The sequence below is a fragment of the Methanosphaera sp. ISO3-F5 genome, from assembly GCF_034480035.2.
Lineage (GTDB): Archaea > Methanobacteriota > Methanobacteria > Methanobacteriales > Methanobacteriaceae > Methanosphaera.
Map to the genome: position 1 here is coordinate 1,429,548 of NZ_CP118753.2, position 799,143 is coordinate 2,228,690.

The following is a 799,143-nucleotide window of genomic DNA, read 5'->3' on the forward strand; positions in this document are numbered from 1 at the left end:
GATATTTCCCTATCCTTCTTATCATGATTAATACGTTTAGGCTTAATAACATTTTTTGGAAGCATCATTTCCTCTACTTCCCACCATATAGATTTAAACAATATGACAATATTATATAATTTAATACCACCACTGGTAGAACATATAGATCCACCCACAAATGTTAAGAGTAACAATAGGAAGAAACTAAACTGTGGCCAACTAGTAATGTCCTGTGATACAAAACCTGTAGATGACATTACAGAAATTACCTGAAATACCGAGTGCCTGAATATCTGCACTACATCATGACTATAATAACCCTGAGTATACAATGATAACATGATAAGTAATGTTGCTATTGTAACTATCACTACCATTGCTCTTATTTCTACATCCTTGAACAGGTTTTTTGTGTTACCCTTCAATATTCTGTAATGTATAACAAAGTTCGTACTACCCAGTATCATGAGGAATATTGTAACCAATTGTATTGCAACAGAGTCAAATATATGAGTATCCGCTGAATAAATTGAATATCCCCCAGTTGCGAATGCTGTGAAAGTAAAACATATTGATTCGAAAAGGTTTAATCCCAGTATCAGGTATAAGCATATACCCATGGCCGTGATTAACAAGTATAGTTTAAGGAATATCATTGTGGTATGTCTTACATTTGGTGTCATTTGTTCTGTTCTTCCTTCTGCAAAGAACAATCTTTTCAAGCTGACACTTGATGGAACTATTACCAGTAACAATACAATTATTCCCAGTCCACCAAACCATTGTGTTAATGCTTTCCACATTGCAATTGAGTAGGGGTGTGTTTCTTCGGGTATTAATGAAAATCCTGTTGTGGTAATACCACTCATTGCTTCAAAAAAGGAGTCAAATGGTCCTAATTGTCCCGAAATCAAGTATGGAAGACCTGAGTATATTGCTATTATTCCCCATATTCCCAGTACAAATATCAGTGATCCTTTGAGTGATAGGTTTGTCAAATGTTTTCTTCTGAATAATGTGATTAACATTATTCCTGATATGAATGTTATTATTGCTGAGATAATGAATGCGTTTACCAATTTTTGTGTATCATTGTATATTATTCCACAGATTATTGGTGCTATCATTAGTATTGACATTATTATGCACACGTATCCGGTGTAGTGTCCTATTGTTTTCAGTTCGTTTGGTTTTAATTTATTGAGTTTATACGTATTCATTATAATCCCGTGTATTTTATACATATTTATTTTGTAATTTTAAATATTTAATATTTTAATTAGAAATCATATTATTGGATAGAAAACTAGTGGTAAAATTGTAATAAAAAAAAATTGTGGAAAAAAAAGTTTTTTGAAAATAATTAATATTATTATTTTTCAGAGGAGACTACTGTACATAAATCTCTTAATGTTGATCCTATACTTCCGCCTATGGCTCCAAGTACTAATCCGATTATAACCGTTATTAATAGCACTATCATTATTGATGCAGCTATTGATATATCTGTTGTCCCGAATAGGTTTCCTAGTTTAGGAAGGTAATACATTACTAGCATGATACTGAATATTAATGAGAATATAACACTTGCTGCAGTTCCTCTTAGAGTACCATGATTGTTTTTTTTCTTTTTGGATGGATTGTATAGGAATGCTGTGACGAAAGCTGATAGGACTATGGATAATATTGCTCCTGATATTGGTAATCCTATCAGTCTACTTAGTAATAGTACTAGGCTTCCTATGAATATCCCTAATATCATTGATGTTATGTAATTATAGTTTGAATTAAAAATCATTTTTATCTATTCATAGTTTTATTTTACTTAATATTAATTATTTTCTTAATTTAATATTTCATAGTATTCAAGATTTGTGTTGATTCCATTATTTTTGATAATTATTTTTTCGTAGGGTGTTATTATCATTTTTATGTTTTTTCTTGTATCTTCCACATATATTACGTTGTTTTCTAGTTTTTTTATTATGATGGTATCTTGATCTATTATTTCTTGCAGGTCTCTTTGTATTGTTGTGTTGTTAAGTATTAACAGGTCTACTATGTGTTTGTAGTTTAGTTTTGTAAGACCTGGCTTTGTTGATATTGTATTTTCCAGTATGAAATAATCGTCGAATTTTTTTGTGAGTATTGTTTTGTTTTTAAAAATTGAATTGTTTAGATTTTTTAGGTCGATTGTGTCTATGTATATGTATTCACAATCGTTTATCTCGGAATATTCTTTTGGTATGTTTATTATTTTTTTTACTAGATCTGTTTTTTCGTTGAGTTTAATGTCATTGTTTATTTTTTTCATTTTAGAACCTCCATCAAATATATGTATAAATCACCTTAATTATTCAAATACTATTTAAAGTGATTCAATTAAATAATTTTTAATTTATAATATATAAAAGCTTTTATTCATAAAATTAAAGACAGAAAAATAGTTATAAGTTATTTAAAGCTTTTAAAACATATATTTCATATATTGATGAGGAAAAAAAAATAAAACTAAAAAACCTTATCAATAACACTAGTAATCTTCAAAATATCATTATCAGACTTACCCAAACGCTTCATACTCTTAGCAGCAGCCTCCACAGGAGAATCCTTATTCTCCATCATAAACTGACTAATATAAGTCATAAACATCCTAAACTCCATCTTATTCTTAAAAGTCTGACGAAGAACCTTATCAACATCCTTCTCATCCTCACCAATAGCAACATCATCAGTACTGACACCATCCAACGCAGCATTAATAGTATCCAAATCATGATACTTAAGAAGCTCATCCAAAAATGCAGCATTCATACGCTTCCTATTATCAGTATGCTTACGTAACTTCTTATCAGTCTGCATACGTTCCAAGAAGGAATCATAAAACACTTCAACCTCAGGTTCAGTTTTAAAAAGAACCTGAACAGCCTCCAACAAGTTAGTATCAACATTCAAACCAACAAATTCCTCATCCTCTTCCTCTTCCATACGTTTAACTTCTTCAGGCTTCATAAAATATCTCCTCCTAAATCAAATAATTCCAACAACTTATCCAAAACATTAATAATAATCAATAATACAAAATCTAACAGCAACCCTACTGAAAAAAAATATCAAATAATTATTAATCCTGTTAATAGTTTCCTATTTTTCAAATGACTATAAGTTAATAAATATATTCCTACAACAGCAATAAGTCCTTAATACATATAATAAATATTATGTTTATATTCAAAAATAAAACTTACTACACCAGAAAAAAATATGTAAATAAAAGGAGGTTATCTTAATCTATACGTCCATATAAATCTATAATTTCTTCTAAGCCAACACCATCTTCCAATAATTCCAACATATGTTTTGCAGGGTTTGTATGATTATAAACTCTTTCATATAATGAGTCTAGGAATTTTTCCTCACCATACCCTCTTTTTTCCAGTCCCTCCCTTGAAAGATCCAATACTTGTTCTATTAATGCATACAATTTGTCTTCATCAACAAAACTTGGAAGTTCACGATACAAAAAGAGTTTACGCAATTCCGTAGCATTGTAGCCATGATGGTATATGACTTCATCAGCTTCAAGCAGTGCGACAAGTTTTTCAAGGTTATGTTTTAATCCTAACTGAAATGCTCCTACTGTCATAACATCACGTATTGGCTGTGTGCAGGCACTACGATATTCTATTGTCCCCCTGTATGTTAAATCAAGGAATTTGAATGACCTGAGATACTTGATATCATCCAGTTCTGGTGTGAACTCTACTTCATCATATTTTCCCTTGTCACAGAATTCACCATGTATCCGGTCTTGACTGAAATAGTCCATGATATTTATTGTTGGGAAGTTAATATAGTATCCTTCCCTCATTGTACAGTATATGTTTAATGATTCTATATATCTTATCAGATCATCCAGGTCTTTTAGTTCTGTTTCATACATTCCAATGTTATGTGGATTGATTCCATGAGTACTGTCCTGCCAGAAGTTATCTCTACAGCATAATAAGTTTGTATCCTCTTCGAGTAGTACAGAGTTTGAAAATATTACTGCCTTTAATGGTTCTAGTTTGCTGAATGTGTTTATTGTTTTTATAAGATTCTTTTTTTCAACATCTAATTGTATCTGGGATGCACTTGAGAACATTCCATATTCCGGGTGATCATGGAAGTATTTTGGTAATTTTGAATATTTTGAGTATGAGCATAGATGATGATATAACATTTGGTATCTTTCGCTTGGTATTGGGATGTGTTTATTGTATTTCCTATAGGGGTTTATTCCTATGCCTGTTAGTGTATGGTTGTATTTTTCAAATGTTTCTTTAAAGAATTGGTAGTACGTCTTGAATCTTTCATGTACGTTTATTAGGCTTGTTTCTTTGCCTATTGAAAATTCAAGGTTGTTATATGAGCAGTCATAGGATACTATGTCGCCTGTCTGTTTGTCTATCAGTGAGCAGGCGTGCCCGTTATGGTCAATGACATTAAAATTGAATTGTTGAAATTTTTTAAGAAATTCTGCTGTTACTTTGTGTACTATTGTAAAGTTTACTGCTTTTTTTTCTAAGTTTACTATTGGTATTTCCACTTCTACTCCTACAAAGTCCTTGTAACCTTCTGTTGTTGGTTTTATGAATCTGTCATATAAGCGTTTTTTTATAGTTTTTTCACTGATGGTTGAGTGAGTATTCTTTTGCATAGTTTAAATCACCAAATTTTTCTATTAATTTATTTTTCATTTCTTCTGACATGTGATCTACTATATAATCGAAATGTTCTCCGGTTATTCTGTATTCATGGTTATGTGTTCGGCCTCTTTTGTATATTTCTCCGTTTTTTAATGAGATTACTTTGTTTATTGGAAATTCTTTCCAGTTTTCTTTGCTTAGTGGTCTGGTTGATATGAATATGCTGTCATGTGCTTGTAGGTAGTATAATGATTGTTTATAGTTTGCATGAACATACATGAATTCTCCATTGAATAGCATTAGGTTTAATTTGTTTCCTTCTGATAGGTCTCTGATTATTCCTTCGATGAAGTTAAAGCATTCATCACTGTTTAGTGGTGCATTTTTTGCATCTTGTGCTTCGTTTATTTTGTCTATGATGAATAGTAGTATTCTTTCTGAGTCTGTTTCTCCTAGTTGTTGGGATATGTACCTGTTTAGTGGTTCGTAGTTGAATATTGTTCCGTTATGTATTAGTGTCCATGTTCTGCCTGAGTTATCAATTTTAGAAAAGGGATGACAATTGAATGAATCCATGTAGCCCATTGTTGCTAGTCGTATGTGTGCGAATGCATGTTCTACTATGATTGGTTTTTCTAGTATTTGTTGTAGTTCTTTGCTTTGAGATGCTTTAATTGGTTGTTTTTCTATTATTAACTGGTTTTGTTGCATTATTGCTAATCCCCATCCATGTGGGTGTTGTTCGCAGTGGCTGTAGAATTGGTTTAGGTAGTCGTTTATTCTGATGCATCTTTTTGATGTTATTCCGAATAATTCACACATATTGTCACCTCCGTTGTTATTTTTTGTATAAATTAATAATTTGGTTTTTTTTATGCTTAAAATGAATAAGTATATTTATGTTTGTTTTATTACTTAATTCATGGCACTTGTTTTGTTTTTGTTTGGTTTTATTATTAATTTATATTTTTTTCTATTTTTTGATATTTTATGAAAAATTTTTTTATTAAAAATATAATATAACATTGTTAATATTATATAAATGTATTACCACCATAACATATAAACATATGCACAAAAAAACAACCACCAAAAAAAGAAAACAAGGATTAACTTAAAAAATCCTTAACAAAATTAATAAAATCTTGAATATCCCCATCATCAGGCCTGCCAGCATTCATACCAACAAAACTACCCGGACAATGAAACTCACAATCAGACAAAGAAATACTAGTATTCTCCAAAACATCAGAAATCAGCAAATAATTAGACTCCATAATCCCAGAAGTCGAAAAATTAACAAAACTTCCAACACGAACACCAATATTACTAATAAAAGATATGACACCCGGATCCAGTGAAGAACCATAAACACCAGAACCAAAGAATAACACATCAACATCCTCAGTCAAATCATGAGAAATATCAAGAGCAGGAACATTCAAATAATCCGAAAGAGCATCCGCCAAACGTTTAGTATTACCAGACTTAGAATAATATCTTATAGCATACTTCATTATAATAACTCACGTATTTTCTCTTTAACAATACCTAAATCCTTGGTTGGTTCAAATCTTTCAACAACATTACCCTCACGGTCAACTAAAAACTTAGTGAAATTCCATTTAATATCACTATTATTCATATAATCAGGGTCAATCTTGGAAACAACATCCTCAATAACACCTGCTAACTCATGATCAGAATCAAATCCTTCAAAAGATTTCTCACTCTTCAAGTAAGTGAATAATGGATCTTCATCACTGCCATTGACATTAATCTTCTCAAAGATAGGATACTCAACTAGAAACTTAAGACGACAGGCCTTCTTAATCTCCTCACCAGTACCTGGAGCCTGGTTACCAAACTGGTTACAAGGAAAATCAAGAATAACAAAACCATCATTCTTAAACTCATCATAAATATCTGCTAACTCATTATACTGTGGAGTGAAACCACATTCAGTTGCTGAATTAACAATTAATAAAACATTTCCTTCATAATCTGATAATGAAACATCATTACCTTCTGTATCTTTAACTGTATAATCATAAATTGACATGTTTATTTTATTCTCCTATTGTTTAATTAATAGATTATTATTAATCATATATAAAATGTTATGTACAAATTATATGCAAAATAAGGACTATATCAAAAAATATAATAAAAAATAAAAAAGCATAAGTAATAGAATAAAAATTTCAAAAAAAGGGGTTGTAGATGATTGTGAAAATCAATCACTTATATCATAATCATCCACTATAATAAATTTATATTCAGGGTATTTATCATATAGTTTTTCAAGAACTTCTTCTTTTATTTGTTCACGATTTGCATTAAAATCAACTATCAAATCAAAACTAACAATATTTTTTTCATCATATACATAGAACCCATGCATTTGTAATACTTCAGGGTATTCGCTTAACAAAGACTCAAGATAAGAACGAATCTCAGCAAACTCCTCCACAGAATCATTAGTCGCATAAATACCAACAGTCAAAGCAATACCAAAGTTCTCATAAACCGCCGACCTAATCCTAAAAGTCAAAGCATGAATCTCCTTAGCAGTTAAATAATCATCAATCTCAATATGGACACTACCCACAGTATCCTCAGGACCATAATTATGCAAAGCAAGATCATAAGCCCCATAAACACCATCAAAAGACTCAACTTCCTCCTTAATCTTACGAGACAAGTCCGAATCCACACGAGACCCAATCATACTATTAATAGTTTCCTGCAACATTTCAATACTAGCCTTAATAATAACAAATGAAATGATAACACCAAGAATACCCTCCAAACTAATATGCCACACCAAACTAATAATAGCAGCAACCAAAGTTGATAAAGAAAGAATAGAATCAAAGAAAGCATCACTACCAGATGCAACCAATGCCTGAGAATTAATATCTTCTCCAACACCCTTCACATAACGACCTAAAACAAACTTAACAACAACTGCTACCGCAACAATAACAAGAGAAACCGTAGTATAACTTGTTACATCAGGCACGAAAATCTTAGGAAAAGATTCCTGTAAAGACGTGATACCTGCCCATAAAACTATAACAGCAATAATTACTGATGAAAAATATTCTATCCTACCATAACCATAAGGATGATTCTTATCAGGAGGACGACTAGCAAGCTTAGCCCCAATGATAGTAATAATAGAACTTAATGCATCAGTCAAGTTATTAACCGCATCCAACGTAATAGCAATAGAATTAACCAAAATTCCAATAGTTGCCTTAAATGCTACAAGTACTAGGTTAACAACAATGCCAACAATACTTGTTTGAATAATCTTTTTCTGCCTATCCATAAGTTCACCTAATAACTAATATTTATCCAAAGAAATATAATAATTTTAAACTTGAATCATTCTAATTAATTCATCTAACACTTCCTCCACATCAGCACCGACAGGAATATAACGATTAATAAAATCATTAGGCAAATCATATTCCAATAACTTTTCCGGAGGAACTAACCTGTACGTTTTATGAACATTAACCGCCACTTCCAGGAAATCCTTATTAAAACGTACAAGATTCCACTTAGGTAACTGAAATGTCATCGTCTCAAATGGAAACCTTATTATCCCCGGAGTATTATATCCTATTCCAAACTCCAATAACAAAGTCTTCGAGTCTTTCGCTTTATTGACAAATTCCTGATATGCCTTTTTTTGTAAATGCCAATGCTTGTCTTCAACAAAATAATTATCTACCCTGAGGTTTGTCTCCTGTGGCTGACCACACACTGGACAGTACGGAACTAATTGGCTTGGTATCTTCAATTCTTCATCCGTGCTTTCAACCATCTGCTTTACTATTTCAGTATTATCATATAACTTATCATGACATGCTTTACTACACTGAAAATACCTGTAACTTCCCTGTGTTGCAAATACATTATATGATGGAAATCCTGATTTAATAAACTGGTCATCAACATTAGTTGTAATTACAAAGTATTCCTTGTCTTTAACTAATTCATATATTTTCTTGTATAATGGTAATCCTTCTACAAGTTCCTCATTAACGTATATCTGTTTTGCCCAGTACCCCCACTTTTCTTCTAGTGTTTCAAATGGATAGAATCCACCAGTGTACATGTCTGTCATATCATACTTTTTCATGTATTCACTGAAATATTTTTTAAATCGTTCCCCCGAATATGTTAGTCCAGCAGCTGTTGATAATCCTGCCCCTGCACCTATTAGTATATATTCTGAGTCTTCCAGTAGTTGTTTAATTTCTTCTATACGTTCTGATAGTTTTTTCATATACATTTTTATCATCATCTGAATATACGTTGAATACTATTTTTTCAAAGGAACTATCCTGTTCCATGAATTTGTCAACTGTTTTTATTGCTATTTGGCTTGCCATGTCTTTTGGAAATCGGAATTCCCCCGTGGATATTGAGCAAAATGCCACTGTTTTTATATCGTTTTGTTTTGCCTGATTTAAAACATTAGTGTAACAGTTTGCTAGTTGTTGTTTCTGTTTTTCTGTTACCTTTGATGTTATGATTGGTCCTACTGTGTGTATTACGTGTTGTGCTGGTAGGTTATATGCTTTGGTTGTGAATGCTTCTCCTGTTGGCAGGTTGTAATTGATTGTTTTCATGTGTTTGTCACATTCTAGTCTTAGTCTTACTCCCGCATACGTGTTAATCTGATTGTCTATACAGTTATGGCATGGTACGAAGCATCCTAGTCCCTGTGAGTTTGCTGCATTTACTATTGCCCCTATTTGCAGTGTGGTTATGTCTCCCTGCCATAATGCTATTTTGTTCTTGTTTTCTATATTGCACTCAGAGTGTGTTGTAGATACTGTGTCTATTTCGTTTATGCTTGTTGTTTTTTTTGTTTTTTCCAGTACTTCCTGTAGTAGTTTGTCTTCTTGTTGCAGGTATTCCTGTGTTATGGGCTTTGCTTGTCTGATGTTTGTTAGGCTTCTGTATATTGTGAATTTTTCTTGGAAGTTTTCTGGTTGTTTTCTTATTTTTATGTCTTGATTTTCATCTAAGAGGTATTTGATTAGGTAGTCTATTGTTTGCATTTTAATCATTGGCTTAATTTATAATTATAAAAAAATAGGAATTAGTTTAAGTAACTTTTATTGTTACTTATATTAGGGATAACCAGTTTTGTATTACTTCTTCGTTATCATCCATTAGTTGTCGAACCTTTTTAAAGTAGGTTCCATCGTTTAATGATTCATCTTTTGCTCTTTTTGTTACACAGTCATATTTTTCGTTATCTTCTCGTAGTGGTAGGCTTATCATGTTATAATTGTTTACTTGTTCATCGTCCATGTTCTCTTCGTCATAGTCTTGTTCCACGTCTGTTGCTGCTAATCCTACTACTGCGCATAGGTCAAGATCGTATACTAGTGACATTTTATTGTAACATTTTAGTCCGGTTGTGTCAAAGTCTTCTCTTAATGTTCCTTTCATTACTTCTTCAACAGAAAACATTGGCACAATGAATGGTATTCTTGATACTAAAAATCTATCATTGAAAACTCGTGCTAACTTAAACTTGATTAAGGATTCTACCATGTCTTTTGTAGGATATTCTAGGAATATGCTTGACTCGAAGAGTGTTGATGCTTCATCTATCTCCTCGGTTAGGTAGATTTTATCCCTGTATTCTGGTAGAACATAGAAGTATTGCATGACAAGTGCATCCTTATTTATGCTGGTGTTTTTGAATGTTGTGAAGCCTACTACTTCGTTATCATATACTACGTCTTTGTAGAAGAAGCATGAATCGTTTGGTGCAATATAGTATCCTTCATCTTTTATTGCACGGTACAGGTAGATGTAATTTTCTTTGACAAGTTCTAGAATTGGTAGTGTGAATATTTTTCCGTCTTCATCTGTTCTGTAGTTATAAACATTTCCTAAACCATTTGGTCTTTTTACTTTCTTATTAGGATTAACCATAATAATATGCTCCATTGTATTATTTAATTATTCTAATTATTATTTATCTTTTTTAAGACTAAAAAAAGTTTTTAAAAAATATAATCAATAAATTCTCATTATCTATAAGGAAGGTTTTAATTAAATGTTATCCGATATAATATCCACTACATCATTCTTTATTTCATCAGTAAATCTGTGTTCTCCTTCTTCATAGATATAAACTACTGAATTTTCATATACCTTATCAGCTTTTACTATATATTCTATTGGTACTCTTTTATCTTCTACTCCGTGGAATATGAATACCTTGCCCGTGTATCCTTTTATGTCTTCGAATATGTTGATTTTAAGTGCTGAGTTAATATATTTTTCTCCAAGGTATTCTGGCATAAGGTTTAACACATTCTTTTCTCTTGGGTTGTCACGTTCTTTCATGTCATCAGGTATTACATATGCCGGTGCAAATAGAAATAATCCTCTTATATCATTTCTTGTTGGTGCTACCAGACTACTTACTAGTCCTCCCTGACTATGTCCTCCCAGGTATACATTGTTTTCATCTATTAACGGTTCCTGTTTTATGGAGTTGATAACATGGTTTAAATCTTCCTTTTCTGTGTCTATTGTCATGTCACTGATTTTTCCGTCACTATGACAATCATATCCTCCTCCCCTGTAGTCAAATATGAATGTTGCTATGTTTTTGTTGTATAGTTTTTCTGCGTATGGTATCATATATGTGTAGTTTAATGATAGACCATGAGATAATATTATGATTTTCTGTTTTTCCTTCTTTTCTGGCAGGTATAATTTTCCCCTGATTTTTTGTCCATTTATTTCATATGTTTTATCCAGTATCATGTGCTCCACCTATATCTAGTATATATTTTTCTTTTTACAAGGAATATATTAGTTTTGATATTATATTTAATATTTTTCAACTAACACACCTCAAAAAATACTTAAATTAACACACATTTTAAAGAGTAAATTTAATAAGAGATTATAATAACAATTATTAAAGCATATATAATATTATTAAATGATTATTTAGGGTTCTAGAAATATTTACTTTCAGAAAGCATTTGGAAGTCGTTTTTTGTATCAACACAGTAATGTATGATTAGGCCAGATAATAGTACAATTAATGAAGTGGCTTTATGCATGGATTCAAATGTATATTTGTGTAAATGTTTAAAACCTAATCCTTCTTTGATGAATTTGAAATAATCTTCAATTATGCTACGTTTATACTTTATTACTTTTCTATTTGGTAAATTAGCCATTAATTCGTTCACTAACTTTTTATATTCTCTTTTTAATTTATTTGTATTTCTTTTATTGTAAAAATAGTCTAATGGATAACTGAATATTGAATTCATTTTTTTCATGTTGAGTTTTCCTTTAACTAGAATCAATGGTATTATTTTATAGGTTTTTAATGCTATTTTGTAATTGTAATATGAGTAATAACCTCTATCAAGTAGTATTTTATCTCCAGTACTGATTAATTTTATTCTTTTTAATTCTTTTAGTATTAATGGTACCATTTTTGTATCATGAGGTGAACCACTACTTAATAAAAATAAAACAGGCATTTTAGTATCATAATCAAGTACAAGTGTTATTTTAAAACCAAGATACCATCCCAAAGCAGTTCCCCATGCCCATTTATAGTCTCTATCTTCGATTGATTTCTTGGTGACTTTTTTAGATCCAAAATTAATATCTGTATCAGCAGAAGAACCATCAACGATTAAAGTCCTATTTTTACTTTTATAACCTTTATTAATCTTTTTAAGAATACTATTAATGGCATTTTGAAGATTATCCTTATTACAACTAGATATCTCCTCATATACTTCTTGGGCAGTTAATAACATTTCAAAATTTAAACCTTCTACAAGCTTAAATTTATTAAATAATTCGTTAACTGTAAAAGATACATCATTTTCAAAGAATGATGATAAAAAAATAGTTTTAATTGCTGTTTTGAATCTTTTTATTCTTTTAAATCCATTTCTAGCTAGAATATTGTCAGTTGATCTATAATCGATAACATCAAATATTTTGTTCAACAACATGTAATTAGGGTCTTGTTCATCGTAATTTAATCCATGTATCATTAGTATAGCCAATACTATATATATATTATGGGTTATATATAAATAGTACGATGAATAACCCATAATTTATAAAATAAACTCCAAATAAAATGTACTATTTCTATAGGGTAATTATAAAGTAGTCCCATGATAAAAAGAAAGGAGATATGGGCTCAAAAATAAGTTGATTTTCTAGAACCCTAAAAAAATTAAAAATAATGGGTGGTTACTACCCATTAAAGTTTATCATATTCCTCATCACTTACAGGCTCTAGCCATTCATTTGAAGTGTTTTCTCCGGGAACTTCAATGGCAATATGCGTGAATTCACTGTCTTTAGCAGCTCCATGCCAATGTTTAACTCCCTCAGGTATTTCAACAACACTACCCGGCACTAACTTTTGGGCAGGTTTTCCTTCTTCCTGATACCAACCTTCACCTTTTGTAGCTAATAATATTTGTCCACCACCTTTTTCTGCATGATGTATATGCCAATTGTTTCTGCATCCCGGCTCAAATGTAACATTAGCCACCATTACTCCACTAGTTGCTAGTATGTTAAGATAGCTTTTTCCTACGAAAAATTCACCATAAGGATTTTCTTCACCTTTTCCGAATAATATTTCATCAACCATTTTATTACCCTTCATTATTCTACCCAGTTTTCTATTGTAGACTTATTTTCTTTCACATCTGCTCCATGTATTGCAAGTCCTTTTTCAATTTCTGCTCCTTCACACAGTTTTTTAACATCACTCATTGAAGATCCAAGTCCTGAACCTTCATGTGTGATAACAGTTTTAACCTTCTTACCTGTGAAGTCCAGTTTTTCCAGTTGTGTGAACATAGCCATAGGTAGTGTTCCCCACCAGTTAGGTGATGCAACATATACTATATCATATTCACTGATATCACTTAGTTCCTCTTTTAGTTCTGGTCTTGCATCATCATCCTGTTCCTCTTGTGCTACTTCTGTTGTTTGCATATAATCTGCAGGGTATTCCTTCACTGTTTCTACCTGGAACGTATCCGCTCCTGTAAATTCCTTTATATAATCAACAATTATCTGCGTGTTTCCTACTGGTAGGTCCACTATTTCTCCGTTTACATAGTTTTGTCCAGGTCTTGAATAATATATTACTAAACTTTTTGCCATAAATTTTTTCCTCCTTTTTATTGACATATTTCATTTATTATTGCTAATGCATTGAGTGATCTTGGAAAACCAATAAATGGTAATAAAACTGTAACTGCACCTATTAAAGTGTCTTTATCATTACCAACTGCAAGATTTCCGGCAGTATGTCCTCTTAACTGATTCTCACAACCACCAAGAGATGCAATTATACTGAATGTTATCAGTTCCCTATCCTGGTCATCCAATCCTGTTCTGGTATAGAAGTCACCAAAACAGTATCCTTTAAGGAATTCATTGAAATGTTTTTGGTCTTTTGGCGTGTTTTCATTCATATCTTCTATAATTTTTCCAAAGTAGTTTAATTGTATTTCATATCCTCTTTCTACCCTGTCCTTACGGGTGGTTGTTGACTGTCCAGGTATTGGTACATCTATTCCTTTTTCGTCAAATATTTGGTTTGTTACATCCAGGAAGTCATACATCTTTGAAAATCCAACATATGGTGCTGACTGATATAATCCTTCTTTTATTTCAACTGCTTTTAATCCAATGTTGATTGCTGCTTCTACAGCGATTTCATATTGTTTTGTTGATTGGTTGGTTATGAGTGTTGCTAGTGTTATGAGCATTTGACTTCTTTCAGGTAGTCTTGTGTTCATTTGCACTTCATCAAATAGGAAATTGTTGAATATTTCCATGAATTCAGGGTCTGTTTTGTTTAAATCAGATTCATAATATGGTAATACTTTGTCCCTGTTTTCTTTGGCTTTTTCTGTTAACTGCATTAAATTCATCTCATATATTTTATATTTTTTTTTATTTAAAGATTATATTCATAATAAAATAAATACTTTCCTATGGAAAGATAAAATTATGTTAGAAAAAGTAGGAATAAAATAATAAAAGACCATTAAAAAATAGTTTAAGATTTATGAACTCAATTTACATCATTAAAATAGATAAAAGAAAATGAAACTAAATACTTATCCTCTAAAACACTAGTAATCTTATCATCATATTCATTTCCCATAATAATGAACCATCATCAATAATTACATCCTATAATACTTATTTAGATTTAATTTTAAAACTAATTTACCCTATGAATTTTAGATGAATACAAAAAACAGTCAAACAAAAACACGAAAAACAGTCAAACAAAAACACGAAAAACAGTCAAACAAAAACACGAAAAACAGTCAAACAAAAACACGAAAAACAGTCAAACAAAAACACGAAAAACAGTCAAACAAAAACACGAAAAACAGTCAAATATAAATACGAAAAACAGTCAAATAAAATAAAAAAAAATATAGATGATTACATGAAAAAATATTTAAAACGATTAATTGAACAGGATTTAAAAGATTATTTAGAAATTATAGGAGCTGTTCTACTAGTTGGACCAAAATGGTGTGGTAAAACAACAACTGCAGAACAATATGCTAATAGCATATTAAAATTACAAGATCCTGATAATAGAAAATCCTATTTACAATTAGCTGAAATTAAACCATCCAAATTATTAGAAGGTGAAAAACCAAGATTAATAGACGACTGGCAGTTAGCACCAGTTCTATGGGATGCTGTACGAATTAGTGTAGATAATGCAGATTCTAAAAATTTATACATAATGACCGGATCAACAACAGTAAATGAAAAAGAAATAAAGCATTCAGGAACTGGACGAATACATCGTTTATTAATGTATCCTATGAGTTTATACGAAAGTGGGGATTCAAATGGTAAAATTTCATTACAAAAATTATTTGAAGATGAAAAATTAGATATTAATGGTATAGAATCATTTCTTACTTTAGAAGACTTATTACATGTAGCTTGTCGTGGAGGATGGCCAGAAACGCTAAATATAAACGATAAAAACAAACAGTTAAAAATTGCAACATCATATGTTGACCATATATGTCAAACAGATGTATCGGAAATAGATAATGTAAAGAGAGATCCGGATAAAATTAAATTACTACTGCAATCTTATGCTAGGAATATATCCACCCTTGCAAAAAATACGAATATTCTTAAAGATGTTAATTCAACATATACTACCCTTGATAAAAGCACTTTCTATTCATATATTACTGTACTGAAAAATATATATGTTATAGATGATATAAAGGGATGGTCACCAAATATTCGTTCTAAAAATGCTATACGAAAAGGACCTAAAAGACAATTTATAGACCCTTCAATAGCAACTGCAGTTCTTGATTTAACACCACAAAAATTAATTTATGATTTAAATACCTTCGGATTTATATTTGAAAATCTATGTATACGTGATTTAAAAATTTATTCACAATCATTAGGTGGAAAAATATATTATTACCATGACAACACAGATTTAGAAGTAGATTGTGTAATACAATTAAAAAAATGGAAATTATGGATTAATTGAATTTAAATTAGGCAGTAAAGAAGAAGAAAAAGGAGCTAAAAATCTTTTAAAAATAGATAAATTAATTAAAGAAAAAATAAAAAGCAATGATGATGTAGATATACCTGAACCATCCTTTTTAGCAATTATAACTGGGGGCAAATTCGCTTATACAAGAGATGATGGTATAAAAGTAATTCCAATAGGGTGTTTAAGAAATTAAAAGAAGAAGGAAAAAAAATTTATTCTTCATCTTCTTCTTCGCCAGTGAATTCACCGTATTCTTTTCAAGTATGTATAAAAATTAAATGATAATTATAAATAAATAATTCTTCATAATTTATAACAAATAATATATTATAATAGGGATAGTATGTTTAATAGAATTAATATTGCAAGGAAGTTTGCTGAAAAAATTAAATCAAAGGATATACATCAAATTATTCTTTTTGGATCTGTAGCTCGTGGTGATGATAATGTGGATTCAGATATTGATATATTGATTATATCCCCAGATATAAAGAAAATTCAAGATGAAATAGATGATGAAGTAGTTGAAATTATCTTAGAAACAAACCAATTCATTTCTGCTCATTTAATGACAACAGACCATTTTAATAAAAACAAAAACAATTCCTTTTTAAAAAGTGTTTTTAAGGAGGGTGTTGTGATTGGATGAAATTAGAAGGTTATGTTAATCTATCTAAAGAACATTTGGAGTCTAGTCTTATATTATTAGAAGCAAAAAAATATCGTAGTTCAATATCTAGTTCATATTATGCAATGTTTTCTATAGCCAAGGCTTTACTTATTAAGGAGGGTATTGTAACTTCAAAACATTCTGGAGTCACAAGTTTCTTTGGTAATACTTAGTTAAAGGAAAAGGATTTGATAAAAAAATTTATAAATATTTAACTAGAGCGAAAACTTCTCGAAAACAAGCAGATTATGATTATGATTTTATATTAGATAAAGAAGATGCAAAAGAAATATATGAACATGCACTATTATTTATTAATGAAGCTGAAAAATATTTATAATCACTAATTTTAAAGTATTGCTTTTTCAAAAAATTCTATAAAACATAATATATAATAAATTTAAAACAAAATGGTAATAATATACTAAAAAGAATATTAATAAAGAGAAGATGATTATTCTTCATCTTCTTCTTCACCAGTGAATTCACCATATTCTTTGTCAAGTAAGTATAAAAGTTGTGGTGAATCTACAGACATTCTAACTTTTCTAAGGTCTTCTGCTGCAAGTTCTTCTTCTTCTACTTGTTCTTCTACAAACCATAATAAGAATTGGTTGGTTGAATGATCCTTAATTTTTATGCTTAAATCTACAAGGTCATGGATTAATGAGGTTACTAATTCTTCGTGTGCTTGGATTTCTTCATATACTTCTACAACGTTTTTCCAGTCTCTTTTTGGTTCGTCTATTGCTTGTAATACTACACTTCCACCTTTTCTTAGGATGTAGTCATAGAATTTCATTGCATGTTCTAATTCTTCTTCTGCATGTACTCTTAATGAATTTGCAAAACCTGGTAAATCGTTGTCTTCAAAATAAGTTGCCATTGATAGGTATAAGTATCCTGATTGCATTTCAGCATTTAATTGGTCATTTAATGCTTGTTCCATTTTTTTGTCTAACATAATTATTTATTCTCCTAAAGTTGGATAATATTATTATGTAAGACAAGTATTTAAATATATTTTGCAAAATAAATATGTTAAGAAAATAAGTAGGTGGTGGTGAAAAAGAGTTGATTTAAGCTTTTCTTGTGTATACAAAATCAGCTAATTTCATTAATGCATCTTTTGCATCAGAATCAGGAATAACAACTAGTGATTCCTTAGCTTTTATAACACAGTCATATGCTAGTGCTCTAGCATATTGTATTGCACCATACTTTTCAAGTATACTCATTGCTTCAGGGATGATGCTGTCATCATTTGCTTCAAGTAATTCTATGAGTCTGTCATGATCTTCTTTGTTTGCTTTTTCAAGTGCATATAGTACCATTACTGTTTTTTTGCCTTCTACGAGGTCACTACCTACTGGTTTACCTATTGATTCGTCCCCTGTTAGATCTATGTAATCATCTTGTATCTGGAATGCTAATCCGACATTTCGGCCATATTCCTGTAAAGCGTTAATTTGCATTGATGTTGCTCCACCGATTATTGCTCCTGCTCCTGTTGCACCTGTAATTAATGCTCCTGTTTTTTTGTAGATCATGTTCATGTATTCATCTTGTGTAACTTCGAAGGTGTCCTCGAATGACATGTCTAATGCTTGTCCTTCACAGATTTTTATACATGAGTCTACAAGTACTTTTAGTGCATCGATTGCTCGTTCGTATCCTACATTGTCGTCTGCTGTTTTTATGATTGTTTCGTATGCTTTTGCAAAGAGTGTGTCACCTGCTAGTATTGCTAATGGTTCTCCCCATACTTTATGCACTGCTTTCATTCCTCGTCTTGTATCGTCATTGTCCATGATATCATCGTGTATTAGGCTGAAAGTGTGGATTAATTCTAGTGCTGCTGCAGCTTTTAATGCTTTTTCTGTGTTTCCTCCTACTGCTTGACAGCTTAGAATTGTTAATGCTGGTCTGAATTTTTTTCCTCCAGCTTTTATTAAGTGTGAAGATACATCTCTTAACTCTTCTGGTTCGAGTGTTTTTAATGCGTCATCTATTTCTGTGTCAACTTCTGCTGAGTATGCTTTTAATATTTCCATTACATCCATTTTTAATCACCTATTAAATACTTGTGCTTGTCCATTTCTTAGTATGTGTACATCATTTCCTAGTTTATATCCTTCTTCTTCTGCTAATTCTACGAATGCTGCTAAGTGACTTAAGTCCCCGTGTGATGGGATTAAGTGTTGTGGGTTTAGCATTCTTATAAAGTCTCTTATATCTTCGGGTCCTGCGTGACCTGATACGTGAACATTATTATATATTCTTGCTCCTCTTTCTTTTAGTCTTCTGTTTAGTAAGTCCCTGTTTGCTAGGTTTATTGGGTTAGGGATTGTTGTTGCAGAGAATATTACGTTGTCTCCCGGTTTTATTTCGAAGTTTGTTTTGTTGTTTGCTATTCTTGGTAGTAGTGCGTCTGGTTCTCCTTGGTGTCCTGTTACTATGAGCATGTATTTTGTTCTGTTTTCGTTTGCTCTTGCCAGTGCTTTGTTGATTGATTTTGAGTTTCCGTATATGCTTACATTTCTTGGTAAGTTTAGTATTCCGAGTGATTCTGCTATTGAACAGTATCTTTCCATTGAACGTCCGAGAAGTAGTACTTTTCTTCTGCTTCTTTCTGCTATTTTTGTTATTGCTTGTATTCTTTCTATGTGACTTGAGAATGTTGTTACTATTAGTCCTTTTCTTTCTTCTAATGGTCCTTTAAGCACATCCTTTAAGAGGTCTCTGGCTATTTTTTCGGAGTGTGTTTTGCTTTCTTTTACTTCTTTGATGTTTGTTGTATCCATTATTGCTACTTTCACTCCTTTTTTACCTAGTTCTCTGAATCTTCTGTAGTCCGGTGGTGGGGATACCATTTGGTGGTTGTCAAATTTAAAGTCGTTTGCGTATATTACTACTCCTTCTGGTGTGTGTAATGCTGCTGTGATTGTCTGTGGTATACTGTGTGTTGTTCTTACAAATTCTAGTGTGAGGTTTGGTGATATTTGTATTTTTTCTCCAGGGTTTACTGTTTTTAGTGGATTGTTTACTTTGAATTTTCTTTCGCCTTTGATTGTTTTTTCTATTAGTGCTATTGTGTATGGTGTTGCGATGATTGGTGCTTCATATCTGTGTGCTAGTTTTGCTATTGCTCCTATGTGGTCAAGGTGACCGTGTGTACATACTATTGCTCTTACTTTTCCATCTACTTCTCTCATTAATGTGTCGTCTGGTATTACTCCTCTTTCTATAAGGTCGAGACTGTGCATACGTGATATGTCCGTGTCTTCGTGTATGTGAAGTCTATCTAGATGTATACCCATATCAAATATTACTACGTCATCATTTACTTTTACAGCAGTCATGTTTTTTCCTATTTGTTCATATCCTCCGACTGCTATTACTTCTATTGTCAAATTATATCCTCCTAGCGTATTTTGTTGTATCAATATTTAGTTGTGTTAATATTTCCCTGGTTTTTCCGGTGATTATTAATCTTTTCTGTTTTAATTCTTCTATATTAGATGCTCCAACTAGGAACATTGCTGTTTTCAGTTCTCTTGTGAATTGGTTTATTTTTTCTTCTACCTTTTCAGGATTTGCATATGCATGTTTCAGGAAGGGTAATGCCATTCCAGCACAACTTGCTCCCAGGCTTATTGCTTTTGCTGCTTCTAATCCATTGCGTATTCCACCACTGGATATTACGGGTAGTTGTGTTGCTTCTATTGTTTCGATTGTACTTACTGCTGTTGGTATTCCCCAATCCCAGAATAGGTTTCCTAAGCTTGGATTTTCACTACGGTATGTTTCTACTGCAGCCCAGCTTGTTCCTCCCACTCCTTGAACGTCTATTGCATCTACTCCAATTTCTTCAAGTATTTTTGCATCCCTTCCATCTATTCCTGCACCTGTTTCTTTTGCTATTATTGGAATGTCTGTTGTTTCGCATATGTTTCTTATTGAGTCCACATATCCTTTTGCATCAACATCTCCTTCTGGTTGGATGATTTCCTGTAATGGATTCAGGTGTATTGCCAGTGCATCACAATCCAGCATTTCTATTGCTTTTGGTGCATATTCTACTTGTGGTGCTCCTATGTTTCCGATTATCATGGCTTTTCTTGCATGATCTCGTACTATTGTGAATGTTTCTGTTAGTTCTTCATTTGTTATTCCTGCTCTTTGGCTTCCAACTCCCATTGCAATATTAGTATTTTCTATGGCTATTGCAATGTTTTCATTTATTTGTTTGCTTGCTTCGTGTCCACCAGTTATTGCAGAGATTATTAATGGAGTATCTAATGTTTTTCCTAAGAAATTGATTGATGTGTCTATTTCTTCAAAGTTTACTTCAGGCAGTGTTCTGTGTACTAGTTCTATGTCTTCGAATCCTGTTGTTCGATGGTGTTCTACATCCTCGTTTTTACAGATTTCTAGATGTGCTAGTTTTCTGTCTGATATCACTATCCTAACCTCCCTTATTACATTTTTTATGTGAATAAAATGAATGTTATTTTATTAATGTTCCTTTAACTTTTTGGCCGGATACTGCTTTTTTTAGGTTTCCTTCTTTTTCTGCATTTATTATTAATGATTCTATTCCCTCTTCTGCCAGGCTTAGTAGTTCATTAACTTTTCCTGCCATTCCCCCTGTTACATCGGCTTGGTTTTCATTATTTGTTAAAGTTAGTTTTGTGTCTTTTGTTACTATATCTACTAATTTAGCTTCAGGATTTGTTCTTGGATTGTCTGTGTATATTCCATCCACGTCTGAGGATAATATTACTTTGTTTGCTTTTAATTGTTTTGCAAAGTAGGTTATTATCTGGTCTCCTGAGATTATTGCAAATTTAATATCGTCATTTTTGTCAAGTACTGCATCTCCGTATATTACTGGTACAAATCCTTCTTTTATGTAACGTTCTATTGTTGATGTGTCACATGTGGTTATTCTCTGATTTTCTGTTACTATGAATGATGATGGTTTTATACCTACTGCGGGGATTCCTTTTTCTTGTAATTTCTCTACTACAATATAGTTCAATAATTGTACGGATGCCTGTGTTCTAGCTAATCCTTCAATTTTGTACAGGTTTTCTTGAGCATTTGTTATTTTTTCTCCGATTGCATACTTTTTTGCATGTATGTGTCCATATGATCCTGCTCCATGTACTATTATCATATCATCATTGTAGTATGATACTTCCTCTGCTATTCTGTCTAAATTAATTTCATCTATAGTTGGCTTGTTTGCATCTTTTATTGTTAATGCACTTCCACCTATCTTTAATATCATCATAATAATTTTACCTTATTATTTTTCAATGATTCGTGCAGTTACTCCTTCATCAGATTGTTCGCATTTGAAGGTAGGGTATTTGTTGTTTAGTTGACTGTATATTTCCTCAATATTGTCTGGGCAGTATGCGATTATACATCCTCCTCCACCACTACCTGTGAGTTTTGAACCTTTTGCTCCAAATTTTCGGGCCATATAAACCATGTCAGATAATTCTTGTGTGTTAACTCCTATTGAGTCCAGTAATCCCTGGTTTAAGTTCATGTAGTCCCCGATTAATTCTGAGTTCCCTTCTTCCAGAGCGTTTTTTGCACCTTTTGCAACTTCTTGCATTGCATTAAAAATATTTCCTACAACTTGTGGGTATTTCACATATTTTTGTCTAACAGATTCAACGAGTTTTCCCGTGTTTCCTGTTAATTCACAGTTTGATATTACTAGTGGTAAATCCATGTCGAAGTTTATTCTTTCTAATTCAAATTCTTCGTTTATATAGATTATTCCACCGTATGTGCTCATTGATGTATCTATTGGGCTTGCCGCTCCCTGAATTTTTATTTCAATATTTCTTGCTTCATGGGCTATTGTGTTTTTATCCATTTCCTTTCCTGCAAGGATGGATAGTGCTTTCATACAACTTACTGTTACTGCTGCTGATGATCCTAGTCCTGCTCCCAGATACATTTTTATGTCTACTGTTAGATTAAAGCCTTTTTCAAATTCAAATAAGTTTATTACTTCGTATATGTAATCGGTTATCATTTTGTTTTGGTCGTCTAATTCGTAGATTAGTTTCTTGTTAACCAGTTTTGATTGTGATGAATAATTTATTAGGGGTACGTTTATTTGTACTGTGTTGTCTGTTCGACTTGTTAGTTCTATGTTAACTCCCCTGTTTATTGCTACAGCTATTGCAGGTTTTTTATGTACTACTGAATGTTCACCAAACAGTATTACTTTTCCTGGTGCAAATGCTTCTATTTTCATAAATATTCTCCATTATTATCAAAAAGTAAGGTGTTTTAGTAAATAAAATTAGTTAAACAAAAAATAGTAAAATAATATTATGTTATATCTTATATTATCCAATATTTACTTAGATAAAGAAAAAATGTAGTTGTATCAAATAGATATACTACCATGGTTTATCTAAAATTATTTAATCTAATTCCAATACATTACCTGCTATTTGCAAGTACCCCTTAAAATGATTCCCGCATAGTACAAAAAACCATTTGTACCGTTACACTTAGTAACAAATAATGATTACATTAATCAATTATCTTATAAGAATCTGTTAATAATATATATTGAAATCATATATAATAAAGTTAACCATTTTAGCTAAAAATAATCCATTTTTCAGATTAGAAAAAGAAAGAAAAAAAGGAATTTAAGATAAATTATTTGGTCTCCTGCATTATAATATAAAATGCATTGGTTGCAAAGAATAATAGGAATGCTTCAAGAAAAGCTGAAATAAGCACATCTCTTATCAGAAATTCCAATAACCATACTAAATTAAAGGATAATACCAATATTAAAGACATGACCCCTACGAATTTCAAATATCTTTTATAACCTATTCTATAAATGTACCCGTTTATTACTCGAAAATCTAATGAATTAAATAAATTACCTGACATGTTTAAATTTATTTTTCCAATAAATGAAAATGATAAGAAGAAAACAAAAATTATTATGCTTATCAATACATTTAATTGAATACTACGTGTTAAATCAAGTTGTAATGATACTGGTAATTCAGCAGATAATTCACGTAAAGTAAAAATTGTAGTGTCAATATCCATACGGATTATGTACTCATGAATATGTAATAGATTAGAATAAACACCTGTTGGTACAATGAAAAATGATGAAAATAGTGCCGTTAAAAACATGTAATACAATGTTATGATATATTCTCTTAGTCCTTCGATAAAATTTTCTAAAAAATTATAATAATCAACAGAACTGTTATCTACTACACTGTTTGTTAAACTTATCATTAATCCAAAAATTATTAGGGTAACTACGGAATTTAATATGAACAGTAAAATTGTCCATTGTCCTATATGAACTTTATTAAATACTTCTGTTATTACTTCACATAATAATGCTAAAAGGAATACTAATATAAAATGTTTATATTCTTTGAATGGTAGTAGAAATGATTCTTTTACAATATGCCTTATCCTCATAATACTTAACCTACCTCATTACAAAAGTCTTCAATTAATAATGAGTATATGCTAATATCATTATCAACTTTTTCTATTTCTTCCTTTTTAAACCATTTTGCCGTTAATATCTCATCACCATCCACCTTAATTTCACCTGATTCATAATCTGCCTTGTATGCGCACATTAATGAATTTGGAAAGGGCCATGGTTGACTTCCCATATACTGTATGTTACAGATATTTATTCCTACTTCTTCTTTAACTTCTCTTTGAACTGCTTCTTCTATTGTTTCACCCATCTCAACAAATCCTGCTATCAGTGCATAGTTTACTGTTGTATTATAACTGTGACGTGCCATGAGCAGCTTATCATCTTTATGTATTGCTATGATTACTGCTGGTTGAATAATTCCGTGCACAACTTTTCCACATTCCAGACACTTAAATGCCATGCTGCCCTTTTTAATTGTGTTTTTTGAACCACATCGTCCACAGTACCTGTTATCCCTGTACCAGTCATTTATTAGTACTGCTCTTGTTGCAATTTGATAAATTTCCTTGTCGATTAAATATAAATCTCTTAAATCCATGTAATTTTCTTCATCTGTTACATTTACGACAAAACATTCTTTTCCCCTGTATTTTCCAATGTATAGTTTGAAGTTTACTTTGAAATTGTTTAAAAAAGAATCTTTTTCTAGGGGAATCTGATAATTCTCTGATAAGTATATTTTACGTTCTTGATTAATGATGTAATAATATGCATCATCCTCTGTATTGTATTTCTCATTAAAGTCTATTTCATAATCAGAGTATAAGTATTTATCAATCATGTTAATATATTTAATATTCTTAATTAATCTAACTTTTCTATACAATATTTCGAAGATTATAATGAAGTTATGAAAGGGAATAAAATATTTTATACTTCATAGCATCATAATTAATTTTAGTTTAAAAAAAGCTTGTTTTTTAAAGTATCTTGGATAGAACTATTATATACTCATTATTTCCATATTAGAGTTATATGATATGTTTATATTAACTAATAAGTTATGTTAAACAGAATTTTCAATGATAATTGATAAATCATCTGAAAAATTTACAAAATTTTAATGGAGATAGATTATGTATTCAACACAAGAGAAATATATTATTGCTGCAGGATCTTTAGCTACAGTTATTGTTGCATTCCTCTTAAATGCAGCTCCTGTAGCCTTGCCTTCCATTGCCAAATCATTTGCAATGAATAATGTCTTACAAAACTGGGTTGATACTCTTTACTTATTAACAATTGCAGTGTTTTCTATTCCATGTGGAAAGATTTGCCAGAAGTATGGTTTGAATAAAATATTAAAATATGGAATTATTATTTTCCTCATAGGTACTGTCGGTACTGGTGTTTCATTTAATGCTTATATGTTATTATTGTTTAGAGTAGTTCTCGGTATAGGTTCTGCCGTACTTAATGTTGCTTCAATAGCTTTAATTGTAGAATCAATGCCTAATGATAAGAAAGGACCGGCCGTGGGTATTGCGGTGGCTGCCGTGTATATTGGAATTGCCTTGTCACCTATTCTTGGTGGAAGTTTAATTTTTAATTTTGGTTGGCAGAGCTTGTTCTTTGCTACGATTCCATTTATTTTGTTAAATTATTATCTTATTTACAAAGTTAATGGTGAATGGAAACATGAGGATATGTACAGATTTGATAGTACTGGTACTGTTCTTTATAGTATTGGGATAATTTTATTTGTCTATGGTTTTACTAGAATATTAGAAATTACCGGACAGTTGATTACAGTGACTGGTATTGTTTTACTTGTCGGTTTTGCTTTATGGGAGTTAAGGAGTAATAATCCTGTATTTGATATGAAATTGTTTAAGAATATCCGTTTCACTGCTGCTAATTTAGCTTGTTTATTCAGTTATTTTGCTACATTCATGATTACTTATGTTTATAATTATCATTTACAGTACATTATGGGTATGAGTTCACAGACTGCTGGTATGTTTCTTATCATCACGCCGTTTATTATGATTTTCATGTCGTTACTGTCTGGTTGGCTTATCAAGAAATTCAGGGGTGAAATAATTACTGGTGTCGGTTTAGCTATATTGGCTGTTGCTTTTATGTTGTTATGTACTTTAAATAGTTCCACGCCTCTTGAATTAATTTTGGTTGCTATGTTTTTACATGGTGTTGGTTATGGATTGTTCTCATCACCGAATACTGTTCTTATAACTACTAGTGTTCCTGAGGAGGAGGCTTCTAAGGCTTCGGCTTCATTGTCTGCTATGAGGTTGATTGGTCAGACTGTTAGTTTAGGTATTTTTACTACTGTGTTTGCTATTATTATGGGAAATGTTGTTATTGAACCTCGGTATTATAATTTATTGATGGATAGTTCTCATGTTGTAGCGATTCTTGCTGTGGTTTTTGTTGTTATTGGTAGTATTATATCTTTTTATGGTCTTAAGGGAATTAGTGATTAATTCCATTATTTTTCTATTTTTTTATTCAAATTGTTGTTCTTTTTTAGTTAATATTATATACTAATACATCAATAATCATCTATATAGATTAATATAAATATAAATAAATATCTATTTAACAAAAAAAAGGTGATGAAAATGAGCCAAAGCACAAAAATTAGCTTCTTTGACAAATACCTGACAATATGGGTAATAATCTGTATGATAATAGGTATACTAATAAGCCAATTCCTGCCAATAATACCAGAATTCCTAAACCAATTCGAATATGCTCAAATATCAATACCCATGGCAATACTAATATGGATAATGATCTACCCAATGATGCTGAAAATAGACTTCAAATCAATAAAAAAAGTAAAAGACAACATACGAGGAATACTACTCACATGGTGCGTAAACTGGTTACTACAACCATTCAGCATGTACCTCATATCATTACTATTCTTCACAATACTATACCAGGGAATAATAACACCAGAACTATCCACACAATACCTCATAGGAGCAGTACTACTAGGAACAGCACCATGTACAGCAATGGTATTCGTATGGAGCGAACTAACAAATGGAGACCCAGCATACACACTAGTACAAGTAGCAACCAATGACATCATCATACTATTTGCATATGTGCCAATAGTAACATACCTGCTCGGAATATCTAATATCAGCATACCCTATGATACACTTATACTATCAGTAATACTTTTTGTAGTAATACCATTCATAGCAAGTATAATAACAAGAAACTACTTAACAAATAATAAAGGAAAAGAATACCTCGAAGAACAATTTATACCAAAATTCAAAAACATAACAATAATAGGATTACTATTAACACTCATATTCATATTCTCATTCCAAGGAAACCTAATACTATCCCACCCACAAGACATAATACTCATAGCAATACCATTTACAATACAAATATTCCTAGTATTCACAGTAGGATATCTCTCAGCAAAATTACTGAAAATACCACAAAACATAGCAGCACCCGGATCAATGGTAGGAGCAAGTAACTTCTTCGAACTAGCAGTAGCAATAGCAATAGCATTATACGGACTAGGAAGCCCAGTAGCACTAGCAACAACAGTAGGAGTACTCATAGAAGTACCACTAATGCTAACACTAGTAAAAATTATCAACAATACAAAAGAATGGTATAAGAGATGAAAAATCTCCCAATCATTTATTTTTTCTAACAATACAGGAGTTGTTAAAAATGAAAACAGAAAACATAATTTCAATAAGTAAAGCATTAAGTGATAAAAACAGGGTAGAAATAATTAAACTGTTATCTGAAAATGAATTATGTGCATGTCACCTCCTTGAACATTTTGAAATAACCCAACCAACATTATCTCACCATATGAAACAATTAACAGAATCTGGATTAGTAAACGTAACAAAAAGAGGAACATGGAACCATTACTCAATAAATAAAGAAACAATTGACGAATATACGGATTTCTTACAAAGCACCTGTAAAAAAAATAATCAAAATGGAATGTGTACTTGTGATAGTAAATAATAAGAATATATCTAAAAATTAACGGAGTAGATACGGTGTTTTATTTTTTGTTATTTCCATTGCTATCTCTGTTAGTTGTTCGGGTGTTTCTTTCATATCATTTTCTAACCAGCAAATTAAAAAATTATAAATTCCTCCGATGTGATAATACACATCATATTGTTCAGTTTTATTTTTCAGTAGTAATTTTTGAAAGTATTCATGAATTACCTGTTGTATAAGATATGATTGTTTTTGTTGATGAATTATTTTGAGGAATGATTCATATTTTTGGAATATGTTAAATATTATTGTGAAGTATTGTTTTTTTGTATTTTCCTCTTGATTATCATATGTTTCCAAGTATTCATCCATTATCATGGAAAGTTTGTATTTAATAATATCTTCTTTTGACTCAAAATTTCTATAATATGTTGACCTGTATATTCCTGCTTTTTCAGAAATCTCTTTTACTGTAATTGTTTCAAATTTTTTTTCTTGCATTAACTTTGTTAAACTTACTGTTATTTTTTCTTTAGTTTTCATTAATGTACACCTTTAAATGTATCTGTTGTTTGGTGTTATTTTCATATTTACTAAGTTTATACTTAGTTTATGCTTTATTTACTACCTTATATACTATATTAGTGCTTTTGTTTATTAATACTGATTATTTAGAAGTTTAAAGTTCATAGTATTATTATGTTTGTTTAGGATGTTGTGATTGTATGATTAATGCTTCTGTTATTTCTTCCAATTGATTTGCTGGTATGGATATTATTACTTGGTCTTCTTTCAGTTCTGTTGCCATGTGGGATCCCATGCATCCGAAAGATATTTTAGCTTCATTGGTTTTGTAGGTGTTTACTGTTATATCACCACATAATGATTGTGTTCCCCCAACATCACACTCTATTCGTTCACCATTTGCATATGCATGTGCCCGTATTAAGTCAAATATTTGTCGTGGTTTGGCTATTATTACGATTAAATCTATGTCTTGTGGTGCATTTTCTAGTGGCATGTATGCTATTGCTTCGACTGGTTTATCCATTTTTGGTATTTTTTTGTAGAATTTTTTTCCTATTTCTTGTGTTTTAAGTACATTCATTTTATTAAGTGAGATTCCTTCTTTAAATTCATCTTGAAAATTTATTAATCCTAATGTTGCTATTCCAAAGGGGCATCCTAGTTCTTTTTTTTGTTGCGTAAAATGTGTTTCCTTTTCCTGCTGTTATGATTGCTTGACAATGCATGATATTGTCTTCTATTTTATTAAATGTTTGAGCTTCTTCTTCTTTTTCATATATTTTAATTGCTGTAGGGCTTGTTTCTAAATTTATTTTTTCTTTAATGATTTCTGCATATTTTTTGTAATGATTTGACAATTATATCACTCTTTATTAAATTTCAAAAAAGCTACATATGTAGCATTGTATTAATATTTATGAAAAAGGCAGCATATAAAACTAACAAAAATGCAACATATGTTGCAAAAAAATAATATTTAAAAAAAATAGATTATGGTTTTAATTTACCATAAAAATAGGAAGCAGTAGCACCACCATCAATCAAGAAATCAGAACCAGTAATAAACGCTCCCCCCTCATTTAACATTAACTCAGCAACATTAGCAACCTCATCAGCAGTTCCCGGCCTTTCAGATGGACAGTTAGCAAACATATTCTTATAGAAATCTCCACGAGGACCATTAAATTCATCAATAGCCAAAGGCGTAACAATTATACCAGGACTAATAGAATTAATCCTAGCACCTTTTTCACCCCAACGACAAGCTTCATACATTACCCTTTTAACATTACACCTTTTAGCTAACTGATATGCATGAAGCGTATCATCAATATTTTCAGGCTGAAGAACATCCAAACTTAACAACTCATCCGTTGGAGTTGTTGCCAACTGTTCATCAATTGTTGCACCCAACTGTTTCATCCTATGACCAGACTGAGAAGAAATTATAACACCTGATCCACCCTCTTTTATTACTTTACCTATCTCTTCCAACAGTACCGCTGTACCATACAAATCTACTTTAAGTATAGTTTCAATTGGTGCTTGTGAAGGTGATACTCCAGCTGCATTAATGAAATTACTAATTTGACCATATTCCAGTGCTTTATTAATTAAATCATGTATAGACTGTCTACTAGAAATATCACATTCAGTATATTCCACATCAAAACCAGCATCTGTCATTATCTTAGATATTGATTTGGCATTTTCAATGTTTTTATCACCAATAACTATTTTTTTCCCATATCCTATTCTTCTTGCAATTGCCATTCCAATCTGGCCTGCTCCAGTTAAAATTATTACATCATTCATAAATATCATCTTATAAGTTTAGACTTAATAAATTATATATAATACATCAATTAAAAAATCTTTTATTTCAAAAATTAGAATATGAAACAAGTTTATTGTCTGTGTTTCTAATGAATTGAGAACAAATATAAATATTAATTAATTAAAAATAATAATAGTGATAAAATGAGTAAAGGAGTTAAAATTTTAACGATTCAAGATATTTCTTGTTATGGACAATGCTCAATCACCGTAGCTTTACCAATTATTTCTGCTTTTGGGATAGAAACAGCAGTACTTCCCTCTGCCATATTATCCACACACACGTCTAGTTTTTCAGGTTACACTTTTAGGGATTTGACTGAAGATTTACCTGCTATTCAAAAACACTGGGAAAAAGAAGACATATACTTTGATGCTATATACACAGGATTTATCGGTTCAATCAAACAATTAGACTATATAAAAAATATTATTGAATCAAGACTTAAACCTGGAGGACAAGTATTTATTGATCCGGCAATGGCTGATTATGGTGAATTTTATAACATATTTGACCAAAAGTTTGCAGATAAAATGGGCGAATTTTGTAAACTAGGTGATTTTATTCTACCAAATACTTCAGAAGCATGTTACTTATTACATAAACCTTGGAAACCCGATTTTACAAAGGATGAAATGTTAGACATTGCAAGGGAATTATCCTCATTCACAAAAAGATATGTGATACTTAAAGGAGATAATCATAAGAAAGATAAGATGGGCATGATTATTCTAGACAAAGAGGATGAATCTTTCACTAAATTTGTATACAATGATAAGGTTGAACACATGTCTTTTGGTACGGGGGATGTTTTTGCATCAACTTTTGTTGGTTCTGTTTTGAATGGAAAATCTCCTGAGGCTGCGGCTAAAATTGCTGGTGAATTCACTAAAAAATGTATTGAGAACACCATGGATGATCCAAAGCATGATTATGGGGTAAAATTTGAGGGTGTAATCCCTGAAATGTATGATTTGCTTAAAAAATATTAAATTAGATTTATCCCCCATTTTTATTCTATTTTTAAAGTTTAAATATTTGAGTTATATTTGTCTTGAATATGTAATGATGCATATTTCTTCTATTTTTTCATAATTTTATTTAGATGATTACATTAAGAAATTAAAATAACTTAATAATATGGAAAAAAACTAGATTAATACTAAAATAAAATTAAAATATAATAAAAAAAGTTGAATAATAGTTATCTTATTAGATAACTTAGTTAATGGAATAATCTCCATCTGGTGCACTTATTGCTGGACTTGAAGCACTGGAACTTCCGGAACTACTTGAACCACTAGAACTGCCAGATCCACTAGAACCACTACTTGAACTACCAGAACTACTTGAACCACTTGAACTACCGGAACTACTTGATCCACTAGAAGAACTTGATCCTGAGTGACTTGAAGATGATGAACTACTTGAACCACTACTTGAACTTCTAGATGAACTACTTGATGATGGTGTGGTACTTGGTGTAGAGCTTCCAGTTATACCATTGGATACTTGTTGTAATGTATCTTTAACTGGTGATGTTAATTTATCAAGTAAACTTCCGTTTGTATTGTTTTCAGGAGTAGTATTATTATTTACATCTAATGTAACATTACCTGAATCTGTTAGATTACTAAAGTCTATGTATGATGCAGCTACTGCTACCAGTGTGCCTATTAGGGCAATTGCAACTATTGCAATTACCATTAATTTTACTCGTTCTCGCATTAATTATCACCCTTTATGGTTCTTTATATATTCATTTATTAACCAGGAGGAAATACTTATAGTTGATGATGGAATTTCTATTTCTTCTGGTTTAAACCATTTTGCTTCTAATATTTCATCACCATCTACTTTTATTTCGCCACTATCATAGTCAGCTGTGAATCCTAACATTAATGAATTTGGGAAAGGCCATGGTTGACTTTTCACATATCTGATATTTTTTATTTCTATGCCAACTTCTTCTTTGACTTCTCTTCGTACAGCTTCTTCTATTGATTCTCCTGCTTCGACGAATCCTGCTATTAATGAATAACTATGTGTTTTATGATAACTGTGTTTTGCCATTAGTAGTTTGTCATTGTTGTTTATTGTTACTATGATTGCAGGTGCTATTCTTGGATAATGCATTTGTCCGCATTTTGGACAGATTAACATCATATCTTTTTTGTCTATGATAGTTTTTGTACCACAATGTCCACAGTATTTGTGTGACATGTACCAGTCTCGTACAAGTACTGCTCTTGAGGCCATCTGGTAATCTTCATGGTTAATATCATATATTTCAAATAAATTATGAAAATCTTCTGTTTCTATGTTAGTATTTGCTACTATAACTTCTTTTTGTTTATATTTTCCTATGTATAATTGAAATTCTAATTTTAAATCTTTTATATTATCTTCTTTTACATAGGGTATTGAATTATTTGATAGGTATAATTCTCTTTTATTGTTGAATATAAAATAGTACGCTTCATTTTTGGTACTATAATTTTCTTTGAAGTTAATAGAATAATTTTCATAAAAATATTCTTCTATCATAAGATAATATTTATATTATCTATAATAAATATGTTGTGTTATTATTTTTAGGTGGTGTCAAGATGTGTGGGTATTTTAACATCATTTCAGTAAATCGCATTTCTCTCATCCCATCGCTTTAATTTTAAGTTAAATCTTGATAAAAATCCTTTTATAGTTTTATAACATTTTTTCACATGCTTTGGAGCAAGATCTTCAAATATTCTTTCTATGATATTGCTTGTGCTTTCGATTTTTGCATTTTCAAGGAAATATGTTAAGTTTTTAAAATACGGTGCTAATTTTTCATTAATTATGTATTGAATAACTTCGGGAAAGTAATTTATTTTCTTTTTCAAGTTTTTTACGATTTTTGCTACTTCTGTTTGAGTTTTTACATCATATATTTCATATAATTCTGGTAAAAACTTTTTATATTCTTTTATTTTTTCTTCAGGGAGATTGTTATCTTTAACATATTTTCTGATAATTCTATTGTTATTTTGTTTAAAATGGAATTTACAAAATTGATGTTTAAATCCTAAAGCATTGATGGGAGACATGTATTCGGGTTTTAAGTCTGTTGTAATGGCTTTTCGTTCTTGATTTGATGTGGCTTCTTTGAGAAATTTTAGTACTTCTTCTTCTGTTTCATGTTCAACAACTTTATAAGCTACAATAGTATCATGACACACATCAACTAATGCTAATAAAAACACGTATTTATCACTGATTTCTTTTATTTTTATCCATAAAGCATCAAATGCATAATATCCTGAATATTCTTTAATATTTGGATTAAAATGAATATGATAATCGACTAAGAGGTCTTGAATTTCTTGATGGGATATCTTAATTCCATGAACTTTTTCAAAGAATTCTCTGATTTTTCTGACACTTGTGAAGTCAATTGAGTAATATGTTTCTACAATGTCTAATACTTCATTTGATACTGTAAAATTAGGTTTTACAATAGAAGAAATATCTGCTGAAAAATCGTTTCCACAATGTTTACATTTGTATCGTTTAATTTTACAATCAACAAGACCATAATCCATTAATAATATTCCTCTAGAGTAATATCCTTTTTCATTTATATCTTTAGAATAACATTCAGGACAATAAACATGTTTCTGTTTTAAATGATACGTATCATTAAGTTTAAAGACCGTTAAATTGGAATTTAATTTTTCAATTTTATCTTCTATATATTCTTTTCGGCTACATTGCTTAGGTAGTTCATCAAAATAATCGTCAAGTTTATATTGTTTGTCGTCATAATTATTAATAGGAGAGGTATTTTGGGATTTCATAATATAATATCTCTCCTTTTTACTATATAAACCTAATTATCACTTATTTTTTGAAGCACGCCCACAAGGGGCGATAAAAAACAAATTTATAACATCAAATTTAACTTCATACTTTTGTAACTATATTGTAATATGAAATTCATACCCACAAGTGTTGACACTATCTATTTTTAATTTTTTAAATAAGCTTATAGTATGGTTTTGTTTAATCCAGTTACTACTTCTTATTATCCTGTTTTTATTAAAATGCTATTCTTTAATCATTTAATAGGTATAATTTAATAATTATAAAATATAAATAGGGTATTAAAGGAGGAATGATATTATAGACACTAATGATATTGTTAATGATGCTTTACATTATCCTCTATCGGATTATAAGAAGTTTCTCATGTTAGGTTTACCTAATCTGGTGTTATCAATATTTTTCTTTGTCTTAATTATTCAAGCAGTTGGATTAGATAAAATATCAGATTTACCGGCTAACATGATATTTTCTTCGCCATTATTTAGTACGTTTATATTAACTACATTACTTTTTATAGTTGTGTTGATTGTTTGTACTGTGATTATGATGGGTATTCAGTTATCGGTTATTCGTGAAACCATCATGGGTAAGGATATTTTACCTAATTTAGATCCTGGTAAGAACTTTGTTGATGGTTTAAAAGTAACAGTTTTATCAATAGTTTATATTGCTGTTCCTGTTATTATTTATATGTTGATCGTGTTTGGATTACTATATCTTTTAAAAGATAATGCTTTTATAGGTGTTATTTTAATTACTGCAGTATTATTGATTGTTTCAATTTTACTATCAATAGTATTGGTTGTTGCTTTAGGAAGGTTAGCTGAAACGGATAGTTTACAAAAAACTTTGGAGTTTGGAACTGTTTATGAGATGACTAAGGTTATTGGTTTTGGTAAAATATTTTTAATTATTGTATTTTCCATATTGCTTAATCTTGTTATTTCAATTATTGGGTCAGTTCTTGGTTTAATTCCTATAATTGGTTTTTTTATCTCAACTTATGTGTTGTACAGTTACAATTTCCTGGTAATGTCCAGATGTTATGGTTTGTTATACCGTGATAATTTCGGTGCTAGGAATGATTATCCTAATAATGCCATTGTTCAAAGCAATAGTGATTTGAAAGTTGGGAATAATGATGAAACTTTATCTGATGAAGAATTGGTTAGAGAAAAAATTGATAATGGTAAATTAGATTATCAGCCTGATAATGATAGTAAGGATACTTCAGTTAATGAAATTAAGAAGTGTAGTAATTGTGGTTTTTCTAACCCATATTATGTGAATTATTGTTCAAACTGTGGAAATAAATTATAATTAATCCCCCTCTTTTTACTATTTTTTTAAAAAAATAAATAATACATGTACATTACTTGATTACAATATTAAGTTAAAAACAATATATAACATTTAAATAAAAACGGTACTGGAATAAAATTATAATTAATAAAAAAAGTATTAAAAATATAAAAGGTAAATGTAAGTAAAATATTATCTTACAATTTTGTTACCAACCATTATAGCCTTATTAAGTTGATCCTCTTTAGAAGAAATACTATTCTCCCTAGCATTACCAATCAACAATTCAACATCCTCAACAACAAAACCCATACCACGAATAACATCAACACTAGTTTCAAGATTATGCTTAATATACTCATACATAGGAGGATCCACAGCAGCCTGACTAGCAATCACAGAAAACTTCTTACTACTGACACCATAAAAGTCAACACCATTCATAACAGCATACAACCTATCAATAAAAATCTTAGCAAGACTAGAAACATTACCCATGTAAATAGGAGTACCAAGAATTATACCATAAGCATCCTTAATAGCACTATAAATCTGCTGCAAATCATCATCCTGACAACAAGTACCATTATTACTAGCACAATAATCATCAGCCTGACAAGTCCTGATATTCATAGAATTCAAATCAAACAATTCAGTATCAGCACCCTTCTGAGCAGCCGTACTAAGAGCTTTTTCCAAAGCAATCCTAGAATTACTACCCTCACGGGGACTAGTATTTATACCAATAATCTTCATTAAATCACCATAAAAAAATAATTCTATAATAATATAATATGTAATTTAACGTTAAAAAAAGATTCTCAAAAAAAAATAATATTAAAGGGTGGTTAAAAAATAAGTAAGTGATAAAAAAGCTTTAAACCTTATAAGTTTGCTAAAGCTTCTTTAACTGCTTCAATATCATCAGATACTTCTACAGTTTCATCCACTGGTTCTAAGTGTTTAATGTTACATCTTTTGTTTTTAACTTCGTTTCCAACGATTTCAACAAAGTTTTCATCAATAACATCTACGATAACACATTTTTTCCCAGATTCTCTTCCTGCGATTTTAACACATACTCTTCCTTTTTCTATTGCTGGCATTTATTTCACCTATTTATTTTTATTCAATACATTTAGTTATAATATTTAACGTTGCCTGTTCATCAAAAGTACCAGTATTAATTACAATATCATAAATACCTAAATTATCAATATTTATGTCATGAATTTCCTGATACCTTTTCTTTTCACTAGCAGTACGTTCTTTAATTTCTTTTATAACCGTATCAAGGCTTTTGTCTTCTCTGTAACTAATGCGTTCTGCTCTAATGTTATCCGGAGCCATAAGCCAAATACGATAATCAGCATTAACAAAAAATGCTGAAATTCGACCTTCGACAATTAAATTATCAGCTTCATTAGCTATCTTTGCTTGTCGCTTATCGAGCTCAATATCAATTTCATCATTACCCTCAGCAAACTCGTTGAACTCTAACACAGACATGTTATGTTCTTTAGCTAACTGTCTAAAAACATCACCTGCAGAAATGTAGGGGATATTTAAATACTCCGATAAATGTTTGGCTGCAGTTGACGTTCCAGTACCTGCGAGTCCACCGATAGTAATAATCATAATGATCTTGCCTCTTCTTTTAATAATTGTTTAGTACAGTTTGTACAGTACATTCCACCGTAAGGTCTGTTTGGTCTTCTTTGATTTTTAGATAATTTTCTAATTTCATATGGTCTTCCACGTGGAACTGCATCTAATACTTTTCCACATTTAGCACATACGTGTTTAGAAGGTTTCTTTTTGTTGTAGTGTACAACTCTTCTTCCACCAGGAACTCTTTTTTCTCTTTTCTTGAATGTTCCTGTTCTAAATCTAGGTGCAGACATTGCTTTTCCTCCTATCAATTAATTATAATTATTAAATGTATTTTCCCTTATACCTTAATAATTTATTCTCTAATTTTATGTTTATAACTGATAACTATAAAATTGTTATCATAGAATTACATAGTTTTTAATCCAAGAATTCTTCTGAATACAAAACTCATAGCAAATGATGAGAGAATGTACCAACCGAAGAAGTTAATGGTTAATGGATTAGACTGTGTCCAGAATATATTCCATATTGGCATTAACAGCATATAAAACTGTGATGATGCGATATTAATAACAACATTACTTAAAACATGGTTACTTACCATACCATAATAAATTATCATTATTGGAATAATTGTAATGAATGATGGTTTCATTTGCATAACCATTAAGTCTTTCTGTTTAGGCATTAAATCCATCTGTTTTTTCTGCACTTTAGCTAATGCTTTTGGATCTCCGGATTGTTGAGCAGCCCTCATCTCCTTCTGTAATTCTTTTGTTTCGGCTTGAAGTTCCTCCATCTTATCATAGTCAATTAAGAACTTCTGCAATACTACAATAATAAATGCAATAATTGTTGCAATTAAGAATATTGTAAATATCGGATTTGATGGATTTGGATCCAAGCTTATTAATGGATTTAAAAGAAAATCTAAATAACTCATAATCTAGTCCTCTAAGACAAAATATCCACTATTTCAGATACTGCTTTTTCTAATCCATTATCATTATTTTGAACCATAGCTACTGTTGCACCAGTCTGAACTGCATAACTCATTGCTGTAGCTCTTGACATTCTCTGATGTAAATCTATTTCATCAGTATATTCAATGTCACGTACACGAGTGTCATCGTTCATTCTTCTGTACATAATTTCACTAGGTTTTGCTTCGATTAAAATAAACTGTGTTGGTTTTAGTTCATCTAATACCCATATTGGTAATCCTGGTAAAAAACCTTTTGGGGTTTTAATAGTACAGTGTGTATCGATGATAACATCATCATTTTGTGCTAATAAATGAATTTGTTCAGCAGCTTTTTTTTGCACTTCTTTTTGAATTTCAGGATCTAATTTTCTCATATCGTCACGAGATTCAACTAATCCTTTTTCTTGTGCAATTTCAAACATTATGTTACCATAATTAATATTGACATAGTCAATTTCTTCTAATACTTTGTTAAGTACTGTTGTACTACCAGTTCCAGGTATACCTGCAAGTACTACTATGTTCATTATAATCACTTCAATATTTATTATTTTTATTGTTTATTAAAAAATTATAAAGTAAAAATATTATAATTTTTACCCATAATTATTATTCGTCACCTAAGAATCTTCTTAACATAGGGTTTACATCCATAAGTTGTTCTTTAGCGATTTCTTCATATAATCTGTAAACAACACCTACTGTAAGTAATACCCCTGTACCTCCTCCGAGTGCCCCTGTAAGGTCTGCTGCAAATGCAAGTAAACCTACGAATGCACCACCGAGGACGGTAATTGTTGGGATGTACTTATTCATTATTCTTTGGAATTGAACTTTACTACTTCTGAATCCAGGTACTTGAACACCCATATTAGAAAGTTGTTGAGCAACTTGTTTTGGTCCAATACCACTTATTTCCACCCATAGTAAAGCAAATCCAATGGATAATGCTATAAACACTATTGCATATATAAGAACTTTCAATGGATCCGTGAATAATACAGATACACTTGAAGGTGTACTTAAGTAATATGCAATACCACTAATTGCTTGACCTTGTGATACTTCTCCTAAGATTGGGAATCCTGCTGATTGGAACAAACCTGCAAATAATTGTACATTTAAGAACAATGCACTTACTAATATAACAGGCATGTTACTAGCGTAAACAAATCTTAAAGGATATTTTGATCTAGCTCCTTTAACTCCACCATATGATAATGGAATTTCTACTCTCATACTTTCAGCATATACTACAACAAGGAATACTATAATTGTAGATAATACTGGAATCAATAAACTGAAATTAGGTTGTCCAGTCATTAATGAATATATAAATGCAGGTATTCTTCCTGCAGGAGCTGAAGTTGCTGCAGTCGGTAGGAAATTAAATGTACCAACAATAATTGTTTGAGCTACACCTGCGGCAATGAATAATCCAATACCACTACCGAATCCCCATTTACTTACAACTTCATCCATATAAATTATTAATATACCACCAAGAAGCATTTGTAATATAAGTATTAACGTATAGTCTCCACTGATTGGAGGTAAAGAACCTGTAAGTACAAGTACTGCTGCCTCAAATAAAGTGAAAAGCATAGCTAATAGTTTCTGAGTTCCTTGGAATGCAGCTTTATCTTCGGCTGATGATAAATCCAAATTAATCAATTTACCACCAACTAATAATTGCATTACAATTGATGCAGTAACTATTGGACCAATACCTAAAGTAAGGATAGTACCAAAGCTACCTGCCATTACTGATCTTAACTGAGCGAATTGGTCTACAGCCGTCGGACTTAAACCAAATAATGATACTTCTGCTAATATGAAGTATAATACTAATATTATTCCTGTCCATTTAATTTTCTCTTTAAACCCAAGCCTTTTATCTGGATTAGCAACTTGAGGTAAAAGGGAATAAAATGGTTTTAGAAAATCTAGTGATGACATATTTACTCCCATGGAAAGATATAATTCTTCAAATTATACCCACTAATATAATTGTTTTTATATAATTTCAGCTATTCCGCCTACTTCTTCGATTTTTTCAATAGCACCTTTAGAGAATTTAGGTGATTTGATTGTCAATGAAGTGGATAATGAACCTTTTGCTAAAACTTTGTTGTAACCTAGTTCAGTTACATCTAACACAATTTGTCCATCTTCTTCTACTGCAATTTTATCTGCTAGATATTTTTCAAGATTGTTATCAATATCTAGAAGATTGATAGGTTTAAATTGTTGAATAGTTTTTGTAGGACGTGTGAAACCATATTTACCGAAGTGTTTAGGATCGTTAATAACCATCCAAGTTTTGTGGTGTTTGTTTAAACCTGCGTTTCCACGACCTCCACGGTGTCCTGCACCTCGACGTTTTTTAGTACATCCTCCACCAACAGATCTTGAACCTCGTAGTTTTCTGATTTTTTTAGTTTTTCTTATCATTCATGACACCTACAAATTTAAATCATTTTTTCAAGTAATTCATTAATATTCTCAGATCTGTAACCAAGTGATCCTCCTTCTGTGAAAGGTTGTCTTGTTCCTTCGTAACCTTTTCTTGGAGGGTTTAAACGGAATAATGGTTTTAATCCATTTTCTTTAAGGGTGGTTTCACCATTGAATATTGCTACAGCTAAAGCTTCTACTGAATCATATTCAGTGTTTTCTTTAACATATTCATCTGTTACTCTTCTGTTACCGGAAAGTCTTCCTCTTTCAGAAACTAAAGTTTTAAATGTTTCTTCAGATACTTCTCCCCAGGTAATGTAATCTTTTGCTTTTTGTAACATTCCTTTGTAACTTGGTGTTTCTGGAATTACAACTGCATGACTTATTCTTGTAAGATTAAGCATATCAAGTGTATCTGCGATGTTTTTTCTAATTCCAGTTCTTCCACGAATTCTTATAACTGCATACATAATAAAAACCTCACTTAATCAATTACTCCAAGAGCTTTAAGTTCTTGTTCACTTGATTTTACACTAGATAATGCTTTAAGAGCATCAAATACTGCTCCTGCAAAGTTAATTGTAGTTTGTGTTTGACCACTGGTCATACTCCATACATCAGCAATACCTGCTAATGAAAGGATGGTTTTACCTACATTTCCTATTGCAAGGTTTACTCCTGCTGGTGCTGGTATAAGTGTTACTTTTACACTGCTTCTTTTACCTTCAACTTTGTAAGGTACTGTGTGTCTTCTACCGCAACCGCAACCCCAGTCACCGCATCCTCTTCGTACTTTAATTAGGTTGTATTTTGCATCATCAACAGCTTTTCTGATAGCAGGACCTACTTCTTGGGATTTACCTTGACCTAATCCTACGTATCCATCTTTGTTTCCAACTGCTACGATTACTCTAAAGTTAACTTTTCTACCAGATTTGTGCATTCTTTGAACAAGGTTAACATCCATAACTTCTTCTTCAAGATCTGGTAATAGTGCGTCAACAATTTCTAATTCCATTATAGGAAGACCTTTGTCTAATATTTCATCAATATCAGTTATTTCGCCTTCTTTAACTTTTCTACCAAGTTCTGTTTTTGGTTCCCATGCTTCAACATTGAACTTGTTAGTAGAATTCTTGTTGTTTGATCTATTTGATCTTTTGCTCATTGTGTTGCCTCATCTATTTTATTTTTAACGCTTTCAAAATGATCTGGTATTTCTTCTGGAGATAATCCACATCTTATGTAATTTGCGAATTTTGCGTTTTTCTCATCTTCATCCATGTTTTCTGCATATTGTGCAATATGTTCTCCTCTGATTCTTGAGTCATCAGGTAAGATGGATTCATTGTGAGGTATGTATAATCCTGCATCTAAAGCTCCTTTTAGCACTGCATAAATTTTTGTACCTTTTATTGCTGGTTGTAATCCTATGTCTAAAATTGTTTCATCATAGTCTTCATTAAGTGCTCTTTTACCGAATAAGTATCCGGTTAGGTATGCTGCAGATGTATTTTTACCATTTCCTAACCATCCATAATCTTTTAGTTGTTTGGATGTTGCTGAAACTAATGTTTCATCCCCGTTTTCTCCAATTTTAACTAGTTGTGTTATGGTGTGGTTTGATGTGATTCTTACAACCATTCTGGTTTTGTCGAGGTCAACTAATTTATATCTTTTGTTATAATTAGTTTTTCCTTCTCTTCTTCTTTTGAATTGTACTTTATATGTTGCTCCACGTGCCATAATCTATTCCCCCGTTTCTTTTAGCATTCCGTGGTCTTTTGCATAAGTTTTCATGTATGATTTACTTCTAAATGCTCCACCTTTTGCCATATTGTATAATTTACGGTATGTAGTTCTGTCGATTTCATCGTTAGCACGCATGTCTTTAAGTACAACTCTTAAAGAACGAATAGTACTCATCCATGCTTCTTTCTTAGGAGTTCTTGCTTTTTTAGCCCCTTTGATACTACCATGGCCTCTTCTTCTACCTTTTTTCTTTTGTTCAGCATTCTTTTTTGCTCTGTAACTGCTTATTCCATTAACAGGTTTGGCTTTAATAACACCGTCATTAATCAAAGCTTTGATACTATTTCTAGTGATTGCCCTGGATACTTCTTCGAGGTGATCTGGATCAATCCATACTCTGTTAACTCCTACTTTAAGTATTTTTGCAGCTAATTTTTTCTGTGTGGTAAGATTCATGAAAATCCTCCTTAATATAATAAACTTCATTAAGATTTTTACATAATGTATTCAACCTTGAACCATTACTAAAAACAAATCTTAATTTAATAGTTTTACCCCGTTTTCTTTAGCGTATGCTTCAATTAACTGTCTTTTTCTATTTCCTACTGTAGCAGCTATTCTTGCTGCATCCGTTTCAGGATTTAAAGCTTTGATTTGTTCTACATTTTCGACTAATACATCTTTAAAACCTGAAGGGTGTAATCCTCTAGTAGCTTTTGGACATCTGTATCCAACTCTAGCCATTGCAGGTTTTCTTGCTTGGTATCGTCGTCTTTTACTTAGTTTACCTCTAGGTCTACGGTAACTGTCACCAAGTTTTTTGTATCTCCAATATTCTTGTCTTTTGAAAGTTGGTTTTTTAGTCATAATAACTTCCTCTTTAAAAATCTTATTCTAATTCTTCCTGTCTTTTATCTACTAAGTAAATTCCGTCTTGGAATATACGAGGATCCCGTCTTTTAATTTTGGTAGCTTGTTCAATGTTAGCCATTGTTTGACCAACGTGTTCTTTGTTAACACCAGTGATAGTTACATCGTCACCTTTAACTTGAACTTTTACATCATCACCAATAATTTTTGCTACACGTGGACTTCTTTCCCCTAGGAAGTTGTCAATTGTAACTTTTTTACCTTGAACTTTCACAGTCATTGGAAAGTGAGCATAGACGATTTTCATTTTGTAAGTAAAACCATGTTTTACACCATAAATCATGTTTGAAATATGTGATTTAATAGTTCCTACCATAGCTTTATCTTTTTTGTTTGGGAATGCTACAAATATTGTAACATTTTCATCATCTTTTGTTACGGTAATATTGTTATGGTTGAAGTTTCTCTTAATTTCTCCGCCATTTCCTTTTACAGTAACATCATTGTTTGCTTCTACTGTTACTGTTACATCTTCAGGAATAGGGATTATCTCTGTTATATCTGCTAATTTAACCATTTTTTCACCTAATATACATAAACTAATAATCTTCCACCAATTCCAGCTTCTTTAGCTTCGTGGTGGGTCATTACACCTTGTGGTGTAGTTACGATAAGAATACCGAAGTTCTTTGCTGGTAAGTATCTTTTCTCAAATTCTTCGAATTCATCGTTTTTTACAGCGTGACGAGGTTTGATAACACCACATTTGTTGATGTTACCTGCTAATTCAACATTGAATATTCCAGCTTTACCGTCATCTACTAATTCAAAATTTCCTATATAATTTTCCTTTTGCATTACGCTTAATACATGTCCAATGAGTTTGGATGCAGGTTTGATAGTTGCACTATCATTACCTTGTAACTCGTTGTTTCTGATGTTTGTTAAAGCATCTGCAAGAGGGTCCATAAGAGACATTCTATAAACACTCCTGTTTAGTTATATTTTTTAAATCCGATTTTTGGAGCTATTTCTCTGAAGCATTGACGACAAAGGTTTAAACCATATCTTCTTACTATTGCTGAGTGATCTCCGCATCGACTACATTTTCTTGCTGCTTTCCCGTATTTTCTTGGCACAATAATCACCTTCTATTCTATAGTAACTTGGAATTTTTCTTTCATTAATTCCATTGATTCTTCTTTTGTAACTCTTTGTGCTTTTGGTATTTTTTTAGGTCTGATTCTTCTTTCTTTAATTCTGTGACCAGGTTTTTGGAAAGTTACTGAAACATCCATACCAAAAATTCCAATATCAGGATCATATCTTACACCAGGAATATCAATGTGTTCTCTGATACCGAAGGATACGTTACCTTCTTTATCAAATTGAGAAGCTTTGATTCTGTTTTCTAATCCAGCTAATACCATAGATATGATTTTTTCAGCTTTTTCTCCTCTTAAAGTAACTTTACATGCAATTGGTTGTTTTTTACGAATACCAAATTCAGGGTTTGTTACTTTTGAGTATGTTCTTACAGGTGTTTGATCTACAAGAGTTTCAATTAATTTTTCTGCTCTTGTTAATTTTTCCCCACCTTCACCAACACCAATGTTGATGGTTGCTTTTGCTATGTAAGGTTTTTCCATCACATTCATATTAGTCATCTCCTAATAATGATATGACAGGTTTATCTGTACCTACAACAAATACATATTTTGCTAAGGTTAAGAATGAACCTTCTTCTGTTGCAATTAATACTGTGTTTGATTTTGAAGATTTTGTGATGTTAATTTCTTCGATTTTACCGATTTCACCAGTGTGTTTACCACCAGTAATTAATGCTAATGAACCTACTTCAAATTTTATTGAATCTGAAATATTTTGTTCTGGTACATTTAATAATAATACATCACTTGTTTTGTAATCATCTTCTTCGATGATAACGTTTCTACCATCATGTAAGTTTAATTGAGTTTTTCCACCTTTGATTGTGGTTTTGTTTTCAATGCTTACTAATTTGAATGATGCATCTTTTTCTTCAATTTCGTTTAGTACTAATCTTCCTTTATAGTCAGGTATTAAACGGTAGTATTTGTTTAGTTTAGGAATGGAAATAACATCCATGAAACCTACAGGGAATCTGTGGTCTTTTCTTGCTGTTCCATCTACTAATACATCACCATTGTTTAAGATAATTTTTGCTTCACGTGCATTTTCTGCTACGTTTAAGATATCTCTTAATACCATTACTAAAGGTAATGATTTATCTAAAGCATGTGGCCCTGCACTTGTTTTTGTTGTCCATTTTTCTTCTTTTTTGTGTATAGGCCAGGTTTTTGGTGCTTTAAATCTTTTTAAGTGTTTTCTTGATCCCATATTTGCCATGATTATACCTTCCTATTTAATGCACTGTTTCTTCTTTCATCATCTAAATAAATATCTGTAATTACTAAGTTTGATGGGTGAATTGGTTGGTATAATTTTGTACCGTCTTGTTTTTGGCTTGAAGCACCGTCAACAAGTACACGGTAATTTTTAAGATCTACACCTTCAACTATTCCTTCAGTTCCTTTAAAGTCACCACGTACGATTTCAACTTCATCTCCTTTTCTTACAGGGAATGATCTTCTGTTGAATTCTTTTCTTAAATCATCAGATAAGTGTACGCTCATTGAGTTGTGACGTTTATGTAGTGGAGCTGTATATAACGCTTTACGTTGTTTTCTTGGTTGTTTTGACATACTTTTTCACCCTTATACGATTATACTTGCAGCACTACCTATTGCAGGCCAAAGATCTGCAGCTTCTTTTGCTATTGGTCCTCTGATTTCTGAACCTTTGAGTACACCATCTTCTGTTATGATTACAGCTGCGTTGTCTTCAAATTTAACTCTGAGACCATCTGCACGTCTGTATTCTTTTTTCTGGCGAACTACAACTGCTGTTGTAACTTCTCTTCTCATGTCAGCTGTTCCTTTTTTAACGGAAATTACTACCATGTCACCTACACCTGCAGATGCAAGTCTTCTTCTAACACCTTTAAATCCTTTTACAGAAATTATTTCTACTTCTCTTGCTCCAGTATTGTCTACACATTTAAGTCTAGCACCAATAGGAAGTGATTTGGAGACTTTTGATGTAATTGCTTTCATTTTATCTATTCTCCTTCTTTAACTTCTACTAGCACGAAATGTTTAGTTTTACTAAGTTGTCTGCATTCTGCTATTTTTACAGAATCTCCAACTTTTACATCAATACAATCTGGTTTGTGTGCTTGTATTTTTGAATTTCTTTTTTCGTATCTTTCGTATTTTTTAATAAACTTATAGAAACTTCTTTCTACAGTTATTGTACGATCTGCCTTATCACTTGTAACTGTTCCTTCTATAACTTGACCTCTTACAGAGAGTTCACCGTGAAATGGACAGTTAGGATCGTGACATTCGTTTTCTGGTTCTTTAACATTAATGCCTACCATTGTTTCACCTAATTTTTTTAAATTTCTTTTTTATCCGGTCTTCAGGGCGGGCTAAAATAACTTTCCCATCAATTGAAACTTTATCACCATTTGGTAATGTAAACAATAATGTTACATTCTCTTTTGGGATAATTTTCTCATCTTCCCCCGTATCTATTTTAATAGTATTACGAGTTTCATCAATAATTATTCCATGTATTCCAATTAATCCTTCATGATTACTGTCAATTACTTCAACAGTTAATCCAATAAATTCATGTCGAAATACGTTTTGTGGAGTTATCATAATAAAACTTCACATAAATGAATTTTTATTCCCTGTTCAATATTGTAATAATATTGAATTATCATCTGAATCTTCTAGATTAATCTATTTAATTTCTATAGTATCTGAGGAAAAACCCATACCTGCTAATACTTCTTTAACTTTACGTTTATGGTCTCCTTGTAATTCAATTTGACCTTTTTTAGCAGTTCCACCACAAGCACATTTTGACTTAAGAGTCTTAGTTAATTCACGTATATCTATATCGTGTTCATCGATACCTTCAACAATAGTCATGAGTTTACCAAATCGACGACGTACTGTATATACTTTAACTTTTTGTACTTCACGTGCTATTTCTTCACATACACATAGATCTTCTGGAAGACCGCATATTTCACAGATTTTCATCTCTATTCTTATTCTCCCTGTTGTTTATTTTCATTCATTATAGTAAGAACACGGGCAATAGTTCTTCTAGTTTCTCTAATTTTACCAGGGTTATCTACTCCAGATACTGCACCTTTACCAACTAATGTATCATATTCAGCATGAAGTTCATTAAGTTTAGTTTGAAGGTCAGATGGACTTAGTTCCCTAATTTCTTTACTTCTTAAAATAACCATAAGTGACTCCCCATTATTCTTCTAAAGTTTCAATGTCTTCTTCTTCGGTAATTTCTTCAACTTCAGCTTCTGCTGAAAGTTCTTCTAATATGTCTTCACCAGTAATTTCTTCTTGAATTTCACTTTCTTGAACTGCTTCAGTTGCTACTGGAGCTTCTTCAACAATGTCAGATTCTTCAGGTTCACTGATTTCAACATAGTCTGGTAAAATTACTTCAGGTGGCATGATTCTTACATAAATTCCGAGTACACCAGGTTTTAGAGTTACTGTAGCAAATCCTTCTTTTACGTGTCTGATTGATGGTTCTCCACATTTTTTAATGTATCCATCATTGAATTTTGCACAAGCAGATCTTGAACCTCTGATTTTACCAGAAATTGTAATTTCTACCCCTTGAGCACCTGCATTCATGATTCTTCTAATGTTTGCGTATGCTACTCTTCTGAATTGCATTCCTCTTTGTAACATTGAAGCACATTTATGAGCCATGATTCTTGGGTTTAATTCAGGTACTTTTACTTCTTTAACTTCAACTTGAGGGTTTTCAAGATCGAAATTGTTTTGAAGAGTTTTGGTAATTGATCTTACGGTTTTTCCACCTCTACCAATAACCATACCTGGTTTTTCAGCGTAGACAATAACCATTGTTCCTACAGGTGTTACTTGAATATCCATTCCACCGTATCCTGCTCTTTCGAGTTTAGTTTCAAGATATTCATCTATTCGAGTTCTTTTTAATCCTTCTTTAACGAAATCTTTTTCAATCATTTGTACTTAGGCCTCCCCCAATACGATTTGAATATGTGTTGTAGGTGTATTTGAAGGGCTAGCTCTACCAAATGCTCTTGGAGTCCAACCTCTTATGATAACCCCTCTGTTTGCTGATGCATGAACTAATTTAAGGTTTTCTACATCTAATTCTTCGTTTTCTGCATTTGCTTCAGCATTTTCGAGTACTTTTAAAATTGCTGCTGCTGCTTTAACTGGGTATCTACCAGATGGCCAACCTTTTAAATCACTTCTGTGACCAACTTTTTTGTTGTGTCTTTTGAAAGGTACTACTGTTTTTTTCTCAATAACATCTTCTAAAAATGCTTTAGCATCTTCTAAGTACATGTTACGTATAGTTCTACAAATTTCCACTGAATGTTTTGGAGAAATTTTTAAACTGTGACCTGATGCTTTTGCTATTTTTTCATCTGGTTTAGCTTGATATGAGTAAGTATTTTTCTTTGCCATATATATTTCTCCTATCTATTTAAGTGGTACGAACATTGATGATCTTGTAGCACCCATACCAGGGTCTCCGTGTTGTACTCTGCTACGTGTTTGTGCAAATTCACCGAAGTAGCATCCAATCATTTCTGGTTTGATTGTTACTTCAACAAATTCTTTACCATTATAGATACCAAATGTGTATCCTACCATGTTAGGAAGTACAATTAAGTCACGACAATGTGTTTTGATAACTTCTGGTCTTCCATTATTATTTTCTATATCAACTTTTTCCATCTTAGCAAGAACTTTTTCTTGTCTTGGTAAGAATCCTCTTTTAAGAGATCTTCTTTGTCTTGAAGGTAATAATTCTATTACTTCTTCTAAGGACATTGCTTGAAGTTCTTCAAGAGTATATCCTCTAAATTTAAATACTTTACGAGCCAATTAAGTGCCTCCTTCTATCGTCTTTTACCTGTACGTTTAGCTGCTATGGAACCAACTTTTCTACCTGCAGGTGCATGTCTTGAGATAGTAGTAGGTCTTCCTGGGTGTTGTCTGTTACCTCCACCGTGTGGGTGGTCTACTGCGTTCATTGCAACCCCTCTAACAGTCATCATTTTCTTACCTTTTGCTTTAAGTGCATGATATCTGTTACCAGCTTTAAGGAATGGTTTATCTTTTCTTCCTCCACCTGCAACTACACCAATAGTTGCTCTACTTCTTGGGTTAAATGCTTTTAATTCACCGGATGGTAATTCAATCATTGATTTACCTACATCGTGTGTGATTAAAGATGCATATGTTCCAGAAGATCTGACGAATTTTCCACCGTCTCCAGGGTTTTTCTCAATGTTAAATACTGGAGTACCTTCAGGAATTTCACTTAATGGTAATGTGTTTCCTGGTTCAATTGAAGCAGAAATTCCACATTCAATTTCATCATCTATTGCAATACTTTCTGGTGCTAGAACTAATTTTTCTTCACCATTGTCAAATTTTACTATTGCAACAGGTGCTGAACGTCCTGGATCATGTATAATATCAGTTACTAATCCTTTAAGACTTCCTTCTTTTTCTAGTGCATCATATGAACGGTATGATACTTTTCCTCTGAATCTGTGTGATGAACTACGGTATGTTGGAGTTCCTTTACCTCTTCTTTGAATAATTAATCGATGTCCCATAATCAATCCTCCTAATTATATACTATCTAGAAGACACCTAATCTTACTGCAATATCTTCTGCAGCATCGGATTCTCCTAATTCTATTGTAGCAACTTTTTCTCCTCTAGGAGTAATATGAGTATTTACTGCAACAACTTGTGCATCGTATAACTCTTGGAAAGCATCTTTAATTACTCTTTTATTAGCAGATCTGCGAACCACAAATGTAATTTTGTTTTCATCATATATTTGATTCATAGTTTTTTCTGATAATTGTGGTTTTATTATTACTGAATATGGATCCATAATAACTAACTCCTATTTTGTTGGAATAAATCTCCAAGTTTTTCGATTGCAGATTTTGTGTAAATAGTTAATCTTCCAGCGTGTGTACCAGGTGCAAGTAATTCAGCGTTTACGTTGTTTACTTCAACAACATCTACACCAGCATGGTTTCTTGCTCCTAAACTAATTCCACGGTCACTGCCAACAACTACTAAAGGTCCTTTAGGGGTTCTGTATTTTCTTCCTCTAAGTTTTCCTTTACCAGATTTGATTTTTCTTCCTTTTTTAGCTCTTACAATATCATCCATGATACCTAAATCTTTGAAGATTTCACGAGTTTCTTTGGTTGTTTTGATTGTTTCTAATTCATCATCTACAACAAAAGGAATTTGATCTAATTCAGATATTTGATGTCCTCTTTCAGATACTAAGTCTTTGTTAGCTGTTGCTGCTATTGCAGATCTTATTGCTAATATTCTTTCTTTTCTGTTGATTTTTTCGTGATAAATTGTGTTAACTCGTGGAGGGTGAGCTTTTCTACCACCAATTGCTTGAGGTACGAATGCTGCTTTAGATGATCCACTCATACGAGGTACCATTGCTGCTCCTCTACCTGAACCAAATGATTTAGCTGTTGTTCTTTTACCAGCCATTGGGTTTGCTCCCCATGGTTGAATTCTTGCTGTTTGAATTGAGATTACAGCTCTTTTAATTACATCTGGTCTGTATGCTTCTTCAAATATTTCTGGGAGCTCAATTTCCTCGGTGATGTCGCCTTTTAATGAATAAACGTTTACTTTTGCCATACTAATCACTCTTTAAATTTATACTCCCTGTCTTGAAGTTGTGCTTATGTAAGATATTTCTGGAGCTGATACTTGTTTTGAAGCATTTCTTACTCCTTTTCTTAAAACAACTAATCTTTTGGAAGGTCCTGGTAATGATCCTTTTACAAGTATGTAATTGTTTTTAACTAATCCATATTTTACAAATCCACCATCTGGGTTTATTAAGTCAACCTCAGATTCATCGCCTATTTTTAGGAGTTTTTTGTTATATTCTGTTCTTTTATGGTATCCCATTTGACCTTGCATTGCAACGGTCCACATGGTTCTGTTTGGAGTCCATGGTCCGATAGAACCTACGTGTCTTTCAATACCACTACGTGCTGCTTTACCATATTGGATTCTTACACCGAATCTTTTTACTGGTCCTTGAACACCTTTTCCTTTGGTGGTTGCTATTGCATCAGTGTATTCACCTTCTTCGAATACATCTTTTGGTGTTACTTCTTGTCCTAATACACTTATAGCATATTCAAGTTTATCTTCTACAGATTTTCCACCTACTCCGAATTCAAGAACTTCTGGTTTTTTCTTAGGCACACTGGTAAGTTTTGGTTTTGTGTGAACTAGAACTCTTATTTCATCTATTTCATCGATTCTGTTTCTTAAATCTTCTAGTTTTGATTCAATATCTTCAAATTTAGGAACAGATATTTTTCTTGATAATTCGTCATCTAAATTATCGTTTGCGAGCACATCGGTTAATGTTTTTAATCCGTATGTAGTTTTTGTGTAAGCTCTAATTCCCAACACTACTAAAGGTGGTGCCTCTAATATTGTACAAGGAACTGATAGTTCCATGTTTTCTGTTGGAGAACCTTTCCTAGAGTCCAGAGCCGTCACGTGGGTCATGCCCACCTTGTATCCTGCGAATCCGAGCAGTCCAGTCTCTTCAGTTTCTGGCCAGGTACTTACACGAGGTGTTTCTCTAGCCACTCTTTTACGTGGACTGAATGCAACCGATCCTTTTCTTGGTTGGTGATGTCTAGTCATGTTTTCTTCTCCTTAAGTTTAAAATTATAATTTAATTGTTTTATGGTGTTATTTACAAGTTATTTTTAATAAGTAACAAAATACTAATGGTCTATCAAAATATTTAATATTGATAATGTACTAATTAACGCTTCTTCTGTCCTTACAGTTTCAGTACCCTGACTAGGAACTGTATTAATTTCAAAATCTATTTTGTTTTCACTTATTAAACCATTTATTCCTGAGTATGGACCTCCGAATAAAATGGCTACGTGATTAGCTTGTTGAATCTTTGTTTGAACCTCGTCAAGAATAGAATTAATGTTAGGAGCATATTTTGATGTTCCAATAACCAAATCAGGTCTTTGTTTCATCATGGTTATGCTGTCATAGAGGTTACGGTCACTAGTAATTGTCTTATATCCCCAATAAACACTCTCAGGTTCATCGGGTTCTATTAAAATTTCTTTGCCTAATTTTTCTATACGAAAACTTAGTACTTTGTTGACACTTAGTTTCTCCTTGCATAATGCAAGTCGATCCACACCTATATCAACCATTGTTCCTTTGCGAACTCGTTTTTTCGTGAGCCCTTGTCTGAAATCTCCTACTTCGAGTTCATCCGATAATGGATGATGTGGTGTTCTAAGTGGTGGAAGTATTCCTACATTCTTCAGCTCCGGTGTAATCGGAAACACTTGCTTTCGCAAGTATTGAGGTGTATCCATGTATTCTAGGATAGTTTTCATATAGAGAGCATCATCCCTACTACCTCCGTCTGAATTGTCATTGTAAATAACTATATTATTAGCCCTAAATAGAGCAGCATATCTTCCTATTAAACCAACTTTATATGTTCTTATTTTTGAATCTTTTGATTCGGCCAAATAACTATTCGGTACGAATATTGATAATTTTTCCATAATAGAAAATTTGTTCAAAAACATATTAAAGTTTATAGGAAGTATTTATCAGTTGGAATACTATATTATATATTACTTTATAACTATATATAAAGATTGCTTTTTTTACTTTTATATATCACTAGTAATATAGTATATACTATGATAACTAATAACAATCAAATACTAAAAGAAATGAGCCTACTCTACAACTGGAGCAAAGGCACACTAAAAACATACACAACAGCCCTAAACAACTACACACAATACCAAAACAGTACAATACAAGACCTAATCAATGAAGCAGAACATGACGAAGAAACTATACATAAACAAAGCAAAAGAAACCTAAAACAAAGACTAATACGATACAGACTACACCTACAAGAAGAACGACAATTCAGCCAAAACACTATAAAAATGTATCTTGCAATGATAAGCAAAGTATACAGGTATTGTGATATTGAAGTTCCACGATTGCCCCCTATACGTGTTGTGCAAACTGAAACATTTGAAGACATACCCACACGTGAGGAAATACAAAGAGTAATATTTCATAGCAGAACCAAGAATAAGGCATTAATCACTTTCATTGCCAGCACAGGACTAAGAAGGAGTGATGTTGCTAACCTAACCATAAATGATTACATTACTGCTACAAAGGATTATCACAATAACACGGGCAACCTCTTAGATATTATTAAGGAGTTACAAACACGGAAACTTGTAGTGCCCACATGGATAATCACAGACGAAAAAACAAGAATTAACCATATCACTTTCAGCAGTCATGAAAGTAGCATGTATATTAATCAGTTACTGATGGAACGATTAATGAAAGAAGAATTAACACCTGATAGCCTACTGTTTGGTGTTAAGGCAGACAGTATCAGTAAGAATTTCAGAAACCTAAACACTAAACTTGGACTTGGTTGGAAGGAACATCGCAGACATTTCCACCCACACGCTCTAAGGAAATTCTTTGCAACCACGCTCACAAGTAATGACATGGACTTCTTAAGTACTGAGTTTCTGCTTGGACATAGTTTATCACAGGTTCAAAGCAGTTATTACTTTGCTAATCCTGAAAAGTTACTGAATAAATATATGCGTGTGATGGATAAATTAACTTTTACCATGGAGGTTTCATATGTGGATGTGGATAGCAGGGAGAAACGGGAACTTGAGGAACTTCGACAATTTAAGAAGGAGAGCAATACTCGTATTCTGAAATTAGAAGAAATGTTGAATATGATTTAGTATAATATATAGTATTGTACTGAAAAATATGTTTACGTAAAGTACTACCTTTTAATATGATGTAATCGTATTATAATGGTGGTTGGTATAAAACTATTTTCAAGTATAATCACTACAAAACATTTTATTTTTATTATTTCTTAATTTTTTTTAAATTATCTCATTTTTTTTGGGAGTAGAACAATGGATATAAAACAAAAAATAACAGAAAACAAAAAAATAATCGGAGCATGCTGTGGACTAATCATACTCCTAAGCATAATAGGAGCATTAACCAGCCCCGACTCAAATAATACACAAATCAGCACCAACACTGATACAAACCTATTCAATAACAGTACCACGATAAAAACAAGTGAGTGGGATTACACTCCAGACGGTTTTAAGATGGTGGGAAAAGATATATACGGTTCCTGTAGGGGTACTACTAGTGATGGTGTAACTCATGATTACTTCTTTACTGGTGAGCAGATGGCAGCACTGGGTAATATCAGTGATTATTCGTTTAGTTTTAATAATTTGCATGTTATCGCTGATAATAGTAGTGGTCATTATATTGTTACTCATATCTTTTATCAGAATGGTACTGAGGTAGGTATGGATTGGAGTGAGTTTGACTTTATGGCTTATGCGAAGGTGGCTGGTGCAGGTAATCCTAATTGTGTTTCGGGTTTTGGTTATTCTACTAGTGAGTTGAATCGTGCCGATTAATTTTTTTTTATTTTATTCTTTTTTTTATTATTTTTTTTTGATTTTGTCAAATATTGATAAATGATTGTGTTGAGTTTTATTCTATTTTTTTTCACTTGCAGTTTATGTCGTTTATGCAGGGGGTCATGGTAACTACTGTGGGGGGTCATGACAAGTACTACGGGGGGAACTGGAAACAAATAGGTATCCCCATGACAAGTACTACATTCTCAAATGGTATTACATGAAAACACTTATATACAAAAAGCAAAATAAGAAATAAATGTACCAATGTGTACAAAAAATATACAAAAAAAACATGTTTTTGTAATGAACTAAGAGAACAGGGATAAAAAAAAAGGAGGGGCAAACCCAGAACAAAATATGATTTCCAGGTTCGCCCCTCACTATGATAACTAATCTAAAGTAAAAACACATTCCACATCTTGAATACTAAAAGATATTTCCCTAAACTCTTTTTTCATACAAAACATAATATTTGAAATAATGAATGTAGGTTCCTAGATCAACAACCAAATTCAAATATTTGTAAAAAAAAATAGTTAGAAGATAGAAATATGATATACGTGTTTTTACATGTATTATTTTTGTCTTAGTATATTATTTATACTTATTCTATTTTTTTTATATTTCTGTTGATCTTAGAGTTTCTATTCGTGTAAGTCATTAATAATTGTGGTGGATTAATTTTATGATGAAAATTAAAAAAGGTGCAAAAGCAACACGAGATGGTGTAATATTAACAGATAAAGAATATGAGGAGCTTATAAATTATAGGGATACTGTTTTGGCTTTGAGGAGTTATAAGAAGGATTATAATTTGACTTATCGAAGTTATTTAGGGTAAACATTTATATACTATGAGTGTTATATATTATATTGTGTACTACAAGTGTAGTATACAAGGAGGATAAAAAATGACATTACTGTTAAAAATCAAAACAGCAATAAAAAAAAGGTCAAACAGCAGACCAAAGTCATTAATCCTCTATATCCCTGCACAAGTAAGGGACTTAGTAGAATTTGAACATGGAACACCAATCAACTTGGAAGTATGTTTAGATGATAAAACGAAAAAAAAGTATATTAAAATATATGCAACAGATTAATGACTTAAAAGGATTAAAACTTGTGTTAAACTTGAACTGGCTACCAACTAGAACAAAATAAATTAACACACATAAAAGTAATAATCCAATAGTAACATAGTTACCAGTTACTATTTTTACAACTGATAACTATTATAAATTACTATTTTTATTACTTTTATACATAATCCTTTTAACTCCATTTAATCTATTTTTTAAAAAAAATGGAGGATAAAATGACAATAACCATAACAGTAAGACTAACAGAAGAACAAATACAAAAAATCAACAAAAGCGGATTAACCAAATCAGAATACACGCGAACAGCTATTGATTATTTTAGCGAAAACAAATTAAATGCAAGCATATTATCAAAAATCAACATTGTTGAAGAATGTATAAGTTTACTGGAAGGCTACCGTGATGATCTAAAAAATAATATGATTAGCACTGCTTATCAGAATCTGGATTTGTCTTACGAAATTGATGAACAACCAGAATTGTTTTACAAAAACAAGGAAAATGTAATACAAAATGATGAAAATTTGTCTTACAAAAATGGCAAAAATGTAAAGAAAATTTACAAAAATGGCGAAAATGTAATACAAAATGTATTACAAAATGACGATGAAATGTTTTACAAAAACAGTGAAAATGTAATACAAATGAGACAAGACCCAGCATACCCAGAAATACAAAAATACATGGAAACACTTTCAAAACAAATAAACATACACGGTAATGTATTAGAAGCAATGAAAACCAAGATAAACCATGAAACAACATTAACACCGAAGCAGATTAGCCGGTTTATAGCAAAGTATAAAAATGAAATAAAACAAGTGCCTTATAAATTAGGTGAGCATACACAAAGTCAGCCTGATGGGAAAATATGCAAAGACTAGATTTTACATTTTTGTAATATTTGTAATACGTTTCAAAATCGTTTCTATTATATATATTATAATAATAGTTTATTTTTATTTTTATTATTATTATTATAATGAAATTGATATATACAAAAAATGATACAACACAAAAAAAGGATATGATAATTATGATAACAAACGAAATAAAAAACGAACTAACCACCATAAACAACATGATAAATAAAGAAATAAGCGAAAAAAACGATAGCAAACACGACCTCTACAGAGATGTACTAAGACAAATCAGAAACAAAAACATAGAAACTTACACACTCATACAAGAACTAGAAATGAAAGAGATGATTTAATATGCACCTAGAAATCAAAGACAACCAAACTGGTGAATGGGTGGCAATTCACACAGGAGCAGCACTAACATTAATAGGGACAATGATAACATTCCTAGTAACAGTACAACTATACGTAATTTAAAATGGAGGAGTAATGTATGGATGGAGTAATAACCGAGTACTTAGACAATGATACACAAGCTAAATTAAAAGATGAAATAATACTGGAACTGCAATCATTACCTGAAAACACCAGGGAGGTAATAGCAAGTATTAATGTGCTTAACTTTGCACTAATCAATGCAGAAAAAATGTACAAAATACGGAAACATCAGTATGAAATAGACTTTAACAAATTAGTACTAAGCACAGATTACACAGAACAATACAGGACAATAAAAGAAAGAGAACAACACGCCAAACTGGAACTATCAAAAAACAAACAGGAACTATACAAATTGGAATCAGTTGTGCAAGTGTACAAAGCAGAACTTGAAGGCTATTGTAATATGTTAAAGTTATTGTTGATCTACGAAGGGGAGCATGAATAGTATGAAGTTTGATAATTATTTGTTATATGATGTGTACCATGTCACTAAGAATTTATGTGTTATTCATGGTTATGCTGAAAAAAATGAGATAATAAAGCATGTGCTAATCAAGGGTAAAAGGGATAAGCGAGATTATACGGAGGAGAGTATAAACAAGGTGATTAATCATTTTGAAACAATACGTATGATACAACAAGTACGAAAAAATGTTTATGAGGTGAAATGATGGAAGTTGCAGAGGAAATAATAACAGAATTACAAATACAAAACAAGGAATTAAAACAGCAAATAGACACAATCAATACACAATTAGGTGAATGGGAACACAAATTCAGAACCTACACCAAAGATGAAAGTCTGTTACTATTCAAAATACAACAAGTAAAACAAGTACTGTTGGACACGGAAATAACAAGGAGTGGATTCAACAGTTTTGGCAAATATAATTACTTTGAACTAAAAGATATTACACCCGTTATTGTACCAGCATTACTTGATAAAGGATTAGCTAGTGCTTTCTTCTGTAAGGATAATTGTATGTTCCTGCAAATCGTGGACAGTAAAACTGGTGCATGGATTCAATGGAATACTAAACTAAGAGTGATACACCGTGAGGGATTACCTAAAGGTGATATTACAGTATTAATGAAAGACGAGCAGGCGGTACAAACTTATGCTCGCCGTACTTTGTGGCTTCAAGCGTTGGATATTGTGGAACATGTGCCTGAAGATATAGAAAAACAAGGTAATACCCTGAACAAGAAGATCAACAAACAAAACAAAAACAACAGTGAAGATGTATTCATAGTACCAGAGGACATAGACATGACAAGCAAAAGCATATTTGACACGATACAAAAAGACTTTGAAAAGAACAAAGTAGTATTCAAAAAAGAGTACATACGAAATAAACTAGGCAGTATGAAGAAAAACAAGAAAATTGATGACAACATGTATAGTAAATGTATGAAAATAGTTGAGTAGTATGTTAATACAAAACATGACACGGGAAAAAACATGCAAATGGTGCGGGAGAACATTCAGAGTACCCATGACAAGAGAATATAACGCAACCAAGTACTGTTGCGTTAAATGCTCTTACTTTGCACAACTAGAACAAAAATATGAATGGATACGAGAATACCGTAAAAAGTACGGTACACAATTCAGTATTGGTACTAGTAATTTCAAAGAAAAAAGATTCAAAGACTTTGAAAGAGAAATGAAAGCCATACGAAAAGAAATGAAACGGTTGGGATTATAATATGTATAAGAAGGGTAGAGAATTACATGAAAGAAGGATAACATTCGAGGAGATATACGGAATTAAAGAAAAGGAGGGACGAGTATTCAAAGTATCATATGTTGATAGTAACCATGTACGGACAGAACGAATATTCCAGTATAAGCACAACTTGTTAATGTTTGTGGAAAATCCTAGCTTTAAGCAGATAAAATTATATGTGGGAGATGTAGTATATGAGTAACACACACTATAACAATAGGGTATGGATGATAAGCGAACTAATAAAATTAGTCGCAGTAGAGGACATTGGAGCGATAAGTTTTGTTGCTAACCAGTTACGAAAACATTATAACACAACAGATATTGAAAAAATGAGTAAAGCAGATAATCTGATGATCTATGATTGTTATTGCAAAAAGTGTGGAGGGGATTCTTTATGAATTTCTTACCTTATTTTTTTAAGAAGAACATAATTAATATACCAGTATTAATGAAGATTAAGGAGGACAATAATAGAGATTTATTATTATTGCATGAAGACCTTATTAAAATGGTGGGGCATGATGTTAATGATGAAATAATAAGGGAAGTAGCAGTGAAACGATTACTTGAATGTTACAACACAAGGGAAATAGTGGATATACTCAAATTTTATCAACAGGTGAAATAATATGGCATGCAGTAAATGTAAATCTTGTGAAAACTTAACCCACCACATCTGGAGTGCCAAGAATTATGTCATGGATGTACCTTCCTGTAGGTGGCATGAGGACACTAGCAAAGGATGTAAACTATACAAACCAATGAAAGGTGAAAAAGTATGAAACCTGATAGCAGAGTGGACCAGTACATATTTTATATAACAATGGGATTGGTAGCACTATTCATAGTAATACTATTATTATTAGTTGCAGGATTCTTATTCAATATATTAGCACTAATCAGCATGCAGAACATAGGAGGAATAATATGCTTATACCAATAATTGATGACAACATGGAACATATAGGCAATGTGGAATTTGTGGATAATCTCACAATTCCACATGTACCTGAATATGTGAACATGAACTGCCGTATAGGAATAACAAAACTGGATCACCAGTATGGCAAACATGAGGGGGAGTATGTCATAATGTATTATGACAAAAAATATCCTCGTGCAAGCTATGCTGAGATACTGAAAACAAAAAAAGAAGCCTATCGTGAGTGTTGGATTAGAGGCAAACTAGACCTCGCTTCAGAATTAGGATTAAACTTTATTGAGGGAGATGTAGAAGTAATAGAAACGATGGAGGACAACAACGAATGATAGAAGCAGCACTAACAGACGCAGCAATATACTCGTTCGTATTTACGGTAGGAGTATTTACGGTGGGATTTATAATTTGTAGTTGGAAAACATAGTATTAAGAGGTACCTAGAAGAAACAGAAAAAAAGGAGGATAAACCAGAATGACAGAAAAGAACATGCTAGGAATTCCCCTAAGAGAATCATGCGTAACCTGCATTCACTCATACTCTCTATATGAATATGATAATGGATATTTAATACCAGAGAGCAGGCACTATATCTGCAAAATCACAGATAAAGAATACTACGAACCCGACACACCCACTGATTGTCGATGGTACCACGAAACAGAATATTACAAATGGAAAAAATAATAAAAGATTAAAGGAGATGATATGATGCTATGGAAAGTCGAGGATACTTCAGTATTCTGTCCTAATTGCCACATAAGAATGATTGAACTTCATAGAACAGTATTTCAATGTTATAAATGTGGTGTTAAAATAATGAAAAACGAAGCTGTAGCCGATTATGAACTTGAAAGAGAGGAGGAATGATAAACAATGCCTAACTATGTACATAATATATTAAAAATCAGATCAAAGAAAGACGATGTAGAAGAAATAATACAATTCATACAAAAACACTTTAACAAGGAAGGATTTTTCGATTTTAACACCATTATACCAGAACCAGCCACAGAGGAGGAATGTCCTGACAGGTATAACTTCAATACAGAAGAGGGTTCCGCACATTATAGGAGTCTTGAAATTGAGGAGGGCACAGAATGGTTTAATTGGTATGACTGGCGAATTGAGTACTGGGATACAAAATGGAATGCTGGAGCAGAGAGCATGTGCTATTATGACTTTGATAAAATCAGGAAAAATTATTCATTCGAGTCTCCAGTTCAAGTCATGTTTGAAACTGCATGGTCTGCTCCTATTCCTATATTTAAGAAGTTGATTTCTATGCACCCTGAGTTGGATATTGATGTCTTGTATTATTCTACAGAGAATTGTGAGTTTGGACACATATTTGTTGTATGGGACGATGAGATTACTCATGTACATAGTGATTTTACTAATTTAACAGAAAAAAAATTCACTATAAAAGAGAAAAAGAGGAAATAAGAGGAGATGGCAAGGGATGAATGTATTTCAAACAAATTGTGTAGATGCTCTAGAATATCTCAGAGAAGGTGATACCTTTGGAGAATGGAAGCACAGAGTAACAAATATGACTGATATGACCTATGAAAAACAATTCAATGAAATGGTAATATATCTCCTCACTAGGAGTGTAATTGATTGTGTAAATGGTAAATTCCGTTGGAACCATGAATATGTCTTATCTTACCTCGGTCGTTATAATAGAAGTCCGAACTTTTGCATTGAACACATAAAATTCTTTGACGAATGGGTGAATCCAAGAACCATGGATGAAACAAGCAATGACTAAAGAAGAAAAGAAATGAAGGAGGTTAAACGGGGATGGAGAAAGAATTTAAAAAACATATGGAAGAAATAGCACGGAAACATGAAAGGAGTAAGGTCTATGTAGATTTCATGGACTATTATATCTATCAGAATAGTGAGAGTAAGGAACGAATGTTACCTACTGAGTATACTTCTTCTGAGATGGAATTGTTCCATAATGCTTACACTTGTTTTGTTGAACTGATGACTGCACTCAAGGGTGAGTATGGGTGGTATGATTATATTGGTGAGTACTATGAGGAGTATGTCCTGGCGGGGCATAAGGCTAGTAGTAAGGGGCAGTTTTATACTCCTCGTGGTATCAGTGACCTGCTATCACAAATGGTAGGCACACCAGTAACACTAGCAGAAGCATACGACCCTGCTTGTGGAAGTGCCAGGAACTTACTAGACTACCATAGCAAACACCCAGAGGTAAGATGCACTGGTGAAGACTTGGACGAGAGTGCTTGTAAAATGGCAGTGATCAACTTCCACATACATGGAGTTGATGGTATTGTGAACTGGATTGATGCTCTCACCAGGGAATACATGGGTACTTCCTGGAGGGTAATTGGTGACCGTATTATTATTACGGATATGGATTGGATACGTGCTGTCGATGATGTGATGAATGGTTTAACAGTGTTGTCTTTGTCTGATGATACTCTATGTGAATTGTTGAAGTTGGGTGGTAGTGTCTATAATGGACAAGACAACACAGAGGGCTGTGATAAAACAGACAGTAACATATCATCTGCCAAAAGTGTACCCATAGATGATGCAAAACACAATCAAAGTAATGTATTGGATGATTGGTTGAAATGAACACAACATTACCCAAAGGTATGGTATATGACAAGAGTAACCAGAGATATAACATTTATCGAATGGAACATGGGAAAAGAAAATATTATGGCAGTCACAAATCCTATCACGAAGCCATGAGTATGTATAACAAATTAGAAGCGAATGGTTGGAAAAAACCGATACTTGTCAAACCTAGACATACTGGTAAATGGAAATACATTACCAAAACTAAGGGTGCTTACAGAATACAAAAAGATAGGTTTAATTATGGTACCTTCGCTACATTTGAAGAAGCATACAAGTATAAACAGTACTTGGAAGATCATGATTGGGATAAAAAGTTAGCATACCGTAAAAGAGGCAAATGCAATCCTCACCGTTATATTGTAAAAAATAATGGTTCGTATTCTATTCATAAATCTGTGGATGGTAAGATTGTTGTTTTTGCTACATGCAAGAAATTGGAGGATGCTATTGCTGAGCGTGATTTCTTGGAGAGTATTAATTGGGACTGGAACCTCATAGACCTATACTAGAACAAGAAGGGAGGTGAACACATTTGACAATGGAAGACACAATCACGGACTACAAAGCATACCTAGAAGGCCTCGAATTAAAAAAGCAAACCAAATGGACATATGCAATCAACCTCAGAAAATACATGAAAAAACACAACCTACAAAACAAAGAACAACTACAAACACAACTCACAAAAGAAACACGAACACCACGAGGATTAACACAAGTATACAAATACACAGGAATCAAACGACCATACAGTAAAAATTTAAATAAAACCAAACCATCCACGAAAAAACCAAAACAGGGATACGACCCATACAAGGACACACTAATACAACAATACCAAAAAGAACGCAACATCAAAGACTCCACAATGAACGCATACTACAGTAGCCTAGCAATGTACATACCACTGTGTGGATTCAAAGACTGCAAGGAAATGATAACAGAAGCACTAGACGACGAGAAAAACAGAGTACCAATCAAAGAAGCACGCATCACGGAACACCTAAGACAGTACAAACAATACCTCCACGATGCACCCAACGTAAAATCTAGTCACACACTACACACATACTTCACAAAGATAGAAACATTCTACCGACACTTCCAAGTAACAGTACCCGAACGTCCACCAATGCAAATCAAAAAAGAATACCACCTCAACTACTATGACCTACCCGACAAACAGATGATAGAAGAAGCAATAGAGCAAAGCAACATACAACTTGGAGCAGTCATATACTTCATGACCAGTAGTGGAACTGCGAAAGCAGAAACACTAGGACTCACCATAGGCAAGTTCCTAGAAGGACTAAGAGAATACACCAACAAAACACATCCACGGGATATCATACAGGAACTGAAAGGTCGGAAAGACCTAGTGCCACTCATTGGAATGACACGACAAAAAACCAATGTACCTTATTATACTTGTTGCAGTCCCGAGGCAACATACTATATTCTCAAATACCTTGACCTACAAGAAAGATACAATCCAGATGAACAGTTGTTCGATATGAAGGGCAGTTACTTGATGAAGCAATTTCAGAAACTCAATGACGAGAACAATTGGGGTTTTGTAGGACCATACCGTAGGTTCCGTTCTCATATGCTCAGAAAATACCATGCGAGCAATATTGGATGCAGCTTCGAAGCCATTAACACACTAGAAGGCAGGACTAATGGTGTAATACATGAAACGTATGTGAAGCAAAAACCTGATGAACTGAAAAAGGTGTACATGGAGCATATGCATAATGTGATGATCCACCCAGAACGTTTTGAAGGTCCACATTGTGGTGGTGAGGATATTAAGAGTATAGTAAAGGATGAGATACAACAAGTTACTAATGGTGGTGTGGTTGAAGATACGACCATGACTACAGGGTACACGCCACAAGGTGGTACTGGTATGGGTGGTGGTATGATAGGATTCGAAGTCATCAAAAGCATCGGACGATTAGAACAAAGAATAACAGAACTAGAAAACCGGATAACCAAACTAGGAGGATAAAAGAATGGTAAACTTATCCAAGCTAAGAAAAGAATTACATGACAAAGTAAACCACACCACTGCATTAGACAGGCACGTATTCACATATTCAGAGGTAGGCAGTGGGTATTATGGTCTGGAATGGAGGTATGGAAAACATGGAGTATATGCAAGAAGCCAAGATGATACCCTTATACATCTCTTGAAGGACTGTATCGAAATGTACCTAGAAGAAACAGAAAAAAAGGAGTGAAACAAGAATGAATGATAACAACACCACAATAAAAGAACTAACTCACACCATACAAGAATTCTACACAGAACAAATAAACGAACACAAGACAATCATAAAACCAATACAAATAGACAAAGACACACTAAGCACACTAATATACCTACTACACCAAGCAGACAAACAAGGAGACATCACAGAACAAATAACCACATTCATACAAGAATATGAAGACGAGGAATGATAACATATGACTAAGACACTACTGGACTCACCATTCCACCAACAAACAATACCATTACTCATAAACTTCCTCCAAGACAAGGGAGCAACATACGAAGTAATAGTAGACATACTCACAAATGAAACACCAGCATACCCTGTTGATGTGCAACTATTACTAGCAGGATTAGTAAGGGATGGAATCCTCAATGTTGACAGGGGAGTGTACCGTTTGAATCACAAGGAAGAAAACGAACCATTATTTGAAGAAGCAATACAATACTACAAGGAGGAGGGAACATAATGATTGAAGAAAAAGAAATACCCCCAGAGATTATGAAACGTAAATGCGATATTGAAATACTCAAAACCATTCAAGCACTACTCATAGACAGAGGCTACATGGATACTGCGAAGAAGTTAGGGGGAGTAATTATGTCTTACAATCGTTTGATAGGGAAATATTACCATTTGAAATATGAAGAGGGAAAACAATGATGACAGAAGAAAAACCAAAACGAAGCAAGGAACAATACAAGAAAATACGAGGAATAATTAGGGGAGAACTTGCACATTTCACTTGTTTTGACTGCAAAAGAAACGATGCAGAACATTACCCCTGTGAATGTGCAATGATGTATGATGATATAAAATTCAAACCTACAGATAGGTATGTATCAAAGATTGCAGACAAAATAATAGAAGTTGCTATGGAAGATGAGGAACCATGATGGCAGAATGGGACGGAAAATGCAGTATATGTGGAGTACAAATCATGGGAACTGACAGAGAATTACATTATGACCTAGAAGAACCCGGAAGCCCCGCATACTGCAAGGAATGTTGGGACATGAAAGAAAAACAAAGAATACACAACACATTATTAGAGGGTAAAGAATTACTTTTCATATCCGTGTTGTGTGTTATATTACTGGTGCTTTGGAGGGTACTTCATTGACTACTGACAGGTACACGGTAATCTATGATGAATCTGACTTCATTTTAGACAATGAAACCGGCGAGTATTACTGTATTGAGGAAGCATGTAATCTCTTAAATGACATATATGACAGATTAGAAACTGATAACAGTTTTTTCAAAACAATAGCAGAAGGAATAAACAAACAAGAAAAAATATGAGGAGGACTGAACATATTTGACTACCTTGACGCCTGCCGTATAGATGTATTGAAACAACTAATAGAGAGGGAGGAATATTAATGACAGTGTATTCAGACAAAGCATTGAAGAGAATAATAATAGAAAACATTGACTGTAAACACATATTCAATGTAGCTAGTAAACTCTACACTGGATGGTTACCACGTGATGAGGAGGAGAAACTGGAAGCAGAACTAACAGGGTTATTATTGAATAAACAGTATGAAAGTTGATATTAATGATTACTTTTATTTTTTATTTTTTTTACAAAATAATTACTATTAATTAATTAATAGTAACATTTATATACTACCAAAAACAAAACAATAAATAACAACCAACGAAGGTGAAAAACATGATGACAACCGAAACACTAGAACTAAAAGTAAACATAATAAACCTATTTGAAGAACTAAACAAAATAAACACCACAGAAGCAAAAGAACTGGCAGACTACATAAAATATGAACTAGAAACAGAAGAATGAACTAAACATAAATTACTATTAATTAACTAATAGTATAATATTATTTCATATAAAAAAGGAGGAAAAAAATACAATGATAATAAACCACCACAAAATAAAACAAATCAAAAAAACATACAAAACAGGAACAAAAATAATACTAGACCACATGGAAGACATACAAGCAATACCACAAGGCACAAAAGGAACAGTAATGTACGTGGACGACATAGGACAAATACACGTAAACTGGGAGAATGGAAGCGGACTAGCATTAATACACGGTGTAGACGAATTCCACATAATACAATAAGGGGAGATGACAATTATGAAAATAAGTAATAGACAATTAAGCAAATTAACAAGAATAGAACCAAGCAACCTCATAATACATGAGTTGCAGAATATAATGATACAAGAAGACATAACAATGTACACCATGGCGGAAATACTAGAAAAACGATTAACCAATAAGGAAGTAAGTAGCATAAATCATGGGTACTGGAATGTTAGGGGAGTACTGGATATTATAGAAGTGTATGATCAATCAGGTGTACTGTTAGGATATAATGATTAATGACACCAAAAGTGTCACCAATTTTTATATACTGGTTACTATTAATATAATAATAGTAACCCCTAATAATCTGTAACACAATATAGGGGAAGTGGGAGAAATATGTTCATGGCAAAACAGCATATAAAAATAATAGAAAACAAAGGCAAAATAACACTAGAATATACACACAAAATACAACAAAAAAAGGTAATACGAAAAAACAAGGGCATGACAGAAAACAAATTCAGTCTAGGAACCATGCCACCAGAAATAATAGACTACTTCAACGTAGAAGACCGCAGAATATTCTTCTACGAAAAAAACCACAAAGTATACATTACCAGCAGGAGACCAACCATTGAACACCAGGAAATTAAGGTGCAAAAACAAGGAGCTTACAGTATACCTAGAAGTTTTTTTCCAGATGCTGATAAGTATGATGAAGTATGCCTACGTTTGGATTTGTCAAGGTGTGATGACTATAAGAACGGATTAGGTGTTTTGAGCATAGAGTTGATATAAATGATAAGTGACGAACAAAAAAATTCCATATTTTTACTTGAAAATAATCTGGTTAAAAGGATACTACACGAAATGATGCAGATTAAACCAAAACATCTAGTAAACGGTGCTTACATTATAGATGAGGACCAGTACTACATTTTTTGTTCAAAATTCAACGAGGAATATATAACAGTTCTCGAAAATTATGATATACACAATTATGAAGTTAAACCGGACACTGCTTGGACTGTTATAAAGTTCAAAGTTGATCTGTTGGAATTGTTGTATAATCATTTTTTTGAAATGCACCGTACTTTTGATGGGGTACATGTTTGTGTGTGTGGTGTACATTTTGGATTGTATAATGATAGTACTGTTGATGTGGAAAGGTATTCTGGTAGGTCCATGTTTACGTTTCATAAAAAGATAGATGTGCTTGCTTTTAAAGAAGAGGAACAAGAAACTTTACGGTTTCATCGCACATTAATTATTAAATTATTATCGAGTTGTGATTCATTGAAAAATTGTTTATTTAATATATAGATGTGATATTATGAGATTGTATGTTGATACTGGAGGATATCCTAGACCAGAACACTTTGCAAATGGTTATAGTAAAAGTATGAGTAGGAAAAGTGTAAAGGTAAACGAACAAGATTATGAACACTGGCAAAAAGGGTTAAAGGATTTCATTGTGTGCCGTGTTAATGGTGAGAATGAGTTTTTTATTACTGGTAATTCTAATTGGAATGTTTTATCAAGGTATTTAGCAAAAAGTGAGATTGATTTCTATGTGGTGCCTCCTTGGAGGTTGGATGATGTTTGTCGTTTGTTGTCTTTGTTTGGTGAAGTGGATCTGTGTAGTGGTTGTTTGTATTTTTTTCGTGTGAAATTTTTTGAGCATTTGGTGTGTTTGGATTATAGTTTTGAGTAGTGTTTTGTTGTTTTTGTCTTTTTTTTTATAAAACATATTACTATTAATTAATTAATAGTAACCTTTATATACTACCACTTATAAATATAATATTAACAAGCAAAAAAGGTGAAAAATTATGATAACAACACTAGACACATATTTTGAAAACACAAAAAACAATCAAACAGAAACCGAATACAAATATTACAACCAACCAATAGAGGAAAACAGTAAAAAAACATGGTGCCAAGAAAAAGGATATGCACATATGCCCATCAAAGACATAGCAAAACTAATAAGAAAAGACTTAAAAACAAGATACGGGAAAACAATAAAATTCAGTGTAACCAGCAGAGGATACCCACGAGAAATAAATGTAACAATCAAAAGCATTAGTAAACAATACATTATGACTGAAAACGAATTTAAGACAAAAATGGAAAACAGTTACCGTTATGATGAAAGTATGTATGATGAGTATATGAAACCATACACTGCAAAAAATAATAATGATCTAATTGAATTTAAGGAGTATCATCTGTATGATGAAGTTCGTGATGAAATTAATGGTATTATTGATAAGTATAATTATGATAATAGTGATTTGTACACGGATTATTTTGATGTTAATTATTATACTGGGGCTGGTGTGGATTGTGATTGGAGAGGTGTTTTATTAATAGAATAGGTTACTATTAATTTTTTAATAGTAACATTTATATACTAACACTAACAAATACAATAATAACAAGCAAAAAGAGGTTGTACAAAAATGCAAAAAATCGAAATAAACATAAAAGCAAAAGAAGATGAACTATACTACAACAGACTAGTACTATACAAAGATGGGAAACAAATACACAACTATGGAGTATTTGGAGTAAGCCACACTAATTATTTTTGTATAGTTGCAAGACTTGAAAAATTACTTGAAACTGTTACTGTTAAACAGATATTAGACAAGTGTGTTATGAACTCCTGTACTGTTAGGATGGGAAATTTGGATTTTAAATTATAAGTTACTATTAACTATTTAATAGTAACCTTTATATACTAAGTAAAATATAATAATAAATAACAAACTAAAAGAGGTATCCAAAAATGATGAATAACAAATACACCACACTAAAAGAATTTTATAATGAAAGCGAATGCAGAACAAACTACGAACAGTTCAAAATAGGAAACATAGTATACAAACCAAACACTAATGAAACAGAAATAATAAAAAAAATAAACCAATTTTGTAAAGAATATGAAAACAACCACCCAGATAAAACACAAAAAATATTTGTAAATAGAATAACAAAAGAAATCAAAAAACAAACACCAGAACTCAAAGACTATAAAAATTACATAACATTCAAACTCAACACAGAATATGGATACAACATCAACAACCTACATTACTACATTGAAAATGATGTAATATACAAAGAAGTATTCAAAAACATATAAGTACAAGTATAGTAATACTATATACTATACTTACACTTTTTTTAAAATAGACTGCATAGTATGGAAATTAGATATTAAACATATAATTTTCAAAAAAAAAGATTTAAAATAGACATTATTGTTTAACAGTAACCCCCCATAACAATTTATTATAAAATTTCATTTGGAGGAACATATTATGCAAATAGATCAAACAAAAAAAAAGTATATTAACATCGGATACTTAGTTCAAAAAGTATTCCATCAGAACAAAGAAGCAGATAAAAATCATTATCTGAAACTTCTTGAAAAAAACAATAATAAATATACTAGTAATTTATTTAAAAAATTGTATCCTTGGGTTGTACAAAAATGTGATGAATACCAACTAGGATATGATGACTTACTTGAACAAACATCTATATTATTACTCAGTACTGATGAATTAAATAATGTTGGTGCAGGGTATTATTTTGTACTGGGTATGACTTGTTCTGATGATTTATTTAAAGAAATTAATAAATAACTTTCTTTACTCTTTTTTTTCACTGCTTACCTATATGTCGTACTATTTTTCTGTTAGTTTTAGGTACTTTGTTTTTTCTACAGTATATTATGAGGAGCAACCAAAAAAAAAAATTTTTATAAATATCACTATAATTTTTATAATAATATTTTTTTTAATATACTACCAGAATAAATAATGAATATGAAACCATGAACAAGAAACTAGTCTGCCCAGAATGTAACGGAAACATATTCCACGAGGACACCTACCGTGGCGAAACAAGTTGCAGACAATGCGGACTGGTACTGGTTGCGCCACTTGTTAATGGTTTCGTGTTTCCTGGTTTTCGTGTAGTTCCTCAACAGAAAAAGATCATAATTTCAATTCGCTTGCTTTCTTCTAGGGCTTGGCGTGTTGGGTATGATATTTCTTAGCATTTTGTGAAAAAAAATTCACCTTTGCACTTTTGCTATTCAAGAAAAAAAAGATAAATAAATAATTAAGAGACTTAAAGAATTAGTTATCACTCTTTTATTGATTTTAATGTCAGTTGTTTTAAAAACATATATCTATGATTAATAAAACTTGAGAATTAAAGGAGGAAAAAAGGAGAGTAAGAATAATAATTGTTTACTACATTTATTCACCCTTGTTATGCTCTGTTAAATCTAGTATATTACAAGGCACAGTAACCACGTGGGGGAACTCAGAAAAATATTAATATTAATAATATAAATCTACTTGTTAATTTAAATTAAATATGGCATTTTGTTTTATATACATAATTTTTATTAAGATACCTCCTGGACAATTAGTCCTGGTCTAGTAAATACATAATTTTTAATGTTCTTATTGCATAAACGTGTGTTAGTACGTTACTAATAATAAATGAAGCTTTTATGGGGAAAAATCTTTGCACCAATTGTGGATGTGTGAAGTACCTGTTGAATTTTACGAATGTTCTCCCCTGTTTTGTGTCTTTGATCTTTAGTGACTGCTCAGAGTACAGGTGGTGTAATGTTAGTATCAGTTTTTTTTACTCATGTTTCCTTCTTATTATTTAATTTTAATGGTCTTGATAGGGAACGTATGACAGATAATGCAGGAAAAAGAAATTATTGTATAATATCAGATAATTCTTAATAAATATTTTATTATCGTATATTCCGGTTCGATTCCGGACAAGACCACAAAAACACTTGTAATTATTTTGTATGGTTGTGAAAAAGATTTGTTGAAAAAAAATATGACTATTAATGATAATTTCTCATACCACATGATAGTTGACCTATTATTATGTAATCTTAAAAAATTATTTTATTAGGTGGTGTAATTCCACCCACAACCAATATTTGAATTGTAACTGGTTAGGAAAGGCAACTTAAAAAAAAAGATAATATTATGAAATAAATAATTATGAATAAATTATCATAAATAGTACTCTTGTTTGTAGTTTAATATAAAATTCTAACTTGGTTCGATTCCAAGCCTAACCAATATCACTTTTTTGTTATGGGTTTGAAAGGAAAAGTAGAGTTATGATAATAATGGTTTAACTTCCTGGAATTCTCTCATAAAAAGAAAAGCTTAACTAAATATATTGAATGATTTAACTCCTTTATGTGGTTCGATTCCACACAAACCCAATCAATACTATACTATTTTTTTCCTATGTAATTGTATGTGCTGTTCCCAATGACGTACGAAATGCACTATATTTTATTTGTTGATCTAAAATAATTTTATTTAAAACTCATAGGGGAGGTATGAAAACTCTATGAATCATGAGAATCAATCACTTATTATTCGCATTCTTGGTGTTGCTTTGATTATTGTGTGCCTTGGCAGTTTACTCTTGGCGTTGTATGGTTTGCCTATTGAGGTGTTGACTGCTTTTGTTAGTGTTATTACTGCTATTACGGGTATTTTGGCTACTGCTTTTCAGGGTAGGCGTGAGGCAGACATTGACAAGGATACTGGTGTGTGCACCTGCGAGGATGACGGTTATAGTGATGAAGAAACTACCAATATGGAGGGTGAGGCGTGAAAGAACAAACAAGCCCCCTACCACCAGTAGATGAAATAAAAAATAATGAGGACGTAAGAGTATACCGATTACACCTCATAGAAGAAAACCAGATGAAAATACTGGAAAAAATAGAAGAACTAGAAAAGAAATTCGACACCGATTACAACAAGAAAATAAGTGACCATGAAACACGCCTCAAAATAGTTGAAGCAGTGTGCAACAATTACAACAAACTCAAATGGATTGTAATTGCAGAGACGGTCACAATACTAGGAGCAATATTAATGGGCTTCGTAAAATAAATGATTGTGGGAGGTTAAGAAGCAATATGAGTTATAATAAATTCATTATACACGAAAATGAGGGACAAATACATCTTGTCCCCCATCGGAAGACTAGTTTCACTAATCCATTTAATCATCATAAGTATTTGAATAATCGTGGTGAGCATATACTCAAACTCTTACATGGACGTGATAACTGGAAACAGATAGCCCTATTATCACTTGAAGCAGTGATACTGCCAGAGGGTGTGAATGTATTAGAAGGCTTGGATTACAAGCAACTAGAATTAATGTTCCGTACCATTCATGGCGAGGAACTACGTGTAGCCTTGGATGGTGATTTTGATGAACAAATTGGAGGACTGGTTAATCCTTCCTTGTTCCGTACTGGGTATCCCTTAGCTTTGAATAATAATCATTTGCAGGACTTTGTTAGTTGCGTGTTATATGAATTAACACTTAATGCTGATACTATTGATGCTCTGATAAGTGAGGTTACAATCACACGGAGCATAACAGTAGGAAGTACTACATACTACTTTGACTTATACCGTGTAGACCCCTGCAAACTACGAATACGAGTAACCGACAATACAGGTGAAAGTGTAAACGTAGATAGTTGGAGTTACAGCCCACCACTTAGCAGCATCAAAACAGGCGAAGGAACATTCAATATACAAGCATATACAAAACCCAACGAGGAGGGCATAGAACCAGACGACATAGGAGGCAGTACCCCATTAGAGGTTACTGGTTACAACTTCCAAGGCGATACAATCACACTAACAGTACCTGATGTTTTCCATCATTGTGAGGGAACCAATCTCATACAATTAGTACTCAGTAACACATCCGTTGATGCAAATGTTGAAGACTTATTAATATACAAGTACTTGACATGCACATTGAGAGATGACAAATACCAAACAGTCCTAACTGAAAAAACACGGAGCAATATAGACTATGAAAACAGTAGCTTCGAAGTACTACCAGCCAACCCCGCCCGTGTAATATTATACCAATTATTCACAAAGGATGGTAAATGCTTATACAGACTATGTGATTATAGCTTGGATATGATGCAAAACTGTGTATTCAAACAAAACGGTAACATCATACCACTCAAGGAAATAGCTCGTGGAAACACTGGTTCTTTTGTGATAGTGTTTGAGATGAGTGTCACATTCCTCGACGGTGACACACTAACCGCTGATTTTGATGACGAAGAAGGATACCATCACAGCCTAGAATTCGTGATGGAAGGCAGGCAATGGCATAAAACAGATCCTACTCTCAAGAATCCAGCTTCAATCATAACTAGTGCTCAGATACATACTACATTGTACGACCGTATACCATACAGTCTAAGTTTAGACATGGAGAACATGACCATACAAGATGGATACAAGCAAATACCCGTAACAGTAATATTACATGACAATAATTATGAACCAGACACACACCCCGCTTTAAATGCTTTGGGTGGAATAGCGACAAGTTATGGGATGAGATACCTTGATGGAAAGATACACGGAATTCACATAGCTTTCACTGCCATTGGAGTGTACACTGGTGGGGATAGTATTACTCCCGTGCCATTAGAGGATTGGAGCCTAACTGGTGGAATTCTGAGAGTGAAAGAAGAATATGATGATATACATATCATACTACCATAAAAAGAAAAGAATATTATAGATTAGGGAAGATTGATAAAAAATGATAGAATACGAGATAACACGCACAAGCAAGGACATAACATTATCCCTGCCAAGCGTGGCAATATACAAAAACCAATACAACAAACACGAATATAAAAATAATAAGAATAATCACACCATCAAACAACTAAGAACCGACAAAAACTACCGAACAATCGGATACACATACCTAGACACGATAACCATAAACAAGCCAACACTAAACCAAGTAGAAAACACTGACATAACATTAAACTTCAAAAACGGAGCAGGAGACACAACCAATATCACAGTACCCGAAAATATACAAGACCTAGTCACCACCACCAACACTACACTAAACCCACGCGAATACTACCTACAATACACACAGAACGGTGCAGTGAACACTCACCTAGCAGACTTCATCAACACAGTAATAATCGATTTCATGAATAACAAGGAAAACCTATCCTTATTAGTAGAACAAACCGAGGAAACACCAACCACACCAAGTATACCAGTAATAGACCAATCACTAGCACAGAACACAATAACCACCCAACCAATAGCAGAAGGAAGTGGAGACACACAGATACCATTAGGCACTACAATAATAGACCAAACAAACGCCACATACTACCAAATAGCACAAGACGAAGACCAAAACATCAATGTATACAAAGTAACCAGTAACGGAGAAAAAACATGGATATACACAGTAAATAACCAAACAGAACAAGAAACACTACAACTGTCATGGTCACGTGAAAATGACCCAGAAACAGGAGTCCCAAGTAGCATATTGGGGATAAGTTCTGCGATGGGTTTAACACCAAAACAAGCCGAAGATGATACCAACTTCAAACAAGCACTCATAGACTACATCAACCTAGACAACCTTTACAAGTTAGGTTACACAGGAGGCATCCTTCCAAATAGGGGGGGGGGGATTAATCAATAATTTCCCAACCGTACAATGGAATACTAACCCAACCATAGAATTCCTTGCAGAAAACAGTGCAGACATAACAATACCACAAGGTAACACCACATGGAACACCACCACCAACACAAGCTACACCATCATCAAGACAAGCAACGGATCAATGAACATACTAAGAACCAATCACACCACCGGAGAACAACACTTGATACTACCAACACAATCTACACCACCAACCACATGGAATGGTACACCAAGCATAACAGTCAACATATCAAGGGAAAAAGACGATGAAACTGGAGACCCAGTGATAGTAATCGGAGAATGGCAGTACGGGGAAGGAAACAACATTATCGGAGGGGCAGATGATAACAGTATCGGACAGTTATTATGGGATATATATATATATCCGACATATACGAGTACTCACTGATAATAACAAGAGGATAAGAGGGAATGCCCCACTAACCAAATATAATCACCACCAAACTATTAACAATAAAAAGAGAAAGAGGAGGAAATAAGAGTATGGCAACATTACAGGAAGATAAAACACTACTATTAAATGCGATAAACATACTAGACACCATCACGGAAAACAACACAGGCAAAAACCGTACAGACACAGACTTCAAAGACTACGAAACATGGGCAACAAGAGACATCAAAAGAGAACTAACCAGCATGCTAGGCGAAATAGAAGTAGAAATACAAAGAGAAGCAGACACAGAATAAAGATAATAGTTGTTGAATAGAAACCATTGTGGGTGCAAATCCCACACAACAACATCCAAAACACATGTAACCACCACACATATAACACTAAAGGGAGTAGAAAAATATGGTAGAATTTGAAAAAATAAACATAAACCAAATAAAACCAGCACCATACAACCCAAGAATAATGAAACCCAGCGAATCACTAAAACTAAAAAACAACCTACAAACATTCGGACTAGTAGACCCCATAATAATAGACCTCACCGACAATAACACAGTAATCGGAGGACACCAACGACTCGAAGCACTAAAAGAAATCGATGACAACATGAACCTAAAACTACTAAGACTAGGAGATATTGGTTTAATATTCAGAGAAACAGAATTAAAAATTAAGGATAAGAATGACCAAAAAGCACTAAACCTATCACTAAACAAGATACAAGGAGAATGGGACTGGGAGAAAGTGGATGACATACTACTAGAATTAGAAGAGGACAACTACCAAATAGAACTAACAGGATTCGATGACATTGATTTAACAGAACTTGACATAACATTTGACAACATTGACCCAGAAGAAACAACAGAAAATAAAACCATTCCTGAAAAAACATTTAATGAAGAGTATATTCTGGAAATAAGATTAACATCAGAGGATGAATTACAAAACACTTATGAACAATTAACAAAGGAGGGATACGATTGCCGAATTTTAACATTATAAAAACAAGTACAGTACCTGATGGATTCAGAACAAAATATGTAATAGGAAAATTTGACTTAGATGTTAATGGAGAAATAAAAGAAATATTTAAAGGTAGTATCCCCTTTGAAAACATGGACTGGCAGATTGGTTTAATTGTAGGTGGAAGCGGCACAGGTAAAAGCACCATAGCAAAAGAATTATTCCCAAAACAATACAAAGAGGACAACTGGGGGGGGGGGAAATAAAGACTCACCAATCATTAACGTTTTCAACAAAAAGAAAGATATGCAAACCATACTAAAAACATTAAATAGTGTTGGATTAAACACAGTATGGAGTTATCTCAAACCCTTCAAAGTATTAAGTAATGGAGAAAAAATGAGGGCAGAATTAGCAAAAGTATTACTTGAAGATGAAACAATATCTATATTTGATGAATTTACAAGTGTAGTGGATAGAACAATAGCCAAAACAACATCACTTGCAGTTAGTAAAGCAATCAAAAGATCAGATAAAAAAATAATATTAATATCATGCCATGAGGACATCATAGAATATTTACAACCAGATTGGATATTTAATACAGACACATTCACATTCCAAGAAAATACTGTAAAAAAAAACCAACATTCCAATTACAAATATACTCAATCCCACACAAATATAATCAAGAATTATGGCAAATGTTTAGTAAATATCACTATCTAAACACAAAAATACATAAATCAGCAGATTCCTTCATTATATTTCTTGATGGAAATATATGTGGATTTTTTAGTTTAATTCAAGTTGTTGGAGTTAAAAATAGAAAAAACTTTCATAGAATAGTAATATTACCAGAATATCAAGGGATAGGAATAAGTAAAAAAGTTATGAATTACATTGCAGAATTATATGTTACTATGGGAAAAACTGTTGGAATAGTTACCTCAGCACCCGCAATGATCCATCAACTCAATAACGATGAACAATGGAGATTAACCTTTCAGGGAAGAAACTCTCCTCATAGTTTATCACAATTGAAATCTACTTCATCAAGTAATAGATTTACGTGTTCTTATAAATATATACCAAAATAAAATAATGGGGTTATGTTTGATAAAAAATAGTAATAGGTGAATAATTAAATGAATATTGTATTAAATTTTAACGTGGAAAAACAGGATAATATAATAACAGCACTAAGAAAAACAAATAAACAGTTCAATAAATATATGAACTCACTACAACAACCCATCACAATACAAGGAAGGGGAGTATCACCACATATACTAAAATTATTTAAGGAGTAAGGGAAATGGAGAAATATAACACCAAAGATCAAGAAAAGGAATTAGAACAAGTACCTACCGAGATAGCTTTTTATCTGCAACAACTACAATCCTTAAGAGTTATCAATGCAAAGCTACTTGATGATGGAGATGAGTACATGTCAAGACAACTTCAACAAATCATACAAATATTCAAAGAACTAATCCAAGACTATGAAAAAACCAAATATGGAGAATAAGGTGGGAATACAAATGAACTTGGAAGAATATAACAATAAATTTTACGAAGACACTTATTATGACCTTGATGTTAGACTATTTCTAAAAGCATACAGTAGTGTTCAGATTGTGAAAGGAACAAATATAACAGATCAAGTAACAATAACTGATGATGACTGCAAAAATGATAATGGACTTAATGAATACGAAAAATTATACTTACACATAATAAAAATATTGGACACGTATTGTGAGCATTTTGTGATAAAACCAGTCGTACGAAAACATAATGTAGGATTACCAGTATTCCTGCAACTCAAAAAAGAATACCAAGAAAAAAATAAAGGAATAAATATGATACTGGATAATATCCACCATCCTGACTATATACTTCTTGACTTGATATATAAAGAAGATGGAAGTTACCCTGAAGAACTAATACCCCCATGCAATACACAGTACTTATACAAAGAAATCAATAATTTTTATGAGCAAGAAATATTTGATACAGACAGTAAATATTTTGATGAAACAGGACAAGTATTAAATCAAGTAGAATATGCGAAGAACCATATACAATTACTAAGGGATGATTATGAATAAATTAACTAAACTAATACTGGCAAGCATACTCCTCGGATCAAGTGGAACCTTTTTGGCAGTAAACATATTTATGGGACAAACATTTTTATCTTTAATCTTCTTGGTACTACTAATAACAGACATAATACTAGTAGAAGAATATAATGACAAACTACAAAACAATATAAAATAATTAACCACCAATACAAGGAATAAACTAACCACCAATACAAATATACTATTTTTATAACTTAATACACATAAACTTATCTTTTTCATTCAATTTCATTCAATTTCGAGGGGGGTAAAATGCAAAATGAAACAACATTATACGACAGGTACATGAATAACACCAAAGGCGAAAAAGAAAGCATAAATTCACATAAAACATTCATAAAGTTTTATCTTCCAACAAATCCAAGTCCCACATATAAAGAACTTGCAAGATTAAGTGGATACAAAGAGGGTACATGCCAACAATGGATTTCTATTAACGAATACAAGAAACGAAAGAAAGCCATACAAGAATACGAACAACAACAAAAACAGAAAAAAGAACAAGAAATAAAAGACAACTTCCTATCAGAAATACTAGTAATCGAAGCCAAAAGCCTAAAAAAAGAATCACAATTACAAAATGCTTGGTTAATCAAAGAAGGCCACGAATTAGAAGCAAATAGCACCAGCATGAAAACACCTTATGATTTAGTAGATGTGGAAAGTAACAAATTCAATAAATTAAGACAACTCCGGAAAGACAATGTAAACGATCACAACAAACTATTAGATAATTATGATAAATTCAAAGATTTACACGAATATGATAAAACAATAAACATTAACAAGGACGCAATGGACGAACTAAGTGAAAGAGCAGAGGAAATAAGATTCTATGATAACGCAGAACGAAGCCAAGAAATAAAAGAGGCACTAAAAAATGATGAGTACTAAAAATACATATGACTTATTAAGATACCCCTCTGATACCATTTATGACTGGTTCTTACATATACACTATAACACATATCACATTTTGAAGTGGCAGCTACCAATATATGATATACTAAGGTATGCAGAAGAAGGTAAAGTAAGCCGTATAATGATAAGTGCTCCACCACAGCACGGTAAAACAGAATTACTTGTTAATACATTCATATCATATTATATGGTGAACAATCCTAATGATAAAATAATAGTAACTGCTTATAGTGAAAGCAGAGCCACCAAGTATGGTAGCCGAATAAGAGATATAATAAAAGAATTCGGCAAGGACACACTAAAAAAACCAGTAATGAAACAGGATTACCAACGTAAAACAAACTTCTTATTTGATAGTCCATATGAGGGAGAACTATTGGCAGCTGGTGCTCACGGTGCAATAATGGGTAACCCTGCTAACTTGATACTAATTGATGACCCCATCAAAGAAATAAAAGATGCACGTAGTCCTACATTACAAGAAGACCTTAAAGACTGGTATGATACCAGCATTGATACAAGGATAAGGAAACGGTATCGTAAAAACAAGAAAGCATTACCCCCTATAATAATTGTAGTGGCTCAAAGATTAGATGTAAGAGACTTACAAGGAATACTACTAGAAAAAGAACCTAACATTGACGGCAAAGAAGCGCTACACATACTAGAAAATGGGGGAACAATACCAGATGATACATGGGTATACATGAATTTCCCAGCACTAAGCGAAGGAGAAACAGAAGACATACTAGGCAGACCTAAGGACACGCCACTATGGAGCAAACACAAAAACTATGAAGACTTACTAGCAGACCGTAGAAGGAGGGGCACACAAAGATTTAATATGATAATGCAGGGACACCCCACACTTGAAACTAGTTACAGGTTTAAACATGAATGGTTTTATGATTCACCCGATTACAATGATGAAAACTTAACCTGCCTTGTACCATACAGCGAGTATAACAAACTATTACCAACAGGCCGGTTCTGGGACTTAGCAGCACATAAGAAGAAAAAGAAAACACAAAGAAAATCACAAACCGATTACTACAGTGGTGTACTAGCAAGTAAAGATTATACTACGGATTACTTGTATATTCTGCACCATGAGAGAAGTCGGCGTGATGTTACAGCAGTAAATAAAGTAATACGCACTTGCCTAAAACTTGATGGAATGAACACATTCGCATTCATGGAACTAGAACCAGGGAGTATGCCACTATTATTTGTAGATACATTACAACAACAATTCCCCGGATATAATATTATGAGTTATCATCCAAGGGAGGATAAAATGTATCGTTCTTATGAATTAAAAAGATTAGCTGAAAATCATTGTATTAAGTTTGTGGTACATGAGGGTCAAGACATTAGCTGGGTGCACACTTTTATTAAGGAGCTTGAAGACTTTGATGGTGAAGACAGTAATCCAAATAAGGATAAACATGATGATATAGTTGATAGTGGAGGCAGTGCTGCGAATTATTTTAAAATGAATAAGAATTTGTATGTACCGTACTAAGTGGATATGATTAAATGGAGTATGTGAATGAAATGATTTTAAATGAATATTATAATGGGAGTTGTTGATCTATATGAGTGAAAGTATACCAGAACTGTTGGACGTAAAACCAACAGTAACCTATAAAGAAGATGTGGAACCAGTACCAATAAATGAGGTTGGAGCAGACAGTTTCATAGTAACAAGCGACAATGAGGGAAACCTCTACAGCAGGGAAAAAGGAGTATTTAAAAGCTACTATGATAGCACGGATAGTTTCAGTGAATCAGCACAACGAGGCGAAAACTATCATGGAGTCAAATATAAAACACCAGCATATCCAAGTAGCTTCCTAACATTCCTATCACGGAATAATTGGGTATTCCGGCAGTGTGCAGAACGAGTTGCGAATGACTGTATCAAGAATGGTTTTGATATTGTTAGCCGGAGTGGTCTGGAAGATGATAGTGACATTGAAGCAAAGCAGGAATTACTGGACTGGTTTAACCGTATGCCCGTACCTATCACAGAGGTAATACATGATGTGATTTACACGTATGAGATTAGTGGGCGTGCAGGTGTAGAGATAATACGAGAGGACACACTTGATAGTCCTATGCAGTACTTAAAAAACTTTGACATTGTGAATGCTAAGCTTTGCAGTGATGGGAAACGAGTAGTACAGACAATTAACGGTGAAGACACATTCTTCATACTATACAATACCAACAAGGAAAACGGGCAAACAAGATACCTTAACCGTTACACTGGTGAATGGAGTAATACTAGTTTTGGCAAAGATAACGATGCACATGAGGTCTTATGGTATTATCGTTATGACCTTGGAGCTAACGAGTATGGTGTGCCACTCATTGCACCTGGACTAAGAATAGTTGAGATGGAGCGAGGGCGTGAAAATTATATTATTGATTTCTTTGTGAATTTTGGTATGCCTGCTTGGATTGTTAGTATTACTGGGCAGTTTTATGATGAGGAGAATCGTCGGTATTTGCCGGATGGTAGTTTGAATCCTAATTTTGATGTGACTAAAACAATAAGATACAAGATTGGGCAACAGATACAAGAAATTATTGATGGTGGTCATCATGGTGCTATTGTTATGAGTTTCCCTACTACTAGTGGTCAAGACCCTGTTAAGGTGGATATTGTGCCATTAGCTGTTGATGTGAAGGAAGCTAGTTTCAGAGGACTGCGTGAGGATAATAAGAAAGACTTGTGTGGTATGATGGGTGTTGATGTGCAACTCATAGGTGAAGTGGAAAATGGTGCTATGGGTAATAATGCAATGGACAGTCTATTATTACAGCATAATGATAACAAGATTAAACCTACACAGTCTACTATTACAACACCATTGAGTAAGTTGTTGCTCTTTGAGAACAAGACCACGTTCAAGCATGATATTAGTAATGTTCGGTTTAAACTGCTTGATTTCATAGAACAGAATATTACGGAGAACGTGTCAAGAGATGCGGACCTCGTACTTAAGGGACTTATGAAGCCAAGGGAATTCCAGAACAAATATAGTAAAGCATTGGGTATAACTAGTGATAGTGAAGAACCATTACTTGACGAGTACTGTTTGAATGGTGTGCCACTTGGTGTGGTTGCAGAGAAGGGAGCAATAACAGAACTTAATGTTAATGCATTGAGTAATCAAGTGTTGAAGGAGGGACGAGCCTTTGAACGAAAACAAGAAAATATACTACAAGCTAAAAAGTATGCTAGTAAAGGACGACTTTCTGTTATCAAAGAAGCAATCCTCGGACACAGATAACAACATAAACTTACTGGCAACACAACTGGAAGCATGGTTTGACAACATATACAAGATAATACTACGGCGATTAAAACAAGACCATATCAACTACCTGTACCAGATAGAAGAAATAATACGAGACCACACGGAAGAATACAATGACATACTAGCAAGTAACATACACGATTACTACATCAGTACTAGTGAAACTAAGGAAGCACAGATTAATAACAAGGTTGCAAACAAAACACTAGACAATAGTTTATTATATCATGTGGCCGGTAAAGACAGACAAGGTAACCTAGACCCTTGGATAAATAATGTTGATGAGGATAATGAGATACTAGAACAAATCAAGAAACAACTACGATACAATAACAACATCCAAACCACACTAAACAAGTACCTAAGAAAACAGGGACACCAAATAAACCTGAGAGGCACATTCCAACCTACAACATTCAGCATAACAGAATTACTGGAACATGAGATTGACGAAGCTATAACAGAGTATATGAGTAGTAATATATTTACTGCCAGTGAATCCACATTAACAAGGGTAACACAAGAGATATACGATATAATACGGAAAGAATACGGGGAAGACGGGCAGGGCATACCCCAAGTAACCACTGAGATACAGAAACAGTTCACAGAGTTAAAAAGATTTGAAGCAGAAAGAATAGCACGGACAGAAACATTAAAAGCACAAGGACATGCTGCATGGAAACGTTTAGTAAACAATCCCGATTGTGAATATATACAATGGAAAAGTACTGATGATGAAAAAACAAGGGAAAGCCATGTGGAACTAAACGGTGAAATCACTTATGCTGATGGTAACGGTGTATTCAGTAACGGTTTGCAGTATCCGGGTGATGCGAATGGTGACATTGAAGAATGGATTAACTGTCGGTGTGACCCTGTAGCGTTTATACCGGAGCTTGGTTTTGTACCTCCACCGGGGGCGAGTAACTGGTATGAAGATGAAATGCTGTTTGATACTAGTATTGAGATTCCAGAGGTGCATGTGGAAATGGATGAGTACTTGGCGAGCTGGTGGTAATAGTGTTACGTGAGGATTTGTTTTTGATGATACGATCTTATTTCAGGATGGTTGATTGTGGTTTGTGTGCTAATAGTGGGGTTAATGTTACTCCTTGTAAGTTTTGTGATAATCGTGAGGGTAATATTATGTGGCATATTAGCGATGAGTATGCGATGCAATTAACGGACGAGTTGATTAAGATTGTGCAAAGCAAAGAGGAAACAGTTAATTAAAATGGTGGGACATGATAAGATTATTGTATCACCACCACGTAGTGAAGAAAAAAGGTGTGTTAATATACATCAAGCAATATTATACTTACGAAGGAAGTAATAATAATGGTTAGCGGATACTATGAATACAGATTAAAAGAATTAAATGACTTAATAAGCATATGCAATGGGCATGTAACAGATGATGAACTTGAAGAACTAAAACATGAAAGAGACAGTATACTATATGAGTTAAGACATATTGAAAGCTTACCCAAACAATACAACAAATAATGGAGATGAATAATATATGAAATTAAAAGTAAACACAAAAAACCGCAGATATGATTTCACACAAAAAGAAGTAACCAGTATAGTAGAACGAAAAAGCAAATCACATGGGGATTTGTTGTGGCTTGTTTTGAAGTGTGGTGATGTTGATCTTGCAAGGTTCCGTATGGATGAAGTGGAGTGTATACTCTTTACTGATGTATAATGGTTGAACATTGTACTATCTTTTTATTGTTTTTGTTGAACGCTTTTTTTTAATCCCCTTGGGGATTGTATTTTCATAATGTTAATTGTTTAACAGAAAAGAGGTAATATTAAAAAAACTAATAAAAAAATGGTTGTCACCAGCTAGTGGTACACAATACAATATACTCTCCATCACTGAGTATTAACTTTGTTGTTGTGGTGCAACTCCACAGACAACCCACTTCACCGCCCCCTTTTCTACTCCCTTTTATTTTTATTTATAACCTATTAACTTTTACAATTTTTCATTTTTTCATTAATAAATTACAAACAAGACAAAAGCAAAGGAAACACAACCAATTATCCGAATAGTTTCCTTTATAATAATACCTTTAACCGCCACAACTAATAAATTTAACGGAGCAAACGCTTATGACAATCAGAGTAGGCGGACCCATTCTCGTACCAGACACACCAGACTGTGACTACAAAAATGGTGAAGAAATACTATCAGCAGAGAAAATAGATCAACTCAAACAAACATTCAAAGCATATAACATAGTAGATTATCAACACCAATTCACCAATCAAAAAAACAACTATTTCTTAGAAAACATTGGGGAACCAGTCAGACTGGTCACACTAGACAAAGAATTAACATTCAAAGATGTAACCGGAACCGATATAACAGTACCACCCGGCACACTATGGCTAGATACTGATATTCATGATGAAACAGTATGCAAAGAAGTAGAAAATAAAGAAATAGTCGCATACAGTGTAACAGTAAGTGAGAAAGAGGACGCAGACGAAGTAATAAACATTTACAAGAATGTAAGCTCCAAACAAAGCAGAAAACAGGATTACACCAAGGAAATGGAAAGGATAAACGAGAAAATATCCAGTAAAAGAACACTAATACGGGACATACAAAACCCCGTACTATTAACAGTTAGTGTTGTGAAGTTTCCATGCGTGAACAAAGCCAAATTCTGCCAACAAAGCATAAAAAAAGTAGGAGGAGCAACTAAAATGTCAAACAATGAAAATAACGATAATGCTAATAATAAATTCCTTAACTCCCTCAAAAATGCTGTAAACGAATTCAGAGGTGAAACACAACAAGATAACACACCAACTGAAGATGCAGACATTGAAGCAATGATGGATGAAAAAGTGGAGAAAATGAGGGACGAACTCAAAAAAGACATGCAAACTAACCAAGAGGAAGTTTTAAATGCTATTAAGAGTTTAAGAACTGCTCCACGCCTTAGTGATGAGGACACACTCCTTGTTGATGATGGTACTGGTGATGATGGTGTAACACCTGCAATCAACCAAGACCCAGACGAAGGCACAACAGGTGAAGGTGCAACTGGTGAAGATGAAGACGAAAAACCAGAAAAGGACACCACACCAGAAGACAAAAAAGAAGACAACACCGATGATGAAGGAGACGAACCACCAAAAACCAAAACCAGAAAAGGCAAAGGTGGCAAATCCAAGAAAAACAAGGACGATACCATCATCTATGCACAACCAAGTGCACAACAAAGCAGAAAAAGCGGAAAACTAGAGGAGGATAAAAAAGTGACAATAAAAAGAAACGAAGATGACGTAATATACGACGCAATCAAAAACGGTATGAGTACCAAAGGAATCAACATCGAAGACATAGACCTCACCGGTACAGGATTACACAGCACCTATGAAAATGATGTATTCTTATCATTACTCAACAACAAGTATGCAGCAGAAGTGTACAAAGCCAGTTTCGGTGAAGATGACAGTAACAAAGCAATACTCAGTACTAATGTATTCAGTACCTTTGTAACCAAGCTCATACAAGAAGAACCAATATTCCTAGATTGTGGATACCAGACCGGACACCATGGTAAAGGTTACATATACAACCTTGACAATGGAACCTACGATACAGAAGACGGACACTTGCCAGAGAACTTTTACTTTGACAGTGACCCTGCCGATGATGAATTTGACATTGATGTAAGAGAAATCAAATGTTACACACAAAGAAGACGTGTTACAATAAGTGACAGACAAAGATTATCCAACGTGTATGGTGATGATCTTGTAAACAAAGTATTAGAAATCAGCCGTAAAAAATTATTCAGAGGAGTTTATGCAGCTCGTGTATGGTCTGATACCACACTTGCAAATAGTGTAGACAAACAATATCGTAGACAAGATGGTCTTGTAAAACAGGCAGGAGTACAATTAACTGGTTCTGATGTGAACTTTGATAATCCTGTTGATGTATTCAGTAGCATGTTCTATGCACTTCCAGAAGAAGCTAGAACTCCAAGCGATTACACATTCTATGTACCTACCAACCTATACCTTGGTTATTACAATTACATAACTAATGCTAAAAAGGAAACTAAGTATGAATGGGTATCACAAGAACAAACCTTGTTCTGGAACAATATTCCTATTAAAGTCAGTCCAACGCTTAACAGAGCAGACATGAAAACACTTGTATATGGTGGGGACAGTGCTGCTTTACTTATTAATCCACAGGAAACTCAGCTTATTGTGGGTAGGGAAGCAGGTATTGAACCAAAACGTAATGCTGACACATCATCTGATACGTTCTATGAAACAATTGATACTGCTGTAGTATATAATCAACCAGATTATAATGTTGCACTTAAGATTGGTGCAGATGATTATGAGGGACTTGTTGGCAAATCTGGTGATGACCAACCATAAGACTGGGTGTAATATGATGGTATAAAAAGGATATGGTTTTCCATAATTATACCATCATTTTTTTACCCCATTTAATCCTTTAATAAAAGTAATAGCATTTTTGGGAGGTGAACACCCGTGACACTTACTCCGTACTGCACAGTAGAAGATGTAAAAGATATAAGCAGAGTAACACACAAAAAAATAGGATTAGACAAAGCAACACAACCAGAAAAACTAGACGAAATATTAAGCAAATGGATACTGGAAGCAACAGCATTAATCAATGATTACACTAATAATCCATTGACAAGCGAGGAATACACAGCACAAGAAACCAAGTATTATGTGTACCGCAATGTAGCTAGCCGTATTGTTGCGAATATGTGTGCCTTAGCTGCTGCATACAAAAGCCACAGTGTAGTGAAAATCAATGATTGGACGATTGGAACAATACCATCCGAGATATTTCCATTAAAAATTAAACAAGAACTAGACAATTACAAGAGCGAAAGCACTGGTAACAGCCTAGGATTCGGAATACTAACAGTAAAAGGCAGGGGAATATTCAATGAAAATAGAGATAAGATTGGGTGAAGAATTTAAATTTTTTAACGGGCAACCTGAAAAGGTTACTCGTTCCTTTCTCAATTTATCAGAGGAAGCATTAACCACTGAAGTCAAAGACGAAACACCAGTACAACGCGGAAAATTAAGGAACAGTTGGACTCCAAAACTATACCCTGACCGACTAGTAGTAAGCAATAGCAGAGAATACGCAGTATTCGTAGAAAAAGGAACAGGTATATTCGGACCAAGACGGCACAGAATATTCAGCCGGAACGGTGGACCAATGCGTGCAATCATCGACAAGGAGGAAGTATACTTCACCAACCACAGAGGACAACCCGGTCAACACATGGCTGAAAAAGGATTCATGAATTATCGTAAACGTATACCCAACCTGTTTAGAACAGCTGTTTATACTAATACAAGAAAAAGTGGAGGGAAATAATAGATGAGTGGATATTATGTTGATATGGTAACACCATTACAACTCATACCAGAAACATTTAGTAATTGGATTACAAGTGAAATACGAGAAGGTGGATTGCTTGAAGAAATAGACGCTTACTGCCAGACTTTCAGAACTGAGGGAACAGTACAAAGTCATGAAATATGGGTGCATAAAGAAAACTGGCAGATAAACGATGAAACAAGAACATTCACTATGGGTGATTCATATGTAACAATGGATTATCCCTTCACAGTTGCAATAATAGTTGATATGATAGATGAGGATACAAGCGAACGAAAAGCGATACAATTACAAGCAAAGACCATAATGGCTATCATGAAAAATTATCAGCGAAACATATTTGAAACTGAACGGGACGGTTTTATTAACTACTTTGTGATTGATGAGGGTTATAATGATGGTTACCTTGATGCTATAAATCGTGAAGATGATGTTATCATAAAAGGATTCAGAATAACATTCAACATAGACATTTACTGGCTTGAATGTTATTATCGCCGACAAAAACAATTAGAAGGAGGTACAACCGAAAATGGTTAATTATACAGGAATAGTATATGAAGATGCAAATGACCCATACGGTACAGACCAGTTCAAAAAGAACAAATCACCACAATTTTATTTGCACGATGATGGACACAGTCCTGACTTGAACATACAAGACTTTGATGATGAAGATGTACGTAATGGATTGGATGAATTCCGTAATGGTTACTTTGAACCAGAGGGAGATTTATCGCTTACTGCTCATACCAAGAGTGCACCAACGGTATTTTATGGTGTTTGTGGATTATACAAATTCACAGAAAACACCGGCACTGCAACAAGTGATGGAAGAAAATTAAACACACACGAATTCTGGATTGGAGACAGAATGGAAAGACCATCATTCAACGCAGACTTCACCAGTGGAGACTTCCTACTCAAAAGAATATTCGGAGGAATATTCGACAGTATGGAATGGGATGCAAACCTGCAAAAGACAACAGTAGATTTATCAATGATCTACAAGAATGAAGCAATCAAGAAAATAGCACTTGAAAGTTACCGTAACAACTTTAACATGCTAAAAACATTACCACTTGTAGGTTATGATTACACAGTACAAATAGGAGACCCCGAGGATGGTATGAACAGTAGCAGTAACTGTTTCAACGACTTTAAACTCACAATAGAAAATAATCATCAGACTGGTGATGATGCACGTTGTCTGGGTAGTATTACTTATGGTTTTAAGCCTATTATGGAGAATTGTAATGTTGAAGCAGAAGCAGTTACTAAGTGGAATCGTCGTAATTATGAGTTTATAGCTGGTGCTATGCACAACGAGTATAATCCTAACGAGGATGGTTGGAACACTTACAAACCTTGTAAAGAGTTTACTAAACCTGTTGTTGTGGCTGCTCAGAGTTGTATTGACCCTGATGAATCAATTACCTTTAAGATGCCGAAGTGCCGTGTGACTCTTGAACCTATTGAGGCGGATAGTAATGTACTTGAAGCAACTTTGAAACTTAAACCGTTTAATACGGAGCAGGTTATGATGGCTGATGGTACTACTAAGAAGAAAACTAGTCTCTATATAAGAGTTATTACTAGTTCTCCTCGTGTAGGACCAGATATACTTGAATAACAACTATAAAAGTAGGAAAATTATTTCTTTTTTTTACTTTTTTTTCATAACATCCAATAATAATATTTTTTTTTATACCAAACATATACCGGAGATGATAAAAAATGTCATTTGAAAACATAAAACAATTAACAAAAGGAGAAGCAACAATAAAAATAAAAGACTACACAGAAACAGTCCGATTATTAACCGTAAGTGAAAGAGAACAATATGACAACCTAACCAATGAAGGACTAGGAACAGTACAAACACAGTTCGGAAAAAACAGCACACAAAAAGCAAACATGAACATACAAAAGATGACACAAGCAAGTAAAAGAGCAGAACACTACCTAATAAGAAGATCATTCCTAAAAGATGATGGAACAGAAATAGAAGAAAAAGACATCGACGAATTATACGATTTATACGACCCATTGGTCAGTGAATTAAAACGTGTAAATGGCATAATTGATACTGACGATAAGAAAGTGATAGAAGCATTAACAGGTGAAACTGAAAATGCTATAAAAAAGCAGTAGAATCTCCGGAGGGAATACACCTTGCACACATGGAGTTCATTGGGTATCATGTATTCAGTGAAAACTACTATGACCTCACACCAGACCAAGCATTGTTTATTGATTATGGTGTGATGAAGGTGTATTCTGATATGCTTGGTGGAGATGAAAAAAGTAAAAAGGAAATGGATAAACTTCGTAGGAGAAGCAAGAAGTATAGATAGTACCTCTTGTTTCTCCTATTTTTTTTAGGCATATACATAATAATTGAAGGGGAGGTAAACGAGGATTATGGTTAGTACAGAAACACTACAAGTAATTATTAATGCTAAAGACATGCTAAGTGATAAGATAAGGCAAGTTAATAATACAATCAGACAAACCGGAAGCACGGCAAGTAGTAGCAGTGCCACAGCCACAAGTAGCATAAACCGTATCGGCAGTGCTTACGACAATTTACGAAACAAAGTAAGCAATGTATGGAACACGATACGAAACACTATAAGTGGGAGCAGTGTAGGTCGAAGTATTAGTAGTAGTCAGATTGCACAACCATTTATGAATGCAGCCGAAACCATTCGTAGCAAATGGCAGAACCTTATGCAGCATATCCAGAGTAGCAGAGCCAAGCCCACAGTAGACACGAGTGGTTTTGTATCAGCAGAAGCGAAAGTGGATGAACTAAAACGAAAGGTACAACTTGTAAATCAAAGCAGTGCCAAACCAAGATTTGACTTAACAGAAATGAAAACTGCTGATGGTCAAATTAAGGTCATACTAAGAGACTTACAAAACCTGAAAAACAATTCTGTAGTGAATATGCGAGTTGGTGGAGACGGCAGTGCATTAAACAATCAAGTCTTGATGATGGATAAAATCATCGACCGGAGAAACAAAGTAAATAGCACACCAGTAGAAGTAAAGGTATCTAATGCGGGTCTGATGACATTAAATGGTGAGATGAGTAGAACTGCACAAGTTACAAGCAGTCTTAACTCACGGTTCGGAACACTTGGTACAAAAATTGGAATGGCATTTACTCAGGCATCTGCTAAGATTAGTGCATTCCAAGCTAAACTAAGTGGTGTAGGTACTCGTATGAACGCTCTTGTAGGTGGTCTTAGTGGTGTGCAAAGTGCTATTATGGGAGCATTCGGAGCAGTAGGAGTAACAAGTATCAGTAAGTTCACAATTGGAGCTGCTGTTGCAAGACAAAAACTGAATGCTGTAACAACCAGCATCACCGGAAGTGAAGCTGCTACACAAAGACTGAATAAAGCAATTACCAGTGCAACTAGTGGAGGTATTGTAGGATTCACTAAGGTTGCACAAGCAGTACAACAAATCGGAATCAAATACAACCTAACCAATGCTCAACTGGAAAAAACACCAGCAGTACTAAACAAGATTGGTACACTAGCAAGGGCAATGGGAAAAGATGGAGAAACTGCTGCAACTATGATGAGTAAAGCTTATGATGGACTTAACGGTAACTTCATGCTACTTAAAAGAAACCTTGGTATCACTGAGGAACAGTTACGGGCTAATGGTTGGAGTGGAGCTGCAAGTGATGTGGACGGTTACACAAATGCACTGATGAAAGTACTGGATACAAAACCAGAAATGCAGGAATACCTTAACAGTTTTGAAGGACAACAAGAAAGGTTACAATTAGCAATCGAAGGTGTAGGTCGTAGTATTGGTGAAATAGTATTACCTGTCTTGAATGCTGTTCTTGGTTTCTTCCTTGAAATGCACAAAAATGCACCGTGGCTAACTACCGCTATTGTAGGTTTTGGTATTGCATTATTAGGTGTTATTAGTGTATTAACCATACTTGCCCCTATCCTTATGACAATTGAAACATTAGGACTTTCATTATCTGCGATACTCTGGCCGTTATTGATTGTTGCAGCAGTAATAGCACTTATTGCAGTATTGAAACATCTGTATGATACGAATGAGGGAGTACGAAAAGTCATGGATAGTGTGGCTGCGGCAATCAAGAACAATCTTATAACTGCTTGGGATAGATTGAAAAAGATACTTGCACCACTTGGCAGTACCTTTAATCATTTAATGCAGGTACTCGGTAGACTGGCAAAGGATTTATTAGCAGTGTTTGGTATTACTGGTGACGCAGCTGATAACTTTGACTGGCTCAGTGCAGTTATATGGGTACTGGGCAAAGCCTTGGAAGCAATCATCACACACATAGTAACAATCATAGAAGTAGTGGCAAGTATTCTTGTACCTGTTATATCATTGATTGTGAATATTATCTCGAATCTGGTGAATTTCATTATTAGTTTGGCAGAAGCTTTTAGTTTGCTTATGCAGGGAGATATTGTGGGATTCTTCACTGTAGTAGGACAAGCATTGTTTACGCTTATATGGGATACTATCACAAATATTGGTCAGATGTTCCTAGAAATCTTTAATAACTTGAATGTCGTATTTGGTGGAGTACTCACTATGTTATGGCAATGGTTATGGCAATTCATTATGGGATTGGCAAATGGTGCTATGCAAGCAGTGAACGGATTCATACAATGGATTAGCACACTTCCAGGCAGATTGTGGGCTTGGCTTTGGAATGCTTTCCTAAGAGTAGTAAACTGGGCTAGCCAAATGGTAGCCAAGTTCAAACAAGCAGCACTTGATGCTATAAATGGTTTTATTCATTGGATTAGTACTCTCCCGGGTAAGTTGTGGGATTGGCTCATGCAAGCATTAGCAAAGGCTAAGCAATGGGCAGGCGAGCACATTGAACAATTAAAAGATGCTGCTAAACAATCATTAAGACGATTCATTGAAGAGTTTAAGATTATTGACGCAGTAAAAGACGCCCTCGATGGTGTGAAACGAGCTATTGAGAACAAAGTTGGTTCACTCGTGGCTGCTATGAAGCAGTTAGCGTGGGATATGTGGAATGGTTTCTGGGCTCAATTTGGTCTTGGTAGTAATAGGGCTGATAATGTGATTGGTCAGGCTGCTTATGCTAGTGCTATGGTTCAACGTGGTATTGAGCAGGCTTATTCTGATGTTGGTTTGGAGGGTGCGTCCTTTGATAATACTATCAGGTCTAGTAAGAGTTTGGTTTATGATGTGAATCATAGTAGTAATGGTACTAAGAGTATATTGTCTGACATCAAGGACTTACTAAGTGTGGTTGTTGATCAACAAGAAACCACCAATAACAATAATGGCGAGTTGGAGGCAACACTCACACAAGAAGGAACCATCACAATACAACACGAAATAAACCTCGCCAATGTACCAGAGGGCATTGATGAGGAAAGCCTGATACAATTGATTCGTGACTTGTTGAATAGTCGTGATGTAATCAAGGAACTTGTAAGTAATCGTGAATTCCAGGCGATGGATAAGCGAGTTAAACAGAAGATTTTGGGAGAGTATAGTAGGCACATCTAGCCCCCTATTCTCCCACCCTTTTACCTTTATTTTGGGGGTGAAAAAAGAATATGAAAACAAAAACAATAAGACCGAAAAAGGCAAGGAGTCAAGGGGAAATATTACCTCACATTGACAGATTAACAGAATACAGTCACTTCGAGGACTACCATACTAAAAGAAGCAATGGAACAGATACTAAGTTCAAAGACACCACAGTCAAGACAATAAACCTAAACGGCAACTGGATAGATGTAGGAATTAGCTTAAAAAGTATAACACCAACTCCACCAGAGGAATGGGTTGCATTACATCCTGGAACAATAGTTGTACATTTATACAAACTAGAAAACGGAGAACCAGTCGCAAACCTTGCTAATGAGAAAATAGACATTTATATACGAGGCGAATGTAACACAGTAACAACTAATGCTACTGGTTTTGCTAGTGTATCCTATGAACCAACACATCTCGGAAAGCACGAGTACAGCATAGAATACAACGGTAACAGTAAAAAGGGATACAAACCATGCGACCCGATAACTGGAAGTTTCAGTGTTAGAAAACTCAAAGTAAAAATAACTCATGTATATGATCTCACTCAACAAATTAATTCAAATATTTACATTTTCCCACACGTACAAGATGAGTTTGATAATGATATGGATGGAGTATTGGAATTGTATCGTGAGGGAGTATCTATTGATGTTGCAACACTAGCAAATGGTCAATGTAGTTTCATACAAAACTTTAATTTGCCTAATGTGTATGATTATCTTCTAGAATACAAGGGGAATAGTTTAGTTGATAGTGCTACTAAGGAATTCACAATTACAGTAGTAGGATTAGATGCTGCAATTATAACAAGAACAACGAATTATGAAGTGGTACAAGGTAATACTCTTGAATTTAAGGTAAGAGTTGTGGATGCTAATGAGCATGATATCCTTGTAGATGGAGGAAGTGTACAAATAAGTGAGAATAACATTGTAATTGGAACATATGACCTTGACAGTAACAGAGAAGCCATAATCCAGTATACAAACAACACCTTAGGAAATCATGACCTGAAAATAGATTATATTGAAAAAGCAAACGGTATTTACATGGATACGAGTAAAACAGTACATGTGAATGTCATTGAAAAATATACTCCTCATATTGTTCGTAGAGCAACAACATACACTACCGAGAGTGGCAAAGGTGTAGAATTAAGGGTAAGGGTATTAAATGATGATGATGAAGCTGTAGATAGTGGAACAGTAACTTTCAAAGTAGGTGATGATGTATACGGAAGAGTTGCAGTTGATACAAGCAGTGGAGACAACAAAGGATTAGCAACCTTCACTTTCGTTGAAGATTATATTGCTAGTTACTATGTGGATATTGTGTATAGTGGAAGCAAGTTATACAAGTCAGTTAGCACTCAAGTAGAGGTAACGGTTGGAAAAATAACCACAGAGATTAACATTTCCGACGGTGATATAATTGATTATATTACAGACAGTGGAAGCAAACAGATCAAGGTAACAAATGCAAACAATAACGCAGTAGTCAATGAGGGAAACCTTGTCCTACAACTTAAACAGGAAAAACAGAATGTAACACAGACAATCGGAACATATAATCTTGCAAATACAACTGGAAACCTAACAATAAATAGACAGAACATCAACTTAGATTCATTATTCACTGCAATGAAAAATACAGGTTACCTCTATTACACAGGTTACACACTAATAGCAACATATAAGGGAACAAGCAAATACAAAGCAAGCAGTAAAGAAAAACCGTCAATGAACCTTCATGTCCGCAGAAGTGGAATATATGCTGTACCAGTCATTCAAGATAGTGCAAACTACAATATAAGCAGTGCATATCCAACAGTACCTGACAATTACTATGGTGCTTATACTATCAGAGTAGACCATGACGACACTAACGGTATCCTTTCAACAGTAATAGTAGGAGGAAGGATATATAATGGTGGTATTAATACTCCTGCAACTCTTGGAACAGTCAAAAAAGGTCAAACAATCTACTTTGTAACAGAATACAAAGCATTAAGACTGCATGATTCAGATAAGAATAAAACAGAAACACAAATTGAAAACTATGTATATGAGGACATTGGAGGACTTAATACTGAATTACATTACAAAATAAATGATGGAAACGAAACAGACACTGCAAATGCTTACATAAATGGAACTTCCTCTTTATACGATGGTCCTTTGTATACAAAATTCACAGTACCTAATACTTGTCAAGTAGGAGATACAATACAGTTAATATTCTACATTGGAAAAAATGCAGGATATTACCATTACTTAGAAGGTGAAGGTAGTGATTCATTTGGTTACAGGTACAAAGTTCAATTCGAGGTGGTTGAATAATGGCAACTGTTAAAAAGTATTCACAGAAAATAGAAATAACAGCTGGATACACTTGTGGAGGAGATGACAAACAATACAAGTGCTGGGGAGGACTAGACAACCTCAAAACAGCGAATGGACTTGCAACTTGTCATGGTAGCGACAACCTAATAGCAGGAATAAACGGTACATACAAGCAACCAGCACCATTAACTCTGAATAATTTTGGTTTTGATTTGTCCGACAATTACAGTGTAACCAAAGTGGAATTACATTATAAAACACAGAAGTTCATAAATGGAGGTTATTATCCGGACATTGGAGGAGCCACAATAAAACTTCTTGGTACTAATCAAGCAAACAAAACAGGAAAGGCAGTAAGTCAAAACAAGATAGAAGATATAATAACATGGACGGGAGTAACAGTAGCACAGGTCAATAGTACACAATTCGGTGTACAAATTGCATTTCCTCAGAATGAGAGTACAACTCCAGGTTATATTAACCTTGAAGATGTTTACCTCCTAGTTTATTATGAGGATAACGGTGCAAAAATAACACTTGAATCAAGTTTTAGCAGTAATCCAGTTATAGTAGGAGAACAATTTGAATTAACATGTACAATTCGGAAAACTAGTAATGCAGCATATAATCGTACCACTTACATTGATCTACCATTGGGAGTTAATCCCTCAGCATTAGGGACTGCTGATGGTAGTGTAACAGTGAGCACAGTAAAATTTGAAAACTATACATTCAAAAGATTAACTTGGAAGCATAACATGCCTGAAGGTAGTCAAACTGATTACTTATCCTATGTTTGTAAAGCAGTTACTCCTAGTGATGATTTCCAACCAGAAAAAAACAAAAACCGTCCGAAGCAATGTATTATAACAGATGTAACAACGAAAATAAGCACTACTAACTATTTAACAATCAAGGATATATCAGTATCAGTATCCACAGATTTGTACAAGAATAAGGTATCACTCACAGCAGGGAAAGAATACAAAGCATATGCAACAATCAAAATAGTAGACCCTTCACAGACAAACAAAGCATTATGGATAGGATTAACCAATGGTGCAACCCTTAACAATAACAATCTAAGTTTCACTGGTTATCTTGCAGATGGATACAATACAAGTAATAGCAAATACTGGATACGATTTGAACAGAACAGGGACGAAATGACTATCAAAATACCTTTAAAAGTTGTAGCACCAGAATCCGGAACCTATAAAATGACTTTATTTGTAACCAATACAGGTCAAACAAAACATTTAAGTCCTGATGTAACAGTGGATTTCCTCGCTCGTGGTGCAGACCTCGGACAACTAGCATTCACTCGTATAAGAGTACCTGAAGTCTATACACAGAACATGGGAGATGGAATACCCTATACTTTCGGAAGTCAAGTCAAGTACATTCTCAAAAACAATAAGTACGGAGTAGAAGATCACGGGGACAATCTAAGAATAGGAGTATATAATAATAGTGAAGCAATAGCAGCAGATGAAGATGAATTTGTAAGTGAAATTATCTGGTGCGACAAGATGGCAACCACTAAAAGTGAAGAACGAAGTGTTAAATTCACTTATAATGCAGAATATCCATTGTACTTAGTGTATAGTCATGATTATAGTGAGGATGCTGTTAATCCTTTTGTTACAATGAATTTTAGTGAGCCGTGGCTCGTGGAAACAGGTTATTATCCGACAACACCTATACGAGACCTCCGTATTTATCCAGTAATGGCACTTTGTGGTAACTCTAAGTATTGTTGGGGAGAATTCACACCTAGCATAGAGAAAACCGTTCCAGTTGCTTGCTATGATTGGAACGATGGAGGAATATTAAAACAAGATATAGGTGTACTGGGAATAGAAGTATTGTTTGATTACAATGTATCTGAGGAGGTTACTTGTCTCGTTGAATTATATCTTGGTTGGAGTGTAAGAGGAACCAGAGACATCATAATATCCAAAGGGAGTGGAACAGCACGTGCTGGTGATGCTTATGACTTGTTTGGTTTCAAACCTTCAGATTTTGTTGGAAGAATGAACGCACTACAGGTAAGACTTCAAATATTTAACCAAGATAGCAGTAAACCAAAAATAGAAATCAATAATCTACGAATGAATGTTCGGTATGTTAATCCTATCAAATGTGGTTATGGATTGTCAGTTGATGGTGAAAAAAGCCAATATTACGGGTTTGTTGTGACTGATGTAGAACACAATAGTGGTACAAAAAATGAAAGAACATTGTATCAAGTTCCAGGAACAGACAACACTATCATTAATCGTTTGAATGTGGAAAGTAAGGATATAAGTATTAAGATTGTAGTGCCTGAATGCAATCTCAAGAATACATTTTACTTGATTGACAGAATTGTTGATCTATTCACAAATGAACGAGAATTAAACAGTAACAAACCAATACTTAAAAAATTAGTATTTGACCACATTCCAGACCGAGAATTCAGATTTGTAAGAGTAGATAGTTTTGATGACGAAATCAAAGGAAACAGTTATTATGCAAAAATTAAACTAGAAATACCCGATGGCACAACATATGCAATACAAGAAACAATTACTGGAGCACATGGACAAGCAAGGAGTACAATATTCATCAAACCAGTTATAGTATACAAGGCAGATACAGCAGGAAAACTAGTTATAACTGAGAAAAATCTAGGACAGGAATTTATTGTGAATAATAATAAGATCAAGGAGGATAGTATTATCACTATTGATTCTGAGAATAGGACGGTTATGCTAGGAAATACTAATATAAGCAGTAGTGTTGATTATAATAGTACGTGGTTCCGCTTGAAAGGTGAATATGCTTTTAGCAGTACCACTGGGACTGTTCGTAGTGTATCATTTAATGTAAGGAGGTAACAGTATGAGTATTATACCGAACATTATAATCTTGAATGAAGATGAAAAAATGATACGATGGCTTGACCCTGACCTATGCAAAGTAGAAGAAAAAACAAGCCTGAACACATGTAGAAAAATAACACTCACCTATCCTTACGAAAACAACCTCATAGAAGAAGCTGAAAAACAATGGTACGAACAAGGAAACAAAATATACATTCCTAGTATTAATGGAATTACCAGCTGCCTTTATGTTATCAACACAGAATACGAAATAGACTTCTGGGACAAAAATACTGTTACAGTAGAAGCAGAAGAGGTATTAACGGAACTGAATTATGATGTAATCAGTTTCCCCTCTGCTTCTGTTTTTGATGTGAATAAAAAGAACCTTGATGAATGGTTTGGAGCTTATTATGACATTGGTACAATTGATACATTAAATGCAGGAAATAAGAAAGTATCACCAGAGGGAATAATGACTCGTATGAGTTTACTTCGTATGATAGAGGAGCAAACAGAACGAGTATTCTTCACAGAGTACACTAATACTGGAAATACTGTTAAAAGAACATTAAATCTTAAAGATACAGATAAGGAAGTATTTATAGCTCCTACTGACATATTAGACCTTAATTATAATCTTGACAGCTTAGAATTCACTAAGAGTGAAGAAAACACTTACAATGCAATAGCACCAATATTCAATGTTAATAAAAGCACTGTAAGTGTAGAAGAAATGTCAAATCTTGAAAGTAGTGATGTATCTAGTCTTATTGTATCAAAAGCAGGAAACAATACTAAGGGAAATAATGCAAACACTAAACAAATTAAGGAAATATTAGAAGCCATAGCATCATCAGAAGGAGCAGAAAATACAGGCACAGGTTCAAGTACATCAACTATTCCTACTTTAACCAATCAGAAAACTGGTGATGAATTATTAGAGGAATGGCTTGCTTATGAGGTGCAAACTGGTGAAGAAATCCCTATGATAATTAAGGAAGATAAGGATGGGAACTTGGTTAAAACTGCTACTTGGAATGCACCTTTTACTAAGAGGTCAGGTGATTTGCATATGTACTATGAGGGAGATTCACCCTCCGAATATAACAGAGTACATATATATAATCATGAGAAGGACAACGGTAAATTCAAAGTCTGTACGAGTACCACTAGTGAGACACAGATGGAAAGTGTTTATAATACCTTAGCAACAAAACTCCTTGGAAAATTAGCTCCCAAATTTGAATTAAAAATTGAAGTGAAAGACATACAACAATTACTGGGATTACAGAACCTGCAATACAAGGTACATCAAAAATTAGAAGTAAGAGTACCCAACTTTAACTATTATGTTCCCTGTAGGATAACAGAAACAACTAAGAACCTCCACCTCCCTGGTGAGAATAAGATCAAGATAGAAACAGATGTAACAAGCATATACAAACAATATACTAGCAAGATAACAAGCGAAAATGTAATAATCAGTACAAAAGACCTAATACCAGAAATAGGAGGAGTATTAACTGGTGGAGATGACACAGTATTAACCAACAAGAACATAACTATCAGTATACGATTAGTTAAAGGGTATGATGAACACACTACAGAAGAAAACAAAAATGTACAACAAAGTTACTCCAAATTTGACCCAGAAACTGAAACATACTTATTTAGTAATTCAGAGATTGAAAGACTTGGTAAAGTAATGAGAAACACGAAAATAACTTCAGAAGGTGTTGTCGACAACGATTACAGAGTGAAAGATGTGCAAGGAAAAATATACAAAGTACCTGTGGATTGGGCTATTGCATTATATTATGCACGAAACCAATTATATATCAATAATGAGCAAATGAGTGAAGGTTCACAGGAAGAAAAACTAGGACAAGGATACTATGATTCCACAATAGAATGCCACTGGTTCTCTAATGTTAAAGACGAAATAAGAACTCAGGCAAACTATGAAGCATCCAAGAAATATTATGTTGCATGGTTTGTATATCTTGCAGAGCTTGAAAGAAATTTCTGGAAACAGAAAGAATTAGGTGTTAGGACACGACTTTGTAGTAGTGAAGCTCAGAATGGTCCTACTTGTCTCCCTGCGAGTATGAGTAATGCTACAAGTTATTTCAGAAATTATTATCCAGAATGGTATCTTGCAAAGAAAATGGGAACATCTGAAGGAGGAACTTATCGTGGTGATGCTGAAAGAGTAATGGAAGAATTAGGATTTAAAATAACCAGAGTTGAAGCAACAGAGGACAATGTCAAAAATTACCTTAAAAATAATCAGGTAATTAGTTTAAGTATTAATCCAGCCAATCTTGGTGATGATTACTACCAAAACTATTATAAAAAAACAAACGAGGGCTCACATGCAATTATACTCTCAGATTGGTATACTCACCATACTGTAAATGACGGTGCTTTGATGGTTAGAGTATATGATACGAACCTTCCTATCTATAATCCATTGTATGCTTATGAACCTACGAAAACTCTTATTCCTATGCAGACGGAGTGGATGAAGTGGAGTAGTGTAAAACAAGCAATTAATGCTTTTTATGATTCTACAGGTGGTCGGTGGTTCAATGCTACAGGAGATAGGAAGTCCATGACTATTATTGAAAACACTTCCAAGAATATGGCAAGTGTTACAGAAATTGAAGCAAAAACAGTTACAACCACTTATTTTGATCCGAGCCTTATGGAGTACAAATTCAAGTTTGATATTGTGAGAACTGCAATACAGGAAACAATACAAAGCATATTGGATAATGACCTAAACACAAACATTATGAACATGTATACTACTGTTATTGCAACTGATGGAAAAGAGTATGAAATAAGTATGCACTATCTGCGAGCAATAAGTTATGCTTATATGTACTCCTTTATGGGAACAAAGGATAAGAGTAGTAATAAGACAGTTACAGTATCTGAAAAAAGTAATACTTTGAAGTATTATGAACATTTTAACACGGACCTTGAACGAGTAGGAGTGTATGATTGGTTCAGTCCTTGTAAGGCAGAGAATACTAATTATATGACAGGATATGCAGTTGCTACAATATTATTTAACTTAGGTTTGGCATATAGTCCTAATGACTTCCTAACGAGTGGAGATTCATTAGACAGTATTGCTACGATGATAAAAAACAAAGCAACGAAAAATAATAGTTCATTCCTAAATACTTGGATTGTAAGTAACACGAAGGCAAACATCAAACAGTATCTGGGAAAACAGTACCGAGATAATTATAATTACACACTAATGTTCGCTTATGCTAGAGGCAATTCCTTAAATAATACAAGCACTCATAATTCTAGTTATTATCCTGTCCTCTTATATAGTGTTGATGGTGAAAATATTGAATACATGAACATACTAGGAACAGGAAATAACATAAAAGACAATTACAACACACTAACAAACAATGCAACAAACAATCCATACAGTACAACCACTATAGACAACATGGTAACAATGATAAGTAATGCGAAAAACATTGCACCGTCCGGAAGTAGCAATCAAATACTTGTAGTATCGTATTTCACTAAGAAACAACTGGAGGCAGAATAGTATGACAGTACAATATCCTAACAAGCTCAACAAGAAACGAAAAGTATACTTCACAATGGACAATACAAGTAACAAAAACTCAACAATTAGGAACACTGTAATAACCAAACTACGAAATGCTGGAATAAATGTAGTGTCAAGACCTGAGGGTAAAGAGATAGGACCTAATTGTTACTCAAGAACTTTCAGAGACCTAGAGGAAGATGGAATAAAGGATATAATCTTAATAGGATTAGTGAACGGTGTAGACCCTACCAACCTCCGTGAAGTATCATTCACCAATTATGATTGGCAAGGAACTCGTTTCAGAAACTTAGGAAATGATGTTATTTTTGCAGCATTTTATGATAGTTGTGACTTTACACGACCAGACGGCACATGTTACAATAAAGTGAAAATGCGAAGTCCTACTACTGATGTTCCCACCGGAGGATATTTTTACAACCTGAAAAAGTTTTGTGAAGATAATAAAATTTATGCAGTGAATCAGAGTAGTAACCAACATCGTAACCCAGAACGAGCAGATTATACTGGTGAATTGATTGCACAGAGAATCATTGAATTGTTTGATGATGGCACGGGGAACACGAACACTAATGATAACAATACAGATACAAACATAAAAAACCCAGACCCTGAAAATCCCACAATAACACCAGCCACTAATACTACAACAACCAACACAGATGGAACCACGAAAACAATAACAACAAGGACAATAACACAAACATATACAACTCCTCATTATGAAAAAGTAATCCGAGCAAAAACAGACAGAAACGGTGCATTCCACATACTCCCAGAGTTACCATATAAGGGAGAGTATACAGCTACTATGAAATTTGCAGGAGACAAAGAACACAGTAGCAGTACAAAGACAATACACATCTACAATTACAGTGATAGTAGTCAAGTATTCAAGGAAAGATTAATACAAACAAAGATAACCACGAGTTACAGTGATGGTACAAGCCACACAGACACAAACGGTACAACACCAGACAATAAGCATGTAAAACGAGTAATTACAACCGAAACATATAACAATGGAAAACTAACAAAGACAGAGAAACGAACAGTCTTTGTAGATAATATAATTCGTGAAGCACCAGAAACTAATACAAATACAACAACCACGACAACAACCACTACACCAACAGACCCAACAGTAAATCCTAGTCCAACACCGTTACCAAATACTCCAACACCAGTTACTAATGTAGAAAAAGGACACCCATTCCACAAAGTTATACCTCCAGTGAACGGAGTCCCACAAATAGCTGCAATGCAGATTGGAGACAAAAACTTCGTATTTGTAGATACTAACAGGTCATATAATTTGACTTATGCTCAGTTCAGAGCAGTATATGACAGAGACAGTCAAACAATGCAATTTAATAATTATAAACTAAGTAATTACACAGCATTTGAAAGTGAGGACACAAACACGTGGAATGTATGTGAAAGGCAACAATGGAACAGTGTAGTAGAAAGCATACATTTTTACAAGGTAAATCATAGACGAGGAGAATGGCCTCAATCATATGTAATTGATTTCCAGAACAAACGGACAAAATGCGGAGATACATGGGTAGAATGGAAGAATAGTAGTGGAAAAACTACTATTTGGTTCTGTGCTGACAAACAAAATGGAGAATATGATTGTGGACCTACGAGCTTAAGTGTTTGTACTCAGGTATTAATGCACTATCACCCTGAAGTTGATCTACCAACAAGAAGTCCTGGCCAGCTAAGGGATATGTTCAATGAACGAGGATTCAGTGCTCACAATAAGGGTGGAATGAGTACTGCATTATCAGAGCTAGATGCGGGGAGACCGTGTATATGGCATATTGACTTCCATTATATTGCATTAACTATGAGGAGCAAACACAATCAGCAAATTCTTGTAGCAAACAGTGCAGGGGATAGAACCACTTCTAAATATACTTATTATGGGAAACTAATGACTGGTTGGAATCCATATACTAATTTGAATGGTTCAGCTACTGGTGCTCATACTTTTGTAAAATTAAACTGGAAAATTACTGAAGAATGGAAACAGAAGATCAATACATTCTTTAAAAGTATGGGCGGAGCATGGGAAAGACCATTCGCAGATGAAGGAATAAGAAAAGGAACAGGAAATGGTTAATATGGTTAATTGGATATGGAAGACCACACACGAGGCAGAACAAGAACCCTCACAAAGAACATGGATTAAAGGACAAAAAAGACAACAAGAACAAGAAAAACCAACCGATAAACAAATTAAAGAATACATACAAGAATACCTACATAACACGATACAACTAAGACACCTCATCAAAAATAAGGACATACTGTCTCCCAATGGTCAAAAAAGATACATGAAAGTAAAAGAGAGACAAAAAGAATTAAATAAAATACTAATTGAAAATGGAGTGAAAATATGAAAAAAACAAAAACAAACAACAAGCCAATAGTGGCAGTAGATTACGACGGAGTATTAAATCAATACGAGGGGTGGAAGGGAGAAAATCATCTCCCCCAGCCAATCAAAGGAGTTGAACAGTTTTTACAGAAATTAAGTGAGGAGTATAATGTAGTAATCTTCACTTGCAGAGACAATAAGAAAGTAAGAGAATGGTTAAGAGAATATGAGCTTGATAAGTATGTGTATGCAGTAACTATAACAAAGCCTCAAGCAGTAGCATACATAGATGACCGTTCTATTCGTTATGATGGTAGTTATAGTGAAGTTTTAGACCAATTAAGTGGTTTTCAAACATGGTGGGAGGAAGATTACGATGACATTTGATTGCAGTAAGATTAAATTAAAGAATGGAAGTAGTGGAACAGAAGTAAAAGAATTACAAGAATTATTAAGAGGGTATGGTTGTTATGAAGGTAGTATTGATGGCAAGTTTGATAGTGTTACTAGTAATGCTGTTAAAGAGTATCAGAGAATCCTAGGACTAACTGTTGATGGATGGGTTGGTAGTGAAACCTGTAAGTCACTACACCAGTATCAATCATTATCTCAGGATTTGAAAAAAGGCAGTAACAATGTATATGTGAAGTTAGTACAAAACCGACTAAAACAACTTGGTTATTATACTGGAACAGTTGATGGATTATACGGTACACTCACCTTTAATAGTGTGAAACAATACCAAGCAAAACACAATTTATTACAAGATGGAGTAGTGGGCAAGGTAACATACAAATCATTACTCACTAACCAGAACACTAATAGTGGCACAAATAACAATCGTAGCACAACCAGTAATGGAATATACACCAACACTCACCTATGTGAAAGACGAGGAGGAGATTGTGGAGGCCAAATAACAGGTTATCATTGTGCATGCTTCTCCATACAACAAGGAATCCGAACATTTGGAATAACTGGTTACTCACAAAGAACCATCGGAGGATATGCAGGAACCACAACTGCCGGAACCGGTCACTGGGGAATAGAAACCGCCCTAGCCAAAATAGCAAAAAATGAAGGAATCAAGCTAAAAGTAACATGGAAAAACCTATCAGACCTAGGCAGTACACAAAAAGAACAATACAAGAAAATAGGAGAAATAATAAGCAGTCCTAACAAGTTTGCATTCATTCACCTACTCTACCGTAACCGTTACGGCCACTACGAACACATAAAAACAGTAAACACCAACACTAGTGGATTAATTATCCGAAACAGTCTCGGTGACAAGTGCAATAGTCCCGCCTACTGTGGATATAATGAGAGCCGTACTATGAGCACGGAGACAAGTTACATACGTGGCATATCGCAGAAAAGCGTGTGCATCGTAGAAAAAATATAAAAACCAATTTGGAGGCAATATGTATGAATGAAGAAACACTACAAAAACTAATAACCACCTACCATGACAACAAAGCAGACATCGAACTACTACAACAACACCTACTCACCATCGAAGACCACATCACACAAGAACTAATGGCAGAAAAACTAGAAAAAGCACAACAAATCGTAAACAGACTATACACACAAAAACAAGACCCCATCCTCATAGACGTACAAGTCGAAATCAATGAGTTAAGGTACAAGTATGACATCACAGACCCTAGAGAAATCATTAATTATGACAATGGGAAGGGATTTGTTCAATGATGTTGTTGGTTACAGTTTGTAACTGACTTCTTTTCTTTTTTTTAGATCAACATTTTATTAGATTTTTTTTTACTTTTATGTTGAAACATTAGTATTACTAACACTTGTTATTGTTATGTCAAAACCTTCGTATAAAGTTACTCCCTTGTAATTTTATACTATATATAAACTTATGGTTTATTTAGGTGTTGTCAAAATGTGTGGTGAAGTTACCTTTTCCATCATAAAAATGCATTTCGAGAATCCCATCTTTCAAGCTTCAAATTTAGTCTAGATAAAAATCCACGTAATGTTTTAAATTTATTTTTTAAAGATTTCGGTGCAAGATCACCAAAAATACGTTCAATCCAATTACTAGTACGTTCAATAAAACTATCTTCAAGAAACATAGTTAAATAACGAGAATAAGGACGAATCTTTTTATCAATAATCTCATTAATAACATCCGGAAACTCTTCACGCCTACCAGAGAGATTATCCAATATATCTAAAACTTCAAATCTATTGTTTGATTCATAAATTTGATAAATTTCTTCTAAATATTTTTTATATTCCTTATGAGTCTTTTTTGAGATATTGTTCTCTTTTACATGATTATATAAGTATTTGTTGATGTTTTGTTTGGTGTGGAATTCACAAAATTGGTGTTTGAATCCTAAATCTTGTATTGGTTTTCGATAAGCAATATGTAAGTCAGTTGTAATTGCTTTACGGGGTTGATTAAGAGTAGCATTTCGTAAGAAATTATAAACTTCCGTACTATTTTCTTCTTCAACTATTTTATAATCCACCAATGTTCTATGATGTACATCAAATAATGCAAAGAAATAAACATAATTATCACTAATTTCATCTATTTTAACCCATAAACTATCAAACACATAATATCCAGAATAAGTTTCCAAATTAGACTCATATTTAATAATATAATCGACTATAATGTCCTGTACTTCCTGATAAGATACGCATACATTATGTATTCTTTTCATGATCTCCTGTATTCTACGAACGGGAGTACCACAAATAGCATAATAATTCTGTATTATCTTCATAATACGCTTGGAAACACTGAATTTTCTATCAACTACACTGCTAATATCTGCAGAAAAACCTTTACCACAATTACGACATTCATAACGTTTAATACGAGCATCAACATTACCAAAAACATTTAAAACAAGCTTTTTAGGATAATAACCATCTTCAACAACATGTTTAGAACCACAATGAGGACAATAACTCCTAAATTGAGTAAAAACAACACCATCTTTAGTTTCAAAAACTTTCAAATTATCCGCAATCCGAGATAGCTTAGATTTCACATAATCCTCAGCACAGGAAACTGGAAGATCATCATCAAAATAATTATCCAAATAATCTACAATCAAATCTTTACAATCAACAGATAATAAATTTACACATTCATCATCAGTATTATCTTTTCTAATAACATCAACCAATGGTTCACTAAAAAAACCGTCAAGTTTAAGTTGATGACCAACATAATTAATAATAGGAGAGTTATTTTGTACTTTCATAATATAATATCTCTCCTTTTTACTATAAAAACTTTATTATCGCTTATTTTTTAAAACACGCCCCAAGGGGCGAATAAAACTAGTAAAAATTAACATTTAAAAAGAATTAAAAAAGTATTACTTTTTTGCTAAAAAGTAACTGAAAATTCATCACCACACATTCTGACTACATCTTTATTTAGTATTAAAAAAAGTTATTTATTTCTAAATTTGGTAAAGAAAAATTTATCTGGTAAATATTGAAATTCTGATTTTTTATGAAAAATTTTAAATAGAACTACTTATAGCAATAGTTTAATTTCAATTTTTATTAAAAAAAAATATATCAAAAAGGGGTTTCATATTACTTTTACCTTTTTTGATCTTCCAATATTCTCTGCATATATGTATTTACGCTTGTACTAATTGCAGCTACTTTTTTATTAGGTAAGAATGTAGCATTTAACTCGCTTATTTTTTCTTCATCTTCTTTAACTACTCTTTCTATATCTGCAACCAGTTCTCTTTTATTTTCTTCAATAAAGCTCGTGTGTAGATTTGCATCTTGGAAGTTTTTGTTTTTCATTAATGCTTTATGGAATGGTATTGTTGTTGGAACTCCCACTACAATGAATTCATTTAATGCTCTTTTCATACGTGCTATTGCTTCTGGCCTATTGTTTGCATGAACAATTAATTTTGCTATCATTGAATCATATATTGATGGGATTGTGTATCCTGTGTATACTCCACTATCCATTCTTATACCTATACCCCCAGGTGAACGATAACCTACTAGTCTTCCCGGACTTGGTACAAAATCATTTAATGGATCTTCTGCATTGATACGACATTCAATTGCATGTCCATTTACTTTAACATCATCCTGATTAAATTCTAATTTATCCCCTGCAGCTACTTTTATCTGTTGTTTTACCAGATCTATTCCTGTTATTGCTTCAGTAATTGGGTGTTCTACCTGTATACGTGTATTCATTTCCAAGAAGTAATATTCTCCATTGGAGTACATGAACTCTACTGTTCCTGCACTATTATAATCTACACTTTTTGCGGCCTTAATTGCTGATTCACCCATCCTTTCTCTTAGTTCTTCAGTCATGATTGGTGATGGTGCTTCTTCTATTAGTTTCTGATGTCTTCTCTGGATTGAGCATTCACGGTCACATACATGTATTGTGTTTCCATGATTATCTGCTAGTACCTGGAATTCTATGTGTCTTGGTCTTTCAATATATTTTTCTATATATACTGTTCCATCACCAAATGTGGATTGTGCTAGGTTTTGAGTAGTTTCTATAGCACGAGCTAGTTCATCCTCTTCATATACTACTCTCATTCCTATTCCTCCACCTCCTGCGGATGATTTAATAATTACTGGGTATCCTATTTCTTTTGCTCTTTTTTTAGCAACTTCAACATCTGTGATTCCTTCTTTATCCCCAGGTACTGTTGGTACTCCAACTTTTTCCATTAATTGTTTTGAAGTTATTTTATCTCCCATAGATTCTATTGCATTTTTTCTTGGTCCAATTAATGTTATATTATTTTCATCACATCTTTCTCCAAGTGCTGGATTTTCTGATAGGAATCCGTAACCTGGATGTATTGCATCTGCACCTGTTTCAATTGCTATGTCTATAATTTTATCAATATCAAGGTATGATTGTGCTAGTATTGATGAGTTTAATGGTTTTGCTTCGTCAGCATATTTAGTAAATAAAGCGGTTTCATCAGTATCTGAATAAATTGCCACTGTATCTACATCTAATTCTTTACATGCACGCATAACTCGTATTGCTATTTCTCCACGGTTTGCGATTAATACTTTATCAAACATTGTTTGTTCCCCTTTTTGTTAAATAATTACTAGAATAAATTTACATTAAATTAGTATTTATATATTAATTTATTTGATTGATAATATATAGAGTTATAGTTTATTCAATAATTATTATCATTGAAAGATATGATGAAAAACAATTTTCAGATAAAAAAGTATATTATAAAAAAAGAATGTGAATCATAAATTAAAAATCTATTTTAAGACACTAATACAATATAATATTATACTATACATCAATTCTTGATTCATCATAATAATTAAGATTTGAGAAAAATTGAAAATATTTATAGGGTTTAAGATGATTAGACAACATATACTTAAGAATATTGAAGAAGAATATGCTACAGAATCCGAATTATTAAAAAAACTAGAAATTTCCCAAGAGAAATTACTAAAAAATATAGAAATACTTAAAGAAGCAGGGTATAAAATAGTACACAATGATCAAGGGTATAAACTTGAAGATACCCCAGATATAATAGAACCATTTGAAGTAAGCAGAGGATTAACCTCAAAATACATTGGACATAACATTCATTTCTATGAAGAACTTGAATCAACAAATGACACAGCAAAACAATTTGTTGATAATGATGCTACAGAAGGAACAGTCATAATAGCAGCACACCAGACAGCTGGAAGAACAAGAAAACATGAAGGCTGGGTTTCACCAGAAGGTGGAATTTACATGACAATCATAGTAAGACCAGAAGTAACATTACTCGAAGCATCAAAATTAACTATTGTAACAGGAGTAGCAATAGCTAAAACATTAAAAGATGAATTTAATGTAAATGTTGGAATTAAATGGCCAAATGATTTACTGATAGGCCAGAAAAAAATATGTGGTATATTAACTGAAGCAGTAACCGACTATGATAAAGTTAAAGCAATACTATTAGGTGTTGGTATAGATGTGAATATCGATGAAAAAGATATTCCAAACGAACTAGAACATATTGCAACCACTGTACAAAAAGAAACAAACATAACTCTTCAAAGAGCCGAAATAATGAGAAAATTCTTCAAAATATTTGAAGATTTATATGAAGAATATAAGAAAAACAATTTCAAATATATAATATCAGAATGGAGAAGATTATCAAGTACAACAGGTAATAGAGTGAAAGTATATAAACATGGTAAAGCAATTAAAGCAGATGCAGTTGGAATTACCAACAGTGGAGCATTAATAATCGAAACTGATGATGGAAAACTAGAAAAAATCACATCCGGTGAATGTGATATAATAAATGATGACTAACATAATAAGTCATCACCAAACACTATTTTTTTTAATAATACAATAATTGTTCTACTTTATTCTCCTTAATTACATCAACTGTTTTTTCAAAAGTATCAATAATAGCATCTACCATATCATCCATACTTAACTTATCAGAATCCCTACTTGACCAGTCAATACGTACTGTTTTACTAGCCCCCGGCATACCAACAGAAGGAATCGTTATAATATTATAGTTTTCAAGTAACAGCATAGAATATACAGTAGCAATAATATCAGAAGAAAACTCATTAGAAACTTTTTCATCAACTACCTGTTTAATCTGTTCTTCTTTAAACATGAAACCAGTAGGAGTATCCAATGGCATGAAATCATTATCATTCAATTTACTTATTAATTCATCTTTTTGACTATAAGCTTCCTTAATCCTATCCGGAGAATATTTTTCCAAACCTTTTATCATACCAACAACTAATGGAGCCTGAGCCTCCCAACCATATTGATTAACAGTTAATTTAATTTCATCAATTAATTTAGCACTGCCCGCCATTAATCCCCCACGAGGACCTTCCATAAGCTTATCAGTACTTGTAACACTCAAATCTGCACCTAAATCTATTGCTCTTGGTTGATTATATACTGCTCTTCTTAGTCTTGCACCAGATGCATCATCAACAAATACTAAAATATCTTTTTCTTTTGCTTTATTAATTACAAATTTAAAATCATCAACACTTATAGCTTCATAATCCATTGTTGTACCAGTAATAACTACTAAGGAAGTATTATCAGTTATTATAAAATCATCCTTATCAGTGTACTCAATATAATTTGCACCTACTAGTTTTGCAGTTCTTGGTATGGAAGGATGTCCTGGTTGTTCTGCAAGAAAATGTACTATATCAGTACCTGGCTTTACATACGTAATTATTAATGCGGCTATCCCACTAGTAGTTCTGTTTAATGGCAATACCTTTTCTCCACCAAGATGTTCTATGCCTAATTTCTGGATTTGATCATCAAATACTGCTGGTCCAGCATATGTTTCAAGTAATGAAACATCCTCTGGTGTTATGTCAAATCCACCAGCTAACCCTGTTAAGTCTATTAAACTATCTATTCCTTCAGTTTGAATTTTGTTGTTGATAATTTTCAGTCCTTTTTCTCGTTTTCTAATTTCATCTAAAACTAATTTCATAATAAAAACCTTAAAAAAAAGATGTTAAAAAAAATAAAATTTATATTTATAGGATATGGAAGTTAAAATATTATTCTACATTTACTGTAAATACATCAGCAAATAATTCTATGATTATTTCAAGTTGTTCATCACTAAAGCTAATTATGGTAACTTCACCATCTTCTTTGACAAAGTATTCTGCATTAACTATTGCACCATCTTCATTCATATATAAATAAATACCATCAGTGATTCCAATTTCTGCATCATTTAAATAAATTTCAAATTTTATAAGCATTTCAACAGATTTTACTTCATCAAATCCACTTCCGGGATTTTTTCTATGCTCTTCCAGAGACTTTGTAAGTTCAATCATCCTATTTTCTAATCTTTCCACATTCTTTGTCATATAATCCCCTATCATTACAATAAATTACTATTAATAATATTATCTATTTAAGAGTTAATAAAACTTATTATTATACATCCAACAGTATTCCCAAAATCCAAGATGCGACATATCATACACCTGCATTAGTACAAATCTGTCTCCCTAAAAAAAAATAACTAAATACTTATAAAATAATTTATAAAAATTTATACATATTTATAACTTAGTTTATGATTAAAACATAAAATAATCATAATATAAGATTTTTATTGGGAGGTAGATACTTGACTGATAAAAAATCTAAATTAGCAGCCGGAAGTATTATTACCTTATTAGGTTCAATAATACTCCGATTTGGTGGATTTATTTATCGATTTATATTAAGTAGACTATTATCAACAAGTGGTTATGGTATTGTTGGATTAACATTACCCTTCCAGAACATGTTTATCATAGGAGCATCAGGAGGAATTCCCCCTGCTATTGCAAAGTATGTATCACAGCATAAGGCATTAGATGAAAAGGAAATGGTTCATAGAGTAACAGTTACTGGTATGAAAATGATGATATTCTTTTCATTAATTGCTGCGATATTAATGTTTTTAATATCCGAGCCAATAGCAATAGGTGTTTGGAATAAACCAGAAGCATTATTACCATTAAGACTAGTTTCAGTTATAGTACCGTTTAGTGTGATTGTAGGATCATTTAGAGGAGTTTTCCAAGGATTCTATCAGATGAAAAACATATTTTATAGTAAGTTTATTGAACAGGTATTTACTATAATAATAGCTTCAGCACTGGTAATTATAGGATGGTATGCTGCAGGTGCTGTACTTGGTACTGCATTAGGGTTTTTAGTATCATTATTTGGTTCATATTACTTGTTCAGAAAAGATATTCAAGATGCATACTTGAATGAGAATTTTCCAAAGGTTTCATTTAAGGAAGAACTGGAACTGATGAAACAAATTCTTAAATTCTCTATACCAGTAGTAATTTCGGGTATTGCAGAAATTTTCCTATATGATACGGGAACCTTCTTCATAGGAATGTTCTTACCAACATTTTTCGCAGGTTTCTATACAAATGCAAGTGCTATTGCACGTATACCATTAATACTTGCAAATAGTGTTTCAATGTCAGTTCTTCCTGCAACCAGTGAAGCCGATAGTTTAAAAGATAAAGAATTATTAAAAATGTATATGCATCAGTCTTATAGGTATACCACATTAACATCATTACCTGTATCTGCCTTTATAATGGTTTATGCTGTTCCAATGATGATATTATTATTTGGAAGGGATTATGCTCAGGGTGCTGAAGCTTTATGGATTTTAGTTCTTGGAATGTTTTTCTTTTCAATATATCTTATTAGTTGTAGTATGTGTCAAGGATTAGGCAAGCCAACATTTCCGATGTATGCATTAATAATTGGTGCAATAATAAATGCTGTTTTAAGCTTTTTATTAGTGCCATTATATAATATTTCAGGTGCTGCAATAGCTACTACTGTTGCAACATTTATTTTAATGTTACTAACTATTATTGAATTAGTGAAACTGTCATCAATACATCCACCATATAAAGACCTGTTAAAAATGTTTGTAGCTACGGGATTGATGATTTTTGTTATGTATCTAATTCCACATACAATAATTGGAATGTTTATTGGATTAGTACTTGGAACAATAGTATACATTATTGTCATTCTTTTATTGAAAGCTATTAAAAGTGAAGATGTTGTGTTTATAGAACATTTTGTTAATAAAACCGGTCCACTTAAAAAATATTTAATAAAAATAGTTGAACTTATAAAAATTTATTTAAAATAATTAAATAAATCTCTTTTTTTACCTTTTTTTGAATTATTATTATCATATGATCTTACAGGGATTATTAAAACTCAAAGTCTGTTGTAATTTCAGATATATTCCTACATTTCTCGAGAATTCTTACCAGCCTATCATCCAAATCTGTATGATTGTCATGAAAATCAATTTCGCCAAATTCTGCTCGAATTGAATATGCAAGACATTCTTCATCTATGCTAAAATGTGCTTTTACTTTTTCTTTATTTCCCCGAGCATCCAGTCTGATCCATTTATTTAAATCTTTTAAATACACAGTATTTAATGCATGAATTATATGACCTTCACTTGTATCATCGGCTCTTGTAAGCAGTTGATAACTGATACCTGATGGAATTTGATTTGCTCTTAGAAGTGCTGCTAGAAGACATGATTTTGTCCAGCAGATTCCTGTTTTATTTTTTAGTACATCACTAGCAGTTCTTGAAACTACCTCTGTTTTAATGTCCCATGAATGAGAAATTTCATCTCTAACAAATAAGTAGCATCTTTTAATGTAATCAGTCTCGTCTTCAGATTGATTTATTAATTCTTGATGCTTGTCTTGAATAAGAGGATTGGTATAATCAATACTCTGTGTTTCCATCAAATATTCTTCCATACTATTCTTCCCACACATTAGAATAAAAATATAAAAACTTTTAATGGATTTAACCATATAATTTCATTACTTTTTGATGTGCCTTCATTTCTATTGAATCATCTAATGGTTCTAATGAATCAATTTCATATTTATTTTGTAAAGCTTTTAATATGAGATAATCTGCTAAATGTGGATTTTTTGGTAATATAGGTCCATGAAGGTATGTTCCAATATAATTTTTGTAAACTATTCCTTCTTTCATATCATGATCATTATTACCCTTGCCGACGAGCACATCACCTAATGCATCATATTGGCTGTGAGTTCTGCCACCATGATTTTCAAATCCAACAATTGTTTTGGGTTCAATGTTCAAAGTACTTTTAATGATTATGTTTCCTATTATTCTTTTACCCTTACCTGATTTACTTATGTAATCTAGAATGTTTAATCCTTGGATAGTGTTGCCATGTTTATCTATGTATTCTGAACCTAAGAGTTGATAACCGCCACATACTGCTAATACTACTTTATTTTCTTCAATTAAATCCTTAAATGTTTGTTTATACTTTAGAAAGTCCTGGTATACTAATTGTTGGTTTCTGTCTGAACCGCCACCCATGAAAAATATATCTCCATCAGTTAAGGAGGGTTTATCCTTATTTTCAGAAAAGTTTTCTACATGGACTGTTATTCCTCTTTTCTCGGCTCTTTTTTTAAGACATTTGATATTTCCTGTATCTCCATATAAATTTAATAGTTCAGGATATAAATGAACAATATTTAATTGCATACTATTTGCTCCGTTTAACTTTATCATCAATATAGTCCCTGGTTTCGAAGATAGCTGTGTAAGTTGGCAGCACATATACTATTTCAACATCATCTTCAATTGCTGTATCTACACATTCAGTCCATTTTTGGAATATGTGAATTTTTTCTAATGCCACGTCATCATATTTCTTTTTTAATGCAATCTCTTCTGCCCGGATACCACTACAGTAATAGTTTGTTATTGTTTCATCATTTATGCAGTACGTGTTTGCATCCCATATCCATGAGATGTCTCGTCCATCTGCCATGTTGTCATTTAATATGTGGACTATTGTTTTTTCTCTGTTATCGTTTGATATTATCCTAGTTGCTTGACTTAATCCTATAGGATTTTTTGTAAGTATTATCTTTATTTTCTTATTTTTATATTCGAATTCTTCCATTCGACCTAACTCAAATGAAAATTCTTCAATACTTTTTAAAGTATGATTAGTTTCTATGCCTAGTTGATTCATTAGTGCAAAGACACCACATACATTATATGAATTATATAATCCTATATAAGGGAAGTTTACAGTGCACTGTTGATTATCATGATTTATTGTAATTTTCTGTGATATATCTGATTCGTTTACATCAATTACTGTATAGTCTTTATCATTATTTGAAAAATTACAATGGGTACAATGATAATTTCCTAAATGACCATAAGTATTTTTAGTATATTCTATTTCTTCACCACATAAAGGACATTTATTTATTGTTAAATTTGTTTCCAATATCTTATTTGAAGTAATATCCATACCAAAAGTTATAACTTTATTGTTTATCATTTTAGAAAACTGATAAACATAGGGGTCATCGGCATTAAGAATTAATTTTACATCAGGTAAAAGTTTAATACTTTCAAATACCTCTGAAATAATTCCCTCAATTTCACCATACCTGTCTAGCTGATCTCTAAAAAAATTTGTGATTAAAATATAATCTGGTTTTAAAAATGAGGTTATTCTGTCTAATGATCCTTCATCTACTTCGAAAATTCCATAATCATAGTAATCTCTAGTATTTCGTACATATGTTGTTGCAACACCTTGAATCATATTTGCTCCTTTGAGATTAGATAATACTGTGTAATTTTCCAGTATTTTATTGATTAAGTTGTTGGTTGTGGTTTTTCCATTAGTTCCTGTTACTAATATTATCTTATCACATTTATCATTAATAACTTTTAAAAATGATTTATTAACAAGTAAGGCTACTCTACCAGGAAAAGCTGTTCCACTTTTGTTAAAAATATTTAAAAAGAAGATAGATGATTTTCCAATAATTAAAGCAAAATAATTCAAGATTTTATTTAACATATTTTCCCTACCTTAATACATATATTATGTAAAGAAAACAATATAAATCTTTTTAAAAATAGTAATTAAACTTGTAATAAGCTAATTTTTAATAAAAATATTCAGATTATAATTTAAATAAATTATATAATAATTTGTATAATAAAAATAGAGTTTATCAATTATTATTAAAAAAATAAAAAAATTAGAAATTAAGAATACTATAATTTAATCTTAATATCTAATGCACTAGAACCTTCTTCATAACAGAAGACAGGGTTAATATCTAATTCTTGTATTTCAGGGAAATCAAGAGTTAATCTTGCAACACGTTTAAGTGTGTCTTTAACAGCAACAATATCACATGGAGCATCTCCACGGTAACCTTCAAGTAATTTGCTAACTTTTGTACTGTTAATTTGTTCTTCAATAGCTTCTTCTGTTAAACCAGAACCTAATTTGAAGTTTACATCATTGATGAGGTTAACATATATTCCACCCATTCCAAATCCTATGATTGGACCGAATTGAGCATCACGTAACATACCGACAAGTACTTCCTGTCCTTTTGGCATCATTTTCTGTACTTCTACTCCGTCAGGTACTACATCAGGATGTGCTTCTTTAGCTCTTGCAATGATTTCCTCGAATTTTTCTTCTACTTCTTCTTTAGAGTTGATGTTTACTTGTACTCCACCAATATCGGTTTTGTGTAAGATTTTATCGGATGCTATTTTAAGCACTACAGGGTATTGCATGTCTTCTGCTGCTTGTCCTGCTTCTTCTTTGGTAGTTGCAAGAACTATTGGTGCTGCTGAGATACCATATGCTTTTGCTACTTGGTATGCTTCACTTCCAATTAATGCATCTTTACCTTTTGCTTTAACAGATTCTATGATTTTTTCTGCTTCTTCTTTGTTTATTCCTTCAAGGTTATCTATTGCTGATTCTCTTTGTTTTTGTTTGATTTCAGAGAATTCTGCCATTCCTTTAAGAGCTGTTACTGCTGTTTCTGGGAATACAAATGTTGGAATGTCATGTTCACGTAGTACAAGGTTTTCTTCTACGAATGTAGGTCCTCCCATGTTTACTACCATGATTGGTTTATTGAATTTGTTTTTAGCATCAACTATTGCTTCTCCTACTTCTTTTGGTTTGTAAGATGCTGTTGGACATGCCATGATTATTGCACTGTCTATGTAGTCTTCTGCTAATACAATTTCTAATGTTTTTTCGTATGCTTCTGGTGATGCATCTCCTAATACATCTATAGGGTTGTGAACACTTCCTTCATCAGGGATTACTTCTCTGAGTTTTGCCATTGTTTCATCGGTTAGTTCAGCTAATTCTAATCCTTCTTCTTCTATTTTATCTGCGGTTAGTACTCCTCCACCACCAGCGTTTGTAATTACTGCTATGTTTTTACCTTCTGGTAGTTCTGATTTTGAGAATGCTATTCCCAGGTCGAATAAATCTTGCATGGATCTTGCTCTCATTACTCCACAGTTTTCAAATGCTGCATCGAATGCAAAGTCGTTTCCTGCTAATGCTCCAGTGTGTGATGATACTGCTTTTGCTCCTGCCTGACTTGATCCTGATTTAAGTAGTATTACTGGTTTTTTCTGGGTTACTTTTTTCATTACTTCTAAGAATCTTTCTCCTTCACTGATTCCTTCTAAGTATCCTAGAATTACATCAGTTTTATCATCATCAGCTAATTCTTCTATTACATCTATTTCTGATAAATCTGCTTTATTTCCTAAACTTACTACTTTACTGAATCCTATTCCTTCGGATACACTCCAGTCTATGATTGCTACTGTCATTGCACCACTTTGTGATACAAATGCTATGTTTCCTGCTTCTGGCATGATTTGTGCGAATGATGCGTTAAGTGGTGTGTGTGCATCTAAGCTTCCTAGACAGTTTGGTCCTTGAACGTTCATATCATATTTTTTAGCGATTACGGATAGTTCTTCTTCTAGTTTTACTCCGTCTCCACCAACTTCTTTAAATCCTGCGGTTAAAACTATGACATTTTTTATTCCTTTTTGACCACATTCTTCTAGAGCTGCATTTGTGAATTTTGAAGGTATTGCTACTACTGCTAAGTCACATTCGCCTTCTATGTCTAATACTGTTTTGTATGCTTTTAATCCTAATATGTCTCCATCTGCTTTGATATTAATAGGATATATTTCTCCTTTATAGCCATAGGTTTTTAAGTTATCTGTAACTATGTAACCTAGTTTTCCTTTTTGATTTGATGCGCCTATTACAGCCACTCCTTTAGGATTGAATAATCCAGTGAGATCTCTCATAAAAATTTCTCCATAAAGTATTTTTTCATATCCAATAAAAACAAACTCAAAAAGTATTTTGTTTTCAATATGAAATTCATGATTTATCATGATTAATAATTATCATGTACTATATGGTTATATTTATGTGAGTATAGATATATAAAGCTTTTTTATATATTGATTATTTTAAAAAATAGTTAATTAAAAAATTGTAATAAAAAGAGGGGATTATTAGAAATATTAAAGTATCATACTTAAACTTATTCGATTTTTTTCATAATCTACAGAGATAACTCTTACTTCTATTATATCTCCAACACTCACAATATCCATAGGATGCTTTACAAATTGTGTATCAGATAATTCTGATATATGAACAAGTCCATCCTGATGCACTCCAATATCAACAAAAGCACCAAAGTCTACAACATTTCTTACAACACCCTCCAAAATCATACCCTCTTCTAAATCTTCAATATCAAGTACGTCAGAACGTAGCTGTGGTGCATCCAATTCTTCACGTGGATCTCGTCCAGGTTTTCTTAATTCATTAATAATATCTTTAAGTGTCCATTCACCTACTCCAAGTTCCCCTGATAATTTCTCCAAATCATCCACTTGCAGGTTTACTCCACCATTTTTCACATCAAAAAGATCATAACCATACGTGGTCAGTAAGGATAATGCCGTGTCATATGATTCAGGATGTACACAAGTACTGTCTAATATGTTTTTTGGCTCATAAATTCTCATAAATCCTGCACACTGTTCAAATGTTTTAGCTCCAATCCCCGGCACTTTTAGTAGTTGGTTTCTATCTTTAAATGAGCCATGTTCTTCCCTATATGCTACGATATTGTTTGCAACTTTTTTTGAAACTCCAGCTACATGTTCCATTAGTGCTGCTGATGCTGTGTTAAGGTCAACTCCAACATTATTCACACTTCTTTCCACTATACCATCCAATGATTCTCCTAATTTTTTCGGATTCATATCATGCTGATATTGTCCTACCCCTATTGATTTAGGATCTATTTTAACCAGTTCTGCTAAGGGATCCTGTAATCTTCTTGCAATTGAGATTGCTCCCCTTTCTGTCACATCATATTCAGGGAATTCTTCCCGAGCCAAGTCACTAGCAGAATATACTGATGCTCCTGCTTCGTTAACTATCACATATTTGACTTTTGTATTTTTAATAATGTCTACAATTATTTGTTCTGATTCACGTGAGGCTGTTCCATTTCCTAATGCTATCAGGTCCACATCATATGTTTTTAAGAGATTTTTAACAATTTCTTTTGTTTCAGATACCTTATTTTGTGGTTCTGTTGGATATACTACAGCAGTATCTAATACTTTCCCATACTGGTCTATGACTGCTAGTTTACATCCTGTCCTAAAAGCTGGGTCCCATCCGAGTACTGTTTTTCCAGTGATTGGTGGCTGCATTAATAATTGTTCAAGGTTTTTCTTAAATACTTTTATTGATTTATCTTCTGCTACTTCTGTTAGAATTGAACGTATTTCTCTTTCTATTGCTGGTGCTATTAATCTTTTATATGAATCTTTTATTGCATCTTGTATGAATTCTGTAGTATATTTATTGTATTCCTGTTTATCATAATCTGTTGAGTAGTTGATTAATATTTCATCTTCGAGGAAGTATTTTATATTTTCTAGTGGTGCTTCAACTTTAACATTCAATATTTTTTCTTTTTCTCCCCTGTTTATTGCTAGTATTCTGTGTTGTACTATGTCGGAGATGTTTTCTGAATAATCATAGTACATTTCGTATTCTGATTTTGTGTCTTTTTCCTTGGGTGAGATGGATATTTTCCCTTTTTTGATTGTTATATCACGTATAAACCTTCTAAATGATGCTTTATCAGATATTATTTCTGCAATTATATCGTTTGCTCCCTGTTTTGCTTCATCTATTGTTTGTACTTCTTCATTCAAGTACTTTTCAGCCTCTGAATCTATGGAATGATCCAGTTTTTGATCATAAATAGTGTATGCTAATTTTTCCAATCCTTTTTCTCTTGCCTTACTTGCTCTTGTTGTTTTTTTCTGTTTGTATGGTCGATATAAATCTTCTAATTCAACCATTGTAGTGGCTTCTTCTATCTCTTTTTCTAGTTTTAATGTGAGTTTTCCTTGCTTTTCTATGTTGTTAAGGATTTGTCTTTTTCTTTCCTCTAACTTTTTAAGATACATTAATCTTTCATTAAGACTTCTTAATAGTTCATCATCTAATCCACCAGTAGCTTCTTTCCTATATCGTGCAATAAATGGTATTGAATTATCATCATTAATTAATGTTATTGCAGCATCAGCCTGCCATGGCTTAATATCTAATTCACTTGCTATTATTCGTTCTATATCCATCATATTATCATTTTATAAATTTTTAAGAAAGTTTGTATATAATATTATTTTAAAATTAAAGCATAAAATTATTTTGATAATACTCTATATCATGGAATATAATAAGTATATCATATCACCTAATATACTATTATAATTTAATTAAGGTGGATAAATGGCAAATGATAAACCTTCATTAAAAAGACAAAGAACCTATGAACAAAAATCAAACACGCTTAAACTGCCACAATTCAACATAAATAATATACCCCCAATTCCGACTAATACTGCGTTGCTAATTGTAGCAGTAATAGCCTTGTTAATTACTATGATTCTAACAGTAAACATACAGGATAATAACAACATTACAGAAAACACCACCCCTACTGGAACTGTTACTCCAACAATAGTACTGGGTAATTCATCATATGGTAATGTTATTAAGGAAGGACCATATGGTAATGTTGACTCTAATGTTAAAATAGCATATATTCTTGGTGTTCATCCTAGGGAAAAAGGTGCACATAAGTTACTGGAACAAGCATTTAATGAGAAAAAAAATAATCTTAGTTACTGTTATTACCTTTATAAAATTAATGTCACAGAAGATTCTAAAGATTTTTCACAAAGCAGATCTAATGGTCAACAACTAGCTTATGATTATGCTGTACCTGATATGATTGAAAATAATTTTACATTTGCAGTGGATAGTCATTATAGTAATGGTCATTGGGGAGTTACAAGGTTTATTTTTACTCCAAGAGAGAATAATATTCTTTCCAGTGAGTTAGGTCATGCTATGGCAGAAAATTTTGAATGGTTAACTTATTATACTCCATATGATCCAACAAGTCCTGATTATGTGACTGGACCATTAAATGATGGTGGAGTAGCTGCTGTAATATATGAAGCTTATACTGAGGATGAGAATAGTACCACCTTAGAACATAATCGAGAATTAATTTCTTTTATTGATGGTTGGAATTTCAATAAATAAATATATAATCCTTTTCTCCATCAAATTCTTTTTTTTCTAAAATATAAATCCTCAAAAAAATAATTAATAAAAAAAAATAGGTTTTGTAGAAATAGGATTTATTTTGTTTCATTCTTTACTGAAAAATCTATTTTTCCTATTCCATCATCTGTTATGGTCATTTGATCACAATTAGGATTAAGGCTGCTTAATAATGATTTTCCATCAACACTATCCATAAATTGTGGAAGATATCCTGAAATATATACTGGATAAACATTTGCTGTTATATTTTCTCCATGAACATCAAAGTCAACAAAATATGCAGAATGTGTTGCTGTATTACTTTGATCAAACATGAAATTACCAAGATTATAAAAGATAGGTTTACCATTATATACTTCTATTCCCTGTGTGACATGCGTATGAGCCCCAACTACTGCTGATGCTCCAGCATCTATTGCAAGGTGTGAAATTTTTATCTGGTTTTCATTAGGACTTCTTGAGTATTCATTACCATAATGCATATAAACGATGATTATGTCTGAACCATTAGCTTTTGCTTGTTTTATTTGTTCAACACTTTCTGTATCATCCCATGCAGAATAACCCGGAGAGTTATCTCCTGCAATTGGCATTACTTCCTGAGAATATTCTTGGAAGTTTTCACTATCCATATAATTGAATATTGTAATTTTATGTCCTTCTTTTTCTATTGTGATTGGTTTTGTTGCTTCAGCTTTGTTTTCTCCTGCACCGATATGTGCTATGCCATTGGAGTCAAGGTTTTTTATGGAGTCTCTCATACCGGTTACTCCATAGTCAAATACGTGATTGTTTGCATTAGCTGATATTACCATACCGCTTGTAGCGTTTAGTAATGGTATATATTCTGGACTTGCTTTTAATGGAACATCTGGTTTAACTGCATCTCCACTAGTTGTGAAAGGATTTTCTGTGTTTACTAGTAGTATATCAGTGTCTGATGTTACGTTGCTCACATGCCTGTAAGGACTAGAGTCTAATGATAATACTCCAGGCATATTTCGTCCAAACATCACATCACCTGTTACTGTAATGGACAAGTTTCCCTTTTCTATTTTATTTGTTGGTTCTAGTACTTTTTCTACATCTCCACTAGCTATATTTTGAGCTATATTCAAATAGGGGCTGTCAAGTGCAACTAACAGGATTCCTAGAAGCAGTACTAGAAGTATTATTATAATTATTTTATTTTTATTGTTCAAGTTACCACTTAATTTTAATTATATAATTATATATTATGTTTTTTATTAGAAAAAATAGTTTTGAAAAAGATAAGTGAAAAGATAATTAAATATCTTCTCTGGAAGGTAATATTGTTAATACCAATGGTATTACAACAAAGATTAAAGCAATTATGAGTTGTAATATTATATCTAAGGATGATTGAGTTTTAAACAAGTCTATCATACCTATTATCCACATTACTGATAAGAATATAGGCAGTAAATATTTTATAACAAATACCCATGTTTTTCCAACTTTTACTGTTGAGTATTCATTTAATACAGGCAGTAATTTTTCAACTCCATAACTCCATCCAAATATTAATGATTGTAATATTACAACCAGAATTATTCCAAATTGATTAATAAATCCATCAGCTATGGTCAATATATAATTTCCTGATGCCGTAGTATATACTAATGACATCAATGCACCAAATATACATAGTATAGTTACTGATCTTACACGAGGCAATCTGAACTTTCTTGACACAGCCAGTGTCATTGGTTCCAGGAATGCTAATGCCGATGTTATTCCTGCAAAAAATACACATAGGAAGAATATTGGTGCAATTATATATGCCATGTCACCCATTACATTAAATATTTCCGGGAACACAACAAACAGTAATCCCGTACCACTTGTTGCAATGTCATGAATTGGCAGTCCACTTGTTAATGACATAAATCCAAGTATACTGAAAACTCCGAATGCAGTGAATATTTCAAAGCTTGAATTTGATAAAACTACTACTAAAACGTTATCAACTAATTTAGATTTTTCTGGAAGGTAACTTGCATATGTTACTGCAATTGCCTGTCCCATTGATAATGAGAATATTATTTGTCCAAATGCTGCTAACCAGACATTAATATATAATAGTAGACTCCAATCCGGATTTAATAGTGCTGTTACTCCAGTCCACATTCCAGGTAATGTGAATGCATAGATTACAATAATTGCCATCATTATGAATAGTAATGGAATTAATATATTCACTACTTTTGATATCCCTTTATCTAATGCTTTATGTGATATGTACCATAATAAGACCCATATTAGTATTGTTGCAATTAATGTAGGAATTACGAATGATGTGATTCCTTGAAGATTATTTGAGCCTACCACTATATTGGTCATGAAATATGCGTCAGGGTTTGTTCCCCATCCCTTAAATAAGCTCAGTACCAAGTATATCATATCCCATCCCATTATCACCACATAGTACGTTAATACTAGAAATACTAGAAATGCCGTTATCCAACCTATTACTTCTAGTTGTGGTCTTATCTTTTTTAGTATGTTTGATAATGAGTTCTTGAATGTTGCTCCCAATCCATATTCCAAGATTAAGAAGGGTATTCCCATTATTAGTATTGCTACAACATATGGTATAAAGAATGCTCCTCCACCATTTGAGTATAACACGTAACTAAATCGCCATATATTTCCCAATCCTACTGCTGCCCCTATCATCGCCATTAGGAATGAAAAGGTACTGTTCCATTGATAATTATCTTTTTCGTGTGATGTTTTGGACATGTATCTCCCCCATCAAGTAAAATATGATATGTTATATCTATATTATACATTATACTTTTTTGATATATGAATTTTATAATAATTAACTCCTATTAATTTAAAATATTAATAAAATGATTCAAATTACTCTTCAATAAAAAAACTTTTAATTTAGGAAATTATACTAGCATCTTACCCTTCAAATGAAGATTAATAATTACATTATCCCACATAATACCAGATAACACTCATTATTATAAGGTTTTTTAACAATTTTTTTATAGTTTTTAAAACATAAATTATATTATAATAAATAATTATATTAAAAAAAAAAATATTTTTTTAAAATATCATTTCTATTAATAAATGGAGGATATCAATGGATATTGAAGAAACTATTTATAAATATGCTCTGACAAATGCTGTTGAGCATGGAAATAACTGTCAAACAGGATCAGTTATAGGTATGGTTATGAGTAAACATCCAGATATGAGAAAAGATCCTAAAACAGTTAGCCAACTTGCAGGAAAATTAGTTGCAAAAGTAAATGCAATGAGTCCTGAAGAACAACAAAAAGAACTTGACCAACTTGGTGGAATAGAAGAACATAAAAGAGCACCAGAAAAACCAAAAGGTTTACCTGAATTAGAAAACATAAAAGATGGAAAAGTAAAACTAAGGTTTGCTCCAAACCCATCAGGCCCATTACATATTGGTCATGCACGAGCAGCAATATTAAACCTGCTATATCAGAAAAAATATGATGGAAAACTTGTTCTAAGAATTGAAGATACCGATCCAAAAAGAGTAGAACCTGATGCTTATACTGCAATTCCTGAAGATCTTGCATGGCTTGGTATTGAAGCTGATGAAGCATATATTCAAAGCGACAGACTAGATATTTACTATGAATATGCTGTAAAAGCAATCGAATGTGGTGCAGCATATATGTGTACATGTGATGGTGGAGACTTTAAAAAGCTAAAAGATAATTGTGAACCTTGTCCATGTCGTGACCATAGTGTTGAAGAAAACATGGAATTATGGAACAAATTCCCAGAAATGGATGAAGGAGAAGCTGTTCTCCGTGTGAAAACAGACATAACACATAAGAATCCTGCTATACGTGACTGGGTTGCTATGAGAATTGTTAACCAAGAACATCCAAGAATTGGTAATAAGTATAAAATTTATCCTATGATGAACTTCTCCGTAACAGTAGATGATCATTTACTTGGAATAACACATGTTCTTCGTGGAAAAGATCACCTTGCAAATAGTGAAAAACAAGCATATCTCTATGAACACTTCGGATGGGATATTCCTGAATTTATTCACTATGGCCGGCTTAAAATGGATGATGTCCTCTTAAGTACTTCTAAAGCACGTGAAGGTATAGAAAATGGTACTTATAGCGGATGGGACGATCCAAGATTAGGTACTATCAAGGCAATTGCAAGACGTGGAATTAAAAAAGAAGTTTTATATGAACTTATAGAAGAAATTGGTACCAAACAGGCTGATGCAACAATTAGTTGGAAAAAAATTTACGGTTTAAACCGTAACATCATAGAAGAAGAGACAAATAGGTACTTCTTTATCCCAGAAGCCGTTAAAGTAGATATTGAAAATTTACCTGAAGATAAAAAGGAATTAACTGTTGAACGCGAACTTCATTATAATGAACCAGAAAAAGGTTTCAGAACCCTTAAATTCAATGGTAGTGCATATATCCCTAAAGATGATTATGATCAAGCAGTAAACAATAACAAACCATTAAGATTAATGGATTTAGTTAATATTACTGTAACTGGTGATTCAGCAATGTATGATAGTGACTCATTAGAAGAAGCACAAAGTAAACATGCACGTATTATCCAATGGTCTCCAGTAGATGAATCTATCAGTGCAAAGGTTGTAATGCCAGATAATAGTGTTGTTGAAGGATATATTGAAGCAGACAGTAAAGATGTTCATGTTGATGACATGGTACAACTTGAAAGATTTGGATTTGCAAGAGTAGATAATATAACAAAAGATGGAATTACATTCTATTACACACATAATTAAGGACGTGAAAATATGGCAGTAAATGTAAATGAATATTATGAAAATATACAAAATAATTACTTATTTGTAGAAATAGCAAGACGTGTAGATAAATACCAGGAAGAAAATCCTGATGCTGATCTTATTAAGATGGGTATTGGTGATGTGACAAAACCTTTAGTAAAAAGTGTTATTAAAGCATTCCATAATGCTGTTGATGAAATGGCTGATGCTGATAAATTCAGAGGTTATGGTCCTGAACAGGGTTATGACTTTTTAATTGAAGATGTTATTGAAAATGATTTTAAACCATTAGGTGTTGAACTTAAAAATAGTGAAGTATTTATTAGTGATGGTGCAAAATGTGATACTGGTAATTTCCAGGAATTGTTTTCACAGGACAATATTATCGCTGTAACTGACCCTGTATATCCTGTATATGTAGATAGTAATGTTATGGCAGGACGTAGCGGTAAACCTACTGATGATGGTTTCTATGAAAACATTGTATACTTACCTTGTACTGCTGAAAATGATTTTGTTCCAGAGCTTCCAAAAGAAGATGTGGATATTATATACTTATGTTATCCTAACAATCCTACTGGTACTACTTTAACAAAAGACCAGTTAAAAGTTTGGGTAGATTATGCTCATGAAAAAAATGCTTTAATATTATTTGATGCTGCTTATGAAGCATTTATTTCCACAGACAATGTTCCTCACAGTATTTATGAAATTGAAGGAGCTAAAGAAGTTGCTGTTGAATTCAGAAGTTATTCAAAAACTGCTGGTTTTACCGGTACCCGTTGTGGTTACTGTGTTGTTCCTGAAGAAATATTTATTAAGAATTCCAAGGGCGAAGATGTTCAGTTAAATCCTTTATGGAACAGAAGACAATCCACTAAATTTAATGGTGCTTCTTATCCTGTTCAGAGAGCTGCTCAGGCAATTTATACTGATGAAGGTAAGAAAGAAATTCGTGAAAATCTTGATTATTACTTAGAAAATGCTAAAGTTATTCGTGATAATCTTGAAAAGATTGGATTAAAAGTTTATGGTGGTGTTGACAGTCCATATATCTGGTTTAAAACACCTGATGATATTGATTCCTGGACTTTCTTTGACATTTTACTTGACCAAGCAAATGTTGTAAGTACTCCTGGTGCTGGTTTTGGTCCTAGTGGTGAAGGTTACATACGATTAACTGCTTTTAACACTTATGAAAAAACTGTCGAAGCAATGGAAAGAATTAAAGAATTAAAATTCTAATTTAAAAATTGTTTAATTAAATAACCAAAAATTTATATATAATTTATTTTTAATTATTTTTTTTTATGAGCTAATACTCTTTTTTTTTAGGATATATTCAACTGTAACAGTAATAATTTTAAGTAATATTTAAATACTATTAATTTTAAACATAATATTATTAAGTTATTAAATTAATAATCAATTTTAATTTTTTTAAAATAAAATTATGATTTAATGATAAATTTTATATTAGTAATAATACTGAAAGGTAATAATATTAAATATAAAATAACGAATATATTTCAATTAATTAAATTTAAAAGGAAAAAACAGAAACCCAGTATAATAAATACTATGTTTCAAATTATTAATATCAAGGAGAACTAAATATGAGTGAAATACCAAAAGCACCAGTTACAAGAATAGTTAAAAGTGCAGGTGCAGAAAGAATAAGCAAAGAAGCAGAAGAAAAAATCGTTGAAGCAGTAGAAGCATACACAGCAAAACTCGCAGCAGCAGCTATCGACTTAGCAAAACACGCTGACAGAAAAACTATTCAACCAGAAGATGTAGAATTAGCTTTAAAACACTTCTAAGCTAACTACTCTTTTTTCTTTTTCAACTCCAGAGAATATATTAATATAATTATAAAATAATCCTATTTTTTAGAGAAATACTATTTTTAAAGTTTATAATTCAAAAAAAAGCCCTTTACTATTTATCCGATCAAATATTAAAAAAATGGGTGATTAAAAGTTATTAGAAGCTAAATTATCTTCTAATACCTGAATGATATTACGTGCTACTTGTGGTGTCATAACTACTTGTGCAACACATTCTTGAATCATTTCAACGTTACCAAATTCATCACTTGCTAATTTTTCTTCAAGAAATGCTACTCTTATTTGATCTTGTGAACCAACACATACTGCTCCGGATACTGGTTTACTTGGTTCATCATTGAATTTAATTTTTGGCATTTGTCCATCATTTAAATTATTTACATCATCCATAGTTAATACTTCCTTTATCATAATCTTGGTTTATATATTGTGTTAAAATTATATTTGAATCAAATGTATTTGATGAAAAAATTTTTGTTCCTTTATTGACCATATCCACATAATCTTCTTTAGTAACAGATATTTCTCCTCTTTCTATTTTTTCTATTTCTGAGTCAATATCCATTTCATAATCAAAACTATCCATGAATTTTTCAAATTCATCATCAGTTAATGCTTCACCAATAATTTCCTCTGATTTTTCTAATTCATCATTCATTATTATATCTGCTAACATTATCTGAGTTTTTACGAGCGTTTTTACTATTTTAGATTTTAAATTGACAGTATAAGATAATCCTTCTTTATTTAATATTCCTAATTCCACTATATCTTTTATAAAGGAGTCTAATGTTACACGTGATATATTAGCTCCTACTGCCATTTCTTTTTTAGAGTATGTTCTTTCAGGATTTGTTAACACGTAATTGATTACTTTTACTTGCGGATATTTGCCAAATATTCTTTCATACATAAAAAATTCATTCCTAATTTTTTTTTAACACTTTGTTTTCAAAAAAAATAAAATGTACAATAATTGAACATATTATTATATAAGATAAACATCATATATAAAAGTATATGAAAAGCAATGATGAATTGGAAAAGGATATACTATCAACACTATTCAAACATGGATGCATAGGAAAACATCATACTCCAATAATAAACTTATGTAAAAACTTAAACCAATACTCATGTAAAGAAATTAAACAAGGAATTAAATCTTTACGTAAACAACAATTAATCAACTTATACAAAACATACCATGGAATTGATGTAAGAATTATCCCATCCAACTTAAAAACCGTAAAAAACATAATTGACGAAGAATACTATAATCCAAACCCATATTAATCATTACGCAAATAACCACCACATCATATTAATTATTTTTTTAATTCATAAATTACTTTTAATTCAAAATAATAAAAAAAGTATTGTTTAAAATAAATATTTTAAAATAACAATAATCATACTTATTTAAAAATTAAATATTTAAATTATCATAATTAAGAAACTAATTCTAAAATTCTTATAAGATTAAATAGAAAAAAAATGATTTAACAAGCTCTTAACACTAATAAAAAAAAGGATATTATAAATATAAAGAGAAACTAATAATAATTTGGATAAACAATAATAGCATAACATTTTTCTATAACAGAAATATTTTAAAAGAAAAATTTTTTTTTGAATACAACATTATGAGATTATGCTATTTAAAAAAGTATAAACCAGGAAAAGGGTTTATTTAAGGATTGTAATAAATAAGGTGATAAAATGTTAGAAGAATATTTGCCATTTATAGGTTTAATAATATTTGGTAATATAGAAAACCTAATCTTAGCTTCTCATGGAGTAGTAAAAGGAGCTAACCCAGTTAAATTAGCCATTGCAAGTATATGTTTTGTAATAATGTGGGTAGTTCTAGGAACACTTGGAACTGTAGTATTTATGGAATATGCTTCAGTTATTGAATTAATTGGTGGACTTGCCATTGTAATACTCGGTCTTCAATCAATGGTCGGAGCATTCAAATACAACGATGATGATGGTTACTAGGTGAATTTTATGTCTTTTTTTAGCGAATACAAAGAATATATGGGATTATTAATCTTTGGAAACATAGAAAACTTAGTTTTAGCATCACAAGGTGCTGTAGCTTGTGTAAATCCAGTAATATTAGGTGTTTTAACAATTATTGCTGTAATAGCATGGTTTGTTATAGGTACTCTAGGTACAAAAATAGCTATTAAATATGCTAGAGTTATAGAATTCATTGGCGGATTAGCCATATTTATATTAGGTCTTCAATCCATTTTTGGAGCATTACCTTTAGTTTTACAACAATTCTTATAAAGGGGAAAAGGATTATAATAATTTATTACTATCCTAAAACTTTTTTTTAAATAAAATAATAGATAAAAATTAAGTATTATCTGTTATGGTAACAATGGAACTATCATCAATACTTAACTTTCCTGAGAATCTTAGGTAACTGATTACTTCATTAATCTTGTTTGATGTTTTAGCAGATAATGATTTAAAACCAAATAGTTTTGATACTTCTTTACTTAACTGATTTATTTTTACAGATGAATTTAGTATAAGTACTTGGTTTATTGCTTCTACTATTTCATCATCAGAAATGTAGTCTATATTTGGTTTGTTTCTTTTTCGAACTGTTACATCTTTTTTAAATATATAATAATAATTATTTTTAACGTATATTTCATGTGATGTTTGTAATAATGTATTTATCATTGTATCGATTCTTGTTTTAAATTTTTTTGTTGCTTTTACGTTATATACTGTTTTTAGTCTATTGTATATTTCATTTCTATGTATTGGTGCTTCTGTTTGTATAATGTCTTCTATTATTTTAATTACTTGTGTTTCTGGTATTGAATAGAAGTCTTCTGTTTCTATTTCGTTTTCGTAGTATATGTATTGATTTTCTGTTGTTGCTTCTGTTTTTTCTACTTTTTTTACTTCTATTTTTGATTGTATTTTATCAGTTATACCCTCTTCTTTTTGAGTTTCCTGTTTGTCTTCTTCCAGTATGGCTTCAATTTGTTCCTTATTCTCTTTATTTTCTGTTTTATCTTCTTTTAGTGTTTGATTTGTTGTGTTTTGAATATTTTTTGGTTTTGGTTGTTCGTTTTTGTTGTCTGTTGTGTTGTTATTTTTATTTGAAGAAGGTCTTATTTCGCTAATATCTCGTATTTTTGGAGGACCTTCTACTTCATCCAATACTTCAAATATTTGTGCAAATTCATCTTTGGATTTATTAGGTTTATCTTCTAAGATATTGTTTTCTTGTTGGGATAATTCATTTTCTTGTACTTGATTATTACTTTCAATATTATTTTTAATAGCATCTATATTTGATTCATTTTTTTGTTTAATAACCTTGTTTTCAATATTAGAATTAACCCCCTCAATTTGATCAAGACTTTTAATTGAACTCTCATTCTTTTGTTTAATAGCCTTATTAACTGCCACTAACAATTTTTGTTTAGCACTTTCCCTGTTATGATACCAGTCAGTTGACCAAATCCTATAAAAATTCCATCCTAAACCTTCAAGAATGTTCTGACGTATCCTATCTCTTTCTCTTGCAGAAGAATAATTATTATACTCTGATCCATCACATTCTATTGCCAGAACATACTCATCATCATTGCTCGGATTATATACTGCCAAGTCTATACGATAACCCGCACAACCTACTCTTTTTTCAACATTAAATCCTTTATGTGTTAAGAAGTTATATACTGATTCTTCAAATTCAGAGTCAAATCCTTCTTCATCAACATAATCTGAAGGGAACTTACCATGCTCTGCATAATAAAGATATGTCTTAAGTACTTGAACACCCTTAGGAGTTCTAGGTGACAAATGCATATCAGCCGATTTGAAATTACAGAAAACAACACATTTTTCCTTTGCACGTGTAGTGAGAACATTAAGTCTTCGTTCTCCACCCTCATTGTTTAATGGACCAAAACTAATAGATAAGTTATGTTCATTATCAAATCCATAACCCACGCTTATAAGCATAACATCCCTTTCATCACCCTGAATATTCTCAATATTCTTTACAAAGAAAGATTTATCACCAGTAGTGTTAAAATATGGATCAAGTTCAGGATTTTCCTGTAACCTATGTTCTAACTCTTCCAGTATAGCATTCTTTTGTGCTACACTGAACGTTCCAATACCGAGACTTTTTGTAAAACCATATCTGCCAAAATGTTCTAAGGCATACTGTACCACTTCCTGAGCTTCTCCAATATTTTGTCTTGTTTTTCCTTTATCATAAACATTGTTTGGATTATATTGAAGTTTAAGTCCTAATTCCTTAGAATCTCTCATCGGTGAAGGATATATGAATAAATCATTGTTATAGAATTCAAGGTTTGAAACTGCTATTAATGATTCATGCCTACTACGGTAATGACATTTTAACATACGGTATGGTAATACACTTTTACAGAAATGCAGAATACTTTCAACATCTTGCACATGCATATCCTCAGCTTCCTGTGATTCTACATTAGTTTCAACATCAAAGAATGCTGTTGGTGGTAATTGTTTAGTATCCCCCATAATAATGTAATGTTTTCCTCTTAATAATGCACCTATGGCATCCTCAATTTTTACTTGACTAGCTTCGTCAAATATCACATAATCAAAGTAGGATTCATATGTTTTTGTATCAAGGTACTGTGCAATAGATAATGGACTCATAAGTAAGCATGGTTTTATATCTGTTACAGTATCCGGACATTCATTCAGTACTTGTCGTATAGACTTATGGTTTCGTTTCTTATTCATTTCATGAACAAGTATGCCCAGTTGTGATGTTGGTATTATGCTTCCGGCAATGTTTGGTCTCTTTGCATCCAGTATCTGTTTTACTCTGTATCTGTTAAGATTTATTGTTTCAAGATCCAATTCTTTAAATTGTTTAATGTTTTTCTCATAAATATTGGAGTTAAAGTTTTTCAGCACCTCACTTTTATCAAATACTTCTTTCAATATATTATTAGCAAAGTTATATTCAAATAATGGTACTATTGCCTCTGATTTAACTTTATCCTGCTTTATCAGGTTAATTAATTCTTTAGTGTACTTATCATTAAATTGACTGCAGTACGTATTGAATTGACTCCAATTACTTAGTGAGAGTATGTTTTCGGATATTCCTTGTATTAATTCGTTAAATTCCTGTATTCTTAATGAGTTAATGTTTCTTTTACTTAATTTATCTTTGAAGTGTAGTACTGAATTAAGATATTCATAGTCTTCAATTAATTCATTACTTGCCGTTTCCAAGTTATTTATAGAGAATTGTAATTCTCGTTTTGTATCCTCATCAACATTCAGTACTGTTTGATTATCGTTTTTTGCAAACTTAGAAATATTATCATATTCACTGACTAATTGTGCGAAATCTGTGTTAACATTATCCCATGACTTAAAGTATGATTTAGCAAGGGTGTTGTTTTCATCAATATAATTTTTCAGTTCTTTTTGATTGTTTAATGAATCTATTTTACTTTTTAGTTCATCCAGTGTCTTGAAATATTCTTTATTATATAATTTTGATATTTTATGGTTTATTTCATTGACTTCATCAAATACTCCTACTAATCTTTCAAGTACGTATATGAGTTTTTCTTCACTGATATTCTGGTTTATTGCATATGGTATTACTTTGTTTCTTACACTTCTTACATCATTATCCCATTTTAGTAAATTATCAAAGTCTTTTGTTATTGTTTCATCATTCACGTCTTGCAGGTAGTAACTTTTTAGTTCATTTTTGGATCGTTTATAATCCTTATTCATGAATTTTGTGAATGAATCCTTGTTTGATCTGAATTGATAAAATTTTTGATGAATATCTGGGTCATTTAATGCTTGTTTTACTGGTGACTCGTTTTTGAGTCTGTTTGCTTCTTTTAATTGAGATAATAGTACTTGTACCTCTAAATGGAACATTATGTCATATGATATTTCTAATGAATTTACCTGAATTATTAATTCATCAAATCTTTCCTTTATTGGTCCAATATCTATCTTTGTAATGTCAATAGTGCTGTTACTGTAATTATTCTGGTATTCTTGTACTGCATTTACTATTTCTTTGAGTTTTGTTTCATCTGACTGATAGTCTTGATCAGATAGTAATAGTTTTCCTTGTTGGATGAATTTCTTTATTCCAGAGTAATTTGTTGGCTTTTTTATTCCTGTTATTTGTGAGAATTTTTCAATATCGTCAACGATATTCCTCATGTTCACATCAATTTCGGATGATTTTGAGTTGATATTATCAACTTCATCAGGTGATATGTAATTAATGTTTGTATAGTTCCATGGGTTATTTTTAATAGGGTATATTAAATTGTAAATTTCTGCTATTGCATCTATATTTGATATTATTTCTGTACGTTTTTGTGATGTGAATTCTTTTAGATTTGGTAAGTTGAACTTGTAAACTTTTTGTCCTAACTGTTCTAATTCCTGATATTTATATTCATACATTCCTATTAAATCGTATATTGATAGATTAGTGTTTCCATATTTTGTTCTGATTAATTCTCTGTAATCGTTTAATGTTTGAATGGATTGTTTTAGTTTATCATAATCCTCATATTCTTTGACTTCTATCTTATCTTGTATTAAAGAGTTGTTTAAGTCATCCAGGAATGCTCTTTTACGGGTTTTATTACTATGTAATTCAAGACAATAATCCCCTAATCCTATGGTATCCATCCTCTTTTTTACTACATCAAGTGCTGCCATTTTTTCACTTACAAATAGTATTTTCTTATTGTTTGCAAGTAATTCAGAGATAAGGTTTACGATTGTCTGTGATTTTCCTGTTCCTGGTGGTCCTTCCACTACTAAACTATGTCCTTTCTTTGCATCTTCTATAACAGCTATTTGTGAAGAATCCGCATCTACCACATTATATACTTCTAATGGATTTAGTTCTTCATCAATCTTTTTTATATTAAAAGAGTCAAAGGATTCTACTTCACTTAGCCCGAATAATCTTCCTATTTCACTATTATTTATGTTTTCGGACCAGTTTTCTAATGTTAAGTCTTTGAACATTACAAATTTCTTGAAACTGAATGTGCTGACATACACTTTATCTAATACTGTCCATCCATCCTTAATTTCTATTTGACGTTTAACATCATTAATGTATTCCACTAAATCATTCTGTGATTCAATGTTTTCTCTTTCAGGCAGGTAAACTCCTTGATCTTGTAGTTTATGTTTGAGTGATAGGTTTAGTGATATGTCTTCTCCAGTCCAATGTAATTTAAATGGTGAACCTACAGAGCGTCTTGATAATTCTACAGGTACTAGTATTAATGGTGCTAAATGTGCAGAATTATCCTTTTGTTGAGTCCATTCTACAAATCCTAATGCTAAAAATAGATTATTATATCCTAAATCCTGTACACTTGTCCTGTAATATTGGAATAATGAAAATAATCTTTTCTGTAAATCTTTTTCTGAAAGTGTTGTTTGTAATTGTAACTCCTCTTGTTGATCTGTTTCAACTGGAACATACCATGTTTCGTCCTCTTGTTCTCCTGATGATTTGGGTAAAAAACTAAGTTTGTTTCTATTTGAAACTAATGAATTATATAAATCAGTTAAGTCTATATCAACAATAGGAATTGTTCTAGCAACTTCTTTAAAATTAAGCAGATTATTCCTTAAACCCATATCTAATAGGTTTTGTTGTAAAGTTGAGAATACATCATTAAAGTCTAAGTTAGAACGTTTTTCCATAAAATCCCTGTAAAAATGTGATGTTAAATATCTTTGTTAAATGAGTTAAAATTTTTTTGTTATTAAGAAATTATTCTATTATTTCATATGTTAGTAAAGAATAATAAAATTTTAGTATTGGAAACTGTAAACATTAGAATAGTGTGGATTAATGGTGATAATTATGAAGGAAGTTATTGACAGAATTATTAAATTTAGGGATGACAGAGATTGGAAACAATTTCAGACTTTAGAAAATTTGGCTAAATCAATATCCATTGAATCTGGTGAGCTTTTAGAAAACTTTCAGTGGGATGATGAATATGATGTTGAACATGTAGAGGAAGAATTAGCTGATGTGTTAATATATTCTTATCTTATGGCTATTACAATGAATGTTGATATTAAGGAGATTATGCTTAAAAAAATAGAAAAGAATGAGATTAAATATCCTGTTACTAAATGTAGGGGAAAATCTACTAAGTACACAGAACTTATTTAAATTTTAGTTGTCCGAAGAGTCCTCTTGTAATTTGTCTTGTTGCTTCTCTTACAATAGTGTTTGTTGCTGATTGTACTATTTTATCTATTTCTGATTTGCCTGAATTGCGTGAGGATCCAGTGTTTCTTCTTTTTGTGGTTGTGTTCGGATTGAAGTCAAGGTCATTTATTGTTTGTTGTATAGTGTCTTGTAGTGAGAATCCTTTCTTTTCTTCTTGTTCTGGTTGTTGATTGACTGGTTCGTGTTGTATTTCATGAACTTCTGGTTCCTGAACTACTGGTTCCTGTACAGCTGGTTCCTGTACTACCTGTTCCGGTACTGTTTCTTTTTTCTGGGATAATAATTCATATGCTGATTCTCTATCTATAGCTTGCACATACTTCTCCTTATTACATGAAATATTAATTAGTTCCTGTCTATATGAATCATCTATTGCACCATTATAACTTTGTGGTGGAATTATATCCACTTTTTCAACGATACCCGGAACTCCTTCCTCATCCAGCAAGGAAACTAATGCTTCACCTATACCTAAACTTGATATAACATCCTGCGTATTGAACGCCGGATTTGGTCTGAATGATTCTGCAGCAACTTTAACTGCTTTCTGATCTTTAGGAGTGTATGCTCTTAATGCATGTTGTATCCTGTTACCTAACTGTGAAAGTATTTCATCAGGTATGTCTGCAGGACTTTGAGATATGAAATATAATCCCACTCCTTTTGAACGAATTAATCTTACAATTTGTTCTATTTTCTTCTGGAATACTGGACTCATCCCATCAAATAATAAGTGTGCTTCATCAAAGAAGAATACAAATTTAGGTTTTTCTAGGTCACCTACTTCTGGTAAAGTTTCATATAATTGAGTGAGCATCCATAATAAAAATGTTGAATATAAATCAGGAGCTAATGATAGTTTAACTGCATCCAATACATTTATTATTCCTTTTTGTTCATCATCACATTGAATAAAGTCTTCAAGTTCTAATGATGGTTCTCCAAAGAAGTTATTTCCTCCTTGTTCTTCTAGGGTTAATAATGATCTTATTATTGTATTTGCACTTCTTGTTGATATACTACCATATTGTGATTCATACTTATCCTTATTTTCTGTTACGTGATTTATCATTATTTTTAAATCTTTGATATCAATCAGTAATAATGATTCTTCATCTGCTACTTTGAATACTATGTTTAATACTCCTTCTTGAGCTTCTGTTAGGTTTAGTATTTTGGATAGTAAATTTGGTCCCATTTGTGATATTGTGACTCTTATGGGTATTCCTTTTTCACCGAATAAGTCCCAAAATTCAACAGGGTATGATTTGAAATTGTATCCCTTATTTTTTAAATCATATTTTTCGATTCTTTCAGTGATTTTCTCATTTGCTTCTCCAATTTTTGAAAGTCCGGATATGTCTCCTTTCATGTCTGCTAGAAATACTGGCACACCCATGTCACTAAATGATTCAGCTATTGCCTTTAATGTTATTGTTTTTCCTGTTCCTGTTGCTCCAGCTATTAATCCATGCCTGTTTGCTAGCTTAGGTAATAGTGTCACGTTTTTATTTTCATTACTTCCTATTAGTATTGTATTTTCTGTGTACATACTTTTCCCCTTTATTTTTTGTAGTGTATTATGTTATCTCTTACTAAAATACTTTATTCTACAGATTATATATTGCTTCTTTAAGTCCATTTAATGCTTCTTTAAGCATTTCTCTTGGACATGCAACATTTAATCTGAGGAATTTATCTCCATTGTCTCCAAATTGTTTTCCTGGTGATGTGTAGACACCATATTCTTTGTTTAAATAATTGTTAAATTCTTCTGATTTAATGTTTAATTTTGTGCAGTCTAACCATAATAGGTATGTAGCTTCTGATGGTACTAATTTTATTTGTGGTATGTTTTTTTTAAGATATTCATCCACATATAATTTGTTTTGATAAATATATTCATTTAATTGTTTTAACCAGTCTTCACATTCATTAAATGCTGTTATTGTTGCAACTATGGCGAATAGATTTATATTTGATATGCTTTCTAATGTAAATCGTGTATTTATCATGTCGTATAAATTTTTGTTAGGTATATGAACTATTGAGCTTTGTATTCCTGCTATGTTAAATGTTTTTGTTGGGGCCATACAAGTTATTATATTATCATTGTTTGTTGTGATAGTTTCAAATGGTATGTATTGTTTTCCAGGATTTACTAGATCACAGTGAATTTCATCCGAGATTAGGATTACTTCATGTTTTTTACATAATTTGTCGATTTTTTGTAGTTCATCTGTATTCCATATTTTTCCTATGGGGTTATGTGGATTACATAGTATCATCATTTTTGTTTCTTTTCTTGATAATTTTTCTTCTAAATCTTCGAAGTTTATTGAGTAATTGGTTCCATCATATTCTAGTTGATTTTCTAATACTTTTCGGTTATTGTCCTGAATTACATAGAAGAATACATGATATACTGGTGTTTGTATTAATATGGTATCATTTTCTTCTGTTAATTCCCTGATTATACTTGATATTGATGGCATTACTCCTACTGAAGTGATTATTTCTTCCTGATTCATGGTGAAGTTATGTTTTCTTTTCCACCAGTTTATGTAGGATTCATAGTATTCATCTGGTATTAATGTATATCCGTATATTCCATGATTTACTCGTTGATTTAATGTATTTTGTATTTCTGGTGCTACTTTAAAATCCATGTCTGCTACCCACATGGGTATTTGTGTGTCTATGTAGTCCCATTTTACACTGTTTGTATTTCTTCTATCGGTTATTGTGTCAAAATCATATTTCATATTTTAACCTCTATTATTTGGAGTTGTGTTGATTATTTTTTTGATTTTTTCTCTAGATATTTGTTTAAAAGTTTTTTTGAGTATTCGTCTGTTTCTACTTTTTCTAAGTATTCGTCGAGGTTTTCTTCTGTTAAATGACTCTTGGATATTTTATTATTTTCTTCAGAATCTTTATTTGATTGTTCTATTTCTAGGTCTTTAATTTTGTTAACTAATTTATTTGTTTGGTTCATGTTATATATTATGGAATTATATTATAAAAAAAATTTTGTTAAAAAAGGAGTGATTGTTGGTGGAGATTTTGTTTTTAGGATTTTATCATTGATAGTATCATTTTAAATCTTTCTTTGGCGTGTAATGCGTGTGGTATATTTGCTGGCATTATTATTATTTCGCCTTGTTTTAGTGTGTACTTTTTTGAGTCTATTGTTAGTTCTAGTGTTCCTTCAAGTACTTGTACTAGTGCATCGAATGGTGCTGTGTGTTCTGATAGTCCTTCTTCTTTATCAAATGCAAATATTGTGATTGTTCCTGTTTCTTTTTTGATTATTTCTTTACTTACTACTGCTTTTTCTTGGTATTCTACCAAATTTGCTAGTTCGAATATGTTTGCTGTTTCTAATGACATTTATTTCACCTTTTTTAGTTGTTTGTATATGTAGACAAATATTTAAGTTTTTGTTACTTTGGTGGTTAATATTTTTTCATATTATTAGTTCTAATTCATTTTTGTTTATGTGGGCTATTATTCCTTTTGTTTCTAGTTGTTTTATTTCGTGTGTTATTTTTTCATTATTTATTCCATATTTGTTTTTTAGTTGTGTTATTAACCATTTGTATGGTATTTTTGTATCTGCAAATTTGCTTGTTTTGATTTCTTGGAGTATTGTGGATTTGATGTTATTATTTTGTAATGGTTGTATGTTTTTGGAGTTTGTGGGTAATGATATTGTTTCTTTGTATCCGTTTGAGTAGTTTATTTCCATGTTTGTTATATTGTATTGGTTTTTTAAGAGAAATTGTGTCCAGGTTATTGCATTTACTTCATTGTATTGTTTATGATAGTTGTTGTGGCATTTTTTGCATAATGTTATTCCGTTGTTTAGTTCTGTTGTTAAATAGGGGTATTGGCTTATTCCGAATATGTGATGTGCTTCTAGTTCTTTTTTTGATCCACAGAGTATGCATCGTTTTGAGTCTCTTTTTTTAATGTCAGATGCCCACATTTTGGATATGAAGTATTTGTTGTTTGTCATTTCTTCCTCCATATTATTATATTTTTTATTATTTTTAATTTTATAACATATATTTTATAGGTTATTTCGATATTTATTAAAAATTATATAATAATATATAAAAAATGATATTAATATTTTACTAAAAAAGTAATAAAAATGTGGGTTAATCAGCATCTTCATCCAATGCCTCAATATAAAAACTAACCGGCCTAAAACCATCATTACAAGAAATCATAGCAGACCTACTATCCTTCATCCAACCATCATAAATATTCTCCCCACCATAAGCAAGAGTCATAACAAATGAAGAAATACTTTCCCATGCACTATCACAAAAATCATCAGGCTTTTTCCAACCATTAGCAATAAAAACCATACCCTCCCTCATATCACAGGGATTCTCTAAAGGATTTTCATATTTTTCAATCAAATCATCATAACAAGCTTTTCTAACAACAGTAATCTTAACTTTCTTCATAACCACCACCCAAAAAAAATAGAGAATAATAAAAAAATAATAATAATTAATTAAGCCATTCCCCTATTTCATCATCAGAAACACTTCTAGTTAATCTTTTAGCATCCACCCAATTATTTTCAGGATAAGCAGATTTAAGATCATTAAAAGAACCTGTTTCACCAGTAGAACCTGAAGTTACAAACACATAAATATTTTTATCACAAATATTATTCTCTTCAATAAATGTGTTAATTATAGTCGGAGCCGTATACCACCACACAGGAAATCCAAGAATAATAGTATCATAACCTGTGACGTCAATTTCAGATTCTATTTCCGGCCTAGAAGATTTATCATTCATTTCAATACTTGACCTACTGTTTTTATCATTCCAATTTAAATCAGCACTAGTGTATAACTGTTTAGGAACAATTTCAAAAATATCTGAGTCAACAACATTGTGAATCTTTTCTGCGATGCTTTTTGTTACACCACTAGCAGAGAAATATGCGATTAAATTTTTTGTCATAAATATCACTTCTATTATTATACAATATATTATTTGTAATAATAGTTAAAAAAAGTTATATAAAAAAATAATTCAAAAAAAAGATGTTACAAGAAAAGATATTTCTTGTTTATAAGAAAAAAAGTATTCTATTTAATCATAGAATTTTCCGAGGAATTCTTTCATCCTAGTATTTTCTGATGAAAATACTTCTTCAGGTGTTCCATTTTCTATGATATATCCATCATCCATAAATACTATCGTATCTGCAACATTACGTGCAAAAGTCATTTCGTGTGTAACTATAACCATAGTCATTTTTTCAGCTGCTAAATCCTTAATTACCTTAAGAATTTCACCAGTTAATTCTGGATCTAATGCTGAAGTTGGTTCATCAAAGAATAATATATCAGGATTCATTGCTAAAGCTCTTGCAATAGATACCCTTTGTTGTTGTCCACCAGATAATTCACATGGATAAGCATCTTCCTTATCAGATAAATCCATCTTTTTAAGTAAACTTCTAGCTTCCTCGTATACTTCTTCTTTATTTCTTTTCTGAACTTTTAGTGGAGCGTTAGTAATATTTTTCATTACTGAATGGTGTGGGAACAAGTTAAAGTTTTGAAATACAAGACCAAATGTTCCGTCAAAATTTATTTTTCCACTATCATATGTTTCCAAGTTAGTTACACATCTAAGAAGGGTGGATTTTCCTGAACCTGATGGTCCAATTATACATAAAACCTCACCTTTATTGACATCAAGAGAAATATCTTTTAGAACAACGTTCTCATCAAAACTTTTCTTAAGATTTTTTATTTCTAATAAACTCATGATATCCCTCTCTTAATCATAATAACTTAGTCTTTTTTCGAAACGTTCCATTATAAATGCTACTATTACATTGAATACATAATAGAACACACCTGCTACTAGTAATGCACTGATTGATGCATCTGCTGCAGCAATTTGTTTTGCTACTGTGAACATTTCAGGAATTGCAATTACGAATGATAATGATGTATCTTTAACGAGTGTTATGACCTCATTTGTTATTGAAGGTAATACTATCTTGATTACTTGAGGTAATATAATAATAAAGAATGTTTCTATTCTATTATATCCTAGTACCTGTGCTGCTTCATACTGTCCTTTAGGAATTGATTCAATTCCTCCCCTAAATATTTCTGCAAAGTAAGCTGCATAGTTAATTGAAAAAGCAATGATAACTGCTATCATCCTGTAATCAGGTGATAACGTCATTCCAAAAATATAGTAAGGTCCAAAGAATACTACTATTAACTGTAGCATCAATGGTGTACCTCTCATAATAGAGATGTAAATTTTCATTAACCATTGTAGGGGTTTAAAACTACTCATTCTTCCCCCAGCGATAAGTAATCCTAGAGGAATAGAGAATAATAAGGTAAGTAAGAATATCTCTATTGAAGTAATCATTCCTTCAGATAATTCAGAGATAACTGTACTTAATAACATATTATTATTCGCCTATAAATTTTAAATATTTATTTTGCATCAGATATTAATGATTCAGGAACTCCGTAATCAGCATATTTTTCTGCTATTTTTGCGATGGTTCCATCTTTTTGCATTTCATCTAAAGTAGATTGTACTTTATCTTTTAAATCATTATTACCTAATTTGAATCCAATACCATAATCTTCTGATGTGATATTTTCTCCTAATATTTTGTAAGTGCTTTCACCATGTTGTTTTACTTGGTATTTTGCGGTGTTATAATCCATTGCTACTGCATCACATGCTCCAGAAGCTAAGTCGTTGAATGCTGTGTTATAATCTGCAATTTCTACTAAGCCTTTGAATGTGTCTGCAATTGTTTTATTGTCACCTTTAAGTGCACTTAATGCTGAGGAATCTTTTTGTGTTTCCACTTGTTTATCTTTTAAGTCAGCTAAACTGTTAATTCCAGCATCTGATTTTACAACTATAACTTGTTTGTTGTCTATGTATGGTTTAGACCATGTGTATTTGTCTTTTCTTTCATCAGTTATACTGAATCCATTCCAGATACAGTCAATTGTTCCGGAACTTAGTTCGCTGTCTTTTGCATCCCAGTCAATTGGTTGTGCTTTGAAAGTCCATCCATTTCTTTTACATACTTCTTCTGCTAATTCTAAATCAAATCCTGTGTAGGATCCATTATCTGCTTTAAATCCATAAGGAGGGAATTCTGCATCAAAACCTACGATAAGTGTTTTATCATCATTTGCAGAAGATCCTTCAGCACTTACTACTGCTACTAATGCGAGGATAAGTACTAAAACTCCTATTAATATTCCTATTTTTTTCATTTAAAAAACACCATATATAATTTATAATATGATTAATAGAAAAGAAATCTAATCTATTGATAATAGTTATGTTTCTTTCAATATTTATTTATTAGCATAAATACTCAGTAAAAAATTTTCATTACTTATCTAATTTTTTAAAAATTATTTAAAGTAATATTAATATAATAAAAAATATTATCATAAAAAGAAAAGATAAAAGAATTAAAAAACAAAGTATAACCATAGTTTTATAGAGGAATAAATATATGTCAATAAAATTAGTATCATGGAATGTAAATGGAATACGAGCAGTAAGTAAAAAAGAAGAATTCTGGACATGGTTTGAAAATACTGATGCAGACATCATAAATTTTCAGGAAGTACGTGCAGAAGAAGAGAAAATACCTAAAAAGCTATTAAACACTGAAGGTTTCTCCCATCATTTTAACGAAGCAGAAAAAAAAGGTTATAGTGGTGTTGGAACATATACTAAAATTGAACCCGTCAATATAGAAAAGGGACTGGGAATAGAAGAATTAGATAATGAAGGCAGAGTTCTTAAAATAGAATATCCTGACTTTATCCTATTTAACATATATTTCCCAAATAGTGGTACTGGTGCTAAAAGACTTGACTACAAAGTAGAATTCTGTGACGCATTACTTGATATTGTTTTAGAGTTGAAAAATAGTGGAAAAAATGTTGTGATAACTGGTGATTATAATATAGCACATCACCCAATTGACGTGTATAATCCAGCAAATTGTGAAGGAAAATCAGGTTACTTACCGGAAGAAAGAGCATGGCTTGATAAACTGGAAGAAGCAGGATTTGTTGATACATTCAGAATGTTTGATGAAGGAGAAAACAATTTTACCTGGTGGAGTTACCGTACACGAGCAAGAGATAGAAATGCTGGTTGGAGACTAGATTATTTCTATGTTAACGAAGAAATTAAGGATAATGTTAAAAAGGCAGAAATATTAGACCAAGTATTTGGTTCTGACCACTGCCCTGTAACATTAGAACTAGAATTTTAGAAATAATTAATTAATTGTATCAGAATTCTGATTATATGCTTTTGCCACACATTTCCATTCGCCATCCATTTTCAGAAGTAACAATGCATCAGTAAAATCTATTCTACCTCCCCATCCTTCTTCTAAAACACGGACAACTGCTAATGTTTCTTCAAGTAATAACACATCAATTCTTGCATTGAAGTTATCACCTGCAGATACTGTATCCACATTATTATAGAACTGTTCAATAGAACCATGTTCTAATTCACCATCAAGATATCCGAACAATACAGCTTCGTCGATAAATAATTCTTTAGCATAAGTACTGTCTCCTTCTGCTACACTTTTAACAAATTTCATTGCAGCTTTTTCAACTGCTTCATATTCTTCAATTTTTGATCTCATAACTTTTTACCTCTTACACAGAGTTTATTAGAGAAACTATAATTATATTTTGTAATTCCAGAATTACCAAATATATTTTTAAATGATAGAATATAATAATAGAATATAGGTGTAGTTATGAAGAATGAGGATATTTGTCCAGTAGTTGATACATTAGAATTTTTTAATAGAAAATGGATTTTATGTATACTTATGGACATGTTCAGGGGAAATAAACATTTTTCAGAGTTTCAGGAATCAAATCCGTCCTTAAATAATTTTACTCTTGCTCAAACATTGAAATACAGGGAACAGAATGATTTAATCATTAAAATTCAAGATGAAAATAATAGATTAAATACTGAATATCTATTAACATCAAAGGGTAAAAAAGTGAATAAAATATTATATGAAATGACATTATTTTCACTGGAAGAATTAGAGTGTAGTAAATTAAGTTCTGATAAAAAAGAAGAAATATTAAAAGAGTATAAAGAATCACTCGGCATTAATTAAAGTTTCCAATTTATTTCTTCTATATTGTTTTCTTTTAAGAAATTGTTTGCTAGTTTGAAATGATTACATCCCATAAATCCTCTTCTTGCAGAAAAAGGGCTTGGATGGGATGTGATAAGTACTAAATGATTCGGATTTGAGAGTAATTCTTTTTTTTTCTCTGCTTGTTTTCCCCATAACATGAATACGATGGGTTGTTCTTGTTTATTTATTTCTTTAATAACATTATCTGTGAATTTTTGCCATCCACATTTGCTATGTGAGTTTGCATTTGATTTTTCTACTGTTAACACGGTATTTAATAAGAACACTCCCTGTTTTGCCCATTTTTCTAGACAACCATTATCTGGTATTTCATACCCATATTCGTCCCTAATTTCTTTGAAAATGTTTGATAATGATCTTGGTATTGGTTTTCCTACAGGAGTTGAAAATGATAAACCATGTGCTTGTCCAGGTTCGTGATATGGATCTTGACCTAATATCACTACTTTTATTTTAGATAATGGTGTGAACCTAAATGCGTTGAAAATATCATCATATGGTGGGTAAATTGTTTTTGTTTCATATTCTTTTTCAACAAATGCTTCTATTTTCTGGAAATATAAGTGTTTATATTGTTTTTCTAGAAATTTATCCCAGTCATTATTTAGTTTTTTATTTAACATTTTTCATCACTTTTCTGTTACAATTTTTCCAGTCATATGGTCTATTTCTAATTCTAGTACTAATGCATGGTCAAATGCTGCGTCCATTTCCATCTTAGTATATTCTTTTGATGGGAAATATTTATCTCCCAATATGGTTAATTTTTCATATTTCTCCTTTTCATCTTCGATTATACGTATTTTACCAAAGACTATTACACTCTTGAATATATAGTACCATTCATTTTCTACTTTTTCGCCTTCATTTATTACACTGAATGATACTTTGTCATGTTTTTTTATGGAATCTACTTTATGTCCTTCCATTGCTGAGTGAAATATTATTTTTTTATCATGATATACATAGTTCATTGGTAGTGTGTAGGGATATTCATTTTCTCCACTTACTGCCAGAAAACCTCTTTGTTGATTTTCTAGAATTTGTATGCATTCCTTGTTGGATAGTTCTTGTTTGTTTCTTCTCATCTTTCTGAACATGGTACCAATACCTTTTAGTTTATATTTCTAGTAGTTGATTTATGTCATCTATTATTTTTATTGGATATTCGTCTTCGTATGTTTCTTTGTTTCCTTGTCCCCATGTTACTATTACTGCATCTATATCCACGTTCTTGGCTGTTTGTATGTCTTCTTGTTTGTCTCCTATGTATAGTATTTCTTCTTTGTTGTATGAAACATCATTTAATATTCTGTTTATTACCACTGGTTGTGGTTTAAATCCTCCATCTGGAGTGTATCCTGTTATGTGTGTGAATGGTATTTCCTTAAAAAACTTTTCAACATATTCATTTAATTGTTTTTCTGACCTATTTGAGCATATTGCTACTTCATTACCTTCACTGGTTAATTGTTTTAATACTTTTTTTACTCCGGGATATGGTTTCGTGTATTTCTTTTCATCATTTTCTAGATTTTCGCCATAAGTTACTAATACATCCATATCTTCTGTCATATTTGTCGTGAAATCTGTATAATCTATATCACTTAATGATTCATATTCATATTCGGGTAGATTATGTTGTCTGAGTGCTTTGTTATATGCAATTACTGAATCATAGAATGTGTTTACTAGTGTTCCATCAAAATCAAAGATATAATATTTTTTCATAAGAAAACCTTTACTTTTTTTTATCCAGTTTCTATTTTTTTAATAATTTTTGCAGGTACACCAGCAACTACTGTGTTTTCAGGAACATCTTTTGTTACAACTGCTCCTGCAGCTACTACAGCTCCGTCACCAATTGTAACTCCTTGAAGTATTGTTACATTAGAACCTATCCATACTTTGTTTCCTAACCGTATTGGTTTTGGATGTAAATTTCCTCTATGTTCAGGATTCATTTCATGATTTAATGTAGCAAAAACAGCATTATGTCCTATAAGACAATCATCACCTATGTATATTCCTCCCTGATCCTGCATTTTACATCCAGCATTTATGAATACATTTTCACCAATATGAATATTTTTTCCACAATCAGTATTAAATGGAGGTATTAAACGTAATGTATCATTTACTGGTTGATTTGTTAGTTCTGAGAACATTTCTCTTATTTCTTCGAGTGTATGGTATTCATTGTTTATTTTCATCGTAATTTTAAGTGCTTCCTGTAACATTTCATCAAAAAACACATGATCTTCTGAAGTTGAGTCTATTTCTTTCTGGTTTTTCATATCTTCATAGAATTGTTCTAAATCCATATAATTAATCCCCTATTTTCGTTATTTATATGTTTATTTAACCATATATATAATTATAAGAAAAAAATATATTGGTATGATATAATATGAATTGTGAAGAAGTACGTGTAGATATGAGAGAGATGTCTGGTGAAGAATTACAGCAAGCAATTAAAATGAACGAAATTGTATTTAAGCTAAATAACACAATGCCAGGCAGTGAAGAATATAACAAATTGTTAAAAGAGCTTCTTGGTGATAATATTGGAGAAAATAGTAACATTGTTGCTCCAATATCCGGAGCTGCCTATGACCATATTAAGATAGGCAATAATGTATTTATTAACAGTAATTCATTATTAATGGCCAGAGGTGGAATAACTATTGAAGACAACGTGATGCTTGCAGCTAACGTTCAGGTTATTTCTAACAATCATGATGAATATGACCGGCAGGTACTTACATGTAAACCAGTACTAATTAAGGAAGGTGCTTGGATTGGAGCAGGTGCTACAATATTACCCGGAGTAAGTGTTGGTAAATATGCTATTGTGGGAGCTTGCGCTGTGGTTACTAAGGATGTGCCGGATTATGCTGTTGTAGTGGGCACTCCTGCAAGAGTTGTGAAAACATTAGATAAAGAAAAGTTTGAAAAATAAGTTTAGAAGAATTTATCTAATGTTATAACATTATTATTATTCTTTCTTTTTTTACTATCTTTTATTATGTTATATGCTCTTTTATAGTATTTTCTTTGTATTCTTCCATTTATTCCTGTTAAACTATAATGTTTAAATATGTCATTAAATACTTCAATCACATCATATTTTTGTACTTTTAATAAGTCATTGTCTAGGAATTCGTAAGCATTATTTATTGCATCAATTACTTGTTCATTAGTAAAATGTCCTTGAAAATCATTTAATACATCCCAGGACAATTTTTCTACCGGTTTATAGTATGGAATATAATGTGAATCAATAAAATACATGTTTAGATTTATTATTACGATTTTAACTTCATTTTCCAAGAACTTTGTAAAATCATTAGTGTAAGTGTATGTTTGTGATTGAGCTATTAAAGATTCAACTAATTGATCATGATTTTTGCTTTTTATAGCCATTTCTATGTGTTTTTGGAAAAAATTTATTACATTATCAAAGATATCATCATTTTTACTTTTTTGTATATAATCCTCATATTCTTCATATATGAACTTTTGAAGTATATTGTTAAGTATATCCATGTGCCTGTTTTCTTTAAAATAATTTTGACCCTTCTGTGTTAATTCGAGTATGTCTGATTGGATATTTTCTAATGGTACTTCCTTTTTGATTCTTTGTATTAATTCATACTTTGTTCCTGATATTTTACAGTTATGTTTTTTAAGAATAGCTTTTAGTTCTTTATTTAAGTAATTTGTTGCCTCGTTTTCCCATTTTTTTGGATTCATATTGAATGTTACATATTCTTCGTTTATCATATAATTTTGAAGATCTTTATAATTTAAGTTATGTTCTCTTGCAATGGTATGAAATATTTCATCACCATAATTATGGAACATTAATTTTTTTATTACTTCAAATGTTGCTAATTTAGTTAAATATTCTGCATTATGATAGCCTATCTTCTCTTTTTTACCTGTTAAGGAATGTTTATAAGATTGTTTTTCTTTTAACATATATTCATATACATATTTTTCTTCTGTTATTTCATCTAAGTCAAATAATTTGTATCCACAGGTTGTACAATAGTTTTCAAGGAAAGGCTTGTTTTCAAAGCAGTATGGGCAGTACTCTCCAATAATAGTTTTCTTAGTTATTCCTGTGTTTTTGTTATTTATTAAGTATTCTAGTCTTAGTTGTATGGAGTCTTGGTCTACCTTATTTGTTCTTAGTTCTAATTGGATTTGGTTTTGTATATTTCTTGCTTCTTTTGAGGTTATTATGTTTTCTTCAATGTTTTCTTTTAATATTTGTGATGGTGAATCAACTGTTCCTATTATTTCTTCTATGCTGTTTTGTTTCCTTGGAAGGTTGTGTCTTAGTAGGAATAACCATCGTTGGATTTCCATGTCTTGATCTATAATAGTGGAAACTATGTCATCAAAATAGTTTTCTTCCATGTTTTTTCGTGCAATTTCACATTTATTCTTATCTTCATCACGTATGTTTGTATAATATACTGTGAAATTTGTTTTATTGAAAATTTTGAAGGATAATGTTGCACATATGTTTGGATCATAGAGGTTTGTTTGTTTGAGTTTGTCCTGTTTTTCTTCTGTTTTGTTTGATTGTGCTGTTGATAGTTGTATGTAGAAATTTATTGCACTAACTAGTAGTGTCTCGTTTAATTGTTTTGCATATCCTAATTTTATTAATACATCAACTAATAGTTTGTTTGGTTCATATATGCTTATTCTATGAGCATTTTCATATTCTTGTTTAATTTCTTTTGAGAATAATCTATATCTTCTGTATCCTTCTAGTATATAGATATTTGTTAGTAGTTTATGTGATTTGTTAAGTTCATTGTATGTTACAAAGCCCACTACTTTTTCATTAAAGATTAATTCCTTAAACTGATCGCATTCGTTTAATCTTATTTTAAAACTACTATTATTTATTGACTCATAGATGTATGAATAATCCTTTTTTAGTAGTTCTATGATGTTAATTTTTGTAGTATTTTTTTCTATGGTTTTTCCACCATTTTCTCTGTATTTGAAATCAATATTTGTCATAGGATATAACCAACCTTTTATGTATTTAGTTATGTAAGAAATAGAATTAATAATGTATAGATTAGTAAAAATATGAAAAAAAAAGTTAAATTAACGGTACAATAGAGTACACGGCAATTAATATGATTACTGTTAATATTACTATAGCTCCTAATGGTACTTTCTTCCAGGCCATTCCTGCTGCTACTATTGCACCTATTAGTCCAATATACCATAATTGATTATCTACTGTTAGAACTCCTGGTATAATCAGAGCACTTAGTGCTGTGTATGGTATTAAGCCTAGAAATTTTTCCTGTTTTCGGGTGAAATTTATTCGTCCAACAAATATTGCTGGTATTAGCCGGGGGATAAATGTTACAATAGCACATCCTAGTATTATGAGAGTTACTGTGTCCATTATTATTCACTTACTCCTTCAAATTCGTTTAATATATAATCATCATCTACTATGTACACTCCTATTAATGCACCTAGTAATGTTGCTACGATTAATGACCAGTTTCCTATGATAAATTGTAGAACTATGTTAATTAATGCTGTTACCAATACAAGTAAACCAATTTGCTTATTTTCCTTAATTGAAGGTACTAATATTGCAACAAATAATGCATATAATGATATGTTGAAACTGTTTGCTACTATTACTGGCAGTAAGTCTAGTATAATGACTCCTATTATTGCACCAAGTATCCATGATAGCCATGATGTTAAGGATATTCCTATGTATGTCCATATGGATGAATCTTTCATTAATGAAAAAAGAGCGAATGATTCATCAGTTACTAAGTGGGCAGATAGTGCATTTAATAGTGGTGATGATTTTTCTGCCTTGTTATATACGCAGACGTTCATTACAAAGTATCTTAGGTTAACTACAAAATTAGTAAGTATTATTGCTATTGCACTTGCTCCATTTGCTAGCATGGATGCTGCTATTATTTCGCCTGCACCAGCATATACAAATATTGAGAAGGAGACTGTTTGTAATGGATTGAATCCTGCTTTTATTGCTAGAGCAGCATAGCCTATACCCATTGGTATGTATCCCATTGTTATTGGGATTGCTTTCTTAAATCCATATATAAATTCACTTTTTCTTGATGTTATAGTAATAACTCCTTAATATAAAAATAGATATATGTTTAAAATAGTATAAATATTTTATTTTTAATTTAATTTATTCTATGACATCAAGGTTTGATACTTAATATTTCTTTGTATTCTGTTTCTATTTGTTTTTTTAGTTTATCACTACGTAAATCGTCTTCTAGAACATATAATCCATACATTACCATTTCATATAATACTTTATTGAATTTTTCTCCTTTTGGTGTTAGATGGTATTCTGATTTCTTATTTGAATTTGTATTGGTTATTTTATATATTAGTTCTTCTTTTTCAAGAAAATTTAAGGTATCTGTTAAAACTACATTACTTAATTCTGGTTTATCCTCTTTGAATTCGCTGAAGTGTGTTTTTCCCATGAAGATATCCTTCAATATTCCAAACACCCTTTTCTGCTTAGTAAATTTATTACTCCATTTACTGGACATGCTTTTTCACCAGGTTTTCCTACCAACATATCTATCTCCCTATTAATATATTGTTTTAAATGATATATCAAAAGATAGTTAGTTTAAACTAATAATTTATTCATATTGTCCATACCATAAAAATAATGCTATAAGTGATTACTATGACATATTATATAATAAATGGAAGAAATAATTTTAATACAAAACAATTACTTGAAAAAGGAATAAAAAGCATAAAAGAAGATGCTGAAATTAAAAAAATCAATTTATACCAATTTATAAACTATGATTTATATGAAAATGAAATTTTCACTGAAGAACATAAAAGAAAAGTTAAGGAAGAACAATTCCCTAAAGACCTAGAAAATACATATAATTATGGTGTTACAATAGCCGGTGGTGAAAATAATGCATTATACAGGTCCAGTGTATAGACACCCATTAGAAATTAATACTCCACTCCTAGAAATAACTTATGGCTGTTCATGGAACAAATGTTCATTCTGTAATATGTACAAGTCTGTTAGATTTAATGCATCACCCCTATCCGATATTGAAGAAGATTTACAGGAAATGAGTGAAATATATCCCAAATCTTTAAAAAATATTGTGTTAGTAAATGGCGATCCATTTGTTCTGCCAAGCAATAAATTGTTGGAAATAAGTGATTTAATCAGAGAATATTTTCCGGAGGTTCGTAGATTATCTTGTCAAGCTTCAGTTCGTAACATTAAAAGTAAATCATTAGATGAACTGAAACAGTTATCAGAAGCAAAGTTTAATGATATTTATGTTGGCTTGGAAACTGCTTATTCTGCCGCTCTTAAACAGATGAATAAGAGATACACCCGTGAAGATGAATATGAACAATTAAGAAAGATTGATGAAGCAGGTATCAATTATATTGCTCTTTTAATGTTGGGCGTTGCTGGGCAGGGAAATTCTGAAGCTAGTGTCACTGAAACAGCAAAATTAATTAACACTTATAAGCCGAGAATGGTTTCTGTCATTACTACTGCTATTGCACCTGGTACTCCATTAATGAAAATGGTTGAAGATGGTGAGTTTGTACAGTTAACAGAGAAGGAAATTGTTGAGGAAGAGTTAATGTTGCTTGAAAAATTAGATATGGATGATAACTGTTATTTCTTTGGGTAGTCCTTTGAATAATCTTATTGGTGTTAGTGATCATTTTAAGTATAAAGATAGGATTATTAATAAAATAAAGGATAAACTTGCAGATTTTGAAGAAAACAGACATGATGTTTTATATTCTAAAATGTCCAGGGATTCCGTATAATTATTTTATTTTTGAAAAAGAGTTTAATAAAAGGAAACATGTTGGAAGATTATATTCTTCCAAACTTATTGTTTCACTACTTTTCTGTAGTTTGAGCATCTGATGTTATTATTTTTTCCATGTGGATTGTTCCTCTTTTGTTATGAACATCTTCTGTTATTGTATAATTGTTCTTTAACCAGAAGGGTAACGCGCCACAACTATGTTTTTGAGTGTGTAAGTAGATTTCTGAATATTTTTTTTCTCTGCAGAATGTTTCAATGCTATTTAATAAGTTTGAAGCAATTTTGCATCTTCTATATTTTTCGTCTACAAACATTCTGTATATACTTGCGGTTTTGTCAATTGTATAATTTTTATTTTTTATGTGGTAATCCTTGTCATATCCTCTTATAGCAGAAGTACCAACTAGTTTTTCTTTATCATTATCGACTGCTATATAAAAATTACTTCGTTCAGGGGTTAAGTAATATTGTTCTATGTTCATTACATCATAATGGTATTCGGGAACGTAATCTAATCCATAACAAGTTTTTATCATTGAAAACAAAAAGTCTATTACATTATATTTTTTTATTAGTTCTGGTTGTAATTGCATTACTTGGATATTCATATTACCACATTATTATTGTTTTAATAAGAATAGTATTACTTTAATTATTATTCTTATTAATTATTATTTTGTAAAAAGTAATATATAAACCTAACAAAAGTATTACAAAACCATGTGAAAACAAGAAAAAATTAATAAAAAAAAATATTATAAAGAATCATCAATCAAAGAAAAAATATCAAAAGTCCGCCCAGAATCAACACGATTAAGCGTATGATAACAAGAAGGACAATAAGTAATGACCTTACCATGACTTAAAGCTTTCTTAGAAGCCTCCAACGCCAAACTCTTATCCCCCGTCTTCAAACCAACACCAAAACCACAACAAGAATTAGCACGCTCAACAGGAACATTCCTCACAATAGACCTAACCTGACCACTCCTCTCAAGAGCATGACAAGGATCATGAACAGTAAAACCAGTACCATCCACACCAAAATCATTAAACAAATCCAATGCAAAAATCACTTCAACATCAAAATCAGGATCCCTCGAATAATACTTAGTAAATGACTCATAACAACCCGGACAAATAGTAATTATCTTCTTAACACCATGCCCCTTAAACTTCTCAATATTTTTCTTCACAATAATATTTCCTGATTCTTCATCACCTAAATCAAACATCATCAAACCACAACAAGTCTCATCAGACAAAACAGAAAAATCAACACCCCTCTTCTCCAGACAACTAGACACAGAATCAATTAACTCATTCTCACGAAACCTGCTAGTACAACCCCTATGTAAAACAACTTCATGACATTCCCCATCATCAACTATTTCCACATCAGCTCCATAAGAGTTTCCCTTACTAAAAACATTATTTCTTATCTTTTCTAACCTACTCATAATTAATATATCTTTCAGAAAACATTAATAAACTTTTAATAGAAAATGAAAACTAAAATTTTTTAGTTATGAAAAATATAAAATAATAATAGTGAAAATTATGACAAAACAGAACCTAAAACCAAGAACACTAATGTATCCTGCCCCTACAGTAATAGTATCAGCATATGATGAAAACAACAAAGCAGATGCATGTACACTAGCATTTGCAACCATGTGCAGCCACCACCCACCATGCATAATGATAGCAATAAACACAACAGCTAAAAGAAAAACACTAAAAGACATACTTGAACGAAAAGAATTTGTACTGGGCTTTCCCGACACAAAACAGATACCAGAAACAGACTACCTTGGCATGATATCAGGATATGATGAAGACAAACTAGAAAAAATATCATGGACAACAACAAAAGCAGAACATGTAAATGCACCAGTAATTAACGAACTAAAGGTATCAATAGAATGTAAAGTTGTAAACATCGTAGAAAATGTGGGCAGCCACACACAAATAACAGGTGAAATAGTAAACATCATAGCAGACGAAGAAGTATTAACAAGTGAAGGAAAAATCTCCCTAGAACTATTGGATCCTATAGTTTATGATGATGTACTCTATGATTACTTTGAAGTAGGCGAAAAGAAAAGTGATGCATTCAAGCCAGGATTAAAACTAAGATAAAATGGGATTTCTTATGAAGAAATATATTGAAAAATTAATAAAACTAATCAACTATGAAAGGGAAGCAGAAATTTCCCTGATGATTAATGAAATTAAGAAAATGACTGCCTATGAAAGAGAGCATGTTGGTAGAGCAGTTAATGGATTGAAAGGTAAGAAGTTAGGTAAAGAACTTGGATCCACAATAGTTCAATATGGAAGATCAAAAAGTATTGACACAGAGATTAGTGTGAATGACGTAGTACTTATCAGTTCAGATAATCCGCTTAAAAGCCAGTTAACAGGAACTGTTACAGAGAAAGGATTACGATACATTAAAGTGGCCTTTGATAAAAAAATTCCAAAGTGGGCATTGAAGAAAAAGGTTAGAATGGATTTATATGTGAATGACATTACTTTCAGAAGAATGGAGGATAACCTTAGAAGCTTATCGATTAAAGGACGAAATGCTCTGGAATATCATTTAAATCAGAAAAATCCTAAAAACAGCACATATGAACATTACATTGAATATATTGATGAAACACTTAATGATTCACAGAAAACTGCCGTACAACATGCATTGTCTACTCCCGACTTTTACCTGATTCATGGACCATTCGGTACGGGTAAAACAAGAACACTTGTAGAATTAATCTATCAGGAAGTAAGACAAGACCGTAAAGTATTAGCTACAGCTGAAAGTAATACTGCTGTAGATAACCTTTTAGAACGAGTAGCAAAAAATGATAAGATTATAGTAACACGTCTTGGTCATCCACAGAGGGTATCTCATGAAAACAAGCAATACACGTTAGCTTATAAGGTTGAAAAACATCCGCTTAGTAGTAATATTGAAAGTTATTATAATGTTATTGATGAGTATGTTGAAGAGAGGAAATATTATACTAAGCCCTCCCAGCAGTATCGTAGGGGGATGAGTGATAATCAGATAGTTCAATATGCAAATCGTGGAAAAAGTAGTCGTGGAGTAAATGCGGATATTATTAAGTCCATGGCCCGGTGGATTGATTATAACAATAAAATAAACAAATTTTATGAGAAAATTGATAAACTAGAAACAAAGATAATTTCTGAGATAATTGAGGATAGTGATGTTATTGTCTCCACTAATTCATCTGCAGCACTTGAAAGTATTCATGATACTAAGTTTGATGTTGCTGTGATTGATGAGGCTAGTCAAACTACTATTCCTAGCGTGTTAATTCCTATTGCTAAGGCTCATCGTTTTATTTTAGCTGGGGATCATAAACAGTTGCCTCCAACAATTCTTAGTGATGATGCATATCAGTTACAGGATACATTGTTTGAATCGTTGATTGAGAAATATGCTCATAAATCTTTATTGTTAAATGTTCAGTATCGTATGAATAGTGTGTTGATGAAGTTTCCTAACCAGGAATTTTATGGTAATCAGTTAGTTAGTGATGAATCTAATGAGAATATTACTTTAAGTGATATTATTGTTGATGATGATAATGTTTTAACATTTGTTGATACTTCTCATATGGAGAATAATGAGGAGAAACGATTGAATGATTCGAAATCAAGAATTAATCCGTTAGAAGCTGATATTTGTTTGAATTTGGTTGATGAATATTTAGGGCGAGGCATTGATGAAAAGGATATTGGTATTATTAGTCCTTATGCTGATCAGGTTAAAATTATTTCGGAAAAAACGGGTGTTGAAGTTAAGACTGTTGATGGTTTTCAAGGACGAGAGAAGGAGATAATTATTATTTCTACTGTTAGAAGTAATGATGATGGTGAGCTTGGTTTTTTAAATGATCTTCGTAGATTGAATGTTGCTATTACCCGTGCTAAAAGAAAGCTTATAATTGTTGGAAATAGTGATACTTTAAATAGTAATAAAACTTATTATAAACTAGTTAAGAATGCTATGTACTGAGCATTACTAGTTTCTTTTATTATTTTTTTTGATACTTTATGATATAAACTGTTTTATTGTCTGGGATGTTATTCAATAGGAGAATCTCCAATACAATTATATAACAGTGTTAATAAATTTTATTATATACATAAAAGAGCATCCACATAACCACCCAAACAAGAAAAGGAATATCTTAAATGAAAATAGAAGAAAAAATAGGTAAACTAGAAGAATACCTAAGAAACAAAAAGTCAATACTCGGATTTAGTGCAGGATCAGACAGTACACTACTAGCATACATCCTATCAAAAGTAAGTCCCGAATCAATACTAGTAACAATCAACAATAACATGATGCCAAAAGAATTTATCGAATACACAAAAACACAAGCAAAAAAATTTAACCTAAAACACAAAGTAATAAATATAGACTTCTTAACACATGAAACATTTCAAAACAATACAAAAGAAAGATGCTATGAATGCCGCAACCTAATGTATTGCAATATCCAAAAATTACCAGAATTCAACGATTATGACTACTTCATAGAAGGAACAAACATCACAGACTTACTAGAAGACAGACCAGGAATACTAGTTCTCGACAAATATAATATGATAAGTCCCCTAGTCGAATGTAATATTACAAAAGAAGAAGTGTTCCAAATGATTAAATACTTCAATTTAGAATATTCCTATGATACAACATGCCTAGCAACACGTGTAAAAACTAACCAACAAGTAAACAGAGAAAAACTAACCAAGATATACAAAGCAGAACAATTTGTAAGAAAAAACATAGACCAAGAAAATATAAGAGTAAGAACAGACAAAAATAATGCAACAATAAGTGTAGATGAACCATTAAAAATATTAAATGAAAAATTAATCAAGAAATTACGTGACAAACTACAAGAATTAGGATATTCCAAAGTATTCCTTGACATAACAGGTTATGAAAAAACAGAACTAACATACAAAATAGATGAAACTGGAAAATATTACCATCAATTACCTTACCCTATAGATATAGAAAAAACATATCAAAATCTAAAAAACAAATATGACGCGAATACACTATTAAAAATAGATGATAAAATATCATATGAAGATATAATAATCCAAGAAAATGGTAAAATAACTATAAATCCCACAGAAAAATTTATAGACAAATTCAACAAAATATTAAGTTGTGTTAAAAGAAAATATTATGAAAAATAGGTTATTAAATCTTAAATATTTAAAATTTCTAAAAATAAAGAAGTGATATTATTTTGGATTAAATAATACATTTATTCTTTCTTTATCTTCTACTTCTTTTTGATTTTTAGGCTCTGTAGAAATCCTATGAAAAAACTGTGAAAAGTAATACTTTCATCAAAATAGTTAAATACTTCGTTAAATAAATTATTAAATATACCCTGAGTAATATTTTATTATTTATATTTATTATTTTATTATTCTTGGTGTGTTTTTTTGATAGTTGTTATGTATAAGAGTTTTATTGTTCGTATTTATCCTGATGAGGTTCAGGAGAATTTTTTTACCAATCAGTTTGGGTGTTGTCGTGGAATTTGTGTCCATAATCTATAGGTTGTCGTATTTTTGTTTATTTAGGTCTAATAGGTTGAGTAATTCTTTTTAACTAGTCTTACTGCTATGTTGAAGTTTGCTGAGTATTCTTTGTAATGGTGTTTGTTGTTTTTTCGTTGTTGACGTGTTATTTGTTGGTTTGTGTCGTGTTTTATTACTATTGCTATATGGAATATATTCTAACCGACTTAAAAGTATTACATATATTTTATATAGTAATACAAATAAATATATTAGTAATCAAAAATAAATTAATATTACAAAAGTGATTAAAATGGCAAGACCAATAGAATCCACACCTGAAATTAATACTCAAGAAGATTTAGATAGATTTTTAGAAAATATGGAAAAACCAGCTAGTGATAAAAAAATTAAATTAATAAACGAAGCTAAAGAAATGTATAAAAAATTAGTATTTATTGATGAATTACCTTAACATATTTATATCCAAATACATAGGGATATTCCTTCTATTTTTTATTTTAAGTAAGGTTTCAAATTCAAATTTAGAATAAAAATGAATTACTTTATTATCATTATAAGCATCTATCGATAAAAAACGTATCCATATATCATTTCTAGTTCTTAATATTATAGAAATAGCAGATTTTATAATGAAAGAACCTATTCCTTGATTTTGATATTTTTTATTAACTGCTAGTCGACCAATTTTTACTGCTGGATAAAATCCATGTTTGATTTCTAAGGTTTTAATTTTTATTGCATCTGAAGATAATGAAAAATATCCTACCAATTCTTCTTGGAAAAAGATTAAATAAATTATCGACAAATTATTTTGTATATATTTAAAAGAATCAATGAATAGAAAATTATTAAGATCTTCATCACCACAATCAAAATCAAATTTTTCAAGAGAATCTTCCAGATTTAATTTATGAATTTTTAAATTATTACTATTAAACTTCATAATTATTACTTTATTTTTTAATATATTTAGGTATTACTTTTTTTAAAATAGTTAATAATTAATGTTAATGTAAAAACATTTCATAACTATCATTTTTTTGTTCTTGTTATTAACACTTTTTGTTCACTATTAGTGTATTTTACTATATGATTTACTTCGTTATACGGTAGTATTACGAAGTAAAATTATCCACAAGTCATAATCAAAAAAATAGCCAAAAATAAGTATGTGAAAAATATCAAAAATCAACCACGACATATAGATGAAACATACTCAAAAATGGAAAATAAAGAAAAATGCAAATTTAGAAAAATTTTGACAAAAATAATAAAAAAATTAGTACATACTAAAAAACATAATACAATCCAAATATAATAAAAAAGAGAAAATATACTAAAAAATATAGTAGGTACTAAAATATATAATATATAAAAGATATAATAAAAAATATAGTACATACTAAAAAAAAATATAATATATATTATAATAATAATTAGATTAAATAGGAGAACTATATATGTCTAACTTACCTTGGGGTAACAATCAAAATTTAACAGATGACGAATTCTACAATAGAGACTATGAATTAAATAATTTAAAAAGCTTACTAGAAACGACAAGTCAAGGACATGCACCGGATATATTATTAACCGGCATAAGAGGTGTTGGAAAAACAGTATTTTTACAAAAAATGAAAAGAACACTAGAAAAAGATTATTTAACAATATACTTAGATTTATCTCACTCGGAATGCTTCCAAAAAAATAATATGAGTATAAATGGATTAATGAACTATTTTTTTAAAGAAATCATTAAAGAATGTTATAAACAAAATATAACCACATTGGATAAAAAACTTGAAAAATACTTCAAATCTAACGATATAAAAATCAGAGAATTCATAAAAATAGACAAAATTCAATTACCCGTTTTTTCATTAGAAGAAAATACTGAAAAAACCGTGAATTTTGTTTTCAATTTACCGGAAAAAATATATGAAGAAAATCAAGATAAAATTAAAGGCATAATAATATTCATTGACGAATTTCAAATAATCAAAGAACTAGGAAAATATAAAGAATCATTTTTATGGAAAATGAGAAGTTATATCCAGAATCAAAGAAACGTAGCTTACCTATTTTCAGGATCAACAAGTTTACAAGATAAATTTATATCAGAAATAGCAGGACAAAACGGAGTATTTGGAGGACGAATGATTACCTTACAAATAAATCCATTCGAAAAAGAAACAGTAAAAAATTACCTAAATGAAAAGGTACCGGAGATAATCTTTTCAGAAGAAGGATTTGAAAGATTTTACAAATGTACAAAAGGAATACCATCATATGTTAATATTTTTGCATCATTACTACCAACCAATGAAGAATTAGATGAAAAAGAAATAATTAATCAATTTAATAAAAAAATAACAGCAATAAGTTCACATTTAATTAATATATGGACAAGACTATCCTACAGAGAACAAACAATAATAATATTATTACTAGATGAACCATTAAAACGTATAGACATAGCAAACAAATTAAATATTTCATCAGGTTCACTAAGCAATTACCTAACTAACCTTCAAAATCAAGATATAATACACTTAAATAATAAAAAATACGAAATAAATGAAAAAATATTAAAAAAATGGCTAGAAATTGAATATGAAGAAAAAGGAGTATACCCCTACAGACAAATATAACTTTTCATAGTTATATAGAAATTTCTAAATTATTCTTCTAAACTTTTTTCAATTAGTTCAATTTCTTGTTTAAATCTTTTGTTTTTGTTCCTTTGGCTTCAACCACCATATATTCCTTGTCTTTCTTTTTGAATGTGAATTCTACAGGTTTTCCTTCACTTCCAGGATCATGTTCAAATTCCAAGTCTTCTAATTCATATCCAAGTAATCTTCCTAGAATTATATCCTTGAAGTTTATGTAGTTTTGTTTCTCCTTTTCTAGTGTATTATTGCTTAATCTGTTTATCCAGTCATTTACTGGATTCATGTCAGGTTGATTTATTTTTAATTTGTCAGAATATTTGTTTATGTATTCATTCATTTTCTTCTGATTGAATATGTTATTTACTACCATTAGTACACCTTTCTCTAATAACTTTCTTTGAAGTAATACAAATAAGATATTATTATTCTATCAATATATTCGATTAATTCCTTTAATTTTGTCAAATCCACCATCAAAACTTACTATTTTATTTATTTTTTTGTCTTGCATAGTTTTTAGAATTATAAAATCTGAATAATTTATGGCATTATTGTAATGTTTACTTAAACTAATAGCTTCAAGATAATCTTTTTGTTTTAAATAAATAATATCTGCCGTTTCACGCATTATGTCATATATTTCTTCTAAACTTTTTCTTTTTTCACATCTATGTATTCCGTTTAAAGTTTCAGATAAAACTAAACTATTGATAACTTTATGTTCATTATCAACATAATTTAACAATTCTATAGCATCATCATGTTTACTAGATTTATCAGATATTAAGGATATTAAAAAACAACTATCTAAGAAAATCATTAAATATCACCACGTTGGCTACGTTTTTTTAATTTAACTGGATCAAATTCTTTTTTTGCAGTAGCCAAACCAACTAAATCTCTTAAACTTCTTTGTTTTTTGACATTTAAAATTATATCCTCCCCTTCACTTCTCCAAGATATTTGATCATCTTCTGTTATATTATGTTTTTCTCTAATTTCTTTAGGAATATGTAATTGGAATCCTTTATATATATTTGTTGTAGTCATAATAATCATCTTTATATATAATATGTTACTTTATAAATATAAATTTTTATAATTTTTAAATTCTATATTTAAATAATTAATAAAATAATTTTTATAAAATGAAGAAAATTATATATAAATAATATTTTATGTCTAATTTAGTTTTAGTTCAAATTTTAACTTGTGATTTTTGGTAGAAGATTGTAGTTAAAGTTTAATTTTCAACCTGTGAAAGTTAGATATTGATAAAATTTACAAATCCCAAATATTAATCATTACATATATATGAAATATATTAAAAATTAGATAGTTGTGAATTTTTATTAAGAAAAAAATTTTGACTAATAAGAAATTAATAAAAAAATTAGTACATACTAAAAAACATAATACAATTCAAACATACTAAAAAAAGTAGTATGTACTAAAATATATAATATAGTAATCGACATTAAATTTTATAAAAAATTATTACTAAATTATATATCTAGTAATATTTCTTTGACCCATTTTTTCCAAAAACTTGGTTTATCAACAGACTCATAATATTCAGTTTCAAATTCGTTAATTAGATTTTCTTTGTTATCAATGTATTTTCTAGATATTACAGCTTTGATTTTTCTCCAAACTTGTTCTATGGGATTATATTTTGGAGAATATGGCGGTAAATATATTAAATCTATATTCAATATATCACATAGTTTTGTAAAAACTATTGCATGGTGTACTTTATAGTTATCTAGGATTATAGCCATTGGTTTTTCCATTATTAATTTATGTTGTAAGTTTTTATTGTAAAAATATGATAATAACATAGTTTTTTGGATATTTTCAAGTTTTATTTTACTTTTTGTTTTGATAGAACATTTATTCTTTTTTACATATTCATATAATTTGTTTATTGTATTATTAAGTGGTGAAAGGTTTTTAAGTGTTTTAAGAAGAATTTTGTAATTTGATGGTTTATTTACTGTTGATAATATGTTTTCTAGTTCTAATTCTTTCTTATTAAGAATATTTGTTAGTTTGTTAATTAATTTTTTATTTGTTAAATTTTTGATGACGATTTTTATCATGAATTTCATCATTTCATATGTTTTTGTGTTTTCTAGAAAATCAATGAATGAATTTCCATTGATTGCTTGTATTCCTACTCCAGATATGCCTATTTTTTCTGTAGGTTTGTTTATGATATTAGGTGTTCCTTTTTTGTGGTATGTTTTTTGGCTGTTGTCTTGATTTTGACAGTATGTTTGATCTAAAAAAGCTATTATATATTCGGTAGGTTCTAAATGTTCTACGTTTTTTTTAACAGTTCTTTTGCATCTTTTGGCATTTTATTATAAATTTTATAAGGTTTAGTGTAAGAATAATCTAATTTCTTCATTATTCGTTCTATTTGTCTAATACTATAATCTACTTCAAAATTATCCTTAATGGCTTTATGAACTTCTTTTGCAGTTTTTAATTCTTCATTTAATATAATTTCATCCAATATTTTAAATTGTTCTTCAGATAATTTAGATTTTCCTTTAGAACCTGATTTTCTTTTTAAATTTTCCATTCCACCTTCATTCCATTCTCTAATCCAATTATATACTGTTCCTTGACTAATGTCATGCTTTTTCATTACTTCAGCAACTGTTACATCATGTAAAATATCTAAAATTACATATAATTTGTTTAAAACTCTTACATCATTTTCTAATCTCTTAATTTCTTTTTGAATCTCTGAAATAATTCCTGGATATTCTTTAATAAGTGTTTGTTCTGACATATTATAATATTTGCTTTTAATTAATATTTATAATTTTCAATGTCGATTACTATACATTTAATATTAAAAAATGAAATAAGCAAAAAATACTGAAAATGGAAGACATTAAATATGAAGAAAAAAGGGAGTTTATTCATACAGACAGATTTAATTATTTATATTATACTTTAACTAATACCAAACCATTTGAATTTTTAAAAATAAAAAATATTTGTTCTATTTATGAATAATCAAGATAAAATCTGAATCATGAATAAATTTATTAAAAGCATTAGAAATCAAGAGTCAAACAATCATCCCCATACTAATGAATAGTATAAAATATTTAAAATATAAATTTAATGTAGTATCCATTAGTTAATACGAATAGGTTAATGATTATATGACTTATATTTTAGTATTTAATCTAATCCTTAAACAATATTCATATAATCACTCATAAGAAACTAGAAACAATAAACTAATGAACTACATTTATATTATCTAATTATCTAAATCCTTTTCTTACCAGTGGTACTCCTGTAATGTGTGATGCTTCCATAGTTAATGCAACTAAATCTTCTTTTTCTAGTTTTTGAATATCTGTATTTCCTGCTTGTTGAGTTAACATTTTTGCTTCTTCAGTCATTACTTTAATATAATTTGCAACATATTCTCCACTCCTTACTGGATCTAGACGACGCCTAAATAACCTATTTTGTGTTGCAATTCCTTTTGGACATGTTCCTTTACTACATCCTTGACAAACTTTACATCCCAATGAGATTAATGCTGCTGTTCCAATATATGCTGCATCAGCTCCCAGTGCTATTGCTTTTGCCACATCTGCTCCGGAACGTATTCCTCCAGCAGCTACAAGACTAACTTCTTCTCTTAAGTTAATTTCTCTAAGTGTTTGGTCTGCTTCTAGTATTGCTTGTATTGTAGGAATTCCGGAGTGTTCTGTTACTACTTCTGGTCCTGCACCAGTTCCACCTTGCATTCCATCAACTACTATTATATCTGCTCCTGCTTTTGCTGCAATTTTTACATCTTGTTCTACTCTACCTGAAGTAAATTTTACCATGATTGGTACTTTCCAATCGGTTATGTCACGTAATTGGTTGATTTTTAGTCGTAAATCTTCTGGTCCTACTATGTCCATGTGTCTTGCGGGACTTAGGGCATCTGTTCCTTCAGGAATGTTTCTTATTTTTGCTACTTCTGCGGTAACTTTTTCGGCGAGTAAATGTCCTCCCATTCCTGCTTTTGAACCTTGACCTATTTTGATTTCAATTGTATCTGCATTATTTAAGTAATTTGCTGATACTCCAAATCTTCCTGAAGCGTATTGAGCTATTAATTTATCTGCATAATGTCTTTCTTCAGGGAGCATTCCTCCTTCACCAGTGTTTGTTATGGTTCCTGCTAGTTTTGAACCTCTTGCTAGTGCTATTTTTGCTTCTTTACTTATTGCTCCGAATGACATTGCTCCTATCATTATTGGTGTTGATATTTTTATTGGATTTTCTGCATATCTGTCCCCTAGGATTACTTCTGAGTTACATGGTTCCCTGTATTTGTCTATTGGTGGTCTTGATACTTGTGCGGGTAGTATTGTTAAGTCGTCAAATGATGGTACATGACGTGTTGCTCCACATCCTCTTACTTTGTATGTTCCTTCTCTGGATTTTCGTTTTATTTCTAGCATTGTATAGTTTGACCATATTCCTCTGTTTTCATCTGGTAGTGGTGTTACGTATATTGCATTGTTTGGACACATTTCTTCACAGATTTTACATCCTACACAATTTTCTTGGTGTACTGGTTGTGGTTCATCGTTGATTATTTCATATACTCCATGTGGACAGTTGCTATAACAGCTGTAACAATGTTTACATAATGATTCTTTAGGATTGTCACATAAATACCAACAACATCCTGGTCGATTATTGTTTCTTTTACATATTTCTGATCTTCTATTGACGTCAAATGGCATTTAATTCACATCCCTTTTTAATTGTTTTAGTGGTTTGAATACTGGGCAGACAGAATATTTTGTTCCTGAAGCTTTAACTATTTCATCCACGTCTTTTGTGAGTTTTGCATAAGGTTTCCAGGCTAAGTTTTCTTTTTTATCTACTACTAATGTTTGTGTTACTATATTGTTTGATAGTAAATAGTCTAGTATTGTTGTTACTACTACTCCGTCTTGTCCTTCATTATGTTTTAATGATTTAACTGTTAAGATTTTTTTGTAGTCTCCTATTGTTTTTGTTAAATCGTTTCTTAGGTCTGTTGGTATGAATGTTCTTGGACAGACTGTGAAACACATGTGACAGTCTTCGGGACATTTTTTTCGTTTTTTTCTTGGTTTTGTGTTCTTTATTAGTATTAGATCATCTGGACATACGTATTCACATGCTCCGCATAGTACGCATGCTCCTACGTTTATTACGTTTGCTCTTAGGTCATCAAAGTTTGATTCTAGTATTTCTTCCATGATGCTTTCGTCTGTTTTGTCTCTTAAGTATAGTACTGGTCTTGCTCTTGATTCTCTGGATTCTATGTTTTCATAATTTGTTTTTGTTTTATTTGATGATATTCGTTCTAATAATTTTAGTTGAGATGGTGTTAATTCTTTGGCTTTTAGGTATTTTTGTTTGATTGCATCTTCTATTATTTTTTCTCCTTTTTCTGTTCTTATTATTATTGTTGACCATCCGTTTTCTGAGCCTATTGATCCTACTGATATGTCTGAGGTTTCTGATGTTAATTCTGCACAGATATTGCAGTTTTTTCTTACTACTGTTTTTGCTTTTGATAATGATATTTTTACTTGTTTTCCGTTTTTTAGGTTTAGGAATGCGTATCCTTTTTCTATTCTGAATTTTTCTATTTCTTCCATGGTTAAATCCATTGTTTTTAGTAGTTTTACAAAGTAGGAGTATGAAAAGTTTTCCATGCAGAAAAGTCCTATTTTGAAGTCGATTGGTGTTTGAGTGTAGTGTTGTATTTTTGATGCTGCCATTATTTCACAAGGAGTTCCTACTATTGCTATTTTGTCTTCTGACATGTTTTAATCACTCCGTTAATGGTTTTCCGGATTTGTTTGTTATTTTTTTGAAATTTGTATAATCTATATCTGTTATTTCAAATCCGTATTTGGTTAATAATGTTTTTAGTTCTTTTTGGTCTTCTAATGTTGTTTGTTCCATTTTAGCATTTTTTCCAAGACTTTTAACTTCTCCTAGAACATATATTGTTCCTCTCATGATTGATTCTCCAGCATCATTGGTTACGTCTCCGAGTACTATTAGTTGTCCTCCCATCATTAGTAGTCCTGTCATGAAACCACTGTTTCCTCCTATGATGACTGTTCCTCCTTTCATGATTTCTCCTGTACGTGAACCTGCATCGCCTCTTACTACTACTGTTCCCCCGTATATTCCTTGTCCTGCTCCGTCACCTGCACTTCCATCGATTATTAGTTCGCCCTTGGTCATGTTGTCTCCTGCGAACCATCCTGCATTATTTTTCACATGTATTTTTGGGCCATCTATCATTGTTCCTATGAAATATCCTGCTGAACCATCTATTTCTATTTTTACTTCTTCTGTTACTCCTGCAGCAATATTGTGTCTGGATTGAGGATTTTTGATGATTAGTTTATCATAATTTAATGCGTGTTCTTTTATTGAACGGGTTAAATCTTTTTCTTCCATGTTTTTTGCATCTATAGTATACTCACTCATATTATAACTTCCCATATTTTTTTATATTGTGTATGATCTTGTTTCTCCAGGTGCAATTTGTTCTACATGTTCGGTGTTCACTACATTTTGTAATGACATTTCTTCGGATGCTATTGCGAATATATCATCATTTTCTGCCATTACTCCTGGTCTTAGTCCTAGTTTGTCTTTTGCTATTCCAATTCCGTTTGGTGTTCCTACTAGTATGGAAAATGGACCGTCTAAGTCTTTTACTGCTGCTTCTAATGTTTCTTCTAGTTTGTATCCTTGTGATAGTTTTTCTGCTATGTAGTGTACGATGCATTCTGTGTCGTTTAATGTTTTGAATACGTGTCCTTTTCTTTCTAATGGGTCTCTGATTTTCCAGTAATTTGTTATTTGTCCATTATGTACTACTGTGATATCTGGTGTAATATAGCTTTGATATGGGTGTGCATGGTATCTGTCTATTCCACTTTCTGTTGCGAATCTTGTATGTCCTATTCCGTGTGTTCCTTTTCTTTTTGATACGTTGTATCGTTTGGATATGTCTTTTACTTTTCCTATGTCTTTTATCATTTCAAATGATTGTGAGCCGTTTATTACTTGTATGTCTTCGATTTCGTCTAATGTGGTGATTAATTGTTTTAGCATTGAGTAGTTTTCTAGTTTTATTTCGCATCGGTAGATGTTATCTTTTTCGTCAGATTTTATTATTTCTTCGTTAAAAATTTTGCTTGATTGTGTTAAAGTGGTTTTAACTTGATTTAGTAGTTCATTTTTATTTTTTATTTCTATATTTAGTTGATAATGATTTTTTGGAAGATTTAAACCACCATATATTGCAAATCCTGCTGAGTCTGGTCCTCTATGCTGTAAAGATCCTAACATTGAAGTTAATGATTTTCCCACACTGTGTGTTTTTTTATCTTTATATATTAGTCCTGCAATTCCACACATGTTATTACCTCTTTGTTTATTTTAATAGAATATACTTTTAATTATAGTTTATAACTTCCAAGTACCTTTTTTTGTTAAAAGAAAAGTTATATTATGAACATTTTTTTCATATTTTTATTAAATTGAATATTTTTGTTTTAGTGAAAAAATAGATACATAAATGAAAAATAATAATGATTTGAATTTTGTGATGTTTTGTATAGAATTTTAAAGGGGTGATGAGGAGATTTTAATTTTATTAATTTTAGTATTATGTCAATTACAATACATCACCCCAGATGTTCTAGTTTTGTGTTCTTTTTGATTTTTAATAAAATGTGTTTTTATTTTATTAGTTTTTATGTTATATTGCTTATTTTTTTTGAATGATATGTATTTATTTTTTATTAATTTTTATGTGTCTTATGATTTCGTTTTTTTGATTATGCTTTTATTTTTTGCCTCTTTTATTCTTTTTTTTAAAGTTTGTGTTTGTTTTAATATTTTTCTTATTATAGGAAATAGGAAATATACTTCCGATATAACATATGTCATAAGTTATATATAAAGATATAAGTGACAAGTATAATACCAATTTAAAAAACAATGTTCAAGAAAAATAATTATATATTTAAGTATTTCTCACGTTCATAATCAAACACTTGTATTCTATAATCATCCCATTCTTGACGTTTAATGTTATAAAACTGATTATACACATAGTCCCCTAATGCATTTTTAACTACATTATCTTTTTCTAATGAATGATATGCTTCCCATAAACTTGTTGGTAAAGTTTTAATACCTTTTTCTTCTAGCTCTTCAGGAGTATATGCGAAAGCATTGAATTCTGTTGGTTCTCCAGGATCAATTTTATTATCCATTCCATCTAATCCTGCTTCTAACAATACTGCAAATGCCAAATAAGGGTTACATGATGGATCTGCAGAACGACATTCAATTCTTGTTCCAATACCTCTTGATGCAGGAATTCTTAGTAAAGTAGACCTATTTTTTAGTCCATATGCAATATAACATGGTGCTTCGTATCCAGGTACTAAACGTTTATAAGAGTTTACGGTTGGAGATAGAATACATGATAATGCTGGAGCATGTTTTAACAGTCCACCTATAAAGTATAATGCTTCTTGTGATAATTGACTTTCAGTATCTGGATCATAGAAAATGTTTTTTCCATCTTTAAATAAACTTTGGTTACAATGCATTCCACTACCGTTTACTCCAAAGAATGGTTTAGGCATAAATGTTACATCGTATCCTAAATTATGAACTAATGCTTTAATAGCTTGTTTAAATGTTATTACTGCATCTGCTGTTTTTAATGCATCAGCAAATCTGAAGTCGATTTCGTGTTGTCCTGGTGCTACTTCGTGATGGCTTACTTCTATGTTGAAATCCAGTTTTTCTAATCCCAGCACTATTTCTCTTCTTATATCTGTTCCTTTGTCGAGTGGTTCAACATCAAAGTAATCTGCTTGGTCTGCAGGCATGTAGTTTCCATGTTCATCTTGTTCTATTATGAAAAATTCTGGTTCTGGACCCATATTAAATTGATATCCCTTGTTTTCTGCTTTTTTTAAGGATTTTTTTAGTACTCCTCTTGGATCTCCTTCAAATGGGCTTCCATCAGTATTATAAATGTCACATATAAATCTGCAAGCACCTTTTTCTTCTGGTCTCCATGGTAATGTGGAGAATGTATTGATGTCTGGTTTTAATAATAAATCACTATCGTTTATACCTACAAAACCTGGTACTGAAGATCCGTCGAACAATAATCCCTCTTCGATTATATCTTCTATGTCATCTGGTTTTTTTAATGATACTGCCATACTTTTTGGGATACCATGAATATCTGAAAATTGTAATCTTAAGAATTTATAATCAAATTCATCTATTTGTTTAATTATACTGTCTATTTTTTCATCTTTTGTTGACATTAACTCACCTATTTTGTTTATTATACATATTTTTTTTGAATGATTATGTGATTATTGATAAAAATAATCATATCGGAAATATGCTTCCTACTTCATACTTTGAATATTGTAGTATATAAACTTATAGAAAAAAAGAAAAAAAACAATAATCAAAACAATAAACATTTAACCATACAAAAACACTCAAAACAACACATAACACCCCATAAAACCATATTTAATTTTTTAAAATAAAAAATAATGAAAACATTCTAAAAAAACAGTGCAAAAATTAAAAAAGCAACAAAAATTAAAATAATATATAAAAAAAATAGAAAAAACATAAAAAACACAATAATAATATAAATAAAAATAAAATTATTTTAAGAACATAACTAAAAATGATGTGATAACATTGAATAAAAGCGATATAACAAGAAATCATTATATGTTACATGGACCATTAGCAAAAAAAGGATATGACTGGTGGTGGCATTCCTTAACCGCATATAACAAAGAAACTAAAGAACCAAAAGCATTTTTCATAGAATACTTCGTATGCAACCCCGCCCTCGCAGAAGACAAACCAACATTAGGTCAAGACCCACAAAATAAAAAATCAGGAAAAAAACCATCATATTGCATGATAAAAGTCGGAAGTTGGGGAGAAAATCCAAAACAAATCCATAACTTTTATTCCATGAAAGATTTCCATTGTCCAGATAATAAATTAGACGTTAAAGTCGGAAATTGTACCCTAACTGAAACACATATGGAAGGATCATGCGAAGTAACCGAAAAAGAAGCAATAGACCATCCAGAGTACATGTGTGATGCAGGCAGTATGTCCTGGAACCTAGATATCAACAAACAGATAACATTTAATGTAGGATACGGTGCCAGCAAATTATTCAGAAAACTCAATTCATTCGAAATGTTCTGGCATGCAGAAGGAATTAAAACAGAATACAGTGGAACAATTACATTAGACGGCATCGAATATGAAGTCATACCCGAAAAATCATACGGATATGCAGATAAAAATTGGGGTGGAGACTTTACAAGTCCTTGGCTTTGGATATCATCATGCAATATTACCAGTTTAATTACCGGCAAAAAATTAGAAAACTCAGCTTTTGAAGCCGGTGGTGGAAGACCCAAAGCATTTGGAATTGAAATTCCAAGAAAATTGCTCATTGGATTTTATTACGAAGGAAAAATGTATGAATACAACTTCGCTAGATTCTGGAATCTAGTAAAAATAGATTTCGACTTTGTTGAAGGAGACGACGTTCATACCTGGACCATCCACGCATCAAATAAAGACTCATATATAGACATGGTATTATACTGTAAACGTGATGAAATGATGTTATTTAATTATGAGGCACCAAATGGACTTAAATTACATAACCGTTTATGGAATGGTGGAACAGGATATGGAGAAATAAAATTATATAAAAAAGATGGTACACTCATAGACCATGTTAAAATGGAAAACGCTGGTTGTGAGTATGGAGAATATGACAAATAATCCTAAAAATTAAAGGTTAAAGGTATGAATTATTTTAAATTAATATTAAAGAATCCCTTTAGAAATAAAACCCGTAGCTTTCTAGCTATTGTTGGTATTGCAATAGGTATTGCTACCATAGTTGCCTTAGGCATGATTACAGTTTCTTTAGAGGATTCTACTGAAACAACATTAAAAGATGGCTCAGCAGAGATAACTGCCACAAAGATTGGTAGTTCTATGAGTACATCCTCTGGAAATCTTAATGAAAGTTATATCGAAGAATTATCAAAGATAGAAGGTGTTGAAAAGACTGCTGGAATGCTTGAAAGTAGAGTTATTGATACATCAAACACTAATGAATCAAATCGTTTTGGTAATACATTATATGGAGCCAAAAAGGATGATTTAAGTATTGTTGGTATAAATAATGTTAACGGCAGCATATTTGATGAAAGTAAAGATGAATTAATTGTTGGAAAAAGTCTTGCTGATGAAGAGAATTATACCATCGGTGATACCATAGACGTTTATGGTAATGAGTTTAAGATTACAGGTATATACGAAACCGGATCCATATTTTATGATAGTGCAATGTATACTAATCTTGAAAGATTACAGAACATTACCGACAATGAAGGAGAAATATCCAGTATATCCATAAAGATAAAAAAGGATGCTAATTTAACCACAGTTAATGATAAAATTAAAAGTGAATATAATAACACTTTAAGTACTATTACAACAGAGGAAATGTCACAAACTATTGATGATACTTTAGGTATGATTAATTCAGCAACCACTGCTATTGAGGCATTAGCTATAATTATTGGTGGTCTTGGTGTTATTAATACGATGATGATGACAGTATTTGAAAGAACTCGTGAAATTGGCGTATTAAAATCTGTTGGTTGGACTAAAAAAAGAATATTGGCCATGATTATGGGTGAATCTATTGTTTTAACCATTCTCTCTGGTATTATTGGATCTGTTTTAGGAGTACTGGCAGTTATAATTTTGTTCAAATTTACTGGTGATGATATGACCATCATATTTAATACAGTTGTATTTATCAAGGCTTTCGCTGTTGCGTTAAGTGTTGGAATTATTGGTGGATTATATCCTGCTATTAAAGCTTCACGATTATCACCTACAGAAGCATTACGTTATGAATAGTTTGGAGGAGAATTATAAGTATGTCAAATATTGTTAGTATTAGGGATTTGAAGAAATTCTATGATAATGGTGAAACTAAAGCTTTGAATGGAATAAACCTTGATATACGTGATGGAGAATTTGTATCAATTATTGGACCTTCAGGAAGTGGTAAATCCACCCTCCTTAATATGATTGGAGCTTTAGATATACCAGATAGTGGCAGAATAATTGTAGATGGTATTGACCTCAACAATTCCAAAGAGAATTTATCCAAGTTTCGTTCAGAAAAGATTGGATTTATCTTTCAGTTACATAATTTAATTCCAAATTTAAGTGTTATCGAAAATGTTCAGATTCCATTAATTGGAAAACATCTCCGTGTAAATCGAAAGAAAAAACAAAGAGCTGAGGAATTATTAAAAAGTGTGGGTTTAGAGGATAAAATTCATCAAAATCCTACAAAAATGTCTGGTGGACAAAGACAACGTGTGGCCATTGCAAGAGCTTTAATTAATGAACCGTCCATCATTATTGCTGATGAACCTACCGGAGCTCTGGATACAAAAACTAGTCAGGTTATTATGGATTTGTTGAAAAAATTACATGAGGAACGTAACGTTACACTAATTGTAGTTACCCATGATCCTGCCGTGGCTAATCAAGCTGATAGGATAATTACTGTTCGTGATGGTAAAGTTATTGATGCTCATGAAGCAAATGCATCTGAAAATGAATATGATAATAATGAAATAGAAGACAATACAGTGGACTTTGTTGATTATGTTAACGAGGAAGAAATTGTTGGTACTGATATTCCCAAACATATTCTGATAAAAATGGATAATAAAAAGATGCGTGTGAAAATTAGGGCACTTACAAGTAATCAGATTAGAAGTGCTCGACTTGAAGAAGATAAAGGTAATGGAACTTTTCAGGAAAATATAGTGCATATGGGTGCATATAGTTTGAATGACAATAATTTACCTATGAATATTATTCAAACAAGAATACCTGCAGGTGTTATTGATAAACTATCTGATAGAATTATTAAGTATAGTTTATATGGTCAATAATTATCGGATAATATTTTTTTCATATGATAAAAAAAGGGATTATATGATACCGATAATAAAAAATCATCTCGTAAAATATTATTAAAACACATCACCTCCCATCCAACCTATTTTTATAAAAGACTAATTTTTTAATTGATTAGAAAAAAAATAGTGTTAAATTATATTAAATACATAAATTATACTATAAATTTTATTTAAGGTGAATTTATGAATGAAAAACCTGTCACAGTTACCCAGATAAACAGATACATCAATAATAAGATGAAACTGGATGAACAACTTAGTGACATCAATATTAGAGGTGAAATATCTAATTATAAAACATATCCTAGTGGACATAGCTATTTTACACTTAAGGATAAAAATTCACAAATTAGTGCAGTGATGTTTTATGGTTTCCGACAATACCTTAAATTTGAGCCAAAAGATGGTATGAAAGTAATTATCCGAGGTAATATTGAAGTATATGAAAAAAATGGTCAATACCAGTTACATGCTAAAAAGATAACCGAGGATGGTCTGGGAGAATTACATATCGCATATGAACAGTTAAAGAAGAAATTAGATGATGAAGGATTATTCGATGAGTCACATAAGAAGCAAATTCCAAGATATCCTAAGCGTATTGGAGTAGTTACAGCCCAGACTGGTGCTGCCATACGTGACATTATCACTACCATTAAAAGAAGATATCCCTTATGTGAAGTTTTAGTATTTTCTACATTAGTTCAGGGAGACCTGGCTAAGTTCCAGATTGTTGAACAGATACAGAAGGCTGATGGATATGATTTGGATACTTTAATTGTTGGTCGTGGTGGTGGAAGTATTGAAGATTTATGGCCATTTAATGAGGAAATAGTTGCCAGAGCAATATTTGAATGTGAAACTCCTGTTATTAGTGCTGTTGGTCATGAAATTGATTTTACTATCAGTGATTTTGTTGCTGATTTAAGAGCTGCAACGCCCACTGCTGCTGCAGAACGAGCCGTACCAGATATTAAGGAATTAAAGGATAAAGTTAAACAGTATAATATTAGGGCAAATAATAGCATTAATGAGATGATTTTTTATTACAAGAATAGGTTAGATGATATTTCCAATAAACAGTTATTTAAAAGTCCTACACATATTTATGATATTAAGAGGATGCATTTAGATAATTTATTAGGTCGTTTTGATTATATTTCGAAGAATATTATTAATGAAAATAGGAACAAACTGTTTAAGTTAGAGAATTCCCCTGTTTTAAGAAAACCAGATTCTTTAATTGATAAGAAAAAGGAACGTTTTATAAGAAATCTTGGAAAATTAGAAATTTTGAATCCTCTTTTAACATTGAAAAGAGGGTATTCTATAGCTAAAAAGGAAGATACTGTTGTTTCTAGTGTTAAAGATGTTGATGAAGGTGACGAACTTATAATTAGGTTTGATGATGGAGAAGTTAATACTAAGGTGATTTAAATGAATGATTTAAGTTTTGAAGAAAGTTTAGAAATGTTAGAAGAGATTGTAAACAAATTAGAGAATGGAGACGTGCCTTTAGATGAGGCTATTGATGAATTTAATAATGCAATGCAATTAGTAAAAAATTGTAATGATAAATTATCCTCTGCGGAGGAATCTATTGCAAAAATAGTTAAAGAAAATGGGGATTTAATAGATTTTAATGTTAATGAATAACTTTAAATCTATTCTTTTTTTGTAGAATTTTGTTTTTTAATATTATCGTTCATATAATGTGTTATCAGCGTAATTGCTAGTACTATACTCAGGTATTGTAATATGTTTATGATCAGATTAGTGTTATTTGCCGAGAATCCTATATTTCCTGTCAGATGATTAAAATAATCTAACTGTATGAATGATATTATACCCAGTATTATCATGATTATGAATATTGCTTGTTTTATGTGCTTGTTTTTTATTTTATTATCTGCTCTGTTTATCATTTTGTTAATGTTTAATCCCAGGTGTACTGAGATTATTAATAATGTAATATATGCTAGAATTTTGTGTAAGTAATTGGTTGATATATGATGTATATTTAGTATTGGGATTAGTTGACTGGATAGTAATCCAGTTATTATTGTTGCTAAGAATGTTATTAGTAGGAGAGTGTTCGTTATACTGAGTATGCTGATATTTTGTCTTGTTTGTAAGTATCTCCTATTTTGTATTAGGTGAATTATGATTAAGAATATGAGTGTTATTCCAATAATTTCATGTATTTCTGGTATTAGGTATGTTTTTGAGAATTCTATTAGTGTTAGTGTTAATAGTAGTGTGTTTATGATGATTCTTTTTGTCATTGCATATTTTCTACTCATTTTCTTAGTAACCTTGTTGTTTTAGCCATTCAATTGTTTGTTGTTTTCCTTCATTTGTTCTTGCTGTTTGTCCCTGAACTGCCAATCCGTTTGTGTTAACTTTGGAGGATGACATTTTTTCTGCGATTTTCTTGTATGTTCCTGCATCTTGTGATCCTTCATGTGTGTTGAATAATAATATGTTTTTTCCTTCAAGATTGTTTTGTTCCAGGAATGTGTTTATTATCATTGGCGTATCACCATACCATATTGGATATCCTATGATTATTGTATCGTATTTGTCTATGTTTTCTACTTTGTTTTGTATTTCTGGTCTGGCATTTTCTTGTTGTTCTTTTTTTGCTATGTCTAGGCATTCATCGTATCCTATTGGGTATTTGTTTACTGGTATTATTTCGTAGCTGTCTGCTTTCAGGTATTCTTTTATGTATGATGCTATCATTGCCGTGTTTCCTACTTCTGTGTTTCCTACGTTATAGTTTTCTCCTGTTCTTGAGAAATAAGCTACCAGTATCTTTGTATCTTCTGTGTTTTTCTGGTTTAGTATCTTATTAGCGGTTGTTTCTTCATTTGTAGCTGCATTTAGTGTTGTTATTCCACATCCAAGTATAATGAGTATTATTAATATACTTATTATTTTTTGTTTCATATGATGTTTTCCCTCCTTTTTGTTAAGTTGTAGTATCTATTTTCTAATATTTGTATATTTCAGTTATAATTTTATTATATTATTTTTCAGATATATTTAATCGTTTTAATAACTTAATTATACTATTGTTGAAAGAGTCTTATTAGAAATTATTTTCTAGTAAATAAAAATGTTAAAAAAAAAGTAAATGTTGAATGTGATGTTAGTGGATTTCTATGTCCATTACTCCACTATTTATGGCAGCTATGGTTCCTCCATCGATTAGTAAGTCGATTCCTGTTACAAATCCTGCTTTGTTACTTAATAAGAATTCACTTGCAAATGCTATTTCATCAGATGTTCCTACTCTTTTTGCTCCACATACATCTATCATTCTTTGGTATCCTTCGCCTGAAGTGTTAAATTCATCATAGGCTAATGGTGTTACTATTATACCGGGACTTATTGAATTTATTCTTGCTCCTCGTTCTGCCCATGAAGTTGCAGAAGCATATTGTACTCTTAGTTGGTTTGCTTTTTTAGATACTACGTATGCTATTCCAGAGTTAGTTATTATTTCTTCTTTTAGACAGTTTAAATCTTTTAACTTGTGTGTTTCTGTAGTTCTTAATAGGTTTTCGTCTTCTCTTGTTAGTGGTGATGGCATGTATCCTGTCATTGAGGATATTATTAATCCTGCTCCTCCTTTTGCCATGACTTTTCCGAATTCATCTATTGCATATGATGTTCCTATAAGATCTAGGTTTATTATGTGTTCTGGTGTTGCTTGGGAGGGTGATGCTCCTGCTGTATCTATGAAGTACATTACTTTTCCTAATGATGCTGCTTTTTGTGCTAATTGTTTTATTGATTCTTCTTCTATTGCATTTGTTACTTGTGTTTCTACATCATATCCTGAGTATGTTAGTTCTTTTTGTAGTGTTTCTAGTTTTTCTTCATTGATATCGGCTAGTAATATTTTTTTTCCTGCTGAGATTCTTTTTATTATGGCTAATCCCATGTCTCCTGCACCTAGTAATACTACTACTTCTTTATCTTCATTTAAGTCAAATTTCATTTTTATCTACACCTCATATTTTGATATTGCTTCTACAAATTCTGGACTATCAATGTCTGCTATTGGTATTCCAGTTTCTAATTCTTTTATTTTTTCCATATCTTCTTCTTTTAATTCGAAGTCAAATATATTGATATTTTCTGTCATTCTTTCTTTTTTGGTTGATTTTGGGAATGTTATTATTCCTCTTTGGATTATCCATCTTAATATTATTTGTGCTACTGTTTTTTCATATTTTTGTGCTATTTTTTTGAGTGTTTGATTGTTAAATATGTTGTTTTTTCCTTCTGCTAGTGGTCCCCATGATTCTACTGTTGTTTCATATTTTTGGTAGAATGTTTCTATTTGGTCTTGTTGATAGAATGGGTTGACTTCTATTTGGTTTATCATTGGTTTTATTTGGCTGTGTAGTGATAGGTTTACGTATCTTGATGGTGTGAAGTTACATACTCCTATTGCTTTTACTTTGTTTTCTTTGTATAATTCTTCTAATGCTTTCCATGTTGAGTATATGTCTCCAATGTTTTGATGTATTAGGTATAGGTCTATGTAGTTTGTTTTTAGTTTTTTTAATGATTCTTCGCATGCTTTTTTGGTTTCTTGGTAGCCGTGGCTTGTGTGCCATACTTTTGTTGTGATGAAGAATTCTTCTCTTTTGATTCCGCTTTCTTTTATTGCTTCTCCGAGTTCTGCTTCGTTGAAGTATGCTTGTGCTGTGTCAAAGTGTCTGTATCCTACTTCTATTGCTTGTTTTACTATTTCTTTTGTGTTTTCTGGTGGTATTTGAAATACTCCAAATCCTAGTTGTGGTATTTTTGTACCGTTTGTTAATGTTATGTGTTCCATTTTATCACTTTTGTTTTTGTTATTGATATTTTTGGTTTATATAATATAAATAGTTTCCTTAGGAAATAGTTATATGATGAATTAAAAGATAATAATCAAATATTAAAAATAAATAGTTGAAAAAACATAAAATACAATAATAACAAATAATCCCAACAAGATAAAAGTGAGAAAAAAAATATGTCACAAAGCATAACCGTAAATCCCAAATGGATAATCTGGTCAAGAAAATCATTAAACTACACCCTAAAATCAGCAAGCAAAAAACTAAAAATAACAGAATACACCCTCGCACAATGGGAATCCACAGGAGAACTAACCTACAAAAACATGAACAAACTAGCAAAACTATACGATGTAAGCCCACTACTCTTTCTAAACAACACCCCACCACCAGAAATAGAACAATACATCAAAGACTACCGAACAATGAACGACAAACGAATACTATCAAGCCCAGAAATACTGAAAGAAATAAAACACGCAAAACGAAAAAGAATGCTACTACTAGACATAGCAGACAATTTAAACAAAGACCTAACATTCAAATACTACCAAGAAAAAGCACCAAACAAAACAACAATAATATCCACAATAAAAGAATCATTAGACATAAATGCAGTAAAACTAAATGAATACACAATAGACGATTGGATACGAGAATTTGAATCATTAAACATACTCATATTCAAATTCTACAACATAAAACCAGAAGACATAAACGGATATGCATTTAACAACAAAAAATTACCAATCATAGGAATAAACAATAGAAACTCAAATAAAGAAAAAATATTCTCACTATTCAACGAATACGCACACTTACTCATAGGAAAAGATGGAATAAGCGGAGACTATAACAGAGAAAAAGAAGAAGAACTATGTAACTCAATCGCATCAGAAATACTGCTCCCAGCAAAAGAAATAAAGAAAATAAACATAAGCAATATCAACTCAGTAATCAGAATAATATCCACAAGATATAACGTAGGAATGGAAAACATATTATACCGACTAAACAAACTAAATTACCTAACCGATGAAGAACTAGAAGAACAACTACTAAAAAGAGTATATAACAAAGAAACCGAAAACAAAACTGAAAAAGAACCTGAAGAAAAAGAAGAACCTAAAAAAGATAAACCTAAAAAGAAAAGAAACTATAAACAACAACGCCTGAAAACAATGGCATCAAAAAATTTAAACCAAAACGGACACCTATTCGTAGAACTACTACTAGAAGCATACGATGAAGAACTAATAAACGACTTAGACTTATCAAATGAACTGGGAATTCCACATACTGTAATTCCATATGTTATCAACAAATTAAATGGAGGAAGACGATGAACAATCCAAAATATTTGATTGATACCAATATTTTCCTCAGATTCCAAAGCGGTCAACAATACGATAAAGACTGTTTTCCAACCCAATACCAAAACTTCATCAAACTACTAAAAGAAGGAACAGCAGTATCCATAGATAAAGTTAAAAACGAATTAAACGATGAAATTTTCTGTAAAGATCATGAATACTGCTTTAAAGACAGTATAGATAATGAAATTTCAGACACATACAATACACTACGTAGCAAATACCCTGATTACTTTAATAATTATGCATTAGAAAGTCCAGATGATGCAGATCCATATATTATAACATATGCCTATCATAACAATTTATGCATAGTAACACAAGACGAATACCAGTCAACAGCAACCAGACAATCCAATATCAACAAGTACCACATACCTAACCTATGTGAATCATTAGGTGGAACATGCATAGACAATAAAGATAAAAAAGAAAATATTGAAACATATACCTCCGGATTTGGATGCATATGCTTTACAGAATTAATTAGAATAGAAAAATTAATGGAATAATCCCCCCCCCCCAAATAATTTGATTAATATCAAAAAAAATTATTATCCTTTTTTGCACACCATCATAAACATTACCCCATTATAAAATTTTTTTAAAGAAAAAAAATAAAACAAATATAATTCAAATATATACTTATGAAATTTGGGTTAAGTTGGTGGGGAGAAAACTGGTTAAATGCTCTACAAGGAGTTGACCTAACAAACAGAATCCCCCGAGGAAAATCATATGCAAATACTGGTAAAGTATACGATATTGAAATAAATGATAACATTGTTACAGCAAAAGTAACAGGAAAATCATACAATTACTATGATGTAACAATAAGTTTCAGAACATTTAATGAAAAACAAATAGAAACTATACTAGAAACCGTGAAATCAAATGAGTACATCCTATCCTCATTATTAAATCATAAACTACCAAAACAGTTACATGAAGCACTTTACGAAAAAGGAATACAAGTATTTCCCACATCAATAGAATACATAGACCCTGAATGTGATTGTCCAGATTATGCATACATATGCAAACACATTGCAGGCGTAATTTATATGATATCCCATGAAGTGGATAAGGACCCATTTCAAGTGTTTAAACTTCAGGGATGTGACTTACTTAAATTACTAGAATATAAATCTACTAGTAACAATATAAAAAACATATCCGAATTATTCATTTACGACAATGATAATGAAACAATTGAAAAAGAAATAGATTTTTCAAGAATTAAAGATTTAAAAGAGAACATATTTTTCTTATTAAATGATAACCCATTATTTTTTGAAAAAAACTTTAAAACAGTATTAAACAGTATCTATGTTTCAATGGAACGCTTTGTGAAAAAGTTTGTTGATAAATATGAACGCTACGAAGCAAATGGTTATGAACCATATTATAGATTTTCTGGACATACATTTGTTAATATTGATAAAAATGTAGATGATATCACTGCATTCTTAGATAATATTTTCCTAAAAGAATGGAACTATCCTAATCAGTGGGAAACATTACAAATTAACCTAAATAATAAGTACAACATTGATAAAATTGTTACAGGAAATGATTCGCTGCTCACTGAATACCCCTGTGAAGAATTATTATTCACATTTTTAACGGAACTAAGTAAAACAGAATATAAAAATATGAATAAAAATATTGAAACATTAAATACAATCTACCAATTTAGCTTAGAATTAGTTAAAAAGCATTCAATTATTCCAGAATTATTTGAGAGTAACCAGGATTACCATATTCGCTGGATTCCAGCCGTATTTGATGAAGAAATTAACAAAATAATTAACAGTATTGCGAATAATTGTCCGGAAGACTTACTTACATATGATAATAGTGTATTATCACGAAAAGATCAAATTATAACATTAGTTAGTTTAATAATAAACGGATTATTTCATAAATTTAAGAGATTTGGCCTAACACAGGCAATGAGCAAATTATATGAAAAAAGTGTTGTGAAACTATTTCTTGGAGAACCAAGGACTTTCAGTAAATTTGAAGAATCAGGGTATGAAAATCTTATAAATCAATGGTTATCCAAGTTTGTACTAAGTTCAAGAGACTATGATTTATACCTTGTAATTAATGAGGAAGAAAATGATTCATTTAAAGTGGATGTTGAAGTTAACCTTAATGACAAGGGTATGAAAAATATTCAGGAAGTTATCAGTGAAACAATTGATGATAATATAAAATTACAATTGTTGAGTGATATTTATATCATTAATGAAGTATTTCCAGACGTAAATAACATGCTTAACTTTAAGGAAGTTAATTATGATTTAGATGAGTTTTCAAAATTCTTTATGGATACTTTGCCGTTATTTGAAATTCTAGGAATAAACATTATTCTTCCTAAAAATCTTAACAAAATATTTAAACCTAAATTATCTTTAGAAATAGCTGCAAACAAGAATGAAAAAAGTTATCTGACATTTAATGATATTGTTAAGTTTGATTGGAAGGTTGTTCTTGGCAGCACTAATTGCAGTATAGAAGAATTTAATGAATTAGTTGAAAAATCTAGGGGATTAGTTAAGATAGCTAATGATTATGTTATTCTTGATGAAAACGAGACTAAGACATTAATTAAACATATTGAAAAGCTTCCACAGAAATTAAATAAAAATGAGCTTCTTAAGGCTGTTCTTAGTAAGCAGATTAATTATGCTGAAGTTGAAGTTGATGATAACATAAACAATATGCTTGAAAATCTTAATAATAATATTGACGTGGACATTCCTGAGAATCTTAATGCACAGCTTAGACCTTACCAGGAAGTTGGTTTTTCTTGGCTTGTACAGAATATTAAAACAGGTTTTGGTTCTATTCTAGCAGATGATATGGGTCTTGGAAAGACATTACAAGTTCTTACAACAGTCTTGTATCTTAAGAATAATGGAATGCTGAGTAAGGGTAAAATTTTGATTGTTGCTCCTACCAGTTTGCTTACAAATTGGCAACAGGAGATTAACCGGTTTACTCCAACATTATCCAGTTATATTTATCATGGTTCTTCGAGGAAGTTTCCTGATAAAGAGTATGATATTTATTTAACTTCATATGGTGTGATTAGGCGTGATGTTGAAAAGTTCAATGAACAGAAATGGTTTTTAACTGTTGTTGATGAAGCTCAGAATATTAAAAATCCTAACACCCAACAGACTCTTGCAGTTAAGTCCATTAAATCAAGAAATAAGATTGCTTTAAGTGGAACTCCTGTGGAAAATAGGTTATCAGAGTATTGGAGCATTTTTGATTTCATTAATAAGGGTTATCTTACTTCATTAAAGAAGTTTAGAGAAAATTATATTGTTCCAATAGAAAAAGAACGTAATCAGAATGTTTTGAACAACTTTAAACTTATTACACAACCATTCATCCTCAGACGTTTGAAGAGTGATAAGAACATTATTAATGACTTACCAGATAAGATAACTAATGATATTTACTGTAGTTTAACTAAGAATCAAGCAGCAATATATAAGGAAACACTTGACACATTAATACTTGAATTAGATAAATCCGATGGAATTCAAAGAAAAGGAATTGTTTTGAAATTAATTAACTCCTTAAAACAAATCTGTAATCATCCATCACAGTATACTAAGAGCAATAAGTACAGTATTGAAGAATCCGGAAAGATGGAAGTGTTAATAAATATATTAGAGAATATTATAGAATCTAATGAGAAAGTTTTAATATTCACCCAATATGTTGAAATGGGAAATATTATGAAGAAACTTATTGAAGAAAGATTAAAAGAGGAAGTGTTGTTCTTACATGGATCTCTTTCACGTAATAAACGTGACAAGTTAGTAAACAAATTCCAGAACAATTCTCAGTCAAAAATATTTATCGTATCCTTAAAAGCTGGAGGAACTGGTCTTAACCTTACGGCTGCAAGCAATGTTATACACTACGATTTATGGTGGAATCCTGCAGTAGAAAATCAGGCTACTGATCGTGCTTACCGTATAGGACAAAAAGATAATGTTATGGTTTATCGTTTTATAACAAATGGTACATTTGAAGAAAGAATTAATGAAATGATTAAGGATAAGGAAGAATTAGCAGAACTTACTGTAAGTAGTGGTGAGAAATTCATTACAGAAATGAATGATGATGAATTAAAAGAAATGTTAACCTTGAGAAAAACAGATTAAAACAAGTATAATGAATGGAGGGGGTGATTTATGAAAAACATTATTAAAATTTTTAATAGACAACTATTTAAACTAATATTAATAGTAATTTTTCTAATAATTGAAGTATACTGCGACTTAACATTACCATCATATACTGCAGATATTGTTAACAGGGGTATTCAAAATACTGATTTTAACCTTATTACCAGTATTGGTATGAATATGATGTTAATGGTTGCCTTCTCTGTATTAGCCACTATTGTAGTATCATATGTGTCAAGTATTCTTTCATCATCTTATGCTAGAGATTTAAGAGAAGAACTATTTTCGAAAATTCTTAAGTTTTCAAATCATGAATTAAACAAGTTTTCCAGAGCTTCACTTATCACCAGAAGTACTAATGATGTAAGTCAAATACAACACATCCTTGGGATAATGTTCAGAACATTACTATTTGCTCCTATCCTTGCAATTGGCAGTATGATTAAAGTGTTTGAAATCAAATCCAACCTTTCATGGATTATATTCTTAGCTTTCATATCTGTTGTAATTCTCTTAATTGTTGTTATATGGAATGTTATTCCTTATTTTAAGAGAACACAGGAAATTGTGGATAATATTAACAGAGTATCCCGAGAAATATTAATTGGTATTCCAGTTATAAAAGCTTTTGTTAGACAAAAATATGAGAATCAACGATTTGAAAAAGAGAACAAGGATTATTATAATGTTAACTTGCACGTATATAGGACAATGCTGATTCTTATACCTGCCATGAATTTGATTCTTAACCTTATGATAGTACTTATATTATACTTTGGAACTTTCGATGCACTAAATGGTTTACTACTTACTGGAGATCTAATTGCATTTGTTCAATATTCAACCCAGATGGTAGCCTCTTTTATTATGATAGGCGGATTTCTTATCATGCTACCCCGTGTACTAGTATCTGCAAATCGTATCGAAGATGTTCTTAAAACAGATGAAACAATAATCGATGGAACAATAAAAGATTCCTCGGAACATGAAATCTTAGAATTTAGGAATGTATCATATACTTATCCAGGAGCTGAAAAAGAGACTTTGCATAACATCAACTTTAAACTCTATCCCGGTAAAACTACTGCAATAATTGGTGGAACAGGTAGTGGAAAATCAACCATTATGAATTTGATTCCAAGATTACAGGACGTGTCTTCTGGAGAAATTTTAATTAACAATATTAATATTAATAAATATAACTTACAATCCCTTAGAGAAAAATTATCATTGGCTCCTCAAAAAGCAATATTGTTTAGTGGAACAGTAAAATCCAACCTTCTTATGGGTAAGGAGGATGCTGATGAAAAAGAAATGTATACTGCTATAGAAAATGCACAGGCAAGTGAATTTATAGATAATTTAGATATGAAAGTATCACAGGGAGGATCAAATTTTTCTGGTGGACAAAAACAGAGATTATCCATTGCCCGTGCAATCATAGGAGAACATAAGTTTTACTTGTTTGATGATTGCTTCTCTGCATTGGATGTTTCTACAGAAAAACTATTAAGAGATAAATTGAAGAGCATTACCCGAAATAGTGCAGTTTTAATAGTATCACAACGTATAAGTTCTATTAAAGATGCTGATGAAATAATTGTGTTAAATAAGGGTGAAATTGTTGATAAAGGAAGACATGAAGAACTACGTGAAAGATGTCATTTTTATCAAGAAATTATTTCTTCACAAATAGAGTATAGGTGATGTGAATGAGTGAAGATAAGTCTTTATCTCTTAAACATGAAAATACACGTGTACGTCGTGACAGGCGTATGGTATCAAAACCAAATAATATGAAAAAAGCTATTAGACAAGTATTTTCATTATTGAAAGATTATAAACTTAAAATATTTATAACATTTATATGTGCATTAATTAGCACTTCATTCACAGTAATAGGACCATTACTCATCGGTCGTGCCACAACAGTAATCTTTGATGGTATTAACTTAATGATAAATGGCACAGGTACAATAGATGTAGTTACATTGTCATACCTGCTCTTTATTGCTGCAATCATTTATGTGATTAGTGCAGTATTCACATACCTTCAAAGTTGGTTCTTAACACAGATATCAACTAGTGTTAGTTATAATCTCAGAAAAAAGTAATAGAAAAAGTTAATAATTTATCAATGAAAGATTTTGATAAAAATAAAAGAGGAGACATATTATCAAGAATAACTAATGATGTAGATTCCTTACAGACAGGCATAACTTCAACATTTCTACAGTTTATGACGGCAGTAATTACAATTATTGGTGTGTTCTTGATGATGATAAGCATTAACGTAATGCTTACATTATTAACAATAATACTTGTACCATTATCCTTTATAATTATTAGTTTCATTATGAAACGTTCACAGAGATATTATAAGGATCAACTAGTATACAAGGGAATGATAAATGCCCAAATTGAGGAAACATTCAGTGGACATGACATTATACGAACATTTAATCAAGAAAAAGATTCTGTTAAATTATTCAAAAAGGATAATGAAAAATGGTACAACTATGAATGGAAATCCCAGTTCTATTCTAGTTTAATGGGACCTGTAATAAATTTTATTTCCAACTTATCCTATGTTATAATAGCTGTTCTTGGAGCAATACTAGTATTAGAAAGAAGTATTGCTGTAGGAGACATTCTTGCATTCTTCCAGTATATCCAGAATTTCACACAACCAATACAACAGATTACAAGAGTAATGAATCTTGTGCAAACAGCTTTAGCAGCTACAGAAAGAATATTTGAATTCCTAGAAATAGATATTGAAGAAAATAATTCAATTTCAGAAATAAAAGACATATCTGATGAAATATCATTCGAACATGTAGAATTTGCTTATGATGACACACCAGTGATTAATGATTTGACATTCAAGGCAAAAAAGGGAGAAAAAATTGCATTAGTTGGTCATACAGGTGCTGGAAAAACCACTATCATAAAACTATTAATGAGATTTTATGATGTTGATGGTGGAGAAATAAAAATAGATGGTGTGAATATAGAGTGTTATGATAAAAATAGTTTAAGATCTCTGGTTGGAATGGTATTGCAAGATACTTGGTTGTTTAGTGATACCATTAAAGAAAATATAAGGTATGGAAATTTAGAAGCCAATGATGAAGAGATTAAGCGTGCCGCAAAGATTGCATATGCTGATAATTTCATCACACAATTACCTGAAGGGTACGATACTGTTTTAAATGAAGATACTGATAATATTTCAGCAGGTCAAAAACAGTTATTAACTATTGCAAGAACCATACTGTCTGATAAAAAAATTCTCATACTGGATGAAGCTACTTCCAGTATAGATACTAGGACAGAAAAATTAATCCAAGATGCTATGGACAGGTTAACAGAGAATAAAACAAGTTTTATTATTGCTCATAGACTATCAACTATAAAGAATGCTGATAAGATATTAGTTATTGATGATGGTAGAATAATTGAAGTAGGAACTCATGAAGAATTAATAGAATTACCAGATGGTTATTATAATAAACTGTATAAGCAATTTGAATCAGAAGGAGAAGTAAGTTAAACTTCCAATATTCTCCACCTGTTTTTTTAAAAAAAAAAGATGAGGGTTAAAGGAATGTTAAATGTTAATCTATGACTAATTTTCTTTGTATTTCATTAACATCCGTGTAAGTTCCTTTAGCTAGTATTTGTAATTTATATTTTCCATGAAAACTTTCTGGTACCTTATAGTTTATTGATGCACTTCCATTAATAATTTTACATGATCCAATAGTTTCATTATTTATTTTGAATGTTGCATTACCCCTTTTTATATATCCAATACTGTCATTGATTGTAGCTGAAATTTTAATAGTTTTTCCCCGTGTTGCTTTTATATTTTTTGATTGTATAATGGTTGTATTGTCTTTAACCGTTAAAAAGGTTGTTGTGTTTGCTTTGTATAAGTTTTTTCCACCAGAATAAAATATTGTTATTTTATATTTGCCTGCTTTAAGTGATAATGGTATTTTATAGTTTAATACTGTTGTACCTTTAGTTATCTTTTTGACATATTGCTTGTTTCTTATTATTATTGTGACATTTCCACTAGTAGCTTTGATTTTTGTTTTAACTCCCGTTATATTTATAGATAAACGTGCTGTTTTGTTCTGGTAATTTGTTATATTGTTTACTGTTATTTTTGATGCTTGCTTTTTGATTGTTAAAGTTGTGTTAATTTCTTTTCTTGCATATTTTTTGTTTTCTATGTATATAGTTGTAATGTTGTATGTTTTTGCTTTGAAACTAGAAGGTATTTTGTAGATATGTTTGAATTCTCCATATTTATTTGGAGTAATGTTTGCGTTAATTGTTTTACCATTTAATTTTATTACAATTCTCCCATCAGTTATTGGTTTTTTATTATGTGTAACGTTTCCATTTATAATAATATTTTGTCCAGGATAAGCCGTAATATTTTTTGTTGAAATTTTAACGGATTTTTTCAAAATGTTTAAGGAAATAGTTTTAACAGCTCTAGGATTTACTTCATTTCCCACATATACATATTCTAAATTATAATGTTTAGCAGAGAAATTCTTAGGAATAGTATAAGAATAACTGAATTCGTCACAATTATTTAAATATATGTCCGATTTTATAGTACGTCCATTTATTTTTATAGCAATTCTACCCGTTTTAACAGGATTAATGAAATTATCTACAATTCTTGCTTTGAATACAATTTTTTGACCCGGACGTGCCGAAATTTTATCATCTGCCCATATAATTGTATCCAAGAGTTCATCTCTAAACAAGCTAAGATGATAAACTCTATAATCATATGTTTTATTAGTTATTTTATCATGATATTCAAAATCGTAATGTATATTTTCGGGAAATGAACCTTCCCAATTGAATGCATCATCATGTAACGTGTAATTAAATTTACATATTCCATTTTTTAATGGATAATGACCTATAACAACTGTATCTACAACAAGATTACCAGGCCAAGGTGCTGGAAAATATGTTATGCTAAATTTTATATCCCCTGATTTATTCCATATCTCTTTTTCATTTTTCATTAAGTATACTGTAATTTCTTTCTCCTCATTATAAAAAACATAAAACTGATTTGATTCATTATCTACTGTAAGATATCCTTCATCTTTACCATTTTTATAGTAATTTTTGTAGCTTTTATTAATTACTTTGTTTTTTTCAGAAAAATTTTGTTTATTAACCGGTTTATCAATAATTTTATTATTATAGTATTCATTTTGATTTTCATCAGATATTGTATCTTCATCAATGTTTGATTTATGATCAGTAGAATTTAAAGATTCTGCACTAATAACAGATAAAGATAACAATAAAAATATACTAATAATCATTAAAAATTTATATTTCATTATATCACATTAATTATAATTGTTTGTTTATCCATTTTAATAAATAATTTATTTGAATTATTATTAATTATATAATTTTTATACAACACATGGCTCTGATTGTTTAAAGTAAAATTTCGTGGAGGTAAAAATGCATCTGTATATTTTATAGTTTTAACCTCTTTTATTGTAGTGAAACTTAAACAAACAGTTTTTCTTTTATAATCTAACTTTAGTTATTTTTATATTAATTTCGTTTTTTTCCTTATTATGTCATATGTTGACTGTTTTGTGTTTCTTCTTTTGTTGGATATGAAACACTATGTAATAAGGAGGGTGGTTTTATCGTGTTAGATATTTTGTGTTTAGTAGTATTGTTGCCTCCTAAATTTTTTTTTTAATAAAATTAATTTTAATGTTTTGGTGTTTAATATTTTATATTTATTACAGTTAGGTATTTGTGCTTTTTATTATATATAATTTGGTTTATGTTCTTTATTTTAAATATTATTTATTGTGTAGGTATATTTTTGAATATTAAACATTGTTTAATGTTTTTTTTTGATTGAAAGTTTATGTAAAAATAGTTGATCTTTTAGTATGTTATCTGATATTTTATTAAAGTAATAAATGATGAAATATTTGTTGTAAATTATAATTTTGTTGATTATAAATATAATAAGATGTTGTCATGAGTTATAATTGTTGTGTGTATTGATAGTTATGTGAATGTTTAATTTGTATTACTGGAAATATTTTTTAGTTATGAGGGTCTTATATTTATTTGTAAAATGAATTATTAGGTTGGATTTGTAAATGAATTTAATGGATGTTATTCTTAGTAGAAGAAGTGTTCGTAATTATGTTGATGAGGATATTGATGATGATGTTTTAGATAGGATTTTAGAGGCTGGTTTACTTGCTCCTACTAGTCGTAATAGGAAGCCTTGTGAGTTTATTGTTGTGAAGGATAAAGATGTTTTAAAGCAGTTGTCTGAATCTAAGGCTTCTGGTTCTGGTATGCTTGCTGGTTGTAATGTTGCTATTGTTGTTATTGCTGATAGTGATAAGGCGGATACTTGGATTGAAGATTCTTCTATTGCAATGGCTTATATGGATTTAATGGCTAATTATTATGGTATTGGTTGTTGTTGGTGTCAGTCTCATTTAAGATTTTCTGGTGATGGTGTGAAATCTGAGGATGTTGTTAGAAATATTTTGTCTTTAGAAAATAAGTATCGTATTGTTGGTATTTTATCTTTGGGAGTTAAAGAGTTTGATTTGGAACCTCATACTTTGTCTGAGATTGATAAAAATAAGGTAAAATATATTAAATGAATGGAAAATGTTATTTTCCACTAGTACTATTTTTTTATTCATCTTCGTGTTTTTTTGGTGTGTATGATGTGTCCCATTTTACGAAGCGCCAGTCTCCATCAATTTTTCTTAGTTTGAATTTTGAGTCTAGGTTCCATATGCTTTGTACTCCTAGTAAACATGTTCTTAGGTCTACTATTGTGATTATGGATGCTTTGTTTTCTTTGAGTTTTATTGATGGTATTTGTATTTTGGATTCCCTGTAATGCAGAACATCTTCTGATATGTCTTTTAGGAATTCTGTTTTTGTTTCTTGTCTTCCTGATCCTCTTATTAGTAGGAATGAGTCATCAAATAGTTCATCTAGTTTTTCTATGTCTTTGTTTAGTAGTGCTTTTTGTAGTTGAACTAGTTTGTCTACTACTTCTTTTTCTACTCCTTCAAAATTGTTATCAAACATTAAGCTTACATGTTTTGCCATGTTATTCCCTCCTATGTTAAATTTTTTTATGTTTATTTTGTTTAAAATTAGGAAAAGTTATTATTTAATATAGGAGATTGGTGAAAAAAATAATAAAATAAAAAGAGTTTTAATTCTTGATTTTATTTAATTATATTTGTAAAATCCTTCTCCTGCATTTATTCCTGTTTTTCCTTGATCTATTTTTTCTTTTAATTTGGCTGCTATTTTTCCTGGTGTTGTTGTTGGATCTTTAGCTTCTGGATTCATTATTACTATATTATATGCTGTGGTTAATCCGACCACATCAAGTATTCTGAATGGTCCATTTGGTGCTCCTGTTGCTAGCATCCATGTTTTGTCTATTGTTTCTGGATCTGCTACTTCATTTGCATATAATGCTTCTGCTGCACTTAAGAATGGTACTAACATTGAGTTTAGTATGTATCCTGGTTGTTCTTTCTTAAGTTGTAATGGAACCATGTTTATTGCTTCTGCAAATTTTACTACTTCGTCATAATATTTTTGTTCGGTTTCTGGGTGTCCCATTACCTCTGCAGTATTGTTTTTCCATATTTCGTTTGCGAAGTGTAATGCTAAGTATTTAGCTGGTCTGCCAGTGTATTCTGCGAATGTGCTTGGTAATAGTGTTGATGAGTTTGTTACTAAGATTGTTTTTTCTGGCATGTGTTTTGCTAATTCTTGGTAGAATGGAATTTTTTGTTTTGGGTCTTCTGCTATTGCTTCTATTATTAAATCAGCGTCTTTTGCTGCTTCTTCATAACTTGTTGTTAATTGTATGTTTTTATGGGCTGTTTCTGTCTTTTGTTTTAGTTGTTCTATTTCTTCGTTTGTTAATTTTGTCTTGTCTGTAAATCCTCTGCAGTATGCTTGTGGATTTGTTTTCATTTCTTCCATTGTATTTATATATATTTCTTTTAACCTATTTAATTTTGGTTGTGCTCTTTCTATAGATGCTTCACTTCTTAACCATATTGTTACATCGAATCCGGAAAATGCACTTTGGAATGCTATTTGACTTCCAAGTACTCCTCCACCTGCTACTACTACTTTTTTTATATTCATTTTTGTCATCTGTATCCTTTTTGTTTGTTTTTGGTTTTCATAAGTGTTGTCTTATGGTTTTCTAGTATTATTTTGGTTAGATTAGTATATATAATTTATCATGAATTATCATGATAAATTATAAGTTTTTTAAATCAAAGGTTTAGGTTTTTTATCCAAATCCAACGGATATTCATTTACACTTAACGATTTATTAACATGACGTAACCTGTCATCCAAAAACTTCCTACCACTCTCAGTTACTGCAAAAATAGGCACAGATTCACCATAATAATAAGGTTTCTTGGACTGTGCAACATCAAGAATAGCTTTAGATGCACAACCAGTTATTATATCAGCATCCTCAAATATTGATTCTGCTTCTTGCCTTGTTGTACCTGTAGTATGAGCAACAAATATGTAAACATTTACATCATCAGGTACTTCATATTCCCTTATTTCATGCACAATAACAGACGGAATAACAGTCACAGCAATATTTTTAAAACCTCGTTCTACTGCCATTTTTAATCCTTTAATTTGATTTAACTCTGCAGTTTCAGGGTTTAAAACATTTTCACTACCTAAACCTTCAATTATCTCAGGTATCGGTGTTGTACTTACAAGTCCAGATACTCTTCCACCGACTCCCTGCACAATATCCGGATCAGTCATCAGTACTGTTCCTGCACCATCACATGCTCCAACAACACAATCAATATTTCCTATTTCAACATTACTTCTAAGTATTTCCGATATTCCTACAGATAACATGTCATCCATTTTAAGGATTCTGTCCTTTGTACACATACCAAAGTCATCTATCCTGTATTGTATGTTTTTTCTTATGTCTTCCCGGGTTATTTGTTTAATATTATGATATTTCCCAAATATTGGACAGTAATCTATAACTGGTTCACTTACACTTGTTATTTCACCATTTTCTATAATTACTTCTGCTTTACCTAATGCTTCTATTACATGTTTATCTTTCACCATATCATATCCCCAATACTCTGTGATTATTTAAAAATATTAAAATGATTAAATAAATAAGTTTTCAATAAAAAAGATAAAAATTATAAAAAAATAGTAGTTTAGAACCCTGGTTTAAAACCAAATACTTTTTGAGCTAGCCTAAATGCTATTTTATTAACAAATAATGTTACTATAAAGTATGCTACAACCCATCTTAAAGGCCAGTACAAGAAACATATTTCTAAAGGCATACCACTAGGAACAGCAAATATTATAGGCATAATAATACTCATCATAAAACTTATGAAAAAAGCTATAGGATTCCAAAATAATTGTTTATAATTCACCATTTCACCCCTACATTCTCATAATTATATATATTCAATCAATTATATCAATATTACTATTAATAATCCCATTAATGTAAACCTATTTAAACATTATCCTAAATAACTATTACTAGGAGTTCATCATATGAATACTAAAAAATTAACACTTAATATTTTAGATTTTACAAGAGAATTAAATTTTTTTAAATATTATTACAAGTACCTATTATCATATTGCATAGACAATAAATTACACTATGATGGAAAATTAGCTGTTGAAATTATTAAATTTAATGAAGAAATTGACAGATTACTAGAAAATCCCGATAAAATATTGACTGTTGATGATATTAAATTCATTATACGTATAGCTGAAGGAAGAGTTTTTAAACAATTAAACGAATTATCAATAGAATATAATCGTCAGAACACACATGACATCCTAAAAGTTCCACGATATAAAATGTTCCATGTTCTTGAACATCACGGTTACTAAAAATAATTAAAAAAAAATATTATTACTTAGTAAATACAAAAATAAATATAGGATTATATTAGAGGTTTAATACAATGAGTGAAAATTTATCATTTACACAAGAATTAAGAAAACTAGGATTAATTGCAGATGCTAACAATAACAACACAACAAGTAACAATGCTGATAAAGTTACTGAAAAGACAAGTGCTTCAAAAATTGAAAATAAAACAACTGCACCTCTTAAAGATAATAAAAGTACAGAAGAGAAAGTTGAAAAAAGAAGTTTTGATTTTAACGATTCCATAATGTATATTGGAAAAAAACCTACCATGAATTATGTTTTATCTATTAACACAAGAATGCTTGAAGGTTTAGATAAAGTTACTGTTAAATCAAGAGGAAAAAACATCAGTAAAGCTGTGGATGTAGCAGAAATTGTTACAAACAGATTCATTACAGATGCAAATGATGATGATGTGAAACTTTCTACTGAAGAAATATTCCGTGAAGACGGAACTAGTACCAATGTATCAACCATAGAAATAGTTATACAAAGAAATTAAATGGAAATTTCTTCTAAATCATAGGGAACATACAAATTTCCCTTGAAAATCTTTTTACCTTCAGAAAGATATAATTCTTTCCTATTTTTAATATTTTTATCTTCAGTATGATATAATACCAGATTTTTTATCCCTAATTCTTCTGCTACTCTACATGCATCAGCAACTGTTGAATGATTTTTCTCGTATGCTTTAAACAATTTTTCTTCTGATTTTAGACAAAAAGCTTCATGAATTAACCAGTCACTATTTTTAACATGTTTTTCATTAATTTTATTGTATGGTTCATCGCCACAACAAGTTAAATTCTTGTTTTCTTCATAATTAATCTTAAATCCATACTGTTTTGCTTTATTTGAACATACATCAAAAAATGTTACTTCTTTATTAAATATATTTCTTGATTCGCCATCTTTCACTTCTATTAAAAATAATGATTTATTCAATAATTGAAGGTCTTTTTTTTCCAGGAACTTTTCTATGAAGTCTCTTATTAGGAATATGACTTCATTGTGAGAATAGATATTTAAAGTTCCTTCGTGTTCGTTACGATTAGTATGCTGACAGAACATTCTAACTATCCACAATACCCCTATAAGATGATCCATGTGTTTATGTGTAACTATAATATTTTGTATCTGTTTCCAATTGATTCCTACCTTATCCAATTGATTAAATATGCCACTTCCTCCCCCACCATCTACTAGAATGAGGTTATTATCATCCTTCAGTAAAAAACAGCTATTATAACAATTTAATACTGAAGCATTCCCTGTTCCCAACATTATTAATTCCATTCATTTGTCCTCCCTTAGTAGAGTTTATCTAAGAAATAACTAATATAATTAACAATTAATTTATACCAATAATATCAATATATTTATTAAGAGAAAAAAACTGCTGAGAAAAAAAATATGGAGGAAATATATGGATGAAAATAATTCAACTCAAAGATTAACAAGTGATAAACATAACATAATATATTTCACCAATAATGAAAATGTTAAAGAAGAACAAGAAGGTGTACAAACATCTCCTAAGAAAATAGAAGCAACTCGATATATTGCTCCTGTAATTATCTCAATTCTTATCTATTCAATATGTGCATGGGCTACTAAGGCAGGTTTTGTTGAAATACTTGATTTAGAACTTCCTTTTCTAATCATTCTTACATTGATACTTACTGAATCCGTTATTCAAGGTTTTGCTAAGTATTCATACCCTCTTTATGTTTTAGCAGGGATTATAGTTTATTCTGTTAGTAAGAATTATGCATTATTTATTATAATAGCATTAACTGGTGTTCTAGTATCAAGATGTTTAGAAGAGATTTATTATAACAGGTATGATTATCCAAACATGAATGATGATGACTTTAATATAAAGTCTTTTGTTTCTAGGATAAAATATCATATTCTTCTTTCATTACTGTTATTTGTAATATTTCTGATTTTAGGATACTTTTATCCGGGAGTATTTCAGCCTTTAGTAATGCCTTCTGTTGAAAACTTACATAATGGTGTTCAAGAAGGAACAGTGAAATTGGAAACAATCCCCTTATTTATCAATAATTTCTCTGTTGCAGCGAATATGATTTTAAGCGGATTTTATCTTAGTACATATACAGTGTACCTGTTAGTGTTTAATGCATTGTTTATAGGTTTTTCAGGGGCTATTACAAATATTAAATATTTCTTAGCATTTACTTTACCTCATGGAATAATTGAGTTATTTGCAATAATATTATCTTGTGCAGCTGGTTTAAGAATTACTCATGCACTTCTTGTGTTGTTAAATGGAATTAAATTAAATATGGAGAATAAGTCAGAAATTTTTGCTGATGCTTGTAATAATTTTGTTAAAATGTTTATAGATGTGGCCATACTGATTATATTAATTGTGATTATGTTATTAGTTGCTGCATTTATTGAAGCAAATTTAACTATAACTATTGGAACATTTTTATATAATTTTTAGGAGTTTGATTTTATGGAATTAATAGATATTGGTCTTAATTTGATGCATAAATCTTATGATAAAGATAGGTTAGATGTTTTAAGAGAAGCTAGAAAAGTTGGTGTGACTAAATCAATTATTACTGGAAGTAGTATAAGGTCCAGTATTAGTGCTGTTGAATATGCTAGAGGCAATTCCTGTGTTTATGCTACTTGTGGTGTTCATCCTCATGATGCTAAAACTTGTGATGAAAATACTATTGATACTTTAAGAAAACTTGCTGAAGAGGATTGTGTGGTTGCTATTGGTGAGTGTGGATTAGATTATAATAGAAACTTTTCGCCACAACCTGTTCAGAGAAAATGGTTTGAAAAGCAGATTGAGTTAGCAGAAGAATTAGATATGCCCTTGTTTCTCCATGATCGTGAGTCTTATGATGATTTTGCTAAGATTATGCGTAAACATTCTAAAGTTGCTTCTAGAAGTGTTGTTCACTGTTTTACAGGTACTAAGTATGAAGCTGAGGATTACCTGGACTTGGGTTGTTATATTGGAGTTACGGGATGGATTTGTGATGAACGAAGGAATGATGAATTATTGAAGGCTATTAAGGTTATTCCTCCTGAACGGTTGATGATTGAAACTGATGGTCCATTTTTGTTACCTCGTGATTTATCTCCGAAACCTAAGAAAAATAGGAATGATCCTAAATATTTACCACATATTTTAAAGAGAATTGCTAAAGAGATGAATATGGATTATGAGGAATTAGGAGATATTGTTACTAGTAATACTCGTAAATTCTTTAAAATATGAAAAAAAAGAGTGTGGAATGGATGATTATTCATTTGAAAAACCATATAATGGAATTTCAAATGTTTCTTTAACATCCTTCATTACTTCTGGTATTTTAATGTGTTGTGGACATTCTTTTTCGCATAATCCACAGCTTATACAGTCAGAAGCTATTCCGTTACCTTCTATTTTTGAATAGTTAACGTATGCATTACCTACTGCTGTGAATATATCAACGTTTTCTATTTTTTGGTTATTATACCAGTCAAATAGTTTTGGTATGTTTATGTTTTTAGGACATGCATTTATGCAGTATTTGCATTTTGTGCATGGTACTGTTATTTGACTGTTGATTATTTTTACTACTTTGTCTATTATTTCTTGTTGTTCATCTGTGATTGGTTCGAAGTTTTCGAATATTTCTATGTTTTCTTCCATTTGTTCTAGACTACTTGCTCCACTGAGTACCATGAACACACCTTCTAAGCTTGCATCATATTTGAGTGCCCATGCGACTGGTTTATCATCATTGTATTGTTCCATTAGTTTTTGTGCTTCTTCTGGTAGGTTTGCTAGGAATCCTCCTTTTAGTGGTTCCATTATGACTATTGGAAGTTCATATTTTCTTGCTACTTCGTAACATTTTCTTGCTTCTACTCCTTCATTTTCCCAGTCCAGGTAGTTGATTTGTAGTTGGATAAATTCCATTTCTGGATATTTTTTGAGTAGGTTTTCTATGTATTCTGCATTTGCGTGTGATGATAGTCCTAGATGTTTTATTTTTCCTTCTTTTTTCTTTTGTATTGCAAATTCGAATGAGTTTACTCCGATGAATCCTGCTTCTGAGAATCCGCTTGCGTTGTGTAGTAGGTAGTAGTCGAAATAGTCTACTCCGCATCTTTTTAGTTGTTCCTGGAATATTGGTTCTAATTCTTCTTCTTTGGTTATTGCGAATAGTGGTAGTTTATCTGCTATTACAAATGAATCTCGTGGGTATCTTTCTACTACTGCTTTTCTTAATGCTACTTCACTGTTTCCATCATGGTATGGGTATGCTGTGTCGAAATATGTGTATCCTGCTTCTATAAATTTATCTGCCATTTTATTTACTTGTTCTTGGTCAACATTGCTAAAATCGTTTTTGTCTGTTTGTGGTAGTCTCATCATTCCGAATCCCATTTTTTTCATAATATAACTCCTTATTTTTTTTGTCATGTTTTTTTTTGATAGATTTATTTTTTTTTGTAGTAGTATGATTTGTTTTAATCGTTTCTTGATTAATTTTTATTTGTATTATTTTTTTTTAATTTTTGTTGTTTTTTATATATTTTACATGTTATTTATGCATATACTATTTGTTTTATATGTTTATATTTGTATTTAGTGTAATATTAATTTTTGTTTATCAAAAATTATAAATAGTCATTAATATAGATTATTTATTAGTCATTGTATAATATGACTAGTTATTTTTTATAAAATATATAGGAGTTATAAAGTTAAATAATGAGTTTTAATAAATATTTAAAAATATTAATACTTTTAACATTATTATTAATACTAAATAATGCCATATACGCAACAGACACAGAAAACACAACAACCCCCAAGGAAACAAACACAGAAAAAACAGAAATAAGCAATGTGAACACATATAATAACCTACGAGATACAATAACAAAAATAAAATCATCAAACACTACAAATCATGAAATAAACCTAAAACAAAACACATACAAATTAACAAACATATTCACAAATGACTTATATTCAACAACACCCCATAACATAACAATCAACGGAAACCATTCAATAATCGACGGACAAAACAAATACAGTTTCCTAAGAAACCCATTAAACGCAGTCCTAACTATAAACAATCTCACAATATTAAACACAAAAAGTGAATTCGGACCCGCACTAACAAATTCAGGCATGCTAATACTAGAAAATGTGAAATTCGAAAACAACAGAGGACACACTATAAAACCAACACTAGGTGGAGGAGCAATATATACAGACAGTTCACTTTACATTAAAAACTGTTCTTTCAAGAACAATGGAGAACATATCGATGGAAGCACAATATACATCAATGAAAACCCTGATCAAAATAATGTAATTAATATAATCAATTGCACATTCCAAAACAACACCTCCCTCCAAGGATCTACAATAAAATTATTAGGACAAACAATAACAAACATCCAAAATTCCACCTTCATAAATGAAAATGCAAACGATTCAATCATCAAAAATACACTATCCCAACTAAACATAACAAACTGTTCCTTTATAAACGAAAATTCAAGCAACATAATAAACAACGATAACAAATGCAACATTAACAACATCCTCATATATGACAACAACATAAACAATACAATTCTAACTAACAGGAATATTGTTCTGAATAATTCAAAAATATACAATAACAAAGTTAACACAATACTAAAATATTGCAACAATGCCACTATAGAAAATACCAGTATTTACAGCAATTACATTAATAAAACATTAATCCACAGTAGTTATAATGAAAATAATACTGAAATATTCTTATTCAAATCTAGAAACATGACAATACTAGACAATACTGCAAACAGAACCTGTGGAATAAAAAATGAGTATGAAAATTCCAGAATAATTATAGAAGAATCCCTCTTTAAAAATAATACCTCCTTACTAGATGAGGGAATATTATATGATTTTAATGGAAATGTGCATGTAAAAAATACTAAATTTTTTAACAATACAGCAGAGGACTTATTTAAAGGAAGCACAACTGTTTTCCAGGAAGTGACTGGTAACGAGTATAAAGGAAACTATCTGAAAATATACCTGAATAATTCCTTAGGAACAAATGAAAATAATTTTGTTATCAGTGGCCGTTTAGAAACTGATAAGATATATAATACAAGTGTTAAATCAGGAAAATTATATTTATATCAAAATAATAGCAAATTATGTGAAGAAGAAGTATTAAAACCGGAATTTATCATAGAATACCCGTATAACAAAGAATTAAGGAACATAATATTAAACTATGATGGAGTAACTGACTTTAGAAATAAGACATCACCTATTGATTTATCATACCTTGATGAGAAATACACCCTTGAAATTACCAATATAACAAAATCATTCATATATGGAGACCATATTACCTTTAACATGGAGATTAAGAACACAGGAAATGTCAAGGTTAAGAATATCATATTAAATAATGTATTGCCAAATGAATTAACTTATATTAATTCAACTGATAAATTCGATAAGGAAAATAACACTCTTCATCTGAGTTTGTTAGAGGTTAATGAAAACAGGAGCATTACATTTTATTTACTTCCAAATAGGTATGAAGATTTGAATTTAGAATTCAATATATACAGTAGAAAAGAGAATAAAACTTACACATTCCTTGAAGATATAGTCTTTATTAAACCAGAAATCAAGATTAATACTTTTATTTCACACCCTGGTGATGTGACTAATATCAGTGCCACCATTAATAATTACAACAAAAGCAGCATAGACAATATTCATGTAATATTCAATTATAAGGAAATTAAGAACTTTACATGTAGTTTTAAAGATAATTATTTAATTATTGAAAATTATAAACTAAGTGAATCGTTAACAAAGAAAAAATATATGTTAAAAATAATCTGTGACAACGATAACCTAGAAGAATTCTCTGACACAACATTAGTATCAGTGATTAAATACAACACTCATAGTTTTATGAGTTGTAATATTTCCAATAGCTATATGAATTTAAGTGTAAATGTTGTTGATGAAAATGATAATAATGTTAATGCTGGTTCAGTTGCATTAAAAGTTAATGGTAAAACCGTGAAAATATTGAAAGTAAAGAATGGTATGGTAGTTTTAGAAAATTATAAGTTAAAAAGTAATTATAATAATAAATACGATATTTCATTAACATTTACTGGAAATAATAAGTATAATTTACATTACAACAATATTACTGTGAAAGAATCTAAGAAAACAGTTCATTTTATCATAGACTATACTATTACGGATAAGTTATATTTATCTGTCAAGATGCTTGGGGATAATAATGTTTTACCTGAGAGTGGATTAGTTGCCATTAAGATTAATGATAAGACAATTCTTCCCAAGATGGATGTTAATGAAAGTTATAACATAGTGTATAATATTACTGAAATTCCATGTGTTAACAGTATTAGTGCTTGTTATTATGGAAATGAGAATTTTTTAGAAGCAAGAAAAACTATTACAGTTTAGAATAATATTTTTTTAGAGTATATTTTTCATATACTCTTTAAATTTTTGAAAAGGTATAAATATTGATTAAACAAATATTCAAACAAAGGAGTGTATAATTATGATTATTGTAAATGCAACTTTTGAACCAAAAGAAGGAAAATTAGATGAAATTCTTGAAAAAGCAGAACCTTTAATAAATGCTTCAAAAACTCATGAAGGAAATATTAGTTATAACTTGTATAAAAATGTACAGGATAATTCATTAACTTTTGTTGAACAATGGCAGTCATCTGAAGCTTTACAGAAACATATGAAAACAGAAGAGTTCTTATTGTTTGGTCAGGAAACAAAGGATTTATTTGCTAAAGATTTAGAAATAAAAATTTATACTGCAGAATTACTTACTGATGAATCTGCAGCTAAATAAATTATTAATACATATCATCCAATACCATTTCTCTTTTTATTCTTTTAATTATTTCAGACACTGTTTTTGTATCCATGTTTGGATCTTCAATATATGCTTTTACTTTAACATCTACTCCTGATGTTGTGATGTTTTTTATCATTATAAGATATTTTGGTTCTTTTAATATTGAAGGGGTATCGTCTAGTATTTTTTCTAATTGGGATATTTTTTCGTCAAAATTGTATCGGTTAAGTATTGTTACATTAAAGTATATTGCATAGTATCCATTTCTTGTATGATTGATGAATGGTTTGGTTGTGAATAATACGTTTGGTACTACCATGTATTTTTTCTTGTATAATAATTCTACTGATTTGAATCCTATTTTTTGTACAATTCCTTTATGGCCGTCTATCTCAATCATATCTCCTACGACAAATCTTTTTTCTAGGATTATTATTGCTCCTGAGATTACGTTGCTTAGTGTGTCTTTTGCGGCTAGTGTTACTGCTAGGCTCACTATTCCTACACTTACCAATAATGAATGAATATCAATTCCCAATACATCTAATATTCCAAGTATTATTATTAGAAATGTTAAATATCTTAGTATTTTTGATAATATTTCTAAAGAGCCTTTTGATACTGAATTATATGATTTATATTTTTGTATTGTCTTGTTAATTATTGTGAATATTATTATTGGTATAATGATTGCTAAAGCTACCTTTATAACAAGAAGTATTCCTGAATATAATTCTGGATATTGGTCTAGTATCATATATGTTAGCCTCATAATTGGTTATGATTATTTATCATGTTGAAATTACTAAAATATTTGTATTTAAAAATTAATAAATAATAGTATTAACTGATTTTTAATGAAAATTTTATGGAGAGTTTAAATGGTTTTATCAGAATTATTAGCACCTGCTGGTTCTTATGATATACTTGTTGTAGCAGTTAATGCTGGTGCAGATGCCGTGTATATTGGTGGTGAGAGGTATGGTGCTAGAGCCTTTGCTCATAATTTTACTTCGGAGGATATGGAGAAAGCTGTTAGTTATGCTCATTTAAATGGGGCTAGCGTTCATGTTACTGTTAATACTCTCTTTAATAGTAATGAAGTTCTTGAAGTATTGAAGTATGTTCAGTATTTGTATCGTATTGGTGTTGATGCGGTTATTGTTCAGGATATTGGATTAGTGTATTTGATTAATAAGTTTTTACCTGATATGGAGGTTCATTCATCTACTCAGATGACTTTACGTGATTATAATAGTGTATTATGGGCTTATAATGAGGGGATTAAAAGAGTTATTTTGCCTCGTGAAATGAGTATAGGTGAGATTAAAAGTATTTCTTCTAGGCTTGAAGAGGATAGTATTCCTATGGATTTAGAAGTATTTGGTCATGGTTCATTATGTTACTGTATTTCTGGTGATTGTTATATGTCCTCTTTTATTTCTGGTCGTAGTGCTAATAGAGGTGCTTGTGCTCAGCCATGCAGGTCCATGTATAAGCTTAGGTATCATAATCATAGTATTAGTAATGGTTGTCTTATTTCAACCCATGATCTTGCCACTTATAAGAATGTTAAAGCCATATCTGATGCTGGAATTATTTCATTAAAAATTGAGGGTCGATTGAAATCTGCGGATTATGTTGCTACGGTGGTTAATTCTTATAGGACGATTATTGATCATATTAATGATGATTCTTGTGATGATCTTGTTAAGAAACTTGAGGAAGATTTGAATTTAATTTTTAATCGGTATTATACTAATGGTTATATTTTAGATGATACTCCTGGGGAGGTTATGGGTAGAAAAAGTTCTTTCCATCAGGGTTTGTATTTGGGTAAGATTAAGTCTATTGATGGTGAGGATGTTGTCATAACTTTTGATAGTAAGGATCATCCTGTTCTTCAGAAGGGTGATGGTATTGGTTTTAAGCATAATAATCATATTCGTGGTATTTATTTGGATAAGATTGTTGAACAAACTGATGATTTTATTCATATTCAAACTACTCGTGATATTAGGGTTGGTTCTGAGGTTTATATTAGTTATTCTAAGGAGTTGCATGATAGGCAGAAGCAATTCCAGAAAGAACGTGTAGAGCCACATATTCCATTGTCTATGGATATTACTTCTAATAAGAAGCGTAGTATGATTGTTAATGCTAGTTTTAAGGTTAATGATGATATTATTAGTTTTGGTTATAAGTCTGAGCGTAAGTTTGATGATGCTATTAATAAACCGTTGGATGAGGAGACTATTGTTAATCAGATGGTGAAAAGTGGGAATACTCCTTTTATTGTTGAGAATGTGAAGGTTACTGATTTGCCTGAGAATGTGTTTATGCCTATTGGTAAGATTAATAATATTAGAAGAAATGTTTTAGAGATTGCATCCCAGAAACTCTTAGAGTATTTTATACCTAACCCTAATGAAGCAGGTAGTTTACGTAAAAACATTAAGAAATATATCAAGGATAATAAAAATAAGAACACGCATATTGAAAAAACAGATTATATGAAATTAAATGTATATGTGGATAACCTGGAATTATTAACTATTGCAAATAGAAACCCTATAGACAGCATATACTTTGACCCATCATACATATACAATAACAAAAAAGATTACTTTGAAAACATAGAAAACATTCTACGACAAGCAAGACAAATAGCTGTTGACAAAGAACTAGTATGGGTAATCTCAGCATTCACATCAGACGAAGATCTCGAAAAAATCAAAGAAATCAACAACAATCTTCAAAAAGACAACATAAACATTTCAATAATGGGAGATTCACCCTCATTAACATTATCATTCCCAAATAATAAGGTTTACGGATCACACAACCTAAACATCTGGAACGAATACAGCGTCGCAATGTTAGCAAAAAACAATTTCAAATCAACAACAATATCCAGTGAATTATCCAAGGAAGAAATTCGTGACTTAGTCCGAAAATCACAACCATACGATACAGAACTAGAATTAATAGTTCAAGGAAACCAGGAAATAATGGTATCCAAGGATAACTTTTCAAACCTTAACGAAGGATTTGACTTAGATATAGAACCAGAAGAATATGTTGTACTGGAAGATAAAGAGAACAAGGCAAAATATAAGATATACTTCGATTATAACCAGCAAAGCCACTTCTTCAATAATGACATGTTATGCCTAATTGATGAGGTTGATGAATTAAAACAGATGGGTGTAAAAAGCATAGCTATTGATGGACGTTTTACTAAGGATACATACTTATCAAAGATTATTTCATTATATATTCAACGTTTACGTGAAAATAATCCTGAACGCAAATATTCTGAGAGTGTTAACAACATCTCTTATTCTAAGTTAAATAAAGGTAATTATATCAATGAAAGAGTCCTTGAAGACTTAAACAGCCAACGTAAAAGAAAAAGGAAAAGAAGTTAAAAATGTTTTTTCATTAAAATCATATTCCTTTTTTTATAATTTAATTTTTTATTCAATTTACAAAAATCAAATCCTCTTTTTAAGAAAAATAATGCAGATTCAGCGTATGAATTCACTATTATACAATTGATATGAAATTTGATATTGTATTTTACTGCAAATATTACATCATTAATTATTTCTGTTGCAATACCATTTTTTCTGTATTCTTTACAAACATATAATGAGGATATTATAACGTATTTCTTCTTTATATTTAGTGAAAAAAATCCTATTAAATCTGTATCGTTTAGAATTAGATAGAAATATTCGGAATTTTCTGTTAAATGAGAGTATATTTGATTGTTTTTTATTAAGTCTATTTTTTTATTTTGTATTTCGTTAAATAGTGTATTGTTGTTTTCATATTTTACGTAATAGTAGTCTCTGTCAAAATTCATAATTTGTTTTAAAAGATTTATATTCGATTATTCACTCCTTGAAACTTTTATTAACATATAATTATTTTATTAAACAATATATAAATAATTAACCAAATTATTATAATAAATTAAAAATAAAATAACTATAATAGATATTAAACACATAACTATAAACATTATTAGACAAGTGATTTAGATGACTGAAAACACAGAACCAACAAACAACAATTACTTTGATAATTATGATTTTTTAAATTTCAGCTATAAACAAATACCAAATTTCAAACTATGCAAAAAATTTGGTGGAAAAAACGGAATAGGATTCGAAAGCAACCCCGAAAAAAACGATCAACTTATCGAAGAAATAAACAACGACCCAAATCTTAAAACCCAAAAAATACTAAAAGGAAACCCTTCAAACATCATAATCAACGAAAACACATTACATCACTTTAAATTCACAATATGCAAAGACTACATGGAATACCTACCAGGACAAATCGAATCCAAAGAATCCATACAAAACGCAATAAAACTAAGCAGCGACTTCGTATACATATCACAAGACAACTTTGACTCAGACGTAGTACTACTAAAAAGAGGTTTTAAAACAAACTACTCAGACTGGACAGCCTACACAAACCACATGACAAGCAACATATACTTCAACATATTATTCGAATACTACAAATTAGGCCTAATAGAAGACTACATAATATTCTACACAGAACCAATAAAAAACTCAGATAACAAGTACATACACCCATTAAACAGTTCCCCAGACCAAGACACCTATGATTCAGAAATACATGCATATAAAAAAGAAAACATGAAATTTAACAATATTTTCCACAAATTAAACATAATAATAACAGTGAAAGGATACAAAGACATTGACAAAATCCTAGAAAAAATTGAAGAAGAAAAAAGTATTTTATACGATTCAAGAAAGGGAATATATGAAAAAGATTTAGAAGGATCCATTGAAGATGAACCAGAGCCTAAAAAAGGTTTACTGGGAAAAGTTAATAATTTTCTAAGTTAAAACATATAACCACATCTATCAAAAAAAAGAAAATTTATAGAAAAGTTTTTAACATATCTTAAAGATAAATAATTATAAAGGTCTTATAAAAAAATTATAAGTTTATCAATTTAAAATAAAATTGAAATTATATATAAGGAGACACGATTTTTTATGACATGTACCATTTTAGTTGGTGGACAATGGGGAGACGAAGGTAAAGGTAAATGTATAACCTACTTTTGTACAAAAGACAAACCAGACATCATAGCAAGAGCAGGTGTAGGCCCAAACGCAGGCCACTCCGTCGAATGTGATGGAGAAAAATATGGTTTAAGACTAACCCCATCAGGATTCTTTAACACCGAAGCCAGGTTACTAATAGGAGCAGGAGTGTTAGTAAATCCAGAAGTATTCAAACATGAATTAGAATACTTAAACAAATATACAGTAGAAGGAAGAACCTTCATGGATGCAAACTGTGCAATAATCACAGACAAACACACACAAGCAGATAAAGATTCATCATATTTATCTAAAAAAATCGGAACAACAGGAAGTGGATGTGGACCAGCAAATGCAGATCGTATAAACAGAACAATCGACTATGCAAAAGACATCCCAGAATTAGAAGAATACATAACAGATGTACCATCGGAAGTAAATAAAGCAATAGAAGAAGGTAAAGACGTATTCATAGAAGGATCACAAGGTTTCGGATTATCCTTATACTATGGAACATATCCATTTGTAACTAGTAAAGATACATGCGCCAGTACAGCAGCAGCCGATGTTGGAATAGGTCCAACAAAAGTAGATGAAGTAGTTGTCATATTCAAAGCATATGTAACAAGAGTAGGTGAAGGACCATTCCCAACCGAAATATCACCAGAAGAAGCAGAAAAGATGGGAATTGAAGAATATGGTGTAGTAACCGGCCGTAAAAGAAGAGTTGGATTATTTGACAAAGAATTTGCAAAACGTTCATGTATGATAAATGGTGCTACTCAAATAGCTTTAACATGTATAGACAGATTATACCCTGAATGTGCTAAAGTAAACAAATATGAAGATTTATCCCAAGAAGCTAGAGATTACATCGAAGATATTGAAAAAGATGTTGGTGTTCCAATCACAATCATATCTACAGGTCCAGACCTTGCAGATACAATCGATTTAAGAAATGAAAAATTATAATCAACATTCCCCACCATTAAAAATTTTTTTTATAAAACAAGAAAGAATAATACTATTTTTAAATAATTAATTAGAAAAAGAAAAGTTTTGAAATGCTTATTCAGCATCTCTGTACATATGAGCAAAGCTTGGATGATATAATTTGGATTGTTCTCCACTTTGTTGATCTAATACATCACCAACAACAATCATTGCTGTTTTTGTGAAACCAGCATCATGAACTTTTTGTGCAATATTAGAAAGGTTTCCACGAACAATTTCCTGATCAGGCCATGTAGCTTTTTTAACAACAGCAACAGGAGTTTCTTCATCATACTCCTTAAGTAGCTCTGTTACCACATCATCAATCATATGAATACCAAGGAATATGCACATTGTAGCATTATGTGTTGCCAGTTTAGCTAATGCTTCTTTTGATGGCTTAGGTGTTCTACCTTCAGGTCTTGTTATAATAATTGTTTGTGAAACTTCAGGTAAGGTTAACTGTGATTCAAGTGCTGCTGCAGTACCAAATAAGCTGCTTACACCAGGAATAATAGTATAACCAATATTTAATTCCTTTAATTGATTAATTTGCTCAGCTATTGCACCATATATTGCAGGATCTCCTGTATGTACCCTGGCAATAATCTTGTTTTCATCATGAGCATCCTTGATTACATCTATTATTTCATCAAGATTCATAGATGCACTATCATAAATTTTAGCATCATCTTTTGCAATGTCTAATACTGCAGGGTTAACCAGTGAACCTGCATATATTATTACATCAGAATTTTTAATTGCTTCTGCACCTTTTACTGTAATTAATTCAGGATCTCCTGGTCCTGCACCAATAAATATAACTTTACCCTTAAAATCTTCAAAATTCATTATACGTTCTCCATTGTTATATTTTTACTTATATCTTACTCTTTATTTTATTAATAATATAGTTTTATTTAACAGCATTTTATTTTATTTAAACTAATGTTTAAAACGATTCATATAATCAGTCATTACTCCAGATAAGAATAAAACAATTCCCATTAATATTACAAATATACCTATTGCTGAAAGGTATATGTTTGTTGAAAGTCCTGAAGCATTCACTGTTAAATGTATTAATATTCCAAAGAAGAGGATTATTGCCCCGGCTATACCATAATAAATTAATGGCCGGTTTAATCTCATCAATTCCAGAACCCTAAATAATACAGATAACCCTTGAATTACCGGATTAGCCCTTGTTGTATTCACATCATAACGTACTGTAATTTCAACTTCAAGTATTCTTAAATTATTTTCTGATGCTTCGATTAACATGTCACTTTCTATTCCGAAGCCTTCAGGATCAAAGTTAAAATATTTGAAGCATTTTGATGAAAATGCTCTGAAACCACTCTGAGAATCTGTTAGTTTTACTCCTGAAGCAATATTTGTTGCTGTGTCTAGTACGGTTTGTCCTACTCTACGATATCTTGGAGTGGAAGTATCCTGACCGTTCAGGTACCTGCTCCCATTTACTAAATCTGCTTCATCGTCTTCTATTGGTTTTATTAATAATGGTATTTCTGATGGGTTGTGTTGACCATCCGCATCTATCGTTACTATAATATCATAATCTTTAGCATATGCAAAACCTGTTTTTAAAGCAACACCCTTCCCCTGATTAATTTTATGACGTAACACTGTTGCTCCAGCAATTTCAGACACTTCTGCTGTTCTGTCAGTACTTCCATCATCTATGACAATTACTTCATCAGCATATCTTTCAGATAATAGAATCATACTTGCAATTGCTACCTCTTCATTATATGCAGGCAATAATACTGCTACTTTAGTCAAATTTTACAACCCCAATAAAAAAAAGTATTCATTATAATATATTAGTATTTATATTGTAGGAAATTATTATATCTATGTTTTTTGAAATGATATTTTGAAAAATAATATTTAAAAATAAAGGATTTGTTAAAAAAAAGGTTGTTGAGTAGGATAGTTTATTCTAATCGGTAATACCATTTCATCCAGTCTACTGTTTTTTGTATTCCTTCTTTTGGTTTTACTTTTGGATCATGTTTCAAGTCTTTTATTGATTTTGAGAAGTCTATTGTTTTTATTTTTGTTGTGAATGGTTCTGCTTCTTTGTATGTTACTAGACTGTCATCGCATCCTACTGCATCCAGTACTAGGTCAGAGTATTCTTTGATGTCCATTTCCCAGTCTTGGTTTCCTCCTATGTTGTATGCTTCTCCTGGTTTGAAGTTGTCGACTATGTTTGCGAATGTTGTTGCTGTGTCGCCGACGTAGTCTATGATTCTTTTGTGTCCTTCGTATACTGTGTATGGTTTGTTGTGTAGTGCTAAGTAGATGAATTTTGGTATGAATCCTCTGTATGGTGTGTATCTTTCGCCTGGTCCGTAACAGTTTACTGGTCGTACTCTTACTGTTTCTGTGCCGAACATTTTTGCTGAGTTCATGCACATTAGTTCTCCGTCCCATTTGCTTATTGCGTAGTCGTTCATTTGGTATGTGTCTTTTATTGGATTGTTTTCCATTACGTCTTCGGACATTTTTCCTGTGTAGTCTCCGTATACTTCTGCTGATGAGAAGAATATCATTCTGAATTTGTTTTTTTCTTGTAGGCGTAGCATGTTTTTGGTTCCGATGACATTGGTTTGCCATAGGTTTTCGTAGTATGCTTCTCCGTTCCATCTTCCGTATTCTGCTGCGAGGTGATAGACGTAATCGAAGGGTCCGTTTTCTTCGAATGTTCTTTCTAGTTGTCTGTAGTATCGTACATCTGTTCGTACATAGTTTTCTCTGTCGTTGTTGAGTAAGTCTGCTGCTATTACTTCATGTCCTCTTTTTTGTAGTTCGTTTACAAGATTTGTTCCTATAAATCCTGCTCCACCTGTTACTAATATTTTTTTTGTTTCCATTAATTTTAACCCCAAAAAAAGTAATATATTAAGATATATAATTAATTATATTAATATTTTAATAGGATATTTTTTTATTATTTGGAGGTTTGTTTTATGTTTACTATTGGTGCTCATTTATCTATTAATAAGGGTTTTGAGAATATTGGTTTGGAGGCTTTGAGTATTGGTGCTAATACGTTCCAGTTTTTTCCTCGTAGTCCTCGTGGTGGTAAGGCTAAGGCTTTGGATTTTGATGATATTGAGAAATTTAATTCTTTGGTGAGTGGTTCTGATATTGATGTTGTTTTGGCTCATGCTCCTTATGTGATTAATTTGGCTTCTAAGAGTGAGAAGACTAGGTGTAATGCTTTTGAGATTTTTGAGGATGATTTGGATAGGTTAAGTTATTTGCCTGATAATTTGTATAATTTTCATCCTGGTAGTCATGTTGGTCAGGGTGTTGATGTTGGTATTGAGTTGATTTCTGAGGCTTTGAATAGGTTGATTAGTGAGGATCAGAGTACTGTTGTGTTGCTTGAGACTATGGCTGGTAAGGGTACTGAGATTGGTAGGAGTTTTGAGGAGTTGCGTTCTATTATTGATAAGGTTGAGCTTGATGATAAGGTTGGTGTTTGTTTAGATACTTGTCATGTTTTTGATGCTGGTTATGATATTAAGGATGATTTGGATGGTGTTCTTGATGAGTTTGATTCTGTTGTTGGTCTTGATAGGTTGAGGGCTGTTCATTTGAATGATAGTATGTTTGGTTTGGGTAGTCATAAGGATAGGCATGAAAAGATTGGTTGTGGTTTGTTGGGTTTGGATGCTATTGTTGATATTATTAATCATAGGTGTTTGAGGGATCTTCCTTTTTATTTGGAAACTCCTAATGATGTGGATGGTTATAGGGAGGAGATTAGTTTGTTAAGAGGATTGTATGTTGATTAATCCTCTTATTCTTTTTTTAGTTGTGTTTTGGTTTGTATATTGGTTTTAGTTCGTATATGTGTAAGTAAAACATGATTGGTATCATGATGAATATTGCACTTATTTTTATTATGTTGTTTTTTATTGTGTTTATTATTTTCATGATTATCACCACGTTATTATAATAATTATACCTGTACCCCTATGGGTATAATTGATTATGTCACAATACTATATAAAGGTTCCCACGAAAAAACAAAAAAATGCAAAAAAATAATACAAAAAAAGTAATTAAATTCTTGAATAATAATCAATTATCCTAGACAAATCCTGGATAGCCTCAGAACTATCACCCTTATCAATAGCATCCTTAACACAATGATTCATATGCCCCTCCAAGATAATACTACCAACCCTATTCAATGCAGACTTAGCAGCATTAACCTGCATAAGAACATCCTCACAAGGAACATCCTGCTCAATCATACGATCAATAGCAGCAACCTGACCCTCAATCTTTCTTAAACGTCTATGTAAATTATCAGAATCCATACATTGTTTCATAAATAACACCACACTACTTTTCTATAACTTCATTACCAGAATCCCTACCAACAATAACCTTATCAGCAATACCAGAGAAAATACCATTCTCAAGAACACCAGGAATAGTATTTAATTCTATTTCAAGTTCATAAGGATTTTCAATATTATCAAACTTAGTATCTAAAACAAAATTACCATTATCTGTAATAACAGGACCATCCTTCTGAATACCCATACGAACTTCAGGCTTACCACCCAACTCCATAACAGCATTCTTAACCAATCTTAAAGATTCAGGAATAATCTCAATAGGTACGGGGAATGCACCTAACTTTTCAACAACTTTACTACCATCAACTATGACAACAAATTCATCAGCAGAACTATCCACTAATTTCTCAATGGTATGAGCAGCACCTCCACCCTTAATCAAATCAAGATTAGAATCCACTTCATCAGCACCATCAACAGCAATATCAATATCATGCTCATCAAGAGTAGTGATTTTTATACCAGACTCCCTTGCCAATAATGTAGACTGGAAAGAAGTAGGTATTCCAAGTATTTCCAATCCCTCATTCTTCACACGTTCACCCAAATATCTTATAAAATGATGAGTTGTTGAACCAGTACCTAATCCAACAACCTGACCATCCTTAATTAATTCAGATGCTTCTTTACCAACATTTTCTTTCAATATATTACTATCAACCATTGTATTCACCTAATGACTTAATATGACCTCAGTTAAGCTATTTCCATTTTTACAATTAACTTCAGGACCAATCTCTTCTATTTGACACTTATCATCATTATATAAACCTTCAGGATGACAAATATCATAGTTATCACATTCATCCTCACAATCAGGCTTTCGGAAAATTATTGTAGAACCTTTATAAGCTTTTTTAGATTCGACAACAGCCCTTATTGTAGCTGGTTCTACCTCTATTGTTTGAACTGTACCATCCTTATGTAAAGGACATTTATGGGTTACTCTTTTAACATTAGTAATCATATATTTACGTCCTTCTTCCAGATTAAGACAAGTTCTCTTAAATCTACATGATTCACATTTTTTTGAACCACCATTATACGTGAAAACCAATCCTTTTTTTGCTAAACTTGTACCTATTAATGTAATCATAAAACCTTTCTCCTAATCTATTACTCCCGTTTTTAAAGCAATGTTCAATGCCGCTTCTTTTGTTAATCCCCTATCACCCAGTATGGTATATCTTGATTTACGTATGTTATGTGCCTGTGTTAATGCTTCAATAATGTATTCTTCCTTTATTCCTAATTCTTTAGCGTTTGTAGGTGCATTAACCTGTTTTAAAACAGAACGTATCTTCTTCCAATCGCCACCCTGTAAATACATCATCAGTATAGTGCCTACACCACATTGTTCTCCATGCAATGCAGGTTTTGGAGCTATTTTATCCAAAGCATGACTGAATTTATGTTCTGATCCACTAGCTGGCCTACTGCTTCTAGCAATACTTATAGCCATACCACTACTGATTAATCCTTTCACAACTATCCCTGCACTTTCCGGATGTCTAGGTTGAATATTGTTTGCCTGTTCAATCAGTAACTTTGCGGTCATTAATGATAAAGCAGCTGCTGAGTCACTGAATGGTTCATTTATCAGTTTATATGCTAATTTCCAATCTTCCACTGCTGTAAAGTTTGAAATTATATCTGCAAATCCTGCTGCTGTGAATTTATAAGGAGCATTAGATATTATCTGTGTATCAGCAACTAGTGCAAATGGAGCATTAACTTCTTTTGAAACGTTATCATGCTCATTTTTTATTGATGCACGTGGTGAAACTAGACCGTCATGAGCTGCAGTAGTAGGAATGCTTATTAATGGAATTTGGTTTCTTGTTGATGCTACTTTTGCAACATCATTTACTTTTCCTCCACCTACTGCAATTATTGCGTTTGATTCTTTTGAAATGTTTGTTACTTTTTCTACTGAATCTTCGGTGGCTGTTGTTACAATTACTACTGTGACATTGTATTTTTTATCTTCTAAAATATCTATTACTTGGTTACCTGCAATTTTTTTTGTAGTGTTTCCTGTTACTAGTGTGATATTTTCTCCAGATAACAATGTATCACATACATCACCGATTTCTGTTATTATACCTGGTCCTGTATGTATTTCGCGAGGTAATTGTACGTTTCTGAAATCCATTTTGTTTCCTACCATTATTATTTTGTATTTGTTATAAAAATGATAATGATATTTATATAATTCATCACATATTAATTTATTTTTAAATATTATTGGTAATATTATGTGCTTGATTTCAACATATGTGTTGTTATTCTTTGGTAATTAGGTTATTGATGTTTAATTGATATTAAAAAGAGTAATAAATTATTAATTAATAATAATAAAGAAAAATAAGTTACACTATGAATATTTATTGTTTAAGAGTATTTAAAGTTAACTAATAACGAATTTAGGTACGACTAAAAAAAGTGGCTAAAATAGATAAAATCCACCAAAAATTAACCAAAATCAACTAAATTATAATAAAATTGAAAAAAAATAAAAAATACATTAAAAAACTTAAGTCAAATTAAGAAAAAAATTAAATCATTTAAATAGTGGTACAAATAAAAGTGTGTAATAGAGGAGGAACAAATTTAGTTAAGTTATATGTGTACCCACAACAAAACAATAACATCTACAACAGTAGAATAAAAAATACACTCGTACACAAAACAATAACAATAAATTGATGAAAATCAAAAATTATTGAAAAATTCATAACCATAACAAAAATTTGACCCTCGGTATTATTTAATTTGGAGGCTAATTAAAATGGCAAACATGATTCAAAAATTTTTAGCTGAATTAATAGGATCATTCATATTAGTATTCTTCGGTACAGCATCAGTTGTATTAGTACTACTAGTAAACGGTGGTCTTAGTATAGCAGCAATAACAATGGCTGACTGGATTGCAATTGGATTAGCATTCGGTCTAGCATTAACCGTCGCAATATACGCATTAGGTCCCGTATCTGGTGCACACTTCAACCCAGCAGTAACCATAGGACTATGGGCAGGTAAAAAATTCCCAACATCCGACCTAGTACCTTACCTAGCAGCACAATTCATAGGATCAATTATCGCATCCGCAGCATTAATTGCAATAGCAGGAGTAAAAATCGCATCAACAACAGGTGCACTCGGATCAGTAGGTGACGTAGCAGGAATCGGTATAGTAGGAATTTTCATAGTAGAATTCTTAGGTACCGCACTATTAATGTACTGTATTATGGCAGCAGCCGTAGACGGAAAAGCACAAGATGCAGCATTAAGTATCGGTCTAGTACTAGCAGGTATCGTAGTAGCAATCGGTGGATTCTCCGGTTGTGGTATTAACCCTTCAAGGGTATTTGCACCTATGCTCATGAACACATTAGTAGGAACAGCAGCACCATGGGAACTATTCCCAGCATACCTCATTGCACCAATCATAGGAGCAATATTCGCAGTATACCTATATGACTACTTAAAAGTAGAAGCATAAAATAAATGTAATAATTAAATTATTACTCTTCTTAAACCCCCCTTTTTATGACTAATTTTAAAAACAATACAATTATTCCTAAAAACTAATAAATTATAAAAATCAAAATTAATAAATAACAATAGCTTATTTTAGGGAATAAATATGATAACAGAAAAAAATATAAAAAAATATGCCAGTACCGTATTATTAAACACCGTTGACGAATTATTTGACAACAAACAAGAATTAATCGATAATTTCTATAAGGAATTCATTAAAACCAACAAAAGAAACAAACATCTAAAAAACAACTACAAAGATAACGAAGTAATAGATGAACTAATCCTAGAAGAACTAGAAAAAAGTTTCACACAAAACGACATTGGACGAGTACTACAATCCAATATGGTCCGAGAAAACGACAAAGCCATAGCCGACTTAGCAAACATCCTAGATGAAAAATTACGACCAATAGCATATGACCTAAGACTATTATTCAATGACAATAAAAAATATGATGAATTCAGAAAACTCGTCACAGAAAACCTCGTAGTATCAAACATGAACCTAAATACATCCACCGTAAAAGCCCTAAAAACAATGGGAATGAAAGGAATAGAAGTAGCAAAAATCATCCAACTAATAACAGAAATAGACAATTAAACACTAAAAGAAAAATAATTAAATAAAATATTACTCAAACCCCCATTCTCATTTTACTAACACAAATACATTTTACATACAATTAATCAACAGACAAAACTAATATTAACTCATCAATAGAACATAAGTTAAATTAAACCCACTTATCCTAAAAAAAAATAAATAAATTAGTGTAATCAGTTGTTATCGTGGTTTCGAGTGTTGCACTGTTGTTTGCTGCTGTTATGGTTATTGGTTTTTGTCCTGGTAGTTCAAAGGTAATATTTGCTTGATGGTTCTTGTTTTTGTTTAGTGTGTATGTTACTTTTAGTGTTATTGTTTCTCCGATTTCTGGGTTGTTTTTTGTTTCTAGTTTTAGTTGTCCGGTTATTTTTTGTGCTTCTATTGTGTGTAGTTTTTGTGTATTTTCTATGTTTTCATCTGGTGAGTAGTACCATACTCTTACGTGGTGTGGTCCTATTTCCTGGTTGTTGTAGGTGAATGTTGTTGTATCTTGGTTTATTGTGATGTTTTTGTATAGTGTTCCATCTGAGTATACCTCAATGTATCCCTTGTTTAGTGGTGTGTTGGTTTTTTGGTCGGTTACGGTTATTGTGAATTGTGTGTTTTCTTCATAGATGTAATTTTGGGGTGCGTTTATTGTTATTTTTGTAGGGTGTGTTGTACTTGTTTCTTCACTGACATATGGATTTTCATTTTCGTTTTTGTTGGTGTTGTTTGCTTGTATTGTATTTTCGGTAACTTCTAGTGTTACGTTTCCATAGAATGTGTTGTTGGTTATTGTGCATGGGTTGAATGTTACTCCTATTTTTCCTGGACCAAATGAATTATTTCTAATGGTTAGTCCACCGGTGCTTCCTGCTACTTCATATGCATCGTCCTTGTATTGTGTCATGATAAGGTACTTGTTACTGTTTTCTATGTAATTGTTTTCAACTGTAATATTGTCACCAATTACGCATACACTGTAGCATGTTGCACTTCCTACTTGTAGGTCTCGTCCCATTATCTTGTTACCACGTATGGTGATGTTGTTGTTTCCGTATTTGTCGTTTACATCAACGTTGTATGTGGTTGCGTATACGAGGTTTCCTATGAATCCGCTTCCTACTACTGTGCTGTTTTCTAGCAGACAGTTTTGTGATGCTGCAAATACTACTGTACTTACTCCGTTGTTGTCTGTTGTGTTGAAGTATGAGTTTTTGATTGTGACATTCTGGCTGTTACGGATACTGGTTGATCCACGACCCCAACCATAACCACTAGTACAATAAGAAGTAATATTATCAAATGTTATATCATGTGCTTCGGTTGTTACTATCATTGTATTCTCGAATTGTATGTCTGTGATGTTGGTTCCTGAACCTTCACTGGTAATTATGAATGAATAGTCAGGAAGTTCACTGGTTCCTTCAAGTTTAGGTGTTGAATAGAAACAGAAGAAAGCATCACCTGTAGTGGATAACATATTAACCGGTTTGGTTATGTTAAATGCATATCTTTCATTATCAAACTTACCATGTACATCAATAGTAGCACCATCCGGCACATTTTCATTCAACAATCCATTGGTTATATACATGTCAAAGTTATCAGGTGTAAGTATGATAGGTTCTGCAATTCTTATCTGTTTTGAAGCTGCACATCCAAAGTCATTGTAACATTCATATTCAACACTAACTTCCATAGTTTTTGCTATTGTAGAATCCACAGGTATTGATATTGTTCCATCAGCATCAGTAATATACGTTTGTAAATTCCCATCAATTTGTACTTGAACATATTGACCAGATATACTGTTTCCTTCTACATCTTTAAGTAATACTGTGATATTTTCTTCTTCATTCAATGGTATGTAATCTGGTGAAATAACTAACTGACTACTTACAGGTTCCCGGTTATTGATATAAGTATTTTCATCATCTGTTGTGTCTTTTATCACCTCTTCTATAGTGCCTTCACCTAGGATTGCATTGTATTTGAATGTGTTGTTTATGTTGTCCACTTCTATGACGTATGCGTAGTCTTCGGTTAGTAGGAAGTTGTTTTCTACCAGTACATTTTTGGAGTTGTCTAATTTTAGTGCTTTTCCATTGGTTACAGCGATTGTATTATTTGTTATAATGTTTCCTTCATTCATCCAATAAGTATATATTCCTACTGTAGTTGGTTTAATGTAATCAACACTATACTCTGAACCGTTTGAATTTCCATCTACATAGATTGCGTTGTTGTCCATGGTCGTGTTTATTCCGATTGCTCCTATACCCATAGGATAGTTACCAGTAAGGGTCATGTTGTTTCCTATAATTTGAGTGTTTACTCCACCATACAGTTCAAATGCATATGATTGACGAGCATCAGCTATAACAGTATTGTTAATATACCTGTTGTTTTCCATGGAACTAATACTTGCAACGTATTCTCCTCCACCATAACTGAAGTCCAGTATCAGACATCCATAAGCAACATCAGGATTACCTTGATCAGTCTGTTCAAAACCTGCAGAAACGTTAATCCTATTATCGTAGATGTAATTGTTTTTCATACCATTTCCTTCAATATTCACACCAGCAGAATAGTACACTGACTTGACTGTTATGTTGTTGTTGTATATCCTGTTTTGTGAAGCTCTAACGACAAAACCATAAGTGTACTGTGTACCAGTTACTATAACAGTATTGTTGTAGATGTTAAGATTATTTCCACGGACATATACTCCGTAAAGACTTCTGTGTGTTCCATCACTTAAAATACAGGATTCGGTAATGTTAAAACGGTTATTTCTCAGGGTTGAATAAAATCCGGTAATCCACACACCAATTCCTTTTGGAAGATCGGTGTCCATCCATGCTACCTGGCTGCTTGGAAGGTAGGCATTGATTGTACAGTTTTCAACAACACTGTTTTGTCCACCAATATATAATGGAGAACTGGTTCCTTTGCTGGTGATGTTAGCATTTATTATACAATTTCTAGCAGTAGTGTATTCTCCACTAAGATTTAAAGCAATGGCTGGGGTGTTACCTGAAGCATTAAGGTTGATTGTACAGTTTTCAACAGTAGTATTTGCTCCAACAGTAAGTACATTTACACTAGAGTCACGTTGAGAATCAACATTAATGGTAACATGATTTAAACCAACCATGCTGGGAATATTCACGTAATCTCCGGTATAATCCTTATCATAATTCAGTACACTATCTTCCAACTCCAGTGATTTCAGATTACCTTTACTTAATTGTAGGTTTATATTATTAATTGTTCCAGATATTGTTAGAGTGTCATTTCTGTATTTGTTATTGTAGAAGTTGTTTATTGCTAATTGTTTGGCCTCTGCCGGCAGGTATGTGAAGTTTACCGTGTAATTGTTTCCAGGTACAAAATATGCTTGTTTTAGTGTGACCTTTCCTGCACTGTTTATAGATATATAATCGTTGTAATTGTCTTCTGTTATTGTAGTTACATTATTATTAGCATTACCCTTAACCGTGATATTCTTCTTTTTAATACCTTTTGTGTTTATACATTCTTCTTTTTCCTTATTAATGTCTTTATCATTTTTTTCAATCAATACATTATTATCATAGGAATATGTGTCCTCTATTGTATGTTGAGTATCCTGTCGGGTAATGTTAGTATCATCGGCAGCTGCACATACAGACAATGAGAATAATAGTATTGCAAGAAATATGATGAAATATTTAATTTTATTCATATTACCGTTCCACCTGGTCTTTATACATATTATAACTTACCAACCATAAAAAAAAAATGATAATAAAAAAAAATTCCTTATTAAAAAAAATGGGAAAATAATAACATCTAAAAAAAAAATATGATATAATTACCTATTTTATAATAAAATTTTTTGAATTTAATTTAGTTATCATTAAATCATCATATGGTTAATAAATTAATATTTTAACTAAATTTATTAGAGAAAAATAATTATATCACTCCAAATTTAATTTTTATTGAATATTTGTTTATAAAAAGAGTTGTCATTATTTCTATTTTCTTATAGATTAAAAAAATACTAATTAGATTATATATCTTAGTTTGATATTATACTAATTAATATATCTCTTTTTACAATAAACATATATTTGAAAATTATCATATATACAAATATTGATTTTAAAACAAGCATTTTTAAATAAATTTGAAAAAAATAAAAGAATGTTATAATTTAGAATCAATTAAAAATTTTAATAATGATTTATATGCAGATAAACATGAAAAAAATCATTTTATTCACTGCTTTACTGATTACATTACTATCAGTAGCCAGTGCAGCAGACATCCATGATACAACAGTATCACAGGATGTAACAGCCAGCACAGTATCACATGATACACAACAAACTGATACAAATGTACTCACAAAAAGCAACACACAAAATGATAATATAAAAAAAGTTCAAAACGTAACAAAAGTTAAGAAAGAAACAAAGAACGAAGAAAATACCAGAGGCACAATACATAACATAAACAATACTAACTTTGACGAATATGTAACAGATTCTGGTTTAACCTCACTAGTAAATGGAAATGATACTCTAAACTTTACAAGTAATGTAACACGTACTTTACACAATTATACAATAAACAAACCAATAAATATTACAGGAAATGGATTTACTCTAGATTTAAATACAATATATGGTTATAATCTTCCATCTCTACAGCAAACAAACATTGAATTTAACATTGGCGCAAATAATTCAAATATTACAAATCTAAAATTCCATAACACACAAGTATTCACGACAAGTGCATCAAACATTACATTCGACAACATTAATGTAACAGTAGATCAAGGTGTTGGAATGTATACAGGATATTTTGCATTACGCAATGGGGTAATAAATGTAACAGTTAAAAACAGTTACTTCCATGCAGTAAACAATACAGGATGTAGTGCAATAGCAATTACTATGGGTGAAAATTGTACCATAGACCACAACATTATAATCGGAGAAGGAATAGTTGGAAACCTCATATACTTAAACACATTTAATGTGGGACCTGTTACAAATAATATAACTCAAAACAAAAACAATGTCATAAGCAGTAATACATTAACTGGACCAGAAACAGCTGATTCAAGATGTTTTGCTATTACAGTTGGAGGACCACACAACCATATAATAAACAACACTATTAACTATAATGGAAAAGGAATAACTGGAAACTGGGCAGGAACCTATGATCCAGCAACCAACACAACCAATGACTACTACAACGACACATATCTTGGAAACGGCTACATAAACAACACATTAAACAATGGTGCAGAATTCAGTGGAGCACAAGGTAGTTTAGTGGCAGGAAACAACTTCACAGGAAAAGTAACTATAGCAAAAGAATCAAAAGTAAAAGACAACAGATTCTACAATACAACAACAATAAACCAAAACTCCAACATAACAGACAACCAATTCAACGCTACAGCAACAATAAAAAAATACATAAATGTAAAAAACAGCATATTTAACAGCACTGCAACAATAGGCGAATACTCAAACGTGACAAACAACACATTCAAATCAACAGTAACATTAAACAATAACATAAACTTCAAAAATAACAACGCAGAAAACTCAACAGTATATGTAATTGGTGCAAATTGTGATTTATGTGGAAATAGGATTAATACATTAGTAATTTCTGCATACCCAGCTTATGTTTGTAGAGATAATATTTTTACTAATTATCCAACAGATCCAAATATTTCATGGTACATTCATGGTTCAAGAAATAGTAATTTAAATAAAAACTATCTACGTTCAGTAAAAACCTCAAGTGTAACAGAGGGAATAGAGTATGAAGAAGTTGATATTGATGATGAAGAAACTTTTTTAAAATACTTCCGTTTCCAAGAACAAGGTGAGGCATGGTTACCTCTTGGTACATACATTACTGGAAATACAAGATTTAAATTAGGTTATTTCCCAGAAAAAGGTAAATTATTTTATTTAATGCTTCCAGTTTATGGTCAATATATGGACAGTCACTTTTCAATAGTTGGGAAGAATAATCTTACATTAAATAACGTTGGTCTTTATGTTGTTGGAACACATTGTTCCATATCCAATTTAACTTTAGTTTATAACTTAGAAGATGAAACTGACAATACACAACCAGTTTCTTGCCAAGATTTTGGTATGTCTGGTTGTTATATTGAGTTTGATAATTTAAATATTACATTAAACTGTGAATATGGAACAATTAACACAGTCTTTGGAACAACTAAATCAAATAATTTGGGTAATATAATTATTCAAAATTCAATAATTAATGTTAAATGTCCAGCTAGCTCATTTGCAGTAATAAGTAACAATGCAGAGAATACTAAAATATTAAACAATATAATTAATATTGAAGAAAAGTATAATGTTGGTGATAATCCTTATATTATAGGAATATATGGGGATGTAAATTCTACTTTAAACCACAATTCCAATAATGTAACTTGTATTAATAATATAATTAATATGAATGGTGAATCCACACTCATAGCAATAAAAATAGGGGGTAACACCAATACAATTACAAACAACAACATAACAGTAACCACAACTGGAACAGCAACCGGAGTAGAACTCACAGGAAACGACAACACAGTAACAGACAACTACATAATAGCAAACGACAAAAAAGGAGACGATGCAGTAACTGACAATGGTGAAAACAACATTGTAGAAAACAACAGTCCATACAGTACATCACTTAAAGTAATTGCACCAGCAACTGCAAACATCAATGAAGCAACACCAATAACAATCCTACTCAAAGACAACACAGGCAAACTAATACCTGAACAAGAAGTAAAACTATCAGTAGGAGAAAACCAGACAGAAACAGTAACCACAGACGAAGATGGTATCGCAGTATACAATTTGACATCAACTACCAGTGGAGAATTAAACCTAACAATAACCTATGAGGCACAAGGATTATACACTGGATCCAACACTACAGTAACAATCAATGTTAACGAAGACAAAGATGCAATCATAGAAGAACTTAACAATACAATAAAAGGAAACGAAGAAACTATTGAAGCATTAAATGGAACTGTTAATAACCAAAGCACTTTAATCAAGGAACTAAACAGTACAGTTGATAGTTTAAATGATACTGTTCAAACTCAAAATAATACAATTAATGAACAAAACAGTACTATAAACCGGTTAAATGATACTGTTAATGCTCAGGAAAGTAATATAAAAGATTTAAGTGACAAACTCAACACTACCGCTAAAGACCTTGAAGCTGCTAATAAGAAGGTTGATGATTTAAGTAAAGCTAACACTGACTTAAACAATAAACTTAACAATACAGCTAAAGACCTTGAAGCTGCAAATGATAAGATTGATGATCTTTCAAAAGCTAATAAGGATTTAGCAGGCAATCTTTCAAAAGCAAACAATGACATTAATAACTTAACACAGGCTAATAAAGAATTAAACAATAATCTTGTTGTTGCTAATAAGAAGGTTGATGATTTAAGTAAAGCTAACACTGACTTAAACAATAAACTTAACAATACAGCTAAAGACCTTGAAGCTGCAAATGATAAGATTGATGATCTTTCAAAAGCTAATAAGGATTTAGCAGGCAATCTTTCAAAAGCAAACAATGACATTAATAACTTAACACAGGCTAATAAAGAATTAAACAATAATCTTGTTGTTGCTAATAAGAAGGTTGATGATTTAGCAAAAGCAAATGATGACTTGGCTAAACAATTAAATGATACTAATAAGAAAGTTGACGAAATTGTTAAAAGTGTAGACAACTTAATCACACAATTAAACAACACACAAGATAAAGTTAATAACTTAACCAAAGAAGTAGCAGACAAAGACAAAACCATCAAAGAACTAACAACCAAAAAAGCTACAAAAATAACAGTAGACAAAGTAAACACAACCACTATTGGAAGCAGCGTTGTAATAACAGGTAAATTAACCGACACAACAGGCACAGCTATTAATAACATGCCTGTCAGCATAAAAATTAACTCTGCATCCACCAAAGTAGTTACAAATGCTAATGGTGTATACAAGTACACTACAACAGCACGTAACACTGGTACCAACAATGTAACAGTATCTGCAATAGCAAACGATAAATACACAACAAGCAGTGTAAAAACCACATTCAAAGTAAACAAAGCCAATCCTACCCTCAAACTCAACAGTATCAGTGCTGTTAAATTTAAAGACAAAGTAACAGTCACAGGTTCACTCATGGACAACACTAACAAAGCAATAAGCAGTGCAAGCATCACACTCAAAATCAACACTAAATCAGTCACAGTAAAAACAGCAAAAGACGGATCATTCACCTACACCACCACAGCAGCAAGTATGGGAACCAACAATGTAACCGCAACCTACAATGGTAACACTAAATACAACAAAGCAACCAGTAAAACAACATTCAAAGTAGCAAAACAAAACCTCATACTAACAGTTGACAGAGTTGCAAGTGGTCTTAAATACAAAGATCCATTAGTTGTTGGTGGAAGACTTGTAGATGGTAATAATAAAGCAGTAGGAAACACCATGGTAAGCTTAAAATTCAATGGTAAAACATACAAAGCAAAAACAGATAAAAACGGTTACTACAAAGTAACAACACGTGCAACTACCATGGGTAAAAACACCTTAACCGCAACATATGTTGGTAACACTAAATACAATAAGGCAACTGCTAAAACATCATTCACAGTAGCAAAACAGGACATTATCATTACATTTGATAAAGTAAGTTATGCTAATGGTAAAGTTACGATTAGTGGTACTTTCACAGACCGTAACAGACACGCACTAATGAACAGCCTAGCAAGAATCACACTAAACGGTAAACAGGGAACAGCAAAAACTAATAACAAAGGTACATTCACATACACCACCAAAGCAAAACAGGGAACATACAAAGTAACACTCGCATATCCTGGTAATGACCGTTATAATGCTTACAGTAAAACAAGTACTGTGAAAACAGCTTAAAAACACTTTAATCTTTTGAAGTTATGAAAAAACAGTATATAACTTCAAATTCTATTTTTTTTCATGTTCAGAGTATTGGACAAAACTTTCTGATGACTTAGTTTTATTGATACTTTCTTTTTTGTTCTTTTTTAGTTAAATGGGGCTTTTTTTGTAAAAATGTTTATTCTTGTTTTTAGGTTGATTGGGGTTTGTTTTGGGCTTTTGTTGTGTGGTTTTTTATTTTTTCTGAAAAATGATTAGCAGTGTTAATTTTATTAATGGTTTAATTATTCGTCCAGAATAAACAAACAGTGATTTGTTCTAAAAGGGAGGTTATTTTATGTTTTTTATTCGGGTATTGTTTTGTATTCTTTGATTTTTTTCTTTTTTGAATGTTTGATATTCATTGTTTTCATCTAAATCTATGTGTATTATTTCAAATATTCTGTTTAAGTTGTATGCTATGCTGAATAGGTTTATTATGTTTCTACATTTTGTTTGTTGATGAATGGTGGTTGGTTGATGTTCTATTGTTGTTTGAGTGTTCCGAAGGGTGCTTCTACTGGTTTTCCTCTTCTGATATTCTTCTTTTCATTTTTTTGTTTCTAGTTTGTATTTCATTTGTTGTGAGTATTCTTATTCGTATTCTGTTATTTATCTGTGTACATGGCTGTTTATGAAGCATAATTAGTAATATTCAATAATAACTAATTATAATAAATTATAATCAAAATAATATATAAAGTAATGAAAAATAAGAAAAACAAATGATAAAAATAAAGAAAAAATAATGATAAAAAATAACAAAATAATAATGCCATTTTGAAAAAGAGTATACAACTAAAAAAATACAAAAATTTTGAAAAAATAATCAAAAAAAGTAAAAAATTAGATAAGAACATACTTATCTAATAATATGAAATCTAAGCAATACTGAAGACTTTTTTAGCTCCAGTATACTTATTATAATACTTGTTTCCTGTGAAACTAGCAATCAAAGTATTCTTACCCGTTTTAGCAGTAACTGTTAATGTGTAAGCTCCTTTGGTGTTTGTTTTCGCGGTTTTCTTTTTACCATTGATTGTGAGTGTTACTTTACTGTTTCTTAATGCTTTACCATCCTTGGTTGTTAGTTTTCCAGTGACTGTTACTTTTTTGCTTCCTTTTACCTGTTTAGTATTTGTGGTTATTTTTACTGTTTGTTTGGTTACTGTGAATGTGGTTTTCTTGGTGATTTTATTATAGTTTTTGTTTCCAGGGTATGTTACTGTTATCGTGTTGCTTCCTAGTTTGGTTGTTGTTAGGCTATGGTTGTATATTCCTTTGCTGTTGGTTTTGGCTCTTATGATTTTGCCGTTAATGTTTATGGTTATTACTGTGTTTCTTATTATTTTACTATGTTTATCTGTTAGTTGTCCTTTGACGTATACTTTGGATCCGTAGCCTACCTTGTTTGTCCTGTTTAGTGTGATTTTCAGGTTTTGTTTGGTTACTTTGAATGTGGTTTTCTTGGTGATTTTATTGTAGTTTTTTGTTCCCTGATGTGATATTGTGATATTGTTTGTTCCAACTTTTTGTGTGGTGTGTTTGTATGTGAATATTCCATTTTTGTCTGTTTTTATTGTGGTTGTTTTTCCGTTGATGTTGAGTTTTAGTTTACTGTTTCCTAGTATTTTACCGTTTTTGTCTTTGAATGTTCCCTTGATTATTATCTTTTCACCATAGGCAACTGTTGTTATTTTGTTTATTGTAATTTTAAGGTCCAATTTGCTTACAGTGAATGTTTTCTTAAGTGTTGTACCCTGGTAGTTGGTGTTTCCATTGTATGTTATGGTGATGTTGTTTGTTCCTACTTTGTTTGTCTGGTACTTGTAGGTTATGATTCCGTTTTTGTCTGTTTTTATTGTGGTTGTTTTTCCGTTGATGTTTAGTTTGATATTTTGGTTTGCTAATATTTTACCGTCATTGGTTGTGAGTTTTCCTGTGATTGTTGTGTTACTGGTGTATGTGGATTTTATATTGTTTAATGTGATAGTGGTGTCTTGTTTGTTTACTGTGAAAGTTGTCTGTGTATTGCCATTGTTGTAGTTATTATTGCCAGCAAATGTTACTGTCAGGTTGTTTGTTCCTACTGTGTTTGTTGTGTGTTTATAGGAGAATGCTCCGTTTTTATCTGTTTTTACTGTGACTGTATTTCCGTTAATGTTTAGTTTGATGTTTTGGTTTGCTAGTGTTTTACCGTTTTTGTCTTTTAGTGTTCCTGTGATTGTTACACTTTCAGTGTATTTAGTTGCTGGTATAGTATTGGTTGTGACTAGGGTGTCTTGTTTGTTTATTGTGATGGTTGTGGTTGTGCTGGTTGGGTTGTAGTTGCTGTTTCCATTGTATGTTACTGTTACATTGTTTGTTCCTATGGTGGTTGCTGTTGTTGTGTATGTGTATTCTCCGTTGTTGTTTGTTTTTATGTTGTGTTTGTTGTTGTTTAGTGTTAGTGTGATGTCTGTGTTGCTTATTGCTTTGTTGTTTTCGTCGGCTAGTTTTCCTGTTATTGTGATTGTTTCTTCATATTTAACATTTTTTGTATTGATTGTGATTTTTGTGTCTTTAGTTACTATGAATGTTGTCTGTGTATTGGCACTGTTGTAGTTAGTGTTTCCAACAAATGATATTATAATGTTATTTGTTCCTGTGGTGTCAGCTTGTGTTGTGTATGTGTATGTTCCTATGTTGTTCGTGGTTACTGTTGTTTCTTTATTGTTTATGTTTAGTTTTATGTTGGCGTTTGCTATTGTTTTACCGTTTTTGTCTTTGAGTGTTCCTGTGATTGTTACACTTTCATTGTATTTTCTGGCTGGGATACTGTTTATTGTGACTATGGTGTCTTGTTTGTTTACGTTTATTGTGGTGGTTGTACTGGTTGGGTTATAGTTAGTGTTTCCATTATAAGTTATTGTTGCTGTGTTTTGTCCTACCTTGTTTATGTTGGTTGTGAGTGTGTATTCTCCATTATTGTTTGTTGTTACCTTGTTTTGTACTCCGTTGATTGTGATTGTGATGTCTGCATTGGTTATTGCTTTGTTGTTTTCGTCGGCTAGTTTTCCTGTTATTGTGGTTTTTTCTCCATATTTGGCAGTGCTTGCTGTGCTTGTGATTTTGGTATCAAGTTTTGTCACGGTTATTGTGCTTGTTTTGTCACTATTTTTGAAGTGAACTGTTCCTGTGTATGTTGCAGTTATTGTTTCACTTCCCACATTATTAAATGTTATAATGGTGGTTGCTTTATTGTTATTAACATTTGATGTTGCTATTGTTTTCCCGTTTTTATCTGTGAATGTTATTGTTCCCGTGTTTATTGTTGTGTTGTTTGGTGTTTTAACTGTTGCTGTTATGGTGGTTGCTTGTCCTATTTTGGATTGTGTTGGTGTTATTTCAATACTGGTGGTTGCCTGTTTTACTCCTAGTTTTGTGCTGATTTCTGTTATTTCTATGTTTGGATTATCTGTTATTGCCGTGATTTTTATGTTTTGTTCTCTTCCTCCAAGTATGTTTCGTATGTAATCGGTTGTTATGGTTGTTTCTAGTGTTGCTGTATTGTTTACTGCTGTTAGGGTTATTGGTTTTTGTCCTGGTAGTTCAAATGTTATGTTTGCTTTGTGTGGTAGGTTTTTGTTTAAGGTGTATGTTGCTTTTAATGTTATTGTTTCTCCAATTTCTGGGTTGTTTTTTGCTTCTACTTTTAATTGTCCTTCAATTTTCTTGGATACTATTGTATGTAATTTCTGGCTTTGTTCAAGTGTATTGGTATCCTCTGGGTAGAACCATACTCTTACCCTATGGGTTCCATGAGTAGGGTTAGCATATACGAATGTTGTGCTTTCACTATTTATTGTAATATTTTTATAATGGTAACCATCTGCATATACTTCAAGATATCCTCTTGATATTTTTTGACCAGTCTTCAGGTCTGTAACAGTAACTGTGAAAGTATTGCTTTCATCATAAGTATAACTTGTAGGTGCATTCACCACTACATTTGTAGGATGTATTGTTTTCTCTTCTTCTTCCAGGTATGGATTTTCATTTTCATCTTTAATTGTATTATTTTGTTGGATCGTTTCATTTGTCACGATTAATGTTACATTTCCATAGAAAGTATTGTTTGCTATGGTGCATGGATTAAATGTTAATAATATTCTTCCAGGTGCAAATGAATTATTAACTATGTTTAATGAACCTTCCTTACCTTTAACATCATAACCCGCCTCTCGGTATTGTGTGTTTATAAGGTATCCATTATTGTTTTCAATATAATTATTTTCAACAGTAATATTTGTTCCAGTTAAACATACACTATAACATGTTGCTATACCCTGTTCTAAGTTACGAGCTATTATTTTATTGTTTCTTATGGTAATGTTATTGTTACCATAATCAGTATCTACATCTATATTATAAGTTGTAGCATAAACAAGGTTTCCGACAAATCCACTGCCCACTACTGTGCTGTTTTCAAGCACACAGTTTTGTGATGCAGCAAACACTACACTACTTACTCCATTATTATCTGATGTGTTGAAGTATGAGTTCTTGATTGTTATGTTTTCACTATTTCTTATACTGGTTGATCCTCTACCCCAACCATAACCACTATTACATATTGATGTAATATTATCAAAGGTTACATTATGTGCTTCATTTGTAACTATCATCGTATTTTCAAACTGTATTCCAGTAATGTTACTTCCAGAACCTTCCCCTGTTATTATGAAAGAGTTGTCTGGTAATTCACTTGTTCCTTCTGCTTTTGGTGTTGAGAAGAAACTGAAGAAAGCATCACCAGTACTTGATATTATATTCACTGGCTTGTTTATAGTGAATGAGTATTGTTCACCATCAAATTTGCCTCGGAAGTCTAATGTTTCTCCATTATTAACATCATCATTCAATAAACCATCTGTAATATACTCTGAAAATGTTTCTGGTGTCACTATTTTCACAAGATTGTAAGTTCCATTAACAGTGTCAAGTCCACTACCTAAGTCAGAATACAAATTGTTCTGGTATAATATTGTATTTTTTTTGGATATTTCAATTGCGTAATCATAATTATCAGTAAACACTGTGTTGTCTTCTATTTTAACATTGGATGATTGAACTAGTATTCCTCTACCTTTACCAATATTTATGGTGTTTCCTAATATTTTTATTCCTTTGGAACTATAAGAAGTGTATATTCCTGAATTTATGGATTTAACGTAATCTACGGTAGGGTCCCAGTCACTGCTTTTTCCGATGAGGTTGATCTTATTATTTTTTATGGTTATGTTTTCTCCAATAACTCCTATACCTTCAGGGGAATTAGCTTCCACACATTCTATGGTATTGTTTTCTATTAGTGTGTTAACACCACCAAATTGTTCATATCCATAAAATTGTCTTGCCTGGCCTGTTAAGGTGTTGTTAATTATTTTATTATTTGATGGAGAATTTGCTTTAGCAGTATAATTTGATCCATGGTAAGTATATTCTGTGGCCATTATTGCATAAACAACTTGGGCATTGTTGAAAGGACTAAAATCGTCGCCTGCAACTACGTGTATTCTGTTGTTTTTAATGGTATTGTTATTGGATGCTGATTCTATTCCAACACCGTTAGCATAAGTTTCTGAATATACTTCTATTTCATTATCACTTACAATATTATTATCACCATAAATTCTTAGAGCATATGCATATTCATGGGCATTTAATGTAATATGGTTGTTAATAAATGTGTTGTTGTTTCCATTACTATAAATTCCTAGGGAAGTTTTTAATGAATAAGATTCCATCCAGTTATTTAATGTTAACTCATTGTTTTTGAAGAGTATATTGTCTGATTCTATGTTCACTGGAACATAATTAGGTCGTTTAGTTCCTTCAGGATTATTGTCTTGGTTTGTTTCTACAAAATTTGTGTTAATATTCAGGTTTTCTATAGTTCCTGGTGTTCTTATATCGAGTATGTATCCTTTTGATGAGCTATCGGACCTATTTGCAGTTATGTTTAAGTTTTGTAGTGTGCAATATTTTGTTGGGTTTGTTATTATGATGAAATCGCTTGAATTGTATGTATCATTGTATATTATTTCCAAGTTTTCTATGGTAATATTTTTGAATGTGTTATCTATTCTTATTGCAGTGTTTTTTAGTTGTTTTCCTGCTCCGTTTAGTGTTAGTGTGGTGTTTTCATATTTGTTGTTATTTGTGGTTATGGTGATTACTTCTGCATTTTCTGGTAGGTATTTAATGTTGTAGATGTTATCTTTGTTTTCTTCAATTTTTGTTTCATTAATGCCGTAGTTATTGTTTGTTTTTGTGAAGTATTCGTTGAAGTTTTCTTCTGTTATATCTATGGAGCTACTTGCTGTTTTTATATTATTTTTTGTTTTTATTATTTTCTTTTCGTCTTCATAATTATTGTCATATGTTTGTATTTTTTCATTTTCTGTTATTGTTTGTGTCTCTGTTGTGGGTGTGTTTTCTATTGTTGTTGTGGTTTGTGTAATGTTATCGGTATCGGCTGCTACTGTTGTTGATATTAATGTTATGATTAAGAAAAGAAAAATAATAAAGTATTTCCCTTTTATTTTCATATTTTATTCCTTCGATTTTCTTTATTTTGATGATTAAAAATCATTATTTGACATTTATTGCTTTTTTTGGATATATTGTAATGAATAATTTTTTAATTATATTTTTATAAAATATTCAAATTTTATTTATTCTAATTATGATTTTAATCAATGATTATCTATATATGAATTATCTTTAATAAAATTTTTTTTAAGTATTAAAAATAGGTTTGAAAAATAATCCTTGAACTATTTTTTCATTTAATAAGAATATTGTGATTATTCTATCATATAAAACGATTATGATATATATTTAAAAGAATTATCATTTTTTCAAAAAAAAATATTAAAATTAGGAGGTGGTCATGTATTGTCTTCCCGTTTTAGGGTCTGTGTATACTGTTCCTGTTTTTGTGTATCCTGAACTTGAGTCTTCTATGCTTTCAGGCAGGTCTTTGATTTCTTGTCCTTGTTCTACTTCTACGGTTTGTTGTGCTTGTTGCATGATTGCTTGTTTTTCTTGTGGGCTCATGTCACTGAACATGATGTTTTGTAGTCCTGTAGACATTACTGCAAATATGAGGAATCCTACTGCTAGTACTAGCATGATATCTGTCATGTTGGTTGCTGATGACATTGGGTCTATATCTTCTTCTGTTTCTCTTAGTCTACTCCGTCTTAGGGACATTGTAATCTACCTCTAGGATTGTTTCTGCATAATCATATAATATGTTTATGTCTTGGTGGTACCATTTTCTTCTTATTTTTCCTATTACGTAGCATACTGTACCTGCGGCTAGTCCTGCTGTGGTTGTGTTGAATGCTGTTGTGAGGTTTGCTGTTAGTGTTTGCATGTCTCCTAGTCCTAGTGCTGCTAGTCCTGGTCCCATTGGGATGATTGTTCCTAGTAGTCCGCATCCTGATCCTACTTTTGCTACTATATCTACTTTTGTTAGTGATCCTAGCATTTTGGATTCTTGTGTTTCTAGCATGTTTCTTGCTAGTATTTCTCTTGTTTGTTTGTCATAGTATGTTCTGTCTAGTTTTGCTATTGATGTTAGTACTTCTTTGTCGTATTGGTTTAGTTTGGTGGTGGTTATTATTTGACAGATTTCGTCTGATGTTTTTGATTGTGCTATTTTTTTGATTACTGTTTCTTTTTCTTCTCCCGTGATTTTCTTTCTTCCCGTGTATTCTGCTAATATTCCTCCAATTTCTATTACTGCGAATATTATGAATATTACTAGCAGAATCATTACTGGTAATAGTAAGCTTTGTGCTATGACGTTAAGTATTCCTGAAAGAATATCTCCTCCGGGTATGGTTGTTGCCATTCTTTTTTTCCTCCCTTTAATATTTTAGTAGATAGCTTCTTCTTTTTGCTATTAGTGCTCCGAATAGTATCATTATTAGTAGTACTACTATCATCATTAGTACTTGGCCTGATGATTGTAGTTCGATTGTTGTTCCATCAACTAGTAATGAAATGTTTGGTAGTATCATTAGGCATAGGACAAAGTATATTCCTATGAATATCATGAAATTTCCCAGTACTAATGGGTATGGTTTGTTTATTTTTTTTACTATTGTTGATGATAGTAGGTATGTTATTCCCATCACTATGACTAGGGCTATTGCTGAGAAAGCTCCTAGTGTGACTGTTGACACCCCTGCTACTGGTGCCACTAGTATTACTGATGCTAGTATTGCTCCAAAACAGCATGGGCATGGTGCTACAACTGCCATGCATGTTGCTGATCCCACGTCCTTCTCAGTTACTTGCCAGTCGTAGATTGTTTTAAATCCTGTTATAACAATTATTAGTGCTATGATGGCGAATATTGCTCCACTATATCCGTATACTATTTCGTATACTTGTTGGGTGTATGGTTGACATATGTAGGATAGTATTAGGAGTCCTATTGCATAACCTACTAGGATTAGTCCGACTGTTTTTCTTTTTATTCCGGAAAATCCTAGTGCCAGTCCTATTTTCACACCGAATACAAGTACTGCAGCTAGTATGCCGTATTGTAAGAATTGTTCAAGCATGAAATCACCATTCTTATATATTGTTTGTTAATGATTTGGTTATTTTTTTTATAAAAATTCTTGAAACCATATAAAGATATTTTTATTTATCTTTATTAATTAATATTAGTATGCTTTATTCAATCATAATTCTATTATTTTTTATATAATTTTCATTTTAACCTTATTTTTAGTTTGAATGTTATTTTCATGTTTCTCGTGATTTTATGAAAATGCATACTTATAATAATAAAAAAAGAGATATCAATATTCATATTAATAAAGTATACTTAATAACTATCAATTTATTTTGATTAGTTTATTAATTAAACATTATTAAAAATCGAATGGGGGTGAAAATTTTCTTACATGCTAATAAAAAAGCATTACTAATCATGATAACAATAATACTCATAACAACAATAACCTGTGTATCCGCAGTAGACGAAAACACAACAATACACAAAAACAAGACAATCACAAAAAACATACAACAAACAACAAAAACAGAAAACAATCAAATATACCTAAACCAGGACAACTACCAAGAATACAAAAACTATGAATACCCAGAAAACACCCAAATAATAATCAACGACACAATAAACGATGCAGAATTCAACATATACAATAAAAACATTTCGATCACAGGAAATGAAGGAGCAACACTATCCAACAGTCACATAGAAGTATTTGATGACGGAAATATACGCCTATCAAACATCACATTCACAACAAACGATGAAAGCAAATACACACAAGTACTAATGATAGAAACAGACAACAACATACTAGAAAACCTAAAATTCAATGAATATAGGTCAACAGCAGACAGAAGAGAATACTACAGGTCAATCAACCTATACGGTGACAATAACACAATAATAAACTGTACCTTCGATGTAACACAACCATCAAAACACATAAACTGGGATACATTTTCAGCAGAATGTCCATTCGAAACAATAGCAATACACGGAAACAAAAACAACATAAGCAATAACTCATTGTTCATCCAAGAAGGAGAAGAAAAAGATTATCCCTTCGGAACAATATTCGCAATATCAGTAAGAGGAGACAATAACACAATAGACTCCAACAACATACTAATGCAAGGAACATTATACCTATACGGAGTAAGAATATACCAATCCAACAACACAGTTTCCAACAATAACATAGAAGTAAACTCAATAAGATACGCAAACGGAATAGCAATCGAAAGCCCACAAAGTGGAGTCACAGGAAACAACAAACTAGTCAACAACACAGTACATGTAACCACACAAAACTCAACAATACCTGGAGAACCATCTTCCCCAGGCCTTGTAGATGCTGCATATGCAATAATGATAACCGAATACAAGTATACTGGTGGAGGACTCTACACCGGAGAAAAATCAAACACTATAGATAACATCATAGAAGGAAACACAATCACTGGTGAATCCTCACAAATGTATGCAATAGAACTATTCGGAGGAAAAGGCACAACAATATCATCTAACAACATCCGATCAGTAGGAGTATCAGCTATGGGAATAGCAGGAGGAGGAGCAGGAACCAAAATAATTGGTAACAGAATGGAAGTATATGGTCAAACAAACCAAACATTCTACTCAGCCGACTACTATAAACCACAAACAGGTGGAATAAATCTACAATATGGAACAGGAACAACAATAACAGGTAACGTAATAATAACAGACAATGGACCAGCAATCAGAAGTCTTGGAGAAGGAGATACACTAATAAGCGACAACATCATAGATGTAAACAACAATGAAGTGGCAATAGACATAAATGGTCCAAGAGGATTAACAGCAATTATTGGAAATGCAATAACCAATTTAGCAGACCAAATAATCAATGGTGGAGCCTCCTCTGGAAACTTTGATCCAAACCTTATACCAACAGATCCAGAACCATCAAATCCAGAAACTGACGAAACAAACAAAACTGAAACACCAGAAAATGGCACTGAAACACCTGAAAACAGTACTGTAACACCGGAACAAAATGACACTGAAGTTCCTGAAAACAGTACTGTAACACCGGAACAAAATGACACTGAAGTTCCTGAAAACAGTACTGTAACACCGGAACAAAATGACACTGAAGTTCCTGAAAACAGTACTGTAACACCGGAACAAAATGACACTGAAGTTCCTGAAAACAGTACTGTAACACCGGAACAAAATGACACTGAAGTTCCTGAAAACAGTACTGTAACACCGGAACAAAATGACACTGAAGTTCCTGAAAACAATACTGAAATTCCAGAACCTGAAGAGAATCAGACAGAAGTACTGGTACCTGAAGAGAATCAGACAGTCGTTCCAGAGCCTGAACCACAACAAAATCAGACAGAAGTACCTCAACCAGAAATAGAAGAAAATACTACAGAAATTCCAGTAATAGAAGAAGAACAAAAAAATCCTGAAGAACCAAAAGAAAACAAAACTCAAGAAGAGAACAAAGAAGAACAAAAGGACCAAGAATCAGAAGAGAACAATACAAGCACTGAAGTTGAAAACAATGAGACCACAGATACAAAAACCAACACAACAACAATCCCTGATATTATAATCGAAAATACAACAGTCACACCAACAGAAAACAGTACACAACCAGCACAAGGTGAACTGGTTGAAGACATGGAAGTAATAAATGGTACTCAACAAGTGGTAAATGATACAACAAGTGCTGGTGAAAAACCAGATGACAGCAAAGATAGTGATGATTCTACAGATCCAGTAGAACCACAACAGCCACAGCAACCAGAAAGTCAGGAGTCAGAAAATTCAGAGTCTGAAGACACATCCAATCAGGAAAGTAAACCTAACCAGGAAGAGCAACAATCATCTAGTGCAGGTAAGGATAATGCCGTTGCAACAACTGCAACCATAGACAGTTCCAAGGTTTATGAAATTACTCAGAAGTTACCTGATGATTTGATGCCTGAACATCCTGAAATAATTATTGTATTATTGTTAACATTATGTGCAGCTTTCACATATGGTTATCTTAAAAAGAGATAAAGCTTTAAAATTATGATTTTATATTAATGGGAGGTAAACAATTACTTTTCATTATCAAACCTTTTTTTTACAAAATTTTTTTTTAGTAATTTTTTTTATTTTTGCTGATTATTTTTTTTATCAACGTTTCTTCCTAAATTTTTATTTTTTCTTCAATTTTACTTAAATTTTAATTGTATTAATTATAATAGTATGTAAAAATAAATCTAATATCATAAAATATAATTCCCTTTAATGAATATTGTATACTATAATCAGAATTATATTAAAAACAGGTGAAAAGAGATGAAAACCATAAGTAAATTCTTGTTATTTACACTAGTTTTACTCTTGGTTGGTTTGGGAACAGTTACAGCCGCAAACAACATGTCAGACATGACAAGCAATGTAAAAAATGTTCCTAATGACAGTATTACATCTGATGTGATAAAAGACACATCAAATAATGTAATCAAAGATACCACTACAAAAAGTAGTGAGGAAACAATTAGCCATAATAAAACTATTGAAAAAAATAATGAGCTAAAAAGCAACACAAAAACTGCTCGTACAACAACAGTTACAAGCAGCACATACAACCAATATTTTAACACTAAATCTACAACAAGTTTAATCGCATCAGGAGACACAATAAATCTAAAAGGAACATTTAACAACGTAGATTTCACACTCGATAAATCAATTACACTAACAAGCTCTGATAAAAGTGCAAAACTATACAATTGTACAGTAATTGTTCCAAAAACAGGTAGTGGATCAAAAATAACATACCTAACAATCAACAACAGTGCAGAAGAAACATCAGGTATAATACTCAATGATTCAAGTAATCTAATCATAGAAAACAATATTGTAGAAGTAAGCGGACTAAACTCATACGGACTAGCAGCAAACGTAAATAAAAGTACAATAAGATTCAATTCATTCGAAACGCATAAACTTGATGCAAACACCGAACGAACACACACAGCAGTAGTGCTAAGCTGCTCCTACTACAATACATTCGCAAACAACACAGTAAAAAGTGACGGAGCAAACTGCATATACCTAAGCGCATACCAGGCAGTAGGAATTAAAGGAGGACCATCCTACTACAACAACATAACAGGAAACAAGGTACAAGGAGCAAACACAGGATGGAGTTACACAATACAAATATTCGGAACAAATAACAGAGTAATAGAAAACACAGTCAGTGGAGGATACCGTGGAATATCCACAGAAAGCGCAGACAACACAATAAACAATAATGACGTAAACGCATACAATGTAGGAATATACGCAGCAGACAACTGTAACGTACAAAACAATAATATCCACGTAACAGACCTTGCAACAGGTATTACAGTAGGTGGAGAAAACGTTAAAATAATTGGAAACACAATACAAACAGCTGATGGAAGAGCCATTGAAATACAAGCAAACAATGCCGCAATAACAGATAACACAATAACCTCAACAGAAAATGTGGGAATACACTCAAAAGGAGCATACAGTGGAGTAAACATCATCCATAACACAATCACAACCAAAAGAGAAGGAATCCTCTTCGAAAAACAATCAAACACCAAAAAAGTAAACAACATACTAGTAGACAGAAACACAATAACATCAGAAGCAGAATATGCAATAAACTTCCTCGACGCAGGAGCAAAAACATCAGCAGATGTAAACGTAACAGTTTCAAGCTCAAACGTGCTCACATCAAGCAAAGGAAAAGGATTAACCTACGCATACCTTAAACCATCAAACGCAGGACAAGGCACAAACACCGACACCAACCAGGTAATCACAATAACACCAGAAAACTACTCAACATACTTCACAGATGAAACAAGCAACTCCAACATAAAACAAAACGCAACAATATACTTATCAGGAACATTTAACAACATTAAATTCTCATTTAACAAAAAAGTACACATCAACGGTAAAAGTGCAACAATAAACAATGGACTAATCACACTAACAGGCGAAGCACACGAATCAACAATAACTGATGTAACAATAAACAACAACAATAAGCAAGGAACAGTTCATGCAATAGAATTGTTTGAAGTAAACAATTGTAAAATAACAAACTCCAAAATAACAAACTATGCAACACAGGAAAGTCTGGGAATATTCCTATTCGGAGCAAATGGTAACACCATAACATCTAACACAATAACAACCACTGGTGACTACCTGAACAATGCAATACTAGCATACGCTTCAGATTCTAATACAATCAACAATAACAGGATAACAATCACTCAAAGTAACATACCACGAGGATATGATAACTACGTTATGTTCAACGAAAAAATAGGATCCATACAAGAAGTACTTCACAACCATGGAATAATACTTCTTTACTCATCAAACAACATCATAGACAAAAACACAGTAACAGGAACATCACAATTCAAATCATACACAGCACCATCCAAGGACTGTCAAAACAGCATAGTAGGAATAGACATCTACTTCGAATCAAACAAAAACAAAGTAACAGGCAACACAATAAACATTAACAGTTACTCACCATTCGTTTATGGAATGGGAGTTCTCGGAGCATCATGGGGAAAATCAATAACATCCTCAAACTCAACAGACAACATATTTGAAAACAATGACGTAACACTAAAAGGAGGCTACTTTGCAACAGGATTCATAGCAGGAAGAAACAGTGCAAACACACAAATAAAATCAAACACATTCAAAATAGATGTTACAAAAGACTCCACAAGCAGGGGAGACTACGTCTATGGTATAACACTAGAAAACAGTACAAAATCAACGATTAACTCAAACACAATCACAAGCACAGGATCAGCATTATATAATATAGAACTATTCGATTCAGGAAACAACATAATAACCAATAATAAAATCACAGGAACTGGTACACACCCATGTGCAATAGCAGGATACAGAACATCAAACAACAACATAGAAGGAAACATACTAACACTAAGAAAAGTAAACTATGGAGCAACAAGCTCAGCAAAACACTCTGATGCAATACCATACACAGATGAAGGCATAACCTTAACCTCAACAAGCACTAACAATATAATAACAAAAAACACAATAAACACTAATGCAACATCAACAATAAAACTTGGAAGCGAAACATCAAACAATAAAATCATTGAAAATTCATTACTTGCAAAAGGCACAGCAGGTGACAAAACAGTTAATAATCAGGCATCAAACACAGTATCTAATAACTTCATACACTTTGTTAACGCAACAGTCAACCCATTAAGTGCAAAAATTGGTGACACAATAACCATAACAGCAAATATCAAATCAACTACAACAGACACTAAAAATTTAACCGCAAAATTCCAGTTAGGAACAAACAATATAGGATCATCAAAAATAAGTAATGGTAAAGCAACACTCAAATATCAAATATCAAACCTTTACAGGCCAACAACATATCAGATTAAGGTAACAGTAAGTGGTAACAACTTCCAGAATGCAACAGCTACAGAAAAAGCAACATTCACTAAAGAACCAGAAAAAGTAACGGTTAAAGTTGCAAAAGTACTTAAAACAATAGGATCTAAGGCACAATTAACAGCAAACATAACAACAAGCAATGGTGGAAAAATAAGTGCAGGACAAGCAATATTCTACCTGGACAACAAGAAGTTAAGCACTGTGAACGTGACACTAGGAAAAGCAAGCTACACTTATCCTATTAGCAGTAATAGTAAAAGTGGTGTTCACACAATAAAAGTACAATACCTTGGAACAAATGACTATAAAACAGCACAAGCAACAAACGTATTGGGAATACAAACTAAGACTAGTATCACACTAGCATCCCACACAGCAAAGATAGGACAAGCAGTTAACATTAAAGCAACAATAAAAACAGGAACAAGTAAAGTATCAACAGGTAAAGCACTAATTTATATAGGAAATAAGAAAATAGCAACAGCAACAATTAAAAACGGAGTTATTAACTATAAATATACAGTTCCAACCACTTATAACAAGACAACCTACAACCTTAAAATAGTCTACAATGGAAACAACACTCAGTCACAGGCAACTAAAACATCAAAAATTAAAATGAACGGTATCACACCAGTATTTAATTATTCAACAACAAGCGTAACTGTAGGAAAAACAGCATCATTAGTGCTTAAAGTAAGCAATGGCAAAACAGGCAAAAACTTGTATAATGCACAAAATGGTAGTGTAACAGTAAAACTTAATGGTAAAACACTTAAGGATAAGAATGGTAAAGCAATCACTGGTAATGTTAAAAAGGGTAAGTTAACCCTTAAATTCACTGCACCTGAACAGTTAAGTGGAAAACAGAATATTACATTCACATATAAAGGAAACAATAAATTTGCAGCTCTTACCAAAACATACAAAAATGGATTAAACATTAAGAAAATAACCACTAAATTAACCATTACAAAGATAAAGGCAACAAAGTATGGTAACAAGGTAGTGGTCACTGGAAAAGCTACAGATGCAACTGGTAAAGTACTTAAAAATGTTAATGTTAAAGTAAAAATTAACAAGAAAACTGTTACGGTAAAAACAAATGCTAAAGGAGTGTACAAGTATACTGCAACAACAAATGCTGTTGGAACAAACACTGTCCTGGTCACTTATGCTGGTAACAAGAAGTATGCCGCAAAAAGTGTTAAAACAACGTTCAAGGTTTCTAAGCAAAATGTTAAAATATCAATTAAGAAGATTGCTAATGCTAAGATTAACAAGACTGCAACAATTAGTGGAACATTGAAGGATGCTAACGGCAAAGTGTTAAAGAATACTAATATTAAAATAAAGATAAACACTAAGACAGTTACGGTTAAAACTAACAGTAAAGGAGCATATGCTTATAAGTATAAGGTAACTGTTGCTGGTAAACATAATGTTTCTGTCATGTTTGCAGGTAACAAGTTGTATACTGCTAAAACATTGAAAACATCCTTTAAAGCAGCTTAGTAATTTGTAGAAAATGGTTATTTTTTAATCATTGTCTTTATTTTCTTTTTTTTCATAATATTAATTCCATTTTAAATTACTTTTTATTCAAATTATTATTATAAATCTTTTTTTAAAAATCAATCAAATTTTCATTATCTAAATTAAATTAAGCATAACTATATTATTCTTAAACAACTAAATATTAACCAGTGTATTTGTTCATAAAATATTGAATCAATCACACAAAACATTTAACTAATCAATAAAGGAGTTTCCTATAGTGAATAAAAAAATTATTTCATTATGTATGATACTCTTTATTTTGATAATCTGTACAACTGTAAATGCAAAAGACATAACCAACAGCACGAATACAACAATAACCAGTAACAAAATTGATAATTCAAATATAGAACAAATAGAACCAACAATTAAAACGGACACAAACAAAAACACAAACCTTACCAAGAACACGTTAAATAAGCAAGAACAGTTGACACAGTCAACAACTAACAAAAAGAACATAATTAAGCAAACCAATAAGAAGCTTAATATTAAAACAGACACAATCCAAGAAGTCACAAACCTCAACATCACAGGAATAGTGACAACAGCATATGACAAAGAAAACAACACATATGCTGCAGATGAAGAAGAAGGATACACAGTCCAAGGAGCTAAAATAACATTATATGATAACACTGGAAAAGTACTTAAAACTACTTTATCAGATACAGAAGGAAAATATCAGTTCACAAACCTCACAAACGGAACATACACCGTAGAATTCAAATACGGCACATATGAAGTAACAAAGGAACAGATAAACCTAAGAACAAGATCACTAAAAGCTAACCATATCTTCGTCCCAGACATACTAATCATAGCATTCTCTGGAGACAACAACGGAAATGGACAAGCAGAAAAAATAAAATACCTAAAACAAATGAGTGACAGAGTTCTCTTCCTGGAAAGTTATGAATTAAACAATTCATACGACAAATCCGGACAATGGATGATAAACTTTGCAAACTTCATACTAGTAGACATGTACTCCATAGGAAACGGTTTCGGAATAGATGTAGACCTGGTAGCTGATTCACCAGCATCACATAACAACAAAATAGCATACTGTTTTGGACTATTTGATGACTCCATACTACAAGGTACATTAGGACGATGGGGATGGCTAGGAACAAACCCACACTCCGTACAAAACACTTATGTAGGTTCATACTGGCAGGCACTGTCCGAGACAAACTCCACGACAATAAAAACCAATATGAAAAACTTACTAGAATACATAAGATACCTACTGGGAGAAACAAAAGTAGACCCAACACAAAACGGTAGAGGACCATTACTTCTTTCAAACTCATGGGGTTTATACTATCCTGGATACACAGGCAATGTAAAACTACCAAGCTCAAACCTGATAAAAACATGGATTGAAACAAATCCAGGATACAATGCAGACGGAGCAGGTAGTTTAAACTGGATGATAGAAAATTATTCCCAATGGAATATAGAAAACAATAATCCAGCAAAAATATTAAGAAACTTTGAAGATTGGTACACAGCTAATAAAAAATTAAAAAGTTCTTTTATCATAATATCTACCTACTATGAAGGTGGAGCAGTAGTTGATGCATTAATAAAAGAATATGAAAAACAAGGCAGAGCAGTATTCAGTCTCTACAAAACCACATCCGAAGATCCTGATATGACAGCATTACTTGAAATTGCTGGAAACAAATCAGTTCTAAAACGGGGTGTTTCAGCAGTAAGTTACATGTACTGGTGGACAACAGGTTATGCTCAGAGAGGTGGAAACTACACTATAAATGCTTATAAAAACTTGAACGTATCATTAATCGATGCATTAAAAGATATAAGTAAATTCAGTTACGAAAGTGAATACGGTCCACAAAATGAATGGACAGCCGCAGTAACAATGCCTGAACTTGAAGGAGTTTTCGGTGCAATACCAGTATCCTATGTTAATGACAACAAGGAAACAGTAATAATTCCTGAAGGAGTTGCAAAACATGTGCAGATAACCAATGGATGGGCAAAACTTAGGGATTTAAACAATTCAGATAAGAAAATATCCATCCTCGTGTATGGTTATCCTCCTGGAAAGGCAAACATCGGGGCATCATACCTCGACGTGTTCCAGAGTATACATGATTTACTTGGAAAGTTATATGACGAAGGATACAACATAGGCATGAACAAAAGTGAAATTCCAACAACAGATGAGATAAATGCCATAATATCCGATTTTGGTAACAAGGGATTATGGGCAGAAGGATTACTTGATGAATATGTAATCAAAAACTATGATGAACTAACCAATAACGGACAACTAGTGGCAAAGGCAACATATAACAAGTGGTACAAAGCACTTCCAAAACAATTACAACAAGATTTAACAGATTATTGGGGTGCACAATTAGGTAATGGTTCAATGATTTACCGCGAAAAAGTAGCAGTAAACATTAAAGACCTGAAAAGCTGGTTAAACAATTTAACCGGAAACTATAAAGACCAATTTGAACATTACTGGGATATCAATACAAGAAAGATTGTAATATCCAAGAACTCAAAAACAATGGTCTTAAATAAAACCAATTTCTACTTGTGGCTATATGATTTACCTGCAAACCTCCAGAAAGTATTTAGTAAACATGGCGGTTCAGGATTATTAAACGAAACACCATACAAGAATCAGGGTTACTTCCTCATTCCCGGAAAACGTTTCGGTAACATTTTCCTAAGCGTACAGCCAGTAAGAGGTTGGGAATCACAGATTGATTTCCACAATTCCTACCTGCCACCACCACAACAGTACGTGGCATATTACAAGTATCTTAGTCAGATATTTAAAACAAACGCTATAATACACATGGGAACTCACGGAACATTAGAATGGTTACCTGGAAGAAATCTTGGATTACAATCATCAGATTGGCCGTTCCAATTAATTGATACTCCAATCATATACCCATATATTGTATCAAACCCTGGAGAAGGAATGGTAGCTAAGGAAAGAAGTTTTGCACAAGTTATAACACACATAACACCAATAACTTCAGTTTCCTCATTATATGGAGATTATGCGGAACTTAAGGATGCAATATCCAAGTATGATTCAAACAAGAATACAGGTGTAACAGAAAACCTTGAATACTACAAGGAGTATATTCTAAACATAACACAAAGCTTAGGATATGATGAACCAGACTATGTGACTGTCCAAAAATATGTTGATGATTACCTCATAGCAGTAAACAATAACAATAATAAAAGTATTAACAAAGCTAGATCAGCATTAATACAAAAAGCTACTATACTAAATTTCAACAAACCAGCAGCAGGTAAATTTGATGCATGGCTAAAAAAACTACAAAAATATCTTAGCAGTGAAGAAGCCTTCGAAGAATGGCTGGCAATAATCCATGCAAACCTCGAAGCACTCGAAACTGATAAAATCAATTCAGGTATGCATACACTTGGAAGAATCTGGAACGATTCAGAGATGATAACAGGAGTATCCTCCATCGTATCATCAAGAACAGATGTGCTTAATAATATAATGAACATAATATATCCAGAAATAACACAAAGTTATTATGATAAGATTAAGCAGAGATCCTTCAATTCACAAAAAGAAATTATCCAGGGAGTACTAACTTCAATGGTAACAAACATTGTGGAAGGAGAAAGTGTTAAAAGTGTAGCAGAAAGCTATGGTGTATTCAATGAATCAGCACCATTATATGAGGACCTGCTATTTATTGAGGAAACAATAAATGATATTCTCAATAACCATGAATGGGAATCCATCCTATCAGCCCTAAGTGGAGGATACGTGGAACCAGCATTATCTGCAGACCCATTATACTCGGATGTTCTTCCAACAGGTGGAGCAATGTACACTAGTGATTCAACAAAAATACCTAGTAAAAGTGCATGGCAATCAGCAAAAAATTCAGTCGACCAAGTATTAATAAAATACATGGTAGACCTTGGTGAAGAATCATATCCTGAACTAGTCGGAGAAGTAATCTGGGGTACTGAAATTCTACGTACAGAAGGAATAAGTATAGCACAATTCCTATACCTACTCGGAGTACAGCCAACCTGGGATAAGACAGGTACGGTAACAGGAATAGAAGTAATACCACTAGAAAACTTAACACTAACAATCGATGGAACAGTATATAACAGGCCAAGAATTGACGTATTTGCAACAATGGTATGTAATAATCCTGACTGGATATCATTACTCACTGACTCAGTAAGCCTAGTTAATTCACTAAAGGAATCAGTTAAAGATAATTATGTTAAAAAACATTACAAGGAATCAGGTTCATTAGAAAGATTATTTGGTTTGCCTGGAGCAATACTTGAAGGAACTGGAGTAGCAGACCTGTTAAATAATGCAGGTACAAAGCTCAGCGAGGCAGATGGTATATCAACAGAACTGGCAAGCGTATACGAATCAAGGATAGGTCACTCATGGAATGTGGATGACAGTGGTAACATAGTAGTGAAAGATGATGGAAAATCATTCTCATACCTGCTTGAACACATGGACCTAATAATCCAGGACCTTGACAGTACATGGAGATACCTTGACTCAGACGATTATCTTGACTGGTTTGGTGGACTTTTAAATGCAGCAAACGTACATGGAAACATAGTTAACACTGTTCTATTAGATATTCGTGATAAAAATAATGTAGTTACAAGCACATTAGGTGAAGAAGTAAAAAAAGAGACAAGAACAACAATACTAAACCCTCAATGGTTAAATGATATTACAACTGAAGTTGGTGGATGGAACCAAATGTCAATGAACTTTGAAAACTTGATGAAAACCATGCTAACAACACAGGAGTACAAAGAAAACCAGGCAGGAAAAGCAGTTCTTGACACAAGCACAGGAAACAATGCAGGTATTATTGGAGACGGTTTACTAGGAGAACTAGCAGAATTAGTCACATACAGTGATTACTTCACAATAGACGCTCAATATAAATCATACTCATTCCAATCAATGGCTGGATGGCTACTTACAAGTGACATGGCAGGCTTCTGGAAAACAGAAAATGTAGCACTTAGAAAAGACATGCTGCAGAAGTATGTTGACAATGCAAACCGTTACGGAGTAGCATGTTGTCACCACACATGTGGAAACATTAACTTCCACGAATGGATCATAAAAACAGGTTCATCACTGGGAGTTAAAGGATTATCAGAGTACTCAGAAATATATGCATCAGCAACCAAAAATCCCGATGCAATATATGCAGACCCTTCAAACCCGGATGCAACAATCAGTACTGATGGTTCAGCAAATGGTGTTGTAGATGTAAGTGAAGGTATAAGTGAATACTTGAATGATGGGGCAACCAGTGAAGCAAATGCAATGGCAATGGCCGCAGCAGGAGCAACTGGTCTATCAGACACATCAAACAATAACGGTAATTCAATGACAATGGCAAAAGTAAACAATGGTGGAAAAGGTTCCGGTAACTCTGGAAACAGTCAAGGTTCTAGTGATGTTGGAACAAACACAGGAACAGGTAACGGTACAGATAATGCAGCAGAAGGTGGAGGATCAGGTAATGGTGAAGGTTCAGGTAATGGACAGCCAGTACAGGATGCAACTACTGATGCAAACTCACAGGTAAGCCAGAACGGTACTGACACATCATCTGATGCAGGTGATAACAGTCAATCAGAATCACAAACTGCTACTGAAGTAACAGTTAATGATGTAAGTAGTAATCAAGGTTCAAGTGCTGGTGGAGAATCAGGTGATAGTGCCGGTGCAGCCTCAGTATATGAACTTGTTAAGAAGAGTGTTGGAAAACCACCATCACCTCAATCTGAGATAGCCTTTGGTTACTTGATGTTCATTGTTGTAATACTTGTAATATTCTTTGTCGGATTTACAAAGCCTAATATAAAACGATAAATCTAAAGTATCATACAATTAATTAAATACCCCCCATTTAACTTTTATTTTTTATTCTTTTTTGGTTAAAAACTTATCTTAATACAAAATAAAGGTGAAAACAAATTGAAAAACAATAAAATACTGCTAATTTTATGCTTAATCATATTAATTTTCTCATTAAACGCATTATCTGCAACAACAGAAAACAATACAAACACTAAAAAAGCTGAGAAAATATATGAACATGACAATCATAAACAAGCACAAGAAGATATATATGTTAACATTAACTCACAAAGTTCAACAGAAGATGGAAGCAAAAGCAACCCATACAAAACAATCAACAAAGAAAATTTAGAAAAAATAACACCATATTCAACATTACATGTTGCAAAAGGAAAATACACATTAGGCTCGGTAAATATTACAAAAGACATTACAATAATCGGTGAGAACAGGGAAGATGTAATATTCACATCAAATGGTGAATCAAGCATGTTCACATTACCATTAGGTCGTACTTTAAAACTGAACAATATCACAATAAAAGATCATACCTCCACGGGTAATGCTGCAATAACAAACAATGGAAACCTCATCCTAACAAACATATTATTCCAGAACAATACTGGAACAATGGGCGGTTCCATAAGTAACAACGGAAATTTACAAGTTAATAATACAGTATTCATGGAAAACACTGCATCCTTCGGATCAGCAATATACAATAAGGCCAATCTAACAATAAAAAACTCCACATTCAATGATAATCATATATATAATGTTGGAGGGGCTATTTACAGTACAAATGGTACAATGGAAGTAACAGACTCATACTTTTCAAATAACCGTGCAGTAAGTGGAGCAGCAATATACAATGCATTCGGGTACCTGGAAGTAAACAACACAAAATTCATAGAAAATGATGCAGAACACTTCTTTGGAGGTGCAATATACTCCACTGGTATAACACGGGCATATAATTCCTTATTTGATAATAATCAGGCAAATAAGGATGGAGGTGCAATAACTACCACAAGCAATTTCACCATAATCAACTGCACATTCAATGAAAACTTTGCAAAAGAAAATGGTGGGGCAATAGAAAACGTACCATGGACAGATAAGGAAAACGGTAACCTGACAATAATTAATTCCACGTTCACAGAAAATGCTGCAACACTGGGTGGGGCAATAATAAACTATGGAAAAATAGAACATACTGGAATACCTGCAACAGTTACTGCAAGGGGTTGTGTCTTTGATTCAAACACTGCCGACAAGGGTGGAGTCATATACTCCCAACAGTATGTGAACATACAAAACAGTGTATTCAAGGATAATACTGCAGATGAGTATGATGTTATCTATGTGAATGATTCAGAGTATGTGATATCACTGGATAATAACTGGTGGTCAACAAACAATCCACGTGAATCTGAGATTGGATTCATGCCATCAGTGTGGGTTGTAATGAAATTCACTAACAAAACAAGCTTATATGTTAATAAAACATCTACAGTCAGTGTATCATTAAACACATTAAATGATGGAAGTATGATTAAAACAACATTGCCACCAAGAAAAGTTATATTTAATGCTATAAACTCAACATTTAAAGAAAACAATATGACAATAAAGGGTAGCATAGAAAATGTTGTAGAACAAAAAGATGATAATATAACCGCACAAATAGATAACCAAATACTGACACTACAACCAGTAAATGCACCAAAACCAACAATACTAACAATCAACACAAACAAACAAGCCTATTACAAGGACAATATTAAAGTTACCGGAAAATTCATGGACATTAATAAAAAACCATTAATCAACACTCTACTAAAACTAACAATAAATAACAAAACTAGAAATGTTAAAACAAACAACAAAGGAATATACACTTATAACCTTAAAGCACTAACAACAGGAATCAACAATGTAAGCATAAGTTATCATGGAAACAATAAATACGAAGCAAACAAGACAAGCACACAATTCAAAGTAAATAAGAAGAACATAAAAATAACATTAAACACTATAAAAACAGTAAACTACAAGGACAACATTACAATCAAGGGAAAATTCACAGACACATCCAACCACCCATTACAAAACAGCAACATACAACTAAAAATCAACAACAAAAACGTAATAATAAAAACAAACAACAAAGGAATATTCAATTACACATTCAAAGCCATAAAAACAGGAAAAAACAGTGTAACCGCCACTTATAATGGAAACAAGTATTATATGAAAAACACTACAAGCACAACATTCACAGTAACAAAAAAACAGGTACAAATAATATTAAACTCAATAAAAACAGTGAATTTCAAGGAAAAAACCAGGATCTCCGGAAAATTCATGGACAAAAATAATCATACACTAACTAATACAATTATTAAGCTCAACATATCCGGTAAAATAATAAACGTGAAAACCGATAAAAAAGGAATATTCACCTATAATTATAAAACAAACAAAACCGGCACTAATACTGTAACAGCCGTTTTCAAAGGAAATAATAATTACTCAAAGTTTAGTATAACAAGAAAGTTCAACGTTAAAAAACAGGATCTTAAAATAACAGTTAATAAGATTGTGAAAACTAAACTTGGACAAAATGTTAAAATCAGTGGAAAACTAACCGATAAAAATGCTCATGCATTACAAAACACTTTGATTAAAATTAAAGTTAACAACAAGAATTATCTTGCTAAAACAAACAGGTATGGAATATTTAACTGTAACATCAAAACTAGTAGGGCTGGTTTGAATAATTTAACAGTCAGTCATAACGGTAATATTAATTATAATAAATATGTTTTAGATACGGTTTTCAGAGTATCAGTTTAATATATTCCTTAAACTTCACCACCCCATTTCTCCTATTCATTTTTTTAGTGTTTTTTGATAGAATTCACAAATATTAATATTTTCTCATTAATTATTTGTATGGAAAAAGAGTATTATCCCCTAAATAATAAAGGATTTTTTCTTGTATAAATGGATAAAATTTCTATAAAAAAAGGAAAAATGTTGGACACACAACATTAAACATGTGTCCATCCAATAAAAAAAAATGATATTTTTCAAAAACTATTTCTAAGCACTTACAGTAATACTTTGACCAGCAGCAGCACTATAATTCTTGTTACCAGCATAGCTTACTGAAACTTTCACTGTACCTTTAACAGCTTTAGTGTAAGTGTAAACACCTTTATTGTTGGTTTTTACATTAGTAACTTTACCATTAATAGTAACTTTTGCAAGACTGTTCATTAAAACTTTCTTATTTGAATCAGTTAATTTACCAGTCACGGTAACTTTACCTTTACTTACTTTAACACTGCTTATAGTAGCAATAACGCCCTGTTTTGTAACTTTGAATGTAGTGTTAGCAGAAGCCTTATTATAGTTTTTGTTACCAGCATAGCTTACAGTAACCTTGTTGGTTCCCATAGTGGTTGCTTTAATTTTTAGTGTGTAAACACCTTTATTATTAGTTTTAACTGAGTATGTTTTACTGTTAACTTTTACTTTAACAAAGGTGTTCATAACAACTTTTCCATTAGCATCAGTTAATTTACCTGTAATAGTTACAGTATCTTTATATTTAACAGCACTAATCTTACTAACTGTAAGTTTTAAGCTTCGTTTAACAACTTTGAAAGTAGTTTTTTGTGATACTTTCTTGTAGTTAGCATTACCAGCGTAGCTTACTGTTACGTTGTTTGTTCCAACTTTTGTTGCTTTTGTGGTGTAAGTGAATACTCCACCTTTACCTGTTTTTACATTAACTGTTTTACCGTTAAGGTTAAGTTTTAAGTTAGTGTTAGCAATACCTTTACCATTAGCATCAGCAAAAGTACCTTTAATTGTTACACTATTTTTGTAAGCAACATTTGCTATTTTATTAAGGGTTATTTTTAAGTTTCGTTTAACAACTTTGAATGTTGTTTTATTAGTAACTTTACCATAGTTGTTGTTACCAGCGTAGCTTACTGTTACGTTGTTTGTTCCAACTTTTGTTGCTTTTGTGGTGTAAGTGAATACTCCACCTTTACCTGTTTTAACAGTTACTGTTTTACCGTTAAGGTTAAGTTTTAATTTGGTGTTAGCTAATGATTTACCATTAGTAGCAACGAATGTACCAGAAATTGTTACATTATTACCATATTTAACAGCTGCTATTTTATTAAGTTTAACTTGTGTTATGTATGGTGAGTTGTTTTTAACAACAGTGTCTTTCTCGGTTGTTTTAACTGCATTATCTCCGAAAATCTTTGAACCAATTTTTATAAAGTTGTTTTTCACATTACCTTTGGTTGTTTTGTTAAAGTTTATTTCTGCACCTTTAGTGCTTATAATATTGTTTTGGAATATTGTAACATTATTTGCTGCTCCGAAGTATAATACATTGTTATTTGCTTTACCGTTAAGTGTCATGTTGTTGTTTATAATGTTCACATTTTGTGGTGCATTGCCCATCCAGTCAATATGAGCATTTACTGCTGTTGTGGAATTACCTGTAACTTTAATGTTTGAGTCTGCAATTATGATATTGCTTGATCCTTCCATTAATGCTCCTGTAGCAAGTGGTGCATTAACTGTCATGTTACTGGTTGTTATGGTTATGTCTTTTGAGCTTCCGGTTCCCATTGCTGTACTGTATACACCGTATGCTTCGGTTTTTGCGGTACTGATAATTACACCGGTTATGCTCATACCGTCTGCATCGAATAATTGAACACCGTTACTGTAGTAATCGGAGTCAACTTTTACAGTTACATTAGTAAGTTTGGTTGTTTTTGCTCTTCCTACATTAATACCATAAACGTATACTGGACCTTTTACTGTAACTTCTGTGTTGGTTATAGCGTTGTTATTAATTGTTGTTGTACCGTTTGGTGATTGTATGTCTATTCCATCAGCACTAGGATAGCTTCCGGTTTTCTGTGATCCGTCGAAGTATACTTTTGAATCACTTATTGTGTTCCTATTTGATGCTATGAGTATTGCGGATGTTTGTGGTTGTCCTACAAAGCTTGCATCATATACTACATCTGCACTAGGAGCAGTTACGTTAACAGTTATGTTTGTTAAAGTGTTTCTGTTACCTGTTATTTCAACACCATGTAATGCTTTGTTATCAACTATCTTAATTACAGAATTGGATAACATGTTATTGTCGGTTTCAAATAGTACTGCTGGAGCATTTTTGTTAGTGTTATCGATATTTATTCCACTAGTCATAAGTGTAGCATTGTTCTGGGTGATGAAACTTGCATTGTAAAATGTTGATTTACCTTTTGTTTCGAATTTAACTAATACTCTATCATCAAATATGAAGTCTTTATTTTTAAAGTCACCTTGTGCTACAACTGTGTTTGTAGTGTATGGTTTTGCTATGAATACTGATTCATTATTAAAGAAGTTTGAGTAATTATTATCAGTTAAGAGATATAATCCATTATTCTGTCTAATTTCAGTGTCATTTTCTGTTGATTTAGCACCGTTGTCTCCAATATATTTGTTTCCTATACCGATATCGTTAAATGTAACTTTACCGTTTGTGGTTTTGTTTAAGAAAATTTCTGAACCTGCTGTACTCATAATTTTATTTTGAGTTACTTCAACATTATCACATAATCCAAAGTAGAGTACGTTATTGTTGTCGGTACCTTCGATGTCAAATGTGTTGTCTCGTATATTGATATTTGATGGTTTGTTACCCATCCAGTCAACATGTACATTTACTGCTGTTGCAGTTTTACCTTTGACAGCAAAGTTAGAAGATACTATTGTAATGTCACTTGTTCCTTCCATTAAGGTACCAGTAGCTTTTTCACCGTTAACAGTCATATTAAGTTCTCTAAGAGTAGTTTGTTTTGAAGTTCCAATTCCCATTGCGGTACTGTATACACCGTATGATTCATTTTTAGCAGTGCTGTTAATTACACCTGATATGACTGTATCATATGCATCGAATAATTGAACACCGTTACTGTAGTAATCGGAGTCAGCTTTAACAGTAATATTTTCTAGTGTGGTTCTATTTGCTCTTCCTACATTTACTCCATAAACATACATTGGACCTTTTACTGTAACTTGTGTGTTAGTTATTGTGTTGTTTCGGATTGTAACAGTTCCATTAGGTGATTGTATGTCTATTCCATCAGCACTAGGATAGTATCCTGTTTTTTGTGATCCATCGAATGATACGTTTGAGTTTGCAATTATGTTGTCATTTGATGAGATTTGTATTGCTGATGTTTGTGGGTATCCTACGTAGTTTGCATCGTATACTACATCTGCACTAGGTGCTGTTACTTTAGCATTAATGTTGGATATGGTATTTTTGTTACCTGTTATTTCAATAGCATGTAATGCTTTATTATCGGTTACGGTTATGTTTGAGTTTTGGAGTGTGTTGCCTTCACTTTCAAATAATACTGCTTGAGCATTCTTGTTTGTGTTAACAATTTTTAATCCATCAAACACTATTTTTGCACTGTTTTGTGTTATGATGCTGGTGTTGTATAATGTTCCAGTACCAGTTACTGTTAGTTTAACATTATCAAATATGAAGTCTTTGTTTTTAAAGTCTCCGGCTAATTTGATTTTACTGTCATTTTTTACTGCACTGGTTTTTATCACAGAATCTTTATCAAAATATGTTGAATATGTTGATTCGGTTATATTATATTCTGTTGCTGGTGCAGTTTTAGTAATAGTTTTACTATTACTTGCCTTATTTATAACATTTTTTTCTATACTTTTAGGTTCGGTTGTTGTTTTCTTTATTGTGTCTGTTGTACTGTCATCTGTGATGTCAGCTGCTGAAATACAACCTACTCCTATTAGTAAGATTAATAATGTTGTAAATAGGAAAATTGTTTTCATATTTTTATTCATATTAATCATCTAGATTTTTAATATTGTTAAATAGAAGCAATTTTTTTTTAGTAATTTAATGATTATAAAACATTTTTATATTCATTAATTTAAATTTATAAAACATTTTTATATTCAATAATTTAAATTTATAAAAATTATTTTATTTCCATTAAATAATTTTTTACTTCTACTATATTTTTATTTCATAAGTTATTAATAATTCTTTTGTATATCTGGTAATAATAGAATATTGATTTGGTATTTATATTAATTATTGGCATAACTTATTAATTATTTAAAAAATTTCAATATTTTAAAAATATTTTCTAAAAAAAGTTTAATAATAATGGAGGGGATTTATTCTGTAAATATGTGTTTGATAGAACCGTCTCGTGCAGCTCTTGCTACAGAAACGCTGCTGGCACCATTTTCTATCATTTTTTCATAGTCTTCACGGCTTGTCACTGAATTGTTTCCAATAATGTGTATGCTCGTGTTTGATGCAATCCTGTTGAGAATGTCATAATCAGCTTCTGGAACACCTTCTTTCATTGCATCTACATGGAGGTATTTGACATTGTATGTGTTTATCAGTTCAACAATTTTTAGTATGTCTACTCCTTCAACGTTGGCCCTAATTTTTACTCCAACATCCTTACCAGAGTTACTAGTAACTTCCTCCAATATTTCAGAGAGTAATGTAGTATTCTTTAACAATGCTTGACCAGTTCCTGCACTTAACATTGGCTGTTGTCTACAATGAGCATTTATCTCAAAGATATCTATATCATCATTACCATATAACACTTTGAAGGAATCCTTAGAAGATGCCCTAAGATTAACACTAATCAAACCATCCCAACTAGAATTATAATCCCTGATAACATCAACAAAACCACTAATATCCTCAGTAATATGATGAGGACAAGTAATGAACTCCTTACGATCATTAGTCATATTCTCTAATCCAGCCTTAAAAGTCTCCAAGTCAAGATTAAAACCGCCCAAAGTTATAACATCAACTCCCTCATCAGTAAACCTTTTACAATATTCACCATCATTTATTCCAGCCATAGCAGATAAAACATTCATAAAAACTACACATCCTCATAATATATATTAACACTAATAATCAGTCATGAAAAACTAAAATAGAATCATCAGTAAGATCAGCCCTAATATCCTCAAGACCAAGATCTGCAAGATCAGCAGCACGACCACCAAACTTGGATATGCCAACACCAGCCTTAAGAGTAACTCCAGTCTTCTCATCAACCTTCTTCAAAGCATCCCTCAACTGACTCCTGGTTATACCATTAGATGGGGCCATATAATTATCTCCACCAATAAAGAAACATAAAGCACCCAACTTCTTAAGCTCCTTCATTAACTCAAACAACACCTCATAAACAGTAATAGAAGTATTATAAGCTGTTTCAACATCAGTTAAAGTAGTGGTAATATTATTAATATCAATATGAGCAATTTGAACCTTAGATTCATCATCACTTGCCAATGACTCAATATTAAGCACTTCACATCTCTTATCAGACTGAGCACCACCACCCTTCTGAATCATCTCTGTTGCAACTTTCTGAGCTTCAAGAGGTGTAGGTCTAGCTGCCACACCCATACTCACAGTTATTGGATATCTGTTACGTATTGATTCTTGAATTTTCCGGTGGTCTTCCTCGCCAATTCCATTACTTACAGCAATTAAATTATCAAATCTGTTAAAGAATACGATTCCACCACGTGCTCCAAATTCCCTTTCTAAATCACCATATAATCGGGATTGTAATGTTTGTAAATCAGGTTCATGCCTTGGCCCTGGCGTAACAGTCCATGGCCCGTAATTATCAATTTGTATCAACGTAATCTGTATCATTTAATCACTTGGTTCTAATTATACTCCGAGTATCTTCCTAGCAAGATTAACTTTATCCTGCAATGTTTTCAGAATAATATTTTCAACAGATACTTCTGGTATGAATTCTTTTATACTGCATTTATATTTGTCATCCGTAGTATTTATTATATAATGGTCAAGAAAATCACTATACATTTTTGCAACACCAACAGGTGAAACCTCAACATTCTCAGCCCTCATAAACTTACCAGCAGGACCACTAAATGCTTCACAACCTATAATCGGAGAAACACCAGTAACATAAGTACTTTCTAGCAAATCCTTCACTCCACTCATAGAAATAATAGGATTTATAGAAGTAACAGGATTAGAAGGACCAATAATAACATGATCAGACTCCTCAATAGCACTTAACACTTCACTCGTAGCCTGAACATTATCATACACAACCTTCTCCACACTAGGCTGTGCACCCTCCTTAATAAGAAAATCATGAAAAGACATACTGCCCATATCAGTTTCAATACTAACATTAGATTCCTCATCACTCATAGGCAAAATATTAGCCTTAATGCCCAAATTCCTACATTGAATCTTAACAGCATCAGTTAACGAATAATCCCTCAGAAGCAAAGTTTTCTGAATCTTCAAAGCACGATCCTTATCACCAATACGCAACTCTTCATCAAAACCCAACTCCTTCAAAGTATCATGAGTATGAAATGTATCATCACGCCGACCATACCAACAATCCTCATTAATAAGATCACACATAGTATACAAAACAGTATCCACATCAGCAGACACATAAACCCCGCTAAAATAATCATTTTCCAATGTATTGACAACAACATTCAATTCATCGTCAGGAACAACACTCCTAATACCTTGTAAAAGCTTAGGAGTACCAGTACCACCACTAAAAACAGTAATCATAACAAACACCTACCTGAAAGCATCATGTTCATTATCCCGGACAACTTCACTAATGGAAGCATCATCTAATCCACAACTACTTAAACCAGAATCGTAACCGCGGATAAGAACCAGACAAATGCCATTGTCGGATTGACCCATAAGCAACGAAGCAGCACTGGCAAGCTCATCACCAGTACCTTCAATAGTACTCATAAGCTCCTGACCATACAAATCATGACAGCCCCTGAAATCAGTAACAGGATGTAAACCAGCTACACCAACCGCAACACCAATAGCACCAACACGCCAGGCACGACCCTGAGTATCAGAGATAACTACTTTACAATCAACATCAAACTTATCATCCAAAAACTTCTTAATCATCCTAGCACTCAAATCCGGATTAACAGGCAGAGGAGTAACAAAGCCAACCTCACAATTACTATTATCAATACCACTATTAGCACAAACAAAACCATGAGGAGTCTCAGTAATAATAAGATCCTTCTGACATCTAATAACATCCACACTATTATCTAATATAATCTGGCACTGTCGAGCATCTTTACCACTAATATCAGACATAACCTTGGCCTTATCACTAGCAACAACATCACTAATCCGTACAATATTCCCCTCAGCTTTACTAACCACAGTTTCAGCCAAAACAAGAACATCACCATCAACCAATGAAATACCATTATCTAATAATGAATCATAAATAATCTCGGGAAGATTGTCATCCTCTTTAATAATTGGAAAATTCTCAATACCTATAATTTCAATACTCATAAAATCAAACTCAATAAATTTTACTCTAATAATAACATTTATAATTTAATTTTAAAATAATATTGGAAAAAATAAGAAAAAATAATACACTTATTTTGTAAAAATGTTTTATTGTACATTAGTGGATGGTGGTTAGATGTTTTTTTACATGATTAAATATTTAAAAAATAGTTGTTAATGGGGGTGATGATTGTATGTTTTTTCTATGGATTTTTTACTGTTATTTCCCATTCTGTTTTTCCGAATGCTGCACAACTTGTTACAGGGTTTGTGAATTCTTCGAATGTTCCTTGTCCAAATATGTAATCTGTTGCTTCTTGTGAATTGTTTACAGGGTATTCTACTTTTCTTGGACTGTTGTGTTCGTATGTTGATACATAGTATGCTTCTCCAGGATTTACTTTTATTATTTCTATTCCGTCATCACGTACTATTCCAATAAATCCTTCTCCTTCAAAGTTTATTGCTCCTGCTATTCTTGGTGTGTTGTAGTCATCTTTTTCGTAGTCCATTGCAAGTAAGCTTAGTGCTATTGCGTCTCGTATGTTCATTCCTTCTCTGATTTTTCCGGCTATGATGTCTGTGTGTGATCCGTTGGTTACTACGCATATGTCATCTATTATGTCTATGCAGTTGTAGCTTATGTATGGATTTTTGTATATGTCTCCTTCTGATCCTTCGGTTGGGATTATTGCTACTTTTTCTCCGTTTATTGCGGATTGTCTGTTTGGGAATGATCTGCTGGATACTCTGTATGCTGCATAGCTTCCTTTTTCATTACTTCCTATTGATATTATTCTTCCTAAATACATGTTATTTTTTCTCCTTTATTTTTTTGTTATTATACTACTGGTGCTTTTACGGCTACATCTAGTAGGTCTGGTGGTGCCGTTATGGTTATTGTTCCTGTGGATGAGTCCATTGTTATTTGTCCTTCGTCCATTACTCTTGTGTGTACTGCTATCGAGCCTTGCCTTATCATGGATGATTTGTCCACTCCGTTTACTGTTACTTTTCTTAGTCCGTTTAATGGTAGTAAGTAGTATTCGGAGTCTCCTGTTGAGCTTGTTGGCTTGGCTGATATTTGTTCTGGCGAGTATTCGTCTAGTTGTGTTTCGCCTGGGTGTTGGCTTAGCAGCACTAGTAGAAATATCATTATTGTGAAGATTACATCTAGTAGTGGTACTAGGTTTATGTTCGGTGTTTGGTGTTCTATTTTATCTTTAAATTTTTGTGTATCTATTGACATTTTTTTCCAACACCTTGTTTATTGTTTTAGTTTACTTTCTACTATACGGTTTTGTGTGTCTGATTTTTCTCGTATAATGGTTTTTATTCCTTTTTCTAGCATGTTTGGTTTCAGGTATATTTTTAGGTTTGCTTGTTCGTCTTCTATTTGTTTTACTTGTATGATTCCTGGTGATTCTTGGAGTGCTTCTATGACTTCGTCTATGTCTTTTTCTAGCCATATTTTCATTTCAGCGTTTCTCCAGTTGCTCATTTTCTTTGCTATTTCTATGTTGTCTAGTTGTATTTCTATTTTGCTTTTTATGTATGTGTGTAGTGGGAGTAGTATGATTGCTACTGCTAATCCGAATATGGTTGTTACTATTGCTATGTATATTCCGTTTGCCATTAGTGTGATGTCGCTTCCTGCTCCGAGGTCTCTGAATGTGTACCACATTCCCAGTACTGTTCCGATTAGTCCTATTAGTGGTGCTACTTCTATTATGGTTTGTAGGGTTGATAGGCCTTTCATCATTTTACTCATTTCTACAATGAATACTTGTTCCATGTTGTCTTCTACTTCGGATTTGCTTCGGTATCCTATTTTCAGTGCTTCTGATATTATTCGTGATATTGGTGTTTTGTAGTTTCCTATTGCTCTTAGTGCTTCTAGTGATCCTCCATGTGCCATTGATTCGTTTACTATTATCATTAGTTCTGTGAGGTCTATTTGTGATGCTTTTCTGAGGTATAGTATTTTTTCTATTGATAGGAATATTCCGTAAATTCCGATTATTGTGAGGATGTATACTATTGCTCCTCCACTTTGGAACATTGTTATTATGTCATTTCCTGTAGATAGTATTATTCCTATAATGTCCATTTATTTTTAGCTCCTTATAGTCAATATCCGTTTTTTATTAATAGTTATTATATATTATGATTTTTGTAGTATAATAATTTTTCAGTCTTTTGTTTCTATATTTTTGACGGTGTTCCATGTTTGTCTTACTATTGGGGGGTATTTTCCGTTGAGATTTTTCAGGTATCCTGTTGTTTTTTTGTCGCTTGGGTATCCGGATCCTACTGCTCCGTATTCTTGTCTTATTATTTCCATTTGTTTGTCTCTTTCTACTTTTGCTATTATTGATGCGGCTGCTACGATGTTGTATGTGTCGTCTGCTTTGTGTTCTGTTATTACTTCCATTTTATGGTTTGTGTGTTGTATTCTGTTGTGGAATCTTTCTTCGTTTACGTCGAGGCAGTCTATGCAGCATTTTTCTGGTTTGTATTGTTTTATGATTTCTATCATTGCGTTGGTTTCTATTTTGTTGAGGTTTGTTCCTGTGTTTCGTAGGTGGTCTATTTCTTGTGCGGTGATTATTGTTGTTGTGAATTGTGTTATTTTTTTTATTTTTCTGGAGATTATTGTTCTTTTTTTTGCTGTTAGTCTTTTTGAATCTTTTACTCCGATTCTGTCTAGGAATTTTAGTTTGTTTTCTTTCATGAGTACTCCTCCTATTACTAGTGGTCCTAGTACTGAGCCTCTTCCTGCTTCGTCTATTCCTAGTACTGTTTTTGTTTTTTCTGTGTCTGCCATGTTTTTTGTTCTCTTTCTTTTTTTTGTTGTTGTTATTTTTGTTTTTTGTTGTTTATTATTTTTTCTTGTAATATAAAGATTTATATATTATTTTAAACAATGTTTAATATAATGATGTTACTAATAATTTTATTAAAAAAATAGGACATATATGATAGAAATTATCATTACAAGAATATTGTTAAAAGGTATATTATGTATTAAAAAGATATATAATACATATACTAGAATAATATGGATATGATTAACCTATGCAAACAAATATAATAAAAATGATAGGAGTAGCAGACATAGCCTCCCTCCTCAATGCAACATCAGGAATGCTAGCAATACTAACAGCACACTACCAAAACATAACACTCACAGCAATTCTACTAATACTGGCAGTATTGTTTGATGCAATAGATGGACCATTAGCACGAAAATATCCAAGCTCAACAAAAGAAGTCTTCGGAGAAACAATAGATTCGCTAGCAGATGTAATATCATTCGGAGTCGCACCAGCAGTAATAATATTCGAATTATATAATCAACCACTAATGATAATAGCATCAATACTCATATTATCATGTGGAATACTAAGATTAAGCAGGTACAATACAATAATAACAGAACAAGTCGGACCAACAAAAACATTTATTGGCCTACCAATACCAGTAACATCATTCATGTTGTCCCTATTACTGTTCTCAAACATACAAGAACAACATATAATATTAATCTTAATGATAATCATAGCAATACTGATGGTATCAACACACAAATATCCAAAAATAAAAAACAACAAAATATTCCTTGTATGCGGAGTATTACTGGTACTAACATTAATCTATCCAATAAACAATATGCTATACCACATACCATCATACTTACTGATAATAATGGGAATAATATACATGATAAGCCCAATATTACCAATAAAAAACTAAACTCTTTTTTTTATCATATATTTTTTTCCTATTCCTAAAAAAAAACAATTATGAAAGAAATAAAAGAAAAAATACAAGAACAATATCAGAAAATAATAAACCTCCTGGATCAAGAAGAAAACAAAACAAAACTGTTCCGCAACAGACACCACAGACTAAAAAAACAAGAAAATGAAGAACTGATGACAGGAATAATAGTAGTGGCACTAATAATCATAATAATCTTCTCACTAGCATATTATCTCTTAATATTCGCACCACAACAGGAAGAACTTAACAACCTGAAACAGGAAAAAATAAACACAGTAAACACATTACTCGTAGATGATGAGGGACATAACAAGGAAGCAATAATAGCAGAAATAGAAAGCAAAAACACAATAGAAGAACTAAACAATCTCGATGTAAACCTGATGATACACCCCATACTAAAAAATACCCTACTACAACAAATCAAGGAATACAAGGATAAATATGATAGAATAGAAATAATAACCGATAACACAACTGACATAATGAACACAGAAAATGCAACAAATTACATTAACTCACAGGAAACAACAACATTATCCACAATAAAAATTAAACCTGTAGACTCAGTAATAATACCATTAAACATCAACCGTAAACAGGCAGCTAGTGGATTTTTATCTCAAGGAGACAAAGTAGACATATATAAAACAACAAAAGATGAAGAAATCAAGGAATATGATGAAAACAATACAGAAAACACTACCATTAACACTTCCACAAAAATAGTGGGAGGTTCTACTGTAGTATCCATCCTAAGATCCAAGGATTCCGGTAACATAGAACAAAACATGGAACTTTCCGAAACTCCAAAAAACAGGAACATGTCCCAGTCATCATCATTGGACATTCAGCAAATACTATCCTCCCGTGCTGCCGGGACTTATGATGAAAAGCAGATTAAGCTCTTGTTAAATGAGTATGGTGTCCGACTTTCAAATTATGAGAGAACATCAAATATTGGAGACCTGGATGTTGAATATATTATAATGTTGGAAGTTCCCCGGGATAGTGTTGAAAATTTAATAGATAATATGGACAATATAATATTAACAATTCCGACCTATGATGCACCATCATGGGTAAAACTTTAAGGTGATATTTTTGAATGAAGAAGATTATTTTAAAAATTTAACTGATCGTGAAAGAGCAATCTTTGAGGGCGGTATCAGTATGGGATCATTGTTTCATCAGTTTGTTGGAACGCCTGTAAGTTTGAATACTGTTTCATCTTTGGAGACTGCAATTAGTGAGAGTATATTGTTGCAACCAGCTATTGTTGATGTTGATGTTAAATTGGATTGTAAGTTAATTGAAAAAAATAGTCGAAGTATGGGTTATACTTCTTTGACCGGGGATATGTTGCAAGTAAGATTAACCACTAAAATTAATGAAAAATTAATCGTTACATGTATATCATACGATGAAAATTTGCATTATCCTATGATGTATATTGAAGACTAAAAAACATAACCCCACTAATCTTCAACATCACCCTCTTCTTTTCCCGGCTGCAACTCCTTAATCTCAGCAGGAAGCCTATTAAACAAACGATCAATAAAACCCATATTCTTCACCTGACCAATAGCAAAACTATACTTCTCTAACCTTTTAAGAGTATCATTCAACTCATCCTGAGTCTTATTAAGACGTTCCTGTGCATGTTCACGCTTATTCTTAATCTTAGTATTCTCTTTAACCTGACGATTAGTCTCCTCAACCTGCTCAATATACTTAGACTCTAACTCCTTATTCTCACTAATAAGCTCCCTATTCCTATCCTCAAGACCAGCATTAATCTCACTTAAACTATTAACTTCCTTTTCTAAACTTCTAACAGAATTCTCAAGCAACTTATTATCATTTTCTAATCTGAACACATCCTGTTCATGTTGGTTCAGCAAATCATTACTTTTCTTATTACTAGCTCTTGTTGAAAGAAGATCATCAGACAACTTTTTATTCTCTTCTTCAAGTTTTTCACACAATATTATAAGATTGTTGTTTTCATCATTTAAATTGTTGATTTTTGTTTTTGTTTTTTCAATGTCCAACACATCATTATTAACATAGTTTTCAATAGCTTTTTCCATCTCCTCTGAAGTATGCTTGTAAGTAGTACCATATTCTTCTTCTATTTTTGCCTGAAATTCATCCCACAGTTTCTTATTTAATTTAATGGTTTTTCTAACATATTCCTCACTCATACTTTTCATCCCCTTATTATACTAATATTTGTCATAACTAATATTAATTGTTGATTTTTGTTTTTCAAAGTATGATTTCATAAACTACTAAAATTATTAAAGTATGTTTTCTGTTTTCTAAAATCAAACATCAAAATTTGCTATGAAAAATGCTGACAAATGATGATTTCTAATTGTTGATTTCTGATTTCTATATTCCATAAAATCTCTTAACACAAGCTATAAACATTAATTGCAAAATTATCTAAAAAACACATAACATAATCAAAAAATACAATACTTAACTAACTTTACCCAAAATTCCACAAAACATTAAGAATCATGATAAATATCACAACACTATTAATATTATAACAAACATATAATTAAAATAATGTGAGATAATGGATTTTTCTACAAAAATACAACAAAAAATTCATTCTAAACACATCATTACAAAAATTTACAAGTTTATGTTAATTATATAAGGAAGTAAAAAACCTTCACTTAAAAAGTACAAGGTAATAAAAATGATATACATTAATGAAGAATTATGTAAAGGATGCTTTATATGTGTAGATTGTTGTCCAATGAATGTGTACACTCCATCAAAACAACTAAACCAAAAAGGAGTACACATTCCAATACCGGAAGTGGACAAATGCGTAAAATGCCAACTATGCACACTAATGTGTCCAGACCAAGTAATTTCAGTAGAGGATGATTAAAAATGGCAGACAAAGAACTATTCGTACAAGGAAACGAGGCATGTGCACTAGGAGCACTAAAAGCAGGATGCACATTCTTTGCAGGATACCCAATCACACCATCCACCGAAATTGCAGAAGTAATGTCCAGAAAACTACCAGAAATAGGCGGACACTTCATACAAATGGAAGATGAAATAGCAGCAGTAGGAGCAATAATAGGAGCATCATGGGCAGGTCAAAAAGTAGTCACCGCAACAAGCGGACCAGGAATATCCCTCATGCAAGAAAACATAGGATACGCAGTAATGACCGAAACACCAATAGTCATAATAAACATGCAAAGAGGATCACCATCCACAGGACAACCAACAAGATCCGCACAAGCAGACATGATGCAAACCCGATGGGGATCACACGGAGACTACGAAACAATCACACTAGCACCATCAAGCGTACAAGAATGCTTCGACTACACCATAAAAGCATTCAACCTAGCAGAAAAATACAGATGCCCAGTATTCGTAATGGCAGATGAAATCGTAGGACACATGAGAGAAAAAATCATCATACCAGACAACATAGAAATAACACCAAGACAAATGCCAGAAAAAACAGAAAACTACCTACCATACGACGCACCAGAAAACTCAACAACACCAATGCCATCATTCGGACAAGGATACAACATACACGTAACAGGACTAACACACGACAAAAGAGGATACCCAAGCACAGACGACGAAGAAACACACACCCAACTAGTAACAAGACTATGCAACAAAATACTAAAAAACACAGATAAAATAACACAAATAGAAACAGAATACCTAGACGACGCAGAAACAATAGTACTATCATATGGAATACCATCAAGAAGTGCACTAACAGCCGTAAAACAAGCAAGACAAAAAGGAATAAAAGTAGGCTACATAAAACTAGGAATAGTATGGCCATTCCCAGAACAAAAACTACTAGAACTCACAAAAAACGCAAAAAGAATCATAGTACCAGAACTAAACCTAGGACAAATATACCTAGAAGTAGACAGAGTACTAGGAAAACATGCAAAAGTAGAACTACTCTCCAAAATAGGCGGAGCACTACACACACCAACAGAAATACTAGAAAAAATAATGGAGGAATAAAAGCTTATGTCAAATCATGAACACAAATTTATGAAATACTTAAGAAAAGAAAGATTACCTCACATATTCTGCCCAGGTTGTGGAGACGGAATAGTACTAAACACACTATTCAACGCAATAGAAATGTCAGACATAGACTTCGAAAACATAAGCATGGTATCAGGAATAGGATGTTCCTCAAGAATACCAGGATACGTAAAATGTGACTCACTCCACACAACACACGGAAGAGCACTAGCATTCGCAACAGGACTAAAAACAGCAAACCCAAAACAAGACGTAATAGTAGTAACCGGAGACGGAGACGCAACCAGTATCGGAGGAAACCACCTAATCCACGCAGCAAGAAGAAACATAGACCTGACCGTAATATGCATAAACAATGACATATACGGAATGACCGGAGGACAAATAAGTCCAACCAGCCCACTAGGAAGCTACGCAACAACAGCCCCATACGGATCAACAGACAAACCATTCAACATAGCAGAAATAGCAAAAGCAGCAGGAGCAACATACGTAGCAAAATACACAACAGCCCAACCAATACAAGTATCACAAGCAATCAAAGCAGGACTAGAAAACAAAGGATTCTCATTCATAGAAGTAGTAGCACAATGCCCAACATACTACGGAAGAAAAAACAAAATACGAAGCCCAATAGAAATGCTAAACTGGCTAAAAGAAAACACAATCACCATTGAACAAGCAAAAAACATGACAGAAGAAGAACTAGAAGGAAAAATAATAACCGGAGAATACATAAACAAACCAAGAAAAGAATTCATCGAAGCACTAGAAGAAATCACAAAAAACAACACAGACATAAACCCAGACACAAACATAAACAGAGCATACAGGAGTGAATAAGACAATGAGAACAGATATAAGAATAGCAGGATTCGGAGGACAAGGAGTACTCATGTGCGGAATAGTAATAGCAAAAGCAGCATCACTATTCGACAAAAACTACGCAGTACAAACACAATCCTACGGACCAGAAGCAAGAGGAGGCGCAAGCCGAACAGAAGTAGTAGTCAGCGACGAACAAATAGACTACCCAAAAGTAGAAAACCCACAAATATTCGTAGCAATGAGCCACGAAGCACTAATAAAATACATAGACGACATAAAAACAGGAGCAACACTCCTCATAGACCCAGACCTAGTATACCAAGATGAAATCAAAGACATCATAGAAGAAAAACAACTACAAATATACCACTCCAAAGCAACACAAACAGCAGAACAAACAATAGGAAAAAAAATAGTATCAAACATCGTCATGCTAGGATCATTTGTAGAAGCAACAGGAATAATAACCGAAGAATCAGCAAAACAATCAATCCTAGACAGCGTACCAAAAGGAACAGAAGAACTAAACCTACAAGCATTCGAAGAAGGAAAAAAAATAGTAAAAAAAATAAACTAAAAAAAATAACAAAACAAGGAGTATATAATATGAACATACACGAATACGTAGCAAAATCAATATTTGAAAAATGCAACATAAGAGTACCAAGAAGCTACCTTGCAAACTCACCAGAAGAAGCAAAAGCAAAAGCAGAAATGATAGCCAAACCAGTAGCAGTAAAATCACAAGTACTATCAGGAGGCCGAGGAAAAGCAGGAGGAATACTCTTCGCAGACACACCAAAAGAAGCAGCAGAAAGAACAAAAGAACTATTCAAGAAAACAATCAAAGGAGAAAAAGTCACAAAAGTACTAATCGAAGAAAAAGTAGACGGAAAAATCGACGAATACTTCATATCAATAATCCTAGATAGAAACGCCAAAAAACCACTAATCATGGCAAGTATGTCAGGTGGAATGGACATAGAACAAGTAGCAAAAGAAACACCAGAAAAAATAGTAAAACAATACATAGAACCACTAGAAGAATTCATGCCATACCAAGCAAGAAACATAGCACTAAAAATGGGAGTAGACACAAGCGACGTATCCGCAGTAGGATCATTCATATGGAAACTATACCAAGCATTCAATGACTACGATGCAACAGTAGCAGAAATCAACCCACTCATGAAAACAGAAAACGGATTCATAGCAGCAGACGCAAAAATGGCAGTAGATGATGACGCATTATTCAGACACACAAAAATCAAAGAATTCGATGACTTCAGAGACGAAGAATTCGCATACGTAAAACTAGACGGAAACATAGCAGTAATAGGAAACGGAGCAGGACTAACACTAACCGGTATGGACTTAATAGAATACTATGGAGAAAAACCAGCAACATTCCTAGACGTAGGTGGAGGAGCCAGCGAAGAAAACATTACAAAAGCAATCGAACTAGTACTCAAAAATCCTAACGTAAAAGTAATATTCCTCAACGTACTAGGAGGAATAACAAGAGCAGATGATGTAGCACACGCAGTAGTAAACGTATCCAAAGAAGCAGGACACAAAGTACCTATAGTAATAAGATTAACAGGTACAAACGAAGAAGAAGGACAAAAAATTCTTAAAGAAAACAACATACCATTCGAAACATCAATGGAAAAAGCTGCACAAAAAGCAGTATCCATAATGCAAGAATTATAAACTCTCTCCTCACCCACTAATTTTTATTATTATAATTTTTTTCCACAGTTCATGCAGAATTTATCTTACATTTTCTCAGATTGGAATGTGGATTGTACCATAATTTTTCATATACTCTTTAATGTGAAGAGTACTAATTTGATTTTATTTAAAAAAATATTATAACTATTTTTAACAAAGTATAATTACAAAAATATTCAATTGATTATTATGAAAAATCGTCGTTTAATTGCTCAAAAATTTGCAAATTCAATAAAATCACAATATATAGATAAAATTATATTATACGGCTCTGTTGCACGTGGTGACGATACTGAAAACTCCGATATAGATATTTTAATAATTACAAATAATTATGATAAAATTGAATCAAAAGTATATAATGAAAGTTATACTATAATAATTGATGATAATGAAATAATCTCACCACATTTTATAACTCCTGAACATTTTGAGAAAATTAAAAATTTTTCTTTTATTTCAACTGTACTGAAAGAGGGGATCTTACTTGGATGAAATAGATTACTATTTTAGAAATGCTGAAGAAAATCTTGAATCAAGTATTGCGCTTTACGACTTGGGGAAATGCCGTAATTCACTTTCCTTATCTTATTATGCAATGTTTTTAGTTGCTAAAGGATTGCTTATTTCTGAAGGACATATAACTAAAACTCATAGCGGAGTTAAATCAGATTTTTCGAAGTTTTACGTCAAAGAGGGTATATTTGAACAAAAATGGTATGTTGAACTTTCAAGATCTGAAACGTTACGCAATCAAGCAGATTATGATGTAACCTTTAATTTCAACAAAAAAGTAGCACAAGAGCGTATAATAGCTGCTACAAATTTCATTAAAGTTGTTAAAGATTATATTAGAAATAAATGAATTAGTAAGTATATACCTTACTTATTTTAAATATTATCATAATTTTTTTCCACAGTTCATGCAGAATTTGTCTTCACTATTTACTTGACTGCCACAGTCTTGGCAGATGTTATTTTTTTCATGTAGGTTATAACCGCATTGCATGCAGAAGTTATCATAATTTTCAACTTTACTTCCACAATTTGGACAACACTTTACTTCATTGTTTGTTGCATTAAATGAGGACACATTACTTGATTGTTGCATTTGTGGCATAGAGTTTGGAATATAATTGTCCTTCTTGAATTCACGTTTGACTTTCGGTGTTTTATCAAGCAGTGGCCCAGCATAAAAGTCACTATCTTCACTTAATTCATATAATGATTCTCTCATAACCGCAATACGTTTACTGTCAGAAGGGTGAGTTGAAAAGAAATCAAATTCGTTACGGTTTCCCTCAGAAAATTTCTGCCAAAAGTCCGGGACAATGTTCATATTAAATCCAGCCATATAAGCTAGTTTCAAACCTAACTTGTCTGCTTCAAGTTCATGATCACGACCCCATGGTTTTGTTAAAAAGTAATGAGAACCAAAATCAGCAACATTAACAGCAGCACGAGTCAAATCTCCAGCCCCATGAAAACCCAACATGTCAAGAGCAAAACTCCCCATCCAAGTAGCATTACTAAGACTGTTCTTCGTATTATCTACACTTGCACTAGTCCTTGAATGATCAAGAAGTGCATGTGAAATTTCATGAGACAACACGAATGCAAGTTCATCCTCATATTCCATGAGTGACAATATTCCCGCATAAACCAGTATCTTACCCCCAGGAAAACAACATGCATTAACTGTTCCACTATTAACAAGGTGTACTTCCCAATCATAGTAATCTTCAACATAATCATATCTTCCAATTTTCATAAGATAATCGTTAACAGTATTAATAAGTCTTGAAGATATGTTAAACACCATCTGACCTTGGGGTGTATTGTCTAGTAATTCATACTGGTTCACCTCATTATAATAATAATTATAGCTTTCTGCAAGAAATTCATCATCATCTACTGTATCATAATGCTTCTTACCAGTAAAGGGGTTCACTGCACTTCTATCATCCTTGCTCATAATAATGTCCTCCCCTAAATATTTATCTAATATATAGAATAGTTCTTCTTGTGTACTACTTTTAACAACTTCTTGTTTAAATCTTTTATCACAACATATACTCTTCAAATAATCCATAGTATGTTTCCTCATCTTACGAATTGCAACATGTTCTCCCTTAAGTTTCACAAGCAAACACGTATGGTATTTAATACAATTAATTATTTCATCCAGACTCACTTCTACAGGTTTAAGACCACTTTCAAGGTAATTCACACAATCTCTTATCAGCCATGGATTACCAACACATCCTCTGCCAACCATCACAGCATCACAATCTGTAACATTTAACATTTCCATAGCATCATAACATGAACATACATCACCATTACCAATAACAGGTATGTCAACACATTCCTTAACATCTCGTATAACCGACCAGTCAGAGTGTCCTGAGTATCCCTGACTTCTGGTACGTGGATGAACAGTAATTGCAGAAGCACCTGCTTCTTCAACAAGGCCTGCTACACTAACTGCATTAACACAATTTTCATCCCATCCACTTCTAATCTTCACAGTAACAGGCAAGTCAACACTATTAACTACTCCCTCAACAATATCATATATTTTCTCAGGATTTCTTAATAATCTACTACCAGCCATTCTTTCATTAGTAACCTTAGCCACAGGACAACCCATATTAATGTCAAGGAGGTCCGGTTTAAAATTTTCCTCAACATACTCTGCAGCATAACATAGAATATTCTTATCTGAGCCAAAAATCTGAACAGCTAATGGTCTTTCATAATCTTCAAAATATAACATTTCACAGGTTTTCTTGCTACCATAATATAATGCATTAGAAGAAATCATCTCACCACTGACAAGCCCACAACCCATAGACTTAACAATACTCCTAAAAGCATGATCACAAACACCAGACATAGGAGCTAACACAATCTGATTATCTATTTGAACATTTTTAATCTTCCACTTCATACAGGACACAAATAATTTCATTTTTCTTTAAGAACACTCATTTTAATAATATATATTTTATATATGCAATATAATATATTCTAAAGACATATAGTAATTTTAGTGATTAAAATGGCATCAATAAAAACAATTAGGGTTAAAGAAAGAACACATCAGAGATTAAAAGAAAGAGGAAAAAAAGATGAATCATATGATGATATAATAAACAATATTCTTAATATCACAGAAAGATATGAAGAGTTAAATCTCGAAAAAAATTATGATTAATTGGTGGTTCAGATGGTAACATCAAAACAGGTTTCTTATGATTTTACCAATGTTAATTTGGCTCTGTAGAAAACCTTGCATTGAGAGAAATATGAGTAATAACCCAAATATAGTTTTTTTACAGAGGGAAATATTTTATTTCAATATTCTCCTTTCTTCATCCTAATACAATTCTCACCCATATTGAGTAATCGTATTTTTCATTTGATTCCTGCCTAATTGCCGCCAACGCTAAGCATAGTAAGTGGTACAGGCGATCTCCGGGAAACCCTCGGTTCACATATAAAAATACTTTGTTTATATAATTATATTTTTTTTAATCCTTCTCGTTGTATGTTTTTGGCTGCGTTTATGTCTCTGTCATGTATGTTTCCACATTGTGGACATGTCCATATTCTGTTGTTGAGTTTTAACTTGTCATTGTAGTATTGGCAGTTGTTGCATGTTTTACTGGAGGGGTACCATTGGTCGATGTGTATTAGTGTTCGTCCGTGTTCATATGCTCTTTTTGTTCTATTATTTTTGTGAACATGTGCCATGATTTTTCTTGTATGCTCTTAGATAGTCTGCTGTTTTTTAGCATACCTTTGATGTTTAGTGTTTCCATGCAGATTACTTGGTATTCTTCTGTTAATTGTTGTGCTATCTTATAGAAGTGATAGTCTAGTATGTTATGTATTTTTTCATAGGTTTGTGCTATTTTCTTTTTGATTTTATTATAGTTTTTGCTGCTAAATTCTTTTTTGGATAGTTTTCTTTGTAATCTTCGTATTTTGTTGTTTAGTTGTATGATTTTGTTTTGTTGTGGGAACTGTATTATTTTGCCCGTGTTTATTGTGACAAAACGTGATACTCCCAAATCTATACCACAACTACGATTATTACTCTTAAAAATATGTCTTGTAACATTTTTACATAAAATAGAAATAAAATATTTGCCGGATGCTTTTCTTTTAACTGTTACAGATTGTATTTGGCCAGTTATCTTTTGATGGGTACGATATCTTATCCAACCTACCTTAGGAAGGCGAATAAATTTGTCCTTAATTCTGATATTGTTATTGATATTATTGGTTTTATAAGATTGTACTGGATTATATTTATTTTTATGGCGTGGATACTTGCTGATTTGGTTAAAGAATCTGTTAAATGCATTTTCTAAATTTTTCAATGATTCAATTAAACCTGTGGAATCAACTCGTTTTAACCAAGTTTTAGACTTTTTTAGCTCAGTTAACATAGCTGAACAATCATAAAAAGATAAATACTCCATATTTTCAGTATATGCTTTCTTTTTGGCATCCAGAAAAGTATTAAAAACAAACCGACAACAACCAAACTGATTGGTGAAAAAATTCTCCTGAACCTCATCAGGATAAATACGAACAACAAAACTCTTATACATAACAACTTTCAAAAAAATACACCAAATAATAAAATATTAAATATAGATAATAAATTATTACTTATTGTATAGTTAATAATTATTTGATAATAGTATTTAAATATTTTGATAAAAAGTCAATGCTATTAAGTTGAGGTATTGTTGAACTTTGGTAGGATTATATATTTTTTTTAATGTTTATTTTTTTTTACATAATATTTATAAGTGATGATGTATATATTATTATATATGGTAGGCAAAACTAAAATTGATATTTTTAGGAATATGTCTAAATCTGAGTTAAAAGAAGCAATGCATGAGTATGTTATAGCTCATAGAATATATGAACGATTATATGCTATTAATTTATTAGCAGAAGGTTATTCATATGATATGGTAGCACATAAAATGAATAAATCTTATCAGACTATTCACAGGTGGGCTAAAATTTGTGAATCTGAGGGAATTGATGGTTTGAAACCTAATTATACTGGTGGAAGACCAGAAAAAATAAGTAAATCAGATTTACATAAAGTAGACATTATGATTAAAGAAAATGATGAAATTACTATTCAAGAAGTTCATGATTTTATTTTAAAAGAATTTAATGTCGATTACAGTATGAAGCAAATATGGGAGATTTTAACTCAAAAACTAAATTATAAATGTAAAAATACTAAAGTTATACCCAAAAATAAAGAGTTAATCATTAATACATAGTAATTTATAGGTTTAGATCATTATTCTTATTGTTTTTAATCTAATATTTTTTTTTGCATCACATCATCTATAAAAAACATTATGTAATATTTTGGTGGTTTGATTTATCATGTTTTCAAAAGTAATAGTATCCAACACATTATCCAATTTACGAAATATAGATAAAAAGTATTATGTTAATGAAAATAACTTCATATATTCAAAAAAATTAACTCCCGAAAACACAGCAGGTATTATATTGAATAATAATGGATTAAACATTAATTCACAAGCTAGACATTTCATCAAAAGAATTGAAAAAAATTGGTTTTTTAAAGTTTCAGGTTCTGCTTTTTGCCAAAGAAGACAAAATTTACTCCCTGAATTATTTAAAGAGGAAAATGATAAGTTAATTCATAACGTATACAAACAATTAAAACATTTACATAAATATAATGGAAAATCATTACTTGCAGCAGATACTTCCATCATAACACTAACTAATCATACTATTACTAACGAAAAATATGGAATTAAGTCCAAATTAGATGCTAAAAACACTATTCCACGAGCAAGAATTTCATGTATAACTGATACACTAACTAATATGGTAATAAGTGCCAACATCAATATTAAAGCAACTAGCGAACCCAAACTTGCATCTAGACAAATAAATGAGCTTAAAAACATCATCGATTTAAAAAACAGCATAATTATGGGTGACAGAGGATATGACTCACTAGAAATGATGTTAAACATCATAGAACAAAACTCCTATTTCATAATACGATTAAAAGACTCCACATTCAAAAAAGAACGCGAAAATTTAACAAAACAGGATGAAAACATATGGATTAACATAAATAATACTCGTTTAAAAAATGCTGAAAATAAAGAAATAAAAGAAAAATACCTAAAAGAAGGACGAATTAAACTAAGAATAATCGAAATAAAATTAGAAAAAGAAAATGATGAAGAAGAAAATAAAGAATACCTTATTACAAATTTAACAAAAGAAATGGCACCATATGATGATTTTAAAGAGTTATATCATCAAAGATGGAGTATAGAAACAGAATTTGACCGATTAAAAAACATACACGAAATAGAAAATTTCAGCGGTAGAAAAGAAATATGCATAAAACAAGACTTCTACGCTAAAATATTAACATACAACATGACTATGACACTTAAACAAGACGGAGAAAGATTTATGACAATATTAATCTCAAAAAACAAAAAAAGACGATACCAAATCAACATATCAACTGCACTCAGTTTATTCAAAGACATATTAATAGTATTATTAAGAGAAAAAGAAGAATTTAAACTAAAATTATTAGAATTTTGTATATACGAGATGATAGAAGATTTATCTTCATCCTTAATCGATCCACCAAACACAGAAAGAATAGTAAAAGACATAACCAACAAATTTCCAGGAAATATCAAAAGAGCATAAAAAAAGATAAAAAAATAACTCAACTTAATAGCATTGATAAAAAGTATTACTTTTCACACTTTATTCATATGATTTCTACAGAGCCTAAAAAACATAAAAATAAATTTGATTATATAACTTTAGAATCTTTTTCAAAAGAAAATCTTTTTAATGCTTAATAAAAGAAGAATAATTTTTTCTAGAAGGTTTTCTTCTAGAATTAATAGTTGGAGCTATTATTGGTTGTGTTTGTGTTTCCTACTTTGTTTGTAGGGTTTATAATTGAATTTATGAATGCTATTGCTCTGTCGAATATTGATTGTGCTGCTCCGGAGTTAACGTATCCTGATAGTTGGCTTTGATATTGGCTTGCCTGGTCTTTCACTGATTGTGTTTGTTGTATACTGTTTACTAGTATGTTAATGTCATTGTTTGATATTTGGATGTTGTTGTTGCTTGCTACATTGTTTACTATGTTTGTTATTTTCCCTGCGTCTGTGGTGTTTTCTTTTGCTACTTCTTCTTTTACTGTATCCATCATCTTTGCAATATCGTCTGCGCTTGCGTTACTGTTTTGTGCTACTTCTGATTGTGTGTATATTTCATTGTTTGCTGCATCTTTTACTTTGTCTGGTATTTTTGTTCCTGTACTTTCCTCGTAGGATTGCATGATACCTGCCAGTGCACTTTCTCCTGTTGCACTTACTGGGCTTGTTATTTTAACATGTCCTTTTGTTATTCCGGCGGAGTCTAATGCTGATTTGTACATGCTTGGTGTTACTGTTGTAATTTTTGATGTGTCCACGTCAATGTCTATGTTATTATTACCTGATACGTCTACCATTGCACATGAGAATATCTGGTTTGAGTTGTATGTTCTTTGACTAATGTCTGAGGAAATCTTATTAACATCATTTGCTGTTATAACTGATTCTTTTGCATTGTTAACATTAAAGTAATTGTTCACTATTTGTTTGTATTCAGCATTGTTATATGTTGTTTCACCATATGTTACTACTACGTCACTTGTACCTCCCACGTGGTCGGATGATCCGAAGGGTACAAATATTGCTACTGCAATAATAACTAGGATTATTGCACATATAGATTTTCCACTCATAATAAATGTTCACCTCTACCATATACTAAGCACTTTTAATTATTATACTTTTTGGGTTTTTTGTCACCAAGAAGTAGAACTCGGCTTTTTTCCACTTCATCAATCACATCCAAGCCTGAGTGGATTGCCACCTGCTTTGCAAACTCCTGAATGTCCACAGTTTTTGGCATGTTCTCCCATTGTAGTCTGTTACGTGAATCTCCTACAAACATGTAAGCCTTTATTTCAACATAGTCTATGTCACATTTGCTGATTATCTTTGCATATTCCTCTGGGTTGTTCATGTTCAAATCTTTTACGCTGGTTATACGAAGTACTTTCCTGGTGTCTAATGTGGATAATAATTCAAGGCTTTCATTAAGCTTTTCCCACCCATTTTCTACTTGTGGTAAACATACTCTCTTATATGTTTCCTTGTTTGGAGCATCAAGTGACACGTATAACTGTGTTGGTTCCTCTTCTTCCAGTTTCTTAATAGCTTCAGGGTCTTCACCATTACTCACGAGGAATGTTGTGAAATCCTGTCTTTTAAACTCATGTATAAGCTGGTTAATCTCAGGATATAATAATGGTTCACCTGCAAGGCTCATAGCAGCATTATTGGGCTTAACACATTCTGCTAACTTTTCAGGATTTGCATTATCATTACCGAAGTAGCCGCATAATAAAAGCTTCTGGTTCTCCACACAATCCTCAATGATAGTTTTCGGATCATCATAGTCATCACTATCCCATGAGGTCTTAGTTATATCAGTGTCTCTCCAACAGAACAGGCATTTATGCTGACAGTATGGTATGGCAGGTGACATTTGCAGACAACGATGACTCTTTATGCCATAAAATTGTTCCTTATAACATACTCCGTCATCAACTATGCTCTTTCGCGTCCAGTGACAAATCTTATTACCTGCATGTGCATGTTCGCCAGCAAATCGGTAACCTTTTTTTTCTAAATTTTTACGTTCATTTTCTGTGATTATCATACTATATATTATATATGTGTGACCCGACTAAAAACAATTTTCAAAGAATGTAAAACAAAATTTACTATAATGATATTGAAGATAAATATATATTAATAAAATAATTTAGTAGGTAAAAATTATGAGTCAAACACCAATAATAATACTTAACTATAAAACATACACAGAATCCACAGGAAAAAATGCGGTACAATTATCAAAGTATGTGCAGGAAGCAAGTGAAGAATCAGGAGTAAACATGGCAATCGCACCACAAGCAGTTGACCTTTATCCTATAATGAACGAAGTAACAATACCAGTATACTCACAACACATGGATGCAATAACACCTGGGGGACATACAGGTTCCACACTCCCAGAGGCAATAAAAGAAACAGGAGTAACAGGTACGCTAATAAATCACTCCGAACAAAGATTAACACTAGCCGATGTGGATGCCGTGGTTGAAAAAACAAGAGAATTAAGTCTTACCAGTGTATTATGCACAAATAATGTGAAAACCAGTGCAGCAGCAGCATCATTCAACCCAGACTATATTGCAATCGAACCACCTGAACTTATAGGAACAGGAATACCAGTATCCCAGGCAAACCCTGAAGTGGTAGAAAACACAGTAACTGAAATTCATAAAATCAACAAGGATATTAATGTATTATGTGGTGCAGGAATATCCACAGGCGAAGACATGAAAGCAGCATTAGAGTTGGGAACACAAGGAGTACTGTTAGCATCAGGTATTATTAAGGCTGATGACCAGAAACAAGCATTACTTGACCTTGTAAGTTTAATATAAAAAAAAGTAATATAATATAATTCTATGAGGTAATTATTATGGAATACGATTTTGATACAATGGATGATTTCGACTTTGAAGGAAAAACCGTACTACTTAGAGTAGATATAAACTCCCCTGTAGACCCATTAAGTGGTGAACTCCTCGATGATACACGGATGGTATTGCATTCCAATACAATATCTGAATTATCTAATCGTGGTGCAAAGGTAGTGATACTAGCACACCAGAGCCGTCCAGGAAAATCAGATTTTACAACACTAAAACAACATGCACTATCCCTTTCAAACATTATTGGTAAAGACGTGCAATATGTGGATTCAATCTTTTCTTCAAATGCATTAAATGTTATCAGTAACATGGTAAATGGTGAAATAGTACTATTAGAGAATGTAAGATTCTTCTCAGAAGAAATGCCAAAACTATCAAAAGAAGAACAAGCTAACTCTATACTGGTACAGAAGTTATACCCACTGGCTGACTACTTTGTCAATGATGCTTTTGCAACAGCTCACCGTTCACAGACAAGTATTATAGGATTTTCACAGGTGCTTCCTTCATTGGCTGGTCGAGTTATGGAACTGGAATTAAATTCATTGTTCGGAATTCTTGACAATGCTCAGGAACCAAGAGTATATGTGCTTGGTGGAATTAAGGCTGATGACTCAATAAATGTTATGGCAAATGCACTTAGAACAAACAGTGCTGATTATATTTTAACAACAGGTTTGGTTGCTAACATTTTCCTAGTAGCTAAGGGTGTGGAATTACAGGAATATAATTTAAACTTCATAAAGGAAAGAGGTTATGTTGATTATATTGATATTGCTAAGGAGTTATTAGATGAATTTGAAGATAAGATTATTTTGCCTGTTGATTTAGCAATTCTTGAAAATGATTCTCGTGTAGAGTATCCTGTTGATGAAATTCCTAATTTACCAATTTATGATATAGGATCTAAAACTATTGAAATATATAAGGAAAAAATATTACTTGCAAAAACATTATTTGCTAATGGACCTGCAGGAGTATTTGAAAAAGAAGGATTTAATCTTGGAACTGAGGATTTATTAAATGCTATTGCTCAATCTAATGGTTTTTCAATTATTGGTGGTGGACATTTAGCTGCTGCTGCTAGTAGTATGGATTTGGATGATGATGTAACTCATATTAGTAGTGGTGGTGGGGCAAGTATTAATTTAATTGCTGGAGAGGAATTGCCTGCTGTTAGAGCTTTAATTGACTCTGCTAAAACTAATAATCATTAAATAATTTTTTAAAATTTTTTTAGGAGGTTATTTCCTGTTTCCTTCTTTTTAATATATTTTATTTTTTGAAAATGATAAAACCAAAACCTTTATATATGAAGAAGGAGTTAAATAATAAATGACTTCTAACTGATTAGGTCACAATCAGTTGGGACAAATTAAGGGTGCCTTAGTAGCTCAGTCGGTAGAGCGCATGACTTGTAATCATGCGGTCGGGGGTTCAATTCCCTCCTAAGGCTCTTAACTTTAATTTATGCATTGGGTCCGTAGGGTAGCTTGGTCGATCCTTTGGGCTTTGGGAGCCTGAGACTCCGGTTCAAATCCGGGCGGACCCACTTACCCGTCTTAGCTCAATTTGGCAGAGCATCGGACTGTAGATCCGAATGTTGCTGGTTCAAGTCCGGCAGACGGGATAAACCTTTTTTATAAATGATAACATACATCATACCCTACTGGTATGATAGAAACATTTATATACTTTAAAATATAAAGTATTAAATAGTGCTTTGTACCCAGTTACAAAGATACAATAATTAGATGCCGTGGTAGTGTAGAGGCTATCATGCAGGCCTGTCGAGCCTGCGACTCGGGTTCAAATCCCGGCCACGGCGCTAAAACCTTTTCTAAAATAGGGCTCGTAGCTCAGTCTGGGAGAGCGCCTGGCTTTTAACCAGGCGGTCGCGGGTTCAACTCCCGTCGGGCCCGCTAATTAACTATTTATACAAAAATTACTTAACACAACACATAACAACTAATTTTATATTGGGGCTCGTAGCTCAGTCTGGGAGAGCGCCTGGCTTTTAACCAGGCGGTCGCGGGTTCAACTCCCGTCGGGCCCGCTAATACTATAACAAAAATCCAAACTTATTCTAATAAAAAAATTAATTTAATAAACATCAACAAACATAATAAATATTAATACAATTATCACTTGGAGGATACCTACTTGAAAATTGATATATTAAAACACAACTTAGTACCAGAACACATCATACTAACAGATGAAGAAGCAGAAGAAGTACTACTCGAAAAAAACATAACAGAAGACCAACTACCAAAAATATTACCAAACGATCCAGTAGTAAAAGCCATAGGCGCAAAAGAAGGAGACATCCTAAAAATAATCAGAAACAGTGAAACCGCAGGAACATTCATCTCCTACAGAATAGTTAAACCTTAACAATACTTTTTAAATTTAACTATTTTCTTATAATTATATTTCATAATTAACCTCTTTTTAGATTTTTTACCATAATTTTCAACAAACTTAGATACTACTACCAAATACAAATATTGGTGATACAGTGACACAAACAAAAATTTACACAAGTAAACTATATAATGCTTTTAATGTACCAGAAAAGATTGAATATATTCAAGAAAAGATTCCTTCAAATAATTTAAACAGAATATACTGTAAATCTAGTAAGGATATGTCTGAATTGCCTGATAATAGTGTTAATCTGATGATCACATCTCCTCCGTATAATGTTGGTAAGGAGTATGATGATGATTTAACAATTGATGAGTACAGGAATTTGTTGTTTAATGTTTTCAATGAGACTTATAATAAGTTAGCTACGGGTGGCCGAGCTTGTATTAATATTGCTAATATTGGCCGTAAACCTTATGTTCCTCTTCATTCCATGATTATAGATATAATGTTGGAAATAGGATTTTTCATGAGGGGAGAGATTATTTGGGACAAATCTGCTAGTGCCGGTGGTTCATGTGCTTGGGGCAGTTGGATGTCTGCATCTAATCCAGTGTTAAGGGATGTTCATGAGTACATTTTAGTTTTTTGTAAGGATTCCTTTTCTAAAAAGAAGGTTGAATATAAGAAGGATACTATTAGTCGTGATGATTTTCTTGAATGGACTAAGAGTATTTGGACTTTCCCTGCTGTTTCTGCTAAGAGGGTGGGGCATCCTGCACCTTTTCCTATTGAACTTCCTCATAGGTTGATTAATTTGTATAGTTATGAGGATGATGTTGTTTTGGATCCTTTTTGTGGTAGTGGCACGACTTGTTTGGCTGCTGTTAAGAATAATAGGAATTTTGTGGGTTATGATGTTGTTGAGGATTATGTTGAGTTAGCTAATAAGCGTATTGCTGATTTTATTCTTTGATGAAGTTATCATATTTTTAATCATTTGTTTTCTTTTTTTTATGTTTTAGTATTTAAAAGAATGTGCTTGTATATAAACCTATAGGTTTTTATTAGATAAGGTACATACATATTGTATACGTATTAATTTGTAGAATTAAATTGTATTTTCATGTTTCTTTCATTCATTTATTAATCAGGATATATTGTTGTCTTGGTTGAATGAAATATTTTGTTCTAAAATTAATTATGGTTTAAACAGAATTTTTATTGCTTATTAATGGATTTTATTGTTTTTAAGCTTAAAAATTTCAATAATATTTGATATGATTATAAATTTGTAAAAAATGTCTAATATTGCTGTAAATGATTATCATTTATGTATTCTAGTTAAATAATTTTGTATACGCTTATTTACTTGAATTGATTTGTTATGGCTTGTTAGATTAGTGATGGATTGTTTTACTAATTTAGGATTTTATTGATTATAATATTATATTTTTTTCATTTTTGTGCATTGGACTTAATTATCCTCATTGTGGGGGTTTTTGCTAATTTACTTGTCCTCTTGCTGTAAGATGGAATTCTATTATATTAAAATGTTTTCCTTTTTATATTACATTTCACATACTACTTCTAATAATAAGTCATATAATGATATGATACAGTATTTATCATATTATGGATTAATCTTTACACCATCACTTAAGAGACTAATCCTTGTATGGGGAGTATCAGCTATTTTTTTAACAAATTTTATATTGATTAATCATTTAACATTAAGTAATCCCTTTTTTGGGAGTAATCGTAGTAGACTAAAACTTGGAAGAGAATATATTATTAATCAAATAGTGTGTAAGTATTAATAAGAAATAATTCTCTTAATAGGGAGATGGATATATGACAAAAAACGCATGGTCATTGGTTGATTCATTCTTTGATGAATACGATATAGTTGATCATCATATACGTTCATACAATGATTTCCTAGATAATAAGATTCAGGAAATTGTTGACATAACAGAACCTATAACACTTGATCATGGTGAATACACTATTAAGACAGGAAATGTTGAAATAGTCAAACCATACATCAGAGAAGCAGATGGATCAAAAAGTATCATTGAACCTGCAGAAGCAAGATTAAGAAATCTTAATTATTCTGCTCATATGTATCTTGACATGGCTCTTGTAAAAGGGGATAGTGAAGATTACGAAATGGAAAAAGTTTACATAGGTGAACTACCTGTCATGCTCAAATCAAAGGCATGTCACCTCTGTGGACTAAACGATGAAGAATTAGAAAATGTGGGTGAAGATCCACAGGACCCTGGAGGATACTTCATAGTAAACGGTTCAGAAAGAGCAATAGTAACTATGGAGGAAATTGCTCCAAACAAAATCATACTTGAACAAAGTGAAAAAGACAAAGCTGACCGTAGAGCACGCGCTGTTGTTACTTCAATAAAAAGTGGGTTCCGTGCAAGAATCACATTAGAATACAGAAAACCTCATAAAAAAGGAGTATTCCTAAGAATATCATTCCCATATGTTCCTGGTGAAATACCACTCGTAATTTTATTAAGGGCATTAGGATTTGAAAAAGATGTGGATCTTGTTAACAGTGTATCCGAGGATATTAACACTCAATTCCTCTTAATTGACGATATCCAGACCACTGGTATTAACACACAATATGATGCTGTTAAATACATTGGTAACAGAGTAGCAAAAGGTATGACCGAGGAATACAGGATTAAACGTGCAGAAGACGTTATTGACCGTTACCTCTTACCACACGTAGGAGTAGATCCTGAAGACCGTATCGACAAAGCAGTATACCTTGCAGAAATGACAGAAATGCTCTTACAAGTAATTAATGGAGAACGTGAACCACACGATAAGGACCACTACGCAAATAAAAGATTAAGAGTATCCGGAGACCTTATGGAAGACCTTTTCAGAGTAGCTTTCACAAGCCTTACCCGTGACATGACTTATCAGCTAGAACGTAGCCTTTCACGTGGAAAAGAACCATCCGTTAAACAAGCAGTAAGAAGTGATGTAATCACAGAAAACATTAAACACGCAATAGCTACTGGTAACTGGGTAGGTGGACGAGCAGGGGTCAGTCAATTACTTGACCGTACAAGTTACATGGGAACACTTTCACACCTTAAACGTGTAGTATCCCCATTATCAAGAAGTCAACCTCACTTTGAAGCAAGAGATTTACATCCAACACAGTTTGGAAAAATATGTCCTAACGAAACACCGGAAGGACCAAACTGTGGGCTGGTAAAAAACCTGGCTATAGTAACAAAAATATCTGAAGGATATCCGTTAAAAGATATTGAGAAAGATATTAAAGCATTAGATCATATAACACCATTAGATCATAACTTAGAATAGAAAAATGGGAGACTAATAATGGCAACAGTTAAAATTTATATAAACGGTAAATTAGTCGGAACAACCGAAGAACCAGAAGCATTTGTTGAAGAGGTTAAAGCTAAAAGAAGATCTAATGAGTTAACACATGAATTAAACATTACATTCTATGAAGAAAATAATGAAATATTCATATTCACAGATCCTGGAAGAGCAAGAAGACCTGTAGTAATAGTAGAAGATGGTAAATCAATGCTAACTGATGACATCATCGACAAAGTTACAGAAGGAAAAATGAAATGGTTCGACCTCATCCATGAAGGTATCATAGAATACATTGATGCAGAAGAAGAAGAAAACGCATACATCGCAATGTTCGAAGAAGACCTGACAGAGGAACATACACACCTTGAAATAGACCCTTCAACAATGCTAGGTATATGTGCAGGAATTATTCCATACGCTAACCATAACTCTTCACCAAGAAACACAATGGAAGCAGGTATGACAAAACAGGCACTTGGATTATACGTATCCAACTATAATCTAAGAACTGATACAAGAGCACACCTCTTACACCAGCCACAAATGCCTGTAGTTAAAACCAAAAGTATGGTATCAACAGAATATGATAAAAGACCATCCGGTCAAAACTTTGTAGTGGCAATTCTATCATACCAGGGATGTAACATGGAAGACGCTCTTGTTATGAACAAAGCAGCACTAGAAAGAGGACTGGGTAGATCATCATTCTTCAGGTCATACGAAGCATCAGAAAGAAGATATCCTGGTGGACAAGAAGACCACTTCGAATACCCTGAAAACATGGTACGAGGATACCGTTCAGAAGAAGTGTACAAAAACCTTGACGAAGACGGACTCATAAACCCTGAAGTAACAGTAGAAAGTGGAGATGTACTGATTGGTAAAACTTCACCACCAAGATTCCTGGAAGATGTTGATGAATTCGGTACAGTAGCAGAAAGAAGACGTGAAACCAGTGTAACAGTAAGACACGGTGAACATGGTATAGTTGACAAGGTAATGCTAACAGAAACCATAGAAGGAAGTAAATTAGCAAAAGTCAAAGTACGTGACCACCGACAACCAGAATATGGGGATAAATTTGCATCACGTCACGGACAGAAAGGAGTGCTTGGACTTATAGTACCCCAGGAAAACATGCCTTTCAACGAGGAAGGAATGTGTCCTGACCTAATGATAAACCCACATGCTATCCCATCAAGGATGTCTATCGGACAGATTATTGAGATGCTTGCTGGTAAAGCAGGTTGTATGGAAGGTACACGTGTGGATGGAACACCATTTACTGGAGTACCAGAAGAAGAAATTAAACGTTTACTTAAAGAAAACGGCTTCGAAACTCATGGACGTGAACAATTATACAATGGTATAACTGGTGAAAGATTTAATGCAGAAATCTTTGTAGGAGTAGCATACTACCAGAAACTTCACCATATGACTAGTGACAAAGTATACGCTAGAAGTCGTGGACCAGTACAGGTATTAACACGTCAGCCTACCGAAGGAAGAGCAAGAGAAGGTGGACTTAGATTTGGGGAAATGGAACGTGACTGTCTTATCGCACACGGAGCAGCACTTGCACTTAAAGAAAGATTACTTGATGAATCAGATAAGTACGAAGCTCTCATATGTGGTGACTGTGGAAGACTAGCAGTACGTGATAAGATAAGAGACAGAACTTACTGTGCAATCTGTGGAGAAACAGAATCATTCCCAATCGAGATTTCATACGCATTCAAATTATTACTTGATGAATTGAAATCATTATGTATTTCACCAAACTTAGTACTAGAAGATAAAGCATAATTACTCAAGGGAGGATTAATAGTTGAAAGGTATAATAAAGAAAGTATCTGAAATAGATTTTGGATTAATGTCACCAGAAACTATCAGAAAAATGTCTGTAACAAAAATAGTAACACCAGACACCTATGATGAAGATGGTTATCCAATAGAAGCTGGATTAATGGATCCTAGACTTGGAGTAATTGACCCTGGACTAAAATGCAGAACATGTGGTTCTAAGGGTGGGGACTGTCAAGGTCACTTCGGACACATAAACTTTGCACGTCCAGTAATACATGTAGGTTTTGCTGATACTATTCACAAAATTTTAAGAAGTACCTGCCGTAAATGTGGAAGAGTTTTACTTAATGATACTGAAAAACTCGAATACCATGACAGGCTACAAAACAAGATAGATAATGGTGAAGACATATCATCAATCTTAAAACAAATTCATTTAGCTGCTAAAAAAGAAAAATGTCCATACTGTGAGGAAGAACAGGAAGAAATTAAAATTGATAAACCTATCTCCTTAGTAGAGGGCAACTATAAGCTAACAGCAAGTGAAGTACGTGAAAGGCTTGAAACAATACCTGAAGAAGATTACATTTATATTGGTATTAACCCAGAAGTTGCAAGACCTGAATGGATGGTTTTAACAGTACTGCCTGTACCACCTGTAACGGTAAGACCATCAATCACACTAGAAACTGGTGAAAGATCAGAGGATGATCTTACACATAAACTTGTGGACATCCTACGTATCAACCAGAGACTAAAAGAGAACATGGAAGCAGGTGCACCACAACTCATCGTTGAAGACTTATGGGAATTACTACAATACCATGTAACAACATACTTTGATAACGAGGCTAGTGGAGTTCCACCAGCAAGACACAGGTCTGGTAGGCCACTTAAAACACTTGCACAAAGGCTTAAAGGAAAAGAAGGACGTTTCAGAAGTAACCTTGCAGGTAAACGTGTGAACTTCTCAGCACGTACAGTAATTTCACCAGACCCTACACTCAGTATCAACGAGGTAGGAGTTCCTGAAATGATAGCAAAAGAAGTAACAGTACCAATAGCAGTTACAAAATGGAACATTGACAAGATGAAAGAATACATCATGAACGGTCCTGACGTACACCCTGGTGCAAACTATATTATACGACCTGATGGACGTAAAATAAGAGTATATGATGAAACCAAGGAAACAGTCATAGAAAACCTTGAACCTGGATACATAGTGGAAAGACACATCATCGATGGAGATATTGTGCTGTTTAACCGTCAGCCTTCACTTCACCGTATGTCAATGATGGCACACGAGGTAAGAGTGTTACCATACAAGACATTCAGATTAAACCTATGTGTATGTCCTCCATACAATGCAGACTTTGATGGGGACGAAATGAACATGCACGTATTCCAGACACCTGAAGCACGTGCAGAAGCAAACGACATAATGAAGGTACAGGAACATATTCTTTCACCTCGTTATGGTGGACCAATTATTGGTGCAATACACGACCATATTACTGGAGCATACCTGCTCACACATAAAAGCACAGTATTTGATGAAGACAAGGCTTTCCAAATAATTAAACGTTCAAAAATGGAATTACCTGAAGCAAAAGGTAGACCATGGACTGGAAAAGAAATCTTCAGCTTACTGCTTCCAGACAGACTAAACCTTGTTTATAAGGCAGAAATTTGTCGTAAATGTGAAGAATGTAAACAGAGAGACTGTGAATACGATGCATATGTAGTAATAAGTAATGGTGAATTACTGCAGGGTGTAGTTGATGATAAAGGATACGGTTCCGGTAGTGGAAAAATCTTGGATGCTATTGTAAAACAGTTCAGTCCTAGTGATGCACGTTACTTCCTTGACCATGGAACAAAACTCGCAGTATTTGGTGGTGTAATGCAGAGAGGATTCACTACAGGTACAGCGGATGAGGAAATTCCTAAAGAGGCTGAGGACAGGATTGCAGAATTACTTGAAAGGTCTGATAAGAAAGTGGAACAACTTATTGAAGCATATGAAAATCATGAACTTGAAGCTCTTCCTGGACGTAGCTTACGTGAAACACTTGAGATGAAAATCATGCAAGTGCTCGGGGAAGCAAGGGATAACACTGGGGTTATTGCGGAACGTTACTTCACAACAAGTAACAGTGCAGTAATCATGGCACTTACTGGTGCTCGTGGATCCATGCTTAACCTTACACAGATTGCTACTTGTGTAGGACAGCAGGCTGTTCGTGGTGGACGTATTAATAGGGGTTACATTGACAGGACATTACCACACTTCCATAAGGGGGATGTAGGTAGTAAGGCTAGTGGTTTTGTACACAGCAGTTATAAGAAAGGATTAGATCCACTGGAATTCTTCTTCCACGCTATGGGAGGACGTGAAGGATTAGTGGATACTGCTATTCGTACAGCACAGAGTGGTTACATGCAGAGACGTCTTGTAAATGCTTTACATGACCTTAGTGTACATGAAGACGGAACTGTACGTGACAATAAGGGTACTATCATACAATTCAAGTATGGTGAAGATGGTATTAACCCTGCAAAAAGTGATTATGGTGCAGTAGCAAACCTTGACAGGCTCATCGAAGAGATGAGGCTGGAAAATTCTGAAGCAAGCAAATAGGAGTAATGTTAGTATGGATGTAGAACAAGTTCAAACAATAGTTAATGAAGTTGGTGCAGATTATTTTCCTATTAAACTTGTAGAGGAAATAACTGAAGCTGCTATTCGTAATAATGTGACTGATGAAGAACTTAAACAATTAGTTCTTCGTGTTAAGGAAGCTTATGAACGTGAAGAAGTAGAACCTGGAGAGTCTGTTGGTACTATTGCCGCACAGTCCGTAGGGGAACCTGGTACTCAGATGACCATGCGTACTTTCCACTATGCAGGGGTAGTAGAACTTAACGTAACTCTAGGGTTACCTCGTCTTATTGAGGTTGTGGATGCTCGTAAGAAAATTTCCACTCCTACAATGGACATTTACTTTACTGATGAGTATAAGGATGATGAAGAATTCATTAGGAAAATGGGTAATACGATTGGTAAAATTACCTTGAATGATGTTATTAAGAATTTCAATGTTAACTATATGGATAACATTATTACTGCAGAAATTGATATGGATATTCTTGATGAAAGAAGACTTGAACTTTCTGAAGTTACTGATGAAATTGAAAAAACATTTAAACAGGTAACAATAAATAATAATTTACTGAGTTTTGAAACCACATTTTCTAATGATGAAGAAAAAATTCAACAAGGTATTCGAGAATTAAGATTACTTGCTGATAAAATCAGAGATCTTCAGATTAGTGGTGTTAAAGGTATTGGAAAGGTTGTTATCCGTCATGAACACAATGAATGGGTTATCCATACCGAAGGTTCTAATATCGGATCTATTCTCAAAATCCCTGGTGTAGATATTGTTAAAACTACTACCAATGATATATTTGAGATTGAAAAGGTTCTTGGTATTGAAGCAGCACGTAATGCTATTATTCATGAGTTATACACGACCATGGAGGAACAGGGGCTTAGTGTAGATATTAGACATATTATGTTAGTTGCTGATATGATGACTGCTGATGGTATTGTTAAATCTATTGGTAGACATGGTATTAGTGGTGAAAAATCCAGTGTTCTTGCTCGTGCAGCATTTGAGGAAACTGGTAAACATTTACTTAACGCTAGTATTCGTGGAGAAACTGACCAACTCACTGGTATAATTGAGAATGTTATTGTTGGACAACCAATACCTCATGGTACGGGGTCTGTTGGTATAAATATGAAAAAAATAGATTAGGAGGCACTTAATGGATATAGAAAGAGGGATACGTGTAGCCGTTGACACTGGTAAGGTTATATTAGGATCCAATAAATCAATCCAAGCAATAAAACTTGGTAATGGAGAATTAGTTGTATTAGCAGCAAATGCTCCAAAAACTTTAAAAGAGGATGTTGAAGCTTATGCTAAATTATCCGAATTACCAGTATACACATTTGAAGGTTCTAGTGTAGAACTTGGTTCTATCTGTGGTAAACCTTTCACAGTATCAGTTCTAGTTGTACAAGAACCTGGAGACTCTAACATATTAGAGCTCAAGGAGTAAATTGATAATATGTCCGTCAAGTTTACAATCAATGAGATCAGATATATTGGTTTGTTTGAAACTATAACAAACGCTACAGTCAAGGACTGCATTGTTGATGACGAACATAATAAAGTAACTTTTTTGGTAAAAAAAGGAGATATGGGATTAGCAATAGGAAAACGTGGAAGTACTATTGGTAAGATGCAAAAATCTGTCGATAAGAGTGTTGAAATTATTGAACACTCCGACGATCCCGGCGAATTTATAAAAAATTTATTATCTTCAGCTACTGTTAATTCAATAGAATTTTCTACTGATGCTAATGGTAATAAAATCGCTACCTTGGATGTCGACTCAAAGGATAAACGTAATGCTATCGGTAAGAATGGGCATAATATTCGGCGAGCCAGACAATTTGCTAAAAGACAATTTGAAATTAGTAATATTATCATAAAATAACCATGTTTATGATTAAACATTTAGGAAATTATAGAAGTCATGTTCTATTCCTAAATTCTATAAGAAACTCAGTTAATACTAAAAACTATAATGATAAGTATGTGAATAATTTCACGTGAAATTCATAATATTTAATCGGTACTGCAGGTTACATTATTCATCGTGTAACAATGTACATGTACTGATTTAGAAAACTTAGAATAGATATAAATTAAGTATAAATGGAGGAATAAATTTGCCAGGATTATACGCAGCAAAAAAATTAAAAGATAACAGACAAAACTTCCGATGGAAAGACACACAATACAAACGTAAAACCCTCGGATTAAACGTAAAAGCAGACCCACTAGAAGGATCACCTCAAGCAAGAGGAATCGTAATAGAAAAAGTAGGTATCGAAGCAAAACAGCCTAACTCTGCAATCAGAAAATGTGTAAGAGTTCAATTAATTAAAAACGGAAAACAAATTACTGCATTTGCACCAGGAGACGGCGCAATCGGATTCATCGACGAACACGATGAAGTAATGATTGAAGGAATCGGAGGACCATCAGGTAGGTCCATGGGAGACATTCCTGGAGTAAGATGGAAAGTTACAAAAGTAAACAACGTAGCTTTATCAGAAATGGTAAGTGGAAAAATAGAAAAACCAGTACGATAAGTAATTAGTTAATAAAGGAGATTTAATTAAATGAGCTTCAAATTATTCGACAAATGGGATGTAACAGAAGTTACAGTAGAAGACATGGGACTACAAAACTACGTATGCTTAGACGAAATTGTTGTACCACACACAATGGGAAGACACGTAAAAAGACAATTCGCAAAATCAAAAGTATCAATCGTAGAAAGACTCATGAACAAAATAATGAGAACCGAAAGAAACAGTGGTAAAAAGAACAAAGCATATTCTATAGTAGAAGAAGCTTTAGAAATAATCAACAAAAAAACAAACGAAAACCCTGTACAAGTTTTAGTAAAAGCTGTAGAAAACACAGCACCTAGAGAAGAAACCACACGTATCAAATACGGTGGAATAGGATACCAAATAGCTGTAGACATAGCACCACAAAGAAGAGTAGACCTATCACTCGGATTCCTAACACAAGGTGCAATGCAATCAGCATTCAAAAACACAAAATCCGTAGCACAATGCCTAGCAGACGAACTACTCCTCGCATCAGAAGAAGATTCAAGAAGCTACGCACTACAGAAAAAAGAAGAAAAAGAAAGAGTAGCAAGATCCGCACACTAGATCCACTACTCCCAACCCCACCTTTTTCACAACAAAAATAGATATTGAAAAACAAAATAAAAACAAAATAAAAAAAAAATTATATTAATTAATAATTAGGTGATATATTTGAGTCGACGAGATCAAATGGTAAACAAAATCAAAGAATTAATGTACGAGCCAGACTACATCAGAAACATAGGTATAGTAGCTCACATCGACCACGGAAAAACAACACTATCAGACAACCTACTAGCAGGTGCTGGTATGATATCTGCAGACCTAGCAGGAGACCAAAGACTACTAGACTTCGATGAACAAGAACAAGACAGAGGAATCACCATCGATGCAGCAAACGTATCAATGGTACACACATACGAAGACCAAGAATACCTCATCAACCTCATCGATACCCCAGGACACGTAGACTTCGGAGGAGACGTAACCCGTGCAATGAGAGCAGTAGACGGTGCAGTAGTAGTAGTATGTGCAGTAGAAGGAATCATGCCACAAACAGAAACAGTACTAAGACAAGCATTAAAAGAAAATGTAAAACCAGTACTCTTCATCAACAAAGTAGACAGACTCATCAACGAACTCAAACTCGACGATGCAGAACTACAAAACAGATTCCTCAAAATCATCAACGGAGTAAACAAACTCATCAAAAACATGGCACCAGAACAATTCAAAGACGACTGGAAAGTAGACATCATGGATGGATCCGTAGCATTCGGTTCAGCATACCACAACTGGGGTATCAACGTACCACACATGCAAAAAACAGGAATCACATTCAAAGACATCGTACAATACTGTAACGAAGACAACCAAAAAGAACTAGCACAAAAAATAAAAATCGAAGAAGTTATCCTCGGTATGGTAGTAGAACACTTACCAAGTCCAAAAGTAGCACAAGAATACAGGATCCCTAAAGTATGGTCTGGAGACATCGAAAGTGTAGAAGGACAAGGTATGATAAACACAGACTCAACCAGTCCACTAGCAGTAATGGTAACCGACGTAAGTATCGACAAACACGCAGGAGAAATCGCAACAGGACGTGTATACGGTGGATCAATCGAAAAAGGATCAGAAATATTCTTCGTAGGTTCAATGAGCAAAGCAAGAACCCAACAAGTAGGAGTATATATGGGTCCTGAAAGAATCAACACCGACGCAGTACCAGCAGGAAACATCGTAGCAATTACAGGTGCAAGAGGAGCAGTAGCAGGGGAAACAATCACCGATGCAGGCCACAACATAGCACCATTCGAAAGCCTAGAACACATCTCAGAACCAGTAGTAACAGTAGCAGTAGAAGCTAAAAACACAAAAGACTTACCAAAACTTATCGAAGTACTAAGACAAGTAAGCAAAGAAGACCCAACACTCAGAGTAGAAATCAACGAAGAAACCGGTGAACACTTACTCGCAGGTATGGGTGAATTACACCTAGAAGTTATGATTTACAGAATCAACGATAAAGGAGTAGAAGTAGAAACATCCGAACCAATCGTTGTATACAGAGAAACCATAGCCGGAACCGCAACAAACGTAGAAGGTAAATCACCAAACAAACACAACAGATTCTACATTGACATCGAACCATTAAGCGAAGGATTAATGAACGCAATCAATGAAGGCGAAATCAAAGAAGGAAGAGTAAAAGGTAAAGAAGAAGCAAAAGCATTCCAAGAAGCAGGAATGGACAAAGACGAAGCAAAACGTGTATGGGATGTATACAAAAACTGTATCTTCGTAAACCAAACCCGTGGTATCCAATACTTAGCAGAAATCAAAGAATTACTCCTCGAAGGATTTGAATCAGCACTTGAAAGCGGACCACTCGCAAACGAAAAATCAATGGGAATAAGAATCAACCTCATGGACGCAAAACTCCACGAAGACGCAGTACACAGAGGACCTGCACAGATCTTACCAGCAATCAGAAAAGCTATCTACGGTGCAACAATGCTTGCTCAACCAACACTCATGGAACCAATGCAAAAAGTATTCATAAGTGTACCACAAGACTACATGGGAGCAGCAACACGTGAAATACAAAACAGAAGAGGACAAATTGTTGAAATGGGTCAAGAAGGAGACATGGCAACAGTTGAATCCAAAGTACCTGTAGCAGAAATGTTCGGATTTGCAGGTGACATACGTTCAGCAGCAGAAGGACGTTGTATCTGGTCAACAGAAAACTCAGGATTTGAAAGAATTCCTAGAGAATTACAAAACCAGATCGTAAAAGAAATACGTGAAAGAAAAGGTTTAAGTCCAGAACCATACGGACCAGACCACTACTTAGGATAAGTATACACCCTTCATGTATACTTTTTTTCTTATAATAAACTCCAATTAATTAAACTAGTTCTGTAAATATTTCTATCTCTCTGAAAAATAAGTAATTATATGTTTTTTAGAATAATGTATGATTTTTTCTAAAATATTACATGCCCTTTAGGATTATATCTTTTCAACCATCTGATATCTAATCCTATGTCTAAGTATAAGTAATCGGTTATTCCTAATTTTTGTGAGAAATCAAAATCAGGATCATCTGATAAATCATAATGACAATCTTTGATAGATTCATAATCTATTGGAATTCCATCATAATATCCATCAATGAATCGTTGCCATTCTATTTTTTCTTCTTCAGTCATATCATCAGATTCGAATGTCATATTATCACCAAAGTCCTATTTTTAATAATAATATTAATGTAATAATTACTAGTAAACTTAAACTAATGATTATATTATTTAAGCCTTTATTGATATATTCTTTTTTGTAATTTAATTTTTGTTTATTTTTCATTATTTCCTCAAATTTATAATTATTTTTTTATTTGTTTATTATTATTAATAAACATTGTATATAAAAATTTCAGTTTTATTAGATATATATTTTTCTATATGACTACTTTTTTTATTATGACTTTATTTGATAGTGTCAACACTTGTGGGTATGAATTTCATATTACAATATAGTTACAAAAGTATGAAGTTAAATTTGATGTTATAAATTTGTTTTTTATCGCCCCTTGTGGGCGTGCTTCAAAAAATAAGTGATAATTAGGTTTATATAGTAAAAAGGAGAGATATTATATTATGAAATCCCAAAATACCTCTCCTATTAATAATTATGACGACAAACAATATAAACTTGACGATTATTTTGATGAACTACCTAAGCAATGTAGCCGAAAAGAATATATAGAAGATAAAATTGAAAAATTAAATTCCAATTTAACGGTCTTTAAACTTAATGATACGTATCATTTAAAACAGAAACATGTTTATTGTCCTGAATGTTATTCTAAAGATATAAATGAAAAAGGATATTACTCTAGAGGAATATTATTAATGGATTATGGTCTTGTTGATTGTAAAATTAAACGATACAAATGTAAACATTGTGGAAACGATTTTTCAGCAGATATTTCTTCTATTGTAAGACCTAATTTTACAGTATCAAATGAAGTATTAGACATTGTAGAAACAATTTACTCAATTGACTTCACAAGTGTCAGAAAAATCAGAGAATTCTTTGAAAAAGTTCATGGAATTAAGATATCCCATCAAGAAATTCAAGACATCTTAGTCGATTATCATATTCATTTTAATCCAAATATTAAAGAATATTCAGGATATTATGCATTTGATGCTTTATGGATAAAAATAAAAGAAATCAGTGATAAATACGTGTTTTTATTAGCATTAGTTGATGTGTGTCATGATACTATTGTAGCTTATAAAGTTGTTGAACATGAAACAGAAGAAGAAGTACTAAAATTTCTCAAAGAAGCCACATCAAATCAAGAACGAAAAGCCATTACAACAGACTTAAAACCCGAATACATGTCTCCCATCAATGCTTTAGGATTTAAACATCAATTTTGTAAATTCCATTTTAAACAAAATAACAATAGAATTATCAGAAAATATGTTAAAGATAACAATCTCCCTGAAGAAAAAATAAAAGAATATAAAAAGTTTTTACCAGAATTATATGAAATATATGATGTAAAAACTCAAACAGAAGTAGCAAAAATCGTAAAAAACTTGAAAAAGAAAATAAATTACTTTCCCGAAGTTATTCAATACATAATTAATGAAAAATTAGCACCGTATTTTAAAAACTTAACATATTTCCTTGAAAATGCAAAAATCGAAAGCACAAGCAATATCATAGAAAGAATATTTGAAGATCTTGCTCCAAAGCATGTGAAAAAATGTTATAAAACTATAAAAGGATTTTTATCAAGATTTAACTTAAAATTAAAGCGATGGGATGAGAGAAATGCGATTTACTGAAATGATGTTAAAATACCCACACATCTTGACACCACCCTTTATTTTACACACCTAAAGTATATATATGATAACAAATATATAGTATAATTACTATAATATAGATTATTAAATAGCACTATCTTTTATCAAGAAAAGTAGTGTATGTAATTAAAGATAATAAAGAAGAAATATGTTACTTACAAGGGAATATAACATGTTCCCTGTTATATTTCTTTGTAGTACTACTCGTAGTACAATATATTTCTTTATTACAATGTTAGAGGACGCACTCTAGAATAAATAATTCTAGCAATCGGCTTGCTAACACAGATAAATCACACTATTAATAAAAAAATAGTACTTGATTTATCAATTATATTCAAATACATGTTTTATATATGGAGGAAATATAATGGCAAAAGATAAAACTCACATGAACTTAGCATTTATTGGTCACGTAGACCACGGAAAATCAACATTAGTAGGACACCTTTTATTATTATCAGGTGCAATCGCAGAACAACAATTAGACCAAGGGGAAGACAAATTCAGATTTGTTATGGATAAACTCGGAGAAGAAAGAGAAAGAGGAGTAACCATCGACCTTGCTCACGAAAAATTCGAAACACAAAAATACGAATACACTGTAGTAGACTGCCCAGGTCACCGTGACTTCGTTAAAAACATGATCACAGGAGCATCACAAGCAGACGCAGCAGTTCTCGTAGTTGCAGCAAACGACGGTATCATGCCTCAAACCAAAGAACACATCTTCTTATCAAGAACATTAGGTATAAACCAATTAATTATTGCAATTAACAAAATGGACTTAGTAGACTACTCCGAAGACAAATACAACGAACTCAAAGAAGAAGTAGGAAACTTAATCAAAACAGTTGGATTCAACCCAGCAGATGTACCTTTCATCCCATTAAGTGCATTTGAAGGAGACAACATAACCGAAAAATCATCCAACACATCCTGGTACAAAGGAAACACATTAGTACAAGAATTAGATTCCTTAAAAGAACCAGATAAACCAATCGACTTACCATTAAGATTACCTATTCAAGATGTATACTCCATCACTGGTGTAGGTACAGTACCTGTAGGAAGAGTAGAAACTGGTGTATTAAACGCAGCAGAAACAGTTGCATTCGAACCAGCAGGAGTAACTGGAGAAGTAAAATCTATCGAAATGCACCACGAAGTATTACCTAAAGCAGAACCTGGAGACAACGTTGGATTCAACGTAAGAGGTGTAGGTAAAAACGATATTAAACGTGGAGACGTAGCAGGAACAACCAAAAACCCACCTAGTGTAGCAAAAGAATTCAAAGCACAAATTGTTGTATTACAACACCCTGGTGTAATCACAGTTGGATACACACCTGTATTCCACGCACACACATCACAAGTAGCTTGTACATTCTTATCATTAGATGTAAAATTAGACCCTGCAACTGGTCAACCTAAAGAAGAAAACCCTGACTTCCTCAAAACCGGAGATGCAGCACTCGTTACCATTAAACCAACAAAACCTATGGTAATTGAAAAAATCAAAGAAATTCCTCACATGGGAAGATTCGCTATCCGTGATATGGGTCAAACCGTAGCAGCAGGTATGTGTATAGACATTACCGTCGCAAAATAAGTAAACTAGTATTTACTTATTTACAATTTTTTTTTATTTCGACTCATAATAACTAATTTTAACAATATTTACTATACATGCAATGTCATAAGTCATGTGATATTTGAATATAAAATTGTTATTTGTCGATTATAATAAATTATTTACTAGGGAGAGCATTTAATGAATAAAGCAAGAATAAAATTAACAGGTACAGACCCAGATAAAATTGCTGACGTATGTAACCAGCTTAAAAAAATAGCAGAAAGAACTGGAGTCGACTTATCAGGTCCTATTCCTTTACCAACTAAAAAATTAGTAGTACCTACAAGAAAAAGTCCAGATGGTGAAGGTAAAGCAACATGGGAAAAATGGGAACTTAGAATTCATAAACGTCTTATCGGCATAGAAGCTGATGAAAGAGCTATGAGACAAGTTATGAAAGTAAATGTTCCTGATAATGTAAGTATCGAAATAGAACTTAAAGCTTAAATACAAAAACTATATATGCTATTACTAACTTATATAGTAATAGATTTATAGTATTAATCTTTTTTTTATTATAGGCCGAGATATCAAAGCCAGGTAATGAGCCGGACTTGAGATCCGGTGGGCAGTCGCCCGCATGGGTTCGAATCCCATTCTCGGCGCTAATCATTTTAACTAATTTTAAAACTAATTTATTATTAATTTTTATTATAAAAAATAATCTTCTATATAATTATTGTAAAATAAAATAAGAACTTATTAATTCTTTTCTAAAACAAAATATGGGGGGGGATGATGGGGGAGTTTATTTTACTTTGTATCTGAGAATTCCAGCTATTCCACCGAATGCTCTGTCTAATTGTGTTCCTTCTTCTGTTTCTATACTGATTACTTCAACGTCTGTTTTCACTTCTTCTGCTAAGCCTATTAGTTCTTCTGCTGTCTCTTCTGTTTTGATGATTTTCATTGTTTCACCACATTTAGGACATTTCTTTTCTGGTGCTTTCTGCAGGTGTTTTGTTGTGATTACTTCAAGTGTTTGACATGCTGGGCATTGGTATGTTTGTCTGTTTGTTTTAAGATTTTCTGATATGAGTAGTGTTTCTACTGCTCCCATCTGCAGGTTTTGTCTTACTTCTTGTTCTCCGTATGTTGACAGTCCACTTTCTGATATCAGTCCTGTGAGGAATTTTCTCATAAGCTTTTTCTCTTTCATGATGTCCATTTCTTCAAGTGTATCTGATGATTCATCAAGCACTTCTCTTATACCGAAGTCTCCGGTGTAGGAAGTGTCCACTATGTTGATAACCTTATCTTTTATTTCATAGTGTAGGTAATCTCCTTCCACGAAATCATTTTTTGTATGTCCGGGTCCACCAATAAGCACACCCTTAAGTTCATCCTTGAGTGGCAGGTAAGCTTCATCAACATATCTTCCTATACGCTTAAGGAATTCATGAGCAGCCAATTCAATTACACGATCAAACCTTCTCTGTGACTGACCCCCAGCCTTATGTTTACCAGGCACACCACTAGTCAATGTTTTCAAAATATCAATACGTTTACCACGTACTGTAGCAATTGTTGCTTCTTTACGGTCAAGCACTACAGCACCATACACTTCCTTATACTCAATAATCTGTTTTAAAGGGTCAATAAAGAATTGACTGTCACAATGGTAAATGTATGTCTGCACAGTTTCCGGTGGTTCAAAAACATATGTTTCCATCTTCTCAGTACCAGGTCCGCCTCTTGGAATCATTCCAACGAACATTACAAGCCCTTTTGGCGGAGCGGTCGGGAATAATTTAAGTCTCTGTATGATTACTTCTATAGCGGACTGAACGTTTTTCTTGGTAGTTTTACTTTTAATGTTACTACTTTGTCCTATTTCATCAACCATCTGTTTTCTGACATCACTTATCTGTTTGTCAGGTGGTATGTATACACTTACTAGTTCTGTTCCTCTTCCTTTCTTGTTTTCTAGTTCTTTAAGTGTTTTCTTCACTTCATACATTTCCTTTGATGATACTTCACTCATATTATATGTTCTCCTAGAAATTATTAGTAATAGTTATTATAATGATTATTATTCTTTTATTGGATATTTTAACTTCTTGGGGATTAGATTAATATTTCTATTATGTTATTGTTTGTTAAATGTTCATTTTAATCAGTTATCCAATATTTTTATAATTTAATTTAAAATAGAATATTATTATATTTGTATTTTAATATTTTAGTATTTTTGTGTAATGTTACATAGATGCTCTAAAAAAAATTATGGTAGGACATATTTTTTAGAGTCATAATTTTAATAGAAAGAATGATTATATTATCAAAGAAATAAACTATACACTATAGACAATTAAAATCATATACTAATGGGGACGGATATTAATGGGGATAAATAAGAAATACCTCTTTTTCACAATAGTGTTGATTACTTTTCTTTTAACCATGACAATAGTAACAGCTAACGACTCAACAAACACAACAATACAAGAAGAAGATAATCAGATATCACACACAACAGGAACGGAAAATAATAAAGTACTGAAAACAAACACACAAGAAATATGTAAAGATAGTACTAGTATTACTTCTACAACTAAAACCTCTGACTCTACCAATGAGGATACCCGGATAAAACCAACAATCCGCACAGATAAAATACTATCCACATATGTTGGAGAATATATTACATTCAATGGCACAATACGATCAGAAAAAAGCCTGAACGGTTCAACACTATTCATAACTGACGGAAACGTTCTACTAAACACAACAGTAAACCTGGATAAATATTCATTAAAATACAAAGTACCATCAAAGGGATCACACACATTCAACATATACTATGAAGGAAATGAAGAATTCATGCCAGCATCAACAAGCATAACCTTCAACGCCATTCAAAGAACACCCCTGCTAAGCTATAATGAGGTCAAAACAGAATATGTAGGCACACATATAAATATTGGGGGAAAATTAAGCTACAGAGAATCAATGCTAGAAAATATGAAAATAGAAATTCACTTAAACGATGAAATACATGAAGTAACTACAAACAATAAGGGAATATACTCATATACCTTCATTCCAGAAGAAGAAAAATCATACAATGTAGACATATATTACCATGGAACAAACGTATACAAAGAACTCGAAAAACACGGACACTTCAACATAATCAAAAAAACAACCAACCTAACAATGAATGTAAGGGCAATCAACTATTATGGCAACATAACAAACATAACAGGAAAACTAGTAGCAGCCGGAAAAGTACAACCCGACACAAAAATAAATCTAAAAATAAACAACAAAACAATACCCCTACAAACAGACCAAAATGGAATATACCACTACAAGTACAAAATAACAGATGATTCGGACCATATAATAACAGTTTCATACCAGGGAGACAATGCAAGACTAGCATCCAACACAACAAAAACATTCAAAGTAAATAAACTTAAAACAGTACTATTCATAGAACCCATAAAAAACACAGAATACAACAACACAGCAACTATAAGAGGAGTGCTGATAACAGGAAACAACACAATAGCAAATGCTAAAATAAAAATCACAATAAACAATCAAACAGTAAACTGCACAACAAACAAAAACGGAAGATTCAACCATGAATATAAGATAACAAATATCCAACAAAACAATATAACAGCAGAATACAATGGAAATTACACATACTACTCAACAATCAAAACAACAACCTTCAACACAACAAAAAAACATAGCAAAATCATAATAGACTACATACCAACAAAAACATACAACGACAAGATACAAATTACAGGCAAACTAATATCATCCAACAACCCATTAAGCAATGCAAAAATAAACATCAACATCAATAATGAAAACACTACAACCACAACAGGAAACGATGGAAAATATACCCTAAATTATGAGGTTAAAACAATAGGACAAAACAATATCACAGCATCATATCATGGAGATGAATATATTACAAAATCAGAAAACAAGAGAATATTCAATGTAAACAAAAACCAACTAAAAATCAAACTAAATCCAATAACAAGAGTACATTACTCAATGAATACAAGCATCACAGGAAAAGTAACAGACAAAAAATCAACACCACTAAAACACATAAACCTAAACATAAAAATCAATAAAAAAGAATACACAGTAAAAAGTGATGACAAAGGATTATTTAATCTCAGTATCAAAACTACCCAGTCCGGTAAAAATAATCTATCAATAAGCTACCCTGGCAATAAGAATTACCAGAATTATACATTAAAAACAACATTCACAGCATCAAACATGCCCACACAATTAACATTAAACAAGATAACACCAAAAAAAGTCGGAGAAAAAATTATAATAACAGGAACCTTAAAAAACGCCCACAACCAAACAATCAAAAAACAGCCAATAACACTACAAATCAACAATAAAAAAATAACCATAAAAACAAACAACAAAGGAATATACAAACACACAATAAAAGCAGAAACACTCGGAAAAAACAATATAACAGCATCATTTTCAAAAAAACACTACACTAAAAACATACAACACAGAACATTCACAGTAACCAAAAAAACACTCAAAATCAAACTAAATCCAATAACAAGAGTACATTACTCCATGAATACAAGCATCACAGGAAAAGTCACAGATAACAATAACAAAACAATCAAAAATCTAAAATTCAAAATAACAGTTGATAAAAAACAGTACACAATTAAAACTGATCACAAGGGACTCTTTAATCTCAGCATTAAAACAACAAAGTCAGGTAAGAATAAACTGCTAATAAATTACCAGGGCAATAAATATTACCAGGATTATACATTAAAGACAACATTCACCACATCATCAATGCCTACAAAATTAACATTAAACAAAATAACACCAAAAAAAGCGAAAGAAAAAGTAGTGATTAAGGGAATATTAAAAGATGGAAACAACAAAGCATTAAAGAACAAACAAATAACTTTAGAATTAAACGGAGAAAAAATACCATTAAAAACAAACAAAAAGGGAGAATATAAATACACATTTAATGCAGAAGTCCAAGGAAGAAACAATGTCACAGTGTCCTTCTCACAAAAACATTACAGTAAAAACTCACAACATAGAACTTTCATAGTTCAAAATATAAATTAAACAAACTCCCTTTTTAACTTTCCCTTTTATTGTCAATGATTACTATTAATTTCAAGTGATGCTAACTAAATGTAAATGATTATTGTATGAAATATGATAGTTACTAGAATATCACATGATTTTTAGGATTTAACCTTTTTAATCTTCGCAAATCAATCCCAGTATCAAGATACAAATAGTCAGTTATTCCCAGTTTTTGTGAAAAATCAAAATCGGGATCATCAGAAACATCAATTGTGTATTCATTTATGTCATAGACTTTTATTGGAATTCCATCTAAATCGCCGTTAATGAATGTTTTCCATTCTTTCTCATCTAACATAACATCACCCTTATATAAAAACAAATATAATTATTAAAATAATAATTAACAGTATCATACTTATTAATATACTGTTTAACCCTTTAATTATATATCCTTTTTTATAATTAATTTTCTTCTCATTTTCCATAATATAATTTTGATAATTGAAAAATTTTTCTTTAACATATTCTTCTTCACTGAAATTTCCAAAAAGTAATTCTTTTAACATCACTCCTTGGGTATATATTTTTTCGGATATTTTGGATGATCGTCTAAAATTCAGTATAGCATTAATGTTTAAGAGGATGTTTGCCATAAACAGTACTAAAAGTATCATCATAACATTTTCTTGTTGAATGTATTCTTGGATAATATTTAGTATAGTGTTTGTTAATAATGTTACTTGTAACGAGAATATTCCTAAACTTATGCTTAGGAACGTGTTTGTTCTGTTTTCTAGTTTGTCAAATATTTTCTGTACCTGTGTGTCCTCTTTTTCAAGGTTTTCCAGTGCTATTGTTATTTTATGTTCTGGTATTTTCTTTTCCGTTTTCATGTTTGTTCTAGTTTTTTCACCACTCCAAATAATTTTTACAAATTATAGTTATATTGTATATTATATTTATATATTTCATAAAAATAATCATATAAACTTTCATAAAATATGGTACATTTTATAATAACGTATTATATGAAACCATAAAACCTCACTTACAATACCAAATCTTAAAAATATAATTACTCCCAATTTTAAATATAGTAACATATTATAATTTACTGTAAAAATAATCAAACAATATGGAACAATCTAATCGGAGTAAAAATAGGGAGGAGAAAAATGATAAAAAACAAAAAAATATTCTACACACTAATCATACTAACAGTAGCAATACTGGGATTAACCACAGCAGCAGCCGTAAATACAGAAAACAACACAAACAATCATGATGACACCCTACAACAAAGCACAAACACCCTGGAAATACAAGAAATACAAAACAATAAAGAAATAAACAAAAAACAACAACAAACAACAAAAAAAGCCACCACAAAAACAATAACCAACCAAACATACACAAACTACTTTAAAAACAGCACAACATCATTCATACCACAAAGCCAGTCAATATCCGAAGGAGACACAATTGACCTAAGCGGAAGATTCGAAAATATGGACTTCGTAATAGACAAAAAAAATATTAAATTCACAAGCACCAACAAAAACGCACAACTATACAACTGCACAGTCTACATACAAAACACAGCAACCGACTCAACAATATCAAACCTACAAATATACAACACAAACAAAGAAAATGCTACTGGAATATTTGTTAACTATACAAACAACCTACTCATAGAAAACAACCACGTTATAGTCGATGACTGCTCATATTCATTCGCATTCGCAGGAAGCCTAAACAACAGTATCATAAGATCAAACAACTTCAAAACACTAAGTACAAACACCGAAAGAACACACACATGCTTTGTAATGGGAAAATCACATTATAATCTAATCACAAACAACACAGTATACTCTGATGAGGCCAATGGAATATATATAAGTTCGTATGGTTCAGGAAGATTCATCATGGCAGGTGCTGGTTCAAATAATAACATAACAAGTAATAATGTAAGTGGAGGAGATGGAACATGGGTAAACCTCATACAAACCACAGGAAATAACAACAAAATAGACTCCAACAATGTAACAGGAGGATACGAAGGAATAGTAGTACTCGGAGGAAATGCAATAATAACAAACAATCAAGTAAACGGGCCAAAACAATACGGGATGGACATACAAGACGATGGCTCACTAACAAACACCAACACAATAATCTCAAACAACAATATTACAGTAACAGACAATACTGATGCCATAAGAGTATTTAAAAACACACAAATAAACAACAACAATATAAACTCAGAAAATGGTTATGATATCTACATCGAATCAGGTGAAGACTGTGCAAACTTTAACATAACCTCTAATAACATAACATCCACAAACTCAACAGGAATATATACCAAGGGAATAGCAAACCACATCAGGATAGAAGACAACAAAATAAACACAAAACAGGAAGGAATAAAATTTGCTCAACAAAGCATAACCAAAAGACCAAACAACATACTAGTAAACAATAACAACATCACAACACAAACAGAATATGCAATAAACTTCAACAATGCAGGATCAAGAACAGCATCACAAATAAACATAACAGTAACAGACACAAACATACTAACATCCACAAGAGGAACAGGACTACACACAAGTTACCTTCCACCAACCAATAACCAAACAATACCACAAGTAAGAACACAAATACAAATCAATCCAATAGCAGCCACCCTTGAAAAACCTGTAAACATAACAGCAACAATAACAGCAAGAGATTCATCCACAATAAACAATGGAAACATAACATTCACAGACGACAAAGGACAACAAATAGCAACAGCACCAATCATCAATAACCAATCAACCATAACAACCACATTCACAGACTATAGCATAAAACAAATAACAGCAACATACAACGAAACAGAAAACTACACAACAAGCCAAAACACAACAACAATAAACATAACAACAAACACTGATGACTATAACAAAGACGAATTATTAGAGTTAATACAAAGGTTAGAGGAAGAAAACAACAACCTAAAACAATCACTACTCGACAATCAAACAAAAATCAATCAACTAAACACAGAAAACGAAGAACTAAAACAACAACTACAACAATACAACAACACAATAACCAACCAAACACAAACAATAAAAGCACAAGAAGAAAAAATAGCAGAACTAACAGACAAGATAAACAACATGAACAAAACAGTAAACAATCAAAATCAAAAAATCCAAGAACAAAACATACAAATAAACACATTAAACAATACAATAAATGCATTGACCCAGGAAAATAGTAACCTAAAAAACAATATAACACAACAAGAAAACATAATAAAAACACAAAATGATAAAATAAACAATCTAAACACACAAATAAATGTATTGAACAAAACAATAAACGAACAAGAACAACAAATACAAGAATATAATAATACAATAAAAACACAAAACACACAAATAAACACACTAAATAACCAAATAACAGACATAAACAATGAAATAAACAATCTAAACACACAAATAACACAATTAACCAAAACAATAAACGAACAAGAACAACAAATACAAGAATATAAAAATACAATAAAAACACAAAACACACAAATAAACACACTAAACAATAAAATAACAGATATAAACAAGGAAATAACCAACAAAAACAATGAAATAAACGATCTAAACGGCCAAACAACACAATTAACTAAAACAATAAACGAACAGGAACAACAACTACAAAGAAATAACAACACAATACAAGCACAACAAAACACAATCAACCAACAAAACCAAGAAAATAAACAACTAACCAACACCAACAATAACCTAAACCAAACAATAAAAGAACTAACAACCAACCAAAACGTTAAACTAACACAAGATCAAATATCTAAAACAAAATACTCAAACAATATAAAAATCATAGGAACGCTAAAAGACAATAATAAAAAACCACTAAACAACCAAATAATTAAAATAAAAATAAACAATCAAGAAAAAAAAGTTATAACAAACAAAAATGGAATATACGCCCTCACAACCAAAGCTACAATAATAGGAACAAACAATATTACAATACAATACGAAAAAACAGATAAATACAATTCATCAACCACAAAAACAACATTCCAAATAGAAAAAATGGGATTAAACATAAAATTAGACAACATCAAACAAGTAAAATATGGAGATAATACAACAATCACAGGAAGATTCAGTGACGACAACAATAAAGGACTAATAAACACAGTACTACGAATAAACATCAACGGCCAAACAATAAAAATAAAAACAGGACTAAACGGAACATTCACATACACAACACAGACAAACAAAACAGGAACAAACAACATAACAATATCATACCCTGGAAACAAAAATTATAAACAGGTAACAAGCAAAACAACATTCAAAGTAACAAAACAAGATGTGACAATAAACATCAACGAAATAACACCCGTAAAATATGGAGACAATACAATTATTACAGGAACACTCACAGATAAAAACAACAGAAAAATAAAAAATACACAAGTCACAATAAAAATCAACAACAAAGCATACACAGCTAAAACCGATGTAAACGGCAAATATAAATTAACCATAAAAACAGCAAACGTCGGAAAAAACAATATAACAGTAAGCTTCAATGGAAACACATATTACAACAAAACAACAATTAGGTCTACTTTCACAACAAACAAGCAGAATATAAGAGCAACATTAAACACATTACAAAACAAAAATTACAAGACAACAATAAAAGGAAAACTAAGTGATGTCAACAATAATCCTCTTAAAAACTCCAACATAAAAATCAGCATAAATGGAAAAACAAAAACAATAAAAACAGATAATAAAGGAATATTCACTTATACAGCAAATGTTAAACAGAAACAAATCAAATTTACATTAACTTTTCCTGGTAATGTAAAATACACTAAATACACAAAGACAACACTTCTAAACTTTGCATAAACATTTAAACCATCTATATATCATTATGTAATGGGATATGGAAAATGTATCTTAAAATGAGTAACTTAACAATATACACAGAATTAATCTTTAATAACGAATCATTACGTATAACATTCATTCAATAAAAAACATGCAATCGTGAAAACAATAAAAAAAGCTGAACAATATCCTACAACAAGGTAACAGATAAAACATCATTCCCTATTACAAAACAGGACTTGTAATAACATTGGAAAAAGTTAATGCTCCAATGGTAAAAAATTTCAAGACATAAATTGATCAAACAAACATCCTTTTAATGGTGTAATAGGGATTAATAAAAAAAGGCAAATCATAATACTAAATAATTAAAAGAGCATACAAATTAACCTTTTCATATCCAGTAATGTATGATACAATTTATACAATAAAACAAAACACGATAATGAAGTTCAATAAAAATCATCCTCTCCATTAATGGTTAGAAAATTTTTCAACCATTTATATATACTTTTTTTTTTAACATGATGTAATGTTTTATACGCTCATTTAATCTAAAAACAATCGTAATAACTTTTAAAAATAGATATAATCAAAAATTTTGTAATAAGAGAATTTATCAAAAAAATAATTTATTAATACAAAAAATAAAAAATCATAATTCTTTAATTATAATAATAATATAAAATTTATAAAAAATATATTTATTTGAAAAATAAAAATATATAATATCTTTTCAAATAATAAAAAATAAAAATCAAACAAATTTGAAAAGACAAATAAAACCGTAGAAGGCAATACGAAAATGTTTAAACATAACACAAAAACATTTTTATTACTTACATTAATATTCGTGACATTACTCGGAGTGTCAGCTGCCACAGCAGCCACAATAGACAACAACGCAACTGACACAACAAGCAATGCACAGGAAGCTGTATCACAAGCAGCAGATACTGTTAGTGATAATAGCATCCCAACAACAACCGTGAGTAATAAAGAAATAAACAAAAACACGCAAAATAATGTAAAAACAGAAGGCGAAGGCACATTCGCAGACCTTGCAACAGATATCACTGGTAGTGAGGTTACACTCACAAAAGATTATGTACAAGGCCAAGATGAAACTAATATTACTATAACAGAAGACAAAATAATTGATGGAAATGGACATAGTATCACAGCATCCAATGGTATTTTTATAATTGATACTGGAATCACTTTTACTTTGAAAAATACAATAATATATTCAGAATATAGTCCTTCAACAGGTTATCCTCAGGTTTATTTCTCGGATTTATATAATAAGGGAAATCTTGTATTAGAGAATGTTACATTTTCTTATATTAAGCAGTGGGATGAAAGGACTTATGGATATCCAATTAATATGGCTTCAAACTCTAAACTTGATGTAAAAGATTCTTTATTCACAGGATATTCTACTAATGGTGCTATAATATATGCTTATAATCCTGGAGTTTCAATTAAAGTGGATAATTCACTTTTTACAAATTTCAATACTGCAAATGCTGCTATTTATATGAGAACAAGTAATAGTAATTTAACTCTTACTAATTCTAATTTCACAAATGCTGGAGCAAGTGAAGGAAATGGAATTAATTATGGTGGAGCTTTATACCTGAATAATGTTAATCAAAATGCATTAATAGAAAATTGTTTATTTGAAAATATCACTTCTAATACTCGTGGAGCTGCAATGTATATATCAGGTAACACAACAGTTAAAAGTTCAACATTCAAAAACCTCAAACAAATAAGTGCAAGCTATAATGGGGGAGCTATCTGGTTAAATGCAGCAAATACTCAATTGTACTTAGAAGATAATACTATGGAAAACATTATTTCAAATAGTGCAAATGTTTACGTTAATAATGGTAAAATTAATTCAACATTAAAACTTACTGGAGAAAATGTAACTGTTGATCAGGAATCTTCTGTATCCTTAACATGGAATCTTACTGATGACAATGGTAATAGTATTGACTTTAAATCTTCACCATTTATTGTAAAAATTAATGATGAAACAGTTCCACATACAATGGCAAATGGTTCAATTACAGTATCCTTTGATGCAAGTATGGATCCTGGAGTTTATCCGATATCAATTGAGTATGATGATTCAAGGATACTAAGTGATTTAACAGTTCCGGAAACATCATTAACCATAAAAGATATTGGATTATTAAAATATGCTAATATAACAAAAGCATTAGAAGAAGCAACAAGTGATAGTATAACAGTTGATGGTCCTGTTTTCAGAAGTTCTGCTGAAGATAGTATCGTAATCAGTAAACCAATTACCATAGACTTCAAAGGTAACACAATCAATGCAAAAACGGGTAAAGTATTTGACATTAATAATAGTGCAAAAGTAACAATTAAAAATGCTATAATCACTAATGTAGGCAATCCTAGGGTATCTATTTCTAATAGTGAAGGTAGAATAGCAAATATTACTGGTACTGGTACTGATGTAACATTTGAAAATGTAACATTTGAAAATAATAGAGCACCGAACTATTCTTCATCAGCTTATGGAAGTTTCATATTTGTATTCACTGACAATTCAGTAAATTTAAAAAATTGTACTGTGACTAATTGTTCAGGTTCTTTCATAAACAATGTTAATGCAACAGTAACAATAGATGAATCTACCTTTGATAACAATAATTTATATGAAGGATATAGCGCAAGTTGGAATGCTTTAATAGCAAACGGTGGAAAATTAGATATAAATAATTCTAAATTCACAAACAACAGGGTTAACATAGCAGTAATACGTAGTCAATCAAATACATTACCATCAAGCGCTTATGGTGCTTATATTACTTACAGTAACTCACCATTAACTATAGAAAACACATTATTTGAAAATAATTATGCATCAAGTGGAAGAGGAGCAGCAGTAAACACACATAATGACACAACCATTAAAAATTCAACATTCATATTTAATTCACAAGGATCATCCAATGAGGGTGGAGCAATATTATCTGAAGATGGTAATTTAGAAATAGATAGCTGTATATTTGTAAACAACACTGCAAAATACAGTGAATCATGGAGTGGAACTATAACTGTTGGGGAAGGAACAGCAATAGCAAATGAAAAAGGTAACCTCAACATTAAAAACTCAATAATCATATCAAACGTTACACAAGCCAGTGCTATTTACAACAAAGCAAGTGATGTAGAAGTAATGGCAAATGGTAATTATTGGGGAACAAATAATCCTGAAGGAAGATATGCTTCTAAATCTGGTGCAGATGAAATCACAGTAGATAACTGGGTAATACTTAACATCACTGTCGACCCAGAAGAAAACATAAACTATAATGATGAAATAAACGTAAAAACAACACTCAACCAAGTAACTGATGGAACAACAATAACTACTCTGGAAGGAACACTTCCTGATTATGGAGAAGTAACATTCACAGCAAAAGGTGGAGAAATCACAGAAACAACAGTAGAGATGAAAGATGGACAAGCAACAACAAAAATGAAAGTAACAAACAGTCCATTCACAATAACTGCAACATACCCTAACACAGAAGCAGTATACAATGGCGAAGCAACAATGCCAGAACCATTAGTCATCACATTAAATGATGGAAACTGGACATACTACTTCAACGAAGAAGATGGAACAGTAAAAACAGACATAGTAGTGCCAAACAGTGAACTAAGATTTGAAGGAGAATTCAATAATCGTGACATGGTAATAACAATACCATTAAACTTAACCACAGCAGAAGAACAAGCAATACTAAACAATTGTACAATAACAGTAACAGAAAAAGCATATGGTACACTAATCAAAGACATTAAAATGGAAGCAACAGACTACACAGATGCATTAATCACACTCGAAAACACAGAAAACGTAACTATAGAAAACAATAAACTAACAATAACTAACAATGATGAAAAACAATTAACCCGTGCTATTAACGTAAATCGTGGAGAAAATAATATTATAAGAAACAACACTATTAATGTTGTAGGTCCAGAGGAAGACATTGTATATGCAGGAGACAGTATGAGTGATGTAAGCATTATTTATACCGCTGCAATCAGTGCAAACAACAGTAAAGCAATAATCATCGACTCAAACAGTATAACAACAACTAAAAATGATAAACCGGTAACAACATATGGAACTATCTATGGTGTATATGTAACTGGAGATACAGAAAATCTGGGTAGTGATATTCAAATAATTAACAATGAAATCACAACAACAGGTGATGTTTACGTTTATGGTATAATTATAAACTCTATTGAAGAAGCAATAATTGATAACAATACAATTAAAACAACTGGTGAAACATATGCAAATGGTATTCAATTAGGATCATGTGCTAGTTCAACCGTAAGTAACAATAACATAACAGTAAAAGGTAACGAATTTGCTTATGGTATATTAAACAATGGAGCAATGGACTATGACACTTATGAAATATATCTTGCAGATAGTAATATTATCACTAACAATGTAATAAATGCAGAATCTAAAAATGCTCAAGGTATTCAAATTTTCGTGGGTGAATATAATAAAGTTACATATAACAATATTACAATTAATGCAGATAATGGTGTAGGAATTGGTATGGCCGATGCTTCATATGGTGACATTTCATACAACAATATTGAAGTGACTGCTACAATGGAAACTCCTGCAGGTGTAGGAGATGCAATTAAATTTGATACAACCGGAGTAAAAGTACAACAATCTAGTCAACAATTGCATTCAGCAAACTACAATGAAATAAAATTTAACAACATAACAGTTGAAGCTCCTAATGAAGCAATCCCCGCAGTTAATGTAACAATGAGAAGTACAATTGTTGATAACTACCTAGTTTCACCAATGGGAATGGGTAATTCCGCAGTACTTAACACAGCATATTATGGAACAACAATTGAAGATAATAGACCTATATCCGTATCCATAAATTATGATATACTTAATGATGTTGAAGGTAAAGTAGCTATAGAATTATCAGTTCTTGATGAAAAAGGAAATGAAATAGAATCACTAGAAATATTATTAACTTCAGATGATTTACCAAATACTAAAGTAAAATCAGGTAAAGTATTCAAAGACACTACATTAAAACCAGGCGAATACAACATAACAGCTAAATTTGATGGAAACAAAGCATACCAACCAGCAGAAACAGAAATAATCTTAACAGTAATAGAAGATCCAAACAAAACAATCGAAGAATTAAACGACACAATAAAAGAATTAAACAATAACATCACAGACTTAAACAACAACATTTCTAAAGCAGAAGAAAAAATAGCAGAACTCACACAGAATAACACTGAGTTAGCAGATAATCTTACAGCTGCTAATAATAAGATTGAGGAGCTTACTCAGAATAACACAGCTTTAAATGATAAATTAGATCAAGCTAATCAGAACATAACTGAATTGGCTGGTAATCTTTCAGCTGCTAATGCTAAGATTGATGAACTCACACAGAATAACACTGAGTTAGCAGGTAATCTTTCAGCTGCTAATAATAAGATTGGGGAGCTTACTCAGAATAACACAGCTTTAAATGAGAAGTTAGGTCAAGCTAATCAGAACATAACTGAATTGGCTGGTAATCTTTCAGCTGCTAATGCTAAGATTGATGAACTCACACAGAATAACACTGAGTTAGCAGGTAATCTTTCAGCTGCTAATAATAAGATTGGGGAGCTTACTCAGAATAACACAGCTTTAAATGAGAAGTTAGGTCAAGCTAATCAGAACATAACTGAATTGGCTGGTAATCTTACTGATGCTAATGCTAAGATTGATGAGCTTACTCAGAATAACACTGAGTTAGCAGGTAATCTTTCAGCTGCTAATGATAAAATTAATGAACTTGTCCAAAATAACACACAATTAAATGATAAACTCAACGAAACTAATAACAAACTGGATGAAGCTAACCAAAAAATAGTTGACTTAAACAGTACTAACAAAGAATTAGCAGATAATTTAACCAAAGCACAGGAAGACATTAATGATCTAACACAGGCAAACAATAATTTAACCAAAGAATTAAATGATACTAATGCTAAATTGGACGAAGCAAACAGTAAAGTTGATAATTTAACAGATGCTAATGATAAGTTATCTGATGATGTGGCTGCTGCTAATAAGAAAGTTGATGATTTAAGTAAAGCTAACAGTGACTTAAACAACCAATTAGCTGATACCAATAAGAAACTTGACGATGCAAATGCTAAAGTTGATAATTTAACAGATGCTAATGATAAGTTATCTGATGATGTGGCCGCTGCTAACAAGAAAGCAGATGACCTAGCAAGTGCTAATGATAATCTTACTAAACAATTAAACGAAACCAACAAAAAATTTGACGACCTTGCAAAATCAGTAGACAGCCTAGCAAAACAGTTAAATGACACTCAAAACAAAGTCAACGACTTAACTAAAGAAGTAGAAGATAAGGATAAAATTATCGAAGATTTAACAGCTAAGAAAGATACTAAAGTAACAGTAGGTAAAGTTAACACTACAAGCATTGGAAGCAGTGTTGTAATAACTGGTAAAGTAACTGATGCAAGTGGTGCTGCTCTTAATAACATGCCGGTCAGCATAAAAATTAATGCTGCATCCACTAAGGTAGTTACAAGTGCTAATGGTGTATACAAGTACACTACAACTGCATGGAATATTGGAACTAATAATGTAACAGTATCATCCATTGCTAATGATAAGTACACCAGCAGTAGTGCTAAGACCACATTCAAAGTTAACAAGGCAACTCCAAAAATTAATATTGATGCTGTAAGTTCTGTCAGATTCAAGGACAAAGTAACAGTAACTGGTACTTTCACTGATGCTAATGGTAAAGTATTATCTGGTGTTAAATTAACAGTTAAAGTTAACGGCAAATCTGCTAGTGTAAAAACTGCTAAGGATGGTTCATTCAAGTACACTACTACTGCAACAAGTATGGGTACAAACAATGTAACAGTAACTTATGCTGGTAACACCAAATACAATAAGGTTACCAAAAAGGCAACATTCAAAGTTGTTAAACAGGATCTTGTATTAACAGTTGACAGGGTGGCTGCTTCTGTTAAGTTCAAGGATGATCTTGCAATCAGTGGTAAACTTGTTGATGGTAATGGTAAAGCAGTGATGAACACTCAGGTAACTATTAAGATCAATGATAAAACATACAAGGCAAAAACAGATAAGAACGGTTTATATGTTCTTAAGACAAGAGCTACCATTATGGGTGCTAACAATGTAGTTGCTAGTTATGCTGGTAATGCTAAGTATAATAAGGCAAGTGCTAAAACTTCATTTAATGTTGCAAAACAGGATTTACTCATCACATTTGATGAAGTTAAATATGCAAATGGTAAAGTTACTGTTAAAGGTACTTTTATTGACCGTAATAAACGTCCTCTTATGAACAGTCTTACAAGGGTAACATTGAATGGTAAACAGGGAACAGCTAAGACAAACAATAAAGGTACATTCACTTACACTACTAAGGCAAATAAGGGAGCTTACAAGCTCACATTAGCTTATCCTGGTAATGATCGTTACAATGCTTACAGTAAGACCAGTACTATATCCGTAGCTTAAAACATTTACCTAATCTTCATTATATGAGGGGGAAGTATTCTCTTTTACTTCTCTATCATAATTTCTTTTTTTTAGAATAATTTCTTTAATTATAGTTAATTATAAAAATAATTTATTAGATAAATTAGTATTAATAGAACATGTGAATCTTAGGATTTTCATGTTAAATAAAATTTTTATGGAGAATGCTATTAGTATGAGAATAGTAATTACAATAGGTGGATCTATCTTACTCAGAGAGTATGATAACAAAAAGTTTGAAGCGTATGCTGATATTATCAGACAGATTAATGAAGAACATGAAATTTTCATCGTTGTTGGTGGAGGAAGACCTGCACGTGATTATATAGGCGTTGTAAGGGATATGGGTGAAAGTGAGTCCATTTGTGACGAGATTGGTATTCAGGTTACCCGTATAAATGCACGTTTACTTCAACTGGCACTTAAGGATGTTTCATATCCATCAATTCCTACAAACTTCCAGCAGGCACTTGAGTATTCTGCTACTGGTAAAATTGTTATTATGGGCGGTACAGAACCTGCACATAGTACTGATGCTGTGGGAAGCATCCTGGCAGAATATGTTGGAGCAGACCTTGTGGTTAATGCAACGAGTGTTGACGGATTATATGATAAGGATCCTAACAAGTTTGATGATGCAGTAATGTTCAGTGAGGTAACAGCTGATAAGCTCATGGAGATTGTGTCAGGCAATGATACTAAGGCTGGTACTTATGAATTTATTGATAAAACAGCTATACAGATTATTAAACGGTCCGGAATTAAAACAGTAATAGTTAATGGTAATAATCCGGAAAATGTTAGAACTGCTATTACTGAGCCTATTGGTACATTAATAACAAGTGAATAAGTGGAGGGGGAGAATATGGTAGTTGAAGCTCATAGGCATTGTGCAATTTGTGGAAAACCTATACCAATGTCTGAATCATTCTGTTCTGATCAATGTCAGGAACAATTTCAGCTAAGGCAGCAGCAAGTGGCTAAACAGAGAAAGATTATGTATGCTGTGTTTGCAATAGTTATTATTGTTTGGATTGCTTTCATGTTTTTAAGAAAATAATTAACCACCCATTGTTCTAAATATTTTTTTTTTAAACATATTTTTTTTTGGGGGATACTTCATTAAAAGTATATCTTATATAATTAACAAAGTATATTATTAGAATAAAGTAATCGATTAGAATAATCGGAGGATTATATACAAATGGACAATGCTTTAATAAGAGTAGTTTTAGATATATTGAAACCGCATTCACCTTCATTACCATCATTTGCTATGTATTTAAGTAGCCTTGATGGTGTGGATGGTGTTAATATTACCTTGATGGAAATTGATAAGGACACTGAAAATGTTAAAATTACTATGGAAGGACAAGATCTTAACTATGATAAAATCAGGGAAGCAATAGAACATTATGGTGCAAGTGTACATAGTGTTGATGAGGTTGTTGCCGGCAGAAAACTGGTTGAAGAAGTTACAACACCTCAGGATTAAATTTTTTTCTTTTTAACCGCCTAATTTTTTTATTTATATTATTTATTTTTTTAGTACATGGTAAGTGATTATTCATGAGTAAAAATAAGATAACACCAAATAGTATATTACACTTTAATAAGAAAGCAACAGAGGATGAGGAAGTCATCATGGCTGATGAAATAACATTGGATAATATCTTAGAGAAATCAAGTAGTGATAATGTGTCTGATGCTATGAAGAATTTGTATGGGGAGTATGGCCTGGTCAGGGATGTTAAACCATTGAATGGGACTGATAGGGTGTCAGGTTTTATTCGTACTGTTGACACTAACTCCAATGATTGGGGAACATGTATTAAGGGAATATATGCTTGTCAGCCTGGTGAAATATTATTCATCAAGTGCTCTGATGATGAGTATGCTGTGTGGGGTGAATTGGCTTCTAGTGCTGCATATGCTCATGGTGTGAAGGCAACTGTTATTGTTGGAGCATCCAGGGATACTAGTGAAATAATTGAGCTAGGTTTTCCATTATTTTCTCGTACAACAATGTCACGGGCGGGACTTCCATTAAATAGGGGAGTTATAGGTGAAGATTTGCTTATTAATAATCTTGTTATAAGGACTGGTGACTTCGCTGTTTGTGATTCTGATGGTGTGGTTGTTATTCCTAGGGATAAGATTGATGAAGTCTTAGAGGAAGTTAATAATATTAAAAAATTTGAACAAAAAATTATTAAGGAATTATTTGAGGATAATAAGCGTTTGGATGATATTGTTGGCTTTTAATATTTTTTTATCTTTTTATTCTATTTCTATTTTATTTTTTAAGAATTATTGTTACTTTTTTTATGGAGCTTTTTTCATTGTATTGCAATTTACTATATAAATGTATCCAAAAGTATTTATATTAAGACAAGTAAAGTATTATTATATAATTACAGTTAAGTATAAATAAAAGCAATAAAATCTCTATTAAATTAATAGCTGATTTGAAAATAATAATATTAAAATAATCACCAAAAACCATGAAATACGATGAACTCCAAAAACAAACAAGCTCATTCTAGACAATAATATACTTACAGCAAATACAATAGTGTTTATTTTAATCATATTATCATAAAAAAAAATAATAAAAATAATATAAAATGACAAAAAGTAAACCACAAAAAAATAAAATAGGTACAATAAGTCATATAACAAGCACAAACAAGATAATTGTACCCACAAACAAAACCCCCCGGATAGGATCCACAATAACAAACAACAAAAACCAAGCAATAGGACGAATAAACGACATATTCGGAAGCACCAAAAAACCATACATTTCCATAAAAACAAGCCACAAATACAAAAAAGCCAAACCGGGAGAAGAAGTATATCTATCCACACAAAATAAAAAAAGGAGGAGAAAAAATGGCAGGAATTCTAAGAAGAAAAAAACGATTAGGTAGACCCAGAAAAAGCGTGAAAAACACACGAAACACCAAAACTGAAACAAAAACAAAAACCAAGCCAAAGAAAACAACCACCAAAACAGAAACCAAGCCAAAGAAAACAACCACCAAAACAGAAACAAAAGCCAAAAAAACAGAACCAACCAAAAAAGTGGCAAAATCAAAAAGAGGACCCGGAAGACCTAAAAAAACCAAGAAAACAACCCCAACACAAGACATAGAACAGGACGACAAACACACAACAACAATACTAGAAAAACAAGAACCTCCTAAAAAACGAGGCCCAGGAAGACCAAGAAAAAACAAGAAAAAACAAGAAGACAAAAAAGAAGACAAAAAACCGGAAAGCTCAAACAAACAACCAAACCCATTACTAGAAATAATGGACAACTTCAGAGACGACAAAAAAAGAAACACAGAAGATGACTCCTCAAACGACGACCTAGGAGACTTCATGTCAGGATCCATGGGAAGCACAGATGTAGTAATGCCAGAAGACTCAGACATAGAACTCATGTCAAACTCAGACCTCGACGTAGAAGAAATCATAAAAATCGACACAACAGACTCCGAAGAACTAGAACGAGAACTGGACAACCTCTCAGGAATATCAGAAAAAGAACAAATGAAAGAAGACGTGGCAGAAATGGAAAAACAAGAAACCATCTGCCCAGAATGTGGATCAACAAAACTAATCAACGACCATGAAAGAGGAGAAGTAGTCTGTGGGGCATGTGGACTCGTAATAGATGATAACATAGTGGACATGGGACCAGAATGGAGAGCATTCGACCATGAACAAAGAGACAAACGTACAAGAGTAGGAGCACCAATCACCTACACAATACACGACAAAGGACTCTCCACAATGATTGACTGGAGAAACAAGGACATCTATGGAAGAGACATACCAGCAAGAAACAGGGCACAATGGTACAGGCTAAGAAAATGGCAGAGAAAAATAAGAATCAGTGGAGCAACAGAAAGAAACCTTGCATTTGCATTAAGTGAACTGGACAGAGACTCCTCAAGACTCGGACTGCCAAGATCAGTACGTGAATCAGCATCAGTAGTATACAGGAACGCAGTAGAAAACAAACTCATACGAGGAAGAAGTATTGAGGGAGTAGTGGCAGCATCACTATACGCAGCATGCAGAAGATGTAAAGTACCAAGAACACTCGATGAAATAGCCGATGTATCACGTGTAAGCAAGAAAGAAGTTGGAAGAACATACAGGTTCTTAACCAGAGAATTACATATCAGATTACCTCCAACAAGTCCTATAGATTACGTTCCAAGATTTGCAAGTGAACTAAACCTTTCAGGTGTAGTGCAATCTAAGGCAATAGAAATAATTAACAAGGCAATGGACAATGGACTAACTAGTGGTCGTGGACCTACCGGTGTTGCAGCAGCAGCATTATACATTGCAAGTGTACTCTTGGGTGAAAGAAAAACTCAGCGTGATGTTGCAGACATTGCGGGGGTAACAGAAGTTACAATACGTAACCGTTACAAGGAATTAACCGAACAATTGGATGTTGGAGTAAACCTATAACACTCCATATTCACCATTTTTTATTTTAATCATCTACACCAAATTATTATTAAAACTGGTTTTATAAGAGTAATTCAAAATACTCATAACAATATTCATTAATACTGATAAGACTTAACACTAACATGATAATAATCAGTCATCTAATCAATATGATGAAAGAATTGTTCACTTCATATTCTTGAATGTTATTATTAATATCAAAACAAAAGTTTACAAGCAATACAATCAACCAAAATCAGATAAAATTAATTTTCACAGAATAATTTAAACCAAATTTTAAACCAAAATAATAATAACTATTAGAAACTAATAATAATATGGTAATAACTTTAAAAGTAAACCAATTTTAATACTCTTGTAATACAATAAAATAACACATAAACAAAAAAACAAGTATTACAAGAATATAATCAAAATAATGAGGTAATAATATGCCTATAACATCAAATATTGATAAACTCCACCAAATACAATACTCATGGTATTCCTGGAGAAACAATGCAAGCACAACAACAATGGTACTACTATCATTCGCAGTAGCATGCTTCACAGGACTAATGGCACAAGTATCAATTGCAATACCATGGAGTCCAGTATTAATAACCTTCCAAACATTCGCAGTACTCCTAGCAGGAGTATTCCTCGGAGGTAAATACGGTGGATTCAGTATGATACTCTACACACTGCTCGGTATAATAGGAATGCCATGGTTTACCAACATGAACCACGGACTATCATTCATATTCGCAGCAAGTGGAGGATACATCATAGGATTCATATTTGCAGCAACATTCATAGGATACATGTTCGACCACTATGTCAATGCTAGAAAACCTGTTCAAACAGTAATACTAATGCTAATAGCAAACTTTGTATTCATATACATCCCAGGATTAATAGGATTATACAATGCAATGCTAGCAAAAACAGGTACACCATTAAGCCTAACCCAACTATTACTCATGGGAGTAGTACCATTCATAGTAGGAGACTTAATAAAAATAGCATTAGCATCAGGAATCACAACATCAATCCTACCAAAAGAAGAATAAATAACACATTCTTCTTACTAATTTTATTTTAAAAAAATTTTTTGTTCTAAAAAAAAAGAAGAGAATAATATTACATCATTAATTGAAGTAATAATAGGGTTAAACTAATAAGTATCTATTATAAGTAAACATAGTTTTCCCGTTCAAAATCAGTTAACTTTTTCATAGTAAGATCTACCTTATACGGAGTGAACTTCTTACTGTGAGTAACAGAAATATGTGTTTCGTCTTTATAAGTGTCCATCATAGTGATAATATTACCTTTATCATCTTTTAAATAAAATTTTGCCTTAACAAACTTATGAACTGGCATACCATAATCACTAAATAGTGAAATATCCGAGGTAATTGACTCATCTCCAACAAAATCATTCATGGAATAAGTTTCATATCCTTTATCAATTACACTATCATTTGTATAAGGTATAGTTAAACTAGATTCTGCAACATCATAAACATAAAATGTTTTAGTTTCACTTGAATTATATGATTCGTTATTTCCAAAGTACTTAACCGTAATATTATTCACACCCACAGTATCTGCCTTAAATTTTATATTAAAACTATTTAAATTATCTAAACGGATTTTACGTTTGTCTTTATTATTTACTGTAATTTCTATTGGCATATTATTTATATATTCACTTGAAGGATATACATATCCGTCAACACTAACATTTTTTCCAAGTTCAAAAATACCATTGTGATCTATGATAATCTCAGTATCCATTTTTCCAACATTAAAAGTTTTCAATACACTTGAAGGATAATAATTATCATTTCCATTAAATGAAATGTTTAATGTCATTTCTCCAACGACTTTCGGATAAAGAATATCAGAGAACACACCTTCATCATCTGTATGTAAATAATAATAGTCTTCATGATTAATATCTAATCTGGTGTTCTTTAGAATATTTCCCTTTTCATCAACAAATTTTCCCCATATTTCTGTATACTCCTCTGCTTTTATGTTTGCAGAGGTTTTATTTAAAATAATTCTGGTCTTTAATGGTGTGACATTAATTGTTGTACTTGCCTTTGTAGGTGAATAATATGTGTTTCCATTGTAGCTTACCGTTATATTGTGTTTTCCGGTTTTCTTTGCAGGGATGTTACGTTTGAATAATCCGTTTTTATCTGTTTTTGTCGTGTAATTTTTTCCGTTAATGTTAATTTTGAGGCGCGTGTTAATTAATGCTTTGTTGTATGCGTCCAGATATTTTCCGCTTATGGTCATGTTTTCCTTGTATTTGGTTGCACTGATGGTGTTGAGTTTTATGTGTGTTGGGTTAATTTTAACATTAAATACTGTTTTTGTCTCTGTTTTTGCATATTTCTGGTTTCCCTTGTAGCTTACTGTTATATTATTGTTTCCTATTGTTTTGGCTTTGTATTTGTAGTTGAAGTGTCCGTTTTTGTCTGTTTTTGCATGGTACTTTTTATTGTTTACTTGTATTGTTAGTATCGTGTTTTTTAGTATGTTCTGGTCTTTGTCCTGGTAGTATCCGCTTATATTGGTGTATGTGTTGTAGTATGTGTCTGGTACTTTGTCTAGTTTTATTTGGGTGGCTTTGCTTGTTACTTGGAAGGTGCTCTTGATGCTTGTTCCGGTGTATCTTTTGTTTCCAGGGTAGGATATGATTACCTTGTTTGTTCCGGGAGTGTTTGCCTTGATTGTGTACTTGTATGTTCCTTTGTTGTTGGTTTTTGTTTTGTATGTTTTGTTGTTGACCTTTATTTGTAGGAGTGTGTTTTTTAATTTTCTGCCATTAGCATCTTCATAACTGCCTGTTATGGTCGTGTTTTTCTTGTATTGTGTGTTTTTTATTTTGTTTAGTGTTAGTTTTGTCTTTATTTTTGATGTTGTACCTGTATTATTAACTGTTTTTGTAATGATTTTGTTTTCCTGTTTTTGTATCAGTTTGTTGGAATCATCCTTGCTAACATTTGTTGCACTTGTAATTCCTATCAGTAGTGTTGTTAATAAAACTAGTAGTAACATCATTTTAATTTTCTTGTTAAACATAATATCATCTAGTTTCACATTTTTGTTAATTTATATTTATTGTTTTTAAATGATATTATATTTACTGTATTAGTTAAATAATTTATTTGTTTAAATTATAAGTTTTGGAAAAAAATTAATGTTGGAATATTATTACTTGATTGTAATAAATTGGTTGGGGGGGTGATTTGAACATTCTCTTTATGGGTATGTTCATTGTTTGTAAAAAGAAATTTGCCTAGTTTTTATGTGCTGACTTTTTTCTTTACGATTGTCATAGTAGTGTTAACTCTTACTCCGAGTGTTTCTCTAAGTTCTGGAATTACTAGTGTCAGGGTATGGTTTCCCTTCTTATAAGTGTTTTTAAGTACAAAGAAGAAATCAATTTTACCATCTGTTATATTGAATTTCATTGTCTTATTATTTGAATCCTTAAGAGTTTTTCCATCAATTTTAACACTAAGGTATGATTTGTATGGTATGAGTTTCTTATTATCATCCACAAACTTACCTACAACATGCACTACAGTGTCTTTCACACTTACTAGTGTGTTTGTAACGTTTGTTGGAACTTTATGTATGCTTACTGTTGTATTGTATTCTTCACGGAATACTCCGTAACCATATACTACTGTTACCTTGTATGGTTTTGCAGAATATTTTTCGTCAAGATCAAGGTTGAACACTGCAGTACCTGATACTACATCTATGGTTAGTGTTGAATTGTCAGGGTTGCGTATTGTTTTACCATTTACCTTGAAGAGAACGTGTCCCCCGTCTATTGTAGTATTATCTGCCTTATACAGTACTAGTGCATTTATTGTGAGGTTTGTTCCGAATCTTGTTTCCGGTGCATGGTAGCTTGTTAGGCTTATAACGTTTGCTTCTGTGACTTTTGCTGCTTTACCCTTGTTTGCCATGTACTGGGATGTACCATAGTATCTTGCATAGTATGTGTGGTTTGTTTTCTTCCAGAAGTTGGATATTGTATGGTTTATGGATGCTGTACCATTGGTTACATTAACATAGATTACTTTGCCGTCTTCATCTTTTATTGTTCTGTTGTCGAATAGGAATGATACGAATCCGCTGTTAACTTTCTGGTTGTTTTCATCTGTTACTGTTGTTGTTAGAACAATGTCTTCCTTGTTTACTTTAATGTTTTTTGATTTTATTGTTGTGTTGAGTTTTCCTGTTGTGAAGTTAACGTCATCTATTAGTAACCATTTTTCTAGTGATGGGATTTCGCTTGCAGGATAGAATTTTGTGTTTGTTCTTATGCTGTCCACTAGTTTTCCTGTGCTTTTGTTAACGTATCTTCCGTCATCGTTACATGCGTATATTTTTACGTTGGATTTTGTTGCGTTACGTTTATAGGAGTATGTGATAATGTCTCTTCTTTCAACTCCGTATTCGTCTTTTGCTGCTAGTATTCTTGATGATGTTATTATGTATGCGTTTCCGCTGAGAGTTTGGTATTTTCCTTTTTTGAAGTATGTTGGATCGTTTGGAATTACTAAGCATTGTCCTGGTTTTAGTGTGCCTGTTTCGTTGTATGTTTTATTATAGTATTTTATGTATAATGCGTATGTTCCGTTTGGTGCTTTTATTACAAAGTGTCCTCTTGAGGATATTGATTTTATGTCCATGATGTTGTTGAAGTCTTTTTTTGTTATGCTGTTTTTTTCGATCATCTGTATTGCGTTTTTCTCAATTTCCATGTTGGTTGTGTTGTAATCGTTTCCACCGTTTCCTACTACCCATCCTTTATTGTTTATTAGCACGTGGAAAAAGTATGTTCCTGAACCTTTTTGTTGTTTGATGTATGTGTTGTTGTGTGTAATGTTTAGTGTCACGGAACTTGATGAATCTCTTCTAAATGATACTACACTGTCTACATTATTTCCTTGGATGATTGATGTACAGCAGTCGTCATTGTTGTTTGTGTCTTTTTTGCTTGTCTTTTCTGTTTTGTTTGTTGTTTTTTTGGTGACTGTTTTTTCGGAAATAATGTCTGCTGTGGTTGCAGTACTTTCCTTGGAGATTAGTGTATTACTAGTGGTGTCTTCTGTATGGTTCACATCTGTTGCTGATACAACTGTTATGAATGATAGAATTAATACTAATAATACTATTACAGGACTATATTTTCTCATTATATTCCTCCGTTTATAGTTTTTCATCTAAAATTTTCCTGTATATTATTATATTATTATCAATATTAAAATACTTTAAGAATATATTTTTTCACATATAAAAAAAGAAGAAATGTGGGGGGATTAATAGTGTTTTCAGGTTTATTCTACTTTCAGGTGTGTGATTGTTGTTGCATGGTAGTATCCGCTTGTTTCACCGGCCTGTATTAGCAGGTTGTATGTTCCTTGTCTTACTGTTTCTGGTAATGTGTAGTCATAGTCTATGATTCCATCTGTTACGTTCATGTCCGTGATTGTCTGCTGGTTTATTTTGATGTTGACTTTTGTATTCACTGTTACTGTATTGTTTTCTATGTCCACTATTTTTGCCCTTATTTTCACAGTGCTTTGTGGTGTTGCTGTGATGTTTTCTGTTATTATTTGTTTGTAGTTCTTGTTTACTGTTAGGTTTACGGTATTTGTTTCTCCCACGTATTTTCTTGTGTCTCCTGCTATTATTGTCAGGTTATATTTTCCGGATCCTACTTCTTCTGGTAATGTGTAGTTGAATGATAGTTTTCCATTGGTTATGTTTTGTTCGTGTATTGTTTTGTTGTTTATTTTTACAACGGTTTTTATTGGTCCTGTTGCCAGTTTGTTTTCTGCTAGTATGTTTGCTTTTATGTTTATTGTTTTGTATGCTTGTGTTTGTATGTTGTGTGTTGCTATTTTTAGTTTGCTGCTTTTTATTGTTAGTGTTCCATTCCATGTGCTGTTGTTGTATATCTTGTTTCTTCCGTAGATTATTTTTATGTTGTAGTCTTTGGATGAGTAATCGTTATTGTATGAGTAGACTAGGTGTCCGTTTACTACGTTGATATTGTCTAGTGTTACATCGTTTATTTTTATGCATGCTTTTGATGTTCCCTTGACTGGTGTTCTGGTTAGGGAGTCGTATATTGTTGCGTCGATTATTATTTGTTCTCCGTTCTTGCTTTCTATGTTGTGGCTTGTTATGTATGTGTTTCTTGGGCTTAGTTGTAGTTCTATGTTTTTCTCTGCTCTGTGGTATTGGCTGTTTTCTATTGAGATTATTGTTATGTTGTATTTTTCGTCTGTGTATTTCTTGTTTAATGCTAGTTTGTATTGGAATTCTCCGTTCTGGAACATTCCCTGGTATATTGTTTTGTTGTTTATTTTTAGTATTGCTATTATGTTTTCTCTTAGTATTTCATGGTTTAGGTTTAGTGTTGCGTTTATCTGTATTTTTTCGCCCATTATTGTTCTTATGGTGTTTTGGCTGGTTATGTATGGGTCTTCTTTTATGATGTTTAGTTTTATTGTTCTTTTTGCTTCTTTGTAGTCTTTTGTTGCTTGTGATGTCATGGTGATGTTGTATGTTCCTTCTGGTGTGTTTGATGGTATTGTGTATGTGAATGTTCCGGTTCCGTTTGTTGTCTGTATTGTGTGTTCGTTTCCTAGTATGCTTATGTTGATTTTTGTTTGTATTGGTAGTTTGTTTTGGTTGTAATCTGTTAGGTTGACTGTGATTGTTATTGTGTTTGATGCTTTTGTGTTTATTGTTCCGGGTGTTTGTATGTTTACTGCTTTTTGGTTTCTTTTGTAGTTTATGTTTGTATTGTTTTGTGATGTTCTGTATATTTTGCTTCCTGTGTATACTGCTTTTACTTGGTATGTTTTGTCTTCGTATTGGTCCATGTCCACTATCATGTTTGCCATGTTATTTTCTACGCTTGAGCTACCTATCATGGTATCGTTTATGTAAAATTCTACACTGCCCTCACTAATATTTGCATAGTTTGCACTATAAACATAACTTGTAAGGTTAAGTTTGTTTTCCGTGCTGGTGTACGTGTATAATCTGGTACTTGTATTTGTCTTATTTGGATGTATTGATGTGTTAAGAGATGCATCCTCAAACTTACCGGAACCATGATAACACACTAACAATTCATACTCATTGTCACCAGAATATTCCTCCGGTAAAACAATACAAGTAATGTTACCATTAACAGGAACACTTCCAACAAGTTCCCCATCAACATAATAATCCAATATTCCATCATCCACACTCATATTATAGGAATATTCACGAACATTAACAACAACTCTACCCACATCACTAAGAGACACATTACGAACACTTAACGAATTAGCATACCGGTCCACACTTAACACAGCATAACCAGTAGCACCACTGTAACGGTTAGAACCATAATAAACCACCTTAAGTTCATGTTCACCAAAATCTAAACTGTCAGGTATCACATAAGATTCATTAACTGTCACACTGTTAACCCATCCAGTCTTAATACTCCTCCCATCCAGGAAAAACTCAATCATACCCTCACTGGTATCATCAACATAATTATACACACCAGCTCTCAAATACACGGTATCATTCTTATGAGCACTCACATTATAAGTGTACAGGGTAGTGTTCACCTGGCGCACAGTCAATGTGGTAGCATAACCAGAATCCTCATACACGTCACTACCATAATAGTCAAGATAAACATCATAAACTCCGGCACTATACTCGGATAGGTCAAAGTCTACAACAACACCTCCAGTGACATTGTACTCCTCTATCAAATCACCATCAACATAGACATCAAGAACACCATCATTCACAAGACGATCACTATAAAAAGTGACAGGCTGCGAAATAACAGAGCCCTGAAAACCACTAGGATAAGCCATGTAAATGTTACTTCTGAACTTAGGCACACTCACAAGGTAATTGGTGCGACAACTACGATAATATTCATCACCAACCCATTCAAAGGTTAAAACCTCATTATTGTACTTCTTGTCAATGGTGAAACTAACATCCTCATCCTCAAGCTCCAATGATTTAATCAATTCACTTCCATGATAAACATAAAAGTTACCATAACTGATAATATCCTCATCACCCCTCATATTAAGGGTAACATCAATATCGTTATCATCATTAAAGTTAGTGACAACATTATCCACGTAACTATCCATTGGATTAATCTTTAGCATAGCAGTAGTGGAGGCAGTGTTATGTATTAAACTACCAGTATATCTTGCTTCAACAGTATAAGTCCCAGGAACATAATTTGTTGTATCCACTGGTAGACTTGCAGGAGAATTGGATAAATTTCTTGCACCAACAATTCCCTCATTAATATACCAAGAGATTATACCCTCATCCACAACGGGCGTGGTTATAACATTCATGTCTGCAACTTCACCAAAGTCTGCTTCAACATCCTCCATTGATAACGTCACTTCCTCCGGACTGTTTTTAACATTTCTCTGACTATCTTTCTTCACTGTTTTACTCTCTATATATTCTGGATTATCAATGGCCCTGGCAGTGTTATCAGCATCTATTGTCATGTTGTCCTGTGAATCCATGCATGCGGCACTTGCACTGTTTTGTCCGAGAACCAGGACAATAATTGCCACTGCAAACAATAGGCACATAATCCTGTTTGACTTTAACATTGTCATCGATTCCTCCATTCATTATATTAACAAAATTGTATGAAGTTAGTAGATTACAAGGGGTATCCAATAAATAATTGGGATTGTAATCCAATTTTTCATTAACTTCATAATAACTAGTATGTAAGAGGTATCAATGTTTCCTGAAAATCATAATATTTTTTGCAAGGAAAAAAATAAAGTAAGATAAATCATATAAATAATTATAAGAGAATTCATTAAAAAAACGAATAAAAAAAAATATATATTTGATATTAATGGAATGATATAAGATGGAAATAGTAGAAAAAAAGATACCGGACCAGAAATTAGCTTATGTGCCACACATTGACAGTTTCAGCAAATTACCTGAATTTATTGAAGAAGTTGGGGAATTGATTGCTGATAATAATCTTGAAGCAGTAGGATATCCTTATGGTTCATATGATAATGATTTAGAAGAACATGCAGAAAATGATCAAATATTTGAAGTGGGAATGCCTATAAAATCATTTGACATGGGTGGAAAGCCAGCTGGACGTCTTGGAAAGCTTGGATTAAAGGAATTGGCAAGTCATACTGTGCTGTCTGCTATTCATAGGGGTTCACATAAGAATTTTAACAAGTCTATTCGTGAAATGGTTGAATATGCTGTGGAAAATCATTATGATATTGTGGGTCCTATAACAGAGATTTATATTCCTGCAGATCCTGGAACTCCTGTTGAGGATACTGTTACTGAAATTCATTTGCCTGTTATTTATATGGGTCCAAAAAGAGATTAAACTCCCCACAAAAAATTATTTATTTTACTTTTTTTTAAGTTATTATGGTAATATTTGTTTTTAAAAAAAGTTATGTAGTATAAATAGAACTTATTATTAAATTCTATTAATCATTAGCTATACTTTCCGAATATACTCAGGATTTAAATTGTGTAGATTTATTTTCCCTATTCTTTGGAAAGAATAATTAAAGTATTTAAAATATTTATGAAAAGATTCAAAATATTCTTTTTATTATAAAAAAAATTTTGAAAGATTATACTATATATCTTATTCATCATTTGTAGAGCTTTTCTTAATTAAATTTTAAATACCATATCATTCTCATATAGCTAATTAACTAATCATTATATTTATTTCTCATAATATATAATAATTGGGCTTCAAGTATCTTAAAGAACTTAACTATTTTTGCATATGTATTAAATTTAAATTAATCTTTTAAATCGTATATGATTAAAAAAAATGAAGAATGCCTTATTAATTGTTAAAATCAAGATTAAAAACTGATAATATGTTAAAAATAGAACTGTATATGTAGTTTGGGGGGGTAAAAGGATTAGAGAAAAGGGTTTAACTAATTCTAGTTTCCACCTTTGGTTCTCATAATTTTCATGTTACCCATTGCTTCGATGTATTCGATTTCTCTACCTTCTACGATTTCATCTTTTAAGTCTTCAGGTATTGGTAAATCGATTGTTTCGTAGGTTTCTAAGTCCATGATTTGTACTTCGCTACCCATTAATGCAATTACTTGTCCTGCTCTTTTGTCAATGATAGGTACATCAACTTTAGCGTTCACAGGTTTTACAAGACTTCTTTTTTGGTTATCAAAGATACCTACTGCTTCGATACGTGCTTTTGCTGCACCGTGTTTACCAGGTGATGATGTTGAAATGCTGGTAATTTTTGAAGCTTCTCCGCCTAATACTAAGTATTTTCCTTGTTTTAAAGTTTTAATTTCTACTACTTTAGTTGCCATTAATTTCCCTCAAAATATATTATTATGATTTGTTAATACCCTATAGGTTCACAATAAAAATTATTATATGGAACCTTATTTTATAGTTTGGTATTATTATTAAGTTAAAATCATATCAAAAAAATGCATTGTATAAAACATACAACTAGTTATGATATAAGTTATGTTTAATTTAATTAATATATCTTTGGATTATAATAACATATGTATTAATATAACATGATGTAAATAAATAATATGTGTATATGATATAACGAAGTAGTTATAAAATATGCTTAATTAAATAATAATAAATTAAGAATAAAAAAAAACTCTTACGGCCATAAAATGGAGAAAAAAATATAAATACACTCCAGAAAAAACGGGCATACAAAGAGAATTATTCTTAAAATCATACTAATATATAAACACAAAAAATAAGTATTAAATTATTTTTCATCTCTTCGCATAAAAATAGATACATTATGAAATCTAAGGCGATAAAATGACTCATAAAAATGCAAAATATCATGATGATGAAGAATATTACTATGTTTTCAAGGACGAAATAACAACAACAAAATACTTAATACACTCACAAATAAACGCAAAAGGATTCGTAGAAAAACCTGACGTTGTAGGAGCAATATTCGGACAAACCGAAGGACTACTAAGTGACAGCCTAGACCTAAGAGAACTACAAAAAACAGGAAGAATAGGCAGAATAAAAGTAGACATGACCAACAAATCAGGAAAAACAAAAGGTGAAATAATAATCCCATCAAGCCTAGACAGGATAGAAACAACAATCCTAGCAGCATCACTAGAAACTATCAACAGAGTAGGACCATGTGAAGCAAGTCTAAGAGTAACCTCAATCGAAGACGTTCGAGCAGTAAAAAGACGAACAATAGTAGAAAGAGCAAAAGAACTATACAAAAACATGATGGAAGAATTCACACCAGAAAGCTCCAGAATGATCGACGAAGTAAAAGAATCAATCAAAGTACCAGAAATAATAGAATACGGAGAAGACAAACTACCAGCAGGACCAAACACTCCAACATCAGATGCAATCCTCATAGTAGAAGGAAGATCCGACGTACTAAACCTACTAAAATATGGAATAAAAAACACCATAGCAGTAGAAGGAGTAAACGTACCAAAAACAGTAGCAGACCTAACCAAAGAAAGAACAGTAACAGCATTCCTCGATGGAGACAGAGGAGGAGACCTAATACTTAAAGAACTACTCCAAATAGGAGACATAGACTACGTAACAAGAGCACCAAGAGGTCAAGAAGTAGAATACCTAAACAAAGACCAAGTAATATACGCACTAAAAAACAAAACATCAGTAGAAAAAATAACAAACCACGCAAACTTCAACCACAACCAACACAACTACCATCACAAAAGAAAAACAAACGACAAAACACCAACAAAACAGGAAATAAAAGAAGAAGAAAAATTCTCAGACCTAACAAGACAACTAAAAGACCAACTAGAACTAGAAATAAAACAAGCAGAACAAGACAAACAAACACAACAACAAACAACAACAGCAACACAGAAAAACGAAAAAACCAAAGAAGAAAAACAAGAACCAGAACAACAAGAAAAACCAGTAAAAAAACAAAACAAATACATAACAGCTCTAGACGAAATCAAAGGCACAGGAAAAGGCATACTATACGATGACCAATTCAACAACATAAAAGAAGTCAAAGTAGAAAACCTTTTCAACGAAATAAGAACAAACCAGAACAAAATACAAACAGTAGTATTTGATGGAATAATAAGCCAAAGACTAGTAGACCTATCAAAAGAAAAAAACATCGAATACCTGGTAGCAGTAAAAATGAGTGAAGTTGTAAAAAAACCTGAAACAATAAAAATAATAACAAAATAGTAATATTCTTTTAACCACCCAATTTTTTTTCATTTTTTTCATTAGTAATAGAAACAATAGGAGGATAAAAATATGTCAGAAAATTATTTGGAAGAAATAGAATTTGAAGAACAAATAGAAGATTACATACTAGAAATGGATATTCAAAGCTATTCACAAAACACACTAAAAACATATTCCTCAATACTACACAGTTTCTATGGATTCCTACTTCAACAAAAAACAATAAAAAACGAGGCAGGATTACTAAGAGCATTTAAGAAATACTTACAACATTTAAAAAGAGATAACGAAGTATCACAAAACTATCTCTACCTAGTAACGGTAGTGCTGAAAAAGTTCTTCATGTTCGCAGAAATAGAAATAACAGATGAAATAAAAGCACCAAAAAGAACAAAATCATTACCAAAATCATTAAATGAACAAGAAGTATACGACCTAATACATGCAAAAGATGATAAATACGATCCAGAACGAGATAACCCCCAAAACATATCCAGACTCAGAAACAAACTAATACTAACACTACTATACTCCACGGGACTACGAGTATCCGAACTCATAAAACTAAAAATTAACACAATAGACCCAGAGGAAAGAACAATAAGAGTACGAGGTAAAGGAGAAAAAGACCGAATAGTAATATTTGACGACACAACACTGGAACTAATCAAGGAATACCTGATAAAACGGGGCGTAGAAAACGAATACCTATTCGTAAATCAGAAAAACCATACACTAACACCACGATACATACAATACATGATAAAAGAATATGCACAAGCAGCAGGAATAGAAAGAAAAGTAACACCCCACGTACTAAGACACTCATTCGCAACACACCTACTTAAAAATGGTGTTGACATCAGAGCAATCCAACAATTACTCGGCCACAGCAACCTAAGTACAACACAAATATATACCAGCGTAGACATGCACACACTCAAAGGTGCATACGATAACGCATGGTTAAACAGGGAACATAATGTGCGAAAAAACAAAGAACTCGAAAGCATAGACTAAAAAAAAGAAATAATTATAAACCCAAAAAAAATAAACCTACTATTTTTTTAACATTTTTCATCCAAAAAAGAAGTTGGTGAAGAAAATAGATTACCAAATAATCACGTAATCATAACTTATTAGCAGCCCTAGGATAAGAACTGATTAAACCATAACGGAATAACACATACCCATAAGAACCACCACTAATAACAGCCCTAGCATCACCTTCAAGCTCACCAGAACTTAACCTATTAATATTATTATTGTATGTTTGAAGAATACTAATAACCTTAGATGACTTTGCCTTCTTCACAACATAATTTGTTGAATCCTTAAGCCAACTTCTGCCACTAGAATATGAATACTTATACGTCATAGGCATAATCCAGTCAAGATAAGGACTTAACTTAGCATAATCCTGACCATAATACTTGACAGTACCACTTTTCTCTGCAAACACACAAGCAGAAAATATAATATTCCTATCATAACCCTTAATAATTGAATTCAAACTTTTAACGAAATTCGTAACCCTGCTAGGATTAACAATTCCAGGATTAGTACCACTATACCTGACATAATCAAGATTAATACCACTCACACCAGATATTCTGATAGTGCTCTTAACAAAGTTTTTAACCAAATTCTGTCTGGCAGTACTCATATCAAAGTTACCATTACTGTTCACAAAACAAACAATCCATGCATGAACACGGATATTAGTTCCTTTACACAGATTAATAGTCTGTCTTAACAGCTTAGTATCCTCTGATGAAGCCTGTGTTTGAACGAATACATCAGTAATTCCAGCATTCACCCAACTTTTCACCACACTACTTGAAACAGAATAAACACGCTGTACAAACAGTCCAGTAACCTTACCCGTGGAAGTTTTTGAAGTAACTGTAACACTATTTCTTAGCTGCTGCTTGTTCATTGTAGCGGTAATAGTGGCACTACCAGTTTTAGTAAATTTTGTTGTAAACGTGTTTGCTCCCCTGCTTTTAAGGTTTAATGTTTTACTTATGCCTGCACCATTAATTTTTACAATTATTTTACTTTCATATAATTCAGGGCTAATACTGGTTACCCTTTTACCATTATATGCATTTTTTAATGATACTGTTGTTTTAACTGCATTGTTTACTTTAACAGTATTAGCAGTCTTTAGTGTCATGTAAATCCAGTTATGTAATGCAACATTCTGTGTTCTCTTGGTGGCTGGCCTACTATTTGAACCCCACCAATTATAATCTGCTTGTACACTGCCTTTCTTGTTATATACATCGTTTTGACCATTATTTAGTATGGTGTTAAATTTTAGTGTTGTCTGTCCATTATTGTTATATAATGCTCCACCCCATGTTGCCTTGTTTGCTGATATGTAGTTACTTTTAAGCAATAATTTTCCACCATTATTTCTTATTGCTCCACCTCGTAGGGCATCATTCTTGGTTAGTGAAGAGTTATATACTATGTTGTCCTTAGCACTGGTTTTAAGGAATATTGCATTATTATTGTTATTGTTAAAGGCACAGCTTCTAATGTCCACTTCGCTTTTGTCCTTGATGTACATTGCTCCTCCTGCTTTTGCAATGTTGTTTGTAAACTCTGATTTCATGATGTTTAAACGAATGCTGGTACTGGTTTTACTGTATAGTACTCCTCCATTAGCGGCACTGTTTTTATTGAATTTGCTTGTTTTTATGATTGTTTTTCCCGTATTATATATTACTCCTCCGGATTGTTGTGCAGCATTGTTTTTAACTGAATTGTCTGTTATGGTTAGCTTGTTCGTGTTATATAGTGCTCCTCCATTCTTTGCATTGTTGGCTGTGAATGTGCTCTGTTTTATGTTAATGTTTCCTGTATTGTAGATTGCTCCTCCATTCTTTGCACTGTTTTTTCCGAAGTATGTTTTGCTTATTGTCAGGTTTGATTTCTGGTTGTATATGGCTCCTCCGTTTATTCCCTTATTGGACTTAAAGGAGGATGATCTTATTATTTGATTTCTGTTGTTTTTCTTAATGAATATGGATGTGTTCCTATTATTATCATAGTTACATGAATAAACATTCATATAACCAGTAGTGTAGGTACTGCTACCATATCTGCCGGCATTGTTATTGGTGAATGAGCATTTACTTAATGTTAACTTGTTTGTATTGTAAATTGCACCACCATACATTGCATTGTTGCCATTAAATGTGCTTTTATATGCATTTAAAGTACCCTTATTATAGATTGCTCCACCCATCTGTGTAGCCTTAGAACTTTCTATTTTAAGTGATTCAATACTCAGGCTTCCCTTATTGTAGATTGCTCCACCATTTTTGTCACGGGCATTCTTAATGGTGAATGTTTTTAGTTTAACATTAGCTTTGATGGTGAATGTATGCTTGTTTTTACTGTTAATTACTGTGGTGTTGGTGGCAGCTCCTACAATGTTTAAACTTTTGCCGATATAAATTTCTGATTCATCATATGTTCCACTGGCAAGGTAGATTGTTCCACCAGTCTTAACACTTTTAATTGCATCTTTTATCGTAGCTTTTGGTGAATTTTTTGTTCCACTGTTTGAATCCTTACCCTTGGTACTGACATATACCTTGCTTTTTGTCTGTGTGCTGCTCTTAACAGTTGTGTTTGTCTGTTTTGTTATTGTTTTATCAACATGATTGCTTTCATGTTGTATAGTGTTTTCACTAGTAATACTGTGTGTCTGATTATCTTCAGCACTTACACTTGAAATACAGGTTAAAACTAATATTATGGCAAGTATTGGCAAAATTTTCTTAATCATAATAATGTAATTCCTATTAATTTGACTTAAGAATATAGTTATGTTTGTAATTATTATAATAATCTTTGGTATTATTATATCAAAATAGTGTTATAAAAAGTAGTCATGTCATATAAATGTGGAGGGGATATGTGGGGTGGTGGTGAATATATTATAATTTGTCTGCTGATTTAGGATAGCCACTTATCAATCCCTGACGGAACAGAACATATCCCTCGGATCCTCCCATTAGTCCTGCCTTTATATCCTTCTCAAGTACGTTCACAGGAATCTTATTCAAATTCTCATAATATGTCTGTACCACGGACACTACCTGTGAGTATGGGCTTCGGTCAACAATGTACTGTGTTGCTTCCTTAATCCAGTTCCTGCTTGCTTTATATGAGTACCTGTACGTCATTGGCAACATAACATCAAGGTATGGGCTAAGTGCCGCATAATCCTGTCCATAATATTTGACCGTACCACCTTTTTCAGCAAATAATGAAGCAGATACTATCATGTTTTCATCATGTTTCTTAACTATTGTATGCACACTTTTCACAAAGTTAGTGATGACTTTTGGTTTCACGATTGATGGATTTAATCCACTATAACGAACATAATCTAATGAAACTCCGTCCACTCCGTTAATATTAATTACTTTTCTGATAAAGTTTTTTATCCGGTTTTGTTGGGTTGTGCTAACATCAAATTTTCCATTTTTGTTTCTGAAACATATTACCCATGCATGAACTCTTATATTAGTATTTTTACACAGGGATATTGTTTTTCTTAAGTTTGCAGTTTCATCAGTGGATGCTTTTGCTTGAACATAAACATCAGTAATTCCTGCTTTAACCCACCTTTTAACAAGGGCTGGTGTTACATCATAGTATAGTTGCACGTATACTCCGGATATTCGTTTGTCTTTCACATTTTTGTGGATTGTGGTATTGTGGACTAGTTTTTCATCATCTAGTATTGCTGTTATCACTGCTTTTCCTATTTCAGTAAAGTTGTTTACTAGTTTGCTGTATGTCTGGTTGGTTGTGAATGATTGGTTGTTTATTCCACACCCGTCCATGTGGATGTTTATCTGTACTTCCGGCAGTTTCTTTTCTACATCATATTGTTTCATGTTTTTTCCGTCATATATGTTGTTTAGTGATACTGTTGTTGTAATGTTTTCATTTTCATATCCTGATTCTTTCATTGTTAATGTGAGGTAGATCCAATTCTCTGGTTTTATATTAACTGTTCTCTTCCTGTTTATACTGTTTTTTCCCCACCAGTTATAATCAGCGTTTATGTTACCCTTATTGTATAAGTCCTTATTGTTGTCTGCTAATATGTTGTAGTTTAGGATTATGTTTCCTTTAAAGTTGTGTAGTGTGCTGCCATAGTTTGCACTGTTTTCATGGAATGTGTTCTTTTTGATGCTAGTGTTTGTGTATGCGTTTCTTATGGCTCCGCCGTATGTTGCACTGTTTTTGGTGAATGTGGAGTTGTATATGTTATTTCCTGCCTGGTCTGTTTTAATGTATATTGCGCTTTGGTTGTTTGATTTGAATGTGGAGTATTTTATGTTGAGTATTGTGTGGTTGTATGCGTAGATTGCTCCGCCTGTTTTTGCAGTGTTATGTGTGAAGTGGGAGTATGTGATGTTTATCTTGATGGGGGTTCCTGTTTTGGAGTAGATTGCTCCACCATTTGTGGCACGGTTGTTGTGGAATGTGTTGTTTTTTATGCTTAGTTTTGCGGTGTTGTAGATTGCTCCGCCGCTTAGTGTTGCGTTATTGTTGCTGAACCTGTTGTTGTGTAGGATTGTGGTGTTTTTGTTGGTTATTGTTGCACCATAATGGGCAGTGTTTGATTTGAATTGACTGTTTCTTATGTTTGTGGTTCCTGTGTTGTAGATTGTTCCTCCGCTTGTTTTTGCATTGTTTTTGGTGAATGTTACATTGTTTATTTTTAGGATGGATTGCTTGTTGTATATGGATCCACCATTTGTTGCGTTGTTGTATGTGAATTTGGATGATTTTATGCGTGTTTCATTGTTTGTTATGTATATTGTTGTGTTCTGGTTTTTTGTGAAGTTGCATTCTTCAATGTTCAGGTATCCGTTCGTGTATATGCTGCTTCCGCTTCGGGCATTGTTTTTTGTGAATAAACAGTTTTTTAGCAGTGCCCTGTTGGTATTGTAGATGGCTCCTCCATTTGTTGCATTGTTTTGTCTGAGTGTGGAGTTGATTATGCTTAGTTGTCCTTCATTGTAGATGGCTCCACCGCTCTGTTTTGCGGTGGATGTGGTTATGGTCATGTTTTCTAGTTTTAGTATTCCTTTGTTGTGTATTGCTCCGCCGCTACCATTTGTTTTTGCTTGTTGTATTGTGAATAGTTTTAGGTTTGCTTTTGCTGTTATTTTTATTGCTTGTTTGTCTTGGCTGTTTATGATTGTTGTTTTCGTGTTTTCTCCTATGATGTTAATGTTCTTGTTTATTGTTAGTCCTGATTCATAGTATTTTCCGGGTGTTATATGGATTGTTCCACCAGATTTCACGCTTTTTATTGCATCTTTTATTGTTCGTTTGGGTGAATTTTCTGTTCCATTGTTTGAATCATTACCTTTGGTACTTACATATATCTTGCTTTTTGTCTGTGTGCTGCTTTTAACAGTTGTGTTTGTCTGTTTTGTTATTGTTTTATGAACCTGATTGGTTTCATGTTGTATAGTGTTTTCACTATGAAGGCTATGTGTCTGATTATCTTCAGCACTTACACTTGAAATACAGGTTAAAACTAATATTATGGCAAGTATTGGGAAAATTTTCTTAATCATAATAATGTAATTCCTATTAATTTGACTTAAGAATATAATTATATTTCTAATAGGATATAATTTTTTTGAAAAAAAAGATAATATCTGGTTAATACTTATAAAATGGGGTGGGGAAGGAGGTGGGTGGCTAATGATTATTCCTATTGAACTTTCACGTATCTGTCTGTAGAACAAAGCATTTTATTATTGGAGTAATATGTTGCTTTAATATTATACGTACCTTCATTATTTGGCATGGTATATTTGAATGTATACTCCTTGCCTTCTACACTAACATTTTTAATCATTTTATCATTTAATGTGTACACAATATTTCCTCTCATGTTCTGATTATTAATGTTATAAATATTAGTTTTTAAACAAATCGTAGAATTTTTCGGAATATCATGTGTGATCTTTCCACCATATAACTGTATGAATGATCGTGCAACAGAATCACCCTTCATATCATATCTTTCAAACACTATTTTAATTCCATCTTTTTCCATAGTTTTCCGAGGATTACTTATTCCACCCCACCTGGAATAATTGTCATCCCAAGCCTTTTCCAGCCAATAATAATATTCACCATCAGGATTATATATGTCACCAGCACCATGGAACCATCCAAGCACAATATCATTTCCTCGCTTTCTAACACTTGTAAGAAGATTATCATATCCTCTCAGATATTCTCTGATTACGTTAGCATCCACACCATTACATAATACGAAACAAATACTATTTCTCACATTGTTTTTATACATGTAACGAGCAGTTTCATAAGTTTCTCCAGGACCATTTTTAACAGTTTTAACATTAAATCCATTGCTTCTTAAATTATAGGCAATATTATTCATTATTTTCATATCATTGGGACTATAGTTATATGAGGCTGTTGTTCTATCCATTGCAAAATAAACATCTTTTTTATTGGATGTTATTTTTGAATTGGAAATTAAATCGCCGGCTAATGTAATAAATGTTTCCTGCTTGATTTGTGCTTCAGGTTTATTCACCGTAAATATATCTGCACAGGCTATTATGAACTTATTATTCCGGTAATACTTCATTTTCACGGAATAATTTCCTTCTTTTGGGGGCATATTAATTTTTAATGTAGAAAGATTGTTTTTTACTTCAGATGTTCCAACGTGTTTGTCATTCAAATAGAATTTTACTAATCCCGTATTCACTGTTTTTTTATTATTATTTCGTATTATGGTTCTTAATGTTCCTCGTTTTTCTGTAAATAATGCAGGATTATTCACTATTCTCATAGTGTAATCTGACTTTGGATTAACAGTTAATTTAACATTTTTTGACACGCTATGATAATTTGGTGCACCAAACACTACTTTCAAATCATAAACACCTATATCATGTTTTGAAATCTTGATTTTATTGCTGGATGCATTAACTGTTTGAATTTTTTTATTGTTTAAATATATTTTCAGACTTCCATCATGGATTGTATTATTCAAGTTGTCTGTAACATTAATTTCTAATGTTGCAGTATCTGCATTATTTTTCTGTAAACTTTTCATAAACAAGTGTGCAGTTTCGGTAGCATGAATGTTTAATGTGTTATTGGCTATCGTGTGTGGTGCTTTTACAATAAAGTTTACATTGCCTTCTTTGTTAAATTTGTTTGTTAACTTGCAATAACCGGAATTACTATTATAGTTTTTAATTTTTCCGTCTTTTTTCATTATTATCTTCATATGGTAATCGGGGATGTTTGTACTTCTGGAAATGGGTGTAATTTTTTTTCCATCAAATATATTATAGATTGAAATGGTTGTATTGATGCTGCTATTCATTAAGTATCTGTATTTGTGTTGGATGTGGAGGTATAACCATTTATTTACTTTTGTATTGATGATTCGTGACTGTTTTATATTGTTTTTTCCCCACCAGTTATAATCTGCATTAATGTTGCCCTTATTGTATATGTCTTTGTTGTTGTCGGTTAATATGTTGTAGTTTAGGATTATGTTTCCTTTAAAGTTGTGTAGTGTGCTGCCATAGTTTGCACTGTTTTCATGGAATGTGTTCTTTTTGATGCTAGTGTTTGTGTGTGCGTTTCTTATGGCTCCGCCGTATGTTGCACTGTTTTTGGTGAATGTGGAGTTGTATATGTTATTTCCTGCCTGGTCTGTTTTAATGTATATTGCGCTTTGGTTGTTTGATTTGAATGTGGAGTATTTTATGTTGAGTATTGTGTGGTTGTATGCGTAGATTGCTCCGCCTGTTTTTGCAGTGTTATGTGTGAAGTGGGAGTATGTGATGTTTATCTTGATGGGGTTTCCTGTTTTGGAGTATATTGCTCCACCATTTGTGGCACGGTTGTTGTGGAATGTGTTGTTTTTTATGCTTAGTTTTGCGGTGTTGTAAATAGCTCCACCACTTGTCATTGCATTGTTTTTTGTGAATAAACAGTTTTTTAGCAGTGCTTTGTTGGTATTGTATATGGCTCCTCCATTTGTTGCATTGTTTTGTCTGAGTGTGGAGTTGGTTATGCTTAGTTGTCCTTCGTTGTGTATTGCTCCACCTCTCTGTTTTGCGGTGGATGTGGTTATGGTCATGTTTTCTAGTTTTAGTATTCCTTTGTTGTGTATTGCTCCGCCGCTACCATTTGTTTTTGCTTGTTGTATTGTGAAATGTTTTAGGTTTGCTTTTGCTGTTATTTTTATTGCTTGTTTGTTTTGGCTGTTTATGATTGTTGTTTTCGTGTTTTCTCCTATGATGTTAATGTTCTTGTTTATTGTTAGTCCTGATTCATAGTATTTTCCGGGTGTTATGTGGATTGTTCCGCCTGTTTTCACGCTTTTTATTGCATTTTTTATTGTTCGTTTGGGTGAATTTTCTGTTCCATTGTTTGAATCGTTTCCTTTCTTGCTTACATATACTGTATGGATTTGTTTGTTTTTGGTGTTGGGGGTAAGTGTTGTGTTTTGATGGGTGTTGCTTGTAATCTTCTTTTCGTGTGTGTCTGGTGTATTGTCTTGTGCTGATACGCTGGAGATGCATATTAGTAGTAATGCTATGAAGAGTAGGGGTGAGATTTTTCTTATTATGTTATTGATATTGACACCTCGTATTTATTTTGTTAATTGTCTTAAGGGAATAGTTATGTTTTTTATTATTTTAATATTTTTTTAAAAAGGGAGTGTATATCTGAAATTTTTTATAAAAAAAGTATTAGGGGGGGGGAGATTTAGTTTCTTAGGATGATGTATATCATGTAAATTAGGAATAATGCTATCAGTATCAGTCCGTCTTTGCGGTTGAAATCTTTTTTATCGTATGCTAGTATGTATGTTATGACTGCTACTATGATCATGATTAATGTGTCAATGAACATGATGTTTGTTGTTTTTATTGGTGATATGGTGTTTGTTAGTCCTAGGATGAATAGTATGTTGAATATGCAGCTTCCTATAGCGTTACCTATTGCAATGTCTGTTTTTTTGTTGTAGGCTGCGGTTACGCTGGTTATTAGTTCTGGTAGGCTGGTTCCTATGGATACTATTGTTAGTCCTACTAGTGTTTCGCTCATTCCGATGCTTAGTGCTATTTCTTTTGATGAGTCTACTACTAGGTTTCCTCCGAGTATTATACCGATTATACCTATGACGATATAAACTAGTATGTATCCATTGCTTAAATGAGTAGTTCCCACAGGCATTTTACTACTTTGTTTCATACTCTTATAGATTAGGAAAGCTACGTATGCAATAATCATTGCCATGAATAAAATACCTTCAAGCCTACTGATTTGGCTACCTGTGAAGATAAATATTAACAATAATATGCTGCTGACTAACATGATAGGAAAATCATGAACAAGAGATTCCCTGGTAATATCAATCTTATAAAGCACAGCCGTAATACCAATAACAGCAAGCATATTAAAAATATTACTACCAACAACATTACTTATAGCAATAGCATTACTACCACTAAGAGCAGATGAAACAGAAACGGCAGCTTCAGGAGCACTAGTACCAAAAGCAACAATAGTCAAACCAATAATCATGGAAGGAATCTTAAGCTTAGTTGCAAGATCACTGGCACCATCCACAAACATGTCAGCACCCTTAATCAGAAAGACAAAACCAACCAATAACAGGATAATAGTTAAAATACTCATCTAATCCGTTTCCTCAAGTTTATGAATTTCATCAAGCAATATTGGCAAGAAAGAACCAATATCAGTAACAATACTAATAACCTGTGCACTACCCCTATCAGAAAGCTTAGTGACACTAGCATTACTAATATCTACACAAACACTTTTAATACGTGCAGGAATCAAGTTACCAGTAGCAACACTATGTAAGAGTGTGGCAATCATAATAACCATGTCAACATCCTGAACTTCCTCACGCATACGTTGCTGAGCTTCCTGTGAATCTGTGATAACATCAGGTAATGGGCCGTCATCCCTTATACTACCTGCTAACACATAAGGAGCATCATTTTTAACACATTCATACATGATACCACTAGTAAGAACACCCTGTTCAACAGCATCCCTTATACTTCCAGCCTTATTGATTGTGTTAATTGCACAGAGATGATGTTTATGGCCATGTGCAACAAGTTCACCGGTTTTAGTTTTCACTCCTAAACTGGTACCATATAATGCATTTTCAATATCATGGGTTGCAAGAGCATTACCTGCAAATAACTTGTTAACATATCCTTCCCGTATTAACTCGGCAAGTACTGGTGAACAGCCTGTATGTACAACTGCAGGACCACCAACTACACAAATCTTTCCACCTTTGTCATGTATTTTTTTCATTTCCTTAGCTACTTTATGAATAATGCTGCGTGTTGGTTTCTCGGCTGATGCTTCACTGTTCATGAATTCAAAAGTATTCTTTCCCCTTGACTTTTCTGGTGGTTTAACTCTAACACCCTTATGTCCTACCACTATCATTTCGCCCTTATGGATAGTGTTTAATGGTTTACAGGTAGCGGTTTTTTCTTTTTCATCAACAACTAGTAAACAGTCCATTTCGATATTGTCAATGTTTATCCAACGGTTATCATATCTTATTTCTGTGGTGTAATTAGTTGTTGAATAAAAGTTTTTAGGCACTGTCTTGTCTTTCTCGGATGCTACTAGTTCTACTTCGTCTTCTTCGACTAGTTGAGCACCAAGGTCTGTTACCATGTCTAATATTTTGTCTAATGTTTTTTCTTTTTCTGTTTCTATGCGTATTCTAGCGGTACTTATGTCAGTGTTATGTTTTCCAACATTTAATTCTTCTATTTCATAGTCTCCACCTTGGTCTATGATGGTGTCCATGACTTTTTGTATTGTGAATGAATCAATGATGTGTCCGCTTAGCTTAATTTTTTGAACGTACATTTATTCAACATCCTATATTTGTTTATTATTATTATTTTTTTTTATTGAATTATCATATGTTTATTATATTTATTTGTTATAGTAACTACTTTTTTTCATGAAAATTAGTAAATATAAATCGTGGGTGGTGAGAGAGGAGGAGGGGTATGCTTATATGATACCCATTGCTTTGTTGGTTTTTAATATTGATTTCTCACCATCTTCTTCTAATTCAAGCATTGCTCTTATTGCGTCAACGTTTTCCGGTACAACATCGGATTCCTGGTGAACTGCTTGCATATAGAATAGTTCTCCGTCAACTACATTTACTGATTCTTTCCATACTGGAATTTCATAGAAGTCTCCACGACTTCTTCCAAGGTCTTTAGCATATTCCATGAGTTCTGCTGTGGAACCTAATTTTAGGCCTGCATCTACTGGCAGTACTCTGTGTGCTTTTTCGAATGCGTCGAGCACGTCATCTGTTGTTACAGTGTCTTCGAGTTCTACCATGATGTTGTGTGTGTGCATGAGTGTTGTTGGAACTGCTAATGCCATTGTCATAACATCCATTCCTTTGATGATTGTTTGTACATCAGGTCCGTGGTGTGATGGTACTGTGGTTACTGGTTTGATTGCATTTATTGGTCCTTTTTTTGCATCATTTGGGTCTGCTGCACGTCTTACCATTACTGCTCTTACCTTTTTTACACCTGCTAGGTCGTTTACTGGTTTTAGTGTACGACATAATCCTGTGGTGTTACATGATACTACTCTTACATAGTCTTTTCCGAGGCTTTCTTCGTAGTTTGCTTCTGCGTTGAATGATGTGCCTACTGGGTCATGGTCTTCTCCACCTTCAAATATTGCTTTTAAGCCTATTTTTTTGTAGATGTTTTCCATGTTGTCTATACCTACTCCGCCGGGGGTACAGTCTACAACTAGGTCTAGTTTTTCAAATAGTTCATCAGCGGTTCCGCTTACTTTAATTCCTGCTTCTTCGAATTGTTCTTCTCTTTCTGGAACGCTAATGTATAGGTCGTATCCTTTTTCAACAGCAGTTTTTGCTTCAAAATCAGGAGTTCTTTTTGTTATTCCGACTATTTTCATATCATCTTGTGCGGTAACAGCGTCTGCTACTCTTTTACCAATAGTTCCATATCCGTTAATTCCGATACCTTTCATATTAATACGTCCTATCATAAAATTCTAAGGAAATTATCATGATTCGTTAAAAATCAATCATATAATATATTACTATATAAGGTGGTAATCGTTATTTATAATTAATTGTAATATTTGTGTATGTTGTTTTTTGGGGGGTGGGTTTCTTGTTGTTGTGTGGTTTTGTTTTTTTTTCTTTGTTGTTTTGTATGAATATATTCATATTTGTTCATATGTAAATAAGTGCATTTATTCATTTATATGGTCTAAGCTTAACTGTTTTTTATTATTATTTAATAAAACTTAAATTTATCCATGCGTATACCTGTTAGGGTTATATAAAGTATTTATATTATCTATACTATACTATTAATTAGAAAAAAATACAATAATTTTTCTTAAAAAAATTTGAAGAAATATTAAAAAAAATATTAAAAAAAATATGGGGGGAAAAATAATGCATATACCAGATGGATTAATATCAGACCCAATACAACTGGGAATATACACAATAATATACATAATTCTACTATTACTATGCCTAAACAAATACAGAAAAAACCACACAGAAAAAGACATACCAGTACTAGCACTATTTTCAGCAGCAATACTGATAGTACAACTAATAGAAATACCATTACCAATACCAGCCTGTGTACACATATCACTAATAACCGTAATGGCACTCTATGACCTGGAAGCATCGGCCATAGTATACACAGTAGTAACAATAGCACAAGCATTCCTCGGAGAAGGAGGAATAAGTACAATGGGAATAAACCTACTAAACCTGGCAATAATAGCACCATTCCTAGCATACTACATATACCACTTCCTTAAAAAACACGATCAAAACCTAGCACTATTCGCATCAGGATTTGGAACAATAACACTACTCGGATTAATAGCCAGCATACAATATGCAATAGCAGGAGTATACCCAATAACATTCGGACTAACAGTAATAACACCAATAGAAGCAGTAGTAGGAGTACTTGAAGGTATTGTTACAATAGTAGTGATGAAAGCATTACACCAAATAAAACCAGAACTAACACCAGCACTAAACGAAAAAGAGGAACAGGAAAATGAATAAAAAAGTATCAATACTAATAATTGCATTAATCATACTAGTCACATTAGTTGCTGTTTCACAAGCATTAAACATCTACGAAAAAGGAAACATAACACTAGAAGAACACAACCACGACCATGGTGAACATAACCATGAAGAACACGAACACGAAGAACACGCAAATGAATCAAACAAAACAGAAAACCAAACACATGAAGAACATGAACATGAAAATGAGCATAATCACACACATTAATAACATTTAAAAATATATTTCATTATAAAAATAGCTTCTAAAATAAAAATAGTCAATACCCCAAAAAAATAGCTAAAAAAATAAAAAAAATAATAATTGAGAAGAAAAATATTCTTACTCAATTAATCCTAATTCTTTTGCACAATAATAACCTATAGCCCCACCTATTGCACCTAAAACAATATAAAATGGGAAAACAAATATTATTGAACTTAAAGCGTATGTTACATAAGCAGAACCATACATTATAAAGTATAATCCACAAGATATTATAGCAGTAATCAAACAAGCAACAAACGTTGTTACAAGGCCAACAACTGCAGATTCTACTAAAGAATCATGTTTCATAATACCAACTAAAATACTTGTCATAAAAACATATGGCAATATGTTTGAACTAGCTCCACTAACCAGGTATGTAATAATAATTATAATCACACCTAACGGTAAAGCCTTATCATTAAATATGTTCTTAAACTCCATGAAAGTTTCCTCCTATTTCTTAAGTTCTCCTCTTATATGATAACCTAATGCTCCTCCAACACATCCTATTAACGTGAAAAAGATAACATTTATCAAGGAATACTGTATGAGCGCAATAGCATAAAGTCCACCCTCAGTATAAAATACGAGAATTAACGATATTATAAACGAAATAACAGATCCTATAAGGAATGCTATGAATGTTGAAAGTAACGTTTCATTCATATCAGCATTTTTTATTATTCCCGAGATTATTCCTATAAATAATATTGTTGGTAAAATTATGCTGATATCACCAGAGTATAATGATGTCGGCACAATCATTACAATGGTTAACAGCAGAGAATTTCCCTTAAATATGTTTTTAATATCTATGATTAACACCCCCTATAATAAAAGAAATAGTGTAAGGTAATATTTTACCTAGTCTATTCTAGTGGTGTACCTTCTATTGCTCCAATTTTTGCAGGGAAGTATTCATCTACAATATATTCTAAACCGTACTTGGAGAAAGACTGTTGTTCGGCTTTTTTACCAAGTTTGAGCATTTTCTTAATTTCTGTCTGCCAGAATTCTCCCCTGTACCTTGGGTCTGCAGATAATTCTTTTAAACGTGCTACGTCAATGTCTTTAAGCTTGTCTGTTGGAAGATCATAATTTGTAATGTCGGATGCTGTTACTCCGAGGAATTTTGCATCTGGTGTAGCTAAGTCATGGTTTACGTGTGCTAGTTTTGCACTTCCTGATATGATTACCATACCAATGTGGAATCCCCATGGGTCTCCGTCGTTACAAATGTATACTGGAACGTTTAGTTCGTCACTTGCTCTTCTTATGAATCTTCTTGTTGCACGTGCTGCTTGTCCTTTAAGTCCTACGATGAGTGTGTTGAAACGGTCGTATGCTTTTTCCTGTACCATACGGTGGAACATCCCCATGGTTTCCACTGCAATTATACGTTCTACGTTGGAGTCTACGAATTCCACGTCATCTACTGTTGGTGGTATGGAGTATCCTGATTTTCCCATTCTAAGTGCGTTGAATTCTACATCATCATCTCTTAGTGTGATGTCTCCGTATACTGCTGCTCCGTCTTCTTCTGGTAATAATCCTAGGTTTTCACGTGACACTCCTAGTGTTACTTCTATGTCTTCTGTTATGTTGTTTGATTCCTGCTGGTTGTCGAATCCTACGTCCCATCCTTCTGATACGTAGTACATTTCCCTCATTGTTGCGGTTTTCTGGATGTTAACCAGTTCTTTACAGAAGTTTCCTACGCACATCATTTGTGCCATTTTCTTGATTTGTTTCACGTTTCCTAGTGATCTGGTTCCTTTACGGTCACCTAGTTCGAAGTATCTTTTTTCTTCGTTATAGATGATGTTTCCTGTTCCTCTTGATGGAATTTTTATGCTTGGCACTTCTTCTTCCAGTATTTTTTCCAGTACTTCATCACCCATTCCTCGTAATCTGTTTAGTGCATGTTCTTTGTGTTGCATCATAAATATCAGTTCCCTCCTATTCTTCTTCGTCTATTTGTTCTGTCATGCTCAGTTCTTCTTCTGCAAGTTCTTCCATTTCTGTTTTCATTCTCATTTTCTGTTCTTCTACTTTTATTTGCATTGGTTCTATTTCTGGTTGTTTTAGACGATGTTTCATGTCCATGATTTTTGCTTTGTGTGTTACTTCGTCCATTATTTTCTCGTATTCTGGAACGTCTTTTTCTGCTAGGAGTGCTGATTGTTTGATTACTACTGGCACTAGGTCTTCGAAGATTTTTGCTCTCATTTCTTCGTTTTTTGCTGCTTTTTTGGTTCTTATGTATTTTTCTAGTTTTCTTGCTATTTTCATTGTTGCTTGTCTGATTTCTCTTACTATTTCTTCTTCTGGTGCTACACTTTGTTTTCCTGTTGAGAGGTATGGAACGTTTGTTGAGATTATGTTTACAAATACTGATATTGGTGCGTCATCCAGGTTTCTTACTCCGTATCTTCTCCAGTCTATGCTTTTTAGTGCTTCTGTTATTGCACAGCTTCCCTGGTCGAAGGTTAATGGTACTCTGTTTGCGAATCTCATTATTTCTGCTTTTTTCTGTTGTCCTACTAGTCTTCCTGCTTTTCCTCCGTATGCTATTCCTGCTTCTACGATGAAGGATACTCCTCCTCTGTATGCTTGTGGTTTTCTGGTGATTGCTGTTGAGAATTCTGGTAGTAGTATTTCGTTGATTCCTTTTTCTATTTGTTCGTCTCCTATTGGTTTTAGTCCGCTGGTTGGTGGTGCCATGAATTTCATTTGTTCGAATTGTTGTACGACTTTTTCTGCTTCTTGCCATGTTATGCTTTTTGGTCGTTTGTTCATGTCGATTCCGGTTGCTTCTTCTAGTTCTTTGATTTTTGCTGCTGATACTCTGCTGAGTGAGTCCATTAGGAGGTTTTTGAATCGTTTTTTGTTGGTTGTTTTACATAGGTCTATTATGTCGTCTGCTGTTACTCCTTTTGGGTGTGGGAGTACTGCTTTTGGTAGTGGTGGTATTTGGTCTGTTGCTCTGTCGAATGTGTATTTTCTTCCGGTTGGGTCTTTGAATACTATTTTTGCGTGTGGGTTTCCTATTACTGTTCTTCTTATGTATTCGTATGCTCCTTGTTCACTCATGGAGTATGATACGTCTTTGAATTCTATTTCGATTCCTGATCCTGTTCTGTCTGTTTCGAATTCTTGTCTGTCTAGGATGATTCCGGTGTTCTTTTTTACGTCGAGTTTTACGCTCATTTCGACTCCTTTTAGTTCGTCTCCGTCTTTGTATCTTGATCTGATTTTTACTGGTTGTCCTGTTGTCATTTGTGATAGGAGTACGCATCCGCTACATCCGAGTCCTTGTTGTCCTCTTGATTGTATGTTTCTGAATTTACTTCCTGCGAACATTTGGCAGTATACTTTTGTTATGTAGTCTTCTGGTATTCCTGGTCCGTTGTCTGCGTGTTTTAGTAGGTAGTGGTCTTTTCCTAGTCTTTTTAGTTCTATTGTTATGTCTGGTAGTATTCCTACTTCTTCGCATGCGTCTAGGCTGTTTGTTATTAGTTCGTGGAATACTATGGTTAGGGATCTTATTTTTCCTGAAAATCCTAACATTTGTTTGTTTCTTTTAAAAAATTCTGATGGTGTTAGTTCCTTAAATTCTTCGAATATGTCGTTTGTGTCACGTTCCAAGGATTTCATTCCTCCATTTTTTTAGATGTTTTTTTTTATTACTTCTCATATTTTTTTGTATTAATTTTTTTCTTATTTTTTCAACTTTCTTTTTCAGTTGTTTTCTGCGTGTTTATATGAGTAAATAATGTTAGTTTAGTACTCTTTTATAGGTTTACCTATATGTACTATTTTTTTTCAGTATTTTTTTGTTATTATAATATATGTAAAACATTCAATATAAAATCATGGTATATATCCTACATTATGTAAATATGCTATTTTAGGGGGGGTCTTGGTAAGTATTCAAGGGGGTCATGATAACTACTAAAAAATAATAACAAATAGAGGAAAAATTAATGTTCACATATCCAATCATAAACCCTCCTACAATTATCCTTATCAATAAACTTAAAGAAATTATCAACACGTTCAACAAACTCATCTTCCATCATACAACCATTCCCCAAATACCTTTCAACATTATCCAACAACTCACTTTCACACCTGACAACCCTACCAAAAGCATCACGACTAAAATCAAGATACATCTTTCCATGATGATAATCATCCCTTGGCTGATAATAAATAACAGGCTTTTTAAGATAAGCAAAATCAAAGAATACAGAAGAATAATCAGTAATCATCAAACTAGACTCATTCAACAAATCCTGATAACCTTCATCACAAGAAACAACAATATCCTCATGAACATCAAACAACTCTCTGACACCACCACTACCAGCTAACTCCTCAAGTTTAGGATGAGCCTTAAACACAATCCTATACCCATAACGCCCAGCCAAATCCACAAAACTCTCATCAGATAACAAAGTATTCAAATCATTATAATAATCTGAAGCCAAGAGTAAATCAACATTACCCAGATAATTCCTCCAAGTAGGAACAATCAAAATAATTTTCTTATCCTCATTAGACAAAGCATCAAAACGTGGCAAACCTAAAGTCTGAATAATACTCCTATCATAATTATAACCCTCACTATACAAGGATTCCCTTTCAATATCAGAACTAGTATTAAACAGATACAAGTTCTTATCATATTTCCTAAGCCAATCAGACTGATCAGCATAAATTACTCCATGCTGCAAGAAATACACTTTAGAAGTATTCAAACCCCTATACAATCCCCTCTTATCATCTTCAGAAGAATAAAACGGATTCAAATAACTGTCATAAGGATGAGAAGTAACAATCTTATCAGCAAACAGATAAAATAGTTTATGCTTCAAGGACTTATGAGCTAACACGCCACCCTTCTTTGCCATCATCTTATAATCAGAACAACTCTTAGATATAACAAAATACTTCCTATTACCATCCTTCAAGGACTTAGCATAATCATAAAGATAAGTAGCATTATCTCCAGCAGAATTCACACGATCCATAAACAAAAGAATATCCCTGTCACGTCTTCTGATAAAAGGATACAGACACATATAAATAAAGCGGATAAACAATGCAATAACAAAACCACTTGGTCTATCACTTAAAAGATTACTCCATACACCTGCCTCATATGATAAAAGGCCACCATAGGAATACGAAGAAACCCTAAACCTATTATCACTAAAACTAACAATATACGGTTCACAGACAATATAATCACTAATAAAAGACATGTTAGCATGATCCCTAAAATCAATGAACAAATATTGTGAAACAAGATTATCCTCACTAAAATTACCATTATCACCATCCTTATGATAATTCACCCTCAAAGATACACTGCAATCCCCTATATCCAATGGTACCTCCACGTCAAAACAATACTTGAACTGCCAATCAATACCCAAAAACCTCATATTACTACGGGAAGAATACCTGACAAAATCTGCAGTATAACAAGAAGTACAATCACCCTCTCGCACAGCCTGAACACTAATAAAATCACTGTTAAAATAACTTCCAAACATACCAGAAATCTTAAGCATATCACCATCTATTTCAACAATATCCAACCACAACTTATGCCTGCTAATAGAATCAATCTGCCTATTTCTAATTTTTAACTTAACATCAACATCAACAATCTCAGCATGCAAATCCTTCAACTTAAGATACAAAAAGAAATTCTTTCTGAACAAATCCTTAATATACTCATTATTAACAATAACAGGAACATCAATATGCTTAACAATATTATCCAAGTAATACCAGAATTCCCTTAATTCAATCTCAGATTCTAATAAATCCAAATCCGGCTGTTGAAGAAGCCATTGTAAATCATAAGCAATCATATACTGTAAAAATCTGGGAACCCTACTCTCTTTAAACTTAGCATAATCAATCAATTCCATAAAATAATACTTAAGTTTATCAGTAAAATACTCCTTCTGATCAATAACAATATCAATCGTTGAACTGAAATCCTCACGTTTACGATAATAATAGAACACATCACTAATCACGCCCAACGCCTTCTTTTCAAGAAGAATCTTATTAACCAGAATAGCATCCTCTGAGAAAATAACATTAGTAGGAAACTCAAACGTATAAAACAATTCCCTCTTAAAAAAGGCAGAATTAGAAGCCAACTGTGGATTATTAGGTTCCTTAACCAAATCAATAACACGAGTACTTTCAAACTTAGAATTCAATACATGTGACTTCTCAAACCTGCCAAAAATCATCTGAGGAATAGAAACAACATCAGTTTCATCTTCATGTTCAACAAAAAACTCATAAACACTGCTTAAAACATTTTCATCAAGATAATCATCACTATCCAGAAAATTCAGATAACGTCCCCTGGCATGCTTAATACCATTATTACGTGCAGCAGCCTGACCCATATTCTCCTGAACCAGAACACGAATATTCTCAGGATACTTGCTCTGATAATCCAATGCAATACTCCTGGAAGAATCAGTACTGCCATCATCAACAATAATTAACTCAACATTCTCCTCAAAGCCCAATGACTGATTAATAACAGAATCAATAGCTTCACACAGATAATTCTGAGTATTATACATTGCCATTACTACAGAGAATTTAAAAGGAAAAACCGTTGAATATGGTGAAACAATAAACCGGTTATCATTAAATCGCAGAATATATTTTTCCTTGATGAAAAAATTATTAATCTTAGAAATCCTTGTCCCAGGCTTAAAATCAACTTTCAAATATGAAGACACAATATTATCCTCACAGAAATCTTGATTATCACCATTTTTATGGTAGTTAATTCTTAAGTTAATTTCATACTCTTCCAGGTCAACAAGTGGTACAGTAATACTAAAATTAAAACGGTACTGCCAATTTCTTGATAGGAAACTACGATTGTTCTCTTCATCAAAATCTGCTCGTATAGTCTTAAGTGAATTATCAGTTTTTACCAATGCTTCAATTGATAAATAGGATGTCTTGAAGTAACTGGTAAAATCACCCTCCAATAAGAGGTTATCCTTTTCAATATCAATATTATTTAACCAAAACTTATGCACACTAAGAGTATCAACCTTATAATCATCTATCTTTAGGAGAACATCCTCATCTAATATTTCGGAATGAAAATCATCATATTTAAAGTAGTATATGAAGTTTTTAAGAAAACTATCCCTGATGTTCCTGTTTTTAAGAATTACTTCATCATCAACATAATTCAAAACATTCCTTAATAAACGACAAAACTCTTCTTTATCCTTGTTTTCTTCAAAAATATCTAGAGTGTCCCTGTTTAAAAGTTTCTGCAAATCATATATTACTGTGTATTGTATGAACTTTGGAACTTCTCCCATTTTTTCAAGACAATAATCAAGTAAATCAATAAAATACTCCTTTAAACGTGGAATATAATATTCCATATGGTATGGTGCATTGTCATTTAATGAGTTAAGGGAATGTCTTAAACGAAGGTTATATTTAACATTCTTAACCATTCCATATCTCATCTTTTCTAATAATAACTTATTGATAAACAAGGAATCAGAGGAAGTGATTAAAGATTCCTTAAAAGCTTTTCCTGTTATGCACTCTCTTCTTATAAAACAGGAGGATATGCTTATTTGTGGCATATTCGGTTTTTTAATTAAATTTATTATTCCATCCTTGGTGTACTTATAATTTAATTCATGAGCACAGTTTCTTCTGCCAAAGTAGTATACTGGTATTGATACTAGGTCAAACTTGTCTGGATACTTGTTAAAGTGATCATTTACCTTTTCCAGTGCCTGTTCTGATAAGTAATCATCACTATCTAAAAAGTTAACGTATTCTCCACTTGCATGGGATAATCCATTATTTCTTGCTGATGATACTCCTCCATGTTCCTGTGAGATTACATGTATGTTTTCTGGAAATCTGTTCTTGTATGTCTGTGCAATTTCCAGGCTATTGTCATGGCTTCCATCATCAACTATTATTAGCTGAACATTTTCCTCAAATCCGATACTTTGTATAATAACTGAATCTATTGCCTGTTTTAGGTATGTTTGACTATTATAAACTGCCATTATTATTGAAAATTTAAATGGATATGTATGTTCTTCTGGTTTAATGTTCATCCTGTTACACCTTATTTTATGGGGGGTATGAAAAAAAGTAACTGCTTATTCTCTTTATGATGTTATTTTCTACATAAGATTTAAAGTTATTTATTAACAGATTATGGGGTGAAAGTGTAATATAATGATTTGTTCAGAGGAATATATGTTTTGTATCCTCTCTTTTGTTGAAAAAAAGAATGTGTGGTGGGGTGGTTATAATATTTCAGGAACTTCTTCGCTCTCTTCAGTATCTTCTTCTTCTGATTCTTCATTTTCTTCTTCGTCGAGAGCTGCTTGGTTGTAATCTTCTTCAGCATCAGTGAAATCTTCATCAGTATCCAGGTCTTCTCGTAAGAATTCTCTTTCATCTGGTGCACCATTAACCATTTCATCAAATTCTTTTCTTTTAAGTTTATCATGCATCTTTTCAAGGTAAGCATATACTGTTTTCTGTCTGGAACCGTCAAGAATCATTTCTATGGCTTCTCTTGCCATTTGTATGTTTTCAATTTTTCCGATGAGTGACACGGTTTTACCATAGATGCTGATTTCCACGTCTAGCATGTCGTGCATGATTTGTCTGGTTCGGCCGTTTTTACCTATTATTCTTCCTTTTTGTCTTACTAGTGCTTTCTTGGATTTTCCAACATAGTCTTGTAAGTTAATGATTTCTAGGATAAGATCATCATCTTGTAATCTTAATGCTAATTCTGGGTTAAATCCTCTTCCTATAGCTTTTATCATGTATCTTGCTTTCCATATTGCTAGAGGATCATCTGTTTCTTCTGTTGAACTGATGGAAATGTTTCCTGTTTCACTGTCTATTTTTAATTCAGTTTTTGTTATAATTTCAAGTTGGTGTTTGATTTTACCGTTTTTACCGATAGTTACTCCTACACGGTCTTTTGGTATTTTTAGATATTCTGTGTTTACCATAAATAAAAGCTCCTTAAATGTGGTGTTTATAATTAGTTATATCAAATAAAATAATATGATTGAATTTTTTTTCTGTATTTTAATTACTGTAATCTCACTTTAAAAAGATTATAATGAGATTATTTTTTTGGTGGTGATGATACTTAGCCTAGCATCTTCACATTCTATTATTATATTGGTTAAGATATTATTTAAAATTATTTATATTTTCATAAAACAATAAATTAGTTTTTCTTTTAGGGTATCATCTATCTGTTATACTTGTTTATTCAATTTAATTAAAATCATAGTCTTTAATAAAGTATATTTGTATAATATTAAGATTTTAAAAAAAAGTTTAAAATGGTGTGGAAAATTACAGATCCAATTCCTTCTCAAGCCGGACAAAAATAGACCTTTCCTCTTTCTGTTTTAAAATATCGCCACGAATCTCCTCGGGAGCCTCAATATCAAACATACAATTAGGACATTTAATATTAGCCCCACCACAATCATATCCACAATCACAACAGCCAGCATTCATATGATCAAACTCATGACCACAAATATCACACTTAATCAACATCATAATCAACCTTCACTCTTTTCTCACAATTCTGTTCTTAATATAATCAAATGTTAAATTTAAATTAAACTTCTTACTATCATAAACAATATTCTCAATATCCCTGTCCAACAACTGCATACTAGACGGATGACTAGTAAGTGTAGCCTGGGACACATCAATAACATAAGGATGGCCATGAGAATAAAGAATATTATACCTTGAAAGATCCCCATGAACAAGCTGAGCCTCATTATATGCTACATCCATGAAATCAATAATCTCCTCAAACACTTCACCCGCATTATCAAGCTTAATCTTGCTAAGAGGTGGAGCAGCACTAGCATCATCAGGGGAATGCTCCAAGTACTCCATAACGAGCACGTTTTCATTAGCAGTGTAAGGCTCAGGAACATTCAAGCCCAACTTATATAACCTGCTAAGATTCTTAAACTCCTTCTGAGTCCAAGCAGTAATAATCTGACGAGTATTATTTCCATGACTTTTAAAACGTGGATCCCCCGCTATATACTCCTTAATCTTCTTAAAATCAAGAGTAACTACCCTGTAAATCTTAACAGCAACTTCCTTGTCATCATCATCAATTCCAAGAAAAACGTTAGCCTCTTTACCAGTGCTTATAACACCATTCAAGCTCTTAAGATATCCCTGTTTAGCTAACTTATATAATACCTGCAAAGTCTTGTTATCAAACACTTCACTAGATACCTGCTTATCCTCAACACTCTTAAGCCTTTTTGTTTCCTCTAACTTTCGCATCTGGTTATCTGCATCCTGGTAATGTTTTTCCTTCAAGCAACATCCTCCCTTTAATAATCTTCTCTTATTCTAAGCAATACTCTTGACACAATATACAATACTGGTAATTCAATTAACGGCCCAACAACCAGGGCAATAGCAACCAACTCATGATTAGTGAAAGAACTAATTGCAATAGCCAATGCAAGGGGTGAATTACGGGCAAGAGTAGTTAGTGTAAGGCTTGCATAATCCTCGTAATTAAATTTTAATCTTCTGCTCACAACATAATCCAGTATAAAGTTCACAATAAAAAACAATATAACCGGAATAAACAGTACACCTATCTGGTCAAGATTACTTATTAAACTCTTAGCCTCAGTATTGAACAATCCAAAAATTGCAATACATAAGAAAGGCAACTGTAAACTACTGAAACCTGATGTTATCTTATCTTTAATAGGTTTATCCTTCAATATATATTTTACTATTAATGAAGCAATAAATGGTAATACAATAAATGTTATTAAACTATCAGCCAGATTCACTAACTCCAAACTATTGGAACTGGAGAAAAACAATAACAGATAAACCGGCAACAGTACCAGTTGAAGCACCAAGTTAAGTGGCAATATTGATAAACTAAGTGGCAGGTTTCCCTTACTCATCTTCGTAAATACAAGATACCAATCAGTACACGGAGTTAATATCAGCATCACAAATCCGATGAACAAGTCCAGATTACCATTTAAAAACAGGTTACCAAGAAAATAGCCGAATAATGGTGTCCAGATAAAATTAATGATTAAACTGGTGCTCGTAAATTTAATGTTTCTGAAACTATTCCTGATATCATTCAGTGGAACATCAAGAAATAGTGCAAACAGCATTAATGCTAAAAAAATAGTTATGAGTGATGGACTTATACTTCGAAGAAACTCTATATCATGTAACATCAAACCTAATATGACAGAACCAAAAATAAGTGCTGGCTCTAATTTTTCTATTAAGTCCATCGAAATGCTTTCCTTATTAATACTTATATTTTTAAGAATCCTCTTCTTTCAAGGTAGTTAGCTTCGGTACGTGTGTACCTCCATATGACGTCAGCTTTTTCATCACTTTGGAAGTCCCATGGTTTGACAAGTACCACATCACCTTCACGGATCCATATACGTTTTTTCATTTTTCCAGGTATACGGCATAATCTGATGTTCTTATCATTACATCTTACTTTGAGTTTTCCATGTCCAAGGATTTGTTCAACAATTCCAGGAATTTCTCCTTTTCGTGGACTTCTTACACGAACTGTTTGTTCTCCCTGCTGATTGTTGTTATTGTTCCTGTTTTTATTATTATTCTTATTTGATTTCTTCAAACTACATATCCTCCAAAATACTGTTTCATTTAAAAAGTAAATCCCTTTTAACCCTTTAAGGTTTAAAACCATCCTTATTAAATTGCACGCTTTATTATATTATTATATATATGGTATTGATTATATATTTTTTTCAAAAGAGAGCTAATTTTATCCTACTTTATTAATTTTAATTAATGATTTAATAGGTACATTATTCAAGTCATTTAGTCCCTTCTTATCAACAAGTACTGTGACTGCTACTGGTTGTGCACCATGAGTTTTACATACATTGATTGCATCGGTAATAGTAGTACCACTAGTTATTACATCATCAACAATAACAACTTTCTTGTTTTTAATGGTTGCAAAGTTGTTACTTATTGCTCCCTGTGCGGATTCATTCTTCATGTGTTTAACAGGGTGGAATACGGATAATTCTGCATCAAGTAAGTCTGCCATTATTGTTGCGAATGGTACTCCGCTGACACTTATTCCAACAACAACGTCTATTTCCTGTTCCTCGATTGCAAGGTCTGCTAGTGCGCTTGAAACGTACTGCATTCTTGCTGAACTGGATCCTACTGTTTTCCAGTTTATTGCGAAATCGTCAGGTTTTTGTTTTTGTTTGGTTTTGGTTACATTACTCATCTGCATGATTAACCATTGGGTTGTGTCCTTGGATATGTTTAATTCGTCAGCAATTTCACCTGTTGTTAATCCTTTGTTTCTTAATTCTGTTGCTTTTTCTATTAGTTTGTTGTTCATAGTACTCATCTTCTTTTAATCTAAATATATTAAACTTTTTTCTTTGGATGATTTCATTGCGGCATCAACAATTTTCAGTGCTTCAAAACCATCTTCTCCACTAACTTCTGGTGTGGTGTTATTTTGAACGGCATTAATGAATGAACGTAGTTCTTCTTTTAATGGTTCTTTGTTTTCTACTTTTACTTTTTCTACTTTATCATTTTCTTTGTAAACTGTTACGCTTTGTTCACCATAGTCTACTGATATTATTCCTTCTACTCCTGTTATGTTAAGTTGTCTTTTCTTGTATGGTGTTAGCCAGTTTGTTTCGAGAATTGTCAGTACATCGTTCTCGTATTTTGTCATGATTTCTGCATGATCTTCGAATGCACAGTTTTTAAGGTTGCTGCTCATATTAGCAAATACTGTATGAGCTTTACCATCAAATAAATAGTTAAATATGTCTATGTCGTGTATTGCAAGGTCGATTGCTACTCCAACATCTCTTATTCTTGGTGGGTATGGGCCTAAACGTTTTGCATGTGCAGTTACAACATCTCCTATTTCTCCGGCTTGGATTAATTCTTTAGCCACTCTTACTGCTGGGTTAAATCTTTCAACGTGTCCTGTTGCCAGCAGTACTCCTGCATCATGTGCTGCGTCTATCATTTCCTGGGCTTCATCCAGTTTTGATGCTATTGGCTTTTCTACTAGAACATTTTTTCCGGCTTCAATTGCATTCATGACCACGTCATGGTGGAATACTGTTGGAACACAAATGTTTACTGCTTCAATATCGTCTAATTGGAGGATGTTATCCATGTCTACGTATCCGACGGTGTTGAATTCTTTGGATACTTTGTCAAGTGTTCCTCTGACCATGTCTGATATTGCTAATAAGTTGGCATTTTCTAGTTCGGAGTATATTCTTACGTGGTTGTATCCCATCGCTCCTACTCCGATTACTCCTACATTTGTTTCTTTCATAATGCATCCTCTTTTAATCTGTTTCCGATAGATATTGCTGTGTTGATTGCATCATCTTTCTTTGCAGTTTCATTAATGTCTGCTAGTATTTGTCCTTCAGGACTTAAGAGTTTGCAATGTATTTTAATATCATTTCCTTTTACTTTTGAAACAATTCCGACTGGCCATTGACATCCTACTTCTATTGTTTCTAGTATTGCTTTTTCACATAATGCTTCGATTCTTGTGTCTTCGTGGTTGAGTTTGCTGATTACATCGTTGTATTCAGAATCTTTATGGGTCATTACTGCTAATGCTCCCTGTCCTGCAGGAGGTACGATGTATGTTTCATCAAATATTTCTTTTATATGTTCTTGTAATCCGAGACGGTTTATTCCTGCGATAGCCATTATTGTTGCATCATATTCTCCTTCTTCTACTTTTCTTATTCTGGTGTCAATGTTTCCTCTGATTGGTTTTGTCACTATGTTTTTTTCGTGTAGTTTGCAGAATGCTTCTCTTCTGACGCTGCTTGTTCCTAGTGTTGCACCATCTGGTAGTTCGTCCCATGTGTAGTTGGAGATTAGTACTTCGTTTACGGCTTCTCTTTTTGGGATTGCGGTTATTGTTAGTTGATCGTTTAATTGGCTTGGAAGGTCCTTAAAGCTATGTACTGCAAAATCTATGTCTCCGTCTATTAATGCAGTGTCTAGTTCTTTTGTAAATATTCCTTTTGCATCAATATTATATAATTGTGAATCTTTTATTTTATCTCCTGTTGTTTTTATTATTTTGGTGTCGATATGTTCACCGGTTATTTTTTCCAATGAGTCAACAACAGTTTGTGTTTGGGTTGTAGCTAATTTACTACCTCTTGTACCAACTATCAATTAACTTACCTCCTGTTTTTATTGAATCGTAGCATTTTTAATGATATTATGTTAATTTTAGTTATCTTTTAATACTTTATTTAAATTAAATATTTTTATACTCTCTATTTATATATGTTTAAAATTATTAATATAGTTTCTAGGGTTTTATTCTGGTGGGGTATTTTTTTTTAATTTATTGTTTTTTTGAAGGTAAAATATTTTAACATGTCTTGTTGGATTGTTTATGGGATGTTGTTTAAATAGGATAGTTCCTTGTCATATTTTTTATATTCGCTTCTGTATATTATTTGGATTAGGTTCACATCATAGTCTTTTAATCCTTTTTTTACTGCATCATCTAAGTGGGTGTAATGATTAAATTCCTGTTTTAACTGTTTTTTTAACTGTTCTCCTAGTTCTCCTGTGAAAATTATATTTTTGTCTGTTATGCTTTGAAGGTATTGTGCCAGTTTTTCTTCATTTATCTCTTCACAGGTTATTCCATAGTCTCCACCAATGATTAACAGGTATTCCTTGTTAAATTTTTCTAGATTGTCTATGCATTTTTTTATGGATGTTGTGTTGAGTCCGGGGTTTATGTCTTCTATGATTATTTTATCATCTATTTTTCTGTATGAATTTCTTCCTCGTATTTCATCATCCTTTTCCAGTTTTGAAATAATGATCTCTATATCTATACCAACTATTAATCCAGCACTAACTGCAAATAACAAGTTGTTAATATAAAAATCGCTTAAAGCAAAATGACAAACAGTATACCTTTTATCAAAATAATTAATGACAAAACGTGTTTCATCAATATCATACTCAATGTCACTGGCATATATGTCTGCACAGGTATCCTCATAACCTACAGTAACAGCATCCAAATCATCATAATACATCCTATAACAATCAAGATCACACAAAGTAAACTCTGAACTAAAAACACTCCTTTTAGCAACAGAAGCACTACAGGAATTCCCAGCAATAGGATAATCCTCAACAATATTAGTTAACACACTCAAAAACTGTCCAGGAACAACACCCAAAGACACTTCAAAAATACAAAAATCAATCCCACCAAGAACACCCTCAGCCTCTGCCCTATTAATAGCAGAAATTATACTAGCAGGAGTAATACTCAAATGCTCAACCAAAACCTTACCATTATAAGTTAAAGAATTACTGGTTAAAACAAGAAGATTATAATCATCCAAAACATTCTCCAAGAGACTGGTAACACTAGTCTTTCCCTTAACACCAGTAACCTGAATAATCCTAAAATCACAACAACCCTTCTTCTTCAATAAATAACCAACAAACTCATGATGAGTATAATCAGTCCCTATAACAGGGGGCATATGAACAGGATTAATCTTAACAAAACTATCCTCCTCAGCCTTAATCTCCTCAAGAGAAAGAAACGTAACATTAAAACGTTCACTATAACGTCTTTTCTCAGACAGACTAAGCTTATCATAAACATCATAAAAAAATAAATTATTACTGGTGAACTTACAATACTCCTCCAATAATATAAGTCCCCCATGATTAGCATCACTAATCAAAACATTCTTTTCAGGCATAATACAGCTCCAATGGATTGATTTATCCTACAGTTAACTTCTTATTAACACTCTCATAGAAATTCTTTCTAAAACGAACAAAATATGCGAAATTATCAGACTTTCTAAGACGAATCTCTTCCAAATAACCATACTCCTTATCATTAATCCCATCAAGCACTGCAAGACCCTTCTTATCAGTATCATTAAACTTAACAGTAATATTACTATCAGCAGGCACAATCTTAGGCCTAGTATTTAATTTAAACGGACAAATAGGAATAATCACAGCAGCATCAACACGAGGATCAACAATAGGTCCACCAGCACTCATGGCATAAGCAGTAGAACCACTAGGAGTTGAAATTATAAGCCCATCAGCACGAACATTATCCACAATCTCCTCATCAACAGTAATCTCAAGATCCAACATCTTACCCGGCTGACTAGTCATAATAAGCAACTCATTAAGAACAGTAATCCACTGCTCACTACAATAAACATCCAACTGGACACGTTCCTCAATAAAGAAATTATAACTAAGCAAAGCATCCAAACACTCAAAAACATCCTCCGGTTCAACTTCAGTCAAGAAACCAACAGTACCCATATTAATACTCAGAATAGGAATCTTCTTAGGAGACAAAACATGCTGAGCATTAAGAACAGTACCATCACCACCAATACATAAAACAAAATCAGAAGTCATATCATTAATGGAAGTTCTATACTCTTCATAATCCGGCAACTTATCAGCAATATTAGAATCAACCTCAACATTCACCTTATTCTCCAACAAATAATTAATAATGCTCTTATTCAATTCCAATGCTTCTATCTTATCAGTACGTGAAACAATTCCAATCTTCAAGGCATACCACCTCATAATATCTATAATAATCTTACAATATCTTCCTGTAAACTTTTATTAGGAGTAGCAACAATAGTGGTCTTTGCAAGCAAATCAATCTGACTGGACAACTCATTAGAATCAATATCAGTAATATAACCACCAGCTTCTCTTATAATAAGCTGTGAAGCAGCAATGTCAAGCACACGCACTGCCTGTGTATCCAGGAAAACATCATAAACACCCTCAGCAAGATAACACATTTCAACAGCAATAGCACCCATAATCCTCATCCTACGAACATTAGGGAAAATCTTATTCAAATCACGTTTAGTCCTGTAAATATAAGTACTTACAGTAGCATGCTTAGCCTCAGTAACACTAGAAACACTTATAAGCTTATTGTTTTTAGTAGCATACCTGTTCTTAACAGCTGTGTAAACATCATTAGTAGGGAAATTTTTAACATATGCCACTTCAATATCATCAAGTGTTACATTTTCAAGATCATCATCACCCTCTAACTTCCCAACCGCAATGGAAATACCATAACATGGAAGATTCTTAAGAGCATTAGTAGTACCATCAAGAGGATCCATGATAATAACAGCCTGTGCTGAATCATCACCAATCTTAATAGTACCAATCTCTTCACTAATCAAAATCAGTGAATAACCAGTATCTTCCAACACCTGAATAGCAGCATTCTCAGCATACTCATCAATCTTATGGGTAGGAGTTCCATCAGCACCAATCTTAGTAATACTAGTCAGTGAAGGGTCTTCTCTAGCAATAGCTATAGCCTCTTCAACATTTTCTGAGATATTATTACATAATTCTAACCAATACGTAATTTCGTCATCATTCATATTTTACACGTCTACTTCTATTTATGTTAATAATTTTCTATGTCAAAGTATAAATAAATAAGAATGAAGTGTGTATTTATGTTTAAACAATATTATTTTTAATAAAAAAGTGGGGTTGTATTAGGGGGGGGTTATTGTTGGATGCTGGTCACATCAATATTTAGTGATTCAGCATGTGGGAGGTTAATGTTTAATGCTTCTGTTAACACTTCTTCGATAGTGTTCATTGGCTTGAATGTTAGTTCGTTTTTCACTTCTTCTGGTACGTCATCTAAGTCTTTCATGTTACGTTTTGGTAGTAGTATTTTTTTGATGCCTGAACGGTGTGCTGCAATTACTTTTTCTTTTATTCCTCCGACAGGTAGTACTCGGCCTGTTAGGGATATTTCTCCTGTCATGGCTATTTTTGAATCTACTGGTATTCCTGTTATTAGTGATGCGAGGGTGGTTGTCATTGTTATTCCTGCTGATGGTCCGTCTTTTGGGATTGCTCCTTCTGGTACGTGTATGTGGATGTCGTGTTTGTCGTAGTCTGATTCTTTTAGTATGTTGGAGAATCTTGACCTGATGAGGCTTTGTGCTATTTGTGCTGATTCTTTCATCACGTCTCCTAGTTTTCCTGTTAGTTTTAGTTTTCCTTCTCCTGGTGTGAGTGCTGCTTCAATGTATAGTATGTCTCCTCCGACTGGTGTCCATGCTAGTCCTGTCACTACTCCTGCAGGGTTTTTATCTGGTACTAGTTCGTAGTGTGCTTTTTCGTGTCCTAGGATGTCATATAACATATCTGGTGTTACGGTGTATGGTGTTTCCACTTGGTCTACTATTATTTTTTCTGTTGTGTGTCTTGCTATTGCTTCTATTTGTCGTTTTAGGTTTCTTACTCCTGCTTCTCGTGTGTATTTTTCTATTAGTACTGTTATTGTTTCTGGTGTTATGGTTAGTTGGTCTCTTGTTAGTCCGTGGTCTTCAAGTACTTCGTCGATGAGGTGTTCTTCTGCTATGTGTTCTTTTTCTACTTTGGTGTAGCTGTCTAGTTTGATTATTTCTAGTCTGTCTCTTAGTGGTCCTGGTATGTCTTCTAGTGAGTTTGCTGTTCCTATGAAGAATACGTCTGATAGGTCGTATGGTACTTCCAGGTAGTGGTCACTGAATGAATCGTTTTGTTCTGGGTCTAGTACTTCTAGTAATGCGCTTGTTGGGTTTCCGTTGATGGATGCTGTCATTTTGTCTATTTCGTCTAGTACGAATACTGGGTTTGTTTTTCCTGCTTTTTTCATTCCGTTGATGATTCTTCCGGGTAGTGCTCCCAGGTATGTTCTGCGGTGTCCTCTTATTTCGGATTCGTCTTTTATTCCTCCGAGGCTTGCTCTTATGTATGGTCTGTCTAGTGCTTCTGCTATGCTTCTTCCGAGGCTGGTTTTTCCTGTTCCTGGTGGTCCTACTAGTAGTAGTATTGATCCTTGTTTTTCTTCTTTCATTTTTAGGACTGTGAGGTGTTGTATGATTCTTTCTTTTACTTTTTTGAGTCCGTAATGGTCTTTATCTAGTTGTTCTTTGGCTTTTGTGATGTCTATTTCTACTCCTTTTTCTTTGTGCCATGGTAGGCTTAGTATGGTGTCAAGGTAGTTTCGTATTATGTTTTCTTCGGAGTTGTTTTGTCCTTGTCTTTCTAGTTTATGTAGTTCTTCTAGTGCTACTTTTTCTACTTCTTCGGGTAGTTGTGCTTCTTTTATTTTTTCTCTGTATGTTTTATGTCCTTCTGTTTCGTCGGTTAGGTTTAGTTCTTCTTGTATCATCTTCATTTGTTCTCTGAGTAGTGATTGTTTGTGTGTTTCGCTCATTTTTTTGTTCAGTTTCTTTGCTATGTCCATTTGTAGTAGCATTGCATCTTTTTGTTCTATGAGTAGTTGTACGATTTTTAGTGCTCTTAGTTTTGCTGATTCCATTTCGAGTAGTTCTTGTTTTCTTGATATTGGTACTCTGATGTATGGGAATACTTCTGCTACTTTTTCTTGTGTGTCTAGTTTTCCGATTATTTGTTGGGCGTATATTTCTGAGTTTGGTATCAGGTTGCTTATTGTTAGTACGGCGTCGTTTATGTTTTTGTTTATTTCTATGGATTCTTGTTCTGTTATGTTGCTTTCTTCGGGTATTTTATAGTATACTCCGTGGAATGTTCCGTTTGCTTCTCTTATTTCTGTGACGAATACTTTGTCTTTTACTTTTAGTTCTATCTGGTATTGGTCTGGTTCTTCTTGTAGGTTTTTTAGTTGTAGTATTACTCCTATGTCATAAAATTCTATGCCTTCTGAGTCTGGTTGTGGTATTCCTTTTGGTGTTAGTATGATTCCTTCATGGTTTTCGTTTACTGTTTGTAGCATGTTTTCTGTGTGTGCCTTGTCTAGTTGTATTGTCATGTCTGTGTGTGGTAGGAGTATTGTGTTTGGGATTATGAGTATTGGTAGTTCGTTTTCTGTTGTTGTGGTTTTGTGGGTTGTTGTTTCTTGGATGTCTGTTATTATTTGGTTGTTTTTTCTTAGTGTTTGGGTGAAGGATAGGTTATCTTCATTTTGGGTCAACGTTTCACATCCTATTGTTTTTTATTATTTTTTTTATCTTTTGTGTGGTTAGTTTGTTTGATTTTGTTTTATAAAATCTTTATTTTTCGTTTATGTTTTTCTTAATGTGTGTTATATTATTTGTTGTATAATGATTATATACTTTATCTAAATATTATTACCAAATGTAATTAAAATATTTTCTGCCCTCAACAACACAAAAAACACACTCCATAAAAAATAATAATAAAAAACCTACAAAAATAATAGATAACCATACAAAAAGGAGAAAAAAATAAAATGAAAGTATCACTGACAAAAGGAGCATCAGAAGGACCAACCAAACTCAACGCATTCGACAACGCACTACTCGAAGCAAAAATAGGAAACGTAAACCTAATACCAGTATCAAGCATGCTACCACCAAACACACAACTAGTAGAAATGCCACCACTAGAACCAGGACTAATGACAAACTGCGTACTTTCACACCAATACTCAGAAAACCCAGGAGACGAAATAGCAGCAGTAATCGCATACTGCCAGGCAGAAGAAATGGGCTGCGTAATAGAAACAACAGGAATCAACAAAACAATCAAAGAACTAAAAGAAGAAGCAAAATTCATGGCAGAATACATGATGGAAAAAAGACAACTAACAATAACCGACTACAAAGAAATAATACAAACACACACAGTACAAGAAAAAGCAAGCGTAGTAGCAGCACTAGTATACCACAACCCAAAAAGACACTAAAAAAAATAATAAAAAAATAAGAGACATACTCTTTATTCAAGAATACCTAATTTAATCTCCCTTATTCAACTAATTCCTTAAGAACTTCAATAAATCTCACATTTTTCGGATGAGTTTCAATACTTATACGAATATAATATTCATCCAAATCCTGGAAACTAGTACAATCACGCACAATAATACCATATTCCATTAATTTCTCAGCAAGCTCTGCAGCAGTATAACCACTCTTATGAAGATCAATAAGCAAATAATTTGACTTAGACCTGTAAATATGCAGATTATCTATAGCATTAACACTATCATACAAGAACTCACGCTCAACAATTCCCTTACGAGTAGATTCCCTAATAAACTCTTTATCCTCTAAAGTAGCAATAACAGCCTTCTGTGACGGAACAGTCAAACTAAAAACAGGCTTTATACGGTTCATCTTCTCTAAAAACTCAGGATTACTTAAACCATAACCAATACGTAACCCTGCAAGACCCATAACCTTGGAAAAAGTACGAATAATAAACACATTATCATACTCATCTAAAAGATTCACATTATTAGTTTCACTAAACTCCCAGTAAGCCTCATCAACAACAACCAAAGCATCAGTCGCCTCAATAACTCTGATAATATCTTCTTGAGGAATTAATCCACCTGTAGGGTTATTTGGAGTACAAAGGAAAATAGCCTTAGTTCTGTCACTAATTTTTTCTAACACACTTTCAACATCTAAACAGTTATCCTCAACATTCCACTTTGCATAAACAGGCTTAGCAAACTGCTGCTTAAAAATATACTCATAATAAGTGTAAGTAGGAGGATGTGTGATAAACTCATCACCAGGCTCAATAAGCGTCTTAGCAAGAACATCAAAAATCTCATCAGCACCATCACCACCAACAATAACCTGATCAGCTCTTACACCAGCATACTCAGCAATCTTCTCCTTCAAATACTCATGATTACTCTCAGGATACCTGTTCATTTCACCAATAGAATCACGTATAGCATCATAAACACCAGGTGCAGGACCCCAAGGGTTCTCATTAGAACCAAGCTTTATAATATCCTCCTCGGCAACACCATACTTTTCAGCAATTTCCTTCTTACTCCTACCAGGAACATAGGTTTTAAATTCATCAATCAAAGCTCTAGTCTTAACCATAATAATCTACTCTTCAAAATCAAATGCTAATTTCACATATTCCTCAGCATTATCCATAATTCCTTCTATTTCTTCTTCACTTAATTCTCTAACTGCTTTTGCAGGACTGCCAATAATGAGAGAACCTTCTGGAAATTCCTTGTTCTCAGTAACCAGTGCACCTGCACCAACAAGTGAATTCTTACTGATGTGAGCACCATTCAATACAATAGCACCCATTCCTATAATAACGTTATCATCAATAGTACAACCATGTACAATAGCACCATGTCCAACAGAAACATTTTCGCCAATTTTAACAGGTTTTCCTTCACTAACATGTACAACACAATTGTCCTGAACATTGGACCTTTCTCCAATACTGATAGGAGCTTCATCTCCACGGACTACTGCATTATACCATATGCTCACATGGTCACCCAATGTTACATCTCCAACAATTCGGGCACCATCATAAATTCTTGTTTTATCAGACATTAGTATCACTTTACTTTAATTTATTTTAATTTTATTTATTTTTTTGATTATATTTTAAGGTATTAAAAAGACAATATTTATGTTTTTCCTACAAAACTGAGGGATTACCAATTTTCAAATAAAAAGTATTGTTTTTTACAATACCTATGATAGTTATTGTTTTTTACAATAACTTTTGATTCAATTATTTTTTCCTGAATTTTATAATAATTTCACCGTCATCATTTTCAGTCCATATTACATAATCTTCATCTTTTAAATCGTATTTTTTCAAGTATTTTCTGGGGATTAATGTTTTATCATCGTATATTCTGGTTTCTATCATGGTTATTGTTTTATGTTTGTGTTATGATAATTTTTGTCATTTATGATATTATTTTGTTAATAATTTCCTGTACTTTATTATTATTTAAAAATTATTTGTATATCCGATTACAAATATTATTTTATCAATAATAATAAATAGATTCTATGTGATTATATGAATATACAGCCTACTTATTCTTCATTGGATTATCCGGGGAAAATGTCCCTGGTCCTGTTTACTCCAGGGTGTGATCTCAGGTGTAAGTATTGTCATAATCCTCAGCTACTGAAGAATCAGCAATTAACTCGGTGGGATATTGAGGAGATAGAGGCTGAAGTTGAAAGTAATATGGATTTCATAGATGCAATAGTCTTAAGTGGTGGTGAACCATTACTGCATGTTGAAGATATAAAAAACTTCATAAAACAGGCAAAGGATTCTGACTTGCTCGTGAAACTAGACACTAACGGTTTGCACCCCGACGAGACAAGGGAAATAATAAAAGATTTGGATTATGTTGCAATGGATATTAAAGCTCCACTGGACAAGTATTATAAAATCACAGACGTATACCCAAAGGATACGGAAGAATTAATAAGAAAAACAATTAACATAATCAATGACAATAATGTCTTCCTGGAATGCAGAACAACTTATGTTCCACAATTATTAGAACCATCTGATATACAGGAACTAACAGCGAATTTGGACTGTGACAGGTACACCTTGCAACAATTCCGTAATAGAGTTACATTAGATGCTAATCTATCAAATTATGAGGAACCAAACCCCGAATTTTTAAGGGAAATATTAGAAAAACTTGAAACAAACATACCAGAAATACGTCTAAAATCAAGACAATTTGGTAACCAATTAATAAAGGGATAATTAACATGCCAATCTTACTGTTAAGAAATAAAGATATTGACTTAATCTCTGGAAAGAGAAATATTACTATAAGAAGGTTATGGAAACAACCATTATATGTTGGTGATAGATTATATTGTTACTGGAATATTTTATCGAAGGAGCGGGAAAAACTATTCGAAGCTGAAGTAACACACGTGGACATACTAACATTTGATGAAATAATACATGACCCCGGATTACCTGCAAAACTGGGATATAAGAATTCAAGGGAGTTGGAGAAGGATCTTAGGAAAACATATCCTAACAACACCACACCTAATGATGAGTTCCAGGTATTTGAATTTCGTAAGTTACATGTAACACAGTGGGAAGGCTCTGCAATTAATCAGAAGAATACTATTATTAAGAAGGCTGATGTTCTCTTTGAGATGGGGGAGTATGAACAGTCATCCTTATGTTATCAGGCAGCCCTGGAATATGATCGGGAGGATTCTCACCTGTTAAACAGGATAGGTGATAATCTTACACGTCTTGGCCAATTCGGGGATGCTATAAAGAATTATAGGAAGGCTATAAAGATAGAACCGGATAATGAGTACCTGTATAATAACATGGCAATAGCTTATCTTAACAAGGGAGACCCAGAAAAGGCGCTTAAGATGAGTACTGAAGCTCTTAAAATTAATTCAAGGAATACAACAATACTTTATTGGCGTGGACTTATCTATGAAATGCTTAACGACTTTGAGAAAGCTCTTAAATTCTTTGATTATGTGTTGAAGATTGATGATACTGATCCTGACGTTTGGAATGAACGTGGAACAATCCTTAACATGTTGGGCAAAAGTGAAGAAGCACTTAAATCATATGATAAATCATTAGAATTGTGTTTGGATGATAAAAAGGATTCTAATACTTGGGCAAGTAAGGCAAATACTCTGCTTGGCTTGGAACGTTATGCTGAAGCAATAGAATGTTATGATAATGCATTGAAGATTGATGATTCCAATCCAATAATACTTAATAACAAGGGAGTTGCATATATGGAGTTGGATGATTTTGAAAGTGCCATTGAATGTTTCACGAAGGTGCTTGTAATGTATCCTAACAATCCTGATGCACAGGTGCTCCAGGAAGTATGCCTTGAAAACTTATAAAAATGTGATATGTTATGGATAAGAGAACATTAAATAGTATAATAGTATCGGCGATTATAATTATAGTGATAATTATTCTGGGCTCATTCTTTAAGTAAATATAATTCTAAAAAAAATAGTCTGAAAATATTAAAAATATAGAATGGGGGGGGGAATTATTCTTTTTTCCATCTTTTTAGTTGTGGTATTACCTTGTTTAGCATTATAGTCACTGATTGTTCATCCATGTCAGAGTTTGCCACGGTTAAAGGGATGCAAAATTCTATCATTTCTTCCATAGTGAAATCTTCCTGGAATTCACCATTTTTGTAACAGAATTTACAGTAATCTTCGCTAATGCTTCCATCTTTGTTGGTGCCACGAATGTCATCTGTTAATGGCATAGCACATGATTGACAAAATTTTTCTTCCATCTTTTTTCACCTATTGTTAACTTGTTGCTTGTTATTTAATACTATGTTTTTTAAATATATATTCTTTATATAGTATTATCCCGTGTTCATGTTTTTTCTAATCATTCTTCTATGTTAACTATTTGTGGAATTTTACCAATCTTGGCAAGGTATTCTCCTTTTATGACGATTACTCCATCATAATATTCCTCATATTCTTCTGCCTTTTCCAGTGAGTTTTCCACTATTTCTTCGTCAGTTTCTCCTCGTCCATAATTTGCTATTTGTGTTGCCAGGCTGTCGGATATGCTTGCATATTTGCTGAATACTATCGTGGCATCTGTTTTTCCGAAGCTCTCGGAGGGTCCTACTGTCCCTGAAGAGGTGCATATGCCATATCCTTGTTTATATTTGTCTAGTTTTAATCCTATGTTGTTTGTGAATATGCTTTCTCCTGCGTAGACTCCTAATGTTATTTTCTTGTCTGTTTTTAATGCTATGTCTCCACCATTTTCTATTATTGTGAATTTGGTGCCATGTTTCATTAATTCTTCCAGACATACTTGGCTGATGCTCCCCGCTACTGCGGCCATTGGTCCTGTTTCTGCTATTTGTCCTGCTTGTGTCATTAATTCCAGTATTCTGTGGTTTTTAATTATTTCTGTTGGCTTGTATCCTGTGAATTTGGGGTTTTTGTTTATTGTGTCCTGTATTATTTGTCTTTGTTGCAGTATTATGTTTTCGATATCGTGTTGTGTGTCCGTTTTTAGCATGATGTGTGTTGAGCCAATGCTTATTTCTTTTTGATATATCTTATTTCTCATATGTTCCTCACCCCCTTATATTCCCGTCTAATAGTTCTATTAAATATAATTATATTATTTATAAGTTACAAATATATTTAACATATTTAGATTAGTAGGAGATATTATGTTATGATGCCTAAACCAAACCAGAACACGCATAAAATTAACATTAATCGGGACAATTTTCAGGGAATATCCTCAGAAAAAGTGTTACTTGACACCAAACCAAATTTCTGGTTATACTCTGAAAACTTCATATTAAAAATAGTAGTGTTACTATTATTGGTTTTAATGTTTGCACCTATAATGACACTGGTCTACTCAGTAAACAATCAATTAATTAACACATTTCGCATATCTATAGATAATGCAATGTTTTATGCAGAATTAATTCTCATACTCTTAATTGTCGTAGTTATCATTAAACTGGCCCTGGATGTTCTCGACTGGAACTATACAAACTATATTCTAACGGATGCACGGATAATAATTGAAAGAGGATTTATTCATAAAGAAAAACTAATCATATCCTACAACAAAATACAGGACATCGAAATAAGACAATCCATTCTCGAAAGAATAATAAACGTGGGCGATATCATAATATACGGTGCAAATGAAATGTCTGATACCATTCTTGACGACATACCTGCACCCAAAAAGGTCGAAGAAATAATAGTAACAAACGTGAATAAGAATTCTTTTACTAATCAAAACGTTTACCCAAACAATCAAACATACTACAATGGCCCATACCCAAATCAGCAAGCAAACATTCCCTACAATAACCAGCAAATGAACGGACAATACAATAACCAGCAAATGCCCGGACCATACCCAAACCAACAACAAAATCCACAATACAATAACCAACAACAAAATCAACAAAACAACTACAACAACCAAAACACACAAGAAAACTACCAATACATACAACCAGACCATGACAACAAGGAAAAGCATCATTACCTAAAACATGACGAAGACGACGAAGTAATCATACCAGACAAACAAACAAGAAAACAAATGTATGAAAACAGGGAAAAATATTCAACACAAAAAATAAACAAGGAAGAAGTATTTAGAAAACACGACGAAATGTTCAGAAAACATAAAAAATAGTGGGATTTAAATGACAGATTACGATATAATTGTAGTTGGAGCCGGACCCATAGGTTCAACATACGCCTACAAAATGGCAAAAAAGGGCTACGATGTAGCACTATTTGATATGAAAAACAGGATAGGACAACCATTACAATGTGCAGGCCTAGTATCAACAAACATCTGCGAAACAAAAAACCTACCCAAAGAATACATAGACAACAAAATAAGAGGAGCAAACCTATACTCACCAGACAACACACAAATCACAGTAGAAAAAGACAAAACAGTAGCCTACGTACTAGACAGGGTAATGTATGACAAACACCTCTTCGAAAGAGCCATAAACCAGGGAGTAACACCACACCTCGGAGAAAGAGTAATGGATGCGGACATAGAAAACACAACAATAAAAACACAACAAAGAAAATACACCTCAAGACTAATAGCAGTATCAAATGGGCCAACATCACAAACATCCAAGAAAATGAACCCACACATCAAAGAAGAACAATTCCTAGGACTACAATACACAGTAAAAACAGAAAATCAGGACACGGACTATGTTAACCTAAGCATAAAACAACCATTACTGCCCGGATTTCTATGGGAAATACCAACCTCACCCTACACAAAAAGAGTAGGACTATTCACCGACGGATCATACAACGAAGCAGAACAAATACTAAAAAACAAACTCAAAACAACAGATGAAATAATAGAAAAACACAATGGAATGATACCACGATTCAACCCAAACAAGAAAATAACACAAAACAACACAATACTACTAGGCGACGCAGCAGGACAAGTCAAGCCAACAACAGGTGGAGGACTAATCTCCGGATTCAACTGTGCAGAAATAGCCACTAAAAACACCAACAAAATGCTCGAAGAAGAAAACAACAAATACCTCGAAAATTATGAAAAAGAATACCATAAACGATACAACTCAGAATTCAAAGCACAACAAAACGTACAAAACATAATAAAAGAAATGACAGAGGACGACTTCAATTACATGTTCCAACAACTAAAAAAACACAACGTGGACCAAATAATATCAGAACATGGAGACATGGACAACCAAACACCACTACTAAAAGAATTAGTAAAAAGAGGAGTAATATTTAAATTAGTACCAAAAATAGGAGTAAGGAGGCTTAAAAACATATGGAAATCACTGTAATATTATCCCAAGAAAACGAAACACTACCTCGAGCAGAACTACTAGCCAGACTAGAAACACTAGAAATACCATATGAAATACAAAACGAATACCCAGGAGTAATAGAACTAGACGTAGATGCAGACAAACAAAAAATAACAGAACTAGGAGCACACCTAGGATACACACACGAAATACTAACAACAATAGACAAAACAACACCAGAAAAACTAACTGAAACAATAGAAAACATCCCCTGGGACAAGATAATTAAAGACTCATTCAAAGTTAGAGTAAAACGGATGGGAAACGGAGAAGTAGACAAGGACAAAATAGAACGAAGCATCGGAGGATACATACAAGACAAATGCCAAATGCCCGTATCACTCGACAACGCCGTGCACACAATAAAACTAGTATACACAAACCCAAAAACAAAAACCAACCAATACAAGGAAGAAAAAGTAATAGGATACAATAAAATAATAATAACCGAACTACTAATACAACAAGACAAGAAACACTTCTTCGACAACAAACCACACAAAAGACCATACTTCCACCCAGGATCAATGAGCCCAAAACTAGCATTATGCATGGTAAACCTCGCACACACAAGAAAAGGCGACACAGTACTCGACCCATTCTGTGGAACCGGAGGAATACTCATAGAAGCAGGAGACCTGAACACAACACTAATAGCATCCGACCTCGAACGATGCATGTACGAAGGAACAAAACTAAACCTCGCCCATGAAGGATTCAAAAACTACAAAGTATACTGGGAAGACGTAAGAAAACTAGAAATAGAAGAAACAGTAGATGCGGTGGCAATGGACCCACCATACGGAATATCAACAACGCTAGGTGGAGAAGACACAAAAAAACTTTACACAGAAGCATTAAATGCAATAGAAAAACATCTTAAACAAGACGGATACATCTGCATGGCAAGCCCACACTACATAAACATGCAAGAAGTAGTAGAAAACACTCCCCTAACCATAAAAGAACAACACTCAATAAGGATGCATAAAAGCCTGACAAGAATAATAACCGTACTAACCAAGAAATAGGTGAAAAAGAAATGTTTGAAAAACTAAGAATATTAGACACCACACTACGAGATGGAGAACAAACACCAGGAGTACTAATAACATCCGATGAAAAACTCAAAATAGCACTAAAACTCGACGAACTAGGAGTAGATGTCATAGAAGCAGGATCAGCAATAACATCAAAGGACGAACAAAAAAGCATAAAAACAATCACAGAAAACAACCTAAACGCCGAAATATGCAGCTTCGCAAGACCAGTAAAAATAGACATAGACACGGCAATAGACTGTGACGTAGACAGCATACACCTAGTAATACCATCAAGCGACCTGCACATAGAACAAAAACTAAGAAAAACCAGGGAACAAGTAGAAGAAATGGCCGTGAACGCAACAGAATACGCAAAAAGTCACGGACTAATCGTTGAACTATCAACCGAGGACGCAACAAGAACAAGCACAGACGACCTAAAACAATTATACAACAAATGCATAACAGCAGGAGCAGACAGAATCTGTGCATGCGACACAATAGGACTACTAACACCCGAAAAATCATACGAATTCTACAAGGAACTAGCAACACTAAACATGCCACTAAGCGTACACTGCCACAACGACTTCGGACTAGCAGTAGCAAACACACTAGCAGCACTACGGGCCGGAGCAACACAAGCACACGTAACAATAAACGGACTAGGAGAAAGAGCAGGAAACGCATCCTGTGAAGAACTAATAATGGCAATAGAATCATTATACAACACCAAAACACACATCAACACACAACTATTCTATGAAACATCACAACTAGTAGAAAGAATATCAGGAGTAACACTACAAACAAACAAGGCAATAGTAGGAGCAAACGCATTCGCACACGAATCAGGAATACACGCCGACGGAATACTTAAAAACTCAGACACATACGAACCAATCAAGCCCGAAGTAGTAGGACACCGCAGAAGATTCGTCCTAGGAAAACACGTTGGAAAACACGTGATAAGCGAGAAAATCAAGGAAACAAACACAACAGTAACAGACGAAGAACTAAACAGAATATTCGAAAGAGTCAAAAAACTATCAGACATGGGAAAAACAGTAACCGATGTAGACCTACAGGCAATAACAGATGACATACTAAGCATAAACCCAGAAGACTCACTAGTACTCGAAGAATACACAACAGTATCAGGAAACAAAGTAACGCCAACAGCATCAGTAAAAGTAAACATAAACAACAGGGAAAAAATAGAAGCAGGAGTAGGAGTAGGACCAGTAGATGCAGCAATAGAAGCCATAAGAAAAAGCATAGAAGACACAGCAGACATAACCCTCGAAGAATACCATGTAGATGCAATAACAGGTGGAACAGACGCACTAATTGATGTACTGGTAAAACTTAAACACGAGGACAAAATAATAACCTCCCGGAGCACAGAACCCGACATTATAATGGCAAGTGTAGAAGCATACCTGAAAGGAGTAAACAAGATACTAACAGACAAAAAAAGAAGGTAAACAAAGTGACACAAGACCTACAAAAAAAATTACTACAAGAACATAACATTACAGTACACACCTATGAAAACGTAACAGTAGAAGACATACCATTTCTACTAAAAAAAATAGATAAAATAACAGCAACACAAAAAGATTCAATAATACAGTTACTCCATACTGATAATATATGTGGACAGAAACACTTAAACCAGGCAATAGCACAAGCATTCAAGGCATTCAGTGAACAACAAAACTTTGCCAAGGACAGGGGACTGGAAATATGTGTCAGATTATCAGCACAAAAACAGATAAGTCAAGCACTTAAAATGCTGGGAATACAAAAACAAGGAAACATTACAGTAGTATATATTGACACGACAAGTGAACAAATACAGAAAACAGAAGAACTATTGGGAACAAGAAACGATGAACTTCTAGAACAATACAACTCAGAAAAAATACGAGAAACATATGGTATAAACAGTGATGTGGACATTACATGTAGTATTAATGAGAAAATAGCATTACTTGCTCTTAAAAATTAATTAGTGGTTAATTCCACTATTTCCTTATATTTTTAGAATCTATATGGGTATACTTCATTATTTTCATATTCAATTTTTAACCATCTTTTAAGCAGATCTTCTTTTACGGAATAAACTCCATTATTGTTTGAGATTAATTCTAATTGTATTAGATTTTTAAAGTATTTACTTAATGTTCCTGATTCAACTTCCAGTTTTTCTGCTAATTCTTTTCTTTGTAATGGTTGTTCTAATAATTCAATTATTATGTCTTTTTCCATGTTTGACAGGTTTATCCACGTGTTTATAATGTATTTGATCATTGAAAAAAGGTTGTTGTCGAATGTGTCTATTACAAGATCGAAAAGCCAATACAACAGACTTAAAACCCGAATACATGTCTCCCATCAATGCTTTAGGATTTAAACATCAATTTTGTAAATTCCATTTTAAACAAAATAACAATAAAATTATTAGAAAATATGTTAAAGATAACAATCTACCCGAGGAAAAAAATAAAAGAATATAAAAAGTTTTTACCAGAATTATATGAAATATATGAAGTAGAAACTCAAACAGAAGTAGCAAAAATCGTAGAAAACTTGAAAAATAAAATAAATGACTTTCCCGAAGTTATTCAATACATAATTAATGAAAAATTAGCACCGTATTTTAAAAACTTAACATATTTCCTTGAAAATGCAAAAATCGAAAGCACAAGCAATATCATAGAAAGAATATTTGAAGATCTTGCTCCAAAGCATGTGAAAAAAATGTTATAAAACCATAAAAGGATTTTTTATCAAGTTTTAATTTAAAATTAAAGCGATGGGATGAGAGGAATGCGATTTTACTGAAATGGCGTGAAAATACCCACTCTTGACAACACCCTTGCACCACCACCATAATTTATATAATTTAAATTACATAACTACCTATCGATATAAATTTTCTCAATAAGAGGTAATGCAAATGAAATGGAGTACACTTCAATCTAAAGCTTATGGATTAAATATTAATGATTTTATAAGTGAAAAATTTCTTGATAAACTTAGAAATGAGTTTAAAGATAAAGATGTTGATGTGATTACATTACAAATTACAGTTAGAGACAAAATAAGAGATCCTAAAAATGATGATGCCAAAGTAGAAATTATTTCATTATCTAATAGCACTATTGAAGATACATTACTGCATAACACTATTGTGGATGTTACATCTGATGAAAATTTTGAAAAAATAAAAAAAGTTATTGATAATTTTAAAATTAACTAAAATGAGGATGTTGAAGTTTATGTATTCTAATGAAAATGTTTATATAATAACTAATCATTATCTTTCTAAATCAGGCAATATTTATGATTCATTTATTAATGCTATTAAAGAATTGAAAGAAATAATTTATTCAAATGTTGAAAATATCATTGCACAAGATAATAAACCTTCCTTAGATGAGTTAATTGAAAATATAAAAGATTCATTTGTTAACACAGAAAATATTTTATCCCAACTTAATTTTTTTGAAGAAGAATATTATGATTTCTCATCTATTAAAGACATGGCATTCTATATTTTAGATAATAACTTATTAAATCAAATTTCAATCATTAGAAGTTTATTAAAGTCTTTCTATAATCTTGTTCAATTTAAAAAAGATGCTTCCGATGAAGAATACAAACAAAAATATGAAGAATTTTCTTCTGAATTAATTAATACAGAACAATTATTTTATACTAAAATATATGAACCTACTGAAAACTACAATGAAGAAGTATTGTTAGAAATATCCAATTCATTAATAGAATAATAACAGGAGATATGTTTATGAAATCATTTGTAGACACTAATGTTTCTATTGCATATATGTTCTCTATTGATCCTCTGAATAATAAATCAATGTCAGTTTTTAAAGAATACGAACGTATTTTTTGGTCAAAAATGGTTAAAAATGAATGTAAACAAGTATTTGAAAATAAAAGGAAAATTTTAGTTAAGTTTTATAAAGACTTAGTTAATTATTTAAAACCTGAAAATTTCCATAATTATTCATTCAATGAATTAAAAAAATACGTTTTTAGAAATTATTCTAGAAGTAAAAAACGTGAACAAATTTTAAGTTCTTTAGACAAATTTTGGTATAATTATGTTAATGAAAGATTTCCAACATACACTTCTTTTGTTCAAGCAATAAACAATTGTTTAAAAGACTTGAAACATTTACTTTATTGCAGAAAAGAAGAATGGGAAAAAAATACTTTTTTAACAGAAAAACGAACTGAAAAATATCTTGATTTGAAAAATAAATTAAAGTCTTTGAATGTTCATTCCCCTGATGATGAAATTGTTCTTGATGCTCATGACTTTAATTTAAGGAATAATATTCATTTAGATTTTATTACATTTGATAAAGATTGCTATGAAGGAGTATCTAAAATCAAAGAGTTTCAATTTAACAAAGTAAAAGGAAAAGATGACTATCTATAACTTGCTAATTATTAACTTGCATGAAATCTAAATTTAATATATCATGAGTACACAAAGTACTTCTCTTTTAAAAACATAGCCCATTGTTCTTCTCGTCTGTTAAAAAAATCGTCACCATATATTGATTCGAAATAGTATGCTGTTTGCCGTGACATTTCTACACTATTTTTAAAACGTATCATTTCAGCCTTCTTTTCATAGGATAAATAACTAATGTATTCATAATTCAAACATTTTTCACATATGTCCAATGAATAATTAGATTATTCCTTGATAAAAAGTTCTAATGAAGTTACTCGTGTTTTACCACATTTAGAACAAATATATTGTTCTTTACGAATACATTCTAATTATTAAGTTTAAACACCCGTGACCATTATTATCCATTTTACAACCACATTCTGCACATACAGGTTGTTTATCTTCATATAAACTATTTCAGCATAATAATCTGAGAAAAAGAACTGGAAAAAATCAATGTATTTAATATCTACAAAAGTACATGAAATTAAGATATCCCATCAAGAAATTCAAGACATCTTAGTCGATTATCATATTCATTTTAATCCAAATATTAAAGAATATTCAGGATATTATGCATCTGATGCTTTATGAATAAAAATAAAAGAAATCAGTGACAAATACGTGTTTTGTTAGTCTTAGTGGATGTATCTTATGATACTATTGTAGCTTATAAAGTTGTTGAAGATGAAACAGAAGAAGAAGTACTAAAATTTCTCAAAGAAGCCACATCAAATCAAGAACGAAAAGCCATCAACAGACTTAAAACTCGAATATATGTCTCCCATCAATGCTTTAGGATTTAAACATCAATTTTGTAAATTCCATTTTAAACAAAATAACAATAGAATTATCAGAAAATATGTTAAAGATAACAATCTACCCGAGGAAAAAAATAAAAGAATATAAAAAGTTTTTACCAGAATTATATGAAATATATGATGTAAAAACTCAAACAGAAGTAGTAAAAATCGTAGAAAACTTGAAAAATAAAATAAATGACTTTCCCGAAGTGATTCAATACATAATTAATGAAAAATCAGCACCGTATTTTAAAAACTTAACATATTTCCTTGAAAATGCAAAAAATCGAAAGCACAAGCAATATCATAGAAAGAATATTTGAAGATTTTGCTCCAAAGCATGTGAAAAAAAATGTTATAAAACTATAAAAGGATTTTTTATCAAGATTTAACTTAAAATTAAAGCGATGGGGTGAGAGGAATGCGATTTTACTGAAAATGGTGTTAAAATACCCACACATTCTGGCACTGCTAAACCTGACATATATAATACTGATAATCTACAGAAAAATAAAACAAAGAAAAAAATCAAAGAAGGGAAAAAATGCAGATAACGCCAGAAGAAATGAAAAAAAGCATACAAAAACTATACGATGTCCTTGATAAAGTATCACCCCTGGACTATGATTGTGGCAAGTTATGTGGGGAAGTATGTTGTCTCTACGATGAAGATGACTGTCCCAACAAGGATTTAGTATTGTACCTGCTTCCAGGTGAAGAACTTATGTATGATGACAGTGAATACTTTGAAGTATATTATATAGATCCAAGAGAATTAGATTATCCTCGTTCATGGAAGGATGATGTATTTATAGTAGAATGTAATAATCCACCACACTGTGATAGGAAGCTGCGCCCAATCCAATGCAGAACATTTCCCCTAGTACCACATATAACAGGGGATGGGAAGTTTCATCTTATACTGGATGAAAATGAATTTCCCTATGAATGTCCAATAATACGTGATAATCTGGAATTAAACAGGGACTTCATAGAAACAACATATAAAGTCTGGAAAGTGTTAATATCAAATCCTAATGTTCATTCATTAATATTGTATGATTCAAGAAGAAGGGATAATAAAAGAAAAGGATACAAAATAATTAAATAATGTTTTAGGGGGTGGTTATTCTTTTAATTCATCAATGATAATCTCACACAGGCAGTTAATATCAGATGCTGTGACCGGGTCCATGTTTAAATTTTTCACTTCAATGTTGATACTTGCCTTTTTTATCCGATTATAGTTGGGCCCGGTTGTTATAATATTTCCATCCATATTTAACCGTTTTCTCATATTATATGCCAATGTTTTTGCCCGTTTTTTACTACTTACAGGAATTATAGTATTCAAGCCATTGTATTCTGGGTGTATGACTGGTATTTCATTTTCTAGTAGTGTTTTTTTTACTTGCCTGTTTACTTGTATGCTTTTTTCAAGTATTTCGGGTGCTTTTCTTATTTCATTGGCTATTCCAGCACAGGTAACATTATCTGCTTTCAGGCTTTTAAGCAAATGTTTATTAAACTCTATTTTATCTGTTATGTTGCATATGAATCCCCCGTTTTTTATGTTAACTATTTTGGGGCTTCCAGTGGATGCTACTTGTATGTCTCCGAGTTCACGGTTTTTTTCATCTCCAAGTGTCCCAGAAACATCAATGATAAGCACCACATCATGTACATCACATAACTCCTGTATCTTCTCCAGTGGCTGTTGTGCAGTATAACCTGCAAGGCTTGTAATATACAATGATTTAATGTCATGTTCTTCAAGATAATTGCCTAGTACTTCAATATTTATCAGACCATAATCAGTTTCAAGATATTCTACTTTTTTATCAAATAATTCACAAGACCTGATAAAACCATTCCAACCACCCATATCACAAACAAGAACAGGACCACCCACGGCCTCTGCAACACACAAAAGACAACTATTAGCACTATTCAAGATATGAACATCAGACGAAGCAATCAAATCACCAATCCTCTCCCTAGCAATCATATAATAATCATCACCAGAACACAATGCATCCCTCATAACACCTAATGTATCACAACTAATCTTCTTAAACTCCAACAATCTACCAACTCCCTAGGAAAAATATGCATCAAGAGTAGTTTGTCTCTCCTTCAACACCTCATCAAGCAACTGACTGGCACGCCTAAAATCATCAACACTTAACTTAAGCTTACCCTCAATATAATCAAGTGACTGCCTCATAGTTTCAAACTCACGAGGCTTCTCCTTCATAGCATGACGAATATTCTCACGCACATTAAACACACCCAAAGGAATATAATCCTCATTAGCCTCACGGAACACAATACAACCAGCCTGCAACTTATCAGCCTCTAACTGTTCCAAAATAGCCATCTTAGCAGTATAATAACAACCACCAACACGACTATACTCCTTCTTACCCTTATTATGCTCACAATCAGTGAAAATCATACTACCCTTCCCCTTAACATCAAGAAAAGCCTCCATCCACTCATACTGCCACTGCGTAGGCATCTCCAAAATAGCATAATAATTATTCAAACTCTCAAACTCATAAACCCTGAAAATATCAAGAATATCATAATGACGAACATTACCAAGAAGCCTATCCGCAATAGTACTATCCACAGCAGTAATACTCCACCTGGTAGGAACAAGCTTCCTATTCTTCTTCTCACCCATAGTACCAACACTAAAAGCCTTCTGAATCTGAGAAAAAGGAACATTCTTATCATGCAGTATCTCCACAGCATCAGCAGCCCTAAGATCAGTATCATAATAAGTTTTCTCTAACTGATGATCCCACCTGACATTATCAATATCAAACTTCTTCAACTCAGCACTAGGACCATGAGGAGCATTCTCAGCACTGAACGTCATACCAACAGGCTTCTTATTAAACTCAGCTTCACTGGCAATAGACTTGGAAGCCATAGAAATCTCCTGCAACTTCTCAATATAATTATTCTCCAAATCCTTGATACCAATAGTCTGCTTACCACGCACAAGATTCAAACGGTAACCAATAATATCCTGTTGTGAAGCATTACTAGCAATCCATTCCTCCGGCCTATCCATGATGGCAGAATCATCAAAACTAGGAGCAAGAAGAGGACCAGCAAACACTTTAGGATAATTATAACTTCCAATAAAAACAGAAGGAGGCGTAGTACCATCAACTTCCTTACCAATATCCTTCGTCCGCATATTATACAACTGCTTCGTAATAGTCTTCAAATACTGATACTTACTATCAATCATATAATTCCCACCATTCCATCAATCATTATAATAATAACTCTATTCCTCTACCAATATTATAATTTATCATTTCCAATGAGACTTGGCATAAATTATTTTAAATAGAAAAACGTATTATTCTAAAATAATTAACCTTTTTTTCAAAAGTAATAATCTAATATTATGTCATAGGCTATCTAAATTTAGCAAAGATAAAATTAAAAATAAGATTGATGAAAAAAATATCATATTTCTAATTTAATTTCATCATAATTTAAAATGGGAATTTTACTATTTTTATTTCCATCGATTAATTGGATAAAACCGTTTTCATATAATTTATGAACTTTGGGTTGAATAGTTTTAACATCTTTATGCATTTTATCGGCTAAATCCCTAATGGAAGTTATTTCATTGTATTTAATTGCAGATAGAACTTCGAAATCTAGTTATGATAAATTAATTTTATTAGTTACTAAAGCTTCTCCTTTTTCAATAGTTTCATTAGGATTTTCTAAGAAAAAATTCCAATTTTCTAAATCAATTAACATTTCCATATTACTTGTTTGATTAAATAAACGTTCCAATTCCTTTTTAGAACCATATTTTTGAGTTAAATCTTTAATGACATCAGTACCTTTCAGTCTTTTGATTAATGTAATCATCATTTCAATAATTCCTCCCTTAATAATTCCAATTCAATTTTCTTATATTTTTCAATATGGGATTTAACAATAAATAATGTTTCATACAAAAACTCCGAGACACATTACTACCAATGTTGATGTCTAATGAGATTGATGTTTCTAGTATAAAATTTTGATTAAATATAATATATATAATAATTATATCTATGTTTAACTAATTAATATTAATATACGGGAGTGGTTTTCAATGGTTATGAAAACAATACGAGTATCAGAAGAAATTCATACTAAACTTTCCCATTTGGGTTTAAAATCTGAAACATATAATGATATCATTGGAAGACTAATATCAGCATACGAAGAAGAATATTTGGATGATTTTACAGATGAACAGGCTGCATATTATAATGAAAGAATTAGACAATTTGAAAATGGAAATTATGAAGGAACTGTCGAAGTTGATCTTGAGGATTTAAGAAAAAAATACGAATGATAATATGAGTTATAGAGTTTTTATTAGATAAGACTGTGGAAAAATTTTTTGATAAACATTCTGATGATGTGGAATTAATTGAACGAATAGAGAAAAAAATATTAAAATTATCTGAAAATCCATATTTATGTGCGGAAAAATCTTTTAGAAGTCGAAAATGTCCAAAATGTAAAAAAACTAGAATTGGTGATTATCGTGTTATTTATTATATCTCAGATAATGCAGGATTTGTAGAACTAATTGATATTGGTCTTCGGAAGCATATTTATAAAAAGTGGGATTAATCTCTTTACTATATTATTATTTTAAAATTTTTCTTCTTCGCTATACTATAATATTACGAAAAAATAATCCACAAAAACTCACATACAAAAAAAAATAATAAAATATTTTTCATAAAACATTCATATTCAACCATAAACTCATATTTCAACAAAATAAACAATACTTACACATGAAAACCATTCATATACAAATCATCACACTAATAAGTAAAGGATGAGAAAAAAAACTCCTCAGAAAACATTATCCTATAATGATGAATCACATTCCACATATAAAAACATACTAATTCTTACATAAATCTTATTGATGCTATGTAGTGTTATAATTATCTGTGTCCCTCTCCAATTGACCAAAGATTTTAAGCACCTAAACACCATTTCTATATGATAATCTTGATTTATCAATAATTATTATTTTATCAACAACATATCTATACCACTTGCTATAATATATTAAACATAAGGAGGATAATTAATGATCGAAACAAAATTATATCGTGGTTCACAGACTGTAGTACCAGAAGCTATTAAAAAAGCGTTAAATGTGGATAATGATTGTATAATTCAATGGAAACTCAACAAGGAAAAACAGATTGCTGAAGTTTCATTTAGAAAAAAAAGATCCCTATCTGAAATCATTGCCATAGTTAAAGATGATGGAAAAGATAGTGTTAACATAAAAAAGAAAATATCAGAAGGAAAAAAAAATATAACATGATTTATAATTGATAGTACTTATTATATTGCATTAATGAATGAAAAAGATACCAAAAAGCATAAACGAACAAAAGAATTATTTCCACAAGTGGATAAAGAAGATAAAAATACCTCCCCATTTTCATGTTATCTGAAACAATTACTTATCTTAACTCAAGAATCGATACAAAAAATGTGCATGATTTCTATGAAATCATAATAGACACGGTTCAAATTTATCATCATAATCCATTAGAAGTAGATGAAAAATATGGAAAGCATTACTAAATATAATTGTTCTGCATATTTTCGCTGATTTTTTGCCATATACATTACGAACAAACTAGACATTACTGAAATATAATTCTTTTGACTCCGATTTTAACAATAAATAGTGTTAATGATGATGACAATACAAATAATTACAATTAACTTCATTTAATCCATTTATTGGATACTACTCGGACCATATTAAACATTATAAACAATTATCAAGAAAAAAAATATTTTAAACAATAATAAAATCCCAAGAAATAAAAGACTATAGGGGTCTAGAAAATTAATATTTTTTTACGACCTAAAAACGCTGATTTTTTAGTATTAAACATTTAATTAATCTTGGTTAAAAATAATACATTTGATTTTTACTTGGATTTTTATGAAAGGTTTTTATTATCGAAATATTTAAATAAAACCTTTAATAAACATATTAATAGTGAGTTAAATGTTATTAGGTTTAAATTTCGATAATTCCAACCCATATACTAGTTTGTTAGAAGAAATATTTAATATTATTGATTCTAGAAGAATCCAACAAATAATAGCTTCAAATGGTATAAAACCATTGAATAAGTTTAATTTTACTTTAAAAGTTATTTTTATTAGTCAATTTTTTAATTTAAAGGTTTCATATATCATTGATGAGATAAATAGGAAACCTGAAGTTAGATCTTTTTTTAATGTTAAAACTGTGTTATCAGTTTCTCAGGTTACAGAACTTATTGGACGTTTTTCTGCTCAAACAATAGAAAAAACTATCAATATGATACTCAGATATCTTAATAGAAATAATAGAGTTCAATCACATACTTATTTACTTGATGCAACTCCATTGGATGTTGATTATAATTTTGATAGTAAGAAGATTTCCAAGAAAAATCTTGAAAATAAAGATCCAAAATGGGGTCATGGAACAAGTATTGGCTTCTATATAGGCTTTAAAGGAACTTTTGTACTGGATTACAATACCATGATGCCTGTTTTATTCATAATACATCCAGGTTCACCCCATGACAGTCAAATATTCTCAGAAATACTTGAACAAATGAAAAAACACCACTTATTACATCACAATGATAAAATACTAGCTGATAGAGGATATTATAGTTATGAAAACTATGAAATAGGCTTAAAAAAATACCACATACAACCATTAATCCTCACTAAATCCAATTTCAACATAGAAAAACTAAACAACGCATTAACCTGTCCATTAGAATATTTCAGACAAAACAAAAAAGATAAAGAAAATAAAAGTAAATTCATAAAATTAGCAAACTCATTTTGTAAAAACATAATCAAAAGAAAAAGAATTAAATATGTAAGAAGCCATATCGAAGACTTTTTTAAATTCCTTAAAGAAGGACTAAATTTAAAACATTTCCACAAATATACAACAGAATCTGTTAAAAAAACAACATTACTAACTGTATTATTAGCATCCTTAATAATTAATCAAGGATACACAACAAAAACAGACTTACAAATGCTTTCTGAAGGACGAATAATCTAGACCCCTAAAAGACTATAAAAAGAAAAGAAAATACCCAAAAATTAAATCCCATAAAAAAAAATAGAAAGTGGAAATTGAAGTTATGCTTATTAACTTCAATCATATTACTTATTTAAGCTGTTTTAACAGTACTAGTTTTACTATAAGCATTATAACGAGCATTACCCGGATAAGCAAGAGTTACCTTATAAGTACCTTTACTTGCTTTAGAAGTGTAAGTGAAAGTACCTGTTTTATCTGTTTTTGCTGTACCCTGTTTACCGTTCAATGTTATACGAGCAAGACTGTTCATTAGTGCGTGTCTGTTACGGTCTGTGAAAGTACCACTGATAGTTACTTTACCATTACTGTATTTTACAGTATTGAATGTTATAACTATGTCCTGTTTAGCAACAGTAAATGTTGTCTTAGCAGTTGCCTTATTATAATATTTGTTACCAGCGTATGTTACTGTTAAGTTGTTTTTATCCATAGTTGTTGCACGTGTTGTTACTTTATAGTAACCGTTTTTATCTGTTTTTGCTTTGTATGTTTTACCATTGAATTTTAAGCTTACCTGAGTATTAGCTACTGCTTTACCATTACCATCTACTAGTCTTCCACCAACAACTAATGGATCTTTGAATTTAAGACCGCTTGCAACTCTATCAACAGTTAATATAAGGTTCTGTTTATTAACCTTGAAGGTAGTTTTACCAGTTACTTTATTGTACTTGGTGTTACCATTATAGGTTGCGGTTATATTGTTGGTTCCCATACTTGTTGCACTGGTGGTGTAGGTGAATGATCCATCCTTACCTGTTTTAACAGTAACTGATTTACTGTTAATTTTAAGTGTGATTTGTGCTCCACTTATTGCTTTGTTATTGTTGTCCATGAGTGAACCAGTAACTGTTACTTTATCTTTATATTTAACAGCACTGATACTGTTAAGTTTAAGCACAGGTTTAGCCTTACTTACTTTGAAGGTAGTCTTAGCACTACTAGTAGTGTATTTATCATTAGCAATTGCGGATACTGTTACATTACTGGTGCCAACACTCCATGCACTTGTGGTGTATGTGTATACTCCATTTGCATTAGTTACTGCTTTGGTTGTGCCAGTGTTGATCTTAATACTTACAGGCATATTGTTTAATGCTTTACCATTCTTATCTGTTACTTTACCAGTAACAGTTACTTTACCTGCATAGGTTGTAGTGTTAATTTTACTTACAGTTATTTTGGTTGCTACTTTTGTGGTTAGTTCTTTGATAGTATTGTCACGTGCAGCTACTGTCTTGTTGAGAGTGTCCACGGTTTTTGTTAATGCATCAACTTTTTGTTTTAGGTCTGCTAACTGTTTTTCTAGGTCAGCGTTCTGTTTTGTTAGTGTATCTATTTTCTTGTTTGCATCTGCTAATTGTTTGTTGAGGTTGTTATTAGCGTTTGTTAGGTTGTCTACTTTCTTGTTGGCATCATTTAATTTGTTGTTTAAGTCATTGTTTGATTTGTTGAGGTTGTTGATTTTGTTGTTTGCGTCTGTTAGTTGTTTTTCTAGGTTGTTTATTGTCTGGTTTTGTTCTGTTATTTTTTTGTTTGCGTTTTGTAGGTCTTTTTGTGTTTGTGTGAGTGTTTTGTTAAGGTTGTCTAGTGTTGTTTTTTGGTTATTGATGGTTTGGTTTGCATCTTTTAATTGTTTTTCTAGTGTTTCTGCTTTTTGTGTTGTGTTTTCTAGTTTTTCTGTTGTTTCGGTTAAGTTTTTGTTTAGATCTTCAATGATTTTATCTTTATCTGCTACAACATTTATTGTGGTTTCTGTTTCTGTTGGGTTTAGTGTATCATTACCTGCAAATGTGAATTTAATTGTAGTGTTACCAACTGTTTCAGGTGTGAAATCATATACTATTGCACCATTTACAAGTGTAACTTCTTCTGTTTTATTGTTTATTGTCATGTTGATTGTTGTGTTTCTGATTAGGTTTCCTTCTTCATCGAATAACATTATTGTAATTGGTGTTGTTTTGTTTACTGTGTTTTCTGAAGGACTTGTTACTGTAATGTTACTTGCTATTCTTTTTATGTTGATGATTATTGTGTTTGATGTTTGGTTGTAGTATTTTATGTTTATTTCTTCTTTTCCTTGTGTTTCTTCAAAGTATTTGGCTTCAATATTAAAGTTGTTAGTAGTTTTGTTAATAGTGTTTTGGTTGTTTACGTATACTTCATAGTTTAGTTTGTCTAGTATATTTTCGTCATAGAATGTTGGGTTTACTAATCCTGCTGTGATGTTTAATGGAATCATTACTTTTACTTGTACTTCTTTGTTTTCTAGTTCTGATGAGATTGTTAATTCTTGTATTCCTATTGGTGTGTTGATGTATTTGTTGTCTTGTATGTTTCTTGTAAATTCTTGTGTGAAGTATATTGTTTCTTCTTCTGCTGTATTGTCTTGGAATGTATTGTTGGTAATGTTTACTTCTAAGCCGTTAATGTTATTGGCTGTGAAGTATAGTATGCTTATGTTTCCATTATTTTCTTTGATTGTGTTGTTTTCAATGTTTATTTTAACATTAGGATTGCTTATTACAAAGTTTATTGGTCCTTGTAAGTCTGCTGTATTGTTTTGGAAGATTGTTCCGTCAATGTTAATTACGGATTGGGCTTGTGGTATAATGGTAATAATTCCCCTGTTTGTTATAGGGTCTAGAATTGTTGTTTTGTTAATATTTTCGTTATTGATAAATTGATTGTTTCCGGTTATATTTAAATTTAATCCTTGGAAATAAATTGCTCCACCATATCCATATGCTTTATTAGAATCGAAGATGTTTGTACCGTTTATTGTTAAATTACCTTTATTCATTAGTGCGTATATGGCACCACCTGTTATGTCGTAGGTACCAGGATCTATTTTATTTTGGCTGAAAATATTGCTTCCATTTATTAATACATTTATGTCGACTGAATTTGCTCTTATGCCTAATGCTCCACCATAACATCTACTATTTCCATGAACGCTATTGTTTTCGAAAATATTGCTTCCATTTATGATAATTGTATTCATTATTCCTGATTGGCCAGTAAATGCAATTGCACCTCCAGTTCCACCTGCTCGTCCATTATTATCTATTTTATTATTTTCAAATATGTTGCATCCATTTATTATTAATGTTCCACCGCTTTGAAGATATATTACCCCACCAGCATTTAGAGATGTGTTATTGATGAATTTATTTTCTCCATTTATGATAATTGTACTAGGTTTATAAGAATAAATTACTGCAGTAGTTCCTCGATTATTTATAAATTCATTTTTTCCAATAATGTATAATGTTGCATTTTGATTATTAATAAATCCGTAATTATTTCTATCACCTTGTTCTATATTGTTTTCATATTTTGCTTCTCCATTTAGTGTTAATGTACCATTGTTACATATGGCAGTGTTTTTGCTGTTTTTTATTGAAACATTATTTAAGGTAATATCGTATCCTTGTGCAATAGTAAATAGGTGTGGTACATTTGAAGCATCAAATGTTACAGTACCGGTATATGATGTAATGTTGAAGGTATTTACTGAAGCTTTTGTTGTTAAATCATTTATGTCTATTTGGTTTATTGCATAGTAAATTCCATCACTACCGTGTAATAAGTATATTACTCCATTGTTTGCTACTTTACTTATTGCATCTTCTATTGTTGTTGGATTGTCTATTGTTCCTTCTTGAGCTTCGAATATGTCTGGGCTTACATAAACTTCACGTGAAGTTGTTGTAATTGATACTGTGCTTGTTTTGTTATTGTAGGTTGCTGTTGTGTTGTAAGTTATTTTGAAATCTTTTTGTCCAATGTGTTTTAAGATGTTTGTGTTTAGTGTTGTTATTCCATTTTTTGTAGTGTTTTGTGCGATTATATTATTGTTTTCATCATATAGTGTTACTATTCCTCCATCACTTACTGGATTGTTTTCTTTGTCTGTTACTTGTATGTTGAAACTTGTTGATTCTCCGTTAATTGCATTGATTGGTTCAGTTTTTATTAGAACATTTAGTAGTTCTCCATTTTGAACGTCTAATTCAATTTTATTGGATATTATGTTGGATTCGCTTGTTTTTACGTATATTGTAACTTCATCTGCTACTTTTAATGTGGTTGTGTATTGTGGTGTATTTTTTGTTATTTGAATGTCTTTTTCATCGTTGATATAACCGTATATCTCCATTTTATCTAATAAGTCTGAATCATAGAATGTTGGATTTTTAAGGGTTATTTCTCCTACATTAACTGTTAATGTATCTCCTAGTTTTATTGGACTTGTGTATGGTTCTAAACTTATTGTTGGGATGTTTATTCCAATTGTTGTATTAATGTATGTATTGTTTTTGATAGTTACTAAATCAGGGTTAATTACATATATTGTTTCGGTTGGACTAGTGTTATTAATAAAGGTATTATTTATTACAGTACCATTATTAATTATTCCTATTGCAGCTCCTTTACTTGTTGCACTGCAACCAATGAATGAATTGTTTAATATTGTAATATTTGTTCCCTCAATTAAACCATTACTTGAAGTAGCATTGAAGTGACAGTTTATAAATTGTGAATTGTTTATGAAACCATTATTTGAGTAGATTATACTTAACACACAGTTGATGTTTTCGAAAATATTATTATTATTAATTTTTACATTTCCACCAATTAGTCTACTACTGCGGATGTTCTTGAAAGTATTATTCTCATCAATAACTAATTCTCCATAATTTTGTATATCATATCCATCTACTGAGTTGATGTTTTGTATTGTTGTGTGGTTTAATGTTAATTTACCATTCACTGTTATTATATTTGGAGATGTAGGAGATACTCTATAACTACCTTTACCTCTTGTGAATGTGACTTTTTCTATTAAAATATCATATCCCTGTGCTATATCGAGAATGTATCCTTTGTTTTGTCCATCCAGTATTGCATTTTCACCACTAATTATGAATTTGTTAGCATTTGGTGTGGATGTTTGGTTAATAATTATTTGATTGTCAAGTAAGTATTTTCCAGGTAATAATAGGATTGTTTTATCGTTTTTTATTATGTTTAATGCATTAGTGATTGTTGTTGGTTTATCCATTGTTCCGAAGTCTGCACTGGTTACAGTAGGACTTACAAATATTTTGTCAGAAATAACTAGTAAGTTGTTTTTTGTTTGGTTAATGTATTTATTATTTGTGTCATTGAATGTTGTAGTTAGTGTGTATTCACCTAATGCTTTATTAGGTAAGGTAAATGTTGCTTGTGAATTTTCCACGTTTACTGTTGCAATTAATTCATTGTTTATATAATAGGATACTGTTGCATCTGTTACTGGTAGTCCAAATTCATCTATTAGTGTTGTTGTTATCTCATCATTTCCTAATGCAAGTATGTCATTTGTATTCATTGTAATAGCTCTTGGAGTGTCATATCTTACATCCACTGTTATTTCATTGGAATATTCATTCAGGAATTCAGGTCTTATTTTTGTCGTTACTTCTATAGGTATTTCAGTATTTATTGAGTATTTATTTTCTGTAGTGCTTTTGGTGTTAACATCGTTTTCATATATTAGATAATTAATGTTTTCTAATATGTTTGAATCATAGTATGTTGGATTTGTTAGTGTTATCTGGTTTATTTGTATGTTGCATGTGTCGTTTACGTTGATTTGTTCCGTGTTTTCCCTGTTGATTTTTATTGTATTTGTTTTTATACTACAATTTGTGTATTGGTTATTTTTCAGATTTTTGTTTCCAGTATTGTTTAAGTATAATGTTTCATCACTACTTTGGATATTGATGAAATTATTGTTTATTAAATTTATGTTTCCTGTTCCAGTTATGTAAATTGCACCACCTTTATCGGCAATACTGTTTGTAAAAGTACAATCAATAACTGATAAGTTAGAAGCTGTACTGATAAATCCACCATTTACTCCTTTTCCATTAATGAAATTAATATTGTTAATATTAATATTATATCCTTCGGAAATATTAAATACACAATTTCTGTTTAATCCGTTCATTGTAGGGTTGAAAGTAAATCCGGTAATTGAAAATGTTTTAACATCTGATTTTAAAGTGTCAGGGTTAATATTTATTGTACCATAGGAGTAACTTCCTTGTAGTAATATTATTGTACCGTTTTCTTCTACTTTTGTTAATGCATCAAATATTGTTGTTGGATCATCAAGTGTACCACTTCTAGGGGTTCTTACAGTTGATTTAATATATATCGGTTTTTCAGGTTCTTTGGGTAAGTTATCCCTTACATTGGTAGAACTCCCTGCTGATGCATCACCGAAGGTATCCCTTGCAACAAGATAGTTATTAGTTACAGTACTATTCTCACGTGCGTATACGGTAAAAGAATCGTTTGTAACAATATAATTATTTTCAACAGTTAAATTAGAACCGCTAATACATATATCAAATTCATTACCTCTAATTATTGCATTATTAAACTTCAAAGACGATAAACAATTATGAATTTTATTATTTGAAATGTACATATTATGATTTTTAACCTTTGATTCAATAGACCTCCATGATATTGATTCTGATGTCACAAGATTAGTAATTATAGGTTTAGCATCAAGGAAGGTGTTACCCGTAATATTGAAAGAATAATCTCCATCAGTTAAATCTGTTAGGAGTACTCCTGTAGAATTTATGAATTTACTACCAACAAGAGTTAAATTTCCGCTTTTGATATTAATATCACTTTGATCATTGTTAATAAAAGTACAGTTAAAAACTTGTGTAGATGTATTTACATTATATCGGAGGTAATAATCTGCTTCTCCTGAATTAGCAGCTATTCCAGTTCCATACAAATAAGCACTTTGACCATCATAACCTATACCATTTTGTAATGTACAATTTATAACTGTTAAATTGTTATCATTAAGTATGGTTCCCCATCTTGCATAATTACTATCGAATAATGAATTAAAGATTATTGATGTTCCCTTGTTGTATATGATTCCGTCGTTTCCAGTACTGCTACTTTTACGACATCCTTCAAATACTGAATTGTTTACAAGTAATGTAGAATTTGCATTGTTTCTTACTGCACTTCCAACTCCACCATGGTTTCTATAGAAGTAAATATTATCTATTGTGAGGTTTCCATAATTATCAATATTTGCTATTGGATATTTCCTTATACTATCTCCACCATCTACTCCAGGAGCCCAAGCATTTTGAACTGTAAAATTTGATATTTTGATGTTTCCTTTTCCTGTTGTGATGTTCATGAACCAGTTACCTGAATCATTCACATAAGGTGCCCATATATCACTTGAATCCCAATGAAATTGAGTTATATCAATATCGTATTTTGCTTCACCATCAATAACTGTTTTATTTATACCTGCACCTATAAAGTTAATTTTGTTGTTACCATTAACTGTTAGGTTAGTGTTTTTTAGTCCTTTGTATGTTCCTTCAGCAATGTGTATGTTATATGTGGCATCGCTGCCTGTTTTGTCTATTGCTGTTTGTATTGTTTTGAAAGGACTTTCTTGTGTACCAGTGTTTGTGTCTAGTCCACTCGTGTCTGAAACGTAATAATCTTTTGTTTGCCCTTCTGTTTTAAGACTTTTATTATGATTATTATTTTGTTTTTCTATTTTTTTGGCTTCTGTACTTGTTGCTACTTTTTCTACCGTGTGTGTTGTTTGTTCTAGTGTGTCTGTGTTTGTGTGTGTTGTTGTGTTGTCACTAGCACTTGCAACACTTATTGTTAGAAAGAGTAGTGTTATTAGTACTATGAAGTATTTCATTTTACTCTTCATAATAATTCACTTTTTTTTATTCAATTTTATTTTACATAATATTCAAATTATTTAGATTATTGTTAAATCTGTTTTGAATATGTTTAATTGTTTATTTTTGGTAATTAATAAGTTTGTGGTTGTTATATTGTTTTTAGATTCTTATTTATTGGTTTTGTTTTGTATGGATGGGAGTGTTTCTTTTTTTATTTTAGTGGTTTGTTGTTTTTCTTTAATCATAAGGGGGGGGGGGCGTTTTGGTTGTTTATTTTTATTTTTCAGCGTTTTAAAGTTGTTTTTGATGTGATTTTTTTTAGATGTTGGGGGGGGGGGTAATTTTTTAATAAGGTGATATTGGGGGTTCATAAACAATTGTCAAGAAAAAAATATTTTAAACTTGAGTTAATGTCTCAGAAATAAAAGATTTTTAAAAGAAAAGAAAAACATATATTCAGTCCCATAAAAAAGTAATAATGCTATTTATTCAATAATTATAATAATTTAATTGTAAATGATGATTATTGTAGGATTTTACTATGGGTGTTGTTAATGAATAATCGAATTCAAATTGCACATGATTTTGCAAAGGTAATTAGATCAGAATACATTAAAGAAATTATTCTTTTTGGGTCTGTTGCTCGTGGTGATGATACTGAATATTCAGATATTGATATTTTAATCGTATCTGATTTTAAGGATATCATTGAACCTATAGTTTCGGATGAAGTTTTTAAAATTGTTTTAGATAAAGAAGAATTTGTTTCAGCTCATATTATGTCTGAAAAAAAGTTAGAACAAATTAAAGATTTCACGTTTTTTAAAAATATTAAAAAGGAAGGGATTATTCTTTGATGAATTTGATTCATTGTTAAATTGCTATAATGTTATGGAATTAGTAAGTTGGGTTTTGAATCGGGTAAGTATAGAATTTCAATATCATATTATGCATTTTAGTGTTGGAACAGTATTATTACTTATTGGTATGTGTGGAAATTAATAAATATACTGGTTTGGTGAATAGGCTTGTAGGTTATTGTGTGAATGTTGGGGGATTTTAGTTTTGTTATTTAATAATATTTTTTAAGGGCTAAAATATTAAGAGAATATGTTAGTTATGTATTATTTTGATGATTTTTTTTTTCTTTTGATATTATTTTTTATGTTATGTTTTTCTTCGTTATACAACTGCATAACGAACAACAAAAATAAAAAAAGTTATTAAAAATTTAGATTATTTAAAAAAAGAAATTGAGTAAAATAAATATTTACTCACCTATTTCACACTAAAACTAGACTTAACACTAGTCTTTTTATAATTAGTACTGCCTGCAAAAGTTACTGTGACAGTGTTGGTGCCTTTGGTTGTTTTGTAGTTGTATGTGTATACTCCCTGTTTATTGGTTTTTACACTCACTGTTTTCTTGTTGATCTTGATTTTTACCAGGCTGTTCATGACTGGTGATTTGAGGTTGTCTGTTAGTTTACCTGTTATTTTTATTGTTTTGCCCTTGTTTGTAGTTGAGATTTTATTGACTGTTAGTTTGGTTGCACGTGTTACTGTTTTAAATGTGGTCTTCTTTGTCCCTGCTTTGTAGTACTTGTTTCCTGCATAGGTTACTGTTACGTTATTGGTTCCTACCTTATTGGCTGTAACCTTGAGGCTGTATATTCCTTTGCTGTTAGTTTTTACGGTGTATGTTTTCGTGTTTACTTTAACTTTTACATTACTATTTTTAATTATTGTACCTGTACTATCTGTTAGTTTACCGGTTATTGTCATGTTTTGTTTATAGGTTTTCTGTGCTATCTTGGTTATTGTGGCTTTTGTTGTTCGTTTGGTGACTGTGAATGTTGTTTTTGCAGTGCTTGTATTATATTGTTTGTTGCCTGCAAAGGTTACTGTTATGTTATTTTTTCCCAGTGTATTTGCTGTTAAACTAACTGTGTAAATACCATTGGCATTTGTCTTATTAGAGTATTTTTTTCCGTTGATTATGATTGTTATTTTAGAGTTTATTATTTTATTTCCATCAATGTCAGTTAAATTTCCTTTTATTGTTATTTTATCTTTATATTCCTTGTTTTTTGGAGCATTAATGTTTATTTTTGTGTATGTTATTCCGTCATCAAATATATTATTTGTTATTGTAGCTGTTTCTGAACTTGTGTGTATGGTTGAACTATAACTTGAATATTCCATATTTTTATTATTTTTTATTATTGTTTCTGTATCATTTATTATTGATTTTCCTGTTGTTTTTGCTTTGTTTTGTTTGAACGTGTTGTTTTGTATTTTCATGGTTTTGGCTTGATTATATATGGCTGATCCATTAATGGCTGTATTGTTTGTGAATATGTTTTTATTGATGTTTAAGTTATTTGATCCACAATATTTCCAATAGTCTCCGGGCCATGTTATATGTTCATATCCTCCTTCGTTGAATATTGCTCCACCATTTTCATTTGCATTGTTATTTTGGAATGTATTTTGAATTATGTTGTTGCTGCTTCCATAATTATAGATAGCTCCTCCTTCATATCCAGTATTTTTATTAAAAGTACAGTTTTTAATGGTGATGGAAGAACCATAAGCAGAAATTGCCCCACCACTCGACTTTGCATTATTATTGGTAAAAATGGTGTTTTTTATCGTGGCTTTATCACCACTAAATCCATAATATATTGATCCACCATCAAATTCAGCATAATTGTTATTAAAATATGAGTTAGTAATGCTTAGATTTCCTTTGTCGAAATATATTGCCCCACCACTGCTTGCAGTGTTGTTTTCGAATCTACAGTTATCAATAATTATGGTTGCTCCATATTCATTAAATATTACTCCACCGGAACTGCCACATTTGTTATCTGTGAATACACAATTTTTAATATTTATATTACTATTTTCAGTAGCAGATATCACTTTGTCATTATTATTGGTAAATGATGAATTTATCAGAGTTAATTTTCCATCATAAACATTAATGACTCCTTTGTAACTTGAACATTCAGTAACCTTAATGTCACGTAATGTTACAGTTTTTGTATAAAAATCGAGGAACATATACTTATTATCACCATCAATGGTCTTTCCATTACCATTTATAACAACATTTTTATATTTATAGGATATTCTCATGTCATTTTCTAATTTAATGTTTGACTTTAGATTAATTGTTAAATCTTTATAGTCTGTTTCATCATCTGATAAAGCCGAATATAATTCTTTAAAGTTGTTTGCATCCACACTATTTGCTTGTTTATTATTTTTCTCTTGTTGAGTTATCTTCATTATTTCTTTATTATGATTGGCTTCTTCTTTTATTACACTTTGTTCTACTCTTTGTGTGCTTGTTTGTACTGTTGTTGGTGTATCCTTATTACTTGTTGTAGTGTTGCTTGTTTCTGCTGCGTAGGATACACTTAACAGTAGTAGAATTAGTGTAATCAGTAGGATGATTTTATTTTTCTTCATTTCTGGTCACTTTTTCTCCTATTCCTTTTTTTTGATAGTTTATATTGGGGGGGGGGGGGAATTATTTATATTAGTTAAAGTTTTTGCTTTCATTGAAGCTTTTATAGAAATAGAATTAAAAATAGGGGAGAATGGGGGTGAAGTAAATTATTTCATATTTTTTTTACGTGTTTATTGTTTTAGTATCATTTGTGTGTTTGTCTTTGTTATTGTTGGTTCTTTGTTTAGCATTTTTAGGAAGTTGTTTAGTTGTTCTGGTGTTTTGAATTTTGCCTTTATTATTGTGTTGTGTTTATTTTTTTTGGGGGGGGTGGTTCATGGGGTGTGTCATCGTTTGACACCCCTAATCAAACAGGCATTAAATTATATAAAATAGAACCAGGTTGTCATTTTTTCTTTATATACAAAGTTATATTCAATTAATAATTTCATATCTCTTCTAGCTGTTGATTTTGAAATTTTAAATAAATTTATATTCTTTATAAGTAATTTGGTTGATTTTTTTCATGTTTTTCTAAAAATTCCTTTTGTCTATTGTTTAAATGATTATAATTATTATTGGTTCTTTTTTTGTTTGTTAGTAGTGTTTGGTGTAATTAATCTATTGTTTGGACCATATAATACAACTTTATAGAAATTATTTTCATCACTAAATTCGGGTTCTGGAAAACCGTGTTCTTTCATAGTTTTTCTCATCATGCTTATTCCAGTTCCAACATGCTCCATATATTTAGTCTTACTTGGTATATCAGTAATTCTTGGATTTCTGTGAATAGGGTTTTTTTGTCTTACCTAACTGATCTATTGTTAAAGGATATGGTAATCGTCCCGGACTAATTATTTCAATTCTATCAGTATAAATGTAAAATGTTATGAAACTATTATCAAAATCATAGTCTCTATGTGCTATGGCATTAACAATTGCTTCTCTTATGACTTCATATGGATATTCAGGAACTTCAATACTTTAAAACCATTAATAACTAAACCGTGTTTTGTATTTTCATTAATAAAAAAATAATTTAATTTTAGAATTGATGAAGATGTTAAGTAATTACTAAAAATTAAAAGTGCTTAATTGGGCGTTAAACAACAAGAATTATTAATCGTTATGTTATTGAAGGCATTAAAAGAGATTCAACTCCTAATAAAACGTTTAAAACTTTAGATGAAGTTGAAAAAATATTAAAACATGATAACCCAAAAGGAAATAATTTAAGAAAATTTTCAGGTATTGTACCTGATGGAGAAATGATAGATTCTGTTGAAAAAAAAGAAAATAACACACTTTCCATATAAAACATGAAAAAATATTTTATTAAAGAATATCAACTCTTTAAACTTCATTCCAATTAATTTTATTTTAAGTTTGTGAAATTTATGTTGTTCCTATTTTTCTTGATGTAGAACTCTTTAACATAGCTAATAAATAGGTTTTAAGTGCTTCTATAGGCGATTGTGATGTAATTTTATGTATTTTCAGATTTTGCACGTTTAGGTCCCGTTATGTTCTCTGTTTCGAGATGAATGGTGAATTTGTTTAATGTTGATTTATATGTCTTCCAGTATTAAGCTTAATTATTACATCCCATGGCATTGATTTCTATATTTTGCTTCATTTTTAGTGAGTGGAAAAAAATTCTTTGTGAAAAAATAAGTACTTCATGAATAACATGAAAATAGTTTGTTAAATAACATGAAAATAGTTTGTTAAATAACATGAAAATAGTTTGTTAAATAACATGAAAATAGTTTGAAAAAAACTATAAATATGGTTGGTTAAAAAACATTATAATAGTTGGTTAAAAATGATGAGAAATATCCATTATATATTTTATAAATATTAAAACATGATTAGCAATCAAAAAAAGGAGATTAATTAAATGTCAAAATATTTACCAAGGGTAATAGATGATACTATTGAAGATTATCTTGAAATTATGGGTGCTGTTCTAATAACAGGTCCTAAATGGTGTGGTAAAACAACAACTGCCAAACAACACTCAAAGAGCATGATAAAACTATTGTCAAACAGAAGTGATTATTATGCTCAGCTTATAGAAATTAACCCTGAATATTTATTAAATGGAGAAAAACCAAAATTAATAGACGAATGGCAAATAACACCAACCATATGGGACACAATACGTGATGAAATAGATGAAGCAGACCAGAAAGGATTATTCATATTAACCGGATCAACAGTAGTTGATGAAAGCAATATAAAACATAGCGGTACGGGCAGAATTCACAGATTATTGATGATGCCTATGAGTTTATTTGAAAGCAACGACTCTACAGGAGATATTTCATTACAAAGTCTATTTGAGAATCCTGACTTAAATATTGACTCATACAAATCAAATCTGACATTTAAAGATATTGCATTTCTATGCTGCAGGGGAGGATGGCCAGAAGCGGTAACAATAAAAGATAAAGAAAAACAGATAAAAATATCAGAAGCTTATTATGAAGCCATTTGTGAAACAGATATTTCGGCGATAGATAACATAAAACGTGATTCTGATAGAGCAAGATATATCCTACGAGCATATGCCAGAAATATATCCACACTAGCAAAAAATACTACAATACTCAAAGATGTGATAAAAGAATATGAAGATATTCAAAAAAGTTCATATTATGAATATGTGGATGCCTTCAAAAGATTATTCGTAATCAAAGATATTAAAGGATGGGCACCAAATATCCGATCATCAAATACAATGAGAAAAGGAAGCAAAAGACAATTCATTGACCCTTCTATAGCAACTTCCGCACTTGAAATATCACCAGAAATACTAATGTCTGATTTAAAAACATTCGGATTTATCTTTGAAAACCTGTGCATACGTGATTTAAGCATTTACATTAATAATGTTGGAGGAAAAGTGTATTATTATAATGATTCATATGGTTTAGAAGTAGATTGCATATTAAGATTAAAAAATGGTAAATACGCATTAATCGAATTCAAATTAGGCAGTTTTGAAATAGATAAAGGAGCAGAAAATCTACTTAAAATGAAAAAACTAATTCAAGATAAACGAGAAGAACAAAAAGTAAACTTACCAGATCCAAGCTTTCTGGCAATCATCACAGGTACTGAATTTGCATATACACGCAAGGACGGAGTTAAAGTAATTCCAATAGGATGCCTAAAAAACTAAAAAAACTATACATGTGACTCAAATCAACCCCCTCATCATCCCCCTAATTTTCCAGATAACATTAACATCTTTAAACCCTCCCATAAATTCTTCTTTCTGATTTATGTATATAAAAGAACTAAACAGCATGAACCTTACCATCACAACAACCATTATTAATTGTTAAAAATCCATTATTTGTTTTACCTTTTGTAATGGTCAGATTTTCTAGAGAATAATTTCCAGAATATGTATTAAATAATGAACTATTTTATTTATAGCATTTATTATCACTCCTAGAAACTTAAGCTTTTTTTAATACTTATTTTATTATTTTTTATTTTTATTAGAGATTGCTAATTAAATTTATTTGTATTAATAGTATTGCATTTGGATAATTATATTATAACTCTAAGGTTATTTTTTTCTATTTTTAACTTAAATTGGGGGGGGGGGTGTTTTTGATTTTTTAGTAAAAAATAGGGATATCTGGCTGAAAATGAGGGTGTGTTATTTTAATAGGTTAATTGTTTCTATTGGTTTGGATTTTATTTTTTTTCTTATTCGTTATTGTCCTGCATAACGAACAACAAAAAGTAACTATTTCTCTTATCTAAAAAGGTTGAAGAAATAATTTTAATAAAAAAAAAGAAAAGCATGTGGAAATAGAAATTATGTAATCTCATGTTCCATATTTCCATATAATTTATTATATCGAATTAAATGGGGATTTGTGAATGAAATTTAATAAATTAAGTTTATTTTTATGATACTTATAAATTCATTAACATTAGTCAATTGGTCTTTTTTCTTGCCCTCCACTTTATGGATGCTAGAAGTAAGATTATGCTTTACATATCATGTAACTTACACCGTTACCAGTAATGCAGTTTCAAGGTAGAACCTATAGAAAATGTTTAAAGTACTCGTTTAACTAAGTACAATACTAACACACACTTAAAACAGAGTTTAAATGAGAACGAAATTAAAGACAATTACTTGTTGAATAAGAAAGAGAAATGGTATGTTAATGAATTCGTACAATTCCTTCTACTTTATCAAAATCATCATCAAATGAAACTATTTCAGTTATTCCTCTTTTTTTCATAATTAGTATAGCTAAACAGTCAGCTAAAGCTAATGTACCATCATATTTAAGTACACATTGCATTGCAGTATCTATTTCATTTAATGTTGGAAAATATATTTCAAAATTATCAATCAAAGTATCATATAATAATTTAGCTTCTTTACCTTTTTTTCGACTTCCTATACTTGTTACAGCTTCAGACAACATTAATATTGGCATTATTTTTTCATCGTTATCTACTCTGGATGCTAATTTTACTGCCCTTTTATGATTTTTTTCTTTATTATTCATTAAAGCTATCATATAATTGCTATCAACCAGTATCATTTTTTCATAATTCTCCTTTTGATGCTTTTTCACATGATTCTAGAGCATCTAAATCTTCATCACTTATTATTCCAATTAAATCCATCATTGACTTCTTTTTATGTGGAATTAATTCAATATTCATATTTTCATTAATTTTCCATTCAATTTTATCAACTTCACTAATGTTTAATTCACGACGAATAATACGTGGAATAGTTATTTTATAACCTTTACTTATTTTTGTCATTACCATAAAACACACTTACCTATACTTTAATTACTTATATTATATAATTCCAACTATTTAAAAATTATTATTAAAAAAAAATTATATTAAAATAATAATAACAAAAAATATAAAAGTACTGTTATGATGATAATAACAAGTATATACAAAGAAACAGGTATATGCAAAGATAGTTACAAATACTAAGAAATTATATGACAATTATACACATTAATATTTAGTGAAAAATAGCATTTGAATTAATAAAACAAGTAAAATTTTTTTATATATATATATTGGAAATAAGTTACTGTTGAAAATGTGGTTGAATGTCATTTTTTTTTCTGAGAATTTGTTTTTTAATTCGTATTTGCCTCGGGATGGTTTATTTATCATATTTTTATTAATTAAATTTTTTAGTAATGCTGATGGTTCTGAGTTTAAATGGGCATTTTCTTTGATATAGGAATATGATAAAATGTTTTCTTTGCTTTCAGCCATTAAGCATAATATTTTCCGTTCTTCTGTTGTTGATCTGCTAAATAATGCTTTGAATTCACGTTGAGCTAAAATATTTATGAATGGATTGATGCTTTTTTAAATTCAATCATAGTTACTTCATTATCTTTATTCACTTCCTCAAAAGAATTATAAGCTAAAATTTGCATATAATATGGAATTTAATTGCAGGGGTAACGTTTAAAAGTGGTAATGGTACTGAAAACAGTAATTTTAAAATCAATCATACACTAAACATCAAACAAAATAAACAAATCCTGAATCAACAGCATTGACATTTCTTTTTCTTGATTTTGTACTTTGGTATAGTGTTTATGGATTTTGTATTCGCGTATTTGAGTTTTTTTAAAAAATATAGTAATCGACATTGAAAATTATAAATATTAATTAAAAGCAAATATTATAATATGTCAGAACAAACACTTATTAAAGAATATCCAGGAATTATTTCAGAGATTCAAAAAGAAATTAAGAGATTAGAAAATGATGTAAGAGTTTTAAACAAATTATATGTAATTTTAGATATTTTACATGATGTAACAGTTGCTGAAGTAATGAAAAAGCATGACATTAGTCAAGGAACAGTATATAATTGGATTAGAGAATGGAATGAAGGTGGAATGGAAAATTTAAAAAGAAAATCAGGTTCTAAAGGAAAATCTAAATTATCTGAAGAACAATTTAAAATATTGGATGAAATTATATTAAATGAAGAATTAAAAACTGCAAAAGAAGTTCATAAAGCCATTAAGGATAATTTTGAAGTAGATTATAGTATTAGACAAATAGAACGAATAATGAAGAAATTAGATTATTCTTACACTAAACCTTATAAAATTTATAATAAAATGCCAAAAGATGCAAAAGAACTGTTAAAAAAAACGTAGAACATTTAGAACCTACCGAATATATAATAGCTTTTTTAGATCAAACATACTGTCAAAATCAAGACAACAGCCAAAAAACATACCACAAAAAAGGAACACCTAATATCATAAACAAACCTACAGAAAAAATAGGCATATCTGGAGTAGGAATACAAGCAATCAATGGAAATTCATTCATTGATTTTCTAGAAAACACAAAAACATATGAAATGATGAAATTCATGATAAAAATCGTCATCAAAAATTTAACAAATAAAAAATTAATTAACAAACTAACAAATATTCTTAATAAGAAAGAATTAGAACTAGAAAACATATTATCAACAGTAAATAAACCATCAAATTACAAAATTCTTCTTAAAACACTTAAAAACCTTTCACCACTTAATAATACAATAAACAAATTATATGAATATGTAAAAAAGAATAAATGTTCTATCAAAACAAAAAGTAAAATAAAACTTGAAAATATCCAAAAAACTATGTTATTATCATATTTTTACAATAAAAACTTACAACATAAATTAATAATGGAAAAACCAATGGCTATAATCCTAGATAACTATAAAGTACACCATGCAATAGTTTTTACAAAACTATGTGATATATTGAATATAGATTTAATATATTTACCGCCATATTCTCCAAAATATAATCCCATAGAACAAGTTTGGAGAAAAATCAAAGCTGTAATATCTAGAAAATACATTGATAACAAAGAAAATCTAATTAACGAATTTGAAACTGAATATTATGAGTCTGTTGATAAACCAAGTTTTTGGAAAAAATGGGTCAAAGAAATATTACTAGATATATAATTTAGTAATAATTTTTTATAAAATTTAATGTCGATTACTATAATGAAAGATAATAAATATTTCGAAGCAATAATATAATTATAGATAAATTATATAATAAGGTGATGATATGAGTTCCGTATTAAAAACATTCAACACGCCTATAAGTGGATTATACTCTAATATGGGTTCTTATTCTTTAATAGATGAAATCAACTCAGATAATTATCATAATATTAAAAATGATATTGATAATTTATCAATAAGGATTAAACGAGGTACATTTGTAGCAGATAATCCGAAAGAGTTATATGATGAACTATTAGAGATTAAAATTATGAACGAATATGTGGAGTATATCATTAATGAAAATTATACTCATGAAAATATATTATTTGGATTGGATTTAATAAAGACATTGATACAATTATTTGATGTTTTAATATTAAAATATCTAGAAGATAACATACAACCAAAGAAATATGATGCTATTATTCATAGTATTCACAAAGACTTATCTGAAAAAGAAAAATATTTTAATCATCATATACTATTGGATGATTCTGAACATGAAAATCATGTCCAATCAATAGAAACTTCTTCAGAAAGAGTAGTTTACGAAAATGAAGATGATTTTTTAGAAGAGTTGAAACAATGGTAACAGTAGAAAGAACTAAAGAGTTTAAAAAGTCATTTAAAAAACTTGATAATTCTTATAAGAAAAAAGTCATCAAACTAATAGAAAAATTTTAAAAACGCCTGAAACTGGAAAACCAATGAAAAATGTTAGAAAAGGAACAAGAGAATTATACATATCACCTTTTAGATTGTCATATGAATATATTGAAAAAAACAAATACAATTAAATTTATCGACATATACCACAAAGATAATCAATAAATAAAGATTAACAGATAATCCTAGGTCATCATCCCCCCCCCTTTTTTAGAAATTTTAGATAATATTACTATCCATACTCACATTTTTAGTATGATTGTTACGTATGTATAATATTCTAATGTATAGTCTTTTACCCTAAAGTTTATGTCAAAAACTTGATTAACCAATTTTCATAATAACTAATATTATCCATCTTTTCATGCTATGAATTTTTAGTAAAAGACTATAAATGCTTATTTAATAAATTCTTTGAAGTCCGTTTATTTTATCAAAATCATCATCATAACTTAATATCTTATTTATATTGTTGTCTTGCATTGTTTTTAGTATTAAACAATCAGAATAATTGATGGAACCATTATAATAACTATATGTATCAACTGCATCTTCATAATCTGATTTTTTGAGATATTTAACATCCATTACTTCATTTATTATAGTATATATTTTATTTAAATCAACTCTTTTTTTCATATCTTGAGTGTTGGCATAAATTCGTTTTTGTAATACTTTTTTATGTGGATGAAACTTTTTTTTAGTATGATTGTTAAGTATGTATATGAATATGAAATATATTACTTATCAAGACCCCCCTGATTACTTACCAGCTGCTCTTGGATTAAACTTATATAGCTTTTATTCTATAATTTATATTATCGAAGTCATAGAATTGTTATTTTATGAAATTCTTTTCTTGATTTTCGGTTTTAAAGTTAATGGAGTGAAATAAGCAGTATTAATTATTATGATAGATGAAAATTGTATATATTTAACTCAAAGTACTCTTATTAGAGGTCTTTCTAAGAAACAATTCAATGTTTTAGTGGATATTTCATTGAAATTGAATAAATTAAGAAATAGTGCTATAAAAACTACTAAATTAGATAAATGTGCTGATGATAAACATTTTAAACAGTTGAATTTCAAATCAATAATCACTAAAATCTTTAAATAATTTGGGGAGTAAATTTTGTCTTCTTTGGCAAAAAGCGGAACATGAAACTTTAGAAAATCAATTTTTTTTCAATTCTTTTGATGAAAGGTCTAGCTTGTGAATTAATGTTGATATAGTTGATAATGTTTTCCTTGTATACTCTGTTGATAACTATTTATATTATTAATAGTAAATTATGGAACAGGTGGAATTAATGGAAACTAAAGCAGTTAGAGTAAGTTTAATAAATCATAAAAGATTAGCAGATATTGGCCATAAGAATGATTCATTTAATGATATAATATCCAAACTTTTAGACGATTATGAAGAATATCAAGAAATTAAAGACCTGGTTGAAGCTGATAAAGAATTTGATAAGGGTGAAGGAGTTCATTTTTCTTCTTTAGAAGAACTTGATGCATATTTGGATGATTAATATGGAACTTGAGTTTAAACGTTCTGTTTTAAAACAATTAAAATATTTTAAGAAAAAAAATCCCAAAGCATATGAAATGCTTTATAAAGAATTAGAAGAAATTCTCAATAATCCTTATAATATCTCTTATAAAAAAGTTAAAAAATATCCTAAATATAAGCTAGCAAGAAAAGGAAATTATGGAATATGTTTTAAAGTTCTAGATAATTGTATATATGTAGGTCGTATAGAAGATAGATCAAAAGTATATAATTAACATTTTCATGGTTTTTTTCCTAAATTTGGGGTCCTGTTTTCTGTTTAGTTTATTGTAAATTGTATCTTTTTATATCTCTTTTTTTACGTGCGACGAGCCATTGTCTTTAATTTTGTTCGCACCTTAAATTCTTTCTTTTTTGGTGTGTGTTAGTATAGTATTTATTTGAACGGATACTTTTAACCTTGTTGTATGGGTTATTCTCCCTTGAAACTGCGTTACTGGTAACGGTGGGGTAGGTTGCATGATAGGTAAAGCCTAATCTTATTCCTAGCATCCATGGAATGGAGGGCGAGAGAAAGACCAATAATTTGGCTAATGCTAAATGAACTCTTATAAGCACCGTGAAAGGAACCAACACGGTAGGATGATTAAAGGATGTGTTGAAGGTTGCAGGCAGGTCAGACGAAGTGTAAAAGGACGTCTATTGATTACAACCCGTATGTCTGTCGGTGTATTGAGAGAGCCTAAGTTGTGTCGAGTGTCTAACAGAAGATAAACTCGGTAAGCCCAGTAAAGTCCAATAACTATTATTGGTAGGGGTTTCTGTGAGGAAATTTTAAGACTTTTTTTTGGGTAAGGTATGTTGAGAAAAGCTAATGCCATTGTGTGTCGTTAAGACGGCAGGAATTTAACAAAATTGTAACTGCTTGATGGATATGCTGACTTCAACAGGTGTATAACATGATTATTAAAACGAATTTGTAGTCAGAGGATGTGTGATGATATTATGAGTCAAATTTCAGTTGAAGAAAACTGTACAAACTCTAATGGTTTGTGTCAGTCCACGATAATTAGACAAACTCGACGAAGAATGGTCCAATATTAATTGGAACTATGTTACTCGAAGCATACATGGGACACTTCAACCTTTACTTGTTACTTATTATTAAGTAAGAAATTATATACTTTATTGAATATAATTATTACTATTAAATCTTCAATAATAAAATATGATGAAAGATTTTTACGAGGTGTAGAATGAGGTATATTAATAAAATAAGTCATCTATTCCTATTTATAACAGTATTATTATTGTGTTTAAGCATAGTATCAGCACAAGAAAACAATGATACACACACAATAATAAAAGAAGAACAAACAACAACTTCACAAGTTATAAAAGAAGAGACTAAACCAATAACAAAAACAAAGATACAAGAAAAGAACATAACAAAAACAGACAAAAATAATATAAAAACAGCAAGCAAAAAAGCAACATACTTCGACATAAAAATCACAAACAACATAGCCAACGATGCAAAAATAGAAATAGGAGTAAGAGACGTTGATAATAAACTAATACCAAACAGTAAACTAGAACTAACATTACCAGATAAAACAAAAATAAACACAAAAACACAAAAAAACGGGTGGGGAACCGTAACAATGAAACTAGCATCTGGTAACAAAACAATACACATAGACTACTCCGGAACAGACAAATACTACGCATACGACTATGACCTGAAAATGGAAGTATTCAAAAGAAACTCCAACATGAACATAAACATAGAAAAAACAAACGATACCGGTGACGTTAACATAACAGTAAAACTAACAGACTCCATAACAGGCAACAACATAAAAAATGCAAAACTAACACTAAAAACATCAGATGGAAGAACATTCACAGAAACAACAAACAACAATGCAGTAGCAAAATTTGATTTTAAACTAAACAGTGGAAAAAACTATATGAACCTAACCTATCCTGGAAACACAATATACAGCAACGTCAAAACAAACCTAACAGTAGACATGGGAAAAATCAAAAACAATGTAGACTATGATGTAGAACTAAACAACCTATACGTAGGACAAACATCACTATCAGTAACACTGAAAGATTACGTGACAAGAAAAACACTGCCAAACACGCAGATACAACTCAAAATACATGGAGGAGAAACATACACTGGAAAAACAAACAACAAAGGAGTATTCACAACAAAAGTAGAAGCACCAGTAGGAAAAAACTATATGGACCTAACCTACAATGGAAACAGCAAATACAATAACAGAACAGCAACAATCAACTTCACAGTCACAAAAAGAGTAAGTGACATGAACTTCACACTAACAAGCCCAACCAACCCAAAACTAAGCATAACACTCAAAGACATAGTGCTTAACAAAACAATAAACAATGCACCAGTAACAATCACACTACCCGACGGACAAAAAATAACAAGAAACACAAACACGAAAGGACAAATAACCTACCCAATAACAGTAACGGAAGGCAACAAGAAATACAGGGCAACATACAATGGAAACACCAACCAAACAAGCATAACAAAAACACTAACAGTAAGCAAAGAAGCAGAAAAAATCCCAGTAACATATAATGTAACAGTAACAAACAAGATCTACAGGGACGACATAGTAATATTCAAACTAATTGACACAAAAACAAAAAAAGCAATACCAAACGCACAACTAACAATAAAACTACCATTAAAAACAGTAACAGCTACAACTAACAAACAGGGGGAAATAACAGTAACAAAAAGCCTTAAAGTAGGAACAAACAAGGCAACAATTTCCTATAAGGGAAACAGCAAGTACGCAAACAGGACAACCACAGTAGACATAAAAATAGATAAAAGACCATCCACGATAGACTCATCCATCCATATGGGAACATCACTGGGAATAAGTCTAACACTAAAGGATGCAATAAACAATAAAACAATACCAAACGCAAAACTAGTACTGAAACACCCAAAAACAAATGTAACACTAACAACAGACAAAAACGGAAAAGTAGTGCAGGACATAAAACTACCGGCAGGAAAAGCAGAAATCTCCCTAAGATATGCAGGTAACAGTGTTTACTCAGCATCCAGTGTAAAACCAACAAACATAACAATAACAGACCCTAAAACAGCAACAAAAGTAACAATAAACAGTGTGAAAGGAACACTCGGCGATAAAATAAGAATAACAGTTAACGTTAAAGACATTAACGGAAACAATGTAAACAATGGAAACGTAATACTAAAACTAAACGGTAAAACATTAAAAACAGACAACATATTTGGAAGCAAAAAAGCAGCCAAAAAATTACTAGTAAAAAACGGTAAAGCAACAGTAACACTCACAGCAACAAAAACAATAAGAAACGCTAAAAACCTGACAGCAACATATGGTGGAACAAGCAAATACCATTATAATGTGTCAAAGGCAATAAAACCACAGATACAATTAAGAAAAGCACAGATAACAGTGACAGCAACACCAAAAATACAGCAACAACACAAAGTAATCACATTCAAAGTAAACATCAAAGACGAAGCAAATAAAAAAATAGCAGACAAAAACAGTTACGTTATATTCAAGATTAACGGAAAAACATTAAAAGACTCAAAATCAAAAACAATCAAAGTACAGGTAAAGAACCAGACAGCAACATACAAGTACAGGGTACCGAAAGGAACCAGTGGACTAACCACAGACTTCAAAGTAAAAAATCATGTATTAACAGCAGTATTTTCTAATCCTGTTTATTCAAGTGCAAAAAATACAACAAAATTCCAAGTAAAAAGATCATCAACAAAATTCAACATAACAACACTACAATACACAAATAAAACAAGAACACTCACAATCAAGGGAAACATCAAGGATTACATGAACACTAACGTTGCAGGAAACACCAAGATAAACATAAAAATTGATGGAAAATCAATAACACAGGCAGGCAAAACAGTAAACTACACAATAAAATCAGGAAAAATAAACTTAAACATCAAAGTTCCAAACACATTCAAAACAGTCAATAAAGTAACATTAACCAGTGGAAACCGTCTAGCATACACCAAAGCAACACTAGTTTCTAAAGTAAAACACATCTAAACCCCCCTTTTAAATCATATTTTTTTTTAAATTATGAATTATACTAATTGTTCTTATACTATTCCATATATAATATATAATTATGATACAGGAAGATTTATTCAAAAACAAGGTAGGGATAATTGGTGCCGGAAAGATTGGATTAGCATTAATACTGAAACTTCTCGAAAAAAACTATCCACCGGATAATATAAAATTAACATATAACGGTTCAATATACACATTCAACAATATATATGACAATAACCTGGTAGATATGATATCATCTAATGCTGAAATAGTGAAAACATCAGATATACTCATATTATCAGTACCACCACAATCCTTCAAGGCTATTGGTGACTTTAACCTCTCCGAAGACACACTGGTAATATCATTCATGGCAGGAATAAGTAGTGAAGATATTAGGAAACAAACCGGGTCCAACAATGTGGTGCGAATAATACCAACAGGTCCTGACACGATACATGATTCAAATGCAGTGGCAGGAGTTTATGGAGAAAACAGCACCTCTGATGCATTATTTGACCTGCTTGACATTGACTATGTGAGAGTGGATAATGAGGATGACATGGATTACGTGGCAATAGCAGGATGTCTCCCCGTAGTATACTGCAGGGCAAGCCCAGAATCACCCGAAACAAGGGATGCTATAAACAAAATATCAGAGGAATTTCCATTATTCAGGGAGCTTGCACGTAAATGTGAAAAACTTGTCCCCGAAGATAAGAGTGAAGAATTTATCAGTAAATTCGTAACACCTGGTGGAGTTACACAAGCAATACTTAATGGCTTTAACAGTGGAAAAAGTGTTTATGAATCATTACTTATGGGCCTGGAAAGAAACAGGGATTTATCATATTAACTCTAATTATTCACACCCCTCCCCACAATCATCTTTTTTTATTAATTTCCACAATTATTTGGAAAAATATTATTAGTTTGTTTTGATATAAGTTATTAATGTTATTCATGATTAATAAAAAAATTTATTTAATTATATGTGTCACCATATTATTTGTCCTAGCCGCAGGCACAGTATCTGCAACGGACAATATTACCCAAGACACATATAAAAACGTAAATGTTGATAATAATCAACAAATTGTAGTAAATAATGATAATAAATTAAACAATGAAAGCATAACATCAAAAACAGATTCTGTTGATGTTAATAAAAAGTATGAAAACAGTGTAAAAACAGGAACATCCTCCACGAATCAGAAAGAATTAACATTAAATGTTTCAGTAGTTAACAAGACTGTTGACCTGGTTTCTGATGCAGGGAGTGAATCAGCTATTACAAAAAACATAACAACAGTCGATGGTGTTCCTAATGTTATAAAGTTAGGCATTGATTATGCTTATGCTGATGAAGATGGTACTTATACCATTGAGGGCAGTGAGATTCGTCGTGTGATGCGATTGGACAGCCTTTGTCAGCAGATTTATGGTTATGTGCCAAAGTATACTTTTTTCAGGTCTGTTGGAAGCAATGTTAAGTATGTTATAAGTCGTGAAAAATGGAACGTGATTGCAAGATCACTTAATGGTTACCATGTAAATCAGGGATATGCTGCTGTTAACACGCCTTATTCCGTGACGGTTAACCTTTCCGGTAAGTCACGTTATTATAATGTTTATTATGATGCTCAGGAATGGATTAATGGTCATCAGTATACTTGTGGGCCTACCGCTATGAGTATGATAAGTCAGGCATTGAACTGTTATGCTAGTGAAAGACGTCTGGCAGGTCTTTATGGAACAACTGCTAGTGATGGGACCGATGAATCTAGTATTATACGAAATTCGCCGACGGCACACATGAAATTAACTGACATAACTGACAGTAAAAGTGCAGTGAAAACTGCATTAACTGGTGGAAAAATGGTTTTCTGGCATATTCGTGGCCATTATATGTGTGTGGTTGGTTATAATAAGGTAACTGATAAGTTTTTATGTTTAAATCCTAGTGGTCCTAGTCATAATATTAAAGCTGTTCAATGGGCTACATGGACTCAGATGATGAATACTGATCGTGGATTAAAAGATAAGGGATTCATGTCTGTGATGCCATGCTGGGATTTAACCTCATCTAACAAGACTAATGCCAAATACTATTATTATAATATGGGTGGTAAGTACACAGTACCCGCCAATAATGAGTATTGTAATAATGGTTATGATAATAAGGTTAAAGTTGTTGCCAACACACCATCTAGTGTTCCAAAAACCACTAACAAGACAGTGCTCAGAATCAGTTCTGATGTTACAGGATTAAATACTGGAAAAATAGGATTATACCTTGGTTCTAGTGTTCTTAAAAGTGGTCTTGTGAAGGATGGTGTTGTCTGCGTTAATTATACTTTACCGGCATATGTTACTGGCACTGTTACTTTAACCTCCAAGTATTTTGATTCATCAAATACTTCTTTGGCTAAGGCTAAATTAACTTTTAACAGTGATATAGTTGGAAAAAAATATTCCAATACTACAAAAGTTAAGGGTTTTGAATCAGTACTGGTAGATAATGTTGTTGCTAAAAAGGATGATGTTGTAACATTCACTGCACATGTAACAGATGATAATGGAAAAGCTGTTGACAATGGTAAAGTTGTCTTTAAACTTAATGGCAATACATTAAAACGTAATGGCACACCACTCAAGGTAAATGTTGTGGATGGTGTAGCTAAACTCAAATTCACAATTCCAAATTACAGTGCAAAAACATACAAGTTAACAGCAGTATTCGGTAATGACACAACCCGTATAGAAGATCATGCAACTTTAACAATTCAGAAACTAGCTACAAAAATCAGTGAACTAAAATTTAGTCAAAACGGTGAAACAGGAAGACTAGTAGCAAGAATAGTTGATGAAAATGGGGACATTGTGGAAAGAGACACAAAAATTTCCGTTAAAGTCGATGGAAAAACAATAATCAGACAGGTTAAAGTTAGTAATGGACTATTAAACAAGACTTTTGACTTATCCAGCTATAAAAATGGAAATCACACTATTCAAATTATCGCAGGAGAAAACGGATTATATAAATCCTCACGAATAACTCGAACATTCAATTTTGTTCGCCCAGAAATAGTTCAATCACCTATTCATTTAACTAACATTAGTATAGATAATATTGGAGATAAAGTGTTCGTCATGGCAGAAATTGTTGATGAGAACGACTCTAGTATTGTTGATGATTTTAAGGTGTCTGTAAAAATAGGTGGAAACACACTGGTTAATAAGGCTGTTGCTAGTGATGGTTTTATTATTGAGAAGGTGGATGTTTCAGATTATGATGAAGGTTCTTATAGTTTTGTTCTGATTGTTGGAGAAACTAAGTTTTATAAGTCCGTTCGTTATACTACTACAATTCAAATTTCCTAATTTTACTTTTTTTTTAGTAGTAACTATTTTTGTAAAAAATTTATTTTGTTTTAAAGAATATTTTTTCTTAGCTGTATTGTTACTTTACATGGTATGAATATTAGTCTTCTTTTTCTATTCTTTCTTATAAGGGGCGTATTAAACATCACTTACAAATTACATTGTTAACATTGTGGAGGAAGAATTTAAATTCTTGACAATACACATAGAGAATAAGGGGGTAGATTCAACAGAAGAGCTATTAAGGAACATAATAATTAAAATACTTGAAGAAGCAAAAAATGAATCAATATCCCCTAGATTCAACAATTAATAAAGGATAATATTTCTATTTTTAAGCTATTTGTTTAAATTTAGTTCTTTTATGAAGGTTAGGCGTATTTTTGTGGTGTGTTTTCTAAAAATGATGGAATATTTATGCTAAGTTTCAGTTGTAAATATTTTTTTTGGTAATAAAGTTATTGTTTTAAAAAAAGTTATATGTTATCAAAAAGAAAATATTTTTTTCTCAGTTTATTAGTCTTTAGGTTTTCTATTTTCTTTTTGCATGTTTATATTATGTTTTTTAATAAGGAGTGGTTTTGAGTTATTGACTACTATAGAATATTTTTTTTATAATAGGTGATTTAATTATTCTTTTTTTTTAACTATTTTTATTATTCACGTGTTTAATAGTTTGAGTGATTTGTAGTCATTTATATTTTAACTCGGCTTTTGTTTGACTAATTGTTTTAGGTGTATAGGATATAATTTTTTTTTAGGATAACCTAAATTTCTTAGTCAATTAAATGTTGTACTCCAAAGTATATAAATGTTTTGGTAAACCTAAAAATTCATGTGTTATATCATACACATCATGAATCATCTCATAGTTTTCCTAGCAATATCCTTAACAATTTGAATATCAGTTATACTTCTCCTTTTCTATAATCAGGATTCAATCTCCTTCTTTCTATAAGATATTCTCTGGTTGATCCGAAAAACAGAATAGTATCTGCTAGCAGATGAACGTAAATATTCTTCATGTTCTTTTTGACTTAAGTAGCAACATTAAAATTTCTCATAGTCAAATTTAATCATTGATAATTCGCCCATATTATGAAGTTATCAAAAACATTATATTGTTTTATCAAGGGACGTAATTTATTATGTAGTTTTTCCAAATTATTCAGATCATTTTTTGTATCCTTATTCTTTGGTATAACTGGTGCTAATGTTATTTGTTCATAATTGTCTATTTCGGGATCTGGTGATAATTCTAAAGTCAGTTCATTATCTGGATACACTTCTTTGATTGAGGGCACTATTTCTATTAGGAAATCTATGAATTTTGTATTTCTGTAAATGAAATCTAATAGTTCTTCTGGATTTACTAGTGTGTAATTTTTGTTTAATTGTTTTTCGAAGTTTTCAGTATATTCATTAATTGTTTTGTTTTTATTTCGTTTTCATTGTTTAATATATGTTGGATTATGTTAGCTTTTGTTGTTGTTTGACTTACCATTTTTTATCATTCATTCAATATCCCCTATTATATTTTATATATTATTATAGATTGTTTAGAATTTTATGAATTTATGGTAATTATGTACAACATTATTAATAGTTTCCTAGCAGGTAATATACCAGTTGTTCGGCTGTACGTCCGGATGGGGAACCATGGTTCATAAGCCACTTATTAGCTTCCCTTTCTAACTCTTCATCACTAAGGGTAATCTCAGGGTACCTTCGTGCAATAGTTTTAACAATATTAAAATACTCCTTAATGGTAGGCTTATAATAGCCAATACTCATACCAAAACGGTCAACCAATGACAACTTCTCACGAATGGTATCTGAATGATATAATTCCTCACTGGATGAAGAATTAACTCTCTCGTTCCATGTTTCCTTAATAAGGTGTCTGCGATTACTGGTAGCATATATTAAAACATTATCTGGATTAGTTTCAAGACCACCCTCTATTAAGGCCTTAAGATACTTGTATTCACTCTCGGACTCCTCAAATGACAAATCATCCATGTATATTATGAACTTATAGTTACGATTCTTAATTTCCTTAATAATCTTTGGCAAATACTTGGTTTCATGCTTATAAACTTCTATCATCCTCAAACCCTGCGGATAATACTGGTTTAAAATAGCCTTAATGCTGGTTGACTTACCGGTACCTGCATCACCATACAATAACACATTATTAGCCTTTTTTCCCTTAACAAAACTTTCAGTATTATGAATCAGCTTCTTTTTCTGATGTTCATATCCTACCAGGTCATCAAGCACCACATCATCAAGTGATGTTATAGGTATGAGAAAGTCCTGTTTTTCATCATGAGATAATTGGAATGCCCTGTTTAATCCATATTTGCCGACACCATACTTCTTATAGAAAGTGGTGATAATGTCAAACATTTCATCCACATTTGTCACGCCTTCAATCGCCCTGCTTAATTCCTGGACTTTTAGGCTAACATCCTTGTTATATAACTGTTCCTTTTTAACTACGGCAGTATAGTTGGTTATGATACTGAAACAGTCTATGTCTAACAGGTTTTCTATTTCACTAAAATCGTAGTTGAAGAGTTCCAGGAATATTTCAAGGTCATGCTTAACAAGCTGGTTTACGCTTCCATTGTTCTGTCCAACTTTTTCACTTATTAGTGTGAATGGATTTTCTGTTGTTGCAATCAGGTATGCAAGGTAGTTGTGCCATAGGTTGTTGTTAAAACCGTATTTTGTGGCTAAGTTAAGTAGATGATTAATCTGGGTGTATATGTCATCTATCAGTTCGTCCTTGTTGGGGTTGTCGTTTTCAAATTTATTGAATAATCTTGATATTTCAGTAAATATTGGTTCGTTTATGTTTTTATAAACTATCAGTCTCGATATTAAATTATGCATTTTTTATCACTTTATAATTATTTTTTTTTATTAATTTTTCACAAAAAAAAGAGTAAGTAGTATGATTGGGTGTTTATTCGAATTCTATAGTACTTGGAGGCTTATTGCTCAGTGATAATGATACGTGTGTTATCTCGGGAACGTTTGCAGTAATTTCCTGTGATACTTTATGTAAAAATGGCCATGGAATATCCGGCACATTTGCTGTCATTGCATCGAATGACTGAACCATACGTATAACTACAAGGTATCCGAAGTCACGCTGATCTCCTTTTACTCCGGTTACTTTACTATCTGTTAACACTACAAAGTATTGCCATAAATCCTTATGTAATCCTTCCTCTTCCACGTGCTTGTTAAGGATAGCATTTGCTTCTCTGCATATTTCCAGTTTTTCCTTGGTAATGTCACCCAGTACTCTTACTGCAAGTCCTGGTCCTGGGAATGGTTGTCTGTGGACGATAGAGTCTGGTAATCCTAGTTCTGTTCCTACTTCTCTTACTTCATCCTTATATAATTCGCGTAGTGGCTCGATTATTTCAAGCACTAATCCGTCAGGCAGGGTTAGGTTGTGGTGGGATTTAATGTTTCCTTCACTTTCTATCCAGTCCGGTGCAATAGTTCCCTGTAATAAGTATTTAGCTCCTGACTTTTTAGCTTCTCTTTCAAACACTTCAATAAACTTATGTCCAATAATTTCCCTTTTCTTCTCAGGATCTGTTACTCCGGCGAGTGCTGCTATGAATTCATCCTCAGCGTTCACTAGTTTGAAGTTGATTTTGTCTTTGAACGTGTTTTCCACTTCTTCTGCTTCACCTTTTCTTAGCAGGCCATGGTCTACGAAGATTGCTTCCAGTTGGTGGCCTATTGCCTCGGATGCTAGAGCGGTTGCTACGGAACTGTCTACTCCTCCGGATAATGCAATTATCACTTTTTCGTCTTGTACTTCATTCTTTATGTTTTCTATTGATTCTTCTATAAATTGTTTAGTGTCCATCATCATATTCTTACACTGCCCCTTTTATTTTTTGCATATTTTGTAGAAGTTTTCGAATATTTCTCCACCTCTTGGTGTGTGCTGAACTTCTGGGTGGAATTGTATTCCATATATTTCCTTTTCTTTATGTTTCATTGCTTCGATAGCACATTTATCGGAACTTGCAATTACTTCAAATTCTTCTGGTAGTGTTATTACTTCATCTTTGTGGGATGCCCATACTTTCAGTGAGTCACCTATTCCCTCGAATATACCTACTTCTTTTTCTATGTTTAAATCTATTTGTGCATAGCTTTCTATTTCTGCAGATTTTGTTTCTCCACCAAATACGTTTGCTATTACCTGGTGACCTAAACATATTCCTAGAATTGGCACATTTATATGTTTTATGATATCTTCACAGTTACCTATCCTTTCTATTGAAGGTCCTCCTCCTAGGATGATTCCTTCAGGATTCATTGCCTTTATGTCTTCAAGGCTTGTTTCGTTGGAAACTAGCTTGTTTTCTATTTTAAGGTAGGTTAATGTTCTGGATATCCTATGATTGTATTGTCCAAAATTATTAATAATAACTATGCTCATATTTAATTCCCGTTCATGTAATTTCATAAAATAAGTCTAATGAATAACATATTTATTAACTTGTTATATATTACTATCATCTATATATAATATTATGGAATTGGATAATATTATAATTATTGTATTCTCTTGTGTTATTTCACTTATTTTAACATCAATATTTTTCAGATTCCTGTTGCCACTTATTGTTTTTGTGGTGATAGCATATTTCATATACGAATTATTGATGAACTGGAATAATCATAGAAAATATCAATACTAAAAAATAGGGGTAAATTATATAATGTTTACGGTTAATCTTGAAGAGGACACGCTTTATGAGGTGCTGGTGTCCACAGGTACTGGTGATGACTTTAATATCCGAGCATTTGGTATGCGATTAGTGGATGGTAATATTGTTCTTAAACTCTATCCTAACCATACTCTTTCCAATATCAAAAAGACGGGCACTTTCACTGTGCATTTTACTACTGATGTCTCATTATTTACTGGTGCCGTTTTCGGGTTACTGGATGAGTCTTCCTTGAAACTCGTGGATGTTTCTCTTGTATGTGAAGTTATAAGTATTGACTCATCACATGTCGAAGACAGTTATGGAAAAAATATTACTACAACAATCCATGCAAAACCAGTAGAAATAATAAGAAACAGGGAGTCAATACCAACAATTAACAGGGCTACAAACAAGATAATAGAATTACTTGTAGATTATACAAGATATGACTACATGAATATAGACGCGAAGAAACAATACCTTGAAAAATTGGAACAGACAGAAAAATACATACAAAAAAACGGAAACCAAAAACACAAACAAGCAATAAAAAAGATAAAAAAAGAAACAAAAAGTTAATCCTCATGATTAACAACATCAATAAACCTGTTCTTAGACACATCAAACAAACCAAGATTAGTAATCTTAAGCTCAGGAACAACAGGCAAAGCCATAAAACTCAAAATAGAAAACGGACTCTCCAAAGAACAACCCATACGAGCCACCATCTCATTAAGAGCCTCAGACTTCCTTGCAACCTCAAGAACAGGACGATCACTCATAAGCCCCGCAATAGGCAACGGCAAATCAAGCTCCTCCTGATTACTAATAGCAACAATACCTCCCTCATTATCAATAATCCTATTAGTAGCCTCAGCCATATACTCACTATTAGTACCGACAACAATAATATTATGACTATCATGACTAACACTAGAAGCAATAGCACCATTCTTCAAACCAAAACCACTAATAAAAGCATTACAAACAGTATTGCCACCATAACGTTCAACAACACTAATCTTAAGAACATCCTCAAAGACAGAAGGAATAATCTTACCCCTATCAATAGTTAACTTAGCAGTAGACCTGCCAGTAACAATAGAGTTAGGAATAACATTCATCACATTAACAACAGCACTCTTCTTATCAGGATTACCTGCAACTACATCAAAATCCTCCGGAACCTTATGTTCCAAGTTAATATGAGTATCCAAAGACAAAGGCTTAGCCCGATACAAAATCTTCTGCTTCTTAAATATGGTGTTACCATTAACCACAACACGTTTAACCCTGAAATCATCCAAATTATCAATAAATACAAAATCAGCACTCTTACCCGGAGCAATACAACCACAATTCAAGCCATAATGCATTGCAGGATTAAGAGTAACCTTACGAATAGCATCAAATGGGTCCATACCATAATCCACAGCCTTCCTCAAACGAATATTAAGATGACCCTTAACCAGATCCTCAGGCTTAATATCATCAGTCACAATAAAGTCAGTAGGATTATTAACCAAAGTTTCAAGCATATGAGACTCACTGCCCTCACGAATCATAATCTTCATACCAAGACGCTTCTTCTCAAGAGCCTCAGCACTACTTACACACTCATGCTCAGTACTGATACCATACTTAACATACTTCTGCAAATCAACACCAGACAATAAAGGAGCATGACCATCAATAGGCTTATGATACTTCTTAGCAAGATTAATCTTCTCAATCAAATCATCTTCACCATTAACAACACCATCATAATCCATAACCTCACTCAGAGCAACAAACTCGTCCCGTTTAATCAAAGACTCAACAATACTAGTGTCAATAACAGCACCATTAGTCTCATTACTCGTTGAAGGAACACATGAAGGAACAGTGAAGAAAAACTTCAAAGGAGCATACTTAGCATCATTAACCATGTACTCAATACCCTCCAAACCCATAACATTAGCAATCTCATGAGGATCATTAACAACAGCAGTAGTACCATGACGAAGAGCAACCTCCGCGAAACGTGAAGGAGTCACCATAGAACTTTCAATATGGGTATGACAATCAATAAAACCAGGAACAATAATATCCGGAAAATACTGGTCCACTTCCCTAATAGACTCAATAATACCATTAGTAACCTTAATTTCCCCAGGATAAATCTCATCAGTAAACACATTTAAAATATTACCTTTAATAATCATATCAATATCACCCGAATAATTAAATATTCAAAGATAAAGCAGAAACCGTAAATATCAACACTAATCAAATAATGCACGTCCACATAACAACAAAAAAAATAATCATAAAAAAATAATAATAATATTGCACGTCCCTAATAATACTTGCATCAAAGTCGTCGAGTTTCCACCTACACTAACAGGCATCAAATAATTATAAAAACGAAAAAAAAATTTTTCCATCCAAATAATAAAATATTCCTTATAAATATTTATGTAAAATATCGTATAAATAATAGGCACATTATGAAAACATTATCAACGATAACAAAAAATTCACAAAGGAAACATAACAAAACAAAAATCAATTAATATACTAAAATAATACTTTACGAAAAAACATGAAGAAAATTATAAAATAAAATGGGGGTTAAAAGGTTAAAGTAGAAAAAAAAGTTATACTTTAACTATTTTACTTGTCTCATTACGAGCTCCAAGATATGCCTGACGATCACCAGTCACAATCATAACACTCTTAACCTTAATAGTCTTATCTAACTGAATATTCTTAAGATTTATTTTACCATCAGTGACCTGGAAGTTCTGTGTCTTACCAGTACTAGGGTTAACATAGCTTCTACCATTAATCTTAATGTTCACCTGGTTAGTTCCTATCACATTCTTACCCTTATAATCCTTGATTGTTGCCTGTACACTTAGAACATTCTTACTGTTAACACTTGTCTTTGCTATGTTGATTGTCACAGGACTTCTCTCCACATGGAATACGCCAGTGTCTCTAGTATCTGGGTAGTAAGTGTCACTTACCAGCACTGCTTCAACATCATAATCTCTGATTGTACCATCATTATTAACACCACCCATACCTGCTGGTACAGTGTACTTGTATGTTGCTGTGTTGTTAACAACTTTTACCTGTACGTTTTTGCCTTTGTTGTCTTTTATTGTTTTGCCGTTTACCTTGAATATTACCTTTGTAGCTGTGCTCATTGCGGTCTTGTTCTTGGTGTTTGGTGTTGTATCGGTTAGTTTTGCTGTGAATTTGATTGTATTGTATTGTTTCTGTGTTCTAGGACTGGTTGTTACTGTTATTTTAGCGTTTCGTTTCTTGATTTGTGCGGTTACTGTGCTGCTTTTTGCTTCTTCGTACTTGTATGTTCCACTGTAGGATGCGGTTATGTTTTTAGTGTTACGTAGGTATAGGTCTGCATTAATTGTTGCAGTTACAATACCATTTTCTACTTTGAACTTCATTACAGGGGCATTGCTGTCGAATCTGCCATCATTTCTTAGTGTTTTACCGTTTAGTTTGAACACTAGGTTTCCACCATTCACAGGATTACCTTTAGTATCAAGTACGTGTGCTGTTAGTATAATGTTTTCGCCTATTATTCCATTTACTGGGTCTACTGTTACTGTTACATTGTTTTTGGTGGTTGTTATGCTTACTGTTGTGCTTGCTGGCTTGTAGTTATTGTTTCCAGGGTATGTTACTGTTATTTTCTCTGTTCCTGCTTTGGTTTTTACTGGTATGATTGCTACTCCGTTTTCATCTGTTGTAGCATTGCCTATTTTTTCGCCTTTACTGTTTGTTATTGTGATTGGTGCGTTACTTATTGGTGTGCCTAGTTTGTTGTCTATTGTCACTGTTACTTTGTTGTCATCTACACTTCCATTTTCAGGTATTGCTGTTATTACACTTGTTTTATTCATTTCATCTATGATCTTTGGATAGTCAGGTTCTATTGTAAACGCTTTTGTCTGTGAATCTCCTATTATTTTTTTATCACTAGGGATTGTTGCCGTGATTTTTGCATTTCCTGGTGGTGTTGTTGTATCAGTAATAATTATTTTACCCTCTGAGTTGGTTGTTTTATTGGATTTTGTTCCATCAGGTAATGTTATTTCCACTGTCTGGCCAGGTAATGCTTCACCATTGTCATCTGTTACTGTTACTTCTACTTGAACATTTCCTTCGGTGTCATTAAGTACATCTATGCTTATTTGTGCTTCTGGCTTAATAGTTATCCGGGTGGTTGTACTTGATGGGTTGTACGTATCATTACCAATGTATGTTACATTTAAGGTGTATGTTCCGCTTGGAAGAGTTGATATGCTAACGGTTGTAGTGTCCTTTATCTTCTGTGCTGTTACTATTTCACCTTCTTCATCGTATATGATTAATGTTCCGCTTGTAATCTTTTTACCATCTTTTCCGTTTACTTCCACGTTAAATGTTACTTTTCCATCTATTGTTTCTGGTGTTGTTGCTGTGGTTGTTGTGTTTATCTTGGTTGCATGGAATATTGTGTCGTTTTCGCTGGTGAGGTGTGTTGTGTTTCCAGCAAATAATGCTATCACATAGTTATTTCCGAGATTTGTTGGAACGTAGCTGAAGCTGAATTCTCCGTTTTCATCAGTTTTCACATCATATTCTTCATTGTCTACGAAGATAACCAGGTCTGTGTGAGGCATTATGTTGTCCTGTATGTCTTTTAATGTTCCGTGGATAATTGTTGCCTGTCCTATGAGTGTGTCATTACAGTCTAGTATTATATGTGTTTTTATGTTAACATCAAAGGTTGTCTTATTGCTTAGTAATGGTGATGTTTTTGTTTTGTTTATTTGTACTGTTACATTGTGTGTTCCCAGTGCCTTGGTTGTGTATGTGAATTCATATTCTCCGTTATTGTTTGTTTGTGTGCTGTTAATGTATTCTCCGTCTATGTATAATTCAATGTCTTGATTGTTTAATGTTACTATTTCTCCATTGCTTGTATTAAAGTATGCTCTGCCTTTGATTGTTGTGGTGTTTGACAGTTCAACTGGGCTGGTTGCATTGACAGTTAATATGTAATCATGTGGCATGACGAAGTAGTACGTGTTATTATAGAATGTTTGGGTGTCGTAATATTTGGAACTTTCATTTTGGTCAATTACTACTCGGCATGTAAATGTTTTTTCATCGATAGGGTTTTCAATACGTGTATTGCGTATATTGATGATATCAGATTCACTCCAATCATAGTGAATTACTTCAATGTCTGAGGTAAGATTGTCCTGTTTTCCTTGAGTTTCGTCATTAAGGTATATTGTTGCGTTACCAAAGGTTGGAATGTATCCGTCATCGAATCTTATGTCATCACTCCAAGGATTTGTTGAATTTCTTATTACTATTTGACTGTTTTTAACTATGAAATTGGATGGGTCATTATCATAGAATTCATTGTTTGTCACATCACATCTATATGGGGTATGTCCTTGATAATCGTTTCCGCTTTCTCCGTGTTCAAAGGAGATTACACCATAGTCTATTTTAATATCATATTCTTCACCTACTAGGTTTTCTACTTTATTTGAAATAAACTGGGAATGATTTACTATTAAATGACCAAAGCTGTTCAGTATACCTGGAGCAAGGTTAATTAATATTTTTTCGCCACTCCATTCTTCAACTGATACCTCTTTTACTATAGCTTTATTATTTTCTATTATTGTATTGTCTATTGTTGTTGATTTTACTTGATGGTTAAGTATTATTGTTCTAATATAATCCTCAAGGGATACTTCTGTTGGGCCTATTGGACCATTGTCTGCTATTATGACTGCACCGTAAAGTCCTCCAAGGTTTGAAGTGAAATTACTGTTGTTTATTATCATATTATTCTTCATTTGCCATATTACGGAAGCATAAGTTTCACTAATATTGGCGGTAGAATAATCCAGGTCTGCGGGCAGTCCGTTTCCTTCAAAGTTACTGTTGTTTATTGATAAGGTTGAATTACTGCATATTACAAGGCCCTGTCCGGTGTATTTGTTGTTTACGCTTTTTAAGGTATTGTTATAAAAGTTCACATTATCCAGGGTAACATTTCCATCATAAAGCACTAATGTTGTCGTGTTTGTTCCCTTGTTTGAAGTGAAATTTGTATCTTTTATGGTTAAGTTAGTGTAATCCTTATACTCATAATAAAGATAATAAATGTACCTCTTATCATACACTGTATCGTTAAGTGTTCTGTTAATAAAGGTATATCCCTTATAACTTAACACTCCCTCATTATCTCCAAAGTTATCATGGAAGTTTGAACCTAGTATTTCAGCTTCTCCCAGAGTTTCTATTCTCATAGCACCAGTTGCACTTGTAACACCTAATGTTTCATCGTATCCTCCGTTAGAGTCAAATTCTGTGCCGATCACTTTTAATGTAGTGTTAACAAAACCATAATAGTCTACAGCTGCCGCATCATCACCCCAGTTTTCACGGTAAGTGTTATTGGCTAGGGTCATGTTTCCGTTATTGAAAGTGTTTAATGCACCAGCATAGTACACTGCTTTATTGGATTCAAACAATGTGTTTTCAACTATTAATGATCCCATGTTGCTTGCCATTATTGCCCCGTATGCTCCAGTGTTTGAAGTGAATTCTGAATTATTAATAACTGTATTGTATGATTTTACTATGCTTAATACTGCAGCATCCAATGCATTTGTGTTTCCATTGGAATCAAATTTTGTACCATTGATTAATAGGTTACTGTTTTCATTTTCAGTATCATAGTAGATGATACCTGTGTAGTCTGCATGGTTTTCTTTGAATGTTGAACCAGTTATTGTGGTGTTACCATTTGTTTCTATGTATAATGCTCCTCCGAATGCAATTGTTTCACCTTTATCGTTAACGGCATTCTTTTCAAATGTTGTGTTGTCAATGATTAACTTTGAACCTTCATCGTCATTATAACATATTGCTCCACCATTTATAGCATAGTTTGATGAGAAATACGAGTTATTCACAGTTAAATTAGTGTTATTAACATATATTGCCCCACCATATGATAAACTGCTGTTTAAAGTGTTGCCCGTAAATCGTGTATTGTTAATGTTAACATTTGCGTACTCAGCATATATTGCTCCACCTGTTTCATCGGAGTTAACACTCTCAGCACGGTTTTTCTCGAATGTGGAGTTGTCTATGTTTAATGCTGCTTCATCAACAAGGATAATGTTAATCTCTTCTGGCAAGTGTTCTACTTCGTCTCGGGTAAGTGAGTAATATCCAATTGTTCCACTAGTTTTTGCTGCATTGTTTAAGAATTTGGAATTTGTTATATTGTTAACACCGTATCCTTGCAGTACTAATGCACTATAAGATTTTGCAGAGTTAGATTCAAATACTGTGTTATTTATGTCAACATATCCGAATGATTGGATAGAAACTGCGCCATCTGCTCTTGCTCGGCCACTTTCTTCTTCATCACTCTTGTTTATTTTATTTGACTTGAATGAACAATTATTTATACTGGTATTATTATTAAAATTTATTATGACAAGTGCACTGCTAACCTCAGCAGCATAGTTTGAATTAAACTCTGAATTTTCAATCTTAATATTACCATTTGTTTCAATAGCTACAGCTCCACTTATGGAGATGTTATTATCTTTTTTACCATTAGAAGTAATCATGGTGTTATTCATGTAAAATGAACTTCCCTTAGTTCCAACATACAGGATTGCACTACTTTCATAACCCTTGTTATTATTAAATTCTGAATTAAGTATGGTTACATTTGAGGTATACTCAGGATTTTCATTAAAGAATGCATTATTTGCATCTAATCCGAGTGGGAAAACAGTTAATCCTGTAGCCTGATTGTTTAATAAATGAGTATTATTTAATAATACTGTTCCCTGGTTTAACTGTATCACACCATCATACATAATTATCTGAAGCATATCATTGTCGGTCACTGTTTGTTTTTCAAGACAATTTTGTATTGTAACATTGTTTACAACTAAATTACATGACTGGTTAATGTAAAGGAATGTGTGTAATCCATCACCATCAATTATTCTGCCATTACCATTTATGGTAAGATTTTTTATGTTCTTGTTCACTATTATTCTATTTGTGATAGTGTATTTTTCATCACCGTCTAATGATACTGTGACTGTTTCATCACTTTCTTCATTTGTCAGTGTATTGTATAAATCATCATAGTTGTTAACACTATGTGAAGATTCCTTTGTATTAGTTTGTTTAGTTTTATTAATTCTTTTCACGGGTGTTTCCTGTGCCAATTTTGTTTCCTGTGCCATGTTTTCAGTGAATGTGTCAGTGTTTTCTGTGCTGGTAAAATCTGTGTTAATATTGCTTGTCGTGTTATCTGTTTGTGTGTCTGTAGCATTCACGGCACTTAAACCAATAACAAATAATAAAACTAATACACTGAATATTAATTTCTTATGTGTCAAAAACATCATACTCCTCCTATCATTTTTTTTTCAGAGTAAATTTTTCTATTATCTTTTATTTCTTCAGTAACACATATTTTTTTAGGTTAATGATGAATATATTATCTTACTTAAATTATAAGATAATTCTAATAAAACAATTTACTATGATTAATATTTTAGTATTTCATCTTAATAAATGTAAATATAATATTAATATCACATTATATTATAAATTATTCATATTTTTCTATAAAATAAATAAACGGAACAACAATTGCCTTAAAATTAAAAAAAATTTCATTTCAGTATAAAATAATAAGCATATACCTTATTTCAAATCACAGTTCATCAAAAAAAGGGTTAAAAAGGAGGAGGTTAAGATGTAGTTAAAACACAGGATAAACCTATGCTTTAACAATATTACTTGTTTCGTTACGAGCTCCAAGATATGCCTGACGAGCACCAGTCACGATCATAACACTCTTAACAGTAATATCCTTACCTATCTGGATATTCTTAAGACTTATTTTACCATCAGTGACCTGGAAGTTCTGTGTCTTACCAGTACTAGGGTTAACATAACTTTTACCATTAATCTTAATGTTCACCTGATTGGTTCCTATCACATTCTTACCCTTATAGTCTTTGATAGTTGCCTGTACATTTAGAACATTTTTGTTGTTGATGCTTGTCTTTGCTATGTTGATTGTCACAGGACTTCTCTCTACATTGAATGTAGCAGTGTCTCTAGTGTCAGGATAGTAAGTGTCACTAACCAGTACAGCTTCTACACTGTAGTCACGTACTTTACCATCATTAGTCACACCACCCATACCAGCAGGTACAGTGTACTTGTAAGTTGCAACATTTTTACTGTTAACTTTAACCTGTACATTATTACCTTTAGCATCTTTTAATGTTTTACCATTAATTTTAAACAATACCTTTGTACCGGTATGCATCATGGTAGTGTTCTTAAATCCTGGCGTTTTATCAGTTAATTTTGCTGTTAAAGCAATTACTTGATACTGTTTCTGTGTACCAGGACTTGTAGTAACAGTTATTTGAGCGTTACGTTTCTTGATCTGTGCAGTGACAGTACTGCTTTTTGCCTCATTATACTTGTAACTTCCACTGTAAGATGCTGTTAAGTTTTTAGCATTACGCAGGTAAAGATCAGCATTAATTGTCACAGTTACTAATCCATTTTTAACCGTGAATTTCCATGCACTTGCTGTGCTGTTGAAACTTCCATCACTTCTTAGTGTCTTACCGTTTAGTTTGAACACAAGGTTTCCACCATTCACAGGATTGCCCTTAGTGTCAAGTACGTGTGCGGTTAATGTGATTTTTTCGCCAATAACACCATTTACTGGGTCTACTGTTACTGTCACATTGTTTTTTGCTGTTTTCATTGTTACTGTTGTTTCTGCTGGCGTGTATTTACTATTTCCGAGGTAACTTACTGTGATGTTTTCTGTTCCTGCTTTGGTGGTTACTGGTATTACTGCAATACCTTTGTTATCTGTGGTTGCGTTACCAATTATTTCGCCTTTACTGTTTTTCACTGTTATTGGTGCGTTACTTATTGGTGTTCCCATCTTATTATCTAGGGTTACTGTTACTTTTGAATCATCAACTGTTCCTTCTTCAGGTATTGCTGTTATTACGCTTGTTTTTTCTAGTTCATCTAGTATTTTCTGGTAGTCTGGTTCTATTGTGAATTGTTGTGTTTTGTTGTTTCCGGTTATATCGGCTGTGTCTGGTACTTTTACTGTTATGTTGGTTTTTCCTTCTGGTGTAGTAGTATCAGTTATTTTTATTTTGCCGTCTTTGTCTGTGGTCATGTTGGTTTTTGTACCATTAGGTAATGTTACTTCCACTGTCTGATCTTTTAATGGTTCACCTTTCTCATCAGTTACTGTTACTTCTATTTCAACGTTTCCTACAGTATCATTCAGGACATCAATGTCGATTTGTGCTTCTGCTTTTTTGGTTACGTTGAATGTGGCGTGGTTGAAGCTGTCCTTGTGTGTGTCGTTTCCTTCAAAGAATACTTCCACATAGTTTGCTCCATCATACTTGGTGGTGTAGTTGTATGTGAATTCACCATTAGCATTTGTTGTTAGGTCTACTTCTTCATCGTCAATGAAAACAATTACCTGTGCATTTGGTACGTTGTTACCTTTTTCATCAACTAGTTTACCTTTGATGGTTGTTTGTTTTCCTATGGTGGTGTTTGCTGCTGATACTGTGACTGTTGTGTTGATTTTTTCAACGCTGAATATTGTTGAATTTATTACGTTTGTATGTGCATAGTCTCCATCATAGAATGCTAGGACATAGTTGTCTCCTGTTTTATTTAGTTCGCATTCGTATACATAAACTCCATCAGGGCCAGTGGTTATGTTAACTTCCTTGTTGTCAATGTAGAATGTTATGTTTGCTTCTGGTATTGGGTCTCCATCTTTATCTGTGAGATTGAATGTTATGTTGGTTTTTTCACCAATCTTAGTAGGGCTTGCAGTTATATTAAGTACACTTTCCCTGATTACTACTGTGAAGTTTGTATTATTAGTTAATCTTGGTAGGTATATTGTCTTGTTAAATGTTACCTGTACATCATGTGTGCCGATTACATCACCAGTGTAGTTGAATTCGTATTCACCGTTACTGTCTGTGTTTGTGGTTGCTATGTATGTGCCGTTAATGTAGAGGTCAACTGGTTTGTCAATGAACACTACTTCTTTGCCTTCGTTATCTGTGAAGTTTACTTTACCTTTGATTGTGGTGTTGTCTCCTACTTTTATAGGAGTGGTTGCATTTACGCTTATTGCATAATCATGAGGTATTATGAAGTAGTATGTGTTATTGATGAAGTCCTGTTGGTCGTAGTATTGTGAGCCCGGTGTTTGTGTGATAACTAGTTTGTACACGTAATGATCATCTGTTATGTTTAAGCCATCAACGTATACTTTACGTATTTTAGGGTTTCCTTGTTCATCTGTTATGTTTTCGGATTTTAACTGGTATTGTGTTCCTTCACTGCTTTCATCAACATATACCATTACAGTAGCATTGGTAGGTATATAACCATCAAACATTAACTCAAACCTTTCTTCTCCCTGAGACATTTCATAATATGAGTAATTTAATATTACTTGGCTGTTGTTTACTATGAAGTTAGCAGGAGTATTTTCTATGAAAACACAATTAGTGATATTACACTTATTATCATCATCATTATTAAAGTAGATAACTCCTGTATTCTTCTCTTCTTCCATGAATTCAGGATTAATTAGTGATGTGTCTATTTTATTGTAAAGGAATATTGTGTTGTCAATATTTGCACTACCACTAATAAGTAAAATATATCCTTCAGATTCTATTTTCTCTTCCTCACAAGTTACTAGTATGTTGTCTTTAAATGCAGTGTGGTTTAGGATGAAAGTACCTTTATCGTATGATTGATAAGTACTAGAATACGTTATGATTCCACCTTCAAGTCCATATCCACGGTTGGATGTGAAATTAGTGTAATCAATACTTAACCTATTATTACCATTACCACTGAAATAGATTAATCCACCTTCAACTGCTATTTGTTCACCAATATCCTCCCGGGTTAAGTTGGATGGTAAACCATTACCTCTGAAATTGGTATGATTAAGAGTTAATTGAGCAGCATTGCTATATATTACAATACCTTCACCCCATATTTCATCTTCCATATTAATGTTCAGGAGGTTGTTTGTGAAGTTAGTGTTAGTTATGGATGTATTACTACTACTTATTTGGAGTGTACCTCCTATATTTCCTATGTTATTGTCAAATAATGAATCAGCAATACTTAGATTGGAATATTCTGACCCCTCATAATAGATTGCTCCTCCATCCATTGCACGGTTATTGGTGAATTTGGAGTTTGTAATTATGGTATTACCTTTTGCTGATAGATATGCGGCACCACCACATTCCTCATCTTCTATTTCCCTTATACCATTATTGTCAAAGTTTGAATTTATGATTTCAAGGTTATTATATTCTAGGGAGAGAGCTCCTCCTTCGCTTGCAATATTATTTGCAAATGAAGAATTTACTATTGATATGTTACCAGGAGTCTGTGCTGTTATTGCTCCACCGTCACCAGTACTTTCATAATGTTGTTCGAATCCGTTTGAATCAAATAATGTGTTTTCAATAAGTATTGAACTATCATTATATTCCTGTATGATATGTACTGCTCCTGCCGTCTGTGCGGAGTTGTTGATGAATTTTGAATCTGTTATGCTGATATTACCTATAGTATTTATGTAGGCTGCACCACCATCGTCTGCGGTATAATCAAATTGTTTCTTTCTTCCATTTGAATCAAAAGTTACATTACTAATTGTTAAGGTGGTGTTACTGTTCGGGTTATTATAGTATAATGCTCCACCATACCCATTATAATTTGCATGATTGTTTAGGAATTCTGTGTTGGTTATTGTGGTGTTTCCATTTTCTGCATATAATGCTCCACCTTCTTGTCCTATGTTTGAGTTAAATTCTGAATTATTTATTAATACATTACCTTCGGAACTAATGTATACTGCTCCTCCAGTTATAAATGCGTCTTCATCATTATTTCCATTGTTGGTGAAGGTACAGTTTTCTATTGTGAAATTACTTCCCGTTATTCCAACATAAGCTATTGCTCCACCTGAAAGTAATGCTTCGTTGTCATTAAATTCTGAATTTTGTATGGTAACATTATATACGTGCTCTGTATTATCGTCTATATCTGCAGGGTTGGTGTATGGTTGTATGTTTATTGCGCTACCTATAGTTCCATTGTTGTTGTTCATTTTGGTATTGTTTATTAATACATTTCCATAACGTAAAAATATTGCGCCTGTAATGGAATCATCATCGTGGTCTGTTGTTTTACAGTTTTCTAGGGTTAGGTTGTTTATTGTTAAATTACAAGTATGATTAATGAAAAGAAATCCTGTTGTATTGTTTCCATCTATTGTTTTACCGTTACCATTTATTATGAGGTTTTTTATTGCTTTGCTTACATTTATGGTGTTGGTTATTGTATATTTTTCTTCTCCATCTAGGTTTACTGTTGTGTCTTCATCAGCAGTTGGATTTGTAAGTGTTTCGTATAGTTGTGTGTAACTTGTCACGGTCGTGTTGCTTGCTTCTTTGGTGTTGGTTTGTGTGTTTTTGTTTATTGTTTTATGTGTTTGTGGTGTTTCTATTGTGTTGGCATTGTTGTTTGGTGATGTCTGGTCTGCTGTGGTTATTGTTGTATCATTGTTTGATATGTCTGTTGCACTTATTGCTGTTAGGCTAATGATTAGTGCGAAGATTAGTGTAATGAAGATAAATTTCTTATTTATCACCTATTTTTTCCTCCATATATTTTGTAGTTAGTTCTTATGATTAAATTGTGAAGTATTAATCAATGAGGTATATCTAATATTTTTTTTGTATTTGTTGTAGTTTTTCTCTATTTTTTTCATTGAATAAAAAACATAAGATATTGTCTGATTATTTTAGAAAGTTTATAATTTTTGTATATCTTTTTTAAATAATTTATAAAATAATTTATTTCTCTTTCACTTCAAATCATAACCATAAAATTAACTATTTAATTATAATGGGTTAATGTTTATAAATTTTAACATGATTTTTTCTAGTAAAAATTTATTTTAAATACTTTTCTTTTCGTTAATGCATAAATAATTAAATCATATCTGTGTTAAAAAAATATCCTTGGATTATATTGGATAATTTTAATTTATAATCTGTTATATTATAAAATATTGGAATATATTCATTTTTTATTTATATAAAAGAGTATTTTTGTTATTTTATCAAATAATTAATTATCATGTTTTCATTAATAAAAAAAAGTCTTGTTATCTTATCAAAAGATTGATTGTTTTTTTATAGTTCTTTTATTTCTTTAAACACACTTTTTGAACTATATTTTTTTTTAAATGTTAAACATTTTTTATATTTTCTTATTAATTAATGTGTTCATTTTTAATTCAAGAAATAATGTGTTGTTAAAAATGGGGGTTAAGTGGGTTGTTAAAACATGTAAGTTTATGCTTTAACAATATTGTTTGTTTCGTTACGGGCTCCAAGGTATGCTTGACGAGCACCTGTTACGATCATAACTTTTTTGACTTTAATGTCCTGTTTTACTTGTATGTTTTTGAGGTTTATTTTTCCATTGCTTACTTTGAATGTTTGTGTTTTATTGGTTTTAGGGTTAACATAGGTTTTACCGTTAATTTTAATAGCAACATTATTTGTTCCTATCACATTCTTACCCTTATAGTCTTTGATTGTTGCCTGTACATTTAAAACATTTTTGTTGTTGATGCTTGTTTTAGCTATGTCTATTGTTACTGAGCTTCTTTTGACATTGAATGTTGTGGTATTTCTTGTGTCCGGATAGTAATTGTCACTTACCAGTACTGCTTCAACTGTGTAGTCACGTACTTGGCCATCCTTGGTTACTCCGCCCATACCAGCTGGTACAGTGTACTTATAAGTTGCAGTGTTATCACTACCTACTTTTACCAGTAAGTTTTTGCCATTCTTGTTTTTGATTGTTTTACCGTTTATCTTGAATAATACTTTGGTTCCGGTATGCATCATTGTGGTGTTTTTATAGTTTTTGGTTGTATCGGTTAGTTTTGCTGTGAATTTGATTGTATTGTATTGTTTCTGTGTCTTAGGACTTGTTGTCACTGTTATTTTTGCTTCTCGTTTCTTGATTTGAGCGGTTACAACAGTACTTTTTGCCTCATTGTACTTGTAGCTTCCACTATAGGATGCGGTTAGGTTTTTAGCATTACGTAAGTACATGTCTGCATTAATTGTTATGCTTGCAATACCGTCTTTTACTTGGAACTTCCAGGCACTTGCATTACTGTCAAACCTGCCATCAGTTCTTAGTGTTTTACCGTTTAATTTGAACACTAAGTTTCCACCACTTACAGGATTACCATTCACATCAGTTACGTGTGCAGTTAGTGTAATCTGTTCTCCTATTATTCCATTGACAGGGTCTACTGTTACTTTTGTGTTTACTTTTGTTACTGTTACATTGGTGGTTGTGGTTGATGGATTGTATGTGTCATTGCCTTCATATTTTACTGTGAATGAATGTTTTCCACTTGTCATGTCTGCTATTGTTATACTCTCTGTGTCTTCAATGTTATGTGCAGAAATTACTTTTCCTTTTTCATCGTATACTATGAGTGTTCCGTTAACTATTGTTTTACCGTCTTTTCCGTTTACTTTTACTTCGAATGTAACATTGTCTACTTGTGTATTTGTTACTTTAACAGTGGTTGTTGTGTTTATTTTTGCTACATTGAATGTGGTTGTGTTAAAGCTGTCCTTGTTTATGTTGTTTCCTTCATAGAATACTTCAACATAGTTGTCTCCAACGTGCACGGTCTTATACGTGTATGTGAAGGATCCTGTGCTTGAAGTTTTAAGGTCTGCTTTTTCCTCGTCAATGTATAATATTACCGGTGCATCTTTCACGTTTTTACCTGTCTGGTCAGTTAATGTTCCAGTAATTGTTATTGTTTCGCCAACTGTTGCGTTTTTAGCAGTTACTGTTATTTTTGTGTTAAGTTTTTCAACATTGAATGCTGTTTTATTGAAACTGTCCATGTACACATCGTTTCCTTCATAGATTACTGCTGCATGATTTTCACCAGTAATATTAGTGGTGGTAACTAGTTTGAATTCACCATCAGCACCTGTTTTTATGTTAAATGTGTAATCATCAACATATACTGTGATTGGTGCATTACCTATAACTTTACCAGTTATATCAGTAAGTTTACCAGTTATCGTGGTTTTATCATAAACTGTTGTGTTGGTAGCGGTGATAGTGACTGTTGTATTCATTTTCTTAATATGGAATATTGTTGAATTAATTACATCAGTATAACTGTAATTTCCATCATAGAATGCTAACACATAATTTTCGCCGGTAGCGTTAATTTCACATTCATAGTATCCTATACCATTCTTGTCAGTGGTTATGTTAGCTGGTTTGTCATCTACATAGAATCTGATACTAGCGTTTGCTATTTTTTTACCATCAGTATCAGTAAGATTAAACATTATCCTTGTTTTTTCACCAATTGTATTATTGGTTGCAACAATATTCAATACACTTTCTCTTATAATAACATCAAATGTTGTTGTGTTCGTGAGTTGTGGTAAGTAGTATGTTTTATTGAATGCTACTGTTACATTTTGGGTGCCTAGTGTTGTGGTTGTGTAATTAAATTCGTATTCACCGTTACTGTCTGTGTTTGTGGTTGCTATGTATGTGCCGTTAATGTATAAGTCAACTGGTTTATCTGCAAACACTACGTCTTCACCATTACTTTTAGTGTAATATGCTCTTCCCTTGATTGTTGTATCATCACCAACTTTAACGGGACTGGTAGCATTTACTGTTAGCATGTAATCATGTGGTAATAGGAAGTAGTACGTGTTGCTTATGTAATCTTGTTTGCCATAGTATTGTGATGCATTGTTCTGGGTAATAACTATCTTGTAAAGATAATTATCAGGGTCCACAACTATGCCTTCTATTCTATCATAGTATCTTGTTTCTTCTGTTCTGTTATCTGTTTTGTTTGTTATGTTTAAGAAGGTTTTAATACCATTGCTGCTTTCATCAATGTATACTGTTACATTTGCATAGTCAGGAACATATTCATCATACATTTTTTCTCCATCAAATTCGCTTATATAGATCATTTTATCAGTATCATTAATGAAGAAGTTTTCCGGACTGTTATTATAGAATTCTGTATTGGTTACATTACAAGTGTATTCACTTCCACCAGATATATAAATAACTCCTCTAGACTCCTCTAAATCATAAGGATTTTCGAGTATGGCCTGGTTTGATGAGAATCTTGCATGGTCAATAACTGCATTACCATATATACATATTCCGGGAGCTATAATGCTTTCACCACTATTATAATTAATATTCTTATCAAATATTGTGTTATTAACTTTTAGGACACAATCACTAGGCGCATCATATACTATGACATGACCTTCGCCTCCACCAATGTTTGATGTGAAATTAGAATTGGTGATGGTTAAATTTTCTCCATAATGGTATATTGCTGAACCTTCACAGTATAAGTCTTCCATCCATAACTCTACAGTTTCTGGTAAACCATTTCCAATAAAGTTACTGTTATCTATGCTTAATATTGTTGATGAACTGTATAGTGCTCCACTCATACCCATATAATATATTCCTTCACTAGGTGCTATTTTGTTGTTGATGAAGTTGGAGTTATTTATAGTAACATTTCCCTCGGATAATAAGATACTTCCATCGTCTGATGCATTATTTGAGGTGAAATTAACATTATCTATTATGAATGTACTGTTTTCTTCTAAACTTCCTTCATAATATAATGCTGCTCCTTCGTCACCTGTATGATTAGAAATTTCAGAGTTCATGATACTGGTATTTCCACTGTTTCTTATGCGGATGGCTGCTTCAGTTTCCATCATACTATTATTCGGTAATGAATTAGCATTGAATTTAGTGTTATCAATTATCACATTACCTTCTTCACTTTCTAAGTATAATGCTCCACCGTTACTAGCATAGTTATGGTCAAAGACGGAATTATTTATAGTAACATCATTCATGCTAGGCAAGTATAATGCTCCACCGAACTCTGTATAGTAAGGATAGATACCTAGTCCATTTGCAATAAATGTGGAATTATCAACAACCAGATCATTATTTCCGTCACACTCTAAGTAAAGAGCACCACCACGGGTTGCCTTATTTTTGATGAAATCAGAATTTTTAATCGTGGTACTTGAGTCACCTTCGATAACTATTTTCATAGCTCCTCCTGCTTCACTAGGCTGTGATCTGGGATTACCGTTAGAGTCAAATATTGAATCTGTAATGTTTATCTGTGTATTATTTTCTCCATAATAATTTATTGCTGCTCCTTCTTTTGCTAGGTTTTCTGTGAAGTTTGTGTTAGTTATACTTAATGTTGTGTTTTCATTAGCACTGATAGTTACAGCACCACTTTCACTTGGAGAATAATGAGGTTTATATCCATTTGAAGCAATTAAACAATCATCTATGATGATTTTATTGTTATTTTCTCCTTCATAACTGATTACTGAACCTTCCTGTACTTTATTTAATGTAAAATTACTGTTTAATAATGTAACTGCCGTGTTGTTTCCTGATGTTATTCTTATAGCTCCACCATAAGAGGTTAAACCATAATTTTCTGGATAACCATTACCTGTGAAATTAGAGTCACTTATTTCAAGATTACTATCATTTGCTATTGCAATTAATATTGCAGCACCAATATCTCCAGCATTGTCTATGAAAGTGGATTTACTTATTTTGGTTGTACCATTTTCATTAACAGTATTTATCGCTCCACCACCGGTAGCTCTGTTAGAAATAAATGTAATGTTGGTTAATGTCAAGTCTTTTGTACTGTCTACATTGATGGCTCCACCAATCTCTGCTTCATTGGACATAAACTCAATGTTTTCAAAGTTTATGTCTCCATCATTGGCAAGATATAATGCTCCACCACTCATTGTTCCATTGTTTTTGTAGAATGTTGTGTTAGCTATTGTGGTTTTTCCATTATTCCATAATGCTATTGCTCCACCCATTGAACCTTGATTTGAGTTAAATTCAGAATTGGTTATGCGTATTGTTCCATTAGAGTTTAAACTTAATGCTCCACCAACTAAAAATCCGTACTGGTCTGCTCCATTACCATTGAAGATACAGTTGTCTATCAGCAGATTACTTCCGTTTGTTCCAACATAATGAACTGCACTTCCACCAAATAATGCTGCGTTGTTTCTGAATTCTGAGTTTGTTATGGAAACATTATATACATGTTCTCCCGTGTATATTTCATTTCCTTCATCATCCAGGTCAGGGTATGCTTCAATGTATAGTGCACCTGCTGTAATTCCACCATTATTATACATTCGGGTGTTGTTTATGTTTACGTTTCCGTACCTGGAGACTATTGCTCCTGATGCTTTTTCTTCGAATGTTTCAGTGTTAGGCATACAGCTTTGTATTGTTAGATTGTTGATTGTTAGGTTGCATACGTGTATTATGTTTAGGAATTCGTTTTTGTCTTGTCCGTCTATTGTTTTGCCGTTACCTTCTATTTTTAGGTTTTTGATTGTTTGGCTTACGTTTATTGTTTGTGTTATTGTGTATGTTTCTTCTTCTCCACCCAGGTTTATGGTGGTGTCTTCAGCAGCATTTTTGTCTGTTAGTTTCTGGTATAGTTCTTCATAATTTGTTACTGTTTCTGTTGCTTCTTTGGTGTTTGTTTGTATGTTCTTGTTTATTGTTTTAGGTGTTTGTGGTGTGTCTTGTATGTTGTCATTGTTGTTTGGTGATGTTTGGTCTGCTGTTATTGTCGTTGTTGTATCATTGTTTGATACGTCTGTTGCACTTATCATGCTTAGGCTTGCGATAAGTGCTATGATTAGTGTCATAAGGAATATTTTCTTATGTATCACCAGTTTTTTCCTCCTTTTATTTGTGTTTAGTTAATTTTTCGGTTTATTTTATGTGTATGTTGTTGCTTTTCGTTGTCTTTTAATTTTGTTTTCATTTTTTTGTAATATTTTCAGCTTTTATGGTTATTTTCTAAAAATTCTTTATTTCATTGTTTTTGTCTTTTTTTGTTATTATTTTTGATAAAATTAACCATTATTAGTTGTATTCTTTTAATTATTAAATTTAATGACTATTTTTTGGTATTAGACTGTTGTTTTGGTGGTTTTATTTGTTGTGTTTTGGCTTTTTTTGTCTTTGTTTTTTGTCTTTGTATTATTACACAATCCTATTATATATTCAGATATATCAAAATTAGATTTATTATAAAATAAGGGATATCTTTATAATAGCATATTATTATTATGATGTGTTACTTTTAAAAGTAATAAAAAACACTCATACCACTCAAACAATCCACAATAAAACTAAATAAATTAAAAATCTGATAAAAAAACAAGAATAGCCCTTCATTCCAGAAAAAAATACTTCAATATACAAGTATCCACATATTTTAAACATTTTTCAATTTAAAATTTTCTTAAGAAAAATACATATAACATTAATTATTTAAGCTTTGAAGAAGTAAATATATTATTAAAAAGTTTAAAGGGAAGGAGGATTATATTTGAAAAATAAATTAATGCCCTTAATACTGTTGGGTGTTGTTGTGATATTGTTTTATGTTGGATCAACAATGTTTTATAATACTGGTCTTGGAATAACAGATTTAAACGTTAATAAAAGTGACTCTAATGATACAACATATGACATATCCTATATGTTACGTTCAGTAAGGAGTTTTAACAAAGTATCAATGGAATATAAATTATTTGATGCTAAAAATCAGGTATTTGCTACTGGGTCTAATGAATTAAATGGGATAAAGGATGGTACTTTCCAAATTAACGATACCATTGTTTCAAAGGATTCATCACAAGTTGCTAAACGAATTGAAATAATGTTATATGAAATTGATGAATCTAATACTCGAAAACAGATTTTTGATCAAACATTTGATATAAATTAATACTTCTCCGTGTATTAATTTATAATAATATTTTTTACTATTTTTTACTATTTTTTTCAAGATTTTTCTTCATATTATTTGTTGTTTGTTGTTTGTTGTTTGTTGTTGTTGTTGTTGTTGTAGTAGTAGTAGTAGTAGTAGTAGTAGTAAGTTCCTTATCACAAAATATGTATTAATTATGTATAAAAATAGTATTACGATTTCTGCGGATATATGCCTAACATGAATGGTATTACAGTATCACAAAACAAAAAAATAAAAGGTAACATGGGAATACCATTACTCCCACACTACCTTCGCATAGAGTTACACATGAAATGTACCTTTAAATGTCATATTTAAAATCATGTTTCTTGCGAGTTTTTCTTTGATGTATATGTTCCCGGGTTAAGTAATCTCGTTTATTAAGTAATTCATGATGACTATCCATCCACTCCTTAAGATAAGTGCTATCAATTTTAAGCTTAACTGCAACCCTATGTATAGTATCATAATCAGTACCAATATCTGAATTATGTATTCCCTGCAATGTGGGAAGTACGCTAAGAATCTTTTCTTCAATAACTTCCGGATCAGTTATTTCTGGTGTGGATTCTTCAGAGCTACTGCTTTCTTCAGCTAATCTGGAAAGTTCTTCATCACATTTATCTGACATTTTAGTTAGTTTGTTCATTATCCGCTTACGCTTCAGTTTTTCTGTTTTATTTATCTTTGCAGCTGATCTTTTTTCTTCTTCTTCCACGTTTTTCATAATCTTTTTTAGCATTTCCTTCTTGCTTAGTTCATTTTCTCGTTGGTGTTTTCCATCATAATAGTTTATTGCATCTCTAACAAATTTGCTCTTGTTTTTTGCTTTTTTTACTTTATCATATTCCTTGTTTGAAAGTTTAACTCTTAGGGGTATGTTGTACTTCATTTATCTTTCACCTCTTAAATTATTATACACGTGTTTTACTCTAGTTATTGTATGGGGAATGTCTGTCATGTACCCTGTCCTATTCAATGGAGTGTGTGTTTTTTTTACATGACTCGATTCCCTTTATTATTTTTTTGTGGGGGGACTGTTTTTTAAGATTAAATCCACTACTTATTTTGTTTTTATCCCTCCGTTTTGAAGAAATCTGTTGTATCATAGTAGTATCTTGTTATGTTCTTGTGTTTATAATAGTTGCGCTCAAATTTGGGCACTTGTTTTTTCTTCCAACTTGTTTCTTCTAATCTTATTTTAACGTATCTTGCCTGTTCTATGTTATCATAGTAACCATAGATTGTTCTTTTTTTATTGACTGTTCGTTCTACGCAGTATCTTCCGTTTCGTCTGTGGATGTATTTGTCTCTTTTATGTATTTTCTTGGTAATTTTCATTATGTGCTTAACGTCTTTTTTGTTCCATTTTTTACTGTCAAGGTATCTTTTTATGAGGCATGCCAGGTTGTATGTGGGATAGTTTCCGATGATTAGCTTATTGTTACGTATCTGTTTTTCTAGTTGGTATTTGTTCTTGTTTTCGTCCTTGTAGTATATGTTTTCGCATTCGTGTGTGAATGAGGGCAGTTCTTCATTGCTGTAGTCGTGGATTGTTGTTGGATCTTCACACATTAGTTCTTCGTTTCCGTTATATTTTACTATAAGGTCTCTTTCGTATAATGCATCAACAAGATTCTTATGAGTACTTCTTACAACGCCCTCGTAAACCACATGGTATCGTCCAAGCATCTTATGATATGTGATGTATTTGTAAAATTCTTTATGAGCTATCTTTTCAACTTGTGAAATGTTAAGATCATCCTCATAGAATGGTAATATTTTCTTAATTATACGTGCATATTTACAATTTTTATAAGTTCCGAATGTTCTTCCATTCTTCTTATTAATAACCAAATAACCACATTCAATCTCTTTAACATAATACTGTGGAAAACGTTGATTCAATGGATATCCAGTAGTAGCATTTTTATACCAATTGTTCCTAGCAAGTTTGTCCCTATGCTCGATGGCATCACTTAGTCTGTCAAAGCTTCCATAGACGATAGTTTTATTATAGATACTTTTCTTAATAATGTAACGGTTATTTGTCTTGTAAATATTCCTGTATATCATTTCACACCCTTCTTATAATATCATCTAATGCTTTGAAAGTGTCCTTTTCCTTAATTTTATATGTTTTAACATTTTTTATTTTATCTAGTTGTCTTATCTTCCGGTTAACTTCCTCATTTTCATGGTCTAGGTTGTCAATGATTATGATTCTTATCTTGCCACGGTTTTCTAACTGTTTTATCATATTAGTCATATTTTTTTCAAGTATTGTCTTTGTGTATGTTTGTGTAATCTTCGTATCTTTTGTCTGGTATTGTATGTTGGGATCTAATGTTGTTGTTATGATATGATACTTTTTGCCAAATTTTTGGAATAATTCTATTATTGATTCAATATCATTTTTCTCATTGACTTTCAATGTTTTTCTATTGAAATATTTTTTCTTAATTTTATTCAACGTTAATACCTCCTTTAATCTTTTCTTAACTTATAATTCACTATTTTCAAGAAATATTTTTAATTATTTTCTTGATTGTATAATTATTTATTAAGAGTTACTTATAAAGGATTTTAAGCCCCATACTCCCTCCCCCACTCTCCCACACTCCCCCACACACTCACTCCCTCTCTGTGCCCAAAAACACGAGGTATAACGAAATAAAATCTAACCACCAAAAAAAAATAATACTTACCAACACCCCCCACAGTACTTACCAACACCCCCCTCCCCCCAATATTACTTACCAACCCCCGGTTTCCTTTAAATAACATAAAAAACTAATAAATAAAACAGAAAAAAACACAAAAAAAGAGGTGAAAAAAAGATGAGCATACTCGAAGAAATAATGCAAACAGACAGCTCAGTATTCAAAAACCAAGACATATTCAACATAAACTACCTACCCGAAATAATACACGGCAGAGACCAAGAACTAAAAAGCATACTAATAAACATCAAACCCATACTAACAAACAACAAAGTACTAAACACAATAATCATGGGAAACCCCAGCACAGGAAAAACAACAGTAATAAAACACGCACTACTAGAAATAGAAAACTACACAGACATAAAAACATGCTACATCAACTGCAACATCCAAAACACACTAAGAAAAATATACACCCAAATATTCAAACTACTATTCGAAATACAACCAAGAAGCAACGTAGCAACAGAAATAATACAAGAAAAAATAATGGAAAAACTAGAACAAGAACCACTAATACTAGTATTCGACGACCTAAACACACTATCAGAGCCAGACACAAACAAACTAATCAACGAACTATTCCGAGCAAACGAATACTACCACACAAACATAGCAATAATAATCATAGTAAACAACATACTATTCAAATACTCACTAGAAAAAAGCGCACAAAGCATACTACACTGCAACGAAATAATATTCACAGACTACACAGAAGAACAAATGTACTCCATACTAAAAACAAGATGCGACAAAGGATTCAAACCAGGAGTCATAAACGACCAACAAATAAAAAAAATAACAAAAACAGCAAAAGAACACTCAAGCCTAAGATGGGGACTAAAAGTACTAAACGCACTAGGACTAAAAATAGAAACAGAAAACAGAGACAAAATAACAGACAACGACATAATGAACTTCACACTATGAAAAAAGTAATAAAAAACAAATAAATAAAGAAAATTAATCAAGATATATCCTATTAATTGTATTAACTTTGTCAAAATCTGAATCAAATGAAACAATAGTATTAACAGAATTTTTCTGCATAGTATATAATAATGTACAATCAGAATAATTAATACTTTGATTGTAATAATTAAATAATTCTAAAAATTTAAAATAATCATCTTCTGATAAAAAAATCAATTTTATCCAATTTTAAAATTGAATTAATTATCATATCAGTAGCAATAGTATGATTAGTTCTTTTAATACTGTTAATTGTTTCAACTAAAACAGTATTATTGATGATTTTCTTTTCATTTTTTAAAAAAGTTTTTAATTCAGTAGCTTTAATATGATACTGGTCATTATCAATAATTAAACCTATCAGATAACTACTATCTAAAAATATCATTGCCAGCATCCTCATTTATAACTACTTTTTTTCAAATCAACGGCATTAGTTGGAATATCCGAATGAACGATTCCATCTAATTCATCTAAAACATCATCACCTTCAGGCTTATCATTTTCTAAAAATTTCTCTATTTGATCTAAACTCATAACTTTTTTATTAGGGAAATTATCTTCTTTTAAACCCTTTAAAATATATTTATTAGCAAGATCTAATTGACTAATACCTGTTTGAGCACTTTTTAATTTTAATTGTTGTTTAATATCTTCATTAATCCTTATTGTTGCGGCCATGAAAATCACTAAAATTGCATATATGTATCCTGGTATATAAAAATACCTTTTGTACTAAAAATAGAAAAAGAAAACAGAGACAAAATAACAGACAACGACATAATGAACTTCACATTATGAAAAAAAAGTAATAAAAATTAAAGTAGTTTACGTAACTTCAACAACTTTCTAGGAGATACCTTAATCATAGCCTTAAGCAATGATCTGGTAGAGAGCTTAGTGATGTTAGCACGAGCAATAGCACCCAAATACTCATTCATATCATCATCATCCAAATTATAAATAAAATCACGAACAGTAATAAGTTTCCTGAACTTTTTACCAATATGCTCATCAACATAATCAGCATATTCACGTAAATTATCCACGGAAACATCATTCTCTCTGATAGCACGGGCAGCAACACGTCCTGCTATCATACCACTTTCAAGTCCAGTGTCAATACCTCCACCAGTAATAGGACTCACACAACCTGCAGCATCACCCACAAGCATAAAATTATCCGCAATTAGAGTGTCAAAAACACCACACAATGGATTACCACCAACATTAACCTCAACAATCTGACCATCACAAGTTTCAGGATTATTTTTCACAAAATCATCAAGATACTCCAGTGCAGTTTTATCTCCTTTAACACCAGAAACATCAATACCTACATTAGCAGTATCATAACCCTTAGGGAATATCCAAGCATAACCACCAGGTGCAACACTACCAAAATAAAACTCGATAGTATCGCTCTTTTCCATCTTAAGATTAGTCATCTCATACTGAGCTCCAGACTCCATCTCTGCAAGAGGAACTTTAGTGTTAATTCCCATCCAACTAGACACACGACCTTCCGGACCATCAGCTCCAATAACAATCCGAGCCTTTATCTGGGAATACTCATTATTAAAACTTCTAATATCCACAAGTAAATAATCCCCTTCACGGGTTATCCCAGTAGCTTCCGTTTTAATCATAACCTCAGCACCACTACGAATAGCATCCATTGTAACATGCTTGTCAAACACTTTACGTTCCAATATTATTCCAGTGGCCGGAGTTTCCAAAGTCTCTGAGGTAAACCATGCACTAGTTCCATCAGGTGCAACAAGACGTGCACCATCAATATGTCTTGCAATCCATCGTTCATCAGCAGTAATGCCAACACTTTCAAGAACACCATCCATTATGCCCTCACCGCAACGTTTAGGCGTTCCAATCTCTGACTTCTTATCAATAATTAATGTTCTGGCACCATTACGGCTAGCCTCACGAGCAGCCATACTACCAGCAGGACCAGCACCAATAATTAATACATCAACTTCTTTAACATCACTCATAAAAATTCCCTGTAAAAATCTTTTTTTATATTAATTATAATATATGAACAGATAAGTTTATTATTTTTTACTATTAAACTAATGGATTATTGAAGATAACCTGTTACCAATCAGATATTCTCTTAAGATTTAATGTTTCAAAATACATTTTAAACAATTCATTTTTAACAATGTATTCTTCATCTTTTTTTTTCAAAGAAATTATGTGACGTGTTTAATTCTAGAAAATCATCTAAAACTTTCTCTTCTCTGGTATTTAATATATGTTCAAGTTCTGTTTTATTAAATTTAAAAGAGTTATAATTACTTATTTTAAAAAGTATTGATTTATATTCTTTGTTTTCATCGTATTCTTCATAATTAGAGATCACATAATTTTTTCCAACACTTTCACCAGCATCAATAATTCCTCTGGTTGCTATTTTTTCCGTGATTGTATTGCTGGTATTAATCTTGTTAAATAATGAAAAACCAATTTGTTGCATAAGTAAGGGTAATCCATTAGTATATTTTACCATAAGTTTCAACGCTTTTTTTTCAATGTTGATATTAACTCGTTTAAGCATTTCTTCATAGAAATCAGAAACTTCTTCATCCTTTAATGGTTCTAACTCTTCTCTTTGGAAAATTCTTGAAAAGGATGGATTTAATCTGTGTAATTTTCCAAATTTTTTAGAATAACCCGTTAAAATAAATGCAATGGGTATGTTAATATCATCATTTACTGCAATTGTGTCAACCATACTTTATACCAGTTTGGAAATATTTTATTTTCAGATAAACCATTTATATTATCAATGATTATTAGAAGTCCTGTTTTATTTTCAATATCGTTGAAAAGTTCTTGTATTGTGTGAATAAAATTAGTTTTAATATCTATAAGTAATGGAGAATGATTATTAATCTTTATTTCAGTACCCCACACACCAATTTTTGTCACATTATCTTTAATTAACTCTTTAAATCTTAAGGAAACAGATTCTTTTTTAGCTTTTTTTAATAACTCTGTAATAATATTTTTTAACAGTTCATCCGGTGTCAACACCGTTATTTTATATATGGATTGCTAAAATATTATGTTCTGATTCAAGTATGTCTGAGATATATTTTGTCAAAGAAGTTTTTCCAATACCTCTTTCACTCGTAATAAAAAAATGTTTTTGATTATTTCTGGATAAATGGGATAATTGTGGTATGATATGTTCTAATATATCGTTTCTTCCCTTAAAATATTCTGGATAAACAGGAACACCTACTTGGAATGGGGAATCAAATTCCTTATTCATAAAATACACCTTATGGATATACTTGTTGTATTTTTAAATATTAAATATTTATTTGGAATTCATCCCTAGTCATTTCATATATGTTTGTGATTTCAACATTATCTTACTAAAATGATATATTCTTTGTTTGATAAACTAAGAGTAGTATAGATAGTTATGAAGTTTAATGAAATTAAAATTAATGATATTATAATAGAGTACTATGTGGAGTATCGTAATGTAAAATATATACGTTATGAATTAAGGGATGGAGTTTTAAGGCTCGTACTTCCCAAACGTAGTAAAATTAATGTTGAAGAACAAATTCATAAAAAGGATAAATGGTTGTATAAGAAGATTAAGCAATACCGGAAAAACTTGGAGAAAAACAGGTTATTAACCTCGGATAAGAAGTTAGAAAACAGGTCATTAATTGAATTAAAGTATTTGGTTAATGGCTTTGTTGAGGAGTATGAAAAGAAATTAAATGTTAATGTTAACAGGATACAGTATAGGTCAATGGTACATAAGTGGGGTAGTTGTAGCAGTCTCAGAAACATTACATTATCAAAGGATCTTAGATTTTTGCCGGATGCTCTTGTGAGGTATATTGTTTATCATGAAATGTCACATATTATCGTGATGGCCCATAATGATAAGTTCTATGAACTAATAAAAAAGGAATTTGAAAATTATAAGAAATATGATGAAGAATTAGAACAATACCTTTATCTTATTAACAAGAATAACTGAACCTCCCATTAAATTGAAAATATTTGATTGCTCTTTGCTCGTGTGTTATAGTAAGGCAAAGGTTTGGGGTGGTATATGTATTATGTTCTCATCCTTTTCTATTTTATTTGATTTATTTGATATTATGATGCCATGTTTTGAATTATAATGTTCCATAGCATTTACTACCTGTCGTTTATCCTTTCGGCCATGTCCAACTTCTATTGGTATACTTCCATAAACGTCATGCCAAAGTATAAAGTCAACATTTGATTTTTTTCCACCATCATAATATAATGAAAAATTATAATTGTAATCAGATAATTCATGTAATTTTGATGCAACTAAGTTCTCAAGTAAGACTCCTTCAATTTTATTCTTATCTTTAGTTATGCTGCCAATATAACTTGATAATGCATATTTTATGCTGCTAGTTGCAAAATAGTATTTCCACGCTTTTCTGTTACGATTAGATGATGAACCATATGTTTCTAAATGGAATATTAAATGTGTTTTTTCAAGTAATTCTAGTGTGGTTTTAACATTTCCGCTCGCAGTATTTAATATGTTTGAGAGCTTATTTTGTGAAATATCTGCTGATTCATTTAAGGCTAGTTGACGTAAAATTCTATTTGCATTTGTTCTATTTTCTTCTGAAATATTCTTAATATGGGGCATGTCTGTTTCAACTACTTTTTTGGTCATTTTAACTATTTTGTCCCTAATTTTTATAGTATTTTTTTCTGTGAAGTAGATTGGATATCCTCCATACAATAGGTAATTATTCCATTCAAGGTGGTTAAACTCGTAATTACTCATTATTGTATCCTGATATTCTTTTTCTTTTTCCAGACATTCTTCAATATCTCCTTTTAATAACATGTTCATTAGTGGGGTGGTGTTATGTTTTATATTTAATTTATATTTTAGTTTGAGATGTTGTAGGAAATCTAATGGACGAATATCAGAGGTATGTGATCTTCTTGCTGCATTTGCATTGTATTCTAAATGGAGTGCTGATGAACCTGAGAAAATCATGAAAATATTTGATGAACGGTCATAGATGATTTTTCCGGATAATGCCCAATCTTTGTCATATTGTGATTCATCAATCAATAAAAATATTTTTTTCTCCAAAAGTCTTATGTTTGTATCATGATGATTTTTCAGATATATTTCTGTAATTTCTCGGATGCTGCAGTTTGTTAAATCATTTACATCATCACAGGATAGGTATAATATTTGGTTATATGGAACATTTTTTTCTCGTAGTAAGTAATTGTATGTTTGAAAGAGTAGTGTTGTTTTTCCTACTCCTCTTATGCCTGGTAGGACGATGAAGCGTTCATCTTCTATATTGTCTAGGAAATTGTCGATGTATGTTTTTAATTCGTTGAATTCTGTTCTATGTTTATATTTTAGGTTGTTGTGTGATGTTTTTTCATTTATTTTTAGGGGCAGTTCTATTAGGTTTTCGTTGATATAATTTGAAAGTATTTGGTTTCGGTCTTCCATGTGGATACACACCTATTAATATTTTTGTTTTTACTTAAATTTTTGATTAAAATTAGTATTTTTTTACTTAAAAATTTATGTAAAAATACTGTTTTATTGAATAAATATTTATTTATTTATCCATATAAAATGTGTGGAAGAAATTTTAGTATGTTTTATATTGGAGTGTAAAGTTTAATTTTAGGTGGTTTATAGAATAAGTGTTGTATTTTTGGTGTGGAGTGTTTTTTTCTTAGAAATAGAATTGTTAATAAAAGAAAAATAATTCATTGTTTTGCTCTTAGGATGTTGTTTTGAGCTTGTTTTTAGGGAGTTTTTATTATTTTTCTTTTATATTTTTTTTACAAGTTATATTATGTTTTTTTAATAAGGAGTGGTGAGTTAAGTTTTTTTTTAGACTGTGTCTTTCTTATTAAAAGTTGTTTTTTTTATAATAGGTGATTTAATTTTTTTTAACTATTTTTTTGTATTTGTAGGAGTAATAGTTTTTTTCTTTTAATTTTTGAATGTTTGCATAGTCTTTATTTTTTTTTCTTTAACTCGGTTTTTTTTGACTAAGATTATATGGCTTATAGGTTTAGGATAACCTAAATTTCTTAGTCAATTAAATGTTGTACTCAAAAGTATATAAAGGTTTTGGTATACCTAAAAATTTAATCATTGCAAAAAAAACAACAAAACCCAAAATAAAACAACAACAAAACTAAAAAAAATAAAACAAGAAAAGAAAACTACCTGTTTTCCAAAATATCTTCCTTAAGATCAGAACGTGTGAAAGGAACTTCAAGTCCCATAGCCAATGCCTTATCAACATTCTTAACACGCTGTTTCTTCTTATTAGTACTTAATTTTCTTAACATTTCAAGACCAAACTTACCTTCATTAGTCTCAGTAACTTCTAAAACACCATCATCAACAGCACTATTAATAAGTTCAACACCAACATCCGTTCTTTTTATAACAGTAGACCATCCAGGCTTAGCCCCAACAGAACCACAAGAAAAGTCAGATAACTCTGCAACATAATCCATACAATATTTACAACCACTCTGCTCATAACCATGAGTCTGCTTAATAGGAATTGCAGTTTCATCATCAGCAGTTCTGATGAATAATTTACCCTTGGAAATATCCATCTTAGTAACCTTCTCAGGAACAGTATTAGCCTTATCCTGAATAAAAGCCTTCAATGAATCATAAGGGAAATTCTCCATACAATAAATACCAGTTACAAGTGCAACTTTATCCATAACATTTCTAAGACCCATAGGATAAGCCTGCATCTTACGAAGCCCCATAACCTGGCATGGTGTTCCAACAGTTCCAATTTTTTCAAGACCATAACTACGAGTTGCTTCTTTAATCATTGCAAGATTAGGACACATAGTATACTTTGTACCAGCCGCCTTTAAAATTTCCTTCTTGGTTGTTGCAACGATAGGTTCAGGCTTCCATGCTTCTTCACCTTCTCCTGCAACTATTGTTCCATCAATTATATTCTTTTCAAGAGCATATACGAGTAGTGCGGTTATGATTCCACCATCTTGTGATTTGCTTAATATTTTTTTATCGGTTGCTCTTGCTGTTATTATCTCCTGGTGTGGTCCGAGGACTGAATCTTGTATCATATGCTTTACTCCCCCTTATTCTAATCCCATTTCTTTCTTAATTTGGTCTATTGGCCACCAGCTACGTGTACATTGATAGTAGCATAAACCACATTTTACACATCTGTCACAGTTGAATGATGGTCTTCCATCCTTCATTGTCATTGCCCTTGTAGGACATGCTGCTGCACAGGCTCCACATCCAATACAAATGGACTGGTTTATTATTCTTTTCTGCAGGTCACATCCGCATGCATCCTTGTTTTCTGTGAATTTCATGAATGGTGCAAGGTAGTCCATGTCATTGTTTACTGCTGCTAGTATGACTTTTTTAATCATTTGTGGTGATGGTGGACATCCGGGTATTGCCATGTCTACTTTAACCAGTCTTTGTAATGCTAAAAAGGATGAGTGTTGTGGCTGTGCCCGTTGTCCTCCCTTAGCGTATACTGTGAATCCTCCCGTACATGCACATGATCCTAGTGCTACGAGTAGGTTTGATTTTTCTCTTGCTTCTTTAAGTTCTTTTATTGAATGTTCGTCTTCGAGACATACTGATCCTTCAATTAGGACTATGTCCATTTCTGGCATTTCCCAGCAGTCTACTAGTGTCTGACCGTATACTATGTCTACTGCGTTAAGCAGGTCTGCTAGTTCGTCATAGTTTTCAGTGAATGACATCAGGTCTCCTGTACACCCGGATAGGTGGATGTATCCTATTTTAAGTTTTTTTCCATTACTTTTAGGAGCTTTTGTTGTTTTCTTTTCTTTTTTATCCTCTGTTTTCATTATATTTCTAAGTTTTTCAAACAAGGTCTTCACCCCTTCTTTTTATTTTAAAACATAATATTATTCTTGTAGCATGGAATCTAAGACTTCATGGATGATGTCTATTGTTTGTGGAATTTTTTCTGTTAGTGTATTGCTTAATCCTATTTCCATCTCGTCGGGAACATTTTCTGGTTGTATTGCAATGATTTTTATGTTTATTTTGTCTTTTAGGTCGTGTAGGGGGTATGTTGCTGATAGTCCGTGTACGTCCATGTATCTTTCTTCTTCGTGTACCTGGTCTAGGTTTAGTGTTTTTATTGTTCCTGGTGTGGTGTTTAGTGATGCAATGTCAACTATTATTATGTTTTTCCATTTTTCTTGTGGTAGTGTGAATATGTAGTGTGGTGCGCTTGTTGCTCCGTCAATAACACATGTGTCTCCATTGAATGTTATGTTGTTTTCTTTTATGTGTTTTATTACTTCTGGTCCGAAGCCGTCGTCACCGTATAGTATGTTTCCACATCCGACTATTAGATTCTCATGATTGTAAGACATGTGGTTTTCCCTTCGTTGTTTTATAGTTGAACCATATCTTCTTTTATTACTTCTTTGTTTTCGTCATCTACTACTATCATGTGTGTTGCACAGGATAGGCATGGGTCGTATGCTCTTATTACGTCTGGTGCGTATTTGTAGTGTGTTCCTTCTGTTGCCAGTCCCATGGTTGGTATGTTCCATGTGGTTGGTACTATTGCGTTGTAGTCTGTTATGTATCCTTCTGGGGATATTTTTACTGTGTGTAGGTTTGTTCCTCTTGGTCCTTCTATTACTCCTACTCCTAGGCGGTTTGTTCCTTCTAGGGTGTATTTTGCCATTGTTTGTGCTGATGGGTCTACTTTGTCTATGAGGTCTATTATGCAGTCTGCTGCGTTAAGCATTTCCTGTGCTCTTGCCATGTGTTGTGCTTTGACTCCTTTGTCTTTGAATTTTCTGTATTTGTCTGCTCTTGCTCTTGGTCCTGTTTCTACTGGTGTGTTTTCGTATAGTGGTATTTGTGAGCATGCTGTTTTTCCTATTTTTTTGGCTGTTTTCTTGGTTTCTTCTTGGTATTCTTCGTCTTCTTGTTGTGTGTATTTGTCTGTGTACCATGAGTTTGGCATGATTTCTTCTATGCTTTGTAGGTTTATGTTTTGTCTGGATCCGTATGTGTTGCTTGTTGCTAGTACTGGTTGTGCGTGTACTCCTAGGTTTTCTGGGAATTCTTTTTGTTCTATGTATTCTGCCATTTGTGTTACGTGTTTTTCTAGTAGTCCTTTTAGGCCTGAGATTCTGGTTTTTATCTTGTTTTTTGTGTTTTTGGTTATGTTATGTGCCATTCCGCCGATTCTTATGTCTGATGGGTGGATTCCTTCTCCGCCTATTACGTCTTCTACGTATTGTGCTTGTTTTCGTATTTCTGAGACGTTTTTTACTATTTGGTTGTAGTCTTCTTGTGGTACGAAGTCTGGTGCTACTAGGAAGTGGTGTATTGCGTGGCTGTTTATTATGTGTGCGTTTAGGCATATTTCTCTTAGTATTTTTCCTGTTTTTGGCACATCTATTTTTAATGAGTCGTCTATTGCTTCTACTGATGCTAGTGTGTGTGTTACTGGGCATACTCCGCAGATTCTTTGTACTAGTACTGGTGCTGTTTCTGGTCTTTTGCCTATGACCATTTTTTCTATTCCTCGTACTGGTGTTATACTGTAGTAACGTCCTGTTGTTACTATTCCTTGATCATCTACTTCTAGTGATAAGGTTGCATGTCCCTCTTGTCTTGATGTTGGGGATATGGTAATGGTTTTACTCATATAAATCACCTATTATGTTCTATTACTTTTTGTAATGTTTTTCTTTTTATATTCTATTTTGTTTGTATTTATTAAAGTATGTGTCTTGTTTTTTTCTAAAAATTTGTTTTTCTTGTGATTCCATTTTTCTTTATTCTTTTTTAATGAAATTTTTTTTTTGACGGAATTCTATTTCCCACTATCTTTTATTTTATCATTATACATTATTATATTTTAAGAATATATCGTTTAACGATATATATGATTTTCAGGAAACATTGATACCTCCAACATAAATAAAAAACAGGAATACAAAAAGAAGTATTCCACAACACCAAAAAAAATAAAGGGGAGGAAAAAACATTTGAACATACTCAACAAAAAATACAAAGAAAAAAAACCAGACTCCAAATGGGTGCAAATAAAAGTAAACACATGGAACCCAGAAATCGGAGAAAAAATAGAAGGCAAACTAATACGCATAAGACAAAACAATAACCAAATAATATACACAATAGAAACAGACAAACACAAAAAAATAAAAATATGGGGAAAAACATACCTCGACGAGCTAATGGAAGAAATAGAAATAAACGACTACATAAGAATAACATACAACGGAATACAAAAAACAAAAAACAACAGACAAATGAAAAAATACAAAATAGAAAGGAGAATAGAAAAATGAACAACAATAACACATGGATGCCGGAAGAAGGTGAATCACTCGAAGGAACACTAGTAGAAAAACTAGAAAACATAGGAAAATACAACAGCAACTTATACAAAATAAAAACAAACAACAAAATAGTAGAAGTATGGGGTAAAAAACAATTAGACTCACTAATGAAACTAACAGAAATAGGCGACAAAATAATAATAACATACAAGGGAATGGAACAAGCAAATGATTTTAAAATGAAAAAATACGAACTGGAAATAATAAATGGAAACTAACCACAACGAAATCATAAAACAAATAGAAAACAACAACAATATACTACTATACAAACAGGATCTATACAAGACATACACTAACCTAAAAAAACAGTACCAGTCCATATACATATCAACACCCAAAAAAGGAAAAGTAGCATTCCAACAAATACTAAACAAAACCAGCAACAAAAAAGACACAAAAAACAAGACAATAAGCCAAATCATAGAAGACATAAAACAAAACACAAAACACACAAAAACAATAATATACATAAACAACTTCGAACAACTAACACGAAGAGAACTAGAAAACTACAAAGAACTAATACAACAAGAAAACATACAATTCATCGCAAACATAAACGAAGACAAAGAATTCATAGACAACCAACTACTAGACAACTTCATAATACTAAACAAAGAAGAATACCAGAACAACAGATCACAAAGCATAAACATAAACAACACAATACTCCTACTCTTATCCTTTTTAATACTCCTACTATTCCTACGAATACAACTAAGCCCACTACGATACATAATAAGCGGACTCTGGTTCACACTACTAATGTACAGAACAATATACTACCTCACAAAATGATAAACATGACCAAAATAAACGAAATACTAACATCAATAATACTATACTCAACCATATCATACATACTAACACTACCCAACCTGGAATACGGACTAATAATAACAATACTCGCATCACAACTAAACATACTACTACCAAAAAACTACAAACACACACTAATACACTACATACCACTAAGCATACTGCTAATAATAAACCCACACATAACAATACCCCTAATAACAGGATACACATCATCAATATTCATAGCATTACTATCCAAGAACGGATGCAAACTAATATACCCCATACGAGAAACAACATTCACAGGACCAGAAAACTACCTGGAAAACGATACAAAAAAAGACCATGCAGCAACAATGTTTCTCATAACACTAGTAACAATCACACTACTACTATCATTCAACGGAGAAGAAATAATAAACACAATAAACGAAAACAACAACCTAGAAACAATCATGACAAACAATAATCAAAACAATAACACACACGAAACAGTACACTACATAAACATTAACCCAGCATACACATCAAACAAAAACATAACAACAACAAAAACAGAAAACCAGACAACAACAATAATAACAGATTACGAAAAATAAGTAAAGAAGAATAATACTAAAATATTATTCTTCATCATTCTCTAATTTTTTAATAATTAAATTAGTCTCAGTGGTAACTAAAGAGAAAGAATCAATATCCTGATAAATCACACAACCAGCATTAATAAAAGAACCATTACCAATCTTAACACCAGGATTAACACTAGTATTTATACCAGTCTTAACATTATCCCCAAAGATAGCACCTAACTTCCTAAGACCAGAATCAACACGTTCACCCTTAACAGTAACCTTCACATGACCATCATCAAAACGAAGATTAGCAAGATTAGTACCTGCACCAAGATTACAATCTACACCAATAACAGAATCACCAACATAAGACAAATGACTAACATTAGTACCATCCATAATAATACTATTCTTAATCTCAACAGCATTACCTACACTAACATTATTACACAGACAGGCATTAGGCCTAAGATAAGTGTTAGGACCTACATCACAGTTATCCCCAATAAACACGGGGCCCTGAATATAACATCCACTACGAATAATACTGTTCTTACCAAGGTGAACAGGACCATGGATTGTAACATTCTCCTCAATCTCACCCTGAATATCATCTTCCATTTTTTCAAGGAAATCAGCATTGGACTTAAGTAACTCCCAAGGCCTACCAACATCCATCCAAGGCTCACGGGAAATAAGGCCAAGAATTTCATAACCCTTACCTAATTCAATCTCCAATGAATCAGTAATCTCATACTCTCCACGTTCAGACAACTCAGTTTCATGAATAGCCTCAAAAATCTCGGTACTGAACAAGTAAATACCTGCATTAGCAAGGTTACTTGGTGCATCCTCAACACTAGGCTTTTCAACAATCTCAACAATTTTATCATTCATGGTACTTACAATACCATAACTGGAAGGATCATCCACCTCAATAAGGGTGAGCACGCTCTTAACATCATTACTTGTACGTGTAGCATACTTTTCAATCAAGTTACGGATAAGATCATAACTAACAATAATATCCCCATTAAGCACGATGAAACTCTCATCAATATACTCTTCTGCACTACCAATAGCATGAGCAGTACCAAGCTGCCCATCCTGGATTGCATAGTTGATGTTAACACCAAACTCGCTACCATCACCAAAGTATTCTTCAATCACTTCTCTCTTATATCCTACTACTAATGTAATATCTTTGATACCTGCATCTCTTAAAGATTCAATATTGTATTGTATTAATGGTTTTCCACCAGTAATTAGCATAGTTTTTGGTCGTGTCGTGGTTAAAGGACGCATCCTAGTTCCTTCACCAGCTGTTAATATAACTGCTTTCATTAATAGTCACCTAAAATGTTATCTTAGTAATATCTTTATATGTTAACATATTTAGAGTTTTATCATGGGATTATAATAAGTATAAATAGTATAATAATTATAAAAAGTATTACTGGAGGAAATATTAATGTCAAAAACAATTAAAGTAAGTGATAGTGTTCATTACCAGTTAGGATTAAAAGGAAATAAAAATGATACTTATAATGATATAATTCAACGTTTAATCGATGAATCAAATGAAGAATTCACTGACGAAGAAGCAAAAGAATTTAATCGAAGAGTAAAAAAATTTGAAAACGGGGATTATTCTGATACAAATAAATTAAATATCGAAGACGAATTAAAAAAATTAGGTTAAAATTATGAGTTATTCAATATACGAACACAAAGAAGCTACTAAGTTTCGTAAAAAACATAACAAAGATAAAAAATTATTGGAACGTATATTACATAAATATGATGAAATAAAAGAAAATCCACATGATTATCAATTCAAACAATTACAAAGTTCTAAATGTCCACAATGCAAACGTGCCAGAGTTGGAAATTATAGAATAATCTTTTTCATTTCAGAAAAGGATATAGAAATAGTATCAATAATTTCATGTAGAAACAATTATAAAAAATATTAATCAAACTTTTGGATAAGATAGTAATCCCATTGGGGCTCTGTAGAAATCATATGAAAATGCTGAAGAACAATATTCAACTTATCCATCAATATAATTGCTAATGCACGTTTAACATGGAACCTATTAGAAAGATATAAATTATTGCATGAATCATATGATAATCTTCATCAAACACGTTACAGATTCAACACAATTTTTACAGTTTATACAATTAATTTTTCTTTTCTTAAAAAGTGTTAATACACCAGCCTAAACAAGTACTCAGAGATTTGGTTCAAACATTTAATAATTTTTTCAAAGAAAATGATGATTTTCCTAAATTCAAGGCTAAAAAACATACACTATACTCGTTTAGATTACAAAATAACAATCATAGTATTTGAATACATGGATATAAAATCAAACTACCTCCATACATGGTGGGATAAAATTCAAAACAAGCAAAAAATACAAAAGAAAGATTATCTAATTTCAAAATCAACAATGCTGTAGCAGAATTCAAAAATGAAAAATATTAAGAACTGGTGAGATGTGGGGGGTAGCTTGGTAAATTTAAGTTTATTATAACTTATAACCTACTGATCTTCATCTTCTACAAGATGGAGAGGTTCAAATGAATTATCACTTATGGATTCCCTGATTAATTTTATACATGTTAATCAAGATAACCCTCATTAAGAAAGCATTATGAAAAATTATTAGTTATGAAGAGTACTTGACAAAATTATTTTTGATAGAAAAAAAAGTATTACTCCCATGGAATAATCCTTTTAATCTTATAAAAATAATAATTGTCTTTGCAAAATCAAACTAACAATTATTACAAAAGAATTATGACATAATCATAATTTTTTTAGTAAAATGTTTAAACGGGTTTAATTTTACTTGGAGCGTACTGGACCCACTTATACAGTCGTTCAACATGGAATTTCTGCTTACATTTACGTATAATATTGGCAGCAGCATTTACATCGGCATTGATAAGTTTTCCTTTACTCGTTTTGTATAGTCCTCTTTTTATTCTTGTTCCTTTGAATTCATAAGATTTGTTATTGTTTGGCCGGTATTTAGGTAGTATGTCGTTGTCTAGGAAGCTACTTTTACTGGTATATGATTCTTCTTGAATTATTAGCGTTATGTCGTGTATTTTGCATTTGTTTTCTAGTTTTTCTTTGAATTTTTTGAATGCCATGTGTGCAAATATTTGATTTTGAGGTGGCCTCATATTGCTTTGGTTTTGAAAATCCTTGTTATATCCGAGAACAATTGTACCAATATCCTGTTTTTCACATATACTTAGTATAAACCGAGTGACGTGATTTAAATAATTGTTTTGTATTTGTTTAAACTTGGTGTTTATCTTTATTATTCGTTGTGATTTTTTTAGACCTTGTTTATTTAATATTGATTGATAATGTGCACATTTTTTACTTTTGAAGGCTATTTGATTTTTTAGAAATCTCCCGTCCACAATAAATGGAGTCCCTTCCGTTGTAACCAGAGCTGCAAAATTATTAACACCCAAATCAATACCCATAACATTATCTTTATCCAAACCGAGTGGTTCTTTTTCTATTTGATAAGTAAAGTTTGCCTTAAACATTCTACCATTATCTATTGGTATAATTTCCACCTGAATAATCTTTTTATCACGTATATCCTCCGGAATTTTAATCCTAGGCCTACATTTCACATCATCTAATTCTTTCTTATATTTCCTACTAAGAGGTAATTCAATAAAACCCTCCGCAAGTTTCTTTTTAGAAGAGGTTATAGACTCTTTCGGTATAATAATATTATGTAAACGATTATCATGCTTTTTAGGACCATTAACCTCCCGATCAAATTCATTATCAATTTTTTTATTCAATAATGCAACATACCCATTAAAAGAACCCACATGCTTTTTAATAGCAGCATTTGCCAAATGAGCTTGAATAAAAGAATAAACATCACCATATTTAGATTTAACTTTATTAATAATGGTTTTATAATTTATTTTTTTATAATGTTTTTCATCACTTTTTTTGATTAAATGGGTTGTTTCTACAGTATAATTTCTTAAATCATTAAGTTTAGATGAAATATCCACTAAAACATTAAATTGCTTCTTAGAAAGCCCACGAACCAGAATACTCTTAGTCAAATACAAATTATCATCAACACACATAACAAATAACTAAAAAAAATTCACCCCAATTTCAACTTTTATAAAAAAAAATCATAAAAGAGTAAACAATAACATAAAATATAAAATATACTTATAATTTATAAAATTATTGAATAAACTTATGATTTTATAATAATATTCTATACAAACACATATATAAATGTAATCCAGACATGATAACAAATAAAAGGGGAACTGATAACTAATATAAAACCCATAATCAAATAAATATAATAATAAACAAAAAAAGTCAAAATGATAAAAAGTATTACAAAAACAAATAAAAAGATAATTATGTCAGATACTTATGGAATAAAAATATAATATTATTAAAGGTGATTTTGTTGATATATACAATTGATGAAATAAAATCTAAAACTACACCTCTTGCTAAAGAATATAACTTATTAAATTTACGTCTTTTTGGTTCTTATGCTAAAGGTATTGCTACAAATGATAGTGATATTGACTTAATTATGGATACGGGGGGGATTATGAGGTATATTAAATATTCATCTTTATTACATAAATTAGAAGAAGTTTTTGAGTGTTCTGTAGATTTAATCACGAATGATTTTTCAAATAAGGATTTTCTTAAAAAAATAAAAAAAGATGAGGTTTTACTATATGAACGTTGATGAAAAGCATACATTAGAATTAATTCTTCATTATTGTAATAAAATTGAAAGCCATATTGAATATTTTGGGGATAATAAAGAAACTTATATGACAAATGAGCATTATCAAGTACATATTCAGCATAATTATTGGAACAGAATACAAAATTTATATGAAAAAGAATATGTTGAAAAAGACAATGAATTCATAAAAGAAATGATGAGTATGTAATGGTAATACTGCTTTGAAATTTAATTAACTTATAAAATAACTTACTGGGAGGTAAAATTATAACAGAAAATGCAAAAACAAAGGGAGTAAAAACAATACTCGGAGACCCAAGAATAGCCGTGCGAAAAATGAGCATACCCCTAATAATATCCATGCTACTAGTAAGCATATACAACCTAGCCGACGCAGCATGGGTAGCAGGACTAGGAAGTGATGCACTAGCAGGAGTAGGATTTGTAACACCATTATTCCTCATACTGGTAGGACTAGGAAACGGACTCGGAGGAGGAGCAACAAGCGCACTATCAAAATACATAGGACAGCAAAGAAAAGACAAAGCAGACAATGGTGGACTACACGTAATAATACTAACCACCATAATCTCATTAATAATAACAGTACTGCTATTACTGGCACTAAAACCACTAGTAACCATGATGGGGGCCGGAAACACATTAAACTACGCATTAGACTATGGACAAATAATGTTTGCCGGATCCATACTATTCGTACTGCCAAACGCAATGTACGGAATACTAAGAGCAGAAGGTGACGTGAACAGGACAATGGTAGCAATGGCAATATCCGGTATATTAAACATCATAATAGACCCAATATTCATATACACATTAAACCTGGGAGTAAAAGGAGCAGCACTAGCAACACTACTCTCATCAGCACTAGTAATACTAATAATATCCTACTGGTTCTACATAAAAAAAGACACATACATAAAACCAACAAAAACAAACTTCAAATTCAGCAAGAAAATCAGCTACGACATACTAAAAGTAGGAATACCAGCAAGCCTGGAACTACTACTAACATCAATACTAATAACAGTACTATCAACAATACTCACCATGGTAGCAAGTACCGATGCAGTAGCAGTATACTCAACAGGATGGAGAGTAGTAAGCCTAGGAACAATGCCGATAATCGGAATATCTACAGCACTAGTAAGCATAGTAGGAGCAAACTATGGTGCCAAACAACTAGAAAACATAAAACTGGCCCACAGGTACAGTATGAGACTAGCCTTACTAATAGCAATACTGACCGGGGCAATAATATACATATTCGCGCCACAAATAGTAGTTCTCTTCTCATATAGTGCGGGAAGTGCACACTTGGCAGGAACAATGACTGACTTCCTAAGAAACATGACCTTATACTACCTGTTCATGGCGTTTGGTGCACCATCAACTTTCCTCTTCCAGGGAGTGGGAAAAGGATTAACTGCAATGGTACAGACACTGCTAAGAAATGTAGTATTCAGCATACTCTGTGCATACCTGTTCGCACTGGTACTGGGTATGGGAGAACACGGAGTATGGTATGGAATAGTAGTCGGACAAATAATAGCAAGTATAGTGACCACAATATGGGCAAACACCTATATTAACAGACTAATTAGGTTAAACACCTAATAACTAATTTTTTCTATATAATTTGTATCTAAAAGAATATGTGGGATTTATAATTAAAGACTTAACATTTTTAAAAAATATTTAAAAAAAGAATGTATTATTCTTTGAATGAAATCTCTATCATTGGTTAAAATGACTATGGTTAATTTTTGGAACAAGTAAATTGGTATTTGAATATGGTAAGTATAGAATTGAATATCATTATCGTATTATGCAAAAGTATATGAAATTTATTTCTAGTGTGGGATTTGTTGCACCTCTCAAAAAGATAAAAAAAGTATTATCCAACTACAAAAAAAGATTATGTCAAGTACTCCAATAAAATAAGAAAGGAATAGAAGATGAAGATCATCTTTTCCTGTTGTAAATAAATGCTCCGATTGTAATAATAACGAATGATATGATTATGATTGCTCCGTTTTCTATTACTTTCAAGAGGTAACTGCCTGTTGCTTTTAGGAAGTCTATGATGGCTTGGATAAATGCCAATATTTGGTTGATTAATCCTAAAAGGAAATTTATTATGGCAAACAGCAATCCTAATATTTGCTGTATAAATGCAATGATTGCGGATATAATTCCAGCTAGGAATTTCAATATCAATCCAATTAGGTTTAAAAGCTGTTGTATCCTGTTAAGTATGATTGTAATTAATTTTAAAAGCCCATTAAGTTGTTTCCATACTGATTCAAGCATGATTAATAGTTTTTTAAGTGCATACATCAAGGTAGTTATTTCCTTCATGTAGTTTTCAGCCATCTTTACCATTTCTTCCAATGCATAGATAAACATCATTTCGTATTTTATCATTGTGTGTAGGATAGGTTCCCATGCTTCATAGAGTGAATCGGCAAGTAACAGTAAATAAGCGTATGCTTCCATTAGTAATGTTTCATTGGTCATGTTGGTAGCATTGGTCATATTGGTTATATTGGTTGCATTGGTTATATTGGTTGCATTGGTCATGTTGGTAGCATTGGTTGTATTGGTTACATTAGTGGCATTGGTTATATTGGTTGCATTGGTCATGTTATTGGTCTGAGCTATGTTTCCATCAGCACTGATTGTTCTCAATGATACTTTATATGCAAAATAATCTGATTCATTACCTGATGCTGATTGTAAAACTTCAAAATCAAAAACAGCTTCGGTATGATTGTTTATTTTAACTACTTCGTGGTCACCTATTTTTTTGTTGGAAATTTCGGTACTGATTTTTATAGGGGATGATCCACTTTTAACAATACTTGAGACTACACTCCCAACGGATCCTGCCCTGTTTTGTTTGTAGCATTCGATTATTGCCTGCTTGAGCAGGTTTGAATTGCCGGCCTTTGATGCAGAGGCATGTTTATATTTATCTCCACTTTTTGCAGCAGGTTTTGAATAATCCAGAATAAATCCTATAAAGCCGTCACTAAATCTGATACTATTTCCACTTCCCATGGCTAGAATATAGTTCCCTGATTTGTCCTCTGTTTTATTATCGTCTGTTTTATTATCCTCTGTTGTTTTGTTCTTGACTGTTGTATTCTTTTCTTTTGTCTGTTTTTTATCATGTTTATCTTTATGTGTTGTATTGTTATCATCAGGTGTGGCATTGTCTGCTACGGCAATGCTTATAAAACAAAAAGAAATTAATATAACAAAAATCAAGGTAACTGCTTTTTTGTTCATAATATGCCTCGTTATTACTAATTTATATTATTACCATTATATTAAAATTTAGTGTAATTATCGGTTATATTTAATTCAAACATTAAATATTGTGTTAGATAAGTTAAAATGTTTTAAATTATAATACTTTAAGTTTTAAATACTATTGTTTAAAAACATATATCTATCAAGCAGTCAATTTATGTGATAATTATGAATTTGCGTGAAAATATACTGGATGCCATCAAATATCCTATAAGCGATACTCGAAAATTTTTAATATTCTGTGCTTTAATTATTCTAATGACATTATCAACAGTTATTCCATCATACGGCATAAATAATGAAACTTTATCCATCTTTCTAGCACTAGTCACTTTAATAGTCTTATTCATAGTACTAGGATACCTAATCGAAGTTATTAAATGCAGCACTGAAGGTGAAGATATCCTCCCCGATTTCGACTATGTGAAACACTTCGTCATCGGAGTCAAAGCAATGATTTTAGACTTAATCTACTTTATCATACCACTAATCATAGCCATACTCGTAGCTTCAGCAACAGGACTATTCACTTCATTCACTAAAATCGTAGACAACAGTACTGAGGCAATAATAAATGGTGCAACCAATTTAACCATGATCATGGCAGCAATACCAAAACCACTGATGAACACATTCTATAATGCATTAACCGTAACATTAATTGTTGCAATCATATTATTTATCATATTTTCATTCATATCCTTTACGGCAATGGTCAGATTTGCAAAATCAGGAAGCGGTACCGAAGGTCTAAGATTTATTGAAATAATAAATGACATGAGAAAAATAGGAATTGTAAAAATTCTTGTTACATTAATTGCAATATACCTAATTGCATTAGCCATCATAGCCCTCATCGGACTAGTCGGATTAATCCCATATATCGGCGTTTTCATAGGCATCTATCTTGGCTTACCATTTATGCTCTTATTCGTATTTAGAGCTATCGGTTTATTGTATGCTAACACATAATATTAAGTCAAAAAAAAAGAAGCTGGGAAAAAATGAACCTCTCCTTCTATAAGAGGGAGAGGCTCAAAATCACATATTATTCAAAGAACACCTCCCCTATCTTGCACAATCTATGCATGTTTTTTGAATCAATTCCCAAATAAATACATTAAATTTGGAATAAAAACCATAAAATATTCTTATAAACCAAAGTTCTGCAGGGATCTAATACTTTTTTTCCTTCAAAAATTAATTTAGGTCAGCTATGATAATCCTTAAAAAATAGAGGCTGTAAATTTTTATAGGCTTAAACCATTTTTTCTTTTTTATCAGTCCAATCTATCATTTGATAATATAAATGGCTTAATATTCCATTTCTAGTTTTGTATCGTTTTTTAATTATTTCTGGATCAGTATTTCTATAGTAATTGTCTAGTTTATTGGATGTTTTTTCTATTTGGGGGTCTTTAAGGTATAATAAGTATCGGTCTATGAAATTAATGACGTGTTTTTCCATGAATTGTTGTAATACTTCTGGAATTTCTTCGTACCTATTTATATATTTTTCATATTTTTGTTTTGCTCTATAATAGTTTGTTTCGTGAAATATTTCGGTAAATTCTTTAGCATTAGCATATATTTTGTCTATTTCTTCTTCTGTTAATTTAGTTCTTCTTTTGTATCGTTTTAGTTTGGTGTATATTGTTCTTCTTAGATGTACTATGCATAATTGTTGTTTAATATTTAAATCATCAAGTATATTTCTGTACATTGGATATAAATCTGTTGTTATTGCTATTTTAGGTTTATTTTGAAGGGATTCGTTGATAAACTGTTTAATTACTGAGGGTGATCTGTTTTTGACTATTTTTTCACTTATTGGAATCTCATAAACTGAGTCATAAATAGTTAATCTATAATGTTTTTTTCCGTTTAAACTTAAAAAGTCGGATAAGTCGAGGGGATTGCTCCCCTCTTCTCTCCTAAGAACCGTACGTGTCAGTTTCCCGACATACGGCTCAAGCATATCTGATATTAAGAGAATAAGTTAGGTTTAAAGCGAGTTTATTTGTCGTATAGTACTTCGATTGGTGTTTTATGCCATATTTTCTGTATATATTCTTTGAATTGGTGGTCATATGGTGTGGCTTTGTATTTTATTTGTCTTGAGTAATTTATTTTGAACCAAGACATTTTGATTAGTTGAGTTTTATGGTTTTCTGGATCGGTTAGTATGTATTTGTCTTTATGTTGTCGGAAGATGTCCGGATGGAAATATCTTTGTAGTATCCATTTCCATGGCTTTTTGGGGTGTCGTCGTTTTAGGTATTTGCGTGTTAATTGCCATTGGTAGTATGTTATTTTGTTAAATGTTTCTGATGCTGATGTTTGACGCCAGTAGTGAGCTGTTCCTCTTATTGTATTGTTTGCTTTCTTAATAAGTTCTTCTATGGGTTTGGATTTGTGTAGTTTGAATAGTAGTTTTAGTTTCTTCTTCAAGTTTTGTATTGATTTCTTAGATGGTTTTGTTAGTACTTTGAATCCCTTTTTCTTGTTGTCTCTGTATGCTCTGATATTAAATCCTAGAAAATCAAATCCATCTTTGATATGTGTAATCAGTGTTTTCTCTGGTGATAGTTCAAGTCCTCTCTCTGTTAAATATGGTTTCAGTAGATTTAATGCTTCTTTTGCGTCTTCTCTTGTTTTACATAGTACTATGAAGTCATCCGCGTATCTTATCATCACGTATCGTGATTTATTGACATATGATGTTCTCTTGTTTGTTTTATTGTATACTTTCTTGTATGTTATTCCAAGTGCTTTTTCCATCCCGTCAAGTGCTATATTAGCAAGCAATGGTGAAATTATACCTCCTTGAGGAGTTCCATCATCAGATGGATGAAAAATAGCATCTTCCATATAACCTGCTTTAAGCCATGAATGAATAATAGTTTTAGCAGGAAAATTTCCCAACTGTTTTATTATCCAGTCATGACTCAATGTATCAAAACATGATTTAAAATCACCTTCCAGTATCCAAGGACGCTTTAACCCCCTAGTAAAAGCATGTATTTTAGCTATAGCATGACCAGCATTACGCAAAGGTCTAAATCCATAACTAGTTGATTCAAACACAGCTTCAAAACGAGGTTCAAGTGCCAAATATACAATCATCTGCAGAACCCTATCAGTAATGGTAGGAATACCCAAAGGTCTTCTCTTCCCATTCGACTTCCTGATATAAGTTCTGCGAACTGGTAAAACATCAAAATCATTAATGTTTGTACCAAGGAGTTTATAGTAAAGTGCACGACGCTGAGCCTTAGTAGTGATAATCATATTATCAATACCAGCTGTTCTAGCACCTCTATTGAATTGAGTGACTCTTTTGATAGCATAAAGGATAGCTGAGCTACTTTTCATCAACAAAGATTCCAAATTACGCACCTTACGATAATCCCCTTCTCTTACCGCTTTAAATATTTGTGTTTGTAAATCGAAGATGTGCTCTTCAATCTGAGTCCAGGGAATCGCTTCCCATTCTTCTTCAAGTTGAGACTCATGTAATTCCGCATAAGTAAGAACATCCATATCCTTACCTCTTTCAACATGAACTACATTTTCAGCATTATCATTAATAATTCTTAACACCTCCTCCCTTATCTGATTTACCATACACAAGTAAAATATTCCTATCTTTTTCTCAAAGTTCAATTAATACACCTGTTAAAGTGGGCATATCCCCCCATAGTTATAAAGTTGCTTCTATTTCCTATGTGCCTTTCGACAATAGTAGGGGCATTAGCTTTCTTAACATCCTTTACCCAACAAGGATTATCAGCATCCGCTCACGCAGTAGCCTTCCAAACTTGTAACATATCACTTGACTAGTACAATTTGGACCAATTGCTGGGCTTACCAAGTTTATCTTCTGTCAGATACGAATAAATTCAACTTAGGCTCTTCTTTTACACCAGTAAATCAACTATTGGGTTATGAATGGATGACACGTGAACAAAACCGTGCCTCACCAAGGATTTACAATACTCATAGGGTTACCAGTACTCATTCCTATAATTATACGTTGTGATGCTTAAAGAAGTTCATAAAATTTCTTAGTATTAGCCATTATTGATTCTTTCTCTAGCCCTTAACTTTCTTCCGAGTACTTCGAAAATTAATTAGGCACTTAACTCTCATGCAACCCACACCCCCCGTTACCAGAAAGTGCAGTTTCGAGCGAGAATAACCACCATAACCTAGGTTAACAAGAACAACCAATGATAATCATCGGTCTCTTGTACTGACTGCGAAGCAAAGAAGATAATTTCTTGTCGCACTTGTTCATCATAAAGGTAATAACCACTATATTTTGCTTTTTCATTGATTATTAGTATGTTTTCATCAATTTTTAATCAATTCTTAATTGTAGTATGAGATATATCTATGTTTAAGAATATTTTGAAATAAGCTTTTATTTTTCTTAATGAATTATATCCTTTTTTCATTATTTCAGGTAATTTATCTGTAATTTGTTTAAAAAAGTATTTATCATCATCAAATAATGCTTTATTCTTAATTCCAAACTTTTTTATTACAACTTTTACATTGATATTGCTGTTCTTTAAATTCAACAGATTTTCCAAGAATATTTTGCTTATTCTTAGTTATAGTACCTTTTTTAATTATTTTATGAGAACCACACTTAGGACATTCAGGATTAATGTATTTAAACGTGTTATTTTCATTTAATTCTAGAGAATAATCATTAGATAATGAGATTCTTGATTTAATTTTTTATTTAAAGTTTTTTTAAAAGTAGGTTTTCCATCCATAAAATCGAAAAGTTTAAGTTGAATGAAATGTATACTATTATTAGAGATAGATTCGTTTTTAGTTTGCATATATACTTATCTATCTCTTTTTAAATATATATTTAACGCTAATTTTAATTCAAATTCATGAAATAATAACTAATATTTTAAATATGCTATTTTTAATAATGAATTTATTTTGATTATAAAATTAAAGTTATAAAACTTTAGAAAAAAAATAGTAAACTTGAAAATTTTTTTTGCAAAAAAGCCTATACAATTTTACAACTTCAAAATAAAATAGGGTTTTGGACATTGAATGGTTAATATTTGGAATATACAAATATGATTATATCTAGAATAAATTATAATTAAATGATTATTAGCCATAATGTAAACAGTTTATTAATTATATAATGAGGATATGGGGTGGATGTGATATTATGATGGACTGGTTTGAAAACTTTTCTAAACAATATTTTAAGGAAAAATATGACTATTATTACCTGTATGATCATAATAAGGAGTTACACACCTATAAGAATATACATAGTGTTAAGATTAAGGAGAATGTTCTGAGCGGATATATCAGTCATGGAAAATATGATAGTAACAGGATTAAAATTAAATTCAAAACATTTGATGATGATGAGCTGGAAAAGTTAAATAAGATTATAGATGAAAACCCCATTAACAGGTTTAAGATTATAAACAAGACTTTACCAGACGATTTACTAAGAACAGAAATTAAAATTTTACCGGAATCTCTGGATGAACTTGAAATAGAATGTTCATATGATGATGAAGAAGAGAATTTAATTGATGTTTTATCTATTCTAAAGGAATTCAATAAACGTTTGATGAAAAATAATTTTCTAATATTTAAAATCAGAGGATTAAATTTAACCCGGACAATCACATACCCTGTTAAAACATTGGATGATATTCTGGAATTTAAATTTAAAACAGTAAATGATGATGTAAACTTAATAAACTTGCATGATGCAAACAAGGTATTACTAAAAAACATGGAAAACCCTAATACCAGTTTTGATTTTATATATAATGAATTGTTCGAATTATTAAACGAGGAAATTAATAATATAACAAAAAATAACATGACCACATTATATGTGAATTATGATAATGAAGATATGGTGGAGTTTAAATCAATAGAAGAAAAGGACAAGCATCTCCTTGAAAAGTGGGATGTTAAAAGCGAGGTAAATATAAATATTGATGATGATTACAACATAACCAATACTGATCAGTTCAATAATTCGCAGAAACTATTCACTTTCTTAAATGAAATAAACATTACACGTATAAAGTGTAATGAAAAAATAATCTTTTTAAAGCAGTTACTGGAATTAACATATACATTAGTCAGAAATTATTCGATTATGCCCGAAATTTTTAAAACTGAAAAATCATATAATATACGTTGGATTCCATCATTCTATAGTAGCAATGTCATAAACTATTGTAAAAAATATTATGGTAAATGTCCGGATAATCTGGTTACCCTAAATAATGAACCTCTTTCAAATCAAAATCAGGTCATAATATTAATCAGTTTGTTCATGAATGCTTTAATAACATACACAGTTCAAAAAAATCAAATTAAAGACTATCCATATATCAGTAATGTTGTCTTTAAATTATTCACCGGAGAGAAATTAAACAGGGAAAATGACCGATATCAGATTACTGCTGAAAATATATCAAAACAACTATCAGTATTCTATTTAAATGAACAAACATACTCCTATGAAATGTTCATCGATGAAAATTTCTGTATTGAAATAAAAATAAGAGAAAAAGACACTATTAAAAACATAACAGAGGCTAACCTCGATGAACTCAAAAATATCAGTAAAATATATGATTTATTCAACTATTATAAAATAAAAAACACAATATACGAAAAAATCAGATTAAAAAACAAAGATTTCATAATCTTCCACAACAACATAATAAATTTACTGCCCCTCATCAACGTCAAATTAAACAAACCATTCCAAATTATCGGGAGCAAAATAGACCTGATTTTAGATATCAAGACTAAAACAGATGATTTTCAACTAAAGAATCTTAAAAACTATTACTATTGGAAAATAAGATTGGAAGATACTGAAATCAAGCTAAAACATTTTGATACAATTACAGATGATATGAATGAAATCATAAAAATAGAAGATAAAATTTACCTCGTTGATGGACCATCATTCCGTCATATAAAACAATACACATGGACACTTCTACAAAAAGATGAAAGCAATGAAATACTACAGTACGCAATCCTCGAAGAATATATTGGCTTAAAATTTAAATTAAGTGAAAATTTTAAGAAATTAATTAAAACATCAAATATCTATGAACAACCACAAACATTGAAGGGAAAGTTAAGACCATACCAGAAGATTGGTTATTCATGGCTAATACAGAACATTAAAAGCGGTTTCGGAAGCATCCTCGCAGATGACATGGGATTAGGTAAGACATTACAGGTATTAGCAGCCATCCTATACTTTAAGGAAAACAGCCAATTAGAATCCAACACATCATTAATAATTGTTCCACCAACATTACTATCAAACTGGCAGAGAGAAATAGAGAAATTCACACCAGAATTATCATATTATATATACCATGGAACAAACAGAATTTTTCCCACACAACATTACGATATCATATTAACATCCTATGCAATAATACGCTCTGACTTGGAAATGTTCATAAATGAGTTCTGGTTCATCTGTGTACTGGATGAAGCTCAAAACATCAAAAACCCAAGCACACAACAAACAATCGCAATCAAAGAAGTATACGCATTCAATAAAATAGCATTAACAGGTACACCAGTAGAAAACAGATTAACAGACTACTGGTCAATATTTGACTTCGTTAATAAAGGATACCTGTCCAGCTTAGAAGATTTTAAAACAAAATATGTTACTCCAATTGAAAAATTAGGTGATGAAGAAACATTAAACAATCTTAAAACAATAGCCAAACCCTTTGTTATGAGAAGACTAAAAAGTGATGATGAAATCAGAAACGAACTACCAGAAAAGTTTGTTAACGACATCTACTGCAGCCTCACAAAAAAACAGGTAAACCTATACAATAACCTCTTAAAAGGTAATTTCGAAAAAATAATCGACACAAAAGGTATTGAAAGAAAAGGAAGTATCCTAAAATTAATAACCGCATTAAAGCAAACATGTAATCATCCAGCACAATACCTAAAATATGAAAAGATGAAAATCAACGAATCCGGTAAAATGGAATTATTAGCTAATCTTCTGGAAAATATCCTGGATATGAATGAAAAAGTGCTCATATTCACACAATACGTAGAAATGGGTAAAATAATAAAAGAATTAATATCACGAAAATTCAAGACAGAAGTACTGTTTTTACATGGTACACTCTCACGAAAAGAAAAATCCCGAATCATCGACACTTTCCAGGAAAATCCTGATTACAAAATACTGGTTGCAACTCTTAAAACCGGTGGAACAGGATTAAACTTAACCGCCGCACAAAATGTCATTCATTACGATTTATGGTGGAATCCTGCAGTGGAAAACCAGGCAACAGACCGTGTTCATCGTATAGGACAAGAAAATGATGTGATGGTATACCGTTTCATTACAAAAGGAACACTTGAAGAAAGCATTGATCAAATGGTTAAAAACAAGATAGACCTAGCAAACAAAACAATCAGTACAGATAAAACATTCATCACCGAACTGACAAATGAAGAATTGAAAGAACTGTTAAAATTAAGACTATAAATAACTACAACCTATGTATTAACAATAATATCTGATTAATGAAATTATTCTATAATAATAATTCAATATCAATACTTTACATTATCAATTATTTAGTGAGGTTTAAATTTTATGTCTGATAAAATTAAAGAAAAAGAAAAGAAATTAATTGAAATGACTAACGCATTTTGTGATGCTGAACTAAACTCAGAATATAAAGCATTATGTGAAAAATTAGTGCATAAATTGGGAAGAAAACATGATGTGCCATTTAAACGAGGAAAGCTCGAAAATTGGGCTAGCGGTATAGTGTATGCTATTGGCCAAATAAATTATCTGTTTGATAAGAACTTTGAACCTTATGCTACACCTGATGATATATGCAAATATTTCAAAACCAAAAAATCCACAACATCAAATAAGGCAAGAGATATTCGTCAGATGCTAAACTTAAAAATGGGTGACAAGGAATTTTCAACAAAACACATCTTAGACAGTAATGTAAGAACCAATGATTTTAATGAAAAAACTCTTCGCGGAGCACAAAACAGGATGATGTTACAAATGATTGGTGATACCATGAGGATAATGCATGAAAAAAAATTTAAGTAAAGCTTTGCTTGGATCTTACTTGATGTATAATAGTTTAAATGTGTAAACACATCCGTTAACAGGTTATAAACATCTGGTTATGATAGTACTTTGTCAGCTGTTGGAAGCAGTGATGGTGAATGATTTGGTAGTGGATGTGGAGGAACCTTCTAAATCAAAACATTTCATCATCACATATATTTTTTTCTCGATTTTTTAGGAATTTAATTTTCTGAAATAAAATATTATATGATGTATAATATATATTAAATTATGAAATATTCAAAGTGGTTATTTTGATAGTTAAAAGAGAATTATATTTAAAACGTATACGAAATCTAATTGATTCAGAAGATGTTAAAATAATTACTTGAATTCGTCGTTCTGGAAAAACTTGTATATTAAAAATGATTATAGATGAACTAAAAAATATTGGAGTAAAAGAAGAGAATATAATTTATATTTCCTTTGAATCCAGTGTTTATGATAATATTTATACATATAAAGAACTAAACAAATATATTTTTAATTTAACAAAGAATTTGGACGGAAAAATATATTTATTATTTGATGAAATACAATCCGTTGTAAAATGGGAGAAAAGCATAACTTCTTTTAGAGTAGATCTTAATTCAGATATTTATATTACAGGTTCTAATTCAAAGTTATTATCTGGAGAATTAGCAACATTATTATCCGGAAGATACAAAACAATACAAATATATCCGTTTTCATATAATGAAATATTAGATTATTATTCAGAATTTGGAGAATTATCTCCACAAAGAAAACAGGAATTATTTTGGGAATACGTAAATTATGGTGGATTTCCAGGTTTACTTAAATATGATTCATTTGAAAAAAAAGAATCTTTAAAGGACATATATCATTCTATTATACTAAAAGATATACTAAATCGTAGTAAAATAAAAAATAATAAATTATTGATGAAATTAATGGAATATATGATAACTAACACTGGACAAATATTTTCATCAACAAATGTTATTAATTATATATATAGAAATAGACAATTACTGGGAGAAGAAGAACAAAAGAAGCCAAGTTCAAATACAATAATTAATTATGTGCATCATGCACAAGATGCATTTGTTTTATATGAAACAAAAAATGAAGATTTGGTAGGTAAAGAAATTTTTAAAGAATTAGAAAAATATTATGTGGTGGATCCTGGTTTTTATTATCTTTTTAGGGATGAAACTAGAAGATCAATGGGTAGTTTATTAGAAAGCATAGTTTATATTGAATTATTAAGAAGAAATTATGATGTAACAGTAGGAAGAATATATGATATTGAAGTAGACTTCGTATGTAAAAAATCTAATAAAATATGTTATATTCAAGTATCAGAAAGTATACTGGGATAAAAGACAAGACAAAGAGAGCTACGTTCATTAAAAAAAATCAGGGACAGTTATCCTAAATATATTTTAACCTTAGATTCTATGAAACTACCAACTGAAGACATAATACATAAAAATATAATGGATTTTCTAACAGATGATGAAATATAACTACTTAGGCAATATAGCATTAGTACATTGCAGTCACTTTTTGCAATGTTTTCTTTTCCATTTTGGTGTATGTGTAACAAATTCTGTTTTTATTCGTTATACAAACGTAAAACGAAACAAAAAAAATATAAAAAAAATCAGCAACAATTCCAACACAAAACGATAATCATGACAAGTACTCATATCCTAAAAAAATAGTATTGGAGTTGATGGGGGATTATATTAGTTTTTCAAGGAAGTTTCTTGAAACTTCATTGATTTTTATCTAAGTGTTCTTGTGTTTTTCCTTCAGCTGTGATTCTAACATATTCATTACCGAAAAACCCATATCAATGCTATGATTTTTATAGAATTATTGATGCTTAACTGTTATTAACTAATATGAATTATTATTCTTTTTTATTAATTATCTTTTTCTAATATTCTTTCTAACATTTTCTGTAATTCAGGAATATCTTCTTCCATTGTATCCCATAATTCTATGAAGTTTATACCCATATAATTGTGTGCAAATATATTTCTCATTCTTACAATATCACTCCAAGGAATTTGTGGATGTTTTTCTAAATATTCCTTAGATAATTTATTTACAGATTCTCCTAAATCTATGATAACCATCGAAACAGCTAATTGGTATGCTTTATCTGTTATTAAGTCATGTATATGAATCTCCAAATCTGTCTTTTAAGTAATAAATATTATCACATAATTCAATCATGTATTCATCAGATTTTTTCATACAATAATACTCCTTCTTTTTTAATACGTTTGATGAACTCTTGATTATTTATCCCAGTGGAAATAGCATCAACAGAACATCCAAAAGCTTCTTCTAATTTGTTTATTAATGCAGCATGTTGTAATAATCCACGTAATCCTCCATTATCAAAATAAAAATCAATATCACTTTCTTCAGTTGCTTCACCCCTAGCATATGGTCCAAACAAACTTAAACTATCCACATCAAATGCTTTAGCAATAGGAACAGCTTTTTTTCTAATTTCATCAATGGTATAAATCATAGTATCACTATATAATCATAGGTGTAGAAAAATTATATAATTATTTAGTAATTAACACAATTTTCATAAAAAGTAATTGGGGTTAGTGGGGGATTATATATGTTTTTCAAGGAATTTTGTTGAAACTTCACTTATTTTATCTAAGTGTTCTTGTGTTTTTCCTTCAGCTGTGATTCTAACGTATGGTTCTGTACCTGATGGTCTAACCAATACCCAGCTTCCATCAGTAAATAATACTCTGACTCCATCAATTGTCAATACTTCTTCCACATCACTGAATTCATCAACAAATGATTCTTCAACACTTTTCATAACACTTTCTTTTTTATCATTACTGCATGTTATCTTTTCACGTATTGTTGGATAACTTTCAATGGCATCTAATTGTTCTGATAGTTTTCCATTCTTTTGGATACATCTTACTATTCTTAAACCGGATAGTAATCCGTCTGGGCACATGCAGAAGTCTGGATGAAGCCATGTTCCACTTGGTTCTCCACCGAATGTTGCATTGTTTTCATTGATGGATTCGGCTACGTGAACGTCTCCTACTGGTGTGCGTAATACTTTGCCTCCAAGTTTTTTCATCTCAGTATCTAGACATGCTGATGCATCAACTGTAGTTACTACTGTTCCTCCGAATTCCTTGGCAATGACTGTTAGTAGTTTATCAAAATCGGATATGTAACCGTTTTCGTCGATTGCTATCATGCGGTCGGCGTCACCGTCATGGGCAAGGCCTACATCTGCGCCTAATACTTTTACGGTTTTCATAAGTTCTTGAAGGTTTGCACTGTTTGGTTCTGGGTTACGTCCTGGGAAGAATCCGTCTGGTTGTGCGTTAAGTGTTATTACTTCCATTCCTGCACGTCTTAGTGCTTCTGGTGATAGTTCTGAACCAGCACCACTTGCACAGTCAACAACTACTTTTAATGGTTTTGTTGGGTCAATTCCGGATACTTTTATGATATCATCCACGTATTCGTCCTTAAATGGTGTGATGTCATATTCTTTACCTACTTTGTCCCATCCTACTTTTTCAAAGTCTTGTTCGTAGACGATTCTTTCGATTTCTCTTTCCTGGTTTTGTTTGTATGCTAGTCCGTCTGCATTCCATAATTTTATACCATTATACTTTGATGGGTTGTGTGAAGCTGTGATCATTATACCTGCATCTGCACCTTTTTTTAGTGTGGCATATCCTACTGTTGGTGTTGGTACCATTCCTAGCAGTAATACGTCACATCCGCATTCTTGTAGTCCTGCTGATATGATGTTTTCTAGTATTTTTCCACTGGTCCTGGTGTCACGTCCTAGCACTACTTTTTTGCCACATCCTCCAATGTATTTTGCTAGTGCTCGTGCTACGTCTAATGCTAGTTCTGGTGTCACATCTTTCTGGTATTCTCCACGTATTCCTGATGTTCCAAAGAGTTTTGGTATGTTTGTCATCTATTTTTTTCTCCTATGAAAGTGTAATTGTTTGAATCTTTTAAAAATAATATTTTTTATTAATAGTCTAAAGAAATATGGGGGGGGTTAAGGATTTGTTTAGAGTAATGTTTTATGCTCCAAATTTGCTGGTTACATTCATCAGATCTCTAATCATTTGTAGTACGTCTGATCCTCTGATACGGCATAGTCCTCCTTTTGCTGCTTGTCTTTCTCCGTATTCTGTGATGTCATCTACACGTAATCCGTCGGCTTTCATGAATACTGGTACTGGGTCTCCTGTATGGTCTCCTACTCCTACTGGTGTGGAGTGGTCTGCTGTTACGAATAGTACGATGTCATCAAGTTGGCTTACTTCTTTCATTATCACTGAATCAATTTTTTCTATGAAGTCTCTTTTACCGAATATGTCTCCGTCGTGTCCTGCTTCGTCTGCTCCGTCAACGTTTATGAGCATGAAGTCGTAGGTGTCGTCTTTCATGTATTTTATTATGTAGTCACGTACACTTTCTATGTCTGTGTTTATTCCTCCTGTTGCTCCTGGTATGTCTACTATGTCGAGTCCTGCTATTTTTGCTATTCCTTTGATTAGTCCGGTTTCTGCTACGCATACGCCTTTGAGTCCGTATTTTTCTTCGAATGATGGTACGTTTGGTACTGCTCCTACTCCTCTTGGTAGTACGATGTTTGCTGGGTTTTCACCATTTTTTATTCTTTCCTGGTTTACTGGGTGGTCTTTTAGTAGTTCGTAGGATTGTTTTACGAATTTGTTCACTAGGTCTGCGGTGTATTTTGCTTCTTCTGAGTCGTCTAATGCTTTTACTGTTTTTGGTTTGTTTCCTTCATGTTTTGGGTCTGCGTCACTTATTTGGTCGGATAGTCCTTCGCCTCTTAGTACTAGTACTGCTCTGTGTGCGTCTGATTCTTTGAAGATTACTTCTACGTTGTCGTCTAGTTTCATTGTGTTGATTGTTTCTGCGATTTTGTCTGTTCCTTCCATTATTCTTCCTGCACGTCTGTCGATTACGGTGAGGTCATCTTCTGCTGTTGAGAAGTTACATCTGAATGCTACGTCTCCTGGTTTTACGTCAACGTTTACTCCTGCTGCTTCGAAAGGTCCTCTTCCAGTGTAAACTTCGTATGGGTCGTAGCCTAGTAGTGTGAGGTGTGCGGTGTCACTGCCGGGTCTTACTCCTGGTCTTATTGTATCCATTATTCCGGTTATTCCTTCTTCTACCATTTTGTTCATGTATGGTGTGTTTGCTGCTTCGAGTGGTGTTTTGTTGTCTAGTTCTTTTACTGGACGATCTCCCATTCCGTCTATTACAAATATAATTCCTTTCATTTTATATCATACTCCGATACTTGTTATAATGATACCAACTAATGCTCCGACTACTGTGGCAGATAGGTTAACGTGTTCGTTGTTGAATAGTCCGCTACGTTCTAGTGTGGCTCCTAGCAAACTGTCTGCGAAGCATCCTATTGTTCCTGCAATTAATGCTATTATTATGCTGTTTGTCAGGTTTGGTGACACGTTTATTATGTATGAGCTTATTCCGATTATTGTTGCTCCTATTATTCCTGCCGTAGTTCCGAGTACTGATATTCCTCCGTCAGTACCTGGTTTTACTTGTTCCCTACTTGTTATTAGTATAGGTTTGCTTAGTACTCCTATTTCACTTGCCATAGTATCTGCTGTTGCTGTTGCTATTGCTCCTATGAATCCTGCATAATTTCCGAATAATGCCATTATCACTGGAACTATTCCATTGGATACTACGTTTCGTACTGTTCTTTTTTCGTGTTTAAGTCCGATTCTTTTCTTGTAATCTGATTTAAACTTTGTGAAAACTGAGCCTAAAAGTAGAAATAGTAAAAGTATTGCTAGCCAATTAAATCCTCTGTGTATTACTATAACTATTCCAATTATTGTTACAAATGCTGAGCCTAGTAGGTCTAGGGCTCCGCTTAGGTATACTATGATTCCGAATATTAGACAAATAATGAGGAATATTAATTGTATCATATAATAATTTTTGTGTTTTATTTATATAATAACTTTGGATATATTGTGTGTAAAAATAAAGAAAATTGGATGGAGGTTAAGTATTGTTTATTTTTTTCCTTTTATTAGTTGAAGTTTTTAGTTTAGTACTTTTGTTTTTATTGTTTCAACTTTTTTGAGTGGGTAAATTTTCTTTGCTTCGTGGTATATGTTTGATGCAAATTTACCTGAGATGATTTCTTTTACGAGTTCATCTAAGTTCTTTTCTGCTGCATTTTCAATAATCATTCTGTGCATTGTTTCTCTTATGAGTTTTTGTTGTGATGATTTTGCTCTTTTTACTGTGATTGCTAGCATGTGTACGTTTAGTTTTTGTCCGTCTTTTGTAGTTGCATCAGTTATTGTGTCTATACGGCTGGTTCCTCTTCTGATCATACTACGTGTGTAGTCGGTTGTTACTTTGTGTCCTGTGAATTTTGTGTATGCTCTTTCTCCGCTTACGTGGTCTACTTCGAAGAATAGTTTTACGTATTGTCTGCTGAAGTCGCCGGTTATTTCACGCATTGAGGTTTCTATTTTTCTTCCCACTAGCATTTCTGGTTCTCTTGCTGGGCTTGTTCCTAAGCTTGCTTCTTCAAAGTCTGCTGGTGCTAATATTTCGTACCATGTTTTTTCTCTCCAGGTGTCACGTACTCGTCTTCTTGCTTTTGCCATTATATCATTATCTCCTTATATTTTTTTTTATTGTAATTTTGTTATTAGTTTGATTTATGTTACAGCAATGTTTCATTCCTTTTTTTTTGCTGTTATATTTTTTTTGGGATTTTTTTTGGGTATGTTTGATTAGTTCCCAATTCTAATCACTTTTTTTTATTGAAAATGTTTAAATCTATTAAGTTTGAAAAGAATCCGTCAGGTCGTGTTATGGTAAATAAAACATGGTTTGTCTTTTATAAAAAAATTTAGATACGCATGACTTCTTGTTGTCATATTTTCTTATAATAATCCGTTTATTATTTTTGGATTATAAATTACCATAGACCTAGTCTATATCTTATTTTAATATTATATTTTTTATATAATAAATACTTGCCTATTGTCGGCGAGTAAAAAATTTTTGTTTAAAAGGAGTATACTGAAAGGAATCTTATGTTTGATTTAATCAGATATTGTCCCATATTTCTTCAAAATCATATTTTGAATCCTTTTCATGTGCATGAGTTTCCTTGTCCATGCTTATTATAAAATCATGTAATTTGTCTGAATATTCATTTTCAGTTAAATGTTCTGTGTTAAAGTATTTGTTCTCACTATTTTTCATTATTTCCTCGTATGAGAAGTCTGGGTAGTATAACTGTACGTATAATCTGGAATGTTTGTTTTGTGTTCCTGGTAGTGGTACCAGTTGTGCGTATGGTTCTATGTTTTCAAATATGAGTGTGTTAAGTTCTAGTTTTTCCTGAACTAGTTTTAACAGGTTATAGTATGTTAAACTAGATCTTTTAAGTTTTAAATCCTTTTTTGGATAGTAAAGTAGGCATTCATTGTATCCGTTGAACATTAGGATTCCTTTGATGTTGAAGTGTGTTTTGAAGAAGTTGTATGTTTTTTGTGTTTCTATTATTATTTCTTTGTTAAATCCAAGGTTTATTGATCTTCTTATGAACATGAATTTTTGGATTTCGTTTAATTTTGAGACTTCTTCTTGGATTACGGATGTGTCCTGTCTGAATCGGAATAGTATGTAGTTTTTCTCTGCATATTCCTCGAATTTGTTTATGTTGGTGTTGTCCCATCGTATAATGTTTTCATCTGTAAGGTAATTGTATAGGCTGATGTAGAACTCTGTGTTTTTAAATTCGTTTATTTTTTCTGCTAGTTCTTCTAAGTTTAGTATAGGGTAATTGGTGTATCCGGTTTCATCGTTTCCTATTGTTATTAGTCGGTTGAATGTTTCCCCATATAATTTTTCATATAGTTTGAACCAGTTTTCATCTATTTTCATAATAGATTCTCCTTTCAATATATTTTTTATTGATTTTATTCTAAATTATTTTTAAGAGTGAATGCTTTTTTATTAGTTGTGATTTACTCTTTTAATTATAGATATTAATTGTATAGTCAATTTTGTTAAAATATAATTTAATTTTAATCTAGCAAACTTTAAAATGATGTTTTTCTGATTCAATAAAAATAAAAAATATATGTTTAGTGGGAGGTTAGAATTTAATGTTATCTCGTTTATTCTGGCGACTTATGAATTCATCAAGGACTGCTTCAACAGACCCCTCTTCCTGGATGACCTTAATACCCATCTTTTCAACTTCAGCCTTAGCAACCATGCCCATTTTTTCACAAATAACAATATCGCAATTCTTGATAGCATCAGCTGATTTTTCCCATTCTTCACCATCAGGCCTACGATCTTTTGAAGAGAAGATAACATTATCGTATTCAATATTATGACTTTTTTCATCATACTTATAAATAACAAAATATTCACAAATACCAAAATGTTCCAAACGTTTACCATTACTCTTAACAGCAACTCCAATCTTTTTCATAAACTATCCCCCTTACTAATCTACACATATATTTTGTAAGTACTCCTTATTATTTTTAAGTTACAATATATAGTAGTATGAAAAAAAGAGTTCATATAATATACTGTCATCCAAGTACAAAGTCAACAACCTACCTAATAAAAGAGGAGTATATTAAAGGATTAAAGAGTGCCGATATAGAGTATACAATAACTGACTTATATGCATCTAAATTTAATCCGGACATATCGGAGGAGGAATATCTTCGAGAAAACAACAATATTCCACATAAATTATCAGAGGATGTTCTGTATGAACAGGAATTAATAAACAATTCGGATATTCTTACATTCATATTCCCATTATTCTGGATGGATGCACCTGCAAAACTTGTAGGATATTTCTCCAGGATTTTTACAAAAGGCTTCAAATATGGTGTAAATGAATATGATGAAGGAAGAATGAAACAGGTAAGTCAAACAAATTTTCTGATAACTACGGGCAGCAGTTTTGATGATTTAAAACGGGACGGAAAAATAAGTGCTCTGAAAACAATATTTGTGGATGATAGGCTTGCTGGTAAATCATTAAAAAATAGGATGTACTTCTTCTCAGAGACATCATATGAGAAAGAAAAAAGGTTACATAATAAGCAAAGATACGCAAAAAAAGCTAGAAGTATTGGAAGAAAAACTGTTTAAACATAATCTTCCTTTTTATAATTTGTGGTAGGTTGTGTTTGATTAACTAATTCAATAACTTCATCTACATCAACCAATGTATTAATACAACCATCCTTTAAAAGATAAACTCCCTGAGGATTAAAAGAATTCAGAGAAGTCATTGCAAGATTTAAATCAACAGGACAGGCAACACCAATAACTCCCTTAAAAGGCCTTTTCTTAACAACATTTTTAATAAAAGTTGAACCCGGAACAATATAAACATCAAGACCCTTCTTATCACTAATATTCTTAATAGTACCAATAGAACATTTGCCACAACAAACACATTCAATACCCTGTTCACCAAGTACAGCAGGACAATTAGTAGCCCTAAGACAATGAGGTAAAACCATAATCACATCAGTAGCATTCAGCTCACTGAATTTTTTCCTATTAACATTATTTCTAAGATCAATACCTATCTGATCAATAATCAAATCATTCAAATGTAATAATTGAAGCAATCTTTTAATAGTAGGATATGTTAAATTAAGAGTAAACAGTAATAAGTTTGGAAATATTAATTTATTTCTACGAATAAGGTAAAAACCAAGAATTAATGTTATACTGACTAGTATTAGTAAAATAATTAGTAAAATAACTACCAATTCGCCCAATAAGGTGTAAATATTTAAAGTTATCATGATAATTCGAATAATATTTATTAATATATACCTTTGTATCTTCTTGTTAATAATAATTTATAGAAATCTTTTTATTGTTTGGAATAGATATATAATAAATACTATTCTAATAAGTCATATTATTCTAAAATATTAATAGGATAATATATTTAATAGAATTCTTTATTTATAAAATAAAATATTAAAAAAAGTTTAATATGACTAAAATTGTAATTTATCATTCAAGAGAATGTGATCCTAAAAGATGCACATCCATAAAACTTCAAAAGCAGAACAAGGTATCCATTACACATAACATGCGTAAAATACCTTACAATGCAATAATATTAGATGCTGAAGCAACAAAAGCAGTATCTATGGAAGATAAAGATAAAATTACAAAATATGGACTGTCAGCATTGGACTGTTCCTGGAAGAAATTAAAAAACTCATCATTTAATTTCAAATCCAAGAAAAATCACAGGTTACTTCCATTCTTAGTAGCAGCAAACCCTGTTAACTATGGAAAACCATGTATACTTTCAAGTGCTGAAGCATTAAGTGCTGCATTATATATTGTAGGTTATAAGGATGAAGCTCATGATTTAATGAATTCATTTAAATGGGGTCCACATTTCATTTCACTTAATGAAAACTTATTAGAAGCCTATAGTGAGGCAAAAAACAGTACTGAAATTGTAAAGGTACAAAATGAATTCTTAGGAGGAAACTAACATGGCAAAATTTGAAGAAGCTGAAAACAGAATGTTCAACATTAAAATTTGTTTAAAATGTAACGCAAGAAACCCAGCTACTGCAAAATCCTGTAGGAAATGTGGTTACACTGGTTTAAGATTCAAAGCAAAAGAACCAAGAGGATAGATTAATTGTACTAAACCCAAAGTACAATTTATTTTTTTCCTTAAACAAATTTTTAAGCTCCAAAAAAACAACAATACTATTTCTATTATATAATAAGTAAATACTAATACTTTCAAATATTAAATTATAACCAAACAAATAATTTTTAAACAGGTACAAAAGAGTAGATATCAATGAATGTTGAAAATTATATTAATGAAACTTTAAAAGATCATAAATTACACTTCACACTAATCGATCCTGACGAACAAACACCAGAAGAAGCAGTAACCATAGCCAAAGAAGCCCAAAGAGCAAACAGTGACGGCATACTAGTAGGCGGTTCCATAACAGACCAGGACGATTTAAACCTCACAGTAAAAGCATTAAAAGAAAACGTGGACTTACCAGTAGTACTATTTCCAGGAAATATTAGTGGAGTAAGCAAATATGCAGATGCACTACTATTCATGAGTTTACTAAACTCAACAAACCCATACTGGATAACAGGAGCACAAGCATTATCCGCACCATCTATCAAAAAAATGGGCATAGAAACAATTCCAATGGGATACCTCATAATAGAACCTGGAGGAACAGTAGGATGGGTAGGTGATGCAAAGCCAGTACCACGAAAAAAATCAGACCTAGCACTAGCATACTCCATGGCAGCAGAATTCATGGGAATGAGAGTAATCTACCTGGAAGCAGGTTCCGGAGCAGATTCACACATACCACTAGACTTCATTGTAAAAGTAAAAAAATTAACCAATCTCATAGTCATAGTGGGTGGAGGTATAAGAACCGCAAAAGATGCACAGGAAGTCAGTCAAGCAGGTGCAGACATAGTAATCACAGGAACCGTTGTAGAAGAAACAGAGGATACCTATAACAAGATTAAAGAATTAACTGATGCAATACATTAATTCTCTAAAAATTTATTTTTTCTTCTTTTTTTAGCATTAGGTAGTGTAACAATTATCGTGTTTTTAGGATAATTGTTATGGGCCACTTTAATTCAATTTTAATTTCAGTATTCTATTTCTTAATTTGTATTCATTATCAAGATAAAGAAATATAAGACACTCACTAATTAGTAGAGCTTGTAAAAATCAATATCATTTTTGATAAAATAAACTAATTAATTAATTATTATCCCATTGTTTTCTTAATTTTAAGATATTCTTCATAATGATTAATATTTAATAATTCAAGTTCGTTTTCTTCTTTTATTGCATAGAATTCAACGTTATCCTTAATCATTTCTCTAAGTATTGGGTTTAGGTTATCATCTTTGTCATAAATGTATCTGTATAATAGTTTTCCATAACAGCAGAATGGCATTCCAAGTCCCTCGGCCGTATCTAGTTTTCCTGTTTTTCTTCGTCTTAATATGCTTATAGTATTCTCTGGGTGTTCTGATTCTCTTAGTACTTTTATCATATTGTTTATTGTTTTTGTTGTTAAGGTTGGCTGGTCTGCTGCTGCATATAAATAATACTTATCCTGCCCGTTTTTCAAGGCATTTTCAATAGTTTTTGACAAGCCTACTTCTGGATTTTCATTAATGCTGATATTCACCTTGTCCTCTAGGGAATATTCTCGTAGTATGTTAAGTATTTCTTCCTTATGATGTCCTAAGCAAACAGTTACCTCTTCTATTTCTGATGCAAATATCTTTTCAAGAGTATGTACTAGTATCGGCTTATTGTTCAGTTCTAATCGTAGCTTATGCACGGGTTTCTTGTTCATCTTTTTAAAATCGTTTATCATTCTGGAGTTTTTACCAGCTGCTGTTACTATAGCATCCATATTATATCACTCATAAAAAAAAATTTATATAAAAAAAGGTTTGTTTTTGGGGGGTTATCTATTTTTTTTTCTTATTATTTATTCTGAAGTTGTGCTTACATCAGTAGTGTTGTTTGCACTTGTCGTGTTGTTCGCACTGGTTGAATTATCTACAAGTTGATAGACTTCAGTATGGATGGTAGTGTCTCCACTAGATCCTGTAGTCCACATTTTAACTATCACAGGGTAATCATTCACATTACTTAAGCCCACATCAATTGTTGGCCTGTATTCGTAGAGGATGGATTCATAGTCACCTGACATACCGACTGGTAATGGATTGTCTAATGATAACCATGCTTCTCTTAATGATCTTCCTGCCGGACATACACCGTGTGTAGCTGAACCTGATGCTGCTTCTGCTTCTGGGATAGATGTGAAGCTAACTCTATCTTTTCCGTGTGCTGTACTATTTCCTGGTACGAATGTACCATTCCATCCTCTTGCAAATTCTCTGGCATTTGCTGCACGAATTTCTGTAGGATATTCAGCTAGGTATTCAAGATAACTTGTTCCACTACTTACTTTAACTAATGATGCATTATTATCATATACTAGTACAGGGTTGCCTGGTGTGTAGTCAAGCATGTATTTGTAAACGTCTTCACCGAATAGGCGTGTGATGTTATCTTTACCGTGAACGCCTGGTCTGTTGTCACTAAATCCTCCAAGATAGTAATCTACTGTCATGTTACTACCTTCTTTAGCATCTTCTGCCCAGGATTTTATTTCGGCTGCTGATACGTAATCAATAGGAACGGAGTCATTATTAATATCTTTAATAGCTACTGTGTTTATTGTTTCATTATTTTTAACTAATTTAATGTTTTCTCCGTCTTTAACTGCTACGGTATCAGAATATTTGTGTGCCCAAAGGATTTCATTTGTCTTTTCGACAGTAATTTCCCCTTTTTCATCAACTACAGCTTTACCTATTCCATCTAGTTCATCGGATATGTGTCCGTCTGATGTTATGTATTTTTCATTTTTTATAACATTTTTTGGTGCAGCACCGGTTATTATTGATGTTGCAAATGTTACCACATCTCCTCGTCCTAAAGGTCTGAGGATGTTCAGAGGATTGGAAGCTATAGGTTCTTTCCGGATGTTAGCATTATCTACTAGTACATCTCCTTTAACAACTGTAGATCCATTTTCGACAAGTACTGCGTCATTTACAGGTGTTGAACTTGTAATTGTATGGCACAGAACTCCTGAAGCAAGCACTGTGATAATCAGTACTCCAATTAACAAATAAGGACTTGTTAGTTTTGCCATTTATTAATTAACCTCTTAAAAATGTATAATGTATTTAAAATTTTTTCATTAGTATATATTATATTGTTAATTATTTATATATTTATAGTGAATATATTAAAAAAAAAGATTAAACTGGGGCTTAATTCACCAGTTTAGATGTGATAAGGGTTATTTTTGACTGACCATTCCCGCCAATAAAAATCTTCTTATTATGCAGTGTTTCAATAAATTTAATGATGTCTTCAATATTTTTAATAACTCTTAAATCCTTATCATAACCCAACTTGTTAAGGTACTGAACATAATCATATGTAGTATCATCAAGTCCAGGGAATATTATTAAAGTGTCAGGGGAATATTTTTTAATGTAATCAAGAATATTAAACCTGCAAGTCTCATGTTTACGCGGAGTACCAATAATCACAGTATCAAAGCGTTCTTCATCCATAACTGCCCTAAGTGCATCAACATTATCAGTTTTTCCAGAAACTATCTCATTGCTACCATAATCCAGTTTAACAGTTCTTCCCTCTACAGAGGTGAAAGATTCAAGAGATTTGATAATCCGAGTATCAGAAATTCCAAGCTCACAACAAGCAATTCTTGCAGCCTCAGCATTCTGAAGATTAAACTTTCCAAACAAGTTCAATTCCCCATCATAACTATCAAAGAATAACGTTTTTGAACCCGTATTTTCTAATTTTAAAAGATTATCATCATTACTGTTAAGAACTGCTACTTTGTCCTCGATAAAGCATCCAACTTCCTCAGTATAATGTTCAAGAGAATGATGAACATCCATATGATCAAAGCCAATATTAGTTACAACAACAAGATCAATATCAAATACATAATTACAGAAGTCAAGAGTCATATCACAAACTTCAATAACCATATAATCATATTCATCCTCATTAGCCCTGAGCAGCAAATCATTATAACCGGAAAATCCTCCACCACCATTACCACCAAGAACCACATCATAACCTGCATCAGAAAGTATCTGATAAATCATGTGACTGGTAGTGGTCTTACCATTAGTTCCCGTGACTGCAATGGTCTTAATATCTTTATGTTTGGTAAAAATATCACTAATAAACAGGCCACGATCAATAATGTTATGTGCAATTTCCTTATTAAACAGGCTCGGACTAACACTAACAGCATCAGACTTATAAATCTTGTCAAGATTATGACTACCAATTTCCAAATCCAACAATTCATCATCAATACTGGCCTCATCTAGTAAATGTAAGTCAATATTCCTGTTAATATCTGAAGAATAAACATCATAGCCTCTTTTTAATAAACTAATAGTTGCCTGTTGTCCCTCGACACCTAAACCAACAACACTAATGTGCATTATTATTTACTCCTAAAAATATTATAATATTATCTTTGCTACTACTCATATTTACATTTTAAACCAAAATACTAAAAGCCACATTTTAAATATATTGATTATAATAATAATTATCAGTGATTAAAGAATAAAACATAAACTAGTCATTCAATTATTTTAATAATTTAAAGAAATAATAGGGAGTTTTTGGTTTAAATGAAAAATTTAACAAAAGATATTATAAAAAAAATCAACGAAGTAAAACAACCAATGAAAATTATGCACGTATGCGGATCACACGAACACACAATAATGTATAACGGTATAAGATCAATGCTACCACCAGAAGTAGAAATAGTAGCAGGACCAGGATGCCCAGTATGCGTAGTACCAGCAAGAGAAATAGACGAATGCGTAGCACTAGCAGAACAAGGAGTAACAGTAACAATATTCGGAGACATGCTCAGAGTACCAGGAACAGAAAAATCATTAGCAGACGCAAAAGCAGAAGGAGCAGATGTCAGAATAGTCTACGGAATAGGAAACGCAGTAGACCTGGCAAACGAAATAGACAATGATGTAGTATTCATGTCAGCAGGATTTGAAACAACAGCACCAACCACTGCAAGCGAAATGCTCAGTAATCCACCAGAAAACTTCTCAGTACTAAGCAGTCACAGACTAATACCACCAACACTAGACTTCCTAGTACACGACGAAGTAAAACTAGACGGACTAATAGAACCAGGACACGTATGTACAATAATAGGAACAAAACCATTCAATTACCTATCAGAAGACTACGGAATACCACAAGCAGTAGCAGGATTCAACCCACTAGACATACTATACTCAATATACCTAATACTAAAACAGAAAAAAGAAGACAACCCAAGAGTACAAAACGAATACAAAAGAGCAGTACGTGAAGAAGGAAACGTAAAAGCAATAGCAGCAATGGACGAAGTATTCGAAGTAACAACCAAAGAATGGAGAGGATTCCCAGAAATACCAAACTCCATATACGAACTCAAAAAAGAATTCGATGACCACAACGCCAGAAAAAAATATGACATGGACCTGCCAGACACACAAAACGTGCCACAAGGATGTATCTGCGGACCAATCCTAAGAGGAATGGCAAGACCAGAAGACTGCAAACTATTCCGCGGAGAATGCAACCCACTACACCCAATAGGAGCATGTATGGTAAGTAAAGAAGGAACATGTAACATAGCATACAGATACTCCAAGATGGATGACTAAACACAAAGTAGGAGAATAAAAAACATGGAAAATATAGTTGAAAACATAATAAACAAACTAACAAAACAAGTAGACTACTCAGAAGTATTCCTGGAACAAGAAAAATCAACAGAAGTATCAGTACTAAACGATGAAGTAAACTACGCAAAAGAAGAAGACATAACAGGGATAGGAGTACGAGTAATAAACAACCAACAACAAGGATTCTCCTACACAACAAACATAAACAGGATAGATGAAGTAATACAACAAGCAATAAAAAACTCAAAACTAAACAATCCCGACGAAAACCTCGCAATAATAGAAAAACCAGAAAAATACACAACAGTAAAAGGACTATATGACCCACGAATAGAAGACATCACACTACAAGAAGCAATACAAACATGCAACAACATAATAAGCATGGTAAAAGAAGAAGAATGCCAGCCAACATCAGCAGAATATGAAGTAGCAACAGGAAAAACAATACTAGCAAACTCCAATGGAGTATTCGTATCAGAAGAACAGACAAGCTCAGGAATATCAGTATCATTAAACGCCCCAGAAGATGAAGGATACTCAAGTGCATACGAATACGATGTAAGTCACACAACAGACCTCGACATAGAAAGAGTAGTACAGGAATCCACAAACCTCGCAAAAAACTCCAGGGGAGGAAAAGCAACACAAACAAGAACAACCACAGTAATACTAGACTACTTCGCATTAACAGGACTACTTGGAACATTCTTCTCAGCACTAAGCAGTGAAAACACACAAAGAGGAAGATCATACTTCCAAGACAAACTAGGACAACAAGTAGCAAACGAATCATTCTCATTATATGATGATGCAACAATACCAGGAGCAAACGCATCATCCAAATTTGATGATGAAGGAACACCATCAGAAAAAACAGAACTAATCAAAGACGGAGTACTAAACAGTTTCATCTACGACACATACCATGCAAACAAGGAAGAAGGAAATGTTAAAACAACCGCAAACGCTTCAAGGTCCGGATTTAACTCAGTACCTCACGTTGGATTCACAAACTTACAACTGGACTTTAAAGAAAAAACAGACCTAACAGAAATCAAAGAAGCAATAACAGTAAACAGTGTAATGGGAGCACATACGGCAAACCCAATAACTGGTGACTTCTCAGTAGAAGCACGAAATGCTTTTGAAATAAAAAATGGTGAAATAAAAAATCCAATCAAAAAGGCAATGATATCTGGTAACATCTTTGACATAATAAAAACAGCAACAGCACTAAACAGTCAAACAAGACAGGTAGGATCCTGTATAACACCGAAGGTAATTGCAGAAAATCTAAGAGTAATAGGATAATAAGAATATACATTAACCTTATTATACTCTTCTTTCACGGGAAGTAAATAATTATTCCTTCTTCAACATCTCCTAATTCCAATAAAATCCCCATACATTTATTATTCAATAATGTTTCTAAACTCTAAAGTGTATGACTATTGTGATTATTTTTTTACTTAACTAATATATTATATACATTAAATCACTTCCTTATAATATCCTATTTTTATTATATGATTGGAGAATATGTGCCCTTCTGAAGAATCTAGGATAATGAAAAATCCCTATTTTATTAGATTAATCAGAAATTTATACTAATTTTTAATTTTTTTAAACAAAAACATGAGAATTTAAATATTATAAAAAATATAATAATATGTAATATAAAATTCCAGTCATTAATATAAATGGATACAAACGTTCAGGGTAATAGATTTTTTAATAAATTTTATCCATATCATTTAACAATATTTTAAACAACTAAAAGGAGTCGAGTAAATGTTTTGTAAAAAATGTGGGTCACAATTAAACGAAGGCGACGCATTCTGTGCTAAATGTGGAGCAAAAGTAAACGAAGAAATTAAAAAAGAAGAATATGATCCTCTAGTTGCACTAGACAAAGGAGAATCCATAGAAGAAGATGTAATATGGCAAGAAGCACCAATAGATGAAGAATCAATCATAATAAAAAATACAGGAATTGAACCAAAAGCAGAACCAGTTATGGGCGAAATAGATGACTCATTACAAGTAGTTGAGAAAAAAGAATCTAACTTCAAAGAAAATGTAAGTCAGGGAATAAGAGCAGCAAAAGCAACAATAGCAAATCCAATAAAACCAAGAAAAAGAAGTAAACCAACAACACCAAAACCATCAATAACTCCTGAAGAAGTAATAATCCCAGAAACAAAAACAGAAAACATACAAGAAACCATACCACAAGAAACAGTACAAACAACACAACAAGTAGTAACAGAAACAATACAAGAAGAACCAGTAGTAACAGAACCAGTAGTAACAGAAGCAGTACAAGAAGCACCAGTAGTAGAAGAAACTGTTGTAGAAGAACCAGTAGTTACAGAAACAGTAACAGAAGAAGTTCCAACAGATACTGTAGTAGCAAATGATGAAGTTGTAGATATATTTGATGATTTTATAGTGGATGATTCATTTACACTAGAAGATGAATCACCACTAATAACACCAGATCATGTTGAGGAACCAGCTCCTGAACCAGTAGTGGAACAGGTACCAGAACCAGCAGCAGAACCAGTACCAGAACCAGTACCAGAACCAGTACCAGAACCAGTAGTAGAACAGGCACCAATAATCGAAGAAGCACCAACACAAAAAATAGTACCACAAGAAGTCACACCAAAACAAGCAACATTCGAAGAAATACCAGAACCAGTCATAAAACAAGAACCAACAATCCAAACACCAAAACCAGAACCAATAATTCCAACAATACAAAAACCAGAAACAAAACCAGAACCACAACCACAAACAGTACCAAAAGCAGTAACACCAACAAAAACAGAACCAGAACAAATAGACCTAGAAGAACTAGTAAACGAAGACAATGACACACCAATAATAAACTCAATAAAAGAATCAAGAAACCAAAACCAAGTAATCAAAAAGAAAACCACAAAACCACAAGTAGAAGTAAACGAAGCAGACGAGGAAATAAAATCCAAATTCAACACAAAACTAGACGATGAACTAATCGACGAATCATTTGACGTAGACGAAAACATCAACTCAATAACAAGCAGAATAACAACAATACTAATAATAATACTCATACTAATAATCGCAGTAGTAGTAGCAACATTCCTATTACAAAACATAGGGTTATAAAACCAAAAAAAGAATATTACCACCATCAAAACAATTTTTTTTTTTAAACAATAATCCCAAGATGTGATGAAAAATGATATTCGAAGAAAGACGAAATGACATATCACGTATAAACGAGATAGTACGTGTACTCATAAAATACGGATTCGAATCATTAACATCATACATCGTAAACAGAAACAAAGCACCATTCTCAAACGAAGACATATCAGAAGAAATACCAAACGACTACACAGTAAGAATAAGATACGTGCTAGAAGAACTGGGAACAACATTCATCAAACTAGGACAAACACTAAGCACATACCCAGAACTCATAGGATTTGAACTAGCAGAAGAACTAACCCACCTACAAGAATCAGCACCAATAGACGATTACGAAACAGTAAAAGAAATAATAGAAACAGAATTTTCAAAACCAATAAATGAAATATTCGAAGACTTCAGCGAAGAACCAATAGCATCAGCAAGTGTAGGACAAGTACACACAGCACTCATAAACAACGAAAAAGTAGCAGTAAAAGTACAACACCCAGGACTAGAACAAACACTAAAAAGTGACATACGCATAATGAAAATAATAGCAAACCGGATAGATAACAGTTTAGACATAGCAAAATCATACAACCTACCAGGATTAGTAGAAGTATTTGAAAGAGACATAAAAAAAGAAATAGACTACAAATTCGAGGCAATGAACGCAATACACCTGAGAGACCTACTAAAAAAAGATCCAGTATACATACCAGAAATACACATGGAATACACCACCAAAAAAGTACTAACAATGGAATACCTAGACGGAGTAAGCTTAAACAAAGTACTAAAATCAGACGATGAAAAATATGACAAAAAACAAATAGCACTACAAGGAGCAGACTCCTTCATCAAACAAATATTACTATACGGATTTTATCATGCAGACCCACACCCAGGAAACATATTTGTACTAGAAGACAACCAACTCTCATTCGTAGACTTCGGAATGATGGGACACTTAGACAATGACCTAAGAGAAGACCTAGCACAACTATTCATATTCATATCCGAAGGAGACGCCAAACTACTCACAAAACAACTAATCTACATGGGAATAATAGAAGACTCAGTAGAATACAAGGAAGTAGAATACGAGATAATGCAACTATTAGACCAATACTATGGAATGCAATTCAATGACATATCAGGAGTACTAAGAGGACTAATCGAAAACGACCTACTAAACGAATACGGAGTAATCCTACCCCGAGACCTGATGATGGTAATAAGAACACTATCAATGATAGACGACATAGGAAAATCATTATACCCAGACTTCAACACAACAGAAATAGTAAAACCATACGCACTACGAATGCTGGTAAACACACTACACCCAAAAAGAGCATTCCTCAAAGGAACATCCGCATTCATGGACATACAACACCTAGCCAAAAGACTACCAGAATCACTACTAAACTTCTTCAGCATAGTAGAAGAAGGACACCTGAAAATATCCATAGACCAAGCAGAACTAACAACAATCGACAGACTAGTATCCAGAATAGTAAACGAAGTCATACTAGCCATAATAACAGCAGCACTACTAATGGGATCATCACTCATAATGGGCATAGAAACCGAACTAAAAATATGGGGATACCCAGTACTAGGATTCGTAGGATTCACATTCAGCGCAATATTCGGAGTAATACTGATGATCCTCATCATAAGAGGCGGAAACTACTAGAAAGTATTTAATTTCAATATTGAAGATACCAATTCACCTCCTTAAAAACTATTTTTAACACAAACAATGAAAAAGACCAAAAACAAATACACAATCAATAATAGAGACAATAAACACATAGAATAAGAGAACGTAATCGTTATTGTTAATGATTATTTTTACGGATATAATAATATTGTTAGTTTATTAGAACAAAATTATGTTTAAATAATATTGTAAGCAAAATAGAAGTATCATATTATTTGTAAATAAAGTTTAATCTATACAAATTCTAATCAATGTAAACTATCAGTACTTTGTGATGGATATGAGTAAATTATTGTAAGAATAATTAATTGAAAACTTTCAGAAGATTATTCTATACTATCCCCAATAATTTCAGAATAGTTACTATCTTGATAATAATATCTAAGATTAGTAGTAATTTCTGTAAGTCAGTGCAATACATATAATCACCTCCACCAACGTACACCAAACAGTACTAATCAAAGGGTTAAATTAGGTTTGGGAGAGGTTAGGCTTATTAAAGTCGATAGAATGATTAAAATGTATTAGAAATAAACATTTACTTACCCAGTAATGTTTTTGTTTTAAATAATATAAATAAAATTAGGAATAAGATATTTGAAATATTTTAATTAAAATTAGCGTTAAATCATATATGTAAAGATAGTAAAAAAATACTATCTCTTTATATGATTACCCTTTGAAATATGTATCACACTGACTTGAACATATTCTGTATAATATTATGATTAATGTTAGTATTTATAGATTATGTTATTTTCATACTCCTCTGTTTAGTTTTATGTTACTTAACCTGTTTTTGTTTTGTCGGATCATGTTTCATGAAATGTATAATTTTATATCCTAGTTATTGTAGTTTTTTAATATATTTTGTTCATGTTTACCATTGTGATTACATTTCTTGTTTCGTGGTATTCTATATTATTATTGTTGTCTTATGTTATCAGTTATGTTTTCAGTTAAATAATGGTTCCGAATTATTTTTCGTTAAATTCCACTATAACGAAGAAAAAAATGAAAGTTCCTCTAACCTAGAAGTTAATTTTACTTCTAGATAATGAGGGTATAGGGTTTATAGTAAAAATAGTACTGTTAAAACAGCTTAAAAAAATAATAATTCTTTGAAGTTAAGTGGGGTGTTTAACTTCAAATTTCTTTTTTATTTTGGGATTTAATTATGTGTTTTTTCTTTTCTTATATAGTCTTTTATTTCTGGGACTTAATGAAGTTTAAATATTTTCTCTATAATGTTTATATTATTTGATATAGGAGTGAGTAATCCCAATAAAAGATTAAATTTTATATTATTGTTTATATTGTCATCATCATTAACACCACCTTGATGTTCAAAAGGGAGAAAAGGGGAGAGTATCCCTTTTTATGTCATTACTTTGCTTATGCTGTTTTCTGTTGGTGCTTCTATTTTCACTAGTTTTCCATCCGGGATGTATTGGAATTTGTATTGTTGTCTTCCATCATCCCTCTCGGTTTTGAAGTATCCGTCTTTACCGTTTATTGATTTTTTGGTGTAGCCGTAAGCGTTTATTGCTTGTACTGGTTTGCCGTTGTTGAGGACTCCTACTGTTAGTTCGAGTTTGTCTCCGTTGCTGTTTATGTATTCACGTGTTACTTTGTTGTCTACTCTTGTTCCGTCGATGTCTTCTACGTCTAGGCCGTCTTCGTCCATGTGTGTTGTGTCTACGTCGCTTTCGTGTGGGTTGAATCCGTCTAGTACTTTTAGGTTTATTCCATTTATATTTGTATCTTGTGCTGCGTTGACTGCTGTTATGAGTGAGCCTGCAGCTATTAGTATTAATCCGATCATTAATATGTTTTTCAGGTTCATTATCATCACCACTGATAATATTGTGTTTGATGGGTGTTTTTCTTTCCCATCTCTACTTATTAGTTTGTATTGGTTTTTATATAAATGTTTTCGACTGTAAGTGCTTACTTGCATCGTTAAAAAGAGATATAAAGGTTAGAAACAGGTTTGTTTATAATAAAAAATGTTTTTTTATGTTCTAAAAATGATATTGGATATTTTTTCATTTTTTTGTCAATTTATTGTAAGTTATACTTTTTGTTGATATGTTCATTCAGGTCCTGTTTTTATTATTGATTTTTAGATTATTTTTATCTAAGATTAATTATTTGCTTCTATTGTTTAATATTCTTCGGGTATGGTTTAAATAAATTCATTTCTGCTTTTCTAAATAATTTTATATATTTAATAAGATAGATATAGGCTTAACTAATAATAAAACATTTTTATTCATTTTTAGGTTTTACTGTTAGTTTATATAAAAAAACAATTAAATAGTGTGATTAAAATGCAGAAAAAATCTATTAAAACTATTTTCTTGTTTTTAATGTTAATTATGGTGATGGTAGGGATAACAACAGTATCCGCAACAAATAACAATCATTCAACAAAAATATCAACTCATGAAACAATAACACACGATACTGTACATATTACAGACCAATCCACTAATAATATTAAACAAGAAACAAAAACAATAAAAAATGATGAAGAAAACAAGATAAGCACTACAAATAAAACAATAAAAAAATACAAAAAACCAACAAAAAGTGCTAACGAAACAGACATTCCTGTGGGACCAGCAAAAAAAGATGCAAACTTAGGTATCTATTCTGAACCTAGTGTGGTAAGAATAGATGAAACAAGCAGCTTCACATTTAGGTTATCAGATGAAAACAATGAACCACTAACTCAACAAGAAGTAATATTCAAATTCAACAACGAAATTGGAACAACAACAGAGGAAACTTACCAAGCAGGATTATACACAAGCTCATATGTATTCAATGCACTGGGAACAAACAATATATCAGTAACATTCACAGGAAATGATGAATACACTCCTTTAACATATAATTTCTCTGTAAATGTGAGAAAAACTAGTTTCCCAGGTTATGTGAGTATCAGTAATGGTAAAATAGAATTAGGGGAATCAGTAAATTTAAGTGGTCAAGTATATGTGGATGATTCAACTTATGAGGATAAAACAGTAACATTTAACTTTAATAATAATAATTACACTACAAAAATAACCGATAACTGTTTCTCATATGAATTAACTCCTGAAGAACCAGGAGAATACTTGATTACTACTACAATTGATGAAACAGAAAAATATGATAATTACAGAGCAGAAATTTCTTTTAAAGTAGTTAAAGGAAAAATAGTTGAAATATACCTTAAAGCAGATGAATATGTTAATATCACAGAACAGGCTTATCTGAGTGGATTCTTATATGATAGGGAACATAATAGGATTCCTAACCAAAAACTTGTAATCCGTTATGATGAGGAAGAACATGTTATCAATTCTGATGATAATGGGGATTTCCTATTTAACCTAACAAGTGATGATGTAAAGTCTGCATGGATAAGTGTGGTTTATGAAGGAACTGAAGAATATGCTCCTGTAGATGCTTCAGTATGGGTTAACTTTGTTGAACAAACAGATACTTCTATAATAACAATTGATAATATCACTAGTGTATATGGAGATAAAATTACGTATGGTAATTTTATACGAATTGAAGGAACTTTAAAAGATTCTGAAGGAAATCCTATTCAATATGTATCCTTAAATAATGGTCAGGGTTTTACTGATGAAGAGGGACATTATTCCTTTTCAATGCCTGTAAATGATGTTGGATTAGTTAATGTAACAGTATTCTTCAATGGTAATGATAAGTTCAAAAAATCAAATGCTACACAAACAATTATGGTTATTTGTCCTACTAGGGTGATTGTTGATCCTATAAGTGATGTTGAAGTAGGTGAAACTGTTCATATTACTGGAAAATTATGTGATGTGCAGGATACTCCAGTTAAAAATGCTGGTGTAAATATACATGTTAATGGGGAGAATTTTTCGGCAGTAACTAATGATGAAGGAGTCTTCTCACTTGAGTACATTACCGTATTTGCTGGCTATAATGCTGTGTATGTTGTATATGATGGTGATGATATTTATACTGGTACAATAAGTGATCAAACTGGCTTTAATGTAAGTGATTCAAGGAAAGAAGTATCTTTAGGTATAAATTATATTGGTACTCAAACAATGGGTGATTCAATAAATGTTACAGGTTCATTATATTCTATAAATTATGATGAAGAAGGAGAATATTATTATAATTTGGGGTTAGATAATGTTCCAGTAATCATAAAATTTGATGGTTCAAATTATACTGTTACTACAGATGAATATGGGAATTTTGTACAAGAATTACATCTTGAAAAAGTAGGTATTTCCAAAGTTAACATAATTTATGAAGGAAATGAAACTTATCAAGCAACAACAACATACTCCGTATTTGAAGTTATAAAAGAAAAAGTAACCAACCTGCATATAAAATATGATAACTATGTGAATGTGGGTGATTCAGCTATTATCACAGGTTACTTATATGATAAGGACAATAATAAAATACCTAATCAGAAATTACTAATCACCTATTCTGATGCTACTTATGAAGTAACTTCTGATGATAATGGTGATTTCATATTTGAATTTAATGATACAAGTGAAGTAAAATCATGTGGTGTATTGGTATAAATTATGAGGGTACTGAAGAATATGCACCTACAAGTAATAATGCTTGGTTTGAAATAGTTGAACAAGCAGATTGTGTCTTAAATATTGACAATATCACTAGTGATTATGGAGACAAAATTACGTATGGTAATTTTATACGTATTGAAGGAACATTAAAAGATTCTGAAGGAAATCCTATTCCATATGTATCCTTAAATAATGGTCAGGGTTTTACTGATGAAGAGGGACATTATTCCTTTGGAATGCCTGTAAATGATGTTGGATTAGTTAATGTAACTGTGTTCTTTGATGGTAATGATAAGTTCAAGAAAACAAATGCTACACAAACAATCACAGTAGAAAAAGTTAATTATAGCATCCATGTCAATGAGATTGGAGGCATATATCCAGGCGAGAATATCCAAATAATGGGTTATTTCCTAGATGATGTTGATCTAACTCTAAAAATAAACAACAAAACAATCGACACTATACGTACTGATGAAAACGGTATTTTCAATTATAATTATACTGCTATGGTTAGTGGTGAAAATAATATTTCCCTAGAATTTGCAGGAAATGATTACTATCATCCAACATATTCAGAAACAACATTTTATGTATATAAAAAAGATACTATCTTAAATATTAATCAATTATCTAATGTTAAAGTAGGCGACTCTGTTTACATAACTGGAAATCTCACAGATAATGATGAAAATCCAATTTCAAATGAGGATATTGTTATAAAAATGTATGATAATACTTTTTATACAAAAACCAATGAAAATGGTGAATTTTCACAGGAATACACAATAAAATATAGCTATAATTATATTAGAATTGATTATGAAGGTAATGATGATTATACGGCAACATATGATGATTATTCATTTTATGCATTAGATGATCGGGCTGAAGTTACTGTTAGAATATATATTGAAAATAATCAGAAATTAGGAAATACTCGTGAGATAAGTGGTTATATTTCAGAGGGTCATATAAATGAAACAGTTACTGTAAAGTATAATAATCAAAATTTCACGGCTATTGTTGATGAGAATAATTATTTCCATATTAATATAACTTTCAATAAACTAGGTCAAAATAATTTATATGTAGAGTATGAAGGAAATGAATTTTATCAAGCAGCACATGATATTACCTCATTCACAGTTATTAAAGGAGATCAAATTAATTTAGATGTTGATATTGATAAGTATTATGTTGATGTCGGAGATAAGGTACTTATATCAGGATACTTGTATGATAACAATTATACACGAATCCCAAATCAGAAAATAATAATTACAGTGAATAAGAATTATGATGTATTCATTAATGATGAAGTATTTACTGATGAAAATGGAACATTCTCTTATGAATTAACAGGGAACGAATTAGGATATTATGAAGCATACCTTAAGTTTGAAGAAACTGATGAATATGGTCCAACAGTAACAAAAGATGTTTCATATGAGATTGTTGAGAGAAAAGAATCTATACTAAAAATAGACAGTATGACTCCTAAAGACAACATAACATATTATTCTGAAATAATTATAAAAGGAACAGTGACAGGTGAAGATGGAAACCCAATAGATTATGGACGTGTGGCGGATAATAAAAATTCTGGTTATTTTGAAAATGGTAAATTTGAATTAATAACAAATGCAGATATTGGTAATGCAACATTAACGGTACGTTTTGATGGAAATAGGCAGTATAAAGGATCAAATGATACAATAACATATGAATCATTTAAAGCAATACCTATTATTTCAGTGAATGCTAATCAGAGTACTGTTAAAGCTGGTGATAATTTAACAATTTCATTTGATGTGCCTGGTGATGAAGTAAGTTTAACCATTAATAATAAGACTCCTGTTGTCCTAAATATAAGTGAAAATGGTTATGATTATATTTATCAAACAAGTATGGAAGACTTAGGAGAATTAAACATACTTCTTGAATTTAACGGAAATGAATACTACTTAAGTGGTAATGCAACCAATACTACAATAGTATCAAACACTTTCATAACATTAGAAGAAATAGAAGATATCTATTACGGTGAAACATTAAATATATCAGGAAATCTAAGCAGTCTTGAAGGAATTATTCCGAATGCTAATTTATCCATAGAAATATCTGGAGAAACATTCACAACAGTAACTGACTCAGAAGGTAAATTCTCCCTATCATACCAACCAGAAACATCCGGTTATGAAACTATAATATTATATTATGGTGGTGATGAGAAAAATTATCCTGCAGAACTTATTAAAACAGTATATGTGAATTATGAAGGATATTTGGGCACTTGGATAGAATTGAATAATACAAAACAAACCTATGATGTAGGTGATGTATTAAATGTTAATGGTATAGTATATGTTCAAGAATGGGATGCTGAGGATAATATTTTGCGAGTAATAAATTCAAGCGTAATCCTAAAATTTGATGGTAACAATTATACTGTTCCAGTAGATGAAAACGGAACATTCCAATATAATATTACATTAAACAAAACAGGAAACTATACTGTAAAAGTATTATATACTGGTGATGATATGGTATATCCATCTTTAAGTCATTATACAATTAATGTAACAAAACGTGCAAGTCAACTTACAGTAAATCCTATAACCAATGTAAATGTAACAGATAATGTTATAATAACTGGAACATTAACAACAAATAACACACTATTAAATGATAAAACTGTAACAATAGAAATAAATGGAAAGAATATTACAACAAAAACAAATGATAAAGGAGAATATTCAATTTCATATACCGTAGTAGAAGTTGGAGTAAACAATGTAATAGTAACATTTGCTGAAGATGATCAAAACATTGGAAGCAATACTAACACAACATTCACTGTAAACAAACTAACATCACAACTAACAGTAAACAATATACAAGACAACGAAATTGGTGATGAAATAAACATAACCGGTACTTTAAAAGATGCTAAAGGCAACAATATTAAACAAGCACCAATAATTATCTCAATAAACAATAACAACTACACAGCAAATACAGATAATAATGGTGTATACAGTATCACATACAAAGCAAACACTATTGGAACAAATAATGTTAACCTAATATATGATGGAAACAACCAAGTAACAGGAACTACCCTAAAAACAACATTCAACACAAGAAACATTACACAAAACACAACAACAGATTCAAACAAAACAGAAAGCAATCAAACAAATACTAATGGCACAAGCAATATAAACAATACAAACACTACAGGAAACAGTACAAATCCTCCACAAGGAAACAACACTGGTAACAGTACTGGAAATGGCACTGGAAACATCCCAGGAGGCAATACAGGAAACGGTACAAATCCTCCACAAGGTAATAGTACAGGTAATAGTACTGGAAACATCCCAGGAGGTAATACTGGTAACAACACAGGTAACAGCACAGGAAATAACACAGGTAACAACACAGGTAACAACACAGGTAACAATACAGGTAACAGCACAGGAAATAACACAGGTAACAACACAGGTAACAACACAGGTAACAGCACAGGTAACAATACAGGAAATAACACAGGAAACAACACAAAACCTACACATGACAACATAACAAAACAAGACACAACAATAACAATCGAAGACATCACACCAACCAACTATGGAGAAAAAGTAACAATCACAGGAAAACTAACAGACAAAGAAAACAAACCACTAACAAACAACGAAATAAACATAACAATAAACAACAACACAAAAACAATAAAAACAGACAACAACGGAACATACAAATACACAATAACAGCAAACAAAGTCGGAACAAACAACATAACCATAACATACACTGGAAACAAAAACCACAACCCAACAAACACAAACAAAACATTCACAGTAAACAAACAAGACATAAAAATAACAATAAACAAAATAAGCAAAACAAGATACACAGAAAACCTAACAATCACAGGAAAACTAACAGACAAAAACGGTAAAATAATCGCAGGAGCAAAACTCAAACTACAAATCAACAAAAACACAGCAACAATAAAAACAGACAAAAACGGAACATTCAAATACACAACCAAGGCAAGAGTAGTGGGAACAAACAACGTAACAATAACATACATTGGAAGCTACAGGTACAACAAAAACAATGCAAAAACAACATTCAATGCAATAAAACAAAAAACCAACATCACAATAAACAAAATAAAAGCAGTATACAAAGACAACATAACAGTAACAGGAAAACTAACCGATAAAAACGGTAAAGCTTTAGCAAATTCAAAAGTAAAAATTACCATCAACAAAAATTCAGTAACAGTAAAAACAGACAAAAACGGAACATACAAATACAATACAAGAGCATGGAACATAGGAACAAACAACCTAACAGTAAGATACGCAGGAAACACAAAATACACTTACAACATAACAAAAACAACATTCAAAACAACAAAAATACCATTAAAAATATCCATCAACACGATTAAAACAACAAGATACACAGAAAACATCACAATCAAAGGAATATTCAAAGACAAAAACGGAAAACTCCTAGGAAACAGTAAAATAAAAATCACATTAAACGGTAAAAGCGTAACAGTAAAAACAGACAAGAAAGGAGTATACACTTACACTACAAAAGCAAGAAAAGTAGGAGTAAACAACCTCACAGTAAGTCACCCAGGAAACAAAGTATACAACAAAATCACCAAGAAAACAACATTCAAAGTCATAAAACAAAACCTTAAAATAACAGTAAACGCCACTAAAAAAATAGGATACGGATCCAAAGTATACGTAAAAGGTCAACTAACTGATAAAAACGGTAAAATCATAAGAAACACAGTAATCACTATAAACATCAGCGGCAAAATCATCAGATCCAAGACAAACAGTAAAGGAATATACAATCATAGCCTCACAATCAATAAACTAGGAACCAACAATATCACAGTAAGCTACCCAGGAAACAAAAACTACAATAAAATAACCAAGAAAACCACATTCACTGTAACCAAACAAAGCGTGAAAATCAAAATCACAGGGACAAAACAAGTAAACAATACTCGGAAAGTAACAATCATTGGAAAACTAACAACCAAGGATGGAAAAGTACTAAGAAACAGTCAAGTAACACTAACAATAAATGGTAAAAACAAAACAGCAAAAACAGATACAAAAGGAGTCTTCACACTCACAACAACAGCTAAAAAAGGAACAAATACATTAATACCAACTTATAAAGCAAATAAATACTATAATCAGTACACTGGAACCGAACAAACTTTTAAAATAGCCTAGATAAATGTGAATAAGAATACCTATTTTCTTATTCACCCTATTTTTTTTGAAATAATATTTTTTTATACAAACTCTCAGCTTCCTGATATTATCAACGTTATCAATTTTTGATTGAGCATATGGGTATTTTTGTTGACTATATTTTTTTGTATTTGTGTGTTATATTTTTGTGGGTTTGGTATTGTTTGTTGCTTTTTATTAAGTGTTTATTTTATTATTCTGTATTTCTTTTTATATGTTTGGTTTTTATTTTTTTTTGTGTTTCTTGTTTTATTGTTATTGTCAACGTTGTCAATTTTTGATTGAGCATATGGGTATTTTTGTTGACTATATTTTTTTTGTTAGTCTTTTTATAATTTACTGGTTTTCAAGTTTCATTAAATATTTATTATGTGTAATTGCCTTTTTTGAGTATTAATAATAATATTACAATTTATTCCTTATTTAATGGAGGATTTGTATGAATGAACTGATGAAACCTCAAATAACAATGGAAATACTTTTATAAAGCATTTTTCGAATTATCTATAAAGTATGATTATTACTATTGTGGTATAATAACCTAATAACAATAATAAATATTGCACCATGAATATACATAGATTCAAATCTGAAGATGGAATAATATTTAATAGAAAAAAATAAAAACATTAACAATGAACTTGACTATCTATTCGAAGAATCATAAAACTATAATAAGAGATACATAACTTAACAAAAAGAGGATACTACAAATAATGGTTGATAATCATGAAAAATAGGATGGAAATAGCAAAAAAATTTGCTCAATCAATTAAATCAAAGTACATTGAACAGATAATATTATATGGTTCCGTAGCAAGAGGAGAGGATAATGAAAATTCAGATATAGATATCTTAATAATAACAGATAACTATGAAAAAATAGAAGATTTAATAGCTGAGGAAGTTTTAAACACAATTATTAAAGAAGAGGAATATGTTTCTACTAATATTATGACAAAACAACGTTATGAAAAAACCAAAAATTTTTCATTTTTAGAGAATATAAGAAAAGAAGGTGTTATCCTTGGATGAGGTATCAGAATTTTTCAAGAAAGCTCAACAGAAATTAGATTCAAGTAAATTATTATTGTGATGTTATAGTTTACTCGGATATTCTTAGTTTATAATGGTATAATATGTTTGCTTTTCTTGGTTTCTAATTTAGAGTAATGATTATTAAAATTTTTGTTATAAAATAAGATAAATTGTTTTTTTGTGGGGGTTTAAAAGAAGCTGTCGAGACTTGTTTGTCTTTCGTTGTTCATGATTTGTTCTTCGGAGTATCCTATGGATTCTAGTATTCGTAGTGTTGCTGGAAGTACTTGGTTTTGAATATAGTATTCTGGGTCGTATTCTTTGTCTCCAACGTATTCTACTGGTTCTGCACGTCTGCTGATTGGCTGGTTGCCTTTGGTTATGACGTATCTTATTATTGTTCCACTTGTAACTTTTTGGCCGTGTAGTCTTAGTTTTTCGGCTGCTATTACGTGTGGAGCTATTTGTTTGTAGTTTTCTGGTTTTTTGGTTAGTTTTGTATGAATTACTAGGTCTTCGATTGGTACATTACCACTGTTTAGTTTTTTGATAACGTTTTTCACTATCTTTTTTGCTTTGTTTGGTGATGCATCTTTCAGTATTGCTTCTAACACGTCGTGTTGTGTGTTTTTTGCTACTGGTGCCCAGTCTCTTCTTACTAGTTCTAATCCTTTGACGGTGATTTCACCTTCGTATATGACAGCGTATCTTTTCTTTGATACGAAGAATCCTCTGTCATAGTATCCTTCCAGTTCTAGTTCCATGTCGTCTGGAAGATCATGGTTTATGGAGCTGAGTAGCTCCGTTACCTGTTCTTCAATTATTTTTGGAATGCTCATTCGATTAATACACCGTTTACTATTCCTTTTTGACCTGGTCTTGAAGTTATTTTTGCTTTACCGATTTCGGTTTCTACTACTGCTCCTTTTGTGATGATGTTTCTTCTTACAAAGTGAGCGTTTGCAGAGTTTTCGAGTACGGTTTTTATTTCAACGTTTTTGCTGGAGTTATCTTTTGGGTCGATAACGTTGATTCTGTTTGCTACGGTTGCTCTTGCTTTTGTACCGTTTCCTCTTACGATAATTTCTTTTTTAACTTCTTCACCGATTCTGGTATCTGCTGGTGTTCTACCGAATTCAGCGTTTCTTTTGTTTCTGTTTCTTCTGGATCTTGCTCCAGTTGGTTTTCTTAATGAACTTCCTTGCCAAATAGCCATATATTTCACCTCAAGTTTTATTGTCCATGTAATTACATGTGTTAATTATAATTAAAATCCGTATAATACTCGTATAATAGTTTATTTTGATTATTTTTTGTAATCACTTGTTAATGAGTATTATCTTAGTATATACTATTTTACAATAATAATATAATATATCATTTCTTTAATATTTAAATTTATTGATTAATATTCATAAAAAAATATTGAAGGTAAGGGGTGGTGTTAATATCTGTCTCCTCGGTAACGATGTTTATGACCCTTATGTGATGATGATGCAGTACTTAATAAGTTGGATACAATATTTAATGCTGAACTGTTATTCTGTTGTGAACCGTTGCCTCTCTTAAGTGATGAATTATTAATCACTAAACCCAGAGCACTTGATACTAGGCCATAATCTCTTTCAAGCTGGCCTGCTAACTTAACATACTTGGATAAGCTGCTTTTTCTTCTTGCTTGTCTTCTATGTCTCAGTTTGCCTTCCTTTATTTTCAGTTCATTCTTTTTAATTTGTGCTTGTTTTCTTATTAAGGATGCTCTCTTATGGTCATATTCTTTTCTTTTTTCTTTATCTATTAATACATTATATGCTTCTGTGAGTATTCTGAATTTCTTAGCAGCATTTTCTGACTGGTTTACATCTGGATGATACTTTAATGCTAATTTTTTATATGATTTTTTAATGCTTTTATTGTCTGCATCCATTTTAACATTTAATATTTTATAATAATTTCTTTTAGGGTTCATGGACTTCTTTCCTTCTAGTTTGTTTTTCATCGTGAATATTGATAATAATTGATTATGTTCTAGTTTTGTTCTTTTATTATAATTAATTTTATCCGTAAAATCATTAATTTTATTGGAATAGTTTTTTATCATTTCTTATCTTTAATCCTATTTAAATGATGTATAAATAATATGAATAACATAAATATTATCAAATAAAATAAACAAATAGAAGGTTTTATGAATGGCATATAGTGATGATAAAATTAACATGGTTCATGGTGCAGGAGGAGAAGTCATGCAGGGCATGATTTCAGACATAATCCTGGGAAACCTGTCAAAAACTAGTGTAAATGGTGGGATTGGATTAGAATCATTAGATGATAGTGCAACAATACCATTGGATGATGACCATGTGGTGGTTACAACAATAGATGCACATACTGTTCAACCATTATTCTTCCCAGGGGGAGACATAGGAAGAATATCTGCTGCCGGAACATTAAACGATATCTCAGTAATGGGAGTAAAACCAGTATCATTAAGCAATGCAATGGTAATAAGTGAAGGATTCGAAAGAGCAGACCTTGAAAAAATAATCAAATCAATGAACAAAACATGTGAAGAAGTCGACGCAGCAATAATCACAGGGGACACAAAAGTAATAGACAGTGACAAGCTCGACAGCATGATAATAACAACAGCAGGAATAGGAATAGGTAAAAAAGAAGACATAGTAAGAGACTCCGGACTAGAAGTAGGAGACAAAGTCATAATCACAGGAAGCGTAGGAGACCATGGAATGGCAATCATGTCAAAACGTGAAGGATTCGGTTACGAAACAGAACTAAAATCCGACGTAGCACCAGTATGGTCAATGGTCGAAGCAGCAAAAGAAGTAGGAACAATCACTGCAATGAAAGACCCAACACGTGGAGGAATAGCAAACGCATTAAACGAAATGGCAACAAAAGCATCAGTAGGAATGCGTTTAGATGAAGAAAGAATACCTGTTAAATCAGAAGTAGAAGCTGTATCAGACATGCTAGGTATTGACCCATTCGAAGTAGCAAACGAAGGAAAAATCGTGATGGGAGTTAAGGCAGACGATGCAGAAGACATCCTACAAGCAATAAGAAAAACAAAATATGGAAAAGATGCAGAAATAATAGGAGAAGTAACAGAAGGAAAACGTGTAATCATGGAAACTCTTATCGGTGGAGAAAGATTAATAGAACCACCTATAGCAGATCCAGTACCAAGAGTATGTTAAAAAAAAGAGGTGTCCTATGGAACATTTCATATTAAGATTAAAAGCATTCATATTCGATTTTATAGTAGTAACATTATTCACAGCATTAGTAAACAATATACTATACATATTATTAGTATCATTCAATAATCAACAATTACTATCATGGTACCCATATGCAGTATTAATAATTGTCACATTAGCATATTTCACAATATTAGAAGCTAAAACCAACAAGACAATAGGTAAAAAAATAGCAAAACTTTACGTGTCAGACTCAGAAGGATACATGAGTTATGCAAGAGCATTCATAAGAAATGTATCAAAAATATTCTGGGTACCACTAATAATAGATGTAATAATAGGAAAAGTATTAGGTTTCCCATCAAGACTATTTGATAAAATTGCTGGAACAGATGTATACAGAGACGATGAACTAGAACAAGTATAAATTGGGGTAATATTATTGTTAGATATTAAAATATTTAGAGATAATCCTGAAACAGTATTTGAATCAGAAAAGAAAAGATTCAGAGAAACAACAAACGCAGAAAAAGTAATAGAATACGATAATTTATGGAGGGACGGACTTAAAAGATTAAACGATCTACGTTCAGAAAAAAATAAGTTATCAAAATCATTCAAACAAGCAAAAAAAGATGGTAACATCGAAGAAGTCATAACCAAATCAAAAGAAGTTGCCAATGAAATAAAAGAACTTGAACCAAAAATCGAGGAATACATTAAAATCCGTGACGATTACAGGTACAAGGTAGGTAACATCATTGATTCAGAAGTTCCAATCTCAGACACTGAAGATGATAATTTGATAGTGAAAGAGGAAGGAAACAAAAAATCATTCGATTTCACACCATTAAACCATGTTGATTTAATTCAAAAAATTGACGGAGCTGACACAGAAACAGCATCAAGCATAGCAGGTTCAAGATTTTATTACCTGAAACAGGACATACTATTCTTAAACCTTGCATTAATACAATTTGCATTAAATGAACTCAAACAACAGGGATACACACCACTACAAACACCATTCTTCGTTAAAAGTGAAGTAGCAGCAGAAACATCCGAACTAGGAGAATTTCAGGAAACACTATACAAAGTAGAAAACGAGGACTTATACCTCATAGCAACCGCTGAACAAACACTAGCAGCACTTCACCGGGACGAAATCATAAGCTCAGAAGACCTTCCACTACGTTACTGTGCATTATCAACATGCTTCAGAAAGGAAGCAGGATCACACGGTAAAGACACACTGGGAATATTCAGAGTACACCAGTTCGAGAAAATTGAACAGTTCATATACTCCACCCCTGAAGAATCAGTAAATGAACATAAAAGATTACTCGAAGTAACAGAGAACATATACAAAAAATTAGGATTATCTTACAGGATAGTTTCAATAGTATCCTCAGCTTTAAATGATAATGCAGCAATAAAGTATGACCTCGAAGCATGGTTCCCAGGTTCTAATGCATACAGGGAACTGGTTTCATGCACAAACTGTAAAGATTATCAGGCAAGAAAAACCAAAACTCGTGTAGGACAAGCAGGAGCAGGAGATGCCGTTACTTTACACACACTTAACAGTACGGCTATTGCTACAGAAAGAACTATATGCTGTATTCTTGAAAACTATCAGCAAGAAGACGGTAGCATAAAAGTTCCAGATGTATTAGTACCATACATGAATGGTAAAACAGTCATTGAAGCTAAAAATTAACCCCCATTTTTTTTGGTGCGACGAGCGATTATCTTTAATTTTGTTCGCACATTAAATTCTTTTTTTTGTGTTGGTATAGTATTTATTTGAACGGATACTTTTAACCTTGTTGTATGGGTTATTCTCCCTTGAAACTGTGTTACTGGTAACTGTGGGGGTAGTTTGCATGATAGGTAAAGCTTAATCTTATTCCTAGCATCCATGGAATGGAGGGCGAGAGAAAGACCAATAGTTGGGTTAATGTTAAATGAACTTTTATAAGCATTGTGAAGTGGGCCAACATGTTAGGATGATTAAAGGATGTGTTGAAGATTGTAGGCAGGTTAGACGAAGTGAAAAAGGACGTCTATTGATTACTACCTGTATGTCTGTCGGTGTAATGGGAGAGCCTAAGTTGTGTCGTAGTGTCTAACAGAAGATAAACTCGGTAAGTCCAGTAAAGTCTAATAACTATTATTGGTAGGGGTTTCTGTGAGGAAATTCTAAGACTTTATTGGGTAAGGGATGTTGAGAAAAGCTAATGCCATCGTGAGTCGTTGAGACAGCAGGAATTTAACAAAATTACGACTGTTTGATGGATATGCTGACTTCAACAGGTGTATAACATGATTATTAAAACGGATTTGTATTCATAGGGATGTGTGATGATATTATGAGTCAATTTTCAGTTGAAGAAAACTGTAGAAACTCTAGTGGTTTGTGTCAGTCCACGATAATTAGACAAACTCGACGAAGAATGGTCCAATATTAATTGGAACTATGTTACTCGAAGCATACATCGGATACAATAGTGGAGAATTTATGCTGAAGAAACTAGTGAAGTTTCTTTAGATAACTAATATGCTTGAGCTGTATGTCTGGAAACGGACACGTACGGTTCTGAGGAGAGAGTGCGACAAGATAGGATCTCCAATTCCCATTGTTGTCAGTGAAACAAGGATATTGTTCTTGTTTTAATCCTAGTCGTATTGGGATTTCATTATCTGAAACTTCTAATTGAGTGATTGGTTGGAAGGTTGCATGACGAAAAGTCTAATCAAATATCCTTATTTTCCAAAATATTATATATTCAAAGGGATGTTTGGGGGCTAAATGAAGAGTAAAATAATGGTTAACTTAAAGTGAATGGTTGTAAGCCTCGTCACAGATAACAATTGAATAATTTGAATAATACCTATTAAATAGGATTTTTGGAAATATAATTGTCTTATAAACAGGAAATAAGTATTTCTCTCATACTTAATTGTATACGACCCACATGTTTATCGGGGTATAGACTGAACCTGCACTTACTCGTATCTGGCTGGAGATTAACTTGGTAAGCTTCTTATGGTCTCAAAGATTAGTTTTTTTGAGTAAGTGGATTGTGAATGAAGCCTAAATCCATAGGATGTAGAGGATTTTGGAGGAAGCTAATGCCGTTATTAACCGAAAGGTAGCAGAAAAGAAAGGGAATTAGAACTGTGAACGGATACCATTCCTTAATTTATGGATGGACTTGGAAACAAGGCAGACTTCCAAATGGTGAACAACACGTGAATAAAGCGTTTTTATTTAGTATTTACTGAAAGGATGGTGAATATAATGATGAGTAACACCTGTAATAATAATTATAGGTCCACGACTCCATACACTACTGATTGGTCTTGTATTAAATGGAATAGGATTGAAAAGTATGTAAGTAAATTACAGAAGCGAATATTTCGTGCCGAGCGTAATGGTAATTCTCATAAAGTACGTGATTTGCAACGAATGTTAGTTTATAGTGAATCAGCGTTACTTATGGCTATTAAAAGAGTTACTCAGATTAATAAAGGTAAAAGAACACCTGGAATTGATAATTTTCGTGCTTTATCGGATGAAGCACGTGGTGAACTTTTTGATTCGATGAAGTTAATGAATATTAAGAAACATAGGCCTAAACCCGCATATCGTACTTATATTCCTAAAAAGAATGGTAAATTACGTTCACTGGGTATACCTGCAATAGTTGATAGAATATATCAAGAAATTCTTCGTATGGCCCTTGAACCACAAGCAGAAGCTTATTTTGAGCCTACTAGTTATGGTTTCAGACCTAAAAGAGGTACTTTTGATGCTGCCGAAAGAATCTTTTATAACATCAGAAATGGAAAATGGAACTGGGTATTTGAAGGAGATTTTCGAGCTTGTTTCGATACACTTTCACATGATTTCATTTTAAAACAAATAAAGGGATTTCCCTTTGTTAAAGTTGTTGAACGATTTTTAAAAGCAGGATATGTGGATAATAAAGTATTTAATCCTACTAATGAAGGTACACCTCAAGGGGGCTTATTATCGCCATTGCTTGCAAATATTGCATTACATGGTATGGAAGAAATTTTAAACATATCCTATCATAAAAGAAATAGTATACGAAATGGAAAAGTATATGAATCCTTTGAAACTAAAGGAAAATATCGAATTGTTAGGTATGCGGATGATTTTGTGATATTTGCCAGAAATAAGGAAGATATTTTAGAAGTAGATAATATTCTTCAACCTTATCTTAAAGACAGAGGTTTAACTCTTGCTTTAGATAAAACGAAGATTACAAATATTCATGATGGATTTGATTTTCTAGGTTTTGAATTCAAAAGACATAAAACTCATAATGGATTTAAATCTCTTATCAAACCAGCTAAAAGTGGTATTCAGAAATTTATGAAAGAAATTGACCGAAGATTTAAAATTATGAATGGTAATAATGTTGATTCGTTAATTAATTTTATTAATCCATTAATTCGAGGAACGGCTAATTATTGGAAACCCTTTATTTCTAGTCGTATATTTTCTAAAATGGATAATTACATTTGGAAAAAGACTTATAAATTTCTTAGAAGATTGCATCCACATAAAAGTTGGGGTTGGATTAAGAAGAAATACTTTCCACCTTATAATGATGGTAGACATAGGGATAATTGGATTTTAACTGGCCCTAACGATGGTCTTTGTTTGGCTAAAATGAGTTGGGTTAAGATTAAGAGACATATTATGATTAAACATGATTATAGTCCTTATGATGCTACTAAATCAGATTATTTTAATATGAGAAATCTTAAATATAAGAATATGCCCTTACATCTTGGATAAAAGTTTGCTCGAGCTGTATGTCTGGAAACAGACACGTACAGTTCCAAAGAGAGTATGGGGGAGTAATCCTCCAATCTTATCTGACAGGAGTGAGCAATCACTCCGACTTATCAGACAACTAGTAAAATATCCTTACGACAATTATATTCAAAGCCATCGATTAAAAGATGGATGATGTATCTCAATTTAAGAATCATCCTCCTGAGGGGTTTCCGGAATCTCGCCAAACCAGTTGCTTCTATTTCCGATGTAATAAAGTAAGATACCGAAAATTACAGAGCCCATGGTTGAAATTATTAAATCAGCCATTTGTATTGTTGAGGTTGAGGATTGAATTCCGAACATGACCAGTAAGCTGAAGGATAAGTTATTTGCAGTATGGAATGCGGAACTGACTTCCAGACCATTGGCTTTCCATGCTAAAAATCCCATTACTAAACCTGAAATTATTATCCCAATGTTTCCTATACCATTGTATCCGTGGGTGAATCCAAAGATTATGGCTTGGAGAATGATTGCCAATAATGGTATGTTAAACCATGACCCTAAGGTTTGCATAAGAAGTCCACGGTACACGTATTCTTCAGCAATACATTGTAGCGGCACTACAATTAGGAGGATTATAAATAACAGTATTGTAAAATGATAATTTCCTCCATTACCTAGTATTATGGATTCAATAATTCCAACGACAAGGAATAAAATAAACGGGATTATAAATGCCTTGAGATAGAGTTGGGTGTTCCATCCTCCACGTGAAGAGGAGTATGAGGAAAACGGCCTATCCTTAACAATTTTATTTGCAAGGTACAAAGATGGAAGCATGATGACCACTCCCAAATGAGAATAGATTTCGCCTATCTCGGAGTTCATGACTTCATATCCTCCATGCAGGAGTTGGACCATAATGTTTTCTCCACATATTGCATAGAAAACGGCAATTAATAGTAGGTTGAGTATTAAAAATATTATTGTACCTATTATGAAAACTAGTATTGGCTTGTACCATCTGTATTTTTCAAAAGTTTTTGGAAATGTTATGTATTCTGAAATCTCTTTACCTGTCATATGTACATATTTCTATTTATTTGCATATAATGTTATAGGAATAATATGTTTTATAGGTGTTTTTGTGAAAATTATTCGTTAGATAAAATCTGATTTTTCAAGAATTTCAGTGACTGCCAAATATTAAATTATATCTCAAGTATTTCGATTCACAAAAGACAGACAAGAAAACAATAATAGATGCTAAAGCCAGTAAAGTTTCCAATTGTGTTGACTGGGGACAGGTATATTACAGAATAGCTAAATCATTAGGTTATGATGTGCAGTTTGTCCATGTCAAATGCCGAGTCTCTGGAACTGGCCATATCAGATTAAGATTAAGACATAAGAAACATACTGGGGGAAACTGGATTAATCGTGATCCTGCTGCAGTAGCAGATACAACTTCAGGTAATGTCAGAGCAATCTGGTGTGAAGATGGATATGTGATAGCTTATGATCCATCCTGGATATTCACAGATTTGTACAGTAGTTAACGTTAATGTTAAATCATTTTCTTTTTTGTGCGACGAGAAATCATCTTTAATTTTGTTCGCACCTTAAATTCTTTCTTTTTTGGTGTGTGTATGTATAGTATTTATTTGAACGGATACTTTTAACCTTGTTGTATGGGTTATTCTCCCTTGAAACTGCGTTACTGGTAACTGTGGGGGTAGGTTGCATGATAGGTAAATCCTAATCTTATTCCTAGTATCCATGGAATGGAGGGCGAGAGAAAGACCAATAATTTGGTTAATGTTAAATGAACTTTTATAAGCATCGTGTAGTGGGCCAACATGTTAGGATGATTAAAGGATGTGTTGAAGATTGTAGGCAGGTTAGACGAAGTGTAAAAGGACGTCTATTGATTACTACCTGTATGTCTGTCGGTGTATTGGGAGAGCCTAAGTTGTGTCGTAGTGTCTAACATAAGATGAACTCGGTAAGTCCAGTAAAGTCTAATAACTATTATTGGTAGGGGTTTCTGTGAGGAAATTCTAAGACTTTATTGGGTAAGGGATGTTGAGAAAGCTAATTCCATTGTGTGTAGTTAAGATGGCAGGAATTTAACAAAATTGTAACTGTTTGATGGATATGCTGACTTCAACAGGTGTATAATATGATTATTAAAAGGATTTGTATTCATAGGGATGTGTGATGATATTATGAGTCAATTTTCAGTTGAAGAAAACTGTAGAAACTCTAGTGGTTTGTGTCAGTCCACGATAATTAGATAAACTCGACGAAGAATGGTCCAATATTAATTGGAACTATGTTACTCGAAGCATACATCGGATACAATAGCGGATAATTTATGCTGAAGAAACTAGTGAAGTTTCTTTAGATAACTAATATGTTTGAGCTGTATGTCTGGAAACGGACACGTAAGGTTCTGAGGAGAGGAGGAGAGAGCAACCTCTCTAACTTATTTGAAATATATTTTTTTCTAACATTTTTATATAACTTCTAACATATCATTAAATAATTAAATAATTTACGAATAATAAAAGAAAAGTAATAGATTCATATTAATTATTCAGTAATTAATTCATTTATAACAGCAAATACAAGGTGATCAAATATGGAAATAAGCGAGATCATGACAGAAGAAGTACAAGCAGGATCAGTGCCAGGATCAGTACAAACTGTATATGAAATTTTCAGAGACAAGAAAATATCTGGAATTCCTATTGTTAAAAAACAAACAGGTGAACTGGTGGGAGTACTTACACGTTCTGATTTAATAAAAAATCCTGATGAGGATCAAATAGCAATGGTTATGACAAGAAATCCTATAACGGCAGCTCCAGATGAAGATGTGATTTCAGTAGTTCATAAAATGATTAATAATAATATTAGAAGAGTACCTATAACAGAAGAAAACCAGTTAGTTGGTATAGTAACATCCTCTGATATTATTAACAAAGCATTATGGCAGATAAATAACACTGAACCTGTAGAAAAGTATATGGTACGTAATATACCAACAGTATGGGATAAGACTCCATTATCTGTTGCATATTCAATTTCACACAACTTTGATTTCAAATCAGTAATAGCATTGAATGATGAAAGTAAAGCTTCAGGTATATTAACTGAAACTGACTTTATCAATGAAAGTCAAATAGTTGGTGAACAGGAAATTCATAATAGTTCAGTAAGTACTGAAGGAGATAAATGGACCTGGAACAGTCAGAGTGTAATGTACATCCTAAAGAATAAGCTTAAATTCTCAGATAAGTTAGTACGGGATGTTTCTGGTGAAAAATTAATATCAGTTACACGTAAAACATCAGTTAAAGAATGTGCAAACATTTTAAAGAAAAATAATATTGAACAGGTTCCTGTTTTAAACATGTCTGATGAACCTATCGGACTTATCAGGGCCAGTGATTTAATGAGGGCTATGATAGGGTAAAATTGGGAAGTATTTTCTTCTCAACTGTACCTATTTTTTCCTGACAATACTTCTTTTTTTTATTGGGGTTTAAATTTATTTTCTCAGTTTTTCTTGTTCTTTTAGGTTTTTTATGTATTTTATAACTTTTTTTGCGTCTAATGTTTTAATGTCGTATTTGTTCTTTTGGATATAGTTTAGTAATTTAGTGCTTTTTTTATCGTCTAGTGATGATTTTTTTATCACGTATTTGAATGATCGTTTAGGATAATATGTTTCTTTGGCTATTTCTAGTAATTCTTTTAAATCCGGTTCCTCTATAACACCATCGTTCATGGCATCTGTGAGGTTGTATCTTATGTTGATTAGTGATTCTGACATTTGTTCTAGTGTTTCTGGGTTTAAGCTTACTGCTACATCGTCATCTGATTCTATTACTCCATTTTTATAGTCTTCGTATATGTTGCCTATTCCTATCATGCCGTATGGGTATAGTTCACATGCACGTAGGGCGCCCATGCTTGAGCCTCCAACAACGGTTATGTTCTCTTTTAGTGCTCGTAGTATTTCTTTATGGCTTACGGCTGGGCTTTGATGGAATACTCCGTCTATTATTCCTATAATTTCTATGTCGTTACGTGTGTCTAGTAGTTTGTCTATGTCTCCTCGTTTGACTGGTGGCTTGTATTCTGCGTCAAGAATCTTTTGTGCTTCATTGAATGGTAATGATAGTCCTGTGAATATTATGGTACTCATAGGGTATCACCTAGTAGTTCTTGGTGTAGGTTTATCAGCATGTTTATGGATTCTTGTTTCATGTTTTTGTTGTTCCATTTGTTTATCACGAAGTCTAGGTCTACCTTGGTTATGCCGTGTACTAGGTTGTCGGCGTGTGCGACTATTTTTTCTTCTAGTGTTTCGGGGATGTAGTTGCGGTCTGGTAGTCCTAATTGTTTTGCTTCTTCTCTGGTTATTCCTGCGCCTATGTGTCTTTCTGTGATTAGGCATATTCTTTCGTCAATGTGGAGGTTTCTTAGCAGGTCTGCTCCTAGGTATGCGTGTTCTATGTTGTTTGTTATTGTTCGTCCAACGTCGTGTAGCATGCATCCTGCTTTTATCAGGTCTTGGTCAATGTTTTTGTAGTGTTTTGTTATGTCTTTTGATCGTTCGTATACTACTTTGCAGTGGTCTATTATGTAATCTGTACATTCTAGTTCCTGGTATACGTTTTCTATTAGTTTGTCTGTTGGGGACATTAGGTTATTCTCCAAAAAAATTGTTTATGTGTTGTTAAAAATAGTATGTTGAGGGGGGAGTTTATTCTTCATTTATTGTGTAGAAGGATTCTAAATTTTTTAAATCTTCGATTACGTCGCTGTTGTCTTTGAATTCTAGTTTTTCATTACATCTTGGACATATGAACTGGTAGTCTGTTGCTTCTTCAAATGGGTATCTGCAGCCGTTTGGGCAGACGAAGAACATGTTGTTTTCTTCGTATTCGAGTGATTCTTGTATTTCTTCGTTATGACGATTGTATTCTTCTTCTAGTAGTTGTGCTGCTTTTCTTGAATCAAATCTCCAGTAGTATGTGAACCATTGGGTTTCTGGATCTTTTTTTCTTGTGTAGTTTGCTATTCCGACATCATACATTTTGTATAATACTTTTCTGACAAAGTTTAGTTTTATGCCTGTTGCTTCTGCTATTTGTTCGTCGGTAACTTCTGCTGTGAATAAGCAGTCTAGTATTTTTTCGCTAGTGTCAGCATCGTGTGTAACGTCATATGCTAGTCTTTTAACGTTTTTCTCATTTAAAAATTTAGAGTCATAATCAAAATTGTATATAATTTTTTTTCTAGCCATGATATCTCTCTTAATTATTCTCTACAATATGTACATATTCACCATATTTTACTTAAATTGATTATGTTGTTTTATAGTCTTTTGTTATAGGGTGTGGTTAATAATCTTTTTTTTTTATTGTTTGATTTTAACCGTTTATTATGTTATTGTCTATTTGTAGATAAGTAATATGTTATTATGTAGTTATTAGTATAAATATTTACTTCTTATTATTACTGAGGGGATGTGTTTTACTTCCTCGAGCATTTTATCTGATACTTCATTAAAATCTGCTTCAAATGTATCTGTCATATTATATATTGTTTCAAAAAAGTTGGACAAATTATTTTCTTGACATTCCTCTGCAAGATTAGCATATTTGATGAGACTTTGTGCATCTTCCGTGAGTGTAGATGCAAGAGGAGTGGCACCAGCATACTCTGAAAAAAATCTTAAAAAATAACCGAAAACACCAGTATCATTAACAATCCCCTCCACAGACAATGGAATACTAGTAAACAACCGACCCCTAAAACAATACGTTGGATCAGTATCAATAACTAAAACATCAACATCAACACCAAACCTATCAAAAACCATACTCTTCACAAGATAAGCACTCTTAACAGGATCCCTAGGCAATAAAGAAACAAACTCACCAGGAACATTACTTAAATCAACACCAGCATCACCACTCGGCATCAAAGCATGCTTCAAACCAAAATTCCTCAAAATAAACTCCTTATGAACACGAGCCTCAACAGGCATCTTCCTAAGATTACTGATAGTACGACTATTATAATTAAACAATGCCATAACATAACCCCAAAAAAACTTGCACCAAACCTCAGCAATCAAAAAACCCATAATCCCATAATCATACCTGCTCTCATCAACAACACTACCCTCAAGAATAGAAATAGGAGTCTCACTAATAACTACAATATCACCATCAACGGCAACACCACCAATAGACTCCACTAACTTTTCATAACCTTCACCAATACGGATATAATCACAAAACACGGGAATGCACATAAAACTCATAACAATCAATACACAAAAAAAAATATAATAATAAAAAAAAAATAGGCGTATAACCTAAGATTAAACTTTTCCTAAAGTATCACCACGTAAACCCCGCCTAAGAGTCTCCAGGGAGATAACATCATTAGTATTAACATTACCAATATTAACATCATTACCAAGATTAAGAATTAAATCAATCTGCTGATTCTTATTAGGAGCCTCCCACATAATACGGTCACCATCAACACTACCCGAAATCTCCTTCAAATCATCAAGACGAACATTACCCTTATCATCATAAATACCAATATTCTTACCACTTTCACGACCCTCAATAATAACCATATCAGAACCACTATCCAAATCAGCATTAATTAAACTAATACGGTCACCAGTAGAATACTCATGATCCTTCTCAGGATTCTTCTTACCAATCTCACTCAGAGTAAAAAAACCCAAATCCTTAGCCATACCAATAAACTCACTTCTAACATCAGCAGGTATCACAGTAGAACCATCAGAAATCTCCACAGCACTAAAACCAAGCCTATCAGCTTCACTAAAAAACTCATCAACACTATTCTTGGAATTAGCTAACTCAAATAATGTTCCACCAGTATAACTCTTAATACCATAAGAATCATATAATTCATTCTTCTGTTTAATTATACTGTCATCATACAATATGGAAGTACCCCAACCATACTTTATGAAATTAAAATAATCACCATTTACTCTGAGAAAATCCTCAACATACTCCGGACCTAAACCCTTATCAATAACCATCGTGTCAGCGTCAATACTATCAAACTTGTCTAGAAAATTAAATGCTCTCATTATTATTCAGTCCTATATAATTCTAATTATATAATAATCTACATTTCAACAATATTATAATTTTCATAACACCTTAAATATATTATAGCAGAAGTAATCATACCCTAAAAAAAAGCAACTTTATATATTTTGTAAAACATAGAAATATAATAATATAAAGTTATTTAAGAAAAATGTTCTAAGATTAAATTAAAAAGTTAATCATATAAGCTATTATTGACTAATATGTTTGTTATTGACTCAATTATTCCAAACATTAACATTTACCAAAAATAATGGTTATTCAATAATAAATTAACTTTAATTTGATTTTTAAAAGATTAATTCAATAATGAACATACTAATAAATTATAATAACTACTAATAACTGTTATTAATCGCAATATACTAATAGTGAGGGTGTTAAGTGAAATCTCTAATTAACGATAGCTTAAAAGATTCAAAAGATAAAACTCCAGAAGTACCAGATCTTACTAATGCAAGTTTAGACGACATAAACGGAGAATTAGTTGACCTAATAAACCAAAGCAGAACAAAAATCTTTGTAATAGGTGCAGGTGGAGCAGGAAACAATACAATTTCAAGATTAGGTGAAATAGGAATCGAAGGTGCAGAAACAATATCCATAAACACAGATGCACAAGACCTATTCTTCTCAAAATCCAACGACAAAATACTAATAGGAAAAGAAACCTGCCGCGGACTAGGAGCAGGAGGAATCCCTGACGTCGGAGAAGCAAGTGCAGAAGAAAGCGAAGAAGTAATCAAAAAGAAAATCGACGGAGCAGACATGGTATTCGTAACCTGTGGACTCGGGGGAGGAACAGGAACCGGATCAGCACCAGTAGTAAGTAGAATAGCACAAAAAGCTGGAGCACTAACAATAGCAGTAGTAACATTACCATTCAGTGCCGAAGGAATAAAAAGAAGAGAAAACGCTGAAAAAGGTCTTGAAAAACTACAAGAAGCAGCAGACACAGTACTCGTAATTCCAAACGACAAACTCCTAGAAGTAGCACCAAGCCTACCAATAAACAAAGCATTCATGGTATCAGATGAATTACTAGGAAGAGCAGTAAAAGGAATCACAGAATTAATCACAAAACCAGGATTAATCAGTTTAGACTTCGCAGATATAAAAAGCGTAATGCAAAACAGTGGAATGGCAATGATTGGTATGGGTGAATCAGATACTGGAGACAGAGCAATCGAATCCGTAAACGAAGCATTAAACAGCCCACTACTAGACCTAGACATATCCACAGCAAAAAGTGCACTTGTAAACATCAGTGGTAGCAGCGACCTAACACTCAACGAAGCAGAAAAAATTGTGCAAATTGTCGCAGACGAACTTGACCCAGAAGCAAACATCATATGGGGTACACAGATACAGGACGATCTTGCAAGCACAGTAAGAACAACCATTGTTGTTGCAGGAGTAACAGCACAAGGCATGCCTGGAGGCGACGATTCATACAAAGAAAGAACTCGTGGCGAAGAAACCTCAACACCTAGTGATGACCTCGAAGGATTCATAGATGACGTATTCTAACAATGATCATTAGGATACATCACTATTTTTCAATTCTTTTTTTATTCTCCATCAAACTTATTTTAAAAAAAATTACTCTAAAAACCAAAGCTTTATTAATACTAAAATAAATATATATATTTGATCCCTATCTTAGGTTTTAAATTTTCTCATTTTTGAAATTTTAATGCAGGTAGTAATATGAATATAAACAAAGAATCTATTAATGGTTTTTTAAAACAATGCGAAAGAGTACTAAGAGTCTCAAAAAAACCAGATGCTGAAGAATACAAAACCGTAGCAAAAGTAACGGGAATAGGAATCATCATCATCGGTGTAATAGGATTCATAATAGCTTTAATATCACAACTATTATTCTACTCTTAGATATTATTTAACAAACCATCCAAAAAATAAAAAAGAAAAACAAATATTATCTTTTAATATTTAGAAGAAGATAAGATGAACACATCTTAAAATACAATGATGAAAGTGAAAATATGTTTTACGCAATGAGAGCAGCAATAGGACAAGAAAAAAATGTAGCCAGCCTACTAGCACAAAGTGTAAAGTACGAAGACCTCGGAATAAAAGCAATTTTATCACCCGAAGGAATGCAAGGATACATTTTTGTCGAATCCACAGAAACATTAGATATGAGGCATCCTGCACTTAAAGTTCCTAACTTGAGGGGTTTAGTCGAAGGTGACATGGCTTTTGAAGAGCTTCAAAAATTCTTGAACCCTGAACCAGCAATGTCCAACATCCAAAAAGGAAGCATTGTAGAATTAACATCAGGACCATTCAAGGACGAAAAAGCAAAAGTAGTCAGAATAGACGAAACAAAAGAGGATGTTGTGCTCGAATTAATCGAAGCAGCAGTACCAATACCAGTTACCGTGAAGGGTGACCAAATCAGATTAATACAAAGGGAGGCTGAATAGTGGCTAGTCAAACTATTGAAATCCTAGTGGAAGGTGGAAAAGCCACACCAGGACCACCATTAGGTCCAGCTATAGGTCCATTAGGTATTAATATGATGCAAGTTGTTGAAGAAATCAACAAAAAAACTGCTGATTTCAGCGGAATGAAAGTACCAGTCAAAATAACCGCAGACATGGATACAAAAGACTTCGAAATATCCATAGGTACACCACCAACCACAGCACTAGTTATAGACGAACTAGGCATATCCGGTGGATCACACGAACCAGGTACAGAAGTAGCAGCTGATTTCACAGTTGAACAAGCATTTAAAGTTGCAAGAATGAAATTCGATGACTTACTTGCAAACGATTACAAACATGCAACTAAAGAAGTAGTCGGTACATGTGTAAGTATGGGAATTAACGTAGAAGGTAAAGACGGTCGTGAAACCCAAAAAGACATCGACAATGGTGACTATGACGACGTATTTAACCAATAAATACAATTCATAGAATCATGTTCTGTAACGTATTAATTATTTAATGATATTAATCAATTAACGATTAGGCTTTAAATATAAAAATTTTATACAATGTACATGTTACATATTTATTACACGTTGAACTACGATTTATACCAAATCTAGTTCTTTGGAGGAAATTGAATGACACAAGTTATTGAAGAAGCAGTGAAGAAGGTTTTAGAAGAATCAAAACCGAGAAACTTCACACAGTCTATTGATGTGGTCATAACCATCAACGATTTAGACGTAAACAAACCAGAAAACCGTTTAGATGAAGAAGTGCTTCTCCCTAATGGACGTGGAAAAGATGTTAAAATTGCATTTATTGCTGAAGGTGAATTAGCATACCAAGCTGAACAAGCAGGTGCAGATTTAGTAATAAACAAAGAACAATTAGAAGCTTACGGTAAAAACCGTGCAGAAGCTAAAAAAGTTGCAAACTCCTACGACTTCTTTGTTGCACAATCTGACTTAATGCCAACAGTAGGTAGATTCTTAGGACCAGTATTAGGACCAAGGAAAAAAATGCCAAAACCTATACCAGCAAGTGCAAATCCTGAAGTTATATTAGGAAGATTAAAAAGCACAGTAAAAGTAAGAGTGAAAGACCAACCTATTGTACAATCTATTGTAGGATCCGAAGATATGACTGAAGCACAAATTGCTGAAAACGTGGATGCTATATTAGATGTACTTGATCGTAACCTTGAAAAAGGTCAAAAACAGATCAAGGCTTTATACATAAAAACAACAATGGGACCTGTAACGAGGGTGATCTAGATGCCACATGTTGCAGATTGGAAAAAAGAAAAAGTAGCTGAACTAGAAGAGTTAACTAATAATAATGAAATAATCGGTATTGTAAACTTAGCTGACATCCCAGCACGTCAATTACAAACCATGAGAAAATCTTTAGGAGACAAAGCAATCCTAAAAATGTCTCGTAAAAACTTCATTAAAATCGCATTAGATAACGCTAACAAAAATGTTGAAGGTTTAGCAGATTACCTTGAAGGTCAACCAGCAATGGTCTTCACAGAAATGAATCCTTTCAAACTATTTAAAATCTTAGAAGATAGTAAAACGGAAGCTCCAGCAAAAGCTGGTGCTATCGCTCCAGCTGATATTGTAGTTCCAGCAGGAGATACATCTTTCCCACCAGGACCTATCCTCGGTGAATTACAACAAGCAGGAATACCTGCAAAAATTGACAAAGGTTCAATTGTAGTTCAAGAAGATGCAACAGTTGTAAAAGAAGGAGAAGAAGTTCCTAAAAAAGTAGCAGATGTTTTATCTAAACTTGAAATTCATCCAATGGAAGTAGGTATGGACTTACTAGCAGTTTGGGAAGGAGACACAATATATACTGCAGATGTGCTAAAAATTGATGAAGAAGAAACCATTCAATCAATTCAAACCGCATATCAAAATGCTATTAACTTATCAGTTAATGCAGGTATAGCAAACAGCGAATCTGCTCCATTACTCATACAGAAAGCAGCAAATGAAGCAATGAACTTAGCTGTAAATGCTAATATATTAACTTCTGAAACAACTGATAAAATATTATCTAAAGCATATGCTCAAATGTTAGCAGTAGCATCATTATTATCAAGTGATGCATTAGACGATGAATTAAGTGAAAAACTTAACTCAGTCCCTGCACAAGCAGCACCTGCAGATAATACAGAAGAACCTGAAGAAGAAGAACCTGAAGAAGAAGAGGAAGAAGAAGTATCTGCAGCAGCAGGTCTTGGAGCTCTATTCGGATAGACTCTTAAGGTACTAGTAAAGGAAAAATTTCAAATCTTAATAGCAAATTAAGATTCATTAACAAAGATATAAAAGAAAATAATTGTATTAATTACAATAAACATAATATAAAATTAAAAGGTGTATTAACATGGAATACGTATACGCAGCATTATTATTAAACGCAGCAGAAAAAGAAATTAACGAAGAAAACGTAGCAGCTATCTTATCAGCAGCTGGAGTAGACGCAGACGATGCAAGAATCAAAGCATTAATCGCATCATTAGAAGATGTAGATATTGAAGAAGCAATCGCAACCGCAGCAGTAGCAGCAGCACCAGCAGCAGCTGCAGCACCAGCAGCAGAAGCAGCTGAAGAAGAACCAGAAGAAGAAGAGGAAGAAGAAGAAGCAGAAGAAGAAGCTGCAGCAGCAGGTTTAGGTGCTTTATTCGGATAAGTAAATTATCCAAACCCTTTTCTTTTTATCTTTTAAATAAATTAACCACCCAATAAAATAATAATCATTTTTTTTACCAAATAAAAAATATTTATAACAAATACTCAAATATATTCCTATTTTGTTCTAGGATCCTGTTTTATCTCATTCAACTTTAATCTTCTTTTTAATATTAAATAGTAATATTAAAAATATTCATCTAATTAATTAAGTTTATTAGCATCTAATTATAAAGCTTTTAAATCATATTAAATCAATATGCTTTTTTTAAACTTATGAACACTAAATTTAATACATATAATAAATAAAATAGTATTGTTCATGAAATCTTTTAATTAGAGCAAATTTATTTATAATTTATATAATTATTTCTAAAAAAAATATTAAGGTAATTATTTCATTTTTTATAAATTAAAAAAAATAATCAATTCATGGAATTTATGTGAACTAAAAGAAAAATAGGAGGAAAAATAGGTGACACACAAGAAAATATTTCTTATGATATTAATTATCACAATCATATCAAGTATTGGTATAGTAAGTGCTACAGACATATCTGATAACGACACCACAACAATCTCGGATCAAACAACACATACCACTGAAAACACTATAGAAACACCAGCAAAAACAATAAACAAGAACACGCAAACAAGCACAAAACAAGCAACACAAACAGTCACAAACTACCAGGAATTATATGATAACTTGACAAGCCAAACGGCTGAAGAAGACACCACAATCACACTTGGTGGTGAAGAAGAAACATACACAATCACTAACACAATAACAGTTAGTGAAACAATAAAAAACCTCATAATAGAGGGTAATGGAAAAACTATTGATGGAAATAATAAGTTTCAGTTCATAAATATAAAGCATCCATCAAACATTATAATTAATAATTTAACTGTAACTAGATGTAATTCATCAGGTATTTATGGTGGAGCTAGTGCGACAAGCAATTCTCTTTCCCTTTTATAATCAGTATAATACAATTATACGTTGTATTATTAGCCTAGTTATGTGGGCTATTCTCGCCCGAAACTGCATCAACTGGCAACGGATGATGTGGGTTGCATGAGGGTAAACGCCTAATCACACTCCTAATATCCATGGATGTGTGGGCTAGAGAAAGACTAATATTGGCTAATGATGAATGAACTCTTATAAGCGTCGTAACCATAGGCAGTGGGGAAGGATATTACATTACCCATTGTTTTGCAAGCAGGCAATGCATACTTTGCTCATATGCATTTAGCATAACCCATAGGCTTGTCGGCGTAATGGGAGAGCCTAAGTTAGTCGTAACTGAAAGAAGAGAAACTTGGTAAGCCCTACTTTGACCCACAATTAAGTGTGTGTGGGGGGACTACGGTGTGAACCGGTGTTCCTAAACCTAGTAGGGTAAGGGATGCTAAGAAAGCTAATGACCACATTAGTCGTTAAGACAGTAGGAAATTAAAGGGATATAATAACTACGTGGTATATGCTGACTTTAGCAGGTGTATATAACACAGGTAACTATATCAATTATAACTATAGAGGTGTAAAACTTTATGTCGAAGGATGTTTATGCAGATTTGAGCCAAAATTGTATTTTGGAGGATGCTAAACAGAAAGAGTCCGATTATACTAGCGAATGGAATTCTATTCCATGGCAGAAGATTGAACGGAGCATTTATAAGTTACAATGTGATATAGCTTGTGCCGAAATCAGAAAAGAATATAGTAAAGCCAAACAATTACAAAGATTATTGTTAAATAAGGATTCCACAATTCTGTATGGTATTCGAAGGGCTACCATTTTAAATAGTGGCCGTAGAACACCTGGAATTGATGGGATGGTGCTTAGGTCTCATCCTGAGAGAATGGCTTTATACTATAAGCTTAAATCTATGAAATTAAAGGAATATGAACCTTTACCAGTGCGTAGGGTTTATATTCGTAAATCAAATGGTAAAATGCGACCGTTGGGTATACCGACCATTATTGATCGTGTGTATCAGACTGTCGTTAATCTTGCCCTTGAACCACGTGTAGAGGTGGGTTTTGAACCAACAAGTTATGGTTTTAGACCAATGCGCAATGCAGGACATGCAATCGCACGCATACACCACTTCACAAAAAGAGGTAATCGGTCTTGGGTATTTGAAGGTGATTTCAAGTCATGTTTTGATACTCTTGACCATGACTGGATATTAAAGCAGTTGGGTAATTTCCCTGCTAAGAATATCATAGGTAAATGGCTTAAAGCAGGTTATGTACATAATGACATGTTTGATTTAACCGATATGGGTACGCCACAAGGTGGAATAATCTCGCCAACACTGGCAAATATAGCCCTAACGGGACTAGATGAAGCATTAGGAGTAACCTACAAGAAAGTAAAAGCTAGAAATACAGTTACTTATAGTAATCAGTCAAGATATGCTATGATACGATATGCAGACGATTTTGTAGTACTATGTAGAACAAAAGAAGATGCAGAAGAAGTATACTCTTTGATTGAACCATACCTCAAAGAACGTGGTCTTAAATTAGCAGAGGATAAAACACATATAACACCATTAAATAAGGGTTTTGATTTTCTCGGATTTAACATCAGAGAATACCCAACACAAAATGGTATTAAAGTGCTTATTAAACCTGCTAAGGACAGGATTAAAAGGCTTAAAAGTAAGATACGAGAATTGTTTCTAAAATATCGTAGTAGTGGAAACATTGACGAGCTAATTGGAAAACTGAACAGTCTAATAATCGGCACTGCCAATTACTGGAAACAAGCAGTAGCCCAAAAAGCGTTCAATGACATTGATGACTACGTTTGGAAATTAACGTATCGATATCTTCGTAGACAACATCCTAACAAGTCATGGGATTGGATTAGAGATAGGTACTTCAAAGAAGATTATTATCATAAACATGATGATAATTATATACTTACTAGTCCAGAAAATCCTAGCATACAACTTGTTAAGATGAAATGGGTGCATATACACTATGCACACATAATTAAATACAATTGCAATCCTTATGACCCTGAATATAAGGATTACATAAGGAAAGCTTTTAAGAAAACACCGTTTGAATGTCTTTACAACAAAGGCAATTAATAAAATAACATGGATTTATAATTGATTTCGAGATAAAGAATACGCTTGAGCCGTATGTCTTGAAAGGGACACGTACGGTTCTTAGGAGAGAAGGGAAGAGTAATCCTCCCGACTTATCCGACTATTCCAGAAAGATGGAAATTTAACAATTAACAATTCAGTATTCACATTAAACCATGCAAACACGAGTATAAGATCAGATTATGGTGGTGCAATTGCTGTTAATAATTCTAATTTAAATATAATAAATTCAAGTTTTGAATCAAATATGATTTCTCTTGAAAAAACACCCTATGAGTCTGAAGATGGTGAATTACATGTTACCAGTTTGGGTGGAGCTGTATATTTCAATGGAACAAACAATAATCTTAACATAGTTGATTCTAATTTCACTTCTAATGGGTATGCATTATTTGATGTTGATTTTAATTATGACTATTCTGATGACACCAATGATTTGATGTCCGGTGGGGCTTTATATATAGAAAGTAATGCTAACACGAGCATAGTTAATTCAATATTTTATAATAATACAGCTGCTGAAGGTATGGGAATAACTTATAGAGGACATGAAAATAGTCATCTTTTAATTAACAATACAGTATTTGATTTACAGCATAACCCCCTAATGGGAGTAGGTGGTGGATTGTGTGTAGATGAAAATGAAGGTAGTATCATTATAGATAATAGTAATTTTACATCAAATTATGTGTTTGAATCTGCAGCAATTTATTATTTCGGTCAAAATAAAAGTTCGCTTGAAATAATTAATTCAAATTTCGAAGGTAATGGTTATAGTGAACAGTATGATACTACTGTAAACTGGATTATGGGTATTAACTCTTATGGTTATGTGTTAATGGCTAATAATACATTTAAGGAAAATCTAGTTTCAAGTAGTTCAGTTATTGAACTTGATGGTGCTAATATTAGTAAATTTATCCTAGATAATAATACTTTTGATTCTAACTATGCACGAGACTACAATTGGGGAACTTATGTATTAAACGTGTATGTTTGGGGTGAAGCAGTTGTTAATAATTGTACCTTCAAAGGAGACGATGGTAAAAAAATAAATGCATTATCTTCTCGTAATTCGAATGTTAATTCTACTTTATTGATTAATAACACCAAGTTTTATTTAGTGGGCAGTATTAGAAATGATCAATCTAATAGTGTTCTTTATATAAATCGGGATGGTAACATCTCTGTAACAAATTGTGATTTTATTTCAAATGAAGGAGATAATATTGGTATAATTACTAGTGCTGAAGGTAATTTATTATTAGAAAACAATACTTTCGATTCTAATAAAGCAGAGTACAATGGAATAACTATTAGACGTTTTTCTGCAATATTAGAATATGATCCGGTTAATGATGAGTATAAAGAAACATATTATAACTGGACTTGTAAAACAAAAATTATGAACAACACTTTCACAAATAACACCAGTAGTAATGGAATCTTAAATTATGTGGGTGTTGGAAATAATACCTTGGAAATAGTCAATTCTGAATTTAGTTCAAATGATTTGTCAAATAGAAGAGGTGATGGTGGAGCGTTATGTATACTAACTATGGGTAACACATCCATAACAAACACAACATTTGATTCAAACACTGCTGATGAAGGTTCTGCATTTTATTGTTATGCAACTAATAATAGTAATCTTGAAATAACAGGTTCTGTATTTAGAAATAATGGTGATGATAGTAGTGGTTCTGGTGGAGCAATTTACATGAAAACTGATGGTAATGTTGTCATTAATGATTCTAAGTTCATATCAAATATTGCTGAAAATGGTGATGCAATAGATTTTTCAAGTGAAACTTGTGGTTCATTAACTATTAATAATTCAGAATTCATTTCAAATGGTAAAATAGGATATGATATGGAAGATGGTGCAGTGATTATTTCAACTGTAGGTAATGTATCTATAGATAATAGTTATTTCAGTAAAAACTATGCAGAATCTATTTCCACTATTGATTTTGATGGAAATAATACGAATCATATTAATATTACAAACTCAATTTTTGATTCAAATGGAGGAGATAAGTATAATCCATCATCCAATACTATGAGTATAAATAATGCAAATTTCTTTATGAATAATTTGACTTTCCACAATAATTCTGCAATCAGTGGAGGAGCATTCACAATATACAAAGCAAATGGAATAATAAAAAACTCCAACTTTACAGATAATTTTGTAAACAATGGTTGTATAGAAAGTTCTGACAGTAATTGTACTATTATTTCATCCAATTTCATTAATAATAAATTATATGAAAGTGAATATGATCATGATGGTTCTGGTGCTGCTATAAATAATCATCAGAGTAATATAACAATCAATCAGACAAAATTTATTGGAAACGGCTTTGACAGTAGCCCAAATGGTGAAAATTCTTGTGGAGCCTTTTATAATTATGGAGGAAACTTATATATAGATAATAGTCAATTCATATCCAACATTGCAGCTGAAGACGGAGGAGCAATATTCAGTGCTGGAAGTTACTCTCAAGATGATACTGAAATGGTTATAACTAACACTTTATTTGAAAATAACACTATTCTCTCCATAGATGGTTCTGGAGGAGCTATCAGTGCAAATAATAAGAAAACAGTTATCGACAATTGTACATTCATTTCAAATCATGCAAATAATTCAAAATATAGTTATGGTGGAGCTATCAGTGCACCAAACTATGAATATAAAAATTACGAATATTTCAATGTTACAAATTCAGTTTTCATAAACAACACACCATCCACATTCATCATTACAAACGGAATGATTGAATTAGATCAAAAAGATAATTATGTTCCAAATTACGCTAATATTCTTATTTTCGTGAATGCTGAAGAAGAAGGAGTAAGATGTGAGTTAGTAGAAGATAGTCAGACAAAAAAAAGTTATATTACAGGTTATCATATTGATGGAGACAATTATGCTTATAAATTAGTAGTCAATCAGACAGAAGATGCAGAATTATACAATATAAATAAATTTTACAACAATGTATACATTATGCAATTACCTCATGATTACACACTAAGCGTAAATGTTACCACCCCAGTAAAATGGGCAAACAACACCACAATTAATGGTAAAATGTATTATACTAAAAATGATGGAACAGAAGCAGTATTAAGTCAAGAAGAAGTTGAATTATATGTTAACGGCAATTATATAACATCAAATTTAACAAATGAAAATGGTGAATACCAGTTTAATTACACAGCAAACATAATAGGAACACAAAACGTTACTGTAAAATTCCCAGGAAATTCATACCTAGGATCAATAACTAACACAACCAGCTTTGAAGTAGAACAATTAGAAACAAAACTAAGCATCTACGCAAACAATACAACATACAATGAAAAAACAAACATAACCTGCATACTACATGATGAAAATAATATACCAATACCAAATGCCAACATAACATTATATGTTGATTTAGAACAAATTAATAAAACCACAGACGAAAACGGAACATTCACAATAGAATATGAAGCAAAAAATGTTGGAGACAATTATATAATAGCATTCTATTATGGAGACTACTCCCATAAAGACACATTGAATTCAACAACATTCCACGTAAACAAGTTAAACACATACATAACAGTTAATGCAGAAAATACAACCATAGGAAACGAAATAACAATAACCGGTAAACTAACCGACAATGAAAACAATGCAATAGCCCATGCAACAATAATACTATTCATTGACGAAGAAGAAATAAAAATAAACACAACCACCGATGGTGAATTCACATACAAATACACAGCAGTACACCCTGATGAAAACTATGTGGAAGTATTCTATGAAGGAAACGACACATACTCCGATAGCATAAACTCAACCACATTCCATGTTGAAAGAATAAACACAACAATCAAAGCAGAAATCACAAATAAAACAGTTGGAAACTTATCAATTAAAGTAAACATAACAGGCAATGACACTAAAAAAATTACGAACGGAACCGTAATAATATATGATGAAACAGGTCAAATAGTAACAGCACACAACATAGAAGACACAACAATAATAACAATCACCAACATAACCAGTGGAACATACACATACAATATAACATACCCTGGAAACAAAACATACAACCCTTCAAGTACCATGAAAACAATAACAATAAAACCAGAAGCAAAAATAACAATAGAAGTACAAAATAACACCGAAGGAAACGTTATAATCGAAATAAACGTAACAGACGAAACAGGTAACCCACTAACAGAAACAGAAGTAAACATAACACTACCAAACGGAACCAACACAACACTAAAAACAAACACCGAAGGAATAATAACAGTAACAGATACAAACAGCACACCAGGAGAAGCAACAATCAAAGCAGAAATCACAACAAATGATGAAATAGAAGGAACAGAAGCAGAAAAAACATTCACAATAGAACCAAACTACCAGAAAATCATCGACGAAATGAACAAGACAATACAGGAACAGAATCAAACTATTCAGGAATTAGAAAACATTATAGATGACTTAAATAAAACCAGTGTAATAACAGCAATACCAGACAATGGTACAGTAGGCAACTCCAAAGTTGCAGTAACATTAAATAACAAACTAGGAAATCCTATAGCTAATGCTCCAATAACAGTCAAAAACAGCAAAGGAGAAACAATAGGAACAGCAACAACCGACGAAAATGGAATAGCAGTAATACCAGTAGATACAAAAGCAGGAACAGACAACATCACAGTATCCTACTCAGGATCAAAAGATTATAAACCTGCAAGTACAACTGTAACAACAACCACTAGCAAAAACAATGTAACAGTAACAGTAGACCCAGTAAACGGAATAATAGGAGAGAAAATCACACTAACTGCACATATAACTGATACAAACGGCAACCCTGTAAGTGGTGGAAACCTTGTATTCAAACTAAACGGTAAAACACTAAGAACCGATGGCAGATTTGACAGCAACGCAACAGCACAGAAATTCAAAGTACAAAACGGAGTAGTAACTGTTACAATTACTGCCGATCTTTACTTAAGAAACATTAAAAACTTAACCGCTAGTTACAGTGGAAGCTACAAATATAATGAAGCTAAAAGCAGCACAGTAACTGCTCAAATCAAGAAACGAGATGCTACAATAACTGTCACAGCAAGTCCTAAATCACAAAAACAATATCAGACAATAACATTCACTGCAAAATTAACAGATAAAACACCAAACACCAAAAACACAACAGCAATGAGCACAAACACAAAAGTATTGTTCAAAATCAATGGTAAAACAATCAAGGACAAGAACGGTAACAATCTACTAGTAAAAGTAACTAACAATACTGCTACTTATAAATACACTGTACCTGCTGGTATGGGTGGTGTAACCAAAGAAGGTGCAACACGTAACTATGATGTCGAAGCAGTACTAGTAAGTGATACTTACTATCCTGATACTAGAGGTACAACCACTTTTAATGTGCAAAGAAGTCCTGTAACAATCAGTTTATCACAAGTAAAAGTAAACAAAAATAATCAGATAAGCATACAAACCAGTATCAAAGATTATAAAGGAAACAATGTAGTTGGAACCAGTACTATTGCAGTAAAAATCAATGGTAAAACATACACTAATCCTAGTACGAACAAAACACAGCAATTCACAGCAACAGATGGTAAAGTAAACTTAAATAATATTCAAGTGTCTAAGGATATTAAGATTAAAAAGGTTATGATTGTTACTGGTGATAGGCAGGCTTATCTTGGAGCTCGTAATGAAACAAGTAATATAGTTAAGGTTTAATTTTTCTTTAACTTCTTCTTTATCTTTTTTTTTGTTTTTCTGATTTTTTCTGGGGTAATGACTATCATTAACTTTTTATTATTTTATTGGCCCTGTAGAAATCATATGAATAAAGTGTGAAAAGTAATACTTTTTATCAAAATATTTAAATACTATTATCAAAATAATTATTAACTATACAATGTCGTCAGGTTAAGCTTTTGATATGAAAATATTTTCCTGTTTTTTTTTGGCATATTAACTTTTTTTTTTAAAATGTTGGTTTGTATTGTGTTTGTATGTATCTGTTGGGTGTTGTTTTCTTTCTTTCATATTGACGGGGCTTTTTAACTTTGTTTGGTGCGGGTGTGCATTTTTTTATTAAGTTATTGATGAAGTTTTTGACTTTTGATGGATCTAATATTGTTTCGAATAAATCTATTTTTAATCTGCTGATAAGATGGGATTGATTTACATCATAATAATCTTTTTTTCCTTTTTTTCTCATATTTTTGTTAATTATTAGATTTAAGTATATTCTGGAATAGCAAAATATGTTATATAGTAAAAATGTAGAGTATATGTCTTGTTGTATTCCAATTTCTGTTTGTGCGGTGTAGTTTTGTATTTGTAGTCTTTGTTTAAGTGTTTTATATGTGCATTCTATTCCCCATCTGGCTTTATATATTTCTTTTAATTGTTCTTTACTCATAGTTTCTTGTGGTAAATTTGTTATTAATGTTTCTATTTCTCCAGTTTCTAGTTTTATATTTACAATTCTTAAATTTAATGAATTAAAGAATCTTATTTTATTTTTAAAATAGTTGTTTTGGAATTGGTTTCGTCTTGTTTTGTCTAATTCTATTTCAACTATTTCATCATCAGAAGTCATGGATTCACGTTCTCCTATGTATGTGTCTTTTCTTAGTCTGATAACAAAATAACTATGCATTTCTATTATTCTAACCATTAATTCAATAGAATTATATCCTCTATCGAATATAAATATGGATTTTTCAGGAATTATCAGTCTTTTACACTTTTCAATATTTTTATGAATCAAAGTATGCTCGCCAACACCCCTTTTGCCAATTAAACCATCAATCATGAAATCATTTAGAACATCAACAACACCTGAAAAGACAACATTAATCTTTTTATCATAATTTTCTTTAAACCCAAATTCTTTCAATGTTAACTTTTTATTTGGTAATTCAAAACGAGATCCATCACCAGCAAATAAACGAAACCCATAAAAAGTTCTAAAGAACTCACAATTCTTTTGTAAATTTATATAACCAATATTTCTCAAATAATTAATGCTTATTCTTTTAAATACATCTGGATTGATATTAATTCTCTGTTCTGAAAAACTCTGTTTACTATAACTACCAACACAATCTTTTGAGTACTTTAAATGAGTATCAATATTGTTCTGAATAGTTTTACGTTGATTAAACAATATATGTTTAACATAATCATCAAAACCCCATATACGATTACGAGTAAAAGCAGAATCATTCAAAACATGTTTTCTAAAATCAACACACTCAGATTCTATAGAATCTTCAATAAAAGAGTATTTAAAATTATCATTTTCATACGGACAAACATTTTCTAATCCATCAAAAATCAAAAAGTAAATCAATAACTTACAACAAAATAATATTGAGGGAATGTTTTTTAGCTTCATAATATAAACTATTCCCTCATTTCATATATAAACTATTCTACTATTTTTAAACATAAAATAAAAATCATATAACTTCTTAATTATGCTACTATTTGATAAATATCAAAATAACAAAAAAATAAAACCAGAATAATCACTATCAAATAAATAAAATAAGGATACTGTAAAATAAACATCATGAAGAAATAATATATTATAAAAACATCTAATTTTAATTATATGAGCCTATTTTTAAAAATAGTTAAATAATTAAGAAATTTAATAAAAATTAGTTTATAAAAATCAGTTAAAATTAAATTTAAATCTTTTACATAAAGAAAGAAATCTTAACCTGACGACATTGATTAACTATACAATAAGTAATAATTTATTATCTATATTTAATATTTTATTATTTGGTGTATTTTTTTGATAGTTGTTATGTATAAGAGTTTTGTTGTTCGTATTTATCCTGATGAGGTTCAGGAGAATTTTTTCACCAATCAGTTTGGTTGTTGTCGGTTTGTTTTTAATACTTTTCTGGATGCCAAAAAGAAAGTATATGCTGAAAAGGGAGAGTATTTGTCTTTTTATGATTGTTCTGCTATGTTAACTGAACTAAAAAAGTCTAAAACTTGGTTAAAACGAGTTGATTCCACAGGTTTAATTGAATCATTGAAAAATTTAGAAAATGCATTTAACAGATTCTTTAACCAAATCAGCAAGTATCCGCGTTATAAAAGCAAGTATAATCCAGTACAATCTTATAAAACTAATAATATCAATAACAATATCCGGATTGATGGTAATTGTATTCGTCTTCCTAAGGTGGGTTGGATACGATTTCGTACTCATCAAAAGATAACTGGTCAAATACAATCTGTAACTGTTAAAAGAAAAGCATCCGGCAAATATTTTGTTTCTATTTTATGTAAAGATGTTACAAGACATGTTTTTAAGAGTAATAATCGTAGTTGTGGTATTGATTTGGGAGTATCACGTTTTGTCACAATAAACACGGGCAAAATAATACAGTTCCCACAGCAAAATAAAATCATACAATTAAATAATAGAATACGAAGATTACAAAGAAAACTATCTAAGAAAGAATTTGGCAGCAAAAACTATAATAAAATCAAAAAGATGATAGCACAAACCTATGAAAAAATACATAACATACTAGACTATCACTTTTATAAGATAGCGCAACGATTAACAGAAAAATACTCGGTAATCTGCATGGAAACACTAAACATCAAAGGTATGCTAAAAAACAGCAGACTATCTAAGAGTATACAGGAAAAATCATGGCACATGTTCACAAAAATAATAGAACAAAAAGCATATGAACATGGACGAACACTAATACACATTGACCAATGGTACCCCTCCAGTAAAACATGCAATAACTGCCAATACTACAATGACAAGTTAAAACTCGACAACAGAATATGGACATGTCCACAATGTGGAAATACACATGATAGAGACATAAATGCAGCCAAAAACATACAACGAGAAGGGTTAAAAAAAATATAATTATATAAACAAAGTATTTTATATGTGAACCGAGGGTTTCCCGGAGATCGCCTGTACCACTTACTATGCTTAGCGTTGGCGGCAATTAGGCAGGAATCAAATGAAAAATACGATTACTCAATATGAGTGAGATTTGTATTATGATGAAGAAAGGAGAATATTGAAATAAAATATTTCCCTCTGTAAAAATACTATATTTGGGTATTACTCATATTTCCCTCAAAGCAAGGTTTTCTACAGAGCCATTTTATTAATGTAAACGGTATAATTATTAGATTATCTAAAATTATTTATTGAGAAGTTAATTAAGTATGTTGAATAATTTAATCTTAAATTATTTTAACTGTATCTTGATTATTTTTCATGTAAATATTCATTATGTCATTAATTGTATTTTTTTATAATAAAATATTAATAATGATATGAAGTATATATATTATTTCTCAAAATTAAATTAGAAAATATGTTGGGTTGTATTATTTTTTTTTTAAAAAAAGTTTAAGAGAGTTTTTTTATAAAAATTCTCTTTGATAGATATTGTCACCTTCAACTACTTTTAATACATGTTCTCCTTTGTACTTTTTAACAATTTTAAATAGTATTTCAGTTGAATTAGTAGTTGTTGTTCCATTATATACTAATGTGTCGTCTATGTAAATTAGAAGTTGTTTATTGGTGAATTTTTTATTGAATAATGTTTCTAACCATAGTAATGTGATAGGTGAATTTTCTTTTAAAGTTATGGTTTTTATTGGTTTTTGTGTTATTGTTTTGAAATGTTTTGTATTGCCTGATGAACTTATACTATTGTTAGTTAGATTATCAGTATTTTGTTTGTTATTATCATTTTTGACTTTAATTTTGCTGATATTTTTTATTGAAATATCTCTAATTTTTTCAGTAGTATTATCTTTTTGTACTTCTGTTGTTTTAGTTATTTCATCATTAACTTTAACAGTATAGTTTAAGGTAGTGTTATAGGTGTTTGTTGTTTGATTTAAATATGTGCCATTATTGTTTATATTTTGTGTATTATTGTTTTTTGAATTTGTTATTGTATTAGTATATAAACTACAAGTACCTACTGATATAAAAATCAAAAAACTTATGCTTGTTACCGGAGCAAGACAAGCTTATCTAGGTCAACGTAATGAAACATCCCAATTCGTTAATATTTGGCCACTTTAACATTTAAACCTTCTTTTTCATAATTTTTTTTATCAAAACCCTATTTTCTATTTGCAAAAAAATATTCTCTTTTTCAAAAACATTTCCTCTAACCGGAATACTTTTTTATATCATTTTAAACAGATATCTTATTATAATAAATTAACAAACATATCATTTTTAACATTAATAAATACTATAAAAAGCGAGTAAATAATTATGACTTTTGAATTAGAAGATTTAGGATTTAAAAAACATGTCTGCAGTAAGTGTGGACAGACTTTCTGGTCAATAAAAGAAAGATCAACATGTGGAGATGCTCCATGTGATGAGTATGAATTTATTGGTAATCCTGTTACAAACAAACAATACGATCTGATGGGTATTCAGAAACAGTTTAAGGAATTTTTCAAAAACAATAACCATACACCAATAGACAGGTACCCAGTACTTGCAAAAAGATGGAGAAATGACGTATTCCTGGTGGGAGCTACAATATATGACTTCCAGCCATGGGTAACAAGTGGAATGGTAAGGCCTCCGGCAAATCCTCTTACAATAGCACAGCCATCAATAAGATTAAATGATGTGGATAATGTGGGAAGAAGTGGAAGACACATGACCTGCTTCACAATGGGAGCACACCACGCATTCAACAGTGACGACAACGAAATATACTGGAAAGACCAAACACTAAGATACTGTTACGAATTCCTGGTAAGCATAGGCATAAACCCAGAAGAAATAACTTACATAGAATCCTGGTGGAAAGGTGGAGGAAACGAAGGACCATCCTATGAAATATGTGCACACGGAGTAGAACTAGCAACACTAGTGTTCATACAATACAAAACAACCAAAGATGGCCTCGAAGAAATACCATTAAGAATAGTGGACACAGGATACGGACTAGAACGTATAGCATGGGTAAGTCAGGGAACACCAACCGCATATGATGCAACATTCGGACCAGTAATAGACAAACTAACCGAACTAAGCGGAGTAGAACTAGACACAGAAATACTATCAGAAAATGCAAGAATAGCAGGGATGATGGACCTCGAAGACATATCAGACCTAAAACTCCTACGAAAAAAAGTAGCAGAAAAACTATCATTAGACCCAGAAGTACTAAGAAAAGCAACAGCACCAATGGAAGCAATATACATAGTAGCAGACCATACCCGATGTCTAAGCTTCATGCTAGCAGACGGGATAATACCATCCAACGTAAAAGAAGGATACCTTGCAAGACTAGTGCTAAGAAGAACAGTAAAATACATGAACGAACTAGGACTCAAAGAATCATTATCAGATATAATGAAAATACAACTAGACTTCCTAAGCCAAACATACCCAGAAATCAAGGACAACGCAGAACACATACTAAACATCACAGACCTCGAAGAAGAAAGATACCATACAACACTCACCAAGGGAAGAAACCTTGTAAAACGTTCAATAGAAAAACTAAGAAAAGAAGGACAAACATCATTCCCAACAGACATGCTCATAAACTTCTACGACTCCAACGGAATACCACCAGAAACAGTAGAAAGCATATGCAATGAAAACGACTTTGACGCAAACATACCAGACAACTTCTACACACAAATAGCAGCAGCACACGAAGAAGAAGACGAAGAAGAACAAGAACCATTAGAACTAGACTACCCACAAACATACCTGGCATTCTATGATGACCTACAGCAAAGACAATTCACGGCCAAAGTACTGGGAGTAGAAGACTCAAACAAGATAATACTAGACCAGACAATATACTACCCTGAAGGTGGAGGACAACCATCAGATGAAGGAACAATCACCAGGCCAGATGGAACAACAATAAACATAACCTACGCCGAAAAACAGGACGGAATAGTACTACACCACGTAGACAAAGAAGACATAGAAAAACTAGACGGTATCATAGGCGAAGAAATAACTGGTGAAATAGATGCACTAAGACGAGACCTACTTACAAGCAACCACTCAGCAACACACCTTATCATAGCATCAGCAAGAAAAGTGCTAGGAAAACACATATGGCAGGCAGGATCACAAAATGGAATAGAAAAAACAAGAATCGACCTATCACACTACAAACGAATCACAACAGACGATCTAAAACAGATAGAAAAACTTGCAAACGAGTACGTTAAACAAAACCTCCCAGTAAACATACAATGGTATGACAGGACAGACGCAGAAATCAAGTACGGATTCAAACTATACCAGGGAGGTATAGTACCTGGAAAAGACATAAGAGTAGTGGAAATACCAGGCGTAGACGTGGAAGCATGTGCAGGAACACACGTACAAACCACTGGTGATGTTGGAATCATCAAAGTACTTAAAACAGAAAGAGTACAGGACGGAGTGGAACGTATAGAATTCGCAGTAGCAGACAGTGCAATAAACAAGATACAGGAAATAGATGACATCCTAAGAGAAAGCAGTGACGTGTTCGGCGTAGATGCAGAACAGTTACCTAAAACATGTAACAGGTTCTTCAATGAATGGAAGGAACAGCAAAAAACAATAAAAGCACTAGAAAAACAATTAGCAGAAGCAAAAATATCATCACTCCAGGATAATGTTGAAGAAGTAAACGGTTACAAAATATTAACACAAATAATGGATGCACAGGCAGGACAGCTAAGAGAAATAGCAACAAACCTCGTGGAGAAGGATGAAGTAGCAGACCTTGCTGTTATCATTAACAATCAGGGAAATATTGTAGCATCATGTAACGGGCAGATAGTGGATAAAGGCCTGAAAATGGGTGATGTAATAAACATTATCGGTGAAATCATGGGTGGAAGAGGAGGAGGAAAACCTAACCTTGCACAAGGTGCGGGAATGACACAACTTGATAAGAAAGAAGAAGCATTCACTGCATTACATGATAAAATAAATGAATTATAATAACTTAATTCATTTTATTAACTATTTTTAAACTTTTTTTAACATATCCTTTTTTTAGAAAATCCTTTAAATAATGAAAATCCTAATATAATATCAACAAGTAATAAAGGGGATAAAAAACATTTTAAAAGAAATATTAACAAAGGATTATGCAGTATACGATTTCCCATTTTACAAACATAATCCTAGAATGCCAGTAACCGGATGGATACTTATATTCATATCAATACTATTAGGTTTCATAGCATCAGCATCAATATATGATTATTCAGAATTCCTATCAAGCATAATTCAATGCACAATAATGATCATACCACTACTATACTATCTAGGATGGGATTATAATCTCATAATACGCAAACCCACAAATGACGAACTAAAAATAGCAATACTAATGTTTCTAGGATACATCTGTTATGCAATAATCATGATAATACTACTGGACACACTAGGATTAACAGGCACTGGAGGAGTAGTACAGGAAGATTATGTGACAATAGAAACCATAATCTCACTAATATTTTCCATGATGAACGAAGAACTAATTAAATTCATACCATTAATGTTCTTCATGAGACTATTCTATAAGTTTTCACAAAAGCGTAAACTATCATTCATAGTCTCAGCAATCATAGTAATGGCAGGTTTCGGATTACTACATTACACTGATGGAGTCACAATATACTCTGTTTTACTAATACAAGGCCTGGGCTCAATCTTCGAAGTATACGGTTACTATAAGACAAGAAATCTATTAGTACCATATTTATCTCACCTATTAACAGACGCATTTCTAATGAGCCTAATGTTACTTCAGTTATGAAATATGGAATTAATTTAATTAATAACTTTTAACAAAACATTAAAATAGAATAATGAACAAAACAGTAGGGGAGTGGTTAAGACATGGTGAAAACAGTAGATGAAATTAGGGAAAAATTAGATTCAGGTGACGCAGTAGTACTGACAGCACAAGAACTTAAAACTAAATTAAAAAATGGTGAAGAAGTTACATTGGATGATGTTGACGTAGTAACATGTGGAACCAGTGGTGTGATGAGTGGAACCACAGCATTACTACATATTCCAGTATCCGAACCAGGAGAATTTAACAAGGCAAAAGAAGTCTACCTTAATGGTGTTCCAGCATATCCGGGTCCATGTCCTAATGAATTATTAGGATCCGTTGATGTTGTACTCTACGGTACAAATCATAGTAAAACAAGGGAAGGATATGGTGGAGGATTCCTACTTAAAGACCTTGTGGAAGGCAAAGAAATAGATGTTCAGGTATTTGATAATGAAGGAAAAGAGTTCAATACTAAAATAACATTGGATGATCTTGGCACGGCCAGAATCATTGGTACACGTATGGCCTTCAAGAACTATAATTCATTCACAAATCCTGAAAGAAAAGCACAGGAATCCATATTTAATGTAGCTCCAATGGAGGGACCATATAATAATTATTCATTCAGTGGGTGTGGTGACATAAATCCACTGGCAAACGATCCCGAACAGAAAGTAATAAGGCCGGGTACAAAGGTACTGTTAAATGGTGCTCAGGGTGTAATAATTGATAATGGTACAAGAAGTACTGATGAAAAACCTAACCTACTGCTTACTGCTGACATTAAGGAAATGAACTCATATTATCTTGGAGGATTTAAGACTGGTATGGGTCCTGAAGTATTTGATTCTGTTGCAATCCCTATACCTGTTACAAGTGAAGAAGTGCTTGAAAACCTAAAAGTACTTAACAAGGACATACAATTACCTGTATGTGATATTCATGGAAGACACTTGCCAATAGATAATATTGATTATACTGTATGGGATGATGTGGATTACAGGCCAACAACAGACCCTGATAAATGTTTTAACTGTATTCCATGTTTACCAGAACTTTACTGTCCAGTAAATGCTTATGGTAAAGATAAAACGATAGATACCAGTTTATGTTATGGTTGTGGATACTGTGCATATGTTTGTCCACGTGGTGTGCCAAGCATTGAACTTGGTAATATCAGAATCGAAGCTGATGGTAAGCAAAGAAGCATCCCTGTTACATGCAGGCAGTCTGATAAGAAGCGTGGAATGGATATTGCAGAGGAACTTAAGGAATCCATTCTTGATGGTTCATTTAAACTTTAAACTCCAAATATTTTTTATTCTTTTATTTTTTCATGAAAATTTATTAATAATGTAAGAATCATATATTTATACATATGTTTAGAGCAGTATTTTTTGATATGGATGACACTATATATGATACTTCAGGGTTTGCTGCTATTGCTAGGCGTGCTGCAGTTAAATCAATGGTGCATAATGGTCTTAAATGTACTGAAGATGAAGGTTATGAGCATCTGATTAGAATTATCAAGGATAAGGGTTCAAATTATGATAAGCATTTTAATATCCTTGTTGAGGAGGTTAATGGTGAGGAGGATCCTTTAATAATTGTTAATGGTATAATCACTTATCATAATACTAAGTTTGCTATGCTTAAGTTGGAACCTGAATCATTCTCCATACTATTGTACCTTAAAAGTCAGGGGTATAAGGTTGGTCTTATTACTAATGGTAAGGAGTTGAAGCAGTGGGAGAAGTTGGTTCGGCTGGGTGTTTACCCATTCTTTGATGATGTGGTTACATCTGAATCTGTTGGTGTTGAAAAGCCGGATCCTGAGATTTTTGAGATTGCTATGAAGAGGCTTGGTGTTACTGCGGGTACTTCTTTGATGATTGGTAACAACTTTGATGCGGATATTATGGGTGCTTGTAATGCTGGTATGCAGAGTATGCTTATTAATTCTAAGCTTACTTCTGAACAGAAGGATGTTCTTGAGGATATGGGTGTATCTGAGAATGTGCGGGAAATTAATAGTTTGATTGATTTGATGAAGATTTTATAAGAAAAATAGTAAAATGTATATTGTTATATTATCATAAATATTATTGGCTTTATAGTTAAGGGATTATTATTATTTAATTGATTGAATTGGAGATTAGAGATATGGACTTCTTATTATTATATTCTGAGATTATTCCTACAATATTTGCTGTTGCCGGAATATATTTCATGTTATCTGGTGGGTTAGAAGAAAATAGGATACAGTTGGTTGTGGGCATTGCATTGTTTGTCTTGGCTGTTCTTATCCCATTTGTTAGTTTATCTATACTTGTCTAATTCTTCTTCTATTTTTTCTTTGTTTGTTTGTAGTGGGCCTTTGTTTTCTAGTTTTTCTTTTGCTGTTATTGATGCGAATAGTCCTGCTTCTCTGATGTTTCTGGTTTCTTGTAGTTTTGTGATGTATGCTGCTATGTATGTGTCTCCTAGTCCGGTTGCGTCTATGTTTTTTGTGGTTTTTATTGCTGGTATTTTTATTGTTTCATTTTTTGTGTAGATTTTTGATCCTTTTTCTGCGAGTGTTATGATTACTTGTTGGAGGTTGTATTTGTTTATTATCTTGTTTATGGTTTCTTTTTTTATGTTGTCTATGTTGAATGCGGTCTTTGCTTCTTTTTTGTCTAGGCATATTATGTCTGTGTGTTTGAGGTATTTTTCTTTGTTGGTCCATTGTTTTTGTGTTATGTTGTTGTTTTTGTCTGTTTTTCTGAGGTATCCTTGTGGTAGTAGTATTGTTGTTGTGTTGTGTTGTTTTATGTGTTGTATTGTTTCTGGTGGTATGTCTTCTGGGGATAGGGGTGATATTAGTGCGTATTTTATGGGTGTTAGGTTGATTTTTATGTCTTGTGGGTGTATTGTGTTTTCGGGTAGTATTGCTTTTTGTGTTCTGTTTAGTTTTGTGTCGTAGATGTTTGTGTATTCTTGTGTTTTTTCTTTTAGTATTATTTCTTGTTTTTTCATTATATTGTTTAGTAGTTTTGTATCATTTTTTCCTATTGTTATTATTGATGTGGTGTCTTGTTTTAGTTGGGTTAATGTCATTGTCTGGTAGTATACTGCACCGCCTATCTGTGTATATGTGTCGTGTGGTGTAATTATCTTGTCTTTTGTCACCGGACCTATACTGAGTATTTTATTTTTCATATTTTTCACCATGTGTGTTTTGTGGATAGTCTTCCTTCATGTAGTATTGTGCCGATTATGAAGTTGTCTATGCCCTTTTTTTTGTAGGATGTGATGCTTTGGTTGGTTATTCCGCCTGCTATTATGTGTTGTGTGTATGGTGTTTTTTCTATGATGTCTTCTATTATGTTTGTGGTGTTTCCTTTTTCTGTACCTACTTGTGATAGGTTTAAGAGTATTGTGTATGCTGGTTTAACCTTATTGATTAGGCGTATTATATCATCCAATTTGATACACTTATTCTTTACTAACAGTTCATTATCCTTAATATCCACACTTATAACTATATTATCATGAGGCATTTCTTCGAAAATTTGCTCAACATCACTTATAATATTCATAGTTTCAGTAGCTAATATAGGGTAAGTGCAAATATTTTTATTAAAAATAATATCATCAACACATGAAGCACCATTATCCAACAAAACAGGAACAACCTCATTAACATCCGATATCAAGCCACTATTATCACCAACACCCATAATCCTATCTAAATCAGCAATATAAACAACACGAGCACCAGCATCCCTCAGACTAAGTGACATCTCAAAAATATCATCACCATAAACACTATCCAATCTAGTGTAAGTATCCCTGAAACCACTCTTACCACTAACACACATGCCATCCTTAACATCAAAAACAGGAATAATCATACTAATCTAAACTCTTATTTCTATTTTCAACATACTCATCAACAGCATCCAAACTAAGATTAATAGCAGCATCTGCCAAATCATCAGGTAAATTAACATCACTATCCAAATCAATATCTATATCAATATCAAAACCTTCACTACCACGCTCAAGATTAATAGTAATATTAATATCCTCAAACTCCTTCTTATTCACATGCTTCAATATATATCTTTCACTAGTAGAATATGCAATATCAATAATTTCTTCAACTTCACTATCAGTTAACGGTATCATAATAAAATTCTCCCATAAAAAAAAATCAGTTTATCAATAAAAAACAAAATTTGGTGGTTATAATATAAAAAAGGATAAACAATAGAAAAAAAATAATAATCTATTGCTGTACTTGACTCATAGCACTCTGAAGACTAGTCTGTAATTCTTCAAGTCTGCTAGCAATACGTTTTTCCTGTTTTTCAATAGTTTTCTGCCTAATTTCAAGCATTTCAATACTATCTTTCAATTCAGTTTCACTGTCAGCCTTATTAGTCTTAATAAGTAAAGGACCAGCAGTTTTATAAACATCCTGATCATCAGCAGTTTTAGATAATTCATCTAAAGCCTTTTTAGCTTCATTAATCTGTAAAGTAACAGTTTGTTTTTGCATAGCAATTGACTGAGCCTGCTGTTGAACTTGTTGGAATTGATTTAATTGTTCTTGTACATTTTGTGGCATATCCATATTTTCTCACCTATAATATTTCTTTCTTTAAATAAAATAATTAACGTAAATTTATATTAATATAATATATCTCCATCATCATATTAAATTTTTATGATTTCATTAGATAATTTTATCCATCGAACATAAGAATTAATAGAAGCACGTAAGCTAACAACATCCTTAGAAAAAATCCGGATAACAATAACATTACCCTCTAATTCAATCTCACTAGTTGAACGTTCACCACGAGCAAAAGAAATCTCCGGCTTAATAGAATTATAAACAATCTCAGCATCATGACAATTATCATACTCTATATTAAACACAGTTTCAACACTATCTAAAATCTTATCTTCACACATAAAACTCATCATCCTAATACAATTTAAACCCCTTAATATAAACCCTATAATCAGTATCCAAACCTTTCTTATCAATAAAATCGGCACTATACATATTATCCTCATAATCCCGTATGACAATACAGTTACTCCTAATCTTTTCACCACTCTTAAAACTACTCATACTAACAAACAAGTCATCCAAACCCCGTGCCTTATTAATTAACACAATAGCTGAACTATCAGTATTCACACTACTATTCTCCTGGGGCAAAGACACATTAATATAAATGCTACAACACGGATTTTCAGCATCCACACTTAAATCATAAACATTTACGCTGCTAGGATTACCCTTGGTTTCAGTAATAACCAACAACAGGGAATTCTCATAACTTTTTGCCTGATTAACAATCTTACTAAAACTAGACTTTCCCCTATTAATATAAACAGCATTAAAATAATGCTTCAAAAACTGAGCAAATCTTCTTGTAATCTGGGTAGGCTTTCTACTAGTAGAAATCACAAACTTATAATTTACATCGTATAACATAAATAATCACTATGAAAATAATAATATAATAAAAAAATAGTTTATAAAAAGGATAAAAAGGGAATAATACCCTTAATAAAAAAATAGTAAAAATACTTATCGAGCTTTAATAGTACGTTTTACTACAGGAACTTCTTTAAATAAAATTCTGTATCTGCATTTAGGACATTTTGATTCCGAATATTTTTTAACATCAACTGTTTGTCCACATTTAATGCATTTGTACATGCTTATTCTCCTCCAACGATACGTTTAATGTTACGTTTTGCAACTTTTCCCATTGGTGTTGTAGGAATGTATGCTCCACCAGTAAATACGTTACCACATTTTTTACATTTCCAGATACCAGCGTGGGTTCTTTTTACACCTGGTCTGTCACATCTAGGACAAATGTGTTTTGCATGCATTTTATCTTCGATATCTCTTACGGTTCTTTTAGCTTTTCTACCGTATCTAGCACCAAAACGTCCAGTAGATCCTACTTTACTTTTTCTTACCATTTTTTCACCTTCCATTAAGTTAATATATGAAATATTGTTTATCTTTCCATATCTTAAAAAAAATATTTGAAGATAATTATAACATGTAAAGACAGTTACCTCTAAAACAAAAACCTATAAAAATGTTTAACAGGCACTTCTCCACTCATTGTATTCATTAACTAAAAAGTAACAACAATCTTGCTGCACTTCAAATAATTAGCTTAAAAAATAATATTATTTCGGAATTAAACCAATAGACACCTAAAATCTATTTTCCTTATAATATAACTATATAATATCTTTAAACTTTATCTAATATATACTTATGGTTTCAACTTTTCAAGTAAAGAAAACATATCCCTACTATGATTAAAAGCCATACTCATCGACTGCATAACTTCCCTGCCAGTCATAACATTTAAACCACACTTTTGAAGAGCACACAAAGTACCATCCTCCCTAAAACCAATAGAAAGACTAGCCTCCATCAAAGTCTCCTCAACATGAATAGGATCCACAATCAACTGATCATTAACCTTAACAACAGTACATAAAACACTCTTATTCAATATAGGCAGACCAGCTAAATGATCCTCATCAATAGACAACTCATCATTAACAAACTTAGCAGTAGGAATCTTAGTAGTTAACAATGCACTAACAGCAGCCAAACAAGTAGCATCCATCAAATTACCATCAAAATCCAAGATATCAATATCAACATGCAACTTCCAAACCTTACTGCCCTCAACAATACATAACTTACCCAAATCAATAAGAGGAGCCTCACGAATAGTTCTGTCAACAACACGGGAAATTTCAACAGCAAACTTATTAGGCGGACCATACTCAAAATTACGACTAGCAATAGCAAGCAACTCAGCATTAGTAATGATAATACCACTATCAGGACTATTAGGGAAAGGCGTAGCAACTTGAGCCTTCACACCCGCAAGAACAGTAGTACCACCAATAGACACCATAGCCGAACCATCAGCCTTTTTAATAAAACCAGTTTTAATTTTGATATCACGATACTCCGAAAATTCCCTATCATCAATACGCTGTTCATGATTCAATAAATCAAAAACCTTATCCTTTGATACTTCAGAGATAATATTTACCATCCTTTTCTCCTCCGTACTTACTTAACAATGTTTCCTGCTGTAACTGATTAATAAAATAACAAGCATCAAATGCCAACTTCAACGCATCCTCAAACTCCGGAACTGATAAATTACCATCCATCTGTAAGAAAGTAATATCACCCGTACGAGGCATAATAGCAACAGGCATATCTGCCTGGCCAGTCTGATCCTCCTCTTCAGATAAATCAACAACAATATGGTTATCAACCTTACCCACAGCACAAGCACTAATCAAATCCCTCATAGGAATTTCAGCATCAGCAAGGGCAAGACTGGCACCAACAATACCTAAACAACGAGTACCACCCTCTGCCTCCAATACTTCGATTGAAATATCAATAGAAGAACGAGGATATTTCTCTAAAAAAATACCTGGCGTAATAGCCTCAGAAATAAGCTTGGATATTTCAGTTGAACGCCTATCAGGTCCAGGCCGTTTACGTTCCTTAACAGAAAAAGGGGCCATATTATATTTACATCTTAAAACAGCACCATCCGGCTTTGAATGCTTCTTAGAATATAATTCTCTAGGCCCATACACTCCAACTAAAACCTTATTATTACCACATTCAACATATGCGGAACCATCAGCATTATTTAACACGCCAACCTTCATTTTCATATTACGCAGAGAATTAAATGCCCGTCCATCCTTTCTAATAAATTGTTTATTCATTTTATATCTCCCTTTTTATAAGTTCATAATTTTAGATTGAACTATTTTAATAAGATTATGTTTGAATGGATTTTTCTCTATTTCATCAATAATTTTCAATAATTTCTCAACATTTTCCTTAAGTCCATTAATCCATATTAAACCATTTTTTGCAACAATCATATCAGTACAAGTATACTCTTGTATCATATTATTAAGAAAAGCATTCTCTTCACTTAAAAAGTGTACTGTTGGTTGTTTTACTCGTACAATAACTCCCTGATTAAATTTTCCTAAACCATGGGAACGTATAGTTAATTTAACCCTGTTAATTTCATCAACATTAGCAACCCTTAAAAGCAGAACATCCTTAACATTAATTATCTGGTTCATATTCTGTTCGTTCTTATCATACAATTCGGAAGCTGATAAATATCCATGGTATATGCTGTTAATATTGATTGTCCATGATGAATATGATGAACTCACTACCTTACCTATAATTAAGTCACCATATTTGGGTTTATAAGTATACTTGAAAGGTATGACACTAATTGTTTCACTTTCCAAATACACAATACCTGTCATGTTAGAAAAAATTTTCCCATTTTCTCTGAAAGTTCCTCGTCCTAGTTTAAGATCACTGTCGGCTAGTAGATGTCCGGGTAAAACAATTTGTTTGTTATCTACGAACAACATCTTCATCACTAGTACTTATTTAAGAAGTTTTGTTTCGACTTCACCATGGGTTAATCCACTAAGGTCTGTGTAAAATTTGTCCTGTAATCCGCCAGGAATTTCCACAATACCAATCCAGCTTCCATCATTTTCCCATTCTTCCTTAATTAATTTACCGTATTGTGAAACAATACTATATGACTTACCAGCATATGTTCCAGGAATTTTAACAGCTACTTGTACTTTCTCAATACGTATAGGGATTTTTGTAAGGATTGCTTTCACGGTTGGTTCTATTTGTTCCTCAACTGTTTTCATAGGATCAATATGAACTTTTGCTTCTTCCATAGCTTTTTCAATTCTGTTTGGTGGGTGTGGAAGTTTTGTTTGTGGGTTAATAGCTTCACGTGCAATTTTACTAATTACCTGCTTGGTTTTTTCCTCTTGCATCTTTTTTCTTTGGTTTGCAGTGATTTGTATGTTACCCTTCTTAATGATTATGTCAGCAACTTCTAAGGCATCTGTTGTTTCGAAGGCTTTCATCATATTCTCTTCTGATGCCTTATCTGCTTTATGAGCATCCTTGAATACTTCTTCAACTGCCAGTACATTTTCTATTTCTATATCATTTCCTCTTTTGTAATCTGCAGCTAATTCAGCATCTACTAATATTTCAAATCTTTCTCCATAACTTTCTAATCTTGCTATTACTGCATCATCAACATTTACCATTTTATTTCACCTAGTAATATGATTAATTTTTAACATAATTTTATTTTTTTATATCATTTAATATTTTATAAGTAATAACAATTAATAATTATGTTATTTTGTAGATTTTGAATTTTTAAAAATAGTTTTATAGTAATGTTTTTTTTTTGGTGGTTAAAAAATGTATGGGATGAAGATTATTCTTCATCATCTTCAGCAGATTCATCAGCTTCTTCAACTTCTTCAGCTTCTTTTGCTTTTTTCTCAGCTTCTTTCTGTGCTTTTAGTTCAGCTTTACGTGCTTCTTTTTCTTCTGCTTCTTTCTTAGCTTTTTCTTCTGCTTCTTTCTTTTCCTGTTCTTTACGTTCCACTACTTTGTTAACGTATGCTTCAATTTCTTCTTCGCCAAGTTTTCTGTATGTTGCAGTTTCTTTGTCTACTACTGAAATTTCCACACTATCATCTGCTACTTTTCCATCGGTGGCTTTGTAAATTCCTTCTATTGCTAGATCAATCGCATCATCTAATGAAATGTCGTCTTCGTATTTGTCTTCGAAGAGTTCAAGTGCTTTTTCACGTCCGAATCCTATTGCTGTTGCTTTGTATTCTACTAATGCTCCGCTTGGGTCTGTTTCATAGACTCTGCATTCTCCATCGGATACTCCTCCGATGATTAATGATATACCGAAAGGTCTGATTCCACCGCTCTGGGTGTACATTTGTTCTAAGTCGCCAATGTATTTGGCTAGTCCTGTTACGGATATTGGTTCGTGGTATTGTAATTTGTTTACTTGTGCCTGTCTTCTTGCAATATCTACGAGTCTTCTTGCATCAGCTACTAGTCCACTGGAGGCAGTTCCTATGTGTTCATCTATTTTGAATATTTTTTCTATTGATGTTGGAACTACTAGTTTGCTTTTTACTTTTTTGTCTACTGCAAATATTACTCCATCTTTTGATACTATTCCTACTGATGTTGTTCCTCTTTTTACTGCTTCTCTTGCGTATTCTATCTGGAATAAACGTCCATCTGGGCTGAATACAGTAAGTGCTCTGTCATATCCTGCTGTTGAAAATTGTTGCATTTAATAACCTCTCCTTTTGTTTTTTTGTTATTAATTAAAGTAATTAACTTTTTTATTTATTTTTTTGTGTTTACATTAATTATTATTACCTTATGTTATTAATATATTTTTTTAAGAGAGTATTTTTTTTTATACTTAGTATAATTGTTATTTTTTTGGTTCTTTGTTGTTTATTCTTTGTGATTTTTTTTATTTTATTTTATATTTTTTTATAAAATATTCATCTTTTTTTGTTTTATTTTATATTTTTTTGATTAGTTCCTAATATTGTTCATAAATATTTATATATCAGTAATACTATATTTATTTATACCTAACAGGGTATGGTATATTTATAAAATTAGATGTGAAAATGTGAATGAAAAATTAGAAAATGTTCTGTCTGCAACAATAGCAGTTATATTTGCAATTGGAATAATCTATTTAATTATTACATCTATGATGTAATTTTAAAACATAATATATTTATTCAATAATTCTTTTTTTTAAAATTAGTTTTTTTGAAATCAGGTATTGTTTAAAAAAATAGTGCTTAGGATAATGAATGTGTTAGTGGTGTTTGGTGAATGTTTGTTTTTCTTTTTTCATTTCCTAAGTTTTTTGTTGTTTTTTTGGTTTTTTCTCTTATTTGTGATAAGTGTTCTAATAGTAATGCTAGTATTATTAATATTGAGGCTAGGATTTGAAATATTAGTATTCCTATTTTTTTGAATAGGTTCATTTTTATCACCTTGTTTCTTTTATTTTTTTTTATTCTATTATTTTGGATGTTTTTTTCCTGTTTTTTAATAGTATGTTAAGATTAATACTATACCTATACCCCTTAAGGTATATTGTATTATATATCTTACATACTATATAAAGTATGTCAAATAAAATTGATAAAAATTTTAAATTTAATTTAATTAATTCTTTTAAAACAAAATCAATACCAAAAAAATAACAACAATAAAAAACAATCAAAAAGTTAAAAAAAATAGGAAAAATATAAACTCAAAAACTATTCAATAAACTTCTGAGCATAACTTATAACATTATCAACAAACTTGCTGCTACTACCAAGATAAGTATGAGGATCTAAAATTTCATCAATCTCATCCTGACTCATATACTTAGTAATTTCCTCCTGTTTGGAAACCATTTCCCTAAGACCAGTATTCTCTTCATAAGCATCCATAGCACATCTTCTAACAATACTATAAGCACTCTGCCTACCCATACCCTTCTGTGTAAGTTTAGACATGAATCTTTCAGCCATAACAAGACCATTACTAGCATTAAGATTTCTTTCAATATTCTCATCATAGAAATCTAATTTAGAGAATAACTTAATTGACAAGTTTAATATATAATCAGTTAATATTGCAGATTCAGGTAAGATAATTCTTTCACATGATGAATTGGTAAGGTCACGTTCATGCCATAATGGATTGTCCTGAAGTGCAGCATTCACATATGATCTGACAACACGGGATACTCCACATATTCTTTCACCAGTAATAGGATTTCTTTTATGTGGCATAGTACTACTTCCCATCTGTTTTTCAGGATCAAATTTTTCTCCAACTTCCATAATCTCAGTTCTTTGAAGGTTACGTACTTCTAATGCCATTTTTTCTAATGTACTGCAAAGGTTTGCAAGGGTCATAACATATTCTGCATGGTTGTCTCTTTGAACAACCTGGTTAGATATGTGCACAGGGTTAAGTCCTAAAATCTCGGATACTCTTACATGTATATCATATCCAGTTTCTCCAAGAGCTGCTGTTGTACCAACTGCTCCAGTCATCATTCCTACACATACATGTTCCTTGGTAAGGTCTAATCTTTCAATCTGACGTGTTAATTCATCAATGTATATTGCAAATTTCATTGCATATGTTGTAGGTAAAGCGTGTTGTCCATGGGTACGTCCTATTGTAACAGTATCTTTATGTTCTTCTGCTAAGTCGATGAGTATTTTGATGAGTTTAATTATTTTTTCTCTTATGATTTCTATTGATTCTTTTAACTGTAATGATTGTGATGAGTCTATGATATCATTACTTGTAGAACCGTAATGCACGTATTCTCCTGCACCATTGTCACATACTTCTTCTAGTGCTTTCATTAGTGCACCAATATCATGGTTTGTTGCTTTTTCTATTTCATCTACTCTTTCTTGTTTAACGTATTCTGTTGTTGCTTTCCTGTTTATTTCATCAGCTGCTTCCTTAGGTATTAATCCTATTTCTCCTTCTGCTTTTGCTAGTGCAGCTTCTACTTTTAACATGTTTTGTAATTTTGATTCCTGTTCCCATACAGCCTTCATTTCTGGAGTACCATATCTGAATTCTATTGGATGTATTGCCATAATAATCAGTTAAATAATTTTTTTAATTAATAATTCTTTAAAATAAAGTTTTGTTATTTATAGGTTTATTTTTCAAAATACATATTTTTTCTGAAATAATTTCTTGGGATAAAAATAGTTGATTTGTTAGGGGAGGTTATATTTTTGTTTCAGGGATTTTATTGTTCCTGATGTTCCTATTGTATGTACTGTTATTCTGGTTTCTCTTTGTCTGAAGATAGTGTTGAATGAGGTTATTGCTTCTTCTTCGTATCCTCTTTGACATTTGACTATGACATTTTGTTGGAATCTTTTGCTGTTTTTTATTTCATTTGTTTCTATTATCCATAGGTTTATTTTGCTTGATTCTATTTCGCCATATAGGTTTATTATACTGTTCCATAGGATGTTTGTAATGTCCTCTTTTTTTATTCTGTTTTGGCTGTATATTTTTAGTGCTATGTATCTTTTTTTCTCTCTCAGTGTTGGGGGCAATATTTTTAATTTCATATTATCATCAGCATGCAATAAATATAGGTTTAGTCCTTGATTATTCTTACACCTTGAACAATACTTTCCTTATGTATTGTTATGTTTTCAATTATTTCTTCAGGGTATGTTGTCATGCATTTTTTTGCATAGTTTATATCCATGTCTAACAGTTGACTTAGCAATAGCATACTTCTAGGAGATTTCACATCATAAAAAGATTCACTACCACTACTAAGAACACACCTAAAATCATACTTTCTCTGCAACATAAGCAACTGATTAATCTGATTAATAATTTTAGCCCTAAAATAACCCCTATGTTCCAGAACATCTCTAAAATTAATATTAACACTAATATTATTCTCAACAAGAAGCTTGGCAAGCACATGATTAAGACCACTATTACGCTTATTACGATAAGGATGGTTAATAATATCAATCTGAGGAGTTTCACAAATAATCCTGTTTAAACTTTCATCCCCACCATTAGCCATTATCAAATCAACCTTTCTATAACAACGCTGAACCTCTTTTCTTAACAATTGAGGATTAGCCTCATCAATAACAATACCATGATATAAATCAAGAGTCGTGGATTCATTCAATTCTTCAAAAACTTCCCTTAAATTATTATCAAAATACTTCTTCGAATCATAAAAGATGCATGCACCTTTAAATCCAAATGTTTCTAAAGTTTCAACAACATCTTCTCTTGGAATTATATTAAAGTCATAAAAAATAGTCATAAGATTAAATCCTAGGAAATTAGTATTATAAAAAAAAATTTTTTAGTTATAAGAAGTTAAAGATTTTATGAGCAACCTTAATTGCATTTTCTTTACTTACCGGATAACTAGCAATTTTTATTCTGACATGTATTGCATCACCAGAATAAGTTAATCTGATTTTTTCATCATAAGCTGATTGCTTATCAAAGCGCAGAAACAAGTTTCCTTTCTCATCAATTCTACGATTTAATTCTTCCTTAATAATCTTCTTATCTTCACTGGATAAGTTATTATTTAGGAATGCAATAATGTCTTTGTTAGTTCGTTTTTTGGTAATTTTTTCTGTTAAAATAGTTATCTTATTACCAAAATAATCTTCATTTATGGTTTTTTCTGGTAAAATAGAAGGAAAAAGATGACCTATGGCGGTCATTACTTTTTCTTCATCTTCGGTACCATAAACAAAAGTTCGATAGGAAATGTTATGAATCATCTATCTAACCTTTTCAGCACCTTTACCTTTGTGACGTAATCCTCTACCTTTTTTACCAGCACTGGTTAAACCACGGAATGCACGTCTTGTATGTTTTTTACTGCATATCCAATTGATTTTGTTGTCGTGTTGGATTTCTGGGCGTTGTGGATCAACTAGGATTACTTCATAGTATTTTGCTTTACCATCTTCCCATACCCAGTAGGAATTTAGAACTTCTAAGTTAGGATATTTACGTGCAACACGTTCTTCTGCCATTCTTTGAATGGATTTTGCACCAGAGATTTTGTTAACACCCATTCTTTTTGGATCTCTACCGTTTTTGAATCTGGATTTTCTTCTTGATCCTCTTCTTACTCTGATTCTTGCTACAACATATCCTGTTTTTGCTTTGTAACCTAATTTTCGAGCTTTATCAATTCTTGTAGGTTTATCAATTCTGATAATTACAGGTTGTCTTCTCCATTTAGGTAATCTTTCTCTCATTAGTTCTTTTACGTATGATTCGCTTGGGTTTTTCCATGCATCTTGCATATGTTTATACATTAATATACACCTCATTGTTCAGCCGTTTGGCCACATCCAATTTATTTTATTGTGTATTTAAGGGATTATTTTTTCTCCCTCAAACTTAAACTAATCCTATTTTTCTGATTAGTTTCTTTATTATATTCATTTTCTGGGAAGATGATTCCCATATTGTTTTATATAATAGTTTAGAATATATTGTTGATATAACATCATATATTCTATATACTATACAATATATGTTTAATGTAGTATATTAATTGTTGGTTTTATTAGTGTTGAAAAACAGATTATGATTATTGACGAGGTATTATTTATGGAGTTTTGTCCGAAGTGTGGAAAGGTTTTACTGCCTAAACATAACATTTTGCACTGTTATGGTTGTGGGTATGAGAAAGTTATTAGTGATGATAAAAAGAAGGATTATCTTATAGAACAGGATGTTTCTGATAAGCAGAACATTATTGTTACTGGGGATAAGGTTAATACTATGCCCACTACCAGTGGCTTATGTTATAGGTGTCATAATCGAGAACTGGAATGGTGGATGGTTCAAACTCGTAAGTCTGATGAGGCTACCACTATATTTTATCGTTGCACTAAGTGTGGTAATACGTGGCGCAGGTAAAAAAAAAGGAATAGTTTATTTTGAAAAACTTAATGCTATTTTTTCTATTTGATTTTCTATTGCATTAGTGGTTTTTCTTGGGTTTTTATTAAACATTGAGTTATATTTTTCCCTGGTTTCAGTTATTTCTAATAACTCTTCAACTTTCTTGACGTCTTCACTTTTACACATCCAACCCTTTGTTTTTCCAGCTACATTGTCTAGGTTATCGAAATCTTCTGGTGTCATGTACTGGAAGTATGATTTTATTTTGTGTTTTTGGTTTTCGTTTAGTGTTTGAGTTACTTGGTAATATTTGGTTGATGTGTTGCAGTCTAATGTTGAAAGCTTAAGTTTTAACTCTTCTTCATCATTATTAATCATAACATAATTTCTTATATACTTCATATATACTATATTTTTTGGTATTTATTTTACCAAGAATTTATACAATGTTTAATAATTGCAATATTTTTTATAAAATATAATAATCACAGTTTTAAAGATTAATGCCAAAAAATAATTAACCCTTTTAAAAATAAATGAATAATTTCCATTACAAAAAACACAAAAAAACAAACCAATCCAAAAACATCATTTTCCAAAATAACACCCTGAAATCATTCAACACAAAACAAATAATTTTTATAAAATTCCATTTTTCTCGAAACCAAACAAGGAAAACATAACAAAAAAAGCATCACTAAAAACAATAAAAGGGGGAGAAAAAACATAAAAATTGTTAATTAACTATAAAGGACCCTTATTCTCACGGCCTTCACGAATACCCGTACCAATCTCACGCCTCATCTGATCAGGCTTAAACAACATCTTAACAAGATTATCAGCATGCTGAGTTGCCCTGTTAAACATCAGCTCCTTCAAATCCTTATCATCCTTACCCTCATCTTCATGAACAAAAACTTCCAAAATATGAGTATTAGTCATTAACTGAGCCTGAATCAACCCAGTACTAGCCTCATGAGCACATAACTTATCAATCTTCTCTCCACCAGGCATACCAAAAGCCATAACAATATCACAATTTTCTTCTTCAATCAATTTCTTAGCAGCCACAGGCAAATCCTTAACACCAGGCACATAAGACTCAACAAATTTAACACCAGTAACCTGTTTCTTAATCTGCTTAATAGCAGCACTAGCCATATCATAACGGGCAAAAGTAGTACTGCAAATACCTATCCTCTTAGACATTAATTAACAACTCTCCCAATAATACAATCAAATAATTTTGTTTATAAAAATTTAACTTCCTTCACTTCAAAAGATTTTTTAAGCCTTTCCAGATCAATACTACCAGTATGGAACATCTCACCAGTAACCATATCATTCACAATAACCTGAGCAGGAGCAAACACTTCCTTAGGTATCTTATAGAAATCACCATCAGCTTCTTTAAAGAATTCTAGGAAACTTTTACCATAATTTTCTGATGAAGAAGAAGGTAAATTAACAGCCAATTCTTCTAAACTTTCACCTTCATCCGGTTCAATATAATAATAGGTTCTTCCACCAAAAATAATAGCATCATTAGTTTTTCCCATAGCCTTAAGAGTATCAGGATCAACAGGAGTAATCGGTGTGATACCAGCAGCATAAGTAATTTTTGTAATATCAAAGCCCATCACTTCATACATCTTATAAACTCCAACCTCTAAAGCACGACCAGATATCTGGATAGAACCAACAAGTGATGATGTAGGAGCAACAAGTATTGTTAAATTTTCAGTACTAACTCCACATTCACTGGCAATAAACTCTGCAACTTCCTCAGTAGGTAACTTATTTGCTTCAAGTGTAATAACTGCTATATCTGATTCTTCAGTATAACCTGTTAATTCATAAATCTTATCATCTTTAAACTTATGTGCCTGTGCAGGACCTGAACCCATAGCATGATAACCATTCACACTAATATTCCAGCCAGCCTTCTGTGAACCAAGAGTTGTTAATGCAGGAAAATCAGTTTTAACTTTAACTGCAGGCATGGCCATTATGTCACTTAAATCTCCAGGAATTGATATACCAACATCACATATTCCACCAAGACACACCTTAGTGAACAGTTCTCCACCTTTAATACTGCCCTTTGCTTCTACACCACAATCAATAACTAGTGTCCCATTTTCTAGGGTGAATGATTTTAGTTTTAATTTTTCTTCATCTTTAACCATTTTGTCAGCTATTTTTTTAGCTTCTACATTCATACTTTCACTCATAAACGGTATCTCCTATAAAAAATAATTTAAAATCTGTCAAAATTAGTTTAAATCAATAGTTTTATTCTAATCTCTTCAATATAGCTCTATATAGTCTTTATTAATAATAAATGTTATGTAAAATAATCAATACATCACCATTTTTTCAAAATTTCCCTACATTTATCCCAGTCATGTTCATAAATATGAAGACTCATAGCATGATGAACCATATTCACTAACTCGGTACCAGTATTCTCCGCAACATAATAACCAACCTCCCTAATACCAAACAAATTAGGAAAAGTAGCACCACCACAATCATTACTTCTGAAAAAATCAGTCATGTAAAGTTCATCATTCCGAATCAAAAATGCAATCTCCTGTAAACAAGGAATCTCATCAACCTTATTGTCCTGAATAGGATCTATAGTAATAGCAATAGCCCTTCTGGACTCACGACAATTATTTAACTTATCAATACAAGTATCTATCTGATCAATATCAAAATATTGTCTTAACCGGTTACCATAAGTATAAACAAAACCCTGCTCATTATCTGGGTCAAGCAACTCCTGTTTATATGTTTCAAGCCTATCATCATGCCATGGAGAACATTCCGGAATAGTATCATCACCAGGATTAGTAATTTCAATCATAACATTTTGTATTTCCTTAGTCAAACTACCCCTTTCATCAGTAACTTCATTACCTTCAAGCATAATCTTCTTAACACAAGTTAACCATGCATTCGCAATATTATTTGACCTAATAAATTTTGCCATACTACAAACCCTCCTCCTTAATTTCCTTCAATAAATTTAATTTTCCTTCACTTAACTCGTTACTTAAAGTTCTCATACCACAATCAGGGTCAATAATAATATTATCCTGCTTAATAATATTCTTAACACTACTAACAGTACTTCGAACATCTTCCTTCTCATCAATACTGTCAAGTTTAGTGTTCACACAGCCAATGCCAATATATTTATCCCTACTGGATGACCATTCTCTTTTCAAATAATCTATATTCTGTGGCATTCCAGAGAATTCAAAATCTAAAATGTCCACATTAAAATCCAACAAGTCACCTAAAACATCCTTTAAGTCACCACAAACATGTAAAATAACGGGAATGTCCAATTCTTCACTAATTATTTCTACGGCAGTTTTAGAAACATTAATATCCTCCGCACCAGTGGAAATAAACGGTTCATCTATCTGTATAGCACAGGCACCATTATTCTCCAATTCCTTTGCTTCAACAAGTAATGCTCTTGCAATATCATAAATAGCATTTTCTTTACTGGAATAAAAGTTTTCAATCAATGATGAATGAATGAGGGTGGTTGGCCCGGTTAAAATACCTTTAACTCCCTTTGCCTCATGATTAAAAATATCCTCCAATGGAGCATTTAATTTAAACATGGGATTTAATGATTTTGCTGTTTTAAATGCTAACTTAAAATCTTTCACAGAAATTGGGTGTGGTGCTGGAGTAATTTTTCCTTTAACATAAGCAGTATTATCCTCTATTCGAAATCCATTAATCTTGCTGGCAAAAATTTTCACCATATCTTCACGAACTTGACCATCACAGATAATGTCAATGTCTGCTTTAACAAATGCCTCTACCGAATTAATGATTGATTGTTTATATGGGTCAAATAATCCAAGAGTTTCACTAAGCTTTTCATTAAAACCATTGGCTTTAAAACTGTGTGTAGGATAACTGCCGACTACTGTTGTAATTATGGTCATAGTATTATATATCCTAAAAATTTATTTTATAATTATTAGTTTGTCTAAAAAAAGTATTATATTTTTAACTGAAAAAAAATGTGGGGGGTGATGAAAAAATGTTAACGTTTAGTTGTTACTATATGTGATAAAACCATAGCACTTAAGAATAAATAAGTAACTAACGCTGAACCATTAATTGTCCTTGTAATAATGAAAAATCCAAGAATCGTCTGTGCAATAAATGCAGCTAATGATCCCGTAAGTAACGCCTCACGTCCAAGGAATTTCTTGTTTCCACGTTCACGCTGAATCCTGTATTTGTTCAGAACTTTAATTCCAATAATTATTACGGATATTATCCAGATTACTGTTATTGCTAATGCAATATAACCAAAATCGTATCCTACTCCAAAAATTCCTGGCAAGAAGTAGTCAATAACGTCCTTCTTGGTTACCAGTATTCCGTAGAATAACGGGAATGGTAATCCGAATAATGTTACAAATGTTAATGGTAATGAAATATATCCATCACTGTTTCCTAGACCAGCATTTCCCCAATAAGTGGAATTAGCTGTATGTCCCCAGAGGTTTGTGTTGTCCAGTACCAGTTTTAAACTTGATAATTGGTTATTACTCATACGGTCAATCCTTGAAAGAGGACTTATAATCTGCATATCTAATAATTGTGCTAATCCTTCCATTAATCCAAATACTAATAGTAATCCAACAATTATTAAGAAAATGTTACGTACATTTACATATGATGTTTCTTTCTTGAAATTTTTACTAATTATTAAGAAACCAGCTATTAGGCCAAGAGCCCACATTATTAAGAAGTCACGATGAACTACTGCTCCGAAAAGAGTTATTCCTGCAGTAATCAAGTATAATAATAATCTGATGTTTGATGTTTTGGAACCTTGGCCTTCTATCACGGGTATTATCGACCACGACGTTACCACAACCAGTATAGCTAGAGGACCATACGGGTGGGTGAATTCGTGATGATTAAACATAGGCAGTACAAGACATGCTGCATCTATTCCGAATAGAATTGTTAAACCAACACCTAATATTAATGACAGAACAAATACTAAACTGAAATTTAAAGGAATAAAGTTCAATAACAATAAAACTCCTAAATGTATCAGAATAGCAAATTCTATGATTAACATCAAGTGACTTGACGCTATTAATGCCATATAATCATCTATCCTTAAAATAATTCATTTATTTTCAGGAAACTAAATTAATTTCCTATATTATTTAACTATATTTATATTAATACTTTTTAATATTAAAATATTGTTAAAATGTATATGGAATAAGTACATGAAAAAAATAGTTAAATTTATTATATTAAAAAAATAAATAATAAAATAATTATGGGCTAGTAGCTCAGCCTGGTAGAGCGTCGCCTTGGCATGGCGGAGGCCTCGGGTTCAACTCCCGACTAGTCCACTCAATCTAATTTTTATGTTCATTATAAGTTTTATAAATTTCATCAACAATCAAATCAATAAGATTATCAGTTTCTAAAGAATGATTACATGGTTTTTCATTCAATAATTCCTTAGACAACTCAATAATTTCATTTAAATTTTTGGAACGCTTCATAAAACCTTTACTAATATAATAAGTGTCAACAGACAATTGTTTCCCAGGATAACATGAAATAACAGGAGTTCCAAGCAAAGCTGCCTCCCTATTCATAGTTCCCCCAGCACCAATAACAAGATCCGCCTTTTTCATAAGACTAAACGTATCAACAGGAGTCTTAATAATATGAACATTCTCCAAATCCTCAAAAAGTTCACCCTGAGTCCTAAAACGAGGAATTACAAGAATATCTGCCTGATCTTTCAAAGCATCAACAATTGGAGTTAAAACAGACTTAGTACAATCAGCATCCAAATATGATGCAAGAGAAGGCTCCGGCCTCATCAAAATAATCTTTTCATTATTCAACTCCAAACCAAGATCATCAAGAATATTCTCATTAAATTCAAAATCCTCCAAATGAGTAACCTCACACGTACCATTATATCTAACAATATCATTAGGATTCATACCAAAATGAATAGTATTCCAAACATCAAAAATTTCCGGAATAATTAACTTATTAGTTAATGGAAGAGTTAATTTATTAGCAGCAATAGCATGTTCATTATCCAGAACAAAAATGTTAGGAATTCCCAGCCCAAAAGCTACCCGAGGTAATTCTATTGAATGCTTGGTAATTGCTATGTCAATATCTTCTTTTGCTATAAATTTGGATAGTTCATAAGCTCGCTTAGTACTAGATAATAACTTCTCTTCAAGAGTAACACCATGATTACCAATAGAAGTATATTCTAAACCAAAAATATCCAGTAAATCATGTATATTAGAGAAATCTCTTGCCGTAATTAAAACTTCATGACCATCTGCCTTCAATCTTTTAATAATTCCATTAAAAAATCTTACATGTGGCGAATTAACTATATCTATCCATATTTTCACAACAATCACCAAAAAAAATATAATAAAAAAAAATAGTTGGTTACAAAATTCCAATTATTGCTCTTGGAACTTTTTGTATAAGTCAATAATTTCCTGTACACCTTCTCCAGTTTTTAAACTACATTTAACAACTGGAATGTCAGGGTTTATAGTTTTAATGTCTTTAACCATTTTATCTGCATCTGCGCCCACAGCATCAGCTAAGTCAACCTTGTTAACTATTGCCATGTCAGCTCCTTTAAATATCATAGGATGTTTTTCTGCAGTGTCGTCTCCTTCGGTTACACTAATAATCACTGTTCTTACATGTGCACCAAGATTAAAGTCAGCAGGACAGATAAGGTTTCCAACATTTTCAATAAACAATATGGAAATGTCATCTAAAGGAACATCAGGCAAAGCGTGTTCAATAAGATGTGCATCAAGGTGACATTCTTTTCCAGTGTTCAAACCCTTAACTGGAACATTTTTATCTTCTATTCTTTTAGCATCAAACTTACTTAGAATATCTCCAGCTATTACTCCAATATCATCATCCATTTCATCAATTAATTTTTCGAGTAATGATGTTTTACCTGATCCTACAGCACCCACAAGGTCTACTGCAAACACTCCTTTTTCATCAAATTTTGTTCTATTGTCATATGCTAATTTATCATTTGCTTGAATAATATCCTGTTCTATTTCTATACTTGCTACATTATGCATTTTCATCATCCTTCTCAATTTTTATAGTTTTAATGTTACATTCCTGGCCCTGTAATATATGTACTCTCGTATTTTTACATTCCGGGCATGTTGCAACAGTCATTAAATGATCCGTATTTTCATCTGTTTCTATTGATCCTGTAAATCCACATGATTCACATTCAATCTTTGTAGGAATCATATTGATTATTATTTTAGCATCTTCAAAGATGGTTCCTTCTCTGAGAACATCCATCATAAACCTTAACTGTTCCGGATTTAGCATAGTCAGTTCTCCAACTTCAAACACGGCTTCATTAATTTTTATGGCATCATTTTTCTTTGCAGTATCAAGTATGGCCTCAACCATACTATTAGCCATTGATAATTCATGCATGGTATTTTTGCTCCATTATTTTGAATTTATTTTTTTTTATTTCATATTTTTTTATTATTTATTAATATTTATTTTTATCTTTACTCTAATTTAATTATAATTATTTTATTCAAAAATAAAAAATTAAAATATTTTAAAAAAGAATAACAAAAATTCATATAACAAGAAAATATTATCTTTCAAAAAAAAATTTAATGATAAAGAGGATAAAAATAATGATAATAGGTGGATCAGCTTCACAAGCATTAGCAGCACAAGTTGCAACAGAATTAGATGATAAATTATGTAACGTTGAAACAAAAAAGTTTCCAGACGGTGAAAGATACCTGAGAATAAAAGAAGAAATACCAGAAGATGAAAAAGTCTGCGTAATTCAATCAACAGGATATCCACAAGACGAAAACATGATGGAACTATTCTTCATATTAGACACATTAAAAGATATGAACATAAAAGACATCACAGTAGTATCACCATACCTCGGATACAGTCGTCAAGAACGCAGATTTAAAGAAACAGAATGCATATCAGCAAAAGCCACAGCAACACTCATACAGAGTATGGGAATAAAACGATTAATCTCAATAAACCTCCACGAAGAAAGCATATGTGACTTATATGACATACCAGTAGATAACTTATCAGCAATGCCAGCAATAGCACAACACATAAAAGAAACATTCAACGAAAAACCAGTAATACTAGCACCAGATAAAGGTGCACAAAACTTTGCTAAAGAAATAGCAACAATACTAGACACAGATTATGACTACCTTGAAAAAGTACGCTTATCACCAGAAGTAGTTGAAACAAAAACAAAAAACATATCAGTAGAAGATAAGCAAGTAGTAATAATAGATGACATCATAAGTACTGGTGGAACAATAGTAAACGCAATCAACATACTTAAAGAACAGGGAGCAGTATCAGTAGATGTATTCTGTGTACACCCAGTTCTCGTAAATGATGCAGTAATAAAAATCAGTGCTGCAGGAGCAAGAAGTGTACAGGGAACAAACACTCTAAAAAGTGAAGTTTCAAATATAAGTTTAGCACAAACAATTGCTAACCACTTAAAATCATTATAAAAATGCTATTTTAAAAAAAGAAAGAAATGATTAGAATTCAAATTCATCATTTCTATAATTATTTTTACGATAATTGTTGTTATCATAATTATTTCGGTAATCATTGTTATAATTAGTTTTTCTATAAGTATTTCTCTTATGACCTTTCTTATAGTTATCATTAGAATAATTATTTCTCTTATAATTATCATTCTTATTATAACCATCATTCCTGTGTGGATTAAAATTTCTGCTTCTTCTAGAACGTTTATTATGGTTTCTGAACTTTTTCTCAGAATTATTATTGGATTTTTCACGAGGACGTGCAGGTTCTATATGAACTCTTTTATTCTCAATATATGTATCTCCCATAAATCTATAAAAATCTGAAGCATTTGCATCAGGAATTTCTACAAATGAGAAATTATCAAAAATGTCAATATTTCCTATTTGATGACCGTTAAGTCCTGTTTTTTCATGAACAGCATTAAGGATAGTGCCAACATTTATGTTCTGTTTTCTTCCAATACTCATAAAGAATCGTACAAATCCTTCATGTGCATCAGTATCTCCAAATTCTTCCTCTTTATACTTACTATCATCCATTATGCCCTTAAGTAATGTTGCAGCAATATCGATGGAATTATAATCCTCTTCGATAAGTTTTTCGATAATGTATATTTCCTTTGAAATGTTCTCTGTTTCTATACGTTCTTTTAGTTGTTCAATAAAGTTATCCTTTTTAACTTCGGCAACATCACTAATTGATGGTATAGGTGCTTGATCTATCTTAGTTTTTGCATAACGCTGAATATCTCTTAATTGATATATTTCACGGCCTGAAACAAAACTAAATGCTTTTCCGGTTTTACCGGCTCTTCCTGTTCTGCCTATCCTATGAACATAATACTCATTATCGTTAGGAATATCATAATTAAATACTGCTTCAACCCCGCTTACATCAATTCCACGTGCGGCCACATCAGTTGCAACCAGTATTTCCAGGTTTCCACGTTTAAATTTATGCATCACACGATCTCTCTGGTTTTGTGTCATATCTCCGTGTAATCCATCTGCCAGGTATCCTCTGATTTGCAAGTGACTAACAAGCTTATCTACTTTTCGTTTAGTGTTACAGAATACTAATGATAAATCAAAGTTATTTAAATCTAATAGTCTTGATAATAATTCTAGTTTCATGTCTTCTTTAACTTCAAAGTATTTCTGTTCCACGTCTGGTGTTGTTAGTTCATGTTTTGTAATTTTAACAATTTCCGGGTTGCTCTGATACCTTTTGGCTAATTGCATAATTTCTGGAGGTAATGTTGCTGAGAAGAGTAAAAACTGTCTGTCAAATGGTATGTCTTCTAATATATACTCTATATCTTCTCTAAAACCCATATCCAACATTTCATCTGCTTCATCAAGAATAACTGTTTTTATAGCACTTAAATCAATAGTTCTTCTATCAATATGATCCATAACTCTTCCAGGAGTTCCAATTATTACCTGCACTCCTTTTTGAAGAGCTTTAATCTGTCTATCTATAGGTTGTCCTCCATAAACTGGGAGCACATCTATTTTTGGAAGGTATTTTGATAATTTTCTTAATTCTTCAGCCACTTGTATTGCTAATTCACGAGTAGGACATAAAATAATTGCCTGTAATCTCTTATTGTTACTATCTAAATTTTCTAGTAAAGGAATTCCAAAAGCTGCTGTTTTTCCAGTTCCGGTCTGTGCTTGTCCTGTAACATCTTTATGTGCTAATATTTGAGGTATAGCTAATGATTGTATGGGTGATGCTTCTTCAAATCCCATATCTTCCACAGCTTTCTGAATTTCGGGGGATATATTTAAGTCCTTAAATTTTAATTTTTCCATTATTAAGCTCCTTTCTAAAATATAATTCTTACTTATTACTCTATTGGACTTACGATTGACACGGGCGTGTCAATTATTCTAATTAATACTTTTTAAAATTCTTTAAAGTTTTTACTTTATATATTCATTAGTTTATAAAATTAGGATTTACATTTAATCCTTAATATAATTATGATTAATTTAATTAAAAGTATTTTTTGTTAAAAATCAGTATCAATAGCAAAATGAAAATTATCTGTAAGTAACTGATTTATTAAACAGAAAGTTCAGAGTCCAAAAAATTAATTATAAAAAAATAAAAGTAATTTTGGTGGGGGTGGAGAGTTATGGATATAATAATGAATCTTCAATTTCATATGCATTATATTTTTGAGCAATCTTATTAACAGTACCATCAGAATACATTTCATCTAACGTTTTCTGAACTTGATTTTTAAGGTCATCATTTCCCTTTTTAAATGCAATACCATACTGTTCAAAAGCAATAGGTTCATCTAATATCTTAAATTTATCGGCACTTTTCTCTTTTATATGATATTTTGCAAGAGGAACATCTACTATTATTGCATCACAAACACCAGATTCCAGATCCATAAATCCAGTATTATATTCTTTAATCTTAGTTAAAGATTTAAAACTATTCATCAAGCTTCGTTTCTCTTTCTCAAGAACATTCAGTGCTGAATGGCCTTCCTGAATTTCCACGTCTTTATCTTTTAAATCTTTTTGTGATGAAATATTTGAGTCAGCCTTAACAACTACAACTTGGGTATTGTTAAAATATGCTTTGGACCAGGTATATTCATCTTCCCTGCCATTAATTGTAAATTCACTCCATATACAATCCATCATTCCAGAATTTAGTTCAGTATTCTTAGTACCCCAATTAGTTATAGGTTGTGGAATAAAAGTCCAATTGTTACGTTCACAAACTTCTTTAGCTAGTTCAATATCAAAACCAGTGTATTCTCCATTATCAGCTTGATATCCGAAAGGAGGAAATTCTGAATTAAAACCAACTACAAATGATTTTTTAGAATCTAATGAATTAGAATTTTCTGCACAGACACAATTAGTTATTGATAATACAAATAATGAAATGATTAGTAATGTAAATAATTTCCTGAAAATTGTAATTCCTCCATTACCTGTTTAATAAATATTTTTTAATTTATAAGTAATATATGTAATGGATTACACTAAAAAAAAGGTTAAAGGGATATTGAAAACATTAGTTTTCTGATGAGGAAGGATTGGAAGTGATGATGTCTGAAGGATTTGGTATAATCTCTTTAATTCTGTCCATTTTATTTTTTTTCAATTCTTTGATGAATTGTTCTTTTTTAGGACCAATTAATGCATATTCAAGAACTTCTGCAAGAGTGTTGACTGGTATGATTTCTATCTTGTCCTGGTATTTTTTCTCTATTAACACATCATCCTTGTTTGATGCAGGTATAAGTACTCTTTTCATACCGGATTCAGCTGCGGCTTCTATTTTGTAGGTTACTCCACCTACTGGCAATACATTACCTCTTACGCTTAATGAACCTGTTAATGCTAATGTTTGATCAATAGGTATGTCTTCGATAGCTGATATGATTGCTGTTGCCATGGATACACTTGCACTGTCTCCTTCGACTCCATCATATGATTGTACAAATTGTATGTGGATATCGTAATTGGATATGTCTTTTCCAATGCTTTTCTTAATAATTGCCCCTACATTTTGTACTGCTTCTTTTGCTATGTCTCCTAGTTTTCCTGCTGCAATTATTTTACCTTCTTCTTTACTTTGTGATGGTGCTGCTTCTGCTGCAATAGGTAGTACGATACCGCTTGAGTTACCTATTACTGCTAATCCGTTGATGCATCCGATTGCTGATCCTTGGTTGTTGAATACACTGTATTCTTTTCTTTGTACAATGTATCTGTCTGCTATTTGTTGTTCTAGTGTTCTGGATTGTTTTTTAGCTTCGTATACGTGTTCTATTGTTACTTCTGGTGCTCCTTCTTCTACTGCTACGTCTCCTGCTGCACGAACTAGTCCACCAAGGTCTCTTAGTTTAAGGGTTAATGAGTCTTTTTTTCCTGCTCTTCTTTGTGCTTCTTTAATTACTTCTGCTACTGCTTCTTTGTTGAAGTGTGGTATTCTTCCATCATTTTTTACTTCTTGTGCTACGAATTGTCCTAGTTTTTGACGGTTTTCTGGTGTGTCTTTCATGGTGTCTTTCATGAATACTTCGTAACCGTATCCTCTTATTCTTGATCTTAATGCTATGTGCATGTCTTTTAGTACTTCTAGGTTTCCTGCTGCTACTAATACGAAATCACATGGTACTGCTTCTGTTCTTACCATTGCTCCACTACTGTTGTCACTTTGTCCTGTTATTTGGAATTTGTGTTCTTGTAGTGCAGTTAGTAATTGTTGTTGTGTTTTCATGTTCATTGTACCGATTTCGTCAATGTATAGTACTCCCTTGTTTGCTTTGTGTATCATACCACTTTCTACTCTTTCGTGTGCTGGAGTTCCAAGTCCTCCTGATTGGTATGGGTCGTGTCTTACGTCACCGAGTAATGCTCCTGCGTGTGCTCCGGTTGCATCTACGAATGGTGCTACTTTTTTTGCGTCACTGTTTACTAGGAGTTTTGGTGCGACTTGGTTGTTTTTTGGTTTTATCTGGTATAATGCGAAGAATACGATTCCTACTGCTATGATTGCTTCTAGGAATTGGCCTGTTATGAAACCTATTGCCATTATTAATCCTATGATTGCTACTGTTAGGATGTTTTTTCTTTCTTCCTGGCTTTTAACATTTTTTTTGCTGTTTTCTATTATTTTTGCTCCTTGTCCTGCTGGCATTACTCCTACTAGTGGGTTGTTTGGGTCTTCTAGGTTTGGGTATATTAGTATGTCTTGTAGTTCTTCTGGTGGTAGTAGTTCTGCCATTGCTTTTGCAATCATTGATTTACCGATTCCTGGTTCTCCTATGAGGAGTACGTTTCTTCTTTGTTTTGCTGCTTTTTTGATTTTTTCTACTGCTTCTTCTTGTCCTATTATCTGGTCTATTAGCATTGGTGGTATGTCTATGTTTTTTGTGTCTATGTAGTCATTTGGGTCTATTTCTGGTAGTGTTTCGTTTTCGGTGGTGTTGCTGGTTGTTTCTTCGTTTGAGGGTTCATTGTTTTCTTCATTTACTTCGATTATGTCTTCTGTTTCTGGTACTATTACTTCATCATCGATTATGTCTTCTTTATTTATTTCTTCCTCGTTTATATTGCTTATACAAATCCCTCCGTTTTATTTGATGATTGTTATTATTATTGTTATTTGTTGATTTTTTCTATTCATATTAATTTTATAATTTATGTATATTATATCTATTTGTTATCATATTATTTTAAGTTACCAAAAGTATTTAAAATCTTTCATATTATACCCCGACACAACAATATACCGAAGTCAAAAATTAATATCAAAACTATTTTAAAATACATAAAGTTTTTAACAATATAATATACAAATATATTGATAACTATCGTAACTAACAAACCAGGTGAAAACAAATATGAAGTACATAATGTTTCAAGGAACATCATCAAATGCAGGAAAAACATTAACAGTAGCTGCATTATGTAATATACTATCACGGAGAGGATACAGAGTAACTCCATTCAAATCACAAAACATGTCCCTAAACTCATACACAACAAAAGACAATAAAGAAATGTCAATAGCACAAGTAATGCAAGCAGAAGCAGCTGGAATAGAACCAGATTGTAACATGAATCCAATCCTACTAAAACCAAAAGGCGAATTCTTATCCCAAGTCATAGTTCAAGGAAAACCAGCAGGAGATATGAGATTCGATGACTATCAAAACAATTTCAGAGACGAAGCAATCGTAGCAGTAAAAGATTCATTAAATCAACTAAAAGATGACTATGACATAGTAATACTAGAAGGTGCAGGATCACCAGCAGAAATAAACATGTACGACAAAGATATTGCAAACATGTTCATGGCAAGATTAACAGATGCTGATGTAATACTTGTTGCAGATATAGACCAAGGAGGAGTATTTGCATCAATCGTAGGAACATACTTCCTATTACCCGAAGAAGATAGAAACAGAATCAAGGGAGTTATAATAAACAAATTCAGAGGAGTAGCAAGCGTTCTTGACTCAGGAATAGAAAAAGTGGAAGAAATCACAGGAATACCAATAATAGGTATCATGCCCTTTGATGAAACACTAAACTTACCAGAAGAAGATTCAGCATCACTAACAACACACCAATTCAGTGAAAACGAAAAAATTACAATAGGAACATTAAGACTTCCAAAAATATCTAACTTCACAGACATAGACCCACTAGATTACGAACCAGATGTAGGTATAAAATTAGTGAGCATATACGATGACTTTGAAGGATTAGATGCACTAGTAATACCAGGGACACGTAACACAGTAGATGATATTGAAGAACTAAAAAAATCAGGAGCATTTGACAAAATCAAGGAATTATCCAAGAAAATACCAATATTCGGTATATGTGGTGGTTATCAAATGTTATCCACAGAAATACTTGATCCTAACTGCATAGAATCAGATCATGGTACTGTGGAAGGTCTTGGATTAATAGACATGCAAACAAAATTTGGAGAAATAGAAAAAGTAGTAAAACAGAGTGAAGCAACAGTAATTGAGGATAGTGAAATAGGATTTAAAAAAGGCACTGCAGTAACAGGGTATGAATTACACGAAGCTATAACAATCCTTGGAGAAAATACTAAACCATTCCTAAAATTAAGCAAAGGTCATGGAAACAATCCGGACTGTGAATATGATGGTGCTATTCAGGGAAATATTTGTGGAACTTACTTCCATGGAATATTCCATAACTATGAATTTAGAAGAAACTTCACAGACTACCTTAGAGTACAAAAAGGATTGGAACCATTAGGGTTAACCGGTGACACATTCAAGGAATCCAAACGTGTAAATTATAATCAATTAGGTGATTTATTCACTAAAAATGTTGACATGTCTTTCTTTGACAAATTATTAGGTGATTTAGATTAAATCTCTTTAATAACCTTAGCAAACTCTTTTAAGGTACTTGTCTGATAAACTTTTGCACCTGCTTCTTCGTAGTCTCGAACACAACTGGTAGGTGTGTTCCACCTAACTTTTTTTTCAGGATTTAATATCATAACTTTTCTTGACTTTACAACAATTTGATGCAAGATTGTAGCACTTTCCAGGATTCCATTCTTTCTTTGACCGGTCCAGTCACGGCAGTCTGTTAAAAGAATCACATCTGTGTTACGATTAAGATCTGATTTCTTTAGAAAATCAGTGAAAGCTTTTGTCATATCTGAATGTCCTCTTGGCCTAAGACCTAGGGATTGAAGTCCCACGTTTACTTGGAATGAATTTCTATATTCAACATCCAGTGCATGGGTTATGTCAACGATTCTATGATCAAATGCGTCAACTGTAATTTTATCAAATGATTCATGGCATCCTGTTAGTAATGAGAAGAACCATGTTGTAGCCCATTCGCATGATCCACTTATGTCACATAGGAATAGGTGTTTTGATTTTTTTAGTGGTGGTTTTTTATGGACTAGGTCTATTAGGTGTCCTCCAACTTTAAGATTTTTTCTTATGGTTTTTGGTATGTCTATTGTGTGTGATTTGTTCTTCTTTTTTCGTATTGATCTCTGGTTTGCTATTTTTTTACTGAATTCGTTGCATATTTCAAATACTCTGTAATCAATACTGTTTAGGGTTGAAAGTTCATCACCTAGTATGCTTTTGTCAACTACTTTTTTATGTTCAAGCCGTCGTCGAATCATGGTTTCTCTGGTTGTGTCTTCTATTGGTTTGCTTTTATCAATTTTTTGGGGGGTTGCTTGTTCTTTTACTTCTATGTGTTCTTGGTCTGCGGGATTGTTTTTGGTGTTTCGATTAAAGATGAACACGTAGTCAAATGAACGTTCATATTTAACAATATCTTCCTTATTTTTTACGTATACACTTTTTAGAGCTTCTTTAAGTTCTTTTAATGTGAATTTATTTTTGTAGTTGTTCCATATTTTGGAGGCCATTATTGTGCTTCTTATGCTAACGTTTACTCCTTGGTATCTTAGGTGGTAGGATAGTGTTAATATTTTTTCATTTGTCATTTTAATCTTAAAAATAGTTTTTTTTTCTATTATTCTGTTTCTTTTGTGAAGTAGTCATGTATTTCGTCTATGTATTCTTGTTTTACTAGTACTGCTATGCTGTCATCGTAGCCTATTTCAGTGTTTTCTGTTGGTATTATTACTTCTTTTCCTGAGTAGACTGTTACGATTTTGAATTTGTTGCTGTTATTTTCGATTTCGTGTATTGGGGTGTATATTAGGTTGCTATTTTTTACTTCTAGTTCTATTATTTCAGCGTTTCCTTTACCCAGGTTTACTAGTCGTTGTGTTCTTGGTCTTATTATTGTTCGTGCTATGTATCTCATTGCACTTTGTTCGGTGTTTACTGTTCTTATGTTTAGTTTTTTAAATATTTCGTTGTGTTGCATATTGTTTACTCTGGCAACAATTATTTTTACTCCGTGTTCTTTTGCGTATACTGAGGATAGTAAGTTTACTTCATCGTTTCCTGTTGCTGCTACAAAGAAGTCTGATTTAGGTACGTCTGCTTCTTCTAGTATTATTGTGTTTGTTCCGGATCCTTGTATTATGTAACAGTCTATTTCGTCTAGTTTTTGGCATGCTGTTTTGTCTTTTTCTATTATTGTGATGTCATGGTCTTCTGCCATTGATTTTGCTAAATTGAAACCTATACGTCCAGCACCAACTATTACACCTATCATATTTTTTAGACCTCGTATGTGGTTTATTATTATAATATTTTTTTTGGGTTTTGTTATGATTAAATTTTTTGGGTGGGATATGTTTTTTTTCTTAAAATTAGTTTTTATTTTTTTTTGGGTTTGTAATGCTGGTATATATATTATACCTAAAATTAGCTTGTAGTTTTTGTTTAATATGATGTAAGTTAGATTAAAAATTAGTGCGGCTGCCGGGATTTGAACCCGGGTCGTAGGCTTGGAAGGCCCAAGTCCTAGCCAGACTAGACTACAACCGCTTGTTATATGTTTCTTGTAATATTTGATGCAACGACCGGGATTCGAACCCGGGTCTCTACCGTGGCAGGGTAGGGTCTTAGCCAGACTGGACTATCGCTGCATATGTTTGTGTACAAGTCACTATACAATAGTCTATCGTATCTTATATATATACTTTATGGTTCAATGTAAAATGAATAAATTTTTAATAAAATTAAAGCATTTTTTATAAAAATGTTATTTTTATTTATCATATTTATATAATATTAAAACCATATTAATAATTAATAATATGATATTAATAATAATCATATTAATTTCAATAAAAATTTGGAGAGATTGTAATGCGCATAAGCATGTCATTACCAAATAAACTTCTTAATGAATTCGACGATGTATTAAGAGACAGAGGATACCAATCACGTTCAAAAGGTATCAGAGATGCACTAAAAGACTACATACTCAGATACCAATGGATGAATGAAATGGAAGGAGAACGAGTAGGAGTATTAGCTGTAATCTACGATCATCATTACGTAGGCGTAATGGAATCAATGACAGACATCCAACACGACTACAGAGAACAAATTAACGCAAGTTTACACATTCACATGAATGACAAATACTGTCTAGAAGTAATCATAGTTAAAGGAGATATAATACATATCAGAGATTTAACAGAAAGAATTATGAGACTAAAAGGAGTCGAACATGTGAAACTAACCAGTGCAGGAACTGGTGAACTAGATAAAGTAACAGAAGACTAAAAAAAAATTAATAAAGATTTATACCCACAAAAAATTAATAAAACAATCTTTTCAAAACAATCTCCAAATTTAACTATTTTTAAACTATTATTAAACCCTTCAAACAAAACAATATATAATGACATATTATGATGATTTAACAAAAGACGAAAAAAGAGTCACTATTTTTAAAGAAGCAATAAAACAAAATGCACACGGACTAACATACGACCTAGGAACAGGCTCCGGAATACTAGCAGGCATAGCATCAAAATATGCCGACAAAGTATACGCATACGAAATAAACCCACTAACAATAAAACACTACACAAAAGCAAACCTACAACAATACAACAACATAACAATAATAGAAACCGATGCAAGCACACATAAATTCACAGAAAAACCTGACGTAGTAATATGTGAAATGCTAGACACAGCACTAATAGACGAAGAACAAGTACCAGTAACCAACAACATACAAAAATACACAAAAAAAGACACAATACACATACCCCATTCAACATACGATACAATCATGATAGGACAAACAAACATAACCAACATCACATATCAAGAAAACAACAAACCCAACTTCAAAGAATACTCAGAAGAAACAAAATATAACGAAACAATATTCCGAGAAAAAAACAACACACACATACAAAAAGAAATAACACTAACATCCAAAAAAACAGGAACAATAAACACAATAAAACTAACCACATACACCAGAGTAACAGAACAATTAATAACAGGACCAACGCCAATGTTAAATCCGCCTTTACTCATACCAACAAAAGAAAAAAAGGTAAAAAAAGGAGAAAAAATAAAAATACAACTAAAATACATAATGGGTGGTGGACTAAATACAATCCAAACAGATATACAATGAACTATCAAAATTTTTAAAACAATACGAAAAATTATTAATATTCACAATAGGAAACACAATGAGGGGAGATGATGGACTAGGACCATTACTATCAGAACAAGTATACAACAAACTAGTCGAAATAACAGACAAAAACACAGACAACGTATACCTATTAAACACAGAATCAACACCAGAAAACCATACAATAGAAATAAGAAACCTAAAACCATCACACATAATAATAATAGATGCAGTAGAATTTGAAGCAAAACCCGGAGAAATGCTACTAATAAACAAGGAACAAATAGATACCTTCAACATATCAACACACTCCATGCCAATATCATTCATAATAAACTACATAGAAGAAACAATAGGAAGCAAAATAATCACAATAGGAATACAACCAAAACAAATGGAACTAATAAACACAATATCCGAAGAAGTAAAAGAAAGTGTAGAAGAATTAACTAATATCATAGTAGAACTAGTCTAGGTGAAAAAACATGAAAATATTATTTATAGGATCAAGATTATTTGATGATGCAGCATGGTATGCAAAAAAACATGAAATAGAAACAATCATCACAGAATCCAACGAAAAAGCTATGAACTTAGACCTTGCAGACAAAAAATACATAGTCCCAAGAGGCATGGAAGAACCAATAAACATAGCAATAAAAGAAGATGTTGACGCAGTAATACCATTAATAGGAATAGACCCACCACTAACAGATGTCGGACTAATGAAAGAAAAACTAGAAAAAGAAAACAACATACCAGTAATAGCAGCATCATCAAACACAGCACAACTAGCAGCCAACAAATACGATACAAAACAAATGTTAACCAAAAATAATATAAAAACACCTAAATTCAAAAAACTAGAAAAACCATACCAGATCCAAGACTTAGAAAATGAATTGCCAATAGTACTTAAAACCCCCGACGGACAAGGAGGAGTCGGAGTAAAAATAGCATTAAACACTGAAGACATTCAAGACTTCATAAAAGATAAAAACAACATCTTCACAGAAAAATTTGTTCAAGGAACAGAAATATCCATAGAAACACTCAGATGGAAAGAACAAACAATAGCACTAGCCCCAGTATACAAGGGAGATACAACACTAGAAGGCACACACCCATTATCCAAGATAAAACAAGCACCACTAAATATCAGTGGAATAGATAACCAACAGCATAACCAAGCAATAAGAGACTTAGCAGAAAAACTTGCAGACATGGTAAAAGTAGAAGGAACAATGGACATAGACATATTACATGATGCCAGAAACAATGAAAACTATGTAATAGAACTAAACACCAGACCAAGTGGAACAAGATACATGACAGCAGCAACAACAAACATCTACCCAATCTGCCAACTAATAGACATGGCATGTGGAACATGGTCTCCAGAAAATGTAAAAAAAGAAATGAAAAGTTACTATGCCACAGAATTGCCAGTAGGAGACTTCCCCGAAAACAGGCAAACACCAAAAATAAAACAATTCAGTGGAGAAAATTCATACATCGTTCATGGCCCAAAACACTACCAAAGGGTAACAATCAGGGCAAACAGCAAAGAAAACTTAAATAACCTAACATATGAATTAGTCCCGGATTATGCGAGAGAAAACAATATAAAATTCATTTAATTTCCTTTTATATTCCATTTTTCACCGTTTGTAGTTACTTATTTTAATCTGAGTCTTGGCATAAATTAGTTTAAAGAGAAAAAAAATGATTACTCTAAAAAAAAGATTAACCTTTTTTTTCAAAAAATATGCCTAATTCAACTGTTTAAAATGTATATCATCAGCACATTTAAATAACTCAGTAGTTTTTTATAGCATAATTTCTTAAATTATTCAATTTCAACGAAATATCCACTAAAATATTGAACTGCTTCTTAGAAAGACCCCTAATAAGAGTACTTTGAGTTAAAATTATACAATTTTCATCCATCATAATATGTTAATACTACTTTATTCGCTCCCTTAACTTTAAAAACGAAAATTAAGAAAAAATTCATGAAAATAACAATTCTGTGACTTCCATATTATAAACCATACAATAAATGGTATATAAATTTAATTTAAGAGGCGCTGGTAAGTAATCAAGGGGGTCTTGGTAAGTAATATATTTACATAATTATATATACATAAGTAACAATCATACTAAAAAAATAATTAATATTGAGTTTTTGACTTTAGGGGGTTAAAGAAATTATGATTAGTCAAATGGACATACTAATCTTCATATTAACAATTATAGTAACAGCACTATTCACAGCAGCTGTACGGCGAGAATTGTTAAAAGCAGATATTAGGGACAATCCAATCATCTCTGAACATAGACAAAAGAGTGGAACACCAACAATGGGCGGTTTTGGGATACTGCTAGGTATATCCCTAATGGCTTTAGTAACATTCACATGGCATGCAGTAAGTTATCTTCACATAACAGTATTTATGATGATAGCTGCAGGAATATTTGGAATGTTTGATGATTTACTAGGATTTAAAGTAAAAGAATATCAGAAAGTTGTAAAAAATACTGGTGACAATCCAGTCCAACTGGGATTATTAACATTACAACCAGGTGAAGAAGCAAGAGTAGCATCACCTAAAGCTAAAAAAGATTATGAACAAATTGTTGAAAAAGAACATAAACTAGAACTAATTGATGAAATACCAATAAAAACAGAAACATCAGAAACAGAGAAAATAATCACACAATTCATATTAGCATGTTTCCTAGTCGTACCAGGAGTATTATCAACTAACATACTTGGAATAGAAATCGGAGTATTGATGATACCATTAGCAATCCTTGCAATCATAGGATCAATAAATGCAGTAAACCTAATTGATGGTATGGATGGACTAGCTGCAGGAATTATTGCAATCGCATCCGTGGCTTCAGCATTATTTGCTGGTGCAACAACAGGTTCTGTAGCATCATTACCATTTGTTGTAATAGCAGGTGCTAGTGTAGGATTTTTGGTATTAAATCATTATCCTGCAAAAATATTCATGGGAGATACAGGATCATACGCATTAGGTACAGGGTACATGGTAGCAGCATTACTTGGAAATACATTAATATTTTCAGTAATAGCTTTGGCAGTTCCAATAATATCAGTCATAATAAGTCTCTTACACAGAGCACATATTATCACACTACCTGTAGAACCATTACATCATACATTAAACTATCATGGAATGAGTGAACAAAAAATTATATTATTATACTGGGGAGTAACATTAATAGTGTCCGTAATAGCATTATTCCTGTTTGGAATAATATAATCATTTGAGGAGTAACAATGAATAATATCAAAACATTAGATTTAGCAAAGAAAATTGAAGGAAAATTGTATGGTCCAAACAAGGAATTAAATGGAACCTTCACATTCCTAAACAAGGCATCTAAAAATGATATTGTAATAAGACATTGGATTAACGAAAAAGGTGTGCAAATAGCATTAGATAAGGAAATATCCTGTATAATCACACAAAATCCTCAAGAAGATACAATTAAATATGCACAAGAGCATGATTTTCCATTAATTGTGACAGATCACATAGAATATGCAACAGCATACGCATTAAACCAATCAATAAAAAAATATGCACAAAACGCTTTTAAAATGTCCATAACAGGAACCAATGGTAAATCAACAACTTCCCACCTTCTATTTACTATTTTTTCAGATTTAAATTATAAAACATACACAAATACTGATGCTGAATCAGAAGGCAACACATTAATAGATCCACGAGTATCAGATGAATTAACAGATTACTACAAGCAACACGGCGAAATAGAAGCAATATCACTGGAAGTATCAGAAGTACAAGGATGGGATGATAAACTAATGAAAAATCATTCATACCAGATGATAAGCGCATTAGAAGCAGACGTGGCAATAATTACAAACGCATCATTTGACCATATGAATCTCGTAGAATCATTCGATGAATTATTAGACGAAATAGAAGGAGCTGCAAGAGCCTTAGATAAACAGGATAAAAACACCTTACTAGTACTAAACTATGAAGATACAAACATCAGAAAAATGAACAAAGCAGTAGAAGATAATCCAAACATAAAAGTAATGTACTTCGGAGATTATGACCCGGAAAACATATTAGACATATCCTATAAAGAAAATGTGGGAATATATGCAAAAGAAACATTATACATCAAATACGAGGATTTACCATTCACATCAGCACATTTTATCCAAGACATCATGGCTGCAATAGCCGTATGTGAATACAAATCATTAAACAAGGAAGAAGTAATAAAATCTCTGAAAAACTATAAACCGCTAGCAAGACGTTTCATCAAACTAAGAGAAAACCCTGTTATCATTGACGACTTTGCACATAACCCTTCAGGAATACAGTTAACAATAGAGAACGGTTCAAAACTGGGGGATAAACTAGTAGTAGTTAATGCAATAAGAGGATCCCGTGGCGAAGATATTAATGAAGAAATCGCTGAATCCCTGGCAAAAACATTAAACCAGAAAGAGGATTACACATTATTATTAACTTGCAGTAAAGATGTGGTAAATCATTTAAACACAGTACTTGACTCAGAACTTCAAGTATTCACTGCAACATTAGATGAACATAACATAAAATATGAAGTAATAGAAAACCTTGAAGATGCATTAAACAAGTCACTACAAATAGCATCACCGGATGATGTCATATTATTGTTAGGAGCCCAGGGAATGGACCCTGCAAGTAATATTCTATCAAAAAACAATCAAATATAATCCAATGCTGTCAAGTTAACGTTCATTTTGTGAGACTGTTTTTTCAAGGCAGTCAAGTTAAAATTTTTATCCCATCATTATCCTTTATTTTTTATATTGTAACCTATTTTTACTTTAAATTTACTTAATTCTATTGATAATTTAATTATATTTAATAATATAAGTATTTATTTAATTATATTGGTATTTAATTATTATTTATAGTTAGTTTTATATATTATGAGTTATATATTATTATTTAGTTAATTAGCATATTGTTTATTTTTATTTTTTTATTTAATTGTTTGTGGATTTGATTGATAATGTTTTGGTGTTGTAGATGTCTTTATGTGGTAATTTATTAGATAATATGGGAAATTTTAATAGTTATGTTTGTGATAAATATATTTTAGATGACAATAAGTTTGTTCGTAATCGTAAATTGACTCAGGAATGTATTATGAAATATGTTCTGTGGAATCGTGGTCGTACTACTGCTTTGGAGGCTTTGTATTTTATGGAGGAGTATTGGGGTGTAATGGATATGGATGTTTCTAAACAAGCTATTTCTCAAAGGAGGATGATTATTGATCCTCAAGCATATATTGATATTAATGATGATTTAATAAAGGCAATTTATAAGAGACCTGAAGAATTAAAAACATTTAAAGGTTATTATTTAACTGCTATTGATGGTTCCATCTTCGATTTACCCAATTATCCTACTATCCGGGAGGATTTTGCCATTGATGAAAATATTGATCATACCCATCACACAGCAACTGCTCGTGTTTCCACAATGGTTGATGTATTAAATGAATTTATTCTTAGTTCAAGTATCAGCAATAGGAAAAGGGGAGAGCTTAAACATGCCCTAAATCATGTAGATGATGTAAAAAGTAAAATCAATCTTCGAAAAACAATTATAGTATGTGATAGAGGTTATGGCTCCAAAGAATTAATGTTAAAAATAATGAAACAACATTCACATTTTGTAATACGACTTAAAAATAGCACATTTAAAGAAAAAAGAGCAAAAATGACAAAAAATGAGCAAATAATATGGATACCCTTAGATGAAACATACATTAAAACTCTTAAAGACAAAAAACTACAAAAATTCGCAATAAAAAAAGAAATTCTACGATTACGTATAATAAACATACAATTACCCACAGGAGAAATAGAAACATTAGCAACAAACATATATGATGAATCCATGACCATTGAAGACTTCAAAGAAATATACAACAAAAGATGGACCATAGAAACCAACTACGACAAATTAAAAAACAAACTACAAACAGAAAACTTCTCTAGTCGCAGAAAAATCATAATAGAACAAGACTTTTACTCAGATATATACGTATTCAACATAGCAACAACAGTCAAACACGACGTAAACCAAGAAATAGAAGAAAAACGAAAAAACAACAACAAATACAAATACAAAGATTACCAAGCAAACTTCAACATAGCAATAGGAATAGTCAAAAAAGAATTACTAAACCTTCTAACCACAGACATAGAAAAACAACAACAAACATCAATGAAAATAATCAAAATACTACAAAAACACTTAATACCAATAAAAGAAGAAAGAAAATCAACAAACAGAGAACCTGTAGACTATGGACACAAATTCACAGACAACAACAAAAGATCTTTCTAAAAAAAAATAATTCACAAAAAAACAGTCACACAAATTGAACATTAACTTGACAGCATTGAATATAATCATTTCACCACCAAACATTTTTTAATACTAAATTCTTTTTACTGAAATTATTTTAATTATTATACATAGATATTAATGTAGAAATATAATCTGATATTTTAATTATAATAATAGGAGTTGTAGTTTTTATGATTAAATCATGTATAGTAATAGGAGCAGGTAATGCAGGAAGACCTGTTGCTAGGTTACTAAACCATCAGGGAGTAGAAGTAACACTCTCAGATTCAAAAGTTTACGAAGAATTCACAGAGATACGTCAACACATGCTGGACGTACTAAAAGGTGAAGGAGTAAAACTTGAACTAGGAAACAGTAATCCGGACATCACAGGATACGATGCAATATACCTTGCACCAACAATACCTAAAACAGCACCAATTTTTAAACAAATAGAAGAAAATTCCATTGAAATCATAACACGAAAAACAATCAGTGACATAATCAACAACATTCTCGACATGGATAAAATTGGAATAACAGGATCTTATGGAAAGACAACCACAACTACCATGATAACAAACATTTTCAAAAAGGCAGGATACAAGGTATATCAATGCTCATCAATGAAATGGAATCTTGTAAGCGAAGCACTAGTCGAAGACATAGTGAACGAGGAATACAAGGGAGCAAACCTTGCAATACTAGAATTACCACACGGAACACTAGGATTACTCGGAGACCTGGACTTAAAGATGGGTGTACTAACCAATTTACACCAGGAACACTTAAGCGAATTTGATGGCTCAATGGAAAAATATATTGAACGCAAATCATTAATCATGAACATATCCGATAAACTAGTTGCAAACATACAATGCGCAGACCTTTTAACAAATAAACGTGAAGATACCATTTACTTCAACTTTGAAAACAATAACACCGAAATAGACACACAAAAATATGAAATAAAATATGCTGCAAACTATCAGAGTGGACAATACACATTCAAACAGGAAGGATCATCAGAAAAAACAGATATTAACATAGACACAGTAGCATCATATAACTATGCAAACTTAACCGCAGCAATAGCAGTATCATTAGAATACGGAATATCATGGGAAAACATAAAAGAAGGATTAGCACTATTTTCAGGAGTAAGTGGAAGAATGGAACACCTCGGAACATACAATGGAGTTGAAGCATACTTTGACTCATCATGTTCCGAATTATCCATAAGACAAGCATTAGACTTCATAAAAGATGAAAACATAATAGTAGTATTCGGTTGTGTAGATTCAACAACAATAAGAGACTATGAAGAAAGCGGAAGAACCGTCGGAGACTATGCCAACATGGTAATAGCAACAGGATACGTTGAAATAACCGGAGAACTACACATGGATTCTGCACTAGGATTACTTAACTCCATAGAAAATGATGACGTAATAAAACTAGCAGTTTGTACAGTGGACGAAGCATCAGAACTAGCAATGAAATATGCAAAACCGGGAGATGATATAGTACACCTCGGAATAGGTGGAACAACTTCCTATAAACAAGTAAAAGACAAACTGCTGAAAGGATTAGAAGAAGGTTGTAAAAGATATGCAAATAACTGATATTAAACAGGATGCAATATTTGGAGTAATAGGAGTTTGTGGAGTAAACGGGAACCTAATAGCCAGAATATTAAGTGACCATGGTTTCAAAGTACAAGCAACAGACATGGTAAATGAAGAAGACTGCAGATTCGGAAGTTCACTAAAAAATTATCCGGATATAAACATTTACTATGGAAAGCTACCAGAAGATTTTATAAAAACATCAGATTATATAGTAATGCCAACACAATTAATAGAATCTAAATCAAAATTATACCAGGACGTTAAACAACAAAACACTCCTATAATAACAGTAGAAGATATATTCACATTATTTGAACCGGCAAGTCCCGTAATCTGCATAACAGGGACAAATGGAAAAACAACCACAACAACCCTACTAAAACACTTCGCATATAGTGCAGGCTTAAAACCCTGTGAACACAACCTGGAAAAAATGCAGGGAAACCTAGCCGACATCCCACCATTACAATCCAGACTAAATGGTGATTTAAGCATACTTGAAACAGGAACATTCGGTTACAAGGGAAGTTTAAACAAGTTAATCAGTGCATGTAAAGCAGATGTAGGATTAATAACCAATATCACAGAGGACCATTTAACAAACAGTAACGATTTTCTAAGCTATGCAAGAGTGAAAGGAGAACTTGTAGAATTATTAAAAAACAAAACTCTCATAGTAAACAGTGATGATCCAACAATAATGTCCCTATTAAGAGAAGTAAAATATGAGGGAAACTTAATAACTTTCGGTATTGAAACAGAATCCTTCAGACAATCAGAAAAACAATGCTTCTGTGGCCAAAAAGTACATATTGATGAATATATTGCAGGAGTAGGAAAATATCAATGCAGTTGTGGTTTAACTTATCAACAACCAGATTATCTTGCAAAAAACATTAATGATGAACATAATTCCTTCACACTACAAACAAAATATGGTAACTACAACTTTCACTTAAACATTCAGGGATTACATAACATATACAATGCAGTAGGTGCAATTATAATAGCCAGAGAAGTACTTAACATACCATTCATGGAAATAGAAGAATATCTTCAAAATTTTAATGGTGTGAACGGAAGGATGAACAAAATAGGCACATACCATGGAAAACAGGTTATGGTGGATTATGCACATAACCCTGCAGGTATGACAACAGTACTAAGAGAACTGAAAAACTCCTATGATGTAATGGTTAATGTTATAACAACATCATCAGAGTCCGGATTGGATGGAGATCATGAAATATTCAGTTGTTCAGCTGACTACTCGGATTATATTGTTCCAGCATCTTACAATGCATACCATTGTGCAAAAGATGCTCTTGAAAAAGGATTATACGATAATAAAATAGTGCTCCCAGATTACATGCCTCATGATAAAAAACAGGGAACATTAGGTGCAACAACAGAACAAGTACTGGCAGGATTCAACAAATCCTTAGATATTGAAGCAGATCTAATAGTATGTACTGGTGAAGCAGCATTTAAATACAAGGACATGTTAATAGAAAAGTTAAACGAAAAAGAATAGTAAAAGTAATTTTTTCTATTACACTACCCCCATTCTTTTGTGGGGGGAGAAAAATGTTTTACTTTCACATTAATTAATCCTAGATATCTACTTATAAAATAAAAAATAAATCTAATATTTAATAATTATCTTCTAATGAAAGATTATTTAAAGATAATAAAAAAAAATTTTTTTCAAGTAGTATGTTAATAAATTAATTTATTAATCGGGGTGAAAAATTGTTTATAAAAGTTAGAAGGGATACATTAATCATTTTAATCCTAGCATTTGTTCTAATACTATCTGGTCGAGCAATGACCTACGTATCATTCGCATCAAGTGATAGTGTAGATGATGGAGTTCCTATAGCAGGAGTAATGATAAAAGGAAATGATATAGTACCAACTTCTTCAATTAAATCAAATATACAAGCTGCCGGTTTTAGGGAAGGAAGTTACATTAAAGGAAATACCTTAATCACATCCCAGAGACAGCTATTGCTATCAGATGCAATACAAAACGCCGAAGAATTTGCTAAACAGGCAACCATACCTGGTACATCTATTGCACCAATCAATGTAGTTGATGTTCAAGTAGATTCCACAAGCGGAAACGTGGTAGTAAATGTTGTAGAAGATTTCTCAGTAATAAAAGTTAAAGTAGCTAACGGTTCTACAACACCATCAGCAAACACAGAGACAGGATAAGATGTTATTGGTGATAATATGACAAGACAATCAAAATATATGAAAATATCCATTTTCTTGTTGCTCTTAATAATGTTTTCATCGGTAGCTAGTGCAACAATGAACGTAGCAGTCATAACTGATCCTACAGGAAAAGACCCTAACGGGTGTGCAGCAGGAAGCCAGTCATTTGCAGCAAACATGTTCCAGTCAACATTTATATTCTCACAGGAACGTAAAATAGCACTCCTATCAGGGGGTGAAGGTACATCAGATGTACGTATAGCTGCAATTATTACTGCACTAACACAACTTCAAGCCAATGCTACACTAGAAAAAATAGTTGGAGTTGCACAAAGCTTTGATGGTATACGTCTAATGGCTGTTAATCCTACAGAGGGTATTGCAGTAGGAGGAGATTTCCAGGTATACGTAGTCACAGTAGACAGTAACAGTAATATTAAAGTACAAGCAGCAAGTGGTGGAGTAGTATCAATACCAGCAGGAACAAGAGGTGCAATGATACACCTTCGTAACTCTGAAGGAAACCCAAAAAGTGGAACAGCAGACAGAGTAAGATTACAAACTGCTATGAACATGGGTAAAATGATTCGAGATGGATACCCAGCAACAACAATCGTAGAAAAAGCATTCGAAGAAGTATCAAAAGATTCAGGAGAAAATCATGGTGGTGGAGCAATTAACTTAATTTCTGGTGTCACCACAGGGGACATGTTTACTCCGGAACAATTAAATGGTGTTGGTTACGAAATGGATCAACCATACAGTAAGGTGAGTCAAACAGGATGGAGTATCGGATTCCCAGAAGCAAACAATTACCAAGTCTCACCAGTAGATGGAAGTCCACTAACCACAATATATGCTTATGAAGCATTAGGAAATGCAATCACAGTATCTAATGACAATCCATCAGTATCAGTATATGGTTCAGATAACAGAGGTTTATATGAAGCAACACAAGATATTGTCTCCGCATCAGTTACCAGAAACGGTTATGATCCAGTCAAAATAACTGCATCACTTAATCGGGCTATAGACAGTGGAACAATAGTAGGTGTAGAACATTTAAGTACTTCAGATTTAAATGTGAAAGAAAATGTTAAAGCAGTGGGTGTTTATTACACGCCAGTATCAAATGGTAGAACTGCACCACAATGGAATTTACCAATAAACTCTCAAATATTTGATGTACTAGGAAATATTCAGACAGTTATCGGTATTCTATTGATATTATTAGCATTATTTAGAAGTTCTTTAATAAAATCATTCTTTAGAAGACGATAGTCTTCCAACCCTATTTTTTATTATTTAATATTTTTTTCAGGTGTATTTTATGGCATTAATTTTAATAAGAGCAATGAATAAGAAGAAAGCTTTAAATTGTTTAGCAGATCTGGAAAGACATGCAAAATTAAACATAATAGGCAAACCAAAATCAGTTTCTTTAGAAAAAGTTTACAATGTAACAAAAAGAGTTATTAAACAAAATCCACGTGATGATATAAAACTAGCTATCCTGGTGAAAGTTGAACAAAACACTACAGATAGTATAATGCAAATACGTAAAATTCATCCACCAGCACATGTAATCGTAGTCAGTGAGGAATACCCTGAATACAAGGAATTAATGGATGATTACAATAAATCAAAAGTATTTGATGGTTATTATTCATCAAAAAAGAATAAAAAATAGTAAAAAAAAGATCTAAAAATTATTATTTTTATTTTCTTTTAATAATAGCAATATCTCCGATAGTTGCTTCCCTGAATTGTCTAGGATCTTGGAATTCTTTTTCATCGGAGTCTAATTTTTCAATTATCGTAACATTTAACAACTTTTCAATTTTACGAGCCAATTTTATGTCAGGAACCATTTTTCCCTGTTCAATCTTATGTATAACAGATTCCTTTTCATAAAGTTGTGCTCCAAATTCCTTCTGTGTTAAACCTTTAATTTCTCTTTTCTGACGAATTATCTGAGCATAATCTTCAACAATTTCAAACTCTTCTTCCCTGCTTCTTCTGGAATAAACTTTTCTCTGATTTTGTCTTTGTGCATTATTCACAACTTTTCTTTTTGGTGATTTACTTTTTGGTGGTTGAGGTTTACTCTGAACTTTCCCATACCTTGAGCATTCTTTACATGTTACCATTGTTGAATTATCAATTTTAGTTTTATAAGGTTCACCTTTAATTTCTGTTCCACATATTTCACAGTTCATTTTATTCACTTGATTTCTTTATATATAATACTCTGTTTTTTATCATTAAAAAAATCTTTTCATATTTCCTACTAATTATTTGATAAAGAAATATTTTTTTTTTATTAAAAAATTGGGGTGGTGATGCAAATACTTTAATAATAAGATGTTACTAAAAATAATAATGTAGTGATTGAGAATATACAAAAATTAATAGAAAACATATAATTAAACTAATTAGTTTAGAATAAGATTCTAAAAAACGATAGGTGAATAGAAAAAGGAGGTATATTTATGGAAGAATCAAGATTCGGGTCAAATGTTCAGGAAAATGAAGACATGGAATTATCTACTCTCCTAGATAAACATGAAACCATTGAACGTAACTTAACCTGGGAAGTAAGAAAATTAGAAAAAGATAAAGTATTACTGGAAAATGAAAATCTCAGATTAGACCGTGAAGTAAAATCATTAAAAAGTGAAATCAGCCGTTTCAGGACTCCACCACTCGTAATTGCAACAATATCTGAAATATTAGATGATAATCAGGTAGTTGTAAAAAGTACAACCGGACCATCTTTCCTACTTAAATATGCGGATAAAGATGCTAACAGGGTAGAAATTGGTTCAAGGGTAGCATTAAATCAGCAAACCTTCAGTATAGTGGATATATTAACCTCAGAAAAAGATCCATTAGTTTCTGGTATGGAAATTGATGAAGCACCAGACATATCTTATGATAAAATTGGTGGATTAAAAGATCAAATAAGGGAAACTATTGAAACAGTAGAACTTCCACTTAAAAATCCTAAGATATTTGAAGAAGTGGGTATCACACCACCTAAAGGTGTATTATTCTATGGACCACCAGGAACAGGAAAAACATTACTTGCAAAAGCAGTGGCCCATGAAACCAATGCAACATTCATAAAGATAGTTGCATCAGAGTTTGTTAAAAAATACATCGGTGAAGGTTCACGTCTAGTACGGGGAGTATTTGAATTAGCTAAGGAAAAAGCTCCTGCAATAATCTTCATAGATGAAATTGATGCAATTGCAGCAAAAAGATTACAAGGTTCCACTAGTGGTGACCGTGAAGTTCAAAGAACTCTCATGCAGTTACTTGCTGAAATGGACGGATTTGAATCCAGGGGAAATGTTGGAATTATTGCTGCAACCAACAGGCCTGACATATTAGACCCTGCACTTGTACGTCCTGGAAGATTTGATCGTATCATAGAAGTTCCAGTACCTGATGATGAAGGAAAACTTGAAATCCTTAAAATACATACTAAGGACATGACATTAGATGATGATGTTGATTTAAGTCTTATAGCAGCTAATGCAAAATCAGCTTCTGGTGCAGATCTTAAATCCATATGTACCGAGGCAGGTATGTTTGCTATAAGGGAAGAACATTACAGTGTATCTGCTAAAAACTTTGAAGATGCAGTGGATAAGGTAATGAATAAAAATAAAAATAATGAATTGAAAGAGTCTGGAGTAATGTATAATTAGGTACATTTTTCCTTTTTTCTCTTTTAATTAGATGGGTGGCCAATGATGAACCCTATGAGCTCTGAACTGATGATGAATGATGGGCGAACTGAGGCTACTTTTATATAAACTCCCACCAGTTATAATCAGTTACTATTTCTATATTATTTCTGATAGTTCTTCGATAGAACGTACCATTGTATGTTTATCTAGTTTTTCTACTTTTGGTCTTGTAATTATTATTACGGGGATGCCTAATTCTAGTGCTGCACTTATTTTGTTTTCTGTACCGCCACTTTCTCCGCTTTCTTTGGTGATTATTGCACTAATATCGTATTCTTTCATGATTGCCATATTGAATTCTTTGGAATATGTTCCTTGCATTGCAATGATATTGCTTGCGGGTACGCCTGTTTCCTGTGTTTTTGATATGCTGAAATTGTTTGGTAGTACTCTTGGCACTACTTGTTCTGGTTTTAGTGTTTCTGTGATTGTATGTAGGTTCAGTACTCCTGCTAGGTGCATTAGTTTCTTTTCTGTGCCTAGTAGTTCTTTGGCTTTGTTTGCTCCTTCTGGGAATGAGTCTACGTAGTGTATTAGGTCTGATTCTGGTAGTATTGTTGATGCTCTTTCGTATCTTATGTATCGGATTCCACTTTTTTCACAGCTTTCTATGGCTGTTTCTGTTGCTACTGCTGCGAATGGGTGTGTTGCATCAATTAGTGTGTTTATTTGTTTTTCTTTAATGACTTCTATGAAATCTTCCTCTTTCAATGCATGTGATATAACTTCACTTGCACCTGCAGATTCTGCTATTTTTCCACCATAGTCTGTGACTGTTGTAGCTAAAATGTAATTATTTGCGTCTTGACTTAAAAATTCTATAACTTTTGTTGCATCAGATGTACCAGACATCACAATATATCTCATCTTATTATCCTCCACGGAATTCCTTAATATATCTATTACTTTTTCTATTCAATATTATTAATACTATTTTTGTTAAACAAATTTGAAAAACAATAATAATAAAATTAAAACACACAAACCAAGAGAAATTCAAAAACATAATATTTAATTCAAGAATTTTTGAATATAACTTAATATACTTAAACATTTATACTACTATTAGTGATAAAACATGATAGAAACAAAAATACAAGAAGAATACCAAATAAAAATACCAAAAGAGATATACAACACCCTAAACATAAAAACAGACGATAAACTAATTTGGAACATAAAAGAAGATGAAATAATAATAAAAATAAAAAACGAAAAAAAATTAAAGAATAAACAAATATCCTTCATAGACGACGAAGAAATAGAATCAATAATAATAGAAAAATGAAAAAACTAGATAATAGAATTTTCAAATTTTCTAATAATCTTCTCAGCAACAAAGATAGTTAAAGAAACTAAAATTATTAACAACCAACTTTCTAAAGGAATACTTGTAGTATGGAAAATACTTTGAAGCAACGGCACATAAATAGCACATAACTGCAAAATAAATGAAGCAAACACAGCAACTATCAAAGTCCTATTACTCTTAGCACTATTAGACCTGCAATTAAACACATTAAACAACTGATACATAACAAACACACAAAAAGCTATACTACTAGCAAGCAATTGAGGAGTACCAGCAGACAATTCATACAAATACAATCCAATAGTACCAACTGCCATAACCATACCAATCAAAGAAATATGCAACAAGTTATCCCTTGATAAAATATTCTCATCACTAGGCGGAATATTCATAATATCCCTATCACTGCCCTCAACACCTAAAGACTGAGCAGGCGGACCATCCATAATAATATTAATCCATAACAACTGCACAGGATTAAAAGGAAGAGGCACAACAAGCACCGACGAAACAAGAATTGTTAGAATAGCAGCAATATTTGTAGACAACTGAAACTTAATAAACCGCTTAATATTAGAGTAAATAGTTCTACCCTCTTTAATAGCATAAATGATAGTTGAAAAATTATCATCCTCAAGAATCATATCACTAGATTCCTTAGCAACATCAGTACCAGAACCCATACTCACCCCAATATTAGCAATATTCAATGCCGGTGCATCATTCACACCATCACCAGTCATCGAAACAATCTCATCATTACTTTTCAAAGCCTTAACAATCTTAACCTTCTGTTCAGGGAAAACCCTAGCATAAACATTAGTAACCTTAACAGCCTCCCTAAGCTCTTCACTAGAAAGCTTCTCAATCTCAGGACCAGTTAAAACATTCTCATAATTATCAATATCAACTAATTTTGCAATAGCAGATGCAGTATTCTTATGATCACCAGTAATCATTTTAACAGTTATACCCGCATTTTTACAAGTATGAATTGCATCTTTAACACCCTCTCTTGGAGGATCCATCATACCAACAATTCCCGTAATGATAAGATTATTCTCCAAATCATTAATAGAATGACTAGTATAATCATCAACCTTCTTATAAGCAAACAATATAACCCTCAAAGCATTAGAGGTGAACTCTGATACAATACTCTTAATCTTTTCAACATCTTCCTGACACATTAACCGGATACTGCCATCATCATCAATGAACTCACATTTTTCTAAAAGAATCTCCGGAGCACCCTTAACAAGAACATACTCCTCCGAATCAATACGATTAACAGTAGTCATTCTCTTCCTGGAACTGTCCAAAGGAATTTCATATAAGCGTTCATTAACAACTTCCGAATAATTTTTCAAACTATAATCTAATATTGAAATATCAGTAGGATCACCTAACCTATTATCCTTACTAATCTTAGCATTATTACATAATTGACCAATAGTACAAGTCATACCCTTATTATATGTGTAATCATCAGTAACAGTTAACTGGTTCATAGTAAGAGTACCAGTTTTATCACTACAAATCACACTACATGAACCTAAAGTTTCAACAGCCAACAATTTCCTGATAATAGCCTTATTTCCAGCCATCTTCTGCATACCCATAGCAAGGGTTAAAGTCAGGATTGCAGGCAAACCTTCAGGAATAGCAGCCACAGCCAAACTAACAGCAGTCATGAAAGTGTTAGCAATAGGAATACCCTGCATCATCTCAAGAACAAATATTAAGATACAAATAATCACAGAAAACAGGCTCAGAGTCTTACTAAGAGTTTCTATCTTAATTTCAAGAGGAGTCTTATCGCTCTCCTCCTGAATCATTGAGGCAATCTCACCCATCTTAGTCTGCATACCAATACTTGACACAACACCCAAAGCTCTTCCCTTAGACACAGTAGTATTCATGTAAGCACGGTTTTCTTCACCAGTATCCTTAGTAACAGGTAATGATTCACCAGTTAAAGAGGATTCATCCACCTTACAATTATAAGTTTCAATTAACTTTAAATCTGCAGGAACATTATCTCCCTCTTCAAGAACAACAATATCACCTACAGTAATGTTAGCAACATCAATTTCCTCTTTCTTACCATCTCTTACAATGATACTCGTCTTAGAAGACATTGACTTCAATTTTTCCATAGCATTTTCTGCCTTGTTTTCCTGATGATACCCCATCACAGCATTCAATATCACAACAAAGAATATTACTCCAGCATCAATAACATCATTGATAAGTAAAGAAATTACTCCCGCTATAATTAATAATATGGTTAAAGGTTCAGTGAACTGCAGTAAAAACTTTTTCAACTCACTTTCTTTTTCCTTTTCAATCAGCGTATTCTTCCCATAAGTACCAATTCTCTTCTCAGCTTCTGCACTTGTTAAACCATTAAGGGTAGTGTCATATTCGGCTAAAATATTATCTATATTGTTCTCATCATCTGTCATACTTTATTTCCTCTTATACTCATAAAAAACACTTCTCTTATAATTCACGAGCTTTAATTTATTCTGTAAATTATAACTGATCTCTTCAGTAAATAAAGGTTTGATAATAATATCCGCATCATACCTAACACCTAAATTAAATATGGAGTTCTGTAACTCCTCCGGAGGCCTCACAGCATATATTAAGTCAGCACCTTCATAGATATAATCTTCCGGATCAGTAATATCATCCATTACTACACTTTCATTTGCCGGATAAATATCGACAAGTTCAATGTTACACGTAGGTAATTCTTTTTTAAGAATATTACTTGGCTCAAGTACTCGTCCAACACCTACTTCAACAATCTTTTCACTATCTCTATAATTATTTATAATGTAATCAGTAAAACTAGTCCATAGGTTACTCATTATAATTTCACTCTAGAATTCTTAATTTATCATATAATAATTATTATTGTTTTCATAGTAACTAAAATTTTTTCATAATATACATTAATTGATAAAATATTAATTTTATTAAAATAAAAAAGTAAAATAATAGAAAAAAAATAATAAGATAGTGAATTTATGATTATCAGAGAATTTAAACCTACAGACTTGGACGATGTTCTAACAATAGAATACGAAGCATTTCCCGACCCATACCCAATTGACGTACTAATCAACTTACATGAAAGAGGAGCAGGATTCATCGTAGCAGAAGTAGGAAAACGAGTAGTAGGATACAATATTTTCTGGATACATGAAGGCATAGGACACATAATAGCCATAGCAGTAAATTCCAACTTTAGAAACATGAGTGTAGGCTCATTACTCCTGGACAAAAGCCTAAAAGTATTAAAATACAATGGAATCACCAAAGTACAACTAGAAGTCAGAAAATCAAACATAAAAGCAATAAACTTCTACATCAAACACGGCTTCACAGCAATCAGCGAAGAAGACAACTACTACAGTGATGGAGAAGCAGCCCTCATCATGGAATACCAACACCATAACAATTAAAAAGACCAATTAACAACTAACAAATCATCATCATCCATATATCATATGAAAAATACAGATACAACATACATAACAATAAGTTGTTGCAGAAGTTTTTGGAACATCTCCTCAAAATATATCAAAACATAATAAAAGTTTTTAATTATCATAATGTTATATTTGGATTATATTATCGTATTCGCATTGTATTTCATCAGTTAGTATTATGGTTGTCTTGTTTTGCATAAGTTTTCTTAAACTTTGAATGGCTTTTTGTTTTGTTATATTGTCTATGTTTGACATGACATTATCTATTATAAGTATCTTTGATTCTTTAACATAAGCTCTTGTCAGGAGTATTAGTTCACGTTCGCCCCGACTGAGGTTATTGTTTTCATCGGATATTATAGTATCATACTGTTCTGGTAGTTTCATTATGAATTCATGGCTTCCTACTTCTTTTGCTGCTTTAACTATGTCTTCGTGACTTATATTGTCTGTTGAATAGGCTATGTTTTCCATGACACTAGCAGTATATAACTGATTATTTTCTGATAGTATTGTGCAGGACTCTATTATGTTCTTTTGTGGTATATTGGTTATGTTCTTGCCATCTAATAGTATTTCACCTGAGTCTATTTCATAGAACTTTGTTAACAGGTTTGTGATGGTTGATTTTCCACTAGATACTTTACCTTTAACTATTGTTTTAGTTTTGTCACCTATTTTAAAGTTCACATTATCCAATATTTTCTTGTCATCATAACTGAATGAAACGTTCTTGAATTCGATTTCTCCATGGGATATGTTTTCAACTTTTTCGATATTTTCTTCTTCGTCAGGTTCATGCAGAAAATCATATATTTTTATGAAGCTGGAATATGCTGTCTGTACTTCCCGTAATGTTTTTCCAAAGTATTTAAGTTGGTTAATGATTATCTGTCCATATAATATTAATTCTAGCACAATATTAAGTGTTATTGTTTTATCAAATAACATGATTATAGCAATTACGTATATTATGATGTAGACGAGGTTAGACATTAATAAGGATATTGGTTCAATAAGTACTGCTCTGGTAGTTGCGTTACTGAAAGCTTTTTTATCTAGGAGGTTTAGTTTGTCAAATCTGTCTTCACTATAACTGTTATTGTCATCCTTGTTTACTACTGTTTTGTTCAGGAGCGTATCTCCTATTACGGATATCATTTTACCCATGTATTCTCGTGATTCCTTCATGTAATCTATAGCATACTTGTTGATTAGTGCAATAAATATGAAGCTCACTATCATTATTAACAGGTACCATTTGGTTAATTCCCAGTCAAGCATTAACATCATAAATACTGCCAGTATTAATAACAGCATTTTAGAGATTATTGTTGATAATTTAACACCAACAAATCCCCGTATGACAAGAGTATCATGGTTGATTCTAGACATAATTTCTCCTGAATTGGTGTCATTCAGGTATTTGTAGTTAATGCTGTGAACTTTTTTATCAATTCTTTCACGTAAATCTAATGTAATCTTATCACTTACAGGATAGGTTATGTACGTAATAACTATTTTAAGAATATACGTTATCAGGATAAGTACGGTTGCCTCAATTAGTAGATTAGTAAATTTTGATGAGAAAAATATTGTACTTCCAACCTTATAATCTCCAAACATGTTAATTACTTTTCCTAATATTTTAGGCAAGTAAATGGCACTTAATGAGTATATTAGTACTAATGTGGTGATTATTATAAATCGTAGACTATGTGGCTTTAATAGTTTCTCTAAGAAATGTATAAAATCATAATAATCTGCAGGTTTCTTCATAATAACATCCCCTTATCTGTATTAACCAGGTTTTTATAATATTCTGAATTTTCTATTAATTCTGAATGTGTGCCTATAGTACTAATTTTTCCATCATCCAATAGTATTATTTTATCCATGTTTTCGAGTATTTCAATGTTGTCTGTTACAAGAATTATTGTCTTATTCTTTAAATGTTCCTTAATCTTTTTGAACATCTTGTACTGTGAATTTTTATCATAGGTATTGAACACATTATCAAATAGGTATATGTCAGCCTTTTTCACTAGGCAACGCATTATGTTCAGCCTACTTTTTATGCTTGTGGATAAATTCACACCTTTTTCATTGACTTTAAATTCTAAAAAGTCATCTATGTCATCAACACATTCATCTAAACCGGATAATTCTGCTGATAAATGGATTTCATCCGTATTGATCGAATCATTATTTAGGGTAATGTTTGTTTTCACTGTATCATTAAAAAGGAAACTTTTTTGTGTTGCAAATGATAATTTACTTTTTAAGTCTTTGCTTTTAATTTGATTAATATCATTACCATCTATCTTTATTTCACCATTGGTACATGGATATAATCCGTTTAAAAGTGATAAAACTGTTGATTTTCCACTTGCAGTTTTACCTACAATTGCTATTGTAGATTCTTTTTCAACATTAAATGTCATATCACTGATAACATCCTCTGTTCCATATTTGAAGCTTACATCATTAAATTCGATTATGTTCTGATTATCATTGTTTTTAAATTCATAATCCTCTTCTTCCAGCATATCTTCAAGAATTAATACTTCTTCAATTCTTTTTGATGTTCCATTTACTTTTGTTAATGAGTTAAATATGGTTGGTAACGTTTTTATACTGCCTAAAGTAAACAGTACCCACTGGAAAAAGATCACTACTTCCAACATATCCATCCGTACGCTAATTACTTCACGGGTGGTGAATATTATCATCACCACAATGAACAAATTAAATATTATTAAAAATAATGGATAGAAATAACTTGTTCTTTTAGAATAATTCAGACTAGTATTATATGATGTTTCTATAGCACCCTGAAATGCTTCTTTTTCATATTTTTGTTTGTTATTCAACCGTACATTATCAAACATTAATGCTCCTTGTCTAAACAGGAAATTAATGCCTGCAAATGTTTTTTTAAGTCCGAAATAATGATCACATGCGTACCTTACTATTATATAAACAAAGACTAGCAGCATTGCCATTAAAATCAGGTATACAGTTCCCAGGAAAGAACTCATATAATTAAGTTCTAGGTACATTATTAGAAATACGAAGGGAATAAGTGATGAAAAACCAAGAACGTTAAATATGAAGTTTCTCATAGTAAACATTCCCCTGGTAGTACGACTCATCAATCCAGTGCTTTTAAACTTCTGAATTTCTCCGATAGGTGCATTAGCATATACGTGAAACAATCTTTTTCTGATATTGTATCCTGTAGATGATGCTATGTTCACTGCAATATAATAAACTGCTAATAAGGCCAGTATAGTTATTATGGTTGCCACTATCAGAATTATTTCATTTTTGCCCAATAATTCCAGATTTTTTCCTTTTAGGGCTAAATTAAGTATTTTTCCCACAAGATATATTCCGTAGAACTGGGAACTTGTTGCAATAAACTGGAAAATGATGAGTGGAATAATTTTCTTCCACTGAGTTTTTAAAAAATATTTTAATAACATCTTCATTTTAACACTTTATTTTATAATTTAATTGTTTTTATTAAGTTTCATTATTTCCAATAAAAATAATCATATTTGATTGTATTTTAATATAAAAAGAAATATTTGTCATATTATTTAATATGAAACTTGTATGTTTGTATATTTGTTAAACATTTTAATAAAATTTTATTTTCTAGAAATTCATTAGAAAAATATTGTTATTACAATAAAAATAGTTATTTTTTTCCCATTTACAATTAGTATTGAATACTAAAGGGTGGAACATTAATTTTTTTCTATATGATCTTGAAAAGGGGTGGTGGTGGTGATTGTGTTAGACATAGTAGTACTAATAGGTAGTACTACATATGACAACATTCAAGTCTTATTTTATCCATCAATATCTTATAATTGGATTACATTATCATATTCGCACTGAATTTCATCAGTTAGTATTATGGTTGTCTTGTTTTGCATAAGTTTTCTTAAACTTTGAAGAACTTTTTGTTTAGTTATCCTATCCATATTTGTAACAGCATTATCTATTATCAGTATCTTTGATTCTTTAACATATGCTCTTGTCAGGAGTATTAGTTCACGTTCACCCTGACTGAGGTTATTGTTTTCATCGGATATTATTGTATCATACTGTTCTGGTAGTTTCATTATGAATTCATGGCTTCCTACTTCTTTTGCTGCTTTAACTATGTCTTCGTGACTTATATTATCTGTTGAATAGGCTATGTTTTCTTCGACACTTGCCTTATATAGTTGATTATGTTCGGACAGGATTGTGCATGAATCCATGATATTCTTTTGAGGTATAGTGTTTATATTTTTACCATCTATTAGTATTTCACCTGAATCTATTTCATATAGCTTAGTTAATAGGTTTATGATGGTTGATTTTCCATTTGATAACTTGCCTTTAATTAATATTTTACTTTTGTCGTCTATTTTAAAGTTCAAATTATCCAATACTTTTTTGTTATCGTAACTGAATGATACATTTTTAAATTCTATTTCTCCCTTGGTTATGTTCTCTTTGTTTTCTAATGTTTCTTCCTGTTCTGGTATGTGCAGTAATTCATAGATTTTTAGGAAGCTAGTATATGCTACTTGTACTTCTCGTATAGTTTTTCCGAAGTATTTAAGTTGATTTATAATAATCTGTCCGTATAATATTAATTCCAGCACGATTTCAAGTTGTATTGTTTTATCAAATAACATGCTTATTGCAATTACATATATTAGAATGTATACCAGGTTAGACATGAATAATGTTATTGGTTCTAATATAATCATTTTTTTGGTTGTGTTATTATATGCTTTTTTATCTAGCTTGTTTATCTGGTCGAATTTTTCTTCACAATAGCCTTTATTATCATTTGTGTTCACAACCGTTTTGTTCAGGTAAGTATCTCCTATTATGGATATTTGTTTACTCATATACTCTCGTGATTCCTTCACGTAATCTATAGCATACTTGTTGATTAGGGCTATTAATATAAGTGTCACGGCCATTATTAACAGGTACCATTTGGTTAATTCCCAGTCGATGATTAGCATCATCACTACAGCCATTATTAGTAACAATATTTTAGAGAGTATTGTTGATAGTTTAACACCTATAAAGCCTCGTATGATCATTGCATCATGATTGATTCTTGTCATTACTTCTCCGGATGGGGTGTCATTTAAGTACTTGTAATTTATTTTCTGAACTTTCTTTTCAATTCTTTGACGTAATTCTAATGTGATCTTATCACTTACTGGATATGTCATGTATGTTATGACTGTTTTAAGAATATATGTTATCAGGATAAGTACGGTTATCTCAATTATGAGATTTGTGAATTTTGGTGTGAAAAATATTGTACTTCCAGGAGTATATTCTCCAAACATGTTTATTATTCTTCCTAGTATTCGAGGTAAATTAATGGCACATACGGATTGAACTAGTAGTAATGAGATAATTATTATAAATCGTAAGCTATGTGGCTTTAAGAGTTCCTTTAGAAAATCTATAAAATCCTCATAATCGGCAAGTTTCTTCATAATAACATCCCCTTATCATTGTTAACCAGGTTTTTATAATATTCTGAATTTTCTATTAATTCTGAATGTGTGCCTATAGTGCTGATTTTTCCATCATCTAACAGGATTATCTTATCCATGTTTTCGAGTATTTCAATGTTGTCTGTTACAAGAATTATTGTTTTATTCTTTAAATGTTCTTTAATCTTTTCGAATATTTTGTACTGGGAGTTTTCATCATAGGTTGTGAATACATTATCGAATAGGTATATGTCAGCTTTTTTCACTAGGCAACGCATTATGTTCAGCCTATTTTTTATGCTTGTGGATAAATTTGCACCTTTTTCGTTGACTTGGTACTGTAAAAAGTCATCTATGTCATCAACATATTTGTCTAAACCGGATAATTCTGCTGATAATCGGATTTCATCTAAGTCTATTGAATCATCGTTAAGGGTAATGTTTGTTTTTACTGTATCATTAAACAGGAAATTTTTTTGTGTTGCAACTGATATTTTACTATTTAAGTCTTTCCTCTTTATTTGATTAATTGTATTACCGTCTATTTTTATTTCACCACTGGTACAAGGGTATAATCCATGTATGAGTGATAATAGTGTTGATTTTCCACTTGCAATTTTACCTACAATTGCTATTGTTGATTCTTTTTCAACATTAAATGTCATATCACTGATAACATTATCTGTTGCATATTTGAAGTTCACATCATTAAATTCAATTATGTTCGGATTATTATTGTTTTTATATTCATAATCTTTTTCTATAACTGTGTATTCAATATCTAGTACTTGTTCAATTCTTTTTGCTGTTCCATTTGCCACTGATAGTGAACTGAATATTGCTGGTAATAGGTTTATGCTTGTTAAAGTAAACAGTATGAACTGGAAGAAGATTACTAATTCTGTTATGTCCATATTTGCAACTATTAATTCCTGGCTAGTGAAGAGTACCATCAGTACTATGAACAAATTAAATATTATTAAAAATAACGGATAGAAATAACTTGTTATTTTAGAATAATGCATACTTTCAGTATATGATGCTTCTATAGCATCTTGGAATTGTTCCTGTTCATATTGTTGTTTGTTATTCAGTAGTATGTTATCGATTAACAGTGCTCCCTGCTTGAATAAGTAATTGATTCTGGCAAATGTTCTTTTTACCCAGAAATACTTATCACATGCATACCTTAGGATGAAATAGACAAAGATTATGATCATTGCAATTAATATCAGGTATATAATTCCTAGGGAGGAACTCAGATAACTAATATCCAGGTACAATACTAAAAACACAAATGGGATGATGGATACATAAGTAAGAACATTAAAAATAAAATTTCTTATATTGTACACTTCCCTGGTTGCATGACTAATTAAACTAGTGCTTCTGAACTTATGAATTTCTTCTAGGGGTGCATTTGCGTATATATGAAACATTCTTTTTTTAATATTATATGCACTGGATGAGGAGATGTTCATCGACATTGCATAAACTGCCAGCATGGCCAGTATAGTTACTAGGGTCGCAATTATAAGAATTATTTCATAATGGCCCAAGAATTCCAGATCTTTTCCTTTTAGGGATAAATTCAGCAGTTTTCCCACAATATATATTCCGTAGAATTGGGAAAATGTTGCAATAAACTGGAAAATGATGAGTGGAACAATTTTCTTCCACTGTGTTTTAATAAAATATCTTAATAAGACCTTCATTTTAACCACATTTATTTATAATTATTATCAAGATTTCACATCCAAAAATAGATATTGGATAATTACATTAACCTAAAAAATAATAGTTTAATACAAAAAATGAAACCTAATAGTATATTGTATCTTTGTTTTACATTCAATAAAAGTATAAGGTTCAAGAATTATTTACTTTCAATAAGCATTTATAAATCTTATTCGTTATCTTCATGTTTTTCTATATTTACACAATATTATGCTACTATTAATGAAGTGGTTTAATGTACCTTATTGGATGAAACTAACCGCTTTATTGCTTCATATAATTAAATGATTAATGTGTTATAAGTAAAATACAATTATCAAATTAAAAAATAAGGGTGTTTGAAGTAATTATTATATTAACTTCAAAAAATTGATTTTTTTTCAATGCTATCAAGTTAAGGATTTCTTCTTTTTAATATCTTATTTTTCTATTTAATCACCATTTTTAACTTTATTTTTACTTAATTCTTCATATTATATTATTATACTTTATACTACTAATTGTTTTTTATTTATATCTATTTTTAAGTATTAATTATAGTTAATTTTATATATTACTTATTATATAGTTTTATTTAAGTAATTAGATATGTTAATAGTTTTTATTTGATGTATTGTCAAGTTTTTGTTATTTATATTNGTTTTTGGTGTGATTTATTATGTGTTTCATGTCTTTTGTTTCTGATTATCTGGAAAAAATTAATAAGTATTGTTGTAGAAAATATGTATTAGATGATGTTCATTTTACTCGTAAGCGTAAAATTGGGATGGATGATTTGATTCTTCATATTATTACCAATAAAAACCGTGCTAATGTTGTAGAATGTTTATCTTTTTATAAAGAACTTAAACAGGATGATTTTGTGACTATTACTCCTCAAGCTTTTAGTGAAAAACGACAATATTTGGATCCAAGAGTATTTGTTGATATGAATTCTGATTTGATGTCTGATATTTATAATCAAAGTGATGAATTAAAGGAATATAAAGAATATTGGATATTTGGTTGTGATACAAGTGTTATTGATTGTCCTAATACACCTTTAACTAAAAAAGAATGGGATGTTCCAAAAGATAATCCTATCCACGAATATCGTAGTAGAGCAAGAATTTCTGCCATTACTGATGATTTAAATCATTTTATTCTATCTTCAGAAATAGTTCCTAAAAATACATCAGAAGTAGAGTTAGCAATAAACCACATAAACGATTTAAAAGATAAGATAACTCTCAATAAGAGTATAACAGTATATGACCGAGGATATAACAGTACAAAACTAATATTATATCACTTGATTAACAAATCAAACTTCATAATAAGATTAAAAAAGGACACCTTTAAAAATCAACGAGCAAAAATGCTATCAGATGATGAGAACATAGAAATCAAAGTCAAAAAGATTCATAAAAAAGATTTAACACCTGAAGAAAAAATAATTGCTAAAAGTATAGGAAACCCACAAATAAGAGTAGTGAACATACCAGTAACAAGATCCAATGGAGAAACATACATAGAATCATTAATAACCAATCTTCCACAAGAAAAATTTACCCCAGAAGACCTTAAAAGATTATATGGAACCCGATGGGAAACAGAAATCAATTTCGACAGATTAAAAAACAGATTAGACATAGAAAACTTCTCAGGACAAAAGAAAATAACTATACAACAAGACTTTTACAGCCACATATTCATTTTCAACATACTAATGGCAACATACAATGACGCCACACAACAAATAAACCGAAAATCACGAAAAGAAGTACAAGAAAAACTAGAATACAAACCAAACTTAAACACAATAATAGGACTAATAAGAAAATACCTATTAAAACTAGTATTCGAAGATAAAGCAACACGGACAAAAATAATAAAGCACATAACAGAAATAGCATCCAAAAGTTTAGTCACAACAAAAATAAGCCCACCCCCAAACACCAACAACAGACTAGCACAAGACCCAACAAACAAACACCCCGGAAACAACAGAAAACCATAAAAAAACAAAATGAAAAAAAAGTTACTTCAACACAAAATCCTTAACTTGATAGCATTGATTTTTTTTCAATGCTATTAAGTTGAGTTATTTTTTTATCTTTTTTTATGCTCTTTTGATATTTCCTGGAAATTTGTTGGTTATGTCTTTTACTATTCTTTCTGTGTTTGGTGGATCGATTAAGGATGAAGATAAATCTTCTATCATCTCGTATATACAAAATTCTAATAATTTTAGTTTAAATTCTTCTTTTTCTCTTAATAATACTATTAATATGTCTTTGAATAAACTGAGTGCAGTTGATATGTTGATTTGGTATCGTCTTTTTTTGTTTTTTGAGATTAATATTGTCATAAATCTTTCTCCGTCTTGTTTAAGTGTCATAGTCATGTTGTATGTTAATATTTTAGCGTAGAAGTCTTGTTTTATGCATATTTCTTTTCTACCGCTGAAATTTTCTATTTCGTGTATGTTTTTTAATCGGTCAAATTCTGTTTCTATACTCCATCTTTGATGATATAACTCTTTAAAATCATCATATGGTGCCATTTCTTTTGTTAAATTTGTAATAAGGTATTCTTTATTTTCTTCTTCATCATTTTCTTTTTCTAATTTTATTTCGATTATTCTTAGTTTAATTCGTCCTTCTTTTAGGTATTTTTCTTTTATTTCTTTATTTTCAGCATTTTTTAAACGAGTATTATTTATGTTAATCCATATGTTTTCATCCTGTTTTGTTAAATTTTCGCGTTCTTTTTTGAATGTGGAGTCTTTTAATCGTATTATGAAATAGGAGTTTTGTTCTATGATGTTTAACATCATTTCTAGTGAGTCATATCCTCTGTCACCCATAATTATGCTGTTTTCTAAATCGATGATGTTTTTAAGCTCATTTATTTGTCTAGATGCAAGTTTAGGTTCGCTAGTTGCTTTAATATTGATGCTAGCACTTATTACCATATTAGTTAGTGTATCAGTTATACATGAAATTCTTGCTCGTGGAATAGTGTTTTTAGCATCTAATTTGGACTTAATTCCATATTTTTCGTTAGTAATAGTATGATTAGTTAGTGTTATGATAGAAGTATCTGCTGCAAGTAATGATTTTCCATTATATTTATGTAAATGTTTTAATTGTTTGTATACGTTATGAATTAACTTATCATTTTCCTCTTTAAATAATTCAGGGAGTAAATTTTGTCTTCTTTGGCAAAAAGCAGAACCTGAAACTTTAAAAAACCAATTTTTTTCAATTCTTTTGATGAAATGTCTAGCTTGTGAATTAATGTTTAATCCATTATTATTCAATATAATACCTGCTGTGTTTTCGGGAGTTAATTTTTTTGAATATATGAAGTTATTTTCATTAACATAATACTTTTTATCTATATTTCGTAAATTGGATAATGTGTTGGATACTATTACTTTTGAAAACATGATAAATCAAACCACCAAAATATTACATAATGTTTTTTATAGATGATGTGATGCAAAAAAAAATATTAGATTAAAAACAATAAGAATAATGATCTAAACCTATAAATTACTATGTATTACTGATTAACTCTTTATTTTTGGGTATAACTTTAGTATTTTTACATTTATAATTTAGTTTTTGAGTTAAAATCTCCCATATTTGCTTCATACTGTAATCGACATTAAATTCTTTTAAAATAAAATCATGAACTTCTTGAATAGTAATTTCATCATTTTCTTTAATCATAAGGTCTACTTTATGTAAATCTGATTTACTTATTTTTTCTGGTCTTCCACCAGTATAATTAGGTTTCAAACCATCAATTCCCTCAGATTCACAAATTTTAGCCCACCTGTGAATAGTCTGATAAGATTTATTCATTTTATGTGCTACCATATCATATGAATAACCTTCTGCTAATAAATTAATAGCATATAATCGTTCATATATTCTATGAGCTATAACATACTCATGCATTGCTTCTTTTAACTCAGATTTAGACATATTCCTAAAAATATCAATTTTAGTTTTGCCTACCATATATAATAATATATACATCATCACTTATAAATATTATGTAAAAAAAAATAAACATTAAAAAAAATATATAATCCTACCAAAGTTCAACAATACCTCAACTTAATAGCATTGATTTTTTTTCGAAACTTTTTTTTATTATTGAATACTATATATTATTATTAGGAATGAACTTGTAAAATATTTAAAAATATAATAGTATAATAGTGTTTTATAACTCTTTTATTATTATAAAAGATTATAGATAATTTTTATAAATTAATCTAATGATATATGTACTCTTATATTATGTACATTTATTGTATGTTTATTCTTTTATAAAATAAAATAGTTTTAATCATATTTGTATTAATTGTAAAATATTTCAGTTTATTTTTTTGAATCAAAAATAAAAAAATTAATGCTAGTTATTTAATAACAGTATACTTATTAAAAATATAATCGGGGTTAAAAAAGTGGTAAGAACTGCAAAATTAGCGTTGGAAGATGGTACAATATTAGAAGGTGAAGGTTTCGGAGCAGAAACAGTAAAAGCCGGAGAAATTGTATTTTCTACCTCAATGACAGGTTATGTTGCAGCATTAACAGATCCTTCATTCAAAGGACAAATATTAATGTCAACATACCCATTAGAAGGAAATTATGGAGTATCTAAGGATTGGTATCAATCAGAAGATATTAAAGCCGAAGCATATGTAGTAAGACAAGTTTGCAAAGAACCTTGTCATCCTAAATCAGAAAAAACATTATCTGAATTTTTAGAAGAAAATGATGTACCTGGAATAAGCGGAATAGATACAAGATCATTAACATTAAAAATCAGAGAATTAGGTTCAATGAAAGCAGTTGTTGCTAACAAGGAAATAAGTGATGACGAACTACTAAAAATACTGGAAGAACAACCACGCCTAGAAGATATGAATCTAGTCGAAAAAGTCACAGTAAAAGAACCTAAAACAATTCAAGAAAGAAAAGAATACAATGTAGCAGTACTAGACTGTGGAGTAAAAAAGAATATAATAGACCATCTTGTAGCACAAGATGTAGGAGTAACAATAATTCCAGCAACAACAACTGCACAGGAAATCTATGACATGAACGTGGACGGAGTACTAGTATCTAGTGGTCCAGGAAACCCAGAAAATGTAGATAATATACAGGACACAATCAGAGAAATAGCAGAAAAAATGCCTGTCGCAGGAATATGTTTAGGTCAACAAATCATAGCATTAGCATATGGTGCAAAAATATATAAAATGAAATTTGGTCACAGAGGTTCAAACCAGCCAGTACAACACTTAGATACTGGAAGAGTCTACATGACATCACAAAATCATAGTTTCTCCATAGATCCAGAAAGTATTGGTGAAACCGATCTGGAAATTACTCAAGTGAACTTAAATGATGGAACACCAGAAGCAATCAAACACAAAACATTACCAATAATGTGTATTCAATACCATCCAGAAGCTGGACCAGGACCACATGATTCTAAAGTGTTCTTTGACAACTTTGTAAACACTATTAAAGAATATCATGGGAATAAATAATAATAACACTATTTTTTTTGAGGAGTTAAAAAATATGCCAACGGATAAAGATATAAATAAAGTATTAATTATAGGATCAGGACCTATACAAATAGGACAAGCAGCAGAATTCGATTACTCTGGTTCACAAGCATGTAAATCTTTACGTGAAGAAAATATTGAAACTGTTCTCGTAAATAGTAATCCAGCAACAATACAAACAGACATAGAAACAGCAGACAAAGTATATGTAGAACCATTAAATGCTGAAATGGTAGCAAAAATTATAGAAAAAGAACAAGTGGATGCTATACTACCAACAATGGGCGGACAAACAGGATTAAACATAGCAGTAGACCTGGATAAAATGGGCGCCCTAGATGGTGTAAGAGTTCTAGGTTCACCTATACAAACAATCAAAGACGTAGAAGACAGAGATTTATTCGCAGAATTCATGGACAGACTAAACGAACCAATACCAAAATGTCATGCAGTAAACTCATTAGACGAAGCATTAAAAGCCGTCGAAGACATAGGCTACCCAGTAATTGTAAGACCAGGATTCACACTAGGTGGAACCGGTGGAGGAATAGCAAACAACAGAAAAGAATTCGAAGAAATAGTTCTTCACGGACTTGACATGAGTTTCAACGACCAAGTACTAATCGACGAATCAGTACTAGGATGGCAAGAAATAGAATACGAAGTAATGCGTGACAAAAACGATTCATGCATCATAGTATGTAACATGGAAAACATAGATGCAATGGGAATACACACCGGAGAAAGTATAGTAGTAGCACCTACACAAACATTATCCGATGAAGATAACCAAAAACTCAGAAACGCATCAATAAAAATAATCAGAGCACTAGGAATACAGGGAGGATGTAACATACAATTTGCTCTACACCCAATAACAAGGGAATACAAAGTAATCGAAGTAAACCCAAGAGTAAGTAGAAGTAGTGCACTGGCAAGTAAAGCAACAGGATACTCCATCGCAAAAGTTTCATCCAAAATCGCACTAGGATTAACACTAGACGAAATCAAAAACGACATCACCAAAGAAACACCAGCATCATTCGAACCAGCAGTAGACTATGTAATAGCTAAAGTACCAAGATGGCCATTCGACAAGTTCAAAACCAGCTCCGGAGAACTAGGAGTACAAATGCAATCAACCGGAGAAGTAATGTCAATAGGAAGAACCATTGAAGAAGCATTACAAAAAGCCATCAGATCATTAGATATAGATCAAGAAGCATTTGAATACATGGAATACACAGACTATGATCTTGAACATGCAACAGATAAAAGAATGTTCCAAGTATACTCTGCAATAAAAGATGGAAGAGACATCCAAGAATTAGCAGACATTACAAAAATAAGTCCATTCTTCCTAAACAAAATCAGAAACATTGTAAACTGTGAAGAAGAAATCCAAAAACAAGGAAAAGAAATACTCAAAGATTCCAAATTATTCAGACAAATCAAACAATACGGATTCAGCGACAAACGTATCGCCCAATTACTCGATACAACAGAAGACGAAGTGACACAGGCAAGACATGAAATCAGCCTAGCACCAGAATACAAGATGGTAGATACATGTGCAGCAGAATTTGAAGCAAAAACACCATACTACTATGGAACATATGATTCACCTTCACAGATGAAAACAAGCAACAATAAAAAAATAGCAGTTCTAGGAGCAGGACCTATAAGAATTGGTCAAGGAATAGAGTTTGACTACTGTTGTGTACATGCAGCATTAGCATTAAAAGATGAAAATGTAGAAACAATACTTATTAACAATAACCCCGAAACAGTAAGTACTGATTACGACATTTCTGACAGATTATACTTTGAACCATTAACCAAAGAAGATGTACTGGCAGTATTAGAACAAGAAAAACCAGATGGAGTAATTGTTCAATTTGGTGGACAAACATCAATTAACCTCGCAGAATCACTTAATAATGCTGGAATAAACATACTTGGAACACCATTCGAAAGTATTGACATGGTAGAAGACAGGGAACAGTTCACAGAAGTACTTAATGATTTAGGAATTCCACAAGCAGATTATGGTATTGCAAACTCACTTGATGAAGCAAGAGATGCGGCACATAAAATCGGATTCCCAGTACTTGTAAGACCATCATACGTTCTTGGTGGACGAGCAATGGAAATAGTTTACGATGATAATGAACTGGAAGAATACATGAAAGAAGCTGTGAAAGTTTCAAAAGAACACCCAATACTTGTAGACAAATTCTTAGAAGATTCCATAGAACTTGATGTGGATGCATTATGTGATGGAGACGACGTGTATGTATGTGGTATAATGGAACACATAGAAGAAGCAGGTATTCACTCCGGAGATTCAGCATGTGTAATCCCACCACAATCAGTATCACCTGAAATAATTGAACAGGTAGAGGAATACACTAGGAAACTAGCATTAAGACTTGGTGTTATAGGATTAATTAACATACAGTATGCTATTAAAATGGATCCTGAACCAAAATTATATATTATTGAAGCAAACCCAAGGGCAAGTCGTACAGTACCATTTGTAAGTAAAGCAATAGGAATTCCTATTGCAAAAATTGCTTCAAAAATAATGTTGGGTGCTAAACTTTCAGACTTTGAACTAGTTAACTATGCAGATATTAAGCATGTTGCAGTTAAAGAATCAGTATTCCCGTTCCTTAAAATACCTGATTCAGATTCAGTTCTTGGACCGGAAATGAAATCTACTGGAGAAACTATGGGTATTGATAGGAACTTTGGATTAGCATATTATAAATCTCAGCTGGCTGCAAGCAATAATTTACCTACTGAAGGTAAAATATTCATTAGTGTAAGAGATCTTGATAAGCCAAAAATAGCTGCTATTGCTGAGAAAGCTAAAGAGTTAGGCTTTGATTTAATTGCTACTAAGGGAACTGCCGAAGCTGCACCTGATACTGATATTGATGTTATTCGTAAGGTTAGTCAGGGTTCTCCTAATATTCGTGATGCAATGCTTAATGGTGAAGTTGCATTCCTGATTAATACTCCTAGTGGTAAACAATCTGCTGATGATGGTTATATTATCAGAAGATTAGCTATTGAATTGGGTATACCTTATGTTACTACTATTGCTGCGGCTAATGCGGTGTTAAATGCTATTGAAGAAGCAAGTAATGATGAGTTAACTGTTAAATCATTAAATGATTATGCAGAATAACTTCTAAGCTTCATTTTTTTTACTTATTTTTTTATATTATTATTATTATTTTTGAGATGATTTTTTTTATGATTACTATTAAGAATGGTTTAGTGTTAATGGGACATAACCTTAAACCGGTAGAAACAAATGTGATAATAAACGATGAAGGACGAATAATTAAACTATCACCTAACTATGAAGAAGGTGAAATAATTGATGCTACAAACTGTATTGTAACACCAGCATTCATAAATGCACATATTCATATAGGTGACTCTATATCACGTGATGTAGGAGACGGATTATCAATACAAGAACTAGTAGAACCACCCAACGGACTAAAACACCAAATACTAAGAAAAGCATCAGACGAAGAAATAATCCAAGAAATACACGAAACAGCAAAAGAAATGCTATACACAGGAACATCAACATTCATAGACTTCAGAGAAGGAGGAATAAAAGGAATAAACCAACTAAAAAAAGCAATATACGACCTGCCAATAAACGCATGCATACTCGGAAGAAGCGACAAATACTACGACCCAACAACAACACCAGAACAAGCAAGACTAATAACAAGAGAACTACTACAACACTGTGACGGAATAGGACTAAGCGGAGTACAAGACGTAGACCCCGAAATAATGCTACAAATAGCAGAAGTATGCAACCAAGAAGACAAACTAGCAGTAATCCACGTAGCAGAATACTACCAACTACAAGAACAATCAGTACAACTAACAAACCAAACAGAAATAGAACGAGCACTAAAAGCAGGATTCACAACACTAGTACACGCAACACACCCAATACTACAAGACCTAGAACTACTAGATGCAACAAGCCCAATAATAGTATCATGCCCAAGATCAAACGGGATGCTATCAGTAGGAGTGCCACCAATAAGCGCATACATAGAAAACGACATAGATGTAGCACTAGGAACAGACAACGTAATGTTCAACCAGCCAGACATGTTCAGAGAAATGGAATACGCACTAAAAGCAGTAAGAGCATCATACAAAAACAAGATAACAGCATACGACATACTAAAAATGGCAACAATAAACGGATTCAAAATACTTGGAAAAGATATAAGCATAAAAGAAGGAAACATATCTGATATACTAATAATCAAAAGAAAATCAGATGATCCCTACTTATCAATAGTTAACCGTTCATCAGGAGAAGACATAATAAACTTCATAATGGGAAACCAAATGTAACTATAAATCAGATTCCACATAATCAAATTCCCTAACCTTCCTATTATTCCTCATTTCATTCCTATTTTTTTCCTCTAACTCATCAAGACTAATAAAATGCTCTTTTAATTTACTTCTAATATCCTCAGGAATAACATTACTTTCTTGTCTAACAAAATCATAATAAACCATAACAGCAGTACCGTTAGAACGTAAAATTCCATTCTGCCAGGCTTCTTGCATAACAGTAAATGAAGTCTTACCAATCTTAGTAATATATGTTCGAATTTCAACATCATAACCAAAATAAGTTTGACGAATATAATTAAAATCCATATGAACCAATATTAAATTCCATTTCTTATATGTTAATTCATTCGTAGGATTAAAAATCTTAAATAATTCATTACGTCCATATTCAAACCATACAGGTAATGCAGTGTTTGTAATATGTCTTAAAGCATCAGTTTCTCCAATTCGAGGTGTAATATTAGTTTTAAACATAAAATAATTCCCTTAAAATAATCTTTTTTTAAAAACAAAAAAATAGGTGGGCGGTTAAGTTAATTACCACTAGTATTAGTCTTTTTTTTACTACTATCAGAACTATTAGATTTCTTCTTATCAAAACTATTACTGTCAGTAGTCTTATTAGTATAATTATAATTGGTTTTATTAACTTTCTTAACTGTGGTTTGTGTTTGGAACTTAATAGTAATATTCGCAGGCTCAAAAGATTTCTCATCTATAACCTGCACAATATCCGAAGAAGTTGTTAATGAAGTAGGAAGAATATCTTTACTAAAATCTTCACCAATATGTGCTGCTCCAAAAACTGCACCAAAACCAAAAGCAATGATGCTAACAAGCAATATTACTACTAATCCACCATAAGACTTTCTTTTCATACTATCATTTTATACGACTGTCACAGATTTTGCTAAGTTTTTAGGCTTATCTGGGTCAATATTTTTCTCTACACTAATATGATAAGATAATAATTGTAAATCTATGATGTAAATCAGAGGTGCTATTATCTCATCAATTTCTGGATTAAACACGATTTTATCCTCTATATCATCAAGTTGGGTGTCATCTTCTGATCCGAGGATAATCATATTTGCTCCTCTAGCCCTGATTTCCTGAAGATTATTATAAGTTTTAGGATAACTAGGACCTGGAGGTAATATTCCCACTACTGGTATTCCATCATCAATTAATGCCAGAGGACCATGCTTAAGTTCCCCTGCAGGATATCCCTCTGCATGAATATAAGTTATTTCCTTAAGTTTCAATGCACCTTCAAGTGCGGTTGGATAGTTAAATCCTCTGCCAATATAGAAGAAGTCTTTAGCAGCTTTATATTTTTTAGCAATTTTTATTATGCTTTCTTCTCTTTTTATTGATTCTTCAGCTAACTCGGAGATATGATATATTTTCTCTATTAGTTCATTGTTTTCCCCAAGATGAGCAACTAGTAGGTATATGCATATTAGTTGGCTTAGGTATGTTTTTGTTGCTGCTACTCCTATTTCTGGTCCTGCTCTTGTGTATATTACGTGGTCTGCTTCTCGTGTTATGCTGCTTCCTACTACGTTTACTATTGCCAGGGTTTCTGATACTTTCTTGGCGGTTTTTAGTGCTTTTAGTGTGTCTGCTGTTTCTCCGCTTTGTGTTATGAATATTACTAGTGTGTGGTCGTCTAGTGTGTTTTGGAAGTATTCGAATTCGCTTGCTAGTATTACTTCTGTTGGTATGTGTAGTTGTGTTTCTATGAGGTATTCTCCTATGAGTGATGCGTGGTAGCTTGTTCCGCAGGCTACGAAGCATATTCTGTTGAAGTTTTTGAATTTAGATACTATTTCTTTTATTTTTGGTGATTCTGATAGTGTGTCTTTTATTACTTGTGGTTCTTCGTTTATTTCTTTTAGCATGAAGTGTGGGTATCCGCCTTTTTCTGCCATTTCTGGGTTCCAGTCTATTGTTACTACTTCTTTTTCTATTGGTTCTAGTTGGTTGTTCATGACTGTTACTTTGTCTTTTTCTAGTTGTATGATTTCGTTGTCGTCTAGGTATATTACTTGTCTTGTTTCGTTTAGTATTGCTGGTACGTCTGATGCTAGGAAGTTTCCGTTTTGTGATACTCCTACGATTAGTGGGCTTTCTTTTCTTGCTCCTATTATTTTGTCTGGTTCGTCTATGCTTATTGCTGCTAGTGCGTATGATCCTATTAGTTTGTTTATTGTTTTTTGTGTGGCGTGTAATAGGTCGTTTCCTTGTTTTATGTATTTTTCTATGAGGTGTGGTATTACTTCTGTGTCTGTTTCTGATTTGAATGTGTGTCCTTCTTTTTCTAGTTCTTCTCTTAGTTCTTTGTAGTTTTCTATGATTCCGTTGTGTACTACGCTTATCTTGTTGTCACAGCTGTTATGTGGGTGTGCGTTTTCTTTTGTTGGGTTTCCGTGTGTTGCCCATCTTACGTGTGCTATTCCTATGTTTCCGTCTATTTCTGTTAAGTGTATCTGGTCATCTACTTCTTTTATTTTTCCACTACCCTTTTTAACGTTTATTTTGTCTGTTAGGGTAGCTATTCCTACTGAATCGTATCCTCTGTATTCTAATTTCTTGATTGATTCGATTATGGTTGGCGCTACTTCTTTATTAAGTATACATCCTACTATTCCACACATTAATAATCACCAATATTCAAGCTATTATGCTATATTTTATTTCTATTATATTGTTATATATTATTTAATTCATATATTATAATACTTATCATTTACAAAGATATATAGTAACATACACAAGATAGAAAAATATCTTATAAAAAAAAATTATTCGTGGAATATATATGAGTGACGTAAACAGAGAATTACTTTATGCAGGTAAAGCTAAAGATATTTACAAATCTGAAAATGAAAACGAAGTAATAATTAAATTTAGAGATGACATCACAGCAGGAGACGGAGCAAAAAAGGACACGCTAAGTCAAAAAGGATACTGTAACGTATTAATCTCTGCAAAACTATTCAAAGTATTAGAAGAAAACGGTGTAAAAACACAGTATATAGAACTACTTTCAACAGATGAAATGCGTACAAAATCTCTTGAAATGATTCCCCTAGAAGTAATATGCAGAAACATTGCAACAGGAAGCTTACTCAAAAAATATCCGTTCGAAGCAAACAAAGAACTAAAACCACCAATCATACAATTTGATTACAAAAACGATGAATTCCATGATCCAATGCTAAACGACAGCATCATAAAAGCACTGGAAATAGCTACACAAGAAGAACTAGATGAAATCAGAGAAATAACCTTAAAAATTAACAAAATATTATCCGACTACTTAATAGAAAGAGGAATAATACTCGTCGACTTTAAATTAGAATACGGAAAAGATTCTGAGGGCAACATAATATTAGGGGATGAAATAAGTCCTGACACTACAAGATTATGGGATTCAGAAACCTACGAAAACTTTGATAAAGACATATACAGGAAAGGTGAAGAAGGAGTAGTGGATGCTTACCTTAAAGTTGTTAACTTAGTGCTGTCTGACGAAGAAAAAGTAAAATGGAATGTTGAACAAATATAATAGCACATAGGGAATGATATATTATGGATTATAATGTTGAAGTAAGAACAAGTTTAAAAAAAGGAATGTTAAATCCGGAAGCATCAACCATAGAAAAGGCATTAGCATTACTTAACTTTGAAGTAAAAGATACAAAAACAGTAAATATAATACAATTCACATTAAATGCAGATAATAAAGACGATGCATTAGCACAAGTAGATGAAATGTGTCAAAAATTATTATGCAACCCTGTTATTCATGATTATGAAATAAGTATAAGTGAGGAATAAACATTGACAGATGTATCTGATGTAAACGTAGGTATAATTAGATTTCCCGGTACAAACTGTGACAGGGACATAGAATATGCAGTAAACCTAGTAGGAGCAAATGCTAAATATATCTACTGGAACGAAAACGACTTATCCAATATGGATGTAGTAATCATCCCCGGCGGTTTCTCATATGGAGACTACCTGAGAGCAGGAGCAATAGCAGGAATTACACCAATAATCAACACAATCAAAGACTTTGCAAAACAGGGAAATCCTGTCCTAGGAATATGTAATGGTGCACAAATTCTTGGTGAAATAGATCTGGTTCCAGGAGTATTCATAGAAAACGAAAATGCCAAGTTCATATGCGAAAGCAAAAAACTTAAAGTTAACACTAACAGAACACCATTCACCAAATTATATAAGAAAAATGAAGTAATTGATTTACCTATAGCACACAAAGAAGGAAGATATTACACGGATAATATAGAAGAATTATACGATAATGACCAAATCGTTTTAACATTTGAGGATGAAAATCCTAACGGTTCTATGGATGCAATAACCGGAGTATGTAACAATGAAGGAAATGTTGTAGCAGTAATGCCACACCCAGAAAGGGCCGTTGAAGAATTATTACGTTCAAAAGATGGTTTAAAATTCTTTGAAAGCTTTTTAGACTAACTTTTCACAATCCTCTTTTTCCACATTTTTTGAATACATTTAACTATTTTTTTAAGCACTACTACCTCCAATACTATTTCTTTTATTAATATTAATCAACAAATATAATAATATTATAATAAAAAAAACTATAAGGTAAGATTATTATGACCGTATACATGATTGGTGCAGGTCCAGGTGACCCAGATTTAATAACAGTTAAAGCAGTAAAAATATTAAAACAAGCAGAAGCAGTATTATATGATAGCCTAGCAAACGATGTGCTATTAGAATACGTGCCTGAAGACGCAGAACTAGTATATGTCGGAAAACGTGCAGGAGAACACTACCGTAAACAACCAGAAATAAACGAATTACTCATAGAATATGGAAAAAAATATGATAAAGTAGTACGCCTAAAAGGTGGAGACCCATTCATATTCGGTAGAGGTGGAGAAGAAGAACTAGCACTACTCAAAGAAGGCATAAATGTAGAATTCGTATCCGGTATAAACTCAGCAATAGGATCCGCAACAGGCATAGGATTACCATTAACACACAGAGCCATAGCAACAAGCCTAACACTAGTAACAGGACACGAAGACCCACAAAAAACAGAAAAACAAGTAAACTGGGATTACACAGCAGATACAATAGTAGTATTTATGGGAGTAGGATTACTTAAAAAGTATGTGCCAAAAATACTCCAATACAAATCACCAGACACCCCAGTAGCAGCAATAGAAAACGGAACACTACCAAACCAGAAAGTAATACTCGGAACACTCGCAGACATAACAGAGAAAAAAATAAAACCACCAGCACTAATAATCATAGGAGAAGTAGTGAACATCTACAAAGAATGCGAAGAACTAAGGAGTAAAATGGAATAATGACCACTAAAGATTTTAATAACAAGACTGTCGTCATCACAAGACCCGTTGAACGTTCAGAATCTATGGCTAAAATCATACGAGAAAACAATGGTATACCACTAATTATTCCAACACTCGAACTACAATTAGTAAAATCAGAAGAATTAATATACATAGCAGAAAATATTAAAGAATACGAGTGGATAATATTCACTTCACCAGCAGGAGTAAAATCATTCTTTGAAGTATTCACTGAATCAAAAATCCCATCAAAAATTGCAGTAATAGGAGTAAAAACAGAGGAAGTACTCCAAGAATACAACAACACTCCAGACTTAATACCAGAAAACTTCACTGCAGAAGGATTACTGGAATCATTCAAATCAATCAACCTGGAAGATAAAAACATCGCACTACCCCGAACACTAAGCGCAAGAAAAGTATTACCAGAAGGCTTAGAAGAATACGGGGCTAACGTGACAATAGCAGAAGCATACACTTCCAGCACACCACAAGATACCAGTAAATTAATAGATTTGATGGAAAAAATAATAAACAATGAAATAGATATTATAACATTCACTAGTCCATTAACAGTAACTAACCTATTAAATGTTATTAAACAAGAAAGAAAAGAACAATATGATGCTTTTATAAACCAATTACGTACAAACATAATAGTTGGATCTATAGGACCCATAACAGGAAATGTTTTAAAACAACATAACATTCCAGCCATAGAACCAAAACGTTATACAGTTAAAGACATGATAGATGCATTATTACAAAATATATAACCAGGGGAAAAAATTATGAAAACAATGGTATGGCCAGTATATATAAATTCACAACATACACGTAAAGAAGGACGAATGATATCATTAGACGAAGCAGTAGAAGAACCTAAAATTCGTGAAATCAGCCAAGCTTTACGTAAACTAAAAATTCAATACACGGTAGAACATGACAAATCTTTTCCAGGATCATGGTGGGAAAAATCAGGAAGAGTAATAGTAGAACACGACTTCCCAACAAAAGTAGAATTGCTACGAAAAATAGCAAGCACTATAAAAATTAACCGCCACACAGAATAAACATATTCATTCTCTACAATCTTTTTTTTATAAAGGAGCATAAAAATGACTCTAAATAATACTAACACTTATGAAGAATCAAGAAAACATATGGACCTACTACTAAACAAGGCAAAAGACAAAATTATGGACGCAGAAGACGTAACAATCTTCACACACACAGACTGTGACGGAATAACCGCAGGAAGCATACTATCATCCATAATGGATAAACTAGAAATCGAACACACCGTAAACTTTGTAGAAATAAACGAAGTAGAAAACCTGGAAACAGACACCGAACTAACAATAATATCCGACCTAGGAGCAGGACAAGACATACAAAACATATGCAACAACACAAACTCATCACTAATAGTACTCGACCACCATCCACCCATAAGAAAACTAGGAACAGAACTCCGAGGAGACCTAATAGAAATAAACCCCAACTACTACGGATTAGACGGCTCCTACACAATCTCCGGAGGAGGACTATCCTATTTTTTAGCAAAAACATTCCACTTCTATGACCTAAGCTGGATGGGAATATTAAGCGCAGTAGGAGACATGCAAAACAGCATGACAGGAAAACTCCGAGGACTAAACACAGAAATACTAAGCGATTCAACAGAAGTAGGCTGCGTAAACTACATAAACGACCTACTACTATACGGAAGACATACAAGACCACTATTTGTAGCATTATCATACTTCGGAGACATACACCTACCATTAACAAATAACCGAAATGAATGCATACACTTCCTCGAAAACTTAGACATACCCGTAAAGAACGACCTGGGAACAGTAAGATACCTCTGTGACTTATCCATGGACGAAAAAGGAAGACTATTCACAGAACTGCTTAAAATGATGACAAGAGCAGTTCCAGACAAATACGTGAAATATGTGCCAAAACTAATCTCGGGAGAATCATACGAATTCACATTCGAAGACGATTACACAACATTCAAAGACGCAAGCGAATACAGTACAGTAATAAACGCCTGCGGAAGAAACGGTCGACACGAACTCGGACTAGAAGTAATAAAGGGCAACCGTGATAAAATAGCAGGAGAACTCGAAACACTAGTTAAAAGCCATAAACGATATCTTGCACAAAACATGACCCGGATACAGGAGGCAAATTCGGTGGAAATCATGGAAAACATACAATACTTTGATGGAAGCGGAATAAAACCAAGTGTTGTAGGAACAATAGCCGGAATGTTACTAAGCAATTACGACTGGCAAAAACCAATAATAGGATATACACATATAGATTCAGAACAACCAGGATACAAAGTATCCCTAAGATGCTCAAAACTACTAGGCTATGAAGGAATACACTTCGGAAACATGGTACGAGACATATCAGAAAAATGTGGGGGATCCGGTGGAGGACATAGTGTAGCATGCGGAGCATACATTCCCGAAGAGAACATGGATAAATTCCTAAATATACTAAACAATTCATTTACAATAAACTAAACAAGAAAATATATTCAAACTCCTTTAATTTTTTCCTAATATAATATCATTCTATCAATCCAACCTTTTTGAATGTATAAAACTTTAAATAAAATCAATTATAAATTAATTATTAAGATTTAACTATTTAATAGTAAAATACAATACTAAGGGGTATCATAATGAGAATTTTTAAAAATAAAGGGGAATTCACTAAATTTCAAATATTAGCAAAAATAGCTCAACAAGAACCACATTTAAAACAAAAAGACATAGCAGAAGAATTAGGAATTACCGTACAAGCGGTTTCCGAAAACATAAAAACATTAGTAAAAGAAGGATATGTGGAAACTGGAAGTTCTAATTTTCGTTACAAAATCACAAAATATGGTATAGACAAAGTAAAAACCGAAGCAATCAACCTAAAAGCATACTCTGACATGGTCTTAAACACTATGAATGGATATAAATCAATCTGGCCGGCAATAGCTGCAGAAGATTTACATCAAGGTGAACAAGTATGGTTAAACATGGATGATGGAATATTATATGCAGATACAGAAGATAAATCCGGAGCATACGCAGAAGTGTTTAGTGATGCATTAGAAGGAGAAGATGTAACATTAATCAACCTTGGTGGAGAAATAGATTTAGTTCCTAAAGATGTTGTAATAGTAAAAATTCCTCCAATATCTGAAGGTGGATCAAGAGCTTGTGACATGGACAGAATCCAAGAAATCTATGACCAAGAATTTGACAGAATTGGAGTACTAGGTACAAGTGCAAGAGCAATCACAAACCATTTAAATGTATACCCTGACTTTGAATTTGCAACAGCAAGTGCAACAGCAAGCGCAGCAGAAAAAGGATTAAGAGTTCTAGTATTTGCTGTTGGTAAAATGACTAACAGAATAATTTCAAAACTAGAAGATAAAGGTATTGTATACACAATTGAAGATGTTAAAAAAGTTTAACTCTTCTTTCATGCTATTTTTTTTATTATATTTTTTTCAGATATTTAATTCCGGTCCTGTTAATCTTAGTAATTAAACAATCTTCTATAGAAACATCCGGAGTATAAGATAATGCAAATGCAGTATTTCCCAGCATTGCCATAGATGAACCAATAGTTTCATCATCAAATATGTCCAGTAACTCATTTAATTCCGGATTCACTAGTTTTGTTTCCACAGAGAATTTCCTTGACAAAGCAATGAAATTTTCAATACAAGGATTGCTTCTAAGCATATTTAATAACTCATGGCCATTACTATTTATCATATTAACCTGAACAGGATCTTCGATTACATCCCGGGTATTGATGGAACTTAAAGTTTTAGATATAACATACACAGTTTTGTCAGGTAATATTTTATCAATCCTGGCACGAACAGGAGAACCTTCAAGTAACCTTAAAACACAACCACCATGCATCTCGGAGATAACATCACCCAAACCACTACTCTCAGAAAGTTCAGTTAAATGAGCAATCTCACCAGCCTCATTAAAACTAAGATTAATACCCAACAATCTTGGTAAAGTAAAACTAACACCTAAAGCAAAACCTGCACTAGTACCAAAACCCGCACTAATAGGTAAACTGGTCTCATGATTAATATGAATATCCACATTACTTAAATCAGGAGAGTAACGTTCTCTTATAATCTCCACAGCTCTTCTACTAATAGTATTCAAGGCATTCTCTTTACCGTTAATAGTAATAACTACACGGTCACAACCATCTTCTACAACTGTTTCAGTAACAACACCTTCATCAAGTGCAATGCCAGCACCACGAGACCCCTTCAATACAGGATCAGTGTTCTGGAATATTTCAAAAAAACCAGTAATATGGGCCGGAACAAAAACTTTCAATCTATCTATCATATATTTATTTATATTCTTCTTTTCATAAATACAATTATAATAAAAAATTTATAAAAATAATATTAATATAATCATTACATGGAGTATTTTAATGTCTGAAAATAAAAGAATAGATTTACACACTCACAGTATATTTAGTGATGGAGAATTATTACCATCCGAATTAGCAAGAAGAGCCGAAGTACTAGGTCACAAAGCATTAGCAATAACAGACCATGTTGATGCATCAAACATACAAGTAGCATCACAAATAGTTGAAGCAGTAAATGATATAAGAGACAACTGGGATATACAGGTTATACCAGGAGTAGAAATTACTCACGTACCTGTTGAAGTAATTGATAAACTAGCAAACAAGGCAAGACAATACGGTGCAGAAATAATAGTTGTGCATGGAGAAACAATAGTTGAACCAGTAAGACCTGGAACTAACAGAGCAGCAGCAGAATGTCCAGAAATAGATATTATTGGACACCCTGGATTAATCACAGAAGAAGAAGTGCAAATAGCAATAGATAATGATGTGTCATTAGAGATAAGTGCACGTAAAGGACATTGTCTCGGAAATGGTCACGTAGCAAAACTGGGACTTGACATGGGAGCAAACCTGGTACTGGATACGGATACACATGCTCCTGGTGACTTAATTGATTATGCATTAGCTGAAAGAATTGCTAAAGGTGCTGAAGTTCCTGAAAGTGAAATTCCTAAAATATTAAAAGATAATCCTGAGAAAATACTTAAAAAACATGGATTAATGTAAAAAAACGAGTTAGTACGATGTTGTATATGTTAGTACAACATCATTTTCATCTATTTTTTCTATTTTTTTTAGTTCTAGTTTTACGCATTCATTTATGCTGAATCCTTTTCCGTCAACGAATGTTTTTGATTTTGTGCCACCCAATATTTTTGAACCAATACATATAGATACTTCATCAATTAATTGTTCCTTAAACATAGAGAAGTTTAATGTTGAACCTCCCTCCAATAATATTGATTTTATACCCATATCATATAATTTACTCAAAGCTTCCTTCAAGTTAACATGATTCTCTCCACAAACAAGAACCTCACACTTCTCACGCAACTTCCCAACAGCATCCTCAGAAGCACCACTAGAAACAACAACAACAGTCCTAGCATCACCATTCAACACCAAAGAATCAAGAGGCGTACGAGCATTACTATCAACAACAATCCTAACAGGATTATCCTCCTTACAAGCATCAATCTTATGAACAGTTAATTTAGGATTATCAATAACAACAGTATTAATCCCAACCATAATACCATCATACTGCTTCCTAAGCCTATGAACCCGAACTAAATCAGCACTCCCAGAAATCTTCATAGAACTATCCCTGGTAGCAATCTTACCATCAACAGTCATAGCAGAATTCAATAACACATAAGGCTTCAAAAACAAAACACCCCACTACTCATAATTAACCTTCAAAGCCTTAAGAGTGTTAATAATATTCTCACCATTCCTAACAGCATTAATCAACACTTCCTTAAAACCTTCACGAATAAGCAAATCATTCTGAATAATCCATAAAATAAGATCAGGATGCTCAGTTAATGTAAGACTCCCAAAAGGAATCTCCCTAGAATTCTTATCAGTAAAAATTGCTATATGTTTATCACCATCAACCTCAATTGCCTTAATAGTTATAAGCAAATCATCATTTTTAACACTAAAATAATCCCCAACCTGAGCTAAATCCTTAACAGAATCCTCAATTTTCTCCAAGTTTTCCTTAATCTTAGTCTCGTATTCAATTCTTTTCTCAACATATAACTTTAACATTTCATCTTGTTGCATAAGTATCACTTACAGATTATAAACATTAATAGCATTTTTTTCAGTTTGTTTTTCAATTTCACTAAATTCTATCTTCTTAGTCCTTTCTATTCTCTCAATAGTTAACCTAATATTAGATGGCTGATTAGCCTCACCCTTAACCGGTGAAAGATAAGGACTATCTGTTTCAGTCAACATATTCTCTAATGGAACTGCCTTAATATTCTTTTTATGCTTCTTGGAAAAAAGAGCATTAGTTGCAAAGGATATATAGTAACCACAATCCACAGCCTCTAAAGCAGTAGTCTTAGTACCACTAAAACAGTGAAATATAACATCAGGTATTCCCGGGTACTGTTTAACTATTTCAAGTGCATGCTCTTCAGCTTCACGTACATGTAAAACAATGGGCATATCATATTCTGTTGCTACTTCAAGCATTCTGTGGAAATTTTTATGTTGCCTGTTAAGTTCGTCTTCGCTCCTGTTTTCAGAAAAATCTAATCCAATCTCTCCAATTGCCTGAATGTTGTCAAGATTATCTATTATCTGCTTTATAGTTTTATCTGTAGTTTCCTTATCATCTTGACCTGCATATACCGGATGATAACCCATAGTACACTTTATAAAGTTTTCATATTCATTTTTTAATTTTAATGACCTGTTATTTCCTTCTATGCTAGCTCCACAGTCCACTATGTATTTGAATTCTTCCCGGCATTTCTTTATTATTTCATCTCTTGTTTCATCAAAGTCTACGAAATTAAGGTGACAATGTGAGTCAATCATATAATAATCTCCCTTCTATTATCTTATTTTCCAAATCTTCTCTGTCTTTTAGTGTATGATCGTATTGCCCTAAGGAAGTCTACTTTTCTTAGTTCTGGCCATAAACTATCTGTAAAGTATAGTTCTGAATAAGAGGACTGCCAGAGTAAGAAACCACTTAAACGTTCTTCTCCACTTGTACGTATCACAAGGTTTGGATCTTCTAGTCCTGCAGTGTATAAGTTATCATTTATCATGGTTTCATCAATGTCTTCGGGACTGATTTTTCCTTCCTGCACTTCTTTTGCAATTTTTCTAAAAGCGTCCACAATTTCTACTCTACCATCGTAACCCATTGCAATATTGATTAATCTTTTATCATATTTTTCTGTGGATTTTTCTGCATCTTTTATTGCATCTCTCACTTCTTCAGGGAATAAATCTAATCTGCCTACTGCTTGTAGTTTTACTTCGTTTTTGTGTATTTTCTTGTTTGTGCTTATGCTTAGGAAGCTGTCTACAAATAGTTTCATGAGGTCTGTTACTTCTTTTTCATTTCGTTTAAAGTTTTCTGTTGAGAATGCGTATACTGTTACGATGTCTATTCCTAAGTCTATACACCATTCCAGTACATTTTCTAGTGTGTCTACTCCACGTTTATGACCTTCTATTGTACTCATATTTCCTTGTATCTTGGAGTATCTTCTGTTTCCATCCATGATGATGGCTACGTGTTTGGGCATTTTATCTTTGTCCAAGTTTCTAGAAATGAACCATTCATAAACTGAATATAATGGTTGTAATAAATTCATTTTTTTTAGTCCTCTTGTTCTTTTTTTTCTATTAGTTTTTCCATTAGTTTTATGGAGTTAACATATCCTTGTATGCTTTGTGAACGTGATGTATCAATAAATAATTTGGGTTGGTTTAATGTTAATGCGCCGTTGCTTTTTATTCCTGCTACTAGTACTAGGCTTCTGAATATCAGGTTTCCTATGATTCCGTCTGGTGTTATTATGATGTTTGCTTTGTCTTTTATTGCTTCTTCTATTAGGATATGGTAGTGTTTTATATTATATTTTGTTCCTAGTTGTTTCACTATTTTTTCGCATTCGTTTATGCTTTCATCTATTTTTTGGCTTCTTCCTTTGTCGTCTTGTCTTCCACCGGATATTAGTGCTATTTTGGGTTTGTAGCCTAGTTTTTGCATGGTGTTTGAGCATTCTTGTATAATGTTTATTTTTGAGTTATATGTGTCTCCTTCGTCTATTCCTACTGGTGTTAGGAGTAGTGGTTGGTTGTTTATTTCTAGTAGTGATGCTCTGAAGATGTTTGGGTTTTCTTTTTTCAGATCTTTTATTATGTTTGATTTTAGTGAGCCTCTTATTACTCCGTCTATTTCTGGATTGTTTAGATATTCTAGTAGTTCTGTGTTTGTTTTTGCTATGTTGATTTTGTAGGGAAATTTGTCTATTGCTTTTAAGACGTTTTTATTTTCACCTAGTCCTATTGCTATTTTCATTAAATTACCCATTTGTTGATATTTTATAATATATTATATTTATCTTGTATTGTATTAAAAATTTTCTTTAATAATAAATTAGAACTATTAACTTATAAGTTATAATAATAATTGTTTGTAAAACAAAAAAAATATGAAAACATAAAAACCCCATAAAAAAAGTAATAAAAAAAAGAAAAATTATAAGTTCTTAAAAGCTAACTCCATAGCTTCCAAAGTCTTATCCAAATCTTCACGAGAATGCTCAGAAGAAATAAAACCACACTCATACTGAGAAGGAGCAACAAAAACACCATTCTCAAGCAAAGTACGGAAATAATTTAAAAACTCATCACTATTAGCCTGTTGAGCAGTAGCATAATCATAAACCTCATCCTCACTAAAATAAACCTGAGTCATAGATTCAACACCATGCAACTGGAAATCAATATTCAAATCAGTTAAAATATCAGACATTCCACTTCTCAAATACTCACCCTTATCATGAAGATCACGATACAACTTATCATCCAATATCTTCAAAGCAGCAATACCACCATTAATAGACATAGGATTACCACTAAAAGTACCAGCCTGATAAACAGGACCATTAGGAGCAAACTGTTCCATATACTCCTTCTTACCAGCAATAGCACCAATAGGGAAACCACCACCTAAAATCTTACCAAAAGTAACAAGATCAGGAGTAATACCAAAATATTCCTGAGCACCACCCCTACTTAACCTGAAACCAGTAATAACCTCATCAAAAATTAAAATAATATTATTTTCAAGAGTTATTTCCCTTAAAAATTTCAAGAAACCTTCACGAGGAGGAATACAACCAACATTACCCATAATCGGTTCAAGAATAATACAAGCAATATCCTCACCATTTTCTGCAACTATTCTCCTAATAGCTTCCTCATCATTAAATGGTGCAGAAATAGTATTCCTAGTAGCATCTTCAGGCACACCCGGACTATCAGGCTTACCTGCAGCTCCAGAACCAGATTTAATTAAAACAGCATCATGAGCACCATGATAAGCTCCTTCAAACTTAATAATCTTATTCCTATTAGTAACCCCACGAGCTAACCTGATAGCACTCATAGTAGCCTCAGTACCCGAATTAACAAAACGAACCATTTCAGCACAAGGAACTCTACTAATAACTTCCTTAGCTAAAATAACCTCCTTCTCAGTAGGAACACCATAAGCAGTACCTAACTCCAACTGTTCATTAGCTGCTTCAATAAGAGCATCATTAGCATGACCAAGTATCTGAGGACCATAACCAAGACAATAATCTATATACTCATTACCATCAGCATCAAATAATTTTGAACCTTTAGCTTTTTCCACAAAAAATGGGTAAGGCTTAAATGCTCTTATAGGTGAATCAACTCCACCAGGCAAATAATTAACAGCTTCTTCAAATAATTTTTTTGATTTATCTAAATTCAATCTAATATTCCTCCTTAATTTTTTTCCTAATATTTAACAGTGAATTAATTATTGCAACAGCAATAGGCGTTCCTCCTTTAGGACCTGTTGTAATAACATTCGGAATATCCGTCTGAGATAATGCTTCCTTAGAATCAGCTGCTCCAACAAAACCAACAGGTACACCAGCAACCGCTCTAGCATCCATCTGACCCTCTTCAACAAGACGCATCACTTCAAACAATGCTGTAGGAGCATTACCAATGGCAACAACACCCTTAAATCCATCTTCTGCAGCAACTCTCATAGCAGCAGCAGAACGAGTAATTTCCTCTTTTTTAGCTAATTTAACTGCCCTTTCATCCCTAATATAACACATTACTTCACCATCATAACGGGTTATACCAGATTTAACCATATTAATATCGGTAAGTATATCCTCCTTATTGTCAAAACATTTTAATGCTGTTTCAACAAAGGTAGGTGATATTTTAACTAACTTTGCATATTCCGGATCTGCTGTAGAATGAACAACTCTTTCAACAATATCCCTTTCTTCATATGTTAAATCCTTAGTATCTTCATCAATCAATGATTTAATAATTTCCCTACTTTTGTTTGCAATATCATAACCTGGTTTGGTTGATGCACCCATGTTGTACATTAATTTCACATCCATTATATTTTTTAGAAATATTATTATTCTTCTTATTTTTATTTTTCTTTATAATATTATCATATGGTATATAATAATATGATTTATTAATAATTATCTTTTTCTAATCATAATTCAAGATTTATTGTATCTTTTTAATCTAAATTGATATGCAAAAATAAGGATTCTCATAAACTATCATATCTAAAAGATTAATATATTTAGAAATGAATAATAATATATTACATAATAATAGTAACTTTCAACAAATAATCTGATAACATGATAATATTAAGAAGAAACAAAAAAAACATAGAATTATATCCAATCGGTCCAGCAAAAGGGGCATTAAACACACAAAGAAAACCCTTATTTCACAGTTACTTCAAAATCAAGGACATGGACGGAAAAATAAGACCATACAGATTTATCATACAACAAGATAACCTTGAAACACTCAAATCACCAAAAGAAGTAATAAAAATACTAAGAAAACAAAACGTACTACTAGCAACACCAGATGAAGAAATAGAATCAATGCTAAACTCACTAAACATATCATACAAAAACACTCATATCTGCAGACACTGCACATTCGAAGGAAACATAACCATACTAAAAAAATCATCATCATACAAACTATACAATGAATACATCTGCAAACCATGCGCAGAAAAAGAAATTAAACGAATAATGGACCTCAGAGGATATGATGAAAAATCATTCACTAGTTTTAAAAAATTATTAGATAAAACAAATAATCTGGAAAAAGTATTACAAGTATTCGACCCACACTTCAATCCAATAAAACACGACGACCTAACAGTATACGATAAAATAAATGTTAAAAAAACAAAATATCCAAAAATCACAATCAATCAACTCGCAATACCTAAACGATTAAAGAAAATATTATCACAAAAAGTCAAACAATTACTGCCAATACAAATATTATCATTAAATCAGGGATTACTGGAAAACCAGAACTTACTGGTAGTATCAGCAACAGCATCCGGAAAAACACTCGTAGGAGAACTAGCCGGAATACCAAAGGCAATGAATCATCAGAAATTCATATACCTCACACCATTAGTAGCACTGGCAAACCAGAAATACAGGGACTTTAAGAAACAATACGGCCCACTAGGATTAAATGTTGCAATAAAGGTAGGATCAAACAGGGTTAAAGCCAAAGGAGAATTAACCATAGCAAACAAATCAGTAAAAAATGCTGATATCATAGTAGCAACATATGAAGGACTTGACTTCCTATTACGTTCAGGAAACTATCATCAACTCAAAGGAGTTGGAACAGTAGTAATAGACGAAATACACATGCTAGGCGAGGAAGAAAGAGGACCGCGACTAAACGGATTAGTAAACCGATTACTAACAATATTCCCTAAAACACAATTAATAGGATTATCAGCAACAGTCAAAAATTCAAAACAAATAGCTAACGACTTTCACATGAAACTAGTAGAATACAAACAAAGACCAGTACCACTGGAAAGACATTTAATATTCACAAAAAACGAATATGAAAAGAAAGATTTCCTAGGAAAACTAGCACGAAAAGAATTTGATACAAAATCATCCAAGGGATTCCGGGGACAAACAATAATATTCACAAATTCACGAAGAAAAACACATTCAATAGCAAAACAAGTAGAAAAGAAAGGAATAAGCACAGCAGCATATCATGCAGGATTATCCTATTCCAAGAAAGTAAAAATAGAGAAAGACTTCTCAAACCAGAAAATATCAACAGTAGTCACCACAGCAGCACTAGCAGCAGGAGTGGACTTCCCGGCATCACAGGTACTCTTCGAAACACTACGTATGGGAAACAAATGGTTAACCAATAACGATTTTTCACAAATGTTAGGACGTGCAGGAAGACCAACATACCATGATATCGGTAAAGTATACCTTCTACCAGAACTGGGAAAAGAATTCGAGAACGAATCAGAAGAACAGAAAGCCATAGAATTACTTGACAGTGATGTGGATAACATACTAGTCGAATATGATGATGACGAAACAATAGAACAAGTACTGGCCGATATTTCAGCAATACGTAACACAAACATTGATAAATTAGAGAAGAAATATGAAAAAATTGAAACACCAATAGTATTCGAGGATGTTGTAAACACATTAATTGATAAGAAAATGATAATGCAACACCATGATAACAAGTCAATATATCTTCCAACAAAGTATGGACGAGCAACATCAGTATCCTTCCTTGACGTGAATAAGGCAGAATACATAAGAAAACATTTAAAACAAAACCCATTATTAATAGTGGAGCATCTTGAACCATTTGATGGCGCATATATCGGTAATAGGTTAGCCAGTCGCTTAACCAGTGCATTAAAGACGAATGTTAGTTCCAGGTTATTCTCTGATTCAACAAGGGATATTATAACATCCGGTGAAATACTGTCAAAATTAGATGATCAATTTGCTGATAAGCTCATAACATTCCAAATAGACTTCATGACATGTGAATGTAAGGAAAGACCATTTTGCAGGTGTTTAGAAAAGAATGTGTCTAATCGGATAATAAGACAAAGACTTAATGGGTGGGGACCTAACGCTATTAGCAGATACTTCATGACAAATTATGATATTCACATATATCCTGGTGACATATTCAGTTGGCTGGATAGTGTGATACGTATGCTTGAAGCAATATCAAGAATCAGCATGGCATTCAATAATAAAAGAACCAGTAATGAGTGTAAAAAGTTGATTAAAAAAATAGAACAAGGAAAATGATTATAGTAGGAGTTTAATCGTTTCTATTATATTTTTTTCAGCATTATCCAGTAATTCTTCTCCAAAACGTTCATCAACACTAAAACCGTTTTTTTCAATAAGTTGTGCTTCCCTGTTAATTATTGGCTCATTTTCTCTGGCAAGTTTAAGACCTACCATTCCTACTTCGGGATTTTCTTCAAAATTTCCATGTTCTTTTAGTCTTGTTTCATCAATTATTCCTAAAACTTTTCCCATTGATAATTCTCCCGTACATGCATGAGGACCCTCATTTTCTATGATTGAATTATTAAATATTACTTCAAGCCCTGTTTTTTGGGAGATATTATCTATTTCATCTATCAGGAGGTTATTTCCTCCATGACCATTTACTATTATAGCCTTCTTGATGTTAAGTGTTCTTTTTGCATTTATTAGTTGTGGTATAATCTGGGATGTGATTAGTTCATCTTTTTTCAGGTGTATTCCATGTTTAACATAATCATATTCTGTTGCTGCATAGAATATTCCTAGGAATGTTGCACCAGTTTTTGTTGCCACATTTAATGCTACATTTGCTGCTATTTTTGAGTCTGTATCGATGGGTAATGCACTTCCATGATTTTCTCTGTGGGATCCAAGTGCTATTATCCCGATTTCATGGATTTTATCTGATAATACGTTTCCCGATGAGTATTTGAGTTTAATGTCGGTCATTATTTGTCCTCATATGTTAAGTTCCCAGATTAAATCTCCAACATAGTGTAAGTTTTCTATTGCTTTTCCCTTGTTGTTTTCTATCATTTCAGGGCCACTAATTAAACTAGTTCCTATTGCTAATGGTTTATGATGTTTTTCTTCTATTATTACTATTGTTTCACCAGGGGTTATGCTCTTATCTGCATCCACTATTCCTGGTGACATGATATCTGCTCCTTTAATTACAAAGTTGATAGCTCCCATGTCTACTGTTGCATATTTTTCTGTTATTTCATCGTTTACTACTGCATGTAGTGTAGGTATTGTTTTGTTTTCTATTTGCATCAGTAATGGTTCGCCGTCTATCAGGAGAATATCAGGGTAGTCTTCTATTTTAACCAGTTCTACTTGTGATTTTTTGGGGATTATATCCTGATAGTTTCCTAATTCTTTTTTGATTTCTTTAATTTTCTTGTTTTTTAGGAAGTTTCTTTTCTTGATTTTCAATTTTTATTCCTCATACTAATTTATTGTTAGGAATATATTTTTCCCTTCTATTTCTTATTTTGTTTTAAATACTTTATATATGTGAATTCAGGGTTTATATTTTTTTTTAATATTTTTGCCCTGTAGAAATCATATGAATAAAGTGTGAAAAGTAATACTTTTTATCAAAATATTTAAATACTATTATCTAATAATTATTAACTATACAATAAGTAATAATTTATTATCTATATTTAATATTTTATTATTTGGTGTATTTTTTTGAAAGTTGTTATGTATAAGAGTTTTGTTGTTCGTATTTATCCTGATGAGGTTCAGGAGAATTTTTTCACCAATCAGTTTGGTTGTTGTCGGTTTGTTTTTAATACTTTTCTAGATGGTAAAAAGAAAGCATATACTGAAAATGGAGAGTATTTGTCTTTTTATGATTGTTCAGCTATGTTAACTGAACTAAAAAAGTCTAAAACTTGGTTAAAACGAGTTGATTCCACAGGTTTAATTGAATCATTGAAAAATTTAGAAAAATGCATTTAACAGATTCTTTAACCAAATCAGCAAGTATCCACGCCATAAAAATAAATATAATCCAGTACAATCTTATAAAACCAATAATATACAATAACATATATCAGAATTAAGGACAAATTTATTCGCCTTCCTAAGGTAGGTTGGATAAGATATCGTACCCATCAAAAGATAACTGGCCAAATACAATCTGTAACAGTTAAACAAAAAGCATCAGGCAAATATCTTATTTCTATCTTATGTAAAAAATGTTACAAGACATATTTATAAGACTAATAATCGTAGTTGTGGTATAGATCTGGGAGTATCACGTTTTGTCACAATAAACACGGGCAAAATAATACAGTTCCCACAACAAAACAAAATCATACAACTAAACAACAAAATACGAAGATTACAAAGAAAACTATTCCAAAAAAGAACTGGACAGCAAAAACTACAATAAAATCAAAAAGAAAATAGCACAAACCTATGAAAAAATACATATACATACTAGACTATCACTTCTATAAGATAACACAACAATTAACAGAAAAAATACCAAGTAATCTGCATGGAAACACTAAACATCAAAGGCATGCTAAAAAACAGCAGACTATCCCGTAGTATACAAGAAAAATCATGGCACATGTTCACAAAAAATAATAGAACAAAAAGAGCATATGAACACGGAAGAAAACTAATACACATCGACCAATGGTACCCCTCCAGTAAAACATGCAACAACTGCCAATACTACAATGACAAGTTAAAACTCAACAACAGAATATGGACATGTCCACAATGTGGAAACACACATGACAGAGACATAAACGCAGCCAAAAACATACAACGAGAAGGATTAAAAAAAAATATAATTATATAAACAAAGTATTTTATATGTGAACCGAGGGTTTCCCGGAGATCGCCTGTACCACTTACTATGCTTAGCATTAGCGGCAATTAGGCAGGAATCAAATGAAAAATACGATTACTCAATATGAGTGAGAATTGTATTATGATGAAGAAAGGAGAATATTGAAATAAAATATTTCCCTCTGTAAAAAAACTATATTTGGGTTATTACTCATATTTCTCTCAATGCAAGGTTTTCTACAGAGCCAATATTTTTTTGTAGGGCATTAGGCATGTTATGATTAATACTATCATAAGTTTTAATAAATATGAACTTCTAATATATTTAGTAGTATAATATTTATCTGTTGAACCTTAGGTTTTAGATACATTTAAATATAATCTTAAACAAATAAATATATATTATTGATAAGGTGATTAATAGTGAACGATCAGAAAAATAATAACAATACATCTAGACCATTAGATGCATTAGGACAAGCTTTAAATTCTCAAGTTCTCATCAAACTCAAAGGTGGGAAAGAATTTAGAGGAGCTTTACAAAGCTTTGACATGCACATGAATTTAGTTCTCAACGATGCTGAAGAACTTGAAAATGGTGAATCTACTCGCAGATTAGGAGTAGTTTTAGTTCGTGGAGACAACATTGTATACATATCACCAGGATAATTATTTAAAGGACAACTTAGTAGTCTATACTATTAGTATTAATCGTCCTTATTTATAAGTAATACCTGTTAGTTTATATAAGGTATAAAAGGATATATACGCGTGTATCTGTTTGAATAGAATAGAATTCTATTCTCTAGTTTTTACCTTTTTTATAAGGTTATTTTATTATTATTTATTCAATAGAGTTGGAGGTTATACAGTGAAAGGAACACCATCATTTGGGAAACGTAATAAGAAAAACCATATCAGATGCAGAAGATGTGGTAGAAACGCATACAACCCAAACAAAAAATATTGTGCTTCTTGTGGATTTGGAAGATCTAAAAGACTAAGAAGATACAGTTGGCAAAACAAAAAACCAGTTACTGGTAAAAGATTAGTATAGATGTTTATTAGTATAATCTAATACAATATCTTTCTTTGAACTATTTTTATCACATTTATTATAATTTAAACCATTCTTTTTTTAAACAATATTAAGTTTTAATACTAACTATTTTATCCAAAAAATCTTACTAAAATAGTAAACTAAGTATATCATGTTAAACATAAATAGTTAATAGAATATAATAGTATGGAAATTCATAAAAATATTTTTTCATTTTAATTGAAAAAAATAGATTAATTTAATTGAAAATCATAATAAAAAAAAGAAAACATTACTATTTAACAAAAAAAATAAGTAGGTGTCGTATATGTCAAAAGTAAAAATTATCGAAACTGCATTACGGGATGCTCACCAATCACTAATTGCAACCAGAATGAGAACCGAAGACATGGTTCCAATCCTAGAAGATATGGATAAAGCAGGATATTTTTCATTAGAAGCATGGGGTGGAGCAACTTTTGATTCATGTATACGTTTTTTAAATGAAGATCCATGGGAAAGACTAACAACATTTAAAGAACACTTAACAAAAACACCAATACAAATGTTACTAAGAGGACAAAACCTAGTAGGATACAAACATTACGCAGATGATTTTGTACAAGAATTCGTAGAAAAATCATACGAAAATGGTGTAGACGTATTCAGAATCTTCGATGCACTAAACGATTCAAGAAACATGGAAATGTCAATAAAAACAGCAAAACAACAAGGAGCATATGTGCTAGGAACAATAAGTTACACAATCAGTCCAGTACACACAATAGAAAAATATGTTGATTTTGCAAAAGAACTAGCAGCAATGGAATGTGATGCCATAACAATAAAAGACATGGCTGGACTAATATCACCACAAGTAGCTACAGACCTAGTAACAGCATTAAAAGATGAACTAGACTTACCAGTAAACTTACATAGCCACTGTACAAGTGGAATGACCCTAATGAGCTACCAAGCAGCAGTAAACGCTGGAGTAGACATGCTAGATACAGCAATATCACCATTTTCTGGAGGAACATCACAACCACCAACAGAAAGTGTAGTAGCAGCATTAGAATCCACACCAAACGCCACAGGAATAGACCTAAAAATACTATCAAAAATCAAAGAATACTTCGCAGAACTAAACGAAAAATACAACGCACTATTTGACCCACTAGCATCAACAGTAGATACCGACGTACTAATATACCAAGTACCAGGAGGAATGCTATCCAACCTAGTATCACAACTAAAACAACAAGACGCACTAGACAAATATCAAGACGTACTAGCAGAAATACCAAAAGTAAGAAAAGACTTAGGATACCCACCACTAGTAACACCAACAAGCCAAATCGTAGGAGTACAATCAGTAATGAACGTACTAATGGGAGAAAGATACAAAAACGTTACAAAAGAAGTACAAGAATACCTTAAAGGATACTATGGAAGAGCACCAGCAGAAATAAATCAAGAACTATACAAAGAAGCAATCGGTGACGAAGAACCAATCACATGCAGACCAGCAGACCTACTAGAACCAGAACTAGAAGCAGCAAGAGCAAAACTCGAAGAAGAAAACTTAATCAAAAAAGAAGAAGATGTTCTCACATACGCAATGTACCCAACAATTGCAGAAAAATTCCTTAAAGGAGAAGCAGTAGCAGAAGAAATACCAGAACCAAAACTTGAATACACAGCATCCAACATACCAAACTCCTACGATGTAGAAGTAGATGGAGAAGTATTCAGCGTAAAAATATTACCAACCGGTTACATGGAAATGGAACCATCCTCACAACAAATCAAAACATCCATAGAAGGAGCTTTAACATCAGCAATGCAGGGAATGATTGTAAAACTCAAAGTAAAAGTAGGCGACAAAGTTAACGAAGGAGACACAGTTGCAGTACTAGAAGCTATGAAAATGGAAAACGATGTAAAAGCAGACCGTTCAGGTAAAATTACTGAAATCTTCATATCCGAAGGAGACACAGTAGAAAAAGATGATGTTTTAATGGTTATAGAATAACCACACTACTTCTTTTATTTTATTTTTTATATAATATTGATGAAATATTATTCAGATACTTAGGCAAAACGCCATTAATTAATAATAAATCAATACCAAACAAATCCTTTAATATTTTCTTACTATCCATACCAATAGATGCAAGAGAATACCTTCTAATTTCAGGATGCTTACACGATGAATATAACTCCTTACAATTCTCAGCACAATGATTACATGGCCCAGTAAGACTTTGAGCTTTACTATAATTTTTCTCAGAATCCAATACCTCCGAGGCAACCTTCTTTTTTTCCTTAAAGAAAGTATCATACAAAAAGTCTTTCAATTCATCCTCACTATAATCCTTCTCATAATCCTCAGCCTTGAAAAACAATTGAGTAACATGAATATCAATATAATCATATCCCATGACAAACTCCTTAATATCAATATCAACAGGAGAACATGAATAATTAGTATCATAACGTGGGCATTGTTTACAAAAATTTTGAACATAATCAAAGTTAAAAAACTTCTCATAAAATTCTACTGTAGTTAAAGTCTTCTTATAATGTTTAACAGTATAATCTATATCACTCATATAACTCACCAACTAATCTGAATATTCGGTGGGATCATCTAAACCCGCCTCAACAAAAGCTCTTTTACGTCTTTTACAGGATTCACATTTACCACAATGAAGTTCTTTACCAGTATAACATGAATAACTAAGATCCATAGGAGCATTAAATTCATGACCGGTTTCAACAATTTCCTTCTTAGACATGTCAATCAACGGAGCTTTAATACTTATATCATCAAAGGAACCATACTTAATAGTTTCATTAAAAGCATCCAAGTATTCTTTAGAATTATCAGGAAACGTCACTGCCTCCTCATAATCCCAGCCAACTATGATAATTTCTGCCCCTAAACTTTCAGCATATGCTAATGCAATGCTACAAAATACAGTGTTACGTGCAGGAACCCATACAGACTTTGCCGTTTCTATTGCAACATCATAATTATCAAGGTCATCTTCACTTATCTCTGGAATATCTTCATCACTGGTTAAACTGGAAGTACTAATATTTTCTAGCCATGGTAAGTCTATAACCACATGTTCCATTCCATATTTTTCACAGATCCTCCGTGCATGATTTAATTCTTCATCAAAGCTTTGTTGTCCATAATTAAATGTTATTGCTGTTAAATCATAATCATTAGCATAAATACTTGTTGCAACAGTACAGTCAAGTCCACCGGAAAGTACGCTTATACCCCTAGGTTTACTCATCTTATATCACTTCTATGCTCTTTCTTATAATCCTGTTCAACATAACTTTTCAAGTCCTTAACTGGTATTCCTGTTTTATCTGATAATTTCTTCAAATCATCATACTCGGGACTGCATTTAATGATTTTATCACCTAACTGCCCTATTTTGAAACGAATTTCTTCAAGATTACCATTAACTTCTACTTTATGAATAACATTTTCTCTTATAGCAACACCCCTATGTATATGAGGTAACATTCTCACACCCAGGGTACCAGTTTCCTCCATCAAAACACTAACTAAATGTTCAGCATCACCATTTCTACTTATAACCTTAACAATATGGGCTGGCCTGTTTTTTTTCATAATAGTAGGAGTAATAGTCACATCTCTTGCTCCCTCATCCAATAGTTTATCATATAAATTACCTAGAATTTCACCACTTAATGTGTCAATATTGGTTTCAAGTATTGTGATAGTGTTTTGTTCTGCAAAGTCTTCTGATTTAATTATTCTTAACGCATTCAATACCTTCAAGTCCTTTTTTCCAGAACCATAACCAATAATTTTATTAGTTAGCAGTGGTGTAGAAGTCACATATTCATCAACAATATTTACTAGTATTGCAGATCCTGTTGGTGTTGCTAATTCAGTGTTAACTTCTCCTCCTATTGTTGGAACATTTTCCAGAATATTTATCACTGCCGGTGCCGGGACTGGTAGTATGCCATGTTGTGTATTTACACTGCCATTTCCTGTTGCAACAGGTAATGAGTATATTTTCTCTTCATCAAATCCCAGTAGGTGATATGCATATGATGCACCAATAATATCTGCTACTGCATCTGCACATCCAACTTCATGAAAATGTAATTCTTCTATGCTTTTTTCATGCACTTTACTTTCAGCATCTGCTAATGTACGGAATATCTTCTTGGCCAATGCTATACTTTTATTTACTGTTTCATCCTTCTGGTATTTTTGTTCTGTTATTTCTTCAAGTTTATTTATTATGTCCGGATAGTGACGTGCACTATTGTCTTCTGTTTCTATGCTGGCAAATGTTGTCATAACACCAGATTTACTTTTCTTATTTATATCTACTTTTATTTGCCCAAATTCTTGTGCATAGTCAAGAATGACTTTTTCTATTTTTGTTTTATCTGCTCCTAAATCAATGAATGCTCCGATAAACATGTTTCCGGCTAATCCAGATACTTGTGGGTCAATTACTACAACCATATTATTTACTTCCTAATATTATTATATACTTCTATGTTTTTTGATTCTATTAAGATTTTATAATACTTCTCATTTTTTATTAAAAAATTTTAGGGTCAAATATATTATAATCTATTAATAAAGTATAAGTAGAGAATATAATGGGATAATTTGGGATATTATTCAATTTTACTTAATTTTAGTGAATATTTTTTAATTTTTCTTAATTTTGGACAAAAAAGTATGGAAGTAATATTATGGAAATAAATTTTAAAGGATTGACTGTAACTCCTAATGGTAATGGTATTCTATTTAAAAGTGACACTCCATTTTATATTCTTGCTAATAGAGATAATTTTGATTTTTGTTATATTAAAGAATTTGATAATCATTATGCAAATCAGCCCTACCTGGAACGTATACTGGTGGAAGATCATGGAATTAGTGTTGTCACAACAGTAGAATACTTTGAAAAGAAATATTTCACCAACGTATCAGTATTTCTAGATGCACAATTAGATAATATTACTATGTTAAATGTTTACAGGACAATAACTGAAAGCATTGCCACAGTAGCTTATGAACATGATGCAATAAACAAGGACGAATTATCAAATAAACTAGGTAACTATTATAACATGATATATGTTGTATGTAGAAAAAAATCAGAAAAAATAATATCCTTTGATATCTCATTATTCTATGAAGTTAAAGAATTAGTATCAAAAGCACTGGAACAATCATTTAACTTAACAAAATATTAACAAAACAGGGGAGGAAGAATAAATTATGGAAAAATCTGATAAAACAGTAGTACATCCAAACATAAATGGTATACTGGGAATAATATCATTTTCAACAAGAATACCAGTAAACAGGTATGTTGGAATAGAAGATATGGCAAGCAGTGTAATAATATGGCCATACGTTGGACTATTAATAGGAGTACTCGGAGCATTACTAGCATATATAAGTCATACCCTACTAGGATTATCAACAATGCTCACAGCAGTACTGGTATACATATTTATAATATGGTTCACAGGATTCAATCACGTAGATGGAGTAATGGACATGGGTGACGGACTCATGGTACACGGCGACCCAGAGAAAAGATTAACAGTAATGCGTGACTCAATGGTTGGAACTGGAGGAATAGCAACATTCTTCGTAGTTGCAAGTTTAACACTAGCAGCACTAGCATCAATACCACCAGCAATATTAATACCTTCAGTATTAATAATGGAATTTGCATCAAAATTCAGTATGGTAACCTCAATGGTAATAGGTAAAGATGACACTCGTGGTATTGGAAGATTAATTAAGTCCGGAATAAATTCTAAAATCTTATTTATATTATTAATTATAAATTCAGTTATAGGATATTTCATACTTGGCATACCAGGAGTATGTGCAATAATAGCATCAGTAGCAACAGGATTATACCTGGCACACATGGCCGACAAAACATTTGGTTGTGTAACCGGCGATATAATGGGTGCATCAAACGAAATAGCAAGAGTCACATCATTAATAGTAATATTAATAGTCTTTAACTTTATAGGATGATAATAATGATAACTGTATTAAGATTAGATCATAGATTAGGAAGAGATACAAGGATAACAACACATGTATGTTTAACTGCAAGAGCATTCGGAGCAGATAAAGTTATACTAAGTGGTGAACATGATAAACATATCATAGAATCAGTGGAACGTGTTGTTGAAAATTGGGGTGGAGAATTCCAAGTAGAATATAATGAAAAATATTTGCCAGTTATCAAAGAACATAAACGAAATGGTTATGAGATAATACATTTAACAATGTATGGAAAACATGTAGAAGAAATAATTCCAACAATAAGAGATAATGGTAAGGATAAACTGGTCATAGTTGGTGGTTCAAGAGTACCTACAGAAGTTTATGAACTGGCTGACTGGAATTTAAGTGTGACAAATCAGCCACATTCCGAAGTTGCAGCTTTAGCAATATGTTTACATTACATTATGGATGCAAAGGAATTGGATATTACCTATGATGATGGTAAAATGCAAATTATTCCAAATAATGAACATAAAGAAGTAATTAAAAATAGTTAATTCTCTCCTTTTCTAAATTTTTTTTTTAATAATAAAAACTAGTTTATTTTTTCTCTTTTATTAATAAAAAGAGAAAGATGGTGTTTAAATAATAAATTTTCTATCTTTCTAATTTTCCTTCGATGAATTCATCTACTTTGTCATGAGCAATATCATCAGTGTACTGGATTGGTGGATGTTTCATAGTATATGAAGATATTGAAGTTAAAGCTCCACTTATACCCCTGTTTAATGCTAATTTACAGCATCTGATAGCATCAATTACACATCCTGCACTATTTGGGCTGTCTTCAACACTTAATCTTAGTTCGATGTTCATTGGAACATCTCCAAATGTTCTTCCTTCCATACGTAGGAAGCATAATTTGTTATCTTTTTGCCATGGTACATAGTCACTAGGACCAATATGAATATCATCATCATCTAATCTGTGTGCTAAAACGGATTGTACTGCTTCAGTCTTAGATTCTCTTTTTGAAGCTAATCTGTCATGGTTAAGCATGTTTAAGAAGTCAGTGTTTCCACCAGTATTTAATTGGTATGTTCTGTCTAATCTAACTCCTCTGTCTTTGAATAAGTTTGCAAGTGTTCTGTGAGTAATTGTTGCACCAATTTGTGCTTTAATATCGTCACCAACACATGGTAATCCTGCTTCTTTAAATTTAGCTTCATATTCTGGATCACTTACAATAAATATTGGTACACAATTAATAAATGCAATACCTGCATCTAATGCACAGTCAGCATAGAATTTTCCTGCATTTTCTGAACCTACTGGTAAATAATTTACAAGAATTTCAGCTCCACTTTCTTTTAAAACTTCAACAATTTCTTCTTTACTTTTTTCTGCTTCATCAGAAATTACAAATGTTGAATCTTCTTTATAGTTACTCATATGTGGTGCTACACCATCTAAAACATTACCCATTGTAACTTTTACACCAGTTTTTTCCATGTCTGGGTAGAATATTGTTGTACAGTTAGGTTTTGCATAAATTGCTTCACTGACATCTTTTCCTACTTTTCTTTTGTCAATATCTATTGCTGCTACAACTTCAATATCTGAAGGTTTGTAACCATCTATAGACCAGTGCATTAATCCATCTACGTCTTCTTCGTTTTTGTCAGCGTAGTAGTATAATCCTTGGATTAATGAGCTTGCACAGTTTCCTATTCCAACGACTGCTATTTTAATTTTTTCCATTTTTACACCTGATTGATTTTAAGATATTTAAAAAATATTATTATATTTGAATAACAATTTGTTTTATTTTTTTAATAACCTTACTAATTAATTATCTTTAATTTTTAACTAATAAATTTAATGTATATTATGTATTCATTATATCTCTAAAAATTTTGTAATTTTAGCACTCATATCATCTGCTTGATGTAGTGCTATGGCTTCAACTGTTTTTGGATCTACTGATGAACCCCATCCTAGGTCTACTTTTCCATGATGGCTTAGTATTAGGTGCATTATAGCTATTTTAGTATCGTTTGAAATGTTTAAATTGTTCATTTTTTCTTTTATGATGCATCCGCCAATAAATAAGTGTTCTAGCATTATTCCTTCTTGTTTTATTTCAATTAGTTCGGAGTCGTAGTCGTATGTTTCAATTTTTCCTATATCGTGTAGGATTGCTCCAGTGATTAGTAAGTCTCGGTTGATGTTTTCATATATTGTTGATATTGATTTACATATTTCTATCACTTCATTTGTGTGGACTAATAAGCCTCCTTTGTAGTTGTGATGATGTTTTTTTGCTGCTGGTGCTTGTATAAATTTGTTATATATTTCTTCATCATTAAATACTGCATTCAGTACTTGTTTAAGTTCTTTGTCTTTTATTTCTTTGATTGTGTTGGTTAAGTATTGTATGTGTTCCTCGTGATTTTCTATTTTTCTTATGAAGTCTTCTTCGTCATATTTTTTTGATATGAGTATTCTGTCTATTAGTATGTTGTATTTGTTTGAGTATTGTGGGAATTCTTGTATTTTTCCTACTATGTTGTATACTTTGTTTATTTCCATTTTTTCGTATTGGTTGTAAGATTTCTTATCAAACATTCTTCCTACTATTTGCCCTGTTTTGTCTTGTAGTATTAGTTCTAGGTATGGTTTGTTGGTTTTTGTTCGTTTTATTTCCTTGTGTTTTACAAGAAATTGGCTGGTGATTGGCCTGGTTTGGTTAAATTTTTTAATATAATCTTCTTCTTTTTTTGACAATTTTCTTCCTTCATTATTTTATGATATTATTTTATTTTTTGTTTATTTATACATTTTTTTAGGTTAAGCTGGGTTCTAGTCGTTTTATGAATATTATCATGAAAATAATTATCATTGGGAAGAATATTAGGTAGAGTATTAGTAATAGTTCTGGTTTTATTATTGATCCCATTACTGTGGTTGCTGCAACTAGTAGTATGAATGAGATTACTGGTAGTAGTACTGCTATGAACATGTATAGTAACATGATTGCATTTAGTTTTTCTGAGTATTCCTTGTATTTTAGTCTCATGTTGTATGAGTTTTCATCTGCTAGTGTGTTTAGTGTGTCTGCCAGGTTTCCTCCATTGTTTAGTGTTCTTATTATTTGGCTGATTAGTTTGTCCATGCTTTTAAGTTTTGTTCTTTGGGATAGTTTGTTAAATGAGTCTATATAGTTGTTCCCGTATTGTATTTCTTTTAATGTTATTCTGAATTCTTCTGATAGTGCTCCATAGTTGCTTTCTGTGATTGTTTTCATGGTGTCGTATAAGCCTATTCCTGCTTTTAGTTGTGTTGACATTTGTCTTAGTGCGTATGGTAATTTTTGTGTTATTTCTTTTCTTCTTTTTTCTTCTTTTATTTTTGGCAGATTTTTTTTAAATAGGATTATTATTATGATTAGTATTAGTATTTCTAGTATTATTTGACTGTTTCTTGATATGATTAGTAGTGTTATTGTGAATAGTGTTGGTGTCACATATTTTGGGTTTATTTTTCTTTTTGTTTCATTTTCTTGGTTTTGTTTTATTATTTCTTTTAATGTTTCTGTTTTGATGTTTGTTGTATTATTTTTTTGATAATTTTCTTTTTTTCCAAAGATTCTCCTACTAATTATAATAGTAATTGAACCTATTTTAATAAACACTTCTCTTAACATAACTATTTTTAATCAATCATAAATTCAAGTATATTCTTACTTGTAGTAATTGTTAATAATTTTCTTATCCTGATGTATGTCACCCAAATTATTATCACAATTTTTTAGTAAATATTTTTCACGTTCCTTGATTTCATCCATAACCTCCTTATAAGACAAACCCTTCATAGAAGCAATCTCATTCAAAGCATTAGAAGATATTGCAACATACTTAATTTTATCACTACTATAATCATATTCAAATATCTTATTAAGCTGAACGGTTTCATTTTCACTTCCAACAACCTCTGCTACTTCAGTAATACGTCTAACAGGACCTTTTTCTGGATGAAACAATCTATTCTGCATAATAATAAAATCCAATGAATTAAGCATAATCTGAGGAACATTCATCGGAGGATTAACCAAACGAGTCAATGTTTCCTGTGTGGAATTAGCATGCAAGGTTCCCATACCTGAATGACCAGTATTAAGTGCAGTAAAAAGTGTAACAGCTTCACTTGATCTAACTTCTCCCACAATAATCCTATCCGGTCTTTGCCTTAAAGTATTCTTCAATAATGCATTCATATTAATCTCGCCTTTGTTCTCAATATTGGGAGGACGAGTCTCAGTTCTAATAATATGCTCATGTGGAATCTGTAACTCAAGGGTATCTTCTATTGTAATGATCCTTTCATTACTTGGAATAAAAGATGAAACAGTATTTAAAGTAGTTGTCTTACCTGAACCAGTACCACCCGCAATAATAATATTTGATGGACGCACATTTAATCCATCAACAGCAACCCAAAAAAATGCTGCAAGTTCAGCACTAAGGGTATTGTTTTTTATCAAATCAAATATTGTAAGAGGATCCTTCTTGAACTTTCTAATAGTTAAAGTTGGTCCATCGGCACTTACAGGTGGGATGGTGGCATTTACTCTGCTTCCATCAGGTAATCTTGCATCAAGTATGGGCGTCTGTTTATCAATCTTTCTTTGAATAAAGTTTGCAATTTTGTTTATTGTTTGTCTAATCTCATTTTCTGTTAGTGTGATGTCGGTTATCATCATACCATGTGTTCTATGGTATGTGTATACAGGTTTATTGTTGCCTATTATCATAATTTCTTCAAGATTATCATCCTTTAACAGTACATCAATTTTTCCATAACCCTTCAAATCATTATTTAATTTATTAATTAGTTTTTCAGTTTCAAATGGTTTTTCTTTTATTAATTGACTTATTTCTTCAGATTCTAAATTTATGGAGTTATTATTTATTTGCAGTTCAATTATTTCTTCTTTTAATTTTTCATAATTTTCTTTTTCTCTTTGGGATAGTTGTTCTTTTTCTGTTGTATTGTATATTGGTAAGTTTTTTTCTAATTTCATAATAATATTAACATACATATGTATTACATTAATAATATAAAAGTATTACTAATGATATAAAAAACACAATCAACACAACAAATCAAATAAATAACAATTAAACGCATATATAATTCTATGAAATGCAACTGCAAAACAAACTGTATAAAAACAAAACAAAACATACTAGAAAACATAGACAAACTATACAAAGCATGCCCACAATGCCACACAAAAACCCTAAAAAAAGCAATACCACTAAAAAGACAAATTAAACTAGAAAAAATAGACAAAAACTATAAAAAATGCAAACAATGTGGAAAAAGACACATAGACATAGTAATGGCACATACACTAAAAATATTAATAGAAAACAACCAAATGCCCGAAACAAGCTCCATAAGAAAAACAGGAACACCCCTAATCACACCAGCAACATACCTCGAACACCTACCCTACCTATCAAAAGAAACACTAGTACTCATCACAACAAACTGTGACAAAACAACAGCCAAAAAAATCAAAACAGAAGTACCAGAAATAAAAGCAATCATCAAAGGAAACACACAAACAACAGCAGGAAAACTAGATGAAAACACAAAAACCAACAACTACGACTTACTAACAGGATGCGACATACGATGTGACATACAAAACACAGACAAAGGACCAATAATACTATACAAACAACAAAGCAAACAACACATAGAATATCCAAAACAAGAATCACCAAAAATAGAACAACTAAGAAAAATCCTGGAAAAATATGAAAACCCAACAGTACTGGATGCAATGAGTGGACCAGGAACACTAGGAATATACGCACTACAAAAAAATGCAGCACACGTAACATTCAACGACATAAATCCCGAATCAATAGAATCACTAAAAACAAACCTGGAAATAAATCAAATACCAAAAGAAAAATATCAAATATACAATGAAAACATACTGGAACTTACAAAAAAACTAGAAAAACAATACAACTTAGGAATCATAGACACCTTCCCTGGCATAGACACAAAGAAATACACCGAAGCACTAGAAAAAATATGTGATGAAGTAATCATCATATAATTCCAAGATAAGTAAGTATTGATGGAACAATCAAAACACCCATTAAATTACTTTTACTTAAATCCAACACATTACAAACCAAACCCAATGAAATACTAGTCACATAACATAAAATAACATACCACAAACAACCATTATTACAAATGGTGAAAAATACCAGAATGGATGAAATCAAAATAATAATAAAAAGGTTAAACTTCTTATAATCAATCTTTAACACATGATCAATCATCCAATCCCCTACTTTTATAGACAACATACAACATACCGAAACAGTAATCAAGCATACAAATATGAAAAATATTATATGAATCAATTCTACTTCACTAAGAATATTACTAACATACACACTAATAGCACTACGAGGATTATTAATTAAATAAATAGCTATCAGAGAAAACAGAGTGTCAGAAATATTAACGCCACTATTAGTAATAATAAACTCTTCTGGACTAACATTCTTATTCAATGTAAGACTCTGAGCAATCAGAGTTCCCTGCGCAGGTCCGAGACCTGGAAGTAAACCTAAAACACAACCAGAAATACTGCCCGCAAATACAGACCTCTTGAACTTATCATCCACTAAAAAGCTATTTTCTTCTTTCTGTGGTGGGATATGTGAATCATTATTAACAGTATATATTAAATTACTAACACTAAAAAGTCCTGATAATATGCTTAACAGTGCAAGGTTACTTCCAACATTGCTCTGTAAAACAAAAAAACCTAAAATTCCAGCTACTAAAAGGTACTATCTAATAATCATGGGGATGAATTTTTCTTGTTTTCTTAAAATTTTTGATAGAATAAATTAGTTTTATTTTTTGTTGATTAAATGAGTGTTGTTATTTAATTAAAAGTAGTTATGTTCTTATATGTTTGTTTAAATTGGTGATTATTTGTTTTATTTTTTGTACTGTGTTATATGTACTGTTTTAGTTAATATCTGATATTTATCAACTTGTTTATTTGTATGGATTTTGTTCTGTTTTGTATTTCTAATTTTAAGTTTGTATAAGTCTATAAATAGTGGTAAGAGTAATATATATTATTATGAAGTCGAATAAAACTCTTACCAATAATATATTAGATTTAACTTGTCTTAAAGATATCGTTTCTGGTGATATTGATGAAATTATTTTTCCTGATTGTTTATCTCCTGATTTTTTATTAATCTTTAAAATGATGGGTTTACTTGATTTTAAGGTTACTTATGTTCTTACTGATGAAGTATGTGGTGATTGTGGTTGTAAATTACATTCTAAGGGTTATCATACTCGTAAACCTAATGGCATTCCTGTTAGTGTTAAGGATTATTCCTGTCCAGAATGTGGTAATCGTATTGTAACTAATTTTAATGAATTTATTGATAATTATTCTGTTTATACTTCTACTGTTAAAGAGTGGGGTGTTAAATTATCCGAGATTGGTGAAGAATCATATGAAAAGAAGTCTGAATTGTTTGAAGCACTTTTTGATATACATTTACCAAAATCTACGGTTTTTTATCATGAAAATAATACTGCAGATTCATACCTTGAAGAAAAAGAAAAACAGGTAGAACAACAAGTAGAAAAAGAAAATCTTAAAGATAGTGGCAAATATCACTATGATGAGCAATTTCCATCACAAAATGGAGAATATATGTCACGGTTAATGATTATTGATGCAAATACCCAATATCCTTATGAAGATTTTCTGGAATATGCAACACTATTTGACACGGAAATTATTGAAAAATATTTCCACCAAATACTGGACGACATACCACATGAAATAATGATAACCGACGGATATTCAGCTTATCCTCCTATAATAGAAGAATTTAACATGATACAACAAAGATGCGTCTTTCACATGATGTACAACGTAGGAATGGAAGTATATCCAGTTATCCGAAGAATCACACGTAAAAACAATGGAAAATACCATAAATTAGAAGAAATCAACGAAAAAATACATAAAAAACTAGAAAAATACAAACCACACATGGGACCAATAACAGATAAAAAACAGAAAAAACTACACAATGACATCAAAACACTAGAAAAAGAAATCAAAAACATAAAAAAACAAATAAAACACAACAAAAAACAGATCAAAGAACTAAACAACTACCTTGAAAGAATATCCAACATATTCAAAGCAGAAAACATAAAACTAGCAAAAGGACGCCTATCACACTTAACCAACAATATACAGTTTTTACCAGATTCAGTAGCAACTAGCATCAAAAGAATTAAAAATAACTTCAACGAACTAACACAATACCTAAACAACGAAGCAATACCAAAAACCAACAACATAATAGAATTATACTTCAAAACAACACTTCCACGTCAACTAAAAAGAAGATACAGAACAATACGAGGACTAAAGAGAAGACTTAAAAGTGCAAGAATACGATGGATCCACAGAAACGTACTACAAAACAAAAAACCCATCAACAACTTCTTCAAAATCAATCCCAAAAAACCAACATTCCCATAGATTCTGAACAGTGCCACTAAAAATATTAAAATACTCTTTGCACGTTTTTCTTTACTATTAGTATATACTAAAAATATTATCATTGTAAATAATAACAGATAACCAATATAATCCTTTAACAAGCCATAAATTATTGGTAAAAACATTATTAATAGGGGCATTAACATTACAAGCACTATAATAGATAAAAAGCCACCAAAACTAACAAGACGTATAGCTCTTCGTCCATGGCCCTTGAATAATAATCTGTGGCCCGGCTGAATACTTAGAACAGTATCCTCATCAGGTATACTGAGTAATAATGCTGGTATAAACTCAAGCATTGCATGGCATAATGATATGCTAACAAAAAATGAACATAATACTAGTGGTGTGGTATAGTTCAAAATCTTATCAGATATTGAGAAAATTATTAGTCCGACAGTGTTAACATGTAATCCTGGTGTTAAACCAGTAATTGTTCCTAATATAATTCCTATAATAATTGCTAATATAATTTCAATCATAACATTATTAATACTAATTATAATAAAAGTAATACTTAAATCTTTTCTAAACAACAAACAAAAACAAAAAACCTAAACATAAATAACAGTAATTAAGAATAAAACAAGTATATTGTACAAAAAAATAGAAAAATAATAAAAGTAATGAATAACTCCACTACTTTTAATTAAATAAGTCAGATTCTTCAAGTTTTTCTTCGAAAAACTTAGTACGTTTATCCCATCTCTGCTTAAGAAGAATGGATAATAAAATAACCACAATTCCCAATATTAACAGGAATGCAAACGACGGCAAATAATTAGCCCAAATTAATCCCAACTCGGACTCTCTCACAATCGTTATAGCATGAGTCATAGGTAAATAAGAATAAATCCATCCGAAAAGTTCACTCATAATCTCAATTGGATAAATACCACCCGTACCCGATATTTGAAATACTAATAACAATATTGAAATACCTTTACCAACATCACCAAACACGGATGTTAATGAATAAACAATAGTCATAAATACAACAGATACAAAATAACATGAGAACACAAATACTAACAGATTTGAAATATCAATTCCAAAAATACCTGCTCCAATTAGTGTCACCGTTGTTTGTAATATGGCCATAATATTAAATAACATTAATTTACCAATGTACATTTCATGTGGCTTATACTCAGTACCTACACTAGTACCTGTTTTTAACATAACATTAGTAACTAGCGCACCAACCCACATAGATAATACAATATAAAATGGTGCAACCTGAGAACCATAATTATTCGTCGGGAATTCCTCATGTCTTTTAAGGACTACTGGTGAGAAGAAATAATCACTAGCATCATCCTGATTAATCTCTGACACTGCAGATAATTGTTCAGCTGCAAAACCAATCTCATTAGATGCATTTCTTAATGCAGACGCAGAAGAATAACCTAATAATTCTGCCCCACTAGCTAATTCAACAGTACCATTTGATAAAACATGCACTCCACTAGAAAGTTCAGATGCTCCACTAGCTAACTGGTCTGAACCTTGAGCTAACTGTCTTGTTCCATCAGCAAGTTGATTTGCTCCAGTAGCAACACTACTAGAACCATCAGATACTAAATGTGCACCAGTATTCAAATCATTTAACTTAGTGTTGGTATCATTCATTCCTTTATCAATTCTTTCTAAAATCTCCTTAATTGTTGCGGTGGATTCACCATTTTTAACAGCTTCATTTAACTGGGAAATCTGATTAGATAAATCATTAAATCTATTAGCAACATTATGTGTTCTAAGTGATATATTGTCTGCTTCAACTGCTAATTCTGCAGCATTATCTGATAAGTTATATGCTCCACCATATACTACTAATGCATTAGATGAAAGATTATATGTGTCCTTATCTAACTCGTTAAGCTCAGCAGCAATTCTTGAAGTATCAGAATCTAATTTATCCACATCATCTGCTAATTTAGAGACATCTACACTACCAATTAGAGCTTCTTTAATTTTCTGGTAAATCTTATATATTTCATTTGATTTATCAGCAACTTGTTGTGTTCCATCAGATACTTGGCTTGCACCGCTTGCTAGTTGATCAGCACCATTAGCTAACTTCACTGAATTAACAGATATGGTATTGGCTCCAGTAGAAACTGCTTTAGCACCACTTGCTAGTTGATCAGAACCACTAGCTACTTTGTTTGCACCAGCAGTTAATTGGTTTGCACCGTCAGCTACTTTGTCTGCTCCTGCTGAAAGTTGATTAGCACCATCTTCCATTTTATCTGCACCACTTTCTAAACCATCATGTAATTGACCTAACTTTTCCAAAGCAGCTACATCAATAAATGATACAATTTCAGCATTAAGCTTATTATACACTTCTTTAGAAGCAGCATCTGTTAACTTAGCTCCAACAGGATTAGTTTTTAGATTTACAATATATTCCAATTCCGCTGAATGAGGTTTATTAGTAGTTATTGATACGACAGATTCACTAAAATTCTTTGGAATAATCATACCCGCATAATATGTTCCATTATGGACACCACGTCGAAGTTCATCTGAAGTGACAAAGACCCACTTAAATTTCGTATTATCTTTCAATGAATCAACTACTTTTGCTCCTACTTCGACTCGTTCACCATTATATTGAGAACCTAAATCCTCATTAGCTATAGCGAATTCTACATTGTGAGTATTTTCATAAGGATCCCAACAAGCATAAATATTAACTAGACCATACAGTGAAGGTAATATAATTACTGCAAACAATACTAACATTACAATTGGATTTGTTGTAAAACCACGTATATCTTTTTTAATTATATCTGAGATTTTACGTTCAGATTCTTTTCGACGATTTTGTAAATCCACCCTATTTAATGTTCTACGAGGGGTGTCATCCTCTTGTTTTCTAAGATCTAATTTTTTCATTTTCCATTCACAACCCCCTTTTATTAAATTAATACAATTAACTTACAAAAAACAAGAAAAAAAGTTATTGTTGCTATTCTTGAAATTTTTAAAACTTTAAATATGTTGGATAATTAAATGATAAATTAAAATAACTATATTTTTAATATAATTAAGTATTTGATCGTTTTATTGGAATAAAGTGATTTTACTAAGTTTTACTAGAATAATTTGTATATAATTCATTATTTTTTTTCTTTTTCTATTAGATAATTAATAATTATTTTAATGAAGTTAATTTTATCGTATTAACTTTAAACTCCTATCTAACAATCAATTAATCTTACTGTTAAATATTTTTAGATAATTACTTAACTAAAACAAAAATTTATGCAATTTAAATATAGTAACTAACTATTCATGTTACTAAAAATATAATTTAATATGTAGAAAGTAATTATTTACTAATATAAATTATCTTTGTTAGTATAACAATATATAATTATTGTATTTTATTTTAAGAAGATAAAAAACGAGAAATAGTTTTTTATAGAGGGTAAATATTTTTAAGTTATTTAATATACCTTAATTTTAATAAAAAAGCAATACTTTATAAATTATTTTATTAAGGATATTAATTATTGTTGTCATTATTCATATATCATTTAATGGACTTTAATTGAATTTTCTTTTAATAATCGTGTAACAAATTTTCGATAATAAATTTAATAAATAGTACTTGTCTGGAATTTAAATCATGAAAAAGATAATAATTAGATACATTTTACACTTTGAATAAAGTAAATTCATTGTACTTCTTAATAACTATCAACAAGCATAAATAAATAAATATATCCTACAACAATTATTAAATATGGAAGAATTATTTACTTTTTTTTTTTAATAGGAATTTTTCACTAAAAAAAGAGTGAATAATAAAAAAATATAGGAGGAAAAGCTATGGAACAAAATAAGGTAACTGGAATATTATCCATAATCTTAGGATTAATTTTCATCATATTCCCTATTATAAGTACTGGAACAATATCCATTATGATGGGACTAAGCTTATTATTCTTTGGTTTAGCATTAATATTCACTGATTTTTCAGCAAGAAATCTCCTTATTGGAATTATAGCAATAATATTTGGTTTACTATTCATGTTTTCCATTAATGGATTATCCTTCATTATAGGATTACAATTCTATATTATTGGTATAATTATGATTGCAGCTGGTATTAGTGGTATTGTGTCCCCTGGTATGTCTAAATTGACTTCAATAATGATCATACTTTTAGGTATCATACAATTTGCACTTGCAGGATTATCAATGGCTCAACCACTCTATGCTGCAATATTAATCGGTTTAAGTTTAATTATCCAAGGAATAAGCGTATATCTAAACTCATAATAAAATATCCTTCACTTTTTTTTATTTTTAATTTAACATTAATTCTATTTTTATTAATATAACTCTTATTTTAACTGATTTAATACAAAAAAAGTACTCGGCATTTAAAAGAAGATTATTTCATAAATTATATGATTGTTGGTTTTATAAAATGTTTTAATTTAAAAATAGTATTGATATATCTAGCAAATATAATATATAATTGAAAAAAAGAATAAAAAATAAATAAATAACTGGATAAGTTATGCAATATCAGTGTACAATAACCCAATCGCTCTTTGAACAAAGAATATTATGTATGGACTTACCAGAATTGATAAAATTGACAAATATGGTGCAAAATTGAATATAATACTTAAACATATCTCAATAACACCAGTTACTATGACAATTAATACAAGTAATCCAATCACATTTACTATACCTAATTGTTTAATATCATTTATTGTCTCAGGAATATTTGCAGCTTCATCTACATTATCCGTATTTGCCAATCTTGCCTGTGCTATACTGTGTAAGATTGTAGCAATTATGAATAATATTATAGCAACAGTAAACGTAATTATTAAAGAACTTACCAAATAGTTAAGCACTGGAGATATTGTATTAACTACAGAAGCAGTAATATTCCCGGTAACGGTCATGTTATTAGCTTGTAAAATAGCTTTCTGTGAAACCAGCATTAGATTGCGAGGAATATTCATGGAACATCCTACCATAAGAACAATAAGCGTAGGTAACGTATAATATATAATGGATATGAAAAGATTATCAATACCAGTATGCAAATTCTTCTTCCACTTAAAATCAGGAGCTTTTTCATCTAAATTAATACCTGACTTAATGAGGGATATCTGATATCCAGACAATATAAATCCAAGTATTAAGGAAATTACCAGATATATTGTTCCTGTTATAAAATGTCTTGCGAAATTAACGAACACAGTCATTAATGAAACCATCGCACCTAAAGCAAATACCGTTATTAGTATAGACAATACACTATAAATTGCAAGTACTCCCAAATTTTTTGATGGAAATACCAAAGCTTCTTTAATTATTTCTACTAATTCTATTTAAACACCCCAATTTTAATTTTTAAATACTCTTTAAAAGAGATAATATTATTTATTAAAAAAATATTATTTAAACTTGTTTAAAAGGTTTAATATCAGTTACTGGTTAAAGTCAATTATTTAAAATTAATATTCGGTCTTAAATTTTATTTTTTAATAATATATAATCTTATTAAATATGAATTAAATAAATAAGTCACATGTACAATTCACTAATCTGGTGAGGGCAAAAACAATGGATAATAAAAAAAAGATAATGATAATTGTATTACTTTTAATTATTGCAGGTATTATTTTAGTAATGTTAACATATGTAAGGTATGATAAAATTGAAATAACACCTAATGGAACAACTATTGATGTTCCAGCAGAACAAACAAAATATCAAGGAGATTTTAATAAAATTAAACTTTGGAAATGGGATAAAGGATTTGTAATATCATATAATAGTTATGAAGAAAATAGTCTGATTAATATAGGTGAAATGAGTTTTAACACCCTGAACGATTTAATCAAGAAGGGTACTTCACAAAACATTGATGGCTTAACATGTTATGTGATTAATGCTGATGACCTATTTCAAATACAACTCTTTGATTTCATTAAATTAAATTATAAAGGAAAATTTTATTGTATTCCCCTATCAAATGATACAACTCATGATAATATCATAATTTTTGCTAAAGACAAAGACATTGCATTGCACATGGCAAAATCAGTAGAATACAAGAAAGTTTATATTGATAAGCCTAAGAATAACACTATATCTAATATAGAAAACATCACCAACGATTTAAAGAATAAAACCCTTTCAACCGGTGCAGAAAAAGTAGGGGATGCTAAAGCAAAGGTAGAAAATATTGCTCAAGATTGGAAATCTAAAGTACAAACTTACAGTGATAAAATCCCCAATTTCTGAAAAAGCCATTAATATATAATTCTTAAATCATTAAGGATTAAACTTAGAATAATTAGAAGAAAATATATTAAAAGATAAAATATGAGATATTCAAGAGAATAATTCGTATAAAATTAAAAATAAGATAGCAATTAAATTAATATAAGTTGTTAATTGGAGTGAAAACTAAATGCTTAAAAGAAAAATGTTAAGAGACATGACCTATTATAAAGTGCAATTCATATCCATATTTTTAATGGCATTTATAGGAGTGTTCGTATTTACAGGAATGTATGTAGAAACAAATAGCTTTGAAACAACAATTAACGATTATTACGAAGAAACAAATTTAGCAGATGGTTCTATATACTCCAATTATTTAATTGACGAATTCTTAGACTATGTTGATCACCTTGGAGCAACTACACAAATGGAAAGACAATTAATCGTGAATTCACATGCAATACTAGATGACAAACCCGAGATTATGTTACATTTTGTTGAAAACAACACAATATCCAAATTTTATTTACTCGAAGGAAAAGAATTAAATATTGACGATTCAGAGGGAGTATGGTTAGATAAAAGTTTTGCAGATGCCCGAAAACTAAAAATTGGGGATGAAATATCATTTGAAAGCAACAACATTGAAATCAGAAAAAAGATAAAAGGATTAGGATATTCACCAGAATACATTTATTATTCACCTGTTGCATCAACAGTACCAAACCATACATCCACAGGCTTTGCTTACATGTCACATAAAGCATTTCCATCAAACAATATCACATACAATGTTCTTAATGTAAAATTTGAAGGAACACCAGAAATGTATTCAAAGATTTTACCATATCGTTTAAATGACTATTATTCATTATTCTTACAAAGATCTAACCATCCAAGTGTAAAAGTAGTTGGAGAATCAATCAGTCAACAAAATTCAGTAACATCAGTATTTCCACCAATATTCATCATTCTATCAATGCTCATGCTTTCAACAACAATGAAGAGAATTATAACACATCAAAGAAATCAAATAGGTATCCTTAAAGCCAATGGATTTAAAGATAACAAAATCATCATGCATTACATCTTTCCAGGATTTTTATTAGTGACCTTTGGATCAATATTAGGTGCTATTACAGGGCCAACAGCATTTCATATGATTGCAAACCCATCAAGAATGTTTTACTTCAAATTTCCTTACTGGAATTCAATAGGAATTATGCCATCTGTCATAATAATACTCTTAATGGCCGTAATGTCAATCATAATTTCATATTATTCAATTAAAAATATTATTAGAGAACCAACTTCCTTAATTATAAAACCGGAAGCACCACATGTATCCAACACATCATTTGTAGAAAAATTTAAGATTTGGAATAATCTTTCATTTACTTTCAGATGGAATTACAGGAATATTCGTAGAAATAATTTCAGAGCTATAGTAACAATAGCCGGCGTAATTGGATGTACAGTACTATTAATTTCAGGGTATGGATTGTATGAAAATATTGGTGAATCCAGAGAATGGTATTTCAATGATGTAAATCATTTCGAATCCAAGATAATCACTAATGATAATCTTAATTTATCTCAAATCAATTCAATAGCAGAAAAAGTTAATGGTAGTCCTATAATGGAATCTTCAATTGAGATTTCAAAGAATCAACAAGAATTAGCTTCACTACTGGTTTTAAGTGATAATGATCTGATAACTATCACTGATGATAACCATGATAAGATACAATTAGATAAAGATGAAGTATCTATTTCGAAAAAAATGGCAGAACATATGGATATACATGTGGGTGACACAATAAATTGTTCTATTTTAGGTTCAAATAAAATATTCAATGTAAAAATTGATAAAATTCATTCAAGCCCATATTCTCAGGGATTAGTAATGTCTCCCGATAAATTAAAAGAATTAGGTTTAAATTATACTCCTACAAGCATTGTAACTTCAGAACATGTAACCGAATCTTTTGAAGGCACATCAGTACTTTATTTAGATAACCTGGTTACTTATTGGGATAAATTAGAAGAAACTTCAATGATGATAATTACTGCATTAGTATTCTTTGCAGTAATTTTAGCACTAGTAATTCTGTATAATCTGAATCTACTATCATATATTGAGATGAAAAATGACATGGTAACACTAAAAACTTTAGGATTTAACAGTAAGTTTTTAACAAAAATATTGGCAACACAAAATTTATTATTAACAATCCCCGGTTTTATACTGGGTATTCCTATCGGATATTCTGTAATGTCAATATTAATGCCAGCATTTGGAGAAGACATTTATATAATTCCTTCCATATCAATAACAAATGTGGTTTTCACATTTTTATTAATCATGTCAGTATTAATAGTAATGAATTTATATTTCTCACGTAAGATTAAGAAATTTGACATAACAGATTACCTAAAAGTTTAGGCAATAAAATATATTACTATTAGAACAGAGGTAAAATAATAAAAATTATTCAAATTTAAACAATTTAAAAAATTATTTTTCAATAAATATCAAAATAATTCCTAGAGGGTAATGTTAATGACGAGCATGATAGAATTTAAAAACGTTAATAAGATTTATGAATCTGGAGATTCTATTTTAAAAGCAATGGATGATGTAAGTTTTAAAATTAATGAAGGAGAATTTGTTGTTATACTCGGACCATCAGGTGCGGGAAAATCTACATTACTGAATATTTTAGGGGGCCTTGATTCAGTAACTTCTGGTGAAATTATTGTCAATGATATTCATATAGAATTACTTGATGAAGATCAGCTTACTAACTATAGGGCGAAGAATGTTGGCTTTGTTTTTCAGTTTTATAATTTAATCCCTAATCTAACTGCACTCGAAAATATTGAGTTAATGAATGAAATTGTGGATTTTGATATTGATGGTCTGGAATTATTAGACTCTGTTGGTCTTAAAGATTTTGCAAATCAATTTCCTGCACAATTATCTGGTGGTGAACAACAAAGAGTATCAATTGCAAGAGCCATTGCCAAGAAACCTGCAATGTTATTATGTGACGAACCTACCGGAGCTCTTGACTCTAAAACAGGTACTTTAATATTGAATTTACTCCAAGAAATGAATATTAACCTCAATACTACTGTAATAATAGTTACTCATAATGAAATTTTATCAGCGGCTGCAGATAAGACAATAAGAATTAAAAATGGTCAAATAGAAAGTATTCATATCAATGAAAATCCAAAAAAAGTCACTGAATTAGAATTGTAAAAAATATAATTCTTGTAAACTCCACTATTTATTTAAAAAAAGAAAAAAATGGTTTAGAGGAAAGATAAATTAAGTTTTAAACTAGATTTTGTAATGTCTGTTGTTTCGTTACGAGCTCCAAGATAAGCTTGACGAGCACCAGTTACAAGCATAACCTTCTTAATTTTAATATCTTTAGAAACTTGTTGTAACAGTAACAGTACTATACCTCTAGATACTTTGAATGTTTGTTTTTTATTGGTTGATGGGTTAACATATGTTTTTCCATTAATTTTAAGAGCAATGGTACTGTTACCAAGCACGTACCTGTTTTTGTAGTCTTTAATTGTAGCAAGTACGGATAACTTGTTACTAGAGGTTACATAGGTTTTAACAATATTTAAGGTAACAGGACTTCTTTTTACATTAAATGTTGTTTTTGCCCTAGTATCCGGATAGAAACTGTCACTTACTAGAACTGCTTCCACATTATAATTACGGATTTTACCTTCTTTGGTTATTCCACCCATACCTCTTGGAACGGTATAATTGTAGCTTGCTTTTCCATTAACTATGTTAACCAGTACATTTCTACCAAGTAAATTTTTTATTGTTTTACCGTTTATTTTGAATAATACTTTTGTGTTTTCATTAATTGCTGTCTTGTTTTTGTAGTTTGGAGTTTTATCCTGTATTTTTGCTGTGAGTGTAATTATATCGTATTGTTTCTGTTTCTTTGGAGTAGCAGTAACTGTTAGTTTCGCATTTCTTTTCTTGATTTGTGCTGTTACTACTTTACTTGTTGCTGACTTGTATTGGAATGATCCACTGTATGTTGCAGTTAAATTTTTAGCATTTCTTAAGTATGAATCTGCTTTTATTGTTGCTGTTACTTTTCCATTGTTTACTTTGAACTTCCATGGGAATGCTATTGTATCAAATCGACCATTAGTTTTAAGTGTTTTTCCGTTTACTTTAAATACTAGATTTCCACCAGTCACTGCTTTACCTTTAGTGTCAGTTACATGGGCAATAAATGTAATATTTTCGCCGATTACTCCTTTTACTGGGTCAACGGTTACTTTTGTAGCATTTCTTCCTAAGGTTATATTATCTATTTCATCAATTATGTTTGTTAGATTGTTTAGTGTTGAATTTTTTATATTGGTATAATTGCCTATTATTGAATCTTTAATGTTTGTATAATTGCCTATTGTGATATTTTTTATGTTTGAAAGGTCATCTTTGCTTATATCTAGAATATTTTTGTTACCATAATCTATTTTAGTGTTTAGTTCAAGATTTTTTAATATTTCGGAAAGGTTATTGGATAAATTAAGGTATGTGTTTCCTGAGATTGTAAGTGGTGTTTTATCTGTTGAATTGCTACGGGTTATTGTATTATTTATTGATATATTGATTGCTTCTTTGTTTTTTGCATTATCTTGTTTGTTTTTGTTAATTGTTTTTTGTGTTTTTGTATTATCTTCTTTTAATATATCATCTTGATCATTAGCTTCAACTTGTGTGTGTTGTGTTTGAGTTAATGATTCTGTATGAGTATTGTTATCTGATAATTCTGTTGCACTGATTGCGCTTAAACTAATTATTGTAATGGATAATAGTAACAGAAGAGATAACTTTTTATTCATCACGACAGATCCTCCTATTTATTTCAAGTATTTGTATGTCATGTAATTTATAAAGAAAGATTAGAATATATAATTTCTTTAATTGTTTAATACGTAATTATTTAATGTTTGTCTGATAATTATAATATTAATCAATTATTCGATGTATAATCTTATTTTTCTCATAATTGTATTTACAATGATATATATTACGTTTTAATGTTTTATATATTTTTAGATTATTTGTTCTAATAATATTTCTACAACAGAATGTATTGATATTATATTATTATAAAATTAGTTCCTTTATGTGTGGGGGTGGTTATCTGGTTTTGTAATTAAAAAGAAGTGATTGTGTGTAAATAATACTATTTACATTAATCTGGTCATGTGGGTTACTTCTACTGTTGCTACATCAGCTAAATCAGCGATAGCTTTTTCTGCAGGTTCACTTCCACCTTCACCATCGTCAACTACGATTGTAACATTTAATGCTACTAATCCGAAGCCTATTGGTTCTTCTTCTACTCTTTCATATTGTTCTTCGCCAACAGCATTTTTTATCTGTTCTTTTAATGTTGCTAAGTCTACTTCTGGACTTTCTGGCATAACTTTTAATGTTACTGCTACATCAGACATAATCAAATCTCCCTTTATTTATTATATAAATTATCTATGGTCCTTTGAAACCACATTCACAAGTGTATTCATGTCCAAAAGTTCTGCATTTAGGACATCTGTAAATTTCTGCATCACATTCTGGGCAATGGAATTTTACGTATTCATCTATTGGTGAGATTTCTTGTTTACATGATGTACAAGTCATTTTTTCTGCCATATTATTTTCCTCCTATAAATGTATAAAAATTATTATAATCATTGTCTTCGTTTAAATGAGCCATAACCCTATCAGGGTATTTCCCATTAATTATAAAACAGTTTAAATGATATTTAATTAGTAATTTCGGTAAACATTTATCTACACAAGTTTCTTTAAAAAATAATAGTTTATTCGCATTAATCTCTTTGATTAATTTTTTATTATTTGAAGAAATGTTACCATTATATATACCATTTACATTTGTTAATATTAATAGTTTGGCATTTATTTTATTCGCCACCCAACAAGCAATTGAATCACTAGTCACATCCCATGAATGTTCCAAATCATCATACTTTCTCATTAAATTATAAGTTAATAACAAAGGTATTTTACCTTCTTCATGAACACGCGGAATATCATCTATGTCTTCAATAACTCTAATATCCTCATTTTTATCCGCAATACAACTTCCTATAATATCCATACAACGAATAGCATTCCAATGATTAACTTCCTCAGAATATTCAAATTCTTCATTATACTCTCTGAGCTTATTAGCTAACATTCCCCCACCATTAACTAACACCAACTTTTCCCTGGATTTAGTTAACATTTCACATAACTTTTCAGTATAACTAGGAAATAAGCTACCACCAATCTTAACTACAGTAACCATAATAATTAACTCTTCATAATAATTTTAAGTCACCAGTTAATCTATCAATTTCTTCATCCGATCCAGGACCAATACCAAGACAAGTTCTAGTTGAAGGTTCTATCTGTGTATGACCAGCATCCGTAATCAGACTACATGGCAGAGCAGTAGATTTAATAATAGAATACAATTCCATTAATTCTCTTTCAGAAGAAACTTTTAACACTACCTTTTTCTGACCTTCAAGTTCCCATTTACGTATATCATTCTTATCTGCCTTCTTATAACATCCAAGACATGCATGACATGCTTGTGCAGCTATCTTTCCCTTACCCATCTTAAGGTCTGTTCTCACTACAATAACCTGTTTCATAATAATCATTACTCAAAAAAATTTAATTAACAATATAATTATCTGGTATTAAACGTTTACCAACCCGACTGGAATCTACACTAAACAATTCCATACCCGGAATAATTGACCTCACAACAGGAATTCCAATACTTCTCGTTAAATTCACATAGTAAGCATCATGAATATCCGATAATTTTAGCAGTTCCATTGTCTTATTTATATTATCTCTGAAAGAATTCTGCGAATAATCAGTCATATCATTTAAATCAACAGATTCTTCACAGTCTCTGAACCAATGCCTATTAATACGCTTCATACGTTCATAACCTGTTTCACGCAATAGATTAGCACGCGTAGTATCCTCACGTGTACCATGAATCTGTGTGGCACGACTCTGAGCAACCTCAGTTATAGCACGAATAGCTGCAATCTCAGGATCCAAATGTGTTCCAATACCTAATGTTAATAGTGCAGGATCTTTTAATGATAAATCTTCACTAACTGCTCCAATAGTTGGAATTTTGTTTTCACTGGTTAAATCAATTAACTTAATTGACACATTAGCTTCATCAAACTTATTAACTAATTCCACAATATAATCATTACTTGAATTATTACAGTTAATTTCACATTTTTCATCCTTAAATGCTTCAAACAAGCTCCATGAATCTCTTTCAACAACTTCCATCATACCATGAAATATTGCTTCCTCTAAACTATTTCCAGAAGCAAGTCCATTAGTATTTGATAAAAACAAATGTTTAACAGTATCATTAACATATGGATGATAAACAGCATTTGATGGTATGAGTATGGATTCACCAGTAACTACAGAAAAACCTTCACTCCACTCTAATTCTACATCATCATCATAACTGTTTCTTGGTAAAATAAGATCTTCCGGATTTAAGCAATCACTTTCATCATACTTCTTAACAACAGTATTTTCGTCCTGCATCTCAGCAGAATATCTTTCAATAGCTTCCATAATAGATGAAACTTTTGCATGTACTTTAGACGGACCTTTACCTGCATATATACTCACAGCACCTTCTACTGCTAGTGGACGTACAGATGTGTATACTGGTATTTTTATCCTGTCAAGATGAGTAATCTCAGAAGTTCTGGTTAATCCTATTTCAGTTGTTATCTTACCTATTTTTTCTAAAGTTTCTTCGGGACTTTTTGTCCTATGAGTGGATTTTTTATAAGTTACTGGTGATTCATTTAACATGTTAATAATTCTTCCTTAATAGTGTTCTTATTATATATTACTTTTATTTTTTAATCATTTTATCTTTTTTCGAAATTACTATTATCTAAAAATTTTATAATTATATATAATATAAAAAGAAAAAAATTTGGAATTGATTACAAATGAAAACTAATGAAATCTTAGACCAATTAAATGAAGAAAACATTGATTCAATGTTTGTTTACTCTCCAGAAAACATTAAATACATATCTGACTTTTATCCTTCAAGTTTCGCATACTTAATCATAGATGATGAACCAATATTATATGTTAATAGCATAGATAAGGAAAGTGCAGAAGAAAAATCACAAATAGAAACAAGGGATATAGTAAAATTCGCAGAAGTAAAAGAATTACTAAATGGTACAATAGCTGTGGAAAACTCATTAGACTTTGGATTGACCAAATATTTATCCGATGACATATCATCAGTAAAAACATCGGAAGTTTTCTATGATAAACGGAAAACAAAAACTAAGGAAGAAATTACTAAGATAAAAAATTCAATTGGTATAGCAGAAAATGCTATTGGAGAAATTGATTTTACAAGTACTGAAAAATTTGCTGCCGCTTCTTTAGAGTTTGACATGACTATAAATGGTTCTATTAAACCAGCATTTGACACTATAGTTGCTAGTGGTAAACGTTCCAGTTCTCCTCATTCTGAAACATCAATGAATCGTGTTGAAACACCTATTGTTGTTGACTGGGGAGCTAAATATGATTATTATTGTTCTGATATTACAAGAACTTTCATTGACACAGAACGTCAACAGGAAATATGGGACATAGTTTTGGAAGCACAAAAAGCTGCTATAAGTACTATCGCTCCGGGTGTAGCTGTGGCTGATGTGGATAATGCAGCTCGTGATGTTATATCAGAGTATGGTTATGGTGAGTATTTTATTCACAGTACTGGTCATGGTTTTGGTCTTGAAATTCATGAAGATCCTGTAATTTCTAATAAGGTTGATACTGTCTTGGAAGAAAACATGGTGATTACGGCTGAACCGGGTATTTATATTCCTGGCGAGTTTGGTGTCCGTATTGAAGATGATGTGCTTGTTAAGAAGAATAGTGAGGTTTTAACAAGTCTTGATAAAAAGTTGGATTTCATGTTATGATGAGTCTTTCTTCTTCACCACCATTTTTAAGATACATTTAAATAATACTATTTTTAAAAATATTCATAAATTAATAAATTATGTATAATAAAATAATAAAAAAAATAAATAATCATATAAAAAATAGATTATCAGAAGAAACTATTTACAAAATACAACGAAAACTTATAGACTCAGGAATATTCATAAAAACAGAAGAACTAATAACAATCACAATACTAACAATGCTGATAACACTCATAATAACAACAATAATATGCATAATCTTCACAATCCACATAATAACAAGCATAATCATAACACTAACAATACCCCTATCATTAACATTCTACATATACTACAAGAACGAAAAACGATTAGAAGAAATAGAACAAGAATTACCAGATTACCTAAGACAAATATCCTCACTAATAAAAGTAGGATTAGGCTTAGAATCAGCATTCAAAGAACTATCCCAAACAATAAACAACTCATTAAACGATGAAATAAAAAGAGCATTACTCGAAACAAGCTTCGGAAGACCATTCGACGAATCACTAATGGAAATAGCAAACAAAAATAATTCAGACAACCTAAAACACACATTTCAACTAATAATACACAGCTGGAACTCAGGAGGAAACCTATCAGAAATACTAGAAGCAATAGCAGACGACCTATCCGATACAATAATGCTAAAAAAACAACGAAAAGCAGGAGTAATGATGTCAGTAATGTTTCTAGTAATATCATCAGTAATAGCAACACCCTTCGCACTCGGAATGATACAATTATATACACAATTTATAAGCATATCCGGAAGAACAAACCCCCTAAGCGAAGTAATACCAATAAGCAGCACAGGCTACATAATAATACAAGCAATACTAGTAAGTATACTCCTAGGAATAGTAATGTACTCAGATGCAAAAAAAGGAATCAAATACATGATAATAATAGTACCCGCATCACTCGCAGTATACTACTTCTCACAACAAATACTAACAGGAATAATGGGAGGAATAATATGAAAATCAAAGAAGAATCAGGACAAGTATCAACAGAACTAATACTACTAATAGCAGGAATGATAATGGTAGTGCTACTAGCAACAACAGTATACAAAGATTACCTGTTTGACCTAAACAACGAGATGACAGAAAACGAAGTAAACAACCTAAAAAACAAGCTAAACAACTTAAATAATTTAATAAAAGAAGGAGGTTAAAAGAAATAAGAATGGACTAATCATTCATTCTTTAATGAACTGATCAACTAAATTACGAGTTTCATTAAAAGCAGCAACATCAATATGCTGAGGAAGACTACCAATATCCCCTTCAACATCCTTCAAAACACCTTCACCAGCACCAAGGAACATTCCCTCACTACTAATACCCATGAAAACACTAGGAGGTAACAAGGCAACTGCAACCCTATCATTATCCTTAACACTCGTATCATTAGTAATAACTGTAATAGCACGTTTACCAAGATTAACATTACAAATCATCAACGTATCAGTATCAGGATGCTTACTAACACTTACAAGCTCACCAACTTTAATGTCAACACCAATAACGGGATCATCAATCTCACCCAACATTAATCTCTCAGGCAAACCTCTTATAGTATTAAAGAAAAATTTCATTCGTGACAAAGGTAAATCAAGTTTTTCACGTTCTTCTCGATTCAATTCACTTAAAAACTTTCTAGAATAATCCTCCCCACCCAAGTTTTCTATAATCTCATCAACACTATTCAATAAATTCTTCATCTGAGGAGTATCAGCTAACTCCTGTGGTGATAAATAAGAATAATACATAGTTTGTAATTCAGGATTCATATTCTTAGCAATTAAACGAACCTGCTTCTTATTCCAAGAACCCCTTAGGTTAGAACCTTCAACAACTCGAATAAACTGTTCTACTGCTTTTTCTGCAACTTTTAATCTATAATCTTTACTAGTGTCCCACATATTATTTCCCTAAATATATATTTTTTTCATAATGAAATCTATCAATTATTTATATTTCTTTTTTAATTTATTTTTTTTGACAATTTTTTCCTTTTAAAAAAGAAAAACCATTATCCTAAACACTTTAAAAAATAAAATTTATATAATATGTTTTACATATAATAAATAGATTAGAGATTATTATTTGATAATTTTAAAATAAGGGATTATAACCTTTTATACGATTATAAAAGACAATCATTAATTACATTGAAAAAAAAATAAACATTTGGTGATATAATGGTAAACCTATCAAAATTTTACGACTTAAACATTTATGATACAGAAGGAAAATACATAGGAAAAGTGAACGAAGTAGTACTAAACATTAAAAAAGGAAGAATTTCATTTTTCAAAACAAAAGCAATAACAGAAGACAACAGAAATGTAGGATTAAGAGATGTACTAAGAAACTCAATGAGACTAGTGCCAGAAGAAGAAGATGTCAACCCTGTAAGAACAGAAGGAATAATTGACATACCATACGAAGTAGTAATAGCAGTAAATGATATTATACTTGTTGACCAAGTAAAACTAGCACAATTTCAAACTTCCCAAAATAAAAGAATAAATGCAGCACCCCAAAAAAGGCCAATGGTTAAAAAACCACAAGTACAATCAAACTAATGGAGTTTATTAATGAAAGTAGGAATTATGGGTTGTGGGTCAATAGCTAACACATTAGTGAACTTTAAATTAGAAGATAAACTAAACATAGATTTTGCAAGTTTTTATGATTTAGATAAAGATAGTGCAGAAGAATTAGCTATAAAAGTTGATTCAAAAGTAGCAAATTCATTAGATGAACTCATAGAAAGTTCAGAATTAATACTTGAATGTGCTTCACAAGGTGCTGTACGTACTTCAATTCCGCAAATTCTAGAAAGTGGAACTAATGTAATAATAATGAGTGTAGGAGCTTTACTTGACACAGATTTCAAGACACAAATTGAAAACATAGCCAAAGATAATGGTGCCAAAATCTATTTACCTACTGGTGCTATAACAGGTATTGACACAGTAAAAGCAGCAAAAATGGGTGAAATAAAATCAGTATCCTTAACAACAAGAAAACCACCAGTATCATTAGGATTAGATTCAAATATAAAATCAGAAAAAATAATATTTGAAGGAAAAGCTTCAGATGCTGTGAACAAGTTTCCAAAAAATATTAATGTTTCATCCACATTAAGCTTAGCTTCAGGAATTGATGCTGATGTTACTATCATAGCAGATCCAAACATCCAAAATAATACTCATGAAATTCATATAAAAGGAACTTTTGGTGAATTAGTCACCATAACATCAAATGTAAGTAGTCCCGATAATCCAAAAACTAGTTTATTAGCAGCATACTCCGCAGCCAGTTTACTTAATAAATTATCGGAAACAATACAAATTGGGTCATAGATATAAATTTATATCGCCTATCAACAAGGAATCAACGAATTCCTAGATAACTCTCTTTTTTTAATAAACTTTTTTCACAACCAACCAGGTGAATCTTTTGAAAAATTATGAACAATTTTCTCAACTTAAAGTAATAAAAGACATTCCATTAATCCTAAGAATAGATGGAAGAACATTTTCTAATTATACAAAACAATTAAAACTACAAAAACCATTCGATGACAGACTAAGAGACCTATTTATCGAAGTATCAAAAGACTTAATCAAAGAATTCAATCCAAAATATGTTTACACATTCTCAGACGAAATAAACATACTATTTACCCAAGCACCATTCAATGGAAGAATAGAAAAAATTGATTCAGTACTAGCATCATTTGTCACAGCATCATTCATGAAACACCTATTCATAAACCAGGAAAAATTTGACACAGACATAACAAGATTAAAACCTGCATCATTTGATTGCAGAATAATATCCACCTCAAAACACATAAAAGAATACTTTAAAAACAGACAAGACGAAGCATGGAGAAATTGTTTAAACGGATATGCACAATACATACTAAACAAAACACACACACCAAAAGAAACATCACAAATACTATACAAACTAAAAAAATCAGACATACACGAATTATTATATGAACATAACATCAATATAGCCCACGTACCAACATGGCAAAAAAGAGGAATATGTATACATAAAATAATACAAACAAGCGAAGGAATAAATCCCACAAATAATCAAAAAAATATATCAACAAGAAAAAAAATAAAAGTAAATCTAGAAATGGAATTACTTAATTAGAAAAACAATAATATATATTAATAGAATTAATCATTATGTCTACTCTATTAAACAGAGGATGAAAACATGGATTTTAATAAAAAATTATCTAAACTATTAGGTAATGACAAGTCAATAAAAGAAGTACAGATAGATAGCAGAGTAATAGATGAGATAGAAAAAATAGCTATTGAAGCAGATCCAAAAGAATATGTAGCATTATTATCCGGAAAAATACATAAAGAAATTCTTAAAATTACTGGTTTAATATTTCTACCATTCAAAGCATCAGAAAATAGTGCAGTAATGCAAGTATTCATGATGCCATTAACAACAAACGCTGTTGGTTCTGTACATAGCCATCCAGGTCCAAGTGCAAGTCCAAGTCAAGCAGATTTAACATTCTTTGCAAAGAACGGATACTTTCACATGATAATATGTCAACCATACACCCAAGCAACTATAAGGGCATATGATGCATTTGGAAATCCAATGTCTTTCACAGTCCAAGATTTAGGTGATGAAGTAGAAATAAAACAACTAGATGAAATGGATATTGATAAAGAATTATTCGATGAATCATTTATTGAAGAATTAAAAGAACTTGAAGAAGAAACAGATACTGATAAAAACATTCAAGAAACAACAGTAAATGAAGAATCAGATGACCAATTTAATAATGAATTAGAAACGGGGGAAGAATTAATGAGTAAAAAAGAAAATAATCAAACACAAGTAAATTCACAACCACAATCACCTGCAACATTAAATTTAGAAATAGAAATTAAAGGAAAAAAAGTCATAAAAGAAATACCATTACCTCCTGAATATGAACCTGGAGATCATGTTGAGGTAGATATACGTACTGATAAAACACCAAACGATGACATTGATGAAATAAGATTAAATGTTATTAAAGCCCCACAAAACATGAAAAATAACAATAAAGTTATAACAGTAACGCCACAAAAAGTAGCAACAACTAAAACAGAAGCACCACAAATTGAAGAAAACAATACTACAAAAAGTGAATCTAAAATTAAACAGAAAACTTCTGAAGAAATAGAAGATGAAATAAAACAGATGGAAGCAGATATTGCTAAGTTAAAAGAAGAAAATGAACGCTTAAAAAATAATTTATAAAAATATTGTTTTCTAAAAAAAAGTTATGGATAAGAAGTTATAATTTTACTGATTTTACAACTTCTATATCTTTTGTTTCTTCTAATTCAGCAATAGCTTCACTAGTAATTTCTTGGTCTACTTTAAGTACCATTACTGCTTCGCCACCAGCTGATTTTCTACCAACTTGCATTTCGCCAATGTTGATTTTATAGTTTCCTAGAATGTTGCCAATAGTTCCAATGGTGCCTGGTAAGTCAACATATTTAATTATTCCCATTAAACCTTCAAGTTCAAGGTTTACTTCATAGTTATCTATTGAAATAATTTTTGTCACACCGTTTTCTACTGTTCCTTCTATTGTGGTTTCGTTATCATCATATTTTACTTCAACTTTGATGGTAGCATCATATTTTCCACTGTCTTCAGTTTCTCCTTCTGTAAGTTTTATACCTCTTTGTTTTGCTACTGCTTTAGCATTAACAGAGTTTACTGGTTCTGTTAGTATTGGGTTTAAGAAGGTTTTTAATAATTCTCTTGTTAGTGGTTCTTTTGATCTGCCATTTATTTCTCCACTGTATACGATGTTTAGTTCTGAAATGTTTGGTGTTGTAATTTGTACTAATGTTTGTCCAAGTTTATCAGCTAATTTGAAGTATGGTTTGAGGGTTTGAAAGGTTTCTGAATCTACGAGTGGCATGTTTAAAACATTGCTTGGTGTATTTCCATTTATAACTTCTTTAACCTCTTTTGCTACTATGATTGCTGCATCACGTTGTGCTTCTTTGGTTGAAGCTGCTATGTGTGGTGTTAAAACAACATTGTCTAATGTTGCTAATGGACTGTTTTCTAAAGGTTCGTTTTCATATACATCTAATCCTGCTTTGAGTTCTGGTCTTTCTTTTAATGCTTCGTATAAATCATTTTCATCAATGATTCCACCTCTAGCACAGTTTAAGAGTATTGCATTGTCTTTCATTTTTGCAAGTTCATCTTTAGAAATTAATCCTTTTGTTTCTGGAGTTAATGGTACGTGTATGGTCATTACATCAGCTTTTTGTACTAAGTCATCTAGTGTTGTAATTTCTACACCTAACTCTTTTGCTGTTTCTTCGGTAATGTATGGGTCGTATACTATTACATCCATTTCGAATGCTTTGGATCTTTTTACTACTTGACTTCCAATTCTTCCCATTCCGATTACACCGAGAGTTTTGTTACGTAATTCCATTCCCATGAATTTACTTTTCTCCCATTTTCCTGCTTTAACGGATGCATCTGCTATTGCTATTTTTCTACTTAATGATAACATTAATCCCATTGCATGTTCTGCTACTGTGATTGATGTTGATTGTGGTGCGTTTACTACTAGTATTCCATGGTCTGTTGCAGCATCTACATCGATGTTGTCTACTCCAACACCTGCTCTTGCAATTATTTTTAAGTTTTTAGCATTTTCTATTACTTCTTTTGTAATTTTGGTTCTGCTTCTTACGATTATTCCTTCGTATTGGTCTATTGTTTCAAGTAATTCTTCTGGTGTGATTGTAGGATTGTTTACTACTTCTGCAGATCCTTCTAATACTTCTACACCTTTTTCATTAATTTTATCTGCTATTAATACTTTTGGCATTAGTGTAACTCCTTTATGTTTTTATTATGAATCTGGTTAATAATCCACATATTGTTAAACTAAAAATAATACTTTTTGTTTAAACCTTTTGTTCTATTCTTTAATAATTTTGGTTTAACATTCACTACTTATTTATGTTCTTTTTAGTATATAATTATAGAGTTTTCATTATCATAATTTAATAACTTGTTTTTAGAAATATATATTTTAATACTTATTATGGGTTGATAATAAATGACATTTAATGAAATTATTTTAGGAACTTCACCATTTATTTTTGCACCACAGTTTGGGCATAGAACAAGATTATATGAATTAGATTTTGAGAAACAACCTGGAAATATTGCTGAAATATTAAACAAAGCATATGATTTAGGGGTTCAAAAGATCTTATTGAACAGATCAGGGGATCTGGAAAAAGCATTAGATTTATCATTGGCTGAAGGTTATGATTGGGAAGTTATTGGAAAAACAAGTACCGAAAACTTTGATGATGACTTGAACACCTTCCAGAAATATAATACAAAATCTGTCATGTTAGACGGATTCTTCGTGGATGAAAATATAAAAAATAAGGATTATAATGTTATCTCTGATTATTTGCATCAAATTAAGGATTCTGGTTTTATTCCTGCAATAGAAACTAGAACACCTTTTAAAAATATTCCATTAATTAAGGAATCATCTTTCTTCGAGGACTTTGATGAGATAATGTTACCATTAAATTTTTATGGTTATATGATGGATTGTAATTTTTTAAATAATGAAAATAAAAGTATTATTAATGAATTATTATCTTCTCTGGATAAGAAAATTATTGCAAACAGAACATTAGCTACTGGTATATTACAACCAAGGGAAGCTTATGAATTTATAAAAAGTATTGATTATCTGGATTCTGTATGTGTGGGTGTGGCAAAGGTTACTGAAGCAGAGGAAACATTTGGTATTATTAATAGCGTGAAAGCATAAATCCTATTCTGCTTCATTTTTTCTTTCTTTTATTAGTTTTAGTAAATCTTCAATATTCTCCATATCTTTTATTTCCCATGTATATATTGCAGGTATTTCCTCAATGTTTTCCTTGTCTTGCTTGTTTTCTAGTACGAATAATGCATCGTAGCCTGTTACTGATGAAATATCCCTTGTTTTGTTCGCAATATTATTTAATGTACGGGTGTTTCTGCCTTTTTCCAGGTTTGTTATTAAAATATGGTTTTCACGTGTTTTCTTATTTATTTCTGCCCTGATTTTCTCTATTTCGTCCAGTTTGTTTTCTAGTTTTTCTTGTAGTTTAGTGATGTCCTTTGCATTTTTTGTGCTTTCTGACACGGCATCAAATGGTGTTTTCTTAGAACTTTTTATATCATATCCTAGTTTAATAAGTTCTTTAGGTTCTTGTATTCTCTTATCCAGACTGTTATTATTTTTTACATCAAGAAGATTTATTGATAATGTAATTGGTTTCTGAAGTACTTCTTCCAGCATCAGTGCCGTCTCTGGATAGGTTTGTGAATTGCCCTGTTCGTAGCGGTATATTGTTTCTCTTGAAACATGACTCATATCCGCTAATTCCTTTAATGATAAGTTTTTTTGTTCACGGAACTGTCGTAATAGTTCACCATTTATTTTAACATAATATCCGCCACGTTTTGCAAATATTTCTGGGTGTATGTCATTAACTATTATGTTACATAAGGTTTGTGGAGTAATTACTGGTAGTTCATGTCTTTCATATACTACATCCTCTTCAAGATAGTTATGTTTAGATTTTAATCCTATAATTATCGGGCTTGCAAGAAACGTTCCGGCAATTTTAGATAACTCTTCTGCTTGTGTGGAAGTTAAACTATCTACATTTACCAGTATTTTTAGGATGATTAAAATATCATCTTTCCTTGCCAGTAAATCAAAACAACTTCGATCATATATATTTGATGTCTTAAATCCGTAAGATAATAATAATTCATTAATTTCCTTAGTGACATTCTCACGGTTAATTGCAGAGTTATCTAAATTCATAATATATATTATGTATTTTCTTAATAATATTATTATATAACAAACCTTTTTTTTATCAAATAGATGGGAAGTATAGTATTGAATTCAAATGAAAAAATAATATTACATATAGGAATAGATGACACTGATTCTAATGAAGGAATGTGTACAACATATTTAACCCATATTATAATAGAGCAACTAAAAGAACATAACATATATCCTGATGATCTTCCAAGATTGATTAGATTAAACCCATTTGCACGATATAAAACAAGAGGAAATGGCGCATTATCTTTTCGGGTAACATTAAATTCTCGAAGTCAAGTTGAACTGGTAGAAAACATAGTCCTAGAAAATGTTGAAAAATATTCTATGTTTGAAGGTGTTAACACTAATCCTGGAGTAATATTTTATGAAGGTGAAATAACTGATGAAATGAGAGAATATGCAGTAAATGCCATATACTCAATATACACTATAGGTTATGCAGAAAATTTTGCAAAAAAAATTGGTGCAAGAGTTCATAAATTCAAGAAAGGACGTGGAATTATAGGAGCAATCGCATCAATCAGTATAGATTTATCTGATGAAACATTTGAATGTTTAGCTTACAGAACTCCTGAAAACATAGGTACAAAGAGAAAACTTAATCAGGACAGCATATATGATATGAACGAAAAAACATATCCTGAAACATTTGATAATATTGACATAGAAGGAAATTACACTGCAATTGAACCACACACGCCATGTCCAGTACTCTATGGAATCAGGGGAAACACGCCAGAAATTGTTGAACAAGCACATAAAATGGTGGAAAGTTACGAAGAAATAGAAGGATACTGTATTTTCAGAACAAATCAGCATACTGATATGCACATTCAAGAGGGAGTAAACATAAGTGATATGAATATAAATTCATGTTATAAGATACAGTGTAAAGTAACAAAAAACCCTCATGATATAGAGGGAGGACACGTATTTTTTGAAGTTTCAGATGATACGGGTATACTTGAATGTGCAGCATTCGAACCTACAAAAACATTTCGTAATATTATAAGAAAACTAAGGGTGGGTGATGAATTAATATTATATGGTGGATTAAATGAAAATAAAACATTTAATATTGAAAAATTCAAACTAATTTCACTAGCACCACAATATAATATACTGAATCCTGTATGTTCATGCGGTAAACGAATGAAATCTGCAGGAAAAAATAAGGGATATAAATGTCCAAAATGTGGAAATAAAACAAGTTCTGAAGATAAAATTAAAGAATTAATACCACGGGATATTAGTGAAGGTTTCTATGAAGTACCTACCGAGGCAAGACGTCACCTATCAAAACCAATAGTTCGTATGAAATAAACACTTATTTTTTATTACTTTTTAATTTTATTTTATTTTAAAACCCATGTTTTAATATGACTTGTTTTCTAATACTCTATTTTTGTAAAATTATATATCATAAGAAAACAAATATATATACTTATAAGATATATTTTTTGAACTGATTAAAATTTAAAAGAATAAATAAACAAAAATTCTATTAAATTTTAAGTTCTCATGTCTATATTGGGGTGATACTGGGATAGCTTATAAATTTTTTTTAAAATTCAAAATAAAACAGATATACTTATAATTTAATAAAAAAACTAATCAAAAAAGACAATAAATTATAAAGTATAATATTTTTCACTGAAAAAAAACGATCATATAAAAGGAGATTTCTTATGTCAAGTATTTCAGACGCTATCGGAGTAATCAGACAAGCAGAATCTGATGCTGATAGCATAGTCGAAGAAGCAAACAAAAAATCAACTGAAATGATCCAAGAAGCTCGTGCAAAAACAGAAGCAGAGATTGAAGCAGCAAAACTTGAAGCTCAAGACCAAGCTAAACACATAATATTAGCAAAAGAAGAAGAAGCTGGAAAAGAAGCTGTAATAATCACAAATCAATCCGAAGCACATATTAAAGAATCCCTAAGAGGATCTGAAAATAATGTTGATGCCGCAGCTGATATAATAATTGAAACTGTATTATAGGGGTATTACTATGTTTAGGACAGCTAAAATGCAAAAAATAAGCATAGTAACTTTGAACAAATACACTAAACCTGTAATAGACGTTCTTCATGAAAAAGGAGTTATTCAAATTGAAGATTTATCTGAAAGCATCCAAGAAAATGAAGATTACAAAGGATTAGATGTATCAAAACAAGACCCATATGCAAGCAGAATCGCATCATTATCAATGAAATGCGGAAGTACAATAGATACTTTAAAATCTGCAGAGCAATCAAAAAGTATGGTTGATGTTGTTAAAGGATTTATCAGCCCTAAAAAAATTGATTCAAAAGATGTAGAAAACTTATCTACCGAAGAATTAGCAGATAAGGCTGATGAAATTATAAGTAAAGTTGATGCAGTCCTCAGTCCAATTGAATCACGTATAAATGAAATTGGTTCTGAAGAAACAAAATATAAAGATTCTTTAAATGTAGCTAATCAATTAAAAAGTTTCGATATAGATTTCGCATTCTTACAAGAAACAAAACACACAAAAGTAATTTCTGGAAGAATACCTAACGAACACTTATCAGAAGCTAAAAAAGGTATAGAAGAAATAACCGACAGAGTAGAACTATTCGAAGGAACATCTACATCTGAAGGAGACACAACATACATACCATTAATGATAGTAGCTGCAACAGAATTTGAAGAAGATATATCTGGTGTTTTAAGACGCTTAGAATTTGAAAAATTAGACGTTTCCGGATTAAGCGGAAAACCTGATGAAATAATCGAAGCATCTACAAGCAAACTAGATGAATTGAAAAAAGAAAGAAAACAATGTTTAAAAGATATAGGTGAAGTTGGTCAACGTTCAAAAGAACACTTATTAGTGCTCCAAGAACAATTAGAACTAGAAAAAGAACGAACTGAAATCTATTCTTACTTTGGTGAAACTGGCAGTACAAAAATGATCAAAGCTTGGGTAGTCAAAGACGATGTTGAAGACACTTTATCAATAATAGATGAAATTACCGACGGTAACAGTATTATTGAACTCGAAGATCCAACCGAAGAGGAAATCGACAACAACAAAGTTCCAGTCAAACAACAAAACCCTGGTTTTGCAAAACCATACGAACTACTCGTAAACATGTACTCACCACCAAACTACAAAGATATCGATCCTACAATTATAATGGCATTATGTTTCCCATTCTTCTTTGGTTACTGTCTAACCGATGCATTCTATGGAATCATACTAGCAATAGTAGGATTTATCCTATACCAAGGTATGGGTAAAACAAGTAAAACTTACAAATCATTCGGTACAATTATTGTACAATGTGGATTATGGACATTTGTATTGGGTCTAGCAACTGGTGGATTCATAGGGGACTTCATACCTCGTTTCATCTTAGGTGATGCAAACGCACCATTACCAACAGTTATTCCGGATATAAATGCATTCGCACATCCAGAAAACATCTTGATATTAGCAATATTCATAGGTTTAATCCACCTAAACATAGCATTCCTATTTGGTATAATAGACAATCTAAAACGTGGAAAAACCAAAGAATTGTGCGGAGGACAATTATGTTGGGTATTAATAGAACTTGCAATAATTGCATTTGTATTAACAAATAACATGATTATCGCAGCAGCATTATTCGTAGTTGCACTATTATTATTAGTATACGGTGCAGGACCAATGGGTGTAATGGACATATTTGGATTCTTAGGAGATATCCTATCATACTCCAGATTATTAGCATTATGTCTATCCACCGGTGGTATCGCTATGACTGCTAACTTATTAGCACAATTATTAACAGGAATGGTACCTTACGTAGGTATTATTTTAGGAGTAATTGTATTCTTTGGAGTACACTTATTTAACATTGCATTCCAATCAATGGGATCATTCATTCACTCATTACGTCTCCACTTTGTAGAATTCTTCGGTAACTTCTATGAAGGAGAAAGTGATGAATTCGTGCCATTCAAGGCAAGTAGAATATACACAAAACTAAGAAAATAAATTTTCTAGTATTATAAAAAAAATCATAAAAATATATAAAAAAAATTCTTTTATTTGGAGGAAAATAAAATGGCAGCAGAATTAGCATTAGGTTCAGCTTTAGCTGCAATAGGTGCTGGAGTAGCAGTAGGATTTGCAGCTTTAGGTTCAGGTATCGGTCAAGGTATCGCATCTTCCGCTGGTGTAGGTGCAGTAGCAGAAGATTCAGGTATGTTTGCACAAGGTTTAGTATTTACAGCTATTCCTGAAACTCAGGCTATCTACGGTTTCCTTATCGCTATCTTATTATTAGTATTTTCAGGAATTATGGGAGGAAGTCCATTAGGAGTAACCTCAGGATTAGTAGCAATTGGTGCAGGAGCAGCAGTTGGTTTCGGTGGTCTTGGTTCCGGTATGGGTCAAGGTATCGCATCTTCCGCATCTGTAGGTGCAGTTGTAGAAGATCCTAACATGTTTGCACAAGGTTTAGTATTTACAGCTATTCCTGAAACTCAGGCTATCTACGGTTTCCTTATCGCTATCTTATTATTAGTATTCGGTGGAATACTCGGAGCATAGATTTAAAATATAAAGGCGAAAAACGCCTATAAACAATATATTTTCGGAGGAAAGTAGATGAGCGTTGGAGCAGATAAAATTATAGCAAATATTAAAGCAGATGCTCAAGCAAAATCTGATGAAATCATCTCAAAAGCAACAGCTGAATCAGAGAAAATTTTAGCAGATGGTGAAGTAACAGCTCAAAACGAACAACAAGCAATACTTGCAGCAGCTGAAAAACAAGCTGATATGAAATATCAACAAGTAGTTTCAGAAGCAAAAGTAAACTCAAGAAGAAAAGAGTTAGAAGCACGTGAAGAGCTAATCGAAAAAGCTTTCAGAGTTGCATCAGAAAAAATAGAAAAACAAGCATCTGAAAATTCTGCAAATTATGTAGAATCTTTAAAAAACATGATTAAAGATGCAGCATTACAAGTAGGTGGAAATCAACTAGAAATCCTCGTAAGAGCAGATGACGTTGATAACGTAAAATCCTTCATTAATGAAGTATCAGATTATGTAACAAAAGAAACTGGTAATGAAGTTTCATTCATCATAGGAGAACCAATCGACATTATTGGTGGAGCAGTTGTAAAAACTGTAGATGGTGAAGTTGAAGTTAAAAATACCATAGAAGCACGTATGCTTCGATATAGAAAATATTTAAGATCAGAGGTTGCTAAAACACTATTTAGATAGTTTTGGAGGAGAATTAAATGGAAGAAAGCATTATGGATATTATCACATCTTTCGGGTTCTCTTCTCCAGAAGCATTCATTGCATTGTTAGTAATGGTACTAGCTGTAATTGGGGCAATTGTAGTAGTAATCACAATTAGACCTTTATTAGAATACTATCCATATACGTATCCTAATGCAAGGATTAGAGCAAAAATTGGTAAAATCTTAAGTGAAAAACAAATCACTGAATTAGCAGAAACCGAAAACCTCGACGAAGTAAAAAACTACCTAAGAGGACACAGAGATTATGCTAAATATGTAGATCAATATCCAATTGAACAAGCATTAGATGCTAACCTAGCCGAATCATATGATACATTAGCAAAAGTATCACCTGCAACATTAAAACCAACATTCAATATCTTATTAGACCAATGGGATATTAAAAACATAAAAAGTGTTTTAGTTGCAAAAGAAGCACAATTAAACGAAGAAGAAACTCGTGAATTATTAGTGCCTTACGGTGTATTAAAAGATGATCACGACAAAATGATTGAAGCTAATACAGTTCAAGAATTAATCGTAGCTCTTGAAGGAACACCTTACGCTAGAATATTAGAAGAAGCTTTACCAGATTATAATGAAAATAAAACATTATTAACATTAGAATCAGCTTTAGATAATTACTACTATGAAAGATTACTAGTAAAATCTTCAAGTCAAGAAGACGAAAATACTAGAATGTTACACAGTTACGTAGGAACAAAAATTGATATCGCTACCTTAAAAATTATTTTAAGAGCAAAAGCAGATGGTTTAGCATACGATCAAATAAAACCATACGTAATAAGTAGAGGATACAAATTACGTGATTGGAAACTTAAAGAATTAATGGAATCAGAAGACTTAAATTCATTATTAAGCAGTATAGAAAGCTCAGAATACGGTTCTGTAGTAGCAGATCACATTCCAGAATTCAATGCAACAAATTCCATAGCTGTTTTCGATGAAGCATTAGATGCTTATGAAAGAAAAATGGCAGACAATATCTTTAAGAAAAAACCATTTGGTATAGGTCCAATAGTAGGTTTCATAAACAAAAAAGAAATCGAAATTAAAAATCTTAAAGTCATCGCTAGAAGTAAAAGAGGACCTGTTTTAGCTAGTTCCGAAATTAAGGAGATGTTATTATGAAAAAAGATATCGCTATAATGGCAGATCCAGATACAGTAACTGGTTTTATGTTAGGTGGAATAAAAAGTGGATTCCCCGTACATAACAAAGACGAATCAAAAACAACTTTAAAACAGTTAGTAGATGATGGATACTCCATCATTATCACAACTGAAAAAATTGGTGATGAACTTCGTGAAGACATCACAAAGTACACAAGCAAAGCATTACCAATGATTATTGAAGTACCAGATAAGTCAGGTTCACATAAAAGAGAAACTGACCCAATGAATGAACTTATAAAAAGAGTTATTGGGGTAGAGATGGTAAAATGATTACAGGAAATATTATTAAAATTGCAGGTCCAGTTATTGTCGGTGGAGGTATGAGAGGTACCCAGATGCACGAAATGGTTCGTGTCGGTGATATTGGACTTATTGGTGAAATTATTGAACTTGAAGGCGACACCGCAACAATTCAGGTTTACGAAGAAACTGCTGGTATTAAACCAGGAGAAAAAATTGAAAGTACTGGAGGTCCACTCTCAGTAGAATTAGGACCAGGTATACTAAAATCTATTTACGATGGAATTCAAAGACCATTAACAGAAATTAAAAGTCTAGCTGGAGACTACTTACCTAGAGGGGTAGACGTACCATCATTAGATAAAACTAAAGAATGGGATTTCAAACCAACAGTATCCGTTGGAGACAAAGTAAACGGTGGAGACATCATAGGTACAGTACAAGAAACTGTAGCTATCGAACACAAAATCATGGTACCACCAAAAATCTCAGGAACAATCAAATCCATCGAAAGCGGAAAACACACAGTAGTAGACGATATTGCTGAAGTAGAAACCGAAGACGGAATTGTAAAATTACAAATGATGCAAATCTGGCCAGTAAGAGTAGGTAGACCATACGTCAACAAATTAGACCCTGATGTACCTCTAATAACAGGTCAACGTGCACAAGATACATTCTTCTGTGTAGCTAAAGGTGGAACATCAGCTATCCCTGGTCCATTCGGTTCAGGAAAAACTGTAACACAACAACAATTAGCAAAATGGGCAGACGCTGATATAGTAGTATATATCGGATGTGGAGAACGTGGTAACGAAATGACCGAAGTACTTACCGAATTCCCAGAACTAGAAGACCCAAAAACTGGAAACCCATTAATGGACAGAACAGTTCTTATTGCTAACACATCCAACATGCCGGTAGCAGCAAGGGAAGCATGTGTATACACAGGTATTACCATTGCAGAATACTTCAGAGACATGGGCTACGATGTAGCACTTATGGCAGACAGTACCTCAAGATGGGCAGAAGCTATGAGGGAAATCTCCGGACGTCTAGAAGAAATGCCAGGGGAAGAAGGTTACCCAGCATACCTAGCATCAAGATTAGCACAGTTCTACGAACGTGCAGGACGTGTAACAACTATTGGATCACACAAAGCAGAAGCATCTGTAACAGTAGTTGGAGCAGTATCACCTGCAGGTGGGGACGTATCAGAACCAGTTACAACCAACACATTACGTATTGCAAAAGTATACTGGGCATTAGATGCATCCTTAGCAGACAGACGTCACTTCCCATCCATCAACTGGTTGAACAGTTACTCACTATATGTGGACAGTATCACACCATGGTGGAACAGTGAAGTTGGAAGCGATTGGAGGGAACTAAGAAACACAGCAATGGCTCTTTTACAGAAAGAAGCAGAACTTAACGAAATTGTACAATTAGTAGGTCCTGACGCATTACCTGAAAAAGACCGTGTAACTCTCGAAGCAGCACGTATGTTAAGAGAAGACTTCCTACAACAAAACGCATTCGATGACACAGATACATATTGTTCACCTAAAAAACAATATAACATGCTAAAAACACTATTATTATACAACACAACAGCACAAGAAGCATTAGCAGATGGTGCAGATGTAAATAAACTAGTAAACTTAGATGTTAGAGTAGACTTAGACAGAATGAAATATGTACCTGAAGATGAATTCGATGCAAAAACTGAAGAATTAAGAACAAAAATTACACAACAATGTAGTGAGGCTGCACAATGAATGATGTAGATATTAAAACAAGAGAATACACTACTGTATCTGAAGTATCTGGACCTTTAATGGTAGTTCAAGATGTTGAAGGTGTAGCATACAACGAAATTGTAGAAATTGAAACTCCTTCAGGCGAACAAAGAACCGGTCAAGTACTTGAAGTAGAAAATGATATTGCACTTGTTCAAGTATTCGAAGGTACAAGTGACTTAAACACATTATCTACAAAAGTTCGATTTACTGGTGAAACCGCAAAAATCGGAGTATCATCTGATATGCTCGGAAGGATCTTCAACGGTATAGGTAAACCTATAGATGGTGGACCAGATATTATCCCAGATAAAGAGTTAGATGTAAACGGTTCTCCAATGAACCCAGCATCAAGACAATTCCCTGCAGAATTTATTCAAACAGGTATATCCACAATTGATGGAATGAACACACTTGTACGTGGTCAAAAATTACCTATCTTCTCAGGTTCTGGTTTACCACACAACCAACTTGCAGCACAAATTGCAAGACAAGCAAAAGTAATTTCAGAAGACAGTGAATTCGCAGTAATTTTCGGTGCTATGGGTATTACTCACGAAGAAGCAAACTTCTTCATGAACGAGTTCGAACAAACTGGAGCACTTGAAAGAGTAACAGTATTCATGAACTTAGCAGACGACCCTGCTATTGAAAGAATCATGACCCCTAAAATGGCTTTAACAACAGCAGAATACCTTGCATTTGAAAAAGGAATGCACGTATTAGTAATTCTTACCGATATTACTAACTATTGTGAAGCACTTAGGGAAATTTCATCAGCACGTAGTGAAGTACCAGGACGTAGAGGATACCCTGGTTACATGTACACTGACTTATCACAGATGTACGAACGTGCAGGACGTATAGGTGGAAAAGAAGGTTCAATTACTCAGATGCCTATATTAGTTATGCCACAGGATGATATTACTCACCCAATTCCTGACTTAACAGGATATATTACTGAAGGTCAAATAGTATTAGATCGTGAATTAGACAGAAATGGTATTTACCCACCTGTAAACGTACTTCCTTCATTATCAAGGTTAATGAGTGGGGGTATCGGTGGAGACCGTACTCGTGAAGATCACAGTGGAGTATCTGACCAATTATATGCTGCTTACGCAGAAGGTCGTGACTTACGTGACTTAACCGCAGTAGTAGGGGAAGAAGCATTAACTGAAACAGACCTTAAATACTTAAGATTTGCTGATGCTTTCGAAGACAGATTTATCAGACAAAGTCTAGATGAAGACAGATCTATTCAAGAAACTCTTGACTTAGGTTGGGACTTATTTACCATCTTACCTAAAACTGAACTTAAACGTGTAAAAGACGAATTCGTCGAAAAATATTTACCTACTGAACAAGCAACTGAAGAAGCTGCAGAAGAATAAATTTACTTTATTCTTTAATAGTAGTGTAAATATGTCAGTGAAGGAGGCTAATTAATGGCAGGAGAAAAATTGGATGGAATAAATCCAACTCGTATGGAACTTCTTAATTTAAAAGACAGAGCTAAATTGTCTACTAAAGGTCATAGTCTTCTTAAAGAAAAAAGAGATGCTCTTATTAAGGAGTTTTTTGAAATATTGGATAGAGTAAAAGGTTCTAGAGATGAAGTTGAAAAGAAATTAGCTATTGCATACGCAGAACTAAACAAAGCTCAAATAGACATGGGAGATATGGCAGTTAAACGTGCAGCTTTATCAGTTAGAGAATCTATCGAATTAGACATAAGTTCTAGAAGTATTATGGGTGTTTCTGTACCTGTTGTAAAAAGTCAAGCTACACATAATGATTTAATTAGCAGAGGTTATGGTTTTGCTGGTACTTCAGCAAACTTAGATATTGCTGCTAAAGAATTCGAAGAGTCAATTAAAATAATTATTGAACTTGGAGAAATCGAAAAAACAATTATCATGTTAGCTAAAGAAGTTGAAGCAACAAAAAGAAGAGTAAATGCTTTAGAACATGTTATGATTCCTCGTATAAACAATACAATTTCATTTATTGAAATGCGTTTAGAGGAAATGGAAAGGGAAAGTTTCGTGCAACTTAAAGTTATTAAACGTAACATGGATGCAAAAGAATCTGAATAATTTCATGGATTTTCCATGATTATTCTTTTTTTAACCTTTCCAACTTTATTATTAAATTACTATTTTTTCAAAAATGTTATATTATTGGAATTACTAATTTTATTTATTGAATTAATTTTTTTATATTTTCAAAAATTTTTTAGGTTGTATTATTATTACGATTATTTTAGTTGTTGGTTCTAATACTAGGGCAGTTTCAAAATCTTTAAAAATGTTGGGGTATACTGTGTATGCTACCAGTTTTTTTGAATTGGAAGATCAAAAAAAATATGTGGATAAACTAATTGTTCCATCAAATAATGATACTTTTGATTTAAAAGTATTAGAAGATTTATCATTAAATTATGTAAATGATGTTGATTACATTATTTTTACTAGTGATGTTAACACAGATAGGTATCCTCATTCAAAAATCATAGGAAATACTAATACAAGACACATCAACAATAAATGGGAAATGTATAAAAAATTACATAAAAACTTCCTAATGCCTGCAACATATAGAATTAACAGTATTGAAGAAGCAACAGAAATAGTTAATAACCATAAAGATAAAAAATTTGTTATCAAACCAGTATATGGTTCAGGCGGAGTTGGAATAAATTATTTCAATACTAATATTCAATTGGATGGAGATTTTATTTTACAGGAATATATAGAAGGCAAAAGTGTAAGCAGTTCTTTCTTATCATATAATTCCCATGAAATTAGTATGGTCACTACATCTGATCAGATTATTGGTTCAAAAATGTTGGGTGGTAACGACTTTTTATATTGCGGAAACATTACTCCATTAATCAATTCTAATCCCAAATTAATTAACATTTCAACAAAAATTTCTAAAATGTTTAAACTTGTTGGTTCTAATGGTGTGGATTTTATTTTACATAAAAATAATGTTTATGTATTGGAAGTTAATCCTAGGATTCAGGGCACATTTGAATGTGTGGAAAATAGTTTTAACATTAACTTAGCTAAGGCACATATTGATTCTTGTAATAATGAACTGGTTGAAATTCCTAAATTAAAGAATTTTTGTGTAAAATTAGTTCCTTATTCTATGAATGATGCTAAGTATGCTTTAAGGGGAATTGATTTCTTAAATGATTGTTCTCCATCTGATTACTTGTATAAAAAAGGCACTCCTATTGCTACTATTATCGTATCTGATAGGATTTTAGAGAATGCTATGGGTAAAGCTGAAATAATAAGAAAAAAAGTGTATGATTCTATAATTTAATTATATTATTTTTAATGTTATTAGTATGTATACCATTACTCCAAATGCTATTAGGAATGTTGATACTATCATTATTCTTGTATAAATATAAAATAATTTTACTCTTCTTTCAGGATCTTCATCTAAGTATTCTTTTAATGGATCTTCATAAGGCATATTTTAATCTCCTTATATTTCTTAAGTAAATTATTTGTTATAATTATTAAATAAATTTTTTGTAAAACTAGTTAAAAGATTAGTAGTCCCAAGCGGAGTCGAACCGCTGTCCCCGGTTCCAAAGACCAGGAGGATTGCCACTACCCTATGGGACTATTTAGTACATGTAGTACAATATAAAATATCTCCGAACTTATTTATATACTTTTTGGTTACAAGTTTTTTTCCCAGCAATATAATAATTTTCAATATTTTTAAACTTTTTTTAACTAATAATCTCCCCTATATATAAATCTTTTTACTATATCTTTAAATACTTATAAAAAGATAAGTTAATGTTAAGAATTGTATAGATTCTTAATTTTCATAGCTTATTAATTTTGAAAAAAATTGATCACTAAAAACAAACCATAAAAAAATTAATACAATATATTTAATCCGATTCATATAGAATCTTTTTTTTGGTTTTATAGGAGGCGATAAGATTAAGAGAAGTTTGATTTTGGTTCTCTTTGTTTCAATCTTACTCAGTATTTCCGCAATATCTGCAACAGATAGCAATGAAAATACTACAACAAATGATTTAACATCAGATGTTGTTACAAATACACAAACAGAGAGTAATACCAATATAGAATCAAATTCTATAAAAAATACGGTAAGCAATGAATATGAAGCTATAACAAATGATATTTCATCCGATGAGAAAACAATATCAAAACAATCAACAAACAATTCTAACACAAAGACAGCAGCAAACAAAGAAAAAGTTATCATAACATCTCAACCAATAACATCATATGCAAATCAATTAATCACAATAAAAGCAAGTGTTACTTATCAAAATGGTGAAATCTTAAAAGATGCAAAAACTGCTATTAAAATTAATGGAAATACTATAGGTCATCCAAGAGTTACTAATGGAATCATATCCTTTAATTATATGCTACCAAAATGGCATGCAAAAGAATATGATATATCAATCACAGTAGGTGAAACTTCAGAAACAGCAACTACAAAAGCAACTTCATCCTTATTAATTAAGAGACATAATGTAATTGTTACATTAGAAGATTCTGAAGTCTTATCTGCAGCAAAAACAACATTAAAAGCAAATGTTAAATATGAAGATGGAACACCAGTAAATAGTACAAAAGCAGTTTTCAAAATAAACGGAAAAACTATTGGTTCTACAATAGTACAAAATGGGGTAGCATCAATAACTTGTGTTGTCCCTGCTAAGGCAAAAACTTATCCATTAATATTAAAAATAGGAGAAACCACAGTTTCATCTTATAAAGAAACTTCGGCTAAATTAGTAGTTAAGAAAAGAACACCTAAAATAGATGTTGATTCATTAATTTTTGTTAAAGAAGGTTATACTGTAACATTAAGAGCAAAATTAACAGATGTTGGTTATGCTGATGCTACAGGTAAACTTGGTTTCAAAATAAATGGAAAAACTGTTGCAACTGTAAAAATGGTTGACAGTACTGCTGAATACAAGTATGATTCAAGTAAATTAGATAAAGAGAATTATGTTGTAACAGTAGTATATGGTGGTTCTGGTGCATTAAATGAAGTAAGAAAAAATACAACATTAAGGGTTCAATCGGATTTAGTTTCAACTTATACTTATGCTCAATTACTTGAAAAAGGAGTATCTGTTAGAGATTTTATTAAAAACAATAATAGATTACCTAACTATGCAGCTATTGGTGGTAACGAAGTATCAATGGCAGATTTATTATACATGTATACTCAAATGTTAACATATAATAATTCTTTCCATAATGGGGGATTTTCAACACCTTCATCATCAGCCAGCACATCTCAGTATAATATTAACTTCTACACTAAGGACTATATGGCTTTGGCTAAGACTATAGTTGACTCTTATATAGAAAATGGACGTGCTCCAAAAACTATGAAAAGTGATTCAGGTTTAACCTTAAGCTTTACGGATGCTGTTTATGCTTACTCACGAGTAATTGGTTATTTGGCTGAGCACAATCGGTTGCCAAATTATGTTGGAATAGATAAGATTTCTTCTTCATCTTCAAGTTCATCATCAGGTTCATCTTCATCTAGTTCCTCCTCTTCAAACAGTGGATCAGCAACGAATAATGATGTACCTTCCGGATTTGAACAATACCTGGGCAGTGCTAAAAATGCAGCTGTAAATAGTACAACAATGTACAATGCAGTTAAAAAAGCAATCAGTGGTGCTACTTCTTTATATGCTCAAGCAAAAGCTATATTTGATTATGTAAATGCTGTAACTGATTATCAGTTTTACATGAATACTAGATATGGAGCATTAGGAACTTTAAGTAGAGGTTACGGTAACTGTGTAGATCAATCACACGTATTGATTGGTATGTTCCGTACAGCACGATTACCTGCAAGGTATTGTCATGCAACATGTTACTTCACAAGTGGTCTTGTAGTAGGTCATGTATGGACAGAAGTTTATGTAAATGGTCAATGGTATAAATGTGATACTACTTCAAGTAGAAATACATTTGGAGTAATAAATAACTGGTACAAATCCTCTACAGTTAAAAGATACACAAGTATATCATTCTAATATAGACTTATATTCTTTATTTTTCTTTTTTTTTCATATTATTTTATTATTTTTCTATTTAACTTATTATAAACATTATTTATACAATCTATTTTTTCAAAAAGTATAGAAGTTACTTTTAACATAACTAATAATAATATAAAATATTTTAAATAACATTAATTTTAGAATGTTAGAGGGGATAATAATGAAATTTAGTTTAGAACTTCTGCCAAATGAACCGATTAAAGACATATTAGAAGTTATAAAACTTGCAGAAAATATTGGATTTGAAAATATCTGGATAACTGATCATTATAATAATAGGGATGTTTTTGAAGTTTTAGCATTAGCTGCTCATGAAACAAGCACTATTCATATGGGGTCTGGAGTTTCAAATCCTTTTGTAAGAAATCCGGTTACAATAGCATCTGCTACAGCAACTTTAAATGAAATATCTGATGGACGAGCTATTGTAGGTGTAGGTCCTGGAGATAAAGCTACAATGGAAACATTAAATTTATCCTGGTCAAAACCTGTTAAAACAGTTAAAAATGCTATTAATGACATACGAGTATTGTTAAATGGTGAAAAATTAGATCAAGGCGCACATCTTAATGGAATAAAAAAAATAGAAAGTAACATTCCAATATATATGGCAGCTCAGGGTCCGATGATGCTTAAAGCATCAGGTGAAGTTGCTGATGGATGTTTAATTAATGCTTCCAATTCTAAAGATTTTGAAATAGCAGTTCCATTAATAAAAGAAGGAATTCAAAAAGGTGGTAATAAGGCCGATTATTATTTTGCAGCATATACTGCATGCAGTATTGATGAGAATGTGGATGTTGCATATAATCAGGCAAAAACAGTTGTTGCATTCATTCTTGCAGGTGCACCGGATGTGGTATTGGAACGTCATAATATTTCTGTAGATGTTGCAGTTAAAATTAGAAACGCATTAGCGGTATATGATTTTAAAACAGCAAGTAGTCTTGTTGATGAAAACATGATTGATGCATTTTCAGTTTGTGGAACACCAGAGGATATATCTGCTAAAATTGAAGAATTTGCAAAGTTGGGTATTAATGAATTTGTTATTGGTTCACCTATAGGAAAAGATAGGGAAAATGCTTTAAAATTAGTGGAAGATATTATTAACTCATTTAATTAAGGTTTTATCTATGAAAGTTCAGGAAATAAATAGGCAAATAAGGGAAAATTCTATTGCAAATATAATTAAAAAACGTGACAGAAAGAAGAATAAGAAACCATTACAGGCATATGCTGCTAGCTGGTCTAATGAGGACAGGTTATATGACTGTGTTGGTCATACAATTTTTATTGTTTTACCAACAAGTGGATGTGAATGGGCTACTAAAAGTGGTGGATGTACTATGTGTAGTTATATTTCTGATTCACCTCTGATGGATATTTCTAGTGATGATCTTGTCACGATATTTGATAATGAATGGAATAAGCAGCTAGAAAAGGTTGATATTTCAACTAAGGAGAATGTTGCTATAAAATTATTTGTTTCTGGTAGTTTTTTAAATGTAAATGAAATACCTGAAAAAGTGCAGGAATATATCTTCAATAAATTCAGCAAATACGACCAAATTAAAGAGGTAATTGTTGAATCCAAACCAGAATACATAGACGAATTTTCATTAAAAAGACTTGCAAGCATAATCCCTGATAAAATTTTTGAGATTGGTATAGGTCTTGAGACTTCTAATGAGGATACTCGATTAAATAAGATTAATAAAGGAATAACAAACAAATCCTTCGAAAAAGCAGTATCAACAATAAACTCAATAACAGAATATGATATAAGAGCAAAAGCATACCTACTAGTTAAACCAATACTGATATCAGAAAAACAAGCAATAGAAGAATCCATAGACTCAGCAAAATATGCAAAAGAAGTAGGAGTACGAAGATTAGCATATTGTCCTGCCACAGTACATGGAGGAACAATGATGGATTCCCTATGGAAAAAAGGTTCATATAATCCACCATGGATATGGAGTACAGTTGAAATAATAAAAGAAGTACGAAAAAATGTGGACATACCAATGATTATGGATACCGCAGGTTTTGGTACAAGACGAGGACCATTTAACTGTAAAAAATGTAACGCTAAACTCAAAAGTTTAATAATAAAATCAAATCTAGAACAAGAAATATCTGAAGAACTAGAAAACTTTACCTGTGAATGTAAAGAAAAATGGGCAGCTGACCTTGAATTTTCAGATATATTAAATACAACAACAAACCCAAAAAATTAGTAAAAAAAATAATAAAATATTAGGAAATAATTTAACCTAATATTTCCTTAATATCCTCTTCAGGTGTATTAATTAATTTTAAATCAAAGTTATCAACAAGTACAGTTAATATGGTTTCATCAATCCATGCTGGAAGAACAGGACCAATATGGATGTTGGTAAGACCTAATGATAATAAACTCCATAGAATTGAAACTGCTTTTTGTTCCATCCAACTTAATACGAAAGTAACAGGTAAATCATTTAATTCCATATCAAATACTTCTGTAAGTGCAGTTAATATTTCTGCTCCAACAATTGCATCATTACATTGACCAAGGTCAATTAATCTTGGAATTCCATCAATGTCACCTAAATCTAAATCATTGAATCTGTATTTTCCACAACCTACACATAATATAACAGTATCTTCTGGTAATTGTTTAGCAAATTCTGTGTAATATTCCATTTCTTTATTAAATGGTGTGTCACATCCACCCATCACAAAGAACTGTTTGATTTTTCCACTTAGTACGGCTTCTTTAATAGTATCAGCTAATGATAGTACTGTTGTTTTACCGAATCCTGTGGTGTATGATGTTTTTTCTTCTTCTTCAAGTTCAGGTAATTCTAATGCTTGTTTAATTATGTCACTGAAATCATAGTTATCAATATGTGGAGTGTTAGGTAATTGTGCTATTCCTGAAGTGTAAATTCTATCTGCATATGAATCCAGAGGTATTAATCCACAGTTTGTTGTTACAAGAATTGGTATGTTATATTTTGCAAATACTTCTTTTTGATCAATCCATGCTCCACCTAATTGTCCTTTTAAGTGTTCATATTTTTTAAGTTCTGGATAACCATGAGCTATTAGCATTTCACTGTGAGTGTATATGTTAATTCCTTTTCCTTCGGTCTGTTTAAGTAATTCTTCTAATACTTTTAAGTCATGTCCGGTTACTAAAATTCCATGTCCTTTGCTTGCACCTTTTGGTACTTCTACAGGTACTGGTTCTCCATAGTTATCAATATGTGCTTTTTTAAGTCCTGCCATTGCTTTAATGTTTATTTGTCCTGCTTCTACGGCCATGTCTATGAAGCTTTGTATATCAAAATTCACATTGGTTAATGTGGAGTATAATCCTTTTTCTATGAAAGCATTTATTTCTTCATCTGTTTCTCCAAATTCTCTCATCTGGTATGCGTATGCGGATATTCCTTTTAATGTGAATATTAAGTTATCCTGTAGTCTTGCTAGTGTTTCGTTTTTTCCACATACTCCGGCTACTGTACATCCTTCTGCGTTAACTGTTTGTGAGCATTGATAACAAAACATTTTATCATTCATAATTTATCACCTATTGTTTTATGTTAATAATTATAAACTATTTTTTTATATAATATTTTGTCACTAAGAAAGTTAAAATGAAAAAATATATTTATAGTCCACAATAGAAAAAATATACAAGGGTGATTAGAATGGAAGAAATGGTGAACACATTAAAACAAATAGGATTCACAGAATACGAATCAAAAGCATACATATCATTAGTAGGATTAGTATCAGCAAAAGCAGATGAAATAAGCAAAGACTCAAAAGTACCCCGCTCAAAAATTTATTCAGTACTAGAAAACCTGTACAAAAAAGAATTAATAGACATACAACAAAAAAGACCAATAGTATACACAATCAAACATCCAAAAGACACATTACCAGAATATAAGAAACAATTTAACCAACACTTCGACAAACTAGAACAGAACATGATAAAATTATACGAAAGCAAAATTCCAAAAATAAACACACCAATCACATCAATAGAAGATGAAGACAAAATATACAAACAAAAATTCTCAATAATAAAAAACACAAAACAAACACTATACATAAGAATAGGATTCATAATACCAGAAGAAATAACAGCATTCAAAAAATACATAACATACCTATTAAAAAAAGGAGTAAACGTTAAAATATTAGCATCAAAAAAATACACTTTCAATAACAAAGAAATAAACCTGGAAAAAGAACTATCAAATCTTTCAGCTCAAATAAAATATATTAACTTACCGGCAGCACAACTATTAATCCGAGACAATAAGGAAATGTTCCTAATATTTGCAGAAAATATAAAAAATAATATTCATCAAAAAAATATGATTGGATTACATAACACTTACCCAACCATAATATCAAACTACACAAAAGCATTTGAAAAACATTTTAATTAATTAAAAGCTTCTCACAAATAACAGGACTACCTACTGGAACACCAATATCCCGACTAATCACATTACATTTAACGGTCAACAAGAAATAAACAGGCCGTTCAATATGCATCTCAGTTAAACCTTCATAATTACCCATACCCTTGCTTATGATTAAATCAACATTATTCATCAAATCATTAAATTCTGGAGACACAAACTCTTCAACAACACCCACAGAAGCAGCACCAGTACTTATAATAGTTGTATAATCATCAAGACCTAAATCAACAGCATCCTTAATTAAAGCATCATTAAGAATAGGACCATCTTTCAATGCAAGAAAAATATTCACATCATAATCTTCCTTAATCTTCTTAATAAGTAACTTATCAAACACTATTTCTCCACTATTATCTGTTAAATACAATACATTCTCAGCATTTTTCAGAGCATTATCCAATTTATCAATATCATTTATAACAGGATCCTTAGTAATCTGCTTTTTAATTAACGATTCCATATCAGTATCCTCTTTTAAAGCTCCGAAATCAATAACATTTCCAGCTACAGCAATTTTAATATAATTCAATAAAGTATCATCCTTTTCAATAAGATTTTTCACCATTGGAATTAAATTCAATGCTAACTTATTTCCATCTTCACGAAGATTCTTGTAAGGATCATCATTTCCGGTTTCATCCATAATCATATGATGTAATTTAGTGCCTAACTTATTTGACTGATAATTCTTTTTAAAATTAGTATTCATAAAGTCTAAAACCTTTAATGTCGCATTCATTCTTAATTCAACATCATCTGTTGCATTTTCAATAGCTTCTCTTGACTGTCTTAGCATACATGAAGCACATTCATAGTTTATTTTCACTCTACTATAACTCCTATATTTTTGTGTAATATTAATAATATTTCTGTAACTTATTATTTATTCAAATTGCCAATATTTCACAATTAAACATTAAATATATTTATACCGATAATTATCAAGTATTAGCCTTAAATTATTACCTTTTAATAATATTTTTTCAATACAATAATAGTTAAATATGTTTTTTTACAAAAATGTATATTGGAGTGGTTTAATATGAAAATTTTAGGAATTAACACAAGCCCAAGACAAAATAGTAACTGTAGAATAGCATTAGAAAAAGCTCTTGATACAGCAAAAGCAGAAGGAGCAGAAGTAGAATTAGTAGATTCTAACAAGCTAAACATCAAAGCATGTCAAGGAGATAACTATTGTAAAGCACACGAAGGAAAATGTGCAGTAGATGATGACATGCAACAAGTATACAAAAAAATAGAAGAAGCAGACGGAATAATATTCGCAATACCAGTATACTTCTTTGATGTAAACGCTCAAATGAAATTAGTACTAGACAGATTATACTCCTACTTCCAATTCCCATTCACAGAAACATACGGAAAGAAAAAAGTATCATTCATAATCTCACAAGGAACACCAGACCCAGATGCATTCAAAGCAGTACTACAAACACAATTCAAAGCATTTGAATTCCTCGGTTTCGAATTAGCCGACTTTGTAGTATTAACTGACAACAATGTTCCTGGAGCTATCAACGATAAAGAAGATCAGTTAGCTCAAGTAGTTGAAGTAGGTAAAAACATATTATAAAACCCCTATTTTAACTTTCACCCCCTTTATTCATAACTATTTTTACCAATTAGTTTTTTCTAAGAAAATATAAGTATTCTAAAAATCAAACCTAATAATATAATTTAATAAAAAAATACTTCAACTTCTATTTAATTTAAGTATATGGAGAGTCTAAAGTGCAAGACAGTTTGCAAGATAAATGTGGAATCGTGGGAGTATATTCCTATGAAGAATCAGTGGATGTTGCTTCATGGATTTACTCAGGATTATATACTTTACAGCATAGAGGTCAAGAATCTGCTGGTATAAGTGTTTTAAAAGAAGGTCGAATAAATACGCATGTAGGTATGGGATTAGTATCTGACGTGTTTGACAGTGATTTAATAGATATATTGAACGGAAATGTAGGAATAGGTCATGTAAGATATTCAACAACAGGGGAATCCCATGTATCCAATTGTCAACCATTTGTAGAACATGAAGATGATATAATAATAGCATTTGCACATAATGGTGACTTTGTAAATTCAGAAATATTAAGAAAAGAATTAATTGACTCAGGTTACGAATTTAGATCAACCACTGATTCAGAAGTAATATGTCAATTAATAATACATGAATTTAACAAATGTCAGGACGCAGTAAATGCAATAGAAAAAACCTGTGAGAAACTAATAGGTTCATACTCATTAGTAATACTAATAAATGGAGTATTATATGCTGTTCGTGATCCATTAGGAATTAAACCATTAGCTCTAGGAAGAAATGAAGAATTCGTAGTTGTTGCATCAGAAAGTGTTGCATTTGATTCATTAGACATAGAATATGATAGGACAATCCGACCAGGGGAAATTCTGGAAATTAATAATGGTGTGGAAACCAGTCATCAAATGAAAACACTTGGTCATACTGCAAACTGTATGTTTGAATATCTTTACTTTGCAAGACCAGATAGTATAATATTTGATAAAAGTGTTTATGAAGTACGATTAAATATAGGAAAACAATTAGCAAAAGAATATCCGATAGATGCTGATGTAGTTATAGCAGTACCGGACTCTTCAATACCAGCCACACTAGCATATGCCAGAGCATCTGGAATTCCATACGCAGAAGGATTAATAAAAAACAGATATGTTGGAAGAACTTTTATCATGCCAACACAAAAAGACAGAGACCTTGCAGTAAAACTAAAAATGAATACTGTCGAATCAATACTAAAAGATAAACGAGTAATAGTAATAGATGACAGTGTAGTAAGAGGAACAACATCCAAAACTATTATTAAAATGATTCGTGATGCAGGAGCAAAAGAGGTTCATTTACTAATCGGTTGTCCGGAAATTATATCTCCATGTTACTATGGAATAGCAATGGCTACAAAAGAAGAATTATTAGCAGTTGACAGAACAACTGAGGAAATTAGGGATATTATTGGCGTAGATTCAGTAGGCTACATTAGTATTGACGGATTAGTTGAAGCTATAGGCACTCCAAGAAAAGATCTTTGTCTTGGATGTATTACAGAAGAATATCCTACAATCATACCTCCTGAATTATATGATGATGAAGATTAATTCTTCAAAAATCTAACTATTTTTTTCTTTTAATTACAATGTGATTTACATGGTTGAATTATTATCACCCGCAAGGGATAAACGTTCAGTAAGTGCAGCATTAAATAATAATGCAGATTCTGTGTATGTGGGAATAACTGATTATAATATGCGTGCAAATGTTGCAAATATTAACTTGGAAGATATTAAGGATATTGTAGCTCAATGTCATGATAATAATAAAAAGTTATATGTATGCACCAATACAATAGTATCTGATTGGCAAATAGAAAAATATAAGAAACAATTAGTCCAACTAGAAAAATATGATGTTGATGCATTAATAATATCAGATATGGGAATGATAAACGTTGCAAATAAGCATTCAATTCCATTACATATGAGTGTTCAAGCTAATATTACAAATACAGAAAGTTTAAAATTATATAAGGAACTTGGAATATCAAGAGCAGTATTATCTAGAGAATTATCATTAGAACAAATACGTTATATTAAGAAAAAATCACCAATAGAAATTGAAACATTTGTTCATGGTGCAATGTGTGTGGCAATATCAGGACGGTGTTTTCTTAGTTCATACTTCTATGATAGAAATGCAAATTGTGGAGAATGTCTTCAGCCATGCCGACAGGAATGGATTATTAATTCAAATGAAAACAAACAATTAGTGTTAACGCGTCCTGAAGATAATGATATTGAAAAATCAAGATTACTTAGTCCTAGGGATATGTGTATGATAGAACATATTCCTGAACTTATAGAAAGTGGTATTGATGCATTTAAAATAGAGGGAAGGGCCCGGGCACCGGATTATGTGGCAACTGTTACAAAATGTTATTCTGATGCTATCAGATTATATCAGGATGGATTATGGGATGAAAAATCGGAAGAGTTAATACCTTACTGGCTAAAAGAATTAAAATCAGTGTTTAACAGGGGATTTGACACCGGATTCTATTATAGAACACCTAAGGAGACTAGTTATGATAATCAGGCAACATATAAAAAGGTGGATATAGGACAGGTTGTTAATTACTATAAGAAGATTCATGTTGCTGAGATTAAGTTATGGGAAAAACTTAAAGTTGGTGATGAAATAATTATTCAGGGTAATAAGACTGGTAGTGTTAGTCAAAAGGTTTCATCTATGCAGGTAGATGGTAAAAATATTGATGAAATATTGGAAGGTAATGTTGGGATAAAATTTGATGATACAGTTCGTGAAAATGATCATGTGTACAGAAAAGAGGTAATAGGTGATTGATATGGTTAAAAAAATAGCAATATATGGAAAAGGTGGGATTGGAAAATCAACAACAGTTTCAAACATGGCTGCTGCTTATGATAAGGATACGTTTGTTATTGGCTGTGATCCTAAGGCAGATACTACAAGAACTCTTGTTGGTAAAAGAATTCCCACAATACTTGATACGATGAAGGAAAATAAATCTCCAAATCTTGATGAAATACTTTATCAGGGATTTAATAACACTTTATGTGTGGAGGCTGGTGGGCCTGAGCCTGGTGTGGGGTGTGCTGGTCGTGGTGTTATTGTTGCTATGAAGCTTTTGGATAAACTTTCAGCTTTTGACAGTAATCCTGATTTGGTAATTTATGATGTTTTGGGTGATGTGGTATGTGGTGGTTTTAGTGTACCTTTACGTGAGGAATATGCTGATGAGGTGTATATTGTGACTAGTGGTGAATATATGTCATTGTATGCTGCTAATAATATTGCTAAGGGTATTCGTAAGCTTAATGGTAAGCTTGGTGGTATTATCTGTAATTGTCGTAATGTAAAGGATGAGGTTGAGATTGTATCTGAGTTTGCTTCTTTAATTTCATCTAAGGTTATTTCTGTAATTCCTCGAAGTGAACTTGTTCAGCAGAGTGAGTATAATGCTTGTACTGTTCTGAAAATGTTTCCGGAATCTGATCAGGCGGATAAGTACCGTGAATTGGTTGATACTATTGTTAATAATGATTCTTTCAGTACTCCTACTCCTTTGACTATGGATGAGTTTGAAAGTTTTTTCCATAAGTATGTTAGTTAATCCATGATTTTGCTGGGTAATTGTTTTTTTCATATGATTGGATACTGCTTTCTAGTGCATCCTGGAAAGTGTTAAAATAATACAAATGAGATACACAATCACAATCAGAACAACCAAAACCATCAATATAATCAACGCTATCAGAAAGTATCTCGTTTGCTATTCGACATTCTATTTTTTCAGAACAATAAGTGTATATGACCTCCTTCACTTCCACATTTTTATTAAGTAAAAGATAATCAACATGCCAATGCTTCTTTTTATCCTTAGAAATATGTCTTTCAATACGCTTAGACAAGCAATTCAATGCAGAACCAACATAAACATAAAACCCTTTACTAAAACTAATCAAACCTCTTGCACCTACCTTAATATTACAATCATCATACAACTCAATAATAACACAATAATTACCCTTATCAATCATAAAAAAAATCCTCCATCCATTACTCCACTAATTATATTTCTAATATTATCCTATATTTAATTAGGTGAAAAATATGGAATATACTTTTTTTGCAAATGGTCATGAAAACGTAACATCAAAACACAAATCAACATTTGAAATAACAACAGACAAAAACTTAACACTAAAAGGAGACTGCATAATAGGATTAAACTCAGCAATCACACTAAAAGATCTGCCAGAAGAACTAAGAAAAGATATTCAAACAGATAATAAAGAAATAACAATGATATTAAAAACAGAAAATGCAACAGATACTATTAAAGGTGAAGGATCATCAAAACTAACATTAAATCATCCAACAGACATGGTATGTAGAAAAAGTGACTTCACATGCAACAGAACATTAATGATAAGATGCGATAAAGCAGCAAAAGACCTGAACAAAGAATTAATAAATGATTTAAAAAATAATAATACTCTAAAAATAACAATTAAAACAAGTTAAAATATATTAAAATTTAAGTGCGGGAGACGGGAATCGAACCCGCGAAGAGACTACCTCACTAGGCCCTCAACCTAGCGCCTTTGACCGCTCGACCACCCCCGCATATAAAAAAAATAGTTTTCTATATAAAGATGGATTTAACCAACATACCTATAAAGGCTATAATAAACTATCTTTATCTTAATATATAAAACTTTCCACAAAAAAATAAAATTACTCCGAATCAGCCATCCTCTTAAGAGATTCACTACAAGTCTCCATTTTCATACCCAGCTCTTTTTCAACCTTACTAACATTCAAAGAAGAATCTCTAGGCCTAGGAGCTTTCTGAACAAAATTCTCACTACTAATAGGGTTAATCAGACCATCATTCAAATCAAAAGCCTCAGCAATTTTCAAAGTAAAATCAAAACGATTAATAGCATCATTACCAGCAGTATGGAAAACACCATTTTTATCCCGACGAGCAATCTCAAAAATAGCTTCACCAGCATTATCAGCTAAAGTAGGAGAATTAATCTGATCAGTAACAATATTAATCTCACGTTTACTTCTCAATTCCTTAACAACCCAATTAGTAAAATTAGCCCTTTCATGCCAACCATAAAGAACACTAACCCTAGCAATAGCCCAATTACTAGAATATTTCTGTAATTGAACCTCACCATCATACTTAGACTTAGCATAAATACCTAAAGGATTAACAGGATCATCCTCCTTATAATAACCACGACAACCATCAAAAACAAAGTCAGTAGAAACATAAATAATTTTAGCCCCAACTTCCTCAGCAGCCTTAGCTAAATAACCAGTTCCATCACCATTAATAGAATATGCCTTATCAACTTCATCTTCACACAAATCTACATGAGTCATAGCAGCACAATGAATAATAACATCAGGATTCTCCTCAACAACACTATCATGTACTTGACTTTCATCAGTGATATCACACTTAACAGTATCCCCAGTAGGATTACTATTATGCACTAATACCAACTCATCATTATCTCTAGCTACGGTAGCAAGCCTCTGACCTAAAAGACCACTACCACCTGTAATAAAATATTTCATAGTTATCTATTTACAAATTAAAATATAAAATATTTTTCAGGTGAAAAAAATTAATCAAATGAAAAAAGTAAAAATAACAGTTCTACAAACAACACTAAACAAAGAACTAGCAAAAAGAATATGGAGTAAAAGAATTATCATCATGCCCAATGTTAAAAGAAGGACAAGTATTCTATGCAGATTACGCAAAACCAGAAGGATTCTGTGACGAAGCATGGAAAGCAATATACCAATACGTATTTGCACTAGCACATGGAGCAGAAAACTCAGTATTCTACTACCATGACTGGATAGAAAAACCAGGAGTAGCAATAGTATGTTGTAATGATGGAATAAGACCAGTAATATTCAAACTAGAATCAACCAACATAACATCAACACCACCAGAATAAAAAAAATTAACTAAAAAATTTTATTAATTTCCAAAAAGATAAATAGTATACAATAATAACATTATCGATATAAACGTAAGGGTGATAATTTTGAAAATTATGATAACAGGTGGAGCCGGATTCATAGGCTCAAACTTTGTACATTACATATCAAACAAATATGAAGACTATGAAATAACAGTACTAGACAAACTAACCTATGCAGGAGACATGGAAAACCTAAAAGGACTCGACAACATCAACTTCATAAAAGGAGACATAGCAGACGAAAAAGCAGCATCCGAAGCAATGAAAGATGCAGACTACGTAGTAAACTTTGCAGCAGAAACACACGTAGACAAGTCAATAAACGACCCAGCATCATTCGTAAAAGCAGACGTACTCGGAACACAAAACCTTCTAGAACTAGTAAGAAAATACGAAGTAGAAAAATACATACAAATATCAACCGACGAAGTATACGGCAGTATCCTCGAAGGATCATTCAAAGAAACAGATAACATAGACCCATCAAGCCCATACTCAGCCAGTAAAGCAGGAGGAGACCTACTAGTAAGTGCATACTACAAAACATATGACATACCAGTCATGATAACCAGAAGCAGTAACAACTTCGGACCAAGACAATTCCCAGAAAAACTCATACCACTATTCATACTAAAAGCACTACACGACGAAAAACTACCAGTATATGGTGACGGAAAAAACGTACGCGACTGGATATACGTAGAAGACAACTGTGCAGGAGTAGACACAGTACTACACAAAGGAAAAATCGGAGAAGTATACAACATAGGCGGAGGAAACGAAAAAAACAACCTAGAAATAACAAAACTCATACTAGAAAAACTAGGAAAACCAGAAACACTAATAGAACACGTAACAGACAGGCTTGGACACGACAGAAGATACTCCCTTGATGCATCAAAAACCAAAAAACTAGGATGGCAACCAAAATGGACATTCGAAGATGCAATGGAAAAAACAGTTAACTGGTACAAGGAAAACTCAGACCGTTTATATCAAGCAACTAAAACTTTGTAAAACATTACAAAGTTATCCTTTTTTTAGAAAATTTTAATATTTCATTAATACTATTTTTAAAAAGGTTTATTAAATCTTAAGTATAAACATAACTCTATATAATAGTTTCTTAACAAAAATTTTATATTTTTTTGAGGTGAGTTTATTGAAAGGTGTTATTTTATCCGGTGGTCATGGAACAAGATTAAGACCATTAACACACACAGGACCTAAACAATTAATTCCTATAGCTAATAAACCAGTAATAGATTATGCTATAGAAGATTTACGCGATGCAGGTATTACTGAAATTGGAATTATATTAGGAACTAATATGCCAAATAAGATAAAAGATGCACTAGGTGATGGGTCACGCTTCGGAGTGAACATTACATACATAATGCAGGGTGAACCTAAAGGTCTGGCACATGCAGCAAAAACAGCACAAGAATTTGTCGGAGGAGATTCCTTCGTAATGTACCTGGGAGACAACATTTTAAAGTCAGGTATTGAAGAATTTGTAAGTGGATTTGACGAATCAGACTTTTCATCCAGATTATTATTACAAGAAGTAGAAGATCCAAGACAATTTGGAGTAGCAGAATTAAATGATGAAGGAAAAATCATTAATCTTGTAGAAAAGCCAGAACATCCAAAAAGTAACCTGGCATTAGTAGGAATATACTTATTCAAAAACAATATCTTTGATGCTATTGATAAAATCAAACCATCCTGGAGAAATGAACTGGAAATCACAGATGCTATACAACAATTAATAGATGATGGATTTAATGTAGATTCATTCGTGGTAGAAGGATGGTGGAAAGACACAGGTAAACCAGAAGATGTCCTTGATGCAAACCAGTTAATCCTTGAAACAATCAAAACAGACATACAGGGTACTGTTGAAGATGATGTAAAAATTAAAGGAAGAGTAATCATAGGAAAAGGCACAGTAATAAAGTCAGGGTCTGTAATTAAAGGTCCTGCAATTATTGGAGAAAACTGTGAAATAAAAGGTTATGTTGGACCATACACATCAATAGGAGATAATACCAAACTCATAGAATCAGAAATAGATTCTTCAATCATTATAGGAAACTCAACAATTCAATCCGATAAAAGAATAACCGAAAGCCTATTAGGACAAAACTCAAAAATTATATCAGACAAAAAAACATTTCCAAAAGGAAGAAGTTTTGTAATAGGAGAAAATTCAGTAATAAAATTATAGGAGAGTATGAACAATATGAAAGCAGTTATTCCGGCAGCAGGTTTAGGAACAAGATTTTTACCTGCAACAAAAGCACAACCAAAAGAAATGTTGCCAGTATTTAATAAGCCAACAATACAATACGTGGTAGAAGAAGCAGTTAACTCTGGTATAGATGATATCATTATAATCACCGGAAAAGGAAAAAGACCAATAGAAGACCATTTTGACAAATCATTCGAACTAGAATATAATCTCAAACAGAAAGGTAAACTAGACTACCTTAAAGAGGTACAGGGAATATCAAACCTTGCAGACATATTCTATGTACGTCAGAAAAAACAGAACGGTCTTGGAGATGCAATAAGTTGTGCTAAAAAACATATAGGTGACGAACCATTCGCAGTACTACTCGGTGATACAATCACATACTCCGATACTCCATGTACCAAACAATTAATAGATGTATATGAAAAATATGGTGGATCCACTATTGCAATAGAAGAATTACCAGAAAGAAAAATAGAACGTTACGGAATTGTAGATGGAGTAACTGTTGAAGATAATATTTACAAAGTAAAAAACCTTGTAGAAAAACCAAAACTGGAAGATGCACCATCTAACCTCGGTATTACTGGAAGATATATACTTACACCAGACATCTTTGATAAACTTGAATCAATAGAAGCAGGTGTTGGTGGAGAAATCCAATTAACAGATGCAATTAATGAACAAGAAAATGTTTATGCAACAACATTCGAAGGAACAATATATGATATAGGAAATACCATGGAATGGCTAAAAAGTTCAATAGACATGGCATTAACACAAGAAGACGAAGTTAAAGAAGAAGTTTTAGATTATCTAAGACAAAAAGTTCAAGAATACCAATAAACTCCTTTATCCATAATCTTTTTTTATATTAAAAAAATTAATTTAAAAATGAATTAAATATTTTGGGGATCAGTTATTTCTCCAGTAATTGCTGAAGCTGCAACTACTGCAGGATTAGATAAGTATACATAAGACTTTGCACTACCCATTCTACCAAGGAAATTCCTGTTAGTAGTAGATATACAAGTCATATCATCTGTCATCACACCCATATGTGCACCAAGACATGGTCCACATCCAGGATTACAGATAATTGCATTTGATTCAAGGAATATTTGTATAATACCCTCATCAATAGCTTTTTGATAAATTTTACGTGAAGCTGGGAACACTAATAATTGAACATCTTCATGAACCTTATGATTCTCAAGCACTTCTGCAGCCTGCACTAAGTCTTCATATCGACCATTAGTACATGAACCCAGAACTGCCTGGTTGATTGTTGTTCCTTCAACTTTATCTATATCCTCTACGTTATCAACATTATGAGGACAAGCTACTTGTGGTCTTAAATCATCAACATCAAAATCATACACTTTCTCGTATTCTGCATTTTTATCAGGTGTAGTAATATTATAATTAGTAATGCCCCTTCTTGCAAGATATTCTTCAGTACTTTTATTTGGTACCATTATTCCATTCTTTGCTCCACATTCAATAACCATATTTGTCATTGTCATACGAGCATCTACTGATAAGTTATTTATTGTTTCTCCATGAAATTCTAAGCTTTTATATGTTCCACCATAAGAACCTAATGTTTTAATAATATTTAGTATTAAATCCTTTGAGTAAACATTTTCTTGTAATGAACCGTTCACATTAATTTTAAGTGTTTCAGGTACATTAAACCATGTTTCTCCTGTTGCATATACCATTGCTAAATCAGTGGCTCCAAGTCCTGTCGAAAATGCTCCAAAAGCTCCATAAGTGCATGTATGTGAATCTGCTCCAACAATTACTGTTGATGGTTTAACATGTCCTTCCTCTGGTAGAACCTGGTGACATATACCTTCCCCTTGTTTGTATATATTTTTGATTCCCTGTTTTTTTGCAAAATCTCGTACTACTTGCTGAAATTCTGCTGAACCCATAGTATTGGCAGGTACATTATGGTCAAATACTAGAACAATTTTATCCGGATCCCACACTTTATCTGCTATTTTCTCAAATACTTTGATTGTAGGGGGACTTGTTCCATCATGGCTCATTGCAACATCTATTTTCGCATTTACTGTATCTCCAGGACTTACTTCCTCTTTGTTTGAAGCTTTTGCTAAGATTTTTTCAGTAATATTCATTTAAACCCTCAGTTTATGTTTGCTTTGACTAATATTTCATCAAATTTATCATTGGTTATTTCAAAACCTTTTTCACGTTCTTCTTTAACTAGTTTAACAATTTCTAGTAATTTCTGTTCATCTACTTTAATGTTTAATGAATCTAACTTTTCTTCTATTGCAGCTTTTCCTGAATGTTTTCCCAGCACTATTTGTCTTTTTGTTCCTATCATTTCTGGTAAGAATGGTTCGTATGTAAATGGGTCTTTTACTATTGCATCTACATGTATTCCTGATTCATGTCTGAATACATTGTTTCCTACAATAGCTTTGCTGTCGGGTACTGGTATTTTACTATATTTTGATACAATTTTTGATAGTTCGGATATTACTTGTGTGTTAAATCCTAAATCTTTGTTGTATAATAATTTTAGGGACATTATTAACTCTTCTAATGATGCATTTCCTGCCCTTTCACCTATACCATTAACAGTTGTTGATACTGATGACGCTCCTTCCAATAATCCGGCTATTGAATTGCTTACGGCAAATCCGAAGTCATTATGGCAATGTAATGCTATTTCAACATCTAATTCTTTTCTAATGTTTCTAACCATGTATTGCATTGCATATGGATTTATTGAACCAGTCGTGTCAGCTATATGTATTCTATCTGCTTTATGTTCCTGTGCTAACTTGTATATTTCTATTAGTTTAGGTAATTCTGTTCTCGTAGCATCTTCTGCAGAAAATGCTACAAACAATCCATGGTCTTTACCATAATCTACAGCATTCATACATATTTCATTAATTTCTTCTCGTGGTTTGTTCATTTTGACTTTTAAATGCAAATCAGATAATCCCATGAATGTGATAATTCCATCTACATCCGCATCTAATGCAGCATCAATGTCTGCCTGTTTTGTTCTTGTTAAACAAATGATGTTTGCATTAAGTCCTTCGTTTGCTATTGTTTTCACGGATTTTCTTTCATTTTCTGATACTATAGGAAATCCTGCTTCGATTTGTGGTATGCCTAATTCATCTAATTTATGAGCTATTTCTAACTTTTCATCTAATGAAAAACAAACTCCTGGTGTTTGTTCTCCGTCTCTAAGTGTTGTATCGTATATATTAATTTTTTCTGGTAGATTGTATTCTACTTCATTGTTATATATACTTACGAATCTATCATTAATTTTAATTTCCCCCTAATGTATGTTACATACTATAATCAGAAATAGTAAAAACAATCTTATATGAATATAAATTATATTTATTTTTTTAGTTAATATTATTTTCTTCTAATAACTCTAGGTAAGATGCTTTTTCAAAACCATCTGTAATACCTAACTTCTCGAAAATACTGAATATTTCATCCTGTATTCTATCAATATCATCATCTTCATTTGTAACATATTCTATTTCCATGAAATATCCTAATTCATTTAGTTTATCTACGGTAATAGTATAATCTTCATAAGTAAATATGCGTCGCATCTTATTTACAATGGCAGAAGGTCTGTACCCAATATTAACCAGGATTTCTATTAAATTTTCAGTATTGTCTACTGTAACTTCAATCTCCTCACGGGTTTTTGTTTCAGTATCTAATTTAGGACCTTTATATGTAAGAATCCTTTTTATATCATCTTCTCCATCAGGAATTTCACGAATACGTAACGCTTCATCACTTTTTTTAAAATCTCTCGTTTCTCCATTAAAATAAATGTCATGTTGCTTTTCACTATGGGAATATATGCCTCCAATTTCTTTAATCCTTTCATATGCTACAATATTGTCTTCAATTTTTGCTTTAATCTCTACTTCTATCATAATTTTGTCCACATTTTTTTGTCAATATATTATATTAGGAAAAATATTCATATAAAATGATGTAGTCAGAATGTGTGGTGATGAATTTTCAGTTACTTTTTAGCAAAAAAGTAATACTTTTTTTAATTCTTTTTAAAATGTTAATTTTTACTAGTTTTATTCGCCTCTTGGGGCGTGTTTTTAAAAATAAGTGATAATAAAGTTTTTATAGTAAAAAGGAGGGATATTATATTATGAAACAAGAAAATAACTCTCTTATTACGAATTATATTGGTCATCAACTTAAATTTGACGGTTTTTTTAGTGAACCATTGGTTGATGTTGTTAGAAAAGATAATGCTGATGGTGGATGTGTGAATTTATTATCTTTTGATTGTAAAGATTTAATTGTAGATTATTTGGATGATTATTTTGATGATGATCTTCCAGTTACTTTTGTTGATGGTTATGTGAAATCTAAGCTATCTTAGATTACTAATGATTTGAAAGTTTTTGAAACTAAAGGTGGTGTTGTTTTTACTCAATTTAGGAGTTATTGTCCTCATTGTGGTTCTAAACATGTTGTTGAAGATGGTTATTATCCTAAAAAGCTTGTTTTGAATGTTTTTGGTAATGTTGGTGCTCGTATTAAACGTTATGAATGTCGTAATTGTGGTAAAGGTTTTTCTGCAGATATTAGTAGTGTAGTTGATAGTAAATTCAGTGTTTTCAGGCGTATTATGAAGATAATATAGAATTACTATGCTATTTGTGGTACTCCAGTTCGTAGAATACATGAAATCATGAAAAGAATTCATAATGTATATTTATCTTACCAGGAAGTACAGGACATTATATTTGATTATAGTATTAAATATGAGTCTAATACAGAAAATTATTCTGGATATTATGTATTTGGTAGTTTATGGGTTAAAATAGATGAAATTAGTGATAATTATGTTTATTTCTTTGTATTATTTGATGTACATCATAAAACACTTGTGGATTATAAAATAGTTAAAGAAGAAAACAGTACTGAAGTTTATAATTTCTTACGGAATGCTACACTTAATCAACCACGTAAAGCAATTACAACTGACTTACATATTGCTTATAGAAAACCAATACAAGATTTAGGATTCAAACACCAATTCTGTGAATTCTATGCAAAACAAAACATCAATAAATACTTATACAATCATGTAAAAGAGAACAATATCGCAAAAGAGACTCATAAGGAATATATAAAAAAATATTTGGAAGAAGTTTATCAAATTTACGAAGTAGAAAATAGATTTGAAGTATTAGATATATTGGATAATATTTTTTAGTAGGCGTGAAGAGTTTCCTGATGTTATTAATGAGATTGTTGATAAAAAGATTCGTCCTTATTCTCGTTATTTAACTATGTTTCTTGAATAAGGTTTTATTGAACGTACTAGTAATTGGATTGAGCGTATTTTTGGTGATTTTGCACTGAAATCTTTAAAAAATAAATTTAAAACATTACGTGGATTTTTATCTAGACTAAATTTGAAGCTTGAAAGATGGGATTCTCGAAATGCAATTTTATGATGGAAAAGGTAATTTCACCACACATCTTGACAACACCTATAAAATATAGGTATATTTATAAAGTAAAAAGTTACATATATAAATACATAATATGTTATTTAGTATTTTTTAAATAAATTACATAATGTATTAAACATAATGTAAATAGCGGTTGACTGATTTCTTAAACTCCCATACGGATTTTATCAAAGAAATTAATTATTTTTTAGTTTTTTATTACTTTTAACTAACAATAATTCTCAACCAAATATTTAATTTATGCATAATTTTTTATCATTAATGGAGGAAAAATAATGGCAGATGTAGAAATCAAAGTTGAAAACATCGTAGCATCAGCAACATTGTTTGATTCAAAAGAAAGAAAACTAGAATTACCTAAAGTTGCACCAGCTTTAGAAAATGTTGAATACAACCTAGAACAATTTCCAGGTTTAGTATTTAAACTTAAAGAACCTAAAACTGCTGCTTTAATCTTTGGATCAGGTAAGTTAGTTTGTACTGGAGCAAAATGTATTGAAGATTCTTTAAAAGCAATCAAAATGACTGTTGATAGAATCAGAGAATTAGATCCAGAAATTCCTGAAGAATACGATATTAAAATTCAAAACATCGTAGCATCAGCTAATTTAGGAAAAGTATTAAACTTAGAAGCAGTAGCTTTAGATTTAGAAAACACTGAATACGAACCTGAACAATTCCCTGGTTTAGTATACAGATTATCTGACCCTAAAGTAGTATTACTCTTATTTGGATCTGGTAAAGTAGTATGTACAGGAGCAAAAACTGCTGATCAAGCATTATTAGGTGTTCAAAAAACTAAAGAACGCTTAACTGAATTATACTTGATAGAAGACTGAATATTTTATCAATTCAATGCTAAAATAAGATAATTTATTTATTCTCCAAATAACCACCACATAAACACCCAAATCCTTTAATAAATACAAGAAAAAAATCTTGAAAATTTATTAAAAATAATCGGTGATCTTTTGATTAAATTGGTAGTATTTGATCTAGACAATGTCTTAATAGACACAGAAACAATAGATGAAATAGCAAAAATAAAAGGTATTGAAAAAGAAATTGGTGACATTACACTACAAGCAATGCAAGGAAAAATTCCTTTTGAAGAGTCAATAAGACAACGAGTAAAAAAATTAGAGGGCATCACAACGGCCGAAATCGATGAAGTAATGCAAAACATATCCTTAAACCCGGGAGCTGAAGAAACAACAGCAGAATTAAAAAAACAAGGATATAAAATTGCAATAATCACAGGAAGTTTTGATGTTATAACCTACAAAATAAAAGAAAAAATAAATGCAGACTACGCATTTTGTAATGTTTTAGAAGTAGAAAATGGAAAACTTACTGGAGAAGTATCTGGACCACTAATAACTCAAGACAAAGTTGATGTCCTAAGGCAACTAGTTGACGAAATCGGAATCACACTAGAAGAGTGTGTAGCTATTGGTGATGGGGCAAATGACCTTGAAATGATAAAAAATGCTAAAATAGGAATAGCATATAATGCAAAACCAATTTTAAAAGAACACGCCGATTATGAAATAAATGAAAAAGACCTAAGGAAGGTACTTGATATCATGGCAGATGAAGAAATAAACACTAAAGAAGTAGTAGAAGAAACCCAAGAAGAAACAATAGAAAATACCACTACTGAAGAAGAAACTGTAGTTGAAGAAACTGCTGAAGAAGCTGTAGAAGAAACCGAAGAAGTTGCTGAAGAAGCAGAAGAAGCAGAAGAAGAACCAGCTGAAGAAGAAGCAGAAGAAGAACCAGCTGAAGCTGAAGAAGAAGCAGAAGCAGAAGAAGAACCAGCTGAAGCTGAAGAAGCTCCTGAAGAAGAAGCAGAAGAAGCAGAAGAAGAACCTGCAATCGACTACTCAAAACTAAACTTCCAACAATTATTACAAGTAAAAAGAACTTTAGAAGCAGAACTCACAGAACTCAAAAATGTAAGAGATCAAATGAACGAAGAAACTAAAGTCTACCGTAAAGAACGTGACGAATTAAACCAAGAACTCAAAGACACACTTAAAGTAGCTTTAGAAAAAAGAAACGAAAGAGACGAAATCAACAAACAAGTTCACGAAAACAAAGAACTAAGAAACGAATGCAACGAAGAACTTAAAAAAGTTGAATGGAACTCCGGCAAAAAAGAAATCTCAAACATACAAGCAGAAATCAACAAAATCGATAAAACAATACAAACAAAAGTATTAGACATCAGAAAAGAAAACGAGCTTGTAAAAAGAGTATCTGACTTAACAAAACAACTCAAGAAAATCCAAAGTGATGAAGAAGAAGAAAAAACTGCAGACGCATTAAAAGAAAAATCAGAAAAATACCACCAAAAAGTAGTTGAATTATCTGACAAAGCACAAGCAGTACACGAAGAAATGATCGAATACTTCAACCAAATTGATGGTATCAGAGAAAAAGCTGATAGTAAACACCAAGACTTCATCAACTCAAGAAATGCAGCAACAGCAAAACACGAAGAAGTAAAAGCTAAACTTTCAGAAATCAGAAAAGTAAACAAATTCATGGACCAAGCAAAAGCTAAACCAAGAACCAGAAAATCTGATGATAAAAACGACAATGATAAGAAAGAAAAAGAATTAGCTGAAGAAATCTTCCAAAAATTCAAAGATGGTAAAAAATTAACCACAGAAGAATTCTTATTATTACAAAAATACAACATAATGTAATATTGTTTCTTTACTTCTTTAAGTATAAGTTAAATATGGTATTAAGGGTTTATCAATCAATGATTGATAAAATACCGTATATTTTTTTAAACCCTAAATAACTATTTTTTAAAAATTTAAATAAAACTATTTTTCAAAAAAAAAGATTAATAAAAATGGAATATAGTTAACTATTATCAATAGAGGATATTCCACCATGTTTTTGAATTTTAATTATATTACTTGATAATGCTTCCATTTCATCATCATGTGTAACCACTATCATTTGCGGTACAAAATTAATTTTACTAATAATATCGATTAAACTTGAACGTCTTTCTTCGTCTAAATGAATTGTAGGTTCATCCAGTATTAGCAGATCCGTTTTATTTTCTGATAGAACCTTTGAGATACCTAATCTTAATGCTAGTGCTATAACAATTTTTTCTCCACCACTAAACATGTCCTTACTGAGTTCTTCATTTTTGTTGTGTAATGTTATATTATAATCATTGTCTAAGGATAGGCTAGTGTAGTCAAAGTCGAATTCATTGAATATGTCTGATGTTTCTTTTTCAATTAGTGGTCTTACATTTTCTCTTAAATCTTTTTGTACTCCATCTTTACTGTAAATGTCACGTAGTTTGTTCAACATTTTTATATAATCTTTTAAATGTTCTTGTTCTTCTTCAATTTTTTCTAATTCTTCTAGTTCCTTGTTTTTGTTTGTAATTGTTTCTTTGTCTTTTTTGATTTCTGTTTCTAATTCTGTTATATTTTTATTGTTTTCATCTAATTTTTCTTTGTCCAGTATATATGCTTTATTTATTTCATCATAGTTTTCACTATCATAATTTAATTCTGCAATATCCCTTTCTATTTTATTAATATTTTCAGTATAACCTGTTATTTCATCAGTCATATTTTTAATATTATTTGATATGTCTTCCTTATTAGTTACTTTACCTTTAAGTTCATTCAAGAAATCATTTTGCTTTCGCAAACGTTTAATCTGAATCTCTAAATTATCCTTCACAGCATATTTGTTAATAATATCATGACATTTAGCTTTTAAAATTGAACCAATTTCATTTAAACTATCAACATTCTTTTTTAACTCATCAAGATCAGCTAATTCAGATAATCTTTTAACAGCAAATTTATATGCATCCGAATCCTCTTTAAGATCATTTAACTTATTTTCTTTTTCCTCTATATTCTCATCCATTTTAATTAATAATTCATCATCCTCGAATTCTTCAGGAATTTTAGTTTTTAACTCTTTAATTTCTTTAATTAAACTTAGAAAATTATCATTTTTTTCTTTCAATAATTCAATGTTAATATCATTAATTTGCTTCTGATAATTCTGTTTTTCAAGTAAAATACGTTCTTGATTTTTGTTAGAATTAACTAAAGATTCAATTTCTAATTCCAACTCATTAATATCCTGTTTGTATTTTGTGGACAATTCTTCATGTTTTTCATGACTAATCTCAGATTGACAAATTGGACAAGTATCCTGTGTATTCTCTAAATCTTTCAATGATTTTCTAGTATTTTCTAACGTGTTCCTATTAACACTAATCTTGTTACTGTTTTCATTAATCTTATTGGTTAAATCATCAATAAACTTTTCAGTTTTTGTTTTTTCATCAATAGTTTTCTTTTCAATATCTTCTGGGCCTTTAAAATATTCTCCCAATATTTTAGTAGCCTGTTCTGATGCTTTCTGTAGTTCTGTTTTTAAATTGTCCCGGTAATTTTCTTTTTCCTTTATTTCTGTTTTAATGGAGTTAATTGAAAGATATTTATCATTAAGTTCTTTTCGTTCTTTTCGTAACTGATCTATTTCTTCTTTTAAACTGCTTGATGTATAATATGCTTCTTTCTTATTTTCTCTTATAACTTTGTTTTTTTCAATCTCATCAATTTCTTTTGTTAGATTTCTTATTTTTTCATTATTCACATCCAAATCATTTTTTGTATCTTTTAATTCTTCTAAATGTTCTAATGGTTTAACTTCTTTTTCTATTTCAATTATCCTAATTTCATTTTCTTCTATTTCTTTTAATTTAGATTCATTCTTTTCTTTTTCTAATGTTCTATCTTTGAAAAGATTCTTCTGTATTTTTAATGATTCCATGTAGTTTTCAAATTTTGTTTTATCTAATTCAATCTTATTTTTTTCATTTTCCAAAGCAAGCACAGTTTTCTTTAACTCTTCAGTTTCAGGCTTAAGAGTTCCTAATTTTTCATCATTTTGAGTTATACTCTCTTCTATTAATTTAATATCTTCTTCTATACCTTCCTTTCTAGAAAGATTATCATTGTTACTGTTAAGTTTATTTTCATAAACTCGGATTAATTCCTTTATTTCTTCCCATGCTCTTTCGAAAGATTCAATGTTTAATAGTTTGGAGATTAATTCCTTTTTTTCAGATGCCTTTTTTTCTATTAAATCAGTAATGTCACCCTGTCTTATATAAACTGCATTAAGGAATGATTTTGAATCTAGCCCTAGAAGATTTTCAATTTCAAGAGTAACATTTTTATCTCCATTACATTGCATTACATAATGGTCGTTTTCTTTTATTTTAAGTTCCGCAATATTTTTACTTTTCGTTTTTCCTCTTTTTAGAAGATAATTCCTGGAGTTATGAGTAAATTCTATGGTAACCTGCATTTTTTTAATAATATCGTTTTCTTCAACAGGTTTTCTTATTAATGTATCTATTGTACCATCAAAATCTTTGAAAAGAGAGTAACTTATTGCTTCAAGTATACTGGATTTTCCTGCACCATTACTACCTAGTATTAATGAGATATTTTCATTAAAGTCAATTTTTGTATTTTTATGTGACTTGAAATTTTCTAGTGTTAAACTATTTATTATCATTTTCTTCTCCCTTATAATAGAATTTTTCATAGAATGTGTCTGATATTTCTTTTGCTTCTTCCAGATCCCTTTTAGCTAATGAATTGTACAAATCAACACCTAATGATTCGAATTGTTCATCTATATCAGTTTTGATTCTGTTTATTAAAGCCTTTTTAGGTGATAATAAATCATTAATTTCTTTATGATCATCAATAATTATTGTTGGTTCATAGCTTAGACGAACACTAAGAGAGATATCACCTAATTTATCATATATCTTACCTGAAACTTCAGACCTTTCAAAATCTCCCTCTTTAATATTTAATATTAAAACAGGCTTTTTATCTGTGTTTACCAGTATTTCATTATTTATTTTATCGGCTATTTCATCTAATCTAATATCAAGTTCTGAATACTTAATGTCACATACAATGAACTTTCTTTCTAAATCTATGTTAACATACTCTGCTTCAACACTATCATCAACAGATAATAAAACATAACCTTTACCCTTATTTTCATACTCTGAAATTTCACCCTTATTTTTTATTTCAGTTGATCCAGGGTAACATAACAATCCATTCTTAAATTTGTCCATTTTTCTTTCATGTATGTGTCCTAATGCATAATAATCAAAACCTTCAGGTATAGTATCATTCTCAAATTCACATTCAAATCCAAATAATTTACTTACGCCCCCATGTAACATTAAAATACTATGTTTATGCGCTCTTGTTTCAAGAACTAATTCATCCAACATGTCTTTTACTTGTGCTTCATGTACCTTTTGAAGGTAAGGAAGACCTGTTAGGTAAATGTCTTCCTTTAATATATGATGATTATTTTTTGTACTGATAATATGGAAATTATCATTTTCAAATAATTCTTGAGGTAATGAAGTCTTTCTTCTTTGTAAAATGTCATGATTTCCAGCAATAACATATACTTCAATATTATTTTCCATTAACTTATTAAAACATTCCTGTGCAACAAGTAATGCTTTAATTGGTGGTTTAGGTTGTTCAAACAAGTCACCACAGTGTATAACATAATCAACATCTTTTTCTATTATGTCATCAACCACATTCTTGAATGCATCATAGAAGTCATCTTCACGTTCTTGTATACCATACTGTCTGTAACCTAAGTGGGTATCCGCCAGGTGTGCTATTTTTACTGTCATTTTCATATACCTAATTCATCTATAAATTGCTTACTTTCTTCTTTTTTTGCTTCTTTCTCATTTTTAGCTTTTTGCCATAAACTTATTATATCCAAGTCATTTCCCACACTTCTTCCTTGGAATTCATCTATTTTTACCATGGTAGGAACTCTTGTCATTTGTCCCAGGACTATTGCTTCTCCAACATTTAATGAAGGTAACTTTTTAAGTAATTCTTCACTTAAACTTTCACTACTCTTCTGTACGTGTGCCTGATCACTAGGTTCTACTAATCTTAATATGATCAGATTGTTAAGTTGCGATAGTGCTTCACTGTCTAATGATTTTGGGCTTTGACTTACTAAACATAATCCTACACCAAATTTACGTCCTTCACGTGCAATTCTGCCTATGATGTTTTTGGATTGAGTGTTCCTTTTTTGTGAAGCAAGAATATGTGCCTCTTCTATTATGCTGAACACTGGGTATTCTAATGTTTTTCCTTTTCCCGTGGTCATAGCATTTTTTCTTCTGTTTAATATTTCAGTTAACACGTGTTTTACAAGTATGTCTGATGCTTTTTCATCTAATGAACTTAATCCGATAATATTTACTTTACCCGGTTCAATTATTGACACAATATCTGAAACATCTGTTGAGTCAAGTATGCTCCTATATTTTCGTATCATATCTTCTAGTTTGAAAGCTACTTGGTTCACAGCATCTATGTGACTGTTATTTTTTCTTTCAGCATTTTCAAGTTCATTTGCTTTTTCATGTGCAAAGTTTATCATGTCCTCAATAAACACGGTCTTGGTTCCATCGGTACTTTTTTCTTTTGCAATATCATATGCATCTCTTAAATATTTTTCCTGATTGGTTGCACTGTCTGTAATATTGCATAATCTTTTATATTCTAGTATGCTAAGGTCTCTTGGATTTATTTTAGCAGGAATACTTTTCTTTTCACCATTTTTAAAAGTGGTTTTTCCGTATTCTGAGTGCATATCTAGCACGAGGATAGTTCCTCCTAGTGCTAATAGTTCATCTATTATAACAGAGGTTGCATTTGATTTACCTGCTCCGGTCATTGCCAGTATTCCAAGGTGTCGTGAAACCATCTTATTTACATCTAATTTAACCTTAACTTCCGGTTGTGAAAGAACACCACCAATTGTTATTCCTTGTTGGCTACTGAATAGTTTTTCAAGCTGTTCTATTGTTGCTTTTTTTACTGGTGTTCCTATTGGTGCTGGTGTTCTTGGTATTTCTAATGTTTCCAGATCTCCAAGTATTGTTATTTCTCCCCGGATGTACTGGTCACTTTGTCCTTCAATGTCTATTATTCTTCCTATGGAATCTTCATCTAACAAGTCATCACTAAGTGTAAAGCTTCCTCTGAGGAGTGTGTCAATAATTCCCATTATTGTTCTTCCATCATGTTCGATGTATACATATTCGTTTACTGTGGGGGTTTTCTTGGATATGAATGATAATGAGTTTGGTGAAGTTTCCCCATAACATCTTCCTATTATGTCAGTCATTTTATCACCTTCTTAATTTAATACGGATCTGTTTTCTCTATTTTCTAAACTGATTCTTTTTGTCATACGTTTCATATATTTTGAGCTAATTTTTACCTCATCATGTGCTTTTTTAAGAATATGAGGATATCCGTTTATGCTCACACTTTCTAAATCAGTTAATATTTTCACTATTTCTTTTTCATCTTCTATTTTCCATGGAATTTCAATTTTTAATGCTTGTGATTTATTATTTAATTTTGTGAAAAATACTTTGTATGGTGTTTCACTTAATTCTAAGTTTAGGATAGGGAAGTCCACCTGTGTTTTTGAATTTTCTACGTATCTGATTGGTCTCATGGAGTTATATGGGATAATTTTTGAATAACCTGATTTATCACATGCATAGTCTATAACTGCAATATCGGGGATGTTTTCCTTGAAAACATTTTTTGTTGAACTGGTTTTAGATATACAGATAAGCTTTTTTTTATAATTTTTTAACAAATAATTTATACAGAATAACTGTTCATATCCGATTAGGCACAATATTATGTCCATTTCAACATCTTTATATTTAATATCCCATCCATTTTCGGATATTTGTTTAGTGATGATGGTTTTAATTAATTCTTTTTTATTTTCTGTTATTATGTCTAATGTGATTTCATCTTCATCAAAATCTGGTCTGATATACTCAAAACTAATTAACTCCAATATTTTTGTTAGTCTACTGTCAATTTCTGGTTGTCTGTAATTTGTTAATGTTCCACTTATTGTACCATCCAGTAACATATAATCTATGTCAGGATGTTTTTTCAGTGTATCAATAGTACTTTTTAATTCAAATATGCTCATCTTTAATGAGAGTAGTTTGTTAATTTGTCTGTCATAAATTGTTGATATGGTACTTATATCAACACCCGGTGATTCTTTCATAATATCCTGGTTACTTTTGGATATTATTGTCTGGCTAGTAATTGCATAAACATATCCTGCCATGAATTTAACCTTATTAAAACTACCATCTATTGCTGCAAAGTTCTTATCTTGTTCATTTTTATTAAAATCACATGTATTGTAATTGTTTTTCACATTTTCGTAATCTATGTTCTTGGTAATATTATTGAAAAATTTGCTTATTTCATCCTTTTTTTCAATAGTTTTCATATATAATGCGTCTAACATGATTTTATTGAACCTCTTATTTTTTAGAAATAGTTAGTTATTAATAGGTTTTTAAGTAATAATATATAATTCTTATTTTTTGAAAAAGGTTGATAAATATAACACGCCATAAGTACTTTAAACATCTCCTGAGCTTTTTCAATGCTTTTTTGTAACAGGTTATTTTAATAAATTATTTTTAAGAGAAAAATGATATATTATTATAAGAATCACTAAGGTGTAATAATTGCAAATAATTACTAATGATGAAAACAAAATTATAATGTTCATAAAAAATAATCTGGAAAAATATCCGGAAAAAGTATCTTATGACATCGTAAGAGAAGTGTTAGACTATTCTGAGACAAAAATGGTGGACTTATTGTCATCACTTCAAGAAAAAAATATTCTTGAATTTGATTCCTCAACAAAAGACATTACATATACCAATTTAGACGTGGATGTAAAAGTTGTAGAAACAAAATCAGAACTAAAAGAATTAATGTTAAACCAGACAGAAGAGGATGCGTATTCCATCATAACAGATGTAATAAGTAAATATGATAATTATGCTCCACGATATATTTTAGAAGGTGCATTAATGTATGGTGAATTAGAGTTAACACCAAAAAGAACATATAATATTATAGTATCATTAGAAAATAAACAACTTCTGAAACGTGTAGAAAAAGTTGATGGAGAATATTACACAATATAACATATTTTTTGATAAAATCATAATCATAAAATAATAAAAAAATGCTGGGGGAACAAAAATACATGATATTAATAGTAGGCGGAGCAGGATACATAGGCTCACATACAAACAAAGCATTAACAGAATCCGGATATGAAACAATAGTTCTGGACAACTTAAGTTATGGACATAAAGAAGCAGTAAAATGGGGAAAATTCGAACAATGCGATCTAAAAGACATAGATGCATTAGACAAAGTATTCACGAAATACGATATAACAGCAGTAATGCACTTCTCATCCTTCATAGAAGTCGGAGAATCAGTAGAAAACCCTGAAAAATATTATACAAACAATGTAGTAAACACAATGAATCTCCTAAAAGTAATGTTAAAACACAATGTAAAAAAATTCATATTCTCATCAACATGTGCAACATACGGAGTACCACAAAAAATACCATTAGTAGAAGACCATCCACAAAACCCAATAAACCCATACGGAAGAACCAAGCTAATGGTAGAACAAATACTAAAAGACTATGATAAAGCATACGGACTAAAATCAGTAATACTCAGATACTTCAACGCATCCGGAGCAGACAAATCCGGAGAAATAGGAGAAGCACATAACCCAGAATCACACCTCATACCATTAATCCTAGACGCAGCAATAGGAAAACGAGAAGACATAAAAATATTCGGAACAGACTATGAAACAGAAGATGGAACATGCATAAGAGACTATATACACGTAACAGACCTAGCAGATGCACATATACTAGCACTAAAATACCTTGATGAAGGAAACGATAGTAACGAATTCAACCTAGGAAATGGTAAAGGATTCTCAGTAAGAGAAGTAATAGAATCAGTGAAAAAAGTAACAGGCCGAGACTTCAAAGTAGTGGAAACAAGCAGAAGACCAGGAGATCCAGCAATACTCATAGGAAGCAGTCAAAAAGCCAAAGAAATATTAAAATGGGACCCACAATATGTGGAAATAGATAAAATAGTAGATTCCGCATGGAACTGGCATAAAAAATTAAATAAGGAATACCTATGAACAACTCAGTATGTGCAGTAGTAGTAACCTTTAACAGAAAAGAATTATTAACAAAGTGCATATCATCATTACTAGACCAAACACTAAAACTACAAACAATAATCATAGTCGATAACAATTCAACAGACAAAACAGAAGAGTTACTACTACAAGAAGGATATATAAAATCTCTTCCAGACACAAAACAAAAATCAGTACAAGAAAAAACCATACAAGAAGTAAAACTAAGATACATCCGCCTACCAGAAAATATGGGGGGAGCAGGCGGATTCTATGAAGGAGTAAAAACAGCATACGAAGACAACTATGATTGGATATGGATAATGGACGACGACGCATTTCCAACAAAAACATGCCTAGAAAACCTTAAACCATACTATAACCTAGAAGACACAGTAGCACTAGCAAGTCTAAAAGTAGACCTAAAAAATAATATACTATACCATCATAGAGGATACTTTAACTTCACCCATGGACTACCCATACAAGAACACATAACACAAGAGGACACCCAAACAGAAACAACAGATATAGACATGGCATCATTCGTAGGACTACTAATAAAAAAAGAAGCAATAACAAACATTGGATATCCCAAAAAAGAATTTTTCATCCACGCAGACGATCTAGAATACTGCATCCGACTAAGAAGTCAGGGAAAAATCAAACTCATAAACAAAAGCATAATAAAACACGCCGAAGGAAGCGTACAAGGAACTTTCAAAAAAACAGTTCTAGGAATAACAGTAGATAGAAGACCATACAAAAAGTTATGGATAAACTATTATATGCAAAGAAACCTTATATGGCTTGGAAGAAAATACTCACAAAACAAATTATCATTATACACAACAATCATCAAAAACTATCTTATGACACTAATAGGAATAATTCTATTTGATGACCATAAAATAAAAAGAATAAAATTTTACACAAATGCATACACAGACGGATTAAAATCAAATTTTAACAACAAAAAACCAAAACAAATATTATATGGGGAGGACTGAAGATGGGAGTAAAATTTAAAGACATTACTACTGCAGAACCAATAGAAATGAACGATTTAAAAGGAAAAATACTAACAGTAGATGCATCAAATTTAATCTATAAATTCTTATCAACAATGAGACAAGCAGATGGAACACCACTCAAAGACTCTAACGGAAACATAACATCTCATCTTAGCGGAATATTCTTCCAAACAGCAACATTAATCTCAAAACAAGTAAAACCAGTATACGTATTTGACGGAAAATCACCACAACTAAAAAGTAAGACAGTACAGGAAAGAATAGAAGTTAAAAAAGAATCAGAGAAAAAATACTTAGAAGCAAAAGAATCAGGTGACATGGAAACAGCAAGAAAATACGCATCACGGACAGTACATTTAGACAAAGAAATCATAGAATCATCAAAGAAACTACTGGAACTAATGGGTTTACCATATGTCCAAGCAAAAACGGAAGGTGAAGCACAAGCATCATATATGGTAGCACAGAAAGATGCATGGGCAGTAGTATCACAGGACTATGATTGTCTACAATTTGGTGCAACAAGAATGCTACGAAACTTCAGATTATCTCAATCATCAAAAAACATGGAAATAATATCCCTACAAAAAACATTAGACGACCTTAAATTAACAAGAGAACAGATGGTGGACCTTGCAATGCTCGTTGGAACAGACTTTAACGAGGGAGTCTATGGAATAGGTGCAAAAAAAGGACTAAAACTTATGCAAAAATATGGAACACTTGAAACAGCATTGGAAAAACTTGATAAAACTATAGAAGTAGATCCTGATGAAATACGTGAAATATTTTTAAACCCTGATGTCATCACAGATTATAAGATAACATTTAAAACTCCTAAAAAAGAAAAATTAATAGATTTCCTATGTGGAGATCATGATTTTAATGAAGAAAGAACTCTTGCATCAATAGATAAATTAAAAAAAGAAACAGCACAAACTAGTTTAAACCAATGGTTCTAAACTAGTTAAAATACTATTTTTTTATGTTCCTACATCCCAACTGTTCATGTACTGTTTTTGTTCGTCGGATAGTTGGTCTATTTCTATTCCCATTGTTTGTAGTTTGAGTTTTGCTACTTCTGTATCTACTTCATCTCTTGTTTTGTATACTCCTGGTTTCATGTCTTCGTTAAGTATTCTTTTAGCGGATAATGCTTGCATTGCGAAGCTTAGGTCCATTATTTCTGCTGGGTGTCCTTGTCCGTGTTCTCCTGCTAGGTTTACTAGTCTTCCTCCTGCTAGGAGGTATATGTTTCTTCCGTCTTTTAGTGTGTAGCAGTCTATGTCTGGTTTTATTGTTTCCTGTTTTTCGGTTTTTGCCAGTAGGTCTGGTTCGTTGATTTCTACGTTGAAGTGTCCTGCGTTTGATAGTATGCAGCCGTCTTTCACGTGGTCGAAGTCATCTCCGGATATGATGTCTCGGTTTCCTGTTGCTGTGATTACTATGTCTGCTTCTTCTAGTGCTTGTTGTACTGTCATTACTCTGTATCCGTCCATTCTTGCTTCCAGTGCTCGTATTGGGTCGACTTCTGTTACGATTACGTTTGCTCCGAGTCCTTTTCCTCTCATGGCTATTCCTCTTCCACACCATCCGTATCCGCATACTACTACTGTTTGTCCTGCGATTACGCTGTTGGTTGTTCCCATGATTGAGTCGAATGTGGATTGTCCTGTTCCGTATCTGTTGTCGAATAGGTATTTCATGTATGAGTCGTTAACTGCCATTACTGGTATTTTTAGTGCGTTGTCTTGGTGCATTGCTTTGAGTCTGTGTATTCCTGTGGTGGTTTCTTCACATCCTCCTCGTAGTTTTTCTAGTAGTTCTGGTCTTTCTTTATGTATTAAAAATATTAGGTCTGCTCCATCGTCTATTACTATGTCTGGTTCGTAGTCTAGTACTTTGTTTAGGTGTTCATAGTATTCTTCGTTGGTTTGTCCTGTCCATCCGTACATGTTTAGTCCTAGTTTTGCTCCTGCTGCTGTTGCGTCGTCTTGTGTGGATAATGGGTTACATCCTGTCATTACGACTTCTGCTCCTCCTGCTTGTAGTGTTAGTCCTAGGTTTATTGTTTTTGGTTCTAGGTGTAAGCATGATCCTATTGTGATTCCTTCGAATGGTTTGGTTTCTTCGAATTCTTTTTTTATTGTTTCTAGTACGGGCATGTGTCTTTGTACCCATTTAATTTTTTTCTCTCCTTGTGGTGCTAGGTTAATATCTTTAATATCATATGCCATAAGTTAAACCTCTAATATTTTTTTTTTATTAATATTATTTATTTTATTAGTATCCTTTAATAATCATTGTGTTAAATATTGTTTAATTTTTTTCAGTATTTGGTTTTAAAATATTTTCTTATTCATGATAATAGTTTCCTATGGAAAGTATAAATATTTTTTAAAACAAAAATAATAACAACAAAAGGTGATAAATTGGCAAAAAATAGAAAAACCCAACTCGGATTTGGAGCAATGAGACTACCCCAAACAGATAAAAACAATCCCACAACAATAAACATGGACGAATTCACACAAATGATAGATTACTATATGAATCAAGGATTCAACTACTTTGATACATCATACGCATATCACAACGAAAAATCAGAAAACGCAATAAAAGAAGCATTAGTAAAAAGATACCCAAGAGAATCATACCAAATAGCAGATAAAATACCAACATGGTTACTACAAAAAGAAGAAGACAACCAAAGACTAGTGAACATAATGCTAAAAAGACTAGGAATAGAATACTTTGACGTATTATTAATACACAATATCAACAAATCATTTATAAAAATAGCAGAAAAAGCAAAAACATTCCAATACTTAACAAAAGCAAAAGAAAAAGGAATAGCAAAAAAAATAGGTTTTAGTTATCATGATAAAGCAGATCTATTAGAAGAAATACTAGAAAAATATCATGAAAATATAGACATAGTACAATTACAATTAAACTATCTTGACTGGGAAGACCAAAGAGTTCAATCAAAAAAATGTCATGAAATATGTGTAAAATATGGGATTGATATAACAGTAATGGAACCAGTAAAAGGAGGAACATTAGTAAACATACCCGAAAAAATAAAAAAACAATTTAATTCAAATAATAAAAACTTAGCCGGAGAAGCATTAAAATCTGCAGCATCGCAAGACAATGTAATAACAGTACTTAGTGGAATGAGTAACCTACAACAAATGAAAGAAAACTGCGAAGCATTAAAAAATTTCACAACACTAAATGAAAAAGATACATTATTCTTAAATCACATGGCAAATGAAATAAGAAAATCAGTTGCAATACCTTGTAGTTACTGCAATTATTGTGTAAAAGAATGTCCACAAAACATACCTATCCCAGAATATTTTAATTTGTATAATACAGAAAAAATGTATCATCTAAATGCAAACTTAGCATTATATGGTACAACTGCCAGTAGCCATGCCCCTGCTTCAAATTGCATAGAATGTGGCAATTGTAATAAATACTGCACTCAACAATTAAACATTCCTGAATTACTTAAAAAAGTTGTGGAAATGTTCGAATAATATTAAAAAAAGATAAATATTGTAGAATAAATATTCTACACCTTATTTATTAGTTTAGGGGTTAAATACTATTATTAGCTTAGTTGTATGAAACTAATTCATTTTCTTTTGTTGGCTTCACTTTTTTCATTGCAGTTTCAAATTCAGACATGTATACTTCTTCAGATTCAAGATCTTCTCTTAAAGTTAACATAACTGCTTCTCTGCAAACTGCCTCAATATCTGCTCCAACGAAACCTTCTGTTTTTTCTGCTAATACTTCAAGGTCTACATCACTGGCAAGTGGCATGTCTTTGGTATGTACTTTGAATATTGCTTCTCTTGATTTTTTATCTGGTAATCCTACTTCAACGTGTCTATCAAATCGTCCTGGTCTAAGTAATGCTGGATCTATTATGTCTTTACGGTTGGTTGCTGCAATTACTGAAATGTCATGTAATTCTTCCATTCCATCCATTTCTGTAAGTAATTGGTTTACAACTCTTTGTGTTACTCCACTATCACTACTTTCTCCTCTGGTAGATGCAATTGAATCTATTTCATCAAAGAATATTACTGTTGGTGCGGTTTGTCTTGCTTTTCTGAACACTTCTCTTATTCCTTTTTCAGAGTCTCCTACCCATTTGGATAATAATTCTGGACCTTTTACGGATATGAAGTTTGCATCACTTTCGTTTGCAACAGCTTTTGCAAGTAATGTTTTACCTGTTCCAGGTATTCCTGTGAGTATAACTCCTTTTGGTGGGTTTATGCCGAATTTTCTGAATTTTTCAGGATTTTTAAGTGGCCATTCTACTGCTTCTTTAAGTTCTTGTTTTGCTTCTTCTAATCCTCCAACATCATCCCATTTAATGTCTGGTATTTGTACTAATACTTCTCTTAATGCTGATGGTTGTATTTCTTTTAATGCATCTTTGAAGTCTTTTTTGTTAAGTACCATTTTTTCTAGTACTTCTTGTGGTACTTCTTTGTCTGTTTGTACTTCTGGTAGTACTCTTCTTAGTACTCTCATTGCTGCTTCTTTACATAATGCTTCTAGGTCTGCACCTACAAATCCGTGTGTGACTTCTGTTAATTCGTCAAGGTCTACGTCTTCTGCTAGTGGCATGTTTCTTGTATGTACTTCGAGTATTTCTTTTCTTTCGTCTTTGTCTGGTACGCCTATTTCTATTTCACGGTCGAATCTTCCAGGTCTTCTTAGTGCTTCGTCTATTGCATCTGGTCTGTTTGTTGCTCCTATTACAACTACTTCTCCTCTGCTTTTAAGGCCATCCATTAATGTTAGTAATTGTGCTACTATTCTTCTTTCTACGTCTCCTGATACTTCTGCTCTTTTTGGTGCTATTGCATCTAATTCATCAATAAATATTATTGATGGGCTGTTGTCTTCTGCTTCTTCGAATATTTCTCGTAGTTGTTCTTCGGATCCTCCAACATATTTGCTCATGATTTCTGGTCCGTTGATTACTATGAAGTGTGCGTTTGTTTCGTTTGCAACGGCTTTTGCAAGTAATGTTTTTCCTGTTCCTGGTGGTCCGTGTAATAGTACTCCTTTTGGTGCTGCTATTCCTAGTTGTTTGAATAGTTCTGGTCTTTTTAATGGTATTTCTACCATTTCTCTTATTTTTTTGACTTCGTTTTGTAGTCCACCGATGTCTTCGTAGGAGACGTCTATGAGGTTTTCTACTCCTTCAAATTTGTTTGGATCTACTGGTTTTGTTTCCATTTCTATTTGGGTGTCTTCTGTTATTTTGACTGGTCCTAGTGGTTTGGTGTTTACTACTGCTAGTTTTATTTCTCCGATTGATGTCATGTTGGACATCATTTGGTTTATGAAGTCATCGAACATCATGCTGGTTTTTGGTTGTTGTCTTCTTACTCCGGTTATTATTATGTCGCCTTTGTTTACGATTCTGTTTAGGAATACTCCGTTTAGGTTTCCTTGTATTGCTATTTCTTGGTCTACTGGTGCTAGTTTTACTTTTTTTGCTTCTTTGATTTGTGCTGCTCTTATTGTTACTTCTTCTCCTATGGATGTTCCTGCGTTTTTTCTTAGGTAGCTGTCTATTCTGAGTATTCCTAGGCTTGCGTCTGCTTTGGATGCTACTACTGTGGCTGTTGTTAGTTTGTTTCCTTCTATTTCGATTACGTCGCCGTCATGTAGGTTTAGTTTTTCCATGCATTTTGGATCTATTCTTGCTACTGATCGTCCTATGTCTGATTGGGAGAATGCTTCGGCTACTTTTAGTTTTAGTTCATTTTCCATTTTTTTTTCCTCCTCTTCTTTTTTTTATTAATTAATTTGGTTAGATTGATTTTTTTTTATTTACTTTTTGTAATATTAATTATATTTATTTTAGTATATAAAGGTTATTAAAATATTGTATAAAAAATATCTTTTAATAACCTTTTGTAATTATAATTATTATATTCATAGTATTTATACTTTTCGGTTGATCTTAATAAATCACTAAAAAAAATTATAAAAAAAAATAATGAAACAGGTAAACTAAAAATAAAAATAAAACAAATTATCGGATAGTAGCACCAATACCTCTCAAATATTCCTCAACATACTTATTGTCACCTTTATTAAATGTTGAATAATGAAAAGTATAACTGACATAGCCTTCTTTAATCTGTTCTCCAGTATAAACATCTATAAGTTCAACATCAATCACAGGTTCAATATTTTCAAACATTTTAATTAAAAATTCTTGACTAGAGTCTCTAGGAAACAATGCAGATACATCATAATATTCTAATTTAAAATTATTTCTCTTCCAATCATATAATTCACTTTCGGATAAAATATTCACATTTGAAATATTAAGTCTTACCATTTTGTTATCATTTGTTTTTAAGAAAACCTTATCATGGGTAACCCGTTTAACAATACCTACATGCACATTTTTTGAATATTGATGTTCTAATCCAATTTCTTTCCCTATAGATTCTTTTAAAACATTTAAATCATGGGTAAGTATACTTATGGCCTTATCTGAACGACCAAGTGCTTCTTCATATTCATCTAAATATTTTGCAGAATCACCCATATTTTTCACAAATTCCTCTTCTTTGTCATTTTCAATAAGGTTAGCTAAGTATATGCTTTCCTCGATTAATTGTTTTCTTGAAATAGTTGTTTCCTTATTGGATTTTTGAATAGAATAATAAAGGTATGGGTTTTGTGAAACAATACGACTAATCATATCTAACATTAAACTGTACACTGGACTTGCGAATTCTCTTGATTTTTTAACACTAATGTTTAATTTCCTTATTGTTGAAGCAATGCTGATATATGAAAAATGGGTTAATCCTTGTACTACGCTCATGGTTTTATCATGTTCTTCAGGTGTCGTGATTACTATTTTCACATTATTTTCTTGTAAAAAGTTTTCTATTATTGAAAACCATGTTTTTGATTGATTTTCTAATGGAGTTAATATTACGACTTGTCCTTCCAGTGAGGGTACTCTTGGTCCGAACATAGGATGGCAGGGCAGTACTTCCACATTTTTTGGAGCATATTCAACTAGGGCTTTTGAGGGTTCAGTTTTCACACTGGTAATATCCATCAGTACTGATCCTTCCGGTGCATGTGGTGCTACTTCTTTGATTGTTTTTACCATATGTTCTATGGGCACACTAAAAATGATAATATCTGCATTTTTTACTGATTCTATGTTGTTATCAGTATAGTTTACATTTAATTTATTTGCTACTTTTTCTCCGGAGGATTTGTTACGGCTTGTGATAGTTATGTTGAGGTCTTCTTTTTTTAGTTGTTCGGCTATCCATTTACCTAAACCTCTTGTACCTCCAATTATTGTTATGTTTTTTCTTTTTTCACAAGCCATAGTATACCTCCTTTTAGTTAATTTTATGGTTATTATTATATTTCTATTTTGGGTGTTTTTCTTATTCCATAGTATTCTGATATTACTTCTACCAGTTCTCTTGTTTTAGGATTTTCTAAAAGTTTTTTATAGGCATCTATTTCATCAGTTGTTTTTAAGTATAATCCTTTCTTTTTATAGGCTTGTCCGTCTATTGTTGGCTTTAATTCTACGAATACTCTTTGTACGTTATTGTATTCTGGTGGTTTTACTACATATACTCCTTCTATGCTAGTGTCTAATCGTTGCCATTCTGCGGCTTCTTCTATTGCTCTTACTAAATTTTTCTTTTGTTCATCGTTCATAATTTTGTTTATGTCACTCCACTTATTTGTATTACTAATTATAACTTTATTATTATTTAAGTATTACCTTTTAACAATAAAATTAATACAATTCCATAAAAAATAATAAAAATAAACATCATAGAAAAAAACATGCAAATAAAAAATCAAGACAAAAAACAGGGACTAATAGAAATAATACCAGAAACAATCGACGATTTATGGCATTTATCACACATAGTAGAAGAAAACGATTACGTGTCAACACTAACCACAAGAAGAATACAAGACAATGACAGTGGAAAAACAAGAGCAGACAGAGGAGTAAAAAAAACATTCTACCTAGGAATAAAAGTAGAAAAAATCAGCTTTCACAAATACACAGGAATGCTAAGATTCACAGGAATAATAGAATCAGGACCAGAAGACTTAATACCACTAGGATCACACCACACAATAAACGTACAAACAAACAACAGCATAAAAATAAGAAAACATTGGAACAAATGGTCATTAGACAGACTACAACAAGCAGTAGAAGCATCCAAAAGACCAACAGAGATAATAGTAGCAATAGAAGATAACACAACAGACCTCGGAATAATAAAACAATACGGGATAGAATACATAGGCCCAATAACGGGAGACATCTCCGGAAAAAGAAACATTGCAAAAGACAGACAAGAAAAAATCAACCAATACTACGAAGACATTACAAAAACAATACAACAACACGGAAAAATAAACAAACTAATAATAATCGGACCAGGTTTTACAAAAAATGGTTACTACAACTACCTAGAAGAAAACTACCCAGAATACGCAAAAAAATCCACACTAGAAAGCACAGGATCTGGAGGACACGCAGGAATACAAGAAGTACTAAAAAATGGACTAATAGAATCACTATCAAAAGATGCAAAAATAGCAACCGAAATAACATCAGTCAACAAACTATTAGAACAAATCGGAAAATCTTCAAACCTAGTAACCTATGGATTAAAACAAGTAACTAATGCAACAAACATGGGCGCATCAGAAAAACTTCTAGTACTAGATAATCTTGTCAGACAAAAATCAGTACAACAAGTAATGTCAACAGCAGAAAACATGGGTGGCAAAATAGAAATAATAAGCAGTGAACATGACGCAGGAAAACAATTAGAATCATTAGGTTCAATAGCTTCATTCTTAAGATATCCTATATGAAAACAATTTTATATCTTAAAAATAATAAATTATTATAGAATAATTTAATTAAAAAAAATATTCATAAAATTAATTAAATTTATCAAGAAAAAAGGTGAATATATGGAAATCTATTTAATGTGGATTAGTGCATTTATTCTCACCTTGATTTTAACAATATTATTCACAGTAATATTTACAAAGATTAAAGGAAATTTATTTGAAGATATACGTGGAGGTATTCCTAGAGGAGTAGGTATAGCACCATTTTTAGTAATGCTGCTATTCTTCCCCGCACCCTACAATTATCTAATAGCAATAATAGGTATTACTGCATTCATAGATGATATAATTGGACGTAAAGCTTTAAATTCATACATTGAAGTTGGACAATTTTTCAGAGGAATAGGAATATTAATTGTAATGATACTTGGATACTACATTATGGGTCCAGTAGCAATACTAGTTGCATTAATGGTACAAATACTAAATATTGCAGACATGCAACCTGGAACAGCCTGTATGACCGTAATAATAATGTCAGTAGTATCATTCACAACACTAGCAATATTACACTCACCAGTATATTATATACCAGTACTGCTCTTAGCAATAGCTTTAGGTTATATTTCACAAGACTACTCAGGATATATAATGATGGGAGAAATAGGAAATCATTCTTTTGGAGTTGCATTAGGAATATGTTTAGCAATAGTATCAGCATCCCTAACAAAAGCAGTAGCTCCACAAGCATTTTATCCAGTTGAATTCATAATAATGTTAATCCTCTTCTTAATAACAGCTATAATTATAGCATATCTAAGATCAGAAACATTAAACTATTACATATCCACTTATTTACACATAGAAAACCCTACCTTTGGTGACTATGTGATGGATGTGCTAACTGGTGGAGGATTAGGTGATCTATTAAGAAAATTAATCCTAGGAAATGCTCAAATCAAAACAAATAATTCCTTATTAAAATCCTTAGGTGTAAGAAGATTACTATATAATCCAATAAGATACAAAAAAGCATCAAAACAATCTTTAAGTAGAACTGATATGTCAGATGAATATTAGTCTACAAAACTCTTTTTTTCTTATTATTTTTTTTACTGTTTAAATCAAAACATTTATATATATATTGTATTAAAATTATCATTGTTAATATATAGTTTAGGGAGATAATTAAATGTACGAAGTAGTTTTAGAAAGAGATGATTGCACAATGTGTGGAAATTGTGTTGAATTAGATGAAACATTATTCACATTCGATGATGATGATCGAGCTACAATTGTCGGTTCAGAAAGAGAAGATGATGTAGATGAACTAGAAACAGATGATATAGAAATCTACAAAGAAGCCGCAGACAACTGTACCGGAGAATGTATTGAAGTCTACGACGATGAAGGAAATCCAGCATAATTTCGTTTATTTTTTTAATTTTTTTTTCAAGAAAGTAAAATCTTTCTTAATAACTAATTTTTTTAAATACTATTTTTCAAAGCATTCAAATAATTTTATTAGATATTATTGATATATATAAATTCATTATTAATCTAATAAGATAATCATTTAAGGATGTAATTTAATGAAATTACTAATTTTCGTAACTGGGAGAGGAACTGGTGGGGATGCTGTAACAGCATATAACATCTCAAAAGTATTTGAAGAAAAAGGTATTGAAACAAAAATTGTTCTAGACCCTTCTGCACCAGGATATTATTTTAAAAAACGTAACATTGAATGGATTAAATCATCAATTCCTGCAGCCGGCGGCCACGCATCATCAAAGAAAACATTACTAAAAGCTGCTTTCAAATCTCTTAAAGCAATTTTTTCAGGCGCAAAATTAATAAGAAAAGAAAAAGCAGATGGAGTCCTTGGAGTTATAGGTGGTGGAGCAGTCATAGGCTGTTTATCAGCAAAACTTGCAAGAGTGCCCTCAGTAGGAATTGTAGCAACACCAACTGATACAAAAGTATCATTAAAATTAAATCCAACATTACTATTACCTGAATCATCACAATTCAGAAATGAACACATAATCTCAAAATATGCTGTTCAAAAACAGTATTCTCCTATAAAAGCAGATGTTATAGAAGGTAATAAAAATAATATACTTGATAAATTACCATCACAATTTGATCCACAAAAAAAATCAGTATTGTTCTCTTCAGGTTCAACATTATTTGATGATATGGCAAAAGCAGTAAGACGATATGCTGAAGAAAATGATGATGTGAATATCTTTGTTATAGGAGCACCATTAAAAGAAGAATTAGAACCAATAATAGACCATCCTAATATTATTAACTTGGGTTATATTAATTATATGAAGGATTTGTATGATTTAATAGATCTGGCTGTTATCACAGATGATGGTTTAACATTACATGAAACAATAGCTTGTGAAATACCGGTAGTGGTAGTTCTAGGAGTAAAATATGGCAGATATCATGGATTATCCGAAGTTTTTGAAGGTGCAGTATTAGAAAGTAATGTTGACAACATCTCAGAAAAAGTAAATTATGCACTAGGTAATGAAGATATGAAAAAAGCTACTGCAAATTATTCAAAGGATATTATTAGGGGATCTGATGATTTAGCAAATTTTGTTATTCAACAGATCAAGAAATAATATTTTTCATCCTCTTCTATAATTTTTTAACTAATTTTTTTTATTTAGGGCCCTGTAGAAATCATATGAATAAAGTGTGAAAAGTAATACTTTTAGGGGTCTAGATTATTAGTCCTTCAGAAAGCATTTGTAGGTCTGTTTTAGTAGTGTATCCTTGAATAATGATGAGAGATGCTAATAATACAGTTAATATTGTTGTTTTTTTAACTGATTCTATTGTATATTTATGGAAATGTTTTAAATTCAGTCCTTCTTTTAGGAATTTGAAAAAGTCTTCGATATGACTTCGTACATATTTGATTCTTTTTCTTTGATTATATTTTTACAAAAAGAGTTTGCTAATTTTATGAATTTACTTTTATTTTCCATATCTTTTTTATTTTGTCTAAAATATTCTAGTGGACAGGTTAATGCGTTGTTTAGTTTTTCTATATTGAAATTAGATTTGGTGAGGATTAATGGTTGGATATGGTACTTTTTTAAACCTATTTCATAATTTTCATAACTATAATATCCTCTATCAGCAAGTATTTTATCATTATGGTGTAGTAAATGGTGTTTTTTCATTTGTTCGAGTATTTCTGGGAATATTTGGCTGTCATGTGGTGAACCGGGATGTATTACGAATAAAACAGGCATCATAGTATTGTAATCTAATACAAAAGTTCCTTTAAAGCCTATGTAGAAGCCAATACTTGTTCCATGACCCCATTTTGGATCTTTATTTTCAAGATTTTTCTTGGAAATCTTCTTACTATCAAAATTATAATCAACATCTAAGGGAGTAGCATCAACTAAATAAGTATGTGATTTAACTCTATTATTTCTATTAAGATATCTGAGGATAGTGTTCATGGTTTTTTCTATAATTTCTGCAGGAAAACGTCCAATAAGCTCAGTAACTTGAGAAACTGACAATATGGTTTTAACATTAAAAAAAGATCTAACTTCTGGTTTCCTATTTATCTCATCAATGATGTATGAAACCTTTAAATCAAAAAATTGACTAATAAAAATAACTTTTAATGAAAAATTAAACTTATCTAATGGTTTGATACCATTTGAAGCTATTATCTGTTGAATTCTTCTAGAATCAATAATATTAAATATTTCTTCTAACAAACTAGTATATGGGTTGGAATTATCGAAATTTAAACCTAATAACATTATTTTCACCAATAATATGTTTATTAAAGGTTTTATTTAAATATTTCGATAATTAAAACCTTTAATCAAAATCCAAATAAAAATCAAATGTATTATTTATAAATAAGATTAATTAAATATTCAATAATAAAAAATAAGTGTTTATAGGCAGTAAAAAATAACTATTTTTCTAGACCCCTAAATAGAATATGAAGATTACAAAGAAAACTATCTAAGAAAGAATTTGGCAGCAAAAACTATAATAAAATCAAAAAGAAGATAGCACAAACCTATGAAAAAATACATAACATACTGGACTATCATTTCTATAAGATAGCGCAACGATTAACAGAAGAATACCAAGTAATCTGCATGGAAACACTAAACATCAAAGGTATGCTAAAAAACAGCAGACTATCTAAGAGCATACAGGAAAAATCATGGCACATGTTCACAAAAATAATAGAACAAAAAGAGCATATGAACACGGACGAACACTAATACACATTGACCAATGGTACCCCTCCAGTAAAACATGCAATAACTGCCAATACTATAATGACAAGTTAAAACTCGACAACAGAATATGGACATGTCCACAATGTGGAAACATACATGACAGAGATATAAACGCAGCCAAAAACATACAACGAGAAGGATTAAAAAAAATATAATTATATAAACAAAGTATTTTATATGTGAACCGAGGGTTTCCCGGAGATCGCCTGTACCACTTACTATGCTTAGCGTTGGCGGCAATTAGGCAGGAATCAAATGAAAAATACAATTACTCAATATGAGTGAGAATTGTATTATGATGAAGAAAGGAAAATATTGAAATAAAATATTTCCCTCTGTAATAAAACTATATTTGGGTTATTACTCATATTTCTCTCAATGCAAGGTTTTCTACAGAGCCTTATTTAGAATATCGTTTATAATATTCTGTTAATTTTGAGATTCCATCTGTTGATGGGTGTATTTCGAGGAAATTATCAAATTCGTTGGATTTTACATTATCTTTAATCATTTTTATCATATATGGTAATGCAATATTGGATGAAGGGCTTATTGCAATTATGTTATTGATTTCATTGCTTTGCATATTGATATTTTCTTTTGTGAATCCAGTGTTTCCATCAAGGGTATGCCAGAATGTTCCTGGTCCTGCAGCTCCGGGTAGTTTAACTGTTTTACCGTTTTCATTCACATCAGTACCTAGCAGGTAACTTACATCGTATGGTAGGGTTATTGTCATAGGTATTAACGAATAATCTGGTGTTATGTTTTCTCCCATTATGTTTTTTATTGCAGCCATTCCTTCCATTCTTGAAACTGGTGTGGATAATATTCTTCCTATAACATCTCCTGCAGCATATATGTCTTTGTTTGATGTTTGTAGATGTTCATCTACTATTATGTGTCCGTTTTCATCGAGTTGTACTATGTCTTTCACAAGATCTGAGTTTGGTGTTACACCTGTTGCAAGAAGTACAGTACCCTCAATTTCTCCATAATTTGTAATAACCGATCTATCTGTTATCTCTTTTATTTCTACATTTTCATGTATCATAGTGTTTTTAAGCATTTTGGATACAATATACTCCTCACTTTCATTATCATTTAATACTTTAAGGAAGTGACTTCTGCATAATATGTCTACTTGACTTCCCATATGTGAGAATATGCCAGCATACTCAGCAGCAGTAGAACCACCACCAATAATAACCAACTTTTCAGGAACCTCTTTCAACTTCAAAGTATCCGCATAAGTCAAAGCATTCTCAACACCCTTAATCCTAGGAATCAAAGGAGAAGAACCAGTACAAACCAATAATTTATCATAAGAATACTCATCATCTAAAACACGAACAACCTTATTAACAGCATCAACACTAGCAGTACCCTGAACAAACTCAACACCAGTACCAACAGTCTCATTAGTAATAATCTTCCTAATCTTCTTCTGAGTATCCTTAATACGCTCAGTAACCCTTTCAAAATTAACAGTAGGCATAACATCAAATACGCCTATATCATTAAAATTCTCAGCATCCCTGATATGTTTAGTAACATCACTTAAAGCACATACAACCATACAAGCCTGATTTAAACATTTACCACCAATATACCTATTTTCAATCAACGTAACATCATTACCTTTCTCAGCAGCATACATACTAGCAAACCTACCAGCAGGCCCTGCACCAATAATCACTATTTTCATTTAATATCACATCAAAATTTTTAATAATCTATGAAAATAAGTATATTAAACAAAATTAAAAAAAGTTATGATAAAAAAAAGTAGAATAATTGACTTAAATTTCATTACTATACTTAATAATATTTTCTAATTGTCTAAGAGCATCACCATTTTCTATAGCACGCTTAGAAACTTCAACACCCTCCCGTAAAGTTTTAACTTTATCTGTCACATATAATATGCTGGCAGAATTAATTAAAGCAAGATTCATTCTAGCAATATCCTTATCAGTTTCAGTCACATTATTCAAAATATTCATAATAATCTGTAAATGTTCCTCAGTACTATCAGGAGCTTCAATATCCTCAGCCCTAGAATATTCTAAACCAAAATCTTCAGGAGTAATATATTCAACGCTTATATTTCCCTCATCCAAAAATGCAACCTTAGTCTTACCAATATTTGAAATTTCATCCATAGCAGGATTTCCATCAGCATCGAATCCATGCACAATCATACCACGTTTAACATTCAAATTCTGAGCTACCTTTGCAACAGTCTCAACCAAATCCGGATTATAAACACCAGTCATACGGGCAGTAACATTACTAGGACACGTAATAGGACCTATAAGATTAAAAACAGTTCTGGTATTCAACTCTTTTCTAATCATCATAACATTTTTAGTCGCAGCATGATATTTTGGAGCAAAAATGAAAGCAAAGTTACATTTTTCAATAGAATTAACCACCTGTTCAGGAGTTAATTCGATATTAACACCTAAAGCTTCAAGAGCATCCGCTCCACCAAACTTACTACTAACACTTCTATTTCCATGTTTTGATATTTTAGCACCACAACTACTCGCAATAATAGAAGCAGTAGTACTGACATTAAAAGTTTTAAGTGTGTCTCCACCAGTACCACAACTTTCAGCTAAATAATCTTCAGGAATATAATCAATCTGTATAGCATGATCTTTCATACTTTGAACTAATCCCGTGATTTCATCAATCGTTTCACCCTTCATACGCAATGCTATTAAAAATGATGAAATTACAGTATCAGGATACTCTCCACTAATTAAATCATTCATACATTCATAAGCTTCTTCACGAGTCAAATCTCTTTTATTATCTAAAATATCCTCAAAAACTTCCCGTATCATTCTAATTACCTCTTGTTGCTTCTTTCATTTTCTTCATATAATCTGATATTTCCCTAATCATAACAGTTTCATTATCTAAATATTCTTCAATAATATTAATCAATGCACTACCAACAATAGCTCCATCAGCACCAGCATCCAATACTTTATGCACATGTTCTGGCTCTGATATACCAAAACCTACACAAAGGGGGATACGGGTATGTTCCCTAATTCTCTTAATTAATTCAGTAGTATTATGTTCAACTTCTTTCCTAGCACCTGTAGTACCCATCACTGAAGCTATATAAATAAATCCTCCAACAATTTTAGTTATTTCTTTAAGCCTATCATTACTTGTTGCTTGAGAAACTATGAAAATTTGTTCCAAACCATTAGTATTCGCTGCATTTATCGCATCTTCTGCTTCTTCTGGAGGAAGATCAGCTATGAGCACAGCATTCACACCCACTTCACTTAGTTTTCTATAAAAATCATTAATTCCATATTTATAAACTAAATTATAATATAATAATAATCCGAAAGGTTTATCCGTGTATTCTCTTAATTCCTTTAAGAACTTAAAACATTTTTCAACAGTCATTCCACCTTTAAAAGCTCTTAAATCAGCATTTTGAACACTAGGTCCATCAGCCACAGGATCCGAAAATGGAAAACCAATTTCCAATGCATCTGCACCATTATCAACTAAAGTTTTAGCTATTCGGAGTGAAGTATCATAGTTAGGATCACCAGCAACAATAAAAGGAATAAACACTCCCTCATTTTCCTGTATAGTTTTATTAAAAATTGTATCATAACTTTGTTTGTTCATATTTCCACCCCTAACTCTTTAGCAACAGTAAACATATCCTTATCTCCTCTACCAGATAAGTTAACAATTATTGTTTTTCCTTTATTCTCTTCCATTTTAGCATATTTAACCGCATAAGCCAGAGCATGTGAACTTTCCAGTGCAGGTATAATTCCTTCAGTTTCACAAAGCAATTGTAAAGCATCTAATGCTTCCGAATTATTAATTGGCACATACTGTGCTCTGTTAATACTATGTAAGTATGCATGTTCCGGGCCTACACCAGGATAATCTAATCCGGCCGATACACTGCTTGTTTCACTAATTTGACCATCATCATTTTGTAAAACTAGTGATAAAGAGCCATGAAGAATTCCTTCCGTTCCATTAGTTATTGTAGCACCATGTTTTAAAGTGTCAGTTCCTTCTCCACCAGCCTCTACACCAATAAGATCCACATCTTCATCATCAACAAATCCACTGAAAATTCCCATGGCATTACTTCCACCACCAACACAAGCAATTACTGTGTCAGGTAATTTTCCTTCAAGCTCAAGTATCTGTTCACGAGCTTCTTTTCCTATAACACTTTGGAAGTATTTAACCATTGTTGGATATGGATGAGGACCCATTGTTGTACCAATAAGATAATGTGTCGTTTCTAAATTTGAAATCCAGTACCTGAATGCCTCGTTAATTGAATCTTTAAGGGTTTTTGATCCCATATCAACAGGTATTACTTCTGCACCTGATAATTCCATACGAAATACATTAAGTTTTTGTCTTTCAACATCTGTAGATCCCATGAAAACTTTAACTTTCATCCCTAATTTGGCTCCAATAACTGCTGTTGCTATTCCATGTTGACCGGCACCAGTTTCAGCGATAAGTTCTGTTTTTCCCATATACTTTGCTAATAAACCTTGTCCTATTGCATTGTTTATTTTATGTGCACCAGTATGTAACATGTCTTCTCTTTTAAGATATATTTTACAACCCAATTTATCAGATAGGTTTTCTGCATAATATAATCCACTTGGTCTACCTGCAAATTCTTTAAGATAAAATTCAAGTTCTTCCAGGAATTTTTCATCATCCTTAAACTTATAGAATGCATCTTCTAATTCTTCTATTGCTGGAATAAGTAATTCTGGTATGAATATTCCACCATATTTTCCAAATTTTCCATCATATTTCATATTATCACGTTTCATTAACTAATTTTACTATTTTTTTTATTTTTTGGATATTTTTTCGTCCGGGTGTATTTTCTACTCCGCTATTTAAATCTATTCGGTTAAAGTAGTGTAATTTGTCTTGAATACTTTCCAAGTACTCGAGATTTAATCCACCTGCTAAAGTAACTTCAGTATTTCCGTTTTCTTTTTTAATTATTTGACTTGCTTTTATCGCAGTTTCTATTGGAATCTGTGTATTTGTTCCTCCAGTAAGTCCTCCTTTAATATAATCGAGTAAGATGTTATCAGAGTATAATGCATATTTCTTCAATTCCATCATTTTATTTGCATTTAAAGTATTTTGTAGTCCTATAACTTTTGTTGTATTAACGTATCTCATATTGTATTGATTTAACCATTTTATATACCGAATATCAAAATTATTTAGTGAATGTAATTGTATGTTGGATATTTGTGTATTACTTATACTAGTTATAACTTCATAAGCATTTTTGGGTTCTAATACGAGTGTTGATAATCCTTTATCATTAATATGCTTTTGAAGATTATTTATTTCATCTATTGTAATGTATCTTTTTGATCTTCTGATATTTATAAAACCTATGTGGTCAATATTTAATTTTGCTAACTTATTTGTTTCTTTTATATTGGTCATTCCACATACTTTTATTTTAATGGTCATAATTGTATTCTCCTTTATTTTTGTAGAGCTTTACTTAATTGTGTTATGTATTGTGTAATTTCTTCATCATTTTTTCCTTTTAATATACTTGTTCCCACTAGTATTGCATCTGCTCCGTAACTTTTTAATTGCATAGCATCATTAACATTTTGCACCCCACTTTCAGAGATTAAATAATTTGGGACGTATTGTTTTAGTTTTCTGGTAGTTTCTAGGTCTATGCTGAGTGTGGATAAGTTTCTATTATTTATTCCAATAATTTTTGGATTTAATTCTTCTGTTTCTTCAATGTCTTTTTTTGAATGGCATTCTACAATTGCATCTAAACCAAGATCTTCTGTTATACTTAAGTATTCCTCTATGTTCGGACATATTCCTGTTATTAGGAGTATGCAACTTGCATTGTTTAGTGCTGCTTCATATATCATGTATTCATCAATTACGAAGTCTTTTCGTAGTAATGGTTTATCTGTTAGTTGTTCTGCTTTTCTGAAATTGTTTAGGCTACTTTTAAAGTATGATTCTTCTGTTAGGATGGATATCATATCTACGGGGTTTGAATCATATAATGGTATAACTTCTTCTGGTTTTAGGGTGCTGATATTTCCTTGTGATGGACTTGCTGGTTTGTATTCTGCTACTAGTTTTGTTGATGTTTTATCTTTTAGCTTTTCTTGAAATCTGAATTTGTTGTCTGTGGTTGAAGTATGGTCTTCTGCTTCTTTTTTCATCTCTGTTAGTGTTTTTTTATTTTTTTGTTGAGATAGTATTTTTCTTTTGTTCATCAGTATTTTTTCAATTATGTTCATGTTACCAAATCAACCTTGTAATTCTAAGAAATTTTTTATTATTGTTTCACCATATGAACTTCCTATTGATTCTGGATGGAATTGTAATCCATAAGTAGGATATTTTTTATGTTCAATTGACATGATTATGTTATCTTTGGTTTTACTGGTAACTTTAATATCATTTGGTATGTATGTGCTGTCACAAATTAATGAATGGTAACGTATTATTTCAAATTCCTCTGGAACATCATGAAATATGTCTGATTTCGTATGGATTATTGTGTCTTTTTTACCATGTACTGGTAAATGGTTAATAATTTTTCCACCATATTCAATGAAAATACCTTGATGACCAAGACAAACACCCAGTATTGGAATATTTTTAAATTCTTCTATTACATCTCCACATACTCCAAAGTCTCGTTTAATGTTAGGATTTCCTGGGCCTGGTGATATGATGATATGGGATGGTTTAAGTGTTCTGATTTCTGCAATTGTAATTTCATCGTTTCTTTTTACAATGATATCTTCTGTGAATTTGCTTACTAACTGATATAAATTGTATGTGAATGAATCATAATTATCAATAATCAGTATCATTGAGACACCTCTACGCCTGATTCTTTTAATGCTTGTACTATTGCTTGTCTTTTCCTTTTACATTCTTCATATTCTGATGTTGGTATTGAATCGTATACTATGCCTGCACCTGCTTGTATTTCTGCTCTTTGGCCATATGTTGTTAATGTTCTTATTGTTATTGCAAAGTCTGCATTTCCATTTAATGAGAAGTATCCTACAGCTCCTCCGTAGGGTCCTCTTGCATATTTTTCTTTTTGATTTATTATTTCCATTGCTCTTATTTTTGGAGCACCACTTAAAGTGCCTGCGGGGAATAATGATATGAAAGCATCTATGGCATCTAAGTTTTCTGCTATTTCTCCGGTCACATGGCTTACAATATGTTGTACGTGGGAAAATTTTTTTATATCATAGAATTCTTCTACTTTCACAGAATCTTTTCTGCTTATTTTTCCTATATCATTTCTTGCAAGATCGACTAACATTAAATGTTCTGCTAATTCTTTTTCATCATTGAGTAGTGATTCTTCTAATTCTTGATCTTCTTTTTCATTTTTTCCTCTTGGTCTTGTCCCTGCTATTGGGTAAGATTCAACTATGCCTTTTTCTAGTCTCATTAACATTTCGGGGCTGGATCCGATTATTTCTCTTTCTCCTAGTTTTATATGGTACATGTATGGTGAAGGATTTATTTCTCTTAAATGTTCATATAATGGCAGTTTACTTCCCTTTAACACGATATTTTCTGCATTGGATATTACTGATTGAAATATTTCTCCTTCTGTAATTAAGTTTTTAGTTTCTACTACTTTTTCTTCGTATTCGTTCTGATTCAGGTCTTCGTCTAGTATTTTATATTCTAGTATGCCGTTGCTGTGTTCTTGGTTATATATTCTGTATATTAGTTCTCGTCTGTCTTCGTTTAGTGTTGTGTATTCACATTTGTTGTTGATGTTGTCATATACTATGCAGTCTAGGAATAGTCCGAATTCGAAGTCTGGGTATATGCTGTTGTGTGTTGGTATTTGTTCGAAGTATTTTATTGATTCGTATGATACGTATCCTAGTAGTCCGCCTCTGAATCCTTCTTCTTTGTATTCGTTATTTATTAATTCTTTTAAATCTAATAATGGATTTTCTGATTCGTATTTTATTGTATTTGTGTCTGTTGTTATTGTTACTTTGTTGTTATGTGCTGTTATTTTTGCTACTGGGTTGAATCCTATTATTGAGTATCTTGCTAGTCCATTGTCTGATTCCATGGATTCTAGTAGGAATGTGTCCTTGTAGTTGTAGTATAGGTTTTTAAATAGTTTGAATGGGTTGTTTATTTTAATGTTCATTGTTTTTGGTTTTTTAATTAGTTTTTTGATTTTGCCAAAAATATTCACCTTTGTTCATTTTTTTTTCCACCTTTTGGTTTTCTATTATAAAGTTACATCAATGTTATATTTAAAGCTTTGTTGTATAAATTTATACATTAAATATATAAGTTATACAACACATAATAATAATTAACAAAAAAGAGGAAAAAAGAACATGTGGAAAACAACACTAGAAAAATTCAACAAATACCCATCACAACAAAAAGTAATCAAAAAAATGTTACAATTAGGATTAAGAGTAGGAGAAGATAAAAAAATATACTGTAATGATGTAGAGATAAACATATCATCATTAGCAAAATCAATAGAAACCGACAGAAGAGTAGTAGTATCCACAGTAAACAACATATTAAAAAACAAAAATTTAAAAAAACTATTCACAAACATACAATCAGCAGGACCAGTACTATCAAACATATCAGAAGAATTAGGACTAGGAGTAATAGAAATAGAAGGAGACGGACAACAAATAGGAATATTAAACAAAATCACAGAAATGCTAGCCAACCAACAAATAAGCATAAGACAAGTATATGCAACAGATCCCGAATTATCAAGCAGACCCCATGTAACAATCATCACCAATAAACAAGTAGATGGAACAATAATACCTCTGTTACTAAATATTAACGGCGTCTCTAAAGTCTCAATGTATTAACAAAGTAATAAAAAAGATTAAAATCGTCATCATTTCTCAATCTTAGATTACATATAAATAGTAATAATAATATAACATTAAATAATTAAATTGATAAAATAAAAAAAAATTATATTATGTTAATTATTTATTATTAGGAGGATAAGGTATATGTGTATAGCAGCACCTGCAAAAATATTAGAAATAAATAACAATGTAGCTACTTGTGATTTTGGTGGGGTAAAACAAGAAGCAAAATTAGACTTAGTTGAAGCTGACATAGGAAGTTACGTACTCATACACTCAGGATACGCAATAGAAGTACTAACAGAAGAAGCAGCAAAAGAATCAATAGACACTTGGAATGATTTACTACAAGAATTAGAAGATGAATAAGTAAATCATCTTATTTTTACTCTTTATTATAATTACTACTTTTTATTATCATTTACATTATTAAATTCAATAAAACAAGTTTTAAAACTATTTTTAAATATTAAGATTAAATAAAAAAAATTGCTCTTTAAAATTAGTTAAATGTTAAATTAAATGGGCACGCTGGGATTCGAACCCAGGACCTCACGGTTATCAGCCGTGCGCGCTAACCAAGCTGAGCCACGCGCCCTAATATAAAAATAATGTAATGTTCCTTACTATGCAAGCAACTATTACTATATTGTATTGTCTTAATATATATACTTAATGGTTTATAGTACACATAAAAAAATTTTATAAAATAGATTAAAATATCTATTCTTCTTTATTAATCATTTCATTAATGGTATCAGCCATCATATGATCAATAACAGTAATTTCAGCTAAATCAATTTCATCTAATTTTTCAACTTCTAATTTAGCAGCCATAGCAATATTTGCAACACTCATACAACCAGGATTAGTAGGTTTAATGGTAATTTTTGCATTTTTATCTTCAACTTCAACATTTTGTACTAGTCCCATATCAACTATACTAATACCCATATGAGGATCTGCAATACGTGCTAATTTATCATTAATTTGTTGTTTAATTTCTGCTTCTGCCATTTATATCTCTCCATTAATATATATTATATATATTATCTGCATCATTAAATATACTTTTTGTAACAAAACTATTTAAGTTGGTGTCTAATTTTAACCCCAACACCTTTATCTGCTTTAACTAATTCATCACCATTCATCATAGATTTACCTACACCCACAACAACATCATCCTTAATAACAACAACTTCATCATTAGGAATAATATTTGAATCAGCATCCTCAATACCGGGTGTAAACAACGTGTTTGATTGTAAATCAAAATTGATAAATACTCTATTAATTTTTTCTTCCCTAAGAATTTCACCAGCAGGTAAATTTAAAGTATAAAGACCAGTTTCAAAATGTAATGTAGCATATTGAACTTTATCAGACAATATCATAGTATTAAACCGGCCCCTAGTCTGAACATTATCTGGAATAAGTTTATCAGCTTTTTTAGTATTAAACTGATATCTTGCAACAGACCTTAAATCATGAACCTTATGTTTACTACTGCTAACTTTATCAGCCTTTTTAACTTCATCTTGTAAATTATTCAAAGATTCCTGAGAACGAGTATTATCATCTTCACAAGTATAAACAACATTATCCAGAACTTCTTCACAAGCTTTCTTATAACCACCAGATACATGTGCAATAACTTTACGATCACCAACATAATCCTTCAAACATTTACCTGCCATCCTAATTTCTTCATCTGACCAGTCACCAGTAGTTGAAGCATCATAAGATTGAATAGGATATGTTTTCTCCATTTCTCTAGGACAAATACCAAATGGGGATGTCAAAATAACTTCCTGCAACCCTTTTGTATACTTCTTAAAAAGTAAATGAGACTTTGACTGAGAATAGGGTTTCTTCATACTGCATGGTAAGACAACAACAGTATCTGTATAAGGTTCAAGAAGGGACATTCGTTCCCTCCATCTTAAAACTTCAGGCCTGTTTAAAGATAATTCTGATATACAAGGAATTCTACTATTTTTCATCATTATTCTTCCAAAAAAATAAGTTAAAAAAATGGGGGTGATTATTAGAAGAGTTTACCTAATTTTAGTAATGCTTTAGGTGAAACTTTTATAAGCATTTTAATTAAAGTTTTAGGACTAATCTCGTCAATATCAACTTTAACGAATTCATGAGCTATTTTATCTAATTCTTCATCACTAAGGGATAATAAATATTCTTTAGCTTTTTTATATTTATTATAATTTTTACCAATGTGTTCATCAGTAAGTTTTTCATATTCTTTAAGATTCTTTTTACTGTAATCTTTGTCAGAAATTGCTTGAGCTGCAACAATACCTGCATATGCTCCTGATTCTAATGCACTGTTTATTCCACCACCAGTTAATGGGTTTACAAATCCTGCAGCATCTCCAACAACTAATATGTTGTCACCATAACGTTCTTTGATTACTCCACCAACAGGGTCTCCACCAACATTTATTTCAACAGGCTGTGCGTGCTGTGTTTCCGGACAATTTTTAATAAATTCATCTAAATGTTCAATTGCAGTTTTATCAGTATGAGTTTTTAAAACACCAATTCCTACATTTGCAATATCTTCTCCTTTAGGGAAAATCCAGGTATATCCTCCTGGTGCTACACTTCCAAAGTATAACTGGATAACATTATTGTTTTCCATTTCAAGCCCGGCCATTTCATATTGTACACATGATTCCATGTTATCAAATTTAGTATTACAGTCAAGACCTGCCCATCTGCCTATACGTGAACCTGGTCCGTCAGCAGCTATAACTATATGTGCAAATATTTCTATTTCTTCACCCATATGTTCAGCAGTTACAACAATTCCATCATCTACTCTTTTAAGACCTGTGGCACGTGTTTTAATCATTATTTTTGCACCTGCACGTGCTGCATCCATAGCCATGTGTTTATCGAATACTTTTCTTTCCAGTATGTATCCAGATTCTGGTAATTCTATTGTATCTTCACTTAACCATACACTTGTCTGGTCTGGTGATACTAATCTCACTCCATTTGATTTTCTTGCAATCCATCTTGGGTCTGGTTGAATTCCAAGGTCTATTAATCCTTGTTTGGATACTCCTTCAGCACATCTTTTTGGTGAACCTATCTCTGATTTTAAGTCAATTAGTATTACATCAGCACCATTTTTACTAGCTTCTCTAGCAGCTAATGATCCGGAAGGTCCTGCTCCCACTACTAAAATATCAGTTTTATATTCCATCATATCACCTTAATATCTTTTTTTATTCTAATGATAATGCTGCTACTGGGCATGCTTTTACACATAAACCACATTTAGTACATTTTTCATCATCAACTACTATTTTAAGTTCTTGTACATCTATAGCATCAGATACACATACACCTGCACAAGCTCCACAGTACATACAATATTCTTTTATAATCATAAAATCACCTATTCTTCGTCATTTTTAGATTCTTCAGCTCTTCTAATATCTATTGCTTCATCTCTTGTAATAAAAATGTGGCCACAATTGGTACATTTTAGTTCACCGTTGTGTCCATATGCAAGAAATTCTTTTTCAAAATCTCTATGTTGAGTTTTATCTTTTGATCCACATTCTGGACAAGGTTTTAATAACTCTTCTATTTTCATAATTAATTCCCCTTATTATTTAATATGTCATGAAGTTTAAATTGGGCTGCTTGTAAATGTTTACAATAAAAACTTCCTGGTTCTCGTTGATTCCTATATGCATAGTCAGGACAATCACAGTTCCAATAACCATAAATCATTGAAACAACATAGTAATCATCTTTATTTTTAACTTTGAATATAATATGACTTGGTTCATAATGTTCTACAATCACTGCATCATTTTTGTATAAATTATAACCATCAAGTATTCTGTCTGACATTCATATCATGTTATAAATTAATTCATTTATTTTATAATATAATAATATATGCTTTTCTTTTTATATGATTATTTGCATTTCATCTGAAATATAATGGTAATATTTGACTATAATATAACTTCAATGTATTGTCTTCAAATCTTGTGATAATATGTGTTGGTAAAATTTGGACGCCACTATTATATGCTTCTTCTAATGCTAAACTAAAGTCAGGGTCTGTATCATAATTTGGTGTGAAAAATTCTGCCTTGTTCTGTAAGATTAATATTATAATACAACTAAGTTTTCCATCCCTCTTAATTTTAATTAATTCTTCAACATGCTTTTTACCCCTACTGGTTGGTGCATCAGGAAATCTGGCTTCCCCATCAATTACTAGTGTACATCCCTTAACCTCTAAGAACAGTTCATCATTATTATCATTTTTTAAAAGAAAATCAAGTCTGCTTTTACCATAAGTATATTCTGGTTTTTCAATATGAAAATCTTTCAATTGGGGTATTTCCTTATTATCAACTAATTCTTGAACTAACTTATTATGAAAACTACTGTTTAATAATAACCATTCATCATCATAATATATTCCTATAACATCATACTTGGTTTTTCTACCAGTTTTATTATATGTTGGGACAAATCTTAATAAAATAGGAGTATCCTCTATTAATAACTCTTTAAGTCTGCCCGGATCATGTAAATGTGCAATTTCAATGTTATTCTCCTCATTTTTAAAAGTTACGGTAAAACGATTAGGTCTTGAAATATATTTTCCTAAAATCAAATCTTCAATTATCACATTATCACATTCTTGTTATCCAATCATTTAACTATACTAGAATAATTTTTTCTTAATATTTTAAATATTGATGTAACATTATGTTATTCTTATTTTAGAAATAATTTAAACTTTTGTTTCTCAAATAATTTTCATAAGAAAATATTATATAAGTATACTTACAAAATATATAATTAATAATTATTGATAATACATCTCTAATTAATAAACTAAAATAATATGAAAATTTGATTTCAATTATTTTTAGGGTGAACACAATGCAATATGAAATGTATCAAGAAATAATGGATCAACCTATTTCTTTAAGAAGAACCATCGATTCAGAAAAAGATCATCTTGAAGCAATAGCTAAAAAATTCAGTGATTTAGATAAAATATTCTTAATAGGTTGTGGAAGTTCTATATCAACTTGTTATACAATAAAAGATGCTATCAAATCAATATCTAACATAGACATAGATGTTCAAACAGGTTTCGAATTTGTAGAACACCAATATCTAGATAAAGGATGTAACATGGGAATGATAGTTACTTCACAATCCGGAGAAACATCAGATACTCTATCAGCACTGCGTAAAGCAAAAGAACATGGTATTATAACAGTATCAATCACAAACATGCCTGAAAGTTCAATGGCAAAAGAAGCAGACGGAAGTGTTATAACATTATGTGAAGAAGAACATGCTATACTCGGAACAAAAACATATATAACACAACTATTCGCATTATATGCAATATTCTTTAACATGGTAGAATCTGAAAGAGCACAAAAAGTATTAAAACAATTATATGATATTCCAGATTTAGTAGAATCATTGCTAAAATCAACAGAAGAAGAAAATAAAAAGTTAGCTGAACAAAACAAGGATGTTGACTTATTCTACTGTATGGGTGGAGGAGTTAACTTTGGTTTAGCTTACAAACTTGCAATGACTATGTTCATGGAAGGATCACTTAAACATGCATGTCCAGTTTATGCAGGAGAATTTAGACATGGATTAATAGAACGTGTAGAAAAAGGAGTAACAGTCGTATTCCTAAAATCCGGTGAGGAATATGATAAAGTAACACTAAGAGCCATAAACTTCTGTAAAGATTTAGGTGTGAACAATATAATCTTTGATGTAACAAATTATGCTGATATAGATTCATTATTAACACCATTTGCATTAATAGTTCCTCTCGAATGGTTTATTTATCATTTATCAATATATAATGGGGAAGATCCTGGAAGCACAAGACATATAGGTAAAGTTCGATATTAATCATAATATAACTTCCTATTTTAATACTATTTTTTTCTAATACTCTTTTATTTCATATAATAATTAAAAAACTGCTTTTTCTAAAAAAATAAATAAAAACTCCTTAAAAATAATATAAAAAAATAAACATCATCCAATAAAGAAAAAAATAATAATTTCACACACTATTCAAGAAAAAAATAATTATCTGATAAAAAAAGCATATTATTAAATAAATAAATACAACCTATTTTTTCATTAAATTTAAATTATATCATTTATAGAACTATATATAACTAAAATAATGAGAATTATTATTTAACATAATTTATTGGAGAAGTGATTTTTTTGAATTCAATAAAATCAAGTGAAGACTTAGAACAACTAAGTCCATTTATAATAATAGGAGCTGGTGGAGGAGGAGAAAAATTTTCTAACTTCACAGGAGTAGAAACAGCGGGATTTCTCGATGATTCCAAAGATAAACAAGGAAAAGAATTTCTAGGACATATAGTAGGATCAAACTTAAAAACATTAGTAGAAGAAACAAATTCCAAATCCGTTGCAATAATGTTACCAATAGGTGCAGAAGGAGCAGCATTAAAATATGCAGTACAAGCAATAGACCTGGGACAAAATGTAGTAACATCATTCAGATCACTACCATTAGAAGAAAACCCTGCAATACTAAAATTTGCCAACCAAAAAGGAGTACAAATAAAACAGATTAGCTCCAGATTAGATAATGTAGAGAAAATAATGGGAATAGCTCCAGAAAAAGTAACAGAAACACTACCAAAAATAACATATGTTCACAAAAAACCAGTAATATTCGTTGGAGGAACATCCCAAGAATGTGGAAAAAGAACAACAACACGAAAACTCGGTGAAATTGCAAAAGAAATGGGATTAAAAGCAATAATCTTCTCAACAGATGAAATGGGATTTGAAAAACCAACAGATATTAACTTCAGAGCAGGAAGTCTATCTGTTATGGACGTACCCGCAGCAGTAATGGGAACAATAAAATATATGGAAGAAAATGAAGACCCTGACATAATATTTATTGAAGGCCAATCCAGTCTTACAGAAACAGGAAATCCACATCCAAAAGGATTATCCGCATCCATACTATTTGGTGCAATGCCTGATGCAGTAGTACTATGTCACAGACCAAACCATCCATACAGAGAACCAATCGGAATTCAAGCAGAACTAACAGCAATAGAAGCTGTAGAACCAACAAAAGTTATAGCTTTATCCATAAACAGAAGAAATGATAATGAATACTCATTAGAAGAAACAGAAAATGAATTTAATCTACCTACCGTTGACATACACACAGACTCAAATGGTGGATTAAAAAGATTAATTGAAACAATTCTAGAATATGTGGGGGACAACTAAGATGAAAAATACTTTCAAAGAATTTACAGTAAATGTGAAAAAATCAATAGACAGGGAATATGATGGTGAAAATAATATGCAACCAAACTATGATGATAGTCAAAAAGTTTTGAGTGATAATGTAATATCCTCAATAGAAGAATCTTATGATGATGACTATGATGATGTAAGTATTACTGTCGATTCTGATGATGTATTGATTGAACCAGAAAAATCAAGTATTGACATGATACGTTTAATCAAAGTCAAATCTTTAAAAGAATTATCAGTAGCATTAGATAATGTAACAAAAACAGGCGTTCCTGCAATAATAGACTTAAAATATATTCAAGAAAGAAGAGTATCTGAATTCAAACAAGTAGGTTCAACATTTAAAACATTCAAATCTGCAACAAATGCAAATGTAGTATTACTTGGAGCAACTAAGAATGTTGTTGTAGTAACTCCACAAGATATAAGATTAGTAAAACAATAAACTCCCTAATTCACTTCTCTAATCTTCTTTTAAAAAAAATAGTATAAATTAGAATATTTATTCTAAATTATGAAAATCAATAACATTTTTATAAGTAACTTTATCAATCTCTTTTTGACCAAAACCATTTTTAATCAATTCATGCTTAGTTTCTGCAATTGATAAATGATTTGATGGTGCTGAACTAATATCACTATCTAATACAAATTTGTCAAAACCAAACTCATCTAACATTTTCACAGTATCAGAAGGTGACATTTTAAGTGGTTGAACAGTTATGCCAAGAGTAAAACCAGTATCAATTGCCATATTAACAATACTGAAATCAATATGATCCAATTGTACAAGTTCTGGCTTAATATTTTCCTTAAGTAATTTAATCGTAGTTTCAGTAACTTCTGCCTTATTTGTACGTGGTGTATGAACAATAACATTATAATTGTTTTCATCCGCAAATTTTAATTGTTTAATAAATACTTCCTGTTCAAGTTCACTTGTAGTTTCAAGACCAATTTCTCCAACCGCGATAACATGGTCCTCTTTCATATACTCAGGTAATTTATCTAATACAACATCGTAATCATGTGGTATTGCACGTGGATGAATACCAACACCACAATAATATTTAATATTTGCTTGTTCAACTCGTTTAGATTCATCGTAAACAATACGGTTTAAATGTTCAATACTGACAATGGATTGACTCATCTCAAGAGGGTCATGTGCAAGAGATACAACCGCATCAATACCTGCCATGTTCATTTCTTTAAAATTTTCGTAAGGCCTACAATCAGCATGTAAATGTGCATCAATCATAAGATTTCACCAAAAACTATTCTGCAATATCTTCAAAATTCTTATAACCTTCAATAAGTTCTCTCATAATTACTGGCAACTGGTTAATAAGCACTCTTTTTTGTTGGAATGTGTCACGATTTCTAATGGTTACCCTATTATCTTCAACAGTATCATAATCAACAGTTATTGCAAATGGAACACCAATTTCATCTGCTCGTGCATATCTTTTACCAATAGTTCCACTTGTCTCATAGTTAGTAATAAATCCATTACTTCTTAGGGTAATTTCAATATTCTCTGCAATAGTTGTTAATTCTTCCTTATTGACTAGTGGAAGTACTGCTGCTTTTATTGGAGCAATTTTTGCCGGTAATTTCAGGTACTCTCTTGTTTCACCCTCTTCACTTTTATCTTCAGTATATGAGTGTAAAAGTGTAGAATAAATTATTCTGTCAATTCCATATGATGGTTCAATAACGTGGGGAACAAATCTATCTCCCTTAATTTGTTCTTCTTTGGTTTCAAATGTTACAAAGGAGTCATCTATCTCATAGGTATTGTCTCCAATTTTAAAGGAGTATGTTCCACTTGTTTCAAAAGCTTCTTTAATCTCATTTACATCAGCATTTTCAAGGAATTCTTTTGCTTTTGGTGAATCTCCCTTAAATGTTGGACCAAATTTTTTCATATTGAATGATGGTTTTGTCACGGTTACTGTTACCGGTTCATCATATTCCTTAAATACTGATAAATCTTCTTTACTGTGTGCAATATGACTTTTAAGATCGAAGTCTGTTCTATCAGCTATACCAATAATTTCTACCCAACCATACTGGTCAGTTTTTACTTCAGCATCCCAACAGTCTATAGCATAATGTGCCATTTCATCTGGTAAATGTTGTCTGAAACGTATTGCTTCTTGTGGAATTCCAATATCACTAAGGAAATTATTTGCAAGAACTATCTGGTATATGAGCATTTGACTTGAAACAATACCTTCTTTTATTGCATCATTTACTGTGATGATAATTGGTTCATCTTCATTTATTTGTTCTTTTTGGCTATATAGTTTAAGTTCAATATCTGTGATGTTTTCATAATTTTTATGACTTTTATCTGATGGATCTACAAATATTTCTGCTTCTGCTTGTGTGAATTCTCTTAGACGGATTACTCCTTGTCTTGGTGATAATTCGTTACGATATGATTTTCCTAGTTGAACTATACCAAATGGTAATTTATCTTTGTAGAATCTGCTTATTCTCTTAAATGCTATGAATATTCCTTGTGCTGTTTCTGGTCTCATAAATCCTACTTGTTTTCCACTGGCCCCTATTTGTGTTTTAAACATGAGGTTATAACTTGTCACAGCACCTAGTTTTCCTTCACAATCAGGACATATTATGTTGTTTTCTTCAATAATTTCTGTGAGTTTTTCATCAGGTAATCCTTCAACTTCTTTATTTATTGCTGCTTCTATAATATGATCTGCACGGTAAACTTCGTTACATTCAGTACATTGTGTCATAGGATCTGTGAAGTTATCCACGTGTCCTGATGCCTTTAGGGTGTTTCTTGGCATTACTGTTGGTGCTTCTATTTCATAGAATCCTTCTTGGAACACATAGTATTGTCTCCAAAGATTCATAATATTATTTTTTAATAATCCTCCTAATGGTCCATAATCATAGAATCCTGCTACACCTGAATAAATTTCAAATGAAGGGTATAATATTCCTCGTTTTTTTAGTATGCTCATAACTTTTTCGTTACTCAATTTTTTTCCTCCTTAATATCAAAGTCTTGTTTAATTTTACTTACCTGTGGACCAGTTTGTCCCATATATTTACTATCTCTATCTTCATGACCGTATGGCTTAGCTGAAGGTGTTGTCATAGTTTCAAACACTATCTGGCATACTCGTTGACCTGGATATAATGCAACGGGCATTTTTCCAATATTGGATATTTCTAGCGTAATTTTTCCTTCAAATCCTGGATCAATGTAACCTGCTGTAACGTGCATGGTCACACCAAGTCTTCCCATTGAAGATCTGCCTTCTACTCTTGCTACAATGTCTGCAGGAAGTTTCACTGTTTCATAGGTGGTTGCTAATGTGAATTCTCCTGGATGTATGATGAATGGTTCGCCTTCTTTTACTTTAAATGAATCCATGTATGATTCAAGGTCAGTATTATCATATGGGTCAATGTATGGTTTTGTTATTATTTTAAATCCTTTAAATTCATCACCTAATCTTAAATCTACTGAGGAAGGTTGGATTTGTTTTTCATCTTTGATTGGATATATTTCTATTTTATTTTCATCTAGATATTTTTTTATATCAACATCACTAAGTATTGCCATAGTTTATTCCTCTTTTGAGTCAATTTTATTATTTATTCGTTTCAATGTTCCACGTAAAGTATTTGTTTCTCTACCTGTAATAAATGCACGTCCAATAATTCGTTTTGTAATAATTTTTATGTTTTTTCTTTTATGACTAGGATAATCTAGTTTAGAAATAATTTCATCACATAATTTTGTGATAACTTTTTTATCTTCATAATCCGCAATGTCCATTTCATCTATAGGATAATCTTTTTTGTGTTTGAATATTTCATAAAAAACTATTGCTGCAGCATGACTTATATTCATGATAGGATATTCGTCACTGGTTGGTATTGTAACAAGAACATCACATAATTCTAGTTCTTCATTACTTAATCCTTCTCCTTCTCTTCCAAAAACAAGAGCAACATTGCCTCCAGTGCCAATATTATTTGCTAATTCATCGGGGGTAATTGCTATTCTTGGGATGTTATAACTACCTCCGGCAGTACCGGTAGTACCAACGAGTGTGGTTATTTTTTGATCCTCTATGAATTCTTCAATTGAATCATATATTAGTGCATCTTGAACTAATTCTCGGGCATGTACTGCTTGATAGTATGCACTATTTTCTAGTTTGCAGGGTTTTATTAAAACAAGCTTCTTTAATCCAAAATTTTTCATAGTTCTTGCAAGAAAACCAATATTACCTGGAGTTTTTGCTTCAACAAATACGGTATAAATTTTCAAGATTAATCACTATATTTATTTTTGTTATTAGACTCTAAAATAATTAATTAATATGGTGTGTGAAGTCTTTGGTAATATGAATATAATCTTGGTTTAAAGTGGATGATTAATTTTTAGTTAACATAGAATGAGTTTATTTATAATTTATTTGGTGGGGATATGTTATTGTTTGTTTAAAGTTTATATTTTTATTAAAAAAAGAATTTATGGGGTTGGATTTAAAATATTATATTTTTAAATCATTCCTGTATGTGTTAAAACTATTTGTGCTATAATTGCTGATGCAAAATAGGTTCCAAAAATTACTAAACAAGTAACTATAATACCTTTCATTCCTACTTTTTTGAATTCTCTTAAATCTTTTCCCATTGCTATACCAGCATAAGCTAAGAGAATAGCGGTTATAGAAATAAGGTCTACTTTTGATGTATAATATATTACTGTAGAAGATATTGGTGACCAAGGTAAAGCAATTATCAAACCAATAATACTTATATATAAAATGGATGGGATGTCCCATGGTAGAATTTTCTCTATTATTAATCCTATGATTGATATTCCGCATAGGATAAACATTCCTATCAATGCTTCTTGAAGTGGATATTTAAAACCAACATAATTTCCTATGCTGGTCATAACAGAGAATATTAATAATATTCCAATCCATTCTAGAACTGTGTTTATTGATAAATTAAACTTCATTTTCGATACTTTCCCTTTTTGCATTTATTTTTTTATCAGTTATTTTGGCAGTTATTGGTTCTAATATGTTATACAAACGTTCTGTTAATGGTAATGCTACAAAAATATACACATACATTCCAGTTACCATTGCAATTAGGTTTGCCATTCCACTAAATGCTTCCATTTGTACTGCATATTGTGGGTATATGGTTGACAGTGATGCTACTGCAGCTGCGTTCATACTGGCACTGCCTATACCACATGCCATACCATAAGCGAATGGATGTAATGGAATTAAATGTGCTAGAACACTTGTTAGTAAACTTATGAATGGGGTTCCTAACACGGTTCCTATTAGAAATACTGTGAAAAAACCTTTTGTTTCTGGAGATGCAAAACCAAATTTATCAATTACAACAGCCATTTGTGGTTCACGACAAATTGAACTGGTCATACCTATTGCTTCTCGTTTAAATCCTAGAAGTAATGCAACAGGCATTGCTGCGAATATGGTTCCTAAATTTCCTACTTCTTGTAGTAAAATTGCAGGACCTGCATTAAATATTATACCAATGTTTTGTCCACTGGCTATTGCTAGTTTTGCTAAAAGGGGTCCTATGAGCAGCATCATTACTGCTGTTGATTTATCTGATTGATCTTCTGAAATCCATGTTATGGGTTTAGCTATGTAGAATGCTATGGCTAAAACCAATGAATGTAATAATGGCATTAATACTATTGAAATACCTGCTAAATCTAGGGTAATTACTCCTATATATTCTGCAATTACTATACAAAATAAAACAGTTAAATGTAATTTATAATCTTTACACGCCTCGCTTAAATCATCCATTTCGGAATTATATTTATTTTTTACTGGCATATTTAAATCGTCCTAACTATTATTTACGTTAATTTTAATAGAGGAATTCATTAATTATAACCTGTGTGAAGATAATAAATTCCCCTATATTTTTACTATTTAATTATTAGTTCTTATGCATCTACTATATAAACATTCTATGAATAAATTTTAAAATTATTTATTAAAATGTTTTAATAATTGAATTTTTTATATAAATTGTTTAATTAAATTTTTAGCTTTGATTTTTATTTTTATGTTTTTCTATGTTTTTATTTACAAAAATATAATAGTGTATTATTTATTGGGATGATTATTATTATGAACTTTTTATATGGGATTATATTGAGTAATTTTTTATTAATTCTGAAAAATGCTTGTTATAATTATTATTTCATAATTTTAATTAATTCATGTTCTTTTTGAAGTTTTTAAGGTATTTTTCTATTTTTTTATATATAAATAAAAAAGTTATTTTAAATCTATTATTTTTAAAATAAAAATATATTTTCATTTAAATTCCTTCAATACTTATTGAAAAGTGTTTTTTTATTAAATAAAGTATTTATATATGTTCCTACTATGTGATAAGACTAAATATTATAATTCACAAAAAGTGTTCAAAAACTGAATATATGTTCCAAAACTGTGAATTAAAAAAGGAAAAAGTTCTTAAAATACGAACAAAAATTCATTAAAAAAGCACAAAAATCAACAATAATCAAAAATGAATATTGTTTAATATCAAAACCATCTTAAACAATAATAATTGAAGTAAATACAATAAATTAATAAAATAAATTAAAAAAAATACGAGAATATACTTATAACACTATATCAAAAATAAACTTTGAATAACATAACAAATCCCATAATTAAAAACTATTATAATAATAAAGTAATCTAGATGTAATTAATATTTATTGACATATTCAAACAAATATTTCAAAGAAAAATACAAGATATACCACACACTATGACTAAAAAACATCAAAAACATGATATAACAAGTTAAATATACAAATATCTTACTTTAACACTTCAATACAAGTTTATTACAATTGAATAATTCAAAATTACATAAAATAATATAATAACATCTTACAGAAAACAAATAAATAATATTTTTAAAAGTTACCGTTTTACTTTTTTCATCATTTCTACCGTTATTGTGTCAATAATTCTTTTTATATTGAGTCTTATCTGGTATAGGTTGATAGTGTTATTTGATTTTTATCTTTTGATGAATGTACATCTGTTTATTTGGAACTATTATGTGTTTCACTTAATTTAACTCTTAAATCTATTTATAATTAACTGTAAATATTATATTCATTGTAACACAAACTAATAATTAACAAGGTAAGGAGGTTAATATGATGATGCCAGAATTTAACATAAATCCTAATGCAATAATCATCATACTATTAGGTATTATAGCATGTTTATTCCCAGTATTTTCCCCAATGACTAGTGGGATGATTTCTGGTTTTGCTTTCTTTATGATAGCTATTTCCTTATTATTATTCGGTTTATCAATAATTGGTGTAAATCAGATTGTAGGTATTGTGGATATTGTACTAGCATTTGTTGCAATATTCTTTAGTTTATCATTAATATTTAATCCACAATTTGTAGCTAGCTTTGTTAGCTTCATAACATATTTCGTAGGATTATTAATGATTATTTCCGGATTATTCTATGCATATATTGGACAAGATTACTTTTATTTCACTTATTTAGGTATATCAACAGTAATTTTAGGAATATTATACATAATTTTTGGAATATTCACTGGAAATCCTATTCATTTAGGTATAATAGTAGGAATTTGGCTAATAATCTCAGGTATTTTTGATTGTTTTAAACCAAAAACTCATTAATTAAAGAATTATATTTTTTTCTTTAAAACAATTTTTTTTCTAAAATTAGAGGTGATTAATAATGATGATGGTTACAACACCTGAAATTGAGGGAAAAACTGTAAAAAAATACATAGGAATAGTAAATGGTGAAGGATTAATCGGAGCTAACGTATACAAGGATATATTCTCAGGAGTTCGTGATGTAGTTGGTGGAAGAACTTCCAATTATGAAAGTGAACTACAAAAAGCTCGTGAAATCGCATTAAACAGTATGCAAGAAAAAGCAAAATCTCTAGGCGCCAATGCTATACTAAATGTTCGTATAAAATACAGTAACCTCGGAGGTACTATGGGAAACACCATACTAGTCAGTGTCAATGGTACCGCAGTATTATACTAAAAAAAAGAATTAGAAATGAATTAAGATTAATTATAATTCTAATCTTATTCATATGCTTTATTAAGCAATTCTAATATGTTTATCACACTTGTTTTTGAATTTTTCTTTTGTAGAGAATCGTTAATATTGAATTCACAGAATGGACATATGGTTACAACATGATCAACGTTTAACTTGTCTATCATATCTACTTTTTCATCTGCCAATGCTTCGGCAATTTCCGGTAATCCACTTTTTACTCCACCACCAGCACCACAACATTGATCAGGTCTATCCATTTCAATAAATTCTACTCCTTTAATATTATTAAGAATATTTCTAGGTTCTTCTGTTATTCCTTGGCTTCTTGCAAGGTGACAAGGGTCATGGTAAGTGACTTTCAGATTAACATCATTCATATCTTCAGGATTAAGTTTTCCATCAAGGAATTCACTTATATTCAGGACATTAAGTTTTACTCCATATTCCGGATAATTATTTTTTAGTGTTGCCCCACAACCAGCACACACAGTTAAAACTGTATCATAATCCTTGAATATTTCATAGTTCTTATCAACTAATTCCTGCACAATATCTGTTTGCCCAGTTCTTAGTAAAGGTGAACCACAGCATACCTGTTCTTCTGGTACATCAACTTCATATCCAAGTTTTTCAAGTACATTAATAAGGTATTCTGCAATCCAAGGAAGCCTATTATCAATCATACAGCCAGTGAAAAATGCAATTTTCCCATTTTTAGTACTGCCATGCATTTTGTTATATTTTTTAATAAAACCTTCAGGATAATCACTATCTTCTTTTGGTTGTACTGATTTGCCGGTAGTTAATACTGACTCATGTATGAATTTATGTTCTGGTAATGGTCCTTCGTTTTCTTCAAATATTCTTTCTCTTAACTTTTCTATTGCTTTACCATAAATGTTAATTTCTCTAGGACAGGTATTGGAACATTCTCCACATGATGTACAATAATAAATACCTGATTCTATTGCTCTTTCGGATAATGATTCATCCTCTCTAGGATCAAATTCTATGTTAGAAAATCCTCGCATAAAGTATGGTCCTACATATGACCCTGTTTTCTTAATAACCGGACATGCTGATATACATGAATAACAATCTATACAACCTCTTAATTGGTCACATGCTTCATAATCTTGTGGTTTGATAAGTTCTGGTTTTGTTCTAGGAATGTCACAATCTTCAGAAGTCATATACATGTTTAAACTTTTCACTTCATTATTCAATTCAGTTCTATCCACTATTAAGTCTTTAATTACTGGAAGGTTTAATGGTTCTAAAATATCATTATCATTAATTTCTGCTTTACATGCAAGTTTAGATTTTCCATTAACTTGTATTGCACATGATCCACATTGTCCTGCCCTACAAGAATACCGATATGCTATGTTGGCATCATACTTCTTATTAATTTCTTCGAGAGCATCCAATACTTTCATCTTATCTATTTCTTCAATTTCATAAGATTCCATGTAACTTTCCTTTTTAACTGGATCATATCTTTTAACATTAATTGTAATCATATTAATCTTCCAATATTATTATTTCTATAAGAAAAGGTGGTTAAATTATATATAAAGAAAATTTATAACTTTTTCTTATTTTATCCTATTTTAATATTTTCATTTTATCTGTATTATATATATCCATAATAGCTTATATTTTGTAACATATAAATATTACTAATCAATAAAAAAAAATTCTTCACGAATTTAAACTAACGATAATATTTTTCTATTATATTTAATTATTTTTAAGGAGTAATAACATGAATATAAATGAACTATTAGACTCAAAAGAAGGAGAAAAGCGGTTCATGCTAGGAAATGAGGCCGCCGTAAGAGGAGTCTTAGAATCAGGAGTTTCATTAGCAGCAACATATCCAGGAACTCCATCATCAGAAATAGGTGATATTCTATTTAAAATAGCAAAAGAAGCTAATGTATACTTTGAATTCTCAGCAAACGAAAAAGTAGCAATAGAAGTAGCAACATCCGCAGCAAGTACCGGTCTGAGAACTTTTTCATTCATGAAACACGTAGGAGTAAATGTTGCAGCAGACTCATTCATGACCTCAGCATACATTGGAGTAGAAGGAAGCATGCTTGTATTAGTAGCAGATGATCCATCAACATTCTCCTCACAAAATGAACAAGATACAAGACACTTTGCAAGACAAGCAAACATACCATTATTTGAACCATCAAATCCACAGGAAATAAAAGACTTCATACACTATGCTTATGATATCTCAGACAAATTCAACATACCAGTAATCCTCAGAACAACAACAAGAGTATCTCATATGAGAGGTATAGTAGAAACAGGCAGTTATGCTAAAAACACAAAAACATACGGTGAATATAAGGATAATGGATTACACGTACCAGTACCAGAAGCAGCACGAGTAATGCATAAAAACCTTGTAGAAAAAATAAGTGACATAAGAGAAGTCTCAAATAAAAGCCCATTAAATAAAATAATAGATAATGGCGCAGAAATAGGTATAATAGCATCTGGTGGAGCATATAATTATGTTGCAGATGTAGTAAGACAAAACAATCTCAAAGTCAACATATTAAAACTAGGATTCACACACCCTTACCCAGAAGAATTAGTTCGTAAATTCCTCGAAGACAACAGAGAAGTACTAGTCGTAGAAGAAGTAGATCCACTTAATGAGATTGAAACATTAGCAATAGCAGGAAAATATAACATAAATGTAAAAATACATGGAAAACGAGACAATACTTTACCAGAAATATTCGAATACACTCCTGACATTATATTTGAAGCATTACAAAAATTATCATCCTTCGATGATAAACGTAAAGAACCAAATCAATTATCCGAAATAGCACTACCTTCAAGACCAGCAACATTATGTTCCGGCTGTCCACACAGAGCATCATATTATGCAGCAAGAGAAGCAATAAACAGTTTAAACCTTGACCTAGAAAGTATACATCCATCCGACATAGGCTGTTACACACTAGGAATAGCACCACCATATAAAATGGCAAACTATCTCATGTCAATGGGAGCAAGTGTTGGAACAAGTTGTGGATTCAGTAAATCAACCAAGGATCAACCAATAATTAGTTTCATAGGCGATTCAACATTCTTCCATGCAGGAATACCACCACTTATTAATGCAGTACATAACAAAACAAAATTTACACTAGTCATTTTAGACAATAGGATCACAGCAATGACAGGTGGACAAACAAACCCTGGAATACCAATAGATGGAATGGGTGATGAAGCACCAGAAATATCTATAGAAGCACTGGTAAAATCCATAGGAATAAACTTTGTAAAGAAAGTTAATCCATTAAATGTTAAAGAAATGATAAACATTTACAAAGAAGCATTAGCTTACGATGGAGTATCAGTAATTATAGCAAAATATCCATGTAACTTAATAAACAAACAAGCAATACGTGAAAGAAAATATAAAATAAAAGTTGATCAAGATAAATGTGTACATTGTAACATTTGTGTAAACAATTTAGCATGTCCAAGCATAAATGAAATTGATGGAAAAATTACTATAGATCAAGTATGTAATAAGTGTGGAGTCTGTACAGAAGTATGTCCAACTAATGCAATTCATAAAGAGGAGTAGATGAGTATGGTATATAATATTTATATATGTGGAATAGGTGGACAGGGAATTATTAAAACTTCCATCGTAATAGGAGAAACAGCAATTCATAAAGAAATGAATGTTGTGATGAGTGAGATACATGGTATGAGTCAACGTGGTGGAGTTGTATCAACAGAACTAAAAATAGGTGAAGATCAAAGTCCTATAATACAAGAAGGTGGCGCAGACCTCATATTATCTTTTGAACCTGTAGAAGCACTTAGAGCATTACATAAATCTAATAAAGATTCAATTATTGTAACTAATACTTCACCAGTACTGCCATCAACAATCAACCAACAAGATGTTGATTACCCTGAAGTAGATACTATAATTAAAGAATTAGAAGAAAAAGTAGCAAAGGTTTATGCTATTGATGCAAATAAAATAGCTCTTGATGCAGGACATCCATTATCCATGAATATGGCAATGTTGGGTGCTGCTACTGCTATAAGTACTTTTCCATTAGAAAAAGAAGATGTCATATCTATAATGAAAGATAATCTTCCACCAAAATCTATTGAAATAAACTTAAAAGCATTTGAAGCAGGATACAATTCCTGTTTATAATTTATTTTTTAAAAAAAAGTTGGGGAGTTGAAGAGAGGTTGTTTATATTGAATAAATCTCTTCTGAAGTGATTAATTGTGAACCTTCCTCTTTTAAAACTTTATAACCTTCATCCATATTTTCTAATTTTAGGATAACAATTGCATTATATGTTTTTTGTTCAACAAAAGCATATAAATATTCTAAGTTAATATCGTTTTTATCAAGGATTCTTAAAATTTTATTAAGTCCTCCTGGTTCATCACTTATGGATACTGCTAAAACTTTTGTAATTTTTACTATGAAATCTTTTTCTTCTAGTTTTTCTTTAACTTTCAAAGGCTCTGTTACGATTAAACGAAGTATACCAAATTCTGAAGTATCAGCAATAGATAATGCTCTGATGTTAATATTTAACTCTTCGATAATGTCTAATGTATTTAATAATCTTCCCTCTTTATTTTCTAAAAATATTGATAACTGGTCAATATATTCTTCTACCATATTTTCACCCTATTCTTTTTTTTTTATTTGTTTCTATTATCAATTACTCTAACTGCTTTACCACTTTCTACACGATCAATAGTTTTTGGTTCTACTAGTGTTACATTTACTCTTAAACCTATTTCATCGTGTATTGCATGAGCCAATTTGTCCTTAATTCCTACTAATTCTTTTACATTGTCAAAGAATATTTCTGGTGATGCTTCAACTTTAACTTCTATTTGGTCTAATACACCTGGTCTGGTTAATATTATCTGGTAATGAGGTTCTACACCTTCAATTGATAGTAATGCTTTTTCAATTTGTGATGGGAACACACTAACTCCTTTAATTTTAAGCATATCGTCGGTTCTTCCGCTTATTTTATCCATTTTTACCAGTGTTCTTCCACAGCCACATTTTTCATGGTGAATTTTTGTTATGTCTCTTGTTCTGAATCTTATAAGGGGCATACCTACTCTTGTTAGGGTTGTCAGTACTAATTCTCCAGGTGTGTTTTCTGGTAATTGTTTCATTGTTTTTGGGTCGATGATTTCTGGATAGAAATGGTCTTCATTTAAGTGTAAGCCGTTTTGTACTTCACATTCCATTGCTACTCCTGGGCCCATGACTTCTGTAAGTCCATAAATGTTGTATGCTGGTGTTTGGAATTTGTCTTCTATCTGTTTTCTCATTTCATCGGTCCAGCTTTCTGATCCAAATCCTATTACTTTAAGATTTAAGTCTTTAGGGTCTGTTCCCATATTTTTTAATTCTTCTGCTATGTGTAAACCGTATGATGGTGTGAAAATTAACATTGTTGTTTTAAAATCTTTAAGTAACTCAATTTGTCTAAGTGTTTGACCTGTAGATATAGGTACTACTGTAGCTCCTATTTTTTGACCACCGTAATGTACACCAAATCCTCCGGTAAATAATCCGTATCCGTGAGTGTTTTGGATTATGTCGTTTTCATCTACGCCCATCATAGTTAATCCACGTGCTATGATTTCTCCCCATATGTCTAGGTCTTCACGTGTGTATCCTGATACTGTTGGTTTTCCTGTTGTTCCACTGGATGTGTGTATTTCAATTATGTCTTTTTGTGGTACTGCAAATAATCCGAATGGATATGATGCTCTTAGGTCTGTTTTTGTTGTGAATGGTAGTTTTTCTATGTCTGCTAGTGTTTCTATGTCTTCGGGGTATACTTCTTCTTCGGTGTAACGTTTATGATAGTATGGTACTTCGTTAAATGCTGTTTTAACAACATCTTGTAATCTTTTTAGCTGTAGTTCTTCCATGTCTTCTTTTGACATGCATTCTATTTTTTCATCCCAAAACATTATTTGTTAACTTCCTTTTTTGTTTTATCTGTATATAGATATATTAAAGGTTAGTAATTAATTTTTTTTTTAATTAATTTATATAGATGGTAGTCTATATAATATAAGTATAACATAAACACTGGGGTTCTATAAATTATGGATAAAAAAATCATAATTATATTAAGTGTAATACTACTCGTTGGTAATTTATCTATAGCTTATGCTATGAATAATGATTTAAAAGTTGAAGATACAAATTCTGATGAAATATTATTACCATTGTCAATGAGTGGTCCTATAAAACTTGATGAATTAATAAAGGAAATAAAAACTAAAGATTATTATAAAGGATATGATGAGCAAACACTACAATGGATGACTAATTTAGGAGATAAATATGTATATATGACAAATGATTCTTTTGTAATAATGAATCAAGCTGATGCTAAGAAAATACCAATGGAAATAGTTACTGATGTATACATTACATATAACATTAAATGCAAACTAATAGAAAGCCATCCATTAGGCAATACCAAATATCCTAAAAACGTACAATATGTGCATGATGTAAAATATATCAATCAAGACATAACATATTTCGAAGTCTAGTTGCATCATAATTCAAAAAAGAAGTTGGTATTGACAATTATTCAATACCAAAAAATTCATTTCTCGCATTAACCATTGCTTGAATATTCTTTAACGGACTGGCTGCAGCTATACCACAACTTGGTGCAACTACATCCACACCTTTCTCTAGTGCTTGAAGTACTTCTGTTCTTACCTCTTCAGGTGTTCCCCTATATAATGTTTTACTAGTAGATATATTTCCACATACTTGACATTTATTTCCAAGACTTTCTTTTACTTCCTGAGCATATCTCATATCTACTGCTTCTTCTATACTAATTCCATTATACCCACTGGATAACATGTCTTTTAACATATTTCCAGTGTGTCCACATATATGTAATACATTTTGTGATTTCATTGCTTCTTGAATATCTTCTAATGGGGGTCTTGAGATCTGTTGGAAATCAAGTGGACTTAATAAGTCTCCACTACTTGTAGGATCTGCTACGCATATGATATCTGGTTTAACTTCATTCAATACCTTTATGTATGCAATAACTGCTTCTGTTGCAACATCAACAGCTGCTTCTACTCCATAGTAGTCAAGATTTATCATTTTTAATATTTCTTCTACTCCTATCATATGTCCTGCTACTGTGAATGGTCCAGTTATTCCTACACATACTGGTAGGTTATCATATCTTTCATGTAGTATTTCCACTGCTTCACATATTACTGGTATTCTTCCAGAAGTTTCAAAATTATCAGGGATTTCTATTTCTCTAGGATCATCAAATGGTGATTTAACTACTTCCGGTGTTCGTCCACCACTTCCTAGATCAACTGTACATCCCATGGATTCTGCTTCTACTGCAAGACAGAATGGTATTTTAGCATCTTCTAGACCTGCTAGTTCATGTAATGATGCACCTAATGTTGCCATTTGTTCAGGGTCTTCGTGTGCTTTTGGCCAGGATGTACCGGTAAGTTTCATTGCATCTAGAATTCCGGATTGTGTAACGGTTATCACTGGTGTGATATCTACTTCTTTACCGTTAAGAACATTTTCCAGATTTTTTTTGTAGTTGAGTTCCATTTTCAATCATCTCGTTTCTTTTTTTTTCTTACAATTATAAAATATCTTATCGGAGTATTTAAAGGAATAATTATTATTACTTATTTCAAAAAATGACATACGAATGAATATTATATATTATAAAAAATATTTTTTAAACGATTAAAATATTTAATAATTACTATTTATTCACTATAATAAAAAAATAAAGAAAATTAAAACATATTATAATCAAATAATCATTTTAATAATTCAAACAATTAAATCATTTTAAATAATTTTTCATAATGCTTTAAAATCAAATATAACTACGTTAAAAATAATATAATAAAAGTAAACTATTTAAACTTAAAAAAATATATTCATAAGTTTAGAAAGAATTATTAATAATGTATTAATTTTTTATAAAAAAATAAGTCCCTTTACATCGATATTTAATATAAAAATTAACATATCACAAAGAACAAGGATGTTCATATAAAATATTTCCAAAAAAATAGTTAAAAATAAGAATTTAATTAAAAGAGTTTTTAAAATGCTACTAATAATTAGTAACATTCTCTTTTATTTAGTAAAACTAATTATAATGCTAATTTAACATCATCAGCGGTAACAGTTTTTCTTCCTGCGTGTTTTGCAAGTTTGTTTGCTTGGATTGCTACTTCTTCTGCGTAATCTTCAAGAGCATCTGCAAGTGCAATTGCTGCTGCATCACTGATTCTTTCTGCTCCAGCACTTTTTAAGATTCTTTTAACTGGTGCGATTGGTAATTCAGCCATGAAAATTTTCCTCCTTTTATTTTTATATTTATTTCTTTATCCTTCGACTTATATATATTTATCTTAAAAATAGGGCATATATTATTAATTATTTATAAAATATTCTTCTATTCATTAACTAGAATATGAATGAATGGAACATGTATTCACAATAGTTATATTAAAAAATAATTAGTTAAATTAATATAAGATAAATGACAAACTAATTAAAAAGACTAAAAGAACAACTTTTTTTCATTAATCATATTATCTTAAAAATTATTATTGTAAGTAATTAGATATAACTCATAATCTTATTTTAAACAAATAAACAACAAATAAATATGATTATAATATTAAAAATTTGGTGAATAAATGTCACAAAAAGAAAATAAGGAAATAGATTTAATATTAAATCATCCTAAAAAAGCTATAAACAAATTAGCAATACCCATTATAATAAGTAACTTATTCATGATGTTAAACAATATTATTGATGGAATATGGGTAGCAGGACTAGGACCAGGACCCCTAGCAGCAGTAGGGTTCGTAACACCCCTATTTCTTGCATTAGTAGGTTTTGCAAACGGACTTGGTGCCGGATCAAATAGTTTAATAGCACGTTTCATCGGAGCAAAAGACCATAAAAATGCAGAAAACAGTGCTATACATTCCATAATGCTAAGTATAATAGTAACAATAATATCCACAATACTAATCATGATAATATTAAGACAATTACTCCTATTTATGGGTGCAGAACAAGTAATCAATCTATCATTACAATATGGATATATAATTATAGGAGGATCATTCTCAGTATTCATACCAGCAATGATATCAGCAATATTCCGATCAGAAGGAGAAGTAAAAAGAGCATCACGACCATTAATGCTAACAGCAATAATAAACATGATACTAGACCCAATATTCATATATGTACTAAATGGTGGAGTAGCAGGAGCCGCACTAGCCACAGTACTAGCTGGAACAATATCACTAATACCAATGATATACTGGATGTTAGTAAAAAAGGACAGTTTCCTAAAAATTAACTTAAAAGATTATAAACGAAACTTTACAATATACAAAGACATACTGGTAGTGGGAATACCAGCAAGCCTAGAACAATTCATAATATCATTCGTATCTATACTCATGAACTACTGGCTAACAATACTCTCCGGAACAGTAGCAGTAGCCGCATACACAGCAACATGGAGGCTCGTATCAATAGGTATTTCACCACTAATAGGTATAGGAGTGGCAGCATTAACAGTAGGAGGAGCTGCATATGGTGCAAAAAACTTTAAAAATATGAAAATAGCCTTAAATTATGGAACCAAATTAGGGTTAATCTCATCATTAATAATATGTGCATTCTTCTTCATATGTGCCGAACCATTATCATTCATATTCTCCTATTCAGCAGATGCTGCAGTAATGTCAGCAAGAATAGTGGAATGTCTCAGAATATTATGTTTCTTCATATTACTAATGCCATTAGGAGTACTTGCAGGAAACATCTTTCAATCAATGGGTAAAGGAACTTACTCACTCTTAATCACAATACTCAGATCATTTATACTTGAAATAGTATTCGCAGCATTATTTGCATTCGTATTAGGAATGGCCGATGTAGGAATATATCTCGGATTAGTTGTAGGTATGTCTTTAGGATCAATAGTAGGATACTTGTACCTTAACTATTACTTAAACAAAACAAGAAGTTATTATAACTAATATACTTTTAAACAGTATTAAATGACAACAAAAGATAATAAAAAGTTAATACAATTACTCACCCCCTCTTATTTTTAAAACATAGTAATATATCATATAATTTATTATGATGTAAATCATAACCATCCTATATTTTTTTCCCATGAACTAACACATGTTTCTAAAATACTCCCCATCAATTAATAAAAAACTCACACATTAAGAATCAATTTACCAGACAAGAAGTAAATGAATTAATTAAAGTTTATTAAAAAAGTTTTTGATAAATAATATTAATAACAAATCATTTCCTTTAAAAATTGAGAAAAGATGGAAGAGAACATGTCAACAGAATACAATATAAAATTTTGTCCAAATTGCGGAACAAAAACAATACCAAACGCAAAATTCTGCATAGAATGTGGTTATGAACTAGCATCATTATACAAACAAAATTCTCCTAATAATAATGAAAATAATAACAATAAAAACATAAATAACGATTCCAACATACCCTCACCAGAAAATCATATAAACAATCTAGAAACTTCTCAAGATAATCAAAAAAATGAACCAGAAAATTCACTACAAAATAATCTAGAAAAAACTGAACAAAATACAATTGATACAATTGAAACAGGCAAACCAGTATATGAATTAAAAATAACAATACCTCACCAGCCAGAAAATAAAGATAATGAAGAAGTTCATCAAGAAAAATCAAATAATCAAAACTTTGACATAATAAGACCAGCAACAAACAATAAACCAAAAATCAATCAAAACAAAAAGAACACACAACCTATAAAAAAAGACTTTAATGTGCTTAAAACACAAAAACAAAAACCAGCAAACAACAATCAAACACAAACAACACCAAAACAAGAAGGACTACCCTGCCCATCATGTGGAAACAACATGCAAATATCACAAAAAACAGGATTACTATCAGGAGGAACATACCACACATGTAACAATTGTTTAATAACATTCAAAGCCAATAATGAAAATCTAGTACTAACCGATGAACCAGAATTCACAAGATTCAAAAGTAAACTACACCTAAAAAGATACACCCACAAACAGTGGAAAGAAATACTATCCGGAAATTACACTACCGATGAAGTAAACAAAATAACAAAATGGAAATTTGAAGGACAAACAAACATACCATGCCCAGCATGTAGCCATGAACTAAACAAATACAAAACAGGAGGATTTGTAACTCATTATCTAGTATGTAAATATTGTAATCTAATACTAGAAGAACATAAAAATGAAAAATACACATTATACAATTCTACAGAAACTCATTCCCCACTATGGAAACATGAAAAAAATCCATTATCAATACAAGAATTACAAGGACTATTCGGCCACGAATCACCTGATGAGAAGAAACAAAGACAACTAACAGTTCAAGCTCATGAACAACTAGTAAAAAAACAAGAAAAAGAAAAACAACAACAAAAAGAAGACATGGAATTATTCGCCGAAAGTATAATGACAGGAAAACCAATGTTGCCTCCACCTACTGATACAACAATAGTACTGAAAAATAAGGAAAACCCCGTATATAAAGTAGAAAATGTATCATTACTAGAACCAAGATCAGTTAGAACAAGTAGTGGAGGTTATGGCGGAACATCTGTACGAATAACAAAAGGTGTTACATTACATTCAGGACGCACAGCATCAAAAAGTGAATCCCATGATGAAATCAAACTAATAGATACTGGAGATTTACTAATAACAAACCAGCGAATAATCTTCCTCGGATCTAATAGGACAACAAATATAGATATTAAAAAGATTATTGCAATTACCTCTGAAGAAAATAGGATACAAATTCAAAGATCCAATAAACAAAAACCAGAATATTTCACAAATGTCAAATCCTCCGAACAAGTAACAATAAACGGAAGGACATATTCTGTTGATATTGATGGTGAAATGCTAAGAAAACTAGTTTTAGGATTAATATAAGAAAAAAAATATAATTTGAAAGTGTAATAACCTAGTTATACACTTCCATTTTTTCCTCATTTTGTAAAACAGTATCCCCCAGGTTATCTTCTACATCTTCTACACTAGCATTACTCTCATTTTTTGTATATCGGACGTTTTTATTGCTGTTGGTGTCCTCATCAATAATTATGTCAGTATTAGTTAAACTAATATTACTTCTATACTTGTATACTATTCCAATTACTGCCAATACACCAATGGCAAGTATTAAAGTTCCATCTATTGTGAATGCCCCTGCAGATGGTAACATAAAATTACTAAACATAATTGTTCCCCTCTATTAAATGTTATTAATTATATTCTATTTAGATAATCTTATTAATACTTAACAATAGTTCTATAACATTGTATGTATATAAATATTAGTATAATCATGTAATAATCGGAGAATTCAATAATGAACAATAATGACTTTTTTGACTTTGAAGACAAAAAATATGATTTTCCATTTTATAATCAAGAAAATAAACAGTCACAGAATGGAATAAAAATACTGTTACTGAGTACAATAATATTCATATTTCTAATAACGGGACCAATAAAACTGCCTAATGGTCAAGAACAAATACTGTTATTTATTGTAACACTGATTATGCTATTATTATTCACACAGGGTAACATTGGAACTTTTTTCAGATTACCCGAAAAGAAGGATATACGTTTAATCATAATATGTTACATATTGTTTGAAGTATATTACATAGCACTATTATCATTTTTTAGCTTAATACATTTTCAGACAACATCCGGCGTAAACAATGACTTGAACACATGGATATTACTAATAAATATTCTACAAATAATAGCAGAAGAAATATTTAAAGCATTAATGTTTTTACTTGTACTAAAAATCATATACAGTAAAGGTTTTAGTCGAAAAAAGTCAATAATAATATCTACAATAATCGTACTACTAATATTCGGAGTATTGCATTATAATAGTTATCCAAACATAATACAAATAGTATTCATGCAGGGATTAGGAGGCTTCGCGGAACTATATCCATACATAAAGACAAAAAATTTAACATTATCCGTACTAGTCCATATATGTATAAACTTTGCTTCATGGATTCCATTCATGCTAAGATAACATAGTTTCGTACAAAGAAAAAAAATGGTAAAATGTTATTGGATATTATAAATCTATTCTTCTAACATTCTCTTTTTTATCTTTTTCAAAACAAATATAGGGAATAATTTTTCCTATTTTATCATCATCAATATTTAACTTGGATGATAAATCATCAGCAGAATCAACATATTCTCCACGTTCACGTAAATAAATTATATCTTGTACTATTTTTTCATCAAAACATGGGATACGTATCAGCTCCTCAAATGAAGCCCTATTAATATTTACTTTTTCTTGTTTAATTGAATCAAAGTTTTTTCCAAAATCACTATTGTAGCTTTCTGAATTATTAACATTACTTGCACTATTTTCTTCAAGAAAATGGTTTAACCTATAATTGCTTTCAACAATATTATCATCAGATTCTTGTTGTCTAATACGCATCTTATCTGATAACTTTTCACGGTATCTTTTGAAGATAATAGCTGCTCTTAACATACACAATATCCATAAAATAATTCCAAGATAAACAATTATCATATCAAATATAGTGAAACTTAATAAAATAAATGGAATCATATAAATTATGCCTTCGTCTATCCATCTAGGTTCATCAACACGCCAACCCGCATAGATAAATCCAAGTCCACCGAAGAATGGGATAACAACGATAACAAGCCAGATATAATTTACAATACTCATAAAAATACTATTATCATCCATAATATCCAAAACCTCATACAATCATTATATAATAATAGTATATTCTAAAAACATATAATAATTAACTAAAAATACAAGAAATAGAAAAAAAGGAAGTTAATGCAGATTAATAACCTGCAAAGCAGTACTCTTAAACCAAGACCTTAAATTATTATCACAAGCATTCATATTCTCTGCACGCTCAAACCAATCATTTAATTGTGATAGTTCAACACTACTTGGTGGCATACCATCAAAGATAATCCGAGCATATAAGTAATTAGCATCATCAATCTCCCAACCTGAAAGAATACTCTCAGCTAATTCAGCATTATTATCATCAATAGCATTTTTAAATCTTAACGCATTATTATGTGGACAAGGAACACTCTCTTTATTATCCGTATTGTTTCTAGAAGTATTAGGAATACTTGTAGGGTTAGATTGAGGTATTTGCGTGGTCTGAACACTACTCTTATTTGTGCGACTCAATAATTTTCCGATAAGCCATCCAACAATAAACACGGGAACACTAAAGAATAATCCAAAAACAATTGCCGCTAAAAAAACAACAAAACCTGATACGTTAGTGTTTGGCTGAGAAATTCCAAACAAGAACATTAATACAAAAACAATCAGGGAAATAATTTTAGCTTTAGAAATTCTTTTTTGACCAGTATTTTCATCATCCTTATAAACAAGCATAGCCAGTAAATCCATAAAATCACTTCACAATATCATTAATCTTATATAATATAACACCAATTCTTAAAATTATCCTAACACCAAAAATTATCTATGAAATTCATTATAAAACTTAACAAACAAATCAGGATCAAACACATTATTCTGATTATCATAATCTAACACAGTACATACTTCCGTACTTTTACTAGTACTAACACTACAAACCCAGTAACTACTAATTCTCTTACGGAATGCATTTTGTAACAAATTCTTATTACTATAAGTGACAACCCACTTACTACAATCACGCTCAAATTTAATTAATTTACGATACTCATGAACATGATAAACATATTCATCACCATACTCAGTAGAATAAACCTTCAAATCAAGACCTAACTCATCATCTAAAACCTTGGTAAAATGAGCATTAACCCGCAAATCTGCCCTAACAAGACTAGATTTTGAAAGAATAACATGATTAATTCCTTCTTCATTAATACTTAGTGGAAGCTGACCCTTATTCCATTCAAGAGCTGATTCAACAATCGCACATCTGACCTTTTTATCCTCAATCTCGTCACGAATCAACTTATAAGACAACAAACCCCTGCAACAAATCTTATAAAACTTTAACTTAATCTTACCATATTCCTCACCCAGTAACTCCTCCTCATAAGGGGAATACTCGGGAAGATTATCATTAAATAATTGTCTTACAAGACTACTGCTAAAACGTTTAGCTTCCAAATCATCAAAACCTGAAAACTTAACATTTTCCACAACATTTTCTAATTCATCCCACTCAATATAATAATCCTTTCCCTTGCTGGTAGTAATCTTAATATTATTATCACCAATACCAGAAATCAAATCCTTCTTATAAAAAGCCTTATGGGATAAAATTTCATTTTTCACACTACTAAAATTCTCATTTAAACCAAACTTATGGGGAATATAATAATCAGATACATTAACATCACTAAAAATCCAGGAAAGAATGGAAGAGATGAAATTATCAACAGGTTCTCCCTTCAAGTATTCTTCTCTGGCACTGCAGAGACTATCCCAGGAAACAAAGTTATTCTCAATTTTCAAAAATTTCTCACCAATGCCTTTAATTTTAAGACCATTTGGTAAAAAATCATTTTTATATTCATCCTTGTTATCGATAACAAATGTTTTTATAACATTAAAATTCTCATCAACATTAAAATTCAAACAATCTACAACCACAATTACACCTCCAAGAAAACAGTTTTATGTTCTGATTTAAATTATGTAACTTTCATATTATTAAATTATACAATACATATTAATACATAATATATTCTCAATAAAATTATATAATCCTTAATGAATATAAATTAATACATTAAAATAAAGGAAATCAAAATTTCATGATTAATAAAAAGAAAATAACTATAATTATATTAATAATCATAATTTCAATGACATTAATTGGAGTATACTATCTTAATCAGTATTATCCAACAGAAATAGATATTGCAAAATATAATAATACTGATGTACAACTGGTTAAAACTTCAAATGGTCTGTTATTGGATGGTCCGGGAAACTCTAATGTGTTAATATTTTATCCTGGAGCAAAAATAGAATACACTGCATATGTACCATTATTATATAAGCTATCAGAAGAGGGTATAGACTGTATGCTAATACAGATGCCATATAACTTAGCGTTACTAGACAAAGATGCAGCAAGTATCATATTAAAAAATAATACTTATGATTACAAGAATTGGTATTTGGCAGGACACTCACTTGGGGGGTCTATGGCAGCAGAATATACGAGTGGTCATGAAACAAATATAACCGGATTAATATTGTTAGCATCTTACTCAACAAGTAAAATAAGCACACCCTCCTTATCTATATATGGTAGTGAAGATAAGGTATTGAACATGGATAATTACCAAAAAAACAAGAAAAACTTGGAAAAAATAAATGAATATCAAATCATGGGAGGAAACCATGCACAATATGCGTATTATGGAAAACAAGAGAAAGATGGTGAAGCATCAATAACAACTGAAGAACAAATAGGTATTACATCAAAAGAGATAATTAAATTCGTAAATGAGACTTCACAATCCTTTTAAATACTTTTTTTTATAAAATTTGATGATCATGTGCTGTTAATATGGGTTTATCTGATTTTCTGATAAGAAAACATTGATTGTTATATGTATGTCCTCTTTTATTTCCTGCATTTCAGGTTCATCATCATATATCATTACATTTTTCATATTTTTAACATATATCTCTTTGAGTTTCTTAGGGTTTGTTTTAATGTATGTTTCATGTACACTATTTTTGCTTCGTCCTTGTAATGCATCAACATATTCTGCGACAAGTTGTATGTTACTTGCATGAAATTTTCTTAAGCTATGTGTTCTGAAGAATCTGTAGTTTCCCTTGAATCCCCATCCCATTTCATCATTAATCATCTGAAATTGTTTCATAAGATAAGACCCATTAAACGGGAATAATTTATCATTTCTTTTAAGATTTTTTCTTGTTTTAAGATATTTAATTATATAGTGCTTGCTTCTGAAGAACAGAAAGTATAATAATATTTATCTGTCTTAATTCGTCTAAGATAAATCGTTGGAACAACATCATTTCTTCCAGATAATTCCTCAAGAATATACTTTAAATCCTTATTTTCATAATCGTTCTCTATTCCATTAATAAATCATCTACGGTTAATGATAATGTTTCTGCTTTAGCAGTTCCACTACTTGACATGAAAAGAATTAATGCTTTAAGAGGTAATGATGAAAATTCTAGTGCAGCTTTTATATGTTCTTTAGTTGGAAGATCCAAATAATTTGTCATATACTGCTTATTATATTTTACATCAGGTAAATAAGGAATTTCTATTTCATAATGAACATAAAAAGTTTTCAGTTTGGAAAAATAAGTTTTCACAGTATTTGACGACAAACCAGATTCCAATAAATGAGTTCTATATGTTAATAATCTATTTTTTAATCGTCGTTCTTTTAAGGGTATGCCATTTTTTTCATCTTCTTCTGCTTCTCTAAGTAATTCATCAATACTACAATTATGAAATTTAGTATATTGAAGTAATGTGGAGACATATCCCTGTTTTGTACTATCTTTAATATTTCTATCTTTACAAAATTTTATAAAATAATTATTTTTATACATAACATTATTATTGTATAAATTATTATTAATCACTGTTGAATAATATAAAACATCAACATTTGTAAAATTAACATAGTAAAAAATATTTAAGAAAGGGGGGGGGGGTGAAGAAAAATTATAGCTTTTTTCATGCTCTTGCACTAATACTTCTAAGGTATGGTAATCTATGTAATACTTCTATAATAATTTCACTAATAACTAATGCTAATAGTATGTTAATTAAAATCATTATAAATGTGAATTTTTCAGTATTTAATATGCTTATTTTTGTTAAAAAGTTTATTACAAGTATGTTTACTAAGTATATTCCATAGGTATCCTTGCTAATCCTTACAATTAAATTATTAATTTCTGGTTTAATTTTTGTATAATCAATATTCTTTATTATAATGAAAAGTCCAATGGATTGTAGGAATGCTCCTGGAGTAATATCTCCTAATCTAATAAAGAATAGTGACTGTGATAATTGTAGGTGTGAAAAAATTATTGTTCCCATGATTGTGAATAGTGAGCCTACAATAAACATTATTAATCCGTACTTTTTATTATTTAATATTGGATGGTCTTTTATTGTTAGATAATAACCTAATATGAAGTATCCTATTGATCCTGTAAAATATATCAGGTAATCAAATAGTACTGTTTTTATATTCAGGAATTGTAGTAAACTAATTATTAACCATATTGCTAGGAAGTATTCTATCTCGTTCATCTCTGCTTTTTGTATCCAAGTTGATATTATTGGTGAAAGTAAGTATAATCCTATTATCATATATACATACCAGAATTGAACACTTATTTGTAATGGATCTAAAAAACTATTTCCTATATAGCCTAGTAGGTCTATAATTGTCCAGGTACTTCCAAGTGCATCCTTAAATAATACTTTGATTATTGCATATATTATTATCCAGAATACGAATGGTATTATTATTCTTTTTAGTCTACGGGGTATTGATGTGATTGGTTGGGGTTTTCTAAGTAACAGATAACCGGAGGCTAATATAAATAATATTATAGCAAAACGAAATATTGAAGCTGCAATTACTGATTCATACCATGGTAGGGTGAATAAATAATTATCATTTAATAAATGGGATGATGAATGTATTCCAATTACTCCAATTATGGCAATTACTTTAAGATAATCTATCCATAAAATTCTATTTGTTGTCATTAGTGAGGTGTTGTCTATTAAAGTTATTAAATTTATTTAAATTCCCTTACCAATGATGAGGTATGTTATTAATAATATTGTATTATTAAATAGAAAATATTTTTCTTATTTGAATGTTTTTAGAAAGTTATTTCGAATTGAATATAAATATTAAAATAGATTTATTATTATTTCATAATATCTTAGGATTATTCTGATCTTTTTTTCAATTAAACCAGATTAAATTACAACATGAACACTTAATAATAAAAGTAATAATATAATGTTCAATACAGTAAATATTATCAGATACCTATGTTTAAATTCATTACATTCTCGTACAATTATATTGTAAGAAATTAAATTTGCCATAGATGCTATAAGAGTACCAAATCCACCAATATTTATCCCTACAATTATTGCTTCAAAATTCTTACTAAACCCGCTAAGTAACATTGCAGTAGGCACATTAGAAATAACCTGAGAAACAAGTACACCACATAAAACTTCATTTCCAATAATCCATCTTTTAAATAATAAACTAAAAAAGGTAATATTTTCTAAATTTCCTATCAAGATAAATAATGTTATGAATGTTAACAATAAATAATAATCAACACCCCTAAAAACCCTTTTAAAGAAATTCTTCTTCGTAAATTCTACTTTACCTATATTATGTATTGTAATATCCTCCTTAGGTATGATAGATAAAATTATGATCAAAAATATTACTGAAACAATAATATATGGTACGAGTATTAAGAAAAATGTTTCAAAGGGAATATGTGATAAAGTATACAGTACAATATTATGTGGGGCCCCAACAGGGAGAACCATACATCCAACATTAGCTGCTATAGTCTGTAAACAAACAGTTATTATTATCAAATCTGCACGTTTAACTTTTTTTAAAGCCATAATTGAAAATGGTACAAATATGATTAATGAAACATCATTTGTTATGAATATTGAACTGAAAAAACAAATAAAAACTAATATTAATAATAATTGTTGCGTATTTCCTGTTTTTGTTAATAATTTTCTTACCATAAACTCAAAAACAGTCAGATTTTTTAATATTTCAACAATAATCATAATTACAGAAAGTAATATGATAGTATCCCAGTTAATATAATTCAAATAATTAATGTTTGGTTTTACAAAAAAACATGAAATAATAGCTAAAATTAACGATACTGAGAACACTGTTTCATTTTTAAAAAAATTAAATGTTTTATCTATTATTTCTGCCATAATATTATTTTAGTAAAAAAAGTTACATATCTTTTTTCATTCTAGAATTGATTTATTGGTAATACTTATTTATAGCAATATGACACTAGTAACCCCGTAACATGTTTATTCATATTTTATTGTTTTTTATTCTTTTTTTTCAATTATTTTTGATGATATATTTATATTTAATATGGTTCTACTAGTATTAAGATACAAGGTGGTGTTTTTAATGATGCGTGATGACTATACTATTGAATGTTTTGAAAAGGATGTGCCTTTAGACGAGATTAGAAGAAATTACATTAATTTTGAACATACTGAGAAGTTATGTAGGATGTGTAGGTGTCATACTAATAATTGGACTTGCCCTCCTTTTAATCAGGATCAGATAAGTATTTGGGAAAAATATGATAACATCAAATTAATATTGTTAAAGTTTAATTTCACAAGTAATGCATTACAAAAAGTATTTGAGGATGAAAAAATAATGGAATATTCATTTGATTTACATCATGGCGAGAAAACTTTAATTGAACCATACTTAAAAAGTTTAGAAGAAGAATTGGATGGATGTTATCTGACATGTGGACCATGTGTTAATTGTAAGGAATGTCAAAGATTAAATGGTAAATCATGTGTTATGCCAGATAAAAGAAAATATGCCATGGAAGCATTAGGTGCTGATATCATAGGTATTAGTAAGGATTATTTTGGTATCAATTTGCAATGGATACATGAAAACAAATTACCGGAATATATCATTATGATGGTCTCTGTATTATACTAAAATTTAATTATATTCTATTTTCAGATATATTAATTAAGGGTGAACTAATTATGGCTGAGAATAAAATAACTTATGAAGATATTAAACGTTATGAATTTGTCTTAGGTAAAGTTCCATCATTACTTTTAGGGACGATGATTCGTAGAAATTCTAATCTTGTTGGAAAGTTTGAATCTACTATCACTAAAAATTTAAGCTCTTTGAACGAAGTTCAACAAAAACAGTTAGATACAGTGCTGAATTCTGATATAAGTGATTTACAGAATGTTCTTAGGGATGCTTATGAAAAATCAGGTAAAAAACAGTATAAACAGTTATCTGAGCCTAAAGCAGCTAAATTCATTGAAAATAACTTGAAAGAATTAGAAAAGTTAATAAAAAAATAAGTATTTTAAGAATATTCTTTAAATATTCTTATTTTATGTCAACTTTCACAGATTCTTTTTCTTCTTCAGATTCTTCAGTTTCTTCAGATTCCTCTGTGAATACTTTGTTAATAAGTATGTAATCTCCAATACTGGATATGTCCTCTATTTTAACGGTTTTCTGATCTTTTGGTTTTCCGAAAGTGGTTGATGAACTTGATAATTCTATGGATAATATCTTATGAGTGTCAATGTCAATTTCTATGTCATACACTTTACCTGCAACATTTCCTTCGGTATCTAAGATTGTTTTTCCTAGGAAATTGTTTAGTTTCACTACTCCTGCCTCTGTTTCTGGTAATTTATCTAGCTTACTACTTTCTAGATCTTCAATAAGTCTTGAAACTTGTATGTAATCTCCTACTGTAATTATATCACTTACAGGTATGTCATAATATTTTTTACTGAGTGGATTTCCTACTGATCCAAATATGTTGGTTACTTCTAATGTTTTAGTGTTTAAGTTTATTTCTGCAAGTTTTGCAAGGTCTCTTGCTTGTTTGTCAATAATTTTTTTTCCTAGAATATCTTTAGCGTTCAATTTATTATCTCCATTATACTATATTATATATACTATATTTCTTCCTTTATTTATTATTACTTTTTCCAATCTAATTATTTAAATATTCTTTAAACTCTGATATTGTTAATAATGGAGTGAATTTAATACCATTTTCTTCAAAAGTTTCTTTTGCTCCTTCTTCTCGGTCAACGATTACAAATGCTTCTGTGATATTTCCTTTGTTTTCTCTGATTACCTTAATTGCTTTTAGTAATGATCCACCTGTTGTTGTAACATCTTCTACAATAACAACATTATCATTTTCCAACAATTCCCCTTCTATCTGTTTGCTTGTTCCATATGATTTTTTCTCTTTTCTTATCATAAGCATTGGTTTTTTGGAAATAAGAGAAGTTGCAGTTGCTATTGGAACAGCTCCTAATGCAGGTCCTGCTACTTTATCAATGTCAGTACCTTCTATTTTTTCGGTAATTAGGTGTGCTACACTGTCTAATATTTCAGGCATTGTTATTGCTTTTTTCATGTCCACATAGTAACTGCTTTTTTTTCCGGATGATAATGTAAAGTCACCAAATTTTATTACATCATTTTCTTTTAATAATTCTAATAATTTTTCTTTATAATCTACCATTATTCAGTCCCCTCATATTTTAATACATGTTTAATATCTCGTTTAATGATTCTTTTAATATGATTTTGTCACCTACACTACCTACTTCTTCGAAAGGTATTATTTCTTCAGAAGTTTTATTTCCACGGTTAAATAAACCATCTGTTTTCTCTTCTTTTATGATTATTATTGATTCAATTTTTTTAGTAGAAGCATCTATTTCAATATCTTTTACTTTACCAAGTATATTAGCTTGAGTATCTAATACTTCCTTATTTATTATATCATCTATTAAACGCATATTAATCACTATTATACTATTTTAGTTTTTAATAAATTTATTATTTATTATCAATGTGGACATAAATATAATATATGTAAATGACTAAGGAGGTAGTGTATGAAAGTATATGTATTGGATGCATCAGGATTAATAAATGGTTTCTACTCAGAAGATTATCAAAACATCATGACATCTTCAACGATAAACGAAATAAAAGATATTAACACTGAAATGTTACTAAACAACTTAATCAATGAAAAACGGGTCATAATAGAAGATGTAGATTACAGTAAAGATGAAGAAATAATGGAAGTCCTATTATCAAGTGGAGATCTGATGAGGTTATCAGATACTGATAAAGATATCATAGCATTAGCATTAAAATATAAACGGGATGGAAATAATGTAATAACAGTTACAGATGATTATTCCATGCAAAATGCACTGAAACTATTAAACATTAAATTTAAAAGTGTCAGAACAGCAGGAATAAAAAATACAATAAAATGGAAGAAAATATGTAAAGGATGCAGACAAGAATACCCCGCTGATACAAAACTAGAAGAATGTGACATCTGTGGCTCACCCATCATAAGAAAAAGAATGAAAGCACATAGCAATCACTAAAGAAAAGGGGATCTACATGAATATTGGCGTAATAGTACATGGACCTGGAATAATAGACACAGGCTATGCAAAGAAAATAATTAACATACTAAAAGAATACGGGACAGTAACCTCAAGACTTGGAGGTACAATGGGACGTACCGCAGTAATCGATGCACATTTAGAAGATGAAATAAACATAACCCAGAAACTGTTACCAAGTCAATCAATACAACTCTTAGCAAAAGATAATGACATACTCTTCCTATTAAATTATGGAAAATCAAGCATAACTGGCCACACATTCGGATACAAGGTACTGGGAAATGTTAAAGAAAAGGTTAATCTTATACAAATTGAACGGCCCGGCGAAGAAGATGGAGTAATCATACAATGGAATGAATACGATAACAATGAACTTATCAACAAATTAAATCAAAAATTAAAACTAAAAATCATAGATTACAAGCAAGCAACAAGAAAAGTAGAAAAACTCACTGGACTAAATGAAAAAAATGGTCAAATACAACGTAAAGTAGCAGGAGTATCACCTGATGAAAACATTATGCTAAACGGTATAATAATAGGTAAAGCAACAAGTAACGAATTAACCATAATAGCACAAAACAATCAAATCACCGAAATGATAGGGGGAAAAATTAAACAACATGGACTAGAAAAACTAGGAAAAATAGACTTATCAACTGCTATAATAAAAACAGGACTTCTAAGAAAATCAGGTAATATAAAACCAAGAATAATGCAACACAAACAGAACAAACAATTAACAGCATGCTTCTTAAACCATGCTGCAGAAGACATCTACAAGTACCGGAACACGGACATACTAGTATCTGTAGGAGATGATACAACATTATTATCATCAGACATACTATACAGGTTCAACACCCCAATAATTGGAATAACCGATGGAGACCTGGACAAAGTAGTACTTGAAGGATTCAAACACGAAAACTCACTGATAATACAAGTACAGCCGGGATACGATGATATAATTGGAAAAATTATCTATGAAAAAGTATTTAACAAAAAAGAAGAGATACAAATCACAAGCATAGAATCATTTAAGGAAGAAATAGTAAACACGATCAAAGATGAAAAAATAACATACAAGTTCGTGGATAAACAATTATCATAACACAATGTTATGAGTGAAAACCTTTTAATTTAATAAAAGCAAAAAATAACTAATAAAGAAAGATACTAATATTTTTAGACAGAGGGAATAATCTTGGATTTTAATGAAATAATAGAATCAATAAGAACATTTAAAGGAGTTACCCGTAAACATTCTATAGCAGATGTACGAGAAAAACTAAAAAACACATATAATATTTCGGGAAAAGTACACCTGGCATTTGGGGATGATGCAGCAGCAATAGACATAGGAAACAACATGCTGATGCTAATGGCAACAGATGGAATATGGGGCTCATTAATGGATATTAATCCATGGTGGTCAGGTTACTGTTCAGTACTAGTCAACGTAAACGACATAGCAGCTATGGGTGGAATACCTATGGGAATGACTAACGTGCTCTCATCATCTAATCCAGAAATAACAGAACAAATCATGGACGGAATCAATGAAGGTGTAAAAAAATTCGGAGTACCAATGGTCGGAGGACACACTCACCCAGACACACCCTACGAGGCACTGGATGTAGCAATAAGTGGAATAGTGGGAAAAGAAGATGTACTTCCAAGTTGTGGAGCAAAAAAGGATGATAACGTCATAGTTGCAATAGACTTGGATGGAAGCGTATACCCTGGAACAGAGATAAACTGGGATACAACCAGTGACAAATCACCAAAATATGTTCAAGACCAGATAAAAGTTATGAACACAATCGCACAAAAACACTTAGTGAATGCATGTAAAGACATAAGTAATCCAGGAATTGTGGGAACATTAGGAATGTTGCTGGAAGCATCAAACATGGGGGCAACAATTGAACTTGAAGCAATACCAAAACCTGATGATATGGACTGGACTCGATGGTTCAGGATGTACCCTGGAAGTGCATTTGTACTCACAGCACCAGAGGAAAGCACAGATGAATTAATAACATTACTTGAAAATGAACATATCAATGCAAACACAATAGGAAAAGTAACAAACAATCACCAACTAAAAATGAAATACAATAACACTACAAAAACAGTCTTTGATTTCACAAAAGAAATAATCATGGGATTTTCAGAAGATGTCTAAATAAGATAATGTTAAACACTCTCCACCCATTTAATATACTATTTTTTTTCACATCATATTATTATAAGATAAGATTAATTTAGAAGTTATTAATATTAGAAACACCATAAATAAAACTTATAGAAATACTTCATAATAATTTCTAAAAAAAATAAGAATTACCCATACAATTACAATTAAAGTAATTCTTTATTGAGGCGAAAAAATGCAAGTTAAAGTCAATGATGTTGAAATAGAAGTAGATGCTGGTTCAACAGTTGAAGATGCTATTAAACTTACAAATGCACCCTACATAGAAGGGTCAGCAATAGCCTTAATAGAAGGTAAGCAAGAATTAGAAAGTCATGTAAACAAGTATAAAATCGTGACAACTAATGGAAGCATAATTATTGAATTAGTAGAAGATGCAGAAATCTTAACTAATTTCTGGAAGAATAATTATCAAAAGTTTATAGGCACAGCAATCCGATGGACAACATCAAATGAAGTAGCTATAGGTTCAATAGTATCAAACCTAGAACCATCAAATGAGGAACATCTTTATAATAGATGGGATGTAATAGTCAGCTTATCTAGTTTCTCAAACGAAGCTACACACATACTATTCTCAAAATCTAAACACAGGGCAGTATATGGTGTACCTGATCATAATAGTGGAATCCTGGCAACAATTGTTGGTGGAAAACGAACAATTGCAAAACTAAAAAACACTGATACAGTAACAGACATTCAACCAATAATTGAAAGAAAAAGTATCATAAACAGTGCATCAGTAACAGACTTCTCAACCAAACTAAAAGAAGGCAATGAACTATTCACATACATGCAAGTAGAAGCAAACCCTGAAGCCCCAATGTCCTTTGAACACTTCCTGAAAATCATAAATGACGGAACATTCAAAGTAGACTATGAATCAGAAACATTCATAGGAAACTATGCACTTAAAGGACTAGAAAAAGACTCTGAAATAATCGAAAAAAGAAAAAGAGGAGCAGTAACACTAAGAAATCAGGGAAATGGTGTGGGAAGAGTATACATCTACCGGGAAGATAGAGTAGCAGTACCAACACATAACATCATAGGATATGTTACAAAAGGAATACAAATACTAGACACAGCCAATGAAAACGAGAAAATCACAGTAAAAACAGTTCCAGAAAAAATATCCACAGTATCATTAACACAAAAAGAAGCCGACGAATACCTTGATAAACTAGGCATAGAACATGAACGTGATGGCATAACCGATGATGATGCAGTAATAGTTGCCCAAGAACCAAACTACACAGTAGATGTTGACAGAGAACGAAAAATAAAAACACTGGGAGTACCACCACAAGACTTTGTAGAAATAGAATTATACGACCAAGAAAGTCCAAGATCCGTATGGTACTTCAGAAAAATTACTGGTCTATTAAATGGTGACGTAGGACATTTAAGAGTAAACATGGCTATAAAACCGATGAAAATCTTAATGTTTGATGCCAACAAGAAAGAAGCAAAAGGAATAATTCCCGAAAAAATACCAGAAACTCAAGTATGTGCCTGGGAAATCTGTGTAAGTAACACAGCATGTAAAAATGTTGGAAACCTGGGTATCAGATTTGAGGATAACAACGAATTTGGTCCAACAGGTGAATCCTTTAAAAGTACAAACATTATTGGACGAGTAGTGAGTGGATTTGAAAACCTTGAAGCATTCAAAGAAGGAGACACAGTATATGTCAAAGAACGATAAAGATATTGATACAGAATTCTGTCATATTCCTATGGGTGATGGAACATACAGAGACTCTGATCAAAAAGATAAAATAACACGTATGATAATATTGGGTCCAGGATGTGCAGTAAGTTCAAAAGAATTACTAAACTTCCTACACTTACTAGAACTACCAATAAACATACGATTAACATGTTATGGTGCAAACCTAAACGGTTACTCAGAAGATGTGATGACAGCAGTAGAAAAAGCAAGAGAACTTGATCCAACACACATATTCATCAAATTCAGAGGATTTCCACCAGGAGACCCTAGAAGATGCAGAGCAAAAAGGGGAGGAGCTCGAGAAGGATTTCATCAAATAGAATCAGAATACAAACTACTATCAGAGGTAAGTTACGCATTAGAACATCCAAAACATGTGGACTTAGAACCTCCAAAAAAGATTCCAGTAGATGAATTCATGAATATAGTGGATGAAATAGAAAACAACAAAGAATAAAAAAAGGGGATAAATATGAAAATAGCAGTATTACCAGATGCTGCCATGATTATTGTTCACTTAGTAACAAAGAACGGTCATGAATATTTATCATCAACCAACATTAGTGAAGAAACATTACGCGACAAAGACCCATATGATGAAAGAGATTTTGACGAAAATCTTCCACCCTTTACAATAACATCAGATGATACATTAACAGGAAACAAGTACACAACTAATGAAGCACCTTCAGGAGTTAGAGGAAGACTTTCATTATTTGATAAAATAATCACAGAATCAGAAGCAGCAATAATCATGGGACAACCACCAAGAAGATATAAGCATATGTACAACCACCTGAACGAATTAATACTATTCGGTTGCATATCATGCGGAAACCTTCAAAAAATAGTAATATCCGAACTAAAAAAGAAAAACATTCCAATACTAATAGTACCATACCCAACAAGTAGGGAAGAAATAATAAGTATGATACAAAGAATAAATGAATTTCTAGAAAACCTTGAAAACAGGAATGGAATATATAATGAGGATAACTTAAACATAGACCTAAAAAGAAATGTGAATAAAGTTCCCCCTAAAGAATTAAAACAAATAATAAAAGAAGTTAATACAAACTAAGAGGTTATATTATGAAAGTAGCAATATTTCCACCAAACTCTATGATATTAGCAGATATGATAGTAAGAAGTGGACATGAACCACTGGTTGTTCAAAATCAGATGAAACAAAAGGTCACATCACCCGACTTAGATGCACCACCATTCAACATGACAGAAGAAGACCCAATAAATGGACTAAAATATGCAGCAATAGAAGTTCCATCAGGAGTAAGGGGAAGAATGTCATTATTCGGGCCAATCATAGAAGAAGCCGAAGCAGCAATAATCATGAATGAAGCACCATACGGGTTCGGATGTGTAGGATGTGCAAGATCATCTGAACTAACAGTATTCTCACTAAGACACAGAGACATACCAGTACTGGAACTTGACTACCCAACAAGCAGGGACGACACAATAGAAATGGTATATAAAATCAACACATTCCTAGACAACCTAGATAAAGACGGAGCTGATACAGATGACAATTAAAATAGCACAACTGTCCTGTGGAACAGAATACAGTGGAGTTCAAAAAGAAATAGAAAAAGCAGCAGAAACATTCGGTGCACAAATGGTAATGCCGGACGTAAACCTGGATGACATAGACGAAGCATACGAAAAATTCGGACTCAGCTGTGCAAGTTCAAGCCTAAAACTAATGATTGCAAGAGCAATGAGCCTAGTAGAAGGAAAAAATGAGGCAGACGCAGTATTCATATGTACATGTTTCAGATGTGCAGAAGCAGCAATAGCAAGAAACGAAGTACGTAGACTAATACAAAACAACACAGACCTACCAGTAGTAACATACTCCTTCACAGAAAAAACAAAAGCATCAGAACTATTCATACGTATGGAAGCACTAACAACAGTAGTAGCAAGAAAAAGCATCCTAGCAAGAGAAAAACAAGAAGGACTAACACTAGGAATAGACAGTGGATCCACAACAACCAAAGTAGCACTCATGGAAAACAACGAAGTAATAGGTACAGGATGGGTACCAACAGGAGACATAATCGGATGTGCCAACGATGGAATAGAACAAGCACTCGAAGGAACAGGATATAAACTAGACGATATAGAAGCAATAGGAACCACAGGTTACGGAAGAATCACAATAGGAAAAGCAATGGGAGCAAAACTAATACAAGAAGAAATATCCGTAAACAGTAAAGGAGCAGTATACCTTGCAGGCGCACAAAAAGGTGAAGCCACAGTACTCGACATTGGTGGAATGGACAACAAAGTAATCACAGTAAATAATGGAATACCAGACAACTTCACAATGGGAGGAATCTGTGCAGGAGCATCAGGAAGATTCCTAGACATGACCAGTGGAAGACTAGGAGTAGACATCACAGAACTAGGACCACTAGCACAACAAGGAAACTACCGGAACGCAATACTAAACAGTTACTGTATAGTATTCGGTATACAAGACCTGGTAACAACACTAGCAGGAGGAGCATCCAAAGCAGATGCAGCAAGTGCAGCATGTCACTCAGTAGCAGAACAAGTATATGAACAACAACTACAAGAAATAGACGTAAGAGAACCATTAATCCAGGTAGGAGGAACATCACTCATAGGAGGACTAGTAGATGCAGTCCAAGACATACTAGGAGGAATAGATGTAATAGTACCAGAATACTCACAATTCATTGGTTCAGTAGGAGCAGCTATGCTCGTATCTGGTCTAAAAGATACAGATATAGATGACAGTAAACGATTCTAAAAACAACTCTTGGAGGAAAAATTATGTACGTAGAGTGTTATGATGAAGTAGGAGCACAAGTATATGATACACTACTAAGACACACACTTCAAGACCTAAAACTAGCAAGAGCAATCAGCGCAATAAAAATATTCATAGACCCAAGAGAAGCACTATTCATAGGAGTAGTAAAACTAGAAAAAGCATCCCAACCAATCTACCTAAACGACATGGCAAAACACAAAATAGAAAACGGAATCCTAAAAATCACAGTAGAAAACGAAAACTACCTACCAGACCTACTCAGAGTACTATGGAAAGAAGAAGGAAGAGTAAACGTAGCACAACCAGACAGATACAAAATAGAAATAACAAACCCTACAATAAACCCAGATAACCTAATAATACTGGATCCATCAAGAGAACTAAAAAGAAAAGTCTACGATGCACTCTTCAGAGTAATGCCCGAAGGATTCAGAATGACAAAAAACGCAAGCCAAGGCAACATGGTATGTATCATGAGTAGTGATGAAATAATAGACGAAAAATGGAATAAGAAATTTAATGAAGTAATAGAAGAAGTTAGAAAACAATAAAAAAAAATTCTAACCCAAAAAATAGGGGGTCCCAATTCATGCCAAAACATGATATGAAACATTTCGCACATGTAACACAAGCACACCCATGCTTTAATGAAAAAATACATGATAAAGTAGGAAGAATACATATTCCCATAGCACCAAAATGTAACATACAATGCGGATTCTGCACAAGAAAAATAAACGATACAGAAAACAGGCCAGGAGTAGCCTCATGTATCATGACAATCGACGAAGCACTAGAACACATCCAAGACACAATAGAAAAAATGCCAATAAGTGTCGTGGGAGTAGCAGGTCCCGGAGACTCACTAGAAAACCCAGATACACTAAAACTATTCGAACAAGTAAACAAAAAATTCCCAGATCTCATACTATGCATGAGCACAAACGGATTACTAGTACCAGACTATGCAGATAAAATAAGTGAAGTTGGAGTAAAAACAGTAACAATCACCATAAATGCAGTAGACCTGGATATAGGAACACAAATATATGATGACATAGAATATCATGGAAAAATATACCATGGTAAAGAAGGATTTAAAATACTACTAGAAAACCAGCTCAAAGGAATAGAACTACTATCCGAAAGAGGAATAATAGTAAAAGTAAACAGTGTACTAATACCAGGAATAAACGATGAACACATAGTAGAAATAGCAAAAGTAGTACGAAGCAAAGGCGCCTCAATAATGAACGTATTACCATTAATACCATTAAACAAATTCAAAGACATACCAAAACCCGGATGTGGACAATTAAGCACAGTACGTGAACAAGTAGAAGAATATCTTCCAGTATTCCGAGCTTGTACACAATGCAGAGCAGACGCATTCGGAATACCGGGAAAACACTCAGAAGACCATAACCTTAACTTAGTACCAAACAGTCACTATTAACCACCAAAACCCCATCAATCCACCTTTTTTTACAAAATTAAATAATAAAAATATGTAAGGAGAACAAAAACATATGATAGAAACATTATACTGGAAAAACAACACACTACACCTATTAGACCAAACAAAACTACCACATAAAATAGAATACGTAGAATGCAACACATATCAAGATACAATAACCGCAATAAAAACAATGATAGTACGAGGAGCACCAGCAATCGGAGTAACAGCAGCATACGCAATGGCACTAGCAGAAATAAAAGAAGAAAACCTCGAAAAAGCAGCAACAGAAATAAAACAAGCAAGACCAACAGCAGTAAACCTATTCTGGGCAGTAGATAAAGTACTAACCGAAACAAAAAACGGAAAAACAGCAGTAGAAACAGCAAAACAAATGGAAAAAGACGACATAACAATAAACAAAAAAATAGGACAATACGGAAACACAATAATAGACAAAAACGACACAATACTAACACACTGCAATGCAGGAGCACTAGCATGTGCAGGATATGGAACAGCACTAGGAGTAATCAGAGCAGCACACGAAGACAACAAAAACATCAACGTAATATGTGACGAAACAAGACCAGTACTACAAGGAGCAAGACT

The 799,143-nt window shown here is 31.7% G+C and carries 758 protein-coding genes, 13 tRNA genes and 8 pseudogenes (2 of these 779 running past the window's edge); 395 read left to right on the forward strand and 384 right to left on the reverse strand.

Features of this window, described 5'->3' with window-relative positions; all coding sequences use genetic code 11:
• The 17 genes from PXD04_RS17705 to PXD04_RS17785 all read right to left on the reverse strand — a co-directional run.
• Window positions 1-1,202 carry the 5' portion of a TrkH family potassium uptake protein gene (locus tag PXD04_RS17705; protein WP_323736141.1) on the reverse strand. 292 nt of this gene lie to the left of the window's left edge, so 1,202 of the gene's 1,494 nt are visible here — the first part of the coding sequence; it begins with the start codon at window positions 1,200-1,202; its stop codon lies off the left edge, out of view.
• Between the two features lie 152 nt (window positions 1,203-1,354).
• A complete protein-coding gene (locus tag PXD04_RS17710; protein WP_323736142.1) occupies window positions 1,355-1,780 on the reverse strand; it encodes a DUF5518 domain-containing protein in 426 nt (141 codons plus the stop codon).
• Between the two features lie 45 nt (window positions 1,781-1,825).
• Window positions 1,826-2,296: a hypothetical protein gene (locus PXD04_RS17715; RefSeq protein WP_323736143.1), complete on the reverse strand. Its 471-nt coding sequence runs from the start codon at window positions 2,294-2,296 to the stop codon at window positions 1,826-1,828.
• A gap of 197 nt (window positions 2,297-2,493) precedes the next feature.
• Window positions 2,494-2,994: a hypothetical protein gene (locus tag PXD04_RS17720; protein ID WP_323736144.1), complete on the reverse strand. Its 501-nt coding sequence runs from the start codon at window positions 2,992-2,994 to the stop codon at window positions 2,494-2,496.
• Window positions 2,995-3,268: 274 nt separating this feature from the next.
• Entirely contained in the window at window positions 3,269-4,684 is a 1,416-nt protein-coding gene (locus PXD04_RS17725) for a hypothetical protein (protein WP_323736145.1), read from the reverse strand.
• A complete protein-coding gene (locus tag PXD04_RS17730) occupies window positions 4,653-5,495 on the reverse strand; it encodes a class II glutamine amidotransferase (RefSeq protein ID WP_323736146.1) in 843 nt (280 codons plus the stop codon). Before PXD04_RS17730 ends, PXD04_RS17725 begins: the two co-directional genes overlap by 32 nt.
• Window positions 5,496-5,782: 287 nt before the next feature.
• Complete coding sequence (locus PXD04_RS17735) at window positions 5,783-6,190, reverse strand: flavodoxin (protein WP_323736147.1); 408 nt, start codon at window positions 6,188-6,190, stop codon at window positions 5,783-5,785.
• Window positions 6,190-6,735, reverse strand: coding sequence for a glutathione peroxidase (locus PXD04_RS17740; RefSeq protein ID WP_323736148.1), 546 nt, complete (start codon window positions 6,733-6,735; stop codon window positions 6,190-6,192). Before PXD04_RS17740 ends, PXD04_RS17735 begins: the two co-directional genes overlap by 1 nt.
• Window positions 6,736-6,909: 174 nt before the next feature.
• Complete coding sequence (locus tag PXD04_RS17745; RefSeq protein ID WP_323736149.1) at window positions 6,910-8,010, reverse strand: cation diffusion facilitator family transporter; 1,101 nt, start codon at window positions 8,008-8,010, stop codon at window positions 6,910-6,912.
• 45 nt (window positions 8,011-8,055) lie between these two features.
• Entirely contained in the window at window positions 8,056-8,976 is a 921-nt protein-coding gene (locus PXD04_RS17750; protein WP_323736150.1) for a hypothetical protein, read from the reverse strand.
• The gene (locus PXD04_RS17755) at window positions 8,942-9,757 is read right to left on the reverse strand and encodes a protein-ADP-ribose hydrolase (RefSeq protein ID WP_323736151.1); all 816 of its coding nucleotides are present in this window, start codon (window positions 9,755-9,757) and stop codon (window positions 8,942-8,944) included. Before PXD04_RS17755 ends, PXD04_RS17750 begins: the two co-directional genes overlap by 35 nt.
• A 67-nt stretch (window positions 9,758-9,824) precedes the next feature.
• Window positions 9,825-10,646 (reverse strand): hypothetical protein, encoded by an 822-nt coding sequence (locus tag PXD04_RS17760; RefSeq protein ID WP_323736152.1) that lies wholly within the window; start codon window positions 10,644-10,646, stop codon window positions 9,825-9,827.
• 120 nt (window positions 10,647-10,766) lie between these two features.
• Window positions 10,767-11,489, reverse strand: coding sequence for an alpha/beta hydrolase (locus PXD04_RS17765; RefSeq protein WP_323736153.1), 723 nt, complete (start codon window positions 11,487-11,489; stop codon window positions 10,767-10,769).
• Between the two features lie 197 nt (window positions 11,490-11,686).
• Window positions 11,687-12,754 (reverse strand): transposase, encoded by a 1,068-nt coding sequence (locus PXD04_RS17770; protein ID WP_323736154.1) that lies wholly within the window; start codon window positions 12,752-12,754, stop codon window positions 11,687-11,689.
• Window positions 12,755-12,969: 215 nt separating this feature from the next.
• Entirely contained in the window at window positions 12,970-13,383 is a 414-nt protein-coding gene (locus PXD04_RS17775) for a cupin domain-containing protein (RefSeq protein WP_323736155.1), read from the reverse strand.
• Window positions 13,383-13,889, reverse strand: coding sequence for a flavodoxin (locus tag PXD04_RS17780; protein ID WP_323736156.1), 507 nt, complete (start codon window positions 13,887-13,889; stop codon window positions 13,383-13,385). Before PXD04_RS17780 ends, PXD04_RS17775 begins: the two co-directional genes overlap by 1 nt.
• 17 nt (window positions 13,890-13,906) lie before the next feature.
• The gene (locus PXD04_RS17785) at window positions 13,907-14,656 is read right to left on the reverse strand and encodes a carboxymuconolactone decarboxylase family protein (RefSeq protein WP_323736157.1); all 750 of its coding nucleotides are present in this window, start codon (window positions 14,654-14,656) and stop codon (window positions 13,907-13,909) included.
• Window positions 14,657-14,984: 328 nt separating this feature from the next.
• Here PXD04_RS17785 and PXD04_RS17790 point away from each other — a divergent pair, with 328 nt between their 5' ends.
• The 4 genes and pseudogenes from PXD04_RS17790 (at window position 14,985) to PXD04_RS17805 (ending at window position 17,139) form a co-directional block, all read left to right on the forward strand.
• Window positions 14,985-15,149 carry a hypothetical protein gene (locus tag PXD04_RS17790; protein ID WP_323736158.1) on the forward strand — a complete coding sequence of 55 codons (165 nt, stop codon included), beginning with the start codon at window positions 14,985-14,987 and terminating at the stop codon, window positions 15,147-15,149.
• A 46-nt stretch (window positions 15,150-15,195) separates the two neighbouring features.
• Window positions 15,196-16,489: pseudogene (locus PXD04_RS17795) on the forward strand (ATP-binding protein).
• A gap of 150 nt (window positions 16,490-16,639) precedes the next feature.
• Entirely contained in the window at window positions 16,640-16,945 is a 306-nt protein-coding gene (locus tag PXD04_RS17800) for a nucleotidyltransferase domain-containing protein (RefSeq protein ID WP_323736159.1), read from the forward strand.
• Window positions 16,942-17,139, forward strand: coding sequence for a HEPN domain-containing protein (locus PXD04_RS17805; RefSeq protein WP_323736160.1), 198 nt, complete (start codon window positions 16,942-16,944; stop codon window positions 17,137-17,139). Before PXD04_RS17800 ends, PXD04_RS17805 begins: the two co-directional genes overlap by 4 nt.
• Before the next feature lie 281 nt (window positions 17,140-17,420).
• Here PXD04_RS17805 and PXD04_RS17810 read toward each other — a convergent pair whose 3' ends face one another.
• From PXD04_RS17810 to nudC (PXD04_RS17845), 8 genes are all read right to left on the reverse strand, one after another.
• Window positions 17,421-17,930, reverse strand: a complete 510-nt coding sequence (locus PXD04_RS17810; protein WP_323736161.1) for a ferritin — start codon at window positions 17,928-17,930, stop codon at window positions 17,421-17,423.
• A gap of 115 nt (window positions 17,931-18,045) precedes the next feature.
• Complete coding sequence (idsA, locus tag PXD04_RS17815) at window positions 18,046-19,029, reverse strand: short chain isoprenyl diphosphate synthase IdsA (RefSeq protein ID WP_323736162.1); 984 nt, start codon at window positions 19,027-19,029, stop codon at window positions 18,046-18,048.
• A gap of 6 nt (window positions 19,030-19,035) precedes the next feature.
• The gene (locus PXD04_RS17820) at window positions 19,036-20,379 is read right to left on the reverse strand and encodes an RNase J family beta-CASP ribonuclease (protein WP_323736163.1); all 1,344 of its coding nucleotides are present in this window, start codon (window positions 20,377-20,379) and stop codon (window positions 19,036-19,038) included.
• Window position 20,380: 1 nt separating this feature from the next.
• Window positions 20,381-21,430, reverse strand: coding sequence for a type 2 isopentenyl-diphosphate Delta-isomerase (gene fni, locus PXD04_RS17825; protein ID WP_323736164.1), 1,050 nt, complete (start codon window positions 21,428-21,430; stop codon window positions 20,381-20,383).
• A 46-nt stretch (window positions 21,431-21,476) separates the two neighbouring features.
• Window positions 21,477-22,265, reverse strand: a complete 789-nt coding sequence (locus PXD04_RS17830; protein ID WP_323736165.1) for an isopentenyl phosphate kinase — start codon at window positions 22,263-22,265, stop codon at window positions 21,477-21,479.
• Window positions 22,266-22,280: 15 nt separating this feature from the next.
• Window positions 22,281-23,252 (reverse strand): mevalonate kinase, encoded by a 972-nt coding sequence (gene mvk / locus PXD04_RS17835; protein ID WP_323736166.1) that lies wholly within the window; start codon window positions 23,250-23,252, stop codon window positions 22,281-22,283.
• A 416-nt stretch (window positions 23,253-23,668) separates the two neighbouring features.
• Window positions 23,669-24,466, reverse strand: a complete 798-nt coding sequence (locus tag PXD04_RS17840; RefSeq protein ID WP_323736167.1) for a hypothetical protein — start codon at window positions 24,464-24,466, stop codon at window positions 23,669-23,671.
• A gap of 5 nt (window positions 24,467-24,471) precedes the next feature.
• A complete protein-coding gene (gene nudC, locus PXD04_RS17845; protein WP_323736168.1) occupies window positions 24,472-25,281 on the reverse strand; it encodes an NAD(+) diphosphatase in 810 nt (269 codons plus the stop codon).
• A 295-nt stretch (window positions 25,282-25,576) separates the two neighbouring features.
• On the opposite strand from nudC (PXD04_RS17845), the gene PXD04_RS17850 reads away from it, so the two are divergent.
• From PXD04_RS17850 to PXD04_RS17860, 3 genes are all read left to right on the forward strand, one after another.
• Window positions 25,577-26,944: an MFS transporter gene (locus PXD04_RS17850; RefSeq protein WP_323736169.1), complete on the forward strand. Its 1,368-nt coding sequence runs from the start codon at window positions 25,577-25,579 to the stop codon at window positions 26,942-26,944.
• 132 nt (window positions 26,945-27,076) lie between these two features.
• Window positions 27,077-28,123 carry an ACR3 family arsenite efflux transporter gene (arsB, locus tag PXD04_RS17855; RefSeq protein ID WP_345786443.1) on the forward strand — a complete coding sequence of 349 codons (1,047 nt, stop codon included), beginning with the start codon at window positions 27,077-27,079 and terminating at the stop codon, window positions 28,121-28,123.
• Window positions 28,124-28,172: 49 nt separating this feature from the next.
• Window positions 28,173-28,481: a metalloregulator ArsR/SmtB family transcription factor gene (locus tag PXD04_RS17860; protein ID WP_323736171.1), complete on the forward strand. Its 309-nt coding sequence runs from the start codon at window positions 28,173-28,175 to the stop codon at window positions 28,479-28,481.
• 18 nt (window positions 28,482-28,499) lie between these two features.
• Here the strand turns inward: PXD04_RS17860 and PXD04_RS17865 are convergent, their stop codons facing one another.
• From PXD04_RS17865 to PXD04_RS17880, 4 genes are all read right to left on the reverse strand, one after another.
• Window positions 28,500-29,006 carry a TetR/AcrR family transcriptional regulator gene (locus tag PXD04_RS17865; RefSeq protein ID WP_323736172.1) on the reverse strand — a complete coding sequence of 169 codons (507 nt, stop codon included), beginning with the start codon at window positions 29,004-29,006 and terminating at the stop codon, window positions 28,500-28,502.
• A gap of 154 nt (window positions 29,007-29,160) precedes the next feature.
• Window positions 29,161-29,634, reverse strand: a complete 474-nt coding sequence (locus PXD04_RS17870) for a DUF169 domain-containing protein (protein ID WP_323737476.1) — start codon at window positions 29,632-29,634, stop codon at window positions 29,161-29,163.
• Window positions 29,600-29,848: a DUF169 domain-containing protein gene (locus PXD04_RS17875; protein ID WP_323736173.1), complete on the reverse strand. Its 249-nt coding sequence runs from the start codon at window positions 29,846-29,848 to the stop codon at window positions 29,600-29,602. Before PXD04_RS17875 ends, PXD04_RS17870 begins: the two co-directional genes overlap by 35 nt.
• Before the next feature lie 133 nt (window positions 29,849-29,981).
• A complete protein-coding gene (locus tag PXD04_RS17880) occupies window positions 29,982-30,806 on the reverse strand; it encodes an SDR family oxidoreductase (RefSeq protein ID WP_323736174.1) in 825 nt (274 codons plus the stop codon).
• Between the two features lie 165 nt (window positions 30,807-30,971).
• On the opposite strand from PXD04_RS17880, the gene PXD04_RS17885 reads away from it, so the two are divergent.
• On the forward strand, window positions 30,972-31,820 hold the full coding sequence (locus PXD04_RS17885) for a bifunctional hydroxymethylpyrimidine kinase/phosphomethylpyrimidine kinase (RefSeq protein ID WP_323736175.1): 849 nt from the start codon (window positions 30,972-30,974) through the stop codon (window positions 31,818-31,820).
• Between the two features lie 229 nt (window positions 31,821-32,049).
• Here the strand turns inward: PXD04_RS17885 and PXD04_RS17890 are convergent, their stop codons facing one another.
• The 3 genes from PXD04_RS17890 to PXD04_RS17900 form a co-directional block, all read right to left on the reverse strand.
• Complete coding sequence (locus PXD04_RS17890) at window positions 32,050-32,556, reverse strand: hypothetical protein (protein WP_323736176.1); 507 nt, start codon at window positions 32,554-32,556, stop codon at window positions 32,050-32,052.
• A 6-nt stretch (window positions 32,557-32,562) separates the two neighbouring features.
• The gene (nudC, locus tag PXD04_RS17895) at window positions 32,563-33,375 is read right to left on the reverse strand and encodes an NAD(+) diphosphatase (protein ID WP_323736177.1); all 813 of its coding nucleotides are present in this window, start codon (window positions 33,373-33,375) and stop codon (window positions 32,563-32,565) included.
• Between the two features lie 86 nt (window positions 33,376-33,461).
• Complete coding sequence (locus PXD04_RS17900) at window positions 33,462-34,667, reverse strand: hypothetical protein (protein WP_323736178.1); 1,206 nt, start codon at window positions 34,665-34,667, stop codon at window positions 33,462-33,464.
• 391 nt (window positions 34,668-35,058) lie between these two features.
• Between PXD04_RS17900 and PXD04_RS17905 the strand changes: the two genes are divergently transcribed.
• Window positions 35,059-36,015: a DUF4013 domain-containing protein gene (locus PXD04_RS17905; RefSeq protein ID WP_323736179.1), complete on the forward strand. Its 957-nt coding sequence runs from the start codon at window positions 35,059-35,061 to the stop codon at window positions 36,013-36,015.
• 174 nt (window positions 36,016-36,189) lie between these two features.
• Here PXD04_RS17905 and PXD04_RS17910 read toward each other — a convergent pair whose 3' ends face one another.
• The 32 genes from PXD04_RS17910 to PXD04_RS18065 form a co-directional block, all read right to left on the reverse strand.
• A complete protein-coding gene (locus PXD04_RS17910) occupies window positions 36,190-36,753 on the reverse strand; it encodes a flavodoxin family protein (RefSeq protein WP_323736180.1) in 564 nt (187 codons plus the stop codon).
• 128 nt (window positions 36,754-36,881) lie between these two features.
• On the reverse strand, window positions 36,882-37,103 hold the full coding sequence (locus tag PXD04_RS17915) for a 50S ribosomal protein L14e (RefSeq protein WP_292475113.1): 222 nt from the start codon (window positions 37,101-37,103) through the stop codon (window positions 36,882-36,884).
• A 19-nt stretch (window positions 37,104-37,122) separates the two neighbouring features.
• Window positions 37,123-37,635, reverse strand: coding sequence for a (d)CMP kinase (cmk, locus tag PXD04_RS17920; RefSeq protein ID WP_323736181.1), 513 nt, complete (start codon window positions 37,633-37,635; stop codon window positions 37,123-37,125).
• The gene (locus tag PXD04_RS17925; RefSeq protein WP_323736182.1) at window positions 37,632-37,901 is read right to left on the reverse strand and encodes a 50S ribosomal protein L34e; all 270 of its coding nucleotides are present in this window, start codon (window positions 37,899-37,901) and stop codon (window positions 37,632-37,634) included. The genes cmk and PXD04_RS17925 overlap by 4 nt, the downstream gene beginning before the upstream one ends.
• A gap of 116 nt (window positions 37,902-38,017) precedes the next feature.
• Complete coding sequence (locus PXD04_RS17930) at window positions 38,018-38,554, reverse strand: EMC3/TMCO1 family protein (RefSeq protein WP_323736183.1); 537 nt, start codon at window positions 38,552-38,554, stop codon at window positions 38,018-38,020.
• 11 nt (window positions 38,555-38,565) lie between these two features.
• A complete protein-coding gene (locus PXD04_RS17935) occupies window positions 38,566-39,123 on the reverse strand; it encodes an adenylate kinase (RefSeq protein ID WP_323736184.1) in 558 nt (185 codons plus the stop codon).
• Window positions 39,124-39,205: 82 nt separating this feature from the next.
• Window positions 39,206-40,555, reverse strand: coding sequence for a preprotein translocase subunit SecY (gene secY, locus PXD04_RS17940; protein ID WP_323736185.1), 1,350 nt, complete (start codon window positions 40,553-40,555; stop codon window positions 39,206-39,208).
• A gap of 57 nt (window positions 40,556-40,612) precedes the next feature.
• The gene (locus PXD04_RS17945; RefSeq protein ID WP_323736186.1) at window positions 40,613-41,050 is read right to left on the reverse strand and encodes an uL15 family ribosomal protein; all 438 of its coding nucleotides are present in this window, start codon (window positions 41,048-41,050) and stop codon (window positions 40,613-40,615) included.
• Window positions 41,051-41,067: 17 nt separating this feature from the next.
• Window positions 41,068-41,526, reverse strand: a complete 459-nt coding sequence (gene rpmD, locus PXD04_RS17950; RefSeq protein WP_323736187.1) for a 50S ribosomal protein L30 — start codon at window positions 41,524-41,526, stop codon at window positions 41,068-41,070.
• 14 nt (window positions 41,527-41,540) lie between these two features.
• Window positions 41,541-42,224, reverse strand: coding sequence for a 30S ribosomal protein S5 (locus PXD04_RS17955; protein WP_323736188.1), 684 nt, complete (start codon window positions 42,222-42,224; stop codon window positions 41,541-41,543).
• Entirely contained in the window at window positions 42,221-42,802 is a 582-nt protein-coding gene (locus PXD04_RS17960; RefSeq protein WP_323736189.1) for a 50S ribosomal protein L18, read from the reverse strand. Before PXD04_RS17960 ends, PXD04_RS17955 begins: the two co-directional genes overlap by 4 nt.
• A 3-nt stretch (window positions 42,803-42,805) precedes the next feature.
• Window positions 42,806-43,264 (reverse strand): 50S ribosomal protein L19e, encoded by a 459-nt coding sequence (locus PXD04_RS17965; RefSeq protein WP_323736190.1) that lies wholly within the window; start codon window positions 43,262-43,264, stop codon window positions 42,806-42,808.
• Between the two features lie 81 nt (window positions 43,265-43,345).
• On the reverse strand, window positions 43,346-43,675 hold the full coding sequence (locus PXD04_RS17970; protein ID WP_323736191.1) for a 50S ribosomal protein L32e: 330 nt from the start codon (window positions 43,673-43,675) through the stop codon (window positions 43,346-43,348).
• Window positions 43,676-43,697: 22 nt separating this feature from the next.
• The gene (locus PXD04_RS17975; RefSeq protein WP_323736192.1) at window positions 43,698-44,255 is read right to left on the reverse strand and encodes a 50S ribosomal protein L6; all 558 of its coding nucleotides are present in this window, start codon (window positions 44,253-44,255) and stop codon (window positions 43,698-43,700) included.
• An 8-nt stretch (window positions 44,256-44,263) separates the two neighbouring features.
• On the reverse strand, window positions 44,264-44,656 hold the full coding sequence (locus PXD04_RS17980; protein ID WP_323736193.1) for a 30S ribosomal protein S8: 393 nt from the start codon (window positions 44,654-44,656) through the stop codon (window positions 44,264-44,266).
• Between the two features lie 17 nt (window positions 44,657-44,673).
• Window positions 44,674-44,826 carry a 30S ribosomal protein S14 gene (locus PXD04_RS17985; RefSeq protein ID WP_292473183.1) on the reverse strand — a complete coding sequence of 51 codons (153 nt, stop codon included), beginning with the start codon at window positions 44,824-44,826 and terminating at the stop codon, window positions 44,674-44,676.
• A 3-nt stretch (window positions 44,827-44,829) separates the two neighbouring features.
• Complete coding sequence (locus PXD04_RS17990) at window positions 44,830-45,336, reverse strand: 50S ribosomal protein L5 (RefSeq protein ID WP_323736194.1); 507 nt, start codon at window positions 45,334-45,336, stop codon at window positions 44,830-44,832.
• A 1-nt stretch (window position 45,337) separates the two neighbouring features.
• Window positions 45,338-46,066: a 30S ribosomal protein S4e gene (locus tag PXD04_RS17995; protein WP_323736195.1), complete on the reverse strand. Its 729-nt coding sequence runs from the start codon at window positions 46,064-46,066 to the stop codon at window positions 45,338-45,340.
• Window positions 46,067-46,068: 2 nt separating this feature from the next.
• Window positions 46,069-46,422, reverse strand: coding sequence for a 50S ribosomal protein L24 (rplX, locus tag PXD04_RS18000; protein ID WP_323736196.1), 354 nt, complete (start codon window positions 46,420-46,422; stop codon window positions 46,069-46,071).
• 12 nt (window positions 46,423-46,434) lie between these two features.
• Entirely contained in the window at window positions 46,435-46,833 is a 399-nt protein-coding gene (gene rpl14p / locus PXD04_RS18005) for a 50S ribosomal protein L14 (protein ID WP_323736197.1), read from the reverse strand.
• 5 nt (window positions 46,834-46,838) lie between these two features.
• The gene (locus tag PXD04_RS18010; RefSeq protein WP_323736198.1) at window positions 46,839-47,159 is read right to left on the reverse strand and encodes a 30S ribosomal protein S17; all 321 of its coding nucleotides are present in this window, start codon (window positions 47,157-47,159) and stop codon (window positions 46,839-46,841) included.
• A 4-nt stretch (window positions 47,160-47,163) separates the two neighbouring features.
• Window positions 47,164-47,445, reverse strand: a complete 282-nt coding sequence (gene rnp1, locus PXD04_RS18015) for a ribonuclease P protein component 1 (protein ID WP_323736199.1) — start codon at window positions 47,443-47,445, stop codon at window positions 47,164-47,166.
• 84 nt (window positions 47,446-47,529) lie between these two features.
• On the reverse strand, window positions 47,530-47,835 hold the full coding sequence (gene yciH / locus PXD04_RS18020) for a stress response translation initiation inhibitor YciH (RefSeq protein ID WP_292473169.1): 306 nt from the start codon (window positions 47,833-47,835) through the stop codon (window positions 47,530-47,532).
• Window positions 47,836-47,843: 8 nt separating this feature from the next.
• The gene (rpmC, locus tag PXD04_RS18025) at window positions 47,844-48,050 is read right to left on the reverse strand and encodes a 50S ribosomal protein L29 (RefSeq protein WP_323736200.1); all 207 of its coding nucleotides are present in this window, start codon (window positions 48,048-48,050) and stop codon (window positions 47,844-47,846) included.
• 13 nt (window positions 48,051-48,063) lie between these two features.
• Entirely contained in the window at window positions 48,064-48,819 is a 756-nt protein-coding gene (locus PXD04_RS18030; protein ID WP_323736201.1) for a 30S ribosomal protein S3, read from the reverse strand.
• 6 nt (window positions 48,820-48,825) lie between these two features.
• Entirely contained in the window at window positions 48,826-49,290 is a 465-nt protein-coding gene (locus PXD04_RS18035) for a 50S ribosomal protein L22 (RefSeq protein WP_292473162.1), read from the reverse strand.
• A 15-nt stretch (window positions 49,291-49,305) separates the two neighbouring features.
• Window positions 49,306-49,713, reverse strand: a complete 408-nt coding sequence (gene rpsS / locus PXD04_RS18040; protein WP_323736202.1) for a 30S ribosomal protein S19 — start codon at window positions 49,711-49,713, stop codon at window positions 49,306-49,308.
• 14 nt (window positions 49,714-49,727) lie between these two features.
• Window positions 49,728-50,453: a 50S ribosomal protein L2 gene (locus PXD04_RS18045; RefSeq protein WP_323736203.1), complete on the reverse strand. Its 726-nt coding sequence runs from the start codon at window positions 50,451-50,453 to the stop codon at window positions 49,728-49,730.
• A gap of 26 nt (window positions 50,454-50,479) precedes the next feature.
• The gene (locus PXD04_RS18050) at window positions 50,480-50,740 is read right to left on the reverse strand and encodes a 50S ribosomal protein L23 (RefSeq protein WP_323736204.1); all 261 of its coding nucleotides are present in this window, start codon (window positions 50,738-50,740) and stop codon (window positions 50,480-50,482) included.
• Window positions 50,741-50,745: 5 nt separating this feature from the next.
• The gene (gene rpl4p / locus PXD04_RS18055) at window positions 50,746-51,525 is read right to left on the reverse strand and encodes a 50S ribosomal protein L4 (RefSeq protein ID WP_323736205.1); all 780 of its coding nucleotides are present in this window, start codon (window positions 51,523-51,525) and stop codon (window positions 50,746-50,748) included.
• A gap of 18 nt (window positions 51,526-51,543) precedes the next feature.
• Window positions 51,544-52,557, reverse strand: coding sequence for a 50S ribosomal protein L3 (gene rpl3p / locus PXD04_RS18060; protein WP_323736206.1), 1,014 nt, complete (start codon window positions 52,555-52,557; stop codon window positions 51,544-51,546).
• 83 nt (window positions 52,558-52,640) lie between these two features.
• Window positions 52,641-53,483 (reverse strand): putative RNA uridine N3 methyltransferase, encoded by an 843-nt coding sequence (locus PXD04_RS18065; protein ID WP_409988253.1) that lies wholly within the window; start codon window positions 53,481-53,483, stop codon window positions 52,641-52,643.
• A gap of 117 nt (window positions 53,484-53,600) precedes the next feature.
• Here PXD04_RS18065 and PXD04_RS18070 point away from each other — a divergent pair, with 117 nt between their 5' ends.
• From PXD04_RS18070 to PXD04_RS18465, 82 genes and pseudogenes are all read left to right on the forward strand, one after another.
• Window positions 53,601-54,698, forward strand: a complete 1,098-nt coding sequence (locus PXD04_RS18070) for a site-specific integrase (protein WP_323736208.1) — start codon at window positions 53,601-53,603, stop codon at window positions 54,696-54,698.
• Window positions 54,699-54,881: 183 nt separating this feature from the next.
• Complete coding sequence (locus PXD04_RS18075; protein WP_323736209.1) at window positions 54,882-55,409, forward strand: hypothetical protein; 528 nt, start codon at window positions 54,882-54,884, stop codon at window positions 55,407-55,409.
• Between the two features lie 691 nt (window positions 55,410-56,100).
• A complete protein-coding gene (locus PXD04_RS18080) occupies window positions 56,101-56,256 on the forward strand; it encodes a hypothetical protein (RefSeq protein WP_323736210.1) in 156 nt (51 codons plus the stop codon).
• A 70-nt stretch (window positions 56,257-56,326) separates the two neighbouring features.
• Window positions 56,327-56,518 carry a hypothetical protein gene (locus PXD04_RS18085; protein ID WP_323736211.1) on the forward strand — a complete coding sequence of 64 codons (192 nt, stop codon included), beginning with the start codon at window positions 56,327-56,329 and terminating at the stop codon, window positions 56,516-56,518.
• A gap of 215 nt (window positions 56,519-56,733) precedes the next feature.
• The gene (locus PXD04_RS18090) at window positions 56,734-57,402 is read left to right on the forward strand and encodes a hypothetical protein (RefSeq protein WP_323736212.1); all 669 of its coding nucleotides are present in this window, start codon (window positions 56,734-56,736) and stop codon (window positions 57,400-57,402) included.
• Window positions 57,403-57,554: 152 nt separating this feature from the next.
• The gene (locus PXD04_RS18095) at window positions 57,555-57,734 is read left to right on the forward strand and encodes a hypothetical protein (protein WP_323736213.1); all 180 of its coding nucleotides are present in this window, start codon (window positions 57,555-57,557) and stop codon (window positions 57,732-57,734) included.
• A 1-nt stretch (window position 57,735) separates the two neighbouring features.
• Entirely contained in the window at window positions 57,736-57,858 is a 123-nt protein-coding gene (locus PXD04_RS18100) for a hypothetical protein (protein ID WP_323736214.1), read from the forward strand.
• Window positions 57,859-57,874: 16 nt separating this feature from the next.
• On the forward strand, window positions 57,875-58,267 hold the full coding sequence (locus PXD04_RS18105) for a hypothetical protein (protein WP_323736215.1): 393 nt from the start codon (window positions 57,875-57,877) through the stop codon (window positions 58,265-58,267).
• A gap of 1 nt (window position 58,268) precedes the next feature.
• Window positions 58,269-58,493 carry a hypothetical protein gene (locus PXD04_RS18110; RefSeq protein WP_323736216.1) on the forward strand — a complete coding sequence of 75 codons (225 nt, stop codon included), beginning with the start codon at window positions 58,269-58,271 and terminating at the stop codon, window positions 58,491-58,493.
• A complete protein-coding gene (locus PXD04_RS18115) occupies window positions 58,490-59,251 on the forward strand; it encodes an ERF family protein (RefSeq protein WP_323736217.1) in 762 nt (253 codons plus the stop codon). The genes PXD04_RS18110 and PXD04_RS18115 overlap by 4 nt, the downstream gene beginning before the upstream one ends.
• 1 nt (window position 59,252) lies before the next feature.
• Window positions 59,253-59,531: a hypothetical protein gene (locus PXD04_RS18120; RefSeq protein WP_323736218.1), complete on the forward strand. Its 279-nt coding sequence runs from the start codon at window positions 59,253-59,255 to the stop codon at window positions 59,529-59,531.
• Window position 59,532: 1 nt separating this feature from the next.
• Window positions 59,533-59,754, forward strand: coding sequence for a hypothetical protein (locus PXD04_RS18125; RefSeq protein WP_323736219.1), 222 nt, complete (start codon window positions 59,533-59,535; stop codon window positions 59,752-59,754).
• Window positions 59,747-59,953: a hypothetical protein gene (locus PXD04_RS18130; RefSeq protein ID WP_323736220.1), complete on the forward strand. Its 207-nt coding sequence runs from the start codon at window positions 59,747-59,749 to the stop codon at window positions 59,951-59,953. Before PXD04_RS18125 ends, PXD04_RS18130 begins: the two co-directional genes overlap by 8 nt.
• Window positions 59,950-60,183 (forward strand): hypothetical protein, encoded by a 234-nt coding sequence (locus PXD04_RS18135; protein ID WP_323736221.1) that lies wholly within the window; start codon window positions 59,950-59,952, stop codon window positions 60,181-60,183. The genes PXD04_RS18130 and PXD04_RS18135 overlap by 4 nt, the downstream gene beginning before the upstream one ends.
• A 1-nt stretch (window position 60,184) precedes the next feature.
• Window positions 60,185-60,337: a hypothetical protein gene (locus PXD04_RS18140; RefSeq protein WP_323736222.1), complete on the forward strand. Its 153-nt coding sequence runs from the start codon at window positions 60,185-60,187 to the stop codon at window positions 60,335-60,337.
• Complete coding sequence (locus PXD04_RS18145; protein ID WP_323736223.1) at window positions 60,334-60,498, forward strand: hypothetical protein; 165 nt, start codon at window positions 60,334-60,336, stop codon at window positions 60,496-60,498. The genes PXD04_RS18140 and PXD04_RS18145 overlap by 4 nt, the downstream gene beginning before the upstream one ends.
• On the forward strand, window positions 60,483-60,824 hold the full coding sequence (locus tag PXD04_RS18150) for a hypothetical protein (RefSeq protein WP_323736224.1): 342 nt from the start codon (window positions 60,483-60,485) through the stop codon (window positions 60,822-60,824). Before PXD04_RS18145 ends, PXD04_RS18150 begins: the two co-directional genes overlap by 16 nt.
• Before the next feature lie 143 nt (window positions 60,825-60,967).
• Complete coding sequence (locus PXD04_RS18155; RefSeq protein WP_323736225.1) at window positions 60,968-61,180, forward strand: hypothetical protein; 213 nt, start codon at window positions 60,968-60,970, stop codon at window positions 61,178-61,180.
• A 24-nt stretch (window positions 61,181-61,204) separates the two neighbouring features.
• Complete coding sequence (locus tag PXD04_RS18160) at window positions 61,205-61,363, forward strand: hypothetical protein (protein ID WP_323736226.1); 159 nt, start codon at window positions 61,205-61,207, stop codon at window positions 61,361-61,363.
• 6 nt (window positions 61,364-61,369) lie between these two features.
• Entirely contained in the window at window positions 61,370-61,939 is a 570-nt protein-coding gene (locus PXD04_RS18165; protein ID WP_323736227.1) for a hypothetical protein, read from the forward strand.
• 16 nt (window positions 61,940-61,955) lie between these two features.
• A complete protein-coding gene (locus tag PXD04_RS18170) occupies window positions 61,956-62,267 on the forward strand; it encodes a hypothetical protein (RefSeq protein ID WP_323736228.1) in 312 nt (103 codons plus the stop codon).
• A 32-nt stretch (window positions 62,268-62,299) separates the two neighbouring features.
• Window positions 62,300-63,112 carry an N-6 DNA methylase gene (locus PXD04_RS18175; protein ID WP_323736229.1) on the forward strand — a complete coding sequence of 271 codons (813 nt, stop codon included), beginning with the start codon at window positions 62,300-62,302 and terminating at the stop codon, window positions 63,110-63,112.
• Entirely contained in the window at window positions 63,109-63,630 is a 522-nt protein-coding gene (locus tag PXD04_RS18180; RefSeq protein ID WP_323736230.1) for a hypothetical protein, read from the forward strand. Before PXD04_RS18175 ends, PXD04_RS18180 begins: the two co-directional genes overlap by 4 nt.
• A gap of 23 nt (window positions 63,631-63,653) precedes the next feature.
• Window positions 63,654-65,132 carry a hypothetical protein gene (locus PXD04_RS18185; protein ID WP_323736231.1) on the forward strand — a complete coding sequence of 493 codons (1,479 nt, stop codon included), beginning with the start codon at window positions 63,654-63,656 and terminating at the stop codon, window positions 65,130-65,132.
• 4 nt (window positions 65,133-65,136) lie between these two features.
• Window positions 65,137-65,364 (forward strand): hypothetical protein, encoded by a 228-nt coding sequence (locus PXD04_RS18190; protein ID WP_323736232.1) that lies wholly within the window; start codon window positions 65,137-65,139, stop codon window positions 65,362-65,364.
• 7 nt (window positions 65,365-65,371) lie between these two features.
• Complete coding sequence (locus PXD04_RS18195; protein ID WP_323736233.1) at window positions 65,372-65,587, forward strand: hypothetical protein; 216 nt, start codon at window positions 65,372-65,374, stop codon at window positions 65,585-65,587.
• Window positions 65,588-65,593: 6 nt separating this feature from the next.
• Window positions 65,594-65,869 carry a hypothetical protein gene (locus PXD04_RS18200; protein ID WP_323736234.1) on the forward strand — a complete coding sequence of 92 codons (276 nt, stop codon included), beginning with the start codon at window positions 65,594-65,596 and terminating at the stop codon, window positions 65,867-65,869.
• Window positions 65,869-66,063 (forward strand): hypothetical protein, encoded by a 195-nt coding sequence (locus PXD04_RS18205; protein ID WP_323736235.1) that lies wholly within the window; start codon window positions 65,869-65,871, stop codon window positions 66,061-66,063. Before PXD04_RS18200 ends, PXD04_RS18205 begins: the two co-directional genes overlap by 1 nt.
• Window positions 66,060-66,296, forward strand: coding sequence for a hypothetical protein (locus PXD04_RS18210; RefSeq protein ID WP_323736236.1), 237 nt, complete (start codon window positions 66,060-66,062; stop codon window positions 66,294-66,296). Before PXD04_RS18205 ends, PXD04_RS18210 begins: the two co-directional genes overlap by 4 nt.
• Window positions 66,293-66,523, forward strand: coding sequence for a hypothetical protein (locus PXD04_RS18215; protein ID WP_323736237.1), 231 nt, complete (start codon window positions 66,293-66,295; stop codon window positions 66,521-66,523). Before PXD04_RS18210 ends, PXD04_RS18215 begins: the two co-directional genes overlap by 4 nt.
• A complete protein-coding gene (locus PXD04_RS18220; protein WP_323736238.1) occupies window positions 66,520-66,705 on the forward strand; it encodes a hypothetical protein in 186 nt (61 codons plus the stop codon). The genes PXD04_RS18215 and PXD04_RS18220 overlap by 4 nt, the downstream gene beginning before the upstream one ends.
• Window positions 66,706-66,785: 80 nt before the next feature.
• Window positions 66,786-66,959, forward strand: a complete 174-nt coding sequence (locus tag PXD04_RS18225) for a hypothetical protein (protein WP_323736239.1) — start codon at window positions 66,786-66,788, stop codon at window positions 66,957-66,959.
• A 122-nt stretch (window positions 66,960-67,081) separates the two neighbouring features.
• The gene (locus PXD04_RS18230; RefSeq protein ID WP_323736240.1) at window positions 67,082-67,213 is read left to right on the forward strand and encodes a hypothetical protein; all 132 of its coding nucleotides are present in this window, start codon (window positions 67,082-67,084) and stop codon (window positions 67,211-67,213) included.
• Between the two features lie 73 nt (window positions 67,214-67,286).
• Entirely contained in the window at window positions 67,287-67,505 is a 219-nt protein-coding gene (locus tag PXD04_RS18235; RefSeq protein WP_323736241.1) for a DUF4314 domain-containing protein, read from the forward strand.
• A gap of 15 nt (window positions 67,506-67,520) precedes the next feature.
• Window positions 67,521-67,769 (forward strand): hypothetical protein, encoded by a 249-nt coding sequence (locus PXD04_RS18240; protein ID WP_323736242.1) that lies wholly within the window; start codon window positions 67,521-67,523, stop codon window positions 67,767-67,769.
• A gap of 108 nt (window positions 67,770-67,877) precedes the next feature.
• Window positions 67,878-68,273: a hypothetical protein gene (locus tag PXD04_RS18245; protein WP_323736243.1), complete on the forward strand. Its 396-nt coding sequence runs from the start codon at window positions 67,878-67,880 to the stop codon at window positions 68,271-68,273.
• Window positions 68,274-68,798: a hypothetical protein gene (locus tag PXD04_RS18250; RefSeq protein ID WP_323736244.1), complete on the forward strand. Its 525-nt coding sequence runs from the start codon at window positions 68,274-68,276 to the stop codon at window positions 68,796-68,798.
• A gap of 10 nt (window positions 68,799-68,808) precedes the next feature.
• Complete coding sequence (locus PXD04_RS18255; protein ID WP_323736245.1) at window positions 68,809-69,189, forward strand: hypothetical protein; 381 nt, start codon at window positions 68,809-68,811, stop codon at window positions 69,187-69,189.
• 118 nt (window positions 69,190-69,307) lie between these two features.
• Window positions 69,308-69,859, forward strand: coding sequence for an LPD29 domain-containing protein (locus tag PXD04_RS18260; RefSeq protein WP_323736246.1), 552 nt, complete (start codon window positions 69,308-69,310; stop codon window positions 69,857-69,859).
• An 84-nt stretch (window positions 69,860-69,943) separates the two neighbouring features.
• Window positions 69,944-70,189, forward strand: a complete 246-nt coding sequence (locus PXD04_RS18265) for a hypothetical protein (protein WP_323736247.1) — start codon at window positions 69,944-69,946, stop codon at window positions 70,187-70,189.
• An 83-nt stretch (window positions 70,190-70,272) separates the two neighbouring features.
• On the forward strand, window positions 70,273-70,629 hold the full coding sequence (locus tag PXD04_RS18270) for a hypothetical protein (protein ID WP_323736248.1): 357 nt from the start codon (window positions 70,273-70,275) through the stop codon (window positions 70,627-70,629).
• A gap of 178 nt (window positions 70,630-70,807) precedes the next feature.
• Complete coding sequence (locus PXD04_RS18275; protein WP_323736249.1) at window positions 70,808-71,134, forward strand: hypothetical protein; 327 nt, start codon at window positions 70,808-70,810, stop codon at window positions 71,132-71,134.
• A gap of 191 nt (window positions 71,135-71,325) precedes the next feature.
• Window positions 71,326-71,550: a TFIIB-type zinc ribbon-containing protein gene (locus PXD04_RS23435; RefSeq protein WP_409988254.1), complete on the forward strand. Its 225-nt coding sequence runs from the start codon at window positions 71,326-71,328 to the stop codon at window positions 71,548-71,550.
• Between the two features lie 583 nt (window positions 71,551-72,133).
• Complete coding sequence (locus tag PXD04_RS18280) at window positions 72,134-72,259, forward strand: hypothetical protein (protein ID WP_323736250.1); 126 nt, start codon at window positions 72,134-72,136, stop codon at window positions 72,257-72,259.
• 739 nt (window positions 72,260-72,998) lie between these two features.
• Window positions 72,999-73,163 (forward strand): hypothetical protein, encoded by a 165-nt coding sequence (locus tag PXD04_RS18285; RefSeq protein ID WP_323736251.1) that lies wholly within the window; start codon window positions 72,999-73,001, stop codon window positions 73,161-73,163.
• The gene (locus tag PXD04_RS18290) at window positions 73,160-73,447 is read left to right on the forward strand and encodes a hypothetical protein (protein WP_323736252.1); all 288 of its coding nucleotides are present in this window, start codon (window positions 73,160-73,162) and stop codon (window positions 73,445-73,447) included. Before PXD04_RS18285 ends, PXD04_RS18290 begins: the two co-directional genes overlap by 4 nt.
• Window positions 73,448-73,473: 26 nt before the next feature.
• On the forward strand, window positions 73,474-75,105 hold the full coding sequence (locus PXD04_RS18295; protein WP_323736253.1) for a hypothetical protein: 1,632 nt from the start codon (window positions 73,474-73,476) through the stop codon (window positions 75,103-75,105).
• Between the two features lie 40 nt (window positions 75,106-75,145).
• Window positions 75,146-76,069 (forward strand): hypothetical protein, encoded by a 924-nt coding sequence (locus tag PXD04_RS18300; protein ID WP_323736254.1) that lies wholly within the window; start codon window positions 75,146-75,148, stop codon window positions 76,067-76,069.
• A gap of 187 nt (window positions 76,070-76,256) precedes the next feature.
• Window positions 76,257-76,484, forward strand: a complete 228-nt coding sequence (locus PXD04_RS18305; protein WP_323736255.1) for a hypothetical protein — start codon at window positions 76,257-76,259, stop codon at window positions 76,482-76,484.
• A 95-nt stretch (window positions 76,485-76,579) separates the two neighbouring features.
• Window positions 76,580-76,786: a hypothetical protein gene (locus PXD04_RS18310; protein ID WP_323736256.1), complete on the forward strand. Its 207-nt coding sequence runs from the start codon at window positions 76,580-76,582 to the stop codon at window positions 76,784-76,786.
• Between the two features lie 106 nt (window positions 76,787-76,892).
• The gene (locus PXD04_RS18315; RefSeq protein ID WP_323736257.1) at window positions 76,893-77,498 is read left to right on the forward strand and encodes a ParB N-terminal domain-containing protein; all 606 of its coding nucleotides are present in this window, start codon (window positions 76,893-76,895) and stop codon (window positions 77,496-77,498) included.
• The gene (locus PXD04_RS18320; RefSeq protein WP_323736258.1) at window positions 77,477-77,725 is read left to right on the forward strand and encodes a hypothetical protein; all 249 of its coding nucleotides are present in this window, start codon (window positions 77,477-77,479) and stop codon (window positions 77,723-77,725) included. The genes PXD04_RS18315 and PXD04_RS18320 overlap by 22 nt, the downstream gene beginning before the upstream one ends.
• A 40-nt stretch (window positions 77,726-77,765) precedes the next feature.
• Window positions 77,766-78,188, forward strand: coding sequence for a hypothetical protein (locus PXD04_RS18325; RefSeq protein ID WP_323736259.1), 423 nt, complete (start codon window positions 77,766-77,768; stop codon window positions 78,186-78,188).
• Window positions 78,164-78,331: pseudogene (locus PXD04_RS23440) on the forward strand (GNAT family N-acetyltransferase); the annotation flags it as partial. The gene PXD04_RS18325 and the pseudogene PXD04_RS23440, both read left to right, overlap by 25 nt.
• A 21-nt stretch (window positions 78,332-78,352) precedes the next feature.
• Entirely contained in the window at window positions 78,353-78,559 is a 207-nt protein-coding gene (locus PXD04_RS18330) for a hypothetical protein (protein ID WP_323736260.1), read from the forward strand.
• Window positions 78,560-78,607: 48 nt separating this feature from the next.
• Window positions 78,608-78,772 (forward strand): hypothetical protein, encoded by a 165-nt coding sequence (locus PXD04_RS18335; protein WP_323736261.1) that lies wholly within the window; start codon window positions 78,608-78,610, stop codon window positions 78,770-78,772.
• 5 nt (window positions 78,773-78,777) lie between these two features.
• Window positions 78,778-78,990 (forward strand): hypothetical protein, encoded by a 213-nt coding sequence (locus PXD04_RS18340; protein WP_323736262.1) that lies wholly within the window; start codon window positions 78,778-78,780, stop codon window positions 78,988-78,990.
• A gap of 13 nt (window positions 78,991-79,003) precedes the next feature.
• Window positions 79,004-79,573, forward strand: coding sequence for a hypothetical protein (locus PXD04_RS18345; RefSeq protein WP_323736263.1), 570 nt, complete (start codon window positions 79,004-79,006; stop codon window positions 79,571-79,573).
• Window positions 79,566-79,745 (forward strand): hypothetical protein, encoded by a 180-nt coding sequence (locus PXD04_RS18350; RefSeq protein ID WP_323736264.1) that lies wholly within the window; start codon window positions 79,566-79,568, stop codon window positions 79,743-79,745. The genes PXD04_RS18345 and PXD04_RS18350 overlap by 8 nt, the downstream gene beginning before the upstream one ends.
• A gap of 116 nt (window positions 79,746-79,861) precedes the next feature.
• Window positions 79,862-80,503 carry a hypothetical protein gene (locus PXD04_RS18355; protein WP_323736265.1) on the forward strand — a complete coding sequence of 214 codons (642 nt, stop codon included), beginning with the start codon at window positions 79,862-79,864 and terminating at the stop codon, window positions 80,501-80,503.
• Complete coding sequence (locus PXD04_RS18360) at window positions 80,490-82,055, forward strand: terminase large subunit domain-containing protein (RefSeq protein ID WP_323736266.1); 1,566 nt, start codon at window positions 80,490-80,492, stop codon at window positions 82,053-82,055. The genes PXD04_RS18355 and PXD04_RS18360 overlap by 14 nt, the downstream gene beginning before the upstream one ends.
• 73 nt (window positions 82,056-82,128) lie before the next feature.
• Complete coding sequence (locus PXD04_RS18365) at window positions 82,129-83,832, forward strand: hypothetical protein (protein ID WP_323736267.1); 1,704 nt, start codon at window positions 82,129-82,131, stop codon at window positions 83,830-83,832.
• Window positions 83,738-84,880, forward strand: a complete 1,143-nt coding sequence (locus PXD04_RS18370; RefSeq protein WP_323736268.1) for a phage minor head protein — start codon at window positions 83,738-83,740, stop codon at window positions 84,878-84,880. The genes PXD04_RS18365 and PXD04_RS18370 overlap by 95 nt, the downstream gene beginning before the upstream one ends.
• Window positions 84,881-84,903: 23 nt before the next feature.
• Window positions 84,904-85,095, forward strand: coding sequence for a hypothetical protein (locus PXD04_RS18375; protein WP_323736269.1), 192 nt, complete (start codon window positions 84,904-84,906; stop codon window positions 85,093-85,095).
• Between the two features lie 105 nt (window positions 85,096-85,200).
• Entirely contained in the window at window positions 85,201-85,368 is a 168-nt protein-coding gene (locus tag PXD04_RS18380) for a hypothetical protein (RefSeq protein ID WP_323736270.1), read from the forward strand.
• A gap of 16 nt (window positions 85,369-85,384) precedes the next feature.
• On the forward strand, window positions 85,385-85,570 hold the full coding sequence (locus PXD04_RS18385; protein WP_323736271.1) for a hypothetical protein: 186 nt from the start codon (window positions 85,385-85,387) through the stop codon (window positions 85,568-85,570).
• 413 nt (window positions 85,571-85,983) lie between these two features.
• A complete protein-coding gene (locus PXD04_RS18390; RefSeq protein WP_323736272.1) occupies window positions 85,984-88,284 on the forward strand; it encodes an XkdF-like putative serine protease domain-containing protein in 2,301 nt (766 codons plus the stop codon).
• Window positions 88,285-88,401: 117 nt separating this feature from the next.
• A complete protein-coding gene (locus PXD04_RS18395; RefSeq protein ID WP_323736273.1) occupies window positions 88,402-88,860 on the forward strand; it encodes a hypothetical protein in 459 nt (152 codons plus the stop codon).
• Entirely contained in the window at window positions 88,835-89,278 is a 444-nt protein-coding gene (locus PXD04_RS18400) for an HK97 gp10 family phage protein (protein WP_323736274.1), read from the forward strand. Before PXD04_RS18395 ends, PXD04_RS18400 begins: the two co-directional genes overlap by 26 nt.
• 3 nt (window positions 89,279-89,281) lie before the next feature.
• A complete protein-coding gene (locus PXD04_RS18405) occupies window positions 89,282-89,842 on the forward strand; it encodes a hypothetical protein (protein WP_323736275.1) in 561 nt (186 codons plus the stop codon).
• Complete coding sequence (locus tag PXD04_RS18410) at window positions 89,835-90,935, forward strand: hypothetical protein (RefSeq protein ID WP_323736276.1); 1,101 nt, start codon at window positions 89,835-89,837, stop codon at window positions 90,933-90,935. Before PXD04_RS18405 ends, PXD04_RS18410 begins: the two co-directional genes overlap by 8 nt.
• A 104-nt stretch (window positions 90,936-91,039) precedes the next feature.
• On the forward strand, window positions 91,040-91,456 hold the full coding sequence (locus PXD04_RS18415; RefSeq protein WP_323736277.1) for a hypothetical protein: 417 nt from the start codon (window positions 91,040-91,042) through the stop codon (window positions 91,454-91,456).
• A gap of 29 nt (window positions 91,457-91,485) precedes the next feature.
• A complete protein-coding gene (locus PXD04_RS18420; RefSeq protein ID WP_323736278.1) occupies window positions 91,486-91,659 on the forward strand; it encodes a hypothetical protein in 174 nt (57 codons plus the stop codon).
• A 67-nt stretch (window positions 91,660-91,726) separates the two neighbouring features.
• The gene (locus tag PXD04_RS18425; RefSeq protein ID WP_323736279.1) at window positions 91,727-94,870 is read left to right on the forward strand and encodes a hypothetical protein; all 3,144 of its coding nucleotides are present in this window, start codon (window positions 91,727-91,729) and stop codon (window positions 94,868-94,870) included.
• Window positions 94,871-94,920: 50 nt separating this feature from the next.
• Complete coding sequence (locus PXD04_RS18430; RefSeq protein WP_323736280.1) at window positions 94,921-97,245, forward strand: Ig-like domain-containing protein; 2,325 nt, start codon at window positions 94,921-94,923, stop codon at window positions 97,243-97,245.
• Window positions 97,245-100,130, forward strand: a complete 2,886-nt coding sequence (locus PXD04_RS18435; RefSeq protein WP_323736281.1) for a phage distal tail protein — start codon at window positions 97,245-97,247, stop codon at window positions 100,128-100,130. Before PXD04_RS18430 ends, PXD04_RS18435 begins: the two co-directional genes overlap by 1 nt.
• A 4-nt stretch (window positions 100,131-100,134) precedes the next feature.
• Window positions 100,135-103,701 carry a hypothetical protein gene (locus tag PXD04_RS18440; RefSeq protein WP_323736282.1) on the forward strand — a complete coding sequence of 1,189 codons (3,567 nt, stop codon included), beginning with the start codon at window positions 100,135-100,137 and terminating at the stop codon, window positions 103,699-103,701.
• Window position 103,702: 1 nt separating this feature from the next.
• On the forward strand, window positions 103,703-105,856 hold the full coding sequence (locus PXD04_RS18445; RefSeq protein ID WP_323736283.1) for a hypothetical protein: 2,154 nt from the start codon (window positions 103,703-103,705) through the stop codon (window positions 105,854-105,856).
• Between the two features lies 1 nt (window position 105,857).
• Window positions 105,858-106,136, forward strand: a complete 279-nt coding sequence (locus PXD04_RS18450) for a hypothetical protein (RefSeq protein ID WP_323736284.1) — start codon at window positions 105,858-105,860, stop codon at window positions 106,134-106,136.
• The gene (locus PXD04_RS18455; RefSeq protein WP_323736285.1) at window positions 106,133-106,501 is read left to right on the forward strand and encodes a hypothetical protein; all 369 of its coding nucleotides are present in this window, start codon (window positions 106,133-106,135) and stop codon (window positions 106,499-106,501) included. The genes PXD04_RS18450 and PXD04_RS18455 overlap by 4 nt, the downstream gene beginning before the upstream one ends.
• The gene (locus PXD04_RS18460) at window positions 106,491-107,519 is read left to right on the forward strand and encodes a peptidoglycan-binding protein (protein WP_323736286.1); all 1,029 of its coding nucleotides are present in this window, start codon (window positions 106,491-106,493) and stop codon (window positions 107,517-107,519) included. Before PXD04_RS18455 ends, PXD04_RS18460 begins: the two co-directional genes overlap by 11 nt.
• Before the next feature lie 23 nt (window positions 107,520-107,542).
• Complete coding sequence (locus PXD04_RS18465; RefSeq protein ID WP_323736287.1) at window positions 107,543-107,830, forward strand: hypothetical protein; 288 nt, start codon at window positions 107,543-107,545, stop codon at window positions 107,828-107,830.
• Window positions 107,831-108,051: 221 nt separating this feature from the next.
• Here the strand turns inward: PXD04_RS18465 and PXD04_RS18470 are convergent, their stop codons facing one another.
• Window positions 108,052-109,368, reverse strand: a complete 1,317-nt coding sequence (locus PXD04_RS18470) for a hypothetical protein (RefSeq protein WP_323736288.1) — start codon at window positions 109,366-109,368, stop codon at window positions 108,052-108,054.
• A gap of 349 nt (window positions 109,369-109,717) precedes the next feature.
• Window positions 109,718-111,205: an acetyl-CoA carboxylase biotin carboxylase subunit gene (locus tag PXD04_RS18475; protein WP_323736289.1), complete on the reverse strand. Its 1,488-nt coding sequence runs from the start codon at window positions 111,203-111,205 to the stop codon at window positions 109,718-109,720.
• A gap of 304 nt (window positions 111,206-111,509) precedes the next feature.
• Here PXD04_RS18475 and PXD04_RS18480 point away from each other — a divergent pair, with 304 nt between their 5' ends.
• Window positions 111,510-112,475, forward strand: coding sequence for a biotin--[acetyl-CoA-carboxylase] ligase (locus PXD04_RS18480; protein ID WP_323736290.1), 966 nt, complete (start codon window positions 111,510-111,512; stop codon window positions 112,473-112,475).
• A gap of 31 nt (window positions 112,476-112,506) precedes the next feature.
• On the opposite strand, the gene PXD04_RS18485 is transcribed toward PXD04_RS18480, so the two are convergent.
• On the reverse strand, window positions 112,507-113,655 hold the full coding sequence (locus PXD04_RS18485) for a TIGR03576 family pyridoxal phosphate-dependent enzyme (protein ID WP_323736291.1): 1,149 nt from the start codon (window positions 113,653-113,655) through the stop codon (window positions 112,507-112,509).
• 70 nt (window positions 113,656-113,725) lie between these two features.
• Window positions 113,726-114,046, reverse strand: coding sequence for a hypothetical protein (locus PXD04_RS18490; RefSeq protein WP_323736292.1), 321 nt, complete (start codon window positions 114,044-114,046; stop codon window positions 113,726-113,728).
• Between the two features lie 266 nt (window positions 114,047-114,312).
• Here PXD04_RS18490 and PXD04_RS18495 point away from each other — a divergent pair, with 266 nt between their 5' ends.
• On the forward strand, window positions 114,313-115,863 hold the full coding sequence (locus tag PXD04_RS18495; protein WP_323736293.1) for a flippase: 1,551 nt from the start codon (window positions 114,313-114,315) through the stop codon (window positions 115,861-115,863).
• Between the two features lie 64 nt (window positions 115,864-115,927).
• On the opposite strand, the gene PXD04_RS18500 is transcribed toward PXD04_RS18495, so the two are convergent.
• From PXD04_RS18500 to PXD04_RS18520, 5 genes are all read right to left on the reverse strand, one after another.
• Window positions 115,928-116,485 (reverse strand): transglutaminase-like domain-containing protein, encoded by a 558-nt coding sequence (locus PXD04_RS18500; RefSeq protein ID WP_323736294.1) that lies wholly within the window; start codon window positions 116,483-116,485, stop codon window positions 115,928-115,930.
• Between the two features lie 64 nt (window positions 116,486-116,549).
• Window positions 116,550-117,275 carry a glutamine amidotransferase gene (locus PXD04_RS18505; protein ID WP_323736295.1) on the reverse strand — a complete coding sequence of 242 codons (726 nt, stop codon included), beginning with the start codon at window positions 117,273-117,275 and terminating at the stop codon, window positions 116,550-116,552.
• A gap of 1 nt (window position 117,276) precedes the next feature.
• Window positions 117,277-118,620 carry a MurT ligase domain-containing protein gene (locus PXD04_RS18510; RefSeq protein WP_323736296.1) on the reverse strand — a complete coding sequence of 448 codons (1,344 nt, stop codon included), beginning with the start codon at window positions 118,618-118,620 and terminating at the stop codon, window positions 117,277-117,279.
• A gap of 200 nt (window positions 118,621-118,820) precedes the next feature.
• Complete coding sequence (gene acs, locus PXD04_RS18515) at window positions 118,821-120,920, reverse strand: acetate--CoA ligase alpha subunit (protein WP_323736297.1); 2,100 nt, start codon at window positions 120,918-120,920, stop codon at window positions 118,821-118,823.
• A gap of 222 nt (window positions 120,921-121,142) precedes the next feature.
• Window positions 121,143-123,293: a Tex family protein gene (locus PXD04_RS18520; protein WP_409988286.1), complete on the reverse strand. Its 2,151-nt coding sequence runs from the start codon at window positions 123,291-123,293 to the stop codon at window positions 121,143-121,145.
• A gap of 154 nt (window positions 123,294-123,447) precedes the next feature.
• Here PXD04_RS18520 and PXD04_RS18525 point away from each other — a divergent pair, with 154 nt between their 5' ends.
• Window positions 123,448-124,269, forward strand: a complete 822-nt coding sequence (locus tag PXD04_RS18525) for a hypothetical protein (protein WP_323736299.1) — start codon at window positions 123,448-123,450, stop codon at window positions 124,267-124,269.
• Window positions 124,270-124,367: 98 nt separating this feature from the next.
• Here the strand turns inward: PXD04_RS18525 and PXD04_RS18530 are convergent, their stop codons facing one another.
• Both PXD04_RS18530 and PXD04_RS18535 read right to left on the reverse strand, forming a co-directional pair.
• Window positions 124,368-125,495 (reverse strand): CapA family protein, encoded by a 1,128-nt coding sequence (locus PXD04_RS18530; protein WP_323736300.1) that lies wholly within the window; start codon window positions 125,493-125,495, stop codon window positions 124,368-124,370.
• An 85-nt stretch (window positions 125,496-125,580) separates the two neighbouring features.
• Entirely contained in the window at window positions 125,581-127,059 is a 1,479-nt protein-coding gene (locus PXD04_RS18535) for a sodium-dependent transporter (protein ID WP_323736301.1), read from the reverse strand.
• 358 nt (window positions 127,060-127,417) lie between these two features.
• Here PXD04_RS18535 and PXD04_RS18540 point away from each other — a divergent pair, with 358 nt between their 5' ends.
• The 3 genes from PXD04_RS18540 (at window position 127,418) to PXD04_RS18550 (ending at window position 130,935) form a co-directional block, all read left to right on the forward strand.
• Window positions 127,418-129,109 carry a glutamate--tRNA ligase gene (locus PXD04_RS18540; protein ID WP_323736302.1) on the forward strand — a complete coding sequence of 564 codons (1,692 nt, stop codon included), beginning with the start codon at window positions 127,418-127,420 and terminating at the stop codon, window positions 129,107-129,109.
• Between the two features lie 12 nt (window positions 129,110-129,121).
• Entirely contained in the window at window positions 129,122-130,357 is a 1,236-nt protein-coding gene (locus PXD04_RS18545) for an LL-diaminopimelate aminotransferase (RefSeq protein WP_323736303.1), read from the forward strand.
• Window positions 130,358-130,728: 371 nt separating this feature from the next.
• Window positions 130,729-130,935, forward strand: a complete 207-nt coding sequence (locus tag PXD04_RS18550) for a histone (RefSeq protein WP_323736304.1) — start codon at window positions 130,729-130,731, stop codon at window positions 130,933-130,935.
• Between the two features lie 153 nt (window positions 130,936-131,088).
• Here PXD04_RS18550 and PXD04_RS18555 read toward each other — a convergent pair whose 3' ends face one another.
• Complete coding sequence (locus tag PXD04_RS18555; RefSeq protein WP_323736305.1) at window positions 131,089-131,352, reverse strand: hypothetical protein; 264 nt, start codon at window positions 131,350-131,352, stop codon at window positions 131,089-131,091.
• A complete protein-coding gene (locus PXD04_RS18560) occupies window positions 131,345-131,875 on the reverse strand; it encodes a hypothetical protein (RefSeq protein WP_323736306.1) in 531 nt (176 codons plus the stop codon). The genes PXD04_RS18555 and PXD04_RS18560 overlap by 8 nt, the downstream gene beginning before the upstream one ends.
• Window positions 131,876-131,982: 107 nt before the next feature.
• On the opposite strand from PXD04_RS18560, the gene PXD04_RS18565 reads away from it, so the two are divergent.
• The 3 genes from PXD04_RS18565 (at window position 131,983) to PXD04_RS18575 (ending at window position 133,263) form a co-directional block, all read left to right on the forward strand.
• Window positions 131,983-132,258: a hypothetical protein gene (locus tag PXD04_RS18565; RefSeq protein ID WP_323736307.1), complete on the forward strand. Its 276-nt coding sequence runs from the start codon at window positions 131,983-131,985 to the stop codon at window positions 132,256-132,258.
• Between the two features lie 426 nt (window positions 132,259-132,684).
• A complete protein-coding gene (locus PXD04_RS18570; protein WP_323736308.1) occupies window positions 132,685-132,966 on the forward strand; it encodes a hypothetical protein in 282 nt (93 codons plus the stop codon).
• Between the two features lie 9 nt (window positions 132,967-132,975).
• The gene (locus PXD04_RS18575) at window positions 132,976-133,263 is read left to right on the forward strand and encodes a hypothetical protein (RefSeq protein ID WP_323736309.1); all 288 of its coding nucleotides are present in this window, start codon (window positions 132,976-132,978) and stop codon (window positions 133,261-133,263) included.
• A gap of 69 nt (window positions 133,264-133,332) precedes the next feature.
• Here the strand turns inward: PXD04_RS18575 and PXD04_RS18580 are convergent, their stop codons facing one another.
• Window positions 133,333-138,726 (reverse strand): DUF4011 domain-containing protein, encoded by a 5,394-nt coding sequence (locus PXD04_RS18580; RefSeq protein ID WP_323736310.1) that lies wholly within the window; start codon window positions 138,724-138,726, stop codon window positions 133,333-133,335.
• 163 nt (window positions 138,727-138,889) lie between these two features.
• Here PXD04_RS18580 and PXD04_RS18585 point away from each other — a divergent pair, with 163 nt between their 5' ends.
• Window positions 138,890-139,207, forward strand: coding sequence for a nucleotide pyrophosphohydrolase (locus tag PXD04_RS18585; RefSeq protein ID WP_323736311.1), 318 nt, complete (start codon window positions 138,890-138,892; stop codon window positions 139,205-139,207).
• Here the strand turns inward: PXD04_RS18585 and PXD04_RS18590 are convergent.
• The 10 genes from PXD04_RS18590 to PXD04_RS18635 all read right to left on the reverse strand — a co-directional run bounded on the left by PXD04_RS18590 (window position 139,200) and on the right by PXD04_RS18635 (window position 146,574).
• Window positions 139,200-140,819, reverse strand: coding sequence for a helicase HerA-like domain-containing protein (locus tag PXD04_RS18590; RefSeq protein ID WP_323736312.1), 1,620 nt, complete (start codon window positions 140,817-140,819; stop codon window positions 139,200-139,202). The genes PXD04_RS18585 and PXD04_RS18590 overlap by 8 nt on opposite strands.
• 58 nt (window positions 140,820-140,877) lie before the next feature.
• The gene (locus tag PXD04_RS18595) at window positions 140,878-142,032 is read right to left on the reverse strand and encodes a MalY/PatB family protein (protein ID WP_323736313.1); all 1,155 of its coding nucleotides are present in this window, start codon (window positions 142,030-142,032) and stop codon (window positions 140,878-140,880) included.
• A 32-nt stretch (window positions 142,033-142,064) separates the two neighbouring features.
• A complete protein-coding gene (locus PXD04_RS18600; protein ID WP_323736314.1) occupies window positions 142,065-142,265 on the reverse strand; it encodes a hypothetical protein in 201 nt (66 codons plus the stop codon).
• Window positions 142,266-142,339: 74 nt separating this feature from the next.
• Window positions 142,340-142,660, reverse strand: a complete 321-nt coding sequence (locus PXD04_RS18605; protein ID WP_323736315.1) for a cupin domain-containing protein — start codon at window positions 142,658-142,660, stop codon at window positions 142,340-142,342.
• Window positions 142,661-142,736: 76 nt separating this feature from the next.
• Window positions 142,737-143,288, reverse strand: a complete 552-nt coding sequence (locus PXD04_RS18610) for an HNH endonuclease (RefSeq protein ID WP_323736316.1) — start codon at window positions 143,286-143,288, stop codon at window positions 142,737-142,739.
• A 145-nt stretch (window positions 143,289-143,433) separates the two neighbouring features.
• Window positions 143,434-143,748: a TIGR04076 family protein gene (locus PXD04_RS18615; protein WP_323736317.1), complete on the reverse strand. Its 315-nt coding sequence runs from the start codon at window positions 143,746-143,748 to the stop codon at window positions 143,434-143,436.
• Window positions 143,749-143,794: 46 nt separating this feature from the next.
• A complete protein-coding gene (locus tag PXD04_RS18620) occupies window positions 143,795-144,259 on the reverse strand; it encodes a flavodoxin (RefSeq protein WP_323736318.1) in 465 nt (154 codons plus the stop codon).
• Window positions 144,260-144,391: 132 nt separating this feature from the next.
• On the reverse strand, window positions 144,392-145,075 hold the full coding sequence (locus PXD04_RS18625) for an amino acid ABC transporter ATP-binding protein (protein ID WP_323736319.1): 684 nt from the start codon (window positions 145,073-145,075) through the stop codon (window positions 144,392-144,394).
• A 12-nt stretch (window positions 145,076-145,087) separates the two neighbouring features.
• Window positions 145,088-145,738 (reverse strand): amino acid ABC transporter permease, encoded by a 651-nt coding sequence (locus PXD04_RS18630; protein WP_323736320.1) that lies wholly within the window; start codon window positions 145,736-145,738, stop codon window positions 145,088-145,090.
• Between the two features lie 29 nt (window positions 145,739-145,767).
• A complete protein-coding gene (locus PXD04_RS18635) occupies window positions 145,768-146,574 on the reverse strand; it encodes an amino acid ABC transporter substrate-binding protein (protein ID WP_323736321.1) in 807 nt (268 codons plus the stop codon).
• Window positions 146,575-146,822: 248 nt separating this feature from the next.
• On the opposite strand from PXD04_RS18635, the gene PXD04_RS18640 reads away from it, so the two are divergent.
• Window positions 146,823-147,596, forward strand: coding sequence for an exodeoxyribonuclease III (locus PXD04_RS18640; protein WP_323736322.1), 774 nt, complete (start codon window positions 146,823-146,825; stop codon window positions 147,594-147,596).
• Window positions 147,597-147,602: 6 nt separating this feature from the next.
• Here the strand turns inward: PXD04_RS18640 and PXD04_RS18645 are convergent, their stop codons facing one another.
• Window positions 147,603-147,983 (reverse strand): nuclear transport factor 2 family protein, encoded by a 381-nt coding sequence (locus tag PXD04_RS18645; RefSeq protein ID WP_323736323.1) that lies wholly within the window; start codon window positions 147,981-147,983, stop codon window positions 147,603-147,605.
• A gap of 117 nt (window positions 147,984-148,100) precedes the next feature.
• On the opposite strand from PXD04_RS18645, the gene PXD04_RS18650 reads away from it, so the two are divergent.
• Entirely contained in the window at window positions 148,101-148,478 is a 378-nt protein-coding gene (locus tag PXD04_RS18650) for a helix-turn-helix domain-containing protein (protein WP_323736324.1), read from the forward strand.
• Here PXD04_RS18650 and ung read toward each other — a convergent pair.
• The 4 genes and pseudogenes from ung to PXD04_RS23445 all read right to left on the reverse strand — a co-directional run.
• Window positions 148,475-149,146: a uracil-DNA glycosylase gene (gene ung / locus PXD04_RS18655; protein WP_323736325.1), complete on the reverse strand. Its 672-nt coding sequence runs from the start codon at window positions 149,144-149,146 to the stop codon at window positions 148,475-148,477. The two genes, PXD04_RS18650 and ung, sit on opposite strands and share 4 nt — an antisense overlap.
• Window positions 149,147-149,152: 6 nt before the next feature.
• Window positions 149,153-149,623 carry a pyridoxamine 5'-phosphate oxidase family protein gene (locus PXD04_RS18660; protein ID WP_323736326.1) on the reverse strand — a complete coding sequence of 157 codons (471 nt, stop codon included), beginning with the start codon at window positions 149,621-149,623 and terminating at the stop codon, window positions 149,153-149,155.
• A gap of 19 nt (window positions 149,624-149,642) precedes the next feature.
• Window positions 149,643-150,254 (reverse strand): HAD family hydrolase, encoded by a 612-nt coding sequence (locus tag PXD04_RS18665; RefSeq protein ID WP_323736327.1) that lies wholly within the window; start codon window positions 150,252-150,254, stop codon window positions 149,643-149,645.
• A gap of 35 nt (window positions 150,255-150,289) precedes the next feature.
• A pseudogene (locus tag PXD04_RS23445) lies at window positions 150,290-150,442 on the reverse strand (DapH/DapD/GlmU-related protein); the annotation flags it as partial.
• 518 nt (window positions 150,443-150,960) lie between these two features.
• On the opposite strand from PXD04_RS23445, the gene PXD04_RS18675 reads away from it, so the two are divergent.
• The gene (locus PXD04_RS18675; protein ID WP_323736329.1) at window positions 150,961-151,485 is read left to right on the forward strand and encodes an acyltransferase; all 525 of its coding nucleotides are present in this window, start codon (window positions 150,961-150,963) and stop codon (window positions 151,483-151,485) included.
• Window positions 151,486-151,487: 2 nt separating this feature from the next.
• Here the strand turns inward: PXD04_RS18675 and PXD04_RS18680 are convergent, their stop codons facing one another.
• From PXD04_RS18680 to PXD04_RS18695, 4 genes are all read right to left on the reverse strand, one after another.
• Window positions 151,488-153,569: a hypothetical protein gene (locus PXD04_RS18680; RefSeq protein WP_323736330.1), complete on the reverse strand. Its 2,082-nt coding sequence runs from the start codon at window positions 153,567-153,569 to the stop codon at window positions 151,488-151,490.
• A gap of 85 nt (window positions 153,570-153,654) precedes the next feature.
• Window positions 153,655-153,969, reverse strand: a complete 315-nt coding sequence (locus tag PXD04_RS18685; protein ID WP_323736331.1) for an AzlD domain-containing protein — start codon at window positions 153,967-153,969, stop codon at window positions 153,655-153,657.
• A gap of 2 nt (window positions 153,970-153,971) precedes the next feature.
• Entirely contained in the window at window positions 153,972-154,622 is a 651-nt protein-coding gene (locus tag PXD04_RS18690) for an AzlC family ABC transporter permease (RefSeq protein WP_323736332.1), read from the reverse strand.
• Between the two features lie 140 nt (window positions 154,623-154,762).
• Window positions 154,763-155,125, reverse strand: a complete 363-nt coding sequence (locus tag PXD04_RS18695) for a winged helix-turn-helix transcriptional regulator (protein ID WP_323736333.1) — start codon at window positions 155,123-155,125, stop codon at window positions 154,763-154,765.
• 143 nt (window positions 155,126-155,268) lie between these two features.
• Here PXD04_RS18695 and PXD04_RS18700 point away from each other — a divergent pair, with 143 nt between their 5' ends.
• Window positions 155,269-155,541, forward strand: a complete 273-nt coding sequence (locus PXD04_RS18700; protein WP_323736334.1) for a hypothetical protein — start codon at window positions 155,269-155,271, stop codon at window positions 155,539-155,541.
• Window positions 155,516-156,265 carry a radical SAM protein gene (locus tag PXD04_RS18705; RefSeq protein ID WP_323736335.1) on the forward strand — a complete coding sequence of 250 codons (750 nt, stop codon included), beginning with the start codon at window positions 155,516-155,518 and terminating at the stop codon, window positions 156,263-156,265. Before PXD04_RS18700 ends, PXD04_RS18705 begins: the two co-directional genes overlap by 26 nt.
• 218 nt (window positions 156,266-156,483) lie before the next feature.
• Here PXD04_RS18705 and PXD04_RS18710 read toward each other — a convergent pair whose 3' ends face one another.
• The gene (locus PXD04_RS18710) at window positions 156,484-157,020 is read right to left on the reverse strand and encodes a GNAT family N-acetyltransferase (protein WP_323736336.1); all 537 of its coding nucleotides are present in this window, start codon (window positions 157,018-157,020) and stop codon (window positions 156,484-156,486) included.
• A 147-nt stretch (window positions 157,021-157,167) separates the two neighbouring features.
• Complete coding sequence (locus PXD04_RS18715; RefSeq protein WP_323736337.1) at window positions 157,168-157,872, reverse strand: (Fe-S)-binding protein; 705 nt, start codon at window positions 157,870-157,872, stop codon at window positions 157,168-157,170.
• A gap of 100 nt (window positions 157,873-157,972) precedes the next feature.
• Here PXD04_RS18715 and PXD04_RS18720 point away from each other — a divergent pair, with 100 nt between their 5' ends.
• The 5 genes from PXD04_RS18720 to PXD04_RS18735 all read left to right on the forward strand — a co-directional run bounded on the left by PXD04_RS18720 (window position 157,973) and on the right by PXD04_RS18735 (window position 162,473).
• Window positions 157,973-158,554 carry a flavin reductase family protein gene (locus tag PXD04_RS18720; protein WP_323736338.1) on the forward strand — a complete coding sequence of 194 codons (582 nt, stop codon included), beginning with the start codon at window positions 157,973-157,975 and terminating at the stop codon, window positions 158,552-158,554.
• Window positions 158,555-158,567: 13 nt separating this feature from the next.
• Window positions 158,568-160,463, forward strand: coding sequence for an IGHMBP2 family helicase (locus PXD04_RS18725; protein ID WP_323736339.1), 1,896 nt, complete (start codon window positions 158,568-158,570; stop codon window positions 160,461-160,463).
• A 179-nt stretch (window positions 160,464-160,642) separates the two neighbouring features.
• Window positions 160,643-161,665 carry an ATP-dependent sacrificial sulfur transferase LarE gene (gene larE, locus PXD04_RS18730; RefSeq protein WP_323736340.1) on the forward strand — a complete coding sequence of 341 codons (1,023 nt, stop codon included), beginning with the start codon at window positions 160,643-160,645 and terminating at the stop codon, window positions 161,663-161,665.
• Window positions 161,666-161,932: 267 nt separating this feature from the next.
• A complete protein-coding gene (locus PXD04_RS23450) occupies window positions 161,933-162,037 on the forward strand; it encodes a helix-turn-helix domain-containing protein (protein WP_409988287.1) in 105 nt (34 codons plus the stop codon).
• 274 nt (window positions 162,038-162,311) lie between these two features.
• The gene (locus PXD04_RS18735) at window positions 162,312-162,473 is read left to right on the forward strand and encodes a hypothetical protein (protein WP_323736341.1); all 162 of its coding nucleotides are present in this window, start codon (window positions 162,312-162,314) and stop codon (window positions 162,471-162,473) included.
• Here the strand turns inward: PXD04_RS18735 and PXD04_RS18740 are convergent.
• Window positions 162,465-162,965, reverse strand: a complete 501-nt coding sequence (locus PXD04_RS18740) for a GNAT family N-acetyltransferase (protein ID WP_323736342.1) — start codon at window positions 162,963-162,965, stop codon at window positions 162,465-162,467. The genes PXD04_RS18735 and PXD04_RS18740 overlap by 9 nt on opposite strands.
• A 517-nt stretch (window positions 162,966-163,482) precedes the next feature.
• On the opposite strand from PXD04_RS18740, the gene PXD04_RS18745 reads away from it, so the two are divergent.
• Window positions 163,483-164,673, forward strand: a complete 1,191-nt coding sequence (locus PXD04_RS18745; protein ID WP_323736343.1) for an ATP-binding protein — start codon at window positions 163,483-163,485, stop codon at window positions 164,671-164,673.
• 52 nt (window positions 164,674-164,725) lie between these two features.
• Here PXD04_RS18745 and PXD04_RS18750 read toward each other — a convergent pair whose 3' ends face one another.
• The 10 genes from PXD04_RS18750 to glnA form a co-directional block, all read right to left on the reverse strand.
• Window positions 164,726-165,067 (reverse strand): hypothetical protein, encoded by a 342-nt coding sequence (locus PXD04_RS18750; protein WP_323736344.1) that lies wholly within the window; start codon window positions 165,065-165,067, stop codon window positions 164,726-164,728.
• A gap of 60 nt (window positions 165,068-165,127) precedes the next feature.
• Window positions 165,128-165,517, reverse strand: coding sequence for a type II toxin-antitoxin system VapC family toxin (locus PXD04_RS18755; RefSeq protein ID WP_323736345.1), 390 nt, complete (start codon window positions 165,515-165,517; stop codon window positions 165,128-165,130).
• Window positions 165,517-165,747, reverse strand: a complete 231-nt coding sequence (locus PXD04_RS18760; protein ID WP_323736346.1) for an AbrB/MazE/SpoVT family DNA-binding domain-containing protein — start codon at window positions 165,745-165,747, stop codon at window positions 165,517-165,519. Before PXD04_RS18760 ends, PXD04_RS18755 begins: the two co-directional genes overlap by 1 nt.
• A gap of 455 nt (window positions 165,748-166,202) precedes the next feature.
• Entirely contained in the window at window positions 166,203-166,808 is a 606-nt protein-coding gene (locus PXD04_RS18765; RefSeq protein ID WP_323736347.1) for a transposase, read from the reverse strand.
• 212 nt (window positions 166,809-167,020) lie between these two features.
• Window positions 167,021-167,500 carry a helix-turn-helix domain-containing protein gene (locus PXD04_RS18770; protein ID WP_323736348.1) on the reverse strand — a complete coding sequence of 160 codons (480 nt, stop codon included), beginning with the start codon at window positions 167,498-167,500 and terminating at the stop codon, window positions 167,021-167,023.
• A gap of 487 nt (window positions 167,501-167,987) precedes the next feature.
• Window positions 167,988-169,478 (reverse strand): glutamate synthase-related protein, encoded by a 1,491-nt coding sequence (locus PXD04_RS18775; protein WP_323736349.1) that lies wholly within the window; start codon window positions 169,476-169,478, stop codon window positions 167,988-167,990.
• Window positions 169,479-170,555, reverse strand: a complete 1,077-nt coding sequence (locus tag PXD04_RS18780) for a Coenzyme F420 hydrogenase/dehydrogenase, beta subunit C-terminal domain (RefSeq protein WP_323736350.1) — start codon at window positions 170,553-170,555, stop codon at window positions 169,479-169,481. It abuts the gene before it with no gap.
• Window positions 170,556-170,562: 7 nt separating this feature from the next.
• Window positions 170,563-171,234, reverse strand: a complete 672-nt coding sequence (locus PXD04_RS18785; RefSeq protein WP_323736351.1) for a GXGXG domain-containing protein — start codon at window positions 171,232-171,234, stop codon at window positions 170,563-170,565.
• A 21-nt stretch (window positions 171,235-171,255) separates the two neighbouring features.
• On the reverse strand, window positions 171,256-172,173 hold the full coding sequence (locus tag PXD04_RS18790) for a glutamine amidotransferase (RefSeq protein WP_323736352.1): 918 nt from the start codon (window positions 172,171-172,173) through the stop codon (window positions 171,256-171,258).
• A 602-nt stretch (window positions 172,174-172,775) separates the two neighbouring features.
• Window positions 172,776-174,113, reverse strand: coding sequence for a type I glutamate--ammonia ligase (gene glnA, locus PXD04_RS18795; protein WP_323736353.1), 1,338 nt, complete (start codon window positions 174,111-174,113; stop codon window positions 172,776-172,778).
• Window positions 174,114-174,507: 394 nt separating this feature from the next.
• Between glnA and PXD04_RS18800 the strand changes: the two genes are divergently transcribed.
• The 5 genes from PXD04_RS18800 (at window position 174,508) to xseB (ending at window position 179,519) form a co-directional block, all read left to right on the forward strand.
• Entirely contained in the window at window positions 174,508-175,626 is a 1,119-nt protein-coding gene (locus tag PXD04_RS18800) for a tocopherol cyclase family protein (RefSeq protein WP_323736354.1), read from the forward strand.
• Window positions 175,627-175,650: 24 nt separating this feature from the next.
• A complete protein-coding gene (locus tag PXD04_RS18805) occupies window positions 175,651-176,781 on the forward strand; it encodes an ABC transporter permease (protein ID WP_323736355.1) in 1,131 nt (376 codons plus the stop codon).
• Window positions 176,782-176,801: 20 nt separating this feature from the next.
• Window positions 176,802-177,836: an ABC transporter ATP-binding protein gene (locus PXD04_RS18810; protein WP_323736356.1), complete on the forward strand. Its 1,035-nt coding sequence runs from the start codon at window positions 176,802-176,804 to the stop codon at window positions 177,834-177,836.
• A gap of 210 nt (window positions 177,837-178,046) precedes the next feature.
• Window positions 178,047-179,300, forward strand: a complete 1,254-nt coding sequence (gene xseA / locus PXD04_RS18815; protein ID WP_323736357.1) for an exodeoxyribonuclease VII large subunit — start codon at window positions 178,047-178,049, stop codon at window positions 179,298-179,300.
• Complete coding sequence (gene xseB / locus PXD04_RS18820; protein WP_323736358.1) at window positions 179,301-179,519, forward strand: exodeoxyribonuclease VII small subunit; 219 nt, start codon at window positions 179,301-179,303, stop codon at window positions 179,517-179,519.
• 8 nt (window positions 179,520-179,527) lie between these two features.
• On the opposite strand, the gene PXD04_RS18825 is transcribed toward xseB, so the two are convergent.
• The 4 genes from PXD04_RS18825 to PXD04_RS18840 all read right to left on the reverse strand — a co-directional run bounded on the left by PXD04_RS18825 (window position 179,528) and on the right by PXD04_RS18840 (window position 182,718).
• Entirely contained in the window at window positions 179,528-180,166 is a 639-nt protein-coding gene (locus tag PXD04_RS18825) for a DUF4405 domain-containing protein (protein WP_323736359.1), read from the reverse strand.
• A gap of 4 nt (window positions 180,167-180,170) precedes the next feature.
• Complete coding sequence (locus PXD04_RS18830; RefSeq protein ID WP_323736360.1) at window positions 180,171-180,815, reverse strand: flavodoxin; 645 nt, start codon at window positions 180,813-180,815, stop codon at window positions 180,171-180,173.
• Between the two features lie 202 nt (window positions 180,816-181,017).
• Window positions 181,018-181,872, reverse strand: coding sequence for an SDR family oxidoreductase (locus PXD04_RS18835; protein ID WP_323736361.1), 855 nt, complete (start codon window positions 181,870-181,872; stop codon window positions 181,018-181,020).
• A gap of 6 nt (window positions 181,873-181,878) precedes the next feature.
• Window positions 181,879-182,718, reverse strand: a complete 840-nt coding sequence (locus PXD04_RS18840) for an aldo/keto reductase (RefSeq protein ID WP_323736362.1) — start codon at window positions 182,716-182,718, stop codon at window positions 181,879-181,881.
• Window positions 182,719-182,898: 180 nt separating this feature from the next.
• Between PXD04_RS18840 and PXD04_RS18845 the strand changes: the two genes are divergently transcribed.
• The 6 genes from PXD04_RS18845 (at window position 182,899) to PXD04_RS18870 (ending at window position 191,868) form a co-directional block, all read left to right on the forward strand.
• Complete coding sequence (locus PXD04_RS18845; RefSeq protein WP_323736363.1) at window positions 182,899-184,068, forward strand: XRE family transcriptional regulator; 1,170 nt, start codon at window positions 182,899-182,901, stop codon at window positions 184,066-184,068.
• On the forward strand, window positions 184,065-184,607 hold the full coding sequence (locus PXD04_RS18850; RefSeq protein WP_323736364.1) for a DUF4411 family protein: 543 nt from the start codon (window positions 184,065-184,067) through the stop codon (window positions 184,605-184,607). The genes PXD04_RS18845 and PXD04_RS18850 overlap by 4 nt, the downstream gene beginning before the upstream one ends.
• A gap of 135 nt (window positions 184,608-184,742) precedes the next feature.
• Complete coding sequence (locus PXD04_RS18855; protein WP_323736365.1) at window positions 184,743-188,288, forward strand: DEAD/DEAH box helicase; 3,546 nt, start codon at window positions 184,743-184,745, stop codon at window positions 188,286-188,288.
• Between the two features lie 30 nt (window positions 188,289-188,318).
• The gene (locus PXD04_RS18860) at window positions 188,319-190,019 is read left to right on the forward strand and encodes an ABC transporter ATP-binding protein (protein ID WP_323736366.1); all 1,701 of its coding nucleotides are present in this window, start codon (window positions 188,319-188,321) and stop codon (window positions 190,017-190,019) included.
• 5 nt (window positions 190,020-190,024) lie between these two features.
• The gene (locus PXD04_RS18865; protein WP_323736367.1) at window positions 190,025-190,426 is read left to right on the forward strand and encodes a hypothetical protein; all 402 of its coding nucleotides are present in this window, start codon (window positions 190,025-190,027) and stop codon (window positions 190,424-190,426) included.
• A gap of 23 nt (window positions 190,427-190,449) precedes the next feature.
• Window positions 190,450-191,868: an ABC transporter ATP-binding protein gene (locus PXD04_RS18870; RefSeq protein ID WP_323736368.1), complete on the forward strand. Its 1,419-nt coding sequence runs from the start codon at window positions 190,450-190,452 to the stop codon at window positions 191,866-191,868.
• A 64-nt stretch (window positions 191,869-191,932) separates the two neighbouring features.
• On the opposite strand, the gene PXD04_RS18875 is transcribed toward PXD04_RS18870, so the two are convergent.
• The gene (locus tag PXD04_RS18875; protein WP_323736369.1) at window positions 191,933-193,702 is read right to left on the reverse strand and encodes a hypothetical protein; all 1,770 of its coding nucleotides are present in this window, start codon (window positions 193,700-193,702) and stop codon (window positions 191,933-191,935) included.
• Window positions 193,703-194,497: 795 nt separating this feature from the next.
• On the opposite strand from PXD04_RS18875, the gene PXD04_RS18880 reads away from it, so the two are divergent.
• On the forward strand, window positions 194,498-195,019 hold the full coding sequence (locus tag PXD04_RS18880) for a nitroreductase family protein (protein WP_323736370.1): 522 nt from the start codon (window positions 194,498-194,500) through the stop codon (window positions 195,017-195,019).
• A gap of 34 nt (window positions 195,020-195,053) precedes the next feature.
• Here the strand turns inward: PXD04_RS18880 and PXD04_RS18885 are convergent, their stop codons facing one another.
• The 3 genes from PXD04_RS18885 to PXD04_RS18895 form a co-directional block, all read right to left on the reverse strand.
• Complete coding sequence (locus PXD04_RS18885; protein WP_323736371.1) at window positions 195,054-195,479, reverse strand: nuclear transport factor 2 family protein; 426 nt, start codon at window positions 195,477-195,479, stop codon at window positions 195,054-195,056.
• Window positions 195,480-195,605: 126 nt separating this feature from the next.
• A complete protein-coding gene (locus PXD04_RS18890; RefSeq protein WP_323737477.1) occupies window positions 195,606-196,544 on the reverse strand; it encodes a 3-hydroxyacyl-CoA dehydrogenase in 939 nt (312 codons plus the stop codon).
• A 129-nt stretch (window positions 196,545-196,673) separates the two neighbouring features.
• Window positions 196,674-197,522, reverse strand: coding sequence for a methanogenesis marker 8 protein (locus tag PXD04_RS18895; RefSeq protein ID WP_323736372.1), 849 nt, complete (start codon window positions 197,520-197,522; stop codon window positions 196,674-196,676).
• Window positions 197,523-197,975: 453 nt separating this feature from the next.
• Between PXD04_RS18895 and PXD04_RS18900 the strand changes: the two genes are divergently transcribed.
• Together PXD04_RS18900 and albA are read left to right on the forward strand one after the other, a co-directional pair.
• Complete coding sequence (locus PXD04_RS18900) at window positions 197,976-198,326, forward strand: hypothetical protein (protein ID WP_323736373.1); 351 nt, start codon at window positions 197,976-197,978, stop codon at window positions 198,324-198,326.
• A gap of 74 nt (window positions 198,327-198,400) precedes the next feature.
• Window positions 198,401-198,871, forward strand: a complete 471-nt coding sequence (gene albA / locus PXD04_RS23455; protein ID WP_409988255.1) for a DNA-binding protein Alba — start codon at window positions 198,401-198,403, stop codon at window positions 198,869-198,871.
• On the opposite strand, the gene PXD04_RS18910 is transcribed toward albA, so the two are convergent.
• Window positions 198,868-199,668 carry an MBL fold metallo-hydrolase gene (locus PXD04_RS18910; RefSeq protein ID WP_323736374.1) on the reverse strand — a complete coding sequence of 267 codons (801 nt, stop codon included), beginning with the start codon at window positions 199,666-199,668 and terminating at the stop codon, window positions 198,868-198,870. The two genes, albA and PXD04_RS18910, sit on opposite strands and share 4 nt — an antisense overlap.
• 130 nt (window positions 199,669-199,798) lie before the next feature.
• Here PXD04_RS18910 and PXD04_RS18915 point away from each other — a divergent pair, with 130 nt between their 5' ends.
• Together PXD04_RS18915 and PXD04_RS18920 are read left to right on the forward strand one after the other, a co-directional pair.
• A complete protein-coding gene (locus PXD04_RS18915) occupies window positions 199,799-200,848 on the forward strand; it encodes a stage II sporulation protein M (protein WP_323736375.1) in 1,050 nt (349 codons plus the stop codon).
• 12 nt (window positions 200,849-200,860) lie between these two features.
• The gene (locus tag PXD04_RS18920) at window positions 200,861-201,643 is read left to right on the forward strand and encodes a TatD family hydrolase (RefSeq protein WP_323736376.1); all 783 of its coding nucleotides are present in this window, start codon (window positions 200,861-200,863) and stop codon (window positions 201,641-201,643) included.
• Between the two features lie 24 nt (window positions 201,644-201,667).
• On the opposite strand, the gene PXD04_RS18925 is transcribed toward PXD04_RS18920, so the two are convergent.
• Window positions 201,668-202,810, reverse strand: coding sequence for an aldo/keto reductase (locus tag PXD04_RS18925; RefSeq protein WP_323736377.1), 1,143 nt, complete (start codon window positions 202,808-202,810; stop codon window positions 201,668-201,670).
• A gap of 318 nt (window positions 202,811-203,128) precedes the next feature.
• Between PXD04_RS18925 and PXD04_RS18930 the strand changes: the two genes are divergently transcribed.
• Entirely contained in the window at window positions 203,129-205,894 is a 2,766-nt protein-coding gene (locus PXD04_RS18930) for a hypothetical protein (protein ID WP_323736378.1), read from the forward strand.
• A gap of 100 nt (window positions 205,895-205,994) precedes the next feature.
• Window positions 205,995-206,303 carry a putative quinol monooxygenase gene (locus PXD04_RS18935; RefSeq protein WP_323736379.1) on the forward strand — a complete coding sequence of 103 codons (309 nt, stop codon included), beginning with the start codon at window positions 205,995-205,997 and terminating at the stop codon, window positions 206,301-206,303.
• 4 nt (window positions 206,304-206,307) lie between these two features.
• On the opposite strand, the gene PXD04_RS18940 is transcribed toward PXD04_RS18935, so the two are convergent.
• The gene (locus PXD04_RS18940; protein WP_323736380.1) at window positions 206,308-207,066 is read right to left on the reverse strand and encodes a mechanosensitive ion channel family protein; all 759 of its coding nucleotides are present in this window, start codon (window positions 207,064-207,066) and stop codon (window positions 206,308-206,310) included.
• 124 nt (window positions 207,067-207,190) lie between these two features.
• Here PXD04_RS18940 and PXD04_RS18945 point away from each other — a divergent pair, with 124 nt between their 5' ends.
• Window positions 207,191-209,740 carry a U32 family peptidase gene (locus PXD04_RS18945; RefSeq protein WP_323736381.1) on the forward strand — a complete coding sequence of 850 codons (2,550 nt, stop codon included), beginning with the start codon at window positions 207,191-207,193 and terminating at the stop codon, window positions 209,738-209,740.
• Here PXD04_RS18945 and PXD04_RS18950 read toward each other — a convergent pair.
• Window positions 209,737-210,180, reverse strand: a complete 444-nt coding sequence (locus PXD04_RS18950) for a GNAT family N-acetyltransferase (protein ID WP_323736382.1) — start codon at window positions 210,178-210,180, stop codon at window positions 209,737-209,739. The genes PXD04_RS18945 and PXD04_RS18950 overlap by 4 nt on opposite strands.
• 178 nt (window positions 210,181-210,358) lie before the next feature.
• On the opposite strand from PXD04_RS18950, the gene PXD04_RS18955 reads away from it, so the two are divergent.
• Window positions 210,359-211,207 carry a hypothetical protein gene (locus PXD04_RS18955; protein WP_323736383.1) on the forward strand — a complete coding sequence of 283 codons (849 nt, stop codon included), beginning with the start codon at window positions 210,359-210,361 and terminating at the stop codon, window positions 211,205-211,207.
• 153 nt (window positions 211,208-211,360) lie between these two features.
• Entirely contained in the window at window positions 211,361-212,383 is a 1,023-nt protein-coding gene (locus PXD04_RS18960) for an adenylosuccinate synthetase (RefSeq protein WP_323736384.1), read from the forward strand.
• A gap of 96 nt (window positions 212,384-212,479) precedes the next feature.
• Here PXD04_RS18960 and cobM read toward each other — a convergent pair whose 3' ends face one another.
• The 3 genes from cobM to PXD04_RS18975 all read right to left on the reverse strand — a co-directional run bounded on the left by cobM (window position 212,480) and on the right by PXD04_RS18975 (window position 215,307).
• Window positions 212,480-213,256 (reverse strand): precorrin-4 C(11)-methyltransferase, encoded by a 777-nt coding sequence (cobM, locus tag PXD04_RS18965; RefSeq protein ID WP_323736385.1) that lies wholly within the window; start codon window positions 213,254-213,256, stop codon window positions 212,480-212,482.
• 93 nt (window positions 213,257-213,349) lie between these two features.
• Entirely contained in the window at window positions 213,350-214,210 is an 861-nt protein-coding gene (locus tag PXD04_RS18970) for a glycosyltransferase family 2 protein (RefSeq protein ID WP_323736386.1), read from the reverse strand.
• A gap of 155 nt (window positions 214,211-214,365) precedes the next feature.
• Window positions 214,366-215,307 carry an NAD(P)-dependent oxidoreductase gene (locus PXD04_RS18975; protein WP_323736387.1) on the reverse strand — a complete coding sequence of 314 codons (942 nt, stop codon included), beginning with the start codon at window positions 215,305-215,307 and terminating at the stop codon, window positions 214,366-214,368.
• Between the two features lie 96 nt (window positions 215,308-215,403).
• On the opposite strand from PXD04_RS18975, the gene PXD04_RS18980 reads away from it, so the two are divergent.
• On the forward strand, window positions 215,404-216,237 hold the full coding sequence (locus PXD04_RS18980) for a deoxyribonuclease IV (RefSeq protein ID WP_323736388.1): 834 nt from the start codon (window positions 215,404-215,406) through the stop codon (window positions 216,235-216,237).
• Between the two features lie 16 nt (window positions 216,238-216,253).
• Here the strand turns inward: PXD04_RS18980 and PXD04_RS18985 are convergent, their stop codons facing one another.
• The 5 genes from PXD04_RS18985 to PXD04_RS19005 all read right to left on the reverse strand — a co-directional run bounded on the left by PXD04_RS18985 (window position 216,254) and on the right by PXD04_RS19005 (window position 218,968).
• Window positions 216,254-216,379, reverse strand: a complete 126-nt coding sequence (locus PXD04_RS18985) for a hypothetical protein (protein ID WP_323736389.1) — start codon at window positions 216,377-216,379, stop codon at window positions 216,254-216,256.
• 128 nt (window positions 216,380-216,507) lie between these two features.
• A complete protein-coding gene (locus PXD04_RS18990; RefSeq protein ID WP_323736390.1) occupies window positions 216,508-216,780 on the reverse strand; it encodes a metal-sensing transcriptional repressor in 273 nt (90 codons plus the stop codon).
• A gap of 13 nt (window positions 216,781-216,793) precedes the next feature.
• Window positions 216,794-217,477, reverse strand: a complete 684-nt coding sequence (gene rpiA, locus PXD04_RS18995) for a ribose-5-phosphate isomerase RpiA (protein WP_323736391.1) — start codon at window positions 217,475-217,477, stop codon at window positions 216,794-216,796.
• A 9-nt stretch (window positions 217,478-217,486) separates the two neighbouring features.
• The gene (locus PXD04_RS19000) at window positions 217,487-217,909 is read right to left on the reverse strand and encodes a UPF0179 family protein (protein ID WP_323736392.1); all 423 of its coding nucleotides are present in this window, start codon (window positions 217,907-217,909) and stop codon (window positions 217,487-217,489) included.
• Window positions 217,910-217,921: 12 nt separating this feature from the next.
• Window positions 217,922-218,968 carry an NAD(P)-dependent glycerol-1-phosphate dehydrogenase gene (locus PXD04_RS19005; RefSeq protein ID WP_323736393.1) on the reverse strand — a complete coding sequence of 349 codons (1,047 nt, stop codon included), beginning with the start codon at window positions 218,966-218,968 and terminating at the stop codon, window positions 217,922-217,924.
• A gap of 636 nt (window positions 218,969-219,604) precedes the next feature.
• On the opposite strand from PXD04_RS19005, the gene PXD04_RS19010 reads away from it, so the two are divergent.
• Together PXD04_RS19010 and PXD04_RS19015 are read left to right on the forward strand one after the other, a co-directional pair.
• Window positions 219,605-220,318: an MIP/aquaporin family protein gene (locus tag PXD04_RS19010; RefSeq protein WP_323736394.1), complete on the forward strand. Its 714-nt coding sequence runs from the start codon at window positions 219,605-219,607 to the stop codon at window positions 220,316-220,318.
• A gap of 144 nt (window positions 220,319-220,462) precedes the next feature.
• Window positions 220,463-220,963 carry a hypothetical protein gene (locus PXD04_RS19015; protein WP_323736395.1) on the forward strand — a complete coding sequence of 167 codons (501 nt, stop codon included), beginning with the start codon at window positions 220,463-220,465 and terminating at the stop codon, window positions 220,961-220,963.
• 148 nt (window positions 220,964-221,111) lie between these two features.
• Here PXD04_RS19015 and PXD04_RS19020 read toward each other — a convergent pair whose 3' ends face one another.
• Window positions 221,112-224,681, reverse strand: coding sequence for a hypothetical protein (locus PXD04_RS19020; RefSeq protein ID WP_323736396.1), 3,570 nt, complete (start codon window positions 224,679-224,681; stop codon window positions 221,112-221,114).
• Window positions 224,682-225,201: 520 nt separating this feature from the next.
• Here PXD04_RS19020 and PXD04_RS19025 point away from each other — a divergent pair.
• Window positions 225,202-229,989, forward strand: coding sequence for an Ig-like domain-containing protein (locus PXD04_RS19025; RefSeq protein WP_323736397.1), 4,788 nt, complete (start codon window positions 225,202-225,204; stop codon window positions 229,987-229,989).
• 905 nt (window positions 229,990-230,894) lie between these two features.
• On the opposite strand, the gene PXD04_RS19030 is transcribed toward PXD04_RS19025, so the two are convergent.
• The 4 genes from PXD04_RS19030 to PXD04_RS19045 form a co-directional block, all read right to left on the reverse strand.
• Window positions 230,895-236,606: a beta strand repeat-containing protein gene (locus tag PXD04_RS19030; RefSeq protein ID WP_323736398.1), complete on the reverse strand. Its 5,712-nt coding sequence runs from the start codon at window positions 236,604-236,606 to the stop codon at window positions 230,895-230,897.
• Window positions 236,607-236,937: 331 nt separating this feature from the next.
• Window positions 236,938-237,273, reverse strand: a complete 336-nt coding sequence (locus PXD04_RS19035) for a DUF2149 domain-containing protein (RefSeq protein ID WP_323736399.1) — start codon at window positions 237,271-237,273, stop codon at window positions 236,938-236,940.
• Complete coding sequence (locus tag PXD04_RS19040) at window positions 237,254-237,919, reverse strand: MotA/TolQ/ExbB proton channel family protein (protein WP_323736400.1); 666 nt, start codon at window positions 237,917-237,919, stop codon at window positions 237,254-237,256. The genes PXD04_RS19035 and PXD04_RS19040 overlap by 20 nt, the downstream gene beginning before the upstream one ends.
• A gap of 16 nt (window positions 237,920-237,935) precedes the next feature.
• A complete protein-coding gene (locus tag PXD04_RS19045) occupies window positions 237,936-238,637 on the reverse strand; it encodes a DUF2162 domain-containing protein (RefSeq protein ID WP_323736401.1) in 702 nt (233 codons plus the stop codon).
• Between the two features lie 332 nt (window positions 238,638-238,969).
• Between PXD04_RS19045 and PXD04_RS19050 the strand changes: the two genes are divergently transcribed.
• The 4 genes from PXD04_RS19050 to PXD04_RS19065 all read left to right on the forward strand — a co-directional run bounded on the left by PXD04_RS19050 (window position 238,970) and on the right by PXD04_RS19065 (window position 255,443).
• On the forward strand, window positions 238,970-241,657 hold the full coding sequence (locus PXD04_RS19050; RefSeq protein WP_323736402.1) for a right-handed parallel beta-helix repeat-containing protein: 2,688 nt from the start codon (window positions 238,970-238,972) through the stop codon (window positions 241,655-241,657).
• 285 nt (window positions 241,658-241,942) lie between these two features.
• Window positions 241,943-246,625, forward strand: coding sequence for a beta strand repeat-containing protein (locus PXD04_RS19055; RefSeq protein WP_323736403.1), 4,683 nt, complete (start codon window positions 241,943-241,945; stop codon window positions 246,623-246,625).
• A 262-nt stretch (window positions 246,626-246,887) separates the two neighbouring features.
• Entirely contained in the window at window positions 246,888-252,596 is a 5,709-nt protein-coding gene (locus PXD04_RS19060; protein ID WP_323736404.1) for a cobaltochelatase subunit CobN, read from the forward strand.
• Between the two features lie 105 nt (window positions 252,597-252,701).
• Complete coding sequence (locus PXD04_RS19065; RefSeq protein ID WP_323736405.1) at window positions 252,702-255,443, forward strand: Ig-like domain repeat protein; 2,742 nt, start codon at window positions 252,702-252,704, stop codon at window positions 255,441-255,443.
• Window positions 255,444-255,692: 249 nt separating this feature from the next.
• On the opposite strand, the gene PXD04_RS19070 is transcribed toward PXD04_RS19065, so the two are convergent.
• The 9 genes from PXD04_RS19070 to rnhB all read right to left on the reverse strand — a co-directional run bounded on the left by PXD04_RS19070 (window position 255,693) and on the right by rnhB (window position 265,894).
• The gene (locus PXD04_RS19070) at window positions 255,693-259,505 is read right to left on the reverse strand and encodes an Ig-like domain repeat protein (protein ID WP_323736406.1); all 3,813 of its coding nucleotides are present in this window, start codon (window positions 259,503-259,505) and stop codon (window positions 255,693-255,695) included.
• Window positions 259,506-259,844: 339 nt separating this feature from the next.
• The gene (locus tag PXD04_RS19075) at window positions 259,845-260,579 is read right to left on the reverse strand and encodes a tRNA-dihydrouridine synthase (protein ID WP_323736407.1); all 735 of its coding nucleotides are present in this window, start codon (window positions 260,577-260,579) and stop codon (window positions 259,845-259,847) included.
• Between the two features lie 40 nt (window positions 260,580-260,619).
• Complete coding sequence (locus PXD04_RS19080; RefSeq protein ID WP_323736408.1) at window positions 260,620-261,375, reverse strand: GTP cyclohydrolase III; 756 nt, start codon at window positions 261,373-261,375, stop codon at window positions 260,620-260,622.
• An 18-nt stretch (window positions 261,376-261,393) separates the two neighbouring features.
• The gene (gene cofD / locus PXD04_RS19085; RefSeq protein ID WP_323736409.1) at window positions 261,394-262,293 is read right to left on the reverse strand and encodes a 2-phospho-L-lactate transferase; all 900 of its coding nucleotides are present in this window, start codon (window positions 262,291-262,293) and stop codon (window positions 261,394-261,396) included.
• Window positions 262,294-262,302: 9 nt separating this feature from the next.
• Complete coding sequence (cofE, locus tag PXD04_RS19090; protein WP_323736410.1) at window positions 262,303-263,067, reverse strand: coenzyme F420-0:L-glutamate ligase; 765 nt, start codon at window positions 263,065-263,067, stop codon at window positions 262,303-262,305.
• Window positions 263,068-263,270: 203 nt separating this feature from the next.
• Complete coding sequence (locus PXD04_RS19095) at window positions 263,271-263,879, reverse strand: IMP cyclohydrolase (RefSeq protein ID WP_323736411.1); 609 nt, start codon at window positions 263,877-263,879, stop codon at window positions 263,271-263,273.
• Between the two features lie 29 nt (window positions 263,880-263,908).
• Window positions 263,909-264,316, reverse strand: coding sequence for a biopolymer transporter ExbD (locus tag PXD04_RS19100; RefSeq protein ID WP_323736412.1), 408 nt, complete (start codon window positions 264,314-264,316; stop codon window positions 263,909-263,911).
• A gap of 18 nt (window positions 264,317-264,334) precedes the next feature.
• The gene (locus PXD04_RS19105) at window positions 264,335-265,177 is read right to left on the reverse strand and encodes a MotA/TolQ/ExbB proton channel family protein (RefSeq protein ID WP_323736413.1); all 843 of its coding nucleotides are present in this window, start codon (window positions 265,175-265,177) and stop codon (window positions 264,335-264,337) included.
• 81 nt (window positions 265,178-265,258) lie between these two features.
• Window positions 265,259-265,894 (reverse strand): ribonuclease HII, encoded by a 636-nt coding sequence (rnhB, locus tag PXD04_RS19110; RefSeq protein ID WP_323736414.1) that lies wholly within the window; start codon window positions 265,892-265,894, stop codon window positions 265,259-265,261.
• 251 nt (window positions 265,895-266,145) lie between these two features.
• On the opposite strand from rnhB, the gene pssA reads away from it, so the two are divergent.
• The 3 genes from pssA to PXD04_RS19125 are packed head-to-tail and all read left to right on the forward strand — an operon-like array spanning window position 266,146 to window position 268,317.
• Entirely contained in the window at window positions 266,146-266,823 is a 678-nt protein-coding gene (gene pssA, locus PXD04_RS19115) for a CDP-diacylglycerol--serine O-phosphatidyltransferase (RefSeq protein WP_323736415.1), read from the forward strand.
• Between the two features lie 50 nt (window positions 266,824-266,873).
• Window positions 266,874-267,947, forward strand: a complete 1,074-nt coding sequence (locus PXD04_RS19120; RefSeq protein WP_323736416.1) for a DUF515 domain-containing protein — start codon at window positions 266,874-266,876, stop codon at window positions 267,945-267,947.
• A 10-nt stretch (window positions 267,948-267,957) separates the two neighbouring features.
• On the forward strand, window positions 267,958-268,317 hold the full coding sequence (locus PXD04_RS19125; protein WP_323736417.1) for a dihydroneopterin aldolase family protein: 360 nt from the start codon (window positions 267,958-267,960) through the stop codon (window positions 268,315-268,317).
• A 14-nt stretch (window positions 268,318-268,331) separates the two neighbouring features.
• Here the strand turns inward: PXD04_RS19125 and PXD04_RS19130 are convergent, their stop codons facing one another.
• The gene (locus tag PXD04_RS19130) at window positions 268,332-269,060 is read right to left on the reverse strand and encodes a hypothetical protein (protein ID WP_323736418.1); all 729 of its coding nucleotides are present in this window, start codon (window positions 269,058-269,060) and stop codon (window positions 268,332-268,334) included.
• A gap of 509 nt (window positions 269,061-269,569) precedes the next feature.
• On the opposite strand from PXD04_RS19130, the gene PXD04_RS19135 reads away from it, so the two are divergent.
• The 7 genes from PXD04_RS19135 to PXD04_RS19165 all read left to right on the forward strand — a co-directional run bounded on the left by PXD04_RS19135 (window position 269,570) and on the right by PXD04_RS19165 (window position 274,348).
• Window positions 269,570-269,767, forward strand: a complete 198-nt coding sequence (locus PXD04_RS19135) for a ferredoxin family protein (RefSeq protein WP_323736419.1) — start codon at window positions 269,570-269,572, stop codon at window positions 269,765-269,767.
• Window positions 269,768-269,769: 2 nt separating this feature from the next.
• Window positions 269,770-270,894, forward strand: a complete 1,125-nt coding sequence (locus PXD04_RS19140; protein ID WP_323736420.1) for a 2-oxoacid:acceptor oxidoreductase subunit alpha — start codon at window positions 269,770-269,772, stop codon at window positions 270,892-270,894.
• 6 nt (window positions 270,895-270,900) lie between these two features.
• Window positions 270,901-271,764, forward strand: coding sequence for a 2-oxoacid:ferredoxin oxidoreductase subunit beta (locus PXD04_RS19145; RefSeq protein WP_323736421.1), 864 nt, complete (start codon window positions 270,901-270,903; stop codon window positions 271,762-271,764).
• A 4-nt stretch (window positions 271,765-271,768) separates the two neighbouring features.
• Complete coding sequence (locus PXD04_RS19150) at window positions 271,769-272,326, forward strand: 2-oxoacid:ferredoxin oxidoreductase subunit gamma (protein ID WP_323736422.1); 558 nt, start codon at window positions 271,769-271,771, stop codon at window positions 272,324-272,326.
• Between the two features lie 29 nt (window positions 272,327-272,355).
• Window positions 272,356-273,462, forward strand: a complete 1,107-nt coding sequence (gene sucC / locus PXD04_RS19155; RefSeq protein ID WP_323736423.1) for an ADP-forming succinate--CoA ligase subunit beta — start codon at window positions 272,356-272,358, stop codon at window positions 273,460-273,462.
• A 210-nt stretch (window positions 273,463-273,672) separates the two neighbouring features.
• On the forward strand, window positions 273,673-273,978 hold the full coding sequence (locus tag PXD04_RS19160) for a nucleotidyltransferase domain-containing protein (protein WP_323736424.1): 306 nt from the start codon (window positions 273,673-273,675) through the stop codon (window positions 273,976-273,978).
• Window positions 273,971-274,348, forward strand: coding sequence for a HEPN domain-containing protein (locus PXD04_RS19165; RefSeq protein ID WP_323736425.1), 378 nt, complete (start codon window positions 273,971-273,973; stop codon window positions 274,346-274,348). Before PXD04_RS19160 ends, PXD04_RS19165 begins: the two co-directional genes overlap by 8 nt.
• A gap of 36 nt (window positions 274,349-274,384) precedes the next feature.
• On the opposite strand, the gene dusB is transcribed toward PXD04_RS19165, so the two are convergent.
• The gene (gene dusB, locus PXD04_RS19170) at window positions 274,385-276,436 is read right to left on the reverse strand and encodes a tRNA dihydrouridine synthase DusB (protein ID WP_323736426.1); all 2,052 of its coding nucleotides are present in this window, start codon (window positions 276,434-276,436) and stop codon (window positions 274,385-274,387) included.
• A 111-nt stretch (window positions 276,437-276,547) separates the two neighbouring features.
• On the opposite strand from dusB, the gene PXD04_RS19175 reads away from it, so the two are divergent.
• A complete protein-coding gene (locus tag PXD04_RS19175) occupies window positions 276,548-276,703 on the forward strand; it encodes a hypothetical protein (RefSeq protein ID WP_323736427.1) in 156 nt (51 codons plus the stop codon).
• Between the two features lie 305 nt (window positions 276,704-277,008).
• Here the strand turns inward: PXD04_RS19175 and PXD04_RS19180 are convergent, their stop codons facing one another.
• Window positions 277,009-277,242, reverse strand: a complete 234-nt coding sequence (locus tag PXD04_RS19180; protein WP_323736428.1) for a zinc ribbon domain-containing protein — start codon at window positions 277,240-277,242, stop codon at window positions 277,009-277,011.
• Window positions 277,182-278,120, reverse strand: coding sequence for an RNA-guided endonuclease TnpB family protein (locus PXD04_RS19185; RefSeq protein WP_323736429.1), 939 nt, complete (start codon window positions 278,118-278,120; stop codon window positions 277,182-277,184). Before PXD04_RS19185 ends, PXD04_RS19180 begins: the two co-directional genes overlap by 61 nt.
• Before the next feature lie 216 nt (window positions 278,121-278,336).
• Between PXD04_RS19185 and PXD04_RS19190 the strand changes: the two genes are divergently transcribed.
• Together PXD04_RS19190 and PXD04_RS19195 are read left to right on the forward strand one after the other, a co-directional pair.
• Complete coding sequence (locus PXD04_RS19190; protein ID WP_323736430.1) at window positions 278,337-278,807, forward strand: helix-turn-helix domain-containing protein; 471 nt, start codon at window positions 278,337-278,339, stop codon at window positions 278,805-278,807.
• Between the two features lie 109 nt (window positions 278,808-278,916).
• Entirely contained in the window at window positions 278,917-280,248 is a 1,332-nt protein-coding gene (locus PXD04_RS19195; RefSeq protein ID WP_323736431.1) for an IS4 family transposase, read from the forward strand.
• 199 nt (window positions 280,249-280,447) lie between these two features.
• On the opposite strand, the gene PXD04_RS19200 is transcribed toward PXD04_RS19195, so the two are convergent.
• Both PXD04_RS19200 and twy1 read right to left on the reverse strand, forming a co-directional pair.
• Entirely contained in the window at window positions 280,448-281,347 is a 900-nt protein-coding gene (locus tag PXD04_RS19200) for a DUF1002 domain-containing protein (RefSeq protein WP_323736432.1), read from the reverse strand.
• Between the two features lie 35 nt (window positions 281,348-281,382).
• Window positions 281,383-282,330, reverse strand: a complete 948-nt coding sequence (twy1, locus tag PXD04_RS19205) for a 4-demethylwyosine synthase TYW1 (RefSeq protein WP_323736433.1) — start codon at window positions 282,328-282,330, stop codon at window positions 281,383-281,385.
• Between the two features lie 121 nt (window positions 282,331-282,451).
• Between twy1 and tpiA the strand changes: the two genes are divergently transcribed.
• From tpiA to PXD04_RS19300, 19 genes are all read left to right on the forward strand, one after another.
• Window positions 282,452-283,123, forward strand: coding sequence for a triose-phosphate isomerase (gene tpiA / locus PXD04_RS19210; protein WP_323736434.1), 672 nt, complete (start codon window positions 282,452-282,454; stop codon window positions 283,121-283,123).
• A gap of 38 nt (window positions 283,124-283,161) precedes the next feature.
• The gene (locus tag PXD04_RS19215) at window positions 283,162-284,391 is read left to right on the forward strand and encodes a phosphoglycerate kinase (RefSeq protein WP_323736435.1); all 1,230 of its coding nucleotides are present in this window, start codon (window positions 283,162-283,164) and stop codon (window positions 284,389-284,391) included.
• Window positions 284,392-284,557: 166 nt separating this feature from the next.
• Window positions 284,558-284,630: transfer RNA gene (locus PXD04_RS19220), tRNA-Thr, on the forward strand.
• Window positions 284,631-284,651: 21 nt separating this feature from the next.
• Window positions 284,652-284,726, forward strand: a tRNA-Pro gene (locus PXD04_RS19225).
• Window positions 284,727-284,730: 4 nt separating this feature from the next.
• Window positions 284,731-284,804 (forward strand) — tRNA-Tyr (locus PXD04_RS19230).
• 126 nt (window positions 284,805-284,930) lie between these two features.
• Window positions 284,931-285,002, forward strand: a tRNA-Asp gene (locus tag PXD04_RS19235).
• Between the two features lie 20 nt (window positions 285,003-285,022).
• Window positions 285,023-285,096: transfer RNA gene (locus PXD04_RS19240), tRNA-Lys, on the forward strand.
• Window positions 285,097-285,156: 60 nt separating this feature from the next.
• Window positions 285,157-285,230: transfer RNA gene (locus PXD04_RS19245), tRNA-Lys, on the forward strand.
• A gap of 107 nt (window positions 285,231-285,337) precedes the next feature.
• On the forward strand, window positions 285,338-285,571 hold the full coding sequence (locus PXD04_RS19250) for a DNA-directed RNA polymerase subunit H (protein WP_323736436.1): 234 nt from the start codon (window positions 285,338-285,340) through the stop codon (window positions 285,569-285,571).
• Window positions 285,572-285,695: 124 nt separating this feature from the next.
• Complete coding sequence (locus tag PXD04_RS19255) at window positions 285,696-286,520, forward strand: site-specific DNA-methyltransferase (RefSeq protein ID WP_323736437.1); 825 nt, start codon at window positions 285,696-285,698, stop codon at window positions 286,518-286,520.
• Window positions 286,521-287,398: 878 nt separating this feature from the next.
• Window positions 287,399-288,910 (forward strand): DNA-directed RNA polymerase subunit B'', encoded by a 1,512-nt coding sequence (locus PXD04_RS19260; RefSeq protein WP_323736438.1) that lies wholly within the window; start codon window positions 287,399-287,401, stop codon window positions 288,908-288,910.
• An 18-nt stretch (window positions 288,911-288,928) separates the two neighbouring features.
• On the forward strand, window positions 288,929-290,740 hold the full coding sequence (gene rpoB, locus PXD04_RS19265; protein WP_323736439.1) for a DNA-directed RNA polymerase subunit B: 1,812 nt from the start codon (window positions 288,929-288,931) through the stop codon (window positions 290,738-290,740).
• A gap of 22 nt (window positions 290,741-290,762) precedes the next feature.
• Window positions 290,763-293,384, forward strand: a complete 2,622-nt coding sequence (locus tag PXD04_RS19270) for a DNA-directed RNA polymerase subunit A' (protein WP_323736440.1) — start codon at window positions 290,763-290,765, stop codon at window positions 293,382-293,384.
• A 13-nt stretch (window positions 293,385-293,397) separates the two neighbouring features.
• Window positions 293,398-294,567 carry a DNA-directed RNA polymerase subunit A'' gene (gene rpoA2, locus PXD04_RS19275; protein WP_323736441.1) on the forward strand — a complete coding sequence of 390 codons (1,170 nt, stop codon included), beginning with the start codon at window positions 293,398-293,400 and terminating at the stop codon, window positions 294,565-294,567.
• A 10-nt stretch (window positions 294,568-294,577) separates the two neighbouring features.
• Window positions 294,578-294,874 (forward strand): 50S ribosomal protein L30e, encoded by a 297-nt coding sequence (locus PXD04_RS19280; RefSeq protein WP_323736442.1) that lies wholly within the window; start codon window positions 294,578-294,580, stop codon window positions 294,872-294,874.
• 9 nt (window positions 294,875-294,883) lie between these two features.
• Window positions 294,884-295,315 carry a NusA-like transcription termination signal-binding factor gene (locus PXD04_RS19285; protein WP_323736443.1) on the forward strand — a complete coding sequence of 144 codons (432 nt, stop codon included), beginning with the start codon at window positions 294,884-294,886 and terminating at the stop codon, window positions 295,313-295,315.
• Window positions 295,316-295,550: 235 nt separating this feature from the next.
• Window positions 295,551-295,976 carry a 30S ribosomal protein S12 gene (locus PXD04_RS19290; protein WP_323736444.1) on the forward strand — a complete coding sequence of 142 codons (426 nt, stop codon included), beginning with the start codon at window positions 295,551-295,553 and terminating at the stop codon, window positions 295,974-295,976.
• A 30-nt stretch (window positions 295,977-296,006) separates the two neighbouring features.
• On the forward strand, window positions 296,007-296,570 hold the full coding sequence (locus PXD04_RS19295; protein WP_323736445.1) for a 30S ribosomal protein S7: 564 nt from the start codon (window positions 296,007-296,009) through the stop codon (window positions 296,568-296,570).
• Window positions 296,571-296,678: 108 nt separating this feature from the next.
• Window positions 296,679-298,871, forward strand: a complete 2,193-nt coding sequence (locus PXD04_RS19300) for an elongation factor EF-2 (protein ID WP_323736446.1) — start codon at window positions 296,679-296,681, stop codon at window positions 298,869-298,871.
• A 128-nt stretch (window positions 298,872-298,999) separates the two neighbouring features.
• Here the strand turns inward: PXD04_RS19300 and PXD04_RS19305 are convergent, their stop codons facing one another.
• Window positions 299,000-299,245 (reverse strand): hypothetical protein, encoded by a 246-nt coding sequence (locus PXD04_RS19305; protein WP_323736447.1) that lies wholly within the window; start codon window positions 299,243-299,245, stop codon window positions 299,000-299,002.
• Window positions 299,246-299,671: 426 nt separating this feature from the next.
• Here PXD04_RS19305 and PXD04_RS19310 point away from each other — a divergent pair, with 426 nt between their 5' ends.
• The 4 genes from PXD04_RS19310 to PXD04_RS19325 all read left to right on the forward strand — a co-directional run bounded on the left by PXD04_RS19310 (window position 299,672) and on the right by PXD04_RS19325 (window position 303,139).
• Window positions 299,672-300,877 carry a hypothetical protein gene (locus tag PXD04_RS19310; protein WP_323736448.1) on the forward strand — a complete coding sequence of 402 codons (1,206 nt, stop codon included), beginning with the start codon at window positions 299,672-299,674 and terminating at the stop codon, window positions 300,875-300,877.
• A gap of 391 nt (window positions 300,878-301,268) precedes the next feature.
• Window positions 301,269-302,510, forward strand: coding sequence for a translation elongation factor EF-1 subunit alpha (gene tuf, locus PXD04_RS19315; RefSeq protein WP_323736449.1), 1,242 nt, complete (start codon window positions 301,269-301,271; stop codon window positions 302,508-302,510).
• 162 nt (window positions 302,511-302,672) lie between these two features.
• On the forward strand, window positions 302,673-302,981 hold the full coding sequence (rpsJ, locus tag PXD04_RS19320) for a 30S ribosomal protein S10 (RefSeq protein ID WP_323736450.1): 309 nt from the start codon (window positions 302,673-302,675) through the stop codon (window positions 302,979-302,981).
• 74 nt (window positions 302,982-303,055) lie between these two features.
• Window positions 303,056-303,139 (forward strand) — tRNA-Ser (locus PXD04_RS19325).
• Window positions 303,140-303,282: 143 nt separating this feature from the next.
• On the opposite strand, the gene prf1 is transcribed toward PXD04_RS19325, so the two are convergent.
• Window positions 303,283-304,518 carry a peptide chain release factor aRF-1 gene (prf1, locus tag PXD04_RS19330; protein ID WP_323736451.1) on the reverse strand — a complete coding sequence of 412 codons (1,236 nt, stop codon included), beginning with the start codon at window positions 304,516-304,518 and terminating at the stop codon, window positions 303,283-303,285.
• A gap of 359 nt (window positions 304,519-304,877) precedes the next feature.
• Between prf1 and PXD04_RS19335 the strand changes: the two genes are divergently transcribed.
• The gene (locus PXD04_RS19335; protein ID WP_323736452.1) at window positions 304,878-307,643 is read left to right on the forward strand and encodes a hypothetical protein; all 2,766 of its coding nucleotides are present in this window, start codon (window positions 304,878-304,880) and stop codon (window positions 307,641-307,643) included.
• A gap of 103 nt (window positions 307,644-307,746) precedes the next feature.
• Here PXD04_RS19335 and PXD04_RS19340 read toward each other — a convergent pair whose 3' ends face one another.
• Together PXD04_RS19340 and PXD04_RS19345 are read right to left on the reverse strand one after the other, a co-directional pair.
• Window positions 307,747-307,965, reverse strand: a complete 219-nt coding sequence (locus tag PXD04_RS19340) for a hypothetical protein (protein WP_323736453.1) — start codon at window positions 307,963-307,965, stop codon at window positions 307,747-307,749.
• 10 nt (window positions 307,966-307,975) lie between these two features.
• A complete protein-coding gene (locus PXD04_RS19345; protein ID WP_323736454.1) occupies window positions 307,976-308,503 on the reverse strand; it encodes a hypothetical protein in 528 nt (175 codons plus the stop codon).
• A 282-nt stretch (window positions 308,504-308,785) separates the two neighbouring features.
• Here PXD04_RS19345 and PXD04_RS19350 point away from each other — a divergent pair, with 282 nt between their 5' ends.
• The 9 genes from PXD04_RS19350 to PXD04_RS19390 all read left to right on the forward strand — a co-directional run bounded on the left by PXD04_RS19350 (window position 308,786) and on the right by PXD04_RS19390 (window position 325,774).
• Window positions 308,786-312,571, forward strand: a complete 3,786-nt coding sequence (locus PXD04_RS19350) for an Ig-like domain repeat protein (protein WP_323736455.1) — start codon at window positions 308,786-308,788, stop codon at window positions 312,569-312,571.
• A 787-nt stretch (window positions 312,572-313,358) separates the two neighbouring features.
• Complete coding sequence (locus tag PXD04_RS19355; RefSeq protein WP_323736456.1) at window positions 313,359-320,201, forward strand: Ig-like domain repeat protein; 6,843 nt, start codon at window positions 313,359-313,361, stop codon at window positions 320,199-320,201.
• 196 nt (window positions 320,202-320,397) lie between these two features.
• Window positions 320,398-321,072, forward strand: coding sequence for a UMP kinase (pyrH, locus tag PXD04_RS19360; protein ID WP_323736457.1), 675 nt, complete (start codon window positions 320,398-320,400; stop codon window positions 321,070-321,072).
• 15 nt (window positions 321,073-321,087) lie between these two features.
• Window positions 321,088-321,282 carry a DUF2116 family Zn-ribbon domain-containing protein gene (locus PXD04_RS19365; protein WP_323736458.1) on the forward strand — a complete coding sequence of 65 codons (195 nt, stop codon included), beginning with the start codon at window positions 321,088-321,090 and terminating at the stop codon, window positions 321,280-321,282.
• A 144-nt stretch (window positions 321,283-321,426) separates the two neighbouring features.
• Window positions 321,427-321,717: a DUF211 domain-containing protein gene (locus tag PXD04_RS19370; RefSeq protein ID WP_323736459.1), complete on the forward strand. Its 291-nt coding sequence runs from the start codon at window positions 321,427-321,429 to the stop codon at window positions 321,715-321,717.
• A 74-nt stretch (window positions 321,718-321,791) separates the two neighbouring features.
• Window positions 321,792-322,487, forward strand: a complete 696-nt coding sequence (locus PXD04_RS19375) for an RraA family protein (RefSeq protein ID WP_323736460.1) — start codon at window positions 321,792-321,794, stop codon at window positions 322,485-322,487.
• Between the two features lie 362 nt (window positions 322,488-322,849).
• A complete protein-coding gene (locus PXD04_RS19380; RefSeq protein WP_323736461.1) occupies window positions 322,850-323,155 on the forward strand; it encodes a Gar1/Naf1 family protein in 306 nt (101 codons plus the stop codon).
• Between the two features lie 628 nt (window positions 323,156-323,783).
• Window positions 323,784-324,719: a transcription initiation factor IIB gene (locus PXD04_RS19385; protein ID WP_323737479.1), complete on the forward strand. Its 936-nt coding sequence runs from the start codon at window positions 323,784-323,786 to the stop codon at window positions 324,717-324,719.
• A gap of 434 nt (window positions 324,720-325,153) precedes the next feature.
• Complete coding sequence (locus PXD04_RS19390; protein WP_323736462.1) at window positions 325,154-325,774, forward strand: biotin transporter BioY; 621 nt, start codon at window positions 325,154-325,156, stop codon at window positions 325,772-325,774.
• A gap of 118 nt (window positions 325,775-325,892) precedes the next feature.
• Here the strand turns inward: PXD04_RS19390 and PXD04_RS19395 are convergent, their stop codons facing one another.
• The 3 genes from PXD04_RS19395 to PXD04_RS19405 all read right to left on the reverse strand — a co-directional run bounded on the left by PXD04_RS19395 (window position 325,893) and on the right by PXD04_RS19405 (window position 333,424).
• Window positions 325,893-327,803, reverse strand: coding sequence for a carboxypeptidase-like regulatory domain-containing protein (locus tag PXD04_RS19395; protein ID WP_323736463.1), 1,911 nt, complete (start codon window positions 327,801-327,803; stop codon window positions 325,893-325,895).
• Between the two features lie 224 nt (window positions 327,804-328,027).
• On the reverse strand, window positions 328,028-329,938 hold the full coding sequence (locus PXD04_RS19400) for a hypothetical protein (protein WP_323736464.1): 1,911 nt from the start codon (window positions 329,936-329,938) through the stop codon (window positions 328,028-328,030).
• Window positions 329,939-330,079: 141 nt separating this feature from the next.
• Window positions 330,080-333,424: a hypothetical protein gene (locus tag PXD04_RS19405; protein WP_323736465.1), complete on the reverse strand. Its 3,345-nt coding sequence runs from the start codon at window positions 333,422-333,424 to the stop codon at window positions 330,080-330,082.
• Window positions 333,425-333,690: 266 nt separating this feature from the next.
• On the opposite strand from PXD04_RS19405, the gene PXD04_RS19410 reads away from it, so the two are divergent.
• Window positions 333,691-334,182: a GyrI-like domain-containing protein gene (locus tag PXD04_RS19410; RefSeq protein ID WP_323736466.1), complete on the forward strand. Its 492-nt coding sequence runs from the start codon at window positions 333,691-333,693 to the stop codon at window positions 334,180-334,182.
• A 583-nt stretch (window positions 334,183-334,765) separates the two neighbouring features.
• Here the strand turns inward: PXD04_RS19410 and PXD04_RS19415 are convergent.
• Window positions 334,766-335,164, reverse strand: coding sequence for a translation initiation factor IF-5A (locus PXD04_RS19415; protein WP_323736467.1), 399 nt, complete (start codon window positions 335,162-335,164; stop codon window positions 334,766-334,768).
• A gap of 484 nt (window positions 335,165-335,648) precedes the next feature.
• On the opposite strand from PXD04_RS19415, the gene dnaG reads away from it, so the two are divergent.
• Window positions 335,649-337,055 (forward strand): DNA primase DnaG, encoded by a 1,407-nt coding sequence (gene dnaG, locus PXD04_RS19420; RefSeq protein WP_323736468.1) that lies wholly within the window; start codon window positions 335,649-335,651, stop codon window positions 337,053-337,055.
• A gap of 72 nt (window positions 337,056-337,127) precedes the next feature.
• Complete coding sequence (gene xerA / locus PXD04_RS19425) at window positions 337,128-338,078, forward strand: site-specific tyrosine recombinase/integron integrase (protein ID WP_323736469.1); 951 nt, start codon at window positions 337,128-337,130, stop codon at window positions 338,076-338,078.
• Window positions 338,079-338,187: 109 nt separating this feature from the next.
• Here xerA and PXD04_RS19430 read toward each other — a convergent pair whose 3' ends face one another.
• The 7 genes from PXD04_RS19430 to PXD04_RS19460 form a co-directional block, all read right to left on the reverse strand.
• On the reverse strand, window positions 338,188-340,863 hold the full coding sequence (locus tag PXD04_RS19430) for a hypothetical protein (protein ID WP_323736470.1): 2,676 nt from the start codon (window positions 340,861-340,863) through the stop codon (window positions 338,188-338,190).
• 151 nt (window positions 340,864-341,014) lie between these two features.
• Window positions 341,015-343,684, reverse strand: coding sequence for a right-handed parallel beta-helix repeat-containing protein (locus PXD04_RS19435; protein WP_323736471.1), 2,670 nt, complete (start codon window positions 343,682-343,684; stop codon window positions 341,015-341,017).
• A gap of 140 nt (window positions 343,685-343,824) precedes the next feature.
• Window positions 343,825-346,491, reverse strand: a complete 2,667-nt coding sequence (locus PXD04_RS19440; protein ID WP_323736472.1) for a right-handed parallel beta-helix repeat-containing protein — start codon at window positions 346,489-346,491, stop codon at window positions 343,825-343,827.
• Window positions 346,445-346,696 (reverse strand): hypothetical protein, encoded by a 252-nt coding sequence (locus PXD04_RS19445; protein WP_323736473.1) that lies wholly within the window; start codon window positions 346,694-346,696, stop codon window positions 346,445-346,447. Before PXD04_RS19445 ends, PXD04_RS19440 begins: the two co-directional genes overlap by 47 nt.
• Window positions 346,697-346,883: 187 nt before the next feature.
• Window positions 346,884-347,819: a calcium/sodium antiporter gene (locus tag PXD04_RS19450; protein ID WP_323736474.1), complete on the reverse strand. Its 936-nt coding sequence runs from the start codon at window positions 347,817-347,819 to the stop codon at window positions 346,884-346,886.
• Window positions 347,820-349,049, reverse strand: coding sequence for a TIGR00300 family protein (locus tag PXD04_RS19455; protein WP_323736475.1), 1,230 nt, complete (start codon window positions 349,047-349,049; stop codon window positions 347,820-347,822). It lies immediately after the preceding gene.
• A 150-nt stretch (window positions 349,050-349,199) separates the two neighbouring features.
• Window positions 349,200-350,213 (reverse strand): phosphorylating glyceraldehyde-3-phosphate dehydrogenase, encoded by a 1,014-nt coding sequence (locus tag PXD04_RS19460; RefSeq protein ID WP_323736476.1) that lies wholly within the window; start codon window positions 350,211-350,213, stop codon window positions 349,200-349,202.
• 436 nt (window positions 350,214-350,649) lie between these two features.
• On the opposite strand from PXD04_RS19460, the gene PXD04_RS19465 reads away from it, so the two are divergent.
• Together PXD04_RS19465 and PXD04_RS19470 are read left to right on the forward strand one after the other, a co-directional pair.
• The gene (locus tag PXD04_RS19465) at window positions 350,650-351,288 is read left to right on the forward strand and encodes an energy-coupling factor ABC transporter permease (RefSeq protein WP_323736477.1); all 639 of its coding nucleotides are present in this window, start codon (window positions 350,650-350,652) and stop codon (window positions 351,286-351,288) included.
• Window positions 351,281-351,523, forward strand: coding sequence for a hypothetical protein (locus tag PXD04_RS19470; protein ID WP_323736478.1), 243 nt, complete (start codon window positions 351,281-351,283; stop codon window positions 351,521-351,523). Before PXD04_RS19465 ends, PXD04_RS19470 begins: the two co-directional genes overlap by 8 nt.
• A 114-nt stretch (window positions 351,524-351,637) precedes the next feature.
• On the opposite strand, the gene PXD04_RS19475 is transcribed toward PXD04_RS19470, so the two are convergent.
• The 17 genes and pseudogenes from PXD04_RS19475 to lon all read right to left on the reverse strand — a co-directional run bounded on the left by PXD04_RS19475 (window position 351,638) and on the right by lon (window position 371,753).
• Window positions 351,638-352,006, reverse strand: a complete 369-nt coding sequence (locus PXD04_RS19475; protein WP_323736479.1) for a DUF5518 domain-containing protein — start codon at window positions 352,004-352,006, stop codon at window positions 351,638-351,640.
• Window positions 352,007-352,018: 12 nt separating this feature from the next.
• Window positions 352,019-352,330 (reverse strand): hypothetical protein, encoded by a 312-nt coding sequence (locus PXD04_RS19480; protein ID WP_323736480.1) that lies wholly within the window; start codon window positions 352,328-352,330, stop codon window positions 352,019-352,021.
• Between the two features lie 104 nt (window positions 352,331-352,434).
• Window positions 352,435-353,505, reverse strand: coding sequence for a DNA topoisomerase IV subunit A (locus tag PXD04_RS19485; RefSeq protein WP_323737480.1), 1,071 nt, complete (start codon window positions 353,503-353,505; stop codon window positions 352,435-352,437).
• A 19-nt stretch (window positions 353,506-353,524) separates the two neighbouring features.
• Complete coding sequence (top6B, locus tag PXD04_RS19490; RefSeq protein ID WP_323737481.1) at window positions 353,525-355,213, reverse strand: DNA topoisomerase VI subunit B; 1,689 nt, start codon at window positions 355,211-355,213, stop codon at window positions 353,525-353,527.
• A gap of 335 nt (window positions 355,214-355,548) precedes the next feature.
• Window positions 355,549-359,721: a glycosyltransferase gene (locus PXD04_RS19495; RefSeq protein WP_323736481.1), complete on the reverse strand. Its 4,173-nt coding sequence runs from the start codon at window positions 359,719-359,721 to the stop codon at window positions 355,549-355,551.
• Between the two features lie 306 nt (window positions 359,722-360,027).
• A pseudogene (locus tag PXD04_RS19500) lies at window positions 360,028-360,639 on the reverse strand (KH domain-containing protein); the annotation flags it as partial.
• A 355-nt stretch (window positions 360,640-360,994) separates the two neighbouring features.
• Window positions 360,995-361,207, reverse strand: coding sequence for a hypothetical protein (locus tag PXD04_RS19505; RefSeq protein ID WP_323736482.1), 213 nt, complete (start codon window positions 361,205-361,207; stop codon window positions 360,995-360,997).
• A 9-nt stretch (window positions 361,208-361,216) separates the two neighbouring features.
• Complete coding sequence (locus PXD04_RS19510) at window positions 361,217-361,999, reverse strand: serine protein kinase RIO (RefSeq protein ID WP_323736483.1); 783 nt, start codon at window positions 361,997-361,999, stop codon at window positions 361,217-361,219.
• Between the two features lie 14 nt (window positions 362,000-362,013).
• Window positions 362,014-362,958, reverse strand: coding sequence for an arsenic resistance protein (locus tag PXD04_RS19515; protein WP_323736484.1), 945 nt, complete (start codon window positions 362,956-362,958; stop codon window positions 362,014-362,016).
• A gap of 23 nt (window positions 362,959-362,981) precedes the next feature.
• Window positions 362,982-363,320 (reverse strand): translation initiation factor eIF-1A, encoded by a 339-nt coding sequence (gene eif1A, locus PXD04_RS19520; RefSeq protein WP_323736485.1) that lies wholly within the window; start codon window positions 363,318-363,320, stop codon window positions 362,982-362,984.
• Between the two features lie 150 nt (window positions 363,321-363,470).
• Entirely contained in the window at window positions 363,471-364,067 is a 597-nt protein-coding gene (locus PXD04_RS19525; protein WP_323736486.1) for an orotate phosphoribosyltransferase-like protein, read from the reverse strand.
• A 15-nt stretch (window positions 364,068-364,082) separates the two neighbouring features.
• Window positions 364,083-365,036, reverse strand: a complete 954-nt coding sequence (locus PXD04_RS19530) for a Gfo/Idh/MocA family oxidoreductase (RefSeq protein ID WP_323736487.1) — start codon at window positions 365,034-365,036, stop codon at window positions 364,083-364,085.
• A complete protein-coding gene (gene hemC, locus PXD04_RS19535) occupies window positions 365,033-365,905 on the reverse strand; it encodes a hydroxymethylbilane synthase (protein ID WP_323736488.1) in 873 nt (290 codons plus the stop codon). Before hemC ends, PXD04_RS19530 begins: the two co-directional genes overlap by 4 nt.
• Before the next feature lie 224 nt (window positions 365,906-366,129).
• Window positions 366,130-367,476, reverse strand: a complete 1,347-nt coding sequence (cfbE, locus tag PXD04_RS19540; RefSeq protein ID WP_323736489.1) for a coenzyme F430 synthase — start codon at window positions 367,474-367,476, stop codon at window positions 366,130-366,132.
• Window positions 367,477-367,498: 22 nt separating this feature from the next.
• On the reverse strand, window positions 367,499-368,326 hold the full coding sequence (locus tag PXD04_RS19545) for an NAD(+) kinase (RefSeq protein ID WP_323736490.1): 828 nt from the start codon (window positions 368,324-368,326) through the stop codon (window positions 367,499-367,501).
• 20 nt (window positions 368,327-368,346) lie between these two features.
• Window positions 368,347-369,174: a bifunctional fructose-bisphosphatase/inositol-phosphate phosphatase gene (locus tag PXD04_RS19550; RefSeq protein ID WP_323736491.1), complete on the reverse strand. Its 828-nt coding sequence runs from the start codon at window positions 369,172-369,174 to the stop codon at window positions 368,347-368,349.
• Between the two features lie 131 nt (window positions 369,175-369,305).
• A complete protein-coding gene (lon, locus tag PXD04_RS19555; protein WP_323736492.1) occupies window positions 369,306-371,753 on the reverse strand; it encodes an endopeptidase La in 2,448 nt (815 codons plus the stop codon).
• Between the two features lie 279 nt (window positions 371,754-372,032).
• Here lon and PXD04_RS19560 point away from each other — a divergent pair, with 279 nt between their 5' ends.
• Entirely contained in the window at window positions 372,033-372,488 is a 456-nt protein-coding gene (locus PXD04_RS19560; RefSeq protein ID WP_323736493.1) for a pyruvoyl-dependent arginine decarboxylase, read from the forward strand.
• A gap of 61 nt (window positions 372,489-372,549) precedes the next feature.
• Here the strand turns inward: PXD04_RS19560 and hisC are convergent, their stop codons facing one another.
• From hisC to PXD04_RS19575, 3 genes are all read right to left on the reverse strand, one after another.
• On the reverse strand, window positions 372,550-373,650 hold the full coding sequence (gene hisC / locus PXD04_RS19565; RefSeq protein ID WP_323736494.1) for a histidinol-phosphate transaminase: 1,101 nt from the start codon (window positions 373,648-373,650) through the stop codon (window positions 372,550-372,552).
• Between the two features lie 6 nt (window positions 373,651-373,656).
• A complete protein-coding gene (locus tag PXD04_RS19570; RefSeq protein ID WP_323736495.1) occupies window positions 373,657-374,127 on the reverse strand; it encodes a gamma carbonic anhydrase family protein in 471 nt (156 codons plus the stop codon).
• A 184-nt stretch (window positions 374,128-374,311) separates the two neighbouring features.
• Window positions 374,312-374,452: a hypothetical protein gene (locus PXD04_RS19575; protein WP_323736496.1), complete on the reverse strand. Its 141-nt coding sequence runs from the start codon at window positions 374,450-374,452 to the stop codon at window positions 374,312-374,314.
• A 156-nt stretch (window positions 374,453-374,608) separates the two neighbouring features.
• Here PXD04_RS19575 and PXD04_RS19580 point away from each other — a divergent pair, with 156 nt between their 5' ends.
• Both PXD04_RS19580 and PXD04_RS19585 read left to right on the forward strand, forming a co-directional pair.
• Complete coding sequence (locus PXD04_RS19580; RefSeq protein WP_323736497.1) at window positions 374,609-375,322, forward strand: anaerobic ribonucleoside-triphosphate reductase activating protein; 714 nt, start codon at window positions 374,609-374,611, stop codon at window positions 375,320-375,322.
• Between the two features lie 5 nt (window positions 375,323-375,327).
• Entirely contained in the window at window positions 375,328-376,461 is a 1,134-nt protein-coding gene (locus PXD04_RS19585; protein WP_323736498.1) for a tetratricopeptide repeat protein, read from the forward strand.
• A gap of 155 nt (window positions 376,462-376,616) precedes the next feature.
• Here PXD04_RS19585 and PXD04_RS19590 read toward each other — a convergent pair whose 3' ends face one another.
• Window positions 376,617-376,874, reverse strand: a complete 258-nt coding sequence (locus PXD04_RS19590; protein ID WP_323736499.1) for a zinc ribbon domain-containing protein — start codon at window positions 376,872-376,874, stop codon at window positions 376,617-376,619.
• 101 nt (window positions 376,875-376,975) lie between these two features.
• Window positions 376,976-377,677, reverse strand: a complete 702-nt coding sequence (locus PXD04_RS19595) for a UPF0280 family protein (protein WP_323736500.1) — start codon at window positions 377,675-377,677, stop codon at window positions 376,976-376,978.
• 111 nt (window positions 377,678-377,788) lie between these two features.
• On the opposite strand from PXD04_RS19595, the gene PXD04_RS19600 reads away from it, so the two are divergent.
• The 5 genes from PXD04_RS19600 to cgi121 are packed head-to-tail and all read left to right on the forward strand — an operon-like array spanning window position 377,789 to window position 383,033.
• A complete protein-coding gene (locus PXD04_RS19600; RefSeq protein WP_323736501.1) occupies window positions 377,789-378,781 on the forward strand; it encodes a PH domain-containing protein in 993 nt (330 codons plus the stop codon).
• Window positions 378,782-378,791: 10 nt separating this feature from the next.
• The gene (locus tag PXD04_RS19605; RefSeq protein WP_323736502.1) at window positions 378,792-379,952 is read left to right on the forward strand and encodes an NAD(P)/FAD-dependent oxidoreductase; all 1,161 of its coding nucleotides are present in this window, start codon (window positions 378,792-378,794) and stop codon (window positions 379,950-379,952) included.
• The gene (locus PXD04_RS19610) at window positions 379,937-381,007 is read left to right on the forward strand and encodes a DNA methyltransferase (protein ID WP_323736503.1); all 1,071 of its coding nucleotides are present in this window, start codon (window positions 379,937-379,939) and stop codon (window positions 381,005-381,007) included. Before PXD04_RS19605 ends, PXD04_RS19610 begins: the two co-directional genes overlap by 16 nt.
• Window positions 381,008-381,018: 11 nt before the next feature.
• Window positions 381,019-382,506, forward strand: a complete 1,488-nt coding sequence (locus PXD04_RS19615; protein WP_323736504.1) for a (R)-citramalate synthase — start codon at window positions 381,019-381,021, stop codon at window positions 382,504-382,506.
• Window positions 382,507-382,511: 5 nt separating this feature from the next.
• Window positions 382,512-383,033, forward strand: a complete 522-nt coding sequence (cgi121, locus tag PXD04_RS19620; RefSeq protein WP_323736505.1) for a KEOPS complex subunit Cgi121 — start codon at window positions 382,512-382,514, stop codon at window positions 383,031-383,033.
• A gap of 32 nt (window positions 383,034-383,065) precedes the next feature.
• Here the strand turns inward: cgi121 and PXD04_RS19625 are convergent, their stop codons facing one another.
• On the reverse strand, window positions 383,066-383,389 hold the full coding sequence (locus PXD04_RS19625) for a hypothetical protein (RefSeq protein WP_323736506.1): 324 nt from the start codon (window positions 383,387-383,389) through the stop codon (window positions 383,066-383,068).
• 105 nt (window positions 383,390-383,494) lie between these two features.
• Between PXD04_RS19625 and PXD04_RS19630 the strand changes: the two genes are divergently transcribed.
• The 4 genes from PXD04_RS19630 to PXD04_RS19645 all read left to right on the forward strand — a co-directional run bounded on the left by PXD04_RS19630 (window position 383,495) and on the right by PXD04_RS19645 (window position 385,496).
• Window positions 383,495-383,794 (forward strand): hypothetical protein, encoded by a 300-nt coding sequence (locus PXD04_RS19630; protein ID WP_323736507.1) that lies wholly within the window; start codon window positions 383,495-383,497, stop codon window positions 383,792-383,794.
• A gap of 190 nt (window positions 383,795-383,984) precedes the next feature.
• Entirely contained in the window at window positions 383,985-384,287 is a 303-nt protein-coding gene (locus PXD04_RS19635; protein WP_323736508.1) for a hypothetical protein, read from the forward strand.
• A gap of 19 nt (window positions 384,288-384,306) precedes the next feature.
• Window positions 384,307-384,819, forward strand: a complete 513-nt coding sequence (locus tag PXD04_RS19640) for a hypothetical protein (protein WP_323736509.1) — start codon at window positions 384,307-384,309, stop codon at window positions 384,817-384,819.
• Between the two features lie 17 nt (window positions 384,820-384,836).
• Window positions 384,837-385,496, forward strand: coding sequence for a hypothetical protein (locus tag PXD04_RS19645; RefSeq protein WP_323736510.1), 660 nt, complete (start codon window positions 384,837-384,839; stop codon window positions 385,494-385,496).
• A gap of 41 nt (window positions 385,497-385,537) precedes the next feature.
• Here PXD04_RS19645 and PXD04_RS19650 read toward each other — a convergent pair whose 3' ends face one another.
• Complete coding sequence (locus tag PXD04_RS19650; RefSeq protein WP_323736511.1) at window positions 385,538-385,726, reverse strand: hypothetical protein; 189 nt, start codon at window positions 385,724-385,726, stop codon at window positions 385,538-385,540.
• 247 nt (window positions 385,727-385,973) lie between these two features.
• Between PXD04_RS19650 and PXD04_RS19655 the strand changes: the two genes are divergently transcribed.
• The 4 genes from PXD04_RS19655 (at window position 385,974) to PXD04_RS19670 (ending at window position 387,431) form a co-directional block, all read left to right on the forward strand.
• Entirely contained in the window at window positions 385,974-386,111 is a 138-nt protein-coding gene (locus tag PXD04_RS19655; protein WP_323736512.1) for a hypothetical protein, read from the forward strand.
• 35 nt (window positions 386,112-386,146) lie between these two features.
• Window positions 386,147-386,323: a hypothetical protein gene (locus tag PXD04_RS19660; protein ID WP_323736513.1), complete on the forward strand. Its 177-nt coding sequence runs from the start codon at window positions 386,147-386,149 to the stop codon at window positions 386,321-386,323.
• Between the two features lie 56 nt (window positions 386,324-386,379).
• The gene (locus PXD04_RS19665) at window positions 386,380-386,643 is read left to right on the forward strand and encodes a hypothetical protein (RefSeq protein ID WP_323736514.1); all 264 of its coding nucleotides are present in this window, start codon (window positions 386,380-386,382) and stop codon (window positions 386,641-386,643) included.
• A gap of 221 nt (window positions 386,644-386,864) precedes the next feature.
• Window positions 386,865-387,431, forward strand: coding sequence for a hypothetical protein (locus PXD04_RS19670; RefSeq protein WP_323736515.1), 567 nt, complete (start codon window positions 386,865-386,867; stop codon window positions 387,429-387,431).
• 15 nt (window positions 387,432-387,446) lie between these two features.
• Here the strand turns inward: PXD04_RS19670 and PXD04_RS19675 are convergent, their stop codons facing one another.
• From PXD04_RS19675 to PXD04_RS19685, 3 genes are all read right to left on the reverse strand, one after another.
• Window positions 387,447-388,403 (reverse strand): hypothetical protein, encoded by a 957-nt coding sequence (locus tag PXD04_RS19675; RefSeq protein WP_323736516.1) that lies wholly within the window; start codon window positions 388,401-388,403, stop codon window positions 387,447-387,449.
• 15 nt (window positions 388,404-388,418) lie between these two features.
• The gene (locus PXD04_RS19680; protein WP_323736517.1) at window positions 388,419-389,588 is read right to left on the reverse strand and encodes a hypothetical protein; all 1,170 of its coding nucleotides are present in this window, start codon (window positions 389,586-389,588) and stop codon (window positions 388,419-388,421) included.
• Window positions 389,589-390,016: 428 nt separating this feature from the next.
• Window positions 390,017-390,235 carry a hypothetical protein gene (locus PXD04_RS19685; protein ID WP_323736518.1) on the reverse strand — a complete coding sequence of 73 codons (219 nt, stop codon included), beginning with the start codon at window positions 390,233-390,235 and terminating at the stop codon, window positions 390,017-390,019.
• A 226-nt stretch (window positions 390,236-390,461) separates the two neighbouring features.
• Between PXD04_RS19685 and PXD04_RS19690 the strand changes: the two genes are divergently transcribed.
• From PXD04_RS19690 to PXD04_RS19705, 4 genes are all read left to right on the forward strand, one after another.
• Window positions 390,462-390,707 (forward strand): hypothetical protein, encoded by a 246-nt coding sequence (locus PXD04_RS19690; protein WP_323736519.1) that lies wholly within the window; start codon window positions 390,462-390,464, stop codon window positions 390,705-390,707.
• Between the two features lie 35 nt (window positions 390,708-390,742).
• Window positions 390,743-390,991 (forward strand): type II toxin-antitoxin system RelE/ParE family toxin, encoded by a 249-nt coding sequence (locus PXD04_RS19695; RefSeq protein ID WP_323736520.1) that lies wholly within the window; start codon window positions 390,743-390,745, stop codon window positions 390,989-390,991.
• Between the two features lie 475 nt (window positions 390,992-391,466).
• Complete coding sequence (locus PXD04_RS19700) at window positions 391,467-391,709, forward strand: hypothetical protein (protein WP_323736521.1); 243 nt, start codon at window positions 391,467-391,469, stop codon at window positions 391,707-391,709.
• 702 nt (window positions 391,710-392,411) lie between these two features.
• On the forward strand, window positions 392,412-393,479 hold the full coding sequence (locus PXD04_RS19705) for a transposase (protein WP_323736522.1): 1,068 nt from the start codon (window positions 392,412-392,414) through the stop codon (window positions 393,477-393,479).
• Window positions 393,480-393,591: 112 nt separating this feature from the next.
• Here PXD04_RS19705 and PXD04_RS19710 read toward each other — a convergent pair whose 3' ends face one another.
• Window positions 393,592-401,292, reverse strand: a complete 7,701-nt coding sequence (locus PXD04_RS19710; RefSeq protein WP_323736523.1) for an Ig-like domain repeat protein — start codon at window positions 401,290-401,292, stop codon at window positions 393,592-393,594.
• Between the two features lie 528 nt (window positions 401,293-401,820).
• Between PXD04_RS19710 and PXD04_RS19715 the strand changes: the two genes are divergently transcribed.
• The gene (locus PXD04_RS19715) at window positions 401,821-402,123 is read left to right on the forward strand and encodes a nucleotidyltransferase domain-containing protein (RefSeq protein WP_323736524.1); all 303 of its coding nucleotides are present in this window, start codon (window positions 401,821-401,823) and stop codon (window positions 402,121-402,123) included.
• A 421-nt stretch (window positions 402,124-402,544) separates the two neighbouring features.
• Here the strand turns inward: PXD04_RS19715 and PXD04_RS19720 are convergent, their stop codons facing one another.
• On the reverse strand, window positions 402,545-404,746 hold the full coding sequence (locus tag PXD04_RS19720; RefSeq protein ID WP_323736525.1) for an Ig-like domain repeat protein: 2,202 nt from the start codon (window positions 404,744-404,746) through the stop codon (window positions 402,545-402,547).
• A 555-nt stretch (window positions 404,747-405,301) separates the two neighbouring features.
• A pseudogene (locus PXD04_RS23460) lies at window positions 405,302-405,710 on the reverse strand (ATP-binding protein).
• Window positions 405,711-406,629: 919 nt separating this feature from the next.
• Between PXD04_RS23460 and PXD04_RS19735 the strand changes: the two are divergent.
• Window positions 406,630-407,916 (forward strand): ATP-binding protein, encoded by a 1,287-nt coding sequence (locus tag PXD04_RS19735; protein ID WP_323736527.1) that lies wholly within the window; start codon window positions 406,630-406,632, stop codon window positions 407,914-407,916.
• A 1,006-nt stretch (window positions 407,917-408,922) separates the two neighbouring features.
• On the opposite strand, the gene PXD04_RS19740 is transcribed toward PXD04_RS19735, so the two are convergent.
• Window positions 408,923-409,312, reverse strand: coding sequence for a type II toxin-antitoxin system VapC family toxin (locus PXD04_RS19740; RefSeq protein ID WP_323736528.1), 390 nt, complete (start codon window positions 409,310-409,312; stop codon window positions 408,923-408,925).
• Between the two features lie 4 nt (window positions 409,313-409,316).
• The gene (locus PXD04_RS19745) at window positions 409,317-409,547 is read right to left on the reverse strand and encodes an AbrB/MazE/SpoVT family DNA-binding domain-containing protein (protein ID WP_323736529.1); all 231 of its coding nucleotides are present in this window, start codon (window positions 409,545-409,547) and stop codon (window positions 409,317-409,319) included.
• Window positions 409,548-410,446: 899 nt separating this feature from the next.
• Between PXD04_RS19745 and PXD04_RS19750 the strand changes: the two genes are divergently transcribed.
• The 3 genes from PXD04_RS19750 to PXD04_RS19760 all read left to right on the forward strand — a co-directional run bounded on the left by PXD04_RS19750 (window position 410,447) and on the right by PXD04_RS19760 (window position 412,384).
• Window positions 410,447-410,926 carry a helix-turn-helix domain-containing protein gene (locus PXD04_RS19750; protein ID WP_323736348.1) on the forward strand — a complete coding sequence of 160 codons (480 nt, stop codon included), beginning with the start codon at window positions 410,447-410,449 and terminating at the stop codon, window positions 410,924-410,926.
• A gap of 212 nt (window positions 410,927-411,138) precedes the next feature.
• A complete protein-coding gene (locus PXD04_RS19755; protein ID WP_323736347.1) occupies window positions 411,139-411,744 on the forward strand; it encodes a transposase in 606 nt (201 codons plus the stop codon).
• Between the two features lie 109 nt (window positions 411,745-411,853).
• Window positions 411,854-412,384: a hypothetical protein gene (locus tag PXD04_RS19760; protein WP_323736530.1), complete on the forward strand. Its 531-nt coding sequence runs from the start codon at window positions 411,854-411,856 to the stop codon at window positions 412,382-412,384.
• A gap of 476 nt (window positions 412,385-412,860) precedes the next feature.
• Here the strand turns inward: PXD04_RS19760 and PXD04_RS19765 are convergent, their stop codons facing one another.
• Window positions 412,861-413,097: a PIN domain-containing protein gene (locus PXD04_RS19765; RefSeq protein WP_323736531.1), complete on the reverse strand. Its 237-nt coding sequence runs from the start codon at window positions 413,095-413,097 to the stop codon at window positions 412,861-412,863.
• A gap of 271 nt (window positions 413,098-413,368) precedes the next feature.
• Between PXD04_RS19765 and PXD04_RS19770 the strand changes: the two genes are divergently transcribed.
• The 6 genes from PXD04_RS19770 to PXD04_RS19795 all read left to right on the forward strand — a co-directional run bounded on the left by PXD04_RS19770 (window position 413,369) and on the right by PXD04_RS19795 (window position 421,503).
• Window positions 413,369-413,578: a hypothetical protein gene (locus PXD04_RS19770; RefSeq protein WP_323736532.1), complete on the forward strand. Its 210-nt coding sequence runs from the start codon at window positions 413,369-413,371 to the stop codon at window positions 413,576-413,578.
• A 193-nt stretch (window positions 413,579-413,771) separates the two neighbouring features.
• Window positions 413,772-413,993: a hypothetical protein gene (locus PXD04_RS19775; protein WP_323736533.1), complete on the forward strand. Its 222-nt coding sequence runs from the start codon at window positions 413,772-413,774 to the stop codon at window positions 413,991-413,993.
• A gap of 1 nt (window position 413,994) precedes the next feature.
• Window positions 413,995-414,249, forward strand: a complete 255-nt coding sequence (locus PXD04_RS19780; protein ID WP_323736534.1) for a hypothetical protein — start codon at window positions 413,995-413,997, stop codon at window positions 414,247-414,249.
• 981 nt (window positions 414,250-415,230) lie between these two features.
• Window positions 415,231-418,110 (forward strand): hypothetical protein, encoded by a 2,880-nt coding sequence (locus PXD04_RS19785; protein WP_323736535.1) that lies wholly within the window; start codon window positions 415,231-415,233, stop codon window positions 418,108-418,110.
• A gap of 82 nt (window positions 418,111-418,192) precedes the next feature.
• A complete protein-coding gene (locus PXD04_RS19790; RefSeq protein WP_323736536.1) occupies window positions 418,193-418,975 on the forward strand; it encodes a pyrroline-5-carboxylate reductase family protein in 783 nt (260 codons plus the stop codon).
• Window positions 418,976-419,082: 107 nt separating this feature from the next.
• Window positions 419,083-421,503, forward strand: coding sequence for a hypothetical protein (locus tag PXD04_RS19795; protein ID WP_323736537.1), 2,421 nt, complete (start codon window positions 419,083-419,085; stop codon window positions 421,501-421,503).
• 1,599 nt (window positions 421,504-423,102) lie between these two features.
• Here the strand turns inward: PXD04_RS19795 and PXD04_RS19800 are convergent.
• The 3 genes from PXD04_RS19800 to PXD04_RS19810 form a co-directional block, all read right to left on the reverse strand.
• Complete coding sequence (locus PXD04_RS19800) at window positions 423,103-424,404, reverse strand: ATP-binding protein (protein WP_323736538.1); 1,302 nt, start codon at window positions 424,402-424,404, stop codon at window positions 423,103-423,105.
• Between the two features lie 73 nt (window positions 424,405-424,477).
• Entirely contained in the window at window positions 424,478-425,404 is a 927-nt protein-coding gene (guaA, locus tag PXD04_RS19805; protein WP_323737483.1) for a glutamine-hydrolyzing GMP synthase, read from the reverse strand.
• 21 nt (window positions 425,405-425,425) lie between these two features.
• Window positions 425,426-425,983: a GMP synthase subunit A gene (locus PXD04_RS19810; RefSeq protein WP_323736539.1), complete on the reverse strand. Its 558-nt coding sequence runs from the start codon at window positions 425,981-425,983 to the stop codon at window positions 425,426-425,428.
• A 283-nt stretch (window positions 425,984-426,266) separates the two neighbouring features.
• Here PXD04_RS19810 and PXD04_RS19815 point away from each other — a divergent pair, with 283 nt between their 5' ends.
• Window positions 426,267-426,836, forward strand: coding sequence for a DUF447 domain-containing protein (locus tag PXD04_RS19815; RefSeq protein WP_323736540.1), 570 nt, complete (start codon window positions 426,267-426,269; stop codon window positions 426,834-426,836).
• Here the strand turns inward: PXD04_RS19815 and ade are convergent.
• The 4 genes from ade to PXD04_RS19835 all read right to left on the reverse strand — a co-directional run bounded on the left by ade (window position 426,833) and on the right by PXD04_RS19835 (window position 446,302).
• Window positions 426,833-428,461 carry an adenine deaminase gene (gene ade / locus PXD04_RS19820; protein WP_323736541.1) on the reverse strand — a complete coding sequence of 543 codons (1,629 nt, stop codon included), beginning with the start codon at window positions 428,459-428,461 and terminating at the stop codon, window positions 426,833-426,835. The genes PXD04_RS19815 and ade overlap by 4 nt on opposite strands.
• A 435-nt stretch (window positions 428,462-428,896) precedes the next feature.
• Window positions 428,897-434,716, reverse strand: coding sequence for an Ig-like domain-containing protein (locus tag PXD04_RS19825; protein WP_323736542.1), 5,820 nt, complete (start codon window positions 434,714-434,716; stop codon window positions 428,897-428,899).
• A 386-nt stretch (window positions 434,717-435,102) separates the two neighbouring features.
• Window positions 435,103-440,088 (reverse strand): hypothetical protein, encoded by a 4,986-nt coding sequence (locus tag PXD04_RS19830; RefSeq protein ID WP_323736543.1) that lies wholly within the window; start codon window positions 440,086-440,088, stop codon window positions 435,103-435,105.
• Window positions 440,089-440,797: 709 nt separating this feature from the next.
• A complete protein-coding gene (locus PXD04_RS19835) occupies window positions 440,798-446,302 on the reverse strand; it encodes an Ig-like domain repeat protein (protein WP_323736544.1) in 5,505 nt (1,834 codons plus the stop codon).
• 665 nt (window positions 446,303-446,967) lie between these two features.
• Here PXD04_RS19835 and PXD04_RS19840 point away from each other — a divergent pair.
• On the forward strand, window positions 446,968-447,369 hold the full coding sequence (locus tag PXD04_RS19840) for a hypothetical protein (RefSeq protein ID WP_323736545.1): 402 nt from the start codon (window positions 446,968-446,970) through the stop codon (window positions 447,367-447,369).
• Window positions 447,370-447,694: 325 nt separating this feature from the next.
• Here PXD04_RS19840 and PXD04_RS19845 read toward each other — a convergent pair whose 3' ends face one another.
• The 3 genes from PXD04_RS19845 to PXD04_RS19855 all read right to left on the reverse strand — a co-directional run bounded on the left by PXD04_RS19845 (window position 447,695) and on the right by PXD04_RS19855 (window position 449,866).
• Window positions 447,695-448,285 carry a hypothetical protein gene (locus PXD04_RS19845; RefSeq protein WP_323736546.1) on the reverse strand — a complete coding sequence of 197 codons (591 nt, stop codon included), beginning with the start codon at window positions 448,283-448,285 and terminating at the stop codon, window positions 447,695-447,697.
• Window positions 448,286-448,467: 182 nt separating this feature from the next.
• The gene (locus PXD04_RS19850) at window positions 448,468-449,469 is read right to left on the reverse strand and encodes a hypothetical protein (RefSeq protein ID WP_323736547.1); all 1,002 of its coding nucleotides are present in this window, start codon (window positions 449,467-449,469) and stop codon (window positions 448,468-448,470) included.
• Window position 449,470: 1 nt separating this feature from the next.
• Entirely contained in the window at window positions 449,471-449,866 is a 396-nt protein-coding gene (locus PXD04_RS19855) for a hypothetical protein (RefSeq protein WP_323736548.1), read from the reverse strand.
• Between the two features lie 367 nt (window positions 449,867-450,233).
• Here PXD04_RS19855 and PXD04_RS19860 point away from each other — a divergent pair, with 367 nt between their 5' ends.
• On the forward strand, window positions 450,234-451,052 hold the full coding sequence (locus PXD04_RS19860) for a Cdc6/Cdc18 family protein (protein WP_323736549.1): 819 nt from the start codon (window positions 450,234-450,236) through the stop codon (window positions 451,050-451,052).
• 196 nt (window positions 451,053-451,248) lie between these two features.
• Here PXD04_RS19860 and PXD04_RS19865 read toward each other — a convergent pair whose 3' ends face one another.
• The 6 genes from PXD04_RS19865 to PXD04_RS19890 form a co-directional block, all read right to left on the reverse strand.
• On the reverse strand, window positions 451,249-451,482 hold the full coding sequence (locus PXD04_RS19865) for a hypothetical protein (protein WP_323736550.1): 234 nt from the start codon (window positions 451,480-451,482) through the stop codon (window positions 451,249-451,251).
• An 11-nt stretch (window positions 451,483-451,493) separates the two neighbouring features.
• Window positions 451,494-451,775, reverse strand: a complete 282-nt coding sequence (locus PXD04_RS19870; RefSeq protein WP_323736551.1) for a hypothetical protein — start codon at window positions 451,773-451,775, stop codon at window positions 451,494-451,496.
• 137 nt (window positions 451,776-451,912) lie between these two features.
• Complete coding sequence (locus PXD04_RS19875; protein ID WP_323736552.1) at window positions 451,913-453,106, reverse strand: NAD(P)/FAD-dependent oxidoreductase; 1,194 nt, start codon at window positions 453,104-453,106, stop codon at window positions 451,913-451,915.
• 179 nt (window positions 453,107-453,285) lie between these two features.
• Window positions 453,286-453,849 carry a hypothetical protein gene (locus PXD04_RS19880; protein WP_323736553.1) on the reverse strand — a complete coding sequence of 188 codons (564 nt, stop codon included), beginning with the start codon at window positions 453,847-453,849 and terminating at the stop codon, window positions 453,286-453,288.
• On the reverse strand, window positions 453,828-454,148 hold the full coding sequence (locus PXD04_RS19885; RefSeq protein WP_323736554.1) for a hypothetical protein: 321 nt from the start codon (window positions 454,146-454,148) through the stop codon (window positions 453,828-453,830). The genes PXD04_RS19880 and PXD04_RS19885 overlap by 22 nt, the downstream gene beginning before the upstream one ends.
• A gap of 10 nt (window positions 454,149-454,158) precedes the next feature.
• Entirely contained in the window at window positions 454,159-454,392 is a 234-nt protein-coding gene (locus tag PXD04_RS19890) for a hypothetical protein (protein ID WP_323736555.1), read from the reverse strand.
• 156 nt (window positions 454,393-454,548) lie between these two features.
• Between PXD04_RS19890 and PXD04_RS19895 the strand changes: the two genes are divergently transcribed.
• On the forward strand, window positions 454,549-455,124 hold the full coding sequence (locus PXD04_RS19895; protein WP_323736556.1) for a M48 family metallopeptidase: 576 nt from the start codon (window positions 454,549-454,551) through the stop codon (window positions 455,122-455,124).
• Window positions 455,125-455,169: 45 nt separating this feature from the next.
• Here the strand turns inward: PXD04_RS19895 and PXD04_RS19900 are convergent, their stop codons facing one another.
• The 5 genes from PXD04_RS19900 to frhA all read right to left on the reverse strand — a co-directional run bounded on the left by PXD04_RS19900 (window position 455,170) and on the right by frhA (window position 460,846).
• Complete coding sequence (locus PXD04_RS19900; protein WP_323736557.1) at window positions 455,170-456,618, reverse strand: ATP-binding protein; 1,449 nt, start codon at window positions 456,616-456,618, stop codon at window positions 455,170-455,172.
• A gap of 731 nt (window positions 456,619-457,349) precedes the next feature.
• Window positions 457,350-458,246, reverse strand: a complete 897-nt coding sequence (gene frhB, locus PXD04_RS19905) for a coenzyme F420 hydrogenase subunit beta (RefSeq protein WP_323736558.1) — start codon at window positions 458,244-458,246, stop codon at window positions 457,350-457,352.
• A gap of 15 nt (window positions 458,247-458,261) precedes the next feature.
• On the reverse strand, window positions 458,262-459,014 hold the full coding sequence (frhG, locus tag PXD04_RS19910; protein WP_323737484.1) for a coenzyme F420 hydrogenase subunit gamma: 753 nt from the start codon (window positions 459,012-459,014) through the stop codon (window positions 458,262-458,264).
• 60 nt (window positions 459,015-459,074) lie between these two features.
• Window positions 459,075-459,551 carry a coenzyme F420-reducing hydrogenase, FrhD protein gene (gene frhD / locus PXD04_RS19915; RefSeq protein WP_323736559.1) on the reverse strand — a complete coding sequence of 159 codons (477 nt, stop codon included), beginning with the start codon at window positions 459,549-459,551 and terminating at the stop codon, window positions 459,075-459,077.
• A 20-nt stretch (window positions 459,552-459,571) separates the two neighbouring features.
• Entirely contained in the window at window positions 459,572-460,846 is a 1,275-nt protein-coding gene (gene frhA, locus PXD04_RS19920) for a coenzyme F420 hydrogenase subunit alpha (protein WP_323736560.1), read from the reverse strand.
• A gap of 343 nt (window positions 460,847-461,189) precedes the next feature.
• Here frhA and PXD04_RS19925 point away from each other — a divergent pair, with 343 nt between their 5' ends.
• The 4 genes from PXD04_RS19925 to PXD04_RS19940 are packed head-to-tail and all read left to right on the forward strand — an operon-like array spanning window position 461,190 to window position 462,967.
• Window positions 461,190-461,513, forward strand: coding sequence for a hypothetical protein (locus tag PXD04_RS19925; RefSeq protein WP_323736561.1), 324 nt, complete (start codon window positions 461,190-461,192; stop codon window positions 461,511-461,513).
• Window positions 461,510-461,782, forward strand: coding sequence for a hypothetical protein (locus tag PXD04_RS19930; RefSeq protein ID WP_323736562.1), 273 nt, complete (start codon window positions 461,510-461,512; stop codon window positions 461,780-461,782). The genes PXD04_RS19925 and PXD04_RS19930 overlap by 4 nt, the downstream gene beginning before the upstream one ends.
• Window positions 461,772-462,365 (forward strand): hypothetical protein, encoded by a 594-nt coding sequence (locus PXD04_RS19935; RefSeq protein WP_323736563.1) that lies wholly within the window; start codon window positions 461,772-461,774, stop codon window positions 462,363-462,365. Before PXD04_RS19930 ends, PXD04_RS19935 begins: the two co-directional genes overlap by 11 nt.
• 5 nt (window positions 462,366-462,370) lie before the next feature.
• Window positions 462,371-462,967, forward strand: a complete 597-nt coding sequence (locus tag PXD04_RS19940; protein ID WP_323736564.1) for a hypothetical protein — start codon at window positions 462,371-462,373, stop codon at window positions 462,965-462,967.
• 24 nt (window positions 462,968-462,991) lie between these two features.
• Here PXD04_RS19940 and glmU read toward each other — a convergent pair whose 3' ends face one another.
• Window positions 462,992-464,284 carry a bifunctional sugar-1-phosphate nucleotidylyltransferase/acetyltransferase gene (gene glmU / locus PXD04_RS19945; protein ID WP_323736565.1) on the reverse strand — a complete coding sequence of 431 codons (1,293 nt, stop codon included), beginning with the start codon at window positions 464,282-464,284 and terminating at the stop codon, window positions 462,992-462,994.
• A 127-nt stretch (window positions 464,285-464,411) separates the two neighbouring features.
• Between glmU and PXD04_RS19950 the strand changes: the two genes are divergently transcribed.
• Both PXD04_RS19950 and PXD04_RS19955 read left to right on the forward strand, forming a co-directional pair.
• Complete coding sequence (locus PXD04_RS19950; protein ID WP_323736566.1) at window positions 464,412-464,642, forward strand: hypothetical protein; 231 nt, start codon at window positions 464,412-464,414, stop codon at window positions 464,640-464,642.
• A gap of 4 nt (window positions 464,643-464,646) precedes the next feature.
• A complete protein-coding gene (locus PXD04_RS19955) occupies window positions 464,647-464,916 on the forward strand; it encodes a type II toxin-antitoxin system RelE family toxin (protein ID WP_323736567.1) in 270 nt (89 codons plus the stop codon).
• Between the two features lie 865 nt (window positions 464,917-465,781).
• On the opposite strand, the gene PXD04_RS19960 is transcribed toward PXD04_RS19955, so the two are convergent.
• Entirely contained in the window at window positions 465,782-467,062 is a 1,281-nt protein-coding gene (locus tag PXD04_RS19960) for a transposase (RefSeq protein ID WP_323736568.1), read from the reverse strand.
• Window positions 467,063-467,430: 368 nt separating this feature from the next.
• On the opposite strand from PXD04_RS19960, the gene PXD04_RS19965 reads away from it, so the two are divergent.
• The 3 genes from PXD04_RS19965 (at window position 467,431) to PXD04_RS19975 (ending at window position 469,365) form a co-directional block, all read left to right on the forward strand.
• Window positions 467,431-467,724 (forward strand): nucleotidyltransferase family protein, encoded by a 294-nt coding sequence (locus tag PXD04_RS19965; protein WP_323736569.1) that lies wholly within the window; start codon window positions 467,431-467,433, stop codon window positions 467,722-467,724.
• A complete protein-coding gene (locus tag PXD04_RS19970; protein ID WP_323736570.1) occupies window positions 467,714-467,935 on the forward strand; it encodes a hypothetical protein in 222 nt (73 codons plus the stop codon). Before PXD04_RS19965 ends, PXD04_RS19970 begins: the two co-directional genes overlap by 11 nt.
• A gap of 128 nt (window positions 467,936-468,063) precedes the next feature.
• Window positions 468,064-469,365, forward strand: coding sequence for an MATE family efflux transporter (locus PXD04_RS19975; protein ID WP_323737485.1), 1,302 nt, complete (start codon window positions 468,064-468,066; stop codon window positions 469,363-469,365).
• A 348-nt stretch (window positions 469,366-469,713) separates the two neighbouring features.
• On the opposite strand, the gene PXD04_RS19980 is transcribed toward PXD04_RS19975, so the two are convergent.
• Window positions 469,714-471,042 (reverse strand): hypothetical protein, encoded by a 1,329-nt coding sequence (locus PXD04_RS19980; RefSeq protein ID WP_323736571.1) that lies wholly within the window; start codon window positions 471,040-471,042, stop codon window positions 469,714-469,716.
• A 192-nt stretch (window positions 471,043-471,234) separates the two neighbouring features.
• On the opposite strand from PXD04_RS19980, the gene PXD04_RS19985 reads away from it, so the two are divergent.
• Entirely contained in the window at window positions 471,235-472,038 is an 804-nt protein-coding gene (locus PXD04_RS19985; RefSeq protein WP_323736572.1) for a DUF4013 domain-containing protein, read from the forward strand.
• A gap of 286 nt (window positions 472,039-472,324) precedes the next feature.
• Here the strand turns inward: PXD04_RS19985 and PXD04_RS19990 are convergent, their stop codons facing one another.
• From PXD04_RS19990 to PXD04_RS20000, 3 genes are all read right to left on the reverse strand, one after another.
• Complete coding sequence (locus PXD04_RS19990; protein WP_323736573.1) at window positions 472,325-473,044, reverse strand: transposase; 720 nt, start codon at window positions 473,042-473,044, stop codon at window positions 472,325-472,327.
• Between the two features lie 38 nt (window positions 473,045-473,082).
• Entirely contained in the window at window positions 473,083-474,693 is a 1,611-nt protein-coding gene (ltrA, locus tag PXD04_RS19995) for a group II intron reverse transcriptase/maturase (RefSeq protein ID WP_323736574.1), read from the reverse strand.
• A 740-nt stretch (window positions 474,694-475,433) separates the two neighbouring features.
• Window positions 475,434-475,652: a hypothetical protein gene (locus PXD04_RS20000; protein WP_323736575.1), complete on the reverse strand. Its 219-nt coding sequence runs from the start codon at window positions 475,650-475,652 to the stop codon at window positions 475,434-475,436.
• 623 nt (window positions 475,653-476,275) lie between these two features.
• Here PXD04_RS20000 and PXD04_RS20005 point away from each other — a divergent pair.
• From PXD04_RS20005 to PXD04_RS20015, 3 genes are all read left to right on the forward strand, one after another.
• Window positions 476,276-479,635 carry a DEAD/DEAH box helicase gene (locus tag PXD04_RS20005; protein WP_323736576.1) on the forward strand — a complete coding sequence of 1,120 codons (3,360 nt, stop codon included), beginning with the start codon at window positions 476,276-476,278 and terminating at the stop codon, window positions 479,633-479,635.
• Window positions 479,636-479,746: 111 nt separating this feature from the next.
• Complete coding sequence (locus tag PXD04_RS20010; protein WP_323736577.1) at window positions 479,747-480,226, forward strand: DUF6398 domain-containing protein; 480 nt, start codon at window positions 479,747-479,749, stop codon at window positions 480,224-480,226.
• Between the two features lie 353 nt (window positions 480,227-480,579).
• On the forward strand, window positions 480,580-481,593 hold the full coding sequence (locus tag PXD04_RS20015; RefSeq protein WP_323737486.1) for an ATP-binding protein: 1,014 nt from the start codon (window positions 480,580-480,582) through the stop codon (window positions 481,591-481,593).
• A 549-nt stretch (window positions 481,594-482,142) separates the two neighbouring features.
• On the opposite strand, the gene PXD04_RS20020 is transcribed toward PXD04_RS20015, so the two are convergent.
• The 8 genes from PXD04_RS20020 to PXD04_RS20055 form a co-directional block, all read right to left on the reverse strand.
• Entirely contained in the window at window positions 482,143-482,415 is a 273-nt protein-coding gene (locus PXD04_RS20020; RefSeq protein ID WP_323736578.1) for a DUF86 domain-containing protein, read from the reverse strand.
• A gap of 50 nt (window positions 482,416-482,465) precedes the next feature.
• The gene (locus PXD04_RS20025; protein ID WP_323736579.1) at window positions 482,466-482,762 is read right to left on the reverse strand and encodes a nucleotidyltransferase family protein; all 297 of its coding nucleotides are present in this window, start codon (window positions 482,760-482,762) and stop codon (window positions 482,466-482,468) included.
• Between the two features lie 93 nt (window positions 482,763-482,855).
• Window positions 482,856-484,214 (reverse strand): phosphoglucosamine mutase, encoded by a 1,359-nt coding sequence (gene glmM, locus PXD04_RS20030; protein WP_323736580.1) that lies wholly within the window; start codon window positions 484,212-484,214, stop codon window positions 482,856-482,858.
• A gap of 112 nt (window positions 484,215-484,326) precedes the next feature.
• Entirely contained in the window at window positions 484,327-485,559 is a 1,233-nt protein-coding gene (locus PXD04_RS20035; RefSeq protein ID WP_323736581.1) for a 2,3-bisphosphoglycerate-independent phosphoglycerate mutase, read from the reverse strand.
• Between the two features lie 6 nt (window positions 485,560-485,565).
• Window positions 485,566-486,243, reverse strand: a complete 678-nt coding sequence (locus PXD04_RS20040) for a TIGR00297 family protein (protein ID WP_323736582.1) — start codon at window positions 486,241-486,243, stop codon at window positions 485,566-485,568.
• 117 nt (window positions 486,244-486,360) lie between these two features.
• On the reverse strand, window positions 486,361-486,936 hold the full coding sequence (locus PXD04_RS20045; protein WP_323736583.1) for a 30S ribosomal protein S3ae: 576 nt from the start codon (window positions 486,934-486,936) through the stop codon (window positions 486,361-486,363).
• A 448-nt stretch (window positions 486,937-487,384) separates the two neighbouring features.
• Window positions 487,385-488,227, reverse strand: coding sequence for a hypothetical protein (locus PXD04_RS20050; RefSeq protein WP_323736584.1), 843 nt, complete (start codon window positions 488,225-488,227; stop codon window positions 487,385-487,387).
• Between the two features lie 214 nt (window positions 488,228-488,441).
• Entirely contained in the window at window positions 488,442-488,786 is a 345-nt protein-coding gene (locus PXD04_RS20055) for a NifB/NifX family molybdenum-iron cluster-binding protein (RefSeq protein ID WP_323736585.1), read from the reverse strand.
• Between the two features lie 77 nt (window positions 488,787-488,863).
• Between PXD04_RS20055 and PXD04_RS20060 the strand changes: the two genes are divergently transcribed.
• Complete coding sequence (locus PXD04_RS20060) at window positions 488,864-489,466, forward strand: NAD(P)H-dependent oxidoreductase (RefSeq protein WP_323736586.1); 603 nt, start codon at window positions 488,864-488,866, stop codon at window positions 489,464-489,466.
• Here the strand turns inward: PXD04_RS20060 and PXD04_RS20065 are convergent.
• Window positions 489,463-490,098 carry a DUF116 domain-containing protein gene (locus PXD04_RS20065; protein WP_323736587.1) on the reverse strand — a complete coding sequence of 212 codons (636 nt, stop codon included), beginning with the start codon at window positions 490,096-490,098 and terminating at the stop codon, window positions 489,463-489,465. The genes PXD04_RS20060 and PXD04_RS20065 overlap by 4 nt on opposite strands.
• A gap of 233 nt (window positions 490,099-490,331) precedes the next feature.
• Here PXD04_RS20065 and PXD04_RS20070 point away from each other — a divergent pair, with 233 nt between their 5' ends.
• The 3 genes from PXD04_RS20070 (at window position 490,332) to PXD04_RS20080 (ending at window position 491,900) form a co-directional block, all read left to right on the forward strand.
• Window positions 490,332-490,847, forward strand: a complete 516-nt coding sequence (locus tag PXD04_RS20070; protein ID WP_323736588.1) for a DUF367 family protein — start codon at window positions 490,332-490,334, stop codon at window positions 490,845-490,847.
• 1 nt (window position 490,848) lies between these two features.
• Window positions 490,849-490,995: a 50S ribosomal protein L40e gene (locus PXD04_RS20075; RefSeq protein WP_011406868.1), complete on the forward strand. Its 147-nt coding sequence runs from the start codon at window positions 490,849-490,851 to the stop codon at window positions 490,993-490,995.
• Window positions 490,996-491,168: 173 nt separating this feature from the next.
• The gene (locus PXD04_RS20080) at window positions 491,169-491,900 is read left to right on the forward strand and encodes a geranylgeranylglyceryl/heptaprenylglyceryl phosphate synthase (RefSeq protein WP_323736589.1); all 732 of its coding nucleotides are present in this window, start codon (window positions 491,169-491,171) and stop codon (window positions 491,898-491,900) included.
• 226 nt (window positions 491,901-492,126) lie between these two features.
• Here the strand turns inward: PXD04_RS20080 and PXD04_RS20085 are convergent, their stop codons facing one another.
• The 3 genes from PXD04_RS20085 to PXD04_RS20095 all read right to left on the reverse strand — a co-directional run bounded on the left by PXD04_RS20085 (window position 492,127) and on the right by PXD04_RS20095 (window position 495,448).
• On the reverse strand, window positions 492,127-492,786 hold the full coding sequence (locus tag PXD04_RS20085) for an NTP transferase domain-containing protein (protein WP_323736590.1): 660 nt from the start codon (window positions 492,784-492,786) through the stop codon (window positions 492,127-492,129).
• A 78-nt stretch (window positions 492,787-492,864) separates the two neighbouring features.
• Window positions 492,865-494,103 carry a hypothetical protein gene (locus PXD04_RS20090; protein ID WP_323736591.1) on the reverse strand — a complete coding sequence of 413 codons (1,239 nt, stop codon included), beginning with the start codon at window positions 494,101-494,103 and terminating at the stop codon, window positions 492,865-492,867.
• A 121-nt stretch (window positions 494,104-494,224) separates the two neighbouring features.
• Window positions 494,225-495,448 (reverse strand): Mur ligase family protein, encoded by a 1,224-nt coding sequence (locus PXD04_RS20095; protein WP_323736592.1) that lies wholly within the window; start codon window positions 495,446-495,448, stop codon window positions 494,225-494,227.
• Window positions 495,449-495,643: 195 nt separating this feature from the next.
• On the opposite strand from PXD04_RS20095, the gene hypD reads away from it, so the two are divergent.
• The 4 genes from hypD (at window position 495,644) to PXD04_RS20115 (ending at window position 501,602) form a co-directional block, all read left to right on the forward strand.
• Entirely contained in the window at window positions 495,644-496,693 is a 1,050-nt protein-coding gene (hypD, locus tag PXD04_RS20100; protein WP_323736593.1) for a hydrogenase formation protein HypD, read from the forward strand.
• A 24-nt stretch (window positions 496,694-496,717) separates the two neighbouring features.
• Entirely contained in the window at window positions 496,718-498,028 is a 1,311-nt protein-coding gene (locus PXD04_RS20105) for a TldD/PmbA family protein (protein ID WP_323736594.1), read from the forward strand.
• 480 nt (window positions 498,029-498,508) lie between these two features.
• Complete coding sequence (locus PXD04_RS20110) at window positions 498,509-499,873, forward strand: zinc ribbon domain-containing protein (protein ID WP_323736595.1); 1,365 nt, start codon at window positions 498,509-498,511, stop codon at window positions 499,871-499,873.
• A 73-nt stretch (window positions 499,874-499,946) separates the two neighbouring features.
• The gene (locus PXD04_RS20115; protein ID WP_323736596.1) at window positions 499,947-501,602 is read left to right on the forward strand and encodes an ABC1 kinase family protein; all 1,656 of its coding nucleotides are present in this window, start codon (window positions 499,947-499,949) and stop codon (window positions 501,600-501,602) included.
• Window positions 501,603-503,007: 1,405 nt separating this feature from the next.
• Here PXD04_RS20115 and PXD04_RS20120 read toward each other — a convergent pair.
• Window positions 503,008-503,475 carry a hypothetical protein gene (locus PXD04_RS20120; RefSeq protein ID WP_323736597.1) on the reverse strand — a complete coding sequence of 156 codons (468 nt, stop codon included), beginning with the start codon at window positions 503,473-503,475 and terminating at the stop codon, window positions 503,008-503,010.
• Between the two features lie 487 nt (window positions 503,476-503,962).
• On the opposite strand from PXD04_RS20120, the gene PXD04_RS20125 reads away from it, so the two are divergent.
• The 3 genes from PXD04_RS20125 to PXD04_RS20135 all read left to right on the forward strand — a co-directional run bounded on the left by PXD04_RS20125 (window position 503,963) and on the right by PXD04_RS20135 (window position 512,574).
• Window positions 503,963-506,227, forward strand: coding sequence for a hypothetical protein (locus PXD04_RS20125; RefSeq protein WP_323736598.1), 2,265 nt, complete (start codon window positions 503,963-503,965; stop codon window positions 506,225-506,227).
• The gene (locus PXD04_RS20130; protein ID WP_323736599.1) at window positions 506,209-511,518 is read left to right on the forward strand and encodes an Ig-like domain repeat protein; all 5,310 of its coding nucleotides are present in this window, start codon (window positions 506,209-506,211) and stop codon (window positions 511,516-511,518) included. The genes PXD04_RS20125 and PXD04_RS20130 overlap by 19 nt, the downstream gene beginning before the upstream one ends.
• Window positions 511,519-512,268: 750 nt before the next feature.
• Window positions 512,269-512,574, forward strand: coding sequence for a nucleotidyltransferase domain-containing protein (locus PXD04_RS20135; protein ID WP_323736600.1), 306 nt, complete (start codon window positions 512,269-512,271; stop codon window positions 512,572-512,574).
• A gap of 191 nt (window positions 512,575-512,765) precedes the next feature.
• Here PXD04_RS20135 and PXD04_RS20140 read toward each other — a convergent pair whose 3' ends face one another.
• From PXD04_RS20140 to PXD04_RS20150, 3 genes are all read right to left on the reverse strand, one after another.
• A complete protein-coding gene (locus tag PXD04_RS20140; RefSeq protein ID WP_323736601.1) occupies window positions 512,766-513,416 on the reverse strand; it encodes a DNA polymerase domain-containing protein in 651 nt (216 codons plus the stop codon).
• Window positions 513,413-513,793 (reverse strand): 30S ribosomal protein S8e, encoded by a 381-nt coding sequence (locus tag PXD04_RS20145; RefSeq protein WP_323736602.1) that lies wholly within the window; start codon window positions 513,791-513,793, stop codon window positions 513,413-513,415. Before PXD04_RS20145 ends, PXD04_RS20140 begins: the two co-directional genes overlap by 4 nt.
• A 228-nt stretch (window positions 513,794-514,021) precedes the next feature.
• Complete coding sequence (locus PXD04_RS20150) at window positions 514,022-514,678, reverse strand: DnaJ domain-containing protein (RefSeq protein WP_323736603.1); 657 nt, start codon at window positions 514,676-514,678, stop codon at window positions 514,022-514,024.
• A gap of 91 nt (window positions 514,679-514,769) precedes the next feature.
• Here PXD04_RS20150 and hypE point away from each other — a divergent pair, with 91 nt between their 5' ends.
• From hypE to ltrA (PXD04_RS20170), 4 genes are all read left to right on the forward strand, one after another.
• A complete protein-coding gene (gene hypE / locus PXD04_RS20155; protein WP_323736604.1) occupies window positions 514,770-515,798 on the forward strand; it encodes a hydrogenase expression/formation protein HypE in 1,029 nt (342 codons plus the stop codon).
• Between the two features lie 16 nt (window positions 515,799-515,814).
• Window positions 515,815-516,228, forward strand: a complete 414-nt coding sequence (locus PXD04_RS20160) for an RDD family protein (RefSeq protein WP_323736605.1) — start codon at window positions 515,815-515,817, stop codon at window positions 516,226-516,228.
• Between the two features lie 15 nt (window positions 516,229-516,243).
• Window positions 516,244-517,521, forward strand: a complete 1,278-nt coding sequence (gene serS, locus PXD04_RS20165) for a serine--tRNA ligase (RefSeq protein WP_323736606.1) — start codon at window positions 516,244-516,246, stop codon at window positions 517,519-517,521.
• A gap of 1,587 nt (window positions 517,522-519,108) precedes the next feature.
• Window positions 519,109-520,635, forward strand: coding sequence for a group II intron reverse transcriptase/maturase (ltrA, locus tag PXD04_RS20170; RefSeq protein WP_323737487.1), 1,527 nt, complete (start codon window positions 519,109-519,111; stop codon window positions 520,633-520,635).
• A gap of 186 nt (window positions 520,636-520,821) precedes the next feature.
• Here ltrA (PXD04_RS20170) and PXD04_RS20175 read toward each other — a convergent pair whose 3' ends face one another.
• Window positions 520,822-521,703: a type II CAAX endopeptidase family protein gene (locus PXD04_RS20175; RefSeq protein WP_323736607.1), complete on the reverse strand. Its 882-nt coding sequence runs from the start codon at window positions 521,701-521,703 to the stop codon at window positions 520,822-520,824.
• Between the two features lie 122 nt (window positions 521,704-521,825).
• On the opposite strand from PXD04_RS20175, the gene PXD04_RS23465 reads away from it, so the two are divergent.
• Window positions 521,826-522,179 (forward strand): hypothetical protein, encoded by a 354-nt coding sequence (locus PXD04_RS23465; RefSeq protein WP_323737488.1) that lies wholly within the window; start codon window positions 521,826-521,828, stop codon window positions 522,177-522,179.
• Between the two features lie 1,085 nt (window positions 522,180-523,264).
• Window positions 523,265-524,101 (forward strand): CBS domain-containing protein, encoded by an 837-nt coding sequence (locus PXD04_RS20190; RefSeq protein ID WP_323736608.1) that lies wholly within the window; start codon window positions 523,265-523,267, stop codon window positions 524,099-524,101.
• A gap of 75 nt (window positions 524,102-524,176) precedes the next feature.
• Here PXD04_RS20190 and PXD04_RS20195 read toward each other — a convergent pair whose 3' ends face one another.
• The 5 genes from PXD04_RS20195 to comA all read right to left on the reverse strand — a co-directional run bounded on the left by PXD04_RS20195 (window position 524,177) and on the right by comA (window position 527,785).
• A complete protein-coding gene (locus PXD04_RS20195) occupies window positions 524,177-524,836 on the reverse strand; it encodes a TfuA-related McrA-glycine thioamidation protein (protein ID WP_323736609.1) in 660 nt (219 codons plus the stop codon).
• The gene (locus PXD04_RS20200; RefSeq protein WP_323736610.1) at window positions 524,833-525,336 is read right to left on the reverse strand and encodes a TIGR00295 family protein; all 504 of its coding nucleotides are present in this window, start codon (window positions 525,334-525,336) and stop codon (window positions 524,833-524,835) included. The genes PXD04_RS20195 and PXD04_RS20200 overlap by 4 nt, the downstream gene beginning before the upstream one ends.
• A gap of 61 nt (window positions 525,337-525,397) precedes the next feature.
• On the reverse strand, window positions 525,398-525,940 hold the full coding sequence (gene tfe / locus PXD04_RS20205) for a transcription factor E (protein ID WP_323736611.1): 543 nt from the start codon (window positions 525,938-525,940) through the stop codon (window positions 525,398-525,400).
• 186 nt (window positions 525,941-526,126) lie between these two features.
• Window positions 526,127-526,966: a coenzyme F420-0:L-glutamate ligase gene (locus PXD04_RS20210; protein ID WP_323736612.1), complete on the reverse strand. Its 840-nt coding sequence runs from the start codon at window positions 526,964-526,966 to the stop codon at window positions 526,127-526,129.
• Window positions 526,967-527,026: 60 nt separating this feature from the next.
• The gene (gene comA / locus PXD04_RS20215) at window positions 527,027-527,785 is read right to left on the reverse strand and encodes a phosphosulfolactate synthase (protein WP_323736613.1); all 759 of its coding nucleotides are present in this window, start codon (window positions 527,783-527,785) and stop codon (window positions 527,027-527,029) included.
• A 406-nt stretch (window positions 527,786-528,191) separates the two neighbouring features.
• Here comA and ftsZ point away from each other — a divergent pair, with 406 nt between their 5' ends.
• From ftsZ to PXD04_RS20265, 10 genes are all read left to right on the forward strand, one after another.
• Window positions 528,192-529,337 carry a cell division protein FtsZ gene (ftsZ, locus tag PXD04_RS20220; protein WP_323736614.1) on the forward strand — a complete coding sequence of 382 codons (1,146 nt, stop codon included), beginning with the start codon at window positions 528,192-528,194 and terminating at the stop codon, window positions 529,335-529,337.
• Window positions 529,338-529,517: 180 nt separating this feature from the next.
• Entirely contained in the window at window positions 529,518-529,703 is a 186-nt protein-coding gene (locus tag PXD04_RS20225) for a protein translocase SEC61 complex subunit gamma (protein WP_323736615.1), read from the forward strand.
• A 113-nt stretch (window positions 529,704-529,816) separates the two neighbouring features.
• Complete coding sequence (locus tag PXD04_RS20230) at window positions 529,817-530,260, forward strand: transcription elongation factor Spt5 (protein WP_323736616.1); 444 nt, start codon at window positions 529,817-529,819, stop codon at window positions 530,258-530,260.
• Complete coding sequence (locus PXD04_RS20235; protein ID WP_323736617.1) at window positions 530,260-530,742, forward strand: 50S ribosomal protein L11; 483 nt, start codon at window positions 530,260-530,262, stop codon at window positions 530,740-530,742. Before PXD04_RS20230 ends, PXD04_RS20235 begins: the two co-directional genes overlap by 1 nt.
• A gap of 165 nt (window positions 530,743-530,907) precedes the next feature.
• A complete protein-coding gene (locus PXD04_RS20240) occupies window positions 530,908-531,546 on the forward strand; it encodes a 50S ribosomal protein L1 (RefSeq protein WP_323736618.1) in 639 nt (212 codons plus the stop codon).
• Window positions 531,547-532,539 (forward strand): 50S ribosomal protein L10, encoded by a 993-nt coding sequence (locus tag PXD04_RS20245; RefSeq protein ID WP_323736619.1) that lies wholly within the window; start codon window positions 531,547-531,549, stop codon window positions 532,537-532,539. It abuts the gene before it with no gap.
• A gap of 130 nt (window positions 532,540-532,669) precedes the next feature.
• The gene (gene rpl12p / locus PXD04_RS20250; RefSeq protein WP_323736620.1) at window positions 532,670-532,975 is read left to right on the forward strand and encodes a 50S ribosomal protein P1; all 306 of its coding nucleotides are present in this window, start codon (window positions 532,670-532,672) and stop codon (window positions 532,973-532,975) included.
• 474 nt (window positions 532,976-533,449) lie between these two features.
• Window positions 533,450-533,959, forward strand: coding sequence for a hypothetical protein (locus PXD04_RS20255; protein WP_323736621.1), 510 nt, complete (start codon window positions 533,450-533,452; stop codon window positions 533,957-533,959).
• Between the two features lie 575 nt (window positions 533,960-534,534).
• A complete protein-coding gene (ltrA, locus tag PXD04_RS20260; RefSeq protein WP_323736622.1) occupies window positions 534,535-536,091 on the forward strand; it encodes a group II intron reverse transcriptase/maturase in 1,557 nt (518 codons plus the stop codon).
• Window positions 536,092-536,359: 268 nt separating this feature from the next.
• Window positions 536,360-541,912, forward strand: a complete 5,553-nt coding sequence (locus tag PXD04_RS20265) for a hypothetical protein (RefSeq protein WP_323736623.1) — start codon at window positions 536,360-536,362, stop codon at window positions 541,910-541,912.
• Between the two features lie 250 nt (window positions 541,913-542,162).
• Here the strand turns inward: PXD04_RS20265 and PXD04_RS20270 are convergent, their stop codons facing one another.
• Window positions 542,163-543,527 (reverse strand): IS4 family transposase, encoded by a 1,365-nt coding sequence (locus PXD04_RS20270; protein WP_323736624.1) that lies wholly within the window; start codon window positions 543,525-543,527, stop codon window positions 542,163-542,165.
• Between the two features lie 465 nt (window positions 543,528-543,992).
• On the opposite strand from PXD04_RS20270, the gene PXD04_RS20275 reads away from it, so the two are divergent.
• On the forward strand, window positions 543,993-545,102 hold the full coding sequence (locus tag PXD04_RS20275; RefSeq protein ID WP_323736625.1) for an RNA-guided endonuclease TnpB family protein: 1,110 nt from the start codon (window positions 543,993-543,995) through the stop codon (window positions 545,100-545,102).
• Window positions 545,103-545,614: 512 nt separating this feature from the next.
• Here PXD04_RS20275 and PXD04_RS20280 read toward each other — a convergent pair.
• Window positions 545,615-546,202, reverse strand: a complete 588-nt coding sequence (locus PXD04_RS20280) for a hypothetical protein (RefSeq protein WP_323736626.1) — start codon at window positions 546,200-546,202, stop codon at window positions 545,615-545,617.
• A gap of 286 nt (window positions 546,203-546,488) precedes the next feature.
• On the opposite strand from PXD04_RS20280, the gene alaS reads away from it, so the two are divergent.
• From alaS to PXD04_RS20305, 5 genes are all read left to right on the forward strand, one after another.
• Entirely contained in the window at window positions 546,489-549,197 is a 2,709-nt protein-coding gene (gene alaS, locus PXD04_RS20285; RefSeq protein WP_323736627.1) for an alanine--tRNA ligase, read from the forward strand.
• Between the two features lie 190 nt (window positions 549,198-549,387).
• Window positions 549,388-550,020 carry a type II CAAX prenyl endopeptidase Rce1 family protein gene (locus tag PXD04_RS20290; protein ID WP_323736628.1) on the forward strand — a complete coding sequence of 211 codons (633 nt, stop codon included), beginning with the start codon at window positions 549,388-549,390 and terminating at the stop codon, window positions 550,018-550,020.
• A gap of 83 nt (window positions 550,021-550,103) precedes the next feature.
• Window positions 550,104-551,351: a methanogenesis marker 16 metalloprotein gene (locus tag PXD04_RS20295; RefSeq protein WP_323736629.1), complete on the forward strand. Its 1,248-nt coding sequence runs from the start codon at window positions 550,104-550,106 to the stop codon at window positions 551,349-551,351.
• A 74-nt stretch (window positions 551,352-551,425) separates the two neighbouring features.
• Window positions 551,426-552,112 carry a TIGR02253 family HAD-type hydrolase gene (locus PXD04_RS20300; protein WP_323736630.1) on the forward strand — a complete coding sequence of 229 codons (687 nt, stop codon included), beginning with the start codon at window positions 551,426-551,428 and terminating at the stop codon, window positions 552,110-552,112.
• A gap of 101 nt (window positions 552,113-552,213) precedes the next feature.
• The gene (locus PXD04_RS20305; protein ID WP_323736631.1) at window positions 552,214-552,387 is read left to right on the forward strand and encodes a hypothetical protein; all 174 of its coding nucleotides are present in this window, start codon (window positions 552,214-552,216) and stop codon (window positions 552,385-552,387) included.
• Here the strand turns inward: PXD04_RS20305 and PXD04_RS20310 are convergent.
• The 19 genes and pseudogenes from PXD04_RS20310 to PXD04_RS20400 all read right to left on the reverse strand — a co-directional run bounded on the left by PXD04_RS20310 (window position 552,370) and on the right by PXD04_RS20400 (window position 564,897).
• Window positions 552,370-553,251 carry a PfkB family carbohydrate kinase gene (locus PXD04_RS20310; RefSeq protein ID WP_323736632.1) on the reverse strand — a complete coding sequence of 294 codons (882 nt, stop codon included), beginning with the start codon at window positions 553,249-553,251 and terminating at the stop codon, window positions 552,370-552,372. The two genes, PXD04_RS20305 and PXD04_RS20310, sit on opposite strands and share 18 nt — an antisense overlap.
• Window positions 553,252-553,256: 5 nt before the next feature.
• Window positions 553,257-553,946, reverse strand: a complete 690-nt coding sequence (locus tag PXD04_RS20315; protein ID WP_323736633.1) for a HisA/HisF-related TIM barrel protein — start codon at window positions 553,944-553,946, stop codon at window positions 553,257-553,259.
• A gap of 1 nt (window position 553,947) precedes the next feature.
• Window positions 553,948-554,223, reverse strand: a complete 276-nt coding sequence (locus tag PXD04_RS20320; protein ID WP_323736634.1) for a DUF3194 domain-containing protein — start codon at window positions 554,221-554,223, stop codon at window positions 553,948-553,950.
• A 100-nt stretch (window positions 554,224-554,323) separates the two neighbouring features.
• A complete protein-coding gene (locus PXD04_RS20325; protein ID WP_323736635.1) occupies window positions 554,324-554,671 on the reverse strand; it encodes a prefoldin subunit beta in 348 nt (115 codons plus the stop codon).
• Window positions 554,672-554,754: 83 nt separating this feature from the next.
• Window positions 554,755-555,015: a KEOPS complex subunit Pcc1 gene (locus PXD04_RS20330; protein ID WP_323736636.1), complete on the reverse strand. Its 261-nt coding sequence runs from the start codon at window positions 555,013-555,015 to the stop codon at window positions 554,755-554,757.
• A 13-nt stretch (window positions 555,016-555,028) separates the two neighbouring features.
• Window positions 555,029-555,547, reverse strand: a complete 519-nt coding sequence (locus PXD04_RS20335; protein WP_323736637.1) for a hypothetical protein — start codon at window positions 555,545-555,547, stop codon at window positions 555,029-555,031.
• Window positions 555,548-555,643: 96 nt separating this feature from the next.
• Complete coding sequence (locus tag PXD04_RS20340; protein ID WP_323736638.1) at window positions 555,644-555,775, reverse strand: DNA-directed RNA polymerase subunit P; 132 nt, start codon at window positions 555,773-555,775, stop codon at window positions 555,644-555,646.
• A 2-nt stretch (window positions 555,776-555,777) separates the two neighbouring features.
• Complete coding sequence (rpl37A, locus tag PXD04_RS20345; protein ID WP_292472649.1) at window positions 555,778-556,047, reverse strand: 50S ribosomal protein L37Ae; 270 nt, start codon at window positions 556,045-556,047, stop codon at window positions 555,778-555,780.
• A gap of 305 nt (window positions 556,048-556,352) precedes the next feature.
• The gene (rrp42, locus tag PXD04_RS20350; RefSeq protein ID WP_323736639.1) at window positions 556,353-557,156 is read right to left on the reverse strand and encodes an exosome complex protein Rrp42; all 804 of its coding nucleotides are present in this window, start codon (window positions 557,154-557,156) and stop codon (window positions 556,353-556,355) included.
• The gene (gene rrp41 / locus PXD04_RS20355) at window positions 557,137-557,853 is read right to left on the reverse strand and encodes an exosome complex exonuclease Rrp41 (protein ID WP_323736640.1); all 717 of its coding nucleotides are present in this window, start codon (window positions 557,851-557,853) and stop codon (window positions 557,137-557,139) included. The genes rrp42 and rrp41 overlap by 20 nt, the downstream gene beginning before the upstream one ends.
• A 15-nt stretch (window positions 557,854-557,868) precedes the next feature.
• Window positions 557,869-558,531, reverse strand: a complete 663-nt coding sequence (locus PXD04_RS20360) for an exosome complex protein Rrp4 (RefSeq protein ID WP_323736641.1) — start codon at window positions 558,529-558,531, stop codon at window positions 557,869-557,871.
• Window positions 558,532-558,546: 15 nt separating this feature from the next.
• Window positions 558,547-559,242, reverse strand: a complete 696-nt coding sequence (locus PXD04_RS20365) for a ribosome assembly factor SBDS (RefSeq protein WP_323736642.1) — start codon at window positions 559,240-559,242, stop codon at window positions 558,547-558,549.
• A 314-nt stretch (window positions 559,243-559,556) separates the two neighbouring features.
• Window positions 559,557-560,306 (reverse strand): annotated as a pseudogene (gene psmA / locus PXD04_RS20370) (archaeal proteasome endopeptidase complex subunit alpha); the annotation flags it as partial.
• A gap of 532 nt (window positions 560,307-560,838) precedes the next feature.
• Window positions 560,839-561,027: a hypothetical protein gene (locus PXD04_RS20375; protein WP_323736644.1), complete on the reverse strand. Its 189-nt coding sequence runs from the start codon at window positions 561,025-561,027 to the stop codon at window positions 560,839-560,841.
• A gap of 279 nt (window positions 561,028-561,306) precedes the next feature.
• Entirely contained in the window at window positions 561,307-562,659 is a 1,353-nt protein-coding gene (gene purB, locus PXD04_RS20380; protein WP_323736645.1) for an adenylosuccinate lyase, read from the reverse strand.
• 126 nt (window positions 562,660-562,785) lie between these two features.
• Entirely contained in the window at window positions 562,786-563,148 is a 363-nt protein-coding gene (locus tag PXD04_RS20385) for an Rpp14/Pop5 family protein (RefSeq protein WP_323736646.1), read from the reverse strand.
• Window positions 563,149-563,177: 29 nt separating this feature from the next.
• The gene (rnp3, locus tag PXD04_RS20390; protein ID WP_323736647.1) at window positions 563,178-563,876 is read right to left on the reverse strand and encodes a ribonuclease P protein component 3; all 699 of its coding nucleotides are present in this window, start codon (window positions 563,874-563,876) and stop codon (window positions 563,178-563,180) included.
• 46 nt (window positions 563,877-563,922) lie between these two features.
• Window positions 563,923-564,351, reverse strand: a complete 429-nt coding sequence (locus PXD04_RS20395) for an RNA-binding domain-containing protein (RefSeq protein WP_323736648.1) — start codon at window positions 564,349-564,351, stop codon at window positions 563,923-563,925.
• Window positions 564,352-564,897 carry a 50S ribosomal protein L15e gene (locus tag PXD04_RS20400; protein WP_323736649.1) on the reverse strand — a complete coding sequence of 182 codons (546 nt, stop codon included), beginning with the start codon at window positions 564,895-564,897 and terminating at the stop codon, window positions 564,352-564,354. It abuts the gene before it with no gap.
• A 298-nt stretch (window positions 564,898-565,195) separates the two neighbouring features.
• Here PXD04_RS20400 and PXD04_RS20405 point away from each other — a divergent pair, with 298 nt between their 5' ends.
• Window positions 565,196-565,507, forward strand: a complete 312-nt coding sequence (locus tag PXD04_RS20405; protein WP_323736650.1) for a transcription factor S — start codon at window positions 565,196-565,198, stop codon at window positions 565,505-565,507.
• 15 nt (window positions 565,508-565,522) lie between these two features.
• Here PXD04_RS20405 and PXD04_RS20410 read toward each other — a convergent pair whose 3' ends face one another.
• From PXD04_RS20410 to PXD04_RS20435, 6 genes are all read right to left on the reverse strand, one after another.
• Complete coding sequence (locus PXD04_RS20410) at window positions 565,523-565,870, reverse strand: hypothetical protein (RefSeq protein ID WP_323736651.1); 348 nt, start codon at window positions 565,868-565,870, stop codon at window positions 565,523-565,525.
• A gap of 366 nt (window positions 565,871-566,236) precedes the next feature.
• Entirely contained in the window at window positions 566,237-566,701 is a 465-nt protein-coding gene (gene ribC / locus PXD04_RS20415) for a riboflavin synthase (RefSeq protein ID WP_323736652.1), read from the reverse strand.
• Window positions 566,702-566,742: 41 nt separating this feature from the next.
• Window positions 566,743-567,726, reverse strand: a complete 984-nt coding sequence (mch, locus tag PXD04_RS20420) for a methenyltetrahydromethanopterin cyclohydrolase (protein WP_323736653.1) — start codon at window positions 567,724-567,726, stop codon at window positions 566,743-566,745.
• 134 nt (window positions 567,727-567,860) lie between these two features.
• Entirely contained in the window at window positions 567,861-568,490 is a 630-nt protein-coding gene (locus PXD04_RS20425; RefSeq protein WP_323736654.1) for a thymidylate synthase, read from the reverse strand.
• Between the two features lies 1 nt (window position 568,491).
• Complete coding sequence (locus tag PXD04_RS20430; RefSeq protein WP_323736655.1) at window positions 568,492-569,469, reverse strand: methionine synthase; 978 nt, start codon at window positions 569,467-569,469, stop codon at window positions 568,492-568,494.
• 101 nt (window positions 569,470-569,570) lie between these two features.
• Entirely contained in the window at window positions 569,571-570,653 is a 1,083-nt protein-coding gene (locus PXD04_RS20435; RefSeq protein ID WP_323736656.1) for a hypothetical protein, read from the reverse strand.
• 185 nt (window positions 570,654-570,838) lie between these two features.
• Between PXD04_RS20435 and PXD04_RS20440 the strand changes: the two genes are divergently transcribed.
• Window positions 570,839-570,912, forward strand: a tRNA-Ala gene (locus tag PXD04_RS20440).
• Between the two features lie 6 nt (window positions 570,913-570,918).
• Here the strand turns inward: PXD04_RS20440 and PXD04_RS20445 are convergent.
• The 3 genes from PXD04_RS20445 to hypA are packed head-to-tail and all read right to left on the reverse strand — an operon-like array spanning window position 570,919 to window position 573,037.
• Window positions 570,919-571,962 (reverse strand): DUF354 domain-containing protein, encoded by a 1,044-nt coding sequence (locus PXD04_RS20445; RefSeq protein WP_323737489.1) that lies wholly within the window; start codon window positions 571,960-571,962, stop codon window positions 570,919-570,921.
• Between the two features lie 45 nt (window positions 571,963-572,007).
• A complete protein-coding gene (gene hypB, locus PXD04_RS20450; protein WP_323736657.1) occupies window positions 572,008-572,661 on the reverse strand; it encodes a hydrogenase nickel incorporation protein HypB in 654 nt (217 codons plus the stop codon).
• Complete coding sequence (hypA, locus tag PXD04_RS20455; RefSeq protein WP_323736658.1) at window positions 572,654-573,037, reverse strand: hydrogenase maturation nickel metallochaperone HypA; 384 nt, start codon at window positions 573,035-573,037, stop codon at window positions 572,654-572,656. Before hypA ends, hypB begins: the two co-directional genes overlap by 8 nt.
• A 215-nt stretch (window positions 573,038-573,252) precedes the next feature.
• On the opposite strand from hypA, the gene PXD04_RS20460 reads away from it, so the two are divergent.
• Window positions 573,253-574,125, forward strand: coding sequence for a ribose-phosphate diphosphokinase (locus PXD04_RS20460; RefSeq protein ID WP_323736659.1), 873 nt, complete (start codon window positions 573,253-573,255; stop codon window positions 574,123-574,125).
• A gap of 30 nt (window positions 574,126-574,155) precedes the next feature.
• Here PXD04_RS20460 and PXD04_RS20465 read toward each other — a convergent pair whose 3' ends face one another.
• From PXD04_RS20465 to lonB, 3 genes are all read right to left on the reverse strand, one after another.
• Window positions 574,156-575,988, reverse strand: coding sequence for a DEAD/DEAH box helicase (locus tag PXD04_RS20465; protein ID WP_323736660.1), 1,833 nt, complete (start codon window positions 575,986-575,988; stop codon window positions 574,156-574,158).
• A 324-nt stretch (window positions 575,989-576,312) separates the two neighbouring features.
• Window positions 576,313-577,125, reverse strand: a complete 813-nt coding sequence (locus tag PXD04_RS20470; RefSeq protein ID WP_323737490.1) for an amino acid ABC transporter substrate-binding protein — start codon at window positions 577,123-577,125, stop codon at window positions 576,313-576,315.
• A gap of 94 nt (window positions 577,126-577,219) precedes the next feature.
• Complete coding sequence (lonB, locus tag PXD04_RS20475; protein ID WP_409988256.1) at window positions 577,220-579,064, reverse strand: ATP-dependent protease LonB; 1,845 nt, start codon at window positions 579,062-579,064, stop codon at window positions 577,220-577,222.
• Window positions 579,065-579,557: 493 nt separating this feature from the next.
• Between lonB and cobQ the strand changes: the two genes are divergently transcribed.
• Window positions 579,558-581,075: a cobyric acid synthase CobQ gene (gene cobQ / locus PXD04_RS20480; protein WP_323736661.1), complete on the forward strand. Its 1,518-nt coding sequence runs from the start codon at window positions 579,558-579,560 to the stop codon at window positions 581,073-581,075.
• Here the strand turns inward: cobQ and PXD04_RS20485 are convergent.
• From PXD04_RS20485 to PXD04_RS20500, 4 genes are all read right to left on the reverse strand, one after another.
• Entirely contained in the window at window positions 581,072-582,184 is a 1,113-nt protein-coding gene (locus PXD04_RS20485; RefSeq protein ID WP_323736662.1) for a VWA domain-containing protein, read from the reverse strand. The genes cobQ and PXD04_RS20485 overlap by 4 nt on opposite strands.
• A 29-nt stretch (window positions 582,185-582,213) precedes the next feature.
• A complete protein-coding gene (locus PXD04_RS20490) occupies window positions 582,214-582,867 on the reverse strand; it encodes a TrkA family potassium uptake protein (RefSeq protein WP_323736663.1) in 654 nt (217 codons plus the stop codon).
• A gap of 201 nt (window positions 582,868-583,068) precedes the next feature.
• A tRNA-Gly gene (locus tag PXD04_RS20495) sits at window positions 583,069-583,142 on the reverse strand.
• A gap of 27 nt (window positions 583,143-583,169) precedes the next feature.
• Window positions 583,170-583,243: transfer RNA gene (locus PXD04_RS20500), tRNA-Gly, on the reverse strand.
• Between the two features lie 223 nt (window positions 583,244-583,466).
• Here PXD04_RS20500 and nikR point away from each other — a divergent pair.
• The 12 genes from nikR (at window position 583,467) to PXD04_RS20560 (ending at window position 596,741) form a co-directional block, all read left to right on the forward strand.
• On the forward strand, window positions 583,467-583,889 hold the full coding sequence (gene nikR, locus PXD04_RS20505) for a nickel-responsive transcriptional regulator NikR (protein WP_323736664.1): 423 nt from the start codon (window positions 583,467-583,469) through the stop codon (window positions 583,887-583,889).
• A 118-nt stretch (window positions 583,890-584,007) separates the two neighbouring features.
• Entirely contained in the window at window positions 584,008-584,763 is a 756-nt protein-coding gene (locus tag PXD04_RS20510; RefSeq protein WP_323736665.1) for a 50S ribosomal protein L11 methyltransferase, read from the forward strand.
• Window positions 584,764-584,800: 37 nt separating this feature from the next.
• Window positions 584,801-585,241: a hydrogenase maturation peptidase HycI gene (gene hycI / locus PXD04_RS20515; protein ID WP_323737492.1), complete on the forward strand. Its 441-nt coding sequence runs from the start codon at window positions 584,801-584,803 to the stop codon at window positions 585,239-585,241.
• Between the two features lie 10 nt (window positions 585,242-585,251).
• Complete coding sequence (locus tag PXD04_RS20520; RefSeq protein ID WP_323736666.1) at window positions 585,252-586,406, forward strand: ATP-grasp domain-containing protein; 1,155 nt, start codon at window positions 585,252-585,254, stop codon at window positions 586,404-586,406.
• Between the two features lie 573 nt (window positions 586,407-586,979).
• On the forward strand, window positions 586,980-588,062 hold the full coding sequence (locus PXD04_RS20525; protein WP_323736667.1) for a phospho-N-acetylmuramoyl-pentapeptide-transferase: 1,083 nt from the start codon (window positions 586,980-586,982) through the stop codon (window positions 588,060-588,062).
• Window positions 588,063-588,079: 17 nt separating this feature from the next.
• The gene (locus PXD04_RS20530; RefSeq protein ID WP_323736668.1) at window positions 588,080-589,543 is read left to right on the forward strand and encodes a Mur ligase family protein; all 1,464 of its coding nucleotides are present in this window, start codon (window positions 588,080-588,082) and stop codon (window positions 589,541-589,543) included.
• 319 nt (window positions 589,544-589,862) lie between these two features.
• Window positions 589,863-591,194 (forward strand): IS4 family transposase, encoded by a 1,332-nt coding sequence (locus tag PXD04_RS20535; protein ID WP_323736669.1) that lies wholly within the window; start codon window positions 589,863-589,865, stop codon window positions 591,192-591,194.
• Between the two features lie 194 nt (window positions 591,195-591,388).
• The gene (locus PXD04_RS20540) at window positions 591,389-592,822 is read left to right on the forward strand and encodes a Mur ligase family protein (RefSeq protein ID WP_323736670.1); all 1,434 of its coding nucleotides are present in this window, start codon (window positions 591,389-591,391) and stop codon (window positions 592,820-592,822) included.
• Window positions 592,809-594,362, forward strand: a complete 1,554-nt coding sequence (locus PXD04_RS20545) for a Mur ligase family protein (protein ID WP_323736671.1) — start codon at window positions 592,809-592,811, stop codon at window positions 594,360-594,362. Before PXD04_RS20540 ends, PXD04_RS20545 begins: the two co-directional genes overlap by 14 nt.
• 218 nt (window positions 594,363-594,580) lie before the next feature.
• Window positions 594,581-595,048, forward strand: a complete 468-nt coding sequence (locus PXD04_RS20550; protein WP_323736672.1) for a hypothetical protein — start codon at window positions 594,581-594,583, stop codon at window positions 595,046-595,048.
• Between the two features lie 69 nt (window positions 595,049-595,117).
• Entirely contained in the window at window positions 595,118-596,332 is a 1,215-nt protein-coding gene (locus PXD04_RS20555) for a hypothetical protein (RefSeq protein ID WP_409988288.1), read from the forward strand.
• A gap of 49 nt (window positions 596,333-596,381) precedes the next feature.
• Window positions 596,382-596,741 carry a DUF356 domain-containing protein gene (locus PXD04_RS20560; RefSeq protein ID WP_323736674.1) on the forward strand — a complete coding sequence of 120 codons (360 nt, stop codon included), beginning with the start codon at window positions 596,382-596,384 and terminating at the stop codon, window positions 596,739-596,741.
• Window positions 596,742-596,769: 28 nt separating this feature from the next.
• On the opposite strand, the gene PXD04_RS20565 is transcribed toward PXD04_RS20560, so the two are convergent.
• Window positions 596,770-597,270 (reverse strand): multiprotein bridging factor aMBF1, encoded by a 501-nt coding sequence (locus tag PXD04_RS20565; protein ID WP_323736675.1) that lies wholly within the window; start codon window positions 597,268-597,270, stop codon window positions 596,770-596,772.
• Window positions 597,271-597,543: 273 nt separating this feature from the next.
• Between PXD04_RS20565 and PXD04_RS20570 the strand changes: the two genes are divergently transcribed.
• Window positions 597,544-598,767, forward strand: a complete 1,224-nt coding sequence (locus tag PXD04_RS20570; protein WP_323736676.1) for a proteasome-activating nucleotidase — start codon at window positions 597,544-597,546, stop codon at window positions 598,765-598,767.
• Window positions 598,768-598,905: 138 nt separating this feature from the next.
• On the opposite strand, the gene cobK is transcribed toward PXD04_RS20570, so the two are convergent.
• The gene (cobK, locus tag PXD04_RS20575) at window positions 598,906-599,676 is read right to left on the reverse strand and encodes a precorrin-6A reductase (protein ID WP_323736677.1); all 771 of its coding nucleotides are present in this window, start codon (window positions 599,674-599,676) and stop codon (window positions 598,906-598,908) included.
• A gap of 211 nt (window positions 599,677-599,887) precedes the next feature.
• Here cobK and PXD04_RS20580 point away from each other — a divergent pair, with 211 nt between their 5' ends.
• On the forward strand, window positions 599,888-600,097 hold the full coding sequence (locus tag PXD04_RS20580) for an AbrB/MazE/SpoVT family DNA-binding domain-containing protein (RefSeq protein WP_323736678.1): 210 nt from the start codon (window positions 599,888-599,890) through the stop codon (window positions 600,095-600,097).
• Between the two features lie 5 nt (window positions 600,098-600,102).
• Here the strand turns inward: PXD04_RS20580 and PXD04_RS20585 are convergent, their stop codons facing one another.
• Window positions 600,103-602,589 (reverse strand): calcium-translocating P-type ATPase, PMCA-type, encoded by a 2,487-nt coding sequence (locus PXD04_RS20585; protein WP_323736679.1) that lies wholly within the window; start codon window positions 602,587-602,589, stop codon window positions 600,103-600,105.
• Window positions 602,590-602,592: 3 nt separating this feature from the next.
• Window positions 602,593-603,000: a UPF0146 family protein gene (locus tag PXD04_RS20590; protein ID WP_323736680.1), complete on the reverse strand. Its 408-nt coding sequence runs from the start codon at window positions 602,998-603,000 to the stop codon at window positions 602,593-602,595.
• A gap of 159 nt (window positions 603,001-603,159) precedes the next feature.
• Between PXD04_RS20590 and rimI the strand changes: the two genes are divergently transcribed.
• Window positions 603,160-603,597 (forward strand): ribosomal protein S18-alanine N-acetyltransferase, encoded by a 438-nt coding sequence (rimI, locus tag PXD04_RS20595; RefSeq protein ID WP_323736681.1) that lies wholly within the window; start codon window positions 603,160-603,162, stop codon window positions 603,595-603,597.
• A 153-nt stretch (window positions 603,598-603,750) separates the two neighbouring features.
• Here the strand turns inward: rimI and PXD04_RS20600 are convergent, their stop codons facing one another.
• From PXD04_RS20600 to PXD04_RS20615, 4 genes are all read right to left on the reverse strand, one after another.
• Window positions 603,751-605,403 carry an ABC transporter ATP-binding protein gene (locus PXD04_RS20600; protein ID WP_323736682.1) on the reverse strand — a complete coding sequence of 551 codons (1,653 nt, stop codon included), beginning with the start codon at window positions 605,401-605,403 and terminating at the stop codon, window positions 603,751-603,753.
• Window positions 605,400-607,118, reverse strand: coding sequence for an ABC transporter ATP-binding protein (locus PXD04_RS20605; protein WP_323736683.1), 1,719 nt, complete (start codon window positions 607,116-607,118; stop codon window positions 605,400-605,402). The genes PXD04_RS20600 and PXD04_RS20605 overlap by 4 nt, the downstream gene beginning before the upstream one ends.
• Before the next feature lie 381 nt (window positions 607,119-607,499).
• Complete coding sequence (locus PXD04_RS20610) at window positions 607,500-609,152, reverse strand: ABC transporter ATP-binding protein (protein WP_323736684.1); 1,653 nt, start codon at window positions 609,150-609,152, stop codon at window positions 607,500-607,502.
• On the reverse strand, window positions 609,149-610,867 hold the full coding sequence (locus PXD04_RS20615) for an ABC transporter ATP-binding protein (RefSeq protein ID WP_323736685.1): 1,719 nt from the start codon (window positions 610,865-610,867) through the stop codon (window positions 609,149-609,151). Before PXD04_RS20615 ends, PXD04_RS20610 begins: the two co-directional genes overlap by 4 nt.
• A gap of 680 nt (window positions 610,868-611,547) precedes the next feature.
• Here PXD04_RS20615 and PXD04_RS20620 point away from each other — a divergent pair.
• Window positions 611,548-612,888, forward strand: a complete 1,341-nt coding sequence (locus PXD04_RS20620) for an IS4 family transposase (protein WP_323736686.1) — start codon at window positions 611,548-611,550, stop codon at window positions 612,886-612,888.
• 102 nt (window positions 612,889-612,990) lie between these two features.
• Here PXD04_RS20620 and PXD04_RS20625 read toward each other — a convergent pair whose 3' ends face one another.
• Both PXD04_RS20625 and PXD04_RS20630 read right to left on the reverse strand, forming a co-directional pair.
• Complete coding sequence (locus PXD04_RS20625; RefSeq protein ID WP_323736687.1) at window positions 612,991-614,322, reverse strand: IS4 family transposase; 1,332 nt, start codon at window positions 614,320-614,322, stop codon at window positions 612,991-612,993.
• A 109-nt stretch (window positions 614,323-614,431) separates the two neighbouring features.
• Window positions 614,432-614,902 carry a helix-turn-helix domain-containing protein gene (locus PXD04_RS20630; protein WP_323736688.1) on the reverse strand — a complete coding sequence of 157 codons (471 nt, stop codon included), beginning with the start codon at window positions 614,900-614,902 and terminating at the stop codon, window positions 614,432-614,434.
• Window positions 614,903-615,354: 452 nt separating this feature from the next.
• Here PXD04_RS20630 and carA point away from each other — a divergent pair, with 452 nt between their 5' ends.
• The 3 genes from carA to PXD04_RS20645 all read left to right on the forward strand — a co-directional run bounded on the left by carA (window position 615,355) and on the right by PXD04_RS20645 (window position 620,877).
• Complete coding sequence (carA, locus tag PXD04_RS20635) at window positions 615,355-616,449, forward strand: glutamine-hydrolyzing carbamoyl-phosphate synthase small subunit (protein WP_323736689.1); 1,095 nt, start codon at window positions 615,355-615,357, stop codon at window positions 616,447-616,449.
• A 34-nt stretch (window positions 616,450-616,483) separates the two neighbouring features.
• Entirely contained in the window at window positions 616,484-619,666 is a 3,183-nt protein-coding gene (carB, locus tag PXD04_RS20640; RefSeq protein WP_323736690.1) for a carbamoyl-phosphate synthase large subunit, read from the forward strand.
• Between the two features lie 68 nt (window positions 619,667-619,734).
• Window positions 619,735-620,877 carry an amidohydrolase family protein gene (locus PXD04_RS20645; RefSeq protein WP_323736691.1) on the forward strand — a complete coding sequence of 381 codons (1,143 nt, stop codon included), beginning with the start codon at window positions 619,735-619,737 and terminating at the stop codon, window positions 620,875-620,877.
• On the opposite strand, the gene PXD04_RS20650 is transcribed toward PXD04_RS20645, so the two are convergent.
• From PXD04_RS20650 to glmS, 3 genes are read right to left on the reverse strand one after another with little or no spacing between them, the layout of a single operon-like run.
• Window positions 620,878-621,360: a thioesterase family protein gene (locus PXD04_RS20650; protein ID WP_323736692.1), complete on the reverse strand. Its 483-nt coding sequence runs from the start codon at window positions 621,358-621,360 to the stop codon at window positions 620,878-620,880.
• 59 nt (window positions 621,361-621,419) lie between these two features.
• Window positions 621,420-621,764: a hypothetical protein gene (locus PXD04_RS20655; protein ID WP_323736693.1), complete on the reverse strand. Its 345-nt coding sequence runs from the start codon at window positions 621,762-621,764 to the stop codon at window positions 621,420-621,422.
• Window positions 621,765-621,773: 9 nt separating this feature from the next.
• Window positions 621,774-623,546 (reverse strand): glutamine--fructose-6-phosphate transaminase (isomerizing), encoded by a 1,773-nt coding sequence (glmS, locus tag PXD04_RS20660; RefSeq protein WP_323736694.1) that lies wholly within the window; start codon window positions 623,544-623,546, stop codon window positions 621,774-621,776.
• A gap of 164 nt (window positions 623,547-623,710) precedes the next feature.
• On the opposite strand from glmS, the gene purC reads away from it, so the two are divergent.
• From purC to PXD04_RS20700, 8 genes are all read left to right on the forward strand, one after another.
• Window positions 623,711-624,460, forward strand: coding sequence for a phosphoribosylaminoimidazolesuccinocarboxamide synthase (purC, locus tag PXD04_RS20665; protein WP_323736695.1), 750 nt, complete (start codon window positions 623,711-623,713; stop codon window positions 624,458-624,460).
• Between the two features lie 23 nt (window positions 624,461-624,483).
• Window positions 624,484-624,732, forward strand: a complete 249-nt coding sequence (purS, locus tag PXD04_RS20670) for a phosphoribosylformylglycinamidine synthase subunit PurS (protein ID WP_323736696.1) — start codon at window positions 624,484-624,486, stop codon at window positions 624,730-624,732.
• A 3-nt stretch (window positions 624,733-624,735) separates the two neighbouring features.
• A complete protein-coding gene (purQ, locus tag PXD04_RS20675) occupies window positions 624,736-625,401 on the forward strand; it encodes a phosphoribosylformylglycinamidine synthase subunit PurQ (protein WP_323736697.1) in 666 nt (221 codons plus the stop codon).
• A gap of 146 nt (window positions 625,402-625,547) precedes the next feature.
• Window positions 625,548-626,273 (forward strand): uroporphyrinogen-III C-methyltransferase, encoded by a 726-nt coding sequence (cobA, locus tag PXD04_RS20680; RefSeq protein ID WP_323736698.1) that lies wholly within the window; start codon window positions 625,548-625,550, stop codon window positions 626,271-626,273.
• On the forward strand, window positions 626,273-627,052 hold the full coding sequence (locus PXD04_RS20685) for a uroporphyrinogen-III synthase (protein ID WP_323736699.1): 780 nt from the start codon (window positions 626,273-626,275) through the stop codon (window positions 627,050-627,052). The genes cobA and PXD04_RS20685 overlap by 1 nt, the downstream gene beginning before the upstream one ends.
• 15 nt (window positions 627,053-627,067) lie before the next feature.
• On the forward strand, window positions 627,068-627,349 hold the full coding sequence (locus PXD04_RS20690) for a signal recognition particle subunit SRP19/SEC65 family protein (RefSeq protein WP_323736700.1): 282 nt from the start codon (window positions 627,068-627,070) through the stop codon (window positions 627,347-627,349).
• A 45-nt stretch (window positions 627,350-627,394) separates the two neighbouring features.
• Window positions 627,395-628,822 carry a single-stranded-DNA-specific exonuclease RecJ gene (gene recJ, locus PXD04_RS20695; protein WP_323736701.1) on the forward strand — a complete coding sequence of 476 codons (1,428 nt, stop codon included), beginning with the start codon at window positions 627,395-627,397 and terminating at the stop codon, window positions 628,820-628,822.
• A 161-nt stretch (window positions 628,823-628,983) separates the two neighbouring features.
• Window positions 628,984-629,775 carry a winged helix-turn-helix transcriptional regulator gene (locus PXD04_RS20700; RefSeq protein ID WP_323736702.1) on the forward strand — a complete coding sequence of 264 codons (792 nt, stop codon included), beginning with the start codon at window positions 628,984-628,986 and terminating at the stop codon, window positions 629,773-629,775.
• Window positions 629,776-629,800: 25 nt separating this feature from the next.
• On the opposite strand, the gene PXD04_RS20705 is transcribed toward PXD04_RS20700, so the two are convergent.
• Window positions 629,801-630,688, reverse strand: coding sequence for a pantoate kinase (locus PXD04_RS20705; protein ID WP_323736703.1), 888 nt, complete (start codon window positions 630,686-630,688; stop codon window positions 629,801-629,803).
• Window positions 630,689-630,779: 91 nt separating this feature from the next.
• On the opposite strand from PXD04_RS20705, the gene PXD04_RS20710 reads away from it, so the two are divergent.
• Window positions 630,780-631,451: a histidinol phosphate phosphatase domain-containing protein gene (locus PXD04_RS20710; protein ID WP_323736704.1), complete on the forward strand. Its 672-nt coding sequence runs from the start codon at window positions 630,780-630,782 to the stop codon at window positions 631,449-631,451.
• Between the two features lie 9 nt (window positions 631,452-631,460).
• On the opposite strand, the gene PXD04_RS20715 is transcribed toward PXD04_RS20710, so the two are convergent.
• The 7 genes from PXD04_RS20715 to PXD04_RS20745 all read right to left on the reverse strand — a co-directional run bounded on the left by PXD04_RS20715 (window position 631,461) and on the right by PXD04_RS20745 (window position 636,874).
• On the reverse strand, window positions 631,461-632,111 hold the full coding sequence (locus PXD04_RS20715) for a 2,5-diamino-6-(ribosylamino)-4(3H)-pyrimidinone 5'-phosphate reductase (RefSeq protein WP_323736705.1): 651 nt from the start codon (window positions 632,109-632,111) through the stop codon (window positions 631,461-631,463).
• Window positions 632,112-632,126: 15 nt separating this feature from the next.
• Window positions 632,127-632,516 carry a hypothetical protein gene (locus tag PXD04_RS20720; RefSeq protein ID WP_323736706.1) on the reverse strand — a complete coding sequence of 130 codons (390 nt, stop codon included), beginning with the start codon at window positions 632,514-632,516 and terminating at the stop codon, window positions 632,127-632,129.
• A gap of 9 nt (window positions 632,517-632,525) precedes the next feature.
• The gene (locus PXD04_RS20725) at window positions 632,526-633,284 is read right to left on the reverse strand and encodes a TatD family hydrolase (RefSeq protein ID WP_323736707.1); all 759 of its coding nucleotides are present in this window, start codon (window positions 633,282-633,284) and stop codon (window positions 632,526-632,528) included.
• Between the two features lie 23 nt (window positions 633,285-633,307).
• The gene (uppS, locus tag PXD04_RS20730; protein ID WP_323736708.1) at window positions 633,308-634,075 is read right to left on the reverse strand and encodes a polyprenyl diphosphate synthase; all 768 of its coding nucleotides are present in this window, start codon (window positions 634,073-634,075) and stop codon (window positions 633,308-633,310) included.
• Between the two features lie 5 nt (window positions 634,076-634,080).
• The gene (gene mtxX / locus PXD04_RS20735) at window positions 634,081-634,785 is read right to left on the reverse strand and encodes a methanogenesis marker protein Mmp4/MtxX (protein WP_323736709.1); all 705 of its coding nucleotides are present in this window, start codon (window positions 634,783-634,785) and stop codon (window positions 634,081-634,083) included.
• A 180-nt stretch (window positions 634,786-634,965) separates the two neighbouring features.
• The gene (gene hemL / locus PXD04_RS20740) at window positions 634,966-636,231 is read right to left on the reverse strand and encodes a glutamate-1-semialdehyde 2,1-aminomutase (RefSeq protein ID WP_323736710.1); all 1,266 of its coding nucleotides are present in this window, start codon (window positions 636,229-636,231) and stop codon (window positions 634,966-634,968) included.
• A 1-nt stretch (window position 636,232) separates the two neighbouring features.
• Window positions 636,233-636,874, reverse strand: a complete 642-nt coding sequence (locus tag PXD04_RS20745) for a cobalt-precorrin-8 methylmutase (RefSeq protein WP_323736711.1) — start codon at window positions 636,872-636,874, stop codon at window positions 636,233-636,235.
• Between the two features lie 273 nt (window positions 636,875-637,147).
• Between PXD04_RS20745 and PXD04_RS20750 the strand changes: the two genes are divergently transcribed.
• A complete protein-coding gene (locus PXD04_RS20750; protein ID WP_323736712.1) occupies window positions 637,148-639,652 on the forward strand; it encodes a DUF5814 domain-containing protein in 2,505 nt (834 codons plus the stop codon).
• Here PXD04_RS20750 and arfB read toward each other — a convergent pair whose 3' ends face one another.
• Entirely contained in the window at window positions 639,653-640,348 is a 696-nt protein-coding gene (arfB, locus tag PXD04_RS20755; RefSeq protein ID WP_323736713.1) for a 2-amino-5-formylamino-6-ribosylaminopyrimidin-4(3H)-one 5'-monophosphate deformylase, read from the reverse strand.
• Window positions 640,349-640,357: 9 nt separating this feature from the next.
• Window positions 640,358-640,837, reverse strand: coding sequence for an RNA-binding protein (locus PXD04_RS20760; RefSeq protein ID WP_323736714.1), 480 nt, complete (start codon window positions 640,835-640,837; stop codon window positions 640,358-640,360).
• A gap of 261 nt (window positions 640,838-641,098) precedes the next feature.
• On the opposite strand from PXD04_RS20760, the gene PXD04_RS20765 reads away from it, so the two are divergent.
• The 5 genes from PXD04_RS20765 to oadA all read left to right on the forward strand — a co-directional run bounded on the left by PXD04_RS20765 (window position 641,099) and on the right by oadA (window position 645,291).
• Complete coding sequence (locus PXD04_RS20765; protein WP_323736715.1) at window positions 641,099-641,371, forward strand: helix-turn-helix domain-containing protein; 273 nt, start codon at window positions 641,099-641,101, stop codon at window positions 641,369-641,371.
• Between the two features lie 544 nt (window positions 641,372-641,915).
• Window positions 641,916-642,227, forward strand: coding sequence for a zinc ribbon domain-containing protein (locus tag PXD04_RS20770; protein ID WP_323736716.1), 312 nt, complete (start codon window positions 641,916-641,918; stop codon window positions 642,225-642,227).
• Between the two features lie 413 nt (window positions 642,228-642,640).
• Window positions 642,641-642,886, forward strand: coding sequence for an LSm family protein (locus PXD04_RS20775; RefSeq protein WP_323736717.1), 246 nt, complete (start codon window positions 642,641-642,643; stop codon window positions 642,884-642,886).
• Between the two features lie 202 nt (window positions 642,887-643,088).
• Window positions 643,089-643,274, forward strand: coding sequence for a 50S ribosomal protein L37e (locus tag PXD04_RS20780; protein WP_323736718.1), 186 nt, complete (start codon window positions 643,089-643,091; stop codon window positions 643,272-643,274).
• Between the two features lie 310 nt (window positions 643,275-643,584).
• The gene (oadA, locus tag PXD04_RS20785; protein WP_323736719.1) at window positions 643,585-645,291 is read left to right on the forward strand and encodes a sodium-extruding oxaloacetate decarboxylase subunit alpha; all 1,707 of its coding nucleotides are present in this window, start codon (window positions 643,585-643,587) and stop codon (window positions 645,289-645,291) included.
• 19 nt (window positions 645,292-645,310) lie between these two features.
• Here oadA and PXD04_RS20790 read toward each other — a convergent pair whose 3' ends face one another.
• From PXD04_RS20790 to larC, 3 genes are read right to left on the reverse strand one after another with little or no spacing between them, the layout of a single operon-like run.
• Window positions 645,311-645,871, reverse strand: a complete 561-nt coding sequence (locus PXD04_RS20790) for a DUF2284 domain-containing protein (RefSeq protein WP_323736720.1) — start codon at window positions 645,869-645,871, stop codon at window positions 645,311-645,313.
• Window positions 645,872-645,883: 12 nt separating this feature from the next.
• Window positions 645,884-646,567: a 7-cyano-7-deazaguanine synthase QueC gene (queC, locus tag PXD04_RS20795; RefSeq protein WP_323736721.1), complete on the reverse strand. Its 684-nt coding sequence runs from the start codon at window positions 646,565-646,567 to the stop codon at window positions 645,884-645,886.
• A complete protein-coding gene (larC, locus tag PXD04_RS20800) occupies window positions 646,564-647,790 on the reverse strand; it encodes a nickel pincer cofactor biosynthesis protein LarC (RefSeq protein ID WP_323736722.1) in 1,227 nt (408 codons plus the stop codon). The genes queC and larC overlap by 4 nt, the downstream gene beginning before the upstream one ends.
• Before the next feature lie 236 nt (window positions 647,791-648,026).
• On the opposite strand from larC, the gene PXD04_RS20805 reads away from it, so the two are divergent.
• From PXD04_RS20805 to PXD04_RS20815, 3 genes are read left to right on the forward strand one after another with little or no spacing between them, the layout of a single operon-like run.
• A complete protein-coding gene (locus PXD04_RS20805) occupies window positions 648,027-648,533 on the forward strand; it encodes a hypothetical protein (protein WP_323736723.1) in 507 nt (168 codons plus the stop codon).
• Window positions 648,534-648,558: 25 nt separating this feature from the next.
• Window positions 648,559-649,338 (forward strand): adenosylcobinamide-GDP ribazoletransferase, encoded by a 780-nt coding sequence (gene cobS / locus PXD04_RS20810; RefSeq protein WP_323736724.1) that lies wholly within the window; start codon window positions 648,559-648,561, stop codon window positions 649,336-649,338.
• A 5-nt stretch (window positions 649,339-649,343) separates the two neighbouring features.
• Entirely contained in the window at window positions 649,344-649,871 is a 528-nt protein-coding gene (locus tag PXD04_RS20815) for a tRNA (cytidine(56)-2'-O)-methyltransferase (protein ID WP_323736725.1), read from the forward strand.
• Window positions 649,872-649,971: 100 nt separating this feature from the next.
• Here PXD04_RS20815 and PXD04_RS20820 read toward each other — a convergent pair whose 3' ends face one another.
• The 4 genes from PXD04_RS20820 to PXD04_RS20835 form a co-directional block, all read right to left on the reverse strand.
• Window positions 649,972-651,075 carry an inositol-3-phosphate synthase gene (locus tag PXD04_RS20820; RefSeq protein ID WP_323736726.1) on the reverse strand — a complete coding sequence of 368 codons (1,104 nt, stop codon included), beginning with the start codon at window positions 651,073-651,075 and terminating at the stop codon, window positions 649,972-649,974.
• A 138-nt stretch (window positions 651,076-651,213) separates the two neighbouring features.
• Window positions 651,214-652,101 carry a 3'-5' exoribonuclease YhaM family protein gene (locus PXD04_RS20825; protein ID WP_323736727.1) on the reverse strand — a complete coding sequence of 296 codons (888 nt, stop codon included), beginning with the start codon at window positions 652,099-652,101 and terminating at the stop codon, window positions 651,214-651,216.
• Window positions 652,102-652,159: 58 nt separating this feature from the next.
• Window positions 652,160-653,020, reverse strand: coding sequence for a type II secretion system F family protein (locus PXD04_RS20830; protein WP_323736728.1), 861 nt, complete (start codon window positions 653,018-653,020; stop codon window positions 652,160-652,162).
• Window positions 653,021-653,056: 36 nt separating this feature from the next.
• On the reverse strand, window positions 653,057-654,397 hold the full coding sequence (locus PXD04_RS20835) for a CpaF family protein (protein WP_323736729.1): 1,341 nt from the start codon (window positions 654,395-654,397) through the stop codon (window positions 653,057-653,059).
• Window positions 654,398-654,514: 117 nt separating this feature from the next.
• On the opposite strand from PXD04_RS20835, the gene PXD04_RS20840 reads away from it, so the two are divergent.
• On the forward strand, window positions 654,515-655,453 hold the full coding sequence (locus PXD04_RS20840) for an RsmD family RNA methyltransferase (protein WP_323736730.1): 939 nt from the start codon (window positions 654,515-654,517) through the stop codon (window positions 655,451-655,453).
• Here the strand turns inward: PXD04_RS20840 and PXD04_RS20845 are convergent.
• Window positions 655,446-656,186, reverse strand: a complete 741-nt coding sequence (locus PXD04_RS20845; RefSeq protein ID WP_323737493.1) for a tripartite tricarboxylate transporter permease — start codon at window positions 656,184-656,186, stop codon at window positions 655,446-655,448. The genes PXD04_RS20840 and PXD04_RS20845 overlap by 8 nt on opposite strands.
• 320 nt (window positions 656,187-656,506) lie before the next feature.
• On the opposite strand from PXD04_RS20845, the gene PXD04_RS20850 reads away from it, so the two are divergent.
• A complete protein-coding gene (locus tag PXD04_RS20850; protein WP_323735625.1) occupies window positions 656,507-657,943 on the forward strand; it encodes a hypothetical protein in 1,437 nt (478 codons plus the stop codon).
• A 17-nt stretch (window positions 657,944-657,960) separates the two neighbouring features.
• Here the strand turns inward: PXD04_RS20850 and PXD04_RS23470 are convergent.
• Window positions 657,961-658,449, reverse strand: a pseudogene (locus tag PXD04_RS23470) (tripartite tricarboxylate transporter permease); the annotation flags it as partial.
• A gap of 163 nt (window positions 658,450-658,612) precedes the next feature.
• Complete coding sequence (locus tag PXD04_RS20855) at window positions 658,613-660,871, reverse strand: YhgE/Pip domain-containing protein (RefSeq protein ID WP_323736731.1); 2,259 nt, start codon at window positions 660,869-660,871, stop codon at window positions 658,613-658,615.
• Between the two features lie 939 nt (window positions 660,872-661,810).
• On the opposite strand from PXD04_RS20855, the gene PXD04_RS20860 reads away from it, so the two are divergent.
• The gene (locus tag PXD04_RS20860) at window positions 661,811-662,263 is read left to right on the forward strand and encodes a DUF308 domain-containing protein (protein WP_323736732.1); all 453 of its coding nucleotides are present in this window, start codon (window positions 661,811-661,813) and stop codon (window positions 662,261-662,263) included.
• 242 nt (window positions 662,264-662,505) lie between these two features.
• On the opposite strand, the gene PXD04_RS20865 is transcribed toward PXD04_RS20860, so the two are convergent.
• The gene (locus PXD04_RS20865) at window positions 662,506-663,309 is read right to left on the reverse strand and encodes a DUF4013 domain-containing protein (protein WP_323736733.1); all 804 of its coding nucleotides are present in this window, start codon (window positions 663,307-663,309) and stop codon (window positions 662,506-662,508) included.
• A gap of 265 nt (window positions 663,310-663,574) precedes the next feature.
• Between PXD04_RS20865 and PXD04_RS20870 the strand changes: the two genes are divergently transcribed.
• The 3 genes from PXD04_RS20870 to PXD04_RS20880 all read left to right on the forward strand — a co-directional run bounded on the left by PXD04_RS20870 (window position 663,575) and on the right by PXD04_RS20880 (window position 667,508).
• On the forward strand, window positions 663,575-664,258 hold the full coding sequence (locus PXD04_RS20870) for a hypothetical protein (RefSeq protein WP_323736734.1): 684 nt from the start codon (window positions 663,575-663,577) through the stop codon (window positions 664,256-664,258).
• A 169-nt stretch (window positions 664,259-664,427) separates the two neighbouring features.
• Complete coding sequence (locus tag PXD04_RS20875) at window positions 664,428-666,686, forward strand: ABC transporter permease (protein WP_323736735.1); 2,259 nt, start codon at window positions 664,428-664,430, stop codon at window positions 666,684-666,686.
• Window positions 666,687-666,803: 117 nt separating this feature from the next.
• Complete coding sequence (locus PXD04_RS20880) at window positions 666,804-667,508, forward strand: ABC transporter ATP-binding protein (RefSeq protein WP_323736736.1); 705 nt, start codon at window positions 666,804-666,806, stop codon at window positions 667,506-667,508.
• Window positions 667,509-667,561: 53 nt separating this feature from the next.
• On the opposite strand, the gene PXD04_RS20885 is transcribed toward PXD04_RS20880, so the two are convergent.
• The 6 genes from PXD04_RS20885 to PXD04_RS20910 form a co-directional block, all read right to left on the reverse strand.
• A complete protein-coding gene (locus tag PXD04_RS20885; RefSeq protein ID WP_323736737.1) occupies window positions 667,562-669,139 on the reverse strand; it encodes an Ig-like domain-containing protein in 1,578 nt (525 codons plus the stop codon).
• Window positions 669,140-669,490: 351 nt separating this feature from the next.
• Window positions 669,491-669,757, reverse strand: a complete 267-nt coding sequence (locus tag PXD04_RS20890) for an elongation factor 1-beta (protein ID WP_323736738.1) — start codon at window positions 669,755-669,757, stop codon at window positions 669,491-669,493.
• A 34-nt stretch (window positions 669,758-669,791) separates the two neighbouring features.
• Entirely contained in the window at window positions 669,792-669,956 is a 165-nt protein-coding gene (locus PXD04_RS20895) for a zinc finger domain-containing protein (protein WP_323736739.1), read from the reverse strand.
• A 1-nt stretch (window position 669,957) separates the two neighbouring features.
• On the reverse strand, window positions 669,958-670,617 hold the full coding sequence (locus PXD04_RS20900) for a delta 1-pyrroline-5-carboxylate synthetase (protein ID WP_323736740.1): 660 nt from the start codon (window positions 670,615-670,617) through the stop codon (window positions 669,958-669,960).
• A gap of 13 nt (window positions 670,618-670,630) precedes the next feature.
• The gene (gene pth2 / locus PXD04_RS20905) at window positions 670,631-670,969 is read right to left on the reverse strand and encodes a peptidyl-tRNA hydrolase Pth2 (RefSeq protein ID WP_323736741.1); all 339 of its coding nucleotides are present in this window, start codon (window positions 670,967-670,969) and stop codon (window positions 670,631-670,633) included.
• 22 nt (window positions 670,970-670,991) lie between these two features.
• Complete coding sequence (locus PXD04_RS20910; RefSeq protein WP_323736742.1) at window positions 670,992-672,185, reverse strand: YcaO-related McrA-glycine thioamidation protein; 1,194 nt, start codon at window positions 672,183-672,185, stop codon at window positions 670,992-670,994.
• 143 nt (window positions 672,186-672,328) lie between these two features.
• On the opposite strand from PXD04_RS20910, the gene PXD04_RS20915 reads away from it, so the two are divergent.
• From PXD04_RS20915 to PXD04_RS20925, 3 genes are all read left to right on the forward strand, one after another.
• Complete coding sequence (locus PXD04_RS20915; RefSeq protein WP_323736743.1) at window positions 672,329-673,330, forward strand: aminopeptidase P family protein; 1,002 nt, start codon at window positions 672,329-672,331, stop codon at window positions 673,328-673,330.
• A gap of 80 nt (window positions 673,331-673,410) precedes the next feature.
• Complete coding sequence (locus PXD04_RS20920) at window positions 673,411-674,340, forward strand: type II secretion system F family protein (protein WP_323736744.1); 930 nt, start codon at window positions 673,411-673,413, stop codon at window positions 674,338-674,340.
• On the forward strand, window positions 674,337-674,537 hold the full coding sequence (locus PXD04_RS20925; protein ID WP_323736745.1) for a class III signal peptide-containing protein: 201 nt from the start codon (window positions 674,337-674,339) through the stop codon (window positions 674,535-674,537). Before PXD04_RS20920 ends, PXD04_RS20925 begins: the two co-directional genes overlap by 4 nt.
• A 24-nt stretch (window positions 674,538-674,561) precedes the next feature.
• Here PXD04_RS20925 and PXD04_RS20930 read toward each other — a convergent pair whose 3' ends face one another.
• The gene (locus PXD04_RS20930) at window positions 674,562-675,287 is read right to left on the reverse strand and encodes a tRNA-binding protein (protein ID WP_323736746.1); all 726 of its coding nucleotides are present in this window, start codon (window positions 675,285-675,287) and stop codon (window positions 674,562-674,564) included.
• A 279-nt stretch (window positions 675,288-675,566) separates the two neighbouring features.
• Between PXD04_RS20930 and PXD04_RS20935 the strand changes: the two genes are divergently transcribed.
• The 4 genes from PXD04_RS20935 (at window position 675,567) to PXD04_RS20950 (ending at window position 678,669) form a co-directional block, all read left to right on the forward strand.
• On the forward strand, window positions 675,567-675,953 hold the full coding sequence (locus PXD04_RS20935; RefSeq protein ID WP_323736747.1) for a PRC-barrel domain-containing protein: 387 nt from the start codon (window positions 675,567-675,569) through the stop codon (window positions 675,951-675,953).
• Between the two features lie 12 nt (window positions 675,954-675,965).
• Window positions 675,966-676,736: an aspartate dehydrogenase gene (locus tag PXD04_RS20940; RefSeq protein ID WP_323736748.1), complete on the forward strand. Its 771-nt coding sequence runs from the start codon at window positions 675,966-675,968 to the stop codon at window positions 676,734-676,736.
• A gap of 97 nt (window positions 676,737-676,833) precedes the next feature.
• The gene (locus PXD04_RS20945) at window positions 676,834-677,547 is read left to right on the forward strand and encodes a tRNA(His) guanylyltransferase Thg1 family protein (RefSeq protein WP_323736749.1); all 714 of its coding nucleotides are present in this window, start codon (window positions 676,834-676,836) and stop codon (window positions 677,545-677,547) included.
• Between the two features lie 66 nt (window positions 677,548-677,613).
• A complete protein-coding gene (locus tag PXD04_RS20950; RefSeq protein WP_323736750.1) occupies window positions 677,614-678,669 on the forward strand; it encodes a Mov34/MPN/PAD-1 family protein in 1,056 nt (351 codons plus the stop codon).
• A gap of 37 nt (window positions 678,670-678,706) precedes the next feature.
• On the opposite strand, the gene serA is transcribed toward PXD04_RS20950, so the two are convergent.
• The gene (gene serA, locus PXD04_RS20955; RefSeq protein ID WP_323736751.1) at window positions 678,707-680,281 is read right to left on the reverse strand and encodes a phosphoglycerate dehydrogenase; all 1,575 of its coding nucleotides are present in this window, start codon (window positions 680,279-680,281) and stop codon (window positions 678,707-678,709) included.
• Between the two features lie 234 nt (window positions 680,282-680,515).
• Between serA and PXD04_RS20960 the strand changes: the two genes are divergently transcribed.
• The gene (locus PXD04_RS20960) at window positions 680,516-681,253 is read left to right on the forward strand and encodes a hypothetical protein (RefSeq protein ID WP_323736752.1); all 738 of its coding nucleotides are present in this window, start codon (window positions 680,516-680,518) and stop codon (window positions 681,251-681,253) included.
• A 3-nt stretch (window positions 681,254-681,256) separates the two neighbouring features.
• On the opposite strand, the gene PXD04_RS20965 is transcribed toward PXD04_RS20960, so the two are convergent.
• A complete protein-coding gene (locus PXD04_RS20965; RefSeq protein WP_323736753.1) occupies window positions 681,257-682,303 on the reverse strand; it encodes a transcriptional regulator in 1,047 nt (348 codons plus the stop codon).
• Between the two features lie 63 nt (window positions 682,304-682,366).
• Here PXD04_RS20965 and PXD04_RS20970 point away from each other — a divergent pair, with 63 nt between their 5' ends.
• From PXD04_RS20970 to PXD04_RS21020, 11 genes are all read left to right on the forward strand, one after another.
• A complete protein-coding gene (locus PXD04_RS20970) occupies window positions 682,367-683,656 on the forward strand; it encodes a tRNA(Ile)(2)-agmatinylcytidine synthase (protein WP_323736754.1) in 1,290 nt (429 codons plus the stop codon).
• A 365-nt stretch (window positions 683,657-684,021) separates the two neighbouring features.
• Window positions 684,022-684,336, forward strand: coding sequence for a V-type ATP synthase subunit H (locus PXD04_RS20975; RefSeq protein WP_323736755.1), 315 nt, complete (start codon window positions 684,022-684,024; stop codon window positions 684,334-684,336).
• A gap of 10 nt (window positions 684,337-684,346) precedes the next feature.
• A complete protein-coding gene (locus PXD04_RS20980; RefSeq protein ID WP_323736756.1) occupies window positions 684,347-686,347 on the forward strand; it encodes a V-type ATP synthase subunit I in 2,001 nt (666 codons plus the stop codon).
• Between the two features lie 69 nt (window positions 686,348-686,416).
• Window positions 686,417-686,905 (forward strand): V-type ATP synthase subunit K, encoded by a 489-nt coding sequence (locus tag PXD04_RS20985; RefSeq protein WP_323736757.1) that lies wholly within the window; start codon window positions 686,417-686,419, stop codon window positions 686,903-686,905.
• A gap of 57 nt (window positions 686,906-686,962) precedes the next feature.
• Complete coding sequence (locus PXD04_RS20990; protein ID WP_323736758.1) at window positions 686,963-687,586, forward strand: V-type proton ATPase subunit E; 624 nt, start codon at window positions 686,963-686,965, stop codon at window positions 687,584-687,586.
• A 17-nt stretch (window positions 687,587-687,603) separates the two neighbouring features.
• Window positions 687,604-688,761 (forward strand): V-type ATP synthase subunit C, encoded by a 1,158-nt coding sequence (locus PXD04_RS20995; RefSeq protein WP_323736759.1) that lies wholly within the window; start codon window positions 687,604-687,606, stop codon window positions 688,759-688,761.
• Entirely contained in the window at window positions 688,758-689,075 is a 318-nt protein-coding gene (locus PXD04_RS21000; protein WP_323736760.1) for a V-type ATP synthase subunit F, read from the forward strand. The genes PXD04_RS20995 and PXD04_RS21000 overlap by 4 nt, the downstream gene beginning before the upstream one ends.
• Window positions 689,072-690,826, forward strand: a complete 1,755-nt coding sequence (locus PXD04_RS21005) for an ATP synthase subunit A (protein WP_323736761.1) — start codon at window positions 689,072-689,074, stop codon at window positions 690,824-690,826. The genes PXD04_RS21000 and PXD04_RS21005 overlap by 4 nt, the downstream gene beginning before the upstream one ends.
• A complete protein-coding gene (locus PXD04_RS21010; protein ID WP_323736762.1) occupies window positions 690,823-692,241 on the forward strand; it encodes a V-type ATP synthase subunit B in 1,419 nt (472 codons plus the stop codon). Before PXD04_RS21005 ends, PXD04_RS21010 begins: the two co-directional genes overlap by 4 nt.
• Before the next feature lie 54 nt (window positions 692,242-692,295).
• Window positions 692,296-692,946 (forward strand): V-type ATP synthase subunit D, encoded by a 651-nt coding sequence (locus tag PXD04_RS21015; RefSeq protein WP_323736763.1) that lies wholly within the window; start codon window positions 692,296-692,298, stop codon window positions 692,944-692,946.
• Between the two features lie 226 nt (window positions 692,947-693,172).
• The gene (locus PXD04_RS21020) at window positions 693,173-694,186 is read left to right on the forward strand and encodes an ATP-grasp domain-containing protein (protein WP_323736764.1); all 1,014 of its coding nucleotides are present in this window, start codon (window positions 693,173-693,175) and stop codon (window positions 694,184-694,186) included.
• On the opposite strand, the gene PXD04_RS21025 is transcribed toward PXD04_RS21020, so the two are convergent.
• On the reverse strand, window positions 694,187-694,342 hold the full coding sequence (locus PXD04_RS21025; protein WP_323736765.1) for a hypothetical protein: 156 nt from the start codon (window positions 694,340-694,342) through the stop codon (window positions 694,187-694,189).
• Between the two features lie 83 nt (window positions 694,343-694,425).
• A tRNA-Gln gene (locus PXD04_RS21030) sits at window positions 694,426-694,497 on the reverse strand.
• 347 nt (window positions 694,498-694,844) lie between these two features.
• On the opposite strand from PXD04_RS21030, the gene PXD04_RS21035 reads away from it, so the two are divergent.
• From PXD04_RS21035 to PXD04_RS21045, 3 genes are all read left to right on the forward strand, one after another.
• The gene (locus tag PXD04_RS21035) at window positions 694,845-696,932 is read left to right on the forward strand and encodes a transglutaminase domain-containing protein (RefSeq protein WP_323736766.1); all 2,088 of its coding nucleotides are present in this window, start codon (window positions 694,845-694,847) and stop codon (window positions 696,930-696,932) included.
• A gap of 187 nt (window positions 696,933-697,119) precedes the next feature.
• Window positions 697,120-698,085: a 5,10-methylenetetrahydromethanopterin reductase gene (locus PXD04_RS21040; protein WP_323736767.1), complete on the forward strand. Its 966-nt coding sequence runs from the start codon at window positions 697,120-697,122 to the stop codon at window positions 698,083-698,085.
• A gap of 10 nt (window positions 698,086-698,095) precedes the next feature.
• Window positions 698,096-699,202, forward strand: coding sequence for an archaeosine biosynthesis radical SAM protein RaSEA (locus tag PXD04_RS21045; protein ID WP_323736768.1), 1,107 nt, complete (start codon window positions 698,096-698,098; stop codon window positions 699,200-699,202).
• Window positions 699,203-699,233: 31 nt separating this feature from the next.
• Here the strand turns inward: PXD04_RS21045 and hcp are convergent, their stop codons facing one another.
• Window positions 699,234-700,532 carry a hydroxylamine reductase gene (hcp, locus tag PXD04_RS21050; RefSeq protein WP_323736769.1) on the reverse strand — a complete coding sequence of 433 codons (1,299 nt, stop codon included), beginning with the start codon at window positions 700,530-700,532 and terminating at the stop codon, window positions 699,234-699,236.
• 131 nt (window positions 700,533-700,663) lie between these two features.
• On the opposite strand from hcp, the gene PXD04_RS21055 reads away from it, so the two are divergent.
• Window positions 700,664-701,416 (forward strand): TrmB family transcriptional regulator, encoded by a 753-nt coding sequence (locus tag PXD04_RS21055; protein WP_323736770.1) that lies wholly within the window; start codon window positions 700,664-700,666, stop codon window positions 701,414-701,416.
• On the opposite strand, the gene PXD04_RS21060 is transcribed toward PXD04_RS21055, so the two are convergent.
• The gene (locus PXD04_RS21060) at window positions 701,409-702,281 is read right to left on the reverse strand and encodes a damage-control phosphatase ARMT1 family protein (RefSeq protein ID WP_323736771.1); all 873 of its coding nucleotides are present in this window, start codon (window positions 702,279-702,281) and stop codon (window positions 701,409-701,411) included. The two genes, PXD04_RS21055 and PXD04_RS21060, sit on opposite strands and share 8 nt — an antisense overlap.
• A gap of 216 nt (window positions 702,282-702,497) precedes the next feature.
• Between PXD04_RS21060 and PXD04_RS21065 the strand changes: the two genes are divergently transcribed.
• The 4 genes from PXD04_RS21065 (at window position 702,498) to cfbC (ending at window position 706,662) form a co-directional block, all read left to right on the forward strand.
• Entirely contained in the window at window positions 702,498-703,049 is a 552-nt protein-coding gene (locus PXD04_RS21065) for a flavodoxin family protein (RefSeq protein WP_323736772.1), read from the forward strand.
• 158 nt (window positions 703,050-703,207) lie between these two features.
• The gene (gene purF / locus PXD04_RS21070) at window positions 703,208-704,608 is read left to right on the forward strand and encodes an amidophosphoribosyltransferase (RefSeq protein ID WP_323736773.1); all 1,401 of its coding nucleotides are present in this window, start codon (window positions 703,208-703,210) and stop codon (window positions 704,606-704,608) included.
• A gap of 49 nt (window positions 704,609-704,657) precedes the next feature.
• A complete protein-coding gene (locus tag PXD04_RS21075) occupies window positions 704,658-705,872 on the forward strand; it encodes a peptidase U32 family protein (RefSeq protein ID WP_323736774.1) in 1,215 nt (404 codons plus the stop codon).
• Window position 705,873: 1 nt separating this feature from the next.
• Window positions 705,874-706,662 (forward strand): Ni-sirohydrochlorin a,c-diamide reductive cyclase ATP-dependent reductase subunit, encoded by a 789-nt coding sequence (gene cfbC, locus PXD04_RS21080; RefSeq protein ID WP_323736775.1) that lies wholly within the window; start codon window positions 705,874-705,876, stop codon window positions 706,660-706,662.
• On the opposite strand, the gene PXD04_RS21085 is transcribed toward cfbC, so the two are convergent.
• Window positions 706,655-707,089 carry a GIY-YIG nuclease family protein gene (locus tag PXD04_RS21085; RefSeq protein ID WP_323736776.1) on the reverse strand — a complete coding sequence of 145 codons (435 nt, stop codon included), beginning with the start codon at window positions 707,087-707,089 and terminating at the stop codon, window positions 706,655-706,657. The two genes, cfbC and PXD04_RS21085, sit on opposite strands and share 8 nt — an antisense overlap.
• 73 nt (window positions 707,090-707,162) lie before the next feature.
• Here PXD04_RS21085 and PXD04_RS21090 point away from each other — a divergent pair, with 73 nt between their 5' ends.
• Window positions 707,163-707,576: a DUF371 domain-containing protein gene (locus PXD04_RS21090; RefSeq protein WP_323736777.1), complete on the forward strand. Its 414-nt coding sequence runs from the start codon at window positions 707,163-707,165 to the stop codon at window positions 707,574-707,576.
• Between the two features lie 18 nt (window positions 707,577-707,594).
• Here the strand turns inward: PXD04_RS21090 and PXD04_RS21095 are convergent.
• Together PXD04_RS21095 and rfbD are read right to left on the reverse strand one after the other, a co-directional pair.
• A tRNA-Leu gene (locus PXD04_RS21095) sits at window positions 707,595-707,678 on the reverse strand.
• Window positions 707,679-707,789: 111 nt separating this feature from the next.
• Window positions 707,790-708,650, reverse strand: a complete 861-nt coding sequence (gene rfbD / locus PXD04_RS21100; RefSeq protein WP_323736778.1) for a dTDP-4-dehydrorhamnose reductase — start codon at window positions 708,648-708,650, stop codon at window positions 707,790-707,792.
• 149 nt (window positions 708,651-708,799) lie between these two features.
• On the opposite strand from rfbD, the gene PXD04_RS21105 reads away from it, so the two are divergent.
• The 4 genes from PXD04_RS21105 (at window position 708,800) to galU (ending at window position 712,172) form a co-directional block, all read left to right on the forward strand.
• Window positions 708,800-709,042, forward strand: a complete 243-nt coding sequence (locus PXD04_RS21105; RefSeq protein ID WP_323736779.1) for a TIGR04076 family protein — start codon at window positions 708,800-708,802, stop codon at window positions 709,040-709,042.
• Between the two features lie 87 nt (window positions 709,043-709,129).
• Window positions 709,130-710,086: a dTDP-glucose 4,6-dehydratase gene (gene rfbB, locus PXD04_RS21110; RefSeq protein ID WP_323737494.1), complete on the forward strand. Its 957-nt coding sequence runs from the start codon at window positions 709,130-709,132 to the stop codon at window positions 710,084-710,086.
• Window positions 710,087-710,222: 136 nt separating this feature from the next.
• Complete coding sequence (locus tag PXD04_RS21115) at window positions 710,223-711,299, forward strand: glucose-1-phosphate thymidylyltransferase (RefSeq protein ID WP_323736780.1); 1,077 nt, start codon at window positions 710,223-710,225, stop codon at window positions 711,297-711,299.
• A 15-nt stretch (window positions 711,300-711,314) separates the two neighbouring features.
• Window positions 711,315-712,172 carry a UTP--glucose-1-phosphate uridylyltransferase GalU gene (gene galU / locus PXD04_RS21120; protein ID WP_323736781.1) on the forward strand — a complete coding sequence of 286 codons (858 nt, stop codon included), beginning with the start codon at window positions 711,315-711,317 and terminating at the stop codon, window positions 712,170-712,172.
• Window positions 712,173-712,225: 53 nt separating this feature from the next.
• Here galU and hacA read toward each other — a convergent pair whose 3' ends face one another.
• From hacA to cyaB, 3 genes are all read right to left on the reverse strand, one after another.
• Window positions 712,226-713,473, reverse strand: coding sequence for a homoaconitase large subunit (hacA, locus tag PXD04_RS21125; RefSeq protein ID WP_323736782.1), 1,248 nt, complete (start codon window positions 713,471-713,473; stop codon window positions 712,226-712,228).
• Between the two features lie 8 nt (window positions 713,474-713,481).
• Window positions 713,482-714,651, reverse strand: coding sequence for a homocitrate synthase family protein (locus tag PXD04_RS21130; protein ID WP_323737495.1), 1,170 nt, complete (start codon window positions 714,649-714,651; stop codon window positions 713,482-713,484).
• A gap of 85 nt (window positions 714,652-714,736) precedes the next feature.
• The gene (gene cyaB, locus PXD04_RS21135) at window positions 714,737-715,288 is read right to left on the reverse strand and encodes a class IV adenylate cyclase (protein WP_323736783.1); all 552 of its coding nucleotides are present in this window, start codon (window positions 715,286-715,288) and stop codon (window positions 714,737-714,739) included.
• Window positions 715,289-715,521: 233 nt separating this feature from the next.
• On the opposite strand from cyaB, the gene PXD04_RS21140 reads away from it, so the two are divergent.
• From PXD04_RS21140 to serB, 5 genes are all read left to right on the forward strand, one after another.
• Entirely contained in the window at window positions 715,522-715,758 is a 237-nt protein-coding gene (locus PXD04_RS21140; RefSeq protein ID WP_323736784.1) for a hypothetical protein, read from the forward strand.
• Window positions 715,759-715,770: 12 nt separating this feature from the next.
• Window positions 715,771-716,022 carry a hypothetical protein gene (locus tag PXD04_RS21145; RefSeq protein ID WP_323736785.1) on the forward strand — a complete coding sequence of 84 codons (252 nt, stop codon included), beginning with the start codon at window positions 715,771-715,773 and terminating at the stop codon, window positions 716,020-716,022.
• A 48-nt stretch (window positions 716,023-716,070) separates the two neighbouring features.
• On the forward strand, window positions 716,071-716,598 hold the full coding sequence (locus PXD04_RS21150; RefSeq protein WP_323736786.1) for a hypothetical protein: 528 nt from the start codon (window positions 716,071-716,073) through the stop codon (window positions 716,596-716,598).
• 537 nt (window positions 716,599-717,135) lie between these two features.
• Window positions 717,136-717,699 (forward strand): TATA-box-binding protein, encoded by a 564-nt coding sequence (locus tag PXD04_RS21155; protein ID WP_323736787.1) that lies wholly within the window; start codon window positions 717,136-717,138, stop codon window positions 717,697-717,699.
• A gap of 141 nt (window positions 717,700-717,840) precedes the next feature.
• A complete protein-coding gene (serB, locus tag PXD04_RS21160) occupies window positions 717,841-719,574 on the forward strand; it encodes a phosphoserine phosphatase SerB (protein WP_323736788.1) in 1,734 nt (577 codons plus the stop codon).
• 166 nt (window positions 719,575-719,740) lie between these two features.
• Here the strand turns inward: serB and PXD04_RS21165 are convergent, their stop codons facing one another.
• From PXD04_RS21165 to PXD04_RS21180, 4 genes are read right to left on the reverse strand one after another with little or no spacing between them, the layout of a single operon-like run.
• Complete coding sequence (locus tag PXD04_RS21165; RefSeq protein ID WP_323736789.1) at window positions 719,741-722,452, reverse strand: SMC family ATPase; 2,712 nt, start codon at window positions 722,450-722,452, stop codon at window positions 719,741-719,743.
• The gene (locus PXD04_RS21170; protein ID WP_323736790.1) at window positions 722,439-723,623 is read right to left on the reverse strand and encodes a DNA repair exonuclease; all 1,185 of its coding nucleotides are present in this window, start codon (window positions 723,621-723,623) and stop codon (window positions 722,439-722,441) included. The genes PXD04_RS21165 and PXD04_RS21170 overlap by 14 nt, the downstream gene beginning before the upstream one ends.
• On the reverse strand, window positions 723,620-725,140 hold the full coding sequence (locus tag PXD04_RS21175) for an ATP-binding protein (RefSeq protein WP_323736791.1): 1,521 nt from the start codon (window positions 725,138-725,140) through the stop codon (window positions 723,620-723,622). The genes PXD04_RS21170 and PXD04_RS21175 overlap by 4 nt, the downstream gene beginning before the upstream one ends.
• Before the next feature lie 12 nt (window positions 725,141-725,152).
• Window positions 725,153-726,307: a DNA double-strand break repair nuclease NurA gene (locus PXD04_RS21180; protein ID WP_323736792.1), complete on the reverse strand. Its 1,155-nt coding sequence runs from the start codon at window positions 726,305-726,307 to the stop codon at window positions 725,153-725,155.
• Between the two features lie 226 nt (window positions 726,308-726,533).
• Between PXD04_RS21180 and PXD04_RS21185 the strand changes: the two genes are divergently transcribed.
• The 4 genes from PXD04_RS21185 (at window position 726,534) to fen (ending at window position 730,043) form a co-directional block, all read left to right on the forward strand.
• Window positions 726,534-727,004 (forward strand): hypothetical protein, encoded by a 471-nt coding sequence (locus PXD04_RS21185; RefSeq protein ID WP_323736793.1) that lies wholly within the window; start codon window positions 726,534-726,536, stop codon window positions 727,002-727,004.
• Between the two features lie 62 nt (window positions 727,005-727,066).
• On the forward strand, window positions 727,067-728,047 hold the full coding sequence (gene galE, locus PXD04_RS21190) for a UDP-glucose 4-epimerase GalE (RefSeq protein ID WP_323736794.1): 981 nt from the start codon (window positions 727,067-727,069) through the stop codon (window positions 728,045-728,047).
• Window positions 728,044-729,057, forward strand: coding sequence for a glycosyltransferase family 2 protein (locus tag PXD04_RS21195; protein ID WP_323736795.1), 1,014 nt, complete (start codon window positions 728,044-728,046; stop codon window positions 729,055-729,057). Before galE ends, PXD04_RS21195 begins: the two co-directional genes overlap by 4 nt.
• A 2-nt stretch (window positions 729,058-729,059) precedes the next feature.
• The gene (gene fen / locus PXD04_RS21200) at window positions 729,060-730,043 is read left to right on the forward strand and encodes a flap endonuclease-1 (protein ID WP_323736796.1); all 984 of its coding nucleotides are present in this window, start codon (window positions 729,060-729,062) and stop codon (window positions 730,041-730,043) included.
• Between the two features lie 21 nt (window positions 730,044-730,064).
• On the opposite strand, the gene PXD04_RS21205 is transcribed toward fen, so the two are convergent.
• Entirely contained in the window at window positions 730,065-731,318 is a 1,254-nt protein-coding gene (locus tag PXD04_RS21205) for an adenosylhomocysteinase (RefSeq protein ID WP_323736797.1), read from the reverse strand.
• 195 nt (window positions 731,319-731,513) lie between these two features.
• Here PXD04_RS21205 and PXD04_RS21210 point away from each other — a divergent pair, with 195 nt between their 5' ends.
• The gene (locus PXD04_RS21210) at window positions 731,514-732,629 is read left to right on the forward strand and encodes an aldo/keto reductase (RefSeq protein WP_323736798.1); all 1,116 of its coding nucleotides are present in this window, start codon (window positions 731,514-731,516) and stop codon (window positions 732,627-732,629) included.
• Between the two features lie 79 nt (window positions 732,630-732,708).
• On the opposite strand, the gene PXD04_RS21215 is transcribed toward PXD04_RS21210, so the two are convergent.
• The 3 genes from PXD04_RS21215 to PXD04_RS21225 all read right to left on the reverse strand — a co-directional run bounded on the left by PXD04_RS21215 (window position 732,709) and on the right by PXD04_RS21225 (window position 736,836).
• The gene (locus PXD04_RS21215) at window positions 732,709-734,895 is read right to left on the reverse strand and encodes a CDC48 family AAA ATPase (protein ID WP_323736799.1); all 2,187 of its coding nucleotides are present in this window, start codon (window positions 734,893-734,895) and stop codon (window positions 732,709-732,711) included.
• A 265-nt stretch (window positions 734,896-735,160) separates the two neighbouring features.
• On the reverse strand, window positions 735,161-736,492 hold the full coding sequence (locus tag PXD04_RS21220; protein ID WP_323736800.1) for a prephenate dehydrogenase: 1,332 nt from the start codon (window positions 736,490-736,492) through the stop codon (window positions 735,161-735,163).
• Between the two features lie 35 nt (window positions 736,493-736,527).
• Window positions 736,528-736,836, reverse strand: a complete 309-nt coding sequence (locus PXD04_RS21225; RefSeq protein ID WP_323736801.1) for a hypothetical protein — start codon at window positions 736,834-736,836, stop codon at window positions 736,528-736,530.
• A gap of 132 nt (window positions 736,837-736,968) precedes the next feature.
• On the opposite strand from PXD04_RS21225, the gene PXD04_RS21230 reads away from it, so the two are divergent.
• The 4 genes from PXD04_RS21230 (at window position 736,969) to PXD04_RS21245 (ending at window position 740,648) form a co-directional block, all read left to right on the forward strand.
• Window positions 736,969-738,024 carry an mRNA surveillance protein pelota gene (locus tag PXD04_RS21230; protein ID WP_323736802.1) on the forward strand — a complete coding sequence of 352 codons (1,056 nt, stop codon included), beginning with the start codon at window positions 736,969-736,971 and terminating at the stop codon, window positions 738,022-738,024.
• 102 nt (window positions 738,025-738,126) lie between these two features.
• Entirely contained in the window at window positions 738,127-739,086 is a 960-nt protein-coding gene (locus tag PXD04_RS21235; protein ID WP_323736803.1) for a cell wall biosynthesis protein, read from the forward strand.
• Window positions 739,087-739,198: 112 nt separating this feature from the next.
• Window positions 739,199-739,432 (forward strand): ferredoxin, encoded by a 234-nt coding sequence (locus PXD04_RS21240; RefSeq protein ID WP_323736804.1) that lies wholly within the window; start codon window positions 739,199-739,201, stop codon window positions 739,430-739,432.
• A gap of 166 nt (window positions 739,433-739,598) precedes the next feature.
• Window positions 739,599-740,648: a glycosyltransferase gene (locus tag PXD04_RS21245; RefSeq protein ID WP_323736805.1), complete on the forward strand. Its 1,050-nt coding sequence runs from the start codon at window positions 739,599-739,601 to the stop codon at window positions 740,646-740,648.
• A gap of 255 nt (window positions 740,649-740,903) precedes the next feature.
• Here PXD04_RS21245 and PXD04_RS21250 read toward each other — a convergent pair whose 3' ends face one another.
• Window positions 740,904-741,815, reverse strand: a complete 912-nt coding sequence (locus PXD04_RS21250) for a transposase (RefSeq protein ID WP_323736806.1) — start codon at window positions 741,813-741,815, stop codon at window positions 740,904-740,906.
• A gap of 204 nt (window positions 741,816-742,019) precedes the next feature.
• Here PXD04_RS21250 and PXD04_RS23475 point away from each other — a divergent pair.
• Both PXD04_RS23475 and PXD04_RS21260 read left to right on the forward strand, forming a co-directional pair.
• A pseudogene (locus PXD04_RS23475) lies at window positions 742,020-742,295 on the forward strand (transposase); the annotation flags it as partial.
• Window positions 742,235-742,468, forward strand: coding sequence for a zinc ribbon domain-containing protein (locus PXD04_RS21260; protein WP_323736807.1), 234 nt, complete (start codon window positions 742,235-742,237; stop codon window positions 742,466-742,468). The pseudogene PXD04_RS23475 and the gene PXD04_RS21260, both read left to right, overlap by 61 nt.
• Window positions 742,469-742,713: 245 nt before the next feature.
• On the opposite strand, the gene PXD04_RS21265 is transcribed toward PXD04_RS21260, so the two are convergent.
• The 8 genes from PXD04_RS21265 to PXD04_RS21300 all read right to left on the reverse strand — a co-directional run bounded on the left by PXD04_RS21265 (window position 742,714) and on the right by PXD04_RS21300 (window position 750,606).
• The gene (locus PXD04_RS21265; protein ID WP_323736808.1) at window positions 742,714-744,021 is read right to left on the reverse strand and encodes an NAD(P)/FAD-dependent oxidoreductase; all 1,308 of its coding nucleotides are present in this window, start codon (window positions 744,019-744,021) and stop codon (window positions 742,714-742,716) included.
• Between the two features lie 94 nt (window positions 744,022-744,115).
• Window positions 744,116-745,168, reverse strand: coding sequence for an anthranilate phosphoribosyltransferase (trpD, locus tag PXD04_RS21270; protein WP_323736809.1), 1,053 nt, complete (start codon window positions 745,166-745,168; stop codon window positions 744,116-744,118).
• 1 nt (window position 745,169) lies between these two features.
• On the reverse strand, window positions 745,170-745,982 hold the full coding sequence (trpA, locus tag PXD04_RS21275; RefSeq protein ID WP_323736810.1) for a tryptophan synthase subunit alpha: 813 nt from the start codon (window positions 745,980-745,982) through the stop codon (window positions 745,170-745,172).
• Window positions 745,979-747,160, reverse strand: coding sequence for a tryptophan synthase subunit beta (gene trpB / locus PXD04_RS21280; protein WP_323736811.1), 1,182 nt, complete (start codon window positions 747,158-747,160; stop codon window positions 745,979-745,981). Before trpB ends, trpA begins: the two co-directional genes overlap by 4 nt.
• Window positions 747,161-747,164: 4 nt before the next feature.
• Window positions 747,165-747,842 (reverse strand): phosphoribosylanthranilate isomerase, encoded by a 678-nt coding sequence (locus PXD04_RS21285; RefSeq protein ID WP_323736812.1) that lies wholly within the window; start codon window positions 747,840-747,842, stop codon window positions 747,165-747,167.
• A 14-nt stretch (window positions 747,843-747,856) separates the two neighbouring features.
• The gene (locus tag PXD04_RS21290; RefSeq protein WP_323736813.1) at window positions 747,857-748,651 is read right to left on the reverse strand and encodes an indole-3-glycerol-phosphate synthase; all 795 of its coding nucleotides are present in this window, start codon (window positions 748,649-748,651) and stop codon (window positions 747,857-747,859) included.
• A 9-nt stretch (window positions 748,652-748,660) separates the two neighbouring features.
• Window positions 748,661-749,233, reverse strand: coding sequence for an aminodeoxychorismate/anthranilate synthase component II (locus PXD04_RS21295; RefSeq protein WP_323736814.1), 573 nt, complete (start codon window positions 749,231-749,233; stop codon window positions 748,661-748,663).
• Window positions 749,230-750,606, reverse strand: a complete 1,377-nt coding sequence (locus tag PXD04_RS21300) for an anthranilate synthase component I family protein (protein WP_323736815.1) — start codon at window positions 750,604-750,606, stop codon at window positions 749,230-749,232. The genes PXD04_RS21295 and PXD04_RS21300 overlap by 4 nt, the downstream gene beginning before the upstream one ends.
• Window positions 750,607-750,754: 148 nt before the next feature.
• On the opposite strand from PXD04_RS21300, the gene PXD04_RS21305 reads away from it, so the two are divergent.
• Window positions 750,755-751,258, forward strand: a complete 504-nt coding sequence (locus tag PXD04_RS21305; protein WP_323736816.1) for an amino acid-binding protein — start codon at window positions 750,755-750,757, stop codon at window positions 751,256-751,258.
• A gap of 150 nt (window positions 751,259-751,408) precedes the next feature.
• On the forward strand, window positions 751,409-751,633 hold the full coding sequence (locus PXD04_RS21310; protein ID WP_323736817.1) for a HypC/HybG/HupF family hydrogenase formation chaperone: 225 nt from the start codon (window positions 751,409-751,411) through the stop codon (window positions 751,631-751,633).
• A gap of 154 nt (window positions 751,634-751,787) precedes the next feature.
• On the opposite strand, the gene PXD04_RS21315 is transcribed toward PXD04_RS21310, so the two are convergent.
• The 8 genes from PXD04_RS21315 to sfsA all read right to left on the reverse strand — a co-directional run bounded on the left by PXD04_RS21315 (window position 751,788) and on the right by sfsA (window position 755,954).
• Window positions 751,788-751,862: transfer RNA gene (locus PXD04_RS21315), tRNA-Ile, on the reverse strand.
• 125 nt (window positions 751,863-751,987) lie between these two features.
• Window positions 751,988-752,281: a metal-sulfur cluster assembly factor gene (locus tag PXD04_RS21320; RefSeq protein WP_323736818.1), complete on the reverse strand. Its 294-nt coding sequence runs from the start codon at window positions 752,279-752,281 to the stop codon at window positions 751,988-751,990.
• 68 nt (window positions 752,282-752,349) lie between these two features.
• Entirely contained in the window at window positions 752,350-753,270 is a 921-nt protein-coding gene (locus PXD04_RS21325) for a DUF5591 domain-containing protein (protein ID WP_323737496.1), read from the reverse strand.
• 44 nt (window positions 753,271-753,314) lie between these two features.
• The gene (locus PXD04_RS21330; protein ID WP_323736819.1) at window positions 753,315-754,502 is read right to left on the reverse strand and encodes an NAD(P)/FAD-dependent oxidoreductase; all 1,188 of its coding nucleotides are present in this window, start codon (window positions 754,500-754,502) and stop codon (window positions 753,315-753,317) included.
• Window positions 754,503-754,521: 19 nt separating this feature from the next.
• Entirely contained in the window at window positions 754,522-754,686 is a 165-nt protein-coding gene (locus PXD04_RS21335) for a 4Fe-4S binding protein (RefSeq protein ID WP_323736820.1), read from the reverse strand.
• Between the two features lie 8 nt (window positions 754,687-754,694).
• Complete coding sequence (locus tag PXD04_RS21340) at window positions 754,695-754,895, reverse strand: TIGR04165 family Cys-rich peptide (RefSeq protein WP_323736821.1); 201 nt, start codon at window positions 754,893-754,895, stop codon at window positions 754,695-754,697.
• A gap of 2 nt (window positions 754,896-754,897) precedes the next feature.
• Complete coding sequence (locus PXD04_RS21345; RefSeq protein ID WP_323736822.1) at window positions 754,898-755,158, reverse strand: hypothetical protein; 261 nt, start codon at window positions 755,156-755,158, stop codon at window positions 754,898-754,900.
• 79 nt (window positions 755,159-755,237) lie between these two features.
• Window positions 755,238-755,954: a DNA/RNA nuclease SfsA gene (sfsA, locus tag PXD04_RS21350; protein WP_323736823.1), complete on the reverse strand. Its 717-nt coding sequence runs from the start codon at window positions 755,952-755,954 to the stop codon at window positions 755,238-755,240.
• 257 nt (window positions 755,955-756,211) lie between these two features.
• Here sfsA and PXD04_RS21355 point away from each other — a divergent pair, with 257 nt between their 5' ends.
• From PXD04_RS21355 to PXD04_RS21365, 3 genes are all read left to right on the forward strand, one after another.
• Window positions 756,212-757,219: an SIS domain-containing protein gene (locus PXD04_RS21355; protein WP_323736824.1), complete on the forward strand. Its 1,008-nt coding sequence runs from the start codon at window positions 756,212-756,214 to the stop codon at window positions 757,217-757,219.
• A gap of 327 nt (window positions 757,220-757,546) precedes the next feature.
• A complete protein-coding gene (locus tag PXD04_RS21360; RefSeq protein ID WP_323736825.1) occupies window positions 757,547-758,605 on the forward strand; it encodes a DUF1611 domain-containing protein in 1,059 nt (352 codons plus the stop codon).
• 1 nt (window position 758,606) lies between these two features.
• Complete coding sequence (locus PXD04_RS21365; RefSeq protein WP_323736826.1) at window positions 758,607-759,080, forward strand: hypothetical protein; 474 nt, start codon at window positions 758,607-758,609, stop codon at window positions 759,078-759,080.
• 57 nt (window positions 759,081-759,137) lie between these two features.
• Here the strand turns inward: PXD04_RS21365 and PXD04_RS21370 are convergent, their stop codons facing one another.
• From PXD04_RS21370 to PXD04_RS21395, 6 genes are all read right to left on the reverse strand, one after another.
• Window positions 759,138-759,896 (reverse strand): TatD family hydrolase, encoded by a 759-nt coding sequence (locus PXD04_RS21370; RefSeq protein WP_323736827.1) that lies wholly within the window; start codon window positions 759,894-759,896, stop codon window positions 759,138-759,140.
• Between the two features lie 16 nt (window positions 759,897-759,912).
• Window positions 759,913-761,655 carry a glycine--tRNA ligase gene (gene glyS / locus PXD04_RS21375; protein WP_323736828.1) on the reverse strand — a complete coding sequence of 581 codons (1,743 nt, stop codon included), beginning with the start codon at window positions 761,653-761,655 and terminating at the stop codon, window positions 759,913-759,915.
• Window positions 761,652-762,245 carry a dCTP deaminase gene (gene dcd, locus PXD04_RS21380; protein ID WP_323736829.1) on the reverse strand — a complete coding sequence of 198 codons (594 nt, stop codon included), beginning with the start codon at window positions 762,243-762,245 and terminating at the stop codon, window positions 761,652-761,654. Before dcd ends, glyS begins: the two co-directional genes overlap by 4 nt.
• Window positions 762,246-762,248: 3 nt before the next feature.
• Window positions 762,249-762,959, reverse strand: coding sequence for an RNA methyltransferase (locus PXD04_RS21385; RefSeq protein WP_323736830.1), 711 nt, complete (start codon window positions 762,957-762,959; stop codon window positions 762,249-762,251).
• Window positions 762,960-763,193: 234 nt separating this feature from the next.
• The gene (locus PXD04_RS21390) at window positions 763,194-763,661 is read right to left on the reverse strand and encodes a hypothetical protein (protein ID WP_323736831.1); all 468 of its coding nucleotides are present in this window, start codon (window positions 763,659-763,661) and stop codon (window positions 763,194-763,196) included.
• Window positions 763,651-764,526: a DUF3100 domain-containing protein gene (locus tag PXD04_RS21395; protein ID WP_323736832.1), complete on the reverse strand. Its 876-nt coding sequence runs from the start codon at window positions 764,524-764,526 to the stop codon at window positions 763,651-763,653. Before PXD04_RS21395 ends, PXD04_RS21390 begins: the two co-directional genes overlap by 11 nt.
• Before the next feature lie 1,355 nt (window positions 764,527-765,881).
• Between PXD04_RS21395 and PXD04_RS21400 the strand changes: the two genes are divergently transcribed.
• Both PXD04_RS21400 and PXD04_RS21405 read left to right on the forward strand, forming a co-directional pair.
• Window positions 765,882-766,388, forward strand: a complete 507-nt coding sequence (locus PXD04_RS21400; protein ID WP_323736833.1) for a hypothetical protein — start codon at window positions 765,882-765,884, stop codon at window positions 766,386-766,388.
• Window positions 766,389-766,449: 61 nt separating this feature from the next.
• The gene (locus PXD04_RS21405; protein WP_323736834.1) at window positions 766,450-766,770 is read left to right on the forward strand and encodes a YbjQ family protein; all 321 of its coding nucleotides are present in this window, start codon (window positions 766,450-766,452) and stop codon (window positions 766,768-766,770) included.
• Window positions 766,771-766,814: 44 nt separating this feature from the next.
• Here the strand turns inward: PXD04_RS21405 and tfrB are convergent, their stop codons facing one another.
• Window positions 766,815-768,314, reverse strand: coding sequence for a fumarate reductase (CoM/CoB) subunit TfrB (gene tfrB / locus PXD04_RS21410; protein ID WP_323736835.1), 1,500 nt, complete (start codon window positions 768,312-768,314; stop codon window positions 766,815-766,817).
• Between the two features lie 245 nt (window positions 768,315-768,559).
• On the opposite strand from tfrB, the gene iorA reads away from it, so the two are divergent.
• Complete coding sequence (iorA, locus tag PXD04_RS21415) at window positions 768,560-770,419, forward strand: indolepyruvate ferredoxin oxidoreductase subunit alpha (protein WP_323736836.1); 1,860 nt, start codon at window positions 768,560-768,562, stop codon at window positions 770,417-770,419.
• A gap of 6 nt (window positions 770,420-770,425) precedes the next feature.
• Window positions 770,426-771,010: an indolepyruvate oxidoreductase subunit beta gene (locus PXD04_RS21420; protein ID WP_409988257.1), complete on the forward strand. Its 585-nt coding sequence runs from the start codon at window positions 770,426-770,428 to the stop codon at window positions 771,008-771,010.
• 42 nt (window positions 771,011-771,052) lie between these two features.
• Here PXD04_RS21420 and PXD04_RS21425 read toward each other — a convergent pair whose 3' ends face one another.
• Together PXD04_RS21425 and PXD04_RS21430 are read right to left on the reverse strand one after the other, a co-directional pair.
• Window positions 771,053-771,493 (reverse strand): acetolactate synthase, encoded by a 441-nt coding sequence (locus PXD04_RS21425; protein WP_323736838.1) that lies wholly within the window; start codon window positions 771,491-771,493, stop codon window positions 771,053-771,055.
• A gap of 23 nt (window positions 771,494-771,516) precedes the next feature.
• Window positions 771,517-772,818, reverse strand: coding sequence for a phenylacetate--CoA ligase (locus PXD04_RS21430; RefSeq protein WP_323736839.1), 1,302 nt, complete (start codon window positions 772,816-772,818; stop codon window positions 771,517-771,519).
• Between the two features lie 138 nt (window positions 772,819-772,956).
• Between PXD04_RS21430 and PXD04_RS21435 the strand changes: the two genes are divergently transcribed.
• The gene (locus PXD04_RS21435; protein WP_323736840.1) at window positions 772,957-773,412 is read left to right on the forward strand and encodes a hypothetical protein; all 456 of its coding nucleotides are present in this window, start codon (window positions 772,957-772,959) and stop codon (window positions 773,410-773,412) included.
• Window positions 773,413-773,449: 37 nt separating this feature from the next.
• On the opposite strand, the gene mtaA is transcribed toward PXD04_RS21435, so the two are convergent.
• Both mtaA and PXD04_RS21445 read right to left on the reverse strand, forming a co-directional pair.
• On the reverse strand, window positions 773,450-774,472 hold the full coding sequence (gene mtaA, locus PXD04_RS21440) for a methylcobamide:CoM methyltransferase MtaA (RefSeq protein ID WP_323736841.1): 1,023 nt from the start codon (window positions 774,470-774,472) through the stop codon (window positions 773,450-773,452).
• Between the two features lie 560 nt (window positions 774,473-775,032).
• On the reverse strand, window positions 775,033-775,236 hold the full coding sequence (locus PXD04_RS21445) for a histone family protein (protein ID WP_323737497.1): 204 nt from the start codon (window positions 775,234-775,236) through the stop codon (window positions 775,033-775,035).
• Window positions 775,237-775,584: 348 nt separating this feature from the next.
• On the opposite strand from PXD04_RS21445, the gene PXD04_RS21450 reads away from it, so the two are divergent.
• Both PXD04_RS21450 and PXD04_RS21455 read left to right on the forward strand, forming a co-directional pair.
• Window positions 775,585-776,952 carry an MATE family efflux transporter gene (locus PXD04_RS21450; RefSeq protein WP_323736842.1) on the forward strand — a complete coding sequence of 456 codons (1,368 nt, stop codon included), beginning with the start codon at window positions 775,585-775,587 and terminating at the stop codon, window positions 776,950-776,952.
• Between the two features lie 321 nt (window positions 776,953-777,273).
• Window positions 777,274-778,917, forward strand: a complete 1,644-nt coding sequence (locus PXD04_RS21455) for a zinc-ribbon domain-containing protein (protein ID WP_323736843.1) — start codon at window positions 777,274-777,276, stop codon at window positions 778,915-778,917.
• Window positions 778,918-778,948: 31 nt separating this feature from the next.
• Here PXD04_RS21455 and PXD04_RS21460 read toward each other — a convergent pair whose 3' ends face one another.
• Complete coding sequence (locus PXD04_RS21460) at window positions 778,949-779,224, reverse strand: hypothetical protein (RefSeq protein WP_323736844.1); 276 nt, start codon at window positions 779,222-779,224, stop codon at window positions 778,949-778,951.
• Between the two features lie 132 nt (window positions 779,225-779,356).
• Between PXD04_RS21460 and PXD04_RS21465 the strand changes: the two genes are divergently transcribed.
• A complete protein-coding gene (locus PXD04_RS21465; RefSeq protein WP_323736845.1) occupies window positions 779,357-780,052 on the forward strand; it encodes a type II CAAX prenyl endopeptidase Rce1 family protein in 696 nt (231 codons plus the stop codon).
• A gap of 45 nt (window positions 780,053-780,097) precedes the next feature.
• Here PXD04_RS21465 and PXD04_RS21470 read toward each other — a convergent pair whose 3' ends face one another.
• The 3 genes from PXD04_RS21470 to PXD04_RS21480 form a co-directional block, all read right to left on the reverse strand.
• Window positions 780,098-780,757, reverse strand: a complete 660-nt coding sequence (locus tag PXD04_RS21470; RefSeq protein WP_323736846.1) for a helix-hairpin-helix domain-containing protein — start codon at window positions 780,755-780,757, stop codon at window positions 780,098-780,100.
• 96 nt (window positions 780,758-780,853) lie between these two features.
• Window positions 780,854-781,357: a hypothetical protein gene (locus PXD04_RS21475; protein WP_323736847.1), complete on the reverse strand. Its 504-nt coding sequence runs from the start codon at window positions 781,355-781,357 to the stop codon at window positions 780,854-780,856.
• A 171-nt stretch (window positions 781,358-781,528) separates the two neighbouring features.
• A complete protein-coding gene (locus PXD04_RS21480; RefSeq protein ID WP_323736848.1) occupies window positions 781,529-782,659 on the reverse strand; it encodes a hypothetical protein in 1,131 nt (376 codons plus the stop codon).
• A 164-nt stretch (window positions 782,660-782,823) separates the two neighbouring features.
• On the opposite strand from PXD04_RS21480, the gene PXD04_RS21485 reads away from it, so the two are divergent.
• Entirely contained in the window at window positions 782,824-783,546 is a 723-nt protein-coding gene (locus PXD04_RS21485) for an alpha/beta hydrolase (RefSeq protein WP_323736849.1), read from the forward strand.
• A gap of 36 nt (window positions 783,547-783,582) precedes the next feature.
• Here the strand turns inward: PXD04_RS21485 and PXD04_RS21490 are convergent, their stop codons facing one another.
• From PXD04_RS21490 to PXD04_RS21505, 4 genes are all read right to left on the reverse strand, one after another.
• On the reverse strand, window positions 783,583-783,909 hold the full coding sequence (locus PXD04_RS21490; protein ID WP_323736850.1) for a hypothetical protein: 327 nt from the start codon (window positions 783,907-783,909) through the stop codon (window positions 783,583-783,585).
• Between the two features lie 217 nt (window positions 783,910-784,126).
• Window positions 784,127-784,654, reverse strand: a complete 528-nt coding sequence (locus PXD04_RS21495) for a hypothetical protein (protein ID WP_323736851.1) — start codon at window positions 784,652-784,654, stop codon at window positions 784,127-784,129.
• A gap of 94 nt (window positions 784,655-784,748) precedes the next feature.
• On the reverse strand, window positions 784,749-785,798 hold the full coding sequence (locus PXD04_RS21500) for an acyltransferase (protein WP_323736852.1): 1,050 nt from the start codon (window positions 785,796-785,798) through the stop codon (window positions 784,749-784,751).
• 219 nt (window positions 785,799-786,017) lie between these two features.
• Window positions 786,018-787,031, reverse strand: a complete 1,014-nt coding sequence (locus PXD04_RS21505) for an SLC13 family permease (protein ID WP_323736853.1) — start codon at window positions 787,029-787,031, stop codon at window positions 786,018-786,020.
• A gap of 211 nt (window positions 787,032-787,242) precedes the next feature.
• On the opposite strand from PXD04_RS21505, the gene PXD04_RS21510 reads away from it, so the two are divergent.
• Both PXD04_RS21510 and PXD04_RS21515 read left to right on the forward strand, forming a co-directional pair.
• Window positions 787,243-787,800, forward strand: coding sequence for a DUF2284 domain-containing protein (locus PXD04_RS21510; RefSeq protein ID WP_323736854.1), 558 nt, complete (start codon window positions 787,243-787,245; stop codon window positions 787,798-787,800).
• Window positions 787,801-787,850: 50 nt separating this feature from the next.
• A complete protein-coding gene (locus tag PXD04_RS21515) occupies window positions 787,851-788,186 on the forward strand; it encodes a hypothetical protein (protein WP_323736855.1) in 336 nt (111 codons plus the stop codon).
• Between the two features lie 28 nt (window positions 788,187-788,214).
• On the opposite strand, the gene PXD04_RS21520 is transcribed toward PXD04_RS21515, so the two are convergent.
• The 3 genes from PXD04_RS21520 to PXD04_RS21530 all read right to left on the reverse strand — a co-directional run bounded on the left by PXD04_RS21520 (window position 788,215) and on the right by PXD04_RS21530 (window position 789,659).
• Window positions 788,215-788,766 (reverse strand): PRC-barrel domain-containing protein, encoded by a 552-nt coding sequence (locus PXD04_RS21520; protein ID WP_323736856.1) that lies wholly within the window; start codon window positions 788,764-788,766, stop codon window positions 788,215-788,217.
• A 70-nt stretch (window positions 788,767-788,836) separates the two neighbouring features.
• Window positions 788,837-789,379 (reverse strand): orotate phosphoribosyltransferase, encoded by a 543-nt coding sequence (pyrE, locus tag PXD04_RS21525; RefSeq protein WP_323736857.1) that lies wholly within the window; start codon window positions 789,377-789,379, stop codon window positions 788,837-788,839.
• Window positions 789,380-789,398: 19 nt separating this feature from the next.
• Window positions 789,399-789,659 carry a PRC-barrel domain-containing protein gene (locus PXD04_RS21530; RefSeq protein WP_323736858.1) on the reverse strand — a complete coding sequence of 87 codons (261 nt, stop codon included), beginning with the start codon at window positions 789,657-789,659 and terminating at the stop codon, window positions 789,399-789,401.
• 99 nt (window positions 789,660-789,758) lie between these two features.
• Between PXD04_RS21530 and PXD04_RS21535 the strand changes: the two genes are divergently transcribed.
• The 11 genes from PXD04_RS21535 to mtnA form a co-directional block, all read left to right on the forward strand.
• Complete coding sequence (locus PXD04_RS21535; RefSeq protein WP_323736859.1) at window positions 789,759-790,268, forward strand: ribonuclease VapC; 510 nt, start codon at window positions 789,759-789,761, stop codon at window positions 790,266-790,268.
• Between the two features lie 16 nt (window positions 790,269-790,284).
• Window positions 790,285-791,406, forward strand: a complete 1,122-nt coding sequence (locus PXD04_RS21540; RefSeq protein ID WP_323736860.1) for a DUF2117 domain-containing protein — start codon at window positions 790,285-790,287, stop codon at window positions 791,404-791,406.
• Window positions 791,407-791,499: 93 nt separating this feature from the next.
• Window positions 791,500-792,483: a methanogenesis marker 2 protein gene (locus tag PXD04_RS21545; protein WP_323736861.1), complete on the forward strand. Its 984-nt coding sequence runs from the start codon at window positions 791,500-791,502 to the stop codon at window positions 792,481-792,483.
• 205 nt (window positions 792,484-792,688) lie between these two features.
• Window positions 792,689-794,221 (forward strand): methanogenesis marker 3 protein, encoded by a 1,533-nt coding sequence (locus PXD04_RS21550; RefSeq protein WP_323736862.1) that lies wholly within the window; start codon window positions 792,689-792,691, stop codon window positions 794,219-794,221.
• Window positions 794,205-794,705, forward strand: coding sequence for a methanogenesis marker 6 protein (locus tag PXD04_RS21555; RefSeq protein WP_409988258.1), 501 nt, complete (start codon window positions 794,205-794,207; stop codon window positions 794,703-794,705). Before PXD04_RS21550 ends, PXD04_RS21555 begins: the two co-directional genes overlap by 17 nt.
• Before the next feature lie 15 nt (window positions 794,706-794,720).
• On the forward strand, window positions 794,721-795,329 hold the full coding sequence (locus PXD04_RS21560) for a DUF2112 family protein (RefSeq protein ID WP_323736863.1): 609 nt from the start codon (window positions 794,721-794,723) through the stop codon (window positions 795,327-795,329).
• A gap of 11 nt (window positions 795,330-795,340) precedes the next feature.
• Entirely contained in the window at window positions 795,341-795,802 is a 462-nt protein-coding gene (locus PXD04_RS21565; RefSeq protein ID WP_323736864.1) for a methanogenesis marker 5 protein, read from the forward strand.
• Window positions 795,792-797,048 (forward strand): methanogenesis marker 15 protein, encoded by a 1,257-nt coding sequence (locus PXD04_RS21570; RefSeq protein WP_323736865.1) that lies wholly within the window; start codon window positions 795,792-795,794, stop codon window positions 797,046-797,048. Before PXD04_RS21565 ends, PXD04_RS21570 begins: the two co-directional genes overlap by 11 nt.
• A gap of 23 nt (window positions 797,049-797,071) precedes the next feature.
• Window positions 797,072-797,623 (forward strand): methanogenesis marker 17 protein, encoded by a 552-nt coding sequence (locus PXD04_RS21575; protein ID WP_323736866.1) that lies wholly within the window; start codon window positions 797,072-797,074, stop codon window positions 797,621-797,623.
• A gap of 38 nt (window positions 797,624-797,661) precedes the next feature.
• A complete protein-coding gene (locus tag PXD04_RS21580) occupies window positions 797,662-798,528 on the forward strand; it encodes a radical SAM protein (protein WP_323736867.1) in 867 nt (288 codons plus the stop codon).
• A 76-nt stretch (window positions 798,529-798,604) separates the two neighbouring features.
• Window positions 798,605-799,143 carry the 5' portion of an S-methyl-5-thioribose-1-phosphate isomerase gene (mtnA, locus tag PXD04_RS21585; protein WP_323737499.1) on the forward strand. 403 nt of this gene lie beyond the right edge of the window, so the window shows 539 of its 942 coding nt (coding positions 1-539); it begins with the start codon at window positions 798,605-798,607; the stop codon falls past the right edge of the window.

What these genes read in the sequence shown, in the direction of transcription:
- PXD04_RS20395 (WP_323736648.1), bottom strand. Translation starts at nt 564,351, where the DNA reads ATGATTCATAACATTTCCTATCGAACTTTTGTTTATGGTACCGAAGAT.
- PXD04_RS20110 (WP_323736595.1), top strand. Translation starts at nt 498,509, where the DNA reads ATGTTTTGTAAAAAATGTGGGTCACAATTAAACGAAGGCGACGCATTC.
- PXD04_RS18310 (WP_323736256.1), top strand. Translation starts at nt 76,580, where the DNA reads ATGGCAACATTACAGGAAGATAAAACACTACTATTAAATGCGATAAAC.
- PXD04_RS21420 (WP_409988257.1), top strand. Translation starts at nt 770,426, where the DNA reads ATGGTATATAATATTTATATATGTGGAATAGGTGGACAGGGAATTATT.
- PXD04_RS17930 (WP_323736183.1), bottom strand. Translation starts at nt 38,554, where the DNA reads ATGAGTTATTTAGATTTTCTTTTAAATCCATTAATAAGCTTGGATCCA.
- PXD04_RS18190 (WP_323736232.1), top strand. Translation starts at nt 65,137, where the DNA reads ATGGTAAACTTATCCAAGCTAAGAAAAGAATTACATGACAAAGTAAAC.
- PXD04_RS18125 (WP_323736219.1), top strand. Translation starts at nt 59,533, where the DNA reads ATGTATAAGAAGGGTAGAGAATTACATGAAAGAAGGATAACATTCGAG.
- PXD04_RS17945 (WP_323736186.1), bottom strand. Translation starts at nt 41,050, where the DNA reads ATGATAAGAAAAACTAAAAAAATCAGAAAACTACGAGGTTCAAGATCT.
- PXD04_RS19030 (WP_323736398.1), bottom strand. Translation starts at nt 236,606, where the DNA reads ATGAAAATAAAAGGGAAATACTTTATTATTTTTCTTTTCTTAATCATA.
- PXD04_RS20565 (WP_323736675.1), bottom strand. Translation starts at nt 597,270, where the DNA reads ATGAACTGTGAAATATGTGGAACAGAAATTAAAGGTGAACCTTATAAA.
- PXD04_RS17890 (WP_323736176.1), bottom strand. Translation starts at nt 32,556, where the DNA reads ATGCGAGAACGAGTAAAATTAATGGTAATTGCAATAGTTGCAATTGCC.
- PXD04_RS18115 (WP_323736217.1), top strand. Translation starts at nt 58,490, where the DNA reads ATGATGGAAGTTGCAGAGGAAATAATAACAGAATTACAAATACAAAAC.
- PXD04_RS19810 (WP_323736539.1), bottom strand. Translation starts at nt 425,983, where the DNA reads ATGAGCATAGTTATTATTAATAATTTTGGACAATACAATCATAGGATA.
- PXD04_RS19700 (WP_323736521.1), top strand. Translation starts at nt 391,467, where the DNA reads ATGATCGAAACAAAATTATATCGTGGTTCACAGACTGTAGTACCAGAA.
- PXD04_RS18860 (WP_323736366.1), top strand. Translation starts at nt 188,319, where the DNA reads ATGAAAAACATTATTAAAATTTTTAATAGACAACTATTTAAACTAATA.
- PXD04_RS18780 (WP_323736350.1), bottom strand. Translation starts at nt 170,555, where the DNA reads ATGTCAGAAGACAAAATAGCAATAGTAGGAACTCCTTGTGAAATAATG.
- PXD04_RS18770 (WP_323736348.1), bottom strand. Translation starts at nt 167,500, where the DNA reads ATGTCAGAACAAACACTTATTAAAGAATATCCAGGAATTATTTCAGAG.
- PXD04_RS19715 (WP_323736524.1), top strand. Translation starts at nt 401,821, where the DNA reads ATGAATAATCGAATTCAAATTGCACATGATTTTGCAAAGGTAATTAGA.
- PXD04_RS21365 (WP_323736826.1), top strand. Translation starts at nt 758,607, where the DNA reads ATGAAAAATACTTTCAAAGAATTTACAGTAAATGTGAAAAAATCAATA.
- PXD04_RS18535 (WP_323736301.1), bottom strand. Translation starts at nt 127,059, where the DNA reads ATGTCCAAAACATCACACGAAAAAGATAATTATCAATGGAACAGTACC.
- PXD04_RS21330 (WP_323736819.1), bottom strand. Translation starts at nt 754,502, where the DNA reads ATGATGGAATATAAAACTGATATTTTAGTAGTGGGAGCAGGACCTTCC.
- hypA (WP_323736658.1), bottom strand. Translation starts at nt 573,037, where the DNA reads ATGCATGAATTATCAATGGCTAATAGTATGGTTGAGGCCATACTTGAT.
- ltrA (WP_323737487.1), top strand. Translation starts at nt 519,109, where the DNA reads ATGAGTAACACCTGTAATAATAATTATAGGTCCACGACTCCATACACT.
- PXD04_RS20625 (WP_323736687.1), bottom strand. Translation starts at nt 614,322, where the DNA reads ATGTTTTCAAAAGTAATAGTATCCAACACATTATCCAATTTACGAAAT.
- PXD04_RS21240 (WP_323736804.1), top strand. Translation starts at nt 739,199, where the DNA reads ATGTACGAAGTAGTTTTAGAAAGAGATGATTGCACAATGTGTGGAAAT.
- PXD04_RS19180 (WP_323736428.1), bottom strand. Translation starts at nt 277,242, where the DNA reads ATGGCACATGTTCACAAAAATAATAGAACAAAAAGAGCATATGAACAC.
- PXD04_RS18835 (WP_323736361.1), bottom strand. Translation starts at nt 181,872, where the DNA reads ATGAAATTTGACTTAAATGAAGATAAAGAAGTAGTAGTATTACTAGGT.
- PXD04_RS21250 (WP_323736806.1), bottom strand. Translation starts at nt 741,815, where the DNA reads ATGTTATTAGGTTTAAATTTCGATAATTCCAACCCATATACTAGTTTG.
- rnp1 (WP_323736199.1), bottom strand. Translation starts at nt 47,445, where the DNA reads ATGATAACTCCACAAAACGTATTTCGACATGAATTTATTGGATTAACT.
- PXD04_RS19435 (WP_323736471.1), bottom strand. Translation starts at nt 343,684, where the DNA reads ATGATTAAGAAAATTTTCCCAATACTTGCCATAATATTAGTTTTAACC.
- PXD04_RS18695 (WP_323736333.1), bottom strand. Translation starts at nt 155,125, where the DNA reads ATGTCCAGTAAATGGAGTAATAAATTTACTAAGCAGAAAAGGGTGTTT.
- PXD04_RS20750 (WP_323736712.1), top strand. Translation starts at nt 637,148, where the DNA reads ATGATAATATTAAGAAGAAACAAAAAAAACATAGAATTATATCCAATC.
- PXD04_RS20835 (WP_323736729.1), bottom strand. Translation starts at nt 654,397, where the DNA reads ATGAAATTAGAAAAAAACTTACCAATATACAATACAACAGAAAAAGAA.
- PXD04_RS20920 (WP_323736744.1), top strand. Translation starts at nt 673,411, where the DNA reads ATGTATAATAAAATAATAAAAAAAATAAATAATCATATAAAAAATAGA.
- PXD04_RS18580 (WP_323736310.1), bottom strand. Translation starts at nt 138,726, where the DNA reads ATGGAAAAACGTTCTAACTTAGACTTTAATGATGTATTCTCAACTTTA.
- PXD04_RS18470 (WP_323736288.1), bottom strand. Translation starts at nt 109,368, where the DNA reads ATGAAAGTACAAAATAACTCTCCTATTATTAATTATGTTGGTCATCAA.
- PXD04_RS18930 (WP_323736378.1), top strand. Translation starts at nt 203,129, where the DNA reads ATGAGTTTTAATAAATATTTAAAAATATTAATACTTTTAACATTATTA.
- PXD04_RS18950 (WP_323736382.1), bottom strand. Translation starts at nt 210,180, where the DNA reads ATGAATTTTGACAGAGACTACTATTACGTAAAATATGAAAACAACAAT.
- PXD04_RS18885 (WP_323736371.1), bottom strand. Translation starts at nt 195,479, where the DNA reads ATGGCAAAACATGTAAGCTTAATGTTTGATAACAATTTTGAAGGAGTA.
- rpmC (WP_323736200.1), bottom strand. Translation starts at nt 48,050, where the DNA reads ATGGTTATTTTAAGAAGTAAAGAAATTAGGGAACTAAGTCCATCTGAC.
- rnhB (WP_323736414.1), bottom strand. Translation starts at nt 265,894, where the DNA reads ATGGCAGACACAGAAAAAACAAAAACAGTACTAGGAATAGACGAAGCA.
- PXD04_RS20700 (WP_323736702.1), top strand. Translation starts at nt 628,984, where the DNA reads ATGAGAATTTTTAAAAATAAAGGGGAATTCACTAAATTTCAAATATTA.
- PXD04_RS18910 (WP_323736374.1), bottom strand. Translation starts at nt 199,668, where the DNA reads ATGGAATTAATAATGTTGGGAACAGGGAATGCTTCAGTATTAAATTGT.
- prf1 (WP_323736451.1), bottom strand. Translation starts at nt 304,518, where the DNA reads ATGAGTGAAGTATCATCAAAGGAAATGTATGAAGTGAAGAAAACACTT.
- PXD04_RS21320 (WP_323736818.1), bottom strand. Translation starts at nt 752,281, where the DNA reads ATGGCAGAAGCAGAAATTAAACAACAAATTAATGATAAATTAGCACGT.
- PXD04_RS20070 (WP_323736588.1), top strand. Translation starts at nt 490,332, where the DNA reads ATGACTAAAATTGTAATTTATCATTCAAGAGAATGTGATCCTAAAAGA.
- PXD04_RS21310 (WP_323736817.1), top strand. Translation starts at nt 751,409, where the DNA reads ATGTGTATAGCAGCACCTGCAAAAATATTAGAAATAAATAACAATGTA.
- PXD04_RS17830 (WP_323736165.1), bottom strand. Translation starts at nt 22,265, where the DNA reads ATGATGATATTAAAGATAGGTGGAAGTGCATTAACAATAAAAGATGCA.
- PXD04_RS17975 (WP_323736192.1), bottom strand. Translation starts at nt 44,255, where the DNA reads ATGGTTAAATTAGCAGATATAACAGAGATAATCCCTATTCCTGAAGAT.
- PXD04_RS18280 (WP_323736250.1), top strand. Translation starts at nt 72,134, where the DNA reads ATGTTAGTATCAGTTTTTTTTACTCATGTTTCCTTCTTATTATTTAAT.
- PXD04_RS18335 (WP_323736261.1), top strand. Translation starts at nt 78,608, where the DNA reads ATGAATATTGTATTAAATTTTAACGTGGAAAAACAGGATAATATAATA.
- PXD04_RS19605 (WP_323736502.1), top strand. Translation starts at nt 378,792, where the DNA reads ATGACAGATTACGATATAATTGTAGTTGGAGCCGGACCCATAGGTTCA.
- PXD04_RS18585 (WP_323736311.1), top strand. Translation starts at nt 138,890, where the DNA reads ATGAAGGAAGTTATTGACAGAATTATTAAATTTAGGGATGACAGAGAT.
- PXD04_RS21390 (WP_323736831.1), bottom strand. Translation starts at nt 763,661, where the DNA reads ATGAAGTTTAATTTATCAATAAACACAGTTCTAGAATGGATTGGAATA.
- PXD04_RS17910 (WP_323736180.1), bottom strand. Translation starts at nt 36,753, where the DNA reads ATGAAGATTATTGGTATAAATACTAGTCCCCGTGAGGGTAGTAATTCT.
- PXD04_RS21450 (WP_323736842.1), top strand. Translation starts at nt 775,585, where the DNA reads ATGTCACAAAAAGAAAATAAGGAAATAGATTTAATATTAAATCATCCT.
- PXD04_RS20685 (WP_323736699.1), top strand. Translation starts at nt 626,273, where the DNA reads ATGACCACTAAAGATTTTAATAACAAGACTGTCGTCATCACAAGACCC.
- PXD04_RS21290 (WP_323736813.1), bottom strand. Translation starts at nt 748,651, where the DNA reads ATGAACATAATTGAAAAAATACTGATGAACAAAAGAAAAATACTATCT.
- PXD04_RS21010 (WP_323736762.1), top strand. Translation starts at nt 690,823, where the DNA reads ATGAATGATGTAGATATTAAAACAAGAGAATACACTACTGTATCTGAA.
- PXD04_RS18460 (WP_323736286.1), top strand. Translation starts at nt 106,491, where the DNA reads ATGACATTTGATTGCAGTAAGATTAAATTAAAGAATGGAAGTAGTGGA.
- PXD04_RS19150 (WP_323736422.1), top strand. Translation starts at nt 271,769, where the DNA reads ATGAGAACAGATATAAGAATAGCAGGATTCGGAGGACAAGGAGTACTC.
- PXD04_RS19950 (WP_323736566.1), top strand. Translation starts at nt 464,412, where the DNA reads ATGTCAAAAACAATTAAAGTAAGTGATAGTGTTCATTACCAGTTAGGA.
- PXD04_RS18920 (WP_323736376.1), top strand. Translation starts at nt 200,861, where the DNA reads ATGGAATTAATAGATATTGGTCTTAATTTGATGCATAAATCTTATGAT.
- PXD04_RS18600 (WP_323736314.1), bottom strand. Translation starts at nt 142,265, where the DNA reads ATGAACCAAACAAATAAATTAGTTAACAAAATTAAAGACCTAGAAATA.
- PXD04_RS20490 (WP_323736663.1), bottom strand. Translation starts at nt 582,867, where the DNA reads ATGATAGGTGTAATAGTTGGTGCTGGACGTATAGGTTTCAATTTAGCA.
- PXD04_RS18840 (WP_323736362.1), bottom strand. Translation starts at nt 182,718, where the DNA reads ATGGAACACATAACATTAACAAACGGTACAAAAATACCACAACTAGGA.
- PXD04_RS17980 (WP_323736193.1), bottom strand. Translation starts at nt 44,656, where the DNA reads ATGTCTCTTATGGACCCTCTTGCAGATGCTTTAACAAACATCAGAAAC.
- PXD04_RS17900 (WP_323736178.1), bottom strand. Translation starts at nt 34,667, where the DNA reads ATGAAATCCCAAAATACCTCTCCTATTAATAATTATGACGACAAACAA.
- PXD04_RS18675 (WP_323736329.1), top strand. Translation starts at nt 150,961, where the DNA reads ATGAGAGAGATGTCTGGTGAAGAATTACAGCAAGCAATTAAAATGAAC.
- PXD04_RS19760 (WP_323736530.1), top strand. Translation starts at nt 411,854, where the DNA reads ATGAGTTCCGTATTAAAAACATTCAACACGCCTATAAGTGGATTATAC.
- PXD04_RS20840 (WP_323736730.1), top strand. Translation starts at nt 654,515, where the DNA reads ATGAAATGCAACTGCAAAACAAACTGTATAAAAACAAAACAAAACATA.
- PXD04_RS20805 (WP_323736723.1), top strand. Translation starts at nt 648,027, where the DNA reads ATGGAAATAAATTTTAAAGGATTGACTGTAACTCCTAATGGTAATGGT.
- PXD04_RS20940 (WP_323736748.1), top strand. Translation starts at nt 675,966, where the DNA reads ATGAAAGTAGGAATTATGGGTTGTGGGTCAATAGCTAACACATTAGTG.
- PXD04_RS18890 (WP_323737477.1), bottom strand. Translation starts at nt 196,544, where the DNA reads ATGAATATAAAAAAAGTAGTAGTAGCAGGTGGAGGAGTACTTGGAAGT.
- PXD04_RS21230 (WP_323736802.1), top strand. Translation starts at nt 736,969, where the DNA reads ATGCAAATAAAAAATCAAGACAAAAAACAGGGACTAATAGAAATAATA.
- PXD04_RS20400 (WP_323736649.1), bottom strand. Translation starts at nt 564,897, where the DNA reads ATGTATAAACATATGCAAGATGCATGGAAAAACCCAAGCGAATCATAC.
- PXD04_RS19985 (WP_323736572.1), top strand. Translation starts at nt 471,235, where the DNA reads ATGAATTTGCGTGAAAATATACTGGATGCCATCAAATATCCTATAAGC.
- PXD04_RS21105 (WP_323736779.1), top strand. Translation starts at nt 708,800, where the DNA reads ATGTTAAAAGAAGGACAAGTATTCTATGCAGATTACGCAAAACCAGAA.
- PXD04_RS18880 (WP_323736370.1), top strand. Translation starts at nt 194,498, where the DNA reads ATGAATTTAATGGATGTTATTCTTAGTAGAAGAAGTGTTCGTAATTAT.
- PXD04_RS21085 (WP_323736776.1), bottom strand. Translation starts at nt 707,089, where the DNA reads ATGATTGATAAGGGTAATTATTGTGTTATTATTGAGTTGTATGATGAT.
- PXD04_RS18330 (WP_323736260.1), top strand. Translation starts at nt 78,353, where the DNA reads ATGAATTACATTGCAGAATTATATGTTACTATGGGAAAAACTGTTGGA.
- PXD04_RS20540 (WP_323736670.1), top strand. Translation starts at nt 591,389, where the DNA reads ATGATTAAATCATGTATAGTAATAGGAGCAGGTAATGCAGGAAGACCT.
- PXD04_RS18595 (WP_323736313.1), bottom strand. Translation starts at nt 142,032, where the DNA reads ATGAAATATGATTTTGACACAATAACCGATAGAAGAAATACAAACAGT.
- cobQ (WP_323736661.1), top strand. Translation starts at nt 579,558, where the DNA reads ATGAAGTACATAATGTTTCAAGGAACATCATCAAATGCAGGAAAAACA.
- PXD04_RS18625 (WP_323736319.1), bottom strand. Translation starts at nt 145,075, where the DNA reads ATGAGTTTATTAGAAATAAAAAATCTTAAGAAAAGTTTTGATGAGAAC.
- PXD04_RS18065 (WP_409988253.1), bottom strand. Translation starts at nt 53,483, where the DNA reads ATGTTTTTGAACAAATTTTCTATTATGGAAAAATTATCAATATTCGTA.
- PXD04_RS18200 (WP_323736234.1), top strand. Translation starts at nt 65,594, where the DNA reads ATGACTAAGACACTACTGGACTCACCATTCCACCAACAAACAATACCA.
- PXD04_RS18240 (WP_323736242.1), top strand. Translation starts at nt 67,521, where the DNA reads ATGAAAATAAGTAATAGACAATTAAGCAAATTAACAAGAATAGAACCA.
- PXD04_RS20585 (WP_323736679.1), bottom strand. Translation starts at nt 602,589, where the DNA reads ATGACAGATGATGAGAACAATATAGATAATATTTTAGCCGAATATGAC.
- cfbC (WP_323736775.1), top strand. Translation starts at nt 705,874, where the DNA reads ATGGTTAAAAAAATAGCAATATATGGAAAAGGTGGGATTGGAAAATCA.
- PXD04_RS19395 (WP_323736463.1), bottom strand. Translation starts at nt 327,803, where the DNA reads ATGTTTAACAAGAAAATTAAAATGATGTTACTACTAGTTTTATTAACA.
- PXD04_RS18425 (WP_323736279.1), top strand. Translation starts at nt 91,727, where the DNA reads ATGGTTAGTACAGAAACACTACAAGTAATTATTAATGCTAAAGACATG.
- rpiA (WP_323736391.1), bottom strand. Translation starts at nt 217,477, where the DNA reads ATGGTTGATAGTAATATATTGAAAGAAAATGTTGGTAAAGAAGCATCT.
- rrp41 (WP_323736640.1), bottom strand. Translation starts at nt 557,853, where the DNA reads ATGAATAAACAATTTATTAGAAAGGATGGACGGGCATTTAATTCTCTG.
- PXD04_RS19550 (WP_323736491.1), bottom strand. Translation starts at nt 369,174, where the DNA reads ATGAATGATGACGAAATTACGTATTGGTTAGAATTATGTAATAATATC.
- PXD04_RS19815 (WP_323736540.1), top strand. Translation starts at nt 426,267, where the DNA reads ATGTTTACGGTTAATCTTGAAGAGGACACGCTTTATGAGGTGCTGGTG.
- PXD04_RS19035 (WP_323736399.1), bottom strand. Translation starts at nt 237,273, where the DNA reads ATGTCCCTAAGACGGAGTAGACTAAGAGAAACAGAAGAAGATATAGAC.
- PXD04_RS20055 (WP_323736585.1), bottom strand. Translation starts at nt 488,786, where the DNA reads ATGAAAAAGATTGGAGTTGCTGTTAAGAGTAATGGTAAACGTTTGGAA.
- PXD04_RS18640 (WP_323736322.1), top strand. Translation starts at nt 146,823, where the DNA reads ATGTCAATAAAATTAGTATCATGGAATGTAAATGGAATACGAGCAGTA.
- cyaB (WP_323736783.1), bottom strand. Translation starts at nt 715,288, where the DNA reads ATGATAGAAGTAGAGATTAAAGCAAAAATTGAAGACAATATTGTAGCA.
- PXD04_RS19385 (WP_323737479.1), top strand. Translation starts at nt 323,784, where the DNA reads ATGAAAGAAGACGTGGCAGAAATGGAAAAACAAGAAACCATCTGCCCA.
- PXD04_RS18480 (WP_323736290.1), top strand. Translation starts at nt 111,510, where the DNA reads ATGATTAGACAACATATACTTAAGAATATTGAAGAAGAATATGCTACA.
- PXD04_RS20305 (WP_323736631.1), top strand. Translation starts at nt 552,214, where the DNA reads ATGGACTTCTTATTATTATATTCTGAGATTATTCCTACAATATTTGCT.
- PXD04_RS19570 (WP_323736495.1), bottom strand. Translation starts at nt 374,127, where the DNA reads ATGTCTGATAAAACAAGAATTTATGATGGTGCCCGAATTGTTGGAGAT.
- PXD04_RS21235 (WP_323736803.1), top strand. Translation starts at nt 738,127, where the DNA reads ATGGAAATCTATTTAATGTGGATTAGTGCATTTATTCTCACCTTGATT.
- PXD04_RS21260 (WP_323736807.1), top strand. Translation starts at nt 742,235, where the DNA reads ATGGCACATGTTCACAAAAATAATAGAACAAAAAGAGCATATGAACAC.
- rpsJ (WP_323736450.1), top strand. Translation starts at nt 302,673, where the DNA reads ATGAATAAAGCAAGAATAAAATTAACAGGTACAGACCCAGATAAAATT.
- larC (WP_323736722.1), bottom strand. Translation starts at nt 647,790, where the DNA reads ATGGTTGTAGTAATTGACCCACAAGTATCTGGATTAGCCGGAAACATG.
- alaS (WP_323736627.1), top strand. Translation starts at nt 546,489, where the DNA reads ATGACTTTTGAATTAGAAGATTTAGGATTTAAAAAACATGTCTGCAGT.
- PXD04_RS19020 (WP_323736396.1), bottom strand. Translation starts at nt 224,681, where the DNA reads ATGAATAAAATTAAATATTTCATCATATTTCTTGCAATACTATTATTC.
- PXD04_RS20710 (WP_323736704.1), top strand. Translation starts at nt 630,780, where the DNA reads ATGTCTGAAAATAAAAGAATAGATTTACACACTCACAGTATATTTAGT.
- PXD04_RS18465 (WP_323736287.1), top strand. Translation starts at nt 107,543, where the DNA reads ATGAATGAAGAAACACTACAAAAACTAATAACCACCTACCATGACAAC.
- PXD04_RS19370 (WP_323736459.1), top strand. Translation starts at nt 321,427, where the DNA reads ATGGACAATGCTTTAATAAGAGTAGTTTTAGATATATTGAAACCGCAT.
- cobM (WP_323736385.1), bottom strand. Translation starts at nt 213,256, where the DNA reads ATGAATTTTGAAGATTTTAAGGGTAAAGTTATATTTATTGGTGCAGGA.
- PXD04_RS18635 (WP_323736321.1), bottom strand. Translation starts at nt 146,574, where the DNA reads ATGAAAAAAATAGGAATATTAATAGGAGTTTTAGTACTTATCCTCGCA.
- PXD04_RS20175 (WP_323736607.1), bottom strand. Translation starts at nt 521,703, where the DNA reads ATGACAGGTAAAGAGATTTCAGAATACATAACATTTCCAAAAACTTTT.
- PXD04_RS21490 (WP_323736850.1), bottom strand. Translation starts at nt 783,909, where the DNA reads ATGAAACAATTTCAGATGATTAATGATGAAATGGGATGGGGATTCAAG.
- PXD04_RS20265 (WP_323736623.1), top strand. Translation starts at nt 536,360, where the DNA reads ATGATTTCTCTTGAAAAAACACCCTATGAGTCTGAAGATGGTGAATTA.
- PXD04_RS19580 (WP_323736497.1), top strand. Translation starts at nt 374,609, where the DNA reads ATGAATATACAGCCTACTTATTCTTCATTGGATTATCCGGGGAAAATG.
- PXD04_RS19600 (WP_323736501.1), top strand. Translation starts at nt 377,789, where the DNA reads ATGATGCCTAAACCAAACCAGAACACGCATAAAATTAACATTAATCGG.
- trpD (WP_323736809.1), bottom strand. Translation starts at nt 745,168, where the DNA reads ATGATACGGGAAGTTTTTGAGGATATTTTAGATAATAAAAGAGATTTG.
- PXD04_RS18270 (WP_323736248.1), top strand. Translation starts at nt 70,273, where the DNA reads ATGATGAATAACAAATACACCACACTAAAAGAATTTTATAATGAAAGC.
- PXD04_RS17800 (WP_323736159.1), top strand. Translation starts at nt 16,640, where the DNA reads ATGTTTAATAGAATTAATATTGCAAGGAAGTTTGCTGAAAAAATTAAA.
- PXD04_RS20120 (WP_323736597.1), bottom strand. Translation starts at nt 503,475, where the DNA reads ATGAACCTGAAAAACATATTAATGATCGGATTAATACTAATAGCTGCA.
- PXD04_RS20140 (WP_323736601.1), bottom strand. Translation starts at nt 513,416, where the DNA reads ATGAGCATTCCAAAAATAATTGAAGAACAGGTAACGGAGCTACTCAGC.
- PXD04_RS18070 (WP_323736208.1), top strand. Translation starts at nt 53,601, where the DNA reads ATGATAACTAATAACAATCAAATACTAAAAGAAATGAGCCTACTCTAC.
- PXD04_RS21435 (WP_323736840.1), top strand. Translation starts at nt 772,957, where the DNA reads ATGGATAAAAAAATCATAATTATATTAAGTGTAATACTACTCGTTGGT.
- guaA (WP_323737483.1), bottom strand. Translation starts at nt 425,404, where the DNA reads ATGATGGACACTAAACAATTTATAGAAGAATCAATAGAAAACATAAAG.
- PXD04_RS19345 (WP_323736454.1), bottom strand. Translation starts at nt 308,503, where the DNA reads ATGAAAACGGAAAAGAAAATACCAGAACATAAAATAACAATAGCACTG.
- PXD04_RS18485 (WP_323736291.1), bottom strand. Translation starts at nt 113,655, where the DNA reads ATGAAATTAGTTTTAGATGAAATTAGAAAACGAGAAAAAGGACTGAAA.
- PXD04_RS18255 (WP_323736245.1), top strand. Translation starts at nt 68,809, where the DNA reads ATGAGATTGTATGTTGATACTGGAGGATATCCTAGACCAGAACACTTT.
- PXD04_RS17790 (WP_323736158.1), top strand. Translation starts at nt 14,985, where the DNA reads ATGAATACAAAAAACAGTCAAACAAAAACACGAAAAACAGTCAAACAA.
- PXD04_RS18010 (WP_323736198.1), bottom strand. Translation starts at nt 47,159, where the DNA reads ATGGTAGGCATTAATGTTAAAGAACCAGAAAACGAATGTCACGATCCT.
- dusB (WP_323736426.1), bottom strand. Translation starts at nt 276,436, where the DNA reads ATGAAGTGGAAGATTAAAAATGTTCAAATAGATAATCAGATTGTGTTA.
- frhB (WP_323736558.1), bottom strand. Translation starts at nt 458,246, where the DNA reads ATGATACAAGATTCAGTCCTCGGACCACACCAGGAGATAATAACAGCA.
- trpB (WP_323736811.1), bottom strand. Translation starts at nt 747,160, where the DNA reads ATGAAATATGATGGAAAATTTGGAAAATATGGTGGAATATTCATACCA.
- PXD04_RS20525 (WP_323736667.1), top strand. Translation starts at nt 586,980, where the DNA reads ATGATTAGTCAAATGGACATACTAATCTTCATATTAACAATTATAGTA.
- PXD04_RS20790 (WP_323736720.1), bottom strand. Translation starts at nt 645,871, where the DNA reads ATGAGTGATATAGATTATACTGTTAAACATTATAAGAAGACTTTAACT.
- PXD04_RS20075 (WP_011406868.1), top strand. Translation starts at nt 490,849, where the DNA reads ATGGCAAAATTTGAAGAAGCTGAAAACAGAATGTTCAACATTAAAATT.
- PXD04_RS20935 (WP_323736747.1), top strand. Translation starts at nt 675,567, where the DNA reads ATGGTAAACCTATCAAAATTTTACGACTTAAACATTTATGATACAGAA.
- PXD04_RS20195 (WP_323736609.1), bottom strand. Translation starts at nt 524,836, where the DNA reads ATGAGTACCATAATATTCACAGGACTATCATTACCATTCAATGAAGCA.
- PXD04_RS18855 (WP_323736365.1), top strand. Translation starts at nt 184,743, where the DNA reads ATGAAATTTGGGTTAAGTTGGTGGGGAGAAAACTGGTTAAATGCTCTA.
- pssA (WP_323736415.1), top strand. Translation starts at nt 266,146, where the DNA reads ATGCAAACAAATATAATAAAAATGATAGGAGTAGCAGACATAGCCTCC.
- PXD04_RS19025 (WP_323736397.1), top strand. Translation starts at nt 225,202, where the DNA reads ATGAAAAAAATCATTTTATTCACTGCTTTACTGATTACATTACTATCA.
- PXD04_RS20320 (WP_323736634.1), bottom strand. Translation starts at nt 554,223, where the DNA reads ATGATACCGTTAACTGATAGTGAAGTTGAAGAAATTATTGATATTGCA.
- PXD04_RS18720 (WP_323736338.1), top strand. Translation starts at nt 157,973, where the DNA reads ATGACAAAACAGAACCTAAAACCAAGAACACTAATGTATCCTGCCCCT.
- PXD04_RS18035 (WP_292473162.1), bottom strand. Translation starts at nt 49,290, where the DNA reads ATGGCAAAGAAAAATACTTACTCATATCAAGCTAAACCAGATGAAAAA.
- rpoA2 (WP_323736441.1), top strand. Translation starts at nt 293,398, where the DNA reads ATGGATGTAGAACAAGTTCAAACAATAGTTAATGAAGTTGGTGCAGAT.
- PXD04_RS20245 (WP_323736619.1), top strand. Translation starts at nt 531,547, where the DNA reads ATGCCACATGTTGCAGATTGGAAAAAAGAAAAAGTAGCTGAACTAGAA.
- PXD04_RS19525 (WP_323736486.1), bottom strand. Translation starts at nt 364,067, where the DNA reads ATGAACAACAAACTAATAGAAAAAGCAACAGAATTAAGAAACAAAGGA.
- carB (WP_323736690.1), top strand. Translation starts at nt 616,484, where the DNA reads ATGCCAACGGATAAAGATATAAATAAAGTATTAATTATAGGATCAGGA.
- PXD04_RS18105 (WP_323736215.1), top strand. Translation starts at nt 57,875, where the DNA reads ATGGATGGAGTAATAACCGAGTACTTAGACAATGATACACAAGCTAAA.
- PXD04_RS19800 (WP_323736538.1), bottom strand. Translation starts at nt 424,404, where the DNA reads ATGCATAATTTAATATCGAGACTGATAGTTTATAAAAACATAAACGAA.
- PXD04_RS18405 (WP_323736275.1), top strand. Translation starts at nt 89,282, where the DNA reads ATGAGTGGATATTATGTTGATATGGTAACACCATTACAACTCATACCA.
- PXD04_RS18250 (WP_323736244.1), top strand. Translation starts at nt 68,274, where the DNA reads ATGATAAGTGACGAACAAAAAAATTCCATATTTTTACTTGAAAATAAT.
- PXD04_RS20975 (WP_323736755.1), top strand. Translation starts at nt 684,022, where the DNA reads ATGTCAAGTATTTCAGACGCTATCGGAGTAATCAGACAAGCAGAATCT.
- purC (WP_323736695.1), top strand. Translation starts at nt 623,711, where the DNA reads ATGAGTGACGTAAACAGAGAATTACTTTATGCAGGTAAAGCTAAAGAT.
- PXD04_RS20010 (WP_323736577.1), top strand. Translation starts at nt 479,747, where the DNA reads ATGTCTGATAAAATTAAAGAAAAAGAAAAGAAATTAATTGAAATGACT.
- PXD04_RS18545 (WP_323736303.1), top strand. Translation starts at nt 129,122, where the DNA reads ATGGCAGTAAATGTAAATGAATATTATGAAAATATACAAAATAATTAC.
- PXD04_RS21565 (WP_323736864.1), top strand. Translation starts at nt 795,341, where the DNA reads ATGAAAGTAGCAATATTTCCACCAAACTCTATGATATTAGCAGATATG.
- PXD04_RS19615 (WP_323736504.1), top strand. Translation starts at nt 381,019, where the DNA reads ATGTTTGAAAAACTAAGAATATTAGACACCACACTACGAGATGGAGAA.
- PXD04_RS17755 (WP_323736151.1), bottom strand. Translation starts at nt 9,757, where the DNA reads ATGCAAACAATAGACTACCTAATCAAATACCTCTTAGATGAAAATCAA.
- frhA (WP_323736560.1), bottom strand. Translation starts at nt 460,846, where the DNA reads ATGAGTAAAACCATTACCATATCCCCAACATCAAGACAAGAGGGACAT.
- PXD04_RS23450 (WP_409988287.1), top strand. Translation starts at nt 161,933, where the DNA reads ATGTATAAGAGTTTTATTGTTCGTATTTATCCTGATGAGGTTCAGGAG.
- PXD04_RS21405 (WP_323736834.1), top strand. Translation starts at nt 766,450, where the DNA reads ATGATGATGGTTACAACACCTGAAATTGAGGGAAAAACTGTAAAAAAA.
- PXD04_RS20210 (WP_323736612.1), bottom strand. Translation starts at nt 526,966, where the DNA reads ATGAGTTTTATGTGCATTCCCGTGTTTTGTGATTATATCCGTATTGGT.
- PXD04_RS21265 (WP_323736808.1), bottom strand. Translation starts at nt 744,021, where the DNA reads ATGAAAATAGTGATTATTGGTGCAGGGCCTGCTGGTAGGTTTGCTAGT.
- PXD04_RS21195 (WP_323736795.1), top strand. Translation starts at nt 728,044, where the DNA reads ATGAACAACTCAGTATGTGCAGTAGTAGTAACCTTTAACAGAAAAGAA.
- PXD04_RS19100 (WP_323736412.1), bottom strand. Translation starts at nt 264,316, where the DNA reads ATGTCAATAGATACACAAAAATTTAAAGATAAAATAGAACACCAAACA.
- PXD04_RS18875 (WP_323736369.1), bottom strand. Translation starts at nt 193,702, where the DNA reads ATGAAATATAAATTTTTAATGATTATTAGTATATTTTTATTGTTATCT.
- secY (WP_323736185.1), bottom strand. Translation starts at nt 40,555, where the DNA reads ATGTCATCACTAGATTTTCTAAAACCATTTTATTCCCTTTTACCTCAA.
- PXD04_RS20900 (WP_323736740.1), bottom strand. Translation starts at nt 670,617, where the DNA reads ATGGTTACTGTAGTTAAGATTGGTGGTAGCTTATTTCCTAGTTATACT.
- PXD04_RS18140 (WP_323736222.1), top strand. Translation starts at nt 60,185, where the DNA reads ATGGCATGCAGTAAATGTAAATCTTGTGAAAACTTAACCCACCACATC.
- PXD04_RS18345 (WP_323736263.1), top strand. Translation starts at nt 79,004, where the DNA reads ATGAACTTGGAAGAATATAACAATAAATTTTACGAAGACACTTATTAT.
- PXD04_RS20915 (WP_323736743.1), top strand. Translation starts at nt 672,329, where the DNA reads ATGAAAACTAATGAAATCTTAGACCAATTAAATGAAGAAAACATTGAT.
- lonB (WP_409988256.1), bottom strand. Translation starts at nt 579,064, where the DNA reads ATGCTAATAGACCAGATAATAGGACAAGAAGAAGCAGTAGAAAAAATC.
- PXD04_RS20040 (WP_323736582.1), bottom strand. Translation starts at nt 486,243, where the DNA reads ATGATACAATTAATATTCCTCATTATTTGTCTAATATTCGGAATCATA.
- PXD04_RS18555 (WP_323736305.1), bottom strand. Translation starts at nt 131,352, where the DNA reads ATGGATGATGTAAATAATTTAAATGATGGACAAATGCCAAAAATTAAA.
- PXD04_RS21045 (WP_323736768.1), top strand. Translation starts at nt 698,096, where the DNA reads ATGAAAGTTCAGGAAATAAATAGGCAAATAAGGGAAAATTCTATTGCA.
- cfbE (WP_323736489.1), bottom strand. Translation starts at nt 367,476, where the DNA reads ATGCCTGAAAAGAATGTTTTGATTAGTGATGCTAATCATGGGGGACTT.
- PXD04_RS17735 (WP_323736147.1), bottom strand. Translation starts at nt 6,190, where the DNA reads ATGAAGTATGCTATAAGATATTATTCTAAGTCTGGTAATACTAAACGT.
- PXD04_RS19630 (WP_323736507.1), top strand. Translation starts at nt 383,495, where the DNA reads ATGTTAAAGATAACAATCTACCCGAGGAAAAAAATAAAAGAATATAAA.
- recJ (WP_323736701.1), top strand. Translation starts at nt 627,395, where the DNA reads ATGACTCTAAATAATACTAACACTTATGAAGAATCAAGAAAACATATG.
- PXD04_RS18615 (WP_323736317.1), bottom strand. Translation starts at nt 143,748, where the DNA reads ATGAAGAAAGTTAAGATTACTGTTGTTAGAAAAGCTTGTTATGATGAT.
- PXD04_RS19530 (WP_323736487.1), bottom strand. Translation starts at nt 365,036, where the DNA reads ATGAAAGAAACAAATGTAGGAGTAATCGGAGTAGGAGCGATGGGATAC.
- PXD04_RS19505 (WP_323736482.1), bottom strand. Translation starts at nt 361,207, where the DNA reads ATGATGTTGATTAAGTGTGATATTTGTGGTCATGAGTTTGATCATATG.
- PXD04_RS18205 (WP_323736235.1), top strand. Translation starts at nt 65,869, where the DNA reads ATGATTGAAGAAAAAGAAATACCCCCAGAGATTATGAAACGTAAATGC.
- PXD04_RS19560 (WP_323736493.1), top strand. Translation starts at nt 372,033, where the DNA reads ATGAAAGTATCACTGACAAAAGGAGCATCAGAAGGACCAACCAAACTC.
- PXD04_RS21465 (WP_323736845.1), top strand. Translation starts at nt 779,357, where the DNA reads ATGAACAATAATGACTTTTTTGACTTTGAAGACAAAAAATATGATTTT.
- PXD04_RS19055 (WP_323736403.1), top strand. Translation starts at nt 241,943, where the DNA reads ATGAAAACCATAAGTAAATTCTTGTTATTTACACTAGTTTTACTCTTG.
- PXD04_RS20855 (WP_323736731.1), bottom strand. Translation starts at nt 660,871, where the DNA reads ATGAAAAAATTAGATCTTAGAAAACAAGAGGATGACACCCCTCGTAGA.
- PXD04_RS19870 (WP_323736551.1), bottom strand. Translation starts at nt 451,775, where the DNA reads ATGGCCGCAACAATAAGGATTAATGAAGATATTAAACAACAATTAAAA.
- PXD04_RS21065 (WP_323736772.1), top strand. Translation starts at nt 702,498, where the DNA reads ATGAAAATTTTAGGAATTAACACAAGCCCAAGACAAAATAGTAACTGT.
- PXD04_RS18790 (WP_323736352.1), bottom strand. Translation starts at nt 172,173, where the DNA reads ATGTGTGGAATTGCAGGACTAATATATAAAGATAAAAAAACACACAGT.
- PXD04_RS18870 (WP_323736368.1), top strand. Translation starts at nt 190,450, where the DNA reads ATGAAAGATTTTGATAAAAATAAAAGAGGAGACATATTATCAAGAATA.
- PXD04_RS18725 (WP_323736339.1), top strand. Translation starts at nt 158,568, where the DNA reads ATGAAGAAATATATTGAAAAATTAATAAAACTAATCAACTATGAAAGG.
- PXD04_RS18760 (WP_323736346.1), bottom strand. Translation starts at nt 165,747, where the DNA reads ATGACTACAACAAATATATATAAAGGATTCCAATTACATATTCCTAAA.
- rpmD (WP_323736187.1), bottom strand. Translation starts at nt 41,526, where the DNA reads ATGTATGCAGTTATAAGAATTCGTGGAAGAACTGGAATTAGAAAAAAC.
- PXD04_RS18975 (WP_323736387.1), bottom strand. Translation starts at nt 215,307, where the DNA reads ATGGAAACAAAAAAAATATTAGTAACAGGTGGAGCAGGATTTATAGGA.
- PXD04_RS17880 (WP_323736174.1), bottom strand. Translation starts at nt 30,806, where the DNA reads ATGAATGATGTAATAATTTTAACTGGAGCAGGCCAGATTGGAATGGCA.
- PXD04_RS18980 (WP_323736388.1), top strand. Translation starts at nt 215,404, where the DNA reads ATGTTTACTATTGGTGCTCATTTATCTATTAATAAGGGTTTTGAGAAT.
- PXD04_RS21090 (WP_323736777.1), top strand. Translation starts at nt 707,163, where the DNA reads ATGGAATATACTTTTTTTGCAAATGGTCATGAAAACGTAACATCAAAA.
- hypB (WP_323736657.1), bottom strand. Translation starts at nt 572,661, where the DNA reads ATGCATAATGTAGCAAGTATAGAAATAGAACAGGATATTATTCAAGCA.
- PXD04_RS17995 (WP_323736195.1), bottom strand. Translation starts at nt 46,066, where the DNA reads ATGGCAAATATGGGATCAAGAAAACACTTAAAAAGATTTAAAGCACCA.
- PXD04_RS18810 (WP_323736356.1), top strand. Translation starts at nt 176,802, where the DNA reads ATGTCAAATATTGTTAGTATTAGGGATTTGAAGAAATTCTATGATAAT.
- PXD04_RS21305 (WP_323736816.1), top strand. Translation starts at nt 750,755, where the DNA reads ATGTGGAAAACAACACTAGAAAAATTCAACAAATACCCATCACAACAA.
- frhG (WP_323737484.1), bottom strand. Translation starts at nt 459,014, where the DNA reads ATGAAAACAGAGGATAAAAAAGAAAAGAAAACAACAAAAGCTCCTAAA.
- PXD04_RS19755 (WP_323736347.1), top strand. Translation starts at nt 411,139, where the DNA reads ATGAAATTCATGATAAAAATCGTCATCAAAAATTTAACAAATAAAAAA.
- rpl12p (WP_323736620.1), top strand. Translation starts at nt 532,670, where the DNA reads ATGGAATACGTATACGCAGCATTATTATTAAACGCAGCAGAAAAAGAA.
- PXD04_RS23435 (WP_409988254.1), top strand. Translation starts at nt 71,326, where the DNA reads ATGAACAAGAAACTAGTCTGCCCAGAATGTAACGGAAACATATTCCAC.
- PXD04_RS19495 (WP_323736481.1), bottom strand. Translation starts at nt 359,721, where the DNA reads ATGAACATTAAACCAGAAGAACATACATATCCATTTAAATTTTCAATA.
- PXD04_RS18960 (WP_323736384.1), top strand. Translation starts at nt 211,361, where the DNA reads ATGACATGTACCATTTTAGTTGGTGGACAATGGGGAGACGAAGGTAAA.
- PXD04_RS19005 (WP_323736393.1), bottom strand. Translation starts at nt 218,968, where the DNA reads ATGGATTTCAGAAACGTACAATTACCTCGCGAAATACATACAGGACCA.
- arfB (WP_323736713.1), bottom strand. Translation starts at nt 640,348, where the DNA reads ATGACCGACATTAAACTCAAATACTCATCGGGAAACGTATTATCAGAT.
- PXD04_RS20770 (WP_323736716.1), top strand. Translation starts at nt 641,916, where the DNA reads ATGGAAACACTAAACATCAAAGGCATGCTAAAAAACAGCAGACTATCC.
- PXD04_RS17960 (WP_323736189.1), bottom strand. Translation starts at nt 42,802, where the DNA reads ATGGCACGTGGAGCAACATATAAAGTACAATTCAAAAGAAGAAGAGAA.
- PXD04_RS17765 (WP_323736153.1), bottom strand. Translation starts at nt 11,489, where the DNA reads ATGATACTGGATAAAACATATGAAATAAATGGACAAAAAATCAGGGGA.
- PXD04_RS20885 (WP_323736737.1), bottom strand. Translation starts at nt 669,139, where the DNA reads ATGAATAAAAAGTTATCTCTTCTGTTACTATTATCCATTACAATAATT.
- PXD04_RS20875 (WP_323736735.1), top strand. Translation starts at nt 664,428, where the DNA reads ATGCTTAAAAGAAAAATGTTAAGAGACATGACCTATTATAAAGTGCAA.
- PXD04_RS18940 (WP_323736380.1), bottom strand. Translation starts at nt 207,066, where the DNA reads ATGATACTAGACCAATATCCAGAATTATATTCAGGAATACTTCTTGTT.
- PXD04_RS18710 (WP_323736336.1), bottom strand. Translation starts at nt 157,020, where the DNA reads ATGAATATCCAAGTAATGCAATTACAACCAGAACTAATAAAAAAATAT.
- rpl14p (WP_323736197.1), bottom strand. Translation starts at nt 46,833, where the DNA reads ATGAAAGCAATTACATCAAAAGTCTCCAAATCACTTCCTATTGGTGCT.
- PXD04_RS19455 (WP_323736475.1), bottom strand. Translation starts at nt 349,049, where the DNA reads ATGTACGTTCAAAAAATTAAGCTAAGCGGACACATCATTGATTCATTC.
- PXD04_RS19590 (WP_323736499.1), bottom strand. Translation starts at nt 376,874, where the DNA reads ATGGAAGAAAAATTTTGTCAATCATGTGCTATGCCATTAACAGATGAC.
- PXD04_RS20230 (WP_323736616.1), top strand. Translation starts at nt 529,817, where the DNA reads ATGTTTTACGCAATGAGAGCAGCAATAGGACAAGAAAAAAATGTAGCC.
- PXD04_RS19215 (WP_323736435.1), top strand. Translation starts at nt 283,162, where the DNA reads ATGGAATACGATTTTGATACAATGGATGATTTCGACTTTGAAGGAAAA.
- pth2 (WP_323736741.1), bottom strand. Translation starts at nt 670,969, where the DNA reads ATGAAACAGGTTATTGTAGTGAGAACAGACCTTAAGATGGGTAAGGGA.
- PXD04_RS18180 (WP_323736230.1), top strand. Translation starts at nt 63,109, where the DNA reads ATGAACACAACATTACCCAAAGGTATGGTATATGACAAGAGTAACCAG.
- PXD04_RS20860 (WP_323736732.1), top strand. Translation starts at nt 661,811, where the DNA reads ATGGAACAAAATAAGGTAACTGGAATATTATCCATAATCTTAGGATTA.
- PXD04_RS18610 (WP_323736316.1), bottom strand. Translation starts at nt 143,288, where the DNA reads ATGACAAACAACAAATACTTCATATCCAAAATGTGGGCATCTGACATT.
- PXD04_RS19890 (WP_323736555.1), bottom strand. Translation starts at nt 454,392, where the DNA reads ATGAATAAGGAATTTGATTCCCCATTCCAAGTAGGTGTTCCTGTTTAT.
- tfrB (WP_323736835.1), bottom strand. Translation starts at nt 768,314, where the DNA reads ATGATTACAATTAATGTTAAAAGATATGATCCAGTTAAAAAGGAAAGT.
- PXD04_RS20570 (WP_323736676.1), top strand. Translation starts at nt 597,544, where the DNA reads ATGGAAGAATCAAGATTCGGGTCAAATGTTCAGGAAAATGAAGACATG.
- PXD04_RS20705 (WP_323736703.1), bottom strand. Translation starts at nt 630,688, where the DNA reads ATGATAGATAGATTGAAAGTTTTTGTTCCGGCCCATATTACTGGTTTT.
- rpl37A (WP_292472649.1), bottom strand. Translation starts at nt 556,047, where the DNA reads ATGGTAAGAAAAAGTAAAGTAGGATCTACTGGACGTTTTGGTGCTAGA.
- PXD04_RS21295 (WP_323736814.1), bottom strand. Translation starts at nt 749,233, where the DNA reads ATGATACTGATTATTGATAATTATGATTCATTCACATACAATTTATAT.
- PXD04_RS18785 (WP_323736351.1), bottom strand. Translation starts at nt 171,234, where the DNA reads ATGAGTGAGTATACTATAGATGCAAAAAACATGGAAGAAAAAGATTTA.
- PXD04_RS20815 (WP_323736725.1), top strand. Translation starts at nt 649,344, where the DNA reads ATGATAACTGTATTAAGATTAGATCATAGATTAGGAAGAGATACAAGG.
- PXD04_RS21170 (WP_323736790.1), bottom strand. Translation starts at nt 723,623, where the DNA reads ATGAAAATGACAGTAAAAATAGCACACCTGGCGGATACCCACTTAGGT.
- PXD04_RS19045 (WP_323736401.1), bottom strand. Translation starts at nt 238,637, where the DNA reads ATGCTTGAACAATTCTTACAATACGGCATACTAGCTGCAGTACTTGTA.
- nudC (WP_323736168.1), bottom strand. Translation starts at nt 25,281, where the DNA reads ATGATTGATAAATACTTATACTCTGATTATGAAATAGACTTTAATGAG.
- PXD04_RS18210 (WP_323736236.1), top strand. Translation starts at nt 66,060, where the DNA reads ATGATGACAGAAGAAAAACCAAAACGAAGCAAGGAACAATACAAGAAA.
- PXD04_RS19970 (WP_323736570.1), top strand. Translation starts at nt 467,714, where the DNA reads ATGAACGTTGATGAAAAGCATACATTAGAATTAATTCTTCATTATTGT.
- PXD04_RS19335 (WP_323736452.1), top strand. Translation starts at nt 304,878, where the DNA reads ATGGGGATAAATAAGAAATACCTCTTTTTCACAATAGTGTTGATTACT.
- PXD04_RS21555 (WP_409988258.1), top strand. Translation starts at nt 794,205, where the DNA reads ATGTCAAAGAACGATAAAGATATTGATACAGAATTCTGTCATATTCCT.
- PXD04_RS19135 (WP_323736419.1), top strand. Translation starts at nt 269,570, where the DNA reads ATGATATACATTAATGAAGAATTATGTAAAGGATGCTTTATATGTGTA.
- PXD04_RS20880 (WP_323736736.1), top strand. Translation starts at nt 666,804, where the DNA reads ATGACGAGCATGATAGAATTTAAAAACGTTAATAAGATTTATGAATCT.
- PXD04_RS19775 (WP_323736533.1), top strand. Translation starts at nt 413,772, where the DNA reads ATGGAAACTAAAGCAGTTAGAGTAAGTTTAATAAATCATAAAAGATTA.
- PXD04_RS19465 (WP_323736477.1), top strand. Translation starts at nt 350,650, where the DNA reads ATGCATATACCAGATGGATTAATATCAGACCCAATACAACTGGGAATA.
- PXD04_RS18550 (WP_323736304.1), top strand. Translation starts at nt 130,729, where the DNA reads ATGAGTGAAATACCAAAAGCACCAGTTACAAGAATAGTTAAAAGTGCA.
- PXD04_RS20435 (WP_323736656.1), bottom strand. Translation starts at nt 570,653, where the DNA reads ATGGCATTAATAGCGTCAAGTCACTTGATGTTAATCATAGAATTTGCT.
- PXD04_RS20725 (WP_323736707.1), bottom strand. Translation starts at nt 633,284, where the DNA reads ATGATTGACTCACATTGTCACCTTAATTTCGTAGACTTTGATGAAACA.
- PXD04_RS19655 (WP_323736512.1), top strand. Translation starts at nt 385,974, where the DNA reads ATGTATTTAATATCTACAAAAGTACATGAAATTAAGATATCCCATCAA.
- PXD04_RS21505 (WP_323736853.1), bottom strand. Translation starts at nt 787,031, where the DNA reads ATGGCAGAAATAATAGATAAAACATTTAATTTTTTTAAAAATGAAACA.
- PXD04_RS18990 (WP_323736390.1), bottom strand. Translation starts at nt 216,780, where the DNA reads ATGAAACAATGTATGGATTCTGATAATTTACATAGACGTTTAAGAAAG.
- PXD04_RS18245 (WP_323736243.1), top strand. Translation starts at nt 67,878, where the DNA reads ATGGCAAAACAGCATATAAAAATAATAGAAAACAAAGGCAAAATAACA.
- arsB (WP_345786443.1), top strand. Translation starts at nt 27,077, where the DNA reads ATGAAAATGAGCCAAAGCACAAAAATTAGCTTCTTTGACAAATACCTG.
- PXD04_RS20990 (WP_323736758.1), top strand. Translation starts at nt 686,963, where the DNA reads ATGAGCGTTGGAGCAGATAAAATTATAGCAAATATTAAAGCAGATGCT.
- PXD04_RS17965 (WP_323736190.1), bottom strand. Translation starts at nt 43,264, where the DNA reads ATGAATCTTACCACACAGAAAAAATTAGCTGCAAAAATACTTAAAGTA.
- cofE (WP_323736410.1), bottom strand. Translation starts at nt 263,067, where the DNA reads ATGAGTATTGAAATTATAGGTATTGAGAATTTTCCAATTATTAAAGAG.
- PXD04_RS20425 (WP_323736654.1), bottom strand. Translation starts at nt 568,490, where the DNA reads ATGGCAAAATTTATTAGGTCAAATAATATTGCGAATGCATGGTTAACT.
- PXD04_RS19940 (WP_323736564.1), top strand. Translation starts at nt 462,371, where the DNA reads ATGACCAAAATAAACGAAATACTAACATCAATAATACTATACTCAACC.
- PXD04_RS17885 (WP_323736175.1), top strand. Translation starts at nt 30,972, where the DNA reads ATGAGTAAAGGAGTTAAAATTTTAACGATTCAAGATATTTCTTGTTAT.
- PXD04_RS20035 (WP_323736581.1), bottom strand. Translation starts at nt 485,559, where the DNA reads ATGAAAGGAATTATATTTGTAATAGACGGAATGGGAGATCGTCCAGTA.
- PXD04_RS20330 (WP_323736636.1), bottom strand. Translation starts at nt 555,015, where the DNA reads ATGTGTGAAGATAAGATTTTAGATAGTGTTGAAACTGTGTTTAATATA.
- PXD04_RS19740 (WP_323736528.1), bottom strand. Translation starts at nt 409,312, where the DNA reads ATGATACTGGTTGATAGCAATTATATGATAGCTTTAATGAATAATAAA.
- PXD04_RS19735 (WP_323736527.1), top strand. Translation starts at nt 406,630, where the DNA reads ATGTCAAAATATTTACCAAGGGTAATAGATGATACTATTGAAGATTAT.
- PXD04_RS19610 (WP_323736503.1), top strand. Translation starts at nt 379,937, where the DNA reads ATGGAAATCACTGTAATATTATCCCAAGAAAACGAAACACTACCTCGA.
- PXD04_RS19480 (WP_323736480.1), bottom strand. Translation starts at nt 352,330, where the DNA reads ATGATTGTGCCGACATCATTATACTCTGGTGATATCAGCATAATTTTA.
- PXD04_RS21575 (WP_323736866.1), top strand. Translation starts at nt 797,072, where the DNA reads ATGTACGTAGAGTGTTATGATGAAGTAGGAGCACAAGTATATGATACA.
- PXD04_RS18100 (WP_323736214.1), top strand. Translation starts at nt 57,736, where the DNA reads ATGCACCTAGAAATCAAAGACAACCAAACTGGTGAATGGGTGGCAATT.
- PXD04_RS18050 (WP_323736204.1), bottom strand. Translation starts at nt 50,740, where the DNA reads ATGGATCCATATTCAGTAATAATAAAACCACAATTATCAGAAAAAACT.
- PXD04_RS19340 (WP_323736453.1), bottom strand. Translation starts at nt 307,965, where the DNA reads ATGTTAGATGAGAAAGAATGGAAAACATTCATTAACGGCGATTTAGAT.
- cobA (WP_323736698.1), top strand. Translation starts at nt 625,548, where the DNA reads ATGACCGTATACATGATTGGTGCAGGTCCAGGTGACCCAGATTTAATA.
- PXD04_RS20820 (WP_323736726.1), bottom strand. Translation starts at nt 651,075, where the DNA reads ATGGAAAAAATTAAAATAGCAGTCGTTGGAATAGGAAACTGTGCAAGC.
- PXD04_RS21015 (WP_323736763.1), top strand. Translation starts at nt 692,296, where the DNA reads ATGGCAGGAGAAAAATTGGATGGAATAAATCCAACTCGTATGGAACTT.
- PXD04_RS18400 (WP_323736274.1), top strand. Translation starts at nt 88,835, where the DNA reads ATGAAAATAGAGATAAGATTGGGTGAAGAATTTAAATTTTTTAACGGG.
- PXD04_RS19900 (WP_323736557.1), bottom strand. Translation starts at nt 456,618, where the DNA reads ATGGAAGACCGAAACCAAATACTTTCAAATTATATCAACGAAAACCTA.
- PXD04_RS20610 (WP_323736684.1), bottom strand. Translation starts at nt 609,152, where the DNA reads ATGAAGAAACTTGCCGATTATGAGGATTTTATAGATTTTCTAAAGGAA.
- PXD04_RS18935 (WP_323736379.1), top strand. Translation starts at nt 205,995, where the DNA reads ATGATTATTGTAAATGCAACTTTTGAACCAAAAGAAGGAAAATTAGAT.
- PXD04_RS20340 (WP_323736638.1), bottom strand. Translation starts at nt 555,775, where the DNA reads ATGTACAAATGCATTAAATGTGGACAAACAGTTGATGTTAAAAAATAT.
- PXD04_RS17810 (WP_323736161.1), bottom strand. Translation starts at nt 17,930, where the DNA reads ATGTTAGACAAAAAAATGGAACAAGCATTAAATGACCAATTAAATGCT.
- ung (WP_323736325.1), bottom strand. Translation starts at nt 149,146, where the DNA reads ATGTTAAATAAAAAACTAAATAATGACTGGGATAAATTTCTAGAAAAA.
- PXD04_RS21025 (WP_323736765.1), bottom strand. Translation starts at nt 694,342, where the DNA reads ATGCCTTATGAAGATCCATTAAAAGAATACTTAGATGAAGATCCTGAA.
- rnp3 (WP_323736647.1), bottom strand. Translation starts at nt 563,876, where the DNA reads ATGACTATTTTTTATGACTTTAATATAATTCCAAGAGAAGATGTTGTT.
- PXD04_RS17730 (WP_323736146.1), bottom strand. Translation starts at nt 5,495, where the DNA reads ATGTGTGAATTATTCGGAATAACATCAAAAAGATGCATCAGAATAAAC.
- PXD04_RS20645 (WP_323736691.1), top strand. Translation starts at nt 619,735, where the DNA reads ATGATTACTATTAAGAATGGTTTAGTGTTAATGGGACATAACCTTAAA.
- albA (WP_409988255.1), top strand. Translation starts at nt 198,401, where the DNA reads ATGAGTGAAAATTTATCATTTACACAAGAATTAAGAAAACTAGGATTA.
- PXD04_RS18440 (WP_323736282.1), top strand. Translation starts at nt 100,135, where the DNA reads ATGAGTATTATACCGAACATTATAATCTTGAATGAAGATGAAAAAATG.
- PXD04_RS19010 (WP_323736394.1), top strand. Translation starts at nt 219,605, where the DNA reads ATGGCAAACATGATTCAAAAATTTTTAGCTGAATTAATAGGATCATTC.
- PXD04_RS20485 (WP_323736662.1), bottom strand. Translation starts at nt 582,184, where the DNA reads ATGACAAATGAAAAAATATTAACACTATCCTACCACCTAAGATACCAA.
- PXD04_RS21515 (WP_323736855.1), top strand. Translation starts at nt 787,851, where the DNA reads ATGGCTGAGAATAAAATAACTTATGAAGATATTAAACGTTATGAATTT.
- rpl3p (WP_323736206.1), bottom strand. Translation starts at nt 52,557, where the DNA reads ATGACTAGACATCACCAACCAAGAAAAGGATCGGTTGCATTCAGTCCA.
- PXD04_RS18985 (WP_323736389.1), bottom strand. Translation starts at nt 216,379, where the DNA reads ATGAAAATAATAAACACAATAAAAAACAACATAATAAAAATAAGTGCA.
- PXD04_RS20130 (WP_323736599.1), top strand. Translation starts at nt 506,209, where the DNA reads ATGTGGTGTATTGGTATAAATTATGAGGGTACTGAAGAATATGCACCT.
- PXD04_RS21245 (WP_323736805.1), top strand. Translation starts at nt 739,599, where the DNA reads ATGAAATTACTAATTTTCGTAACTGGGAGAGGAACTGGTGGGGATGCT.
- PXD04_RS18945 (WP_323736381.1), top strand. Translation starts at nt 207,191, where the DNA reads ATGGTTTTATCAGAATTATTAGCACCTGCTGGTTCTTATGATATACTT.
- PXD04_RS17955 (WP_323736188.1), bottom strand. Translation starts at nt 42,224, where the DNA reads ATGAGCAAAAGATCAAATAGATCAAACAACAAGAATTCTACTAACAAG.
- PXD04_RS20025 (WP_323736579.1), bottom strand. Translation starts at nt 482,762, where the DNA reads ATGATTTATACCATTGATGAAATTAGAAAAAAAGCTGTTCCTATTGCT.
- PXD04_RS17850 (WP_323736169.1), top strand. Translation starts at nt 25,577, where the DNA reads ATGTATTCAACACAAGAGAAATATATTATTGCTGCAGGATCTTTAGCT.
- PXD04_RS18120 (WP_323736218.1), top strand. Translation starts at nt 59,253, where the DNA reads ATGTTAATACAAAACATGACACGGGAAAAAACATGCAAATGGTGCGGG.
- PXD04_RS20970 (WP_323736754.1), top strand. Translation starts at nt 682,367, where the DNA reads ATGGGAAGTATAGTATTGAATTCAAATGAAAAAATAATATTACATATA.
- PXD04_RS17775 (WP_323736155.1), bottom strand. Translation starts at nt 13,383, where the DNA reads ATGAAGGGTAATAAAATGGTTGATGAAATATTATTCGGAAAAGGTGAA.
- PXD04_RS18165 (WP_323736227.1), top strand. Translation starts at nt 61,370, where the DNA reads ATGCCTAACTATGTACATAATATATTAAAAATCAGATCAAAGAAAGAC.
- PXD04_RS19860 (WP_323736549.1), top strand. Translation starts at nt 450,234, where the DNA reads ATGAGCATACTCGAAGAAATAATGCAAACAGACAGCTCAGTATTCAAA.
- PXD04_RS18645 (WP_323736323.1), bottom strand. Translation starts at nt 147,983, where the DNA reads ATGAGATCAAAAATTGAAGAATATGAAGCAGTTGAAAAAGCTGCAATG.
- acs (WP_323736297.1), bottom strand. Translation starts at nt 120,920, where the DNA reads ATGAGAGATCTCACTGGATTATTCAATCCTAAAGGAGTGGCTGTAATA.
- PXD04_RS19850 (WP_323736547.1), bottom strand. Translation starts at nt 449,469, where the DNA reads ATGATATACAGGAATATTTACAAGACAAATAACCGTTACATTATTAAG.
- PXD04_RS17860 (WP_323736171.1), top strand. Translation starts at nt 28,173, where the DNA reads ATGAAAACAGAAAACATAATTTCAATAAGTAAAGCATTAAGTGATAAA.
- PXD04_RS20580 (WP_323736678.1), top strand. Translation starts at nt 599,888, where the DNA reads ATGATAGAAACAAAAATACAAGAAGAATACCAAATAAAAATACCAAAA.
- PXD04_RS19670 (WP_323736515.1), top strand. Translation starts at nt 386,865, where the DNA reads ATGCAGATAACGCCAGAAGAAATGAAAAAAAGCATACAAAAACTATAC.
- PXD04_RS19280 (WP_323736442.1), top strand. Translation starts at nt 294,578, where the DNA reads ATGGATATAGAAAGAGGGATACGTGTAGCCGTTGACACTGGTAAGGTT.
- PXD04_RS20095 (WP_323736592.1), bottom strand. Translation starts at nt 495,448, where the DNA reads ATGCACATTAGTGTTGTTGGTTTAGGTGTCGAGGGACAACAGGCAACT.
- PXD04_RS18570 (WP_323736308.1), top strand. Translation starts at nt 132,685, where the DNA reads ATGTTAGAAGAATATTTGCCATTTATAGGTTTAATAATATTTGGTAAT.
- PXD04_RS17760 (WP_323736152.1), bottom strand. Translation starts at nt 10,646, where the DNA reads ATGGTTAATCCTAATAAGAAAGTAAAAAGACCAAATGGTTTAGGAAAT.
- PXD04_RS21215 (WP_323736799.1), bottom strand. Translation starts at nt 734,895, where the DNA reads ATGGAAAATGAACTAAAACTAAAAGTAGCCGAAGCATTCTCCCAATCA.
- hcp (WP_323736769.1), bottom strand. Translation starts at nt 700,532, where the DNA reads ATGAATGATAAAATGTTTTGTTATCAATGCTCACAAACAGTTAACGCA.
- PXD04_RS21325 (WP_323737496.1), bottom strand. Translation starts at nt 753,270, where the DNA reads ATGAAAAATAGTAGAATTCCTTGTATATCAGAATTATCTTTAAACAGG.
- PXD04_RS20460 (WP_323736659.1), top strand. Translation starts at nt 573,253, where the DNA reads ATGATAATAGGTGGATCAGCTTCACAAGCATTAGCAGCACAAGTTGCA.
- PXD04_RS18355 (WP_323736265.1), top strand. Translation starts at nt 79,862, where the DNA reads ATGCAAAATGAAACAACATTATACGACAGGTACATGAATAACACCAAA.
- PXD04_RS19285 (WP_323736443.1), top strand. Translation starts at nt 294,884, where the DNA reads ATGTCCGTCAAGTTTACAATCAATGAGATCAGATATATTGGTTTGTTT.
- PXD04_RS20430 (WP_323736655.1), bottom strand. Translation starts at nt 569,469, where the DNA reads ATGACCATAATTACAACAGTAGTCGGCAGTTATCCTACACACAGTTTT.
- PXD04_RS19105 (WP_323736413.1), bottom strand. Translation starts at nt 265,177, where the DNA reads ATGGACATTATAGGAATAATACTATCTACAGGAAATGACATAATAACA.
- PXD04_RS20910 (WP_323736742.1), bottom strand. Translation starts at nt 672,185, where the DNA reads ATGTTAAATGAATCACCAGTAACTTATAAAAAATCCACTCATAGGACA.
- PXD04_RS19745 (WP_323736529.1), bottom strand. Translation starts at nt 409,547, where the DNA reads ATGGTAATGACAAAAATAAGTAAAGGTTATAAAATAACTATTCCACGT.
- PXD04_RS20190 (WP_323736608.1), top strand. Translation starts at nt 523,265, where the DNA reads ATGGAAATAAGCGAGATCATGACAGAAGAAGTACAAGCAGGATCAGTG.
- PXD04_RS18825 (WP_323736359.1), bottom strand. Translation starts at nt 180,166, where the DNA reads ATGAGTAGAAAATATGCAATGACAAAAAGAATCATCATAAACACACTA.
- PXD04_RS19140 (WP_323736420.1), top strand. Translation starts at nt 269,770, where the DNA reads ATGGCAGACAAAGAACTATTCGTACAAGGAAACGAGGCATGTGCACTA.
- PXD04_RS18735 (WP_323736341.1), top strand. Translation starts at nt 162,312, where the DNA reads ATGGCAAGACCAATAGAATCCACACCTGAAATTAATACTCAAGAAGAT.
- PXD04_RS18380 (WP_323736270.1), top strand. Translation starts at nt 85,201, where the DNA reads ATGGTTAGCGGATACTATGAATACAGATTAAAAGAATTAAATGACTTA.
- PXD04_RS18385 (WP_323736271.1), top strand. Translation starts at nt 85,385, where the DNA reads ATGAAATTAAAAGTAAACACAAAAAACCGCAGATATGATTTCACACAA.
- PXD04_RS21205 (WP_323736797.1), bottom strand. Translation starts at nt 731,318, where the DNA reads ATGGCATATGATATTAAAGATATTAACCTAGCACCACAAGGAGAGAAA.
- pyrH (WP_323736457.1), top strand. Translation starts at nt 320,398, where the DNA reads ATGAGAATAGTAATTACAATAGGTGGATCTATCTTACTCAGAGAGTAT.
- PXD04_RS20405 (WP_323736650.1), top strand. Translation starts at nt 565,196, where the DNA reads ATGGAGTTTTGTCCGAAGTGTGGAAAGGTTTTACTGCCTAAACATAAC.
- PXD04_RS20615 (WP_323736685.1), bottom strand. Translation starts at nt 610,867, where the DNA reads ATGAAGGTCTTATTAAGATATTTTATTAAAACACAGTGGAAGAAAATT.
- PXD04_RS20240 (WP_323736618.1), top strand. Translation starts at nt 530,908, where the DNA reads ATGACACAAGTTATTGAAGAAGCAGTGAAGAAGGTTTTAGAAGAATCA.
- PXD04_RS19875 (WP_323736552.1), bottom strand. Translation starts at nt 453,106, where the DNA reads ATGAGTGATGTTAAAGAAGTTGATGTATTAATTATTGGTGCTGGTCCT.
- PXD04_RS18230 (WP_323736240.1), top strand. Translation starts at nt 67,082, where the DNA reads ATGATGACAACCGAAACACTAGAACTAAAAGTAAACATAATAAACCTA.
- PXD04_RS21175 (WP_323736791.1), bottom strand. Translation starts at nt 725,140, where the DNA reads ATGACTGACATAATAGGAAGATGTTATGGGGAAACTTCACCAAACTCA.
- PXD04_RS21530 (WP_323736858.1), bottom strand. Translation starts at nt 789,659, where the DNA reads ATGCGTTTAATAGATGATATAATAAATAAGGAAGTATTAGATACTCAA.
- PXD04_RS21425 (WP_323736838.1), bottom strand. Translation starts at nt 771,493, where the DNA reads ATGGTAGAAGAATATATTGACCAGTTATCAATATTTTTAGAAAATAAA.
- PXD04_RS19895 (WP_323736556.1), top strand. Translation starts at nt 454,549, where the DNA reads ATGAAGTTTAATGAAATTAAAATTAATGATATTATAATAGAGTACTAT.
- PXD04_RS19190 (WP_323736430.1), top strand. Translation starts at nt 278,337, where the DNA reads ATGGTAGGCAAAACTAAAATTGATATTTTTAGGAATATGTCTAAATCT.
- PXD04_RS19720 (WP_323736525.1), bottom strand. Translation starts at nt 404,746, where the DNA reads ATGAAGAAAAATAAAATCATCCTACTGATTACACTAATTCTACTACTG.
- PXD04_RS19710 (WP_323736523.1), bottom strand. Translation starts at nt 401,292, where the DNA reads ATGAAGAGTAAAATGAAATACTTCATAGTACTAATAACACTACTCTTT.
- PXD04_RS18755 (WP_323736345.1), bottom strand. Translation starts at nt 165,517, where the DNA reads ATGATTTTCTTAGATAGTTGTTTTTTAATATCCTTAATATCTGATAAA.
- PXD04_RS17925 (WP_323736182.1), bottom strand. Translation starts at nt 37,901, where the DNA reads ATGTCTGCACCTAGATTTAGAACAGGAACATTCAAGAAAAGAGAAAAA.
- PXD04_RS20105 (WP_323736594.1), top strand. Translation starts at nt 496,718, where the DNA reads ATGGAAAATATAGTTGAAAACATAATAAACAAACTAACAAAACAAGTA.
- PXD04_RS21005 (WP_323736761.1), top strand. Translation starts at nt 689,072, where the DNA reads ATGATTACAGGAAATATTATTAAAATTGCAGGTCCAGTTATTGTCGGT.
- rpoB (WP_323736439.1), top strand. Translation starts at nt 288,929, where the DNA reads ATGGCAACAGTTAAAATTTATATAAACGGTAAATTAGTCGGAACAACC.
- PXD04_RS20145 (WP_323736602.1), bottom strand. Translation starts at nt 513,793, where the DNA reads ATGGCTATTTGGCAAGGAAGTTCATTAAGAAAACCAACTGGAGCAAGA.
- PXD04_RS19040 (WP_323736400.1), bottom strand. Translation starts at nt 237,919, where the DNA reads ATGGCAACAACCATACCCGGAGGAGATATTCTTTCAGGAATACTTAAC.
- PXD04_RS19980 (WP_323736571.1), bottom strand. Translation starts at nt 471,042, where the DNA reads ATGAACAAAAAAGCAGTTACCTTGATTTTTGTTATATTAATTTCTTTT.
- PXD04_RS18450 (WP_323736284.1), top strand. Translation starts at nt 105,858, where the DNA reads ATGGTTAATTGGATATGGAAGACCACACACGAGGCAGAACAAGAACCC.
- PXD04_RS18665 (WP_323736327.1), bottom strand. Translation starts at nt 150,254, where the DNA reads ATGAAAAAATATTATATCTTTGATTTTGATGGAACACTAGTAAACACA.
- PXD04_RS19390 (WP_323736462.1), top strand. Translation starts at nt 325,154, where the DNA reads ATGCCTATAACATCAAATATTGATAAACTCCACCAAATACAATACTCA.
- PXD04_RS20870 (WP_323736734.1), top strand. Translation starts at nt 663,575, where the DNA reads ATGGATAATAAAAAAAAGATAATGATAATTGTATTACTTTTAATTATT.
- PXD04_RS18915 (WP_323736375.1), top strand. Translation starts at nt 199,799, where the DNA reads ATGGATGAAAATAATTCAACTCAAAGATTAACAAGTGATAAACATAAC.
- PXD04_RS19770 (WP_323736532.1), top strand. Translation starts at nt 413,369, where the DNA reads ATGATAGATGAAAATTGTATATATTTAACTCAAAGTACTCTTATTAGA.
- PXD04_RS18740 (WP_323736342.1), bottom strand. Translation starts at nt 162,965, where the DNA reads ATGAAGTTTAATAGTAATAATTTAAAAATTCATAAATTAAATCTGGAA.
- PXD04_RS18135 (WP_323736221.1), top strand. Translation starts at nt 59,950, where the DNA reads ATGAATTTCTTACCTTATTTTTTTAAGAAGAACATAATTAATATACCA.
- PXD04_RS19195 (WP_323736431.1), top strand. Translation starts at nt 278,917, where the DNA reads ATGTTTTCAAAAGTAATAGTATCCAACACATTATCCAATTTACGAAAT.
- PXD04_RS17710 (WP_323736142.1), bottom strand. Translation starts at nt 1,780, where the DNA reads ATGATTTTTAATTCAAACTATAATTACATAACATCAATGATATTAGGG.
- PXD04_RS21400 (WP_323736833.1), top strand. Translation starts at nt 765,882, where the DNA reads ATGATGATGCCAGAATTTAACATAAATCCTAATGCAATAATCATCATA.
- PXD04_RS18235 (WP_323736241.1), top strand. Translation starts at nt 67,287, where the DNA reads ATGATAATAAACCACCACAAAATAAAACAAATCAAAAAAACATACAAA.
- PXD04_RS20050 (WP_323736584.1), bottom strand. Translation starts at nt 488,227, where the DNA reads ATGAAAATAGATGAAAACTGGTTCAAACTATATGAAAAATTATATGGG.
- PXD04_RS18620 (WP_323736318.1), bottom strand. Translation starts at nt 144,259, where the DNA reads ATGACAAAAAATTTAATCGCATATTTCTCTGCTAGTGGTGTAACAAAA.
- PXD04_RS17935 (WP_323736184.1), bottom strand. Translation starts at nt 39,123, where the DNA reads ATGAACATAGTAGTACTTGCAGGTATACCTGGAACTGGTAGTACAACA.
- PXD04_RS19365 (WP_323736458.1), top strand. Translation starts at nt 321,088, where the DNA reads ATGGTAGTTGAAGCTCATAGGCATTGTGCAATTTGTGGAAAACCTATA.
- PXD04_RS20590 (WP_323736680.1), bottom strand. Translation starts at nt 603,000, where the DNA reads ATGAGTAACCTATGGACTAGTTTTACTGATTACATTATAAATAATTAT.
- PXD04_RS18865 (WP_323736367.1), top strand. Translation starts at nt 190,025, where the DNA reads ATGAGTGAAGATAAGTCTTTATCTCTTAAACATGAAAATACACGTGTA.
- PXD04_RS17905 (WP_323736179.1), top strand. Translation starts at nt 35,059, where the DNA reads ATGTTAGGTTTACCTAATCTGGTGTTATCAATATTTTTCTTTGTCTTA.
- PXD04_RS20115 (WP_323736596.1), top strand. Translation starts at nt 499,947, where the DNA reads ATGATATTCGAAGAAAGACGAAATGACATATCACGTATAAACGAGATA.
- PXD04_RS20930 (WP_323736746.1), bottom strand. Translation starts at nt 675,287, where the DNA reads ATGTGGGACACTAGTAAAGATTATAGATTAAAAGTTGCAGAAAAAGCA.
- PXD04_RS21335 (WP_323736820.1), bottom strand. Translation starts at nt 754,686, where the DNA reads ATGATTATAAAAGAATATTGTATGTACTGTGGAGCTTGTGCAGGTGTA.
- PXD04_RS18215 (WP_323736237.1), top strand. Translation starts at nt 66,293, where the DNA reads ATGATGGCAGAATGGGACGGAAAATGCAGTATATGTGGAGTACAAATC.
- PXD04_RS20620 (WP_323736686.1), top strand. Translation starts at nt 611,548, where the DNA reads ATGTGTTTCATGTCTTTTGTTTCTGATTATCTGGAAAAAATTAATAAG.
- PXD04_RS21370 (WP_323736827.1), bottom strand. Translation starts at nt 759,896, where the DNA reads ATGATTGATGCACATTTACATGCTGATTGTAGGCCTTACGAAAATTTT.
- PXD04_RS20375 (WP_323736644.1), bottom strand. Translation starts at nt 561,027, where the DNA reads ATGAACCTATTCAAAAAAATAGGAATACTAATATTTCAAATCCTAGCC.
- PXD04_RS19845 (WP_323736546.1), bottom strand. Translation starts at nt 448,285, where the DNA reads ATGAAGTACAACATACCCCTAAGAGTTAAACTTTCAAACAAGGAATAT.
- PXD04_RS18420 (WP_323736278.1), top strand. Translation starts at nt 91,486, where the DNA reads ATGGAGTTCATTGGGTATCATGTATTCAGTGAAAACTACTATGACCTC.
- galU (WP_323736781.1), top strand. Translation starts at nt 711,315, where the DNA reads ATGAAAGCAGTTATTCCGGCAGCAGGTTTAGGAACAAGATTTTTACCT.
- PXD04_RS21455 (WP_323736843.1), top strand. Translation starts at nt 777,274, where the DNA reads ATGTCAACAGAATACAATATAAAATTTTGTCCAAATTGCGGAACAAAA.
- PXD04_RS21540 (WP_323736860.1), top strand. Translation starts at nt 790,285, where the DNA reads ATGAATATTGGCGTAATAGTACATGGACCTGGAATAATAGACACAGGC.
- PXD04_RS18225 (WP_323736239.1), top strand. Translation starts at nt 66,786, where the DNA reads ATGACAGTGTATTCAGACAAAGCATTGAAGAGAATAATAATAGAAAAC.
- rrp42 (WP_323736639.1), bottom strand. Translation starts at nt 557,156, where the DNA reads ATGGTAAATATTATCTCTGAAGTATCAAAGGATAAGGTTTTTGATTTA.
- PXD04_RS18130 (WP_323736220.1), top strand. Translation starts at nt 59,747, where the DNA reads ATGAGTAACACACACTATAACAATAGGGTATGGATGATAAGCGAACTA.
- sucC (WP_323736423.1), top strand. Translation starts at nt 272,356, where the DNA reads ATGAACATACACGAATACGTAGCAAAATCAATATTTGAAAAATGCAAC.
- PXD04_RS19790 (WP_323736536.1), top strand. Translation starts at nt 418,193, where the DNA reads ATGATACAGGAAGATTTATTCAAAAACAAGGTAGGGATAATTGGTGCC.
- PXD04_RS20960 (WP_323736752.1), top strand. Translation starts at nt 680,516, where the DNA reads ATGACATTTAATGAAATTATTTTAGGAACTTCACCATTTATTTTTGCA.
- PXD04_RS18650 (WP_323736324.1), top strand. Translation starts at nt 148,101, where the DNA reads ATGAAGAATGAGGATATTTGTCCAGTAGTTGATACATTAGAATTTTTT.
- PXD04_RS18575 (WP_323736309.1), top strand. Translation starts at nt 132,976, where the DNA reads ATGTCTTTTTTTAGCGAATACAAAGAATATATGGGATTATTAATCTTT.
- PXD04_RS21580 (WP_323736867.1), top strand. Translation starts at nt 797,662, where the DNA reads ATGCCAAAACATGATATGAAACATTTCGCACATGTAACACAAGCACAC.
- PXD04_RS21550 (WP_323736862.1), top strand. Translation starts at nt 792,689, where the DNA reads ATGCAAGTTAAAGTCAATGATGTTGAAATAGAAGTAGATGCTGGTTCA.
- PXD04_RS19765 (WP_323736531.1), bottom strand. Translation starts at nt 413,097, where the DNA reads ATGAAAAAAAGAGTTGATTTAAATAAAATATATACTATAATAAATGAA.
- PXD04_RS20160 (WP_323736605.1), top strand. Translation starts at nt 515,815, where the DNA reads ATGGAACATTTCATATTAAGATTAAAAGCATTCATATTCGATTTTATA.
- PXD04_RS18605 (WP_323736315.1), bottom strand. Translation starts at nt 142,660, where the DNA reads ATGTCATTAGAAACAGCAAACATATTCGAACTAGCAAATTTGGTAGAA.
- ltrA (WP_323736574.1), bottom strand. Translation starts at nt 474,693, where the DNA reads ATGGTAAATCAGATAAGGGAGGAGGTGTTAAGAATTATTAATGATAAT.
- PXD04_RS18175 (WP_323736229.1), top strand. Translation starts at nt 62,300, where the DNA reads ATGGAGAAAGAATTTAAAAAACATATGGAAGAAATAGCACGGAAACAT.
- PXD04_RS20365 (WP_323736642.1), bottom strand. Translation starts at nt 559,242, where the DNA reads ATGGTAAATGTTGATGATGCAGTAATAGCAAGATTAGAAAGTTATGGA.
- fen (WP_323736796.1), top strand. Translation starts at nt 729,060, where the DNA reads ATGGGAGTAAAATTTAAAGACATTACTACTGCAGAACCAATAGAAATG.
- PXD04_RS17865 (WP_323736172.1), bottom strand. Translation starts at nt 29,006, where the DNA reads ATGAAAACTAAAGAAAAAATAACAGTAAGTTTAACAAAGTTAATGCAA.
- PXD04_RS18095 (WP_323736213.1), top strand. Translation starts at nt 57,555, where the DNA reads ATGATAACAAACGAAATAAAAAACGAACTAACCACCATAAACAACATG.
- PXD04_RS20925 (WP_323736745.1), top strand. Translation starts at nt 674,337, where the DNA reads ATGAAAATCAAAGAAGAATCAGGACAAGTATCAACAGAACTAATACTA.
- PXD04_RS18775 (WP_323736349.1), bottom strand. Translation starts at nt 169,478, where the DNA reads ATGCCATTTGACGTCAATAGAAGATCAGAAATATGTAAAAGAAACAAT.
- xseA (WP_323736357.1), top strand. Translation starts at nt 178,047, where the DNA reads ATGAATGAAAAACCTGTCACAGTTACCCAGATAAACAGATACATCAAT.
- PXD04_RS19445 (WP_323736473.1), bottom strand. Translation starts at nt 346,696, where the DNA reads ATGCATCTCCAGCGTATCAGCACAAGACAATACACCAGACACACACGA.
- PXD04_RS17725 (WP_323736145.1), bottom strand. Translation starts at nt 4,684, where the DNA reads ATGCAAAAGAATACTCACTCAACCATCAGTGAAAAAACTATAAAAAAA.
- PXD04_RS19075 (WP_323736407.1), bottom strand. Translation starts at nt 260,579, where the DNA reads ATGAATGTTTTATCTGCTATGGCTGGAATAAATGATGGTGAATATTGT.
- PXD04_RS19780 (WP_323736534.1), top strand. Translation starts at nt 413,995, where the DNA reads ATGGAACTTGAGTTTAAACGTTCTGTTTTAAAACAATTAAAATATTTT.
- PXD04_RS18765 (WP_323736347.1), bottom strand. Translation starts at nt 166,808, where the DNA reads ATGAAATTCATGATAAAAATCGTCATCAAAAATTTAACAAATAAAAAA.
- PXD04_RS18750 (WP_323736344.1), bottom strand. Translation starts at nt 165,067, where the DNA reads ATGGTAGTAAATAACATATTCAATCAGAAGAAAATGAATGAATACATA.
- PXD04_RS18900 (WP_323736373.1), top strand. Translation starts at nt 197,976, where the DNA reads ATGAATACTAAAAAATTAACACTTAATATTTTAGATTTTACAAGAGAA.
- PXD04_RS21340 (WP_323736821.1), bottom strand. Translation starts at nt 754,895, where the DNA reads ATGAAAATAGAAGAGTTATTAAAACCTTGTCCAGAATGTGGATCAAAA.
- idsA (WP_323736162.1), bottom strand. Translation starts at nt 19,029, where the DNA reads ATGGATGTAATGGAAATATTAAAAGCATACTCAGCAGAAGTTGACACA.
- glmM (WP_323736580.1), bottom strand. Translation starts at nt 484,214, where the DNA reads ATGACAAACATACCAAAACTCTTTGGAACATCAGGAATACGTGGAGAA.
- PXD04_RS19990 (WP_323736573.1), bottom strand. Translation starts at nt 473,044, where the DNA reads ATGCTTGAGCCGTATGTCGGGAAACTGACACGTACGGTTCTTAGGAGA.
- PXD04_RS21225 (WP_323736801.1), bottom strand. Translation starts at nt 736,836, where the DNA reads ATGAACGATGAACAAAAGAAAAATTTAGTAAGAGCAATAGAAGAAGCC.
- PXD04_RS20520 (WP_323736666.1), top strand. Translation starts at nt 585,252, where the DNA reads ATGAAAATATTATTTATAGGATCAAGATTATTTGATGATGCAGCATGG.
- PXD04_RS20850 (WP_323735625.1), top strand. Translation starts at nt 656,507, where the DNA reads ATGAAGTCGAATAAAACTCTTACCAATAATATATTAGATTTAACTTGT.
- iorA (WP_323736836.1), top strand. Translation starts at nt 768,560, where the DNA reads ATGAATATAAATGAACTATTAGACTCAAAAGAAGGAGAAAAGCGGTTC.
- PXD04_RS19690 (WP_323736519.1), top strand. Translation starts at nt 390,462, where the DNA reads ATGGTTATGAAAACAATACGAGTATCAGAAGAAATTCATACTAAACTT.
- PXD04_RS20895 (WP_323736739.1), bottom strand. Translation starts at nt 669,956, where the DNA reads ATGGCAGAAAAAATGACTTGTACATCATGTAAACAAGAAATCTCACCA.
- PXD04_RS18805 (WP_323736355.1), top strand. Translation starts at nt 175,651, where the DNA reads ATGAATTATTTTAAATTAATATTAAAGAATCCCTTTAGAAATAAAACC.
- PXD04_RS19975 (WP_323737485.1), top strand. Translation starts at nt 468,064, where the DNA reads ATGAGCATACCCCTAATAATATCCATGCTACTAGTAAGCATATACAAC.
- mtaA (WP_323736841.1), bottom strand. Translation starts at nt 774,472, where the DNA reads ATGGAACTCAACTACAAAAAAAATCTGGAAAATGTTCTTAACGGTAAA.
- PXD04_RS17805 (WP_323736160.1), top strand. Translation starts at nt 16,942, where the DNA reads ATGAAATTAGAAGGTTATGTTAATCTATCTAAAGAACATTTGGAGTCT.
- PXD04_RS18925 (WP_323736377.1), bottom strand. Translation starts at nt 202,810, where the DNA reads ATGAAAAAAATGGGATTCGGAATGATGAGACTACCACAAACAGACAAA.
- PXD04_RS18090 (WP_323736212.1), top strand. Translation starts at nt 56,734, where the DNA reads ATGACAATAACCATAACAGTAAGACTAACAGAAGAACAAATACAAAAA.
- PXD04_RS19310 (WP_323736448.1), top strand. Translation starts at nt 299,672, where the DNA reads ATGAAATCCCAAAATACCTCTCCTATTAATAATTATGACGACAAACAA.
- mvk (WP_323736166.1), bottom strand. Translation starts at nt 23,252, where the DNA reads ATGAAAATAGAAGCATTTGCACCAGGAAAAGTAATACTGTTTGGTGAA.
- mtxX (WP_323736709.1), bottom strand. Translation starts at nt 634,785, where the DNA reads ATGAAAATAGCAATAGGACTAGGTGAAAATAAAAACGTCTTAAAAGCA.
- glmU (WP_323736565.1), bottom strand. Translation starts at nt 464,284, where the DNA reads ATGAAAGCAGTTATATTAACAGCTGGTGAAGGAACTAGGATGCGTCCT.
- PXD04_RS20530 (WP_323736668.1), top strand. Translation starts at nt 588,080, where the DNA reads ATGAATAATATCAAAACATTAGATTTAGCAAAGAAAATTGAAGGAAAA.
- PXD04_RS21430 (WP_323736839.1), bottom strand. Translation starts at nt 772,818, where the DNA reads ATGTTTTGGGATGAAAAAATAGAATGCATGTCAAAAGAAGACATGGAA.
- PXD04_RS18150 (WP_323736224.1), top strand. Translation starts at nt 60,483, where the DNA reads ATGCTTATACCAATAATTGATGACAACATGGAACATATAGGCAATGTG.
- PXD04_RS20295 (WP_323736629.1), top strand. Translation starts at nt 550,104, where the DNA reads ATGGTGAAAACAGTAGATGAAATTAGGGAAAAATTAGATTCAGGTGAC.
- PXD04_RS21475 (WP_323736847.1), bottom strand. Translation starts at nt 781,357, where the DNA reads ATGTTCTTGTTTGGAATTTCTCAGCCAAACACTAACGTATCAGGTTTT.
- PXD04_RS18435 (WP_323736281.1), top strand. Translation starts at nt 97,245, where the DNA reads ATGGCAACTGTTAAAAAGTATTCACAGAAAATAGAAATAACAGCTGGA.
- PXD04_RS18365 (WP_323736267.1), top strand. Translation starts at nt 82,129, where the DNA reads ATGAGTGAAAGTATACCAGAACTGTTGGACGTAAAACCAACAGTAACC.
- PXD04_RS21220 (WP_323736800.1), bottom strand. Translation starts at nt 736,492, where the DNA reads ATGGCTTGTGAAAAAAGAAAAAACATAACAATAATTGGAGGTACAAGA.
- PXD04_RS17740 (WP_323736148.1), bottom strand. Translation starts at nt 6,735, where the DNA reads ATGTCAATTTATGATTATACAGTTAAAGATACAGAAGGTAATGATGTT.
- PXD04_RS21355 (WP_323736824.1), top strand. Translation starts at nt 756,212, where the DNA reads ATGCAATATGAAATGTATCAAGAAATAATGGATCAACCTATTTCTTTA.
- glnA (WP_323736353.1), bottom strand. Translation starts at nt 174,113, where the DNA reads ATGTCAACAAAAGATGAAAAAATAGACAGTATAATTAAACAAATAGAT.
- PXD04_RS19095 (WP_323736411.1), bottom strand. Translation starts at nt 263,879, where the DNA reads ATGTATTTAGGAAGAATAATATCAATAGGAAGTAATGAAAAAGGAAGC.
- PXD04_RS21560 (WP_323736863.1), top strand. Translation starts at nt 794,721, where the DNA reads ATGAAAATAGCAGTATTACCAGATGCTGCCATGATTATTGTTCACTTA.
- PXD04_RS19595 (WP_323736500.1), bottom strand. Translation starts at nt 377,677, where the DNA reads ATGAGAAATAAGATATATCAAAAAGAAATAAGCATTGGCTCAACACAC.
- PXD04_RS21535 (WP_323736859.1), top strand. Translation starts at nt 789,759, where the DNA reads ATGAAAGTATATGTATTGGATGCATCAGGATTAATAAATGGTTTCTAC.
- PXD04_RS20545 (WP_323736671.1), top strand. Translation starts at nt 592,809, where the DNA reads ATGCAAATAACTGATATTAAACAGGATGCAATATTTGGAGTAATAGGA.
- PXD04_RS19375 (WP_323736460.1), top strand. Translation starts at nt 321,792, where the DNA reads ATGAGTAAAAATAAGATAACACCAAATAGTATATTACACTTTAATAAG.
- PXD04_RS19645 (WP_323736510.1), top strand. Translation starts at nt 384,837, where the DNA reads ATGAAATCATTTGTAGACACTAATGTTTCTATTGCATATATGTTCTCT.
- queC (WP_323736721.1), bottom strand. Translation starts at nt 646,567, where the DNA reads ATGAGTAAACCTAGGGGTATAAGCGTACTTTCCGGTGGACTTGACTGT.
- PXD04_RS18590 (WP_323736312.1), bottom strand. Translation starts at nt 140,819, where the DNA reads ATGTACACAGAAAATACAATACTAATAGGAAGTAATGAAAATAAAAAC.
- PXD04_RS20630 (WP_323736688.1), bottom strand. Translation starts at nt 614,902, where the DNA reads ATGGTAGGCAAAACTAAAATTGATATTTTTAGGAATATGTCTAAATCT.
- PXD04_RS20605 (WP_323736683.1), bottom strand. Translation starts at nt 607,118, where the DNA reads ATGAAGATGTTATTAAAATATTTTTTAAAAACTCAGTGGAAGAAAATT.
- PXD04_RS18300 (WP_323736254.1), top strand. Translation starts at nt 75,146, where the DNA reads ATGATAGAATACGAGATAACACGCACAAGCAAGGACATAACATTATCC.
- dnaG (WP_323736468.1), top strand. Translation starts at nt 335,649, where the DNA reads ATGACTCATAAAAATGCAAAATATCATGATGATGAAGAATATTACTAT.
- PXD04_RS20060 (WP_323736586.1), top strand. Translation starts at nt 488,864, where the DNA reads ATGAAAAAAAGAGTTCATATAATATACTGTCATCCAAGTACAAAGTCA.
- PXD04_RS20200 (WP_323736610.1), bottom strand. Translation starts at nt 525,336, where the DNA reads ATGTCCCCAACAGACAAACTAATAGAAAACGTATACCAGGAACTAGAA.
- PXD04_RS19080 (WP_323736408.1), bottom strand. Translation starts at nt 261,375, where the DNA reads ATGATACAGATTACGTTGATACAAATTGATAATTACGGGCCATGGACT.
- purB (WP_323736645.1), bottom strand. Translation starts at nt 562,659, where the DNA reads ATGGCAATACATCCAATAGAATTCAGATATGGTACTCCAGAAATGAAG.
- PXD04_RS19350 (WP_323736455.1), top strand. Translation starts at nt 308,786, where the DNA reads ATGATAAAAAACAAAAAAATATTCTACACACTAATCATACTAACAGTA.
- PXD04_RS21055 (WP_323736770.1), top strand. Translation starts at nt 700,664, where the DNA reads ATGGAAGAAATGGTGAACACATTAAAACAAATAGGATTCACAGAATAC.
- PXD04_RS17970 (WP_323736191.1), bottom strand. Translation starts at nt 43,675, where the DNA reads ATGACTAAAAAACCAACTTTCAAAAGACAAGAATATTGGAGATACAAA.
- PXD04_RS20745 (WP_323736711.1), bottom strand. Translation starts at nt 636,874, where the DNA reads ATGTACAACATGGGTGCATCAACCAAACCAGGTTATGATATTGCAAAC.
- PXD04_RS19015 (WP_323736395.1), top strand. Translation starts at nt 220,463, where the DNA reads ATGATAACAGAAAAAAATATAAAAAAATATGCCAGTACCGTATTATTA.
- PXD04_RS18265 (WP_323736247.1), top strand. Translation starts at nt 69,944, where the DNA reads ATGCAAAAAATCGAAATAAACATAAAAGCAAAAGAAGATGAACTATAC.
- PXD04_RS19305 (WP_323736447.1), bottom strand. Translation starts at nt 299,245, where the DNA reads ATGACATTCGAATCTGATGATATGACTGAAGAAGAAAAAATAGAATGG.
- PXD04_RS18155 (WP_323736225.1), top strand. Translation starts at nt 60,968, where the DNA reads ATGACAGAAAAGAACATGCTAGGAATTCCCCTAAGAGAATCATGCGTA.
- PXD04_RS20510 (WP_323736665.1), top strand. Translation starts at nt 584,008, where the DNA reads ATGACATATTATGATGATTTAACAAAAGACGAAAAAAGAGTCACTATT.
- PXD04_RS20995 (WP_323736759.1), top strand. Translation starts at nt 687,604, where the DNA reads ATGGAAGAAAGCATTATGGATATTATCACATCTTTCGGGTTCTCTTCT.
- xseB (WP_323736358.1), top strand. Translation starts at nt 179,301, where the DNA reads ATGAATGATTTAAGTTTTGAAGAAAGTTTAGAAATGTTAGAAGAGATT.
- cobS (WP_323736724.1), top strand. Translation starts at nt 648,559, where the DNA reads ATGGAAAAATCTGATAAAACAGTAGTACATCCAAACATAAATGGTATA.
- PXD04_RS18690 (WP_323736332.1), bottom strand. Translation starts at nt 154,622, where the DNA reads ATGGGATACATACCAATGGGTATAGGCTATGCTGCTCTAGCAATAAAA.
- purS (WP_323736696.1), top strand. Translation starts at nt 624,484, where the DNA reads ATGGATTATAATGTTGAAGTAAGAACAAGTTTAAAAAAAGGAATGTTA.
- PXD04_RS18955 (WP_323736383.1), top strand. Translation starts at nt 210,359, where the DNA reads ATGACTGAAAACACAGAACCAACAAACAACAATTACTTTGATAATTAT.
- PXD04_RS19515 (WP_323736484.1), bottom strand. Translation starts at nt 362,958, where the DNA reads ATGGACTTAATAGAAAAATTAGAGCCAGCACTTATTTTTGGTTCTGTC.
- PXD04_RS18455 (WP_323736285.1), top strand. Translation starts at nt 106,133, where the DNA reads ATGAAAAAAACAAAAACAAACAACAAGCCAATAGTGGCAGTAGATTAC.
- PXD04_RS18325 (WP_323736259.1), top strand. Translation starts at nt 77,766, where the DNA reads ATGCAAACCATACTAAAAACATTAAATAGTGTTGGATTAAACACAGTA.
- PXD04_RS20225 (WP_323736615.1), top strand. Translation starts at nt 529,518, where the DNA reads ATGAATATAAACAAAGAATCTATTAATGGTTTTTTAAAACAATGCGAA.
- PXD04_RS20985 (WP_323736757.1), top strand. Translation starts at nt 686,417, where the DNA reads ATGGCAGCAGAATTAGCATTAGGTTCAGCTTTAGCTGCAATAGGTGCT.
- hypD (WP_323736593.1), top strand. Translation starts at nt 495,644, where the DNA reads ATGAAAAATTTAACAAAAGATATTATAAAAAAAATCAACGAAGTAAAA.
- PXD04_RS19405 (WP_323736465.1), bottom strand. Translation starts at nt 333,424, where the DNA reads ATGACAATGTTAAAGTCAAACAGGATTATGTGCCTATTGTTTGCAGTG.
- nikR (WP_323736664.1), top strand. Translation starts at nt 583,467, where the DNA reads ATGCGCATAAGCATGTCATTACCAAATAAACTTCTTAATGAATTCGAC.
- PXD04_RS20410 (WP_323736651.1), bottom strand. Translation starts at nt 565,870, where the DNA reads ATGATTAATAATGATGAAGAAGAGTTAAAACTTAAGCTTTCAACATTA.
- galE (WP_323736794.1), top strand. Translation starts at nt 727,067, where the DNA reads ATGATATTAATAGTAGGCGGAGCAGGATACATAGGCTCACATACAAAC.
- PXD04_RS20535 (WP_323736669.1), top strand. Translation starts at nt 589,863, where the DNA reads ATGTCTTTATGTGGTAATTTATTAGATAATATGGGAAATTTTAATAGT.
- PXD04_RS19665 (WP_323736514.1), top strand. Translation starts at nt 386,380, where the DNA reads ATGTTAAAGATAACAATCTACCCGAGGAAAAAAATAAAAGAATATAAA.
- serA (WP_323736751.1), bottom strand. Translation starts at nt 680,281, where the DNA reads ATGCCAAAAGTATTAATAGCAGATAAAATTAATGAAAAAGGTGTAGAA.
- tfe (WP_323736611.1), bottom strand. Translation starts at nt 525,940, where the DNA reads ATGGCTAGAAAAAAAATTATATACAATTTTGATTATGACTCTAAATTT.
- PXD04_RS21140 (WP_323736784.1), top strand. Translation starts at nt 715,522, where the DNA reads ATGAAACAAGAAAATAACTCTCTTATTACGAATTATATTGGTCATCAA.
- PXD04_RS19000 (WP_323736392.1), bottom strand. Translation starts at nt 217,909, where the DNA reads ATGATTACATTAATAGGTACAAGTTTAGCAAAAAAAGGATTGGTTTTC.
- PXD04_RS17840 (WP_323736167.1), bottom strand. Translation starts at nt 24,466, where the DNA reads ATGAGGATAAGGCATATTGTAAAAGAATCATTTCTACTACCATTCAAA.
- PXD04_RS18705 (WP_323736335.1), top strand. Translation starts at nt 155,516, where the DNA reads ATGCATTATACAGGTCCAGTGTATAGACACCCATTAGAAATTAATACT.
- PXD04_RS19380 (WP_323736461.1), top strand. Translation starts at nt 322,850, where the DNA reads ATGACAAAAAGTAAACCACAAAAAAATAAAATAGGTACAATAAGTCAT.
- PXD04_RS19485 (WP_323737480.1), bottom strand. Translation starts at nt 353,505, where the DNA reads ATGCAACACAAAGAACATGCACTAAACAGATTACGAGGAATGGGTGAT.
- PXD04_RS19200 (WP_323736432.1), bottom strand. Translation starts at nt 281,347, where the DNA reads ATGAGTGGAAAATCTATATGTGCAATAATCCTAGTTATTATTGCAGTA.
- PXD04_RS19130 (WP_323736418.1), bottom strand. Translation starts at nt 269,060, where the DNA reads ATGAGTGAGGAATATGTTAGAAAAACCATTAAATTAAATAAGAAACTG.
- PXD04_RS19795 (WP_323736537.1), top strand. Translation starts at nt 419,083, where the DNA reads ATGATTAATAAAAAAATTTATTTAATTATATGTGTCACCATATTATTT.
- nudC (WP_323736177.1), bottom strand. Translation starts at nt 33,375, where the DNA reads ATGATAGAAGAATATTTTTATGAAAATTATTCTATTAACTTCAAAGAA.
- PXD04_RS21155 (WP_323736787.1), top strand. Translation starts at nt 717,136, where the DNA reads ATGGCAGATGTAGAAATCAAAGTTGAAAACATCGTAGCATCAGCAACA.
- PXD04_RS20080 (WP_323736589.1), top strand. Translation starts at nt 491,169, where the DNA reads ATGAATGTTGAAAATTATATTAATGAAACTTTAAAAGATCATAAATTA.
- PXD04_RS18295 (WP_323736253.1), top strand. Translation starts at nt 73,474, where the DNA reads ATGAGTTATAATAAATTCATTATACACGAAAATGAGGGACAAATACAT.
- ade (WP_323736541.1), bottom strand. Translation starts at nt 428,461, where the DNA reads ATGATTATTAAAGGTAATATTTTAAATGTGTTTACTGATGAGATTTAT.
- PXD04_RS18340 (WP_323736262.1), top strand. Translation starts at nt 78,778, where the DNA reads ATGGAGAAATATAACACCAAAGATCAAGAAAAGGAATTAGAACAAGTA.
- tpiA (WP_323736434.1), top strand. Translation starts at nt 282,452, where the DNA reads ATGAGTCAAACACCAATAATAATACTTAACTATAAAACATACACAGAA.
- PXD04_RS21500 (WP_323736852.1), bottom strand. Translation starts at nt 785,798, where the DNA reads ATGACAACAAATAGAATTTTATGGATAGATTATCTTAAAGTAATTGCC.
- trpA (WP_323736810.1), bottom strand. Translation starts at nt 745,982, where the DNA reads ATGAACAAACAAAGTTATGATACAATTTTTAATAAAACTATACAGGAA.
- PXD04_RS18430 (WP_323736280.1), top strand. Translation starts at nt 94,921, where the DNA reads ATGAAAACAAAAACAATAAGACCGAAAAAGGCAAGGAGTCAAGGGGAA.
- rimI (WP_323736681.1), top strand. Translation starts at nt 603,160, where the DNA reads ATGATTATCAGAGAATTTAAACCTACAGACTTGGACGATGTTCTAACA.
- PXD04_RS19680 (WP_323736517.1), bottom strand. Translation starts at nt 389,588, where the DNA reads ATGATTGATAGTAAGTATCAGTATTTGAAGACTATTACGAAGCAGTTG.
- PXD04_RS19295 (WP_323736445.1), top strand. Translation starts at nt 296,007, where the DNA reads ATGAGCTTCAAATTATTCGACAAATGGGATGTAACAGAAGTTACAGTA.
- PXD04_RS18415 (WP_323736277.1), top strand. Translation starts at nt 91,040, where the DNA reads ATGTCATTTGAAAACATAAAACAATTAACAAAAGGAGAAGCAACAATA.
- PXD04_RS19450 (WP_323736474.1), bottom strand. Translation starts at nt 347,819, where the DNA reads ATGAGTATTTTAACTATTATCCTGTTATTGGTTGGTTTTGTCTTTCTG.
- PXD04_RS21470 (WP_323736846.1), bottom strand. Translation starts at nt 780,757, where the DNA reads ATGGATGATAATAGTATTTTTATGAGTATTGTAAATTATATCTGGCTT.
- PXD04_RS21150 (WP_323736786.1), top strand. Translation starts at nt 716,071, where the DNA reads ATGAAAAGAATTCATAATGTATATTTATCTTACCAGGAAGTACAGGAC.
- PXD04_RS20465 (WP_323736660.1), bottom strand. Translation starts at nt 575,988, where the DNA reads ATGGAAAAATTAAAATTTAAGGACTTAAATATATCCCCCGAAATTCAG.
- PXD04_RS18685 (WP_323736331.1), bottom strand. Translation starts at nt 153,969, where the DNA reads ATGGACACAGTAACTCTCATAATACTAGGATGTGCTATTGTAACATTT.
- tuf (WP_323736449.1), top strand. Translation starts at nt 301,269, where the DNA reads ATGGCAAAAGATAAAACTCACATGAACTTAGCATTTATTGGTCACGTA.
- PXD04_RS17785 (WP_323736157.1), bottom strand. Translation starts at nt 14,656, where the DNA reads ATGCAGTTAACAGAAAAAGCCAAAGAAAACAGGGACAAAGTATTACCA.
- PXD04_RS19865 (WP_323736550.1), bottom strand. Translation starts at nt 451,482, where the DNA reads ATGATATTTTTAGATAGTAGTTATCTGATAGGTTTAATTATTGATAAT.
- hypE (WP_323736604.1), top strand. Translation starts at nt 514,770, where the DNA reads ATGGCATATAGTGATGATAAAATTAACATGGTTCATGGTGCAGGAGGA.
- PXD04_RS19935 (WP_323736563.1), top strand. Translation starts at nt 461,772, where the DNA reads ATGGAAACTAACCACAACGAAATCATAAAACAAATAGAAAACAACAAC.
- PXD04_RS17715 (WP_323736143.1), bottom strand. Translation starts at nt 2,296, where the DNA reads ATGAAAAAAATAAACAATGACATTAAACTCAACGAAAAAACAGATCTA.
- PXD04_RS18260 (WP_323736246.1), top strand. Translation starts at nt 69,308, where the DNA reads ATGATAACAACACTAGACACATATTTTGAAAACACAAAAAACAATCAA.
- PXD04_RS20005 (WP_323736576.1), top strand. Translation starts at nt 476,276, where the DNA reads ATGATGGACTGGTTTGAAAACTTTTCTAAACAATATTTTAAGGAAAAA.
- dcd (WP_323736829.1), bottom strand. Translation starts at nt 762,245, where the DNA reads ATGGCAATACTTAGTGATGTTGATATAAAAAAATATCTAGATGAAAAT.
- PXD04_RS20720 (WP_323736706.1), bottom strand. Translation starts at nt 632,516, where the DNA reads ATGCAACAAGATGAAATGTTAAAGTTATATGTTGAGAAAAGAATTGAA.
- PXD04_RS20600 (WP_323736682.1), bottom strand. Translation starts at nt 605,403, where the DNA reads ATGAAGAAACCTGCAGATTATTATGATTTTATACATTTCTTAGAGAAA.
- PXD04_RS18445 (WP_323736283.1), top strand. Translation starts at nt 103,703, where the DNA reads ATGACAGTACAATATCCTAACAAGCTCAACAAGAAACGAAAAGTATAC.
- PXD04_RS21040 (WP_323736767.1), top strand. Translation starts at nt 697,120, where the DNA reads ATGAAATTTAGTTTAGAACTTCTGCCAAATGAACCGATTAAAGACATA.
- PXD04_RS17915 (WP_292475113.1), bottom strand. Translation starts at nt 37,103, where the DNA reads ATGCCAGCAATAGAAAAAGGAAGAGTATGTGTTAAAATCGCAGGAAGA.
- PXD04_RS20300 (WP_323736630.1), top strand. Translation starts at nt 551,426, where the DNA reads ATGTTTAGAGCAGTATTTTTTGATATGGATGACACTATATATGATACT.
- cobK (WP_323736677.1), bottom strand. Translation starts at nt 599,676, where the DNA reads ATGAGATATATTGTGATGTCTGGTACATCTGATGCAACAAAAGTTATA.
- PXD04_RS18475 (WP_323736289.1), bottom strand. Translation starts at nt 111,205, where the DNA reads ATGTTTGATAAAGTATTAATCGCAAACCGTGGAGAAATAGCAATACGA.
- cofD (WP_323736409.1), bottom strand. Translation starts at nt 262,293, where the DNA reads ATGATTACTGTTTTTAGTGGTGGTACTGGTACTCCTAAGCTTTTACAA.
- PXD04_RS19355 (WP_323736456.1), top strand. Translation starts at nt 313,359, where the DNA reads ATGTTTAAACATAACACAAAAACATTTTTATTACTTACATTAATATTC.
- PXD04_RS20950 (WP_323736750.1), top strand. Translation starts at nt 677,614, where the DNA reads ATGGATTTTAATAAAAAATTATCTAAACTATTAGGTAATGACAAGTCA.
- PXD04_RS18700 (WP_323736334.1), top strand. Translation starts at nt 155,269, where the DNA reads ATGACATATTATATAATAAATGGAAGAAATAATTTTAATACAAAACAA.
- uppS (WP_323736708.1), bottom strand. Translation starts at nt 634,075, where the DNA reads ATGAATTTATTACAACCATTATATTCAGTTTATGAATGGTTCATTTCT.
- PXD04_RS20890 (WP_323736738.1), bottom strand. Translation starts at nt 669,757, where the DNA reads ATGTCTGATGTAGCAGTAACATTAAAAGTTATGCCAGAAAGTCCAGAA.
- PXD04_RS18145 (WP_323736223.1), top strand. Translation starts at nt 60,334, where the DNA reads ATGAAACCTGATAGCAGAGTGGACCAGTACATATTTTATATAACAATG.
- PXD04_RS18275 (WP_323736249.1), top strand. Translation starts at nt 70,808, where the DNA reads ATGCAAATAGATCAAACAAAAAAAAAGTATATTAACATCGGATACTTA.
- PXD04_RS18630 (WP_323736320.1), bottom strand. Translation starts at nt 145,738, where the DNA reads ATGTTATTAAGTACAGTTATCTCTGAATTATCTGAAGGAATGATTACT.
- PXD04_RS20150 (WP_323736603.1), bottom strand. Translation starts at nt 514,678, where the DNA reads ATGATAAAAAACTATTCCAATAAAATTAATGATTTTACGGATAAAATT.
- PXD04_RS20325 (WP_323736635.1), bottom strand. Translation starts at nt 554,671, where the DNA reads ATGGATATGCCACAAAATGTACAAGAACAATTAAATCAATTCCAACAA.
- PXD04_RS19460 (WP_323736476.1), bottom strand. Translation starts at nt 350,213, where the DNA reads ATGAAAGGTATCGGAATTAACGGATATGGAACTATTGGTAAAAGAGTA.
- PXD04_RS18850 (WP_323736364.1), top strand. Translation starts at nt 184,065, where the DNA reads ATGAACAATCCAAAATATTTGATTGATACCAATATTTTCCTCAGATTC.
- PXD04_RS17770 (WP_323736154.1), bottom strand. Translation starts at nt 12,754, where the DNA reads ATGATACATGGATTAAATTACGATGAACAAGACCCTAATTACATGTTG.
- PXD04_RS21285 (WP_323736812.1), bottom strand. Translation starts at nt 747,842, where the DNA reads ATGACCATTAAAATAAAAGTATGTGGAATGACCAATATAAAAGAAACA.
- oadA (WP_323736719.1), top strand. Translation starts at nt 643,585, where the DNA reads ATGTCAAAAGTAAAAATTATCGAAACTGCATTACGGGATGCTCACCAA.
- PXD04_RS18170 (WP_323736228.1), top strand. Translation starts at nt 61,956, where the DNA reads ATGAATGTATTTCAAACAAATTGTGTAGATGCTCTAGAATATCTCAGA.
- PXD04_RS17750 (WP_323736150.1), bottom strand. Translation starts at nt 8,976, where the DNA reads ATGAAAAAACTATCAGAACGTATAGAAGAAATTAAACAACTACTGGAA.
- PXD04_RS20290 (WP_323736628.1), top strand. Translation starts at nt 549,388, where the DNA reads ATGCCAGTAACCGGATGGATACTTATATTCATATCAATACTATTAGGT.
- PXD04_RS18195 (WP_323736233.1), top strand. Translation starts at nt 65,372, where the DNA reads ATGAATGATAACAACACCACAATAAAAGAACTAACTCACACCATACAA.
- PXD04_RS18715 (WP_323736337.1), bottom strand. Translation starts at nt 157,872, where the DNA reads ATGAGTAGGTTAGAAAAGATAAGAAATAATGTTTTTAGTAAGGGAAAC.
- PXD04_RS21345 (WP_323736822.1), bottom strand. Translation starts at nt 755,158, where the DNA reads ATGTCAGACAGAATACTTGATGGTTATAATTTATACAAAAATGATGCA.
- PXD04_RS20045 (WP_323736583.1), bottom strand. Translation starts at nt 486,936, where the DNA reads ATGGCAAAAGCAAGAAGACGAGTACGTGACACCTGGAGAGAAAAAACA.
- PXD04_RS20085 (WP_323736590.1), bottom strand. Translation starts at nt 492,786, where the DNA reads ATGGATGCTATAGTAACAGCAGCTGGTAAAAACTCCAGAATGATAAAC.
- PXD04_RS18565 (WP_323736307.1), top strand. Translation starts at nt 131,983, where the DNA reads ATGAAAAGCAATGATGAATTGGAAAAGGATATACTATCAACACTATTC.
- PXD04_RS20690 (WP_323736700.1), top strand. Translation starts at nt 627,068, where the DNA reads ATGAAAACAATGGTATGGCCAGTATATATAAATTCACAACATACACGT.
- PXD04_RS18540 (WP_323736302.1), top strand. Translation starts at nt 127,418, where the DNA reads ATGGATATTGAAGAAACTATTTATAAATATGCTCTGACAAATGCTGTT.
- PXD04_RS19640 (WP_323736509.1), top strand. Translation starts at nt 384,307, where the DNA reads ATGTATTCTAATGAAAATGTTTATATAATAACTAATCATTATCTTTCT.
- PXD04_RS18110 (WP_323736216.1), top strand. Translation starts at nt 58,269, where the DNA reads ATGAAGTTTGATAATTATTTGTTATATGATGTGTACCATGTCACTAAG.
- PXD04_RS18895 (WP_323736372.1), bottom strand. Translation starts at nt 197,522, where the DNA reads ATGGTGAAAGATAAACATGTAATAGAAGCATTAGGTAAAGCAGAAGTA.
- PXD04_RS19160 (WP_323736424.1), top strand. Translation starts at nt 273,673, where the DNA reads ATGAAAAATCGTCGTTTAATTGCTCAAAAATTTGCAAATTCAATAAAA.
- PXD04_RS18680 (WP_323736330.1), bottom strand. Translation starts at nt 153,569, where the DNA reads ATGACAAATATTGATTTCAAATACAGAGAAAATGGTGGAAAAACCATA.
- comA (WP_323736613.1), bottom strand. Translation starts at nt 527,785, where the DNA reads ATGAGAGCATTTAATTTTCTAGACAAGTTTGATAGTATTGACGCTGAC.
- PXD04_RS21395 (WP_323736832.1), bottom strand. Translation starts at nt 764,526, where the DNA reads ATGCCAGTAAAAAATAAATATAATTCCGAAATGGATGATTTAAGCGAG.
- PXD04_RS20560 (WP_323736674.1), top strand. Translation starts at nt 596,382, where the DNA reads ATGGCATTAATTTTAATAAGAGCAATGAATAAGAAGAAAGCTTTAAAT.
- PXD04_RS18500 (WP_323736294.1), bottom strand. Translation starts at nt 116,485, where the DNA reads ATGGAAACACAGAGTATTGATTATACCAATCCTCTTATTCAAGACAAG.
- PXD04_RS19415 (WP_323736467.1), bottom strand. Translation starts at nt 335,164, where the DNA reads ATGGCAACTAAAGTAGTAGAAATTAAAACTTTAAAACAAGGAAAATAC.
- PXD04_RS17990 (WP_323736194.1), bottom strand. Translation starts at nt 45,336, where the DNA reads ATGAATGTGATGGAAAAACCTTACATAGCAAAAGCAACCATCAACATT.
- ribC (WP_323736652.1), bottom strand. Translation starts at nt 566,701, where the DNA reads ATGTCTAAGAGGATAGGTATTTGCAGTACTACTTTTGCCCGTTATGAT.
- PXD04_RS18845 (WP_323736363.1), top strand. Translation starts at nt 182,899, where the DNA reads ATGTCACAAAGCATAACCGTAAATCCCAAATGGATAATCTGGTCAAGA.
- mch (WP_323736653.1), bottom strand. Translation starts at nt 567,726, where the DNA reads ATGAGTGAAAGTATGAATGTAGAAGCTAAAAAAATAGCTGACAAAATG.
- PXD04_RS19260 (WP_323736438.1), top strand. Translation starts at nt 287,399, where the DNA reads ATGACAAAAAACGCATGGTCATTGGTTGATTCATTCTTTGATGAATAC.
- PXD04_RS18360 (WP_323736266.1), top strand. Translation starts at nt 80,490, where the DNA reads ATGATGAGTACTAAAAATACATATGACTTATTAAGATACCCCTCTGAT.
- PXD04_RS19410 (WP_323736466.1), top strand. Translation starts at nt 333,691, where the DNA reads ATGGAAATAGTAGAAAAAAAGATACCGGACCAGAAATTAGCTTATGTG.
- PXD04_RS19880 (WP_323736553.1), bottom strand. Translation starts at nt 453,849, where the DNA reads ATGGTTGACACAATTGCAGTAAATGATGATATTAACATACCCATTGCA.
- PXD04_RS18560 (WP_323736306.1), bottom strand. Translation starts at nt 131,875, where the DNA reads ATGTATGAAAGAATATTTGGCAAATATCCGCAAGTAAAAGTAATCAAT.
- PXD04_RS20125 (WP_323736598.1), top strand. Translation starts at nt 503,963, where the DNA reads ATGCAGAAAAAATCTATTAAAACTATTTTCTTGTTTTTAATGTTAATT.
- PXD04_RS18490 (WP_323736292.1), bottom strand. Translation starts at nt 114,046, where the DNA reads ATGACAAAGAATGTGGAAAGATTAGAAAATAGGATGATTGAACTTACA.
- ltrA (WP_323736622.1), top strand. Translation starts at nt 534,535, where the DNA reads ATGTCGAAGGATGTTTATGCAGATTTGAGCCAAAATTGTATTTTGGAG.
- PXD04_RS18520 (WP_409988286.1), bottom strand. Translation starts at nt 123,293, where the DNA reads ATGGATATAGAACGAATAATAGCAAGTGAATTAGATATTAAGCCATGG.
- PXD04_RS18410 (WP_323736276.1), top strand. Translation starts at nt 89,835, where the DNA reads ATGGTTAATTATACAGGAATAGTATATGAAGATGCAAATGACCCATAC.
- PXD04_RS17745 (WP_323736149.1), bottom strand. Translation starts at nt 8,010, where the DNA reads ATGGATAGGCAGAAAAAGATTATTCAAACAAGTATTGTTGGCATTGTT.
- yciH (WP_292473169.1), bottom strand. Translation starts at nt 47,835, where the DNA reads ATGAAAATCTGTGAAATATGCGGTCTTCCAGAAGATCTATGTGTATGT.
- PXD04_RS18350 (WP_323736264.1), top strand. Translation starts at nt 79,566, where the DNA reads ATGAATAAATTAACTAAACTAATACTGGCAAGCATACTCCTCGGATCA.
- PXD04_RS18660 (WP_323736326.1), bottom strand. Translation starts at nt 149,623, where the DNA reads ATGTTCAGAAAGATGAGAAGAAACAAACAAGAACTATCCAACAAGGAA.
- cmk (WP_323736181.1), bottom strand. Translation starts at nt 37,635, where the DNA reads ATGATTATTACTATCGGTGGACTCGCAGGTACTGGAACGTCAACTGCA.
- PXD04_RS20335 (WP_323736637.1), bottom strand. Translation starts at nt 555,547, where the DNA reads ATGTTATACGATGTAAATTATAAGTTTGTGATTTCTACTAGTAGAAAG.
- PXD04_RS18745 (WP_323736343.1), top strand. Translation starts at nt 163,483, where the DNA reads ATGTCTAACTTACCTTGGGGTAACAATCAAAATTTAACAGATGACGAA.
- PXD04_RS20830 (WP_323736728.1), bottom strand. Translation starts at nt 653,020, where the DNA reads ATGTTAAGAGAAGTGTTTATTAAAATAGGTTCAATTACTATTATAATT.
- hacA (WP_323736782.1), bottom strand. Translation starts at nt 713,473, where the DNA reads ATGAATATTACTGAAAAAATCTTAGCAAAAGCTTCAAACAAAGAGGAA.
- PXD04_RS19470 (WP_323736478.1), top strand. Translation starts at nt 351,281, where the DNA reads ATGAATAAAAAAGTATCAATACTAATAATTGCATTAATCATACTAGTC.
- PXD04_RS20090 (WP_323736591.1), bottom strand. Translation starts at nt 494,103, where the DNA reads ATGGCAAAACTAACAAGTCCTTATTTGTTAATTGGAGTACTGATTATC.
- PXD04_RS18160 (WP_323736226.1), top strand. Translation starts at nt 61,205, where the DNA reads ATGCTATGGAAAGTCGAGGATACTTCAGTATTCTGTCCTAATTGCCAC.
- PXD04_RS18510 (WP_323736296.1), bottom strand. Translation starts at nt 118,620, where the DNA reads ATGTTAAATAAAATCTTGAATTATTTTGCTTTAATTATTGGAAAATCA.
- PXD04_RS19145 (WP_323736421.1), top strand. Translation starts at nt 270,901, where the DNA reads ATGTCAAATCATGAACACAAATTTATGAAATACTTAAGAAAAGAAAGA.
- PXD04_RS21180 (WP_323736792.1), bottom strand. Translation starts at nt 726,307, where the DNA reads ATGTTAGACGCATTATATATGAAAACTATTGAAAAAAAGGATGAAATA.
- PXD04_RS18390 (WP_323736272.1), top strand. Translation starts at nt 85,984, where the DNA reads ATGACAATCAGAGTAGGCGGACCCATTCTCGTACCAGACACACCAGAC.
- hisC (WP_323736494.1), bottom strand. Translation starts at nt 373,650, where the DNA reads ATGGTTAAGACTAGAGCTTTGATTGATGAATTTAAAACCTATGTTCCT.
- PXD04_RS21075 (WP_323736774.1), top strand. Translation starts at nt 704,658, where the DNA reads ATGGTTGAATTATTATCACCCGCAAGGGATAAACGTTCAGTAAGTGCA.
- PXD04_RS18030 (WP_323736201.1), bottom strand. Translation starts at nt 48,819, where the DNA reads ATGATTGAAAAAGATTTCGTTAAAGAAGGATTAAAAAGAACTCGAATA.
- PXD04_RS18315 (WP_323736257.1), top strand. Translation starts at nt 76,893, where the DNA reads ATGGTAGAATTTGAAAAAATAAACATAAACCAAATAAAACCAGCACCA.
- PXD04_RS20650 (WP_323736692.1), bottom strand. Translation starts at nt 621,360, where the DNA reads ATGTTTAAAACTAATATTACACCTCGAATTGGAGAAACTGATGCTTTA.
- rpl4p (WP_323736205.1), bottom strand. Translation starts at nt 51,525, where the DNA reads ATGGCAAAAGTAAACGTTTATTCATTAAAAGGCGACATCACCGAGGAA.
- PXD04_RS18085 (WP_323736211.1), top strand. Translation starts at nt 56,327, where the DNA reads ATGACATTACTGTTAAAAATCAAAACAGCAATAAAAAAAAGGTCAAAC.
- PXD04_RS21510 (WP_323736854.1), top strand. Translation starts at nt 787,243, where the DNA reads ATGATGCGTGATGACTATACTATTGAATGTTTTGAAAAGGATGTGCCT.
- PXD04_RS19120 (WP_323736416.1), top strand. Translation starts at nt 266,874, where the DNA reads ATGAAAGAAATAAAAGAAAAAATACAAGAACAATATCAGAAAATAATA.
- PXD04_RS20980 (WP_323736756.1), top strand. Translation starts at nt 684,347, where the DNA reads ATGTTTAGGACAGCTAAAATGCAAAAAATAAGCATAGTAACTTTGAAC.
- PXD04_RS19400 (WP_323736464.1), bottom strand. Translation starts at nt 329,938, where the DNA reads ATGAGAAAATATAGTCCTGTAATAGTATTATTAGTATTAATTCTATCA.
- PXD04_RS18080 (WP_323736210.1), top strand. Translation starts at nt 56,101, where the DNA reads ATGATGAAAATTAAAAAAGGTGCAAAAGCAACACGAGATGGTGTAATA.
- PXD04_RS19430 (WP_323736470.1), bottom strand. Translation starts at nt 340,863, where the DNA reads ATGATTAAGAAAATTTTGCCAATACTTGCCATAATATTAGTTTTAACC.
- PXD04_RS21570 (WP_323736865.1), top strand. Translation starts at nt 795,792, where the DNA reads ATGACAATTAAAATAGCACAACTGTCCTGTGGAACAGAATACAGTGGA.
- PXD04_RS20135 (WP_323736600.1), top strand. Translation starts at nt 512,269, where the DNA reads ATGAAAAATAGGATGGAAATAGCAAAAAAATTTGCTCAATCAATTAAA.
- PXD04_RS19175 (WP_323736427.1), top strand. Translation starts at nt 276,548, where the DNA reads ATGGCATCAATAAAAACAATTAGGGTTAAAGAAAGAACACATCAGAGA.
- PXD04_RS19750 (WP_323736348.1), top strand. Translation starts at nt 410,447, where the DNA reads ATGTCAGAACAAACACTTATTAAAGAATATCCAGGAATTATTTCAGAG.
- PXD04_RS19705 (WP_323736522.1), top strand. Translation starts at nt 392,412, where the DNA reads ATGTTATTAGGTTTAAATTTCGATAATTCCAACCCATATACTAGTTTG.
- PXD04_RS21460 (WP_323736844.1), bottom strand. Translation starts at nt 779,224, where the DNA reads ATGTTTAGTAATTTTATGTTACCATCTGCAGGGGCATTCACAATAGAT.
- PXD04_RS19635 (WP_323736508.1), top strand. Translation starts at nt 383,985, where the DNA reads ATGAAATGGAGTACACTTCAATCTAAAGCTTATGGATTAAATATTAAT.
- PXD04_RS17780 (WP_323736156.1), bottom strand. Translation starts at nt 13,889, where the DNA reads ATGGCAAAAAGTTTAGTAATATATTATTCAAGACCTGGACAAAACTAT.
- PXD04_RS20315 (WP_323736633.1), bottom strand. Translation starts at nt 553,946, where the DNA reads ATGATTATTCCTGTTTTTGATGTTAAGGATGGCATGTGTGTTAGTGGT.
- PXD04_RS19955 (WP_323736567.1), top strand. Translation starts at nt 464,647, where the DNA reads ATGAGTTATTCAATATACGAACACAAAGAAGCTACTAAGTTTCGTAAA.
- PXD04_RS20965 (WP_323736753.1), bottom strand. Translation starts at nt 682,303, where the DNA reads ATGAATTTAGATAACTCTGCAATTAACCGTGAGAATGTCACTAAGGAA.
- twy1 (WP_323736433.1), bottom strand. Translation starts at nt 282,330, where the DNA reads ATGATAATCACAGAAAATGAACGTAAAAATTTAGAAAAAAAAGGTTAC.
- PXD04_RS20385 (WP_323736646.1), bottom strand. Translation starts at nt 563,148, where the DNA reads ATGAAATTAAAAATATTGCCCCCAACACTGAGAGAGAAAAAAAGATAC.
- PXD04_RS19070 (WP_323736406.1), bottom strand. Translation starts at nt 259,505, where the DNA reads ATGAATAAAAATATGAAAACAATTTTCCTATTTACAACATTATTAATC.
- PXD04_RS21485 (WP_323736849.1), top strand. Translation starts at nt 782,824, where the DNA reads ATGATTAATAAAAAGAAAATAACTATAATTATATTAATAATCATAATT.
- PXD04_RS18075 (WP_323736209.1), top strand. Translation starts at nt 54,882, where the DNA reads ATGGATATAAAACAAAAAATAACAGAAAACAAAAAAATAATCGGAGCA.
- PXD04_RS19475 (WP_323736479.1), bottom strand. Translation starts at nt 352,006, where the DNA reads ATGGAGTTTAAGAACATATTTAATGATAAGGCTTTACCGTTAGGTGTG.
- PXD04_RS21165 (WP_323736789.1), bottom strand. Translation starts at nt 722,452, where the DNA reads ATGATAATAAATAGTTTAACACTAGAAAATTTCAAGTCACATAAAAAT.
- PXD04_RS18045 (WP_323736203.1), bottom strand. Translation starts at nt 50,453, where the DNA reads ATGGGACATCGATTAATTATTCAAAGAAGAGGTAAAGGAACTCCAACA.
- larE (WP_323736340.1), top strand. Translation starts at nt 160,643, where the DNA reads ATGAAAATAGAAGAAAAAATAGGTAAACTAGAAGAATACCTAAGAAAC.
- PXD04_RS19575 (WP_323736496.1), bottom strand. Translation starts at nt 374,452, where the DNA reads ATGATAGAAACCAGAATATACGATGATAAAACATTAATCCCCAGAAAA.
- PXD04_RS18830 (WP_323736360.1), bottom strand. Translation starts at nt 180,815, where the DNA reads ATGAAACAAAAAATAATAAGTATATTAATAATACTCATTATACTTGGA.
- glmS (WP_323736694.1), bottom strand. Translation starts at nt 623,546, where the DNA reads ATGTGTGGAATAGTAGGATGTATACTTAATAAAGAAGTAGCGCCAACC.
- rfbD (WP_323736778.1), bottom strand. Translation starts at nt 708,650, where the DNA reads ATGAAATATTTTATTACAGGTGGTAGTGGTCTTTTAGGTCAGAGGCTT.
- PXD04_RS20655 (WP_323736693.1), bottom strand. Translation starts at nt 621,764, where the DNA reads ATGAAAAGAAAGTCTTATGGTGGATTAGTAGTAATATTGCTTGTTAGC.
- PXD04_RS19785 (WP_323736535.1), top strand. Translation starts at nt 415,231, where the DNA reads ATGAGGTATATTAATAAAATAAGTCATCTATTCCTATTTATAACAGTA.
- pyrE (WP_323736857.1), bottom strand. Translation starts at nt 789,379, where the DNA reads ATGGTAGATTATAAAGAAAAATTATTAGAATTATTAAAAGAAAATGAT.
- PXD04_RS21000 (WP_323736760.1), top strand. Translation starts at nt 688,758, where the DNA reads ATGAAAAAAGATATCGCTATAATGGCAGATCCAGATACAGTAACTGGT.
- PXD04_RS18525 (WP_323736299.1), top strand. Translation starts at nt 123,448, where the DNA reads ATGGCAAATGATAAACCTTCATTAAAAAGACAAAGAACCTATGAACAA.
- PXD04_RS20310 (WP_323736632.1), bottom strand. Translation starts at nt 553,251, where the DNA reads ATGAAAAATAAAATACTCAGTATAGGTCCGGTGACAAAAGACAAGATA.
- PXD04_RS20360 (WP_323736641.1), bottom strand. Translation starts at nt 558,531, where the DNA reads ATGTTGTTCGTAGATAACAAACAAATTGTTTTACCCGGACATCTACTA.
- PXD04_RS19585 (WP_323736498.1), top strand. Translation starts at nt 375,328, where the DNA reads ATGCCAATCTTACTGTTAAGAAATAAAGATATTGACTTAATCTCTGGA.
- PXD04_RS17720 (WP_323736144.1), bottom strand. Translation starts at nt 2,994, where the DNA reads ATGAAGCCTGAAGAAGTTAAACGTATGGAAGAGGAAGAGGATGAGGAA.
- PXD04_RS19930 (WP_323736562.1), top strand. Translation starts at nt 461,510, where the DNA reads ATGAACAACAATAACACATGGATGCCGGAAGAAGGTGAATCACTCGAA.
- PXD04_RS19685 (WP_323736518.1), bottom strand. Translation starts at nt 390,235, where the DNA reads ATGATGATTACATTAATCAAAAGACTGAAAGGTACTGATGTCATTAAA.
- xerA (WP_323736469.1), top strand. Translation starts at nt 337,128, where the DNA reads ATGTCAGAAAATTATTTGGAAGAAATAGAATTTGAAGAACAAATAGAA.
- rplX (WP_323736196.1), bottom strand. Translation starts at nt 46,422, where the DNA reads ATGTCAAAACAACCAAGAAAACAACGTAAAGCGTTATATACAGCTCCA.
- PXD04_RS18505 (WP_323736295.1), bottom strand. Translation starts at nt 117,275, where the DNA reads ATGCAATTAAATATTGTTCATTTATATCCTGAACTATTAAATTTATAT.
- frhD (WP_323736559.1), bottom strand. Translation starts at nt 459,551, where the DNA reads ATGTCTTACAATCATGAGAATCTAATAGTCGGATGTGGAAACATACTA.